This window comes from Solwaraspora sp. WMMB335, from assembly GCF_049179075.1.
Classification (GTDB): domain Bacteria; phylum Actinomycetota; class Actinomycetes; order Mycobacteriales; family Micromonosporaceae; genus Micromonospora_E.
Map to the genome: position 1 here is coordinate 7,361,814 of NZ_JBMHMF010000001.1, position 670,548 is coordinate 8,032,361.

The 670,548-nt window shown below is 70.7% G+C and carries 503 protein-coding genes, 1 tRNA gene, 3 pseudogenes, 4 CRISPR repeat arrays and 4 riboswitches (1 of these 515 cut by a window edge); of the genes and pseudogenes, 319 read left to right on the forward strand and 188 right to left on the reverse strand.

The window, feature by feature from the left end:
- Both ACN27F_RS31760 and ACN27F_RS31765 read left to right on the forward strand, forming a co-directional pair.
- Positions 1-36: the end of an SPFH domain-containing protein gene (locus ACN27F_RS31760; RefSeq protein WP_421439142.1), read on the forward strand. Its footprint begins 1,083 nt before the window's first position; the window shows 36 of its 1,119 coding nt (coding positions 1,084-1,119); the start codon falls outside the window, past its left edge; it ends in the stop codon at positions 34-36.
- A gap of 143 nt (positions 37-179) precedes the next feature.
- Positions 180-923, forward strand: coding sequence for a hypothetical protein (locus ACN27F_RS31765; protein WP_421439143.1), 744 nt, complete (start codon positions 180-182; stop codon positions 921-923).
- A gap of 38 nt (positions 924-961) precedes the next feature.
- Here the strand turns inward: ACN27F_RS31765 and ACN27F_RS31770 are convergent, their stop codons facing one another.
- Entirely contained in the window at positions 962-1,777 is an 816-nt protein-coding gene (locus ACN27F_RS31770; protein WP_421439144.1) for a TrmH family RNA methyltransferase, read from the reverse strand.
- A gap of 30 nt (positions 1,778-1,807) precedes the next feature.
- On the opposite strand from ACN27F_RS31770, the gene ACN27F_RS31775 reads away from it, so the two are divergent.
- Positions 1,808-3,505, forward strand: a complete 1,698-nt coding sequence (locus ACN27F_RS31775; RefSeq protein WP_421439145.1) for a PucR family transcriptional regulator — start codon at positions 1,808-1,810, stop codon at positions 3,503-3,505.
- A 36-nt stretch (positions 3,506-3,541) separates the two neighbouring features.
- Here the strand turns inward: ACN27F_RS31775 and ACN27F_RS31780 are convergent, their stop codons facing one another.
- Positions 3,542-4,735, reverse strand: a complete 1,194-nt coding sequence (locus ACN27F_RS31780) for an NAD(P)/FAD-dependent oxidoreductase (protein WP_421439146.1) — start codon at positions 4,733-4,735, stop codon at positions 3,542-3,544.
- A 226-nt stretch (positions 4,736-4,961) separates the two neighbouring features.
- On the opposite strand from ACN27F_RS31780, the gene ACN27F_RS31785 reads away from it, so the two are divergent.
- Both ACN27F_RS31785 and ACN27F_RS31790 read left to right on the forward strand, forming a co-directional pair.
- On the forward strand, positions 4,962-6,350 hold the full coding sequence (locus ACN27F_RS31785; protein WP_421439147.1) for a rhodanese-like domain-containing protein: 1,389 nt from the start codon (positions 4,962-4,964) through the stop codon (positions 6,348-6,350).
- A gap of 39 nt (positions 6,351-6,389) precedes the next feature.
- Positions 6,390-7,058 (forward strand): peroxiredoxin, encoded by a 669-nt coding sequence (locus ACN27F_RS31790; RefSeq protein ID WP_421439148.1) that lies wholly within the window; start codon positions 6,390-6,392, stop codon positions 7,056-7,058.
- Between the two features lie 110 nt (positions 7,059-7,168).
- Here the strand turns inward: ACN27F_RS31790 and ACN27F_RS31795 are convergent, their stop codons facing one another.
- The gene (locus ACN27F_RS31795; RefSeq protein WP_421439149.1) at positions 7,169-7,438 is read right to left on the reverse strand and encodes a metal-sensitive transcriptional regulator; all 270 of its coding nucleotides are present in this window, start codon (positions 7,436-7,438) and stop codon (positions 7,169-7,171) included.
- A 180-nt stretch (positions 7,439-7,618) separates the two neighbouring features.
- On the opposite strand from ACN27F_RS31795, the gene ACN27F_RS31800 reads away from it, so the two are divergent.
- The 6 genes from ACN27F_RS31800 to ACN27F_RS31825 all read left to right on the forward strand — a co-directional run bounded on the left by ACN27F_RS31800 (position 7,619) and on the right by ACN27F_RS31825 (position 12,660).
- Positions 7,619-8,980: a rhodanese-like domain-containing protein gene (locus ACN27F_RS31800; RefSeq protein ID WP_421439150.1), complete on the forward strand. Its 1,362-nt coding sequence runs from the start codon at positions 7,619-7,621 to the stop codon at positions 8,978-8,980.
- 68 nt (positions 8,981-9,048) lie between these two features.
- On the forward strand, positions 9,049-9,636 hold the full coding sequence (locus ACN27F_RS31805) for a rhodanese-like domain-containing protein (protein WP_421439151.1): 588 nt from the start codon (positions 9,049-9,051) through the stop codon (positions 9,634-9,636).
- On the forward strand, positions 9,633-11,405 hold the full coding sequence (gene sulP, locus ACN27F_RS31810; protein ID WP_421439152.1) for a sulfate permease: 1,773 nt from the start codon (positions 9,633-9,635) through the stop codon (positions 11,403-11,405). The genes ACN27F_RS31805 and sulP overlap by 4 nt, the downstream gene beginning before the upstream one ends.
- Before the next feature lies 1 nt (position 11,406).
- Positions 11,407-11,889: a carbonic anhydrase gene (locus ACN27F_RS31815; protein WP_421439153.1), complete on the forward strand. Its 483-nt coding sequence runs from the start codon at positions 11,407-11,409 to the stop codon at positions 11,887-11,889.
- A 338-nt stretch (positions 11,890-12,227) separates the two neighbouring features.
- Entirely contained in the window at positions 12,228-12,449 is a 222-nt protein-coding gene (locus tag ACN27F_RS31820) for a hypothetical protein (protein ID WP_421439154.1), read from the forward strand.
- Between the two features lies 1 nt (position 12,450).
- A complete protein-coding gene (locus ACN27F_RS31825; RefSeq protein ID WP_421439155.1) occupies positions 12,451-12,660 on the forward strand; it encodes a hypothetical protein in 210 nt (69 codons plus the stop codon).
- Positions 12,661-12,709: 49 nt separating this feature from the next.
- Here ACN27F_RS31825 and ACN27F_RS31830 read toward each other — a convergent pair whose 3' ends face one another.
- Both ACN27F_RS31830 and ACN27F_RS31835 read right to left on the reverse strand, forming a co-directional pair.
- Positions 12,710-12,967 carry a hypothetical protein gene (locus ACN27F_RS31830; RefSeq protein ID WP_421439156.1) on the reverse strand — a complete coding sequence of 86 codons (258 nt, stop codon included), beginning with the start codon at positions 12,965-12,967 and terminating at the stop codon, positions 12,710-12,712.
- A 146-nt stretch (positions 12,968-13,113) separates the two neighbouring features.
- Positions 13,114-14,469 carry a hypothetical protein gene (locus tag ACN27F_RS31835; RefSeq protein ID WP_421439157.1) on the reverse strand — a complete coding sequence of 452 codons (1,356 nt, stop codon included), beginning with the start codon at positions 14,467-14,469 and terminating at the stop codon, positions 13,114-13,116.
- Between the two features lie 99 nt (positions 14,470-14,568).
- Between ACN27F_RS31835 and murD the strand changes: the two genes are divergently transcribed.
- Complete coding sequence (gene murD, locus ACN27F_RS31840; RefSeq protein ID WP_421439158.1) at positions 14,569-15,930, forward strand: UDP-N-acetylmuramoyl-L-alanine--D-glutamate ligase; 1,362 nt, start codon at positions 14,569-14,571, stop codon at positions 15,928-15,930.
- On the opposite strand, the gene ACN27F_RS31845 is transcribed toward murD, so the two are convergent.
- Positions 15,927-16,427: a winged helix-turn-helix transcriptional regulator gene (locus ACN27F_RS31845; protein ID WP_421439159.1), complete on the reverse strand. Its 501-nt coding sequence runs from the start codon at positions 16,425-16,427 to the stop codon at positions 15,927-15,929. The genes murD and ACN27F_RS31845 overlap by 4 nt on opposite strands.
- A gap of 111 nt (positions 16,428-16,538) precedes the next feature.
- Here ACN27F_RS31845 and ACN27F_RS31850 point away from each other — a divergent pair, with 111 nt between their 5' ends.
- The 5 genes from ACN27F_RS31850 (at position 16,539) to ACN27F_RS31870 (ending at position 19,259) form a co-directional block, all read left to right on the forward strand.
- Positions 16,539-16,898, forward strand: coding sequence for an SDR family NAD(P)-dependent oxidoreductase (locus ACN27F_RS31850; RefSeq protein WP_421439160.1), 360 nt, complete (start codon positions 16,539-16,541; stop codon positions 16,896-16,898).
- On the forward strand, positions 16,888-17,214 hold the full coding sequence (locus ACN27F_RS31855) for a nuclear transport factor 2 family protein (RefSeq protein WP_421439162.1): 327 nt from the start codon (positions 16,888-16,890) through the stop codon (positions 17,212-17,214). The genes ACN27F_RS31850 and ACN27F_RS31855 overlap by 11 nt, the downstream gene beginning before the upstream one ends.
- A gap of 109 nt (positions 17,215-17,323) precedes the next feature.
- Positions 17,324-17,740 carry a GntR family transcriptional regulator gene (locus ACN27F_RS31860; protein ID WP_421439163.1) on the forward strand — a complete coding sequence of 139 codons (417 nt, stop codon included), beginning with the start codon at positions 17,324-17,326 and terminating at the stop codon, positions 17,738-17,740.
- Positions 17,737-18,630 (forward strand): ABC transporter ATP-binding protein, encoded by an 894-nt coding sequence (locus ACN27F_RS31865; protein ID WP_421439164.1) that lies wholly within the window; start codon positions 17,737-17,739, stop codon positions 18,628-18,630. The genes ACN27F_RS31860 and ACN27F_RS31865 overlap by 4 nt, the downstream gene beginning before the upstream one ends.
- On the forward strand, positions 18,627-19,259 hold the full coding sequence (locus ACN27F_RS31870) for an ABC transporter permease subunit (RefSeq protein ID WP_421439165.1): 633 nt from the start codon (positions 18,627-18,629) through the stop codon (positions 19,257-19,259). Before ACN27F_RS31865 ends, ACN27F_RS31870 begins: the two co-directional genes overlap by 4 nt.
- A gap of 6 nt (positions 19,260-19,265) precedes the next feature.
- Here the strand turns inward: ACN27F_RS31870 and ACN27F_RS31875 are convergent, their stop codons facing one another.
- On the reverse strand, positions 19,266-19,925 hold the full coding sequence (locus tag ACN27F_RS31875; protein WP_421439166.1) for a hypothetical protein: 660 nt from the start codon (positions 19,923-19,925) through the stop codon (positions 19,266-19,268).
- Entirely contained in the window at positions 19,922-20,935 is a 1,014-nt protein-coding gene (locus ACN27F_RS31880) for a sugar-binding transcriptional regulator (protein WP_421439167.1), read from the reverse strand. The genes ACN27F_RS31875 and ACN27F_RS31880 overlap by 4 nt, the downstream gene beginning before the upstream one ends.
- 123 nt (positions 20,936-21,058) lie before the next feature.
- Here ACN27F_RS31880 and ACN27F_RS31885 point away from each other — a divergent pair, with 123 nt between their 5' ends.
- From ACN27F_RS31885 to ACN27F_RS31935, 11 genes are all read left to right on the forward strand, one after another.
- Complete coding sequence (locus ACN27F_RS31885) at positions 21,059-22,108, forward strand: ABC transporter permease (protein ID WP_421439168.1); 1,050 nt, start codon at positions 21,059-21,061, stop codon at positions 22,106-22,108.
- A gap of 91 nt (positions 22,109-22,199) precedes the next feature.
- Complete coding sequence (locus ACN27F_RS31890) at positions 22,200-23,192, forward strand: substrate-binding domain-containing protein (protein WP_421439169.1); 993 nt, start codon at positions 22,200-22,202, stop codon at positions 23,190-23,192.
- 1 nt (position 23,193) lies between these two features.
- Entirely contained in the window at positions 23,194-24,783 is a 1,590-nt protein-coding gene (locus ACN27F_RS31895; protein WP_421439170.1) for a sugar ABC transporter ATP-binding protein, read from the forward strand.
- Between the two features lie 32 nt (positions 24,784-24,815).
- The gene (locus ACN27F_RS31900) at positions 24,816-25,535 is read left to right on the forward strand and encodes an SIS domain-containing protein (RefSeq protein WP_421439171.1); all 720 of its coding nucleotides are present in this window, start codon (positions 24,816-24,818) and stop codon (positions 25,533-25,535) included.
- 1 nt (position 25,536) lies between these two features.
- Positions 25,537-27,057 (forward strand): xylulokinase, encoded by a 1,521-nt coding sequence (gene xylB, locus ACN27F_RS31905; protein WP_421439172.1) that lies wholly within the window; start codon positions 25,537-25,539, stop codon positions 27,055-27,057.
- A complete protein-coding gene (locus tag ACN27F_RS31910; RefSeq protein WP_421439173.1) occupies positions 27,054-27,782 on the forward strand; it encodes a transaldolase family protein in 729 nt (242 codons plus the stop codon). Before xylB ends, ACN27F_RS31910 begins: the two co-directional genes overlap by 4 nt.
- Positions 27,783-27,788: 6 nt before the next feature.
- Entirely contained in the window at positions 27,789-28,082 is a 294-nt protein-coding gene (locus ACN27F_RS31915; protein ID WP_421439174.1) for a hypothetical protein, read from the forward strand.
- Between the two features lie 152 nt (positions 28,083-28,234).
- Positions 28,235-29,560: an aspartate aminotransferase family protein gene (locus ACN27F_RS31920; protein ID WP_421439175.1), complete on the forward strand. Its 1,326-nt coding sequence runs from the start codon at positions 28,235-28,237 to the stop codon at positions 29,558-29,560.
- Positions 29,557-31,059 carry a CoA-acylating methylmalonate-semialdehyde dehydrogenase gene (locus tag ACN27F_RS31925; protein ID WP_421439176.1) on the forward strand — a complete coding sequence of 501 codons (1,503 nt, stop codon included), beginning with the start codon at positions 29,557-29,559 and terminating at the stop codon, positions 31,057-31,059. Before ACN27F_RS31920 ends, ACN27F_RS31925 begins: the two co-directional genes overlap by 4 nt.
- 174 nt (positions 31,060-31,233) lie before the next feature.
- On the forward strand, positions 31,234-32,112 hold the full coding sequence (locus ACN27F_RS31930) for a hypothetical protein (protein WP_421439177.1): 879 nt from the start codon (positions 31,234-31,236) through the stop codon (positions 32,110-32,112).
- A gap of 171 nt (positions 32,113-32,283) precedes the next feature.
- On the forward strand, positions 32,284-32,532 hold the full coding sequence (locus ACN27F_RS31935; protein WP_421439178.1) for a Uma2 family endonuclease: 249 nt from the start codon (positions 32,284-32,286) through the stop codon (positions 32,530-32,532).
- A gap of 21 nt (positions 32,533-32,553) precedes the next feature.
- Here ACN27F_RS31935 and ACN27F_RS31940 read toward each other — a convergent pair whose 3' ends face one another.
- Both ACN27F_RS31940 and ACN27F_RS31945 read right to left on the reverse strand, forming a co-directional pair.
- Positions 32,554-35,100, reverse strand: coding sequence for an ATP-binding protein (locus tag ACN27F_RS31940; RefSeq protein ID WP_421439179.1), 2,547 nt, complete (start codon positions 35,098-35,100; stop codon positions 32,554-32,556).
- A 333-nt stretch (positions 35,101-35,433) separates the two neighbouring features.
- The gene (locus ACN27F_RS31945; RefSeq protein ID WP_421439180.1) at positions 35,434-37,590 is read right to left on the reverse strand and encodes a hypothetical protein; all 2,157 of its coding nucleotides are present in this window, start codon (positions 37,588-37,590) and stop codon (positions 35,434-35,436) included.
- A gap of 272 nt (positions 37,591-37,862) precedes the next feature.
- Here ACN27F_RS31945 and ACN27F_RS31950 point away from each other — a divergent pair, with 272 nt between their 5' ends.
- The 6 genes from ACN27F_RS31950 (at position 37,863) to ACN27F_RS31975 (ending at position 51,834) form a co-directional block, all read left to right on the forward strand.
- The gene (locus tag ACN27F_RS31950; RefSeq protein ID WP_421439181.1) at positions 37,863-38,669 is read left to right on the forward strand and encodes a S1 family peptidase; all 807 of its coding nucleotides are present in this window, start codon (positions 37,863-37,865) and stop codon (positions 38,667-38,669) included.
- Positions 38,670-38,745: 76 nt separating this feature from the next.
- A complete protein-coding gene (locus ACN27F_RS31955) occupies positions 38,746-40,005 on the forward strand; it encodes a hypothetical protein (RefSeq protein WP_421439182.1) in 1,260 nt (419 codons plus the stop codon).
- A 486-nt stretch (positions 40,006-40,491) separates the two neighbouring features.
- Complete coding sequence (locus tag ACN27F_RS31960) at positions 40,492-44,037, forward strand: LamG domain-containing protein (protein ID WP_421439183.1); 3,546 nt, start codon at positions 40,492-40,494, stop codon at positions 44,035-44,037.
- A 183-nt stretch (positions 44,038-44,220) separates the two neighbouring features.
- The gene (locus ACN27F_RS31965) at positions 44,221-50,706 is read left to right on the forward strand and encodes an RHS repeat-associated core domain-containing protein (RefSeq protein WP_421439184.1); all 6,486 of its coding nucleotides are present in this window, start codon (positions 44,221-44,223) and stop codon (positions 50,704-50,706) included.
- A 17-nt stretch (positions 50,707-50,723) separates the two neighbouring features.
- On the forward strand, positions 50,724-51,311 hold the full coding sequence (locus ACN27F_RS31970) for a DUF6346 domain-containing protein (RefSeq protein WP_421439185.1): 588 nt from the start codon (positions 50,724-50,726) through the stop codon (positions 51,309-51,311).
- A 34-nt stretch (positions 51,312-51,345) separates the two neighbouring features.
- Positions 51,346-51,834: a hypothetical protein gene (locus ACN27F_RS31975; protein ID WP_421440583.1), complete on the forward strand. Its 489-nt coding sequence runs from the start codon at positions 51,346-51,348 to the stop codon at positions 51,832-51,834.
- Positions 51,835-52,044: 210 nt separating this feature from the next.
- On the opposite strand, the gene ACN27F_RS31980 is transcribed toward ACN27F_RS31975, so the two are convergent.
- The 3 genes from ACN27F_RS31980 to ACN27F_RS31990 form a co-directional block, all read right to left on the reverse strand.
- Positions 52,045-53,769 (reverse strand): GUN4 domain-containing protein, encoded by a 1,725-nt coding sequence (locus tag ACN27F_RS31980; RefSeq protein ID WP_421439186.1) that lies wholly within the window; start codon positions 53,767-53,769, stop codon positions 52,045-52,047.
- 9 nt (positions 53,770-53,778) lie between these two features.
- Complete coding sequence (locus ACN27F_RS31985) at positions 53,779-54,885, reverse strand: EcsC family protein (protein ID WP_421439187.1); 1,107 nt, start codon at positions 54,883-54,885, stop codon at positions 53,779-53,781.
- Between the two features lie 200 nt (positions 54,886-55,085).
- On the reverse strand, positions 55,086-55,640 hold the full coding sequence (locus ACN27F_RS31990; protein ID WP_421439188.1) for a Uma2 family endonuclease: 555 nt from the start codon (positions 55,638-55,640) through the stop codon (positions 55,086-55,088).
- A gap of 497 nt (positions 55,641-56,137) precedes the next feature.
- Positions 56,138-58,837: direct repeats of the CRISPR family, unit length 36 nt; unit sequence GTCGCAGCTCTCTCGGGAGCTGCCCTTCATTGAGGC.
- An 877-nt stretch (positions 58,838-59,714) separates the two neighbouring features.
- Between ACN27F_RS31990 and ACN27F_RS31995 the strand changes: the two genes are divergently transcribed.
- Together ACN27F_RS31995 and ACN27F_RS32000 are read left to right on the forward strand one after the other, a co-directional pair.
- Positions 59,715-60,320, forward strand: a complete 606-nt coding sequence (locus ACN27F_RS31995; protein WP_421439189.1) for a zinc-binding dehydrogenase — start codon at positions 59,715-59,717, stop codon at positions 60,318-60,320.
- Positions 60,321-60,328: 8 nt separating this feature from the next.
- Positions 60,329-60,490 (forward strand): hypothetical protein, encoded by a 162-nt coding sequence (locus tag ACN27F_RS32000; RefSeq protein WP_421439190.1) that lies wholly within the window; start codon positions 60,329-60,331, stop codon positions 60,488-60,490.
- Positions 60,491-60,569: 79 nt separating this feature from the next.
- Here ACN27F_RS32000 and ACN27F_RS32005 read toward each other — a convergent pair whose 3' ends face one another.
- The 3 genes from ACN27F_RS32005 to ACN27F_RS32015 form a co-directional block, all read right to left on the reverse strand.
- On the reverse strand, positions 60,570-61,622 hold the full coding sequence (locus ACN27F_RS32005; protein WP_421439191.1) for a phosphotransferase: 1,053 nt from the start codon (positions 61,620-61,622) through the stop codon (positions 60,570-60,572).
- Between the two features lie 308 nt (positions 61,623-61,930).
- Positions 61,931-62,125 carry a DUF397 domain-containing protein gene (locus tag ACN27F_RS32010; protein ID WP_421439192.1) on the reverse strand — a complete coding sequence of 65 codons (195 nt, stop codon included), beginning with the start codon at positions 62,123-62,125 and terminating at the stop codon, positions 61,931-61,933.
- A complete protein-coding gene (locus ACN27F_RS32015; protein ID WP_421439193.1) occupies positions 62,122-62,763 on the reverse strand; it encodes a DUF5753 domain-containing protein in 642 nt (213 codons plus the stop codon). Before ACN27F_RS32015 ends, ACN27F_RS32010 begins: the two co-directional genes overlap by 4 nt.
- A gap of 453 nt (positions 62,764-63,216) precedes the next feature.
- Between ACN27F_RS32015 and ACN27F_RS32020 the strand changes: the two genes are divergently transcribed.
- The 8 genes from ACN27F_RS32020 to cas2 all read left to right on the forward strand — a co-directional run bounded on the left by ACN27F_RS32020 (position 63,217) and on the right by cas2 (position 75,352).
- Positions 63,217-64,164: an endonuclease domain-containing protein gene (locus ACN27F_RS32020; protein WP_421439194.1), complete on the forward strand. Its 948-nt coding sequence runs from the start codon at positions 63,217-63,219 to the stop codon at positions 64,162-64,164.
- Between the two features lies 1 nt (position 64,165).
- Positions 64,166-64,846 (forward strand): hypothetical protein, encoded by a 681-nt coding sequence (locus ACN27F_RS32025; protein WP_421439195.1) that lies wholly within the window; start codon positions 64,166-64,168, stop codon positions 64,844-64,846.
- Entirely contained in the window at positions 64,843-68,082 is a 3,240-nt protein-coding gene (locus ACN27F_RS32030) for an ATP-binding protein (protein ID WP_421439196.1), read from the forward strand. Before ACN27F_RS32025 ends, ACN27F_RS32030 begins: the two co-directional genes overlap by 4 nt.
- A 74-nt stretch (positions 68,083-68,156) precedes the next feature.
- Positions 68,157-69,395, forward strand: coding sequence for a type I-G CRISPR-associated RAMP protein Csb1/Cas7g (gene cas7g, locus ACN27F_RS32035; RefSeq protein ID WP_421439197.1), 1,239 nt, complete (start codon positions 68,157-68,159; stop codon positions 69,393-69,395).
- Positions 69,392-70,918, forward strand: a complete 1,527-nt coding sequence (gene csb2, locus ACN27F_RS32040) for a type I-G CRISPR-associated protein Csb2 (protein WP_421439198.1) — start codon at positions 69,392-69,394, stop codon at positions 70,916-70,918. Before cas7g ends, csb2 begins: the two co-directional genes overlap by 4 nt.
- Positions 70,915-73,452 carry a type I-G CRISPR-associated helicase/endonuclease Cas3g gene (gene cas3g, locus ACN27F_RS32045; protein WP_421439199.1) on the forward strand — a complete coding sequence of 846 codons (2,538 nt, stop codon included), beginning with the start codon at positions 70,915-70,917 and terminating at the stop codon, positions 73,450-73,452. The genes csb2 and cas3g overlap by 4 nt, the downstream gene beginning before the upstream one ends.
- A complete protein-coding gene (gene cas1 / locus ACN27F_RS32050) occupies positions 73,449-75,053 on the forward strand; it encodes a CRISPR-associated endonuclease Cas1 (protein WP_421439200.1) in 1,605 nt (534 codons plus the stop codon). Before cas3g ends, cas1 begins: the two co-directional genes overlap by 4 nt.
- Positions 75,050-75,352 carry a CRISPR-associated endonuclease Cas2 gene (cas2, locus tag ACN27F_RS32055; protein ID WP_421439201.1) on the forward strand — a complete coding sequence of 101 codons (303 nt, stop codon included), beginning with the start codon at positions 75,050-75,052 and terminating at the stop codon, positions 75,350-75,352. Before cas1 ends, cas2 begins: the two co-directional genes overlap by 4 nt.
- A 208-nt stretch (positions 75,353-75,560) precedes the next feature.
- Positions 75,561-83,012: direct repeats of the CRISPR family, unit length 36 nt; unit sequence GTCGCAGCTCTCTCGGGAGCTGCCCTTCATTGAGGC.
- A 443-nt stretch (positions 83,013-83,455) separates the two neighbouring features.
- Here cas2 and ACN27F_RS32060 read toward each other — a convergent pair.
- Positions 83,456-83,650, reverse strand: a complete 195-nt coding sequence (locus ACN27F_RS32060) for a DUF397 domain-containing protein (RefSeq protein WP_421439202.1) — start codon at positions 83,648-83,650, stop codon at positions 83,456-83,458.
- Entirely contained in the window at positions 83,647-84,474 is an 828-nt protein-coding gene (locus tag ACN27F_RS32065; RefSeq protein ID WP_421439203.1) for a DUF5753 domain-containing protein, read from the reverse strand. Before ACN27F_RS32065 ends, ACN27F_RS32060 begins: the two co-directional genes overlap by 4 nt.
- A gap of 288 nt (positions 84,475-84,762) precedes the next feature.
- On the opposite strand from ACN27F_RS32065, the gene ACN27F_RS32070 reads away from it, so the two are divergent.
- Positions 84,763-85,068 (forward strand): HIT domain-containing protein, encoded by a 306-nt coding sequence (locus ACN27F_RS32070; RefSeq protein WP_421440585.1) that lies wholly within the window; start codon positions 84,763-84,765, stop codon positions 85,066-85,068.
- A gap of 155 nt (positions 85,069-85,223) precedes the next feature.
- Here ACN27F_RS32070 and ACN27F_RS32075 read toward each other — a convergent pair whose 3' ends face one another.
- Positions 85,224-87,671, reverse strand: a complete 2,448-nt coding sequence (locus ACN27F_RS32075; RefSeq protein ID WP_421439204.1) for a hypothetical protein — start codon at positions 87,669-87,671, stop codon at positions 85,224-85,226.
- Positions 87,672-87,871: 200 nt separating this feature from the next.
- On the opposite strand from ACN27F_RS32075, the gene ACN27F_RS32080 reads away from it, so the two are divergent.
- The 6 genes from ACN27F_RS32080 to ACN27F_RS32105 are packed head-to-tail and all read left to right on the forward strand — an operon-like array spanning position 87,872 to position 99,135.
- Complete coding sequence (locus tag ACN27F_RS32080) at positions 87,872-90,049, forward strand: hypothetical protein (protein ID WP_421439205.1); 2,178 nt, start codon at positions 87,872-87,874, stop codon at positions 90,047-90,049.
- Between the two features lie 48 nt (positions 90,050-90,097).
- Positions 90,098-91,804, forward strand: a complete 1,707-nt coding sequence (locus tag ACN27F_RS32085) for a Cas10/Cmr2 second palm domain-containing protein (RefSeq protein WP_421439206.1) — start codon at positions 90,098-90,100, stop codon at positions 91,802-91,804.
- On the forward strand, positions 91,801-94,200 hold the full coding sequence (locus ACN27F_RS32090) for an RAMP superfamily CRISPR-associated protein (RefSeq protein WP_421439207.1): 2,400 nt from the start codon (positions 91,801-91,803) through the stop codon (positions 94,198-94,200). Before ACN27F_RS32085 ends, ACN27F_RS32090 begins: the two co-directional genes overlap by 4 nt.
- A complete protein-coding gene (locus ACN27F_RS32095) occupies positions 94,200-95,960 on the forward strand; it encodes an RAMP superfamily CRISPR-associated protein (RefSeq protein WP_421439208.1) in 1,761 nt (586 codons plus the stop codon). The genes ACN27F_RS32090 and ACN27F_RS32095 overlap by 1 nt, the downstream gene beginning before the upstream one ends.
- Positions 95,957-96,595: a type III-D CRISPR-associated protein Csx19 gene (csx19, locus tag ACN27F_RS32100; RefSeq protein ID WP_421439209.1), complete on the forward strand. Its 639-nt coding sequence runs from the start codon at positions 95,957-95,959 to the stop codon at positions 96,593-96,595. Before ACN27F_RS32095 ends, csx19 begins: the two co-directional genes overlap by 4 nt.
- Positions 96,592-99,135 carry a TIGR03986 family type III CRISPR-associated RAMP protein gene (locus ACN27F_RS32105; RefSeq protein WP_421439210.1) on the forward strand — a complete coding sequence of 848 codons (2,544 nt, stop codon included), beginning with the start codon at positions 96,592-96,594 and terminating at the stop codon, positions 99,133-99,135. The genes csx19 and ACN27F_RS32105 overlap by 4 nt, the downstream gene beginning before the upstream one ends.
- Before the next feature lie 199 nt (positions 99,136-99,334).
- Here the strand turns inward: ACN27F_RS32105 and ACN27F_RS32110 are convergent, their stop codons facing one another.
- Together ACN27F_RS32110 and ACN27F_RS32115 are read right to left on the reverse strand one after the other, a co-directional pair.
- Positions 99,335-99,493, reverse strand: a complete 159-nt coding sequence (locus tag ACN27F_RS32110) for a hypothetical protein (protein ID WP_421439211.1) — start codon at positions 99,491-99,493, stop codon at positions 99,335-99,337.
- A 312-nt stretch (positions 99,494-99,805) separates the two neighbouring features.
- Complete coding sequence (locus ACN27F_RS32115) at positions 99,806-100,978, reverse strand: alpha/beta fold hydrolase (protein WP_421439212.1); 1,173 nt, start codon at positions 100,976-100,978, stop codon at positions 99,806-99,808.
- A gap of 179 nt (positions 100,979-101,157) precedes the next feature.
- On the opposite strand from ACN27F_RS32115, the gene ACN27F_RS32120 reads away from it, so the two are divergent.
- The 4 genes from ACN27F_RS32120 to ACN27F_RS32135 are packed head-to-tail and all read left to right on the forward strand — an operon-like array spanning position 101,158 to position 105,552.
- Positions 101,158-102,108, forward strand: a complete 951-nt coding sequence (locus ACN27F_RS32120; protein ID WP_421439213.1) for a MurR/RpiR family transcriptional regulator — start codon at positions 101,158-101,160, stop codon at positions 102,106-102,108.
- A 12-nt stretch (positions 102,109-102,120) separates the two neighbouring features.
- On the forward strand, positions 102,121-103,569 hold the full coding sequence (gene ngcE / locus ACN27F_RS32125) for an N-acetylglucosamine/diacetylchitobiose ABC transporter substrate-binding protein (RefSeq protein WP_421439214.1): 1,449 nt from the start codon (positions 102,121-102,123) through the stop codon (positions 103,567-103,569).
- A 49-nt stretch (positions 103,570-103,618) separates the two neighbouring features.
- Positions 103,619-104,560, forward strand: a complete 942-nt coding sequence (locus ACN27F_RS32130; protein ID WP_421439215.1) for a carbohydrate ABC transporter permease — start codon at positions 103,619-103,621, stop codon at positions 104,558-104,560.
- Between the two features lie 11 nt (positions 104,561-104,571).
- Entirely contained in the window at positions 104,572-105,552 is a 981-nt protein-coding gene (locus ACN27F_RS32135; RefSeq protein WP_421439216.1) for a carbohydrate ABC transporter permease, read from the forward strand.
- 24 nt (positions 105,553-105,576) lie between these two features.
- Here the strand turns inward: ACN27F_RS32135 and ACN27F_RS32140 are convergent, their stop codons facing one another.
- A complete protein-coding gene (locus ACN27F_RS32140) occupies positions 105,577-105,999 on the reverse strand; it encodes a flagellar protein FlhE (protein WP_421439217.1) in 423 nt (140 codons plus the stop codon).
- 175 nt (positions 106,000-106,174) lie between these two features.
- Here ACN27F_RS32140 and ACN27F_RS32145 point away from each other — a divergent pair, with 175 nt between their 5' ends.
- The gene (locus ACN27F_RS32145; RefSeq protein ID WP_421439218.1) at positions 106,175-107,812 is read left to right on the forward strand and encodes a bifunctional 3'-5' exonuclease/DNA polymerase; all 1,638 of its coding nucleotides are present in this window, start codon (positions 106,175-106,177) and stop codon (positions 107,810-107,812) included.
- A 151-nt stretch (positions 107,813-107,963) separates the two neighbouring features.
- On the forward strand, positions 107,964-108,557 hold the full coding sequence (locus ACN27F_RS32150) for a nucleotidyltransferase family protein (protein WP_421439219.1): 594 nt from the start codon (positions 107,964-107,966) through the stop codon (positions 108,555-108,557).
- A gap of 21 nt (positions 108,558-108,578) precedes the next feature.
- On the opposite strand, the gene ACN27F_RS32155 is transcribed toward ACN27F_RS32150, so the two are convergent.
- The 5 genes and pseudogenes from ACN27F_RS32155 to ACN27F_RS32175 form a co-directional block, all read right to left on the reverse strand.
- Entirely contained in the window at positions 108,579-109,385 is an 807-nt protein-coding gene (locus tag ACN27F_RS32155; RefSeq protein WP_421439220.1) for a metal-dependent hydrolase, read from the reverse strand.
- A 139-nt stretch (positions 109,386-109,524) separates the two neighbouring features.
- Positions 109,525-110,310: a TIGR03089 family protein gene (locus ACN27F_RS32160; protein WP_421439221.1), complete on the reverse strand. Its 786-nt coding sequence runs from the start codon at positions 110,308-110,310 to the stop codon at positions 109,525-109,527.
- A 92-nt stretch (positions 110,311-110,402) separates the two neighbouring features.
- Positions 110,403-111,248 (reverse strand): annotated as a pseudogene (locus ACN27F_RS32165) (serine/threonine-protein kinase); the annotation flags it as partial.
- A 221-nt stretch (positions 111,249-111,469) separates the two neighbouring features.
- The gene (locus ACN27F_RS32170) at positions 111,470-112,801 is read right to left on the reverse strand and encodes a glycosyltransferase family 4 protein (protein WP_421439222.1); all 1,332 of its coding nucleotides are present in this window, start codon (positions 112,799-112,801) and stop codon (positions 111,470-111,472) included.
- A gap of 149 nt (positions 112,802-112,950) precedes the next feature.
- A complete protein-coding gene (locus ACN27F_RS32175) occupies positions 112,951-114,882 on the reverse strand; it encodes an amylo-alpha-1,6-glucosidase (RefSeq protein ID WP_421439223.1) in 1,932 nt (643 codons plus the stop codon).
- Between the two features lie 147 nt (positions 114,883-115,029).
- Between ACN27F_RS32175 and ACN27F_RS32180 the strand changes: the two genes are divergently transcribed.
- Positions 115,030-117,696 carry an MGH1-like glycoside hydrolase domain-containing protein gene (locus ACN27F_RS32180; RefSeq protein WP_421439224.1) on the forward strand — a complete coding sequence of 889 codons (2,667 nt, stop codon included), beginning with the start codon at positions 115,030-115,032 and terminating at the stop codon, positions 117,694-117,696.
- Positions 117,697-117,720: 24 nt separating this feature from the next.
- Here the strand turns inward: ACN27F_RS32180 and ACN27F_RS32185 are convergent, their stop codons facing one another.
- The 4 genes from ACN27F_RS32185 to ACN27F_RS32200 all read right to left on the reverse strand — a co-directional run bounded on the left by ACN27F_RS32185 (position 117,721) and on the right by ACN27F_RS32200 (position 122,345).
- A complete protein-coding gene (locus ACN27F_RS32185; RefSeq protein WP_421439225.1) occupies positions 117,721-118,953 on the reverse strand; it encodes an FAD-dependent oxidoreductase in 1,233 nt (410 codons plus the stop codon).
- A 106-nt stretch (positions 118,954-119,059) separates the two neighbouring features.
- Complete coding sequence (locus ACN27F_RS32190; RefSeq protein WP_421439226.1) at positions 119,060-119,962, reverse strand: hypothetical protein; 903 nt, start codon at positions 119,960-119,962, stop codon at positions 119,060-119,062.
- Complete coding sequence (locus ACN27F_RS32195) at positions 119,959-120,618, reverse strand: hypothetical protein (protein ID WP_421439227.1); 660 nt, start codon at positions 120,616-120,618, stop codon at positions 119,959-119,961. The genes ACN27F_RS32190 and ACN27F_RS32195 overlap by 4 nt, the downstream gene beginning before the upstream one ends.
- Before the next feature lie 68 nt (positions 120,619-120,686).
- Positions 120,687-122,345: a fibronectin type III domain-containing protein gene (locus ACN27F_RS32200; RefSeq protein ID WP_421439228.1), complete on the reverse strand. Its 1,659-nt coding sequence runs from the start codon at positions 122,343-122,345 to the stop codon at positions 120,687-120,689.
- 255 nt (positions 122,346-122,600) lie between these two features.
- On the opposite strand from ACN27F_RS32200, the gene ACN27F_RS32205 reads away from it, so the two are divergent.
- The 4 genes from ACN27F_RS32205 to ACN27F_RS32220 all read left to right on the forward strand — a co-directional run bounded on the left by ACN27F_RS32205 (position 122,601) and on the right by ACN27F_RS32220 (position 125,684).
- Positions 122,601-123,152 carry a hypothetical protein gene (locus ACN27F_RS32205; RefSeq protein ID WP_421439229.1) on the forward strand — a complete coding sequence of 184 codons (552 nt, stop codon included), beginning with the start codon at positions 122,601-122,603 and terminating at the stop codon, positions 123,150-123,152.
- Positions 123,153-123,271: 119 nt separating this feature from the next.
- Positions 123,272-123,814 carry a thioredoxin family protein gene (locus tag ACN27F_RS32210; RefSeq protein ID WP_421439230.1) on the forward strand — a complete coding sequence of 181 codons (543 nt, stop codon included), beginning with the start codon at positions 123,272-123,274 and terminating at the stop codon, positions 123,812-123,814.
- A 46-nt stretch (positions 123,815-123,860) separates the two neighbouring features.
- Entirely contained in the window at positions 123,861-124,532 is a 672-nt protein-coding gene (locus ACN27F_RS32215) for an AMIN-like domain-containing (lipo)protein (protein WP_421439231.1), read from the forward strand.
- A 129-nt stretch (positions 124,533-124,661) separates the two neighbouring features.
- The gene (locus tag ACN27F_RS32220) at positions 124,662-125,684 is read left to right on the forward strand and encodes an FAD-dependent oxidoreductase (RefSeq protein ID WP_421439232.1); all 1,023 of its coding nucleotides are present in this window, start codon (positions 124,662-124,664) and stop codon (positions 125,682-125,684) included.
- 38 nt (positions 125,685-125,722) lie between these two features.
- Here ACN27F_RS32220 and ACN27F_RS32225 read toward each other — a convergent pair whose 3' ends face one another.
- Positions 125,723-126,145 carry a hypothetical protein gene (locus ACN27F_RS32225; RefSeq protein ID WP_421439233.1) on the reverse strand — a complete coding sequence of 141 codons (423 nt, stop codon included), beginning with the start codon at positions 126,143-126,145 and terminating at the stop codon, positions 125,723-125,725.
- A gap of 263 nt (positions 126,146-126,408) precedes the next feature.
- Positions 126,409-127,614 carry a pyridoxal phosphate-dependent aminotransferase gene (locus tag ACN27F_RS32230; protein ID WP_421439234.1) on the reverse strand — a complete coding sequence of 402 codons (1,206 nt, stop codon included), beginning with the start codon at positions 127,612-127,614 and terminating at the stop codon, positions 126,409-126,411.
- A gap of 233 nt (positions 127,615-127,847) precedes the next feature.
- Between ACN27F_RS32230 and wrbA the strand changes: the two genes are divergently transcribed.
- Positions 127,848-128,468 (forward strand): NAD(P)H:quinone oxidoreductase, encoded by a 621-nt coding sequence (gene wrbA / locus ACN27F_RS32235; protein ID WP_421439235.1) that lies wholly within the window; start codon positions 127,848-127,850, stop codon positions 128,466-128,468.
- Between the two features lie 59 nt (positions 128,469-128,527).
- Here wrbA and ACN27F_RS32240 read toward each other — a convergent pair whose 3' ends face one another.
- Complete coding sequence (locus tag ACN27F_RS32240) at positions 128,528-130,639, reverse strand: anthranilate synthase family protein (protein ID WP_421439236.1); 2,112 nt, start codon at positions 130,637-130,639, stop codon at positions 128,528-128,530.
- 202 nt (positions 130,640-130,841) lie between these two features.
- Here ACN27F_RS32240 and ACN27F_RS32245 point away from each other — a divergent pair, with 202 nt between their 5' ends.
- From ACN27F_RS32245 to ACN27F_RS32255, 3 genes are all read left to right on the forward strand, one after another.
- Entirely contained in the window at positions 130,842-132,257 is a 1,416-nt protein-coding gene (locus ACN27F_RS32245; RefSeq protein WP_421439237.1) for an FGGY family carbohydrate kinase, read from the forward strand.
- A 100-nt stretch (positions 132,258-132,357) separates the two neighbouring features.
- Positions 132,358-135,120, forward strand: coding sequence for a nitrate- and nitrite sensing domain-containing protein (locus ACN27F_RS32250; RefSeq protein ID WP_421439238.1), 2,763 nt, complete (start codon positions 132,358-132,360; stop codon positions 135,118-135,120).
- Positions 135,117-135,539, forward strand: coding sequence for a roadblock/LC7 domain-containing protein (locus tag ACN27F_RS32255; protein WP_421439239.1), 423 nt, complete (start codon positions 135,117-135,119; stop codon positions 135,537-135,539). Before ACN27F_RS32250 ends, ACN27F_RS32255 begins: the two co-directional genes overlap by 4 nt.
- 42 nt (positions 135,540-135,581) lie before the next feature.
- On the opposite strand, the gene ACN27F_RS32260 is transcribed toward ACN27F_RS32255, so the two are convergent.
- Both ACN27F_RS32260 and ACN27F_RS32265 read right to left on the reverse strand, forming a co-directional pair.
- Positions 135,582-137,069, reverse strand: a complete 1,488-nt coding sequence (locus tag ACN27F_RS32260; RefSeq protein ID WP_421439240.1) for a protein kinase domain-containing protein — start codon at positions 137,067-137,069, stop codon at positions 135,582-135,584.
- 102 nt (positions 137,070-137,171) lie between these two features.
- Entirely contained in the window at positions 137,172-138,740 is a 1,569-nt protein-coding gene (locus ACN27F_RS32265) for a GH1 family beta-glucosidase (protein ID WP_421439241.1), read from the reverse strand.
- A 945-nt stretch (positions 138,741-139,685) separates the two neighbouring features.
- Here ACN27F_RS32265 and ACN27F_RS32270 point away from each other — a divergent pair.
- Entirely contained in the window at positions 139,686-142,601 is a 2,916-nt protein-coding gene (locus tag ACN27F_RS32270; RefSeq protein WP_421439242.1) for a glycoside hydrolase family 48 protein, read from the forward strand.
- Positions 142,602-142,920: 319 nt separating this feature from the next.
- On the opposite strand, the gene ACN27F_RS32275 is transcribed toward ACN27F_RS32270, so the two are convergent.
- From ACN27F_RS32275 to ACN27F_RS32305, 7 genes are all read right to left on the reverse strand, one after another.
- Positions 142,921-143,931 (reverse strand): hypothetical protein, encoded by a 1,011-nt coding sequence (locus ACN27F_RS32275; protein ID WP_421439243.1) that lies wholly within the window; start codon positions 143,929-143,931, stop codon positions 142,921-142,923.
- Between the two features lie 170 nt (positions 143,932-144,101).
- Positions 144,102-144,875, reverse strand: a complete 774-nt coding sequence (locus ACN27F_RS32280; protein ID WP_421439244.1) for a DUF3159 domain-containing protein — start codon at positions 144,873-144,875, stop codon at positions 144,102-144,104.
- Between the two features lie 25 nt (positions 144,876-144,900).
- Entirely contained in the window at positions 144,901-147,297 is a 2,397-nt protein-coding gene (locus ACN27F_RS32285) for a DUF3488 and transglutaminase-like domain-containing protein (protein ID WP_421439245.1), read from the reverse strand.
- Positions 147,294-148,541, reverse strand: coding sequence for a DUF58 domain-containing protein (locus tag ACN27F_RS32290; protein WP_421439246.1), 1,248 nt, complete (start codon positions 148,539-148,541; stop codon positions 147,294-147,296). The genes ACN27F_RS32285 and ACN27F_RS32290 overlap by 4 nt, the downstream gene beginning before the upstream one ends.
- A 12-nt stretch (positions 148,542-148,553) precedes the next feature.
- Entirely contained in the window at positions 148,554-149,555 is a 1,002-nt protein-coding gene (locus tag ACN27F_RS32295) for an AAA family ATPase (protein WP_421439247.1), read from the reverse strand.
- A gap of 59 nt (positions 149,556-149,614) precedes the next feature.
- Entirely contained in the window at positions 149,615-152,323 is a 2,709-nt protein-coding gene (locus tag ACN27F_RS32300; protein ID WP_421439248.1) for a fibronectin type III domain-containing protein, read from the reverse strand.
- A 212-nt stretch (positions 152,324-152,535) separates the two neighbouring features.
- Positions 152,536-153,576, reverse strand: coding sequence for a tetratricopeptide repeat protein (locus ACN27F_RS32305; RefSeq protein ID WP_421439249.1), 1,041 nt, complete (start codon positions 153,574-153,576; stop codon positions 152,536-152,538).
- Between the two features lie 418 nt (positions 153,577-153,994).
- On the opposite strand from ACN27F_RS32305, the gene ACN27F_RS32310 reads away from it, so the two are divergent.
- The 9 genes from ACN27F_RS32310 (at position 153,995) to ACN27F_RS32350 (ending at position 174,135) form a co-directional block, all read left to right on the forward strand.
- Positions 153,995-161,956 carry an SDR family NAD(P)-dependent oxidoreductase gene (locus tag ACN27F_RS32310; RefSeq protein WP_421439250.1) on the forward strand — a complete coding sequence of 2,654 codons (7,962 nt, stop codon included), beginning with the start codon at positions 153,995-153,997 and terminating at the stop codon, positions 161,954-161,956.
- 70 nt (positions 161,957-162,026) lie between these two features.
- On the forward strand, positions 162,027-166,769 hold the full coding sequence (locus ACN27F_RS32315) for a beta-ketoacyl synthase N-terminal-like domain-containing protein (RefSeq protein ID WP_421439251.1): 4,743 nt from the start codon (positions 162,027-162,029) through the stop codon (positions 166,767-166,769).
- Between the two features lie 40 nt (positions 166,770-166,809).
- Positions 166,810-167,124 (forward strand): acyl carrier protein, encoded by a 315-nt coding sequence (locus ACN27F_RS32320; RefSeq protein ID WP_421439252.1) that lies wholly within the window; start codon positions 166,810-166,812, stop codon positions 167,122-167,124.
- Positions 167,125-167,126: 2 nt separating this feature from the next.
- Positions 167,127-168,011, forward strand: coding sequence for an alpha/beta fold hydrolase (locus ACN27F_RS32325; RefSeq protein WP_421440586.1), 885 nt, complete (start codon positions 167,127-167,129; stop codon positions 168,009-168,011).
- A gap of 26 nt (positions 168,012-168,037) precedes the next feature.
- A complete protein-coding gene (locus ACN27F_RS32330) occupies positions 168,038-169,000 on the forward strand; it encodes a sulfotransferase domain-containing protein (RefSeq protein WP_421439253.1) in 963 nt (320 codons plus the stop codon).
- Positions 169,001-169,056: 56 nt separating this feature from the next.
- Positions 169,057-170,961 carry a hypothetical protein gene (locus tag ACN27F_RS32335; RefSeq protein ID WP_421439254.1) on the forward strand — a complete coding sequence of 635 codons (1,905 nt, stop codon included), beginning with the start codon at positions 169,057-169,059 and terminating at the stop codon, positions 170,959-170,961.
- A 17-nt stretch (positions 170,962-170,978) separates the two neighbouring features.
- Positions 170,979-172,010, forward strand: a complete 1,032-nt coding sequence (locus ACN27F_RS32340) for an alpha/beta fold hydrolase (RefSeq protein ID WP_421439255.1) — start codon at positions 170,979-170,981, stop codon at positions 172,008-172,010.
- Positions 172,011-172,024: 14 nt separating this feature from the next.
- Positions 172,025-173,308, forward strand: a complete 1,284-nt coding sequence (locus tag ACN27F_RS32345; RefSeq protein ID WP_421439256.1) for an ABC transporter ATP-binding protein — start codon at positions 172,025-172,027, stop codon at positions 173,306-173,308.
- Positions 173,305-174,135 carry an ABC transporter permease gene (locus ACN27F_RS32350; RefSeq protein ID WP_421439257.1) on the forward strand — a complete coding sequence of 277 codons (831 nt, stop codon included), beginning with the start codon at positions 173,305-173,307 and terminating at the stop codon, positions 174,133-174,135. The genes ACN27F_RS32345 and ACN27F_RS32350 overlap by 4 nt, the downstream gene beginning before the upstream one ends.
- On the opposite strand, the gene ACN27F_RS32355 is transcribed toward ACN27F_RS32350, so the two are convergent.
- Positions 174,128-175,024, reverse strand: a complete 897-nt coding sequence (locus tag ACN27F_RS32355) for an amidohydrolase family protein (RefSeq protein WP_421439258.1) — start codon at positions 175,022-175,024, stop codon at positions 174,128-174,130. The two genes, ACN27F_RS32350 and ACN27F_RS32355, sit on opposite strands and share 8 nt — an antisense overlap.
- Before the next feature lie 128 nt (positions 175,025-175,152).
- Complete coding sequence (locus ACN27F_RS32360; protein ID WP_421439259.1) at positions 175,153-175,716, reverse strand: hemerythrin domain-containing protein; 564 nt, start codon at positions 175,714-175,716, stop codon at positions 175,153-175,155.
- A 116-nt stretch (positions 175,717-175,832) separates the two neighbouring features.
- Here ACN27F_RS32360 and ctaD point away from each other — a divergent pair, with 116 nt between their 5' ends.
- The 3 genes from ctaD (at position 175,833) to ACN27F_RS32375 (ending at position 179,468) form a co-directional block, all read left to right on the forward strand.
- Complete coding sequence (gene ctaD / locus ACN27F_RS32365) at positions 175,833-177,815, forward strand: cytochrome c oxidase subunit I (RefSeq protein WP_421439260.1); 1,983 nt, start codon at positions 175,833-175,835, stop codon at positions 177,813-177,815.
- 154 nt (positions 177,816-177,969) lie between these two features.
- Positions 177,970-178,470 carry a hypothetical protein gene (locus ACN27F_RS32370; protein ID WP_421439261.1) on the forward strand — a complete coding sequence of 167 codons (501 nt, stop codon included), beginning with the start codon at positions 177,970-177,972 and terminating at the stop codon, positions 178,468-178,470.
- Between the two features lie 137 nt (positions 178,471-178,607).
- Positions 178,608-179,468 (forward strand): CDP-alcohol phosphatidyltransferase family protein, encoded by an 861-nt coding sequence (locus ACN27F_RS32375; RefSeq protein ID WP_421439262.1) that lies wholly within the window; start codon positions 178,608-178,610, stop codon positions 179,466-179,468.
- On the opposite strand, the gene ACN27F_RS32380 is transcribed toward ACN27F_RS32375, so the two are convergent.
- On the reverse strand, positions 179,408-180,238 hold the full coding sequence (locus ACN27F_RS32380) for an FkbM family methyltransferase (RefSeq protein ID WP_421439263.1): 831 nt from the start codon (positions 180,236-180,238) through the stop codon (positions 179,408-179,410). The genes ACN27F_RS32375 and ACN27F_RS32380 overlap by 61 nt on opposite strands.
- 203 nt (positions 180,239-180,441) lie before the next feature.
- On the opposite strand from ACN27F_RS32380, the gene ACN27F_RS32385 reads away from it, so the two are divergent.
- Entirely contained in the window at positions 180,442-181,455 is a 1,014-nt protein-coding gene (locus ACN27F_RS32385; RefSeq protein ID WP_421439264.1) for a DUF5954 family protein, read from the forward strand.
- 8 nt (positions 181,456-181,463) lie between these two features.
- Here ACN27F_RS32385 and ACN27F_RS32390 read toward each other — a convergent pair whose 3' ends face one another.
- The 3 genes from ACN27F_RS32390 to ACN27F_RS32400 form a co-directional block, all read right to left on the reverse strand.
- Entirely contained in the window at positions 181,464-182,837 is a 1,374-nt protein-coding gene (locus ACN27F_RS32390) for an NAD(P)/FAD-dependent oxidoreductase (RefSeq protein WP_421439265.1), read from the reverse strand.
- A 93-nt stretch (positions 182,838-182,930) separates the two neighbouring features.
- Entirely contained in the window at positions 182,931-184,520 is a 1,590-nt protein-coding gene (locus ACN27F_RS32395) for a xylulokinase (protein ID WP_421439266.1), read from the reverse strand.
- A 3-nt stretch (positions 184,521-184,523) separates the two neighbouring features.
- A complete protein-coding gene (locus ACN27F_RS32400) occupies positions 184,524-186,809 on the reverse strand; it encodes an aminotransferase class III-fold pyridoxal phosphate-dependent enzyme (protein ID WP_421439267.1) in 2,286 nt (761 codons plus the stop codon).
- 135 nt (positions 186,810-186,944) lie between these two features.
- Between ACN27F_RS32400 and ACN27F_RS32405 the strand changes: the two genes are divergently transcribed.
- On the forward strand, positions 186,945-188,165 hold the full coding sequence (locus ACN27F_RS32405; protein ID WP_421439268.1) for a helix-turn-helix domain-containing protein: 1,221 nt from the start codon (positions 186,945-186,947) through the stop codon (positions 188,163-188,165).
- Between the two features lie 23 nt (positions 188,166-188,188).
- Here the strand turns inward: ACN27F_RS32405 and ACN27F_RS32410 are convergent, their stop codons facing one another.
- The 4 genes from ACN27F_RS32410 to ACN27F_RS32425 form a co-directional block, all read right to left on the reverse strand.
- The gene (locus ACN27F_RS32410; RefSeq protein WP_421439269.1) at positions 188,189-189,499 is read right to left on the reverse strand and encodes a low temperature requirement protein A; all 1,311 of its coding nucleotides are present in this window, start codon (positions 189,497-189,499) and stop codon (positions 188,189-188,191) included.
- 131 nt (positions 189,500-189,630) lie between these two features.
- Positions 189,631-191,481 carry a carbohydrate-binding domain-containing protein gene (locus ACN27F_RS32415; RefSeq protein ID WP_421439270.1) on the reverse strand — a complete coding sequence of 617 codons (1,851 nt, stop codon included), beginning with the start codon at positions 191,479-191,481 and terminating at the stop codon, positions 189,631-189,633.
- 2 nt (positions 191,482-191,483) lie between these two features.
- Entirely contained in the window at positions 191,484-192,335 is an 852-nt protein-coding gene (locus tag ACN27F_RS32420) for a polyphosphate polymerase domain-containing protein (RefSeq protein WP_421439271.1), read from the reverse strand.
- Complete coding sequence (locus ACN27F_RS32425) at positions 192,332-192,964, reverse strand: DUF4956 domain-containing protein (protein WP_421439272.1); 633 nt, start codon at positions 192,962-192,964, stop codon at positions 192,332-192,334. Before ACN27F_RS32425 ends, ACN27F_RS32420 begins: the two co-directional genes overlap by 4 nt.
- A gap of 202 nt (positions 192,965-193,166) precedes the next feature.
- On the opposite strand from ACN27F_RS32425, the gene ACN27F_RS32430 reads away from it, so the two are divergent.
- Positions 193,167-193,904: a response regulator transcription factor gene (locus ACN27F_RS32430; protein ID WP_421439273.1), complete on the forward strand. Its 738-nt coding sequence runs from the start codon at positions 193,167-193,169 to the stop codon at positions 193,902-193,904.
- A gap of 151 nt (positions 193,905-194,055) precedes the next feature.
- On the forward strand, positions 194,056-195,501 hold the full coding sequence (locus ACN27F_RS32435) for a sensor histidine kinase (protein ID WP_421440588.1): 1,446 nt from the start codon (positions 194,056-194,058) through the stop codon (positions 195,499-195,501).
- A gap of 89 nt (positions 195,502-195,590) precedes the next feature.
- On the opposite strand, the gene ACN27F_RS32440 is transcribed toward ACN27F_RS32435, so the two are convergent.
- Positions 195,591-197,609 carry a copper-translocating P-type ATPase gene (locus tag ACN27F_RS32440; protein ID WP_421439274.1) on the reverse strand — a complete coding sequence of 673 codons (2,019 nt, stop codon included), beginning with the start codon at positions 197,607-197,609 and terminating at the stop codon, positions 195,591-195,593.
- 219 nt (positions 197,610-197,828) lie between these two features.
- On the opposite strand from ACN27F_RS32440, the gene ACN27F_RS32445 reads away from it, so the two are divergent.
- The 11 genes from ACN27F_RS32445 to ACN27F_RS32495 all read left to right on the forward strand — a co-directional run bounded on the left by ACN27F_RS32445 (position 197,829) and on the right by ACN27F_RS32495 (position 206,755).
- Positions 197,829-198,371, forward strand: coding sequence for a hypothetical protein (locus ACN27F_RS32445; RefSeq protein ID WP_421439275.1), 543 nt, complete (start codon positions 197,829-197,831; stop codon positions 198,369-198,371).
- A 209-nt stretch (positions 198,372-198,580) separates the two neighbouring features.
- Positions 198,581-199,333, forward strand: a complete 753-nt coding sequence (locus ACN27F_RS32450) for a DJ-1/PfpI family protein (RefSeq protein WP_421439276.1) — start codon at positions 198,581-198,583, stop codon at positions 199,331-199,333.
- Positions 199,334-199,534: 201 nt separating this feature from the next.
- On the forward strand, positions 199,535-200,887 hold the full coding sequence (locus ACN27F_RS32455) for a choice-of-anchor B family protein (protein ID WP_421439277.1): 1,353 nt from the start codon (positions 199,535-199,537) through the stop codon (positions 200,885-200,887).
- Positions 200,884-201,762 carry a hypothetical protein gene (locus ACN27F_RS32460; RefSeq protein WP_421439279.1) on the forward strand — a complete coding sequence of 293 codons (879 nt, stop codon included), beginning with the start codon at positions 200,884-200,886 and terminating at the stop codon, positions 201,760-201,762. Before ACN27F_RS32455 ends, ACN27F_RS32460 begins: the two co-directional genes overlap by 4 nt.
- Before the next feature lie 102 nt (positions 201,763-201,864).
- Complete coding sequence (locus ACN27F_RS32465; RefSeq protein WP_421439281.1) at positions 201,865-202,656, forward strand: thioesterase II family protein; 792 nt, start codon at positions 201,865-201,867, stop codon at positions 202,654-202,656.
- 98 nt (positions 202,657-202,754) lie between these two features.
- Positions 202,755-202,925, forward strand: a complete 171-nt coding sequence (locus ACN27F_RS32470) for a hypothetical protein (RefSeq protein ID WP_421439282.1) — start codon at positions 202,755-202,757, stop codon at positions 202,923-202,925.
- Positions 202,926-203,081: 156 nt separating this feature from the next.
- A complete protein-coding gene (locus ACN27F_RS32475; protein WP_421439284.1) occupies positions 203,082-203,747 on the forward strand; it encodes a DUF4178 domain-containing protein in 666 nt (221 codons plus the stop codon).
- Between the two features lies 1 nt (position 203,748).
- Positions 203,749-204,282 carry a DUF2617 family protein gene (locus tag ACN27F_RS32480; protein ID WP_421439286.1) on the forward strand — a complete coding sequence of 178 codons (534 nt, stop codon included), beginning with the start codon at positions 203,749-203,751 and terminating at the stop codon, positions 204,280-204,282.
- Positions 204,283-204,290: 8 nt separating this feature from the next.
- Positions 204,291-204,704 (forward strand): DUF4247 domain-containing protein, encoded by a 414-nt coding sequence (locus ACN27F_RS32485; protein WP_421439288.1) that lies wholly within the window; start codon positions 204,291-204,293, stop codon positions 204,702-204,704.
- 30 nt (positions 204,705-204,734) lie between these two features.
- Positions 204,735-205,160 carry a DUF350 domain-containing protein gene (locus ACN27F_RS32490; protein WP_421439290.1) on the forward strand — a complete coding sequence of 142 codons (426 nt, stop codon included), beginning with the start codon at positions 204,735-204,737 and terminating at the stop codon, positions 205,158-205,160.
- Positions 205,160-206,755 carry a polyamine aminopropyltransferase gene (locus ACN27F_RS32495; protein WP_421439291.1) on the forward strand — a complete coding sequence of 532 codons (1,596 nt, stop codon included), beginning with the start codon at positions 205,160-205,162 and terminating at the stop codon, positions 206,753-206,755. The genes ACN27F_RS32490 and ACN27F_RS32495 overlap by 1 nt, the downstream gene beginning before the upstream one ends.
- Positions 206,756-206,778: 23 nt before the next feature.
- Here the strand turns inward: ACN27F_RS32495 and ACN27F_RS32500 are convergent, their stop codons facing one another.
- Positions 206,779-207,231 (reverse strand): MaoC family dehydratase, encoded by a 453-nt coding sequence (locus ACN27F_RS32500; protein ID WP_421439293.1) that lies wholly within the window; start codon positions 207,229-207,231, stop codon positions 206,779-206,781.
- 71 nt (positions 207,232-207,302) lie between these two features.
- On the opposite strand from ACN27F_RS32500, the gene pabB reads away from it, so the two are divergent.
- The 4 genes from pabB (at position 207,303) to ACN27F_RS32520 (ending at position 213,479) form a co-directional block, all read left to right on the forward strand.
- Positions 207,303-209,510: an aminodeoxychorismate synthase component I gene (gene pabB / locus ACN27F_RS32505; protein WP_421439294.1), complete on the forward strand. Its 2,208-nt coding sequence runs from the start codon at positions 207,303-207,305 to the stop codon at positions 209,508-209,510.
- Positions 209,511-209,514: 4 nt separating this feature from the next.
- Positions 209,515-210,321, forward strand: coding sequence for an aminotransferase class IV (locus ACN27F_RS32510; protein ID WP_421439295.1), 807 nt, complete (start codon positions 209,515-209,517; stop codon positions 210,319-210,321).
- 338 nt (positions 210,322-210,659) lie between these two features.
- On the forward strand, positions 210,660-212,381 hold the full coding sequence (locus ACN27F_RS32515; protein ID WP_421439297.1) for a hypothetical protein: 1,722 nt from the start codon (positions 210,660-210,662) through the stop codon (positions 212,379-212,381).
- A 237-nt stretch (positions 212,382-212,618) separates the two neighbouring features.
- Positions 212,619-213,479: an alpha/beta fold hydrolase gene (locus ACN27F_RS32520; RefSeq protein WP_421439299.1), complete on the forward strand. Its 861-nt coding sequence runs from the start codon at positions 212,619-212,621 to the stop codon at positions 213,477-213,479.
- A 190-nt stretch (positions 213,480-213,669) separates the two neighbouring features.
- Here the strand turns inward: ACN27F_RS32520 and ACN27F_RS32525 are convergent, their stop codons facing one another.
- Both ACN27F_RS32525 and ACN27F_RS32530 read right to left on the reverse strand, forming a co-directional pair.
- A complete protein-coding gene (locus tag ACN27F_RS32525; RefSeq protein ID WP_421439301.1) occupies positions 213,670-217,497 on the reverse strand; it encodes an endo-1,4-beta-xylanase in 3,828 nt (1,275 codons plus the stop codon).
- 179 nt (positions 217,498-217,676) lie between these two features.
- Positions 217,677-218,639 (reverse strand): sulfotransferase family protein, encoded by a 963-nt coding sequence (locus tag ACN27F_RS32530; protein WP_421439303.1) that lies wholly within the window; start codon positions 218,637-218,639, stop codon positions 217,677-217,679.
- Positions 218,640-218,794: 155 nt separating this feature from the next.
- Here ACN27F_RS32530 and ACN27F_RS32535 point away from each other — a divergent pair, with 155 nt between their 5' ends.
- Positions 218,795-220,396 carry a glycosyltransferase gene (locus tag ACN27F_RS32535; RefSeq protein WP_421439304.1) on the forward strand — a complete coding sequence of 534 codons (1,602 nt, stop codon included), beginning with the start codon at positions 218,795-218,797 and terminating at the stop codon, positions 220,394-220,396.
- A 10-nt stretch (positions 220,397-220,406) separates the two neighbouring features.
- Here ACN27F_RS32535 and ACN27F_RS32540 read toward each other — a convergent pair whose 3' ends face one another.
- Together ACN27F_RS32540 and ACN27F_RS32545 are read right to left on the reverse strand one after the other, a co-directional pair.
- Positions 220,407-221,396, reverse strand: coding sequence for a glycosyltransferase family 2 protein (locus ACN27F_RS32540; protein ID WP_421439306.1), 990 nt, complete (start codon positions 221,394-221,396; stop codon positions 220,407-220,409).
- A gap of 226 nt (positions 221,397-221,622) precedes the next feature.
- A complete protein-coding gene (locus tag ACN27F_RS32545; RefSeq protein ID WP_421439307.1) occupies positions 221,623-221,946 on the reverse strand; it encodes a hypothetical protein in 324 nt (107 codons plus the stop codon).
- A gap of 23 nt (positions 221,947-221,969) precedes the next feature.
- Between ACN27F_RS32545 and ACN27F_RS32550 the strand changes: the two genes are divergently transcribed.
- Entirely contained in the window at positions 221,970-222,284 is a 315-nt protein-coding gene (locus tag ACN27F_RS32550) for a TIR domain-containing protein (RefSeq protein WP_421440589.1), read from the forward strand.
- Positions 222,285-222,311: 27 nt separating this feature from the next.
- On the opposite strand, the gene ACN27F_RS32555 is transcribed toward ACN27F_RS32550, so the two are convergent.
- On the reverse strand, positions 222,312-223,448 hold the full coding sequence (locus tag ACN27F_RS32555) for a hypothetical protein (RefSeq protein WP_421439309.1): 1,137 nt from the start codon (positions 223,446-223,448) through the stop codon (positions 222,312-222,314).
- A gap of 120 nt (positions 223,449-223,568) precedes the next feature.
- Here ACN27F_RS32555 and ACN27F_RS32560 point away from each other — a divergent pair, with 120 nt between their 5' ends.
- On the forward strand, positions 223,569-224,612 hold the full coding sequence (locus tag ACN27F_RS32560) for a diacylglycerol/lipid kinase family protein (protein ID WP_421439310.1): 1,044 nt from the start codon (positions 223,569-223,571) through the stop codon (positions 224,610-224,612).
- A gap of 8 nt (positions 224,613-224,620) precedes the next feature.
- Here the strand turns inward: ACN27F_RS32560 and ACN27F_RS32565 are convergent, their stop codons facing one another.
- The 6 genes from ACN27F_RS32565 to ACN27F_RS32590 all read right to left on the reverse strand — a co-directional run bounded on the left by ACN27F_RS32565 (position 224,621) and on the right by ACN27F_RS32590 (position 231,459).
- Positions 224,621-226,705, reverse strand: coding sequence for a glycogen debranching N-terminal domain-containing protein (locus tag ACN27F_RS32565; protein WP_421439312.1), 2,085 nt, complete (start codon positions 226,703-226,705; stop codon positions 224,621-224,623).
- Positions 226,702-227,088, reverse strand: a complete 387-nt coding sequence (locus ACN27F_RS32570; protein ID WP_421439313.1) for an SCP2 sterol-binding domain-containing protein — start codon at positions 227,086-227,088, stop codon at positions 226,702-226,704. The genes ACN27F_RS32565 and ACN27F_RS32570 overlap by 4 nt, the downstream gene beginning before the upstream one ends.
- A 105-nt stretch (positions 227,089-227,193) precedes the next feature.
- Positions 227,194-228,765: a sigma-70 family RNA polymerase sigma factor gene (locus ACN27F_RS32575; protein ID WP_421439315.1), complete on the reverse strand. Its 1,572-nt coding sequence runs from the start codon at positions 228,763-228,765 to the stop codon at positions 227,194-227,196.
- Between the two features lie 37 nt (positions 228,766-228,802).
- Positions 228,803-229,624, reverse strand: coding sequence for a hypothetical protein (locus ACN27F_RS32580; protein ID WP_421439317.1), 822 nt, complete (start codon positions 229,622-229,624; stop codon positions 228,803-228,805).
- A gap of 179 nt (positions 229,625-229,803) precedes the next feature.
- The gene (locus ACN27F_RS32585; RefSeq protein ID WP_421439318.1) at positions 229,804-230,937 is read right to left on the reverse strand and encodes a hypothetical protein; all 1,134 of its coding nucleotides are present in this window, start codon (positions 230,935-230,937) and stop codon (positions 229,804-229,806) included.
- Entirely contained in the window at positions 230,938-231,459 is a 522-nt protein-coding gene (locus ACN27F_RS32590; RefSeq protein WP_421439320.1) for a UGSC family (seleno)protein, read from the reverse strand.
- A 323-nt stretch (positions 231,460-231,782) separates the two neighbouring features.
- Here ACN27F_RS32590 and trxB point away from each other — a divergent pair, with 323 nt between their 5' ends.
- From trxB to purU, 12 genes are all read left to right on the forward strand, one after another.
- Complete coding sequence (gene trxB, locus ACN27F_RS32595; protein ID WP_421439322.1) at positions 231,783-232,739, forward strand: thioredoxin-disulfide reductase; 957 nt, start codon at positions 231,783-231,785, stop codon at positions 232,737-232,739.
- Positions 232,739-233,473, forward strand: a complete 735-nt coding sequence (locus tag ACN27F_RS32600) for a PIG-L deacetylase family protein (RefSeq protein ID WP_421439324.1) — start codon at positions 232,739-232,741, stop codon at positions 233,471-233,473. The genes trxB and ACN27F_RS32600 overlap by 1 nt, the downstream gene beginning before the upstream one ends.
- Positions 233,470-234,171 carry a 4-carboxy-4-hydroxy-2-oxoadipate aldolase/oxaloacetate decarboxylase gene (locus ACN27F_RS32605; RefSeq protein WP_421439326.1) on the forward strand — a complete coding sequence of 234 codons (702 nt, stop codon included), beginning with the start codon at positions 233,470-233,472 and terminating at the stop codon, positions 234,169-234,171. The genes ACN27F_RS32600 and ACN27F_RS32605 overlap by 4 nt, the downstream gene beginning before the upstream one ends.
- Positions 234,172-234,193: 22 nt before the next feature.
- Positions 234,194-234,487, forward strand: coding sequence for a muconolactone Delta-isomerase (locus ACN27F_RS32610; RefSeq protein WP_421439328.1), 294 nt, complete (start codon positions 234,194-234,196; stop codon positions 234,485-234,487).
- A gap of 133 nt (positions 234,488-234,620) precedes the next feature.
- A complete protein-coding gene (locus ACN27F_RS32615) occupies positions 234,621-234,887 on the forward strand; it encodes a hypothetical protein (protein WP_421439330.1) in 267 nt (88 codons plus the stop codon).
- Positions 234,884-235,051, forward strand: coding sequence for a hypothetical protein (locus ACN27F_RS32620; protein ID WP_421439331.1), 168 nt, complete (start codon positions 234,884-234,886; stop codon positions 235,049-235,051). Before ACN27F_RS32615 ends, ACN27F_RS32620 begins: the two co-directional genes overlap by 4 nt.
- A 104-nt stretch (positions 235,052-235,155) precedes the next feature.
- Positions 235,156-236,748 carry a histidine kinase gene (locus tag ACN27F_RS32625; protein ID WP_421439333.1) on the forward strand — a complete coding sequence of 531 codons (1,593 nt, stop codon included), beginning with the start codon at positions 235,156-235,158 and terminating at the stop codon, positions 236,746-236,748.
- Positions 236,745-237,467, forward strand: a complete 723-nt coding sequence (locus ACN27F_RS32630; protein WP_421439335.1) for a response regulator — start codon at positions 236,745-236,747, stop codon at positions 237,465-237,467. Before ACN27F_RS32625 ends, ACN27F_RS32630 begins: the two co-directional genes overlap by 4 nt.
- A gap of 49 nt (positions 237,468-237,516) precedes the next feature.
- Complete coding sequence (locus ACN27F_RS32635) at positions 237,517-238,305, forward strand: SDR family NAD(P)-dependent oxidoreductase (protein ID WP_421439337.1); 789 nt, start codon at positions 237,517-237,519, stop codon at positions 238,303-238,305.
- Positions 238,306-238,651: 346 nt separating this feature from the next.
- The gene (locus ACN27F_RS32640) at positions 238,652-239,545 is read left to right on the forward strand and encodes a methylenetetrahydrofolate reductase (RefSeq protein ID WP_421439338.1); all 894 of its coding nucleotides are present in this window, start codon (positions 238,652-238,654) and stop codon (positions 239,543-239,545) included.
- A 64-nt stretch (positions 239,546-239,609) separates the two neighbouring features.
- Positions 239,610-240,608, forward strand: a complete 999-nt coding sequence (locus ACN27F_RS32645; RefSeq protein ID WP_421439340.1) for a bifunctional 5,10-methylenetetrahydrofolate dehydrogenase/5,10-methenyltetrahydrofolate cyclohydrolase — start codon at positions 239,610-239,612, stop codon at positions 240,606-240,608.
- Entirely contained in the window at positions 240,605-241,477 is an 873-nt protein-coding gene (gene purU, locus ACN27F_RS32650) for a formyltetrahydrofolate deformylase (protein WP_421439342.1), read from the forward strand. The genes ACN27F_RS32645 and purU overlap by 4 nt, the downstream gene beginning before the upstream one ends.
- 66 nt (positions 241,478-241,543) lie before the next feature.
- Here purU and ACN27F_RS32655 read toward each other — a convergent pair whose 3' ends face one another.
- From ACN27F_RS32655 to ligA, 3 genes are read right to left on the reverse strand one after another with little or no spacing between them, the layout of a single operon-like run.
- The gene (locus ACN27F_RS32655) at positions 241,544-242,290 is read right to left on the reverse strand and encodes an alpha/beta fold hydrolase (RefSeq protein WP_421439344.1); all 747 of its coding nucleotides are present in this window, start codon (positions 242,288-242,290) and stop codon (positions 241,544-241,546) included.
- 34 nt (positions 242,291-242,324) lie between these two features.
- A complete protein-coding gene (locus ACN27F_RS32660; RefSeq protein WP_421439346.1) occupies positions 242,325-243,179 on the reverse strand; it encodes a class III extradiol dioxygenase subunit beta in 855 nt (284 codons plus the stop codon).
- Positions 243,172-243,621: a protocatechuate 4,5-dioxygenase subunit alpha gene (ligA, locus tag ACN27F_RS32665; protein WP_421439347.1), complete on the reverse strand. Its 450-nt coding sequence runs from the start codon at positions 243,619-243,621 to the stop codon at positions 243,172-243,174. The genes ACN27F_RS32660 and ligA overlap by 8 nt, the downstream gene beginning before the upstream one ends.
- 212 nt (positions 243,622-243,833) lie before the next feature.
- Between ligA and ligM the strand changes: the two genes are divergently transcribed.
- A complete protein-coding gene (gene ligM, locus ACN27F_RS32670; RefSeq protein ID WP_421439348.1) occupies positions 243,834-245,237 on the forward strand; it encodes a vanillate/3-O-methylgallate O-demethylase in 1,404 nt (467 codons plus the stop codon).
- 103 nt (positions 245,238-245,340) lie between these two features.
- Here the strand turns inward: ligM and ACN27F_RS32675 are convergent, their stop codons facing one another.
- The 9 genes from ACN27F_RS32675 to ACN27F_RS32715 are packed head-to-tail and all read right to left on the reverse strand — an operon-like array spanning position 245,341 to position 254,440.
- Positions 245,341-246,216, reverse strand: a complete 876-nt coding sequence (locus tag ACN27F_RS32675; RefSeq protein WP_421439349.1) for an amidohydrolase family protein — start codon at positions 246,214-246,216, stop codon at positions 245,341-245,343.
- Positions 246,213-247,145 (reverse strand): SDR family NAD(P)-dependent oxidoreductase, encoded by a 933-nt coding sequence (locus ACN27F_RS32680; RefSeq protein WP_421439350.1) that lies wholly within the window; start codon positions 247,143-247,145, stop codon positions 246,213-246,215. Before ACN27F_RS32680 ends, ACN27F_RS32675 begins: the two co-directional genes overlap by 4 nt.
- 26 nt (positions 247,146-247,171) lie before the next feature.
- On the reverse strand, positions 247,172-248,758 hold the full coding sequence (locus ACN27F_RS32685; RefSeq protein ID WP_421439352.1) for an ABC transporter substrate-binding protein: 1,587 nt from the start codon (positions 248,756-248,758) through the stop codon (positions 247,172-247,174).
- Positions 248,759-248,806: 48 nt separating this feature from the next.
- Positions 248,807-249,784 (reverse strand): ABC transporter permease, encoded by a 978-nt coding sequence (locus ACN27F_RS32690; protein ID WP_421439354.1) that lies wholly within the window; start codon positions 249,782-249,784, stop codon positions 248,807-248,809.
- The gene (locus ACN27F_RS32695; protein ID WP_421439355.1) at positions 249,784-250,743 is read right to left on the reverse strand and encodes an ABC transporter permease; all 960 of its coding nucleotides are present in this window, start codon (positions 250,741-250,743) and stop codon (positions 249,784-249,786) included. The genes ACN27F_RS32690 and ACN27F_RS32695 overlap by 1 nt, the downstream gene beginning before the upstream one ends.
- Positions 250,740-251,801, reverse strand: a complete 1,062-nt coding sequence (locus ACN27F_RS32700) for an ABC transporter ATP-binding protein (protein WP_421439357.1) — start codon at positions 251,799-251,801, stop codon at positions 250,740-250,742. Before ACN27F_RS32700 ends, ACN27F_RS32695 begins: the two co-directional genes overlap by 4 nt.
- The gene (locus ACN27F_RS32705) at positions 251,791-252,813 is read right to left on the reverse strand and encodes an ABC transporter ATP-binding protein (protein WP_421439359.1); all 1,023 of its coding nucleotides are present in this window, start codon (positions 252,811-252,813) and stop codon (positions 251,791-251,793) included. The genes ACN27F_RS32700 and ACN27F_RS32705 overlap by 11 nt, the downstream gene beginning before the upstream one ends.
- On the reverse strand, positions 252,810-253,892 hold the full coding sequence (locus ACN27F_RS32710) for a hypothetical protein (RefSeq protein ID WP_421439360.1): 1,083 nt from the start codon (positions 253,890-253,892) through the stop codon (positions 252,810-252,812). Before ACN27F_RS32710 ends, ACN27F_RS32705 begins: the two co-directional genes overlap by 4 nt.
- Positions 253,889-254,440 carry a UGSC family (seleno)protein gene (locus ACN27F_RS32715; RefSeq protein WP_421439362.1) on the reverse strand — a complete coding sequence of 184 codons (552 nt, stop codon included), beginning with the start codon at positions 254,438-254,440 and terminating at the stop codon, positions 253,889-253,891. The genes ACN27F_RS32710 and ACN27F_RS32715 overlap by 4 nt, the downstream gene beginning before the upstream one ends.
- A 548-nt stretch (positions 254,441-254,988) precedes the next feature.
- Between ACN27F_RS32715 and ACN27F_RS32720 the strand changes: the two genes are divergently transcribed.
- Positions 254,989-255,843, forward strand: a complete 855-nt coding sequence (locus tag ACN27F_RS32720) for an IclR family transcriptional regulator (RefSeq protein ID WP_421439364.1) — start codon at positions 254,989-254,991, stop codon at positions 255,841-255,843.
- Positions 255,844-255,878: 35 nt separating this feature from the next.
- On the opposite strand, the gene ACN27F_RS32725 is transcribed toward ACN27F_RS32720, so the two are convergent.
- Genes ACN27F_RS32725 through ACN27F_RS32735 form a run of 3 tightly spaced genes read right to left on the reverse strand, consistent with a single transcriptional unit; the run spans position 255,879 to position 259,320 of the window.
- A complete protein-coding gene (locus ACN27F_RS32725; protein ID WP_421439366.1) occupies positions 255,879-256,883 on the reverse strand; it encodes an amidohydrolase family protein in 1,005 nt (334 codons plus the stop codon).
- Positions 256,877-257,980, reverse strand: a complete 1,104-nt coding sequence (locus tag ACN27F_RS32730) for a zinc-dependent alcohol dehydrogenase (RefSeq protein ID WP_421439368.1) — start codon at positions 257,978-257,980, stop codon at positions 256,877-256,879. Before ACN27F_RS32730 ends, ACN27F_RS32725 begins: the two co-directional genes overlap by 7 nt.
- 44 nt (positions 257,981-258,024) lie before the next feature.
- On the reverse strand, positions 258,025-259,320 hold the full coding sequence (locus ACN27F_RS32735; RefSeq protein ID WP_421439370.1) for a phenylacetate--CoA ligase family protein: 1,296 nt from the start codon (positions 259,318-259,320) through the stop codon (positions 258,025-258,027).
- 331 nt (positions 259,321-259,651) lie between these two features.
- Between ACN27F_RS32735 and ACN27F_RS32740 the strand changes: the two genes are divergently transcribed.
- Positions 259,652-259,930 (forward strand): YggT family protein, encoded by a 279-nt coding sequence (locus tag ACN27F_RS32740; protein WP_421439372.1) that lies wholly within the window; start codon positions 259,652-259,654, stop codon positions 259,928-259,930.
- 18 nt (positions 259,931-259,948) lie between these two features.
- Here ACN27F_RS32740 and ACN27F_RS32745 read toward each other — a convergent pair whose 3' ends face one another.
- From ACN27F_RS32745 to ACN27F_RS32845, 21 genes are all read right to left on the reverse strand, one after another.
- Complete coding sequence (locus tag ACN27F_RS32745; RefSeq protein ID WP_421439373.1) at positions 259,949-260,533, reverse strand: DUF1707 SHOCT-like domain-containing protein; 585 nt, start codon at positions 260,531-260,533, stop codon at positions 259,949-259,951.
- Positions 260,530-262,044, reverse strand: a complete 1,515-nt coding sequence (locus ACN27F_RS32750; RefSeq protein ID WP_421439375.1) for a condensation domain-containing protein — start codon at positions 262,042-262,044, stop codon at positions 260,530-260,532. The genes ACN27F_RS32745 and ACN27F_RS32750 overlap by 4 nt, the downstream gene beginning before the upstream one ends.
- Positions 262,041-271,172 carry a MupA/Atu3671 family FMN-dependent luciferase-like monooxygenase gene (locus tag ACN27F_RS32755; protein ID WP_421439377.1) on the reverse strand — a complete coding sequence of 3,044 codons (9,132 nt, stop codon included), beginning with the start codon at positions 271,170-271,172 and terminating at the stop codon, positions 262,041-262,043. The genes ACN27F_RS32750 and ACN27F_RS32755 overlap by 4 nt, the downstream gene beginning before the upstream one ends.
- Before the next feature lie 8 nt (positions 271,173-271,180).
- Complete coding sequence (locus ACN27F_RS32760; protein ID WP_421439379.1) at positions 271,181-272,398, reverse strand: MFS transporter; 1,218 nt, start codon at positions 272,396-272,398, stop codon at positions 271,181-271,183.
- A gap of 330 nt (positions 272,399-272,728) precedes the next feature.
- The gene (locus ACN27F_RS32765; protein WP_421439380.1) at positions 272,729-272,914 is read right to left on the reverse strand and encodes a hypothetical protein; all 186 of its coding nucleotides are present in this window, start codon (positions 272,912-272,914) and stop codon (positions 272,729-272,731) included.
- A 450-nt stretch (positions 272,915-273,364) separates the two neighbouring features.
- On the reverse strand, positions 273,365-274,105 hold the full coding sequence (locus ACN27F_RS32770) for a hypothetical protein (protein WP_421439382.1): 741 nt from the start codon (positions 274,103-274,105) through the stop codon (positions 273,365-273,367).
- A 3-nt stretch (positions 274,106-274,108) separates the two neighbouring features.
- The gene (locus ACN27F_RS32775; RefSeq protein ID WP_421439384.1) at positions 274,109-274,594 is read right to left on the reverse strand and encodes a hypothetical protein; all 486 of its coding nucleotides are present in this window, start codon (positions 274,592-274,594) and stop codon (positions 274,109-274,111) included.
- Positions 274,591-275,655: a PASTA domain-containing protein gene (locus ACN27F_RS32780; RefSeq protein ID WP_421439385.1), complete on the reverse strand. Its 1,065-nt coding sequence runs from the start codon at positions 275,653-275,655 to the stop codon at positions 274,591-274,593. The genes ACN27F_RS32775 and ACN27F_RS32780 overlap by 4 nt, the downstream gene beginning before the upstream one ends.
- A gap of 1 nt (position 275,656) precedes the next feature.
- On the reverse strand, positions 275,657-276,211 hold the full coding sequence (locus tag ACN27F_RS32785; RefSeq protein WP_421439386.1) for a phage tail protein: 555 nt from the start codon (positions 276,209-276,211) through the stop codon (positions 275,657-275,659).
- On the reverse strand, positions 276,192-278,780 hold the full coding sequence (locus ACN27F_RS32790; protein WP_421439387.1) for a putative baseplate assembly protein: 2,589 nt from the start codon (positions 278,778-278,780) through the stop codon (positions 276,192-276,194). Before ACN27F_RS32790 ends, ACN27F_RS32785 begins: the two co-directional genes overlap by 20 nt.
- A complete protein-coding gene (locus ACN27F_RS32795; RefSeq protein ID WP_421439389.1) occupies positions 278,755-279,297 on the reverse strand; it encodes a GPW/gp25 family protein in 543 nt (180 codons plus the stop codon). Before ACN27F_RS32795 ends, ACN27F_RS32790 begins: the two co-directional genes overlap by 26 nt.
- A complete protein-coding gene (locus ACN27F_RS32800) occupies positions 279,294-279,632 on the reverse strand; it encodes a hypothetical protein (RefSeq protein WP_421439390.1) in 339 nt (112 codons plus the stop codon). The genes ACN27F_RS32795 and ACN27F_RS32800 overlap by 4 nt, the downstream gene beginning before the upstream one ends.
- Before the next feature lie 39 nt (positions 279,633-279,671).
- Positions 279,672-281,276, reverse strand: a complete 1,605-nt coding sequence (locus tag ACN27F_RS32805; RefSeq protein WP_421439392.1) for a phage baseplate assembly protein V — start codon at positions 281,274-281,276, stop codon at positions 279,672-279,674.
- Position 281,277: 1 nt separating this feature from the next.
- On the reverse strand, positions 281,278-282,039 hold the full coding sequence (locus tag ACN27F_RS32810; RefSeq protein ID WP_421439393.1) for a hypothetical protein: 762 nt from the start codon (positions 282,037-282,039) through the stop codon (positions 281,278-281,280).
- Positions 282,027-283,349 carry a hypothetical protein gene (locus ACN27F_RS32815; protein WP_421439395.1) on the reverse strand — a complete coding sequence of 441 codons (1,323 nt, stop codon included), beginning with the start codon at positions 283,347-283,349 and terminating at the stop codon, positions 282,027-282,029. The genes ACN27F_RS32810 and ACN27F_RS32815 overlap by 13 nt, the downstream gene beginning before the upstream one ends.
- Positions 283,333-283,812, reverse strand: a complete 480-nt coding sequence (locus ACN27F_RS32820; RefSeq protein ID WP_421439397.1) for a phage tail protein — start codon at positions 283,810-283,812, stop codon at positions 283,333-283,335. The genes ACN27F_RS32815 and ACN27F_RS32820 overlap by 17 nt, the downstream gene beginning before the upstream one ends.
- A gap of 1 nt (position 283,813) precedes the next feature.
- On the reverse strand, positions 283,814-285,076 hold the full coding sequence (locus ACN27F_RS32825; RefSeq protein WP_421439399.1) for a phage tail sheath family protein: 1,263 nt from the start codon (positions 285,074-285,076) through the stop codon (positions 283,814-283,816).
- 6 nt (positions 285,077-285,082) lie between these two features.
- Positions 285,083-285,613 carry a hypothetical protein gene (locus ACN27F_RS32830; RefSeq protein ID WP_421439401.1) on the reverse strand — a complete coding sequence of 177 codons (531 nt, stop codon included), beginning with the start codon at positions 285,611-285,613 and terminating at the stop codon, positions 285,083-285,085.
- 165 nt (positions 285,614-285,778) lie between these two features.
- Positions 285,779-286,249 (reverse strand): hypothetical protein, encoded by a 471-nt coding sequence (locus tag ACN27F_RS32835; protein WP_421439403.1) that lies wholly within the window; start codon positions 286,247-286,249, stop codon positions 285,779-285,781.
- A complete protein-coding gene (locus tag ACN27F_RS32840; protein ID WP_421439405.1) occupies positions 286,246-286,833 on the reverse strand; it encodes an RNA polymerase sigma factor in 588 nt (195 codons plus the stop codon). Before ACN27F_RS32840 ends, ACN27F_RS32835 begins: the two co-directional genes overlap by 4 nt.
- 32 nt (positions 286,834-286,865) lie before the next feature.
- Complete coding sequence (locus ACN27F_RS32845) at positions 286,866-288,044, reverse strand: S8/S53 family peptidase (protein ID WP_421439406.1); 1,179 nt, start codon at positions 288,042-288,044, stop codon at positions 286,866-286,868.
- A 377-nt stretch (positions 288,045-288,421) separates the two neighbouring features.
- Between ACN27F_RS32845 and ACN27F_RS32850 the strand changes: the two genes are divergently transcribed.
- On the forward strand, positions 288,422-290,824 hold the full coding sequence (locus ACN27F_RS32850) for a CHAT domain-containing protein (RefSeq protein ID WP_421440590.1): 2,403 nt from the start codon (positions 288,422-288,424) through the stop codon (positions 290,822-290,824).
- A gap of 45 nt (positions 290,825-290,869) precedes the next feature.
- Here the strand turns inward: ACN27F_RS32850 and ACN27F_RS32855 are convergent, their stop codons facing one another.
- The 3 genes from ACN27F_RS32855 to ACN27F_RS32865 are packed head-to-tail and all read right to left on the reverse strand — an operon-like array spanning position 290,870 to position 298,174.
- Entirely contained in the window at positions 290,870-294,871 is a 4,002-nt protein-coding gene (locus ACN27F_RS32855) for a ThuA domain-containing protein (RefSeq protein WP_421439408.1), read from the reverse strand.
- Between the two features lie 52 nt (positions 294,872-294,923).
- Positions 294,924-296,204, reverse strand: a complete 1,281-nt coding sequence (locus ACN27F_RS32860; protein WP_421439409.1) for a multicopper oxidase domain-containing protein — start codon at positions 296,202-296,204, stop codon at positions 294,924-294,926.
- Positions 296,201-298,174 (reverse strand): OmpL47-type beta-barrel domain-containing protein, encoded by a 1,974-nt coding sequence (locus ACN27F_RS32865; RefSeq protein ID WP_421439411.1) that lies wholly within the window; start codon positions 298,172-298,174, stop codon positions 296,201-296,203. The genes ACN27F_RS32860 and ACN27F_RS32865 overlap by 4 nt, the downstream gene beginning before the upstream one ends.
- 578 nt (positions 298,175-298,752) lie before the next feature.
- Between ACN27F_RS32865 and ACN27F_RS32870 the strand changes: the two genes are divergently transcribed.
- Genes ACN27F_RS32870 through ACN27F_RS32880 form a run of 3 tightly spaced genes read left to right on the forward strand, consistent with a single transcriptional unit; the run spans position 298,753 to position 303,149 of the window.
- Positions 298,753-300,240 (forward strand): aldehyde dehydrogenase family protein, encoded by a 1,488-nt coding sequence (locus ACN27F_RS32870; protein WP_421439413.1) that lies wholly within the window; start codon positions 298,753-298,755, stop codon positions 300,238-300,240.
- A gap of 48 nt (positions 300,241-300,288) precedes the next feature.
- Positions 300,289-301,056: an SDR family NAD(P)-dependent oxidoreductase gene (locus ACN27F_RS32875; protein ID WP_421439415.1), complete on the forward strand. Its 768-nt coding sequence runs from the start codon at positions 300,289-300,291 to the stop codon at positions 301,054-301,056.
- The gene (locus tag ACN27F_RS32880; RefSeq protein WP_421439417.1) at positions 301,053-303,149 is read left to right on the forward strand and encodes an FAD-dependent oxidoreductase; all 2,097 of its coding nucleotides are present in this window, start codon (positions 301,053-301,055) and stop codon (positions 303,147-303,149) included. The genes ACN27F_RS32875 and ACN27F_RS32880 overlap by 4 nt, the downstream gene beginning before the upstream one ends.
- 73 nt (positions 303,150-303,222) lie before the next feature.
- On the opposite strand, the gene ACN27F_RS32885 is transcribed toward ACN27F_RS32880, so the two are convergent.
- The 5 genes from ACN27F_RS32885 to ACN27F_RS32905 form a co-directional block, all read right to left on the reverse strand.
- Complete coding sequence (locus ACN27F_RS32885) at positions 303,223-305,337, reverse strand: dipeptide ABC transporter ATP-binding protein (RefSeq protein ID WP_421439419.1); 2,115 nt, start codon at positions 305,335-305,337, stop codon at positions 303,223-303,225.
- A complete protein-coding gene (locus tag ACN27F_RS32890) occupies positions 305,334-306,260 on the reverse strand; it encodes an ABC transporter permease (RefSeq protein ID WP_421439421.1) in 927 nt (308 codons plus the stop codon). Before ACN27F_RS32890 ends, ACN27F_RS32885 begins: the two co-directional genes overlap by 4 nt.
- Positions 306,257-307,201 carry an ABC transporter permease gene (locus ACN27F_RS32895; RefSeq protein WP_421439423.1) on the reverse strand — a complete coding sequence of 315 codons (945 nt, stop codon included), beginning with the start codon at positions 307,199-307,201 and terminating at the stop codon, positions 306,257-306,259. Before ACN27F_RS32895 ends, ACN27F_RS32890 begins: the two co-directional genes overlap by 4 nt.
- A gap of 180 nt (positions 307,202-307,381) precedes the next feature.
- Positions 307,382-309,022 carry an ABC transporter substrate-binding protein gene (locus ACN27F_RS32900; RefSeq protein ID WP_421439425.1) on the reverse strand — a complete coding sequence of 547 codons (1,641 nt, stop codon included), beginning with the start codon at positions 309,020-309,022 and terminating at the stop codon, positions 307,382-307,384.
- A gap of 154 nt (positions 309,023-309,176) precedes the next feature.
- Complete coding sequence (locus ACN27F_RS32905) at positions 309,177-309,938, reverse strand: IclR family transcriptional regulator (RefSeq protein ID WP_421439427.1); 762 nt, start codon at positions 309,936-309,938, stop codon at positions 309,177-309,179.
- Positions 309,939-309,995: 57 nt separating this feature from the next.
- Here ACN27F_RS32905 and ACN27F_RS32910 point away from each other — a divergent pair, with 57 nt between their 5' ends.
- From ACN27F_RS32910 to ACN27F_RS32940, 7 genes are all read left to right on the forward strand, one after another.
- Positions 309,996-311,087 carry a cupin domain-containing protein gene (locus ACN27F_RS32910; protein WP_421439429.1) on the forward strand — a complete coding sequence of 364 codons (1,092 nt, stop codon included), beginning with the start codon at positions 309,996-309,998 and terminating at the stop codon, positions 311,085-311,087.
- Complete coding sequence (locus tag ACN27F_RS32915) at positions 311,084-311,935, forward strand: fumarylacetoacetate hydrolase family protein (protein ID WP_421439431.1); 852 nt, start codon at positions 311,084-311,086, stop codon at positions 311,933-311,935. The genes ACN27F_RS32910 and ACN27F_RS32915 overlap by 4 nt, the downstream gene beginning before the upstream one ends.
- Positions 311,932-312,702 carry a maleylpyruvate isomerase N-terminal domain-containing protein gene (locus ACN27F_RS32920; protein ID WP_421439433.1) on the forward strand — a complete coding sequence of 257 codons (771 nt, stop codon included), beginning with the start codon at positions 311,932-311,934 and terminating at the stop codon, positions 312,700-312,702. Before ACN27F_RS32915 ends, ACN27F_RS32920 begins: the two co-directional genes overlap by 4 nt.
- A 106-nt stretch (positions 312,703-312,808) precedes the next feature.
- Complete coding sequence (locus tag ACN27F_RS32925; RefSeq protein WP_421439435.1) at positions 312,809-314,572, forward strand: FAD-dependent oxidoreductase; 1,764 nt, start codon at positions 312,809-312,811, stop codon at positions 314,570-314,572.
- A 3-nt stretch (positions 314,573-314,575) separates the two neighbouring features.
- Positions 314,576-314,815, forward strand: a complete 240-nt coding sequence (locus ACN27F_RS32930) for a 4Fe-4S dicluster domain-containing protein (protein WP_421439437.1) — start codon at positions 314,576-314,578, stop codon at positions 314,813-314,815.
- Complete coding sequence (locus tag ACN27F_RS32935; RefSeq protein WP_421439438.1) at positions 314,808-315,470, forward strand: SRPBCC family protein; 663 nt, start codon at positions 314,808-314,810, stop codon at positions 315,468-315,470. Before ACN27F_RS32930 ends, ACN27F_RS32935 begins: the two co-directional genes overlap by 8 nt.
- A 16-nt stretch (positions 315,471-315,486) precedes the next feature.
- Positions 315,487-317,154, forward strand: coding sequence for an FAD-dependent oxidoreductase (locus ACN27F_RS32940; protein ID WP_421439440.1), 1,668 nt, complete (start codon positions 315,487-315,489; stop codon positions 317,152-317,154).
- Positions 317,155-317,200: 46 nt separating this feature from the next.
- On the opposite strand, the gene ACN27F_RS32945 is transcribed toward ACN27F_RS32940, so the two are convergent.
- The gene (locus ACN27F_RS32945; RefSeq protein WP_421439442.1) at positions 317,201-317,863 is read right to left on the reverse strand and encodes a TetR/AcrR family transcriptional regulator; all 663 of its coding nucleotides are present in this window, start codon (positions 317,861-317,863) and stop codon (positions 317,201-317,203) included.
- Between the two features lie 204 nt (positions 317,864-318,067).
- Here ACN27F_RS32945 and ACN27F_RS32950 point away from each other — a divergent pair, with 204 nt between their 5' ends.
- From ACN27F_RS32950 to ACN27F_RS32975, 6 genes are all read left to right on the forward strand, one after another.
- On the forward strand, positions 318,068-319,705 hold the full coding sequence (locus tag ACN27F_RS32950; RefSeq protein WP_421439444.1) for an ABC transporter substrate-binding protein: 1,638 nt from the start codon (positions 318,068-318,070) through the stop codon (positions 319,703-319,705).
- On the forward strand, positions 319,702-320,448 hold the full coding sequence (locus ACN27F_RS32955; RefSeq protein WP_421439445.1) for an SDR family NAD(P)-dependent oxidoreductase: 747 nt from the start codon (positions 319,702-319,704) through the stop codon (positions 320,446-320,448). Before ACN27F_RS32950 ends, ACN27F_RS32955 begins: the two co-directional genes overlap by 4 nt.
- A 30-nt stretch (positions 320,449-320,478) precedes the next feature.
- Positions 320,479-321,435 (forward strand): ABC transporter permease, encoded by a 957-nt coding sequence (locus tag ACN27F_RS32960; protein WP_421439447.1) that lies wholly within the window; start codon positions 320,479-320,481, stop codon positions 321,433-321,435.
- Entirely contained in the window at positions 321,428-322,336 is a 909-nt protein-coding gene (locus tag ACN27F_RS32965; RefSeq protein WP_421439449.1) for an ABC transporter permease, read from the forward strand. The genes ACN27F_RS32960 and ACN27F_RS32965 overlap by 8 nt, the downstream gene beginning before the upstream one ends.
- Positions 322,337-322,397: 61 nt before the next feature.
- Positions 322,398-323,201, forward strand: coding sequence for an SDR family NAD(P)-dependent oxidoreductase (locus ACN27F_RS32970; protein WP_421439451.1), 804 nt, complete (start codon positions 322,398-322,400; stop codon positions 323,199-323,201).
- Positions 323,198-324,511, forward strand: coding sequence for a PLP-dependent aminotransferase family protein (locus ACN27F_RS32975; RefSeq protein ID WP_421439453.1), 1,314 nt, complete (start codon positions 323,198-323,200; stop codon positions 324,509-324,511). Before ACN27F_RS32970 ends, ACN27F_RS32975 begins: the two co-directional genes overlap by 4 nt.
- 18 nt (positions 324,512-324,529) lie before the next feature.
- Here ACN27F_RS32975 and ACN27F_RS32980 read toward each other — a convergent pair whose 3' ends face one another.
- On the reverse strand, positions 324,530-324,985 hold the full coding sequence (locus tag ACN27F_RS32980) for a nuclear transport factor 2 family protein (RefSeq protein WP_421439454.1): 456 nt from the start codon (positions 324,983-324,985) through the stop codon (positions 324,530-324,532).
- 20 nt (positions 324,986-325,005) lie between these two features.
- On the opposite strand from ACN27F_RS32980, the gene ACN27F_RS32985 reads away from it, so the two are divergent.
- The gene (locus tag ACN27F_RS32985; protein ID WP_421439456.1) at positions 325,006-325,515 is read left to right on the forward strand and encodes a nuclear transport factor 2 family protein; all 510 of its coding nucleotides are present in this window, start codon (positions 325,006-325,008) and stop codon (positions 325,513-325,515) included.
- Positions 325,516-325,550: 35 nt separating this feature from the next.
- Here ACN27F_RS32985 and ACN27F_RS32990 read toward each other — a convergent pair whose 3' ends face one another.
- Entirely contained in the window at positions 325,551-326,615 is a 1,065-nt protein-coding gene (locus tag ACN27F_RS32990) for an ABC transporter ATP-binding protein (RefSeq protein WP_421439458.1), read from the reverse strand.
- Complete coding sequence (locus ACN27F_RS32995) at positions 326,615-327,778, reverse strand: ABC transporter ATP-binding protein (RefSeq protein WP_421439459.1); 1,164 nt, start codon at positions 327,776-327,778, stop codon at positions 326,615-326,617. Before ACN27F_RS32995 ends, ACN27F_RS32990 begins: the two co-directional genes overlap by 1 nt.
- 69 nt (positions 327,779-327,847) lie before the next feature.
- On the opposite strand from ACN27F_RS32995, the gene ACN27F_RS33000 reads away from it, so the two are divergent.
- Both ACN27F_RS33000 and ACN27F_RS33005 read left to right on the forward strand, forming a co-directional pair.
- The gene (locus ACN27F_RS33000; RefSeq protein ID WP_421439462.1) at positions 327,848-328,411 is read left to right on the forward strand and encodes a nuclear transport factor 2 family protein; all 564 of its coding nucleotides are present in this window, start codon (positions 327,848-327,850) and stop codon (positions 328,409-328,411) included.
- Positions 328,412-328,415: 4 nt separating this feature from the next.
- Positions 328,416-329,177, forward strand: a complete 762-nt coding sequence (locus ACN27F_RS33005; RefSeq protein ID WP_421439463.1) for an SDR family NAD(P)-dependent oxidoreductase — start codon at positions 328,416-328,418, stop codon at positions 329,175-329,177.
- 90 nt (positions 329,178-329,267) lie between these two features.
- Here ACN27F_RS33005 and ACN27F_RS33010 read toward each other — a convergent pair whose 3' ends face one another.
- From ACN27F_RS33010 to ACN27F_RS33030, 5 genes are read right to left on the reverse strand one after another with little or no spacing between them, the layout of a single operon-like run.
- The gene (locus ACN27F_RS33010) at positions 329,268-330,269 is read right to left on the reverse strand and encodes an ABC transporter substrate-binding protein (protein ID WP_421439464.1); all 1,002 of its coding nucleotides are present in this window, start codon (positions 330,267-330,269) and stop codon (positions 329,268-329,270) included.
- A gap of 18 nt (positions 330,270-330,287) precedes the next feature.
- Positions 330,288-331,064, reverse strand: a complete 777-nt coding sequence (locus tag ACN27F_RS33015) for an SDR family NAD(P)-dependent oxidoreductase (RefSeq protein ID WP_421439466.1) — start codon at positions 331,062-331,064, stop codon at positions 330,288-330,290.
- Positions 331,057-332,685: a phytoene desaturase family protein gene (locus ACN27F_RS33020; protein WP_421439468.1), complete on the reverse strand. Its 1,629-nt coding sequence runs from the start codon at positions 332,683-332,685 to the stop codon at positions 331,057-331,059. The genes ACN27F_RS33015 and ACN27F_RS33020 overlap by 8 nt, the downstream gene beginning before the upstream one ends.
- Positions 332,672-334,159: an aldehyde dehydrogenase family protein gene (locus tag ACN27F_RS33025; RefSeq protein WP_421439470.1), complete on the reverse strand. Its 1,488-nt coding sequence runs from the start codon at positions 334,157-334,159 to the stop codon at positions 332,672-332,674. Before ACN27F_RS33025 ends, ACN27F_RS33020 begins: the two co-directional genes overlap by 14 nt.
- Positions 334,156-335,412, reverse strand: a complete 1,257-nt coding sequence (locus tag ACN27F_RS33030; protein ID WP_421439472.1) for an FAD-dependent monooxygenase — start codon at positions 335,410-335,412, stop codon at positions 334,156-334,158. Before ACN27F_RS33030 ends, ACN27F_RS33025 begins: the two co-directional genes overlap by 4 nt.
- Before the next feature lie 238 nt (positions 335,413-335,650).
- On the opposite strand from ACN27F_RS33030, the gene ACN27F_RS33035 reads away from it, so the two are divergent.
- The 11 genes from ACN27F_RS33035 to ACN27F_RS33085 all read left to right on the forward strand — a co-directional run bounded on the left by ACN27F_RS33035 (position 335,651) and on the right by ACN27F_RS33085 (position 347,212).
- Complete coding sequence (locus ACN27F_RS33035; protein WP_421439474.1) at positions 335,651-336,892, forward strand: acetyl-CoA C-acetyltransferase; 1,242 nt, start codon at positions 335,651-335,653, stop codon at positions 336,890-336,892.
- 109 nt (positions 336,893-337,001) lie between these two features.
- Positions 337,002-337,865, forward strand: coding sequence for a CoA transferase subunit A (locus ACN27F_RS33040; RefSeq protein WP_421439475.1), 864 nt, complete (start codon positions 337,002-337,004; stop codon positions 337,863-337,865).
- Positions 337,862-338,626, forward strand: a complete 765-nt coding sequence (locus ACN27F_RS33045; protein WP_421439477.1) for a CoA-transferase subunit beta — start codon at positions 337,862-337,864, stop codon at positions 338,624-338,626. Before ACN27F_RS33040 ends, ACN27F_RS33045 begins: the two co-directional genes overlap by 4 nt.
- On the forward strand, positions 338,623-339,708 hold the full coding sequence (locus ACN27F_RS33050) for an NAD(P)H-dependent flavin oxidoreductase (protein ID WP_421439479.1): 1,086 nt from the start codon (positions 338,623-338,625) through the stop codon (positions 339,706-339,708). The genes ACN27F_RS33045 and ACN27F_RS33050 overlap by 4 nt, the downstream gene beginning before the upstream one ends.
- Positions 339,695-340,501, forward strand: coding sequence for an SDR family oxidoreductase (locus ACN27F_RS33055; RefSeq protein ID WP_421439480.1), 807 nt, complete (start codon positions 339,695-339,697; stop codon positions 340,499-340,501). The genes ACN27F_RS33050 and ACN27F_RS33055 overlap by 14 nt, the downstream gene beginning before the upstream one ends.
- Before the next feature lie 46 nt (positions 340,502-340,547).
- The gene (locus ACN27F_RS33060; protein WP_421440592.1) at positions 340,548-341,321 is read left to right on the forward strand and encodes an enoyl-CoA hydratase family protein; all 774 of its coding nucleotides are present in this window, start codon (positions 340,548-340,550) and stop codon (positions 341,319-341,321) included.
- 3 nt (positions 341,322-341,324) lie between these two features.
- Positions 341,325-342,464, forward strand: coding sequence for an acyl-CoA dehydrogenase family protein (locus tag ACN27F_RS33065; RefSeq protein WP_421439482.1), 1,140 nt, complete (start codon positions 341,325-341,327; stop codon positions 342,462-342,464).
- A 53-nt stretch (positions 342,465-342,517) separates the two neighbouring features.
- The gene (locus ACN27F_RS33070) at positions 342,518-343,687 is read left to right on the forward strand and encodes an acyl-CoA dehydrogenase family protein (RefSeq protein ID WP_421439484.1); all 1,170 of its coding nucleotides are present in this window, start codon (positions 342,518-342,520) and stop codon (positions 343,685-343,687) included.
- Entirely contained in the window at positions 343,684-344,595 is a 912-nt protein-coding gene (locus ACN27F_RS33075; protein ID WP_421439485.1) for an enoyl-CoA hydratase, read from the forward strand. The genes ACN27F_RS33070 and ACN27F_RS33075 overlap by 4 nt, the downstream gene beginning before the upstream one ends.
- Positions 344,595-345,497 (forward strand): TIGR03619 family F420-dependent LLM class oxidoreductase, encoded by a 903-nt coding sequence (locus tag ACN27F_RS33080; protein ID WP_421439487.1) that lies wholly within the window; start codon positions 344,595-344,597, stop codon positions 345,495-345,497. Before ACN27F_RS33075 ends, ACN27F_RS33080 begins: the two co-directional genes overlap by 1 nt.
- Positions 345,494-347,212, forward strand: coding sequence for a class I adenylate-forming enzyme family protein (locus tag ACN27F_RS33085; RefSeq protein WP_421439489.1), 1,719 nt, complete (start codon positions 345,494-345,496; stop codon positions 347,210-347,212). Before ACN27F_RS33080 ends, ACN27F_RS33085 begins: the two co-directional genes overlap by 4 nt.
- A 65-nt stretch (positions 347,213-347,277) precedes the next feature.
- Here the strand turns inward: ACN27F_RS33085 and ACN27F_RS33090 are convergent, their stop codons facing one another.
- Together ACN27F_RS33090 and ACN27F_RS33095 are read right to left on the reverse strand one after the other, a co-directional pair.
- Positions 347,278-347,982: a cysteine hydrolase family protein gene (locus ACN27F_RS33090; RefSeq protein ID WP_421439490.1), complete on the reverse strand. Its 705-nt coding sequence runs from the start codon at positions 347,980-347,982 to the stop codon at positions 347,278-347,280.
- 143 nt (positions 347,983-348,125) lie between these two features.
- The gene (locus ACN27F_RS33095) at positions 348,126-348,251 is read right to left on the reverse strand and encodes a hypothetical protein (RefSeq protein WP_421439492.1); all 126 of its coding nucleotides are present in this window, start codon (positions 348,249-348,251) and stop codon (positions 348,126-348,128) included.
- Positions 348,252-348,835: 584 nt separating this feature from the next.
- On the opposite strand from ACN27F_RS33095, the gene ACN27F_RS33100 reads away from it, so the two are divergent.
- Positions 348,836-349,573 (forward strand): DUF981 family protein, encoded by a 738-nt coding sequence (locus tag ACN27F_RS33100; RefSeq protein ID WP_421439493.1) that lies wholly within the window; start codon positions 348,836-348,838, stop codon positions 349,571-349,573.
- 152 nt (positions 349,574-349,725) lie between these two features.
- Here the strand turns inward: ACN27F_RS33100 and ACN27F_RS33105 are convergent, their stop codons facing one another.
- The 6 genes from ACN27F_RS33105 to ACN27F_RS33130 all read right to left on the reverse strand — a co-directional run bounded on the left by ACN27F_RS33105 (position 349,726) and on the right by ACN27F_RS33130 (position 355,166).
- Positions 349,726-350,421, reverse strand: a complete 696-nt coding sequence (locus ACN27F_RS33105) for a class I SAM-dependent methyltransferase (protein WP_421439495.1) — start codon at positions 350,419-350,421, stop codon at positions 349,726-349,728.
- Positions 350,418-351,209, reverse strand: coding sequence for an ABC transporter ATP-binding protein (locus ACN27F_RS33110; protein ID WP_421439497.1), 792 nt, complete (start codon positions 351,207-351,209; stop codon positions 350,418-350,420). Before ACN27F_RS33110 ends, ACN27F_RS33105 begins: the two co-directional genes overlap by 4 nt.
- Positions 351,206-352,195 carry an ABC transporter substrate-binding protein gene (locus ACN27F_RS33115; RefSeq protein ID WP_421439499.1) on the reverse strand — a complete coding sequence of 330 codons (990 nt, stop codon included), beginning with the start codon at positions 352,193-352,195 and terminating at the stop codon, positions 351,206-351,208. The genes ACN27F_RS33110 and ACN27F_RS33115 overlap by 4 nt, the downstream gene beginning before the upstream one ends.
- 60 nt (positions 352,196-352,255) lie before the next feature.
- Positions 352,256-353,341, reverse strand: coding sequence for a FecCD family ABC transporter permease (locus tag ACN27F_RS33120; protein WP_421439501.1), 1,086 nt, complete (start codon positions 353,339-353,341; stop codon positions 352,256-352,258).
- Between the two features lie 5 nt (positions 353,342-353,346).
- Entirely contained in the window at positions 353,347-354,132 is a 786-nt protein-coding gene (locus ACN27F_RS33125) for a class I SAM-dependent methyltransferase (RefSeq protein ID WP_421439503.1), read from the reverse strand.
- A 242-nt stretch (positions 354,133-354,374) separates the two neighbouring features.
- Complete coding sequence (locus ACN27F_RS33130; RefSeq protein WP_421439504.1) at positions 354,375-355,166, reverse strand: FadR/GntR family transcriptional regulator; 792 nt, start codon at positions 355,164-355,166, stop codon at positions 354,375-354,377.
- A 284-nt stretch (positions 355,167-355,450) separates the two neighbouring features.
- On the opposite strand from ACN27F_RS33130, the gene ACN27F_RS33135 reads away from it, so the two are divergent.
- From ACN27F_RS33135 to ACN27F_RS33145, 3 genes are all read left to right on the forward strand, one after another.
- Complete coding sequence (locus ACN27F_RS33135) at positions 355,451-356,350, forward strand: 1-deoxy-D-xylulose-5-phosphate synthase N-terminal domain-containing protein (RefSeq protein WP_421439506.1); 900 nt, start codon at positions 355,451-355,453, stop codon at positions 356,348-356,350.
- Between the two features lie 485 nt (positions 356,351-356,835).
- Positions 356,836-359,271, forward strand: coding sequence for a hypothetical protein (locus tag ACN27F_RS33140; protein ID WP_421439508.1), 2,436 nt, complete (start codon positions 356,836-356,838; stop codon positions 359,269-359,271).
- A gap of 40 nt (positions 359,272-359,311) precedes the next feature.
- Positions 359,312-362,095 carry an NB-ARC domain-containing protein gene (locus ACN27F_RS33145; protein WP_421439510.1) on the forward strand — a complete coding sequence of 928 codons (2,784 nt, stop codon included), beginning with the start codon at positions 359,312-359,314 and terminating at the stop codon, positions 362,093-362,095.
- Between the two features lie 100 nt (positions 362,096-362,195).
- Here the strand turns inward: ACN27F_RS33145 and ACN27F_RS33150 are convergent, their stop codons facing one another.
- The gene (locus ACN27F_RS33150; RefSeq protein ID WP_421439512.1) at positions 362,196-363,050 is read right to left on the reverse strand and encodes a transglycosylase SLT domain-containing protein; all 855 of its coding nucleotides are present in this window, start codon (positions 363,048-363,050) and stop codon (positions 362,196-362,198) included.
- A 76-nt stretch (positions 363,051-363,126) separates the two neighbouring features.
- On the reverse strand, positions 363,127-363,945 hold the full coding sequence (locus tag ACN27F_RS33155; protein WP_421439514.1) for a hypothetical protein: 819 nt from the start codon (positions 363,943-363,945) through the stop codon (positions 363,127-363,129).
- Between the two features lie 273 nt (positions 363,946-364,218).
- Between ACN27F_RS33155 and ACN27F_RS33160 the strand changes: the two genes are divergently transcribed.
- The 12 genes from ACN27F_RS33160 to ACN27F_RS33215 all read left to right on the forward strand — a co-directional run bounded on the left by ACN27F_RS33160 (position 364,219) and on the right by ACN27F_RS33215 (position 404,568).
- Positions 364,219-365,118 (forward strand): helix-turn-helix domain-containing protein, encoded by a 900-nt coding sequence (locus tag ACN27F_RS33160; protein ID WP_421439515.1) that lies wholly within the window; start codon positions 364,219-364,221, stop codon positions 365,116-365,118.
- 130 nt (positions 365,119-365,248) lie between these two features.
- Positions 365,249-366,016: a 2,3-dihydro-2,3-dihydroxybenzoate dehydrogenase gene (locus ACN27F_RS33165; RefSeq protein WP_421439517.1), complete on the forward strand. Its 768-nt coding sequence runs from the start codon at positions 365,249-365,251 to the stop codon at positions 366,014-366,016.
- Between the two features lie 76 nt (positions 366,017-366,092).
- Positions 366,093-367,259 carry an isochorismate synthase gene (locus tag ACN27F_RS33170; protein WP_421439519.1) on the forward strand — a complete coding sequence of 389 codons (1,167 nt, stop codon included), beginning with the start codon at positions 366,093-366,095 and terminating at the stop codon, positions 367,257-367,259.
- On the forward strand, positions 367,260-368,957 hold the full coding sequence (locus ACN27F_RS33175; RefSeq protein WP_421439521.1) for a (2,3-dihydroxybenzoyl)adenylate synthase: 1,698 nt from the start codon (positions 367,260-367,262) through the stop codon (positions 368,955-368,957). It abuts the gene before it with no gap.
- On the forward strand, positions 368,951-369,193 hold the full coding sequence (locus ACN27F_RS33180; RefSeq protein WP_421439523.1) for a phosphopantetheine-binding protein: 243 nt from the start codon (positions 368,951-368,953) through the stop codon (positions 369,191-369,193). The genes ACN27F_RS33175 and ACN27F_RS33180 overlap by 7 nt, the downstream gene beginning before the upstream one ends.
- Before the next feature lie 2 nt (positions 369,194-369,195).
- Positions 369,196-369,825: an isochorismatase family protein gene (locus ACN27F_RS33185; protein ID WP_421439524.1), complete on the forward strand. Its 630-nt coding sequence runs from the start codon at positions 369,196-369,198 to the stop codon at positions 369,823-369,825.
- Between the two features lie 209 nt (positions 369,826-370,034).
- Positions 370,035-370,460, forward strand: coding sequence for an aspartate 1-decarboxylase (gene panD / locus ACN27F_RS33190; protein ID WP_421439526.1), 426 nt, complete (start codon positions 370,035-370,037; stop codon positions 370,458-370,460).
- A 24-nt stretch (positions 370,461-370,484) separates the two neighbouring features.
- A complete protein-coding gene (locus ACN27F_RS33195; protein WP_421439528.1) occupies positions 370,485-370,700 on the forward strand; it encodes an MbtH family protein in 216 nt (71 codons plus the stop codon).
- 40 nt (positions 370,701-370,740) lie between these two features.
- Positions 370,741-381,777: an amino acid adenylation domain-containing protein gene (locus ACN27F_RS33200; protein WP_421439531.1), complete on the forward strand. Its 11,037-nt coding sequence runs from the start codon at positions 370,741-370,743 to the stop codon at positions 381,775-381,777.
- The gene (locus ACN27F_RS33205) at positions 381,774-396,014 is read left to right on the forward strand and encodes an amino acid adenylation domain-containing protein (RefSeq protein ID WP_421439532.1); all 14,241 of its coding nucleotides are present in this window, start codon (positions 381,774-381,776) and stop codon (positions 396,012-396,014) included. Before ACN27F_RS33200 ends, ACN27F_RS33205 begins: the two co-directional genes overlap by 4 nt.
- Positions 396,011-402,457 (forward strand): amino acid adenylation domain-containing protein, encoded by a 6,447-nt coding sequence (locus ACN27F_RS33210; protein WP_421439534.1) that lies wholly within the window; start codon positions 396,011-396,013, stop codon positions 402,455-402,457. The genes ACN27F_RS33205 and ACN27F_RS33210 overlap by 4 nt, the downstream gene beginning before the upstream one ends.
- Positions 402,454-404,568, forward strand: a complete 2,115-nt coding sequence (locus ACN27F_RS33215; protein WP_421439536.1) for a multicopper oxidase family protein — start codon at positions 402,454-402,456, stop codon at positions 404,566-404,568. Before ACN27F_RS33210 ends, ACN27F_RS33215 begins: the two co-directional genes overlap by 4 nt.
- A gap of 52 nt (positions 404,569-404,620) precedes the next feature.
- Here ACN27F_RS33215 and ACN27F_RS33220 read toward each other — a convergent pair whose 3' ends face one another.
- The gene (locus ACN27F_RS33220; protein WP_421439538.1) at positions 404,621-405,418 is read right to left on the reverse strand and encodes a siderophore-interacting protein; all 798 of its coding nucleotides are present in this window, start codon (positions 405,416-405,418) and stop codon (positions 404,621-404,623) included.
- Positions 405,419-405,502: 84 nt separating this feature from the next.
- Here ACN27F_RS33220 and ACN27F_RS33225 point away from each other — a divergent pair, with 84 nt between their 5' ends.
- From ACN27F_RS33225 to ACN27F_RS33260, 8 genes are read left to right on the forward strand one after another with little or no spacing between them, the layout of a single operon-like run.
- The gene (locus tag ACN27F_RS33225; RefSeq protein ID WP_421439540.1) at positions 405,503-406,573 is read left to right on the forward strand and encodes a FecCD family ABC transporter permease; all 1,071 of its coding nucleotides are present in this window, start codon (positions 405,503-405,505) and stop codon (positions 406,571-406,573) included.
- Positions 406,570-407,649: a FecCD family ABC transporter permease gene (locus ACN27F_RS33230; protein WP_421439542.1), complete on the forward strand. Its 1,080-nt coding sequence runs from the start codon at positions 406,570-406,572 to the stop codon at positions 407,647-407,649. Before ACN27F_RS33225 ends, ACN27F_RS33230 begins: the two co-directional genes overlap by 4 nt.
- Positions 407,646-408,536: an ABC transporter ATP-binding protein gene (locus tag ACN27F_RS33235; RefSeq protein WP_421439544.1), complete on the forward strand. Its 891-nt coding sequence runs from the start codon at positions 407,646-407,648 to the stop codon at positions 408,534-408,536. The genes ACN27F_RS33230 and ACN27F_RS33235 overlap by 4 nt, the downstream gene beginning before the upstream one ends.
- A gap of 4 nt (positions 408,537-408,540) precedes the next feature.
- On the forward strand, positions 408,541-409,623 hold the full coding sequence (locus ACN27F_RS33240; protein ID WP_421439546.1) for an ABC transporter substrate-binding protein: 1,083 nt from the start codon (positions 408,541-408,543) through the stop codon (positions 409,621-409,623).
- A gap of 41 nt (positions 409,624-409,664) precedes the next feature.
- Positions 409,665-411,365, forward strand: coding sequence for an ABC transporter ATP-binding protein (locus tag ACN27F_RS33245; protein WP_421439548.1), 1,701 nt, complete (start codon positions 409,665-409,667; stop codon positions 411,363-411,365).
- Positions 411,362-413,152, forward strand: a complete 1,791-nt coding sequence (locus tag ACN27F_RS33250) for an ABC transporter ATP-binding protein (protein WP_421439550.1) — start codon at positions 411,362-411,364, stop codon at positions 413,150-413,152. Before ACN27F_RS33245 ends, ACN27F_RS33250 begins: the two co-directional genes overlap by 4 nt.
- The gene (locus tag ACN27F_RS33255) at positions 413,139-413,912 is read left to right on the forward strand and encodes a class I SAM-dependent methyltransferase (RefSeq protein WP_421439552.1); all 774 of its coding nucleotides are present in this window, start codon (positions 413,139-413,141) and stop codon (positions 413,910-413,912) included. Before ACN27F_RS33250 ends, ACN27F_RS33255 begins: the two co-directional genes overlap by 14 nt.
- Before the next feature lie 17 nt (positions 413,913-413,929).
- A complete protein-coding gene (locus tag ACN27F_RS33260; RefSeq protein WP_421439554.1) occupies positions 413,930-414,532 on the forward strand; it encodes a GNAT family N-acetyltransferase in 603 nt (200 codons plus the stop codon).
- Between the two features lie 38 nt (positions 414,533-414,570).
- Here ACN27F_RS33260 and ACN27F_RS33265 read toward each other — a convergent pair whose 3' ends face one another.
- Both ACN27F_RS33265 and ACN27F_RS33270 read right to left on the reverse strand, forming a co-directional pair.
- Entirely contained in the window at positions 414,571-415,704 is a 1,134-nt protein-coding gene (locus ACN27F_RS33265) for an IS630 family transposase (protein ID WP_421439555.1), read from the reverse strand.
- An 80-nt stretch (positions 415,705-415,784) separates the two neighbouring features.
- On the reverse strand, positions 415,785-417,137 hold the full coding sequence (locus ACN27F_RS33270; protein ID WP_421439557.1) for a lysine N(6)-hydroxylase/L-ornithine N(5)-oxygenase family protein: 1,353 nt from the start codon (positions 417,135-417,137) through the stop codon (positions 415,785-415,787).
- A 305-nt stretch (positions 417,138-417,442) separates the two neighbouring features.
- Here ACN27F_RS33270 and ACN27F_RS33275 point away from each other — a divergent pair, with 305 nt between their 5' ends.
- Positions 417,443-419,458, forward strand: a complete 2,016-nt coding sequence (locus tag ACN27F_RS33275) for an ABC transporter ATP-binding protein (RefSeq protein ID WP_421439559.1) — start codon at positions 417,443-417,445, stop codon at positions 419,456-419,458.
- 71 nt (positions 419,459-419,529) lie between these two features.
- On the opposite strand, the gene ACN27F_RS33280 is transcribed toward ACN27F_RS33275, so the two are convergent.
- Positions 419,530-420,186, reverse strand: coding sequence for a heme oxygenase (biliverdin-producing) (locus tag ACN27F_RS33280; RefSeq protein ID WP_421439561.1), 657 nt, complete (start codon positions 420,184-420,186; stop codon positions 419,530-419,532).
- A gap of 214 nt (positions 420,187-420,400) precedes the next feature.
- Between ACN27F_RS33280 and ACN27F_RS33285 the strand changes: the two genes are divergently transcribed.
- The 4 genes from ACN27F_RS33285 to ACN27F_RS33300 are packed head-to-tail and all read left to right on the forward strand — an operon-like array spanning position 420,401 to position 424,855.
- Complete coding sequence (locus ACN27F_RS33285; RefSeq protein ID WP_421439562.1) at positions 420,401-421,612, forward strand: cytochrome P450; 1,212 nt, start codon at positions 420,401-420,403, stop codon at positions 421,610-421,612.
- Between the two features lie 2 nt (positions 421,613-421,614).
- Positions 421,615-422,712, forward strand: coding sequence for a Gfo/Idh/MocA family protein (locus ACN27F_RS33290; RefSeq protein WP_421440593.1), 1,098 nt, complete (start codon positions 421,615-421,617; stop codon positions 422,710-422,712).
- Entirely contained in the window at positions 422,709-423,974 is a 1,266-nt protein-coding gene (locus ACN27F_RS33295) for a DegT/DnrJ/EryC1/StrS family aminotransferase (RefSeq protein ID WP_421439564.1), read from the forward strand. Before ACN27F_RS33290 ends, ACN27F_RS33295 begins: the two co-directional genes overlap by 4 nt.
- Positions 423,971-424,855 carry a sugar phosphate isomerase/epimerase family protein gene (locus tag ACN27F_RS33300; protein ID WP_421439566.1) on the forward strand — a complete coding sequence of 295 codons (885 nt, stop codon included), beginning with the start codon at positions 423,971-423,973 and terminating at the stop codon, positions 424,853-424,855. The genes ACN27F_RS33295 and ACN27F_RS33300 overlap by 4 nt, the downstream gene beginning before the upstream one ends.
- 15 nt (positions 424,856-424,870) lie before the next feature.
- Here the strand turns inward: ACN27F_RS33300 and ACN27F_RS33305 are convergent, their stop codons facing one another.
- From ACN27F_RS33305 to ACN27F_RS33345, 9 genes are read right to left on the reverse strand one after another with little or no spacing between them, the layout of a single operon-like run.
- Positions 424,871-426,022: a radical SAM protein gene (locus tag ACN27F_RS33305; RefSeq protein ID WP_421439568.1), complete on the reverse strand. Its 1,152-nt coding sequence runs from the start codon at positions 426,020-426,022 to the stop codon at positions 424,871-424,873.
- A 3-nt stretch (positions 426,023-426,025) separates the two neighbouring features.
- Positions 426,026-427,384 (reverse strand): alanine--tRNA ligase-related protein, encoded by a 1,359-nt coding sequence (locus tag ACN27F_RS33310; RefSeq protein ID WP_421439570.1) that lies wholly within the window; start codon positions 427,382-427,384, stop codon positions 426,026-426,028.
- On the reverse strand, positions 427,381-428,382 hold the full coding sequence (locus ACN27F_RS33315) for a sulfotransferase (protein ID WP_421439572.1): 1,002 nt from the start codon (positions 428,380-428,382) through the stop codon (positions 427,381-427,383). The genes ACN27F_RS33310 and ACN27F_RS33315 overlap by 4 nt, the downstream gene beginning before the upstream one ends.
- The gene (locus tag ACN27F_RS33320) at positions 428,379-429,932 is read right to left on the reverse strand and encodes a hypothetical protein (RefSeq protein ID WP_421439574.1); all 1,554 of its coding nucleotides are present in this window, start codon (positions 429,930-429,932) and stop codon (positions 428,379-428,381) included. Before ACN27F_RS33320 ends, ACN27F_RS33315 begins: the two co-directional genes overlap by 4 nt.
- Positions 429,929-431,047, reverse strand: a complete 1,119-nt coding sequence (locus tag ACN27F_RS33325; protein ID WP_421439575.1) for a Gfo/Idh/MocA family protein — start codon at positions 431,045-431,047, stop codon at positions 429,929-429,931. Before ACN27F_RS33325 ends, ACN27F_RS33320 begins: the two co-directional genes overlap by 4 nt.
- Before the next feature lie 57 nt (positions 431,048-431,104).
- Positions 431,105-432,244 (reverse strand): radical SAM protein, encoded by a 1,140-nt coding sequence (locus ACN27F_RS33330; protein WP_421439577.1) that lies wholly within the window; start codon positions 432,242-432,244, stop codon positions 431,105-431,107.
- Complete coding sequence (locus tag ACN27F_RS33335; protein ID WP_421439578.1) at positions 432,237-432,821, reverse strand: D-glycero-alpha-D-manno-heptose-1,7-bisphosphate 7-phosphatase; 585 nt, start codon at positions 432,819-432,821, stop codon at positions 432,237-432,239. Before ACN27F_RS33335 ends, ACN27F_RS33330 begins: the two co-directional genes overlap by 8 nt.
- Positions 432,818-433,480: a D-sedoheptulose-7-phosphate isomerase gene (locus ACN27F_RS33340; protein WP_421439580.1), complete on the reverse strand. Its 663-nt coding sequence runs from the start codon at positions 433,478-433,480 to the stop codon at positions 432,818-432,820. Before ACN27F_RS33340 ends, ACN27F_RS33335 begins: the two co-directional genes overlap by 4 nt.
- A gap of 8 nt (positions 433,481-433,488) precedes the next feature.
- Positions 433,489-434,235 carry a class I SAM-dependent methyltransferase gene (locus ACN27F_RS33345; protein WP_421439582.1) on the reverse strand — a complete coding sequence of 249 codons (747 nt, stop codon included), beginning with the start codon at positions 434,233-434,235 and terminating at the stop codon, positions 433,489-433,491.
- 321 nt (positions 434,236-434,556) lie between these two features.
- Here ACN27F_RS33345 and alaS point away from each other — a divergent pair, with 321 nt between their 5' ends.
- Entirely contained in the window at positions 434,557-437,247 is a 2,691-nt protein-coding gene (alaS, locus tag ACN27F_RS33350) for an alanine--tRNA ligase (protein WP_421439583.1), read from the forward strand.
- Between the two features lie 76 nt (positions 437,248-437,323).
- On the opposite strand, the gene ACN27F_RS33355 is transcribed toward alaS, so the two are convergent.
- The 4 genes from ACN27F_RS33355 to ACN27F_RS33370 form a co-directional block, all read right to left on the reverse strand.
- Positions 437,324-438,931 (reverse strand): class I adenylate-forming enzyme family protein, encoded by a 1,608-nt coding sequence (locus tag ACN27F_RS33355; RefSeq protein WP_421439584.1) that lies wholly within the window; start codon positions 438,929-438,931, stop codon positions 437,324-437,326.
- Between the two features lie 75 nt (positions 438,932-439,006).
- The gene (locus ACN27F_RS33360) at positions 439,007-440,242 is read right to left on the reverse strand and encodes a glycosyltransferase 87 family protein (RefSeq protein WP_421439586.1); all 1,236 of its coding nucleotides are present in this window, start codon (positions 440,240-440,242) and stop codon (positions 439,007-439,009) included.
- A gap of 236 nt (positions 440,243-440,478) precedes the next feature.
- Complete coding sequence (locus tag ACN27F_RS33365) at positions 440,479-440,955, reverse strand: hypothetical protein (RefSeq protein WP_421439588.1); 477 nt, start codon at positions 440,953-440,955, stop codon at positions 440,479-440,481.
- A gap of 39 nt (positions 440,956-440,994) precedes the next feature.
- The gene (locus tag ACN27F_RS33370; RefSeq protein WP_421439589.1) at positions 440,995-442,038 is read right to left on the reverse strand and encodes a prenyltransferase/squalene oxidase repeat-containing protein; all 1,044 of its coding nucleotides are present in this window, start codon (positions 442,036-442,038) and stop codon (positions 440,995-440,997) included.
- A gap of 86 nt (positions 442,039-442,124) precedes the next feature.
- Positions 442,125-442,259: riboswitch (cobalamin riboswitch) on the reverse strand.
- Between the two features lie 185 nt (positions 442,260-442,444).
- Positions 442,445-442,573: riboswitch (cobalamin riboswitch) on the forward strand.
- 93 nt (positions 442,574-442,666) lie between these two features.
- Here ACN27F_RS33370 and ACN27F_RS33375 point away from each other — a divergent pair.
- The 8 genes from ACN27F_RS33375 (at position 442,667) to ACN27F_RS33410 (ending at position 453,146) form a co-directional block, all read left to right on the forward strand.
- Positions 442,667-444,157 (forward strand): LPXTG cell wall anchor domain-containing protein, encoded by a 1,491-nt coding sequence (locus tag ACN27F_RS33375; protein ID WP_421439591.1) that lies wholly within the window; start codon positions 442,667-442,669, stop codon positions 444,155-444,157.
- Positions 444,158-444,198: 41 nt separating this feature from the next.
- Positions 444,199-445,155: a hypothetical protein gene (locus tag ACN27F_RS33380; RefSeq protein ID WP_421440594.1), complete on the forward strand. Its 957-nt coding sequence runs from the start codon at positions 444,199-444,201 to the stop codon at positions 445,153-445,155.
- A 2-nt stretch (positions 445,156-445,157) separates the two neighbouring features.
- Positions 445,158-446,330: an energy-coupling factor transporter transmembrane component T gene (locus ACN27F_RS33385; protein WP_421439593.1), complete on the forward strand. Its 1,173-nt coding sequence runs from the start codon at positions 445,158-445,160 to the stop codon at positions 446,328-446,330.
- Positions 446,327-447,937, forward strand: coding sequence for an ABC transporter ATP-binding protein (locus ACN27F_RS33390; protein WP_421439594.1), 1,611 nt, complete (start codon positions 446,327-446,329; stop codon positions 447,935-447,937). The genes ACN27F_RS33385 and ACN27F_RS33390 overlap by 4 nt, the downstream gene beginning before the upstream one ends.
- Entirely contained in the window at positions 447,934-448,782 is an 849-nt protein-coding gene (locus ACN27F_RS33395) for an ECF transporter S component (protein WP_421439595.1), read from the forward strand. Before ACN27F_RS33390 ends, ACN27F_RS33395 begins: the two co-directional genes overlap by 4 nt.
- Positions 448,783-448,960: 178 nt before the next feature.
- Positions 448,961-450,526, forward strand: coding sequence for an aldehyde dehydrogenase family protein (locus ACN27F_RS33400; protein WP_421439596.1), 1,566 nt, complete (start codon positions 448,961-448,963; stop codon positions 450,524-450,526).
- On the forward strand, positions 450,526-451,842 hold the full coding sequence (locus tag ACN27F_RS33405) for an aminotransferase class III-fold pyridoxal phosphate-dependent enzyme (protein ID WP_421439597.1): 1,317 nt from the start codon (positions 450,526-450,528) through the stop codon (positions 451,840-451,842). The genes ACN27F_RS33400 and ACN27F_RS33405 overlap by 1 nt, the downstream gene beginning before the upstream one ends.
- The gene (locus ACN27F_RS33410; RefSeq protein WP_421439598.1) at positions 451,839-453,146 is read left to right on the forward strand and encodes an aspartate aminotransferase family protein; all 1,308 of its coding nucleotides are present in this window, start codon (positions 451,839-451,841) and stop codon (positions 453,144-453,146) included. Before ACN27F_RS33405 ends, ACN27F_RS33410 begins: the two co-directional genes overlap by 4 nt.
- 101 nt (positions 453,147-453,247) lie before the next feature.
- Here the strand turns inward: ACN27F_RS33410 and ACN27F_RS33415 are convergent, their stop codons facing one another.
- From ACN27F_RS33415 to ACN27F_RS33435, 5 genes are read right to left on the reverse strand one after another with little or no spacing between them, the layout of a single operon-like run.
- Positions 453,248-454,288: an enoyl-CoA hydratase/isomerase family protein gene (locus tag ACN27F_RS33415; protein ID WP_421439599.1), complete on the reverse strand. Its 1,041-nt coding sequence runs from the start codon at positions 454,286-454,288 to the stop codon at positions 453,248-453,250.
- The gene (locus tag ACN27F_RS33420) at positions 454,285-454,395 is read right to left on the reverse strand and encodes an acyl-CoA dehydrogenase family protein (protein ID WP_421440595.1); all 111 of its coding nucleotides are present in this window, start codon (positions 454,393-454,395) and stop codon (positions 454,285-454,287) included. Before ACN27F_RS33420 ends, ACN27F_RS33415 begins: the two co-directional genes overlap by 4 nt.
- Before the next feature lie 51 nt (positions 454,396-454,446).
- Positions 454,447-455,568: a bifunctional 2-methylcitrate synthase/citrate synthase gene (locus ACN27F_RS33425; RefSeq protein ID WP_421439600.1), complete on the reverse strand. Its 1,122-nt coding sequence runs from the start codon at positions 455,566-455,568 to the stop codon at positions 454,447-454,449.
- A 56-nt stretch (positions 455,569-455,624) separates the two neighbouring features.
- Positions 455,625-456,536 (reverse strand): methylisocitrate lyase, encoded by a 912-nt coding sequence (gene prpB, locus ACN27F_RS33430; protein ID WP_421439602.1) that lies wholly within the window; start codon positions 456,534-456,536, stop codon positions 455,625-455,627.
- Positions 456,533-458,065 carry an MmgE/PrpD family protein gene (locus tag ACN27F_RS33435; protein WP_421439604.1) on the reverse strand — a complete coding sequence of 511 codons (1,533 nt, stop codon included), beginning with the start codon at positions 458,063-458,065 and terminating at the stop codon, positions 456,533-456,535. Before ACN27F_RS33435 ends, prpB begins: the two co-directional genes overlap by 4 nt.
- Positions 458,066-458,231: 166 nt before the next feature.
- Here ACN27F_RS33435 and ACN27F_RS33440 point away from each other — a divergent pair, with 166 nt between their 5' ends.
- From ACN27F_RS33440 to ACN27F_RS33450, 3 genes are all read left to right on the forward strand, one after another.
- Entirely contained in the window at positions 458,232-459,641 is a 1,410-nt protein-coding gene (locus ACN27F_RS33440) for a short-chain fatty acyl-CoA regulator family protein (protein ID WP_421439606.1), read from the forward strand.
- 237 nt (positions 459,642-459,878) lie between these two features.
- Positions 459,879-460,181, forward strand: a complete 303-nt coding sequence (locus ACN27F_RS33445; protein ID WP_421439608.1) for a hypothetical protein — start codon at positions 459,879-459,881, stop codon at positions 460,179-460,181.
- A gap of 28 nt (positions 460,182-460,209) precedes the next feature.
- Positions 460,210-460,959 (forward strand): MerR family transcriptional regulator, encoded by a 750-nt coding sequence (locus ACN27F_RS33450; protein ID WP_421440596.1) that lies wholly within the window; start codon positions 460,210-460,212, stop codon positions 460,957-460,959.
- 53 nt (positions 460,960-461,012) lie between these two features.
- Here ACN27F_RS33450 and metE read toward each other — a convergent pair whose 3' ends face one another.
- The 3 genes from metE to ACN27F_RS33465 form a co-directional block, all read right to left on the reverse strand.
- Entirely contained in the window at positions 461,013-463,250 is a 2,238-nt protein-coding gene (gene metE / locus ACN27F_RS33455) for a 5-methyltetrahydropteroyltriglutamate--homocysteine S-methyltransferase (protein WP_421439610.1), read from the reverse strand.
- A 114-nt stretch (positions 463,251-463,364) separates the two neighbouring features.
- A riboswitch (cobalamin riboswitch) is annotated at positions 463,365-463,576 on the reverse strand.
- A gap of 53 nt (positions 463,577-463,629) precedes the next feature.
- Positions 463,630-464,607, reverse strand: a complete 978-nt coding sequence (locus ACN27F_RS33460; protein ID WP_421440598.1) for a ribonucleotide-diphosphate reductase subunit beta — start codon at positions 464,605-464,607, stop codon at positions 463,630-463,632.
- 71 nt (positions 464,608-464,678) lie between these two features.
- Positions 464,679-467,132 (reverse strand): ribonucleoside-diphosphate reductase subunit alpha, encoded by a 2,454-nt coding sequence (locus ACN27F_RS33465; protein WP_421439612.1) that lies wholly within the window; start codon positions 467,130-467,132, stop codon positions 464,679-464,681.
- A 140-nt stretch (positions 467,133-467,272) separates the two neighbouring features.
- Positions 467,273-467,480: riboswitch (cobalamin riboswitch) on the reverse strand.
- 318 nt (positions 467,481-467,798) lie between these two features.
- Here ACN27F_RS33465 and ACN27F_RS33470 point away from each other — a divergent pair.
- The 8 genes from ACN27F_RS33470 to ACN27F_RS33505 all read left to right on the forward strand — a co-directional run bounded on the left by ACN27F_RS33470 (position 467,799) and on the right by ACN27F_RS33505 (position 478,884).
- Positions 467,799-470,180 (forward strand): ATP-binding protein, encoded by a 2,382-nt coding sequence (locus ACN27F_RS33470; protein WP_421439613.1) that lies wholly within the window; start codon positions 467,799-467,801, stop codon positions 470,178-470,180.
- A gap of 183 nt (positions 470,181-470,363) precedes the next feature.
- Positions 470,364-471,590 (forward strand): hypothetical protein, encoded by a 1,227-nt coding sequence (locus ACN27F_RS33475; RefSeq protein ID WP_421439615.1) that lies wholly within the window; start codon positions 470,364-470,366, stop codon positions 471,588-471,590.
- Positions 471,577-473,211 carry a tryptophan halogenase family protein gene (locus ACN27F_RS33480; protein WP_421439617.1) on the forward strand — a complete coding sequence of 545 codons (1,635 nt, stop codon included), beginning with the start codon at positions 471,577-471,579 and terminating at the stop codon, positions 473,209-473,211. The genes ACN27F_RS33475 and ACN27F_RS33480 overlap by 14 nt, the downstream gene beginning before the upstream one ends.
- Positions 473,201-474,640: an FAD/NAD(P)-binding protein gene (locus ACN27F_RS33485; protein ID WP_421439619.1), complete on the forward strand. Its 1,440-nt coding sequence runs from the start codon at positions 473,201-473,203 to the stop codon at positions 474,638-474,640. The genes ACN27F_RS33480 and ACN27F_RS33485 overlap by 11 nt, the downstream gene beginning before the upstream one ends.
- A gap of 8 nt (positions 474,641-474,648) precedes the next feature.
- Entirely contained in the window at positions 474,649-476,304 is a 1,656-nt protein-coding gene (locus ACN27F_RS33490; RefSeq protein WP_421439622.1) for a non-ribosomal peptide synthetase, read from the forward strand.
- A complete protein-coding gene (locus tag ACN27F_RS33495; RefSeq protein ID WP_421439624.1) occupies positions 476,301-477,053 on the forward strand; it encodes a thioesterase II family protein in 753 nt (250 codons plus the stop codon). The genes ACN27F_RS33490 and ACN27F_RS33495 overlap by 4 nt, the downstream gene beginning before the upstream one ends.
- Positions 477,050-477,562 (forward strand): flavin reductase family protein, encoded by a 513-nt coding sequence (locus tag ACN27F_RS33500; RefSeq protein ID WP_421439626.1) that lies wholly within the window; start codon positions 477,050-477,052, stop codon positions 477,560-477,562. Before ACN27F_RS33495 ends, ACN27F_RS33500 begins: the two co-directional genes overlap by 4 nt.
- Complete coding sequence (locus tag ACN27F_RS33505) at positions 477,556-478,884, forward strand: cytochrome P450 (RefSeq protein WP_421439627.1); 1,329 nt, start codon at positions 477,556-477,558, stop codon at positions 478,882-478,884. The genes ACN27F_RS33500 and ACN27F_RS33505 overlap by 7 nt, the downstream gene beginning before the upstream one ends.
- A gap of 86 nt (positions 478,885-478,970) precedes the next feature.
- Here the strand turns inward: ACN27F_RS33505 and ACN27F_RS33510 are convergent, their stop codons facing one another.
- Entirely contained in the window at positions 478,971-479,813 is an 843-nt protein-coding gene (locus ACN27F_RS33510; RefSeq protein WP_421439629.1) for an SAM-dependent methyltransferase, read from the reverse strand.
- Positions 479,814-479,963: 150 nt separating this feature from the next.
- On the opposite strand from ACN27F_RS33510, the gene ACN27F_RS33515 reads away from it, so the two are divergent.
- From ACN27F_RS33515 to ACN27F_RS33525, 3 genes are read left to right on the forward strand one after another with little or no spacing between them, the layout of a single operon-like run.
- The gene (locus ACN27F_RS33515) at positions 479,964-480,854 is read left to right on the forward strand and encodes a phosphate/phosphite/phosphonate ABC transporter substrate-binding protein (protein WP_421439631.1); all 891 of its coding nucleotides are present in this window, start codon (positions 479,964-479,966) and stop codon (positions 480,852-480,854) included.
- Positions 480,844-481,596 (forward strand): phosphonate ABC transporter ATP-binding protein, encoded by a 753-nt coding sequence (locus ACN27F_RS33520; protein WP_421439633.1) that lies wholly within the window; start codon positions 480,844-480,846, stop codon positions 481,594-481,596. The genes ACN27F_RS33515 and ACN27F_RS33520 overlap by 11 nt, the downstream gene beginning before the upstream one ends.
- Positions 481,593-483,128 carry a PhnE/PtxC family ABC transporter permease gene (locus tag ACN27F_RS33525; protein ID WP_421439635.1) on the forward strand — a complete coding sequence of 512 codons (1,536 nt, stop codon included), beginning with the start codon at positions 481,593-481,595 and terminating at the stop codon, positions 483,126-483,128. The genes ACN27F_RS33520 and ACN27F_RS33525 overlap by 4 nt, the downstream gene beginning before the upstream one ends.
- Before the next feature lie 28 nt (positions 483,129-483,156).
- On the opposite strand, the gene ACN27F_RS33530 is transcribed toward ACN27F_RS33525, so the two are convergent.
- The gene (locus ACN27F_RS33530) at positions 483,157-485,706 is read right to left on the reverse strand and encodes an alpha/beta fold hydrolase (protein WP_421439637.1); all 2,550 of its coding nucleotides are present in this window, start codon (positions 485,704-485,706) and stop codon (positions 483,157-483,159) included.
- Positions 485,707-485,961: 255 nt separating this feature from the next.
- Between ACN27F_RS33530 and ACN27F_RS33535 the strand changes: the two genes are divergently transcribed.
- The 6 genes from ACN27F_RS33535 to ACN27F_RS33560 are packed head-to-tail and all read left to right on the forward strand — an operon-like array spanning position 485,962 to position 491,359.
- On the forward strand, positions 485,962-486,966 hold the full coding sequence (locus tag ACN27F_RS33535; RefSeq protein ID WP_421439639.1) for an ABC transporter substrate-binding protein: 1,005 nt from the start codon (positions 485,962-485,964) through the stop codon (positions 486,964-486,966).
- Between the two features lie 2 nt (positions 486,967-486,968).
- Complete coding sequence (locus tag ACN27F_RS33540; protein ID WP_421439641.1) at positions 486,969-487,844, forward strand: ABC transporter permease; 876 nt, start codon at positions 486,969-486,971, stop codon at positions 487,842-487,844.
- Complete coding sequence (locus ACN27F_RS33545) at positions 487,837-488,649, forward strand: ABC transporter ATP-binding protein (RefSeq protein WP_421439643.1); 813 nt, start codon at positions 487,837-487,839, stop codon at positions 488,647-488,649. The genes ACN27F_RS33540 and ACN27F_RS33545 overlap by 8 nt, the downstream gene beginning before the upstream one ends.
- Entirely contained in the window at positions 488,646-489,743 is a 1,098-nt protein-coding gene (locus ACN27F_RS33550; RefSeq protein ID WP_421439645.1) for a zinc-dependent alcohol dehydrogenase, read from the forward strand. Before ACN27F_RS33545 ends, ACN27F_RS33550 begins: the two co-directional genes overlap by 4 nt.
- A gap of 3 nt (positions 489,744-489,746) precedes the next feature.
- The gene (locus ACN27F_RS33555) at positions 489,747-491,090 is read left to right on the forward strand and encodes a Rieske 2Fe-2S domain-containing protein (RefSeq protein WP_421439647.1); all 1,344 of its coding nucleotides are present in this window, start codon (positions 489,747-489,749) and stop codon (positions 491,088-491,090) included.
- A 5-nt stretch (positions 491,091-491,095) separates the two neighbouring features.
- Positions 491,096-491,359, forward strand: a complete 264-nt coding sequence (locus ACN27F_RS33560; RefSeq protein WP_421439648.1) for a hypothetical protein — start codon at positions 491,096-491,098, stop codon at positions 491,357-491,359.
- 20 nt (positions 491,360-491,379) lie between these two features.
- On the opposite strand, the pseudogene ACN27F_RS33565 reads toward ACN27F_RS33560, so the two are convergent.
- Positions 491,380-491,955: pseudogene (locus ACN27F_RS33565) on the reverse strand (acyl-CoA desaturase); the annotation flags it as partial.
- A 414-nt stretch (positions 491,956-492,369) separates the two neighbouring features.
- Positions 492,370-492,984 carry a DUF5134 domain-containing protein gene (locus ACN27F_RS33570; protein ID WP_421440599.1) on the reverse strand — a complete coding sequence of 205 codons (615 nt, stop codon included), beginning with the start codon at positions 492,982-492,984 and terminating at the stop codon, positions 492,370-492,372.
- Between the two features lie 321 nt (positions 492,985-493,305).
- On the opposite strand from ACN27F_RS33570, the gene ACN27F_RS33575 reads away from it, so the two are divergent.
- From ACN27F_RS33575 to ACN27F_RS33600, 6 genes are all read left to right on the forward strand, one after another.
- Complete coding sequence (locus ACN27F_RS33575; protein WP_421439649.1) at positions 493,306-496,299, forward strand: family 16 glycoside hydrolase; 2,994 nt, start codon at positions 493,306-493,308, stop codon at positions 496,297-496,299.
- 93 nt (positions 496,300-496,392) lie between these two features.
- The gene (locus tag ACN27F_RS33580; protein ID WP_421439650.1) at positions 496,393-497,220 is read left to right on the forward strand and encodes a 2-oxo acid dehydrogenase subunit E2; all 828 of its coding nucleotides are present in this window, start codon (positions 496,393-496,395) and stop codon (positions 497,218-497,220) included.
- The gene (locus tag ACN27F_RS33585; protein WP_421439651.1) at positions 497,217-498,611 is read left to right on the forward strand and encodes a cytochrome P450; all 1,395 of its coding nucleotides are present in this window, start codon (positions 497,217-497,219) and stop codon (positions 498,609-498,611) included. Before ACN27F_RS33580 ends, ACN27F_RS33585 begins: the two co-directional genes overlap by 4 nt.
- The gene (locus tag ACN27F_RS33590) at positions 498,598-499,185 is read left to right on the forward strand and encodes a hypothetical protein (protein ID WP_421439652.1); all 588 of its coding nucleotides are present in this window, start codon (positions 498,598-498,600) and stop codon (positions 499,183-499,185) included. Before ACN27F_RS33585 ends, ACN27F_RS33590 begins: the two co-directional genes overlap by 14 nt.
- 51 nt (positions 499,186-499,236) lie before the next feature.
- Positions 499,237-500,460 (forward strand): macro domain-containing protein, encoded by a 1,224-nt coding sequence (locus ACN27F_RS33595; protein ID WP_421439654.1) that lies wholly within the window; start codon positions 499,237-499,239, stop codon positions 500,458-500,460.
- 98 nt (positions 500,461-500,558) lie between these two features.
- Positions 500,559-501,194: a TetR family transcriptional regulator gene (locus ACN27F_RS33600; protein WP_421439655.1), complete on the forward strand. Its 636-nt coding sequence runs from the start codon at positions 500,559-500,561 to the stop codon at positions 501,192-501,194.
- Between the two features lie 15 nt (positions 501,195-501,209).
- Here ACN27F_RS33600 and ACN27F_RS33605 read toward each other — a convergent pair whose 3' ends face one another.
- On the reverse strand, positions 501,210-502,358 hold the full coding sequence (locus ACN27F_RS33605) for an acyl-CoA dehydrogenase family protein (protein ID WP_421440601.1): 1,149 nt from the start codon (positions 502,356-502,358) through the stop codon (positions 501,210-501,212).
- Between the two features lie 166 nt (positions 502,359-502,524).
- Between ACN27F_RS33605 and ACN27F_RS33610 the strand changes: the two genes are divergently transcribed.
- Positions 502,525-503,010, forward strand: a complete 486-nt coding sequence (locus ACN27F_RS33610; RefSeq protein ID WP_421439656.1) for a MaoC family dehydratase — start codon at positions 502,525-502,527, stop codon at positions 503,008-503,010.
- A 49-nt stretch (positions 503,011-503,059) separates the two neighbouring features.
- Here ACN27F_RS33610 and ACN27F_RS33615 read toward each other — a convergent pair whose 3' ends face one another.
- The 3 genes from ACN27F_RS33615 to ACN27F_RS33625 are packed head-to-tail and all read right to left on the reverse strand — an operon-like array spanning position 503,060 to position 505,127.
- Positions 503,060-503,572: a flavin reductase family protein gene (locus ACN27F_RS33615; protein ID WP_421439657.1), complete on the reverse strand. Its 513-nt coding sequence runs from the start codon at positions 503,570-503,572 to the stop codon at positions 503,060-503,062.
- Positions 503,572-504,390, reverse strand: a complete 819-nt coding sequence (locus ACN27F_RS33620) for a VOC family protein (protein ID WP_421439658.1) — start codon at positions 504,388-504,390, stop codon at positions 503,572-503,574. Before ACN27F_RS33620 ends, ACN27F_RS33615 begins: the two co-directional genes overlap by 1 nt.
- Complete coding sequence (locus ACN27F_RS33625; RefSeq protein WP_421439660.1) at positions 504,387-505,127, reverse strand: enoyl-CoA hydratase/isomerase family protein; 741 nt, start codon at positions 505,125-505,127, stop codon at positions 504,387-504,389. The genes ACN27F_RS33620 and ACN27F_RS33625 overlap by 4 nt, the downstream gene beginning before the upstream one ends.
- 191 nt (positions 505,128-505,318) lie before the next feature.
- On the opposite strand from ACN27F_RS33625, the gene ACN27F_RS33630 reads away from it, so the two are divergent.
- The 11 genes from ACN27F_RS33630 (at position 505,319) to ACN27F_RS33680 (ending at position 517,573) form a co-directional block, all read left to right on the forward strand.
- Positions 505,319-506,842 (forward strand): ABC transporter substrate-binding protein, encoded by a 1,524-nt coding sequence (locus tag ACN27F_RS33630; protein ID WP_421439661.1) that lies wholly within the window; start codon positions 505,319-505,321, stop codon positions 506,840-506,842.
- Positions 506,843-506,844: 2 nt separating this feature from the next.
- Complete coding sequence (locus ACN27F_RS33635; RefSeq protein ID WP_421439662.1) at positions 506,845-507,690, forward strand: ABC transporter ATP-binding protein; 846 nt, start codon at positions 506,845-506,847, stop codon at positions 507,688-507,690.
- Positions 507,687-508,610, forward strand: coding sequence for an ABC transporter permease (locus tag ACN27F_RS33640; RefSeq protein WP_421439663.1), 924 nt, complete (start codon positions 507,687-507,689; stop codon positions 508,608-508,610). Before ACN27F_RS33635 ends, ACN27F_RS33640 begins: the two co-directional genes overlap by 4 nt.
- Before the next feature lie 5 nt (positions 508,611-508,615).
- Positions 508,616-509,500 (forward strand): ABC transporter permease, encoded by an 885-nt coding sequence (locus tag ACN27F_RS33645; RefSeq protein WP_421439664.1) that lies wholly within the window; start codon positions 508,616-508,618, stop codon positions 509,498-509,500.
- Between the two features lie 100 nt (positions 509,501-509,600).
- Complete coding sequence (locus ACN27F_RS33650) at positions 509,601-510,392, forward strand: ATP-binding cassette domain-containing protein (protein WP_421439666.1); 792 nt, start codon at positions 509,601-509,603, stop codon at positions 510,390-510,392.
- A complete protein-coding gene (locus ACN27F_RS33655; RefSeq protein WP_421439668.1) occupies positions 510,383-511,813 on the forward strand; it encodes a zinc ribbon domain-containing protein in 1,431 nt (476 codons plus the stop codon). Before ACN27F_RS33650 ends, ACN27F_RS33655 begins: the two co-directional genes overlap by 10 nt.
- Positions 511,803-512,987, forward strand: coding sequence for an acetyl-CoA acetyltransferase (locus ACN27F_RS33660; protein ID WP_421439669.1), 1,185 nt, complete (start codon positions 511,803-511,805; stop codon positions 512,985-512,987). Before ACN27F_RS33655 ends, ACN27F_RS33660 begins: the two co-directional genes overlap by 11 nt.
- Entirely contained in the window at positions 512,984-513,913 is a 930-nt protein-coding gene (locus ACN27F_RS33665) for an SDR family NAD(P)-dependent oxidoreductase (protein ID WP_421439670.1), read from the forward strand. Before ACN27F_RS33660 ends, ACN27F_RS33665 begins: the two co-directional genes overlap by 4 nt.
- 20 nt (positions 513,914-513,933) lie before the next feature.
- On the forward strand, positions 513,934-514,428 hold the full coding sequence (locus tag ACN27F_RS33670; protein WP_421439671.1) for a VOC family protein: 495 nt from the start codon (positions 513,934-513,936) through the stop codon (positions 514,426-514,428).
- Positions 514,428-515,951, forward strand: coding sequence for a class I adenylate-forming enzyme family protein (locus tag ACN27F_RS33675; RefSeq protein ID WP_421439672.1), 1,524 nt, complete (start codon positions 514,428-514,430; stop codon positions 515,949-515,951). The genes ACN27F_RS33670 and ACN27F_RS33675 overlap by 1 nt, the downstream gene beginning before the upstream one ends.
- Positions 515,948-517,573, forward strand: a complete 1,626-nt coding sequence (locus ACN27F_RS33680; RefSeq protein ID WP_421439673.1) for a class I adenylate-forming enzyme family protein — start codon at positions 515,948-515,950, stop codon at positions 517,571-517,573. The genes ACN27F_RS33675 and ACN27F_RS33680 overlap by 4 nt, the downstream gene beginning before the upstream one ends.
- A gap of 2 nt (positions 517,574-517,575) precedes the next feature.
- Here ACN27F_RS33680 and ACN27F_RS33685 read toward each other — a convergent pair whose 3' ends face one another.
- Positions 517,576-518,565, reverse strand: coding sequence for an MBL fold metallo-hydrolase (locus ACN27F_RS33685; RefSeq protein WP_421439674.1), 990 nt, complete (start codon positions 518,563-518,565; stop codon positions 517,576-517,578).
- A 68-nt stretch (positions 518,566-518,633) separates the two neighbouring features.
- Here ACN27F_RS33685 and ACN27F_RS33690 point away from each other — a divergent pair, with 68 nt between their 5' ends.
- The 9 genes from ACN27F_RS33690 to ACN27F_RS33730 all read left to right on the forward strand — a co-directional run bounded on the left by ACN27F_RS33690 (position 518,634) and on the right by ACN27F_RS33730 (position 529,180).
- Positions 518,634-520,181 (forward strand): AMP-binding protein, encoded by a 1,548-nt coding sequence (locus ACN27F_RS33690; RefSeq protein WP_421439675.1) that lies wholly within the window; start codon positions 518,634-518,636, stop codon positions 520,179-520,181.
- A gap of 57 nt (positions 520,182-520,238) precedes the next feature.
- A complete protein-coding gene (locus ACN27F_RS33695; protein WP_421439676.1) occupies positions 520,239-521,390 on the forward strand; it encodes an acyl-CoA dehydrogenase family protein in 1,152 nt (383 codons plus the stop codon).
- 13 nt (positions 521,391-521,403) lie between these two features.
- Positions 521,404-522,429 (forward strand): acyl-CoA dehydrogenase family protein, encoded by a 1,026-nt coding sequence (locus ACN27F_RS33700; RefSeq protein WP_421439678.1) that lies wholly within the window; start codon positions 521,404-521,406, stop codon positions 522,427-522,429.
- Positions 522,430-522,510: 81 nt separating this feature from the next.
- Positions 522,511-523,620 (forward strand): LLM class flavin-dependent oxidoreductase, encoded by a 1,110-nt coding sequence (locus ACN27F_RS33705; protein ID WP_421439680.1) that lies wholly within the window; start codon positions 522,511-522,513, stop codon positions 523,618-523,620.
- Entirely contained in the window at positions 523,617-524,621 is a 1,005-nt protein-coding gene (locus ACN27F_RS33710; protein WP_421439682.1) for an LLM class flavin-dependent oxidoreductase, read from the forward strand. Before ACN27F_RS33705 ends, ACN27F_RS33710 begins: the two co-directional genes overlap by 4 nt.
- A complete protein-coding gene (locus tag ACN27F_RS33715) occupies positions 524,618-526,201 on the forward strand; it encodes a class I adenylate-forming enzyme family protein (RefSeq protein ID WP_421439684.1) in 1,584 nt (527 codons plus the stop codon). Before ACN27F_RS33710 ends, ACN27F_RS33715 begins: the two co-directional genes overlap by 4 nt.
- Positions 526,198-527,190 (forward strand): LLM class flavin-dependent oxidoreductase, encoded by a 993-nt coding sequence (locus ACN27F_RS33720; RefSeq protein ID WP_421439686.1) that lies wholly within the window; start codon positions 526,198-526,200, stop codon positions 527,188-527,190. The genes ACN27F_RS33715 and ACN27F_RS33720 overlap by 4 nt, the downstream gene beginning before the upstream one ends.
- A gap of 14 nt (positions 527,191-527,204) precedes the next feature.
- Entirely contained in the window at positions 527,205-528,176 is a 972-nt protein-coding gene (locus ACN27F_RS33725; protein ID WP_421439688.1) for an enoyl-CoA hydratase/isomerase family protein, read from the forward strand.
- Between the two features lie 8 nt (positions 528,177-528,184).
- Positions 528,185-529,180: an LLM class flavin-dependent oxidoreductase gene (locus ACN27F_RS33730; RefSeq protein WP_421439690.1), complete on the forward strand. Its 996-nt coding sequence runs from the start codon at positions 528,185-528,187 to the stop codon at positions 529,178-529,180.
- Here ACN27F_RS33730 and ACN27F_RS33735 read toward each other — a convergent pair.
- From ACN27F_RS33735 to ACN27F_RS33750, 4 genes are all read right to left on the reverse strand, one after another.
- Positions 529,173-531,515 carry a glycoside hydrolase family 3 N-terminal domain-containing protein gene (locus tag ACN27F_RS33735; RefSeq protein WP_421439692.1) on the reverse strand — a complete coding sequence of 781 codons (2,343 nt, stop codon included), beginning with the start codon at positions 531,513-531,515 and terminating at the stop codon, positions 529,173-529,175. The genes ACN27F_RS33730 and ACN27F_RS33735 overlap by 8 nt on opposite strands.
- 71 nt (positions 531,516-531,586) lie before the next feature.
- Complete coding sequence (locus ACN27F_RS33740; RefSeq protein WP_421439694.1) at positions 531,587-532,453, reverse strand: carbohydrate ABC transporter permease; 867 nt, start codon at positions 532,451-532,453, stop codon at positions 531,587-531,589.
- A 1-nt stretch (position 532,454) separates the two neighbouring features.
- Positions 532,455-533,453: a carbohydrate ABC transporter permease gene (locus tag ACN27F_RS33745; protein WP_421439696.1), complete on the reverse strand. Its 999-nt coding sequence runs from the start codon at positions 533,451-533,453 to the stop codon at positions 532,455-532,457.
- The gene (locus ACN27F_RS33750) at positions 533,450-534,757 is read right to left on the reverse strand and encodes an ABC transporter substrate-binding protein (RefSeq protein ID WP_421439698.1); all 1,308 of its coding nucleotides are present in this window, start codon (positions 534,755-534,757) and stop codon (positions 533,450-533,452) included. Before ACN27F_RS33750 ends, ACN27F_RS33745 begins: the two co-directional genes overlap by 4 nt.
- 140 nt (positions 534,758-534,897) lie before the next feature.
- On the opposite strand from ACN27F_RS33750, the gene ACN27F_RS33755 reads away from it, so the two are divergent.
- Positions 534,898-535,986, forward strand: coding sequence for a LacI family DNA-binding transcriptional regulator (locus ACN27F_RS33755; protein ID WP_421439699.1), 1,089 nt, complete (start codon positions 534,898-534,900; stop codon positions 535,984-535,986).
- A gap of 27 nt (positions 535,987-536,013) precedes the next feature.
- Here ACN27F_RS33755 and ACN27F_RS33760 read toward each other — a convergent pair whose 3' ends face one another.
- Positions 536,014-537,003 carry a LacI family DNA-binding transcriptional regulator gene (locus ACN27F_RS33760; RefSeq protein ID WP_421440602.1) on the reverse strand — a complete coding sequence of 330 codons (990 nt, stop codon included), beginning with the start codon at positions 537,001-537,003 and terminating at the stop codon, positions 536,014-536,016.
- Positions 537,004-537,249: 246 nt separating this feature from the next.
- Between ACN27F_RS33760 and ACN27F_RS33765 the strand changes: the two genes are divergently transcribed.
- From ACN27F_RS33765 to ACN27F_RS33830, 14 genes are all read left to right on the forward strand, one after another.
- Positions 537,250-538,131 carry a carbohydrate ABC transporter permease gene (locus ACN27F_RS33765; protein WP_421439700.1) on the forward strand — a complete coding sequence of 294 codons (882 nt, stop codon included), beginning with the start codon at positions 537,250-537,252 and terminating at the stop codon, positions 538,129-538,131.
- The gene (locus tag ACN27F_RS33770; RefSeq protein ID WP_421439701.1) at positions 538,128-538,973 is read left to right on the forward strand and encodes a carbohydrate ABC transporter permease; all 846 of its coding nucleotides are present in this window, start codon (positions 538,128-538,130) and stop codon (positions 538,971-538,973) included. The genes ACN27F_RS33765 and ACN27F_RS33770 overlap by 4 nt, the downstream gene beginning before the upstream one ends.
- Before the next feature lie 24 nt (positions 538,974-538,997).
- Complete coding sequence (locus tag ACN27F_RS33775; protein ID WP_421439703.1) at positions 538,998-540,176, forward strand: extracellular solute-binding protein; 1,179 nt, start codon at positions 538,998-539,000, stop codon at positions 540,174-540,176.
- Between the two features lie 192 nt (positions 540,177-540,368).
- Entirely contained in the window at positions 540,369-541,691 is a 1,323-nt protein-coding gene (locus tag ACN27F_RS33780; protein ID WP_421434390.1) for an IS110 family transposase, read from the forward strand.
- Positions 541,692-542,041: 350 nt separating this feature from the next.
- A complete protein-coding gene (locus tag ACN27F_RS33785; protein WP_421439705.1) occupies positions 542,042-544,069 on the forward strand; it encodes a beta-galactosidase in 2,028 nt (675 codons plus the stop codon).
- Between the two features lie 130 nt (positions 544,070-544,199).
- The gene (locus ACN27F_RS33790; protein ID WP_421439707.1) at positions 544,200-545,573 is read left to right on the forward strand and encodes an MFS transporter; all 1,374 of its coding nucleotides are present in this window, start codon (positions 544,200-544,202) and stop codon (positions 545,571-545,573) included.
- Complete coding sequence (locus tag ACN27F_RS33795; RefSeq protein ID WP_421439709.1) at positions 545,534-546,721, forward strand: radical SAM protein; 1,188 nt, start codon at positions 545,534-545,536, stop codon at positions 546,719-546,721. Before ACN27F_RS33790 ends, ACN27F_RS33795 begins: the two co-directional genes overlap by 40 nt.
- Positions 546,722-546,724: 3 nt before the next feature.
- Positions 546,725-546,985, forward strand: a complete 261-nt coding sequence (locus tag ACN27F_RS33800) for an acyl carrier protein (RefSeq protein WP_421439711.1) — start codon at positions 546,725-546,727, stop codon at positions 546,983-546,985.
- Positions 546,982-548,298: a hypothetical protein gene (locus tag ACN27F_RS33805; protein ID WP_421439713.1), complete on the forward strand. Its 1,317-nt coding sequence runs from the start codon at positions 546,982-546,984 to the stop codon at positions 548,296-548,298. Before ACN27F_RS33800 ends, ACN27F_RS33805 begins: the two co-directional genes overlap by 4 nt.
- Positions 548,288-549,298, forward strand: coding sequence for a Gfo/Idh/MocA family protein (locus tag ACN27F_RS33810; protein WP_421439714.1), 1,011 nt, complete (start codon positions 548,288-548,290; stop codon positions 549,296-549,298). Before ACN27F_RS33805 ends, ACN27F_RS33810 begins: the two co-directional genes overlap by 11 nt.
- Positions 549,276-550,307: a phosphotransferase family protein gene (locus tag ACN27F_RS33815; RefSeq protein ID WP_421439716.1), complete on the forward strand. Its 1,032-nt coding sequence runs from the start codon at positions 549,276-549,278 to the stop codon at positions 550,305-550,307. Before ACN27F_RS33810 ends, ACN27F_RS33815 begins: the two co-directional genes overlap by 23 nt.
- On the forward strand, positions 550,304-551,359 hold the full coding sequence (locus ACN27F_RS33820) for a hypothetical protein (RefSeq protein WP_421439717.1): 1,056 nt from the start codon (positions 550,304-550,306) through the stop codon (positions 551,357-551,359). The genes ACN27F_RS33815 and ACN27F_RS33820 overlap by 4 nt, the downstream gene beginning before the upstream one ends.
- A 19-nt stretch (positions 551,360-551,378) precedes the next feature.
- Positions 551,379-552,641 carry a condensation domain-containing protein gene (locus ACN27F_RS33825; protein WP_421439719.1) on the forward strand — a complete coding sequence of 421 codons (1,263 nt, stop codon included), beginning with the start codon at positions 551,379-551,381 and terminating at the stop codon, positions 552,639-552,641.
- A gap of 248 nt (positions 552,642-552,889) precedes the next feature.
- Entirely contained in the window at positions 552,890-553,459 is a 570-nt protein-coding gene (locus tag ACN27F_RS33830) for a class I SAM-dependent methyltransferase (RefSeq protein ID WP_421439720.1), read from the forward strand.
- On the opposite strand, the gene ACN27F_RS33835 is transcribed toward ACN27F_RS33830, so the two are convergent.
- From ACN27F_RS33835 to ACN27F_RS33870, 8 genes are all read right to left on the reverse strand, one after another.
- Complete coding sequence (locus ACN27F_RS33835) at positions 553,456-554,286, reverse strand: RICIN domain-containing protein (RefSeq protein WP_421440603.1); 831 nt, start codon at positions 554,284-554,286, stop codon at positions 553,456-553,458. The genes ACN27F_RS33830 and ACN27F_RS33835 overlap by 4 nt on opposite strands.
- Positions 554,287-554,307: 21 nt before the next feature.
- Complete coding sequence (locus tag ACN27F_RS33840; RefSeq protein WP_421439722.1) at positions 554,308-554,493, reverse strand: hypothetical protein; 186 nt, start codon at positions 554,491-554,493, stop codon at positions 554,308-554,310.
- Between the two features lie 320 nt (positions 554,494-554,813).
- Positions 554,814-556,118 carry an RICIN domain-containing protein gene (locus ACN27F_RS33845; protein ID WP_421439724.1) on the reverse strand — a complete coding sequence of 435 codons (1,305 nt, stop codon included), beginning with the start codon at positions 556,116-556,118 and terminating at the stop codon, positions 554,814-554,816.
- 350 nt (positions 556,119-556,468) lie between these two features.
- Positions 556,469-557,332, reverse strand: a complete 864-nt coding sequence (locus ACN27F_RS33850; RefSeq protein WP_421439726.1) for an IclR family transcriptional regulator — start codon at positions 557,330-557,332, stop codon at positions 556,469-556,471.
- A 30-nt stretch (positions 557,333-557,362) separates the two neighbouring features.
- Positions 557,363-558,268, reverse strand: coding sequence for a polysaccharide deacetylase family protein (locus ACN27F_RS33855; protein ID WP_421439727.1), 906 nt, complete (start codon positions 558,266-558,268; stop codon positions 557,363-557,365).
- Complete coding sequence (locus ACN27F_RS33860; protein ID WP_421439729.1) at positions 558,265-560,196, reverse strand: isochorismatase family protein; 1,932 nt, start codon at positions 560,194-560,196, stop codon at positions 558,265-558,267. The genes ACN27F_RS33855 and ACN27F_RS33860 overlap by 4 nt, the downstream gene beginning before the upstream one ends.
- Positions 560,193-561,101, reverse strand: coding sequence for an HpcH/HpaI aldolase/citrate lyase family protein (locus ACN27F_RS33865; protein WP_421439731.1), 909 nt, complete (start codon positions 561,099-561,101; stop codon positions 560,193-560,195). Before ACN27F_RS33865 ends, ACN27F_RS33860 begins: the two co-directional genes overlap by 4 nt.
- 33 nt (positions 561,102-561,134) lie before the next feature.
- On the reverse strand, positions 561,135-562,037 hold the full coding sequence (locus ACN27F_RS33870; RefSeq protein ID WP_421439732.1) for an acetoacetate decarboxylase family protein: 903 nt from the start codon (positions 562,035-562,037) through the stop codon (positions 561,135-561,137).
- A 187-nt stretch (positions 562,038-562,224) separates the two neighbouring features.
- Here ACN27F_RS33870 and ACN27F_RS33875 point away from each other — a divergent pair, with 187 nt between their 5' ends.
- The 6 genes from ACN27F_RS33875 to ACN27F_RS33900 are packed head-to-tail and all read left to right on the forward strand — an operon-like array spanning position 562,225 to position 568,921.
- Positions 562,225-564,210 (forward strand): FAD-dependent oxidoreductase, encoded by a 1,986-nt coding sequence (locus tag ACN27F_RS33875; protein ID WP_421439734.1) that lies wholly within the window; start codon positions 562,225-562,227, stop codon positions 564,208-564,210.
- Positions 564,210-565,292, forward strand: coding sequence for a class I SAM-dependent methyltransferase (locus ACN27F_RS33880; protein ID WP_421439736.1), 1,083 nt, complete (start codon positions 564,210-564,212; stop codon positions 565,290-565,292). The genes ACN27F_RS33875 and ACN27F_RS33880 overlap by 1 nt, the downstream gene beginning before the upstream one ends.
- A complete protein-coding gene (locus ACN27F_RS33885; protein WP_421439738.1) occupies positions 565,289-565,600 on the forward strand; it encodes a hypothetical protein in 312 nt (103 codons plus the stop codon). Before ACN27F_RS33880 ends, ACN27F_RS33885 begins: the two co-directional genes overlap by 4 nt.
- Positions 565,597-567,009, forward strand: coding sequence for a M20/M25/M40 family metallo-hydrolase (locus ACN27F_RS33890; RefSeq protein WP_421439740.1), 1,413 nt, complete (start codon positions 565,597-565,599; stop codon positions 567,007-567,009). Before ACN27F_RS33885 ends, ACN27F_RS33890 begins: the two co-directional genes overlap by 4 nt.
- A complete protein-coding gene (locus tag ACN27F_RS33895; protein WP_421439742.1) occupies positions 567,006-568,493 on the forward strand; it encodes a dihydroorotase in 1,488 nt (495 codons plus the stop codon). Before ACN27F_RS33890 ends, ACN27F_RS33895 begins: the two co-directional genes overlap by 4 nt.
- The gene (locus tag ACN27F_RS33900; protein ID WP_421440604.1) at positions 568,493-568,921 is read left to right on the forward strand and encodes an organic hydroperoxide resistance protein; all 429 of its coding nucleotides are present in this window, start codon (positions 568,493-568,495) and stop codon (positions 568,919-568,921) included. The genes ACN27F_RS33895 and ACN27F_RS33900 overlap by 1 nt, the downstream gene beginning before the upstream one ends.
- Here the strand turns inward: ACN27F_RS33900 and ACN27F_RS33905 are convergent.
- Complete coding sequence (locus ACN27F_RS33905; protein ID WP_421439744.1) at positions 568,908-570,392, reverse strand: MmgE/PrpD family protein; 1,485 nt, start codon at positions 570,390-570,392, stop codon at positions 568,908-568,910. The genes ACN27F_RS33900 and ACN27F_RS33905 overlap by 14 nt on opposite strands.
- 458 nt (positions 570,393-570,850) lie before the next feature.
- Between ACN27F_RS33905 and ACN27F_RS33910 the strand changes: the two genes are divergently transcribed.
- The 16 genes from ACN27F_RS33910 (at position 570,851) to ACN27F_RS33985 (ending at position 592,554) form a co-directional block, all read left to right on the forward strand.
- Entirely contained in the window at positions 570,851-572,428 is a 1,578-nt protein-coding gene (locus ACN27F_RS33910; protein ID WP_421439745.1) for an ABC transporter substrate-binding protein, read from the forward strand.
- 11 nt (positions 572,429-572,439) lie between these two features.
- Positions 572,440-574,488 (forward strand): hydantoinase/oxoprolinase family protein, encoded by a 2,049-nt coding sequence (locus ACN27F_RS33915; protein ID WP_421439746.1) that lies wholly within the window; start codon positions 572,440-572,442, stop codon positions 574,486-574,488.
- Complete coding sequence (locus ACN27F_RS33920; protein WP_421439748.1) at positions 574,485-576,209, forward strand: hydantoinase B/oxoprolinase family protein; 1,725 nt, start codon at positions 574,485-574,487, stop codon at positions 576,207-576,209. Before ACN27F_RS33915 ends, ACN27F_RS33920 begins: the two co-directional genes overlap by 4 nt.
- Before the next feature lie 6 nt (positions 576,210-576,215).
- Positions 576,216-577,193 (forward strand): ABC transporter permease, encoded by a 978-nt coding sequence (locus tag ACN27F_RS33925; protein ID WP_421439750.1) that lies wholly within the window; start codon positions 576,216-576,218, stop codon positions 577,191-577,193.
- A 14-nt stretch (positions 577,194-577,207) separates the two neighbouring features.
- Positions 577,208-578,164, forward strand: a complete 957-nt coding sequence (locus tag ACN27F_RS33930; RefSeq protein ID WP_421439752.1) for an ABC transporter permease — start codon at positions 577,208-577,210, stop codon at positions 578,162-578,164.
- A 21-nt stretch (positions 578,165-578,185) separates the two neighbouring features.
- Entirely contained in the window at positions 578,186-579,187 is a 1,002-nt protein-coding gene (locus ACN27F_RS33935) for an ABC transporter ATP-binding protein (RefSeq protein ID WP_421439754.1), read from the forward strand.
- Positions 579,184-580,167, forward strand: a complete 984-nt coding sequence (locus ACN27F_RS33940; RefSeq protein ID WP_421439756.1) for an oligopeptide/dipeptide ABC transporter ATP-binding protein — start codon at positions 579,184-579,186, stop codon at positions 580,165-580,167. Before ACN27F_RS33935 ends, ACN27F_RS33940 begins: the two co-directional genes overlap by 4 nt.
- A gap of 237 nt (positions 580,168-580,404) precedes the next feature.
- Positions 580,405-581,490 (forward strand): LacI family DNA-binding transcriptional regulator, encoded by a 1,086-nt coding sequence (locus ACN27F_RS33945; protein ID WP_421439758.1) that lies wholly within the window; start codon positions 580,405-580,407, stop codon positions 581,488-581,490.
- The gene (locus ACN27F_RS33950; protein ID WP_421439759.1) at positions 581,471-582,445 is read left to right on the forward strand and encodes a nucleoside hydrolase; all 975 of its coding nucleotides are present in this window, start codon (positions 581,471-581,473) and stop codon (positions 582,443-582,445) included. Before ACN27F_RS33945 ends, ACN27F_RS33950 begins: the two co-directional genes overlap by 20 nt.
- Positions 582,446-582,611: 166 nt before the next feature.
- Positions 582,612-584,156, forward strand: coding sequence for an ABC transporter substrate-binding protein (locus ACN27F_RS33955; protein WP_421439761.1), 1,545 nt, complete (start codon positions 582,612-582,614; stop codon positions 584,154-584,156).
- Positions 584,156-585,133: a carbohydrate ABC transporter permease gene (locus tag ACN27F_RS33960; RefSeq protein ID WP_421439763.1), complete on the forward strand. Its 978-nt coding sequence runs from the start codon at positions 584,156-584,158 to the stop codon at positions 585,131-585,133. The genes ACN27F_RS33955 and ACN27F_RS33960 overlap by 1 nt, the downstream gene beginning before the upstream one ends.
- Before the next feature lies 1 nt (position 585,134).
- Positions 585,135-585,974 (forward strand): carbohydrate ABC transporter permease, encoded by an 840-nt coding sequence (locus tag ACN27F_RS33965; protein ID WP_421439764.1) that lies wholly within the window; start codon positions 585,135-585,137, stop codon positions 585,972-585,974.
- Positions 585,974-587,056 carry an ABC transporter ATP-binding protein gene (locus ACN27F_RS33970; RefSeq protein ID WP_421439766.1) on the forward strand — a complete coding sequence of 361 codons (1,083 nt, stop codon included), beginning with the start codon at positions 585,974-585,976 and terminating at the stop codon, positions 587,054-587,056. The genes ACN27F_RS33965 and ACN27F_RS33970 overlap by 1 nt, the downstream gene beginning before the upstream one ends.
- Before the next feature lies 1 nt (position 587,057).
- Positions 587,058-588,179, forward strand: coding sequence for an ABC transporter ATP-binding protein (locus ACN27F_RS33975; protein ID WP_421439769.1), 1,122 nt, complete (start codon positions 587,058-587,060; stop codon positions 588,177-588,179).
- Positions 588,176-589,123: a ribokinase gene (gene rbsK / locus ACN27F_RS33980; RefSeq protein WP_421439771.1), complete on the forward strand. Its 948-nt coding sequence runs from the start codon at positions 588,176-588,178 to the stop codon at positions 589,121-589,123. The genes ACN27F_RS33975 and rbsK overlap by 4 nt, the downstream gene beginning before the upstream one ends.
- 359 nt (positions 589,124-589,482) lie before the next feature.
- Positions 589,483-592,554, forward strand: a complete 3,072-nt coding sequence (locus ACN27F_RS33985) for an AfsR/SARP family transcriptional regulator (RefSeq protein WP_421439773.1) — start codon at positions 589,483-589,485, stop codon at positions 592,552-592,554.
- 45 nt (positions 592,555-592,599) lie between these two features.
- Here the strand turns inward: ACN27F_RS33985 and ACN27F_RS33990 are convergent, their stop codons facing one another.
- A complete protein-coding gene (locus ACN27F_RS33990) occupies positions 592,600-592,797 on the reverse strand; it encodes a hypothetical protein (protein WP_421439775.1) in 198 nt (65 codons plus the stop codon).
- 247 nt (positions 592,798-593,044) lie between these two features.
- Here ACN27F_RS33990 and ACN27F_RS33995 point away from each other — a divergent pair, with 247 nt between their 5' ends.
- From ACN27F_RS33995 to ACN27F_RS34105, 23 genes are all read left to right on the forward strand, one after another.
- Positions 593,045-594,385 carry a helix-turn-helix domain-containing protein gene (locus ACN27F_RS33995; protein WP_421439777.1) on the forward strand — a complete coding sequence of 447 codons (1,341 nt, stop codon included), beginning with the start codon at positions 593,045-593,047 and terminating at the stop codon, positions 594,383-594,385.
- Positions 594,386-594,510: 125 nt separating this feature from the next.
- Positions 594,511-595,605, forward strand: coding sequence for a beta-ketoacyl-ACP synthase III (locus ACN27F_RS34000; protein ID WP_421439778.1), 1,095 nt, complete (start codon positions 594,511-594,513; stop codon positions 595,603-595,605).
- Positions 595,602-595,835 (forward strand): acyl carrier protein, encoded by a 234-nt coding sequence (locus ACN27F_RS34005; protein ID WP_421439780.1) that lies wholly within the window; start codon positions 595,602-595,604, stop codon positions 595,833-595,835. Before ACN27F_RS34000 ends, ACN27F_RS34005 begins: the two co-directional genes overlap by 4 nt.
- Positions 595,836-595,874: 39 nt before the next feature.
- A complete protein-coding gene (locus ACN27F_RS34010; RefSeq protein WP_421439782.1) occupies positions 595,875-602,234 on the forward strand; it encodes an amino acid adenylation domain-containing protein in 6,360 nt (2,119 codons plus the stop codon).
- Between the two features lie 18 nt (positions 602,235-602,252).
- A complete protein-coding gene (locus ACN27F_RS34015) occupies positions 602,253-603,284 on the forward strand; it encodes a TauD/TfdA family dioxygenase (protein WP_421439784.1) in 1,032 nt (343 codons plus the stop codon).
- 8 nt (positions 603,285-603,292) lie between these two features.
- The gene (locus ACN27F_RS34020) at positions 603,293-605,107 is read left to right on the forward strand and encodes a non-ribosomal peptide synthetase (RefSeq protein ID WP_421439785.1); all 1,815 of its coding nucleotides are present in this window, start codon (positions 603,293-603,295) and stop codon (positions 605,105-605,107) included.
- Between the two features lie 27 nt (positions 605,108-605,134).
- Complete coding sequence (locus tag ACN27F_RS34025) at positions 605,135-610,003, forward strand: amino acid adenylation domain-containing protein (protein ID WP_421439787.1); 4,869 nt, start codon at positions 605,135-605,137, stop codon at positions 610,001-610,003.
- Between the two features lie 133 nt (positions 610,004-610,136).
- Entirely contained in the window at positions 610,137-610,934 is a 798-nt protein-coding gene (locus ACN27F_RS34030) for a thioesterase II family protein (RefSeq protein WP_421439789.1), read from the forward strand.
- Between the two features lie 15 nt (positions 610,935-610,949).
- Positions 610,950-614,939, forward strand: a complete 3,990-nt coding sequence (locus tag ACN27F_RS34035; RefSeq protein WP_421439791.1) for a condensation domain-containing protein — start codon at positions 610,950-610,952, stop codon at positions 614,937-614,939.
- Positions 614,940-614,951: 12 nt separating this feature from the next.
- Positions 614,952-615,158 carry an MbtH family protein gene (locus tag ACN27F_RS34040; protein WP_421439793.1) on the forward strand — a complete coding sequence of 69 codons (207 nt, stop codon included), beginning with the start codon at positions 614,952-614,954 and terminating at the stop codon, positions 615,156-615,158.
- A gap of 176 nt (positions 615,159-615,334) precedes the next feature.
- A complete protein-coding gene (locus ACN27F_RS34045; protein ID WP_421439795.1) occupies positions 615,335-615,805 on the forward strand; it encodes a cobalamin B12-binding domain-containing protein in 471 nt (156 codons plus the stop codon).
- Positions 615,805-617,058, forward strand: a complete 1,254-nt coding sequence (locus ACN27F_RS34050; protein WP_421439797.1) for a methylaspartate mutase — start codon at positions 615,805-615,807, stop codon at positions 617,056-617,058. The genes ACN27F_RS34045 and ACN27F_RS34050 overlap by 1 nt, the downstream gene beginning before the upstream one ends.
- Positions 617,055-618,065: an asparagine synthetase A gene (locus ACN27F_RS34055; RefSeq protein ID WP_421439799.1), complete on the forward strand. Its 1,011-nt coding sequence runs from the start codon at positions 617,055-617,057 to the stop codon at positions 618,063-618,065. The genes ACN27F_RS34050 and ACN27F_RS34055 overlap by 4 nt, the downstream gene beginning before the upstream one ends.
- Entirely contained in the window at positions 618,062-619,351 is a 1,290-nt protein-coding gene (locus ACN27F_RS34060; protein WP_421439801.1) for a glutamate synthase-related protein, read from the forward strand. The genes ACN27F_RS34055 and ACN27F_RS34060 overlap by 4 nt, the downstream gene beginning before the upstream one ends.
- The gene (locus ACN27F_RS34065; protein ID WP_421439802.1) at positions 619,348-620,277 is read left to right on the forward strand and encodes a 3-oxoacyl-[acyl-carrier-protein] synthase III C-terminal domain-containing protein; all 930 of its coding nucleotides are present in this window, start codon (positions 619,348-619,350) and stop codon (positions 620,275-620,277) included. Before ACN27F_RS34060 ends, ACN27F_RS34065 begins: the two co-directional genes overlap by 4 nt.
- Before the next feature lie 17 nt (positions 620,278-620,294).
- A complete protein-coding gene (locus ACN27F_RS34070; RefSeq protein ID WP_421439804.1) occupies positions 620,295-621,656 on the forward strand; it encodes an ATP-grasp domain-containing protein in 1,362 nt (453 codons plus the stop codon).
- A gap of 76 nt (positions 621,657-621,732) precedes the next feature.
- On the forward strand, positions 621,733-623,004 hold the full coding sequence (locus ACN27F_RS34075) for an alanine racemase (protein WP_421439806.1): 1,272 nt from the start codon (positions 621,733-621,735) through the stop codon (positions 623,002-623,004).
- A gap of 76 nt (positions 623,005-623,080) precedes the next feature.
- Positions 623,081-623,347 carry an acyl carrier protein gene (locus ACN27F_RS34080; RefSeq protein ID WP_421439808.1) on the forward strand — a complete coding sequence of 89 codons (267 nt, stop codon included), beginning with the start codon at positions 623,081-623,083 and terminating at the stop codon, positions 623,345-623,347.
- 3 nt (positions 623,348-623,350) lie between these two features.
- Positions 623,351-624,292: a hypothetical protein gene (locus tag ACN27F_RS34085; protein ID WP_421439809.1), complete on the forward strand. Its 942-nt coding sequence runs from the start codon at positions 623,351-623,353 to the stop codon at positions 624,290-624,292.
- Entirely contained in the window at positions 624,289-624,978 is a 690-nt protein-coding gene (locus ACN27F_RS34090; RefSeq protein WP_421439811.1) for a hypothetical protein, read from the forward strand. The genes ACN27F_RS34085 and ACN27F_RS34090 overlap by 4 nt, the downstream gene beginning before the upstream one ends.
- Entirely contained in the window at positions 624,975-626,129 is a 1,155-nt protein-coding gene (locus ACN27F_RS34095; RefSeq protein ID WP_421439813.1) for an acyl-CoA dehydrogenase family protein, read from the forward strand. Before ACN27F_RS34090 ends, ACN27F_RS34095 begins: the two co-directional genes overlap by 4 nt.
- Positions 626,113-627,228, forward strand: coding sequence for a 4'-phosphopantetheinyl transferase family protein (locus ACN27F_RS34100; RefSeq protein ID WP_421439815.1), 1,116 nt, complete (start codon positions 626,113-626,115; stop codon positions 627,226-627,228). The genes ACN27F_RS34095 and ACN27F_RS34100 overlap by 17 nt, the downstream gene beginning before the upstream one ends.
- A gap of 9 nt (positions 627,229-627,237) precedes the next feature.
- Positions 627,238-628,506 (forward strand): MFS transporter, encoded by a 1,269-nt coding sequence (locus ACN27F_RS34105; RefSeq protein WP_421439817.1) that lies wholly within the window; start codon positions 627,238-627,240, stop codon positions 628,504-628,506.
- A 52-nt stretch (positions 628,507-628,558) separates the two neighbouring features.
- Here the strand turns inward: ACN27F_RS34105 and ACN27F_RS34110 are convergent, their stop codons facing one another.
- Complete coding sequence (locus ACN27F_RS34110) at positions 628,559-628,945, reverse strand: nuclear transport factor 2 family protein (RefSeq protein WP_421439819.1); 387 nt, start codon at positions 628,943-628,945, stop codon at positions 628,559-628,561.
- Positions 628,946-629,317: 372 nt separating this feature from the next.
- Here ACN27F_RS34110 and ACN27F_RS34115 point away from each other — a divergent pair, with 372 nt between their 5' ends.
- The 9 genes from ACN27F_RS34115 to ACN27F_RS34155 all read left to right on the forward strand — a co-directional run bounded on the left by ACN27F_RS34115 (position 629,318) and on the right by ACN27F_RS34155 (position 636,180).
- The gene (locus ACN27F_RS34115; RefSeq protein WP_421439821.1) at positions 629,318-629,440 is read left to right on the forward strand and encodes a hypothetical protein; all 123 of its coding nucleotides are present in this window, start codon (positions 629,318-629,320) and stop codon (positions 629,438-629,440) included.
- Positions 629,441-629,700: 260 nt separating this feature from the next.
- Positions 629,701-629,823, forward strand: coding sequence for a StsA family sactipeptide RiPP (gene stsA / locus ACN27F_RS34120; protein ID WP_421439822.1), 123 nt, complete (start codon positions 629,701-629,703; stop codon positions 629,821-629,823).
- A 138-nt stretch (positions 629,824-629,961) separates the two neighbouring features.
- A complete protein-coding gene (stsB, locus tag ACN27F_RS34125; protein ID WP_421439824.1) occupies positions 629,962-631,434 on the forward strand; it encodes a StsB family radical SAM/SPASM domain sactipeptide maturase in 1,473 nt (490 codons plus the stop codon).
- On the forward strand, positions 631,434-631,739 hold the full coding sequence (locus ACN27F_RS34130; RefSeq protein WP_421439826.1) for a PqqD family protein: 306 nt from the start codon (positions 631,434-631,436) through the stop codon (positions 631,737-631,739). The genes stsB and ACN27F_RS34130 overlap by 1 nt, the downstream gene beginning before the upstream one ends.
- An 85-nt stretch (positions 631,740-631,824) precedes the next feature.
- Positions 631,825-632,541, forward strand: coding sequence for a S24/S26 family peptidase (locus tag ACN27F_RS34135; protein WP_421439828.1), 717 nt, complete (start codon positions 631,825-631,827; stop codon positions 632,539-632,541).
- Positions 632,538-633,488, forward strand: a complete 951-nt coding sequence (locus tag ACN27F_RS34140) for an ABC transporter ATP-binding protein (protein ID WP_421439830.1) — start codon at positions 632,538-632,540, stop codon at positions 633,486-633,488. Before ACN27F_RS34135 ends, ACN27F_RS34140 begins: the two co-directional genes overlap by 4 nt.
- Positions 633,485-634,357 (forward strand): ABC transporter permease, encoded by an 873-nt coding sequence (locus ACN27F_RS34145; RefSeq protein WP_421439832.1) that lies wholly within the window; start codon positions 633,485-633,487, stop codon positions 634,355-634,357. Before ACN27F_RS34140 ends, ACN27F_RS34145 begins: the two co-directional genes overlap by 4 nt.
- A gap of 258 nt (positions 634,358-634,615) precedes the next feature.
- Positions 634,616-635,353 (forward strand): recombinase family protein, encoded by a 738-nt coding sequence (locus tag ACN27F_RS34150; RefSeq protein WP_421439834.1) that lies wholly within the window; start codon positions 634,616-634,618, stop codon positions 635,351-635,353.
- A complete protein-coding gene (locus ACN27F_RS34155; RefSeq protein WP_421439836.1) occupies positions 635,350-636,180 on the forward strand; it encodes a recombinase family protein in 831 nt (276 codons plus the stop codon). Before ACN27F_RS34150 ends, ACN27F_RS34155 begins: the two co-directional genes overlap by 4 nt.
- 5 nt (positions 636,181-636,185) lie before the next feature.
- Here ACN27F_RS34155 and ACN27F_RS34160 read toward each other — a convergent pair.
- Positions 636,186-636,269: transfer RNA gene (locus ACN27F_RS34160), tRNA-Leu, on the reverse strand.
- Between the two features lie 305 nt (positions 636,270-636,574).
- Between ACN27F_RS34160 and ACN27F_RS34165 the strand changes: the two genes are divergently transcribed.
- The 8 genes from ACN27F_RS34165 (at position 636,575) to ACN27F_RS34200 (ending at position 646,905) form a co-directional block, all read left to right on the forward strand.
- The gene (locus tag ACN27F_RS34165; protein WP_421439838.1) at positions 636,575-638,038 is read left to right on the forward strand and encodes an aldehyde dehydrogenase; all 1,464 of its coding nucleotides are present in this window, start codon (positions 636,575-636,577) and stop codon (positions 638,036-638,038) included.
- 191 nt (positions 638,039-638,229) lie between these two features.
- Positions 638,230-640,662, forward strand: coding sequence for a phosphoketolase family protein (locus ACN27F_RS34170; protein ID WP_421439839.1), 2,433 nt, complete (start codon positions 638,230-638,232; stop codon positions 640,660-640,662).
- Positions 640,663-640,710: 48 nt separating this feature from the next.
- Positions 640,711-641,028: an antibiotic biosynthesis monooxygenase family protein gene (locus tag ACN27F_RS34175; RefSeq protein WP_421439841.1), complete on the forward strand. Its 318-nt coding sequence runs from the start codon at positions 640,711-640,713 to the stop codon at positions 641,026-641,028.
- 106 nt (positions 641,029-641,134) lie between these two features.
- Positions 641,135-642,238 carry a potassium channel family protein gene (locus tag ACN27F_RS34180; RefSeq protein ID WP_421439842.1) on the forward strand — a complete coding sequence of 368 codons (1,104 nt, stop codon included), beginning with the start codon at positions 641,135-641,137 and terminating at the stop codon, positions 642,236-642,238.
- A gap of 70 nt (positions 642,239-642,308) precedes the next feature.
- Positions 642,309-643,430, forward strand: a complete 1,122-nt coding sequence (locus ACN27F_RS34185) for a mechanosensitive ion channel family protein (protein ID WP_421439844.1) — start codon at positions 642,309-642,311, stop codon at positions 643,428-643,430.
- 676 nt (positions 643,431-644,106) lie between these two features.
- A complete protein-coding gene (locus ACN27F_RS34190; protein WP_421439845.1) occupies positions 644,107-644,487 on the forward strand; it encodes a hypothetical protein in 381 nt (126 codons plus the stop codon).
- 105 nt (positions 644,488-644,592) lie between these two features.
- Entirely contained in the window at positions 644,593-646,680 is a 2,088-nt protein-coding gene (locus ACN27F_RS34195) for a tetratricopeptide repeat protein (protein WP_421439847.1), read from the forward strand.
- 3 nt (positions 646,681-646,683) lie between these two features.
- Positions 646,684-646,905, forward strand: a complete 222-nt coding sequence (locus ACN27F_RS34200; protein WP_421439848.1) for a hypothetical protein — start codon at positions 646,684-646,686, stop codon at positions 646,903-646,905.
- 107 nt (positions 646,906-647,012) lie between these two features.
- On the opposite strand, the gene ACN27F_RS34205 is transcribed toward ACN27F_RS34200, so the two are convergent.
- Entirely contained in the window at positions 647,013-648,143 is a 1,131-nt protein-coding gene (locus ACN27F_RS34205; RefSeq protein WP_421439850.1) for a hypothetical protein, read from the reverse strand.
- 310 nt (positions 648,144-648,453) lie between these two features.
- Between ACN27F_RS34205 and ACN27F_RS34210 the strand changes: the two genes are divergently transcribed.
- From ACN27F_RS34210 to ACN27F_RS34220, 3 genes are all read left to right on the forward strand, one after another.
- Positions 648,454-651,387, forward strand: coding sequence for an AfsR/SARP family transcriptional regulator (locus ACN27F_RS34210; protein WP_421439851.1), 2,934 nt, complete (start codon positions 648,454-648,456; stop codon positions 651,385-651,387).
- A 123-nt stretch (positions 651,388-651,510) separates the two neighbouring features.
- The gene (locus tag ACN27F_RS34215) at positions 651,511-652,137 is read left to right on the forward strand and encodes a hypothetical protein (protein ID WP_421439853.1); all 627 of its coding nucleotides are present in this window, start codon (positions 651,511-651,513) and stop codon (positions 652,135-652,137) included.
- Positions 652,122-652,712 carry a copper resistance CopC family protein gene (locus ACN27F_RS34220; RefSeq protein WP_421439855.1) on the forward strand — a complete coding sequence of 197 codons (591 nt, stop codon included), beginning with the start codon at positions 652,122-652,124 and terminating at the stop codon, positions 652,710-652,712. The genes ACN27F_RS34215 and ACN27F_RS34220 overlap by 16 nt, the downstream gene beginning before the upstream one ends.
- Positions 652,713-652,760: 48 nt before the next feature.
- Here the strand turns inward: ACN27F_RS34220 and ACN27F_RS34225 are convergent, their stop codons facing one another.
- Both ACN27F_RS34225 and ACN27F_RS34230 read right to left on the reverse strand, forming a co-directional pair.
- Entirely contained in the window at positions 652,761-653,870 is a 1,110-nt protein-coding gene (locus tag ACN27F_RS34225; protein WP_421439857.1) for a T3SS (YopN, CesT) and YbjN peptide-binding chaperone 1, read from the reverse strand.
- Positions 653,857-654,216: a hypothetical protein gene (locus ACN27F_RS34230; protein WP_421439859.1), complete on the reverse strand. Its 360-nt coding sequence runs from the start codon at positions 654,214-654,216 to the stop codon at positions 653,857-653,859. The genes ACN27F_RS34225 and ACN27F_RS34230 overlap by 14 nt, the downstream gene beginning before the upstream one ends.
- 240 nt (positions 654,217-654,456) lie before the next feature.
- Between ACN27F_RS34230 and ACN27F_RS34235 the strand changes: the two genes are divergently transcribed.
- Positions 654,457-655,500 (forward strand): AbfB domain-containing protein, encoded by a 1,044-nt coding sequence (locus tag ACN27F_RS34235; RefSeq protein WP_421439861.1) that lies wholly within the window; start codon positions 654,457-654,459, stop codon positions 655,498-655,500.
- Here the strand turns inward: ACN27F_RS34235 and ACN27F_RS34240 are convergent.
- Positions 655,478-656,167 carry a hypothetical protein gene (locus ACN27F_RS34240; protein WP_421439863.1) on the reverse strand — a complete coding sequence of 230 codons (690 nt, stop codon included), beginning with the start codon at positions 656,165-656,167 and terminating at the stop codon, positions 655,478-655,480. The genes ACN27F_RS34235 and ACN27F_RS34240 overlap by 23 nt on opposite strands.
- A gap of 2 nt (positions 656,168-656,169) precedes the next feature.
- Positions 656,170-656,454 (reverse strand): hypothetical protein, encoded by a 285-nt coding sequence (locus ACN27F_RS34245; protein ID WP_421439865.1) that lies wholly within the window; start codon positions 656,452-656,454, stop codon positions 656,170-656,172.
- Between the two features lie 465 nt (positions 656,455-656,919).
- On the opposite strand from ACN27F_RS34245, the gene ACN27F_RS34250 reads away from it, so the two are divergent.
- Entirely contained in the window at positions 656,920-657,888 is a 969-nt protein-coding gene (locus ACN27F_RS34250; RefSeq protein WP_421439866.1) for a helix-turn-helix domain-containing protein, read from the forward strand.
- Positions 657,851-658,039 carry a DUF397 domain-containing protein gene (locus tag ACN27F_RS34255; protein WP_421439867.1) on the forward strand — a complete coding sequence of 63 codons (189 nt, stop codon included), beginning with the start codon at positions 657,851-657,853 and terminating at the stop codon, positions 658,037-658,039. The genes ACN27F_RS34250 and ACN27F_RS34255 overlap by 38 nt, the downstream gene beginning before the upstream one ends.
- 218 nt (positions 658,040-658,257) lie before the next feature.
- A CRISPR array of direct repeats spans positions 658,258-661,340; the repeat unit is 29 nt; unit sequence CTGCTCCCCGCGCACGCGGGGATGGTCCC.
- Between the two features lie 109 nt (positions 661,341-661,449).
- Here the strand turns inward: ACN27F_RS34255 and ACN27F_RS34260 are convergent.
- Positions 661,450-662,277 carry a class I SAM-dependent methyltransferase gene (locus ACN27F_RS34260; protein WP_421439869.1) on the reverse strand — a complete coding sequence of 276 codons (828 nt, stop codon included), beginning with the start codon at positions 662,275-662,277 and terminating at the stop codon, positions 661,450-661,452.
- Between the two features lie 61 nt (positions 662,278-662,338).
- Between ACN27F_RS34260 and ACN27F_RS34265 the strand changes: the two genes are divergently transcribed.
- A complete protein-coding gene (locus ACN27F_RS34265) occupies positions 662,339-662,941 on the forward strand; it encodes a TetR/AcrR family transcriptional regulator (protein WP_421430465.1) in 603 nt (200 codons plus the stop codon).
- Positions 662,942-663,168: 227 nt separating this feature from the next.
- Here ACN27F_RS34265 and ACN27F_RS34270 read toward each other — a convergent pair whose 3' ends face one another.
- Positions 663,169-663,846, reverse strand: coding sequence for a hypothetical protein (locus ACN27F_RS34270; protein WP_421430466.1), 678 nt, complete (start codon positions 663,844-663,846; stop codon positions 663,169-663,171).
- A 301-nt stretch (positions 663,847-664,147) separates the two neighbouring features.
- Positions 664,148-666,677: direct repeats of the CRISPR family, unit length 29 nt; unit sequence CTGCTCCCCGCGTACGCGGGGATGGTCCC.
- Between the two features lie 510 nt (positions 666,678-667,187).
- On the opposite strand from ACN27F_RS34270, the gene ACN27F_RS34275 reads away from it, so the two are divergent.
- From ACN27F_RS34275 to ACN27F_RS34285, 3 genes are all read left to right on the forward strand, one after another.
- Complete coding sequence (locus ACN27F_RS34275; RefSeq protein ID WP_421430467.1) at positions 667,188-667,739, forward strand: hypothetical protein; 552 nt, start codon at positions 667,188-667,190, stop codon at positions 667,737-667,739.
- 100 nt (positions 667,740-667,839) lie between these two features.
- Positions 667,840-669,225, forward strand: coding sequence for an IS1380 family transposase (locus tag ACN27F_RS34280; RefSeq protein WP_421430468.1), 1,386 nt, complete (start codon positions 667,840-667,842; stop codon positions 669,223-669,225).
- Positions 669,226-669,367: 142 nt separating this feature from the next.
- Positions 669,368-669,802: a hypothetical protein gene (locus tag ACN27F_RS34285; protein ID WP_421430469.1), complete on the forward strand. Its 435-nt coding sequence runs from the start codon at positions 669,368-669,370 to the stop codon at positions 669,800-669,802.
- 131 nt (positions 669,803-669,933) lie between these two features.
- Here ACN27F_RS34285 and ACN27F_RS34290 read toward each other — a convergent pair.
- A pseudogene (locus ACN27F_RS34290) lies at positions 669,934-670,548 on the reverse strand (CRISPR-associated helicase/endonuclease Cas3); the annotation flags it as partial.

Sequence of the window (670,548 nt, forward strand, 5' to 3'; positions counted from 1 at the left end):
CCTCCCGAGCGGCAACGCTCGGCCGAACACGGCTGAGCGGGTAGCCGGACCAGGGGACCTGACCGGGCCAGATCCGAAGAACCCACATGTAACGACCCCGGTGCCTGCCAGGATCAGACGGTCAGTGACGACCACAGGCACCGGGGACCGGCAGCCCCGGCCGCGCGGAAGGGCAGCCGATGACGCGCGCCGTGCGCAACACCCGACCACGTACCACCGCGTCCGGCGCCGCGCGATCCGGCCCGATGCGAGTCGTCTCCCGCAGCGACGCCGGGGTGGCCGTGGTCGCGGTCGCCGCCCCCGAACAGGCGGCGACCGGGCCGGCCACGAACGCCGCGTGGGCCTGGTCGGTACGCCGGTTCACCCGTGTCGCCATCTGGACGCTACCGCTGTACGCGGTCGCCTACGCGGTGAGCAGCCTCAGCGGCCTGCGCGGTGGTACGGCCGCCCCGGACCTGGTCAGCGGCGGACCGGTGTATCTGAGCGGCTGGGTCGTGGCCAGCTGGCTGGGTCTGGTCGCGCTGGTCGCGATCGCCGGCATCCACGCCGCCGGCCGCAGCCGTGGCACCGCGGTAGCGGCGCTGCTCGCCGGCCTGGCCGGGGCGGCGCTGATGCTGCCGTTCACCGGCCTGCCCGCCGGCACCGACGTGTACGGCACCGGCGCTCGGACGCTGGCCCTGTCCGGTGCCGCCCTCTACAGCTTCGGCTGGCTGCTCGCCGGTGCCGCTGTCCTGCGGTCGGAACTGTTCAACCGACTCGACGGCTGGCTGCTGATCGCCGCGTCACCGTTGCTCGGCATCGTCGGCCTGCTCTCCGGCCCGCTGCAGACCGTCGGCGCGGTGTTCGCGCTGACCGCAGGGATCGGTCTGGCCTGGTCGGCGGGGCGGATGGTACCCGCCGTCCACGCGCCGGCCGGCGGCTAGGCCCGCCCAGCCTGCCCGGCTCACCCAGCCCGGGGCTGTCAGCATCCGTCGGCGCGGGACAGCTCCCAGAAGGCCACCGCCGCCGCGGTCGCCACGTTCAACGAGTCGACTCCCCGGCGCATCGGGATCGCCACCCGGGCGTCGGCGGCTGCCAGCGCGGCCGTGGTCAACCCGGGGCCCTCGGCACCGAGCAGCAGCGCCGGCCGGGACCGCAGATCCGCGCCGAGACGCTGGAGCGGGATCGCGTCCGGCGCCGGTGTCATCGCCAGCAGGCTGAATCCGGCGGTACGGATGGTGGCCAGCGCCGCCGGCCACGCCGCCGCCCAGGCGTACGGGACCGCGAACACCTCGCCCATGCTGACCCGTACCGCCCGCCGATAGAGCGGATCCGCACAGGTGGGGGAGAGGACCACGGCGTCCATGCCGAGCGCGGCGGCACTGCGGAACAGCGCGCCGAGGTTGGTGTGCGTGTTCAGCCCTTCGCAGACGACCAGCCGCCGGGCGTGGCGCAGCACCTCGTCGAGGTCGGGCAGCGCCCGCCGGTGGAACGAGGCGAGTACACCACGGTGCACGTGGAAACCGGTGATCGACTCCAGCACCGCCGGGCTGCCGGCGTAGCACGGCGCCTCCGGCGGCAAGCCGCTGAGCTGGTCGACCCGCTTGGCGTCCACCAACGCCGACCGCAGCCGGTAGCCGGCCCGCAGGGCTCGGCCGATGACCCGTTCGCCCTCGGCGATGAACAGCCCGTTCGGTGGTTCCCAGCGGCTGCGCAGTTCGACGTCGGTCAGCGCCCGGTAATCGGCGATCCGCTCGTCCTCCGGGTTGGTGATCTCCACTACTGGCACACCGGGCATTCTGCCTGCCGTACGGGTAGCGTCTTGCGCGTGTTCCCGACCGTCCGCGAGGTGCTGGCGCTGGATCCGGTGCGGCACGGCGGACCTCGGGTGGTCGCCGCCGACGGTGCTCTGGACCGGCCGGTGCGCTGGGTGCACGTCAGCGAGGTGCCGGACATCGCCGGGCTGCTGCGTGGCGGGGAACTGGTGCTCACCACCGGAATCGGGCTACCCGGCGACGATGCCGGGCTGCGCGCGTTCATCGCCGATCTGGCCGAGGTGGGAGTCGCCGGGCTGGTGGTCGAGCTGGGCCGTCGGTACGTCAGCGGGGTGCCCCGGGTGATGGCGGCGGCGGCCCGACGGCACGGCCTGCCCCTGGTGGAGCTGCGCCGGGAGACCCCGTTCGTCCTGATCACCGAGGCGGTGCACGCGCTGATCGTCGATGCCCAGCTGGCCGAGTTGCGGGCCACCGAGGAGATCCACCAGCGGTTCACCGAGCTGTCGGTCGAGGGCGCGGAGGCAGCCGAGGTGGTCCGCCAGGCGGCCGAGCTGGCCGGGGCGCCGGTGGTGCTGGAGAACCTGTCCCGCCGGGTGCTGGCGTACCACAGCGCCGGCGAGAACGCCCGGTTGCTGCTCGACGGCTGGGAACAGCACTCGCGGCGGATCCAGCCGGCCGGGCGGACCGCCTACCACGCCGATACCGGTTGGCTGGTGACCATGGTCGGGGCCCGGGGACAGGACTGGGGGCGGCTGCTGCTGCGTTGCCCAGCGTCGGGACTGACCAGCAGCGGCGGCCCGCCGGTGCGGCTGTCGATCCTGCTGGAGCGGGCAGCGTCCACGCTGGCGCTGGGCCGGCTGATCCGCCGGGACGCCGAAGGGCTGGAGCGGCAGATCCACCGGACGTTGCTGACCGCGCTGCTGGACGGGTCGCAGCCGGTCGACGAGGTGGCGATGCGGGCCCGGGCGCTCGGCGTCGGCCTGGACCGTCGGCACCTGGTAGGCGTGGTCGTGCGGCTGGGCGCCCAGGACGGGCGCGGGTCGGAGGACGGGCACGGACCGGCCGAGTCCCCGTCGCCCGCGGCCGAGGGCGCCGAGGCCGCGCAGGAACGGTTGCGGGACCTCGCCGAGGCGGTCGGGCTGGCCCTGCGGGAGGCCGGGTTGGCCGGGCTGGCCAGTTCCCTGGACGACCAGGCGGTCGGGGTGCTGCTGGCGGTCCGTGACGCCGCCATGGCCGACCCGGCGCTGGACGCCTTCCACGCCGCGCTGCGTCGGATCCGCCGGTCCGAGACGTCCCCGGTGGTGGTGGCCGCCGGAACCGGGGTGGACGGTATCCGCGAGGCGCGACGCTCGCTGATCGAGGCCCGGCAGGTGGCCGAGGCGGGGCGGCGGGACCGGCGCGGCGACCGGGTACTCAGGCTGCCGGACGTCGGCCTGGCCGGGCTGCTGCACCTGTTGCGCGAGGAACCCCGACTGCAGGTGTTCGTTGAGCGTGAGCTGGGGCCGTTGCTCGCGTACGAGGCGCGCCATCCCCGGGACCAGCTGCTGACCACCCTACGGGCCTATCTGGACCACGGCCGTAACAAGTCGGCGGCGGCCGCGGCCGTGCACCTGTCCCGCCCGGCGTTCTACGAGCGGCTGGCCCGGCTGGCCCGGATCCTCGACGCCGACCTCGACTCGGTGCCGGACTGCCTGTCGCTGCACGTGGCGCTGCTGGCCCTGGACGCGGTCCGCGACCGCCCACCCGGCTGAGCCACAGCTCAGCCGGGGCAGGCGTGGCCGGCGCGGTCAGGCCAGTCCACGCAGCATGCCGTGCCAGTACAGCCAGGGCAGCCCGTACCGCTTGAGCAGCCACATGTCGTACCGTTCCCGGGCCGTGTCGATCAGCGGGATGGTCGGTGTCGGCTCGTTGGTGTAGTCGAACTCGGCGAGCAGCATCCGGTTGCGGGCGGTCACCAGCGGGCAGGAGGTGTAGCCGTCGTACCGGCGGTCGCTGGTGCGGCCGGCGCGGTCGGCGAGGAGGTGGTCGACCAGCACCGGCGCCTGGTGGCGCACGGCCGCGCCGGTCTTGGACGTGGGCAGGTTGGCCACGTCGCCGAGGGCGAAGATCTCCGGGTACGTCGGATGGCGAAGTGTGTGTGGATCGACCCGGACGCAGCCGGCCGGATCGTCCGGGTCGGCGAGCGGGCCGGAGCGGATCCAGTCCGGGGCGTGCTGCGGTGGGGTGACATGCATCATGTCGTACGCCAGGGTCTCGGCGTTTCCGGTCGCCAGGTCGGCCACGACGGCCTCCCGGGACGCCGAGTCGATCTTGATCAGTTCGCTGCTCAGCCGTACCTCGATGCCGTACCGGTCGGCCACCTTCCGCAGCACCTGCGCGTACCGGTCGACCTTGAACATGGTGGGGGTGGGCAGGACGAGGACCACCCGGATCTGGTCCAGGACTGCCTGCCGGCGCCAGTGGTCGGCGGCCAGGTAGGCGATCTTCTGTGGGGCGCCGCCGCACTTGACCGGCCCGGTGGGCATGGTGAACAGCGCGGTGCCCGACCGCAGGCCGCGGATGAACTCCCAGGTCTTCGGCGCCAGGTGGTACGCGTAGTTGGTGGACACCCCGTCGTGGCCGAGGGTGTCGGTCAACCCGGGCACCGCCTCGTAGTCCAGCCGCAGGCCGGTCGCGACGACGAGGTGCTGGTAGCCGACCAGGCCGGTGCGGGCCAGTTCGACGTGCCGTCGGTCGGGGTCGATGGCCTGAGCCGCTTCCGGATACCACCGCACCCCGCGCGGGATCACCCGGTGTTGCGGCCGGGCGGTTTCGGCGGCGCTGGCCCGGCCGCCGCCGACCAACGTCCACAGCGGTTGGTAATAGTGCGTGGTCGAGGGCTCGATCAGTGCGATGTCGGTCACACCGGTGCGGCGCAGCCGGGCCGCGACGGTGATACCGGCGGTCCCGCCGCCCAGTACCACGACCTGATGCCGGTTCATGCCTGAGTCACCTGCCTCTTGAGCGGATGTGCTCCTGTACGTACATTTATCACGGTACGGGCCGCCGTCGGTCGGCGGCAAGGGATCGACCGGCTCGGTTGTCTGGTGGGTCACCGGGTCGAAGGTCCCGAATGTTCGGGACCTTGAGCTACCGTGTTGATATACCCCCCGGGGTAGGTTGGACTCACATCCACCAAGCGCACCACCGCCGAAGGAGGTCCCGGGCATGTTCTTCGCCCAGTACTACCTGGACTGCCTGTCCCAGGCGTCCTACCTGATCGCCGACGAGACCACGAAGCGCGCCATCGTGGTCGACCCGCGCCGTGACGTCAGCGAATACCTGGCCGACGCGCAGGCGCACGGCCTCACCATCGAAGGCGTCGTCAACACCCACTTCCACGCCGACTTCATCGCCGGCCACCTGGAACTGGCTGCCCGCACCGGCGCCTGGATCGGCTACGGCCAGCGGGCCGAGGCCGACTACCCGATCCGCAAGCTGGTCGACGGCGAGCGGATCAGCCTCGGCGACGTGACCCTGGAGATCATGGAGACACCGGGACACACCCCGGAGTCGATCAGCATCCTGGTCTACGAGCGCGCCACCGATCCGGTCGCGTACGGTGTCCTCACCGGCGACGCGCTGTTCATCGGCGACGTCGGCCGGCCCGACCTGCTCGCCTCGCTCGGCGTGAGCGCCGACGAACTCGGCCGGATGCTCTACGACAGCGTGCAGCACAAGTTGATGGCACTGCCCGACCCGGTCCGGGTCTTCCCGGCCCACGGCGCCGGTAGCGCCTGCGGCAAGAACCTGTCCACCGAGCGGTCCTCCACGATCGGCGAGCAGCGCGCGACCAACTACGCCTGCGTCCCGATGGACCAGGAGAAGTTCCTGGCCATCGTCACCGCCGGGCAGCCGGCCGCGCCGGCGTACTTCGGCTACGACGCGGTGCTCAACCGCCGCGAGCACGCCCTGTTCGACGCCGCGGACGCGCCCCGGCCACTCACCGTGGACGAGTTCCTCGCCCGCCGGGGTGCCGGCGCGCTCGTCCTGGACGCCCGTGACCCGCAGGAGTTCGCGCTCGGACACGTGCGGGGTTCGCTCAACGTCCCGGCTGACGGCCGGTTCGCCGAGACCGCCGGCAGCGTGCTCACCCCCGGCAAGGAGGTGCTGGTGGTGGCGCCGCAGGACCGCGAGGAGGAGATCGTGATCCGGCTGGCCCGCATCGGCTTCGACACCGTCGGCGGCTACCTGCGCGAGCCGGAACAGGCGTTCCTGCAGATGATCGACCAGCTGGCCAAGGCGAGCCGACTGACCGCGACGCAGTTCGCCGCCGCGCTCGACGGGGACGATCCGCCGGTGGTGCTCGACGTACGCAACACCGGCGAGCGGGCCGGCGGTGCCATCACCGGTTCGCTGCACATCCCACTGGCCGAGCTGCCCCGTCGGGTCGCCGAACTGCCGGCCGCCCGTCCGGTCGTCGTGCACTGCGCCGGCGGATACCGCTCGTCGGTGGCGGCCAGCCTGCTACGCGCGAGCGGCCACCAGGACGTGTCCGACCTGATCGGCGGCTACCAGGCCTGGCAGGCGACCCGGGTGCCGGCCGCCACCGCCTGAGTACCACCGTTGTCACCACCCCTTGGAAGGGAGTTTCCGATGACCACGCCCACCATCGACGCCGCGTCGGTGCCGAACCTGCCGCTGATCGGTGACCGCGCCCCGGACTTCGTCGCCGACAGCACGCACGGGCCGGTCCGGCTGGCCGACTACGCCGGCCGCTGGCTGGTGCTGTTCAGCCACCCGGCGGACTTCACCCCGGTGTGCACCACCGAGTTCGTCGCCTTCGCCGAGTTGGCCGACGAGTTCGCCGCCCGTGACGTGGCGTTGCTGGGCAACTCGGTGGACTCGGTCTTCAGCCACCTGGCCTGGACCCGGTCCATCCATGACAAGCTCGGTGTCCGCATCCCGTTCCCGATCATCGCCGACCTGGACATGGCGGTGTCGCACGCCTACGGCATGTTGCACCCCAACACCTCGGGTACGGCGGCGGTACGGGCGGTCTTCGTCATCGACGCCGAGCAGATCGTCCGGGCGGTGCTGTACTACCCGATGAACGCCGGCCGGATGATCCCGGAGATCCTGCGGCTGATCGACGCGCTGCAGACCGCCGACCGGGACGGGGTGTCCTGCCCGGCGAACTGGCGCCCCGGTGACGACGTGGTGCTCGGTGCGCCACGTACCGAGGCCGAGATGGATACCCGGCTCGCCGACGGTGAGGTCAAGCTGACCGACTGGTACCTCGCCACCCGGCCGGCAAAGAGCTGAGCCGAGCAAACCCGGCGATCCGCGACAGGCGGATCGCCGGGTTGCGGCTGCGACCCGATGCGCTGCGACCCGATGCGCTCAGGCCAGGGGACGCTCAGGCCAGGGGACGCTCAGGCCAGGGACAGGAACAGCTTCTCCATCTGTTCCAGATTGGCCTTGCGGTCCGCGTCGCCGGACTCGGCGTTGACGCACTGCTCCAGCCCGCTGGCGATGATCTTGAATCCGGCCCGGTCCAGGGCCCGGGAGACCGCCGCGAGCTGGGTCACCACGTCGGCGCAGTCCCGACCGGACTCCAGCATGGCGATCACGCCCCGAATCTGTCCCTCGGCCCGCCGTAGGCGCTTGATCACGTCTGCCGTGGCGTTCTCCTCGACCTGCATCGCGAGTTCCTCCTGGGTCCCGGGTCTCCCGCTGGTCCGGGTCTTTCCCGCGCCGGTCTGGGTCTGCCCGTTCGGGTTTACAGGATACACCGGGGGGTATCACTTGCAGCTGTACGTTCATTCGAACATACTGGGTCTGGTAGATACCCCCAGGGGTATAACCGAGAGCGGAGGAACACCGTGGAACTCATCTCATTCCGTACCCCCGGCCTGGGTGACCAGTCCTACCTGCTGGTCCACGAGGGCAAAGGAGTCCTGGTCGACCCGCAACGCGACATCGACCGGTTCCTCGACGCGGCCGACGAACGCGCGGTCGATGTCCGGTTCGTTCTTGAAACCCACCTGCACAACGACTACGTCTCCGGCGGGCCGGAAGTGGCCCGCCGGACCGGTGCCGAACTGGTCCTGCCGGCCGGCGCCGCACCGGTCTACCGGCACACCCCCGCCTTCCACCTCGAAGAGATCAAGGCGGACGACCTCACCCTGCGGCCTATCCACACCCCTGGCCACACCCCGGAACACACCAGCTACCTGGTGCTGATCGATGGCGAACCGGTCGCCGTCTTCTCCGGTGGCAGCCTGCTGGTCGCCTCCGCCGGGCGGCCCGACCTGCTCGGCCCCGAACGGGCCCGCAGCCTGGCCCGGTTGCAGTACGGCTCACTGCACCGCCTCGCCGGCCTGCCCCGGGCGGTCGGGCTCTACCCGACCCACGGCGAAGGCTCGTTCTGCACCACCACCGGTGCCGGCCGGTTCACCTCCACCATCGGCGACGAGGTCGACGGCAACCCGCTGCTGGGCATCGGCGACCCGGAGGGCTTCGCCGACCGGCTGCTCGCCGAGCCCATGCCGATCCCGGCGTTCTACCAGTACATGGGCCCGGCCAACATCCGCGGTGGCGAGCCCATGCCGGCCGTCGGCATCGCGGAGATCAGCGCCGCTGAGCTGCCGGCCGCCGCCGCTGCCGGGCCGCCCGCCGGTGCCGACGGTGACGACGGCGCCCGTGCCCGGTTGGTCGACATCCGACCGCGGACGGTGCAGGCCGCCGGCCTGGTGCCCGGATCCGTCGGCATTGAGCTCACCGACGACTTCGGCAGCTGGGCCGGCTGGTTGCTGCCCTACGGTGCGCCGATCGTCCTGGTCGCCGAAGCCGGTCAGGATGTGACCGAGGCCGTCGTCCAGTTGGCCCGCATCGGCGTGGACAGCGTCCAGGCCGTGTACCGGCCGGCGGGTGGCGATCAGCTCGGCCCCGGCTACGAGCTGCTCGACCTGGACGGATTCCGGCAGCGTCTGGGGCAGCCCGACGTCCAGCTGCTGGACGTACGGATGCCGAACGAGTGGGCGCAGGTCGGCTGGCCCGGAGCGGTGCAACGGTTCGTGGCCGATCTGGCCAGTGAGGGCATCCCGGACGAACTCGACCGGCGACGGCCCGTCCTCGTGGCCTGCGGCAGCGGCCGGCGGGCAGCCATCGCCGCCAGCCTGCTGGTCCGCGCCGGCTACCAGGCCGTCGTCCTCAGCGGTGCCGGCGTCGCCGAGCTGACCTGAGCGCCCACATCCGTATCCACCGCTCACCCGACCCGACCCGGCTACGACCACGACCTTTGGAGACAACCGTGCCACCCACCACCAATCCGAGCATCGAGGTACCCGCCGCCCGGGCGCTGCTGGCCAACAACCCCGACACCCTGGTCGTCGACGTGCGTACCCCGGCCGAGTTCGAGACGGCCCACATCGACGGGGCGATCAACCTGCCGTTGGACCAGGTCGACGTCCACCTCAACCGGATCGTCAGCGACGCCGGCGGGCGTATCCTGCTGATCTGCCAGTCCGGCAACCGGGCCAACCAGGCCTGCGCGAAACTCGCCGGTGCCGGCCTGGACGGCGCGACCGTACTCGACGGCGGAATGAACGCCTGGATCTCCGCCGGTGGCCCGGTGAACCGGGGCCGCCAGCGCTGGGGCCTGGAACGCCAGGTGCGCCTGGTCGCCGGCGCGATCGTGCTGGTCTCGGTGCTGGCCAGCATCTGGTTCCCGCCGGCGCGCTACCTGGCCGGTCTGATCGGGGCCGGGCTGACCTTCGCGGCGCTGACCAACACCTGCGCCATGGGCATGCTGCTGGCCCGCCTGCCGTACAACCAGGGTGCCGGGTGCGACGTCGACGCCTCGCTCACCCGGATCAGCCGGGCGGGCGCGACGAAATGACCACCACCGCGTACCCGCGCCAGGACCGCACCGGCCTGGCGCGGGCCCTGCCCATCCTCGGCTGGCGGCGCGGGTACGACCGGCACACCCTGCGGCACGACCTGATCGCCGGGCTCACCGTCGCGGTGATGCTGGTGCCGCAGAGCATGGCGTACGCCGCCCTCGCCGGCATGCCGCCGGTCGCCGGCCTGTACGCCGCCACCGTGCCGGTTCTGGTGTACGCCCTGCTCGGCACGTCCGGCTCGCTCGCGGTCGGCCCGGTCGCCATCACCGCGCTGATGACCAGCACCGCGCTCGCCCCGCTGGCGCACGGCGACCTCGGCCGCTACGCCGCCCTCGCCGGCCTGCTGGCTCTGCTGGTCGGGACCATCCAGATCCTGATGGGCGTGCTGCGCCTCGGCGCGCTGGTGAACTTCCTGTCCCACTCGGTGCTGTCCGGGTTCACCTCGGCCGCCGCGCTCGTCATCGCCGCCAGCCAGCTCAAGGACCTGTTCGGGATGCGTGTCGAGCGGGCCGAGAACCTGCCCGGCATCCTGGCCAGCCTGTGGCACGGCGCCGCCACCATCCACCCGCTGACCGTGGTGGTCGCCGCGGCCAGCATCGCCGGGCTGGTCCTGCTACGCCGGTACGCCCCGAAGGTGCCGGCGGCGCTGCTGGTCGTCGCCGCCGTCACCGCGGTCAGCGCCGCGTTGGCGTTCGGCAACCGGGGCGTACCCATCCTGCGGGACGTGCCGAGCGGGTTGCCCACCCCGGACCTGCCGGCGATCGCCCTCGCCGATGTGCGGGCCCTGCTACCGGCCGCGATCGCGATCGCCCTGGTCGGCTACATGGAGGGCATCGCGGTGGCCAAGTCGCTGGCCGCCCGGTCCCGCCAGCACGTCGAACCAAACGCCGAACTGGTCGCCGTCGGTGCGGCGAACGCCGCCGCCGGTGCCTTCCACGCCTTCCCGGTGGCCGGCGGGTTCTCCCGCAGCGCGGTCAACTTCTCCGCCGGAGCCCGTACCCCGATCGCCTCCCTGGTCACCGCCGCCGTGGTGGCGGTGACCGCGCTGCTGCTCACTCCGGCGTTCTACCACCTGCCCAAGGCGGTGCTCGGCGCGATCGTCGTGGTCGCCGTACTCGGCCTGGTCGACTACCGGGGTGCCAGGACGGCCTGGCGAATCCGCCGGGCCGACGGGCTGACCCTGGTGCTGACCTTCGTGGTCACCCTGGTCGCCGGGGTGGAGCCGGGCCTGGCCGCCGGGGTCGTGTTCAGCCTCGCGGTCTTCCTGCGCCGCTCCGCCCGTCCACACACCGCCGAACTGGGCCGGGTGCCGGGCACCGCGACCTTCCGCAACGTGGCCCGCTACCAGGGGCTGGTCACCGACGAACAGGTGGCGGTACTGCGCATCGACGGATCGCTGTACTTCGCCAACGCGCAGTACCTCGCCGACCAGCTGCTGGCGTTGGCCGAGACCCGCGAGTCGCTGCGCGCGGTGGTGGTGGACGCCAGCGCGATCGGCGATGCCGACGCCGACGGCGCGCACGCCCTGGCCCAGGCACGGGACCGGCTGGCCAGCCGAGGCGTCGCGCTGCACCTGGCCACCGTCCGAGGACCGGTGCGCGATCTGCTCACCCGCTCCGGTCTCTGGCCGCTGATGCGGGAAGCCGGCCAACTGCACCCGGAGGTGGCCGGCGCGGTCGACGCGGTCGGTGGGGACGGCTCCACCGGTGGCGACGGGGCCACCGGCTCCGGCCGGACGTCACGCCTGCCGCAGGAGGTGTACTGACATGCCGGACCGGTTCGCCACCGTGGTGACCTGTATCGACGGCCGGATCCACGAGCCGCTCGGCGACTGGCTGCGGGACCGGCTCGGGGTGGACTACCTCGACATGATCACCGAACCCGGGCCGGACCGGCTGCTCGCCGCAGCCCGTCCGGCCGAGTTGGATCGGCTGCTCACCGCGATCGGGGTGTCCGAGCGGGCGCACGGCAGCGACACGCTGGTACTGGCCGGGCACGCCGACTGCGCCGGCAACCCGGTCGACGACGGCGAACACCATACCCAGCTGCGCCGCGCCGCCGCCCGGCTCGCCGTCCTGCTGCCCGGCACCCGGATCCTCGCGGTGCACACCGGCAGCTGCGGCACCGGCTGCTGGCGGCCGTACCTGGTCGACGAGCGCCCGCCGGCCGGCGCCGTGAAGTCGCAGTCGGACACCGCACCGTGGGATAGGAAGGAAAGTTCGCGGTCATCAGTGGCCGGCAAGACGTGACAAAGCATCACATCCGCCGATGGGACGTTGGGCCCGGGGAATCCGGGCCGGTCGGCCTGTCGCGTCGGCCCGGCCGGGAGCACGCTGGGATCGGCAGCCGGTGCCGGGCCGGTGGCCGATGGCCGGTGCACACATCGCGGCCGGCCGGTCCGGTCGGTACGGTACGCATGACCGGAGGTGCGCCGTGTCCAGAGTGTCGACCGATCGGGATCGCGCGACCGCCCTGGTCTGGCGGGAGTTGGCCAGGGCCTCGTTCGCGGTGCTCAGCCACGTCACGCCCGGCCGGGGAACCGCGCTGCAGCGGGGTCCTAGCGACGATCAGCTTTCCCGCGGTAGCGGTGGCGCACCCGACCGGGCCGCTGCCGGCCGGTCCACTCGCGCAGCGGCTCGGCCCGCTGCTGCCACCCGAACGGCAGGCCACGGCCCGGTTGGTGGAGATCCGGCCGTACGGCCACTTCGTGACCTACGGCATCGGCGTGTCGCTGATGGACATGTGGGTTCCAGCGACGGCCCGAGCGCGGGTGCCTGTCGCCGCGTCGACGTCTGACGAGGAGCGATGAGATGGACAAGAAGGAGCGCAGGCCCCGTCGTGACAGCCGGGGCGGTGGCGGCCCAGGCGCCGCCGTGTACGGACTCGGGCTGATCGGCGCCTTGGTCTACTACATCCAGCAGGCGGACGGTGGTTTCTGGGCCGTCGTGCTGGGCATCCTGCAGGCGCTGGTGTGGCCGGTGTTTCTCGTCTACCACGCGCTGAAGGCCCTGGCCGCGTGACGAGTGCCGCCCGCCCGGCGACTGTCCGGACGGGCGGCGGCGAGGGCGCCTACCAACAGTAGGTCTCTCGCCAGGTGTAGTACGACGTCCGCTGGCCCCATACCTCGTCGTAGTAGGTCCCGTCACACGTGCCGTAGAGCCAGCGGCCGACCTCGGTGGTGTGACTGGAGTTCGTCCAGAAGGTGACGTCAATCATCGAACCGACCGGTGGGGCGGGAAAGTAAGCCTGGGCCGGTGCGGCGGCGACGAGACTGGTGGAGATGGCCAGCACCGTGACGACAACAGCGTTCCGGAGGAACTTGATCATGTCCAGATCCCTTCTGGAGCAATGGCCGACTGCTGCCGAGAATAGGCAAGGAAGGTGACGGTCGGCAGCCGTTCGCAAGATGCGACATTGCCTCATGTTCTGGTTGCGGGCCTGCTGGACGTCCTGGTGTCGCCGCAGACCGGGCCTCAGCCCAACGCGGTGAGGACCTTCGCGTACGCCGACGGCACGAAGTGCGGCCCGCCGGGCAGCAGCACGTCGGAGGCGTCGACCGCCGGCCAGGCCTGCGCCGGGACGGCGTCCATCAGCTCGCGCACCAGCGGGGCGTCGTGCCACTGCGGCGACTCGGCGAGCATCCGCAACGCCACGAGGGACTCCTCGACCTCGCCGACGCACTCGAACGGCTTGTGCCCGTCGACGCCGAGCAACTCGCGGTAGCCGGGCAGCTGGGCCGGGTCGGCGAGCAGGTCGACGCCGAAGATGCCGACCAGCCGCTCCCGCGTCATGAACGGGGCGAACGCCAGGAACACGAACCGGCACTTCGGACAGTCGCCGCACCAGCGCTCGCTGGCGTCGCGCAGCTTGAAAGCCGCGTTGCAGCTGGTCACCACCGCGTCGTAGCCGGTCGAGCGGGCGTACAGCTTGGCGATGTGCAGCTCGGACAGGGTTCGCAGCAGCGAGAAGTACGGCTCGCTCAGCCCGGCGTGGCCCCGTAGGGCGTCGCGCAGCAGCCCTTCGGCCGCGACGCCCTTGGACCACTGGTGGTTGATCTCGTGTCCGTTCCAAATCAGGTTCGGGTCCGAGGCCGAGCGTTCGTTGGACATCACCACCGGACCGAGGCCGTGCAGCACCGCGGTGGCGACCGCGATCAGCGAGTTGATCGCGGTGACCGGGATGTGCCCGTTGTACGCCCCGGCCGCGTTGAGCTCGAACAGCCGCGGGTCCAGCGTCCGGCGGGCGGCCAGGGCAGGCAGCCCGGACGCGGCGTTGACCGCCACGATGACCGGATTGGGGTTGACCGAGAACGGCACCGGGTCGAAACCGGCCCGGCGCAGCGCCTCCAGGCTGACGATCGAGTCCTTGCCGCCGCCGACGGCCGACAGCGGACGCCGGTCGGCGGTGTCGACCGGCTCCGGCGGCTGCGGCGTGCCGTCGGGCAGTCGCGGGGCGAGGTCGAGTACGTGCGGCAGGTCGTTGCGGTACGCGTACTCGGCCAGGCCCTTGGTGTAGACGGCGGTGACCAGCGCGACCGCCTCGGGCCCCAGCGGCGCCGGCGCCACCAGCTCCGGCGGGGCCGCCGCCTTGTAGTAGCTGACCCCGGCGACCAGGTGCAGCAGCTCCAGGACCCGGCGGAACGTCGACCCCGGCCCGCTCGGCGGCGGGGTGGCGCCCTCCGGCATCGGGAAGGTGATCCGCTCGACGAAGGTCAGCTCAGCGGCGTCGCCGGTGAGCGCGTAGCCCAGCTCGGCCACCCCGGTCGCCGGGTCGAACTCCAGCGACGGGAAGGTGAACGCGGTGCAGCGTGACAGGTCGTCGCGGGTCACCCATGCCTCCTTCACCGATCACCGACCAGACATACTAGTCCCGGTTCGCGCCCATGATCCGGCGCCCGATGACATGCTGGCCGTTGGAGGAGATGACCGGTGCGCCTGGCTGACCTGCGTGGCCGATCCGTCGCGGTGTGGGGCACCGGCCGCGAGGGACGGGCCGCGGTGACCGCGATCGCCGCCCACTCCCCGGCCTCGTTGGTCGCCGTCGACGACAGCGCGATCGCCGCCCCGCCGGACTGGGCTGTCGACCTGGCACCGCTGCACACCGGTGCGGACGGCTTCGCCCGGCTGGCCGCCGCCGACGTGGTGGTCCGCTCGCCCGGCGTGCCGCAGACCCATCCGTGGGTGGTCGAGTTGCGCGCGCGCGGCGTGCCGATCACCGGCGGCACCGCGCTGTGGATGGCCGACCACGCCTCGCGCACCGTCGGGGTCACCGGCAGCAAGGGCAAGTCGACCACCTCCAGCCTGATCAGCCACCTGTTGACCGCGCTGGGGCGGCCCAACGCGTTCGGCGGCAACATCGGGGTGCCACTGCTGGCCATGCCCGAGGCCGAGCTGTACGTGCTGGAGCTGTCCTCGTACCAGTGCAGCGATCTGACCGACTCACCCCGGATCGCCGCGCTGACCTCGCTGTTTCCGGAGCACCTGGACTCGCACGGCAGCGAGGAACGCTACTACGCCGACAAGCTCAACCTGATCGCCCACGGTCCGGAAACGGTCATCTACAACGGTACGGATCCCCGGCTGGCACGGCGGCTGTTCGACGAGGTCGCGATCGCCGCCGGACGGCCGGACAACTTCCACGTCGCGCCCGGCCCGCACGGGCGGCCGTACCTGTACCGGCGTGCCGAGCCGCTGTTCGCCCGAGCGGTGCTGCCGCTGGTCGGCCGGCACAACGAGGGCAACCTCTGCGTCGCGCTCGCCGTGCTCGACGTCCTCGGCGTGGACTGCGTCGCCGACCGCGACATCCTGGCCGAGGCGGTCGCCGGGTTCGCCGGCCTGCCGCACCGGCTGGCCGAGATCGCCGACCCGTCCGGGCTCACCTTCGTCGACGACAGCATCTCCACCAGCCCGTACTCGGCGATGCACGCCATCGACGCCTACCCGGACCGGCCGCTGACGGTCATCGTCGGCGGCACCGACCGGGGCCTGGACTACACCCCGCTGCGCGATCACCTGGTCGACCGCGAGCTCACCGTGATCGGGGTGCCCGACAGCGGCCCCCGGATCATCGGCACCCTCGCCGACCTGCCCGGCGTGCGTACCACCCGCGCCGACGACCTGCCGGCCGCGGTGCGGTTGGCCCGCGAACTGACCCCGGCCGGCGGGGTGGTGCTGCTGTCGCCGGCGGCACCCAGCTACGGCCATTTCCGCAACTTCGAGCACCGCTCCGAGGTGTTCGCCGCCGCGATCCGCGAGAGCGTCCAGGTCACCGCTGACGGACCGACTGGCTAGCCGGGCGGGCGCGAGGTGACGCCGGCGTATCGGGCCCGCATGGTCTCGGACGCGGCCGGACCTGCCGCGAAGACGAAGTTCTCCGGGTCGAGCGGGCGTCCGCTGGCCCGGTCGACGACGACGGGCTCGACCTCCGCGCCGGTTTCCCGGTCGATGAGGATCATGCTCCGCTGCTCCGGACGCAGCTGGGAGTTGCCCCAGGCGGCGAGGGCGACGACGACCGGCCGCAGGCTGCGTCCCCGGTCGGTCAGCAGATACTCGTAGCGGTCGGGTTGGGACTGGTAGCGGCGGCGTTCGAGCAGGCCGTTGGCGGTGAGCGTCTTGAGCCGGCTGGTGAGGATGCTCGACGAGATCCGCAGGTTCTCCTGGAACTGGTCGAACCGCGTGTACCCGTCGAACGCGTCATGCAAGATCAACAGGGTCCACCATTCGCCGACCACCCCGAGCGCCGCCGACAACGGGCACTCACGGTCCTCCAGGCGGATCTTGCCGGCCATCTCGCCTCCCGGATAGTTAGTGCTAGAGTCGAAGCAACTCACTTCTAGTTCAGAAGCTATGGTACGCCACCAGGGCAGTGGCGCCATCATGCTGCCCGAGAGGAGTCCTCAGTGGCGGACCGGACGAGCGACCGGGATTCGTTGCACGGCCGGCGGGCCCTGGTCACCGGCGGAACGAAGGGTACGGGGTCGGCGGTCGCCGCCCGGCTGCGCGAAGCCGGGGCCCAGGTCTGGGTGCACGTCGTCGGAGGTTCGCGTGCCCCGGCAGGCGGCTTCGCGGCGCTGAACGAGGGAATCTGGCAGGACGAACTCAACCTCAACCTGCTCGGCGCGGTCCGGCTGGACCGTCGGCTGGCGCCAGCGATGACGGCGGCCGGGCGGGGTTCGATCGTGCACGTCAGCGGGTCAACAGCGCGGCGCCCGTCTGAATCACTGATCGCTACACGATGGAGGGTCAACCGTGACCACTGACACACCGGACATCATCCGTCGCTACTTCCAGCTGGCCGCGCTGCCCGACCGGGACGCCTACTTTGGGCTGTTCGCCGTCGACGCGGTGGTCGAGGACGAAGGGCGCGAACATCGGGGCATCGCGGCGATCCGCGCCTGGCGGGCCGGCACGCCGCTGGTCTCGTACGAGATCACCGAGGTCCGCGACACTCCGGACGGCATGGTAGTGACCGCCACCATCAGCGGCGACTTCCCGGGCAGTCCGTTCGCCGGCCTGCGCTTCCGGTTCATCGACTACGACGAGCGACAGATCCGCCGGCTGCGCATCGGACCCTGACCGCTTCGCCTGTCCTGGCCGCCCTGACCGCGCTCACCGATGCGCCGCGTTGACGCCGGGGTCTGCTCCTGGCAGCATTCCACTAGGCAACTAGTGGAATGGTGAAACAGTGATCGAGTTCCGGTTGGACCGCCGATCCGGCGTCACCCCGTACCTGCAGCTGGTCCATCAGGTGCGCCAGGCGATCCGGCTCGGCCGCCTGCGTCCCGGCGACCAGCTGCCCACCGCCCGGGAGGTGGTCGAGCAGGTGGCGATCAACCCGAACACGGTGCACAAGGCGTACCGGGAACTGGAGCGTGACGGCCTGGTCGAGGCCCGACCGGGCGTCGGCACCTTCGTGCTCGCCTCGCTCGCCGCCCGCCGGCCGGCCCGGGACCCGGCCGTGCGTGCCCGGCTGGCCGACTGGGTGGCCGCCGCCCGCGACAGTGGGCTCGACCGCGACGACCTGCGGGCGGTCTTCGACACCGTGCTCGGCGAGGCCTTCGCGGACGATGCCCCGCCCAGCCGGACCGGGGGTGTGGCGTGACGGATACCGCGCTGGAGACCACCGGCCTCGGCCGCCGCTACGGGCGCAGCTGGGCATTGCGTGACTGCACCCTCGCCGTGCCGGCCGGCCGGGTGGCCGCGCTGGTAGGACCCAACGGGGCCGGCAAGACCACCCTGCTGCACCTGGCCGTCGGACTGCTGCGCCCGAGCCAGGGCCAGGTCCGGGTGCACGGTCGGCCGCTGGGACCAGGCGGGCGGGACCTGGCCCGGGTCGCCTTCGTCGCCCAGGACAAGCCGCTGTTCGGCTCGTTCACGGTCGCCGAGATGTTGCGCTTCGGCGCGGCGACCAACCCGCGCTTCGACCGCGACCTGGCCGCCGAACGGGTTCGCGCCTACCACCTGCCGCCCGACCGAACGGTACGGCGGCTCTCCGGCGGGCAGCGCACCCTGCTCGCGCTCGCCCTGGCTCTCGGCAAGCGGGCCGAGCTGCTGCTGCTCGACGAGCCGCTCGCCGACCTCGACCCGCTGGCCCGGCACGAGGTGCTGGCCGCGTTGATGTCCGCCGTCGCGCAGACCGGCGCGACCGTGGTGCTGTCGTCACACGTACTCGCCGACCTGACCGACACCTGCGACTACCTGATCCTGCTCGCTCGGGGCCGGTTGCAGGTCAGCGGCGACTTCGACGACCTGACCGGGGCCCACCGGGTGCTGACCGGTCCGGCCGACCTGGCCGACCGCCTCACCGGCGCCGTTTATGTCAGCAGGACCGCCCGGCAGTGCACCGCCGTGATCCGGGGCATGGTCGCGGAACCGGCCGTGAGCTCGCGGAAGCCGACCCTGGAGGAACTGGTGCTGGCGTACATGCACAATCCCGACGCGACCGCGCTGCCGCCGCCCGCGCTCGTGCCGGTGGACGGGGGAGCGGCGTGATCTGGTTCGCCTGGCGGCAGCAGCGTTTCCAGTTCGTCGCGGCGACCGGGCTGCTCACGGTCTACACCGCACTGGCGTTCGCCGCCCGGGTCGACGTCGAGTTCGCCACCATCACGCAGCTGTTCGCCGGATACCTCACCGTCGCGGTGTGCATGTTCTGGGGTGCACCGTTGATCGCCCGCGATTTCGAGACCGGCACGCACCGGCTGGCCTGGACCCAGAGCGTCCCACGTGGACGCTGGCTGGCCGGCAAACTCGGGGTCGCGGCGGCCGGGACCTTGGCCGCCGCAGGGCTGCTCACCGCGTTGGTCACCTGGGTCCTTCCGGCCGGTGCCAGCGACCCGGGCAGTTGGTACCACTACGAGTCGCACGGCGTCGTCCCGCTCGCCCGGGTGCTGTTCGCACTCACCCTCGGTGCCGCGCTCGGGGCACTCACCCGGCACACGCACATCGCAATGGCGGTGTCCGTGCCGTTGACCGGCTTCGTGCAACTCGGCGGTGCGCGCAGTCTCCGCGAGCAGGTCGACCTGGACTACTGGGCGCTGCAATGCGCCGAAGCGGGCGTCTATCTCGCCGTCGCGGTCGCCCTGACGGCGGTCACCTACCTGGTCGTCCGTCGTCGGTCCTGACGGTCGTCAGCCACCGCCGGTCCTGACGGTCGTCAGCCAGGCCGCCGGGTCGGCGGCGCGCAGCAGGTCGGTGCCGCTGACCACCCAGGTGGCGCCGGCGCCGGCCAGTTCGGCGGCGCGGGTCGCGGTGACCGCGCCGTCCACCCCGAGCAGCGCCCGGCCACGCTGGTCGCGTACCCGCTCGCCCGAGCGGGGCCGAAAGGCGCCGCCGGCGTTGCCCGGCTCGACGCACATCACCAGTACGCCGACCCGCGCCGGCAGAGCGTCGACCGTGGACATCGCGGTGCCCGGTGACACGGCCACGGCGGGCGTACGGCCCCGTCGCACGATGCGGTCGACGGCGGCCTGCCAGCCGGTCGCCTCGACGTGCACGGTCACGACATCGCAGAATTCGGTCCAGGCGTCGACATGGCGCAGCGGCTGGCGCACCATCAGGTGCGCCTCGGCGAGCACACCCGTCGACACGGTCAACGCACCGGCCAACGCCGGCTCGAACCCGCCGGTCACGGCGAAATCCCCGTCGGTGACGTCCCAGTGCACGTGCCGTAGGCCGGCGGCGGCCAGCCGGGCGGCCTCCTCGCCGACCCGGGCCCGGTCGGCCGACCAGAGCGAGCCGGCCACCCGGAGCTCTCCCGTCGTCGGCAGCTCGCCCGTTGCCTCGGTCACGCCCGGACTTCCTTCGTCGGCTGGGCCGGCACGGTCGGCGTGACGGCCTCGGTGGCGAGCACCGCCTCGGCCAACGCCCGCTCGGTGACCAGACCGGTGATCAGCCCGGCGCGGGCCACCGCGGTCACCGCGCCCGCCTTGTCGGCGCCGCCGGCCACCGCGATGACCCGGGGGAAGCGCCGCATCTGCTCGGGGGTGACCGAGATGCAGCGGGCGGCGAAGTCGGAGGTGACGATCGTGCCGTCCTCGGTCACCAGGATCGAGGCGATGTCGGCGCGGACGCCCTGGGCCCGCAGGCTGGCCACCTCCTCGGCGGAGATCGCCGGGATGAGCTGGGTGTTCGGCGGGTCCCAGGAGCCGACCGAGACGACCGCGGTGGTGACGTCGTCGAACATGCGCAGCGCGCGGGCGACGTCGGGTTGGCGGCGCAGCACCGTGGCGGCGACGGGGTCGTCGACGACCAGCGGGGCGAAGATCGGGTGGGCCGAGCCGCCGGAGCTGACCGCCACCTTGCGGACGATCTCCACCGGTGACTCGTCGAGGTTGCTGCCGATGGCGCCGGTCAGCTGCACCACGGACACCGGCGGCAGGGTCGGCAGGGACTGGGTCATCGCGCTCAGTGTGCGGCCCCAGGCCAGGCCGAGCACCTCGCCGGCACCGATGCTGTCGCTGAGCAGGTCGGCCGCTGTCAGGCCGACCTGCTTGCGGACCTCGGCCTCGCCGCCGGCGGCCTCGACGACGAGCGCCTCACGTAGCCCGAGGTGCTCGGCGAGACGGGCGGACAGGGTGGGGTCGACAGTGCCGTTGTCGTGCAGGGTGATGGTCACGACGCCGGTGGCCAGGGCCTGTTCCAGCAGCCGGGCTACCTTGAAACGGGACAGGCCCAGCTCCTTCGCGATCTCCACCTTGCTGCGGTCCTCAAGGTAGAAGCGACGGGCGACCGTCACGAGGAGCCACCGGTCGGTGGGCGGCAGATCCTCGGCGCTCGTTTGAGCATCGCCAACGCTCATTTTGTTTCTTCCCCTTGTCGATCGCTCATCATGTGACCTAGTGTTCACGTATGAGCGCAGTCTAGTGCTCGTATGAGCAGAATTGCCAATCCACCCCACGCAGTGTTTGCAAGGAGGCCCGCCGTGAAACGGCGCATACCTGACGAAGCCGGCATTATGGCTGTGGTGGTGCTGGTCGGGCTCGCCTTCAGCGTGCTCTCGCCGACATTTCGGACATTCGACAACGCGCAACTGTTGCTGCTCAACGGTGCCGTCATCGCCTTCCTCGCCATGGGCCAGGCCTTCGTCCTGCTGACCGGTGGCATCGACCTGTCCACCGGCTCCAACGTGGCGTTGACCGGGATGACCGCCGCGCTGCTGATGAGCGACGGGTTTCCCTGGTGGCTCGCCGCCCTGGCCGCGATCGCGGTCGGCGCGCTGGTCGGCGTGTTCAACGGCGCCTGCGTGCACTTTCTCCACCTGCCGCCGTTCATCGTGACCTTCGCCACCTTCGGCGTCGCGGCCAGCATCCCGCTCATCCTCACCGGCGCCAGCTCCGTCTCGGTCAAGGATCCGCTGTTCGCCATCGTCGGCCGGGGCGGGTTGTTCGGCGTACCGATGCCGGTCGTGCTGGTCGCCGTCGCCGCTGTGCTGTTCACCGCCCTGCTGCGGCTCACCGCGACCGGCGTGCACGTCTACGCCGTCGGCGGCAACGCCGCCACCAGCCGGCTCGCCGGCGTGCGGATCGGCCGGGTGACGATCTTCGTGTACGCGATCAGCGGCGTCTGCGCCGCCATGGGCGGGCTCATCACCACCAGCCGACTGATGGTCGGCTACCCCAGCGCCGGATCCGGCAACGAACTGTTCTACTCGATCGCCGCGGCCGTCGTCGGCGGGGTCAGCCTGTTCGGCGGCATCGGCAGCATGCCCGGTGCCCTGCTCGGCGCGGTCCTGATCGCCACCGTGTCCAACGGCATGAACGTCGTCGGCGTGCAGAGCTACTGGCAGCCCCTGGTCATCGGGCTGATCATCCTGGCCGGTGTCACCCTCGACACCTATCGGCGGAACACCTCGCTGGGCGAACTGATCCGCCGCGGCCTGCTGCGACGCGGCAACGCCCCCGAGGCACCCGATCCGGGCGGTGGCGCGCCGGTAGCCAAGCGTTCGGCAGCGGCGCGGTCCGTCACCACCTGAGACCTCACCCGCACCCGTCCCGGCGCGGCGACCAGCATGACGAGTCCACGCCGCCGCACCGGCCACCCATCACCGATGAGAGGAAAGTTTCATGCACCGCAAGATGATGCTGTCCGTCGGTGCCCTCGGCACCGCTCTGGCGCTGTCCGCCTGCGGCGGCGCCGTGGACACCGGCACCGGCCAGCCGGCCGACCAAGCCGACGGCGACACCCGTCCGGCCGCCTGCGACGAGGAGAACCCGTACCTGGCCGTCGCGCTGCCGAACCTGACCAACCCGTACTACGTGGCGATGAAGCGCGGCTTCGAGGAGGAAGGCGAGGCACAGGGCTTCGACGTCGAGGTGCAGGTCGCCAACGACGACGACGCCGCCCAGCTCGCGCAGGTCCAGGCCATGCTGCAGAAGGACCCGTGCGCGCTGGCGCTCAACGCGGTGAAGTCCGAGCCGGCGGCGGCGATCGTCAAGGCCGCCAACGACGCCGGGGTGCCGGTGTTCACCGTCAACGTCACCGTCTCCGACGAAGCCCTCACCGACCAGGGCGCGAGCGTCGTCCAGTACCTCGGCGCCGACAACGTCGCCGGTGGCACCCAGATCGCCGAGCAGGTCCTGGCGGACTTCGGCGCGGACGCCGAGCTGACGATCGGCTTCGTCACCGAGCCCGACGAGGTGCCGACCCTGCTGCGCGACGAGGGCTTCGAGGAAGCGATCGCGGCCGACCCCAACGCCGAGGTCGTGGCGAAGGTCGACGGCAACGTCAAGCCCGACGACAGCCTCAAGGCCGCCACCGAGATGCTCTCCGGCAACCCGGACCTCGACGTGATCTACGCCAACACCGGTCCGGCCGCGTACGGCGCGCTGCAGGCCGTGCAGGGCAAGGAGGTCACGGTGTACGGCTTCTGCGCCGCCGAGGAACCGCTGACCGAGCAGTACGCCGCCTGCGTCGCCCAGGAACCCGAGGACTACGGCCGCCGCGTCGTGCAGCAGGTCCGTGACTGGGTCGACGGCGGCACCCCGGAGGCGGAGATCCTGCGTCCGCTGAAGATGTTCACCACCGGCGAGACCCCGGCACCGGGCGAGGTCGGCTGAGATGACCACGCCGACGACGGCGGTGACCCCGGCACCAGGCATCGAGGCACGGGGCATCGTCAAGCGATTCGCCAACGTGCCCGTGCTGCACGGGGTCACCGTCGCCGTACGGCCCGGTGACGTGGTCGGGCTGGTCGGGCACAACGGCGCCGGGAAATCGACGCTGCTGCGCACCATCGCCGGGGCGATCCGCCCGGACGGCGGCGCCGTCCGGGTCGACGGGCGGGTGCAGCACTTCGGCTCCCCGGCCGACGCCCGCCGGGCCGGGGTGGCCGCCGTCTACCAGGAGCTCTCCCTGCTGCCCAACCTCACCGTCACGCAGAACGCGTTCCTCGGCGACGAACGGGCGACGGCCGGGCTGCTGCGGCGCGCGGCCATGCGCCAGGAGGCCCGGGACCTGGTCGACCGGTTCGGGCTGGCGGTCGACGTGGACCGTCGGCTCGGCGACTACCCGGTCGCCACCCGGCAGCTGTTGGAGATCGCCATCGCGATCCACCGCGACGTCAGCTATTTGCTGCTCGACGAGCCGACCACCAGCCTGGAAGGCGGGCAGGTCGAGAAGTTCCTCGACACGGTCCGCAACCTGGTCCGCGACCAGCGGGTCGGGGTGCTGCTCGTCGACCACAAGCTGGAGGAGCTGTACGCCGTCGCCAACCGGGTGGTCGCCCTGGTCGACGGCCGGGTCCGCATCGACGGCGCGGTGGACGAGATCCCGCGTGACGAGGTGGTGCAGGCCATCGCCGGTACGGAAGCCGGTGGCGACACCGGCGCCGGCCGGCCGACACCGGCGTCCCGGTCCGGGCCCGCGTCTGGGCCTGCTCGGCCCGGGCCGGGACGCCAGCCACGGGACGGGGCGCATGACGACGACATCGCGATCGCGGTACGCGACCTGCGGACCCCGGTGCTCGACGGTGTGACCCTGCGGGCCGGCAGGGGCCGGGTGCTCGGCATCTACGGCCTGGTCGGATCCGGACGTACCGAACTGCTGCGCACCCTGGTCGGGCTGGACCCAATCCGGGCCGGCACCATCACCCTGCACGGGCGGCGCTACCGGCCGCGCGGCCCGGGAGCGGCGCAGCGGGCCGGCGTGGTGTACGTGACCGAGGAACGCAAGAGCGACGGGATCGTTCCGGAGCTCGACTCGGTGATGAACGTCGCCCTGCCGGTGCTGTCCCGCTACCGCCGGTTCGGGCTGCTCGACCACCAGCGGATGCGCCGCGACGCCACCGCCCTGCTGGAGAAGCTGCACGTACGGGGGGACCGGTCCGCGCCGGTGGTGCGGCTGTCCGGCGGCAACCAGCAGAAGGTGTTGCTCGCCCGCGCGCTGGCGCAACGCCCGCAGGTGCTGCTGCTCGACGAGCCCACCAAGGGCGTCGACCTGGGCGTCAAGGCGGAGATCCACCGCATGGTGCGCGACCTCGCGCACCGTGACGGGCTCACCGTGGTCGTGGTGTCCAGCGAGGAGGACGAGATCTGCGAGATCGCCGACGACGTGGCGGTGATCGTCCACGGCCGGTCCACCGGCGAACTGCTGCCGGCCCGGGATCTCACACCACGGGCACTGCGCCAGGCGGCGTGGGAGGCCGCCTGATGAATCGCCAGAACGAGAAGATGAGGACGACGATGACAGTCGACGCACCGGTTGAGGCGCTGCTGGCCGGCCAGGCCGCCATCCGGCGGGAGGCGGCGGGGGTGCTCGCCGTCGCCGACCAGCTCGGTGAGACGTTCCTGCGCGCGGTGGATCTGCTGGCCGACTGCACCGGCAAGGTGTTTGTCTCCGGATCGGGCACCTCGGGTTCGGTGGCCCGCCGGATGGCCCACCTGCTGTCGGTCTGCGGCACTCCGGCGCTGTACATGTCGCCGATGGACGCCCTGCACGGCTCGATGGGGGCGATCGTCGCCGGCGACGTACTGATCGCGATCTCGCACGGCGGCGAGACCGCCGAGCTGAGCGACCTGGCCGAGCGGGTACGCCGCCGCGACGTGCCGATCGTCGTACTGACCTCCGCGCCGGAGTCCACCCTGGGCCGGCTCGCCGACCTGGCCGTGGTGCTGGCCGACGACGAGCGGGTCGACCCGGGCGGGGTGATCGCGATGGGCAGCACCCTGGCGGTGTCGGTATGGGGTGACGCCCTGGCGTACGTGCTGATGCGCCGCCGTGGCTACGGCTGGGACCAGGTGCTGGAGACCCATCCGGCCGGCGCGGTCGGCAAGATCACCGAACTGCCGGCCGCCCTGCCCGGCCTCGTCGCCAGCGATGACGCCAGCGATGACGCCAGCGATGACGCCAGCGATGACGCCAGCGATGACGCCAGCGATGACGCCGACGTCGCAGGGAGCTGACATGCCGGTCGTCGTCGCCGGGGTGGACAGCTCCACCCAGTCGTGCACCGTCGAACTGCGCGATGCCGCCGACGGCACGCTGCTGGGCAGCGGCCGGGCCCCGCACCCGCCCACCTACCCGCCGGTGTCCGAGCAACCGGCGACCACCTGGTGGACGGCGTTCAGCACGGCGCTGCCCGCCGCGCTCGCCGCCACGGCGGCGCGCGGCACCGCAGTGGCGCCGGAGTCGATCGGCGCGATCAGCGTGGCCGGGCAGTGCCACGGACTGGTCATGCTCGACGCCGCCGGGCAGGTGCTGCGCGACGTCAAACTATGGAACGACACCACCTCGGCGCCGCAGGCGACGGCGCTGGTGGCCAAGCTGGGCGCGGCCGGCTGGGCCGAAGCGGTGGGCTCGGTGCCGACGGCCGCGTTCACCATCACCAAACTGGCCTGGGTCGCCGAGCACGAACCGCAGCTGCTACGCCGACTGGCCACCGTACTGCTGCCGCACGACTACCTGACCTACCGGCTCACCGGCCGAGCGGTGACCGACCGGTCGGAGGCCGCCGGCACCGCCTACTACGCCGCGCACGAGCAGCGGTGGCGGACCGACCTGCTGGACCTGTTCGTCGATGCGGACCTCGACTGGGCCACCATGCTGCCCACCGTGCTCGGCCCCGCCGAACCGGCCGGCACCCTGATGCCGAACGTGGCGCGCGAGCTCGGGCTGCGGCCGGACGTGGTCGTCGGGCCGGGTGCCGGTGACCAGCACGCCGGCGCTCTCGGCCTGGGCATCCGCGGCGGCGAAGTGGTCTACAGCCTCGGCACCTCCGGAGTGGTGCTGACCACCACCGACGACCCGGTGCACGACGCCAGCGGCTGGGTCAACGGTGTCGCCGACGCGGCCGGCGGCTACCTGCCGCTGGTGTCGGTGCTCAACTGCGCCAAGGTGACCGACACCTTCGCCCGGCTGCTCGGCGTCGACCACGACGAACTGGCCCGGCTCGCCCTGGCCGCGCCGGCGGGCCCGGACCGGCCGGTGCTCGCCGCGTTCCTCGACGGCGAACGCTCCCCGGACCGGCCCCGGGCGCGCGGCACGCTCGCCGGGCTGACCACCGCCACCACCCGCGAGGACCTGGCGTTGGCCGCCGTCGAGGGCGTGCTGCTGGCCCTGGTACGCGGGCACGAGCGGCTGCGCCGGGCCGGTGCGCCGGCCGACGGCGACGTGCTGGTCACCGGCGGTGCCGCCCGGTCGGCGGCGTACCGGCAGGTCCTCGCCGACCTGCTGCAGACGCCGGTGCGCACCTGCGACGCGCCGGAGGCGACCGCCCGGGGCGCTTGCCTGCAGGCGTCGGCGGTGCTGGCCGGTGCCGACGTACGCCAGGTCCGCGACGCCTGGCGACCGGCCACGCTGACCGTCACCGAGCCACGGACCCCTGCCCGGCCGGACGTCCGCGACCGGTACGCGCGGCTGGCCGACTGGGACGGCCTCGACTCCGTCGCCCCACCCGCCGAAAACTCTCCTGAGGACCTCGCGTGACCGTGCTGTATCTCGATTCCGCCGACCGGGCCGCCCTCGCCCCGCTACTCGCCACCGGACTGTTCGCCGGGGTGACGACCAATCCGCTGCTGCTGCAGCGGGCCGGGCTCGGCCAGGCCGACCTGCCCGCCCTGCACGACTGGGCGATCGCCGCCGGCGCCGGCACCGTGTTCGCGCAGACCCTCGCCGAAGACCCGGACGGCATCGTCGTCGAAGGGCTGCGGCTGCGCGAGCTCAGCGACCGGGTGGTGGTGAAGGTGCCGGCCACCCGGGCCGGGCTGACCGCCACCCGCCGGCTCGCCGATCGGCAGGTGCCGGTGCTGGTCACCGCCGTCTACCACGCCGCGCAGGCGGTGCTGGCCGGTGCGGCGGGGGCCCGGTTCATCGCGCCGTACCTGGGCCGGATGAGCGCCGCCGGCCGCGACGGGCCGGCGCAGATCCGGACGATGCACCAGATCCTCGCCGGCAGCGGGACGCAGACGCTGGTGGCGAGCATCAAGTCGGTCGACGACCTGGTGCGGTTGGCGGCGGCCGGGGTGCCGTCGTTCACCGTCGGTCCGGCGCTGGCCGACGAGCTGCTGCACGACGAGCTCACCGACGGGGCGGTGAGGAAGTTCCTGGCGGCCGCGGCGCGCGGCGGGGCGGGTCTCAGCCGGCCGGATACGGGTAGCGGGTTGGGCCGGGCCGGGCCGGACGGGCTGAACTTCGCGCCAGGTGCTATATAGGACGGCATGAATCGTGATCGGATCCTGGCCTGTCTGCTGCTGCTCGTCGCATTCGCCGGGCTGGTGATGCAGCGGATCGACCCATTCACCGACATCCCGTGGCCGGTGGCGGTGGCAGTCGCCATCGTCGCGGCGGCGAGCGGACTGACCGGCGTGTGGCTCTGGGTGCGCTCGTCGCCGAACCGCGCGAGCGAAGAGCAGCCGCCGGCCGCCGCAGAGGAGCCAGCTACTGCCCACGAGCCGGCTGGTGCCCAGGAGCCGGCCGCAGCCGAGCAGCCGGCCGTCGGCGACCAGCCGTGACGGGCCGGCCATAAGCGACGAAAGTCGGCCGCGTCGCCGTCGACGCTGTGTCAGCCCTGGCGCCGGGTTGCCCTACACGCTGCCAGTTGCCGGCCACCGGCTGCGGTGGGAAGGTGCACAGATCGACGACCCCGGGAGGGTGGTGTGCGCAGATGAGCACCGACGACCTGCTGGCCCGGCACCGGGCGGTAATGCCCGACTGGATGCCGATCTACTACCAGGAGCCCGTGGAGATCGTCTCCGGCTCCGGCCGGCGGGTCACCGACGCCACCGGCCGCACGTACCTCGACTTCTTCGGCGGGGTGCTGACCAACATGCTCGGCTACGACATCCCGGAGATCCGCGAGGCGGTGCAGCGCCAACTCGCCACCGGCGTGGTGCACACCTCGACGCTGTACCTGATCCGCAACCAGGTCGAACTGGCCGAACGCATCGTCGCCGTGTCCGGCATCGCCGACGCCCGGGTCTTCTTCACCAACTCCGGCACCGAAGCCAACGAGGCGGCGCTGCTGGCCGCCACCAACTACCGCCGGTCACACCAGATCCTCGCCGTGCGCAACAGCTACCACGGCCGGTCGTACGCCACCATGGGCATCACCGGGCACCGCAGCTGGTCGGCGAGCGCCCTCAACCCGCTGCAGGTGAGCTGGCTGCACTCGGGGGAGCGGCTGCGCGGGCTGCTGGCCCGGCTCGGCCCGGACGAGCAGCTCGACGCCGCCGAGGAGGACCTGCGCGAGATCCTCGCCACCCAGACCGCGGGTGACGTGGCCTGCCTGATCGCCGAGCCGATCCAGGGCGTCGGCGGCTTCGTACACGGCCCCGACGGGCTGCTCGGCACCTGGAAGAAGGTGCTCGACGAGTCCGGCATCCTGCTGATCTCCGACGAGGTGCAGACCGGCTGGGGGCGCACCGGCGAACACTTCTGGGGCTACCAGGCGCACGGCGTCGTGCCGGACCTGCTCACCTTCGCCAAGGGCATCGGCAACGGCTTCGCCCTGGCCGGGGTGGTCGGCCGGGCCGACGTCCTCAACTGCGTACCGGCGATCTCGTTCTCCACCTTCGGCGGCAACCCGGTCAGTACGGCGGCCGGGGTCGCCGTACTCGACTATCTGCGCGACCACGACCTGCAGGCCAACGCCGCCCGCACCGGCGCGCTGCTGCACACCGGCCTGGACGAGGCGGCGGCGCGGCACCCGATCGTCGGTGAGGTGCGCGGCAAGGGCCTGATGCTGGCCATCGAGATCGTCCGACCCGGCACCAGCGAGCCCGACCCGGCCGCGACCGCCGCCGTGTTCGAGGCGTGCCGTGCCGGCGGGCTGCTGGTCGGCAAGGGCGGTCTGTACGGCAACGTGCTTCGGATGGGACCACCGTTGACCCTCACCGACGACGAGGCCCGCGAAGGCCTGGCGATCCTGGTCGACGCGATCGCCTCGGTGTCGGCGTCGGTGTCGGCCACCGTGGAAGGAGTGACGGCATGAGGTGGATCCCGCACTTCGTCGACGGTGCCCGTACCACTGTGGAAGCCGGCGGCGGCGCTCGGCACGGTGCGGTCTTCGACCCGGCGACCGGCGAGGTCGCCGCCACCGTCGGGTTCGCCTCGGCCGTGCAGGTCGACGCGGTCGTGCAGGTCGCGGCGCGGGCCGCCCGCGACTGGCGGGACGTGTCGCTGTCGCGGCGCGCCAGCGTGCTGTTCACCTTCCGGGAGATCATCAACGCCCGGCGCGACGAACTCGCCGCCGTGATCACCGCCGAGCACGGCAAGGTCCTCACCGACGCCGCCGGCGAGGTGCAACGCGGCCTGGAGGTCGTCGAGTACGCCTGCGGCATCCCCGCGCTGCTGGCCGGCAGCTTCAGCGAGAACGTCTCCACCGAGGTCGACTCGTACAGCCTGCGCCAGCCGCTCGGCGTGGTCGCGGTGATCTCGCCGTTCAACTTCCCGGCGATGGTGCCGCTGTGGTTCGTGCCGATCGCCGTCGCCTGCGGCAACGCGGTCGTGGTCAAACCGTCCGAGAAGGACCCGTCGGCGGCGGTGCTGCTGGCCGAATGGTTCACCGAGGCCGGCCTGCCGCCGGGAGTGTGCAACGTGGTGCACGGCGACCGCGAGGCCGTCGACGCGCTGTTGGACCACCCGATCGTACGGGCGGTGTCGTTCGTCGGTTCGACCCCGGTTGCCCGGCACGTCTACCAGCAGGGCACCGCGGCCGGCAAACGGGTCCAGGCGCTCGGCGGGGCGAAGAACCACATGGTGGTGCTGCCCGACGCCGACCTCGACCTGGCCGCCGACGCGGCGGTCAACGCCGGGTTCGGCTCGGCGGGGGAGCGGTGCATGGCGATCTCCGCCCTGGTGGCGGTGGAACCGGTCGGCGACGACCTGGTCGCCCGGATCGTCGAACGGCTCGGCAAGATCCGTACCGGTGACGGCCGCCGGCCCGGCTGCGACATGGGTCCGCTGATCACCGCCGCGCACCGCGACCGGGTGGCCGGGTACGTGGTCGACGGTGCCGCCGACGGTGCGAAGATCGTCGTCGACGGCCGGGGCGTGTCCGCCGACGGGGCCGACGGCGGCTTCTGGCTCGGCCCGACCCTGCTGGACCAGGTGACGCCGCAGATGTCGGTCTACACCGACGAGATCTTCGGCCCGGTGCTGTCGGTGCTGCGGGTCGACTCGTACGACGCCGCGCTCGACCTGGTCAACGCCAACCCGTACGGCAACGGCACGGCGATCTTCACCAACGACGGCGGCGCGGCGCGGCGCTTCCAGCACGAGGTGGAGGTCGGCATGGTCGGCATCAACGTGCCGATCCCGGTGCCGATGGCGTACTACTCGTTCGGCGGCTGGAAGGCGTCACTGTTCGGCGACAGCCACGCCCACGGCCGCGACGGGGTGCACTTCTTCACCCGGGGCAAGGTGGTGACCAGCCGCTGGCTCGACCCCCGCCACGGCGGGGTCAACCTCGGCTTCCCGACCCAGACCTGACCGACGCGCCGGTACCGCCGATGGTTGACGATCGCCGATAGCATGCGGGCTGCACACAGGAGCCGGTGCGAGAGGCGATCCGGATGTCCGACGACGAGGCACGGACAGCCGGGCGTCGACCACCCCCGCCGATACCGGGTCGTCGAGCCGGCCGGGCCGGCCTGCCCGCACTGCGTGATCATCGACGGCGTCGCGCGGCTGGCACCGGTGCTGCCGCTCGACGCGCTGCGCCTCGCGCGGTCGCGATCCCAGTACGAGGCGGTGCTGTCCACCGGAGGAGCGCCGTCGCTGGCGTTCGGCCGGCGCTCGTGGGACCCGTCGACCAGCTGGGCCGGCGACTGCCACGCGGACGTCGGCGACCCGCACACCGCTGCCGACTGCGCCGCCCACCGCAGACCATCGGACACGGTCGATGTCGGTGACCCGTTGGCGATGATCGACCCGCTGCCGCTGGCCGTACAGCAGCGGTATCCCGACCCGGACGCCGCCGTCCGCGACGTCGTGGCCCGGCTCGGGGTGGCCCGGGACTGGCGCGACGCCGCCGAGGAGGCCGCCGGCGAACCGATCCGTACGCTGCGGCTGCCGATCGGCGGCGCGCCGTTGAGCCGACGCGGACGTGGCATCCTGCTGCTGTTCGAGGCCCGCCACGCGATGAACATCCACGTCGTGCCCGGCCCTGACCCCGCCAGCTCACCCGGCTACTGGCAGTCCGAGGCCGCGCTGCATGTCTTCGAGTTCGGGCTGCTCGGCGCACTCGGCGGCGGGTACGAGACGGCGGTGAACGTCTTCCTTGCCAAGCTGCGCCGCACCGGCGATCTGCTCGACCGCCCGGAGCGGGTCCTCAACCGGCGGCAGCGCAAGGCCCTGGCCGAGCCGTTCGGCGACATCGACGACGTCGAGCTGCACCTGTGGGCTTCGGCCGCCTACCGCAACGCGATCTACCTCGCCCTGGGCAGCAGGCATTCGCCGAACACCTGCGCTCCCAGCTGCCTCAACGTTCAGGGGACGGTATTTTGGGTCGGTAGCCGAGCGCCGCTCAGGAGGTGCGGATGACTGTCGAGATGGTCGCGCCGGCCTGGATGCATGAGCAGGTCACGGCCGAGCAGTACGCGACGTGGACAGAAGAGCAGTGCGCGGGTATCGAGATCGTCGATGGGATGGTCCTCGTGAGTCCGCGCGCCTCCAAGCGGCACCATCGACGTCACTCCGACCTGACCCGAGCACGTGCTTCTTGTCGTCGAGGTGGTCTCACCCGGATCGGAGACGACCGACCGGATCGTCAAGGCTGATCAGTACGCGAGGGCTGGCATTCAGTTCTACTGGCGCGTCGAGCAGGCTGCCACTGGCGCGCCTCTCGTCTGCACCTACATTCTCGATCCGGCGACTGGACGCTACCGCGACGGCGAAATCTTCGTCGGCGTCGTGACGTCGACCGCGCCCTTCTCCATCGAGGTCGACCTCGCTCAGATGTAATTCTCGTCCAGGTTCGCGGGGCTACAGCGTCGCCAACCGGGCACGGATCTCGTCCGCCTCCGGTAGGCCGAGAGCGGCGTACCGGTCAATCGCCCGCCGATAGTGAGCGCAGGCCTCGTGCCGGTTGTGCAGCACCTGGTGCGCCTGACCAAGGCCGGCATACGCGCGGGCCTCCTGATCGCCGGCGTCGGTCTGGGTGGCGATTGCGCGTGCGGCGCTGTGGTGGGCGAGGGCGTCAGCGGGTCGACCGGCGGCGCACTCGACCTCGCCGAGCCCGTTGCGGGCGCGGGCCTCGCCGGCCTGGTCCCCGATCTGCTGGAAGATCGCCAGGGCCTCGGTGAGGTGCTCGGTCGCCGGGGCGTGCCGGCCCTGTCGGAGACAGACGAGTCCGGCGTTGTTCAGGGCGTGCGCCTCGCCGAAGGGGTTGTCGAGCTGCCGGAACAGTGTTCTCGCCGCATCGATGTGTCCCAGCGCCCGGTCGTCCTCGCCCAGCCGGTGCTCGCTGAAGCCCAGGTCGTTCAGCGCGTACGCCGCGCCGGTCGGGTCGCCCTGCTTGCGGAACATCGCCAGGGCCTGGCCCAAGTGGTCGGCGGCCAGCTCGTCGCGGCCGAGTCGCTGCTCGACCAGGCCGAGGTGGGTCAGCGCGTACGCCTCGCCCATATGGTCGTCAACCGCCCGGAACAGGCCCAGCGCCTGGCCGAAGCTCTCCGCAGCGGCCGCGCAGCGGCCCTGGCGTTCGGCGACGAACCCGAGGTTGGTCAGGGCGGTGCCCTCGCCGGTGGCGTCGCCCGCCTGGCGGAACAGGTCCAACGCCAGCTGGTGATGCCGCGCCGCCGCCGAGTTGCGGCCCAACCGGTGTTCGACGGCGCCAAGGTTGGACAGCGCGTTGCCCTGGTCGATCAGCTCCCCGGCCTGCTGCGCCGCCCGCCAGGCGTGACCGTGCACGGTGGCCGCGTGCAGATACTGGCCGGTCTCCTTGAGATGCCGGTGCAGGATGGCAGCCAGCCGGAACGAGTGGACCGGCCAGCCGTGGGTCGCCGTGTATCCGACGGCCGTGACCAGGCAGGGCATTTCACCGTCGAGCCACGACCTGGCGGCATCCGGCTCGGCCAGGGTCGGGGGCGCGGCGACCGTCAGCGACATGGTGGAGACCGGTGGTCGGCAGTGCTGCTCGGCCCGGTACAGGGCGTCCACGGCGACCGAGGCACTGGCGAGGTAGTGGTCGAACAGCCGGCCCTGGGCCGCACGCTGGGCCGGGCCGGCGAGATCGGTGCCGGCCAGCTGACTCGCGTACGCCCGGAGCAGGTCGTGCATCGCGTACCGGTCCGGACCGCCGCGCCCGACGAGATGGGCGCGGGCCAGCACCCGCAGCGCGCCACGGGCGGCAACGGAGCTGACACCGGCCAGGGCGGCGACCGCGTCGGGGCCGAAGTCCGGCCCGGGGTGCAGACCGAGCAACCGGAAGACCCGCGCCGGCTCGGCGGGCAGGTGTCGTATCGACCACGAGAACACCGCCGTCACGGCTGCCCGCCGATCCCCGTCGGCGGCCAGGACACTCAGGCGTTGTTGCTGGTCGGTGAGCTCGTCCGCGAGGTCGGCGAGCACCGTGTCGGGCCGGGACAGCGCCGACTCGGCGCAGATCCGTAGCGCCAGCGGCAGACGCGCGCACCGGGCGACCAGTGTCTCGGTGGCGTCAGGCTCGGCGTCGACCCGAGCACCGACCAACCGGCGTAACAACTGCCGTGCCTCGGCGTGCGACAGCAGATCCAGGTCGAGACGTCGGGCACCGTCCAGCGCGACGAGCCCGGCGAGACTGTCCCTGCTGGTGACCACGACGGTGCTGGTCGCGGTGCCGGGCAGCAGCGGCCGGACCTGATCGACGCCACCGGCGTTGTCCAACAGGATCAGCATCCGCCGGTCAGCCAACTCGGAACGGTAACGGGCGGCCCGCTCGTCGACGTCCATCGGGATCGCCGGGGCGGCGACACCGAGCGCGGTGAGCATCCGGGCCAGCGCGTCGGCCGCCTCCACCGGCTCGTCCGGATCGTAGCCACGCAGGTTCACGTACAGCTGCCCGTCGGGAAACCGGGCGCGGACCCGGTGGGCCCAGCGGACCGCGAGTGCGGTCTTGCCGACGCCGGCGGTGCCGGCGATCGCGGAGATCACCAGCGCGGCGGACGGATCGGCTGCGTCGAGCCACTCGTCCAGCAGCGCCAACTGCTCGGACCGGCCGGTGAAGCCGGCCACGTCCGGCGGAAGCTGCTCCGGCGCCGCCGGCCCGGACCGCGGCTGCGGGGGCGCTTCACGACCGCCCGCGCAGAACCGGTCCCGTTCCGACCCGGTCAATCCGAACACGTCCGCCAGCAGCCGTACGGTTGCCGGTCGGGCGGTGTTCACCCGTCCGGCCTCCAGCTTGCCGATGCCCCGCACGCTCAACCCGGTGCGATCCGCCAGCTCCTGCTGCGTCAGCCCCATCCGACGCCGGTGCCGGCGAACCGTCGCCCCGAAGGTTCCATTGTCGAGCGCCAGCTGGCCATGTCCGTCGATCCGCGTCTCGCCAACGTCCACCCGTCCAACGGTATCGGCGTCGACGGCGGTGCCGACCGGTCGACGTGTGGGCAAAGTGCCGACGTGGTTCCTGGTCCCGGCGGTCACCGTCGACCATGGTGTATCTATCGCACGAGGCGCTGGCCGGAGAGCTCCTCGTCCGATCACCCCCGCCGCCGGTCTCCGGCTCGCGTCTCGGCGCGGACTGCCACATCGGGGGGAGACCGGCGCGGTCGAGCGCCCGGCTGCCGCTGTGCCATCGGCGACAGCCGGGCCGAGCAGCACAACCAGCCGGGGGACTGGTTGGGCCCTGGATGTCGTCGAACTGCTCGGCCATGCGTCGACCGTGATGCGTCACCGGACCTGAGAGTGGGAGGGGGACAGGAGCGTGGCGAGGCGGCACAGGTCCGGTACGTTGGCCGTGGCAACTGCCCACTGGCCGTCGCTGAGATCCGAGCGGAACAGCTCGACATAACGTCGGGCCCGGATCTGCGCCGCGGTGGCCTCCTGCTCCAGCCCGAGCATCGTTGCTGCCCGATGCAGCCAGTAGGTGACGTACGGCGGCGGCAGTACGCCGGCGTGACCGGCCGACGCGGCCTGCCGGAGCGAGGGAATCCCGGCGGCCGGCTGGCCGTGCGCGACGAGCGCGGCGCCCAGGTGCGCTGCGGCGTTCAGTCGTGTTGGCGGGGGAAAGTTCATCCGCTCGGCGTGGGCGGCGAGGCGGCGGGCGGTGTCGACTGCTTCCGCGAGCCGACCCAACTCCATGAGCAGCCGCACGATACCGAGATCTTCGTGGAACGCGTAACCCTCATCACCGGCGGCGGTGGCCTCACGGCTGGCGTCGGACGCCGTCGCGATCGCCGATTCGAACTCGCCGCTCCGTTCGAGAATGGCGCCCTGAATGCTCAGCACCTTGTAGGTGAGCCGGGGATCCGTGCCGTGGTCAAGGACCGCGACCATGGAGTCCAGGTGGCGACGCATCGATGCCACATCGCCGAACCCGTACGCCGCCATACACGCGTTGCGCCGCCACCGCACCACGCTGCGCAGGTCCGCGCCACGCTCGGCGATGGTGGCCGCCTCGTCCATGGAGCGCAGCGCGGAGCCATAGCGGTGCTGATTGAAATAGACGTGCCCGAGCCCGCCGAGGACCAATGCCCGGACCAGGTCCGAACCGACCCGCTGGTTGAGCCGCCGGCCGTGGTGCAGGTACTGCTCGGCCTGAGCGTGATCGTGAGCCCTGATTCTCGACCATCCGAGCAGGGCCAGACCCCACGCCCGATAGTGGTCCCACCCCCGCCGCTCAGCCTCCTCGCACGCCCGCAGCACGGCATTCTCGGCCGAAACGAGGTCGTGCCGGCATTCGTACACGTCCCACAGCCGCAGGTTGGCTTCGATCACGACGGCCGCGCGGTCCGTGCTATGGATGGCCGCCAGCAGAGCCGACTCGGCGGCGGCCAGGTCGCCCTTGTGAAAGTGGACGAGGCCGGCGGTCACCGCTGGCAGATCCTGGCAGTCCTGTGCCGCAGGGCACGCTTCGGCCATCAGCGAGGCCGCTCCCCGCAGATCGAGCTGCGCCAGCGACAGATCCGCGCGACGCCAGGCCAGGCCGACACCGTCGTGCGGAAGGCGGGCGAGCATGTCGTGGACGGCGGCCCGCCGGTCGTGCCGACCGGCCAGCCGCAGGTGATCATCGAGTGTGAGCAGGGTCAGCACCCGGGCCAGGTCGTCGACCGCCGCACGGCAGGCGGCCTCCGACTCCCGGATGAGCCGCTGCAACACGGGCTGCTCCCGCGCCGGTTGCGGGTCGAGCTCGCGGTACACCTCGGGCCCTGGGTCGATCGCCAACTCCTGCTGGTAGCGCTGTTCGATCAGGCCGAGTTGTTCCCTGGCCGCGGCGGTGCCGTGCGTCCGGGCCAGCCACCGCAGCAGAGCGGCCTGGGCCCGGTCGGCAAAGGGTTCACGCTCGGCCCACCGCCGGGCGCAGGCCAGTGTCGCCGTGTCGTCGGGACTACCGGGCTCGCTGGCCAGCAGCCGCAGTAGCCGAGCCTCATCCTGCCGGATGGTGGACCGTAGGTGTTCGACCCAGTCCGACGTGTGGCCGGGCAGGATCTCTCCCCGGCCGGCAAGCAGCACCAGCCGGTGCCGCCGTACCCATTCCCGCTGGCTGTCCTCGATACCTGCCCCCGGGTGGGCGCCGGCCACCAGATCTGCGACGTCGCTGGCCAACCGGTAGCGCCGCTGCAACGCGACCAGGTCCCGGCTCGACTCCCACATCAGATCGCCGATCAGGTGCTGGATCCGGTTGAGTTCCTGTGACAGACGCCGCCGCCACCATGCGGCCTCCCCGGCGCCACCGCCCAGCACCGTGACCAGCCGCTCCCGGGTCCACGGACCGGCGTGCAACGACATGTACAGCAGCAGTTCTCGCGCGCTACGCGAGGGCAGGCTACCGGTCACACGGCCGTCGACGGACATCCGCCATGGGCCGAATGCCTCAATCTGGATCACCGGCACAGAACTTGCCCTCCCCGCTCCTGCCGCCGGGTCCGGGGCAGCTGTCTGCAGTGGCCACCGTGGATCGGCTGTCGGCCAACGTGCTGGTCGATCTGCAGGCCGGCCGGGCCGGCTGGTAGCCGGGGACACTTCTGGGACAGTCGCGTGATTGCGTGCCCACGTCAAGGACGAGCCAAGGACGCGCCGAGCACCGCGGCTGCGACGGTCTGCCTGCCGCGGCGGTCGGAGCGTCCGGATTCTCCTCATCCGATTGGAGCTGTGCCGAGATGGGATCCACAAAAGATCGAACGCTGCAGCCGTGGAGCGGCGTACGGTGGCAGGTCAGGGGGCTGGTTGTTGCGCTGCTGTCGGCGCTCGCCGTGGCTGCCGCCAGCGTGCCCGCGAAGGCCATCGTCGGTGGTGAGCGGGTCGACTACCCGTGGGCCGCGGCGTTCATCCGGTCCGGATCGACGCCGGTGGCCGAACGAACCTACTGCTCCGGCTCCCTGGTCAAGCCCACCTGGGTGCTGACCGCGGGGCACTGCCGGCCGGCGGTCGGCGACACCGTGACGATCGGTCGGGCCGCCCTGGCCTCGGCGGCCGGCCAGAAGCGGACCGTGAAACGCGCCATCTACATGTACAACAGCGCGGCGGCGTGCCCGTCCGGCAGCCAGACCCTCTGCGACATGGCGCTGGTCGAACTGAACGCGGCCTCGACCCAGCCGGACCTCGACCTCGCCGACGCCAACGAAGTCCCCGACTGGAACGCCGGCACCAGGGCCCGGGTATACGGCTACGGGAGCGAGACCACCTCGTCCGGGCCGTCCAGCGGACACCTCAAGCGTGCCGAGTTCGAGATCCGTACCCTCTCGGACAACCACTACCACCTGACCTATCAGGGCCTGACCGGTGGGACCTGCAACCGCGACAGCGGCAGCCCGGTGATCGTCAGCACCCACAACGGCCCACGCGTCGTGGGGGTGCACATCCGGGGGTTGTGCACTTCCGGTGCCACGTCCACCGGAATGAAGGTCGGCTCCCGGGGCTCGGCCGCGAATTCGCCCGGATACGTGTGGATCGCGGGCACCATCTGACCGCGCACCGGGCCGGTCGGTTCCACCGGGGCCGGCCGGCCCGCGCTCGCAGACCGTCCAGCAGAGAGAGGACCCGATGCGCACCATACTCATCCGCCTCGCGGCCGTCCTGATCCTGGCAGCACCCGCCGTCTCCCCGGCCGCACCCGCGACCGCGGCCACCGTCGGCGCCGTCCGCGCGGCCGTCGACAACGCCATCTATACCTGGTGGGCCCAGCCGGTGGCGGTCAACGACGGCGACCACACCTGGATCGGAAGCATCGCACGGCTGGGCACCGTCCGCGTCTCGCGGGTCCACCCCGCTACCGGGGCGGTCCGGACGGTCGAGATGAGCCGAACCAACCGGCCCGACGACCACAACGCACCGACGATCGCGTTCGAGGCCGGTCAGCCCAACCTGGTCGTGTTCTACACCGGACACAACTACGACAACGTGATGCGCTACCGCACTGTCGACCGCACCACCCTCGCGGTCGGCCCCGAGCGTCAGCTCACCTTCTCCGGCGACATCACCTACGCCCAGGTGCTACGCACCGGACGCCGGCTGGTACTGCTCACCCGGGTGGCCATATCGACCTGGCGGTACCGCGTCAGCGACGACTTCGGCACCACCTGGGGCCCGGAGCAGATGCTGGTCGACGCCCGCGGATACGGGCAGGTCTACGTCGTCGCCAAGCCGGAACCCGGCAACGCCAACCGCAACCTGCTCGCCTTCTACGGCCATCCGGTCAACTCGCCGTACCGCAACGTGGAGTTCGCCCGCATCGACCTCACCTCCGGCTCCGTCGAACGGTTGAACGGTCAGGTCCTCGGCAACCTCTACAGCACGGCCGGGCCAGGACTTCGGCCGGGGCAGATGGACCCGGCCATCACCCCCTCGGCCGGCTACAAGGTCCGCCTGCTCGACATCGGCGTCGTCGGGGGCCGGCCGACCATCGCCTACGCCGTCTGGAACGGTTCGACCGGCGCGGCCACCTACAAGACCAAGATGTTTCTGGACGGCGCCTGGAGTACGCCGCCGTGGGCCGTGCCGAGCGGTGACCCCTTCGGCTACGACCCCGCGACCCACTACCTCGGCGGCACCGTGATCGGCAGGGCCGACCGGCTCTACACGGCACGCCAGGACAACAGTTCCGGTACCTGGCACGTCGAACAGTGGCGGTGGTCAGAAAGCCAACGAACCTTCGTACTCGACCGCGAACTCCTCCGCGATGCGCGGCTCCCCCTGGTCAGGCCGTACGTACCCGCCCGGGCCGGCCAAACAGAGGTGATCGTGCAGAGGCTGGTCTCGTACACGGGAATCACCAGCTACGACGCCGACGTCCTGGTGCTGTAGGGGCGGCGGACGGGACTCGCCGGCCAGGGTCCCGTCCGCGTTGCGATCACGCCCGTCGCCGGTCTCCGGCTCGCGTCTCGGCGCGGGTTGCACATCGGGGGGAGACCGGCGCGGTCGAGCGCCCGGCTGTCGCTGTGCCATCGGCGACAGCCGGGCCGAGATACCGATGGCAGCCGTTCGGTGCGCTGGCGCCTCGTGCTGCAGCGGAGTACGACATGGGTGACAGTGCGTACTCTGTGATGCAGATCATAAATCGAAGATCATCGAGTTGATCTTCGTCACGATGAGTAGTTCGTCAATGTCTAAGCGATAGTTTATCGACGAACTTCAGTTGATGGTCATGGGTGAATGTGTCGTCACGCCGCTGCGGGGGCAGCTCAGGAGAGGTCGGGCCGCTACAGTCGGTGCCACTGCTTGCTCATTCCACGGGGGTGTGTGTTGAGCGTTCGGTGGCGGCGTGGGTTGTCCGCTGGGATGACCGCTGTGATGGTTATCGGATCGATCGGTGTTCCAGCGCCGGAGCGGGCGGCTGCCGGAGAGTTGCAGTGCGCGGACGTGGCCGGCACCGAGGCCGAGGCGAGGACGCTGGCGGCCTCGTGCGGGCAGCCGGTGGTGATAGACGGGTCGCGGACAGAGCTTGCCGAGGTGACCGCGTTGCCGGACGGGCGGCTGCAGTTCGCGTCGGCCGTGGTGCCGCAGCGCACCCGCAAGGCCGGCAACTGGGAGGATGTCGACCTTGAGCTGACCCGAGGCGGGGACGGGCTGTGGCGACCCAGGGTCTCGGTCGCGGACGTGGCCTTCTCGGACGGTGGAAACGGTCCGATGGTGACGCTGACGCGAAACGGGCAGACGCTCACCCTGTCGTGGCCGCAGACACTGCCAACACCGACAGCCGCGGGCGACTCGTTGACATACCCGAACGTACTAACCGACGTGGACCTGGTGGTGCGGGCGACGCGGGCCGGTTTCACGCACGTTCTGGTGATCAAGACGCCAGCGGCTGCGCAGCATCCTGGAGTGCGCGCGGCACGATTCCCGATCGGCGGGAATGCCGAGGTCGTGCCAGGTCAAGATGGCGGCCTGCGGGCGATGGCAGGTGCGGCTGTCGTCGCCTCGGCAGAGCCGGCGGTGATGTGGGACTCCCGGATTGACATGGGAAATGGCGCTTCGGCTCAGAAATCCTCGGCCGAGAGCCCACAGTCGACGGCGGCGGTGGCGGGAGACGCGGCGCGGATCGGCACCGTCGCCGTCGAGGTGTCCGAGGGCGAGTTGGTGCTGCGTCCGGATGTGACGCTGCTCGATGATCCGGACGCGGTGTACCCACTGTTCGTGGACCCAGCGTGGTCGGTTTTCAAGAACAAGTGGGCGTACGGGACGAACAACGGGTCGTCGAACTCGGACACGAGTGCTGCACGAGTGGGGCGTAGCCCGGACACCGGAGTCCTGTATCGGTCGTACTTCGAGTTCCCAACGACGGCCAACGGGGTGTCACTCAAGGGCAAGCACATCGAGTCGGCCTACGTCCAGATGAAGCTGGACCACTCGTGGTCGTGCGGACCGACGGTGGCGTCGATGTACCTGACCCCGGCGATCAACGCGACGCCGAAGGCGAGCTGGTCGACGATGGCGCTGAAGTCGTTCATGAGTTCGGCGACCGGGAACGCGAACGAGGCGGGTGGGTGTTCGTCGATTCAACCCGACATGATCATGAACTTCAGCGGGTCGAACACCACCAATCGAGTTCAGGCCGCAGCGAACGGAAACTGGAACTCGATCACCGTGGGGTTTACCGCGCGGGCGGCCGACGGGTCGGGAGAGTCGACGCAGGGTCGATGGAAAAAGTTCTTCCCGAACGCCGCGAAGCTGTTCGTCGACTATGACACCAAGCCCGGCGCTCCGCATACCCTGCAGGTCGCCGGTGTGACATGCGGCTCCGGAGCGCTGGCAATCGGCACTCTGACCCCGACGTTGTCTGCGGTCTTTCCCGACGGCGACAGCAGCGACTCGCTGACCGGCACCTTCGAATGGATCGAGGTGCCGGCAGGGGGCATGGGTGCGGTGACCGACACCTACCCGACCCGCAAGAGTCCGCCGCCAGCGAGGACGGGAATCACCCCGAACAGCCGAGCGACGAGTGCTGCTGTGACGATCGCGGCGGGCCTTACGTACGCGTTCCGGGCCAGAGGCACCGACAAGGCCCCGTACTCGATCACCGGCCCCTGGTCGTCGTGGTGCCAGTTTGTCCCGGACACCACCGTGCCGCCGGTGCCCACGATCACCTCGGGTACCTCCGGTAGCCCGGGTCGGACCATGATCTTCACGTTCAGCACTACCACCACGGACGTGGCCAGGTTCCGCTATGGCTGGTCCAACCCGCCGACGACCGAGATCGTCGCCAGTGGTGCCAACCCGAAGACAGCCACGGTCACCGTCACCGTGCCGAGCTTCGGCCAGAACACCCTCTGGGCCCGCAGCATCGACGCTGCGGGCAACCTGGGTAACATCGGCTCCGCCACCTTCACCGCTCCCCGCTCTTCGCCGGCCATCGCCAAGTGGGGCTTGGAGCAATACCCCGGGGTCGATGAGGCCGCAGCGCTCGCCGACCAGCAACCCAGCCTGGCGGGCAAGACCGATCTGGGCACGTCCAACGTCAGCTGGGTCGACGACGTTCGCATGATCGGTGGCAGGACCGCCTCGTTCGACGGCAGTTCGAGTCGCGCGGTCACGACTGAGCCGGTGATCGATCCGACGACGTCGTTTTCCGTCTCCGCCTGGGTGAAGCTGGGCAGTGTCGGCGGCACCCTGCCCACCGTCAACCGGATCGCGGTGACCCAGGACGGAAGCTTGAACGGCAGCTTCGTGCTGGGATATCAGGCTGGGACTCAGAAGTGGTCCATGTGGATGCACAGCAACGATACGGCAACCACGACGACGATCGGGATGGCGAACTCCCCCGCTCCGGTGGCGATGGGCGTGTGGACCCATCTGGCCGGGGTGTACGACGCGACCAGCGGTACGGCGACGATATACGTGAACGGGCAATCGCCGACCTCGGCTGCGGCCATCGGAATGCAGGCTTGGCCCAACCGGCAGCGGATCGCGATCGGTCGCGAACTCTGGAACGGTTCCCTCGTCAACTTCTGGTCCGGTCAGATCGCCGACGTTCAGCTGTTCGACCGGGTGCTCGTGCCGCATGACTTCACGGGCAAGCCGGCACAGGACCCGACGTCGAGCGGGTTCCACGAGCCGGGGATTCTGACACCAGTGCAGGTGGGCAACTGGAACTTCGAGGCCGCGACCCCCTGCTACCTGGCGGACCTGAAGGACACCTGCGAGGCCCCCGATACGGTGACAGCTTGGGGTCGGTGGCTGGCACTGACACGAGGCTCTGCCGTGGGCACCGGCCATTCCGCCAACGGTTCCGGGCTGTGGCTCGACTACGAGTACTTCCCCGAGGAGGGCTACACCGAGAGCAGCATCGAGTACGCGAGAAGCGCGGTGAAGGCGGGCATCACGCCGCCGGACCCCGACGGCTTGGAGTTCACCCGGTGGCAGGACGAGCCCGTCCTGCGTACCGACCAGTCGTTCACCATGTCGGCCTGGGTGATGCTCGACCGGCTCGACGGCATGCGGACCGCGGTGTCCCAGCGGGGAGTGCACGAGAGCGGCGGCTGGCTCAAGTACAGCTCCGCCTCGGGCAAGTGGCAGTTCGCCGTCACCGACGAAGATGTCGTCACCACCACGACAGCCGCCGTCCTGTCGAATTCCGCTGCCGAGGACGGCGTGTGGACGCATCTTGTCGGGGTCTACGACGCCGGACGGAACCAGATTCGGATCTATGTCAACGGTGAACTCGACGGCGTCACCAACAACATCCCGTTCACCCCGATGGTGTCGACCGGCCCACTCTTGGTCGGCCACACCCTGTGGAAGGACGAGCTGATGGATCAGTGGACCGGCGGCATCGACGACGTCGCCGTGTTCCAAGGAGCGCTGACGGACACAGCGGTGTTCATGCTGTACGACTCGTAGCCCCCGAGCCAGACCTTGTACGTGCCGATGTGACCCATCTACTCCACTGATCCGTGCGGCTGTCCTTGCGGGGGAGAACACATGATGTCTGCACAATCTGTCCGAGCTCCGTGGCAGCGACGACGGAAGTCTCATCGGACGAACCGCCTCCGTCTGTGGATCGCGGGCCTGACAGGGGTCCCCGTGGCGGCGTCGCTGCTGGTCGGAGTGCCGGCACAGGCCGCCGCACCGGCGGCGGAGCCGGCGCGACCCCAGGTGGAGAGGCTGGACTCGCACGGCGGTCCGGTCACCGGGCGGGCGTGGACTCAGAAACTGGTACGGGAATCGCCGGTTCCCAAGCCGCAGTGGCCGGCGGCCGGCACCACTCGGGTGGAGCTCGACTCGCCGAACCCGGCTGGCCGGGGCACCAGGGCGGGAACGTCGCCGGTGTGGGTCACCCGCGGCGACGGTCCGGACGGCATCCGGGCCACCAGCGTGGACGTACAGGTGGTGGACCGGGAATCGCTGCCGGCCAGCTGGCGTCACGGCCTGGTCCTCAAGGTCACGGCACCGGCCGGAGCCGCAGCCGGCACGGCGAAGGTCGCGGTGGACTACAGCTCGTTCCGGTACGCCGTAGGTGGGTCCTGGGCGTCGCGGCTGCGCCTCTGGCAGGTCCCGGCCTGCGCGCTGTCCACCCGCGACATGCCGACGTGCCGGTCGGTGCCGCTGCACACGACGAACGACCTCGGCGCGGGAGTGGTCACCGCAGAGGTGCCCGTCGCCGCCACGACCGCCGCGCTACCCGACCGGGGGCGGCAGCCCGGCGATCCGTCGGCCCGGTCGAGCGGCTCCTACCTCGTTCTGGCGGCCGCCGGTTCGGGTGCGGACGGCGACTTCACCGCGACCACGCTCGCCCCGTCGTCGACGTGGACGGCGGGCGGCTCCTCCGGCGACTTCTCGTGGAGCTATCCGCTGCGGACGCCGCCGGCGGCCGGTCCGGAGCCGTCGATCGGCCTCACCTACTCCTCGTCTTCGGTCGACGGCCGATCGGAGGTGACGAACAACCAGCCGTCGTGGATCGGGGAAGGCTTCGACTACTCGGCCGGCTTCATCGAGCGCCGGTACGTGCCGTGTGCCGAGGACCGCAAGGTCGCCGGTGCGAACAACACCCAGGACAGCGGCGACCAGTGCTGGCGCTCGGACAACGCGACGATGAGCCTCAACGGCCGCAGCACCGAACTGGTGTTCCAGACCGGCAAGGGGTGGCACGCGCGTTCCGAAGACGGTTCCAAGATCGAGAAGCTGACCGGCGCGACGGGCAACGGTGACGACAACGGTGAGCACTGGAAGGTGACCACCACCGACGGCACCCAGTACTTCTTCGGCATGCACTCGTTGCCGGGCCACACGTCGAAGACCAACTCGACGTTGGCCGTACCGGTGTTCGGCAACCACTCGGGCGAGCCCTGCCACGCCACGACGTTCGCCAACTCCGACTGCCCACAGGCGTGGCGGTGGAACCTCGACTACGTCGTCGACGTGCGCGGCAACACCATGTCGCTGTGGTACGGCAAGGAAACCAACAAGTACGCCCGCAACGACACCGACACCGACGACGTCTCCTACGACCGTGGGGGATACCTGACCCGGATCGACTACGGCACCTACGACCGCACTGTGGCGACGCACGGCGTGACCGAGCGCAACGTCGGCCCGTACGCGCAGGTGGTGTTCGAGACGGACATGCGGTGCTTCTCCAACTGCGGCACCGAGTCGAATCCGGTCAAGGACTCGTGGAAGGATACTCCCTGGGACCAGGAGTGCAAGGCGTCGGCCACGTCGTGTCCGCAGAAGTACTCGCCCACGTTCTGGACGACGAAGCGGTTGAAGAAGATCACCGCGCGGGTGTGGGACACCACCAAGACCACCCCGGCCTGGCAGGACGTCGAGTCATGGACCCTGTCGCACACGTTCGCGGCGACGGCGGACTCCACGCACACCGGCCTGTGGCTCAACCAGATCGACCACGCGGGGCACGTCGGTGGCACCATTGATTTGCCGCCGGTCACGTTCGAGGCCGTGTCGCTGCCCAACCGGGTGTTCACCGCACACGGCACGACCGACAACTGGTTGCGGATCTCCAGCATCGTGACGGAGACCGGATCCCGCATCAAGGTGGACTACGCGGAGCCGGAGTGCACCGAGGCGATGGTCGAGAACCTCAACCCGCACACGAACACCAAGAGGTGTTACCCGGTGCGGGTGCCGGACCCGGCCGACCCGACCGGGCAGCAGCTTGTCACCGAGTGGTGGCACAAGCACCGGGTCGAGCACGTGGCCGAGGACGACGTCCAACTCACCGACGGACACCAGGCACCGTCGAAGCACACCTGGTACGAGTACGTGGGATCGCCGGCGTGGCACTACGCCGACGACGACGGCCTGACCCGGCCGGAACGCAAGACGTGGTCCCAGTGGCGTGGCTACGCACAGGTCAAGACCCGGGTCGGTGACGACTCGGCGACCCGGACCCTCTCGGTCACCACCTTCATGCGGGGGATGCACGGCGACAAGGCCAGCCCGAGCGGAGGCACCCGCAGCGTGACGGTTCCCGCCTCGCTGGGCTCCGAGACGGTGTACGACGAGGACCAGTTCGCCGGCCAGGTGCGGGAGCAGGCCGTCTACAACGGGGTGGACACCAAACCGGTGTCGAGGACGGTGAACGTACCGTGGCGGTCGAACCCGACCGCGAGCCGGACGATCAACGGTGACACCGTCGACGCCCGGTTCGTCGAGACCCAGGCCACCTACACCGCGACCGCCCTGGGCGTCGACGGCAGCCGAGGCTGGCGCACCTCGCGGGGCACCAAGAACCTGGATCACACGTACGGCACGGTCAACTGGTCGCAGGACGACGGCGACATCAGCGTCCCCGGCGACGAGAAGTGCATCACGTACCAGTACAACCGCAACACCGCCAAGAACCTCACGACCATGGTGAAGCGGACGACCACCACCGCGCTGGCCTGCGGCACGAACCCGGCCACGGTCGATGACGTGATCTCCGACGCGCGGACCTACTACGACGGGGCCGGCAGCGTCGACACCGCACCGACGTTCGGGTTGGTGACGAAAACCGAGCAGCTCAAGGACTGGGCGGCCGGCACCGGCACGATCTGGCAGGTCGTGTCGCAGGGTGGCTACGACCACACCGGCCGGCCGGTGAGCGCGACCGACATCAAAGGCAACGTCACCACGACCGCGTACACGCCGGCCGTCGGCGGCCCGGTCACGAAGGTGACCACGACCGGACCGGCACCGTTCAACTGGACGTCGTCCGTCGACACCAACCCCTACTGGGGCTCCACGGTCACGGCCGTCGACCCCAACAACCGGGTGGTCTCGGACGTCGAGTACGACGCGCTCGGACGCGTCAGCAAGGTGTGGGTGCTGGGCTGGACCAAGGCCGCCAACCCGACCACGCCGTCGGCGCAGTACACGTACACGTTCGCCCCGGGCCGGGACGCCTATCCGTTCGTCAGCGCGCAGACGCTCAACGCGGACGGCAACTACGTCACCTCGTACGAGATCCTCGACGGGTTGCTGCGCCCCCGACAGATCCAGACCCCGGCGGTCGACGGGTCCGGGGACCGGGTGGTCACCGACACGCTCTATGACAGCCTCGGCCGCGCCGCGATCTCCTACGGTGCCCACGCGGAACCCGGGGCGCCGTCCGGCGCGCTGTGGTGGGAGCCGGAATGGTCGCTCCCCGCCATCTCGAAGACCAGATTCGACCGGGCGTCCCGTCCCACGGACACGATCTTCCTAGCCGGCGACGGAATCAGCAATCTGGTCGAGAAGTGGCGCACGGTCACCGGACACGAGGGCGATCTGACCAAGGTCACTCCGCCGCAGGGCGGCACCGCGACGACCACGGTGACCGACATCGAGGGCCGGGTCGTCAAGCTGCGCCAGCACACCACCGCGGCCGGCGTCGACGGGGCCTACCAGGAAACCGAGTACGTCTACGACCGCAAGGGCCAACAGGTGCGGACGGTCGACCCGGCCGGCAACCGGTGGGTCAACGAATACGACGCCAAGGGCCGCCTGTGGCGCGCGACCGACCCCGACAAGGGCGTGACGACCAGCACCTTCAACGACGAGAACGACCTGGTCGCAACGACGGACGCCCGAGGCGAGGTGCTGTGGTACGGCTACGACGCGCTGGGTCGCAAGAAGGAACTGCGGGACGACTCCGAAACCGGGCCACTGCGCGCCGAGTGGAAGTACGACAGCCTCTACACCGGGCAGAGCGGGTTCAAGGGCCAACTGACCCAGGCGATCCGCTACGAACCGGCCGGCAGCAGCAACGCCTACCGGTGGCGGGTACGCAGCTTCGACGACCGTTACCAGCCCAAGGGCGTCGACTACGTCATCCCCAGCAGCGAGACCGGCCTGAGTGGGACCTACATCTACGCCTACGCCTACGCGCCGGCGACCGGTGCCCCGACGTCCATCTCCTATCCGGACGGCGGTGGCCTGGTCACCGAGCAAGTCAGCACCGACTACGACGCCACCACCGGGATGCCGGTCCGGCTGGACACCAGCCTCACCGGTTCCGCTGGCACGATGGCCACCGCCACCTACACGGCGTACGGGGAACGCAGCGGCGCGATCTACAAGATGCCCGGCGGCACCTGGACCCAGGACGTCGTCTACCGGGACGAAGCCACCCGCCGGATCACTCGTACCACCGTGGGCCGGGAGACCATCGCCGGTACGGTCTCCGACCGCAACTACAGCTACGACCACAGCGGTAACATCACCTCTGTCGTGGAGCAGCCCAACATCGGTCAGGCCGACACCCAGTGCTTCCGGCAGGATCCGCTGGGCCGGCTCACCAGCGCATGGACCCCGGACGCCGGGGTGACCTGCCAGACCGATCCGACGGTGGCGAACCTGGGCGGCCCGGCCCCGTACTGGCACGACTGGACCTTCAACTCCACCGGCTCCCGGCTGACCGAGACCAACCACACCGCCGGGGGCGACACCACCCGCAGCTACACGGTGCCGACGGGTGGCCAGGGCGTCGTACGTCCACACGCCGTCACCGCGATGACCACTCAGGCGCCGGCTCAGAGCGGCGTCGTCAACGCCTACGCCTACGACGAGGCCGGTAACACGATCTGCCGGCCGACCGGCGCCGCCGCGAACAGTTGCGGCACCGGCGCCAACAGTCAGACCCTTGGCTGGGACGCCGAGGGCAAACTGGCCACGGTCGCGGCCGGCGGTCAGACCATCGAAACCAACATCTACGACGCCAACGGGGTCAGGATCATCCGCCGCGACAGCAACGGCACCACTGTCTACCTGCCCGGACAGGAGATCCGCCGGGAGGGCGGCGTCAACACCGGTACCCGCTACTACAGCTTCGCCGGGACCGTCTGCGCCTCCCGTACGGGCGGATCGGCGGCCACCAACCTGACCTGGCTGTTCAACGATCATCAGGGCACGCAGCAGATCACGGTGAACGCCGGCACCCAGGCCGTCTCCGTACGTCGTCAAACCCCGTACGGGGCGCCGCGCGGCGCGAACCCGACTTGGGCGAACAACAAGGGTTTCGTCGGCGGGGACATCGACCCCACCGGCTTGACGAACATCGGTGCCCGGCAGTACGACCAGACGTTGGGCCGGTTCATCTCGGTGGACCCGGTCCTCGTCGCCGACGATCCGGACCAGTACAACGCATACCAGTACGGCGGCAACAACCCCGTCGACAACGCCGACCCGACCGGCATGTACCACACGGAGAACAGCGACGACACCGGCGACCGCGGCTACGCCATGCCCAACGGCACGACCAAGATCGTCAAGAAGTACGTCCCGCCCGCCTGCACCGCCGAATGCCAGCAGCGACGCGAAGCATTCCGAAAGGCGAGCAACGAACGCGCCGAAGCGGCCCGCAAACACCGCGAATGCCAGGCCAGCTTCTGGTGCCGCAACAGTCAACGAGCCAAGGACTTCGGCTCGGATCTCGTAGATGGCGTAGTGCAGAACGCCGATGTGGCGGGCGTGATCGCGGGCGTGGTTGTCGGGCTGACCTGCACGGTGGTGACCGGCGGCAGCGGGGCGCTCCTGTGTGGCGCGCTCGGCGGCGCGGTCGCTGGTCTCGTCACCGGCGGGCTGAAATGTGCGGGCGGTGACCGGAGTCGATGTTCAATGGGAAGCCTGGCTGTGGACGTTGCCGCCGGCGCCCTGCTCGGGTTTGCCGGTGGCGCTATCGGCGCGGCGGTCGGTGGTGCGCTAGCTGGCGCTTTCACCCAAGGAACTGCTAGAGCCGCAGGTGCCGGTGCTTGGTCAGGGCTAGGGAAGGTGTGGAATGGTATTGTTCCTGCTGCACGTGATTTGAAGAACACAAAAGCTTTCGTCATGGGGTCCGCAAGAAACTGGAAAAGTGATGTAGATTTGGTGGGCGGAGGTAAGAAGGGGCATGCCCTGATTGCGCTGGATACCCTTATGATGGTCGAAAAGGGAGCTGCCTCCAGTAGTGGTCTGGCTGGTGCTCTCGTTGGAGGAACTATGCCTACAACCAGGGATGACGTAAGTCAGTTTGTGCGCGAAGGTTATGTGTTCAACCAGGTTACGCACCCTATGCAAATTATGGGCGGCCTTGTGGGAGGGGCATTCTGACTGGCCAACCAGATGATGTGGTCGGAGACTCGCGCGACGATAGGTCGCGCGAGTTCTCGGCTTGGCATTATTATGGTCCGGTCGTATACCGAATTCGTCAATTGCTCTTCGCGGCGACGACGATCTTGCTAACAATCGTCTTGATGTTTGTCTATCTAACGATTTCTAGTTTCTACCCTGGAACTGGTTCTGCCCGTCCTTACGGTCCAGCCGAAAGGTCGGTTGAAGTGACTGTCGAGGAGTGTCGTAGAGTTGGCCCCTTGAGCGATCACGGATTCGGATACTGGTGGGTCTGTGACATAACTGTGCTGAGGGGTGCTGGGGTCAACGCAGTGGTCGATCGATCCATCGCAACGCCGGAAGATGTTGGTCGGGTCATCTCATTGCGTGAGGCGTGTTACGGCGAAAATCAAACCGACTGTCGATATGGCGAGCCGACGTCTGCTATTTGGCCGATTCTCATGGTTGTCCTGAGAATGCTCTGGCGAGGATTTTTGGTGGTTGCGCTCTTTATGGTGCTCATCTACTTGATGAAATCGATTCTCGGTGCGCCCAGGTCTTACGCTCTGGTTGATCGGTTGCGCGGGAAGCGTGGCAACGTGTGAGGAGGAGACTGATGTGATTTCCGCAGACGAGTATCTGGGGGCTGTCCGGCGGCGATTCGTCGCTGATGGATGTGCGGTGACCGAGGAAGCCGTCGGTCCCTTGCCAGTGGTCGTCGGGTACCGGGCGCGGGTCCGGATGCTGACGAGGATGCACATCTTCGCGGTCGCGGCGAAGGTGGAGCGGGTCGACGAGGAGAGCCTGCGCGGGTACGTCGACGATGTGGTCAACCTCGGGTTGGGGCGTAAGGGTCAGTGGCGCGGCATGCAGTCGGGCGTGATCGTGCTGCCCATCCTGGTGACCGGGGCGGTGGAGCCGGCTGCTGCGGCGTTGACCCAGAAGGCGTACCGGCTGAACGCCAACGGCTTCGCGGCGATGGCCCAACCTGCGGTGGTGGACGTGACCGCTGGCCGGGTGTGGACCTTCCGGGGAACCCGGTTGTGGGGCTACGCGTTCAACTCGCTGATCAAGCAGTCGTACGAGGCGTACCTGCCGGATCCGGAGCCGGCAGCCGAGTCGACCTGATAGCGGCCGGCCTCCGTGCCCTGCGATTGGCCGTTGGGAGTTGTCGCGTTGAGCCGCCGACCGGCAGCCCCGGGGGCGCTCGCCGAGCACCTACGAATCCAGGCTGACCCGGCCTGGCGCGGCCAGCCGGGGTTGGAGGCGTCGCGTCATTGGTTCCCGACACGCCGGCACTGGACCGCGCCGAGAGCCAGCCGGTGCTCATCGGTCGGGTCAGCTTCGCAGACGCCGCAGCAGCGTCGCGCGGTTGGCAGCCCAGACGGCAGACAGGAAGTACGCCGAAGTGGACAGCAGACCGCGCACGGGTGCCTCGGCGAGGCGCGCCCCCAACGGTCGTAGCCGCCCGTGCCCGACGCCGACCAAGGCCTCGGCCATGTGGGCCTGCTCCAGCCGGATGTACTCACGCCAGGTGAACGGCTCCGGGATCGGCGTGCGGTGGGCCTGGCGCACCGTCGTGCCGTCGCGGGCCTGCCGGACCACCGCCGCTGGCATCGTCACCCAGCTGGCCAGCGCGTGCCCGTACACCCCGGCGGTGACCCGCCACGACGGTTCGATGCCACCAGCCGGGCCGAGGATGGGCAGGTGCCCCACCGGCGCTGCGGACGTCCACCGCGCTTCGGAGTAGTACAACCAGCGGTCCTGCGGATGCCAGCCGACCCTGTTGGCGAAGGCGGTGGCGTCCCAGTCGGTCACCTCGGCCGCCTCGAGTTGAGCCAGGAACCCGAATCGCCCGCCGCTGTGCCGGCGCCAGCACTCGTCGATGTCGAGCAGATCGTCGGTGGCGATTCTCCCGACATCGTCCGGGCTGAGCAGGTGCGTCCGGACGGACTGCGGGTCGCGTCCTGCGGACTGCAGGACCAAACGCAGCGTCTCACGGTCGGCGTCACGGTACCGGCCGTGCCGGATCAAGTCGTCGAGCCGGTCAAGGTCCAGCCCCGCCGCGGCCGTCACCCGACGACGACGGCGGGATCTGCCGACGCGGTGGCGCGGGTTGGCGAACAGGTCGACGTCGTCCGGGTGGACCACAGCGTGGGACAGGTTCTCGAACAGCATCGCCGCCGCCGAGAGATCCATGATTTCGCGGCTGTGCCCGTGCAGCTCAACGATGTCGTCGCGCCGGAGCCGCTGCGGGGCGAGGAGGAGTCCCTCCACCAGCTCGGCCGGTTCGGCCATGATGATCGACGACTGGCGCCAGGTGACGTCGATCTGGCGCGAGCGCGCCAGCACCCGCTGGGCCAGCGGGCCGTTCAGCTCGGCGAGCGTGCGCGGCCTGTCGTCGGGCGTCATGAGATCGATGAACGCGGCGGTGAAGACGCCCAGGCCGCGATCGCGGTCCTCGAACGACAACTGTCCCTCGGGGCAGCCCGAGATCACCACCGTGCCGGACGGCTTCGCCGCGACCAGCCTGCGCAGGGCGCTGGCGAAGTCAAGGTCGCCGGAGCGCCAGGGGCCGATCGGCCGGCTGCGGCACGCGTCGAGCAGCAGGATGACGTTCGGCTTGGGCTCCACCGCCGACGCACGCAGGCGTTCGACGACCTCGCCGACCACTACGCTGTCACGCAGGCGCGCACTGGATTGCCGGTAGGTGTCATGGACCAGTAGGTGGCCCCGGCCGTCGGGACCGATCAGCCCGTGCCCGCTGAACGTGAACCAGATGCGGTCGGCCGCGCCGAGGTCGGGAAACCTCTGCGGTACAGCGGCGACTGCGCCCATGACAGCGGACCGGGTGGCCTGCTTCCCGACCAGCACCAGGATACGTTCGTCGGCGAGGCCGAGGTGCCGGAACAGCGCCGCCAGCGCGACGGCGTCCGCCTCCGCACACGCCAGCGTGGACGTGCTCAGGTTGACGTTGCGGTCGACGCCGACGACGACGGCGACGTCGCGGGACGATGGGCCGGGCGTCCCGACCTCCTCGTCCGGCCGGTCGGCGGATCTCACAATCCCCACTCAACGGCCCTTGCCGGTGTCGTCGGGTTCGTGGCCTGCGGTGAGCTCCCGGGCGATCTCGGTGACCGGGACGACATCGGCCGAGGTCGCTTCGGCATCGATCGGCTGGGTGATGCCGTACTTCTCGACAAGGAACACCTCCCGGTAGAGGTGCCGTGCGTGATCTGCGGTGCGGTGCATCAAGTAGGCGTTCTGGCCGCTGCCCAGCACGATGCCCAGCAGCGGCAGCAGCTTGGCCATGTTCTTGGCGCTGGCCTGATAACCGAAGCGGGTCAGGACCTTGGCCAGCAGCCGCACAGCGATCGGATCGGCCTGGGTGATCACCGGCAGCTTCGGAGCGCGGGCGACCCGCACGCCGACCTTCGCGAGCAGCTTGCCGGCGAGGGTGGGCTTCGGCACCACCAGATGCGGGATCAGCCACTGCGCGGCCCGACTCACCTCAGCGAACGACGCCGCCTTGACCGCCGAGCCGGCGGCGAACACCGGGCCCAGCATCGACAACGCGAGCGTGAGTTCCCGCCGGTCTTGGACTCCGTACCCGTAGTACATCCCGATATGACCGACCGCCCGCACCGTCCCCACCAGCGTCACGGCCACATCGACGCCGACCGCGCCGACGACGGCGGCCGGCCCCACCCCGGCCCCGGACAGGATCTCACCGCCGCTGATCACCAGCCCGGCGGCGGCGCCCTCGACCATCGCCAGCGAACTGTAGATTAGGTCGAGCGGAGGCATCACCGCCTCGATCTCGGCGAGACTGAGCGCACGGATGTCGCTGAGTCGCTCGACGTCGTGGCCGTTGCGCCGGAACGCGGCGATCACCCGCTGCTCGTCGAGCGACTGCAGCGCCAGCGTCGACCCGTGTGCGGCTAGGGACTCGACGGAGCGTTCCACGGCGTTTAGGAACTCGTGGGAGTCCCGGACCTTGCGGGTTCGTTCGACTGCAGCCTTCTTCCACCCGTCGATGGACTCGCGGACGCGGGCCGGCAGCAGGTGCCGGCCCGCCTCGCGAACCTGGCTCTCCTTCCATCGCTGAATCTCGTCCCACGCGGCGATGTCGTAGGCCGACCAGCCGGACTGGTCGACATGGCTGTCGTACGGTGCCATTCCGTCTCCTCGGATGCCACGGAGGTGCCGCCACCGGGCTTCTGACGGACGGGCCCGCACGTCGTGCGCGTTACCAGGCCAGGGGAGGGGCGACCCGGTGCAATCCAGGGTGTTGGCCAGGATGCGGTGGTCATGCAGCGACGCTTGATCACATGCCCTCACCCACACGTGGGCGGATTCGTGGCCGGGAAGAGATCGTTCTAGCCGAGGTCGTGCTCGTCTGGGCTCGTGTTGAGCACCCAGGCAAGGGGCATCGTTGCGTGCACCGTGAAGTGGCCGCCGGCCAAACGATGCATCGTGACAGTCTGTGCCGGATCTTGGTCGACGATCCAGTACTGGGGGATGCCAGCAGCCGCGTACTCGTTACGCTTGGTGATCATGTCGGTGCCTTCTGAACCCGGCGACACGATCTCCACGACGAGCAGTACGTCTGCGACCGGCAGCCAGACGGCGTCGGACTGCGGCTTGCTCCACACGACCAGGTCGGGGATCCGGCCACCGACCGTGCCACCGCGACCAGGGATACGCAGTCCGACCGCCTGGGCGATCCGCTCCGCCGGGACGCCTGCGGCGGCAAGCCACACCGTGAGCCTGGTTGCGATGATCGCGTGAGCGTACCCAGGCGGCGGCATGATCGAGAGCACTCCCTCGGGGCTGATCTCATATCGATGAGATTCGTCCGCAGCCATCATCGCGGTGAGGTCGTCGAGCGTCACCACCGTAGGCATGTGCCTGCCGACCGCCTCCGAACTCATGACCGCATAGTACGCTGTCCGGCGTTGCTTGCCGTGCACAACCAGCCGCTGCGTGGTCAGCTGACGCTGGTCGAGGCGGTCGTGTCTTGGTAGCGTCCTTGGCTCGCATGGGCCCGTCCGGCGGAGGTCCTGCGGTTGCGGGCCGCGCTCACCGACATGATCAACCTAGGGTACGGATTTTCAATCCTTTTCTGTGACCTGGGTACGCTTCGGAAGAGTGCCGGCCGGTCGCTTGATGTGATCGGCAAGGGTCGTCCGATCACCGGGCGCGGTCCGCGCGATCTCGTAGGTCCCGTCGTCCCCCTACCGCTGTCTGCCGCGAGGGGTCCGTCGTGACGGCCGTGAGCGTGGACCTCTCGCGGAGCTGTTTTCCCTGTTGAGATGTTGTTCGATAGTAGACGATCGCGGTTTTCGGGTGGTCGGGGAGCCCTCTGTCGTGGGACCTCTCGCGGGCCGGTGGTTCCGCCGCAGGTCAGGAGGGGTAAGATTTGGGCCCTGTCGCAGCTCTCTCGGGAGCTGCCCTTCATTGAGGCCGGCTTTCGTAGGCCGTGGCGTTGGAGTGGCCGTCGTCGCAGCTCTCTCGGGAGCTGCCCTTCATTGAGGCTCGATCCGTGATCATGCCGACAACTCCACCTTGGTGAAGTCGCAGCTCTCTCGGGAGCTGCCCTTCATTGAGGCTCGACGTCGACCACCAGACCGGGGTCACCGCCCGGTCGCAGCTCTCTCGGGAGCTGCCCTTCATTGAGGCTCGGTCACCGCCGACGACTTCGCCTGGTACTCCAAAGGTCGCAGCTCTCTCGGGAGCTGCCCTTCATTGAGGCTGACGATAAGGTGGCGATGGGTAGTCGGGTCCCGGTCGCAGCTCTCTCGGGAGCTGCCCTTCATTGAGGCGAAGAAAGTGGACAGTACACAAAAGACCATAGATGGACGGTCGCAGCTCTCTCGGGAGCTGCCCTTCATTGAGGCGGGCGGTTCGACATGCACTACGACGGAACCGGTCCGCCGAGTCGCAGCTCTCTCGGGAGCTGCCCTTCATTGAGGCTCGGTCACGACGCGGAAAAGTCGCACCTCGAACCAGCGACGTCGCAGCTCTCTCGGGAGCTGCCCTTCATTGAGGCGACGGCGTCGTAGCGGTCCCCGTCGTCGGGCGTCCACGTGTCGCAGCTCTCTCGGGAGCTGCCCTTCATTGAGGCAATTTCCACACAGTGGATTGTGCGAGGTTATAAAGAGTCGCAGCTCTCTCGGGAGCTGCCCTTCATTGAGGCTACAGGCCACTCAATACTTTCGAACAGAACAACATGTCGCAGCTCTCTCGGGAGCTGCCCTTCATTGAGGCAGATCCCTGCCAGTCGAGTCGACTGGTGCGTGGCAGTGTCGCAGCTCTCTCGGGAGCTGCCCTTCATTGAGGCGTCTAGCTAGCGCCCGCGCGTGAGCCATGTCTGATCGTCGCAGCTCTCTCGGGAGCTGCCCTTCATTGAGGCCCACCGCCGCCTCCGGTCAGGTGGTAGCGGCCGGTCGCAGCTCTCTCGGGAGCTGCCCTTCATTGAGGCGTAAATGCGACACCACCGATGATCGATCTGCGTGAAGGTCGCAGCTCTCTCGGGAGCTGCCCTTCATTGAGGCCTGCTCGGCGTGGCTGGCGTGGTAGCGGGCTGCCTCGGTCGCAGCTCTCTCGGGAGCTGCCCTTCATTGAGGCGCCGCCGCCGGAGCCGCCGGGGTGACCCGGTTCAGTCGCAGCTCTCTCGGGAGCTGCCCTTCATTGAGGCGCGCCAGAGCAGTCGGATCCGCCGGACCGGATCGACGTCGCAGCTCTCTCGGGAGCTGCCCTTCATTGAGGCTGGGGCTGGCCGTGCTGCTCGTGGCGGTGCTCCGGTGACGTCGCAGCTCTCTCGGGAGCTGCCCTTCATTGAGGCTCCAGGACGCACGCGGCCCCCGCCGATGCCACGGCGAGGTCGCAGCTCTCTCGGGAGCTGCCCTTCATTGAGGCTCGGATGGGCTGATGGTGGTGCCGGCAGACACCAGGTCGCAGCTCTCTCGGGAGCTGCCCTTCATTGAGGCACGCGGCCGATCCTGCCACGGGAAGCATTACCGGGTCGCAGCTCTCTCGGGAGCTGCCCTTCATTGAGGCATGAACGTCTTGATCTTGCCGTAGTCGCGCGAGGAGTCGCAGCTCTCTCGGGAGCTGCCCTTCATTGAGGCTCAGCGCAATCATTTCAAGACCATGTTTGTTTGCTGTCGCAGCTCTCTCGGGAGCTGCCCTTCATTGAGGCTTTCGGGCACCTAGGAATGGCCATTCACCCTGGGGTCGCAGCTCTCTCGGGAGCTGCCCTTCATTGAGGCTCGCCAGTGAAGAAGTTGGACCACTCCACCGCTCCGTCGCAGCTCTCTCGGGAGCTGCCCTTCATTGAGGCACAGTGGACAGACGCATTCCACAGACCCCGAATTGAGTCGCAGCTCTCTCGGGAGCTGCCCTTCATTGAGGCGAGGTGACCGCGTCGAATTCTTCTCTGGCCGGGTCGCAGCTCTCTCGGGAGCTGCCCTTCATTGAGGCTCGACCCCGTCCGCCCACATTTTTATGGGCGATGGTCGCAGCTCTCTCGGGAGCTGCCCTTCATTGAGGCTCACTTCTCAAGTATCAACCGAACAAGCGGGTTAAGACGTCGCAGCTCTCTCGGGAGCTGCCCTTCATTGAGGCTTGTTTGGTGATGAGCACGCGGCGTAGGAATTCCGCTAGGTCGCAGCTCTCTCGGGAGCTGCCCTTCATTGAGGCCGGTAGGTGTGCGCTCCGTGAGCACTGCACCCCGTCGCAGCTCTCTCGGGAGCTGCCCTTCATTGAGGCTCATCGTGGACATTGATTACCGCTGACAGTTGCGTGGCGTCGCAGCTCTCTCGGGAGCTGCCCTTCATTGAGGCTCCGCGTCAATGGCTGCCACCGGGCAGATGACGGTCGCAGCTCTCTCGGGAGCTGCCCTTCATTGAGGCACAGAATGTGTTAATCTTTGAGTCGATCGTGAATCATCGTCGCAGCTCTCTCGGGAGCTGCCCTTCATTGAGGCTTTAAACGAATTTTCGCTCGTAATGGACGAAACGTCGCAGCTCTCTCGGGAGCTGCCCTTCATTGAGGCAACCAGTTTTGGTCTGAATCCAGCCATCAGACCAGGTCGCAGCTCTCTCGGGAGCTGCCCTTCATTGAGGCTCCCACCGTGCGGTGAACAGGGGCAGCAGGTTGGCTGTCGCAGCTCTCTCGGAGCTGCCCTTCATTGAGGCGTCACCATGGCCAAATGGGCGGATTGGCACACCCGCGGTCGCAGCTCTCTCGGGAGCTGCGCTTCATTGAGGCGCGGCCGAAGCGCTGCGTACCTTGTCTGGGTTCTTCGTCGCAGCTCTCTCGGGAGCTGCCCTTCATTGAGGCGGACCGCCGGCTAGGGTAGCTGCCAATGTGTGGGACAGTCGCAGCTCTCTCGGGAGCTGCCCTTCATTGAGGCTGAAGGTGGCAAGTCGCGCCATCGATAGGCACTTTCGTCGCAGCTCTCTCGGGAGCTGCCCTTCATTATCCCCACCCGACGGGAACGCACCTGCCCCCGCGCCGTCAAACGCGCCCGCCACAACCAGTACCGGATCAAGAAACCCCACGAACCGGCCAGCATCCGCTATCAGCGTCCACCGACCATCCACATCCATCGGGTCCAGCCACCATCAAGATCAACCTAGGCTACGTGGCATTGGGCCTTGGCCAGGGTCGCAGCTCTCTCGGGAGCTGCCCTTCATTGAGGCTGTCGGGCGTGGACCTGGCGATCATAGACGCGAAAGTCGCAGCTCTCTCGGGAGCTGCCCTTCATTGAGGCTTGCATGCGACGAACCGGCGGGACATGCGGTGGATAGGTCGCAGCTCTCTCGGGAGCTGCCCTTCATTGAGGCTCGGCCTGCCCGTCCAGAAGGGCCTCTTCGTCCATGCTGGTCGCAGCTTTCTCGGGAGCTGCCCTTCATTGAGGCGACCACGGATACCACCAGCAGGCCGACTGGTACCTGTCGCAGACATTCTGCGGACGGTGCGCGGCCTGCCTGACCGGACGCATGGTCTACTGCACCGACTCAGGCACCAAGCAGCGCCAGAAAGCACGGAGGACCATCGACGGGCGGCTCGTACGCCAGTACCTGGGTGTCTCCGCGATCGCCGAACTGATGCTCGTCGATGAGGCCGCACTCGTGGCGATGCCCGCCGGGCTGTCCTTCGACCCCGCAGCGCTATTGGGTTGCTGTCTGACCACCGGTCTCGCGGCGGTGTTCAACGTCGCCCGCCCGACACCGGGGTCGACAGTGGCCGTGTTCGGCTGCGGCGGGGTCGGCCTGGCAGCCGTCCAGGCCGCACGGATCAGCGGCGCTGCCGAGACGATCGCCGTGGATCTGGAGCCGCACCGCAGGGAGACCGCCAACAAGCTCGGTGCCACCGTCACCATCGATCCAGCCGCCGGCGACGTCACCAAGCAAATTCTCGCGGTAGCGCCCGGCGGCGTCGACGCCGCGATCGAGGCGGTCGGCCTGGCCGAGACGGCCGGGCAGGCGTTCGCCGTACTGCGTCCCGGTGGGCAGGCCACCGTTCTGGGAATGATGCCGCCCGGTCCGAAATTCGCCTGCCAGCGGCCCTGTTGCGGCACGGTCGCGGGATCACCGGCACCGTGATGGGATCGGTGCGCACTCGCTTCGACATCCCGCGCTACGCCGATCTGGCGATACGAGGCATCCTGCGCAGCGAGGAGATCATCACCAGCAGCAGGCCGCTGCACAACGTGAACGAGGCGATGGCCGACGCCGAAGCACGCCAAGGCATCCGATCCATGATCCATTTTTAGCCTCGTCCAGCGCGGACCCGGTAGTGCTCTCCAGTCCCGCTCCGGAGGATCGAGCACATCGCCCTGCGAGTAGCGAGGGTCAGGGTCGCGCCGCGAAGGCGTCGCGAACCTGACCCCGGTTTGCCGTCCACCAGTGCAGGAACGTCTCACCGGAGAAGAACAGGTGGTCACAGGAGTGGTCGCCTCGGTCGTAGTGGAACACCAGCTGCCAGAAGTCCGAGGCCCGCTTCCACCATAGGCGGTCCACCGCGTCGGCCAGTTCGGCATCGCTGATCGCGACCACGGCACGGTACCCGGCGACGAACGCGGCCACCAGCTCCAGGTCCAGCTCGCCCGCCTCACCGCCAAACTGCAGCGTGGCGGTCCGGGCGATCTCCTCGCCGAACGGGCGAACCCTGATCCGATCCCAGTCAATCACTCCGGCCACCACCCCGTCACGCCAGATGATGTTGCGATACTGAAGATCGCCATGGGTGTATCCGGCAGGCCCGGCTGGATGACCAGTGGCCGGGCGCAGATGCCCATACTCGGCGATGAGCGCCTTGCGCCGCCGCAGCAGCTCGACCGTCTGGACGTCGAACGGTGTAGCCGAAGCGAACGCGTCGATGGCGCGCAGATACCGGTCAGCCTCGGACACCGCCTCGCCGGGCGTCGTCACCGTGGCAGTGACGGCACCGGCAGCCGGCAGCCACCTACGCAGGCCCGGATCGTTGAGCTCACGGTGCAGACTGCCCAGCACGCCGCCAAGGTGATGTGCTTGGCCGGCCGACAATCCGGTACCCGCAACGTGCTCACCGTCCAGCCAGCCGAACAGACTGTAAGCGCGGTCATCCACCTCGGCCACGACATCACCGCCGATGGTCGGCACCGGCGGACACGCCGGTACCCCAGCCGCAGCGAGCGCCGCAGCGACTGTCAGATTGCGTCGCACGGTCGACACGGGCGCGTCCAACAGCAGCTTCAGCGCAAACGCGCCACCGGCGGTACGCAGCTGCCAGTTGCGGTTCATCAACCCGTCGGGTAGATATCGAATCTCATCGACCTTTCCGAGCCGGTACACGTCGACCAGAAACGGCAGGTCCTGGGCAGCCAGGTCGAGAGCGGCGACCTCGGCAAGCACGGAAGCTGTCACGGGGACGAACGTTACCGAATCTGTCGGACAGCGCCGCGCAGGCGCGGCCCGCCTCGCAGGCACCGAGGACAGCCCAGCGGCGGCGCAGGTGGCATCGCGAATAGTGCTCCAGCAGCTACATCGCCTGGGTGCCCAAGGCGCTGGCCTGTAGCGTCGCAGCTCTCTCGGGAGCTGCCCTTCATTGAGGCAGGTTCTTGTTGGCCAGCGAGAACGCGGCCGTCGTAGCTCTCTTGGGGTGCCCTCCATCGGGTGCAGACAGGCGGGGGCGGGCACCTCGGGTACCGAGGTGCCCGCCCCACCGTGAGGTGTCAGTGGGGGAGAGTGCCGGTCTGCAGGGCGGTGGTGAAGGTGCCCCACTGGGCGGTGCTGAAGGTCAAGGTGGGGCCGGTGCGGTCCTTGCTGTCGCGTACCTCGGCCTGGCCGGCGTGCCGGCGGGCTTCGACGCACTCACCGCCGTTGCCGGCGCTGCGGCTGGAGGTGAACCAGGGGGTGTCAGGCTTCATGCCAGGTGCTCCTCGATCGGGACCGACTGCTCACGGATCAGCCGGAAAACTCGACGGTACTCCGCCAACTCCACGGGGCGCTCCAGGTAACGAGCGCCCATATGGGACTCGACGTAGACCACGTCCGGGTCGTCGGGATCGGCGAAGTCCAGGACGGTGAAAGCGCCAGCGAATGCAGCGTGGGCACCGGCGGACCAGGGCAGGACCCGGATCTCCACCCGGACCCGTCGACCCATGCTCGCCAGGTGGGCGCGTTGCTCGGCCATCACCGCCGGTCCACCGACCTCGCGAGCGAGGGCGCCCTCACCGAGGACGGCGACGATCCGGGCCGGCTGCTCGCGATCGTAGTAGGAAATCTGCCGGTCCAGTCGCAGTGACACCAGTCGCTCGATCTGCTGCTCGGACGCCTGAGGGTCGGCGGCCCGGAACACGGCGCGCATGTAGTCGGGGGTCTGCAGCAGACCGTGAACGGTGTTCATCTTGACCGGGAACTTGCCGTTTTCGATGCGCCACAACGTCGTACGCGAACAGACCTTGGCCCGCTCCACCTCTTGCTCGGTGCGGGCCGACTCCTCCCGCAGCCGGCGCAGCCGACGCCCCAGCTGACGGCGCACCACAGTCGGTCCGGTGACCGGCATGCTTTCACCTTCCTCTCGTCCGACACACCCACCACCCATACCGATGTTTCACAATGAAACACCGGGCCGCGTTGACCGCCGAATTCGCACGTCAGCGCCGTACCAGGTCGGCGTCCACGATCGAGTTCGCCGTACGCGGGCGGAAAATGTGGTCCGCCACCAGGGTGGAATCGACGCGGTTTCGCAGGGAAAGTTGATCAACGCTGAGCGGCGGTCGCCGAGCCGGCCGATCATCCGCACCGCTCATTCGATCCTGCCGGTGGGCTGACGTGACGCCCCTTGATCAGGTCACGGCTGGTGCCGGGCGGCGGCGATACACCGACGTTCGGATGATTGCCGATCCGAACACCGCTTCGCCACTATGAGTGCCGACTTCTCACGTTAGGCGGGTCGTTGGTCTATTCGCTCTCGCAGATGCCGACTGGTCAGGTGGTGTGGATCAGACACCTCTGTGTGAGCGACTGGGAACAGCAAATATTGGCATCGGCGGATGCTCCGGCGATCGTCGTGCAGCGTACCGCCGGGTCGCCGAGCCAGCAGGCGACCGTCGCCGCCGTCCTCGACGAGATGGAGGCGACCGCCGGCCAGCTGTTCCCCGCCTGGCTGCCGGGGGCCGAAGGGATCACGACGTCGGCCGGTGCCGCGCCGGTCGCCGTACGCAGGCTCGCGGTCGCGCACGCCGCCGCTACCGCCCAGTCCGGCCCGTTCCTCGCCGACCTGGCGGCCGCCGCCCTGACCGGGTCGACGACACACACCCGGCGGCACCAGCCCGAGGTGCGGGCGCGTGGGCTGGCCCGGGTCCTCGCGGCCAGCTTCAACCGGCCGGCGTGCGCGCTGCTGCTGCGGCCGCCCGATCACCTCGACGAGGCGGCGACGCTGGCGCTGGCCCAGGCGGCGCAGTGGCTGGTCGATCATGGCCGGCTGACCGTGTGGATCGACAGCGACTCGCCGTACGGCGTCGATAGCCGGCCGCGAGCCGTCGTGCCGCCGCCGGCCCGCCCGCGGCGCGAGCCGCGTGTCAGGGCACGGCGGACGCCGAACGTCGCCGGCAAGCCGCATCCGAGCAGCCGTGCCGAGGTAGCGCTCGAAACCGCCCTGGCCCGCCGGACCTGGGCGGCGGGCCGCGCCTGGAACCACACCGTCCGGCCGGGTCCGCTGGTCAATCCCGTCCGGGTCGACCTGCTGTGGAAACGGGAACGCTGCGTCGTCGAGATCGACGGCGACGACCATCGGACGCCGGGGAAGTTTACCGAGGACCGGAATCGCGACGTGATGCTCCAGCTCAACGGGTACGCCGTGCTCCGCTTTACCAATACGCAGGTGCTCGACGACATCGACAACGTGCTCGTACTCCTGCAGCAGTTCCTTGCCAGCCGTCGACGCACCGGGAAAGGACTTTGACATGTCGAACGATAAGTTGACCATGGTCGAGACGTCCGCGCTGCTGATCCTCCTGGCCGAGGCAGGTCCGGTGCCGAATGCGAGACTCACCAATGATCACCGCTGCGAGCTGAAGAAGCCCTCCCGGGAAAAGCTGGAACGGTTGAAACTGATCGAGGTCGGCGGTACGCCCCGCCGGCTCGTGCTGACGTTGAGCGACGCGGGCTGGGTGCGCTGCCGCACCGAGCTTGCCGCCGGATCACCGCCGCCCGGGTCGGGCGCCATCGGCGGTGCGCTCTATGCCGTACTCCTGCGGTTGGATCGTTTCCTGGCCGCGCAGCGGCTCAGCCTCGGCGATTTCGTGGCCGCGTCGGACGCACCGGCTGCGAACGACGCCCCGGTCAGGGAGCCGGTGTCGGCCGGGCGGGCGCCGGACGAGGCGGTCGCCGAGGAGCGCGTGCTCGCGGCGTACCGCAAGCTCGCCCGCCAGGCCGGCGACCTGGTGAACCTTGCCGACCTGCGCGACCTGGTCGACGACCTCGATGCGGCCGATGTGGACGCGGCGCTGCGCCAGCTGCACCGCCGGCCCGGCATCACCCTCGTGCCGGAGGCCAACCAGAAGGCCCTCGACCCACGGACCCGGGCCGCCGCCGTGATGGTCGGCGACCAGCCCAAGCACATGATCACCATGGCGCCGTCATGACCGAAGCGGCGCTGAAGGCACTCACCCACCTGCAGTTCAGCTACACGCCGACGATGAACGACGTCTGGCGGCGGGCGACTTCCCACGTCGACGGGCTGCACACCGACGTGCTCCGGACCATCCTCGACGGCCTGGCGCTGGCGAAAAGGAACCCGGACACCAGCCCCATCGGTGTCGCCGTGCAGGGCCAACGCGGCGCGGGCAAGACCCACCTGCTCAGCCGGGTCCGCGAACTGGCTCAGCTCGACGGCGGCTACTTCTTCCTGATCAACCTGCTCGACGCCAACGCCTTCTGGCACAGCGTCGCCGTGTCCATGGTCGACGGCCTGCACCAACCGGTGGACGACGACGGCACCACCCAGCTGCAGATGTTTCTGCACCGGCTCGTCGAAGGCCTCGAACTGACCGTGGTGACCCGGATGGCGGTGACCGGCCGGGCCCCGATGACCGCGGACCGGCTGAACGAGTTCGTGGCCGCCCTGAGCTGGTCGAACCGCCGGATCGGGATCGGCTGTCGGGACACCGCCCGCGCGCTCGCCCTGCTCGCCGGCATCGACCCGCGAGCACAGGACGTCGCCAACTCGTGGTTGCTCGCCAACGACGAGGCCGAGCCCGGCGAACGCCTCGCCTGGGGCATCCGCCCGGCCCGGCGGCTGCCCCAGGAGATCGTCTCGGACGTATCGCGCCTGCTGGCGCTGACCGGGCCGTCGGTCATCGCGGTCGACCAGGTCGACGGCCTGATCGCGCAGGTGGCCAACCGCAGTCACGTCTCCGGGCCGCCCACCACGGGGACCGAGGAGGACGGCTGGCGGGCAGCTGTCTCGATCGACCAGGTCGCCAGTGGTCTGATGGAGCTGCGGGAGCTGACCTGGCGGACGCTGACGGTGCTGTCGCTGCTGCCCGTCTCCTGGGCGTTGATCAAGAGCAACGCGGTCGACACCGCCCAGGACCGGTTCCGGGAAACCGCCCCGCTCGAATCGATCCCGGACGCAGACCTCGGCCGGGCGCTGGTCGAGCGCCGACTCGCGGCACACTACGCCGAGGTCGGGTTCGTGCCGCCGTACCCGAGCTGGCCGGTGCGTCCCGAAGCGTTCGCCGACGCCGCCGATTTCACCCCACGGCAGCTGCTGATCAACGTCGAACGGCACATCCGCGCGTGCGTCCGCGACGGCCAGGTCACCGAGATGACCACGTTGACCACGCTCACCACGGCCGCCGCCGAGAAGCCGACCGCCGAGAAGCCGACCGCCGAGGAGCCGACTGCCGAGGCGACACCGACACCGACGCCGACCTCGTCGCCCCGGACACCGACAGCGGCGGCTGACGGTTCGTCGTTGGGCACGCTTGATCAGCGGTACGCCGAACTGCGCGCGAAGGCACAGGTGGCCGGCCTGCTCGACCCGGCCAACGAGGACACTCAGGTGCCGCAGCTGCTCGCCGCCGGGCTGCGCGCGTGGACCTGGGAAAGCGCGGACACCGACTTCGACCAGGACACGATCCCGGCCCGCCGGCCGGTGCTGCACGCCCGGCTGCGCCGCACCCTCGACGACACGACCGGCGACGAGGCCCACTGGGCGTTCCGAGCCATCGCCGCCCAGCACTACAACGCCGAGCTGGCCCGGTTGCGCAACGCCTGTGTGGCCGCCGGGTTGGCGCACGGCGTCGCCGATCGGCGACTGTTCATTCTGCGCAACGACGAGTGGCCGCAAACTCCTGCCGTGCGCAAGGCGGCGGACGATTTCGTCGCCGCCGGTGGGCGGACCCTGCCGGTATCGGAGGGCGACCTGCGGAGCCTGGTCGCACTGCAAGCGCTGCTGGCCGAGGAGCCGGACGGACTGCAGGCCTGGCTGGCCGACCGGCGGCCCGCCTCGCGTACCGCGTTGTTGTCGACTGCGCTCGCCGACGCCTCCCGCGAACCGGCCGCACCCGACGGACCCGGCCGCGAGTCGGCCGCCGTCGGCGGCCCCGGACCGCACCTGCGGGTCGGTGCCGACTTCGACCATGGCGGTCCGGTACGGGTGGAGCTGCCCGCGCTGCGCAAGCACGTCGCCATCTTCGCCGGCTCCGGATCCGGCAAGACCGTGCTGATCCGGCGACTGGTCGAGGAGTGTGCGCTGCTCGGCGTGTCGGCGATCGTCCTCGACCCCAACAACGACCTCGCCCGGCTCGGTGACCCGTGGCCGGAGCCGCCCGCGGCGTGGGGCGACGGCGACGCGCGGGCGGCCGCCGACTACCTCGACGCGACCGACGTCGTGGTGTGGACGCCGGGACGGGAGGGCGGTCGGCCGTTGACGTTCCAGCCGCTGCCGGACTTCTCCGGCGTACGCGACGATCCTGACGAGTTCACCCAGGCGGTGGACAGCGCCGTCGACGCGCTGGCCCCGCGTGCCAAGGTGGCCGCCACCACCGCCAAGGCGATGCGCGGGCAGGCCGTGTTGCGCCAGGCGTTGCGACACTACGGCCGGCACGGTGCGACGGCGACCCTCGCCGGCCTGATCGCCCTGCTCCGGGATCTGCCCGACGGGGTGAGCGAGCTGACCGGAGCGGCGGCGATCGCCGCCGACCTGGCCGAGAACCTGGAGGCGGCGCGGATCAACGACCCGCTGTTCGGCGGTACGGGGGAGTCGGCCGACCCGGGCACGCTGCTGACCCCGGCGCCGGGCAAACGCGCCCGCGTCTCCGTGATCAGCTTCGTCGGCCTGCACGGGGAGGAGAAGCGGCAGGGCTTCGTCAACCAGCTGCAGCTGGCCCTCTTCTCCTGGATCAAACGAAACCCGGCCGGTGACCGACCACTGGGCGGGCTGCTGGTGATGGACGAGGCGCAGACCCTCGCGCCGTCCGGGCCGATCACGCCCTGCACGCGCAGCACGTTGATGCTCGCCTCCCAGGCCCGCAAGTACGGCCTCGGCCTGGTCTTCGCCACTCAGGCGCCGAAGGGCCTGCACAGCCAGATCCCTGGCAACGCGGCGACGCAGTTCTTCGGCCTGCTCAACGCGCCGGTGCACATCGACGCGGCCCGCGAAATGGCCCGGTTCAAGGGTGGCGACGTGCCGGACATCTCCCGGCTGAGCAGCGGAGAGTTCTACGTGGCGGTCGAGGGGCAGCCGTTCCGCAAGGCCCGTACGCCGCTCTGCCTCACCCACCACCCGGCCAGCCCACTCACCGCCGAGGACGTCCTCACCCGCGCCCAGCGGAGGATGTCGCCATCGGACGGTACGGTGACTCGCGCCGAGTAGTCCCTTTCGGCGATTCAGCACATCCGTCCTCGGTGAGTGCTGTCCGCGTCGATTCGACTGTGAAAGGAATTCGAGTGCGTTCGTTGGATCTTGATGTGTTGCTGGCCGCCGGGTCGCCCGGTGGGTCGAGCTGTCTCACGTCGACGACCACGTTGGAGCCGGCCGGTGGCCGGCACACCTCGGTCGCGCCGGCCAAGTTCGCCGACCGGGCCAAGAAGGGCGGGGCGTACGCCTACGAGCAGCGGTTCCTCGGTGACGAGAGCCGCTACGCCGCGATCATCGATAGCAAACAATCCCAGCTCAACCGGGCCGAGCAGGCCCTCGCTCAGGCCATCGAGGACGGACACCCGCTGCTGTCAAGGGTGCCGCACGTGCAGGTCACCTACGAGCGGGACGGCGCGGTCGAGCGCTACTACGACCTGACGTTGCCGCACCGGGTCTTCGACGGTCACATCCGCGCCGGCACCATCGACGGGGTGCCGACCACGCAGACGCCCGAGTACCGGGCGGTGCGGGACGCGACCCCGGCGAACGCGCGGGCGCTGCTGCAGACCAGCCCGGTGACGCTGGTCTTCGGCGGCTGGGATTCGAGCCGGCGCAGCCGGCAGGGCCGCTGGCGTAGCGCCCTGGTCGGGGAGATCGTCGGCTTCGTCACGGCGAGCCGAGACCGGACGACCGGCGCGTTGAGCGCACCGGCGACCGCGTTGCGCGGTGGCGCGCGGGTCGACCCGGTCGGTATGCAGATCAACCTGACCAAGAAGTCGATGACCGAGACCGCGACCCGGCAGCAGGCCGAGTTGAGCCCCGGCACCTACAACGACATCGTCAAGGCCGCCAACGGGATCAAGGCCGGCGAGTCCAGGTCGGCGTCCGCGCTCGGCCTCGGCGGCATCCCGCCGACCCTGGACCAGCTGGCCGGCGTCGCCTGCGACACCATCATCCGTACGCACGTGTTGTCCTTCGCGACGCTGCGGCAGATGCGCTTCGGTGCCGGCGTCGACGGTGACGCCGCCTGCCGGGCGCTGCTGGCCGCGTTGGCGCTCAACGCGCTCGCCCGCTCCGACGCCGAACTGTGCCTGCGGGCCAACTGCGACCTGGTCGAGGCCGAGCAGCCGAAGGTCCGGCTCGACCAGCGGGGCGGGTCGTTCGCCGACGTCGAGCCGCTGAGCATCGACGCCGCCGACCTGCTGCTCGGCGAGGCCCTCGCGCACGCCGAGAAGGTCGCCGACGTCACCTGGTCGGGTCTGGCGATGCGGGTCACCGGCAACCCGGACATCGTCTCCGGCGCGGTCGAGACGGGTGACGGCGAGTGAGCTTCGCGATCGTCGCCGAGCCGGTCCTCGGCGTCTACAAGGGGCATGTCGGCAGCGGCGAGCTCGACCCGCTGCCGTCGCCGGCCCGGCTGCACGCCGCGCTGCTCTGCGCGGCGGCCCAGGGGGTGCGGGCGGTCCCCGACGGTGACAGTCTGCAGCCCTGCGACACCGACCGGGAGGCGCTGCGCTGGCTGGAGGCCAACCCGCCGGACGGCATCGCCGTGCCACAGACCCTGCCCAACGGCGGTGGCGCGACGGCGTACCGGCAGGAGGGTCTGATCGTCAAGGAAGGCCGCGGCCCGCTGTCGGACAAGCTGGTCGGCAAGCCGGCGGTGACCGGTGTCGCGGTGACCGGACGGTACGCGTGGACGTGGGAGCAGCCGCCGCCGGAGCCGGTCGCCGCCGCGCTGACCGCGCTCTGCCCCGAGGTGCCCTACCTCGGCACGACCGAGTCGCCGGTGCGGCTCGTCGTCGCCGACGCCGAACCGACGCACCGTCTCGACCCCGATGCTGACCTGTTCACCGGCGACGGGCTCGACCTGGCGGTCGCCACCGCCGGCCGGTCGGACGCCCTGGAAGCGGCGCACCGGGAGACGACAGTCGCGCCGCCGCTGAAATCCGACGCGCACCGCTCCAGCGAAAAGACCGTCGCGCCGCCAACCGTGACCGCCGGTGTCGAACTCGGCCGGTACACCCGCCCGGAGCAGCCGCCACCGCCGACGCCGTGGACGTCGGTGCTGCTGTTCGGCATGGCCGCGCCGGTCCCGCCGCAGCTGCGGGTGCGGTACGCGGTCGCCGTACACCGTGCCCTGGTCTCGCTCGTCGGCGACGGCGCGCCCGCGATCCTCACCGGCGCGTACGGCGACAACGTGCCGCAGCCGGCGAACCGGTGCGCGATCCAGTTCGTCGGCCCGGACGCGCCGCACGTCGGCGGCACCGCGCTGGCGTTGCTGCTGCCCCGCGAAGCCGACGACATCGACCTGGCCCTGATCCGGATGGCCGCGCACCACCTGCGGCTCGTCAAGGTCGGCACCAACCCGTTCGCTGTCAAGCCGCCGGTCGAGGTCGCGGCCGACGAGTTCTGGCCGGAGCCGGCCGCCGGCACCCAGCGGTGGTGGCAGACCGACCCGGTCGCCGTACCGGAGAGCCGGCCGCCGCGCGGACGCGTCCGCGAGTGGTCCCTCGCCGACGCCGCCGCGTTGTCGGTCGCGCTGGTCTGGCGCGACGAATTCGAGAAGGTGCCGGAGCGGGGAGAGGCCCGCTACCAGGCGTTGGCGCAGGCGGCGTCCGCGCGCGGGGTCCGGGTCGAATCAGCGGTACGGGTGATGGACGGCGACGTCGGCCGGTACGTGCACAAGGTCCACAAGGACACCATCATCCAGCCGTACCGGGCGGTGCTGCACCTCGGCAACCTGACCGGCTCCCGGACCATCGCCGCTATCGGGCAGAGCCGGCACCTCGGCGGCGGTCTGCTGGTGCCCCGGGACCTGCCGGACGCCATCGCCCGCCGGCTGGCCCGGTGAGCGTCGACCGCGCCGACTTCGGCGCCTTCTTCGCCGCTGTCCGAGACGGACAGCAGCCGTTCCGCTGGCAGGAGCGGCTGCTCGACCACCTGCTGGCCACCGGCCGCTGGCCGGACCAGCTGGTCGCGCCGACCGGGGCCGGCAAGACCAGCGTCATCGACGTGCACGTGTTCGCGGTGGCGATGATGGCCGCCGGCCACCCGGTGCGGGTGCCGCGCCGGCTCGCCCTCGTCGTCGACCGCCGGGCCCTCGTCGACGACCAGCACGAACACGCCACGTCGATCGCCGACCTGTTGGCGGCATCGAGGGGTGACCGGACCGTGCTGGCCCGGGTCGCCGCCGCGCTCGACTCGCTGCGTAGCGGGCTCACCGGGCTTACCGGGCGTGGCGGTGACCCGGCCGCGAGCCCGCTGACGGTGGCATTGCTGCGCGGCGGCGCGCCGCCGTCGCGGTCCTGGCTGGACGAGCCGGTCGGTGCCGCCGTGCTCTGCGCCACCCCGGACATGTGGGGGTCGCGGCTGCTGCTCGCCGGCTACGGGTCGCGGGCCCAGGCCCGGCCGCGGGAAGCCGGGCTGCTCGCCTACGACACCGTCGCCGTCGTCGACGAGGCACACCTGTCCCGGCAGCTGGTGACCACCGCCCGCCGGGTCGCCGAGCTGGCCGCCGTCGCCGACGAGCCGCTCGGCGTACCGGTGCTGCAGGTCGTCGAGACCACCGCCACGCCGCACGTCGACGCCGGGGTGGCGGTCGGTGTCGAACCCGACGACCTGGCCGTGGACGCGCCACTGCGGCAGCGGCTGACCACACCGAAGCCGGTCACCCTGCTGCCGGTCCCGACCTGGCCGATCCCGCGCAGCGGCCCGGCCCGCAAGGCGGGCGTCGCGGCGCTGGCCGACGAGGCGGAACGGCTGCGTAGGGTGCACGGCGCGACGGTCGGCTGTTTCGTCAACAGTGTCGCGGTGGCCGCCGCCGTCGCGGCCGAGCTGCGCGCCCGTGACCTGACCGTCGAGTTGATCTGTGGGCAGCTGCGGCCGTACGACGTGACCCGGTTGCGACCGCCGGCGTCGACGCTGCTCAGCCTCGGCGGTGATCCGACGGTCGACGTCCTGGTCAGCACGCAGAGCCTCGAAGTCGGGGTAGACCTGGATCTGGCGGCTGCCGTGAGCGAGCTGGCACCCGGTGGGGCGCTCGCCCAGCGGGCGGGCCGGGTCAACCGGCTCGGCCTCCGTTCGGCTACGCAGGTCAGCGTGCTGGTGCCGGCCGACGAGCTGCCCGATGCGGCCCAGTCCGGGCCGTACCAGCGGGACGACCTGGCGGCGGCGCTCACCTGGCTGGCCGGACGGGCCGTCGACCCGGCCGGCCTCGCCCCGTGGGCGCTGCGCGACCCCCGGCCGCCGGTGGGGGGTGTGGGGCTGCGCCTACCTGGAGGCGTTGCTCCGCGCCGCCGACGGGCAGGTCTCTTCGGAGGGATCATGACCGACTTCGTGCTACCACACGCCGACCCGTACACGATGCTGTCGCACATGGCGCTGCACGGGCTCGCCGCCATCGTCGAAGACGCCGGCCTCGACGACGTCCGGCTCTCCTGGACACCCGGCATGAACTCTCGCCCGGTGCTCAGCGCCCCACAGGCCACGCCGGAGACGATCGGCGAGATCGTCCGGCGGCACGCCGCCCGCCACGACGACCCGGACGCCTGGCCCAGCCGGCACCTGCGCGACGACGAGCAACGAGCGTTGATGAGCCCCCGGATCAGCGTCATCACCACCGGCGACGGCTGGCAATCACTGCAGCAGCGGCGGCACGCTGTGCTCGACCAGCTCACGCGGGCACGGGCGCTGCTCGACCTGCGGCTGATCGCCGCACTCGGCGAACCGGCCTTCTGGAGCCGCAACGGCAAGGGCGACCGACTCCAGGACGACGGCGCGAGTCGGCTGGAGATGCAGCCCCGTAACCAGGGCTCCGAATTCGTCGGCAACCGACTGCGGCCCCTCGCGGCGGCCGTCGCCGCCCGTACCGCCGAAGAGGTCGCCGACGGGCTGACCGGCCGCCGGGTCCGCGACGAGATCGCCAAAGACAAACCCGACAGCCGTACGCCGACCGGCTTCGCCGCCCCCGGCCCGACCGACAACGCGGTGGCCTGGTGTGCGCTCTGGGGCATCTCGCAGTTCCCGATCGCCCAGCGGGTCAACGCCACCGCCACCACCACCGGCCACCTCGGGCGGGCAACGGGTGGCTGGTTCTGCGTACCCGTGTGGACCGGGCGGTGGCGCACGGCCCGGCACCGGACGATCCTCGCCAGCGGACAGCTGACCCGGTTCGCAGCCGCCGGTCTGCCACCCAAGGCGCTCGGTAAGCCGCCGGACAGCACACCGGTCGACGGCGAACCCGCCCGAGCGTGGCTGGCCGCCCGAGGCGTAACCTCCGTCATCCGGTTCCCCGTGCACCGCTACGGCAGCGCCAGCGCCCCCGAACGCCGGGCCATGCGCGGCGAGCTGCTCAAAACCGAAAAGCCAGTCGTCGTGAGACGATGACGATGACGACGCCGGAACTGCTCCCGATCAGCCTGGTCGCGCACCAGGCCTTCTGTCCACGCCGGGCCTGGCTGGAAGCAGCCGGCGAGTCGACCGACACCCACCAGGTGCAGATCGGCGTCCAAGCCCACACCCCGGCCGACGACCCGACCGGATCCCGGTCCCGGCGCTACCGGGCCGTCGACGTGGTCAGCCACGACCTCGGCGTGTACGGGCGCTGCGACACCGTCGAACTCGACGACGACGCCGCGATGACCGTCGTCGAACACAAGGCCACCCCGGTGCGCCGCCGCCCGGATGTCACCGAACCCATGCGGATCCAGGTCGCGCTGCTGGCCGGGGCGTTGGCCGACATGGGCTACCCGGTGGCTGGGCAGGCGGTCTACTTCACCAACCATCGGGTACGGGTCGACATCACCCTGTCGCCGGCCGACGTCGCGGCCGCCCGGGAGATGGTGGCGGCGACCGTGCGTACGCTCGACGCCGAGCAGGCCCCGCCACCGCTGGAGGACGATCGGCGGTGCTCCCGCTGCTCACACATCAGCGTCTGCCTGCCCGACGAACGCCCGCTCGCTCCGGTGACCCGCCGGATCGTCGTCGCCGACCCGGACACCCAGGTGCTGCACCTCACCACACCCGGCTCACGCGCCTACGTCGAGCGTGGCCGGATCGAGGTCAGCAAGAGCGGCGAGAAGCTCGGGTCGTTTCCGATCGAACGCGTGCAGGGCCTGGTCGTGCACGGCAACGTCGACCTGTCCAGCGGCCTCATCCGGGAAGTGCTGTGGCGCAGCCTGTCCGTGGTCTGGTGCACCAGCAGCGGCCGGGTCACCGGATGGGCGAGGGCGGCCCAGGGGCCCAACGGCGGCCCGCGACTGTTGCAACACGTCGCCTCCCACAACGGGCGCATCGACCTGGCCCGTCAGTTCGTCACCGCGAAGATCGCCAACCAGGCGACGTTGCTGCGCTGGCTCGGCGACACCCCGGACACGGTGACCCGCCTGCGTGAGCTGCAACGGCAAGCACTCGACGCGCCGTCGTTGGCCGACCTGTTCGGCATCGAAGGCGAGGCCGCCGCCAGCTACTTCGCCCGGTTCCTGACCATGTTCCGGCCGAAGGTCGTCGAGGCCGAGCAGCTCTCCTTCTCCGTACGGACCCGACGCCCGGCCCGCGATCCGATCAACGCCGCGTTGAACCTCTGCTACGGGCTGCTGACCGCCGACGCGCTACGGGCCGTCGTCGCCTGCGGGCTCGACCCGCACGCCGGCTTCCTGCACAGCAGCGGGCGCAACAAGCCGGCGCTCGCCCTCGATCTGGTCGAGGAGTTCCGGGCGGTGGTCGCCGACTCGGTCGTCATCACCGCGTTCAACAATGGCGAGATCCGCGCCCGCGACTTCACCACCGTGCTCGGCACCACCCGGATCAGCGACCGTGGCCGCAAAGCCCTCATCGCCGGCTACGAACGCAGAGTTACCGCCACCTTCCGGCATCCGATCTTCGGCTACGAGGTGACCTGGCGGCGTGCGATGGAGATCCAGGCGCGCCTGGTGCTCGGCGTCATCGACGGGACACAGCCGCGCTACGAGGGGATCAAAATCCGATGAACCTGGACGATGTACGGCGCTACATCGTCGCCTACGACGTCTCGGACGACGTACGGCGTACGCGGGTGGCGAAGAAGCTCGAATCGTACGGCGATCGCGTCCAGTACAGCGTGTTCGTCGTCGACGCCCGTCCGGCGAAGATCCTGCGACTGCGCGCACAGCTCACCGACATGATCAACCAGGGTACGGATTCGGTCTTGTTCTGTGATCTGGGTACGCTGCGGGAGCGTGCCAGCCGTTCGCTTGATGTGATCGGCCAGGGTCGGCCGATCACGGGGCATGGTCCGGCGATCTTGTAGTCCCGCCGTCCGCCCTACCACTGTCCGCCGCGAGGGGTCCGTCGTGACGGCCGTGAGCGTGGACCTCTCGCGGAGCTGTTTTCCCTGTTCAGAAGTTGTTCGATAGTAGACGATCGCGGTTTTCGGGTGGTCGGGGAACCCTCTGTTGGGGGACCTCTCGCGGGCCGGTGGTTCCGCCGCAGGTCAGGAGGGGTAAGATTTGGACCCTGTCGCAGCTCTCTCGGGAGCTGCCCTTCATTGAGGCTCGATGTGCGTCAGCCGGCCGTACTGGCCAATCAGTCGCAGCTCTCTCGGGAGCTGCCCTTCATTGAGGCTGCACTGCCTTGTGTAGTCCGCCCAGTTGGCGCATCAAGTCGCAGCTCTCTCGGGAGCTGCCCTTCATTGAGGCAAGCCTCGCATTGCTTGCCTCACTTCTGTTGGGGACTCAGTCGCAGCTCTCTCGGGAGCTGCCCTTCATTGAGGCCGGGACCGGGTGGCAGGCTGCCCGCGTGGCCTTAAGTCGCAGCTCTCTCGGGAGCTGCCCTTCATTGAGGCTTACATTGCGTGCTCCGAGTAGGACTCGAACCTAGTCGCAGCTCTCTCGGGAGCTGCCCTTCATTGAGGCCCCCTGGATGACTTCCAACGCTTCGGAGACGCTGTGGTCGCAGCTCTCTCGGGAGCTGCCCTTCATTGAGGCAGCTCGCCGTAGCGGTCGTCGGGGCCGGTGACGTCGGTCGCAGCTCTCTCGGGAGCTGCCCTTCATTGAGGCGCGGCTCGCCGGAAGCTCCGTAAGGCGGCGCAGGGAAGTCGCAGCTCTCTCGGGAGCTGCCCTTCATTGAGGCTCCAGCAGGTTGCCCAGCGCACCCTGGCGCTTCAGGTCGCAGCTCTCTCGGGAGCTGCCCTTCATTGAGGCATGACCGGTTGCAGGCGGCTGAGCTTGCCAGCCGTGGTCGCAGCTCTCTCGGGAGCTGCCCTTCATTGAGGCCCGAGCGCCTGATCGGCGCGCTGCTCGTACGCCTGCGTCGCAGCTCTCTCGGGAGCTGCCCTTCATTGAGGCCCGAGCGCCTGATCGGCGCGCTGCTCGTACGCCTGCGTCGCAGCTCTCTCGGGAGCTGCCCTTCATTGAGGCCGGTTGACGACGATCACCGGCAAGAAGCTCTCGCGTCGCAGCTCTCTCGGGAGCTGCCCTTCATTGAGGCACGCCCCGCAACCGGGCCGGCCGGTGGCGTGGCCTGAGTCGCAGCTCTCTCGGGAGCTGCCCTTCATTGAGGCGCCTGCCCCAAGTCGATGGGCACCATGCCACCCGACGGTGGTCGCAGCTCTCTCGGGAGCTGCCCTTCATTGAGGCGCCTGGTGGTCCGCCGGGAGATCCGGTGGGGAAGCGGTGTCGCAGCTCTCTCGGGAGCTGCCCTTCATTGAGGCGGGGTGGTGTCCATAGCAGATATTCCGCTCCGTTTTCGGTCGCAGCTCTCTCGGGAGCTGCCCTTCATTGAGGCGCCTACCCGCGCATCCCCGTGGATGGCTGCTCTCGTCGCAGCTCTCTCGGGAGCTGCCCTTCATTGAGGCATCCGCACGTATGACCCGTCCGGATCAATCGCCCATGTCGCAGCTCTCTCGGGAGCTGCCCTTCATTGAGGCGACATCCCGGCCACCGGGTTCCTAAACGACGTCTACAGTCGCAGCTCTCTCGGGAGCTGCCCTTCATTGAGGCCGTTATGTCCACTGCGGAAAAGATCGGCCTGGCTGTCGCAGCTCTCTCGGGAGCTGCCCTTCATTGAGGCTATGTGTCGCCCCGTTGGAAACCACTATGAAAAGGGTCGCAGCTCTCTCGGGAGCTGCCCTTCATTGAGGCGACGACCTCAAGGCCTTGCATGCGGCGGTGTTCGAGTCGCAGCTCTCTCGGGAGCTGCCCTTCATTGAGGCCTGGTCAACGACCTGGTCGTCCCGCATCTGCGTAAGAGTCGCAGCTCTCTCGGGAGCTGCCCTTCATTGAGGCTTAATCTAAATCCTACTCGATCATGAAATCTTTTAGTCGCAGCTCTCTCGGGAGCTGCCCTTCATTGAGGCTCGGAGACGTCACAATCGTCATCGATCAGAGCGGAAGTCGCAGCTCTCTCGGGAGCTGCCCTTCATTGAGGCTGCGGCCGGTCGGCGATGCCACGCAACATCGCCACGTCGCAGCTCTCTCGGGAGCTGCCCTTCATTGAGGCCAGACGTCACACTTTCGGCTGAGTCAGATTTGGCCGGTCGCAGCTCTCTCGGGAGCTGCCCTTCATTGAGGCCTGGCGGCGACCATGTCGTCGGGCTGGTGGGCGGATACTCAGGTCGCAGCTCTCTCGGGAGCTGCCCTTCATTGAGGCGAGATGGGGGTGTTCACTGTGGGGTGGGGAATGCATTCGGGTCGCAGCTCTCTCGGGAGCTGCCCTTCATTGAGGCATCACCCGCTCAGTCCGGCGGATCCGGTGTTCGTGGTCGCAGCTCTCTCGGGAGCTGCCCTTCATTGAGGCATCTTCTGGCCATGTGGATGAAGCACAAAGTACAGTCGCAGCTCTCTCGGGAGCTGCCCTTCATTGAGGCTAAATCGAATGTCAATGCTCGCCTGCATGGTTCCTCAGTCGCAGCTCTCTCGGGAGCTGCCCTTCATTGAGGCGTGATGATCTGCGTTTCGATGAGGGAAACGGACATGTCGCAGCTCTCTCGGGAGCTGCCCTTCATTGAGGCACGTGTGAAGCCCACGGCGGTGTTTTCCAGCGGCCCATCGTCGCAGCTCTCTCGGGAGCTGCCCTTCATTGAGGCTAACTTTCCGACTATGTCGGATGTGATGAACTACGTGTCGCAGCTCTCTCGGGAGCTGCCCTTCATTGAGGCTCGAATAACAACAATAGAAGCAACTTTCCACAGATGTCGCAGCTCTCTCGGGAGCTGCCCTTCATTGAGGCGTATGAGTGAGTGATGAAACCGTTAGAATTCTTTGTCGCAGCTCTCTCGGGAGCTGCCCTTCATTGAGGCCAAGTTTGCACGAGACAATAGGCCTACCAAGGAAGTCGCAGCTCTCTCGGGAGCTGCCCTTCATTGAGGCATTCTCTAGCGTCAGCTTTGGCTTTTATTAAAGACGGGTCGCAGCTCTCTCGGGAGCTGCCCTTCATTGAGGCTACTAAGAAGAGTCCTTGTGAAGAATCGAACTTCAAGTCGCAGCTCTCTCGGGAGCTGCCCTTCATTGAGGCATCCAGCGGTAGACGGCACCCGGCTTGAATTCAGTCGCAGCTCTCTCGGGAGCTGCCCTTCATTGAGGCCGGCCGTGTCGCACGTGACCGACGCTCTCACCACCGGTCGCAGCTCTCTCGGGAGCTGCCCTTCATTGAGGCCAGCCGAACATCACCCCCACGATCGTACCGACGAGTCGCAGCTCTCTCGGGAGCTGCCCTTCATTGAGGCGTTTTCCTGCCCCCTGGGCTTGCATCCACCTCATCAGGTCGCAGCTCTCTCGGGAGCTGCCCTTCATTGAGGCGCTTCGCAGATTCAAATGGAATCGCGAGGCACAGCACGGGTCGCAGCTCTCTCGGGAGCTGCCCTTCATTGAGGCTGGACACCACCACCCGCGATGTGCGGGTGGTGGCTGATCGTCGCAGCTCTCTCGGGAGCTGCCCTTCATTGAGGCGCAGACACGGCGGGGACTGGATCTATTGTGTGTCCGCGTCGCAGCTCTCTCGGGAGCTGCCCTTCATTGAGGCGGTGAATTCTGTGTGATCCGTCCATAGTATTCTGACGTCGCAGCTCTCTCGGGAGCTGCCCTTCATTGAGGCACTGACGCGAGCAACGCGCCTGAGCCGGAAGCGCGTCGCAGCTCTCTCGGGAGCTGCCCTTCATTGAGGCCCACACATGGTTACAACCGCATCGACGAAGAGAGTCGCAGCTCTCTCGGGAGCTGCCCTTCATTGAGGCCCATACCATCGTGCAAGCGCATCATGCATCCAAGTCGCAGCTCTCTCGGGAGCTGCCCTTCATTGAGGCCGTGTTGACCTGAGCGCACACCGGAGAGATGAGCTACTGGTCGCAGCTCTCTCGGGAGCTGCCCTTCATTGAGGCATCGACCACCACGTCTTGACGATGGTGACGACGGTGGTCGCAGCTCTCTCGGGAGCTGCCCTTCATTGAGGCCCAGCGGCGAGCGGGTGACCGTTATCGCGTCCGTGGGGTCGCAGCTCTCTCGGGAGCTGCCCTTCATTGAGGCAACCCCGCGGGTGTCCTGGCCGGACTCCGGGGACAGTCGCAGCTCTCTCGGGAGCTGCCCTTCATTGAGGCCTGGAGGTCCGCCGCGCCGGCGACCGGTGGGAGGTCCGCGTCGCAGCTCTCTCGGGAGCTGCCCTTCATTGAGGCGGAGGTCGCGTCCCTGACCTGCCCGTCCATCAAGGTCGCAGCTCTCTCGGGAGCTGCCCTTCATTGAGGCCTGGAGGTCCGCCGCGCCGGCGACCGGTGGGAGGTCCGCGTCGCAGCTCTCTCGGGAGCTGCCCTTCATTGAGGCTGGGCCGGTCGAATCGTCCAGCTCCGCCAGACGCTGGTCGCAGCTCTCTCGGGAGCTGCCCTTCATTGAGGCGGAGGTCGCGTCCCTGACCTGCCCGTCCATCAAGGTCGCAGCTCTCTCGGGAGCTGCCCTTCATTGAGGCTACGCCGGCCTGCCCGCCGCGAACGATGCCCTTGGTCGCAGCTCTCTCGGGAGCTGCCCTTCATTGAGGCTAGCCGGCCCGCCCCAACGCGACGTTGAACACTCCGGTCGCAGCTCTCTCGGGAGCTGCCCTTCATTGAGGCTTCGATCCGTCGAACCCGACGGCGATCGCGTCCCCCGGTCGCAGCTCTCTCGGGAGCTGCCCTTCATTGAGGCCCGTTGCCCTGATGCTCGGCGGGGGTCTCGACCTGCAGTCGCAGCTCTCTCGGGAGCTGCCCTTCATTGAGGCCCGTGACACCCGTGACAGCCCTCCGGCTGCCTGCGGTCGCAGCTCTCTCGGGAGCTGCCCTTCATTGAGGCGTGGTCCACCAACAGCACGGGCTCTGCGCATCTCCAGTCGCAGCTCTCTCGGGAGCTGCCCTTCATTGAGGCATCAGTGCACCTAGCTGAGCCGTGGTGCCGACATGTCGCAGCTCTCTCGGGAGCTGCCCTTCATTGAGGCATTCAGGAAGCTACAGAGATCACTGTCGATGATCTTGAGGTCGCAGCTCTCTCGGGAGCTGCCCTTCATTGAGGCCAACGCGCAAGTATGGGATGGTACGCTGGATACCGTCGCAGCTCTCTCGGGAGCTGCCCTTCATTGAGGCGGTGCTGATGATGACTTCGACGTCATTGCGCCAGAGTCGCAGCTCTCTCGGGAGCTGCCCTTCATTGAGGCTGGATCTACGCAGCGTCAGGTTAACGGCAGGTTACGCGTCGCAGCTCTCTCGGGAGCTGCCCTTCATTGAGGCCTGCACATGTGCAGGTATCGATAGCTTGCACCATACAACGTCGCAGCTCTCTCGGGAGCTGCCCTTCATTGAGGCGTCAGCAGTCCTGACGGTTGACGCTGCAACAGTTGCCGGTCGCAGCTCTCTCGGGAGCTGCCCTTCATTGAGGCGCATATGGCTTCAGACCAACCAAAGGTAATCAGATGTCGCAGCTCTCTCGGGAGCTGCCCTTCATTGAGGCAGGACACGGACGGCGCGCGGCTGGTGGTCGCGGACCAGGTCGCAGCTCTCTCGGGAGCTGCCCTTCATTGAGGCAAGCGCCGGCTGGCCCTGTTGGAGCAGGCGAACCGCCGTCGCAGCTCTCTCGGGAGCTGCCCTTCATTGAGGCACGGCAGGCGTCACCGAACAACGGTGGATGCGGGGTCGCAGCTCTCTCGGGAGCTGCCCTTCATTGAGGCCCACCATCAGCAGGTGGGAACGCACCGGGGCGACCAACCCGTCGCAGCTCTCTCGGGAGCTGCCCTTCATTGAGGCACGGGGGGATCGCTTGCAGCGCGCCTCCGCGAGCATGTCGCAGCTCTCTCGGGAGCTGCCCTTCATTGAGGCGTGACGCCGAGCGCGTTGAGCCTCGACAGCACGACAGGTCGCAGCTCTCTCGGGAGCTGCCCTTCATTGAGGCAGGTCCCGCTGGCATGCCGGGACGCTAATGCATGCAAAGTCGCAGCTCTCTCGGGAGCTGCCCTTCATTGAGGCGACGCACCAAGGTGGAGGTAGCTGCGGACCTACCGCGTCGCAGCTCTCTCGGGAGCTGCCCTTCATTGAGGCGTGCCGGCGTCGACGAGCTCGCCGTCGACGCGGGTCGCAGCTCTCTCGGGAGCTGCCCTTCATTGAGGCGACGCACCAAGGTGGAGGTAGCTGCGGACCTACCGCGTCGCAGCTCTCTCGGGAGCTGCCCTTCATTGAGGCGTGCCGGCGTCGACGAGCTCGCCGTCGACGCGGGTCGCAGCTCTCTCGGGAGCTGCCCTTCATTGAGGCGTGCCGACGGTGGCGGCGCTGGCGCTCGGCGTTCGTCAGGTCGCAGCTCTCTCGGGAGCTGCCCTTCATTGAGGCGAACTGATTTGGTTCGCCGACAACGAGGGCTCCAGTCGCAGCTCTCTCGGGAGCTGCCCTTCATTGAGGCCGGCCGGGGGCTGTTCGGCCGGTACGACCGGCTGCGTGGTCGCAGCTCTCTCGGGAGCTGCCCTTCATTGAGGCGCGACGCTAGCAAGGTGCTCCCGAGCCTCATCAAGGTCGCAGCTCTCTCGGGAGCTGCCCTTCATTGAGGCCTGACGTAGGGGTGGCGTGGGCTTGTGTGTGCTTTTGGGTCGCAGCTCTCTCGGGAGCTGCCCTTCATTGAGGCACCAGGCCCGGCCCGGCCTCGTGGATCACCCCGGTCGCAGCTCTCTCGGGAGCTGCCCTTCATTGAGGCAGCGCGCGAAGCTGTTTGTACCCGGAGGCATTCGTCGCAGCTCTCTCGGGAGCTGCCCTTCATTGAGGCTTCGCCAACCCCGCGCTTGGCGATTTCCTCAAGTCGCAGCTCTCTCGGGAGCTGCCCTTCATTGAGGCCGGTACTGCGGGGACTCTTGCGGGCTGCCGCCGTACCAGTCGCAGCTCTCTCGGGAGCTGCCCTTCATTGAGGCAAGGACCCGGCGTACCTGCTCAACGAGCGGGCCGGGACGTCGCAGCTCTCTCGGGAGCTGCCCTTCATTGAGGCGCGGTCATCAAGCGGGGCGGCACCGAGGACCTGAGTCGCAGCTCTCTCGGGAGCTGCCCTTCATTGAGGCCTGATTGGCGTCGTCCCATTCGGCATTCGTGAGTCGCAGCTCTCTCGGGAGCTGCCCTTCATTGAGGCTCGTTCTCCGGTCCGACCGATCCGTTGGTGGTTGCGTCGCAGCTCTCTCGGGAGCTGCCCTTCATTGAGGCCTCACCCATTTCAGACAGGCTTTTCTGCGGAAGTCGCAGCTCTCTCGGGAGCTGCCCTTCATTGAGGCGTGGTGGAGTTGACGACCACGCCGAACGGGTACCGGTCGCAGCTCTCTCGGGAGCTGCCCTTCATTGAGGCCCAGCCGCGCCACGGGCAGCCGCAACAGCGGCAGCGATGTCGCAGCTCTCTCGGGAGCTGCCCTTCATTGAGGCGCGTACCGCCCGTCTTCGCGCCACGATCGCAACCTGTGTCGCAGCTCTCTCGGGAGCTGCCCTTCTTTGAGGCGACGCGCTGCCGCTGGGCACGCTGGCGTTCACCGATCCCGTCGCAGCTCCCTCGGGGTAAGTAGTCCCAAGCCTTGTGGGTGGCTGCGGGTTACGCGGGTCGTGGGCATGCTGGCCGTCGGCGTAGCCGGGTGCGGCGGCGCTCGATGTCGGGTAGCTGTCCCTTGTTGTGCAGGCCGGGGCGTCCCTGGCGGCTACGAGGCGATCGAGGCTCACATCTACCCCGTGAGCTGCTCCTGTCGTCAGCGGACGGCAGACTCGGGCGAGCGGACAGGATCGCTGCGTGGACCGCGACTACCCGCAGTGGTCAGCTGCCAGCAGTTGAGAGTCCCTGACCTGAGGCACCCAGCCAGACGTCATGTCCGTCCATCTCCCGGCGTTCGGCGACTAGGCACTACAGGGCGGGTGTCGCCCACCCTGGGTACGGGCGGGCGACATCGTCTGTCAGTGGGGGAGGGCGCCGGTCTGCAGGGCGGTGGTGAAGGTGCCCCACTGGGCGGAGCTGAAGGTCAGGGTGGGGCCGGTGCGGTCCTTGCTGTCGCGTACCTCGGCCTGGCCTGCGTGCCGGCGTGCTTCGACGCACTGACCGCCGTTGCCGCCACTGCGGCTGGAGGTGAACCAGGGGGTGTCAGGCTTCATGCCAGGTGCTCCTCGATCGGGATCGACTGCTCGCGGATCTCTCGAAAGATCCGACGGTACTCGGCCAGCTCCTCCGGACGTTCCAGGTAGCGTGAACCGAGTTGGGTTTCAACGTAGGCGATGTCGGGGTCGTCGGGATCGGCGAAGTCGAGCAGGGTGAACGGGCTGACCATCGCGGCGTGAGCACCGGCGGACCAGGGCAGGACGCGGATCTCCACCCGGACCCGTCGACCCACGCTGGCCAGGTGGGCGCGCTGCTCGGCCATCACCGCCGGACCGCCGACCTCACGAGCCAGCGCGCCGGCTCCGAAGACGGCAACGATCCGGGCCGGCTCGGCCCGGTCGTAGTAAGAGATCTGCCGGTCCAGCCGCAGTGACACCAGGCGCTCGATCTGCTGCTCGGACGCCTGCCGGTCGGCGGCACGGAACACCGCGCGCATGTAGTCAGGCGTCTGGAGTAGACCGTGGATCAGTTCTGGATCGTATAGCTGGATCTCGGTGGCGGCGGCTTCGAGGCCTAGGTACAAGCGGAACCAGTCTGGTACGGCGTCGCCGTGCGACTCCCACCAGCCGTGCTCGTCACAGGCCCCGGCGAGCCGGGTCAACACATCCGTCGTCTCCGGGTCGGCACCGTAGAACCAGCACAGACCCCGCACCGTGTTCATCTTGACCGGAAACTTGCCGTTCTCAATCCGCCACAACGTCGTACGCGAACAGACCTTCGCCCGCTCCACCTCCTGCTCGGTGCGGGCAGCCTCCTCCCGCAGCCGGCGCAGCCGCCGCCCCAGCTGACGGCGCACCACAGTCGGTCCGGTGACCGGCATCGCTTCACCTCTCTCTCGCGCAACAAAATCACCACCCGCGCCAATGTTTCAAAATGAAACACCTGGTCTGGACGGTCGCCGGGTCGCCACGTCACAGTGGAGGCAGACCCCGGCGTACACGATCGATTCTGCCTTATCGGGGAAGGAAACGCGGGCCGCGACAATGGTGAATTCAACGGAGGTTGTGATGGGATGGGTGAGCCAGACTAGCTGCCATGCTGGCCGGACGTAGTCAGTGGCCTGATCCAGGCGTCCCCGCCGCTGTCGCCGCACGTCGAGCGGCGCAAGCTGCGGCGAGGAGGCCACACGTCGGCTGCGCTCAGCGGTCGCGGCTCTGCCTGGGCCTGCTTCGCCCGGTCGGACAACTTCCCGGCGGCAGAAGGGCACACCGAGATCGCGCCGAAGCGCCACGTCGAGTCGTTCTTCGGCCTCACCCCGCAGGAGGTGCGGGACGCGTACGCGCTGATCTTGACAGTGCGTACCGACCCGGCCGCCGCCACCGGCCGGGCCGTCGGCCACCGCGCTCGACTACATCCGTCGGGTCCTGAGGCCCGGCGGTACGGTGTTGATCAGCATGAAGCACGGTGGTCGTGACGGCTGGCGCCGCACCGACGACTTTCCGGCCCCGCGGTGGTTCACCTACTACGAGCCGGAGGACTTCGCGGTGCTGTGTGTTCACCGCCACCGTCGAACGCCCGAAGCGGTAGTGATGGTTCAGCCGGGGCGCAGGCGTGGACCGATTCCGAATGCTATGTGGGCAGGCGGCGGTCGGTCTGCCGCCGGCTGCGGATGGCATCGCCGACTTCGGCGAGGACCTGGCGGTGCCGGTCCAGCAGGCTATTGTTCTGACCGGTTTTGCCCAATTCTGGCAGTGCGGCGGCGGCCGCGACGGATTCGCGTAGCAGCTCCGGCAGGGATCGGGGGAGCAGCGCGGCGTCGGCCGCACTCAGCTTGCACTTCTGGGCGTGTTCGTCGGCCGCCTCGGCGATGACCGCGTCTGCGGTGGTCCCGGTGCCGTGGGTGATCGGGGCGTGGTCACGACCTCGGTTGAGTAGCAGAAGGATGTGCGCCGGCCATGCCTGCGCCATGTTCTGTCCATTGATGTTCTTTGCCAGATCCTGTCGGAATTTTCCGTACGTCCCGTCCCTGTTGTCGTCCGGCTTGGTGGCGGCGATGGATGCTTCCAGGGCATCGGCGGCGAGGACCAGCAGGCGGATGCGGGCAGCCGGTGTCGTCGCCTCGTCGAGGGCCGCGTGCACGAGTTCCAGCCGCTGGACGGCCAAGCCCTTGGTCCAACTGGTGTCGGCGGCGCTGACCGGAGTCTGTCGGTCGCCGTCGGGCGGCTGTCGGCTGGCGAAGGCGTCGGCCAGTCGTCGTGCCTGGTCGGTCACGTCCTTGCCGATGGCCGAGGCGGCCAGCAGTCGCCAGACGACGTCCAGTTCGAGTGACCGCAGGGCGCGCTCGGCGGCGATGAGTAGGGGAAGGTCTCCGCCGGTGATGGCGGGCCACAGGTGGACGTCGCGGTAGCCGCTGCCATTTGCGGGGGTGGCGTTCTCCCGGACGAACAGGGGGATGCCGTGTCGGGCACCGACGAGGCGCATGGCGCGGATCAGGGCGAGGACCACCGGCTTGTGGCCGGTCGGAATGAGGAGCAGCGCCCCGGTCTCGCGGGTGACCCGGGCCTCGATGGCGCGCTCGACGGCGGTGTCGTCGATGTCGGCCATCGTGATCGGCTCGACCCAGCTTTCGCCTCTGGTCGTACCCGTGACGTGGTGCGTGATCTTGGTGATCGACTCGGCGTCGGCCGTGGCGATGTCGAGGCTGCCCTGTCCGTCGTCGGCGGCGAAGATGACGGCACGCAGCCGGGTCTCCCGCATGCCGAGGAATTCCGCCACCGCCAGCGGGATTCCGTCACGCAGCTGGTCCCCGACCGGCCTGTCGGCGGCGCCGCCACGCTGGATTCCGGCTGGCCAGACCGCCAGTACGGTGTCCGCCGGGGCGACCGGCGGCTCAGGCAGACCGGCGTCGCTCCAACCGTCGCCGTCGACAGCGAACCGGGTGAGGTAGTCACCGATGAAGGTGGCGTCGCAGTCGGTGGGTGGCCGGAGGTTGTGGCTGCCTCTGCCGATGTTCTGCAGCGAGGCGACTTCGGATCCGTACAGCCATCGGTAGGACGGCAGGCCGACGGAGGCGCAGATGATCGGGTCGTCGTGGTGGTTGTGCGCGATCAAGCGGAGCTTCGCGCCGAGTGGTGGGCCGCCGTTGGGCTTCTCGTACTTGCGGAGGAGGTCTTCGGCCCAGGGACAGTCAGCCTGGTCGAGGCGGAGTAGTTCCTCGTAGCGGCTGACGACATAGCGGCGGACGGTGAGGCTGGCGGTGCCGTCGCGGCGGACGACGGCGTCGGCGAGCACCGCGCGTAACGACTCGGTGTCGTGCGCGGCGAACCCTCGGTCGTGGCGCTCGGCCGCCCGACGGACGAGGTCGTGTCCGTCGTCGGTGAGCCCGACCATGGGCGGGTCGGCCAGGGCGAGGTCGGTGAGAGCCTGGAACATCCGCCAGCGGACCAGGACACCCGCGACCGGGTCACGGTCGAGCCTGTGCAGCGGGTCGATGATCTCGTACGCGGTCGGGCCGCTGGTGAGGATCAGCCGCCAGGGGAGTCCCGCCTGGGACAGGGCGGTGAGCACCCCCATGTTCAGGATGGTGGACCCGGAACCCCAGGTCACCATGGCTTCGGCGTAGCGCGGGGAGCCGTCGAGGTGCGCGGCGACGGCGCGGACGACGTCCGCCTCCGCCAAACCGGCGACTGTGGCCACCGTGGCCGTGTGGACGGCGGCCGCCTCGCCGGTCCGCGTACCGAGCACCTCGGTGAGGGCCTGGGCGATCGGCGTCGTGTCCAGGGGGTGGGGTGGCTGTTGTCGGGTGCCGATCAGCACCACGTCGAGGTCCGAGGTCTCGGCGAGGCTGGTCAGCGCGCCGATCAGCGGGCTGGGCGCGGGAGTGCGGGGATGGTCGTCGTCCCAGGTGCCGTCGGCGAGTAGCCGTCGGGCCGCGGATGGTCCGGTGGGGCCGGTGGCGGCCGTGGTGAGTTGTCGGCAGCGGTCCTGGACCCGGTCGGCGCGGTCGACGTCGGTGCTGCGGGAGCCGGAGTGAAGGAGGAGGTCCGCTTCCCCGGTGATGTGAACCAGCAGGCGCATGGGCGCCATTGTGGAGGACACGATCCCGGGTCGTTTCGGAATGTCGGGTTGCTGTCTCTACTGTGCTTGCCGGCCTGCCGCAGGTGGGTGATGACGTCGAGGTGACGGTGCCAGACCGCCTGCCAACAGCCAATCCGTGACCGCTCGGTGACTACTTTTGTAGTTGAACTATGTCAGTAGTTGTGCGTAGGGTGTCGCCCGTGCATGTCTTCCCCGCCGAGATCCCGGCAGCCGAGGCGCGCCGCGCCGACGTGGTCGAGGTCCGGGTGGCCCGCAAGATCGCCTCGCTGTTCGGAGTGGACGGCGACATCCCCCCGTTCCACCGTTCCTGGGTGTGCGACTACACCGCCCTGTCGTTGGCCGAGATCGGGCGAGGAGCACCCGCCCCGGACAGAGCGGAACGGTCCAGCCTGGACGCCGCCGTGCCGGCCGCGCCTGCCGCGCCGGCCACCGACGGCGACCGGGACTGGTCGTGGGCGGGCCGGGCGGTCTGGGCGCGGTCGCAGGCATCCCTGCCCGGCGGCTTGAGCAACGCCACGCTGAACCGGTACGGCCCCGACACCAAGGCCGCTGCGGTGCTGGCTGCCGCCAACCGACTGCTGCGTGACGCGACGGCCGCCGTCGCCGCTGCCGCCCAGCGGCTCGCCTCCTGCGACTGTGACCTCGAAGTCCGCCTGGCGGTGTGGGCGGGGCTGGTCCTTGAGGTCTACCGGGCCCAGCCGGCCCTGGTCGTCGCGGCGATTCAGGCCCGCCAGGTGCAGCGGTCGCTGTCAGCCCGGTGGGGGACACAGGTCGACCGGGCCCGGGTGATCGCCGGTGACGACGCCCCGTCGGAGATCCGTCCGTGGGCCCAGGATCCGGGGGCCCAGGATCCGGGGGCCCGGCAACCGGCCGGCGGCGACAACGTGGAACGGGCCGACAGCCGGTGGCGGCCGACGTCGTTCGATCTGGTCGACGCGACCCTTCCGGTGCTCGGACTCGCCGGGGACCGGGCCGGCGACCCGGCTGGCGGCGCTGCGGCGGTGCCCCGGGACGCTCTCGACGACATCGCCTCGGCCTGGTGCCATCGGCTGCTCGCCGTCGGGCGTCCCGGCAGGGGAGTGGTCTGGCTGACCGAGGACGACCAGGGTTCCCGTCGGGTCCAGGCCATGGTGCGGGTGGGAGCCGTCGTGGCTCCGTTCGTGGCAGCCACTCTCGGCGGCGTGGCCCGCCTCGACCGCGCACCAGCCCCGACGCTGCCGACGCTGCCCGACGTCGGGGAACTGGCGGACCTTCCGGTGTCGCATCGCCGTGCCCACCTGTTGGTCGCCCACGTCGCCACCAACTACCTCCGCTACCGCGACGAACTACTGGCGACGCAGCCCGCCCTGCGTCACCAGACCCGGGAGCTGGTCGCCCTCGCCGTCCAGCGCTGTGCCGAGGCGCTCGATCCGACGGACCCGGTGCCGCTGCTGCTGCACGGCTACGCCGCCTACCTCGATGTGTGGGACTCGACCCGCGCCCTGCCCGGCCCCGACACCGACACCGGCCCAGACCCGGATCAGGATCAGGTGTCCTCGGTACGGCGGCTGATCGCCTCGCAGCAGCACATCGTGGCGTCCTGGCGGTCCGGATGGCTGGACCCCGGCGCGGCGGCGTACCTGCTGGAGATCGGTATCACGGCGCTGCTCGACGTAACCTCCCCGGCGGACCGGACCGAGGTGGCCGGGTCCCAGGTCCCGGCGTCGGCGATGCGGTCGTGGTGGTCGGCGACGTTGACGGCACGGGGTATCGACCCCGACGTCGAGGTGGCCGACGCGATCGGATCCCTCAGCGACGCCCAGGTGTTCCACCTGCACCACTACGCGGACTGGCGGGCTCGCGGCGGCCGGCGCGGCGACCTTCGTCAGGCCCTCGCCGTGCAGGAACGGGTGGCGGCGGTGCGTACGGAGGTCGTCCGCCGGGAAACGGCCGGATACGCCGCCAAGGCCGTCGCCGCCCGCTCCAGCCACCAGCTCGCGGCCCGGATCGCCACCGACCTTGCCCTGGCGACGCCTGAACGGGAACGCGGAACCCGGGCGCGAGCCTGCGCGACGGCGGTCCGGCACGCCCGCACGGTGCTGTCCGACCCGACGGAGCGCCGGGATTCGCCGCAGGCTGTTGCCGCGACCGCCCGGGTGGTGGCGCGGGCCCTGTGTGTGGCCGCCGCTCACGGCGTCACCGTGGAGCCCTGCGACGCCGCCGCGGCGGTGGCGCTGCTCGACCGCGTCATTGTCCGTGCCGGCGTCTCGGCGGACGGGACATCCAGCGATCAACGGGTGAGCGGGTTGCCGCGCACCCAGTGGCACGACTGGCACACGACACTCGCGGCCATCGCCAGCCACAGCATGCGCGGGTAGCGACCCGCACCCCCTGCCCTTCACCGAATGAATGGCCAGACCATGGACATGAGTGACAGAGCGCACCCGACCGAGTACGCCGGCCACCGGCACTGGGTGTTGATCGAGACGGGTGGCAACCAGCGGTACATCTTCGGCAGCAACCGGCTGCGGCACGTCGTCGGGGCGTCCCAGCTCGTCCACGAGGTCGGCACCGAATGGGTGCCGACCGCGGTCGGGCAACTCGGCGGCCCCGACGCAACCGTGGTGATGACCGCCTCCGGCAAGGCCCTGCTGCTGGTCGGCACGCGCGACGCCGGCAGGGCCGTCATCCGGGACGTCAGCGAACAGGCGCTGCGGAAGGCGCCGGGTCTACTGGTGACCGGGGCGGTCGGCCCGCCGTTCGACGCGGCCGACCCGGCCGCGCACGAGCCGGCCCGGTCCGAAACGTACGCGCTGCATGCCAAAGCGCGGGCGGCCCGTCGGGATCCGTTGCTGCGCGACCGGGTGTTTCCCTGGCACCGGCTGTGCCGGGACAGCGGCCAGCCGGCCGCCGACGAGGAACGGTACGGCGAGGACGAACCCGTGGCGGCCTCGGCCGAGGTGCTGGCCCGATCCGACGCCAGACATCGGGCCCGCAACCGGCTCCTGCAGCAGCTGCCCGGCGATCTCGGTGATGTCGTACCGGCCAACACCGACGACCTGCGGCAAAGTGGGTGGGCGGCGGTCGTGCACGCCGACGGCAACGGCGTCGGTGACCTGTTCCGTGGCTTCATCGACCATGTCATGGCGATCGAGGGCACCGACTCGGTGGACCTGGCCACCCATCTCCGCTACCAGCGGCAGGTGTCCGCGGAGCTGGAGACGGCGACCTGGGACGCCGTCCGGGATGCGGTCGCCGCCCTGCAGGACCAGCGGGCGGGGGAAGACCTGACCGGGCGGCTGCTCCCGATCGTCGTCGGCGGAGACGACGTGACACTGATCTGCGACGCGGCGCTCGCCGTGCCGTTCGTGCGGGCCTTCGCCGAGGGGTTCGCCCGGCGGACCGCCGACCAGCCGACGCTGTCGGCCATCGCCTGTCAGGCGACCGGCCATGCCGGCCTCACCGCCTCCGCCGGGGTCGCGGTGATCAAGCCCCATCACCCGTTCGGTGCCGCGTACGAACTGGCAGCGGCGCTCACCGTGTCGGCCAAACAGTTCCGGTCCGAGGGCGGATCCGAGGGTGAGCCCCGGCGTGGGCCGCAGAGCCGGTCGCTGGCCGCGTTCGACCTCCACGTGGCACACACCTCCACCCTGCAGGACCTGACACTGCTGCGGGAGCACACTGAACCGGCCGCGAAGTGTGGCCCACGGGTGGCCCGCTACGCCGGCCCCTACCTGCTCGGCCCAGTCGAGGATCTGCCCGTCGCGTTGCGTCATCGCAGTGTGGAACTGCTCGACGAGATCAACGGCTGGCTCGGCCGATCCGGCTGGCTGTCGGCCGCGCAGGCCCACGCGCTACGTGAGGCCGCCGACCGGAGCTTGGCCGAGTACCGCCACCAGATGGGCCTGACGGTGGCCCGCGCCCCCGACCCTGGCCGGGCCGGCGCACTTCTCGACGTCCAGCCACCACCCCCGCGCCCGGTCGCCGACGGCGGTCGCACGGCTGCGGCGGACCGCGCCGATGTGCCGTTCCTGCGGCTGTTCGACGCGATGCACCTGCACGGCCTGCGCCCGGACGCCTTCGTCCCGAACCCGCCGACCGACCGGTCGGCCTCCAAAGGAGGCGTCCGATGACGTTGCACACGACCTTCGAGATCACCCTGGTGTTCCTCAGCGATTGGCACATCGGCACCGGCCAGGGCCGGTTGGGCAGCATCGACGCCGAGGTCCGCCGCGACAGCGACCAGCTGCCGTTCGTGCCGGCCAAGACCATCGTCGGGATCTGGCGGGACGCCTGCGAAACGGCGGCGGACACCTTCGACCGGGGCAGCGGCGCGCCGGCGGCCTGGCGGGCGTGGGTGGACTGGCTGTTCGGCACCCACGTACCGCCAGAGGAAGGAATCTTCGCGCGGACCGGAAGAGAACCGACGCCGGCGGTCCTGCGGGTGACCCCCGGCCGTGCTCCGGCCTGGCTGCGCGACGGAGTCAGAGACCAGCCGGCACTGGCCCAGGCCGCCGTTGTCCTCCGTCCCGGCGTGGCGATCGACGACGAGACCGGCACGGCCGCCGACCGGTTCCTCCGGGTCGAGGAACGGGCGCTGCGCGGCATGCGGCTGTACGCACAGGTCAGCGTCGCCGCCGCGCTCCCGGGCGAACCCGATCGGTTTCCGCTGCCGGCGGAGCTGCTGTTGCGCGCTGGCGCCCAGCTCATCGAGGCGGTCGGCGGCAGACGCAACCGGGGCGGCGGACGGGTCGCCTTCCTGCTGCCCGGCGCACAGGTGGACGGCGAAGGTCCGCATGCGACGGTGACCGACCGTCGGCTGGTCGAACTGCTGGCCGGCGGGGTGCCCGCCGCCCCGCCGTCGCCACCGCCGGCCGGTCCGCTGGTCGAGGTGCACCCCTACGACCGGCTGCACCCGGACCGACACCGGATCGTGCGGGTCGTGCTGCGGGTCCGCACCCCAGTGGTGGCCGTCGCCGACGTGCTGGGAAACGTCATCAACGGCCATGACAGCATCCCCGGCACGATGCTGCTCGGCACGATCCTGCGCCGTACGCAGCCCGGACCCTCGGCGGCCGGTGCCGGGCGTACCCGGATCGGCCTGGCCGATGTGCGGGTCGGCGACGCGGTGCCGGCGATCGAGGACCCCCGCGACCCTGCCTCGGTGGTCCCCGCCCGCCCGGTGCCGACGGTGTGGCACCGGAGCAACAAGGGCCGGGGCGACACTGTCCATAACGTCCTCCGCTGTAACCCGGCATGCAAGGAGCAGACCAAGCCCATGACCGGGTGGGTGGCACCCACCGCAACTGGTTGGCGGCCGGCCAACCCGGCGAAGACCGTGTCCACCCACGCGGTCGTCGACGACGCGCAGCGCCGCCCGACCGTCGCCAGCGGTGGTCTGTTCACCAATCTCGGCATCGCCGCCGGCACGCTGCTCTGCACCGACATCGTGCTTCCGGAGCAGGCGCGGCTGCGGCTGGACCCGGGGGAACAGTTGCGGCTCGGTCGTTCCCGCAAGGACGACTTCGGCCTGATCGAGGTCGTACGGGTGATCGATCCGCTGCCGACCCCACCGCCGCCGACCTTCACCGGCGGGCAGCTGCTGGTGTGGTGCGTCTCCGACGTCCTGCTGCGTGACGAACGGCTGGCCCCCGATCCGTCACCACAGGGGCTGGCCCGGGCACTGTCCGCCGCGCTGGCACCGGCGTCGGTCGAGGCTACCGGGCTGCCGGCTACCGGGCTGCCGACTACGGCCGCGGTCCGACGGGAGGGATTCGCCGTCGCCTGGGGACGACCTCGGTCCAGCCAGGTGGCGCTGCGGGCCGGCAGCGTCGTACGCCTCACCGTGACCGGCCCGCTGGACCCGGCCGTGCTCAGCCGGCTCGAACGTGACGGCATCGGCGAACGCACCGTCGAGGGGTACGGCCGAATCCGGTTCAACCCGCCGGAGCTGTCCAGCGCCACACCCAAAGTTACCTTCACGACCGGGGCCAGGCCGGCGGTGACGCGGACCGCGCCGACCGGGTCCGGTGGGGTGGCCGGACTGGCCGAGCCGGTCCACCCGATCGAGCTCCAGGCCTGGCGGCGGGCGATCCGGCGGGCCAGCGCCGAGCGGCTGCCGCAGGAGCTCATCGAGGGCATCGACCGGATGGCCGGCCAGCGGGCACAGCTCGGGTCGCTGCGCGCCCAACTGGAACGACTGACCCTCCCCGGCGGTGCGGACATGGTCCGCGACTGGCTGGCGGGCACCCGAGCGGTCCGGGCCCGCCGCGAGGCCTGGACCGATCCCGTCCTGTGTGACCTGTCCGCGCTGCTGCTCACCGACCGCACCCTCGTCTGGAAACGGCTCAGGCTGGACGGCCCGCAGCGCGCCCTGGTCCTCGCCCCCGGTCGGGAGGACACGGTGCGGGGGCTGCTGCACACCGAGGCGCTGCTGACCTCGGTCACCGCCGCCCTGCGTTCCCTTGTCCGGGTCAGTCACGCGACGGCCGCAGGCACCCGCGCCACCACCGCGAAGGAAGAATCCTGATGGGACAGTCGATCGGCACCCGCATCGAGGTACGCGGGACCCTGACCTGCCTCGGCCCGGTCCACGTCGGCGGCTGGGACACCACCGCCCTGGCGGACCTGAGCATCGCCCGGGACGGCACCGACCGGCCCTTCCTGCCCGGTGCCTCCATCGCCGGAGCCCTCCGGGCCTACCTTGCCGGCATCGACCGGTTCGGTGGCGATCGACTGCGTGGCGATCGACTGCGTGGCGATCGGCTGCGTGGCGATGGACAAGCCGCACCACTGGATGCCCTCTTCGGGCACGTCGAGCAGCATTCACACAGTGGATCACCGTCCTGGATCCGGATCGACGACGCTTCGCTGATCGGTGAACAGGTCACCCCGGCGGTCCGTGACGGTGTCGGTATCGACCGCCGGTCGGCCAGCGCCGCAGCGGCCTACCTCTACACGCGGGAGGTCCTCCCGGCCGGCACCACCTTCGCGCTGCGTCTGGTCGCGGACACCCCGACCGCCTCGCCCGAACCCGGGTACCCCGGCGGATGGCCGGCACTGGTCCACGACGCGGTGGAGACCATCATCGCCGGGCTGTGCCACGGCCGAGTCCCGATCGGCGCCGGACGGGGCCGTGGCCACGGGCGGGTGGAACTCCGCGACGTCACCGTTCGGCGTGGCGACCTTTCCGAACCGGCGGGCCTGGTCGCCTGGCTGACCGGGGCCGTCGAACCCACCCGGCCGTTGGTCGCGGACCTGCCGCCGCAGGACGGCCGGCTGCAGATCACCATCGCCTGGCGGCCGATCACCCCGGTCCTGGTGCGTGACTCGCTCAGCGGCACGGTGGTCGACACGCTGCCGCTGACCTCGACCGATGCGGACGGCACCGTGCGGCTGCTGCTGCCCGGCTCGTCGATCCGCGGTGTCGTACGGGCCCACGCCGAACGGATCGTGCGGACCCTGCGACAGCAGGACGCCCCCGACCACGCTGACGGCGACGGCTTCGGTGAGACGCTGCGTCGACCGCCGACCGGAGTCGACGTGCTGTTCGGGGCGGCGCCGACCGGACCCCGCCAGGGTCGACCCGACGACGCCACAGACGCCGCCACAGACGTCGCCGCCAGCCAGGAAACGACCGGCTGGCGGGGCGCGCTGACCGTGGCCGACTGCCACAGCCTCGGACAGGTCAGCGCGCAGACCTGGAACGGCGTGGTCACCGTCAGCCCCGAGTCCCGGGCCACGACCGACCGGACGGCGCCGAGCGTCGAGCCCCGCCAGCAACGGGCGGACCGCAACAGCGACCGCGACCAGGCCCGCGCGCGGCTGTACGGCATGCTCGGCGACATCTCGTCGGAGATGGCCCTCGACGTCAGTGACCACGTCGCCATCGACCGGTGGACCGGCGGGGCCAGCGACCACCGACTGTTCAGCGTCCTGGAGCCTCGACCCACCGTCCGGTGGGAGCCGATCCGCATCGAGGTGGACGTCGCCCGGCTCGCTCGGCTCGCCGGGTCCGACCCCCGGCACGAGTCGGCAGCGGCCGCGCTGCCGCTGCTGCTGCTCGTCCTGCGGGACCTGCGGGACGGCTGGCTGGCCCTCGGCTACGGCAGCACCCGCGGCCGGGGCCAGATCGAGGTCACCGAGGTGACCTTCGAGGGCGCCGGACTCACCGGCGCGTGGCAGTCACTGGCCGACCGCACCCTCGACACCATCCTCGCCGACCCACCCACGGACATCGTCGACGCGATGGCCACGTGGGAGAACCTGTTCCAGGAGGCCGCAGCGTGAGACGAACCACCGCTGACGCGACCCTGCACGCCGTCCGCGCCGCCACCGCGCTCACCGCCGCCGAAGCGGTGAGCTGGTTCATCCGGCATCCGTCGGCGGGACGGCAGACCCTCGGCTACGCCTTCTCCGCTGGCGCCGCCACCTGGCTGTTGGTCGGCCCCGACGGTGCCGTCGAACACGTCAGCGGCGCCGGCGACGTCCTCGCCGACGCGTACGAGCTGCTGCTCTTCGACGCTGAACGGGAGTTGCGCTGGCTGCGCGAACCCGAGGGACGCGGCGCCGCCGTCGCCCTCGGCGAGGATCCGGCCCACCTACCGCCTGGCCGCCCGGTCACCGCCAAACCGGCGCCGCGTCGCAGCGCCACCACCCACCAGCGGCTGCTGGCCGGTACCCCGCAGCCGCACTCCAGAGCCGGCTGGACCACGCTGGGCAGCGACCGCTACGCCGCCGCCCACCTGCCGGTGACGGCCGTCGGAGCCAAAGCGCTCGCGGTGGAGACCGTCGAGTACCTCGTCGAGGACGACCACGGCAACCTCGACGTCGCCGACGTTCGTACGGTCGCGCTGCGGGCCGTCCACCAGGCTGTCGGCGCCGGGACCGACCCCGAGACCGGGCAGGGAGGGACGGCGGCATGAGTACGTCGGACGACAAGCTGAAGCGGATCATTCGGGTCGAGGCGGCCAAACGAGGTGACGTCCTCGAAGGGGTGGTCGACAGCAGCGGTAAGGCCAGGGCAGCCAAGCCGAAACGACTCGGCCCGGCCGAGTGGGACAGTGCCCTCACCGAGCACGTGGACACCATGGCCGAGGGCGACACCGTCACCGTCGAGGTCGTCACCGACCTGGCTGCCAGCGGGAAGCGGACCGTCCGACTGGTCGGTGTCGCCGCGCTGGCGAAGGTGTCCACCGACCCGGATCGGACAAGGCGGCTCGACGCCGCAGGCGGCTTCGTCAACCCGTACACGTTCGTGCCGACCCTGCCCCGTAGCGACCCGGACGGCACCCGCCTGTCCGGCACCGGCCTCGACGATGTCGCTCCGCCCAGCCACGCCTACCACGCCGGCGGACAGTTCACCGGCACCCTGGCCCTGACCTTGACCACCGTCACCCCGCTGCTGCTGCCGGCCAGCCCCGCGACGCAGCCCGCCGACGGCATCCGCACCTTCGACGTCCGGGTCGACCCGCACGGCCGGCCGTTGATCCACGGCGCCTCTCTCAAGGGTGCCCTGCGCAGCGCCTATGAAACGATCACCGCCAGCCGGTACGGGGTCTTCTTCGACCACCAGGAGCGGCTCGCCTACCGGGTCACCGCCGAGGCGGCGCAAGGCCTCACCCCGGCGCGGGTCCACCAGCTCGCCGACGGGACCACCGCGTTCCGGCTGTGCCAGGGAGACTCCGGCTGGGCGCGGACCAGCGGCAACCAGACCCAGTACGCGGCCCTGGTGCCCGCCTACGGCACCCGACGTGCCCGCCTCCTCGGCGACCTGGCCCGCAAACCGCTGTCGGAGCACCACGGAGCCGAGGTCCACGCCCGGGTCGTCCACGGGCGCGACGGCGAGGGCAGCGCCCGCGCCTGGCGGGTCACCCATCTGGCCCGCACCGAGAAGGAGCTGTTCGCGGGCCTGGAAGAACAGGTCGACCGGTCGGACCGTGCCGCCGAGGGGCAGCACCGGACTGTGCAGGGCTGGCTCTCCGCCACCGGGAAGTCCATCTCGAAGAAAGAACACGAACGGCTGTTCGTGGAGACTCCCGGTCAGGACGTGCCGCTCACCGACGACCACAAACGCTACTGGCAGTCGGTGCTGCGCGCCTACGACCTGGCCAACGGGTACAACGACCCGCAGGCCACCTACCGCCGCGACCCCGCGACGGCCGGAACGATCGAACGGTCCTGGCACGTGCCCAGCACCACGACGCTGCGGGACCTGCCGGCGGGCACCCTCGTCTACGTCAAGTACGACCAGTCGCGCCACGAGATCACCGAGGTCCACCCGGTGATGATCGGTCGGCTGCCCTTCGCCGCCGCCCCCGGCGACCTGCTGCATCCCAGCCTGCACCCGGCGCAGGACCGCGCTGAGCTCTCCCCGGCGGACCGGCTGTTCGGCTGGGTGCCGGCAGGCGGCAACGACGACGGATCCGCGACCAACGACGGTGCCTCGGGCTACCATGGCCGGCTGCGCGTCCGGTCGGTCACCTGCGTCACCCCCGACTGGAAACCCGACGCGTTCCCGCCGGACGGGGTCGTCCTCGCTCCACTGAGCACCCCCAAACCCACCCAGTCCCGCTTCTACGCCGCCTCCGACCAGCTTGGGACACCCCTGCGGCGAGGAGTCCCCAAAGCCGAGGGGTACGTCGGCGATGGGGGACTGCGCGGCCGCAAGATGTACCGCTGGCGGGAGGAAGCTCCTGGCCACTGGGAGCCAGGCCACGACCACGCGACTCCTGCCCGCGGCTACCTGGCCCTGCCCGAGCACAAGCAGCACGCGACACAGTTGGTCCGCCACCGTGGCTGGGTGCGACCCGGGGTGACCTTCCAGGTCGAGCTGTTCCTCGACGCCGTGCCGGAGGCCGAACTCGGTGCCCTGCTGTGGTTGCTCACCCTCGGCAGTGGCACGCCGTTGCGGCTCGGCGCCGGCAAGCCCTACGGCTTCGGCGTCGTCACCACCCAGCTCGACTGGGACCGGACCCGTCTGTGGGACGCCGCCGGCGTCCGGGCCGGCTGGTCACGGCTGACCCGCCCCGATCCGGTCGACGCGGACCTGCTGACCGCGCTCGCGGGCCGATTCGCCGGCATCGCCAAGGGCAACGAGGTGCTGCGTGAGGCCACCGAGTCGTACCTGGCCGCCGCCAGGTCCGTCACCGAGGAGGTGCACTACCCCCGGATGACCCGGCAGCCGCAGGCCGAGAGCTACCAGTGGTTCGACAAGAACGACCGAATAACAGGCCGAGCGGTGGCGGAAGGATGGGCGTTGCCGCACGTGCGCGACCCCGACCAACGCCTGCCGTACCTCGGTGGCGGTGACGACGAACGACAGCGGTCCGGCCGGAGCGCTGCAGGCGGCCCGGGCGGTCAAGCGCCGTCCCCGCGTTCCAAGCCGAGTAGAAACCAACACCCGTCCGGCCTGGCCGGTGGAGCGGGCGGCAGGGACAACAACCGCCGCCGCAGGGGTCCGTGACCACCTGGCCATGGCCGGGCTGGCACGACACGCGCGGTGGACGCCGGTGGCTGCACCGTGATTTGCCGAGCGCAGTTGACATCTGCTGCGCTCCACACACGATGTGAGGCTGAGATACGTAAACCGAGGCAGGTTAGGTATCTCAGCCTCACATCGCGGTACAGCCTCTACCGTCTCCGGGCGGACAACCGCAGGGATCTCAGCTCGCTGCGGTGGCGGGAGGCTCCCAGTACACCTCCACACGGTGGCCGTCGGGGTCACGGCACTTGAAGGCGCAGTACGTGGGTTCGTCGTACCGCTCGACGATTTCGACCTCCAACCGGGTCAGCAGCGCGCGGACCGCATCGGGCCGTGGCATCCCACTCGGCGGCGGTGGCGTTGGGCATGTGCTGGCGGCGTAGGCCCGTAGGAAGCTGGGGTCGGCAGACTGTCACAGGCGACCGTGCCCAGGTCCAGATCGATGCCGGCCCGATCCGGGCGCGGTGCGGCATAGGCGATCGCCGTGGCGGCGGCCTGCGACGGGTGGCGACGGGCGGCCTCGGTGACCTCTCGTCCTCGCCAGACCGTGTCTCGATGTGCACCCGTTGGCTGCGGTAGCGCACGCTTGCCGCTCAGATCCAGTTCGTAGGGGCCGAACTGGCCGGCGCCGCGTCGGGCGGTGGCGAGCGGATCAGTCGGCCAGGAAGTCGTCCACGTGCTGGACCAGTTCGGCCCAGGCCGGCTCGGTCCCGGAGAACAGATGGTTGTCGCTGTCGAGCACCACCAGCCGACTGTCGTCGATCAGTGAGGCGAGTTCCGTGGCGTCCGAGACCGGGACCCGCGGGTCGCCACGGGAGTGCAGGATCAGCGTGGGGCACCGCACCTGTCGCGCCAGCGGGAAGACGTCCATGGTGGCGAGGATCTCGAAGAAGCGGACCATGTTCTCCGGTGACGTGGTCCGTTGAGTGAATTCGAGGTAGGCGTCCCACTCGGCGGCGGTGGCGTTGGGCAGGAACTGGGCGGCGTAGGCCCGCAGGAAGCTCGGGTCGGCGGACTGCCAGGCGACCGTGGCCAGGTTCAGATCGACATCGGCCACCCTTCGGTCCAGGTCGGTCCGGGCGCGGACCTGGCGCCCACGGGCGTGGCTGCTGATCAGGATCATCCGGCTGACCCGATGCGGGCGCGCCGCCGCGTAGGCGATGGCCGTGGCGGCGGCCTGTGCCGTGCCGATGATCGGGAAGGTGTCGAATCCGGCGGCGTCGACCACGGTGTCGAGGTCCTCGACCCACACCTGCGGCGACGCCGACGGCGGGCACCAGTCGGACAGCCCACCGCCCCGGTCGTCGTACCGTAGCGTCCGCCGGCTGTCGCGCATCAGGTCCCGGTACCAGTGGCGCCACATCGGACTCCTCCGGTCGAGGCCGAGGTGGGTCAACCAGTTGGCCGCCGAGACCAGCGGTGGACCGGCTCCGAGGATGGTGTAGGCGAGGCAGGTTCCGTCCATGGTCCGGCAGAACCTGATGGAATCGTAGGTATTCGAGGTGGGGACCGGGGTGACGGGGGCGACGAACTGGTAGCCGTGCCGGTGGACGGTGCGGATGACCTCCCGTCGCTCGCCGGTGTCGGAGACCGCGTGGCGGGCGGCGTGCACGGCGGCGGCGAGGGCGGCCTCGGTGACCTGACGGCCGGACCAGACCGTGTCGAGCAGTTCCTCTTTGGTGACTGCCCGGTCCCGGTGCGCGATCAGGTGGCACAGCACCTCGACGGCCTGCGGCTCGACGCGGACCGCCTGGCCATGGTGGCGTAGCTGCTTGCCGTTCAGATCCAGCTCGTAGTGGCCGAATCGGAGTCGCGCGTGTCCCACCTGCCGGAGCATAGCGGCACCGACGCGGAACTCCTGCTCCCGCTGGTGGTGAGGGCGTCGAGCTGAGTCGCCGGCCGGTAACAGTTTGAAAACTTCGCCCACGGTCTTGACATGGAGGGGGTCTTAGTAAGAACTTTTACCACTAACAGTTAACACTCCTTCCCGAAAGGTCGACGCCGATGGCTGACAACGAGGTGGAGATCCCCGCGGGGACCGCGGTGGTCGACGCCCCGGGGCCGGCCGACACGGTGCTCGCCCGGATACGGCTGACCGAGTTCACCGGTGCCCTGCGCCGCGTCGCCGACCAGGTGCTCAGCGACCCCGCCGGGGCCGCCCGCGCCACCATCGTCGAGTTGGCCGAGCGCAGCGGCACCTCACCGGCGACGGTCACCCGGTTCTGCCGGGCGCTCGGCTTCGACGGTTACGCCGACCTGCGGCTCGGTATCGCCGCCGAGACCGGCCGGGCCCGGGCAGCCGGTTGGACCGTCGACATCGGCCGGGAGATCCAGCCCGGTGACCCGCTCGACCGGGTGCTCGGCCAGATCATGGCCGCCGACACCCAGGCCATGCACGACACCGCCGCCCTGCTCGACCTCACGCAGGTCGAGAAGGCCGCCCACGCGGTGGCCGCCGCCAGCCGGGTCAACATCTTCGGCGCCAGCGGCAGTGCCCTGGTCGGCGAGGAGATGCAGTTCAGCCTGCACCGCATCGGCGTACCGGCCTGGGTCTGGACCGACCTGCACAACGGGCTGGCCAGCGCCGCCCTGATGCGTGCCGGCGATGTCGCGCTCGGCATCTCCCACACCGGCCAGACCCGCGAAACGATCGAGATGGTCGCCGAGGCCGGCAGCCACGGCGCCACCACCGTCGCGCTGACCAGCTTTCCCCGCTCCACCCTGGCCGAGCTGGCCGACATCGTGCTGCTCACCGCCTCCCAGGCGACCACGTTCCGCCCCGACGCGCTCTCCGCCCGGCATCCGCAGCTCGTCGTGCTCGACCTGCTCTACGTCGCCGTGGCCCAGCGGACCCACGACCGCGCACACGCGGCCTTCCGCCGCACCGCCCGAGCCGTCGACGGTCACAAGGCCGTTGACCGGATAACGATTCGCCCCGCCGAAACCCCCAGTTGAGGAGCACACGCCATGCCGCTTTACCCCGACTCCGCCCGTAACCCGGCCGCGGTCGCCGGTGCCTCCGTCTCCCGGCGGCTGCTGCTGCGCCGGACCGCCGCCGCCGGGCTGCTCGCCAGCCCGGCAGCGGGCCTGCTGGCCGCCTGCGCGGGCAGCGAGCCCAGCACCGGTGCCGAGACCGGTGCCAAGAGCCCGGACAACCCGTTCGGTGTCGCCGACAACAGCAGCGTCGACGTGGTCGTGTTCAACGGTGGCCTCGGCGACGAGTACCCGGAGTTCGACAAGACGCTGTTCGTCGCCAAGCATGACACGGTGACGGTCAACCTCAGCTCCACCCAGAAGATCAAGACTGAGCAGCAGCCGAAGTTCTCCACCACCCCGGCCGACCTGATCAACAACTCGGGCGCCGACCTGATGGCGATCGACACCCTGATCAACGAAGATGCGCTGACCGAGCTGACCCCGCTGCTGGACGCGCCGAGCTGGGACGACCCCGACGTCAAGGTCCGTGACACGCTGCTGCCCGGCACCGTCGACGACGGCACCTACGACGGCCAGTTCTTCGAGCTCAAATACGCGTACACGGTGTTCGGCCTCTGGTACGACCAGGCGCTGTTCGACCGCAACGGCTGGGCGCTGCCGACCAACTTCGACGAGTTCTTCGCCCTGGCCCCGCAGATCAAGGCCGCCGGGGTGGCGCCGTTCGCCTTCGCCGGCAAGTACCCCTACTACATGCGCTGGCCGATCATGACGTGGATCTGGCTGGCCGGTGGCCGCCAAGCGGTCGTCGACATCGACAACCTCAAGGAAGGCGCCTGGCAGACCGACGCGGTCACCGCCGCGATGAGCAGCGTCGAGAAGATGGTCGCCGACGGCTACACGCTCACCGGCAGCGACACGCTCACCCACACCGAGTCGCAGCAGGCCTGGCTGGACGGCAAGGCCGCGTTCCTGCCCTGTGGCACCTGGCTGGAGAACGAGATGCGGGCGACCATCCCGTCCGGCTTCCAGATGACCATCGCCCCGGTGTGGGGCGTCACCGCCGCCGACGAGGCACCGTACGGCACCGTGCAGGCCGGCTCCGGCGAAGGCTGGATCGTGCCGAAGAAGGCTGCCAACGCCCCTGGCGGCATGGAGTTCCTGCGGGCCATGCTCTCCAAGGAGGGCGCCGGCAAGTTCGCCGAGCTGACCAGCTCACTGGCCTCGGTGAAGGGCTCCGGCGACAACGTCACTACCTCCACCGCGCTGTCGTCGGCGAACGAGCTGATGGGCAACGCCCCCGGCGACCTGGTCTCGTTCCGCCACCCCGACTGGTACGCCGACCTGGACAAAGTTTCGCAGAACGCGATCGGCGAGCTGATGGCCGGCCGGATGACCGCCAAGCAGTTCCAGGACACTCTGCAGCAGGCGGCCGACGAGATCGCGGCGGACGACGCGGTCAACAAGTTCACCCGGTCCTGACCCGCCGACCGGCCCGCACGGAGACCGACCGAACAGAAAGCGACCAGTCATGCGGCACGGAAAGGCCCGGTTCGTCACCGGCTTTTTGGCACTGCCGGTAGCGCTGTACGTCTTCTACGTCGTCTGGCCCTACGCCCAGGCGGCCGGCTACTCGCTGACCAACTGGGGTGGCTACTCCGACACCCAGGAGTTCGTCGGGCTGGCCAACTACGTCCAGCTCTTCGGTGACGAACTGATCCGCAAGGCGTTCTGGCACAACGTCTTCTTCCTGGTCACCCTGCCGCTGTTCACCATCGCGCTGGCCCTGTTCCTGGCGTTCCTGCTCAACGTGGGCGGGCGCGGGGACAGGGCCGGTGTGCGGGGCGTGCGCGGGTCCGGCATCTACAAGGTGATCTTCTTCTTCCCGCAGGTGCTGTCCCTGGTGCTGGTCGCCATCATGTGGGGGGCCATCTACCGGGGTGACAGCCAGGGACTGCTCAACGGCATCCTGATCAAGATCGGTCTGGTGGACGCCGAGCAACCGCTGAAGTTCGTCTCGGACCCGACCCCGTTCCTCGGCGTGCCGGCGGTGCTGTGGTGGCTGCTGCTGATCGCCGTCTGGGGCGGGGTGGGCTTCTACATGGTGCTGTTCTCCGCCGCCATGCAGTCCATTCCCAAGGACATCTTCGAGGCGGCGATGCTCGACGGGGCCAGCCGGATCAGCAGCTTCCTGCGGATCACTCTGCCGCTGCTGCGCGACAGCGTCTCCGTCGCCTGGGTCTATCTCGGATTCATCGCGCTGGACATGTACGCGCTCGTCTTCGTGATGACCCCCAACCAGGGCGGCCCCGACCACGCCAGCGAGGTGTTCGCCTCGGTCATCAACTTCACCGCGTTCAACAAGGGTCAGTTCGGGTACGCCTGCGCGATCGGCGTCGCCCTGGCCATCTTCACGCTGCTGCTCGCCGCCGCGCAGTTGCGCATCACCCGCCGCGAGCGGATCGAATTCTAGGGAGGGCCGCGATGAGCACGATCACCAATCCGCCGACCGGCGCGGCCACCCCGCCACCGCCGGGCACGCCGACGGACAAGTCCCGTCGTACGGGTGGCGCGACGTCACCGCGACCACACCGCGCCGGTGCCGTCTCCGACGCCTTCTTCAACGGCTTCTCCCACCTGTTCCTGCTGGTGTGGGGCGCCATGGTGGTGCTGCCGCTGCTGTGGGTGGTGATGTCGTCGTTCAAGGACGACGCGCAGATCATCCGGGAACCGCTGTCGCTGATCCCCGACCGGCTGCACTGGGACAACTTCGTCCGGGCCTGGGTCGACGGTGGCATCGGTGACTTCTTCTTCAACACGATCGTCATCGTCGGCGGCGGCGTGTTCCTCACCATGCTGCTCGGCTCGATGGCCGCGTACGTGCTGGCCCGCTACGAGTTTCCCGGCAACCGGGTCATCTACTACATGTTCCTGTCCGGGCTGACCCTGCCGGTGTTCATGGCCGCCGTCCCGCTGTACAAGGGCGTCTACAACACCGGCGTGTTCGTGCCGCTGCTCGGGCCGAACAGCCACGTCATGCTGATCCTGGTGTACGTCGCGTGGTCGCTGGCGTTCACCGTGTTCTTCATGCACTCGTTCTTCAAGACCCTGCCGACCACCGTCGCCGAGGCGGCGATGGTCGACGGCGCGTCGCACACCACGCTGTTCTTTCGGGTCATGCTGCCGATGGCCCGGCCCGGCCTGATCAGCGTCGGCATCTTCAACGTCATCGGTCAGTGGAACCAGTGGTACCTGCCGTACCTTCTGATGCAGCCCAGCGGCGGCGAGGCGAAGAACCAGGTGATCGCCCAGGGCCTGATCGACCTGTCGGTGAACCAGGGCTACAAGTCCGACTGGTCCGGGCTGTTCGCCGGGGTGACGATGGCGATGCTGCCGGTGCTGCTCGTCTACATCGTCTTCCAGCGGCAGGTGCAGGCCGGCCTTACCGGCAGCGTCTCCAAATAGACCGGCCACCACCCGCCTGTCGGGTCAGTACACGTAGGTGACGTCGACCATGTGCGCTCCGCCGGTGCGGGGCGGCGACAGCAGATAGGTGCTCGACGCGGGCACCGCGAAGTAGAACGTCCACGTCTGGGACGCCGGCTGGTTGAGGAAGGCGGTCGTGACGCCGGACGTGCCGGTCAACGGCGCGCAGCCGGCGGCGATGCACAGGTACGCCACGACTCCCGAGGTGTTGCTCAAGCTGTACGACCAGTGCACCGTCGTGATCAACGCCCCCGTGGGCGCGGTGCCGGAAACGGAACTGCTCGTGTACCACATGTTCGTCTGGTACATCACTCCCCCGATGGGGTTACGCATGTAGTTGCTCACCGCAGCTTGTGCTGCATTCGCCGGAATCAGTACGGCGATTGCTGCGACGAGGGTGACGACGAATCGGCTAACCGTCTTCATGACTGCCTTTCCTGGGGTGTGGGAGTTGTTCGAAAGCCAGCCTATTCATCGGCGACCGTGATCGCTTCCGTTAGTCGTACTACTGCGTAATCAGTGGGCTGTAAAGAGAGCGAATGTCTGCGCTGCCGGGCTCGACGGGCCGCGGGCTGTCGTACGCAGGGATCAGAATGGTCGGGTGCTGGTGGCGGTGGCGGCGGGATCTGGCGGTGGCGGTCAGCTGCGCCCGCTGCGCGACGACGGGCGCCCGACCGGACCGGTCGAACCCGCCGCCGACCTGGCGACCGCGGTCGACGAGCGGGCGTCCGCCGGCGGCACGCCGCCGCGCTGGTTGTGGGCCACGACCGGCGCGATCTACCCGGCGTTGTCGCGGGCCGGCGTACGGGTCGACCGCTGCCACGACGTCGAGCTGACCGAGACCCTGCTGCTCGGCTACGCCGGCCGCTGGGGCGAGCCGCGCTCGCTCGCCGCCGCCCACGCCCGGTTGACCGGGGCGCCGGTGCCGCCCGATCCGCCGGTGCACGCCGCCGCGCCACCCGGCCACGACCAGCCGGCGCTCTTCGACGACCTGCCCACCTCGGTGACGGTCACCGACCCGCTCGGTGCGCTCGCCGCCGTCTACGCCGACCAGCGGCGCCGGATCGCGGCGACCGCCCATCCGGAGCGGTTCCGGCTGCTGGCCGCCGCCGAGTCGGCCGGCGCCCTGGCCGCCGTCGAGATGGGGGCCACCGGGCTGCCCTGGCGGGCCGACGTGCACGATGCGCTGCTGACCGAGCTGCTCGGCCCGCCGTCGCCGGTCGGTGGGCAGCCGCACCGACTCGTCGAGTTGTCCGCCCGCATCGCCGCCGCGTTCGGCGTACGGCAGCTGCACGCCGACTCGCCGGCCGAGGTGCTGCGCGCGTTCAACCGCGCCGGCGTCCACCTGCCCAACACCCGGGCCTGGGTGCTGCGCGGCGTGGACCACCCGGCCGTACCGCTGCTGCTGGAGTACAAGGAGCTGCACCGGATCTGGACCGCACACGGCTGGACGTGGCGTGACGCGTGGGTGCGCGACGGCCGGTTCCGGCCGGAGTACGTGCCCGGCGGCGTGGTCTCCGGACGGTGGGCCACCCGGGGCGGTGGCGCGTTGCAGATCCCCAAGGTGATCCGTCGGGCGGCGGTCGCCGACGCCGGCTGGAGGTTCGTCGTCGCCGACGCGGCCCAGCTGGAGCCGCGCCTGCTCGCCGCGATGTCCGGTGACGACCGGCTCGCCGCCGCCGGCAGTGCCGGCGACCTGTACGCCGCGCTCGCCCGGGACGCGTTCGGCGGTGACCGGGACCGGGCCAAGGCGGCCCTGTTGGGCGCCATGTACGGCCAGACCGGCGGCGCGGCCGTGCCGGCGCTGGCGGTGCTGCGCCGCAACTACCCGGTCGCCTTCGAGTACGTCGAGGCCGCCGCCCGTACCGGCGAATCCGGTGGCCTGGTGCGGTCCTGGCTGGGCCGCACCTGCCCGCCGGCCGCCACCGGCGCACCGGCGGCGGGCGACGACCATGCCCGCGGCCGGTTCACCCGCAACTTCGTCATCCAGGCCACCGCCGCCGAGTGGGCGCTGATCCTGCTCGCCGCGGCCCGCCAGGCGCTCGCCGGCACCGCCGCCGAGCTCGTCTTCTTCCAGCACGACGAAGTGGTGGTGCACTGTCCGGCCGGGCAGGCGGCGGCGGTGGCCGAGTGCCTGCGTGAGGTCGCCGCCCGGGCCACCCGGATGCTGTTCGGCGACACCCCGGTCCGGGTCCCGCTCGACCTGGCCACCGTCACCTGCTACGCCGACGCGCTGTGATCGCCGTCGGCGACACCGAAGCGGCGACTGATCGTTGGGACCGGTGTGCGTTCCATCGGAGCGGCGCCGCCGGATGCGCCGCGTCCGGTTGGCCCGGCAGGACCGATCGAGCAGCGTTGCGGGGGTGGCTCAGCTGAGTCGGATCGCGGGAATGATCATTGCCGCTGGCGGTGGTCGCCGCATCGGTGGGCCCGAGGCCCTGCTGTACCGCGGTGACCAGCTGCTGGTCGAGCGGGCTCTGCGCATCGTGCGGGAAACCGGGTGCGATCCGGTGGTCGTGGTGCTCGGCGCCGCCGCCGACCAGGTACGCGAGGAGGCCGACCTGACCGACGCCACGGTGGTGGTCAACCGGGCCTGGGGCACCGGGCTGGGCTCGTCCCTGCGGGTCGGACTCGACGCGTTGAAGGACACCGACACCGAGGCGGTGGTCGTGTTCCCGGTCAACATGCCGGGGATCACCGCCGCCGCGTTGCGCCGGGTCACCGCCCTGCCGTACCCGGAGGTGCTGGTCTGCGCGACCTACAGCGGGATACGCAGCTACCCCATGGTGTTCGGCCGCCGGCACTGGGCGGCGATCGCGACGCTCGCCAACGCCGACGGGGGAGCCCGGCCGTACCTGCTGGCGCATTCCGGCGAGGTGGTCAACATCTCGTGCGACGGAATCGCCGAAGGCGGCCAGGTGGATACACCCGAGTCGGTGGTCGCATGGGGACTGGCCGTGCCGGTGCAGCGTACGCCCGCGTGAACCGGCCGGCCGGGCGCGCCCTCAGCCGCCGGTGAAACGCCGGGTCAGCGCCGGTACGGCCAGCCCGACCACGGCCAGCACCGAGACCACCGTGAACACCGCGCGCAGCACGACCACTTCGAACTTGCTGCCGGCCTTGATGGAGAACCGGTCCGGTGGGCCGATCATCCGCCACATGCGCCGTCCGGTGGGGATCGGCCACAGGATCGGTACGCCGGCCCGGGTGACCAGGTCACCGAGGATGTGTACGAAACAGCCGACCCCCATGGCCAGGCCGAGCATCGGATAGCCGCGATCGCCGGGCAGGTGCAGGAAGGTGAAGTACGCCGCGCCGAGCGAGACCAGCGTGACGATCACCCAACCGGCGCGTTTGGCCCACTCGTCGAACAGTCCGCGTAGCGCCAGCCCGATCGTGAAGAACAGGATGGCGATCACCGCCCACTTTCCGTACGCCGTGCACAACGCGGTGGTGCCCCAGCCGACCAGGACGGTGAACGGGATGGTGTGGGTGAGCGTACGGTGCCCGTTGTTGCGGTGCGGGTCCTTGCTGAGCTTGGTCGCGTGGTAGACGCCGAGCGAGATCTTCTCGATGACCTCGGCGACGAACAGCGACACCACCCCGAAGGTACGGGCGACGGTGGCTCCACCCTGGTTGCGGGTGACCTTGCCGGACAGGTCCAGATCCGGGAACAGCGCCCCACCGGCGCAGACGGCGGTGCCGACCGCGATCGCCAGCGGCGACTGTTCGTAGCCGGCGAACTGGTCGAGGGCCCAGGAACCGGCGAGCCACACCGCGGCGCCGGACAGGGCATGGGACGGACCCATCATGGTCGAGTTTCCTCCAAGGTCAACTTTATGGCGGAGGTCACTCTGTCAGACCGGGCCCCGATGGACAATCACGGTGGCCACCACTATGGCCGCCTGGGTGCGTGACATGGTCCACAGTGCACGCAGTCGACGGCCGTGCTCAGAGCACCCGGGTGACGTTTTCGGTGTCGACCCGTACGTCGAGCAGATCCGGGTCCATGTTGACGCAGAGCACCACCGACGCGCCGACCGCGAGCGGCGCGAGCAGCCAGGTCGACGGATGCTCGTGCTGGCCGGCGTCGATGAGCACCCGGTCACCGGCGGTGATGTCCTGCGCCTCGGCGATCGCCAGCGCCAGCGAGCCCCACTCGGCGTAGCTGGTGCCGTCGACGGTCGCCGCGTCGCCCGCTCGCACCAGCGCGTACGCCGGCGCGGCGCTGGCGTACCGGCTTGCCTCGGTGAGGAAGCTGCGGTATCCGGCCGGCGGCGGGGCCCCCGGGGCGGACTTCGCCCCCACGTCCAGTGCGAAGCGGTGCCGACCCAGCGGTACGTCTTCCAACCAGTCGTCGATCCGCCCCCGGGCGGCGAACACCACGTCCAGCGGCTCGTCGGCCCCGGGACCGACCTCCGGTAGCCCGGCGGTGGCGGACAGCCGGATCGACACCGACACCCCGATCGACCAGGCGCCGAGCAGCACCGCCGCGGTCTGCCAGTGCGGCGGCAGCAGCACCGCGGCCCGGTCACCGGCGCTGAGCCCGCATCCGTCGCGCAACAGCGCCGCGGTGCGGGCCGCCCACGCGCCCAGCGCCACGGCGGACAACTCGCTGCGCTCACCGGTCGCATCGTCGTAGCAGGTCAACAACGGTGGCCCGGAGCTGCCGGGAACAGAATCCGGACCGGGAACGGAACCCGGGCCGGGGGCACTGGCGACGGCGGACGCATCCATCGGGACTCCGCAGGTGGTCTATGGGATCGAATACGGGGACACTACCGGGTCAGGGCGCCGGGCACCCGTAACCGCGACGCCACGTCGCGCAGTCGCGGCCAGGGTGCCAGCACGGTCCGTTCCGGCTGCCCTTCGGCGGCGCGTCGCAGCAGGCGGTCGGCCTCGTCGCCGCCGAGCCGGCGACGGGGATCGCGGCGCAACAGTCCGGTCAGCACCGGGCGGAGCGCCCCGGCCCGGGGCGCCGGATCCGGTGGCCCGGTGGCCAGAGCGGTCAGCGTGGCCATCGGCGTGGACCGGGCGTACGGCGCGTGCCCCTGCACCGCCGCGTACAACGTGGCACCCAGCGACCACAGGTCGGTGGCTTCGGTGGACACCCCGTCGCGGGCCCGCTCCGGCGCGATGTACTGCGGCGAGCCCAGCACCATGCCGGTGTGGGTGAGCGCCCCGTCGCCGTCCAGGGTGGCCAGCCCGAAATCGGTGAGCACCACCCGGCCGTCCGCACCGATCAGGACGTTGTGCGGCTTCACGTCCCGATGCAGCACCCCGGCGCAGTGCGCGGCCCGCAACGCCGCGAGCACCCGCCGCCCCAGCACGGCGACCCGTGCCGGCGGCAACGGACCGTCCTCGACGATCACCTGGTACAGCGAGCGGGACCGGACGTACTCCATCACGATCAGCGGGCTGCCGTCGACGTGGCGTACGTCGTAGATGCGTACCACGTTCGGATGGTTGAGCCGGGCCGCGCTGCGCGCCTCCCGCAGGGTGCGGTGGCGCAGCGCGGTGCGCTCGGCGTCGGTCATCCAGTCCGGCGGGGCTACCTCCTTGACCGCGACGTCGCGGTCAAGGATCTCGTCGCGGGCCAGCCAGACCCGGCCCATACCGCCGCTGCCGACCGGGCGGACCAGCCGGTAGCGATCCGCGATCAGATCCGGTCGCACGATTCCGGTCCCCCATCGTCAGCCCACGATTGCTTAGAGTAATCGGGGGTCAAGTCCGGTTGAATCGGCTGGAGAACCGGTGACCGTTCGCCGTTCCGCTGCCGCCGCTGGCCTAACAGCCAGCGGGGCGATGGCCGCCCGGCCATCGCCCCCGGTCGCGCCGGGCGCTACAGCACCGCACGGCGCTACAGCATCGCCGGGCGCTACAGCATCGCCGGGCGCTACAGCATCGCGCCGCCGACCGCGAGCAGGTTGCCGTCCGGTACGACGATCTTCTGCCCGCCACCGGCGAGCTGCGCCGCCGCGCGGCGGGTGTTGAAACCTGGCGCGTCGCGCACGGCCGCCGCGTAGGTGGCCGCGGTCCTGGCCGCGATCGTCTGCCAGCCGTACCGCTTGGTGACCATCTGCCGGGCTGCGCGGGCCACCCGGCGGGCGAACACCTCGTCGGACAGCAGCGAGTGCACCGCCTCGGCCAGCCCGTGCGAGTCCTGCGGGGCGAACGTCGCGCCGGTGACGCCGGGCTCGACGATCTCGGCCAGCCCGCCGGTCGCCGCCACCGCCAGCGGCGCACCGGCCGCCGCCGCCTCCAGCGCGACCATGCCGAACGGCTCGTACAGGCTGGGCACCACGGTCGTGTCGGTGGCGCCGAGCACCGCCGGCAGTTGACTCTCGGTCAGGAACCCGGCGAAGTTGATCAGACCGGCGACGCCGAGCCGCTGCGCCTGCTCCTGCAGCTCGCCCCGGTACGGTCCGTCTCCGGCGATGATCACCCGCAGGCCGGGGTGCCGTTCGCGCAGCCACGGCAGCGCCGCGATCAGGTGTTGCACGCCCTTCTCGTAGACCAGCCGGCCGGCGAAACCGATCAACGGCCCGTCCGTGGCGTGCTTCTCCCTGGCCGCCGCCACCGCCCGTGCCGACGAGCGCCACACCCGGTCGTTCACCCCGTTGGCGATCACGTCCACCCGCCCCGCCGGCAGGTCCAGCAGGTGGCTGACCTCCCAGCGCATGTACTCCGAGCAGGCGATCACCCGGCAGGACTCGTGTCCCAGCCAGTGTTCGATGGAGTGGATCGACTTGTTCATCTCGTCCGGGAGCCAGCCCTGGTGGCGGCCGGCCTCGGTGGCGTGGATGGTGGCGACGAGGGGGATGTCGAGGTGGTCTTTGAGGGTGATGGCGGTGTGGGTGACGAGCCAGTCGTGGGCGTGGATGACGTCGTATTCGGCGGTCTGGGTGGCGCGTAGGGCGGCGCGGGTGAGGGTGTGGTTGAAGGCCATGGTCCAGGCGAGCAGGCTGGGGGTGGCCAGGGGGAACAGGGGTGGGTCCTCGGCGGCGCGCACGATGCGTACGCCGTCGGCGTATTCCTCCAGTGGGGCGCCGGGGGCGTGGCGGGTGACGACGGTGACCTCGTGGCCGGCGGCGACCAGGGCGACGGAGAGGGCGTGCACGTGGCGGCCCAGCCCACCCACCACCACCGGTGGGTACTCCCAGGACAACATCAACACCCGGTGCGCCCGTGGCGCGCGGATGTCGATCACGTCGGCGGTTGGTGACATCGACAGACCCCCCTCGATTCAGGTGCGCCCGGGCATACGCGATCAAACACCGTTGTCGGTGCTCGCGCGTCTTTGGGTTGGCGCCAATAGTGCAGGAAACCGGATAACCAGGGAAGACGGCTGCGTTGCGTCGGTGTAACGGCCACGGATCAGACTTGTCGGACCCGCAGTAGTTCGGCCACCGACCACGCCTGGAACGGACATCCGGTGGCGCCGTGCGGTGGATCCCCGTCAGCCGTTTCGCTGACCGAGCCGAGGCCGTACTCACGTAGGTGGGCGGTCAGCCCGGTGAGCACGTCGGCGACGTCCATCCCGGCCCGGCGGCCCGCCGACACGTACGGGCCGAGCAGCCACGGCCAGACCGTGCCCTGGTGGTAGGCGCCGTCGCGGCGGGCCGGGCCGCCCCGGTGCCGGCCCAGGTAGCCCGCCGAGTCCGACGCCAGGCTGCGCAGCCCGAGCGGGGTGAGCAGCGCGGTGCCGATCTTGCGCAGCGGTGCCGGATCCGGCTCCAGCGGGGCGTACGGCAGCGACCAGGCGAGCAGCTGGTTGGGGCGCAGCGCGTCGTCGTCCTGGTGCGGGTCGGCGCCGAGCGGATAGTGCGCCGGGGCGTCCAGCACGTCGTAGAGCCACCCGGACGGGGCCGGGTAGCGGGTCCGGAACGACTCGTACGCCTGGGTGTAGGTGGCCGCCGCCGGGCCCGGATCCGCGTCGACCAGCTGGGCCAGCTCGCTCACCGCCGCCAGACCGTTGACCCACAACGCGTTCACCTCGACCGGCTTGCCCTCCCGTGCGGTGATCGGCACCCCGTACACCCGGGCGTCCATCCAGGTCAGCGCCTCACCACTGGCGCCGCCGGTGAGCAGCCCGTCGGACGGGTCCACCCGGATGCCGTACCGGGTGCCGCGCAGGTGCGCGGCGACCACCTCACGCAGCGCCGGCAGCAGCTCGGCGGCCAGGTCGATGTCGCTGGTCGCGGCGACGTGCCGGTCGACGGCGTGCAGGAACCACAGGGTGCCGTCGACCGTGTTGTACTCGACGTGCCCGGTGTCGGCGGTGTTCGCCAGCATCCCCTCGGACAGGGTCGCGGCGTACCCGCGCAGCAGTTCCCGGCCCTCGTCGGCGCGCCCGGTGGCGAGGAACAGTCCCTCGTAGGCGATCATCGTGTCCCGAGACCAGGCACCGAACCACGGATAGCCGGCCACCACGTCCGGGCCGGTGCCGGAGTGCACCACGAACGCGTCCGCGGCCAGCGCCAGGGTCGCGTCGACCGGGTCGGCCGGCTTGGCCGCCGCCACCACCGCCCGGTGCCGCCGCCGGGCCGCCCCGACGATCGCCGCCGCCGGCTCGGGCAGCTTCTCCAGGTGTTCCGCCCACGCGGTCACCTCGGCCACCGCGCCCGGCGCGTCGAGGGTGGCGGTGAAGCTGCCCGCGTACCACAGGTCCTCCTCGGCGTGCAGCCCGCGCGCCGCCTCCTCGCGGTGGTAGACCCCGTCCCACCAGTTGCCCGCCGGCACCCAGTCCGGGCCGTGCAGCCGGAACGACCCTTCGACCACCGTGCCGCCGTCGACGTTCTCCATCCGGGGCGGTGGCGCGTCGGCGTACCGCTCGCCGTGCGTGTCCCGCCAGGTGGTCACCGCGGCCAGGGTGATCGTCACCGGGCCGCCGCTGATCAGCCGGTGGGTCACCGCCACGCAGGGGCTGCCGTACGCCATGGCGACCTCGCGTTCGATCACCACGTCGCCGATCCGCCACCGCCAGCGCGGAATGCCGTCGGCCAGGTCGAAACGCTCCAGCAGGGTGTGGCCGGGCGGGTCGACCGCGCCGGAGGACCACTCGTGCACCCCGAGCCGAACCTGGGCGCCCGACGGCAACGTCACCGCCGGATCCAGGCTGACCAGACCCACCTTGCGGACCGCCGGAGCCGCCCCGGCGACGACCAGCAGGCCGTGGTAGCGGCGGGTGCGCAACCCGCTGACGGTACCCATCGCGTAGCCGCCCCGGCCGTCGGTGACCAACCACTCCCGGCTGGCGCCGGCGGTCAGGTCGCCGCAGACCTGCGGCCCGAAGGTGATGTCGAGCAATGTTCCTCCAGAACTGCTGTACCGGCCGGCGGTGATGCCGGAAAACCGAGGTGGTGGCGGTCGGGATTGCCGAGATGGTCGTCGATGTGGCTGTCAAGGTGACGATCCGACAAGTGCCGGAAACACGTGCCAGGAAGAATGACCGTCATGGTCAACTCCAGGCGAACGTATCGTGATCCGGAGCGCACCCGGTTGGCGGAAGCCGACGCGGGCGAGCAGCCGTGGCGGGCATGGGGGCCCTACGTGTCAGAGCGGGCATGGGGCACGGTACGGGAGGACTACAGCGAGCACGGTACGGCGTGGGACTACTTTCCGCATGATCATGCACGATCCCGTGCGTACCGCTGGAACGAGGATGGCATGGCCGGTGTCTGCGACGACCGGCAGACCTTCTGTTTCGGGCTGGCCTTGTGGAACGGTGCGGACCCGATCCTCAAGGAGCGGATGTTCGGCCTGGGCGGCGACGGCGGCAACCACGGCGAGGACGCGAAAGACTACTGGTGGTACGAGGATTCGACGCCCACCCACTCCTGGATGCGCTGGCGTTACCACTATCCGCAGGCCGCCTTCCCCTATGACGATCTCGTCGCGGTCAACGGTATGCGGGGCCGCGACGAGACCGAGTATGAACTTGTCGACACCGGCGTCTTCGACGACGACCGGTACTGGGCGGTGACCGTCGACTACGCCAAGGCGGGGCCGACCGACATGTGTATCGAGATCGTCGTCACCAATCGCGGCGACACCGATGCCCGCCTGCATGTATTGCCCAGCCTCTGGTTCCGCAACACCTGGGCGTGGGGGTTGCCCGGTCGTGACCAGATCCCGGTGCTCACCGGCGAACGCGACCAGCTCGTCGGGCAGCACTGGGTGTTGGGCCAGCTGGTACTGCAGGGCGACGGCGACCCGACCCCGTTGCTGTGCGACAACGACACCAACGCCGAGCGGCTGTGGGGACTGCCGAACCGAACCCCGTACCCGAAGGACGGCATCAACGACCACGTGGTCGACGGCGCGGACACCGTCAACCCGGACCGCACCGGCACCAAGGGCGCCCTGTACTACGTGCTCGACGTACCGGCCGGGGGAGAGGACCGGATCCGGCTGCGGCTCACGCTGGCCGCCCCGCCGCCGGGCGGCTCCCCGCCACCACGGCTCAACCTCGGCGCCGGTCACGCCGCCACCCTCGCCGCCCGCCACGCCGAGGCGGACCGCTTCTACGACACCATCATCCCGGCCGCCGCCAGCGACGACGAGCGGTTGATCGCCCGACGTGCCTTCGCCGGCGTGCTGTGGGGCAAGCAGTTCTACCACTTCGACGTCGCCCAGTGGCTGTCCGGCGATCCGGCCAGCCCGCCACCGCCGCAGGGCCGGGCACACGGTCGCAACACGGCCTGGCAGCATATGAACAGCTTCGACGTGATCTCCATGCCGGACCCGTGGGAGTACCCCTGGTACGCGGCCTGGGACCTGGCCTTCCACTGCTCCACGCTGGCCCGCGTCGACGCCCAGTTCGCCAAGGACCAACTGCTGTTGCTGCTGCGCGAGTGGTACATGCACCCCAACGGGCAGATCCCGGCGTACGAGTGGGCGTTCGCCGACGTGAACCCGCCGGTGCACGCCTGGGCCGCGCTGCGGGTGTTCGACATCGACGGCCGGCGCGACTTCGAGTTCCTCGCCCGGATCATGCACAAGCTGCTGCTCAACTTCACCTGGTGGGTCAACCGCAAGGACGTCAACGGCAACAACGTCTTCGAAGGCGGTTTCCTCGGTCTGGACAACGTCGGACCGTTCGACCGCTCGGCCGCGCTGCCCGTCGCCGGGGTGCTGGAGCAGTCCGACGGCACCGGCTGGATGGCGACGTACGCGCTGAACATGCTCGACATGGCGCTCACCCTGGCGGTGCACGACCACACGTACACCGACATCGCCACCAAGTTCCTGGAACACTTCGCCTACATCGCCGCGGCAGCGTACGACCAGGGGCTGTGGGACGAGGAGGACTCGTTCTTCTACGACCAGCTGCGGCTGCCCGACGGCGACACCGTGCCGCTGAAGGTGCGCTCGGTGGTCGGCCTGCTGCCGCTGGCCGCCACCACGACGCTGAGCTCCAGCACCCTGGCCCGGCTGCCCGAGCTGGGTGCCCGGTTGCGCTGGTTCCTGACCAACAAGCCGGCGTACGCCGACGTGATCGGTGCCCGACGGCTGGCCGGCGACGGCCGGCAGCACCGGTTGCTGTCCATGGTCGGCCCGGACCAGATCGTCCGGATCCTCGCACCCATGCTCGACGAGGAGGAGTTCCTGTCCCCGTACGGGCTGCGGACGCTGTCGCGGCGCCACCACGAGGAGCCGTTCACCGTCTCCCTGGGCGGGCAGGACTTCACCGTCGGGTACGAGCCGGCGGAGTCGGCCAGCGGGCTGTTCGGCGGCAACTCCAACTGGCGTGGCCCGATCTGGATGCCCACCAACTACCTGCTGATCTGCGCGCTACGCGACTTCGCCGGCTTCTTCGGCGACGACCTGCTGATCGAGTATCCGACCCGGTCCGGCGTCAAGCGGACGTTGAACACCATCGCCGACGACCTGTCCAACCGGCTGATCTCGCTGTTCGTCCGCGACGAGTACGGCCGACGGCCGATCTACGGTGCCTGCGAGCCGTTCCAGCGCCACCCCGACTGGCGGGACCTGATCGCCTTTCCGGAGTACTTCCACGGTGACAACGGCGCCGGGCTCGGTGCCTGGCACCAGACCGGGTGGACAGCACTGGTCGCCGACCTCATCCTGAGCGTGCGGGGGGCCGGCGACGGCTGTTGAGTGGCTACTCGGCTGAGTAGCTGCTCAGGCGGGTGCGGCCGGCCGGCGGGCGAAGTCCGGAGCGTGTTCGGGTCGTAACCCGATGCCCATCAGGTAGGCGGGCACCACCGAAGCCGCCGGTACCCGGCGTACCGCGGCCAGCAGCGGCTTCGGCGGACCGGCCCGCCGGCCGGTCAGCACCGGCTGCAGGATCACGCGGTGCAGCGCCTGCTGCAGGGTCTGCACCGCGACCGTCGGCAGCCACCGCCGGGCGCGCACCGCGGCCAGGTCGGCCGCGGCGATCCGGCCGTGGCGTAGCGGCTCGGCGACCCGGGCGGCGGTGGCGACGGCGTCGGCGATGGCGAGATTGATACCTACCCCGCCGATCGGGCTCATCGCGTGCGCCGCGTCGCCGATGCACAGCACGCCGTCGCGGTGCCAGCGGCGCAGCCGGTTCACCCGTACGTCGAGGTGCCTGACCTCGTCCATGCTGGACAACGCGTCGACCCGGTCGGCGAGCCAGGGGGCCGCCGCCGCTACATCGGCGCGGAACGCTTCGATCCCCCGGTCACGCAACTCCGCGTCCCGCCCCTTGCCGGCCAGGTACGCGACCTGCAGGTGTCCCTCACGCGGGATGACCACCAGCATGGCACCACGGCCGGCGGCCGGGCGCAGTCCGGGCAGCGAATCGGAGTCGCGGCGGGGCAGTCGGAACCACCAGGCGTCGATCGGCACCGGTAGTTCGCGGGCGACCAGCCCGGCCTGTCGCCGGACGGTCGACCAGCGTCCGTCGCAGCCGATGGTCAGCGCGGCCCGGATCTCGCCGGTCTGCCCGTCCGAGGTGCGGTAGCGCACCCCGGCGACCCGGTCGCCGTCGCGCAGCAACCCGGTCACCTCGGTCCGCATCCGCAGCGTGAAGCCGGGCTCGGCGGTGCCCGCCTCGGCGAGCAGATTGAGCAGGTCCCACTGCGGCACCATCGCGATGTACGGGTGCGGCGTGCGTAGCCGTCGCAGGTCGCCGACGACGATCCGGCCGCCGTCGACCGGGAAGGCGATCTCGGTGATGTGGCTCTGCGGCAGGGCCGCGAACCGTGCGCCCAGGCCGAGCTCGTCCAGTAGCTGCATCGTGGACGGATGGACGGTGTCGCCGCGGAAGTCCCGCAGGAAATCGGCGTGCTTCTCGCATACGGTCACCGTCACCCCGGCCCTGGCGAGCAGCAGACCGAGCACCATCCCGGCCGGCCCGCCACCGGCGATCACACAGTCGACAGTCTCCACAGCAGCTACCTCCGTCGATTTCATCATGTGTTGAATAAATCGACGATAGCGCGGCGCCGTGCGGTGGCTGCACTGCGGGCACGGTCGGCGGCGCCGACCCTGCCCGTCAGCCGGCCAGCGCGCCGGCGGCGATCAGCAAATACAGCATGCCGCCGCCGGCCACGGCGAGCCCGGCGATCAGCGGCATCCGGGCGGTCAGCGCCCGTACCGGTGCCCAGCCGCGCCCGGCGAGCGCGGACCAGCCCCGGATGGTCACCATGCCGACCACGGTCAGGGTCGCGGCCATGCCGACGCCGAAGGCGGCAACCAGTACGACCGCATCCATCGCCCGCCCGGTGAGTAGACCGCTGACCAGCACCAGGAACGCCGACGGTGAGGGGAGCAGCCCGCCGGACAGACCGATGGCGAGCAGGCCCCGCCGGGACCACGGGTCGGTCAGCGCGACATCGTCGTGGTGGTGATGGTGATGGTCGCCCTCGATCCGTGTCTGCACCGCCACGGTGCCGGCCACGGTGCCCGCCACGGTGCCGGCCACGACGTCGCGTGTACCGGTCCGGTGATCGCCGTGCTCGTGGTGGTGGGTGTCGTGGTCGTGGTGGTGGGTGCGGTGGTCGTGGGGCTGGTGGCTGTGGTGGTGGGAGTGTCCGCGCAGGTGCCGGTAGGCCAGGTGCAGTCCCACCCCGATCACCACCAGCCCGGCCAGCACCTGCATCCACGCCGTCACCCGTTCGGTGCCGACGCTGGCGAAGCCGGTCAGCCCCACCCAGGCGATCGCCAGCACGAGCACCGACAGCGTGTGCATCAGCGCCACGATCACGCCCAGCCGCAACGCGTCGCGGTACCGGCCGCTGGTGCCGGCCAGGTACGCCGCGGTGATGGTCTTGCCGTGTCCCGGGGCGACCGCGTGCGCCGCGCCCACCGCGAGGGCCACCAGCAACACGAGCCAGAAGACCGCACCCGAGTCGAACAGGGCGATCAGGCGGGACTCGAAACCACTGATCCCGGTCAAGCCGTCCTCCTTCTGCGCAGCCGCCGCCAGGTCAGCAGCATGGCTATCGAACCGGCGACGGCGACCGCCGCGCCGGCTGCCAGCGGCAACCCGGCGATGGGTCTACCGCTGCCGGTCAGCGACACCCGGTGGGTCGCCGCAGCCGAGGTGAACAACGCCTGGGACGGCGTCATCGGGCCGTCCGAAGTGAGTACCGTGCGGTACGCGGTGTGCAGGTCGGTGAGCGCGGCGAGCCGTACCTCGATCTCGGTCACCGGTTCGGGACAGTCGAATCGCAACCGGGCACCCTGCCGCAGCAGGTCCTGAAGCGGCAACAGCGTCACCGGGCAGGTACGGCCTGCCTGCGTGATCGCGATCCGGTCGGTCAGGTAGCGGTTCACCGCCGGGGACCGGGCCAGCTTCTGCTCTCCGGTCAACGTCGTGTCGACCGCGCCGGCGGACGGATCCTCGAACGCGCCGAGGGACTGACCCAACGCCACCCAGTCGTCCTCGGCCGCCTGCCAGGTGATGGTGACCTCGGTGCCGGCGACGTCGACCAGCGCGGTCGCCGGCGGACCGAACGGGTGTGCGACGGCCGGCGCGGCGGCCGTGACCTGCGCGGCCGGGACCAGCAGCGCCGCCGTGGCGACGCCGAGCAACATGGGACGCAGCCTCACGGGAACTCCCCCTGGCCCGCGTACGTCCCTGGCGGGGACGTACGCGGGCGTCCTTCGGTGGGTGTGACCTACTTGGTGACGGTGATCAGCGGGCTGGTGATCTGCTGGTTCTCGCTGACCAGGTTGACGTGGTGGGTGCTGCCCGGCTTCGCCGTCGACGGGATGGCGAACCGCTGGTCGATCCGGCCCAGTTCGTCGGCGATCAGCTCCATCACGTACACCCCGTTGCGGCCCTCGGCCGCCTTGGTGTTGCGCAGGTAGACCGACACTTTCTCGTCCGGGTCGTAACCGGCGGCCGAGATCGTGATCAGGCCCTGCATCGGCAGCGTGGTGCGGTCGACGGTGACCTGCTCGCCGGTGGTGTTCTCCGGGGTGCGGATCTCGTTGACGGTGCGCTCACCGGCGTCGTTCTTGCGGATGAGGAACCCGTCGTGGTGCTCGCCGTTGGCGTAGCGGGCCTCGAACCGGATGCTGTCCGCCTCGACGTCGATCATCTGGTAGAGCTGGGCGTCCTGCGCGCTGCTGACCACCTCGGCGCCGTTGCCGGTCCAGTTGGTGCCGCCGTTGAGGGCGTACATCTTGCCCCCGGACACCGACACCACGTAGACGACACCGTCGTGCACGGCGGCCGACCGTCGGGCGGCGGCGACGTTGCCCCGGCCGTACGAGTGGTCGTGGCCCTGCAGCACCAGGTCCACCCCGTACTGCTCGAACAGCGGGCCCCACTGGTCACGCACGTTCGGGTTGTTACGCGAGCCGGTGGTCGAGTACACCGGGTGGTGGAAGGTGACCACCGTCCACTTGTGCGGGTTGCTGGCCAGCACCTGCTCCAGCCACGCGGTCTGCGCCGCCATCAGCGTGGCGTTGCTCTGGTGGTTGGTGTCCAGGCCGATGAACCGCACGCCCTGGTAGTCCAGGTAGTAGACGGTCTGTTTGAGCTCGGCGTTGCCCGGCCCGTTGTCCGGGTACGGGAACTGCGGCCGCCAGAAGGTCGACAGCCCGCCGCTGTACTCGTGGTTGCCGGGGATGGAGATGTTGGCGATCTGCTGGTTGATGAAGCCGTCGGCCTGGTACCACTGGCCCCACTGCTCTTCGCTGTTGGCGTTGTCGATCAGGTCACCGGCGTTGACCACGATCTTCGCCTCGGGACGGTCGGCGAACGCCTGGCGGAACACCCGCGGCACCGCGGTGTCGAGGTTGTTCTGGGCGTCGCCGTAGTAGACGAACGAGAACGGTTCGAACTCGGCCGCGGCCGTGGTGAAGTCGATCCACTCGCTCCAGTTGGTGCCGTCACCGACCCGGTAGGTGTAGCGGGTGTCGGGTTCGAGTCCGGTGAACTCGACCTCGTGGTAGGTCGAGGCGTACCCGAGTGAGGTGTTGACCGAGGCGGTGTTGCTGGCCATCACCCTGGTCACCGTGGCGTCGGCGGCGGGGACACCGCCCACCAGCGCCTGCGGCGCCGCCAGGATCTCGGCCTGCGCCCAGTCGGCCGGCGCTTCGGCCCGCCAGGTCACCTTCTGCGAGGTGGCCGGCGTCGTCGTCGGGATGAGGATGATCCGGTCCGGTACCGGGGACGGCTTGTGGATCTCGGCGGCCGGGTAGCGTTCCGGCGGCGCGTCGCCGACCGCCGGGCTGACCGCGAAGCCGCCGATCAGCGCGGCCGCCGCACCGGCAGCCAGCAGCTGCGCGGTGCGGGACTGACTGATCCGGGGTCTTCTGACGTTCACGGGTGAGGTCCCCCTCGTGGATCTCGGCTGGCCCCGCCGGCGAGACGCGACGGGACCTCCGCATTCATTCGCGGTCGGTCGAGCAGCGGTCGACGTGCAGGTGAGCGCCGGATGAACTCATGATCGACCCGCCGGCGCGGTCATCGGCACGCCGGTTTCCGGTCACGACCTGGTCATCCCTGGTTGGGATGGTGTCCGGACGCCGCGGCATACCATCCGATCGGGTCGGCCCGAGGAAAGCCAGGTGACGAGGCAATGACCGCGAACTCCCGCCTGCCGGCGCTGACGGTCGTGGTGGTCACCGCGCTGCTGACCCTGGCCGCGGCCAGCCCGGGACCGGCGGTCCCGGTCAAGGACGACCGGTTCCTCACCGCGCAGACCCCGGGCGTGCTGCACATCGAAGCCGGGGAGTGCTTCAGCGATCCGTTCTTCCATCGCGGTGCCGGCGAAGTGCTCGTCGTCTACACCCCGTGTGACGAACCCCCGATCGACAACCAGGTGTACGGCTTCGTGTCAGTCGCCGACGGCCTCGGCTCCGACGTCGTAGGCTCCGACGTCGTTGGCTCCGACGTCGTTGGCTCCGACGGCGACGATCGATGGGACCGCGAAGCCTTGGCAGGCTTCGCGTGGCGGCGCTGCGGTGCGGGGTTCGCGCACTACTGGTCTGACCCCGAAGAGTCCGGACTGAACTTCTATCCGGTGCTGCCCACCCAGGAAACCTGGGCGGACGGTGACCGGACGGTGATGTGCGTCGTCTACCGCCAGGGCGGCCGAATGGACGGATCTGCGCTGCCGGCCGCACGGTGAGGCCGCGTCCGGCAACAGGCGGCACCATGGGCGAGGGGTGTAGGAAGCCGGCGCGCGGTGTAGGAAGCCGGCGCAGCCGACTCCCGCCGCCGAGCATGGCCGGGAGTAGGGTGACCAGCATGGCTGTCACCTCAGGAATGGTGCCGCTGGGCACCCTGGCCCCCGACTTCGCGCTCGCCGACGTCTCCGGGCACGTGGTCCGCCGGGACGACTTCGCGGAGGCGCCGGCGTTGCTGGTCGCCTTCGTGTGCAACCACTGTCCGTACGTGAAACATATCGAATCGGTGCTTGGTGCGGCGCTGGCCGACTATCCGGCGCTCGCGGTGGTCGGGATCTGCACCAACGACGCCGAGGCCTACCCCGACGACGCGCCGGCCGCCCTGGCCGACCAGGCGCAGCGGGCAGGCTGGAGTTTCCCTTACCTGGTCGACGCCACGCAGGAGGTCGGCCGGGCGTACCAGGCGGTGTGCACGCCGGATTTCTTCCTCTACGACAAAGATCGGACCCTGGTCTACCGTGGCGCCTTCGACGACTCGACGCCGGGTAACGGCAAGCCGGTCACCGGTGCCGCCCTGCGGGCCGCGATCGAGCTGGCGCTGACCGGCCAGCCGGTTCCCGAACCGCATCAACCGAGCATGGGCTGCTCGATCAAATGGCGCTGACGTAACGGACGGTAAACCACCGTCGCGGGTGGCGCGTCAACCGGGTATGACTCGCCTGCGCGTACCGCTGATCTGTTGCCTCGCCGTTCTGCTGGTCGTTGCCGGCTGCGTCTCGTCGACCCCGTCGCAGCCGAATCCAGGGTCACCAGCGCCGGCCCGGACAACCGGCACACCGGCGCTGCCGGCCATCGTGGACGCCGGATACCGGCTGCGCTACGGCTGGGCCGTGCCGGTCGGAGCCGTTTCGATCGAGCACGAGGTCCGGCCGCCGGCGGCTCCGCCGCCCCAGCCGCCGTTGCCGTACCTGGTCGAGATCAGCACGGCCGACCATCCGGAGGCCGACCCGGCGTTCAGCCGCATCTCGTTCGGGTTCCGCTCCGGCTTCCCCGGCTACCGGGTGAGTTACGTGCCGCAGGTGGTCTTCGCCGGCAGCGGTGAACCGCTCGACCTGCCCGGCAACTGCTTCCTGCAGGTCCGGTTCGTCCGGGCACAGGCCCACGACGAGTACGGACGGGTGTCCGTACAGCGGTCACCGGACCCCGACCTCGGCTACCTGTACCTGCGTGGGTACGGCTTCGCGGGAGACTTCGAAGGCCAGGTCACCTACGGGCTCGGCGTCCAGACGGCAGCTGGGCCGGATCAGGTGCTGCCGCTGCGGATCGGCGAGTCGACCCGCGACGGCCTGCATCTGATCGTGGTCGATCTCGGTTACGGCTGACGATCGGCCGCGACCGCGCCGGGCCCGATCCCGAGCGATTTACCGACGTCTACCCGGTGTCCCGCCTCGACCGGCCGCCCGGCAGAATGGCTGGGCGGGCTCTGGCCGGGCAAGGGGTGGAGGCGAACTGTGGTCGACGTGGTCGTCGTCGGGGCCGGAATCATCGGTCTGACCTGCGCGGTCCGGTTGCAGCAGCAGGGGCTGCGGGTCGGTGTGGTCAGCGCGCACGCGCCGGATCGGACGGTGTCCGCGGTGGCCGCCGCGGTCTGGTACCCGACCCGCACCGACGGGACGCCGCAGGTCCTCGACTGGGCCCGGCACACCTTCGAGGTGTTCGCCGAGCAGGCCCGCCAGCCCTGTCCCGGTGTGTCGATGCGCCCGACCAGGATGCTGCTACGGGCCCCGGTCGACCAACCGCCGTGGTGGGCCAGCGCTGTCGCGGATCTTCGATACTGCCAGGTGTCCCCGTCCCCGTCCCCGTCCCCGTCCCTCGGCACCGAGGCCGACGATGGCGGTGCTGGTGCTGGTGGTGGTGGTGGCGGTGCGGTCGTCGCCGAGTGGCGCTGCACCGTGCCGGCGGTCGAGATGGGTCCGTATCTGGCCTGGTTGGCGCAGCGGTTCCGGTCCGCCGGCGGCGTGTTGCAGGTACGGCGGCTCGCCGCGCTCGCCGAGGCGGCCGAGGTGGCGCCGGTCGTGGTCAACGCGACCGGACTGGCCGCGGCGACGTTGGCCGGTGATCCTGCGGTGCACCCGGTACGCGGCCAGGTGGTGCTGGTGGCCAACCCGGGCATCGCCACGTCGGTGCGTGACGAGCAGCACCCGGACGGCCCGACGTACGTGCATCCACGCCGACGAGACGTCGTGCTCGGCGGCACCTTCGAACCCGGTGCCGTCAGTGAGCAGCCCGACCCGGCGACGAGCCGGGCCATCCGGGCCCGATGCGCCGCGCTGGTGCCCGAACTCGCCGGCGCCGCGGTTCTCGGCCAGCAGGTCGGCCTGCGCCCGGCCCGGCACGGCGGGGCCCGGGTCGAGGCGGAGCCCGCTCCGCCTGCCGGCGTGCGCCGGCTGGTGCACTGCTACGGACACGGCGGTGCCGGCGTCACCCTCAGTTGGGGCTGCGCGGACGAGGTCGTCCGGCTGGTCACCGGCTGACCTCGCCCGGTGCCCGGCGCGGTGGGCACACCGACAGGTCAACCGAGCGCGGCGACCTTCACCAGGTACGACGGCTCGTCGGCGGGTTCCTCCCGGTAGCTGATCTGTTGGATCTGCCGATCGTCGACGAACAGCGCCACGTCGACGAGTACGCCGAGATGGGCGACGCTGCCGGGCGGTGCCCCGTGCTTGTCCTGCAGTACGTCGCCGATGCCACCGAGGTAGTTCGTGGCCTCGCCGTAGTGGTGTTCGGGCGGCCGCCGTACCACCACCTCCAGCGCGACCGGGTCGGTCAGCGGGGTCCAGCCGCTGCGCTGGGCGGCGTCGCAGGCAGCGGTGAGCAGCGTGCGGACCCGGGTGGCCTGCCGGTTCCCGGCGGTGAACACCGACAACGCGTAACTCTTCGCCGGTGGCAGGCCGGGAACCTCGAACGCCAGCGCAAGCGTTTGGCGGTCGCCCATCGCGGCACCTCCTCGCAGATGAACAATTGCTGCCCGCGCCGCACCGGTACTGTCGGGGCGTGCCGTCCGAGACGACCCGCGCCAGCGGGCGCGTGTCGGCGTCGGCGGCGACAAGGCTGTAACGAAAACTACCTACTCCGTTAACAGCGCGCCCAGCGTCCGTTCGTGCACAGTTCCGGATCCAGCGTTGTGAGCAGCTGCGGGGACGGTGTCCAACGAGGGGGGTGACGACCGGCCTCAGTACACCTGCGTGGCCGACAGCCTCAGTGCACCGCGGTGGCCATCCGGCGGCCGTTGCTACCGGTCGTCGGGTGCACGATCAGCCCTGCCGTGCTGATGTCCGGCTCGCCGTGCAGGTAGCGGCCATAGCTCAACATCCCCTCGACCAGCTCGCCGACATCGGTCGACGGGCGGACCACCAGTCGGACGAACTGGCTGTTGATGCCGAGCTTGTTGCCACACTCGCGGATGAAGATGCCGTAGCGTGCCATCAGGTAGTCCCGCAGCGCCGTACCCGACCACCCGGTCGGCAGCTTCACCAGCAGGAAGTTCCCCTGCGATGGGAAGACGGTCAGACCAGGCACCTGACTGAGCTCGTCGGTCATCTCGTGGCGGTCGCGGGCCAGCAGCCGCAGGCTGTCCCGGTACTCGGTCTCGTGGTCGGCGATCATGAAGACGATCGCCTCGGCAAGCGAGTTCAGATTCCACTTCGGCAGTGCCCGGCCCAGCTTTCCGGCGATCGCCGGATTGGCCACCAGGTAGCCGAATCGGATTCCGTGCAGGCCGAAGTTCTTCCCGAGGCTCTTGAGTACCACCACGTTGGACCTGATCGCCGCCTCCGCGGCGACCGACGGATTACGCTCGGCGTCGACGAAATCGATGAACGACTCGTCCACCACCACCAGATCGAGGTCGGCAAGTGAGTCGATGAATCGAAGTACCTCCCGGCGGGACAGATACCCGCCGTCGGGGTTGTTCGGGTTGCAGATCACCGCGACCCGTGAACCTCGGGACCGGATGAAGCCGAGGTACGCGTCGATGTCGAGGGCGTAGCTCTCCTGTTCCTGCAGTGGAAACATGTCGACCCGTTTGCCGGTTTCCAGCGGCTGATCGGTCCACCGGCCGAAGGTGGGGATCGGAATCGCCACGCTCTCCCGGATCAGCAGGTGGTCCAGCCAGGTGATCAGCTCGGTCGAGCCGTTGGACATGGCCATCGTCTGCGGGTGGTAGCCGAGCACACTGGCCAGCTTCTTGGTGATCGTCGTGGCGTCGCTGGGGTAGTACTTGAGGATCGACTCCAGATTCTCAGCGAGCTGGGCGAACATCTGTGACGTCGGGAAGTACGGGTTGCAGGGGATACAGAAGTCGATGATCCGGGCGCCGTCGCCCATGCTGCGGTTCAACATCGCGTACGAGGCGCTGTGCGCCCCCTGCTGGAGTAGGCCGAGATCGATGCTGCCATGTCGCATGGGGTGCCTCCGGACGGTGAGGACGGACAGGGGTCACGGTCCGGTACGCAAGACACGGGTGAATCGTTCAGCTGAGTTCGTTCAATCACGGTGCGCGTCGGCCCGCCGGACGTCGATGTTTGCCGTGGCAACGACCGGGTAGCGCGGGTATCAAGGCAGGCCCAGCCATCCCGGGCCCAGCTGTCCCGACGAGATCGGCCCGACGAGATCGAGCCAGCGCGAAGGAGCGACCGATGGACGACCGGACCAAGCTCTCGGTGATCTACTACAGCGCCACCGGAACGACGTACGCGATGGCGCAGGCGGCCGTGGAGGCGGCCGAGAAGGCCGGAGCGGAGGTGCGGCTGCGCAAGGTACGCGAGTTGGCGCCGGAGGAGGCGATCCGCTCCAACTCCGGTTGGCACGCGCACCGGCTGGAGACCCAGGACGTGATGGAGGTCGAGCTCGACGATCTGAGCTGGTCCGACGCCGTCATCTTCGGCACCCCCACCCGGTACGGGGTGATGGCCGCGCAGCTCAAACAGTTCATCGACTCCAGTGGCCCGCTGTGGGCCAGGGGGGTGCTGGCCGACAAGGTGTTCTCCGCCTTCTGCTCCACCGCGACCGCGCACGGGGGCCAGGAGTCGACGCTGACGTCGCTGTTCAACGTCGTCTACCACTGGGGCGGCATCGTGGTCACCCCCGGCTACGTCGAACCGAGCCAGTTCGTCGGGGGTAACCCGTACGGGGCCTCGCACACCAGCAACAACGGGGAGATCCCGCCGGACGAGGCGGCGCTGACCGCCACCGCCCTGACCGCCCGACGCGCGGTCGAGATCGCCACCGCGCTCAAGCGGGGCCTGGCCGTCGCGTGAGCCGGCGGTCGCCGGCGGGGGCTCTCGGACCCGCTCGGCAACCGCCGGTGCCATCCCTGCTACCCCGGTTCACGCCGGTCATTCCGGCCGGCTGCCGGCTCATTCCGGCCGGCTGCCGGCCCCCGGACCGCGCTTGTCGTGCCGGAACCGGTGGTCCTCGCGACCAGGCCGGTCACCAGGTCGCGCAGGATCACCAGGCCGTCCGGGCTCAGCACCGACTCGGGGTGGAACTGCACCCCGGCGAGGCCGGGTCCGCGCAGCGCGTGCACGTCCCGGTCGGTGGCGTCGCGGCACAGCCGCACCAGCCCGTAGGGCGTGGCCAGCGTGTCCGTGTCGGCCCGGGCGGTGAAGCTGGAGTAGAAGCCGACCCGCCGGCGAGTGCCGAAGAAGTCGATGTCGCGCTGCAGCCCCTGGTAGGGCCGCGCCCGGCGGACCACGTCCAGTCCCAGCCGCCGGGCCAGGATCTGGTGGCCGAGGCACACCCCGAGCAGCGGTCGTCGTCCGGCCAGCGCCCGCTCGACCACGGCACGTAGGGCCACCATCCGTGGCGCGTCCGGATCCGTCGGGTCGCCCGGGCCGGGTCCGGCCACCACCAGATCGGTGCCGGTGAGGTCGGTGACCGCCCGCCAGCCGAGCACCTGTACCCGCAGGCCGAGCGCGCGTAGCAGGTGGGCGAGCATGCCGGTGAAGCTGTCCTCGCCGTCCACCACCAGCGCGTCCCGGCCGGCCAGTCGGGGATCGGCGAGTTCCCCGGGAGCTCGCTGGTCGATCCAGAACCGGGCAAGCCGGTCGTTGCGGGCGGCCAGCGCCCTGGCGATCGCGGGGTGCTCGGGCCGGGTCAGGCTCCCGGCGATGCCGGTGTCGGAAGCCGCGACGTCCGCGCCGTCCGCGCCGCCCGCGCCGTCCGCGCCGTCCGCGCCGTCCGCGCCGCCCGCGACGTCCGAGGCGGCTGGACCGGCACCGGAGCGCAGACCCAGCGCGGCCAGCACGGCGGCGGCCTTGGCGTGGGTCTCGGCCACCTCACCGGCCGGCGTCGAGTGCCGTACCAGGGTCGCACCGACCGGCACCCGGATCTGCCCGTCGAAGCCGATCTCGGCGGCCCGGATCAGGATCGGCGCGTCGAGCGTCTGACGCCCGTGCCGGTCGTGACCGAGCAACGCGAGTACCCCGGCGTAGTAGCGTCGGCCGCCGGGACCGTAACGGGCGATCACCCGGCAGGCGTTCTCGATCGGGCTGCCGGTCACGGTCGGGGCGAACATCGTCTGCCGCAGCACGTCACGCACGTCGTGGCAGCTGCGGCCGGCGAGCAGATACTCGGTATGGCTGAGCCGGGACATCCGCTTCAGGTACGGACCGATGACCTGACCACCGTGCTCGGCCACTGTCGCCATCATCTTGAGTTCCTCGTCGAGCACCATGTAGAGCTCGTCGACCTCTTTGGGGTCGGCGAGGAACGACAGCACGTCGGCCAACCCGGCAGGGCCGTCCGGGTGACGCAACGTACCGCTGATCGGGTTCATCATCGCCAGTCCGTCGCCGACGCTGACATGCCGTTCCGGGGTGGCGCCGACCAGGACCCGGGACCCGGTGTAGATCAGGAAGGTCCAGTAGGCGCCGCGTTCCCGCACCAGCAGCCGCCGCAGCGCCGACAGGCCGGCGGCCAGGGCCGGTGTCGGGCCAGGCCGGGCGCCGCCGTCCAGGCGAGCGTCCCGCTGCCCGAGCCGGGCGCGGTACGTGCGGTGCAGGACGAAGTTGGCGCCGGCGCCGTGGCCGATCTCCTCGTCCAGCACCCGCTGGACCAACTCGGCGTACTCGTCGTCGGTCAGGTCGAAGCCGCCGCCATGGCTGACGACCGGCGTGTCGGGCAGCGCCGACGCCACCTCGGGCAGCGGCAGCCGGTGGTACCCGTCGACCTGCAGGCACTCCAGCGGTACGCCGTCGTCGACATGGGCGAAACCACGTTCGCGGATCTGCCGGTAGGGAACGACCGCCAGGGTGGCCGGCCGATCCGGTGGGCCGGCCGGCAGCGGGATGTCGGACAGCCGGTCGACCCGCAGCGGGCGGCCGGTCAGCAGCTCGACCACGTCCGCCGGAGCGCGGTGCAGCAGCGCGAACGGACCTGGGTCGGTGCCGGCACGGACACCGGCCAGCAGTTGGGACAGGTGGGACATGCGGGTTCCTCGGGGCCGGGGGCGGCCCGGCGAGGATGCCGGCCGTACGCGAACGGGGTGGGCCGCCTCGACGGGCGGCCGGATGGATTTCGCGCTAGACGCGGGGCGTGGCCGCCTGATCGGCGGGCCACCAGCAACCGGTGTACGCGAGCATGCCGACAGCGTACCGGGCGGCCCGGCCGGCTGGGTACCGTGTTCTTCGATGAGCATCCTCGCCCTGGACCTCGGCACGTCGTCAGTGCGTGGCCTGGTCCTCGACAACGCGGCCGTGCCCCAGCCCGGTGCCCTGGCCAGGCGCAAGGTGGCGCTGGCCGTCGACCGGGACGGGTCCGCCACCCTCGACCCGGCGGACTACCTGGCGGCACTCATCGACTGTATCGACGACCTGGCCGCGGCCGGGCGCCTCGACGGGGTGGAGCTGGTCGCCACCGCCGCCCAGTGGCATTCGGTCCTGCCGCTGGACGCCGCGGGCGCCCCGATCGGACCGTTGATGACCTGGCTGGACACCCGGCCGACCGCCGCGGCGGATGCCGAGCCGCCGGCCGACGAGACCGACTTCCACCAGCGGACCGGGACATGGTGGCACCGCTTCTACTGGACGGTACGGCTGCCGTGGCTGCGTCGGCACTGCGGCGGGCGCCCGGCGCGGTTCGTCGGCCTGCCGGAGTACGTCCTGACCGGTCTGCTCGGTGCCGCCCCGATGTCGGTGTCGCAGGCCTCCGGTACGGGCATGCTCGACCTGGTCACCCTGCAGTGGGACGCGCAAGCCTGCCACCTCGCCGCGGTGCGCCCCGGTGAACTGCCGCAACTGGCTGCGCCGGATTGGCGGGGCCGGCTGCGCGGCGAGTTCGCCCGGCGCTGGCCGGCACTGGCCACCGTGCCCTGGACCGCGCCGATCGGCGACGGCGCGGCCTCCAACATCGGCTCCGGCTGCGTGGATCCCACCCGGGCGGCGGTCACCGTCGGCACGTCCGCCGCGGTACGCCTGGTCCAGCCCGCCCCGGCCGGCGTGCCGCTGCCTCCGCTGCCCGACATGCTGTGGCGCTACCGGGTGGACCACGGCCGGATCGTCACCGGGCGGGCCTATTCGGCCGGTGGCAACCTCTACAGCTGGGCGCGGCGGGAGCTACGACTGCCGCACGGCGCCGACCTGGAACGGGCACTGGACCTGATCGACCCGGGTGAGGGGGTCCCGGCAGACCCGCGCTTCGGCGGTGACCGCCCGCCCGGGCGGGCCCCGGCCGGTGCCGGGGAGCTGCGCGGGCTCGGGTTCGGCACCACCGCGGTGGACATCTTCGCCGGCCTGATGGAGGGTGTGTGCCGGCAGGTGGCCAGCGACCTCGACCAGCTGGAGTCGACCGTGGACAAGCCGGTCGCGGAGGTCGTCCTCGGTGGCGGGGCGCTGGCCGCGTCACGCTGGTGGCGGCGGGCCTTCGCCGCCGTGCTCGCACCGCGCCAGGTGCGCTACGTACCGGGTCCCGAGGTCGGCGCCACCGGGGCCGCGCTGGTCGCCCTCGGACGCCTCGACGGACCAGGACCAGATACCGATATCGGCCAGACGGATGATAGTGAATCGGTAGGAAAGCTACCGGGCGGTCAGCCGCTGTATCCTTCGTGAGCCTTCCCGCAGGTCGGCGCGTTGACAGCGGGCCGGGGCCTGGTTGGATGGACTCCGCTCCTCGACATGGCCGGCGTCGGGGGAACTGCGAGGAGGCGTGGTGGTTGCTCCGGGTGGCCCGTACGACGGCACGGTGCCGAACCAACGTCGCCGGATACTCGACGGCGATTCGGTAGCACCGCACCGGCGCCGGCTGCGGGTCCGACCGCGTGACTGGCGAATGGGCGCCAAGCTTGCCGCCGTGCTGGTCATCCCGTCGATCGCGTTCCTCGTGGTCGCGTCCGTGCAGACCGGATCGCTGGTCGGCCAGGCTACCGTGCTCAACGAGTTCGCTCGCCAGGTAGCCGTCGGCGAGCAGATCACGGCGCTGATCCACGAGTTGCAGCAGGAGCGCGACCGGACAGCCGGAGAGCTTGCCGCCCGCCAGCGCGGCGCCGGGTTCGACGCGGCGGCCAGCGCCGAACTGCTGCAGGCGCACTACGCCGCCGTCGACCGGCGCATCGACGACTTCGAGGCCGCCGCCGACCCGCTGGCCAGCGGCGACGCCGCCTGGCGGGTGGCGTACGCGCAGGTTCTCGAGGCCCTCGACCAGTTGCCGCCGTTGCGCGCCTCGGTGGCCGGCGGAGTGGTCGGTGCCGACACGGTGTTCGGCAACTACACCAGGGCGATCGACGCGTTGCTGGCGCTGCTCGCCGAGCCGTCACCTGGAGTCGAGCGCGCCGACTTGACCGAGGCGGTGCTGCGCTACGTGCAGTTGGCCCGGGTCAAGGAGATCGGCTCACGGATCCGGGCCCGGCTGTACGCCGCCGCGCAGGCCGGTCGCTACGGCCCGGAGGACCAGGTCGAACTCACCGACCTGCGGGCCCAGCAGTTGACCGCGCTCGCCGACTTCCGGGTCACCGCGACGAGCAATCAGATCGCCCGCTACGGACAGGCCGCCACCGATCCTCGCTTCGCCGCCGCGGTGCAGCTGGAGGAGACGACGATCGCCAGCGGCAGCGGCGATCCCGCCGTGCTGGAGCCGGACACCTGGTGGGCGGCCAGCCAGGACCGGCACCAGTTGTTGCGCCAGGTCGAGTCGAGCGTGCTCAGCAACGCGATCAGCCTCGCCGACACACGCAGCAGTCAGCAGCTGCAGCGCACCCTGCTGGTCGCCGGCGCGGTGCTCGCGGTGCTGTTCATCGCGCTGCTGACCTCGGTGGCGATCGGTCGGTCCATCGCCCGGTCGCTGCGTATCCTACGGGGTCAGGCGCTGCAGGTCGCCCAGCTCGACCTGCCGGACACGCTGCAGCGGCTGCGCTCGGTCGAGGCGGGGGTGCCGCAGATCGACGTACCACCGGCGGCGGTACGCACCCGCGACGAGGTCGGCGAGGTGGCCGAGGCGTTCGTCGCGGTGCACCGTAGCGCGGTGACCGTCGCGGTCGAGCAGGCGGTGATGCGGCGCAACGTCAACGCCATGTTCGTCAACCTGGCCCGCCGTAGCCAGGTGCTGGTCGAGCGGCAACTCGAACTCCTCGACGAACTGGAACGCGACGAGGGCGACCCGGACCAGTTGGAGAACCTGTTCAAGCTGGACCATCTCGCGGCCCGGATGCGCCGTAACGACGAGAGCCTGCTGGTGCTGGCCGGCACCGAGGCGAGCCGGCGGTGGAGCCGGCCGGTGGCGCTGTCGGCGGTGACGCTGGCCGCGGCCGCGGAGATCGAACAGTATCCGCGGATCCGGCACGACGTCGAAGACAACCTGTACATCGTCGGGCACGCCGTGGGTGACCTGGTCCACCTGCTCGCCGAGCTGCTGGAAAACGCCACCGCCTTCTCCCCGCCGTACACCAACGTGCACGTCACCGGGCACGAGTACACCGCGCAAGCGGTGCTCATCGAGATCACCGACGAGGGCATCGGCATGTCCGCCGAAGCGATCGAGCAGGCCAACCAGACGTTGGCCGAGCCGCCGGCGGCCGACGTGGCCGCCTCCGAGCGGATGGGCCTGTTCGTGGTCAGCCACCTGGCCGCACGTCTCGGCGTACGGGTGCGGTTGCGCGCCGCCGAGCGTGGCCTGGCCGCCGACGTGTGGCTGCCCGGTGCGGTGCTCGCGCCGGCGCCGGAGCAGGACGACACCTACCAGGTGCCGGCGGCCCGCCGACCCACCGACTACCCGACCCGGGAGATCCGGGCGGTCGGTGCCGCCACCAGGGCCAGCGCCGGCGAGCCTGTCGCCGGCCGGCCACCGGCCCCGGCCGGTGGGTTCGCCCCCGCGTTCGCCCCACCCGCACCCCGCGAGCCGGCTCCGGCGCTGCGTCCGGCCGCCGCGCAGGCCCCCGTGGTGCCGCGGGCCCGGCAGTTGCCGGCGCTGCCGGCCGGGCCCGCGTCGCCCGCCGGTCCCGCCTCGCTGCCACCCGGTCCCGCCTCGCTGCCACCCGGTCCCGCCTCACCGGCCGCCACCGCGGGCGGCGGCGAGCGTGCTGCCCCGCAACGACGCGGCGCCCGACGCGTCGTGCCCGCCCGCGCCGAGGACATCCTGGCTTCTGCCGGTGGTGCCGCCGCCAGCACCGGCAGCGTCTGGTGGGAACGGCAGCGCGGCCCGGTCGCTCCGCTACCACCGACTCCGACCCCGCCGGTCGTCCCGGTCACCGCGGGTACGAGCAGCAAGGGACTGCCGGTCCGGATCCCGATGGCCTCGTTGCCGGTCGCGGACGAATCCGCCGCCCCGCCTGTCGTGACGCCCCGCGACGAGCCGGATCCGGACGCGGTCGGCAGCATGCTTTCGCGCTTCTACGGAGGCGTCCGGCGGGCCGAAGCAGAGGAGACCACCGAAATGACCCTGGCGCCGGCCGGCCGCCGTGTTGAGGAGGAACAGCAGTGAAGACACTCAGCCAAGAGGCACGTGACCTCAGCTGGTTGGTGAGCGCGTTCGCCGAACGCGTGCCCGGGGTCGCCCATGCCATCGTGGTCTCGTCCGACGGCCTGCTCGTCGCGGTGTCGGACCATCTGCCCCGCGACCATGCCGACAAGCTGTCTGCGGTCACGTCGGGGTTGATGAGCATCACCACCGGTGCCGCACAGATGTTCGACAACGACGTGGTGAAGCAGACGGTCGTCGAGATGGGCCGGGGCTATTTCCTGATCATGAACATCCGCGACGGATCCATCCTCGCCACGCTGGCGGCCAGTGACGCCGACATCGGCGTCGTCGGCTACGAGATGGCCCGGCTCGCCAAGCAGGCGGGAGAGATGCTGACCCCGGCGCTACGCGCGGAACTCCAGCAGGCGCTGCCCCGTTGACCCGACAGCCGGTGCCGTCGCGCTGAACCCGCTCCGTGGTACTCAGTCCGCCGCCTGCGCGGTCAGCGTGGCGAGCATCAGGTCGAGCTGGACCGACTCGTCGGCTCCGACCGTGCCTTCCCGCCGGTGCCCGGCGAGGCGGCGGCGCAGATCGTCGACGCGTTCGCGGAGCTGACCGGCTGTCGTGCCCTCCGCCACCGACATGCGCAGGCTGTCGGTCGCGTCGCGTAGGTCGGCGGCGGCGTCCGTGCGGATCCGTCCGGTGCTCGCCCCGTCGGCGACGAGCAGATCGAACTGGTCGAGGACCGCGGTAGCCGTGGCGAGCAGATCACTCGGTGCGACTGCGGCATCCGGCGGCGGCCGGGGCGCGGTACCGGCCCCGGCCGGTGGTGATGTTCGCGCGGCCGACCGGTCGCTGGCCGACTGGTCGCCGACCGGCGGTGGCGGGACGAGAAAGGCGGCGGCCGCCACGGTGACCGCCAGTACCGCCGCTGCGGCGGCTCCCGCCAGTCCCACCAGGAGGAGAGAGGGCCGGGCGGGGAGCAGGCCGTCGCCGGGTAGCGCCGGTGCCGTGGGCCTGGCCGCCGCGTCGCCACCGGGCGCCTCGGCGACCGGCACGACACGTGGTGCCGGCGGCCGCTCGACGAGGGTGCGGTTGCCGGCCGGGGGGTCGACGGTACGCCTGCCGTGCAGCGGAAGTTCCACCGTCACGGCGAGGACGGCGTGCAGGGCGGCAGCGACCTCGGCGGCTCCGGGCCGGGCCGTCGGGTCCCAGCTCAGACACCCCAGGCAGAGTTCGGCGATCGAGTCCGGCAGGTCGGCTGCGATCGGTGCGGGCAACGCGTCGGGCCGGGCCAGCAGCGCCTCGGCCTCGCGCCAGGTGCGCGCCGGCCGTGGTGGTGTGCCGGTCAGCATCTCGTAGCAGATGGCGCCGAGGGCGTAGACATCGGCGGCGGGATGCGCCGGCAGGTGCCGAAGCCGTTCCGGTGCGGCGTAGGCGGGAGTGCCGAGCAGCCATCCGGCCTCAGGTTCCGGCTGACTGTCCACCGTCACGGCGATACCGAAGTCCAGGATCTTGGCGCCGGTGCTGGTCAGCATGATGTTGCCCGGTTTGACGTCCCGGTGCACCACGCCGATGCGGTGCGCCGCCGCCAGGCCGCTGGCGATCTGTGCGGTCAGCCACACCGCAGCCTGCCAGGGCAGCGGTCCGGCGCTCAGCCGTGCCGCGAGGTTCTCGCCCTCGACCAGTTCCAGGACGAGGTACGGCACCACCTGCGCGCCGGCGAGGCGAGCTTCGCCGTAGTCGTACACCTGGGTCACGTGCGGATGGGTGATCCGGGCCGCCGCCCGGGCTTCCTGCCGGCACGCCGCCCGCAGTGCCGGCGCGATAGGCGGTGCCAGCGCCTTGACGGCCACCGGTCGGCCCAGCAGTTCGTCGTCGGCCCGCCAGACCTCCGACATACCGCCCCGGCCGATCGGATCGAGCAGCACGTATCGCTGATCGAGGCACAGGCCGGGACCGAACACCATGGCCACAGTCTGTCCCGGCCGATCGGCCGGTGCGGGCCGATCGCCGTGACCGGTTGCCGGGTTCCACCCTAGGGCGGACATCGCGGCCTGCCGGCCGTCGGCTCAGATCGCGTGCTCGGCGATCACCCTGCGGTACCAGTGGGCGCTGCGCTTGAGGACCCGCCGCTGGGTGGGGTAGTCGACGTAGATCAGCCCCCAGCGCTGCTCGTAGCCTTCGGCCCACTCGAAGTTGTCCATCAACGACCACACGTGGTAGCTCTCCACCGGGACGCCCGCGCTCAGCGCCCGGTGTACGGCCGCGAGGTGGTCGCGCAGGAACCTGATCCGTCCGGGATCGTCCACCGAGCCGTCCTCGGCGAGCCGGTCGGGTGTCGGCAGGCCGTTTTCGGTGATCGTGATCGGTACTTCGCCGTAGTCGCGGTACACCCGGGTGAGCACGTCGAACATGCCGTCCGGGTAGAGCTGCTGCCACGATGCCTCGGACGTCGGCCACCGCTGCTGTTTGTCGCCGGTGGCGGTGAGGTAGAACGGCGTGTAGTACTGCACCGCCAGCAGGTCGATCGGGGTGGAGATGATCGCGAGGTCGCCGTCGCGGATACCGTCCGCCAGCCGGCTGCCCGGCCCCAGGTCGGCGAGGACGTCGGGCGGGTAGCTGGCGAAGAAGATGGGATCCAGGTAGAGGCGGTTTTCGTACCCGTCGTACAGCCGGGCCGCCGCCGCAGCGGCCGGGGACTCGTCGGCGGGGTAGCAGGGGTGCAGGTTGAGGGCCGGACCGATGCGGCAGGCGGCGGTGGTCGAGCGCAGCGCCTGTACCGCCAGTCCGTGTGCCAGCTGCAGGTGGTGGGCCACGAGGTAGGCGGCCTGCCGGTCGGGTGTGCCCGGCGCGTGGTGTCCGCTGAGATAGGCGTTCTGCACCACGGTCTTCGGCTCGTTGATGGTCAGCCAGGTGGGCACCTCGTTGCCGAGCGCGTCGAAGAGGATCTGGGCGTACTCGGCGAACCGGTACGCCACATCACGTGACTCCCAGCCGCCGACGTCCTGCAGCGCCTGTGGCAGATCCCAGTGGAACAGGGTCGCCATCGGCGCTATGCCCCGGTCGGCCAGCCCGGCGACGAGCCGGCGGTAGAAGTCCAGACCGCGTTGGTTGGGCGTGCCGGTGCCATCGGGCTGGATACGTGGCCAGGAGATCGAGAAGCGGTAGCTGTGCAGTCCGAGATCACGCATCAGGTCCAGGTCACCGGCGTACCGGTGGTAGTGGTCGGCGGCGACGTCGCCGGTGTCCCCGCCGCGGGTCCGGCCCGGCGTGTGGCTGAAGGTGTCCCAGACCGACTCGCCCCGACCGTCCTCTTTGGCGGCCCCCTCGATCTGGTACGCCGACGTCGCCGCGCCCCACCGGAAGGTGTTCGGGAAGTGCAGTCCGAGTGGCCGTTCCGGGCCGACCCGCGTTGCCGCGTCGGAGCCCAGCAGGTCGCTGAGTGCTGGCGGGTCGCTGACGCCCGGCGGGTCGCTGGGTCGTGACGGATCGCTGGGTCCTGGCGGGTCAGCGGTGACTGCTGGGGCCGGCTCCGCTGACCTACCGCCGCCGGCTGATGGGGTGGTGGGATGGGCGGTGCGTCGGGCAGCGGATCGTTCGGCCCGGCGGTGCAGATGCCGGCGGGACAGTACGGCCATCGGGGCTCTCCTCGACGTGGTGGTTGCGTCGATGTCTGGTTGGCGAGAGCAGCCGGGCGGCGGTCCAGGACGTCGTCGCGATCCGCGATTCTCGCCGGCGCGGGACGGTGCCGGGCGACCGGTGTTGCGAGCCGGTGATCGACCGGATGGGTGAGCGGGTTGTCGGGTCGACCGATTCCCCGTGTCGACGGGGAAACTAGTGTGGGGACGGGGAGGGCAACCCCCGTCCCCACCATCAGTTGCTCACACGCACGAGCGGTTGGCGTCCAGGTCGTGCGTGACGCGCGGGAGCCGGGCCACGCGAGTGGCTCTGGATCCACCTCCTCTCCCGGTGGTGTCTGCAGTCGTCGGCGGTGTCCGGGCTGGCCCGCCGGCGGCTGTACGACCGGTGGTGGTGCCCCGCCGTAGCGGTCGCGCCACCCCAAGTTCGGTGTACTGTCGCGTGTTGCTACTTCCATCGATGGAAGCGCTCCCATCGACGTTGGTTCTGGACTGTAGTACCCGTCACGGGTTTGTGAAAGACCTAAAACGAGATCGAAACATCTTGGTGTCGGAAGACCCGGGTTCAGCAGGGTCAACGTCGCTCCCGAACTGCTGCTCAATCTCGTGGCCGCAGACCTGTCGACGATCGGTGCCCGGTTGAGACTTGCTGCGGGAGCGCTCCCATGTAACACTGTCGACCATCGCGGGTGGGAGCCACCAGACCGCGCGACGCAGGTAGCCGAGGGCACCCGACCCTTCCGAGTCGGTCCGGCGCCACGCAATGAACCGGAGCTGCCCATCGGGCCCTCCGCCGTAAGCCGATCCCGGTCCGGGACGGGTTCACCACCATCCGGCGCCTTGCGTCCGACGCGCTGCTCCACGACATCGCCCACCACGCTGAAGGCGCCAAGCCGAGGCGGCATAGCTGTCCCCTCGGCCTGGTCCGCGAGGAGAACCCCGCAGATGAGATTGACCGCAACGAGACGGCGGCTGGCGTTGCTCGCCGCTGGCGCGCTGGCAATCGGAGGTGTCGCCGTCGCCCCCGGCGTCGCCAACGCAGCCACCGCCTGCAACGTCGTCTATGCGACCAACGACTGGAACAACGGCTTCACCGCCAACGTGACGATCGAGAACCTCGGTGACCCCCTCACCGGGTGGACCTTGCGCTTCACCTTCCCCGGCAGCCAACAGGTCACCCAGGGCTGGTCGGCGAACTGGACCCAGTCCGGCAACGTCGTGACCGCGACCAACGCCGCCTGGAACGGCAATCTCGCCACCGGCCAGTCCACCAACATCGGCTTCAACGGATCGCACACCGGATCCAACCCCCGGCCGACCTCGTTCTCCATCAACGGCGTGACCTGCAACGGCGCCCCACAGAACCAGCCGCCCACGGTAAGTCTGACCGTCCCGGCCGGACCGTTCACCGCGCCGGCCGACGTGCCGCTGACGGCCACCGCCAGCGACCCCGACGGCACCGTCGCCCGGGTCGAGTTCTACCGCAACGGCCTGCTGGTCAACACCGACACCACCAGCCCGTACCAGTACGTCATGGAGGACCTGCCGGCGGGCAGCTACACCGTGCAGGCCCGGGCGTACGACAACGCCGGCGCCAGCGCCACCGCCGAACGGGCGTTCACCGTCAACCCGGCCAGTTCCGGGCCCTCCCTGGTGGCCACCCCGTCGTCGGTCAGCGTCAACGAGGGCGGCAGCGCCAGCTTCAACCTGCGGTTGAGCTCCGCGCCCAGCGGCAACGTGCCGGTCAGCCTGGCGATCTCCGGCGACAGCAGCATCACCCGCTCGCCGTCGTCGGTGACCCTCACGTCGAGCAACTGGAACACCGGCGCGACGGTCAACGTCGCCGCCGCCGAGGACAGCGACACGACCAGCGGCACCGCCACCATCACGGCGACCGCCTCCGGTATCGCGCCGCTGGCCATTGTGGTCACCGAGATCGACAACGACACGCCCGGTGGCGGTGACAACGAGTACGTCGAGCGTTTCCTGGAGCAGTACGGCAAGATCAAGAACTCGGGCTACTTCAGCCCCGAGGGCGTGCCGTACCACTCGATCGAGACGCTGATCGTCGAGGCACCGGACCACGGCCACGAGACCACCTCCGAGGCGTTCAGCTTCTGGCTGTGGCTGGAGGCCAACTACGGCCGGGTGACCGAGGACTGGGCACCGTTCAACAACGCCTGGACCGTGATGGAGCAGTACATCATCCCGGGCACCGCGGACCAGCCCACCGCCGGCGTGAACGGCACCCCGCAGTACGCCGCCGAGTACCTGCGCCCCGACCAGTACCCGTCGGCACTCGACCAGAACGTGCCGGTCGGCACCGACCCGCTGCGCAGCGAGCTGCAGTCGGCGTACGGCACCGGTGAGATCTACGGCATGCACTGGCTGCTCGACGTGGACAACACCTACGGGTACGGCTTCTGCGGCGACGGCACTACCCGTCCGGCGTACATCAACACCTTCCAGCGCGGTCCGCAGGAGTCGGTCTGGGAGACCGTGCCGCAGCCGTCCTGCGACACCAAGGTGCACGGTGGCCCCAACGGCTACCTGGACCTGTTCATCTCCGAGAGCAACACGCCGGCGTCGCAGTGGAAGTACACCAACGCCCCCGACGCCGACGCTCGCGCCGTCCAGGCCGCCTACTGGGCGCTGACCTGGGCGAAGGAGCAGGGCAACGAGGGCGACATCGCGCAGACCGTGGCCAAGGCCGCGCGGATGGGTGACTACCTGCGGTACGCGATGTTCGACAAGTACTTCAAGCGGATCGGCAACTGCGTCGGGGCCAACAGCTGCCCGGCCGGCACCGGCAAGGACTCCGCGCACTACCTGATGTCCTGGTACTACGCCTGGGGTGGTGCCACCGACCCCTCGGCGGGATGGTCGTGGCGGATCGGTTCCAGCCACAACCACTTCGGCTACCAGAACCCGTTCGCGGCCTGGGCACTGACCAACGTGGCCGAGCTGCGTCCGCGTGGCTCCACCGCGGTGCAGGACTGGACGCAGAGCCTGAACCGGCAGATGGAGTTCTACCAGTGGCTGCAGTCGTCCGAAGGGGCGATCGCCGGTGGCGCGACGAACAGCTGGGACGGCTCCTACGCCCAGCCGCCGTCGGGCACCCCGACCTTCTACGGCATGTACTACACGGAGCACCCGGTGTACCACGACCCGGGCAGCAACGAGTGGTTCGGCATGCAGGTGTGGTCGCTGCAGCGGGTCGCGGAGCTGTACTACGTCGACGGTGACCAGCGGGCCAAGCAGATCCTGGACAAGTGGGTTCCGTGGGCCATCGCGCACACCGACATCGGCACCGGGGGCGACTTCTCGATCCCGTCGACGATGGAGTGGACCGGCGCACCGGACACCTGGAACGCGAGCAACCCCGGTGCCAACAACAACCTGCACGTCGAGGTCACCGGCTACGGCCAGGACGTCGGTGTCGCGTCGGCCTACGCCCGGACCCTGATGTGGTACGCGGCCGCCTCCGGTGACACCGCCGCCCGGGACACCGCCAAGGGCCTGCTGGACGCGCTGTACCTCAACGCGGACGCGCAGGGTGTCTCCACGGTGGAGTCGCGGGGCGACTACCGTCGCTTCGACGACGTCTACAACGCCTCCACCGGGCAGGGCCTCTACATCCCCAACGGGTGGAGCGGCACCATGCCCAACGGCGACGCGATCGAGCCGGGCGCCAGCTTCCTGGACATCCGCTCGTTCTACCTCGACGACCCGGACTGGCCGAAGGTCGAGGCGTACCTCAACGGCGGTCCGGAGCCAGAGTTCCGCTACCACCGGTTCTGGGCACAGGCCGACCTGGCGATGGCCTTCGCCGACTTCGGTCACCTGTTCCCGGACGAGTAGGACCGGTGTCCGGGCGGCCGGCCGGCCCCGTCCGCCCGGACACCCTCAGCTGACAAGCACCCGTCCCACCGAGCTCCGGCGCCACGTCGGGTGGCGCCGAAGCCCACAGACGGCCTGATTCCCACGGTCAGGCCAGCCCGTGGTGGGTCGGCCCGGATTGGCCAACGCAGCGATCCGGGCCGGCCCACCACACCCCTGTTTCTGCCTCTTCCCGACGGTCCCGAATCTGTCCGGCCGACCGCCGGCCGTCGCGGCTGCGGCTCGGGCCCTTCAAAATTCAAGATCGTCAGAGTCTACCTTGTCGGCCGCTCGACCCGGGTCAGCGTCGGTAGCACCGCCAGCTGTACGGGTCCCGGCGGTTGCCCAACTCGGCGTAGACCGGTTCGCCGTACCGCTGGGCGCACGCCCGCTGGACGTCCAACCGCCGGTCGTTGTTGGTCCACGGCCAGACGCATTCCCAATCGCCGTCGTCCGAGCCCGACCGGCCGTCGGGCCAGGCGATCCACTGCCAGCCGAAGGTCTGCTTGCAGTAGTCGTCAAGCATCCGGCGCAGGTCGTCGTCGTTGTCCGGGCCGAGTAACACCGGCTGAGCCGGCGGCGGTGCGGCGGTGCTGGTGGCACCGGCCGTGGGCGTGGCAGGCGGTGCCGGCGGGGACGGCGACTCGGGTGCCGGCGGCGGCACCGCCGGATCGGCCGGCACCTGCTCCCGCTCGCTACCAGCCCCGGAGACCGGTGCCGGGCTGGTCGACTCCGAAGCCACCGGGGTGGGCGTGGCGAATTCGCTCTCGCCGGTGACCGTCGGGCGCAGCGGAGTCTCCGGCGCGACAGCGGGGTTCCACAGCAGACCGTTTCCGGAGATGAACGGCGACGAACAGAGCAGCACCACGGCGGCCACCCCGCCTGCGGCCACCACCCATCCGTACCTGCGGACCACGGCGATGAACCGGTCGGGTTCGTCCGGCGGTGCGCTCGGGACGGCCGTCGGGGTCGGGACGGCCGTCGGGGTCGGGGGAGCAACCGCGGTCGTGACCGGTGTCGCGGAACCGCCAGCAGGCTTGGCCGGGGTGATCACCGGCTGCTCGGCCGTGGGCTCGTCCAGGCCACCGACGGTCGCCTGCTCAGCTGTCGGCCCGGTCAGGACGCCGGCGGGCGCTGGCGGCCGGCCACGCGCACCGACGACCGGTTGTTCGACGGTGGCCTCGTCGACGAATGGTGCCGTCGGCTGCTTGCCGAGCGCGGCGAACTCGACAGTGGGCTGATCTATTGGACTCTCCGCAGTTCGATCGTTGCGGTCGGTGGCGCCAGCGGGGGCTGCAGGTTCCTCGGCCACGGAAACGCCGGCCTTCCTCGTGCGGATACGTTAGGACAGCGTGGTCATGCTAGCCACAACCGGGCGATCGTGGGTCGGACGGCAAGCCGGTAGGACGCGAATGGTCGGCCCCTCGGCACACGCCGGACGGTTCGACCGTGACGGTTGCCGGCTGCATCAGCCGGCCAAGATCACCGCTCGGGGCGGATTCCCGGTAGCGTCGGATTCGGGTGAGGCCGCTTCCCCGTGGCGGTCTCACCCGCCGGTTCGTCGGTCTCGGCAGTGTGCGGCGTCGGCACCTGGGGATGGCGTAGCCCCGGATGCCCGGCCGGCAGCGACCGCTGGATGACCCACCAGCTGACCGCCAGGCACGCTGCGACCAGTGGCCAGGCCAGCCCGCCGCGGAGAACGGACAGCGCCACGACCTGGTCGGCGAAGTACAACGGAACGAAGACCGCGACCCGGATCACGTACTGGCACACCCACACCCAACTGCCCCGGCGGTACGCCCGCAACAGGCCCGGATCCCGCCGCCAGCGGCCCCGCTGGCCGAGCACCGTGCCGACCACGACGCCGAGCAGCGGCCACCGGACCAGGATGCTGATCGTCCAGGCCAGCGCGCTCGCGGCGTTGGACAGCAGTTGGAGCAGGAAGAAGTCCTCGGCGCGTCCGGTACTGAGCGCGATGAGTGCGGCTACACATACGGCGAGTAGTCCGATCAAAACCGAGCGTATCCGATCGCCGCGGCGTAGCCGGACGGCCGCGACGACCGCGCTGGTCGCGATCGCGGTGAGGACCCCGGCCCAGATCGACTCGCCACCGAGCCACCACCCGACGCCGAAGGCGACGGGTGGCAGGCTGGCCTCGATCGCCGCCCGCCGTCCGCCCAGCAGCTGGCCTAGGGTCTCGGCCCGGATGCCGTCGGTGGTGTCGTCGGTGCGGGTGCCGTCCGCCGTTGCGGCCATGGCCAGCCTCCCACGGTCGATGCCCTTAGGGCAGCCTAACCGAATCTTGCGGCGAATGTCTCGTCCGAACCTGGCCATCCGCCCGCTGGCCCGCACCGCGCGGCACCCGGTGCCAGTACAGCGGACCCGGCCGCAGCGACCAGCCGATCCGGCGCCACCACGACTGGCTGGCGCGCAGCGCGCGGACGTAGCCGGTCGCCTGTTCGCCGGTCTCGTGGACCTGCGGACCGGTCACCTGGCCGGGCGCGAACACCGCCGCGTTGACCAGCGTCGCAAGACGGTCCAGCGCGGGCAGTCGGGCGGCCCCGGGCAGGCCGCCGGCGTGCCGGACCACTTCGGTCGCGGACAGGTGCGCCGCAGCGGGCCTGCCCGCCAGTCGCAGCGCGTCGACGACCTCCTGCCAGGCGCCGCAGACCCGGTCTGCCGGCGTACCGGTGCCGAGCCGGCGACGGCGTTGCCGGCGGCGGAGCAGGACCACTCCGACCGACCATCCGGCCGCGCCGGCCAGCGGCATCACCGCCATGGCCAGGACCACCAGGTGGATCGCCGGGGAGCGCCGTGGGGGTGCCGCGGCGGCCGGAGCCGGCGACCTCGCCGGCTCGACCGGCGGCAGCAGGTTCTCCGCCGGCGGCGGCGACTCCCGCGGCGCTGGACGCAGTTCCTGCTCGACCGGTCGCGGCTCGGTGTCGGGCCGGGGCAGCGGATCGAACGGAACCCAGCCGATGCCGGCGAAAAGCACTTCCGGCCAGGCCAACGCGTCCGCTGCGCAGACGGTCCCGCCGCCCGCCGTGGCGGTGAACCCGACGACCACCCGGGTGGGTAGTCCCACCAGCCGGCCCAGGACCGCATAGGCGGTGGCGAACTGCTCGGAGGTCCCCCGTAGACCGCCGCCGTCACCCGGGCCGAACAGGAAGAACTCCAAATTCGGGTACGCGTGCCCGCTGGGCGCGTCGGCGACCAACCGGTAGTGCTCGGCGAGGAACTGTTCGATCGCCAACGCCCGCTGGTACGGTGCGCCGACGCCCTCGGCGAGTCGCCGGGCCAGCCGAGTCAGCCCGGCCGGTGCGCCGGCCGGCACCCGCAGCGATCGGGCGACCGGTTCCCCGGCCGGTACGTCCGCAGTACCGAGCAGATCGAGCGGCAGTCGCGGCGGTACCGAGTCGACCGTGTACGCCAGACCGGGCCGCAGGCCCTCCGGGTGCAGCAGGGTGCCGCTGTCCGCGTCGTACCCGACCCGGATCCCGTCGACCCGGCTCGGCGCGGCCACTGCCGGCAGCAGCTGACCGGACAGTTCGCCGATGGTGATCTCCTGACGGAGGGTGTCCGCCGGCCCGGCGGCGGCGTCCGCCGACGGGTACTGCCCGGTGGCGCCGTCCACCGCTGGTAGTACCCGACCCGCGCTGCGGTAGGTACCACCGATGTGCCAGGTGACACCGTCGTAGTCGAGCAGTACGGCGAGCCGCACCCGGACCGCCTCGGCGGGCCGGGCCGGCGGTGGCGGTGTCCCGGCCCGCCGGTCGCCGACCCGCAGGTCGAACAGCGGCTGATCGGGATCGAGCGCCCAACCCGAGATCCGGGCCAGCGGATTCTCGTCGAGACTGTCCAGCACCGGCGGTGTGATGTAACGGCGTGGGTCGACGCCGGTGGTGGCGATGCGGGCAAGGACCATCGGCGCGGTCAACGCCACCACCGCCAGGACCGCGCCGACGCCGGCGGCGGACAGCAGGGTGGAGCGCAGCCGCAACCGGGCCGCAGGGCCCGTCACCGGCCGGCCCGTCACCGGCCGGCCAAGCGGTCCACCGGCCTGGCCAGCCGAGTCCTCGGCGGACGACGCGACCGGTGCCGGCCCGGCGGTCAGCGCCAGCCCGAGCACGCCGGCGACGACGAAGCCCAGGCTGTGGCCGAGGCCGGGTCCGGCGTTGGGCCCCACGACGAACGACGAGGCAGCGAACAGCAGCACCGGCGGCAGGTATCCGAGCAGGACACGGCCCCCGCGTACGGCCAGTTCGACGGCGGCCAGGCCGGCGAGCCAGCCGGCCACGACCGGCACCAGTACCGTGTCGGGCACCGGCTCCACCGGGATCATCGCGGTCAGCAACCGAGGGACGCCGTTGGCGGCGGCCTCCACGAGCAGTGGCGGCACCGGCTCCGGCAGCTCGGCGCGGTGCGCCGTGTACCAGCCGGCGGCCAGCAGATATCCGCACATGGACAGCACCGACAGGACCGTCGCCTGCCAGCTTGGCAACCGTCGGGCGGCCGTGCCGACCAGCACCGCGCCCGCCCCGGCCCCGGTCACCAACCAGCTCGCGAGCGAGCCGTCGTATATCCGTCCGAGCGATGCGGCGGCACTCGCGATCAGCGCGACCAGCACCCCTGGGATGCCCGCCCGATGCGCTACCGACCAGAGTCGCCCGCCGGTCACCAGGCACCCACGGCGTCCCAGGCGGCGGCGAAGCCGGCCCCGTCGGTCGCCTCCACCACCAGCACTCCGTCGCGGTGGGCCGGGCCGCCCGGCCGGTGTACGGCAGCGGTGCCGGCCGGGTCGCGGGTGGCGGTGCCGGCCGGCACCGCACCGGTGATCCGGCCGATCAGCACCGAGGCGAACACCGTACGCAGCGCGCCGACCCGGGCGATCGCGTCGGGATCGCCGGTGCCGGTGAGAAACACCAGCGTGTCGCCCGGCCGCTGGTGCCGTAGCCGCTCACAGGTCACCCGCAGGGCGTCGGCGCCGGTGATCCGGTCGTCGGCCGTCAGGGTGACCTCGGCCAACCGGTCCATCGGATGCGTGCTCACCGGCGGCGACGGTCGCGATGGAGCGGCCGTCGGGCGCGGCGGTTGATCGGCCACCACCCACAGCGACAGGCCCAGCCCCGCCCGGATCGCCGCGCTGACCACCGAAGCTGCGGCCTCACAGGCCGCCTCGAACGTCGCCGACGTCGCGTCGATCCCGTCCGGATGGGCGGCTGCCCGGTTGTCGAGCAGCACCACCAGTCGGGGCAGGCTGGTGTCCACCTGCTCGCGCACCATCAACCGGCCGAGCCTGGCCGTGGCCCGCCAGTGCACCCGCCGCAGTTCGTCACCGACGACGTACTCCCGCAGCGAGTCGAAGGTGATGCTCCCGTGCGGTACCCGGTCGGTCCGCCCGTCGAGGCTGCGGGCCACCCCGACCGGCAGGTTCTGCAGCGCGTACACCCGCGGGCGTACCCAGATCTGGACCGGCTCGCCGTGCTCGCGAACGACGCTGACCAGTCCGAACGGATCCCGGCGCAGCACCTGCAGCGGGCCGATCTGCAGAACGCCGCGTCGGTCGGTCGGCACGGCGTAGCGGATCGTGGTCTGCCCGCCGACGCGAATCCCGTCGAGCGCGACCGGCAGCGAACGCCGGCCGCAGCGCTCCTGCGCAAGCAGACTGACCGTGCCCCACCGCCGTGCGCTGCCGACCACCAGGCTCACCTGGCAGCGTTCCCCGCGACCGACCCGGTCGGGTTCGACGGACCGGCGTACCGTCAGTCGCGGTTGCCACGCCACGTAGCCGCCGGCATAGGCCACCACGGTGAGGCCGGCGGCCCCGAGCAGCGCGATCTCCGGGTAGTCCAGCACGGAGCCGGCAGCGGTGAGCAGCGCGGCGGCGATACTCAAGCCGAGACAGCGAGGCGTTGTCGTCATGGGTCCGCCGGCTCACACGCCTACCGGAGCCGGGGCTGGCTGGCTGGACGGCAGCGGGACCGGCACCGAACGGACCGCGTCGGCGAGCACCTCGGCCGCCGTCACTCCACGCAGTTGCGCGTCGGCGGTGAGCAGCAGCCGGTGCCCGAAGACCGGCTCCACCAGCGTCTTGAAGTCCTCCGGTAGGACATATCCCCGGCCGTCGATCAGGGCGTACGCGCGCGCGGCCCGGGCCAGCGCGATCACTCCACGAGGGCTGACGCCGACGCGCACCTGGCAGTGGGACCTGGTGGCGGCGGCGAGCCGGACCGCGTAGCCGTGCAGCGGGTCGGCGATGTGCACCCGCTCGGCCAGCTGGATGAGTTCGCCGACCGTGGCCGTGTCGGTGACCGCCGGGAGCGCATCGGGTGAGCGTCGCGCCGCGCCGCGCAGCATCTCGATCTCGGTCTGTTCGTCCGGATAGCCCACGGACAGCCGCAGCAGGAACCGGTCCAGTTGTGCCTCCGGCAGCCGGTAGGTGCCGTCCATCTCGACCGGATTCTGGGTGGCCACCACCACGAACGGCCGGGGTACGGGATGGCACACCCCGTCGACCGTGACGGTCCGCTCCTCCATCACCTCCAGCAGGGCGGACTGGGTCTTCGGCGAGGCCCGGTTGATCTCGTCGGCGATCACGATGTTGGCGAACACCGGTCCGGGGTGGAACTCGAAGCTCTGGGTCGACTGGTTGAAGATGGTCACGCCGGACACGTCGGCCGGCAGCAGATCCGGTGTGAACTGGATCCGTCGCCAGTGTCCGTGCACGGTCGCCGCCAGCGCTCGGGCCAAGGTGGTCTTGCCGACCCCTGGGACGTCCTCCAGCAGCACGTGTCCCGGCGCGAACAGCGCGGTCAGCATCAGCCGTACCACGGTCGGCTTGCCGAGCACCACGGTGGACATCCCGCTGGCGAGGCCGGCGGCGACGGAGGTGAACCGGTGCACCTCGTGCGGCGTGAGTGGTGCGGTCGAGGTCACGGCGGATGATCTCCTCGCAGGGCGTGGGTTCGGGTCGACGGGGTCGGTGACGGTGGCGGTCAGCAGATGGGCAGTGCGTCGAGCCGGTCGCCACCGGCGAGATTGAGCCAGGCCCACGGCAGGTAGTTCTGGCCGTCGTAGGCCACCCTGATCCACCAGGTGCTCGCCTTGTGCCCGTTGTAGATCCAGGCGTCGACGTGCTGGCCCGGCACCCGGCACAGGGCCTGGAGCCGGCTGCCGTTGGGCACCCAGCCCACCTGCCGACTGTCGTCCTGCTGCGGCACCGAGAAGATCTCGTTGCCGTTGCGACCGGGCACATCGGCGTCGCAGTACGTGCGCTGGTCGCCGTCCGGGCCGTTGACACAGGTCGCCACCCCGAAGAGGTCTGTCGTGACCTGTGCGCGGGTGGCGGTGCCGGCGCCGGCTACGTTGTCGGCGCGCACGGTCACCGTGTACGACCGGCCGGGGTAGAGCCCGGACACCCGGATGCTGTCGCAATCGCCACCGACAGCTCGGCCACCGTCAGCTACGGCGCTGCAGGTCGTCTGGCCGCCCCCGCTGTCGACGGTGAACGCGACGGTGATGGAGCCGGTGTCGGCGGAGGCACCGGTGATGGTGACCCTCGGCACCGCCACCGTGCGTGCGGTGGCGGTCGCCGGTGGACCGTCGCCCGCCTCGTTGCGTGCATGCACCGTCACCGTGACGTCCGCCCCGTCACCCAGCCCGGCCACCGTCACCTCGGTGCCGGTGGCCACCTCGGTACGCCGGTCGCCAGCGTGTACGACGTACCCGGTCACCGGGCGCCCGTTGCCCTGTGCCGGCGTCCAGTCGACCCGGATCACGCCGCGCTGGTCGGCCACGGTCGTCGCGGTGAGCGTCACCGGCTCGCCGGGCGTCGTGAAGGGCACGACGGTGTTGCTCAGCGGCGACGCCTCCGAGTGGGCGCCCCGGTCGTTGACCGCCACTACGGTGAACGCGTACTGGGTGCCGTAGTCCAAGGTGCCCGCCGGCAGGATGGTTCCGGTGCCGGCGGGCTCGTCGGCCGGCACGGCGGAGTCCGCCGAAACGGCGGTCACCACGTATCCGATGATCTCGGCGCCTTGCCCGTCCGACGCTGACCAGTCGACCCGCACCGAGCCGTCCGGGCTCGCCTCGGCGGTGACCTCCGCCGGGGCGGTGGGCACCTCGGCGGTCGGGACGACGGGGTTCGACCGCCGGGCCGGGCCGCGTCCCTCGGCGTTGACCGCGTGCACCGAGAAGCGGTACGTCTCACCGTTGGTCAGGCCGGTGACCTCGAACGACCGCTGGTTCGCGCCGACGTCGAAGGTGCGTCCGTCGCCGCTGACCACGTACCGGGTGATGGCCGCTCCGTTGTCCGGCGCGGCACGCCAACTGACCCGGACCGTCGCGTCGGCGGCGGCGGCGCTGACCTCGCGCGGCGCGCCCGGCGGGCCGGCCGCGGGTGGCGGTGGCGGCGGCGCGGGAGGTGGTGCCGGGGGCGGGTCCCCACCAAGGACGCCGTTGGCGTACTTGTCCACCGCGCGTACCTCGTGGCGGTCGTCGACCACCCGGGCGCTCGACGCGTCGGGCGCGTTGATGAACAGGTGGTTCTCGCGGACCTCGAGGTCCAGCGGTCCGTTCGCCTCCGGGATGCTGATCGTGTCCAGCTCAGCGCCGTTGCCGTCGAAGGCGAAGATCTCCCTGGTGCGCTCGTCGGCGCAGTACACCCGGCCGGCCCAGGCGAGGGCGGGACGCAGCGTCGAGCCGCGGCCGGGCACCGTGATCTCACGTACGTCGTCGCCGGTGACCAGGAGAATCCGGCGGTCGTCCGGCACGGTCACCGCGATCGGCTCGCCGGTGCTACGCGGCGGCACGGTGGCCGGCCCGCGCAGATCGAGCGAAACCTGCCGGCGGCTGTCGTCATGCAGCACGGTCAGCGTGGCGGTGGTGCGGTTGAGCACCGCGACCCCGTCGTCGAGTGCGGTGAGGGCCAGCTCATTGCTCGGTGGCGCGACGGCCTCGGTGCGCACCGTCGTCGGGCCGGGGCCACCCGTGCCGGTGCCCGATCCGGCAGCGTCCGGCGGGTCGGCCACGTCGTCGGCCGGTGTCTCGGGCATCTCCGGCAGCGGCGCGGCGGTGATCGCCGAGACCGTGCCCTCGCTCGGCACGCCGACCCAGAGCCGGCCGGTGCCGTCGAAGAACCCGCCGGCAAGGCCCGGCGGGTACTGGATGGGTTGGCCCATCGGCCGCAACGAACGCGGATCCAGCTGACGCACGGTTCCCTGTACGGCGTCGATCACGAAGGCGGCATCGCCGTGTAGCGCGACCCGGACCCCGAGCCCGTTGGTGGCGCGGGTGGTCGCGTCGATCTGCAAGGTCGCCAGGTTGAGCGAGCTGATCCGGCCGGTGGCGAGGTCCCGCAGCAGGAGGAACTGATCGGTCTGGACGACCTGCGTCTGGTGGGCCTGTGCGTCGGCGACCCCGACCCGGGTGTCGACCCGTCCGGTGATCCCGTTGACCCGGGCCAGTTCGCTGCGGGTGGAGCTCCACAACCACGAGCTGGCGTCGAAACCGGCGAGGGCACGGTCGGCGGAACCGACGCCGAGCAGGGTGAACCCCAGGCCGGTGACGAGGGCGGCGATGGTGCCGGCGGTCACCAGAGCACCCCGACCGGGCGGCCGGTGTCGGCGGGCATCGGTCGGCCTGCCCGTGGTGCCCTTGTCCGCGGTGCCCTTGTCCGTTGTGACCACAGCCGGTTGCCTTTCCATGTGCGTCGTCGCGGGACTGCCGGCTGTCTACTGCGCCCGAGGTCGAGCGGCTCGCGAAGCGGCGCGGTCCCACTGTGGCGGACCGCAAGCATCGTAAGGTTCGATCGGGTGTCGCGGAAACCCGTGTCGATGTGCCTGTGGACAACGCCGGTCCGATGCTTGGCATTGCCACGATCCTTCACGTTTCCGCAGATCAGCGTGGCCGGCCCGGGTTATTCGGCAACGGGCCGAAACCGTTGTGTGCAGACCTGGTCGGAGGAGCTGTACTCATTCGTCGAGTAGGCGGCGAGGATAGCGAAGCAGTAGTCCAGTTCGGGATTCAAACCGTTGACCGTAAACGTGGTCTGACCGGGATCGATTGTGGTTAACGCGCCGAGCTGTTGGCCGTGCCGACCGCTCGCGACGACGAACGGTACGGTGCCGGCGGTGGGATCGGTCCACGTAATTGTCACCGCTGTCCGGTCGTCGGTGATACGCAGATTCGCCGGCGGCTCACCAAGGGTCGTCGGCGTCGGATCCACGTCAGGCTCCTGGCGGGTGACCGGGGCGGTGGTGCCTCGGTCGAGCAGGACGGCGACACCGACCACCACGGCGACCGTGGCGGCCAGGAAGGCCGCCGCGGCGGTGCCGACCGCCACGACCCCGGGCGTCCTCTGCCGACCCTGCCGGACGGTCGGCGTCCTGGCCGGTGCGGGCGTGGCTTGCGGCGCGGTGCGCGGCGCCGGTCGGTCCGGCGTTGCCGGCTGGTCCGGCGTTGCTGGCCGGTCGATCACGGTCGCCGAGCCTGCTGGGCCCGCCGCCGTGGGCTCGATGGCGGCACCAGGTGGTCGCCGTGACAGGTACTCGCGGGCGGTCCGGACCTGCCAGTGCCCGTCGCCCAACACTGCCGGGCCGGTGGCTGCCACCTGCGCGAAGTTGCGTCGTGCCTCATGCCGGTTGCCGAGTTCGTCGGCGATCACGGCGAGGTCGAAGCAGAGCTCCAGCACGACCGGATGACCACCGCCGAGACGGCGCTCAGCGGCGGCGAGGGAGTCCTCCACCAGCCGGCGTGCGGTGGCCAGGTCGGCGATGTCGCGGTGCAGCGCGGCCAGCAAGCGTCCGGTTTGCAGCACCTGCGGGTCGTCCGCGCCGAAAGCGGATCGGGCCGACTCCAGGACGCGCCACAGATAGTCGAGTGCTCCGGCGATGTCACCGCGGCCGCGCATCGACAAGGCACGGTCGCGCACGTCGGCGAGAAGGGAGGGCTCAGCCACGTCGCCATGCTGCCCGGTGCCTGTCCGGCACGCCAGCAAGGCGGCCGTGGGATGCGAACCCAGTCGGGGGGTCGAAGCGTCCTCTTGGACAGAGAGCCGGCGGCGTGCCGTAACGGCCGGATCCAAGCGGACTGTCATGACAATCTCGGTCCGATGTGACTGGACTCACTAGATATCGCTCCGATCGGCGGTTGTCGACCGTTCAGATCGTCAAGCTTCGGGCAGTCGCCTCAATACTGACCGATCTGAGGCCAACTGGTTGGTCGCGAAAGTTCACACGGGTGTAACTGAGCGCCGCTAAGTTTCTCCGAGGAGTGACATCCATTGATGCGAAATATTCGCTCCTAGCTGCCGCAACGGGGGATCCTCCGGCGGCTGGCATCCAATCCGAGACCACTGCTCACGAAGCGGGAGTCTGATGAGTACTGCACACGACATGCGTGACCTGGTGATCGCCTACAACCCGTGCGGCGAGATCGAACCGAGCCCACGCGTCGCCAGCGCCGCCCGTCGGGGCGGTGGCATCGGCGTACTCGACCTGGCCCGAGGGCAGGTCCAGACGTTACGTGCGCTGGAACAGCTGGTGTCCTGGTCCGGTGAACCGCTCGCCATCCGGGTGCCGGCGGGGTGCCTGGCCACCGTCGACGAGATCGAACGGATCGCCCCGGGCCGGATCGAGATGGTGGTGGTGACCGGCGAACTGCCCTGGAGCCTCACCGAAATCGTGCCCCGGTACCGCGTACTCGCCGAGGTCACCAGTCTCGCGGCGGCCCGCGCCGCCGCGGCGGCGGGCGTGCACGGCCTCATCGCCCGAGGCATGGAGTCCGGCGGTGAGGTCGGCGAACTCAGCACCTTCGTGCTGCTGCAACAGCTGGTCGCCGCCGACGGGCTCGACCTGCCGGTGTGGGCGGCCGGTGGGATCGGGCCGTACACGGCGGCGGCCTGCGTGATGGGTGGTGCCGCCGGCGTCGTCCTGGACTGCCAGCTCGCCCTGATGCCCGAGTCCGATCTGCCCACGGACGTGCTCGCCACCCTGCGCCGGATGGACGGTTCGGAAAGCGTGCTCACCGGTGGCTACCGGGGCGTACCCCGGACCATGCGACCCGGGGCCGCGGGGCCGCTCGCCCGGGCGGACCTGCTTCCGGTCGGCCAGGACGGCTGGCTCGCCGCGGAATTCGCCAAGCACTGGACGGACACCGCGGCGGCGGTACGCGGCATCCGCGCGGCCATCGTGGACACGGTGACCGACACCGCGGCCGTCGAGGCACTGCAACCCGGCGGGCCACTCGCCCGTGACCTCGGACTGCGAGTCCCGATCGCGCAGGGGCCGATGACCCGGGTCAGCGACGAGGCCGGCTTCGCCGAGGCGGTCGCGGCCGACGGCGCCCTGCCGTTCATCGCGCTGGCGCTGGCCACCGGGGCGCGGACCGAGGAGATGCTCGGCGAGACGGCGGAGCGTCTCGGTAACCGGCCGTGGGGGGTCGGAGTGCTCGGCTTCGCCCCGGACGACATCCGCAGCGCCCAGCTCGAGGTGATCCGTCGGGTCCGGCCGCGCTTCGCGATCATCGCCGGTGGCCGTCCGCCGCAGGCCAAGGAGCTCGAACGCAACGGGATCCGGACCTTCCTGCACGTACCCTCGCCAGGTCTGCTGCGACAGTTTCTGCGCGCCGGTGCCCGCCGACTGATCTTCGAAGGCGCCGAGTGTGGCGGCCACATCGGCCCGCGGGCCAGCTTCCCGTTGTGGGAGGCACAGCTGGCGGTGCTCACCGAGTATCTCGACAGCGTGCCGCCCGAGCAGGCCGCCGAAGTGCAAATCTTCTTCGCCGGCGGCATCCACGACGACCGGTCCGCCGCCATGATCGCCGCGCTGGCCGCTCCGCTGACCAGGCGCGGAGTGCAGGTCGGTGTGCTGATGGGCACCGCCTACCTGTTCACCGAGGAAGCCGTACGGCACGGCGCGATCCAGCCGGCCTTCGCCCGGATGGCCCGCGAGTCCAGCCGCACCGCCCTGCTGGAGACCGCGCCCGGGCACGTGACCCGGTGTCTGCACAGTGGGTTCGTCGAGGACTTCCACGCGCTGCGTGCCGAGCTTGAGGCCGCCGGGGTGGAGAACCGGCAGGTGTGGGAGCACCTGGAGCTGCTCAACGTCGGCCGGCTGCGGATCGCCAGCAAGGGCAAGCGCCGTGACGGTGACGCGCTCGTCGACGTCGACGAGGCCACCCAGCTACGCGACGGGCTGTACATGGCCGGCCAGGTCGCGGTGCTGCGAGACGCCGAAACCACGGTCGCGGCCCTGCACCGTACGGTCACCGAGGCGGCGGCCACCTACCACGCCGAGCAGGCGCGGCGCCTGCGGGCCGCGTGGACGCCGCCGGACATCGTGGCGGAAGCCGCGCCACTGGACATCGCGATCGTCGGGATGGCCTGCATCCTGCCCGGTTCCGCGGATCTGGCCGCGTTCTGGCGGACCATCCTCGACAGCGCCGACGCCATCACCGAGGTGCCGCCCCAACGCTGGGACACCAGCATCTACTACGCGCCCGAGGCGGGCCCCGGTGAGGCCGGCCGGGTGAGCGTCTCCAAGTGGGGCGGCTACATCGCGCAGGTTCCGTTCGACGCCATCGGGTACGGCATCCCGCCGTCCGCGCTGGCCAGCATCGACCCGACCCAGTTGCTGGCGCTGGAGGTGTCCCAGCGGGCACTCGTCGACGCCGGCTATGTCCCGGGCACGGCCGGAGTCGACCACTCGCGTACCGGTGTGGTGTTCGGTGCCGAGGCCGGCAGCGACATGGGACACGCCCAGACCCTGCGTACGATGCTGCCGGCCTACCTGGCCGAGATCCCGGACGAGCTGTCCGAGCAACTGCCCACGGTGACCGAGGACTCGTTTCCAGGTGTCCTCGCCAACGTGATCGCCGGCCGCGTGGCGAACCGGCTCGATCTCGGCGGGCCCAACTACACGGTGGACGCCGCCTGTGCCTCGTCGCTGGCCGCGATGGACGCCGCGTGCAAGGAGCTGACCAGCGGCGGCAGCGACCTGATGATCTGCGGTGGTGCCGACCTGCACAACGGCATCAACGACTTCCTGATGTTCTCCTCGGCACACGCGTTGTCCCCCACCGGCCGGTGCCGCTCCTTCGACAGCACCGGCGACGGAATCGCGCTCGGCGAGGGCGTCGCGGCCGTCGTCCTCAAGCGCCTGTCCGACGCGGAGCGTGACGGGGACCGGATCTACGCCGTGGTCAAGGGCCTCGGCGGCTCCAGCGACGGCCGGGCACTCGGGCTGACCGCGCCGCGCGCCGAAGGGCAGCGCCGGGCTCTCGACCGGGCGTACGCGCAGGCCGGTGTGTCGCCGGCCCAGATCGGCATGGTCGAGGCGCACGGCACCGGTACGGTGGTCGGTGACCGGACCGAACTGCAGACGCTGACCACGATGTTCAGCGAGGCGGGTGCGACTGCGGGCAGTTGCGCGCTCGGCTCGGTCAAGTCGCAGATCGGGCACACCAAGTGTGTCGCCGGGCTGGCCGGTCTGATCAAGGCCACGCTCGCGCTGTACACCGGGGTCAAGCCGCCGACGATCAACCTGACCCGGCCGAACCCCGCGTGGCATCCCGATCGCAGCCCGTTCACGTTCTACACCGAGGCGCGGCCGTGGACCGCTCCGGCCAGCGAACGGTTCGCCGGGGTCAGCGCCTTCGGCTTCGGCGGGACGAATTTCCACGCGGTGCTCGGCGCGTACGACAAGGCGCCGGAGCCGCGGCATGCCAGCGACGACTGGCCGGCCGAGCTGTTCTGTTTCCGGGCCGGGGACCGGGCCGGTGCGCACCAGACGATCCGATCACTACTGGCCACCATCGACACCCGCGATGCGCTCGGCCGCCGCTGGCGGCTGCGCGACCTGGCCGCGGCCCAGTCCCGGGAGACCGAGAACCGTGCCGGCCCGGTACAGGTAGCCGTGGTCGCCGGTGATCTCGACGAGCTGGCCGCCTTGCTGCGGCGGGCACTCGCCGGCGACCACGACCCGGCACGCGGGTTGCATCAGCCGACGAGCGCGGCGGCTGCCGATGGCAAGGTGGCCTTCCTCTTCCCCGGACAAGGCAGCCAACGCCCCGGTGCCCTCGCCGAACTGTTCGTGAGCTTTCCCGAGCTGCGCCGGTTCCTCGACATCGGCCGCGACTACGCCGACCCGTTGTTCCCGCCGGCCGCCTTCGACGACGAGCACGATCGTGGCCAGCAGGAGCGGGTCCGCGACACCCGGGTGGCCCAGCCGGTGCTCGGCATCGGCGGGCTCGCCGTGCACCATCTGCTGGGCCGGGTCAACGTGCGCCCGCAGATGGCCGGCGGGCACAGCTACGGCGAGTTGGTCGCGCTCAGCGCGGCCGGCGCCTTCGACGACCGTACCCTGCTGACGCTCAGTCGAGAGCGGGCGGACGCGATCCTGTCGGCGGCAGGCGCGGACCCGGGCACGATGGCCGCCGTCGCCGGCACGGCCGCACAGGTCGAGACCGTGCTGGCCGAGGCCGGGCTGACCGGCGAGGTGGTGCTGGCCAACCACAACGCTCCGGCCCAGGTGGTGATCTCCGGATCGACACCGGCGGTGCAGCGGGCGGTGGCCGCGTGCAAGCAGGCCCGACTGTCGGCCCGGCCGATTCCGGTGGCCTGCGCCTTCCACAGCCCGGTGGTCGCCGGCGGCGTGACGACGTTCCGGAACGTGCTCGGCAACCACCGCATCGATGCGCCGGCCTTCCCGGTGTGGTCCAACCGCACCGCTCAGCCGTACCCCACCGGAGCTGACCCGGTACGCGATGAGCTCGCCGCACAGATCGGGGCCCCGGTGCGGTTCGTCGACCAGATCGAGGCGATGTACGCCGCCGGCGCCCGGATCTTCGTCGAGGCCGGACCCGGCCAGGTCCTGACCCGGTTGGTCGACGCGGTGCTCGGCGACCGGCCCCATCTCGCCGTCGCGTGCGACGGACGTCGCTCGGGCGGGCTGCGTGGCTTCCTCGCCGCCCTGGCCGAGTTGGCCTGCGCAGGGGTGCCGGTGCAGACCGGATGGCTCTTCCGGGGCCGACGGACCGCCGAGGTCACCTCGAAGCCTGCGTCGCGTCGGCCCGTCTGGACGGTCGACGGTCAGTTGGTACGCGACCAGCACGGGCACCCGCTGCCCGGCGGCATGACGCCTCCCCGACAAGTCAAGGAGCTGTCGATGACTGCATCCATCGAAAACGGTAACGGTAACAGCGGTGCCCACGTGCCGACTTCGCCGCACAGCAACGGCGGTGCCGGCGCCAACGGCAGCAGCGACGGCAACGGGTACGTCGGTGCGAACGGCAGCGGCGGCAACGGCCACCGCCGGGACAGCCGCGACGAGGTGCTCAGCGACTACCTGCGGACCAGCAGGGACCTGATCGCCTCGCAGCGGGACATCATGCTCGCCTATTTCGGCGAGCGGCCCGAGTACGGCAACGGCTGGACGCCGGCACCTGCCTATCCGCTGGCGACGTCGCTTCCGGCGACCGCGCACCCGGTAGCGCACCCACCGGCGACCGCACCGCAACCCGCACCGGCCGTGGCCGCCCCGGCGGCCCTCGCCCCGGCGGCTGCGGCCCTACCGGCCGCCAGTCCCGTGCCGGTGGCCCCCAGTCCCGCGCCGGTGGCCCCTAGTCCCGTGCCGGTGGCCGCTGCCCCTGCTGCGGCGGTCGCGGTCGCCCCGGCGCCCGCCCCGACATCTGCACCGGCGGCCGCGCCACCCGTATCGGTTGCTGGACCTGCGCCGGTTGCGGTGCCGGCTGCGGCGTCGGTTGCTGCTGGGCCTGCGGTGGATGTGGCGCAGTTCCAGGAGGCGATTCTGTCGGTGTTGAGTGAGCGAACCGGTTATCCGGTGGATTTGATCGAGTTGGATTTGGATCTTGAGGCTGATCTGAGTATCGATTCGATCAAGCGGGCTGAGGTTGCTGGTGAGGTGGCGACCCGGTTGCGGTTGTCGGTGGATGGTGATGAGTCGGAGTTGGAGGATCTGGTGCGTGCTCGTACGGTGCGCACGATGGTCGGCTGGCTCGCCGATCGGATGGCCTCCGGCGCCACCAGCCCGACCGGTGCCGGCGCGTCGGTCGCGGTGACGTCGCCACCCGTATCGGTTGCTGGACCTGCGCCGGCGGCCGCGCCACCCGTATCGGTTGCTGGACCTGCGTCGGTTGCTGCTGGGCCTGCGGTGGATGTGGCGCAGTTCCAGGAGGCGATTCTGTCGGTGTTGAGTGAGCGAACCGGTTATCCGGTGGATTTGATCGAGTTGGATTTGGATCTTGAGGCTGATCTGAGTATCGATTCGATCAAGCGGGCTGAGGTTGCTGGTGAGGTGGCGACCCGGTTGCGGTTGTCGGTGGATGGTGATGAGTCGGAGTTGGAGGATCTGGTGCGTGCTCGTACGGTGCGCACGATGGTCGGCTGGCTCGCCGATCGGATGGCTGCCGAGGGAGGTTCGGCGGCGGCTGCGGCCTCGGTGGCCGTCGCCGCGCCCCCTGTGACCGCGCCACCGACACCTGCACCGGCGGCCGCGCCACCCGTATCGGTTGCTGGACCTGCGTCGGTTGCTGCTGGGCCTGCGGTGGATGTGGCGCAGTTCCAGGAGGCGATTCTGTCGGTGTTGAGTGAGCGGACCGGTTATCCGGTGGATTTGATCGAGTTGGATTTGGATCTTGAGGCTGATCTGAGTATCGATTCGATCAAGCGGGCTGAGGTTGCTGGTGAGGTGGCGACCCGGTTGCGGTTGTCGGTGGATGGTGATGAGTCGGAGTTGGAGGATCTGGTGCGTGCTCGTACGGTGCGCACGATGGTCGGCTGGCTCGCCGATCGGATGGCTGCCGAGGGAGGTCCGGCGGCGGCTGCGGCCCCGACGGTCGCCGACGACAGCGGTCAGTCCGACAGGCTCGGCAGCGCGCCCCGCCGGCTGGTCCCGCGACAGGTTCCGGCCACCGGCGCGGTGGTGGCGCCCTCGGCACTCGCCGGTGCCCGGTTCCTGATCACCGGCGGGTCGCCGGTGCTGGCCCCGCTCGCCGAGCGTCTTGCGCAGCACGGGGCGGCAGGTGGCACCGGGTCGATCTTCGGCGACGGGCCGGAGCTGGTGACCGGCTACGACGGCGTCGTCATCCTGGACGGGCTCAGCGACGGCGGCGCCCCGTTGCTGCCGGGGATCTTCCCGTTCATCCAACGGGCACTGGCCAACGGGATCAGGTGGCTGGTCGCGGTGGGTACCGCCGGCGGACGTACCGACGGGTTCGCGGGCCTGTTCCGAACCATCAGCCGGGAGTACCCGCAGGTGTCGGTGAGCTACATCGAGGTGTCACCCGGCGGGTCCGATGACGACCTCGCCGGCGGTATCGTCACCGAACTGCTCAGCGGCGGTCAGTCGCCGATCGTCACCTGGTCGGCGCAGGGTCGGCAGACCATCGACCTGGCCCCGGTTGATCTGGGTCCGCTCGCCGCCGGTGGCGCGGGTCCGGCCGGCGACGGGGTAGCCGAGGCCCAGGCGATCGGCCTCAACCAGGATTCGGTGGTGGTGCTGTTCGGCGGTGCCCGGGGCATCACCCCCTGGTTCGCCCGCGCCCTCGCCGCGGCCAGCCGGTGCCGGATCGAGTTGATCGGTCGCACCGCGCTGCCGGACCAAGTGGAAGCCCCGGCCCTGGCCGCGGCGGCCGACAAGCCGGCGTTGCGCGCCGCGCTGGTGGCTCAGGGCATGCGGTCGCCGGCCGAGATCGATCGCACGGCCAACCAGATCCTGGCCGCCCGGGAGGTCCGGGCCACCCTCGCCGAGCTCCGTGAACTCGGCAGCCAGGTCCGCTACCACAGCGTGGACGTCAGTGACGCCGACGCCACCCGGCAACTACTCAAGGAGATCGCCGGCGAGTATCGACGGATCGACGGCGTCGTGTACGCCGCCGGTCGTATCGAGGACAAGCTGATCGCCGAGAAGGACCCGGACTCGTTCAACCGGGTGTTCCAGACCAAGGTGCAGGGCGCGACGACGGTGCTGGAGGCACTCGGCGACGTGGCCAAGCCGCGGTTCGTGGTGCTCTTTGGCAGTATCGCCGCGGCGTACGGCAATCGTGGACAGAGCGACTACGCCGCGGCCAACGACGCGCTGGACCGCATCGGCGGGCGTTGGTCGGCCAGCGCCGGCGTGCGGTGCCTGACGGTGCACTGGGGGCCGTGGGCGCCCGGTGCCGTGCACGGCGGCATGGTCTCCGCCGAGCTCAGCCGGGAGTACGCGCGCCGTGGCATCGACCTGATCGATCCTGAGGAAGGCGCCTTGAGCCTGCTGCGCGAGCTGGCCTGGGGCGACCCTGCTGTCACGTCGGTCGTCTACACCGCCTCTGGCTGGTGACCGGCATGTCACGTCCACAGGCGAGGGGCATGTGGGGTACGCCGCAGATCGCCGGCCATCGGGAGAAGCGATGAGTGCCAACCTGGATCCGCAACAGACGATCGCCATCGTCGGCATGGCCGCGTTGATGCCCGGCGCGCCGGACCTGGACGCCTACTGGCGCAACCTGGTCGACGGCGTCGACGCGATCAGCGACGTGCCACCGCACCGCTGGGACGAGGAGTTCTACGACCCGGACCAGGCGCACCGGCCGGACCGGCTCTACTGCCGCCGTGGCGGGTTCGTCGACGACTTCGCGACGTTCGAGCCGCTGCGCTTCGGCATCATGCCGACGTCTATCGGCGACATCGAACCCGACCAGCTGATCAGCCTGCAGGTCGCGGCGGCGGCGATCGACGACGCCGGCGGGCAGGACCGATTTCCGGACCGCGACCGGGTCGGCGTGATCATCGGACGTGGTGGCATCCTGAGCCCGGCCCAGGCGCGGTACGCCCAGCGGGTGCGGATGTCCAGCCAGGTCGTCGGCATCCTCAAGGAGCTGATTCCGGAACTGACGCCAGAAAGCCTGGACCGGGTACGGCGCAAGTTCGACGAGCGGCTCGGCCCGCAGCAACCGGAGGGCACCATCGGTCTGGTGCCCAACCTGGCCGCCTCCCGGGTGGCCAACCGGCTCAACCTGCGCGGCCCGTCGTACACCATCGACGCGGCCTGCGCCTCCTCGCTGATCGCGGTCGACCAGGGGATGACCGAGCTGCGTGCGGGCCGGCTCGACGCGGTGCTGGCCGGCGGGGTGCACCACGTGCACGACATCAGCTTCTGGTCCGTGTTCAGCCAGTTGCGGGCGCTGTCCCGACAGGGGGAGATCCGCCCGTTCGACTCCTCCGCCGACGGACTGCTGATCGGCGAGGGCACCGGGATGGTGGTACTCAAACGGCTCGCCGACGCCCTCACCGACGGTGACCGGGTGTACGCGGTGATCCGGGGCAGCGGTGTATCCAGCGATGGCCGTTCGGCCAGCATGTTCAATCCGGCGAGCAGTGGGCAGTCGCTGGCGATCCGGCGGGCCTGGCAGGCCGCCGGGCTGGATCCGACGGCACCTGACGCGTTGGGCCTGCTGGAGGCACACGGCACTGGTACACCCACCGGCGACGCCGCCGAACTCGTCACTGTCGCCGATGTGTTCGGCCAGTACCAAAGCGGACCACGGCCGGTGATCGGCTCGGTGAAGTCGATGATCGGCCACACCATGCCGGCGGCCGGGATCGCTGGTCTGATCAAGGCGACCCTCGCGGTGCATCGCGGGGTACTCCCACCCACGCTGCATTGTGACGCTCCGCGGGAGGAGATGACGGCGACCAGGTTCGCTCCGATCGCCGCCGCGCAACCATGGGAAAGCGACGGACCACGCCGGGCCGGCGTGAACGCGTTCGGCTTCGGCGGCATCAACGCGCACCTGATCGTGGAGCAGCCGGCGGCCACGTCCGGGGCGTGGGCGGCGGGCCCGGTCCCGACGCCCGGTACGTCCGCGACGGCCGTGGTCGACGAGCCGGATCAGGTGCTGTGGCTGGCCGCCACGGACCCGGCCGGGTTGGCGGCGCTGCTGGACCGTGACGACGTTGCGGTACGCGAGGCCGGTCTCGCCAAGGCGGCGGACCCGCAGGCCGCCTCGGCACCTGGCTGCCGGCTCGGGGTGGTGGACCCGTCGGACAAGCGGCTGGCGACCGCGCGGCGTGCGGTGAGCCGCGGTGAGCCGTGGCGTGGTGCCCGCGACATCTGGTTCACGCCGACGCCGTTGCTGTCCGCCGGCGGCAAGCTCGCCTTCGTGTTTCCCGGGCTGGAGGCGGAGTTCGCTCCGCGTACCAGCGATGTGGCCGCCCATTTCGGACTGCCCGACCGTGACTGGTCAGCCGCTGACCTGGGCCGCCACGGTGCCGGCTTGATCGAGGTCGGCAAGCTGCTGGATGAGGCGTTGCGACGCATCGGTGTGCGGCCGGACGCGGTCGGTGGGCACAGCATCGGAGAGTGGTCTGCGGCAGCGGTCAGCGGCCAGGTCAGCACGACCGACATGGACCAGTTCCTCAAGCTGTTCGACGCGGACACGGTGGCGGTGTCCGGCTATGTCTTCGCCGCCGTCGGGACCGGCGCGGACCAGATCGTTCCGCTGCTCGACGGCTACCCGGGCGTGGTGCTGTCACATGACAACGCCCCGGCGCAGTCGGTGGTCAACGGCCCCGAGGAGCAGATCGACCGGCTGGTCGACGAGTTGCGGCGGCGTAACGTGCTGTGCCAGAAGTTGCCGTTCCGCTCCGCTTTCCACACTCCGGCGTTCGCCGACGGGCTGCGCTCGATCGGCGCCGCGCTGCAGTCGTGGCAGGTGCATGAGACGACGGTGCCGGTCTGGTCGGCGACCCTGGCCGCTCCGTTTCCGGTCGACGAGCAGCAGGTCAACCAGACGTTCGTCCGGCACATGATGGAACCGGTCTGGTTCCGCCAGACGGTGGCCGCGATGTACGAGGCAGGTTTCCGGGTCTTTCTCCAGGTCGGTGCGGGGCAGCTCGCCTCGCTGATCAGTGACAACCTGCGGGGGCGCGACCATCTGGCGATGCCGGTCAACGTCGGGCACCGCAGCGGGCTGAACCAACTGCGCCGGGTGGCCACCGCGCTGTGGGTGGAGGGCGGCGCGCCGAATCTGCAGGCGCTGCAATCCCGGCCGCCGGCGCCCGCACCAGCAGCCGCTGCGGCCAAGCCCGCACGGCGTGGTCCGACGATCCGGCTGGATCTCGGTGGTCCGTTGGTCCGGCTCGGTCCGGGAGCCAGTGAACTGCTCGGCCTACCCCAGAAACTGTCCGTACCGGCTCCGGCCACGCCGCTGGCCGCCGGGGCGCCGCCGGCGCCCGCCGCCGCGCCGCCGCCGGCCCCGGCCGAGGCCGAGGCAGCCGCTCCGCCGCCGGCCGCGCCGCCGGCCGCTCCGGCCGGCACCGGCGGCGGTGCCCTGGCCGCGCTGCACCAGCTAGCCGGCCGATCGCGGGCTGCGGCCGAGTTGGCCGCTCTGCTGCGGGACACCGCCGACGGCGCGGTCAGCGTGCTCGACGCGGCCAGCCGACCGGTGGCTTCGGCATCGTCGGGTGTCGTCACGCCACCGACGCCGCCCCCGCCGCCGGCCGCGCCCCCGCCGCCGCCACCGGCCGTGAGCGGGCAACCGACGGCCCCGGTGCCGACCGTGGTGGTGCCGACCTCGGCGGCGATCCCACCGCTGCGCACAGAGATCGCCCGAACCACTCTGCGGGTCTCCATGGAGACCATGCCCTACCTGCGCGACCACTCCTTCTTCGTGCAACCCGACGACTGGCCCGACGCCGAGGACCGCTGGCCGGTGGTGCCGGCCACGACGGTCGTCCATCACATGCTGGAGGCGGTCGCCCAGGCGGTGCCGGACAAGCGCGCGATCGCCGTCCGCGACGCCCGGTTCAACCGATGGACCATCGCCGCGCCCGGCCAGGACGTGGACATCAGCGTCAAGATCGCGGGGCCGGACCAGTACCTGGTCACCTTCGGCAGCTATGCCCGGGCGACGATCGAGGTGGCGTCGGACTATCCGGCGCCGGTCGAAGCGCCGTGGACACACGACCCGGCCACGGAGACCCCGCCGAAGATCAGCGCCGAGAAGATGTACGCCGAGCGGCTGATGTTCCACGGGCCGTTGTTCCACGGACTGACCACCGTGCACGCCCTCGGTGAGATGCACATCCGCGGCGTGGTCACCGCGCCCGAACCACCCGGTGCGCTACTGGACAACGCCCTGCAACTGATCGGCAACTGGCTCATCACCACCCAGCCGGTCCGGACCGTCGCCCTGCCTATCGGGCTCAACCATGTCCGCTTCTTCGGGCCGCCACCACCGCCCGGCACGGCGTTCGAATGCGTCGCCAGGGTCCGTTCCATCGACGAGACCCAACTGGTCGCCGACACCCAGTTGTTCATCGACGGCCGGGTGTGGGCGCAGATCAACGGTGCCGTCGACCGACGCTTCGACAGTCACCCGCAGGCGCGTCCGGCCGAGCGCTTCCCGGAGCGCTACCCGATGTCGATGCGGCAGCCGGACGGCTGGACGATCGTCTTCGACTGCTGGACCGATCTGGTCACCCGGTCGATGGCGGCCCGTGGGATTCTCGGTACGGCCGCGTTCGCCGACTTCGAGCGGCAGCCGGCCAAGACTCGCAAGCAGTGGCTGCTCGGCCGGATCGCGGCCAAGGACGCGGTCCGGTTCCGGCAGTGGGACGCCGGGCACACCGACGTGTACCCGATCGAACTGACCATCGGCAACGATCCGAACGGTCGCCCACGGGTCGATCTGCGTGCCGGCCGCGGGCTGCAGGAGTGTGACCTGTCCCTGGCACACTGTGCCGAGGTGGCGGTGGCCATCGCCGGGCCGGCGCGGTCGCGGCCGGACGCCCCAGGTGTCGGCATCGACGTCGTCGAGGTCACCGAGCGTCCGGACAGCACGCTGCGCTACGCACTGTCCGACCCGGAGATCGCCCTGTTGGACAAGGCCAGTGCCGGTGGCGACCGACAACTGTGGTTCGCCCGGTTCTGGGCGGCGAAAGAAGCAGCCGGCAAGGCGGAGGGCACCGGACTGGACGGCGCGCCCCGCCGGCTGCGGGTCGTCGCCGTCGACGCCGTGACCCTCGTCGTCGAGGTGTCGGGCCGGACCTACCGGGTCACCTGCCGGGACATCGAGAACCCCGCCGACCTGCCACCGCGGCGCTACGTCGTCGGATGGACGCCCGGACCGGAACCCATCGAGCACGCCTGACCTGGCCGTCGACCTGCTCGCGAGAACAAGGAGACCACGCATGAGCGCCGATCACGAAACCATCCTCGCGGAGATCTCCGAGATGCTCCGCGTGGTGCTTCCCGCCATCGAGCCGGATGACGAGATCACCATGGACACCAGCTTCCGCGACGATCTGGAGATGGAGAGCATCGATGTGATCTCTCTCGCCGGCCGGCTGCAGGCACGGTACGGCGACTCGGTCAACTTCGCCCAGTACGTCGCGTCGCTGGACATGGACTCGCTACGCGCGCTGCGGGTCGGCGAGTTGGTCGAGCACATCACCTCGGCGCTGGACGGCGCACCGGCTGCTCCGGTGCGGGTGGCCGGCCAGTGACCATGATCCAGGCGAACGGCCTGGTGATGCACGTCCAGCAGTTGCCGCAGCCCGCCGGCGGTGGCGACACCGGGGACGTCGACGACACCGGCGCGCCCGCCAGCGCCGGCAACCCGTCGGGCGACGAGCCGGGGCTGGCTGGGGCGGACGGCCCGCCGATCGCCGTGCTGATCCACGGCATCGGCTCGGACAACCTTGCCAGCTGGTACCTCAGCCTGGCGCATCCGCTGGCCGCTGTCGGTTTTCGAGTGATCATGTACGACCTGCGGGGGCACGGACGCACCGAGCGTCCGTCCACCGGCTACCGCCTCGACGATCTGGTCGACGACCTCGTCGCGTTGCTCGACCGGCTCGGTGTCGACCGCCCGGTGCACCTACTGGGCAACTCGCTCGGTGGCACGGTCGCGTTCGGCTACGCGGCGCGCCACCCCGACCGGGTGGTGTCGATCGTGGCCGTCGAGGCGGCTCCGGCGACCACCGAGTGGCTCGACCGGGTCGGTCATCAGCTGTCCCGGGCGGCGAATCCGGCCGAGGGCAGCGGCATGGCGTCGGTCGCGGCGAGCCGGGGTGAGCGGGGCGCCCGGTACGCCGCCGCGGTGCACGAGCTCGTGACGTCCACCACGGCCGCGCAGGACCTGCCGGCGAGCACCCCGGCCGATCCGATGACGATGCGGACGGTCACCTGTCCGGTGCTCGGCATCTTCGGCAGCGACTCGGCCGCCGCCGACCTGGCACCGGCCCTGGCCGAGCTGTTGCCGCAGTCCCGGCTGGTGGTGATTCCCGGGCACCGGCACGCCGTGCTGGTCACCGCCCGGGACCAGGTACGCGACCAGGTGCTGCCCTGGCTGGCCCGCCAGCAGGCCGGATCTCCCGTGCTGCGCCATTGACCCAGCAATCCCACCAGGAGGTTTTGATGAGCACCGCAGAGCCCGGACGGGCGATCATCATCAGCAGTGGCCGGTGCGGCTCCACGTTGCTGTCCGACCTGATCGTCGCCGAGCCGCACACCCTGTCGGTTCAGGAGTTCTTCATGGCCACGCCGGCCTGGGCCAAGTCGGGCGCGGACATCACCGGTGCGGCCTACTGGGAGGTGCTGAGTAGCCCGAAGCCGGAGCTCAGCACCTTGTTCGCGATCGGCCTACCGCCCAAGGAGGTCCGCTACCCGGCGGACGGGCGTTGGTCCGGTAACCTCGCCGAACTGCCGCAGCTGCTGGCGATCACCCTACCGAAGTTGACCGACGATCCCGACGCGCTGTTCGACCAACTCGCCGCGCAGGTGCCCGACTTTCCCGAGCAGCCGTTCGCCGCGCACCACCGGATGTTCCTGGATCTGCTGACCCGGCTGACCGGCCGGATCCGCTGGGTGGAACGGTCCGGTGGATCGAGTCAGATCGCTCCCTATCTGTTGCGGTCGTTCCCGGACTCCCGGATCGTCTACCTGACCCGTAACTGGGCGGACACCGCCCGCTCGATGAGCCGCCACTCGTCGTTCCAACTCATCCAGCTCCGGCTGGAGTTCGTGTCCCGGTGCGGCGTCGACCCGTTTCAGATGACGCCCGACCAGCAGGTGCCGGCGGAGCTGGAACCGTTGCTGCCGGACCGGATCACCGCCGACCTGCTGCGCGAGCGCGGTCAGGACAGCACCCGCTACCTCGGGCTGTGCGCGTTCATGGCCGCGCAGGCCGAGCAGGCACTCGCCGACAGCGCGCCGGCGCACCTGCACACCATGACCTACGAGGACCTGGTCGCCGATCCGGTGACCGAGCTGACCCGGCTTGGCGAGTTTCTTGAGTTCGCCGACGCCGCCGGCTGGGCGGAGCAGGTCGCCGGCCAGGTCGCCCGGGGCGGCGCGGTCCGGCAGACCGCCGCCGCCTGACGGACCTCGTCCACCGCACCTACCTGTCCACCACAGTAGAAGGAGAGTCCGATTTGATGCGCAGGTTGCGCCCATCAGCGGGCCGGGCGGTCGCCGCCGCCGTGCTCGCCGGGCTGGTCTTAGCCGCGGGCCCGGCTGCCGCGGCCCCGGTGGCCGGCCCTGATCCCGCTGCGGTCACCGGCGGCGGACACGGCGGACACCACGGCAAGACCCGCTACGAGTCCACGCTGCTCGCCAAGGCGGAGTTCGACGAGTGCTTCGTCGACATCGGCATCGACTACCCGCCCGGCCCGCCCTGCGAGACCGGGCAGCCCAAGGTCAACCAGTCGTACGTCTGGGGTCTGACCCGCTATCAGGACAAGTTGTGGTTCGGCACCGGCGCGAACCCCAACTGCCTCACCAGCGGCAACAACCTGCGCAACACGAGTCCGACCCGCAACGCGGACTGGGTCTGTGAGTACGGGTACAGCCAGATCGCCCGGCGTAACCCGGACCTGCCGCCGACGGTCGGTGATCACCGGGCGCCGCAGGTGTTCACCTACGATCTGGACCGGCGCCAGCTCGTCGAACGCACCGATGACATACGGGCCGCCTCGGACGAGGACGTCAGCCGGCTGACCCGGACCGTCGGCTTCCGCGCCGCCGGCAGCCACCGGGGCGTCGTCCTGCTCGGCGGACCGGCGCTGGGTGCCACGGTCAACCTGTTCGCCTTCGACGCCAGCACCGGAGCCTACCTCGGCTCCCGCAACTTCACCGAATACGGCAACATCCGACACTTCGTCATCGCCGACGGCGAGCTGTACGCCGGCGTCGGAGTCGGCCCGAACGGTGGACAACGCGGACTGGTGTTGCGCTGGACCGGCAGCAAGGCCGACCCGTTCAGTTTCCTGCCGGTGGCGGATCTTCCCGCCCAGGCGGTCGACCTGACCGTGCATCAGGGAAGGATTTTCGTCACCACCTGGCCCGGCGCCGAGGACGCGCTGGCCACGGGGCCCGGGCCGGTGTCGCCGACCGCCGGCATCGCCGAGGCGCCCACCGAAGACGACCCGGTGCCGCCGAGCATCGCCGGTGTGTGGATGAGCCCGAAGCTTTCCGACAACGGCCCAGGCCTGGACAGCCGGGACGTGAACGGGTGGAGCAGGGTCTGGCACGTCATGGAGTACGAGCCGGATCCGATCATCGCACGTACCTACGGGTTGGGCGGGATCGCCTCCTACGGCGGGTACCTGTACTGGGGCACCATGCACGTGCCGCTGAAGTCGACCACCGTGCATCTCGCGGTGTATCCACCTGCGGACGAGGAGGGCCTGCGCGAGTCCGTCCGCAACTCCCAGCGCGCCATCGGCATCTTCCGGGGCAGCTTCGGCGACAGCCACCACGGCCAGGGCGGCCAGGCTGACCAGGACCGCCATGGAAACCACCACGGCAACCGGGTCGACCTGCTCTACGGCGCGGACGATCTACCCGCGTACGACCCGGCCGCCAATGACGGAGCCGGTGCCTGGGCCACCGTGTCGACCGGCTACACCCCGCTGTTCGGCACGTCCGGATTCGACAACCCGCTGCTGAACTACACCTGGAAGATGGCGGTCGCCGGTGGCCGGCTCTACGTCGGCACGATGGACTGGAGCTACCTGGCCAAGGAGTTGCAGCAGGAGGAGCCGGTGGCACCGACCGGTCAGCACGGCGACGACGATCCGGAGGAGCCGGAGGATCCCGAGCAACCAGAGGTGAGCTTCGGTGCCGATCTGTGGGTCTTCGAGTCGCCGCACCGTGCGGCCACCCTGGTGGACAATACCGGGCTCGGGAACTACCTCAACTACGGGGTTCGCAGTATGGCCGTGGACGGGTCCACGGTATACCTCGGTATGGCCAACCCGATGAATCTGCGGACTGATTTGACCGATGATGTTCCCGAGGGCGGCTGGGAGTTGATCAAGTTGACTCCGAAACACCACTGACAGGAGTTGGGTGAACGATGTCGCAGTACCGGCGCAGGCTGGCGATCCTTGTCACGATGGGTGTCCTCGGGACACTGATCGCAGGCTGTACATCGGAGCCGGACGCGGCACCGCCGACTGACTCGTCCGGGGAGCCGTCGTCGACCGACGGCGGTTCCCCGGGACCGGACGGCGTGCCGGGCCAGCCCGGCACGCCGCCACCGTCCGGCTCGTCGGAGCAGTCCATCACGTTCGACGGCTACGAGCGGACCTACCGGCTGTACCGTCCGGAGGGTCTGGCCGAGACCGAACCGGTTCCGCTGGTCGTCATGTTGCACGGTCTGCTCGGCAGCGGTAAGCAGGCCGAATCCTGGTACGGGTGGAACGCCGTCGCCGACCGCGAGGGGTTCGTCGTCGCCTACCCGGACTCGCGTAACCGTGCCTGGGCGGTGACCGAGGACTGCTGCGGTGCCTCGGCACGCGACGGCGTCGACGACGTCGGTTTCGTCGCGGCGTTGGTGGAGTCGCTCGGCCAGCGGCTGTCCCTCGATCCCGACCGACTGTATCTCGCCGGCGTGTCCAACGGCGGCATGCTCGCCTACCGGCTCGCCTGCGACACGGCGATCTTCGCCGCCGTGACGGCCGTGGCGACGACCATGCTCGGGGACTGTCCGGCACCGGAGCCGATCTCCCTGCTGCACGTCCACGGCACCGCGGACGAGACGATTCCGTACGGGGGAGGGCCGGGCCGTCGCGACGGAGCCAGCCGGGGCCGGCTACCCGACAAGACTGACGGCCCGGCGGTGCCGGATCTGGTGCAGCGGTGGCAGCGGATCGACGAGTGCGCTGCCGCACGCACCACCGTCGACGGCACCGTGACCACTTCGGCGGCGGACTGTCCGGCCGGCCGGGCGGTCACCTTGATCACGATCGACGGTGCCGGGCACCAATGGCCGGGATCGGAGATGGGCCCGGCGGGTCGGTTGCTCGGTCTCGATGCGCCCGCGACCGAACTGGATGCCACCACCACCAGCTGGCGGTTCTTCACCGCGCACCCGAAGCTTTCCTGAGCAGGAGAGGTCAGATGTCGAGTAGCGGCACTCCCGGCACGGTCGGCATCGCCGACGGCGCGGACAGCGTTGCGGCGGCCGACACCCCGACCGTAGCGACGACCGGCCAGGCCACCGCGTCGGCTCCGGCGGTCGAGGTCACCGACCTGGTCAAGCGCTTTCCCGGTCAGGACCGCAACGCGATCGACGGACTGTCGTTCGCGGTCCGCGCCGGCGAGGTCTTCGGCCTGCTCGGGCCGAACGGCGCGGGCAAGTCCACCACGGTCGGGGTGCTGACCACGACGGTCCGGGCCACCAGCGGCGTCGCCCGGGTCGACGGGATCGACGTGCTGCGCCATCCGGTCGCCGCGCGGACCCGGTTCGCGGTCGTCCCGCAGTACAACAATCTCGACCGGTCACTGACCCCCCGGCAGAACCTGCTCTACCACGCGGCGTACCACGGCGTGTCGCGCGCCGAGCGGCACCACCGGGCGCAGCGGCTGCTGACCGAGTTCGGCCTGGACAAGCAGGCCGACTCGCGGGTCGACTTCTTTTCCGGCGGAATGGCCCAACGGCTGATGATCGCCCGGGCGCTGATGCACGACCCCCGGGTGGTCTTCCTCGACGAGCCGACCAACGGGCTGGAGCCGCAGGCGAGGCTGCTGATCCGAACCCGGGTGCGGCAGTTGCGTGAGCGTGGCGTCACGGTCGTGCTCACCAGTCACGAGATGGCCGAGGTCGCCGAGCTGGTCGACCGGGTGGCGATCGTCGACCACGGTCGCCTGGTCACCCTGGACACACCCGCCAACCTGGTCCGTCGGCTCGCCGGGCGCGCGTTGCTCGAGCTGACCGTGGTGCCGGGCCCCGGCGACGACGCGTCCGGCCTGCTCGGGGCGCTCGGCGAGATCGACGGAGTCCGCAGCGGGGAAACCGCCGCCGGTGGGGACGTCGGGGGCGCGGGGGCAACGGCTACCGGCCCGGCGAACCCTCGGCTCGCGGCGCTCGCCGCGGATCCGCGGATCGCAGCCAAGATCGCCGCCGCGAAGTCGGACCCCCGGATGGCGGCGAAGATCGCGGCGGCCAAGTCGGATCCACGGTTCGCCGCGCTGATCGCGGCCCGGGCCGGAGTGGTGGCCGGCGCCGGTCAGCCGGTCGGTCCGGTGCGGTTGCGGTTGCACCTCGCCGCTGATCCAGCGGCCGTCCTGGGCCCGGCGTTGGCCGTGCTGACCACCCGGCAGGCCCGGTTGACCGACGTGCACATCGGCAAGCCGGGCCTGGAAGACATCTTCCTCTCGCTGACCGGGAAGGAAATCCGTTGACGCTGACCGACATCCCGGTCGACCGGCCGGCGGCATCGTCCGTGGCCGCGCCACGGCCACCGGTGGCCCGTGCCTTCGGCGCCATCCTGCTGCGCGATCTGCTGGTCTCCGGGAAGGACTTCTGGTTCATCCTCGCCCAGGTGCTGCTGACCCCGCTGTTCATGCTGTTCATCTTCACCCGGGTGCTGACCATGCAGGGCATCGTCGGTGCCGGCTTCGCCAACATCCTGCTGCCCGGCACGGTCGCCCTGGCGACCTTCACCACCTCGCTGCAGAGCGTGGCGGTACCGCTGGTCAAGGAGTTCGGGTTCACCCGGGAGATCGAGGATCGCCTGTTGTCCCCACTGCCCACCGCCCTGGTCGCGGTGGGCAAGCTGGTGGTGGCCACCATCCGGGGACTGTTCGCGGCGGCGCTGGTCTACCCGGTCGGCGCGCTGGTCGTCGGAACGGCGCCGGGGAGCTGGTCCGCCCTCCCGCTGTCGGTGCTGTTCGTGCTGCTCGCCGGCTGGGTGGCGGCGGCGTTGGGAATGACGCTGGCGACGGTGCTGCCACTGCAGCGAATTCAGGCGACGTTCTCGCTGTTCGTCACCCCGATCATCTGGACCGGCTGCGTGCACTATCCGTGGCAGCGCCTGGCGGAGATCCGGTGGTTCCAGGTCGCCACGGCGGCCAACCCGATGACGTACGCCGCCGAGGGGCTGCGGGCGGCGCTCGCGCCCCAGGTGACCCACCTGCCGGTCGGGGTCTGCCTGCTGGTGCTGGCCGCCGTGGCGGTGGTGACCACCGTCGCCGCGCTGTGGACGTTCATCCGCCGGGCGGTCAAGTGATCCGGTAGACCCGGCGGGCGGTGTCACCGAAGACCGCCGCCTGTCCGGCCGGCGGCAGTTGGGCACAGGCGTCGGACACCAGGTGGAGCCATCGGCGGTAGTCGGTGGCCAACGTCGCCACCGGCCAGTCGCCGCCGAACAGACACCGCTGTGGTCCGAACGTCGCCAGCGCATGACGTAGGTACGGCAGCAGGTCGGCGGCGACCCAGCCGGCCGGCGACTCGGTGGCCAGGCCGGACAGCTTGCAGAACACGTTGGGCAGGTCGGCGAGCCGGGCGAGATCGGCACGCCACGGGTGTGTGCCGCCGTCGGCGACCGGTGGCTTGCCCAGGTGATCGAGGACGAAGGTCACCTGCGGCACCCGGGCGGCCAACGCGGTCGCCTCGGCCAGTTGGTGGTGGCGTACGCACAGGTCGAAGGTGAGCCCGGCGTCGGCGAGCAGCCGTACCCCGGCGACGAAGTCGTCGTCGAGGCCGAAGCCGGCGGGTTCGTCCTGGATGTTGCGGCGCACCCCGGTCACCAGCGGATGGCGGCGCAGGGCGGCGACGTGGTCCGCGACGTCGGTGCCACGTTCCAACGAAACGTGCGCGACCATGGCGCGCAGCAGCGGCCAGTCCGCGGCCAACCCGCTCACCCAGTCGATCTCGGCCACGGCGTGTCCGTCGATCCGTCCGGCCTCGACGAACACCACGGCGTCGAGCCGGAAGCCGGCCCGGTCCAAGTCGGCCGTGGCGATGTCCAGATCGGCGGGCAGGTAGCTGCGCCGCAGCGGTGGCGCCGTGGCGTGCCAGGGGTAGTCGAACCGGGCCGGATCCCACAGATGCAGGTGCGAGTCGACGACGGCGACTGCCGTGGTGCCGGTGCCCGGCTGCGCAGCTGTCGGTTCCATGCCACCTCTGTCGGCGTACGGCGGTCGATCGGTCGATCCGATCCTCGCCGATCCCGGCGGCGCGGTAAAGCGCGGTGGGAAGCGCCGTAGCGGCGTCGCGGGCGGGTGCGGCCGGCCAGCGGCCCGCTTCAGGTGAGTTCCTGGAGTTGATACCAGCGGCGGGCCGCGGTGCGCGCCCGGTCGAACAGCGCGATCGGCGCCGGCTCCGGTAGCGGCGGGTCGCCGTCCTCGGAGCCGATCGCCGCGTCCATCGCCGTCCATGTCTGGGTGACGACGGTGGCCAGTCGGTGCAACTCGGCCGGACTACTGCCCAGGCGCAGCGCGGGAAACTCCTCGGTCTCCTCGTGTAGCAGGTGGCGCTGCAGGTCGGCGGCGAGCTGGGCACATCGTTGCGAAAAATCGGGGTGATCGACTCCTAGCAGATAAAGAGCTGAAATATCGTGCTTTGCCTGGTGTTCCTCCTGCTCCCGTCGCGCCACCAGGTGCTCGGCGTACATGACCCGGCCCAGCACGATGGGGTGGACGATGACTTCTTCGATGCTTTCGTGCCAGGCGATCACCCGGACCAGTCGTCGTAGTAGCCGTTCCCGGTCGGTGTCCGGGGCCGCCGCCAACTGCCGAAACAGGTCACGGACCTGCTCGTGCTGGGAGATCAGCAGGTCCACCAGGTCTGGTCCCGGTCGCTCCGCCATGGCGTCGGCCCTCCTGGTCGCGGTCAGTTCTCATTAAAGCCCGCATAGCGGCTCACCATCGCGTTACGGTCAATCGCGGCAGAGCGCGGGAGAGGGGCATTACGGGGAAGGTGAGCATGGCGGAGCGAGTCATGGCCCGAGCGGCGCTCGTGGCACCGGTTCGGCCCGGCGCCACCGGCGCCGGTGGCCGCCATGCCGGCCCGGTCCGACGGGCGGTTCCCGGGAACTCGCTGAGCCGGCTGCTGCGTACCACTGACGCCAAGCAGATCGGCCTGCTCTATCTGGTGACGTCGTTCGGCTACTTCGTGGCCGGCGGGTTCATGGCGCTGCTGATGCGGGCGGAGTTGGCCCGACCCGGCATGCAGATCCTCTCGCCGGAGCAGTACAACCAGTTGTTCACCATGCACGGCACGATCATGATGTTGCTGTTCGCCACCCCGCTGGTGTTCGGGTTCGCCAACTATCTGGTGCCGCTGCAGATAGGTGCCCCCGACGTGTCGTTCCCACGACTCAACGCGTTGGCGTACTGGCTGTACCTGTTCGGCGGGCTGCTGGTGATGGGCGGTTTCCTCACCCCCAGCGGGGCACCGGACTTCGGATGGTTCGCCTACACCCCGCTCAGCGGCATGGAGAACACTCCGGGGGTCGGCGCGAACATGTGGATCGTCGGGCTGGTGGTCTCCGGCCTCGGCACGATCCTCGGTTCGGTCAACATCATCGCCACCATTCTGACGCTGCGCGCACCCGGGATGACCATGTTCCGGATGCCGATCTTCACCTGGAACATCCTGTTCACCGCGGTCCTGGTGATCCTGGTGTTCCCGCTGCTGGCCGCGGCGCTGCTGGCGCTGCTCGCGGACCGGATGCTCGGCGCGTACGTCTACGCTCCGGAGACCGGCGGGCCGATGCTGTGGCAGCACCTGTTCTGGTTCTTCGGTCATCCCGAGGTCTACATTGTCGCGTTGCCGTTCTTCGGGATCATCACGGAGATCATCCCGGTCTTCTCCCGCAAGCCGGTTTTCGGGTACAAAGGCCTGGTCGCCGCGACGATCGCGATCACCATCCTGTCGATGAGCGTCTGGGCGCACCATATGTACGGTACCGGGCAGGTGCTGCTGCCGTTCTTCTCGATGCTGAGCTTCCTTATCGCCGTGCCCACCGGGATCAAGTTCTTCAACTGGATCGGTTCGATGTGGAAGGGGCAACTGACCTTCGAGACGCCGATGCTGTTCGCCGTGGGTTTCCTGGTCACCTTCCTGCTCGGCGGCCTGACCGGGGTGCTGCTGGCCAGCCCGCCGGTGGACTTCCACGTCACTGACAGCTACTTCGTGATCGCCCACTTTCACTACGTGCTGTTCGGGACGATCGTCTTCGCCGCCTTCGGCGGGATCTACTTCTGGTTTCCGAAGATGACCGGACGGCTGTTGGACGAACGGCTGGGTCGGGCGCACTTCTGGACCATGTTCATCGGCTTCCACGCGACGTTCCTGGTCCACCACTGGCTCGGCACCGAGGGCTTTCCCCGTCGGTACGCCGACTATCTGCCGACGGACGGTTTCACCACATTGAACACGATCTCGACGATCGGATCGTTCGTACTCGGCGCCTCCACGTTGTTCTTCCTGTGGAACGTGTGGAAGTCCTACCGGTTCGGCGAGCAGGTGCATGTGCATGATCCGTGGGGGTTCGGCAACTCCCTGGAATGGGCGACCACGTGCCCGCCGCCGCTGCGAAACTTCGACCGGCTGCCACGGATCCGCTCCGAACGCCCCGCCTTCGAGGCGAAGTACGGCGTTCTCGCCTCCGACCTGGGTGGCGACCTGCCGCAGGGTGCCGCCGAGCCGCCGCAGCACCTGATCGACGAATTCCACCGGGACCAGGCTCGCCACGGTCGGGGGCCGGCCGGCCTGGCACCGGAGCGGGCGGTGGTGATGGCCACCTTCACGCCGGACCCGGTGTCCGGTGCCCGGCCCGTCCAGGTCCCGCAGGCCGAGCATGTCCGTCGGCCACGATTCGAACACACCACGGAGCCGGAGAATCCGTTCGGCGCCGAGCGCAGCCCGCAGGAGCCCACCGAATCCCCGCCCGGATCCTCCTGATCGGTAGCGGGCCGTTCCACCTCGTGCTGTGCAACCTCACTCGGCAATCTCACTCGGCGATCGCCTCGCCGGCCTGCCGGATTGCGGGCCGGATGCGCTAACGTCCCAGCCCTGGTCGTCCTGACCAGTGCGGATTGCCACTGAGGAGGCGCAGATGTTCGAGGAGTTCGCCGGGATACCCGCCCACCCGCTGCTGCTGCACGCGGCGGTGGTCTTCGTCCCGCTGCTGGCACTGCTGACGATCGCGTACGCGCTGATTCCGGTGATCCGTCCGCACACCCGGTGGGTGCTCGCCGTACTGGCCGTCGTCGCGCCGGTTTCGGCACTGGTGACGAAGCTTTCCGGTGACGCGTTCTTCGCCCGGATGGACGGTGCCGGTCGGATCACCGACAGTTTCCGCCCCGTCATCGAGGAACATGAGCAATTGGGCAACCTGACCCTCGTCGCCACGATGGTGCTCGGAGTACTGACGCTGGCGCTGGCGTATCTGGTCGCTCCGCGGGTGGTGGCGGCCGCGGGTGCGTCGGCGGGCGGTGGCGGGCGACTGCTCCCACTGGTGGTCAGGATTTTGGCTATCGTCGCCGCCGGGGTTAGCGTCTACTTCGTGGTCCGCGCCGGCGACTCGGGCGCCAAGGCGGTCTGGACCGGTTACTGACAGTAGGTCCGCGCTGCCACGCGGATTCGGGAAAATGGATTCTCGGCCGGCGGATGAACTGATCATGTCGGTCGACCGTGTGTCGGGGTATGGCACCGAGGCGGGCGGCGCCGGTGGCCATCTCTGACGGAGGAACAGTGACGGTAAGCGCACGCAGCGATGTGGTCCGGTCGGTCCATGCACCGAGTATCGGTTTGCTGGCCCAGATCGGGGTCTTGATGGCACTCGACGCGACGACCGGGCTCGGGGTGGCCGGATGGCTGGCCGGTCTGGCGTACGGGGCCGCTACCTGGGCTCTGCTGATCAGGGCGTTGCAGCATCCCGACGTGGTCGGCTGGGGACCGGCGGACACCGTGACCCTGGCCCGGGGGACGCTGGTCGGGGCGGTGACCGCGCTGGTCGCGGACTCCTTCTTCGGCTCGGTGCCGGTCGCGCTGCTGATCGCGCTCGCGGCGCTCGCGCTCGCGCTCGACGGCGTGGACGGGCAGGTGGCCCGGCGTACCGGCACCTGCTCGCGGCTCGGTGCCCGGTTCGACATGGAGACCGACTCGGCGCTGGTCGTCGTGCTGAGTGTGTTCGTCGCCGCAACCCTCGGCTGGTGGGTGCTGGCCATCGGCGTGTTCCGGTACGTGTTCGCCGCCGCCATCTGGGTGTGGCCGTGGCTGCGCGCGCCGTTGCCACCACGGCTGAGCCGCAAGACGGTGGCCGCCACCCAGGGCGTGGCGCTCGTGGTGGCCGGGGCCGGCCTGCTGCCCGCGGTCCTGGCCACGGTGTTGCTCGGCGCGGTGGCGGCGCTGTTGGTGTGGTCGTTCGGCCGGGACATCATCTGGTTGCGCTGGGCCCGGGATCGCCCGGCGTCGGCCACGTCCACGCTGCCGCGATCCGTGGGCAGGTCGTTGCATCCGGACCCGGCTCTGCTGACGCACTCCGTGTCGGCTCACCCCGGGCCGGCCCACCCCGTGCCGGCTCGGTCGGGGATGGGCGGCAGCACGGCATAGACGTCACCGGAGTTGGCCGCGTGCGGCAGCCGCCGCAGGTGCGCGGCCATCTCCGCGCCGTCGACCCAGCGGCCGAAGGTCAGTCGCTGGCTCTCCCCGAGCGCGACGTCGAACCGGTAGTCGCCGAGCGCGGCGAGACGCCGCAGGCAGCGTGCCGCGGTGTCCCGTTGGATCGTGGTGAACTCGAAGGACAGCGCCGGCGGCGCGCCGGTCGTCCCGGCGAGCACCGCGTCCTCGTAACCTTCCACGTCGATCTTGACGAAAGCCGGCGTGCCGTACTCGGCGACCAGTCGGTCCAACGTGGTCGCCGGGACGTCGAGCTCACCGTCCCAGACCTGGCCCTCCCAGCCACCGGCGCCGTCGGCCGCGTCGACGAACCGGGCCGACGCGGTGGAGACCGTCGGGTTCGCGGAGTTGACGTACATGCGTACCGGGCCGGGTCTGTCGGCGCACGCGGCCTGGATCACGGTGACCTCGGGATCCTCGGCGTAGATCGCCCGGATCGCCCGGGCGCACAACGGCTGCGGTTCGAGGGCGACGACGCGGGCCCCGAGCCGCCGGAAGCTGCCCACCCGGTCGCCGACGTGCGCGCCGATATCGAAGACCAGCTCACCGGGACGCACGAACCGTTGGTAGAGCAGATCCATCGAGGCGTCCCGGTCCGGGTCACCGTAGTAGAACTCCAACGACCGGCGCAGCGCGCCCAGCTGCGGATCGGCGGCCAGCGCTCGGGCGAGCGCCGGGTGGGACGGCTGTTCGGTCGAGGTCACCGGCCGATCGTACGGTCCGCAGCGGCCTGGCTCACGGCAGGAGCGCCCAGCACCGGTCACCCACCGGCCCAGCGGATCGGTCCCAGCTCACTTCGGCCGGCCCGACGCGGGCGGCGACTGTCGAACGTTTTGGTACAGATCAAGTGCAAAAATATACGCCGTTGCCGGCCACCGTCAGGCGGGCCAGCGGGCACACTGCGTGGATGGCCTATCACGGTGAGCAGGTGCCCCCGCACCTGCTGATTAAGATCGAACACCGCGACGATCCGGTCTCGGCGGTAGCCGAGCAGGACGCACGGCAACGCGCCCGCAGCTACCCGACCCTGATGTGGGGTGCGCCGGTTTTCGGCTGTGCGGAGCAGATCGCCGACGGCTGGCGGATCATCAGCCTGCTCAGCGATCAGCCACAGGGTGCTCGCGACGGCCTTGCCTCGTACCTGCGGCGACTGCACGCCGAGACGGCGGACACCACGGCGAACTCCGCCATCCGCGAGGAGTACCGGTCGGCGTACGAGAAGCTGGACTGGGAGCCGGTCGACGAGACGATGGCGGCCGGCTGCCGATACCGCATCATCCGGGCCCAGACCTTCATCCGGATGGGACCCGACGGGCCCGAGCCACCCCGGCCGACCGACCCGGACCCGTATCCGCCGCAGGACCCGGCCATTCGGCTGTCCCGGTTCGAAGGGTTCGTGATCGACCCGGCCGCGGCCACCGGACTCAGCGGCGCGCTGCTGCGGATGGAAATGGCACCGGCGTACCACAAGTCCGGCACGGATGTGCCCGACGACGTCCGGGCCGACTCCGAGGCCGCGCTGATCAGCCACCCCAACGTGGTGATCCTGCCGGCCTGTTTCACCGTCGGCGAGCAGGTCGACGGCCGGTGGCGGCCGCGTTCGACCATGACCTATGCCACGCCGCAGGGTGCCCGCGATTCGGCGACGTTCAGTTGGACCGACGTGATGCCCGCCGAGGACGCCACCCACGAGGAGATGATGGCGGCGTTCCGTCGCGCCCTTGCCGAGCGCAAGCCACCGGAGACCGACGAGTTCGAGGTCAAGGGCGTGCGATGCCGGGTGACCCGGGTGGAGAGCTTCGTGCGCGTCGGTGCCGACGGCCCGGAGGGACCCCGACCCTCGGACTGGGATCCCGATCCACCTCCGGCACTGCATGTGCAGCAGCTGCGCGAGCAGGGGTTGATGCCCGACCCGGACTGAGCCGACCCTTACGACGGACCGGTGCCCGGCGAGGCGGTCGGCGCGGGCGCATCCAGCCGTGGCCCGGGCCGCCCGCGCAGCACCCGGGCCACCACCGTCGGTCGCACCACCGCAGACAACGGCGCGACCAGGTGCAACACGTCGGTGAGTACCTCACAGACGTACGGGTCACGGTTTGCCACGTCGGCCATCCGGTCCAGGTACCAGCGGGCCAGCGCACCACCGCGTGGTCGTGGTCCGACCGTGCTCGGGTAGCGCAGGTCGGCACCGGTGGCGATGCGCCACGGCGCGTCGCTGCACCGGGCCACCCGTGCCTGTACAGCGCGGCCGAACCGGCCGCCGTGGCGGCGCAGATGTGCCCCGAGCACCACCGCGTTGCGGGCGGCGACACTCATGCCCTGCCCGTACACCGGGTTGAAGGTGCAGGCCGCGTCGCCGACCACGAGAAACCCGTCCGGCCAGCGGGGCATCGTCTCGTAGTGCCGCCGGTGGTTGGCCGTACCGCGGAAGCCGTGGATGGCCGAGTCCGGGATGGCGTTCTTGATCGCCTCGTACAGCAGCGGGCTGCGCATCTCCCGGGCGAACTCGAGAAAGCCGGCCTCGTCGGTCGGTGGGCGGTCCCCGCCGAGGCCGCCGAGGGTCACCATCCACCGGCCGCCCTCGATCGGATAGAGCACCGCGCCACGGCCGGTGTGCGGTGGTTCGGGCATCAGCACGATGTTCTTCCAGCCTTCGACCGCGTTCGGCGCCAGGACGTAGCGTCGGCTGGCATAGCTCAGGCCGGAATCGACCCGGGTCTGCTGCGGCTCGCCGTACCCGAGCCGTGCCAGCCACTGTGGAGTGCGCGATCCGCGTCCGCTGGCGTCCACCACCAGATCGGCGGTGAGCCGCTGCTGCAGCGCGCCGGCGGAGCCACGTGGCCGCACGACGACGCCGGTGACCGCGTCGCGGCCGTCGGCGCCGATCAGTTCCATCGCTTCGTGCGCGGGCAGGAACCGTACCCGCGGATCGGCGGCCAGCCGGTTGCGTACCGTCCAGTCGAGCAACTCCCGGCTGGTGCCGACCAGCCGGTGGGTGGCCGCGAAGCGTTCCCGCCAGCCGGTCGCGGTCAGGTAGAGCACGTCGGTCGGTGTGTCCACCACGACCGCCCCGGCTTCGTACAGCTCAGTGACCAGTCCGGGGAAGAGTCCGTCGAGTGCCCGCTGTCCGGCGGTGACCAGTACGTGCAGGTGGTGGGCCTGCGGCACGCCGGAGCGCACCGTCGGCACGTCCGGGAACCGGTCCCGGTCGACGACCGTCACCTGGTCGACGTGGTCGACCAGGGCACGGGCGGCGCAGAGCCCGGCGAGGCTGCCGCCGATGACGACGGCATGGCGTGACATGCGTGCTGATCGTGGCATTGCTCCATCGTCGCCGATCCGTCCGCTGTGGCCTACCGCGGCCCGCCGCCGGCACCGCACCACGGCGGGGGTCCATCAGCGATGCAGTCGACGGTAGACCGGCGCCAGCCGCCGATGCAGGTCCCGGTAGATGCCGAAGATCTCGTCGTAGCGTGCCCGGTGCGCGGCGGTCGGGGCGAAGACCCGATCTCGGCGCATCAGGGCGGGCAGGTCCCCGAACGAGAGCCGGCCTTCGCCGACCGCGCCGATCCATCCCGCGCCACGGGCGTTGACCGCCACCGGGTCGGCGTCCCGGCGGACCTCGACGCCGAGCACGTCGGCGAAGATCTGGCACCAGGCATCCGAGCGGGCACCGCCGCCGGTGATGGTCAGCGACGTCATCGGGGAGCCGAGGAACCGGTCGACCGCACCGGTCAGCCAGCGCGTGTTGAGCGCCACGCCCTCGAACACGGCCCGCAACAGGTCGGAGCGGTTGGTGTCCAACGAGATGTTGAGGAAGCCGGCGCGCAGGTCACGGTCGTCGACCGGGGCGCGTTCGCCGTACAGCCACGGCATGTAGAGCACCCCGTTCGCGCCGGCCGGTACGGTCGGGATGATCATGTCGAAGGCGTCGAAGACGGACCGTTCGTCGCCGCTGAGGTGCCCGGCGCCGAGCAGCGGGTCATCGTACTCGACGATCTTGTCCTTCAACCAGGTCAGATTCGCCCCGGCGGTGGCCTGCAGCGCGGTCATCAGATAACGGCCCGGCACGGCGCACGGCACCGCCGCGATCTGCGCGCCCACATCGGTCTTCTTGGCCGGTACGTGTGCGGCGATCCACGACGAGGTGCCGAGATACAGGTGCGGATCGTTGTCGGCGGTGGTGCCGGCACCGACCGCCGCCGCCGTGTTGTCGATCGCGCCGGCCACCACCCGCACCGTCGCCGGCAGGCCCAGATGGGCGGCGGCGGCCGGGGACAGCGTGCCGATCACCTCGGTACAGGCCACGATCGGGGGCAGCTTGTCCGGATCGATGCCGCAGTCGGCGACCAGCGCGGCGGAGTAGCGGATCTGGTCCGGCCGGCGGTTGTCGGTCACCCACGAGGTGAGGATCGAGTCGACGGTGGCCACCGTGCGCCCGGTCAGCTTCAGGTTGATCCAGTCCAGGACGTTGAGGAAGGTGGCGGTCCGCGCGTACACCTGTGGCATCTCGTCGCGGATCAGCAGCATGTGCGCGGCCGGGTCCTTGCCGGTCGGCGACGGCATGCCGCCGGTGAGCCGCAGCCAGCGGACGATCCGACGCACCGACATCCCGTCGTACGCCGGGAAGCCGCCGAACTGTCGGCGCAGGTTCGTCGCACCGCGCATGTCCAGCCAGGTGATGCAGGCGGTCAGCGGCTCCCCGGCGGCGTCGACCGCGATCGTGCCCTCGCCCTGGGTCGAGGAACAGACGGTGGTCACCGCCCGCAGGTGTTCCGGATGGGCCCGGCCGAGGTCGGCCACCACCTCGGCGAGCGCCCGCCACCAGGCGGGCGGGTCCTGCTCGGCGCCGCCGCCAGGCGTCACCCGCAGCGGCACCGACCGCTCGGCCCAGCCGGTGACGGTACCGTCGGCGGCGACCAGCGCCGCCTTCACGCCGGAGGTGCCCAGGTCGACGGCGAGCACCTGCGGCGGTGTGGCCGGCACCGCTCAGACCCCTTCGACCTGGGCGAACACCTGGTCGAAACGGGTCAGCGCGGCGTCGATCACCTGGTCGGTGTCGGCCATCGAGGTGTACATCCGCGATCCGGCCAGGGTGATGACGCCGTGCGCGGTGTACGCCGCGCCCATCTGCTCCATCAGCCGCTTGCGGGCCTTGTTCTCCTTGAGCAGCTTGATCGGGTTACGCATGTCCATCAGCATCACCCCGCTGCATTCCAGGTGCACGATCGACCCCTGGTTGTACGCCACGTACGGCAGCCCGTAGTTGTCGATCAGCCGTTGCAGCCCCCGGGCCAGCCGGTCGCCGGCCCTTCCCGCGATCACCGGGGCGTTGGTCCGGGCCATCTCGGCGATGGCGAAGTAGCCGGCCGCGCAGGACAGCGGATTGGCCGACAGGGTGCCGCCGACCTGGACGTGCGCCCCGTTGCGTCCGTCCAACCCGGAGCCGAACACGGCCATCACATCGGCCCGACCGCCGACCCCGCCGGCCATCGGATACCCGCCGGCGACCGCCTTGCCGAACACGGTCAGGTCCGGGGTGACGCCGAAGTAACCGGCCGCCCCGCCCAGCCCGACCCGGAACCCGGTGACCACCTCGTCGAAGACGAGTAGCGCGCCGAACTCGTCGCACAACTGCCGGACCCTGGCGTTGAAGTCACGCGGCACCGGGCGGGTGCCCGACTCGGGGCCGAGCGGTTCGACGATCACCGCGGCGGTGCCGCCGCGCACCCGGTTCTCGATCAGCTTGCGCCGCAGCGCGCCGAGGTCGTGCGGGAAGACCTCCCGGGTGTTGGCGGTGGCGCCGAACGGGATGCCCTTGGCGTTCATCCGGTACGTGCCGGGCACCCGCAGGCCGTACACCATGGTGTCGGACCAGCCGTGATAGGCGCCGCCCACCTTGATCACCATGCGCCTGCCGGTGAACGCGCGGGCACCGCGCACCGCGGCCATCACCGCCTCGGTGCCGGAGCCGAGCGACCGGTACATCTGCACGTGCGGCAGGTAGTGGTGGATGATCTCGGCGAGCTTGAGCTCGTACTCGTGGAACAGCCCGGTCACCGGGCCGGACTCGCTGATCACCTCGGCCACCCGCTCGTTGACCGGCCGGTAGTTGCTGCCCAGGATCGTCGGCCCGCCGGCCTGCAGGAAGTCGATGTAGGTGTTGCCGTCCCGGTCGGTCAGGTAGGCACCCTCGGCGGAGTCGACGGCCAGCGGGAACGGGTAGTTGAACGCCAGGTTGTGCTGTACTCCGCCGGGGATGCGCCGCCTGGCCCGGTCGGTGATCTCCTTGCTGGCCTGGCACTTGGTGGTGAAGTAGGCGAGCACGTCGAGCATCGCGTCGTGGCGTAGCCCGCGTACCGGCTGGGCGACCAGGGCCTTGAGCCGGCGCATCGTGTCGTCCACGTCGAGGTACTCGCTGATGGCGTAGCCGAGTCGGGCCGACTCGCTGCCCGGCGTCTCGGCGGTCGTCGTGTCGGGCCGCACCGGGCCGGCCACGGCGAGTTGGGCGGCCACCGCGTCCGCGCTGGGCAGTTCCTCGGCGACCGGTACCCGCACCGGCGGCACCGACTCGGTGATCTGCGCGGCGATCCGCTTCTCGTCGGCACGCAGCTTGCGGAACGCGATCTCCCGGATCGCGGTCGGGATGGTGTGCACCTTGCCGGCCTCGGTGGTCAGCGCCAGCAGATAGGCGATCGACACCTTCTCCAGCAACGCCATGTTGAACACCGCCCGGTCGGGGTCGGTGCCCAGCGCGACCACCCCGTGATTGGCGATGATGAACGCGTTGTCCCCGCCGGCCACCTTCTTCTGCACGTTGGTGGCGAGAAATCCGGTCCCCGACGGCGCGTAGTCGATGATGGCGACCTGACGGCCGAGGAAACGGACCTGTTCGTCGGTGAGTGCCGGGATCGGCTTGCGGAGGAACGCCAGCGCCGAGGCGTACGGCTGGTGGGTGTGCACGACGGCGTTGACGTCCGGGCGCTGCCGGTAGATGTTGGCGTGCATCCCGGCCTCGATGGACGGGGCCAGCCCGCTACCGGTGTCGTCGGGCGAGTGCTCGTCGTCGACTCCGACCGGCCGGCCGTCGAAGTCGACCAGACACACGTCCTCGACCCGCATCCGGTCGTAGTCGTAGTTGCTGGGCGTCACCGCGTACAGCCGGTGGCCCGGCACCCGGACCGAGACGTTGCCCTCGGTGGCCTTCAGATACCCCCGGGTCAACATGATCCGGCACATGTCGACGACGTGTTGGCGGGAGGTGCGGTGTCGCATGGCGGTCTCCTCGGGCCGGGGCACGGACGCTCTCATCCTGGCGGCAGGGCGGCCGGCGGATCACCGTCATCCGGGCAGCGAGATGGCCGCACCGGTTTGTCATGTCGTGACAACGCGGCGTGCCAAGATGGCGAGGTGCCGGTGCCGCCGCTGATCTCGACCCCGTGGCGGCGGCTGCCCGCCGAGCTGGCTCCGGCGATGCGTTCCCGCCTGCCTGCCGTGGTCCGGGCGGTCGCCACCACCGTCACCCGGACCACGCCGGCGTTCGCCGCCGCCGAACACGACGCGAAGCTCCAGCGTGACGTGCGGACGGCGGTCGAGGTCGCGCTGGAGCGATTTCTCGATCTGGTCGGCACCGACGAGCCGGCGCTGCCGCCGCCGGTACGCGAGGTGTTCGTCTTTCTCGGCGCGGCCGAGGCCCGCGAGAACCGGGGTCCGGAGACGCTGCTGGCCGCGCTACGGACCGCGGCCCGGCTGCTGCTGCGGCAGGTGGGCGAATCGCTGGCGGCGCTCGGCCCGGTCGATGCCGACCTGCTCATCGACTGTGCGGACGCGGTCAGTGCCTTCGTCGACGAACTGGTCGCGGCGAGCACCGACGGCTTCGCCGAACAGGTACGCGAGCAGGCCGGGGAGGGGGAGCGGCTGCGCCGCCACCTCGCCGAGCTGCTGCTCGGCGGCAGCGCCCCGGCCGGCGCGGTGGCGAGCGCGGCCACCCGCGCCGGCTGGCCCGACCTGGACGTGGTGGTGCCGGTGGTGCTGCCCGCCGAGCAGGCCCGCGACGTCCGGTTCCGGTTCGGCGGCGACGCGATCGTGGCCGAGCGGGGCCGCGACGCGGTGGTACTGCTGCGCGCGGGTGTCCGGACCGGGCGAGCCGCTCTCGCCGACGCGCTGCGCGGTCGCGGCGCCGTCGTGGGTCCGGCACTGCCGTGGCCCCAGCTGCCGCCAGCGGTACGGCTGGCCGAGCTGGCGTCCGGCGTCCCCGGCGTCCCCGCTGCCGCCGCTGTCCCAGCCGTCCCCGCTGTCGCCGCATCGGCTCCGGAGGCCGTGTTCGCCGAGGACCATCTGGTGCACCTGGCCCTGCAGGGCGCCCCGGACGCGCTGGCGGTGCTGGCCGCCCGCCGGCTGGCGCCGCTGCACCGGATGCGGCCGGCGCAGCGGGAAAGCCTGCTTGCCACCCTGCAGAGCTGGCTGCGGCACTGGGGTTCACGGACCGCGGTGTCGGCCGAGCTGTTCGTCCACCCGCAGACGGTGAGTTACCGACTACGCCGGCTGCGGGAGCTGCTCGGCGACGACCTGGACGACCCGGACCGCCGCTTCGAGCTCGCCCTGGTGCTGGCCGCCCGGCTGGGCGGCTGACGCAGCCGGGGCGCCGTGGGGTGTCACCGGTAACGGCGCCGCCGCCAGGCCGACTCGCGCGCCTCGTGGGTGAGCCGCTCGCGCAGGCTCTCCCGGCGTAACCGCCGCCGCGAGCCGGACAGCAGCACCAATTCGGCGAGCACCAGGCAGACGCAGACGCCGGTGAGCAGGGCCAGCCCGGCGAGTGCGGGTATCCGTACCGCCACCGGGGCGGTGACCGCCAGTCCGGCGATCGCCACGACCCGACTACCGGTCACGGTGCCCAGCGTACGTAGCTGGAAGCCGAGATGGCTCAGCAGGAACAACGCGAGGCCGCCGAAGGCCAGCGGTACGGCGGGGCCGTCGACCGGGGCGGCCAGGTCGATGTCCGGGGTACCCAGCTGGTGCAGCACCTCCTCCATACCGAGCGCGACCAGGATCAGTCCGGCGATCATCGGTAGGTGCAGGTAGGCGTACGCGTCCCGGGCGAGTCGGGTACGTGGCTCGCCGTGCGCGCTCGCGTGGAACGCCTGCACGGCCGCCGGCGCGACCAGGTCGAAGTACAACCACCAGACGGCGGCGGTGACCGCTACCGCGAAGCCGGCGCCGAACACGGCCGGCCAGGTGATCGGTCGGTCGATCAGGTCGCTGCCGACACCGATCGAGATGATCAGCTCGCCGAGCGCGACCATGAGAATCAACTCGAACCGCTCCACCCAGTGGTTCGCCGACAACACCGCCCAGCCCTTGCCGGCCAGGGCGAAGCCCGCGGCGTACTCCACCGCGAGGGCGGCCAGCCAGCATGCGGCCTGCAGCCGGAACGCGGTGTCCGGGGCGAACCCGTGGTACGGGATCAGGCCGGCCACGACGAGCAGGCTGGTAGCCAGCAGCGGCGGTGTGAACAACCGGAGCCACCGGGGGCGTGCCGCCTCCTGCGCGGTGCGGGCCGCGAACCAGTAGAGCGTCAGGTGCAGACCCCGGATCAGCAGGTAGCAGCAGGGCACGACGAGCGGGCCGGGCAGGCCGCCCGGTTCGTCGATGAAGGCCTGCGGAATGCTCAGCGAGGTGATGAACACCGCCGCCATCGCCATGAACATCGCCAACGGGGCGGACCCCTCGCCGACACGGACCCGGTTGGCGAGCACCATGTGTGAACACCACGCCCACCAGAGCAGAGCGAGAACGAGCATTCCGGCGATCAGGCCACGGCCGGTCAACTCACCGGCGGTGACCCGGGTGATGTTGTAGAACGCGAAGACGTAGACCAGGTCGAAGAAGATCTCCAGACGGTCGACCCGGGCACCGGGCCGCACCAGATGCAGGCCGCCGGGACCGACCTGCTCGATCCTCTTCACACACCGGGAGCGTAGCCCGGTGCCCCGCCGGCCGTGGCGGAACCGGATTCTGGCCGCGAACGGCGGGATCGTCGTGGGCGGCTCGGGTACGCGCTACGCGGCTGCCGTCGCTGCCGCCGGCCAGCCCGCCGTTACCGGGACCCGTCGCGGCCGTCCCCGCCACCGTCGGGCGCGGGCCGGCCGGCACCGTCCGGCCCGCCACCGAAACCCGCCGGGCCCGTGCCCGCGGTCACCGTCGCCACCGTGACCGCCGAGCCCAACTCCCCGGACTCGGCGAGCCCGCCGACGTCTGTCCCGGTGGCGCTGCCGCCGGCGTAGACCTGGTACTGCTCGCCGGTCACGACGTCGGCCGACGAGTAGACCAGGTTCTGCACCGTCTTCGAGGTGACGAAGGTGACCAGGACAGCACCGGTGGAATCGACGACGTGCAGGGTGGTGCCGGCGGGTACGGCGGCGTCCACGGTGGCCGACAGCCAGCCCTGGGCCGAAGCCGCGTCCGGCGTCACCACCATCCCCGCGCTGCCGGCGGCGATCAGCACCCCGCCGCTGATCTGGAAGCCGCCATTGACGTCCAGCGCGCCGTTCATGGTCATCGTCGGTCCGTTGACCACCACCGTGCCGCCGGTGATCTCGGCGGTGCCGTTGGAGTCGAAGCCGTCACCACCGGCGTCGATCACCAGGGTGCCACCGGTGACGGCCAACGAATAGTCGCCGACCGCCTCCCCGCCGCCGGGCCCGCCGCGACCCGGCCCACCACCGGGTCGGCCGCCCGCTGTCGCGTCCGACCCGTCGGTGGTCGTGCCGCCGGCCGCGTTGACCCCGTCGTCGCTGGCGACCAACTGGATGTCACCACCGGCGACGGTGATGTGGGCGGCTTCGAGCCCTTCCACCGACGCGGTGATGTCGAGCGAACCGTCGTCGACGAGCAGTGTGGTGTCGGCGTGCACCGCGTCGTCGCCGCTGGCCAACGTCAGCCGCGCGCCGGCCAGGTGCAGTGCGCCGTTGCCGTGCACCGCGTCGTCGGCGGCGTCCACGGTGATCGTGCCGGCTTCCAGCACGCTGATCACCGCCGACTTGAGCCCTTTTGTCGAGACGTCCGCGTCCGGGGCGACGCCGCTGCCACCGCCGGCGGTCACGTCCAACAGCCCGCCGGTGACCACCAGGTCGGTCGCGGCGTCGATCCCGTCACCGCCGGAGTCGACGGTGACCGTGCCGCCGTCGACCCAGACGTACCCGGAGTCGGCGTCCTGGTCGTTGTCCGCCTTGATTCCGTCGCCGCCGGAGTCGACCGTGACCGTGCCGGAGTCGACCACCACGTAGTCCTTGCCGCGCACGCCGTCGTCGACCGCCTCGACGATGACCGTCGCGGTGTCGATCACCAGCCCGTCCTTGCTGGCGATGCCGTCGTTGCCGTTGCCGTGCACGGTCAACGTCCCGCCGCCGGTGACGGTCAGGTCGGCCGAGCTGAACAGGGCGGCGTTGACGTCGGCTTGCTCGGCGTACGAGTCGGTGTCGCTCAGCGTGTTCTCGCTGCCGTCGGCGACCACCACTACCAGGTGGTCCGCGTCGGTCGCGGCGATCGCCGCACCGGTCGAGCTGGTGATCCGTACGCCGTCGAGGACCAGCCGGACGGTGGCGTCCGGTGCGTCGACCGTCACCTGGCCGTCGTCGAGGGTGCCCTGCAGCCGATAGGTGCCACCGTCGGTGATCGTCACCGACTCGCCGGTCAGCTCGATATCGACCACCTGCGACTCGTCGACTGTCGCGTCGGCGTCGGCGTCACCGGCGTGGTCGGCCTTGTTCGCGGCGAGGACGTCGGCGGCGCTGCTGGCCGCGTCGACCGCCGTGTCCACCGCCGTCGCCGACCCGGAGCCGCCGGCGTCAGTGGCACCGGTGCCGGCCGAGCAGCCCACCAGCGCGCCGGTGACCAGGACGACCGAGGCGAGCCCGGCCGCCGTCCTGCTGTTTCGGACCTTGAACATCGTCACTCCTGTCCGACGGAGAAGTGCCGGCGTAGGACGGGCTGCCAGCGGTTGGCGGGAAGATCCGGGCGCAGCACGGCGAGCCCGGTGGCGTACTTGGACATCGGCCGTGGCCGGTGACCGGCCCGCCAGAGCAGCCGGTCCACCTCGCCGGCCGGGCCGGCGGACTTGGTCTCCACCACCACCCGGTCGACGGTGCCGGTGACCGCGCCGGCCCGACCTGCGGCCGTACCGTCGGGCAGCGCCCAGCACAGGCCGACGTCGATGGTCACCCGACTGCCGCTGCCGGGCAGGAACAGCGTCGCCCGCCGGTACGCGGTGACCAGCGTCGGCACCAGCCGCGGCCCAACCGACGGAATCGACGCCGTGGCCAGAATCCCGTCGACGTAGGCACGGTCGTCCGGCCCGAGCCGGAGGCCGTCCCCGTCGTACGGCCGACGGTCCTTGCTGGTGACGCCGCGCCCGCCGCGGATCTTCACCTCGACGAAATCGAGGCCCGTGTCGAGGTAGCCGCGCAGCCGGACCTTGAACCGGCGGCGCCGACGGTGCGCCGTTGCCCGGTAGCTGACCAGGTCGGGGGTGTCGAAGTAGACCGACCGGTAGCCGAAGTCACGGCGGTCTCCGATCTGCAATACCCGGGCCGATTGGGCCAGCGCGTCCACCGCCGTCAGCAGCGGCGGTAGCGCCACCGGCGCCAGCACGTACTTGCGGTCCACCCGGGTCAGCAGCGACGCCCGCCGCACCAACTCGTCCAGCCCGATCGGGGGCAGGCCGGCGGGCAGCAGATCAGCGAGCTCCGCGACGGTGGGCTCCGCGACGGCGGGTTGCCGGGCGGCGGCCAGCAGGGTGCTCATGACGCCGGCACCTGTTCGATGCGCGTGCCGAGCGTGGGACCGGTGGCGGTCGGCGCCACGGTGCGACTGTCCGCCGCCGCCCGGCCGGCCGGCACCACGTAGCGCACCTCGACCAGGGTGGTGTCGTTGACCAGGTCCAGATGGCGCACGCTCAGGTAGGTGACCCGGCCACCCAACAGAGCGGCCAGCCGCGTACGCAGTGCCGCCTCGTCGGTGTACGCGGTGTCCAGGGCCACCGTCTGCTGCCGGTGTCGACCCAACAGCGCCCGATGGTCACCGACGAACAGAGTCGCCACGACCAGGCTCATCAGCGCGACGGTCGGCACGCTGGGCGCGCCGGTCAGACCGGCCAGCAACCCGAGCGCCAGGGCGGCGAAGTAGTACGCCACCTCGTGCTGGGCGATTTCGTCCGAGCGCAGGCGGATGATGGACAGCACGCCGAACAGCCCGAGACCCAGGCCCACCCCTACCGCCGACGAGCCGAGCACCATCGCCACCGCGAGCACCCCGACGTTCACCCCGAGGTACGCCACGACGAGGTCGCGGCGGTGATGTCGCGGGAAGTAGAGGCCGAAGGTCAGCACCGTGATCGAGGCCAGGTCGATCAGTACGATCAGCAGGTGGTCCACGACTCTCCTTCATCTGATGTTCACGACACGTTCATTCAGCACGACTTCGCTGTGCGCAACCTGTGCCAGCCCTGTGGCGAGCGGATGAGTCGACGGACGAGCCGGCCGGGCGGTTACGTCGGAGCCCCCGTCGCGCCAACCCACAGGTGATACACAGACACGGAAAAGCGCCCGCACAGCGGGTGCCTGGACGATCGGATCCATGACGATGGCGAAGCCGCAGGCCCGGGTCGAACTGCGCCGAGCGGACGGCAGCCCGGTGCGGGTCCTCGTGGTCGACGACGAACCCACCCTGGCCGAGCTGCTGTCGATGGCGCTGCGCTACGAGGGCTGGGAGGTGCGCAGCGCTGGCGACGGGACCGGCGCCGTCCAGATCGCCCGCGAGTTCCGCCCCGACGCCGTCGTGCTCGACATCATGCTGCCCGACATCGACGGCCTGGAGGTGCTGCGCCGGCTGCGCGCCGACACCCCCGACGTACCGGTGCTGTTCCTCACCGCCAAGGACGCGGTGGAGGACCGGATCACCGGGCTGACCGCCGGCGGCGACGACTACGTCACCAAGCCATTCAGCCTGGAAGAGGTGGTGGCCCGGCTGCGCGGGCTGATGCGCCGTGCCGCCCGTGCCGCGCTGCGCCCGGACGCGCTGCTCACCGTCGGGGATCTCACCCTGGACGAGGAGAGCCGCGAGGTACGCCGGGCCGGCTCGGCGGTCACGCTCACCGCCACCGAGTTCGAGCTGCTGCGGTACCTGATGCGCAACCCGCGCCGGGTGCTCAGCAAGGCGCAGATCCTGGACCGGGTGTGGAACTACGACTTCGGTGGGCAGGCCAACGTCGTCGAGCTGTACATCTCGTATCTGCGCAAGAAGATCGACGCCGGGCGTCCGCCGATGATCCACACGATGCGCGGCGCGGGCTATGTCCTCAAACCCGCCGACTGACGCCGGGGACGTGCCAGGGGCAGGCGCCGGTCGACGGAGCGTGGCCGGCTGGCGGGCCATGGCTGGTCGGCGGGGCGTGGCCGGCTGGCGGGGCGTGGCCGGCTGGCGGTCGCCGGGTCGCTGGACGCTGCGTACCCGCCTGGTAGCGGCGATGCTCGCGCTGCTCGCGGTCGCATCGCTGGTCGTCGGAGTGACCACCGCCGTGGTGCTGCGCGACGCGCTCTACGGCCGTATCGACGAACAGTTGACCGCCGCCGCCGGGCGGGCGCCGCGCGGCTTCGCCCCGCCCGGTGAGTCCGGCTACCAGCCGACGCCGGACACGCAGCCGGACACGCAACGCGGCTGCGATCCGACCCGTCGCGCGGACTTCCCCACCGGACAGGTCATCGGCACCCTCGCCGCCCGGATCTGCGGTGCCGGAACCAGCATCGAGGTGCTCGTCGAGCAGGATCAGGAACAACCCGATCTCGCACCGTACGTGGACAGCCTGCGCGCCGTACCGGTGGATGCCGGACCACGCACCCTGCGGCTGGGGGAGTCGGGCGACTACCGCGTCGTCGCGCAGCGGCTGCCCGACGGCGCGGTGCTGGTCACCGGCCTGCCGCTGGAGGACACCCAGGCCACCCTCTACCTGGTGATCGGCACGGTAGCGGTGGTGACGGTGCTGGTGCTGCTGCTGGTCGGCATCACCGGCACGGTGATCGTTCGGCGGTCGCTGCGGCCGCTGTCCCGGGTGGCGGCCACCGCCGGGCGGGTGTCGCAGCTGCGTCTGGACCGTGGCGAGGTGGCGCTGCCGGAGCGGGTCGCCGCAGCCGACACCGACCCCAACACGGAGGTCGGCCGGGTCGGCGCGGCGCTCAATCGGATGCTCGACCACGTCGGCCAGGCGCTCGCCGCCCGGCACGCCAGCGAGACCCAGGTACGGCAGTTCGTCGCCGACGCCAGCCACGAGCTGCGCACCCCGCTGGCCGCGATCCGCGGGTACGCCGAGTTGAGCCGCCGCAGCGGGCAGACCGCCCCGCCGGAGATCGCCCACGTGCTGCGCCGGGTCGAGTCCGAGGCGCAGCGGATGACCCTGCTGGTCGAGGACCTGCTGCTGCTGGCCCGCCTCGATGCCGGCCGCCCGCTCGCCCGGGAGCCGGTCGATCTGACCGCGCTGGCGGTCGACGCGGTCAGCGACGCGCACGTCACCGCTCCTGGGCACGACTGGCGGCTCGACCTGCCGGCCGAGCCGGTCACCGTCGTCGGCGACGCGGCGCGGTTGCCGCAGGTGCTGGCGAACCTGCTGGCCAACGCGCGTGCCCACACCCCGGAGGGCACCACTGTGACGGTCGGGGTGGCGGCCGGGGCGGATGCGGTCGTGCTACGGGTGACAGACACCGGCCCGGGTATCCCGGCCGAGTTGCAGCCACACATCTTCGAGCGCTTCGCCCGTGGCGACAGCTCCCGGTCGCGGGCGGCCGGCAGCACCGGTCTCGGGCTGGCGATCGTGCACGCGGTGGTGACCGCGCATCATGGCGTCGTCACGGTGCACAGTGTTCCCGGCCGCACCGAGTTCACCGTCCGGCTGCCCGCCACGCCCGCGCACTGGATCTAGCAGTCAGATCTGGGAGGACCCGATCCGTATATCGGCAAAGGTCACTCTGGACCCGCCGCTGGACGGCTTCTGGACCGGGCACCACGGCATCAGGCGGCCGGATCGGCGAGGTTCAGTTGGACACCGCGCAGCAGTTGCGCGTTGAGTGCCACCACGATGGTCGACGCGGACATCAAAATCGCGCCGACCGCCGGACTCAACGTCACCCCCGCCCAGGCCAGCACACCGGCGGCGAGCGGGATGGCGACCACGTTGTAGCCGGCCGCCCAGCCGAGGTTCTGGATCATCTTGCGGTACGACGCCTTCGACAGCCGGATCACGCCGGTGACGCCGCGCGGGTCGGAGGAGGCGAGCACCACTCCGGCCGATTCGATCGCCACGTCGGTGCCGGCACCGATCGCGATCCCTACGTCGGCACGGGCCAACGCGGGCGCGTCGTTGACCCCGTCGCCGACCATCGCCACGGTCAGCCCACGGGCCTGCAGATCGGCCACCGCCTTGTCCTTGTCGGCCGGCAGCACCTCGGCGACCGGACGGGCATCGCCGGTGAGCATGACGATCTTCCTGATGCCCTGTTCCCGTAGTTGGGCGATGGCCCGCCGGGCCTCCGGCCGGACCTCGTCGGCCAGCCCGAGCGCGCCGAGCACCTCGGCCCGGTCGCCATCGCAGCGCAGCAGGTGCAGCACGGCCGCGCCCTGCCGCGACCAGGGGTCGGTGGCCGCCTCGACCTCCGCCGGCACCTGCACCGCCAACTCGTCCAGCAGGGCCGGGCCGCCGACGGCGTACCTGGTGCCGTCGACGGTGGCCTGTACGCCGCGGCCGGTCAGCGACCGGAAGTCGCTCGCCCGGCCGCGCCGGCCGGCCTGCTCGGCGGCGGCCACGATCGCCCTGGCCAGTGGATGCTCGCTGTCCGCCTCGACCGCTGCGGCGATGCGCAGCACCTCGTCGTCGTCGTGCCCGGACGCGGCGGCGACCCCGGTGACGGTGTGCGTGCCTTTGGTCAACGTGCCGGTCTTGTCGAACAGCACCGTGTCGACGGTGCGCATCCGTTCCAGCGCCAGCCGGTTCTTCACCAGGATGCCGGCCTTGGCGGCGACCGCCGTCGACAGCGCGATCACCAGGGGGATCGCCAGGCCGAGGGCATGCGGGCAGGCGATCACCAGGACGGTCACCGTCCGCACCACCGAGTCGTCGAGGCTGCCGTACGCCCACCAGCTGGCGAAGGTCGCCACGGCGGCGCCGAGCGCGACGTAGAACAGCAGGGCGGCGAACCGGTCGGCGAGCACCTGCGCCCGGCCGCTGGACGCCTGTGCCTGCTCGACCAGCCGCTGGATGCCGGCCAGCGCGGTGTCGGCGCCGACGGCACCGACCCGTACCCGGATCGCCGAGTCGGTGGCCACCGTGCCGGCGACCACGTGGTCCCCGACGCCGCGGCGTACCGGCCGCGACTCACCGGTGATCATCGACTCGTCGAGTTCCGCTTGCCCGTCGGTGATCGTGCCGTCGGCCGGCACCCGCGCGCCGGGCCGCACCAGCACCACGTCGCCGGTCCGTAGGTCGGTCACGGTCACCCGCCGTACCCGCCCGTCGTCGGCGACGCGTTCCGCATCGTCGGGCAGCAGCGCGGACAGTGCCGACAACGCACCCTGCGCCTGGCCGATCGCCTTCATCTCCTGCCAGTGGCCGAGCAGCATGATCGTCACCAGCGCGGCCAGTTCCCACCAGAAGTCCAGCTCCAGCAGGCCGATGCTGGTGGCCAGCGACGCCAGGTAGGCGACGCTGATCGCCATGGCGATCAGCAGCATCATGCCCGGTGACCGCCCACGGATCTCGCTGGCCGCCCCGGCCAGGAACGGCCAGCCGCCGTAGCAGAAGACGACCGAGCCGAGTACCGGACCGATCCAGGCCATGCCGGGGAAGTCCAGCGAATAGCCGAACCAGTCCATCACCATGTGACTGGTGACGACGATCGGTACGGTCAGCGCCAGGCTCCACCAGAACTTGCGCCGGAACACGTTCGGATCATGCCCAGCGTGCGTATCGGTATCGTTGTGACGAGCCGGATCGGTCCGGTGCGAGCGTGCGTTGGTGGTCGGACCGTGCTGCATCGCGATCGCCTCCTGACGACCGACTTTACCCCCGGAGGGTATTGAGACGGGCGTTTGCCGGGCCAGCGCGATGTGACCCGTCCCGGGGGATGTCGCTGCCGCGACCCGTCGGCCAGGCATAACCCGTGGCCGGCAACTGTCGTTTGTCTGCTGGAAGATCCGTTTGCCTGCTGGAACGTCTCGGAGGGATCTGCTGGAACGTCTCGGAGGGAATCGGCGATGAGGTCCACGAGCGTGCTGGCCTCGGCCATCGCGGTGCTGTCCATGCTGCCGACCGGCATCCTGCCGGGGCCGGCGCGGGGACATCTGGGACCGGCGGTGCTTGCCGCGGCCCGGCAAGGGTCGCTCAGCATCACCGCGCCCGCGACGGCGAGTCTCGGCGCCACCGGCGTCGGCGGGAGCCTCTCCGCGCAGATGGGCACCGTCACTGTGACCGGACCGGTCATCTCGATCGCCTGGACGGCGACCGTGGCGGCAAGCGCGTTCGTCACGGGCGCGGGGACTCTCGCGGAGACGATCCCGAACGGCGGCATCGCATACTGGTCCGGCCCGGTGACCTCGTCCAGCGGCATCGGGCTGATCGCCACGCCCGGACAACCCACGGCAGCCGACGCGCAGCCGCTCGACACCGCCAGAACCGCCTTCCAACTCCTGGCTGGCGCGAACTCGGTAATCCAATGGAATCCGACGTTGGTTGTCACCGTGCCCGCTGCCGCCGTCGCTGGTACCTACACCGGCACCATCGTCCATTCTGTCGCTTGACGTCCGTGTCAGCGACGGAGTTGCCGTCCACGGCACGGTGGTGGGTGATCCTGACAAGGAGTGCGAGCGGCAGACCACGCACCCCGGCGGTAGGAACAGATCGACATCTGTGGAACTAAACCGTGACCCCGCGCGACCAATCTGCAACTGGGTGCCGGCGTCCGTCGAGATGGCCGTACGTCGTCGTCGGCGCAAGCGGAAGGAGCGGGATGGATCGTCGGGAGATGCTGGGGGTGGCGACCGTCGCGGGCGCCGGATTGTTGGCCGGGGCGGCTGTGCCGGGTGCGGCGTCCGCCGCGCCGGCCGCGCCAGCGACGGCAGTGGCCGGCGGCGGGCACGGGGCATCGCCGGAACACCCGCTGCGGGTGCAGATCGTGCTGTTCGACGGGGCCGAGGAGCAGGACATCATCGGCCCGTACGAGGTGTTCTCTCTCGCGGGCGGGCTGAGCGGCGGTGCCGTCGAGACCAGGTACGTCAACGTCGACGGGCCGCGTACGGTGACCGCCGCGTTCGGTACCAGGATCGCCGTCGAGCACGGGTGGTCGCCCGGATCGGCCGACGTCATCGTCGTACCCGGCGGTGGCTTCCGCCGTCCGGACGGCCCGGGCATCTGGTCGGAGATCAACCGTGGTGTGCTGACGCGTGCCCTCGCCGACGCCCGACGGCGTGGGCTGATCATCTCGTCGCTGTGCACCGGGGCGATCATCCTGGCAGCCGCCGGGCTGACCGCCGGTCGGCCATGTACCACCCACAACGGCGCCAAGGAGGAACTGGCCGCGCGTGGGGCAGTGGTGAAGAACGCCCGCGTGGTGGACGACGGTGACCTGGTGACCGCGGCCGGGGTCACCTCGGGGCTGGAACTCGCCCTGCACCTGGTGGCACGTCGGGTCAGCGCCGACGTGGCGGTTCGTGCCGAGGAGGTTCTCGAATACCAGGCCCGGGGCACCGTCTGGACCCGGTAGCCGGCCGGTGACCTGTCGTTGTCTCCCATGTCCTTAACGATGGTTCGGTATGAGCAAAAAGGTATATCGCGCTGCTCTTGACCGGACACTTCGGACGCCGCACGCTCATCACAAGGGTCGATCCCTCGGGTCGTGGGTGGCGGTGATCCCGTCTGCCCGACAGTGGGATCGGCATGCGCAGCGACGGCAGGGGAGGCCCGGATGCGTACCCGATGGACAACAGCGGCGGTCACACTGGCGATGGTCGGCGGCCTGCTCGTCGGCCTGCCCAACGCGTCGATGGCACACGACCCGGACACCCCGGCCGGGCGCGCCTCCGCGGTGGCGTTCATGGCTCAGCGCGAGCCGACCCAGCAGCTCGACGCCGTCGCCCAGATCGCCTGTAGTGGCGGGCAGGCCAGCGGCTATCCGTGCCGTAACGTCGACCTGATGGCGTTCCTGCCGATGAGCCAGATCGGTGGCAGCCAGGCCAACGACATCTGGGGCTGGACCGACACGGCGACGGGCAGGGAGTACGCCATCGTCGGGCGGCGCAACGGGACGTCGTTCGTGGACGTGTCGAATCCGGCCGTCCCGGTGTACCTCGGCAACCTGCCGGCGTACCAGAATCGGACCGCGATCTGGCGCGACATCAAGGTGTATCGCAACCACGCGTTCATCGTGGCCGACGTGCGCGGGCACGGCATGCAGGTGTTCGACCTGACCCGGCTGCGCGGGCTGAGCGGCCCGCAGACCTTCACCGCCGACGCGCACTACAACCGGTTCGGCAACGCGCACAACATCGCGCTCAACGAACAGTCCGGGTACGCGTACGCGGTGGGGTCCAACACCTGCAGCGGCGGCCCGCACATGATCGACATCTCGTCGCCGACGGCACCGGCCTACGCCGGCTGCGTCAACCAGGACGGGTACACCCACGACACGCAGTGCGTGAACTACCACGGACCGGACAGCGCCCACACCGGCCGCGAGATCTGCGTCAACTCCAACGAGGACACCGTCACGATCGTCGACGTGACCAGCAAGTCCAGCCCACGACAGATCGTCCGGGCGGCGTACTCCGGCAGGCAGTACACCCACCAGGGCTGGCTCACCGACGACCACCGCTACTTCCTGCTCGACGACGAACTCGACGAGTCCCGCGTCGGCGGCGGCACCAAGACGTTCATCTTCGACCTGTCGGACCTGGACGCCCCCCGGCACATCGGCACCTACACCTCGTCGGCCGCGGCCACCGACCACAACCAGTACGTCAAGGGCGGCTACAGCTTCCAGGCCAACTACCGCGCCGGCCTGCGCATCCTCGATCTGAGCGGCATCGCCGCCGGTACGTTGACCGAGGCCGGCTACTTCGACATCTACCCGTCGAGCAACACCGCCTCGATGAACGGTGCCTGGAGTGTCTACCCGTACTTCGCCAGCGGTACGGTCGTGGTCAGCGGCATCGAGCAGGGACTGTTCGTGCTGCGCCCGAACCTGCCGACGCTGGCGTCCGGCACGACGACCCCCACCACCGACGGGGTAGTGGCCCACGGCCGGCCGATCCCGCTGTGACGGCGGCACCGCCCGGCCGCACCGGGCGGCTGGCCGCCGTGGTGACGCTGACCGTGTTGATCGCGGTGACCGGCTTCGTCGCCGGTCGGGCCAGCGCACCCAGCGGGGTACCCGCGCGGGCGACCGGCTCGGTCGCCGGACACGCCGGACACGACGTCGGCGGACTGAGTATCACCCAGGGCGGCTACACCCTCGTCCTGCTCGCCACCCCGACCGCCGCCGGTGTCCCCGGTGAGCTCGTCTTCCAGATCACCGGCCCGGACGGGAACCCGGTGACCGCGTACCGGCGCAACCATGAACGGGAGTTGCACCTGATCGTCGTCGCGCGGGACTTCACCGGCTACCGGCACCTGCATCCGGACCGGGACCCGGACGGCACCTGGCGGGTGCCGCTGACCCTGCCCGCCAGCGGTGCCTACCGGGTCTTCGCCGACTTCGTCCCGACCGGTGCGGCAGGCGGACCTGGCGGCGTGGCCGACCCGGTCACCCTCGGCGCCGATCTGCTGCTGCCGGGGACGTACCCGGCCCGCGGCCCGTTGCCGGTGGACGAGGCGACCGTGCTGGTGGACGGCTACACCGTCACCCTCGACGGCGGGCTGCGGCCCGGCCAGGCGAGCCAGATGCTCGTCTGGCTCGGTCGCGACGGGTCACCCGTGCCTGATCTGGAGCCGTACCTGGGCTCGTACGGCCACCTCGTCGCGCTGCGCCACGGCGATCTCGGCTACCTGCACGTGCACCCCGCCCCGGCGACCAGTGCCAGCTCCGTGGTGGCGTTCGCCGTCCAGGTGCCCTCGGCCGGCACCTACCAGCTGTTCTTCGAGTTCCAGCATCAGGCAGTGGTGCACACCGCGGAGTTCAGCCTGGCCGCCTACTGACCGGGCCGGGACAGCCGGGCCGGATAGCCTGGTCGGGTATGGCCCGATCGTGGGCCGAACGCGGCGGAACCAACGCGGATCGGCCGACGGAGAAAGGTTGCGGTGACGATCGTGTTGCTGGTACCACCGCTGGAGCCGGGTGACGACCGGCCCGCCCTCATCCTCTTCCCGTACGCCGGCAGCGGCGCGCTGGCGTACCGTGGCTGGGCGGCCGAACTGTCCGATCTGGCCGGTGTCACTACCGTCCTGCTGCCGGGCCGGGAACAGCTGTTCGGCGAGCCGCTGCTGCGATCCATGCCGGAGGTGCTGCATCGGCTGATGCCGCTGATCACCGAAGTCGGGCCCCGACCCGTGGTGTTGTTCGGACACAGCATGGGTGCGGCGATCGCTTTCGGACTGGCCCGGGAGCTGCGCCGCCGTGCCGCGCCGGCTGCCGCCCTGATCGTCTCCGGCGCCGGCAGCCCGTGCCGCAGGGACCGGCACAAACTGGCACATCGGCTCGACGACGGTGCGTTTGCGCAGCACGTCATCGACTACGGCGGGATGCCGCCGGAGTTGCTCGCGGATCCCGACGCGACCGCCCTGTTCCTGCCGATCCTGCGGGCCGACTTCCAACTGCTCGAGACCTGGGCGGTCGAGCGGCAACCACCGCTGGACATCCCGGTGACGGTGTTACGCGGCACCGACGACGCGACCGTAACCGACCACCAGATCGACGGGTGGGCCGAGCACGTCGCCGGCCCGCCGGTGGTGCACACCGTTGTCGGCGGGCACTTCTTCCTGCACACCGCACGGGCCGAGGTGATGACCACGATCCGGAGAACGTTGACACTGGTGTCGCGCGGCCGCGGTAGCCGGCACCCGGCGGATCGAGGGCACGGGCACAGTCGGTGACTGGACGGCGCGATCTACCGTTGCGGACGGCAGGTCGTCCGGGCGGGAAAGGGAAGTACGTGAGCCGATTCGTCAAACATCTTCTACTGTCGATCGTCGTGTCGAAGCTCAGCCGACTGGCACGCCGTCGTGGCCACGGCTCGACCCTCGACCGGGTGCTACGCGAGGCCGACCATCACCTGGCCCGTCGGATGCGGCACGGCCGGGGACACTACGGCGGCCGGCGACACCACGGCTACCACGGCCACTACCGGCGCAAGCACTGGTGACACCCGCCCCGCCCGGGCCCCGACCCCGAGGTCGTGGCGTTGTTCGCCGGGTCGTCGCAGCTCGTGGCATTGTCGTCACCCAAATGATCTCTTGCTGGCGGCGTGCACGCACTTGTTACGGTCATCGACCGTACGACGAGTGGAGGACGGCTGGCGATGAACGGGACCCTGGCGTACCTGGTCACCGGGTTGGGATGCATTGTCGCGATCACCGGCGTGGTGGTCGTGTCGATCGCGGTGTGGCGGTCCCGGGTCCGGGCCACCCGGACCGCCCGGACCTACCGGGGGCCGGTCGACCCGTTCCACACCGCGGACACCGACGCGTTGCGTGGCGATCCCCGCCGCCTCGGTCCCGGCGACATCGTGGAGTTTCGTGGCCAGTCCTACGCCGTACGGGGCAGCCTGCACCTCGCCGAAGGCAGCTGGACCTGGAGTGAGCACTTCCTCGACGACGCCCGAGGCGACCGGCTGTGGCTGTCCGTCGAGTCCGACCCCGATCTGGAGCTGGTCCTCTGGCGTGCCGCACCGCCGGAGCTGACGCTGCCGGCCGGAGCACCGGCGGTCGAGGTCGCTGGCCGCCACTACCGGCGCGAGGAGTCCGGCCAGGCCCGCTTCACCAGCGTCGGCGCCACCGGGTTGGCGCCCCACGGGTACCTGCGTTACCACGACTACACCGCGCCGGACGGTGCCCAGCTCTCCTTCGAAAGCTACGGCGACTCGCCGCGCTGGGAGATCGGCTTCGGCGAGGTGCTGCACCGGGCCGAGGTGATGATCTATCCGGCCGGTGGTGGCGGCTCGGCGCCGGCCGCCGGGAAGGCGTGACATGCTGGTCACCCTCGACACCCCGTACGCCGACACCACCGCCGCCGATCTCAGCTTCGCGCTCGGTCTGACCGAGCAGCCGGCGCTGCACGTGCTCGACCTGCCGCTGCCGGAGATGGCGGCCCCGGCCGGTCGGCCGGGTGACTCGCGGCCCGCCAGCCTGCGACTGCGCCTGCTCGGCGCGTCGCACCAGGCGGTGCTGCGCACGCCCGTCGCCGACTGGGTCGAGACGGTCGCCTGCCTACCCGGACGCCCCCGGGATCTGCCGCCGGCACTGGACACCGGTGCCGGATACCGGTTCGCCGCCCGGGTCCATCGACTCGGGTCCGCCGCGCTCGCCGACCGGGTCGCGTCGTTGCGGCGTCGGCTGACCGACCACCCGCGCGCCCTGATCGGTGTCTTTGCCGGCGGCCCGGACGCGGTGACCGCGCTGCACGCCCGGTTCGGCGCCGGCTGGGTGGGCTGGCGGACCTGGCACTCCTACCCGCAGACAGCTGAGCTGGTCGAGACCGAGACGGTGGTGACGGTACGGTGAAAGGCCGCATGTGGATCGTGGGCGGCGTCGTCCTGGCCCTGATCGGGGTGGTGGTGTCCTGCTCCGGGCTGGTCTTCGGCACCTTCTCCGCCCGCAGCTACGTCGAGCGGGCGTACACCCGCTCCGTGGCCGACGACATCGGCTCCGACGCCGACGGCTTCCGCTCCGACCAGCAGCCCCGCCAGGTCGTGCGGGAACTGACCGACACCTTTCCGCCCGAGGACCAGTACGCCGACGGAGACCGGTACTACCTGCGCTACGGCGACGACTCGGTGGTGATCCTGCCCGCCGCGATCGGCTCGTTGATCCTCGTCGAGCGGATGGTGACCGCCTATCCGCGGTACCGGTCGACCGTCGGCAACGCCTGGAACTGGAACCGTGGCAGCACGACCCGGGGCGGTGGCCCCGGCACCGGCAAGTAATCTCCCATTCCCCTCGTTACGGAGTACCGCATGTTGCGCAACCTCGCCGTCGACCTGCTGCTCACCCTGGCGTACAGCGGTGTCGGTCTGGCCCTGATGGCCCTCGGCTACCTGCTGGTCGACGTGGTCACCCCCGGCAAGCTACGCGAGCTGATCTGGACCGACCGCAACCGCAACGCCGCCGTGCTGCTGGCCTCCAACCTGCTCGCGGTCGGCACCATCGTGGTGGCCGCGATCGCCGCCGGGGAGAACAGCTTCGTCACCGGTCTGGTCGGTACTGCCGGCTACGGGCTGCTCGGCCTGGTCGTGATGGCGGTGTCGTTCGTCCTGCTCGACGCCGCCACCCCGGGGCGGCTCGGTGACATCCTGGTCGACCGCGACTCGCACCCGGCGGTCTGGGTCAGCGCCGCCATCCACCTCGCCACCGGCGCGATCGTCGCGGCGGCGATCAGCTGATGACCACCGTCGCGGCGCCGCCGGCGTACGCCGGGTCGGCCCGCCCGGCGGTGCTCGCCGCGGTGTTCGTCTGCGCCGCCTGCGGCCTGGTGTACGAGTTGGCGCTGGTGGCGCTCGGCAGCTATCTGATCGGCGACACCGTCGGCCAGGCGTCGATCGTGCTCGGCGTGATGGTTTTCGCGATGGGCGTCGGCGCGTTGGCCGCCAAGCCGCTGCAGGCGCGTGCCGTCGTCGCGTTCGCCGCCGTCGAGCTGACCCTGGCGCTGCTCGGTGGGCTGTCCGTGCTCGGGCTGTACGCCGCGTTCGCCTGGCTGAACCTGTACGCCCCGGCACTGGTCGCCACCGCCTTCGTGCTCGGCCTGCTGATCGGCGCGGAGATTCCGCTGCTGATGGTGCTGTTGCAGCGGATCCGGGCACAGCCGGCCGGCAGCGCGGTCGCGGACCTGTTCGCCGCCGACTACGTCGGCGCGCTGCTCGGCGGGTTGACCTTTCCGTTCCTGCTCATTCCGCTGTTCGGCCAGCTGCGCGGGGCCCTGGTCGTCGGCGCGGTGAACGCGCTGGCCGGCGTCCTGCTGGTCGGCGTGGTGTTCCGCCGTGACCTCGGCATCCGGGCCCGAGCCACCGTCGGCACCGCCGCGATCGTCGTCGGTGCCCTGCTCGCCGGCGCGTACCTGGTCGCCGAGGATTTCGAGGTGACCGCTCGCCAGCAGCTGTACCGGGACCCGGTGGTGTACGCCGAGCACAGCCGTTACCAGGAGATCGTGCTCACCCGGGCGGTGTCGACGGTCTCCGGCGGCGCCGACATCCGGCTCTACCTCAACGGTGACCTGCAGTTCAGCTCGGTCGACGAGTACCGCTACCACGAGGCACTGGTCCATCCGGCGCTGGCCGGCCGGCGCGACCGGGTGCTGGTGCTCGGCGGCGGCGACGGCCTGGCCCTGCGTGAGGTGCTGCGCTATCCGGACGTGACCGCCGTGACCCTCGTCGAGCTGGATCCGGCGGTGGTGGCGCTGGCCCGCGACGACACGACACTGCGTGAGCTCAACGGCGACGCGTTCGGCGATCCCCGGGTACGGGTGGTGCTCGCCGACGCGTTCACCTGGCTGCGGTCGGCACCGCCCGGCGCGTTCGACGCGGTGATCGTCGACATGCCGGACCCGGACCAGACGTCCACCGCGAAGCTGTACTCGGTCGAGTTCTACGGACTGGTACGTGCCGTGCTCGCCCCGCACGGTCGGATGGCGGTGCAGGCCGGGTCGCCGTACTTCGCGCAGCGGGCGTACTGGTGCGTCGAGGCGTCGATCCGCGAGGCCGGGTACGCCACCCGGCCCTATCACGTCGACGTGCCCTCGTTCGGTGACTGGGGTTTCCTGCTGGCGTCCGCGTCCGCGTCCGCGTCGGCGTCCGACGGCGCGGGGAGCCGGCCGCCGTTGCTCGTGCCGGCCGACGCGCCACCGTTGCGCTTCCTGCACCCGCAGGTGTTGCGGGCGGCCGAGGTGTTCGCGCCGGACCGTGGTCGGGTCCCGGTGGCGGCGTCGACCCTGCTGGAACCGCGGGTGTTGGACTACACCAGGCAGGGCTGGCGCGACTACTGACCGGTCATGCCACTACTGACCGGTCACAGGTACACCCGGGTCACGCACTCCGCCACACAGGCGGGCTTGCCGTCGCCGCCGTCGCACTCGACGGTGACCCGGGAGAGCACCTGCACCCCGCCGTCGACCTCGGTGACGGCCAGCAGGTCGACGGCGGCGCGCAGCCGGGAGTCGACCGGCACCGGGGAGGGGAACCGGACCCGGTCGAGCCCGTAGTTGACCGTGGCGCGGGCGCCGGCGACGCCGATCCGGCCGGCGACCAGCGCCGGAAGCAACGACAAGGTGAGATAGCCGTGCGCGATCGTCGTCCCGTACGGCCCGTCGGCGGCCCGGTCGCGGTCGACGTGAATCCACTGCCGGTCGTCGGTGGCGTCGGCGAACCGGTCGATCCGCTCCTGGCTGATCTCGATCCACGGGCCGTGGCCCAGGGACGTGCCGGCGGCGCGGCGCAGGTCGTCGACCGAGGCGAAGGGCATCGCAGCAGCTCCTGTCGTTCGGATGGGCATTACCGCTTCCTGGCCGGGCCGCCGCAGCGTACCCTCGCCCGGTGCCTGCCGCCGACCCGGTACGCGTCCTGCTCATCGACAACTACGACTCCTATACCTACAACCTCTACCAGCTCATCGCCGAGGTGACCGGCGTGGAGCCGCTGGTGCTCGTCAACGACGATCCGTGGCTGGCCCGGGTGGGCGAACTGGCCGTGGACCACGCGGTGATATCGCCTGGGCCGGGCCGCCCGCAGCGGCCGAGTGACCTGGGCCTGGGTGCCCGGCTGCTCGCCGAGCACCCGCAGCTGCCGGTGCTCGGCGTCTGCCTCGGTCACCAGGCGATCGCGCTGCAGGCCGGTGCTCAGGTGTGCGAGCACCTACCCCGGCACGGCCACGTCACCGAGGTGCGCCACGACGAGGACGGGTTGTTCACCGGCATCCCACAGCGGTTCGCCGCGGTGCGCTACCACTCGCTCCACGTACCCGAGCCACTGCCGAGTGAGCTGGTGGCGACCGCCTGGGCGGAGGACGGGACCGTGATGGCGCTGCGGCACCGTCGGTTGCCCCGGTGGGGGGTGCAGTTTCACCCCGAGTCGATCGGCACCGTGCATGGGCGGACGCTGGTCAGGAACTTCTTCGCCCTGGCCGGGGCGTGGCGCGCCACCGACCGGCGTCCCGGCACCCCGGCCGCACCGCCGCCGGGTCGGCCGACGACGGCCGTGCTTGCGGGTCGGCCGGGCGGGGCCGCGCCGGTGGAGCTGCGTTGCGACGTCACCGTCATCGAGGCCGAGATCGACACCGAGGCGGTGTTCACCGAGCTGTACGGCGACAGCCCGTACGCCTTCTGGCTCGACAGCAGCCTGGTCGAGCCGGGCCGGGCGCGGCTGTCCTACCTCGGCGACGATTCCGGGCCACTGGCCGAAGTGCTGCGCTACCGGGTGGGCAGCGGCCGGGTCGACGTCCGGCGCCAGGGTCGATGGTCGGGCATCGAGCCGGGTGACATCTTCGCGGTGCTGGACCGACGGCTGGCCGCCTGTCGCCCGCCGGCAGCAGGCCCAGGCCCAGGCCCAGGCCCAGCGAGCCTGCCGGGTGGATTCACCGGTGGCTACATCGGCTACTTCGGGTACGAGGCGAAGGCCGACTGCGCTGGCGGCGGACCCCGCACCGGCGCGACCGCCGCGACACCGGACGCGATCTGGCTGTTCGCCGACCGGTTCATCGTCGTCGACCACCTCGCCCACCGTACCTTCCTGGCGGCACTGAGCCGGGACGACGCCACGCGCGGCGAAGCGCGGGACTGGCTGACGCGGACCGTCGCCCGGCTCCGGCGGCTCAGCCCGTCCGGCCCGCCGCCGCCGTCCGGCCCGCCGCCGTCCGGGCCGGGCCGGCTGGACACCCGGATGTCCCGCAACCGGGCGGAGTATCTCGCCGACATCGAGGCGTGCCTCGCCGAGCTGCGCCGGGGCGAGAGCTACGAGATCTGCCTGACCAACCGGCTGCACCTGCCACCGGTGGCGGACCCGCTGGCGTACCACCGGGCGCTGCGGCGGATCAACCCGGCACCGTACGGGGCGTACCTGCGGCTGGGCGAGGTCGCCGTGGCGAGTTCCTCGCCGGAACGCTTCCTGCGGATCGACGCCGACCGGATGGTCGAAAGCAAGCCGATCAAGGGCACCGCCGCGCGTAGCGGCGATCCCCGCCGCGACCGGTACCTGCGCCGTACGCTGGCGACGTCGGCGAAGACGCGGGCCGAGAACCTGATGATCGTCGACCTGCTCCGCAACGACCTCGGCCGGGTCTGCGAGATCGGCTCCGTCGAGGTGCCCGCGTTCCTGGCCGTCGAGTCGTACGCGACCGTGCACCAACTCGTCTCGACGGTGCGTGGGCGGCTGCGGCCGGAGATCAGCGCGGTCCGCTGCGTACAGGCATGCTTCCCCGGCGGTTCGATGACCGGCGCGCCCAAGCTACGGACGATGGAGATCATCGAACGGCTGGAGCCGCAGGCGCGCGGCATCTACGCCGGCGCGCTGGGCTACTTCGGCCTGGACGGACGCTGCGACCTCAGCATCGTCATCCGTACGGCGGTAGCGACCGCCGACGGTGTCACGGTCGGTACCGGCGGTGCGATCGTGCTGGACTCCGACCCGGCCGACGAGTACGCCGAGACGCTGCTCAAGGCGCAGGCACTGCTCAGCGCCTACCGGATCGCGGCCTGGTCGGCCGATCGACCGCGACCGTCCATGGCGGCGACACCGGCCGGCCGGTGACGGCATGCGACTCGACGGTGTCCCCGCGACAGCGGCCGACCTGAGCGCCCTCGCCCTCTACAACTACGGGCACTTCACCACCATGCTGGTCGACCGTGGCCGGGTGCGCGGCCTGTCGCGGCACCTCGACCGGCTGGCCACCGACTGCCGGACGGTGTTCGGCGCCGATCTCGACCGGGACCGGGTGCGGCACCTCGTCCGGCGCGCGGTCGTGGACGCCGCGACGCCCACGGTGGTCGTACGGGTGACGGTGTTCGATCCCGCCATCACCCTGGCCGGATCGGCCGGACCGGTCAGCGACGTCCCGGGTCCTCGCCTGCTGGTCAGCACCAGAGCGACCGCGCCGGGGCCGGTCGCCTTGCCGCCGTTGCGCCTGCGCTCCTGCCGCTACCTGCGGGAACTGCCGACGGTCAAGCACACCGGCCTGTTCGCCGCCCTGCATCATCGGTTCCGGGCGCGGGCGGCCGGCTTCGACGACGCGTTGTTCGTCACCGACGACGAGCGGGTCGCCGAGGGTCCGACATGGAACATCGTCCTCGTCGTCGACGGCGAGCTGGTCTGGCCGGCGGCGCCGTGTCTGCCCGGGGTGACCGCGCGGCTGCTGCGCACCGCGGCCGAGGCCGTCGGCATTCGATGTCGGGACAGCGCGGTCACCTTACGCGATATCGGACCGGATACGGCCGCCTTCGTCAGCAACGCGACGGTCGGTCTGCGGTCGGTCACGGGCGTCGACGCCGTCGCGCTGGCGGTTGCGCCCGCGACGGCCGCATTGCGTCGAGCCTACGAGGCCGTCACCCCCGAACCGCTGTAGACCGCGACCGCGCGACAGATCTGAGCTACCAATCTGTACAAATTCCAGCGGGATTGGACAAAATTTCGGACGCCGAGCGCTTTTCAACCAATCGGCTGCTTGACTCCGTCGACTATCGAGCAAGCAATATGGACGTCCGAAATCGAACGGCAATCTGGCTGACCTACTGTCCGACGGTGCCGTCACCCGTCCGTCTCAGGTGGCTGCCAGATCGCCCAAATGAAAGGGAAGTGATGCACTGGCCCGCAATATCCCGGCGACGTCTGATCTCCACCGTCGCCATCGTGGTCCTGTCGACCCTTGCCATAAACCAGTCGCCGGCGACCGGCAGGGTTCTGTTGCCGCTTGACCAGCCGGCCTTCGAGCACGAGTTGCTCGCGAAGGCCACCCCCGACGAGTGCTTCAACGGGATCGGGCTGCCCTACCCGGTCGGACCACCGTGCGCCGAGGGCCAGGCCAAGGTCAACCAGGCGTACGTCTGGTCGCTCGCTCAGGCGAACGACCGCCTCTGGTTCGGCACCGGAGCGAACGTCAACTGCATCGTCACCGGCGCCACGCTCTCGCTCCCGACACCACGAATCACCGACGACTACGTGTGCGAGTTCGCGGAGAGCCAGGTCGTGAAAGAGAACCCCATCATGCCGGTCACCGTCGGTGACCACCGGCAGCCTCGGGCGTACGTCTACGACCTGTCCACCCAGACGCTGACCGAAAAGACCGCGGACATCACGAACGCGTCCGCCGACGACCTTTCCCGGCTGCGCCGCACACTCGGGCTGCGCGCCGGCGGGACGCACCAGGGCGTCGTCCTGCTCGCCGGGCCGGCGCTCGGGATGTCGGTCAACATGTTCGCGTTCGACACGGCGACCGGAGAGTACCTGGGGTCGGCGAACTTCACCCAGTACGGCAACATCCGCCACTTCCTGGTGGCCGACGGCGTCCTCTACGCCGGGGTCGGGGTCGGGGCCAACGGCCGCGACGGTGGCTACATCCTGCGCTGGGCCGGTGACCGCGACGATCCGTTCAACTTCGTCGAGGTCGGGCAACTGCCGGCCCAGGTGGCCGACCTGACGATGCACGAGGGCCGGGTCTTCGTCAGCACCTGGTCCGCCGCCGGCGGCGGATCGTCCGCCGCGCGTACGGCCGCCGGTTCCGCGCCCGGGCGTATCGGTGTGGTGCCGACCGAGGAGGCGGACCCGAGTGTCGCCGGGGTGTGGATGAGCCCGCGGCTGGTCGACGGGAGTCCGGGTCTCACCCCGGACGACCTGTCGCAGTGGACGCAGGTGTGGAGCGCGGCTTCCTACGAACCCGACCCGATCATCGCCGGCACGTACGGCCTGGGCGCGCTGGCCTCGTACGGCGGATACCTCTACTGGGGAACGATGCACGTTCCGATGAAGTCGACGGCGACGATCGCCGAGGCGTTCCCACCGGTGGACGAGTTCGCCGCGCGGGCGACGCTGGAACGGTCGCAACGGGCGGTGAGTATCTTCCGGGGCAAACGGTTCGGCACCCGCCTGGAGAACGTGGAACTGCTGTACGGCGAGCGGATCCTGCCGGCCTACAACGCCACCGCGAACGACGGGGCGGGCGGCTGGCAGTGGGCGCGCACCGGGTACCGCCCGCGATACGGTCACATCGGGTTCGGCAACATCTACAACAACTACACCTGGACGATGGCCGTCTCCGGTGGCCGGTTGTTCATCGGCACGATGGACTGGAGCTACCTCGCGAAGGACCTGCTGCCCGAGGCCGCCGCCCAGATGGGCTTCCGGGGCGCGGCCACCGGGCTGACTGACGAGCTGGATCCGATCACGATCGATCCCCAGCTCTACGGCGGCGATCTGTGGATGTTCGACTCGAACGTGGGGCGGGCCACGGCGGTCGACACCCAGGGTCTGGGCGGCAACTATCTCAACTACGGATTCCGCACCATGATCGCCGACGGTTCGACCCTGTACCTCGGCATGGCGAATCCGATGAACCTGCGCACCGACCCGACGGACGACGTTCCCGAAGGCGGCTGGGAATTGATCAGGTTGACCCCTGTCGGAGGCTGACCAGCGCGTGACGAAGACGGGTACGCACGGACCCTCGGCGGTCGGTGCGTACCCGTTTCGTCGCGTGCCCGGACGGACGGACCTGGACGCGCGGGACGCCACGCCGGTTCACCCGACGTGGGTGGTCCTTTCTCTCGGCCCGGCCGCGATAGCAGATTCGGCTGCGGGCGCCCGACGCCCGGCCGCACGATCATGTCGGCAGGTTGTTTCTTGTTTTGACGACAGATCGGAGAGGCCATGCCATTCGTGACGGTAGGGCGCGAGAACTCCGCCCCGATCGACATCTACTACGAGGACCACGGGTCGGGCCAGCCGGTGGTGTTGATTCATGGCTTCCCGTACGGGGGTTCGTCCTGGGAGAAAGAGGTCGAGCCGCTGCTGTCCGCGGGATTCCGGACGATCTCGTACGATCGGCGGGGTTTCGGCAACTCCAGCCAACCGGGGATCGGCTACGACTACGACACCTTCGCGGCGGATCTCGACGTCCTGATGCGTGAGCTCGATCTGCGCGACGCGGTCCTGGTCGGACACTCGATGGGGACCGGGGAAGTGATCCACTACCTGGGCGTCTACGGTTCGCAGCGAATCAGCAAGGCCGTGGTCATCAGTCCGCTCGCGCCCTTTCTGCTGAAGACGCCGGACAACCCGGAAGGGGTGGACCAGAGCCTGTTCGACGGGTTCAAAAAGGCGGTGGTCGAGGACCGGTTCGCCTATCTGACCAGCTTCGTCACCAACTTCTTCGGCTGGGACGAGAACAAGGGCAAGCGGGTGAGCGAGGAGGCGTTCCGGGCGCACTGGCAGGTGGGCGCCCGGGCGTCCGCGATCGCGACCTTGCACAGCATCGACGCCTGGCTCACCGACTTCCGTCCGGACCTGTCCCGGATCGACGTACCGTTGCTGATCATTCAGGGGGACAAGGACGCCGTCCTGCCGTACGAGGTGACCGGCAAGCGCCTGGCGCCGATGGTCCCGGGCAGCAAGCTGATCACGCTGCGGGGCGCGCCGCACGGTATTCCGTGGACCCACGCCGACGAGGTCAACAAGGCGATCATGGAGTTCATCGGGACCAGGACTCTGGCGATGTCCGGCACACGCTGACGAAGCGTCGGCGCGCGACGGCAGGAATACATACCATCTCCCCGCGGGCGACCGGGAGCTGGAACAGGGGGCGCGGGCCGGGTGGTCGCAGAGACTCCACGACCACCACGGCCACGGCCCGCACCACCGCGCGCGGGCGCGCCGAGCGTGAGCACGGCGCGCACCGCACGGGCGGTACCGCTGTGGTGGTTCACCAGTTCGCGCAGTAGCCCACGCTGAACGTGCGAGCACCCGGCTTCAGCGTGTTGTTCCAGTCGTGACCGCCGATCCGGAAGATCCCGTCGCCGAGGGACTCCCGCTCGAAGTTCCACGCGGTGTAGATGTCACCGGCCAGGCTCACCACACCCGTCCAGTCGACGGGCTCGTCGCTGTCGTTGGTGGCGACGATCTCGGCGCAGTAACCGCCACCGCTGTCGGAGTCCCACGCGGTGATCCGGTTGATCTCGATCGCGACGTTGGAGCTTGTCACCAGCCGGCCCACCCCCCACCGGGCGGTGGTCTGGTAGCCGACGCCGTCCTGCTCCGCCCAGTTGCGGATCGCCGTACGCGTGCCGTCGGTCGCGTCGTTGACCTGGAAGTCCAGGCCGTGGAAGGTGCCCAGGCCGCCGTACTCCAGCAGGCTGATCGCCGCCTCGACGGTGTAGCCGGTCTCGGTGCGCACCGCGGCGCTGTCCAACCGGCCGGCCTGGAACGCCTCGTCGCCCGTACCGAACGAGACCACGTTGTCGGCGTTGATCCTGATCTGGGTGTCGTCGTAGCGGTAGGAGCCGTTCTTGGCGTTGCCGGCGTCGATGTAGATCTCGACCGAATCCTGGGTCCACGGGTCGGAACCGGACACGTCCACCACCGGGTCGGCGACCTCGGCCAGCACGTACAGTGTCTGCCCGCGCCACAGGGTGCGGACCGTGGCGATCGCGCCGTCGGTGCCGGAGACCTCCTTGTCGGTGGTCACCGCGTCGGCGAGGGCCCAGACGCCGTCGACGGTGCCGTCGATCACCGGCGCGACCGGCGTCTCGGCGACGGCCACGTACGACAGCGCCTCGACCAGCGTGAGGGTGCCGACCGCGCCCGGGGTGTTCCACCCGGCCGTGTCGCCGTCGTCGCTCACCCGCACGTCGAGGGTGAGGGTGGCACCCTCGACCGCGCCGTCCAGCGGCAGGTGCGCGACGAGGTCGTAGCCGCCGTCGCGTTCGGTCGCCACCGCCGGCACGTCGCCGTCGCCGTCGCGCGACACGGTGTACGTCGTCCCGTCCAGGACGAAGGCGACCTCGTCACCGTCCGACGCCGCCGGGTCGTCGACGGTCACGTACGCGCTCAGGTGGTCGGCGGCCCAGCGCAGCTGGAAGCCGGCGAGTTCCTCCACCGGATGCAGCGGCAGCTTGAGCCATTCGAAGTCGGCCGGTGCGACCGGGGACAGCGCGACGTCGCCGGCGAAGACGTTCGCCGTGCGCAGCCGGGCCGGCAGGTCGCCGTCGACCGCGCCGTAGTAGGCCGGCTTGGCCTGGTAGCCGTCGTCGAAGACCAGCGGCGCGCCGCTGCTGGAACGCCATGACCGCCCGTCGGTCAGACCCCAGACCGTCACCACGGACAGTTCGTCGGCGTACGACCGGAAGATCCGGAACGCGTCCCGGAAGAAGTAGCCCTGGTCGATGAGCCGTGCCTGGGTCACCGGGGTGCCGGTGGTGACGTCGAGTTCGGTGACCGCCTGGGTGACCGGCAGGTCGGCGAAGGCGGCCAGCGCGGCCTCCAGGCTGGTGATCGGCGTGGCCAGGGAGACGTGGAACTGGTGGCCCACTCCGTCGACCGGCACACCCCGGGCGAGCAGCCGCTCGACCAGTGCCCGGTAGCGGGCCTGCTTGCCGCTCTGCTCGGTGTTGTAGTCGTTGATGAACAGGGTCACCGGGTCGGCACCGGCGACCGCGTAGACGTCGTTGAACGCCTCGTCGGCGTACTGGAACGACAGGTCGAGGTACTCCTCGCCGAGGATCCGGTACCACTCGCTGCGGCGCAGCCCGTCGGCGTACTCGCCGCTGTCGCTGACCACCTCGTTGACCACGTCGAACGCGTTCAGCGGGTTGGTGTCGGAGCCGAACGGGCCGTAGCGGTCGCTCAGCGCCTGTGCGACGGCGAAGATGTGGGTGCGCAACCGATCGCGCATCACCTGCTGGTCGGCGGGTGCCTCGGTCAGCGGCTCACCGGCGTCGTCGGTGAAGAACCATTCCGGCGTCTGGCTGTGCCACACCAGCACGTGGCCGTACAGGCCGAGGTCGTTGGCCTGGGCGAAGTCCATCAACGCGATCGCCTGCTCGTGCGGGCGGAAGGTGCGTTCGGCGTCGTACCACGCCTCCGGCTTCATGTGGTTCTCCGGCGTGACGTTGGTGAAGTGCCGGGTGAGCAGGTCGGCGGCGGAGCCGACCGTCTCCCGGGCGTCGATCGCCACGCCCACCGGGAAGTCGGTGGTCTCGTGGATGCCGGTGAGGTCCTCGACGACCGGTGGCTCCGGTACCCGTACCACGATGTCGTCGACCAGGAAGTCGCTGGTGTTGCCGGCGACGTCGGCGCCCTGCCAGCGGGTCTCGAAGTACAGCAGGGCGGTGTCGAAGGCCGGTGCGGTGAACCGGGCGCTCACCTCGGTCCATTCGCTGTTGGTGATCGTCTCGAACTGGGCGATCGTGCTGAACGACTGGCTGCCGTCAGCGGTGCTGGCCAGACTCAGCCAGATCTCGTCGGTCGGCTGGCCGTCGGCGAAGCGCAGCCAGGCGGTGAACTCGTAGCCGACGCCCGCCTCGAACACCGTGCTGACGTCGCGGCCGATGCCGGCACCCTGGTTGACCCGGTCGGTGACCAGTGCCGCGGCCGCGCCGCCGTGGGCGGCGTCGGTGAGGGCCACCGTCGGCGCGCCCGGCCCGCCGTCGCGTGGCCCCCAGCCGTCCAGGCCGTCTTCGAAGTCGGTGTCGATGACCACCGTGCCGGGGTCCGGGCCGCCGGGACCCTGCGCCGGGGCGGTGACGAGGATGTCGTCGACCGCGTACGCCGCGCTCGCCTCGGCCGCTTCCAGGTAGACCTGGTACTCGGCCGGGTCGGCGTCGGCCGGGACGGTGAACTGCCCGGTGACCGTGGTCCAGGTATCGGCGGTGATCGTCGTGTTGCCGATCCAGGTGTAGTCCGGCTTCATCACGAACCGGAACCCCGACGACGCCGGGCCGTCGGCGCCGAGCCGGGCCCGCGCCGAGAACGTGTACGTGACGCCGGGGGAGAAGATGCCGGCCGGGCTCTGCAGCCCGTCGAATCCGTTGGCCCGGTCGGTCACCTCCAGCACCTTGCCGTCCGCGTCGTCGACCACGGTCAGCGTCGGATCGCCGCTGGCGAACCAGGTGCCGGTGGTGCCGTCCTCGAAGTCGACGGCGCTGACGGTGACCACGTCCGGGCTGCCGGCCGGACCGGTGACGAGCACGTCGTCGACCAGGAACGGGGTGGTGCCGGCCGCCTCGATGTAGAGCGTGGCGGCGCTCAGCCGCGCCGGCATGCGGTACGAGCCGCCGATCTGGACCCAGCTGTCGGCGGTGGTGTCGACGTTGTCGCCGATCCAGGTGTACGTGTTGTCGCCGCCGGCCGGGGTGGCCTCGACGGTGAAGTGGACGCCGGCCGAGCCGTCGGTGCCGGCCGGCAGCTTCACCCACGCGGTGACCGAGTAGGTCACGTCGGGTTCGAACAGTGCGGTCGCGTCCGTCGCCGGGCCCTGCCACTCGGCGCTACGTCCGGTGACGGACATGCTGTTCGCGCTCTCGTGCCCCGGGGCGGTCGTCGCCAGCGACACGTCACCGCGGGGACCCCACGGCTGGTGCGAGCCGGACTCGAAGTCGTTGACGAGGATGACGACGTCCTGCGCGTGGGCGGACGGCACCACCACCGACGAACCGACGAGGGCGGCCGCGCAGAGCGCGGCAAGGACGGTCAACCGTCGCCGGGCACCGACGAGACGATGCCGTGGACGGACGAGACGATGCCGTGGGCGCATCGAAAGGCTCCTTTTCCCGGACGAGGGTGGTGGGGCCGGACGGCGCGGGATGGCGCGCGCCAGCAGATCCAGACGCGCGAATGTTAACCGCGCCGGTCGCAGCCGTCGAGAGCCCGACAGCGGTGGCGTCCGCCCTGCTACGGACCGCCACCAGCGGGAAAGCCCTTGCGCGTGTGGCGTCAGCCGGTTTGGTCGCCGGCCCGGCCGGCGGTCGGCCGCAGCGGGTAGCGGTAGCGGGGCAGGAGCGGCAGCGACACCGCGGTCGACACCAGCCGTGGCCCCGTGGGCTGCTTGTCGAGCCACCGGTCGTCGAGCCGCAGCGACACCTCGCCGCTGCGGAACCGGCTCGGATTGCCCGACACCGTGTGGTTGGGCGCCAACCGGACCGTCCGTTCGTCGACGAACGGGCCCTCGCCCGCCGGCGGGGACACGACACTGTCCGGCAATCCCACGAAGCGCAGCAGGTCCTCGACGGTGTCCCGGGGGGCGGCCAGGAAGTCCTCGTACCGCAGCAGCCGGTGCCGGCCGGGAAAGGCCCGGGCCGTCCGCTCGATGAGCAGGTTCCAGCCCAGCCACAGCCCGCTGCTCTCGACGGTGCCGTGGCGGTGCATCAGTCCGGGCGTGGCGGGGTCGTGGTGCGAGGTCGTTCGGGACCAGGAGTACGCCACCGCCCGCGGATCGCGCACCATGTGCAGCAGGTACGGCTGCACGCCCTCGACGCCCGACAAGGCGGCCGCGTCGCCCGGCGACTTCGACGAATCGACGATCAAGGTGGCACCGGTGACCTCGGCGATGGCCCGGTAGAGCCGGCCGGTGAGCCGGCGGTAACGCTCGACGTCCGGGTCGGTGGGGGTACGCAGCAGCGCCGGTGTGTGCCGGACCCGCAGCGAACGCCGTTGCACCGCGTACATCTCGGCGGGCGGGGGCGGGTCGTCGCCGTACGCGACACGCAGGATGTCCTGCCAGAGCCGGCACTCGGGGAAGGGCGCTCCGCAGCCGCACTTGCGGCGCTGCTTGAGCCCGCGCAGCCAGATATAGGTCAGCTCCCCGGCCGAGAAGACCGACTCGTACGAGTTGAGGACGTTGTCCAAGATCGTAGTTCCGCTGCGTCCCCATGCCGCGATGAACAGGACCTTGGTCACGCCGTTGCCTCCGGAGGATGTCGCCACAGATCGCGACCGGAGTCTAGCCACGTCCGACCGCCGACACCTCACTGCGAGTCCGAGTTCACCAGCCGTTGGCTCGGAGGTTACGCACGCCGACGCGCGGTTCGTGGCGACCCTGCTAGCTTGTGGCCGTGCGCGAGGCAGGCAACAGTGTTCCGCGGGTGCGGCGCAACGACTGGTCGTCGGTGGTAGTACCTGACCTGGACGGTTGGCGGCCGAGCCGGACGGTGAGCGTGGTCGTCCCGGCCTTCGACTGCCAGCGCACCCTCGATCTGACGCTGGCCTCGCTGAGCCGGCAGACGTACCCGGCCGACCTGCTCGAGGTCGTCGTGGCCGACGACGGTTCGGACCCGCCGCTGACCCTGCCGGCGATCCGGCCGCCGGGAACCAGACTCGTGCGGGTCGGCGAGGACGGCGAAACCGGCTGGGGGCGGGCCGCCGCGCTGCGATGCGGGGTCGCGCACAGCAACGGCGAGATTCTGCACTGGCTGGACGCCGACATGGTGGTCTTCCCCGAGCACATCGCCGCGCAGGTCCGCTGGCAACACGTGCTGCCGTACGCGGTCACCCTGGGCTACAAGCGGTTCGTCGACCCCGACACGCACGGGCCGTGGCCGTCGGCGGACACGGTCGCGCAGGTGCTGGACCGGGGCGCGGCAGCGGACCTGTTCGGCGGCAGCGCCGGTGAGCCGCACACCTACGTCGAGCGGTACGTCAACCAGACCGACCAGCTCCGCCTCGCCGACCATCACGTATTCAAGATCCATGTGGGTGCCACCGCCGCACTGCGCCGTGAGCTGTACGAGGCGGCTGGCGGATTCGACGCGCAGCTGCGGCTGGGTGAGGACACCGAGTTCGGCTACCGCCTCGCCCAGGCGGGCGCGGTGTTCGTGCCCGAGCCGGCCGCACGGAGCTGGCATCTCGGGCGGACGCACGTGATGCGCGCCCGGGAACAGATCGCCCGGTGGAACCGCCCGTTCTTCGCCGACCGGATCCCATATCCACGCAACTGGCGCAAAGTAGGTGGAACCTCCTGGTCGGTTCCACTGGCCGAGGTGGTCATGACGGTCGGCGACGAACCCCTGGAACGGGTGCGGGCAGCCGTGGATTCCGCGCTGCGCGGTACCGAGCAGGACATCCGGGTCACCCTCGTCGGGCCCTGGGACCAGCTCGACGACACCCGGGTACGGGTGCTCACCGACCCGCTGCGCGACCTGCGGCTGATCGCCGCGACCTACCGGGGCGAACCCCGGGTGCGGCTGGCGACCGACGAGCCCGCCACGGTGTTCCCGGCACCGTACCGGCTCGACCTGTCGGCCCGGTACGGCCTCGCGCCGGACGCGGTGCGGCGCCTGATCGATCTCGCCGACCGCCACCAGACGGGCGTGATCCGGGTCGACCCGCCTGGTACGCCGGTGACGCTCTGGCGTACGGCGGCGGTCGGCCGGACCCGGTGGGTCCGCCACCCCGACGAACCGTTGGTCGACGCGGTCAGCTCGGTGGCCGGGCACCAGGACGTCACCGCCGAGGCGGTCGGTGTGCTCGACCTGGCGCGGTTCGACCCGGCCGACCTGGCCAACGGCATGCCCCGGCCGCCCCGGCGCGGCCGGGCACCGGCCGCGCTGGCACCGACCACGGTCGAGGTGGCGGGGGTGCGCTCGCTGGCCAAAGCGACCGTGGCGGTGGCCTGGATGGCTGGCCGGCGGGCCCGGGCGACGCTGCGCGGCCGTTGACGGAAACCGGTCACCGTGGCCGTGTGCCGGCGGCCTCGGCCGATCCCGGTTGTCCGGACCGCTGGTGGTGACGGCGCTTGAGCACCTTGTCCCGCACCGTGTGCCGCAGGCCCGGTGGAATCAGCCAGATCTGCAGGAACGTCAGGTAGTCCAGCGGGCCCGGTCGCCCATGCCGGCGGGCCTCCCGCAGCAGCGTGCCGAAGACCTTGCCACTGCGGGTCGGCGCCGCCATCGAGCTGACCACGCTCATCGTGATCGCGGCGTAGGCACGGGGGGTCATCAGCGGACGGCTGCGCCGCAGCCAGTCGAACTGAGCCTGCCACGGAGAGTTCAAGCTGATCCGTGGCCGGTTCTCGTCCTGATGCCAGATGACCAGGGGCTCGTCGGCGAAGACGAGCTCGACGTCCGGGTGGCTCAGCGCCCGCAGGGTCCAGTCGAGCTCCTGCATCCGCGGCACCGCCGGATCGAACGGTACGCGACGGAGCAGTTCGGTCGGTGCCATGATCGTCGACGTCTGGATGAAGCCGTCACCGTGGAACAGGCCGCGCCGTACCGTCAGGTACTCGCTGAGCGGCTCACCAGGTGCGGGCAGCCGGCGCGGGATGACGAACTCCGCCCGCGGCGTGCGGTTGATCAACCGGCTAGCGACGATCGGCAACGGCGCGGACGCCGTACGCGCGGTGTCGAGCTGAGCGGCGAGCTTGCCGGCGAGCCACTCGTCATCGTCGTCGAGCAGCGCCACCCAGCGCGCCCGGGCCTGCCGCACCCCGGCGTTACGGGCCGCTGGCGCGCCGCCCCGGTCAGGTAGCTCGACCACCCGCAGCCGGGTGTCGGCGACCGCGTCGAGCGCGGCGACGGTCGCCGGGTCGGGGCCGTCGATCACGACGATGACCTCGATGCCGTCGACGGTCTGCGCGAGTGCGCTGCGGACGGCGCGGGTCACCAGAGCCGGCCGGTCGCGGGTCGGGATGACCACGCTGACGGCTGGAGTCGCGATCATGTGGGTCGACCTGCCATGACGGGAGTGGACGGCTATGGACGGACGGTCGGCGTTCGCGCCGCCCGCAAGGGCACGGCGGCGCGGGGACGGGGCGACCGCCGCGAGGATGATGACGACTGCGGGTGTCTGTTCAGTGAATCTCAGATGGGCAACGGGCGTACAGCACCGAAAGTGACGGTCCGCAGCGGCCAGGCCAGGCCAAGCCCGGCCCGCTCCGGTGCCGGGCCTAACGCGGTGCCGTGGTGAACCCGTCGCCGACGATGGCCAGCCCGGCCCAGATGCGTGGCGGCGCGTCCGGCCGGATCGTCAGGTACTCCAGCTGCGCCCGCTGCAGCGCGGCGGCCAGTAGGCCCAGCGGTTCGACCGCGGTCGTGACGGTCAGCCGTCCCGACCAGCAGGCGGCGATGACCACACCGTCCGGTAGATCGCAGACGAGCAGGTCAGCAGCGGTGAGCCGGTCGTCAGCGGCGATCGCCAGCGACTGGGCGAGGCCGTCGCGGCCATCGGTGTCGCCGCCGGCCGCCGGTGCGCTGCCGTGCGCGTTGACCACCGCGAGGGCGTACCGGGTTCAGCATCGCGCAGGCCGTCGTCGTGATCCTGACCCCGGACGACATCGCCCAGCTACATCCGGACATGCACCGGGCGGCCGAGCCCGACCACGAGGGCCGACCGGCAGGGCAGGCACGCCCCGAGGTGATCTACGAGGCGGGGATGGCCATGGGGATGCACCGCCGCGACCGGACCCTGCTGGTGGAGATCGGCGAACTGCGTCCGTTCGCCGGCATCGGCGGGCGTGACAACACCGGGTGTCCGGTCGACGACTCCGACCCGGACTGGTTGAACGTCGCCAGGTTCACCGGGCTCGCCGCCTGCGCCCGCAAGCCTTGACCCGCAAGCCGCGACCCGCGCTCCCGCTCAGACCGACTCCTGGCCGCCGGCCACGGCGGCGCGCAGTTGTCCGCACGCCTGCCGTCCGGCCTGGTCGAGCCGTTCGGCGGCGGCCAGGGGCAGACCACGCTCGGTCGCGCTCCAAGAAATCCAGGCACGGGCGACGTCGGGGAGGATTCGCCCCACCGCCGGATCCTCTGCGGCGTCGGAGGCCAGCCCGGGCAGACCGAGGACGGCCGTCACCCGGCGTGGGCCGAGCTGCAGCGGGTGACAGGCAGCCTGTTCGACGAACTGCGTCACCAGCAGGTCGACAGCCCGACCGGTCGCCTCGCCGGTGGGAAGACCGGCTGAAGCGTCCGAGCCGAGGAAAGCCCGTTTCAGCAGCTCGATCTCCACCGTGGTCGGGAATTGCTCCGGTGGGGCCGGGGCGTCGCTCAACGCGCGTGCCCGGGCCAGCGTCAGCCCACGCATCTTCCGGTAGGCCACGGGTAGCGGCCTGAGTTTGTACTGGCGGTTTTCGGAGATCTCGTCCGAGGTGGCGATCGCGTCCTCGATCAGCCGGCGGGCATAGGCCGCATCGAGCGGTTCACTGACGAGCTCACCGCCGTCGTCACCGCCGCCGTGCAGGATGTCCAGCAGCGCGTCCACGTCCATGCCGAGCAGCAGTTCGCGGATCAACCCACCACCGATCGCCCGGTCGATCACCGCCAGGATGCCGTGCTGGTGCGCCCCGTCGTAGGAAAAGCCGCAGAGGACGGCGGCGGTCTCGCCGAACTGGTCGTGCGCCCACCAGCAGCCGTCGACCCGCACCCGCCCGACCGTCGCTGCCCACGGTGGCTCCGGTGCCCCCTGTCGGACCAGCCGGTCGGCGTGCATGCGGGCGAGTTCGCGTTGGGTGTCGACCGTGCTCATCGCCTGGTAGGCGCGCAACGCCGCGACGGCCGTCGGCGTTTCCCGCTGCCCCAGCTCGTGAATGATTCTGGCGTCGTCCTGCATCGCATCGGCCAGGGACGGCCCGAAACCCTCCGCGTTCTGGTGGGCGAGCAGCTGCGTCATCCCTTGCTCCACCGACCACGGGGACGTTCGGGACATGATGGTGAAGTTCCACTCCAAGGAATCCGCGCCCGCGGCGGCCCGAGCGGCGCTCTGGTTGCTGTCGTCCATGCCACGATTGTCGCAGCCGTACGGTAACCGCCCGATAGCGGCTGGCATACCACCTGGCGATGGGCGCATCGCGCACCGGCCGGTCCGCCGGGCCGTTCACGGTGGCCGGCCCGCCGTCGGATGGCTCAGACTGACGCGGTGACCCGACGAGGTGCCGCGGTGCGTTCCGCGGTCGTGATCAACCCTGCGAAGATCGCCGACGTCGACGAGTTCCGGGCGCTGGTCGGCGGCGTCCTGGCCGAGGCCGGCTGGGCCGAGCCGTTGTGGTTGTCGACCACCGTCGACGATCCGGGCGAGGGACAGGCCCGGCAGGCCGTGGCGTCCGGTGTCGACGTCGTCTTCGCCTGCGGCGGCGACGGAACCGTGATGTCCTGTGTCGCCGGCCTGGTCGGCACCGACACGGCCCTGGCCATCCTGCCGGCCGGCACCGGCAACCTGCTGGCCGCGAACCTGGGTCTGTCGACCGACGTCGCCGCCGGCCTGCAGGCCGCGGTCGATCGCGGTAGACGCCGAATCGACGTCGGGCAGCTCGATCACCGCTATTTCGTGGTGATGGCCGGGATGGGCTTTGACGCCAAGATGCTCGCGGCGACATCCGAGAAGACCAAGGCCCGGATCGGCTGGCCGGCCTACCTCGTCGGTGCCCTCCGTCACCTGCGGGATCGGCCGATGCGGGTCCGGCTGCGGATCGACGACGGCCCTGTCGTGCATACCCGGGCCCGGACCGTGCTCGTCGCCAACGTCGGACGGTTGCAAGGTGGTATCACGTTGCTCGCCGGGGCTGAGCCCGACGACGGCCAACTCGACGTCGCCGTGCTGACCCCACGTTCGTTGCGGCACTGGCTCGCGATGGGTTGGGCTCTGATCCGGGGCACCGGCCGGGTGCCCCGGATGCAGGTGTACCGGGGTCGCGAGGTGTCGGTCTGCAGCGACCGCGACCAGCCACGTGAACTCGACGGCGACCTCATCGAATCCGGTCGTACGCTCAGGGTCAGCGTGTGCCCGGCGGCGCTGTGGTTGTGCGTGCCCCGTCCGGAAGCCGACCCGGACCTGTCCGTCGACGCCAAGTCGGCGGCAGAGCGCGGTGAGGATCTCGTCGAGCGGGTTCACGGTGGCTCTATCGGCCCGGTGCCTGGCACCACCGGACAGCGACCGCAATCCTGATCGCAGACCTACCGGTCGGTGCCGTGGCCCAGCCGGGCGAGCAGCCTGGTGTGTTCGTGCCGGCGTTCGGTGTGCCGGCCGAGCGCGTCGACGCGGCCCCACCGGCCCGGCACGTCGAGCAGCTCGATCCGTGGGATCGACGGCGGTAGGTGCGAATCGACCCGCAGATGGTCCTCGTACGGAGTGAGGCCGAGCATCGTACGGATCAGGAGCAGCACGGCGCCCGCCGACCAACCCTGCGGGCTGCAGGCCGTCGGGTACTCGACCGGATAGCCGGTCAGACCTCGCTGGTAACCGGCGAACGCCTCGGGTAGCCGTCCGTCGAAGAACTCCGATGCCTCGACCATGCCTTGGGCGATCTGCGCGGCTTCCGGACGGAAGCCGTAGCGCCACAGCCCCCAGGCGATGATCGAGTTGTCGAACGGCCACACCGTACCGACGTGGTAACCGACCGGGTTGTAGCGCGCCTCGCTCTCGGCCAGCGTGCGGATTCCCCAGCCGGAGTACATGCCCGGCCCGAGCAGGTGCTCGGCGACCTTTCTGGCCCGGGCGGGCTCGACGATGCCACTCCAGAGCAGATGGCCCATGTTCGAGGCGAGCCCGTCCACCGGTTCGCCGGCCGGATCGAGCGCCAAGGCATAGTATTCGCTGTCGGCGATCCAGAAGTCGCGGTTGAAACGGTCCTTGAGCTCGGCGGCCTCGTGCTCCAGCCGGTCGGCGTAGGCCGGGTCGTTCCAGAACCGTCGGGCCAGGCGCGCCCCGCGGACCTTGGCGTCGTACGCGTATCCCTGCAGCTCACATGTTGCACGGGGAGGTGCGGGCAATCTGCCATCCCGGTAGGAGATCGAGTCCCAGGAGTCTTTCCAGCACTGGTTCTCCAGGCCGTTGCGAGTGTTTCGCCGCCAGTAGGAGAGGTAGCCGTTGCCCAGGAGGTCTCCGTACTCGTCGATCCAGCGTAGTGCGGCGCGAGCCTGACGTTCGAGCCCGCGAACCAGATCCGCGTCGCCGCTCCACCGCTCGTACTCGTCGAGCAGGACCACGAAGAGCGGGGTGGCGTCCGCCGACCCGTAGTACGGGGTGTGCGGTTGTTCCTGGAACGCGGCGGATTCTCCGTATCGGAATTCGTGCAGAATCTTGCCTGGCTCCTCCTCCCGGAGGTCGTCCAGGCTGCAGCCCTGCAACGATCCCAGCAACCGCAGCACCGGCGGGGTCAACTTCGGCAGGAACGGCATGGTCATCAGGCTGATGAAGATGCTGTCGCGGCCGAAGAGCGTCATGAACCACGGCAGCCCGGCGGTCGGCACCGGTCCGGTGGCGGTCAGCGAGGCGTACCGCATGGCGGCCAGGTCGATGAGGCTGCGTTCGTACGCCCGTTTGAGGGTCTCGCAGTCGGTGAGCAGTTGCGGGGCGCGGTCGATCCAGCGTTCCAGTTCCTGCCGCACCTGCGGCCTTGCCCTGCGCCGGTACGACCCCCAGACGGTCGGCGACTCGTAGTCACCACCGTTGACGATTGGCTCGACCCGGAGTTCCGTCTCCCACTGCCCGCGCGGATCCAACCGGATCTCGAACGTCATGCCGGTCTCGTCGATCCTGCCCGGCGATGTGCTGGAGATGACGGTGTCCCGCCGGAAGGTGTCCCTTTCATAGTGGAAGCAGAGCCGATCCGCACGCCGTTCCACCGACTTCTTGCCACGTTTGCGTCGTGTCTCCTTGATTTCGAACAGGTCGGCGAAGTCGGTGTCCATCTCCATTCGGAGTGTGATGTCGCTCGGTGTGATGTCATGGTTGAGTACTCTGATCCGATCGACGAATGTCGTGCCGATGGACTGCTCGCGGATAATCGATATCTTGGCGTCGATGTAGTGGGTAGGCTTTCCGGGCACGAGGAAGTACCGGGTCTCGAAGAAGTGCAGATCATCCCGGGACAGTGCGTTTACCTGTTCGCCGTCGACTCGCAACACCCAGGTCGACAGGAAGCGGGTGTCGAATGAGAAGAGCCCGGTTGGATAGTCCGGTGAAAGAAGTACGTCGCCGTGCTCGTCGGTGACGATAAACGTATTACCGTCCAGGATGCTGACTGTCTTCTCGTTCATGCCCGGCGCCTCCCGCGAGCGAAGTCCTTAGGATGCTGTCCGGTCGGAGCGCCTGCGAACAGGACCCGTGAGATCTGGTCGGCGATGCCGAGGTCCCCTTCGACGACGAGTGCATTACGGAACAGCAGCGGGATGAACCGCTCGTCGCCGCTGGCGAGCCGGTCGAAGAGCATGCGGTCGCTGCGGATGGTCGCGTCCGGCTCGGGCCCGGTCGACGATACCCGGATCTTTTCCTTTCCAATTGAGATGTACCAGTATGTAGTCTCTCCCTCGCCGAGTACGTCGAAGCGGACGGTGCCGGTCAGGTGCGGCGGAAGGCGAGCCAGCATCGACTGCTCGTCGCGGGCGAACCGGTCGAGCGCGTCTTCGATCGAGTCAGCCATCTGCCGCCACCCTCCTTACCTCACCGGCCGCGTCTCGGACGAAACTAGGTGAGCTCGTGGTGACGGTGCCTCGTCCGTCGCGGATGAACTGGCCGATGACCGACCTCAGCGGCGAACCGGACACGGGTTGGTGGCGGGGCTCGGCTCGGTCGCGACCCGTTGCCCGCCGGTCGTGACCGCCGTGACGGACCAGATCACCTCGGCCACGGTCAGGCCGGCCACCTGCCCGGTCGCGCCGTCGCCGGTGACCCGCATCGGCGTCTCGCCGGCCCGACCGTCCGGCGCGGCGAGGCCGCCCGGTCCGCCACCCGGCCCGGTAGGCGAACCGCTGGTCGGCCCGGCGGGTCCCGCCGACCAGCGCAGGACGGCGGAATCGAGCCCGCCTTCGTCGACCGCCACGCTCACCCGCAGGGTGAACCCACCGGTCTGGTCACAGCTGAGCTGCGCGTCGGTGCGCAGTCGCGGCCCGGGCGACGGTGGTACCGTCGGGCCGCGGGTGCCCGGCGTTTCCGAGGCGTCGCCGGAGGGCTCGCCGGCCGCCGAGGGTGCGGTCGACCCGATCGGCGGAGCGGTCACCCCCGGATCAGGTAGCCGGCCGGCGGTCGCAGGCGGGGCGGGCTCAGCCGTTGACCCGGCCAAGGTCGGCGCTCCGGCTGGTGCCGGCTGGCCGGCACCAGCCGGAGCCGTGTCGGCGGCACCCAGTCGGGGCACCACGAGCGCGACGCCCAGCAGCAACAACAGCACCGCGGCTGCGGCCAGCCCGGCCGCCCGTGACCGCCGGCCGCCGTCAGCCGAGGAGAACATGCCTGTCGGACGGAGTGGATCTGCCGGGCGGGGGAAGCCGCTGGCCGAATCGAACCGGCCGGCCCGGTCGTCGATCTGCTCGCGGTCCGCCGCGCGCGTCGCGTCGGTGCAGGTCAGCTCGAGTCGAGGCCAAAGGTCCGCCGGAACGGCGAGCAGCGGAGCCGTGGCGTACGCGGAGAACAGCGCGGCCGGGTGTACCTGCTCCCGACGACGGTCCGCGCAGTCGGCGCACGACTCGATGTGTCGGCTGACCCGCTTGCGTAGCAGCACCGTGAGGCTCTGGCCGTCCCAGCCGTCCAACAGAGCGCCCAGCGCGGCGCAGGAGTCTGATCCGGTGCGGGCCACGAGCAGAGCGCCGACCGCCCGTTCGAGCTGGGCGCGGACCCGGGACAATCGGGCGTGCGCATGGTCGGCGGAGACCCCCAGCACGGCGCCCACCTCGGCGGCGGACAGATCGTGTCGGACGGAGAGCTCGAGAACCTGCCGATCCCCAGGGTTCAGCCCGGCGGCCGCTGCCCAGACGAGTTCCCGCAACTGCCGGTCACGCAGCCCGGTGATCGGATCGGGCGCGGCGCAGAGCAGCTCACCTGCCTCGTCGAGCGGTAACTGCCGGCGCCGGGCGCGCAGCGTGCGTAGGCACTCGTTGCGGGCGATCGCGTAGAGCCACGAACGGAGCCGATCCGGATCGCGTAGCTGCGCCGCCCGCTGGCTGGCCAGAACGAACGTGTCGTGCACGGCGTCGCCCGCGGCGTCGGCGTCGTGCAGCAGGAACCGGCAGTAGGTGTACAACCGGTCGGCGTACGTCCGGTAGGCGCCGTCGAGGCCGCGCTGGTCACCCGCGACCAGCGCGGCCACGATGGTCCGATCGTCCATCCGACGATGCTAGGCAACCCGGTATCCGCCGGTCGCATCACTGTCGCCAATACTCCAGTACGTACCGGGCCGGGTCGGGCCGGTCGTTGCCGTGCCCGATCAGGCACAGTCGGGTGTTGCCCGCGGCAACCAGTCTGGCCCGTGCGGCGTCGGCGGCGGTGTCCAGAAACAGCAACGGCGTGTGTCCTGCGCGCAGCCCCCAGCCATCGGCGTCCGGGCCGTGCACGGCCAGTACCGCCGGGTCGTACTCGATACAGTCCAGCTGCGGCGCGAGACCCAGCGGTAGTCCGGACGGGTCCTGGAAGTAGGTGACGATGTAGCGGTGCCGGTCGGGCCGGTCGTTGCCTCGTCCGATGAAGCAGAGCCGGGTCCAGTTGCGGGCCACCTTGACCCCGTCGGCCGCGTCGGCCTCGGTGGCGAAGAGCTTGATGGAGTGGTCACCGTCGCGCATCCGCCACGCGTCGCCGTACGCCTCGATGGTGAGGTTCGCCGGGTCGTAGCTCACGCAGTCCTCGGCGGCGGGCGGAACGTCGGTGGTCGGGTCGGGGTCGGTCGTTGCGTCCGGGTCGGTGGTTGCGTCCGGGTCAGTGGTCGGGTCCGGGTCAGTGGTTGCGTCCGGTCCGCTGCCACCGGATCGACGACCGTCGGGGGCACCACCCAACGCGGCGGAGCCGCCCGATCCGGCCGGACCGCCTCGCTCGCCAGTCACGCCGAGGCCGGCGGTCCGTCCGGAATCCGGATCGCCGGTCAGCCCGAGCGCGAGCAGCACCCCCAGGACCGCGGCGATCGCGAACGTGGCCGCCGCCCACCACCAGGTCGATCGCTTCACCAACGACTCGCGTGAGGTTGTGTAGATCATCTCGTCCTCCCACTCGATAGCTCCGGACGCTCGCGCAGGCTCGCGGTGCGTCGCCGGACAGCAGTGGGAGTCGCGAGCGGGCGGGCGGCCAACAACTTTTTGGCCGCAGTCGCCTGCCCGCCGTAGCCGCCGACCTACCGGTCAGCCGCCGACCTACCGGTCAGCCGCCGACCTACCGGTCAGGTGTCGGAGTCGTGCACCTTGACCACGGACAGTGGCTTGTCACGAGGGCCGTAGAGGATCTCCATCACCGCCGAGACACCGGCGTTGTTGGCGCCGGCGACCACGAACTGCAGCCCGGCCGGGGATCTCAGCACCGGCACCCGGTCCGGCTCCGCGCCGGTGCTGGCCTGGTCGCCGACGGCGTCGGGATGGTCGGCTGGCAGCCGCCAGCGGGTGTGCCGGGACAGTGCGTCCTTGCCGACCGCCGCGAGCTCCGCGCGGCTGCGGACCGCGTGCTCGTAGATGTACTGACGCACGTCATCCTTGCGCCACCCGGCGGCGGCGAAGACTCGGGCGTGTTCGGGGCCGAGGACCACGAGCGCGTTGGTGTACTCGTGGACGAGGGCGCCGGTACGGGTGACGGTGTTGGTGATGTCCAAGGCCAGTTGCTCGGGCAGGTGGGTGTGGCGGGCCTCGATGTGCAGACAGGACCGGATGATCGCGGTGGTCACCGCGCTGTCGTCGGCGTCCAGGCCGTGCTCGACGTGCAGCGGCGACCACGGGCTCTCTTCTTCGTTCTCGGCGATGCAGGCGGAGTACTTGGCCGGTGTCGCCTGGGTGGCCTGGTCCAGCAGGTGCGGGTGCAGACCGAAGACGTTGATGGCGGTGAGCCGGATGGCCCGCCCGATCGTCGCGTTGGCCCGAAACCCGGATCCGAAGACGTTCCCCTTGCTGTTGAGCCCGATCCGCTCGCGTACCGGCCCGTTCACGATGGTCAGCGGTGCCGTACCGGTCGTGCTCTGCCAGATGCCCCGAACCGGGTACGGCTCCTTGGCGAAGCCGTCCCACGCGGCCAGCACCACCGGCATGTACTCCGGGAGACAACCGGCCATCGCCGCGTTGATCGCGGCGAGCCGGACGGTGCACCGCCGGTTGAGATGCGGCATGGTGAGCAGCACCTCGTCCGGGTCGCGGCTGGTGCGGGCCAGGAACTCCGCCAGGTACGACTCGGTGACCGGGACCACCGGCAGGCCGTCGGTCCAGTCCTGCCGGGCGTAGTACTCCATCGCACGGCGGATCTGTGCCGCGTCGATCAGCGGCTCCTCGGCCGACGGGCTGTCGTCGACCCGGGCAATCTGCACATCCGCCATTCAGGCCTCCACACCGAGAATCGTCAACAACTCGGGCATGGCGTCCCGGACGCGGTCGCGGATCTGTGCCGCGTCGATGCTGGCGACCGGGTGCTGTACCACGAGGAACCGGTAGCCGGGGAAGCCCTGCAACTTGGCCATGGCGCGGCCGGACGTGCGGAACGAATCCGAGCAGATGCTCACCGCGGGCAGGCCGGCCCGCTCGAACAGGATTCCGTCCGCGACCGTGGCGGCACTGCATGAACCACAGTCACCAATCGCGGTGACGAGAAGATTGCACTCAGCGACGATTTGCTTGAGTAGTTCGTCCTTCACCGGCGTGCCGAAGTAGTCTTTGGTGTATAGACGGCATTCGCCGATATTGTACCGCCGACGGAGTTCGTCGGCGAACTCCTGCAGTAGTGGGACGGCGTTCGCCTTGGTGTTGTCCAGCAGGCCTACCGTGATCCCACGCAGGCTGGCCGGCCGGGGGGCGAGCGTGTGGTCAGCCGATCGTTCGGCGAAGCCGGTGGGGTCGAGCAACTTTTCCAGTACTGCCATGTCCCGCTGCCTCCAGACTCATCCGACGCTGGCCAGGGGCTCGCCAGGCCTGTGTCAGGTAGCACGATAGGAAGACCGGTAGGGCCGACGCCAGAGCGCATTGTCCGCAGGCCGCGGCCGCGACGACCGTTACCGGCTACGTCATCCGACCTAGGCGTGCCCGTCGTGGCCGGCGGCGGCAGCCCGTCATTTGCGTCTCGCCCCGGGCCGGCGTCGGTGCATACGTTGTAGCTCGCCGCAGCCCGGCGGCAGACGCTGTCCCGGGCGCCAAGCCGTTGGCGAACACACCTCATCGGGAGTCCGTAGTGGACGACGTCGGCAAGCTCATCATCATCGGCTCGGGGCCGGCGGGCTACACCGCGGCCGTCTACGCCGCGCGAGCCGGCCTCGGACCTTTGGTGATCGAGGGGATCCAGTCGGGTGGCGCGCTCACGACCACCACCGAGGTGGAGAACTTCCCTGGCTTCCCGGACGGGATCATGGGCCCCGAACTGATGGACGCGATGCGCAAACAGGCGGCCCGGTTCGGGGCCGAGTTCATCGCCGCCGACGCCGCCGGGATCGAGCTGGTGGACACCGGCGTACCGGGCTCGACTGCGGCGCACCTCGTCACCGTGGGCGAGGGCGTCCACCGCGCCAAGGCGGTCATCCTGGCCACCGGCTCCGCGTGGCGTCCCCTGGACGTGCCCGGAGAGCAGGAGTTTCTCGGCCGGGGCGTCTCCTCCTGCGCGACCTGCGACGGATTCTTCTTTCGCGATCATGACATCGCGGTCGTCGGTGGCGGCGACTCGGCCATGGAGGAGGCGACCTTCCTCACCCGGTTCGCGCGCAGCGTCACGATCGTCCACCGCCGTGACGAGTTCCGGGCCAGCAGGATCATGGCCGACCGGGCGCTGGGCAACGACAGGATCCGCGTCGAGTGGAACAGCGTGGTCGAGGAGATCGTCGGCGTCGACGGCACGGTCGGTGGACTGCGGGTCCGCAACGTGCGTACCGGTGACGCCAAGGTCATCGACGTGACCGGTGTCTTCGTCGCCATCGGCCACGAACCGCGCAACGACCTTCTGCACGGTCAGGTCGAGCTGGACGACGACGGGTACGTCGTGGTCGCGTCGCCCACGACCCGGACCAGCGTACCCGGCGTGTTCGCCGCGGGAGACCTGGTCGATCACACGTACCGCCAGGCGATCACGGCGGCCGGGACCGGCTGCGCGGCGGCACTCGACGCCGAGCGGTTTCTCGCGACCCTGGAGGAGAACTGATGGCTACGCCGACGGCGGTACCAGGGCCGGTGCTGGCGGTGAGCGCGCACGCCGCGGATTTCGTCTGGCGGGCCGGTGGCGCCCTCGCCCTGAGCGCCAGCCGTGGTCGGCAGGTGCACGTGCTCTGCCTCACCTTTGGCGAGAAGGGCGAGTCCCAGGGGCTGTGGCGGCAGCCGGAGATGACCCTCGACCGGGTCAAGGAGGTGAGACGGGAGGAAGCGTCCCGGGCGGCCAAGGTCCTCGGCGCCGACGTCGAGTTCCTCGACGTCGGCGACTATCCGCTGCGCCCGACGGACGCCCTCTACGACAGCGTGACCGCCACCATCCGCCGGCTGAACCCGGCGGTGATCCTCACCCATCCCCGCGTCGACCCGTACAACTTCGACCACGCGCTCACCCATGAGATCGTGCTCCGGGCGCGGATGGTGGCCCAGGCGGCCGGCCATGATCCGACGAGCCGGCCGATCGGCGCGCCGCAGGTGCTGCAGTTCGAACCGCATCAGCCCGAGCAGTGCGGCTTCGTACCGAATCTGCTGCTCGACATCACCGCCGTCTTCGATCGCAAGGCCGAGGCGATGCGGATCATGGGTGCGCAGAGCCATCTCGTCGCCTACTACACCGACCTCGCCACCCGGCGCGGCGTCCAGGCGGTCCGCAACGGTGGCTCCCGGTCGATCACCCATGCCGAGGCGTTCCAGCGGGTCTTTCCGACCGTCGGAGGTGAGTTGCGATGAGTCACGTCGTCGTCCGAAGCGATGCCGGTCCACCGCCGGAGGCGGTCAAGCGCCTGGGCGAACTGGGCGTGGCTACCGTGCACGAGGCACAGGGCCGGACAGGCCTGCTGAGTCACCGGTTGCGTCCGATCTACCCGGGTGCGCGGATCGCCGGCCGGGCGGTCACCGTCTCGGCCCAGCCCGGTGACAACCTGATGATCCACGCGGCGGTCGAACAGACCCGGCCCGGTGACGTACTGGTGGTCACCTTCACCTCGCCCACCACCGACGGTGCCTTCGGCGAGTTACTCGCCACGTCCCTACGGGCACGCGGTGTCCTCGGTCTCGTCATCGAGGCGGGGTGCCGTGACGTCGTCGAGTTGACCGCCATGCGGTTTCCCGTCTGGTCACGGGCGGTTTCGGCGCAGGGCACGGTCAAGGCCAGCCCGGGCTCGGTGAACGTGCCGATCGTCATCGCCGGTGCGTACGTACGGCCCGGTGACGCGATCGTGGCCGACGACGACGGAGTCGTCGTGGTGGCGTCGCAACGCGCGGCGGCGGTGGCGACGGCGGCGGCGGCCCGGGTGGCCAAGGAAGAGGAGAAACGTCGACAGCTGTCCGACGGAGTGCTCGGCCTGGACCTGTACGGTCTACGTCCGCTACTTGAGCGGCTCGGCGTGCGGTATGTCGACGCGACCGACGACGGGCGCACCGGGTAGCGGATCGAGGAGGACTTGCCCGATGGAGTTTCTGGTCCGGCAGTTGAACCGGATGCCGGCGGATGACGCGTCCCGGCGGCTGCGTGAGGAACTGCGGCCGGCGGAACGTCAGGTCGCACGGCAGCTGCGGGACGCGGGCGTGCTGCGCCGGTTGTGGCGGGTGCCGGGCACCCTGCACGCGATCGGCCTGTACGAGGCCGAGGACGCGACCGCGCTGCACGACGCCCTCGCGTCACTGCCCATGTTCCCCTGGCTGGAGATCGAGATACAGCCACTGGCTACCCACCCACAGGAACGCGAGACACCGGTCGACTAGCGCTGTCGCCGGTACGTCGAATGTCGTAGCCGAGCGTGCCGTGGCTGACCGTGACAGCCGGTCGTTTTGCGTCTCGACCAGGGGAGCACGGCTTCCTAAGCTGAAGAACGACCGCAGACCAGAGGGATGGGCGATGACTACTGTGGATGATGATACGGCTGGCTCCGCCGGTACGACCCTCGACGGGGCGTTCGCCGACCTCGTGGCCACCCTGGGGCGGGACGGCTACGCGGCGGAATGGGAGTTGGACGGCGACGCGATCACCTTCCGGGTCCTCGCCACCGCCGACGCCTGCGCCGAGTGCCTGGTGCCCGCGCCGGTACTGGAAGCCATCGTCGGAGACGCGATCGAGGGCACCGGCTACCGGATCAGCCGGGTCGAGATGCCGGCGGGGCATTGACCGCACCGCAGCACCCGTTGGACGAGGCGCAGCACCCGTTGGACGAGGCGCAGCACCCGTTGGACGAGGCCCAGCGGGGCCGGCATCGGCACGCCGAGCAGCACCGTCCGCGCGAGAAGCTGATCGTCGGCCTCCCAGCAGCGTACGCCCGGATTCGCCGGTAGCCGCCGCCGCACCCGAGCCCATATCCTGACCAAACGGCATCGTCGCTGCTCAGCGCGTGCTCGTCCCGGACCGCCGATCGTCACCCCAACCCGCAGGAAGGATCATGACCACGCTGTCGACACCGACCACCACACGCACGGCCGCTCGGCAGGAGTCGACCGTGCTGGAGGCGATCGGCCAGGTCGTGGCCGGCGGTCTGGCGGTTCTCGACGAGCAGCGTCGGGTGATCTGGGTCAACTCGGCAGCCGCCACTCTGCTCGATGTCCCGGCGGCGCAACTACTCGACCGCCCCTGGCCCTACGAGCTCGTGGCGATCTCCGACGAGGCCGGCAGCCGAGCGACGGGGGTCGCCGAGACCTGGACCGGGCGGCGGGCGGCCGGCGCGCGACGGGTGTTGCAGTACGACGCCGCGTGGGCGGACGTCGGCGGTACGAAGCACATGGTCATCTCGATCACGGATGTCACCGAGTCCCGGCGCCAGGAACAGCGGCTGGCCGCCATCGCCCGGGCCGCGTCGAGTGTCGCCGACGCGGGACGGCTCAGTGTGACCCTGGACGCGCTGGCGCAGGCGGTCTTCGAGTCCACCGGCCTTGCCGCGGTGCAGATCCTCACACTGCACGGTCCGGACCGGGAGCTGCGGATGATGGGTGAGGCGGGGTTTTCCGACGTGGCGAACTTCAGCGAACGGCTCGCGCGGTGCCGGCGGCGAGGTGCCGAGCTGAAGATGCTGGAAGCCGCTGACCGGTGTGCCCCGGTGGTGGTGCCGCACCGCAAACCGGTGATCATGAACAGCCCGGCGTGGGAGCCGCTGCACGACATCATGGGCGCGGTCGACTGGGACAGCTTCGTCAGCATGCCGCTGGCCGTCCGCGAGGAGTGTGTCGGGGTGCTCAACGCCTTCTTCGCGCCGGGAGAGGACCCCGGACCGGCCGAGCTGGAGTTCCTCGCGGCCATCGCCGATCAGGCCGCCCTGGCGGTGGACTACGCCGGCCTGCTGGCCACCTCGCGTGCCGAGGTACGCCGGGAGGAGCGCCAGCGCCTCGCCAGCGACCTGCACGACTCGGTGGTGCAGCGGGTCTTCTCGATGCGCATGCAGGCCACCGCGCTACGGGCCCGGATCGGTCAGCGTGAACCGGGCGTCTCAGCCGATCTCGGTCCCATCACCGACGAACTGCTCGCGTTGTCCAAGACCACCCTGGCCGACCTGCGCGATCTGATCTTCGAGCTGCGCCCGGCCGAGCTGGTCGACGCGGGACTGCTGGAGGCGTTGCGGGTGCACGCGGCTTCGACCGAGGCCCGCACCGGCATGCGGATCCGGATCCAGGCGCCGGAGTCGTTGGGCGAGGTGCCGGTCGAGGCACAGGAGGATCTGTACCGGATCGTGCAGGAGGCGTTGCAGAACGTCGTCAAGCATGCCCGGGCGAGCCTCGCCCGGGTCCGGTTCCGGGTGACCGGGTCGACCCGCGACGGCCTGGAGATCGACGTACGGGACGACGGCTGTGGCGACGGTGGACATGACAACCACACGCTGGGCATGGGCATGGTCTCGATGACGGAGCGGGCGGCGCGGTGGGGCGGTGTTCTCGACGCGGGACCGCTGCCCGGGGGCGGCTTCCGCGTCCGGGCCGTCTTCCCGCGGCTGCTGACCAACGGGGTGCTCGCCACCGACCACCCTCGGCCGGAGGAGTTGAGATGAGCGAGCGGACGGACGCCGGCCCGGTACGGACGGAGGCCGGCCCGGACCGGCGCGACGTCGGCATCGGCGTGCTCGTGGTGGACGATCACGCGGTCGTACGGCGTGGGTTGCGCGCGTACCTGGAGGTGGTCGACGGGGTGCGGGTGATCGCCGAGGCCGGGGACGGCCAGGAGGCGCTCGACCTGCTCGCCCGGCTCGCGACCACCGGCGGGCGGCTGCCCGACGTCGCGCTGATGGACCTGGTCATGCCCAGACTCGACGGTATCGCCGCGACGACCGAGATCGCCCGTCGCTACCCTGACGTCCGGGTGGTCGTCCTCACCAGTTTCGGTGAGGTCGAACGGGTGCAGGCGGCGCTGCACGCCGGCGCCGCCGGCTATCTGCTCAAGGACGCCGAGCCGCAGGAGGTCATGCAAGCCATCCGCGCGGCGGCCCGGGGCGAGGTGCACCTCGACGCCGCGGTCGCCCGTCGACTGACCCGCCAGATGGTCTCGCGTAACGTCGGGCTCTCCGCCCTCACCTTGCGGGAACGGGACATCCTCGCGCTGGTTGCCCAGGGCCGGTCGAACCAGCAGATCGCCGAAACCCTGGTGATCAGCGAACGGACCGCCCGTACCCATGTGAGTCATGTCCTGCGCAAGTTGAATCTCTCTTCTCGGACGCAGGCGGCACTGGTCGCCATCCGGGAAGGCCTGGTACCGCCACCGGGGTCGGACTGAACACGGCGGACGACCGACGGTCGCGACCGACGGGAGAGGCGAAGACTCGATGCGACGACAGGCACCCGCCGGTGGCGAGCAGGCCCGTCCGCTACCGCTGCAGGGCCGGGTCGCCGTGGTGACCGGGGCGGCCGGAGGGCTGGGCCGCGCCATCGCGGCTCGCCTGCTGCGCGACGGCGCGCTGGTGGCCGGTCTGGACCGGCTGCCTGCTGAGCAGACCACACGGGCGGTCGGCACCCAAGCGTCGCGACTGCGCGCGTGGCGCTGCGATGTCACCGACCGTGACGAGGTGCGCGAGGTGCTCGCGGCGGTCACCGCTGGGCTGGGCCCGGTCGACATCCTGGTGAACAACGCGGGCCTGCTGTCCGGCCGTGCTGCCATGACCGCCGCCACCAGTGCCGAGATGCTGCGGTACTTCGAGGTCAACGCCGTCGGGCCGGTGCTGATGGTGCAGGAGTGCCTGGATCAGTTGCGGGCGAGTCCGCATCGGGGACGGGTGGTCAACGTCGCCTCACGAACCTTCTTCACCGGCAGCCCGGGGCAGTTGGCCTACGTCGCCAGCAAGGGTGCGCTGTTGGGGATGACCCGGGTGCTGGCCCGCGAACTCGGTGCCGACCGGATAACGGTCAACGCCGCCGTACCGGCTCAGGTGCGTACGCCCGGCACCGCCGCGCATTCGTCGCCTGACGCTTTCGAACGTACGATGCGCCAGCAGTCGATCCATGAGTTCGTGACGCCGGAGCGGTTCGCCGGCCTGGTGGCCTACCTGGTCTCCGACGACGCCGCGCTGATGACCGGCCAGACCCTCGTCTACGACGGGGGCGGACTGCTGCGCTGAGCGCCGCCGCCGAGTGAGCGACGCCGCCGTTCAGGGTCAACTGACGCTCTCTTCGCGGCACTGGTCCCGCGATCGTCGCCGGCTACGTCACCTGTCCCGGTCGCGATGCGACGACGACAGCGCGGTGATCCGGTCATCCGCGGGATTCGCCGATCGGCGAGATTTTCTACCGTTTTTCACAGGCAAAGGCCTGCTCAGGCGCGGTCCGCTCGCTGCCGTCGGCGGTGAGGGACCGCTGGTCCCACCCTGTGCTCCGGCGCCGGCGCATCGTTCGACGCGAGGAAGGACCCACCGACATGGCTTCGGTCAACCCCGCCGACCTCTCCGCTCCCCGCGAGGGCATGTGATGGCCGCCGAGACGGCCGGGCCGGCGCCGCTGCCGCGTATCGGCCTGCGCCCCGCGCCGGGCCAGCGGGCGGCGCTGGCTCAGGCGTTGCGTAACGTCAGCTACGAGATCCTGCCGTTTGCAAGCGCCGAGGAGGCGGTCCGCAGGCACGTGCCGCAGGACGTGCCGCTGACGGTCACCACGACCGAGCAGAAGGGCGTCGGTCCCACCGTCGAGCTCGCCGTGCGGCTGCGCGAGCAGGGCTACCAGGCCGCACCCCACCTCGCCGCCCGCAACATCCGGGACACCGCGCACCTGCGCGACATCGTCGCGCAACTACGTGACGGTGGCGTGGACAGCGTCTTCGTCATCGGCGGCGACGCGGCGACGCCCGCCGGGGTGTTTCCCGACGCGTTCACGCTGCTCGAACACCTCGACGCCGTGGGCCACCCGTTCCGCTCGGTCGGCATCGGGGGCTATCCCGAAGGGCACGGCCACATCAGCGACCACCTCATCGACGAGGCGCTGCGCCGCAAAGCGTCGTACGCGACCCAGGTGGTCACCCAACTCTGCTTCGACGCACCGACCACCCTCAGTTGGGCCCGGGCGGTACAGGCACGGGGAGTCCGCCTTCCGGTCAAGGTCGGGATTCCGGGCGCGGTGAGCAGACAGAAGCTCGTCCGTATCTCGGCGGGACTGGGACTGGGACAGTCGGCCCGATTCCTCAGGAAACAGCAGAGCATGTTCTGGCGGTTCTTCCTCCCCGGTGGATACAGCCCGAACCGGCTCGTCGAGCGGCTGACGCCCAGCTTCGGGCTGCCGGACAACAATCTGCAGGGCTTTCATGTCTTCACCTTCAACGAACTGGAACAGACCGAGTCCTGGCGGCGCGAGTGGCTCGCGCGCCTGTCCTGATCTGGTCGACCCGCCGGGACCGGCCGCCCTGCAGCATCGACGCTCGCTGAGGAGTTGCGAACTGATGAATGCCCAGATCATCGATGGGCGGGCCGCCGCCCTGCGGCTGGCGGAGCGGCTCGCCGACCAGGTCGTCGAGCTGCGCGGTGTGGGGATCGAGGCGGGACTCGTCACCGTGCTCGTCGGTGACGGGTTCGGTTCGGCCGCCTACGAGCGCCGGCTGCGGCGGCTCGCGGGCGAGTTGGGCGTCGCGTACCGCCCGCATGCCTTGCCGGAAGACGTGACCCAGGACGCATTGCTGGCTCTGGTGGCCGAGTCGAACGCCGACCCCGGGGTGTCGGGCGTTCTGGTCCTGCGGCCGTTGCCGGCGCACGTCGACGAGGCCGCCGTGTTCTGCGCCATCTCCCCCGCCAAGGATGTCGAAGCGGTGCACCCGGAGAACGCCGGACTGCTCGCGCTCGGTGTCCCCCGGTTCGTGCCGTCGACCGCGGCGTCGGTGTTCCACCTGCTGGACTCCTGGCTCGACACCGTCGGTGAAGACCGCACCGACTTCTACCACCGGTCACACATCGTCGTCGTCGGGCGTTCGAACAACGTCGGCAAGCCGGCGATATCCCTCGGCTACGCCCGCCACGCGACGGTCGAATCGGTCGACGAGTGGGCCAGCCGGACCATGGGTCTCGGGCGGCACGCCCGGCGGGCGGACGTTCTCATCGTCGCCGCCGGAAGGCCCGGGCTCATCAAGGCCGAACACGTCAGCGCGGGAGCCGTCGTGATCGACGTCGGCATCAACCCGAGCACCGGCGTGGACGGCCGGATCCACCTGGTCGGCGACGTCGACTTCGACTCGGTCGCGTCGCGGGCGCGGGCGATCACCCCGGTGCCCGGTGGCGTGGGACCGGTCACCTACGTCTGGCTGTTGCACAACACGGTCACCGCGGCCAGGTTCCAGGCGGGTCTGGCCGCGGCCGACCCGCTGGCTGCGGCCGACCCGCTGTCGGTAGCCGCCGATCCGGCCGGACCGCCCTCGTCCCCCGTCCCCGCGCTCCAGGAGGCATCGTGACACCACACTGGCCCGGCCAGCGCTGCATCCTCACCCTGGCCTGCCCTGACGTGCCCGGTATCGTGCACGCGGTGGCCGGCTTTCTCGTGGCGCGGCAGTGCACCATCGTGGAGAGCCAGCAGTTCGAGGATCCGGACAGTGCCACATTCTTCATGCGGGTGCAGTTCGGGCGGGTCGACGGCGGTCGCCTTGACGTCGAGACGCTCCGGCAGGAGTTCACCGCACTCTCGGATCGCTTCCAGATGAGCTGGCGGCTGGTCGACGCCACCGAACGGCAGCGTGTCGTGATCATGGTCAGCCGATTCGCGCACTGCCTCAACGACCTGCTGTTCAGGACCTCGATCGGTGAGCTCAATCTCGACATCGTCGCGGTCGTGTCGAACCACCCGGACCTGGGCCGGCTCGCCGACGCCTATCAGGTCGCGTTCCGGCACATCCCGGTCACCCCCGAGACCAAGCAGTACGCCGAGACCCAGCTGCTGGACCTGGTCCGCACCGAGCGGATCGATCTCGTGGTCCTGGCCCGGTACATGCAGATCCTCTCCGACGACCTGTGCAAGCAGTTGGAGGGTCGAGCGATCAACATCCATCACTCGATGCTGCCCAGCTTCAAAGGTGCCCGGCCGTACCACCAGGCCCATGCCCGCGGCGTCAAGTTCATCGGTGCGACAGCCCACTACGTGACGGCGGACCTGGACGAGGGCCCGATCATCGAGCAGGAGACCCTCCGGGTGGACCACTCGATGAGCGCCGAGGAGTTCGCCGCGCACGGCCGTGAGGTGGAGTGCCGTGCCCTCGCCCGGGCGGTCCGCTGGCACTCGGAGAACCGGGTCGTGCCGAACGGATCCAAGACGGTCGTACTGCAGTGAAAGCGGGAGGTCCCCGGCCGCTCGGGCCAGCCGTCGGCGGGCCAGGTCCACCGTCGGCGGGCCGGGTCAGCCGCTGGTGCCGATCTTCGACAGGACGTCGGCGAGCGCTCCCGCAGCGGTGACCATGGCCTCGTGGCCGGTCCGCAATTCGTGGACCGGCCAACCCAGTCGCCGAGCCCGGTCAGCCTGCGCTCGAAAGACACGCATCCACGCGACACACTCGACGAAGCTGGCCGGCACGTCGTCGCCGGCCCCGCTCAGCCGCAGCGCGTCGGTGTAGGTCTTCCACGGATGCGGAGTCAACCTGGGGGTCAGCCAGTCCACATCTATCGGGTCGTCCACCCCGAGGACCGACAGGTCGCGCACCGGTACGAGCCAGCCGAATCCTGACTCCGCCGCCGACTCGGCCCAGTGACGCGCCACCGTCTCCGGCAGCAGATCGCGCGCGGCCTCACCGTCCGCGCCGACGAAAGCGTCCAGGTACACCCGCCGCGCGAGGCGCCAGGGGCGGCGGTCGGCCACCGCGGTGACGACCTGGCCGGCGTAGCTGTGCCCGACGAGGACGACGTCGCGCAGGTCGAGCGTGTCGAGCAGCCGGACCACATCCTCGGTGTGGGTGTCGAGGCCGACGGCCGGCGACAGCAGGTGCGCGCGTTCGGACAGGCCGGTCAGGGTCGGGGCGTGGACCAGATGGCCGGCGTCGCGCAGCAACGGCGCCACCCGGTCCCAGCACCATCCGCCGTGCCAGGCTCCGTGAACGAGGACGTAACACCGGGAGCCGGACGTGCGTACGGCGGTCGGGATCGTCGTCACACCTGCTCCTCGTACTCATCTTCGATGGTCCGTGTCAGGCCGCTACAGGCCGGTTGTCGTACAGCGCCAGCGCGGCCGCCGTGTTCGACGCGGGCACATGGTAGGTGGAATGCACCCGTCGGACGCGTTCGCGCATCGCGCCCCGCATCACCAGCCACATGATCAGCTCGATGCCCTCGGACCCCGCCCCGCGGATGTAGTCCTCCCGGGTGAGCGCGGCCAACTTCTCCGGCTCGTCCTCGATGGCGTCGAGGAACATCCGGTCGAACTGCGGGTTGATGAACCCGGCGCGGGCACCGGCCAACTGATGGGACATGCCACCCGTACCGAGGATGCCGACCGTTCGCACGCCGTCGTAGCCGGCGATCGCCCGACCGATCGCCTGCCCGAGCGCGAAGCACCGGGCGGCAGTCGGTTGCGGATACATGACGACGTTGACCAGCAGCGGCACGACGGGACACGGCCACGACTCGCCTGGTTGCGGCGTCCAGATCGACAGCGGAACGGTGAGCCCGTGGTCGACGTCGAGCTCCTGGAAGACCGTCAGGTCGAAGCCTTCGTCCATCAGACGGTCGAGCAGGTGCAGGGACAGCTCGGGACAGCCGACGACTTCCGGCACCGGACGGCGGCCGAATCCCTCGTCGGCGACCTGATAGCGGTCGGCGGTGCCGATGCCGAAGGTCGGCACGATGTCCAGGTCGACTCCGTTGGCGTGGTCGTTGTAGATCACGATCGCCACGTCCGGCGTGTGCCGGGCCAGCCACTCGCGGGCCGGCCGGTAGCCGTCGAACAGCGGCTTCCAGTACGGCTCCTGGGTCTTTCCCCGGTCCATGGCGGCCCCGATCGACGGTACGTGCGACGTCGCCAGGCCCCAGATCACCTCAGCCATCCCGCCGCCCTCCCGACACCATCGCCGCGACGAATTCCTGCTCGGTCATGCCGGTGAAGACCCCGCCGAGGTACTGCATGGACAAGCCTTCCATCATCGCCAGTTTGTAGACGTAGAAGATGCTGCCGCCGGCATCGAGCATCGCCTGCCAGTCCCGTTCCATCACCGCCCGCTTCTGTTCGGCCGACAGCGCATAACGGTCGCAGTAGGCGGCCTCGTCGGCAGTGAACGTTTCGCGCGCCGCCGGATCGTTCAAGCTCATGAACAACTTGTTCATCCGGTACCCGAGCCGGCTCGTGCGTCCGTCGAAGACGTACGTGCCCGGCACGTCCACCTTGGTCATTGCGGCGCTCCTCGTCTCGACCGGGCCGGCCCGGCCACCGCCGGATCCGTTTCCGCGACCAACGCTAGACGGCCCGGCGCGGTCGATCATCACGCGCATGACGGCATTGGAACGGCGGCCTGTCACGGGTGAACCGCGACGGATGACGTACGCCGGTCGCCGGGCCCGGCGAGTCAATTGACGTAGGCGTACCGGTGTGCGTTGGCCGTTCAGGTCACGCCAATGCTCGCTGTCGGCGAGCATATCCTGATGCGTATCTTGGCCGCGATGGTGTCCAAATTTCCCAGTCCGCGACCGGAGAACGGTGAGAGATGAGCGCGAAGAACCTTCAGGACGTACTGGACCAGGCCGGTAGCACCGTCGAACTACTGCGCAATTCGCAGATCGGCGCCTATATCTATCCGGTCGTCCCGGCGGAGTTCACCAACTTCCGTCGAGAGGTGATCGCCTGGCGCGAGACGGCGGTGCTCTTCGACCAGACCCACCACATGGTCAACCTTTTCGTCTCCGGTCCGGACGCGTTGCGGCTGCTGACCGAGCACGGGATCAACAGCACGGCGACGTTCGCGGTGGGCACCGCCAAGCAGTACGTGCCGGTGTCGCCGCAGGGCGGGGTGATCGGCGACGGGATCCTGTTCCGGCTCGGGGACGACGAGTTCGTCTTCGTCGGTCGCGCACCGGTGGCCAACTACCTCACCTTCCGCGCGCAGCAGGGCTACGACGTCGAGATCCGTCGGGACGAGCGGTCGCCGTCTCGCCCGTACGGCAAGGCGGTCACCCGCGACCTGTGGCGCTTCCAGATCCAAGGTCCGAACGCCTGGCGGATCATCGAGAAGATCAACGGCGGTCCGGTCGAGCAGGTGCGCTTCTTCCGGATGGGCTACCTGAACGTGGCGGGGGAGCGGGTCCGGACGCTGCGCCACGGCATGGCCGGAGCGCCGGGTCTGGAGCTCTGGGGGCCGTACGAGACGTACGACAAGGTGCGCGACACCATCCTGGAGGCGGGCCGGGAGTTCGGCATCGAGCCGTGCGGCTCCCGCGCCTACTCCTGCAACACCATCGAGTCGGGCTGGATCCCGTCACCGCTGCCGGCGGTGTACACCGGTGCTGAGCTACGGGCCTACCGGGAATGGCTGCCGGCCGGCGGGTACGAGGCCACGAACGCGTTGGCCGGCAGCTTCGTGTCCGACCGGATCGAGGACTACTACCTCAACCCGTGGGAACTCGGGTACGGATTCTTCGTCAAGTTCGACCACGATTTCGTCGGTCGCGATGCCTTGGCGGCCATCGACCCACAGCGCCAACGGCGCAAGGTGACACTCGCCTGGAACGCCGAGGACGTAACCAAGCTGCTCGCCGCACCGGTGGATTCGACCGGCCCCGGATATCAGTTCTTCGACCTGCCGAACGCGAACTACGGCTCGTCGAACTACGACGCCGTCCTGGACGCCGACGGCGCCCCGATCGGCCTGTCGTTGTTCACCGGCTACAGCGCGAACGAGCGCAAGGTGCTCTCCCTCGCGACGGTCGACCCGGACGTTCCACTGGGTGCCGAGGTCCAGGTGATCTGGGGGGAGCCGGACGGCGGATCCGCGAAGACCACGGTGCAGCCCCACGAGCAGGTGGCGGTCCGGGCGGTGGTCAGCCCCGCGCCGTACGCGGAACCGGCCCGGGAGAGCTACCAGCCGGGTTGGCGCACGGCCGTGCGGGTGTGACCCGGTCAGGCTCTGAGCCCGTGGTGGGCCCGGTCAACGGCCGGACCCACCACCTCTTTTTGCCGGGCATGTCCCCCGAGGACCCCTGCCATGTCCCCGAGAATCAGGACAGACCGAGCAGACGGGCCGCGTTGTGTTTGAACAGCCCCGCCTTGACCTCGTCGCGCAGTGACGTCTTCGCCAGGTCGCCCATCCACCGCTCGGGGGTGAGCATCGGGAAGTCCGTGCCGAACAGCATCTTGTCCCGCAGCAGTGTGTTCGCGTACTGCACCAGGATCGCCGGGAAGTACTTCGGGGACCAGCCGGACAGGTCGATGTACACCAGCGGCTTGTGCAGCGCGACCGCCAGCGCCTCGTCCTGCCACGGAAACGACGGGTGGGCCAGGATGATCGGCAGATCCGGGAAGTCCACCGCCACGTCGTCGAGGTAGATGGGGTTGGAGTACGCCAGCCGCATCCCGCCGCCGCCGCGCTGTCCCGATCCGGCGCCGGTCTGACCGGTGTGGAACAGCGCCGGGATGCCCGCCGCCTGGATCACCTCGTACAACGGGTAGGCGAGGCGGTCGTTGGGCAGGAACCCCTGCGCGCTCGGATGGAACTTGAACCCGCGCACGCCGTGCTCGTCGATCAGCCGGGCCGCCTCCCGGACACCGTCGGCGCCACGGGCCGGATCGATGCTGGCGAACGGGATGATGACATCGGAGTTGACTCGGGCACGTTCGGCGATCTCCTGATTGGTCGGCCGGGCCGGGTCGGCCGGCTGGTCCTTCACGTCGACGACGAAGGTCACCGCGGCCATGTCACGTTCGCGGTAGTACGCGGCCAGCTCGTCGACGGTGTAGGTCGCGGCCTTGGTCCTGAAGTAGCCGGCCATCGCGGCCAACTCCGGATCGTCGCCGGCACCGGTCGGTGCGGTCACCGACCGCTGTACGTGGGTGTGCACGTCGATGGCGACGATCCGGTCGAGGTCGAGACTCACGGAACGGTTTCCTGGTCCCGGGTGGCGGCGACGTCCAGCGGGACCAGCGGCACCGGGCCGGCCAACTCTTCGGCCGCCGCCGGCAGGTACGCGAAGTTCTTGGCCCGTGCCCCGCCGTCGACGACCAGGTCGCATCCGGTGATCAGCCGGGCGTAGTCGGAGCACAGCCACGCCACACAGTGGCCGATGTCGGTCGGCGTGCCGGTGCTGCCCATCGGCACCAGCGGCGGCCGGTGCCCGCTCCAGCGGGCCGGTCGCCGCCACGGTTCGGTGCCGCTTTCCCGCCCGATACCACCGCGCGGGTTCTGCAGAATCCCGCCCGGCCCCTGTTCGGCGATCAGGTCGGGGTTGTCGGGGGTGGGCGCGGTCGGGGTGTAGCTGTTCACCCGGATGCCGTACGGCGCCAGGTCCATCGCGGCGGCCCGGACGAAGTTGTTCACCCCGCCCTTGTGGAAGGCGTAGGCGATCACGCCGGCAGAGCCGGACCAGCCGTTCGACGAGGAGATCGCCACGATCGAACCACGGATGCCGTGCTCGGCCATGTACCGGCCGGCGTGCTTGGTGTTGAGGAAGTTGCCCAGCGCGGCCACCCGTACCGCCCGCTCGAAGAACTCGGTGCTCTCGTCGAGCACCCCCCGGCCGCCGAGGATCGCCGCGTTGTTGACGAGGATGTCCAGCCGTCCCCACGTGTCGGTCGTGGTCCGCAGGTACGCCAGCACCTGCTGCTCGTCGGTGACGTCGCCGGGCACCGCGATGGCGGTGCCGCCGTTGCGTTCGATCCGCTCGACCGCCCGCCGCGCCGCCTGCGGGTCGAGGTCGTTGCAGGCCACCTTGGCGCCGTAGCGGGCCAGCGCGAGCGCGACGCCGCTGCCGATGTTGGGTCCTACGCCGGTGACGAGGGCGACCTTGCCCTCGAGCGAGATTTCCATCGCCTCTCCTCGGGTCGTCTGCGAATTCACTGCTCGATCCAGACGTCGGCCCACGCCCGGCCGTGCCGGATCGGGCTGGTCCGGTAGTCGTGCACCTCGGTGCGGTACAGGTTGAAGGCGTAGATCACCGGGCCGTAGAGGACGGTCGCGACCTCGGTCTCCATGTACCGGGCGATCTCCCGGATCTGCTCGGCGCGTTCGGCCTCGTCGCTGGTGGCCCGGGACTGCTCGATCATCGCCTGCAGCGTGGGATCGTCGATGTTGGTGTAGTTTTCCCGCGCGCCCGGCTCGAAGTCGGTGAGGAACTGGTCGGGCAGCACCTGACCGCGTAGCGCCTTGTGCAGCTCGAAGTTGCCGGCCCGCCGCCGGTCGATGGCCGTACCGGGGTCGACGATCTCCAGCGTGGCGTCGATGCCGATCGCCTTGAGGTCCTCCTGCATCCACTGCGCCTCCCGGATGTCCTCTTCCGAGGTGCGTTGCAGCAGGAACGTGGTGGCGAAGCCGTCCGGGTGACCGGCTTCGGTGAGCAGTTGCCGGGCCTGCTCCGGGTCGTACGGCCGCAGCTCGCGTACTTCGTCCTCGGTCAGCGCGTACGCGCCGGCGGTGGGCGGGACGATGGAGCTGAGCGAGTACTGGCCACGGATCGCCTTGCCCATGCCGTCCCAGTCGATCGCCATCGCCACGGCGCGCCGGACCCGGATGTCGTCGTACGGTTCCTGCGCCGGGTTGATGTAGAACGTCGCCGGGGCCACCGGGCTGGTGATCATGTCGAGGCTGCCCGAGTCGACCAGCTGCTCGGCGGTGGCCAGGTCGCGTAGCGAGCCGACGTCGACCCGGCCGCTGCGCAGCGCCGCCGTCTGGGCCGCCGCGTCCGGGACGATCACGAAGCGCAGCTCGTCGAGGTAGGGCTTTTCCGGCTCGTAGTAGTCGGGGTTCTTGACCAGCACCCACTCCGAATCCGGGGTGTGCGACTCGAACATGAACGGTCCGGTGCCGATCGCCTGGCTGCCGAGGTCGAACTCGCCCTCGATGCCTTCCGGCGGCAGGACGACGTTGTAGTGGAAGGCGAGGTTCTGCAGCATCGGCGCGTACGGCTCGGAGAGGGTGAACACGACGGTCACCTCGTCCGGCGCGGTGACCGAGGTGACCGGCGGGAACATGTTGACCACCTCGGTGCTGGCAAACAGGTCCTCGAACGAGGCGACGACGTCGGCGGCGACGAGGTCGCGTCCGTTCAACGGCGCGACGTCGTGCCAGCGCACCCCGGAGCGCAGGGTGAAGGTGTAGGTAAGGCCGTCGTCGGAGATCTCCCAGCTCTCGGCGAGATCCCCGACGACGTCGCCGAGAGATCCGTCCTCGGTCGCCGCGAAGTCGACGAGCTTGCTGTAGACCGGGGCGATGAATCCGGCCAGCGACGGATCGTTGGTTTCGTGCGGGTTCATCGACGCGGTGATCTCGTTGAGCACCGCGACGGTGAGGGTGCCACCGGACTGCGGCGGCCCGGCTGCCCGGTCGGTGTCGTCAACGGTCTCCGAGGTGGAACAGGAAGCTGTGCCGAAGATCAGACAGAGAGCTGTTGCTGTTGATATAAGCGTTCTTCGGTTGACAATCATTTCGGCTCCTTTGACGGGTGGCAGACGGTGCTCGGCCGAGATGGTGCGTCAGCCGCGATGAGAGGTCAGCTTGGGATCGAGGAAGTCACGCAGCGCGTCGCCCAGCAGGTTGAACCCGAACACCGCGAGGGAGAGCACCACTCCGGGCGCGACGACCAGCCACGGGGCCTGTTCGACGAAGCGCAGCCCCTCAGAGATCATCCGACCCCAGGACGGTGTGGGCGGCGGGGTGCCGATACCGAGGAAACTCAGCGCCGACTCGGCGATGATGACCGAGGCGAACACCAGGGTCGCCATCGTGAACATCGGTGCCAGCATGTTCGGCAGCACGTGCTTGCGCATGATCCGGGCCGGGCCCGAACCGGTGGACCGCGCCGCTTCGACGTACCCCTCCTCCCGGATTCGCAGCGTCTCGCCCCGGGCCACCCGGTTGAACGACGGCATCGTGACGACGATCAGGGCGATGACCGTGTTGCGGACCGACGGACCGAGCAGGACGGCGATGAACAGCAGCAGCACGATCGGCGGGATGGCCTGGATCGCGTCGGCGATCCGCTGGACGACCATGTCGGTGCCCCGGCCGAGGTATCCGGAGAGGATCCCGAGCAGCGTTCCGATACTCACGCTGATCGCCGTGGTGGCCAGCCCGATCAGTAGTGAGGTGCGGGCGCCGTGGATGGTCCGGCTGAGCACGTCCCGGCCGAGGTCGTCGGTGCCCAGCAGATACTCGCCGGTGGGCGCGCCGAGGATGTAGTCGCGATGCTGGGTGATCGGATCGTACGGGGCGATCAACGGCGCCAGCAGCGCGGTCCCGACGAATCCCAGGATCACCACGACGCTCACCGCCCCGAGCGGCTGGCTGCGCATGAACCGCCGTACCGTCGTGTGCCACGGGTCCCGGGCCTGGGCCGGTGCGCCCGGCTCGGTGTCGGCCCCGCCGTGCCCACCGGTTCCGCCGGCCGCGTCGGTGCCGGGGCGGGCGGCTGGCCGGTCCACCAGTGCCGCCTGGGCGATCGGATCGGTCATCAGCTGCCCTTCCCTGTCCGGATTCGGGGATCGATCACGGCATAGACGAGGTCGATGAGGATGACGGTCAGCACGAACAGGCCGGCGTAGAAGATGGTGCAGGCGACGACGACCGGATAGTCCCGGGAGAGCACCGAGTCGTAGATCAGTTGCCCGGTGCCGGGCAGGCCGAACAGGGTCTCGAGGATGACGGTCCCGCCGAGCACCGTGGCCAGGTGGACACCGACCAGGGTGAACACCGGGATCGAGGAGTTGCGCAGCGCGTGCTTGAAGTAGATGAGCCAGGACGTGGCTCCCTTGGCGCGGACCGTGCGGATGTAGTTCGAGTTGAGAGCCTCCAGCATCGACGAGCGGGTCATCCGTGCGATAGCCGCGACAGAGCCGCTGGCCAGCGCGAACACCGGCAGCGCCAGCTGCTGGACGTAGCTCACCGGATCCTCGAACAGGCCGCGGTAGACCAGCGGTGGCGACCAGGCGAACTGGGTCCCGAGCAGGATCAGCAGCAGCAGCGCGACCACGTAGTTCGGGACGGACAGCCCGGCGACGGCGAACACGCGTACCGCGTTGTCGACCCAGCCGCCCCGGCGTACCGCCGACACGATCCCGAGCGCGATGCCGACGATCGTGCTGATCAGCACCGACCACGCGCCGAGTTGCAGGGTGACCGGAACGCGGTCGAGGAACATCGTCGTCACGGACTCCCCGGTCCAGAACGATTCGCCGAGGTCGCCCCGGATCGCGTCACCCGCCCACTGCGCCAGCTGCACGTGTACCGGGTCGTTCAGGCCGAAGCTCTCCCGTAGCGCCTCGGCCTGCTCCTCACTGACCCCGGACGCGTCCTGCAACTGCAACGAGACGGCGTCACCGGGGATCATGTGCAGGATCAGGAACACCCCGATGGTGACCAGCGCCAGAACGACGGCCCCGAGGACCAGCCGGCGCACCACGTAGGCGGTCACGCGGTCGCCTCCTTCCGGTCGTGCAGATGGCAGGCGGCCCAGTGGCCCCGGCCCACCGGTGCCTGTCGGGGGACCTCGTCCGGACACCGTTCGAAGGCCAGCGGGCACCGGGGGTGGAAGCGGCAGCCGGGCGGTGGGCTGCTCGGGCTCGGTACCTCGCCCATGGCCGTGCCGCGCTCGCGCGCCTTGGCCCGCACCGGGTCGTAGACGGGGATCGCGTCGAGCAGAGCCTGGGTGTACGGGTGGCGCGGGTGGGCGAACACCTCGTCGGCCGGGCCGCGTTCGACGATCTCGCCCAGGTACATCACGCAGATGTCGTCGGACACGTACCGCACGACGTTGAGATCGTGGGCGATGAACAGGTAGGCGAGGCCGAACTCCCGCTGCAGGCGTTTGAGCAGGTTCAGGATCTGGGCCTGGACGGACACGTCGAGTGCGGAGACCGCCTCGTCGCAGACGATCATGTCCGGCTCGGTGGCCAGCGCCCGGGCGATGCCGATCCGTTGGGCCTGCCCGCCGGAGAACTGGTGCGGGTACTTGTGCATGTCGCCGGCTTGCAGACCGACGGTTTCGAGGAGCTCGCCGACCCGGTGCGCCTTGGCCCGGCCGCTGGCGATCCCGTGCACTTCGAGCGGTTCGCCGATCGCCGTCAACACCGGCATCCGCGGGTCGAGTGACCCGAACGGATCCTGGAACACCATCTGGATCCGTTTGCGCAGTGCCTTGAGCTGCCGGCCACGGCTGGCGAGCACGTCGACACCGTCGAATCGGACGGCGCCAGAGGTCGGCGTGATCAGGCGGGTCACCAGCCGGGCGGTCGTCGATTTGCCGGATCCGGACTCGCCTACCAGGCCCAGCGTCCGTCCCCCGGCCACCTCGAACGAGACACCGTTGACGGCCTGGACGTGACCGGCGGTACGCCGCAGCAGCCCGCTGCGGACCGGGAAGTGTTTGACCAGATCGTCGACCTGCAGCAGCGGGTTGGGACCGGCGGATCGGTCGGTGGCGTCGGCGGCGGGCCGTGCCGGACCCCGGTCGACGATGACCTCACTGGACATGCCCGGCTCCTCGGGACGTGGTCAGGTCTGGCCGCCGGGTGTTCGGGTCGTGCAGCCAGCACCGGCTCTGCCGGCCGTCGGCCAGCTCCAGCAGCGTCGGCTCCTCGGTACGGCACCGGTCGAGCGCCGACGGACAACGGTTGTGGAACCGGCAGCCGGGCGGCATCTCGGCGAGACCGGGTACCGTGCCGCGGATCACCGGCATCAGGCTGTGTCGGTCCAGACCCGGGCGGGGGATGCTCTCCAGCAGCGCCCGTGTGTACGGGTTGCGCGGATCGAGCAGCACCTCCTCGACCGTGCCCTGCTCGACCACCTTGCCGGCGTACATCACCACGATCCGGTCGGCCATCTCCGCTGCCACCCCCATGTCGTGGGTGATCAACAGCAGGGCAGTGCCGTGGTCGGCCTGCAGCCGGCGGATCAGCCGCAGGATCTGCGCCTCGACGGTGACGTCCAGGGCGGTCGTCGGCTCGTCGGCGATGAGCAGGGCGGGATTGCAGGCGATGGCGATCGCGATCATCACCCGCTGCCGCTGTCCGCCGGAGAGCTCGTGCGGGTGGGCACGCAGGCGGCGCTCCGGCTCGGGAAGGCCCACCTCGCGCAGCAGCTCCAGGGCCCGTTGCCGGGCCTGCCGGCGGCTCAGCGGCAGGTGCAGGCGCAGCGCCTCGACGAGCTGATTGCCGATCGTGAACAGCGGATCGAGCGACGTCATCGGATCCTGGAAGACCATCGCGATCTCGGCTCCGCGTACCCGGCGCATCTGCGACTCGGTCAGCCCCGCCAGGTCACGGTCGTTGAACCGGACCGAACCGCCGGTGCGGCAGGTCCTGGGGAGCAGCCGCAGCACCGCCTGGGCGGTCACGCTCTTGCCGGAACCCGACTCGCCGACCACGGCGATGGTCTCTCCCGGCTCGACCCGCAGCGAGACGTCACTGACGGCTTCGAGCCGACCGTGCCGCGTGGGGAACTCGACCTTGAGATTGCGTACGTCGAGCAGCGGTTCGGCCGTCACCGGTCGGTTCCCTTCGTCTGGAGCGCCGGCGCGGGTCTGCGAAGCACCGGGACGGCGACCCGTGACCAGCCGGCGAACCCGAACGGCCGGACCACCATCGACATCGCCGCGTTGCCGGCACCGGCGACCACGATCAGCAGCTGCTCCGGGGACGGCAGCATGCGCAGGCCGTACTCGTCGATACCCGGCCCGGACAGCCCGTCGAGACCCTTGCCGGCCCGCTCCAGGTCGGCGTGACTGCGCACGCACCGCTGGAAGAGCCACTGCTGTACGTCGGCCTTGGTGAAGCCGCCATCGGCCAGCAGCCGGGCGTGCTCGACGCCGAGCACCAGGCCGGCCGAGGAGTGCCGGCCGATCGCGGCTCCGGTCCGGGAGATCGTGTCGGCGAAGTCGGCGAGCAGTTCCTCCGGCTGGCGGGTGTTGCGGTTGTCGACGAACTCGCAGGTACGTAGCAGGATCGCCGACACCGAGTCGGTTCCGGCGGGCAGCCCGAGTTCGGCCGCGAGCGGCTCCCACGGGCTTTCCTCCTCGTTTTCCCCGACGCACAGCGACCATCGGCCGGGGACGCCCTGGGTGGCCTGATCGAGCTCCTGCGGGCGGATGCCGAACACGTTACGGACCACCAGACCGATGGCCCGGGCGATCGTCGCGTTCGCCCGGAAGCCGGGGCCGAACACCCCGCCGGCGCTGTTGATCCCGAGGTCGTGCCGGATCGGACCGTTGACCACGATGAGCGGGGCCGGACCACTGGTGGACTGCCAGCCGCCGGCGGCCACGACCGGAGTCCGCACCAACGCGTCCCACGCCGCGAGCACCACCGGGAAGTACTCCGGGCGGCAGCCGGCGAGGGCCGCGTTGACCGCCGCCTGCTCGACGGTGCACTCGCGGTTCAGGTTGCGCACCGCGGCGACGACATCGTCGGCCGGCCGCTCGGTGTGGGCGAGGAACTCATCGACGAGGGGACGGGTGACCGGCACGACCGGCAGCCCGTCGGTCCAGCCCTGGTCGTACGCGTGCTCGACGGCGGCCTGGGCATAGCCGAGCCGATCCAGGTCGGCGGTGGCGTCGCCGGCGATCATGGCGTGCCACCCGGTGCGCCGCCGGACAGCGTCGCGACGATGTCCGGCAACGCCGCCGTGGCACGTTGCCGCAGCTCGGCCGGGGACAGCGGCGCGACAGGGTGCGGGGTACGGACGTAGTGGTAACCCGGGCTGCCCTGCACCGCGGCCATGGCGTCGGCGCTGACGGTGAACGCCTCGGTACAGACCACCGCGGCGGGAACACCGGCCGCCTCCAGCGCGATCCCGTCGGTGATCGCGGACGCGCTGCAGGAACCGCAGTCGCCGACGCCGACGACGACCGCGTCGCAGGTGGCGACCAACTCGGCCAGCATGTCCGGCGGCATCGGCTCGTTGATGTTGGGCTTCTTGCGCCGTACCACCCGCGCGACGCCGTGCAGTTGCTCGAGTAGCGCACCGACGTCGTCGAGCAGTTGCTCGGCGTTGCGCTTGGTGTTGGCCAGCAGGCCGACGGTGCTGCCGGGCAGGGCCTTCCGGCGGGCGGCGAGAGCAACCGGGCCGGTGGGAGTGGCCGTGGTTGCGGTCGGATCGATCATCGCGCTGAACATCGGTGCGCTCCCGTCCTCACTGCGGGGACACCCGACGCCACCGGTGGCGTCGGGTGGCGGGTGCTGGGTGGGATCCCCTTTGCCTGCTTGTCGTTGCGTGTCTCGTCAGTGCTGCGACCCCGACCGACGAGGTGCCCGGCCGGCGTCGTGAGGTGTACCTTCGCGGCTTGCGCTGTGGCCGAGACAGAGCCCTTCCGCCGGGCGGAAGACAACTTCGACCGGCGCGGCACGTGCGTCGGATCGACCCGGCGTGGGTCACAAGATGATCACGGCAGTGCCACGGCCCGGAAGCGCAACCTTGACGGTCATGTTTCGGCGGTGATAATAATGTCAACAATTTGGTAAACGAACTGGTCATGATGTGACCGTGATGCCGTTGTCCGTGGCGGTGTCATTACGAATTGTGTTGCCGGGACGGCGCCCGGGCCGTGCCACGTAGGCCGTTGGCGCCCAGCCTCCGTCGACTGTCGTGTATCCCGAGATCAAGATCGAAGCACCCCGCAGATTTCCGCCGAGGTAGGAGCCGCCCGAGCCCACGGAGGTAGGAGTTGACCACCACCCCTGGTCCGGTCCGGCACGACGAGCCGATCCGGCACGACGAGCCGATCCGGCGCACCGCGGTGGGCCGGGCACTGGCCGTGCTGGACGCCTTCGGGCCGGGAAACCGTACGCTGACGCTCAGCGAGATATCCCGGCGAGCCGGATTGACGTTGCCGACCACCCACCGGCTCGTGGGTGAGCTGGTCAGCTGGGGGGCGTTGGAGCGGCATCCGTCGGGACGCTACTTCGTCGGGCTGCGCCTGCTCGAACTCGCCGCGCTCGCTCCGCGCGGTCTGGAGCTACGCGAGGCCGCCTATCCCTACCTCGACGACCTGCACCAGGCCACGCACGCCAACGTCCATCTCGGGGTGCGCGACGGTCACGAGGTCGTCTACGTCGAAGCCATGCGGTCGCGGGCGAGCGCACAGATTTCCAGTCGGGTCGGCGACCGCTGGCCGCTGCACGCCACCGGGACCGGGCTGGTGCTCCTGGCCTATGCCGACAAAGAGCTGCAGGACGACGTGCTGCGGGCGCCGATGGTGCGCTACTCGCCGAAGACCATCGTCGATCCCCGGGTGCTGCGGCGGATGCTCGCCGAGGTCCGCCAGACCGGGGTGGTCATCACCCGTCAGCAGATAAGCATGGAGGCGGTGGCGGTCGCCGTACCGGTGCGCGGGCCCCGCGAGAACGTGGTCGCGGCGATCAGCGTGGTGGTCGGCACCGACGAACAGGTGCTGCGGCGGCTGATCGCGATGCTGGCGGACACCGCCGCGTCGATCTCCACCGTACTCGGCGCCACGCCAGCGCCCCGCCGCCCCGCATCGCAGCGCTGCCGCGGCGTATCGCTGACCAGCCCGGCGTGACCCCCGCGGCTGGGCCGGTCAGCCCGGCCGAGGGGTCAGCCCGGCGGTTCGATGCCGAGAAATCGGAACGCGTTGTACCAGGTGATGTCGGCGAGCACGGCCGGATCCAGGTCCATCGACCGCAGTGTCGCCGCGGTCGGTTCCTCCCGGGCCATCGCCGGGAAGTCCGAACCGACCAGCAGCCGGTCGTGACCCAGCAGATCGATCAGGTAGCGCACGGCGCGCCGGTCGAACACCAGTGAGTCGTAGTAGAACCGGCGCGCGTACTCCAACGGCGCGGGACCGTCGTCGGGGCGTGGCGCCCGGTGCGGAAGCGCCGGCTCCTCGTTCCACGCGCCGGTCTGAAAATACTGGGCCCGGGGCAGCATCAGCGGGAATCCGCCGGCCGCGTGGCTGAACGAGATCCGTAGGTCCGGGCAACTCGCCGCGGTACCACCGGTGACCAGCGAGGCAGCTGCCCGGGCACCCTCCAACCCGACGGCGTACGTCCCCTTCGCCGCTGCCGGTAGTCGGTCGACCGGTCCCGGCAACGCGTGTACGAAGACCGCGACGCCGAGGCGCTGCGCCTCGGTGAACACGGCCCGGAACCGCTCCTCGCCGATCGGCACCCCGGCCACGCTGGAGGCGATCTCGACGCCGTACAGTCCCAGGTCGCGGATCGCGGCCACCTCGGCGGCCGCCAGCTCGGGCTCCTGCATCGGCACCATCCCGAAGCCGAACAGCCGGGTCGGCGCCGCCGAGCACAGGGCAGCGGTGAATTCGTTGACATGCCGGGCCAGCGCCAGCCCGTCTGCCGGTGGCAGGTCGTAACGCAACAGCGACGGCATCGGTGTGAGCACCTCGGCGTCGACGCCGGCGGCGTCCATCGCCGCGATCCGCCGTTCGGCGTCGAAGAACACGTCGCGGGCGGTGAACCGGGTCGGGCCGAAGACGAGTACCCGCGCGGTGTCGCCGTCGACCGGTTCCATCCGGGGGAAGCACGCCGGGGCGTCGGCCGGGTAGTCGTCAGGTAACAGATGGGCGTGTGCGTCGATCAGCATGACGCCGCTTCCGGGTGGACGGACACGTGCACCGCCGCCTCGCCGGCCACTTCGCCGCCCAGGGTTTCCATCGCCAGCGCGGTGTCGTCCAGCCCGAACGTGTGGGTGTGCAGCTTCGCCAGTGGGAACCGGCGGGACTCGATGATCCGGATGGCGTCGGCGCAGGCGCGGGCGTCGACCCCGTACGCGCCGACGACGGTGAGGGCCCGGTTGATGATCAGATCGGTACGTAGCGGCACCTCCTTGCCGCCCTTGAGCCCGGCAAGCACCACCCGTCCACCGAGCCTGGCGGCGAGCAGCGCGTCGGTGACCGGGGCGGTGGCCATCGGCGTCAGCTCCAGCACGACGTCGGCCAGCCTGCCGTCGGTGAGTTCGGCGACCCGGTCGACGGTGTCGCACTCGTCGACCACGATGGTGTGATCCGCCCCGAACTCCGTGGCCAGCGCCAGCTTGTGCGCGTCGGCGGACAAGCCGGTGACGATGATGGTGCCGGCGCCGGCGGCGCGCGCGGCGATCACCGAGGCCAGCCCCCGTTGCCCGGCCCCCAGCACGAGCACCGTGTCGCCGATGCCGACTCCGCCGAGATGACAGGCCCAGCGCACGCCGGCGCCGATCGGGTTGACCATCACCGCGATCTCGGCCGGGAGGGTCTTGTCCACCGGGTGCAGGATCGCACCGGGGGAGAGGTACAGGTACTCCGCCAGACCGCCCCACAGCCCCGGAGCGACCGACAGCGGGGTCACCCCGTGTCCCACCGCGCGATGGCGGCAGTACTGGTACCGGCCGGTCAGGCACGACTGACAGGACCGGCAGGGAACGACGATCTCGACGGCGACCCGGTCGCCGGGGACGACTGCCCAACGCTTCGCGGCCTGCTCGCCGATTTCCTCGATGATTCCCAGCGGCTCGTGCCCGGGAATCAACGGACCGGTCGCCTTGCCCAGATGCCCCCGGTAGGTTTCCACGTCGCTGCCGCAGATCCCGTTGGCCTCCACCCGCAGCAGCGCGTGGTCCGGCCCGACCGGCGGCCGGGCGAACTCTTGGATCTCGATTCGCCGGGGCCCCAGCAGGACCGCCGCGCGCACCATGTCAGCCATGTCTGGTTTCCTCCCGCGTGTTTCGTCTGCGCCACCGGTGTGCGTCAGTTCGCCAGCCGGGTGAGCCGGCTCTTCATCTCGGAGCGCTCGATCGACCCCGGAGCGACCAACGTGACGACCGCGCGTACCGACAACCGGGACCGGATGGTCGACTCGATCCGGTCGCGCAGCTCGTCGTGGTCGCCGGGGTGCTCGCCCCACTCGGCCTCGACCCGCAAGGGCGGCTCCACCCGCGGTCCCCGGGCCGGCAACACGATCTGCACCGCGCCGGACGTACGCGGGTGCAACTCCTGCACGAGGTCCCGTACCGCCGACGGAAACACGTTGACCCCGAGCACGATGAGCATGTCGTCGGTCCGGCCGACGCAGCGGATCAACGGGGCACCGTCCCGGGCCAGCCTGGTGACGGTGACCCGGTCGCGGGTACGGAACCGCACCAGCGGACAGCACTGGCGGTCCACGGACGTGTAGACCAGTTCCCCGGTGACCCCGGGCTCGACCGCGACCGGCTCGCCGGAGGACGGATCGATCAGCTCGGCGAGCACGTGTCGACCGCCGGTGAACCGCATCCCGCCGCTGCCCGGGGCCTCACCGAACAGCACCGGTGCCATGTCCGCGTTGCCCAGGCCCTCCGTCACCGGCGCACCCCACTCCGACTCGAGGTGTGCCCGAAACGCCGGCTCCCCGCCGCCGGGCTCGCCACCGACGAACACCTTGCGCAGCCGGAACTCGCGCGGGTCGCGACCGACCTTCTGCCGTACGTACTCGGCGAGGTACCGGGCGTACGACGGGGTCGAGTGCAGCGCCGTGACGCCCAGCGTGTTCATCGCGAGCACCGCCTTCTCCGACGCGCCGGTACCGATCGGGACCACCGTGGAGCCGATCCGCTCCAGGGCGTCGCGGATCGGCAGGCCACCGACGAACAGGGTGAGCCCCGACCCGTGCAACACCACGTCCTCGCGGGTGGCGCCCATGGTTCGAAACGCCCGCGCGGTCATCTCGGTCCACGCCTCGGCGTCGTCGCGGGTCACTCCCACCCAACTCGGCGTACCGGTGGTGCCGGTCGAGGCGTGTACCCGGATCACCTCGCAGATGTCGACCCCGGCGTGTCGCCCGAGTGGCGGTGCCGCCGCCTGGCTCGCCCGCAGCATCTGCTTGTCGGTGAACGGAAACCCGGCGATGTCGGCCAGTGAGCGGAACGCCACCGGATCGATGCCGTGCCCGGCGAACAGGTCGGCGTAGAACGGTGACCGGGCGGGCAGCCCGGCGAGCTGACTACGCAGCGTTGCAGTGACCGCATCGACGTCTGTCGGTGCGACGAAGGTGGGAGCGGCTGTCATCAGCGGCACCACAGACCGCTCATCACCCGCGGCGGGGCCGTTGCCGCTGCCCTCCGGCGGGTCGCGCCGCCCGCATCGACGTGCATCCACATCACAGGACCCGTCCTCCTTGCGGTAGACAGAGATCGGAACAGACATCGGCGTCACCCGGCGCCGGTGCGTAACCATCCCGCGCGGATGATCAGCCGGACAAGGCTCCTTTCGTGACATGGAAGGCAGACGGGAACCGGGGCGCTGTGGCGGCGACGTTCAGTCAGCTCACAAGATCGCGCGGCATACTGAAGGGGACAGCCGTGCATGATGGTGGGCCGATGGCCCGGGAGGTGGCCCGATGGGTGCGGTGTTCGCCGTGGTGGACCTGCTGTTGCTGCTGGTTCAGCTGCTGCTCGTCGTCCGCGCGATCATGGACTGGACCTCGGTGCTGGCCGGACCGGCGTCGCCCGGCTCGGCCCGCTCTCGCCTGACCAACGGCGTGCATGCCGTGACCGAGCCGGTGCTGGCCCCCGTGCGCCGGGCCCTTCCGCCGCTGCGCTTCGGCGGTGTCGGCATCGATCTGGCCTTCATCGTGGTGTTTCTCGCCCTCGTCATCGTCCGGGCGCTGCTGCCCTGAACCGGCCGGCGACTGCGGCTACCAGCGCCAGCGCCAGAAACGGCGTTCGTAGCGCACCACGAGCGAACCGGCGGCGGTGCTGCCGGTGATGACCAGATGCGGGGTGGTCGAATCCGGCTCGGGCGCCGACGGCACCTTCGTCGTCGCGGTGCCGGCGCTGGTGATCAACCCGTCGATGTTGGCGGTCGCGCCCGGCGGAAGCACGACGGTCGTCGAACCGCCCTGCACGGCGAGCTCGATCTGCACCACCCGATGATCCACGACGGCGTGTCGTAGGTCGAGCTTGACCATCCCGGCCTTGCTGTGCACCACCAGGCGGCGGGGCACGCTCCAGCGACCGGAACGCCGGATCTGGCCTGCCTGACCGCGCAGCTCGACCACGTCGTCCGGGAGCACCGCCGGATCGGCGGCGGGCAGATCGGCGACGAACGGCTCCACCTCACCGTGGGTCCGGGCGCGCAGCACGCCGTCGACGCGCTCCTCGAACTCCGACAACGTCAACCGGCCCTGCGCGACGGCGACGTTCAACCGGGCGACGACCGCTTCCCGCTCGGCGTCGGACATTCGAAGCTCCCGCCGGGACGGGACGACATCGCCACTCACGTCGCCGACTCTACGACCTCGCCCGGCACGGTGGTGAGCGGGCGGTCCGGATGACGGCACCCGGCGGCGAACAGGTCGAGGTAACGGGTTACCCAGTTACGCGCGGTGGCGACGGCGAGCTTGTCCGCCGGATACTCCAGGTAGCCGTCGAGCCGGTCCGGCTGCGGCACCAGCCCCCACACCAGTGAACCCCGTTCGGCGTCGGTGAGCACCTCGTGCACCTGTACGGCCAGGTCGGGCAGCTCCAGCCGGACGTCCAAGGTGCTCTGGTACGCGAAACTCACCATCAGCCCGGACGGCATGCCACCGCTCGTCGGGCCGAGTAGCTGTTCGTAGATCCAGTTGGTCGGCAGCACGTTGTCGATACCGGCGAACAGACCGCCGGCGGTCTGGTCGACCAGGTCGGCGAAGGACACGGCGGCGGCCGTACGGATGCGTAACGGCAGCGCCGTGGCCATCACGACGACCGTGTCCTCGTACGCCCGGGGTACCCGGTTCGCGTGCGGTACCGACAGCGTCACGTCGGGCTGTCCGCTGAGCTCGGCGAGGAGCAACGCCATCGCGGCCGCCGCGACCGCGTTGACCGTGGCGCCACGCGCCCGGGCGAGTGACTCGGCGCAGCGCCGTACCTGGCCGGGGACCTCGAAGCGATGGGTAACCGCCCGCCCGGTGGGCCGGTCCGGGACGGTGCCGTCGAACGGCAGGTCCAGAGTGGGCGAGGCGTCGCCGAGATGCCGCGCCCAGTAGGCGAGCCGTCGACGTCGGGTCTGCTCGTCCCAGCGGCCCTGCTGCCAGCGGGCGTAGCCGGTGCACTGGGCGGCCGGCGGACCGAGGTCCGGCATCCCCGTGTCACGTGCGTTCCGGTAGCCGACCGCCAGCTCGCGCAGCAGCACCGAGATCGCCCAACCGTCGCAGGCCACGTGATGCACGACCAGGACCAGCCAGGACTCGCGTGGACCGAGGCGGACCAGCGCGAATCGCGCCGGTGCCTCGTCGGCCAGCGCGAACGCTGGCCGCACCACCGCCCGGCAGGCCGCCTCGGCCCGCTCGCGGGCCTGCTCGGGCGCGAGCCCGGTCAGGTCGACGACGGGCAGCGGAGCCGGTCGGTGCGCGATGATCCGCTGGACCGAGGTGTCGCCTTCGTACCGGATCCGGGCCCGCAGCGCGTGGTGCCGGGCAATCAACGCGTCGACGGCCATGTCGAGTGCGCCGAGGTCCAGTTCGCCGACGAGTTCCAGTCGCAGGCCGACGTTCCAGCTGCTGGAGTTGCCGGTCCGCTCGACGAGCTGCATCATCCGGTTCTGCTGTGCCGACAGCGGTGCCCGGGTCACCTCACGCTGGTCTGCCGGCACGGCCAGCCAACGCAGCAACTCGGTCTTGAACGCCCGCATGCCCGCCAGCAATTCGGGCGTCACCGCCGAGGGCGGGGCGTCGTAGCGTAACGCGCCGTCGACGTCGGCGAGCCGTACGTCGCGCACCGCGACCAGTTCGAGCAACTCCTCGAAGGTCACAGCGTGCCCCGTACCCGCCCGCCGTGGGCTTGGCCGTGGCTGTGGCCGTCGGCGGCAGGCGTCGGATCGGCCTCGCGTAGCCGGTGCGCCATCGCGCGCACCGTCGGGGCGCGGAAGAACTCCAGCGCCGGGTACTCGACCCCGGTGGCCTCGCGCACCCTGTTGAGCAGCCGTAGAGCGTTGATCGAGTGCCCGCCGAGAGCGAAGAAGGACGAGTCATCGTCGATGGATGAAGCGGACTGGTCGAGCTCGGCGGCCCACAGCGTCCGCACCGTCTCCGCGACCTGGCCGATCTCCGCGACCCGCGGTGTCGGTGGTACCGGCGGCGCCGACACCACCGGCGCGGTCGGGCCGGTCGGGACCGGGCCGGGCGCGGTGGGGCCGGGCAGGACGGTCCGGATCGTCGGTTCCGGCAGGCCGGACTGGTCGAACTTGTTGTTGCCGGTCTGCGGCAGCACCGGTAGCAGGGCCCACACCCGTGGGATCAGGACGTCGGGCAGCTGGCAGGCCATCGCCGCGACGATCCGGTCGGCCAGTCCGTCCGGCGAAACGCCCGGTGCGGGCACCGCGTATCCGGCGAGATAGGGATCCCCGTGACGATCCCGGCGGGCCACCACGATCCCGTCGGTGACCAGGTCCAGCCCGCGCAGCACGGCCGACGCCTCGCCGGGCTCGACCCGGTTGCCCCTGATCTTGACCTGGTCGTCGGTGCGCCCGAGGAACACCAGCACCCCGTCGCTGGTCCAGCGGACCAGGTCGCCGGTGCGGTAGAAACGGGCGTCGGGGCCGCCGCGCGGATCGGCCAGGAACCGCTCAGCGGTCAGCTCGGGCCGGTCGAGGTACCCTCTCGCCACCCCCGCCCCGCCGATGAACAGCTCACCGACGGCGCCGACCGGTGCCAGGCCGCCCCACTCGTCGCGTACCTCGACGTGCACGTTGTCCAGCGGGCGGCCGATCGGGATCGGCCCGCCGGCCGGGCTGCTCGCGCCGTCCACCACGTCCACCACGTCCACCACCGCGATGATCGTCGTCTCGGTCGGTCCGTACACGTTGTGCACCAGGTACGGCAGGTCGGGTCGCGGACGTACCCGCAGTTGCTGCCCGCCGACCGCGAGGTGGCGCAGCCGTGGCTGCGCCACGACCGGCAGGCTGAGCAGTCCTTCGCCGATCGGCGTGGGCAGCATCGCCACGCTCACCTCGACCTCGCGCATCCAGCGGGCGAGCGCCATCGAGTCCAGGCGTACCATGTCGTCGGCGATGGCCAGGCTGGCGCCGGCCAGGAAGGTCGGCCAGATCTCCAACATGGAGGCGTCGAAACTCTGCCCGCAGACCACGGAACTGCGGTCCGTGGCGGTCAGCTCCATCGTGTCGCGGTACCACCGGCACACGTTGAGCACGTTGCGATGGGTGATCACGGTACCCTTCGGCCTGCCGGTGGACCCGGACGTGTACATCACGTAGCACGCCGCCTGCGGATCGTCCGCGATCCGGGCGAGGCCGTCGCAGGACGCGGTCTCCTCGGCCGCGCCGGCGTCCCTGTCCACATGCACCGGCCGGACTCCCTCGGGCAGGTCCGGCGGCTCAGCGCCGGCGGTGGTGAGCAGCACCCGGGTAGCGCTGTCCGCGAGCATGAAACGCACCTGCCGGGCGTTGAGCAACGGATCCAGCGGCAGGTAGGCCGCGCCGGTGCGTAGCACCGCCAGGGCGGCCACGATGAACTCCGGTGACCGGGGCAGCCACAGCGCCACGACCGCACCGGCGCCCACGCCGTGGCGGGCCAGCCGGTCGGCGAGCACCGTGGCCCGCTCGTCGAGCTGCCGGTACGTCAGCACCCGGCCGCCACCGAGCACGGCCACGCTCTGCGGTGTCTGCGCGGCCCACTGCCGTACCGCGTCGTGCACGCAGCCCTGTGGCAGCTCACGGTGCCGGCCGGTGCCCCAGCGGGCCAGTGTGTCGCGGTCGGCGTCGAGCACGCCGGCCAGCGCCGAGATCGGCGTCGTGGGGTCGTGGGCCGCCGCGGCCAAGGTCGCCACCAGGTACGACGCCAACCGCTCGATGCTGCTCGCATCGAACAGGTCGGTGCTGTACTCCAGTCGACAGCCGAGTCCGTCCGGGTGGTTGGTCACGTACAGGCTCAGGTCGGTCACGGCGCGGTCGGCTCGATGGTCGAGCGGGTGGGCGTCGACGCCGGGCAGGTCGAGTTGCCAGGCGTCGTCGTTTTCGAACTCGACGATGGTCTGGAACACCGGAGTGCGGTCGGTGTCGCGTGCCGGACTCACCGCGCGTACCACCTGATCGAACGGCACGTGCGCCTGGTCGTAACCGTCCAGCGCCACGCCGCGTACCCGGCCGAGCAGGTCGGTGAAGGTCGGATCGCCGCCGAGATCCAGCCGCAGTGCGATGGTGTTGAGGAAGAACCCGACGACCTGCTCGGTGCCGGCCGGCCGGATCGACACCGGAGTACCCACGACCAGGTCGTCGGTACGGGTGAACCGGCGCAACGCGGCGGCGTACCCGGCGAGCACGGTCATGAACAGCGTGGCCCGGTGTTCGCCGCTGAGCCGGCTCAGCCGCTGGGTCAGCGGCGCATCGAGCCGTCGGCGTACCGAGGTGCCGTGACCGGTGGGAAACCGGGGGCGCGGCCGGTCCGTGGGCAGGTCCAGCACCGGCAGGTCGCCGGCCAGCTGAGAACGCCAGTAGGTCAGGCCCGCGTCGTCGGTGCCGCCCGGCCCGCCCGGGTCACCGTCGTGGGACCGTTGCCGTTCTGCCTGGGCGAGATCCAGACAATCCGGTTGTCCGGCCGGCAGGTCGGCCGGCCGACCTGCCAACTCCGCTTTGTACAGCGTGGACAGATCGCGGGTCAGAATGGCCACCGAGGCCGCGTCGACGATGATGTGGTGGAACGAGAGCACCAGCACATGCCGCTCGGCCGACCAGCGCAGCAACCGGCTGACGAACAGCGGTCCGGCGGTCAGGTCGAACGTACGTCGGCTCTCGGTGGCCAGCACCGACCGGACGACCTCGTCGAGGTCCCGGCCGGTGTGTTCCTCGACGGCGAAGTCGACGACGCCCCTCGTCAGCACGATCTGCACCGGCTCACCGTCCTGTTCACGGAACACGGTGCGCAGTGCCCCGTGCCGGGCCACCAGCCGTTCGATCGCGGCGCGCAGTGCCGACACGTCCAGCCGTCCGTCCAGCCGTACGGCGGTCGGCTCGTTGTAGGCACCCCGGCTCGCGTCGAGCCGTTCGAGAAACCACATCCGCGCCTGGCCGTGTGACAGCGGTCCGGACCGTTGTGCCTGGCCGGGCGGCTGCGACCCGGACCGTTGTGCCTGGCCGGGCGGCTGCGCCGGCGGATGGTAGCGGGCGCGGAGCAGATCGAGGTGCGGCAGTGCGGCCCGCACCTGGTCGGGGCGTGCGCCGAAGTCGATCAGCGCGGCCACCTCGTCGACGCCGGCGTCCACCAGTGCGTCGATGAGCCGAGCGCCCTCGGCCACGGAGCCGATCAGCGCGCGTGACTCGCAGTACCGGTCGTACGCGCGTTGGAAGACGTAGTCCAGATCCTCCTCCTGGGCGCCCTCGACGTCGACCCGCAGACCCAGGCTGTTGGTCACCTGACCGAACAGCGACAGCGAGGACCGCAGATACGCCCGCAGCGGTGCGAACGCCTCCGACCGGGCACGTTGCGCGTCCTCGCCGAGGTAGGTGTGGACGAGTACGACCACCCGTCCGCCACCCGGGTCGAGTCCGTGCGCGGCGCGGGCCTTGCGGTACCGCTCGATGTTGCCCGCCAACTGCTCCACCGACTGGCTCATCAGGTTCGTCACGACGCCGAGATCGTGTTCGGCGGCACGCTGGTACGACTCCGGGTTGCCCACGACCGCGACGAACATCGGCGGTAGTGGCTGTACCGGGCGGGGGAGGGTGCGTACGTCGACGGTGTCGCCGGTCCCGTTGCGACGTGGCACGGCCTCGCCCTGCCAGTGGCGTCTGACCTGATCCAGATGGTGGTACATCACCTCCCGGTGGGTGCCGAAGTTGTCCGGGGCGAGAACGAAGTCGCCGGCGTGCCAACCGGGTGCGCAGCCGATCCCTACCCGGCCACCGGAGAGCCGGTCGACCATGGACCATTCCTCGGCGACCCGGATCGGGTCGTGCAGCGGCAGGACCACCGACCCGGCATGCAATCGGATCCGGCTCGTCTCGCGGGCCAGCGCGGCGGCCAGGACCACCGGGTTGGGGAAGATCCCGCCGAAGGAGTGGAAGTGCCTTTCCGGGATCCACAGTGCGTGGAACCCGTGCTCGTCGGCGAAGCGCGCCGAGTCGATGATCGCCTCGTACGGGTCGGTCGGGTTCCTGTTGTCCGGCGCCCCGTCTCGCGGATAGTCGCCGAAGAAGTACAGGCTGAAGTCCGGCGCGGCCCGCGCCGACGGAACAGGCGCCGGTCGGGGTACGGGTTCATCCGCCGTGACGGCCGTCGGTGTCCGTGCCGGCGTGCTCACCGGCACGGTCGTGGCGCGCGGGCGGGGTAGGAGGTCGGCCGCGCGCATCTCCCGCAACGAGCGTTGCACCGCGTCGATGAGCGTGTCGACGTCGTCGTCGGTGTGCGCGGTGGAGAGGAAGAAGTTGCGCCACTCCCAGACGTACACGCCCTTGAGGAGCAGATGGTGGTAGAGCAGTTCGAGATCCGCCCGGTGCTCGAACCGGAACTGGGATCCGAAGTGCCCCAGCCGGACGGGATACTCCTCCTGCTCGAAGAAGCCGTTCAGCGTGCCGACCAGCCGGTCGGTCCGGGCGTTGAGCGCGTCCTGCAGGTCGGGGCTCTGCTCGGTGAGTCTGGTCAGTACGGCACGCGCGGCCGCCATGGACACCGGATGCTGGATGTAGGTGCCGCCGAAGAACGTCGTCTCGCGTTCGGGCCGGCTGTCGTCGCCGTAGCGCCAGAAGCCGCCGTCCACCCCGTCCATGATGTCCGCACGGCCGGCGACGGCGCCGATCGGGAACCCGCCGCCGAGCAGCTTGCCGTACGTGGCGAGGTCCGCGGTCACACCGAAAACACCTTGGGCGCCGCGCGGATGTGGTCGGAACCCGGTCAGCATCTCGTCGAACATCAGCACGATGCCGTACCGTCGAGTGATCTCACGCAGCTGACGCAGGAACCGCGCCGGCTGCAGGGTGGGGTGGCGGGACTGTACCGGCTCGACGATCACGGCGGCCAGCCGTTCGCCCAACGTCTCGATCGCGGCCAGCGCCTCCGGTACGCCGTAGTCGAGCACGACCAGGTCCGCGACCGCGCTGGCCGGGATGCCGGGACTGACCGCGACGGTGCTGCGGTCCGTGTCGGTGCCGAACGAGCGGCCGAGGACGTTGTCGGCGTGCCCGTGGTACGAACCGTGGAACATGACGATCGTGTCGCGGCCGGTGGCGGCTCGGGCGAGCCGGATCGCGGCGGAGTTCGCCTCGGTGCCCGAGTTGGCGAACGCCACCCTCGGCATCCCGGTCAGGCTGCTGAGCAAGGCGGCGGCCTCACCGGTGGCGACGCTTCGGGGTCCGAGCCGGATTCCCCGGGACAGGTGCTCGTGCACCGCGTCGGCGACGAAGTCCGGCTCGTGGCCGAACAGCAGCACACCGAAGCCCATCGTGATGTCGAGATACCGGTTGCCGTCCACATCCGTCAACCAGGCACCGTCGGCGCGCTCGCCGGCGATCGGATACAACATCTCCTTGGTAGCGTTGCGGAACCCGACCACGGCCCGGCTGTCCGCCAGCACCTCCCGGTAGCGCTGGGCGATCTCCTTCGAGCGCCGGGTCTTCGCCACGAACTGGCGTTGCAGGTCGGCCAGGTGCGCCCGCTGTCCGGCGGTGGTGACCGCACCGGCCTGCCCGGCACCGGGATCGACGGTCACCCGCGGACCGTGTACGACGCCCTCCGGCGCCCGCGCGGGCGGTGCGGCCGGCTCTGGCCCCGGCCCCGGCTGCGGCTCTGGCTCCGGCCCCGGCTGCGGCTCTGGCTCCGGCCCCGGCTGCGGCTCTGGCTGCGGTGTGCTGGCTGCTGGTGACTCGGGGGTACCGGCTGGCTCCGGTGCGGTGACCGGGGCACGGCGGGACAGGATCAGCCGCGACAACTTGTGCGGGGTGTCCGCCGCCTCGAACAACTCGCGCATGGCGAGCCGGACCCCGAACGTCGCCTCGAACTCACGCAGGGCGTTGATCATCGCGAGCGAGTCCGCACCCAGCTGGACGAACGAGCTGTCGGGGGCGATGTCGGCCGGAGTCGAGCCGAGATGCCGGGCGGTGATCTCACGCACCTGTTCGAGCACCGGTTCCAGCGTGGCTGTGGCCGGTTCGGTGGCTGTGCCGGTGTATCGACCAGTGTCGACGTCGACCATCGCCCCTCCAAGGTCGGTTCGGGCCAGTGGCGGTCCGGTCCAGTGGATGCGCCGTTGGAATGGATAGGCGGGCAGCGGCACCCGCCGACCGGTGCCGGGGCCGAGCAGGGCGGACCAGTCAAGATCGACACCGTGTACGTAGAGCCTGGCGACCGCCTCGAGATGGTGCTCGATGCCGGCGCCCGCGCGGTGCGCGGCGAGTACCGACGACGAGGGCAAGGCGGCTCGCAGCAGCCCGACCAGGCTCGGCTGCGGGCTGAGCTCCAGCACCGGGGAGGTCGTCGGCGCGTCTACCGCGAGCGCGTCGGCGACGAGGTCGAAGCGGACGGTGGCCCGGGCCTGCCGGACCAGGTAGCCGGCCCCCGGTCGGTGCCCGACCGGCCACGTCGTCCCGTCCACGCTGGTGATCAGCGGCGTGGTCAGCGGTGCGAGCGCGACCGTGGCGAACACCTCGGTCAGCGGGGCGAGGATCGGGTCGAGCAGCGCCGAGTGGAAGGCGCGGTTGACCGCGAGCCGATGCCAGCGCAGGTCCTGCCGGTCGAGCCAGCGGCAGGCCGCCTCGACCGCCTCGACCGGCCCGGCGACGACATGGTTGTCGGCCGCGTTGACCGCGGCGAGGTCGAGCCGCCGGTCACCGGCGAGCAGTTCGTCGATCGGCGCTCGGGTGGCGAAGACCACCACCATCGCACCCGGTACGGTGTGTTCGCGCATCAATCGTCCGCGCAGCCCGGTCAGCCGCAGCCCGTCCTCGATCGACAGTGCGCCGGCGGCCGCGAGCGCCGCGTACTCTCCGACGCTGTGCCCGGCGACCAGGCGCGGTGCCACCCCGAACGAGCGCCACAACAGGGTCAGCGCGGTCTGGAACGCGAACAGTGCCGGCTGGGCGACATCGGTCTCCCACTGCGCCGGGCCGGCTCCGTCGACCAACGGCGTGAGCAGCGACGGTCCACCCGTGCGGCGCTGATGTGCCTCGCAGGCGTCCAGCGCCGCCCGGAACTGCGGGTATCGCCGGTAGAGTGGCCCGGCCGGGCCGACGTTCGTGGTGCCCTGTCCGCCGTACACGAACACCGGATCGGCGCGTCCGGCCGGGACCGTCGCGACCGCGACCCGGTACGGGCGCTGCAGCTGGGGCGCGGCGAGATACTCCGCCAACGCATCGGCAAGGGCCGTCGCGGTGTCGCCCGTCACGACGAGTCGGTGTCGCCAATGCCGGCGGCCGGTCGCGGCGGTGGCGACCAGATCGCGCAGATCGGGTGCGGGCTCGGACCGCAGGTGATCCAGGAACCGGCCGGCGAGGGTCCGCAGGCCGTCCGGGTGGTGCGCGGACAGCGGCAGTATCGCCAACCGCGCTGTCGCGTGCGACGGTGCCGGTCCGGACACCGTCGGTCCGGTCGGTGGAGGCGGAGCCAGCCGCGGTGGTGGTGCTTCGAGGATCAGGTGGGCGTTCGTGCCTCCGACGGCGAGCGCGGTCACCGCTGCCCGACGCGGTCCGGGCAGGTCCGGCCAGGACTGTGCCTGCGTGGGGATGAAGAACGGACTGGTGGCCAGCTCCAGCGCCGGATTCGGCCGTTCGAAGCCGACCAGCGGCGGGATCTGGCCGTGCTTGAGGACCAGAACCGCCTTGATCAGTCCGGCCATCCCGGCACATGCGTCGAGGTGCCCGATGGCGGGTTTGGCCGAGCCGATCGCGCAGAATCCGGTGCGGTCGGTCCGCTCCCGGTACGCCGTGGTCATCGCGTCGAACTCGATCGGGTCGCCCTTGTAGGTCCCGGTGCCGTGGGTCTCCAGGTAGCCGATGGTCTGGGGGGAGACCCCGGCCACGTCCAGCGCGCGGGAAATCGCGCCCTGTTGCCCGGCCGCGCTCGGCGCGACGTAGCTGGTCTTCGCCGCGCCGTCGTTGTTGACGCCGCTGCCCAGGATCACCGCGTGGATGGTGTCGCCGTCGGCGACCGCCCGGTCGTAGCGTTTCAACAACACCGCCGCCACCCCGTTGCCGCCGACGGTGCCGTCGGACGACGCGTCGAACGCGCGGCACCGGCCGGAGCGGGACAGGATCGTGCCCTTGACGTACCGGTAGCCGAGGACCTGCGGGGTGTGCACCGCCGTCGCGCCGGCCAGGGCCAGGTCGGCGTCACCGGCCAGCAACGCCTGACCGGCCAGGTGCACCGCGACCAGCGACGTCGAGCAGCCGGTCTGCACCGTGATCGCCGGCCCGGTGAGCCCGAGCCGGTAGGCGACCCGGGTCGCCGCGAAGTCGTTGAAGTTGCCCAGGGCCACCTGGAAAGCGGGGGCGAACTCGCCCTGCCAGCGGGCTTCGGCCAGGTTGTTGTGCAGGTACGTGTTGAGCGGGTACAGATGGTAGCCGGTGCCGGCGAAGACGCCGACCCGCACGTCCGGGGGTGTGGCCGCGTAGCCGCCGTTCTCCAGCGCGTGGTAACAGACCTGCAGGAACATCCGGTGCTGCGGGTCGAGGGTGCGTGCCTCCTGCGGGTTGATCCCGAAGAACTCGGCGTCGAACGCGTCGATGCCGTCGAGTACACCGCTGACGGCCACGAAGTCGGGCGACTGGCGTAGGTCGGCGGGTATGCCGGCGGCGGCCAACTCCTGCGGGCTGAAGCGTCGTACGCTGGTCACGCCCGCCCGGATGTTGTGCCAGTACGCCTCGGGCGTGTCCGCCCCGGGCAGCCGGAACGCCATGCCGATGATCGCGATCCGCCGGTCGTCGGCGCTGGCACGCATCGCGTCCCTCATCGTCTCGGCCGCGCCCGGATCCGTAGCCCGACCACCATCACCACGGCCAGCAGCACCGCCAGGCCGTGGAACGCGGTGACCACGGTCAGCGGGGCGAACCGGTCCAGTAGCAACGAGCAGGCCACCATGCCGACGCCGAAGCCCAGGTTCTCGGCCGTGGCGGAGAAACCGAAGACGTAACCGCGCTGTTCGTCGGGAGCGGCCTGCAGCCGGGTGTGGTAGGCGATCTCGGTGAAGCCGTCGGCGATGCCGGCCACCACGGCGACCGTGACGGCCAGCGGTGTCGGCGGTGCGGTGAAGGCGAGGATGAACGCGATCGACATCAGCGCGGCACCGAGCGCGAACGCCTGCTCGTTGATGCTCCGGCCGGTCCGGGCCGACCAGACGGAGACGGCACGTTGGGCGACGATGTTGCCGACCGCCCAACTGGCCCAGAACTGTGCGACGAACGCGGCCGGGTGCTGCGGGTCGAGCGCGGTGGACAGGATGGGCAGACCGACGTTGTGTGAGGCGGAGCCGAACGCGTCGGTGGTACGCAGACTGATCAAAGCGAGCAGGATCGGGGTGTACCGCAGGTAGCGAAGGGCGGTGAGCTGCGCGGCGAGCAGTCCCGGTCGCGTCGGCACCACACCCGCCCCGGCCGCGCTGCCGACATCGGTGCCGCGCGTGGTGATCGGCAGCCGGGCCAGGACCGCGGCGGAGAACAGGAACGCGCCGGCGTCGATGAGGAACGCACCCGCGTAGCCGACCGTGGCGATGAGTACCCCGGCCGAGGCGAATCCGGCGACCATTGCGATCGAGCGACCGGTGGCGAGCAGCGCGTTCGCCCGTAACCGTTGATCCTGGCCGACGATCTCGGGGATGCTGCTGCGCAGCGCCACCCCGGTGAGGGTGGCGCCGGCACCGGTCACGACGGCGACGAGATACAACAGCCCGACCTGGGCACCGGTCGGGGAGACCACCAGCGCGGCGAGGGCGAGCGCCTGGGTGACGTCGGAGGCCACCATGATCCGTTTGCGGTCGAGCCGGGAGACGAGGCTGCCGGCGCCGAGGCCGGTGGCGAAGCTCGTGGCCAGGCGCAGCGCCATCAACAAACCGGTCTGCAACGCACTGCCGGTCAGCGAGTACGCGAACAGGTTGAGCGCGATCATGTCCAGGTAGCTGCCGTATGCCGAGACGGCGTTGCCGACCACCAGGAACCGGAAGTGCCGCATGCCGTCCCGGGTGCGAGGGACGCCTCGATCAGCGGTCTGCACGGGAGGGTGGCGGCGCGGAGATCGTCGTCGACATCAGCGCTCAGCGTATGGGAATACCTCGATCTTTGCAAGCTCTACATAGGATGATCGCCCTTTCGGTGACCGTCACGGTGGCCGTCGGGGACGGCGCGGCAGCAAGCCGTCGAATGTCGGCAACAGGGTCGCCTTCGCCCGGGGCCTGTCCGAAAACGCGAACTCGAACGGATCCTGGTCGTCGCGGTATTGGCGAATTCGCGCCGCGAATTCATCCGATCTGGTCCGGGGTGGGTGATCGCGGGAGCGTCTGCGTCAGTAGACGTACGGATCGTTGCCCTGGGCCGCCCCGATGGCGGCGAAGATGCCGCAGACGCAGCAGATCAGCAGGAGCACGGCCCCGACCACGCCGAGGACGATGAACAAGGTCCTGTTGCTGCTCTTCTTCGGTTCCGGCGCCGGTGGTGGCGTGCCTGGTCCGAACTGCGGTGGATAGCTCACCTGGGCATTTTGGCTGTTCGGCATGGGTTGGGGCAGTGGCCGTTAGGTGCATACTGGCTCGCCGACCGGATCCGTCGGACCCGACATCCGCACAGTTGGCTACTGTCGTATTTGCTCCTGTTATGCAGATAGATGCAGGTTGAGAGCGCTCTATCGGTGATGATGTGGGTGCGGGCGGTGACTTGGTGTCAGGGGCCCGTAGTGATGTGGTCGGCGCACGTCCGATGATCCTTCCCTCACCGGTCCGGCGGATCTCGGCCCTGTCGTCGAATCGGGTCAACCCCAACGTGCGGGTGTACCGCACGGCCCGGGGTACCGAGTGGGACACCTGTTGTTCGACGCCGCGGTCTTTGGCCGCCAGCCGATCTGCCGATCACGCCGTCGGGGATCGGCGGCCCCGCCGCCGATCCCCGGTGCCTCGGGCCATCGACCCCGCTGCGGCGCAGCGGGTCACCGGATGCTGCGGACCGTCTTGACGATAGCGGGTATCGAGCCGACGAGCAGGACGACGGCCCAGACGATCGCGATGATCGCCAACACGATCCCGGCGATCGCATCGGTGATGCTGACCAGGATGCCGGGCACCAGCCCGTGGAGGAACGCGACGACCAGGTTGCCGGCCAGTGACGTCAAGGTGATCGCCACCAGGCCTTTGTTCTGGATGAAGCGGGGCTGGGCGGCGACCAGCGTGCCCGCGAAGACCAACTTCAAGACCATCAGTGTGGAAAGCACCACCGCTGCCTCGCCGCGCGGGAAGAACCCCCACCGGATCAGATAGACGATCGTGCCGAACGGCACCGCGAGCAGCAGGGTCAGCATCGTGAGCAGCTTGGCGATCGCCACGAGCAGCAGCGCGAGGGCCGCGACGACGAGGATGATCGAACTGACCAGGGTGGCCGGCCCCTGCACCCGGCCGAGAGCGCGAGTCGGCAGCACCAGGCCGAGGCCGAACAGCCCGACGGTGAACAGGCCTACCACGTCGACCAGGGCCAGGTAACCGATCGCGATGCCCGGCGGCTCGGTGACCTGACCCGGATCGGGTACCGCCACGCCGAGTTCGCCGGCCTGGGCGGCAAGTCCGGCGGCGGCGTCACCACCGCCGAGCAGCCACGACGAGCCGATCTCGAGGCAGAGCACCAGGACCATCGACCCGAGGGCGATCAGGAACAGCGGGGTACGCAGCCTGTCCATCGGTCAACTCCCGGTCAGCAGGGTGACGGTGCAGGTGTCCGCCCGGCACCGCAGCCCGATGTCCCCGCCGGTGGAATCCACCGACACCGACAGGTCGTCGCCGGCGGCCAACTCACTGGACACCACGGTGTCGCCGCCCGGCGTGGTGGCCTGTACGACCAGCGGGGCGTCGGTGCGCATCCGCACCGACCGCATCGCCGAGCCGTCCACCGCGGCCACCGTGAGCGTGCAGGTGCCCGCGACGTCGAGTTGGGTGTCCGAGCGCAGACACGGTGCCGACAGGTCGGCCCGGTCCGCGTCGTTGGTGCCGGCGAGCCGGTCGCCCAGCCAGCCGACGAGGCCGCTGGGCCGGTCGGCGGCGGAGCCGTCGGTGGATCGCGCCCCGCCGAGCGCCAGGCCGTAGCCGACGACGAGGACCACCACCACCACGAGCAGGATCCGCTGGGGCCGGGTCAGCTTCGACCACACCGGGATCCGTACGGTGGTCACGACAGCTCGACGGTGAAGGTGGCGTACCCGGTCGACGGGCCTGGCTGGGCGAAGTGGTCCAGTGGCGTGACCTTCCACCGCACCAGACCGGTCTGGTAGATGAAGATGTTCGCCGCCCCGCCCGGCGTCGGCGTCTCGGTCAGCCTCGTGATCAGAAGGTTGGTGATCAGGCTGGGCGAGCCCACCACCCGTTGGTCCAGCGGCAGGAACACACAGTCCTTTCCGCTCACCGGTGGGTAGTCCACGAGCTGCAGGTAGGCGTCGGCGCACGTCTGGAGGCTGATGTCGACCTGCCACTGGTTCACCCACGACTCCTGCTGGGTCCAGGTGAGGGTCGACTTGCTGCCGGTGGCGGCCGGTTCGTCGCCGGTGGGCGCGGTGATCGTGGGCGCCGTCATGGTCGCGGTGACCGTCAGGTCGATCGTGGTGCCGGTGACCACCTCGGTGCCGGCCGGAATCGACTGCTCCACGGGGCTCGGCGGGTCACTGTCGGTGTAGCGGTAGGCGACGGTGCCGACAACGAGACCGACCTCGGTCAGCGCCTGGGTGGCGCCGTCGAGTCCGACGTAGCGACTCAGGTCGGGCACCGCCACCACCGGCTCCTCCGAGGAGTCGCGCAGCACGATGATCCCGATGGTGACCAGCAACGCGACCACCACGACGAGTCCGGCAGCGGCGAACCACCACCAGGGCCAGCCGGTCCGCTGCCGCGGTTGGCGTTGCGGGACCTGTACGACGAGCCGGTTGCTGAGAACGGAGCTTTCCTCTGGAGCCGAGTCAGCCGAATACACCCGGCCCCGCAACTCGAACTCGCCCGCCTCGGTCTCCGCCGGCACCTGCACCTTCACCAGATAGGACACCGATCCGGCGGGCTGCACCCGGCGTTGTGGCTCCTCCACACTGAACCAGGTGAGGTCGGCGCCGTCGCCCGGTGCGATCTCGAACACGGCCCGGTCGGCCCAGTCGGTTGGATTGGTGACGGTGAAGGTGATCGTTCCCCGGCCCGAGCCGTCGAGTTCGGTACGCTCGGCGGCCGTGGTCACCAGCCACTCAGTCGTCATGTCACTCTCCTGTCTGCTTGGCGGAATTGGTGCTGTCTGTCTTGGGCAGAATCGGTGGTATGTGAATCTCGTACGTGGTCGCGGCGGGCTTCTCCTGCTCCACCACGCGTCTGATCAGCGCCACGGCGTCGGCCGCGTCCGCCGGCACGTGGACGATCACGTGAAACGGTTGATCGGCCGGTTCGCTGAGCCTTATGCCCGACACCCCGGCCAGATCCTCGATCACGGTGCGTAGCCCGTGCGCCGTTCCACGCCACTGCGCCGCCGCAGCGGCCCGCGCGAGTGCGTTGCGTAGTCGGCCGAGCGGAATCTCGTTGCCGGCGACCGCACCCACGCCGCCGAGTAGGTGGTCAGCGGCCATCCAGTGCAGCAGGAACGGAACCATCGCCGCTGGCGCGCGGTACGGATGAAACAGGTCGTCGGCGGCGTCCAACCGAGCCTCGCACGGCTCGTGCATGCCCGCCATGACCTCGATCATCGCGCCGAGTACGCCGCCCGGTCCGGCCACCCGCTGGTAGTTGCCGGGCAGGAGTCGCTCAATAGCCTGTCGGCGCATCCCGCACCACCTCGATGTCGTGGCTGCCCGAGCAGAGCAGCCAGGTCTCGGGCACCGTCACGGCGTCCTGGGTGGACCGGTTGGCGGCAGCCGCCCAGGTGGTCGGACCAATCGCGGCGCGGTATACACCGCGCGGCGTGCCGGCGATCGCGAGCCGGCCGGTGCCGACACCGAGCGTCTCGACCGGTTCGAACCGGTTACGGTCGCGTAGCGGCAGGCCACCGTTGACATCGGCCGGCTGCCAACGCGGTCGTCGCGACGCCACGTCGAGCGCCATCACCCCGCCGCTCTGCGTCGCGGCGAGCAGGGTGGCTCCCGCGAAACCGAGAGCCCAGCAGGTGCCACCGGCCCAGCCGGCCCCCACCTGCTCCCACCGGACGTCGGCCTCGAACAGCCGGGCGCGGTAGCAGCCGTCCCCGGACCGGTTGGCGTCCGGCTCGGCAGTGCCGGCCCACAGGACCGTGGCTGCGCCGTCCAGCTGCACCACCAGGCTGCGTACGTCGATCCCGGACAGGCCACTGTGCCGGAACGATCCCGGCCGTCCGCCGTCCAGGGAGAGGTAGACGCCGTAGCGGGCCTGCGCGGCGAGCGCCACGCCGACCGCACCCCGTTCGGAGACGAACGACTGCACGGCGGAGAACCCGCGACCGGCATCGCCGTCGTCGACGCGGACCTGCAACGGGGCCGCCCCGGGGTGCGGAGCGAGCTCGTACAGCCCCGCGTCGGTGGCGAGCAGCAGCAGTGCTTCACCGTCACGGTCGACCCAGGCCAGGTCGGCCACGGCCGGCTCCAGATCGGCGACTCGCTGCCAACTCTCCCCGAGGTCGCGTGAGACGTGCACGCCGGAGTTCCCGGTCGCGGCGGCCCTGGTCACGGCGGCGACCAGGCCCGGCCGGCGGACGAAGCCGGAACGGCTGCCGCCGGGTGCGGCCACCACCCGACGGACGCCTTCGCCGGGGAAACGGCCAACCGGCTCCCAGCCGCGGCCCCCGTTGGTCGACCGGAACAGGGTCTCGTCCGACCCGGCGTACCAGGTGTCCGGTTGGTACGCGTCGGCGGCGACGGCACGGACCCGCCCGTCCGGCGCGTCGTCGAGCACGAACCGGACGTCGTCGACGTAGCGCACCCCTGGTTCGGCCTGCTCCAGCAGGCGGTACACGGTCGACGACCGCAACGGCTCACCGAACTGCCATCCGCTGGGGTTGTGTTCGGTCGGCAGCGGGCTGATCGTCTGGTAGAGGCGATCGTGGATGCGGTCCCGGATCGCGTCGGGATCGTCCTCGACCCGTACCACGATCCGCGCACGCACCGACACCGGCTTGTACCGGGCCCAGGTGGTCACCACCCGGGTGCCCAACGCGCGTCGGGTGTCCAGCTCCTGCTGGGTCCGGGCCCGGACCTGCTCACCCTGATAGCTGGCCAGGGTCTGCGCGGTGAGCCGGCCGGCCGGCCGATCGGCGACACTGACCTGCGGCACCAGGACGGTCTCGACTTCTCCCGGGCGGGCGAACGTCCACATCGTGGTGCGGGTGAAGGTCTTGGCGCGGGCGATCGCCGCCGAGCCGGCGGCGGCGAGCAACTCGAAATCGCGGGCGGTCACCGCACGGCGCAGGGCGAACAACTCGTACGGACCCCGGTGCAGCGCCGACTCGATGGACTCCAACGCCCGGCCGCCCCGGGCCGGTGCCGGATTGGTCACGCTCACCCCGGCGACCGGGTCACGCAGGCTCGTCAAGGTGCCGGCGGCGACGTTGCCGGCCGGACCGCCGCCGGTGCGGTACCAGATGCGGATCTCCCGCTGTGCCGGTGGCACCGCCGCCAGCGACGTCGCCCGTCCGGTGCCGGGCCGCAGGTCCAGCGCGGGTGCGAAGGTGATGGTTCCGGTGGCCCGACTGATCAGGTAGACCTTGTCGGTCGGACCGGCCTCCGCGAAGGACACCACCGGCCGCCAGATCTCGAACGTCGACCCGCCGTATTCGCGCGCTGCGGCACCCTCCGGCAGCGAGCCACCGGACACCTGCACCCCGAGCAGCACGTCGAACGGCTCGGTGGTGCTGGTGATCGGCGGACGCGCCACGGTGTAGGCCTGACCGGGCGCGCCGGTGCCGACGCCGAGCAACTCGCCATCGACCGACTCGCAGTGGTGGGCGACCACCGAGACCTCCTCCGCCGAGGCCGGCAGCACGGCGCTGTCCAGCACGGTGAACACGGCGGGTTGCGGGTCGGCACCACGGGCGGCGGCGATCCGGGTGCCGGCCGGGATCGTGATGTCCGTCGCCGTGCCGCCACCTCTGGTACGCCGGAACGTCAGCTCGGTCCAGGCCGCCGACGGCGGGTGGCGCTGTACGCCCAGCAGGTTCAAGAACTCGACGTACGCCTTCTCCGGTAGCCGGTTCAGCCGGTACAACAGCACCTCGGTCAGATGGGCGAACACCTCGACCAGAGCCATCCCGGGATCGTGCACCGACAGATCAGTCCACTCCGGACAATGTATCCGGATGTGCTCACGAGCCTCGCGCACCAGCGTCGCGAAATCACGGTCGTCAAGATTGGGCACGGGCAGCGTCATGCCGGCCTCCTCCATGCGGCGGGTCCAGATGAACAGGTAGGTCGATCGCGGCCACGGTCAGGCTGGCGCGTACCTGGTAGCGCAGTCGCACCAGCAGCAGCGCCGGACTCAGCTGGTCGGGTCGAGCGTCGAGGTCGACGATGCGTACCCGGGGCTCCCAGCGCTCGATCGCCTGTCGTACATAGTGGATCGCCAGGCCAGCCGTGGTCTGGTCGTTCGGGGCGAACACCAGTCGGTTCAGCTGACAGCCGTAGGCCGGCCGCATCAGGCGTTCACCCACCGTGGTCGACAGCAGCATCAGGATCGCCTGGCGGATCGCGTCGTCGCCGTCGACCATCGCCACCGCTCCGGTGGCGGTCACGTCCAGACCTCGGCTGGCCTGACCTCGGCCGTTGTGGCGACCAGCGTCGCCCCGGGCGCCGTTGGTGCCTCCCTCACCGTCGTCCGGTGCACCACCCGGCCCGGCACCGACGGACCGGATGTCGAGGTTGGTGAACCGGAACGCCCGCGGGGTCATCGGTCCACCCCGACGAAGCGCTGGCCGGGGCTGCGTACCGTGTAGTGCACGGTGCCCGGGGCGGTGCCGTCGGTGAGCCCGTCCAGATCGGCGGCGACGACGGGCTTGCCGTCGACGCGAATCCAGTCGCGGTAGCCCCGCATCACCCGCAGTGTCGTGGTGCAGGGCTTCATCGTCGCTCCGTAGTTGGGGCAGGCCGCGATCGCGCGCCCTTGCGGATCCGGAGCCACCAGCACCGGCTGTCCGCTGATCCGGACCCAGCGCTGTGCGGCCACGTTGCCGACGATCCCGTCGTGGCCGCACTTGACCACCGCGCGTAACGTCACCAATCGCATGACAAACCTCCTGGTCGCATCGGAAACCTCCTGGTCGCATCACAGACCTCCGGGCAGCAGACCGGAGTGTTCGAAGTCGATGGAGTCGGCCCGGAAGGTCAGCGACTTGCCGGGCGCTTCGATCACGACATCGGTGGCCGCGCGCAGCCGCAGCCGGTCGGCGCCGAGCTCCAGCACACTGCCGGCCCGGTTGGTCACCGTGACGCGGTTCTCGGCGTCGTCGACGACGATGGCCTGCCCGCCCGGCGTCCGTACCGACCAGCGGCGTACCGCGTCCCCGTCCACGCCGGTGTCGGGCGGGGCGACCATGCCGTACACGCCGCCGAGGACGATCCCGTCGGTGGGGCGCTGGTGCGGCAACGCCACCACCACGGAGTCCGCCACGTCGGGCAACGCCACGATGCCCTTGTCCCGACCGGCGCCCGGGCACAGCACCGCCAGCCAGCCGGCATCCAGATCGCCGTAGCCCGGCAGCGATACCCGGACCCGGCCGAGCCGGTCCGGATCGGCGACCGAGGTGACCACGCCGAGAGTCAGGGCGGTGGCCGTCTGCGCCCGGCTCGGCGTCGGCGGTGCGGTGTCGACCGCGGTGTGGAAACCCGATCCGTCGACGGTGTGCACGACCGTGCTCAACACGTACCGTCCGTCGGCGCCGGAACCCAGCCCGCTGACGTCGACTTGACGGCCGGCCCACAGCCGGGTGTCCCCGGTCGCGGTCCCGGACACGGTCTGCGCGGCGGCACCGCGCCGGTCCAGTGTCGCCTGGGCCCGGGCCGTGAGCTCGGCGTCGGTGCGACCCGCCTGGTCGACCAGCAACTCGACGACGGTGTCCGCGGTGCCGGTGCCGGGCGGTGCCGCCGGCCGGCGGCCCGCGACCTGGCGGCCGTCACCCGGCGCTGTGGCATGACCGAGCAGCGGCTCGGCCCGCTGCGGGTGCCAACCGAAGGCGGTGACCTCGGTGCAACCGGCATTCCCGGAGCCGAGGCCGCCGTCGGGCGAGGCTGTGCCGTCGGGCGTCGGGACGCCGGGCATGGGGACGCCGGGCGTTGGGACGCCGGCCGCGACACGCGCCTGGTACAACGACTCACCGGCACGCAACCCGATCGCCGGGCCGTGTCCGTTGATCGTGATCAGGCGTAGTCGCCGGCGGCGCAGCACCGGATACAGCCCGGCGGCAGACGCGCTGGCCACCAGGAACGACAGGTCGTCGCCCAACTGCACCCGCCGGTCCACCCGGGGCCCGGGCTCGGCCGCGTCGACCGTCGCCGGCACCCCCTCGATCAACGATTCGGCCAGGCCGGCCACGGTGAGATCGGTCAGTGCCCGGACCGAGCGCCGCCGGGCCAGCCGGTGCAACGGGTCGGCACCCGACATCCGAATGACCGCGGCGTCGGCGTCCCGTACCAGCTCGATGCCGGTGACGTCGCCGTCGAACACCGGGTCCGACTCGTCACCCAGGTACACCCGCAACTCGGCGCCGAGCGCCACGCCGGCCGGCCACCCGCCGCGCGGCTCGTACCCGGTCAGTTCACAGCGGGCGGGCTCGGCGAGTCGGCTGATCACCCGCATCGCGAGCACCCGAGCCACCCCCCAGGGCCGACCGTCCACCGTCACCAGTACGCGCGGGATCGCTGTCGTACCCACCTCAGTGCACCTCCCGTCGGTGACCTGGGACGGCCAGCACGGTGCCGGCCGCAACGTCCATCGGGTTGTCGATACCGTTGTGCTGGGCCAGTTCCCGCCAGCGCAGCGGGCTGTCCAACGCTTCGCTGGCGAGCAGGTCGAAGCGCACGCCGGAGAAGCCGGGTTCGGCGGCGCCATCGCCGAGCGCGGCCACGGCGGACCGGGTCGGTCGGGCTGCCTGGCCGTCGGCACGGACGTCCAGGTCGGCGTCGTACGGGTCGCCGGCGGACGAGTCTGCGTCGTGCCCGCCGACCGGACCGGACGCCGTCTCGGCGACGCGTACCAGCTTCATCCGCAGCCAGGACCGCCGTGGCACGCCCGTCGGGCCGATCGAGTCGAACCGCTCGGCCACGGCGACGACGACGGCCGGGATGTTCCAGGACTTGCCCCAGACCAGCCGTACGAGCGGCGGCCGGGCGGTGCCGTGCTGCTCGGCGACGTTCTCCGCCAGATCCCACAGCCGGCCGGTCATGGTCCGGACATCGTCCGGCGGCGTCCGCGACTCGACCAGATCGACGTCGAACACGAGGTCGACCAGCACCTCGGTGCGCCCACCACCGGTGAACAGCAACGGGTCGTCGCCGCGTCCGGCACCGACCAGCTGGCCGGCGCCGATCGTGTGTGGCCGCACCCCGGCGATCCGGCGTACCTCGAAGCTCTCCGGATTGAGCAGACAGTCGATGCGCTCGCCGGTGTCGTCGACGAGGAAGGCTACTCGCTCCACGGGACACCTCCGGCAGGGTCGGGGTGGCCGACGAACCGGTCCGGTACGTCGGCGTCGCAGGGTGCGGGTATGTCCAGCACCAGCGGTCTGATCTCGGGCGGGAACGCGGTCGACAGGACGGCCCAGGACGACCCGTCGTCCGGCAGGGCCGGCCATCGGCCCCTCGCCGTCGTCCCGCCGCCGAGCCGGCCACCGACGCGGTCGTCGCCACCGGTGACCTCGGTCGTGTCGCTGTGTTGCGCTGGCAGCTCCGGCCAGGACGTCCGGGTAGGCACGCGGAACCGCCCGTCGTCCGCGGCGCCCGGCTCCGTCCTGGTCGGCCAGGCCCTCGTGGTCTCCGTCGGCGTGCCGGCCGAGAGCCGCGGCCCGTGCGCGCTCGGTTGCGCCGCGTCGGCAGCGGTCTCACCGCGCCGCCTCGGCCGGATCGTCTCCGGCGGATGCTCGGCGGCCGACGCGGCTGCCTCGGCCGGTGCGGTCCACGGCGTGGGCGCGGCGACCGCCGGTGCCGCGGCCGGCCGTGCTGACATCCATGGTCCCCGCGGGTGCGTGGCCGTGGTCTCGGTACGCGGCTGGGCGAAGTGGGACCGGATCGACCGGCTGGCCGGCAGCGGCCTGCCGACCGAATCGGGTGTGGTGCGCTCGGTGTCTTCGCCGTCACCGACATACCGCACCTGATCGGCCCGACCGGAACGGGTAACCGCCGACGGGTGGTTCGCGGTGGTTCCCGCTTCCGCGGTGGTTCCCGCTTCCGCGGTGGTTCCCGCTTCCGGGACGGCACCGGCGTTGGCGACCGTCCTCGCCGCGGCGCTCCACCGGCCGGCCGCGTCGGTCGACGTCGGCGTCGCACCAGGACCGTCGTGGTGCGGTGGGTGCCCGGTGACCGGTGGACGGATCGGCGGCGCGATCAACCGTCCAGGTCGGTCGACGCGGTCGACGAGCAGCTGCGGCGCGCGTCGCCGCACCACCCGCAGCCAGTGTCCGGGTACCCCCTGGCGATGCTGCGGCCAGTGTCCGGGCACGCCGTCCGCCGGCCGACGGTCCGCATCGTGGCACGTCGGTGGCACCTCGACAGGTGGCGGCGCCGCGCCGTCCTGACCGGTCGCCGGCGGGCGTACGGTCAGGCCGACCGGCGCCGCAGCGCCGTGGTCGATCCGGACAGCGATCCGGACCAACCACGACGCCACGGCGTCCACGCACCGCGACAGCCGGTCGACCCACCGGGCGGCGTGCCATGCCGACCAGGCCAGCCAGCGCACCAGGTAGGCGGCACCGCGTCGGGAACGGGTGGCGAACTCAGCCAGAGCTGCCATTGCTGGTCTCCCGCTGGAGCCCTTCGTGCGCCAGCACCAGGGTCTCGATGGCGAGTTCCCGGCTCATCGCGTCCAGCGGCGCCCCGTACCACTCCTGCGGCCAGGCGTTGATCAGGTTCCACCGCATGACCTCGGTGGCACCGGCCGGATCGAGCATGACCACCGAGACGTTGCGCCGCTCGACCCGGCCTTCGACGGCCGTCATCAGCCAGTCCCACAGGTCGGTGGACGAGGTGAGCCCGAACCGCAGCGTCACCGAGCTGTACGTCACCTGGCCCGGAATGGCCCGGACGATCGAGCTGTTGCCGGCTTCCCGGTACGCGATCCGCTCGACCGTGACGCCGAGACCGCCGACCTCGGTGAAGTGCCCTTCGGTCACGTTGTTGATCAAAAGCTTGAAACTGTACGCCCGGAACGGGTCCAGTACGTTGCCGGGCTGCGTGCCCGGGGATCCCGCTGCCATGTCAGCCTCCCACCGTCTCGATATCGCCGCCCGCCATCGACTGGCTGAGCTTGAACACGACGAACTCCGCCGGCTTCACCGGCGCCACTCCGATCAGGGCGACCACCTGTCCGGCGTCGCGGACCTCGGCCGGGTTGGTTTCCTCGTCGCACTTGACGAAGAACGCCTCCTGTGGCGAGCTGCCCAACAGCGCACCGTCGCGCCAGACCCGGGTCAGGAAGGCGTTGATGTCGCGGCGGATCGACCGCCACAACAGCCCGTCGTTGGGCTCGAACACGATCCACCGGGTACCTTCGCTGATGGACTCCTTGAGCATGTTGAACAGGCGTCGTACGTTGAGGTAGCGCCACTCGCTGGCCTCGGCGGCCAACGTCCGGGCACCCCAGACGCGGGCGCCTTCAGCGGTGAAGTGGCGGATGCAGTTGACCCCTTTCGGGTTGAGCACGTCCTGCTCGGCCCGGGTCACCCGATAGGACAGATCGACCACGCCACGCACCGGCTCGTTGGCTGGCGCCTTGTGCACGCCCCGGCCGCTGTCGGTGCGTGCCCACACCCCGGCGAGGTGCCCGCTGGGGGGAGTGGCCACCGGTGCTCCGCTGCTCGGATCGCGGACCACGATCCAGGGAAAGTAGAACGCGCCGTAGTCGGACTGGCGCGGCCGCAGACCCGAGGTGCCGGCGGTGTCCTCCGTACCGGTGCCGCGGCCGCCGCCGTCGGCCTTGGCCTGGGTCGGCGACGAGTCGTCGGTCTTGCCGCGTGCCGCCTTGCCAACGGGCGCGGTCGCCACCCTGGTGAGCTGCTCGACGTTGGTGACGTCCGCGGGCGGATCCAGAATGGCGACCCGGTCGCCCAGCCGTTCGCAGTGGCTGAGCACCGCCTCGTACGACATCGCGTCGCTGTAGCCGGGGGCGCACACGATCGCGATCTCGTCCACCGCTTCCAGCAGGTCCAGCCCGTGCCGGCCGGCGGAGCCACCGGCGACCGGCGATCCGGGCGCGATGTTGACCACGTAGCAGCGGCCGCCGCCGTTGTCGAAGAACCCGTACACGGCACGGGACAACGGCGTACTAGGCGTGTCCGTGCCACTGGCGAAGACACGGACGAAGTCGGTCCAGCTGTTGACCGCGACCGCCTCGCCCGGTCGGGCCCTGCGGTCCGGTGCGGTGCCGACGAATCCCGCCGTACTGGTCCCGACGGCGCCGATCGGTCGGGCGCCGCTGGGTACCTCCTCGACGTAGATGCCGGGTGATGAGTAGAAGGGCATCGAGTCTCAAACCTCCCTGGGATCGCCGATCCGAATCGGCGCGATGTCTACATGCAGCGGCTCACGTACGCGCACCGTGGGCGGGGCCGGCCGGGCGACCCGTACCGGCACATCCAGTTGCAGCGCCGCCCGCGGGATGGTGCCGAACGCCTGCCAGGTCATCGGGTCGATCGGCTCCACCACCAGGCTCACCGGCCCCGGCGCGTCGACCGAGGCGGCGATGATCCGATCCATCGCGACGAGGGCCGCCGCGGGGGTCGGCTCGGTCCCGCCCGGGCTGGTGCCCGATCCGGGGCCGGCGCAGGCGGCGACCAGAAACCGAACCCGCAGGCGCAGCACGTCCTGGCTGGTGCCGCCGCGGGTGGTCGGATCGGGCAGCAGCGCCAACGGCCACAGCCGGAGTGCTTCTCCTGCCGTCGCCCCGTTCCACCGGGGTGCCGCCAGGACCGCGGGTACTCCGGCCCGGGCCAGCCAGGCCAACGCGGTCTGCGCCGCGCCGGCCAGCGGACCGGGCAGTGGAGTCGAGTCGCCGGACATCGGTACCGCCTTCCTCTGCAAGGCCACCGCCGGTTGGCGACGGCGCTATGTAGAGGAGTGGGCCGGTAGCGCTGATACACCTGGTAGGTGTCGGCAGTCCGACTCGGTACCCGAGAAAACTCGACGACCTGGTGCGGTCGGCTCAGCCCCGACCGTCTTCGTTGATCACAGCATGATCCATTCGGTGTACACCGCCGGCTCACCGTCGGCCGTCGCGCACACCAGCCGGGTCGGCCCCGGCAGCAGACCGTCCAGCGTGAAGCGACCGAGCGCGTCGGCCTCGGCGCTGGTGAGGTGGGCGGCCTCGCCGCCGGCCCGCTCGACCCGCACCCGTGCGGGCTGTGGCGGCACGAGCTGGCCGACGATCCGCAGCCGATCACGGATCCGGGTCATCTCGACCTCGACGGTCAACGCCTCGGCCCGGAAGGTGAGCAATCGCGCCGCCGCGCCGCGCACCCCGGCCGACGCGGACAGACTGTCGTCGACCAACCGGGCGAGGTCGGTGTCGAGGGTGCGCCAGTCGAAGCTGGCGATGGCGGCGGACAGCACCTGCGGCGGGACCGGGTCGATCCGGGCCAGCAGCCGGTCGAGCCGGACGAGCAACTCGTCGTCGGGGGTGGTCGGGTCGTCGCTCATGCCTCTGAACGTTCCTCTCCAACCGGTCGCCGCGGTCCCGGCTCGCGCAGATAGGACCGCAGCGTCGCCAGGCACCGGGCGCGGGTCGGGCCGAGACTGCCGATCGGCACCGACAGGGTCGTCGCGGCGACCGCGTAGTTCTCCGTCGGTTCGATGACCAGCAGTCGCAGCAGTTCCTGGCAGCGGGCCGACAGCCGGCGGAACGCCTGCCACAACTCGGCGTCGGTCTCCTCGGCGACGAGTCGCTGCCACGGCTCCGGCTGCGTGTCGTCGGTCGGCTCCGGCGTCGCGGAGTCCGGTAGCGGCGCCTCCCGCCGGGCGCGCAGCAGTGCGAGAGCCTCCCGGCGGGCGGTGGTGGCCAGCCACGACCCGACCGACGCGGGATTGCGTAGCCGGCCGAGGTTCTCCACGAGCCGTAGCCAGGTGGCCTGGCTCACGTCGGCCGCGTCGGCGTCGTCGAGCCGGTAACCGCGCGCCACCGCCCACACCAGCCTCGCATAGCGCGCGACCAGCGCCTCCCACGCCGCCCGGTCGCCGCCCGCCGCGGCGTGAACCAGCTCGGCGACCTCATCGTCCTGGCTCATGGCGGCAGAGCGTACCGCAGTGTCGAGGGTGCTCATATCAATCCGACGTGGCCACCGAAGCGCTGCCCGGCCGATGCCACCTCCGCCAGGAGGCGCTCGACGGCGGCCACCGCACCCACCCCGGCACCGATCCGCGCGGCGACCTCGGCGGCCACCCGCGGCGCGGCGAACGAGGTACCACTCCACAGTGCCCAGCCGTCCGGGAAGAAGGTGTGGTCGATGAAGGTACTCCTGACGTCCTGACCCGGCGCGACCAGACTGACCCACGAACCGGTGTTGCTCCACGAGCACAGTCGCGTGCCGTCGTGCGCGGCGACGGCCACCACCTGCCCGCTCCACGACTCGCCCGCACCGGCGAACGCCGCGGGCCAGAACGGATCGGTGCGGTTGCCGTCGTTGCCGGCGGCGGCGACCACCACCCGGTCGTGCCCGGACAACGCCCGGCTCAGCGCCGTCCGTATGCCGAGCGGTGCCGTGCCGTCTGCGGTGAACCCGCCGAGCGACAGGTTGATGACCTTGGTGTCCGGGTGCAGCCGTCCGAGCGCGATGGCGAGGTCCGCCTCGGTGCAGACACCGAAGGTGTCCAGCACCCGGATCACCCGCAGCGCCGCCCGGTCCGTGTGGGTGGTGATCACACCGCCGATGAAGTTGGCGTGACCGACGTCGCCGTCGAGCAGCCCGTCGTTGTCGACGTCGGTCTCGGTCTCCAGCTCGACACCGCCCGGGACGAGGTAGTCGGTGGGCAGCCGGGTGTCCCGCCACAGTCCGGTGTCCACGATGGTCACCGGGACCGGGTCGACACCGTCCGCCGGGGACTTGATCGTCATCGCGGCGGTGGGCACCGGTGGGCCGAACGGGCCACCGTGGTTGAACGGGCTGGACAGGAAGATGTGGTTCGGGCTGGCCAGTCGGGTGCCGGACGGGCGGGCGGCGCGCAGGGTCCGCAGCGCGCCCGGCACGTCCAACCCGGGGGCCCGGTAGCGGCGCAGGCCCGGCAGCAACTCCTCGTCGCCGGAATCCGCACGGGCGGCAGCGGCCCGGCCGAGGTAACGCTCCACGTCGCGCCGTCCGTCGTCGACGACGAGCAGTTCGTCGGCGACGTACCAGGCGCGGGAGGTGCCCACGGCGGTGTGCCGCAGTTGTCGGAGACCCTCCAACCGGGTCTGGCGGCGGGCAGTGTATCGGCTGAGCCGTTCCGGAGACGTGGCCATGATGATCTCTCCTCCACTTGGCGGGCCTCGCCAAACTAGAGGGCCGACACCGGTCGCTGATACGACCGGTACCCGACAGTTTCCGGCTGTGTCAGGATCGCCAGGTGTCGGGCAGCGGCGATCGGGCGGACAACGGTCCAGCGGGCGACGCGCTGCGGTTGGTCACCGCCGACCCGAAGCGGGCGGCCGTGGTCGCCGGTGCCGCGCTCGCCGCCGCCCGCGAACGCGGTGACTCCGATGAGGAGTCGCTGGCACTGCGGGCGTTGGGCCTGGTCGCCCGCGAACAGCACGACGCGGTACGGGCGCTGCGCCAGCTCCGTCAGGCATGCCGGGTGGCGCAGACGGCGGGGCTGGACCGCCGGGCGGCGGAGGCCCGGATGAGCCTGGCCCTGGTGCTGGCCGAGGCCGGTCACCCGCGACGGGCGCTACGCGAGATCGACATCGCCGCGCCCGCCCTGCGCGGGCTGCCGGCGGCCCGCCTGCAGATGCAACGCGCCCTGATCCTCGACCGGCTCAGCCGATTCGCCGAGGCGATGGCCGGCTACACCGAGGCGCTCGCCGCCTTCCGTCGCGGCGACGACCAGCTCTGGCAGGCACGGGCGTTGACCAACCGTGGAGTCCTGCACGCCTACCGGGGCAGCCTGCGTCAGGCCGAGGCCGATCTGCGCGGCGCGGAACAGGGGTACGCCACGCTCGGCCAGGAGCTGGCGCTGGCGCAGGTACGGCACAACCTCGGCTTCGTACTGTCGCGTGCGGGCGACATCCCCGGTGCCCTGCGCTGGTACGACCTGGCCGACGAGTACTTTGCCCGGACCACCCGCCCGGCGATCGCCCTGATGGACCGCGGCGAGCTGCTGCTGCGCGCCCGGTTGCTGCCGGAGGCGCGGGCGGCGGCCGAGGCGGCCCTCGACGCCGCCCGCGCCAGCCGGATGGGACTGTTCGAGGCACAGGCCCGGTTGATGCTGGCCGAGGTCGCCCTGGCCGAGGACGACCGGGTGACCGCGACCGGGCAGTCCCGGGCCGCGCACCGGGCGTTCATCCGGCAGGATCGTCCGGCCTGGGCGGCGCTCGCCCGCTATGTCGGACTGCGGGCGGCGGCCTGCGACGGGCCGGCGCACCTGCGGCAGGCCCGCTCGGTGGCGCGGGCGCTGGCCGCGAGCCACTGGCCGGGGCCGGCGCTGGACGCCCGCCTCTACGCCGCAGGCCTCGCCCTGGACCGCGCGTTGCGTGGCGGGCGGCAGGCCGAGGTGGCGGCGGTCGCCGCCGAGCTGAGCGCCATCCGCGCGGCCGGCCGGGGCGGTCCCGCCCAGCTGCGCGCCCGCGCCTGGCACGCCGAGGCACTGCGGCGCGACGCCACCGGTGATCCGGCCGGCGCACGTCGCGCGTTGGCGGCGGGGATGGCGGTGCTGGACCGCTACCAGGCCGCCCTTGGCGCCACCGAGCTGCGGGTACTGGCCGGCGGGCATGCCCTCGACCTGGCCAGCACCGGACTACGGCTCGCGGTCCGCGATGACCGGGCCCGCGCCGTCCTGCGCTGGAGCGAACGATGGCGGGCCGCCGCGTTGCGCCTGCCGCCGACCCGTCCGCCGGACGAGGCCGGGCTCGCCGCCGATCTCGCCGAGCTGCGCCGGGTGGTCGACGAGGCGAGCCAGCCGGGCGCGACCCGGGTCACGACGCTGCTGCGCCGGCAGCGGGCGATCGAGGAACGGATCCGGTCCCGCAGCTGGCGGGCGATCGGCACGGAGCCCGGCACCGGCACCGGTGCGCCGCTGGACCGGCTCGTCACGGCCCTCGCCGACCGGACCCTGGTGGAGCTGTTCGAGCTCGACCGGACGCTGTACGCCGTGGTGGCCTGCGGCGGCCGGTTCCGCAGCCGGGCGCTGGCTCCCCTGAGCGTGGTCACCGACGAGTTGCGCGCGCTGCGCTTCGCGCTGCGGCGGATCCTGCTCGGGCACGGGGCGGCCGAGTCCCGGGCCGCCGCCGCGGCGGCGGCCGAGTACGCGGTACGTCGCCTGGACGACGTGATCTTCGGCGGACTCCGGTCCTGGCTCGGTGGCGGCGGACTGGTCCTGGTCCCGGTCGGGGCACTGCACGCGATGCCGTGGGCGCTGCTGCCGACCTGCGCCGGTCGACCGGTCACCGTGGCACCGTCCGCCTCGGCGTGGCTCACCGCGTACTCGCGGGACCGGACCGCCCGCGCGGCGGCGGCCGCGCCACCGCGTGGACCGCACCCGGTGCTGGTCGCCGGTCCCGGTCTGCGCCACGCGGACGCCGAGGTGCGTCGGCTGGCCGAGGCGCTCGCCCCGGTCGAGGCGTTGACCGGCGCGGACGCCACCGCGGAGGCCGTGCTCAAGGCGCTCGACGGGGCACCGCTGGCCCATCTCGCCGCGCACGGCGAGTTCCGCACCGACAATCCGATGTTCTCGCACGTGCGCCTGGCCGACGGCCCACTGACCGTCTACGACCTGGAACGGTTGGCCCACGCGCCGGGCACGGTGGTGCTCTCGGCCTGTGACGTGGGGCTGTCGGCCGTGCACCCGGGCGAGGAACTGATGGGCCTCACCGCCGCGCTGCTGCACCTCGGTACGGCGAACGTGCTGGCCAGCGTCCTGCCGGCGGAGGACTTGGCAGCCCAGGAACTGATGGTGGACGTGCACCGGCGGCTGGCCGCCGGGGATCCGCCGGCGGTCGCCCTCGCCGGCGCACAGGCGCAGATCGGCGGTGGCCTGGACGCCCGCGCGGCCACCGCCGCCGCCTTCGTCTGTTTCGGCGCCGGCTGACCGGCACCGGACCCGGGCCACCGCCCGGGTCCGGCGCCGCCGCCGCTACAGCGGCCGCAACCGCACGTTGCGGAACTCCATCACGTCGTTGGTGCCGTGATTCTGCAACCCGACGAAACCACTGGCGAACTGGCGCAGATCGGTCGGCGGGTCACCGGCGCGGGACGACTGCTTGCCCGGTACGTTGTCGAACTCGCTGATCGTCACCCCGTTGCGGATGATCGTGTAGTGCTGCCCGACGACGCGGATCTCGTAGTCGTTCCACTCGTCCTTCGGGCCGGGACGGGCCTGTTCCAGGTCGTTGGGCTGGAAGTTGTAGATCGACCCGGTCTTCTGCGGTTCCCCGGTCGTCCCGTCGTAGAGCTGGATCTCGTGGCCGCAGAAGATCGCCACCCACGCCTGCGAGCTGCGGGCCGAGCCGACCGTGCCGCAACTGCCCTCGGGCCGGTCCGCCACCGGGATCCGCGGATCCGGGAACCGGACGAAGACCCCGCTGTTGGCCCGAATCGATCCCGGCGACACGTCCTTGAACTGCAGGCGTAGCGAGTAGTCGGCGAACTCCTCCGCGCCGTACCAGAGCATGCCGAGCCCGCCGGAGGTGCTCATCGAACCGTCCGGTCGCAGCCTGAAGGTGCCGCCGGGGGCCTGCCGCCAGCCGGCCAGCGAGTATCCGGTGCCGTCGAACAGCGGCCGGTAGCCGGCGGTGCGGCCGATCGGGGCGGCGTCGCCGGCCGCGAGCAGTGCCGCCGCCTCGTCGTCGTCCAGCACGCCGTCGCCGGTCAGCTGCGCCACCACCTCGTCGAGATGGCTGGTGAACGAGCCCTGGTTCGGCCACTCCCGCTCGTCGTCGATCAGGTCGTTGACCGTGCAGCCGGCCCCGGCCGGCCGGTTGGGCAGCCCGGTGTCGGTGTCCAGCAGCCACACCGTCTCCCGGGCGTCCGGGGCGTCGCAGCCGGTGTCGACGACCACCGTCTGCTCGGCGACCTCCCCGTCGGCGTAGGTGACCTTCAGCTTGGCCTCGAAGCGACCGTGCTTGCGGTAGGTGTGGGTGGGGTGCGGCAGGTGCGACACCCGGTTGCCCTCGCCGAAGGTCCACTCCCAGGCGACACCGCCGACCCGGTGGCTGGAGAACGCCACCGTCCGCGGGTCGCTCGGGTCGGGCACCCGGGCGGAGGCGTCCTGCGGGCCCGGGGTGGCCGGCCCGCCGTCGTAGACGATCCGGACCAGCTTCTGGTTGCCGTGCAGGGTGAAGAATCCGCCGCCGTAGTCGAGCAGGTAGAGCGCGCCATCCGGGCCGAACTTCGCGTCCATCCAGGACTGCAGCTGGGTGCCGCCGTTGCCGCCCGGGATGATCGCCCGCAGGTCCTCACCGAAGGCGGGCGCCCCCTGGGTGGGCACGACCGCCGGGTCGACGGTCACCGCCACCCGGTTGCCGGAGTTGGACTGGTCGCCGATGAACCACTTGCCGTCCCAGTACTCCGGCCAGGCCACCGGACTGTCCTGGTCGATCTCGGAGCGGTGGTAGGTCGGCCCGTTCATCACCGCCTGGCCGCCGCCGCGCAGGTACGGCCGGGTGAAGGTCTCCTCGCCCGGCACGTACGACGGCAGACCGCTACCGTCGGTGCGGATCGGGAAGACCGGGCCGCCGCCCTGCGGCGAGTACCAGATCATGCTGTCGCGGGCCGGCGGCAGTTGCACCAACCCGGTGTTGCGCGGCGACTCGTTGCGCAGGTTGTCGCAGTCGTACCAGCCGGTCAGCACGGTCGCGTCGGTGTTGCTGCGGTCCCGGTACGGCTGCCGGTTGCCCATGCAGTACGGCCAGCCCTGGTTGCCGGCGGAGGTGATGATCGTGGCGTTCTCGTACTTCGCCGGACCCAGCTGCGGATCGGGGTTGGTGGCGTCCGGGCCGACCCATGCCGCGGTCAGCCAGTCGTTCACCGGGTCCCAGGCGATCCGGGACGGGTTGCGTACCCCCATCACGTAGATCTCCGGGCGGGTCTTGCCGCCGCCCTCCTCGTCGCCGGTGAACAGGTTGCCCGCCGGGATGCTGTACGTGCCGTCCGGCTGCGGCGTGATCCGCAGGATCTTGCCGTTGAGGCTGTTGGTGTTGCCGGCGGTGCGCCGGGCGTCCTGGAACGACGTGCCGGCGTACTCCTGGGTCCAGTTGTTGCCGGAGTAGCCGCTGGAGCCGCCGGAGGAGTTGGCGTCGCCGGTGCTGACGTAGAGGTTGCCCGCGTTGTCGAAGGTCATGCCGCCGCCGGCGTGGCAGCAGCTGTGGATCTGGGTGTCCCAGTGCAGCAGATCGGCCCGGCTGACCTGGTCGACGGTGGCGTCGTCGTGGTCGTAGGTGAACCGGGAGATGGTCCGTTGGCCGATCCGCCGGTCCCGGTCGATCGACTCGTGCGGCATCCAGTAGACGTAGAACCAGCCGTTCTGCTCGAACTGCGGGTCCAGCGTGATGCCGAGCAGACCCTCCTCGTTCTTGACCAGTTCGCTGCCACTGCCCCGGTTGCCCATCACGGCGAGGGTGGTCAGCAGCTTCGCCTGCCCGGTCTGCGGATCCCACTGGTGGATGGTGCCGCAGCCCTTGCCGACGTCCGGGCTCGACCAGTCGGGGATGGCGCCGGTGGCGCACGCGGCGCGTCCGATGTAGAAGACGGTCCCGTCCGGGGCGATGGTCAGCCCGTGCGGCTCACCGATCTGGTCCATCTGCCCCGCCTGGTTGGCGCCGGTCAACCGTTCCACCCGGTAGTTGGCCGCGATCGTCGCCTGGCAGTCGCCACGGACCGTGCCGGCGGTCCACCGGATCGCGCCGAGGATGTGGTCGCGGAACTGCGCGTCCTGCGCCCAGGCGGACTCGGTACGGCCCATGCCGGTGTAGAACGACCGGCCGCCGTCGTAGTCGTGACACCAGGAGACCGGGTGGAACGGGCCGTTGCCGCTCAGCCCCGCGTCGTAGCTCGACTCGTCGACCTGGGCGACGGTGTGCACCCGGCCGACCGGGCTCGGGTCCCAGTTGATCCACTGGTCGTCGCGGGTCCAGCTCAGCGGCAGGTGCCCGGTGGCCGGATGGTTCCGGTCGGTGATGTCCACCGTGGCCCGCTGGACCTGGGTCTCCGGGGCCGACCCGGCGTCCTCGGCGATCAGCCAGAGCTCGGCGAGCTGGGTCAACGGCTCGCCGCTGTTCGCCGTGATGGTCAGCCGGTAGTGCTGGTAGGCCTCGGTGTTGTCGACGGTGAACTGGCGGGTGAGGTAGCGCTGCCCGAACGTCTCACCGGTGCGCCGGTCCAGGTCGGTCCAGTCCTGCCCGTCGGTGGAGCCCTGCAGGGTCCAGTCCCGGGGGTCACGGCCCGCGAAGTCGTTGGCCGAGGTCAGGGCGTACCGGGTGATCACCGTCGGTGCCGCCAGCGTGCCGGCCAGCCAACCGGTCGGGGTGCGGGTCAACCACTTGGTGCCGGTCAGGCCGTCGAAGGCGTGCGTGGCGGTCTCGTTCGGCGGGTTGTTGCCGCTGGCACTCGCCTCGACCACCGTCTCCGACGGTGGCAGGGTGGGTGCCGGCCGGGTGCCGAGCAGACCGGTGAACCATGCCGAACCGGACTGGGCGTAGGCCGCGTCGTGCACGCCGACGAAGCCACCGCCGGCCTTGACGTACGCCTGGAAGGCGGCCTCCTGCGCGTCGTCGAGCGTGACGCCGTTGGTCGAGAGGAAGACCACGCTGCGGTAGCGGGCCAGGTTGTCCGGGTTGAACACGCTCGGGTCGTCGGAGGAGTGCACGTAGAAGCCGTGCTCGTTGCCGAGGCGGCGGATCACGTTGGTGGCGCGGCGTACCGGGTCGGCCTGTTCGGCCTCCGGACCGTGGAAGACCAGCACGTTGACCACCCGGTTGCCCCAGGTCGGCGGTGCGGTGTAGGCCGGTGCCGGGGAGGCCGGGACGGTCAGCAGACCGGCCAGCAGGGTCGCGGCGGCGGTGAGCGCCGTGGCGCGTCGGCCAGGGCTGCCGGGTCGGGGACGGGATCGGGGAAACCTGAAATGGCGTCTGTCGGCCATTCCTGCTCCTTACAGCGGTCGGCGGGGTGCGCCGGAGTGGGGGAGGGACGGATCAGTTGTGGTGGCCGTCGTGCTGTGCGCCGGCCTGTATGTCGCTGCTGGATCCGGCGCGGTCGACGCTCACCTGGTCGAGCACCGCCCGGTGTTGGTGGCCGCCGGGCGGCATCTGTCCGTTCTCGTCGAGGACGTGCAGCGTGGTCGCCATGCCCAGGTCGGAGTGGAACTGCATGTGGCAGTGGAGCATCCAGTGACCGGGACCGACCGAGTCACCGGCGACGATGGTGACGCCGAACGAGTCACCCGGGCCGAGGGTCTTGTTGTCGATCACCGGGATCGAGTCGACGATCGCCTTGTTGTCACCGGCCACCACGCCGGTACGGGTGTCCGCCCAGGAGTGTCCGTGCACGTGCCAGGTGTGCATGTCGTCGCCGATGCCGACCACGATGAACTCCACCCGCTCGCCGACCCTGGCGACGAAGCAGGCCGGGCCCGGCACCGGGTTGTCCAGGTCGCAGTCGTCGGTCGCGGCGCCCCGACGCAGGTTGATCGACTGGCGGTCACCGAAGACGGTCACGTAGGTGCGGTCCGGCCGGGGGTCACCCTGGCGGCGTACCACCAGGCCACCGAACAGTCCCGAGCCGATTCCCTGGGTGCCGTGCGGACCGCCGACCACGTGGTCGTGGTACCACCAGTAGCCGGCCGTGCCCGGCGAACCCGTACGGGAGTTGCGTGGCTTGGCGTACCAGGTGTAGGTGCGCGACTCACCCGGCGCCACGTACGAACCGCTGTGCACGGTGCCGTCCGAGTCCTGGGTGTACTTCACGCCGTGCGCGTGCAGCGATAGCCCGAGCGGATGCTCGGTGTCGGTACGCAACTGTGCCAACGTCTCGGCCGTCACCTGGTTGTGCAGGGTGATGGCCAGGCACTCGCCCTCGATCATCTCCATCGTCGGGCCGGGGTAGGAGGCCGTTTCCGGGGTCAGTCCGTAGCCCAACCGGATCTGGTTGGTCACCGGGTCACGGGGCAGTTCGACGGCGTACATCTGCAGGTGGCGGTCTGGTGCCACGCAGCCGTCCGGCACCACGCCGTCGTGCGGGCCGGCGGCCGCCGCCTGGTTGGTGGCGAACTCCTGCATCGCGTACGCGGTGCCGGCGCCGGCGAACGTCACCAGCATGACCGCGAGCACCACCAGCGCGCGGCCGCCGCCGGTGCCGAGCAGCCGGGCCGGTCTGCGGCCGTCATCGAGCGGGTCTGTGTGCAAGGTCGTGTCCAATCGCTGGGCCGACTCGGTCGGCGCGGGGGTCGGGTCGCCGTTGGCGCGGGTGGCGATCACGGCGTCAGCGGGGCGACGCGGATGTTGCGGAAGCTGACGATGTCGCCGGCACCGTGCACCTGCAGCCCGAGGTAACCCTCGGCGCGCTGCCGGCCGGCGCCACCCGGATCGTCGGCCCGGGGCGGATCGAAGACCAGGCCGGGGGTGTTGACGAACTCGTTGACCAGTTCCCCGTTGCGGAAGATCGAGTAGTGCTGCCCGACCACCCGGATCTCGTAGTCGTTCCAGGTGCCCTTCGAGGTCACCGCCGCCCCGTCGAGGTCGACGCCGTCGAAGCCGTACACCGAACCGGTCTTGTACCGGTCCCCGGTGGGGCTGTCGAGGATCTGCACCTCGTGGCCGTACTTGATCGCCACCCACTCGGGACGCGGCTCGTCCGGGTGCTGGTGTACGGCCGGGAAGCGGACGAAGACGCCGCTGTTGGCGCGGGCGTCACCGGGGGCGTCGTCGCGCCACTGCAGCTTGAGGGAGAAGTCGCCGTAGGTGCGGATCGGGAACCAGAGCAGGCCGAGGCCGGCGACCGGGCGGCTGGTGATCGATCCGTCGGCGTTGCGGGTGAAACCGCCCGACCCGACGTGTTCCCACTGGTCGAAGGAGGAGCCCGAGCGGCTCAGGATCGAGTGGTAGCCGGTGTGCGCGTCGGACTTGCCGACCCCCGAGCTGCTGGCCGCCTCGATCAGGGTGACCCGTTCCGGCTGGCTGACGACGCCCCGCTGACGCAGGTCCTTGACCACTGCCCGGACGTGCTGCATGAACTCCTGATGGTTGTGCCAGAGCCGCTCGCTGGCGATCAGGTTGTTGATGGTGCAGCCGGGGCCCACCTGCCGGTTCGGCACCCCGCTGTTGACCGTGCCCAGCCAGACCACCGCACGGGTGTCCAGCACCGGACACTGCGGGTCGCCGCCGCCGGTGACGATCGTGAAGGTGACCGACGCGGGGTCGGAGGTGTTGCCGGCGTTGTCGGTGGCGCGGTAGCTGACGGTGTGCCGGCCCGGACGGTTCACCGTGACGGGTGCGGTGTAGTCGGTGTAGGCGGCGGCGTCGAGGGAGTATTCGATGGTGTCTACTCCGGAGTCGTCGTCGGTGGCGGTGAGGGTGACGGTGGCGGTGCCGAGGTAGGCGCCGTCGTCGCCCTGCGCCCCGGACACCGTCGCGGACACCGTCGGCGCGACGGTGTCCGGGTCCGGCGGGGTGACGACCTGGAAGGTGACCGACCCGGCGTCGGAGGTGTTGCCGGCCAGGTCGGTGGCGCGGTAGTCGACCGTGTGCTGGCCGGGCTCGTTGACCGTGACGGGTGCGGTGTAGTCGGTGTAGGCGGCGGCGTCGAGGGAGTATTCGATGGTGTCTACTCCGGAGTCGTCGTCGGTGGCGGTGAGGGTGACGGTGGCGGTGCCGAGGTAGGCGCCGTCGTCGTCGCGGGGGCCGGACAGCGACGCGGTCACCGTCGGCGGGGTGGTGTCGTCACCGGTCTCGTCGCTGACCACGAGGATGCCGTTCATCAGGCCGTGCCCGGGGATGGCGCAGAAGTAGCGGTAGGTGCCGGGGGTCAACACGACGTCCACCGACCAGCGACCGCCGTTGGCGTCGAACGGGTCGGCCAGGATGTTGACGTCGACGTCCTGGTTGTAGGTGGGGTCGCCGGTCTCGAACGTCAGCGTGTGCTGCATGCCGCTGGTGTTGCCGGTCGCGGCGCTGTTCTCGAAGACCAGCGTGGCCGGGCCGGGCACGGCGGTGGCCGGCGCCGAGGCGTACGCCGTGACGTCGTTGCCCGCGGTCCAGGTGAGCACCTGGGCGGCCAACTGCTCGGGCGGGCCGCCATGGGTGGGCCGGGCGCTGACCGGGACGGCGGCCAGGGTGGAGCTGAACAGCATGCCGGCCACCGCGACCAGTGCCGTCAGCGATCGTCTCGACCTGGTTGGTGGTCGGGTCCGGCGGGCAGGTCCGCCGTACCCGGTTCGAGCAACTGGCATGTCCAACACACCTTTCGGGCAAGCGTTTCGCGGACGCGTGGCGGCGACCCTGGCCAGAGAAGCACAGTGGACAGATTGGGTCTGGCATCGCTAGTGGATCCACAAGCTGTCCTGACCGGACAAGGTGAAAGGGGACCGGGGTCGCTGCGCGCTGGATGGGATGGTGCGACGAGTCGGGCGCGCGCCGTCGCGCGGGATGAGGGTGTCCAGTGCTCCCGGGGGGTGCCACGGCCCCGGTGAGGTGCGCACCCTCCGGGTGGGGGCCGTCCCCGGTCGAAGGGTGTCCGGTCGAGTTGGCCACGCCGTTGGTTACCTCGCCGAAACACCTCAGTGACGTCAGAGGTTAGCCACTTGTGATTGATGTGTCTACATCTTTAGGTGGAATCGCCTAGGCTTTCGTCAATATTTACGGAAAGTAGCCCCTCCTCGGGGCCTGGCTCGCTGTGATGGGCAAAGTGACGCCCGGTCCGACGGAAGCCTGGTGCCGTCGTGGATCTCTCTCGGGCGCCTTCGGTGGGTTTCCTTGCCGTCGTCACTGCGGTATCGTCTACCAAGCAAGCGCTTGGGAGGTGGACTGAATGACCGTGATCAGTAGGCCGGGCGACCCGACCCGACTGCTGGAACCGGGGCTCCTGGTCGGCCCGCGGTGGCGCGAGACCGGCACCGGCGGCAAGCGGGAACACCGTGACCCGGCGACCGGCCGGGTGCAGCAGGTCTACGCCCTGGCCGGGGCCGACGAGGTGGCCGAGGCCGTGGTGGCCGCCCGGGCCGCCCAACCCGCCTGGCGCGCCTGGCCGATCGACCGCCGCCGGGACGTGTTGCTCCGGCTCGGCGCGCTGATCCGGGACCGGGCCGCCGATCTGGCCGCGATCAACGCGCTGGAGGTCGGCACCCCGGCCGCGCTGTCCTACCAGCGCTACACCGGTGGCCAGACCTTCTTCGACTACTACGCCGGCTGGCTGGACAAGGCGACCGGTGACACCGTACGGACGCCCGGCGGGCTCGACCTGACGCTGCTGGAGCCGATCGGGGTGGTCGGGGCGATCCTCACCTGGAACCATCCGTTGGCCAACATCCAGACCACCGTCGCCGCGGCGCTCGCCGCCGGCTGCGCTGTCGTGATCAAGCCACCCGAGCAGGCCCCGTTCGCGGCGCTGTGTTTCGGCCGGCTCTGCGCCGAGGCCGGCGTGCCGCCCGGCGTGGTCAGCGTCCTGCCTGGCGGCCCCGAGGTCGGCGACGCTCTCGTCCGGCACCCCGGCGTGGACAAGATCGGGTTCGTCGGCGGGCCGGGGACCGCACGCCGGATCCAGGCAGCCGCCGCGCCGACCCTCACCCCGCTGCTGCTCGAACTCGGCGGTAAGAGCGCGTCGCTGGTCTTCGCCGACGCCGACCTGGACCGGGCCTGCCGGTTCGCCCTGCTGATCACCGCCAACAGCGGACAGGGTTGTACGATCCCGACCCGGATGCTGGTGCACGAGGACGTGTACGACGACGTCCTCGACCGGCTGGTCGCCGGGCTGCGGGCGGTCGAGGTCGGTGACCCGTTCGACCCGGCGGCGCGAATGGGCCCGCTGATCGACGCCGCCGCCTGTGAGCGCGTGCTGGCGGTGATCGACCGCGCCCGACGCGACGGCACGGCCACCCTCGCCCTCGGCGGTGAGCGCCTGGGTGCAGAACACCTCGGCGACGGACTGGCCGGCGGCTACTTCGTCGCGCCGACGGTGTTCGCCGACGTCGATCCGGCCAGCGAGCTCGCCACCGAGGAGATCTTCGGCCCGGTGCTGTCGGTGCTGCGCTTCCGCACCGAGGCGCAGGCCGTGGAACTGGCCAACGCCAGCCGGTACGGCCTTGCCGGCTACGTACACACCCGGGACGTCGACCGGGCGCTGCGGGTGGCCTCGGCACTGGACGTCGGCAACGTCGGGATCAACGGGGCCGGGGCACCGGCCGGGCCGTTCGCCCCGTTCGGCGGGGTGAAGCAGAGCGGCTACGGCAAGGTCGGTGGGCTCGCCGGCCTGCTGGAGTTCACCCGTACGAAGAACGTGCTGCTGGCCGTTGACGAGTGAGCCCGTCCGGCGGTCCGCTGTCCGCCGGCCCTGCCGAAGGAGACACAGTTGACTGAACTGACCGATGGGACGGTGCTGGTCACCGGCGCGGGTTCCGGGATCGGTGCGGCCATCGCGCACGCCGTCGCCGTGGCCGGGGCGGCGGTGGCCGTCAACGACATCGACCCGGCCGCCGCGACGGCCACCGCCGACGCCGTCACGGCGGGCGGCGGGACCGCGTACCCGGTACCCGGCGACGTCGCCGACCCGGCGACGGCCGGTGGCGTCGTGACTGCGGCACGCGAGCGGCTCGGCGGGCTCACCGGCCTGGTGAACAACGTCGGCGTGGTCCGCGCGGCACCGTTACGCAGCATCGACGCCGCCGGTTGGGACGCGGTCATGCGGATCGACTGCGCCAGCGCGCTGTACTGCGCGCAGGCCGCGTTGCCGGCGTTGACCGGCGGCGGCGCGGTGGTCAACATCGCCTCGCTCTGCGGCATCCACCCGGCCCCCGGGGCCGGCGCCTACAACGCGGCCAAGGCCGCGGTGATCACGCTGACCCAACAGATGGCACTGGAATGGGGTGTCGACGGCATCCGGGTGAACGCCGTCGCCCCCGGCATCGTCAGCGGCACGAACTTCTCGGCCAGCAGCCGTGACCCGGCGGCCGCCGCACGCCGTGGCCACGCCGTCCCGCTGGGTCGCACCGGTGCGGCCCAGGACATCGCGCCGGTGGTGGTCTTCCTGCTCAGCGACGCCGCCCGGTACATGACCGGTCAGGTTCTCGCCGTCGACGGCGGACTCGGCGTGGCGTTACAGACGTTGCTGCCGACATGAGCGTCGACCGCGCCGTCGACCGCGCCGTCGACCCGCTCGCCGAGCCGATCACGATCGGCCGGCACCGGCTACGCAACCGGATGGTGATGACCCCGCATCTCGGCCGGTTGCCGCCGCGACGGCTGGTGCGCTACGTCACCGAACGGGCGGCCGGCGGCGTGGCCATGGTCATCCTGCCGGCCGGGCAGGGCGTGTACGCCAACCCGATCTACCCACCGCCGGTCGCCGCCGCCGACCCGGCCGGGTACGCCGACGCGGACGCGGTCTCCTTCCACGTCAGCGACCCGCGACACCGCGACGTGCTGCTCGCCGCGGCGCACGGGCACCTCGCCCGGCTCGCCGAGGCGGTGCACGGTGGCGGCGCGGTGGCGATCGGCCAGATCCACCATCCGGGGGCCGAACGCGGCTGGGACAACTTCCAGCCGACTCTCGCGCCGTCGGCCGTACCCGCCGACGACACCGGCTCCGTACCGCATGCGCTCACCGTCGACGAGATCGACGACCTGGTGCACGGCTACGCCACCACCGCAGCCGGGATCGTCGCCGCCGGACTGGACGGCGTCGAGGTGCACGCCGGCCATGGCTATCTGCTCAACCGGTTCCTCTCGCCGCACTACAACCGTCGGACCGACGATTACGGCGGTTCCGGACCGCGCCGGCTGCGGCTGCTGCGCCGCCTGCTGATCGCGGTCCGCCGCGCCGTCGGCACCGGTGCGCTGCTCGGCGTACGGCTGAGCGCGGGTGAGGAACTTGCCGGTGGACTCGGTGCCGCGCAGGTGACCAGGATCGCCACCGGCATCGCCGACCTGGTCGACTACCTGAACCTGTCGTTGGGCAACCACGACGGCCTGCGCGACGGGCGACCGGGAACCGCGTACACCGGTCCCTGGCTGGTCCGGCCGGCCCCGTCGGCGGGCACCGCACGCCTCGTCCGTGCCGCGGTCGACATTCCGGTGCTGGTCAGCGGCCGGATAACGGATCCCGGCACGGCCCGGGGGCTGCTCGCCGCGGGCACTGCCGACCTGGTGGGCCTGGCCCGGGCGTTGATCGCCGATCCGGCCTTTCCCCGGCTGGCGACCACCGGTGCCGGCGACCGGATCGTGACCTGCATCGGCTGCAACGAGTGCGTGCGGGTGCCGTTCTCCTGCCCGGTCAACCCGCACGCCGGGCGGGAGGCGGAGTTCGACCCTCCACCGAAGGCGGCCGCCGGCGGACCGTCCCGGCGGCGGATGGTGGTGGTCGGGGCCGGGCCGGCCGGCGTGGCCGCGGCCACCCGGGCCGCCGCCGGTGGTGCCCAGGTCATCCTGCTGGAAGCCGCCGAGACCACCGGCGGTGTGCTGCGGGAGTTGGTCAACGCACCGTTGCTGGCCGGCTGGACACCGATGCTGCACGACCTGCGCGGCCGACTCGACCAGTGGCGCGGCCGGCGGGCCGGCACCGGGTGGATCGACGTGCGCACCGGGACCGGCGCCACCGCGAGCGGGATCGTCGCGCTCGACCCGGACGTGGTGCTGCTGGCCACCGGCGGTCGGTCCCCGGCCGTGGAACTGGCCGCCGCGGCACCGGCGCTGACCACGATGGACCTGCTCGCCGGGGCGCGGCCACCAGCCGGGGTGACGGTGCTGGTCGCCGGCGGCGCCGAACGCCACTTGGAGCCGTTCCTCGCCGCCGACCTGCTGGCTGGTGAGGGCTGGCCGGTGGTGTTGGCCACCGAGTGCGTCGACGCCGGCCCGGATCTGGAGCCACGCACCCGGTACGCGCTGCTGCGGCGCCTGCTCACCCGTTCGGTCACCATCACGCCGATGACCCGGCTGCGCGCCTGGACCGGTGCCACCGCCGTGCTGGAGGATCTGTTCACCGCGCGGCGGCGCCACCTGGACGCGGGCGCGGTGGTCGTCGCGCACGGTCGGCAGGCCGACGACCGACTCCGTGCCGAACTGGCCGCCGAACTGCCGACCGACGTCGCGTGCCAGCTGGTCGGCGACGCGCTCGCGCCGCGCCGGTTGAGCCACGCCGTGCTGGAGGGCGCCCGCTTCGGGCATGCTCTGGCCACCTGGCCCCTTGACCGACCGACTGTTCCCTCGACCGACTGATCAACTGCTCGGGCCGTCGGGTCGTCGGGTCGTCGGGCCGGCCGGGCCGGCCGGGCGCCTGCCGTTAGCCGGCTCACTCGTGCAGGTGGCAGGCGGACCAACCCCCGCCGGCGATCGGTACGGCGGGCGGCGTCACCTCGGTACAGACCGGCATGGCGTGCGGGCACCGGGTACGGAACCGGCAGCCCGACGGCGGGTTGATCGGGCTGGGTATCTCCCCGACCGGGGTGTGCCGGCCGGCGAGCCCTCGACTGGCCGGCGTCAGCATCGACGCGAGCAGCGCCTTCGTGTACGGATGGGCCGGCCGGTCGTACACCCGGCCGGCGGGCCCGGTCTCCACCACCCGGCCCAGATACATCACGGCCAGCTCGTGACTGACGTGATGGACCAGGGCGAGATCGTGCGCGATGAAGAGGAAGGCGATGCCTTCGGCGTCCTGGATGTCCTGGATCAGGTTGACGATCTGCGACCGGGTCGAAACGTCGAGCGCGCTCACCGGCTCGTCGCAGATGATCAGTTGCGGTTCGAGGGCGAGCGCCCGGGCGAACGAGATCCGCTGTCGCTGCCCGCCGGACAGCGATCGTGGGGACCGGCGGGCCAGCGCCGGGTCCAGCCCGACCCGCTGCAGCAGCTGACCGATCCGGCGACGGCGTTGCGTCGCGGTGAGCCGGGTGTGCACCACGAGCGGCTCGGCGATGCTCTGGCCGACGGTCATCGACGGATCGAGTGAGGCGTACGGGTCCTGGAACACCATCTGCATGCCCCGCCGGTGGGCCCGCAACTCGCCCCGGTGCATCGCGGCGAGATCGCGGCCGAGGAAGGTGACTTCTCCGCGACTGGGCTCGATCAACCGCAGCGCGAGCCGTCCGACGGTCGACTTGCCGGAGCCGCTTTCGCCGACGAGGCCCAGCGTCCGACCACGGTCCACCGTGAGGTCGACGCCATCGACCGCGTGCACCACCACCCGGCGCAGCCCGAGCACCCCCCGGCGTACCGGGAATCGCTTGCCGAGGTCGCGTACCCGTAGCACCTGGTCCGCCCCGGTGTCCCCGGCGGGCGCCGGTGCGGCGCCCGCCGCCGGCGCGCCGGGGTCGGCGCGTTCCGGCCCGTCTTGCGGCCGGCGTTCCGGCCCGTCTCGCGGCGGCGTCATGGCGACGCCGGGCAACTGGAGTTCGGCGTGTCGCCCGCAGCGGGTGCCCCGGTTTCCGGCGTCCAACGCCGTCCACGGCGGATCCTGGTCGACCCACGTGTCGTCGGCGTGGGCGCAGCGGTTGGCGAACCGGCAACCGGCTGCCGGGAAGCTGCCCGGTCGGGGCACCTGGCCGGGGATCACCGGCAGTCGGCGTGACTTGTCGGCGACATCGGCGCTGGACGAGATCAACGCTGAGGTGTACGGATGCCGCGGAGCGGCGAACACCTGCTCGACGGGGCCGGATTCGACGACCTGGCCGGCGTACATGACGCTGAGCCGCTCGGCCATCGTCGCGATGACGCCCAGGTCGTGGGAGATCAGTAGCAGCGACATGCCGAGTGCGTCCCGCAGTTCGCCGAGCAGCTGCAGGATCTGCAACTGCACCGTCACGTCCAGCGCGGTGGTGGGTTCGTCGGCGATCAGCAACTCCGGTTCGCCGGCGATCGCCATCGCGATCAACGCCCGTTGCGCCATTCCGCCGGACATCTCGTGCGGGTAGCTGGCCGCCCGTGCCCGGGGATCCGGGATCCGGACCAGGTCCAGCAACTCCACCGCCCGGTTGCGGGCCTGCCGGCGGGTCATGCCGGTGTGCCGCCGCAGGCTCTCGACGATCTGGTTGCCGACGGTGAACGCCGGGTTCAGGCTGCTCAGCGCCTCCTGGAAGACCATCCCGATCCGGCTGCCACGGATCCTGGTCAGTTCGGCGGGGGAGCACCCGGTGAGTTCCTTGCCGGCGAAGCGGATCGAACCGCCGGTGATCCGGGCACCCGGCGGCAGCAGGCCGGCCAGCGCGAGGCAGGTGATGCTCTTGCCGGAGCCGCTCTCGCCGACCAGGCCGAGCGTCTGGCCGGCGGCGACGGCCAAGTCTACCTGCTCGACCAGGTGGATCGGCTCCCGGCCCGGCCCGACGCTGACGGTCAGGCCGCTGACCTCCAGCAACGGGTGACCCGTCGGCGGCTGGCGGTGTTCCGGCGGTCTGGTCGTCGCGACGGTCACCGTCGGCTCGCTTTCTGCTGGTGCCCGCCGGACAGCGCGTGGCTGAGGCCGTCGCCGAGCACCTGGAAGGCGACGACGGTCAGGGTGATGGTCAGCCCGGGGACGAAGATCAGCCAGGGGGCGGTGGCGACCGACGAGAACGCCCGTTGCAGCAGGTTTCCCCAGCTCGCCTCCGGTGGCTGGATGCTCAGTCCGAGGTAGCTCATGGCGCCCTCGGCGACGATGGCCACGGCCATCGTGATGAACACCTGCACGATCAGCGGTCCGGCGATGTTGGGCAGTACGTGTCGCAGGATCGACCGCGGGTGCGGCACGCCGATCGAGCGGGCCGCTTCCAGATAGGTCTCCTCGCGTACCGCCAACGTCTGGATGCGGCTGAGCCGCGCGAAGATCGGCACGAAGATGACCGCCAAAGCGAACATCGCGTTACGCAGCCCTGGTCCGAGCACCCCGACGATGGACATCGCCAGCAGCAGGCCGGGAACGCTGAGGACGGCGTCGATCAGGGTCATCACCAGCCGGTCCACCCAGCCGCCGAAGTAGCCGGCGGTCACCCCGAGCAGCATCCCGCCGAGCAGACCGAGCCCAACGGCCTGCAGACAGGCCAGCAGGGAGGCCCGGGAGGCGTACAGCAGCCGGCTGAGCATGTCCCGGCCGAGGTCGTCGGCGCCAAGCCAGTGTTGCGCCGAGGGCGGGTCGAGCACCGCCCGCAAGTCGGTGGCGTACGGGTCGTACGGGCTGACCAGCGGTGCGGTCGCGGCCAGCAGACAGAGCAACGCCAGGTAACCGAGGGCGACCACGGTCATCGGTTGGCGCCGTAGCCGGGCGATGATGGTGTCGTCGCGGTCCCGTCGGTCCAGCCCGGCCGGTGCCGGCTCGCCGCCCCGGCGGGCGGCGTCGGGTGTGGCGGGCGGCTGACTCATGCGATCCGCACCTTCGGGTTGAGCAGGCCGTAAGCGACGTCGACGAGGAGGTTCGCGGTCAGCACGACCACCGCGGACACCAGGACCACGGCCTGTACGACCGGGAAGTCCCGGTTGAGGATCGCGTCGATGGCGAACTTGCCCAGGCCGGGCATCCCGAAGATCGACTCGACGATCACCGCGCCGGACAGCAGGTGTCCGAGGCGGATGCCGAGCACGGTGATCGCCGGTGCCGCCGCGTTCTTCAGCGCGTGCTTGCCGATGACCGTGCGGGCCGGTAGCCCTTTCGACCAGGCGGTCCGGACGTAGGGCTGGGCGTACGCGGTGAGGAAACCGGTCCGTAGCTGCCGGGCGAGTTCGGCGGCGGTGAACACGCCGAGGGTGATCGAGGGCATCACCAGGTTCTGCGCCCAGGGCAGCAGCCCGTCGCCGAGCGGGGTGTAGCCGGTGGCCGGCAGCCAGCGCAGTTGCACCGCGAACACGGCGATCAGCATGGTGGCCAGCCAGAAGTTCGGCACCGCCAGACCGATGGCGCTGCCCAGCAGCCCGAGCCGGTCGACCGCGTGTCCGGCGTAGACGCCCTGCAGGATCCCGGTCGGTACGCCGATCAGCAGGACGACGACGAGAGTGCCCAGCGCGATGCTCGCGGTCAGCGGGGCGCGGCGCAGGATCTCCTCGCCGATCGCCCGACCGGTGACCACCGAGTCGCCGAGATCACCGTGCGCGATACCGCCGAGCCAGTGTGCGTACCGGACCAGGAACGGGTCGTCGAGGCGGAGCTGCTGGCGCAGCGCGGCCAGCTGCTCGGCGCTGGCGTGCTCCCCGGCGATGGCCAGCGCCTCGTCCCCCGGAAGCAGCGCGACCAGGGAGAAGGCGCCGAGGGAGACGATCAGCAGCAGGGGGATCGCCGACAGGAGTCGCCGGAGGATGAGTGAGACCATCTGTGCCCAGTCCTTTGCCCGCCGGAAGCTGTCTGAGCAGCACCTGACTGTCGACGCAACGTACCTAACGAGCGCTTGTTCGTCAACGGTCGCGGTGCCGCCTGGCCGGGCGGCGACGGTGACGTCGTGGGACCCGCTGGGCGGATCCCGCCGACGTCACCGTCGCCGCCGGGACCGCCGTCAGCCCACCGGCACTCGGCCTTCGGTGATGAACAATCCGTCGAAGGTCATGTTCGACCGGGTGGCGCCGCGGTTGACCCCGCCCACGTGGGCACCCATCGCGGTGTGCCCGGCGACGAAGAACAGCGGCACCCCGGCGGCGGCCTCCGCCGAGGCGAGCTCCGCCGCCTGGCGCAGCAGATCGGCGCGTTCGTCGGGATCGACCGCCGCGTCGGCCCGTACGACCAGGTCCCGGATCCCGGGGATCTCCACCCCGGACACGTTGTACCGGCCGTCTTCGAAGAACCGCTCCCGGAACCGGGTGGACGGCGAGCGGGCCGGTGCCATCGCCAGCGGCGCCGCCGCGATCTGCGGCTGCGAGTCGGCGGTGCCGTAGAGGCGGGCCAGCATCTGCGCCGGGTCGATCAGCTGCAGGTCCATGTCGAACCCGGACTGCTGCAGTTGCGCCTGCACCAGCTCACCCATCCGGACGTACGCGGTGAAGGTGCCGCCGATCTCGGCGGTGAAGCTCACCCCGTCCGGGTAGCCGGCCTCGGCGAGCAGTTCCTTGGCCTTCGTCGGGTCGTACGGGTAGGCGTCGGCGAGTTCGGGGGAGTAGGCGATCGATCCCTGCGGGAACCACTGGGTGGCCGGCTCGGACCGCCCGTCGGTCAACGCCATGGTGATCGCCTCGCGGTCCAGGGCGTAGCGCAGCGCCTGGCGGACCCGGACGTCGTCGAACGGCTCCATGCTCTGGTTGATCAGCAACGCACGGATCTCGTTGGTCGACGAGGACATCACCCGCAGCCGGTCGTCGGCGCACGCGGCGGCCACCTTGTCGTCCTCGATGTACTGCACGTCCAGGTCACCGGCCTGCAGCGCGCCGAGGCTGGCGTCGGTGGCGGTCTCGACGAAGTCGATCCCGCCGAGCAGACGTTCCTCGGCGTTCCAGTAGCCGTCCCAGGCCCGCACGCTGACCCGCTCCCGGGCGTACCAGGGGCCGTCGATCGCGTACGGTCCGGCCCCGACCGGCGCGTCGCTGAACGCGGTCGACGAGCCGGCGGCGCGTACCGCCGTCGGGGAGGCCATCAGCCCGGCCCGGTCGGACAGGATGATCGGGAAGGCCGCCGGGTTGGGCGGGTCCAGCCGGAACCGTACGGTGTGCTCGTCGACGACCTCGACGGCCTGTACGTTGGCCAGCTCGCCCTTGATGTTGGATTCCTCGTCGTTCATCGCCCGGTCGATGTTGAACGCCACGGCGTCGGCGTCGAACGGCGTGCCGTCGGAGAAGACGACTCCGTCGCGCAGGGTGAACTCCATGGTGCCGTCGCCGACGACCGTCCACTCGGTGGCCAGTCCGGGCACCGGCTGGTCGTTCTCGTCGAGCTTGACCAGCGGATCGAAGATCGTCTGCAACACGGTGATCTCGTTCGCCTCGACCTGGCGGATCGGATCGAGCGAACTGGCCGGCACGCTGCCGTAGGTGAGCACGGCGGCGGGGTCGTGGGCCACCGAGCCGGACGGTGCCGCCGGCGGGCAGCCGTTCGTCGTGGCCTCGGTGTCGGGGTCGGTGTCCGGACCGGAACTGTCGTTGCCGCAGGCGGCGACTGGTAGCAAAGCGATCGCCAGCAACGGCGCAAGGGTGCGGTGGGCATGTCTCACTGTCGTTCCACCTTCGGTAGGCGGCAGATGCTCTACCGGCGGTGCGGCGCGCAGCGGCACTGCGCCGGCGAGAGTAGCGAGGAAGCTACCAACAAAGCGCTTGCTTCGTCAACGGGAGATTGCGGCGATGTTGCAGCTCAGCGCGAGCGCCAGGTCAGCCGCCGAGTTCGGCGGCGATCACCTCGGCGGCACCGCGCAGCGCCGCCGCCACCTGCGGGATGCGGGTGTTCGGGCAGCGTGCGGTGGGCATGCCCACCGCCAGGGCACCCCGGACCTCGCCCGTGGCGTCGCGTAGGCAGACCCCGATCCCGGTGATCCCCCGTTCGCTCTCCTCGCGGTTGACCGCGTACCCGAGGCGGCGGGCGGTGGCCAGCTGGCGGCGCAGGCCGGCCAGGTCCTCCACCGCCGGCCCGTACACCGCCGGCAGCCCGCGCGGATAGCACACCTCCAGCTCGTGCGGGGAGAGCTGGGCGAGCAGGATCTTGCCGCCCGAGGTGCAGTGCGCCGGCATCGACATTCCGGCCCGCGACCCCACCCGCAGCCCGTGGGTCGCCTCGACCCCGTCCAAAAAGCGCACGGCGGTGCCCTCGCGCACCGCCAGGTGCGCGGTCTCCTGCAGTTGGCCGCTGAGCCGTTCCAGGTGCGGCCGGACCACCGTACGCAGGTCCGGGCCGGACCGCCCGCCGGCCAGTCCCAGATCGGTGAAGACCGGACCGGGCAGGTACGCCCGCCGACCGTCCTGCACCGCGAACCCGTGGTGCTTGAGCATGCCGAGCAGCCGGTGCGCCGTGGACGGGGCGACGCCGAGGTGTCGGGCGGCTTCCGCCACCCCGACCCGGGACCGCTCGCGCAGCAGCAGGATCAGCCGCAGGGCGTTGTCGACGGATTCGATCGGGTACGGCACGGCATTCTGCACGGGAGAATTATGCGCACGCGATCATTCCGCCGTAAAGAAGGTTCCTAACCTGGCCCCATGGTTGCCGTGGACCCCAGGAGCGCCGCCGGGACCGGATCGGACCGCGCCCTGCAGCAGCTCTACGCCGATTTCGACGCCGCCGGACTCATGCCACTATGGACCGTCAGGGAAGGGCTGATGCCGGCTGCCCCGGCGCCCCGGGCGGTGCCGCACGTCTGGCCCTGGGCCGAGCTGCTGCCGCTGGCCGCCCGGGCCGGGGACCTGGTCCCGGTGGGCCGCGGCGGCGAACGCCGCGCGATCGCCCTGGCCAATCCGGCCCTGCCCGGTGACCCGTTCGCCACCGGCACCCTCTGGGCCGCCGTGCAGTATCTCGGGCCCAAGGAGGTGGCCCCCGCCCACCGGCACACGCAGAACGCGTTCCGCTTCGTGCTCGACGGAGAGGGCGTCTGGACCGTCGTCGACGGCGACCCGGTCGCGATGCGTCGCGGTGACCTGCTGCTCACTCCCGGTTGGGCCTGGCACGAACACCACAACACCGCCGACGCGCCGATGGTCTGGCTGGACGGCCTGGACATCCCGCTGGTCGCCGGGCTCGAGGCCGGCTTCTTCGAGTTCGGCCCCGACGAGCTCACCGACACCACCACTCCGGTGGCCTCGCGTGGCGAGCGGCTGTGGGCCCATCCGGGACTGCGGCCGTTGGCCGCCGAGCGGGACACCGTCAGCTCGCCGCTGCCGGCGTACCGCTGGCGGCACACCGACGCCGCGCTCACCGCCCAGCTGGAGCTCGCCGCGCAGGGGCATCCCGCCACCGTCGGACCCGGTCACGCGGCGGTCCGGTTCGTCAACCCGACCACCGGCCGCGACGCGCTGCCCACCGTCCGGCTGGAGATGCACCGGCTGGCCGCCGCGACCGCGACCACCGCCGTACGGGAGGTCGGCTCCTCGGTCTGGCAGGTGTTCGACGGCGAGGCGACGGTCACCCTCGATGACCGGGACCATGTGCTCGGCACCGGTGACCTGTTCGCCGTGCCGTCCTGGTGCCCGGTCGCCATCCGGACCGACGCCGGCGCGGACCTGTTCCGGTTCAGCGACGCGCCCGTGTACGCGGCGCTGCACCTGGCCCGTCGGCAGACAGGCGAGCCGGCATGAGGCTCGCGACGGTCCGGACCGCACCCGGCGCCACCGCCGCCGTCCGGATCGACCCGGACGCCGCCGTGGAGACCGGCTACCCGGACGTCGGGCAGCTGCTGGCGCAACCGGACTGGGCACGGCGGGCCACCACCGCCGACGGTCCCCGCCACCCGCTGGTCGGCCTCGACCACGGCCCGCTGATCCCGCACCCCGAGAAGATCGTCTGCGTCGGTCTCAACTACCGCCGGCACATCCTGGAGATGGGACGGCAGCTGCCCGAACACCCGACGCTGTTCGCCAAGTACCCGCCGGCCCTGGTCGGTGCCTACGACGACATCACCCTGCCGGCCGCGTCCACCGCGATGGACTGGGAGGCCGAACTCGCCGTCGTCATCGGCACCCCGGTCCGCCACGCCAGCGCCGGGCAGGCGGCGGCGGCGATCGCCGGCTACACGGTGCTCAACGACGTCACCGCCCGCGACTGGCAGTACCGGACACCGCAGTGGCTGGCCGGCAAGACCTTCGAGGCCAGCACTCCGTTCGGACCCTGCCTGGTCACCCCCGACGAACTCGACCTGGCCGCCGGGCTGAGCGTCGAATGCGAGGTCAACGGGGAGACGGTGCAGCACTCGGACAGCACCGAACTGGTCTTCGACCCGCCACGGCTGGTGGCGTACCTGTCGACGATCTGCACCCTGCGTCCCGGCGACGTGATCGCCACCGGCACACCCGGCGGCGTCGGTCACGCCCGCACCCCGCCACGCTACCTCGGCGACGGCGACGTGCTGGTCACCCGGATCGCCGGCCTCGGCGAATGCCGCAATATCTGCCGGGCACAACCGGCCGGTGCGACGGAGCGGCGATGACGGCCGACGACCCGGGGATCACGCTGGACTGGCTGGCCGCCGGCGAACGGCACTGCCGGGACGTGGTCGCCACGCTGACCGACGCCGGCGCGGCCGGGCCCAGTGGCCTGGCCGGCTGGACCCGGGCACACCTGGTCACCCACCTGGCCCGCAACGCCGACGCCCTGGTCAACCTGCTCACCTGGGCCCGGACCGGGACACCGACGCCGATGTACCCCAGTGCCGGGCAGCGCGACGCCGACATCGCGGCCGGGGCGGGGCGCAGCGCCGGACAGCTGCGGTCCGACCTCGTCGCCGCCGCCGACCGGCTCGCCGCCGCCGTGGCGGCGATGTCGGACGATGCCTGGCGGGCGAGCGTGCGCACCGCACAGGGCCGCGAGATCCCTGCCGCCGGAGTCCCCTGGCTGCGGGTACGCGAGGTCTGGGTGCATGCCGCCGACCTCGATCTCGGCGGCACCCTCGCCGACACCCCAGGGTCGGTCGTCGACGCGCTGCTGGACGAGGTGACCGCCACCGTGACCGCCCGCGATCCCGAGGCGCGGGCGCGGCTGCGGGCCACCGATCGGCAGCGGGTCTGGATCATCGGCCGGGACGCCGGCGGGTCCAACGGGTCCGGTGAGTCCGCTGGTACCGACCCAGGCCGGCCGGTGGAGCTGGCCGGCGCCACCTGGCAGCTGCTCGGCTGGCTGATCGGCCGATCAGGACCGGACGACCTGGCGGTCAGCCCGGCCGGTGCCACCGCACCGGTGCCACCGCGGTGGATATGACCCTGGGCCGGTCGTGGGAATCCCCACTGACCAGGCCCGATGACATGATCGATTCTCGGTACCCGGCCGGCTGCGGCCAGTCACCGACATACGGAGGGAGGCACCGGTGCACAGCGACGTGATCGAGTCCGACGTACTCGTGATCGGTGGTGGGATCGCCGGCTGCGTGGCAGCGGTACGCGCGGCGCAGGCCGGCGCCTCGGTGGTGCTGGTCGACAAGACCCGGTCGGTACGCCGGTCCGGTGACGCCGGTCGCGGTCTGGCCTTCCTCACCACCTATCTCGATCTGGGCGAGCAGTGGGACACCCCCGAGGTGTTCGCGAAGTGGTACTGCGACATCGCACTCGGGTTGGTCGACATGGACGTGGCCGGGCCACTGGGCATCGAGCCGCTGCCGGCGGTGTGCGAGTTCCTGGAACAGTCGGGCGTGCCACTGCGCACGGCGGACGGCGGGTACGAGCGGGTCGGCCGGATGTGGACCCCGGGCCCGATCGTGCTCAAGTTCGACGGTGTCGACATCAAACCGCGACTGGCCGAGCGGGCGGCGGCCACCCCCGGGGTGCGGATCATCGGTGGCGTGCACGCCACCAGCGTGCAGCTCGACGGCACCGGCCGGGCGGTCGGCGCCACCGGGTTCGACATCCGCTCGTGCGAGTTCCTGACCTTCCGCGCCGGTGCGGTGATCGTCGCCACCGGCAACGCCGAACGGGTCATCTTCAACTCGCCACGGCGCGACCCGTTCCACACCTACCACCGGCCGTACCACGCGACGACCGGATTCGCCCTGGCCGCCCGGGCGGGCGCGGTCGCCGCCAACATCGAGTTCCTCGGCACCTTCCTGTTCCCGCGGGGCTTCGCCACCGGTGCGATGGGCAACCTGCTGGAGGCCGGCGGGCGGCTGGTCAACGGCAATGGGCAGCTCATCGCGGAGCTGCCCGACATCGACGGGGAACGCCAGTTCGGCTTCGGCATCGTCGGCAAGGCCGCCGGGGAGGTGCTGGCGGGTCGCGGGCCGATCTACATCGACTGCACCCACCTGCCGCCCGAGGAGATCGCCGCGATCAGCCGGTACATCTCCTACGACGCGCCGCTGTTCCTGGAGTTCCTGGAGCAGTCCGGGATCGATCTGGCCCGCCACCCGGTGGAGTTCGAGCTGTTCAACGGTGCCTGGTCGGCGACCGGCTCGCCGAAGGGCGTGGTCGTCGGGGCCGACGGGCAGACCCGGGTACCCGGCCTGTTCGCCGCCGGTGACCTGGCCACTCCGGCGTACGCGCTGGCCGGTTCGCTGGCCACCGGTTACGTGATCGGCCGGACCGCCGCCGAGTTCGCCCGCGCCGCCGACGCCCCCGTGCTCGACCGGGCGGCGGTGGACGCAGAACGGCGGCGGACCCTGGCTCCGCTGAACCGGACCAGCGGCCTGGGCTGGCGGGAGTACGAGCACCAGCTGCAGGACCTGATGACGAAGTATGTCGGCATGGACCGCAACGCGATCGGCCTGCGGCAGGCCGCCGAGTACCTGCGCGGCTACGCGGCCGCCGCCGAGACCGTGCACGCCGTCGGCGGACATGAGCTGATGCGCGCGCACGAGGCGTTCGACCTGCGGTTGTTCGACGAGATGATGACCGCCGTCGCGCTGGAACGCGACGAGAGCCGGTTCAGCTTCCTGATGGGCCACTACCGCACCGACCGACCGGCCGCCGACGACCGGCAGTGGCTCGGCGTCGCCATCCTGGCCGGCCACGACGGCACCGGACCCGTCCTGGAGCGGACCGTGCCGACACCGGCCTGGCGCGAGGCGCAGCTGGCGAACCGGTCGATCGTGGAACTGGTCGGGGAACGGGGAGCACGGCTCGCCGGGAAGGTGGGGTAGGAGATGGCACCACGGGTCAACGAGAGCCTCTGCTCGCTGTGCGGGATCTGCCAGGACGTCTGTCCCGGCGACATCCTGCACATCGACCGCGGCGTGTCGGAGCTGGTCCGGTATCCGGACGAGTGCAGCTACTGCGACGTGTGCCGGGTGGAGTGCCCGGCCGGCGCGATCGAGATCGAGTTCACCTGGAGCATGCGGCAGCAGCCGATCTCCATCCTGCCGGGGCGGCCGGACGATGATTGAGGCCAGCTACACCCTGGACATCGACGTCGGCGTCGACGAGGTCTGGTCGTTCGTCGAGGTGATCCCGAACTGGGCACACTTCCTGGTCGGATTCCAGAAGCTGGAGCTGGTCGACGACCGGCGATCGCGTTGGACGTTGCGTGGCGACGTCGGGATCCTCGCCCGCGAGGTCGACCTGCAGGCGGACATCACCGTGTGGGAACCGCGACGGCGGGCCGAGTTCACCATCACCGGCCTGACCGAACGGATCACCGGGCAGGGCAGCTTCGAGCTGGAGCCGGTCGGCGCACCGGCCGTGGCGCAGCGCCAGCCGGTCGCCGACCGTCCCCGGCGACCACTACTGCGCCGGATCAGGTTCGCCCTGGTCGGACGGCTGCTGCGGTGGCTCAACCGCCGGGCGGATCGGCAGTCGGCGGATCGGCCGGCGGACCAGCAAGCGCCCGCTGCGTCGGAGGCGGATCGGCCGGCGCCGGGCGCGGCGGCGGACCGGCCGGCGACCGGCGGGTCCCGGCTGCGCTTCCACCTGCAGTTGACGCCGGGCGGGCCGATGGCTCCGATGGTGGAGCTGCTGATGGCTCCGATGGTGGAACCGACCGCCGAGGACTTCCTGCGCAACATCCGCCAGGCCCTGCAGGCCCGACGGACCACTGCCTGACGAGGGGAGACGAGCCGTGCACGCGTTGCCACACCGGACCGACGTGGTGGTGGTCGGCACCGGAGCCGCCGGGTTGACCGCGGCGCTGACCGCCGCGGCGGCCGGACTGCGGGTGACCATCCTGGAGAAGGCGCCGGTGATCGGCGGTACGACGGTGGTCTCCGGCGGTTCGATCTGGGCGCCGGCGAACCGCTGGCTGGCCGAGGCCGGCGTGCCGGACTCCCGCGACGACGCGGTGACCTACCTGCGCCGGCTGGCGCTCGGTCGGGTCCCCGACCGGCTCATCGAAACCTTCGTCGACCAGGTCAACCCGATGCTTGACCTGGTGGTCAAGCACACCGGGCTGGAGTTCACCCCGAACCTGGAGCACCCGGACTACCAGCCGGACCTGCCCGGTGCCCGCCCCGGCGGTCGCACGTTGCAGAGCGACCTGTTCGACGCCACCCAACTCGGTGAGCTACGCGGCAAGCTGCGCCCGCCGCACAGCACCGTGCCGGTGACCAAGCTCGAACTCGACCGGTGGGGGATGGACACCCTGGACCGCTGGGACTGGGCGCTGATCGCCGAGCGGACCGCCAAGGGCGTGGTCGGGATGGGCGCGGCGCTGGTCGGTGAGCTGCTGCACGGCTGCCTGCGGCTCGGCGCGACCGTGCACACCGAGGCCCGCGCGCTCCGGTTGCACCGCACCGGCACCGGCACCGGCACCGGCGATGGCGGCGGCGGTGGTGCCGGCGGCGGCCGGATCGAGGCGATCACCGTGGCCACGCCGCAGGGCACCGTACGCGTCGCGGTGGACCGCGGGGTGGTGCTCGCCTCGGGTGGGTTCGAGTGGGCCCCGGACATGGTCGGGCAGTTCCTCGGGGTGCCGATGGACGCCCCGGCCAGCCCGCCAGCCAACGTCGGCGACGGGCTGCGGATGGTGATGGAGATCGGCGCCGCGCTGGCCAACATGAACGAGGCGTGGTGGGGTCCGATGGTGTACGCCGCCGGCGACACCTACGACGGCCAGCCGCTGTACCGGCCGACGTCGGGACTGCGGGCACTGCCCGGCGGCATCATCGTCAACCGGCGCGGGCGGCGCTTCGCCGACGAGGCGATGAACTACAACGACCTCGGCAAGGCGATGGCGCAGTTCGACGCAATCCACTACGAGTACGCGAACCTGCCCTGCTGGCTGGTGTTCGACGACCGGTTCCGCTCGTCGTACTCGGTGGCCACGGTCACCCCGGACTCGCCGACGCCGGGCTGGATGGCGACCGCCCCGACGCTGCGGGAGTTGGCCGACACCGTCGGGATCGACCCGGACGGGCTGCGCGAACAGGTCGCGGAGTTCAACCGGCACGCCGAGCACGGCCAGGATCCGCGGTTCGGCCGGGGCACGACGGTGTACGACCGGTACCGGGGGGATCCGAGCGTGACGCCGCACCGCAACCTGCGCCCGCTGGGTGCCGGCCCCTACTACGCGGTCCGCCTGCACCTGGGTTGCCTGGGCACCAAGGGTGGCCCGCTCTGCGACGAGCACGGGCAGGTGCAGGGTGTCGACGGTGCCCCGATCACCGGCCTGTACGCCTGCGGCAACGTGGCGGCCAGCCCGTTCGGCCCGGGGTATCCGGGGGCCGGGGCGACCCTGGCCGCCGGGATGACCTACGGATTCCTCAGCGGCCGTGCCCTGGCCGGCGGGTGACCGGCCGGCGGTGACCGGCCTGGAAGCCGCGCGAGGCGGTGGCGACTCAGCCGGTGGCCGCGGCGGCGGCCACGCCGTGATCCGTCGTCGTGCCGTGCGGGCCCGGCCCGTTCCTGCCCGGCCCGGGGTGGCGGGCCAGGCCGTCGAGGAAGATCACCGTGCACTGGTCGGCGAGCCGACCGGTGGGGTACTCCGGGGTCGGGTGGAACCAGCGCACCGACAGCCACACCGCGTCGCGGATGAACCGGTAGAAGACCCGGGTGTCGATGTCGTCGCGGAAGGTGCCGTCGCGCACGCCGGCCTCGATCACCCCCAGCCAGGCGCTCTGCACCTCGCGCGCGACGTCCTTGAGGTAGTGGAACCGGGCCAGGCCGCGCAGGTAGTTGACGTCGTTCTGGTAGATCTCGGTGGCGTGCGGGTGCGCCGCCGCCGTGTCCAGCGACGCGTGCACCAGGTTGCGCAGCTTGGTCGCCGCGTCGGCGTCGCCGGTCAACGCCTCGGCGTAGCGCCGGCGCAACTCGTCGAGGTACGGCCCGAGGATCGCCTCGACGATCGCTTCCTTGGAGTCGAAGTGGTGGTAGAGGCTGCCGGAGAGGATGCCGACCTCGTCGGCGATCTGCCGGACCGTGGTGGCCGCGACGCCTCGGCTGGCGAACGAGGCCGCCGCGCAGGCGATGATCTGCTGTCGTCGGTCGAGCGACTCTGCCACGGCGCCTCTTTCGGTCGGCAACGATGGTCGGCGCGCGTCAGCATAGCAGAGTCAATCAAGCGCTTGGTGAATCGATGGTCGTGCCACGACCAGGCGCTGTCCGGTAACAATCTCCAAGCGAGCGCTTGATTGGCTGCCGGTCCGGGGCTAGTTTACAGGGCATTAACACAAGCCTCGGCGTTCACCGGCTACCAGGAGAAGCAGATGGCAACTGGTCGGAAATACAAGTGGAACGGGGCGCCCGCCCGCGTCGCGGTGGTCGGGCTGCTGCTCGCCACCGTCGCGGCGTGCGGCGAGGACGGCGAGACCAGCGAGACCGGCGGCACGATCACCATGGCCACCTGGTCCGCGACCAAGTCGCTCGACCCGGTCCAGGTCGCTGGCACCGGCAACTCCGGCGGGGCCGAACTGGCCGCGCTCTACGACACGATCATGCGGTACGACCCGGAGGGCGGCACGTTCGAACCGAACACCGCCGAGTCGCTCACCGCCAACGACGACTACACCGAGTGGACGCTCACCCTGCGTCCCGGGATCACCTTCAGTGACGGTTCGCCGTACGACTCGGCCGCTGTCGTAGCCAACCTGCAGCGGCACACCGAGGCCCGGTCCAACGCCAGCTCGCTGGTCGCGCCGATCACCGACTACCAGACCCCGGACGAGCGCACGGTGGTGTTCACCCTCGCCTTCCCGTGGAACAACTTCCCGTTCGCCCTCGCCGGCACCCCCGGCATGGTGGTCAACCCGGCCGCGGTGACCGAGCAGGGTGACGCCTTCGGCACCAACCCGGTGGGTGCCGGCGCGGGACCGTTCATCCTCGACGAGTTCCGGCCCGACGAGTCGCTGACCCTCACCCGCAACCCCGACTACTGGGGCGGCGAGGTGCCCCTCGACGGAGTGCGCTTCATCCACGCCGGCGACGGCCCGCAGACCTACGAGGCGTTCCGGGCCGGCACCGTCGACCTGGCCTTCCTACGCGACGCCGGGGCGATCGCCGACGCCGAGGCCGACGGCGCCGACGGCATCCGGGTGCAGTACTCCGCCAACGACACGATGATCATGAACAACGGCTTCCCGATCACCTGCCAGGAAGGCGAGCCGGCGCCGCGCTGCGACGGCCAGCCCGACGGCACCCAACTGGAATCGACCGCACCCACCGCGGACAAGCGGGTCCGCCAGGCGGTCGCCGCCGCGATCGACCTGGACACGCTCAGACAGCGGGTGTACGGCGGCGCGGGCACCATGACCAGCGCCCTGATCGCCGAGGGCTCCCGCTGGTACGACGGAGTCGAAGGACCCGCGTACGACATCGACCGGGCCCGGCAGTTGGTCGAGCAGGCCAAGGCCGACGGCTGGGACGGGCGGATCCGGATCAGCTGCCACACCGGCCTGCCCACCTGGGGCACCGCGGTGCAGGGCATGCTGGAAGCCGCCGGCATGCAGGTCGACCTCACCGACCAGCAGGAGATCGCCGCCAACACCAGCGCGGTCATCGTCCGCAAGGACTTCGACCTGGCCTGCTTCGGCGCGTCGATCTCCGACGCCGAACCGTTCTTCGCTCTCAACCGGGACTTCAACTCCACCTACGTCACCACCGGCGGCGGGAACTTCTCCGGCTACGTCAACCCGGCCGTGGACGAGGCCATCGCCGCCGGGCGGGCCGCCGCCAACGAGTCCGAGATCAAGGCGGCGATCAGCACCATCGCCCGGGCGTACGCCGAGGACGTGCCGTTCCTCGCGCTGACCGCCCAGCCCGAGGTGGTGCTGGTCTCCGACGACGTCGACGACGTGCTGCAGAGCGTCAACACCGTGATGCTGCTCGGCAAGGCCACCGTGGGATGACGGGTCTCTCCGGCGCCCCGGTGGCCCTGATCACCGCCGCCGCCCACGGCATCGGCGCGGCCACCGCCCGGGCGTTCGCCGAGGACGGGTACCGGCTGGTGCTCGCCGACATCGACGCCACCGGGCTCGACGCGGCCGGCGCGGCGCTGCCCGGCCAGGTGGCCACGGTGCTCGCCGACGCCACCACCGAGACCGGGTCGGCCGCCGCTGTCGATGCCGCGATCGCCCGGTACGGCCGGCTCGACGCGCTGGTCAACGTCGTGGGTGGCAGCCGGCCCGGGCGTACCGTGGTCGACCTGGAGCTGGCCGAGTGGGATCGGTGGCTGGCACTCAACCTCACCTCGGTGTTCCTGATGTGCCGGGCCGCGTTGCCGCACCTGGTCACCACCGGCGGTGCCGTCGTCAACGTCTCCTCCGGCGCCGGGCTGCGCGGCATGCGCGCCAACCCGGCCTACTGCGCCGCGAAGGCCGGTGTCGTCGGGCTGACTCGGGCACTGGCCATCGACCACGGACCGGCCGGGGTGCGGATCAACTGCGTGGCGCCCGGGCCGGTCCGTACCCCGCTGATGCAGCGCAACCGCAGCCCGGCCGAAATCGCCCAGCTGGGCACGATCGCGGTGCTCGGCCGGATCGGGGAGCCGGGCGAGATCGCGGCGGCGATCCGCTGGCTGGCCAGTGACGCGGCGTCGTACCTGACCGGGCAGACGATCGAGGTCGACGGGGGGCCCGCCCCGCTGGTGTGACCGGCGCGGGCGGCGAGGAGAGGAACGCTCATGTTGCGGACGGTGGCCGTCAAGCTGGCCCTGCTCGTTCCGGTGCTGTTCCTGGTCAGCGTGGGAACCTTCGTGCTGCTGCAGCTCGGCCCGGGTGACCCGGCCGCCCAGGTGCTCGGCAACACCGGCAGCCCGGCCGACTACGCGCGGATCCGGGCTGAGATGGGCCTGGACCGTCCGCCGGTGCAGCGTTACCTCGAATGGCTCGGCGGGGTGCTGCGCGGCGACCTCGGGCAGAACCTCGTCCCGCCGATCGAGAACGTCTCCGACCGGTTGCTGCGGGCGTTTCCGGTGAACCTGCAGCTGGCGGTGATGGCCATCGTGCTTGCCCTGCTGATCGCGGTGCCGCTGGCGATGTGGTCGGCGTACCGGGCCGGCGGGCTGGTCGACCGGTGGATCTCCGCCACCACCATCGGCATCATCTCGGTCCCGCCGTTCCTGGTTGGCCTGCTGTTGCTGCTGGTGTTCGCGATCAGCCTGGGTGTCTTCCCGCTTGGGCAGTGGGCCCGCCCGTCGGACGTGGGCTGGGGGCAGAACCTGTGGCACGCGTTCCTGCCCGCGCTGACCCTCGCCCTGGCCGAGGCCCCGGTCTTCGCCCGGCTGCTGCGCGGCGACCTGGTCGCCACCCTGCAGGAGGACTTCATCCTCGCGGCCCGAGCCAAGGGAATGCCCGGCTGGCACATCATGCTGCGCGAGGCGCTGCGGCCCTCGTCGTTCTCACTGATCACGCTGGCCGGAGTCAGCGCCGGGCGGCTGCTTGGCGGCACGATCATCGTCGAGGCGGTCTTCGTCCTGCCCGGCGTCGGCAGTGTGATCATCAACGCCGCGCAGAACAACGACTACAAGCTCGTCCAGGGCGGGGTCCTGCTGATCGCCGTGATCTACCTGCTGCTCAACCTGGTCGTCGATGTCCTCTACGGCTACCTGGACCCCCGGATCCGGAGACGGCATGCCTGACCAGAGACCCACCGCCACGGCGCCGCCGGGACCACCCCGCCCCCGCCGACGGCGGCGTACCGACCTCGCGTTCTGGTTCAGCGCCTGCTGGCTGGTGGCGTTGGCCGGCTGCGCGCTGCTGGCCGACGCGCTGCCGCTGGGCAACGCCGACGACACCACCGCCACCATCGGGGTGGCCGGCTACGCCCGCCCGGACCTGTTCTCGGCCAACCCGCTGGGCACCAACGGCTTCGGCCTGGACCTGCTGGCCCGCTCGATCTACGGCGCCCGGGTCAGCCTGCTGACCGTCGGCTGCACGGTCCTGGTCAGCCTGCTGGTCGGCGGCGCGGTCGGGATGATCGCCGGCTACTTCCGGGGCTGGGTCGACGTGGTGATCGGCATCTTCGCCGACGCCGCGCTGGTGATCCCGGCACTGGTCCTGCTGATCGCCTTCGCCGCCGTGCTCGGCCCGCCGCGGACCATGCCGGAGGCGGTGCTCAAGAGCGGGCTGGCGCTGGCCGTGGTGGGCATCCCGACGATGATCCGGCTCGCCCGGGCGAACACCCTGGTCTTCGCCCAGCGGGAGTTCGTCACCGCCAGCCGGGCGATGGGCGCTACGCACACCCGGATCCTGCTGCGCGAACTGCTGCCGAACGTGGCCCTGCCGCTGGTGTCGTACGCGTTCATCGTCTCCGCGGTGCTGATCGTGGCCGAGGGATCGCTGGCGTTCCTCGGCCTCGGCCTGCAACAACCGGCGCCCTCGTGGGGCAACATGATCGCCGAGGGCGGGCTGCGGGAGCTGCGCCGGCACCCGCACGTCCCGCTGGTGCCCGGTGTGTTCATGTTCCTCACCGTGTTCAGCCTGAACATCGTCGGCGAGCGGGCCCGCGCCCGGTGGGACGCCCGGGAGATCCAGACCTGACCGTGACCGGTCGTCCGGCCGGACCCGGTGTGTCCGGCCGGTGACCAGTGAGGAGAGCCAGATGCGAGCCGACGAGACCGCCTTCCGGCTGGACGGCCGGGTGGCCGCGGTCACCGGCGCCGGCAGCGGCATCGGCCGGGCGGTCGCCGAGACCCTGGCCCGGTTCGGGGCGGCCGTCGTCGCCGCGGACATCGACCAGCGGCGCGGGGCCGAGACCGTCGCGGCGATCACCGCCGCCGGCGGCCGGGCCAGCTTCCAGCACACCGACGTCACCCGCCGGTCCGACCTGGACGCCCTGGCCGGCGCCGCCGTCGAGCGCTACGGCGGGCTGGACGTGCAGTGCAACATCGCCGGCGTACCGTCGGCGGTGCGGGAGCTGACCGAGGTGAGCGCGGCCGACCTGGACGCCGAGCTGGCAATCAGCGTCAAAGGTGTGCTGTACGGCTGCCAGGCCGCCGCCACGGTGATGGTTGACCGCGGCCGGGGTGCGATCGTCAACATCTCGTCGACCGCGGCCGACCTGCCCGTCGCCGGCTACGGCCTCTACCACCTCGGCAAGCTGGCCGTGGTCGGGCTGACCCGCACCCTGGCGCTGGAGCTGGGTCCGAAGGGGATTCGGGTCAACGCCATCGCCCCCGGTGCCACGCTGACCAACTTCAGCGCCCGCAACTTCACCGCCGCCGACGGCACCGTCGACGAGCACCGCAGGTCGCAGTGGCTGGCGCAGATGGCGGCCAAGTCACCGCTGGGCCTGGTTGGCGACCCCGAGGACCAGGCGCTGCTGGTGCTCTACCTGGTCAGCGACGCGGGCAGGTTCGTCACCGGCCAGCTGATGCGGGCCAACGGCGGATGGTCGATGGGGTGAGCGGCCACCCGGACCCGTCGGGCACCCACCCCGATCCGCCGGGCACCCGCCCCGACCCGTCGACGGCTCGGCGGCAGCCGCCCGTCGCCCGACCGGAGCTGGCCGCCCGGACCGCCGGAATGCGACCGTCGCGGCTGCGGGAGCTCGTCGCCGCGGCCGCCGTAGCGCCACCGCCAGGGGCCACCGGTGTGCCGCTGCTCTCCCTCGGCGGCGGGTTGCCGCCGGCCGAGGCGTTCCCCGCCCCGGCGGCGGTGTCCGCGGCGGTCGCCCGGGTGCTCGACGGCGCGGCGGGCGCGGCGTTGCAGTACTCGCCGACCGAGGGCGATCCGGTGCTGCTCGACGCGGTGGCCGCCGATCTCGCCGGCCGGCTGCGACTGAGCGCACCGGCCGGCCGGCTGCTCGTCACCACCGGCTCCCAGCAGGCGCTCGACCTGATCGCGAAGGTCCTGCTCGACCCCGGTGACCTGGCGGTCGTCGAGTCACCGGCCTACGTCGGGGCGCTGCGGGCGTTGGCGGCCTACCAGCCGCGCGTGGTCGAGTTGCCGGTCGACGACGACGGGCTGGACACCGGCCTGCTCGCCGAGCGGTTGCGGGCCGGTCTGCGGCCCAAGCTCTGCTACCTGGTCGCCAACTTCTCCAACCCCAGCGGCACCACCCTGGCCGCGCCGCGCCGGCGACAGCTGGCCGACCTGGCGCAGCGGTACGGCTTCCTGGTGGTCGAGGACGACCCGTACGGTCAGCTGCGGTTCACCGGGGACGACCTGCCGTCGGTCGCCGGGTACGCCGCCGATCACGTGCTCTACCTGGGCAGTTTCTCGAAGCTGATCGCCCCCGGTCTGCGGGTCGGCTACCTGGCCGCGCCGGGCTGGCTGCACCGCCAGCTGGTGGTGGCCAAGCAGGCCACCGACCTCAACTCGGCCGCGTTCAGCCAACGGCTCATCGCCGAGCTGCTGGCCGTACCCGGCTGGTTCGACGGCCACCTGGCCCGGCTGCGCCAGCTGTACCGCGAGCGGGCGGTGACGCTGACCGCCGCGCTGGCCGAACAGCTGCCCGGCCGGCTGACCGCCACCGCCCCGACCGGCGGCATGTTCATCTGGGCGCGGGTGCGGACCGACGGGATCGACGCGCTCGCCGTGGCCCGGGCGGCGATGCGCCGGGGCGTGTCGGTGGTGCCGGGTGACGAGTTCTCCCTCGGCGACCGGTACGGCCAGCAGCTGCGCCTGTCGTTCAGCATGTTGGACCCGCCCCGGCTCACCGAGGCGGTCGGCCGGCTCGGTCAGGCGTTCGCCGATCTCGGGGTGCCGGGGTGAGCCGGGGTGAGCCGGCGGTCACCGCGTCGCGGCGGTGCTGAAGGTGGGCACCGGCCACACCGTGGGCGTGCTGGTGCTCCACAGCACCCGGTGCACCCGGTCGCTGATCCGCCAGCCGGCGGCGGTGCGGACCAGCTGGTCGGCGTAGTGCAGGCCGCGGTGCACCACCTCGTGCCCGGCGTCGACCGGGCGCACCAGGTGCGCGACCGTGTACGAGCTGGCCGTCGCGGTGTCACCGGTGACGTCGACGCTCACCGAGCCGACCACGTGCTGGCTGGCGGCGAGGTTGGCCAGCGGCGCCATGTGCGCCACGATGTGCGCCACCCCGCGCGGCAGCCGCTTGCCCGAGTACTCGGCCCGGGCGTCGTCGGTGAAGCAGCCGCCGACCTGGTCGAACTCGCGCCGGTCGCAGCACTGCGCGTACCGGGTGAGCAGTTCGACGATGGCCGCGCGGTCCTCGGCGTAACCAGACATCGTTCGACACCTTTCATCGATTGGGCGCGCCGCCGTGGCTGCGCGACGGGACGGAGGACACGACCGTGCACACCGCTGACCGGATGGCTATCGCGGACGTGGTGACCAGGTACTTCATGGCGATCGACCGGCGGGACTGGACCCGGTTGCGCAGCTGCTTCACCGATGACGTGGAGGGCGTCTACGAGGGGGTCCGGGTCGCCGGCGGCGCCGACCGGATCATGGACTTCTTCACCGGCGTCTCGCCGCACCGGTTCCCGCTGGAGATCGTCGACCTGCGCGCCTCGATGCATTTCATCGGCAACCACTACGCGCAGGTGACGCAGGACCGGGCGGTCGCCGAGACGTACGCCCAGGCCCACCTGATCGATCACCCGGCCGGCGGGCCGCGGATGCGCACCCGGGGCCTGCGCTACCTCGACGAGCTGGTCCGCATCGACGGGCGGTGGCTGATCCGGCGTCGGGAGCACATCCTGGAGTGGATGCGCCACGACGACCTGCTGGACGCCCCCGGGGCCGGGGCCGGCTGACTGCTGGACGCGCCCGGGGCCGGCTGACCGGCCGGTCACCCGGTCGGCCCGGTCTGCGGGAAGTGGCAGGCGACGTACTGGTCCGGGCCGGCCTCGCGCAGGGTGGGCTCGACCCGGGCGCAGATGTCGGCGGCGCGCGGGCAGCGGGTGCGGAACCGGCAGCCGCTCGGCGGTGCCAGTGCCGACGGCAGTTCGCCGGTGGTCCGGGGCGCGGCCGGGGTGCCGTCGTCGAGTTCCGGGATCGAGTGCAGCAGCAACGTGGTGTACGGGTGGGCCGGCCGGGCGAACAACGTGTCCGGTGCGGCCACTTCGCAGATCTTGCCCAGGTACATCACGATGATCCGGTCACTGACCCGCTTGACCACGGCCAGGTCGTGGGCGACGAACAGCAGGGTCAGCCCGTACCGCTGCTTCATCTCCTCCAGCAGGTTGAGGATCTGGGCCTGCACCGAGACGTCGAGGGCGCTGACCGGTTCGTCGCAGAGCACCACCGCCGGTTCCAGCACCAGCGCGCGGGCGATGCAGACCCGCTGACACTGGCCGCCGGACAACTCGTGCGGGCGCCGGTCGCCGACCAGCCGGGGGTCCAGCCCGACCGCGTCGAGGACCTCGTCGATCCGCCGTGCGCCGTCGCCGCCGACCCGGCCGGGCAGGCCGGGCAGGCCGGGTGGGCCGGGTGGGCCGGGTGCCGGGGACGCGCCGAGCGGGTGGCGCCGCCAGATCCGCAGCCCTTCGCCGACGATGTCGCGCACCGTACGGCGCGGGTTCAGCGACGAGATCGGATCCTGGAAGATCATCTGCAGCCGGGTGCGGGTACGCCGCAGGCGTTCGCCGCGCAGCGTGGTCAGCTCGGTACCCTCGAAACGCACCGATCCGCTCGTCGGTGGCGGCAGCTGCAGGATCGCCCGGCCGGTGCTCGACTTGCCGCAGCCCGACTCACCGACCAAACCGACCGTTTCGCGGACCCGGGCGTCGAGACTGATGCCGGACACCGCCTGGACGCTGCGTCCCCGGCCGGCCGGGAACGCCACGGTCAGATCCTCCACCCGCAGCACCACGTCGTCGGCGTCGCGCAGGTGCGCCTTGCCGGTGCCGGCCATCAGCCCACCACCCGGTCCAGGGCGTCGGCGTCGAGGTCGCGGCCGGCGGCCAGCGCGCCGAGGTCCAGTCCGGTGGCGGTGCGTCCGTTGGTCAGGTTGCGCGCCAGCGCCTGCGCGCCGGCGTCGGTGCCGGCCGGATAGAAGCAGGCGTACCGGTGGGTGTCACCATCGTCGAACCACGACGCCGCCGTGTCGTCGGACCGCGCCGCCGTGTCGTCGGTCGGGGTCAGCGCCGGCACCTCGCGTTGGCACCGGGGCTGGGCCTGCCGGCAGCGCGGGGCGAACCGGCAGCCCGGCGGTGGGTGTACCAGGTCCGCGGCGGTGCCCGGGATGACCTCCAGCGGGGCGTGGCTGGGCTCGTCGATGCGCGGGGTGGAGCGCAGCAGCGCGGCGGTGTACGGGTGCCGGGTCGCCTGGAACAAGCTGGCGGTGGGTCCGATCTCGGCCACCTTTCCGGCGTACATCACCAGGGTGCGGTCGGTGCGGCCGGCCACCACCGCGAGGTCGTGACTGATCAGGATCATCGCCATCTGCAACTCGGTGCGCAACCGGGCGAGCAGGTCGAGAATTTCCTTCTGCACGGTCACGTCCAGCGCGGTGGTGGGCTCGTCGGCGATGAGCAGCTTCGGCGAGCAGGACAGCGCGATCGCGATCATGACCCGCTGGCGCATGCCGCCGGAGAGTTCGTGCGGGTACTGGTCCAGGCGGCGGACCGGTTCGCTGATGCCGACCTGGGCGAGCAGGTCGGCGGCCCGGTCGCGGGCGGAGCGCCGGTTGCCGCCCAGATGGTGCCGGATCGGGTCGGTGAGCTGGCGGCCGATGGTGCGTACCGGGTTGAGCGAGGTCATCGGGTCCTGGAAGACCATCGCCACCTCGGCACCCCAGAAGTGCCGGGCGGCGGCACCCCGGCGGTCCCGCACGTCCTGGCCGGCGAACAGGATCCGGCTCCGCGCGGCCACCTCGGCCTGCCGGGGCAGGATGTTCATGATCGTGCGGACCAGCATCGACTTGCCGGATCCGGACTCGCCGACCACGCCGAGTGCTTCACTGGGGGCCAGGGTGAACGAGACCCCGTCGACGGCGCGCAACGGCCCGCGCGGGGTGGGGAACGTCGTGACGAGGTTCTCCACGGTGAGCAGCGGTGTCGCGGTACCGGTCAACACGTTGCCAGCCTAACAAGCGCTTGGTACTTTGAGCGAGTCTTCGTTACCTGCCTGAAACGTGAGGGTGCCATGACCGACGACGAACTCGACGAACTCATCGCAGTGGTCCTGCTCCCCGAGCGGGAACGCGCCACGCTGGAGGAGCGGGTGACGCTGGCCGAGGACCACCGCCGGATCGCCGACCTGGTGATGCTCTACGGCTGGCTGTGCGACCGGCGGCGGTGGGACGATCTGCTGGAGTACTACACCGACGACTTCGAGCGACAGCTGCGCGGCACCCTCGACGAGACCGTCAAGGGCAAGGAGAAACTGCGCGAGCTGTACTTCCGGCCGGTGCTGCCGCGCGCCGGGGACGCGGACGGTCCGCCGTCGGCCGACGTGATCAACACCTACGAACTGCGCCACCTCATCCACCCCCCGGTGATCCGGGTCGCCGACGACGGCGACACCGCGTCGGTCGCCGCCGTGTACAGCCTGGTCGCCACCAGCGGGGACGGGGCCGCGTTCCGCCGTGGTGAACACGAAGGGGCGTACCTGTTCGGCATGCGCCGGGAACCCGGCGTCGGCTGGCGCTTCGCCACCATGGCCGTGATCAGCGAGAACGCCCGCAACCCGCTGTTCCAGAAGGGCTGAGCCGGTGACCGGGAGGTTCGCCGGCAGGACCGCGCTGGTCACCGGCGCCGGCCGGGGCATCGGCCGGGCCACCGCGTTGCGCCTGGCCGGCGAGGGCGCCACCGTGGTGGTCAACGACATCAACGCCGACGGGATCGCACAGACCCTCGCCGCCGCCGCCGACCTGCCCGGTCGGGCGGTTCCCGGTCAGGCCGACGTCACCTCGGCCGACGAGATCGGCGCGCTGGTCGATCAGGTCGCCGCCGCGCACGGCCCGATCGACATCCTGGTCAACAACGCCGGTGGTGCGCTGCCCGGTGCCCGGTGGACCCCGGTCGCCGAGTCGACCCTCGACGACTGGACCGGTTTCCTCAGCCTCAACCTCACCTCCGCGTTCTGCTGCGCCCGCGCCGTGCTGCCGGGAATGCTCGACCGTGGCCGGGGGCACATCGTCGGGGTCGGCTCCATCTCCGGCACCAACGGCCAGGTCAACGGCGCGGCGTACGCGGCGGCCAAGGCCGGGATGAGTGCGCTGGTCGCCTCGCTGGCCAAGGAGTACGGCGCACGCGGCATCAGCGCCAACGGCATCATCGTCGGTAACGCCCCGTTCCCCGGCCGCCCTCCCGAGCGCCAGCAGCATCTGGACCGGGCGGTGCACCTGGGCCGGGTCGGCGGGTACGAGGAGTTCGCCGCGGCGATCGCCTTCCTCTGCTCACCGGACGCGTCCTACCTGTCCGGGGCGATGATCCCGGTCGACGGTGGCTTCCACCGGTCCAACCTGCTGTGAACCGCCCGGGGTGGCCGGCACGCCGATCGACGTGCCGGCCACCCCGGGCGCCCGGACCCCGCGCGAGCGGCCCGGCCGGGGTCGCGACGCTCAGATCAGCGTGTCGGCCAGGGTCTCCGGGGCGAACAACTCCGCCGGATCCAGCCGCCGACGGGCCAGGCCCTGCTCGTACGAGTAGCGCAGGAACGTCTCCAGGACCGTCCGGTTGGCGGCCAGCCCGTACGGCCAGAAGTCCGCACCCAGCAGCGCCGCCGCCTCCTCGGCGGCCGGCACCACCCACGGCAGGCTGACCTTCAGCGCGGTCACCTCCCGCAGTTGCGCGTACACCTGGTCCTTGGCCTCGGTGAACGCGTCCAGCAGCGCCCGGGCCAACCAGCGGTGCCGCTGGTAGACGTCGCGGCGCAGCACCACGGTGTGCATGATCGGGAAGATCCCGGTCCGCCGCAGGTAGGCCTGCTCGGCGGCCACCGGGTCGGCGAACAACCGGCGGACCCCGTCGGCCCCGGCGCCCGGATGGAACGACCGGGGCGCGCGGGCGGTGTAGAGGGCGTCGATCGCACCGCCGCGCAGCAACCCGTCGAGGGTCTCGTCGGCGCCGATCGGCGCTACGTCGAACCGGTCCGGCAGGTCCAGCCGCAGCTTCTCGGTGCGCCCGGCGGCGTGCAGCCCGCCGGTGCGGTAGCGCACCGCGTCGACCGGCAGCCCGTGCTGCTCGGCCAGGATGCCGCGGATCCAGACCGAGGCGGTCATCTGGTACTCCGGCACGCCGACGGTGCGCCCGGCGAGGTCCGCCGGCTGCGTCACCGGTGAACCCGGGGCGAGGTAGATCGAGCCGTGCCGGAACACCCGCGACGGGAAGACCGGGATCGCCACGAACGGCGGCTCGTCGGCGAACAGCGACAGCACGTACGACGACAGGGACATCTCCGCGACGTCGAACTCCCGCCAGCGCAGCATCCGGAAGAAGGTCTCCTCCGGGGCCAGCGCAAGGTAGGTCAGGTCCACCCCGGCGGGGCGCACGGTGCCCTCCCGCAGTGCCCGGGTCCGGTCGTAGTCCCAGCAGGCCAGGCTGATCGGCACACGGTGCGCCATGACTGCCTCCAAACAGGGTCAGTGGAACGCGGCGCCACCGTCGACGTTGACCGTCTGGCCGGTCATGAAGTCGCTGTCCGCCCCGGCCAGGAAGGCGACCACGCCGACCAGGTCGCCGGGCACCTGCCGGCGTTTGATCGCCTGGCCGGCGACGATCGCGCGTTCCTGCTCCGGGGTGACGGTGGCCCGGGGGATCTCGGTACGGGTGGCGCCGGGGGTGACCGCGTTGACCCGGATCCCGGCCGGACCCAGCTCGGTGGCCAGCGCCCGGGTCATCCCGATCAGGGCCGCCTTGGAGGTCACGTAGTGCAGGTAGTGCGGCCGGCCGATCCAGACCGTCGCCGAGGAGATGTTGACGATCTTGCCGTACCCGGCGTGCCGCATCACCGGCGCGGCGGCCCGCGCGCACAGGAACGGCCCGCGGACGTTGACCGCCATCACCCGGTCCCACTCGGCCGGGTCGATCTCGTCGAACGGGCGCATCGCCAGCGTCGAGAAGACGGCCGCGTTGTTGACCAGCACGTCGATCCCGCCGTACGCGTCGACGACCTGGCCGGTCATCGCCGCCACGCTGACCTCGTCGGCGACGTCGACCGGCACCGCCACGGCGGTCCCGCCGGCGGCGGAGCTGATCTCGGCGGCGACCGTCGCGGCGGCGTCGGCGTTGCGGTCGGCGACCGCGACCCGGGCGCCGTCGGCCGCCAGCCGGTGCGCGAAGGCCCGGCCGAGGCCCTGACCGCCGCCGGTCACCACCGCCACCCGGCCGGCCAGCGGCCCCGCCGCCGGGTCAGCCATCGCCGAGCCGGGCCAGTTCGGTGCGTGCGTCCATCGGCTGCCACCACGGGTCGACACCGAGGTCGCCCGCGATGACCCCGGCGGCGATGTAGCCGGCGCCGCCGCTGATCGCGCCGTTGGGGTGGGTCGCCGACCCGGCCAGGTAGAGGTTCGGCAGCGGGGTGCGGTAGCCGAAGTGGTTGTGCAGCACCTGGTCGGCGCTGAGCGCGCCCATGAAGATGTCGCCCTGGCGCATGTTGATCAGATCCTGGGCGTACTCGTACGCGGTGTACGTGTACGAACCGAGCACGGTGGCGTCGGTCAGGTTCGGGGCGTACTCCCGCCACTTGTCCAGGATCGACCGCGCCATGTCGCCCTGCATGGTGCGCAGGTTCTCGTGGTCGCCGTCGGGCGCCCAGGGGACCACGTGCCAGGCGTACGCCGTGTGCTTGCCCGGCGGGGCCTGGCTCGGGTCGAGCACGCTGAGCGCGCCGGCCCCGAACTGCACCGCCGAGGGTACCCGGCCGTTGTCCACGTCGTCGTGGGCGGCCATCAGGCTGGCGATCGTCTCCGACCCGATGTTGTACTTGAGCGCCCGGTCGACGTGCGGGTCGAAGGCCGCCGAGGCGTACGCCGGTGCCTCGTCGAGCGCCAGGTGCAGCCCGAACAGCGTCCAACCGGTGTAGTGGAACCGGTCCAGCTTGGTCAGATAGTCGGCCGGCAGCTGGTCCCGGCCGACCAGGGTCTCCAGGGTCTGGTGCACGTCCAGCGTGCTGGCCACGAACTGCCGGGCCCGCATGCTGCGCCCGTCGGCCAGCTCGATGCCGGTCGCCCGGCCGCCCTCGACGACGATCCGGTCGACGTGCGCCTGGTTGGCGAAGTGCCCGCCGGCGGCGATGAACTCCTCCATCAGCCCGCGCGCCAGGTTCCAACTGCCGCCGACACACAGCTCGTAGCCGGTGGTCAGGTCGAAGGCACGGATCAGCGAACCGAGCGGGCTGTGCGTGCCCAGGGTCTCGTGCAGCACCGTGCCGAACAGCGACAGCTTGAACAGGAACAGCACCTTGACGCGTTCGTCGGTGAACAGCTCCTCGACCACCTCGCCGGGCTGGCGCCGGGTCAGCGCGAGGAACTCCCGGCCCAGCGCGCTGCGTTGCAGCAACTCGTCGCGCTCGGCCGGGCTCAGCGGCGCGCTGAAGCGTTCCCGCAGGAAGATCCGCTGGGTCATCTCCTCGGCCTTGGCGTTCCACTCCCGGAACGTGTCGGCGTCGGCCTTGCTGAACCGGCCGATACTGGCCAGCGTCTCGGCCAGGTCCCGGGAGAAGACCAGGGCGGTGCCGTCGCGGTGCGGCTGGGCGAACTCGTACCGTGGGGTCAGGTAGCGCACCCGGGCGGACAGGCCGAGATCCCGAAACCACGGGGTGGCGGTGATGCTGAAGTGGTTGATCGAGTGCAGGTTGTGCTGGAAGCCGGGCAGCGTCCGTTCCTCGGTGCTCAGCCCGCCGCCGTAGCCCAGCCGCCGCTCGACCAGCAGCACCCGCAGCCCGGCCCGGGCCAGGTAGGTGCCGAGGATCAGGCCGTGCTGGCCGGCCCCGATGATGATGCCGTCGTACGTGCCGGCCGGGTCGTCAGTGGTCGCCACGGCTACCTCCTTGCTGCTGGTCGGCCGGTCCCAGGTGGACGGTGACCGACTTGGGCTGGGTGAACGAGTGCAGTTCCTCGACGCTTTCCTCACTGCCGAGACCGGAGTCCTTGACCCCGCCGAACGGCAGGCCCGCGAAGTGCCGCGACGCGGTGTTGATCCAGACGTATCCGGCGTCGACCTGGCGGGCCCAGCGGTGCGCCCGGCCGACGTCGGCCGTCCACACGCTCGCGGTCAGGCCGTACGGTGAGTCGTTGACCAGGCGCAGGGCCTCCCGTTCGTCGTCGAACGGGGTGACGCAGAGCACCGGGCCGAAGATCTCCGCACGGGCCAGCGGGTGCTGCGGCGGCACGTCGACGAAGACGGTCGGTTCGACGTAGGCGCCGGGACCGGGCGGCAGACCGCCCCCGGTGGCCAGGGTCAGTCCGGTCTCGCGGCCCTGCCGCAGGTAGCCGGCGATCCGGTCGCGGTGCGCGGCGGAGACCATGGTGCCCATCTCGGTGGCCGGGTCGAGCGGGTCGCCGACCCGGACCGACCGGGCGCCGGCCACCACCCGCTCGACGACCTCGTCGACGATCGAACGGTGCACCAGCAGCCGGGAGGTGGATCCGCAGGACTGCCCGCCGGTCCAGTGGAAGTTCATCCCGGCGACCGCCCCGGCACCGGCGGCGGCCACGTCGGCGTCGTCGAGGATCACCATCGGGTTCTTGCCGCCGAGTTCCAGCGAGACGTGCTTGACGCCGTGCGCGGCCGCGGTCCGCAGCACCGCCTGCCCGGTCGCGGTGCTGCCGGTGAAGGCGACCCGGCGGACGCCGGGATGCCCGACGATCGCCGGGCCGACGGTGGCGCCGTCGCCGGTCAGCACCGCGAGCACTCCAGCCGGCAGCAGGTCGGCGACGAGTTCGCCGAGGCGCAGCGCCGACAGCGGGGTCTGGTCGGGCGCCTTGAGCAGCACGGCGTTGCCGGCCAGCAGCGGCGCGGCGATCCGCGACGCGGCGAACATGATCGGATGGTTGTACGGCACGATCCGGGCGACCACCCCGTACGGGCGGCGCAGCGTGTAGTGCAGGTGGTCGTCGTCACCGGGCTGGGTGCGCCCACCGAGCTGGTCGGCCCAGTCGGCGAAGCGGTCCAGCAGGTCGGCGGCGAGGTCCACGTCGGCGGTCATCGCGGTGACCGGGTTGCCGCCGTCGGTGGCGTCGAGCCGGCCGAGTTCGTCGCGGTGGGCACGCAGCACGGCGGCGATGCCCCGCAGCGTGGTGGCCCGCCGCCGGGGCGCGATCGCGGCCCAGCGCGGCTGGGCGGCCCGCCCGGCGGTGACGGCCCGCTCGACGTCGGCGGGGGTGGCCGCCGGGACCTGGCCGAGCACCGCTCCGGTGGCCGGTGACCGGGTCGGCGTCCGGGCACCGCCGTCGGCGGCGACGAGCCGCCCGTCGATCAGCATCCGCCAGTCGTGTCCGGGATCCGGGTTCATCGGGCCTCGTCTCGCTCAACGACCGGGCCGGCGGGGGAGGACGCCCGCTGCCCGGGGGTGTGCCCGAACAGCCAGTCGGTGGCCCGGTAGTCGGTGGGTCCCCGGTGGGCCAGCACGTCGTCGCGCAACGTGGCGGCCAGCCCGTCGACGTGCCAGATGTCGCCCCAGGTACGGGCGTTGCGCTGGACCCGCGCGGTGCGCGGTGCCCGGTCGTGGGCGAAGGCGGCCAGCGCGGCCTGGACCGGGGCGTCGGCGTCGACCGGCCCGGCGGGCAGGTGCCGGTCCACCGCGGCGGCCAGCGCGGCGGCGTCCTCCAGCGCCTGGCAGGCGCCCTGCGCCAGGTACTGCAGCATCGGGTGGGCGGCGTCGCCGAGCAGGGTCATCCGCCCGCCGAGCACCCAGGTGTCGATGGGCTCCCGGTCGTACATCGGCCACCGCTGTTCGGTGCGGATCGAGCGCACCGCGTCGCGCACGTGCGGGCAGGCCCGGGAGAAGACGGCGTGCAGCTCGGCCGGGTCGCCCCAGTCCGGATCGCCCTGCCGGTACCGTTCGCTGCGGAAGACGGCGACCTGGTTGTAGTAGCTCCCGCCGCGCAGCGCGTACTGCACGAAGTGCATGCCCGGCCCGACGAAGGCGACCACGTCGTCGAGGTCGGCGGTCCGGCTGGCCTGCTCGATCGGGATCGCGCCGCGGTAGGCGACGTAGCCGCTGCAGATCGGCTCGTCGGTGCTGAGCAGGGCCCGGAACCGGCTGTGCAGCCCGTCGGCGGCGATCACCGCGCGGGCGCGGTAGCGCCGGCCGTCGGCGCAACCGATCTCGACGGCGTCCGGGCCGGGTTCGACGCAGTGCACCTCGCGGTCGGGTTCGAGCCGCGCGCCGGCGCGTACGGCGGCGTCGAGCAGCAGGTCGAGCAGGTCGCGCCGGTGTGCGACGACGTACGGGGCGAGGTAGCGGTCCAGGAACGGGCCGGTGAGGTCGAGCCGGTTGAGCTCGCGACCGGTGCGGGCGTCGGCGAGGACCAGGTGCCGGGGAGCGAGCCCGGCGTCGACCAGCCGGTCGAGCAGGCCCCATTGGCGCAGCAGCCGGGTCGCGTTGGGCGCGAGCTGGATGCCGGCACCGACCTCACCGAAGACGGGGGCGCGTTCCAACACGCGTACCTGCCGGCCGGCGTGGGCCAGGGCGAGCGCCGTGCCGAGCCCACCGATGCCGCCACCGATCACGATGAACTCGTCGGTCGTCGGGGTGACCGCCATCGCGCCTCCTGTCGCCTGTGCGGGGCCCGGCCGCAGGACGGATCGGCGGTGCGGGCCGGGGTGCCCCGACGCTAGCGCTGCTTCTGCTGGAGAGAATCTGCGACGACCTGCTTTCTATCTGGCAGAAAACACGGCCTCGGCGGGCTGGACCCGGGCTGCGGACCGGACCCGCCCCGGGCGGTGAACCGGGCCGGATCCGGACTATGAACCAAGCGCTTGTTCGGGTACGCTCACCGCCATGACACCCGCCACCCACGCGTCGCGCGACGCCGTGATCATCGCCGCCGCGCGTTCGCCGATCGGCCGTGCCGGTAAAGGCTCCCTGGTCGCGCTGCGTCCCGACGATCTCGCGGTGACCATCGCCCGGGCCGCGCTGGCTCAGGTGCCCGCCCTCGATCCGGCCGACGTGCAGGACGTCCTGCTCGGGTGCGCCCAGCCGGCCGGGGAACACGGCTACAACCTGGGCCGGATGGTCGCGATCGGGCTCGGCCTGGACGCCACCGCCGGCACCACGGTCCAGCGCTACTGCGCCTCGTCGGTGCAGACCACCCGGATGGCCTTCCACGCCATCCGGGCCGGCGAGGGCGACGCGTTCATCTCGGCCGGTGTCGAGATGGTCTCCCGGTACGACGCCGGAAAGTCGGACAACCTGCCCGGCACCCGTAACGTGCGGTACGCCCCGGCGTGGGCCCGCACCGCCGCCCGGTCCGCCGGTGGGGCCGACACCTGGCACGACCCGCGCGACACCGGCGCACCGCCGGATCCGTACGTCGCGATGGGCGAGACCGCCGAGAACGTCGCCCAGCTGTGCCAGGTCGGCCGCGTCGAGCAGGACGAGTTCGCGGTCCGCAGCCAGAACCTGACGGAGAAGGCGATCGCGGACGGGTTCCACGCCCGCGACATCACGCCGGTGACGTTGCCGGACGGCACCGTCGTCGACCGCGACGACAGTCCTCGGCCGGGAGTGCGGCTTTCGGCGGTGGCCGGGCTCAAGCCGGTCTTCCGGCCCGACGGTACGGTCACCGCCGGCAACTGCTGCCCGCTCAACGACGGTGCCGCCGCGCTGGTGGTGACCAGCGCGGCCCGGGCCGCGCAGCTGGGTGTCACCCCGCTGGCCCGGGTGGTGTCCACCGGTGTCTCCGCGCTCAGCCCGGAGGTGATGGGCCTGGGGCCGGTGGAGGCGACCCGCCGGGCGTTGCGCCACGCCGGGCTCGGCATCGGCGACATCGACCTGGTGGAGATCAACGAGGCGTTCGCCGCGCAGGTGCTGCCGTGCGTCCGGATGCTCGGCATCGACCTGGAGCGGGTCAACGTGCACGGTGGCGCGATCGCGCTCGGGCACCCGTTCGGGATGACCGGTGCCCGGATCACCACCACGCTGATCCGGGCGCTGCGCGAGCGTGACAAGCAGTTCGGGCTGGTGACCATGTGCGCCGCCGGTGGGCAGGGGATGGCGATGGTGATCGAGCGGATGAGCTGACCGCGTCACGGTGCCAACCAAGCGCTTGGTAAATTACCGGTGCCGGTCGCCGGTGGTGCCGGTTCGGCGCCGCCGGCGACCGGGACGGAGCAGGATCGGGAAGGTGGGAATGGCCGACAAACGGATGTCCCCGGAGCAGGTCGTCGCCGAGCTGCGTTCCGGCATGACGATCGGCATCGGCGGCTGGGGTTCGCGGCGCAAGCCGATGGCGCTGGTACGGGCGATCCTGCGGTCGGACCTGCACGACCTGACCGTGGTCAGCTACGGCGGACCGGACGTCGGTCTGCTGCTCGCCGCCGGCAAGGTGCGCCGCCTGGTGTACGGCTTCGTCTCACTGGACACCGTCGCACTGGAACCGCACTTCCGGGCCGCCCGTCAGGCCGGGGCCGTCGAGGCGGTCGAGTACGACGAAGGGATGCTCTACTGGGGTCTCTACGCCGCCGCCTGCCGGCTGCCGTTCCTGCCCACCCGGGCCGGCCTCGGCTCCGACGTGCTGCGGATCAACCCCGAGCTGCGCACCGTTCGCTCACCGTACGGCGACGAGGAACTCGTCGCGGTGCCGGCGCTGCGCCTGGACGCGGCCCTGGTCCACCTCAACCGTGCCGACGTGCACGGCAACGGCCTGTACCTCGGCCCGGACCCGTACTTCGACGACCTGTACTGCGCCGCCGCCGAGCGCGCCTACCTGTCCTGTGAGCGGATCGTCCCCACCGAGGACCTGCTGCCGGCCCGCCAGGTGCTGGTCCGCCGCGACCAGGTGCACGGCGTGGTGCCGGCGGCCAACGGCGCCCACTTCACCTCCTGCGAACCCGACTACGGCCGCGACGAACGGTTCCAGCGCGACTACGTGACCGCCGCGGCGGCCGGTGGCGAGCAGTGGCGCGACTTCCAGCACCGCTACCTCGACACCGACGAGGCCGGCTACCAGCGGGCCGTCGCCGAGCGCGACCGCCGGTTGGAGGTGCGCCGGTGAGCGGGCCCGACACCCCCACCCGCGCCGAGATCTGCGCGGTCGCCTGCGCCGAGGCGTGGCGCGGCGACGGGGAGATCCTGGCCAGCCCGATCGGGCTGATCCCCACCGTCGGTGCCCGGCTGGCCCGCGCCACCTTCGCCCCGCAGTTGATGCTCACCGACGGGGAGGCCGCCCTCGGCGTCGGCACCTGGGCGCTCGGCGACCCGCCGGGCGCGACCGAGGGATGGCTGCCCTTCCGGCAGATCTTCGAGCTGGTCTGGTCCGGTCACCGGCACGTCATGATGGGGCCGAGCCAGATCGACCGGTACGGCAACGTCAACATCTCCGCCGTCGGCGACTTCCACCGGCCGAAGGTGGCGCTGCTCGGCGTACGGGGCGCGCCGGGCAACACGGTCAGCCACCCGTGCAGCTACTGGGTGCCCCGGCACAGCCGACGGGTCTTCGTCGACCGGGTCGACCTGGTCTGCGGCGTCGGCTACGACCGCGCCGCCGCCGCCGGACCGCAGGTCACCCGCCACCACCAGCTGCGCCGGGTGGTCAGCAACCTCGGCGTGTTCGACTTTCCCGGCCCCGAGCACCGGATGCGCCTGGTCTCGGTGCATCCAGGGGTCAGCGTCGAGCAGGTACGCGAGGCCACCGGCTTCGAGCTGCGCGTCGACGCGGACGTACCGACCACCCGGCTGCCGACCCCGCAGGAGCTGCGGCTGATCCGCACCGTCATCGACCCGCACGACCAGCGGTACGCGGAGGTGCCCCGGTGACCGGCACCGTCCACCCCGCCCTGCGGACACCCCTGTGTGAGCTGTTCGGGGTGCGCTACCCGATCGTGCAGACCGGCATGGGCTTCGTCTCCGGCCCGGAGCTGACCGCCGCCACCGCCAACGCCGGCGGCCTGGGCATCCTGGCCGGCGCGACGCTGAGCCTGACCGGGCTGGCCGCCGCGATCGACGCGGTCCGGGAACGCACCGGCGCGCCGTTCGGGGTGAACGTACGGGCCGACGCCCCCGACGCCGCGCACCGGGTCGACCTGCTGATCCGCGAACAGGTCCGGGTCGCCTCGTTCGCCCTGGCACCCAAGCCGGAACTGATCGCCCGGCTGAAGGACGCCGGCACGGTGGTGGTGCCCTCGGTCGGCGCCCGCCGGCATGCCGAGAAGGTGGCCGGCTGGGGCGCCGACGCGGTGATCGTGCAGGGTGCCGAGGGCGGCGGACACACCGGCGCGGTGCCGACCAGCCTGCTGCTGCCGCAGGTGGTCGACGCGGTCGACATCCCGGTGATCGGTGCCGGCGGGTTCCACGACGGCCGGGGACTCGTCGCCGCGCTCGCCTACGGCGCCGCCGGGGTGGCGATGGGCACCCGGTTCCTGCTCACCTCCGACACGCTGATCCCGCCCGAGGTGCACCGTCGCTACCTGAGCGCCGGGGTGGACGGCACGGTGGTCACCCGTACCCTCGACGGGGTGCCGCAGCGGCTGCTGCGCAGCGACTTCGTCGACCGGCTGGAACGCTCCGGCCCGGTTCGCCGGCTGGCCCGGTCCGCCCGCAGCGCCGCCCGGTTCCGCCGGCTGACCGGCACGTCGTGGCGCCACCTGCTGGCCGAGGGCCGGGCGATGCGCCGCGACCACGAGCTGACCTGGGGGCAGGTGCTGCTCGCCGCGAACACCCCGATGCTGCTGCGCTCCGCTATGGTCGACGGCCGCACCGACCTCGGCGTGATGGCCGCCGGCCAGGTCACCGGCCTCATCGACGACGTACCCAGCTGCGCCGAGCTGATCGAGCGGATCATCGCCGAGGCGCAGGCGGTGCTGCACCGGCTGGCGGGGGCACCCGATGCCGGACGTTGACCCGCCGACCGGTGCGGCACCGGCTGTCGATCCACCGGCCGGCCGTGGCCTGCTCGCCGGGCGGACCGTGCTGGTGACCGCCGCCGCCGGCAGCGGAATCGGGTCCGCCACCGCCCGCCGCTGCGTCCAGGAAGGCGCCCGGGTGGCGATCAGCGACCGGCATGAACGCCGGTTGCGTGACACCGCCGCCGAGCTGGCCGGGCTCACCGGCGTCGAGCCGCTCGCCGTGGTCTGCGACGTCACCGTCGAAGACCAGGTCCAGGCGATGATCGACGCGGTGGTCGAGCAGTACGGGCACCTCGACGTACTGGTCAACAACGCCGGTCTCGGCGGCACCGCCCGGGTCGCCGAGATGACCGACGAGCAGTGGCACCGGGTGCTCGACGTCACCCTCACCGGCACCTTCCGGTGCACCCGGGCGGCGCTGCGGCACATGCTGGCGCGTGGTCGGGGCGCGATCGTCAACAACGCCTCGGTGCTGGGCTGGCGGGCCCAGCAGGGGCAGGCGCACTACGCCGCGGCCAAGGCCGGCGTGATGGCGTTGACCCGCTGCGCCGCGGTCGAGGCCGCGCCGGCCGGGGTACGGATCAACGCCGTCGCGCCCAGCCTGGCCATGCACGCCAACCTCGCCAAGGTCACCGACGACGAGCTGCTGTCCACCCTGGCCGCCCGGGAGGCGTTCGGCCGGGCCGCCGAACCCTGGGAAATCGCCAACGTGATCGTCTTCCTGGCCAGCGACTACGCCTCGTACCTGGTGGGCGAGGTGCTCTCGGTCAGCAGCCAACACCCGTGAGGACCACCCGATGACATCCACAGCAGACATCCCGCGACGACCCTCGATGGTCACCGTGACCACCGACCGGGATGGGGTCGCCGAGGTGGTCGTCGACCGGCCGCCGGTCAACGCGCTGCCGGTCGCCGGCTGGCACCGCCTGGCCGAGACGATCACGGCCGTCGGCGCGGACCCGGCGACCCGGGTCGTCGTGCTGCGCGCCGAGGGGCGCGGCTTCAATGCCGGGGTCGACATCAAGGAGATCCAGGCCGATCCCGGACACGACGCGCTGATCGGCGCCAACCGGGGCTGCTTCGCGGCGTTCGCCGCCGTCTACGACTGCCCGGTGCCGGTGATCGCCGCCGTGCACGGCTTCTGCCTGGGCGGCGGGATCGGGCTGGCCGGCAACGCCGACCTCATCGTCGCCAGCGACGACGCCACCTTCGGGCTGCCCGAGGTGGACCGGGGCGCCCTCGGCGCGGCCACCCACCTGTCGCGACTGGTGCCGCAGCACCGGGCCCGCGCCATGCTCTACACCTCCGCCACCGCCACCGCCGCCGAGCTGCACGGCTACGGGTCGGTGCTGGCGGTGGTCCCGGTCGCCGAGCTGCGGGCCACCGCGCTGGACCTGGCCGCCCGGATCGCCGCCAAGGATCCGGCGGTGATCCGGGCGGCCAAGGAGTCGCTCAACGGCATCGACCTGTGGGACGTCAAACGCAGCTACCGCTACGAGCAGGGATTCACCTTCGAGCTCAACCTCTCCGGGGTCGCCCACCGGGTGCGGGACACCTTCGGCCACCGGCCGGCCGAGCCGGACGCGGGCCAGGCGGGGCAGGGCTGACCGATGGACCTGCGTCCCGACCCCGCCGACGAGCAGTTCCGGGCCGAGGCCCGCGACTGGCTGCGTACCCACCGCCCGGCCCGCCCGCTGCCCTCCGGCGACACCCGTGACGGCTTCGCCGCCCACCTGGACTGGGAACGTCGACTCTTCGACGCCGGCTGGTCGGTGGTGTCCTGGCCGCGCCGCTACGGCGGTCGGGACGCCTCGCTGTGGCAGTGGCTGATCTTCGAGGAGGAGTACGCCGCCGCCGGCGCCCCGCAGCGGGTCACCCAGAACGGCATCTTCCTGCTCGCCCCGACGCTGTTCGAGTTCGGCACCGACGAGCAGCGCGACCGTGTCCTGCCGGCGATGGCCGCCGCCCGCCAGCTGTGGTGCCAGGGCTGGTCCGAGCCGGGCGCCGGTAGCGACCTGGCCGCGCTGACCAGCCGGGCGACGCGCGACGACGCGGCCGGTGGGTGGCGGCTCACCGGGCACAAGACCTGGACCACCCGGGGGGCGTTCTGCACCCATCTGTTCGGGCTGTTCCGCACCGACCCGCGACAGCAGCGCCATCGCGGCCTGACCTACTTCCTGGTGCCGCTGGACGCGGCCGGGGTCACCGTACGCGGGTTCGGCCGGTTCGACGGCGACGAGGGGTTCGCCGACGTCTTCCTCGACGACGTCTTCGTCCCGGACGCCGACGTCGTCGGCGGCGTCGGCGACGGGTGGCGGGTCGCGATGGCCACCACCGGCTCCGAGCGTGGGCTGACCCTGCGCCCGCCGGGCCGGTTCACCGCCGCCGTGGACCGGCTGGTCACGCTGGCCGGCGACCGGCCGGACCGGCTCAGCGCGCGGTTGCGCGACGACGTGGTACGGGCGTGGCTCGGCGCCCGCGCGTACCACCTGTTCACCCTCGCCCAGGTGACCCGGATTCTCGACGGCGACCCACCCGGCGCGCAGGCCAGCATCAACAAGCTGCACTGGTCCGAGCTGGACATCGCGCTGCACCGCACCGCGCTGGAGCTGCTCGGCCCGGACGCCGAACTCGACGGCGAGTGGACCCGGGGGTTCCAGTTCTCGCTGGCCGGACCGATCTACGCCGGCACGAACGAGATCCAACGCGGCATCGTCGCCGAGCGGCTGCTCGGCCTGCCCCGCCGCTAGCGACGCCCGACCGGGACGCCCACCCCTGCCGGACCACGAGAGAAGGGAACGACGTGCGGTTCGCCCTCACCGAGGATCAGGTCACCTTCCGCGACGCGGTGGCCGATCTGCTCGCCGCCGAATGTCCCGCCGAGGTGGTCCGGGCCGCCTGGCCCGGTGGCGACCCGAAACGGCTGGACCGGCTCTGGGCCGCGCTCGCCGACATGGGCGTGTTCGCCGCGGCGTTGCCCGAATCGGCCGGCGGGCTCGGGCTGGCAGACGTGGACCTGGCGCCGGTGCTCATCGCCACCGGCTACGCGGCGGTGCCGCTACCGGTGGCCGAGACGGCGGCGGTGGTCGGCCCGCTGCTGGCCGCGCTCGGCGACCCGGGCGGGCATCTGGACGCGATCACCGCCGGCCGGTGCCGGGTCGCCATCGCCGGAGCGAGCGGCCTGATCCCGTACGGGCAGCGGGCCGATCTGGCGCTGCTGCCGCACGATCCGGACGGACCCCGACTCGTCGCGCTGGACGCGGCCACCGCGACCACCGTGTCGACCATGGACGGCTCCCGGGCGGCCCTGCGCCTCGCCACCGAGCGGCCAGGCGGCGCTGAGCCGGGCGTGCGGCCCGGGGCCGTCCCGGCCGACCCGCTGCGGTTGGACGCTCCCACCGACCTGCTGGCGCTGACCGCTGACCGGGCCACCCTGGCCGCCGCGGCGCACCTCGTCGGGCTGGGCCGCAGGTTGCTCGATCTCACCGTCGCGCACGTGAGCACCCGCCGCCAGTTCGGCGCCCCGGTCGGCAGCTTCCAGGCGGTCAAGCACCAACTCGCCGACGCGTTGCGCGGGCTGGAGCTGGCCGAGCCGGTGGTGCTGGCCGCCGCCTGGTCGGCCGCCACCGGCGCGGCCAGTCGCCCGGTCGACGTGTCGGCCGGCTACCTGCTCGCCGCCGACGCCGCCGACCGCGCCGCCCGGACCGCGCTGCAGTGTCACGGCGCGATCGGCTACACCGTCGAGTACGACCTGCACCTGTACGCCAAGCGGGTGTGGGCCCTCACCGCCGACAACGCCGGTACCGATGCCCACCTGGACCGGATCGGCACCGCGATCGGCCTGCCGGCCGCAACGGCCAGGACAGCCGGCCTGCCGGCCGCAACGGCCAGGACAGCCGGCCTGCCGGCCGCAACGGCCAGGACAGCCGGCCTGCCGGCCGTAACGACCAGACAGGAGGAGGCTGCCCCGTGACTGACGACGCTGACGTGGTCCGCTACGCCACCGACGGGCCGGTGGCGGTGATCACCATGAACCGTCCCCGGTACGCCAACGCGCAGAACTCGGCGATGACCTACGCCCTCGACGACGCCTTCTACCGGGCCGCCGCCGACGACGACGTCGCGGTGGTGGTGCTGGCCGGGGCCGGTAAGCATTTCTCCGCCGGGCACGACATCGGCACCCCCGGCCGCGACATCGACCGCAGCTTCCCGCGTCGGGCCGGGCTGTGGTGGGACCACGTCGGCAAGCCCGGTGCGGAGAGCCGGTTCGCCCGCGAGTCCGAGGTGTATCTCGGGATGTGCCGGCGCTGGCGTGAGCTGCCCAAACCGACCATCGCGATGGTGCACGGCGCGTGTATCGCCGGCGGCCTGATGCTGGCCTGGTCCTGCGACCTGATCATCGCCGCCGACGACGCGCAGTTCGCCGATCCGGTGGTCCGGATGGGCATTCCCGGTGTCGAATACTTCGCCCACCCCTGGGTGATGGGACCTCGCCAGGCCAAGGAGTTCCTGTTCCTCGGCGAACGCATCGACGCCGACCGGGCACTGACGTTGGGCATGGTCAACCGGGTGGTGCCGCGTGCCGATCTGCGGGAGCACACGATGCAGGTCGCGCGCCGGATCGCCACCATGCCCCGGCTGGGACTGGCGTTGACCAAGAAGGCGGTCAACCAGGCCGAGGACCTGATGGGCCTGCGGGCCGGGATGGACTCGGTGTTCGGCCTGCACCACGTGGCGCACGCGCACAACGCCGAGGTGGGCGAGGATCCGCTGGCCGGTCACGATGCGCGGACGATGCGCGAGGACGCCGCCGACGCCCGGCGCGCCGGCGGTGGCGCGGGTCGCGGCGGTGGCGGCGGCGACTCGGCCGAGGCCCGCTGATGCGCTTCGACGTACAGCTGTTCGGGCTGCCGGCGACCGAGTACACGCAGCTGGCCTGCCACGCCGAACGCCTCGGCTTCGACACGGTCTGGCTCGCCGACCACGTCGTCACCCCGGCGCGCTACGCCCGCATCTACCCGTACCGGCGCTCGGGCGACCCCGGGATCCGGCCGAGCACCCCCCTGGTCGATGTGCTGGTGACACTGGGACACCTGGCCGCCCGCACCAGCCGGATCCGGCTCGGCACCGGAGTGCTGATCGCGCCGCTGCGCGATCCGTTCCTGATCGCCCGGGCCTGGGCGAGTCTGCAGCAGCTGTCCGCCGGCCGGGCGGTGCTCGGCGTCGGGGTCGGCTGGATGGCCGAGGAGTTCGCCGCGCTCGGGGTCGACTTCACCACCCGGGGTGCCCGCACCGACGAACTGCTGCGGGTGCTCGACCTGCTCTGGTCCGGCCAGCCGGTCGCCCATCACGGCCGGTTCTTCGCCTTCCCGACCGTCCACTTCGGTCCGCCGCCGCACCCGCCGGTGCCGGTCGTCGTCGGCGGGCACAGCCCGGCCGCGCTGCGCCGCGCCGCGCGCCACGGCTCGGGTTGGTTCGGCCCGGACGTGGATCTGGCGACGTCGGCCCGGCTGTGCCGGCAGATCGACGAGCTGCGTGAGCGCTCCGGTGCCGGCGGGCCGTTCACCCACCATGTGCGGCTGGCCGGCGAGATCAGCGTCGCCGCCGCCGAGGCGTACCGCGACGCCGGCCTGGAACACCTGGTGGTGGCGCCGTTCACCCGGCTGCCCGCCGGTGCCACGGCGGCGGACCGCCGGGCCGCGCTCGACTCCGTCGCCGAGCGGCTCGCACCGCTGTGGCCCGATTCCCACCCCGTCGGCACCACCGGGAGAGATTCGTCATGACCGCCACCGGCACCCCTGATCCGTCCGGCGATCCCGGTCCGGCCGCCACCCCGGATCCGGCCGCCACCGCTGCCCGAGCGGCCGTGTTCGACCAGGCCACCATCGACGAATACACCAGGGCCGGGCACTGGGACGACGAGACGATCGCGGCGATGGTCGCCCGGCACGCCGCGACCCGCCCGGACCGGCCGGCCTTCATCGCCGCCGACGCCACTCTGAGCTGGTCGGCCTACGACCGGTTGAGCACCCGACTGGCCGGTGCGTACGCGCTCGCCGGCCTGCGCCCCGGCGAGCGGATCGCCACCCTGCTCACCGGTGGGGCACTGGTGCACGTGGCGTACCTCGCCGCGCAGAAGGCCGGCCTGGTGACCGTCGGCATCGGACCGCGCGCCGGGACCGCGGAGATCCGGCACCTGGTACGCCGTACCGGCGCGTCGGCACTGGTGACCCGCCCCACCCACCGGGGTCGCGACGCCGGTGCGGTGACCGCCGAGCTGGGTGCCGACGGGGGCACGGCGGGTCCGCTGACGCACCTGACGGTGGCCGTCGACCCGTCCGGTGACCTGACCCTGCGGCGCGACGGAGACCGGGTGGAGCTGCCCGACGCGGCGGCTGCCGTGGCCGCCGTCGCCGGTCGTTCGCTGGGCGCCAACGACCTGTTCTTCCTGAACTCCACCTCGGGCACCACCGGGCTGCCGAAGTGCGTGATGCAGACGATGAACACCCGCAAGTACTTCGGTCCGCTGGCCGCCGACGCCGGTCGGTTCGGCCCGGACGAGGTGTTCGCGTCCGTGCTGCCCGCGCCGTACGGGTTCGGCCAGTGGAGCGGCCACGTGGTGCCCACCATGTACGGGTACCCGACGGTGCTGGTGGAGGAGTTCGACGCCGAAGATGCCCTGGCGCTCATCGAGCGGCACCGGGTGTCCGTGCTGGCGGCGGTGACCAGCCAGTTCGTCATGATGCTCAACGCCGACGGGTTCGGCCGCCGCGATCTGTCGTCGCTGCGGGTGCTGTTCACCGGCGGCGAGCGGGTGCCGGCGCAGCGGGCCGCCCGGTTCGAGGAGCGGACCGGCTGCGCGGTGCTGCAGTTCTACGGGTCCAACGAGGCCGGCCCGATCAGTGTCACCCGGGTCGACGACGACCGGGCGCGTCGACTCGCCACGGCGGGGCGGACCATCGAGCAGATGCGGGTACGGCTGTTCGACGCCGACGGCCGGGACGTCACCGCGACCGGTGGGCCCGGACAGTGCGCCGCCCGTGGTCCCGGGTTGACGCCCGGCTACTACGACGACCCGGTGGCCAACGGGCAACTGGTGCGCCCGGACGGGTGGATGCTCACCGGCGACCTGGTCCGGATCGACGCCGACGGTTATCTGACGGTGACCGGCCGGGTGGCGGACTTCATCATCCGGGGCGGGCACAACATCAGCGTGCTGGCGGTGGAGGAAGCGGTCGGCGGCTGTCCGCGCGTCGCCCAGGTGGCGGTGGTGCCCGCCGCCGACGAGGTGCTCGGCGAGCGGGCCTGTGCGTACGTGGTGACGACCGACCGGGCCGAGTTGACGCTCGACGAGTTGCGCGCCGATCTGGCCGCCCGGGGCGTGTCGAAGTACGAATGGCCGGAACGTCTGGTCACTCTGGACTCGTTGCCGCTCAGCGCCGGAGGCAAGGCCGACAAGGCCAAGCTGCGTGCCGACGCCGCCACGCGGTTCGGATAGTGGTGGGTCATGCGGTTCGGATAGTGGTGGGTGCGGCACCGTGAGCGGGGCCGCACCCACGGCGGTCAGCGCCCCGGCGCGGGTGCGGCGGCCGTCCAGGCGGCGATGACCGTGTCGCTGGTGGTCCAGTCCTCGGGGGCGAGCAGGCCACGGAAGACCGGCTCGCAGGCGGCGGTCAGCTCGGCGTTGTTGTTGGCGATGCAGTCCGCCGCGACGACCGTGAAATAGTCCCGCTCGATCGCGTCGCGCACGGTGGACTCGACGCAGCCGGTGCCGGCGATCCCGGTCGCGACGATGGCGCGGATGTCCCGGGCCCGCAGCATGTTGTCCAGCTGGGTGCCGATGAACGCGCTGCGGCGGATCTTGTCGAAGACGGCGTCGCCCGGCTGGGGGGCGAGCTCGTCGACGATCTGCCAGCCCCACGTGCCGTACATGCAGTGCAGCGGTTCGAAGCCGAAACGCAGGTTGTCGGCGAGCCAGACCGCAGAGGCGAGAGAGCCGTCCGGCTGCTGGACGACCCGGGAATACAGCACCGCCACTGCGGCGGCGCGAGCGGCGGCGGCGAGCCGCTTGATCGGTGCGACCACGCCTTGGAAGCCGGTCACCATCGGTCGACCGAAGGCCTTGGCGCAGTGGCCGTCGTCATGGACGAAGTCGTTCTGCATGTCGATGACGAGCAGGGCGGTACGGGACGGGACGATCTTGTCGTCGAGACGGTCGGGCAGTACGTGCCCGAGGTAGGTGCGGGCCATCAGGGGCTCCCGGGGCATCGGCGGACGGGACACCTGCCAAGCAAGTGCTTGGTTGAGGATAGGTGTCACGTCCGCCGGTGGCAATCGGTCGTGGCGGTGCTGACCTGGGTCGACGTCGTCCGGGTGCCCCGAGGTGCGGGACGCGCAAGCGGCGGCTGGCGTCAGTTGGACCAGGTGTAGCCGGCAAGGTCCCAGACTGCCTGGGACTGGCTCAGGCCGACGATGACGGCCGCCGCGGTGGCGGCCAGCAGCGCGGCGGTGGTCGTGATCATCGCTCGTAGGCGCATGGCGATCTCCTTGCCGTCCAGTGTGGGCTGTACCGACAGGATAGCCCGTGCCCGCCGCGGTGCGGTCCGGTCGGCGGCCGGTGGGTGGTGAATCGTCGCCGGTGTATCTGGTGTATCCGGTGCCGCACGGCCCGGTGCCGCGTCGCCGGCAGGACATCCGGTGTTCCGGCGATTGTCACTATGGATGATCGAGATGGCCCCGGCCAGACCCTAGCGCCGACAGGGTGATACTACGTACTGTATCTATGTGGTTACAGCCCAGCTGACCGTTGGTTGGATGCGACGCGAACCGGCGACCACTGTGGTCGCGCAGGAATCACCACGCGGATCCGCTCCAACCGGTACCACCTGGGGCCGGGTCCCCGAACTCGACGAGCGACTCCCGGACCGTGACGCGCCGACAGCCGGCTACGGCCGCGCGGGCAGCACGGGATCGGTCGCCGTCGCGGTTGCGGATGACCAGGCGGATCCGACCGCGCGGTGCCGCTGCTCAGGCAGCGGCGGCCGCGGTCATGGTGACGGGCGGATGCCGACGACACGGCACCGATCCCAGGCAAGGGTCGACACCACATGAGGGAGGGCACGTGATTCTCTACAACACGTCCATGGGAGTGGTCGCCGGGCTGGCGCTGATCCTGGTGTCGCTACTGCTCCGACGGGCCGCCGTGGCCGCCCTGCCGGCGTTCGAGAAGGTCGATCCCGACCTTGCGGGGGACCGGCCGGCGGCGGTGGTGGTACCAGCCGGCGGCACTTTCGATCCACGGTTGTGGGCGGTGGCACTCGGTGCGCTCGGTCTGATTCTCGCGCCGCTGGGTGCGCTGATGGCGACCACCTGGCCGTTGACCGTCAACCCACCGCTCAACTTCATCTTCGGTGAGCCATGCCTGATCCTGGGCGTTCTGCTGCTCGCCGCGGCGGTCTACCTCTGGCATCTGCGCGGCGACCTCGCCGGCCTGCAACAGGTCGATCTCACGCCGGTGGCCGTGGTCGTCTTCGGACTCGGCGGCGTCCTGATCGCCTGTGCCGTCGCCATCGCACGGTTCGAGATCGTCGGCGGTGCGCCGGCGGCCGAACCGATCACCGGGCTGCTCAACAGCTATCCGCTCGTGGAAAACACCTTCTTCGCGTTGCTGTACCTGGCCGCGGGCCTCGGTGCCATCCTGGCACCGCTGAGCCGCCTGCGTCCGGGATGGCTGCTCACCGCCGCCCGGTGGCTCTGGTTCGGCAGCGGACTGGTGTTCGCCCTGTTCAGCATCATGAACTACTACACCCACGCTGGCCTGGACATCAACCTTCGTCTCGGTACGGAGTACCGGATCTGATCCGCTAGCACGCGGCCTCGCCCGAGGCCGTGCCCGCCGCGACCCGTGAGACGCCGGTACCAGCCCGGCGTCTCACCTACGAGTGGGCGACGAAAAACGTCGCTGGTGGCCCTGGCCGGCAGGGCGACGAAGTCCGCCGCTCGGCGCACCGGTCAGACCCGGCCGGCGACCAGGTACTGCAGCCGGATGTCGTGGTGTGGCGCGACGCCGAATCGCCGGTCCAGTTCCAAGATCGACTTCAGCGGGGTCACCGTGACGTCCGTCAGTCCGGCCTGCTCCAGGATGGCGACGGTCTGGTCCATGGATGTCGCCGTCGCCAGCGGCAGCACCGCCTGGACCCGTTCGTCGTAGCAGCCGGCGAAGTTCTCCGAAGCGTTGTCCAGGCCATCGGGGAACCAGGCGCTGTCGACCACCGCGACCCTGCCACCGGGGCGTAACAGCCGTACCCAGTTGGCCACCGCGACATCCGGCTCGCGCAGAGTCCACATCAGATATCGGCTGGTCACCGCGTCGAAACTGCCGGGTGGGAAGTCCGGCGCGACGGCGTCACCGTGCCGGATGCGCGGACCGCGCGGCAACTCGGCCGCGTGCCTGCGGGCGCGTTCCAACATTCCGTCGGACAGGTCGATGCCGGTCACGCGGTGACCGAGTCCGGCCAGGACCATGGCCACCTGCCCGGTGCCGGTGCCGACATCGAGTACGTCCAGCGGAGCCGGTGGCAGCGCCTGTGCCCAGATCACCGACCACGCCTGCTGGTCGGCGGTGAACCGGTCCGGACGCTGGACGTGCTCGTCGTAGCTCGGCGCCCGGCCGGTCCAGTACGTGTTGATGCGATCCTGCGCGGTCACGCGGTGCTCCGCTGTGCCGTGTCCGGGTCGGCGGTGACCGGGTGGAACAGCAGATGGATGGCACCGTCGAGATCCAGGCGCTGGATGCCGATCCCGTAGACGCTCTCGATGACGGTCGGGTCGAGCACCTCGTCGGTGGTGCCGGCGGCCACGATCCCACCGTGACCCAGCAGCACCAGGTCGTCGCAGTAACGGGCGGCGAGGTTCAGGTCGTGCAGCACCACGATCGAGCAGGTGCCCAGGGTACGGACCAGGTGCAGGATCTCGTGCTGGTACCGGATGTCGAGATGGTTGGTCGGCTCGTCGAGCAGCAGGTGGGTGGCCTGCTGGGCGAGCGCCCGGGCGATCAGCACCCGCTGACGCTCCCCGCCGGAAAGGCTGGCGAACGCCCGCGCGCCGAGGTGGGTGGCACCGACCCGGGCCAGACACCGGGCCGCTATCTGCTGGTCGTACCGGCCGGCACGCTGGAAGGTCGACAGATGCGGTCCGCGTCCGAGCAGGACCAACTCGGCCACGGTCAACGCGGTCTCGCCGCCGCTTTCCTGCACGACCACGGCGAGTCGCCGCGCCGCTTCCCGCGCGCGCAGATCGCGCAGGGTGTCGCCGTCGACCGAGACGGCGCCGGTGTCGCTACGCAGCGCGCCGTAGAGAAGCCGCAGCAGGGTCGTCTTGCCGCTGCCGTTCGGGCCGATCAGCCCGAGCACCCGTCCGGGCCGTGCGGTCACGCTGACCGCGTCGATCACCGGGTTGGCGCCGTAGCGCCAGGAGACCCGGGCCGCCTCGATCACGGATTCACCGCGAAGCGTTGCACGATCCGCTCGAGCCCGTCGATCGACAGCGGCGTCGGTGGCTCGGTGAAGTTGAACAGCTGGGTCAGCAGATCCCCATTACGTACGGCGGTGAGGTTCTCCGCTCCGGGCAGGCCGGTCAGTCCCTGCTCGACCGCTGCCGGGTCACCGTCGCTGTACAGCAGGATCAGCACGTCGGGGTCGCGGCCGAGTAGCTCCTCGACGGTGACCTCGAAGACCCGCTCCTCGACGTCGGCGAAGACGTTGCGCAAGCCGGCCGCTTCCAGTTGCGGGTGCGCCATGCTGGCCGTGCCGTAGGCGTACGTCGCCCCGCCGCCCACCGTCGGATACAGCACCGCAGCGGTACGTCCCGACGCCGCATCGGCCTGGGCCTGCACCTGCGCCATCCGTTCCTGCAGCGCGGTCACCGCGGCGCTGGCCTGCGTGGGGCGGCCGAAGACCTCGCCGTAGGTCTCCAGCTGTGCGTAGATGTCCTCGAAGCTCGGCACGTCGGTGCTGCCCGGGCACATCGCCGGCTCCTCCAGCAGCGCAATGTTCACGGCCGACAGCGTGTCCCGGGACAGGTTGTCCACCTCACCGAGCACCAGATCCGGCTGCTGGCTGATCACCACCTCCTTGGAGATCTGCAGGTGTCCACTGGTGTCGGTCTTGTCGGTGAGCAACGGAATCCGGTCCAGTTCGGCGAGTGTCTGCGTGTCGTAGTACTCCGAGGGGTACTGCCCGGCGCGGGCGACGACCTGGTCCAGCACGCCGAGCGAGTGCAAGTACGGCACGGCCGCGCTCTTGAGCAGCACCACCCGTTGCGGGGCGGAGTCGAAGGTCACCTCCACACCGCAGTTGACGACGGTGACCGGATATCCGTCGCCCGTGGCGGCTGCCTCGTCGTCGGTGCCGCCGCCACAGGCGGTGGAGAGCAGCACGGCGGCGCAGGCGAAGGCGGCGACAGCGATCTGAGTCGGTTTCACAACTTCTCCCGTCAGGTCTTCTTGGGTCGGTGGGGCGGTCGGGCGATGTCGCGGAACGGTTCAGCCGGCGGTGGCGTGCAGGCGCCGGATCAGGATCAGCAGGAAGGGCGCGCCGAGCAGGGAGGTGATGATGCCGATCGGGATCTCCTGCGGTGCCAGCAGGACCCGGGCGAGCACGTCGGCCCAGACCAGCAGGATCGCGCCGAGCAGCGCCGCCACCGGCACCACCCGCACGTGGGCCGCCCCGACGATGCGTCGGGCCAGATGGGGTACGACGAGCCCGACGAAACCGATGCTGCCGGCGGCGGAGACCAGCACGCCGACGCTGAGCGAGACGATCAGCAGCAGCCGCAGCCGGAACCGGTCCGGCGACACGCCCAGGGTCTGCGCGGTCTCGTCACCGATCGCCAGCACGTCCAGCCGGCGACCGGCGACGGTCAGATAGGCGAGCGTGGCGCCCAGTACGACCGCGGCGACCGCGAGCAGCGCGTCCCAGCGGGCCAGCCCGAGCGAGCCGAGTAGCCAGAACAGCACCGAACGCGCGCCTTCGGCGGATCCGGAGGCGAAGATCAGGAAACTGGTGCTCGCATACAGCGCGTAGCCGACCGCGACGCCGGACAGCAGCAGTCGGATCGAGGTCATCCGACCGCCGCTGCGCGCGATCAGAAACACCAGCGTCGACGCACCGAGCGCGCCGACGAACGCGCTGGCCGACAGGGCGTACTGCCCGAAGCCGGCGCCGACGCCGAACAGGATCGCCGCTGCCGCGCCGCTGGCGGCGCCGGAGTTGATGCCCAGCAGGTACGGATCGGCCAGCACGTTGCGGACCATGGCCTGCAGGGCCACCCCGCACACGGCCAGCCCGGCGCCGACGAGTATGCCGAGCAGCACGCGGGGCAGTCGGACCTGCCACACGATGGCCTCCTCCGGCAGCGTCCAGGTCACCTCGGCAGGCAGCCCGACGAGGTGGTGTCCGATGATCCGGGCCACCGTCATCGGGTGGATGCCGACGGCACCGGAGCCGATCGCCACGACGGCGGTCACGATCAGCCCGGCCGTCAACGCGAGCAGCCAGAACACGGTGCGGCGGCGACGGGCCGTGACACCGAGCACCTCGCCATGGTCCATCGGTTGGACGACCGGCATCGTCGTCATCGGACGGCGAGCAGGACCCGGTCGTCGTGGTGCTGCCAGATCGTGCCGATCTCCCGGAATCCGGCTGCGGACAGGGCGGCGACGTGCGTGGACAGTGGGGTGACCTGTTCGGCGTCGCGTGGGCCGTACGTCCGGTCGGCCTGTTGCCGGCGGGCTGCGCGTTCCTCGGCGACGGCGGTGAGCAGTGGATCGGCCGTGGCCGCTGCCCACCACCGCGCCCAGTCGGGAACGCCGTCGACGGCGAAGGCCCGGTGGGTGACGCGGTCGTCGGCCGCCGCGGCCAGCCTCTGGTGGGTGGACTGCGTCGTGTCGTACGGCAGGTTGTCGCCGTTGAGCAGAAGACCGCCGGGACGTAGCAGATCCGCCGCCCGGCGGTAGACGGCGTACAGGGTGCCCGGATCGAGCCAGTGCAACGCGGTGGTCGAGACGACGACGTCGACATTCTCGACGCCGAGCCGGTGGTGCCAGTGCGGATCGCGTAGATCGGCGTCGATCAGGTGCAGTCGCTCGGCGTACCGGGCGAGGGTCTGCCGACCGAGTTCCAGCAGCAACGGGTCGGAGTCGACGGCGACGGCCGTGGCACCGGGGTACGCGGTGAGGATGCGCTGCGACAGCGAGCCCGGCCCGCAGCCGAGATCGAGTGCGACGAAGCTGTCGCCGATCACCTCGCCGATGGTTCTCGCCATGACGGCGAAGCGTTCCTCGCGGCGGGGCAGGTATCCGGTCTGCTGGGCGTCCCAGGACGCCAGCAGCTGCTGCCAGCGGTCGATCGTGGCGGTCATCTGGCTGTCCCCCGAGTCTCCGTTGACGTCAACAGCTGGTAGTTGCCAGATCTTGGCAACTACCAGCGAGAACTTAACGGTGCCCGGGAGGCTGGGCAACTACCCGGTGGTCAAGGTCACCGGCGATCAGACGACGGCAGAGCCGCCGCGACGACCCGTACCTCGACGGTGGCACGTCCCGGGCGGTGGGCAGCCGGTACTGCGGGAGCCCCGACCTGCGGCAAGGGTAGGGCGAGGTACGGCTACCGCTGTGCGCGGCTGCGCTCGATGTGCTGCAGCATCACGTCGTGGTGATGCCGGATCGCGGTCCGCACGGCGGTGTCGTCCCGGTCGGCCATCGCATCCAGGATCGGCTTGTGGATGGCCATCTGGGCGTCGGCGTTGTCCGGCAGCAGCCAGTCCGGTACGCGATCCCGGCTCACCCAGTCGTCGTACTCGTAGGAGATCACGGCGGTATGGATCGCCTCGTAGATCGAGGCGAGGAACGGGTTGCCGGAAGTACGGACGACGGCGGCGTGGAAGACGGTGTCGGCGGCGATCCACGCGGACGTGCCGCCGGCCATGCTCTCGCTGAGCCGGTGCAGGGCTGCGCGGACATCGCCGAGGTCGGCCTGCGGTCGCCGGATGCCCTCGGTCGCGCCGAGGGTCTCCAGCCACAGCCGCAGGTCGACCAAATGGGACAGGGACTGCCGGTCGAGATCGAGCATCAGGTTGACCGACGCGGCGATGGCCGACTCGGGGCGACGCATGATGTACGCCCCGGAACCCTGCTTGATCTCCACGAGACCCATCAGGGACAGGGCGCGCAGGGCCTGGCTGACGATCGGCCGGCTGGCCCCGAACATCGAGGCCAGGTGGCGTTCGGAGGGCAGTCGGGAACCCTCGGCGAGGTTCTTGCTGATGATCAGTTGCCGGATCTGTTCGGCGACGTCGTCGGCGAGCCGGTTGGCGGTGACCGGGCGGACCGCGCCGAGTTGCACGACGTTGCGCGGGCGCGCCCCGTTGCCCGCCGGTGCGGATTCCGTCGATGCCATCCCCGATCCCTTCCAGCCGGACACGCCGTTCGTCCCACGTCGCGTTGGTCCCACCGCGTGCTCGTCGGACGCTCCCGGCCCCGGTCGTGGCCCCGGTCGTGGCGTCTGCTCGTGGCGTCTGCTCGTGGCGTCTGCTCGTGGCGCGACGAGTTGTCAGCCTACGCACGCCGTGCCTGGTGACGCGAGACCGCCGGGCCCAACCCTTCACGCAGCTGCGGGTTGACGTGGTGCTTGACGCTATGCCTTACTAAAGCGGCTTAGCCACTTTACCAGTAGAGGTTAGCATGATTCCGTTCCACGAGTCTGCCCCGCGCCGCCCGGCCGTCGCCGATCCGCTGCCCGTCGCCCAGCTACCGGGGCTGGCCGCCCGGATCCGGCTGCACGCCGTACGGATGGTGGCCATGCACGGGCTGGGCTACCTGGGGCAGGCGCTGTCGTCGGCCGAGGGATTCGCCGTCCTCTACGGGCGCTACTACCGTCCGGGCACCGACCGGCTGGTGGTCTCGCCCGGGCACTACGTCATCGCCGCGTTCGCCGCCGCCGCCGAGCGGGGCATGCTCGACGACGACGAGCTGCGGACCTATGGGCACAACGGCTCCCGGCTGGAGGCGATCGGCACCGAGCGGGCGCCGGCGGTCGACCTCACCTGCGGTTCCCTCGGCCAGGGGCTGTCCGCCGCGGTCGGCTTCGCGTTGGCCGACCGCCTCCAGGGCCGGCCGGACTCGCGCACCCTCGCCGTGGTCAGCGACGGCGAGCTCGAGGAGGGCCAACTCTGGGAGGCGGCGATGTTCGCCGGCCATCACCGCCTGGGCGCCCTGACCGTCCTGCTCGACGCGAACGACTCGCAGGTCGACGGCCCGGTCACGGAGATCACCACGGTCGAACCCATCGCCGACAAGTGGCGGTCGTTCGGCTGGGACGCCCGGGACGTCGACGGGCACGACGCGGCCGTCGACCACGCCGTCGCCACTGACCGGCCGGCCATCGTGATCGCCCGCACCTCGACCCGGCACGGGCTGGAGACCGTCGGACCGGACCGGGTCCTGCTCGGCAGCGATCATCCGTATCCGCTGGGCGAACAACCGCCGGGTGAGGTCATCCGGACGAATCCCGGATTGTCCGCGACCGAGAAGGCCGCTCTGTTGCGGGGCAACGCACGTACCTACCTCGGACTGGCCGACTGAACGACGATCTGAAGGGACACCGGGCGCGAGCCGCGCTGATCCCCGGCGAATCCGAGGCGGAACCAACCCGCCGGTGAGCCATCCGAGGGTGGATACGCGGCTGGGTGCGGTCGTCCGACGGTCCGAGAGCGAATGTCCATTCTGCTGGCCGCGTGGCAACAACTGTCGACAAGTGGTCCGATACCGCTGAAATCCGCGGCCGCTCGGTGGACATGGGCTGTCTCCACTTGCCGCGCGAGTGCATGATGGCGCTATCGCCCGAGGAGGTCGACGTGCGCCTCATGAAACTTCCGTCAGTCGGCGTTGTCGTGAGTATCGCCTTCGTAGTGGTATTTCTGATCTTCGCTCCGTATCTCAACCAACCGACGATCACTGACGAAGGTATACTTTGGATCTTTGTCGCGGCGGGTAGCGGACTGGTGGCCGGCTTTCTGGTGATCGCGGCGCTTCGACACCACAGACGCAGGCCACCACCGCGTGCCTCGGTGCCAGGCGGACTCGAAGGCCACACCGGCGAGCCGCGCCGCTATCTGGTGCCGGCCGACCTGCCACCGCCGCCGACCATCCTGCTCGGTCGCGACTGGCACATCGAGGAAATCCGCCGGAAGCTGGCGAGACCGAATGGTCGTCCAACCATCGTGGTGTTGTCCGGGCCAACCGGAATTGGTCGCTCCGCGCTGGCCATCACCGTCGCCGGCCTGCTCGCCGACTCGTTTCCGGACGGACAGGTCCTGGTGGACGCGGACGGTCGGCCGGACATGCGTACCGGTGACGTTCTCGACGCCGTCTACTGGGCGTTGCGTGAACCGGCCAGGGGCGATGAGCCGCCACCCGCCGACCTGGAACTCTGGTACCGGCAACGGACTGCGGAGCTCGCGGTCCTGGTCATCCTTGACAACTTCACCAGGCTGGACGAGATCCGCCGGCTCCTGCCCGCCGGCGAACGCTGTGCCCTGATCATCACCTCCCCGGGTCCCATTCGCGGTCTCGACGCCCATGTCGCGCTGACGCTCGGCCGACTGGATCAGGCACCGGCCCGCGAGGCCCTGTTGGAACTGCTGGGTCGGTCCGAACCGATGCCCGACCGGGAATCGGCTGCCGTCGACACGATCGTCGAGGCCACCGCGAGATACCCGGTCGCACTGCACATCGCAGGTGCGGCCCTCGCCGGCCGGCGTAGCTGGACCCTGGAGCTTGCCGTCGAGCGAATGCGGGAAGTGGCAGCGAACCGCGACGAGGATCCGGACCTGACACCGTTCGCCGGCGCCCTCGATCTCAGCTTCGCCATGCTGACCAAGCAGGAACGCCAAGGTCTGGTACTACTCGGGCTACTCGGAGCCGCCGAGAACGGACACCCGGAGAACGTCGCCAGCTGGATGCTCGCCGCACTGATGCGGGGATGCGCCAACGCCAGCGGCGCTGGCCACGATCGGGAGCCACCGGTGCCAGAACCGGCCATCGCCCAGGGACTGCTGGACGACCTACCAGCCGGGCGGCGCAGCTATCCGGATCGTCCGTGGCCGGGCGCGAACGTCGATCCAGCCGACGACGAGTCGGCTGACGAACTTCCGGACGACGGGCGAGTCGGCTCCGACGACGCCGCCCTCGACCGTGAGGATCATGAACTGCGCACCGCTCGGCAGTTGCTGGAGCGGCTGGCAAATGCGCGGTTGGCACACCAACGGTTCGACAGCGTGGGCGTCGTCACTTACCGGGTGCCGGACTATGTCCGCACGTACGCCCGGGCGCACCTGATCCGCGTCCTCTCCTCCGAGCAGCAGGCCGCCGCCGAGGCGATGCTGCAGGCCGAGCGGGAACGACGTGGCGAGCGTCGGCCGGCCGATCTGCTGGCCGGCACTGTCTACCGGCTGCTCGACGACGGCCGTCTCGCGGCCGCCCTGGACGCGGCCCGGGATGCCGTCACCCATGCCCGGCACCTACGCCAGCGGGGCAGTCATGCCAGCGACGCCGGTGAGGCACTCGGGCTCGCCGCGCTGGCCGAGATCTACGCCGAGCTCGGCTGGATCGAGGAAGGAGCGGCCTGCGCGGAGGCGGCGCTGCGGGCCGAGGATCGGTCCGCGGCGTCGGAGTCCCGGGCCCGCCGGGCGCTGGGCAACCTGCGCAACCGGCAGCACAAGGTGGACGAAGGAGCCGTCGAGATCGCCCAGGCGCTACGGATCGCCCGGCAGATCGGCGACGTCAAGGAAGAGATCCGGGTGCTGCGGGAGAGATCGGTGAACCGGGTACTCGCAGGTCGGGCGGAGCAGGCACTCGCGGCCGCTGACTCCGCCCGGGAACTGTGCGGCCACGCCGGTGGCAGCGGAGCGCGTCTGCTGCCGAGCGTCCTGTGGGCGTACGCGGGCGCGTTGCTCGCGACCGGATCGCTCGACGAGGCCGCCGAGACGCTCCGCGAGGCGGATCGGCGCACGCGTGTCAGCGCACATGGCCGGAGGCTGTGGCGTCCGTGGATCCGGCACCAGCGCGCGCTGGTCGCACTGCGGGCCGGCCGGTACGAGGAGGGCCGAAAGTACGGCTTCCGCGCGTTGGACGGCTTCACCGAAATCCGCCACCGTTACGGAGTTGGCCACAGCCGGTTGGCGATCGGCCGCGCCCTACTCGCCGAGCGGCGGACCGAGGCGGCGACAGCCGTTCTGGAAGAGGCGCTGATCACCCTGCGGACCTGTGGCGATCGGTGGATGGAGGCAGAGGCCGCGACGGTGCTCGCGCTGGCGCAGCAACTCGATTTCCAGCGCCGGCGATCCGCCAGCGCACCGCCGAGAGCTCGGCAGTTGCTTCTCGCCGCCCAGCAGACGTTCGCCCGCCTGGGCGACGTCGACGGCGAGGTGCGTTCGCGTCGGCTGTTGGACGACCTCGAATCCATCGAGGTGGCGGCCTGGCCGGAGCCGGTCACCAAACCATGATTCCCGCCTCTCCGTATCGTCCGTCGGGGAGTGATCGACATTGAGAAGGATCCGCCTCACCCTGCTCCGGATTCGTCGTAGCCTGCGGTCGTACCGGGTGCTCTTCGGCGCTGTCGCGACCGCTCTCGCGGCGGTACTCGGCACGGGGTACGACGACCTGCCGGAGAGCCTGCGCACCACGACGCTCATCGCTCTCGGCGTCATGACCGGGCTCACCGCTCTGCTGATCGGTGGTGCCGGCGATCCGCCCCGTCCGCTCGAAGACCAGGCGTCGACGTTCTTCCCGACCGGGTCGGCCGCAGCCACCGACCTGCAGACAGGCCATGGCCGGGCCGTTCGCGGCGTCGGTCGGCCGCGGGTCCGGTGGCGCCGGTGGTTGGGCCGGATCGGCCGCTGGCCGTCGTTGCGGTGGCGCCGATCGGCGATCCCGGTCCTGCCCGCCGGCGACGGATCGTTCGCGGGACGTGGCCGTGAGATCAAGGATCTGCTGGATCGCCATGCCGCAGCGCGCGGCAAGCGGGACGCCGCGCCGTCTGGACGACGGGTCCGCGCGGGGGGCCCGGTCCTCGTCCTGATCCACGGCCGGGCGGGTGTCGGCAAGACCGTCCTCGCTGCCGAGCTGGCCCGCGAGCTGCGTGACGAGTATCGCGACGGGCAGGTGTTCGCCAATCTCGGCACCGGCGGTGCCGCCCGCCGTCCGGCTGACGTCCTACAGGACATTCTCGCCCTTCTCGGTTGGCAGGATGACGAGATGCCCGCCGAGTTGGACAAGAGAGCCAAGTTGTTCCGGGCATTGACCGCCGGGCGGCGGATGCTCATCGTGCTGGACGCGGCGCGCGACGGCAATCAACTGCATCACCTGCTGCCGCGGGATCCCGGCTGTGCGGTGATCGTGACCAGCCGACGTGACCTGAGTGGGAACATCGACTCCGAGTGCGAGCCCTACCGGCTCGACCCGCCCGACCTGGCGGATTGCCTGGAGATCCTGCACACGGTGAGCGGGGTGCCGCACGGCAGCCGGCAGCCGTACGTGGTGCGGATAGCACAGATGTGCGGGGCGTTGCCGTTGGCGCTGCGGTCTGCCGGCGAGCGGGTGGCACTCGACGGCACCGACATCTGTCATGTCGCCAGTCTGCTGGAACCCGCCGAAACGCGGCTGTCCTGGCTCGACCGTCCGGGACGCGCGGTCACCGAGGGCATCCACACCCAGTACGACCGGGCACTACGGGCCGAGCAGCAGGCACTGCAGTTGCTCGCACTGGTGCCGTCGGCGACGTTCTTTCCCTGGGTACTCAGGCCGCTGCTCGACGTACCGTTCGCCGAGGCCGAGGCGCTGGTGACCAGGCTCACCGGGGCCCAGCTGCTGGCGGAGTCACCGGCCCGGAGCAGGTTGCACGAGCTGCCCCGCTACCGTTTCCACCCGCTCGACCGGCTCTTCGTGGAGCAGCGACTGGCCGAGCTCACGGTAGCGGCACGAGATGCCGCACAGCAACGCCTCGACGACGCGTACTACGAGTTCGTGGTGAAGGTGCTCAGACCCGACCAGGAGACCGGTACGACGCACTGGGTTCCCGCCGGTTCGAACCTGCCCGAACGAATCGCCGAGCGCCCGGACCAGTGGGTCCGGGCCGAGTACGCCAGCCTGCTGCGGGTCATCATCACCGCGGCGGCCAGAGGCGACGACTACGTGTGCTGGCGGGTCGGTGTGTGGTTGGGAGGCTGCGTACCGGAGTATCCCGACACAGCTCTCATCGGTGACGCCTTCCAAATCGCGCTGCATGCCGCGAACCGTTTCCAGGACAGTGAACCGATTGGCGCGATCGACGTCCTGCTCGCCCATGGCGCCTTTCTCGCCGCCGTCGAACACTACGGGCCGGCCGAGACCGCCTTTCAGGAGGCCATCGCCAAGGCCCGTGCGTTGCGGGAGGACAGCGCCGTCCAGCCGGACCTGCGCCACCGCGCCGCCCTGCGGGAAGCTCGGGCACATCGCAAGCGCGGGGAGGCGTTCCTGCAGGCTGCGTCGTACCGACTGGCGTGTACGGCATTCGACGAGGCGATGCGGATCAGTGTGCGGATCGGCGACCCGACCGAACGGCGACTGGCCCGGTTGCTGATCGCCGAGGCGCGGCAGGCCGATCTGGTCGACTCGGACTACGACGAGTTGCTGGACAGCCCGGAACAGCCCGACTCCGTGCACTTCCGGGTGCTGCTGTCGCTGGCCGAGGTGGAACGGCGACGTGGAGACTGGCGCAACGCCGAGGACAACCTTGCTCGGGCCGGCCAGCTCGCTACCGACGACGAGCGGGGTTTGGCGACGCTGTACTACCGTCTCGGCCGACTCTACCTGCACCAGCACCGCCTGTCGAGCCAGCAGCCGGTCCCGGACGACGCGCAGGCAGGGCTGGCGAACCAGGCCGTGCGTCATGCGACCGAGGCGCTGCTGGTGTTCGAACGGATGCACAACCGGGCCGGGCTTGTCCGGGCCCGGTGCCTGCTGGCCCGGGCGTTGTTGCATACCCGTCGGCTCGTTGAGGCCGAGCAGGTGATTTCGTTGGCGGCCAGCGGACTCGACGAGCTGGCGGCCAGCGGACTCGACACGTCGACCGACAGCGGACCAGACGAGTCGGCCGGTGCGCCGTCGTACGCGGTCGAGCCGCTGCGTGCCCGGGTGCTTCGGGCGCGTGCGGAGTTGGCCGTGGTGAACCGGGACGCGGATGCCCGGACGATGCTCACCCAGGCGGCCCAGATGTTCGGTAACCAGGACGACTGGGCGGCGCAGTCCGAGATCCTGAGGATGATCGAGAAGCTGGATACGCCGGTGTGACGAGGGCGGTGGGCGCGTCCCGGAGAGGCCGTTCCCGAGAGCGCATCGGTCGCCCCGGCACGACGCTGGTCGTGCCGGGACGGCCGGCTGTCAGTCGGGTTCAGCAGGGGCCGACCATGCTCTTGACGTCGTAGGTCGTGGAGATCCAGGTGTCCGCGGCGTAGCCGGTCGCGCCGGTGGCCGGGTCGGTGATCCGGTCCCAGGTGGACGACGGCCAGTACCCGCCACCGACGTACTCACCGAAGGTGTAGCAGGAGATGTTCACGACGTTGCCGTAATAGGTGTAACCGGTGACGGCGTAGGAGGTGCCGGGGCCGGCCCGGACATTGAGCCAGGGGCTGGCCAGGATCGTCCCGGTCACGCTCGGTGTACCGCCGCCGCCGAGCCGGTTCACCGCCGCCTGCGCGGCGGACAGGTAGTTGGCGTACACGCCGCTGTTGTACGTCGACCATGGCTGCCAGTTGCCACCACCGCTGGAGATGTTGTACGCGGCGTTCGCGTTGCACTGGGCGTCGTAGGCACAGGTGTCCGACACACTGGGGTGGTAACAGTTGTTGATCTGCCACAGCCCGCGGTCCAGTGACCCGTACGGGCAGCCGGCGGTGGGGCCGTTGCTGCCGACGGCAGACGGGTTGCACGAGGACTCGGCCATGGCAACGGCGACCGCGGTGACGAGCGGGCCGCCGCGGAACCCGGCGGCGTAGCCGACCTGGGCGCACAGGTCGATACCGACGGCGGTGACGCCGACGGTGTCCGGTGTGGTCCCGGTGGCGGGGCCGCCGACACTGGCCGGGACCGATCGGTCGGTGGATCGGTCGGTGGAGTCGACCGGGGCGGCGCTGGCGGCGCCGGGCACGGACACGGCGACGACGGCGAGCAGTGCGACGCCGAGCGCGAACCGCAGGCCACGGCGTCGGACTTCGGCGGACTCAGGATCAGGGCAGTCGCGGTGCATCGTATCTCTTGTTCCTTTCAGGATAGGTGACCGGCCGGGCGCGCCGGTCGAGGACCGAGGGAGGTGCCGGGCGGCGTCAGCGTCCGGGCCACTCCGGGTCGGCGTAGGACCAGCCGAGGTACGGCGCGCCCGGCCAGGTCAGCGAGACGCGGCGTACGGTGGCCGCGGTCGTGATGTAGTTGCCGTTGCCTTCGGACAGCATCACGTGGCCGGCGTAGCCGTTGATCGACGCACCGGCATAGAAGACGAGCGCACCGGCCGGCGGGGTGCCGGTCGTACGGATGAGTCCTCGGGCGTTGAGCGAGTTGTAGTGGACCAGCGCCGTCGCGTAACCGCTCGCGGCCCGACCGTAGGCATGGCCGACGAAGTTGTCGCACCAGCCGTCCCAGGGATGGTTGGAGTCACCCAGGTCGCCGTTGGTGTGGGTGTGCCCGAGTACCGACCGCGCCCAGGCGAGCGCCCGGTCCTCGCGGGTGCCGGTCGGTGGCGGGGTCGAGGTGCCGCACTCCGGCTCGCCGGGCAGGTACTGGTTGAAGCCAGGCGTGGTGGTGTAGTAGTCGCTGATCCAGCCGGTGACCGGGGCGCTGATCTGGTGCCATACGGAGTTGCCGTAGATGTTGCGACCGCGTACCGCGCATTCGGCGGTGAAGTAGGTGCCGTCGGCCAGGACGGCCACAGCGGGGGCGCCGGCGTCATGGGGATTGGTCCGTACGATCAGCCCGGCGCCGCCGGTGCCGGTGACCCGGTAGCCGGTGATTCCGGCGAACGACGGGGCGGCCGTGCCGGCCAGCACCATCACCACGGCGGCGCACGACGCGAGAAGACCTCGCAGGACCCGGGGGAGCGCTGGCCGCGTCGATCCGCCTGCGGTGTTCGTGCCTTCTGGCTGGTACACGTAGTTCCTCCTGTCATAGTGCGGCGCGCCCTCGATCTCCGCGGCGGCATCCGGCAGGACGGGCCCGTCGAGCCGCAGGCGCGCGCCGGCGAGCGGGGTGGGGCGGATGGGATGGGGGAAGTGATGCGTACACGGTCCAGCACGGACTGTGAGACGCTATCGAGCGGCGCCTATCGAGTGGCGGTGCATCGAGGCTGATCGTGCCGTGCACCTCCTTGTAAAGCACTGACGTGACGGCGGTTGACGCCGGGGTTTACACCCGCAGGAGGGGTCATGACGGGCCAAAACAGAAGAATCGGTGAGAAGGATTCTGGCGCCGATCGGCTCCGTGATTTCGTCGCAGACCTTGCGCGACTTCGACGCGACGCCGGCCAGCCGTCACTGCGCACAATGGCGGTGAAGGCCCACTACTCCCATACGGCGCTGTCGAGCGTTCTGGCCGGTACGCGCCTGCCGTCGCAGGAACTGACCTTGGCGTTCGTCCGCGCCTGCGGTGGCGACGAGGACGCCTGGCGGGCACGCTGGCACCGCGAGAACGCGTGCCTGCGTGCCGGCGAACCGGCAACTGCGGAAACCGGGACGATCGGGCGGCCGGTCCTGGCCCGGTCGCCACGGCCGGCCCGGTGGCCAGTGGTCTCCGTCGTCGCGATCACCGTGCTCTCGGCCGTCGTGCTCTCGGCCGTCGCGCTCGTCGCGTTGACGTCGGGCACCGGTCCCTTCGCACAGCAGCGTGACGACACCGCGCTGGCCGGACCGTCGTCGGGGCGGCCCGTGGCCGACGGGGCGGATCCGCAGGAGGAACAGTGCCATGTCGATGCGATGAGCGCCCAGACCGTGCCGATTCCGGACCGGGATCCGCGCCTGGCCCCCTACGGCAGTCTGACCCTGCGCTACTCCCCGCGCTGCCAGGCGGCCTGGCCACTGTTCGTCTCCACCGAACGGGTGCCGACCGGCGCCACCATCCGACTGGTGACGACCCGTCCGTCCGACGGGGCGGTGAGCCGGTTCGACTACCCGTTCCTGGTACCGAGCCAGGTCTACAGCGTCTACGGCAATGTCCTGCGAACCACCCAGGGCTGCGTGATGGTGGCCGTCGAGATCACCGCGGTCGACACCCGGACTTCGCTGGGAAGCGCGGACACCTCGTGCACCCACCTCGGCACGCTCGACTGAGTCGGTTCCGGTTGTCCCGTTGATCGTGGGCGGCGATGGTGCATCCGTCGCCGGTCATCGGGTTCAATCGGTTGTCATCTACGGGAGGTTAGCCTAACCTAAATCTACCTGCCTCGATGATAGGAGTGTCGTGGAGCGGACGTTGGCCGGCATGGTCGCGGTGGTAACCGGCGCCGGCGGTGGTATCGGCGCGGCAGTCAGCCAGGCTCTGGCCGACGAAGGCGCGGTGGTCGCCGCAGTAGACCGGGACGAACCGGCGCTCGCCGCGCTCGCCGAGCGCGTCGGTGCCACGCCGCACCCTGCTGACGTCCGTGACTCGTCCGTGGTCGACGACACGGTCGATCGGATCGAGAGTCGACTCGGCCCCATCGGACTGCTCGTCAACGTCGCCGGGGTGCTGCACCCGGGACCGGCCACCTCCATCAGTGACGCTGATTGGCAAGACACCTTCGCGGTGAACGCGTCCGGGGTTTTCCACATGTGCCGCGCCGTCGTTCGTCACATGCGTGCCCGCGGTGCCGGCACCGTCGTCACGGTCGCCTCCAACGCCGCCGGTGTGCCCCGCGCCGGCCTCGCCGCCTACGCCGCGAGCAAGGCCGCCGCTGTCGCCTACACCATGTGCCTCGGCCTGGAGGTGGCACGGGACGGAATCCGGTGCAACGTGGTGTCGCCGGGATCGACCGACACCGCCATGCTGCGTCAACTCTGGGCCGGGGGTGCGGGACCCCGGGACACCATCGACGGCCAGCCGGACCAGTTCCGGACCGGGATTCCGCTCGGTCGGATCGGCAGCCCGGCGGATGTCGCCGACGCGGTGGTGTTCCTCGCCTCGGCGCGCGCCCGGCAGATCACCTTGCAGAACCTGTACGTGGACGGTGGAGCGGCCCTACGCATGTGACCGACGCCTGCCCGCCCATCCCGCTGTCCGGTACGTGCCACCGGGCGCTCCTGCCAGGGAGAACGGAGCCTTGCCAGTGACCCGGACCGATCTGCCGCAGTACGCTGTCGCCGACCTGCTCGCCGACTACTGTCCGGGAGAGTCGTTCTTCTTTTCTTCGCCCCGCAGCGCGATGCTCGCGAGCGGAGAGGCGATTCTCCTTCCGGATCGGCTGGCTGACCTGCCGACCTATGTATCCGACCTGCTGGCCGCCCTGGGCGGCGAGGTGCCGGACCGGGTCGTGGTCGGCGCGTTGCCCTTCGCCGGCCTGAACGGTGCCCGGCTCGTCGTCCCGGTACAGGTGCGCAGAGCGGGACCGATCTCGGCAGCTGGACTGTCGCGCTCGCCCGGGCCGACCACCCGGGTGTCACGGGTGCTTGCGGTGCCGGACGCGCAGCGCTATCGCGTCGCCGTCGAACGCGCCGTGTCCATGGTGCGTGCCGGCGACCTGCAGAAGGTGGTGTTGGCCCGCTGCCTGCAGATCGATTTGGCCGCACCGGTCGACGTGCGTGCGGTGCTGCGCAGTCTCGCCTGGCGCGATCCCCGGGGCTACACCTACGCCGTCGACCTGTCGGGTGGCCGGACACTCGTCGGCGCGAGCCCTGAACTACTCGTGTCCCGCATCGGCGAGCGGGTCGTCGCGAACCCACTGGCCGGGTCCCTGCCACGGGCTGCCGACCCGGTGGAGGACAGCCGCCGTGCCGCCGCGCTACGGACCTCGCTCAAGGACGGCCGGGAACATGCCTTCGTGGTAGAGGCGGTCGTCGAGGCGCTACGGCCGTACCTGAAGCGGATCCAGGTGCCCGCGGAGCCGGCGGCCGTTCCGACCGCCAGCATGTGGCACCTGTCCACACGGGTCACCGGCGAGGTCGTCGACCCGTCGGTGACCGCCTTCCACCTGGCGACGGCGCTGCATCCGACCCCGGCGATCTGCGGAACGCCGGTCGAGGCGGCCCGTACCGTCATCTCCCAGCTCGAACCGTTCGACCGTGGCTTCTACAGCGGGATGGTCGGCTGGGTCGACGCCGACGGGGACGGCGAGTGGATCGTCGGCATCCGTTGCGCCGAGACGGACGGGCAGTCTCTGCGGCTGTACGCCGGTGCCGGCATCGTGGCCGAGTCGTCGCCCGCAGCGGAACTCGCCGAGACCGCGGCCAAGTTCCAGACCCTGCTGGCCGCGATGGGTATCCCGGGGGAGATGTAGATGGCTGATCCACCGGTCGACCCGGGCCCTGACTTCACCCCGTGGCCTGACGAGTACGCGCAGCGCTACCGGCGGCTCGGCTACTGGCGTGGGGAGACCTTCGACCAGTGGCTGACCGGACTGGTGGCGCGGCACGGCGAGCGTACGGCGGTGGTCGGCGGCGGCCAGCGGTGGAGCTACCGGCGGTTGCACCGCACGGCGCACCGGCTCGCGGCCGGCCTGTACGCGGTCGGGTTGCGCCGTGGCGACCGGGTCGTGGTGCAGCTGCCGAACGTACCGGAGTTCCTCGCTCTGCTGTTCGCTCTGTTCCGTATCGGTGCCTGGCCGGTCCTCGGGCTGCCCGCGCACCGGCGTAGCGAAATCACCCATCTGGTGGATCTCACCGGTGCGGTCGGCTATGTCGTGGCTGACCGCTACGCCGGCTTCGACTACCGGGAACTGGCCCGCCAGGTGCGCTCGTTGACCACCGGGCTGCACCACGTGCTGGTACTCGGCGACGCCGCCGAGTTCGTCGCGCTGTCCGAGCTCGACGGCGATCCGTCCGAGCTTCCCGACGGCCCGGCCGCCGCCGACGTCGCGTTCCTCAACCTGTCGGGCGGCAGCACCGGACTTCCGAAACTCATCCCCCGTACCCACGACGACTACCTGTACAGCGTGCGGGCCTCGGCGGAAATCTGTGCACTTGATACGGACACCGTCTATCTGTGCGTTCTGCCGGTGGCCCACAACTTCTCGCTCAGCTCGCCGGGCGTGCTGGGGACGCTGCACGTCGGCGGTCGGATCGTGCTCGCCGGGCAGCCGACGCCCGATGTCGCGTTTGCGCTGATCGCCGCTGAGCGGGTCAGCATCACCGCCCTGGTCCCGCCACTGGCCAAGTTGTGGCTGGACGCGGCCGTCAACCGAGGACCGGATCTGTCCAGCCTGCGGCTGGTGCAGGTGGGCGGCGCCCGGCTCAGCGACGAGGTGGCGGCCCGGGTGCGACCCACGTTCGGCTGTGCCCTGCAGCAGGTGTTCGGGATGGCCGAGGGACTGGTCAACTACACCCGGCTGGACGACCCGGAGCGGGTCGTGACGACCACGCAGGGAATCCCGATCAGCCCTGACGACGAGGTCCGCGTGGTCGACCGTGACGACCGGGACGTCCCGTCCGGTGCCAGTGGACAACTGCTCACCCGCGGTCCGTACACCATCAGGGGCTACTACCGGGCGGCGGCGCACAACGCGACCACGTTCACCGTCGACGGCTACTACCGCACCGGTGATCTGGTCCGCCGGACCGCCGCCGGGCACCTGATCGTCGAAGGCCGGGTGAAGGACCAGATCAACCGGGGAGGGGAGAAGATCGCGGTCGAGGAGGTGGAAAACCATCTGCTCGCCCATCCGGCAGTGCTGGACGCGGCGGTCGTCGCCGTGCCCGACGACATACTCGGCGAACGCACCTGCGCGGTGGTGGTACCACGGGGATCCGCGCCGTCGGTGGCGGCGCTACGGTCGTTCCTGCGTCAGCGTGGTCTGGCCGACTTCAAGATTCCCGATCGGATCGAGTTCGTCGCCGCGTTCCCGCTCACCGGCGTGGGCAAGGTCAGCCGGACCGGGCTACGGACCCGACTCGCCGCCGATCTCGCCGCTTCTCACCGCCGCGGGCGGCGGCAGAGCCGCTCGCCGTATCAGGCTGACGCAGGAGGACACGCATGCTGACAGCGGACGCGATGCGCGCCGACATCGCCGAGCTCCTCGGCGACGACGCCGGGCCGATCGACGACGAGGACAACCTGCTCGACGCCGGTCTCGATTCGATCCGCATCATGGCGCTGATCGAACGCTGGCGCCAGCGCGGCGTCGAGGTCGATTTTCTGCAACTGGCCGAAGAGCCGACGTTGGCCGCCTGGTGGTCGGTGGTACGGGCAGCAGACGTCGATGGCGAGCGTCGGTAGCGATGACGGGGATTCCCGACATCGCGCCGTATCGCGTGCCGTCCGCGACAGAGCTGCCGCCCGTCCAGGTCAGCTGGCAGGTCGACTGGAATCGGGCGGTGTTGCTGGTGCACGACATGCAGCAGCACTTCGTACGCTCGTTCCCGGCGGACGACGAACCGTTGCGGACAACGGTGGCGAACATCGCCAGGCTTCGGCACCGCTGCCGGCGAGCAGGCGCGCCGGTCGTCTACTCCGTACAGCCACCTGGCCAGACCTTTGACCAGCGCGGCCTGCTGGCCGACTTCTGGGGAGCGGGAATCCAGGACGACGCAGGCGCCGCCGTCATCGACGCGCTTGAGCCCGGTGCCGAGGACACGCTGATGACGAAGTGGCGCTACAGCGCCTTTCACCGGACCCGGTTGGCGCAGCTGCTGCGCGAATCCGGGCGTGACCAGCTGGTGGTCTGCGGCGTCTACGCACACATCGGCGTGCAGGAGACGGCCGCCGACGCGTTCATGCACGACGTGCGGCCGTTCGTCGCCGGTGACGCGGTCGCCGACTTCTCGCGCCGCGAGCACGACACCGCCCTGTCGTACCTGGCTGCCCGGTGCGCGGTGGTCGCCGCCACCGACGACCTGCTCCGAGATTGACATCGAGAACCTTCGCTGCAGCCCTTGTTGAAGACCATTAATTAGCCTAGCCTAACCTAAGAAATCGTCCGGCGCGGCCAATCGGAACGGCCGTCGCCGTGGGCCGATCCGTGCGGGAAGAGACCCTGGCCACGTCAGACATGGCACGGTCGCCGGTCACGCCCCGGGTCGCCGCCCGGCGGACATCCGTCCACAGCTCAGGAGGAGCGGTGCAGCGCATCGTGCTCAACGGAAAGATCCATCGCGCCACTGTCACCCAGGCGGACCTGCACTACGTGGGCTCGTTGACGGTCGACGCGGACCTGATGGCCGCGGCTGACATCCGTGCGGGTGAGCGTATCCAGGTCGTCGACATCTCCAACGGCGCCCGGATCGAGACGTACGCGATCGGGGGTCCGCCGGGCAGCGGCGTCATTGGCGTCAACGGCGCTGCCGCACACCTGATCCATCCCGGCGATCTCGTCATCGTGATGTCCTACGTCGTGCTCGACGCGGCCGAGCTGGACGGACACCGGCCACGGGTCGTGCATGTCGATGCCGCGAACCGGGCGCTCGCCGTTGGCGACTCGGCGGCGCAACCGGTGCCGGGTGCCCCCGACCTGATCAGCGGCGCCACCGTCGTGGCCGCGCCCTGAACCTGATCCCGAAAGGACCCTCCGATGACCAATCCGTTCGACGACGAGAACGGCGTCTTCCTCGTCCTGGTCAACGACGAGAACCAGCACTCGCTGTGGCCGGAGTTCGCCGCTGTGCCCGACGGCTGGCGCACCGTCCACGGACCGGCCAGCCGGGCCGACAGTCTGGCCTACGTGGAGACCAACTGGACCGACATGCGTCCGAGGAGCCTCGTCGAGGCGATGGAGCAGGCCGACTAGCTGCCCCACCCCAGCCCGATCCCACCCAGATTGGATGGTTGTGAGCGACCGCAGCCCCGGCGACGTCGTCCTCCCGCTCACCAGAGCCCAACTCGGCGTCTGGTACGGCATCAGACTCCATCCCGGCACCGCCGCGTACGACGTCGGCGGGTACGCCGAGATCCGTGGCCCGATCGACGCCGATCTGCTCGCCCGGGCGTGCACCAGCGCCGTCGCTGAGGCCGAGTCGCTGCGTGTCCGCTTCGACGACAGCGGTGCACGACCCGTCCAGATCATCCGACCGCCCCGGCCGGTGCCGCTGCGGGTGGTGGACCTGTCCGCCACGGTCGACCCGGCGACCGCCGCCCGCGACTGGCTGCGCGACGACCTGAAGACTCCCGCCGATCCCATCCGGGATCCCCTGCTCGCCGTCACACTGCTGCGGCTCGGGGCCGGTCGACACTGGTGGTACGTCCGCTCGCACCACCTGGTCGTCGACGGCTACAGCCTTCCGCTGGTCTGCCGGCGGGTGGCCGAGACGTACACCGCGCTGCGGCGGGGCACGCAGCCGGGACCGAACCCGTTCGCCCCGCTGCGGCTGCTGGCCGAGGCGGAATCGGCCTACCTCGATTCCGCCGAGCGCGACGCGGACGAGGCGTTCTGGGCCAGCCGGATGGCGCGGACCGAGCCGCCGCCGACCGTCAGCGGCCGAGGTCCACAGCCGCCCGGTGAGTTCGTCCGCCGATCGGCCCGCATCGACGAACCCACCGCGCGTCAACTGGCAGCCAATGCCACTCGCGCCGGCGTGACGTGGGCCGACGTGGCCATCGCGGCGTTCGCTGGATACCTCGCCCGCACCACCGGCGTCAGCGGGCTCACCCTCGGCGTACCGTTGACCGCCCGCCGCGGCACGACGCTGCGGGTCCCCGGGCATACGGCCAACGTGCTTCCGCTGCGTGCGGTGGTCGCCCCGGCGACCACCGCACGCGAGCTCGTCACCGCGGTCGCCGCCGACCTGGCGACGATGCGTCGCCACCAGCGCTACCGGGGCGAGGACCTCGCCCGGACACTGCAAGCCCGCGGTCAGGCGGGCTGGTACGGACCCAGCGTCAACATCAAGTTCTTCGACTACCGGCTCGACTTCGACGGGGCGGAAACGATCTTCCACACCGTCGCCGCCGGCCCGGTCGACGACCTCACCTTGTCCGTCCGGCAGGGCCCCGGCCGGGTCGACCTCGACCTCGACGGCAACGTCCGCGCGTACGACGGGCCGCAGACGGCCGCGCACCTGGCCGGTCTCGTCGACTACCTGACGGCGTTCGTCGGTCATCTCGCCGGTGGCGTCGGTGGCCCGGTCCGCCGCATCGAGTCCGACGAACAGATCCGGGCCCGCACCAGCGGCGCGCACCTGCACGGGCCGGCTCCGGCGAGTGCCCCGCCGCCGCTGCCGGTGGCGTTCGCCGCCCGGGCCGGTCGTCACCCCGACCGGGTCGCGGTGGTCGACGGCGTCCGCAGCTGGACCTTCGGCGAAATCGACCGGGCGGCGACCGCGCTGGCCACGGCACTGCGGCGAGCCGGCGCCGGCCCGGAGACCGTGGTGGCCCTCGCGTTGCCGCGCAGTGCCGAGTTCATCGTCGCGATGCTGGCAGTGTCCCGGTCCGGAGCCGCCTGGCTGCCGCTCGATCCCGACCTGCCGACGGACCGGATCGCGTTCGTCATCGCCGACAGCGCACCGGTCGCCGTCGTCGTCGACCACGACCCGGGCACCGTCGGCCGGCCCGTCAGCTGGCTTACCGGGCTGGACCGACGGATCCGGGTGGTGCCGGTCGCGGGGCATCCCGACGAGACGTCAGCCGCCGGTGACTGGGCGCTACCGCGGCCTGACGGCCTCGCGTACCTGATCTACACCTCCGGATCCACCGGGCAGCCGAAGGCGGTCCAGGTTCCGCACCGGGCGCTGGCGAACCTGTTGGACAGCCACCGGCGCAGCATCATGCTGCGGATACCGCCCGGGACCCGGCTGCGGGTCGGACACAGCGCCGCGCTGTCGTTCGACGCGGCCCTGGACCCGCTGCTGTGGATGGTCGACGGCCACGAACTGCTGTTGCTGCCCGACGACATCTACCGCGACGCGACGGCCCTGGCCCGCACGGTCGCCGCGCAGCGCCTGGGCTATCTCGACTGCACCCCGACCCACCTGGAACACCTGCTCGACACCGGACTACTCGCCGACGGCGGGCACCGGCCGTCGGTGCTGGTCCTCGGCGGCGAGCCGGCCCCGGTCGCCCTGTGGTCACGGTTACGCGTCCTGGCCGCTACGGCGCCGGCAACGGCCTGTTTCAACGCCTACGGGCCGACGGAGTACACGGTAGACGCGTTGCTGGCCGACGTCTGCGGCACGGCGTCCCCGGTGCTCGGCACCCCGGTCGCCGGCACCCGGGCGCTGGTTCTCGACGAGCGGCTGTACCCGGTGGCGGCCGGCGCGGCCGGTGAGCTGTACCTCGGCGGAGCCGGACTCGCCCGTGGCTATGCGAACCTGCCGGCACTGACCGCGGCCCGCTTCGTGGCCGACCCGTGGGGACCGCCGGGCGGTCGGCTCCTGCGTACCGGCGATCTGGTCCGGCTGACCATCGGCGGACAGCTGGAACACCTCGGCCGTACCGACGATCAGGTCAAGATCCGCGGACACCGGGTCGAACCGGCCGAGACCCAAGCCGTCCTGGCCGCCCACCCCGACGTCGCCCGGTGCGCTGTCGTCGCGGTCGGTGGCGTGACCGGCGCCCACCTGGTCGGGTACGTCGTACCGAGGCCGGGAACCGACGTCGACCCGACCTCGCTCCTGGCCCACCTGCGTACCCGGTTACCCGACTATCTGGTCCCCGCCGGCATCGTGCCGTTGGCCGCGCTGCCGGTCACCGCCCACGGCAAGCTCGACCGACGGGCGCTGCCCGTGCCGCGGTTCGACGCAGACCAGCCGTACCGGCCCGCGACGACGCCCACCGAACAGGTCCTGTGCCAGCTCTACGCCGAACTGCTCGGCGTCGAGCGGGTCGGTGCCGACGACGACTTCTTCACCCGCGGCGGACACTCGCTCACCGCGAGCCGGCTGCTCGCGGCGATCCGGTCCCGGCTCGGTGTCGAGCTGGACCTGCCGGCCGTGTTCACCCACCGCACGCCCGCCGCGCTGGCCGGCGCCGCCGACACCGCCCGACCGGCTCGACCGGCCCGGCCGCCGCTGCGGCCCCGGACGACCGACAACCACGTCCCGCTCGCCGACGTCCAGCGCCGCTTCTGGTTCGCCGAGCAACTCGACGGACCCACCGCCGTCTACAACATCCCGCTGGTCGTCCACTTCGACACCGCACTCGACGAGGCGGTGCTGGCCGCCGCGCTGATCGACCTGGTGAGTCGACACGAGACCCTGCGCACCGTCGTCGTGACCGATGACGACGGCACCTGGCAACAGGTGCTCGACCCCGCCGACCCGGTGGTCACCCGCCACCTGCTGACCGCCGACCCGGCCGGCGGCTCCGCGGCCGGCGGCCGTCCGGCCGGCACCGGCGTCGTCCATTGCGCCGCCGCCGAGCTGGACCGACGGGTCGAAGCCCTGATCACGCAGCCGTTCGACCTGGCCGCCGAAACACCACTGCGGGCCACGCTGCTGCGCGCGCAACGCCACGACGTGCTGGTCCTGGTGCTGCACCACGTCGCCGCCGATCAGGGCGCGACCAGCCGACTGCTGTCCGACCTGGCCACGGCGTACGCCGCCGGTAGCGTCGGACGCCCGCCCTGGCCGGCAGCGCTGCCGGTGCAGTTTCGCGACTACACCCGCTGGCACGCCGGGCTGCTCGGCGACCCGGCCGACCCGGACAGCCTCGTCGCCCGGCACCTGCGGTACTGGCGCGGGCAACTCGCCGGGGTGCCCGACGAGATACCCCTGCCGGGCGCCCGCCCGCGTCCGGCCGAGCGCTCCGGCGCCGGAGCGGTGCTCGCCGTCAAGATTGCTGCCGCGACACACGCCGGACTCGTCCGCGTCAGCCGAGAGCAGGGCGTCACCACCTTCACCGTGCTGCACACCGCCGTGGCGCTGGTGCTGTCCGCGATGGGCGCCGGCGAGGACCTGCCGATCGGCACCCCCGTCACCGCCCGGCCCGACGAGCAACTCGACCAACTCGTCGGCTGCTTCCTCAACACCGTCGTACTGCGTACCGACCTGGGCGGCGACCCGACGGTGGCCGCGCTGTTGCGTCGTACGCAGGAGTCGGACGCCGCCGCGCTCGCCCACGTCGAGGTGCCCTTCGACCGGGTCACCGACGCGCTCAACCCGCCACGGGTGCCCGGGCGGCACCCGTTGTTCCAGGTCATGCTGGTGCACGAGCATGCCGGCGACGACCGGCTGCGACTTGGTGCCGCCACCGGTCGGGTGAGCCTGGCCGACACCGGCACCGCCAAGTTCGATCTGAGCGTCAAGTTCGTCGAACACCCCGACGCCGGCGGCATCGAGGTCCGCTTCGAGTACGCCACGGACCTGTTCGACGACCCGGCCGTACGCACGGTCGCGGACTGTCTGCTCGCCGTCGTCGACACGTTGCCCGACGTCATCCGGTGGCCGGTGTCCCGACTCGACGTGCGCCCGCCGGTGCTACGCGAGCGGATCGCCCGGTGGAGCCGGGGACCCGCCGTCGAGGTGCCCGCCGCGACCCTGCCCGAGCTGTTCCGGTCCGCCGTGGCACGCCACCCGGACCGCCCGGCGGTGCTGCGCGACGACGGCACCGGCCTGAGCTATGCCGAGTTGGACCGGTACGCCGAACGGGTCGCGACCGTGTTGCGTGCCCGGGGCGCCGTCCCGGGCGCCGTCGTCGCCGTGCGGGTGCCCCGGTCGGTGGAACTCGTCGTGGCGCTGTACGCCGTCCACAAGGCCGGCGCGGCGTACCTGCCGATCGACCCGGACCAACCCGCCGACCGGACCGCGATGATGCTGGCCGACGCCCGGCCGGTGACCGAAGTGGACATGACCGCGGTGCGGGCCGCCGCGCCACCGCCCGCCGCGCCACCGCCCGCCGACCCCGGGGCGGGCGAGCCCGGCGGTGCGCCGTCAGGTGCGGGGCACCCGCCCCGGCGGCGGCCGCTCACCGGCACCGATCCGGCGTACGTCATCTTCACCTCCGGGTCGACGGGGCGGCCCAAGGGGGTGGTCGTCGATCACCGGGCGATCGTCAACCGGCTCGCCTGGATGCAGGCCACCTACCCGCTCGACGCCACCGACCGGGTGCTGCAGAAGACTCCCGCCGGCTTCGACGTGTCCGTGTGGGAGTTCTTCTGGCCGCTGCTCGCCGGCGCCACCCTGGTCGTCGCCACGCCCGGCGGGCACCGCGATCCCGGCTACCTTGCCGGCGTCGTCACCGCCCAGCGGATCACCACCGTCCACTTCGTTCCGACGATGCTCGCCGGCTTCCTGTCCGACCCGGCCGCGGCCGGCTGCTCGGGGCTGCGCCGCGTCTTCTGCAGCGGTGAGGCTCTGCCCGCCGAGCTGGTCGCCCGGTCGCGTGCCACGCTGCCGGCCGAGTTGCACAACCTGTACGGGCCGACCGAGGCCGCCGTCGACGTCACCGCGTGGCGCACCGGCGACGCGGACATCCGGGCCGGCGTGCCGATCGGCACCCCGATCTGGAACACCGGCACCCAGGTGCTGGACCGTTACCTGCGGCCGGTGCCCCCCGGCGTGCCCGGTGAGCTCTACCTCGGTGGTGTCCAGCTCGCCACCGGGTATCTGCGTCAGCCGGGACTGACCGCGGACCGGTTCGTGGCCGCCGTGTCGGGTCCGCCCGGCAGCCGCATGTACCGCACCGGTGACCTGGTCCGCTGGCGCCACGACGGGGCACTGGAGTACCTCGGGCGCACCGACGACCAGGTGAAGGTGCGTGGCGTACGGATCGAGCTGGGTGAGGTCGAGCAGGCGCTGCGGCGGCACCCGGCGGTGCGGGCCGCCGCCGCGACGACCCACCGGGACCGGCACGGCAACGTCCGGCTCCTCGGCTATGTCGTGTCACGCCCGGACCATCCGGCCGACCCGGACGAGATCCGCGGGTTCGTCGCCCGGATCGTGCCGGATCCGCTGGTACCCGCGCGGGTCACGCTGCTCGACGAGTTGCCGCTGACCGCCAGCGGCAAGCTCGACCGGCGGGCGCTGCCGCGGGTCGGCAGCCGGCCGGCCGCGCTCGCCGACAGCCGCGACAGCACCGCCGTAGGCCTGGTCGGCAAGCTGTACGCACACGTGCTCGACCGCGACGACGTCGACCCCACCGCCGGGTTCTTCGCCCTCGGCGGCGACAGCATCCTCGCCATCCAGCTGGTGCACCGGGCCCGGGAAGCCGGGCTGCGGATCCGGGTCCGGGACGTCTTCACCCATCCCAGCCCGGCCGAGCTGGCCCGGGTGGCCGAACCGCTCATCGGCCCGACCTCGATCGACGGGCCGGACACCGCCGACGGGCCGGTCGACGTCCCGCCCATGGCGCACTGGCTACGTGAGCGTGGCGGCGACGTCGCGACCGCCAGTCAGAGCGCGGTCATCGACGTCCCGGCCGGCACCACCCGGGAAGCGTTGATCATCGGTGTCGACGAGTTGATCCGGCGGCATCCGGCGCTGCGGCTGCGGCTGCGGACCAGTGAACACGGCCACTGGGCGATGCGCATCCTGGTGCCGCAGGACGCCGTCCCGGCCGCCGCCGTCGTCCGCGTCGACGACGGCCCGGCCGTCCCGGCCGCCCGCCGGCGGGTCGTCATCGAACAGGCCATCCGCTCGGTCGCCGCGCTCGATCCGGTGCGCGGAGTCATCAGCCAGTGGTGTCTGCTGCCGGCCGGCGGGCAACTGCCGGCACAGGTCGTCGTCACCATCCACCACCTGGCCGTCGATGCCCATTCCTGGCACCTGTTGCGCGCGCAACTGCCGGCCGCGCTGCGCGGCACGCCGGTCCCGGCCGGCCCGGCGGGCACCGGCTACCGCAGCTGGACCCGGTGGCTGCGGGACCGGTCCGGCGATCCGACCGTCCTCGCCGGATACGGGTACTGGCTGGCGGCGCTGACCGACCCCGCCCCACTACTGCCGGTCGGCGGGCCGGTCGACGCCGGGTCGCCAGCGCCAGACGGGTCGCCAGCGTGCGCCGGGTCGCCGGTCGCCGCCGGGTCGCCGGTGTCCCGGGACCTGACGATCAACACCGACCGGTTCGGTCCCCTGTGGCGGTGGGCCGCGGTGGCCCACCGATTCACCGGGGAGGATCTGCTGCTGGCGGCGGTCGCGCTGGCCGTGGTCGGGGCGCGGCCCTCGGCGGGCCGTCGGGACGTGACCGTCGCGGTGGAAGGCCATGGGCGGGCGCACGACGCCGGTCCGGACATCACCGGCTCCGTCGGCTGGTTCACCACCCTGTTCCCGGTGCGGCTGGACCTCGCCGGAGTCGATCTGACCGGTCCGTTCGGGCCGATCGCCGCGCTCAAGGCGGTCAAGGAACAGATCCGGGCCGTCCCCGACGGTGGGCTCGGCTACGGGCTGCTGCGCTACCTCGAGCCGCAGACCGTCGGCGCGTTCGCCGCCGTGGCAGAGCCGGAGCTGCTGGTCAACCACCTTGGGCACCGGGACGACAAGCCGGACATGGAGCTGCTGGCCATCGGGGATCCGCACGCCGGCCGACCGGCCGCACCGGTCGAACTCGTCGCCTACACGCTCGACGCACCGGGCGGGCGGACGCTGCGGGTACACCTGCGGTGTCAGGCGGACCGTTACCCGCCAAGCGTCGTGGACGACTTCCGTGACCGGCTCGCCGCCGCGTTCGCCGCCCTCGCCACCGCCGTCGCGGTCGGTCCGCCCAGCGGCCGAACCCCGTCGGATTTGATGCTGCCCGGGCTCAGCCAGGCCGAAGTCGACGCGCTCCACGCGGCAGTGCCTGGCCTGCGGGACGTCGTTCCGGCCGGTCCTCTGCAGGAGGGCCTGCTGGCGCTGGCCCACACGGCGTTTCGAGACACCACCGAGCATCCCGACGTCTACACCGTACAACTACGGCTGCGATTCGCTGTCGAACTCGACGCGGTCCGGCTGCGCACCGCCGTCACCGAGGTGTTCGCCCGGCACCTGGGGCTGCGCATCGGGTTGCGGCACCTCGACTCCGGACGCGCCGTCGGAGTCGTCCATCCGGCCGGCCCGGTGCCGGTGCACGTCCACGACCTGCGGGCCGGGCATCGGAGTGGTGGCGAACCACCGACCGTGGACGAGCTGGCCGCGCGCCGCCGCCACGAACGGTTCGACCTGGCGGCGCCGCCGCTGTTGCGCTTCGACCTCGTTACCGTCGCCCCGGGCCGGTCGACGCTGCTGATCACCGGCCACCACGCGGCCTGGGACGGCTGGTCGGCGCCGCTGCTGGTGACCAGGATCCTCGACGGGTACGCCGGCCGCCCGGCACCCGAGTCCGGCGACGCCGCACACCTGGCGTACCTGCGCGAACTGGTTCACCGCGATCCGGCGGCGGATCTCGACCGCTGGCGTGAGCTGCTCGCCGGTCTGCCGGGACCGACGTTCCTGCTGCCGGTGGCCGACGGCCCGGGCACCACCCTGCCGCGCGAGCGGCGGGTCGAACTCGATGCCCGGCTCACCGGCGCGCTGCACACCGTCGCCGCTTCGGCCGGTCTCACCGTCAACACCGTCGTCCAGGGGGCATGGGGGCTGCTGCTGGCCCGGCGCACCAGTCGCCGCGACGTGGTGTTCGGCGTCACCGTGGCCGGGCGCCCACCCGAGATCAGCGGGCTGGACCAGGCGATCGGGTTGTTCGTCACGACCGTGCCGGCCCGGTTCGACGTGCGGGCGGGGGAGACGTTCGGCACCGCGTTGCGCCGGCTCCAGCAGCGCCAGGCGGCCACCGCCGATCGTCACCTGGTCGGTCTGTCGGCGATCCAGCGTGCCGCCGGGCACGGTCCGCTGTTCGACAGCCTCGTGGTGTTCGAGAACTATCCGCTCGACGAGGAATCCCTGCTGCGCCCGCTCGGCCCGGCGGCGGTACGCCCGGAATCGATCGAGGCGGACGACGCCACCCACTACCCGGTCACGCTGACCGTCTTCCCCGGCGAACGGATCGGGCTCGCCCTCGGCTACCGCACCGATCTGCTCGACCACGAACCCGCCGGTGAGCTTCTCGCCGAGCTTCGTCACCTGCTGGACCTGCTGACCACCGGCCTCGACGCCGCCGTCGAGACGGCCGACCTGCCGGCCCCGGTGACCGGCGGTGCCGTACCGCCGGTCGCGGACGCGACACCGCCGGCCGAGACCGCGGCGGCTCCGGTCGGCGACGACACCGTCGCGACACTGATCCGGCTGTTCGCCGAGACTCTCGAGGTCGACGCCGTAGCGGCCACCGACAGTTTTCTGGCCCTCGGCGGCGACAGCATCATGGCGATCCAGTTGGTGGCCCGGGCCCGGGCAGCCGGGGTGAGCCTCACCGCCGCCGACGTGCTGGAGCACCGCACGCCCGCCGTGCTCGCGACGATCGCCGGCACCGCAGACGCCGGCACCGCAGACGCCGGCACCGCAGACGCCGGCACCGCAGACGCCGGCACCGCAGACGCCGGCACCGCAGACGCCGGCACCGCAGACGCCGGCACGGCGGTCGTCGTCCGCGGTCAGGGTCCGGCCGGCACCGGATCCGGTGGGCTGACCCCGATCATGCACTGGCTACAGGCGCTCGGCGGACCGACCGGCAGCTACAGCCAGCAGATGCTGCTGCGCCTGCCGGCCGACGCCACCGCCGAGGCGCTGACCACGGTCATCGGGCAGCTGCTGCAGCGGCATCCGACGCTGACCGCCCGGCTGGCGGCGGTCGGTGCCGGCTGGAGCCTCGTCGCCCGCCCGGCCGGCGCGGTCGACGCCGCCGGCCTGTTCACCACGGCCGAGCCCGCCGTCGACGTGGTCGTCACGGCCGAGACCGCCGCCCGCCGGCTCGACCCGGCCGGTGGGGTGCTCAGCCAGTGGGTCTGGCGACCCGGCGCCGAGCGGCGCGGCGGGCAGTTGCTGGTGACCATCCACCACCTGGCGGTCGACGGTGTGTCCTGGCGTGTCCTGGCGGCCGATCTCGCCGCGCTGTGGCGCGGGACGCGCCTGCCACCGGTCGGCACCACGTTCGCGCAGTGGGCCGCCCTGCTCGCGACGGATGCGACGACCCCGCGGCGGGAAGCCGAACTCGACCACTGGCAGCGTGCGCTCGACACCCCGCCGCCGCTGCCGCGGCTGCGGCTCGACCCCGCCGTGGACGTGGCGGCCACCAGCCGAGAAACCGTTGTCGTGCTGTCGGCCGCCGAGACCGAGGCGCTGCTTGGTGCCGCCGCTGCGGCCTTGCGCGCCGGCCCGGACGAACTGCTGCTGACCGCGGTGGCGTTGGCCCTGCACCGATGGCGCGGTTGCCGGCTGGCATCGGTGATGCTCGAAGGACACGGCCGGGCCGACGAGGGATACGCCGCCGACACGTCCCGTACCGTCGGCTGGTTCACCACGATGTACCCGGTACGACTCGATGTCGGCGGTATCGACCTGAATCAGACGGTCGACGGTGACATCGGCACCGCGGCCGTGGCCGCCGCCGTCGCGCGGAGCAAGGAAGCGCTGCGGGCGGCGCCCGATCGAGGGCTCGGCTACGGGCTGCTGCGTTACCTCAATCCGCGCACCGCCGCGGCGCTGGGGAGCGTGCGCCAGCCCCAGCTACGGATCAACTACCTGGGTCGGCTCACCGCCGGAACCGGTCGCGACTGGGAACCGGTCGACACCGGCGAACCTCTCGGCGGGTACGTCGACCCCGCCGTGCCGCTGCCGTACCTGATCGACGTGACCGCCGTCGCGGTCAGCGGGCCGTCCGGTGTCCAGCTGCGGATCCGGTTGGCATGGCCGGGCCGGTTGCTCGACGCCGGTGCGATGGCGGCGTTCGCCGACGCACTCGTCGCCGCGCTGCGGGTGCTGGCGAAAAACCCCGCCGGTCCGGCCGGCAGATCCAGCCCGTCCGACTTCGCGCTGGTCGACCTCGACCAGGACGAGATCGACGAATTCGAGCAACTGTGGAGGGACCGATGACCGGGTCCGGCCTGGAGGACGTCCTACCGCTGGCGCCGCTGCAGCATGGCCTGCTCGTCTGGGCGTCGTACGGCGGCGCCGCGGCGGACGTCTACGCCGTGCAGCGCACGTTCGAGCTGGCCGGTCCGGTCGACCCGGTCGGGCTGCGGGCCGCCGGCGCGGCCCTGCTGCGCCGGCATCCCAACCTGCGGGCCGGCTTCCGGTTCCGCCGCAGCGGTGAACCGGTCGCCCTGGTGCCCCGTGCCGTCGAACTGCCCTGGCGGGAACACGATCTCACCGAGGTGCCATCGTCCGAACGGACCGGTCGACTGGCGGCGATCGCCGACGCGGACCGGCGCCGCCCGTTCGACCTGGGTCGGCCGCCACTGCTGCGGCTGACCCTGGTCTGTCGTGACCAGGACCGGCACACACTGCTGCTCACCTTCCACCACCTGCTGCTCGACGGCTGGTCGGTGCCACTACTGGTCCGGGAGCTGTTCACCTGGTACGGCGCCCGGGACGACGACGCCCTGCCGGCACCGGTGCCCTACCGGCACCATCTCGCCTGGCTGTCCCGGCAGGACCAGGCCGCTTCGATCACGGCCTGGCGACGTCACCTCGACGGGGTGGCCGGGCCGACCCTGATCGCTCCGGGGGCCGACCTGCACGCTCCGGCGGACTGCCGCGAAATCGCCAACCACCTGTCGCCGGCAGCGACCGTGCGGTTACGCGAACTCACCCGCCGGCTGGAAGTGACCGCCAACACGGTCGTGCAGGTCGCCTGGGCACTCGTGGTCAGCGAAGTGACCGGCAGTCGTGACGTCGTGTTCGGGTACACCGGCTCGGGGCGCTCCGACAAGGTCGCCGGAGCCGACCGGATCATCGGGCTGCTGATCAACACGATTCCGGCCCGGATCACCCTACGTCCGGGCGAGCACCTCGCCGATCTGCTACAGCGTGTCCAACGCGACCAGGCGAGGCTGCTGGCGTACCAGCACGTACGGCTGGCCGAGCTGGCGAGCGGCCACGGCGGCGGCGAACTGTTCGACACGTACGCGGTGTTCGAGAACTACCCGCTCGACGGTGACGTCCTCGACGAGCTCGGCCGCCTCGCCGGGCTGCGGGTGCTCGACGTCACCTCGACCGAGGCCAGTCACTACCCGCTCGGTGTCATCGCCACCCCCGGCGAGCGGTTGCGGCTGGACGTGCGCTACCGGGCCGAAGCCGTACCGGAGCCGGTCGCCCGTCGGGCCGCCGACCGGCTGATCGACCGGTTGACGGTGCTCATCGACGATCCGGACACTCCCGTGGCACACCTCGAACTGCTCCGCCCCGACGAGCGCGACGAGGTGTTGGTCAGCCGGAACCGGACCGCCGCGCCGGTGCCGTCGCTGACCCTCGGTGACCTGGTCGCCCGCCAGGCCGCCGTGACCGCGGACGCGCCCGCGCTGTACGACGAGGGCGACCACCTCACCTACCGTGAACTCGACGCGCGCACCAACCGGCTCGCCCGACTGCTCGTCGCCCGCGGTGCCGGTCCGGAACGGACCGTGGCGGTCGTCATGCCCCGGTCGATCGCACAGGTCGTCGCGATGCTCGCGGTGGTCAAGGCCGGTGCCGCATACGTTCCGGTCGACACCGACTACCCCGCCGAACGGGTCGCCTTCCTGCTGGCCGACTCGGCGCCCACACTGGTGCTCACCGCGGCGGCGTACGCCGCCGCCGTCCCCGCCGGCAGCGCGGTCGAACTGCTCGATGCCGCCGAGGCGGTCGCGGCCGGCCTGCCGGGCACCGGACTGACCGACGCGGACCGGACCGTCCCGCTGCGGCCCGAGCACCCCGCGTACCTGATCTACACGTCCGGGTCGACCGGCCGGCCCAAGGGCGTCGTGGTCAGCCATGCCGGCCTGCCGAGTCTGGCACACACCCTTCGCGGACATTTCCGACCCGGCCCCGGCGACCGGGTCCTGCAGTTCGCCTCACAGAGCTTCGACACCTCGGTGTGGGAGCTGTGCATGGGGCTGACCTGCGGGGCCGCCGTGGTGATCGCCCCACCGCACCGTCGCCTCGGCGGTGAACTGGCCCGACTGGTCGCCGCCGAGCGGATCACCCACCTGACGCTGCCCCCGTCGGCCCTGGCCGAGCTGGACCCGGAAGCGGTCGCCCCGGGCGCGGTGGTGATCGTCGCCGGCGAGGCCTGTCCACCGGCGTTGGCCCACCGGTGGATCGAGGCCGGGCACACCTTCTTCAACTCGTACGGGCCGACCGAGACCACTGTCGACGCCACCCTGTGGCAGGGCGTCGACGTGGCCTCGGTGACCGGCACCGCGGTGCCGATCGGACGTCCGGTGCACAACACCGACGTCTACGTCCTCGACGAGCTGTTGCGCCCGCTGCCGCCCGGGTCGGTCGGCGAACTCTACGTCGGCGGTAGCGGGCTGGCCCGGGGCTACCGGGGCGCGCCGGGACTCACCGCCGGCCGGTTCGTGGCGCACCCGCTGCGTCCCGGCGTGCGGCTCTACCGCACCGGTGACCTGGTCCGCTGGCGGGCCGACGGGCAGCTGGAGTTCCTCGGCCGCGCCGACCATCAGATCAAGATCCGTGGCTTCCGGGTGGAGCCCGGCGAGATCGAATCGCTGCTGCTGACCCATCCGGCGGTGGCGGCGGCCCTGGTCGTCGCCGTCACCGACGACGTCGTCGGGGTCCGGCTGGTCGGCTACGTGGTCCCGGCTGGTCCCGCTGGTCCGGTTGGCCCCGCTGGGACAACCGGGACAGCCGGCACGGGTGACCTACGCCGTGACCTGCGCGTCCACCTGGCCCGTTCGCTGCCGGAGCACCTGGTGCCGTCGGCCTTCGTCACCCTCGACGCCTTCCCGCTGACCCCGAACGGCAAGATCGACCGGGCCGCGCTGCCCGGACCGGTCCCGGACGCGGCGACGGCGACGGTCGCCACGGTAGCCGCCGGGGCCGACCCGCGGGAGGCGTTGATGCGCGGCGTCTTCGCCGGGGTGCTCGGCGTCACCGAGGTCGCCGCGCAGGACAGCTTCTTCGACCTCGGCGGCCATTCGCTGCTCGTCGCCCGTCTCGTCGCCCGCGCCGAGAAGGTGTTCGGGGCCACCCTGTCCATGCGGGACGTCTTCGACTCGCCCACTCCGCGAGCCCTCAGCCGGCTGCTCGGCAGCGGGGTGCGCCGGCCCGCGCTGGTCGCGCGGCAACGCAGCGGAGCGCAACCGCTGTCGTACGCCCAGCGTCGGCTGTGGTTCCTGCACCGGCTGGAGGGGCCGAGCGCGACGTACAACATTCCGGCCGTGCTGCGCGTCGTCGGTGATCTGGACGTGTCGGCGTTGCGGGCCGCCGTCGGCGACGTGGTGGCCCGGCACGAAAGCCTGCGTACGGTGTTCCGCGCCGGTGCCGGCGCGGATGGTGACGACAGCGACGGCGACGGGCTGCAGGAGGTGCTGCCCGCCGACACGGTCGAGCTGCCGATGGCCGTGCGTCCCACCACGGAGGCGGAGCTGTCCGGGGAGCTGGCCCGGGCCGCCGGGCACCGGTTCGACCTGACCCGGGAGATCCCGATCCGGGTCGACCTGTTCGCCCTGCGGCCTGACGACCATGTGCTGCTGGTACTGCAGCACCACATCGCCGGCGACGAGTGGTCGGTCGGGCCACTGTTCACCGATCTGCGTCGCGCCTACGACGCCCGCCGGCTCGGCCGTGCCCCACAGTGGACGCCGTTGCCTGTCCAGTACGCCGACTACGCGCTGTGGCAACGTGACCAGCTGGGCGAGGACGACGCCACGGCCGACAGTGTCGCCGCCCGCCAGCTGCGGTTCTGGCGGCGCGCCCTCGACGGCGCGCCGCAGGAGCTGACCCTGCCGGTCGACCGGCCACGTGGCCCGCTCGCCAACTACCACGGCGACTACGTCGCCTTCGAGATCCCCGCGGCGGTGCACGCCGGCCTGGCGGCACTGGCCCGCGCCACCGACGTCACCATGTTCATGGTGGTGCAGGCGGCGGTGGCCGCCCTGCTGACCCGGGTCGGCGCGGGGGAGGACCTGCCGCTCGGCTCGCCGGTCGCCGGCCGTAACCAGGCCGAGCTCGCCGACATGGTCGGCTTCTTCGCCAACACTTTGGTGTTGCGGGTGGACACCAGCGGCGACCCCAGCTTCGTCGAACTGCTGCGTCGGGTGCGCCGCGTCGACCTCGCCGCCTTCGACAACGCCGACGTCCCGTTCGAACGCCTGGTGGAGGAGCTGCGCCCGGGCCGGTCGCTGGCCCGCAACCCGCTGTTCCAGGTGATGGTGACCCATCAGCACCGGCTCGACCTGGACCTGTCCGTCGCCGGACTGCAGAGCACCGCTGTGCCGTTCGGCCTGGACACCGCCAAGTTCGACCTCACGTTCAGCTTCTTCAGCGACGGGCACGGTCCGTTGCCGGCGGGTATCGAGTACGCCACCGAGCTGTTCGACCGCAGCACCATCGAGGCGCTCGCCGCCCGGTTGGTCCGCCTGCTGGCCGGGTTCGTCGCCGACGCCGAGGCGCCGATCGGGGCGGCCGACCTGCTCACCGCGGCCGAACGCGCGACCGCGACCGTCCCTGCCCCGCCGGTCGTGGCGGTGCCGACGACGTCGCAGCTGATCGAGCGGGCCGCCGCGATCCACCCCGACCGGGTGGCGCTGGTCGCCCCCGACGGTGCCGAAACCACCTACGCCGACCTCGTCGGCCGGATCCGCCGGCTGGCCGGGTTGCTCGTCGCACGCGGCATCGGCCCGGAGTCGGTGGTGGCGTTGGCCTGCCCGCCGTCGGTCGACCAGGTGCTGGCACAGCTGGCGGTGCTCGCCGTCGGCGCGGCGTACCTGCCGCTGGACCTCGGATACCCATCGCCGCGGCTGGCCATGATGCTCGCCGACACCACGCCCGACCTACTGGTGACGGTCGCGGACATCGCCGACCGTCCGGTCTGCGGTCCGGCCACTGGCCCGGACGACGGCGCGGACGACGGCGCGGACGACGGCGCGGTGACCGGCTGGACCGGAGCGACCCTGGTGCTGGACGATTCGCAGACCCTCGCCGAGTTGGACCGGACGGGTGCGGACCGGGTCGGTGGCACGGCGCCGCGGCCGGCGCACCCCGCGTACGTGATCTTCACCTCGGGCTCGTCGGGCCGGCCCAAAGCCGTCATCGGCACGCACGGCGGGTTGGCCGCCCGGCTCGCCTGGGGCCGACGCGCACTCGGCCTGGGTCCGCAGGACACGGTGGTGGCCAAGAGCTCCCCCAGCTTCATCGACGGCACCACCGAACTGCTCGGCGCGCTCGCCGCCGGTGCCCGCGTCGTGCTCGCCGACACCGAGCAGCGCCGCGACACCCACGCCCTCGCCTCGCTGGTGGCCGCGCATCGTGCGACCCGGCTCACCGTGGTGCCCAGCCACCTGCGGGCCATGCTGGCCGACGTGGACCCCGGGCTGCTCGGCTCGGTGCGGCACTGGGTGTGCAGTGGCGAACCGCTCACCGCCGAGCTCGCCCGCACCTTCCGGGCCACGCTGCCCGCCGCTGAGCTGTCCAACCTGTACGGGTGCTCCGAGGCCAGCGGTGACAGCCTGGCCAGACTCGGCGACGCCGGTGACGGAGCCGGCGGACGGTTCACGGCCACCGTCGACGGCACCGTCGGGTACGTTCTCGACGCCCGGCTGCGTCCGGTCGCCCCCGGCACTGCCGGAGAGCTCTACCTCGCCGGGGCCGGTCTGGCCCGTGGCTACCGGGCGGCGGCGGCGACCGCGCAGCGCTTCGTCGCCAGTCCGTTCGGTCCGCCCGGCGCCCGGCTCTACCGCACCGGTGACCTGGCCCGCCGTCGCAATGACGGGGCGGTGGAACTGCTCGGCCGGGCCGACGCCCAGATGAAGATCCGTGGCGTACGGATCGAACCGGCCGAGATCGAGGCGGTGCTCGCCGCCCACGACCAGGTCGCCGACGTGGCCGTGGTGGCCCACCGGGACGCCGCCGGCGTCGATGAACTCGTCGCGTACGTCGTCGCCGCCGCTGGCGGCGGTGTCGACCCGGCTGCGTTGCGCCGGGCGGTCCGGCGCGCCCTGCCCGCCCAACTGGTGCCCACCGCCTTCGTCGAACTGGCCGACCTGCCGCGCCTGCCCAACGGCAAGACCGACCGGGGCGCGCTGGCCCGCCGTACCGACCGCCGAGCGGTGACGCCCGGTGCCGTCGACCCCCGCGCCGGCATCCGTACCCGGCTGCTCGCCCAGGTCGTCGCCGAGGTGGTGGGGGTGCCGTCGGTCGGTCCCGACGACGACTTCTTCGACCTCGGCGGCCATTCGCTGACCGCGAGCCGGCTGGTCGCCCGGGTCCGGGCCGTGTTCGGCGCCGACCTGCCGCTGCGCGCGGTGTTCCAGACCCCGACCGTCCGCGAGATGGAGCATCACCTCGGCGAGCCGACCCGGCGTCCGCCGCTGCGTGCCGCCGGCTGGCCGGACCGGGTGCCGCTGTCGTACGCCCAACGCCGGCTGTGGTTCCTCGACCGCCTCGACGGGCCGAACAGCGTCTACACCATCGCGTACCTGGCCCGGTTGCGTGGTCCGGTGAACCCGACGGCACTGCGGGACGCGGTCGGTGACCTGACGGGCCGCCACGAGAGCCTGCGTACGGTGCTCGTCGAGCACGACGGCGAACCGTACCAGCAGCTGCTCGCCGACCCGGTGGTGCCGTTCCAGCGGCATCAGTGCCGGCCTGAGACGGCCTGGCCGCTGGTCGAGCGGCTGCTGGCGCACCGGTTCGACCTGGCGACCGCCGCACCGTTGCGGGTCGACCTGGTCTGTCTGACCGGCGACGAGGCGTACCTGGTGGTGCTGGTGCACCACAGCGCCGCCGACGCGTTGTCCACCGGGCCGCTGTTCGCCGATCTCGCCACGGCCTACGAGGCTCGGCTGGCCGGACGGGTACCGGCGTGGGCGCCGCTGCCGGTTCAGTACGCCGACTTCACCCGATGGCAGCGGGAACTGGTCGGCTCCTCAGCGGACCTGGACTTCTGGCGGCGGACCCTCGCCGGCCTGCCGGAGGAACTGACGTTGCCGGTGGACCGGCCCCGGCCGGCGGTGGCCAGCTATCGGGGCGGCGACGTCACCCGGGCCGTCCCGGCGGCGGTGCGCGACGCGTTGCGTGACTGCGCCCTGCGGCACGGTGTCACCCCGTTCATGGTGTTCCAGGCGGCGGTCGCCGCGCTGCTGTCGCGCCTCGGCGCAGGCACCGACATCCCGCTCGGTACACCGGTCGGCGGTCGAAGCGACCCGGCGCTGGAGCGGCTCGTCGGCTTCTTCGTCGACACCGTCGTGCTGCGTACCGACCTCTCCGGCGATCCGACCTTCGCCCAGTTGCTGCGGCGGGTCAGACAGATCGACCTGGCCGCGTTGACCCACACCGACGTGCCGTTCGAGCATCTGGTCGAGCAGCTGCGCCCGCAGCGCTCCCGGGCCCGGCATCCGCTGTTCCAGGTGCTGGTCAACCACCACGTCCGGCAGATCGACCGGCCCCGGTTGGCCGGACTCGACACCGAAGGGGTGCCGCTGCCGTCCGGCGGGGCCAAGTTCGACCTGAGCTTCCTGCTCGACGAGGATCCGCAGGGCGAGCTGAGCGTCGCGGTCAACTACGCGGCCGACCTGTTCGACCAGTCCACCGCCCAGGCACTGACGGACCGGCTGATCAGTGTGCTGGAGCAGGCCACCGCCGATCCGGCCGGCTGCCGGCTGTCCGACCTGCGAGTGCTGTTGCCGGTCGAACGTGACGCACTGCGACGGCGCAACGACACCGTCCGGTCCGTCAGCCCGGACACCGTCGTCGACATGCTGGCTGCGGCCGCCCGCCGGTGGCCGGATTCGGTGGCGCTGCGGGCCGGCTCGACCACGGTGACGTACGCCGACCTGGACCGACGGGTGCGGGCGCTGGCGGCCACCCTGCGCGCTCGGGGGGTCCGGCCGGGGCAGGTGGTGGCGGTGCGTGCACCACGCGGTGTGGAACTTGCCGTGGCCCTGTGGGGGGTGCTGCGGGCCGGCGGCACCTACCTGCCGGTCGACCCCGACGATCCAGCCGAGCGGATCGCCTTCGTGCTGGCCGACGCCGACGCGGCACTGGTGCTCGACGCGGCACAGGTCACGGCGGCCACCACCGGTGCCGACTGTGCCGACCGCGCCGATTGTGCCGACCGCGCCTTGGTCGTGCCGGCGCCCGAGGACGGCACCGTGCCATACCCGGACCTGCCCGCCTACGTCATCTACACGTCCGGATCCACCGGGCGTCCCAAGGGCGCGATCGTGTCGCATCGGGCGCTGGCCAACCGACTGGCCTGGATGCAGGACAGTTACCGGCTGGGTGCCGCCGACCGGGTGCTGCAGAAGACACCGGCCACCTTCGACGTGTCCGTCTGGGAGTTCTTCTGGCCGGCGCTGGCCGGCGCCGAACTGGTGCTCGCCGAACCGGGCGGGCACCGGGATCCGGCGTACCTGTCTCGATTGATCCGTGATCGAGCGATCACGGTCTGCCACTTTGTCCCGGCCATGCTGCGGGCCTTCCTCGACGCGGGGCACGTCGACGACTGCGCCGGACTCCGGCTGGTGTTCGCCAGCGGTGAGGCGCTTTCCGCCGACCTGGCGCGGCGCTGCCGTGTCCTGCTGCCCAACGCCGAACTGCACAACCTGTACGGCCCCACGGAGGCCACCGTCGACGTCACCGCCTGGCCGGTGACCGACCCCGTCGGCACCGATCCGGCGGACACCGGCACCGTGCCGATCGGTGCGCCGGTCTGGAACACCCGGGCGTACGTGCTGGACCACCGGCTACGGCCGGTGCCCGATGGGGTGCCCGGCGAGCTGTACCTCGGCGGGGTGCAACTGGCGTACGGATACCTCAACCGGGCGGCGTTGACCGCCGGGCGGTTCGTCGCGGATCCGTTCGGCCCGGCCGGGACCCGGCTGTACCGCACCGGGGACCTGGTCCGCTGGCGGGCCGACGGAGCCCTGGACTTCCTCGGCCGCACCGACTTCCAGGTCAAGGTGCGGGGGTTCCGGGTCGAACCAGGCGAGATCGAACAGGCCCTGACCGCGCTGGCGCAGGTCGCCGCCGCCGTGGTCACCGCCGTCGACGACGGTCACGGCGACCGCCGCCTCGCCGCGTACGCGGTGCCGGCACCCGGCGTCACCGTCGATGCCGACCGGCTGCGAGCGGCGCTGGCCGGCACCCTGCCGGAGCACCTCGTGCCGTCGCTGTTCACGATCCTGCCCGAACTGCCCCTGACCAGCAGCGGAAAGGTGGACCGGGCGGCGTTGCCGGCACCGGTCGTCACCGCCGCCGCCGGCGACGTCGCACGCGGCGTGGCCGAGGAACTGCTGGCCACGGTCTTCGCCGAACTGCTCGCGGTGGACCGGGTGGCGGCGACCGACGACTTCTTCGCCCTCGGCGGTCACTCACTGCTCGCCGTACGGCTGGTCGCGCGGGTAAACGCTTTGTTCGACGCCCACGTCGACGTACGGGACGTGTTCGACGCGCCGACGGTACGGGCGCTGGCCGGCCGGCTGCGTCCCGGCGGTGAGCGGACCCCGCTGCGCCCGGCGACCCGCCCCGACCCGCTGCCGCTGTCACCGGCCCAGCAGCGGTTGTGGTTCATCCACCGGATGGACGGCCCGTCCGCCGCGTACAACATTCCCTTCGCCGCCCGCATGCACGGTCACCTGGACGTGCCGGCGTTGCGGGCCGCGGTCGGCGACCTGACCGCCCGGCACGAGATCCTGCGGACCGTCTATCCCGACGGCGAGGGCCGGCCGATCCAGGTGGTGCTGCCGGCCGATCGGGTCCGGGTGCCGGTCGCCGTCACCACGGTCGCCCCGGCCGAGCTGGCCGACCGGCTCGCGCCGGCGGTACACCATCCGTTCCGGCTGGCCGACGAGCCACCGATCCGGATCGACGTGTTTCAGCTGGCCGCCGACGAATGGGTGGTCGCGGTGGTGGTGCACCACATCGCCGCCGACGAGTGGTCGGCCAGGCCGCTGTTCGCCGACCTGGCCACCGCGTACGCGGCCCGCCGCGCCGGTGACGAGCCACAGTGGGCGCCGTTGCCGGTCCAGTACGTCGACTACGCGATCTGGCAGCGCGACCTGCTCGGCGTCGACGGCACCGGCAGCCCTGCGCTGGCGCGACAGCTGGACTTCTGGACGGCGGCACTGGCCGGTCTGCCCGAGGAACTGCCGCTGCCGACCGACCGTCCGCGCCCGGCGACGGCCAGCTACCGGGCGGCGACCGCACAGCGCCAGCTCCCGGACCCGGTGGTGGCGCGGCTACGCCAGCTCGCCGCGGACCACGGCGTCACCCTGTTCATGGTGTTCCAGGCGGCGGTCGCGGTGCTGCTCGCCCGCAGTGGCGCCGGCACCGACATCCCGCTCGGCACCCCGGTCGCCGGGCGCGGCGACCCGTGCCTCGACGGCGTCGTCGGCTGCTTCGTCAACACCCTGGTGCTGCGTACCGACCTGTCCGGCGACCCGACCTTCGGCGAGGTGCTGGCCCGGGTCCGCCGGGCCGACCTGGCCGCCTTCGCGCACGCCGACGTACCGTTCGAGCGGCTGGTCGACCAGTTGGCGCCGACCCGGTCGCTGTCCCGGCACCCGCTGTTCCAGGTGGTCGCCACCCATCGGATCCTCGATCAGGCCGATCTGGGCCTGCCGGGACTGCGGACGGTGCCGCACGAGGTCGGCTACGACTCGGCCAAGTTCGACCTGACCTTCGTCATCACCGAGCAGCTCGACCCGGCGCGGGCCACCGTGTCGGTGACCGGTGCGCTGGACCTGTTCGACGCGGGCACCGTCGACCGGTTGCTGGGGCGCCTGCTGCAGGTGTTGCCCGCCGTCGCCGCCGATCCGCAGTCGCGGCTGGATACGGTGCCGGTGCTGGCACGAACCGAACGCGAGCTGGTGCTGCGTCACTGGAACGACACCAGCGCCGACGTCGTCGAGACGCATCTGGCCGCCCTGTTCGAGGCGCAGGCGGCAGCCCGGCCCGACGCGCTGGCCCTGGTCGACGGGGAGCGTGCGGTCACCTACCGGGAGCTCGACGCCGCCGCCAACCGGCTGGCCCGCCGGCTGCTCGCCGCCGGGGCCGGCCGTGAGGACGTCGTGGCGGTCGCTCTGCCCCGCTCGGCCGAGGCGGTCACCGCGATCCTTGCCGTGGCCAAGGCCGGGGCGGCGTACCTGCCGGTCGATCCGGAGCACCCACCGGCCCGGGTCGGCCATGTGCTGTCCGACGCCCGGCCGGTGCTGGTGATCACCCCGGCCGCCGGATTTCCGCCGGCCGCCGGCATCCCGACGGTGCCGGTCGATCTTGCCTGGCAGGGGCCGGACCCGGGCGCACCGACCGCCACCGACCGGCCCGAACCGGACGCCCACTGCCTGGCGTACGTCGTTTACACGTCCGGATCCACCGGCCGGCCGAAAGGGGTGGCCGTGCCCCACGCGGGCCTGGCCAGCCTGGTCCGCACCATGGCCGGCGCCGCACGCAGCGGCCCCGGTGCCCGGGTCGGCCAGTTCGCGTCGTTCTCCTTCGACGTCAGCATCGCCGAACTGAGCATCTCCCTGCTCGCCGGCGGGGCGCTGTACCTGCTGCCCGAGCAGGCCCGCGCCGGGGACGAACTCGCCCGGTACGCCCGCCGGCACGACCTCACCCATCTGGCCGTGCCACCGTCGGTGCTGTCCAGCGTCGCCGACCCGGCGGCCCTGCCCGCCGAGCTGACCTTGCTGGTCGGCACGGAGGCGCTGCGACTGGACCTGGTCCGCCGGTGGGCACCGGGCCGGCTACTGCTCAACGCGTACGGCCCGACGGAGTCCACCGTCAACTCGACGCTGTGGGCGGCGGATCCGCGGTGGTCGGCACCGGTGCTGCCGATCGGCCGGCCGGATGTCAACAAGACGGCGTACGTCCTCGACCGCCGGCTGGCTCCACAACCGCCGGGCGTGCCCGGCGAGCTGTACCTCGGCGGCGCCGGACTGGCCCGTGGCTACCTCCGCCAGCCGGGGCTGACCGCGACCCGGTTCGTCGCGGACCCGTTCGGGGCGCCCGGCGCCCGGCTGTACCGTACCGGCGATCTGGCCCGCTGGAACAACGCCGGGCAGCTGGAGTATCTCGGCCGTGCCGACGACCAGATCAAGGTACGCGGACTGCGCATCGAGCCGGCCGAGATCGAGGCGGTGTTGCTGGCCCGGCCCGACGTGGCGGCTGTCGCGGTCGCCGCCCAGGCCGGGCCGCACGGGCGTAACCAGCTGGTCGGTTACGTGGTGCCGGCCGACGGAGCCGCGTTCGACCCGGCCGGGCTGGGTCGGTTCGCCGCCGACCGGCTGCCGGCGGCGATGGTGCCCACCGCCTGGGTGCGGCTGCCGGCGCTGCCGCTGACGGTGGCCGGCAAACTGGATCGGGCCGCGCTGCCCGCGCCGGACTTGACCGCCGCGACCGCCGGGGCGCCCGCGCCGCGGGTACCGGCCGGCACACCGGCCGAGGCGGTGCTGCTGGAACTCGTCGGCCGGCTGCTCGGGCGCGGCGACGTCAGCGTCACCGACGGCTTCTTCGCCCTCGGCGGCGACAGCATCCTGTCGATCCAGCTGATCGCTCAGGCCCGCCAGCGTGGTCTGCTGTTCTCGCCGCGCGACGTCTTCCGGCATCCGACGGTCCGCGAACTGGCCACGGTGGCACGGCCGGCCGCCGACGCCGAGCACGACGACGGTGTCGGCGTGGTGCCGCTCACCCCGATCATGCGTCGCTTCGTCGACCGGGATCCGGCGGTGGAGAAGTTCGGGCAGGCCATGCTGCTGCGGCTGCCGGTCGGAGCCGATCCGGCGGCGCTGCGTACGGCGCTGTGGGCGCTGGTGCGTCAGCACGGTGCCCTGCGCGCCCGGCTGGATCGCGATCCGGTCGCGGGACTGCGGCTGGTCGTGCCCGACCTGGCCGAGGCCGGGCCCGACGGGCTGCTCACCGTGCTGAGTCGTCCGGCCGGCGGGCCGGTGCCGCAGGAGGTGTACGACACCGCCCGTACCGGCCTGGATCCCTGGCGGGGCGCGATGCTGCGGGCGGTGTGGTGCGATCGGGGGGATGCCGCCGCGCCGGAACTGCTGCTGCTCGTGCATCACCTGGTGGTCGACGGGGTGTCCTGGCGGATCCTGCTGCCGGACCTGGCCGGCGCGTACGCCGATGCCGCAGCCGGTCGGGTGCCCGCGCTGGCGCCGGTCGTCACGTCGCTACGCCGGTGGGCGCGGGCGCTGCCGGAGGTGGCCGCGCGGCGGGCCGCCGGGGCCGAGGTGGAGTACTGGCGGAAGGTGCTCGCCGACGTGCGCGTGCCGAGCGTCGTCGCACCGGCGCGGACCGAGCGCGACACGCTGGACCGCGTCGCGCACGTCACCCGGACGGTCGAGGCGACCGTCGCCGGGGCGCTGCTCGCCGAGGTGCCGGCACGACTGCGTGCCCAGGTCGACGACGTGCTGCTGGCCGTGGTCGCGCTCGCGCTGCGCAGCTGGACCGGCGCCGACGACCCGGTGATCGACGTCGAGGGGCACGGTCGCCAGCAGGATCTCGTCGCCGGGGCCGACCTGTCCCGCACCGTCGGCTGGTTCACCACGGTCTACCCGGTGCGGCTGCCGACCGGCGGAACCGGGGTGGCACGGGCCGAGGTCGATCCGGCCGCCGCTGGCGAGGTGGTGGCCGCGGTACGCGCCCATCGGCGCGGGGTGCCGGACGACGGCGTCGGCTACGGCCTGCTGCGGCACCTCGCGCCGGACGCGCCGCTGGGCGGGCTGCCCGAGCCGTGGCTCGCGGTCAACTACCTCGGCCGCGTCGACACCGGGTTCGACATCGACACCAACGTCGACACCGACACCAACGTCGACACCGACACCGACGCCGCACCGGCCACGACGCCCGCCTGGCGGCCCGTCGACGGAGGGATCGGCGGCACCGTCGACGGGCACCGGGTGGCCGACCACGCGGTCACCGTCGACGTCACCGCCATCGACACCGGGCAGGGCCTGCGGCTGCGGGCGGTCTTCGCGCACTGCTCCGGTCGCGTCGACCACAGCGCCGTCGACGAGCTGGCCGACCTGTGGGTACGCGCCACGACCGCGGTCGCCGCCGCGGTCGCGCCCGCATACCGCATCACTCCCGCCGACGTCCCGCTGGCCCGGCTCGACCAGAGCCAGCTGGACCGAATCCAAGCGAAGTGGGCCCGCCGATGACCGAACCGCCGGCAATTGTCGACATCCTTCCGCTCTCGCCGCTGCAGGAGGGTCTGCTCTTTCTCAGCGCAACCACCGAGGCCGGCCCCGACCCGTACGGCGTCCAACTGGCGGTCGACCTCGACGGTGGGTTGGCGCCGGCGCGACTTCGGGCGGCCGTGGACGCCTTGCTGGATCGGCACGCCAACCTGAGGGCCTGCTTCTGGACCGAGGACGTCGACCGCCCGGTGGCGTTGATCCCGGACCACGCACCGGCGCCGTGGCAGGAGACCGATCTGCGGGCAGCCGGCGATCCGGATGGCGCCGCCGACCGGATCGCCGCCGCCGACCGGCAGGTCCGTTTCGACCTGGCCGAGCCGCCGCTGTTCCGGTTCCACCTGCTGCGACTGGCCAATCACCGGCACCGGCTGCTCGTCACATCGCATCACATCCTGCTCGACGGCTGGTCCAACGGACTGCTGATCCAGGAACTGATCCGGCTCTACCGCGCCGTCGGCGGCGCTGCGACACCACCGCCGCCGGCCGCGCAGTACCGGGACTACCTCGGCTGGCTGGCCAAGCAGGACCGCAAAGCCAGCGCAGCGGCGTGGCGCGAGGCGTTGCGCGATGCGCAGTCCTGCACCCCCTTCTCCGGGCCCTACCCGCCGGCCGTCGTGGCCCAGCAGATCCTGGCCACACTGGACGACCGCGAATCCACCGCGTTGCGCGCCATCGCCCGGGATCACGGGCTCACCCTCAACACCATGATGCAGGGCGGCTGGCTGGTGCTGCTGGCCGGGATCGCGGGCACCCCCGACGTGATCACCGGGCAGGCCGTGGCTGGCCGGCCGGCCGACCTAGCCGGCGCCGACGAGATCATCGGGCTGTTCCTCAACACCGTTGCGGTGCGGGTCCGGCTGCGCCGCGACGAACCGTACGCCGCTTTCCTGCGCCGGCTGCAGGCCGAGCAGGCGGAACTGCTGAACCACCAGTACCTGGACCTGCCCACGGTGGTCGCCGAGGCCGGGACGGGCGAGTTGTTCGACAGCGTCCTGGTGATCCAGAACTATCCGGTCGACGAGCGGAAACTGGCGGCGGCGGAGCAGGACAGCGGGCTGCGGGTGGCGGCGGTCACCGGTCACGACGCGACGCACTACCCGGTGATGCTGACCGTGGTGCCCGGTGGTGGGAACCTGCGGTTCGAGTTGAAGTTCCGCCCCGGGGTGCTCGACCGGACCGGAGCCACGGCGCTGCTCGACCGGCTGCTGCTGGTGTTCCGACAGGTCCTCGTCCATCCGGACACACCGGTGGGGCAGCTCGCGCTGACCACCGGGGAGGAACGCCGTCGGCTGGACCGGCTGCTCACCGGTGCGCACCTCGCCGGACTCGACGGCGACGTCGCCGCGCTGGTCGGGGCGCCCGCCGCCGTGACACCGCACCTGCCCGCGCTGCTGGCCGACGGGACGTCGTACACCGCCGGCGAACTCGACGAACGGGCCAACCGGCTGGCCCGCGCGCTGCTCGCGCGGGGCGTCGGACCCGAGTCCGTCGTCGGGATCGCCACCGGCTACCGGGCCGACCTCGTGGTGGCGATGCTGGCCGTGCTCAAGACCGGGGCGGCGTACCTGCCGATGGACCTGGAGTTGCCGGACCGGCGGCTGCGACACATGATCGACGACGCCCGGCCGCTGCTGGTGCTCACCGCCGAACGTGCGCTCACCGACACCGTGACCGCCGGTACGCCGCAGCTTCGGCTCACCGATGTGACGGTCCGTGCCGAACTCGCCGGCCACCGGCCGGACAGGCTCACGCCGGCCGAGATCGGCCGGCCGATCCGGGGTGAGCATCCGGCCTACGTGCTGTACACCTCAGGTTCCACCGGAACCCCGAAGGGCGTCATCGGCACCAGAGTCGGGCTGGTCAACAGGCTGCGCTGGATCCTCGCCGCCGAGCCGGCCGGAGCCGACGAGGCGGTGCTGGCGAAGAGCCCGATCGGGTTCATCGACGGGATCACCGAGACCCTGGCCGCGCTCGCCGCCGGAATACCGGTGGTGTTCGCCGCAGCCGATCAGCGCCGCGACGCGCTCGCTCTGGTCGATCTCGTCGCGACGCACCGGATCACCCGGATCACCGGTGTGCCGAGCCTGCTGCGCGCGATGGCCGAGCACGGTGCCGGCCGGTTGGGCACGGTACGGATCTGGGTCTGCAGCGGGGAAGTGCTGACTTCGGCGTACACGATTCCGCTGTCCGCCGCCACCGACGCACGGGTGGTGAATTTGTACGGTTGCTCGGAGGCGAGCGGGGACAGCCTCTACTGCGCTGATTCGCACCCCGTCCCGCATCTGGGTGTGCCGGTGGCCAACACCACGGTGCGGGTGCTCGATCGCTGGCTGCGACCGGTGCCACCGGACGGCGTCGGCGAACTCTACCTGGCCGGCGCCGGGCTGGCCCGTGGTTATCTCGGTGCCGCAAGCCTGACCGCGGCGCGGTTCGTCGCGGATCCGTTCGGTCCGGCGGATCCGATCGGTCCGGCGGACCCGGTCGCGCCGGCCGGTGCCCGGCTGTACCGCACCGGCGACCTGGTCCGGTTGCGTGCGGACGGCCGGCTGGACTTTCTCGGCCGTGCCGACGGGCAGGTGAAGGTCCGTGGCTTCCGGATCGAACCGGCCGAGATCGAGTCGGCGCTCAGCACCGCGCCCGGCGTCGCCGAGGCGGCGGTGGCGGTGCACACCGGGGCCGGCGGCCTCGCGCGCATCGTCGGGTATCTGGTGCCGGCCGCGCAACGGCGTCCGGACCTGGCCGAGGTACGGGCCCACACGGGCGCCCGACTGGCCGCCCACCAGCTGCCGTCGGTGCTGACCTGGCTGGACCGGCTGCCGACCACGTCCAGTGGCAAGATCGCCCGCCGGGAACTGCCGCCGCCGGACCTGTCCACGCTGGCCGGTGGGGACCAGCCCCGCACCGGCGACGAGCGTCTGCTCGCCCAGTTCGTCGGCGAGCTGCTCGGGCTGCCGCGGGTCGGTATCCACGACGCCTTCACCGAGCTCGGCGGGGACAGCATCGTCTCGATCCGGCTGGTCGGCCGGGCCCGCGCGGCCGGCCTGCCGCTGCGCACCCGCGACGTGTTCGAACAGCAGACCGTCGCCGCGCTGGCCGTGACCGCACGCCGCCGTCGCGACAGCGCGACGGCGGCGGATTGCGGCGCGGACGACGCCGGCTCGGCGGTGCTGCGGCAGGTCCGGGACACCCACGCGTCGCTGCTGGCCGACCCGGCCGTCGCGGACGTGCTGCCGGTGACACCGCTGCAGGCCGGCATGCTCTTCCTGGCCGGCTACGACACCGCCGGGCCGGACGTCTACACCATGCAGCTCACGCTGCGGGTGCGCGCGAGCGTCGACGCCGATCGGATGCGCGTGGCCGCTCAGCGCGTGCTGGACCGGCATCCCGTACTGCGGGCGGGGTTCGTCATCACCCCGTCCGGCCCGGTGCAGGTGATCCGGACCGAGGTGACCGTCGACTGGACCGTCACCGACCTGACCGCGCTGGCCGCCGACGAGCGCGACGACGCCGTCGAGCGACTCCGCGCCCGTCGGCGCGGCACCCGATTCCAGCTCGACGCACCACCGCTGCTGCGGCTGGACCTGGTCCGGCTGACGGCGGACCAGGCCCAGCTGGTGTTCACCAACCATCACCTGATCCTGGACGGCTGGTCGGTACCGTTGCTCGCCCGGGAGCTGTTCGCCGCGTACGCGGGCCTGCCCGACGCCGGGGCACCGGCCGACGGGCACCGCGACCATCTACGCTGGCTGGCCGGCCGGGACCGGACGGCGGCGGAGCGGGCCTGGCGCGGCGCGCTCGACGGCGTGGTCGAACCGACGCTGCTGGCGACGCCGGCCAGCCGGCCGGGCACCGGCGCCAGGCTGCTGCCGCTGCCGCTGCCCGTCGCGCTGGTGGCCGGGCTGCGCGCGTTGGCCCGCCGCAGCGGCGTCACGCTCAACACGGTGCTGCAGCTCGCCTGGGCCACGGTGCTCAGCCGGGCCACCGGGCGCGACGACGTCGTGTTCGGACAGACGGTGTCCGGTCGCGACGCCGGCGTCCGACAGGCCGAAGCGGTGCTGGGCCTGCTGGTCAACACGATCCCGGTCCGGGTACGGCTGCGGCGTACCGAGACGGTACGGGCCGCGCTGGTCCGGCTGCAGCGCGAGCAGGCCGCGCTCCTGGACCACCACCACGTCGGCCTGGCCGACATCCTGGGCTGGTCCGGCCAGCGGGAACTGTTCGACACCCTGCTGGTGTTCGAGAGTTTTCCCGTCGACGAGGAAGCACTGCGGACGGTCGAACGGGCCGGCGGCCTTACCGTCGACGTCCTGGCCGGCGAGTCGGTCACCCACTATCCGCTGACCCTGACCGTGCTGCCCGGCGACGGACTGGACCTGGTCCTGGAATACCAGCCGGAGCTGTTCACCGAGCGCGACGCCCGTCGGATCGCCGCGCGGCTGGGCGCGACGCTGAACGCTGTCGTCACCGGCGCCGACTCCCCGGTGGCGGCGTTGCCGGCGGCGGCGGCCGATGAACGCGCCACGGTGCTCGGGCACTGGAACGCGACCCGGCACGAGCACCCGCCGCTGCTGTTGCCGGAGCTGTTCGCCGCGCGCGCCGCCGCGCACCCGGACGCACCGGCGCTGGTGTGCGGGGCCGAGCGCCTGACCTTCGCCGACTGCGCGGCTCGGGTCAACCAGCTCGCCCGGGCGCTGCTGGCCGCCGGCGTCGAGCCGGAGGACCGGGTGGCGGTGATCGCCGGGCGTGGTGTCGCCGCCATGGTCGGCATGCTCGCGGTGCTGACCGCCGGCGCGGCGTACCTGCCGGTCGACACAGCGCACCCGGCCGCCCGCGTTCGTGGCCTGCTCGCCGCCGCCCGACCCACGGCCGTCATCGTCGAGCCGGAGCTGACCGATGTGCTGGAACCTGCGTACCCCGGTGTGGTGCTGGCGCCGGACGCCGCGGCGGTCGCCGGGCTCGCCACCGGACCGATCGACCCGGGGGAGCGGCGAGCGCGGCTGCGCCCGGCGCACCCGGCGTACGTCGTGTTCACTTCCGGATCGACCGGCACGCCCAAGGGCGTCGTGGTCACGCACGCCGCGATCGCCAACCTGTTCCACAGCCATCGGCGGGCGCTGTACGAACCGGTCAGGCGGCGTACCGGGCGGGACCGGCTGCGGGTGGCGCACGCCTGGCCGTTCGCCTTCGACGCGGCCTGGCAGCCGCAGCTGTGGCTGTTCGACGGGCATGCCGTGCACATCGCCACCGACGAGCAGCGTACCGACCCGCGGGCGCTGGCGGACCTGCTCGACTCGGCCGAGATCGACTTCGTCGAGGTGTCACCGGCGATGCTGGCCGCGCTCGCGGACCTGGACACGTTCGCCGCCGGCGGGTGCCCGCTGTCGCTGGTCGGCTTCGGCGGGGACGCGGTCGGCGCGGCCCAGTGGCACCAACTCGCCGAGGCGCCCGGCCTGGCCGGGGTCAACCTGTACGGGCCGACGGAGTGCACCGTGGACTCGCTGGCGGCGTTCGTCGCCGACAGCGACCGGCCGCTCGTCGGGCGCCCGGTGGACAACGCCCGGGCGTACGTGCTCGACCGCAACCTCGCGGTGCTGCCGCCCGGGGTGCCGGGCGAGCTGTACCTGGCCGGTGCGGGACTTGCCCGCGGCTATCTGGACGCGCCGGGGACGACCGCGGCCCGGTTCGTCGCGGATCCGTTCACCGCGGGCGGTCGCCTCTACCGCACCGGCGACCTGGTCCGGTGGACCGACTCCGGCGCGCTGGACTACCTGGGTCGGGTTGACGACCAGGTGAAGATCCGTGGCTACCGGGTCGAGCTGGCTGAGGTGCGGGCCGCGCTGGCGGCGCATCCCGACCTGCTGGACGCGGCCGTATCGGCGGTCGCGGCCGGGGAGCGTCGGATCCTCGTCGGGTACGCGGTGGCCCGGCCGGGCCGGCGACCGGACCCGACGGCCCTGCGTCGCTGGCTGGCCGCCCGGCTGCCGGACTTCATGGTACCGACCGCCTGTGTGCTGCTCGACGAGTTGCCGCTGACCGGCAACGGCAAGGTGGACCGGACCCGGTTGCCCCGTCCGGACCTGGCCTCGCGGGTCGCCTACCGGGCACCCGGCACCCCGTGGGAGCGGGCGTTGTGCGACGCCGTGGCCGCCGCGCTCGGCGTGCCGCAGGTCGGTCTGGACGACGACTTCTTCCTGCTCGGCGGCGACAGCCTCGCCTGCCTGCGGTTGGTCGCGCTGGCCGACGCCGCCGGTGTGCGGCTGTCCTCGCGGGAGATCTTCACCCACCGCACCGTCGGTGCGCTGGCGGCCGTGCGGCGAGCGCCGGCGACGGCCGACGCCACGAGCATCGGGGACCGGGCGTCGGACCCGTCACCCGTCGGTAGATCTGATCGAGGAGAACAATGAGTAGTAGGCAGGAACAGGACGACCACACCGGCCGCGAGCCGGCGCGGCAGCCGGTCGCGCACGCGCCGCGGCAGACCGATCCCGGTGCCGTGACGGCCAACCGCAGACGGTTGCTCGCCGGCGCCATCGCCGCCGGGTTCACCGCGTCGGCGCTGTCGGCCAACGACGGGGTGCGCGACTGGGTGGCCCGACAGGCCGGGGCGGGCCGGGGGGCAGTCGGACCGCGGACCGTGGCGGTGGCGAACAACACCCGGCTACCGGGCCGCAACGTGCCGTCGGCCGGTGCCGGTAGCGCCGGCACGGCGGGTGCCGGCCGCGCGGCCGTGGACGCCGCCGGGCATCCGACGCCACTGCAGCCCTACCGCGACCCGCTGCCGATCCCCCGGGTGCTGCGGCCCCGACGGGGCGAGCCGGACGAGTTGACCGTACGGATGACGGTGGCCCGGGTACGGATGCACTCGCAGTTGCCGACGACGACGATCTGGGGCTTCGACGGCACCCTGCCGGGGCCGACGATCGAGGTACGCCGCGACCGGCCGCTGTCGGTGCGCTGGGTCAATCAGCTCTCCGGAAAGATGCCGCTGGTCGCGGTGGCGCCGCTGATCGAGTGGGCGGATCCGCCGCTGTGGGACCGGCCTGGCCGCGACGGCGCACCGGTGCTGACCGACGTGTCGAACCTGCCGCCCTGGACGGTGATCCACCTGCACGGGGCGGAAACCGGGATGGACAACGACGGCTGGCCGGAGGCCGGCATCGCCCCCGGCGCGGTGCAGGTCGCCGAGTACGCCAACGCGCAGCGGGCCACCGCCCTGTGGTATCACGACCACGCCATGCCGGTGTCGAGGTGGAACACCATCGCCGGGCTCAGCGGTGCCTACCTGATCCGCGACGACACCGAAGCCGGTCTCGGGCTGCCGGCCGGTCGCCACGAGGTCCCGTTGCTCCTGTGCGACCGCAACTTCGACCTCGACGAGGCCGGCCGGCTCACCGGTGTCCAGCTGTACAAGACCGTGCTGTACGCCACCGAACCGGAACTGCAGGCGACATCCTTCTCCGGCCCGTTCACCACGGTCAACGGGATCATCTGGCCGTACCTGGCGGTGGAGCCACGGTGGTACCGGTTCCGGGTGCTGAACCTGTCGAACGTGCGCCCGTACCACCTGCAGTTGACCTTCGAGGACGGCAGCCCGGTACCGGCGGACGCGATCCAGCTGATCGGCGGGGACGGCGGGCTGCTGCCGGCGCCGGTGTCGGTGGACGGCGTGCTGAGCGTGGTCGCCGCGGAGCGCGCCGACGTGCTGGTGAACTTCGCGCCGTTCCGGGGCCGGACGCTGAACATGGTCAACGTCGACTACGACCCGGGGCCGTGGCCACAGGTGATGCAGTTCCGGGTGGGCCGGCACGGTGGCGACCGGTTCCACCCGCCGGCCGTGCTGGACCGCGAATTCCCGCCGGTCGACGACGACGCGATGGCCGACGCGCCGGAACGGATGGTCATGTTCCCGCCGCTGGGCACCGGGCAGATCGAGCAGTGGGAGATGGAGCAGATCCCCGCGCCGACCGAGCCGCTGCCGATCGACGGTGTCGTCCAGGTCAAGGGCGCCGATCAGACGGTACGAACCTACCGGCGGGTGGCGCGGCACTTCAACGACCCGGTCCGGTTCATGGTCAACACCGGCGACTGGGAACGGTGGACCTGGATCAATCTGGATGTCGGCGGTTGGCCGCACCCGCAGCACGTGCACAGCACACACTTCCGGGTCCTGCATCGGCACTTCTACGACGTCGCCGACAAGTTCGAGTTCTTCTTCGACGAGCAGGGCCGCACGGTCGGCGGAGGCACGGTCGTGCCGATCGAGTACGTCGAGGCGCGGGAGATATCCCCGATGGACAGCGGATGGAAGGACGTGGTGCACGTCAACAACGGCGAAGCGGTGTCGGTGGCGGCCCACTTCGCGCACAGCGGCCGGTTCCTGCACCACTGCCACATGCGCGACCACGAGGACATGGGCATGATGCGACCGTTCGTCGTGATGCCGGCCGAGGTGATGAAGATCGAACACCAGGGTGGGCACCCGATGGGTGGCGGGGCCGCCCATGGCGGTCACTGAACCCGTGGGTAGGGCGCCGGGCGGCGGCGACGTGCGCCCTACCCCAGTGGTCTCACCGCGCGGCGGCGCGCCAGTACCCGCAGAAGTAGACGCGTTGCTTGGCTACGCCGCGCTCGCCCACCAGATGCCGCCGTACCGAGGTGACCATGGCCGACTCGCCGGCGACGAAGGCGTACGCGGCACCGACGGGAAACACCGTTTCACGCAGGGTGCGCAGCACGATGTCACTGTGGCCGGCCCGCGTCGCGCCGCGGTGCAGCCAGGTGATCCGGGCACCGGACGGGGCGGCGAGGTCGAGTTCGTCGGTGGCGTCACCGACTTCCAGCAGCACGAGCGCGTGGCCGTCCGCCGGCAGGGACTCGACGATCGCGGCGATCGCCGGCAGCGCGGTCTCGTCTCCGATCAGCAGCTGCCAGTCGGTGTCGGCCGGTGGTGCGTACTCGGCGCCGTCGCTGAGGACTCCGATCTGGTCGCCGACGGCGGCAGTCGCCGCCCACGACGAGCCGGGTCCGGCCTCGGCATGCAGGACGAAGTCGATGTCCATCTCCCGGCGTCCGCCGTCCAGTCGGCGGACCGTGTAGTTGCGGACGATCGGGCGGACCTCGTCCGGCATCGCCTGCACGGCGGGCCACCACCGCTCGGCGCTGGCCGGCAGGCACAACTCGACGTCCGCGCGTGGGGCGAGGAACACTCGGGCCAGATGGTCGGGTCCATCGTAGCCGAAAGTGTCCAACGCGGATCCGGTGAGGGTGACCCGGATCAGCCGTGGTGTCAGTTTCCGGGTGGCGACGACCTGTGCCAGCATGGGGTGCCGCACGGGGGCCGGGGACGGGGCGATGTCGATCGTCATCAGCGTCGGATCCTTCTCCTTGGCGGATACTTAGGTTAGCCTATGCTGAATTCCGCCTTGATGGGTTTGCCCCGGGAGATTTCTGTGCCAGTGGTGGACGGCGACGCTCGGGCTGCGCAGGTCCGTCACCGGACCCACCCGCAGCCAGCTGCCGGTCGCCCACCCGCACTGCTGACCGGGCTGGTCGTCGCGGTGGTCGTGCTCGCGTTCGCCGCGATGGCCAGCGTCTCGGTCGGGGCCAAGCCGATCGGCGCCGGCGACGTGCTGGGCGCGCTGTTCGCGTTCGATCCGGCCGACGGCGATCATCTCGTGGTGCGCACGCTGCGGGTCCCGCGCACCGTCGTCGGGCTGGTCGCCGGCATGGCACTCGGCCTGGCCGGGGCGATCATGCAGGGCCTGACCCGTAACCCGCTCGCCGATCCAGGGCTGCTCGGGGTGAACGCCGGCGCCGCGCTGTTCGTGGTGATCGGCATCAGCCTGTTCGGCGTGGTCACCCTGACCGGCTACGTGTGGTTCGCGTTCGCCGGGGCGGCGGTGACCGCGGTCGTGGTGTACGGTATCGCCGCGTTCGGCCGGGAGGGCGCCACGCCGGTGAAACTCGCACTGGCCGGTGCCGCGGTCAGCGCCGCGCTCGCCTCGGTGACCACCGCGTTGCTGCTCACCGACACGGATGCCTTCGATCATTTCCGGCTCTGGCAGGTCGGCTCCCTCGCCGGGCGGGGCGGCGACCTCGCCGGCCAGGCGGTGCCGTTCATGCTTGTCGGGCTCGTCCTGGCGGCACCGTGTGGCCGGCTGCTGAACACGCTGTCGCTCGGCGACGACCTGGCCCGCGGACTCGGCCAGGATCTTGTGCTCACCCGGGCGCTCGGCGCGGCCAGCGTCGTCGTGCTCTGCGGCACCGCCACCGCGCTCGCCGGGCCGGTCGCCTTCGTCGGCCTCGCGGTGCCGCACGTGGCCCGGATGATCACCGGCCCGGACTACCGGTGGATCCTGCCGTACGCCATGGTCCTGGCGCCGATCCTGCTGCTGGCCGCCGACGTCGTCGGCCGGGTGGTGGCCCGGCCGGCCGAGGTGCAGGTCGGCGTGGTGACCGCGGTGATCGGCGCTCCGGTGTTCATCGCCCTGGTCCGTCGCCGCGCGTTGGCCGAGTTGTGAGGCCCGCGCCCCTCGGGCCGCGGACCCGTACCGGCACCGCCGGGCCGACACCCGCCCAGCTCGTCCGCGACGCCCGCCACCGGGGCCGGCGCCGGTTCACCGTCGTCACCGCGACGCTGGCCGTGGGCGTTGTCGTGCTGTTCGGTACCGCGCTCGCGGTCGGCGCGGTGGCCATCCCGCCGACCGACGTCGTCGACGCGCTGTTCGGCGACAGCAGCCGGCGCAACGAGTTCATCGTCACCGAGGTGCGATTGCCACGGGTCCTCACCGGGCTGCTCGCCGGTGCCGCCTTCGGCATCTCCGGCGCGATCTTCCAGACACTGGTCCGCAATCCGCTCGCCAGCCCCGACATCATCGGTATCACCATGGGCGCGAGTGCCGCCGCCGTCGTCTGCATCGTCGTGGTCGGCGTGGTCGGCGTCGTCGTGTCGGTCAGCGCGTTCGCCGGTGCGCTCGGCACCGCCGCGTTGATCTACCTGCTGGCCTGGCGCGACGGGGTGTCCGGGTACCGGTTGGTGCTGGTCGGCATCGGCGTCGCGGCGGTGCTCGCCAGTGTCGTGTCGTACCTGATGTCACGGGCCGAGATCACCAGCGCCCAGCAGGCGCTCGTCTGGTTGACCGGCAGCCTCAACGCCCGGTCCTGGGCGCACGTCCGGCCTGTCGCGTTGGCCATGGCGGTCCTGGCGCCGCTGGCGTTCATCCTGTCGCGCGGGCTCGACCTGCTGCGTCTCGGCGACGCGACCGCGGCCGGGCTGGGCGCCCGGGTCGAGCGGCTGCGCCTGGCCATCCTGCTGACCGGGGTGGGACTCGCGGCCGCGGCGACCGCCGCCGCCGGCCCGGTGCCGTTCGTGGCGTTCGTCGCCGCGCCGATCGCGCGACGGCTGGTCCGCGACCGTGGGCCGGCGCTGCTGCCGGCGGCGCTCACCGGTGCGGTCGTCATGGTGGTCGCCGACCTGAGCGCGCAGCACCTGATCGGTGCCGTCCAGTTTCCGGTCGGAGTGGTCACCGGCATCGTCGGCGCGCCGTACCTGCTGTGGCTGCTGGCCACCGCCAACCGGGAAGGACGGGGCGGATGACCGGCACCCGGCCCGCCGGCGACGGGCCGGCCGGTCTCGGCGCCCGGGAAGTGACTCTCGGGTACGGCGATCGCGAGGTGATCCGACGGCTGACCGTCGACGTTCCGGCCGAGCGGATCACCGTCATCGTGGGACCCAACGCCTGCGGCAAGTCGACCCTGCTGCGTGGGCTCGCCCGCCTGCTGGCCCCGACCGGCGGCGTCGTCCATCTCGACGGCCGGGACCTGCGCCACCTGCCGACCCGGCAGGTGGCGACGAAACTCGGCATCCTGCCGCAGCATCCGGTCGCGCCCGAAGGGATAACCGTGGCCGACCTGGTGGGCCGCGGCCGTTACCCGCATCAGGGCTGGTTGCGCCGGTGGACCGCGGCGGACGACGAAGCGGTGGCGGCGGCCCTGCAGGTCACCGGCACCCTTGAGTTGGCCCGCCGGCCGGTCGACGAACTCTCCGGCGGACAACGGCAGCGGGTCTGGATCGCCATGGCACTGGCGCAGCGCACCCGCATCCTGCTGCTCGACGAGCCGACCACCTATCTGGACGTGACCCACCAGGTCGAGGTCCTCGATCTGCTGACCGACCTCAACCGGCAGCGACAGGTCACCATCCTGCTGGTCCTGCACGACCTCAACCTCTCCTGCCGGTACGCCGACCACCTCATCGTCGTCAAGGAGGGCGAGTTGGTGGCCGAGGGACCGCCGGCGCAGGTGATCACGTCGGCACTCGTGTCCGACGTGTTCGGACTGGACAACCGGGTCGTCGATGACCCGGTCTCCGGCACGCCGATGGTCGTGCCGATCGGCCGGCACCATCGCGGCAACGAGGCCGCCGCCGTGCCCGACCCGATGATCGCATCGTTCACCACGTCGGCTGGCGTGGAGAAAGGTTGACCCCATGACCCTGCTGCTGGAGCGGCCCGCCACGGGCACCAGACCGCTACCTGTCGCCCCACCCGCCTTGCTCGGCATGCCCGGTATCCCGGACCTGTCGCTGATTGCGGCGTCGCCGGACCTGCGCGGGCTTCGTCGGCGCGGCCTGCTCACCGGCGGTCTCGGCGTCGCGGGCGCGCTGCTGCTCGGCGCCTGCGGCGACGGCGAGACCACCCCTGACGCCGCCGCACAGGAGCCTGGCGAGCGGACCGTACAGACCGACAAGGGCGAGGTCACCGTGCCGGCCGAGCCGTCCCGGGTGGTCTGTGCCGACTATTTCGGTGCCTTCGCCGTGGTCGATCTGGGACTGGTGCCGGTCGGGGTCAGCGGCGGCGGGTACGACACCACCGGGCAGACGTACGCCCCGAAACTCGCCGACGTACCGATCGTCGGCGACTGGACCGAGCCGGACGTGGAGAAGATCTCCGGCGCCGAACCGGACCTCATCCTGCGCACCATCGACACCCCGGACGAACTGTACGAGCAGCTCAGTAGGATCGCCCCGACCGTGGTGATCTCCTTCCAGCAGCTGAGCCTGCTGGAGGTGACCAGTCGGATCGGCGACGTGCTCGGCCGCGTCCCGCAGGCCGACGAGTTGCTCACCCGGTACCGCGACCGCACCGCCGAGATCCAACAGACGCACCAGGCCGTGCTCGACGAGTACACGTTCACCTTCGTCCAGGTCGCCTCGGACACCACGTTCTGGACGCTGGGACCGAAGTGGACCGACACGACGGTGTTGGTCGACAGCGGTCTGCGGCTGGCTGAACCAGCCGCCTCCCAACCCGAGCCGACCCAGGAGTATTCGTTCGAACAGATCGGTGTGCTGGAGTCGACCGGCGTGCTGCTCGTCCCGTCCGGCCCCGACGGGGTGACCCCGGCGCCGGACAACGTGGCCCTCACCGACACCGCGTTGTGGCAGCAGTTGCCGGCGGTCCAGGCCGGGCAGGTCTACCCGATCCTGTCCGGCGCCGCGTCGCTGGGCACCGGGCTGGAGCTGGTGGAGCGGATCGACGTCGTGTTGACCGAACTCGCGACGGCTTCCTGAGGCCCGTCATGGTGCGCGGCAGGCAGCCCGTGGACCCGCCGGTGACCGCCGGACGGGTGATGCGGCGCGCGTTGCACCGCCAACGCGGCCGGGTCGCCGCCGGGGTGCTGCTGCTCTGCCTGCACCAGGCGGCGGAGGCACTGGTGCCGGTGGTCATCGGCCTGGTCATCGACCGGGCCGTCACCGAATCGGACCCGGTCGCCCTGGTCGGCTCGTTGACCGTGTTGGCCGTGCTGTTCACCGTGCTCGCCTACGCATGGCGGTTCGGCGCGCAGTTCGCCTACGCCGCGGTCGAACGCGAAGCGCACGCCACGCGGGTCGAGATCGCCGCCAAGGCCCTCGACCCGCGTGGGCAGCGCAGCGGAATGCGCGACGGTGAACTGCTGTCCGTCACCGCTTCGGACACCGAGTTGGCGGCACTGGTGGTGCGTGCCGCCGGGCTCACCGCCGCCGCGTCGACCGCGCTGGCCGTCGCCGCCGTGGCCCTGCTGACCATCGACCTGACGCTCGGCCTGCTGGTGCTGCTGGGGGTGCCGGCCATCGTCGCGGCGCTGCACCGGCTGGCACCGTTGCTGACCCGCCGCAGCGCGGCTCAGCAGGAGGCCATGGCGGGCACCACCGACCTCGCCACCGATCTGGTACGCGGAATCCGGGTGCTGCGTGGCATCGGCGCGCAGCACAACGCCGCCGAACGGTACGCCGCCGCCAGCCGGCAGGCGCTGTCCGCCACCCTGCGGGCGGCCAACACCAAGGGCGTCTACCGTGGAGTCACCACCGCGGTCAACGGGGTGTTCCTGGCACTGGTCGCCGGCGTCGCCGGGTGGTCGGCGCTGCGTGGCCAGCTCACGGTCGGTGAACTCGTCGCCGTCGTCGGTCTGGCCCAGTTCGTCGCCGAGCCGGTCCAGACGCTCGGCTTCTGCCTGCAGTTGTACGCGATGGCGCGGGCATCGGCCGGCCGGGTGGCCCGGGTACTCGGCGCCGCGCCGCTGGTCACACCCGGTGGTGCCCCGGCCCCGGCCCCGGCGGCGGCCGGGTCACGGCTGTCGCTGGACGAGGTGAGCTACCGCAGCCTCGACCGGGTCAGCCTGCGGGTCGACCCGGGTGATCTGCTCGGTGTGCTCGCCTACCACCCGCAGGACGCCGACGCGTTGCTGGACCTGCTCGCCCGCCGCGTGCCCCGGGCCGACCACCACGGCGCACTGGTGGTGGACGGCGTACCGGTGGAACATCTCGACCTCGACGCCAGCCGACGGTCGATGCTGGTCGACCAGCACGACGTGGTGTTGTTCGAAGGCAGCCTCCGGTCGAACCTGGCCGCCGTCGTGACGACGGTCGCGGCCGAGGACGACATCCTTGTCACCGCGGTGCGGGCCGCCGCCGCCGAGGACATGCTGAGCGCCCACCCGGACGGCTTGGACCGCCCGGTCGGGCATCGTGGCACGAGTCTGTCCGGCGGTCAGCGGCAGCGGATCGGCCTCGCCCGGGCGATCCTCGCGGATCCGCCGATCCTGGTGCTGCGCGATCCGACCACCTCGATCGACCCGGTGACGGAGCACCTCGTCGCCGACCGGCTTCGCGCGGTCCGCGCCGGCCGCAGCACCATCCTGGTGACCTCCAGCCCGGCCCTGCTCGCCCGTACCACCCGGGTGGTGGTGCTCGACGCCGGTCGGGTCGCCGTCGAGGGGACGCACACCGAGCTGTTGCGGTCGGATCCCCGCTACCGGGAGGCCGTGTTGCGATGACCGACGACCAGTCCCCGCTGCTGCCCACCGCCAGCACCCGCCGTACCTGGTCGACGCTGTGGGCGGAGTTCCGTAGGCTGCCCGGCCTCACCGTCACCGCGGCCGTGGCGCTGGTGAGCGCGAACGCCTGCGCACTGGTCGCCCCCTGGGTGCTCGGTTGGCTGGTCGACGCGGTCCTGGCCGGCGGTGACCGGCGACAGGTCCTCGGCGCGGCCGGGATCATCGCGGTGGCCGCGTTGCTCGCCGGCGTGTTGACCGCGCTGGCGGGGGCGTTGCTGGCCCGTCTCGGCGAGACGGTGCTGGCTCGACTGCGGGAACGGGTGATCCACCGGGCGTTGCACCTGCCGGCGGCGACGCTGGACCGTACCGGCACGGGCGACCTGGTCTCCCGGGCGAGCGACGATGTGTCGGTGGTCGCCAACGCGATCACCACCACCGGTCCGGAGCTGACCGGCGCGTCGATCGCGGTGGTCCTCACCGGTGCCGGCCTGTTCGTGCTGGACTGGCGCTTCGGACTGGCCGGTCTGCTCGCCGTCCCGATGTACGTGCTGGCGCTGCGCTGGTACCTGCCACGGTCGACTCCGTACTACGCGAGGGAACGGGTGGCCACCGGGCAACGATCCCAGGCCATGGTCGGTGCGCTCGGCGGCAGCGCCACCGTCCGCGCCTTCCGGCTGGAACACCAGCACGTCGGGCGAATCGCCGATCGGTCGGCGGCCGCTCGGGACCTGTCACTGTCGGTGTTCGGCCTCTACACCCGGTTCGCCTCCCGTATCAACCGGGCGGAGTTCGTAGGCCTGGCCGCCGTACTCGTCGTGGGATTCGTGTTGGTACGCGCGGATCTGGCGACGGTCGGCGCGGCGACCGCCGCCGCCTTGTACTTCCATCGGTTGTTCAACCCGCTCGGCGCACTGCTGATGGAATCGGACTCGGCGCTGCAGGCGGGAGCTGCCCTGGCCCGGCTGGTCGGGGTGGCAGAACTGCCCGCGCCCGGACCGGCGGCGTCGGACGGCGCGCCGTCCGACGCCGCCGTGGACATCGATCGGATCAGTCACCGCTACGACAGCGGGCCGATGGTGCTGCACGACGTGGAGTTGCGGATCGCGCCGGGGGAGCGGGTGGCGTTCGTCGGTGCCAGCGGAGCCGGCAAGACCACTCTCGCCGGCATCGTCGCCGGGGTCGTCGAACCGGCGGAGGGCACGGTGCGGCTCGGCGGCGTGCCGCTGTCGCGGCTCGGCGAGGAGCAGATCCGTCGCCGGATCTGCCTGATCAGCCAGGAGGTGCACGTGTTCGCCGGGCCGTTGGCCGACGACCTGCGGCTGGCCCGGCCGGATGCCACCGACGAGCAGATAGTCGCCGCGTTGGCCCGGGTCGGGGCACTCGACTGGGCTCGGGCGCTCCCCGACGGTCTGCGCTGTCACGTCGGCGAGGGCGGCGAGCGGCTCACCGCAGCGCAGGCCCAGCAACTCGCCCTCGCCCGACTCGTACTCGCCGACCCACCGGTGGCGGTGCTCGACGAAGCCACCGCCGAGGCCGGCAGCGCCGGCGCGGACGTACTCGACCGCGCCGCGCTGGCGGCAACCAGCGGACGGACCACGCTGATCGTGGCGCACCGGCTGTCCCAGGCCGTCGGTGCGGACCGGATCGTCGTGCTCGACGCCGGTCACGTGGTGGAGACCGGGCCGCACACCACGTTGGTCGCCAGCGGTGGCCGGTACAGCCAGCTCTGGCAGGGGTGGAGCGGCGGTCCCGACGGATGGAAGGGCACACACGATGAGTCAGGCTGAGACCGCGGAGCAGCGCTACGCGGACTTCTACCCCCATCAGGCGGCGAGCGTGACGCTGCGTCGGATCTACCAGCAGGTGTACGGCGACGACTACCCGGACGAACTGGAGCCGTTCGGCTTTGTGACCCGTACCGACCTGGCCCGGCTGTCCGAGGTGCTGTCGCTGCGGTCCGGACAGCTGCTGGTGGACGTCGGTTGTGGCCGGGGCGGCCCCGGCATCGCCGTGGCGAAGGCCGCCGGGGCCCGGTTGATCGGCTTGGACGTGGTCGATTCAGCCCTCGCCGGCGCGGCGGCGGCGGCGAGGCGGTTAGGCCTCGCCGGGGCCGAGTTCCGGCGGGCCAGCTTCACCACCACCGGGCTCGACGCGGCCAGCTGCGACGCGGTGATGAGCGTCGACGTCCTGTGGATGGTGTGGAACAAGCAGGCAGCGATCGCCGAGATCGCCCGGGTGCTGCGACCGGGAGGCCGATTCGCGTTCACGACCTGGGAGCCGGGCTACGTCGACCACGCACGAATCCTCACCAGGGCGGGGTTCGTGGTGGACGTACGTGAGGAGACGGCTGGGTGGCTGCACCGCCAACGATCCGTCTACGCGTCCATTCTGCGCCACCGCGAGCAGTTGGAGCAGGAGCTCGGAGCGGGGGCCGAGGTGATCATCGCGGAGGCGCGGGACACCCCTGCGACGCTCGCCGACACCCCCCGGATGCTGTTCGTCGCGACGCTTCCCGGCCGGCCGCCGGTCGGCGGCGGACCTCGATGAGCTGAGGAGGCGGGGTCTTGTCGCGTGAGGTTACCGACGGACTGCCGGCGTCCGTGCGCGCGGCGGGTGCGCCCGCGCTGCCCGCGCTCGCCGCCCCGTGGTCGTGCCGGTTGTTGCGGCCTGGCCTGGCCGGAGCGCCGTCGTCCGACGCCGAACTGATCAGCCGTTGGATGCACGAGTCGCACGTCGACCTGTTCTGGCGTCAGGCGTGGCCGCCGCAGCGCTGGGCCGACACGATCGCGGACCAACTCGCCGGTGAGTACTCCCGACCGTTGCTGGTCTCCTTGCACGGCAGGCCGTTCGCCTACCTGGAGGTGTACCGGGTCAGTCGTGACGTGGTCGGCCAGTGCCATCCCACGGATCCGTACGATCTCGGGATTCACCTGGCGATCGGTGACGTGCGGGACACCGGCCGTGGCCTCGGGCGGACAATGGTGGGAGCGGTCGCCGACGGGCTGTTCGCCGCGGATCCGAGGTGCCGACGGGTGTTCGTCGACCCTGACGAGCGGCACGACGTCGCCTGTCGGGCGTTTCGCGCCGCCGGGTTCCGCCCGGTCGGCGTCCACGATCTCGGCCACAAGCGGGCCGCCCTGCACGTACGCGTCGCGCCGGTGCGTTGACCGGCGAGGTCACGCCGGACGCCGCTCCTAGTGCCGCGTCAGGCAACGTTGGCCCTGTTGACTACCTCGCGTAGGCGTTCGTCGGCGGCGTGCTTGTTCCGCCAGATGATGTAGCGGCGGATCATGCTGCCCTGCTCGGCGTGGCTGGTGTGGTCGGTGCCATCGAGGGTGAAGTAGCGCAGAGCGGTGAACTGGGCCTCGATGCGGTTGAGCCAGGAACTGTTGGTCGGCGTGTAGGCGAACTCGACGTTGTTCGCGGCGGCCCAGTCGCCGACGCGGGTGTCCTTCTTCGTGCTCAGGTGCGGGGAGTAGTTGTCGAGGACGATCGCGATGCGGGTCCCGGGTGGGTGCAGGCCGCGCAGGTAGCGGCAGAACTCCAGGAACCGTGTCCGGTGCTTCGTCGGCTTGATGTGGCCGTAGAGCTTGTCCGCGCCCAGGTCGTAGGCGGCGAACAGGTGGCGGACGCCGTGGGGGCGGGTGTATGTCGCCCGCCGGCGGGGCCTGGGCCCACGCTCGGGGTCCTTGTGCCGTCTACCGCGTTCGGCCCACTGCCGTCCGGGGTGGGGCTGCAGATTCAACGGGCCGAACTCGTCCAGGCAGAAGATGACGTCGGGCTCACCGGCCTCGGGGACGACCTCGCCGTCGGCGATCGCGTAGAGGTGCTCGACGCGGGCCTTCTTGGCGGCGTAGTCGGGGTCGCGGGAGGTCTTCCAGGTCTTCACCCGTTGAAACGAGACGCCCTCCTCGCGGAGCAGGACCCGTAGGCCCTCGTGGCTGATGTCGTCGACCACCCCCTCAGCGACCAGGAAGTCGGCCAGCTTGGCCAGACTCCAGGTCGAGAACGGCAGACCGTGCTCGGCCGGCGTGGACTTGGCGATCTTCTTGATCTCACGCCGTTCCGGCAGGGTGAACGTCCTCGGCCGGCCACCCTTGTACTTCGGGTAGAGCGAGTCGAAGCCGTCAGCGTTGAAGTTGTGGATCACGTCGCGGACCCGGTCTCCGCTGGTGAACGTCACCTCCGCGATCTTCCCCACGGGCATGCCCTGCGCGGACAGCAACACCATCTGAGCCCGTCGCCAGGTCACCACCGAGCCCGTACCTCTACGGATGATCCGCAACAGGCGCCGGCCCTCGTCGTCGTCGATCTCACGGACGCGTACTCGTTCTCCCACCCGGACAGCCTGGCGGCACCCCACCGCCCGGACCAGCACCCGCACGGCGCGTCACGAGGCAAACGTTCCCTGATACGGCACTAGACGCTGTCGTACCGGGCGGCCTGGCTGGATATCGACGCATCGGAGGTGAGGAGCACCGACTGGAGGATCTCCCCGACGCGCACCGCGGTCGCGGACAACAGCGAGGAGGTCAGCCCGTGGCTGTGTTCGGTGCCGCCCTGCAGGTAGATGCCGCACCGCACCGCCGGGTCGGTGACGAGACGGTAGTCCCGCGAGACGACCGGGCGGCCACGGGAGTCGCGGACCACGTACTGGTCGAGTTCACCGAGCACCTCCGCCGGATCCACCGGGCGGTAGCCGGTGGCGTACACCACCGCGTCCGCGTCGAGCACGGTCTTGTTCCCGGTCGCCAGTGATTCGATGACTGTTCGGACTCCCTCCGATGAGGGAACGGTTTCGGTGATCTGCGCCAGATTGAACATGCGCAGGCGTTCGGTGCCCCGTACCTTCTCCTGGTAGGCCCGCCGGTAAAGTTCCTGAATCAGATCGAGGTCGACGACCGAGTAGTTGGTGTTCCGGTGGTATCCCATGAGCCGCTGTTTGAGCGGCTCGGGCGAGACGAAGTAGTCGTCGATCGCTGCGGGATCGAAGATCCGGTTGGCGAACGGACTGTCGTCCGCCGGCGTGTAACCGTAACGGGCGAAGACGCCGCAGATCTCGGCTCGGGGAAAGCGTTCATGCAGATAGGCCGTCGCTTCCGCGGCGCTCTGGCCCGCGCCGACGACGATCAGGCGGGTGACACCGTGGGCGCCGAGGCGCGGCACGTTGTCCAGCAGATCCTCGGTGTGCCAGATGCGGGGTGAGACGACCACACCGTCGGGCAGCCAGGGTCGGAGCCCGGGTGCCAGCACCAGATTGCGGGTCCGGCAGGTGGCGAACGGTTCGGCGGCTGAAGCAGGCTGGTCGCTACACATGGTCTGAACATCGAGGTACGAGATGCCGGTACCGTCGGTTACCGGCCGAACCGAGGTGACCTGGTGCCGGTAGCTGACCTGGTCGTCGACCTGCTCGGCAGCCCATTCGAAATAGTCGTGGAACTCGGCACGCAGTGGAAACATCGTCTTGTGGTTGATGAAGTCGACGAGTCTGCCGCGACAGTGCAGATACGCCAGGAAACTGAACATGCTCGTCGGGTTGCGCATGGTGACAAGGTCCTTGAGGAACGACACCTGCATCGTGGCGTCGTCGAGCAGCATCCCCCGGTGCCAGCCGAATCGGGGCTGCCGCTCCAGGAAGCGAGCATCGAGCGGCCGGGAAGCAGCGGCATTGTGCTCGGCGACGGCGATCGCGAGCGCGAGATTCGAGGGTCCGAACCCCACGCCGACGAGATCGTGGACCGGTGGTCGGGTGCCCGCAACTGCTGGTGGCATGAACTTCCCATCGGGTGGGCTGGCGCACGCGGCGGACAGCCGAGCCGGGTCGACCCGCGCCCCCCGCACTAGGCTGTGGACGCCAACGGGCGTCGGGCGCGGTCAAGGTCTCTTCCGCGATGTCGCGGACCGCATGGGGCGGTACCTTAGGTGAGCCTAACCTAAACATCGATGGTTGTCGAGGAGCGGATCCATCGTGGCGGCGGAGGGTCCGGCGGTGATCAAAAAGCCGCTTGGACCGATGTCCGCGCTCCCGCCGATGCCCTACAGTCTACTGGCGACCGTACCCACGGGAGAGGGCCATCGTGAGTAACCCCGCGCAACGCTCGTCCAGCCCGTCGCTGCTGCGTAACCGCACTTTGCTGCGCAGGATAGCGGTATCGGCCCGCCCGTACCGGGGTCGGATCGTGGTGCTGCTCGCCTTCGTCCTGCTCGGTACGGTGCTGCCGCTGAGCCAGCCGGTGCTGCTGCGCGAGGTGATCGACGAACTCACCGTCGGTGCGGGTTTCCGCGCCGTGCTCTGGCCGTTGGTGCTGATCGGGGTGACCGGGCTGTTCGGGGTGGGCGCCGGCTTCGCCGCCTCCCGGGTCGCCGACGCGATCGGCCACAGCGTTACGCGCGACCTGCAGCGCAGACTGTTCGACCACCTGGTCGGCATGCCGATGCCCTTTTACACCACGGTACGTCCGGGCACCCTCGTCAGCCGCCTGACCAATGACGTGTACGCCGTCGAACCCCTCTTCACCAGCGTCATCGCGACGGCGTTGAGTAGCTCGGTGACGCTCGTCATCGCCGGAGTCGTGCTGATCGTCATCGACCCGCGACTCGCGGTGGTTCTACTCATCGTCCCGTTGGTGCTCTGGCCGGTCCGGCTCGCCGAGTCAAAGATCAACACGGTGATCCGCTGGTCCTTCCGGCACAACGCCGAGCTCTCCAGCCATGTCGAGGCCGTGCTCAACCGCGACGGAGTGCTGCTCGCCCGCCAGTCCGGTGCGCTCGAAGCGGAGCGGAGCCGGTTCGGCGAGTTGGCCGCGAACGTACGCGACACCGCGCTGCGACTCGCCTCCTGGCGGGCCGCTGTCGGCTCCAGCTACGAACTCGTGTTCACGGTCGCCACGACCGCCCTGTTGGTCGGCGGAGCGCTGCTGGTGACCGGCGGGGACATCACCCTCGGCACGCTGATCCTCTTCCTGCTCTACCTGCGCCAGATCCAGGCCCCGGTGAGCACGCTGATCGGGCTGCGCTACCCGGCTTTCCGGGCCGGGGCGGCGTTCACCCGTGTCTTCGACGTGCTCGACTCGCCGCTGCGGCCGATCGCCGATCCGCCACCACCGGCGGTGGCCGGGACGGCGGGTGACGCCGGCGCGTCGGGCGCGGCCTCGTCGGGCGCGGCCTCGTCGGGCGGACCGGATGCCGGTGCCGCCGGCGTCGGCGCTGGCCGGCGGCCGGTGCTGCAGATGTGCGGCGTCGGCTTCGATCATGTTCCCGCCGCCGAGGTGTCGATTTCCGGCCTGTCCCACGAGACGACGGTGACCGGTCCGGGGATGTTCGGCATGAACGCGATACCACACGCGATGCCGACAACGCCGGATGACCTGCCGGAGGGACACCGTCGGATCCTCGACGGCCTCGACCTCGAGGTGTGTCAGGGCGAGACGATCGCCATCGTCGGGGAATCCGGCGCGGGCAAGAGCACGATCGCACTGCTCGCCGCGGGTCTGATCACCCCGACCCGGGGGGAGATCCGGCTCAACGGGCGGTCGGTCGATGAGTTGAGCCTCACGGAGATCGCCCGCTCGGTCGCGCTGATCACCCAGGAAACCTACATACGGCACGAAACGATCGCGGAGAATCTGCGCTATGTGGCTCCGCGTGCAACCGATGAGGACCTGGTGGCCGCCTGCCGGGCGGCCCAGCTGCACGAGCTGATCATGTCGCTGCCCGATGGCTACCAGACCCTGGTGGGGGAGAAGGGCTACCGCTTCTCCGGCGGAGAGCGTCAACGCCTGTCGATCGCACGTGCGCTACTCAAGCGGGCGGACCTGGTCATACTGGACGAACCGACGTCCCAGCTGGACGCGCAGACCGAGGACCAACTCAACGCCGCGCTCGCCGACATCTTCGCCGACACGGCGGTGCTTTTGATGGCGCACCGGCTGCGGACCGTCCGCACCGCCGATCGGATTCTCGTCCTGTCGGGTGGTGTGATCCAGGAGAGCGGCAGCCACGACGAGTTGATGTCGGTCCCCGGCGGACGCTACGCCATGCTCTGCCGGATGCAGGACGACAACGGCCGTCCGGCGGTACCGGCCCCGCGGTGAACCCGCGCCCGCCGGTCAAGACCCGGTCGGCCGGTCAAGACCCGGTCCAGGTCTGCGTCAGACCCGGTCCGTCAGACCCGGTCCAAGGTCTGCTCGGCGAGGGCGGTGAACAGCGCGTTGGTCTGTTCGAAGGCTCGGGCCGCCTCGGCGGCGATCCGGTGTCGCTCGTCGTCGTCCCAGGGCGCGGTGTCCAACAGCGTGTTGTACCGCCGGCGGAATCCACTGACGTCGGTGATGTCCGCGAAGTCGTAGAATTCGATGCCGGGACCGACGAGTCCCTGGTGCTCGGTCATCTTGTTGCGGAACACCTGGCCGCCGGCGAGGTCGCCGATGTACCGGACGTGATGCTGCGCGATGTACCCGGCCGGCCACTCGCCCGCCAGTCGTCGGATCCACCCGCAGTGCTCTGCGGTCACGTCGTACGGCCGGACCTGCTCCATCCATTCCGGACCGTAGTAGAAGGCCAGGTCACGGCGTACCGGCGCGAGTCGTTCGAGCTCAGGGAAGAGGAACTGCGCCGCGACCGGATCAGCGCGGACCAGGTCTGCGGTCTCCTCGAAGGCCTGATAGATGAAGTAGCGTTGGGTGACGAACTCCTTGAAGGCCGATACCGGCAGATTGCCGGCGAGCAGTGTGTCGAGGTACCGCCACCGCCCGGACCTGCGGTGCGCACCGGCCAGGGCCTCTCCGATCAGGTGGGAGAGAGTCGGACTCGTCGAGTTCGTCACGGGCAGCCGATCCTTCCGTCGACACGACGCGTGCCCGCTGCCGACACGCAGCACGCATCATAGATCCATCCGCGACGGCCGGACTAGAGTTAATGATCAGTTCGCTGTCCGTGTCCAGGTGGACGGACGGCTTTCGGATCGCCCCTGGAGCCACCCCATGCACCCGATTTTTGACGATTACTCCACAACGGATGCGCGGATCGCGCTACACGCTATGACCGACACCGAGACCTCGTACGCGCCCGGGATGAACGCGCTCTTCGTGCACCGGTACGATCTGGTCCGGGAGCTGCTCGGCAGCGACGCGCTGCAGAACGCCCGACTCGCCGATCCGTTGCTCGACGCGCTCGCGCCGGAGAAGTATCGGCTCCATCAGCCGATCAAGCACTTTTTCGGGCTCTGGCCGGTCTTCTCACACGGCGCCTACCACCAACGGGTACGCGCGGCGCTGCGGCCGGTGCTGGACCGGGAGGCCACCCTCGCCGCGGTCGCCGGGATGCGTCCGGACTGCCGTGACATGCTGGTCGGACTGGCTGTCGCGACACCGGCGGGCAACGGTGTCGACTGGGTCGCGGACTTCGCCCATCCGTACGCGGTCGCCTTGTTGGGCCGGCTGTTCGGGGTCGCGCCAGCGACGATGCGGGAGCTACTGGGCCCGACGAGCCGGGTGATGACCTATCTTTCGAAGCCACTGTCGCTGCACGACGACGAGTTGGCGCACGAGGTACGGCAGGCACTGGCTGTCATGGTCGCGCTGGTCGGCGACGAGATTCTGGAAAGTCCGCGATCCGCGCTCGCCCGCGCACTGGCGGTGCTGGCGGCGGACGGAGAACTCGGGCACCAGGTCGCCACCGCGGTGACCACCCAGATCATCACCGGCACTCTCGATCCGCTGGTGGCGCTGCTCACCGACACACTTCTGCTGTTCCCGGCCACCGCGCCGACCGGCGGAGCGCGGCCTGCCGACCCGGCCGGGCATCCAGCAGGGCACCCGGGCACTTCGGCCGGTGCGGTGGCGGAGGACCTACGGTTGAGCTGTCCGATCCGGTTCGCCCCGAGGCACGTCAACCGACCGGTCGAGATCGCCGGGAACCGACTCGGGCCAGGTGACCGCGTGATCCTCGGCCTGGCTACCGCCAATCTCGACCCGCACCGGTACGACGACCCGCTCGCCTGCCGGATCGACCGGCCCGGTCCACCGCATCTCGCCTTCGGACAGGGTGCCCACTACTGTCTCGGCGCGCCACTGGCCCGCTGGGCCACGGGCCAGCTCATCGAGGTTCTCGCCAGCGGCGCTGTCGAAATCGACGTGGACCGCGCGTCGTTGGTGCGCGACCGGCACCTGTCGATCAGCAAGGTGCTCGCTCTTCGGGTCCGGGTGACCCGAGGTGCCGGCGACATCGTAGGCAAGGTGTCGTCGGCGTGACCATGACAGCCGAACCACCGGTGGAAGAGCTGCAGGTGCTGGCGCCCCGGTCGTGGAGCACCGTGCCCCGGATCGCGATCGCCGGGGTGGGCGGGGTGGCGCACTACGCCCATCTGCCCGCGTACCGGCAGCTCGGCGTGCGGGTGGTCGCCCTGCACGATCCGTCGGCCGAGGCACTCGCCCGCGTCGGGCGCGACGTGCCGGAGGCGGTCACGATCCGTGATCCGGTCGCATTCGCCGAACGGCTGCCGGAGCTCGGCGTCGACCTGCTCGACGTCGCGGTACCGTCGCCGAACCACGCCGACTTTCTGCAGCTGCTCCTGGACACCTGCGGTGCCGACTGCCCTCCGCTGCTGGTGCAGAAGCCGCTGGCGCCGACGAGCGAGGCCGCCGCCCGGATCGTCGCCCGCGCCGACGAACTCGGCGTCCAGGTCGCCGTGCACCTCAACGGCCGCTGGGTGCCGACCTTCCGCGCCGCGCGGGAGCTGCTGCGATCCGGCGCGCTCGGGCCAGCGGTGGTCGGGACGCTACTCAACCGGGGCTGGAACCCCAAGCGAAACCAGGGCTGGCGGGCCCGGATCCCACGGCTGATCGGGTACGAGATGGCCGTTCACCACGTGGATCTGCTGGTCTGGGCGATGGGTCAACCGTCCTGGGTCGTCGCGGCCATGCGGCCGATGGCCGGACTCGGCGCCGCGGGTGACAGCTTCGCCTCGGCCACGTTCGGGTTCGGGCCAAGTGTGATCACCGTGATCGAGGACTGGACCTGCCGCGACGAGGCGGCCCACCGGTTCCACCCCACCAGTGAGGAGCTGACCATCTCCGGCGCGGCCGGGACCCTGTTGGCGACCCCGGCCGAGCTGCGACTGACCACCCCGACCGAACGGCGGCACTGGCGTACCCGGGCCTCCTGGTTCCCGGACGCCTTCGCCGGGCCACCGGCCGAGTTTCTCTGCGCGCTCGCCGAGCGGCGACCGACGACGATCGAGGCCCGCCAGCACGTGGCGGTGTTGCGGGTGCTGGACGCGATGTACGAGTCCGCCGACCGGGGCCAGGTCGTGCACCTGACCGGGCCGGCGTCCGCGGTGTCGCCGCGGTGAGCGCCGGCGGCGAGCCCACGGACGGCTGGCGGCTCCCGGTCGCCTACGACCGCAGCGGCCGGATCTTCGGCGAGGCGGAGCTGACCGAGCTCGCCGAGGTCCTCGCCGCAGGGGCACTGACCCGGTGGGGTGGCGAGAAGGCCGACGCGTTCGAACGCGAGTGGGCGGCCCGACTCGGGGTGCCGTACGCCGTCGCGGTCTCCAGCGGTTCGGCGGCGCTGCACGTGGCGCTCGCCGTCCTCGATCTTCCACCGGGTACGGAGGTGATCACCAGCCCGGTGACCGACATGGGGACTGTCATCGGCATCGTCTGCGCCGGGTTGGTGCCGGTCTTCGCCGACGTCGACCCGGCCACCGGTCTGGTCACCCCGGAAACCGTCGCGGCCTGTTTGGGGCCACGCACGCGGGCGGTGTTGCCGGTGCATCTGCATGGCCGGTGCGCCGACGCCGCCGGGTTGGCGCGTCTCGCGGACCGTCATGGTCTGGCTCTGGTCGAGGACGCCTCCCAGGCGCACTTCGCCCGGCGGGCCGGTGTGGCGGCCGGTACCACCGGCGTCTTCGGCTGCTTCAGCCTCCAGCAGTCGAAGGTGGTCAGCTGCGGCGAGGGAGGCGTTCTCGTCACCGCCGACCGGCAGCTGGCGGAGCAGGCCCGGATCTTCCAGAACAAGGGTTGGCTGCGCGGTGAGTCCGGCGCGCAGGCGTATCCGCTGCTCGGCGTGAACTACCGGATGGGCGAGTTGGCCGCGGCCGTCGCCCGGGCGCAGCTCCATCGGGTGGAGACCATCCTGCAGCGGCGCCGGGCGAGCTACGCGGTCGTCGCCGGGTGCCTGCGTGACGACCCCGACGTACGGGTGTTGGGCGAGCGCCCGGACGAGTACGCCAGTTGGTGGTGTCTGGCGATCCAGTGCGATTGGCTGCCCGACCTCGCGACCGCTCGTCGGTTGATGTCGGCGCTGCACGCCGAGGGTCTGCCGTTCGCTCTCGGCGGGATCGGCCCGGACCCGATCTACCGCGTCGAGGCGATCCGGGGCAAGCGCACGCCCGGCGGTGCCCGACTGCCCTGGTCGCTGCCCGGGGCCGCCGATCACGACTACGACGCGCTCCACCACCCCGGTGCGCAGTGGTTCCTCACGCACACCCTGACGCTCAACTGGAACGAAGGGATCACCGTGAGTGACGCCGAGCGGGTCGCGGACGGAATTCGCCGGGCCGTCGCGGCGGTACGGGTCACGCCCGAGCACCAGGAAAGGCACGTCCGGTGAGCGGACGACCCGGGGCAACCGCCCGCCAGGACGACGTGACCGGTGCCCCCACCACCGGAGGGTCGGGATTCGCGGGCTGGTGTCTGGACCCGGGGACGATCGGGTTCGACCTGCCGTTCGCCGAGTACGTGCGCATTTCCGCCCAGGCCGGCTGCGGCTGGGCGGAGGTACCGGTGGGGGCGCTGCGGGCTGGCGGCCCGCAGCGCGTACGCGCCCTGCTGGCACGCCACGGACTGGCGCCCGGACCGTTCTCCTGCCCGTGGGACGGAGCGCCCAACGGCGCGGTGCCCGATGAGCTGTGGCGCGAACGGGTGCGTCGGATGCCGGCGGTGTTTCAGCAGATCAGGGCGGCCGGTGGGTCGCTCGTCTCGGCCTTCTTCCGGGGCGACCGCCCGGGGATGGCCCAGCTGCCGGTGCCGGTGCTGGCGCAGCGCTGTGCGCTGCTGGCCGACCTCGCCGGCGACGCCGGGTTGGCGGTCTGCGTCGAGGTGAACGACGTCGCGGTGCTGCGAGATGCCACGCAACTGCTTGAGACGGCCGATCGTGCGCCGCTCGGCCTGCTGGTCGACACCTTCCACATGTTCCGGGCCGGTCTCGGCCCACAGTGGATCGCGGCGCTCCCTCCGGGGTCGGTGCGCTGGGTCCACGTCAGCGGGGTGCCGGCGGGCCTGACCGCCCCGGCGGAGCTGCCCCGGACGAGGCCGTTCGACGGCGGGCAGGCGCTGTGGCCGATCCTGTCGGCGCTGCGTACCCATGGATGGTCCGGCCCGCTGTCCATCGAGGTGCTGCCCGCTCCCGCGCCGGAGACCGACCGGCTCCGGTACGCCGTCGAACTGGTCCGACACGCCGCCACCGGCCTGGCCCGGCATCCGGCCGGATGAGCCGGCCGGCCCGAGTCAACCGCGCAGCACCTGCAGCGGCAGGGAACGCACCGGGCGGTGTGGGACGACGGCGGAGTCCTGCTGCCCGGTGGCCGCCTCGCCGTCGAAGGCCACTGCCTTCGGCAGCACCCCGGCGGACTGCCAGACCTTGCAACCGCCGAAGCACTGTCCGCTGGTCCGCCAACCGCACCCGCCACACTGCTCGTACGGATAGAAGCGCAGATCGTGACGGAACTCGGCAGGTCGGCCGGTCGTCCAGGCGGCCCAGAACTCGTCAGGATCGACAAGCTCCAGGGCCGCGTAGTCCCGATAGATGTTGGTCAACGGATGGTCGACCCAGTGGGAGCAGCCGAGCACCTTTCCACCGGGCTCGATCACGATCGTGTTGCCCTGGGCCGCCTCGCAGCCGGTGCCGATCACCTCGGCCGTGAACATGTCCTGCAGCGTGTCGTGGTCGAAGTGGCACAGGGGGATCTTGTTCTTCTCGCGGTTGAAGACGAAGCGCACACCCAGCTCCGGCTGCATGCGGAACAGGCGTTCGGTGAGTCGGGCCAGCTCCTGCGGCCCGCTCGCCGCGCCGACGTCCAGCCCGGGCACCACGTTCGGTACGCCGTAGTTGATGTAGATGGTGCGGCAGCCCAGGTCGACGAGGCTGCGAATGGTGGGCAGCACCGAATCCAGATTGGCCGCCATCACGGTGAGCATCGGGTAGAGCGGCCAGCCCTCGGCAGCGGCCAGCCGGACCGCGCGCAGCGCGGCGTCGTGGCTGCCCGCGATCCCGGTCGCCGCGTCGTGCGCGTCCGCGTCGAGTCCGTGCAGACTGATACAGCCGCCCTTGAGCCCGGCGGCGACCAACGCGCCCGCGTAGGCCGGGTCGGCGACCTTGACTCCGTTGGTGACCAGCCAGGGAGCCACCGCACGGCCGGCGGAGTACTCGACGATCCGGATCAGGTCGCGGTGGATCGTCGGCTCTCCGCCGAGCAGCGTGTACGTGGTGATCCCGAGCGAGGCGAGGAAGTCGACTCCCCGACAGGCTTCCGCGTACGGCATGGTCTTCGGCCGGTGGAAGACCTCGACGCCCGCGTAGCAGAACGAGCATTTCAGGTTGCAGGCATAGGTCATGACGAGCACGCCCTTGCCCATCGTCAACGGTCGTTCTGCTGCCATCGGCTATCTCCTCGCGGGTGTGGTCGACTGGCTGGTTCGGGCGGCCCACCGGGCAGCGACCTGCGCCGTCAGCGCCGGACTACGCGAGCTGGCCCGCTCGGCGTCCAGCAGGGCCTGGAGGGTCTGTTCGTCAAGGGTGAATCCGTCCCGCGCCGCCCAGCGACGCAGTAGCGACAACGGGACACCACGTTCGGCCCGTAGTCGAAACACCAACCGGGTGATGTCGGCGCCGGCGGACCGGCCGTGCGTCCACCGGTGAAACAACAGCGCGCCGTGGGCGGCACCCTCGCGGCAGTGTCCGATCTCGGCATCCAGCCAGCCCAGCGCCGTGGCGGAAGCGACACCGAAGTCCGCCACCGCCCGGTTGCAGGCCTGTGCGGCGAGGACGGCGGGACGCAGCGCGCCCGGGTCCGACCCCGCCTCGATGAGCAGCCAGCCGGCCCGGCGGGCGAGCCGTCGGGCGACGTGTCCCTGGCCCCGGGCGGCCGGGGCGATGCCGGCGGCGAGTAGCAGCGCGAGACTGCGTGCGTGGTCGGCGACGGCGCCCGCGCGATCCGGGTCGCCGGGCAGATGCGCGGCCAATGCGGACAGTACCGGGCGCAACAACGGGCCGGCGAACATGTCCTCGCCGGTGACCGCGCTCCACAGCCGCTCCAGCCCGCCGGCCGAGTCGACCACTGGTGCGCCGATCCGCCCCGCGCCGTCATCGGTGCCGCCCCGGTGGTCGAGGAACTCACAGTTCCAGAAGTGCAGGTAGCGTCCGCAGCCGCAGCCGGGTGCGCAGCCCGGCCCGCAACCATGTCCGGTCCGGTCGAGCAGGACGAACAGGTTCGGTCCGGAAGGGCCGTCGGCTCCGAACGGCGCCGCCCAGCGGCGCGGTGCGTAGCCGATGCGGTCGGCATCGACGCCGAGTTTCGCCAGCGCCTCGCTGGCGAGGGGATCGCCACAGCGGTCGTCGAGCGCGGGGATCACGAACGCGGTCCGGGCGACGTCGACACCGATCAGACCGAGCGCCGTGAACAGATCGGCGAGCACCTCGTGCCGGGGTACCGCGCCACGGCGGGCCGCGGTGAGCATGCAGAACGAGGTCACGAACCCGGACCGGCCGGCGTCGGCGAGCCGGTTCATCCGGACACACCACTGCAGCCCGGCGCGTGCGGCCGGGCCGGGTTCGCCGATCCATCTCCGCCAGGCCTGGATGCCGCCGGAGACGAACAGGGTGCTGCCATCGGTCTCGGCCACCGCCGACCCGTGCGCCGGGAGGTACCCGACCGTCGCGAAGGCATCGACCGCCTGTTCGGCGAAGGCGACCGCCGCCTCGTGGTCGTGCGCGGCGGGTGCCACGACATCCCTGGCGGTCATGCCAACGCCTCGAGCCGGCGTTCGGCCGGTCCGCAGCGGTGCCGGATCACCGCCACGTCTGCCGGGTCTATCCCGTCGCGGTATCTGTCGGAGTTGGCCACCGGGACAGCCGACGAGAGCGGGAACCGTCGGGTCGGGTCGGGCGTGGCCGCGGCACCGTGTGGCAGCAGGGCGGTCGGGCGGACCCCGACGAAGTCGGCGATCCGCTGCGCCTGCGTCGCCGGATCCTCGGTCAGTCGCGCGTAGCTGACCACCAGAATGGCGGTCGGCGCCACGGCGGCGAAGGCCATCGCGGCGCCGGCCGCCCGGTTCCAGTCGAGCGCGAAGACCTCGGCGGACAGCAGCATCCAACTGACCCGGCCGATCGGGACACGCTCGTCCAACTCGACCCTGGCGCGACGGACCAGCGACGCGAAGACGTCCACGGGATCGCGGTAGACGAACAGGAACCGCACTTCGGGGGCGACGGCGTGCAACTCCGGCATCCGGTAGTAGTGGAACGGATACTTGTCGACCACCCGGTGGCCTGCCCGGCGTGCCGCGTGTTCGCGTAGGAAGGTGTCGGCGATCCGGCGTCGTCGGCTGATCCGCATCGCCAGGCGACGTAGCCGGACCCGCGTCGCCGGGTCGCTCCAGCCGCGGACCGCCAGGCTGTTCACGTCGAGGGTGGAGTCGGCGACCGCGGCGTCCCGGAACACCAGCCGGGTCAGCAGCCGCTCGACGTACCGGCGGGGCCCGGTGGCAGCGGCCGCCGCACTCGCCAACGCCGTGATCGTCGACTCCGGGTACACCCGCCGCCAGTGCGGCCAGACCTGCTGATAGACCTTCCCGAAGGGCAGCAGGGGGTTGAGGTAGACGCTTATCGCCGTCTCGTGCGCGACGTCGTCGCTGTCCGGGCCGAACGCTCCGGCACCGAACTCGGGGCAGCCGGCGAGCATTCGATGCAGGAGCGTGGTGCCGCTGCGCGGGTAGCCGGCAACCAGTACCGGCCCCGTCACCGCTCTACCTTCCACTCGGTCCGACCGACCCGTCGGGCCAGCGTCGTCAGGCTGCCGGTGAGCGGGCCGACGCTGCGCAGCACGAACACGACCGAGGCGAGCGCCGTCGCGGCGAGCAGCATCCGGTTCGGCAACGCGGCCACACCCGTCCGCGACCGCGCGGCCGGAATCCGGCGCAGCTGTCGTACCGTCTGGACGAAGCCGAACTGGACGTAGCCGAGGTGGCCCGCCAGCAGCGCGACCGCCAGCGGGGCCGAGCCGATCGCCACGGCCGTGCCGAGCGCGGCCAGCCATCCGGCCGCCCGCCACCCCCAGGCGAGGTTACGGCCATGTCCACCGAGTACGAGCATCCCACGCTGTAGCGGATCCCGGGTGGCGTGCGGTAGCTTGCGGAACTCCCGCAGGTCGCGGTGGAAGCGGGCCGACCCGAGGTACCAGAAGCGGGACTGGCGGATCGAGACCAGCGGGTCGGGCGCGACGTCGCAGAAGTCCAGCGCGGGAACCGGGGCGATCTCGGCGCCGACGGTGGACGCGAGGTAACCCAGGGCGAGATCGTCGTTGGGGCTGACGGTCGGGAATCCGCCGATGCCGCGCAGCCAGGCCAGGGAGACGATGCAACCGTGGCCCACGCAGTAGACCAGCGGTCGTCGGCGACGGCGCCGGACCGCCCGTGAGTACCGGGTGTAGAGCGGGTACTCGAAGCCGAGCGCCCACCGGGTCTGCGCCAACGCGTCGGCGATGCTGAGCGCTCCCCGCCAGCCGCGTAGCTCGCCGACGTTGCGGCAGTAGCAGGACACCTGCTGGAACACGGCCGGCGGCGGTACCCCACCGGCCCGCCGACGACGCAGTTCGGCGGCGACGACCGCGAGCACGCCCGGGTCCGGTCGGGAGTCGGCGTCATAGACCGCCACGTACGTCCACCGGTCGTCGCGGCCGGCGGCCACCTCGGCGAGCCCGGCGTTCATCTGACCCACCTTGCCGACCGACGTCGCGGGTGCCTCGACCAGGCGGAAGACGGCCGGACCGAGCGCGGTCAGTTTGGGCAGCAGCTCCCTGGCCCGCTCCGCTGTCGTCGCCCGCCGCTGCCGGTCGAGCAGGTCCAGCGCGCCGGTCGCGTCGCGGGCGGCGGCGAGCGCACGCAACCGCCCGCGTTCGTCCGCCGGCAGCGCGCGTACCAGGTCGGCCTCGCGGATGTCGTCGAAGTCGCCGCTGCCCACCGCCGCCCGCAACGCCGCGTGGGCCGTGTCGCGCTCGCGTTCCTCCCGCGCGGTCACCGCGACGATCACCTCGACCGGGAACGGCTGGTCGAGGAACTGTTGGCACGCCTCCTCCAGGCCGCTGTCCTCCCGGAGCATCGGCAACAGCACCACGAAACGCGGCTCGTCGTCGTGGTCGACATCCGCGTCCGACGGCCTGTCGCCCGCCGGCGCCATCGTCGTCAACCGTCGAGTGGTGGCGCTGCTGCGGACGGCGAGCTGTATCGAGGTCAGCGTGAAGTACCCGAGCACGACTCCGCAGAACACGTAGCCGACGATGATCGCGACCGTCATCGGTTGCTCCCTCGCACCATCGACGTGCCGCCGTCGGCGAACGCGGTGGCTCGCCCGGTCCGCACCCCGGGCACCACCGGATCCTCCGGCGGGAAGTCGAGCCAGCGGCTCGCTCCGAGCGACTCGGCCGCCACGATCGTGTCGGCGGTCAGCGCCAGGGCCTGCGCCCAATCCGACGCGCTGACCACCGGGTCGTCGCGGGTTGCCAGGAAATCGTTCATCGCTGCGCCGAAGCTGTCCGGGAACCAGTTGACCGCCAGTTGCTCGCCGGGCAGGGTCTGTCCCGGCCGGGGCAGGTGCCAGACCCGAACCTGATTGCCGCCCACCGGCGAGAGCTCCACCCGCTCACTGCCGGCGCGTAGCACTCCGGCGCTGCCCGAGATCAGGACCTCTTCGAACGGGTGCCCGTGGGCGAACCCGTACTCCGGCATGGTCCAGTCTTCGAGAACCTGCGCGAGCGGGCCGGACCCGTACTCGATCAACGCGCTGACCCAGTTCGCCTGGCGAAGTAGCTGCCCGGGATGGGTCCCGCCGCGGGCAGCGATCCGCTGCGGTGGACCGAACCAGAACCGTAACAGATCAAGATGGTGGATGAGCATCTCGTAGACGATGTAGCCGGGTAGCGAGTGATCCCACCGCCCCGGCGCGCGGTCCCACCAGTCCCGGTTGACGATCGTGCACAGGTGCGGTCGTCCGATCGCACCCGCCACCAGCAGCTCAGCCACCTTCCGCCACGCCGAGACGTGCCGACCGGTGAGGTTGAGCCGAAGCCGCATGCCGGTCGACCGCAGCGCCGCCGCCTCGGCGAGTTCTGCCCAGGTGGTGCACAGCGGCTTCTGGACCAGCACCGGGGTGCCCAGGGCCGCGAGTCGACGCAGCAGCTCGATGCGGCCCGCCGGTGGAGTCGCCAGGTCGACCACGTCGACGCGACCGGCCAGCTCCTCCAGCGAACCGGCCACCACCGGGACCTGGAACTGCCGCGCCACCTCACGGGCGACCGGTTCGTCGACATCGAACAGCGCGTGAACGTCCAAGCCGAGTCGGCGGTACGCGGGCAGATGCGCGTACCGGGCGACTCCGCCCACCCCGACGATGCCGATCTTCGGTGCCACCACGGTCGCGCCGTCCCTTCCTTCACCCCACGTCCATCGGAAACTCGCGTACCGGACGTCCTACGGGAACTCGCGGTCGGCGTCGAAGTGGTTGATGTAGTGGATCAGCTTGTTCATCTCATGCGCCTTGCACAGTGGCGGGCAGCGTTTGACGTCGACCAGCGCCAGCAGCTTGCGCCTGCGCTCTCCGTTCCAGATGTCGAAGAAGCGCTCGTCGTTGATGTTTCCGAAGGACCATTCGGGGACGCCCTTGTAGGCGCAGCACAGGTCTACCGAGCCGTCCGCGCCCACGGTGGCGAGCAGCTCGTTACCGCGACAGACGTCGTAGGTGCGCCCGTGGTCGGCCCGGGTGATGTCGCCGAACTTGTAGTCGAGTACGCGTACCTCGAAGTCGGCCGAATGAAGCGCCCACACCTCGTCGAGTTGGCGTTCCAGCTCCGTCCAGACCGTCGATCCCTCGCCGAACTGTCCGTTCGACCTCTCGTAGTGGACGATCGGCTTCACCTGGAAGTAGTCGACGCCGGCCGCGCGGGCCCGGCGGGCTCCTTCAGCCAGGTCGGACACGTTGCTGGTGTCGACCAGGAAGGAGAATCCGATGGCGAGCCGGCTGGCGGAGCTGGCGGCGCGCTCGTCGGCCAGTCGCCGGATGTTGTCTAGCACGACCTGGTGCAGGGCGGCGTTCACCCGGTGCGTGCGGGCGTAGACGTCGGGTGACCCCGCGTCCACGCTGAACCGGACGTACGAGAAACCGGCCACCATGCTGGCGCGCAGCCGTTCGGTGAGCCGGACACCGTTGGTGTTCATGCCCTGGCGCAGCCCGTGCTCGGCTGCGTGTTCGACGACATCGGCGAGATCGGGGTAGACCGTCGGCTCACCACCACCGGTCCAGGTGACCGACTGCACCCCGAGCCGAGCGGCGTCATCGAGCAACTCGACGATCCGTTGCGGCGGTAGTACCTCGCGCCGCTGGTGGAGGTAGCCGTAGGTGCACCAGGTGCAGCTCTGGTTGCAGATGTTCACCGGGTTGATCTCGAGATTGATCGGCCGCATCGGCTCCGGCCGACGTGCTGCGGCGAGCACGTCCGGATGAGTCAGCAGTTTGAACGGTGAGAAGCGGTCGGTGACGTCCATCGGTTCCCGCCGTGGCCGTGCCGCCGCGGTGGCCGGTACGGAGGTCGGGGTGGGTGCTGGTTCAACCATGGCCAACTCCTCGCACGTGTGGATGAGCGCCGACGACGATGGCCAGCACCTCGACGGGCCCGGCCGCTCGATGCACCCGGGCCGACCGTTCGCACAGGTCGAGGGGCCGTTCACCGACCATGACCACGCCACGGCAGCCGGCGTGCAGGCCGGCGAGCACGTCGCTGACCCGATCACCCACCATCCAGCTCGCGGCCAGATCGAGATCGAGATCGTGGGCGGCCCTGAGGAGCATGCCGGCGCCCGGCTTGCGGTCCGGGTGGTCGACGACGGTCCGGTCGGCGCTGCGCGGTACGACCGGGCAGTGGTAGGCGGCGTCGAGCGCGGCGCCCTCGGCCGCCAGCAGTTGCCGCATCCGGGCGTTGACACTGTGGTACTGCGCCGGTGTGATCAGGCCGCGGCCGATCGCGGACTGGTTGGTCACCAGCACAGTGCGATATCCCGCATCCCGGACCCCCCGTAGCAACTGCGCCGCGCCCGGCAGCAGCCGGACCTGTTGCGGATCGCCCAGGTAGTGCACCTCCTCGATCAAGGTGCCGTCCCGGTCGAGGAAGACCGCGCCCGCCGACCGGCTCATCCGCTGGCCACCGTTTCCACCACTTCCACCACTTCCACCGTGGTCAGTCGGCGGATCCGGTTACGCAGGCTCTGCGCCACCGAGTGCGAGATCGCCAGGTGGACGTCCTCGATGATGCCGTAGTTGTCACTGTCCACGCCGATGTGCAGGTCGGCCAGGCCGGCCACGGTGCCGCCGCCACACCCGGTCAGGGCGACCGTGGTCAGGCCGTGTGCCCGCGCCCATTCGCACGCCCGCACCGTGCTCGGGCTGCGACCGGAGCAGCTCAGCGCGGTCAGCACGTCGCCGTGACGCGCGTACGACTGGAGCACGAAGGCGAACGCCTCGGCGTATCCGATGTCGTTGGCGACGGCGGTGACGAGCCCGATCTCGTTGGCCGGCGCCTGTGCCGCGAGGCGGCGCTGTCCCGGCACCGCGGCGGTCTTGACCAGGTCGACAGCGTGATGGGCGGCGGTCGTGGCGCTGCCACCGTTGCCGATGATCCAGACTCTCCGATCGGCGCGCCACGTCTCGGCGAGGAGGTCCACGTAGCGCCGCACCGGCACCGTGTTCACGTCGCGTAGTCGGCGACCGAGTTCGTCGAGGTACCACGTGATGAATCGGTCAGTGTCGCTGTCCGTGCCGGGATGTGGTCCGTCCGGCGTGGGTGCCGTGTCCACCGGGCGGATCACATCCTGTCGAGCGTGGCGGCGTAGGCGCCGGCGGGAAACTGCTGGATCGGGCCGACCCGCCACGCGGTACGGCGGGTCAGTTCCGGCAGGTCGTCCGGGGCGACGAAGAGCCAGTCGAACCAGGGACCTTCCCGGTCGCCGTAGCGACAGCGCATCCGGACCAGGCCGCGCGGGCGGCCGACGACCAGATTGGCCTGTTGGTACGCCTGGTCGTGCTCGTACGGGGAGGCGGTGACGTCCGTGTTGGTCATCAGTAACCGGCCACCTGGGCGGGTGACCCGGGCCAACTCGTCCAGCAGCCGTCGGACGCCGCCGACCGAGCCGCCGATCGACAGCCCGTTGCTGTAGAGCATCACGCAATCGAATGCCCCGGTGCGCAGGCCGAGCCGGAAGGCATCCATCAGCGCGACGTCGCGGACACCGGTGTGGCGCGCCGCCGCCACGGCGAGCGGAGCGATGTCGATGCCCACCGCCGCGACACCCCGGTCGTGCAACGCCGCCACGTGCTTGCCGGCACCGCAGCCCACGTCCAGAGTGCGACCGCTGGCCGCGCCGGTGATGTGAGCGTCCTGCGGGGAGAAACCGTCGATCGCACCGAACCGCCGTGAGATGTCGTAACTCGCAGCATGTCCGTCGGACCGGACATAATGAAATGGTTCCCGGTGGTGGCTCCGGGCGAAGTCCCACAACGCCTGAGCATGCGGATCCGGGTCGCCCAACTGGACGCTGGCATCCAGTGTCACCTGGGACAACCTCTCGTCGGGAGGACTACTCTGCGATGGCGGCGGTGGGTGCGCGGCCCTGCCGTTCGGGCCGATCCGCGTTCCGGCCGCGACGCGGACACGGACTGCCGCTGAGCCGGTGAGGACATGAGTAAGATGATCGAGAACGGCCTCCGGCGCTGTCAAGGGTGCCGTTGTCGTGTGCCCGACACGCGGACCCATCCAGAGGGTCCATTCGGGGCAGTGGAACAACCTTGACGCGAAGTCGACATTGCTCATAGCGACATCTGGCTTTTCGCCCTAGTCGGACATCACTGGCAGCCACGGAGGCAACGGGAGACGATGAGAACTGCCGAGATCAAGCGCCGGTTCCTGGCACACTTCGAGGCGAACGAGCACATCGTCGTGCCGAGTGCGGCAACTCCGGCGGATGACCCCAACCTGCTCTTCGTCAATGCCGGCATGGTGCCATTCAAGCCGTACCTGCTGGGCCAGGTCACCCCGCCGTACCGTCGGGCCGTCAGTGTCCAGAAGTGCATCCGGACCCCCGACATCGACGAGGTCGGCAAGACCACCCGGCACGGCACCTTCTTCCAGATGAACGGCAACTTCTCGTTCGGTGACTACTTCAAGCAGGGCGCGATCCGGTACGCGTGGTCGCTGCTCACCTCGCCGGTCTCCGACGGCGGTCTGGGTATCGACCCGGACCGGATCTGGGTCACCTCCTTCATCGACGAGATTGAGGCGGTCGACATCTGGCACCGGGAGATCGGCCTGCCGATGGAACGTATCGTGCGGCGCGGAAAGGCCGACAACTTCTGGTCGATGGGCGTGCCCGGCCCCTGCGGTCCCTGTTCGGAAATCTTCGTGGACCGTGGCCCGCAGTACGGGCGGTCCGGTGGACCCGATGTCGACGAGGATCGCTATCTGGAAGTCTGGAATCTCGTCTTCATGCAGTACGAGCGAGGCCCCGGTAGCGGCAAGGCGGACTACCCGATCCTCGGCGAGCTACCGGCCCGCAACATCGACACGGGTATGGGGCTGGAGCGGATGGCGGCGCTGCTCCAATCCGTGGACAACATCTACGAAATCGACGAGATCAAGCCGATCCTGGATCATGCCGCCGGCCTGACCGGGCGTCGGTACGGTGCGTACTCCGGACACGTCGCCGCCGACAGCCACCCCGACGACGTCCGGCTCCGGGTGGTGGCCGACCACGTCCGCACCGCCCTGATGGTGATCGCCGACGGGGTGACGCCGTCCAACGAAGGACGGGGCTACGTGCTGCGTCGGATCATCCGGCGGGCGGTCCGGGCGATGCGACTGCTCGGCTTCAACGACCCCGCCCTGCCGCAGCTGCTACCGGTCGCCCGGGACTGCATGGCCCCGTCCTATCCCGAGGTCGCGGCGGACTTCGACCGGATCGCCTCCTATGCGTACGGCGAAGAGGAAGCCTTCCGCGCCACCCTGCGCCAGGGCACCACGATGCTCGACCTCGCGGTGGCCGAGACCAAGGCCGCCGGCGGTTCCGTGCTGGCCGGCGACAAGGTCTTCCAACTGCACGACACGTACGGCTTCCCGGTCGACCTCACCCTTGAGATCGCCGCGGAGCAGGGCCTGCAGATCGACGCCGAGGGATTCCAGCGGCTGATGGCCGACCAGCGTCGGCGGGCCAAGGCCGATGCCCAGGCCCGCAAGGCCGGGCACGCCGACACGTCGGCCTACCGTGCGGTGCTCGACGCCCACGGTCCGGTCACCTTCACCGGCTACGTGCAAACGTCCCGGGAGGCCCGACTGCGCGCCCTGCTCGGGCCGCACGGGCAGCTGGCCGGTGCGACCGAGGGGGACGAGGTCACCCTGGTCCTGGACAGTACGCCGTTCTACGCCGAGGGCGGCGGCCAGCAACCGGACAATGGAGTGATCACGGTTGGTGACGGTCGGGTCGAGATCTTCGACGTGCAGCAGCCGCTGCCCGGCCTGATCGTCCATCGGGGCCGTGTCGTCGCTGGCGAGGTCCGGTCCGGCGCCGACGCGTTCGCCGAGATCGACATGCGGCGGCGGCGGGCCATCTCCCGCTCACACACCGCCACCCACCTGGTGCACCAGACGATGCGCAACGTGCTCGGAGAAACGGCGACCCAGGCGGGATCGCTGAATGCCCCGGGCCGGCTCCGCTTCGACTTCAACACCCCGGGTGCCGTGCCACCGTCCGTTCTCGCCGATGTCGAGCAGCAGGTGAACGAGGTGCTCCTGACCGATCTGGAGGTCCGTGCCTTCGTCACCGACCAGGCGCAGGCACGCCGGCTGGGCGCGATCGCGCTGTTCGGCGAGAAGTACGGCGACGCGGTACGTGTCGTCGAGGTCGGCGACTACGCCCGCGAGCTGTGCGGTGGTACGCACGTCGCCCGGTCCGCCCAGCTCGGGCTGGTGAAGTTCGTGCACGAGTCCTCGGTCGGTTCCGGCCTGCGCCGGGTCGAGGCGCTGGTCGGAATGGACGCTTTCGACTTCCTCGCCAGGGAGCATCTGCTGCTCGGCCGTCTCGCCGAGCTGTACCGGGTGCCGGCCGATCAGGTGCTCGACCGGGTGCGGCAGACCGTCACCCAGCTGCGCGACGTGGAGCGGGAGCTGGAGAAGCTCCGCAGCGATCTGGTCCGGGCGAACACCGCCGGGTTGGGCGCCGCGGCGCGCGAGGTGGCCGGTGCGCGTTTCGTCGGCGCGCCCGCGCCGGACGGGGCGACCGGCAACGACGTGCGGACCCTTGCCCAGGAGATCTGTGCCACCCTGCCGGGCGACCGCCCGGGCCTGGTGGCGATGGCCGGTCGGGCCGGTGACAAGGCCTCACTGGTCGTGGTGGTGAACCGGGCCGGGGTCGAGCGCGGCCTGAACGCGGCCGAGCTGGTCAAGACCGCGCTAGGCGGTCGCGGCGGCGGCAGCTCCGCACTGGCCCAGGGTGGTGGCGTGCCCGCCGGACAGACGCCGCAGCTGCTCGCGTCGATCGAGCGGCTCGTCGGTGACAAGCTCGCCAACGGCTGACGCGGCGGGCGTCGGCCCGGGCGGGCGGGTGTGCCCCGCCGGCCCGGCCGACGCCCACCCGCCGGCCGATGCCGGGTCAACGGTCGGTCGTCGCCGGGTCGGTCGTCGCCGCCTGACTCATCTGTCGTACCACCGATCGACGCATCTTCCCCTCGGCGGTGCGTGGCAGATGGCTGGTGAACTGCACGACCGTCGGGATCTCGACCGCTGCCAGCCGGTCGGCGCACCACTGCCGTACCGCGTCCGCGGTCAACTCCACGACGTCCGCAGCCGGCGGCCCGTCGTCCGGGCCGCCGGCCGGTCGCCGGAGCACCCGTTCGATGAGAGCATGCACGTACGGCTGGCCGTCCTCACCGGTGAGTCCCACGACGGCCACGTCCGCGACGAGCGGGTGCGCACCGATCGTCTCCTCGATCCGGCTCGGGTAGATCCGGGCGCCGTCGATCTCCAACACCTCCGACATCCGGTCGGCGAGGAAGAGATATCCATCGTCGTCGAGCCATCCCAGGTCGGCGACGCTGACATAGCTGGCGTCGTCCGGTGCATGGCGTAGTTCTCGTTCACCGACGTAGCCATGGGCCTGCCCGTAGGTCTGCGCCGTGTAGATCTCACCCACCACACCCGGTGGCACGTCCTGCCCCCGTTCATCGAGGATCCGGACATTCTCGACCCGCCCGACCGTGCCCGGCTTCTTGCACCATTCGGTACCGCTGGCGATGGTGGGCCGGCCCGCTCCGCCGAGCTCCGCACTGTAGTAGACCTCGAAGATCCGGTCCGGACCGACCAGATCGATCCATGCCTGTTTGACCCAGTGCGGACAGGGAGCGGCACCATGGGTGATCCGGACCACCCCGTCGAAGACCCGCCGGTCCAAGTCGGGGAGACCGAGAATCAACATCATGTAGTACGGGGTGAGACCGAGCGAATAGACGTCATGACGGCGCAGCAGATCGCAGGCGAGAGCGGCGTCGAACCTGGTCATCACGATCACGCTGGAGCCGGTGAGCAGGACGTGTACGGCGACCGTGAAGTTGCCGGTGTGGTGCAGGCTGCCACAGATCAGCCGGGTCCGGCCGCCGACCGCCTCGCCCGACTGGTTGCCGAGTCCGGCATTGGCGTACGGCGTGCGGGCGTTTCCGACCCAGCGCAGGGGATAGGGCATGATCTTCGGCAGCCCGGTCGTCCCGCCGGAGGTCATGAACAGATAGGGCTGCTCTGCCGTGGTCGGTGGCCGGCGCGGCGGCAGGTCACCGTGCAGGGTGAAGGTGGCCGCCGGCCCGGCGTCGAGCACCAGGGTGCCGTACCGGGCGTGCGCCCGGACGTCGACCAGCACCGGCCGGCCGAGCCGGGCGGCCACGACGTCGAGCAACAGTCCGCTGTCCTCGCCGGTGAACGACGGGCTGATCGGCAGCACCGCGGCCCCGGCCCACCAGGTACCGAGAACCAGACCCAGGTAACCGGGGTGGTTCTGCGGGGCGAGGACGACCACGTCCCCCGGTCCGACACCAGCGTCCTTGAGCGCGTCCGCCAGACGATGTGCCGAGGCGACCAGGTCGGCGAAGGTGAAGACGATTTCGTCGCCATCCGGATCCGCCACCACGAACGCGGGACGCTCCGGGTGCTCACCGGCCAACTCGGTGAACCGGTCGAGCAACGCGCTGGCGGGAAGTCGGGACGATGTCACGCCACACTCCTTCGAGATCGTACGTACGAGCGGCGGCCACACGTGCGGCTCCACCTGGTGTTCGTTCGGGCGTCGTCATCGTCGCAGCATTTGTGGTCCACCACCATCCGCCGGTGCAGTCTGGGTTGGTCGCGGCATCCGGGACGGTGCGCGTGACAGCGCGCGTACCCCGACACCGAGAGCGACCAGGACGACACTGTTGCGGGCCGCCAGCAGCGCGGTCCCGGGCCACTGCGGGTCCGTCGACACCTGTTCGTAGAACCACGGGAACAGTGCGCTGGTCAGCGCGGTGGCAACCATGATCAGGAGGCTGGTGCGGCGCTGCGTCGTGTCCCGACGGGTCAGGCAGACCGCCGACACACCGATCAACCAGAGCATGTACTGCGGTGAGAAGACCCGGCTCGTCACGACCGTCACGAGCACCGCGAGTAGTGCCACGTCGAAACCGGTGGCGGCTGTCCAGGCAATCCGCGGGCCGTGCACCAGCCACCAGACGCCCAGCAGCCCCAACCCGGCAACGGTCAGCACGGGAAGCACGATCGTGGCCGGGTGCACGAACGGACCGGCGACGAACTCCATCGCCCCATAGACGTACTCGACGTCGACACGGTCGTCCCACAGCCGGGCCAGGACCAACGGTGTGGCACCTACCGACTCGATCTGCAGGCCGCGATCCGCCTGGTTGCCGGTGAACGCGGACCAGGCACCGGCGAAGCCGATCGTCAGCACGCCACCCAGCGCCGTGAGGGTGGCCGTGAAACCGGTGAGGGTCGGCCGTAGACCAGCAACCGGTCTGGTACTGATCAGTAGCACCACGGGCCACGCCTTGACCAGCGTGCCGATGGCGATCGCGGCACCGGCGGTGACCGGCCGCCGGAGCGTGGCGGCGAGCGCGACGACGACCACCGCGGTGGCGAAGATGTCGTAGCGGGCATACGTCAGCAGGTTGACCAGCGGGACGACGACCCCCCAGGCGCAGGCGCCCAGCAGCAGCCCGTCACGGTGGGCGAGTCGTAGCAGGACGACAAGAACCAGCAGATCCGCCGCGAGGGCCGAGGCGAAGAACGTGGCTTCGTACGACGCGGGGGAACCGTCCGTCAGGCAGCGGACGGCGACAAAGAGCGCGGCGGCACCTGGTGGATACTGCCACATCGGATCAGAGCCGGGGACCCGTCCGTCGAGCAGGACCTCACTCCAGCGGTGATACAGAGCCACGTCCGCGAACACGCCGCCGACCGGGGCGGCGATGACCTCGGTGTAGACGAGGACGAACACCGCCCGGGTGGCGACCCAGACCGCGACGACACTCACGATCGACGTCGGTCGACCAATTCGGACAGATCGACCTGTCCCCGCCCAGCCTGCCCCTGTCACCTGAGCCACCCATTCGTCAGGCCATCGCCGGGAGATGATTGTAGACAGCTCAACCGATTCCCGGGCGACGATTCCCGGGCGACGAAACGGCCGGTCAGCCCCGGTCAGCCCCGGTCAGTCCCGGGCAGTTCGGGCTGTCGGGACTGACCGGCCGGGATTTCCGGCAAGGCGTTTCACGGTGGGGTGATCGACGGCGCCTGGCCGGATCCGAAGCGCCAGCCTTCGACGGTGCCGATGGCCGGGTTGTAGCTGCTCGCCCCGAGCGTGCTGTAGGTCCAGGTGCCGCCGGGGGTGGCGTGCCAGTACGACCAGTAGGCGCTGGCGGGCGGCGTGTTGACACAGGGCTCGGTCACCGGGGTGGGCAGCCCGTCGATACGGCAGACGAAGGCCAGGCCCCAGCGCAGCGTGCCGGTGGGCGTGAAGCCGGCGCCCTGCAGTGCGGCCAGGCCGGTCGGTGGGTCGCCGAGATAGCAGTTGGTCTGTACACCCAGGCCGAAGGCGGTGAAGTCGACGACCACGGTGACGCCGGTGCCGGGCGCGCAGGCGGCGGCGTGCGCCGGGCGGGTCAGCGGGTCGATCGTGACCAGTCCCGCTGCCAGCACGACGATGGCGGCGAGTGCCGCGAGGCGGCGGCGGATCAGCGATGTCATGGTTCCTCCGAAAGGCTGGCTGGCTACGCGGGCCGTCGGCTAGGCACAGGCCAGGGCCGGCGCGGGCGGCCGGGAGCCGTTGGCCGACAGGGCGACGAAGCTGGCGGCGGCCAGTCCGGGTACGGCCTGCGCGGTGGCCCGGGGCGCGGTGGCGGGGTCGAATCCGGTGGCGGTGTAGGCGATCGCACCCCGGTCAGCGGGGTCACCGGTGCAGTCGACCCGCAGGCTGAGCAGGAACTCGCGGGCGTGCCACCAGGCCAGTAGCCGGCCGGTCGTCACCAGTGCCTGGGCGGCCAGGCCGGTGCTGTTCGCGTTGGCGACCCCGCCGGTGGCGAACGAGCCGTCGGTGCCCTGCACGGAGACCAGCCACTGCGCCGCCGTCTGGGCCTCGGCCCACTCGCCGGCGGCGACCAGTGCCTGGATCGCCATCGCGGTGGCGTCGACGTCGCTGGCGCAGGTGGCCTGGGCGAACTGGAGCGGGAACCCGCCGTCCGGGCACTGGCTGGCGGTCAGGAACGACACGGCCTGTGACGGCGCGCCGCCGGCCCGATCCAGAGCGATGACGGCGAACGACTGGCTGAACATGTTGCTGTAGTCGCCGAAGGCGGACTGGTCGGAGAAGCGGCCGGAGGGTGCCATCAGTCCGGTTAGCCGGGTGAGCAGGTCGACGCCGCCGAACGAGGCCGGGTCGAGGCCACGGACCTGTACACCGAGGGCGAGTTTGGCGGTGGCGCCGGCGTACGCCTCGGTGCCGTCACCGATGTAGCCGGTGATGATGGCCGGTTCGGCGAGCCAGTTGATCGCGTTGGTGGCGTAGCTGTCGGCTTCCTTGGCGGCCGCGAAGGTGAAGATCGCGTCAATGGTGAGGCCCTGATCGGGGTAGGCGACGCCGCCGAAGACGACCTCGAAACGTTCTCCGTCGACCATCTGCCGGGCGAGCCAGCCAGCGGCGGCGTCGACCCGACTGTGGGTCTCGGGTGGGGTGGCGGTGGCCGGTGTGGCTGCGGCCACGGTCAGGGCGAGGGCGGTGAGTACGCCGGTGGTGACGAGTCGGAAACGGTCGCGGCGGCGGTGAACGGCCATCGGACGGCACCTTTCTGGCCCAGACGTCGAGGCGACCCGGGCAGGCCCGGGCGGCTCCGACCCGTGGGCCACGACGGGAGGGGAACCTCTGCAGCGGTACGTCGACGGGTATTCGGGCTCGCGGCATGATGTTCGCCGCCTACCGTTGCGGGCCAGCGCCGGCTTTCGACCGGACTTCCCCCATCGACGCACAGGTGCGGAACTGCTGCGGACAGTCTGGGCACGGCTCGTTGCCGCCGTCAACGACGACGATCGCGACCGGACCGGCGACTGCGTCGGCGGTGCTTGGCGAGGTGGCTGTCAACCGCTGACCAGATTTGCTATTCGACCCGAACAGCCGCCGGCAGTGACGTCTGGTGAGGACGGCTCTCGTTGCACATCTGACATACTCGGTAGCGGCTCGTCACAACTGAATCTGCTCCCAGGCGGGGGAAGCCGGTGCGAGGCCGGCGCTGACCCGCAGCCGTATGCGCGCCAATGTGCTCATCAGCACTGGTACGCGAGCCGGAATGCCCGACTGTGGAGTGAGCGGCTCACACGTCGTGGTCTACGGATCGAGCCCGGATCGGTCAAGGCCATGTGCGGCCGGCGGATGCGGTTTCGGTCACCGCTCCGAAAGGTCCCCTCCATGGTTCGTGGTTTTCCCCGCCGGCTCCTGTCCAGCCGGTTCCTGCCAGCACTTGCCGCCCTCGCGGTCATCGCCGCCAGCGCCGGGGTGGCCCTCACCCGTCCTACCGGGCCTGCGGCGCTGCGACCGGCGGCCGCCGCCGTGCCGGCCGCCGCGGATCCGGCCGCGTCCGCCGCGGCGCGGGCCGGATCGCACTGGCTGGCGGGCCAACTGGTCGACGGCGGTCTGCCCGGCTTCGTCGGCAGTGACTGGGGACTGACCATCGACGCGCTGTTCGCGCTGCGGGCCACCGGTAACGAACCGGTCGCGGCGGCCGCGATCACCGAGGCGCTCGCGGCCAACGCCGACGGCTACGCCGCCATCCGGACGGAGATGGGGGACTTTGTCACCGGTGGATCGACGGCGAAGGTGCTCGTGGCCGCCGTCGCAGTCGGCACCGATCCGACCGACTTCGGCGGGTACGACTGGCGACAGCGCACAGTGGACCTGATTTACGGTGCTGACCAGGGCAGCAAGGCGGGGTGGCTGTACGACATCAATCTCGATACCACCGCAGGGTCGAATCTGTTCGGTCAGTCGCTGGCCGTGATCGGGCTGGCCCGCTCCGGTGGCGTAGCGCAGCCGGTGGTTGACTTTCTCGTCAAGCAGCAGTGCCCGGGCGGTGGGTTCCGGCTCTATCCCGGCGCCGCCGGCACCGCCTGTCCCGAGGATCCGGTGACGGAGCAGGGCATGGACGTCGACGCGACGGCGATGGCGGTGCAGGCACTGCTGGCCGCGGCCGACGCCGGAGCGAGCGGCACCGCCGAGCCGGTGGCGATCGCCACGTCGTGGCTGCGCTCGGTGCAGGCGGCTGACGGTTCCTTCAACGGCTCCGGCTTCACCGACTATCCCAACACCAACAGCACCGGTCTGGCCGGGCAGGCCCTGGCCGCCGCCGGTGAACACGCCGCCGCCGGGCAGGCCGCCTCCTTCGTCGCCGCGCAGCAGCTCACCGCCGGCAACGCCGGCGCGGCCGCCGCGCACGTCGGCGCGATCGCGTACACCCCGGACGCGCTCGCGGCGGCCATCGCCGACGGTGTCGGCGAGTTCGAACTCGACCAGTGGCGGCGGGCGAGCGCCCAGGCCGTCCTCGGCCTGGCGCAGGTGCCGCTCGGTCGGATCGGCAACAGCGATCCGACCCCGACGCCGACCCTGACGCCCACCCCGACCCCGAGCGTGACGCCCACCCTGACGCCCACCCCGACCCCGACCCCGAGCGTGACGCCGACGCCGAGCGTGACGCCGAGCGCCAGCCCGGGCACCCCGACGCCGACGGCCACCGCCAGTCCGACCCCGACCGGCGCAGCGACGACGACAGCACCACCGAGCGGTGGACGCCTGCCCACCACCGGCACCTCGGTCGCCGCGTACGGACTACTCGGCGGCGCGACGATTCTCGCCGGGATCGGTCTGCTCCTGGTAGCCCGACGCCGTCGAGAAGCACGCCGGTGACCAGCGCGGCCCTGACCGGCAGGGCAGCCGCGGCCGGCGGCGTGACGCGACGCGCGGCGTCGGCCCGCCCGGCGTGGCTACTCACCGCCGTGATCGTCACCGCCGGTGCCACCCTGGCGCCGGCCGACTCGGCCGCGGCGGCCGGCCGGGCCGGCTACTGTCCGGACGGCGACGGAGTCACCGTCATCGTCGACTTCCAGGACCTGGGCGGGTCGACCATCATCCGCTGTGCGGTCGGCGACCAGGCCAGCGGTCACGCGGCGTTGAAGAACGCCGGCATCTCGATCACCGGCACCGTCCGCTGGGGCGAGTCCTTCATCTGCCGGATCGAGGGCAAGCCGACCGCTGCCGAGGAACCGTGCGTCGACACGCCACCGGCGACTGCGTACTGGTCCTATTGGCACGCGCCCCATGGCGGTACCTGGACGTACAGCCAGCATGGCGTGATGGCGCGCAAGCCGCCGCTGGGCAGTTTCGAAGGCTGGTCGTTCGCCAAGAACCGGACGGCGTCGACCAGTCCGCCGCCCCGCATCGCCCCGGTGCGCCCCGCGCCACCGCCACCACCGACCACCCCGCCACCACCGGCCGCTCCGCCACCACCACAGCCGTCCAGAACGACGCCACCGACCGATCCGAAACCACCGACCGGCCCGGGGCCGGCAGGCGGACCGGCCACCGGCGGGTCACCGGCCACGTCGACGGCGAAAGCCGGTGTCCGGACGTCCGGCCCGCCGGCACCGGATCGGACGGTAGCGGGAACGCCAAGCGCCTCGGCCACGGTGAGCACGCCGCCGGCTGGCCCGCTGGACGGCGCGGCTACCGCTTCGACGGCGATCGGGGACCCCGGTGCCAGGACCGAGGCCTGGACCGGAGAGGTCGACCGGACGTCGGCACAGCGCTCCGGAGTGCCGAGGACGACCGTGCTCGGCGTCGGTCTGCTTCTCGCGGTCATCGTGGCCGCGGTCGTGACCGCGCGTCGTCGGCGACGGAGCGGATAGAGATGCCTGCGCCACGTGCCCGGGCGCCCAGGGTGGTGCACCCGGGCGCGTGGTGGCTCTGGGCGCTCGGACTGGCCACCGCCGCCACCCGTACCACGAATCCGCTGCTGCTGGCGCTGATCATCGGGGTGGCCGGCTACGTGGTCGCCGCCCGCCGCACGGACGCGCCGTGGGCCCTGGGCTTTCGGCTCTACCTGTGGCTCGGCGGGATCATCGTGTGCTCCCGGATCCTGTTCCGGATCGTCTTCGGCGGCGGCCAGGGCGACCATGTCCTGTTCACCCTGCCGCAGATCCCATTGCCGGAGTGGGCCGCCGGGATCCGCCTGCTCGGCCCGGTCGCCCTGGAACAACTGCTCGGCGGTGGGTACGACGGGCTGCGGCTGGCGGCCATGGTGATCTGTCTCGGGGCGGCGAACGCGCTGGCCAACCCGAAACGGCTGCTACGGGCCGTGCCGAGTGCGCTCTACGAGGTCGGGACCGCCGTCGTGGTGGCGCTGTCCGTCGCGCCGCAACTGGTGGAGAGCGTGCTGCGGGTACGGCGGGCCCGGCGGCTGCGCGGTGCCCGGCGCAGCGGTCTGCGTGCCTTGCGGGGCATCGTGGTCCCGGTGCTCGCCGACGCCCTGGACCGGTCGTTGGCGCTCGCCGCCGCGATGGACTCCCGTGGCTACGGCCGGCGCGGTCACCAGCCGGTCGTTGTGCACGCGCTGACCGGCGCCCTGGTCATCAGCGGCCTGTGCGGCGTCTGCGTCGGGATGTACGGACTGATGGACGCCACCACCCCCCGCTACCTGGGGCTGCCGATACTGGCCGCCGGGGTGGGCGTCGCCGCCGCAGGGCTGGCGGTCAGCGGCCGGCGGGTGCTGCGCAGCGCCTACCGCCCGGACCGGTTCGGCGGCACCGAGCTGCTGGTCGCGGCGTGCGGACTGGTCGCGGCGGCCGGGCTCTACCTGACCGCCCGAGTCGACCCGGCCAACCTCTACCCGTCGTTGAGCCCGCTGCAGTGGCCACAGATCACGCCGCTACCGGCCGCCGCGATTCTGATCGCCGGGTTGCCCGCCTGGTTGGCCCCGCCGCCACCGGCCGAAACCGACGCCGCCGCCGCGCCCAGCGTCCGCGCCGCACCGGCCATCTCCACAGTGCCCGGACAGCGCCACCAGGAGGCTGCGCGCGGATGATCGAGTTCGACGACGTCACGGTGACCTACATCGGAGCCGTCACACCGGCGCTCACCAGCCTGACGCTGAGCATCGCCGAAGGCGAGCTGTGCCTGGTCGCCGGTCGTACCGGTGCCGGCAAGTCCACCCTGCTACGCGCGATCAACGGACTCGTGCCGCACTTCACCGGTGGCCGGCTGAGCGGCCGGGTCGCCGTCGCTGGACGCAGCACCCGGGACCATCCGCCCCGCGAGTTCGCCGACCTGGTAGGCGTCGTCGGACAGGACCCGCTCGCCGGGTTCACCACCGACACCGTCGAGGAGGAACTCGCCTACGGTATGGAACAGCTCGCCGTCGGCGCTACGGTCATGCGCAAGCGGGTCGAGGAGACCCTCGATTTGCTGGGCATCGCCGAACTGCGCCGCCGTCCGCTGCGTACCCTCTCCGACGGGCAGCAGCAGCGGGTGGCGATCGGGGCCGCGCTCACCGCGCATCCCAAGGTGCTCGTCCTCGACGAACCCACCTCCTCGCTCGACCCCACCGCCGCCGAGGACGTGCTCGCGGCGGTCACCCGACTGGTGCATGACCTCGGCATCACCGTCGTCGTGGCCGAGCACCGCCTGGAGCGGGTCATCCAGTACGCCGACCGCCTCGTCTACTTGCCCGGGGACGGTACGGTGCGGTCCGGTACCCCGGGCGAGGTCCTGGCCACCGTCGAGGTCGCGCCACCCGTCGTGCAGCTGGGGCGCCTCGTCGGCTGGGATCCGCTTCCGCTGTCGGTGCGCGATGCCCGCCGTCAGGCCAGCGACCTGCGTACCCGGCTCGCCGCCGGACCGCCGCCGGCCCGCCCCGTCGCAGCCGGTCCGGTCCGGCTGGGCGCCCGGCAGATCGTCGTACGCTACGGTCCGGTCGTCGCGGTACGCGGTGTCGACGTCGACCTGCCGGCGGGTTCGGTGACCGCACTGATGGGGCGCAACGGATCGGGCAAGTCGTCGCTGCTGTGGGCGCTGCAGGGATCCGGGCCGCGCCAGGGCGGTCGAGTCGACGTCGGCGGGGTCGACCCCCGGAGCCGGCCGGCTCGCGAGGCCCGCGCGCTCGTCGGCCTCGTCCCACAGACCGCAAGCGACCTGCTCTATCTGGACAGCGTCGGGGCGGAGTGCGCGCAGGCCGACCGGGAGGCCGGTTCACCGGCGGGCACCTGCCGGGCACTGCTCGACGGACTCGTACCGGGCATCGGGGACCGCCAGCACCCCCGGGATCTGTCCGAAGGGCAGAAACTGGCCCTCGTCCTGGCCGTCCAACTCGCCGCCGCGCCCACTGCCGTCCTGCTGGACGAACCCACCCGTGGTCTCGACTACCTCGGCAAGAGGCACTTCGCGACGTTGGTCCGCCGCCTCGCCGCCGACGGGCGTGCCGTCGTCGTCGCCACCCACGACGTCGAATTCGTCGCCACCGCCGCCGACCGGGTCCTGGTCATGGCCGAAGGGGAGATCGTCGCCGACGGGCCGACCGTCGAGGTCGTCGTCGCCTCGCCGGCCTTCGCCCCGCAGGTCGCGAAGATCCTCGCGCCGCTGCCCTGGCTCACCGTGGACCAGGTCGCCGACGCGCTGGCCGGAGCCCCGCGATGAGCGGCGAGGGATGCCTGGACGATCCCGCCCCGACCGAGCGCCGGGCCCTGGTACGGGTCCGGACGCGCGGGGCGCTGGTGCTCGGCCTCGCCTCGACGGCGGGCCTGGCCATGTTCTTCTGGCCGCTGTTCGCCGCCCCCGCTCCCAGCGCGGCCGCGCACACCGCCGACGCCCCGCTCGTGTTCGTGCTGATCCTGCCCGTGCTGATCGCCATCGTGCTGAGCGAACTCACCTCCGGCGGAATCGACACCAAGACCCTGGCCATGCTCGGTGTCCTGTCGGCCGTCAACGCTGCGCTGCGGCCGCTGGGTGCCGGTACGGCCGGCATCGAAACCGTGTTCTTCCTGCTGGTGCTCGCCGGTCGGGTGTTCGGCCCCGGTTTCGGGTTCGTCCTCGGCTGCACCAGCCTGTTCGCCTCGGCGCTGCTGACCGCCGGCGTCGGCCCGTGGCTGCCCTTCCAGATGATCGCCGCTGCCTGGGTCGGCCTCGGCGCCGGTCTGCTCCCGCGCCGCATACCCGGCAAGGCCGAAATCGCCATGCTCACCCTCTATGGAATCCTCGCCGCCTATTTCTACGGTTTTCTGATGAACATGTGGTTCTGGCCCTACCTCGCCCAGGACACCCAGCTCGACTTCGTCCCTGGCGGCGCGCTTTGGGACAACCTGCACCGGTTCGCCATCTTCACCGTCACCACCTCCACGTTCGGCTGGGACACCGGCCGCGCACTGACCAACGGCATCGCGATTCTCCTCGTCGGACCGGCTGTGCTGGCCGTGCTGCGTCGTGCGGCCCGCCGCGCGGCCTTCGACGCCCCCGTGGAGTTCGGTCCGGCCGCCGCCGGCTGACGCGGCCCCGGCAGGCCCGCCGGGGCAACGGTCGTCCCGCAAGGGCGCCCGCTTCGCCGGGCGCCGGTAGTCGAGATGTTCTTGTGCGCGGTGCTACAAGAGCAGTAGATTTTTCTGGAAACAGTTGCCTAGGCCGTGGATCATCCTGTTGTTGCTCTCCTGTCGAGAGGAGCTTGTCGTGGCCGAACGCTTCCGGGTCACCTACGCGACCCTGTCCGCCGACAACGAAGATCTCCACGCGGCGTACGAAACAGGTGCAGACCTGGCACGCGGGTGGCTGGGCGAGATGCTCACTCCGGTCGTCGACGGGGTGGCCCGGCCCGGCACCGAGCCAGCCCAACTGGTCAGCCCGAACGACGTGACGGTGAAGGTGGCGACGGTGACCTGCGCCACCGAGGCGGACGTCGACGACGCGGTCACCGCCGCGCGCGCCGCCTACCCGGCGTGGTCGGCGACCCCGTGGCGGGAGCGGATCGCGCTGCTGCGCCGGGCGGCGGATCTGATCAGCGACCGCTCCAGCGAGTTCGCCGCGCTGATGAGCATCGAGGTAGGCAAGAACCGGCTCGAGGCGTTGGGTGATGTCGAGGAGTCGGCGGACCTGATCCGCTACTACTGCGGGATATACGACGAGCACGACGGGTTCGACCGACCGATGGCCACCATAGCGCCGAACGAGACGACGCGTAGCGTGCTCAAGCCACCCGGTGTGTGGGCCGTCATCAGCCCGTTCAACTACCCGATGGCGCTGTGCGCCGGCCCGGTCGGCGCGGCGCTGGCCGCCGGCAACACCGTCGTTCTCAAGCCGAGCCTGCAGGGCACCTACTCGGCGTGGAAGTTCTTCCAATGCCTCGTCGACGCCGGATTGCCGGCCGGGACGGTGCATTTTCTCTCCGGCGGTGACGACACCGGCCGCGCGTTGGTGGCGCACGACGGTGTGGACGGCCTCACCTTCACCGGCTCCTACGAGACCGGGATGTCGATCATTCGCGCCTTCACCCGGACCTATCCGAAGCCGGTGATCTGCGAGATGGGCGGCAAGAACGCCACCATCGTCTCGGCCAAGGCAGACCTCGAACGGGCGGTGTCGGGTGTCGCGCGGTCGGCGTTCGGCCTGTCCGGTCAGAAGTGCTCGGCCTGCTCGCGCGTCTACGTCGCCGGCACGCTGTACGACGAGTTCGTGGCCCGGCTGGCGGCCCGCGCCGACTCGCTGGTCGTCGGCGACCCGCTGGATCGCGCCACCTACCTCGGCCCGGTCATCGACGCCGCCGCAGTGCAGCGTTACCGCGAGGCTGTCGCGCATGCCGCGGCCGTGGGGCGGGTGGTCACCGGCGGCGAGGTGCTGTCCGGCGTCGACGGCCGCCCCGACGGCTACTACGTCGCCCCGACGGTCGTGGCCGACGTCCCGCCCGACGACGAGTTGTTCTCCCGCGAACTCTTCGTGCCGTTGGTCGCGGTTGCCCCGATCGATTCCATCGAGGAGGGCTTCGACCTGGCGAATGCCGTTCCGCTCGGCCTGACCGCCGGCTTCTTCTCCACCGACGACACCGAGGTCGACCGCTTCCTCGACCGAATCGAGGCCGGTGTCGTCTACGTCAACCGTCCTGCCGGCGCGACGACCGGTGCCTGGCCGGGCGTCCAGCCGTTCGGTGGTTGGAAGGGCTCCGGAAGCACCGGAAAGGCCGGTGGCGGTCCGTACTACGTCCAGCAGTTCCTCCGCGAGCAGTCCCAGACGGTGGTGTCCTGATGTCGTCGGTCCCGTCCTGGCTCGACCCGAACCGTCCCCAGCCGCACCTGGTCACCGAACTGCCCGGGCCTGCGGCCAAGTCGGTGCTGGACCGTGACCGACTGGTCACCAGCCCGTCGCTGCCGCGCGCGTACGCCATCGCTCCGCGGCGCGGCTACGGCAGCGTGATCGAGGACGTCGACGGCAACCTCTTCCTCGACTTCAACGCCGGTATCGCGGTCAACTCGACCGGGCACTGCCACCCCAGGATCGTGGCCGCCGTTCGTGAGCAGGCCGAGAATCTCCTGCACTACTCGGCCAGTGACTTCTACCTACCGGTGTACGGCCAGATGTGCGAAGCGTTGGCCGCCACCGCGCCGATGGACGGCAAGGTGCGTGTCTTCCTGACCAACTCCGGTGCCGAGGCGGTCGAAGGCGCCCTGAAGCTTTCCCGGTACGCCACCGGGCGTCCGTACGTCATCAGTTTCTACGGTTCGTTCCACGGCCGCACCTACGGGGCGATGACCCTGACCGGCTCGAAAGCCAAATATCATCAGGGTTTCGGACCGCTGCTGCCAGGTGTGCTGCACGCGCCCTACGCTCCGGCGTCCCTCGACTACATCGAGGATGTGCTGTTCGAACACCAGGTCGAGCCGACGGAGGTCGCCGCGATCTTCGTCGAGCCGATCCAGGGCGAGGGCGGCTACATCGTTCCGCCGACCGGCTGGATCGCCAGGCTGCGGGACATCTGCGACCGGCACGGCATCCTGCTCGTCGCCGACGAGGTGCAGTGCGGGATGGGCCGGACCGGCAGGATGTGGGCCATCGAGCATACCGGTGTCCAGCCTGACGTACTGATCAGCGCGAAGGGCATCGCCTCCGGCCTGCCCCTGGGTGCCTTCCTGGCCCGGGCGGAGCTGATGGAGAAGTGGGGGCCGGGCGCGCACGGGTCGACCTACGGCGGCAGTCCGGTGCCGTGCGCCGCGGGCATCGCGACGCTGACCGTCATCCGCGAAGAGGGCCTGCTGGCCAACGCGACCGACCAGGGCACGTTCCTCATGGCCGGGCTGCGCGAGTTGCAGGCGGAGTTTCCTGAGCTACTCGTTGACGTGCGCGGAGTCGGGCTGATGATCGGAGTGCAGTTTCCGACAGGCGAGATCGCCGGCAGAGTACAGGAGGCCGGGTTCCGCCGCGGCCTGCTCGTGCTCGAGGCCGGCAGCAACGCGGTGCGCATGTCACCACCGCTGGTGCTGACCCGGGAGCAGGCGCGATCCGGCGTGCGTCTGTTCGGCGAGGCTGTCCGGGCGGTCGCGACCGAGCTCGCGGGCCGCAGTTGAGTCATGTCTTCGGCCGGGTCGCCGCCGACGCGCCACGCATCGCCAGGGCGTCAGGTGCGCAGCTGTGGGACACCACCGGTAAGCGCTACCTCGACGCCGCCGCCGGCGCGATCGTCGTCGGCGTCGGCCACGGTGTGGCCGAGGTGGTGCGGGCACAGGTCGAGCAGGCCCGCGTGGCCGCCTACGTCCACGGTTCGATGTTCCGGGCCGATATCGTCGAGCGGTACGCAGACAGCCTGGCGGCCGTGCTGCCGCTGGACGACCCGAAGGTGTTCCCGGTCTCCGGCGGCAGCGAAGCGGTCGAGACCGCGTTGAAGATGGCGCGTGCCTACCATCTCGCCCGAGGTGAGGACCGACACGTGATCGTCAGCCGGATCGGCTCCTACCACGGCAACTCCCGCGGCGCACTGGACATCTCGGGCCGCGCCGCCCTACGGGCGCCGTACCTGCCCTGGTTGGGACACGCGAAACATACCTTGACACCGTACGAGTACCGTTGCCCCTTTCCTGACTCGCATCCGGTCGGATGTGGAGCACGGCACGCTGCGGCGCTCGCCGAGCGGTGCGAGGAACAACCGGTGGCGGCGTTCATCGCCGAGCCGATCGCCGGCGCGGCGCTGGGCGCCTGCGTCCCACCGGAGGACTACTGGCCGGCCGTGGCGCAGGTGTGCCGGCGCTACGGCGTCCTGCTCATCGCGGACGAGGTCATGACCGGCTTCGGCCGTACCGGTACCTGGTTCGGCGCCGACCATTGGGGCGTGCGCCCGGACATCCTGGTCTCGGCGAAGGGTGCCGGCGCGGGCTACTGGCCGCTCGGCCTGGCGGTCGCCTCGGGCCAGGTGCACGACGCGATCGCCCGGACCGGCTTCACCCATGGCTTCACCTACTCGCACCACCTCGTCGGTGCGGCGACCGGGTTGGCGGTGCTGCAGACGATGCACGAGCGTGACCTCGTCACCGCGAGCCGCCGCCGCGGGGACCTGCTGCGGCGGATCCTGCACCGGGAGTTGGACGGCTCCCCGCACGTCGGCGACATCCGGGGGCGCGGCCTGCTGGTCGGCATCGAGCTGGTAGCCGACAAGGCGACCACACGGCCGTTCGCCCGAGCCGAGCAGGTGACCGAGCGGGTCGTCGCAGCGGCCAAGCAGGCAGGTCTCCTGCTCTACAGCAGCACCGGCTGCGCCGACGGGGTCGACGGCGACCTGATCCTGCTCGGCCCGCCGCTCGTCGTCACCGCAGGTGAGGTCGAGGAGATCGCGGTTGGCACGGCGGCGGCGATCCATCGCGCCCTGGAGCGGGCCTGACGGCGTACGGGCTGGTCCGGCACCGGTCCAGGGACCGGGCAGCAGCCGGCTGCCGCGAGGTCGATCGTGATCGTCACTCGCCCGTCAGGTCGGGCCGGGTGTCATTCCAGCGTCAGGTCGGGCCGGCCGTCGGGCGGGGTGAAGCAGGTGTCGACGAGGCGCGGTGCGACGTCGGCGAGTGTCGAGGGCCGCCACCGGGGTTGGCGGTCCTTGTCGATGATCTGGGCGCGGATGCCCTCGACGAGGTCGGGCAGTCGCAGGAGTGCGGCGGAGATGCGGTATTCCTGGACCATCGCTGCGGGCAGGTCGGGCAGGTCGGCCGCGCTGCGCAGCGAACGGAGGGTGACGACCAACGAGGTGGGTGACCGGGTGGTGATCACCTTCGCCGTTGCCTGTGCGGCGGGGTCGGGATGCGTGGCGAGCCGGTCGATGATCCCGGTCACGGTGTCGCCGTGGTAGCAGGAGTCGATCCAGTCGCGGGCGGTGTCGAGTTCGGCCGGTGGCGGATCGGTCGCGAGCGAGGTGACGGCCTCGGCGGCGTCGCTGCGGGCCAGCGCGAGTGTCAGGTGCGGTAGCCGGTCTGCGGGGATGTAGTGGTCGGCGAGGCCGGCGGTGATGGCGTCGGCGGCGCCGACCGGGGTGCCGGTGAGGGCGAGGTGGGTGCCGAGTTGGCCGGGTGCGTGGGAGAGTAGCCACGATCCGCCGACGTCGGGGTGGAAGCCGATGCCGACCTCGGGCATGGCGAGCCGGGAACGTTGGGTCACTATCCGTAGCGAGGCGTGGCCGGAGATGCCGATTCCGCCGCCCATCACGAGGCCGTCCATCCAGGCCACGATCGGTTTGGGGTAGGTGGCGACGGTGGCGTCGAGCCGGTACTGGTCGGCCCAGAAGTCCAGCGAGGCGGTGCCGCCGGAGACGGCGTCGGCGTGGATCGCACGAATGTCACCGCCGGCGCAGAGTCCGCGTTGCCCGGCGCCGGTGATCAGCACGGTGCGGACGCGGTCGGATACCGCCCACCGCGCCAGGGTGCGACGGATGGTGGTGATCATCTGCGTGGTGAGGGCGTTGATCGCCGCTGGCCGGTTCAACGTCAGGTGTCCCAGATGGCCGTCGATCCGGGCGATCACCGGTGGCGCGCTCACGGGGCGGTCCAGTCGCCGGGCAGGTCGCCGGCGGTGATCAGTCGCATGATCTCGTTGGTCCCTTCGACAATCTGATGAGCGCGCAGGTCGCGGACGATCTTTTCGATGCCGGTCGTCGGTCAGCCGCATGGCGTCTTCTCGTGGGAACAGTCGGCTGGTCAGGCCGGCACGGGACGCTGCTGCGGGCCGGTGTACGCGCCCAGCGGGCGGATCAGTACGTTGGTGTCGAGCTGCTCGGCGATGTGTGCCGTCCAGCCGGTGATCCGGCTCATGACGAAGATCGGGGTGAAGACGGAGGTGTCGAAGCCCATCAGGTGGTAGGTCAGCGCGGAAGGGTAGTCGAGGTTGGGGTGGATTCCCTTGCGGTCGAGCATCGCGGCCTGCAGCCGGTGGTACACCTCGGCGAGCCGACGGGCGCGGTCGTCGGCCCGCGTCGCGATCAGGTTGTCCAACGCGGCTTGCATGATCGGTACCCGGGAGTCGCCGTTCTTGTAGACGCGGTGCCCGAATCCCATGATCTTCCGTTTCGCGGCGAGGGCCTCGTCCAGCCAGCTATCCACGCGCTCGGGGTCACCGATGGCGACGAGCATGTGCATGACCGCCTCGTTCGCTCCGCCGTGCAGCGGTCCCTTCAGCGCACCGATCGCGCCGGTGACGGCACTGTACAAATCGGACAGCGTCGAGGTGATCACCCGGGCGGCGAAGGTGGAGGCGTTGAAGCTGTGCTCGGCGTAGAGGATCATCGTGGTCTCGAAGGTACGGACCACGTCAGCCGACGGCACCCCGCCGAAGCACAGGTGGAAGAAGTTCTCCGCGTAGCCGAGGGCGGGGTCGGGCTGGATCGGCTCCTGGCCGCGACGTCGCCGCAGGTCGAGGGCGACGATGGTGGGCAGCTTGGCGAACAGCGACAACGCCTTGGTGTAGTTGGCCACCGGGTCCGCGCGGTCCTCGGCCGGATCCTGCGAACCCAGGTAGGAGACGGCGGTCCGAAGGACGTCCATCGGGTGGCAGGTATCGGGGAGCCTGCGTAGCAGTTCCTGCCCGGCACGGTCCAGTTCTCGCCGGGCCGATTCGGCTGCCCGGAAACCGGCGAGTTCGGCGGGATCGGGCAGCTCGCCGTGCCAGAGCAGATAGGCGACCTCCTCCCAGGACCGGGTGGCGGCCAGGTCCTGGACCGCGTAGCCGCCGTAGGTCAGTGAATTGGTCTCGTTGATCACAGTGGAGATGGCGGTGGTGTCGACCAGAACCCCGGCCAGGCCGCGGTGAATGTCAATGCTCACGGTGTCTCACCTCGAAGTTTCTGCGGGCGGGTGTCACGGGCGCGCCCGGGTGCCGGTCATGCGTCGGGCGGCAGAGCGAAGTCGGCGATGTCCGCGTCAAGGCGGCTGTATCCGTCGTAGTCGATGACCTCGTAGAGTCGGGAGCGGGTCATCATCGTTTCGAGCAGGCCGGCGGCGCTGCCGTCGGCGGCGAGCCGACGCAGGCCAGCCTCGACCGCGCCCATCGCCAGACGCAGCGTCGTGACCGGATATACGACCAGGTTGTAGCCGAGGTCACGCAGCCGGTCGGCGGGCAGCGCCGGACCTTTGCCGAACTCGGTCATGTTCGCCAGGAGAGGTACATCGACGGCGGCCCGGAAGATGGCGAACTCCGCCTCGTCGGCGAGCGCCTCGGGGAAGATCGCGTCGGCTCCGGCGTCGACGTACGCCTTGGCACGTTCGACGGCCGCGTCGAGCCCGTCCACGCCTCGGGCGTCGGTTCGTGCCATGACCAAGAAGTTCGGATCGCGGCGAGCGGCGACGGCGGCACGGAGCCGATGCACCATGTCCTCGGCCGAAACGAGGGTCTTGCCGTCCAGGTGCCCGCACCGTTTCGGGTTGACCTGGTCCTCCAGGTGACAGCCGGCCACTCCGGCGTCCTCGAGCCGCTGCACGGTGCGAGCGGCGTTGAGCGGTTCACCGAAGCCGGTGTCGGCATCGACCAGCGCCGGCAGGTCAGTGCTGGCGGCGATGTCGGCGGCCCAGCCGGCGACCTCGGTCAGCGTGGTCAGTCCGATATCGGGCAGTCCGGCCGCGGCCGACAACGCGCCACCGGAGACGTACACCCCCTCGAACCCGGTCTGCTGCACCAGGCGGGCGGTCAGCGGGTTGAACGCGCCGGGCAGCCGAAGCAACCCGCCGGTGGCGAGCCCGGCACGCAGGGCGGAGCGTTTGTCCGCGGCGCTGGTGCGGGAGTAGAGATAGGTCAACAGAAGATCCCTTTCGGCAGCGCAGCGTCGTCGTGGGCGATCACCTCGTGATCAACCGTCGGAAACAGCGCCGACAGGTCCTGCGGGGGGAGCTCGGCGAGCCGGACCACGGCGTCCAGGAACTCCCGTTGCGCGGCGGGGGAGACCACCCCGTCTGCGAGGGTGCCGAACTTGCGGGCGTACGCCGCGCGATCGAACGGACGGGCGCCCTCGGGGTGGGCGTCGGCCAGGCCGAGGGAGTCCTCGATCACGGTGCCGTCGGTGAGGGTGATCACCAGGCGTCCACCGAATGCCTTGTCCGTCGGATCCGGGCTGTGGTAGCGGCGGGTCCACTCCGGGTCCTCCACCGTGGTGATCTTGCGCCACAGCGCGATGGTGTCTGACCGGCCGGCCCGTTGCGGGCGGTACGAGTCGACATGGTGCCAGGCGCCGTCCTGCAACGCCACTGCCAGGATGTAGGGGATCGAGTGATCCAGCGTCTCCCGGCTCGCGGTCGGGTCGTACTTCTGCGGGTCGTTCGCGCCCGAGCCGATGACGAAGTGGGTGTGGTGGCTGGTGTGCAGCACCACTGACTCGACGCGGTCGACGCCGGCGGAGGTGTCGATTCCGGGAAGCTTGTCGCGCATCGCGCGGGCGAGGTCGATCAGCGCCTGCGCCTGGTACTCGGCGGAGTGTTCCTTGGTGTAGGTGCGCAGGATGGCGCGTAACGGCTCGCCAGCTGCCGGCAGCGGTACCGTGTACGTGGCCTCGGGCCCGTCCAGCAGCCAGGCGATGAAGCCGTCCTCGCCCTCGTAGATCGGGGCCGGTGCGGCCTCGCCTCGCATCGCCCGGTCGACGGCCTCGATCGCTGCCTTGCCCGCGAACGCCGGCGCGAACGCCTTCCACGAGGAGATGTCGCCCTTGCGGGACTGTCGGGTCGCCGTGGTGGTGTGCACGGCCTGGCCGATCGCCTGGTAAACCACCTCGGTCGGCAGTCCCAGCAGGGCGCCCAGTCCGCTGGCCGTGGCCGCGCTCAGGTGCGCCACATGGTCGATCTTGTGCTTGTGCAGGCATATTCCGGTCACCAGAGCCACCTGTACCTCGTAGGCGACCAGCACGCCGCGCAGCAGGTCCGCGCCGGTGGCACCGGTGTGCTGGGCGACAGCGAGCAGCGGTGGAATGTTGTCGCCCGGATGGGAGTAGTCCGCGGCCAGGTAGGTGTCGTGGAAGTCCAACTCACGTACTGCCGTGCCGTTCGCCCAGGCGGCCCATTCCGGGGACACCCGTAGCGCGGGATCGGTGCCGAAGACCGACGCGCCGGGCACGGCGCCGTGTGGGCGAGCCTGCGCCCGGGCCACCGCCACCGGGCGTCGTGACACCGATGCGACCGCCACCGCCGCGTTGTCGATGACCCGGTTGACAGCCATGTCCACCGCCTCGGCGTCCAGCGGCGCGCCGACGGTGGCCAGTTCGGCCAGCCGCCAGGCCAACTGCCGGTCGCGGGGCAGCCGCTGCGCGCTGGGCGAGACACGGACGAGATGATCGATCAACGGGACTCCTCAAGCTTCGCCGTCACCCTGCCAGGCTCACGCGCCGGGACGGCCTGCGTAAAGATCTGGAAGTTGTGTACTTCTCACTGCGCCACCGGCAAACCTGCAATTCTTGCAAACCTTGTAAGTGTTATGTTCGCAACGCGGCTCGGGTGCGGAGGTGACGATGGCCGTCGGAAGAAAGCTGTACGCGCATGCCAAGCTGCGCCGGCTCCGTCGCGAGCACGGTCTGACCCAGGCCGAACTCGCCCGCCGCCTCGACATCTCCACCAGTTACCTGAACCAGATCGAGAACAGTCAGCGCACGCTGACCGCCGCCGTCCTGCTGCGCTTGGCGGAAGTTCTCGGCGTCGATCCCGAGTACTTCGCCGACACCGACGCCGAACGGCTCGGCGCCGACGTGCGCACGGCGCTGGCCGATGAGGCCAGCGCCGTGACCGTCGACCCGGTGGAGGCTGCCGAACTCGTCCGTGACCACCCCCTGGTCGCGCGAGCCCTGGTCGCCCTGCATCAGCGCTACCAGGACGCCGCCGCCCGGGTCGCCGCCCTCGCCGGACCCACCGACGTCCCGCCCGGCCTCGGCGAACCGCACGACGTCGTACGTGACTTCTTTTACGAGCACTACAACTACTTCGATCAGCTGGACACCGCTGCCGAACAGCTCGCCGGTCGGCTCCGGCTGTCACCCAGGCGGGCGACCGAGATTCTCAGTCTTCACCTGTTCGACCAGTACGGCGTCCGGGTAGCGATCTCCGCCCCGGTCGCTGCGGCCGAGATGCGGCGATTCGATCCGGAAACCCGCGTACTTCATCTGGCCGCCAACTACACCGATGGGCAACGGGCCTTCCAACTCGCCACCCAACTGGCGTTTCTTGCGCACAGCGACCTGATCACCGAACTGGCGGCCGGTGTCGGCCACGGCCCGGCCACCGCCCTGGCCCGCATCGGACTCGGCAACTACTACGCCGGTGCACTGCTCATGCCGTACGGCGATTTCCACCAATCGGCGGAGGACCTCCGTTACGACGTCGAGTTGCTCGCCGGACACTACGGGGTCAGCTTCGAGACCGCCTGCCATCGGCTCAGCACCCTGCAACGCCCGACTCGCCGGGGCGTGCCGTTGTCCTTTCTGCGTGTCGACCGCGCCGGCAACATCTCCAAGCGTCAGTCCGCGACCGATTTCCACTTCTCCCGTCTTGGTGGCACCTGCCCACTGTGGATCATCTACGAGGCGTTCACGTGTCCCGGGCGGATCCTCACCCAGGTAGCCGAGATGCCCGACGGCAAGAGATACTTCTGGCTCGCCCGCACCGTCGTTCACGGTGGTCGGGGTCACCACAGCCCACGCAGCGTCTTCGCGGTCGCCCTCGGCTGCGAACTGCGGCACTCCCATCGCCTGGTCTACAGCGACAGCATCGCCGTGGACGACCCGCGTACGGCTACCCCGATCGGCCTGGGCTGCCGAATCTGCGAGCGTCGTGACTGCGCCCAACGTGCCCGGCCCCCCGCAGCCGGCCGATTGGTCATCGATGAGAACCGGCGTACGGTCATTCCCTACGCCGTGGACCGGCGATAGCCGATCATCCGGCCCCTGCCCGATTCGCGTGGCGGCGCCTGTCGACGGCAACAGGCCGGAAACAGGTCCCGGTCGACGGGCGCTATCCTGGCTCCGCAGCCGGTCCGCCGTGGCATTCAGGCATGGCGGCGTGAGAGGGAGGGGCGGGTTGGCGATCGGCGGTGCCACCATGTACGCGGCCGCGCCCGATCACTCGCGCCTTCTGCCGAGTCGCCACCGCTCGCGGAAGGGACTGAGGTGAACCCGTCACCGACCGACCGGAATCCGGAGTCCACGGCTGACCAGGTGGTGCCGGTGGCCGACTACGAGCGCCTCACCGCCGCTCGACGTCAACTCGGCGCGCGTGGAGCCCGGCTCCGCGGCCTGACGCACCAGGCACGGGTGCTGACCGGGCTGGTCGCGGAGATCGAGCAGGTTCTCGCCGAGACGCCGGCCCGCTACGCGTCGTCCGGAGCTACCGATAGACGGATCAGTGGCCCGGTGCGTTCTTCGCCCTCTCCGGCGACGCGGCGAACCACGCCGCCTCAACCGACGCCGTGATCTCCCACCGTGCCGACGGTGAACGACGATATCACCGACGACACTGCGGAGCTGGCACCAGCGGTACGGGCTCGGACCCAGCGGTCATCAGGCCGGCCGGCACCGCCGCTACACCTCACACGACGTCGCCGTGCTGACGCTGATGGCCCGGTTGACCGCGCATGGCCTGCCCGCTGCGGAGGCCGCGCAGCGGGCCCGCCGGGAAGCGGCCATCCCCTCGGTCGAACATCCACGTGGCGACCGCAGTACCCACACCGTGGCCCGCGGGCTCGCCCGGGCCGCCCGCCGCCTGGACGTGTTGAGCGTACGAGAGGCACTGATCCTGTCGGTCAGCACCTATGGGGTGTTGCACACCTGGCACACCCTGGTCGGTCCGGCCTTCACCCAGATCAGCCGTGCCCGGTACAGCGAGCCGCGCAAGACGCTCGCCCGCCGCGTTCTCGCCCGCTGCCTGACCGAGACCTTCGCCATGGTGCCTCGGCCACCAGCCGGTTCCCCGGTGCGGGTTCTGCTCGTCGCCGTCGACCATCGGCGCGACACCGTGGCTCTCGACGCCTTGGCCGCCGCCGTCGTGGTGTGGAGTCACGCCTGGAGTCCAGGCGTCTGCGACCTGCTCACGGCGCTCACCGGCACGCCGGGCTGGCGGCCGACGATCATCGCTGGCGGACAGGGCTGGCCACCGCACGGCGGCCCATCGCCGACGCCGACGGTGGCCTGCCGCAACCTCGCCTCCGCCGTGGCTACCGTCGCCAGGCTCGCCGGCGATCGCGCGGGCTGAGCGGACCGCCGGACGGACCCCGGCCACAGCGGGGCCCGTCCGGCGCGGCATCGTCAGCGTTCACGTACCTCGGCTGCGGCCGCGACGAGGTGCCGCAGCGACGCCTCGACCTCGGAGTAGCCGCGGGTCTTGAGACCGCAGTCCGGATTGACCCACAACCGTCGGGCCGGGACCGCCGCGACGGCGCGGCGCAGCGCCTCGACCACCTCGTCGTGCGGGGGCACCCGTGGCGAATGGATGTCCCACACCCCGGGGCCGACCCCACGGCGGTACCCGATCGCGGCGAGATCGTCGAGGACCTCCATTTTCGAGCGGGACGCCTCGATGCTGGTCACATCGGCGTCGAGGGCGTCGATCGCGGTGATCACCTCGGCGAACTCGGAGTAGCACAGGTGGGTGTGGATCTGCGTGTCTTCGGCTACCCCGCTGGTGGCCAGGCGGAACGCTGCCACGGCCCAGTCCAGGTACGCCTTCTGGTCGATCTTGCGTAGCGGTAGGGTCTCCCGCAGCGCGGGTTCGTCGACCTGGATGACCGTGATTCCGGCGGCTTCCAGGTCGTGGCACTCGTCGCGAAGGGCGAGCGCGACCTGGTCGGCGGTGTCCGCGAGAGGCTGGTCGACGCGGACGAACGACCAGGCCAGAATGGTGACCGGGCCGGTGAGCATACCCTTGACGGGCCTGCTGGTCAGCGACTGGGCGTAGGTGGACCAGTCGACCGTCATCGGTGCCTTGCGGGCCACGTCACCGTAGATGATCGGCGGGCGCACGCAGCGGGAACCGTACGACTGCACCCAGCCGTGCTCGGTGGCGGCGAACCCGTCGAGTTGCTCGCCGAAGTACTGGACCATGTCGTTGCGTTCCGGCTCGCCGTGCACGAGCACGTCCAGGCCCAGCTGCTCCTGCAGGCGGATGACGTGCGCGACCTCGTCGCGCATCCGTTGGACGTAGCCGGCCTCGTCGAGGGTGCCGGCCCGGTACGCGGCGCGGGCCTTGCGCAGCTCGACGGTCTGCGGGAACGAACCGATCGTGGTGGTCGGCAGCTCCGGCAGCCCTAACCGCTCCTGCTGCCGGGCCGACCGCGACGGGTAGTCGCCGCGCTGGCGGTCGATGGGACGCAGCGCCGCGAGGCGTTCGCGTACGCCGTCGTGTCGCCACCGCGCCGGCGCGGTGGGCAGCGGCGCGGGCAGCTGTGTGGTGCCGTCGCGGAGCGCGCGGCCGAGCAGGACGACCTCGTCCACCTTCTGCCGGGCGAACGCGAGCCGCCCATGCAGCTCGGGATCGAGTCGGGTCTCGACGGACAGGTCGACCGGAACGTGCAGCAGCGAGCAGGACGTCGACACCGCGACGTGGTCGGCCAGCCCGGAGACGGTCGCTCCGGTCGCCACCGCGGTGCGCAGATCGGTACGCCAGATGTTGTGTCCGTCGACCAGCCCGGCGACGACGGTCCTGCCGCGCAGCGGGCCGGCGGCGGCGAGCCGGTTGAGGTTGCCCGGCCCCGCGACGAGATCGAGCCCGATCGCCTCGATCGGGGTGTCCAGCAGGGCGGGCAGGACGTCGCCGAGTTCGCCGAAGTAGGTGGCGACGAAGATCTGCGGCCGCTTCGAGACCCCACCGAGCCGGGTGTACGCTCGGCGCAGGGCGTCGATCTCGCTCGGGCTGCGGTCGGCGACGTAGCCGGGCTCGTCCAGTTGCACCCAGGCAACACCCGCGTCGGCCAGCGCGGCGAGGATCTCGGCGTACGTCTCGACCAGGTCGTCGAGGCGGGCGAACGGATCGTCGCCCTTGGCCAGCAGCAGGAAGGTGGCCGGCCCGACCAGCACCGGTCGCGTGGTGACGCCCAGATCGAGGGCTTCGGCGTACTCACGTAGCGGCTTCGCCGGGTTGGCCGAAAAGGTGGTGCCCGGCACGATTTCCGGTACCAGGTAGTGGTAGTTGGTGTCGAACCACTTCGTCAGTTCCAACGCGGGCTCGGTGTCGACGCCGCGGGCCATGGCGAAGTACGTGTCCAGCTCGGACAGACCGAGGCGGGTGAACCGGTCGGGGACCGCGCCGACGGCGACGGCGGTGTCAAGGACCTGGTCGTAGTAGGAGAACGTGTTCGACGGAATGGCGTCGAGCCGGGCGTTGCGCAGGATCTGCCAGACCTCGGCGCGCAGCGCGGCGGCCGTGGCCTCCAGCGTGTCGGCGTCGACGGTACCGGCCCAGTAGGCCTCGACGGCCTTCTTCAGCTCGCGGTTGGCGCCGATGCGCGGGTACCCGAGCACGGTGCTCTGACCGAATGCGGTACTCACCACAGAGTCCTTCCCTCGAAGTGCCCGGCGGGCAGGGGAAGGCGGGAGGAAGACAGGCGATGCCGCTGGCTTCCGCCCTGGTCCTCCCGAGAGACCGCCGGCGGCGCACGCCGGGCGGTGTGCGCAGCGCTGGCAGGTCTTCGGACTCGTGGGCGTGACACAGGTCGCCTACTGGCCGTCGCTTCCCAGACCTCGCGGTCCAGTGCTTCGTTGACGGCGGTCGTTCCCACTCACCGCTGCGGGGCAGTCCCGGTCTCGCACCGGGTTCCCTCTTACGACGTCCCTGCCCTGATGGGGCGGGACGAACCAGCACCACCCGCCATCGTACGGGCCCGACCCCCGGATTCGGGCGAGGGCGTCCGAGGTACGGGACAGCCGATCAGAAGTCGTCGTCGAAGCTGACCGAGCCGGTCACCCCGACCTGGTACGCCGAGACCCGTCGCTCGAAGAAGTTCGACAACTCCTGCACGTCCTGCAGCTCCATGAAGGCGAACGGGTTCTTTGACCCGTACACCGGCTCGATGCCGAGCACGGCCAGCCGCCGGTCCGCGACGTGCTGTAGGTACTCCCGCATGTCGGCCAGCGACATCCCGGAGACGCCCTGCTCGAGCAGATCCGCGGCGAACTGGACCTCGCATTCGACCGCCTCGGCGAGCATCTGCGTGACCTGCCGTTCCATCTCGGCGTCGAACAGGTCCGGTTCTTCGCGGCGTACCGTGTCGACCACGTCGAAGGCGAACGCCATGTGCATCGACTCGTCGCGGAACACCCAGTTGGTGCCCGACGCGAGTCCGTGCAGCAGCCCTCGTGAACGCAGGAAGTACACGTACGCGAACGCGCCGTAGAAGAACAGCCCTTCGATACAGGCGGCGAAGCAGATCAGGTTGAGCAGGAACGCCCGCCGGTCGTCGCGGGTGCGCAGCTCCCGCAGCTCGAAGATCGAGTCGATCCACTTGAAGCAGAACTCGGCCTTGCGGGCGATCGAGGGAATGTTCTCCACTGCGGCGAACGCGGCGAAACGCTCCTTTTCGTCCGGCACGTAGGTGTCGAGCAGGTTCAGGTAGAACTGAACGTGCACCGCCTCCTCGAACAGTTGCCGGGACAGGTAGAGCCGGCCCTCCGGGGAGTTGACGTGCTGGTAGAGGTTGAGCACCAGGTTGTTGGCGACGATGGTGTCACCGGTGGCGAAGAACGCCACGAGCCGGGAGACCAGGTGCTGTTCCGCCGGCGTCAGCTTGGCCAGATCGGCCAGGTCGGAGTGCAGGTCCACCTCCTCGACGGTCCAGGTGTTCTTGATCGCGTCGCGGAACCGGTCGAAGAACTGCGGGTAGCGCATCGGTCGCAGGGTCAGATCCATGCCGGGGTCGAGCAGCAGGTGCCGGGTACCCGCGCTGGCGCTGGTGGTCGTGCCGGCTTCGGAAACGGTGGTCACTGGCAGGCCTCACAACTTTCGGGGTTTTCCAGGGAACAGGCCAACGCCTCATCGGCACGTACCGGGAGTTCGTCACGTACCGAGATGTCGTCACGTACCGAGACGATCGGCGTGACCGCCGGCGCGACGGAGACGGTGGCCTGCTGGATCCGGGTCGCCGGGCGCGACCGCAGGTAGTAGGTGGTCTTCAGCCCGGACTTCCAGGCGTACAGGTACATCGACGACAGCTTGCCGATGGTCGGGGCGCTGATGAACAGGTTCAATGACTGGGACTGGTCGACGTACGGCGCGCGGGCGGCGGCCAGGTCGATCAGCGCCCGCTGCGGAAGCTCCCACGCGGTGCGGAACAGCGCCCGTACCTCGGCGGGCAGCTCCGCGATGTCCTGCACCGACCCCTCGGCGCGCTTGATCTGTTCGCGGATCGAGGCCGTCCACAACCCGTGCGCCTTCAGCTCCCGGACCAGGTAGGTGTTGATCTGGAGGAACTCGCCGGACATGGTCTCGCGCTTGAACAGGTTGGACACCTGCGGCTCGATGCACTCGTAGCAGCCGGCGATCGAGGCGATGGTGGCGGTCGGCGCGATCGCGATCAGCAGCGAGTTGCGCAGCCCGTGGGCGGCGATCGCCGATCGCAGCGCGGTCCACCGCTCACCCTGGGCCGGCTCGGCGCCCCACAGCTGCGGGTGCAGCTCGCCACGGGCCGCGCGGGTCTCGGCGAACGCGGGATGGGGGCCGAACCGCTCGGCCAGCCCGGCGGAGGTCTCCAGCGCGGTGAGGAAGATCTCCTCCTGGACCCGGGTCGACAACTCCTGGGCCTGCGGCGAGTCGAACGGCAGCCGGAGCGTGAAGAACGCGTCCTGCAGGCCCATCAGCCCGAGCCCGACCGGTCGCCAGCGTGGGTTCGACGCCGCTGCCTGCGGCGCCGGGTAGTAGTTGATGTCGATCACCCGGTCGAGGAACATCACGGCGGTACGGACCGTCGCGCGCAGCTTCTCCCAGTCGACGCCGGCCACGGTGACGTGCGCACCGAGGTTGATCGACCCCAGGTTGCACACGGCGGTCTCGGTGTCGCTGTTGACCTCGAGGATCTCGGTACACAGGTTCGACAGGTGGATCGTGTTGCCAGGCGCCCCGGTCTGGTTGGACAGCCGGTTCGAGGCGTCCTTGAACGTCATCCAGCCGTTGCCGGTCTGCGCGAGGGTGCGCATCATCCGCCCGTACAGTTCCCGGGCCTTGACCGTCCGGATCGCCTTCTTCTCGGCCGTCCGGTACGCCTCGTCGAACGCCGCACCGAACAGATCGGGCAACTCGGGCGCGTCGGACGGGTCGACCAGGGACCAGTCGCCGTCCGCCTCGACCCGGCGCATGAACTCGTCCGGGATCCAGTTGGCGAGGTTCAGGTTGTGCGTGCGCCGGGCGTCCTCGCCGGTGTTGTCCCGCAGCTCCAGGAACTCCTCGACGTCGGGATGCCACGGCTCCAGGTAGACACAGGCCGCGCCCTTGCGGCGACCACCCTGGTTGACCGCCGCCACCCCGGCGTCGAGCGTCTTGAGGAACGGCACGATGCCGTTGGACTTGCCGTTCGTACCCCGGATCAGCGCACCTCGACCGCGCACCCGGGACCAGGAGATGCCGATCCCGCCGGAGAACTTCGACAGCTTCGCCACCTGGTGGTACCGCTCGTAGATGGAGTCGAGCTCGTCGCGGGGGGAGTCGACCAGGAAGCAGGAGGACATCTGGGTGTGCCGGGTGCCCGAGTTGAACAGCGTCGGTGAGCTGGGCAGGTACGCCAGGCTGGACATCAGCTGGTAAAAGGCGATCGCCTCACCCGGGGTCTGCGACAGTCCGCACGCTACTCGCAACAGCCAGTACTGTGGCGTCTCCACCACCAGGCGGGACCGCGGATGCCGCAGCAGGTACCGGTCGGCGACCGTACGCAGCCCGAAGTACTCGAATCGGCGGTCACCGTCGAGGTCGACGGCGTCGTCGAGTTTGCGGGCGTTGCGGGCCACGAACGCGGCGGTGTCGTCGCCGATCAGTCCGAGCTCGTGGCCGTACCGGATCGACTGACTGAAACTCGCCACCTGCTGCCCGCGGACCTCCTTGTCCACGTACGCGGCCAGCAGCCGGGCCGCCAGCTTCGAGTACTGCGGCTCCTCGCCGATCAGCTCCGCCGCCGTCTGGATCGACAGCTTGTCCAACTCGGCGGTGGTGGCTCCGTCGTACAGGCCGCTGATCGTCTTGGTCGCCACCCGCAGCGGATCGACCTCGGCCAGGTCGGCGACCCAGCGCTCGACCGCTTTGACGATCTTGTTGACGTCCACCGGTTCGGTGTCGCCGTTACGCTTGCGAACCTGCATCACCTGCCGGCGTTGCTCCGACGCCGGCTGCGGTCCTACCCGTTGCGGCACCGGCTGAGCCGGCGCGACCTGTTCACGCGTCGTGGTCATGTCCCCCTCCTCATGCCTGTTCACCAAGGTCGGACAGGCACGCAGGGCGACGCCACCGGACCACGCGCTGGCGGGCGACCCGCCAGCGTCGGCCGGCTGATGGCGTCGGCCGTCCCGCGCGACCTCCGACCACCGCACGCGACGCGTACGGCGCGCTGGCAGGTCTTCGGACTCGTGGGCGTCGTAGCGTGCCTACTGGCCGTCGCTTCCCAGGCCCTGCCGGGCCCAGTGCTGTATGACGGCGGTCGTTCCCACTCACCGCTGCGGGGCAGTCCCGGACTCGCACCGGGTTCCCTCTTGCCTCGACTGCCGTGGAGCGGCAATCGAACCAGCTGCGGGTAACACCATATATGGGTGCGACGGAGAGATGGCAACACCAAATGCTGTGTCGGCGTGTCGCGGCGCTGAGTCACCCGAAGCTTGCCTCGGGTGACCGACGGATCGTGCGGGACCGGCGGGGACGGCAACCGCAATCGACCGGCGGGGACGGCAACCGCAATCGAAGGGCCGAACGATTCGACCGTGCGCCCAAGTATGTTCCGCGTTACGTAATCTGCCCGTTCTGTCACCGTCGTGTGGTCCGGGTAACGGTTCGAATATCGGCCAACTCCGGCGCGGGTGGTCGCGGCACCAGCAAGCGGGAAGTCCGACGTGAGGAGCTGCGTTGTGACGGAACGGACCTGCGAGATGTGCGGTGCCACGCTGGCGCCCGCCGCCGACGCCGGCAGACCGGCCCGATACTGCTCGAACGCCTGTCGTCAGCGGGCCTTCCGACGTCGCAGCCGCCCGGGTCCGAGGACCGCCGCCGGATCGACGGCCCACCCCAACCGGTTCGTCGGCCGCCGCCGCGAGATGAGCCTGTTGCGGCAACGGATGCCGGCAGCTCAGCTGGTCACCATCATCGGACCGGCAGGTGTCGGCAAGACCCGAATGGCGCAGGAGTTCGTCAAGTCGCTGCGTGGCCGGCAGATCCACTTCGTCCTGCTGGACTCGGTGCGGCGGCCGGGGCAGGTGCTCGCCGCGGTCGGCGCCGCGCTCGGCGTGGATGGCAGGCGGCAGCCGCTGCTGGACGCGATCGTCGACCGGCTGTCCGTCCGGCGCTGCCTGTTGGTGCTGGACAACTGCGAGCATCTCGCGGTCGCGTGCGCCGAGCTGACCGAACTGCTACTGGCGCGATGCGCCGGGCTGCGGATACTGGCCACGAGCCGGGAACCGCTCGGCTTTCGCGGTGAGGTGCCGCTGCGGCTCGGGGTCCTGTCGCTACCGAAACCGGGGCAGGGGCGTGGCAAGGCCGCCGTCGTCGGTGCGGACGCGGTCCGCCTGTTCGTGGACCGGGCGCGGGCCGGCGATCCGGAGTTCACGGTGACGGAACAGAACGCCGCGTTGGTGGCGGAGATCTGTTGCCGGCTGGACGGGTTGCCGTTGGCCATCGAACTGGCCGCCCGTCAGGTCGGTGCCGTACCGCTGGCCGACGTCCTCGCGGGCCTGACCGACCAGCTCAGCCTGCTGGCCGGGGACGTACCCACCGGTCCGGCACGCCATCGGGAGCTACGAGCGGCGATCGCCTGGAGCTATCGCCTGCTGACCGCCGCCGAGCGGCGGGTCTTTCGCCGGATCTGCGGGCTGGAAAGCGATTTCGACCCGGCGATGGCCGCCGTGGTGGCCGGTTCGGCGACCCCGGTCCTGCCGGTGTTGCTGTCGCTGGAAGCGAAATCGCTGGTGCAGCGGGTATCGGCTGGCGAGGAGCCCGATGAGCTGAGATTCCGACTGCTCAACACCGTCCGTGACTTCGGTCTCGACCGGCTGGCCGCCCGAGGCGAACTGCCGGAGGTTCGCGACCGGCTGGCCGGGCAGCTCGCGAGGATCGCGGCTCCGACGGCCAGTAGCCTGTTCTTCGGTGGACCCGCGTCCGTCGCGATCCTGCGGGAGCGTGACAACCTGCTCGTCGCGGTCGAACACACCGCGAGCAGCTCCGACGAACGGCACACGATCCTCGCGGTCGCGTTGGCCAGGATGTGGTGGCACCTGCACCAGAACGCCGACGGGGTCGGGGTGCTTCGACGGGCGATCGAGCTCGACTCGGGGCGGACGACCGCGCACCACTGCGACGCGCTGTCCACCCTGGCCTGGTTGACCACGCTGCAACACGACTATCCGGGCGCGCTACGGCTGGCGGTCGACGCCGTCCGGATCGCCACGCACCGTGCGGTACCCAGCCAGATGACCCGAGCCCTGGACATCCTCGGCCGTATCCACCTGTTCAGGGACGAGTTCGAGCTGGCGATCGAGGCGTATCGCGGTTGTGTGCGCCACGCGGTCGCGCACGAACGACCGATGTGCCTGCGCAACCTCGCGTGGGCCCTGGTGCTGGCCGGTGCCCGGGACGAGGCGAAGGTCCTGGTCGGACAGGCGTTGACGGCCACGGAGGCGCTCTCCCTGCGGATGCGGGGTGCCCTGCTGCACACCTCCGGACTGCTGCATCTGATGGACGGCGAGGTGGCAGCGGCGGAGTCGGCGTTCGTGTCGTCGCTCAAAGCGACGTCGGGGCACGGGTACTACGCGGCGTACAGCCTGGAGGCCATGGCGCTGGTAGCGGCGCGGCGCGGCGACGACTACCGGGCGTCCGTTCTGTTCGCGGGGGCCGCCGCCGGTCGTGCGGCGCTCGGCCTCGACGTGGAACCGGCCTGGCTGCGACGGGTCGAGCCGGTGCGGGACGCGGTCGCGAAGGCACTCGGCGCGGCGAAGGCGGTCGCGTCGGTGACGTACGGCGTCAACCTGACGCCCGATCATCTTGTGGCGCACGCACTCGACGGGCACGCGCGTGCCGAGACGGCACCGCCGACGCACCGGCTGTCGCAGCTCACCGGTCGGGAGCAGGAGGTTGCCGCGCTGGTCGCGGCCGGCCTGACCAACGCGCAGATCGCGCGGCGGCTCCGTGTCTCGGCGAGCACGGTGAAGACCCACCTGGCCGGTATCCGCAGCAAACTCGATCTGCGTTCGCGCACGCAGATCGCGGTCTGGTACATCGCTGTCGTGCAGGTTTCGTAACGCTCATCCACAATGACGCCGCACGGGGGATGCCGCCACGTCACGCACTGAGGAAGATAAATGCATCGAGCGCGACGCGCGACGATGCTGGTGAGATCGCCAGGTGCCCGCAACCGCGCCGGGCAGAAACGTCATCGATTGTTTTCCCACTAGTTGCCGTCACGGCGGACGAAAAGGAATGCAATGACCTCGCGGGAGATCCTGGATGGGGAATCGGACAGACTACTGGACCGGCGGGCGGCGGCCTGCCCACGTGCGCTGAGCATCTACTCGCTGACCACCGCTGCCGGCCGGGCCCGCGAGCTGTTCGAGGCGCTGGCCGCGAGCCGGCCGGTGCACTGGGACCCGTACGTGGCCGCGTGGCTGGTCTGCGGCCCGGCCGAGGCGCAGGCGGCGCTCTCCGACGACCGGTTCTCGTCGCACCGGGCCGCCTACACCGAAGATGACGCGCCGGCCGACGGGCAGCCGGACCTCACCGACGTCGCCGCCCGGATGCTGCTCCTCAAGGACGGAGTCGAACACCTGCGACTGAAGAAGGTCGTACAGTCCGTGCTGTCGTCGCGGCGGATCAAGGCGCTGGAACCGTGGATGCGCGAACTCGCCGCCGAACTGCTGCCGCGGGCAGCGGGCACGCTGGACTTCGCCGGTGCGGTCGCACAACGGTTCCCGTTGCTGGTCGCGGCGAAGCTCATCGGCATCCCCGAGAAGGACCTACCGATGGTGCTCGCCGGCTCCGACGCGATGACCGAGATCGTCAGCGGGCTGCACCCGACCACGGCGCAGGAGGTGCGCCGCAAGGCCCACGTGCTCTACGAGTACGCCCTGGAGCTGGTGCGCGAGCGCCGCGAGCGTCCTCGTGACGACGGCGCCGGGGCGTTCGTCGCCGCAGCCGACGCGGCGGGCGGGTTCGACGACGCGGACATCGCGTCGAACCTCGTCATGCTCATCGCCTCGGCCCACCAGACCATGCCGGGTCTACTCACCCTGACGCTGCAGGACGCGTTGAGCAGACCGGGCACGCCGATCCCGTCCGTCGCCGCCGCGCTCGCGCACGTGACCCCGTCGCGATTCGTCGGCCGGATCGCCACCGCCCAGGTGGAACTCGGCGGTTGCCTGATCGAGCCCGGCGACGCCGTCGTCGTCGTGCTCGCCGCCGCGAACTGGTCGCTGAGTTCCACCGAACCGCTGCGGCACCTGGCCTTCGGCTACGGCCGACACCGGTGCGCCGGTGCCGCCATGGCCGAACTGGAGGCGACGGTGATGTTCGACCGGCTCGCCGAGGTCCACCCCGTCGCCGTGACCGCCGAACCGGCACCGCTCAACGACAACGTCAACCTTCCCGCGCTCACCAGTCTGCCGATCCGGCTGCCCGCCGCCGAACCCGAGGACGAACACCGTGCACATCCATGACAACCACGCGCACAGCGCTGCGGACGACACCGGCAACAGGATCAACAAGGTGGTCATTCTCGGCGGGGGCACCGCAGGTTGGATGACCGCCGCGTACCTCGGCAAGGCGCTGCAGGGAACGACGTCGATCACGGTCCTGGAGGCACCCGCGGTACCCCGGATCGGCGTCGGCGAGGCGACCATCCCGAACCTGCAGACCGCGTTCTTCGACTTCCTCGGCGTACCCGAGGAAAAGTGGATGCGGGAGTGCAACGCCAGCTTCAAATCAGCGATCAAGTTCGTGAACTGGCGCAGCCCAGGCATCGGGGAGCCGACCCCACGCCGACTGGTGAACGGCAAGCAGGACTACTTCTACCATGCGTTCGGGGTGCTGCCGAACCACGACCAGGTCCCGTTGTCGCACTACTGGTTCAACGACTACTACCACGGCCGCACCGATCTGGACTTCACGTACGCCTGCTTCCGTGAGCCGCCGGCGATGGACGCGTTGAAGTCGCCACGCTGGCTCGACGGCCGGCGCGCGACCCGTTACGCCTGGCACTTCGACGCGAACCTCGTCGCGGACTACCTGCGCCGGTTCTCCGTACAGAAGCAGGGCGTACAGTACATCAGCGACCAGATGACCGACGTCGTCCAGGACGAGCGGGGGTTCGTCACCGCGCTGCGGACCAGCGGCGGCCTGACGATCGAGGGCGACCTGTTCGTCGACTGCTCGGGCTTTCGGGGCCTGCTGATCAACCAGGCACTGGCGGAGCCGTTCATCGACATGAGTGATCATCTACTCAACGACAGCGCGGTCGCCACCGCTGTGCCGCATGACGACGCGGTACACGGTGTGGAGCCGTTCACCTCGGCGATCGCCATGTCGTCCGGGTGGACGTGGAAGATCCCGATGCTCGGCCGATTCGGCACTGGCTATGTCTATTCCAGCCGATTCGCCGGTGAGGACGAGGCGGTGAACGAGTTCAGCGCGTTGTGGGGACTGGACCCGACGAACACCGACTTCAACCGGATCCGGTTCCGCGTCGGCCGCAACCGGCGTACCTGGGTCAAGAACGTGGTCAGCATCGGCCTGTCGTCCTGCTTTCTGGAACCCCTTGAGTCGACCGGAATCTACTTCATCACCGGCGCGATCTTCCAGCTGGCCAAGAACTTTCCGGACCGTCGGTTCGATCCGGTGCTGATCGAGCAGTTCAACAAGGAAATCGAGCGGATGTTCGACGACTGCCGAGACTTCATCCAGGCACACTTCTACTTCTCCCCGCGCACCGACACCCCGTTCTGGAAGGCGAACAAGGATCTTCACCTGGCCGACGCGATCAAGGAGAAGATCGAGATGTACCGGGCCGGCATGGTGGTCAACATGCCGGTGACCGACGAGGACAGCTACTACACCAACTTCGAAGCGGAGTTCCGCAACTTCTGGACCAACAACAACTACTACTGCGTGCTCGCCGGGCTCGGCGTCCTGCCGGACCGGCCGCTGCCGTCGTTGGCGTACCGGCCGGGTTCGGTCGCGGCCGCCCGGCCACTGCTCGCCGACATGCGCAAGCAGCAGACGGAACTGGTGGCGTCACTGCCCACGACGTACGAGTACCTGAAGCAGTTCCATGGCCGGTGACCGGATCGCGGTGGTGGGGGCGGGCGCGGCCGGGACGAGCGTGCTGGACACCCTTGCCCGGTCCGTCGCACCGACGGCCGGGACCGAGGTGACCGTGTTCGACCACACCGGACGGTTTGGTCCTGGCCGGGCCTACCGGCCCTGCGGCGGGACGGCGTTGGTGAACCTGCCCGCGACCAGGATGTCGCTGCGTCCCGACGACGCTCGACACTTCCAGCACTGGTTGGCGGGTGGCCGGCTCGGCACCGACCACCCGGAGTTCGTCCCGCGTGAGCTGTACGGGCGCTATCTCACCGAGGCGTTCGCGGCGGCGGCCGAGCGACTGCGGGCACGAACGGTGGCTTCCCGGGTGGTCGCGATCGATCGATCGGCCGGCGAATTCCGGGTACGCACCGCCGATGCAGACGTGTTCCACGCCGACGCCGTGTTCCTGTGCGTCGGCACCGCTGAGCCGACCGACGCCTACTCCCTGGCCGGGACGGCGGGTTACCTGCCGGATCCGTACCCGCTGACCCGACTGGCCGGGATCAGGGCGGACAGTGCGGTCGCGGTGCTGGGGACCGGCCTGTCCGCGGTCGACGCCGTTGTCGAACTGGCCGCCAACGGCCACCGCGGTGTGCTGTGGATGGTGTCGCGCAGCGGCTACCTGCCGGGAGTGCGTGACACCGCCGCCGTACCCGTGCTGCGCTACGTCGATCCGGCGGTGGTCAAGGAGCTCGCCACGGCGCGGGGCGGACTCTCGCTGGTGGACGTCCATCAGCTGATCCGCCGGGAGTTCGCGGCGCAGGGGATCGCCGTGGCCGAGCTCTGGCGCGAGTTCCAGCCGGGAGAGGATCCGGCGGCCCGGCTGCGACGGCAGCTGAGCCAGGTCGTCCACCACGCACCGGCATTGCCGGTGTTCATCGCCGTCGCCGGGGTGTTGCTGCACGCCTGGCGGCTGTTCGACGACCACACCAAGGAACTGGTGCTGCGACACTGGCATGGCCGGCTGTCCACCCTCTGCGCGCCGATGCCTGCGGTGACGGCGGCCCGGCTGGTGTCCCTGATCGACGCCGGGACGCTGCGGCTCGCCGCCGGGATCCGCAGGGTCCGCGCCCACGAGCGGGGTTTCTCGGTCGAGCTGCCCGCCGGGGTGGTGGCGGTGTCCCATGTCGTCAACACCGTCCGGCCCACCCCGGTCCCGGTGCCCGGGCAGGCCGTCGAGCTGGTCGACTCGTTGCTGGCCAACGGACTGGCCAGCGCACACCCGTTGGGCGGGCTACGGCTCGACGGGGACACCGGCACCGTGCTCGACCGGGCGGGGTTGCCGGTGTCCGGCCTGTACGCCCTCGGTGAGCTCGCCACCGGAGAGTTGTATGTGGAGACGACCGTCCTGACCGCCATCACCCATCGGGTCCAGCAGGCGGTGCAGACCCTGCTGGGCCGCTAGGAGAGCTGATGACCGTACCCGAGCTGATCCTCGACCGGATTCACGCCGAGTCGACCCACGGCGAGCCGAGCAGGTTGTGCCTCGGCGGTCCCGACGGTGAGCTGACCTACCAGCAGGTCGGTGACGTGTCCGCCGGACTGGCCGACCGGTTGCTCGCCCACGGCGTGCGGCCCGGCGAGGTGGTCGCGATCGACGCGCCACGGTCGACGCTCGCGGTGTGTCTGGCCCTGGCCGTGTGGCGGGCCGGTGCCGCCTTCCTGATGTTCGATCCGGTACAGCCGAAGCTGCGCCGCCAGGAGTTGCTGACCGATGCGGGGGTGCGGCTTCTGGCGGGCGTCACCGAATCCGAGGTGACGATCGACGTCGTCGGCGACCGGCCGGGCCACACGTCGGAGGATCTCGCCTACGTCGTCTACACCTCGGGCTCGACCGGCACGCCCAAGGGCGTGCTGTGCCGGCACCGGTCCCTGCCGCCGATCGTCCAGATGGCCCGGGACGGATTCGGGATCACCGCGGATGACCGGGTCGCGATGCTCGCGCCCTTGCACGTCGAAGGCGTCGTGTTCGAGTTCATGGTGCCCCTCGCGCTCGGTGCCAGCGTGCACATTCCCAGTGTCGAGCAACGCGGCGCCCCGCCGGAGCTGACGAAGTTCCTGCGGGAGAGGCAGGTCAGCGTGCTGGTCAGCACACCGACGAGGCTGACCGACCTCGACCCGGTGCGGTTTCCGGCACTGCGGCTGGTGATCAGCGCCGGCGAGAACCTGGCACCGGAGCTGGCCAGGCGATGGGCCGACGGGCGCCGACTGATCAACAGCTACGGCGTCACCGAGGCCACGATCGCCTCGACGTTCGCGGTGATCCCGCCCGAGGTGACCCGGGTGCCGATCGGGTATCCCATCGCCCACAACAGTGTGCGGGTGCTCGACGACCACGGGCGGCCGGTTCGTCCCGGTGGGACCGGGGAGATGTACCTGGGCGGTGCCGGGGTCGCGGCGGGCTACCTCAACCGGCCGCAGCTGACCGCGCGGCGGTTCGTCGTCGTCGACGGTGAGCGGACGTACCGCAGCGGGGACTTCGCCGAGATCGATGCCGACGGCCAGCTGTACTTCGCCGGCCGCCGGGACGGCCAGGTGCAACTCGGTGGTTACCGGGTCGAGCCAGGTGAGGTCCGTGGCGTTCTGCACGGGCATCCGGCCGTCCACGACTGTGCGGTGATCGCGCGCGACGACCGACTGGTCGCCTACGTGGTCGCCCACGCGCCGACGACACCGGCGCAGCTGCGGGACTGGCTGGCGCAGCGGTTGCCGGGCTATCTCGTACCCGCCCGGTACGTGCTCCTCGCCGAACTACCTCGAACCGCGTGGGGCAAGGTCGATCTGCCGGCGCTGCCAGACCCGGAGCTGGTGTCCGGCCCGGCCGACGGCTCCCCGTCCGAGACCACGCTGGCCGGCCTGCTCGGTGAGCTGCTGGGCACCGACACCGTGCGCACCGATCAGTTCGACGACGATCTGTTCCTGATCGGTCTGACCTCGATCCTGGTGGCCAGGCTGATCCGCCGGGTCGAGGCCGAGCTCGGGGTCACCCTCAGCCCGGTGGACGTGTTCGAGCATCCGACCGTGCGTGAACTCGCGGAGGTCGTCGACCGGGCGAGGGCGGCGGGATGAGCGCCGCGCGCAGTGAGTGGTTCCCACGGGTACGGCGCCGGGACACGGCCCGGGTGCGGCTGGTATGCCTCGGCGGTGCTGGCACGGGCTCGTCGGAGTTCGCCGGCTGGCAGGCGGCCCTGCCCGGGTGGGTCGAGGTGTGGGCCGCGCAGTTGCCCGGCCGGGAACGGCGCATCCGGCAGGCCCCGGCAAGGACCATGATCGAGCTCGCCGACCCGCTGGCCGAGGAGCTGCGCGGTGTGGCGGACGGCACGCCGTGGGCGTTGTTCGGACACAGCTTCGGTGCCCTCGTCGCTTACGAGGTCGGATGCCGGGTACGGGCGTGCGGGCTCGTCGTGGCGTCGGCCGTCGTACCGCATCTGCAGGCGACGCGGTTGCCGGTGGCGGCGGACGACGACGAGACGCTGCTCGACTGGGCCCGTAACGCCGACGGGACGGACCCGGATCTGCTGGCCGACCCCAGATTCGCCCGTTGGCTGGCCGAGGACCTGCGGGTGACCCTGCGAATCCGGCGTGAGTATCCGACCGTGCCGCCGCGACCGCTGCCGATTCCGGTCCTCGCGGTCGGTGGCGCCGGCGATCCGGACGCCGCCGCGGCGGATCTCGAGCGCTGGCGCGAATACACGACCGGCGAGTTCACCCGGCGGCAGATCGGTCACGGTCACTTTTTCCTACGCGACGAGCGGGAGTCGTTGCTCGCCGTGATGGTCGAGCAGCTGGACCGTTGGACCGGAGGGAACCTGTCATGAATCGTCCACTGGACTTCGCCTCAGCGTCGGACTTCCGCCAGATGATGGCCGGATTTCCTACCGGCGTGTCGATCGTGACCGCGCTTGGCGACGACGGCGTGCCCTGGGGGATGACCTGTTCGTCGGTCTGCAGCGTGGCGGTGGAACCACCCACGTTGATCGTCTGTCTGCGCCGGTCCAGTCCGACCCTGACGGCGGTACTCGCCCGCGGAGCGTTCGCCGTCAACCTGTTGCACGACGGCGCCCGCGACAAGGCCGAGTTGTTCGCCTCGGGCGCGCCCGACCGATTCGACCGGGTGCGTTGGCGTTGCTCGGCGCAGAACTGCGGGCCGCACCTGCTCGACGACGCGCACGCGATCGGCGACTGTCGGGTGACGCACACCGCGCCCGTCGGCGACCACCTGGTCGTGTTCGGTGAGGTGCGGCAGATCGGCCGGCATCCGGTGGCGAGCCGGCCGCTGATGTACGGGTTGCGGCAGTACGCGGCGTGGCCGGTGGCGGCATGCTGACGTCGTCGGGGACCGTCCCGCCGCGGATGCCGGGCGCGTTGCCTGCCGTCGGGCACGCCCTGGACCTGCTGCGCAGGCCACTGGAGTTCGTCAGCCGGGTCCGTGACCGTGGATCGGTGGTCGAGTTCCGCCTCGGCGGCCACCCCGCGTATCTGGTGTCGTCGCCGTCGGCCGTACGCGAACTGCTCGTCACGCACAGCCAGGTGACGGCGAACGGTGTGCTGTTCGAGAAGCTGAAGGTCCTTGGTGGCGACGGCATCGGCAGCATCTACGGGCCGCCGCACCGGCGTCGTCGTCGCCTGCTCACCCCGCTGTTCGGTCAACAGCGGCTGGTGAACTACGCCTCGGTGGCCGCCGAGGTGGTTGGGCAGCGGGCAGCTGGTCTACAGGACGGCCAGCGCCTCGATCTCGATGAGCTGTTGCACGACGTCGCCGCGGCGATCGTGGTGCGCAGCTTCTTTCCTGGCGGTGGGGGAGTGGCTGCCGCCGCGCGGGCCGCACGCGAACTGCCGGTCGTGTTCCGTGGGGTGGCGAAACGGGCCTACGCGCCGACAGAGCTGCTGTTCGCGTTGCCGACACCAGGCAACCGGCGGTTCACCGCGGCCAGCCGAACCATGCACCAACTCGTCGATGAGATCATCGAGCAGTGTCGCGGCGCCGACGACGGCGTCGGGATGCTGGCCGCGCTGCTGGCGGCGCGGGACGAGGACACCGGTGAACCACTGACCCACGCGCAGATCCACGACGAGGTCATGACGATGCTCTTCGTGGGCACCGAGGCGTCGGCCGCGGCGTTCGGCTGGATCTTCCATCTGCTGGATCGTCATCCCGGTGTCGCGCAGCGGATCCGGGCCGAGATCGGGGACGGCCAACCGGCCCCCGAGACGGTGGAGCGGCTCGGATACCTGCGGCAGGTGGTGCACGAGGCGTTACGCCTGTATCCGCCGGGGTGGTTGTTTCCACGCATCCCGCAACGGGACCTGACCCTGGACGGGTACCGGCTCCCGGCCGGGGCGAACGTGTTCTACAGCCCGTACGCGCTGCATCGGGATCCGACCTCGTTCACCGAGCCCGACCGGTTCGACCCGGACCGCTGGTCAGCCGGGCGGGCTTCGGAGATCTCCCGTGACGCGTACCTGCCGTTCGGGCAGGGAGCCCGGACCTGCGTCGGTGCGGCGTACGCGATCATGGAGACGATGATCGTGACAGCCGGGCTGCTGTCGCGCTGGCAGCTGATCGGGGACGTCGGGCACCGCGTGCGACCGGTCGCCGCGACCACGTTGCATCCGGATCGGTTGCCGATGACCGTCCGGGCGCGATAGCCGCGTCGCCACGGCGCGAGGGCAGAGCTTGCGCGAGGGCAGAGCTTGATGGTCTCGCCCTCGGCCGGGAGATCGACCGGTGAGCCCTACGGCTTGCGGCCGACGCCCGCGTAGTGGCCGGAGCGGTCGGGATCGTCGGCACCGACCCCACCGGGCTCCGGACGCCAACGAGCGGTGAACACCACCCCGGGATCGAGCAGCGTGAGCCCGTTGAACAACGCCGTGATCGCGGCCTGGCCGCGCGGGTACATGGGGGACGCGGTGCCGGCGAAGAAGTCCACCGCGGCAGCCATTTCGGTCTCGAAATTGTCGGCCGTGAAGTGGGTCAGCGCGAGATGACTTCCCGACGCGAGTGGATCGATGTACCGGTGCAGGAGTTCCGCCGGATCCGCACTGTCCGGAAGATACTGGACGACGCCGAGGAACAACAGTCCTACCGGTTCGGTGAAGTCGATGATCGATTGTGTGTCGGGATGCTGAAGAATGCTGTCAGGGTCGTGCAGATCGGCTTCGATGATGGCGACGCCCTCAATCGCGTCGAGCAGCAACCGGCTGTGGGCGACCGCCGTCGGGTCGCGGTCGACGTAGACGACCCGGCTGTCAGGGGCCGCCGTGCGGGCCGTCTCGTGCACGCTGCCAGCTGTTGGAATGCCCGAACCAATGTCGAGGAACTGGGTGACGCCCCGGCCGGCGAGGAGGCGAACGGCCTTGACCAGGAATTCCCGATTGAGCCGCGCCATCCGGCGGAACGGAGCAACCGAATTCAGTTTCTCCGCGACGATCCGGTCCTGTTCGAAGTTCTGGGTGCCGCCGAGCATGTAGTCGTAGATACGGGCGGAAGTCGGTGTGTCGACGTCCACTCCGGGTGCAGAAAAATCCATGAATGGCCTTCCGGGGGCGCCGACGGTACACTGCGTCCAGTGTGTCACAATCGTCGACAGAAATGAAGTATGTGATCACCATTTATTGACTTTCTTGAGTCGGCCGGAGCGTGACGTCTAGATGAACTTCACCGGTCTGTGCGGGCGTCGTGCCATGCGGCTGGCTAACATCCCGGTGGGTGGACCGGGGACATGGTGATGATCTGTAATTGGGTACGGGTTGCCGGGACGGTCGTTGTCCTCGTGGCGCTGACGGTCGCCGGGTGCGCGCCTGACGCCGATCCGGCCGATCCGTCCCAGCTCGTGCTGGGCGTGATCCCGTACGAGAACTCGACCTCGGTGGCCGACGACTGGAAGCCGTTCGCGGCGATGCTCGAACGGCAGACCGGCAAACGGGTCGAGATCAAGATCGCAACGGACTACGCGGCCCTGGTCGAGGGCCAGCGCGCCGGCACCATCCATCTCGCCGTGTACGGCCCGCTGTCGTACGTCCTGGCGAGGGATTCCGGCGTCGGTGTCGAACCGATGGGTGTGCAGATCACGCACAAGGGCGCGCCGCCCCATTACCGCGCCTACCTCGTGGCCAAGGCCGATGCCCCGATCCATGGCCTTGCCGACCTGCGCGGCAAACGGGTCTGTTTCGTGGATCCCAACTCGACGTCCGGATACCTCTACCCGATGGTGGCGCTGACCGAGGCGGGTATCGCGCGCGACGACTACACCGAGCGGTTCGTCGGCGGGCACGATGCCGCGGTTCTCGGTGTCAGGGACGGCGACTGCGACGCGGCGGCGGTGCAGGACCGGATCGTCGACGAAGTGCTGCCGGCCGAAGGCCGGATCCGGGCCGATGAGCTGAAGACGATCTGGACCTCCCGCCCGATCATCAACGGTCCGTTGGCGATGTCCACCCGGTTGCAGCCGCGGCTGCGCGACAAGCTGGCGTGGGCGACGACCGAACACGGCAACGCCGACGCGCTCGGCGTACCGACCATCGCCGGTGTGTGGGGTTTCGCGCCGGTGACCGACGAGTCCTACGACTCCGTCCGCGCGGTCTGCGCGGTGGCGAAGGTCAAGCTCTGTGACGGATGAGCCGCAGGCCGTCCGTTTCGATGGTGTGGCAAAGCGTTTCGCCGCGGCGGTCACCGCGCTCGACGGTGTCGACCTGCAGATCCGGCGCGGCGAGCTGGTGGTGTTCCTCGGCCCGTCCGGGTCTGGCAAGACGACGTTGCTGCGGCTGGTCGGCGGGCTCGACACACCTACCGGCGGCCGGTTGACCGTGCTCGGCACCGACCCGGCGGCGGCCGGCGGACGTGCGCTTCGTGCACTGCGCCGCCGGATCGGGTTCGTCTTCCAGGAGTTCCAGCTGGTCGGCAGATTGTCCGCGTTGGAAAACGCCTGCAGCGGCGCTCTGGGCCGACTCACCGGCCCACGAATCGGCCTGGCCAGCTATCCGCGCCGGGTCCGCCGTGAGGCCGCCGAGCAGCTTGACCGGGTCGGCATGGCGGAGCATCTGTTCCGGCGCGCGGACTCGCTGTCCGGCGGGCAGCAACAGCGGGTGGCGCTGGCCCGAGCGTTGGTGCAGCGGCCGGAGATCCTGCTGGCCGACGAGCCGGTCGCGTCGCTGGATCCGGTGACGGCGGACACCGTGCTGCGGCTGATCCGCGACATCGCCCGGGAGGAACGGCTCACCGTGCTGTGCAGCCTGCACCAGGTCGCACCCGCGTTGTCGATGGCGCAGCGGGTGATCGGGCTGCGTGCCGGACGGGTGGTGGCCGATGTACCGGCTGCCGATGTCGACGGCAACGCGCTGACCCGGGTGTACGGCGCGTGATCCGGACGAAGGCCGGTCTCCTGGTGCTGGCCGCGCTGGCTGTCTGGGCGTTGGCCGACCTGCTCGCCGACGCGGCTGTCAACGCGCCGGCGGACCTGGTCGGGTTCGCGCGCCGGACGTGGCCGTTGGACTTCCCTGCGGCGGCGGAGATCCTCACGCAGACCGGGCGGACCCTGGCTGTGGTCCTGCTGGCGACGATTCTCGCCGTGCTGATCGGGGTGCCCCTCGCGGTAGCCGCCGCCACCCGGGGTCGGCTTGCGGCGCGTGCGCTGCTCACGGTCGCCCGGGCCACTCCGGATGTCGTGCTCGCGGTGGTGTTCGTCCGTTTCTTCGGACTCGGGGCGCTACCCGCGGTGCTCGGTATGGGACTGCACTCCGCGGGCATGGTCGGCAAGCTCTACGCGGAGGCGATCGAGCATGCGGACGTGCGGCCCCGACACGCCGTGCGGGCCGTCGGCGCGAGCCCGGTGCAGGAGTTCGTCACCGGCGTACTGCCGCAGGTGGTGCCGGCGTTCATCGCGATCGGGCTGCATCGCTTCGACATCAACCTGCGGATCTCGGCGATCCTCGGCTTCGTGGGCGCGGCCGGTATCGGTACCGAGATGGCGCTCGCGTTCGGCAGGCTGGACTACCCGCGTGGGATGGCCTGGGCGGTGATCCTGTTCGTCGTGCTCCTGCTCGTCGAAGTGGTCTCGGCTGTGCTGCGGGGCGCTCTGCTGCGCGCACCGGGGCGGTCCGTCATGGACCGGCCGATCGGGCGGCGGCGCGCGACGATGCCGCCGTTGACGTTGCGACGGATCGTCGGCTACCTGGCCGTCGTGGTGACCGCTGCGCTCGTCGGATGGTCGGTGACGTCCAGCGGTGTGCTGGACGCGACGTTGGTCGACGACGCGTCCGAGACCCTGGCGTTGTTCTGGCCACCGGACTCAGCCGGTGTGGACCTGCTCGCAGCCCTGCTGGTCACGCTTCAGGTCGCGCTGGCCGGCACCCTGCTCGGTGCGGTGTTCGCCGTACCACTGGGATCGCTCGCGGCGCGTAACGTCGCGCCGAACCGCTGGATGTACGGTTCCGGCCGGGCTCTGGTGCTGGTCGTTCGTGGTCTGCCGGAGTTGGTGCTCGGCATCGTGTTCGTGGTGCTCACCGGTCTCGGCCCGGTCGCGGGCGTACTGGCCCTGGCGTTGGGTGCCACAGGACTGCTGGGCAAGCTGGTGGCGGACTCGTTGGAGAATCTTCCGCCCGGCCCGGCGGTCGCGTTGCGCGCCGTCGGGGCCTCACGGCTGCAGACGTACGTCGGCGCGACCTTGCCGCAGGCCGCGCCCATCCTGCTGGGACAGGTCCTGTACCAGCTGGATGCGGGCATCCGGGCGGCGACACTGCTGGGCCTGGTCGGTGCTGGCGGGATCGGGCTGTATCTGCTGCAGGCCATGCGAACCCGCGAGTACCCGGTGGTCACGCTGGTGCTGCTGATGATCCTCGGCGTCCTGCTCGGGGTGGAGACGCTGACCTCCTGGCTGAACCGCAAGGTTCGATGAGGGACGTGGGGACCGTCGGCCGAACCACTCAGCGCGTCAGTTCGGCAGTCAATCGTGTGACGATCGGCTGCAGGAAGGGCGGGCGCAGGATCGAGGAGTGACCGCCCTCGATCGGGACGATCTCGTGTGGGCCGGTGAGCACGCTGTCCCACCACTCGGGGCGGTCCGGGTTGTCCTGCGCGGTGAACAGCAGCGTCCGGCCCGACCAGGTAGTGAGCCGGTGTCGGTTGACCATGCGCAGGCTCTGTTCCCAGAAGACCGCCTCGCGAACCTGCGGCCGGTAGCGGACGACGCCCGCGCCGGCGAGCCGGGCGTGCATCTGCAGCCGTCGGGGCAGCGGCGGAACGACGGCCGCCAGGTCGTCGATACCGGCGGCGCGGCGGGCGGGTACGGCGATCCGGTCCGGCAGGATGGTGTCCAGCAGCACGACGAGCGGCACCTGCTCGCCCGCGGCGGCGAGCCGGGTCGCGGTCTCCAGAGCCAGTAGTCCACCGAACGAATGGCCGATCAGGATGTAGGGGCCGTTGGGGGCGGTGGCACGGATCGTCCTGAGGTGCCGGCGGACGACTGAGGCGAGCCGCCAGTCGGGCCGTCCCCGGGTCTCGTAGCCGCTGGCCTGAAAGCCGATCATCGCCAGGTCGGTGTGCAGCGCGGCGGCGAGTGGCAGCAGCGACAGCGCTGGTGCGCCGCCGCCGGCGAATCCGAACAGCGCCGGTCGGTCGGCCGTGGCCGGTCCGGTGGGTGCGGTACGCAGCGTCACCGCCGTCGGTGGCAGGTCGTGGTGGCGGGTCGCGCGTCGGTCGATCAGCGCGGCGAGGTCGGCGATCGTGGGTGCCGCCGTCAGATCGCGGGAGCGCAGATCGGCGCCGGTGGCTCGACGGACGGCGGCGATCATCTGCTCGACGGCGAGTGAGTCGGCGCCCAGGTGCCAGAAGTCGGCGTTCGCCGGCACGTCGGATAGGCCGAGCACGCCGCACCAGATGCCGGCGAGCAGTCGCTCGGTCGTGGTGCGGGGGTGGACGGGTCGCTGCTCGGGCATCGTCGGCAGGGCGCGTCGGTCGACTTTGCCGCGTTCGTTACGGGGCAGCTGCGTCATCAGCACGATCCGGGTGGGCACCATCCACGTCGGTAGCCGTTCGCGTAACGCGCGGCGTACGGACGCCGGGGTGGTGGAGCGTTCCCGGGCGACCGGCACGACGTGGGCGACGAGGATCGCGCGGGTCGCGCCGGTGTCGTCCAGGGTCGGTGTGGTGGTGACGACCGCCTCCGCGATGTCGGGTGCGTGCAGTAGCGCGGCTTCCACGTCAGCCGGTTCCACGAGGTAGCCGTTGATCTTGACCGCGCTGTCCGATCGACCTTTGAGGTGCAGTAGGCCGTCGGCGTCGAACTGGCCGAGGTCGCCGCCCCGGTAGCTGGTGGTCCCGTCCGGGTTGCGGCGGAACCGGGTGGCGGTCTGGTCGGGGTCGTTGAGGTAACCGCTGGACAGGTATCGGGAGGTGACGACGACCTCGCCGGTGACGCCGGGCGGGAGCGGCCCGCCGTGCTCGTCGAGGATCTGGACGGTCTTGTTCGCCGCCGGGGTGCCGACCGGGATGATGCCGGACGGTACCGGTGCCGACGCGGGCAGGGCGAAGTGGGCCAGCATGCCGATCTCGGAGGCGCCGGACAAGCCGACGAAGGCGCTGTCCGGACCGAGACGCGCGCGGAGCCGTTGCACCAGGGTGGAGTGGATCGCCTCGCCACAGGTGGTGACCAGCCGCACGGCCGTCAGCAGCTGCGGGGCCGCGGGAGAGTCCAGGATGGAGCGCAACATCGCGGGCGTGACGTGTACGGTCGTGATCCGCTGGTCATTCAGCCAGTCGAGCATGCTGCCCAGGCCGAGCAGGCGGGGATCGTAGACGTGCACACTGGAACCGGTGAGCAGCGACATGAACAGCACGTCGAGCCCGCCCCCGTAGCTCAGTGGCAGCACCAGAGCGTTGCGGTCGGTCGCCACGAGGTCCATCGCGAGTTGCGCGCTGTACGCCTGATTGAGCCAGGTGCCATGGTTGTGTGCGAGACCCTTCGGCCGACCGGTGGAGCCCGAGGTGAAAAAGACGACGGCGGGATCGTCGGCCACGCACTCGGGCGGATCGCCGTCGACCGGCGGTAGCCCGGCGACGGTGCCGGTGTCGATGCGGTGGGCGCCGGCGATCCCGAGGATCTGCTCGGCGCGTTGCTCAGGCAGGGTGGGATCGAGGGGGATGACCGGCCGGCCGGAGAGCACCACGGCGAGCAGCGCGGCGGTGCAGCGGACGGCTGGTTCGATGTCGAGCGCCAGTGGCACGTGTCGGGGCAGATCGGCGGTGTGCGCGTGGATCGCCCGCGCCCAGCTCTGCGTGATGCTCAGCAACTGTGCGTAGCTGTAGCTGCCGTCGGGCGCGGCGAGCGCGGGCGCGTCGGGCGTGGCCGCGGCGATGTGCCGGAGCCGGTGACCGATCGAGGTCCACTCGCCGGGCACCCGCAGTGGTGCCAGATCGGGGTCGCTCGATACGGAGTGAACTCCGCCCGTGGCGACCTGCCGCACGGTGCCGCGCATGCCCGCTCCTCGTGAGGTTCTGGAGTATGAAAACCCTGCCAGTTTAGGTGAGCCTAACCATCATCTGACAATAGGTCGGGCCGGGGCCGTCATCAAAGGCTGACCAGCCGTTGCCCCAAACATCTGACTATGGTTAGGCTACCCAAAGTTCTTGATCGAGTGTCTGCTCGTCGACACGACAGTCGCCGCATCCGCTGGCATCCAGAGACCGCGTTCGCCTCGCACCGCAACCGTGGAGAGGACATAGATTTCACGATGAGAAGCACCAGCAGGCTGGCGGCGGTGGTCGCGGTGGTCGCGGTCGGCGTGTCAGCAGCCCTCGCCGGCTGTACGGCGGACGGCGCGGCTACCGCCGACGGCGCCGGTGACTCCGCCACGCACCGGATCGTCCTCGCCGACGGTGCCGCCAAGTCCTCGATGGCCAGCGCCGTGTTTCTCTACGCGCAGCGCCGGGGCATCTTCGCCGAGCACGGCATCGACATCGAGATGACCTACGTGACCCCGGCCGCGGCCCAGGCGGCGTTGCTCGCCGGCGACGTGGACGTGGCCTTCGACGGTGACGAACTGATGCGGGCGGTCGCCGCGTCCGGCAGCGGCAAGGTCTTCATGACCTCGGGCGCGCTGCCGTTCGCCATCTTCGCCGACGAGGCGCTGACGGTACCCGAGCTGCGCGGCAGGACGATCTCGTCGACGACGCCCGGGTCGTCGTTCTCCAGCGCGCTGATGAAGACTCTGCACGACGCCGGGTTGGATCCCGACACCGACGTCGAGATCGTGTACCTGCAGACGGTCGCCGCGCAGTACGCCGCCCTGCAGGCCGGCACCGTGGACGCCGTGCTGCTCTCGCCGCCGGCGACGGTACGGGCCCGCCAGGACGGTTTCAGCAAGGTCGCCGACATCGCCGACAAGACCTCACCCGGGGTCTTCGCGGTGTCGTCGGACTACCTCTCGGCAGACCGTGCCGCGGTCGTCGCGTTCGTGTCGGCGATGGCCGAGGCCACCGAAGCGGCGCGCGGCGACCTGGAGGACCTGACGGAGGTGTTCGCCGAGGCGAACCCGGAGGTCGGCGCCGACCTGATCGCCGCGAGTATCGCGGAGGCGGCCCCGCTGTGGGAGGTGAGCCCCTACCCGCGTAGCTGGGCCGAGACCATCATGGCCGCCAGTCCGAACGCCGAGCTGCGCTCGACACCACTGACCGCGTTCACCGACACCACACTGGTCGAGCAGGCCGGTGCCGTCGGACCGCAGGCGGTTCCGTGATCATGACCAGGACCTCGTCGCTAGCGGACGGCGGGCCGGCGCCCGCCGCACCGGTGGCAGTCGGCGCGGCACCGGACACCCCACCCGGTCCGACCCGAAGCCGCCAGGGCCGCCCGGCCAGGCACCAGGGCCTGTTGCTGGGCCTGGCCGGAGTAGCCGTCACCCTGCTCGCCTGGGAGGGGTGCGCCGCGACCGGGATCGTCAACGACCTGCTCACCAGCCGCCCCAGCGACATCCTGATGACCGCGGGGGACTACTTCACCTCCGGTACCGGCCGGCGCGACGTCGTCGTCAGCGCCACCGAATTCATCGTCGGGTTCGCGCTGGCGTTGGTCGCCGGCCTCGCGGCCGGCCTGGCTGTCGGCTGGTGGCGCTGGCTGGACCAGCTGACCGAGCCGATCGTCAGCTTCGCGTACGCCAGCCCACGGGTCGCCCTCGTACCGATGCTGGTCGTCTGGTTCGGCATCGGACTCGGCTCGAAGGTCGCCGTCGTGTTCATCTCGGCCGTCTTCCCCATCATGCTGAACACCCGTACCGGCGTCCGTACCGTCGACCACCACCTGCTGACCGTCGCTCGGGCACTGAACGCGACCCGCTGGCAGACCCTGCGGACCGTCGTACTGCCCGGGGCGGTGCCCTCCATCGTCACCGGAATCCGCCTGGCGATCGGCGTCGGCCTGGTCGGCATGGTGGTGGGGGAGCTGATCGCCTCCAGCGAAGGACTGGGTTACACGATCCTGTACGCCGGCAACACCCTGCAGACCTCCCTGATGTTCGTCGCCTTGTTCGTCGTCTCCGGCGCCGGCGTCGCGATGACCGCCGCGGTTCGCGCGCTGGAACGGCGGCTCGACCGGTGGAGGCCGCAGCATCATGCCTGAGTTGTTTCTCGACTCGGTCGCCGTCGACTATCCGGACCGCGACGGCGGTGAGCGGCTGCGGGCCGTCGCCGACGTGTCGGTGCGCGTCGGTACCGGCGAGTTCGTCACCGTCGTCGGCCCGTCCGGGTGCGGCAAGACCAGCCTGCTGCACGCCGTGGCCGGCCTGCTGCCACCGGCGGCCGGCCGCATCACACTCGGTGGCACGCGGATCACCGGGCCGGGATCCGAGCGTGCGCTGGTGTTCCAGCACGCCTCGCTGCTGCCGTGGCGCACGGCGTTCGGCAACGTCACGTACGGTCTCGAACTGCGCCGGGTGCCCCGGGCCCGGGCCCGCGAACGGGCGGCGGCCATGATGGACCTGGTCGGTCTCGTCGACGCCACCGGTCGCTATCCGCACGAACTCTCCGGCGGTATGCAGCAACGGGTGAACCTGGCCCGGGCGCTCGCCCTCGATCCCACGGTGCTGCTGATGGACGAGCCCTTCGCGGCCATGGACGCGCAGACCCGCGAGACGATGCAGGGCGAACTGTCCCGGATCTGCGCCGGCACGGGCAAGTCGGTCCTGTTCATCACGCACGACATCGAAGAAGCCGTACTGCTTGGTGACCGGGTGGTGGTGCTCTCCGCCGGACCCGCCACCACTGTCGCGGACGTGGTTCCAGTGCCGCTGGTCCGCCCTCGCGCCGCCGCCGTACGTCGTACCGGAGACTTCGTCGACCTCGTCGACCGGGTGCGCTCCGCCCTGTCCGGAGCCGGCCGTAGCGACGCCCGCCACCGGGACACCCGCCACCGGGAGTCCGTATGACCCGGCGCGACTGCCTCGCTGCGGTCAAGGTCGCTGCCTCCCGTACCGAGCTGCGCGAGATAGCGTTGCCGGCGGTCGAGGACTCCGGCGGGCTACTGCGGATCGAGGCGTCCGGCGTCTGCGGCGCGGACGTCGGCTGGTATGCCGACGTCGGGTTGCCCAACCCGGGTCCGGTCATCCTCGGTCACCACATCGTCGGCAGTGTCGACGAGATCGCCGAGGCCACCGCCGCGCGTCTCGGCGTGGCCCCGGGGGATCGGCTGCTCATCGAGGAGTACCTGCCGTGCGGCGGCTGCGCGGCATGTGCCGCCGGCACCGCCCGGCTGTGCCCGGCCTGTGGACCGACCGGCGATACCCTCCGGTACGGCTCCACTCCGATCGGTGTCGGGACCGGCCTGTGGGGCGGCTACAGCCAGTACCTCTGGCTCGACGACCGGGCCATGGTCCACCGGCTGCCGCCGGATCTGCCGACCGAGCTGGCCACCTTGGTGTTCCCACTGGCCAACGCGATCAGCTGGGTCCGTGCGGCAGGTGTCGGACCCGGTGACACGCTGGTCGTCGTCGGCCCCGGCAAGCTGGGACTGTCCTGTCTGGCAGCCGCCCGTGCCGTCGACGCCGGCTTCGTCGCGATGCTCGGACGGCCAGGTGACGAGACGCGCCTCGCACTGGCGGCGGAGTTGGGTGCCGACCACGTCACGACGGAGGCCGCCGACCTGCGTCGCGCCGTCGCCGCCGGCACCGCCGGGCGGATGGCCCAGGCCGTCGTGGACACCGCCGCCGGCACCGCCGCGACCATCGATTTCGCCGTCGACGTGCTGGGCTTCGACGCGACGATCGCGCTCGCGCAGTGGCCCGCCGGACACACCGGTGTCGACCTGCCTGCGCTGGCGGCCAAGCGGGCGACGATCACCACGGTGCGCGGGCGTGACGATGCCTCGATCCGGTCCGCCGTCGACCTGGTGAGCCGCGACCCGGCCCGCTTCGCCCCGATGTGCAGCGGGACCGTCGAACTCGCCGACCTGCACGACACCCTCACCGCGTTGCGCTACCCAGCAGGACGCGGCGACCTGATCCACGTCAGCGCGAAGGGATAGCAGATGCTCAGCGCCGACCGCAACCGCACACTCATCGCGTCCGCGCCGGACACCCCGATGGGAAACCTGTACCGGCGGTACTGGATACCCGTCGCCCGCTCGGCGGACCTGCCGCTCGATGCCGGGCCACCGACCCGGCTGCGGCTGCTCGGTGAGGACCTGGTGCTGTTCCGGGCCGGGGACGGCCGGGTCGGACTGTTGTCGCAGTGGTGTCCGCACCGGGGCGCGTCGCTGTACTTCGGCCGCAACGAACCCGCCGACTCACCCACCGGCCCGGGACTGCGCTGCGTCTACCACGGCTGGAAGTTCACCGTCGACGGTGCCTGCGTCGACATGCCCAACGAACCGTCGGAGTCGACGTTTCGCGACCGGGTCCGCGCCCGCGCCGCGTACCCCTGTATCGAGCAGGCGGGCATCGTCTGGGCGTATCTCGGAGAGCCTGGGCAGCGTCCGGATCCGCCGGCGCTGCCATGGGCGATCCTGCCGCCCGACCAGGTCTATGCCTCCGTCCGGTTGCAGCTGTGCAACTCGATCCAGGCGTTCGAAGGCGCGGTGGACGCCAGCCATGTCGGCATCCTGCACAGCGACATCGGGCTGTGGGACGCCGGAAAGGAGTTCAACCGGGTCCGTGGCGGTATCGCCGTGGACAAGGCACCCCGGTTCTACGTGGAGCAGACCAACTTCGGGCTGACCATCGGCGCCCGGCGTCGGCTTGAGGACAGGCAGGCGTACTGGCGGTTCACCCAGGTCGTGCTGCCCTGGTACGTGGTGCTCAGCCAGGAGCCGGACGCCCCGCTGTCGGCCCACGCGTGGGTGCCGGTGGACGAGCACCGTACCTACACCTGGACGTTCAGCTTCCGCCTGGACCGGCCGCTGACGACGCAGGAAATCGCCCGGTGGCGGGCGGGCGGCGGCCTGCACGTGCCGCTGATTCCCGGCACGTTGGTCCCGACGATGAACCGCGGCAACGACTATCTGATCAACCGCGACCTGCAGGCCAGCGTGTCGATGACCGGGATCGGCAACGTCGGGATCCAGGACGCCGCCGTGCAGGAGAACATGGGGCCGCACGTGCCGGGCACCGACGCCGACCTCGGATCGCGGATGGACCGCAGCAGCGAACGGCTCGGCTCGGCCGATGCCGGGGTGATCGCGACCCGGCGAATCCTGCTGGCCGCCGCGGCGGCGTTGGACAAGGACGCGACGATCCGCCCACCGGGGCTGGTGGCCGGCGACCAACGCCAGGGACGTGCCTACCCGTCCGTCGTGGTCGCCGACGACGTCGCGTGGCACGATGTCCGAGACGCGGCGGAGGCCCGGGCCGTCACCCGGGACACCGGAGCGTGACCGCCGTGGCTGGACCGCTGGGACACACGGTGGAGATCGTGTCGGTGCCATCCGCCGACGGCAGGTGGATCCGGCGGGTCCGTGTCCTCGGGATCTCCGGGTGTGCCGTGGAGTCGACGGACCTGGACGTCTCCGCCGACATCGAACGGGTCCTCGCCCTGTCGGCCCAGCGGTTGTCCGACGGAGTGACGACCGAGCCGGGACGTTCCCGCCCGCTGCGTCCGGATCTCGACGTCGTCACCGGGTTCTACCGCGGCGGCCTGCCGTAGACATCGGTGCACCGTCGGGTTCACTCAGCGCGGGCGAGTCGGGCGAGTCGGGCAGGGCTCGGCCATCGTACGTCGTACACGAGGCCGAGCCGCTCCAAGATCCGGATGAGCCGGGCGGAGATGTCGATCTGGCCGGGGCGCACCCCGTGCCGTGCGCACGTCGGGTCGGCGTGGTGCAGGTTGTGCCAGGACTCGCCCATGCTCAGGATCGCCAGCGGCCAGAAGTTCGCCGATCTGTCCCGGGTCGTGAACGGTCGTTCGCCGATCATGTGGCAGATCGAGTTGACCGACCAGGTGACGTGGTGCAACAGCGCGACGCGGACCAGACCGGCCCAGAAGAACGCGGTCACCGCCCCCATCCAGGTCCAGCTGAGCAATCCACCGAGGACGGCGGGCAGCGCCAGCGTGGCCACGGTCAGCGGCCCGAACAGTCGGTGGACCAGCCGGATGTCCCGGTCGGCCAGCAGGTCGGGGACGAAACGTCGCTGGTTGGTCAGTTCGCGGTCGAGCACCCAGCCCAGGCGACCGGAACGGCGGCCACCACCGCCAGCGGCGGCACCACGACGAACACGTACACCGACACGTGTGCCGCGAGTGGACGACTGCCCTCGACGAGAGGTTTCGGGGTAGGAAGGGTCCCGTCCGTCGACGGTGGTTGGCCAATGGCATCGGACACGACGTCACCTTCGCTCCGCTACGGTCGTGGCAGACCGTAGCCGGTGACCGCGCACGGCATCCTGCGCTTGGGCGAACCGTGGTGGGGCGGCATATGAACAGGACGCACGTCGGTGCCGGTGTCGCTCCCGGCGTAGGCGTCGCCTTCAGCGTCGCCTCGTGCCGCGTCGTGTCATGTGGCGCGGTGTCGTGCCGTGTGGCGTCGTCGGCCGGAAAGCCAGAAGATCGCCGGTCTGGCCTGCTTCTACAGCGAGAAGGCCGACCTGCTCGTCGACGGTGTGCTCCAGGATCGTCCGCCTTCGCCGGGAGCCGCATCCGACAGTCCAGTCACGGGTTCACAGTAGGGTCGCCGTGCTGACGGCCATCCCGGCCGACATCAGCAGATGGCAACCGGCGGCACCGGCTGGGCCGAAGAGCCGGCGGGTCGGTGGCCTCGACAGGGCAGCGCGCAACGTCCATAGCCACCCCGCCATCGCGGTCGTCAACATCAGCAGCAGCAGGACGGTGACCGTGCTGGGCAGCACGGTGGCGAACGCGGTGGTACCGCCTGCCGGGGGCGAATGGACGTGCGGGTGTCCTGCCGGCATGTGGTGCATGCGCAACAGCATCCAGGCCATCGCGCCCATGGCCACGACCTCGTGCCCCGACACGAGGTGGGCGTGCAGGGACCTGGGGCCGGGGGAGGCCAGCCACACCCGGACCGCCCGGATGCCAAACCAGCCACCGAGCACGAGAAACAGCGCGGCCTGCAGGCCGAGTCCGTCCCACGCGGTGCCGAGCCAGGTCATGGCGATCATCGACATGCTCATCGCTATGTGGGCGAACGTGCTGATCCAGGTGGCGAGCCGCCGACGCAGCACCGGATCGGCGGCGTCGATCCAGCACCGTGCGAGGAAGTACCCGCCGGTTACGGCAAATGACAAGGTCAACAGCCACCGCAGCCACGGCATCCCGCCCACCGGTGACCTCCTGTCCGAGGCAGTGGTACAAGACAGGTCGGCGGCAGGCGGTCGGGGGTTCCGATGATCTTCACGGCGCGGCCCGGGCGGGCCTCCAGCGGGGCGGAAGCGGGGCCTGTGGCGTCGCCAGGCAAAACTTTCGTCTAAACAGGCGAAAGTTCGATATTTTCGCTCCTAAGATCTTGATACTTCGACGAATGTGGCTGATGATGTGCCGCATCCGCGCATCCGAGGACCATTTCGTCCACTGAGCAGGCACCCCTCGGTGATGGTTCCGACCGCGGCTGCGCCAGCACCGTCGAAGGGGAGGAAATGTCTTCACGCCCGCCACGAACACGCCGTCCGCTCACACACCTCGTCGTCACCGCCCTGCTCGTTCCACTGACCGCCGTCGGCGCGTCGCCGGCCGCGGCCCAGGTCGCGGACCTGCCGCCCCAGGAACCGGGCGTGACGCTGCGTACGTACGACGTGCAGGTTCCGCTGTCCGAGATCTGCGCTCTCAAACCTGGACAGACCCCGAACGTGGACAAGCTGATGCCGGTCGTCGACTGGTCGACTGCCGCCGAGTTCGGACTGGAGGACAACTTCGTCACGCACGCGCTCGGTAACCTGCACGTCGCCGCCGCCGGGACGTACGCGTTTCGGCTGACCAGCGATGACGGCTCCCGCCTTTACATCGACGACGCGGTCGTGGTCGACCACGACGGACTGCACGGCGCGACCTCGATGGACGGTACGGTCGGCCTGACCGAGGGATACCACGCGCTACGGGTCGAGTACTTCGAGGCCGGTGGCGGTCAGCAGCTCACCCTGTCCTGGCAGCCGCCCGGCTCGGCGGAATTCGCCGTCGTGCCCAACTCCGTGCTGAGCACGGACGCCGGCGTGGTCCGGGTGACCGCGCCCGGCCGCAAGGCATGCCAGGGTGTCACCGACACGCCCGGTGACGGGCTGCCACTGAACGCGGTGCACCCCGACTACACCCTCACCGACCTGCGACCGGACGGATTCGAACCACAGGTCTCCGGGATGGACTGGACCGAGGACGGTCGCCTGGTCATCGCTACCTGGGGTGGCAGCGAGCAGGTTCTCGGCGAGGTGTACATCATCGACAACGTGACCGGGGCGACCGGCCCCGACCAGGTCACGTACAAGAGGGTCGCCAGCGGCCTGCGGGAGCCGATGGGTCTGGCGGTGGTCGACGGCATCATCTACGTCTCGCAGAAACACGAGCTGACCGAGTTGCGGGACACCGACGGCGACGAGGTCGCCGACGAGTACCGGACGGTGGCCCGCTGGCCGTACGGCGGCAACTTCCACGAGTTCGCCTTCGGCCTGCTCTACCGGGGCGGCAACTTCTACCTCAACCTCTCGGTGGCGATCGACCACGGCGGCGCCACCACCGACCCGCAGCCGGTGGGCGAGCGGGGCACCAGCATCATGGTCAACCGGCGTACCGGCGAGGTCAGCTACGTCGCGGGCGGCCTGCGTACCCCGAACGGTATCGGCTGGGGACGGGACAAGGATCTGTTCGTCACCGACAACCAGGGCGGCTGGCTGCCCGCCTCCAAGCTGGTGCACATCGAGCAGGACCGCTTCTTCAACCACTACACCAACCCGGACGGGCCGTTCGACGCCAACCCGGTGACCCGGCCCGTGCTCTGGCTGCCGCAGAACGAGATCGCCAACTCGCCGAGTACGCCGGTGCGGATCAAAAAGGGACCGTACCGTGACCAGTTGCTGATCGGCGACGTCACCTACGGCGGACTGCAGCGCGCATACCTGGAGGAGGTGCACGGCGCCTACCAGGGCGCGGTGTTCCGGCACACCCAAGGACTGGAAGCCGGCGTCAACGAGGTCTCCATCGGTCCCGACGGAGCCATCTACGTGGGCGGGCTCGGTGCCGACGGCAACTGGGGTCAGGCCGGCAAGCTGCGGTACGGCTTGCAGAAGCTGACCCCGAACGGCAACCGGACGTTCGACATGAAGTCGATGAGCGCCACTCCGAACGGCTTCAAGATCGAATACACCAAGCCGCTGTCCACCGCCACGATCCAGGACATCGCCGGGCGCTACCGGATCACGCAGTGGCGCTACGCGCCGACCCCGGCGTACGGCGGGCCGAAGGTCGACGAGGAGACGCTGACCGTCCGCGGGGTCGTCGTCTCCAACGACCGCAGGACGGTCCGGTTGACGGTCGACGGCCTGCAGCAGGGCCGCGTGGTGCACCTACGCTCACCGCGCTCGTTCACCGCCGCCACCGGCGAGGAACTGTGGAGCACCGAGGCCTGGTACACCCTCAACGCCATCCCGGGGGCGCAGCCGGACCGGATCTTCTACGAGGCCGAGGAGGGCTACCGCCAGGGCAGTGCCGGGCTCGACACCGAGCACGCCGGCTACTCCGGGGTCGGCTTCGTCGACGGGTTCGGCGAACTGAACGCCTCCACCACCGTCCACGTCGAGGTCAAGCGTAACGGTGACTACGACGTCGGGCTGCGCTACAGCAACGGTCCCAACCCGTTCGCCGGTGACAAGACGGTCAGCATCTACGTCAACGGCGACAAGGTGCGCCAGAGCGTGCTGCCGAGCACCGTCACCTGGAAGGAGTGGGCCACCAAGACCGAGCGACTGACGTTACGACGCGGGGTCAACGCGGTCGAGTACCGGGTGGACGCCACCGACACCGGTCATGTCAACCTGGACCTTGTCACCGTGCGTCAGCCCGGTGAGCGGATCGTGCTGTTCGACGGCGGTGACCTGTCGGAGTGGCAGCACACCGACGGGCGCGCCGCGAGCTGGCCACGGGTGGGCGACGGGGCGATGGAGGTCTGCTGCGGCGACCTGCGTACCAAGCAGGCGTTCGGTGACTTCCGGTTGCACGTCGAGTTCAGGGTGCCGCAGCTGCCACCGGACGTCACCGGGCAGAATCGCGGCAACAGCGGCGTCTACCTGCAGGAACGGTACGAGATCCAGATTCTCGACTCGTACGGGGATCCGACCCTGGACACCAACGAGGCTGGCGCGATCTATCTGCAGAAAGCGCCGGACGTCAACGCCGCGCGGCCGCCGGAGACCTGGCAGACCTACGACATCGTCTACCACGCGGCCCGTTACGACGGCACCGGTGCCAAGACCGCGGATGCTCGGGTGAGCGTGGTCTGGAACGGCGTGACCGTCCACGACGACGTCGCCATCACCGGCCCGACCGGCGGCAACATCCCCGAAGGACCGGCGACCGGATCGATCCGTCTGCAGGACCACCAGAACCCCGTGCAGTACCGCGACGTCTGGGTCGAGCCGCTGAGCTGACCCGCCCGACGGCGGGCCGTGCCGGACCCGGCGCGGCCCGCCCGTGTCGCCGTCGGGCTCGCCCGTACCCTCTGATGGGCGACGGGAGAGATCATGAACGACACCTTCGAAGAGGTCCCCTGGCCGCGCATCCGCGAGCTCGTCGTGGACGCGCTGACCGCCGGACACCGGGCGCACCTGGCGCACGGCCTGCTGGAGATCGACGTCTCGCGGGCTCTTGCGCTGCTGCAGGAGGACAAGGCGCGGACACCGGGCGCAACCTCGTTCACCGCGTTTTTGGCGTACTGCCTGGGGCAGGCGGTCGACCGGCACAAGATGCTGCACGCCTACCGCAAGGGCTCCGGCAAGCTGGTCATCTTCGATGACGTGGACGTCAGCACCCTGCTTGAGAAACGCAAGCCGGACGGCAGCCTGGTGCCGGTCATGTACGTCGTACGCGGCGCCAACCGCAAGACCCTGACCGACATCAACCGGGAGATGCGCGACGCCGTGCGCGACGACCTGTACGACGAGCCGGGGGTACGCCGGCGGCGCCAGATTCTGCGGCTGCCCCGCGCGGCCCGCCGGGTCCTCTGGTGGTGGATGCGGCGCGACCCGGTCCGGCGCAAACGGCAGTGGGGAACGGTCGGCCTGTCCAACGCCGGCTCGTTCATCGGCCAGCGTCCCTCCTGGGGAATCCCCATCTCCTTCGTCACCTGCGCGTTGATCATCGGCAGCGTCGCGGAACGGGTGTGCTGGGTGGACGGCCGGCCGCAACCCCGGAAGATGCTCGGCGTCACGGTGACCGTCGACCACGACATCGTCGACGGCGCGCCCGGCGCCCGCTTCGCCCGGACGCTCGCCGAGCTGATCGAGTCGGCGGCGGGGCTCGCGGACCTGGTCCCGGAGCAGGCGCCGGCGGATGCCGGAGTCCGGCCTTGACCGGGCAGGACCCGGCGCGACCGGGCCTGGCGCCGGCCCGGCCCGTGCCGACCCGGGATCACCGCCGAGCGGTCCGGGTGCGGCTCGCCGCGCTGCGCGCCGACCTGCTGGGCACCCAGCGCCGGTTGGCGCGCACACCCGGCGGTGTCGTGCGCTTCCGGGTGCTGCACCGGGCGTTCACGCTGGTCGCCAGCGCACCGGCGATCCAGCACGTGCTGGTCGCCAACGCACCCGCCTACCGCCGCAGCCGCCAGCACGACAACCTGGCGCTGACCATCGGGTACGGCCTGATCTGCAGCGACGGTGCGGTGTGGCGTCGGCAGCGGCGGCTGGCCCAACCCATCTTCAACCGCGAGTTGCTCGCCCGGGTGGTCGACGTCACCGCCGGGCGCACCGAAGAGCTGCTCGACCGGTGGGAGCGGGCCCGCGAGCACGGGGAACCGGTCGAGATCGTGGCGCAGATGCGGGAGCTGACCATGGGGGTGATCGCCCAGGCGCTGTTCGGCGAGGACCTGCCCGCACCGGCCAACGTCTTCACCGACACCGTCGACGTCGCGTTGGAGGTGGCGATCCGACGCAACATCCTCCCCGTGACGCTGCCGGTCTGGGTCCCCACCCGGCTGCACCGCCGCCTGCGCCGCTGCCGACGGGCCGTCGACCGGTACGTGTACCAGCGCATCGACGAGCGGCTGCGCGACGACGACGGGCGGCAGGACATCCTGGCCGCCTTGATCCGTGGCTACGGCGACCAGGCCTGCCGGTCCCGCCGGGAGCTGCGCGACCAGGTGGTGACCCTGTTCTTCGCCGGATTCGAGACCACCGCCACGGCGCTGGCCTGGACCTGGCTGCTGCTCGACCGCGAGGAGGCGGTGGCGGACCGGCTGCACGTCGAGCTGGCGCAGGTGCTGGGCGGGCGGGCACCCACCGTCGAGGATCTGGCCGCGCTGCCGTACACGCACCAGATCCTGCAGGAGTCGATGCGGATCTACCCGCCGGTCTACACCCTGACCCGCCGTGCCGCGGTGGCCGACCGGATCGACGGGGTCGACGTCCGCCGCGGTGACAGCGTCATCCTTCCGATACACGCCGCGCAGTGCTCCGCTGTGCTGTGGGACGCCCCGGACGAGTTCCGCCCGCAGCGATTCGCTCCCGGCCGCCTGACCCGGGCGCAGCGCCACGCCTATGCCCCGTTCGGCGCCGGAGCCCGCAAGTGTCTGGGCGCGGGCTTCGCGACCGTGGAGATGGCGACCGTGCTGGCGGTCGTCGCACAACGCGTGCGACTGCGGCTGATCGAGGGGCATCCGGTGGCAGTCTCGGCCACCGTCACCCAGTACCCCACCCACGGGCTGGCCATGCGGGTCGAGCGGGCGGCCGCAGGTGACCGGAGCTGACCGCTACGGCATCCTCGATCCGGAGGATCCGGTCGAGCGCACACGGTACGAGCGGCACTTCTACCACGCGTACGTCAGGCTGACCGACAACACGCTGACGCGGTCGATCTGGGATTGGGACGACGGCAACCAGCTGCTGCGTGCCCGGATCCCGTACCACGATCAGGTGATCTACTCCTGGAGCGACCGCGCCGGGCGGCCGATCGGGTACCTCGCGGTCAACGTGCACGCACACCGCGCCTTCCAGGCCGACGCGTTCGGCTTCGCGCCGGAGCCGAACACCCGGTCCGGCGGGCCCGACCACTGCTGCGAAATCCTCACTCTCATGCGCACCGGGCACCCCCGCCGGGCCACCGTGCTCGACTACCGCGACTTCGTCGGCGGCTTCGCGTACCCGGACCTGGTCGACCGCGGGTTCACCGTCGCGTACGCGACCTGTACCCGTCGGCGGCTGCGTCCGTACCTGCTGCTCGGCGCGCAGCTGGTGCACCGCGCCACGCTACGCGGCGAGGAGCGCTTCCTGCTGCGCTGGCCCATCTTCGAGCTGGCCGCCGGCCCGACCGCCGGCGGCTGACCTACAGTGGATTCCATGGGCTCTGCCGGATCGTTTCCTGCCTCGGTCCGCATGGGATTCGTGATAGACGTGGCCGGCTACAGCCGGCGCTCCGCCCAGGAGAAGGTGGATCTGCAGCACCGGGTCTCCGCGTTCATCGACGAGGTACTGCGTGACCTGGGCCTGCGCCTCGACCAGACCCATCATCACGGCACGGGTGACGGCATGGTCGTCTTCCTGCCCAGCGAGATCGAGGTGCACCGGGCGCTGCAGCGGCTGTTGCGCTCCTCATCGGAGGTCCTGGCAGAGGACAACAGACGTTACCGCGACCGGATGCGACTGCGGATGGCCGCCGTGATCGGCCCGCTCGGCCCGGCGGCGGTCGGCTTCGCGGGCGATGCGATCGTGGAGGCGGGCCGGATGGTCGACAGCGCGGTGCTGCGGTCGGCGTTGACCGAGCAGCCCGGCGCAGACCTGGTCGTCCTCGTGTCCGACACGCTGTACGCGTACGCCGTGCGGGAACGTCACCCCGGTCTGCGGGCCGAGGACTTTCGGCCGGTGGAGGTGCAGACCAAGGAGTTCCGGAAACAGGTCTGGCTCTGGAACGGGGCCCAGCCGCAGCGCCCGACAACCCGACCGCAGGCGTTCACCTTCGGCACGCCGAACGGTTCAGCCTGCCTGATCGGCATCCGGGCCGGTCGGATCATGCGGATTCACGACGTGGACATCTGGGTCAACAGCGAGAACACCGACATGGAGATGGCCCGGTTCAACGAGTTCTCGATCTCCAGCATCATCCGGTACAACGGATCCCTGCGTAACGCCAGCGGCCACGTCGTCGACGACGTCATCGCGGACGAACTCGCCCGTGCGGTCGGTGGCCATCGACCGGTCGCGCCGGGCAGTGCGTTCGTCACCGGCTCCGGCGCTCTGGCGGCCAGTAACGCGGTCCGGCGGATCATTCATGTCGCGGCCGTTCACGGCGAGCCCGGCGCGGGATTCCAGCAGGTCCGGCAGGTGGGGGCGGGCGTCGCGAACGCACTGGGTCAGGCGGAGCGTCTCGCCGCCGAGGACGCCTCCATCCGGACCATCCTCTTTCCCCTGCTGGGTGCCGGTGTGGCCGGAGCGCCCGCGATCCAGACAGCCATCGAACTGGTCGCGGCCGCCGTGGACCATCTCGCGGCGACGCCCGGCACACTACTCGACGGGATATACCTTCTCGCCTACACCGACGCGGAGCGGATCGCCCTCGAACAGGCCCTGGCCGGGCACCCCGCCCTGCGCGCCGCAGGGTAGCGCCCCGGGCGGCCACGCGGGGCGCCCACGGTATGATCCTTCCGACCGGGCGGTAGGATTATTCGGCGCTGAGTGGGATCGGGAAGCGGAGGCCACAGATGGCTCGTGCGATGTCCAGCCGGCCGGAGACGACCCGGCGTCGGCAACGCTGGCCCGACGGCTACGACCCGGAGAACACCCGCAAGTCGTTGATCTCCAGTGCGCTGGAGCTCTTCGAGCGTCGCGGCTTCGACCGGACCTCGGTGCAGGAGATCGCCGATCAGGCCGGGCTTACCAAGGGCGCCTTCTACCACCACTTCGGGAGCAAGGACGACCTGCTGCGCCACATCCAGGAGGAGTACCTGGAGGCGCAGCTGGCCGCGATCCAGGAGATCGAATCCGGCAGTGACGACCCGAGGGTACGGGTGGCGGAGCTGATCCGGTTCAGCCTGACCAGCGTGGCCGAGTACCGGGCGCACGTGACGATCTTCTACCAGGAACGGCGCTACCTCGCCGGGGAGGTGTTCGCCGAGGTGACCCGAAAGCGTGACGTGGTGGAGGCGGCCTTCGCCGGCATCATCCAGGACGGGATCGCCCGTGGGGTCTTCCGCACGGACGTGGATCCGCGGATCGTGACGTTCGGGCTCGTCGGCATGTGTGCCTGGGCGTACCAGTGGCTCAACGTCGGCGGACCGCTCAGCATCGACGAGGTGGCACGCCAGTTCAGCGCGGTGGTGCTGGACGGCCTCGGCTGATCCGGCGCGGCCCGGTCAGCGGCCGAGGAGCTGGCGGGCCATGACGATGCGCTGCACCTGGTTGGTGCCCTCGTAGATCTGGGTGATCTTCGCGTCGCGCATCATGCGTTCCACCGGGAAGTCGCGGGTGTAGCCGTAGCCGCCGAGCAGTTGGACGGCATCGGTGGTGATCCTCATCGCCGCGTCGGAGGCGAAGCACTTCGCCGCCGCGCCGAAGTACGTCAGGTCCGCTTCGCCCCGTTCGGACTTGCCGGCGGCAGCGTATGTCAACTGCCGCGCCGCCTCCAGGGCCATGCCCATGTCCGCGAGGATGAACTGAACGCCCTGGAAGTCGGCGATCGCCCGGCCGAACTGCTGGCGTTGCCGGACGTATTCCCGGGCGAAGTCCACGGCACCCTGCGCGATGCCCAGGGCCTGGGCGGCGATGGTTATCCGGGTGTGGTCCAGTGTCCGCATCGCGGTGGCGAAGCCGGTGCCGGGTGCGCCGATGATCCGGTCTGCCGGGATGCGGACGTCGTCGAGGTACACCTCGCGGGTCGGGGATCCCTTGATGCCGAGCTTCTTTTCCGGTGCCCCGAAGCTGACGCCCGGATCGGATTTCTCGACGACGAACGCGGAGACACCGCGTGCGCCTGCCGTCGGGTCGGTCACGGCGAACACCGTGTAGTACTCGCTCAAACCGGCGTTGGTGATCCAGCGCTTGACCCCGTTGAGCACCCAGCTGTCGCCGTCGCGTTCGGCGCGGGTCCGCATGCCGGCCGCGTCGCTGCCGGCGGCGGGCTCGGACAGGCAGTAGGAGAACATCGCCTCGCCTCGGGCGACCGGCGGAAGGTACCGCTGTTTGAGGTTCTCCCCGGCGGCGAGCAGCAGCGGCATGGTTCCGAGCTTGTTGCCGGCCGGAATCAGTGAGGAGGTGGCGCAGGCCCGGGCGATTTCCTCGATGACGATCGCGGTGGCGAGAGCGTCCGCTCCGACTCCGCCGTAGCTGGTGGGTATGTGCGGGGCGTGGAAATCGGCGGCGCGCAGCGCATCGTAGGAGGCCTGCGGAAACTCGGCGGTCTCGTCGGCCGTGGCCGCGTGCGGCGCGACCTTGTCGTCACACAGGTCCCGTACGGCCTTCCGTACGGCCGTGTGCTCCTCGGGGAGCTGGTACGCCTCGAACACCACGGGAACCTCCTTGTCCGGCGACGGCGGCCGTACGTCACCCAGTTGGTTGGAGTAGACAATACCATCCGGTCGGTATGTTATATGGGGTGCTGGAGTGCGGAGCGTGGCCGCGGCCGTGGATCCGTGCCCGCTCGTCCGACGAACCCGAGACGGAGTGACCAACATGCGAACCGCTTCGCGAACGATCGTGTCCACCCCGCGTGAGCTGCTCGACCTGGTCGGGAAGGAACTGGGCGTCAGTGAACCGCAGGTCGTGACCCAGCAGCAGGTCGACCAGTTCGCCGACGTCACCGGCGACCACCAGTGGATCCACGTGGACGTGGAGCGGGCACGGACCGGGCCGTTCGGCACCACGGTCGCGCACGGGTTCCTGATCCTGGCGCTCGTCCCACGCCTGCTCGCGGACATTCTCGAGGTGCGGACCTTTTCGATGGGCGTCAACTACGGGCTGGACCGGGTCCGGTTCGTCAAGCCGTTGCCGCCTGGCGTGCCGATCCAGGGCACCGCGACACTGGTGTCGGCGCGACAGATCACTGCGACCGGCGGCACCGGCGGCGGTGTGCAGGCCAAGGCGTCGGTGGTGGTGGAGTTCGCGCAGGAGCCGACGACCTGCTGCGTGGCGGAGATCATTTTTCGGTACTACGCCTGATTCCGGTACCACGGCTGACCACGCAGGAGGCGCTGGGCCCGCCCGCGGCTCACTCGGTCGGGGTGCCGGACGGGGTGACGAACCGGCCCCGGTAGAACGACAGCGCCGGCACGTTCGTCGGCTTCAGGTGGATGTGATCGATGTCGAGCAGGATGATCACGTGGTCACCGCTGGTGATCACATCGTCGCGCCGCCCGGCGAGGATCGCCGGGGTGCCGGGCAGCAACGGAACCCCGTCCGGGCCCGGCACCCAGGAAACGCCGGCCAGCTTCTGCGCGCCGGTCAGCCCCGAGGTGGCGAACCGCCGCGCGACGTCCTGCTGATCCTGGTTGAGGATGTGAATCGCGATCCGTTCGGACGCCACCAGAGTGGGGAAACTCGACGAGGAGCTGGTGACGCAGAACAGGACCTTCGCCGGCCGCAGCGATACCGAGGTGAACGAGTTCACGGTCAGCGCGGCGACGCCGCCGCCGGTGGTGACGGCGGTGACGGCGGTCACGCCGGTGGGGAAGTGCCCACACACCTGGCGGAACTCGGCGGAGTCGAACAAGGGCTCGGCCATCATCGGTTCACCGCCGGATCAGAGGAGTCGTGCCCGGGACGCAGCCCGCCTTCGAGTTGGATGAGGCAGAGCGTGTGACCGCCGGGATCCTTCACCAGATGCAGGCGCCCGTGCGGGCTGTCGACCGGGCCGACGGTCGGTGTCCCGCCCAGAGCACAGACCTGGACAAGCGAGTCGTCGAGCGAGGCGACGGCGAAGTAGGTGATCCACTTCGCGGGAATCAGGTTCGGCCACTCGTTGTCGAGCTCCAGCACCCCGGCGACCGGCAGGTCGCCGAGCATCAGGAGCGTGTAGGGACGGGCGGTGGGCGCGTCGGTGGTCTGTCGGGCGGCGTAGCCGAACAGGGCCTGGTAGTAGGCCACGGACTGGGCGGGCTCCCCGGTGTCGAGTTCGTTCCAGCACAGCGCGCCGACCGAGTTGAGCATCTGGACGCCGGTGCGTGACTCACCCTGGTACAGGCCGAAGACGGCGCCGAAGGGGTCGATGACGGCGGCGCCGGTGCCGGCCGCGGGTAGGTAGCGTGGCGGGGTGACCACCTCGCCGCCGAGCGCGACCGCCTGGGCGGCGCACCGGGCCACGTCGTCGACCGCGAAGTAGACGATCCACCCCCGGGGGCGACCGCCGTGCAGGGCGGAGGCGTCCGAGATGCCCGCGACGTCGCGTCCGTCGATGCTGCAGATCCGGTACGGGGTGACGCCGAGCGGTTCGGTGCGGACCGTCCAGCCGAGCAACGTGCGGTAGAAGGGCTCGACCTTGCCCGGATCCGCGGTGCAGAGTTCCACCCAGACGGCCTCGCCGGGCCGGAACCGGCGGCTCATCCGGACGTTCCGCTCGTGGCGGTGACGCCGGCGACGATCGTTCGCGCCGAGACGTCGTAGGCGTGGTCGGGGCTTGCGGTGGCCAGGCTCGACTCGACGACCTCGACGACCGCTCGCAGCGTCTGCGCGGGCACGGCGAGCAGCGTCTCGACGAGGGCGTCGACCTCCCGGTCGAGATCCTCGCCGGCGACCACCCGGGCGACCATGCCCCAGTCGAGCAGTTGGGCGGCGGTCGCCGTCGCCGCGCCGGTCAGCAGGTGGTAGGCGTGCGGGCGGGGCACGGCTTGGGTGATCGTGTGGCCGACACCGGCGGGCGCGAAGCCGTACCGGGCCTCCGGTAGCGACAGGCGCGCGTCGGTGGCGGCGATCGGCAGGTGTACGGCACCGAGCAGACCGGCGCCGAAGCCGATGACGTGGCCCCGTACCGCGGTGACGATCGGCACCGGTAGCCGGCGGACCCGCCGTAGCGCGAGATCGCTGTCGCGGAGGCCGGCCGCGATCACGTCCGGCGGCCTGCCCGCCAGCCCGGCGAACTCGGCGGTGTCCCAGCCGCCGCAGAAGTTCCGGCCGGCCATCTCGAGCTGGATGATCACGCAGGTGTCGGTGGCCGCGGCGGCCTCCAGGCTCTCGACGAGCTCGCGCAGCGTGGCGTGGTCGAAGCAGTTGCCGCGGGCGGCGTTGTCGTAGCGCACCCGCATCAGGCGTCCGTCGTGTTGGGGGGTGAGTGTGGTGGCCACCGACGCATCATACATACCGGTCGGTATGTTCACAACGCCGCTGGCGGGCCCGGGTTTGTCACGCGAATGTCATAGTCGGGATACTTGGTTGACCCGTTGACTTGATACCGGCTGGTCGGTACGTTGTGGCGAACGTCACCGCTACCTCACGCGAAGACGTGACGGGTCCATCGCAGTGAAGGACACCCCTAATGACCATGAAATTCTTGCGCTCCCGGCGGCCCCTGGCTGTGGCCGCCGCCATCACCGTCGCGAGCGTCAGTCTCACCGCGTGTGGTGGTTCCGACCCTGAGGACGCCGCGACCGCCGGCGCTGTCACCATCCGGGCACTGCTCGCGGCTCAGCCGGCGACGCTCGACCCGATCGTCGGTGCACGCTCCGCCCAGATCGTCTGGGCCACGATGCTCGAACCACTGATCGACACCGATGACGACCTTGCGCCGACCGACACCGGCCTCATCACCAGTTGGGCCCGTACCGACGCGACGACCTGGACCTTCACCGTCCGCCCCGGCCTCAGCTTCAGCAACGGCGAGCCGGCCGACGCCGCAGCCGTCGCCAATACCATCACACTCACCCGGGACACCGAAGCGTCGCCGCTGAAGTCGTACTTCAGCAACGTCACCTCGATCGAGGCGACCGACGACACGACGGTCGTGCTGACGACCGGCACTCCGCAGTACAACATCCCGGACCTGCTCACCACCGTCTACCTGGTGCCGCCGACGTACTACCAGGAGCAGGGTTCCGAAGGCTTCGCCGCCGCGCCGGTCGGCACCGGTCCGTACGTGTGGGCGGGCGCGAACGCCGGGCGCGACATCTCGGTCACGAAGAATCCCGACTACTGGGGTGACGCGCCGGAGAACGACGGCATCACCTTCACCTGGGCGAACGAGTCCGCGCAACGTCTCGCGCTGATCCAGAGCAACAGCGTGGACGTCTCCTTCGACCTTCCGCCGGCGCAGGCGAAGGCGGCCGAGGCGGCCGGCATCGAGGTGGTGAGCACCGAGACCGCGATCAAGATCATCGCGTTCCTCGACTCGACGAAGGCGCCGTTCGACGACCCGCAGCTGCGGGAGGCGGCGGCCCTGGCCATCGACCGGGACGCGATCGTCAGCGGCATCTTCGACGGTCAGGCCGCCGCCGACGCGGGACTGCTGAACGTCCGGCCCGGCCAGCAACCGCAGCGCAGCGTCACCGCCGACCCGGCCAAGGCCAAGGAACTCGTCGGCAGCGCGGCCCCGGCCGTGCAGATCACCTACCCGGCGGCGCAGTACACCAACATCGAGGAGGTCGCCCAGGCGGTGGGCGGAAGCCTCGAGCAGGCCGGCTTCACGGTCACCTACGACCCGCTCGACTACGGCACGCTGGTCCAGCGGGTCATCGGCCGCCAGGTTCCCGGTATCGCCATCTTCGCCGGGGTGCCGAACGTCGCCGTACCGGACTACTTCGTCAGCGGCTTCATGAAGACCGCGTCGCTGACCGGCAACTGCCCGGACCCGCAGATCGACGAACTCGCCCAGCAGGCGCTCGAACAGGACAGCGTCGAGCAGGCCGCACCGATCTACGAGCAGCTCAACACCATCGGTGTGGTCGAGAAACACTGCTACGTGCCGCTGTACCGGCAGATCTTCAACTACGCGACCGGTCCTGGTGTCACCGGTGTCGTGTTCGGTCCGCTGAACACCGTGGACTTCACGAAGACGACCCGCTGACGATGACCGAGGCAGTGGAGACGGGGGTGCCGGGCGAGGCCGCCCGGCACCCCCCTACCCCGGACGCGGACACCGCCGTGCTGGTGGTCGACGACCTCGTCGTCGACCACCGCAACCGGAGCACGGGGGAAGTCTTTCGGGCCGTCGACCACGTGTCACTGCGCATCGATGCCGGCGAGAGCGTCGCCGTCGTCGGTGAGTCGGGATCGGGCAAGACGACGCTCGCGATGGCCGCGACCGGGCTGGGCACCCGTGGCGACGGTGCCGTCCGGTTGCTCGGACATCAGCTGTCCTCGATCAGTCGGGCACGGCTGCGCCGGCTGCGCCCCGAAGTGCAGGTGGTCTTCCAGGATCCGCACGGGTCGCTCGACCCCCGGCAGTCGGTCCGCTCCGGGCTGCGGGAACTGCGTACGCTGCAATCCGGGCGCACCTCCTGGATCAGCGACGTCGACCTGCTCGGCCGGGTCCGGCTCGCGCCGCAGATCCTCGACCGCTACCCGCACCAGCTCTCCGGCGGTCAGGCCCAGCGGGTCTGCATCGCCCGGGCGCTGCTGATGCGGCCACGGCTGATCGTCGCCGACGAACCAACCTCCGGCCTCGACGTGTCCGTGCAGGCCGACGTGCTGGCGCTGCTCAAGCAGATCCGGGCGAGCACCGGGGCGGCGTTGCTGATGATCAGCCACGACCTCGCCGTCGTCCGCACCGTCTGTGACGTCGTGCACGTCATGTACCACGGCCGGATCGTCGAGTCGGGGTCCTGCGAGACGGTCTTCGACACACCCGAGAACGACTACACGCGCGAGTTGCTCGCCGCGATGCCCGGCGCGCGCTGGAGGTCCCGCCGATGAAGGCCAGCACCGTACGACGGGTCGGCAGCCGTCTGCTGTCGCTGCTCGCGTCGCTGCTCATCGCCCTCAGCCTGGCGTTCCTGCTCGGGCGGCTCTCGGGCGATCCGACCGTGACCATTCTCGGACCGATGGCGCCCGAGGAACAGCGCGCGGCGTTGCGTCACGAGCTCGGCCTCGACCTGCCCCTCGTCGTCCAGTACGTCGACTACCTCAAGGGCATCCTCACCGGTGACCTCGGCCAGTCGCTGCAGTTCTACCAGTCCAACACGTCGATGATCGCCGATCGGCTGCCGTTCACCCTGTTGCTGGTCGGAGCCGGAATGGCGCTCGCCCTGCTCGTCGGCGTCCCGCTCGGCGTACTCGCCGCGACCAGGGAGGGCACCTGGTGGGACCGGGCCGCCTCGACCCTCGCCCTGCTCGGACAGTCCGTGCCCGTCTTCTGGTTCGGCATGATGCTGGTGGCGTTGTTCGCCGTCAATCTCGGCTGGTTGCCCGCCGGCCAGTCCGGCACCCTGCGACATCTGGTCCTGCCCGCCGTCACCATGTCGGTCTACCCGATGGCACACATCGCCCGGCTCACCCGAGCGTCGATGAGCGAGGCACTGGCGGAGCCCTACATCGACTCCGCCCGTGCTCGGGGACTCAGCCGGCTACGAGTGGTGTGGCGGCACGCGTTCAAGAACGCCATGATGCCGGTCCTGACCATCGTCGTTCTGCAGACCGGCATCCTGCTGTCCGGCGCCGTCGCCGTCGAGTACGTCTACTCCTGGCCCGGCCTCGGCCAGCTCGCGCTGCAGGCCATCCAGTTCCGTGACTTCCCGCTCGTACAGGCGATCGTCGTCTTCGGCGCGCTGACCTTCGTCCTGCTGAATCTGCTCGTCGATCTGATCCACTCGGTCGTCGATCCGAGGGTGAGGTGACGGCCATGAGCGGAGTCGAGCTCGACCCGGCCGGCGTGGCGGCGCCGCGACGTCCCGGCCGGCGTGCCCGTACGTCGGTGTTCTGGCTGTCCCTGCCGCTGGCGGCGGTCGCCGGTCTGGTACTCGTGCTGCCGCTGACCGGGCTGCTCCCCGAGGCCGGCCAGGACCTGGCCGCGACCCGCCGACCGCCCGGCTTCCTCGACGGTGGCTCCTGGGCGCATCCGCTGGGCACCGACAAGCTCGGTCAGGACGTGCTCACCCAGTTCGTCTCCGCCGGCCGCCTGACCATCACGATCGGCCTGGTCGGCGCGCTGGTCGCGATCGGCCCAGGCACCCTGCTCGGCGTGCTGGCCGGTTACTTCCGCGGCTGGGTCGACCGGGTCATCTCGGTGCTCATCGACGCCCAGCTGGCGCTGCCGTTCGTCCTGGTGGCACTCGCGATCATCTCGAACCGGGGCAGCTCCCTGCCGGTGCTGTTCCTGGTGCTGGCACTGACCGGTTGGGCGGTGTGCGCCCGGGTCGCCCGCTCGGCGACCCTGGCGATCCGCGAGCGCCAGTTCGTGATCGGCCTGCGGGCGGCAGGCGCGTCGGAGGGCCGGATCGTCTTCCGGCACATCCTGCCCAATCTCGCCGGCACGATCGTCGCGCTGGGCACCCTCCAGATCGGTACGGCGATCCTGATCGAGAGCGCACTGAGCTTCCTCGGCCTCGGCGTACCGCCTCCGAGCGTCAGCTGGGGATCGATGCTGGCCTCCGGCCAGGACGAGCTCGGCCAGGCCTGGTGGATCGCGCTCTTCCCCGGGCTCGCCATCACTCTGCTGGTGCTGCTGGTCAATCTGCTGGGCGACGCGCTGCTCACCCATCACGACCCACGGAAGAGGCGGCATTGACGATCCTCCCCCGTACGGCAGCTCCAGGACGGGGACTTCCTGGGTCACCCCAGGAGGTTCCTGCTTCGCCGAGGCCCCGTTCCGACGTGAAAGGAGTCCGATGACCGCGCTGCTGAGCGTCTGCGGCCTGTCCGTCGTCGCCCGACTGGCCGGCGGCGACCTGCGCCTGCTCGACAACGTCGACCTCGACGTCGACCGGGGCCGCGTCGTCGGCGTCGTCGGCGAGTCCGGCAGCGGCAAGACCACCCTGGCCCGCACCGTCGTCGGGTTGCTCGAGCGCAACGTCGATGTCGAACACGGCCGTGTCACGCTCTCCGGCGACGAGGTGGTGGCTCCCGGCGTGGACCGCACCGACCGGGTCCGGGGCGGCGCTGTGGGCATGGTCTTCCAAGACGCGTCCCGGTCGTTGAACCCGCTGATGAAGGTCGGCACGCAGCTCGGCGAGGTGCTGCGCCGCCACGTCCGGGGCATCGCCCGGGCCGAGGTCGAGCGCCGCTCGGTGGAGGTCCTGGCGCAGATGCGCATCACCGACCCGGCCCGGGTGCTCAACAGCTACCCGCACCAGCTCTCCGGCGGGCTGCGCCAGCGGGTCGCCATCGGGCTGGCCGTCGTCACCCGTCCGGCGCTGGTGATCGCCGACGAATGCACCACCGCTCTCGACGTCACCACCCAGACCAAGGTCGTCGGTCTGTTCCGCACCCTGGTCGACGAACTCGGCATCGGCCTGCTCTTCGTCACCCACGACCTGATGCTCGCCAGCGACCTCTGCGACCGGATCGCGGTGATGAGCGGCGGCCGGGTCGTCGAACAGGGCACGGCCGAGCAGGTGCTGGACGAGCCGCGACAGGAGTACACGCGGCGACTGCTCGCCGCCATTCCCTCGTGGAGCTGAAGGAGGACCAGCCGCAGATGCACGAGCAGCCCGGGATCGACGCCTATGCGGCATATCTGCCGGCGTACGGCCTCGACGACAACAGACTCGACGCCGTCGACCGGCCGCGACCGGGCAGGTTGACGCGCAGCGTCGCCGCGTTCGACGAGGACCCCGTGACGATGGCCGTCGAGGCGATGCGGCACATCCCGGCCGCCGATCCGACGGCCCCGGCGCACCTGCTGCTCGGAACCACCAGCGCGCCGTACGAGGCGAAGACCTCCGCCGGGGTGGTGCACGCGGCGCTCGGCCTCGACGCGGCGGTCGGCGCGGTCGATCTGCGCGGACAGCGGTGCGGCGCGACCGCCCTCGACCTCGTCGCGCGCTCCGGCGCCGCGGCGGCTCTGGCCGACCTGCGGACCACCCGTGCGGGCGCACCCGACGAGCTGGCGCAGGGCGACGCCGCCGCGGCGTTCGTCGGCGGCGGTACGCGGGCCGCGACGCTGCTCGCCCGGGCCGGACACACCACCGAGGTCCTCGAACGGTGGCGACTGCCCGGCGAGCGCCACGACCGGGTCTGGGACGAGCGCTTCACCGCCGAGGTGCTCGTCGCCGCCGGTCTCGACGCGGCCCGCCGCGCGCTGGCCGTCGCCGGCCTGGACACCGTCGACCAGGTGGTCGTGTCGTCGTCGAACGCCCGCGCCGCAGCGGTACTGCGTCGGACCATGCACGGTTCGGGAGCTGACGCGGAGATCGAACGGGCCACCGGCTTCACCGGCGCGGCCCACCCCGGGCTGCTGCTCGCCGCAGCGCTCGACGAGGCGCGGCCCGGTCAGACGATCCTGCTGCTGTCGGCCACCGAAGGCGCCGACGCGTTCGTCTGGCGGGTCGGCGCCGAGGCGCGGGCGGCGCGCGGCGGACCGTCGGTACGGGAGCAGCTCGCCGCCCGGCGGACGATCGGCTACGGCCGTTACCTGCACTGGCGCGGGCTGCTGGACGTGCAGGGCCCGGCCCGGCCCGCGTCCCCGGCGCCGGCGTCCCCGCCGATGGTGCGCGGCTCCGGTTGGAAGTACCGGCTGGAAGGCAGCCGATGCGACGCCTGCGGGAAGATCACCACACCACCGGCCCGGGTTTGCGCGTCCTGCGGCCTCGCGGCGACCGGGCAGACGACCGCGAAGATCTCGCTGCGGGACACGGTCGCCCGGGTCGTCTCGATGACCCGGGACCACCTGACCACCATGCCGGAGCCGGAGGTCGTGATCGTCGTCGCCGATGTCGACGGCGGCGGGCGGCTCAGCGCGTACGCGACCGACGTCGCGCCGGGGGACGTGGCGGTGGGTATGCCGATGACACCGACCTTCCGCCGGCTGTGGACCACCGACTCGATCCACAACTACTTCTGGAAGCTCCGCCCGTGGAAGGAGACCACCGATGGCCAGTAGACGGATGGCCCACGACGTGGCGATCGTCGCCATGGGCTGTACCCCGTTCCGCGACCACTGGCACTGCTCGGCCGGCGACCTACTGGTCGACGCGGTGCAGGAGTGCGTCGGATCGTTGCCCGGGGTCACCCTCGACGACATCGACGCGTTCTGGGTCGGCACCCAGGGCTCCGGCCTGTCCGGGCAGACCCTGGCCCGGCCGTTACGACTGGTCGGCAAGCCCGTCACCCGCGTCGAGAACTACTGCGCCACCGGCTCGGAGTCGCTGCGTAACGCGGCGTTCGCGGTCGCGTCCGGCGCGTACGACATGGTCATGGCGACCGGAGTGGAGAAGCTGAAGGACTCGTCGTACTCCGGTCTCGCCGCCGTCTATCCGCCCGCCGACGGCACCGACGTCGACTGGACCGCGCCCGCCGGGTTCTCCCTGCTGGCCCCCGCCTATCAGCAGACCTACGGAGTGAGCGCGCGGGACATGCGCAGCGCCCTGACGAAGGTCGCGGTGAAGAACCACGCGAACGGCGCGTTGAACGAGCGCGCCCAGTTCCGCAAGGCCGTCTCCGCCGACACCGTCGAGAAGTCGCCGCGCGTCGCCGGACAACTCGGCGTCCTGGACTGCTCGGGCGTCTCCGACGGTGCCGCGGCGGCCATCCTGGTCCGCGCCGAGGACGCCTACCGGTACACCGACAAGCCGGTGTTCCTGCGGGGGATGGGTTTCGTCGCGGGGTCGGGGTCCGGGCTGGCTACCGACGGCTACGACTTCACCACCTTCCCAGAAGTGGTCGAGGCGGCACGGCAGGCCTACGACCAGGCAGGTGTCACCGACCCGGCGTCGGAGATCTCGCTGGCCGAGGTGCACGACTGCTTCACCCCGACCGAGGTGGTCCTGATGGAGGACCTGGGCTTCTCCGAACGGGGCAAGGCCTGGCGCGACGTCCTCGACGGCCGCTACGACCTCGGGAGCGCGTTGCCGGTCAACACCGACGGCGGCCTCAAGTCGTTCGGCCACCCGATCGGCGCGACCGGGCTGCGGATGGTGTTCGAGTGCTTCACCCAGCTGCGGGGCGAGGCGGGCGCCCGTCAGGTGCCCGACGCCCGGCTGGCTCTCGCACAGAACCTCGGTGGTCAGCCGGGTTCCTGCGTCGCGTTCGTGGCGGTGCTGGGGAGCCGGCGATGAGCACCCGGGTGCGCCTCGACGGGCAGGTCGTCATCGTCACCGGTGCCGGCAACGGAATCGGTCGGGCACATGCCCTGACGCTCGCCGAGCACGGTGCCCGGGTGGTCGTCAACGACCTCGGCGGAGCCGTGGACGGTTCGGGATCCTCCGGCGCGGCGCAGCGGGTGGTCGAGGAGATCCACCGCATCGGCGGCACCGCGCTCGCCTCGACCGATTCCGTCGCGACCGCCGTCGGCGGCGCCGACCTGGTCCGCCGGGCCGTCGACGGGTTCGGGCGGATCGACGCGGTGATCCACAACGCCGGCATCCTGCGGGACAGCACGCTGGCCAGGATGCCTGCCGAGGACGTCACCGCGGTTCTCGACGTACACCTGACCGGCGCGTTCCACGTGCTGCGGCACGCCTGGGGACACATGGCCGAGCGTGGCTACGGCCGGATCGTGCTGACCAGTTCGTCGTCGGGGCTGTTCGGCAACTTCGGCCAGGCCAACTACGCGGCGGCAAAGACCGGCCTGATCGGTCTGATGAACGTCCTCGCCCTGGAAGGCGCCCGCCGTGGCATCCTGGTCAACGCGATCGCGCCCACCGCGGCGACCCGGATGACCGAGAATCTGCTGGGCGATCTGACCGACCGGTTCGACCCCCGACACGTCGCCGCGGTGGCGACCTTCCTCGCCTCCGGGCAGTGCCAGCTCAACCGGCACATCCTCACCGTCGGCGGTGGCCGGGTCGGGCGGGTCTTCCTGGGCGTCACCCCCGGTTGGTACGGCGGGGCCGAACCGGTCTCGCCCGACGACATCAGCGCGTCGATCGACCAGATCTGCCGGCTCGACGATTTCATCGTCCCCGACAGCGGCACCGACGAGGTCACGCTGATCCAGCGGACCCTGTCCGGCCCACCCAGCCCGGTGGGTCCGGCAGCCTGACCATCAAGAAGGGAGCCACCATGCCGGTCAGCGAAGTACACCATGTGGCCGTGACCGTCTCCGACGTCGACCGTGCCGCCGAGTTCTACGAGCAGGCGCTGGGCTACCGCCGGACGCTGCGGGCCGACGTCGGCGGACCCGGCATCGAGGTGTCGCTGGGGCTGCCCGCCGGCACCACCGGCCGGGTCCAGTACCTGCAGGGACCGAGCCGGATCGGCCAGCTCGAACTCATCGAGTGGAACGGCACCCCGACCCGGACCGCGACCGGCGGGCACCTGGAACTGGGTACCTTCCTGCTCAGCTTCGCGGTGCCGCGCGACGAACTGGACGAGCTGCACGAGCGGCTGGTCCAGCTGGGCGCCGAGTGCCTGAGCCCGCCGAACCGGGTTTTGCTCGACAACTACGGGCACATCACCGCGTTCGCGGCCCGCGACCTCGACGGCAATCTGCTGGAGTTCGTGGCGTTGCCGTCCCGCGAGGAAGTCATGGCCCGGCGGCGGGAGAGCGACAGCTGATGGCGAGCAGCAACTTCACCGAGACCCTGCGCCGGCAGGCGCTGCGCCGCGCCGACCGGGAGGCGCTGGTCGACGGGGACGCCCGGTGGACCTACGCCGAGCTGGACGCCGACGTCGACCGGCACGCGGCGGCGCTGCTGGGCGCCGGCATCGCGGCCGGCGACCTGATCGGGGTGCTCGGACGCAACACCGGCAGGTACGTGATCGAGCTGCTGGCGCTGAGCCGGATCGGCGCGATCTCGGTTCCCCTCAACTGGCGACTGCACACCAACGAGCAGGCGTACGTCATCGACCAGGCCGGCATCACCGGGCTGCTCTACGACGACGACTTCGCCGCCGAGGCCGCCGCGCTGATCACCAGGACCGGGCTACGGATCGCCGTCGCCAACGGCGAACGGGCGCTCGACGACGCCCACCGGCTGACCGACCTGCTGGCCGGGGTGCCGGCCGGTGCGCGGGTCCCGGACGCGGAGAAGGCCCCGGCCGACGTGCACCGACTGCTCTACACCTCCGGCACCACCGCGCGCCCCAAGGGCGTCATCCACACCTGTGGCAACCTCACCGCCAACCACCTGGCGCAGGTGCTCGAACTCGAGCTCACCCAGGATGACCGGATCCTCGTCTCGGCGCCGCTGTTCCACGTCAGCGGGCTGGAGGCGCCAGGGCTGGCGACGTTCGTGGCGGGCGCGACGATGGTGTTGACCCCGACGTTCAAGGCCGCGGACATCATCCGGATCGCGACCCGCGAACGGATCACCGGAATGGTCCTCGCGGCGCAGATCCTCTTCGGCCTGCTCGACGGCGACGACATACCGGACCTCGGGTCGTTGCGCTACCTGCTCTTCGCCGGGGTCGCGCCGAGCGTACGGCAGGAGGTGAAGCGCCGGCTGCCCCACGTACGTCTGGTCGACACCTTCGGCATGACCGAGTTGTGCAACGGCGTCTGTTACCTGGACGCCGCCCACGAACAGACCAAGATCGGTGCGTTGGGCGCACCGTTTCCGGGCGTGCACATCCGGATCGTCGACGAGGACTTCCAGCCGGTGCCGCCAGGGGTGGCGGGGGAGATCGTCGTCCGTGGGGAGAAGATCTCCCCCGGCTACTGGAACGACGACGAGGCCAACCGGCGGACCCGCCGGGACGGCTGGTTCCTCACCGGCGACGTCGGGCGCATCGACGCCGAGGGCTACCTGTGGTTCGTCGATCGCCGTGCCGATCTGATCAAGTCCGGCGGGGAGAACATCGCCAGCGCCGAGATCGAGCGGGTCGTCGCCCAGCATCCCGACGTCAGCGAGGTCGCCGTGATCGGCGTACCGGACCCCACCTGGGACGAGGTCCCGAAGGCGTACGTGATTCTGCGTGCCGGTGCGACCGCCACCCCGGAGACCATCCGCGAGTACTGCCGGGCCGAGCTGGCCCGGTACAAGGTGCCGAAGTACGTGCAGATCGTGACGTCGTTGCCGCGCAACGACTCCGGCAAGGTGCTCAAGAACGGGCTGCGCGCGGCGGCGGTGACCGGATGAGCACCGCGAACATCGCCGCGATGCTGGCCGGCAACGCCCGGCGGTTCGCCGACGCCGACGCGCTCGTCTTCGAGGGCCGTCGATGGACCCATCGGCAGCTCGCCGACGACGTCGAGGCCCTGGCCGCCGGCCTGGTCGCCGAGGGCGTACGCCGGGAAGCCCGGGTGGCGATCGTGTCGAACAACGTGCCCGAGTTCCTGTTGCTGTCCCTCGCGTTGTCGAAGCTGGGCGCGGTCTTCGTGCCGCTGAACTACCGGCTCACGGCGAGGGAACTGGCTCAGCTGCTCCGGCACGCGCGGGTGCAGGCGGTCGCGACGGTCCCGGAGTTCGCCGCGTTGACCGAGGCCGCGTTGACCGAGGCCGCGTTGACCGAGGCCGCGTTGACCGAGGCCGCGTCGGCCGAGGCCACGTCGACCGGATCCCGGTCCGGCGGACCGATCGAGGTACGCCGGTTCGCCCTGGAACCGATCGACGACGGCTGGGTCGACCTGCGGGCACTGATCGAGACCTACCGGGGGAGCCGGACCGCCGATGTCGATCTCGACGAGGCGGCCCTGCACCGGATCGTCTACACCTCCGGCACGACCGGGCTGCCGAAGGGGGTCATGCTCACGCACGGGAACGTGAACATGAACATGCACGCCCAGGTCGTGGAGCTCGGGCTGCGGCCGAGTGACCGGATTCTCAACTTCGCGCCGCTGTACCACGTCGGCGGTACCGACCTGCCCGGCTACGGCATCTGGCATGTCGGCGGCGCGATGGTGCTGCAGCGGCGGTTCGAGCCGGCGGCCGTGCTACGGGCGATCGAGACCGAGCGGATCACCGGCATGGTGATGGCGGCGACCATGCTCGACATGGTCCGCCGCGAGGCCGGTGTCGACGCCGATCTGAGCTCGGTGCGGTGGGTGATCTACTCCCAGGTGACCTCGGCGCTGTTCGCCGTGGCGCGACAGCTGTTCCCCCAGGCGCGCCTGATCGAGGGCTACGGTCTCACCGAGACGTGCAGTGCGCTGACCTACCTCGACGAGGCGCACATGGGATCCAAACAGGGCTCGGTCGGGCTCGCGGTGCCGTGGGTCCAGGTACGGGTGGTCGACGCGGACGGCAACGACGTACCGGCCGGCCACGACGGCGAGGTGATCGCGCGTGGACCGAAGGTGAGTCCCGGCTACCTCGACGATCCGCGGGCGACCCGCGCGGCGTGGCGTGACGGTTGGTTCCACACCGGCGACGTCGGTCGTTTCGACGCCGACGGCTACCTGTACATCCGGGACCGGCTCAAGGACATGATCCGCAGCGGCGGGGAGAACATGTCCAGCGCCGAGATCGAGAACGTACTGGCCGACCATCCGCTCGTGCTCGCCGTGTCGGTGGTGGCCGCACCGCATCCGGTGTGGCTGGAGGTCCCGGTGGCGTTCGTGATCGGCCGTCCGGGCCTGGAACCCGCCTCACTCGTCGCCCACGCCCGGCAGCGGCTCGGCGGGTTCAAGGTCCCCAAGGAGATCTACGTCGTGGACGAGCTTCCCACCAATCCATCCGGGAAGGTTCTCAAACGGTCCCTGCGAGAGTTGCGGTCGTCGGCGCGCCCGGACTGGACGTACGAGCGGCCGCAGCGCGACTGACGCTACCGGCCGACGCCGGTGGCGTGGCGCAGCAGGGCGTGGGCATGGACGAGGGAGAAGCGTTGGGTGCCACGGCCGAGTTCGTCCCACGGCCTGCGCCATCGCATCCGCCGGGCGACGTCCCAGGCGGTGGTGCCGGCGCCGGCCCCGGCCAGCTCCCGGACCACCGCGACCTCGTCGCGGTGGTAGGCGGTCAGCTCGTCGGCGCGGGCGGCGACCTCGCGGTAGGGGAACTGGTGGGCCGGGCAGGCGATCGTGGCACCGAGGTCGCGGATCCGGGCCAGCGTCCGGAACAGGTCTGCGGCCGGGTCGTCATCGGGCCGACTGACGATCGCGAGCTGGGCCGGGCCCTCGGGCATCATCGTGTCACCGGTGAAGACCAGGCCACGGGTGTCGAAATAGACCGTGTGCCCATAGGTGTGCCCGGGAGCCGGCACGGCGCGGATGGTCACGTCGCCGAAGCGGAACTCCGTGTCGTCGGCGACGGTCTCGTCGATCCGCAGGTCCTCGTGGTGCGTGGCGACCGCCATCGCGTCGGCGTACATCGAGTCGACGACCTCGGGCGGGGCACCGGTCAGCGCGAGCGCGGTGCGCAACTGGGTGAGGAAGCCGCCGCGGACGCGGTGCATGGTGGCGAAGTCGTCGGCGTTGCCGATGACCACCCGCGCGCCGGACAGTGTCCGGATCCGACCCGCGAAGCCGACATGGTCCGGGTGGTTGTGGGTGAGGAAGACCGTCGAGATCGTCTCGACCCGGTGGCCGACGGCGGTGACCGACCGGGTGAACGAGCGCCAACAGGCCGGGTGGTCGTATCCGGCGTCGATCAGCACGGCACCGTCGTCGGTGTCGATCAGGAAGACGACGACGTAACGCAGGGCACTGCCACTGAGCGGGACCGGGATCGCCCAGACGCCCCGCGCGACCTCGGCGGTCGCCGGCATCTGACGTGCGCGGTAGCTGGCCGCGTGTGCGTCGATCACGGGTATGGACATCGTCAGACGCCTCCCTTACTGTGGAACGACAACATACCGGATGGTCGGAATTTAACTCAAGGAGTCCGATGAGCGACGAGCGGACCGGGTTTCGGCTGTGGGCGGCCGCCGAACCGGATCTGTGCGCGATCGTGACTGCCGACGATCGGCGGATCTCCTACGGTGAGCTGTTCGCCGAGGTGAACCGGATCTCGCACGGCCTGTGCGCGGGCAACGGGCTACGCACCGGCGACACGGTCGCAGCGGTCATGACCAACAGCGTGGGCATGGTCGCGCTCTACCTGGCGGCGATGCAGTCGGGGCTCTACCTGGTGACGCTCAACTACCATCTCACCGAACCAGAGATCGCCTACGTTCTCGCCGACAGCGACGCCAGGATGGTCGTCGGTTCCGAACGGGTGGAGCAGGTCGTCGTCGCTGCCGCCGCAGCAACGCCGGGTGTCGCGGTGTTCGTCGACGGATCGCCGAGCACCGACCGCGCCCGGCCGTTGTCCGCGCTCACCGAGGGCATGCCGACGACGACTCCGGAGCAGACCCCGGCCGGATCGCTGATGATGTACACCTCCGGCACCACCGGCCGCCCCAAGGGCGTGAAACGACCGTTGAGCGGCGTCGACGCCGACACCGGGGCGCTGACCTACGGATGGCTGTTCAAGGAGTTCGGGATGGAACGACCGGCGTTCGCGTCCTGGCTCGTCTCGGCCCCGATGTACCACTCCGCCAACATCACTCCCGCGATGGGCGCCCTGCACGCCGGCGGCACGATGGTGTTGATGGACGGCTGGACGCCGGAGGGGTTCCTCCGCCGGGTCCAGCAGCGGCGGGTGACCGGGACCAGCATGGTGCCGACCCATTTCTACCGGCTGCTGCAGCTGCCCCAGCGGGTGCGCGACGACTACGACGTCTCCTCGCTGCGCTACGTCCTGCACGGTGCCGCGCCGTGTCCGCGTGAGGTCAAGCAGCAGATCCTCGACTGGTTCGGCCCGGTGGTCTACGAGTACTACGGCTCGACCGAGGTCGGCACCACCATCGCCCGCCCGTACGAGTGGCTGGCCCACCCGGGCACCGTCGGGCGGCCGGCCTCGATCTCGACCCTGCGGATTTTGGACGAACTCGGCGACGAGGTGCCGGTCGGACAGACCGGCATTGTCTACATGCGTCAGGGTGAGGACAGGGTCGAATACCACAACGATCCCGGCAAGACCGACAGCGCCCGCCGCGACGGCCTGATGACCGTCTGGGACGTCGGCCACGTCGACGAGGACGGCTTCCTGTACATCACCGGCCGGGCGGCCGAACTGATCCTGGTCGGCGGGGTCAATGTCTATCCGGCCGAGATCGAGGCCGCGCTGATCAACCACGACTGGGTCGCCGACGCCGGGGTCGTCGGCGTGCCCGACCCGGAATTCGGTGAGGTGCCGCAGGCACACGTCGTCCTGCGGGAGACGGCACCCGACGCCGACACGGCCGTCGAGGAGATCCGCGGCTACCTGGCCGAGCGGCTGGCGAAACCGAAGCGCCCGCAGACGTACGTCGTGCGTGACGCGCTGCCCCGGGACCCGAACGGCAAGCTCTACAAGGCCCGGCTCACCCGGTCCTCGGAGATCTCGGCATGACCGGCCGATCCGAGAGGTCCGAGACGTCCGAGACGTCCGATCCGAGGGGAGGCCGGCGTGGACTTTGACGACAGTGACAGCGATCTGTCATTGCGACGCGAGGTCGGCAGCTGGCTCGACGCGGCGCTGCGCGACGTGCCCGACCAGGACGAGCTGTCGCAGGCCGAGCGCGAGCACTGGTCACGGGTGTGGCAGGACCGGCTCTGCGCCGGCAACTGGGCCGGGCTGTCCTGGCCCGCGGCCCACGGCGGCCGGGGCCTGGACGCACCGGCACAGGCGATCTTCAACGAGGAGGCCGCGGTCCGGGGCGCACCCTATCCGCTCAACGGCGTCGGCATGATGCTGGCCGGGCCGACGATCATCGCGCACGGCACCGACGAGCAGCAGGCTCGGCATCTACCGGGGATCCTGCGCGGCGAGGAGTACTGGTGCCAGGGCTTCAGCGAGCCCGGGTCCGGCTCCGACCTGGCGAGCCTGCGCACGGCCGCTACCCGGGTCGACGGCGGCTGGCGCATCAACGGTGCCAAGATCTGGACCTCCAACGCGCACAACGCGTCCAGGTGCCTGCTGCTGGCACGGACCGACCCCGAGGCGGCCAAGCACCGTGGCATCACCTACTTCCTCGCCCCGATGGACGGGTTCACGGTCCGACCACTGGTGATGATCAACGGGGACACCGAGTTCAACGAGATGTTCCTCGACGACGTGTTCGTCGCCGACTCCGACGTACTCGGTGGACTCGGCAACGGCTGGCAGGTCGCACTCACCACGCTCGCCTTCGAGCGCGCCAGCATGGCCCTGAACCTGTGGGTGTGGGCCCGCCAGGCGGTGGATCGGGTGGTCGATCTGGCCATCTCGCGGGGGATCGCCGACGACAGCGCGTTCGTCGACACGGTCGGCGCGCTGCAGTGCGACGCCGAGGCGGTCCGGATCGGATCGATGCGGATGCTGGGGGAGAGCCGCGCCGGTGGCGTTCCCGGTCCGGAGACGTCGGCGTTGAAGAGCCTGTGGGCCGGGGTCGTCCAGCGCGCGAACCGCCTCGCGGTGCAGCTCGACGACGCTGGCGGAGTGCTGCTCGACGGCGATGGCACCGCCGCCCGGATGCATCGTTACCTGCGCGCCCGCGCCCACACGATCGAGGGCGGCACGGAGGAAGTCCAGAAGTCGATTCTCGCGGAGCGGGTGCTGAACCTGCCCCGCTCACGGTGAGCGGAGCGGCCGCGTGCGTGCGACATTCACCCAGGAGCAGCAGGACATCGGCAAGACCGTCGCGGCCCTCGCGCGGGCGCAGACCGGTGCGGCGCGGGCGGCGCTGTCGGGCCGGTGGCAGCCGGTCGCGTGTGACGTCGTGCTGTTGCGCGACTACTGCATGCTCGGGGTTCCCGAGTCCGCCGGTGGCATCGGGTCGAGCCTGATCGATCTGCTCGTCGCGGTGCAGACGCTCGGCGAGCACCTGGTACCGAGCCGGTTCGCGGCCCACGCGGAGGCCGTACAACTGCTCTGCGGACACGACCGGCGTTCGGAACCACTCCCGGACGACCTGCTCGACGGTCGCCGGGTGCTCGCTCCGGCGGTCGACGTGCCGCAGGCGGCCGGCTGGCCGGACCGGGTGTCGTCGGATCCGCTGACGCGGACCCTGGTGCCGTACGCCGCGCAGGCGGACGGGTTCGCCGCGGTCAGCGGCGACGGGGTCTGGATCGCAGACCCGGCGGAGATCGCCGAACGGCAGTCGTTGGACCCGTCGGTGCCGCTGTCGGACGTCTCGCTGGCCACACCGCGGCGGGTCGATCCGGTCGGCGCGGGGCTGCGCCGGGCGACGCTGGTGGTCGCCGCCGAGTTGTGCGGTGTCGCGCAGGGCGCGATCGGGCTGGCCGCCGAGCAGGCCCGTACCCGGGTGCAGTTCGGCCGGGTGATCGGGTCGTTCCAGGGCGTCGCGTTCCAGCTCGCCGAAGCCGCCACGGCGCGCAAGGCGGCGTGGGACCTGACACTGTACGCCGCCTGGGCGGCCGACAACGGCCGCCCGGACGCCGGGATCCAGGTACACGCCGCGAAGGCGGCCGCGGGCAACGCCGCGATCTTCGCCGCCGAGCGGTGCATCCAGGTGCACGGCGGGATGGGCATCACCATGGAGGCGGATCCGCATCTGTTCCTGCGTCGGGCGCTGCTGCTTGACGCCCGGCTCGGGCGGGGCCGGTGGCACCGGCGGCGCGCTGGCGCCCTGCGTATCGAGGCGCGCCGGCGCGCTTAAGGCACTGACCTGCACAGACCCTTGCAGTGCCGGTAATCACGACGTAACATACCGGCTGGTCGGAATAAACGAGGAGTGGCCGTGAAGTTCGGAGTCATGAACCTGTTCCCGGTGGCCGACGGCGCATCGGACCATCAGGTGCTTCGAGAAACTCTCGATGAGATTCAGCTGGCCGACGAGCTGGGATTCGACTCGATCTGGTTGGCCGAGCACCATTTCTCCAAGTACGGCATCCTCGGCAGTCCGGTGAACTTCGGCATGGCCGTCGCCGAGCGGACCAAGCGGATCACCATCGGTACCGCGGTGCTCGTACTGCCGCTGCACCACCCGCTGCGTCTGGCCGAGGACATCGCCGCCCTCGACGTGCTCAGCGGCGGCCGGGTCACCATCGGCGTCGGCCGGGGCTACCAGCCGGCCGAGTTCGCCGGTTTCGGAATCGCCCTGGCGGAGTCGAAGCAGCGTTACCAGGAGACCCTGGACGTGCTGCGGTTGGCGCTGTCGGAGGAGAGCTTCTCCTACCACGGCGAGATCTTCCACTTCGACGACGTCACGACCTATCCACGGCCGTTCACCCCCGGCGGACCGCCGATCCTGCAGGGCACGGTCTCCCCGGACAGCTTCCGTGACCGCGGCGCCGTCGGCGAGCCGATCATCACCTCGCCGAACTTCACACCGTTGGGCATCATGCAGCGCAACTTCAGCACCTATCGCCAGAGCATGCAGGAAAACGGGTTCGACATCGCCACCTACGAACTGCCGTTCATGCAACAGGTCTGGTGCGGCGACAGCGAGGACGGCCTGCGGCAGGCCGCCCGAGCCGCGATGAACTACTACAAGTCGGTCGGCAAGGTGATCCCGGGCTCGGAGGAGGCGATCGAGCAGGAACGGTCCTACTACGCGGCGGTCGCCAAGAACATCGAACTGTTGACCCTGGAGCAGACGCTGACCCACGGCGGTAACTTCGGCTCGGCGCAACGCGTCATCGAAACCATCGAGATGCTGCGCGAGCAACTCGGTATCAACCACTACATCGGCTGGCTGCGGATCCCGACGCTCGAGCGCAGCAGCGCACTGAAGTCGATGGAGGAGTTCGCCGCGAAGGTGATTCCGCACTTCCGCGCCGGTGACCAGGCCAGCGGCCAGGGCGACGGTACGGTCGCCGTGTCCGCCCCCGAGGTGGTCGCCGGGTGAAGATCAGCTGTTTCCTCAGCGCCCAGTTCGATCCGTCGGCCAGCGCGGCCGACGGCGTCGACGACCTCATGGCCCAGGCCGCCGCCGCCGAGGCCGCCGGCTTCCACGCCGTCTACCTGGGACATCACTTCCTGGCCCGGTCGGCGTTCGTCCAGCCGGTGCCGCTGGCCGGGTATCTCGCCCGGGCGACCGCCCGGGTACGCATCGGCTTCGCGGTGCTACTGGCGCCGTTGCTGAACCCGGTCGCGCTCGCCGAAGACCTCGCGGCCCTCGACGTGCTCTCCCGGGGACGGCTGACCGTGGGACTGGGTGCCGGCTACCGCAGACGTGAGACCACCGCGTTCGCGGTGCAGTGGGCCGACCGGCTGCGGCGGCTGCGGGAGTACGTGCCGATCCTGCGGGCGCTGTGGAACGGCGAGACGATCGACATCGCCGGCAGCTGGGGCGAGGTTCCCGGCGCGTCCCTGGCGCTGCGTCCGGTGCAACCCGGCGGCCCGCCGCTGTGGATCGGTGCGTTCGCCGAGCCGGCGATCCGCCGTGCCGCCCGTCTGGACACTGCGTGGCTCATCGGTCCCAAGGGCAACGACGAGGAACTCGGCCGGCTGCTCGGCATCTACCGCGGCGAACTCGTCGACAACGGATTCGCCGTCGACCGCGACTATCCGATGACGCGGGAGGCCTTCGTCGGTGACAGCTACGCCGCCGCGGCCGCTAGCGTCCGCCCGCACCTGCGACGGCAGTACACGGGCTACAAGTCGTGGGACGACGCCCAGTCCCTGGACATCGACCGATACCTGGCCGAAGACTGCCTGGTCGGCTCGGCGGACGAGATCGTCGACAAGCTCCTGCGCTGGGAGACCGAACTCGGCATCACCGAGGTCTCGCTGCGCCACCAGTTCGTCGGCGCCGGGCAGGACGAGGCGATGGACCAACTCGCCCGGTTCGGTGCCGAGGTCATCCCACGGCTCGCCACCTCGGCACCGACGTCGGTGCACCGATGAGCGCCGTGAACCTGGCCCGCGTCCTGGACGGCCGGCGGGCCGACCGGGGGGACCAGCCGGGACTGTACGGCGAGGACGGCAGGTCGTGGACGTTCGACCAGATCGACCTGATCGCCGGTGGGGTCGCCACCGCGTTGCGGGCCGAGGGTGTCGGCGCCGGTGACCGAGTCGCCTGCTACCTGACCAACGGTCCCGAGATCGTCTTCTTCCTCTTCGGCTGCTGGAAGATCGGCGCGGTCCCGGTGACCGTCAGCAGCCTGTACAACGCCGCCGAACTCGCCGAGTCGCTCGCCAAGACCGACCCACGGCTGCTGCTCGTCGACGGGCGTCGCCCCGACGTCGTCGCCGAACTCGTCACCACCGGTGCGCCCGTGCCGATCCGCAGCGTCGCGGGGCCGATCGCCGACGTCGGGCCCGCGGCAGAACCGGTTGCCGAGGTCGAGCCGCTGCCGTGGCGTCGGGCGGTCCGGGTGCCGGCGGTCGACGTCACCGCGGAGGCCGAGGCCTGTGTGCTGTTCACCGGTGGCACGACCGGGCGGCCGAAGGCGGTCAGCGTCACCCACGGCGGGACGCGTGAGTCGCTCATGCGCCTCGCCCGGGTGGCTACCGGCACCGACGCCGAAGGAACCGCCGCGCCGCAGGCCAAGCCGAACCTCATCGCCCTGCCGCTGTTCCACAGCGGCGGCCAGCACTCGCTGCTGTTCGCGTTCTTCGTCGGCCGCGCCGCGGTGGTCTGGGAACGGTTCGGCGTCGACCGGCTCGCCGACCTCATGGACCGGTTCGGATTCGACAACTTCTTCTTCCTGCCCACCATGGTCTACGACATCGTGCACGCCGAACGGAATTTGCCGTTCGACGGCGTCAAGTCCGTTCTGGTCGCCGGGCAGGCGATCTCCTGGCCGTTGCGCCGCGCCTTCGAACAGCGGTACCGGGTGCCGATCCTGGTCAACTACGGATCCACCGAGGCCGGGCACATCGCCGGTTGGAGCGGCCGGGACATGAAGGCCGGCCACTGGAAGCCCGGTTCCGCCGGGCGGGTCTACCCGGGGGTGGAGTTGGAGATCCGCGACGACACCGGCGCGGCCGTGCCGCCCGGCGGACAGGGCGAGGTGGTGGTCCGCTCCGCGTTGACCAAGGGCTACGTCAACGACGCCGAGGCGTCACGGGAACTGGTCCGCGACGGCTGGGTGCACACCGGTGACATCGGCTACGTCGACGACGACGGGGTCCTGTTCCTCGTCGGCCGCAAGCGGGACATGATCAAGTGTGGTGGTTTCCAGGTGTGGCCGGAGGAGATCGAGGACGAGCTGCGCGGGCATCCGTTGGTCAGTGACGTCCGGGTGCTCGGGCGCCCCGACGACCGGCTCGGTGAGATCCCGGTGGCGCTCGTGGTGCGCAGGGCCGACGACGCGGTGCCGGACAGCGAGCTCGCCGGGCGCCTCGTCGCGTACGCCAGGGACCGCCTCGCCCACTTCAAGGCCCCTCGGCGGATCGAGTTCGTACCCGCCCTGGAACGCAGCACGACCGGCAAGATCAGCCGTGTCGCGCCGTCCACCGCGCAGACGGGTGCGAGCGGATGAAATTCGGCATCATGGCGTCGCACCAGTATCCGCACGGTGACGATCTCGGCGCACACCTCGACGACCTGTTCGGCACCGTCGAACTCGCGGCGGAGCTGGGCTACGACTCGGTCTGGACGATCAACCACTTCCAGTCGAACCTGGCCACCCCACAGCCGATCTCGATGCTGGCGAGCCTCATCCCGCGCTCGGGCGACATGGTGCTCGGCACCGGCATCCTGCTGCTGCCGATGTTCCACCCGGTGCACGTCGCCGAGGAGTTCGCGACCCTGGACCACCTGTCCGGCGGGCGGGTGGTGCTCGGCGTCGGTGCCGGCTACCGGGCGAACGAGTTCGCCGCCTTCGGCGTCGACCCGCACACCCGATTCCGTCGCTTCGACGAGAGCCTGCGGCTCATCCGCGCGCTGTGGACCGGGCGACCGGTCACCCACGGCGGCGAGTTCTACCCGCAGACCGACGCCACGATCGGTGTCCGCCCGCTGACCCCGGGCGGCCCGCCGATCTGGATCGGCGCCGGCGGCAAGAAGGCGGTCCGCCGGGCCGCCCGTCTCGGCGACGCCTGGTACGCGCCGGGCAATTCGCCGAGCCAGCGGTTCCTGCCCGAGCATCTGGCCGTCTACAACGAGGCACTGACCGAGTACGGCCGGGATCCGACCTCGGTGCAGCGCCCCGTCGGCGTCGAGTTGTACTGCGCACCGAGCACCGGGCAGGCCGTCGAGGAGGCGCTGGCGCACGCCCGACGGGAGTACGCCACGTACGCCGAATACCCGGCGCTGCGTTGGCAGCGGGACCGGTTCGACGAACTGGTCCGTCACACGTTGCTGCTGGGCTCGCCGCAGTTCCTCATCGAACGGATCGCCGCCCTGCGTGACCTGGGGTTCGACCACCTCATCTTCCGCCCCGGCTGGCTGGGCATGCCGGTCGAGAAACTGCGCGCCTCGCTACGGCTGTTCGCCGCCGAGGTGTTCCCCGCCTTCCGCACCACCTGACCTAAGGAACCGCTGTGAAGAAGACCGAAGCCGAACTTCTGGAGCACCAGTGGGACGTCGAGAACATGGAGGTCGACCCCGAGGTCCTCGCGACGTACGTCCGGTACGACGTCGACGAGCAGCGATCCGTGGCGACCATCACCTTCGACCGTCCCGAACGGCTCAACGCCATCCCGGTGGCCGCCTTCGAACGCGTCGGTGACCTGGTCCGGCAAGCCGAGACCGACGACCGGGTCAAGGTGATCGTGTTCAAGGGGGAGGGCGACCATTTCGGTACCGGCGCCGACGCCGCCGAACTCGGCCACTACATCGGCTACAAGACCGGCACGGACTCCGCGTCGCGACGGCGTCCGGCCCAGCGCCAGCGGATTCTGCCCGACCGTAACGTGCTCAGTTCCGGCTTCACCCGTCCGATCATCGAGTCGCTGAAGGCGACCATCTGCCAGGTGCAGGGGTACTGCTACGGCGGCCACTTCCAGATCGCGCTGTCGGCCGACATCGTCATCGCCAGCCCCGATGCCCGGTTCACCCACCCGGCGTTCCGCTACCTCGGACCGGCGCCGCAGGACATGTACCACTGGATCGAGAAGGTCGGCCTGACCACGATGAAGGACGTGATGCTGACCATGCGGGCGATCGGCGCCGAGGAGGGTGAGCGCAAGGGCCTGGTCACCAAGGTCGTCGAGCGTGACGAACTGCAGCGGTGGGTCGACGACTACGCGGACGCGATCGCGGTCATGCCGCTGGACTCCCTGATGATGGGCAAGTCGATGATGCAGCTGGTCATGGAGGCCAGGGGTAAGGGACTCGGCGCGATGACCGGTTGGGTCGGGCACGGCTGGGCGACCAACGTCAGCTTCGACGAAGGGGACTGGAACTTCCTCAAGGAGCGTCGCGAGAAGGGCATCGGCCAGGCGCTGGCCGACCGGGACCGGCTGGTCGCGCCCTTCTTCCGGCTCAGCGACACCCGCTCTCGGGAGAAGTAGGCACAGCGGTGAAGTTCGGTATCCTCCTCGACCACCAGTATGATCCCGGCGACGATCTGCGGCGGCGGATCGGCGAGACGATCGAGTACGTCCAGCACGTCCGGGACCTCGGCTACGACTCGGTGTTCGGCATCCACCACTATCTGTCGTCGCTGTGCACGCCGCAACCGATGCCGCTGCTGAGCCGGCTCGTCGAACACTCCGGCGACATGCAGCTGGGCACCGGGATCCTCATCCTGCCACTGGGCCACCCGGTGCACTGGGCCGAGGAGATCGCCACCATCGACCAGATGTCCGGCGGCCGTTTCGTGCTGGGTATCGGCTCGGGCTACCGTGAGGTGGAGTTCGCCTCCTTCGGCGTCGACCGGCGCACCCGGGTGTCGCGGATGAACGAGGCGCTCGCGGTGATGCAGCGGCTGTGGACCGGCGAACCCGTCCACCACGAGGGCCGGCACTTCAGCCTCGACGGGGTGCGGTGCAGCGTGTTGCCCGTCCAGCGGCCGCATCCGCCGGTCTGGGTCGGTGCCAACGGACCGACCGGCATCGCCCGGATCGCCCGGCAGGGGCTGCCCTGGCTGGCTCCGTCGAATGTGCGCCGCAACTGGGCCGTGGGCAACCTGGCCGACTACCGGGAGCAGCGCAGGGCAGCTGGCTTCAGCGAGCAGGACGCGGTGTTTCCGATCCACCGTGATCTGTGCGTCGCGGACTCCTTCGACGCCGCGTACGCGATAGCCGGCGACGCGGTGCGCCGCTCCTACGGCGAGTACGTCCAGTACGGTATGGACTTTTTCGCATCTCAGTGGGACGCGATCAGGGAGAAGGCTCTCTTCTTCGGCTCGCCCGACGACATCGTCGCGAAGGTCTCCGACTTCGCCGCCGCCGGCTACAACCACTTCGTCTTCCGTGCCCAGTGGCTCGGACTGCCGATCGAGCGGTCCATCCAGATCGTCGAGCGGTTCGCCCGCGAGGTCATGCCGAGGTTCCGGTCCGGTCCTGTCAGCTGATCTCGGAGGTCGTCCACCGTTCGGCGGCCACAGTGACCGGCACGGTCTGTCCGACCAGAGCGGTCCGCCCCTGCGCCAGCCGTTGCGCGCTCGTACCCACCCAGACCTCGACGTCACCGGGCTCGACCACCCGGGTCAGGGTGCGGTCGGAGAAGGCCAGGCGGGTCGTGGGCACCGTCAGCTCGACCGTGGCCGTCTCGCCCGGTTCGAGACGGACCCGGCGGTATCCGAGAAGCTGCGCCACCGGCCGGGTCACCGAGGCCACGAGGTCGTGACCGTAGAGCTGGACCACCTCGTCACCAGCGACCGGCCCGGTGTTCGTCACCCGTACGGTCACCACCAACGCCCCGTCGCTGGGCACCGTCGTCGGCACGGTCAGCTCCGAGTAGGCGAAGGTGGTGTAGGACAACCCGTGGCCGAACGGCGCCGGTGGGGTCACCGACAGGTTGGTCACCTCGTCGCCCTCGCCGAGGGCCGGGTGCAGGTACGAGTACGGCTGCGCACCGGCCGACCGGGGCAGGCTGACCGGCAGCCGCCCAGAGGGGTTGACCCGCCCGGAGAGCACCCCGGCGATCGCCGCGGCACCCTCCTCGCCGGGGAAGAACGCCTGCACCACCGCGGCGCACCGCTCCAACGCCCAGCCGATCGCGTAGGGCCGCCCGGTCAGCAGCACCAGGACCACGGGGGTGCCGGTCGCCAGCACGGCCTCGACGAGGTCGCGCTGCACTCCGGGCAGCTCCAGATCGTCGGTGTCGCACCCCTCGCCGACGGTGCCGCGCCCGAACAGACCGGCACGGTCCCCGACGACCAGCACGGCCACCTTCGCGGCGCGAGCGACGGCGACGGCTTGCGCGAAGCCGGACCGGTCGTCGTCGTCGACGTCGCAGCCACGTGCCCAGCTGACGAGTTCGGCGTCGAACTCCGCCCGTACCGCGTCGAGAACCGTCGGCACCTCGATCCCGGTCGCCACGTCGGGATGTTGAGGCAGCACGTGGTTGACGAACGAGTAGCACCCGAAGAGTGCGCTGGGCTGGTCGGCGTTGGGCCCGATCACCGCCATCGGCCGACCGGGGGACAGCGGCAGGGCGTCCCGGTTGGTGACCAGGACGATGGACCGCTCCGCCAGGCGGCGAGCGATCGCCCGATGCTCGGGGGAGTCGAGGTCGATCTGGCGGGGCGGGTCCTCCGTGAAGGTGGCGTCGAGCAGCCCGAGATCCCGCTTCTGGCGGAGGACCCGCAGCACCGCCCGATCGAGCAGTGCCTCGTCGACCCTGCCCCGGCGTACCGCCTCCGGCAGCGTCAGGTAGGCGTCGCCGGTCGGCAGTTCGATGTCGACCCCGGCCGTCAGCGCCTGGACGGCGGCCTCGGTGTGGTCGTCCGCGACGTGGTGCAGCAGCGTGAGGAACGCCACCCCGAAGTAGTCCGCCACCACCACCCCGTCGAAACCCCACCGGTCGCGCAGTACGCCGGTGAGCATGGCCGGGTCGGCGGCGACAGGTACTCCGTCGATCTCGGCGTAGGAGTGCATGACCGCGCGGGCACCGCCGTCGAGCAGCGCCATCTCGAACGGGGGCAGCAGCACGTCGGCGACCTCCCGGGGGCCGGCGTGCACCGGCGCGAAGTTGCGGCCGGCGCGCGAGGCCGAGTAGCCGACGAAGTGCTTGAGGGTGGCGTGCACCCCGCCCGACTGCAGACCCCGGATGTACGCGGTGCCGATCGTCCCCACCAGGTAGGGGTCCTCGGAGATGCACTCCTCGACCCGGCCCCACCGCGGGTCGCGGATCACGTCGAGCACCGGTGCGAGGCCCTGGTGCACGCCCAGGGCCCGCATCGACGTACCGATCGTCGCCGCCATCTCGGCGACCAGGTCGGGATCGAACGCCGCTCCCCATGCCAGCGGTGTCGGGAAGGTCGCCGCCTGCCACGCGGACAGGCCGGTCAGGCACTCCTCGTGGACGATCGCCGGGATACCGAGCCTGGTCTGCGTGACCAGATCGGACTGGAACTTCCACAGCCACGCCGCGCGTGTCACGGGGTCGACGGGGCGGGTGCCGTACACCCGGGTGAGGTGACCGAGGCCGTGCCGGGAGAACTCCTCGAGCCGGGTGGCGGCACCGAACTCGCCCTGCAGCGGCGCGACGGTCTCACCGTCCTCCTTCTCCCAGAAGCCGACGAGCTGGGCGATCTTTTCCTCGACCGTCATCCGGTCGAGGAGTTCCCGGACGCGAACCTCGCTGTCGCGCACCGTCGTCCGGTCGGGCCCCTCCGGCCGGTCGTGGTGCGGACCGGCCGGTGCCGGTACGACCCCGTCCACCGTCGCGCGGACCTCAGTCATGCGGTGCCTCTCCCTTGTTGTGGCGTGCCACGTTCGTCACCGGTACGGCTGGGTGTGCGTGCCCCGGGCGGTCAGCCCTTGACGGCGCCCTGCAGGCCCCCGACGATCTGCCGCTCGGCGATGGTGAAGAAGATCAGCGCCGGCAGCATCGCCATCGAGGTGAAGGCGAGGATCCCGGCAGTGTCCGAAGTGTACTGGCTGGAGAAGTTCTGCACACCCAACGGCAGGGTGTGCAGGTTGGCGTCACCGAGGACGAGCAGTGGCAGGAGGAACGCGTTCCAACTCGTCACGAACGCGAGGATCCCGACCGTGACGAGCGCGGGACGCGACAGCGGCAGCATGATGCGCCAGAGGAAGCCGATCCGTCCGGTCCCGTCGATCGCCGCCGCGTCCTCCAACTCTCGGGGTACGGCGGTCAGGAAGGGACGCAGGATCACGATCGTGAGCGGCAGCGCGAAGGCGATCTGCGGCAGGATCACCGCGAAGTACGAGTTGATCAGGTTCATGTCGCGCAGCATCAGGTAGAGCGGCAGGATCGCCGCCCCGGCGGGGAACAGCAGCCCGAGGGTGAAGAAGGTGTAGAGAGCCTCCCGCCCCCGGAAGGTGTACCGCGCGAGCACGAACGCGGCGCAGAGCCCGAGCGTGACGACACCGAGCGTCGTACCGAAGGCGACGATCGCGCTGTTGACGGCCTGCCGCCAGAAATCGCTCTGGGTGAGCACCCGGACGTAGTTGTCGGCGACCCACGGGTCGGGCAGCGCCGCGGGGTCGGCGATGATCTGCGGGGTGGTACGGAAACCACCGATGATCACGTAGATCACCGGCGCGATCGAGACCCCCGCGACCGCGAGGGCCAGCGCGTAGGTGAGCGGGCTGCCCCACGACGAGTCCCTGCGGCGCTTGGTGGGCGGCGTCGCGGCGATGGCGTTTGTGGTCACGTCACTTCTTCCTTCCGGTCACTGCGCCTTCGATGTCGCGCCGCAGGAGGAACCGCTGGAACAGCAGCGCAGCGATGAACGAGATCCCGAAGAGGATCACGGCGATCGCGTTGCCGTAGCCCCACAGCCGAGCGAAGAAGCCGTTGTCCACCATGTACGTCGCCATGGTGGCCGAGGCACCCAACGACCGTACCGCTGGTACCGACGTCACCCAGATCATGTCGAAGACCTGCAACGAGCCGATCATCGACAGGAACATCCAGATCCGGATCGTCGGTCCCAGCAGCGGCAGGGTGACGTGGCGTTGAATCTGCCACCAGCCGGCCCCGTCGATCTGCGCCGCCTCGGTCAACTCGGCCGGCACGTTGGACAATCCGGCCAGCAGAAGGATGATCGCGAAACCGACGTACTTCCAGGTGAGCAGGAAGAGCAGGGTCCAGATCACGATGTCGAGGTCGGCGAGCCAGGGCCGCACCAGTGCACCCAGCCCCACCGACCGCAGCAGCGCGTCGACCGTGCCCCCGTCGGTCAGCAGCAGCTTCCACATGATGCCCGTGGTGACCTCGGCGAGCACGTAGGGCACGAAGACCAGCAGGCGGAACACCCGCCGGCCGCGGAACGACCGGTTGAGCAGCAGCGCGATGCCCAGGGCGATGGGGCCCTGCACCACCAGCGAGCCGACCACGATGAACGCGTTGTTGCGTAACGCGTCGCGGAAGATCGGGTCCTGGAAGGCGAGGACGTAGTTGTTCAGGCCCACGAAGTCGGTCGGCGGCCCCACGCCGCGCCAGCGGAAGAGGCTGTAGTAGACCGCGAAGCCCATCGGGACCAGCACGAACATCACGTAGACGACGATCGCCGGGGTGGTGAGCCCGATGATCTCGTACCACTTGCGCCGGGTCTCGGTCGTGCGGGAGGAAGACCGACCCGCACGCCGGATCCCCGCCGGCTGCGCGGTGGCGCTGCCGGCGGGGTTCGGGTCATGGCTGATCGTGGTCACTTGCTTGCGGCCGCCTTCATTGCGGTGACGACGTCCTCGGGCGAGCCGTTACCCGCGAAGATCGCGACGATCGCGTCGTTCATCGCGTTGCCGACGGTGCTGCCGAAGGCCGTGTCCAACCAGAGCTGGACGTAGCTGGCGTCGGCCGTGGCCTGCAGGATCGACTGGAGGGCGGGATCGGTCACGGCCGAGGCCGCCTCCGGGGACACCGGCAGGCCGGTGCCGGTCTCGGCGTAGCCCTGCTGCACCTCGGGGCTCACGATGTACTTCAGGAACTCGACGCACTCGACCGGAGCGCCCTTGGCACAGGCGAAGCCGTCGCCACCACCGAGGGCTGCGGACGGATCCCCCGCGGAACCGGTGATCGCCGGCACGGGGAACCAGCCGAGGAACCCGGCGAGCGCCTCCGGGTCGGAGGCGACGGTGTCCAGCGTGCCCCGGTTCCAGTCGCCCATCAGCTCCATGGCGGCCTCGCCGTTGGCGAGCAGCCCGTTGGCGCTGGTCGGGTCGTTCTGGCCCGGCGTGGCGATGAAGTTGGGCTGGAACGGCTCGGTCTCGATGAAGGCCTGCAGGTCCTCGCCGGCCTTGACCCAGCACGGGTCGTCGAAGTTCAGGTCGGTCGAGGCCGACCGCAGGGTGTCCACCGAGCAGGCGCGCAGGGCGAAGTTGTACCACCAGTGCGCGGCGGGCCACTTGTCACCGGCACCGAGGGCGATCGGGATGACGTCGATCGCCTTGAGCTTGGTGACCGCGTCGTTGAGCTCGTCGAAGGTGGCCGGGGGAGCGTCGATGCCGGCCTGGGTGAACAGGTCCTTGTTGTACCAGATACCTTCGATGCCCATCCGGTACGGCAGACCGTACTGGCGGCCGTCCGCCTGCCAGATCTCGACCGCCGAGCCGATGGTCTCGACCTCGGCCTGGACCTCGTCGGTGATGTCCTTCAGGTAATCGGCCTCCGCCTGCTCGCGTAGCTCACCACCGCCCCAGGCCTGGAAGATGTCCGGTGGATCGTTGCTCAGCAGGGCGGCGGGGAGCCGGGTGCGCTGGAGCTGGTTGGTCTCGATCGCCTCGATCTCGATCGTGACGGTCGGGTGCAGCGCGGAGAAGTCGTCGGCGACCTTCTCCCAGTAGTCCTTGCCGGGCCCGTCCTGGGAGGCGTTGTGCCACCAGGTCAGGGTCACCGGGTTCTCGTACAACTCGCCGGCGGGCTCCTCGCTCTCACCGCTGCCACAGGCGGCGGTGGTAAGGAGGGCGCTGGTCATGAAGAGCGCTAGGACGGCGCCTGCGCGGCGCGGAATCGCCATCTTGATCTCCTCGACTAGTCAGTCGCGGTGCTTGGCCTGACGGCGAGTTTTACAGGCACGTAACGCGGTGTCAATCGGTATCGATAACGTTTTCAACTCGACCGTGACGGGCCCGCGGAGGTCCCTCTATCATCGTTGACGTGGCGTTCTCGCAGCGTGTCAAGATGTCGGACGTGGCCCGCACGGCCGGCGTCTCGGTGGCGACCGTGTCGAAGGTCGTCAACGGCCGGTACGGCGTGGCGCAGGCGACCGTGGCGCGGGTCCAGCAGGTCATCCGCCAGCTCGGGTACGAGGCGAGCCTGGGGGCGCAGAGCCTGCGCAGCCACCGCACGAACGTCCTGGGCATCCTCGTCGCCGAGTTCGAGCCCTTCTCCACCGAGCTGCTCAAGGGCGCCTCCAAGGAGGTCGCCGGCACCGGCTACCAGCTGTTGGCCTACTCCGGCGGGGACGGCGACGGCGCGGCCGTCGGCTGGGAACGCCGGTCGCTGGCCCGACTCTCCGGCACGCTCATCGACGGGGCCGTGATCGTCACCCCGACCGTGGTCGAGACGAAGCAGGGCTTCCACGTGGTCGCGGTGGATCCGCACACGGGCCCGTCCGGCCCGCCGACCGTCGACTCCGACAACTTCGCCGGCGCCATCCTCGCGACCAACTACCTGCTCTCCCTCGGTCACCGCCGGATCGGACACATCATCGGTCGGACCGGTCTGGAGTCGGCGCGGCTTCGGGAGGCGGGCTTCCGCAAGGCGATGGCCGACGCGGGCGTGCCGGTCGACGAGAAGCTCGTGCGGGTCGGCGGGTTCCGGATCGAGAGCGCCGCCGGCACCGCCACCGAGCTGCTCGGCCTCCCCGACCGGCCGACCGCGATCTTCGCGGGCAACGACCTTTCCGCGATCTCCACGCTGAACGTCGCCCGAGAGCTGGGAATCACCGTCCCTGACGACCTCTCCGTGATCGGGTTCGACAACATCCCGGAGTCGGCGCTGGTCAACCCGCCCCTGACCACGATCATGCAGCCCTTGCAGCGGATGGGTGCCGAGGCGTTGCGGCTGCTCGTCGACATGATCGCCGGCGTCGATCGGGACACCCACGTCCGACTGCCGACCGAGCTCGTCGTCCGCGCCTCGTGCCGTCGCTATGCGTCACCCGTCGGGGAGAGCGTCCCGGCCCAGGTCCCTGCCGTGGCCACCGGGACCGCGGCCGCGGCCACCGAGACCGCACCGGTCTGACGGCTCGGCCGGCGGGGGCCGTAGCAGTCAGAGCGGCCGGGGCGGGGCCGTGCTCGCGCGTACGACCAGCCGGGTCGGTACCAGTGTCGTCCCTCGTTCCGATCCGCCGCGGTCGATCTGGCGTACGACGCCCTGCACGCACCGCTGGCCGACCTCGGCGAAGTCCTGGTGGACCGTCGTGAGCGGCGGGATGAAGGAGGCCGCGTCGGGGATGTCGTCGAACCCGACGACGCTGACGTCACCGGGGACCGAGCGCCCGCGTTCGTGCAACGCCCGCAGCACCCCCAGCGCCATCTGGTCGTTGGCGGTGAAGACGGCGGTGCACTCGGGCGTGTCGGCGAGCGTGCGCCCGGCCTGGTAGCCGGACTCGGCCGACCAGTCGCCGCGTAGCGGGGCAGGTACTGGCCGGCCGGCCTCCTCGAGGGCCTGCCGCCAGGCCAGCGTGCGGCGGTTGGCCGCGTACGACGCCTGCGGGCCGGTCACGTGCCAGACCGTGCGATGGCCGAGGCCGAGCAGGTGGGTGACGGCCTGCCGGGCGCCGTCGGCCTGGTCGGTGTCGACCACGGCGTAGCGGTCGCCGGCGTCCGAGTCGACGACCACGACCTGGACGTGTGGTGGCAGGGCCACGGTCGCGGTGTCCAGCAGGTGGACCTCCATGATGACGATGATCCCGTCGACGGCGAGCTCGTCCAGGCGGGTGAAGGCGCCGAGCACACCGTCGTGGGTGGGCATCCCGACGGGGATCAGGGTGATGGCGTACCCCAGGGCGCCGGCGTGATTGGCGATGGCCTCTAGCGTGCGGCTGTTGCCGATGTGCGACAGGGAGAAGAGGATGACGCCGATGGTTCTGAACTCGCCGCGTTTGAGCGCGCGGGCGGCGCTGTTCGGCCGGTACCCCAGCTCACGCATTGCCGCCAGGACCTGTTGACGGGTGCTGCTGACGACGCCGGCGTGGCCGTTGGACACGCGCGAGACGGTCTGCGAGGACACGCCTGCCAATCGCGCGACGTCGGCCATCGAGACCCGCGGCGGTTTGGGCTGGATCAACGGTCTCCTCTCTCCCGGGACGGCGACGTGCACGGTGACCGGCGAGAAACCGACGCTTGACCGCTCGTCTGGCTCGGTGCCACCATAGCCCCGGATGTTTACGTAAACATCACGGAGCTCCACCGTATGCCAGCCAGCTGAGCCCGGCCCCACAGACCCGCCGCCGACCGGCGATGTTTACGTAAACAGGAGATGGTGGATCCGGGAAGGGGCGGCATGGCCCAGCGGCAGCGCCGCAGCTGGACGGGGTGGGCGTTCATCGGTCCGTTCATGGCCGTGTTCACCTTCGTCTTCGTCGCGCCCATCGCGTACGCGATCTACCTGAGCTTGTTCCGGACCAGGCTGATCGGTGGGACCAGCTTCGTCGGGCTCGACAACTACCGCACGGCCTTCACGGACCAGCAGTTCTGGTCGTCGGTCGGACGGGTGGCGGTGTTCCTCGTGGTCCAGGTCCCGATCATGCTGTTCCTCGCGCTGCTGGTGGCGCTGGCCATCGACAGCGGGCGTCTCTACGGCAAGGCGTTCTTCCGGATCACGATCTTCATGCCGTACGCGGTGCCGGCCGTCGTCGCCACCCTCATGTGGGGCTTCATGTACGGCAGCCAGTTCGGCCTGATCGGCAACGTCAACGACGTACTGGGACTGACCCTGCCCGACCCGCTGGGTCCGCGCTGGCTGCTCGCCTCCATCGGCAACATCGTGACCTGGGAGTTCCTCGGCTACAACATGCTGATCTTCTACAGCGCGCTGCGGGTCGTCCCGAAAGCGCTGTACGAGGCGGCCGCGCTGGACGGGGCCGGGCAGCTGCAGGTGATCCGCGCCATCAAGCTGCCGGCGATCCGCGGTGCGCTGCTGATTGCCACGATCTTCTCGATCATCGGGACGTTCCAGCTGTTCAACGAGCCCAGCATCCTGCAGAAGCTGGCGCCGAACACCATCACGACGTCGTACACACCCAACCTGTACGCCTACTCGCTGTCGTTCGCCGGCCAGCAGTACAACTACGCCGCGACGGTCGCGATCGTCATGGGCGTCCTCACCGCCGCGGTGGCCTGCACCGTGCAGTTGCGCGGCACGCGAGAGGAGCGCCGGCGATGACGCGCCGCCGCAGTCCGCTGCTCACCGCGCTGACCGGCGTCATGCTGGTCTACAGCCTGATCCCGCTGGTGTGGCTGGCGATCAACGCGACGAAGACCCAGGAGGGACTGTTCAGCTCGTTCGGGCTGTGGTTCTCCGACGACGTCGCGCTCTGGGACAACGTCCGCGACACCCTCACCTACGACGACGGCGTCTTCGTCCGCTGGCTGGGCAACACCCTGCTCTACGTCGTGCTCGGCGCCGGGGGAGCGACCGCGCTGGCCACGCTGGGCGGCTACGCGCTGGCGAAGTTCGACTTCCCCGGCAAACGTGGCGTCTTCGCCGTGGTCATCGGCGCGGTGGCGGTGCCGGGAACCGCATTGGCGGTGCCGACGTTCCTCATGTTCGCCGAGCTCGGGTTGACCAACACCCCGTGGGCGGTCATCATCCCGTCGCTCGTCTCCCCGTTCGGGCTCTACCTCATGTGGACCTTCACCGCCGAGGCGGTCCCCACCGAGCTGATCGAGGCGGCCCGCGTCGACGGCGCCGGCGAGCTGCGCACCTTTCTGCGCGTGTGCGTGCCGCTGCTGGGTCCGGGCGTCGTGACCGTGGCGCTGTTCACCATGGTCGCCACCTGGAACAACTACTTCCTGCCGCTGATCATGCTCAAGAACCCGGACTGGTACCCGTTGACCCTGGGCCTGCACGCATGGAACGACCAGGCCGCGACGGCCGGCGGGCAGGCCATCTTCCACCTCGTGATCACCGGATCGCTGCTCACCATCGTTCCGCTTCTGCTCGTCTTCCTTCTCCTGCAGCGCTACTGGCGGTCCGGCCTGACCGCTGGCGGCGTGAAGGACTGACCCGCACCCGAAAGAGGACCCGTGATGATCAACCGACGCACATTCCTGCGCGGAACCGCCGCCGTCACGACCGCCGTCGCCGCGTCCGCCGCCCTGGCCGCGTGCGGCGACGACACGACGGACGACCCGGCGGGCGCGTCCGCCGCCGACGTCGACGCCGCGCTGGCCGCCGGCGGCACCATCGTCGTGTGGGCGTGGGAGCCGACCCTCCAGCAGGTCGTCACCGCGTTCCAGGCCAGGTACCCCAAGGTCACCGTGAACCTGGTCAACGCCGGTACGAGCAACGACCAGTACCAGGCGCTGCAGAACGCGATCTCGGCCGGCTCCGGGGTGCCCGACCTGGCCCAGATCGAGTACTTCGCGCTGCCGCAGTTCGCGCTCGGCGAGTCCCTGACCGACCTGACCGCGTTCGGCGCGGACGCCCTCGACGCGACGTTCACCCCCGGCCCGTGGGCATCGGTCAGGACCGGGGGAGGCCTGTTCGGTCTCCCGATGGACTCCGGCCCGATGGCCCTGTTCTACAACAAGAGGGTCTTCGACAAGCACGGGATCACCGTCCCCGCCACCTGGGACGAGTACCTCGCCGCCGCCGCGAAGCTGCACGCGGCCGACCCGACGGCGTACATCACCAACGACATCGGCGACGCCGGCTTCACCACCAGCATGATCTGGCAGGCCGGCGGCACGCCGTTCACCGTGGACGGCACGACTGTCACGATCGATCTCGCCGATGCGGGCTCCACCAGGTTCGTCGCCCTGTGGCAGCAGCTGATCAGCCAGGAGCTGCTCGCGCCGGTGGGTTCCTGGAGCGATGGCTGGTACAAGGGCCTGGCCGACGGCAGCATCGCCACGCTGGTCATCGGCGCATGGATGCCGGCCAACCTGGAGTCCGGGGTTGCCGCCGCCAGCGGCGACTGGCGCGTCGCGCCGATGCCGCAGTGGACCGCGGGCGGCTCCGCGACGTCGGAGAACGGCGGCAGCTCGCTGGCGATTCCGAAGGCGGGCACGAACAACGCGCTGGCGTACGGGTTCATGACGTTCGCCACCGTCGGCGAGGGGGCCCAGATCCGGGTCGACAACGGCGCCTTCCCGGCGACCAACGACCAGCTGACGTCGGACGCCTTCATCGGCAGGCAGCTCGAGTACTTCGGCGGGCAGAAGGTCAACGAGTCACCCTGTGCCGAGCACGCCGCTATGGCGTGAAAAACTGCGGTACGGTCGCCCGCCGACGCCGATGGGATCTTGGCACTTGAAGCCGTTAACGAGTCTGGCGCGGGGCCCGACCTCGATGGGTCGCACACTGTTGCTTCGAGCACGCCGGTCAGATTTCTTGGTTCCCGACCGTGGCCCACGGGCGACCTCCCACCCCCTTCTGCCCGTATGGAGCCCGGTGGCATGTCACGAGAACCTGAAGAGATCCACGACCCCGACCATGAGATCCGGTTGAGCCGGGTCGCGGCCATCGACGTCGCGAAGGCATCCGGCAAGGTCTGTACCCGGCTACCGCATCCGACTCAGCCTCACCGCAGGGTGACGCTGGTCTGGGACGTCGTGTCCACGACCAACGAGCTCTGCGCCTTGGCCCAGCGGTTGGTCACCGATCAGATCGAACGTGTCGTTCTGGAGTCGACCGGCGACTACTGGCGACCGTTCTACTACATCCTGGAAGCCCACGGGGTGACCGTGTGGCTGGTCAACGCCAACGACGTCAAGCAGGTCCCGGGCCGACCCAAGACCGACAAGCTCGACGCGGTCTGGCTGGCCAAGCTCAACGAGCGTGGGATGCTGCGGCCCTCGTTCGTGCCGCCGAAGGCGATCCGGGACATCCGCGACTACACCCGGCTGCGCCACGACCTCGTCGCGGACCGGACCCGCTACAAGCTGCGCTTGGACAAGCTGCTGGAAGACGCTTTGATCAAGCTGTCCACGGTGGCTACCAACTTCCTCGGGCTGTCCGGAAGAGCGATGATCGACGCTCTCGTCGCGGGTGAACGCGATCCCCGCCGACTGGCCGAGCTGGCCCTGGGCAAGCTACGGGTCAAACGTCCCGCTCTGGTTGAGGCGTTGACCGGCCGTTTCGACGACCATCACGCCACGATCGCTGTCGTCCTGCTGCAGCAGATCGATGCCCTTGACGTCGAGATCGACAAGCTCACCGTGATCATCGACCAGCTAATCGCCGCACTGCCTCCGACGGGTACTGGTGAGGACTGTCCTCCTGCGGCCCATCAGCCTTCGGTCTTGGAGCGGCTCGACGAGATCCCTGGTGTCGGACCTCGGGTCGCTCAGATCATCATCGCGGAGACCGGCGGGAACATGGCCCAGTTCCCCACCGCTGGCCACCTGGTGTCCTGGACGAAACTGTCCCCACGCACCATGCAGTCCGGGTCAAAGACCCGCCGCGGACCCACCGGCCGTGGCAGCCCCTACCTTAAAAGTGTGCTCGGTGACGCCGCCGCGGCAGCCGCCCGCACCGACACCTTCCTCGGCGAACGCTACCGGCGCCTGGTCAAACGCCGAGGCAAAGCCAGAGCCCTGGTCGCGATCGCCAGATCCATCCTGACGATCGTCTGGCACATCCTGGCCGACCCGACCGCTAGCTTCATCGATCTCGGCCCGGACCACTACGCCACCCATATCAACAAGCACCGCAAGACCCGTAGCCTCATCCGCCAGCTCGAAGCCCTCGGCCACACCGTTCAGCTCAACCCGGCCTGACCAGCACCACACCCAACGGACAAATTCAGAACCTCGTCGGGGCTGCGCCCCGACGCTGCCGCCTGCCCACTCACGGTTGTTTTTCCGGTCAGATCCTGGCCCGGGCCGCGGCGGACGTCGTCCCCGGCTGGTCGTACCTGCCGTTCCAGGTCTACGCCAACAGCATCTTCAACGACACCGTCGGCCAGGCGTACGTGTCGGACACGGCCCTGTCCGACGGACTGAGGGCCTGGCAGGACGCCTGCGTCAAGTACGGCCGGGACCAGGGCTTCACGCTCGCCTGACCGGTGCCGCTACGCCGGGCGAGTGGCGGCCCGGGACAACCCAGGACCAGCGAGGAGCACTCAGACGTGAGCAACCGCCCCCGATGGCTGCGGCGCCCGGCCGGTGCCGCCCCGGCCCTGGCGTACGGCGCCGACTACAACCCGGAGCAGTGGTCCCGTTCCGTGTGGCACGAGGACATGCGGTTGATGCGCGAGGCCGGGGTGACCATCGTCTCCCTGGCCATCTTCGCCTGGGCACGGATTCAGCCGTCGCCGGACACCTGGTGCTTCGACTGGCTCGACGACATCATGGATCTGCTGCACGCCAACGGCATCGCGGTCGACCTGGCCACCGCGACGGCGTCGCCGCCGCCCTGGCTGACCACCCGGCATCCGGAGATTCTGCCGGTCGACCACCGCGGCGAGACGATCTGGCCCGGTGGCCGCCAGCACTGGCGCCCGACGTCACCGGTCTTCCGCTCGTACGCGCTGGCGCTGGTCGCGGAGATGGCCCGCCGCTACGCCGACCACCCGGCTCTCGCCGCCTGGCACATCTCCAACGAACTCGGCTGCCACAACGCGTACGACTACTCCGACGACGCCGCGAACGCGTTCCGCGACTGGCTGCGCGCGCGGTACCTCACCATCGACGTGCTCAACCACGCCTGGGGTACGGCGTTCTGGTCACAGCGCTACAGCGGCTGGACCGAGATCCTGCCACCGCGGCTGGCGGCCACCCATCTCAACCCGACCCAGCAGCTGGACTTCAAACGGTTCTCCAGCGACGCGTTACGGGCGTACCTGCGGGCCGAACGTGACATCCTGCACGAGCACACGCCGTCGGTACCCGTCACGACCAACTTCATGGTGTTCGGCGAGACCAGGGCCATGAACTACGCCGGATGGGCGCGGGACGTCGACTTCGTCTCCAACGACCACTACGTCACCCCCGGCCCGCAAGCCCTCGACGAGCTGTCGTTCTCGGCGAACCTGGTCGGCAACATCGCCGGCGGGCGGCCGTGGTTTCTCATGGAGCACTCCACCAGCGCGGTCAACTGGCAGCCGGTCAACCTCGTGAAGCGGGCCGGCGAGCTGGTCCGCGATTCGCTCGTGCACGTCGCACACGGTGCCGACGCGGTGTGCTTCTTCCAATGGCGGCAGTCGGTGGCCGGGGCGGAGAAGTACCACTCGGCGATGGTTCCGCACGCCGGCCCGGACAGCGACGTCTTCCGTTCGGTGACCCGGCTGGGCGGGTTGCTGCGCGAGCTGGCCCCGGTCGCGGGTTCCCTGCGTGAACCGGCACCCGCCGCCATCGTGTTCGACTGGGAGTCCTGGTGGGCGGCCGAGGCCGACTCACACCCCAGCGACCGGCTGCGGTACCGGCAGGAGGCACTGGACTGGTACACGGCCTTCCTCGACCTCGGTATCCGGGTGGACGTCGTGCCGCACGGGACGTCGCTGGCGGGCTACCGTATGGTCGTCGCACCGATCCTGCACCTGCTCGGCGCGGCGGCGGCCGAGCGACTGCGCGGGTACGCCGACACCGGCGGCCACCTGGTCGCCACTTATTTCTCCGGCATCGTGGACGAGAACGACCACGTGTGGCTCGGCGGCCACCCCGGCGCGCTGCGCGACCTGCTCGGAGTGCGGATCGAGGAGTTCGAGCCACTGCGCGACGGCGAGCAGGTGCCGCTGGACCTCGGCCTGGTCGCGACCCTGTGGACCGAACGCGTGCGGATCACCGGCACCGACGTCGCGGTCCTGGCCCGCTACGCCGGCGGCGAGCTCGACGGCCATCCGGCCGTCACCCGCCGCAGCACCGGTGCCGGCTCGGCCGCCTACGTCTCCACCCGGCTCGGCCATCCGGGCCTGACGCGGGTACTGGCCGATCTGGCTGCCAGGGCGGGTCTGGTGAGCGACCTTCCCCGCGCCGTGCGTCGCCAGGTCGAGCTGGTGGTCCGCGCGACGGGGCCCGAGCGTTTCGTCTTTCTGATCAACCGCACCGACAGTCCGGTGACGATCGCCGACGTGGCCGGCACCGCGCTGATCGGCCGGGTTGTCGACGGTGCCGTGGAACTGGCTGCGCGGGAGGTGGCCGTCGTCCGGCTGCCCTGACGGCCCGGCCCGCCGGCCCACCAGCTTCGCTGGCGGAGGCGGAGGCGACGGCGGGACGCAGACGGTTGGCGATCTTATCGATCGATGTGATTTCATGGATCATTGACGGTCGGTGACATGGGGGTAGCTGTTGGGTGTCGGATCGGGCATCGGGGCGGATCGGGACACCGCTGGCGACGATCCGTCGTCCGCCAGACCCGTCGCCCGGCAGCCGCGTCCGGTAACGGTGAACCGGGACTTCGCGCTGTTCTGGACGGCCCAGACCGCCAGTGCCATCGGTGACCGGATAACCGGATTCACCGTACCGACCACGGTGATCCTGCTCCTCGACGCGTCGAACGTCGAGGTGGGGGTGGTGGCCGCGGCGGGATGGCTGGCCTACCCGGTCGTCGGTCTGTTCGCCGGTGCCCTGCTCGTACGGGCCGACGTGCTGCGCGTGACGGTATCCGCCGAACTGGTCCGGTGCGGAGTCTTCGCGCTGCTGGCGGTCGCGCTCGCCAGCGGGTGGATCACCTCGGTGGCTCCCGTGGTCGCCCTGGTCGCCGCCGCCGGTGTCGCCACCGTCTTCAGCGACCTGTGCGGTCAGGTCATGGTGCCAGCGCTGGTCCCGCCGGCGCGGCTGGTCGGCGCGAACTCCCGTCAACAGGGCTCGGACAGCGCGTCGAAACTCGTCGGTCCCGCACTCGGCGGTGCCGTCGTCGGCGGACTCGGCACGGTCGCGGCGCTGGTCATCGGTGCGGCTCCGTTTCTGGTGTCGGCGCTGCTGCGGTCGCGGATCCGGCTTGCCGCCCCGCCCCGACCGGACCGAACGCCGGTGCTGAGGCGGGTGCGCGACGGACTGCGCTACACCCGGCACCACCCCCTGCTCCGGCCGTTGGTCACCAGCTCCGCGCTGCGGGCGTTCGGCGTCGGCGCCATCGACGCGGTCCTGCTGCTGTTCGCCTACCGCGCACTCGGCATGTCCAGCGCGGGCACCGGTCTGTTGCTCGCGACCGGCGCCGCCGCCGCGTTGCTCGGAGTGTTCGGCGCCACGCCGTTGACCCGGCTCCTCGGCGCCCGCAGAACGCTGGTGGTGACCTGCCTCGAAGGGCTGGCGTGGACCGCGCTTCCGCTGTGTCTGCTGGTGTCCGCGCCGGTCGCCCTGCTGTTCGCGATCCGCGCCTTCGCCGCGCTGTGGATGCCGGCGTGGGGGGTGGTGGTCACCAGCATCCGGCAGCAGGTGACTTCGGCCGACCGGCAGGCGACCGTACACGCCACGGCGCGCGTACTGACATCGTCGGCGATCCCGCTCGGCGCGCTGACCGGGGGGACGGCCGCCGGCCTGGCCAGTGGCCCGCTCGGCTCGTCGAGCGCGCTCGCCGCGGTGATCGCGGCAGCGGGACTGTGCGTCGCCGGATCCGTCCTGCTGCTGCCCGCGCGGCTGCCGGATCACCGTAGCCGGACCCGTCCCTCCGGCTCCACCAGATGGGAGAGATCGTGCACCCCGCTACCACCAAGACCTTGAACACCAAGGAATTCGCCGACATCCTGCACACGGTCTCCATCCGATCGGCGGCACGCAGACACCTGCGTGACGACCCCGGCTACGCCGCGCCGCTGCCGCAGGAGGTCAGCCTCCAGCTCACCTACCGGTGCAACCTGCGGTGCGTGCACTGCTACCAGTGGAACGAGCAGGGCTTCTTCCGTGACTTCAGCTCCGTCAAACAACGCTCCGAGCTGGACATCGGGGTGGTGGACCAGGTGCTGCGGGTCACCGCCGCAAACCGGGCCAAGCTGTTCCTGTGGGGTGGTGAACCGTTGATGTACACCAGGTTCACCGAGCTGGCCGAATTGCTGGAACGCTATCCGCGTACGGTGAACATGTGCACCAACGGCCTGCTGTTCCGCCGCCGGCTCGACGACCTGCTGCGCATCGGCGCGAACCTGAACCTGCTGGTCAGCCTCGACGGATTGGGTGACGAGCACGACGCGATCCGTGGTCCGGGCACCTTCGCGCGCACCGTCGAGAACATCCGGCGCATGATCGAGCTCAAACGCGCCGGTGACTTCGACGGTGAGGTCTCGTTGTCGTGCATGGTCTCCCACGCCACCGTCGGCACGATGTACCAGTTCATGCAGTGGGCCGAGGAGTTGGGCGTCAACACCGTCTACTTCCAGTTCCCGTGGTACATCAGCCCCGAGGTCGCGCGGGCCATGGACCAGCTGTACGAGCAGTCCTTCGCCTGGCTCGCCAACGACACCGGCACCAGCAGACCCACCTGGCATTCCTATACCTACCAGCTGCCCCCCGAACTGCTGCCCACGCTGCGCGAGTCGATGACCCGGCTGGCCGAGCGGCGGTGGCGGGTCCGGGTGCGCTACCAACCCCAGCTGCAACCGGACGAGGTGGAGGACTTCATCCTCGGCACTTCCCGGCCGGCACAGCACCGCAGCAAGTGCCTGGCCGTGTCGAACCGGTTGGAGGTGCACGCCGACGGCAACGTCAGCTCGTGCAAGTTCTTCCCCGAGTTCGTGGTCGGCAACCTGCATGACACCGGTGTCGTCGAGCTGTGGCGTGGCGAGGCGTTCCGCGAGGTCCGCAAGATCCTGTCGGCCGGCGGCATGATGCCGGTCTGCTCGAAGTGCATCCTGCTGTACCTGAACGGAGTGTGACCGGTGGACGAGATCTACGCGACGATCAAGAACGTGCTCGCGGGCGTCCTGATGAACGGCACCGAAGCGGCCGACATCGCCACCGACGCCGATCTGGTCGAGGAGTACGGGCTGGACTCCCTGCAGGCGATCTCCTTCCTGCTGGGGGTGGAGGACGCGTTCGACGTCGAGCTGGACTACGACTCGTTGAACCTGGACCTGTTGCGGTCGGTGCGGATCTTCGGCGCCTGGGTGGCCACGTTGGACGGCGTGGCGGCGCGGTGACGCCGGCTCTGCGGATCGGTCCGTTCGACGCCGAGAGGTGGTGGCGGCCGGACGATCTCGCCCGACTGCCGGAAACGACCATGTTCGCGGCGTCGACGCGGGGCCAGGTCGAGGCGATGGACGAGGTGCTCGCGGGGACGTGCGCACCCGGCGACACGCTCGTCACCCGGCGAGCGATGGACGGCGAGCTGCTCGCGGCGCTGGCCGAGGCCGGCCTGCGGTTCGCCAACCACCCGGTGGCCGGCACCGCGACGGCCGACACCGTGGCCGGAATGTTCGCGCGTGACCCCGCCGCACCACGGCTGTTGGCCACCCACCGGCTGGTCCCGTACGCGGTCACCGGCCCGATCGCCGCGCTCGCCCGTAGGCTACCGGCCCAGCCGGCACATTCGTTGCCGGCGGTGGCGGACGTGGCGCGGGTCAACTCCAAGACGTGGTCCAACGAGTTGGTGCGCGAACTCGGGTTCGTCGGTGCGGCAGAGCCGGTCCACTCGACCGGGGAGCTGGCGCGGGCGGTGCCGCGGGCCGGGTTTCCGGCGGTGGTCAAGGATCCGTTCGGCGTTGCCGGCGGCGGGAGTCTGACCGTTGCCTCGCCCGGCGTCCTGCGGGCGATCATCCGGGTGTTGGACCGGCAGGTGGCGGCCGGCAACCGGGTCGAACTGCTCGTGCAACGGCACTACGCCAAGCGGCACGACCTGTCCGCGCATGGCGAGCTGAGCCGCGACGGGACCTGGCGGTGGCTGGGCGTGTGTTCCGTACACAACCGGGGTTTCCGCTTCACCGGCGCCGGACCGGCCGACGAGGCGGTGGCGCCGCTGGAGCCACAGCTGCGGGCGGCGGCCGGCGAGGTGGCGCGGCGGGCGTACGCCGCCGGCTACTGGGGTCCGTTGTCGGTCGACGCGATGGTGCTCGCCGACGGCACACTTCTGCCGGTGCTGGAGGTCAACGCCCGGATCTCGCTCGGCCGGCTGGTGGTGCAGATGGACCGCTCCTGCGCCGACGGACCGGACGATCCGGCCCGCTGCCATCTCTGGCAGGTCGAGTTGACCGCGCCACCGGGGATCACCACCGGTCAGCTGCTGGCTGCGCTACGCCGCGACAACCTGCTGTACGGCGCTGGCAGGGGAGAGACGGCCGCCGGCCCGGCCCGGCCCGGGTGTGTGCCGCTGGGCGGTGTCGTGGCGACGCCGGTGACCCGGTGGCACTGCGTGCTGCGCTGCGTACCAGGGCAGATGGCACGGTTGCGGCAGCGGGTACTCGCGTCGTTGGCGTCGGTTGGCCTGCGCCAGGCGGGGTCGGCCCATGCGGCTTGATCTGGGCCTGATCGGGGCGACCGGGATCGCGGCCCGGGCGGTGATCGCGCCGAGTTCCGCGATCGGCGGGATCACGGCGGTCGCGGTCGCGGCCAGCGATCCGGACCGGGCGCGGGCGTTCGCCGAGCGACACGGTGTGCCACGGGTGCACCGCGACTACGCCGCGCTGATCGCCGACCCCACGCTGGACGCGGTCTACGTGTCGCTGCACAACTCCGCGCACGCCAGGTGGGCGCTGGCCGCCGCGCGCGCGGGCAAGCACGTGCTGGTGGAAAAGCCGCTGTGCCTGACCACCGGCGAGGCCGCGGCGCTACTGTCGGCGGCCGACGAGGCAGGGGTGCTCGTCGCCGAGGCGGTGCCCTGCGCGGGGCATCCGTGGCAGGACACGGTACGGGCGACGCTCGCCGACGGCAGGTACGGCCAGCTGCACGCGATGACGACGACCATCGAGTTCACCGTGCCGGCCGACGGCGGGTATCGGCTGCGTCGCGACCTCGGCGGCGGCATCTTCCTGGACACGGCGAGCTACTGGCTGCAGGCCGTGCAGGCGACCATCGGCCTGGCCGGCGTACGCGGCGGGGGCCGGCGGGTGCGGGTCGGGCCGGGCGGGGTCGACGTCGAGTTCGCCGCCCACGTCGAGCGGGACGGCGTACGGGCCGAGCTGGCGTGCCGGTTCGGCCCGAGACCGGTGGCCGAGCACGAGTTCCATCTCACCCGGGCCCGGCTCCGGGTCCGGGCGTTCCTGCGGCCGGTCGTGGCGGCGATGCCGTTGAACATCGCGGTACGCCACGCCGACGGTGGTACCACCATCGAGTCCTTCCCGCCGGTTTTCTACTACGACCGGCAGCTGCGGCGGTTCGCCGAACTCGTCGCCGGCGACGGATCGGCCCGTATCGCCGAGCTGGCCGCGGCGGCGGAGCGGGTCGCCGTGATGACCGCGATCCAGGACAGCGCCACAACCGATCAGGAGGGGTCCGATGGCCAGCGAGACGACCGTTGACGGGATCGGTCGGCAGATCCGACCGGACCGGACACGACTGATCGAGATGCTGCGTCGGGCCGGGGTACCCGCACCGTCGGGTTCGCTGGTCGAACCAATCTCCGGTGGCACGTTCAACACCGCGTACCGGGTCACCGGCGGGGATCGACGTCTGGTTCTCAAGATCGCGCCGCCGCCGGCGGCCGCGGGCCTGACCTACGAGCGTGACCTGCTGTGCACCGAGGCCGCCTTCTACCGCGCGGCGGCGCCCGTGTTGCCGGTGCCGGAGGTCGTGCACATCTGCACCGACCGTGACCTGGTGCCCGCCGATTGGCTGCTGATGACCGAACTGCCCGGTGCCAACTGGTTCGCCAGCCAGCGCCGGCTCGCCGAACAGCAGACCGCGCGACTGCGGCGCCAGCTCGGCTCGGCGGTCGCCGGCTTGCACCGGGTCATCGGCCTGCGCCCGGTCACCGGTGGCGGTTTCGGATATCCCCAGCTCGGGCTGTCCGCCGACTGGCCGACCGCGTTCACCGGCATGCTGGAGGCGGTCCTCGCCGATGCGGCCCGGTACGGCGTCGACCTGCCAGTGCCCGCCGAGCTGCTGCGCACCCGGCTCGCTGCGGCCCGTCCGGCACTCGCCGAGGTCACCGTACCGACTCTGGTGCACTTCGATCTGTGGCCGGGCAACGTGCTGGTCGACCCGGATCAGGTGCGGGTCACCGGGGTGGTCGACGGGGAACGCGCGTTCTGGGGCGATCCGCTCGCCGAGTTGCCGTCGCTCGGCCTGTTCGGGCGGGCGGAGGACGACCCGGACCTGATCGCCGGCTACCGTTCGGTTGGCGGGACGCTGGAGCTCGGCGCGACGGCCCGGTGCCGCCTGGAGCTGTACCGCGTCTACCTCTACCTGATCATGACCGTCGAAGTGGTGCCGCGTGGGGCGACCGGCCCGGACGACCGGGCGATGGCCAGGTTGGTCGCCGCCCACCTGCGGGCGGCCGTGGACCGGCTGGCCGGGACCGAGTCGTGATCGAGGTACTCACCTCCGGGGTCGCCCTCGGCGTGCACGTCCCCGGCGTGCTGCTGTCCGACCGGCTGCGGGAGCGGGACGTGCCGGCGCGGGTGACCGTGCTCGAACGCCTGCTGCCACCCGCGAAACTCGCCACCACCACGGCGATGAAGACGGCCTTTCACCGCGACTTCCGGGTCGCGTTGACCGGGCAGCGAATCGCGACCAACCCGGTCGAGGCGGTGCCGGGCGATCGCCTCGACGAACTGTTCGTCGACTGGTCGATCCGGCGGCCACGCCGGTTCGTCGTGTTCTCCGGATACTGGTTGCCGGTCGTCGCCCGCTACGCCGACCAGCACCGACGACACGCCAACGTCGTCGTGTGCCACGTCGACTCGGTCGCCTCGCCGTCGTTCAAGGACGCCACCGCGTACCCGGGTGAGCGGATCTGGCTCGCCGACGCCGACCGGGTGTCGACACCGGTGACGATCCCGGTGTCGCGCGCGCCGTGGCTGCCCTGGGCGGACCGGGACCGGACCCTGCTGCTGCACGGTGGCGGATGGGGGATGGGCACCTACCGCGACCAGCAGGACGCCCTGGTGGCGGCCGGCTACACACTGGACGTCATCGCGCACGAGCGCGCGGACGCCACGGTCGACGACCCGGCGGTGCGCTACCACCTCATCGACCCGGACTGGCAGCCGTGGACCGACGACGGATACCCGCCGCTGGGCCGGCTGCGCCCGGGTACCCAGACCGTCTTCGTCCCCGGCCGGGGCCATCACCCCTCGTTCGATCTGGCACGTACCGCGATGGCGGTGGTCAGCAAACCGGGCGGTGGCACCCTGCTCGACTCGCTGTGGTCGGCGACCCCGCTGGTGCTGCTCGAACCGTTCGGCGAGCACGAGCGGCGCAACGGCGAGCTGTGGCGGCGGCTCGGGTTCGGCATCGCCTTCGACGAGTGGCGCGACCGGGGATACCCGGCCGAAGCGTTGGCGCGGGCGCACACCGCCCTGCGTGGCGTGGCGCGGCGCGTTCCGGACCTCACCGAGCACCTGATATCGGGTCTGTGACGGAGAAGGAGGTACGGCGATGAGCACCGTCTGGCCACTGTCGACCTGGCAGCGCTTCATGGTGGCCGGGGAAAGCACGCGGCCCGGGCGGGCCACCGACCCGTGGTTCACCGTCAACGCCGTCCTGCTGATCGCGGGTGCGCTCGACCTGCGGATCCTGGTCGCCGCCGCCAACGACCTGGTCGCCCGGCACGACGTGTTGCGGGCCCGGGTGGACGTCGACGCGGGCACGCAGGTGGTCGAGCACACTGTCCCGGCGTCGGTCGACCTGCTCGACGGCTGGTCCGGGTCCGCCGAGGAGTTGCTGCACCACCCGGTCCCGGCCGCGACCGTACGCACACCCCTCGTGCTGCGGCTGGTCCGGTGCCTGCCACGGAAACATCTGCTCGCCGTGCATCTGCATCACCTGTTCGGCGACCCGGTGACGCTGTGGCGGATCCTGCGTGACCTCGGCGATCTGTACGCCGCCCGGTGCGGCGCGCCACGGCCGGAGCCGCCGAGCGGACAGTACGGCGAGTACGCGGCGTACGAGGCGGCGGTGGTCGACGCGTACGAGGCCGAGGCGGCGCGGTGGTGGCACTCCGCTTTGACGGACGTCGCTCTCGCCGCCCCGTCGCCCGAGGCCACCGGCCCGCCGTTCGCACTGCGCCGGCAGGTGCTGCCCCGCGACGACTTCGCCCGGCTGCAGGCGTGGTCCCGGACGCGGCGGGGTACCCCGTTCGCCGGGTTGCTCGCGGTGTTGACCGAGCAGCTGGCGCCGTACGCGCCCGCCGGCGGTGGTGACCACCTGCTGTTCAACACGCTGTTCGAGCGCCGCGACAACCCACGCTGGCGGACGATGGCCGGCCCGTGTCTGGCGCCCGCGTACGTGGCCATGCCGTTGACCGCGACCGCCGAGCTGCGCGCGGTAGCCCTGACGCTGAGCATGGCAGCCCGCTACAGCCGGTATCCGACATGGACGCTGGACCGGGTGGCCGGCCGTGGCCCCGACCCCGCGAGGTTCGTGCCGTTCGTCGAGTTGATTCCACAACTGCGACCGGACACGATCCCGTTCGGACGGTCGTCGGCCGTGGTGGCGGCCGCCGCCGGCCCGCCGGACGTCGGTGAGACCTCTTTTCTCGGGATCAGGTTCCGAACGGCCGTCAATGGGACATTGACGGCGCACGTACGCGGCAACGGGATTGGTTGGACCGGGCAGGCGGTGCGGACGGTGCTGGACGGGATGCCCGGGCGGGTACGGGACGTGACCGCCGCGGCGCCATCGCGGTCACAACGGACCTGACTCGCCCGGGAGCCAGGCGGGTACGCGCAGGATACTGAGGGACCGGGGTGCGCACCCGACCCGTCTGACTGGGGGAGGAGACCAATGGCGCCAGCGGTTGCGACCATCGAGTTCGACACGAGGCATCGGTGCATGAACACGGCGGGCGTGGGGGCAACCCGATGATCGGCGCGTGGTGGGGCCGGGCGCTGGGTGGTGGGCCTGCGGGTCCGACGTACGGCAGGCGCCCCCACTGCACGAGATACACCATGTACGAGCGGCTGACCTCCGTGGTCGCGAACACCATCGGCGGACAGGACGGCGTCGGCCTGAGCGCGTTGGCGATCAGCGGATCGAGGTATTTCGCCGAACAGATCGGCCTGGGGAAGGCCGATACCGTCGAGGCCAACTATCCGGAGTTCGACATGCTGGCGCTGCCATTTCCGGACAACGAGTTCGACGTGGTGCTCAGCGACCAGGTGCTCGAACATGTCGAGGGCAGCCCTTTCGTCGCGGTCCAGGAAAGCATCCGTGTCACGAGGCCTGGCGGGTACATCATCCACACCACCTGTTTCTTCAACGAAATCCACGGTTCTCCCCAGGATTTCTGGCGATTTACCCCGGACGCCCTGCGCCTCCTCTGTCGTGGTGTCGCCGATCCTATCGAGGTGGGTGGGTGGGGAAACCTGGCGCTGCTTCCGCTTACCTGGTTGGGCCTGCGATTTCGACCGGTACCGGCAAGCCGATGGCATCCGCTGCACCGGCTCGCCGTTTACAACGATCCGCTGTGGCCCGTCGTCACGTGGCTGGTGGCCCGCAAACCGATTCCCGACGCCTAGACGGCCGTGCGCGACCACTGCTGATTGGTGCCGCCGTTGCACGGATACTGTTTGAGAATCACGCCGTCGGCGGTCGACGCGCTCACCACGTCGAGGCACTTTCCGCTGTGCCGGCTGACAATGTGCCAGTAGCCACTACCGGCGTCCCGGAACTGCCACTGCTGCCACGCACTGCCGCCGTGGGTGTACTGGCCGACGCGGATCCGGTACGCCTGGGGAGAGTACCAGTCGTAACCGGAGCTGCCCGTGGGTTTGCCGCCGAGGGCGGGCCAGTAGGTCCCGCCCATCTGGTTGTCCCGCATGACCTGGGCCATTGCCCGGATGTGGCGGACAAAGTTGTCGGTGCTGTTCGCATCGCCGTAGTCGAGGCCGTTGTCCATGGGCGCGCCGAACTCGGTCGCGACCGTGCGGGAGGAGCAGCTCCCGAGGCGGGCCCGAATGTGGCTCCGGAAGGCGTCGTAGGTCATCGCGTTGTAGAAGAAGGCGTAGTGGTGGAAGGACAGCAGCGTCGAGTCGAAGCGACTGTCGTTGCAGATGTCCCGCAGGTCCTGGCTGTAGCCGGTGCCGCCGATGAGCACCCGACCGGGCACGGCCGAGTAGTGGTAGTCCAGCCAATCGGCAGCGATGTCGCGCCATTCTGCCGAGCTGTAGCCATGCGGCTCGTTCATCGGCTCGAAGTACACGCTGCTGTTCGATCCGTACGTGTCGGTCACCGCGGACCACATCGTGTTCCACGCGGCAAGGTTCGTGATCCTGCCGCCGGATGCCGCGCCGTCCTCCCAGTAGGCCAGGATGACCTTGAATCCGCGGGCGGTGGCGGCGTCGATGGCACCCCGGTAGGCGCTCCACTACGTCGTACCCACCGTGTGGGTGTTGATCGGCAGCCGGACGGTGTTGATCCCCATGGTGGTGGCCATGTCGTCGTAGAGGGCATTGGCCTTGGCCCGGACGGTAGCGTTGCTGTCGGACGAGCTCAGGCCCTGCACGACGAGCGGGCCGGTGCTGAAGTTGTCTCCCAGTACCGCCCAGTTCATGCCCGGAACTGGCGGGTGGCGGCAGTGGCCGGTGACACGACAACGACGGCACCCAGCGCTGTCAACACGGCCACCAGGGCGATCAGCGACCAGCGCAACGACCAGGTGCTGCGAGATGATCCTGACGCATAGGTCTCAGGCGGCGTGATCCACGTCGCGAGCTTTCCAATCACAGAGATGCAACTCCTCAGGTCCGGACATCAACTGATGTCGCCAGCATCAGATTCGTAACGGAACCAACAAGCGGTACGCGAGACGTCGAACCGACATGTTCAGGAACATTCAGATTCGAACGTGGTCGATGCCGATGCCCAGCCAGCCTAGACCGGGGTGCGGGACCACTGCTGGTTGTGCTGACTGCCGCACGTGTACTGCTGGATGTCGGCGCCGTCGCCCGTCCCGGCGCTCACCACGTCCAGGCATTTTCCGCTGTGTCGGGCAACGAGCTGGAAGTAGCTGCCGATGGCACGCCACTGCCACTGTTGATTGGTCGCGCCGCTGCACGTGTATTGAATGACGTTCGCGCCGTCCGCGGTGGACGCGCTGGCCACGTCGAGACACTTGCCACTGTTGTGGTTGACGATCCTGACGTAGCCGCCGCCCGCGTCGTCGAACGCCCAGATCTGGTTCGTTCCTCCGTTCCAGCTCCACTGCTTGACCTCGGCGTTGTCGGCCGTCGACGCCTCGATGACATCGATGACCTTAGCGCTGTGTCGCGCCGTCACCCGGTAGCGTTCCCCGGCAGGGGGCGACGACAGGGCGAGTACGGTGCCGTGCCTGCAGCCGGCGCAGCTTACGCTGGCGAGACTGGACCAGGCGGTCAGGTCGGAGCTGGTGGCGGTCCATATCCCGCCGTTGGTGTACCGGTCGACGTAGATGCGCCAGATGCCGTTCTCCATCTGGACCAGCGCCGGCCCTTCGTATCCCGAGCTCCACAGGGTGCCGCGGGATGTCCAGCCACTGGTGAGGCCGGCGGTGCTCGTCCAGTGCTCGATGTACTTCGATGTCTCGTTCTTGACGAAGGCGTGATAGGTATTGCCCGATCGTACGACGAATGTGTCGATGTAGTTGGCGCCTAGCCCGCCCATCTGGGCCGGCCCGCTCCATGAGGTCAGGCTGCTGTCCTGGGCGGTGTAGACATAGGGATGGAAACAGCTGGAACAGGTGGTCTGGGCCACGCTCGCGATGACGCGCACCGTGTTCCCCTCAACGAAGAACTCCGGGGCCCAGACGAATCTGGTGTCGACGATTCCCGAGTCGACGCTGGCCACATGCGTCCAGGTGACCAGGTCCGTGCTGGAGGCGATGTTGAAGTAGGTGGAGTTCGTCGTCCAGGACTGGACGGTGTGTGCGATGTAGTACCTGCCGTTGTAACCGATGATGCTGGGGTCGCGTAGGACTCCGGTCGGGCCGCGGTAGTTCGTGTCGGCCAGGACGCCGAAGCTGGTCGCATTCGTCGATTGATAGACCCACAGCTCCTGGTCGGCCGCGCCGTCGCCCTTGAACGTGGTGTAGACGTACGTCGTCGCCGCCGCGGCCGGCGTCGCCAAGGTGACCGCGCCGCCGCCGCCGACGACGAGCAGGGGAACGGCCAGGCGGGCCACCCACCGTCCGATCCTGTCCACCTGTCGTCTGATGCCGGGTTCCATAGATCATTCCTCACGTGCCGTCCGTGTGCCGCCGCCGCGTTCATGTCGGTTAAATCCGTGTTGCAAAAAGTGTTAGCGATAACAAGCAGGACTGTCAAGCCTCGGAGACTGAAGACCTTGAGCCGTGGTCCACCCGGTCCGCGCCAATGCCGGTGGCGCGGTGGCTATCGCTTGTTCGTATCTGTACGTTCACGAACGATCTCGTTCGGGTGGTGGCTACCACATGGACGCCCGACTATGTATGTGGTGAGAGTGAAGCGCCGGGTCTCGCACTGGGTCCGCGCATGAGGAGGTTTTCCTGCCGCCCGGTACGGCTACGGCTACGGCTACTCAGAATCGCCTGGAACCGCTGTCTGACTGCCTTCCCGCACCACCGCCGGGCTGTCGGCGCCAGGTGATCGGGTGACGGTCGGCCTTGACCCGGACCGTGACCGGTGTCCCAGCGACTGGGACAGGCCGGCTGCGCTCTGGCAGACGGCGTCACCAAAGCTGGCGGCGGCTTCGTCGGTGAGGCGGGCCGCCGGACCGCAGACGCTCATGGAGCCGATCACCCGGTGGGTTCCGTAGACCGCGGCGGCCACCGAGGCCGCCCAGGGATCGCGCTCACCACGGCTCACCGCGTAGCCGACGTCATGTATGCGCTTGAGTTCGGTACGTAGTTGTCCGGTGTCGGCAATCGTTGCCGGCGTCAGCGCGACCAACTCGACCGCGCGTAGGTAGCTGTCGAGTTCCGCCGGGGGCAGCGCGGCGAGGATGCTCCGACCGGACGCACCGGCGTACAGCGGGTAGCGGCGGCCGATCTCGACCGACATCCGGATGTCCTGTGGGCCTTCGACCTGCTCGAGGTAAATCCGTTCGTTGCCGATCATGAGGCTCAGCGTGGCTGATTCGCCGGTCAGACGGGCGAGCTCCTGCAGATAGGGCAGGGCGGAGGTGCGTACGTCGGGTACGCCCAGCGCAGCCATCGCCAACGCGGTGGCCCGGCTGCCCAGCCGGTAGCGCGACGAGTCGCCGTCGCGCTCGACCAGGCCGACCTCGATCAGCGCCGCCAGCGTACGGTGCACGGCGCTCTTGGGGATCTCCAGGTGGCGCGCGATCTCGGAGACGCCTAGCGTGGTGCCGATGCCCTCGGTGAAGGCAAGCAGCACGGCGCTGAGCCGCTGCGCCTGTGAGGCGGGCGGAGGAGTCATACGCAAGAAAGTAACATGTGGTCGATCCAGTCAACGGTGCTCGATGGCAGGGTACCGGTCCCACCAGATCTCGGCGATTTCGCGTCGCCGGGCGAACCAGCCGCCACCCTTGGTCTGGACGTGGTCGATGAAGTCGCGCAGGGCCGAGGTCCGCGAGGGTTGCCCGATCAAGCGCGGGTGCACGCCGATCGACATCATCCGCGGCGTACGGTCTCCCTCTTCCCAGAGGTAGTCGAAGCCGCGGCGGCATTCGTCGAAGAAGTCACCGGCGGCGGTGAGCTGACCGTAGGTGTGCCGGCTGTCGTTGAACGTCAGCGAGTAGGGGACCACGAGAAACGGGACTTCTCCGACGTGCACGAAGTAGGGCAGGTCGTCGTTGTAGGCGTTGGAGTCGTAGCGGAACCCGCCCTCCTCGACGAGCAGCCGACGGGTGTCCACACTGGGCATCCAACGGGAGTACCAGCCGACCGGCCGCTGGCCGCAGGTGGCCTCGATCGACCGGACCGCGTGCGTGATAGCTTCCCGCTGCGCGTCGACGTCGAGCGTCCACTCCTCGGCCCACCGCCAGCCGTGCGCGCACACCTCGTGCCCGCTGTCACGCAGCGCCGCGCAGACCTCGGGGTTGGCTTCCAGCGCCTCGGCGGCGGCGAAGAACGTCGCGGCGACGCCGTACCGGTCGAACAGCCGCAGTAGACGGTGCACGCCGACCCGGCTTCCGTACTCGTAGACCGACTCGGTGGCCAAGTCACGGTAGGGACCGTCGACGCGCCGTGGGACTTCGCCCAGTCCTTCGTTCATGCCGTCGCGGTCGAACGACCGCTCGCTGCCCTCCTCGTAGTTGACGACGATGCTGACCGCGACCCGGGCGTCGTGCGGCCAGCGCACGACAGGTGGGCGGCGGCCGTAGCCGACGAGGTCGCGGGCGGGAGCGTTCACGTCGTCTCGCCGTCTGGCGGTGCCGGTAGCGCGGCGATCACGTCGCACGCCGTCATCACGTCGGCGAACTGCCTGTCGAGGTCGAACAACGCGATCCGGTGTGATATGTCGAATCGATCGAACACGCAGTCCTCGACGACGATCGTCCGGAAGTTGTAGGAGGCGCTGTCGATCGCGGTGGCCCGGACACAGTTGCTGGTCGCGCCACCGGTCACGATGACCGTGTCGATTCCGCGGTCGACCAGAAGACCCAGCAGCGGGGTGCCATGGAAGCCGCTCGGCTTCTTCTTCACCATCACGACGTCACCGGAACCGGGTGCGACGGCTTCGTGGATGTGGGCGCCCTCGCTGCCTTCCAGCGCCCAGCCCTCGGTGGTCAGGAGGTCACGCTTGCGACCGTAGACGCCGATGTCGCTGCCGTCGGCAGCGACCGTCCACCGCGTATAGATGACCGGGACGCCGGCTGACCGGGCGTGATCGAGCAGGCTGCGCAGCGTGGGTAGCGCGGCAGCGGCCGACGGGCACGCCGAGGGGTACTCGTGGGTGGAGCCGGGCGGCGGGCCGACCATGTAGTTCTGCGCGTCGATCACGAGGACGGCCGGCCGGGCGCCGATGCCGACCCGGCGGCCGAACGCCGAGCGGCGCATGGTCTGCCGGTCGATGTCGGTGACGAGGTCGTCCCATGGCCGCCGGTCGTCGCCGGTGGTCTCGTCGCCGGTGGTCTCGCCGGTCGCGGTCGGGGTCGGGGTCGGGGTCGGGGTACGGCGACCCGCCGCCAACTCGGCCAGCACACTGCTGGTATCCGCGCCCACCTCGACCCGGCCGGTGTGTCGGATGTGGCCCGGTGTCGCGCTGAGCTTGGCGATGAGACCGGTGGTGGTGATCGTGCCGAGATCGTCATCGGGCAGGTCGACAATGCTCTCCCGGGCCCGTACGTGCGGGTCGACGGCCAGCGACTCCGCGTCGTTGACCGGCGCGATCGGCGCTTCGGCCGCACCGAACGCGGCCAGGACGTCGGCCTGGGCGTTGCGGGCGATCCAGTCGGCCACGATCCTGTCGAGTTCGTCGGCGTTCGCCCGCCGGGCGGGCGGACTGCTGAACCGTGGGTCGTCGGCCAACTCGGGCCGGCCGATCGCGGCCATGATCCGGTTGGCGATCTGCTGCGTGCCGCCGGACAGCGCGACCCACCGGTCGTCCGCGGTGCGGTAGGCGTTGCGGGGGGAGGTACGGGTGGACCGGTTGCCCTGTCGCTGTTGTACGACGCCGGTCTGGGTGAACTCGGTTACCTGCGGGCCGAGGATCGACAGCAGCGGCTCGTAGAGGCTGAGGTCGACCACCTGCCCGCGCCCGTGGCGGGACGTGTCCCGCCAGTAGAGCGCGACCATCGTCGCGTAGGCGCCGGTGAGCGCGGCGACCCCGTCGGCCAGGCCGAACGGCGGCAGGGTCGGGGGCCCGTCGGGCTCACCGGTGATAGCGGCGAAGCCGGCGAATGCCTCGGCGAGGGTGCCGAACCCGGGACGGTTCCGGTACGGACCGGTCTGCCCGAAACCGGTGACCCGCACCATCACCAGACCCGGGTTCTCCGCCGCGAGGTCGGCGTAGCCCAGTCCCCACTGTTCCAGCCGGCCCGGTCGGAAGTTCTCGATCACCACGTCGGCCCACTCGACCGCCAGCCGTCGGGCGAGGGCCCGGTCGGACTCGTCGTGCAGATCGAGACGGACCAGGCGCTTGTTGCGGGAAATCGTCTTCCACCACAGCGGAACGGTGCCCTTGGACAGGCCCCAGCGTCGGGCGTCGTCGCCGCGTGGATGCTCGACCTTGATGACGTCAGCGCCGAAGTCGCCGAGCAGGGTGGCGATGTAGGGGCCGGCGTAGAGCGAGGACAGGTCGAGCACCCGCAGCGAGGCGAGCGCGGCGTCGTCGGTCATGACGCCGTACCCCCGGCACCGCCGGCCTCGTGCAACAACTGGCGGGCCCGTTCGATCACCGGAACGTCGACCAGTTCGCCGTCGACGTCCGCGTTGCCGAGCCCGATCCGGCGGGCCTGTTCCGCCGCGTCCAGGATCCGTCGCGCCTTGTCGAGCTCGGCGGGATCCGGACCGAAGACGGACCGTACGACGGGCACCTGATCGGGGTGGATGGTGTGCTTGCCGACGAAACCCATGGACTTGGCGAGCGCAGCCTCGGCGAGCAGGGCGTCGAGGTCGCGGAACGCGGGATAGACCCCGTCGTGCGGCGGGGCCAGACCGAGCCGGCGGCTGTGCAGCACCAGCTCGGCCTTGGCCATCAGCAGGGTGTGTCCCTGTACACCGCCGGGTGGCGGGAACGGCAGCCCGAGTTCGAGCGAGAAGTCACCCGCGCCGAAGCTGAGCCCGTGCACCCGTGCCGGCAGGCTGGTCGCGGTCCGTACGCTGTGCCAGCCCTCGATCGTCTCGATCAGGCCCATCAGCGCGACGGAGCCGGCAGCCAGTCCGGCCGTTGCCTCCCGTTGCCGGACGTGCGAGGCGACGGTGCCCAGCGAGTCGGCGGTGGCCTTGGGCACGATCAGACCGCTGACCTCGGCCCGGACACAGGCGTCGAGGTCAGCGGTGAACGCGTCCGTGCCAGGGGCGTTGATCCGGACCCAGATCTGCCCCTGCCGCCCGCCGGAGCCGGCCGCGCCGATGTTGTCGAGCATCCGCCCGCAAGCAGCGCGGGCGCTGTCCTTGGCCTCGACGGCGACGGCGTCCTCAAGATCGACGATGATCGCCGTCAGGGCCAGCAATCGTGGCACCTTGTCGAGCTTGCGGGCATCGCCCGCCGGTACGTAGAGCATGGCCTCGAGGTCACGCACGGTCCGGTCTCCCTTTCGCGAGCAGGCCTGGCATCAGCGGCCGAGCAGTTCCCTGATCCGTGGCCGGTCGGCGTACGGACTTTCGTCGCCGTAGTCGTAGACGATGTAGGGCGAGCTCTTCTGATGGGTGAAGCGCAGGGTGAAGAACCAGGAGCCGAGCATTTCGCGTGGCTGGAACTGCAGCACCTCGTCGTTTTCGGCATCGAAGAACTGGACCCAGCCGTCGCCCTGCCACACCGGCCCCATCTCGACGTCGTCGCCGTAGTGCGCGACGAGGTCGTTGGCCAGCGGACGGCCCTTGACGGAGTCCCAGATGTAGCGGTGGCCCAGGAAGTGGGGGCACGATCCCTGGACCCACTTGAACGGCGTGTCCTCCGGCCGGATGACTTCCTTGAGGTCGCCGTACAGGCGGTGCACCAGGCCCATGTTCTCGACGCTGGCGCAGATCCGGGCGCCGGCGTGTGCCTCGTTGTAGGTCGGGTGGAACGAGTGGAAGCTCGTCATCTGGACCTTCGCCCACTTGTGCGGCATCCCGACGAGCCGGCCGGTGTAGCCCAGCCAGTCCCGGTTGCCCCACGAAAACGGCACGAAGTAGAACTCCTTACCCTGGTAGGAGCAGGGAATCCAGAAGAACGACTCGGTCTGGTTGAGCCGTTCGAAGCTGATGAACTCGGTCGCGTTGCGGCTGGTGTACCCCCAGCGCTGGACCGCCTTGACGTACATGGTCCCGGAGCCGTCGAGTTCCAGCGGCTCAGGCACGTAGGCCCGAACGGCGTCGGGGTCGGCCTTGAAGCCGACGATCAGCACGTCGTCGGAGAGCACCAGGTCGGGCTCGGTGTTGAGGTCCATCAGGCTGGCCCGGCCGGTCGGGGACTGCGGCCACATCACGCCGACCTTGTTGCCGTGCATGGCCTTGGGGTTGCTCGTCTGCGTCATGCGAAGGCCTTTCCCGAGAGCGCGTCGTGATCGCTAGCCTCGCTGGAACATTCCGCTCTGTCAAACGTTCCTTCCTGGTGTTTCAGCTCACGGAACGATTTTCGTTGACGCTGTCGCGCCTCGAAGCTAGGGTTCCGATCATGTCGCCTGCCCACATGTCCCGGATCGAGCGTTGATGCTCGATGCGATGGCATTGCTGTCCGCCCCGCTGCAGACGGGTGGGCTGGCGTTACGCAACCGGGTCGTGGTGCCGGCCCACACGACGAACTTCGCGCGGGACAACCTCGCCACCGAGCGCCACGTGGCCTACCACGCGGAGCGCGCCCGGGGCGGTGCCGGCCTGATCGTCACCGAGGCGATCCGGGTACATCCGACCAGCGCCGGGCGGTCCACCACGCTCGGAGCCTTCGGCGACGACTGCGTGGTCCCGCTGCGCAGGCTCACCGACACGGTGCACGCGTACGGCGCGGCCGTCGTCGCGCAGCTGGTGCACGCCGGGCGGCAGGCACCGGGCGACGGGAGCCGGGTGGTCGCCTGGGCGCCCTCGGCCATCGCCTGGACCGCCGGGGCGCACGTCCCGCACGCCATGAGCGCGGTGGACATCGCCGTGGTCGTCCGGGCGTTCGCCGCCGCGGCGCGCCGGATGCGCCGGGCCGGTTTCGACGGCATCGAGGTGCACGCCGGCCACGGCCACCTCATCCACCAGTTCCTGTCCCCGGTCAGCAACGTCCGCACCGACGGCTACGGCCGGGACGCGACGGGCCGGGTACGTCTGTTGCGCGAGGTCCTGTCCGCCGTGTCCGAAGGTGCCGACGGCCTGCCGATCGGGCTGCGGATCAGCGCCGACGAGTTCCTGCCGGGCGGGCTCACCCCGTCGGACATGCTGGAGGTCGTCGCAGGCGTGCACCGAGAGTTTCCACTGAGCTTTCTCGACGTCAGCCACTCCGCGTACCACGGCAGTTACACGCTGGCCACACAGATCGCCGACATGACGTTTCCGCACGCGCCGTTTCGCCGGTTCCCGGCGATGTTCCGCCGCGCGCTGCCCGGCCTGCCGGTGATCGCCGTGTGCCGGCTGGACAGCCTGCCCGAGGCCGCCGCCCTGCTCGCCGACGGCAGCGCCGACCTGGTCGGCCTGGCCCGGGCCCACATCGCCGACCCGCACCTGTTCGACAAGGCGCGCTCCGGCCGCCAACACACGGTGCGCTCGTGCGTCGCCTGCAACCAGGGCTGCCTCGGCCGCATCGAGGCCGGCCTCGACATGGCCTGTGTGGTGAACCCGCGCGCGGGTCGCGAGTGGCTGCCGGATCCCGGACCCGGCCCGTCGCGGTCCGTCCTGGTCGTCGGCGGAGGGCCGGCCGGTCTGTCGGCGGCGCTCGAGTCGGCTCGTCGCGGACACACGGTGACGCTGGTCGAAGCCGGTACGGTGCTCGGCGGCCAGGTCGCCCGGCTGCGCGGCCTGGCCGCGCGTCACCGGTTCGGGCTGCTCGTCGACGAGTTGGAACGCGACGCGCGGGCGGCCGGCGTACGGGTGCGGTTCGACGCACCGGCGACTGCGGACAGCGTGGCCGGCGCGGACCCGGATGTGGTCGTGGTGGCCACCGGTTCGCGTCCGGTGCGTCGTCCGCTGGTCGCCGGCCGGCCGGCACTGGACCTGTGGGACGCGATGGCCGCGTTGCGCGACGTCGGCGACGGCGCCGGCCGCGAGGTGGTGATCTTCGACGATCACGGCGACTGGGCCGGCAGCGCCGTCGCCGAGCAGTACGCCCGGCAGGGCTGGCGGGTCCGGCTCGTGTCGCCGACAGCGTCCTTCGCCGGCCGAATCACGACCTACTCGCGGCTGGCGCTGGTGCGGCGTCTCGGGCAGCTGCGTGTCAAGGTGCACCCGCTGCGCCGGCTGGACCCGCAACTCGCACCGGACGGATCGGTGCGGCTGGTCGATGTCATCACCGGCGAGATGGAAGAACTGGCCGGCGTCCACAGCGTCGTGGACGCCGGCGCCGGGCGAGCCGACGACGGGCTCGTGCCGGCGTTGCACGAACGACTCGGGCCCGACCGGGTGCGGCTGGTGGGCGACGCGGTCGCGCCGCGCTCGGTGCTCGAAGCCGTCTACGAGGGACATGCCTGCGGTGCCGGGCTCACGGCGGGTCCAGGACCGAGGAGGAGGATGTGATGATCGATATCGAAAAGGGGCTTACGCTCGACGAGCGCGCCTCCGTCGATTTCGTCCTGCAACTGCGCAAACAGTGGGCCGGCACGGTGTATCCGGCACTCGTGGAGGAGTTCGGCGACCCGGCCGGGTCGTTGCCCGAGGCCACCAGCCGCCTGCACGAGCTTCCCCTCTACCCGTGGTTCAGCCATCTGGAGCGGACTCAGCAGAAGATGCTGTGGCGTACCGCCGCGGACACGGTGCTGCGCCGGGCCGACGAGCTGGTGGGCCCGGCCGAGGAGTCCGGCGAGCCGAAGGGCTCGCTGGAGATCGGCGCCGATTTCGCCCTACCCGACTGGTACACCGCCTACGACATCCACGTTCAGCCCGGCGGCTACTTTTCCCATGATCTGTCCGCCTTCGTCTACGAGCTGGGCGCCCGCATCGTCATGTTGCGCGACAACGACGGCTACAAGTTCCATCGGCTCTTCGTCGAGACCGCGCTGCCGGACCGCCCGCAGGCGAGCCGGATCGTCGATGTCGGCTGCGGGTTCGGCAAGAGCACCCGGCCGCTGGCCGGTCGCTATCCGAACGCCGAGGTGATCGGGCTCGACCTGTCGGCCCCCGGCCTGCGGCTGGCCCACCGCGAGGCGGAGGACGAGGGTCTGGCGATCCACTACCGGCAGCGCGACGCCGTCGACACCGGCATCGAGCCGGGCTCCTGCGACGTGGTGACCGGCACCATGGTGCTGCACGAGATGCCGGCCGACGTGATCGAACAGACCCTCGCCGAGGCGGCCCGGCTGCTCAAGCCCGGTGGCCGCCTCGGCTTCCTGGAGTTCACCCTGACCGGTGACGCGTTGCGCGACGCGACGGTGGTCGAGCACGCCGAACGCAACAACGAGCCCTACTTCCACGATCTGTTCCATACCGACACTGTGCGGATCTGCCGCGAGAACGGCCTGGTCGACGCGACATGGGTGCCCTTCGACGAGCGCATCGCGGGGGTCGCGCCGCAGGGCTGGGGCGACCGCCGGGAGTGGCACTTCCCGTGGGCCGTGCTCACGGCGGCCAAGCCGGTCCAGACGCAGGAGGTGACACCGTGACGGCCGAGTACGCCTACTTCGCCGACCCACAGGTCGGAAAGCTGCTCGACCTGGTGCTGCAGTTGGCGACCGAGTTGCACGTGACCGACCACCGGCTGCGGGCCCTGGAGGCCGTGCTCGCCCGCCAGGGCCACCTCGCGGTCGACGCCGTCGACGCGTACGAGCCCGACGAGCGTGAGCGCGCGGAACTCGACGCCCGCCGCGACGGCTATCTCGGCCGGCTCATGCGGATCATCGCCGAGGCGGGTCCGGCCGAGCACCCGTTGCGCACCGAATGGGCGCAGCGGCTGCAGGGCAAGCCGACATGACGGCACCGGCCCGGCCCGCCGTCGACCCGGGCGCGGCGCTCGACGCGGTCGACCGCCACCTCGACGAGTTCGTCGACCGGCTGCGGGACCTGTGCCGGCTCCGCAGCCGGCGCCAGGAGCCCGCCGCGATGGCGGCGGCGGCCCGGTTCGTCGCCGATGAGCTGCGGCGTTGGGGCGGCACGGCCGACATCGTGGAGTGGGAGCATTCCTATCCCTACGTCCTCGGCGAGATCGACGGCGGCCCGCGGCGGCTGCTGCACTTTCTCCACTACGACGTGGAGATCGAGCCGACCGGTGACGACAGCGCGTGGACCAGCCCTCCGTACGCCGCTGAAATCCGCCACGGTCGGCTGTTCGCCCGTGGCGTGGCCGACGACAAGGGTGCGCTGATGTCGAGGATCCACGCGGTGGCGGCCTGGCGGCTGGCCGGGCTGACCCCGCCGGTGACGAGCGTCTTTCTGGTCGAGGGCAAACGCCGGCTGGACAGTCCCGGCCTGCCGTCGTTCGTTCGCCGGCATGCCGACCGGCTCGCCAGCGACGGCACCCTGTGGGAGAACTCGTGGTCGGACGCCCTCGGGCGGCCACTGCTCAAGCTCGGTGAGAAGGGCCTGCTCTACCTGACCCTGTCGGTACGTACCCTGAACCGGGATCTGACCAGCCAGAACGCGGCCCTGCTGCCGTCGGCGTCACACCGCCTCGTCGCGGCGTTGGCCAGCCTGCACGATCCGGACGGCCGGGTCCGGGTTCCCGGCTTCTACGCCGACGTGCGACCGGTGACGCCACAGGAGCGGCGGCTGCTCGACCAGATCGAGTTCGACGGTGAGTTCCTGCGCCGCCGGTCGGGAGTGACCGGGTTCGTCGGCGGCGTCGACGACCGGGCGGCGGCGGTCGTCGCGCGCACCGTGCCGACGCTGACCATCGCCGGCGTCGAGACCGGTGACAACCGGCCCGACGTGACACTCGGTCTGCCAGCGCAGGCGACCGCGAAGGTCGAGATCCGGCTGGTGGCCGGCCAGCGGCCGGAGCGGATCCTGCGATCGATCGAGGAACACCTGCGGGAGCATGGCTTCGCCGATGTACGGGTGGAGGTGGTGGCGAGCAACGCGCCCAACGCCACCGATCACCGGGACCCGTTCGTGGCACTCGTCGCCGACGCGGCTCGGCGGGCGTACGGCCGCGAGCCGGTCATCGAGCCCTACACCACCTGGGTCGGCAACCAGGCCGTGCTCGGTGACCGGCCGATCGTCGGTATCGGTGTGTCCCGTGCCGACTCGGGGTTCGACGGGCCGGACGAGAACATACGGATCGACGACTATCGCTCGGGCGTCCGCCACGTGGTGGAGATCATGGCGGCCATGGCGGCCGGCGGGGCGCGACGACGGACCGACGACGAAGGAGCGCCACGGTGACCACACCCGACCTGGACCTGCTGATTCGCGATGTCGACGTGGTGCGGGCCGGGACCGACGCGCCGACCCGTGCCGACATCGGGGTACGCGCCGGCCGGTTCGCGCAGATCGCGCCCGGAATCGACCCGGCACGTGCTGCGGCGCTGCTGGACGGTCGTGGACGGCTCGCGTTTCCCGGCGTCGTCGACGCGCACCAACACTGGGGAATCTACAACCCGCTGGCAGAGGACGCGGCGAGTGAGAGCCGGGCCAGCGCGCTCGGCGGCGTGACGACCGCGCTCAACTACATCCGGACCGGCCAGTACTACCTCAACCGTGGCGGCCCGTACGCGGACTTCTTTCCCGAGGTGCTCGACCGCACCGATGGCCGTTCCGTGATCGACTTCGGGTTCCACCTGGCGCCGATGACGGCCGAGCACATCGACGAGATCCCGATGCTGATCGACCGGCACGGGGTCACGTCGTTCAAGATCTTCATGTTCTACGGCAGTCACGGGTTGCACGGACGGTCGACCGACCAGAGCGGCTTCCTGATGATCCCGCCGGACCAGTCCTACGACTATGCCCATTTCGAGTTCGTGATGCGTGCCGTTCAGGCGGCCCGCGAGCAACGGCCGGACCGGGCCGACAGCATCTCGCTGTCGCTGCACTGTGAGACACCGGAGATCATGCGGGCCTACACCAGGCTGGTCGAGCAGGACCCGCACCTGACCGGTCTGGCCGCGTACCATGCCTCCCGCCCGCCGCATTCGGAGGGCCTCGCGGTGACGATCGCGGCGTTCCTCGCCGACGAGACCAATTTGGCCACGGTCAACCTCCTGCACCTGTCGTCCGGCAAGGCGGTCACCGCCGCCCTGCGGATGGCCCGGACCTTTCCGCACATCGACTTCCGCCGCGAGGTCACGATCGGACACCTGCTGACCGACGTGGAATCGGCCCGGGACAACGGTGGGAAGGTCAACCCGCCGGTGCGGCCCCGGGCCGATGTCGAGGCGTTGTGGGAACACGTCCTCGCCGGGGAGGTCGACTGGGTGGTCAGCGACCACGCGTGCTGCCGCAGCGAACAGAAGTTCGGTGCCGACCCGGGTGACGTCTTCGCCGCCCGGTCGGGGTTCGGCGGTGCGGAGTACCTGCTGACCGGGCTGCTGACCGAGGGCGGCAAGCGAGGGCTGAGCCCCGGGCGCATCGCCGAGCTGACCGCGGGCACGCCGGCCCGCCGGTTCGGTCTGGGTACCAAGGGCGACATCGCGGTCGGCCTCGACGCCGACCTCTGTCTCGTCGACCCGACAGCGACCTGGACGGTACGGGCGGCCGACTCGCCGTCGACCCAGGAGTACTCGCCGTTCGAGGGGGTCGAGATGACCGCCCGGGTGACGGACACGTTCGTCCGTGGCGTGCCGGTCGTGTCAGCAGGCGCCGTGACCACCGGACCGGCCGTCGGCCGCTACCTCTTTCGGGCCGGCGGCGAGGGAGCGGGACGGTGATCGAGCCTGTGTACACCGCGCGGGTGACCGCGACCGGGGGGCGGGGCGGGCGGGTCCGCTCGGCCGACGGCGTGCTCGATCTCGCGCTCGTGCGCCCTCCGGGGCTCGGCGGCACAGCGGGCGACGGCGACGGCACCAATCCCGAACAGTTGTTCGCGGCTGGATACTCGGCCTGCTTCCACTCGGCCCTGACAGTGGTGGCCAGGGCTGAGCGGGTCGGCGTCGCCGGTTCGTCGGTCACGGCGGAGGTGACCATCGGCAAGCATCCCGACGGCGGCTACGGCCTGGCCGTGGCGCTGGGCGTGCGGCTGCCCGGGGTGGCGCCGGAGGTGGCGCAGCGGCTGGTCCGGCAGGCGCACGGGCTGTGTCCCTATTCCCGGGCCACCCGCGACAACATCGTGGTGACGTTCGCGGTCAACGGGGCATGACGCTGGCGCGGCCCACATCATCCATGAGGCCCGGGATCGTCGGGTCGTCTTGGCCCATCCGCGCGACGACGGCGATGATCCGGTCCCGGGCCTCGGGGTCGAGCCGGCCGTCGACGTTGTCGCGGAACTTACGGTGCAGTTCGTCGGGGCTCAGCGGGCGTTCGGGACCGCCCCGGGTGTACATCACCCGCTCGACCAGCTCACGGCCGTCCACCGTACGGGCCCGCACCGCCGCCGGAAACTGGTGCGGGTAGACGCGGGTGCACTCCGGGTCCTCGACGACCGTGACCTTGGCCATGATGTCCCGCCGGACCGGATCCTGGACCCGTGTGTCGGAGAAGTCGACGCGGGCGGCGCCCAGCCCACCGCCGCCGAGCAGGCCGACCGTGACCGCGTAAGGCCCGCTGAACTGGGCCTGGTATCCGGTCTGCGGTGCCCGTTTGACCGCCAGCGGTTCGCCGATCGTCCGGATGACCGGCCCCGGAGCCAGCACGACGATCTCGGCCACGTCGGTGGGGCACAGCCCGGCCCGGCGCAACGCGTCGGCCGCGTCGATCACCGCGTGGAGGAAGTGGTTGGCCGGGTAGGGCTTGACGAACAGGTCACGGGTGAGCCAGTCGCGACCCAGCCCGTCGACCACCGTCTGCGGGCGCGAGTCGTCGCGGAGGAACGCCTGGAGCAGGCCGAAACGACCCTCGATCACCGTTGGCGGACCGGTGAACCCGGCCCGGCTCAACTCGGCGGCCCGGATGGCGGACTGCGCCGCCCAGCCGCAGTGGATGCGCTTCACCGTGCCGCCGGAGCGGTTGGCCTCGATGACGCCGGAGGCCATCGAGGCCGCCAGACCGACAGCGGAGGCGATTCCCGGCGGATCGAGGCCGGCCAGCACCGCCGCGGCGACGGCACCGCCGACCGTCCCGCAGATGGACGTGGCGTGCTGTCCGTGTCGGAAAAACACCGAGTCGCCGCTGTCCGGGTCGTAGCCGGCCATGCCCAGCCGGATGCAGATCTCGATGCCGGCGGCCAACGCGGCCATGGCCTTCGCGTCGTCGGCCCCGAAGCGCTCCGCGGCGGCCAGGACAGTCGGTACGAGGGTGGCACTGGGGTGCAGTACCGACGGCAGATGGGTGTCGTCGTAGTCGAGCGAGTGCGCCAGCACGCCATTGGCGAACGCGGCACCGGCGGCCGGCACCGGATCGGACAACCCGATGGCGTGTGCCTGGGCCGGACCGCTGCCGCAGACGTAGGTCAGCGCGGCGCGGCTGGTGTCGAGGTCGAGCGCGGCGATGCTGACCCCGAGCGTGTCGAGCAGGCGGGTGCGCAGGTTTTCGACGACGTCGACCGGCAGATCGGCGAAGGCCAGGCCGTGGGCGAATTCTGCCACCGTCGGTGCGATCGGTTCAGCCGTCGGCGCGTACCGCGAGGAGGCGGAGAGACGCCCGTCCTGCGAGTTGTTCACGCTGACCCCCATGTTCCGCGCAGTAGAACGATCCTGAGTGGTGTTCTGCAACCTACCGAACGCGGGTGGCCGGAGCCAAGATCTTGTGCCGGACGCGGGCTATCGTTGCGCTCGGAGTACGGCCGTGATTACGGCGTGTCCGCCGAGGTGAACGTGGCTTTGCGCCGACTGGTCGGGCGCGAGGACGCCCGGCGTACATCCTGTGACGTGGTCCTCGCCACACCGCGCCGCCGCAGGTCGTCGACGATCGGGTTTCAGGTCTGTTTCGGCCCGCTCGCAATTCCGGACGAAACGTCTGGCTCGTTCTCATGGTGGTGTTCTGGCCTACCGGGCCTTGTGCAGGGCCGGACCTTGACACCCGATGGTCGGCCCTCAAGAATCCAGAACATCATGGCGCTCCTGTTCTAGCCAGTGGAACGCCAGACGGAAGCCGCGGTCGCGGCGTTTCAGCAGGATGCGAGGGCAGACATATGGATGAGTTCAGCCTCATACGGGAAGCAGGCCACTATCGGATCACCCGCCGTGGCCTGGTCAGGGGAGGTGCCGGCGGGCTGACGCTGGGCGCACTGGCGCTCGCCGGGTGTTCCGGCGGGACCGGTGAGTCCTCCGCGACGCCGGGCGTGGCTACGGTGGACATGGCACTTGAGCCATCCACGCTCAACGGTCTGACCATCAACAACCAGTACATCTCATGGGTCAACCGGCACGTACAGGAACGGCTCTACGACATCGACCCCAACTCGACCGAGCTGATCCCGCGCCTCGCGGAGGGGCAGCCGACGATCATCGACGAGTTGACCGCCGAAGTGAAGATCCGCACCGGCGTCAAGTTCCACAACGGCGACGAGCTGACCGCCGACGACGTCGCGGCCACCATCAACGCGGGCAACCAGCAGGGCCGGGTCTGGATCTACCACCTGCGGCCGTTGGACACCGTCGAGGCGGTCGACGCCACCACCATCCGGTTCACGTTCAAGAACCCGTGGGGCCTGCTGCCCCTGAAGCTCGCCCTGATCCCGATCATCCACCGCGATTTTCTCGACCGCGACGACGAGATGATGGGTACGGGCCCCTACCGGCTCGACTCCCACCAGCCCGGCGTGCAGATCAAACTGGCGGCCAACGCCGACTACCGCGATGGGGCGCCGAGCATCTCCGAGATCACCTTCCGGATCGTGCCGGAGCCCGGTGCCCGCATGGTCAACCTGACCCAGGGAAGCTCCAGCATCTATCCGGCCGTCTCGACCGTCGACGCCAGCCGTATCGCCTCCGACCCCAACCTGGTTCTGGCCGAGGCCGCGGCACCGGTACTGATCACCATGCGACCCAACTGCGCCCATCCCGCGCTGCAGGACGAGCGTGTCCGGCAGGCACTCGCCTTCGCCATCAACCGCCGGCGCATGCGTGACGTGGTGTTCGGCGGCCGGGCCGAAATCGGTCAGGGCCCGATCGGACCCGGCCACGAGGGCTGGGAATTCACCACGAAGGTCTACGACGAGGAGCCCGACCTCGACCGGGCCCGGTCGTTGCTGGCCGATGCCGGGTACGCCGGCCGGGAAATCGCCTTCACCTGGGTCGCGCAGGACGACACCGTGCTGCGCGACGTCGGTGCCGTGCTCAAGGCCGACTGGGCCGCCATCGGCCTCAACGCCGAGCTGCAGTTCCTGCAACAGGGCGACTGGCTTTCGTCGACCACGAAGGGCGGGCCGTGGGGGTTCAAGATCGCCTATGAGATGGCCGGTACCGGGCAGGGGCGCAGCATCGACGGCAGCGTCGGGTCGCTCATGGCCGACAGCGCCTCGAACTCCACGTCGTTCATCGACGAGGAGTCGACCGCGATCGCCAAGCAGGCCGAAGTCGCCACCGACGCTACCGAGCGGGTCAAGCTCTACGCGCAGTGGAGCGACATGCTCGCGACCAAGGCGGCCTACATCCCGCCGGTGTACCCACTGTTTCTGATCGGTCACCGTAAGGAGGTTACCGGTCTCGACCCGGCTGCCTACCGGTTCAACGCCTTCGACCTGTCGAAGGCCACCATCGCGGCATAGGGACGACGAGGATGACGCGCGTCATCGGGGTCGACGTCGGGGGCACGTTCACCGACGCCGTCCTTGTCGAGGCCGGCCGCCACGTCGGCGTGGCCAAGGTTCCGTCCACGCCGGACGATCCGTCGCGCGCCATCGCGGCCGCCCTGGAACAGATCCGCGCCGAGCGGGACGTGCGGACCCTCCTGGTGCACAGCACGACGGTCGCGACCAATGCGATCATCGCGCGCACCGGTGCCCGATGTGGCATCGTCACCACCCGCGGCTTCCGCGACGTGGTCGAGATGGGCCGCCGGGACCGGCCGGACATCTACGGCTTCGCCGGTGCCCACCGACCCATCGTGGCCCGGCGCGACCGGATCGAAGTCCGCGAGCGGTTGGCCCACGACGGAACCGTGGTCGAGGCACTCGACCTGGACGACGTCCGCCACGCCGGCCGGCAGTTGCTGTCGGCCGGCGTCCAGGCGGTCGTGGTCTGCTTTCTGCACTCCGACGTCGATCCACGTCACGAGCGGCAGGCGATGGCGGTGCTGCGCGAGTTCTGGCCCGAGCCGCGCTACGTGACCGGCTCGGCCGACGTCTACGCCGAGGCCGGGGAGTTCGTCCGGTTCGCCACCGCGGCCACCAACGGCTATCTGCAACCGGTGGTCGGGGCCTATCTGGGGCGGCTCGCGGGTCGGCTGGCCGCCGGGGGGCACGTGGGTGACGTGCTCGTGATGCAGTCCGGCGGTGGGGTCGCCTCGATCGAGCAGACCCGTGACCTGGCGATCGGGGTGGCCCGCTCGGGTCCGGTGGCCGGTGTGCTCGCGGCGACCGGGATCGCCGGGCGCGCCGGGCTGACGAACCTGGTGACCTGCGACATCGGCGGGACCAGCTCCGACGTGTCGGTCGTCGTCGGCGGTCGGCCGCGTTACGTCAACGACGCGGCCCTCGGCTTCCGGCTCCCGCTGGTGATGTCGACCGTGGACGTCGTCGCGGTCGGTGCCGGCGGCGGCAGCATCGCGCGTGTCGACGAACTCGGTGTGCTGACCGTGGGGCCGGAGTCGGCCGGTGCCGATCCGGGTCCGGCCTGCTACGGCCTCGGCGGTGCCGCGCCGACGGTCACCGACGCCGCCCTGCTGCTCGGCCGTATCGACCCGGACGCCCGGTTCGGTACCGGCCGACAGCACCGGCTCGCCGCCGAGCTCGCCGCGGCCGCCGTCGAGCCGGTCGCCGAGGCGCTGGGTATCCCGGTGCCGCAGGCCGCGTCGGGCATCCTGGCCGTGGCCACCGCCACGATGGCCAACGCGATCCGGTCGGTGCTGACCGCTCGCGGCCACGACCCGCGCGAGTTCACCCTCGTCGCGTTCGGCGGGGGCGGTGGACTGCACGTGTGCCCGCTGCTGCGCGAGACCGGCATGCGCACGGCCCTCGTCCCGCGCCATCCGGGACTGGTCAGCGCGCTCGGTTGCGCCCTGGCCGACCTGCGTTACGAGAGCAGCCGATCATGGCCGACCGGGGCGGCGCAGCTGGACGACGCGGACACCGCGGCCGCGCTGCACCGGATGCTCGACGACCAGGAGTCAGCGCTGCGCAAACGGTTGGCCGACACCGGCATCGCGGTCCGTGACCTCGACATCGTCGTGGAGGGCGATCTGCGCTACCGGGGGCAGAGCCACCATCTGCGGGTTCCGCTCGAACGGCCGATCAGCCGTGCCGGGGTGGAGCAGCGCTTCCAGGACGCCTACCAACTGCGGTACGGCCGTACGTTGGCTGACGGTCTGGTCGAGATCGTCACACTGAGATCGACCCTGGTGGCCCGGCACGGTGCCGGTGCCGCCGGTGCCGCAGCGCCCGACGCCCGGTCGGCGACCCCCCGCGCCGGTGCCCCGGCCGCCGCGTCCGACACCGCGTCCGACACCGCGTCCGACACCGCGTCACGGCACCGCGACGAGGTCGTGCCGGGCGAGCATCTGCTCGGGCCGCTGCTGCTGGTCAGTGCGGACGCCACGGTCTACCTCGAAGCCGGGTACGTGGCCGATGTCGACGCTGAGCGCAATCTGCTGATCCGGGAGCGTTCGTGACGGCCGGCGGGGATCACCGCGCCGGTGTCGGCGTGGATCCCACCACGCTCGCGGTCCTGCGGGCGGCGCTGCAGCAGGTCGCCACCGAGATGGACACCACACTGGTGCGCTCGGCCTTCTCGCCGGTCATCTCGCAGATGGACGACCGTGCGTCCGGTCTCTACGACGCGGCGGACGGCGCGACGATCGCCCAGGGGCCGCAGAGCATGCCGATCTTCGTCGCGGGTATGGGCTACGCCGTCGGCCGTACCGTCGGGCTGCTGCGCGAGCGGGGTCGGCTGGACGGGTTGCGTGACGGCGACGTCTACATCTTCAACGACCCGTACGCCGGCGGTACCCACGCGCCGGACGTCAAGCTGCTCGCGCCCTGTCTCGTCGACGGCGAACTGTTCTGCTGGCTGGCCACGAGCGGGCACTGGCTCGACATCGGCGGGAGCCTGCCCGGCTCGGTGGTGCCGGATGCGACCGAGTGCTACGAGGAAGGGCTGCGGATCCCGCCCGTGCTGCTGCACCGGGCCGGCCGGGAGTGCCCTGACGTGGCGGATCTGATCTTCGGCAACATCCGGGCACCACAGCAGCAGCGGGCCGACCTCGAGGCGATGCTCAACGGTCTCCGGGTCGGCCGACGCCGCTTGGACGAACTGCTGGCCCGATACGGCGCCGGCACCGTGCGGGCCGCGATCGCGCAGCTGCGGGCGCGGGCGGCCCGGCGGATGCGGCAGATCATCGCCGAGCTGCCGGACGGCGAGTACCCGTTCGAGGATCACCTCGACGATGACGGGGCCGACGGCGGGCCGATGCTGCTGCGCCTCGTCCTACGGATCGCCGGCGACGCGATGACCTTCGACTTCACCGGTTCGGCCGGCCCCGCCCGTGGTCCGATGAACCTCAGCCGCGACACGACGGCGGCCGCCGCGTTCATCGCGATCAAGCACCTGTTCCCGGACCTGCCGGTCAACGGAGGCGCGCTGGAGCCGATTACGTTCGTCATCGACGACGACTCCTTTCTCAACGCCGTCCGACCCGCACCGGTCGGCGGTTACCTCGACTGCGCGTCGCGGGTGATCACCGTCGTGCTGGGCGCGCTCGGCAGGTGCGTGCCCGAGCGGGTGCCCGCCGACTGGTTCGGCACGTCGGCGGTCATGTCGCTGGCCGCCACCGGTCGCGACGGGCGACCGGTGGCGATCCCGCTGCCGGCGGCCGGGGGCATGGGCGCGCTCCCCGACGACGACGGACTCGTCAACGCGCCGCCGCCGCACGGGACCGCGAAGTACCCGCCCGTGGAGACGATGGAGCGACGGTTCCCGGTCCGGTTCGAGCGCATCGAGCTGACGGCCGACTCCGCCGGCGACGGCCGGCACCGCGGCGGATTGGGCAACACCTACCAGATCACGTCGCTCGACCCGTCGGTGTCGATCAGCCTCATCGGGGACCGGGCGCGGTTCGCCCCGTTCGGCGTGCACGGTGGCACCTCGGCCCGGGCGTTGACCGTGCACCTGGACGTGGCCGGACGACGACGGCACCTCGACGGCGCGAAGGTCCGGCACGTGCGACTGGGCCCCGGCGACGGCGTGACACTGCGCTCGCCCGGCGGAGGCGGCTGGGGCGATCCCCGGCACCGTCGTCCGGCCGCCGTCACGGCCGACCTTCGTGACGGCTACATCACCGTGGCCCGTGCACAGGCGGTGTACGGCCGGCGCGATCCATCGGAACAGGAGTAGGGATCGATGGCAGGATACGTGGTTCGACGGGTGATCGGTTCGTTCGTCGTCCTCCTGACGGTGGCCACCCTTGTGTTCGTACTGGTGGACTTCGCCCCCGGCGACCCTGCCCGGATCTACGCCGGGGCGAACGCCACCGAGGAGGACGTCGCTGCCATCCGTACGCTGATGGGACTCGACGGGTCGTTGCTCGAACGCTACTGGGCGTACCTGTCCAACGCGGTCACGGGCGACCTGGGCCAGTCCATCTTCACCGGCCGCGACGTGCTGACAGAGGTGCTGGAACGGGCCCCGGCCACCGTCGAACTGGCGATCGTGGCACTGATCGTGGCGACCCCGCTGGGCGTGGCACTCGGCCGGCTCGCCGGCGCACGGTACGGGTCGAAGGTCGACACGGCGATCCGGGCCGGCACGCTCATCAGCTTCTCCGTCCCCGGCTTCTGGCTCGCGCTGCTGCTGTTGTTCCTGTTCGGGCTCTACCTGCCGGGGATCCTGCCAACCGGCGGCTGGGTGCCGCTGACCGAGGACCCGATCGGCAACGTCCGACACATGATCCTGCCGGTGCTCGTCCTCGCCCTGCCGTACGTGGCGATGATCGCACGGACCCTGCGGGTGTCCATGCTGGACGCGCTCGGCCGCGACTACGTCATGTTCGCCCGGGCGATGTCGCTGTCGTCGCGGGCGGTCAACGGGCGGGTGGCACTGCCGAACGCGATCATCCCGACGGCGACGGTCATCGGACTGGCCCTGGCCTACCTGATCGGCGGCACGGTGATCGTCGAGGTGGTGTTCACCATTCCCGGGATAGGCCAGCTGATGATCGACTCGTTCGAGAAGCAGGACTACCCGGTCGCGATCGGCTGCACCCTGTTCATCGCGCTGTTCTGCGTGGTGCTGAACCTCGTGGTCGACCTGCTGTACGCGGTGATCAATCCCAGAGTCCGTGAACTCTACCGCCAGCGGGTCTCGGTCCGGGACCTCTAGGAAGGAACGCGGTCATGCAATCGACGTCGACGCCGCCTGTTGCGGCGACCGCGCCGCCGCCGGCCGACACGGTCACTGCCGCCGCGCCGCGGCGGCGGTTCGCCGGTCTGCGCTCCCTCGGCCGGGCGGTGGTCGCGACCTGGCCGTCGCGGATCGGACTGCTGCTGATCGTCGCCTACCTGGCGGTGGTCGTCACCGGCCCGTTCGTCGGCGGCGACCCGCTTGCCCAGGGCGACGACATCCTCGTCCCGCCCAGCCCGGAGCATCTGTTCGGCACCGACCAGCTGGGTCGGGACATCTTCGCCCGCACAGCCGCCGGCGCACGACTGTCGCTCGTGGTGGCACTGGCCAGCGTCATCCTGGGGCTGGCCGTCGCCCTGCCGCTCGGGATGGTCGCCGGCTACTTCGCCCGTACCTGGATCGACGAGCTGATCATGCGGTGCCTCGACGTCATCATGGCGCTGCCGCTGTTCATCCTCGGCGTCGTCTTCCTCGGCCTCAGCCGGGCCAGCGGCGGCACGATTCTCGGCCTGCCCGCGCCGATCGAGGTGCAGGTCGTCACCGTCATCGCGATCACCACACTGCCGAAGTTCGCCCGGGTGGCCCGGGCGGCGACGATGGTCGAACGGGAGGAGGAGTACGCCGACTCGCTGCGGGTCATCGGGGTCTCCCGGTTCCGGATCATCTTCGGGGAGATCTCCATCAACGTGCTGCCGCCCGTACTCGTGCAGGCCTTCCTCTGGATGGCGGTGGCGATCTTCGCTGAAGCGGCGCTGAGCTTTCTCGGCCTGGGTGTCCAGGCTCCGGATCCCACGCTCGGCAACCTCCTGCACGACGCCCGCAACTACGTGCTCTCCGGGGCCTGGTGGTACTCGGTGCTGCCAGGGCTGGTGCTGATGATCGTGATCGTCGGACTCAACCTCGTCGGCGACGCGTTGACCGACCGACTGTCCCCGCAGCTGCGCGACTGAGCCAGGAAGGTGGAGACCCGCATGGAACCGCTGCTTAAGGTCGACTCCCTGCGAACGACATATCGCCGGCAGGGCCGCACGCGGACGGCCGTGCGGGGCGTGTCCTTCGTCGTGCACCCCGGCGAGGTGGTCGGCATCGTCGGCGAGTCGGGCAGCGGCAAGAGCACCGCGTTGATGTCCGTACTCGGCCTGCTCCCGCCGAACGCGCAGGTGCTCTCGGGCCGTCTGCTGTTCAACGGAACGGACCTGCGGACGGCCGGGGATGCGGTCCTGCGTACGGTGCGTGGCCGGCAGATCGGCCTGGTGCCGCAGCGGCCGATGACCTCGTTCAGCCCGGTGACCCGGGTCCGCCGGCAGATTCGCCGGCTGTTGCGCCAGCATCGGGCGGACGGGGCGACCGACATCGACGCGGTGATCGCCGACATGTTGCGCCGGGTCGGCCTCGACGGCGTCGCCGGACGCCTGGACAACTATCCGCACCAGTTCTCCGGCGGCCAACTGCAGCGACTGCTCGTCGCGGTCGCGGCGGTCGGCGCACGACCACAGCTGCTGTTCGCCGACGAGCCGACGACCACACTGGATCCGACCGTGGCCGCCCAGATCCTGCGGCTGCTGCGCGACCTGCGCGACGAGCTGGGCCTGGCCATCGTCTTCGTGAGCCACGACCTGCGGTCGGTGGCGCAGCTGTGCGACCGGGTGTACGTGATGTACGCCGGCGACATGGTCGAGGAAGGGGACGTACGGTCGATCTTCGACCAGCCGCGGCACCCCTACACCCGGGCGCTGCTCGACGCGATCCCCAGCCGGCACACCCCCCGCGAGCCGATGCCGGTGCTCGCCGGAAGTGTGTCCAGCCTGCCGGAGGACCGGCGCGGCTGCTCGTTCGCCCCGCGTTGCCCGATCGCCGTCGGCGTCTGCCACGAGGCCGTGCCGCACCTGCTGCCGGCCGCCGGCGGCCGGGTGGCCTGCCACCGCTATCCGGACGGCGGCTGGCCGCCCGGTGACCTTCCGGAGGACCGATGAGCCAGCGACTGCGCGTCGAAGAGCTGTCCAAGACCTTCCACGGCCGACGGTCCTGGCGGACGATGCATACGCCCAGCGTGCACGCGGTCGACGACGTCTCGCTGACCATCGAACCCGGCCAGACGCTGGCGCTGGTCGGGGAAAGCGGCTGCGGCAAGTCGACGCTGGTACGTACGATCGCCGGCATCTACCAGGCCACCGCTGGCCGCATCTTCGTGGGCGATGCCGACATCAGCGACCGGCGGGCACTGCGCCGACACCGGCGGGCGGTGCAGCTCGTACCGCAGAACCCGCTGTCGTCGCTCAACCGCAGCCGTACGATCCGGCACGCGCTGACCCAGCCGCTGCGGGTGCATCACATCGGCGCCGACCGCTCGGCGCAGGAACGACGGGCGGCGACCCTGCTGGAACAGGTCGGTCTGTCGGCCGACTACCTGCCACGCCTGCCGGTCGGGATGAGCGTCGGTGAGCTGCAGCGGGTGGTGGTAGCGCGGGCGCTGGCCGTCGAGCCGTCGGTGCTCCTGCTCGACGAGCCGACCTCGAGCGTCGACCTTACGACGAAGGCTCGCATCATCAACCTGCTCCTCGACGTACAGCGGTCGTTCGACCTCACCTGCATGATCATCACACACGAGATCGACATCGCGCGGCACCTCAGCCACCGGATGGCCGTGATGTATCTCGGTCGGATCGTGGAGTCCGGGCTGACCGAGGAGGTGTTCAACCGACCCCGGCACCCGTACACCCAGATGCTCGTGGCCTCGGCGACCGCTGCCGATCCACTCGCCGGCCGGCACACCGGCGACATGCCTCGCGGTGAGGTGCCCAGCGACGGCTCGCACGCCGACGGATGCGCGTTCAGCCCTCGCTGTGCTCACACCGCCGATGTCTGCCGGGCTGTGCCGACCCTACGGGCCGTCGGCCCCGACCACCGCGCGGCCTGCCATCGCATCGAGCAGATCGATACTGCGGTGCCCTGACCCACCGGCCGCCTCCGGTAGGCGGGGGGCTTCCGCTCCGGAGGTGAGCATGGCCGATGGGCGATTTTGTCCTAGTTCGTGCTGGCTCGCTGCGTGCGGCCGTTGAACGGGGTCGATGCATTACCGGAGCGTTCTCAAAATGATCCGCTTGCCCCCCTTGACGTGACGGGAAACGTGGCGGAAACATGAGGCAACCGGTTGCTGCAACCGGTTGCACGAAGAAGGGCAGGTCAGAGCGTGTCCAAATCGGCTTCGGTGGAGCCGCCTCGGTTGACCATCTACGACGTCGCCCGGCAGGCCGGGGTCTCGTCGTCCACGGTCAGCCGCGTTCTGGCCGGTCGGGGGGCAGTGTCCGCGACGACCCGCGAGGCGGTGCTGAAGGTTGCCCAGCAGCTGGGCTATCGGCCCAACGCCGTGGCGCGCTCCCTGGCGACCCAGGTCAGCGACACGGTCGCGGTGCTGCTGCCGGATATCAGCAACCCGTTCTTTCCCAGCCTGGTGCGGGCTCTGCAGGTCGAGGCACAGCGCTACGGCTACATGCTCCTGCTCGGCGACACCGCTGGTGACGCCGGCACCGAGCGCCGTTACCTCGACGGTCTGCTGTCCAAGCAGGTCCGGCACGTCTTCGTCGTCGGTCTCGGCCTGCCCCGGGCCGAGGTCGAGCAGTATGCCCGGGCCGGTCTCGTCTTCATCGCGCTGGACCGGGCTCTGCCCGGTGGCAACGGCTACCTCGTGCAGTCCGACAACCGGGCCGGCGCGCGACTTGCCACCCGGCACCTCATCGAGCTCGGGCACCGGCGTATCGCGCATCTCGCCGGTCCGGCCGACGTCGCGGTCAGCCGGGAACGGCGTCGTGGCTACCTCGACGCGATCCGCGAGGCGGGCTTGGCCGAAGACGAGCAGCTGGTGGTGGAGAGTCCGTTCTCCGAGGTCGGCGGTGCGAACGCCTACCGGCGCCTGACGGAACGGCGGGTCGACTACACGGCAATCTTCGCCGCCAACGACCTGATCGCGATCGGTGCCCTCTTCGAGGCCCACCAGCGCGGGCGCAACGCCCCCGACAACTTCTCGCTCGTCGGTTTCGACGATGTCTCCCTGACCCGTTACACGTCGCCGCAGTTGACCACCGTACGTCAGGACGTCGTGGCGATGGCCCACGCCGGCCTGCAGTTCATCGACCCGGAACGCGCGCCGTCGCGGCGGCGCACCCTGACCCTGCCGGTCTCGCTCAAGGTCCGGCAGTCGACCGCCCGTCCTACCGGCCGCTCGGCCGGCGGACGGCCGCAACAAGGAGGAGCAGTACATGGAACGGATGATCATTGACACCGACATCGGCACCTACTACGACGACGCGTTCGCCGTCCTGCTCGCGGTGAACTCGCCGGAGGTGCAGCTGGAGGGCGTGACCACCGTCTACGGCGACACCCGGCTGCGCGCCGAGATCGCCTGCAAGATCCTGGAGTTCGTCGGTGCGCCCGAGGTGCCGGTCCACGCCGGTGTCGGCGACCCGCTCGGTGAGGCCGAGGCGCTGATGTTCGGCTTCGAGGGTGAGGGGATCTTCGACGACGGCCGGCCGACCAAGGAACCGGAGAAGGAGGGCGCGGTCGAGTTCATGGTGCGTCTGGTCCGGGAGAACCCGGGTGAGATCACCATCTGCACGCTCGGCGCGGTCAGCAACGTCGCGGCGGCGATCCGGCAGGATCCGGAGTTCGTCAGGAACCTCAAGCACCTGATCATCATGGGCGGCGTCATCGTCCCGATCGTCGACGAGAAGGGCGTGACGCGGTCGCCGGTCGAGGAGTACAACCTCAACAACGACCCGGTCGCGGCGAAGATCGTCTTCGAGTCCGGTGCGAACATCACGCTGGTGCCGATCGACGTCACCCTCCGGGTGCCGATGACCCAGGCCCAGATCGACTCGATGCGCACGGCGAGCAGCAAGTCGGGCCAGATGGTCCACCGCATCCTCGAACCGTGGCCCGAGCAGGAGCGGTTGATCTACCTCAGCGTCGGCATCCCCACCGAGCACACCGGCATCTGGCTGCACGACCCGCTGACCATCGCGGTGGCGTACGACCCGAGCCTGGTCACGGTCGCCAAGCTGCACGTCGCAGCGGAGTACGCGCCGACGGTCATCCTGCGCGACATGCTGATCCGCAACGACATCCTGCGGACGATCCCCAAGAAGAAGGCGCCCAACATGTCCGTCGCGGTCGACGTGGACGCCGACCGGTTCACCGAGCTCTTCGCGGATCGGATCATCAACGGCGGCTTCTGATCACGAGACGGCACCACGCGTACGGAATTAGTCACTCCCCGTACGGTTAGACGGCCCGGCCGGAATGCGAACGGGCTTGCTTGGCGGCTTCCCCGCAAGCGTTCCGGCCGAGCGCCACACCCTGCTCTGGCAAGCGAGAAGTGCACGTTCATTCTAAGGAATCGCGATGTCGCGACAAATCAGCAGCGGGGCGGGCCTGTCCCGCCGCCGCTTCCTCAGCACCGCCGCTGTGCTCAGCGGCGGCCTGGCAGTCCCCAGCCTCCTCACCGCCTGCGGTGACGGCGGTCCCGCCGACAGCGGTCCGATCGACGTACCGACCGGTCCGGGCGCGTTCGAGGGCGTGACCGTCCGAGTGGCGGTGGGCAGCTTCATGTCGACCGGCGTTCGGATCTTCAAGGATCAGTGGGAGGCCCAGACCGGAGGGCGGATCGAGATCGTAGAGATCCCCTTCGGCGACCTCTACTCGAAACTGTTCCAGGCGTTCTCCTCCCGCACGGACGCGTACGACGTGGTGATCTACGCTGGTGGATGGGTCTCCGGATTCGCCAAGGCGAACTTCATTCGGTCCCTGGAGGACCTGCATTCCCGGTACACCGAGAACTGGAACGACGTGCTGCCGAAGGTGCAGCAGCTCACCTACTTCGGCGACGAGCGGTACACCGTGCCGCTCGACGGCGACGTGTTCATGATGTACTACCGCAAGGACGCCTTCGACAACCCGACGGCGCAGCAACGATTCCGCGTCGAGAAGGGCCGTGACCTCGCTGTCCCGCAGACCTGGGCCGAGTATCTCGAATGCGCCGAGTTCTTCACCGACTGGGACTGGGCCGGCAACGGCCGGCCCTGCTACGGCGTACTCGAAGCGCTCAAGCCCAAGGACGTCGGCCCGTACGTCTTCACCGCCCACGCCGCCGCGTACGCGGCCCATCCCGACCACCCGGGCCGGTTGTTCTTCGACCCGGCGACGATGGAGCCCGAGATCGGCAACGAGGGCTGGGTACAGGCGCTGAAGGACTGGACCGCGCTCAAGGCCGCCGGCCCGTCGCAGATGGTGACCTACGGTGGCGGCGACCAGCGCGGCAACTTCGTCGCCGGGAACTACGCGTTGGCGATCGACTGGCCGGACATCGGCGTCCTCGCCCAGGACCCGAGCCAGTCGATTATCCAGGACCAGCTCGGATACGCCCCGCTGCCTGGTTCGAAGCGGATCTGGAACCCGGCCGACAAGCGCTGGGAGGATCGGGCGGAGGTGTCCCGGGCGCCGTACATGGGCTGGAGCGGCTGGCACGCCTCGGTCACCAGCACCACGAAGAACCCCGCTGCGGCATGGAGCGTGGCGAGCTGGCTCGACACCACCGAGAACGCGTTGACCGGGGTCACCACGCCGGGCACCGCCCGTGGCCCGTACCGCACCGACCACTTCCAGCCGGAGGTCTGGAGTACCGGCGACGAACAGTTCGTCGACGCCGCCGACTACCTCAATGTGCAGCTCGACTCCTTCAACCACCCGAACGTGCAGTTCGACCTGCGCATCCCCGAGGCCGGGCGGTACTTCGAGGCGCTGGACACCGCAGCGCAACTGGCGCTGTCCGGGCAGAGCACGCCCGAGCAGGCGCTGCAACAGTGCGCCGAGGAGTGGAAGACGATCACCGATCAGATCGGCAAGGACTCCCAGCAGGAGCTCTACCGCACGCTGCAAACGGGGCAGTGATGGCGGCTCCGCAGTCGCGGGCCGCCGGGGGACAGTGGCACAAGCACCTGCTGCTGTCCCCGCCACTGGCCTTCTTCGCCGCGTTCGCGCTCTTCCCGCTCGGTTTCACCATCTACGTCAGCCTGAGCAACTGGTCGATCACGGGTGAGCACCGCTTCATCGGCTTCGGCAACTACGCGACCATTCTCGCCAGCGACACGTTCCGGCAGAGCTTCCTGAACACGGTCATCTTCGCCGTGGTCACTGTCCTGCTTCAGTACGTGCTCGGTCTCACCCTGGCGCTGCTGGTCTACCGCAGCACCCGCGGACAGAGCGCGCTTCGCCTGCTGCTTCTGGTGCCGATGATGTTCACCCCGGTCGTCGTCGGATTCGTCTGGAAGACCATGTTCGACCCCAGTTATGGGCCGATCAGCTGGCTGTTCGACCTGGTCGGGCTGCCGCAGGTGCCATGGTTCAGCGAGCGGCTGCCGGCAGTGACCGCCATCGTCGTCGCCGACGTGTGGCAGTGGACCCCGTTCATGTTCCTGATCCTCTTCGCCGCCCTGCGCTCGCTGCCGACCGCGCCGCTGGAGGCGGCCATGGTCGATGGCGCGTCCGGCCGGCGGCTGCTCTTCGACCACCTTCTGCCGATGCTGCTGCCGGCGTCGATGACGGCGATCCTGCTGCGCAGCATCGAGGCGTTCAAGCTGTTCGACGTGGTCTACCTGATGACCGGTGGGGGACCGGGCGTCAAGACATCGACGGTCACCTTGAGCGCGTACTTCACCGGGCTGCGCAGCGGTGACCTTGGCACCGCCGCAGCCATGACGACCATGCTGCTGATCGTGGTGCTGATCGCCACGCTGGTGCTGCTGCGCCTGCTGGTCTGGGCCGGGCGGCGGCGCAGTCGCACCGACGTCGCCGCCCAGCAGGTGGAACGCGACGACGTCGACCTGACCGACACCGTCGACTCCTTGGTCACCACGGAGGTGAGGTGACATGCGCACCGCTGGTTGGGGTCGCCGTACGGTCCTGTTCGTCTGGGTGCTGTTCGCGCTCTTCCCCGTCTACTGGACGCTGATCACCGCGTTCAAGCAGCAGGTCGACATCTACGACGGGCCAAGGTTCATCCCGTTCGTGGACTTCGAGCCGACGTTGCAGGCCTGGCAGACGCTGTTCGGTGACGGTGGCGGCGACTTCCTCGGCAAGTTCGCCAACAGCGTCGTCTTCTCCGGGGTGAGTTCGTTGCTGGCGGTCATCCTCGGTGGCTTCGCCGCGTACGGACTGGCCCGCTACCGCTACAAGTACGGGCCGTACCGCAACGACGACCTGTCGTTCCTGATCGTGTCGCAGCGCATCATGCCGCCCATCGTCTCCGTCCTCGCGTTGTACGTCGTCTTCGTCAACCTGCGGCTGCTGGACACCGCGTTCGGCATGATCCTCGCCTACACGGCGATGAACCTGCCGCTGGCGGTCTACCTGCTGCGTACGTTCTTCGAGGCGATCCCGGTGGAGGTGGAGCACGCCGCCGCGCTCGACGGGTACCCGCAGTGGCAGCGGCTGTTACGGATCGTCTTTCCCCTGGCGGCGCCAGGTCTGGCTGCCGCGTTCCTGCTGTCGTTCTTCTTCGCCTGGAACGACTTCCTGTTCTCACTCATGCTGACGTTCAACGATGCCCAGACGCTTCCGCTGTACATCACCTCCCTCAACGCGCAGTCGCAGCCGTTGTGGTGGCTGATCTCCGCGGTCGGGCTCGTCGCCCTGGTTCCCCCGGCCATCGTGACCGTGGTGCTGGACCGCTTCATGGCACGTCAGGTCCTCATCGGAGGGATGCGCTGATGGAAACACTCATGGTGACGGGGGTGAGCAAGACCTTCGGCGGCCAGCGTCCCGCTATCGCCGACCTGAGCTTCGCCCTCGGCGGCGGCGAGTTCGGAGTCGTGGTCGGCCCGTCCGGGGCCGGCAAGACCACTCTGCTCAACATGATCGCCGGGCTGGTGTCGCCCGACACGGGCGAGATCACCCTGAACGGGGATTCGCTGGCCGGCGTCGTGCCGGAGCGGCGGGACATCGCGATGGTGTTCGAGAACTACGCCCTCTATCCGCACCTCAGCGTCCGGCGCAATCTGGAGTTCCCGCTGCGCGCTCCGGCCCGCCGGGGGAAGCTGTCCCGGTCGCAGATCGCCGCCCGGGTGGCGGAGGTCGCCGACACGCTCCGTATCCCGCAGCTGCTGGACCGGCTGCCCGCACAGCTCAGCGGCGGCCAGCGGCAACGGGTCTCACTCGGCCGTGCACTCGTCCGGCGTCCGCGACTGCTGCTGCTCGACGAACCGATCACACACCTGGACGCCAAGCTCCGACACGAGATGCGTACGGAACTCAAACGGATCCAGCGGGACCTGGGCGTCACCACGCTGTACGCGACGCCGGACCAGAGCGACGCCCTGGCGTTGGCGGACCTCGTGGTGGTGCTCGACGCCGGGCGGACCTGGCAGGTCGGCCCGGCGGCGGACGTCTACGAACGACCCGCCAACGTGACCGTGGCCCGCACCCTCGGCGATCCACGCATCAACCTGCTCCAGGGACGCCGTGACGCCACCGGCGTCACCGTGCTCGGCCAGCGGTTCGACGCCGGTCAGGGCCCTTCCTGCCAGGTCACCGTCGGCATCCGGCCCGGCGACGTCGAACTGTCGACCCAGCCGGTCGTCGGCGCGGTCGCCTGTCGGGTGCTGCTGTCGCAGACCCTGGGCTATCAGGACGTCGTCCACGTCGATGTCGCCGGAGCCACGGTACGGGCGACCGTGCCGGCCGGGTTCGCCGCTCGACCCGGCAGCCTGGCCTGGGTCCGCCTGCCAGCGGCCCGTCTGCACGTCTTCGAGGCCGCCACGGGACGGGCGCTCCGGGACCGGGAGGTGGTGTGACATGGCCGGGGTGAACCTGCTCGACGTCACCAAGAAGTACGGCCGCACCGAGGCGGTCAAGGGCATCAGCTTCGACATCGCCGACGGGGAACTGCTGGTCATCCTCGGGCCGTCCGGCTGCGGCAAGACGTCAACCCTGCGCATGATCGCCGGCCTGGAGACGGTCAGCTCCGGCACGATCAGCTTCGACGGCCGACCGGTCACCACCGTGCCACCGGCCCGGCGCAACGTCGCGATGGCCTTCGAGAACTACGGCCTCTACGAGCACTGGACGGTGTTCGACAACATCGCCTACCCGCTGCGGCTGCGCGGCCTCGCTGACAGCGGCGTACGCCGCAAGGTGACCGCCGTAGCCGAGCAGTTGCAGATCACCGACGTGCTGCGGGCGCGACCGGCCGGTCTCTCCGGCGGCATGCGGCAGCGCGTCGGCCTGGCCCGGGCCCTGGTCCGCGACCCCTCGGTATTCCTGCTCGACGAGCCCATGTCGCACGTGGACGCCGACCTGCGCAACGACCTGCGCGCCGAGATCAAGCGCATCCACCTTGACGTCGGGTCGACGATGATCGTCGTCACGCACGATCAGCTGGACGCGCTGACCATGGCCGACCGCATTCTGGTGATGGACGACGGCCGGATCGAACAGCTCGACACCCCGACCGCGATCTACGACGCCCCGGCCACGACCTTCGTCGCCGGCTTCATCGGCGAGCCGCCAATGAACCTGGTCTGCGCCCGGCGTGTGGACGGTGGCGACACGTTGACCCTCGACGATGGGGGACGGTTCGTCCTTCCACCGACGCTGCTCGACGCGGTGCCCCCCGGCGTGGACGTGACCGTCGGGTTCCGGCCGCACCGGGTCCGCTTCGAACCGGCCGCTGTGGCCGCCGGACCAGCTGACCTGCGTCTCGACGCGACCGTGTACATGGTGGAGCCCTTGGGCGACCGCACCCTGGTCACCGTACGGTGCGGCGACACCCGGATGAAGGTCGACCTGCCCGGCCGTGCCGGATTCACGGTCGACCAGCCGGTCCAGCTCACCGTCGGCCAGGCCGACGTGCACGTCTTCGACCCGGCGGGCCGTCGAATCGACCCGACCAGCACGCAACGGGCGGCGGCCGCGTGAGCCCCGAACCGGCCACCATGGTGGTCCTGGGCAGCATCAACATGGATATCGTCGTCACCACACCGCACATCCCGCGGCCCGGCGAGACGGTGCTGGCCGGCGCCGCCCAGTATCTGCCCGGCGGGAAAGGCGCCAACCAGGCAGTCGCCGCCGCCCGACTCGGCGGGGACGTGGTATTCATCGGGCGCACCGGCGACGACGACTTCGGTGACCGGATGCGTGCCGGACTCCACAGCGCGGCGGTACGCGTCGATCACCTGCGGGCACTGTCCGGCGAACCCTCGGGGGTGGCGTTCGTGGCCGTCGACGCCCATGGCGAGAACGCCATCGTGGTCTCGCCCGGCGCCAACGCCCAGCTCACCCCAACCGATCTGGACGCTCACCAGGGCGTGATCGCGCAGGCGGGGATCGGTGTCGCACAGTTGGAGACACCGCTGCCCACGGTGGCGCGCTTCGCCGAACTGTGCCGAGCACACCGAGTGCCGCTGATCCTGAACGCCGCGCCGTACCAGCCGCTACCCGACGGGCTGCTCGCCTGCTGCACGTACCTGGTGCTCAACCGCGAGGAGGCCGCCGCGCTCACCGGTATACCGGTGACCGATCGCGCGTCCGCCCGCGCCGCTGTCGACGCTGCGGCAGGATGCGGCGTCCCGCATGTGATCGTCACGCTCGGCGGCGACGGCTGCGTCGCCCACAGCGATGGCCGATACCTGGAGGTGGAGCCGTTCCCGGTCACCGTGGTGGACAGCACAGGCGCGGGAGACACCTTCGTCGGGGCGCTGGGCGCTGCGCTCGCTCGGGGAGACGACCTGCCGGCGGCCCTGCGGTTCGCCACTGCTGCGGGGGCGCTGGCCTGTTGCCAGGTCGGCGCACAGCAGCACGGCTTCGGCCGCCGTGACGTCGAGGACCTGCTCCGGCAACATCCGTCGCCGGCGATACCGTGAGCTCTGAGGTGCCCCGAAGATTCCGGACAGGGAGCCAATCGGCGCAGGCCGGGGTCGAAGGGCGGCCGGCCGCCGGCCTTCGACCCCGAGATCTACAAGCAACGCCACGCGATCGAGTGCGGCATCAACCGGCTCAAGCGCAACCGTGCCGTCGCGATCCGCTACGACAAACTCGCCGTCCGCTACGAGGCAACGGTGCAGGGCGCAACGATCAACGAGTGGCTGTGATCGCACTAGTTGTGCCAGCGCCCTGGCACAACCCCTCACGTGGCCCTAAACGCCCACCTTTTGCGCGATGGACAGCGTGCGCCCATTCGGTCAGCGTAGATGAAACTTTTCGATCTCTGAAGGTGTCGGCCTTGGAGAGTACTCACCTGGTGTCGGCAGACGGTCAACTGATCGGTCCGGCACCGATCGTGTTCAGAGTCCTTGGTCCTATCGAGGTCAACGGACCGGCCGGTCCGGTCCGCGTGCCGCCTGGCCGGCAGGAGACCATCCTCGCCGCCCTCCTGTTGGAGGCGAACCGAGTGGTGAGCAGCAACCACCTCGTGGACTTCATCTGGGACGAGGATCCACCAGACACCGCCCGCACCCAGGTACAGATCTGCGTCTCCCGGCTGCGCAAGAGTTTCGCCGACGCGGGCGTCAACGCCCCGATCGCCACGAAGCCACCCGGGTACTTGATGCGCGTATCCGAAGACGTCATCGACCTGCGAGTGTTCAACCGCCAGGTGACCCGGGCGCGAGCGCTGCTCAAGGAGGGCCGCCGGGCCGAGGCAGCCGAGCTGCTACGCGCCGCGGTCGCGCTCTGGCGCGGCCCTTGCCTGAGTGGCATACCCAGCGAGGCACTTCGGACCAAGGCACTGCGTATCGACGAGGAACGGCTTGCCGCCGTCGAGACCTACCTCGAGCTGGAGGTCGAGCTCGGCCACCATCACCAGCTGGTGGGAGAAATCGGGCGGCTGGTCCATGAGTACCCCCTGCGGGAGCGGCTGCGGGGCCAGCTGATGCTCGCACTGTACCGGTCCGGCCGGCAGGCCGAGGCACTCGAGAGCTACCGTAGCGGCCGCGAACTGCTCATGCGGGAGCTCGGCCTGGAGCCGGGGGAGGACCTGCGGCGGCTGGAGATGGCGATTCACTCTGGCGACGCCGCGCTGCTGCCGGGCTCCGACGCGACCCCGGTCCACGTCTCCGTCAGCACCGCCCCGGCGGCGGCCGATTCCAACGCGGACCAGCCGGCCCGCGTACCGACCACCGCCGGGCACCGGGTGGAGATACCACGCCAACTCCCGGCCGACACCGCCGACTTCGTGGGACGCCACGACCTGGTCGCCGCCGCGGAGGCGGTGCTCACCGGTTCCGAGATGGCGCACCGTCCGGTCGGGGTCGTGGTGATCGTCGGGATGCCCGGCGTCGGCAAGAGCACGCTCGCACAGCACATCGCCCACCGGCTGGGCCACGATCAGTTTCCCGGCGGGCAGCTCTATTGTGACCTGCGGGGCACCCGCGCAGCACCGGTCGAGGCGATGGAGGTGCTCGGCCGGTTTCTCCGGGCACTGGGCATCCCTGGGCCGCTGATTCCGGACGACGTCGACGAGCGTGCCGAGATGTACCGCAATCTGCTGGCCCACCGGCGGGCCCTCGTCGTGCTCGACGACGCGGCGTCGGAGAGCCAGATCGGGCCGCTGCTGCCGGGCAGCGGAAACTGCGCGGTGCTGGTCACCAGTCGTGCGCGGCTCACCGCGCTGCCCGGTGCACACCGGCTGGAGCTGGACATTCTCGACACCGACGAGGCCCTCGAACTACTCGGAAGAGTAATCGGTAAAGGACGGGTGGCTCGGGAACCACAATCCGCCACGGCGCTCATCGGCACGGTGGGTGGACTGCCTTTGGCGATAAGGATCATCGCGGCCCGGCTGGCCGCCCGTCCGCACTGGTCGCTGGCGTCCATGGTGCACCGGCTGGCGAACGAACGGCACCGGCTGGACGAGCTGACCCATGGCGAGATGACGATGCGGGCCAGCATCTCACTCAGCCATGACGGTCTGGGCCGCACCGGCCGGCAGTTGCTGCGCCTGCTGAGCCTCGCCGAAGGTCCGTCGCTGCCGGGATGGCTCGCCGGCGCGCTCCTCGACGACCACCGCGCGTTCCCGTCAGACCTGCTGGAGCCGCTTGTCGACGTCCAGATGCTCGACGTGGTCGCGGTCGAGACGACCGGCGAGTTCCGGTACCGCTTTCACGAGATCCTCCGGGCCTTCGCCAGGGAACAGCTCGTCGCGCACGACAGCGTGCAGGTGCGGCGGGCGGCGCTGGAGCGGATGACCGGGGGCTGGCTCGCGCTCGCCGAGCAGGCCCATCGTCATATCTACGGTGGCGACTATACGATCCTGCACGGCAACGCGAGGCGGTGGCTGCCACCGAGTATGTACGCCGAGCAGGTGCGGGCAGACCCGTTGCAATGGCTCGACGGTGAGCAGGCCAACCTCTGCGCGGCCGTCGAGCAGGCCGCCACGGCGGACCTCGACGAGCTGGCCTGGGATCTGGCCGCGACGCTGGTGACGCTGTTCGAATCGCGCGGATATCTGGATCAGTGGGAGAAGACCCACCGGCACGCGCTCGGGGCGGTCCGCCGCTGCGGCAACACACGTGGCACGGCCGTACTGCTCGGCTCGCTCGGCACGCTGCACAGCAGCCGTCGTCAGCCCGTGGAGGCCCGGGAGTCGTTGGAGGCCGCACTGTCGTTGTTCGAACAGCTGGATGACCGGCACGGGCTGGCGCTGTGCTGGCGTGACCTGGCGTTGTTGGAGCGCCAACATGGCGCTGACGACGAGGCACTGCGGTTGTACGGGTTGGCGATCACCGGCTTCGACGCTGTCGATGACCCGGTCGGCCGGGCGAGCGTGTTGACCCAGCGGGCGCATATCAGGATGCGGCGCGGGGACAGCGTGATCGCCCACGCCGAGCTGGAGGAGGCGCTGCAGATCTACCGTTGCACCGGGTATGTCGGCGGTGAGGCGCAGGCGCTGCGTCGGGTCGGTCAGGTTCTGGCCCAACGGGGGGAGTCCGCAGCGGCGGAGCGAATCCTGGACAAGGTGCTCCGGATGGTCCGCGACAGCGGCGACGCCATCGGGGAGGGCCACCTTCTGCGTAACCTCGGCGAGGTCAATGCCGAGATGGGGCGCGTGCAGGAGGCAAAGGAGCTGTTCGTGAACGCGCTGGCCATCCGCGAACAGGTCATGGACCACGGCGGTGCCGCAGTGGTGCGGCTGGATCTCGCGCGGCTGATGGCCCGGGCCGGCGAGCCGGCGATGGCGGCTGGGCTGCTGGAACAGGCGATCGCGACGTTCCAGGACCGGAACATGCATCGCGAGATGAACGAGGCGGAGCAACTGCTGGCGGCGGTCACCGCCGCGGCCAAACCGGTTCCCTGACCTGACCTGGCCTGACCTGGCCCGGCCTGGCCTGACCTGCCTGGTTCAGTCCCAGGGGTGGTTCTGCGAATCGTCGCCGGGCGTCGCAGTGGGGGTCGGTGTCGGTGAGACGGTGGTGGCCGCGGCGGGGGCGTCGACGGCGGATCCCGTGGTGTCGGCGTGCGCAGCGCCGGCGCTGATCGTCAGGGCTGCGGCGACCGCGCCGGTGGCGATGGTCATCTTGAGGATGTCGACAGCGCGCATCTTGGTTGTCCCTTCGTCGGTTCCCGTTCGGTGTTGGTGACGACGTTAGGAACGACGGCATACCTGGGACTATCGCCGCAGCTATCCCGTGGCTATCACCGCCGGCTATCTCAGTCGGTTGGTGTCGTGATGGTGGGCTGATAACGCGCTCCGGAAGATCGGAGGTGATCGGGACCGGCCGACGTGGTAGCCGAAGCGGCTCTCGGCCGCATCCCCGGTCGACACCACGACCAAGGAGATGCGCACCATGATCGTCGATATTGACACCATCAACGACATATCGAAGTTCGGGCGGCTGATCCGGCAGCATCGGGTCCGGATCGGGATGACCCAGCGGCAGCTCGCCGACTTGTCCACGATCAGCGTTCGGGCGATTCGGGACTTGGAGCAGGGCAAGGCGCGGCGGCCCCGCCAGGACACGGTACGGCTCATCGCCGAGGCGTTGCGGCTGGGCCCGCGGGCCCGCGCCGACCTTACCCGCGCGGCGTCCATGGGCCAGCTCGTCTTCGGGCCGCTGCCGGGGGAGGGCGACGAGATCCCTCCGCCGCCGATCGCGACGGACCCGCTCATCGCCCGCGAGTCCGAACTCGCGGCCCTGCAGAGCGAGCTCGCCTCCGGCGCCGAACGGCTGGTCAATGTCGTCGGCCTCAGCGGCGTCGGCAAGACTCGCCTGGTACTGGAGGCGGCCACCCGGTTGCACGCCTCAGACGCGATGCCCGTGCTGTGGCACCCGATGGCGGATGCCGTCGCCGACCACCGCCGGCAGATGGTCGAGCCGCTCGCCGAGGTGGTGCGGGCCGCGGTCGAGGATCTGTTCGCTGGGCAGGGTGGTGGCGTCGCCGCGTTCGTCGATCTGGTGAACGAGACGCCCGCGCTGCTTGTGATCGACGGCGCCGACGGTTGTCTCCCGCGGCCCGAGCGCCTGGGGCTGCTCCTGCGGGGGTGCCCCGAGCTGCGCATGATCGTCACCTCCGACCGGGCGTGGGGGGTGCCGCCGGAACGGCTTTTCCTGCTCGGCCCGCTGGAGTTGCCGCATCTGAGCGACATCCGCGACGCCGGGACGCTGGCGAAGGTACCGGCCGTGCGTCTGTTCATGGATCGGGTGCTCCAGGTTCGGCCGCAGTACGCGCTGAGCGATGCCGACGTGCCGGCCGTGGCGGAGATCTGCCGCCAGGTCGACGGACTGCCGGTCGCACTGCGGGCCGCCGCGTCCTGGCTTGTGGTGTACGAGCTGGAGGTGCTGTACCGGTGTCTCGACGGCGGCCCGGAAGAGCTGCTTGGCCACGCCGCCGGTCCAGACGGCGGTCGCGGCTATCGCGACAACCTGACGCGTCACCTCGACCGGCTGCCGGCCGACGACCGGGAAATGCTCGGCGCGCTGTGCGAGTTTGGCGGGAAGTTCGAGCTCGACGACGTGGTGACGCTGACCGGACTGCCGCTGCCCGACGCCGGCCGGCGGTTGCGGAGCTTGCTGTTGCACGGCGTGGTCAGGCCCTGGTACGAGGCGGGCCGCTGCCGGTTCGAGGTGCTCAACCTCGTGCTGGCATGCCATCTCACCGCGCCGGTCCCAACCGACTGCCGGTCCTGATCGACGGTGGAAATCTGCTGGCGCGAGTGCCGGGCGAACTGCCGCTGCGCCGTCGACGCCGGGTGTTCGATGGTCAAGTGCGTGAGGCAAACCCCGCCGCCGGCACCGAAGGAGGAGTGATGTCCATGGGTGGCTTGTCTGGACCGGACACCCCGACAGCGGTCGTCAGCGGTATCGGCGCCTGCCTGCCCGCGCGGGTGGTGAAGAACGACGAGCTCGCGGCACGGCTCGACGTCACCACCGACTGGATCCGCGAGCGGACCGGTATCGAGCAGCGGTACGTCCTGGAGCCAGGCTCATCCACGTCGGACCTCGCGGTGGGCGCCGCGCGGCGGGCGATGGAGTCGGCCGGGCTCGACCGGGTCGACTTCCTCGTCGTCGCGACCTGCACACCCGATCACCCACTCCCGTCCACCGCGCCGTTCGTGGCGGCCCGGCTGGGTCTGGCTGGCATCGCCGCGTTCGACGTGAACGCCGCCTGTTCCGGCTTTCTCTACGCGTTGACCGTGGGCGCCGGGCTGCTGGCGGCAGGGCCGTACACCACCGGGCTGATCATCGGGGCGGATGCGATGAGCACCGTCACCGACCCCGACGACAAGATGACCGCGCCGATCTTCGGCGACGGCGCCGGCGCGATGGTGATCCGGGGCGGCCGGCGCGACGAACCCGGTGCCTTCACCGCCCAGGTGCTGGCCAGCGACGGCGACCTCGCGGACCTGCTGCTCGTGGCTGCGGGCGGGGCGCGGCAGAAGGTGGCTGGCACCGTACCCGACCGAGCCGACCTGTACATGCGGATGCAGGGCCGGGTCGTCTACCGTAACGCGGTCGCCCGAATGACCGAGGCCTCGCAGGCGGTCATGCGCCAGATGGGCTGGGCGGTCGGCGACGTCGACTGGCTTGTCGGCCACCAGGCCAACAAACGCATTCTCGCCGCGACCGCCGAAGCGGTCGGCATCGCACCCGAGCGAGCGCTCATCAACGTCGATCGGGTGGCGAACACTTCGGCCGCTTCCATACCGCTCGCGCTCGCCGACGCCGCCGAGGCCGGCCGTCTGCGGCCCGGCGACCGGATCGTGCTCACCGCGTTCGGCGCCGGCCTCACCTGGGCCGCGGCGGCGATTACCTGGCCGGACCTCGCCGAACCGCCGTCACCCAGCCATCGCTCCGTCAGGCCCCCCGCGCTCGCCGAGCGTACTGGAACGAGAGGAACCGCACCATGACCACCACCCTGGAGCAGGTCTCGGACATCGTCGTCGCGGTCGTGCCGGACCTGGAGGGCCGGATTCAGCCGACCGCTCGGCTCGGCGTCGAACTCGGCGTCGATTCACTCTCCCTCGTCGACATCGTGATGAGGGTCGAGGCGGCTTTCGGCATCGCGATCGACGACGACGATCTCGACGAGCTCCACTCCGTGCAGGACATCTTCGACCTGGTGCAGCGGCGCCAGTGACCGGCTGACGGCGATACCGACGTAGACGAAGGGGCACCCATGTCAGGCCTGCCATCCGGCGCGCGGCAGCTCAACCCGGCCCAACTCGGCGTCTGGTACGCCCAGCGGATCGACCCGGACAATCCGGTCTTCAACATGGGCGGGTACCTGGAGGTCCGCGGTGCGATAGACCCGGACATGCTGGCGGCCACGCTGCTGACGATGATCAACGAGGACGAGACGTTGCGGTTGCGCTTCGTCGAGGTCGACGGGGTGCCGTGGCAGTACGTCGGGCCGGCACCGGAGATTGACGCGAGCGTGGTCGACCTCAGCGACGAGCCCGACCCCGAGGCCGAGGCCGTGCGGCGGATGCGGGCCGACATGGCGGTCGTCCCCGATCTGGAGTCCGGACCGCTCTACAACCACCTGCTGTTCCAACTCGGTCCCGAGCACTTCATGCTGTACGACCGGGCCCACCACCTGATCCGTGACGGCTATACCACGACGATCGTGCGTCGTCGGTTGGCGGAGATCTACGCCGGTCTGGCCAGCGGAGAGGTCACCGGTACCCCGTTCGGCGCGTTCACCCGGCTGCTGGACGAGCAGTCGGCGTACGTGGGTTCGGCGGCGCAGCGGCGTGACGCGACGTACTGGCGGAAGGTCATGGATGGCGCGACCTACCCCTCGGCGGTGTCGACGGCCGGGCCCGCTACCAACCGGATCGCGCGGCAGAGCGCGCACCTTCCGGAGGAGGTCTTCGCGGCGCTGGTCGACTTCGCGCGGCGGGCGGGGGTCACCTGGCAGCAGGCACTCGTCGCCGCGGCGGTGGTGCACCGGCACCTGTGGACCGGTGAAACCGACGTGGTGCTGAGCCTGCCGATGACCGGCCGGGTCGGCATCACCGGGCGGGACACCCCCGGCATGACGGCCAACGTCCTGCCACTGCGCTGTCAGGTCGAGCCGACCAGCACCGGTGAGTCGTTGGCCGCCCGGATCGCCGCGCAGTCGCTGCGCGCCCAGTGGCACCAGCGCTACGACGCGGCCGACCTGCTGCGGGACCTGGACTGGCCGACCAACGGTCGGCGTCTGTTCGGTCCGGTGATGAACATCGTGGCGGCCGAGGAGGAGCCGCACTTCGTCGGGATGTGGGTGCGTCCGCACCTGTTCGCCACCGGCGGTACCGCCGAGGACCTTTCGACCACGGTGTCCCGCACGGCCGCCGGTTCGGTGCGGATCGACTGTTCGATCGACGAGGCGTACCGGTCCGCTGTGGATCTTGACGCATACCTGCGGAGCTTCCTGCGGCTGGTGGCCGAGCTGACCGCCCGTCCGGGCGTACGCGTCGGCGACCTGGACCTCGTCTCCCCGGCGGAGCGGGATCTCGTCGTGCACGGGTGGAACGACACCGCTGTCCCGGTCGCCGACGGTGACCTCGGCGCGCTTGTCGCCGAGCAGGCCGCGATCGCGCCTGAGCGGACGGCTGTGGTGTGCGGTGCCGACCGGCTCACCTACGGCGAACTGGACGAGCGCGCCAACCGGCTGGCCCACCGCCTCGTCGCGGCGAAGGTCCGCCGCGGCGACCTCGTGGGCGTGCTGTTGGAACGCGGTGTCGATGTCGCGGTCACGCTGCTGGCGGTGGTCCGGGCCGGTGCGGCCTACACCATGCTCGACCCGGAGTTCCCCGACGAGCGGCTCGGCTGGGTGGTGACCGACACCGGAGTGTCGGCAGTGGTGTCCCGGACCGCGCTTGTCGGGCGGCTGCCGGGCGACGCCCGGACGGTCTGCCTCGACACGGACGTGGCGGCCATGGCCGGGTACCCGGCGACCGCACCCGACGTGCCAGTGACCAGCGACGACCCGGCCTGCGTCATGTTCACGTCGGGCTCCACCGGCCGGCCCAAGGGCGTTGTCTCGTCGCACCGGGCACTGGTCGGCACGCTGGTCGGCCAGCGTTACGCCACGTTCGGCCCGGATGAGGTCTTCCTGCAGTGCTCACCGGTTTCCTGGGACGCGTTCTCGCTGGAGTTCTGGGGGGCGCTCGCGTTCGGTGGGGTCTGCGTGCTGCAGCCCGGCCAGCGCCCGGAACCGGCGCTCATCGCCGAGCTGGTGGCCGCGCACGGTGTCACGATGCTGCAGCTCTCCTCCAGCCTGTTCAACTTCCTCGTCGACGAACACCCCGAGGCGTTCGCCGGGGTGCGGCTGGCGTTCACCGGTGGCGAGCCCGCCTCCGCCACGCATGTGGCCCGCATCCTCGATCGGTACGGTGACGCGTTGACGGTCCGCAACGGGTACGGTCCGGCCGAGTCGATGGGCTTCACGACGGTGTACGACGTGCCCGCCGGTCCGCCGGCGGGCACCGGGGTGCCGATCGGGCGGGCCGTGGCCAACAAGCGCGGGTATCTGCTCGACGCCCGGCTGCGTCCGGTCCCGGTCGGCGCGGTCGGTGAGGTCTACCTGGCGGGCACCGGTCTTGCGTACGGGTACCTGGACCGGCCCGGTCTCACGGCGCAACGATTCGTCGCGGACCCGTTCGGCGCGGCCGGTGAGCGGCTCTACCGCACCGGTGATCTGGCCCGTTGGAACGCCGCCGGGCAACTGGAGTTCTGCGGGCGGGCCGACGCGCAGGTGAAGGTCCGCGGGTTCCGGGTCGAACCCGGCGAGGTCGAGGCCGTCCTGCTTGGCCACGACGCGGTTGCCCAGGCCGCCGTTGTCACCGTCGCCGACGGCGCGGGCACCCTGCGGCTGGTCGGCTACGCCACCGGCGAGCCCGGCACCACGCCCGACGGGAGGCAACTGCGGTCCTGGCTGCGCGTCAGGCTCCCCGAGTACCTGGTACCGGCCGCGGTCGTCGTACTGGACCGGTTGCCGCTCACCGCGAACGGAAAGCTGGACCGCCGCGCCCTGCCCGCGCCGGAGTTCGCCGCGGCACCGGCCGGCCGGGCACCCCGCGACGCCCGCGAGGAGCTGCTCTGCGGGCTGTTCGCCGAACTCCTCGAGGTGCCGTCGGTCAGCGTCGACGACGGGTTCTTCGAACTCGGCGGTCACTCGCTGACCGCCGCCCGGCTGGTCAGTCGGATCCGGCACACGCTCGGGTCGGAGCTGGACGTCCGGGACGTCTTCCAGGCCCCGACCGTGGCGGAGCTCGCCACCCGGCTGGCGACCAGCGGCGGTGTCCCCACCCGGCTGCCGCTGACCGCGGGAGCACTGCCGGAGCGGTTGCCGCTGTCGTACGCCCAACGTCGTCTCTGGTTCCTCGACGGCGTCAGCGGCCCGGCCGCGACCTACCATGTGCCGCTGTCGTTCCGGTTCGCCACCCCGGTCGACGCCGACACGCTGCGGAGCGCCTGCGTCGACGTGGCCGACCGGCACGACGTCCTGCGCACCGTCTACCGGTCGGAGGACGGGGAGCCGTATCAGGTCGTGCTGGACGGACACGACATGGCCGTCACGGTGCATCGGTGTGACCCGGCCGAGGTCGACGACCGGCTCGCCGCGGCGGCGCTGGTGCCGTTCGACCTGACCAGGCAGCCGCCGGTCCGGGTCACTCTGTTCGACCTCGGAGCTGCCGGGTCCGTCCTGCTGGTGCTGCTGCACCACATCGCCACCGACGGGCAGTCGGTCCGGCCGCTGGTGGCCGACCTCGCCACGGCCTACGCCGCGCGGTCCGCGGGAAACGCGCCGGACTGGACGCCGCTGCCGGTCCGCTACGCGCACTACGCGCTCTGGCAGCGGGCGATGCTCGGCGACGCGGGCGACCCGGAAAGCGTCCTGGCGCGGGACACCGCGTACTGGCGGCAGGCGCTGGACGGGATCCCCGACGAGTTGCCGCTGCCGTTCGACCGACCCCGACCGGCCGTCACCGATCACCGGGGCGGCGCCGTACCCGTGCGGATCGACGCGGACCTGCACCGGCGCCTGGTGGCCCTCGCCAGGGCGGAGGGCTGCACCGTGTTCATGGTGCTGCAGGCCGCCCTGGCCGCCACGCTGACCCGCCTCGGGGCCGGTACGGACGTGCCGATCGGCTCACCCGTCGCCGGTCGTCCGGACGAGGCGCTCGACGACCTGGTCGGGTTCTTCGTCAACACGCTGGTGCTGCGGACCGACACCGGGGGCGATCCGACGTTCCGGGAGCTGCTCGGCCGGGTCCGGGCCGCCGCGCTGGACGCACTGGCCCACCAGGACATCCCGTTCGACCTGCTCCTCGAAGTGCTCAACCCGCCCCGCTCGTTGGCTCGGCACCCGCTGTTCCAGGTCTGCCTCGCGCTGGAACCGGCGACCGGCGACGGGCTGCGGCTGGGCGGCGCCGAGGCGGCCGCGAGCCAGGTGGTCGACACCGGCTCGGCGAAGTTCGATCTCGATCTGCTGCTGCGCGAGGAGGGCGACGCCGGCATCAGCGGGGTCATGCTGTACCGCGCCGACCTGTTCGACGCCTCGACCGTACGACGGCTCGTTGCCGCGCTGGTGCGGGTGACCGAACAGGCCGTCGTCGACCCGGCCACGCACCTCGAAGAGTTGGCGGTGCTCTCCGCCGACGAGCGACACGCCGTGCTGACGTGGGGCGCCGGCCCCCAGGCTGGCGACGGCACTCTTGCTGAGCGCTTCCAGCGCCGCGCGGTGGCGTGTCCGGGGGCGACGGCGGTGGTGTGCGGTGGTGATCGGTTGAGTTATGGGGAGTTGGAGGTGGCGGCGAATCGGTTGGCGCGGCATCTGTTGAGTGTGGGTGTGGGTCGTGGTGGTGTGGTGGGGGTGTTGTTGCCGCGTGGTGTGGCGATGGCGGTTGTGGTGTTGGCGGTGGTGAAGTCGGGTGCGGCGTACGCGATGTTGGATCCGGAGTTTCCGGATGTGCGGTTGGGTGAGTTGGCGGTGGACGCGGGTGTGGCGGTGGTGGTGACGAATTCGGTGTCGGCGGGCCGGGTGTCGGGTGTGCCGGTGGTGAATGTGGATGAGCCGGTGTGGGGTGGGTTGTCGGGTGATGATCCGGGGGTGGTGGGGGATGAGGGTGACGCGGCGTGTGTGATGTTCACGTCGGGTTCGACGGGGCGGCCGAAGGGTGCGTTGTCGTCGCATCGGGCGGTGGTGGGCACGGTGACCGGTCAGTCCTACGTGGACTTCGGTGGTGTGTGGTTGCAGTGTGCGCCGGTGTCGTGGGATGCGTTCGCGTTGGAGTTCTGGGGTCCGTTGTTGTCTGGCGGGGTGTGTGTGTTGCAGCCGGGTCAGCGGCCGCAGGCTGATCTGATCGCGCGGCTGGTGGTGGAGCATGGGGTGGACACGCTGTTCTTGTCGACCGGGTTGTTCAACCTGATCGTGGATGAGTATCCGGCGGTGTTCGGGGTGTTGCGGCAGGTGATGACGGGTGGGGAGCAGCCGTCGTTGGAGCATGTGTCCCGGCTGCGTCGGGACTGTCCGGAGTTGCGGTTGCTGCATGTGTACGGGCCGGTGGAGAGCATGATCTTCACTCACGCGTATCCCATTGTGGAACCGCCGGGTGCGGTACTGCCGGTGGGTTCGCCGATCGGTGATCGGCGTTGTTATGTGCTGGATGAGCGGTTGCGGTTGGTGCCGGTTGGGATCACCGGGGAGCTCTACGTCTCGGGTACCGGGCTTGCGCACGGGTATCTCGGCCGGAGTGGGTTGACCGCCGGGGCGTTCGTGGCGGACCCGTTCGGTGCGCCTGGTGGGCGGATGTACCGGACGGGTGACCTGGCGCGGTGGAGTGGGTCGGGTGTCGTTGAGTTGATGGGTCGGGCGGATCAGCAGGTGAAGATTCGGGGTTTCCGGGTGGAGCCGGGGGAGGTGGAGGCGGCGTTTGGCCGGCATCCGGCGGTGGGTCGGGTGTTGGTGGTGGCCCGGGCGGATCGGCCTGGTGGCAAGCGGTTGGTCGCGTATGTGGTGCCGGCTGATTCCGGGGTCGGGGTGGATGCGGTGGAGTTGCGGCGGTTCGCGGCGGGGGTGTTGCCGGAGCATATGGTGCCGTCGGCGGTGGTGGTGTTGGTGACGTTGCCGTTGATGGCCAACGGCAAGGTGGACCGTAGGCGGTTGCCTGCGCCGGTGTACGGGGCGTCGGTGCGGGGGCGGGCTGCGCGTGATCCGCGTGAGGCGGTGCTGTGTGATCTGTATGCCGAGATCCTCGGCGTCGAGGCGGTTTCCATCGATGACAGTTTCTTCGACCTCGGCGGCCACTCCCTGCTGGTGCCTCGCCTGGCGAGCCGGCTGCGGGCTGTTCTCGGCGTTGAGGTCGGTATCCGCGAACTTCTCCAGGCGCCGACCGTCGCCGCCCTTTCCGAGCACCTCGACACGCTCACTCCCGGCTCGTCGGCCGGGACCTCGGCACCTCGGCGGCGCCTGCCCGCACTACGTCGGCGCACCCGCGCCGGTGAGCTCATCGACGGCGGCGCGCAAGCCGCCGCGGTCCAGTCCTGAACACAGGGGAGGAACACCATGCCGACCATCGACACGGTCGCCACCATCGATCTCGACGTCAGCTACGAGACAGGCAAGCCACCGATCCTGAAGACGCCGGCGTTCGGCAGCCTCGACGCCGCGACCTCCTGGGTCGGTGAACAGGGCGAGGCGATCCGGGCGGAGCTGAACCGCTCCGGTTGCCTGATGATCCGCGGCGTCCCGGTACGTGATGCCGGTGACTTCGCACGGGTCCGGGACGTGCTGCTGCCCAAGCGTGCCTCGTACAAGGAGAAAGCGACGCCGCGCACCGACTTCGGTGAAGGTGTCTACTCCTCTACCGACCTGCCCGCCGCCCAGCCGATTCGGCTGCACAACGAGAACAGCTACACGCTGGACTTCCCGGCGGTACTGCTGTTCGGCTGTGTGACCGCACCGGAGTCGGGCGGCGCCACCACCGTCGGGGACATGCGCCGAGCGCTGCATCTGATCCCGGCCGACCTGCGTGAACGGTTCGCCACCACGGGCTGGCTGCTGGTACGCAACTTCTCCGAGCTGGCCGGCCTGCCATGGCACACGAGCTTCGCCACCGACGACCCGGCCCAGGTCGAGGCGTACTGCCGCGAGAACGTCATCGGACACGAGTGGCTGCCCGATGGCGAGCTACGTACCCGGCAGCGCCGCTCGGCCATCATCACCCACCCGGTCACCGGCGAGCGGACCTGGTTCAACCACGTCGCCTTCTGGAGCCGGTGGAGCCTCGATCCCGACGTCCGCGACGTGCTGCTCGACACGTACGGCGACGACGGCCTGCCGTTCGACACGTACGTCGGCGACGGAACTCCGCTCACCGAGGCCGAGGCCGCGGCGCTCAACCAGGTGTACGACCAGGTGACCCTCCGCGAGACCTGGCAGGAGGGCGACCTGTTGTTGGTGGACAACATCCTCTGCGCGCACGGCCGGGAGGCGTTCCAGGGCGCTCGGAAGATCCTGGTGGCCATGGGCGACCCGATCGCGCTGGCCGACTGCGACCCGGTCACCGCACCCGCGAACACCGCGTACGGGAAGTGAGCCACACCATGATCGACAATACCGTCAGTGCCGGCCTGGACCTGCTTGACCGGTTGGCCGAGGTGCCCGCCGACCGGTGCGCCGTCGTCTGCGGCAGCCGGACGCTCACGTTCGGCGAGCTGCGTGCCGAGGCAGCCCGGATCGCGGCGGCCCTCGCCGAGCGGGGCGTCGGGCCCGAGCACGTCGTCGCGCTGCACCTGCCGCGCGGTGTCGACCTGGTCGTCGGACTCGTCGGCACACTCACCGCCGGCGCGGCCTACCTTCCGGTGGACCCGCGCCTGCCCGCCGACCGCCGTCGGTACCTCGTCGAAGCGGCCGACGCCGATCTCGTCGTCGGGCCGCCCGGCAGCGTCGGAACGGACGACACCATCGACGGCGTCCCTTACGTTGCGATCGACGCGTTGCTGCCGGTCTGCGGCGATCCGTTCGCCGACGGGTTCCGGCCGGTCCAGGTGCACCCGGACACTCTGGCGTACGTCATCTTCACCTCCGGCTCCACCGGCCGCCCCAAGGGCGTGGAGATCAGCCGCGGCGCCGCGACCGGCCTGCTCGTCGCGCTGGAGCACGCCGGGATCGCCACCACCGACGCCGGCCGGGTGAGCTGGAACGCCTCCCCGTCGTTCGACGCGTCGGTGCAGCAGTGGGTCCGGCTCTGCCGCGGGGACACCGTCGTCATGGTCGACGAGGCGACCAGGGCCGACCCGGCACTGCTCGCCGCGCTGGTCGACGAGAGCGGTCTGACCGACCTGGATCTCACACCGTCGCACGCGGAGCCGCTGCTGGAGCACCTCGCCGAGCGGCACGATCCACGGCGCGGCCCACTCGCCATGCTCGTCGGCGGCGAGGCGATCAGCCCGGACCTGTGGCGTCGTATCGCCGAGCTGACCGAGGCGGGCGTGGTGCGGGCGGTCAACCTGTACGGCCCGACCGAGTGCACGGTCGACGCCGTCGCGGCACCGATCACCGCCGGCACCGGCCCACACATCGGCGCGGTGCTACCGGGACTGCACCTGCACCTGCTCGACGAGTGGCTGCGACCGGTCCCACCCGGCGAGGTCGGTGAGCTGTATCTGGCCGGGCCCCGGGTCGGGCGCGGCTACCGCCGCCGTCCCGGGTTGACCGCCGAGCGGTTCGTCGCCGACCTCGACGGTGCCGGGGGCCGGATGTACCGCACCGGCGACCTGTGCCGTCTGGCCGACGGTCGGCTGGAGTACCTCGGCCGCCGCGACGGCCAGGTCAAGTTGCGCGGCCACCGGCTCGAACTGGGTGAGATCGAGGAGGTCCTCGCCCGGCACCCGGCCGTCGCCGAGGCGGTCGTGGTGCTGCACGAGGATCTGTGGGGTGCGCCCGGTCTGGTGGCCTACGTACGGACCCGGGAGCCGGTCGAGCCGGCCGCCCTGCGCGGGCACGCCGACGGTCAGCTGCCGGCGTACATGGTGCCCTCGGCCGTGGTGGTGCTCGACCGGTTCCCCACGACGACGAACGGCAAGCTGGACCGCGGCGCGCTGGCGGCACCGGCAGCGCCGCTCGCCGGCGACGTCACACCCGGCGACGCCGCGCCGGCCAACGACGAACCGGCTGGCCCGGTCGAGCGACTCATCGCCGGCATCTGGGCGAACGTGCTCCGGGTGGCGCGGATCGGCGCCGAAGACAACTTCTTCAAGCTCGGCGGTCACTCCCTGCTCGCCATCAAGCTGGTCGCCGGTGTGCGCAAGGAACTCGGCGTGCGACTGCCGGTGAAGACCGTCTACGCCAACCCGCGGCTGCGGGATCTGGCCCGCGAAATCGAGTCGCTGCTCGACGCCGAGCGCGTCGGGGTCTGACACCAACGATCGAAGAGGAGGATCGCGATGACCCCGTTGTCGTTCGCGCAGCGCCGTTTGTGGTTTCTCAGCCGTCTCGAAGGGCCGTCACCGGCCTACAACGTTCCGGTCGTGCTGCGCATGACCGGCGTGCCGGAGCGGGCCGTACTGGCGGCGGCGCTGGCCGATGTGGTGCAGCGGCACGAGGTACTGCGGACGGTGTACGACACCGTGGACGGCCAGCCGACCCAGCGGGTGCTGGACCGGCTCGACCTGCCGCTGTTCACCGTCGCCAGCGCGCTGGACACCATCGACGCCGCGGCGGCCCGGTTCGCGAACGAGCCGTTCGACCTGGCTGCCGACGCCCCGATCCGGGCCCGGCTGTTCCTGGCCGGCGACGGGACATCGCTTCTGGTGATCGTGCTGCACCACGTCGCCACCGACGGCTGGTCGATGGGGCCGCTGCTGCGCGACCTGGCGCAGGCGTACGCCGCACGGGCGGCCGGCGGCCCGCCCGGGTGGGAGCCGTTGCCCGTGCAGTACGCCGACTACACGCTCTGGCAGCGTGAGATGCTCGGTGCGGAGGACGACCCGGAGAGCCTCGCCGCCGAGCAGCTCGCCTACTGGCGGGCGGCGCTCGACGGCGCCCCCGAGGTGCTGCCGCTGCCGCTGGACCGGCCCCGGCCGCCCGAGCCGACCGGTGCCGGCGCCCGGGTGAGTACCTGGCTCGACGCGACGACCCACCGCAGACTGCTCGACGTCGGGCGGCACGGCAAGGCCAGCCTGTACATGGTGTTGCAGGCCGGGCTGGCTGCCGCGTTGACCCGGCTCGGTGCCGGTACCGACGTGTCGATCGGCGCCCCGGTCGCCGGTCGGCCCGACGAGGCGCTGCACGACCTGGTGGGATTCTTCGTCAACTCGGTCGTGCTGCGCACCGACGTCTCCGGCGACCCGACGTTCGCCGAGTTGGTCGAGCGGGTACGGGAGACCGACCTGGCGGCGTTCGCGCACGACGATCTGCCGTTCGACCTGCTCGTGGAGCGCCTCAACCCGGCCCGGTCGCTGGCGTACCATCCGTTCTTCCAGGTCATGCTGACCCTGCAGAACGGCGCGCCGCCCGCCGTGCGCCTGGGTGATCTCGACGGTCAGGTCGAACCGGCGGACGTCGCGGGGGCCAAGTTCGACCTCAGCGTGTACTGCACCGAGGTCCGTGGCGCGGCTGGCGAACCGACCGGCATCGACGTGTGGGTGCAGTACGCCGCCGACCTGTTCGACGAGGCGACCGCCCGGCTGGTGCTGGACACCCTCGCGCGGACCTTGCGGGCGCTCGCGGTCGACCCGACGACTCGGGTGGCAGCGGCCGACGTGCTCACCGGCGCGGAGGCCAGCTCGTTGGCCGCCCGGCGGGAGCGGCTCGCCGACACGCTTCCGACGTCTTCCGTCGCCACCGCACCGGGCACGGCCACCGTGCCCCGCACCGCGCGGCAGGAGATCCTCTGCGGACTCTTCGCTGAGGTGCTGGGGCGGCCCGTGATCGGCCCGGACGAGAGCTTCTTCCGCGCCGGCGGCCACTCCCTGCTCGCCGTACGGCTGGTGAACCGGGTGCGGACCGTCCTCGGTGTCGAAGTCGGCGTCCGTGACCTGTTCCTCGCACCCACGGTCGCCGAACTCGACCGCCGCATCGCCGAGCAGGACGGATCCGCCGACCGGCCCGCGTTGGTGCCGGCGCCGCGCCCGGAACGGGTGCCGCTGTCCTACGCGCAGCGCAGGCTGTGGGTGCTGGGCCAGTGGGCGGTGGCGAACCGCGCGTACAACATCCCGATCGTGCTTCGGCTGGACCGGTCGCCGCACGAGCCGAGCCTACGGGCGGCACTGGCCGACGTGGCGGCCCGGCACGAGGCGCTGCGCACGGTGTTTCCGGCTGCGGACGGCGAACCGTACCAGCTGATCCTGCCCGAGGCCCGACCTGAGCTGACCGTAAAGACGACCACGTCGGTCGGCCTTGCCGCCTCCATCGATCAGGCCATCGGTCACGTCTTCGACCTCGCCGTCGACCTGCCGGTGCGCGCCTGGCTGCTGCGGACCACCGACGACGGCGGCTCCACGCTCGTACTGCTGCTGCACCACATCGCCGGCGACGGTGCCTCGCTCGGGCCGCTGCTGCGCGATCTCGCGCAGGCGTACACCGCCCGTACCGCTGGACGGCGGCCGGGATGGCAGCCGCTTGCCGTGCAGTACGCCGACTACACGCTCTGGCAACGGGACCTGCTCGGCGACCCCGCCGACGAGGCCAGCCCGATGGCGGACCACCTGACGTTCTGGAAGAGCGCCCTGGCCGGCGTACCCGAGGTCCTGGAGCTGCCGACGGACCGGCCCCGGCCGGCGGAGCCGTCGCACAACGGCGCCCTCGTGCCGTTCACGCTCGACGCGCGGGTGCACGAACGGCTCGCGCAGGTCGCCCGGGAGACCGGCGCCACGTTGTTCATGGTGCTGCAGGCCGGTCTGGCGGTGCTGCTGTCCCGGTCCGGCGCTGGCACTGACGTCCCGATCGGCACGGTCGTGGCCGGTCGTCCGGACGAGGCGCTCGACGACCTGGTCGGGTTCTTCGTCAACACGCTGGTGCTGCGGACCGACACCGGGGGCGATCCGACGTTCCGGGAGCTGCTCGGCCGGGTCCGTGACGTCGACCTGGCCGCCTACGCGCACCAGGATCTGCCCTTCGAGCGCCTGGTGGAGGAGCTGAACCCGACCCGGTCGACCGCCTACCACCCGCTGGTGCAGGTGATGCTGGTCTGGCAACAGACCGTGGGGGCCGACCTGGCCGACGCCGGCCTGTCCGGCCGGGAGGTGCCGCTCGACACCGGCGTGGCGAAGTTCGACCTCAGCCTCGCCGTCCGCGAACACCGCGACGCCGCCGGTGCGCCGATCGGCATCAGTGGACTACTGGAGTACGCCACCGACCTGTTCGACCCGCCGACCGTCGCGGCGCTCGCCGACCGCCTGGTGCGGCTGCTCGAAGCGATCGTGGCCGACCCCGACGTCAGGGTCGCCGACATCGACCTCCTGGCCGTCGGTGAAGCCGACCTGGTGCTCGGCTGGGGTGCCGGCCCCCAGGCCGGTACCGGCCGGATTCCCGAGGTGTTTCGGCGCCGCGCGGTGGCGTGTCCGGGGGCGACGGCGGTGGTGTGCGGTGGTGATCGGTTGAGTTATGGGGAGTTGGAGGTGGCGGCGAATCGGTTGGCGCGACATCTGCTCAGCCGGGGTGTGGGTCGTGGTGGTGTGGTGGGGGTGTTGTTGCCGCGTGGTGTGGCGATGGCGGTTGTGGTGTTGGCGGTGGTGAAGTCGGGTGCGGCGTACGCGATGTTGGATCCGGAGTTTCCGGATGTGCGGTTGGGTGAGTTGGCCGCGGACGCGGGTGTGGCGGTGGTGGTGACGAATTCGGTGTCGGCGGGCCGGGTGTCGGGTGTGCCGGTGGTGAACGTCGACGAGTCTGTCTGGGATGGGCTGGTCGGTGATGATCCGGGGGTGGTGGGGGATGAGGGTGACGCGGCGTGTGTGATGTTCACGTCGGGTTCGACGGGGCGGCCGAAGGGTGCGTTGTCGTCGCATCGGGCGGTGGTGGGCACGGTGACCGGTCAGTCCTACGTGGACTTCGGTGGTGTGTGGTTGCAGTGTGCGCCGGTGTCGTGGGATGCGTTCGCGTTGGAGTTCTGGGGTCCGTTGTTGTCTGGCGGGGTGTGTGTGTTGCAGCCGGGTCAGCGGCCGCAGGCTGATCTGATCGCGAGCCTGGTGGTGGAGCATGGGGTGGACACGCTGTTCTTGTCGACCGGGTTGTTCAACCTGATCGTGGATGAGTATCCGGCGGTGTTCGGGGTGTTGCGGCAGGTGATGACGGGTGGGGAGCAGCCGTCGTTGGAGCATGTGTCCCGGCTGCGTCGGGACTGTCCGGAGTTGCGGTTGCTGCATGTGTACGGGCCGGTGGAGAGCATGATCTTCACTCACGCGTATCCCATTGTGGAACCGCCGGGTGCGGTACTGCCGGTGGGTTCGCCGATCGGTGATCGGCGTTGTTATGTGCTGGATGAGCGGTTGCGGTTGGTGCCGGTTGGGATCACCGGGGAGCTCTACGTCTCGGGTACCGGGCTTGCGCACGGGTATCTCGGCCGGAGTGGGTTGACCGCCGGGGCGTTCGTGGCGGACCCGTTCGGTGCGCCTGGTGGGCGGATGTACCGGACGGGTGACCTGGCGCGGTGGAGTGGGTCGGGTGTCGTTGAGTTGATGGGTCGGGCGGATCAGCAGGTGAAGATTCGGGGTTTCCGGGTGGAGCCGGGGGAGGTGGAGGCGGCGTTTGGCCGGCATCCGGCGGTGGGTCGGGTGTTGGTGGTGGCCCGGGCGGATCGGCCTGGTGGCAAGCGGTTGGTCGCGTATGTGGTGCCGGCTGATTCCGGGGTCGGGGTGGATGCGGTGGAGTTGCGGCGGTTCGCGGCGGGGGTGTTGCCGGAGCATATGGTGCCGTCGGCGGTGGTGGTGTTGGTGACGTTGCCGTTGATGGCCAACGGCAAGGTGGACCGTAGGCGGTTGCCTGCGCCGGTGTACGGGGCGTCGGTGCGGGGGCGGGCTGCGCGTGATCCGCGTGAGGCGGTGCTGTGTGATCTGTATGCCGAGATCCTCGGCGTCGAGGCGGTTTCCATCGATGACAGTTTCTTCGACCTCGGCGGCCACTCCCTGCTGGCCGCGAAGCTCGGCAGCCGGATCAGCGCGGTGCTCGGCATCGAGGTCAGCATCCGCGACGTGTTCCAGGCGCCGACCGTCGCCGCGCTCACCGAGCACCTGGCAGGGCGTACGGCGGTGCCCGAGCCCGACGTGCAGCAGCGGCCGGCACTGCGGCGACGCACTCGGGCCGGCACGCGACTGTGACGCGATCGGGAGGCCGGGCGGGCGACGCTGCCGTCGGACTGCCGCCGTACCTGCCGTTCACCGGCGCCTGCGCTCACTAGCGTCGTCGGCAGGGACGTCGACCGAATCCACCTACTGTGTATTGGAGCGACTCGTGAGCCCTGCCCACACCGCTGCCACCGGCAGCGACCCCGAGGACGTCGTCTGGGTGCTACCCGGCACGGCGACACCGCCCCGGGTGTCCCTGCTCGTGCTGCCGCACTCCGGCGGCAACGCCCACTCGTACGCGCCGTGGCGGGAGTTGCTCCCCGCCGACGTGCGCCTGCTGATCGGTCAGTACCCGGGCCGAGGCGCTCGGTTCAGCGAGCCGCCAGGCGCGTCGATCGCCGACCTTGCCGGCCCGGTCGTCCGCTGTCTGCCGCCCGACACCGGCGACCTGGTCGTCCTCGGGCACAGCATGGGGTCGCTCGTCGCGTTCGAGGCGGCCCGGGAACTCACCGAGTCCGGTCAGCCGCCCAGCGCACTGATCGCGTCGGCCTGCCGGCCGCCCTACCTGCCGAACCCGAGCCCTGTCCACCCTGGCCAGCTCGACGACGACGCGCTCGTCGCCGCGATCAAGGCGCGCGGCGGCACCGACGACGGCATCCTCGACGAGCCCGAACTACGCGAGGTCGTCATGCCGTCGATCCGAGCTGACTTCGCCATCGACGACGCGTACCGGTTCACCACCGACCCGGCGGTACTGACCTGCCCGGTGACCGTCATCGGTGGAGCGGTCGACCCGGTCGTCCCGGCGAGCGCGCTGCCCGGATGGTCGGCCACCACCTGCGCGACGGCAGCGGTCGAGCTGATGCCCGGCGGCCACTTCTACTTCCAGCAGCAGCTGCCCGCGTTCCTGTCGCTCGTCACCAGCGTCCTCGACGCGGTCACGGCCGAGCGCCAGCCCGCCTGACCCGCAGGAGTTCCGATGACCGTCGCCGTCGCCGAGCCGCCCGTCGAGGTGGCCGCAACCGTTGACACCACAGTTGACGGTGAGCCGCTTGCCGTGCCGCGCGCACCCGTGCTCGATCTTGTCGTCGGGTGGGCGGCGCAGGCACCCGAGCGGGCCGCTCTGGTCCACGACACCGCACGGCTGAGCTACCGGGAACTGGTCGCCGCATACACCGCGCGAGCCGAGGAGCTGCGGGCAGCCGGTGCCGGACCCGGCCGACTGGTCGCGGTCCGACAGCAGCGCGGGATCGACGCGGTCGTCACCATCCTGGCCGTGCTGCGGACCGGGGCCGGCTACCTGCCGCTCGACCCGGCCGTCGGTGACGTCCGCACCAACGCCATCCTCACCGACGCGTCGGCAGGCACGCCCCCACCACCCGACGCGTTCGGCCCCGGCGGCACCGCGGTCCTGCCCGGGCCGGGTGCCGGACCACAGGTCGCCTACGTCATCTACACCTCCGGCTCGACCGGCGTGCCGAACGGTGTCGTCATCGGCCACGAGGCGCTCGAACACTTCGTCGCAGCCGCCCGGCAGCGCTACGGCATCGGCCCGGCCGACCGGGTGCTGCAGTTCGCCCCGCTGCACTTCGACGCCAGCGTCGAGGAACTGTTCGTCACGCTCTGCGCGGGCGGCACGCTCGTCCTGCGTACCGACGACATGCTCGACGTGCCGGCGCTGCTGGCCGGCTGCGCCGCGCACGGGGTGACCGTCCTGGACCTGCCGACCGCGTACTGGCACGAACTCGCGTACGCGGTCGCCACCGGCGCGGCGACGCTTCCCCCGGCGGTACGGACCGTCATCATCGGCGGCGAGGCCGCGCTGCCCGAGCGGGTCGCCAGGTGGTGCGCCACCGTCGGCCCGGCGGTGCGGCTGCTCAACACGTACGGCCCGACCGAGGCCACCGTGGTGGCCACCGTCGCCGACCTCTCCACCTTCGCCGGTGCCGCGGTGCCGATCGGCCTGCCGCTGCCCGGCGTGCGCGCCGCGGTGGTGGACGGGGAGCTGTGGATCTCCGGTCCGGCTCTCGCCCGCGGCTACCTCGGCCGTCCGGAGCTGACCGCCCGGCGGTTCACCACGCGTGCCGGTGTCCCGGCCTACCGCACCGGTGACGTGGTGGAGCTGCTGCCCGATGGGCAGCTCGGTTTCGTCCGCCGGGTCGACGACGAGGTGAAGATCAGCGGGTACCGGATCGACCCGGCCGCCGTGGAGTCCGTGCTGCTGGCGCATTCGGCCGTCCGGGAGGCGGCCGTCGTCGCGCAGGACCTGCCCGGCGGCGGCAAGCGGCTGCTCGGGTACGTCGTGGCGGCGGGCGAGGTCGAGGTCGAGGTAGCGCAGCTGCGGGCGCACCTGGCCGGCCGGCTACCCGCACCCGCCATCCCGAGCGTGCTGCACATCCTGGCCGCCCTGCCGTACACCAGCACCGGAAAGGTAGACCGTAGGCTGCTGCGCGCCGGGCCGCCGGAGGCCGCCGGGCCCGACGACGAAGACCTCGTGCCGCTGTCGTACGCCCAGCGCCGGCTCTGGCTCCTCAGCCGCCTCGAAGGGCCGTCCCCGGCCTACAACGTGCCGGTCGTGCTCCGCCTGACCGCGGTGCCCGACCCGACGGCGCTGCGGGCGGCGCTCGGCGACGTGGCCGACCGGCACGAAGCGCTGCGTACCGTGTTCGGCACCACCGGTGGCGAGCCGTACCAGCGGATCCTCGCTACCACGGACGTCCCGTTCAGCACCGTCGCCTGTACACCCGAGTCAGTGGACGCCGCGGTCGCCGGATTCGCGAACGAGCCCTTCGACCTCGCCGTCGACCTGCCGATCAGGGCGCGGTTGTTCATCACCGGCGACACCGCGCACCTCGCGGTCGTCGTGCACCACGTCGCCACCGACGGTGCGTCGATGGGACCGCTGCTGCGTGACCTGTCCACCGCGTACACCGTGCGCGCCACCGGCATCGCGCCGGACTGGGAGCCGCTGCCGATCCAGTACGCCGACTACACCCTCTGGCACCAGGAACTGCTCGGCAGCCCCGACGACCCGGGTAGCCGGCTGTCCAGACAGGTGGATTTCTGGCGTACGGCGCTGCGCGGCGCACCGACCGTGCTCGACCTGCCGGCCGACCGTCCCCGCCCGGCCGAGCCGACCGGCCGGGGTGCCTCGACCATGGTCCGCCTCGACGCCGACACCCACCGTGGGCTCGTGGCGCTCGCCCGTCGGCAGCGGGCCAGCCTGTTCATGGTGCTGCAGGCCGGGCTCGCCGCCGCGCTGTCGCGGTTGGGCGCCGGCGAGGACATCCCGATCGGCACCCCGGTCGCCGGGCGGCCCGACGAGGCGCTACGCGACCTGGTCGGCTTCTTCGTCAACACGCTCGTGCTGCGGACCGACGTGAGCGCCGACCCGGCACTCGATGAGCTCGTGGCCCGGGTCCGCGACGCCGACCTGACCGCCTACGAGCACCAGGACCTGCCCTTCGACCTGCTGGTCGAGCGGCTCAACCCGGCCCGGTCGCTGGCGTACCACCCGTTGTTCCAGGTGATGCTGACGTTGCAGGACGGTGGGCTGCCCGCGGTGCGCCTCGGCGACATCGAGGGACGGATCGAGGCGGCCGACCTGGTCGCGGCGAAGTTCGACCTCTCCGTGGCCTGCGTGGAGCTGCGCGATGCCGCGGGCGCGCCGGCCGGGATCGAGGCGTGGCTGGAGTACGCCGTCGACTCCTTCGACGAGGAGGGCGCGCGGCTGGTCATGGAGGTGTTCGACCGGATCCTGCGGACTCTCGCGACCGACCCGTCGGTCCGGGTAGGCGCCGCCGCCGTGCTGACCACCGCGCAGACCCGCGCCCTCGCCGATCGCCGGGCCCGGCTCGCCGAGCTGGCCGCATCCGCCGCATCCGCCGCATCCGCATCCGCCGTGGTCGTGCCGGTCGCCGGATCCGGCCGCCGGCTCACCGTCCTGCGTGGACTCTTCGCCGAGGTGCTCGGCCTGCCGTCGGTCGGGCCGGAGCAGAACTTCTTCGACCTCGGCGGGTACTCGTTGCTGGCGCTGCGGCTGGCCAACCGGGTACGGGCGGAACTGGGGGTGGAGGTCGGCATCCGGGACCTGTTCCTCGCGCCGACCGCTGCCGAGCTGGACCGGCGGATCGGTGCCGCCGACCGGTCCGGTGACGCCCTGGCCGTGCTGCTGCCGCTGCGTACCCAGGGGGACCGGCCGCCGCTGTTCTGCGTGCACCCGGTCGCCGGGACGAGCTGGCCGTACGCTGGTCTCACCGGACACCTGCACCCGGACCAGCCGGTCTACGGACTGCAGACCCGCGCCGCGACCGAGCCGGGCTACCGGGCGACCAGCGTGGCGGAGATGGCTGCGGACTACCTGGCGCAGGTGCGTCGGGTCCAGCCCGATGGGCCGTACCGGTTGCTCGGCTGGTCCTTCGGCGGTGTCGTCGCGCACGAGATGGCGGCCCGGCTACGCGCCGAGGGCGCCGAAGTCGAGCTGCTCGCCCTGCTCGACTCCTATCCGGTGCTGCCCAGTGAGCCGCAGGGCCCACTGACCGAGCCGGAGATCCTGGAGATGCTGTTCGGCCCGGACACTGGCCAGCCGGATCTACCGGACGGGTTCTTCGACCGCTACGACCGGGACGCCGTCGTACGGATGCTGCGCCGGCGGGAACCGGTCCTCGCCGGGCTCACCGACTCGGAGGTCGGCGCGCTCGTCGACGCCTCCGTCAATCATGCGGAGATCATGCGGGCCCACCGGCCCGACGTGTTCCGCGGCGATGCGTTGTTCTTCACGGCCACCGCCGACAAAGGACCGCATTCGCCCACCGTCGAGCGCTGGCAGCCGTACGTCGACGGCGAGGTGACTCGGCACGCGTTGGACGTGCACCACCTGAGAATGACCGAGCCGGAACCGCTCGCCGAGATCGGCGCGACGATTTCCGTTACGTTGGCGGCGCTGGACTCCCGGCGCCTACCGCAATGATGAGGAGCTGAGATGGCCAATCCGTTCGACAACGCCGACGGCGCTTTCATGGTGCTGGTCAACGACGAGGGGCAGCACTCCCTCTGGCCGGAGTTCGCGCCGGTGCCCGAGGGCTGGACAGTCGTCAAGCAGACCGCTCCCCGGCAGGAGTGCCTGGACTTCATCGAGGAGAACTGGACCGACATCCGTCCCCGGTCCCTGGTCGCCCAGTACACCTGACCGCAATTCCCACCGAAGGCGGGCCGTGTGGTTCACACACGGCCCGCCTTTTGCGTGCTGATTTCCTGCGGTACCGACTGCCGTGACGGCTGCCGCCACAACTGCCGATCGACATCTCTTCGATTACCTACATTCAACTCGTGCCCAAAACATCGCAGCCGAGAATGACGGTTCTGGTGACCGGAGCGGCATCCGACTCCCACACCTGGAACCTCATGTTCCTGCAGCTGTTCATCGAGGAACAGGGCCACCGGGTCGTCAACCTCGGCCCGTGCGTCCCGCCGACGCTGCTGGCGGACTCGTGCCGGACGGTGGCACCGGACCTCGTCGTGCTCAGCAGCGTCAACGGGCACGGCTACCCCGACGGGCTGCGCGCGGTCACCCAGCTGCGCGAGCGGCTCCGCTCGGCGGCGCCGCCCGTCGTGATCGGCGGCAAGCTCGGGGTGGCCGGACCACTCGCCGCCGAGCAGGTGCGCCGGCTGCGCACGGCCGGCTTCGCCGCGGTGTTCGACGGCGGCGACCTCGACAGCTTCCAGGACTACCTGCACCGGCTGGCAGCCGGTGCGGCGGCCACCATGCCGGCCACACATCGAGTGGCCACCATGCCGGCCACCCCTTCACCGGCCGCCGTGCGGGCGGGGCTGTGATGACCGGCGCGATGACCTCCTTCGGCGAGTTCGTCATCGCCGCAGCGGCCGCCGGTCGGCTGGTCGTCCAGCCCCGGATGGGCTTCAGCGACCCCCGCCAGATGCGGGCCGGCCTGGAATGCACGAGATTCGCGGCAGCCACCACGGTCGGAACGATCACCCTGGACAGCTACACCCGGCTCGGCGACCACCAAGCCGTACACCGCACGCTCGCCGCCGGGACACCGCTCAACGGGTATCCCATCGTGGCGTACCCGCTGAGTCGGACCCGCGCGTTGCTCGACGGGGTACTCGACCCGACGTTCCCGATCCAGGTACGGCATGGTTCGTCTCGCCCGCAGCAGATCGTCCGGGCGCTGACCGCCGCTGGTCTCGACGCCACCGAGGGCGGTCCGGTCTCCTACTGCCTGCCGTACGGCCGCACGCCGCTGCGGGAGTCGGTGACGAACTGGGAACGCGCCTGCCGCCTGCTGGTCCAGCGGGTCGCGGCGCCGCGGGTACCGCACCTGGAGACGTTCGGCGGCTGCCTGCTCGGCCAGCTCTGCCCACCCGGTCTGCTGGTGGCGATCAGCCTGCTGGAGGCGCTGTTCTTCGCCCGGCACGGCATCGGCAGCGTGTCGTTGAGCTATGCGCAGCAGACCGACCCGGCACAGGACGAGGAGGCGGTGCGGGCGCTGCGCCGGCTCGCCGGTGAGTTCCTGCCGGCGCACGTCGACCGGCATGTCGTGCTCTACGCCTACATGGGGGTGTATCCGACGTCGGCCGCCGGCGCGCGGCGGCTGCTGGAGACCGCCGCCGAGCTCGCCGTCCGGTCCGGTGCCGAACGGCTGATCGTCAAGACGGTCGCCGAGGCGCACCGCATCCCCACCGTCGCGGAGAACGTGGCCGCGCTGGAGACCGCCGCCACCGTCGCGGCGGTGACCGAACGGCAGGACGGACCCGGCCCTGCCGCCGACACCGGCGTGTACGCCGAGGCGCGGACGCTCATCGAGGCCGTGCTGGAGCTGGCCGCCGACCCGGGCCGCGCGCTGCTCGCAGCGTTCGCCCGCGGTGTGCTGGACGTTCCCTACTGCCTGCACCCCGACAACGCCGGCCGCGCACGCGGCTACATCGACGACGGTGGGCGGCTGCGGTGGGCGACGGTCGGCCGGATGCCGATCAGACCCGATACGACGCCGGGCGACCGGGCCGCCATGACGTCGACGCGGCTGCAGTCGGCCCTGAACCACGTGGCCCAAAGCTTCGACCGATGAACGCGGAGGCAGACATGCAGCAGCAGGAGCCGTGCGGGCTGGCCCCGCTCGGGGAGCACCTGAGCGCACCGACGACCAGAGCGGCGATGCTCGTGCAGCAGGAGGCCTTGACAGCGGCGCGGGAGTACCTGCGCGGCCAGGGTTTCGTGGAGCTGCTGCCGCCGCTGGTCGGGCCGGTGACCGATCCCGGCGGGCGGGGCGCCAAGGCGCTCGACGTCGACTACTACGGGCATCCGTACAAGCTGATGACCAGTGCCATCCTGTACAAGCAGGCGTCGCTGCGCGGCTTCGACCGGCTCTTCTACGTGGCCCCGAACGTGCGCGTCGAGCCGCCGGAGACCGCGACGACCGGCCGCCACCTGGTCGAGTTCCACCAGATCGACGTGGAGATCGCCGGTGCCGACCGGGACGGCGCGATGGCCGTCGCCGCCGGTCTGCTCCAGCACGTGGTCCGACGCGTCTGGCAGGAGGTGCCGGACGTGCTGCGCGGCCTCGGCCGCGACGAGGTCACCTTCGCCGAGTTGCTCGCCGGCGGCTTCGAGGTCTGCACGCACGCCGAGGCGGTCGCCCGGCTGCACGACAGCGGGCACGCCCAGAGCGGCGACGCCGAAATCGACTGGGCGGGTGAGGAACTGCTGTCGGACAAGGCGGACCGGCCGTTCTTCGTCACCGACTATCCGAAGGGCTCCCGGGGCTTCTACGACCGGGAGGATCCGCAGCGGCCGGGCACCCTGCGCAACTTCGACCTCATCGCGCACGGCGGCTACGGCGAGCTCGTCAGCGGCAGCGAGCGCGAGGTCGACTACCGCACGATCGTCACCCGGATGCGGGAGAGCGGCGAGAACCCGGCCAAGTACGACTGGTACCTGCGGATCGCCCGCGAGGGCATTCCGGCCAGCGCCGGGTTCGGCATGGGGGTGCAGCGGCTGGTCCGTTACCTCACCGGGTTGGACACGCTCTGGCAGGTCAGCGCCTACCCGAAGCTCCCCGGGGTGGTGGCGCCGTGAAGAACCTCACGGCCGTGGAGCTGCCGGAGGCGCAGATCCGGCTGCGGGCCCGCACCGGTACGGCGGCGGTGTTCCCGCCGGCCGGCGAGTACGGCACCCGGCTGTTCGGCGCGGCGTCGCCGGTCGACACCGGTGACCCACTGGACCGCGCGCGGCTCGCGCCCCCGGTGTTCATGCCACTGCGGCTGGAGAAACTCATCGACCTCGGCCGCGAGCCCCTGCACGACGACGTCGACCTGCGCACCGGGATCGGCGGCTTCACCAGCAGCCTGCCGGTGTTCCTCTCCGCGTTCGGATCGACCCAGGCGGGCAGTGGCGATCTCGCGATCGCCGCCAGCCGCCAGGCGGGCCGACTCGGCGTGCCGATGGTGATCGGCGAGAACATGGTCCCGGTGCACGGCTACCGCCGCGGTGGTGCCGCGTCGCCGCTGCTGGCCCGGATCAGCGAGTACCTCGCGCAGGCCGACGATCGGCTCGGCGGGGTGGTCGTGCAGCAGAGCACCGAGGACGCCGACTGCGAGGTGTGGAACCTGGTCTACAGCGACCCGGCGACCGGGCCGCTGCTGGCGTCGGGCCGGCTGGCCTTCGAACTGAAGGTCGGCCAGGGCGCCAAGCCGGGCCTGGGCGGCATGACCGTGCTGCCGGCCGCCGAGGCGGACCGGCTGGCCGACCGGTTCGCCGTCAGCGACGTGCTGGACGCGGGCAGCCGGCTGCGCTGCGCCAGCCCGGGCACGTTCACCGCCGAGATCGTCCGCCAGCAGCTGCGGTTCATGCGCAACAACTTCCCGAAGGCGCGGATCTGGGTGAAGTTCCACCCGGGCCGGGACATCGCCGAGGCGGTCGACGCGGCCTGGCGGGCCGGCGCCGACGCGGTGACGGTCGACGGCGCGGAGGGCGGTGCCGGCTGGGCACCCCTGGGCTTCCTCGACGGGGTCGGGCTGCCGCTGGCCGAGTGTCTGCGCCGCATCGGCCAGCCCACCGGGTGTCTGCTGGTCACCGGCCGGATGTGGGAGGGCGGCCGGGTGGTCCGCGCTCTCGCGCTCGGCGCGAGGGCGGCCGGGCTCGGCCGCGCGGCTCTGCTCGCGGTCGACGAGGACCCCGACGCCGGCCTGGTGCGGCTCGTGGAAAGCCTGGCGCTGGAGTGCCGGCTGCTGATCAGCGCGCTCGGAAAGTACGCACCGGACGCACTCGCCCCGGAGGACGTGTGGTGGCCGGACCCGCCAGCACGGTGGACGCCGGTGCCGGACGACCTGCCCGCCGTCGAGCGAATCGGAGGACAGCCATGACCGCCCTGCTGGACGTCGGGTGCCACCTGCCCGACACGAGCGTCGACATCGCCGACATCGGTGCATCCATCGGCACCGACGACAGCCTGATGCGGACATTTCGTCGGTTCTACGGGCTTGGCTCGGTCCGCCGGGCACCCGGGCAGGACGTCCGCGCAATCCTCACCGCTGCCGCCACGAACCTGACCGAACTGCGTGGCAACGAGGACCGGGTGCGGTACGTGATCGCCGCGCGCACCGTCGCCACCGTCGCCACGGTCGGCGAGCGTCCGGTCGAGGACGTCTGCGCCGCGCTCGGCCTGACCAACGCGGTCGTGTTCACCCTGACCCAGCACGCCTGCGCCGGCGGGCTGCTGGCGGTGCGGCTCGCCGGTGAACTGCTCGACGCCGACGGCGACCCGGCCGCGCTCGCCCTCATCCTGGTCGGGGAGAAGGTTTTCAGCCCGACGCTGGAGATGATCCCGGAGAGCACCGTGATGGGCGAGTCGACCGCCGCGTGCCTGGTCACCGCCGGTGGTGAGCGGGACCGGCTGCTCGGGTACGCCACCCGCACGATCGGCCGGTACTGCGAGGGGTTCCCGCCGTTCGCGCTCGATCCGGACTTCCTCAAAGACCACAACGAGCTGCTCGCCGGCGTCATGCGGCAGGCATGCCGGCAGGCCGGACTGGACGTCGCGGACCTGGCGCTGGTCCTGCCACACAACGTCAACCGGCTCTCCTGGTCGTGGACCTGCCGGTTGCTGGACATTCCGCTGGCGCGGGTCTTCCTCGACAACATCCCGGTCACCGGGCACTGCTTCACCGCCGACCCGTTCATCAACTACATCCACGCCCGCGCCGCCGGCCGGCTGCGGCCCGGAGACCCGTACCTGATGGCCTCCGTGGGTCTGGGCGCGACGTTCTCCGCCGCGGTCCTGCGTCACTGAGCATGAAGGGAACCCTTATGTCAGCGCCGAACCTGTCCTTCCTCGAAGGCGTCAAACACGCGTGCACCGGCGACCCGGACACCCCGTTCGTCCTGCTCGGCAACTTCGAGGTCGAAGACGAGTGGGCCCGCGACGAGATCGGCCTGCCCTCGGTCGGCGGCCGGGCCTCGACCGCGATCGTCAACCGGATGGACGAGTTCGCCGTCCTGCTCGCCGGCAAGGGCGACCACGTCGTGCTGAAGTCCGCGCCGGACGCCGACTACCTCGCGTACCTGGAGGGCCTCGGGCTGGACCTGCCGGAAATTCTGGTCACCGACGCACACGACCCGGCCAATTCGGTCACGGTCGACGCGCTGCGCTCGCCCCGGCTGCTCGACGAGCTACGGGCGCTCGCGGCGCGCGGAGCCCACCTGCTGCCGCACGGCATCTCGGCACTGGAGGAGGAATTGTGCTCGCGTACCGGGCTGGCCTCGGCGCTGCCGTCCGCGAGCCTGGTCAAGTCGGTCAACAGCAAGGTGTACAGCCGGCGGGTCGCCACCGAGCTGGGGTTGCCACAGGCACCCGGCTGGGAATGTGAGACGGTCGCGGACTTCGCCGCGGCGGCGGTCGACGCCCGTGCCGCGCTGGCCGCCGGCCGCCGACTCGGGGTCAAGGACGCGTTCGGCGTCTCCGGCAAGGGCATCGTCGTCGTCGACGACGAGCGCAAGCTCGACCAGCTGGTACGGATGGTGACCCGGCGCGCGGAGCGCAGTGGTGACCAACGGCTCGCCCTGGTCGTGGAGGAGTGGGCCAGCAAGGCCGTCGACCTCAACTACCACTTCACCGTCGGCCGCGACGGTTCGGTCCGGTTCGACTTCGTCAAGGAGGCGATCACCGAGAACGGCGTCCATAAGGGGCATCGCATCCCGGCGCGGATCTCCGCCGCGCATCACGCGCAGCTCGAACAGTGCGCATCCGCGCTGGGCGGCCGGCTGGCGGTCGACGGGTTCCACGGCGTCGTCGGGGTGGACGCGATCGTCACCACCGACGGCGGGCTGCTGCCCGTGCTGGAGATCAACGCCCGCAACAACATGTCGACCTACCAGACCGGGCTGCAGGAGGCGTTCATGACCGCCGGGACGGTCGGCATGGCCCGTCAGTACGAGCTGTCACTCGACGGTGAGCTCGGATTCGCCGCTGTGCGTGACCGGCTCGGCGACCGGCTGTACACCACGACCACCGGGCGCGGCCTGCTGGTCAACAACTTCGCGACGGTCAACGCCGCCGCCGCCCAGCAGGAGCCGGGACGCCACTACAGCGGCCGCCTCTACGGACTGCTGCTGGCCGGATCGGAGACCGAGCTCGCCGACATCGACCGCGCCGTCGCCGCGTCCCTGTAGCCGTCCTCGCGTCCCTGTAGCCGTTCTCGCGTCCCTGGCCCGTCACCGAGCGCCCGCAGAAGGGGAGTCCATTCCGATGTCCGAAGGTCACACCATCCAGGGAATCCCGATCACCGAGCTGGTGGAGCGGTTCGGGACCCCGCTGTACGTCTACGACGCCGACATCATCGCCGGGCAGTACCGCGGTCTGCGTGACTCGCTGCACCCGGCGGTGGAGATGTTCTACTCGCTGAAGGCCAACCCGAACATCAGCATCTGCGCGCTGCTGCACTCGCTCGGCGCGCGAGCCGAGGTCTCCTCGCTCACCGAACTGGTCACCGCGCAGCGCGCGGGCGTGCCCGCCGACCAGATCATGTGCCTCGGGCCGGGCAAGAGCCGGACCGAGATTCTCGCCTGCGTCAAGGACGGTGTGCTGCTCATCTGCGAGTCGTTCGGCGAGTTGGCGCTCATCGACGAGGTCGCGGCCGAGCTGGGCACGACCGCCCGGGTCGTGCTGCGGGTCAATCCGAGCTTCGCGGTCAAGGGCGGCGGACTGACGATGGGCGGCAAGCCACGTCAGTTCGGCATCGACGAGGAAGCGTTGCTCGCCGCGCCCGACCTGGCCGGCCGGCACGCGGCCGTGCGGCTGTGTGGAATCCAGGCGTACCTGGGGACCCGAATCCTCAGCGAGGACGTGGTCGTCGAGAACAGCGCCCGCATCCTCGACCTGGCCGAGCGGCTGGCCGAGCGGCTGCAGATCCCCCTCGACGTGGTGGACGTCGGCGGCGGCCTCGGTGTGGCGTACTTCTCCGGCGAGCGGGACTTGGACGCGGCCGACCTGACCGCGAAGCTCAATCCGGTTTTCGCCGCGTTCGTCGAGCGGCACCCCGACACCCGGCTGGTGATGGAGCTCGGCCGGTACCTCGTCGGCCACAGCGGCGTCTACGCGGTCGAGGTCCGCTACGTCAAGGAGTCCATGGGGGAGCGGTTCGCGGTTGCCGACGGCGGCACCAACCACCACATGGCGGCCGTGGGCATCGGCTCGTTCGTCAAACGTAACTTTCCGATGCGGCTGCTCAACCGGACCGGCGGGGAGCAGCAGGTGCCGTGGAACGTCACCGGTCCGCTGTGCACCCCCAACGACACGCTCGGCAAGGCCGTCGAGCTGCCGGTCGACCTGCGCCCCGGCGACGTCGTCGGGGTGGAACGCTCGGGCGCGTACGGCCCCACCGCCTCACCGGTGCACTTCCTCAGCCACGGCTACCCGGCCGAGGTCCTTGTCCACGACGGCCAGGCGCGGCTGATCCGCACCCGTGACGACGCCGACAGCATGCTCGCCAACCAGATCAGACACGACTTCACCGCCTGATCCCAGCCGCGCCCACCATCCCCGGCCTCACCTGATCCCAGCCCTCGAAACCGATCCCAACCGGAAGGACACCGTCATGACCGCACTCGCCGAGGCAACCGACCGTCAGCAGATCCTCGACGCGATCGTCGCCGCCCTTTCCGACGTGCTGCGCCAGGAGCTCACCGGCGTCACCGAGCAGACCCGACTCTTCGACGACCTCAGCCTCGACTCGACCAGCGTGCTGGGCCTGCTGATGGCGCTGGAGGACGCGCTGGACATGCAGGTCGACCCGGAGAACCTCGAACAGCGCCACCTGGAGACCGTCGGCGCGCTGGCTGACTTCATCGTCGAGAGCAGGTGACCGATGCCGACCCAGTGGCGGTCGGGGGAGCAGCCGGTCGCGGGGGCGCCTGTCGGCGCCCCCGCGACGACCCTCGAGCGTGTCATCCCATTCTGGTTCACCGCCGGGGACGGCGCGTACCAGCCTGAGCAACGTGACACCTACCTCGACCTGATGCAGACCCTGTACGGGGAGTTCGACGACCTGTCCTGGCTGGACGGCGGTGCGCTGGTCAGCTACCACGACATGGCCGATGCGGTGTTCCGTGCGCTCGGTCCGGACCTGGACGGCGTCGACCTGGTGGTCACCGTGCAGGCGAGCCCGGACTGCCGCCAGCAGAGTTTTCCTGGCTGCCGGCTGACCGACCTGCTACCTGGCGACCCGTTCATGTTCGGGATCTCCGAGCAGGGCGTGGCCGGCCCGTTCCTGGCCCTGCGGATGGCCGTCGACCGGCTGGCCCGCGGTCTGTCCCACCGCGCGTTGGTGCTGGTGATGGAGCAGTCGACGCTGCCACCGGACGCGGCCGCGATCCGGCCGGCGCACGACGTGGCGGTAGCGATCGTCCTCGGCCCGGACGGTCCGGTCCCGATCGGCCGGCCGGTCCTCACGGTCACCGGCCGGGCCGGGCTGGACACCCCGGTCGCGACGATCGGTGAGCCGGTCGATCCGGCGTCGCCCGGCGACGACGCCGCGGCGCTGGTCGTCGGCCACAACCTGGCCGACATCGTCCCCGGCCCCGGCGTCACCGTGACCCGGGGTGCGCCGGGACACGCCTGCGTCGGCGTCTGGCTGGCGCTGGCCCAGCTACTCGCCGCCAACGGCGGCACCCCCGGTGGGCGGGTGCTCGTCGTCGACCAGGATCCGGTGCTGCCGTACCTGTGCAGCGTGGACCTGACGCTGCCGGTCATCGCCGTGCCCGAGCTGGCGGCCCCGCTGGCGCAGCGCGAGTCGGAGCTGGCCGGATGACCGCCACCGGGATCCTCACCGCCCCGACGGATCTGGCCCGTGGACGCGCCGTTGCCCGCGAAGCCGGGATCGTGGCGGCGCTCACGTTCCTGCACGCCGAGCTGGGCGGCGCTCTGCTCCCGGCCGGGCCGAGCGGGCACGTCTTCGTCCCGGAGGGCGTGGCGCGGCGCTGCGACACATTCAGCACACCGGACGGACCCAGGGTCCGCGCCGGTGCCACCGAGCGGCGGCTCGCCGAGGTGCGGCTCGGGCCGGACACCATGGTCGCGCTGTCCGTGCCGGGCGGCGGGCCGGGCGGCGGGCCGGGCGGCGACGGCCGCCCGGACGCCTGGTCGATCGGGCTCGGCTGGGTCAGGCTCGGCCTCGCGGAGCGGTTCCTCGCCCAGGCCGCCGAACACCTGCGCGGGCGGCGGGTCCAGGAGACCGTGACGCTGAACCTGCCTCCGGTGCGGGTGCTGCTCGCCGACGCGGCGGCCGGCCTGGCCGAGGCGCACGCGCTGCTGGCCACCGGACCGGACGAGGCGGCGCTGTATCGAACGCATCGCGCGCTGGACGAGGCGGGGCGGGTGTCGCTGCACCTGTTCGGTGCGACCGGGTTCCTGGCCGAAGGGCCGGGCAGCGAGATCCGCGCCGCCGAGCTGCTCGGCGAGACCTACGGTCCGCCGTGCACGGAAGGAGTGTCATGACCGCCGACGAGGAGTTCCTCACCGAGTTGCGCGGGTTGGCCCGCGAGTTCGGCGACATGCTGAGCCCGACCGCGCTGGCCGTCGACCGGGACCCGGGTCGGGCGCGGCTGCTGCTGGACAGCGACCTGCCGTGGCGGCAGCTGATGGGCCTGCCGGCCGAGTACAACACCGATCCGCTGCGGGTTGGTGGTCGGGCCGTGTACCTCGACAAGGCCGTCGAGCAGGTCACCGTCCTGGAGGAGCTGGCCCGCGTCGACGCCGGGGCGGTGCTGGCGCTGCCCGGACCGTCGATGTCGGGCTTCGTCGTCGGCGAACTGGGTGACCGCGCGCAGCGCGAGCGGTACTTCGGCCGGCTCGCTGAGACCCCGACGTGGACGTTCTTCGGGATGACCGAACCGGGCCACGGCTCGGATCCGGCGAGCATGTCGACCGCGGTACGGCCCGACGGCGCCGGTGGCTACCGCCTCACCGGTACGAAGCGATTCGTGGGCAACGGTGCCCGTGCCGCCGTGGGCGTGGTGTTCGCCCGCCGGCGGTCCGGACCGCTCGGCGTCTGCGCGGTGCTGCTGGAGACCGACCGGCCCGGCTTCACCGGCGTACCGCTGGAGACGATCGGCCTGCGCGGGTTGCAGCTGAGCGAGCTGCGGATGCGGGACGTCCCGCTGACCGACGACGACCTTCTCGGCCGGGACCGCTCGGCCACCCGCCAGGGCATGTGGGCGGCGGTACGGACGTTCAACCGGTACCGCCCGGTGGTCTCCTCCCTCGCCCTCGGGGTGGCGCAGGCCGCCTACGACTACACGGTCGAGCACTGCTCCCGGCGGACCATCGACCGGCTCGCCGGCTTCGAGAGCCGGCTGCGGGGCACCCGAGCACTGGTCCTGGCAGCCGCCAGGGCCGCCGACCGGGACCCCGCCGACGGCACGCTCGCCTCGGCGGCGAAGATCCGGGCAACCCGGCTCGCCGAGGAGCTGACGGTCGAGGCGGTGGAGTGCTTCGGCCCCGGGGCGCGGTGGGACCACCCACTGCTCGACAAGTACGTGCGGGACGCCCGCGCGTTCGAGTTCATGGAGGGGACCGGCACGATCCAGCGGCTGAACCTGGCCCAGGCGTACCTGTCGGGGAGGCTCGACGATGCCCGGGCCGCCTGACCTGCCCCCGCCCGACGGTGGGCCACCATCCACCGGGCCATCTGCGGCCGAGCGACCGCGGCTGCTGCCGCCGCCGGGTGTCGACGTCTGGCACGTCGGTCTCGACGTCGACGCCGATACCGTCGACCGGGTCGCAGCCCTGCTCGACCGGCACGAACGGCAGCGGGCCAGCCGATTCCGCGATGTGCTCGCCGCCCGTCGCTACGTGGTCGCGCACGGTGCGGCCCGAAGTGTCCTCGGCCGGTACCTGGGTCTGTCGTCAGAAGCGGTCGACTGGTCGACCGGGCGGCACGGCAAGCCCACGTTCGACGGCACGTGGAGCCACTGGCAGTGGAGCCTCAGCCGGTCTGGCGGACACGCACTGCTCGCCGTCCGGCTCACCGAACCAGTCGGTGTGGACATCGAGGCGGTCGGGGACCACACCCCGGCCGTGGCGCTGGCGATCCGGTTCCTGCACGAGAGCGAGGCGGCGGCCGTCGCGGCGAAGTCCGACCCCTCCGAGGCGCGGCTGCTCTACCACCGGCTGCTCTCCCGCAAGGAGGCGTGTGTGAAGTGCAGCGGCGGCAGGCTCCTGGATGGGCTGCGGATCCGGGTGCTGAGCCCGGGCAGCGTGAGCGGCACCGGCCCGACCGCCGCGGACCGGTGGCAGCTGCAGGACCTGCCGGCGCCGCCCGGCTTCGTCGCGACGCTGGCGACCGTCGGCAAGGCGATCGACCGGCTCAGACTCTTCGAATGGCAGTGGCACCAATCGCAGCAGGACGTGCAGGCCGAGGGGGCACCGGAGGGCGCAGAGCGGGACCCGTCCCTGGGATGGGTAGGCGTCCAGGCCGTCGAGCGCGGCGGTAACACCGTCCACGCAAGATTCACTCCGTCCGACGTGCCGGTCCTGACAACCTCTCCACCACACCGCGTGGCCGCCGTGCACGCCGCGGTCCGCACATTGAACGCGCACGGCCGCTCGCACCTCGGCGGTCACCTGGAAGTCAAATGGAGCCCGCCGGGGTCAGGGCCGCACACCCCGGGCGGCAGCGAGTACCTCGCCGCCGCCCGGGCCGTGGAGACCGCGTTGCGGCAACGCCCGTCGAGTACAGATAGGTAGGCGATAGCAGTGCAGGAATCATCGTTCATCGACTGGCGGCGAGTCGCCGTACTGGTGGCGGGCAACGCGCTGTCCCTGGCCGGGGACTTCGTTCTGCTCGTCGCGCTCGGTTGGACCGCCTTGCAGATCGGCGGCGCGGGCGCGGTCACCACGTTGGTGCTGGCGCTGACCATACCCAGGGCGCTGATGCTGATCTTCGGCGGCGCAGTCGCCGACGGGCGCGGACCACGGTTCCTGGTGTTGCGGGCCACGGCCGCGCGGGTGGTGGTGCTGACGGCGGGCGCCGCGGTCGTGCTGACCACCGACTCGCTCTGGCCGCTGGTGGTCATCGCCGTACTGGAAGGTTCGCTACTCGGCCTCTCCAGCCCCGCCACCGGTGCGATGATCACCACGCTCGCCACCGGCGATCAGCTGGTACGGGCCAACTCCTTGTACGGCACGCTGCTGCGGGTCGCCCCGATCGTCGGCGCGCCGATCGGCGCCTGGCTCATCGCCACCTGGGAACTCTGGCTCGCGATGCTGGTGGTCGCAGTGGTGTGCGTGGTGGTCTTCGCCGGGCTGCTCTACGTGACCAGCGGCATGGTGCGCCCGGAGCGTAGCGGTGAGGAGAACCTGATCCGCCGCTCCAGCGCGGGATTCCGGCTGCTAGCCGAGGACCGGCGACTGCGGTGGCTGTTCGTCTCCGCGTTCTGCCTGGACCTGGCATTCGCCTGGCCGCTGGAGGTGGCGCTGCCGCTGCTGGCGGACAGCCGGTCCTGGGGCGTCGGTGCGGTCGGCGTCGTGGTGGCGGCCTTCAGCGCCGGCGCGATGGCGGCCGGCGCGCTCGGCGCGATACTGGCACACCGCATCCCGCTGCGGGCCAGGCTCGTGGCCAGCGGTGTGGTCATCGCCCTCGGCGTAGCGGCGATGGCGCTCATGCCGTCGGTCGTCGCGCTCGCCTCGGTCGCGGTGGTGGTCGGTGCGATGTGTGGGCTCAACGGCCCGGCCGTCGTTACGGCCTACCAGCAGGCATCGCCACCAGCGCGCATGGGTACGGCGATGGCGACGCTGGCGCTCAGCGCAGTCGGTACCGCGCCAGTATCGATCGCGGCCTTCAGCGCCCTCAGCTTCTTGATCGGGGTAGCGGCGACCTGGGTGCTGTGCGGGTTGATCGCCCTCGCCGGGCCGTTCGCCGCGATGCGGGCGCTGCGTCGCCGGCACGTGCCGGTTGTCGCTGTGCCGGAGCCGGCGGAGGCTGAGCCACGGGAACCGGCGCTGGCGGGATCAGTGACGAACTGACGTGCGTAACCCGCGTCCCACCGGGCATTGACCCGGTGGGACGCGCCGCACGTCATCCCGGTGCCACGAAGTAGAACCGCTGGTAGCCGAGGAGCAGACCAAGCTCGGTCAGCGTGAAGATGTCGGCGAACTCCAGGTCCAGCGGCGGGCGGACGTAGCGGCCGAAGACCGCGACACTGTCGCCGTCGGCTACGATGCGGTGCAATTCGTGCCGGGCGGGCGGTCCCGCGATACCGGCGTGGACGTGAAGCATCTGTGCCCTGCCCCGGCCCTGCGGGGTGTCCGGACGACGTACCTGGGCCTGTTCGTCCAAGAGCGAGCCGTAGCCGTCTAGGTCGCCGGTGTCGAGATAGGCGTACGACAGGCGAGCATGGTCGATGCCGGCCGATGTCGCGGCCGCCGTCGTAGGCAGCGAACGGCTCCCGTCGGGTCTGATCATCGTGGTCCTCCTCGGGGGTTGGACGGGGCCGGGGTTCACTCTCCGATGTGCTCGCATCGGCGCGTTATCACGGCCCTATCGCGGCGACCGCAAACGCCAGGGCTCACCGGCCGCCGCACCATGACCCCGCCGAGATCAACACCGTCGTCGAGGCGCTCTCCGACCTCGCCAACGTCCCGCGCACCGCAGACAAAGCCCAGGTCTACCGGCACGTCGGACATACAAACATGCCCTCAGCTTGTTCTTTGACCTCGGTCGGTGGCGGCCGTGGTGATCCTGTATGGATGTCGGCGTGTCGTGTCCGACGTGAGACGGCCACCGCTTGATGATCTTCGGTTCCTGGCAAGAACTCGAAGACCGAAGGCGGCGGCCGTGGCCACGATTCTGGACTACCTCGGCGGGTTGGTGCTATCCGCTACCCCGGTCGCCGCCGTCGTCATGCTCGCCATCATGCGGTACGGCCGGACGCCCTCGCCATCCCTGATCGACCGGTAACCACCGGGCCGATCCTGTCTGGCGCCGCCCGCCCGCCAGGTAGCGGGATTGATGGCGAATTGAGGGAGAAATAGAAAAAGATAACGATGGTCGCCTACGTCCGTCCACTATTAATAATAGTGATTCGCGTGAATGTCGACCATGAAGAAAATTCATCACGCCCGAGTGGGCTTGTGGATGCTAACATCGGTCAATCGCGTGACTTGTGATCACAGCCTGCGTCGTGTTCATGCATCGACTGACGCCTAAGGGGGTGTGTAATGGTAAAGTGGACCAAGCCTGAGATTCGCCCGACGGACTTCGCCGCCGCAATGGCGCTGCCGGGTGCGTGTGCCTGCGGATGTAGTGGTGGCGCTGGCGCCGGCGCGGGATCCGGACGCTAAAACCAGCGGGTGCCCGGTTATCGGAAGGGCTCGCTCCCGTGCCCGACTGAGGGCACTGGTAGAGATGCGGTCGGGCGGCCGCTTTCGATCACTTGTGTCGCCCGACCGCTTCCACTTCGAGATGGTGGTGAATTCATCATGCTTGCCGGATCCCTGTCGTCCGAGTCTGTGCCGGCCGATCTTGTCTATTTTCGAGATGGCGGACGCAACCTCGTCGTCAATCCCGAACTAGGTGCCTGGCAGGTCTTGGACGACTCCGAGATCGACGTGTTGCGTCGATTGGCGAACGATCTCCCTTTGGAGGGAGATGAGCCAAACAAAGACGATCATCTTCTGGCGAGGCTGGTGATGGCCAAGTTGATCTATCTGCCTGGCGGGCGACCGGAAATCCGTCAGGTGGACGCACCGCTGAAGCTTGTCTACTATGCCATCACTGACGGCTGTAATCTACGCTGCCCGTATTGCTATGCATCCTCCGAGCGGCGCCTTCCGGGAGAACTGGGCACGAAGGAATCGCTTGATCTGGTCGAGCAATCGGCGGACATGGGTGCCAAGACGGTAATCTTCACCGGCGGCGAGCCGATGCTGCGCCGTGACCTCTTCGAGGTGGCCGACCGTGTTCGGGAACTCGGAATGCAAGCCAACATCATCACCAACGCTACGCTGATCCGTAAGCCGGCCACCGCCCAGCGGATCGCGGGAACCTTCGCCGGGGTGACCGTCAGCATCGATGGGGGTACGGCGGAGACCCACGAGCGGACCCGTGGAGAAGGTACCTTCACGAAGACCGTCGCAGCCTTGCGGCTGCTCAACCAGTACGGCGTACGTCCGATGATCAACCACGTGGTGTCCAAGGACAACGTCGGTGAACTCGTCGACCTCGCGACGCTTCTCGCCGACATCGACGTCGCCCACGTTCGCCTGATGCACCACAGCGGTCTCGGCCGTGGCGCGACGGACGACTCGTCGTTCGGCTGGTCGGACTACCAGACCGCACACAAGTTCGTGTGGACCGATGACCGCGCGCACAACTTGTTGCCGGACGGTCCGCTCGGCCAGCGTTCATGCGACACGAAGATCAACTGCGGCATCGGTGGCAACGAGATCTACGTCAACTCGCTCGGCGACGTCTACCCCTGCAAGCTCGTCACTGAACGCCACCACAAGGTCGGCAACATCCGCAGCTCCAGTCTGCGGGAGTTGTTCGGGGCGCCGCTGCTCGCCGATCTGCGTACGAGCGCTGTGTTCGCTGGCGACAACCTCGCTGATTGTCGGCGCTGCTACATCCGTGGAGCGTGCGCGGGCGGCTGTCGGGCCTACCACATGGCTGCGACCGGCGACCTGAAACGTAATTCTCGGGCGCTGTGCCGGGTGCTGAGACATCAAATGATCACCTCGATGTGGGTCGCGGCCGGGGCGGGCCGGGAGACTGTGCTGAGCAACGAGGACGAAGCGTTCCTGCCACTGATGATGAAGACGGGGGCGGTCCATCCGGTGTACGAGGACTGGAAGAAGGAAGCGGCTTCGCTCGCGTCGACTGCCGACACCTCGCCTGAGCGGCACCCCGCGTATCGCCGGCAGTTGCCCGTGACCGCAGTTCGGAGGTCGTGATGGGATGGGTGGTCAGTCCCAGCATCGTATGGGTCGATTTGTCAGACGAGGTTCAGCTCTACGACACCACAGCCGGCGAATTCCAGACTCTCAACGCCACTGCGGCGGCCATTTGGCGGCAGCTCGTCAACACCGGTGACCAAGACGCCGTCGTGGCCGGTCTAGCCGAGGAATTCGGAGCAGAAGATGACAATCAACGCGACATCATCGCCGATGACACTAGCCAGTTCATCGAGCGACTCGCAAGCCAGGGCCTCATCCGCGCCGAGTCAGCCACCCCGGATCGATCCGCCGCCAGCACCTAGCCAGCGGGGGACAATTCCCATCGACCTCATCGTTCAAGGTCTGCGGAGGTTCGGACGCGTCACCGTACCGGTCAATGGCCGGAGCATGCGACCCACGCTCCGGGCCGGCGAGCGTGTCCAGGTGCACCCCGTCGGGGTGGACGGGCCACACCCCGGTGACGTGGTGGCGGTCCGCTATCACGATCAGCTGGTGCTGCACCGCGTACACGCGTTGGTCGACGGCTGGGTGACGACGGCGGGCGACGACCGAGACCTGTTCGATCCGCCGATGCCGGTCACGGACGTCGTCGGCGTCGTACTGGGACTCGCTCCCCGTCCCGTGCCCCGCCGGTGGCCGATCGAGGACCGGCCCGCGTCGGCTGCCGCAGTGGGCGAGCCGGTGACGGTCTGGATCATCACGGACGACCCTCTCACCCTCACCGAACCGCCATCGGGCCTGCCCGCCGGGTGGCGGCTGCGGATCCGGCCGGCGTACGGCATCGGGGTGGACGCCGAGGTCTTGGCCGAACTACGAAGGGAACTGGTTGGCCGGCCCTGCCTCGGGATCACCGAGCATGCCGTGGACATCGTTGACGAGGTCGTCGACGCTCCCCTCCCGCCAGGCACCCAGATCGTCGTCGGCGGTTCCTTCGGTCAGCTCGACGAGGACCTGCCTGGTCACCTCCTTCCGCCGGAGCTGGCCGATGTACGGGTCCGCTGCGGCCCGCCCCGGACTCGGCTCGATCCGTCGACCGCACTGGCCAAGGTGATCCAGGTGATCAGCCCGGCCGCCCGCCGGACCATCGGTGGAGAGACGCGATGACCGCGATCGTGATCGCCGAAGGACTGACCAAGAAGTACAAGACCATGGTCCGCCCGGCCCTCTCCGACGTCACGTACACCCTCAACCAAGCGGAAGTCATCGGACTGCTCGGCCCCAACGGGGCCGGCAAGACGACTCTGGTAAAGCTGATGTGCGGCATCACGTCCCGATCCGCCGGTGGGTTGACGATCTGCGGTGGGGACCCGATGACCGACGCGGGCATGGTGAAGCGGACGGTCGCCGCCGTGCACCAGTCCGGTCCGATGGACAACATGCTTCCCGCCATCGACCAGGTGAAGATCGCTGCGGCGTTTCGGGGATTGCGATGGCGCGATGTCCGGCACCGGGTCGACGAGATGATGGCCCTGTTTGACTTGGAGGACGTCGCCGGGCAACTGGCGTTCACCCTCTCTGGCGGGCAGCGACGGCGGCTGCAACTCGTCCGAGCGCTGCTCACCGTGCCGAATCTGCTGATCCTCGACGAGCCGTCCGCCGGGCTCGACGTACAGGGCCGACGGCAGATGTGGGAGCTAATCGCCAAACTGAACGTCGAACACGGCACCACGATCATTTGGACCAGCCACTACATCGAGGAGATCGAACGCAACTGCGCACGGGTGCTGATCATCGACCGTGGACGGCTGGTCAGCGACGACACGCCGGCGGCTCTGGTCGCGACCTACGGCAGGCAGTCGATACTGGTGCGGCTGCCCGACCCGGACGACCGCGACCGTCTGCGCGCGCTGCTCCCGGATGGAACCGTCGTCGCCGCAGGTGAGACCGCGTTTACCGTCGACGGTGCCGGCGTGGACGAGCACTTGCCCACTGTGGTGGACCTGGTCCGAGGCGCAGCCGTCCGAGGCGCCGTGATCGAATTCCGCGCGCCGTCGCTCGAGGATGCCTACGTAGCTCTGATCGATCAGGGCCGGGAGAGGGTGGACTTGTGAACGTCACGACGCCGTCGACCGACACGGCTCACGCCGAGATCGTGCGATCCGTGTCGGCCCGGTCCACGCCGTCCACGGCTCGGATCGGGCAGGTGCCGGCACTGAGGCGCAGCGGCATTCTCGCGATCATGTACCGGGAATTCCTGCTGTTGACCCGCAACCGGACCAATCTGCTACTGGCGATTCTGCCGACCGCCATCTACCTGTTGCTGTTCGCCACGTCACTCACGAACCTCGTCGGGAGCGTGACCTACCAGGGGATCACCGTCGGGTACGCGGAATTCGCCATTCCCGCGATCATGCTCTCGTCGATGCTCGCCGCGACCACCACCACTGGGACGTCACTGTTCCAGGAGGAAATGGGCGGCATGGCTGTCGAGCTCTGGTCGTATCCGATGAGTCGGGCCGGCTACATCTCCGGAAAGATCCTCGCCACCACCGGTCTGGTCGTGGCGCAGAGTCTCGCCGCGTTGCTGGTTGGCGTCCTGTTGTTCGATCTCGGCTGGCCGCTGCGCAACTGGATCGCCCTGGGCATCGGTACGGTCGTGGTGTCGTTGACGTTCAACGGGCTCTACTTGCTGTTCGCCTCGCTCGTCCGCGACTTTCAGCGCTTCATGGTGCTGATCAACGTACTAGGGCCGTTTCTGCTCTTCTCCAGCCCGTCGTTCTACCCCATCGAGCAGATGCCGGACGTACTCCGGTGGTTGTCGGTTGTAAACCCGGTCACCTACGGCATCTCCTGCCTCCGTGGCGGCGCGTTGTTCGGGTGGCAGACGATGTGGCCCACCGCGCTTGGCATGCTGGCAGCGGCCTTCGTTCTCTTCGCGGTCATCTCCGTGGTGCTGACCCGGCGCGTCCGCGAACTGTGACTCAGGTCCGTTTGGCGACACGACCCAACCTCCGCGACGACATCAGAGGACGTCTGATTCACGTATTTTGTCGGTGATGCGGGTTTAGCCGTATCGCCAGGTTGGGGTGGTTTCGGCGGTGAGTCGCTGACCCTCGGCGGATGCAAGGTGAGACTGTCCGGGTTGGCGTGGCGGCTTTAGCGCGTTGCATCGAGCGTTAGAGCGACCCTCTCGGGTCTCCAGTTTCGCCCGCGCCGAAACTCGGACGCCGTGGGTCGGATGATCGGCGAGGTGGTCAGGATGACGGCGGTTATGGGTCCCGACAGCGTTGATGTGTTGGCGGGGTGGGTTGACCGTAGGCAGGCCGCTGCCGCGCGAACTCGTGTCCGTCGATCGCCGCCGCTCGCGTCGTCGGGGGGTGGCATCCGGTTTGCGTTCTACGGCCGGATCTCGACCGTGGATTTTCAGGATCGGGAGTCGTCGCGGCGGTGGCAGTGGGACTGCGCTACGGATCTGATCGCCGGGCACGGCGTCGTCGTGGCGGAGTTCTTCGATGTTGGTTGCTCGCGGCGGCGGGCGTGGGTTGATCGGCCGCGGGCCGGGGCGTTGCTGGCCGCGGTCGAGGATCCGGATCGTGGGTTCGACGCGATCGTGGTGGGGGAGTACGAGCGGGCGTTCTACGGCGACCAACTAACGCGGATGGCGCCGCTGTTGCGGCGGCATGGTGTGCGGCTGTGGCTGCCGGAACTGGGCGGGCCCGTGGACTGTGATGATCCGACGCATCAGGCTGTGGTCATGCTGCTGGGGTACCGTCGAAGCGTGAGGTTCTGCGGGCCCGGTTTCGTACGACTGTGGCGATTCGGGCCCAGGCCCGGGAGCAGGGCCGGCATCTGGGTGGGCGGCCGCCGTACGGGTATCGGCTGGTGGACGCGGGTCCGCATCCGAACCGGGCGCACGCCCGGTGGGGCAGGAGGCTGCACCGGCTGGAGCCTGACCCGGCCACCGCACCGTATGTGAAGTGGATCTTCGCGCGGCGGCTCGCTGGTCGTAGTGTCGCCAGTATCGGCAGGATGCTGAACGAGCAGCGGGTGCCGTGTCCGTCGCGGGTGGATCGGGAGCGAAACCCGCATCGCAGTGGGCAGGCGCGGACGTTGCGGACGGTCGCGGCGATCCTGGCCAACCCGCGCTACACGGGTCGGCAGGTGTGGAATCGGCAGCGTACCGACCGGGATCCGGTCGAGGCTGTCGATGGTCAGCGGCGGTACACGGAGGTACACCGGTGGAACCAGGCACAGCACTGGGTGATCTCGGAAAAGGTCGTCCACCCGCCGCTGGTCGGTGAGGAGAACTTCGTCGCCGCGCAGGCGGTCCGTGTTGTGCGTGCGGCCGAGGACGGCAGCGTCCGTATGTACCTGTTGGCGGGGTTGCTGCGGTGCGGGTTGTGCGGGCGGCGGATGGATGCGCACTGGGTCAACGACCGTCCGGGGTACCGGTGCCGACATGGGCACACCAGCGCGCAGCAGCGGGTACGCGGTCATCCGAAGAATCTCTACGTGCGTGAGGACCGTCTCCTCGACGGTCTCGCGGACCGGTACGCCGGCATGGCCTGCGGGAGCGATCGGTTACATCCGGTGCTACCGGCTGATGGCCTCAATGAGGTTGTGGCGTTTCTGAGAGAGAACGATCTGACCATCGTCTGTGACCGCAGGACCTGGGTGCTGAAGAACGATTCCGCGTCGGAGGCGGCATCTGCTGGCGTCGACGACGCATGTCTGATCCCGCGACAGCGGTCGAACGGCCAGCCGCCTACCAGCCATGAAACGCGAACAGCGTTCATGGGGTAATGACGTGTCCGAGGGGGGACTTGAACCCCCACGCCCTATACGGGCACTAGCACCTCAAGCTAGCGCGTCTGCCATTCCGCCACCCGGACTTGTCCGAACCACTCTACCGGTCCGGCCGGGGTGTCAGCACCGTGGGCCGGCGGCTGAGGGCCGCACGGGGCATGACTGTACACGACGGGATCCGGCCCCGCGCAAACGGCGCCGGTGCCGCGCCGACCCGGGTACGGACCGCAGAAGCAGGGCAGTCATTCACCTTCGGCAGTACGCTGCTTCCAGTGGCGCAACCCGGCTATTCCGGGCAGACCGCCGTGCTTCGCCCGGCGGTCCCGGTCGATGACGGGGGTCGCGCCGCCGCAGCCGTACCGTCAGACCACCAGAGGGAGGCAAAGCCGCCATGCCCGACGCCGTCCGTACCGTCGATTTGCTGATCGACGGGAAGTGGGTGCCCGCCAGGTCAGGGCAACGGACTACCAAGATACGGAACCTCGACGGTCAACCGCTGTCGGAGGTCGCCGCAGCCGGCCGTACCGATGCGGCGGCGGCTGTCGAGGCGGCGGCCGCCGCCAAACAGACCTGGGGGACCTGGCCGCCGGGGCAGCGGCGTGAGGTGCTGCAACGGGCCGCTGGCCTGCTCACCGACCGCGGCGAGGAGATCGTCGGGACCATGAGCCGGGAGATGGGTGGTGCGCTCGGCTGGTGCCACTTCAACCTGCAGCTCGCCGTCGGCATGCTCGCCGAGGCGGCGGCGCAGACGTACGGCATCGTCGGCGACGTGATCCCGTCCGACGTACCCGGCATGACGGCGCTCGGCGTCCGCCAGCCGGTCGGGGTGGTCATCGGGCTGGCCCCGTGGAACGCGCCACTGATTCTGGGCATGCGGGCGGTCGCCCTGCCACTGGCGTACGGAAACACGGTCGTGCTCAAGGCAAGTGAGGAGACTCCGGCGACCCAGGTGGCGATCGCCGCCGCCCTGCACGACGCCGGCATGCCGCCCGGCGCGATCAACGTGATCACCAACGCGCCGGCCGACGCCGCGGACGTCGTCGACGAGCTGATCACCCATCCGCAGACCCGATGCGTCAATTTCACCGGATCCACCGCCGTCGGGCGCATCATCGGGGAGAAGGCCGGCCGGCACCTGAAGCGTACGGTCCTCGAACTCGGTGGCAAGGCGCCGATGCTGGTCCTGGCCGACGCGGACATCCCGGCCGCGGTGCGGGCGGCCGCTTTCGGCGCGTTCATGAACCAGGGCCAGATCTGCATGTCCACCGAGCGGATCGTGGTCGACCGTGCCGTCGCCGACGAGTTCCTGGATCAGCTGGTGGCCCACACCGAGCGGCTGACCATGGGCGATCCGCTCGATCCGGCGAACCAGCTCGGCCCGCTGGTGAACCCTCGGGCGGTCGACCATGTCGCCTCGCTCGTCGCCGACGCTCAGCTCAACGGGGCCGAGGTGCTCACCGGTGGCCAGGTCGACGGCCTGTTCCACCAGCCGACCGTGCTCCGCGGGGTCACCCCACGGATGCGGGTCTACAGTGAGGAGTCGTTCGGGCCGGTCGCCGCCGTGATCGAGGTGGACGGCGTCGACGAGGCGGTCCACGTCGCCAACGACACCGACCTCGGCCTGGCCAGCGCGGTGTTCAGCCGGGACGTCGCCGGCGCGATGCAGGTCGCGCGCCGGATCGAGGCCGGAATCTGCCACATCAACGGCTCGACCGTGCACGACGAGCCGCAGATGCCCTTCGGCGGAGTCAAGGCCAGCGGCTGGGGACGGTTCGGCGCCCGGGCGGCCCTCGCCGAGTTCACCGACCTGCGGTGGATAACGATCTCACCGTCGCAACGGCAGTACCCGATCTGAGTCTGTCCGGGCACGGCACGTCCGGGGCACCGCGTCGGCACCGGCCAGCCAGATCATCACGCAGCACGGGCACGGGTCGCCGGTCAAGGGAAACAGTTCCCCGATATGTCAGGTATTCGAGCCGGGAATCTCAGCAGGTACGCCACTACCATCGGACTCGTCGGCGTACCTGCTGAGGAAGGAATCCGTTCGTGACTGCCGTGACCGAGCAGCATGTCCACACCGGCGCCGGTGAGGACCTGCTGCGGCTGTTGTCCGCCCCCGACGACGCCGAACTGGCGCAGCTTGACGCCTGGTGGCGGGCCAACAACTACCTGACTGTCGGGCAGATCTACTTGCGCGGCAATCCGCTGCTGCGCGAGCCGCTGGCGGCCGAGCACATCAAGCCCCGGTTGCTGGGGCACTGGGGGACCAGTCCGGGCCTGTCATTGATCTACGCCCACGTGTCCCGGCTGATCCGACACACCAGCCAGCAGACGATCTATCTGACCGGTCCGGGCCACGGCGGTCCGGCCTTGGTCGCCGCCGGCTACCTGGAGGGTACGTACAGCGAGATCTATCCCGACGTCACCCAGGACGAGGCCGGCGTTCTCCAGCTGTTCCGGCAGTTCTCCAGCCCGGGCGGCATCCCGAGCCATGTCTCGGTCACCACGCCGGGCTCCATCCACGAGGGCGGCGAACTGGGCTACGTGCTGGTGCACGCGTTCGGCGCGGTGATGGACAACCCGGACCTGCTGGCGATCGCGGTGGTCGGCGACGGCGAGGCGGAAACCGGCCCGCTGGAAGGCTCCTGGAAGGGCGTCTCCTTCCTCAACCCCACCCGCGACGGCGCCGTACTGCCGATCCTGCACCTCAACGGCGCGAAGATCGCCGGGCCGACGGTGCTCGCGCGCAAGGACCGGGCCGAGGTCCGGTCACTGCTCGAAGGGCACGGCTACGACGTCATCGAGGTCGAGGGCGACGATCTGCCCGGGATGCACCTGCGGTTCGCCGCCGCCCTGGCCCGGGCCTGGGGCAGCATCCAGGCGATCCAGCAGGCCGCCCGCTCCGGCGACTGGAACGGCTCCCGCCCCCGCTGGCCGCTGATCATTCTGCGCTCGCCGAAGGGCTGGACCGGCCCGGAGCAGGTCGATGGGGTCACCGTCACCGGCACCTGGCGGTCTCACCAGGTGCCGCTGTCCGGTGTCCGGGACAGCCCCGAGCACCTGGCCATCCTGGAGAGCTGGCTGCGTTCGTACCGACCGGAGGAGTTGTTCGACGCCGACGGCACCCCGACCGTAGCGGTCCGGGGCGTGAACCCGGTCGGTGACCTGCGGATGAGCGCGAGCCCGTATGCCAACGGCGGACTGCTCACCAGGGAGCTGGACCTGCCCGACTTCCGGCAGTACGCGGTCGATGTGCCGCAGCCGGCGCAGCTGCGGGCGGAGTCGACCCGCAAGCTCGGCGAGTTGATGCGCGACATCTACACCCGCAACCCGGACCGGTTCCGGCTGTTCTGCCCGGACGAGACGAACAGTAACCGGCTCGGTGCGGTGTTCGAGGTCTCCGACCGGGCGTTCATGGAACAGGTGTATCCCGAGGACACCGCGATCAGCCGCGACGGCCGGGTGATGGAGGTGCTCTCCGAGCACAACTGCCACGGCTGGCTGGAGGGCTACAACCTCACCGGCCGGTACGGCATGTTCGCCACCTACGAGGCGTTCGCCATGGTCAGCGCCTCGCAGACGGTCCAGCACGGCAAGTGGCTGCAGGAGGCGGCGCACCTGCCCTGGCGGGCCAAGGTGCCGAGCCTGAACATCCTGCTCACCTCGACCGCCTGGCGCAACGACCACAACGGCTTCTCGCACCAGGGTCCGGGCCTGATCCAGGTGGTGCTCAACCAGCGGGGCACGGTGTCGCGCGTCTATCTGCCGCCGGACGCGAACTGCCTGCTCTCCGTCGCCGACCACTGCCTGCGCTCGAAGTCGTACGTGAACCTGATCGTCATCGACAAGCAGCCGCAGCTGCAGTGGCTGACCATGGACCAGGCAATCGAGCACTGCGCCCGGGGCGCGGACGTCTGGCCCTGGGCCGGCACCGATGACGGCAGCACCGATCCGGACATCGTGCTGGCCTGTGCGGGCGACGTGGTCACGATGGAGACCGTGGCCGCCGCGCACATCCTCAAGGAGCGGCTGCCCGGCATGAAGGTCCGGGTGGTCAACGTGGTCAACCTGATGACGCTGCCCCGGCCGAAGGACCACCCGCACGGCATGAGCGAGACCATGTTCACCGAGCTGTTCACCGACACGGTCGACGTGGTGTTCGCCTTCCATGGCTACCCGGGCGCCATCCACCAGTTGGTGCACGGGCGGCCGGACGCCGACCGGTTTCGGGTCCGCGGCTTCATCGAGCAGGGCACGACCACGACGCCGTTCGACATGACGGTACGCAACCGGGCGTCGCGGTACCACCTGGTGATGGACGCGATCAACAACGCCCGGCGGCTGCCGCGCGGCGCGGCCGACCTCAAGGCGTGGTGCGAGCAGAAGCTGGCCGAGCACGAGGCGTACGTCGTCGAGCATCTTGAGGACATGCCGGAGGTGCGGGACTGGTCGCTGGGAGACTGGGCCAAGCAGGGCTGAACGAATCCGGCGAGGCCCGGGTACCGCGTTCGAGGTTAGGGTGTCCTTATGGCAGTTGTGAAGATCAACGCGATCGAGGTGCCCGACGGGGCCGGTGAGGAACTGGAACGGCGGTTCGCCGCCCGGCTGGGCGCGGTGGAGAACTCGCCGGGTTTCCTCGGTTTCGAACTGCTACGGCCGGTGGCGGGGGATCGACGCTACTTCGTCTACACCAGGTGGGAGAGTGAACAGGCCTACCAGGCCTGGGCGAACGGTCCGGCCCGGCAGACACACGCCACCGGCGGCGGAGAGCGCCCCCGGCCACCGGTGGCGACCGGGGCGAGCCTGCTGGAATTCGAGGTAGTGCAGTCGGTCAGCCGCAGCTGACGTCATGCGGTCGGCGAGTCGCGACTGACGTCAAGGTGCAGTCGGTCGGCCCTGGCGGATCCGAGAAGCCACGGCTGACCGACTGCAAGCGGGTATACCGGGTGTCATGACCTGGATCGCGGTGGTGACCGGTGGCGTGTTGATCGCCGCTGTCGTGGTCGACGTTTGGCTGACGATCCTGCATCCGGACGCGGAGGGCCCGGTAGCGGGCGCGGTCCGCCGTCTCGTCTGGCAGGTATCGGCGCTGGCGGCCAGATGGCGTCGGCAGCCCCGGCGTACGTTGCTGGTCTGGGCCGGTCCGCTGCTGGTGACCGTGACCTTCCTGGCCTGGATCGTGCCGCTGGTGCTCGGGGTGGCGCTGCTGGTCTGGCCGTTTCTGGACGGCTTCAACCGGGTCGCCGGGTATGGTCCGATCGGATTCGAAGACGCCGTCTACTTCGCCGCCGGCACCCTGACGGTGCTCGGCTACGGCGACATCACCCCGGACACCCCGGCGCAGAAGATTCTTGCCGTGTGCGTCGGCGCGCTCGGGTTCGCCCTGTTCGCCGCGCTTGCCACGTACCTCATCGAGCTCATCACCGGGCTGACGGTACGCAACGGCTTCGCGCTCGCCGTACATGACCAGGTGCATGGCACCGACGGCGCCGGACTGATCGCGCGCAGCCTGGCCACCGAGGGAGTGGACGCGGCCCGGCAGCGATGCGCGCAGTGGGCGCAGAGCCTGCGGGCGGTCGACGACACCGTCCGCCGGTATCCGCTGGTCGCCCTCACCTACCGGCCGAGTCGGCCCGACTACGACATCGAGCCTGCCCTCGAACACGTCGCCGAGGCGACGGTCGCCGCCCTGCTGGCCGCCGGTTGCGCGCCGTGGCGTGGCCTCGGTCCACGGGCGGAGGAACTGGCGTACGCCCTGCTGCGCGCCCAGGACACGATCGCCCGTCGTTACCTGGGCGACCGGAGCCCACCGGAGCCGCCCAGCGTGGGCGGCGGCCGATCGGAACACGATGTCGACCGGGTGGTGGCGCAGCTGCACCGAAGGCTCGTGGCCGAACTCGGCGACAGGTTCGACCGGCCGGTGGCTGTCGATGGTTTGGCCCGTGACGTGCTGCTCCGGTCGATATTGTTCTTCTCCGGACTGCGTAGCTGGGCGGTGCCGGGGGTCAGCCTGCGGGCTGTCACCCACCCGGTGGGCCGGCACGGGTCGATGTGATTAGCTGGCCGCGCGGCCACCAGACCGGGGACGGCGGCCATGGAACCGGGGACGGAAGGGGAAGCCGGACGTGTCAGAGGTGCTGACCAGCCTGGCGATCATTGTCGGAGCGGCAGCCGCGGCGGCGATCGCGGTCACCGTCGTCTACCAGGTGCTGCGCGTCGTCGGCCGGCGATCCAGCCTGCTGGCTGAGATCGCCCGACGCGCCTACTGGCCGACGTTGATCATCGCCGCGCTGCTTGCCGCCAGGTTCGCGATCCCGGTCGTCACCAGCAACGGCTGGCACGGTCCGGTGCTACACGTGATCATGCTGGCCAGCATCGCCGCTGGCGGCTGGCTCGTGGCCACCCTGCTCGGCCTGGCCGCCGACACGGCGATGCGGCACTACCGCATCGATGTCAACGACAACCTCGCCGCCCGCCGGGTGCACACCCAGATCACCGTGATCCGCCGGGTCTCGTTCGCCGTCGTCGCCGTGCTCACCATCGGCGCGATGCTGATCACCTTTCCCGCCGCCCGCGCCGCCGGCGCCAGTGTGCTGGCCTCCGCCGGCATCGCCGGCGTGGTCGCCGCGCTGGCCGCGCAGAGCACTCTCGGCAACCTGTTCGCCGGACTGCAGCTCGCCTTCGGTGACGCACTGCGCCTCGACGATGTCGTCGTCGTCGAGGGGGAGTGGGGCCGCATCGAGGAGATGACCCTCGGGTACGTGGTGGTCAAGATTTGGGACGAGCGGCGCCTGATCCTGCCATCGTCGTACTTCACCACCACCCCGTTCCAGAACTGGACCCGCACCGGTTCGTCGGTCCTCGGCACGGTCGAGGTCGACGTCGACTGGAGCCTGCCGGTCGAGTCGATGCGTGCCGAACTGCACCGCGTCGTAGAGTCCGAGTCCGCCGCCGGGCTGTGGGACGGCCGGGTCTGCGTCCTGCAGGTCACCGGCGCAACTGATGGAAATATTCGCATACGTGGACTTGTTAGTGCGGCCAACAGTTCAGCCTGTTGGGATCTGCGCTGCCTGGTCCGAGAGCAACTGGTCGCCTGGGTGCAGGAGCAGCACCCGCAGTCGCGTCCCCGGGTGCGCGCAGAGGTCGGCAGTCCCAGCGGTGGCACCGCGCAACCCACACCCAGCCAGCGCACCACCGAGACCACCCCGGGCGTCGGTGACAACGATCCCGCCGCCCCGCGTAACTGAGCACGCGGGCCAAGCGTGCTGGTCGGGCTGCACTCGGACGGATCGTGAATCAGCTGGGGTGCGGTCCGCCATAGCTGACGGACGCGGGCTCTGTGGGAAGGTCGTGGTGCCGAGTGACCTTCCGTACTCGGCACCTTGCTGATGAATCGGTTGATGCGGTTGCCGGTGCCACCGGATCATGGAAGGTACGGCTGGCTGGCGTCCGCTCTATCGTGCGACCTGGACGTGGAGAAACAACCGGCGGTGCGTCGCGCTATACGTATGTGATCCATTCATTCACTACGACGGCGATGGTGAGGCAGGTCAGGACTAGGTCGCAGCGGTACCGAGATCTAAACGCGAGCATGAATCTACCCTAAGCGCACTTTGGCGACCAAGTCTACTTAGTAAGCATGTGAGCACGTAGCGTTGTATTCAGGGCAATCGCTGTCATCTTCGCGCAAGTACGGTCAGGGTCGACGTCGGCCGAACCCAGGTCCGGCGCGGATCGCGCGGTATTTCGCCGTCACATGCGAAAATTGGAGCCCAGTCGTTTAGTGGACTTTCCGCATATGCCTTGTCCGCTACCATGTTTTCGGGATTGTCGCCGGGTGGCGGCGATGTCGGACGTCGTTCCATCTCTTGATCTTGTTCCGTCGGGGCGACTGATTGTTGTTGGCGAGTCCACGGGAGGTGGATGATGGATCCGGTTGTTCTGGCAATTGCGGCGGCTGCGGCCGGTAAGGGTGCCGAGGTCATTGTTTCGGACAGTAGTTCGGCGCTCGGTGCGCTTCTTCGGATGATTCGTAACAGGTTGCGTGGGGTCGATCGAGAATCCTCGGAATTGGACGAGGTGATTTCCGTTCCTGGCGACACTGCTCGCCGAGACGCATTGATCGGTGCGTTGAGCAGGGAACTTGCTGCGGACCCGCGGTTCGCGATGGCTGTACATGACCAGTGGTGCCGAGCCCGGGAGGAGTTAGGCACATCGGGTGACTTCGCGGTCCGCAACGAGGTCAGTGGTTCGACTGGGACGGTGGTCCAGGCGAGGGACATCATTGGCGGCATCACCTTCTGACGAGCGGTCAATGGGGTGCCTTCTGCGCAAGATGTGAGATTGGAGTTCCACTTCTTGGAGTCGAGCCGAAATGATCTAGGAGCAGGACCGGGCCGGTCCAACAGCATGACCGGATCAGTCTCCGGCGTGATCGTGCAGGCAGGCGCAGTGCACGGGGACATAACGATCACCGGCCGGGTGGGAGAGCGCTCCCTGGTTCCGCGGCAGCTTCCGCCGACGACCACGTACTTCAGCGCACGTACGGCGGAGTTGACTGCGCTGGACGCCCTCACCGGGGGCGAGTCGCCCGGCCCGGTGGTGCTCTGCGGACCTGGCGGAGTGGGAAAGACCACACTGGCGGTCCGGTGGGCAAGCGAAGCCCAGGCCCGGTTCCCGGACGGTCAGCTCTACCTTGGCCTGCAGGGGTTCAACGGCACCGAGCCGGTCGACCCGTCCGCCGCCCTGACTGCGTCCCTTCGCGGACTGGGTGTTCCGGCGCCGGAGATCCCGGTGAACCTGGCGGAGCAGACCGCGATGTACCGAAGCGTCACCGCCGGGCGCCAGCTGCTCCTGTTGCTCGACGATGCCTTCTCAGCCGCCCAGGTCAGGCCACTGCTCGCTGGTCACCCGGCGGTGACGCTGATCACCAGTCGCCGTCGGCTGGTGAGCCTGGTCCACGACGGAGCCCACATTCTCGATGTGGGTCCGCTGGACCGCTCGGACGCCGTCGAGCTGCTGGTCCGGGCGGTAGGTGCGGAGCGTATCGCGCGCGATCCACGATCAGCCGAGGAGCTCGCCGTGCTGTGCGGGGGAATGCCGATCGCGCTGTGCGTCGCAGCCGGCCGGCTCGCGCTGCGTCCCCGGATGTCGGTTCGGGCCATGGCGGCCGCGCTCGTCGATGAGCCGACCCGGCTGGCCGAGCTGTCGGTGCCCGAGACCGGCTCGGTGGCCTCGGTGTTCGACGCCACCTACCGGGCGCTGACCCGGCCGGCCGCGCTGCTCTACCGGCGTCTGTCCATCCACCCCGGCCGGGATTTCGGCCTCGACGTGATCACCGCGGTTCCAGTCGACACGGACGGCGACGACGCCGGCCAGGACACCGACGACCTGGTGACCGAACTGATCGAGGCCAACCTGCTGGAGGAGACCGACGAGGACCGGTTCCGCTTCCATGACCTGCTTCGCTTGGACGCCAAACGACGGTGCCAAACCGATGACACCGAAGCGGATCGCGAGCGCGTGCTGCGGGCGATGCTGGAGTTCTACCTGTCCGCGGCGCATCGCGCGGACCTAGCGGTAACTCCTTACCGTCGCCGGCTCGACTACGACTATCTGTCCTGGTCCCAGGTGCGGCTGCCACAGTTCACCGGGCGGGGGGCGGCGCTCGATTGGTTCGAGCGAGAGTTGACCAATGTGGTGCACGCCGGCAGGTCAGCCCTGGAGCACGGGCTGGCCGAACTGGCCTGGCGATTGTGTGACGTGCTCTGGCCGGTGTTCCTCTACCTCAAGCAGTACCCGATCCGGTTGGAGGTGGACGCGCGTGGAGCTGAGGCGGCCCGGCGGTGGGGCAACCGCTGGGCCGAAGCAGACATGCTCAAACGGCTCAGTCGGGTTTGTACCAAGTTCGGCCGGTACGCCGAAGCCGAGGAACACATCCGGACGGCGCTGGACCGGTACCGGCAGGCTGGCGACGAGCGAGGGGTGCTGGACGCCGAAGAAGGGCTGGCCACCCTCTACCGCGAAACCGGGCGGCTTGCGTTGGCCGACGACGCGCTCGTCCACCTGCTGGCGGGGTATCGCCGGCTCGGTGACCCTCGTACGGTTGGTCTGACCTGCATCAACCTGGGCTCGCTGCGGATTAGGCTGAACCGGCCGGTGGAGGCTCTCGCACTGCTCGACGAAGCACGATCCATCTTCGACTCGCTGGCCGATGTCGACCCGTACAACCGGGCACGGGTCCTGATCACCACCGCCGCAGCGTACCTCGATACCGGCGATGTGGCCGCCGCCCAGCATTCGGCCGCCGAGGCGGTTCGGCGGATGGGCGATCTCGGCTCGGACCACGAGCGAGCCGAGGCCCTCGACGTACTCGGCCAAGTGGCGTGGCGGCAAGGGGATTCCGGCACCGCCCGCCGCCACTGGACAGCCGCTGCGGAGATCTTCGAGCGACTCGGTCTAGCCGATCGGGCCAGGGAGGTGCGACGCGTTCAGTGACCAGTGCCGGAACAGGAGCCGCCCGAGTTCGACGAGCTGGTCCGTGCTCGCCGTAGCGATCCGACCGACACCGCAGACCGCCAGGGCGCCATCCCGGGCGCAGACGACGGCGACACGGCCGGCTGCAGCCGGCCCGACGCCTGCCACCAGCACCAGAGCTGCTCCGGGGTGACGACCGAGGAGTTCCCGGCAGCGGCAGCGTGGGCATCGCGCCTGGCCCGGTGACGGATCGATGATCACATCGGCGAGTGACAGCCGAAGCCCCGGGACACTTGTGCCGGGGCCGGCAGGCAGGACCACGACCACCGGCGCTTCCTCGGTCCAGGCCCGGCTCATCGTGCACCCTGCGGGTCGATGGGCGGCCGTGTCAGGCGCGGTACCTCGACGGCACTCGCCGACCGATGCCGCCCGGGCTCGGCAAGCTGGAGCAGCTCGTACATCCGCCGGCGGAGCAGACTGGCTGCGGCATCCGGCCGCGAGGTCAGTGCGGAGCGTACCGCGTGGTAGTCAATCGGCGGCGCCTGACGCAACTGCGGCAGCACCGGCAGGTCGGGCCGCAGTCTGGCTGCACTGGTCAGCACGGTGTGTTGCGGAGACCCGGGAACAGTCACCGAAGCGGACTGGTCAACCAGTACCGGACGACCCAGCGCGGCGGCGTAGGTCGTGACGGAGCCGTTGTCACCGATGACGTAGTCGGCCGCGACGACCAGGGCCCGCCAGTCCTGCGCCGGATCGGGCAGCACCAACCCGGCCTGCAGACAGCCGCGCAACCAGGCGCGGATCTGCCGGTGCCCGTGCGCTCCCCACACCGCAGGGTGGAGCAGCGCTGCGACTCGGAACCGGTCTGCGGGAAGCTGTTCCATCACGATTGACAGCAGGTCCGGCAGCCGGCCGAACAGACCGCCCGGACCCCAGGTGGAACCGACCACGACCAGTTGCATCCGGTCGTCGATGCCGAACGCACGCCGATACTGCCGGCGTAACGGCAGGCTGGCGACCAGCCGGTCGTAGCAGGGGTCGCCAGCGACCAAGGCGGCCGGCACCGCCTCTGGGCACTGGCGCCGCAGGGTGTCGAGCTCGTCGTCGTGACAGAGCACGACTGCGGCGGCGAGGACACGCCCGTCGCGGGTAAGGCGTTGCGCGTCAAGTCCATAGACCGCAGCTTCGCGGCTGAGTGGTCCGCAACGCTCGGGCGGACGGACGGCCTTGCCGTGCCCGGCGCCGTGCGCCATCACCACCAGCGGCGCGTGGACCTGGTGCAGCCCGCCGTAAGACGCTGTCACAGCGAGATCGAAGTGGTGGTTGATCGCCTGCTGCCAGGGCAGCAGCAGGGCGCCGAGGCTTTCCAGATACTCCGCCACACCGCGGTTGAAAACATCCGGAGCCACAGTGAAGACGACCTGGACACGTGGGTCCTCCTCGACGTACTCGATCACGTCGAGCAGTCGTTGACTGCTGGCCATCGTATGGGCGATAGCAAGTACCTTGCGGCACCCAGCGCGAGTAATCCACTGGCGTGCGTCGATCCCGATGGGTACGGCCGACCATTCCGCTACGGCCACCTCAGCCTCCTCGATGGGTTTGGGTGGGTGTAGCCGGAAGCGTGTACGTCGAGGTTGGTTGTTGACTTGCCGGTAGCCTTGCCGGCGGCTTGCTCATTGCCCTGCGGTGGAATGTCGGAATTCTGACTCTGCGTATGTGGTCTTGGAGTCGGCCGGCGCACTGTCAACAATTGATGTTGATCGCGGTCTGGTCGGCGAGAAAGGTGGCCTGGTGGAGTTCGTGATACTCGGCCCGACATCGCTGTCGATCAACAAGGCGGAGATCGCGCTCGGGCCGACGCGGCAGCGTGCGCTGCTCGCCGTGCTGCTATACCGAGCCGGGAATATTGTCCGACCACACGATATAGTCGAGTATCTGTGGCCCGATGAATCTGTCGAGTCCCGCAGGCGTGGCCTGCACGAACTTGTCAGCCGGGTCCGGGCTGTGCTGCGCGGTGCCGGCCTCGACGGAGTGCTGCCCCGGGTCAGCGGAGCCGGTGGCTATCGCCTGGACATCGATCCCGACGTGATCGACTACCACCGCTTTCGCCGACTCGTCCGCCAAGCGCGGGCGGCGGCCGGCGGGCAGCAGCATGACCAGGCAATATCCCTGCTGGACAGCGCGGTCGCCCTGTGGCGCGACGAGCCGCTGGCCGACCTCCGCTCGGCGCGCGCCGAGCATCTACGCCGGGACATCCACGACAATTACCTCGAAGCGCACCAGCTCCTGGCAACGAGCCGGCTGATGACCGGCCAGCACGAGAAGGTCCTGCGCGATCTCGAACCACTGATCCGGGACAACATGCTTCGCGAGGAGCTCGCCGCGATATGGGTGAGGGCACTGCTGGGTGCCGGCCGCCTGGGTGAGGCCAAGATCTTCTCCGCAGACTTCCACCGCACCTACCGCAAGACGATGCGACTCGATCCGGCCATCGATCTCAACGAACTCATTCGCGCGGACCGCAAAATCGTCGCGAGCCGGTCGAACGGCACCCGCAACGAGCGGTACACCAACCGGACCGCGGCAGCCACCCCCAATCCGGTGCCCCAACAGGTTCACCCGAAAGCCGCACATTTCACCGGCCGCGAGAATCTGCTCGCCCTTCTCGACGAGATCGAATCAGGGTCAACCGTACGAACCGTCCTGCTCGCCGGGATGCCCGGAGTCGGCAAGACCGCACTCGCCGCGCACTGGGCACACCTGCGGCGAGACCGCTTTCCCGACGGACAGCTCTATCTCGACGCCGAGGCATACGGTCCCGTTTCCGCAGTAGCGCCCGCCGAGGCTCTGAACCGCTTCCTCATCGCGCTCGGCGTACCACCCGCACGCGTACCCATCGATTTGCAACAGCGCCGTGAGCGCTACCAGCAGATACTGCACGACCGAAAGCTCCTCGTCGTTATCGACAACGTACGCGACTCCGAACACGTCCGCCCCCTGCTCACCAACGCCCCCGGTTGTCTGACCATCGTGATCAGTCGAAACCAGTTGCGCTGGCTGCCGGTCTTCGCCGGGGTCCGCCACCTTCCGGTCCGACCGTTGACCGCAGCCGAGGCGCACGTGCTGCTCGACCGTCTCACCCGTGACGCGCAGGTCCGCGACCAGCCCGACAGCCTGCGCGCTCTCGCCGGACTCTCCGCCGGGCTACCACTGGCCCTGAGCATCATCGGCGCGTACGTCAGCGACCGACCCGGGATCGACATCGCGGAACTGGCCGGTGAGCTCGCCACCGAGCTGCTCGACTGCGACGCCGACGAAAGCAGCGATATCACCCTGCGAACCATCTTCGGCTGGTCCTACCAAGCTCTCGCTCCGGACCCCGCCCGGCTGTTCCGGCTGCTCGGACTCTTCCCCGGATCCACCATCAGCATCAGCGCCGCAAGTGCCCTGCTCGGGGACGCGAACGTCGCGAGCGACTCGCTGAACGCCCTGGTCCGCGCCAATCTGGTCAACCACGCCAAGACCCCCCGCCGCTACGGCATGCACGACCTCCTCCGGCTGTACGCCGTCAGTCTCGCCGCGCGACACATCGCCGCGCCCGAACAACGGGCGGCCCTGCACCGGATACTCGACTGGTATCTGCACAGCGCTTCCAGAGCAGCTCGCCTGCTCGCACCCGGACACGAACCGGTTCCGGACATGCCACCGGCGCTGCTGACGACACCGCAGCCGCTGACGACCGACACCGAGGCAATGTCGTGGATCACCGCGGAACGCCCGAACCTCGGCGCCGTCGTAACAGCCGCAGCTGATTCCGGATTCCCCCGGTACGCCTGGCAGATTGCCGGCAACGTGCACCAGGCACTCAGCCGGTCCGGCCGCCAGGACGACGTCCTCGACCTGCTGCACACAGCGGTCGCCGCAGCGGCGGCCGATCGCCACGACCTCGGTCACGTCGGCATGATGCTCAACATCGCCGCCACGCACTTCGCCCGGCATGACTACCCGCGCGCGGCCGCCGGCTTCGTCGAGGCCCTGCACACCGCGCGCCGCAAGGGCATCGCCGAGGGCGAGAACGCCGGCCTGCACAACCTTGGCTCCGCCTACCTCAAGTCGGGTGACCCCGCCCGGGCGGTGGCGCTGCTGAGGGAGGCTTTTCGTGCCTCGGAGCAGTCTGGCTACCTCCTCGGCCAGGCAGCGAACCTGACCGCGATGGGCGACGCCTACCGCGCGCTCCGCCAGTTCGATCGCGCCGCCGGCTGCTACACCGATGCGTCGGACCGCTTCCATCAGGTCGGTGAGCTTCGCGGCGAGGGCCGGATCGCGGTGCGGATGGCCGTCCTGCAACTCGATCTCGGCAACGCTGCGGAGGCCCTCGATTTCTGCACGACCGCCATCGCCATCTACCAGCGATCGCCGGACGACGCGCACCACTGCGACGCGCTGACCACCGCCGCCGACGCGCGCCGCCTGCTCGGTCACCACGCCGAAGCGGAGCAGAACGTCGAGACTGCGCTGTCACTGAGCGAGGCGATCGGTGACAACTACCGCCGCGTTCGCGGCCTAGGCGTGCTCGCCGACATCCTCGTCGAGACCGGACGCCGGACCGACGCTTGTTCCCGGTGCGACGAAGCGCTCGATCTCGTCGTCGATCTCGCGCAGGCCGATGACGAGGCGCAGGCCCTGCGTGAGCGACTGCTCGCCACCATGGCCGCCGTACGTTGATTCTTGCTGCCTTCGTACCGATTCGGTCACCGCGGGAACTCTCCGCCGGCCCTGTCCGACTGAACTAGCGACCGGCAAATTGCCGGAACCGGCCCAAAGTAGTCGTAGAAGCAGGGAGAACAGGTGAAACTCAACGGATCGGATCGCTGGCGTACCGCAGCTGCCGTGCTCGGCCTCACCGCTGTGGGCCTGCTCGCCGCCGGCTGTGGCGACGACACGTCGGCCGACTCCGCCGACTCGACCCCGCAGGCCTCGGAATCAGCATCCGACATGCCCAGCGACATGCCCTCCGACGGCATGGACGGGATGGACGGCATGGACGGGATGATGATGAACGATCCGAACGCCACCCCGGCCAACGAGATCGAAGGTGCCGTCGAGGCGTCGTTCGTCCTGCTCGACACCCGCCCGCCCGGCTCCGACGACGTCGCCGGCACCGCCTGGCTGGCGCAGACCGACGACGGCACCACCGTCACCATCACCATGACCGGGCTGGAGGCCGGTGCCGAGTACGTGAGCCATCTGCACGCCCAGGAGTGCGCCGCCGACAACGGCGGACCGCACTTCAAGTTCGACCCGAACGGTCCCGAGATGCCGCCCAACGAGGTGCACCTCGGCTTCACCGCCGGCACCGACGGCACCGGCACCGCGACCATCACCAACGAACAGCAGGTCGGTGACGCCGCCAAGTCGATCGTGATCCACCCGACGGAAGCCATGGACAACCGGCTGGCATGCGCCGACTTCTGAGTCTCGTCACGGTCCTGGCCTGCGCGGCAGCGGTGGTGGCCCTCCCCGCCGCTGCCGCGCAGGCCCACACCGAGCTCGTCGCCGCGGCCCCCGGCCCCGGCGACACGGTCGCGCCCGGCGTCGACACCATCGCGTTGACCTTCGGCCCGCTCGACGGCACCGGTGCGCAGCAGATCACCGTCACCGGCCCCGACGACGTCGCCGTACCGATCGGCGGTGCCGTCGTGGTCAACGCGAAGACGCTGTGCGCGACCGTGCAGCCGTTGGTGGCCGTCGGCGTACACACCATCGGCTACCAGGCGACCTCCGCCGACGGCCACGAGATCAGCGGCAAGTTCTACTTCGAGGTCGCCGGTGACGGCGAGGACGGCGGCGATCCGGCGGCCTGCGCCCGGGCGGTGCTGCCGTCACCCGGCGCGGACCCGGCCGACGACGGTGCCGACGCTTCCGACGAACAGCGGGGGAGCGGGCTGCGCACCGCCGCGTACGTCGGCCTGCCCGCACTGGCCGTCGCGCTGCTGCTCGCCGGCGTCGGGCTGGCGCTGCGGGCCCGCCGCCGGGCGGCCAACCCCTGACCACCACCGGCGCCGGCTGACCAGACCACACCGGTCCGCTCCGACCGGTCAGCCGGTGCCGGTGCCGGGGCGCTCCCGCAGCAACACCGTCACCTCGTCGAGGCGACCCTGCCGGGCCAGCAGGTTCACCAGCAGGCCCAGCCCGTGCCAGTCGTCGTCGGCCAACCCGGCCCGCAGCAGCGTGATCGCCTCGTCCAGCTGACCCCGCCTGGCGAGCAGCGACGCCAACTCGGTGCGCGCCGACGGCTCACCCTGGTCGGCGGCAAGCCGCAGGAACCGCTCGGCCTCGTCGTGCTCGCCCTGGCGGTGCAGCAGCGCGGCCAGCCGGGCCGCCGCGTGCCAGTCGCCGCTGGCCGCCAGCATCCGCAACTCGTCCACGTGCCCCCGGTCGGCCAACAGGTCGACCAGGATCTGCCGGGCCGGAGGATCACCCGCCTCGGCCATCTCCCGCAGGTAGCCGGTCGGATCCGGCACCGCCACCGGGTCGAGCCCGATCGACTCCGGACCGAAGAACCGGCTGCCGCCGAACTCCTGCCGTAGCTGGTCGTCCAGATCGTCGGCCAACTCACCCATCGCCCGGATCGCCAGCACCAGATGCCGTGACTGGAAGTCCGCCCCGAACACCGGAATCGACGCCCACACCGTGTCCCCGGTGCAGTAGAGCCGGCTCACCAGCATCGAACTGGTCAGATCCGACAACCGGCGGTAGAGCGTCTCGCTGGGCTGCACCCCGACCAGCAGCGGCGAGAACACGTCCACCAGCTGCGTGTCCTCCTGCGCCCGTACGAAGATCATGGCCGATCCGGCGCGGATGCCGATGTTGCCGTCCGAGTCCAGCCGCAGCTGATCCACAGTGGTGCCGAGATACTCCGCCACCACCAGCTTGACCTTGCCGGTGAGTTTGTCGTCACCACGGTCACGGCCCAGCAGCCCCGGCCGGCTGGTCACCGAATCGTCCAGCGGGCGGGCGGCCAACGCGGCGGTCAACCTGCCCAGCGCCGGCAGCGGCATCGCACCCTGCCCGACCACCGGCCGGGCGGCCAACGCCGCCGCGACCCGGGTCCCGGTCGGCAACGGCATCGACACCGTGGTCTCCGCCGGACGCGCCGCCAGCGCCTCGACCAGCCGGGACAGAAACCCGCGATCAGTGCCGCTCATCGTCGGGCCCTCCGCCGTCCAGCGGCGGACGCTGCGACGGCTGGTCGATCACCCGGAGCCGGTCGAACATCTTCGCGATGAACAACGGCGCCGCCACCCCGAACATGAACGTGGCGAACGCGGTCGTCGCCACCCCGCCGGCCCCGGCGGCCGCCGCCAACCCGGTCCCCGCGACAGCCCGCAACACCACCGCGAAAACGATGATCGGCCGGTCGCGCCTGGTCCGCCACGGCCACTGCCAGCGACCCTTCGACTCGGTCGTCGGGCGCATCATGCCGTAGAGGTTCAGCGCTTCGGCAACGATGCTGCCGACCAGTCCCCACGTCGCTGCGATCCATAGAGACACGTCCCCACTCTACTGATCGTGGTTGCCCGTTCACGTCCCGGGGATCGTCCCCGATGGAAACCCCTGGCACCAGGGCTCGGCAGGCCACTCCAGCAACGGTAGCCCGACCCCGCAATCATTCACCGAGATCAACTTCAGATGGCCAGAGGGCTAGCGCATCCCGGGCGGAAATGAGAATGTATGCGCCGCAGTGATCTGACATGTCCGGGCGGTGAGCAATCCGGGAGCGGAGGGACCACCATGTCCGATCGGGACGCCGACCGTAGCCGCCTGCGCATCGGCCCGTGGCTGCCCATGGACGGCGAACCAGGCCGGGTGCGCCCCCTGCACACCGACTCGCCGGCCGCGTCGGCCCGCCCGTCGGGCACCGCATCGCCGGGCACCACCACGGCCCCGGCCAGCCACCGTGCCGGCCCCGGCCATGGCCGGTTCATCACCCAGCCCGAGCACCGCATGCTGGTCGGCACCGCCGCCGTACTCACCGCCGCCGTACTCGTCGGGGTCACCCTCACCTACCAGGGCACCGGGGCCGAGCCGATCCAGGGCGAGTTCGCCGCCGGCACGGGAAGCGACACCGGGCAGACCGGGTCCGGCGACTACCTGCCCTACCCGGGGCCACCAGCCACGTCCGGGCAGACCGGCCCCGGCGGCCGACCCGACCCGTCGACGCAACCGGACTCCTCGACCACGGCCGGCGCTCCCCGCCCGGTCGGCGTCGCCCCACGACACACCAGAAGCCCGACCGCGACGCCACCGGGCACCCGCGAACCCAGCACGGCCGCCCCGGCACCGACCCGACCGGCCGCGCCCGCGCCGACCACCCCGAGCGCCACGACCGAGGTCCCGCTGACCCGAGGCACCCGCGTCGGGCTGGAGCCGGCCGACCGCACCGGTGAGCGGGTGCGGCACCGCGACTCCAAAGCCCGGGTCGACCCGGTCGGCGCCACCAGCGGCGCGCAGACCAGAGCCGACGCCGCGTTCGTCGTCCGCGCCGGCCTGGCCAGCTCCGCCTGCGTCTCGTTCGAATCGGTCAACCTGCCCGGCTACTACCTGCGCCACCAGGACTTCCGGGTCCGCCTGCACCGGGCCGACGGCTCCGCGCTGTTCCGCGCCGATGCCACCTTCTGCCCGGTCACCGGCCTCACCGGCCGGCACACCTCACTGCGGGCGTACAACTATCCCAGCCACTACCTGCACCACGACCGCGACGACGTGGAGATCGCCCAGCTCAACCGGGGCGCCACCGCCGGCAACGCGACCTTCATCGTGCGACCGGCGCTGTGACCCGGTCGGCCGGGCGACGGTGGGCCGGTCGCGCCCGCCGGTCCGGCAACGGGTCACGGCGCAGCGACCACAGCGGCGGCCCGGCGGGGGAGAGGTGCCGGGGACCGGGCGTACGGTAGCCACGCCGGCACAGCAGGTCCCGCACGTACTCCTCGTCGGTGACGGTGTGCCCGACCAGCCCGGCCGCGTCGAGCTGCCGGTGGTGGTGGTCGAGCAGGGCCGCACCGATGCGCCGGCAACGCAGCCACGGCGCCGCCGCCAGATACACCAGCTCCCGTCCACCCGGCCCGACTTCCCGCCCGCCCGGCAGCCGCAGCGCCGCCATCCGGTGCTCGGCCCGCACCAGCCGCAGGTGCGCGAACCGCCGCCGGAAGTCGCCGGTCGCGCCGAGATAGGCACGCTCGTGGTCGGTCGCGGTGTCCAACCGCATCGGGTACGACTGCCAGACGGCGACCCCCTCCCGGTTGCCGGCCACCTCGACGGCGCCGTGCACCAGGGCGTGCGCCAACTCCACCTCGAACACCCGCAGGAACGTCGTGTAGCGGATGGACACGTCGCTGATCAGCCAGGACGCCACCGGAGTGGCGACGAACGCCTCGGCCAGCAGCGACGCCAGCTCGCCGAGGTCGCCGGACTCCGCCGGCCGGACAGTGATCCCGGTTTCCACAGTTATCCTCCAGTCGATGTCGGTCGGTCGGCCGGGTCGCGGTGCGCGGTCCGTGCCCAGCCGAGGAAGCGGTGGTACAGCCCGGCCGGTGACGGGCCGAGCCCGTCGGCGACGGCGTCGATGAGCCGGTCGGCGAGATACAGACACAACCCGATCCGGTCGTACGCGTGAACCAGCTGCTCGCGGGCGGTCCGGCACGGCCACGGGTCGGCGCACACCCGGCACCGCCACGACGGCCGTTGCGCCAGGTGCTCGGCGGTGCCGCCGGCCGCCGTCGTCGCGCTCACCGGCCGGCTCCGGGCAGCCAACGGCGCCCCGGCGGGCGACCGACGTCCAACGTCACGAATTGCCCCGAACCGCATTCCGGGCAGCGCAAGGTATGCCCGCACGACGGGCACCAGCGGCGCCGGATCCGGCAGAGCAGCAGACCGGGCGGAATGCCCAGGAAGAATCCGGCGGCAATGAACGCGAGAGCGTCGAGCATTCGATTTTCCTCCCAAGCGTGCAGGGGTCGGCTGGGCAGGTGGGAACGCGGCGATGCCGGCCCGCCGCAGCCGAGCACTGGGGAGGGCGGCTGCGGCGGGTGACTATGGACAGCATCGGCATGAGTTATCTAACGTGGACCCCATGCGAAAGACAAGGCGCGGTGCGCGGTTATCCACCTGGGCAACAGCAAGTGGTCAACAATCAATTTTGTGGTGGACGCCTTCACGATTATGAAGGCGTCCGTCAGTTGATTGTCCGCCACGTGGGTGACTACACTCACCACAGAGCTGAAGGGGGCGAGCGATTTGTCCGGCACGATCGGCACAACCCTGCTCCGCCGACACATCGGCCGCTGGTTCACCGTGCTGCGTGAGTCGGCCGGCATCAGCCAGGACGCCGCAGCGCGGGCACTGCAACGCGGCGCCTCGACCATCTGGCGCATCGAGGCCGGCGACGAGCGGATCCGCTTCCGCGACATCGACGTCGAGGCGATGTGCAACCTCTACCAGGTCGCCCCGCCGACCCGGAAACGACTGCTCGCGCTGACCAAGGAGACCCGGGAGGTTCGCAAACGCGCCTGGTGGCACGACTACACCGCCTCGGCCCTGCCCGCCTGGTTCGGCCTCTACGTCTCCCTCGAAGACAGCGCCGCCATGATCCGCCAGTACGAGCAGGAAGCGGTTCCTGGCCTACTTCAAACGCGCGCCTACGCGGAGGCGATCACTCGCATGCCGGAGGGCATGATCAGTGACGAGGAGATCGATCGACGGGTGAAGGTCCGGCTTGAACGACAGGCTCTCCTGACCGCCCCACGCCCACCGCACCTGCGTGTCATCCTCAACGAAGCGGTCCTACGCCGGCCGGTCGGCGGTATCGAGGTGATGGCCGAGCAGCTCCGGCGCATTCTGGAGATCACTGAGCGCTTCTCCGTCTCGGTGAGGGTCCTCCCGTACTCGATCGGTGCCCACAGTGGGATGAACTCGGCGTTTAGCATCCTGAACTTCCCGAACGCTCCCCTCAGCCGTGATCCTGTCGAACCGCCGCTGGCCTACGTCGACACGCTTACCGGAGCGCTTTACCTCAACAAGGCTGACGAGATCAGGTCCTACGAGGCAGTCTGGGCTGATCTCGAACGCCGTGCCCTCGACGAAGTCGCGTCGCGGGAAATGATCAGAGTTGCATTGGAGGCACTTGCCAGTGGTCGAACTGACCGGCGCCGTTTGGCGCAAGAGTAGCCGTAGCGGCAACGTCGGCAACTGCGTCGAAGTTGCGACGAACCTGACCGATGTAGTCGCCGTACGGGACAGCAAGGACACGATCGGTCCGGTCCTGACCTTCGCTCTCGCCCAGTGGGCCACCTTCACCCGCCACCTGCCCGCCCGCTGACCCTCGATGGCGGATGCAGGCATCCCTGCCTGCATCCGCCACTTGGTCGACGTGCCTCTGTGGAGCCTGTTCAAGATGATTGACGCCGTTTAGGCTGCAGACGCGGCCAGGTACCCTGCCTGCGTCAGCGTTCGTCACCTCCCGGAACCTGGACAGAGCCTCCGATGAAAGTGAAGGAAAACCGGCCGGTAACCGCGTAAAGGCCCAGCTCAGCAAGTCTGCTCCCCGCGCACGCGGGGATGGTCCCAGCTCGGCGGTGATGAGCTTCGGGTTGTCGATCTGCTCCCCGCGCACGCGGGGATGGTCCCAGGCGCGGCCGTGGGTGTGGGGCGCCCATCTCCTGCTCCCCGCGCACGCGGGGATGGTCCCGTACCGAGCTGCGACGTGGTCGCCACCCCGACCTGCTCCCCGCGCACGCGGGGATGGTCCCCTGTGGACAGCGCTGTGGATGACGCTGGGGAGCTGCTCCCCGCGCACGCGGGGATGGTCCCACGTATGTTTCCGCTGACGGTCACAGGGCATGCTGCTCCCCGCGCACGCGGGGATGGTCCCGGCGTTGCGGTCCGGGCGGTACGGCAGCGGGTCTGCTCCCCGCGCACGCGGGGATGGTCCCCTGCGCGGCCAGGACCTGGGCGACGTCACCGCCTGCTCCCCGCGCACGCGGGGATGGTCCCGGACGGTAACGACGTGGTTAACGTGCATCATCCTGCTCCCCGCGCACGCGGGGATGGTCCCGTGATGCTCGACCGGTTCATCCCGCAGGGCACCTGCTCCCCGCGCACGCGGGGATGGTCCCGGCACGCCCTCATCCGCGAGACGCGTCCCGAACTGCTCCCCGCGCACGCGGGGATGGTCCCAACGGCAGGATCCGGGTGTGGGACCGGGCCGACTGCTCCCCGCGCACGCGGGGATGGTCCCCGGCGGCTCGTCTCCGGCCGGTACACGCTCGCCTGCTCCCCGCGCACGCGGGGATGGTCCCCGCTGATACTGCCCGCTCGCGGTGCCGGCCGTCTGCTCCCCGCGCACGCGGGGATGGTCCCGGATGAAGCCCCGGCCAACCCGGCCGGGGCTTCTGCTCCCCGCGCACGCGGGGATGGTCCCCTGCTCAACAAACACGGATCATCGAAGCGGGTCTGCTCCCCGCGCACGCGGGGATGGTCCCCCGACCTCGAGCGCCGGCCGGCCGGAGCTGTCCTGCTCCCCGCGCACGCGGGGATGGTCCCGCCTCCGGTTCGCCGGTCGACGTCACGTTGGCCTGCTCCCCGCGCACGCGGGGATGGTCCCCGGCTCGCAGGCGTAGGGCCGGCCACCTGGGACTGCTCCCCGCGCACGCGGGGATGGTCCCAGGTGCGCGTCGGGGCACGTCGCGTGGTGCGGCTGCTCCCCGCGCACGCGGGGATGGTCCCCAGGCCGAGCCGGCCGCCACGCCCACCGGCAGCTGCTCCCCGCGCACGCGGGGATGGTCCCCGGCCGGCGACCACGGACACGCCGCCGCCCGCCTGCTCCCCGCGCACGCGGGGATGGTCCTGCGCCAGAAGACCTCGTTGCCGGAGGCGAACACTGCTCCCCGCGCACGCGGGGATGGTCCCCGGGACTCGGTCAACCGGGTTCCGGTGACCGGCTGCTCCCCGCGCACGCGGGGATGGTCCCAACCTAGGTAGTGGTGATGCGTACGCCAGCCACTGCTCCCCGCGCACGCGGGGATGGTCCCAACACATAGGCCGTAGCGCCGTCGACCGTCCCCTGCTCCCCGCGCACGCGGGGATGGTCCCCGGGCCTCCGGAGACGTCGCCCGGCCATAGGCGCTGCTCCCCGCGCACGCGGGGATGGTCCTCGGCCGCGGTCTGCTTGATGAATTGCTCGGTGCTGCTCCCCGCGCACGCGGGGATGGTCCCGCGGCCCGCTGCGACAATCGGGCAGCCGGACCCTGCTCCCCGCGCACGCGGGGATGGTCCCGGGCACGAATCGGGGGTGCACAGTCGGTTCGCCTGCTCCCCGCGCACGCGGGGATGGTCCCGGGTCTCCCGGCGCCACCCTGTTCCTGCACACCTGCTCCCCGCGCACGCGGGGATGGTCCCGGCGAATCGGCCGGGGTGCCGCTGCGTACACCCTGCTCCCCGCGCACGCGGGGATGGTCCCGAGGTGCGCGAGCCCAGCCACGGAAGCATCGCCTGCTCCCCGCGCACGCGGGGATGGTCCCCGTCCGGCACCCATGGCTCTGCTCGCCCACTCCTGCTCCCCGCGCACGCGGGGATGGTCCCGCCGCGCCTGGCCCTACCCCCCGGTAGGCCACCTGCTCCCCGCGCACGCGGGGATGGTCCCGGGACCGTCATGCGGTAGCCGACTCTGTCGGCCTGCTCCCCGCGCACGCGGGGATGGTCCCGTTGCACTCCAGATGCGAGCACCTGACGTTTGCTGCTCCCCGCGCACGCGGGGATGGTCCGCGGCGGGGCAAGGTCTCTCCTGGGTCGGCCCGCTGCTCCCCGCGCACGCGGGGATGGTCCCTACAGTCAGGCATGTGAGTCCAGACATTCAAGCTGCTCCCCGCGCACGCGGGGATGGTCCCGCCGTGCTCAACAGGGTCGTCTGCGCTGACGGCTGCTCCCCGCGCACGCGGGGATGGTCCGTCCGGCGGTGCGGCGCTGCGGGCGTGGCGCCACTGCTCCCCGCGCACGCGGGGATGGTCCCTCCTGGTCCGGATCCAGCGCATCGACCGCGTCCTGCTCCCCGCGCACGCGGGGATGGTCCCTCGCGGTGGATGCTGGCTGACATCGGGCCGGACTGCTCCCCGCGCACGCGGGGATGGTCCCGGCCACTGCGGGTCGCGGTGGTCTCCGGCGACCTGCTCCCCGCGCACGCGGGGATGGTCCCCCCAACACCGGCCGACCGGCCGGCCGCACCTTCTGCTCCCCGCGCACGCGGGGATGGTCCCCGACCGGGTCGCCGACCTGGCCGACCAGATCCCTGCTCCCCGCGCACGCGGGGATGGTCCTCTATTCCCAGCAATGGGACGGAACCATTCCATCTGCTCCCCGCGCACGCGGGGATGGTCCCCGTTTCCAGAATTTTTGATGCCCGCGCGCTGCTCCCCGCGCACGCGGGGATGGTCCGTATGGGCGCACAAGCCCATACACGAAAATCCCCTGCTTCCCGCGCACGCGGGGATGGTCCCCGGACTCCCGAGCAGCAGGCAGCGGGCAGCCCAGGACCACTGCTCCCCGCGCACGCGGGGATGGTCCCGAGTGGAACGGTGCGACCACCGCCGGCGTGAACCGCTCCCCGCACATGCGGGGAGGGTCCCGGCACGGCCTGCCAGAAGCCAAACGCGGCCAGCTAGCCGTGGTCTCCGGGGCGGCATCCTGGTCTGAGGTCAGCGTCCCTGAACGCAGCGGATAGGCCGCTGGGCCGGGTCAGGTGGCGCGGGTTCGAGCTGCGGTGACCGCCAATGTGGTGTACGGCATTGTGAAGCCGCCCCCGATCCTGTCGATGGCGGACCCGACCTCCTCCAGCACCTGTGTCAGCTTGTCCGGCGGAAGCTTCGTGAGACCACCGGTGGTGGGCAGCAGGTCCAGCCACTCGTCGCGGGTGTAGGACTGCTCCCAGTCGAACCGCCACTGCTCCGGTTCGCCGAATCCGCCCGCCTCGCGGATCCCATCGGCGAACTTGGCGAACATCGCCTGGTAGAGGTCCACGCCGTTCCTCGTCGACTGCACAGTGAACGGCGAATCGGGCACCACCCGTCGGTAGATCGCGGCGAAGGCATCCGCCACCCCGGGCGGAGGCTCGAACACATGCGCGAACACCGCCAGGAGCCCACCGGGACGCAGCACCTGCGCGGCCTTGGTGGCACCCGCGACCGGGTGCACCCAGTGCCAGGCCTGCCCCGCGACGACCGCGTCGAAGACTCGGCCGGCGGGATCCCAGTCCTCGAACGTCGCCACCTCGACCTCGACCCCACTGCGGCGTGCGAACTCGGCCATCCGTACGTCCGGATCGACACCCAGCACCGTGCAGTTGGCCGACTGGAACTGCCGGGCTTCGATGCCGGTGCCGCAGCCAACGTCAAGGACGTCCGGTCCGGGGCTGGCGGCGACGATCCGGTCCACCAGGGCGTCGGGATAGCGGGGTCGGGCCCGGTCGTAGCGTTCGGCCTCCGCACCGAACGACTCGGCCACCTGCCTGGCCTGGTGAAGCTCGGGCCGAGACGGACGTGATTGCTCCTGCGGTACCGTGGGCACGCGCCCACCGTAGTGGGCATATGCCCACTCGTCAACGGCGAGCACAAGGAGAGTGCGCGGAATGCCGACCGGGATACAGATCCGGGACGCGCGCAAGCAGCTGCTAGACGCCGCCGAGCGCATCCTGCTGCGGGCCGGGCCGAGCGCGCTGACCAGCCGCGCGGTCACCACCGAGGCGGGCTGCGCCAAGGGCGTGCTGCACAAGCACTTCGCCGATTTCGACGCCTTCCTTGCCGAACTCGTGCGTGACCGCATCGCCCGGATCGAGGACCAGGCCACCGCCCTGCGCAAGTCCGCCGGGACCGGCAGCGTGGCTGACAATCTCACCGACACGCTGACGGACTTGTTCGACCCGGTCGCCGTGGCGATCATCAGCCTGGTCATCTTCCGGGACGAACTGCGCGCCCGGCTACGCCAAGCCAGACCAGCCCATCGCGTCCCGGTCCTGACGGAGGCCAGCGCCATGATCGCCTCCTACCTCACCGCCGAGTGCGAAATGGGCCGCATCGCGGCCGACGCCGACATCGACTCGCTCGCGCTCTCGCTGATCGGGGCAGGGCACCTACTGTTCACCGCCCGGAACGGCACCCCGCCGGACGCTGGAGCTGTCGACAAGGTCGTCACCACCATCGTCGCCGATGTCGTACAACGGCGACTGCTCTGAACGGCCCAGCAGCAAGCCGCTGGATGCAACGTGTTGAGGAACGTCGCACAAGCGCTCGCTGCTGAGCAGTCCTCACCGGATGCGGCGTCCGCCACGCCGTAAACGGCCTTTGCTCCCGTCCGGTGGGCAACCATCATCAACCACCTGCCGCCCACCGTTGACCATCGGTGGCGGACGCAGCCAGGTGCCTTTGCCTCGATCCGCCACCGGGTCGACGTACTCGTGGTCTACCGTGGTGGGATCAGCTGCAGGAAGCAGAACCCGTCCGAGTAGTTGGTACCGGCGTACGTGCCGATCACGCGGATGCAGTGGTTGCGCTGCCACACGTCCAGCTCGCCGTTGCTGAGCACGAAGCGGTGCTTGGCCCAGCCGCGTGCCTGGTCGCGGACGATGCCCGTGTCCTCGGCCTGGATCCCGTCATACCGCCAGCCGGGCGCGACGATCTCACTGCCCGAGTCGTACATGCTGACCTCGGTGACGGTCTGGCCGACCGCGCAGTAGTAGATCATCGTCCAGAAGGTGTAGAGCGGGTCGCCACCGGCCGTCTGCCGGGAGTCCCAGCCTCTGGCGTACCAGCATCCATCGACCTGGCCGGAGACCCTGTCCGGCTTGTTGCCGGCCTCGGCGTTCCTCCGCGCCACGGCGTCCGCCGGCTCGATCTCCACCGAGACGACGGACCTGGCGGGCAGCATCCTGCGGTCGAACGCGGCCCGGTCCGCCGTCGACAACCCGTGGTACGCCGTACTCGGGTCTGCGGCGTTCAGAACCCGCGCCACCACGTCGCTCGCCGCACTGTCTACGCCAGAGCCGAGCGCCGGTTGCGCGACGCCGAGCACCATCACGACAGCCGCGAGTACGGCGACAGCCGGTCTTCGGCCGGCTGCCAGAGTCTTCCTGGGCTTCATCACTTCTCCTTCGGGGCAGTGGGGGAGCGGCACGACTACGTTCACCATCTCCGGATCGATCGCCTGGGATCGATTGCCACGCTACGGGTCGATGGCCCGGTCCACAAAGGGCGAAACTGGCCCGACAGCCGCTACCCGGCATGCCAACATCTGCTGCCTGTACGCCATCTACTGCCGGAGGCGAGTTGGCCAGGTAGCCTGCCAGCATCCGCCACCGTGCCCCTACTGACTCTGGACGAGCCTCCAAATGAAAGTGAACGAAAACCGGCCGGTAACCTCGTAGGAGCCCAGCTCAACAAGTCTGCTCCCCGCGTACGCGGGGATGGTCCCTGTCCGAACTGATCAAGGCGGCGGTGGAGTCCCTGCTCCCCGCGTACGCGGGGATGGTCCCAGTGCGGCGGCGAGTGAGCCGACCGCGTGGTGCTGCTCCCCGCGTACGCGGGGATGGTCCCAACGCGATCGCCACCGTCGACCCGAAACCGGTCTGCTCCCCGCGTACGCGGGGATGGTCCCCTCGCCGTGGCCGGCTGGCTCGTCGACGGCGACTGCTCCCCGCGTACGCGGGGATGGTCCCCAGGGCTTCTGACGCCTGCTGGATGGGCTTTGCTGCTCCCCGCGTACGCGGGGATGGTCCCCGGAAATCGCGCTGCTTCGCCTGGTAGCCGACCTGCTCCCCGCGTACGCGGGGATGGTCCCATCGGTGGCGCCATCTGTCTTGGCGTCGACTCCTGCTCCCCGCGTACGCGGGGATGGTCCCTCTTGCTGGCGAGGTCACGGCTCCGGGTAGCCCTGCTCCCCGCGTACGCGGGGATGGTCCCCAGGGTCAGCAGCCGCGCAGCACCGGCCGCAGCTGCTCCCCGCGTACGCGGGGATGGTCCCGGTGAGCCCGCGGGCCGGGCGGGGCGCCACCCCTGCTCCCCGCGTACGCGGGGATGGTCCCGGCGTTGCGGTCCGGGCGGTACGGCAGCGGGTCTGCTCCCCGCGTACGCGGGGATGGTCCCGTCGTCTGGGGTCGGCGCGAAGACGCGCGGGACTGCTCCCCGCGTACGCGGGGATGGTCCCGTCTTGCGTCTGGGGCAGCAGCTGGGCCTGGTCTGCTCCCCGCGTACGCGGGGATGGTCCCCGGCCGGCGGCTCTACCCGGCACGGCCGCACCCTGCTCCCCGCGTACGCGGGGATGGTCCTGGACCACTACAAAGTCGATGAGATCCGAAACCCTGCTCCCCGCGTACGCGGGGATGGTCCCCCGCGACGATCTCCGAGCCTGCCGCGACCAGGCTGCTCCCCGCGTACGCGGGGATGGTCCCCTCCTCGCCGTGCGCTCGGGCTGCTTGCTGCGCTGCTCCCCGCGTACGCGGGGATGGTCCCGGGTCAGCCCAGCAGCGGCCAGCGCGCCGCACCTGCTCCCCGCGTACGCGGGGATGGTCCCGGGTGCTGGTAACACCCGAGCCGGCCTAAGGACTGCTCCCCGCGTACGCGGGGATGGTCCCTGCGCGCATCACGCCCAATTGCTGACAGGTATCTGCTCCCCGCGTACGCGGGGATGGTCCGTACGGCAGCCAGTCGATTCGCGCCCGGCACGTCTGCTCCCCGCGTACGCGGGGATGGTCCCTCGTTACGGATGCTGACCACCCGGTGGCCTTCCTGCTCCCCGCGTACGCGGGGATGGTCCCCGGGGCACCAGTCTCCCCGGGCCGCCCGCCAACTGCTCCCCGCGTACGCGGGGATGGTCCCGGCCGGCAACCAACCGGGGCTACGGGCCACGACTGCTCCCCGCGTACGCGGGGATGGTCCCATGCGCAACGCCCGCGCGAAGCTGATCGTGTTCTGCTCCCCGCGTACGCGGGGATGGTCCCTTGCGCGGGGTGTGTGCGCGGTGTCATGCGCACTGCTCCCCGCGTACGCGGGGATGGTCCTTACGCGGGCAATGCCCGCCGACACGCCATCGGCTGCTCCCCGCGTACGCGGGGATGGTCCTCCCACGCTGCCGCGGGACCTGGAGGCTAATCCCTGCTCCCCGCGTACGCGGGGATGGTCCCGCCAGGTCGTTCACCGAGTCGGCGCCGTCGCGCTGCTCCCCGCGTACGCGGGGATGGTCCCGCAGCACCGACATCACAGACGAAGCCGAAACCCTGCTCCCCGCGTACGCGGGGATGGTCCCGCGGTGAAGTTGCGGCCGTAGAAGATGGTCAGCTGCTCCCCGCGTACGCGGGGATGGTCCCTGCCATGGATCACCTCGGGCGGTAGGTGTGGACTGCTCCCCGCGTACGCGGGGATGGTCCCAATCTCAGTGTCCGGTGCCGACCGGCACCGCGCTGCTCCCCGCGTACGCGGGGATGGTCCTCGTGGCAGGTCACGATCTACGACCGGGAAGCCCTGCTCCCCGCGTACGCGGGGATGGTCCCCAGCCCCAGGAGCCGAGGTGTGCCGCATCGGCCTGCTCCCCGCGTACGCGGGGATGGTCCGGCGGATGCGGCCTCGCCCCAGAGGTTCTGCAGCTGCTCCCCGCGTACTCGGGGATGGTCCCAGTGAAACGGCAGTCCCCGCCGTGTCACACAACTGCTCCCCGCGTACGCGGGGATGGTCCCGGTGCCGGAGGTCGCCGGGTTCCTGGGCGTGGCTGCTCCCCGCGTACGTGGGGATGGTCCCTAGGGCATGGTGTCCTACCTGTACTACCGCTCCTGCTCCCCGCGTACGCGGGGATGGTCCTCCGCTTACGCTCATGTCGATAATTGCCCGGCCCTGCTCCCCGCGTCCGCGGGGATGGTCCCTGCCAAGTCGGGATGCCGTACTCGTGCACGGTCTGCTCCCCGCGTACGCGGGGATGGTGTCCGCGCATCGAACGCGACCAGCCAGGTGCACTGCCGCTCCCCGCGTACGCGGGAGATGGGTCCTTACCGAGGAGACGGTCTTGGCCGTCGGCAGGCTTACGTTGGCCGCGACCGAGCTGGAGTACCTTCTCGCGGGGATCGGTGCCGGTCAGGCCTACGGCGATTGTGCCGCGATCCGCACTGCTCCGGCGAGCCGTCCCGAGCGGTACGAGGTGTTGCTCGGCTCGCCTCGCTGGACCGCCGTGACGAGTTCATCGGACTGGTCGAGGCTGCCGGGAACTGCCTGCGATGCCGGGACCGGTTGCAGGCGCTGCCTGACGATCTGGACCGCACGCCGTCCGCCCTGCCCTGTCTCGGTAGCAGCCGCGACCACGCCTTGTCGGCGGCATGTGTGGATGCGCTCAGAGGTGCAAACCTGACGTCGACAGTGACGGATCAACGACAGCAGTCTGCTTCGACTGTCGCGCCATCAATCGATGAAGGTGTATGATCTGCTCTTGCGGCCTACTTCATGGGAGCGATTGTGCCGATTGGGCAGGGCGTGCCGGATCCGATTGCGCTAAGGAAAGTTTGGCCGAAGGGATCGCAACTTCTCTCTCGCTGTCGACCACTCACTTATGCGCTTTTCGCGGCGGCCCTGGCCGCAGCACAATTTGCTGCAGCGGAGTTTATTCATGTACGAGACGTAGGAATCGATGACGGAACCTTTGTCGTCGTAAGAGAGAACGGACAGGTGTATCGCATAGCTGGCGGGGCTCCGCTGCACGTCTCCAGTTGGGATGCGTTTGGTGGGCCGCAGCCGACGATGCCAATTTCGGTGGCGCAGCTGAACGCGCTTCCCTATTATCCGGCGGATGGCACGTTCATTGTTGGTGGTCAGACTGATCAGATTTTTCGGGTTGCTGGTGGGGCTCCGTTGTATGTGTCTAGTTGGGTGCCGTTTGGTGGGCCGCAGCCGACTGTCGTTGTTGACCAGGATGCGATTGATAATGCTGGAAGTGGTGGTGCTGGCAGTCCGTGGAGCCATCTTAGCCTCAATCCGTGGACCTGCCTGGTTGGGTGATGTCCGAATCACAGTATGGATGCAGTGAGAGTGCCCTCTGAGCTGGGATGATCGGGTTTGTCTAGAACACGATCGATTTCCAGTCAGGAAGGCACTCTCGGTGCAAGGATCTCATGCTTGGCGTGGCGACAGCGCGGTCTTCGACGAGGAGAATCTCGTGTCGCACGCCGGACTCGTACCGCTGATGGCGTTGGCCGAACAAGCCGGGCTGTCTCGGCTGCTCGATGAGCATGTGCGGTTCACCAGTGAGCGGGTCAAGTCCGGGGCGGCCAACCCGACGCCGAAGCTACTGTCGATCATCGCCGGGATGGCTGCCGGGGCTGACAGCATCGACGACCTGGACGTGATCCGCGCTGGCGGGATGAAGAAACTCTTCCGCGCGGTGTATGCCTGCGCCACGTTGGGGATCCTGTTGCGGGAGTTCACGTTCGGCCATGTTCGCCAACTCGGCGCGGTGCTGCGCACGTCGTTGATCGCGTTGGCCGGGCGGACCACGGTCCTGGCCGGAATCACCGAACGCGCATTCATAGACATCGACTCGCTGCTGCGGCCGGTCTACAGCAAAGCCAAGCAGGGCGCCTCATTCGGCCACACGAAGATCTCAGGCAAGAACGTGCTGCGGCGCGGGCTGTCCCCGTTGGCGGTCACGATCTCCACACCGCAAGCGGCACCGGTGCTGGCCGGGGTCCGCCTGCGCGCGGGTAGGGCCGGGTCGGCACGAGGCGCGACGACCATGGTCGTCGAAGCGATCAACACCGCGATCGAGGCGGGAGCCGACCCGGCCACCATCGTGGTCCGCGGCGACTCGGCGTTCTGCTCGGGCAAGACCATCGCCGCGATCGTCAAAGCCGGAGCCACGTTCTCATTCACTATCGCCCGCAATCCCGCCGTCGACGCCGCGGTCGCGAGCATCCCCGACGATGCGTACACTCCGGTGCAGTACCCCGGCGCTGTCACCGACCCCGACACCGGCGAACTGATCTCCCACGCCCACGTGGCCGAGATCGAGTACACCGCCTTCGCCGGCACCCCATACGAAATCACCGCCTGGCTGGTCGTACGGCGGGTCCTTGACGCCAACACCCAGGACCCGCTGTTCCCGGTCTGGCGTCACCACCCGTTCTTCACCAACAACGTCGAGCCCGTCGCCCAAGCCGACATCACCCACCGCGCCCACGCCATCTGCGAACAGGTCTGGGCTGACCTCATCGACGGACCCTGGGCCCACCAGCCCTCCGGCTCATTCGCCGCCAACGCCGCCTGGAGCGTGCTCGCCGCGATCACCCACAACCTGCTCCGCGCCGCGGGCACGCTCACCGCCACCACCCGCCACGCCGTCGCCCGCGGCGCCACCCTCCGCCGCGAACTGGTCAACGTTCCCGCCCGCCTGGCCCGCCCACAACGCCGCCCCGTGCTGCACCTACCCGCCCACTGGCCCAAAGCCCAAGCCTGGCAACACCTCTGGATGGCCGTCTTCACAACCTGAACACCCATCCCGGCACCACGAGCACCTGACCAGCACCGCGAAACCCCCACGCCGCCACGATCGCAACAACCGAGGGAAGCTGGCAGTCAGGCCAGCAGATCCGACACGCCCCCATCCACCACCCGCCAGACATAATCGTCAAGTGTCGATGACTGCCGTCAAGTCCTATCGAGTCCACGGATTGAGGCTTAGCTATCGTCCGGCGGATGGCACGTTCATCGTCGGTGGCCAGACCGGTCAGGTTTACCGGACTGCGGGTGGGGCTCCGCTGTACGTCTTCAGCTGGGTACTAGATGACGGATCGCAGCCGACTGTCGTTGTCGATCAGGATGCGATTGATAATGCTGGAAGTGGTGGTGCTGGCAGCCCATGGAGTCACCTGAACTATTATCCGGCAGACGGCACGTGGTTGACGGGATCACAAACAGGTCACACCTTCCGGGTCGGCGACGGATACGCTTATCGCCTTGCAATGCCGCCGGGGGAGAGATCTGTCGTGATCGACCAGGCCGCAATCGACAACGCCGGTACCGGTGGTACAAATGGTTCATGGAATCATTTGCGCGGTGTCCGTTAACTACCCGGCCATGTCAGGGTGCAACACAAGCTGCTGTGGCGCTGCTCTCCGCGTACGCGGTGATCGTTCCGGCGGCGGACGGGGAGACCTTACTGGCTCTGCTCGGCAGTCGGCCCGCCGGCCGAGTCCGGTCATCGACCGCCGTCTGATTTTGTCACGGTCAAGCCGTTGTCGTTGTCGTAGTGCAGGTTGAATCCGGCGACCTGGGCGTTGCCGTCGTCGTCGAAGTCGAGAACGAGCTCGCCGGCAAGCCAGTGCGACTCGTCCCACGCCGGAAAGTGGTTCCGGGCTTCGAGTTCCGCGATCACGGCGTCGAGGCCGCCGGTCATCACCTTCGGCAACGCGATGGTGCAGCGGGCGATCGATCGGGCGAGCCGATGGTCCGGCGCCATCTCGGTGGGCACTTCGCGGTCCGGATCGTCCGGCACCCAACTCGGGATGCGCAGCCGGCCGTCCCGGCGTACCAGAAGGATCACTTCCAGGCTCTCGGCGGAGTCGGCGCGGACGTGACCCCGGCCGCGGGCGTCGTTGCCATGTGCGTCGGCGTCGCCGATGTGCGCGCTCAGCCAGCCGAGCAGGGCAGTGGCGCTCCCGGCGACACCACCGAGCCGGTACCGGTCGGCGCGGTCGCGGTGCTCCTGCTGCTTTTTGCCGCTCGCCTGATCAGCCTCCCGCATCGCCGGATGCCAGTCGGCTGGCCCCACCACCGGGTCGTCGTAGGCGGTCTGCACCAACCTCGGGATGTC

Coding starts and splice junctions, on each gene's coding strand:
- ACN27F_RS31765 (WP_421439143.1), top strand. CDS start 180: ATGACGCGCGCCGTGCGCAACACCCGACCACGTACCACCGCGTCCGGC.
- ACN27F_RS31770 (WP_421439144.1), bottom strand. CDS start 1,777: ATGCCCGGTGTGCCAGTAGTGGAGATCACCAACCCGGAGGACGAGCGG.
- ACN27F_RS31780 (WP_421439146.1), bottom strand. CDS start 4,735: ATGAACCGGCATCAGGTCGTGGTACTGGGCGGCGGGACCGCCGGTATC.
- ACN27F_RS31785 (WP_421439147.1), top strand. CDS start 4,962: ATGTTCTTCGCCCAGTACTACCTGGACTGCCTGTCCCAGGCGTCCTAC.
- ACN27F_RS31790 (WP_421439148.1), top strand. CDS start 6,390: ATGACCACGCCCACCATCGACGCCGCGTCGGTGCCGAACCTGCCGCTG.
- ACN27F_RS31795 (WP_421439149.1), bottom strand. CDS start 7,438: ATGCAGGTCGAGGAGAACGCCACGGCAGACGTGATCAAGCGCCTACGG.
- sulP (WP_421439152.1), top strand. CDS start 9,633: ATGACCACCACCGCGTACCCGCGCCAGGACCGCACCGGCCTGGCGCGG.
- ACN27F_RS31815 (WP_421439153.1), top strand. CDS start 11,407: ATGCCGGACCGGTTCGCCACCGTGGTGACCTGTATCGACGGCCGGATC.
- ACN27F_RS31825 (WP_421439155.1), top strand. CDS start 12,451: ATGGACAAGAAGGAGCGCAGGCCCCGTCGTGACAGCCGGGGCGGTGGC.
- ACN27F_RS31830 (WP_421439156.1), bottom strand. CDS start 12,967: ATGATCAAGTTCCTCCGGAACGCTGTTGTCGTCACGGTGCTGGCCATC.
- ACN27F_RS31845 (WP_421439159.1), bottom strand. CDS start 16,427: ATGGCCGGCAAGATCCGCCTGGAGGACCGTGAGTGCCCGTTGTCGGCG.
- ACN27F_RS31880 (WP_421439167.1), bottom strand. CDS start 20,935: ATGAGCGTTGGCGATGCTCAAACGAGCGCCGAGGATCTGCCGCCCACC.
- ACN27F_RS31890 (WP_421439169.1), top strand. CDS start 22,200: ATGCACCGCAAGATGATGCTGTCCGTCGGTGCCCTCGGCACCGCTCTG.
- ACN27F_RS31895 (WP_421439170.1), top strand. CDS start 23,194: ATGACCACGCCGACGACGGCGGTGACCCCGGCACCAGGCATCGAGGCA.
- ACN27F_RS31900 (WP_421439171.1), top strand. CDS start 24,816: ATGACAGTCGACGCACCGGTTGAGGCGCTGCTGGCCGGCCAGGCCGCC.
- xylB (WP_421439172.1), top strand. CDS start 25,537: ATGCCGGTCGTCGTCGCCGGGGTGGACAGCTCCACCCAGTCGTGCACC.
- ACN27F_RS31915 (WP_421439174.1), top strand. CDS start 27,789: ATGAATCGTGATCGGATCCTGGCCTGTCTGCTGCTGCTCGTCGCATTC.
- ACN27F_RS31920 (WP_421439175.1), top strand. CDS start 28,235: ATGAGCACCGACGACCTGCTGGCCCGGCACCGGGCGGTAATGCCCGAC.
- ACN27F_RS31925 (WP_421439176.1), top strand. CDS start 29,557: ATGAGGTGGATCCCGCACTTCGTCGACGGTGCCCGTACCACTGTGGAA.
- ACN27F_RS31950 (WP_421439181.1), top strand. CDS start 37,863: ATGGGATCCACAAAAGATCGAACGCTGCAGCCGTGGAGCGGCGTACGG.
- ACN27F_RS31955 (WP_421439182.1), top strand. CDS start 38,746: ATGCGCACCATACTCATCCGCCTCGCGGCCGTCCTGATCCTGGCAGCA.
- ACN27F_RS31960 (WP_421439183.1), top strand. CDS start 40,492: ATGGTTATCGGATCGATCGGTGTTCCAGCGCCGGAGCGGGCGGCTGCC.
- ACN27F_RS31985 (WP_421439187.1), bottom strand. CDS start 54,885: ATGGCACCGTACGACAGCCATGTCGACCAGTCCGGCTGGTCGGCCTAC.
- ACN27F_RS31990 (WP_421439188.1), bottom strand. CDS start 55,640: ATGAGTTCGGAGGCGGTCGGCAGGCACATGCCTACGGTGGTGACGCTC.
- ACN27F_RS31995 (WP_421439189.1), top strand. CDS start 59,715: ATGGTCTACTGCACCGACTCAGGCACCAAGCAGCGCCAGAAAGCACGG.
- ACN27F_RS32010 (WP_421439192.1), bottom strand. CDS start 62,125: ATGAAGCCTGACACCCCCTGGTTCACCTCCAGCCGCAGCGCCGGCAAC.
- ACN27F_RS32015 (WP_421439193.1), bottom strand. CDS start 62,763: ATGCCGGTCACCGGACCGACTGTGGTGCGCCGTCAGCTGGGGCGTCGG.
- ACN27F_RS32025 (WP_421439195.1), top strand. CDS start 64,166: ATGTCGAACGATAAGTTGACCATGGTCGAGACGTCCGCGCTGCTGATC.
- ACN27F_RS32030 (WP_421439196.1), top strand. CDS start 64,843: ATGACCGAAGCGGCGCTGAAGGCACTCACCCACCTGCAGTTCAGCTAC.
- cas1 (WP_421439200.1), top strand. CDS start 73,449: ATGACGATGACGACGCCGGAACTGCTCCCGATCAGCCTGGTCGCGCAC.
- cas2 (WP_421439201.1), top strand. CDS start 75,050: ATGAACCTGGACGATGTACGGCGCTACATCGTCGCCTACGACGTCTCG.
- ACN27F_RS32060 (WP_421439202.1), bottom strand. CDS start 83,650: ATGAAGCCTGACACCCCCTGGTTCACCTCCAGCCGCAGTGGCGGCAAC.
- ACN27F_RS32065 (WP_421439203.1), bottom strand. CDS start 84,474: ATGCCGGTCACCGGACCGACTGTGGTGCGCCGTCAGCTGGGGCGGCGG.
- ACN27F_RS32075 (WP_421439204.1), bottom strand. CDS start 87,671: ATGCGCCTGCTGGTTCACATCACCGGGGAAGCGGACCTCCTCCTTCAC.
- ACN27F_RS32085 (WP_421439206.1), top strand. CDS start 90,098: ATGAGTGACAGAGCGCACCCGACCGAGTACGCCGGCCACCGGCACTGG.
- ACN27F_RS32090 (WP_421439207.1), top strand. CDS start 91,801: ATGACGTTGCACACGACCTTCGAGATCACCCTGGTGTTCCTCAGCGAT.
- ACN27F_RS32095 (WP_421439208.1), top strand. CDS start 94,200: ATGGGACAGTCGATCGGCACCCGCATCGAGGTACGCGGGACCCTGACC.
- ACN27F_RS32105 (WP_421439210.1), top strand. CDS start 96,592: ATGAGTACGTCGGACGACAAGCTGAAGCGGATCATTCGGGTCGAGGCG.
- ACN27F_RS32110 (WP_421439211.1), bottom strand. CDS start 99,493: ATGCCACGGCCCGATGCGGTCCGCGCGCTGCTGACCCGGTTGGAGGTC.
- ACN27F_RS32120 (WP_421439213.1), top strand. CDS start 101,158: ATGGCTGACAACGAGGTGGAGATCCCCGCGGGGACCGCGGTGGTCGAC.
- ngcE (WP_421439214.1), top strand. CDS start 102,121: ATGCCGCTTTACCCCGACTCCGCCCGTAACCCGGCCGCGGTCGCCGGT.
- ACN27F_RS32130 (WP_421439215.1), top strand. CDS start 103,619: ATGCGGCACGGAAAGGCCCGGTTCGTCACCGGCTTTTTGGCACTGCCG.
- ACN27F_RS32135 (WP_421439216.1), top strand. CDS start 104,572: ATGAGCACGATCACCAATCCGCCGACCGGCGCGGCCACCCCGCCACCG.
- ACN27F_RS32140 (WP_421439217.1), bottom strand. CDS start 105,999: ATGAAGACGGTTAGCCGATTCGTCGTCACCCTCGTCGCAGCAATCGCC.
- ACN27F_RS32150 (WP_421439219.1), top strand. CDS start 107,964: ATGATCATTGCCGCTGGCGGTGGTCGCCGCATCGGTGGGCCCGAGGCC.
- ACN27F_RS32155 (WP_421439220.1), bottom strand. CDS start 109,385: ATGATGGGTCCGTCCCATGCCCTGTCCGGCGCCGCGGTGTGGCTCGCC.
- ACN27F_RS32160 (WP_421439221.1), bottom strand. CDS start 110,310: ATGGATGCGTCCGCCGTCGCCAGTGCCCCCGGCCCGGGTTCCGTTCCC.
- ACN27F_RS32170 (WP_421439222.1), bottom strand. CDS start 112,801: ATGTCACCAACCGCCGACGTGATCGACATCCGCGCGCCACGGGCGCAC.
- ACN27F_RS32180 (WP_421439224.1), top strand. CDS start 115,030: ATGGTCAACTCCAGGCGAACGTATCGTGATCCGGAGCGCACCCGGTTG.
- ACN27F_RS32205 (WP_421439229.1), top strand. CDS start 122,601: ATGACCGCGAACTCCCGCCTGCCGGCGCTGACGGTCGTGGTGGTCACC.
- ACN27F_RS32210 (WP_421439230.1), top strand. CDS start 123,272: ATGGCTGTCACCTCAGGAATGGTGCCGCTGGGCACCCTGGCCCCCGAC.
- ACN27F_RS32215 (WP_421439231.1), top strand. CDS start 123,861: ATGACTCGCCTGCGCGTACCGCTGATCTGTTGCCTCGCCGTTCTGCTG.
- ACN27F_RS32225 (WP_421439233.1), bottom strand. CDS start 126,145: ATGGGCGACCGCCAAACGCTTGCGCTGGCGTTCGAGGTTCCCGGCCTG.
- ACN27F_RS32230 (WP_421439234.1), bottom strand. CDS start 127,614: ATGCGACATGGCAGCATCGATCTCGGCCTACTCCAGCAGGGGGCGCAC.
- wrbA (WP_421439235.1), top strand. CDS start 127,848: ATGGACGACCGGACCAAGCTCTCGGTGATCTACTACAGCGCCACCGGA.
- ACN27F_RS32240 (WP_421439236.1), bottom strand. CDS start 130,639: ATGTCCCACCTGTCCCAACTGCTGGCCGGTGTCCGTGCCGGCACCGAC.
- ACN27F_RS32245 (WP_421439237.1), top strand. CDS start 130,842: ATGAGCATCCTCGCCCTGGACCTCGGCACGTCGTCAGTGCGTGGCCTG.
- ACN27F_RS32260 (WP_421439240.1), bottom strand. CDS start 137,069: ATGGTGTTCGGTCCCGGCCTGTGCCTCGATCAGCGATACGTGCTGCTC.
- ACN27F_RS32265 (WP_421439241.1), bottom strand. CDS start 138,740: ATGGCCGTACTGTCCCGCCGGCATCTGCACCGCCGGGCCGAACGATCC.
- ACN27F_RS32270 (WP_421439242.1), top strand. CDS start 139,686: ATGAGATTGACCGCAACGAGACGGCGGCTGGCGTTGCTCGCCGCTGGC.
- ACN27F_RS32280 (WP_421439244.1), bottom strand. CDS start 144,875: ATGGCCGCAACGGCGGACGGCACCCGCACCGACGACACCACCGACGGC.
- ACN27F_RS32290 (WP_421439246.1), bottom strand. CDS start 148,541: ATGACGACAACGCCTCGCTGTCTCGGCTTGAGTATCGCCGCCGCGCTG.
- ACN27F_RS32300 (WP_421439248.1), bottom strand. CDS start 152,323: ATGGAAAGGCAACCGGCTGTGGTCACAACGGACAAGGGCACCGCGGAC.
- ACN27F_RS32310 (WP_421439250.1), top strand. CDS start 153,995: ATGAGTACTGCACACGACATGCGTGACCTGGTGATCGCCTACAACCCG.
- ACN27F_RS32315 (WP_421439251.1), top strand. CDS start 162,027: ATGAGTGCCAACCTGGATCCGCAACAGACGATCGCCATCGTCGGCATG.
- ACN27F_RS32320 (WP_421439252.1), top strand. CDS start 166,810: ATGAGCGCCGATCACGAAACCATCCTCGCGGAGATCTCCGAGATGCTC.
- ACN27F_RS32325 (WP_421440586.1), top strand. CDS start 167,127: ATGATCCAGGCGAACGGCCTGGTGATGCACGTCCAGCAGTTGCCGCAG.
- ACN27F_RS32330 (WP_421439253.1), top strand. CDS start 168,038: ATGAGCACCGCAGAGCCCGGACGGGCGATCATCATCAGCAGTGGCCGG.
- ACN27F_RS32335 (WP_421439254.1), top strand. CDS start 169,057: ATGCGCAGGTTGCGCCCATCAGCGGGCCGGGCGGTCGCCGCCGCCGTG.
- ACN27F_RS32340 (WP_421439255.1), top strand. CDS start 170,979: ATGTCGCAGTACCGGCGCAGGCTGGCGATCCTTGTCACGATGGGTGTC.
- ACN27F_RS32345 (WP_421439256.1), top strand. CDS start 172,025: ATGTCGAGTAGCGGCACTCCCGGCACGGTCGGCATCGCCGACGGCGCG.
- ACN27F_RS32355 (WP_421439258.1), bottom strand. CDS start 175,024: ATGGAACCGACAGCTGCGCAGCCGGGCACCGGCACCACGGCAGTCGCC.
- ACN27F_RS32360 (WP_421439259.1), bottom strand. CDS start 175,716: ATGGCGGAGCGACCGGGACCAGACCTGGTGGACCTGCTGATCTCCCAG.
- ctaD (WP_421439260.1), top strand. CDS start 175,833: ATGGCGGAGCGAGTCATGGCCCGAGCGGCGCTCGTGGCACCGGTTCGG.
- ACN27F_RS32370 (WP_421439261.1), top strand. CDS start 177,970: ATGTTCGAGGAGTTCGCCGGGATACCCGCCCACCCGCTGCTGCTGCAC.
- ACN27F_RS32385 (WP_421439264.1), top strand. CDS start 180,442: ATGGCCTATCACGGTGAGCAGGTGCCCCCGCACCTGCTGATTAAGATC.
- ACN27F_RS32390 (WP_421439265.1), bottom strand. CDS start 182,837: ATGTCACGCCATGCCGTCGTCATCGGCGGCAGCCTCGCCGGGCTCTGC.
- ACN27F_RS32400 (WP_421439267.1), bottom strand. CDS start 186,809: ATGCGACACCGCACCTCCCGCCAACACGTCGTCGACATGTGCCGGATC.
- ACN27F_RS32415 (WP_421439270.1), bottom strand. CDS start 191,481: ATGTTCAAGGTCCGAAACAGCAGGACGGCGGCCGGGCTCGCCTCGGTC.
- ACN27F_RS32420 (WP_421439271.1), bottom strand. CDS start 192,335: ATGAGCACCCTGCTGGCCGCCGCCCGGCAACCCGCCGTCGCGGAGCCC.
- ACN27F_RS32430 (WP_421439273.1), top strand. CDS start 193,167: ATGACGATGGCGAAGCCGCAGGCCCGGGTCGAACTGCGCCGAGCGGAC.
- ACN27F_RS32435 (WP_421440588.1), top strand. CDS start 194,056: ATGCTCGCGCTGCTCGCGGTCGCATCGCTGGTCGTCGGAGTGACCACC.
- ACN27F_RS32440 (WP_421439274.1), bottom strand. CDS start 197,609: ATGCAGCACGGTCCGACCACCAACGCACGCTCGCACCGGACCGATCCG.
- ACN27F_RS32445 (WP_421439275.1), top strand. CDS start 197,829: ATGAGGTCCACGAGCGTGCTGGCCTCGGCCATCGCGGTGCTGTCCATG.
- ACN27F_RS32450 (WP_421439276.1), top strand. CDS start 198,581: ATGGATCGTCGGGAGATGCTGGGGGTGGCGACCGTCGCGGGCGCCGGA.
- ACN27F_RS32455 (WP_421439277.1), top strand. CDS start 199,535: ATGCGTACCCGATGGACAACAGCGGCGGTCACACTGGCGATGGTCGGC.
- ACN27F_RS32475 (WP_421439284.1), top strand. CDS start 203,082: ATGAACGGGACCCTGGCGTACCTGGTCACCGGGTTGGGATGCATTGTC.
- ACN27F_RS32480 (WP_421439286.1), top strand. CDS start 203,749: ATGCTGGTCACCCTCGACACCCCGTACGCCGACACCACCGCCGCCGAT.
- ACN27F_RS32485 (WP_421439288.1), top strand. CDS start 204,291: ATGTGGATCGTGGGCGGCGTCGTCCTGGCCCTGATCGGGGTGGTGGTG.
- ACN27F_RS32490 (WP_421439290.1), top strand. CDS start 204,735: ATGTTGCGCAACCTCGCCGTCGACCTGCTGCTCACCCTGGCGTACAGC.
- ACN27F_RS32495 (WP_421439291.1), top strand. CDS start 205,160: ATGACCACCGTCGCGGCGCCGCCGGCGTACGCCGGGTCGGCCCGCCCG.
- ACN27F_RS32500 (WP_421439293.1), bottom strand. CDS start 207,231: ATGCCCTTCGCCTCGGTCGACGACCTGCGCCGCGCCGCCGGCACGTCC.
- ACN27F_RS32510 (WP_421439295.1), top strand. CDS start 209,515: ATGCGACTCGACGGTGTCCCCGCGACAGCGGCCGACCTGAGCGCCCTC.
- ACN27F_RS32520 (WP_421439299.1), top strand. CDS start 212,619: ATGCCATTCGTGACGGTAGGGCGCGAGAACTCCGCCCCGATCGACATC.
- ACN27F_RS32525 (WP_421439301.1), bottom strand. CDS start 217,497: ATGCGCCCACGGCATCGTCTCGTCCGTCCACGGCATCGTCTCGTCGGT.
- ACN27F_RS32540 (WP_421439306.1), bottom strand. CDS start 221,396: ATGATCGCGACTCCAGCCGTCAGCGTGGTCATCCCGACCCGCGACCGG.
- ACN27F_RS32555 (WP_421439309.1), bottom strand. CDS start 223,448: ATGGACGACAGCAACCAGAGCGCCGCTCGGGCCGCCGCGGGCGCGGAT.
- ACN27F_RS32560 (WP_421439310.1), top strand. CDS start 223,569: ATGGCTCAGACTGACGCGGTGACCCGACGAGGTGCCGCGGTGCGTTCC.
- ACN27F_RS32565 (WP_421439312.1), bottom strand. CDS start 226,705: ATGAACGAGAAGACAGTCAGCATCCTGGACGGTAATACGTTTATCGTC.
- ACN27F_RS32570 (WP_421439313.1), bottom strand. CDS start 227,088: ATGGCTGACTCGATCGAAGACGCGCTCGACCGGTTCGCCCGCGACGAG.
- ACN27F_RS32575 (WP_421439315.1), bottom strand. CDS start 228,765: ATGGACGATCGGACCATCGTGGCCGCGCTGGTCGCGGGTGACCAGCGC.
- ACN27F_RS32580 (WP_421439317.1), bottom strand. CDS start 229,624: ATGATCTACACAACCTCACGCGAGTCGTTGGTGAAGCGATCGACCTGG.
- ACN27F_RS32585 (WP_421439318.1), bottom strand. CDS start 230,937: ATGGCGGATGTGCAGATTGCCCGGGTCGACGACAGCCCGTCGGCCGAG.
- ACN27F_RS32600 (WP_421439324.1), top strand. CDS start 232,739: ATGGCTACGCCGACGGCGGTACCAGGGCCGGTGCTGGCGGTGAGCGCG.
- ACN27F_RS32605 (WP_421439326.1), top strand. CDS start 233,470: ATGAGTCACGTCGTCGTCCGAAGCGATGCCGGTCCACCGCCGGAGGCG.
- ACN27F_RS32610 (WP_421439328.1), top strand. CDS start 234,194: ATGGAGTTTCTGGTCCGGCAGTTGAACCGGATGCCGGCGGATGACGCG.
- ACN27F_RS32615 (WP_421439330.1), top strand. CDS start 234,621: ATGACTACTGTGGATGATGATACGGCTGGCTCCGCCGGTACGACCCTC.
- ACN27F_RS32625 (WP_421439333.1), top strand. CDS start 235,156: ATGACCACGCTGTCGACACCGACCACCACACGCACGGCCGCTCGGCAG.
- ACN27F_RS32630 (WP_421439335.1), top strand. CDS start 236,745: ATGAGCGAGCGGACGGACGCCGGCCCGGTACGGACGGAGGCCGGCCCG.
- ACN27F_RS32635 (WP_421439337.1), top strand. CDS start 237,517: ATGCGACGACAGGCACCCGCCGGTGGCGAGCAGGCCCGTCCGCTACCG.
- ACN27F_RS32640 (WP_421439338.1), top strand. CDS start 238,652: ATGGCCGCCGAGACGGCCGGGCCGGCGCCGCTGCCGCGTATCGGCCTG.
- ACN27F_RS32645 (WP_421439340.1), top strand. CDS start 239,610: ATGAATGCCCAGATCATCGATGGGCGGGCCGCCGCCCTGCGGCTGGCG.
- ACN27F_RS32660 (WP_421439346.1), bottom strand. CDS start 243,179: ATGGCTGAGGTGATCTGGGGCCTGGCGACGTCGCACGTACCGTCGATC.
- ligA (WP_421439347.1), bottom strand. CDS start 243,621: ATGCGCGTGATGATCGACCGCGCCGGGCCGTCTAGCGTTGGTCGCGGA.
- ligM (WP_421439348.1), top strand. CDS start 243,834: ATGAGCGCGAAGAACCTTCAGGACGTACTGGACCAGGCCGGTAGCACC.
- ACN27F_RS32680 (WP_421439350.1), bottom strand. CDS start 247,145: ATGGAAATCTCGCTCGAGGGCAAGGTCGCCCTCGTCACCGGCGTAGGA.
- ACN27F_RS32685 (WP_421439352.1), bottom strand. CDS start 248,758: ATGATTGTCAACCGAAGAACGCTTATATCAACAGCAACAGCTCTCTGT.
- ACN27F_RS32690 (WP_421439354.1), bottom strand. CDS start 249,784: ATGACCGATCCGATCGCCCAGGCGGCACTGGTGGACCGGCCAGCCGCC.
- ACN27F_RS32700 (WP_421439357.1), bottom strand. CDS start 251,801: ATGTCCAGTGAGGTCATCGTCGACCGGGGTCCGGCACGGCCCGCCGCC.
- ACN27F_RS32710 (WP_421439360.1), bottom strand. CDS start 253,892: ATGATCGCCGGCGACGCCACCGCCGACCTGGATCGGCTCGGCTATGCC.
- ACN27F_RS32715 (WP_421439362.1), bottom strand. CDS start 254,440: ATGTTCAGCGCGATGATCGATCCGACCGCAACCACGGCCACTCCCACC.
- ACN27F_RS32725 (WP_421439366.1), bottom strand. CDS start 256,883: ATGCTGATCGACGCACACGCCCATCTGTTACCTGACGACTACCCGGCC.
- ACN27F_RS32730 (WP_421439368.1), bottom strand. CDS start 257,980: ATGGCTGACATGGTGCGCGCGGCGGTCCTGCTGGGGCCCCGGCGAATC.
- ACN27F_RS32735 (WP_421439370.1), bottom strand. CDS start 259,320: ATGACAGCCGCTCCCACCTTCGTCGCACCGACAGACGTCGATGCGGTC.
- ACN27F_RS32740 (WP_421439372.1), top strand. CDS start 259,652: ATGGGTGCGGTGTTCGCCGTGGTGGACCTGCTGTTGCTGCTGGTTCAG.
- ACN27F_RS32755 (WP_421439377.1), bottom strand. CDS start 271,172: ATGCGTGCCAGCGCCGACGACCGGCGGATCGCGATCATCGGCATGGCG.
- ACN27F_RS32760 (WP_421439379.1), bottom strand. CDS start 272,398: ATGCGGCACTTCCGGTTCCTGGTGGTCGGCAACGCCGTCTCGGCATAC.
- ACN27F_RS32770 (WP_421439382.1), bottom strand. CDS start 274,105: ATGGACAGGCTGCGTACCCCGCTGTTCCTGATCGCCCTCGGGTCGATG.
- ACN27F_RS32780 (WP_421439385.1), bottom strand. CDS start 275,655: ATGACGACTGAGTGGCTGGTGACCACGGCCGCCGAGCGTACCGAACTC.
- ACN27F_RS32785 (WP_421439386.1), bottom strand. CDS start 276,211: ATGCGCCGACAGGCTATTGAGCGACTCCTGCCCGGCAACTACCAGCGG.
- ACN27F_RS32790 (WP_421439387.1), bottom strand. CDS start 278,780: ATGACGCTGCCCGTGCCCAATCTTGACGACCGTGATTTCGCGACGCTG.
- ACN27F_RS32795 (WP_421439389.1), bottom strand. CDS start 279,297: ATGACCCCGCGGGCGTTCCGGTTCACCAACCTCGACATCCGGTCCGTC.
- ACN27F_RS32800 (WP_421439390.1), bottom strand. CDS start 279,632: ATGCGATTGGTGACGTTACGCGCGGTGGTCAAGTGCGGCCACGACGGG.
- ACN27F_RS32815 (WP_421439395.1), bottom strand. CDS start 283,349: ATGGCAGCTCTGGCTGAGTTCGCCACCCGTTCCCGACGCGGTGCCGCC.
- ACN27F_RS32820 (WP_421439397.1), bottom strand. CDS start 283,812: ATGGCAGCGGGATCCCCGGGCACGCAGCCCGGCAACGTACTGGACCCG.
- ACN27F_RS32825 (WP_421439399.1), bottom strand. CDS start 285,076: ATGCCCTTCTACTCATCACCCGGCATCTACGTCGAGGAGGTACCCAGC.
- ACN27F_RS32830 (WP_421439401.1), bottom strand. CDS start 285,613: ATGTCCGGCGACTCGACTCCACTGCCCGGTCCGCTGGCCGGCGCGGCG.
- ACN27F_RS32835 (WP_421439403.1), bottom strand. CDS start 286,249: ATGAGCGACGACCCGACCACCCCCGACGACGAGTTGCTCGTCCGGCTC.
- ACN27F_RS32840 (WP_421439405.1), bottom strand. CDS start 286,833: ATGAGCCAGGACGATGAGGTCGCCGAGCTGGTTCACGCCGCGGCGGGC.
- ACN27F_RS32845 (WP_421439406.1), bottom strand. CDS start 288,044: ATGGCCACGTCTCCGGAACGGCTCAGCCGATACACTGCCCGCCGCCAG.
- ACN27F_RS32850 (WP_421440590.1), top strand. CDS start 288,422: ATGAGCCTGGCCCTGGTGCTGGCCGAGGCCGGTCACCCGCGACGGGCG.
- ACN27F_RS32855 (WP_421439408.1), bottom strand. CDS start 294,871: ATGGCCGACAGACGCCATTTCAGGTTTCCCCGATCCCGTCCCCGACCC.
- ACN27F_RS32865 (WP_421439411.1), bottom strand. CDS start 298,174: ATGCCAGTTGCTCGAACCGGGTACGGCGGACCTGCCCGCCGGACCCGA.
- ACN27F_RS32870 (WP_421439413.1), top strand. CDS start 298,753: ATGACCGTGATCAGTAGGCCGGGCGACCCGACCCGACTGCTGGAACCG.
- ACN27F_RS32880 (WP_421439417.1), top strand. CDS start 301,053: ATGAGCGTCGACCGCGCCGTCGACCGCGCCGTCGACCCGCTCGCCGAG.
- ACN27F_RS32890 (WP_421439421.1), bottom strand. CDS start 306,260: ATGAGTCAGCCGCCCGCCACACCCGACGCCGCCCGCCGGGGCGGCGAG.
- ACN27F_RS32895 (WP_421439423.1), bottom strand. CDS start 307,201: ATGGTCTCACTCATCCTCCGGCGACTCCTGTCGGCGATCCCCCTGCTG.
- ACN27F_RS32910 (WP_421439429.1), top strand. CDS start 309,996: ATGGTTGCCGTGGACCCCAGGAGCGCCGCCGGGACCGGATCGGACCGC.
- ACN27F_RS32915 (WP_421439431.1), top strand. CDS start 311,084: ATGAGGCTCGCGACGGTCCGGACCGCACCCGGCGCCACCGCCGCCGTC.
- ACN27F_RS32920 (WP_421439433.1), top strand. CDS start 311,932: ATGACGGCCGACGACCCGGGGATCACGCTGGACTGGCTGGCCGCCGGC.
- ACN27F_RS32930 (WP_421439437.1), top strand. CDS start 314,576: ATGGCACCACGGGTCAACGAGAGCCTCTGCTCGCTGTGCGGGATCTGC.
- ACN27F_RS32935 (WP_421439438.1), top strand. CDS start 314,808: ATGATTGAGGCCAGCTACACCCTGGACATCGACGTCGGCGTCGACGAG.
- ACN27F_RS32950 (WP_421439444.1), top strand. CDS start 318,068: ATGGCAACTGGTCGGAAATACAAGTGGAACGGGGCGCCCGCCCGCGTC.
- ACN27F_RS32955 (WP_421439445.1), top strand. CDS start 319,702: ATGACGGGTCTCTCCGGCGCCCCGGTGGCCCTGATCACCGCCGCCGCC.
- ACN27F_RS32960 (WP_421439447.1), top strand. CDS start 320,479: ATGTTGCGGACGGTGGCCGTCAAGCTGGCCCTGCTCGTTCCGGTGCTG.
- ACN27F_RS32965 (WP_421439449.1), top strand. CDS start 321,428: ATGCCTGACCAGAGACCCACCGCCACGGCGCCGCCGGGACCACCCCGC.
- ACN27F_RS32970 (WP_421439451.1), top strand. CDS start 322,398: ATGCGAGCCGACGAGACCGCCTTCCGGCTGGACGGCCGGGTGGCCGCG.
- ACN27F_RS32980 (WP_421439454.1), bottom strand. CDS start 324,985: ATGTCTGGTTACGCCGAGGACCGCGCGGCCATCGTCGAACTGCTCACC.
- ACN27F_RS32990 (WP_421439458.1), bottom strand. CDS start 326,615: ATGGCCGGCACCGGCAAGGCGCACCTGCGCGACGCCGACGACGTGGTG.
- ACN27F_RS33000 (WP_421439462.1), top strand. CDS start 327,848: ATGACCGACGACGAACTCGACGAACTCATCGCAGTGGTCCTGCTCCCC.
- ACN27F_RS33010 (WP_421439464.1), bottom strand. CDS start 330,269: ATGGCGCACCGTGTGCCGATCAGCCTGGCCTGCTGGGACTACGACCGG.
- ACN27F_RS33015 (WP_421439466.1), bottom strand. CDS start 331,064: ATGGCTGACCCGGCGGCGGGGCCGCTGGCCGGCCGGGTGGCGGTGGTG.
- ACN27F_RS33025 (WP_421439470.1), bottom strand. CDS start 334,159: ATGAACCCGGATCCCGGACACGACTGGCGGATGCTGATCGACGGGCGG.
- ACN27F_RS33030 (WP_421439472.1), bottom strand. CDS start 335,412: ATGGCGGTCACCCCGACGACCGACGAGTTCATCGTGATCGGTGGCGGC.
- ACN27F_RS33035 (WP_421439474.1), top strand. CDS start 335,651: ATGACACCCGCCACCCACGCGTCGCGCGACGCCGTGATCATCGCCGCC.
- ACN27F_RS33040 (WP_421439475.1), top strand. CDS start 337,002: ATGGCCGACAAACGGATGTCCCCGGAGCAGGTCGTCGCCGAGCTGCGT.
- ACN27F_RS33055 (WP_421439480.1), top strand. CDS start 339,695: ATGCCGGACGTTGACCCGCCGACCGGTGCGGCACCGGCTGTCGATCCA.
- ACN27F_RS33060 (WP_421440592.1), top strand. CDS start 340,548: ATGGTCACCGTGACCACCGACCGGGATGGGGTCGCCGAGGTGGTCGTC.
- ACN27F_RS33065 (WP_421439482.1), top strand. CDS start 341,325: ATGGACCTGCGTCCCGACCCCGCCGACGAGCAGTTCCGGGCCGAGGCC.
- ACN27F_RS33080 (WP_421439487.1), top strand. CDS start 344,595: ATGCGCTTCGACGTACAGCTGTTCGGGCTGCCGGCGACCGAGTACACG.
- ACN27F_RS33085 (WP_421439489.1), top strand. CDS start 345,494: ATGACCGCCACCGGCACCCCTGATCCGTCCGGCGATCCCGGTCCGGCC.
- ACN27F_RS33090 (WP_421439490.1), bottom strand. CDS start 347,982: ATGCCCCGGGAGCCCCTGATGGCCCGCACCTACCTCGGGCACGTACTG.
- ACN27F_RS33095 (WP_421439492.1), bottom strand. CDS start 348,251: ATGCGCCTACGAGCGATGATCACGACCACCGCCGCGCTGCTGGCCGCC.
- ACN27F_RS33120 (WP_421439501.1), bottom strand. CDS start 353,341: ATGCCGGTCGTCCAACCGATGGACCATGGCGAGGTGCTCGGTGTCACG.
- ACN27F_RS33125 (WP_421439503.1), bottom strand. CDS start 354,132: ATGACCGCCACGATCGACCGCTGGCAGCAGCTGCTGGCGTCCTGGGAC.
- ACN27F_RS33130 (WP_421439504.1), bottom strand. CDS start 355,166: ATGGCATCGACGGAATCCGCACCGGCGGGCAACGGGGCGCGCCCGCGC.
- ACN27F_RS33135 (WP_421439506.1), top strand. CDS start 355,451: ATGATTCCGTTCCACGAGTCTGCCCCGCGCCGCCCGGCCGTCGCCGAT.
- ACN27F_RS33150 (WP_421439512.1), bottom strand. CDS start 363,050: ATGCACCGCGACTGCCCTGATCCTGAGTCCGCCGAAGTCCGACGCCGT.
- ACN27F_RS33160 (WP_421439515.1), top strand. CDS start 364,219: ATGACGGGCCAAAACAGAAGAATCGGTGAGAAGGATTCTGGCGCCGAT.
- ACN27F_RS33175 (WP_421439521.1), top strand. CDS start 367,260: ATGGCTGATCCACCGGTCGACCCGGGCCCTGACTTCACCCCGTGGCCT.
- ACN27F_RS33180 (WP_421439523.1), top strand. CDS start 368,951: ATGCTGACAGCGGACGCGATGCGCGCCGACATCGCCGAGCTCCTCGGC.
- ACN27F_RS33185 (WP_421439524.1), top strand. CDS start 369,196: ATGACGGGGATTCCCGACATCGCGCCGTATCGCGTGCCGTCCGCGACA.
- ACN27F_RS33195 (WP_421439528.1), top strand. CDS start 370,485: ATGACCAATCCGTTCGACGACGAGAACGGCGTCTTCCTCGTCCTGGTC.
- ACN27F_RS33205 (WP_421439532.1), top strand. CDS start 381,774: ATGACCGGGTCCGGCCTGGAGGACGTCCTACCGCTGGCGCCGCTGCAG.
- ACN27F_RS33210 (WP_421439534.1), top strand. CDS start 396,011: ATGACCGAACCGCCGGCAATTGTCGACATCCTTCCGCTCTCGCCGCTG.
- ACN27F_RS33215 (WP_421439536.1), top strand. CDS start 402,454: ATGAGTAGTAGGCAGGAACAGGACGACCACACCGGCCGCGAGCCGGCG.
- ACN27F_RS33220 (WP_421439538.1), bottom strand. CDS start 405,418: ATGACGATCGACATCGCCCCGTCCCCGGCCCCCGTGCGGCACCCCATG.
- ACN27F_RS33235 (WP_421439544.1), top strand. CDS start 407,646: ATGACCGGCACCCGGCCCGCCGGCGACGGGCCGGCCGGTCTCGGCGCC.
- ACN27F_RS33240 (WP_421439546.1), top strand. CDS start 408,541: ATGACCCTGCTGCTGGAGCGGCCCGCCACGGGCACCAGACCGCTACCT.
- ACN27F_RS33250 (WP_421439550.1), top strand. CDS start 411,362: ATGACCGACGACCAGTCCCCGCTGCTGCCCACCGCCAGCACCCGCCGT.
- ACN27F_RS33255 (WP_421439552.1), top strand. CDS start 413,139: ATGAGTCAGGCTGAGACCGCGGAGCAGCGCTACGCGGACTTCTACCCC.
- ACN27F_RS33270 (WP_421439557.1), bottom strand. CDS start 417,137: ATGCCACCAGCAGTTGCGGGCACCCGACCACCGGTCCACGATCTCGTC.
- ACN27F_RS33285 (WP_421439562.1), top strand. CDS start 420,401: ATGACCGACACCGAGACCTCGTACGCGCCCGGGATGAACGCGCTCTTC.
- ACN27F_RS33290 (WP_421440593.1), top strand. CDS start 421,615: ATGACAGCCGAACCACCGGTGGAAGAGCTGCAGGTGCTGGCGCCCCGG.
- ACN27F_RS33305 (WP_421439568.1), bottom strand. CDS start 426,022: ATGGCAGCAGAACGACCGTTGACGATGGGCAAGGGCGTGCTCGTCATG.
- ACN27F_RS33310 (WP_421439570.1), bottom strand. CDS start 427,384: ATGACCGCCAGGGATGTCGTGGCACCCGCCGCGCACGACCACGAGGCG.
- ACN27F_RS33320 (WP_421439574.1), bottom strand. CDS start 429,932: ATGACGGTCGCGATCATCGTCGGCTACGTGTTCTGCGGAGTCGTGCTC.
- ACN27F_RS33330 (WP_421439577.1), bottom strand. CDS start 432,244: ATGGTTGAACCAGCACCCACCCCGACCTCCGTACCGGCCACCGCGGCG.
- ACN27F_RS33335 (WP_421439578.1), bottom strand. CDS start 432,821: ATGAGCCGGTCGGCGGGCGCGGTCTTCCTCGACCGGGACGGCACCTTG.
- alaS (WP_421439583.1), top strand. CDS start 434,557: ATGAGAACTGCCGAGATCAAGCGCCGGTTCCTGGCACACTTCGAGGCG.
- ACN27F_RS33365 (WP_421439588.1), bottom strand. CDS start 440,955: ATGACATCGCTGATCCGCCGCCGCCTCGCGGCACTCGCCGCCATCGTC.
- ACN27F_RS33370 (WP_421439589.1), bottom strand. CDS start 442,038: ATGGCCGTTCACCGCCGCCGCGACCGTTTCCGACTCGTCACCACCGGC.
- ACN27F_RS33375 (WP_421439591.1), top strand. CDS start 442,667: ATGGTTCGTGGTTTTCCCCGCCGGCTCCTGTCCAGCCGGTTCCTGCCA.
- ACN27F_RS33385 (WP_421439593.1), top strand. CDS start 445,158: ATGCCTGCGCCACGTGCCCGGGCGCCCAGGGTGGTGCACCCGGGCGCG.
- ACN27F_RS33390 (WP_421439594.1), top strand. CDS start 446,327: ATGATCGAGTTCGACGACGTCACGGTGACCTACATCGGAGCCGTCACA.
- ACN27F_RS33395 (WP_421439595.1), top strand. CDS start 447,934: ATGAGCGGCGAGGGATGCCTGGACGATCCCGCCCCGACCGAGCGCCGG.
- ACN27F_RS33405 (WP_421439597.1), top strand. CDS start 450,526: ATGTCGTCGGTCCCGTCCTGGCTCGACCCGAACCGTCCCCAGCCGCAC.
- ACN27F_RS33440 (WP_421439606.1), top strand. CDS start 458,232: ATGGCCGTCGGAAGAAAGCTGTACGCGCATGCCAAGCTGCGCCGGCTC.
- ACN27F_RS33460 (WP_421440598.1), bottom strand. CDS start 464,607: ATGGATCTGACCCTGCGACCGATGCGCTACCCGCAGTTCTTCGACCGG.
- ACN27F_RS33465 (WP_421439612.1), bottom strand. CDS start 467,132: ATGACCACGACGCGTGAACAGGTCGCGCCGGCTCAGCCGGTGCCGCAA.
- ACN27F_RS33475 (WP_421439615.1), top strand. CDS start 470,364: ATGACCTCGCGGGAGATCCTGGATGGGGAATCGGACAGACTACTGGAC.
- ACN27F_RS33485 (WP_421439619.1), top strand. CDS start 473,201: ATGGCCGGTGACCGGATCGCGGTGGTGGGGGCGGGCGCGGCCGGGACG.
- ACN27F_RS33490 (WP_421439622.1), top strand. CDS start 474,649: ATGACCGTACCCGAGCTGATCCTCGACCGGATTCACGCCGAGTCGACC.
- ACN27F_RS33495 (WP_421439624.1), top strand. CDS start 476,301: ATGAGCGCCGCGCGCAGTGAGTGGTTCCCACGGGTACGGCGCCGGGAC.
- ACN27F_RS33500 (WP_421439626.1), top strand. CDS start 477,050: ATGAATCGTCCACTGGACTTCGCCTCAGCGTCGGACTTCCGCCAGATG.
- ACN27F_RS33505 (WP_421439627.1), top strand. CDS start 477,556: ATGCTGACGTCGTCGGGGACCGTCCCGCCGCGGATGCCGGGCGCGTTG.
- ACN27F_RS33515 (WP_421439631.1), top strand. CDS start 479,964: ATGATCTGTAATTGGGTACGGGTTGCCGGGACGGTCGTTGTCCTCGTG.
- ACN27F_RS33530 (WP_421439637.1), bottom strand. CDS start 485,706: ATGCGCGGCACCGTGCGGCAGGTCGCCACGGGCGGAGTTCACTCCGTA.
- ACN27F_RS33535 (WP_421439639.1), top strand. CDS start 485,962: ATGAGAAGCACCAGCAGGCTGGCGGCGGTGGTCGCGGTGGTCGCGGTC.
- ACN27F_RS33540 (WP_421439641.1), top strand. CDS start 486,969: ATGACCAGGACCTCGTCGCTAGCGGACGGCGGGCCGGCGCCCGCCGCA.
- ACN27F_RS33545 (WP_421439643.1), top strand. CDS start 487,837: ATGCCTGAGTTGTTTCTCGACTCGGTCGCCGTCGACTATCCGGACCGC.
- ACN27F_RS33550 (WP_421439645.1), top strand. CDS start 488,646: ATGACCCGGCGCGACTGCCTCGCTGCGGTCAAGGTCGCTGCCTCCCGT.
- ACN27F_RS33555 (WP_421439647.1), top strand. CDS start 489,747: ATGCTCAGCGCCGACCGCAACCGCACACTCATCGCGTCCGCGCCGGAC.
- ACN27F_RS33570 (WP_421440599.1), bottom strand. CDS start 492,984: ATGCCGTGGCTGCGGTGGCTGTTGACCTTGTCATTTGCCGTAACCGGC.
- ACN27F_RS33575 (WP_421439649.1), top strand. CDS start 493,306: ATGTCTTCACGCCCGCCACGAACACGCCGTCCGCTCACACACCTCGTC.
- ACN27F_RS33580 (WP_421439650.1), top strand. CDS start 496,393: ATGAACGACACCTTCGAAGAGGTCCCCTGGCCGCGCATCCGCGAGCTC.
- ACN27F_RS33595 (WP_421439654.1), top strand. CDS start 499,237: ATGGGATTCGTGATAGACGTGGCCGGCTACAGCCGGCGCTCCGCCCAG.
- ACN27F_RS33600 (WP_421439655.1), top strand. CDS start 500,559: ATGGCTCGTGCGATGTCCAGCCGGCCGGAGACGACCCGGCGTCGGCAA.
- ACN27F_RS33610 (WP_421439656.1), top strand. CDS start 502,525: ATGCGAACCGCTTCGCGAACGATCGTGTCCACCCCGCGTGAGCTGCTC.
- ACN27F_RS33615 (WP_421439657.1), bottom strand. CDS start 503,572: ATGGCCGAGCCCTTGTTCGACTCCGCCGAGTTCCGCCAGGTGTGTGGG.
- ACN27F_RS33620 (WP_421439658.1), bottom strand. CDS start 504,390: ATGAGCCGCCGGTTCCGGCCCGGCGAGGCCGTCTGGGTGGAACTCTGC.
- ACN27F_RS33630 (WP_421439661.1), top strand. CDS start 505,319: ATGACCATGAAATTCTTGCGCTCCCGGCGGCCCCTGGCTGTGGCCGCC.
- ACN27F_RS33635 (WP_421439662.1), top strand. CDS start 506,845: ATGACCGAGGCAGTGGAGACGGGGGTGCCGGGCGAGGCCGCCCGGCAC.
- ACN27F_RS33640 (WP_421439663.1), top strand. CDS start 507,687: ATGAAGGCCAGCACCGTACGACGGGTCGGCAGCCGTCTGCTGTCGCTG.
- ACN27F_RS33645 (WP_421439664.1), top strand. CDS start 508,616: ATGAGCGGAGTCGAGCTCGACCCGGCCGGCGTGGCGGCGCCGCGACGT.
- ACN27F_RS33650 (WP_421439666.1), top strand. CDS start 509,601: ATGACCGCGCTGCTGAGCGTCTGCGGCCTGTCCGTCGTCGCCCGACTG.
- ACN27F_RS33660 (WP_421439669.1), top strand. CDS start 511,803: ATGGCCAGTAGACGGATGGCCCACGACGTGGCGATCGTCGCCATGGGC.
- ACN27F_RS33665 (WP_421439670.1), top strand. CDS start 512,984: ATGAGCACCCGGGTGCGCCTCGACGGGCAGGTCGTCATCGTCACCGGT.
- ACN27F_RS33670 (WP_421439671.1), top strand. CDS start 513,934: ATGCCGGTCAGCGAAGTACACCATGTGGCCGTGACCGTCTCCGACGTC.
- ACN27F_RS33675 (WP_421439672.1), top strand. CDS start 514,428: ATGGCGAGCAGCAACTTCACCGAGACCCTGCGCCGGCAGGCGCTGCGC.
- ACN27F_RS33680 (WP_421439673.1), top strand. CDS start 515,948: ATGAGCACCGCGAACATCGCCGCGATGCTGGCCGGCAACGCCCGGCGG.
- ACN27F_RS33685 (WP_421439674.1), bottom strand. CDS start 518,565: ATGTCCATACCCGTGATCGACGCACACGCGGCCAGCTACCGCGCACGT.
- ACN27F_RS33690 (WP_421439675.1), top strand. CDS start 518,634: ATGAGCGACGAGCGGACCGGGTTTCGGCTGTGGGCGGCCGCCGAACCG.
- ACN27F_RS33715 (WP_421439684.1), top strand. CDS start 524,618: ATGAGCGCCGTGAACCTGGCCCGCGTCCTGGACGGCCGGCGGGCCGAC.
- ACN27F_RS33720 (WP_421439686.1), top strand. CDS start 526,198: ATGAAATTCGGCATCATGGCGTCGCACCAGTATCCGCACGGTGACGAT.
- ACN27F_RS33735 (WP_421439692.1), bottom strand. CDS start 531,515: ATGACTGAGGTCCGCGCGACGGTGGACGGGGTCGTACCGGCACCGGCC.
- ACN27F_RS33750 (WP_421439698.1), bottom strand. CDS start 534,757: ATGGCGATTCCGCGCCGCGCAGGCGCCGTCCTAGCGCTCTTCATGACC.
- ACN27F_RS33760 (WP_421440602.1), bottom strand. CDS start 537,003: ATGGCCGACGTCGCGCGATTGGCAGGCGTGTCCTCGCAGACCGTCTCG.
- ACN27F_RS33765 (WP_421439700.1), top strand. CDS start 537,250: ATGGCCCAGCGGCAGCGCCGCAGCTGGACGGGGTGGGCGTTCATCGGT.
- ACN27F_RS33770 (WP_421439701.1), top strand. CDS start 538,128: ATGACGCGCCGCCGCAGTCCGCTGCTCACCGCGCTGACCGGCGTCATG.
- ACN27F_RS33775 (WP_421439703.1), top strand. CDS start 538,998: ATGATCAACCGACGCACATTCCTGCGCGGAACCGCCGCCGTCACGACC.
- ACN27F_RS33780 (WP_421434390.1), top strand. CDS start 540,369: ATGTCACGAGAACCTGAAGAGATCCACGACCCCGACCATGAGATCCGG.
- ACN27F_RS33795 (WP_421439709.1), top strand. CDS start 545,534: ATGGGAGAGATCGTGCACCCCGCTACCACCAAGACCTTGAACACCAAG.
- ACN27F_RS33810 (WP_421439714.1), top strand. CDS start 548,288: ATGCGGCTTGATCTGGGCCTGATCGGGGCGACCGGGATCGCGGCCCGG.
- ACN27F_RS33815 (WP_421439716.1), top strand. CDS start 549,276: ATGGCCAGCGAGACGACCGTTGACGGGATCGGTCGGCAGATCCGACCG.
- ACN27F_RS33825 (WP_421439719.1), top strand. CDS start 551,379: ATGAGCACCGTCTGGCCACTGTCGACCTGGCAGCGCTTCATGGTGGCC.
- ACN27F_RS33830 (WP_421439720.1), top strand. CDS start 552,890: ATGTACGAGCGGCTGACCTCCGTGGTCGCGAACACCATCGGCGGACAG.
- ACN27F_RS33840 (WP_421439722.1), bottom strand. CDS start 554,493: ATGAACTGGGCGGTACTGGGAGACAACTTCAGCACCGGCCCGCTCGTC.
- ACN27F_RS33850 (WP_421439726.1), bottom strand. CDS start 557,332: ATGACTCCTCCGCCCGCCTCACAGGCGCAGCGGCTCAGCGCCGTGCTG.
- ACN27F_RS33860 (WP_421439729.1), bottom strand. CDS start 560,196: ATGACCGACGACGCCGCGCTCGCCTCGCTGCGGGTGCTCGACCTGTCC.
- ACN27F_RS33870 (WP_421439732.1), bottom strand. CDS start 562,037: ATGACGCAGACGAGCAACCCCAAGGCCATGCACGGCAACAAGGTCGGC.
- ACN27F_RS33875 (WP_421439734.1), top strand. CDS start 562,225: ATGGCATTGCTGTCCGCCCCGCTGCAGACGGGTGGGCTGGCGTTACGC.
- ACN27F_RS33880 (WP_421439736.1), top strand. CDS start 564,210: ATGATCGATATCGAAAAGGGGCTTACGCTCGACGAGCGCGCCTCCGTC.
- ACN27F_RS33890 (WP_421439740.1), top strand. CDS start 565,597: ATGACGGCACCGGCCCGGCCCGCCGTCGACCCGGGCGCGGCGCTCGAC.
- ACN27F_RS33905 (WP_421439744.1), bottom strand. CDS start 570,392: ATGGGGGTCAGCGTGAACAACTCGCAGGACGGGCGTCTCTCCGCCTCC.
- ACN27F_RS33910 (WP_421439745.1), top strand. CDS start 570,851: ATGGATGAGTTCAGCCTCATACGGGAAGCAGGCCACTATCGGATCACC.
- ACN27F_RS33915 (WP_421439746.1), top strand. CDS start 572,440: ATGACGCGCGTCATCGGGGTCGACGTCGGGGGCACGTTCACCGACGCC.
- ACN27F_RS33925 (WP_421439750.1), top strand. CDS start 576,216: ATGGCAGGATACGTGGTTCGACGGGTGATCGGTTCGTTCGTCGTCCTC.
- ACN27F_RS33930 (WP_421439752.1), top strand. CDS start 577,208: ATGCAATCGACGTCGACGCCGCCTGTTGCGGCGACCGCGCCGCCGCCG.
- ACN27F_RS33935 (WP_421439754.1), top strand. CDS start 578,186: ATGGAACCGCTGCTTAAGGTCGACTCCCTGCGAACGACATATCGCCGG.
- ACN27F_RS33940 (WP_421439756.1), top strand. CDS start 579,184: ATGAGCCAGCGACTGCGCGTCGAAGAGCTGTCCAAGACCTTCCACGGC.
- ACN27F_RS33950 (WP_421439759.1), top strand. CDS start 581,471: ATGGAACGGATGATCATTGACACCGACATCGGCACCTACTACGACGAC.
- ACN27F_RS33955 (WP_421439761.1), top strand. CDS start 582,612: ATGTCGCGACAAATCAGCAGCGGGGCGGGCCTGTCCCGCCGCCGCTTC.
- ACN27F_RS33960 (WP_421439763.1), top strand. CDS start 584,156: ATGGCGGCTCCGCAGTCGCGGGCCGCCGGGGGACAGTGGCACAAGCAC.
- ACN27F_RS33965 (WP_421439764.1), top strand. CDS start 585,135: ATGCGCACCGCTGGTTGGGGTCGCCGTACGGTCCTGTTCGTCTGGGTG.
- ACN27F_RS33970 (WP_421439766.1), top strand. CDS start 585,974: ATGGAAACACTCATGGTGACGGGGGTGAGCAAGACCTTCGGCGGCCAG.
- ACN27F_RS33975 (WP_421439769.1), top strand. CDS start 587,058: ATGGCCGGGGTGAACCTGCTCGACGTCACCAAGAAGTACGGCCGCACC.
- ACN27F_RS33990 (WP_421439775.1), bottom strand. CDS start 592,797: ATGCGCGCTGTCGACATCCTCAAGATGACCATCGCCACCGGCGCGGTC.
- ACN27F_RS33995 (WP_421439777.1), top strand. CDS start 593,045: ATGATCGTCGATATTGACACCATCAACGACATATCGAAGTTCGGGCGG.
- ACN27F_RS34000 (WP_421439778.1), top strand. CDS start 594,511: ATGGGTGGCTTGTCTGGACCGGACACCCCGACAGCGGTCGTCAGCGGT.
- ACN27F_RS34005 (WP_421439780.1), top strand. CDS start 595,602: ATGACCACCACCCTGGAGCAGGTCTCGGACATCGTCGTCGCGGTCGTG.
- ACN27F_RS34010 (WP_421439782.1), top strand. CDS start 595,875: ATGTCAGGCCTGCCATCCGGCGCGCGGCAGCTCAACCCGGCCCAACTC.
- ACN27F_RS34015 (WP_421439784.1), top strand. CDS start 602,253: ATGCCGACCATCGACACGGTCGCCACCATCGATCTCGACGTCAGCTAC.
- ACN27F_RS34020 (WP_421439785.1), top strand. CDS start 603,293: ATGATCGACAATACCGTCAGTGCCGGCCTGGACCTGCTTGACCGGTTG.
- ACN27F_RS34025 (WP_421439787.1), top strand. CDS start 605,135: ATGACCCCGTTGTCGTTCGCGCAGCGCCGTTTGTGGTTTCTCAGCCGT.
- ACN27F_RS34035 (WP_421439791.1), top strand. CDS start 610,950: ATGACCGTCGCCGTCGCCGAGCCGCCCGTCGAGGTGGCCGCAACCGTT.
- ACN27F_RS34040 (WP_421439793.1), top strand. CDS start 614,952: ATGGCCAATCCGTTCGACAACGCCGACGGCGCTTTCATGGTGCTGGTC.
- ACN27F_RS34050 (WP_421439797.1), top strand. CDS start 615,805: ATGACCGGCGCGATGACCTCCTTCGGCGAGTTCGTCATCGCCGCAGCG.
- ACN27F_RS34055 (WP_421439799.1), top strand. CDS start 617,055: ATGAACGCGGAGGCAGACATGCAGCAGCAGGAGCCGTGCGGGCTGGCC.
- ACN27F_RS34065 (WP_421439802.1), top strand. CDS start 619,348: ATGACCGCCCTGCTGGACGTCGGGTGCCACCTGCCCGACACGAGCGTC.
- ACN27F_RS34070 (WP_421439804.1), top strand. CDS start 620,295: ATGTCAGCGCCGAACCTGTCCTTCCTCGAAGGCGTCAAACACGCGTGC.
- ACN27F_RS34075 (WP_421439806.1), top strand. CDS start 621,733: ATGTCCGAAGGTCACACCATCCAGGGAATCCCGATCACCGAGCTGGTG.
- ACN27F_RS34080 (WP_421439808.1), top strand. CDS start 623,081: ATGACCGCACTCGCCGAGGCAACCGACCGTCAGCAGATCCTCGACGCG.
- ACN27F_RS34085 (WP_421439809.1), top strand. CDS start 623,351: ATGCCGACCCAGTGGCGGTCGGGGGAGCAGCCGGTCGCGGGGGCGCCT.
- ACN27F_RS34090 (WP_421439811.1), top strand. CDS start 624,289: ATGACCGCCACCGGGATCCTCACCGCCCCGACGGATCTGGCCCGTGGA.
- ACN27F_RS34095 (WP_421439813.1), top strand. CDS start 624,975: ATGACCGCCGACGAGGAGTTCCTCACCGAGTTGCGCGGGTTGGCCCGC.
- ACN27F_RS34100 (WP_421439815.1), top strand. CDS start 626,113: ATGCCCGGGCCGCCTGACCTGCCCCCGCCCGACGGTGGGCCACCATCC.
- ACN27F_RS34110 (WP_421439819.1), bottom strand. CDS start 628,945: ATGATCAGACCCGACGGGAGCCGTTCGCTGCCTACGACGGCGGCCGCG.
- stsA (WP_421439822.1), top strand. CDS start 629,701: ATGGTAAAGTGGACCAAGCCTGAGATTCGCCCGACGGACTTCGCCGCC.
- stsB (WP_421439824.1), top strand. CDS start 629,962: ATGCTTGCCGGATCCCTGTCGTCCGAGTCTGTGCCGGCCGATCTTGTC.
- ACN27F_RS34130 (WP_421439826.1), top strand. CDS start 631,434: ATGGGATGGGTGGTCAGTCCCAGCATCGTATGGGTCGATTTGTCAGAC.
- ACN27F_RS34135 (WP_421439828.1), top strand. CDS start 631,825: ATGCGACCCACGCTCCGGGCCGGCGAGCGTGTCCAGGTGCACCCCGTC.
- ACN27F_RS34140 (WP_421439830.1), top strand. CDS start 632,538: ATGACCGCGATCGTGATCGCCGAAGGACTGACCAAGAAGTACAAGACC.
- ACN27F_RS34150 (WP_421439834.1), top strand. CDS start 634,616: ATGATCGGCGAGGTGGTCAGGATGACGGCGGTTATGGGTCCCGACAGC.
- ACN27F_RS34165 (WP_421439838.1), top strand. CDS start 636,575: ATGCCCGACGCCGTCCGTACCGTCGATTTGCTGATCGACGGGAAGTGG.
- ACN27F_RS34175 (WP_421439841.1), top strand. CDS start 640,711: ATGGCAGTTGTGAAGATCAACGCGATCGAGGTGCCCGACGGGGCCGGT.
- ACN27F_RS34180 (WP_421439842.1), top strand. CDS start 641,135: ATGACCTGGATCGCGGTGGTGACCGGTGGCGTGTTGATCGCCGCTGTC.
- ACN27F_RS34190 (WP_421439845.1), top strand. CDS start 644,107: ATGATGGATCCGGTTGTTCTGGCAATTGCGGCGGCTGCGGCCGGTAAG.
- ACN27F_RS34195 (WP_421439847.1), top strand. CDS start 644,593: ATGACCGGATCAGTCTCCGGCGTGATCGTGCAGGCAGGCGCAGTGCAC.
- ACN27F_RS34205 (WP_421439850.1), bottom strand. CDS start 648,143: ATGGCCAGCAGTCAACGACTGCTCGACGTGATCGAGTACGTCGAGGAG.
- ACN27F_RS34220 (WP_421439855.1), top strand. CDS start 652,122: ATGCGCCGACTTCTGAGTCTCGTCACGGTCCTGGCCTGCGCGGCAGCG.
- ACN27F_RS34225 (WP_421439857.1), bottom strand. CDS start 653,870: ATGAGCGGCACTGATCGCGGGTTTCTGTCCCGGCTGGTCGAGGCGCTG.
- ACN27F_RS34235 (WP_421439861.1), top strand. CDS start 654,457: ATGTCCGATCGGGACGCCGACCGTAGCCGCCTGCGCATCGGCCCGTGG.
- ACN27F_RS34265 (WP_421430465.1), top strand. CDS start 662,339: ATGCCGACCGGGATACAGATCCGGGACGCGCGCAAGCAGCTGCTAGAC.
- ACN27F_RS34270 (WP_421430466.1), bottom strand. CDS start 663,846: ATGAAGCCCAGGAAGACTCTGGCAGCCGGCCGAAGACCGGCTGTCGCC.
- ACN27F_RS34275 (WP_421430467.1), top strand. CDS start 667,188: ATGGGAGCGATTGTGCCGATTGGGCAGGGCGTGCCGGATCCGATTGCG.